This window comes from Erythrobacter sp. S267, from assembly GCF_057365045.1.
Genome location: NZ_CP200298.1, coordinates 2,393,015 through 3,296,094 on the forward strand (window position 1 = coordinate 2,393,015; position 903,080 = coordinate 3,296,094).

At 60.0% G+C, this 903,080-nt stretch carries 887 protein-coding genes, 8 tRNA genes and 4 pseudogenes (1 of these 899 cut by a window edge); 442 read left to right on the forward strand and 457 right to left on the reverse strand.

The window, feature by feature from the left end:
- A protein-coding gene (locus tag AC0V6X_RS11155; protein WP_486184616.1) for a sensor histidine kinase crosses the window boundary here: on the forward strand, positions 1-1,614 show its 3' portion. Its footprint begins 420 nt before the window's first position; only the last 1,614 of its 2,034 coding nucleotides appear in the window; the start codon falls outside the window, past its left edge; it ends in the stop codon at positions 1,612-1,614.
- 62 nt (positions 1,615-1,676) lie between these two features.
- The gene (locus AC0V6X_RS11160; protein ID WP_486184617.1) at positions 1,677-2,282 is read left to right on the forward strand and encodes a hypothetical protein; all 606 of its coding nucleotides are present in this window, start codon (positions 1,677-1,679) and stop codon (positions 2,280-2,282) included.
- Positions 2,283-2,570: 288 nt separating this feature from the next.
- Here AC0V6X_RS11160 and AC0V6X_RS11165 read toward each other — a convergent pair.
- Positions 2,571-2,657: transfer RNA gene (locus tag AC0V6X_RS11165), tRNA-Leu, on the reverse strand.
- A 275-nt stretch (positions 2,658-2,932) separates the two neighbouring features.
- Between AC0V6X_RS11165 and AC0V6X_RS11170 the strand changes: the two genes are divergently transcribed.
- Entirely contained in the window at positions 2,933-3,187 is a 255-nt protein-coding gene (locus tag AC0V6X_RS11170) for a hypothetical protein (protein ID WP_486184618.1), read from the forward strand.
- Here the strand turns inward: AC0V6X_RS11170 and AC0V6X_RS11175 are convergent.
- Complete coding sequence (locus AC0V6X_RS11175; protein WP_486184619.1) at positions 3,180-4,169, reverse strand: zinc-ribbon domain-containing protein; 990 nt, start codon at positions 4,167-4,169, stop codon at positions 3,180-3,182. The two genes, AC0V6X_RS11170 and AC0V6X_RS11175, sit on opposite strands and share 8 nt — an antisense overlap.
- Positions 4,170-4,350: 181 nt before the next feature.
- On the opposite strand from AC0V6X_RS11175, the gene ftsE reads away from it, so the two are divergent.
- The 4 genes from ftsE to AC0V6X_RS11195 are packed head-to-tail and all read left to right on the forward strand — an operon-like array spanning position 4,351 to position 7,350.
- The gene (gene ftsE, locus AC0V6X_RS11180; protein WP_486185574.1) at positions 4,351-5,112 is read left to right on the forward strand and encodes a cell division ATP-binding protein FtsE; all 762 of its coding nucleotides are present in this window, start codon (positions 4,351-4,353) and stop codon (positions 5,110-5,112) included.
- Positions 5,109-6,050: a cell division protein FtsX gene (locus AC0V6X_RS11185; protein WP_486184620.1), complete on the forward strand. Its 942-nt coding sequence runs from the start codon at positions 5,109-5,111 to the stop codon at positions 6,048-6,050. The genes ftsE and AC0V6X_RS11185 overlap by 4 nt, the downstream gene beginning before the upstream one ends.
- A gap of 15 nt (positions 6,051-6,065) precedes the next feature.
- Positions 6,066-6,602, forward strand: a complete 537-nt coding sequence (locus AC0V6X_RS11190) for a YdcF family protein (RefSeq protein ID WP_486184621.1) — start codon at positions 6,066-6,068, stop codon at positions 6,600-6,602.
- A 28-nt stretch (positions 6,603-6,630) separates the two neighbouring features.
- Positions 6,631-7,350 (forward strand): lysophospholipid acyltransferase family protein, encoded by a 720-nt coding sequence (locus AC0V6X_RS11195; protein WP_486184622.1) that lies wholly within the window; start codon positions 6,631-6,633, stop codon positions 7,348-7,350.
- A 5-nt stretch (positions 7,351-7,355) separates the two neighbouring features.
- Here the strand turns inward: AC0V6X_RS11195 and AC0V6X_RS11200 are convergent, their stop codons facing one another.
- Positions 7,356-8,264 (reverse strand): prephenate/arogenate dehydrogenase family protein, encoded by a 909-nt coding sequence (locus AC0V6X_RS11200; RefSeq protein ID WP_486184623.1) that lies wholly within the window; start codon positions 8,262-8,264, stop codon positions 7,356-7,358.
- The gene (hisC, locus tag AC0V6X_RS11205; RefSeq protein WP_486184624.1) at positions 8,261-9,379 is read right to left on the reverse strand and encodes a histidinol-phosphate transaminase; all 1,119 of its coding nucleotides are present in this window, start codon (positions 9,377-9,379) and stop codon (positions 8,261-8,263) included. The genes AC0V6X_RS11200 and hisC overlap by 4 nt, the downstream gene beginning before the upstream one ends.
- 104 nt (positions 9,380-9,483) lie before the next feature.
- On the opposite strand from hisC, the gene metX reads away from it, so the two are divergent.
- Positions 9,484-10,581 carry a homoserine O-acetyltransferase MetX gene (metX, locus tag AC0V6X_RS11210; RefSeq protein WP_486184625.1) on the forward strand — a complete coding sequence of 366 codons (1,098 nt, stop codon included), beginning with the start codon at positions 9,484-9,486 and terminating at the stop codon, positions 10,579-10,581.
- A complete protein-coding gene (metW, locus tag AC0V6X_RS11215; protein ID WP_486184626.1) occupies positions 10,578-11,177 on the forward strand; it encodes a methionine biosynthesis protein MetW in 600 nt (199 codons plus the stop codon). The genes metX and metW overlap by 4 nt, the downstream gene beginning before the upstream one ends.
- 13 nt (positions 11,178-11,190) lie before the next feature.
- On the opposite strand, the gene AC0V6X_RS11220 is transcribed toward metW, so the two are convergent.
- Positions 11,191-11,871 carry a hypothetical protein gene (locus AC0V6X_RS11220; RefSeq protein WP_486184627.1) on the reverse strand — a complete coding sequence of 227 codons (681 nt, stop codon included), beginning with the start codon at positions 11,869-11,871 and terminating at the stop codon, positions 11,191-11,193.
- Between the two features lie 69 nt (positions 11,872-11,940).
- Positions 11,941-12,330, reverse strand: a complete 390-nt coding sequence (locus AC0V6X_RS11225; protein WP_486184628.1) for a VOC family protein — start codon at positions 12,328-12,330, stop codon at positions 11,941-11,943.
- Between the two features lie 136 nt (positions 12,331-12,466).
- On the opposite strand from AC0V6X_RS11225, the gene AC0V6X_RS11230 reads away from it, so the two are divergent.
- From AC0V6X_RS11230 to AC0V6X_RS11245, 4 genes are all read left to right on the forward strand, one after another.
- On the forward strand, positions 12,467-12,874 hold the full coding sequence (locus AC0V6X_RS11230; protein ID WP_486184629.1) for a hypothetical protein: 408 nt from the start codon (positions 12,467-12,469) through the stop codon (positions 12,872-12,874).
- Between the two features lie 64 nt (positions 12,875-12,938).
- Positions 12,939-13,610 carry a glutathione S-transferase family protein gene (locus AC0V6X_RS11235; protein ID WP_486184630.1) on the forward strand — a complete coding sequence of 224 codons (672 nt, stop codon included), beginning with the start codon at positions 12,939-12,941 and terminating at the stop codon, positions 13,608-13,610.
- Between the two features lie 12 nt (positions 13,611-13,622).
- Positions 13,623-14,027: a peptide-methionine (R)-S-oxide reductase MsrB gene (msrB, locus tag AC0V6X_RS11240; protein WP_486184631.1), complete on the forward strand. Its 405-nt coding sequence runs from the start codon at positions 13,623-13,625 to the stop codon at positions 14,025-14,027.
- Positions 14,028-14,140: 113 nt separating this feature from the next.
- Positions 14,141-16,381: a transglycosylase domain-containing protein gene (locus AC0V6X_RS11245; protein WP_486184632.1), complete on the forward strand. Its 2,241-nt coding sequence runs from the start codon at positions 14,141-14,143 to the stop codon at positions 16,379-16,381.
- A gap of 71 nt (positions 16,382-16,452) precedes the next feature.
- Here the strand turns inward: AC0V6X_RS11245 and AC0V6X_RS11250 are convergent, their stop codons facing one another.
- The 3 genes from AC0V6X_RS11250 to hflK form a co-directional block, all read right to left on the reverse strand.
- A complete protein-coding gene (locus AC0V6X_RS11250) occupies positions 16,453-17,982 on the reverse strand; it encodes a Do family serine endopeptidase (protein ID WP_486184633.1) in 1,530 nt (509 codons plus the stop codon).
- A gap of 192 nt (positions 17,983-18,174) precedes the next feature.
- The gene (gene hflC / locus AC0V6X_RS11255; protein WP_486184634.1) at positions 18,175-19,017 is read right to left on the reverse strand and encodes a protease modulator HflC; all 843 of its coding nucleotides are present in this window, start codon (positions 19,015-19,017) and stop codon (positions 18,175-18,177) included.
- 1 nt (position 19,018) lies between these two features.
- Positions 19,019-20,143: a protease modulator HflK gene (gene hflK, locus AC0V6X_RS11260; protein ID WP_486184635.1), complete on the reverse strand. Its 1,125-nt coding sequence runs from the start codon at positions 20,141-20,143 to the stop codon at positions 19,019-19,021.
- Between the two features lie 117 nt (positions 20,144-20,260).
- Between hflK and AC0V6X_RS11265 the strand changes: the two genes are divergently transcribed.
- From AC0V6X_RS11265 to AC0V6X_RS11280, 4 genes are all read left to right on the forward strand, one after another.
- On the forward strand, positions 20,261-21,262 hold the full coding sequence (locus tag AC0V6X_RS11265; RefSeq protein ID WP_486184636.1) for an Mrp/NBP35 family ATP-binding protein: 1,002 nt from the start codon (positions 20,261-20,263) through the stop codon (positions 21,260-21,262).
- 4 nt (positions 21,263-21,266) lie between these two features.
- Complete coding sequence (locus AC0V6X_RS11270) at positions 21,267-23,564, forward strand: xanthine dehydrogenase family protein molybdopterin-binding subunit (RefSeq protein ID WP_486184637.1); 2,298 nt, start codon at positions 21,267-21,269, stop codon at positions 23,562-23,564.
- Between the two features lie 99 nt (positions 23,565-23,663).
- Entirely contained in the window at positions 23,664-24,698 is a 1,035-nt protein-coding gene (gene hemH / locus AC0V6X_RS11275) for a ferrochelatase (RefSeq protein ID WP_486184638.1), read from the forward strand.
- An 86-nt stretch (positions 24,699-24,784) separates the two neighbouring features.
- Positions 24,785-26,191, forward strand: coding sequence for a cytochrome P450 (locus AC0V6X_RS11280; RefSeq protein ID WP_486184639.1), 1,407 nt, complete (start codon positions 24,785-24,787; stop codon positions 26,189-26,191).
- Positions 26,192-26,347: 156 nt separating this feature from the next.
- Here AC0V6X_RS11280 and AC0V6X_RS11285 read toward each other — a convergent pair whose 3' ends face one another.
- Positions 26,348-26,518, reverse strand: coding sequence for a DUF1674 domain-containing protein (locus AC0V6X_RS11285; RefSeq protein ID WP_486184640.1), 171 nt, complete (start codon positions 26,516-26,518; stop codon positions 26,348-26,350).
- Between the two features lie 61 nt (positions 26,519-26,579).
- On the opposite strand from AC0V6X_RS11285, the gene AC0V6X_RS11290 reads away from it, so the two are divergent.
- On the forward strand, positions 26,580-27,824 hold the full coding sequence (locus tag AC0V6X_RS11290; RefSeq protein WP_486184641.1) for an RsmB/NOP family class I SAM-dependent RNA methyltransferase: 1,245 nt from the start codon (positions 26,580-26,582) through the stop codon (positions 27,822-27,824).
- A gap of 26 nt (positions 27,825-27,850) precedes the next feature.
- Here AC0V6X_RS11290 and msrA (AC0V6X_RS11295) read toward each other — a convergent pair whose 3' ends face one another.
- Entirely contained in the window at positions 27,851-28,396 is a 546-nt protein-coding gene (gene msrA / locus AC0V6X_RS11295; protein WP_486184642.1) for a peptide-methionine (S)-S-oxide reductase MsrA, read from the reverse strand.
- Positions 28,397-28,533: 137 nt separating this feature from the next.
- Here msrA (AC0V6X_RS11295) and AC0V6X_RS11300 point away from each other — a divergent pair, with 137 nt between their 5' ends.
- From AC0V6X_RS11300 to folK, 4 genes are read left to right on the forward strand one after another with little or no spacing between them, the layout of a single operon-like run.
- The gene (locus tag AC0V6X_RS11300; RefSeq protein WP_486184643.1) at positions 28,534-29,391 is read left to right on the forward strand and encodes a class I SAM-dependent methyltransferase; all 858 of its coding nucleotides are present in this window, start codon (positions 28,534-28,536) and stop codon (positions 29,389-29,391) included.
- A gap of 34 nt (positions 29,392-29,425) precedes the next feature.
- The gene (locus tag AC0V6X_RS11305) at positions 29,426-30,265 is read left to right on the forward strand and encodes a class I SAM-dependent methyltransferase (protein ID WP_486185575.1); all 840 of its coding nucleotides are present in this window, start codon (positions 29,426-29,428) and stop codon (positions 30,263-30,265) included.
- An 18-nt stretch (positions 30,266-30,283) separates the two neighbouring features.
- A complete protein-coding gene (gene aguB, locus AC0V6X_RS11310; protein WP_486184644.1) occupies positions 30,284-31,162 on the forward strand; it encodes an N-carbamoylputrescine amidase in 879 nt (292 codons plus the stop codon).
- A gap of 12 nt (positions 31,163-31,174) precedes the next feature.
- Positions 31,175-31,666, forward strand: coding sequence for a 2-amino-4-hydroxy-6-hydroxymethyldihydropteridine diphosphokinase (folK, locus tag AC0V6X_RS11315; protein WP_486184645.1), 492 nt, complete (start codon positions 31,175-31,177; stop codon positions 31,664-31,666).
- Between the two features lie 80 nt (positions 31,667-31,746).
- Here folK and AC0V6X_RS11320 read toward each other — a convergent pair whose 3' ends face one another.
- Positions 31,747-32,265, reverse strand: coding sequence for a PEP-CTERM sorting domain-containing protein (locus AC0V6X_RS11320; RefSeq protein WP_486184646.1), 519 nt, complete (start codon positions 32,263-32,265; stop codon positions 31,747-31,749).
- Between the two features lie 234 nt (positions 32,266-32,499).
- Between AC0V6X_RS11320 and AC0V6X_RS11325 the strand changes: the two genes are divergently transcribed.
- Both AC0V6X_RS11325 and AC0V6X_RS11330 read left to right on the forward strand, forming a co-directional pair.
- Positions 32,500-34,050, forward strand: a complete 1,551-nt coding sequence (locus tag AC0V6X_RS11325) for a tetratricopeptide repeat protein (protein ID WP_486184647.1) — start codon at positions 32,500-32,502, stop codon at positions 34,048-34,050.
- 118 nt (positions 34,051-34,168) lie between these two features.
- Positions 34,169-34,244 (forward strand) — tRNA-Lys (locus AC0V6X_RS11330).
- A 15-nt stretch (positions 34,245-34,259) separates the two neighbouring features.
- Here the strand turns inward: AC0V6X_RS11330 and AC0V6X_RS11335 are convergent.
- The 7 genes from AC0V6X_RS11335 to AC0V6X_RS11365 are packed head-to-tail and all read right to left on the reverse strand — an operon-like array spanning position 34,260 to position 43,101.
- The gene (locus AC0V6X_RS11335) at positions 34,260-36,605 is read right to left on the reverse strand and encodes a glycosyltransferase family 2 protein (protein ID WP_486184648.1); all 2,346 of its coding nucleotides are present in this window, start codon (positions 36,603-36,605) and stop codon (positions 34,260-34,262) included.
- Positions 36,602-37,015 carry a GtrA family protein gene (locus tag AC0V6X_RS11340; RefSeq protein WP_486184649.1) on the reverse strand — a complete coding sequence of 138 codons (414 nt, stop codon included), beginning with the start codon at positions 37,013-37,015 and terminating at the stop codon, positions 36,602-36,604. The genes AC0V6X_RS11335 and AC0V6X_RS11340 overlap by 4 nt, the downstream gene beginning before the upstream one ends.
- Entirely contained in the window at positions 37,012-39,126 is a 2,115-nt protein-coding gene (locus AC0V6X_RS11345) for a hypothetical protein (RefSeq protein ID WP_486184650.1), read from the reverse strand. The genes AC0V6X_RS11340 and AC0V6X_RS11345 overlap by 4 nt, the downstream gene beginning before the upstream one ends.
- Positions 39,113-40,270, reverse strand: coding sequence for an FAD-dependent oxidoreductase (locus tag AC0V6X_RS11350; protein WP_486184651.1), 1,158 nt, complete (start codon positions 40,268-40,270; stop codon positions 39,113-39,115). Before AC0V6X_RS11350 ends, AC0V6X_RS11345 begins: the two co-directional genes overlap by 14 nt.
- Positions 40,270-41,286: a hypothetical protein gene (locus AC0V6X_RS11355; protein ID WP_486184652.1), complete on the reverse strand. Its 1,017-nt coding sequence runs from the start codon at positions 41,284-41,286 to the stop codon at positions 40,270-40,272. The genes AC0V6X_RS11350 and AC0V6X_RS11355 overlap by 1 nt, the downstream gene beginning before the upstream one ends.
- A complete protein-coding gene (locus AC0V6X_RS11360; RefSeq protein ID WP_486184653.1) occupies positions 41,279-42,124 on the reverse strand; it encodes a sugar phosphate isomerase/epimerase family protein in 846 nt (281 codons plus the stop codon). The genes AC0V6X_RS11355 and AC0V6X_RS11360 overlap by 8 nt, the downstream gene beginning before the upstream one ends.
- Positions 42,121-43,101 carry a Rossmann-fold NAD(P)-binding domain-containing protein gene (locus AC0V6X_RS11365; RefSeq protein ID WP_486184654.1) on the reverse strand — a complete coding sequence of 327 codons (981 nt, stop codon included), beginning with the start codon at positions 43,099-43,101 and terminating at the stop codon, positions 42,121-42,123. The genes AC0V6X_RS11360 and AC0V6X_RS11365 overlap by 4 nt, the downstream gene beginning before the upstream one ends.
- 261 nt (positions 43,102-43,362) lie before the next feature.
- On the opposite strand from AC0V6X_RS11365, the gene AC0V6X_RS11370 reads away from it, so the two are divergent.
- Positions 43,363-44,598, forward strand: coding sequence for a saccharopine dehydrogenase family protein (locus AC0V6X_RS11370; RefSeq protein WP_486184655.1), 1,236 nt, complete (start codon positions 43,363-43,365; stop codon positions 44,596-44,598).
- Between the two features lie 18 nt (positions 44,599-44,616).
- Positions 44,617-46,695, forward strand: a complete 2,079-nt coding sequence (locus tag AC0V6X_RS11375) for a prolyl oligopeptidase family serine peptidase (protein ID WP_486184656.1) — start codon at positions 44,617-44,619, stop codon at positions 46,693-46,695.
- Here the strand turns inward: AC0V6X_RS11375 and AC0V6X_RS11380 are convergent, their stop codons facing one another.
- Positions 46,696-48,807, reverse strand: a complete 2,112-nt coding sequence (locus AC0V6X_RS11380) for a S9 family peptidase (RefSeq protein ID WP_486184657.1) — start codon at positions 48,805-48,807, stop codon at positions 46,696-46,698.
- A 441-nt stretch (positions 48,808-49,248) separates the two neighbouring features.
- Here AC0V6X_RS11380 and AC0V6X_RS11385 point away from each other — a divergent pair, with 441 nt between their 5' ends.
- Genes AC0V6X_RS11385 through AC0V6X_RS11400 form a run of 4 tightly spaced genes read left to right on the forward strand, consistent with a single transcriptional unit; the run spans position 49,249 to position 53,461 of the window.
- On the forward strand, positions 49,249-50,367 hold the full coding sequence (locus AC0V6X_RS11385) for a sensor histidine kinase (RefSeq protein WP_486184658.1): 1,119 nt from the start codon (positions 49,249-49,251) through the stop codon (positions 50,365-50,367).
- Positions 50,364-51,026 carry a response regulator gene (locus AC0V6X_RS11390; RefSeq protein ID WP_486184659.1) on the forward strand — a complete coding sequence of 221 codons (663 nt, stop codon included), beginning with the start codon at positions 50,364-50,366 and terminating at the stop codon, positions 51,024-51,026. The genes AC0V6X_RS11385 and AC0V6X_RS11390 overlap by 4 nt, the downstream gene beginning before the upstream one ends.
- A 24-nt stretch (positions 51,027-51,050) precedes the next feature.
- On the forward strand, positions 51,051-53,021 hold the full coding sequence (locus AC0V6X_RS11395; RefSeq protein ID WP_486184660.1) for a sensor histidine kinase: 1,971 nt from the start codon (positions 51,051-51,053) through the stop codon (positions 53,019-53,021).
- Complete coding sequence (locus tag AC0V6X_RS11400; protein ID WP_486184661.1) at positions 53,018-53,461, forward strand: response regulator; 444 nt, start codon at positions 53,018-53,020, stop codon at positions 53,459-53,461. The genes AC0V6X_RS11395 and AC0V6X_RS11400 overlap by 4 nt, the downstream gene beginning before the upstream one ends.
- Positions 53,462-53,491: 30 nt before the next feature.
- On the opposite strand, the gene AC0V6X_RS11405 is transcribed toward AC0V6X_RS11400, so the two are convergent.
- On the reverse strand, positions 53,492-54,112 hold the full coding sequence (locus AC0V6X_RS11405; RefSeq protein ID WP_486184662.1) for a TetR/AcrR family transcriptional regulator: 621 nt from the start codon (positions 54,110-54,112) through the stop codon (positions 53,492-53,494).
- Positions 54,112-54,570 (reverse strand): flavin reductase family protein, encoded by a 459-nt coding sequence (locus AC0V6X_RS11410; protein ID WP_486184663.1) that lies wholly within the window; start codon positions 54,568-54,570, stop codon positions 54,112-54,114. Before AC0V6X_RS11410 ends, AC0V6X_RS11405 begins: the two co-directional genes overlap by 1 nt.
- Positions 54,571-54,878: 308 nt before the next feature.
- Between AC0V6X_RS11410 and nhaA the strand changes: the two genes are divergently transcribed.
- Positions 54,879-56,123, forward strand: coding sequence for a Na+/H+ antiporter NhaA (gene nhaA, locus AC0V6X_RS11415; RefSeq protein WP_486184664.1), 1,245 nt, complete (start codon positions 54,879-54,881; stop codon positions 56,121-56,123).
- Positions 56,124-56,147: 24 nt separating this feature from the next.
- Entirely contained in the window at positions 56,148-57,035 is an 888-nt protein-coding gene (locus AC0V6X_RS11420; RefSeq protein WP_486184665.1) for an alpha/beta hydrolase, read from the forward strand.
- Here the strand turns inward: AC0V6X_RS11420 and AC0V6X_RS11425 are convergent.
- The 18 genes from AC0V6X_RS11425 to AC0V6X_RS11510 are packed head-to-tail and all read right to left on the reverse strand — an operon-like array spanning position 57,032 to position 73,217.
- The gene (locus tag AC0V6X_RS11425; RefSeq protein ID WP_486184666.1) at positions 57,032-57,433 is read right to left on the reverse strand and encodes a hypothetical protein; all 402 of its coding nucleotides are present in this window, start codon (positions 57,431-57,433) and stop codon (positions 57,032-57,034) included. The genes AC0V6X_RS11420 and AC0V6X_RS11425 overlap by 4 nt on opposite strands.
- Before the next feature lie 13 nt (positions 57,434-57,446).
- On the reverse strand, positions 57,447-58,874 hold the full coding sequence (gene fliD / locus AC0V6X_RS11430) for a flagellar filament capping protein FliD (RefSeq protein WP_486184667.1): 1,428 nt from the start codon (positions 58,872-58,874) through the stop codon (positions 57,447-57,449).
- Between the two features lie 30 nt (positions 58,875-58,904).
- Positions 58,905-60,053, reverse strand: a complete 1,149-nt coding sequence (locus AC0V6X_RS11435) for an EscU/YscU/HrcU family type III secretion system export apparatus switch protein (protein WP_486184668.1) — start codon at positions 60,051-60,053, stop codon at positions 58,905-58,907.
- Between the two features lie 15 nt (positions 60,054-60,068).
- On the reverse strand, positions 60,069-60,866 hold the full coding sequence (locus AC0V6X_RS11440) for a flagellar biosynthetic protein FliR (protein WP_486184669.1): 798 nt from the start codon (positions 60,864-60,866) through the stop codon (positions 60,069-60,071).
- 15 nt (positions 60,867-60,881) lie between these two features.
- The gene (gene fliQ, locus AC0V6X_RS11445; RefSeq protein ID WP_486184670.1) at positions 60,882-61,154 is read right to left on the reverse strand and encodes a flagellar biosynthesis protein FliQ; all 273 of its coding nucleotides are present in this window, start codon (positions 61,152-61,154) and stop codon (positions 60,882-60,884) included.
- 15 nt (positions 61,155-61,169) lie between these two features.
- Positions 61,170-61,901: a flagellar type III secretion system pore protein FliP gene (gene fliP / locus AC0V6X_RS11450; protein ID WP_486185576.1), complete on the reverse strand. Its 732-nt coding sequence runs from the start codon at positions 61,899-61,901 to the stop codon at positions 61,170-61,172.
- Between the two features lie 50 nt (positions 61,902-61,951).
- Complete coding sequence (locus AC0V6X_RS11455; protein ID WP_486184671.1) at positions 61,952-62,251, reverse strand: flagellar biosynthetic protein FliO; 300 nt, start codon at positions 62,249-62,251, stop codon at positions 61,952-61,954.
- Complete coding sequence (locus AC0V6X_RS11460; protein ID WP_486184672.1) at positions 62,248-62,646, reverse strand: flagellar motor switch protein FliN; 399 nt, start codon at positions 62,644-62,646, stop codon at positions 62,248-62,250. The genes AC0V6X_RS11455 and AC0V6X_RS11460 overlap by 4 nt, the downstream gene beginning before the upstream one ends.
- Positions 62,643-63,566, reverse strand: a complete 924-nt coding sequence (locus AC0V6X_RS11465; RefSeq protein ID WP_486184673.1) for a FliM/FliN family flagellar motor switch protein — start codon at positions 63,564-63,566, stop codon at positions 62,643-62,645. The genes AC0V6X_RS11460 and AC0V6X_RS11465 overlap by 4 nt, the downstream gene beginning before the upstream one ends.
- A complete protein-coding gene (locus AC0V6X_RS11470) occupies positions 63,563-64,144 on the reverse strand; it encodes a flagellar basal body-associated FliL family protein (protein WP_486184674.1) in 582 nt (193 codons plus the stop codon). The genes AC0V6X_RS11465 and AC0V6X_RS11470 overlap by 4 nt, the downstream gene beginning before the upstream one ends.
- Positions 64,145-64,174: 30 nt before the next feature.
- Positions 64,175-66,217, reverse strand: coding sequence for a hypothetical protein (locus AC0V6X_RS11475; RefSeq protein ID WP_486184675.1), 2,043 nt, complete (start codon positions 66,215-66,217; stop codon positions 64,175-64,177).
- Positions 66,214-66,696, reverse strand: a complete 483-nt coding sequence (locus tag AC0V6X_RS11480) for a hypothetical protein (RefSeq protein ID WP_486184676.1) — start codon at positions 66,694-66,696, stop codon at positions 66,214-66,216. Before AC0V6X_RS11480 ends, AC0V6X_RS11475 begins: the two co-directional genes overlap by 4 nt.
- Positions 66,689-68,050: a FliI/YscN family ATPase gene (locus AC0V6X_RS11485; protein ID WP_486184677.1), complete on the reverse strand. Its 1,362-nt coding sequence runs from the start codon at positions 68,048-68,050 to the stop codon at positions 66,689-66,691. The genes AC0V6X_RS11480 and AC0V6X_RS11485 overlap by 8 nt, the downstream gene beginning before the upstream one ends.
- 7 nt (positions 68,051-68,057) lie before the next feature.
- The gene (locus AC0V6X_RS11490) at positions 68,058-68,756 is read right to left on the reverse strand and encodes a FliH/SctL family protein (protein WP_486184678.1); all 699 of its coding nucleotides are present in this window, start codon (positions 68,754-68,756) and stop codon (positions 68,058-68,060) included.
- Entirely contained in the window at positions 68,740-69,789 is a 1,050-nt protein-coding gene (fliG, locus tag AC0V6X_RS11495) for a flagellar motor switch protein FliG (protein WP_486184679.1), read from the reverse strand. Before fliG ends, AC0V6X_RS11490 begins: the two co-directional genes overlap by 17 nt.
- The gene (fliF, locus tag AC0V6X_RS11500; RefSeq protein WP_486184680.1) at positions 69,786-71,483 is read right to left on the reverse strand and encodes a flagellar basal-body MS-ring/collar protein FliF; all 1,698 of its coding nucleotides are present in this window, start codon (positions 71,481-71,483) and stop codon (positions 69,786-69,788) included. Before fliF ends, fliG begins: the two co-directional genes overlap by 4 nt.
- A gap of 4 nt (positions 71,484-71,487) precedes the next feature.
- Complete coding sequence (fliE, locus tag AC0V6X_RS11505) at positions 71,488-71,880, reverse strand: flagellar hook-basal body complex protein FliE (protein WP_486184681.1); 393 nt, start codon at positions 71,878-71,880, stop codon at positions 71,488-71,490.
- Positions 71,877-73,217, reverse strand: a complete 1,341-nt coding sequence (locus AC0V6X_RS11510) for a sigma-54 interaction domain-containing protein (RefSeq protein ID WP_486184682.1) — start codon at positions 73,215-73,217, stop codon at positions 71,877-71,879. Before AC0V6X_RS11510 ends, fliE begins: the two co-directional genes overlap by 4 nt.
- Positions 73,218-73,485: 268 nt before the next feature.
- On the opposite strand from AC0V6X_RS11510, the gene AC0V6X_RS11515 reads away from it, so the two are divergent.
- On the forward strand, positions 73,486-74,304 hold the full coding sequence (locus AC0V6X_RS11515; RefSeq protein WP_486184683.1) for a flagellin N-terminal helical domain-containing protein: 819 nt from the start codon (positions 73,486-73,488) through the stop codon (positions 74,302-74,304).
- 262 nt (positions 74,305-74,566) lie between these two features.
- Here AC0V6X_RS11515 and AC0V6X_RS11520 read toward each other — a convergent pair whose 3' ends face one another.
- The 15 genes from AC0V6X_RS11520 to flgB all read right to left on the reverse strand — a co-directional run bounded on the left by AC0V6X_RS11520 (position 74,567) and on the right by flgB (position 87,834).
- The gene (locus AC0V6X_RS11520) at positions 74,567-75,385 is read right to left on the reverse strand and encodes a class I SAM-dependent methyltransferase (RefSeq protein WP_486184684.1); all 819 of its coding nucleotides are present in this window, start codon (positions 75,383-75,385) and stop codon (positions 74,567-74,569) included.
- Positions 75,382-77,856, reverse strand: a complete 2,475-nt coding sequence (locus AC0V6X_RS11525; protein WP_486184685.1) for an HAD family hydrolase — start codon at positions 77,854-77,856, stop codon at positions 75,382-75,384. The genes AC0V6X_RS11520 and AC0V6X_RS11525 overlap by 4 nt, the downstream gene beginning before the upstream one ends.
- 83 nt (positions 77,857-77,939) lie before the next feature.
- Complete coding sequence (locus tag AC0V6X_RS11530) at positions 77,940-78,902, reverse strand: flagellar motor protein MotB (protein ID WP_486184686.1); 963 nt, start codon at positions 78,900-78,902, stop codon at positions 77,940-77,942.
- Positions 78,903-78,904: 2 nt separating this feature from the next.
- A complete protein-coding gene (gene motA / locus AC0V6X_RS11535; protein ID WP_486184687.1) occupies positions 78,905-79,768 on the reverse strand; it encodes a flagellar motor stator protein MotA in 864 nt (287 codons plus the stop codon).
- Positions 79,769-79,795: 27 nt separating this feature from the next.
- Positions 79,796-80,713, reverse strand: coding sequence for a flagellin N-terminal helical domain-containing protein (locus tag AC0V6X_RS11540; RefSeq protein WP_486184688.1), 918 nt, complete (start codon positions 80,711-80,713; stop codon positions 79,796-79,798).
- A complete protein-coding gene (gene flgK, locus AC0V6X_RS11545; protein ID WP_486184689.1) occupies positions 80,713-82,071 on the reverse strand; it encodes a flagellar hook-associated protein FlgK in 1,359 nt (452 codons plus the stop codon). The genes AC0V6X_RS11540 and flgK overlap by 1 nt, the downstream gene beginning before the upstream one ends.
- Positions 82,068-82,367 (reverse strand): rod-binding protein, encoded by a 300-nt coding sequence (locus AC0V6X_RS11550; RefSeq protein WP_486184690.1) that lies wholly within the window; start codon positions 82,365-82,367, stop codon positions 82,068-82,070. The genes flgK and AC0V6X_RS11550 overlap by 4 nt, the downstream gene beginning before the upstream one ends.
- The gene (locus AC0V6X_RS11555) at positions 82,364-83,467 is read right to left on the reverse strand and encodes a flagellar basal body P-ring protein FlgI (RefSeq protein ID WP_486184691.1); all 1,104 of its coding nucleotides are present in this window, start codon (positions 83,465-83,467) and stop codon (positions 82,364-82,366) included. Before AC0V6X_RS11555 ends, AC0V6X_RS11550 begins: the two co-directional genes overlap by 4 nt.
- A gap of 37 nt (positions 83,468-83,504) precedes the next feature.
- Positions 83,505-84,188 (reverse strand): flagellar basal body L-ring protein FlgH, encoded by a 684-nt coding sequence (locus AC0V6X_RS11560; protein ID WP_486184692.1) that lies wholly within the window; start codon positions 84,186-84,188, stop codon positions 83,505-83,507.
- 8 nt (positions 84,189-84,196) lie between these two features.
- Entirely contained in the window at positions 84,197-84,988 is a 792-nt protein-coding gene (gene flgG, locus AC0V6X_RS11565; protein WP_486184693.1) for a flagellar basal-body rod protein FlgG, read from the reverse strand.
- Positions 84,989-85,018: 30 nt separating this feature from the next.
- On the reverse strand, positions 85,019-85,762 hold the full coding sequence (locus AC0V6X_RS11570; protein WP_486184694.1) for a flagellar basal body rod protein FlgF: 744 nt from the start codon (positions 85,760-85,762) through the stop codon (positions 85,019-85,021).
- A 39-nt stretch (positions 85,763-85,801) separates the two neighbouring features.
- Entirely contained in the window at positions 85,802-86,614 is an 813-nt protein-coding gene (locus AC0V6X_RS11575; protein WP_486184695.1) for a flagellar hook-basal body protein, read from the reverse strand.
- Between the two features lie 66 nt (positions 86,615-86,680).
- Positions 86,681-87,061 carry a flagellar hook assembly protein FlgD gene (locus AC0V6X_RS11580; protein ID WP_486184696.1) on the reverse strand — a complete coding sequence of 127 codons (381 nt, stop codon included), beginning with the start codon at positions 87,059-87,061 and terminating at the stop codon, positions 86,681-86,683.
- A gap of 2 nt (positions 87,062-87,063) precedes the next feature.
- A complete protein-coding gene (gene flgC / locus AC0V6X_RS11585) occupies positions 87,064-87,477 on the reverse strand; it encodes a flagellar basal body rod protein FlgC (protein ID WP_486184697.1) in 414 nt (137 codons plus the stop codon).
- Between the two features lie 3 nt (positions 87,478-87,480).
- Positions 87,481-87,834, reverse strand: a complete 354-nt coding sequence (gene flgB, locus AC0V6X_RS11590) for a flagellar basal body rod protein FlgB (protein ID WP_486184698.1) — start codon at positions 87,832-87,834, stop codon at positions 87,481-87,483.
- Positions 87,835-88,214: 380 nt separating this feature from the next.
- Between flgB and AC0V6X_RS11595 the strand changes: the two genes are divergently transcribed.
- Together AC0V6X_RS11595 and AC0V6X_RS11600 are read left to right on the forward strand one after the other, a co-directional pair.
- Complete coding sequence (locus AC0V6X_RS11595) at positions 88,215-88,904, forward strand: MotA/TolQ/ExbB proton channel family protein (RefSeq protein WP_486184699.1); 690 nt, start codon at positions 88,215-88,217, stop codon at positions 88,902-88,904.
- Positions 88,904-89,344: a hypothetical protein gene (locus tag AC0V6X_RS11600; RefSeq protein ID WP_486184700.1), complete on the forward strand. Its 441-nt coding sequence runs from the start codon at positions 88,904-88,906 to the stop codon at positions 89,342-89,344. The genes AC0V6X_RS11595 and AC0V6X_RS11600 overlap by 1 nt, the downstream gene beginning before the upstream one ends.
- Here AC0V6X_RS11600 and AC0V6X_RS11605 read toward each other — a convergent pair.
- Positions 89,323-90,546 carry a GGDEF domain-containing protein gene (locus tag AC0V6X_RS11605; protein WP_486184701.1) on the reverse strand — a complete coding sequence of 408 codons (1,224 nt, stop codon included), beginning with the start codon at positions 90,544-90,546 and terminating at the stop codon, positions 89,323-89,325. The two genes, AC0V6X_RS11600 and AC0V6X_RS11605, sit on opposite strands and share 22 nt — an antisense overlap.
- Positions 90,547-90,885: 339 nt before the next feature.
- On the opposite strand from AC0V6X_RS11605, the gene AC0V6X_RS11610 reads away from it, so the two are divergent.
- The 7 genes from AC0V6X_RS11610 to AC0V6X_RS11640 all read left to right on the forward strand — a co-directional run bounded on the left by AC0V6X_RS11610 (position 90,886) and on the right by AC0V6X_RS11640 (position 97,331).
- On the forward strand, positions 90,886-91,380 hold the full coding sequence (locus AC0V6X_RS11610; RefSeq protein ID WP_486184702.1) for a flagella basal body P-ring formation protein FlgA: 495 nt from the start codon (positions 90,886-90,888) through the stop codon (positions 91,378-91,380).
- A gap of 76 nt (positions 91,381-91,456) precedes the next feature.
- Positions 91,457-91,765, forward strand: coding sequence for a flagellar biosynthesis anti-sigma factor FlgM (locus AC0V6X_RS11615; protein ID WP_486184703.1), 309 nt, complete (start codon positions 91,457-91,459; stop codon positions 91,763-91,765).
- Positions 91,762-92,091 (forward strand): flagellar protein FlgN, encoded by a 330-nt coding sequence (locus AC0V6X_RS11620; protein ID WP_486184704.1) that lies wholly within the window; start codon positions 91,762-91,764, stop codon positions 92,089-92,091. The genes AC0V6X_RS11615 and AC0V6X_RS11620 overlap by 4 nt, the downstream gene beginning before the upstream one ends.
- Positions 92,092-92,204: 113 nt before the next feature.
- The gene (locus AC0V6X_RS11625) at positions 92,205-93,254 is read left to right on the forward strand and encodes a transglycosylase SLT domain-containing protein (RefSeq protein ID WP_486184705.1); all 1,050 of its coding nucleotides are present in this window, start codon (positions 92,205-92,207) and stop codon (positions 93,252-93,254) included.
- Between the two features lie 8 nt (positions 93,255-93,262).
- Complete coding sequence (locus tag AC0V6X_RS11630; protein WP_486185577.1) at positions 93,263-95,422, forward strand: flagellar biosynthesis protein FlhA; 2,160 nt, start codon at positions 93,263-93,265, stop codon at positions 95,420-95,422.
- Positions 95,419-96,168, forward strand: coding sequence for a sigma-70 family RNA polymerase sigma factor (locus tag AC0V6X_RS11635; protein WP_486184706.1), 750 nt, complete (start codon positions 95,419-95,421; stop codon positions 96,166-96,168). Before AC0V6X_RS11630 ends, AC0V6X_RS11635 begins: the two co-directional genes overlap by 4 nt.
- A 200-nt stretch (positions 96,169-96,368) precedes the next feature.
- Positions 96,369-97,331 (forward strand): bile acid:sodium symporter family protein, encoded by a 963-nt coding sequence (locus tag AC0V6X_RS11640; protein WP_486184707.1) that lies wholly within the window; start codon positions 96,369-96,371, stop codon positions 97,329-97,331.
- Positions 97,332-97,338: 7 nt separating this feature from the next.
- Here the strand turns inward: AC0V6X_RS11640 and AC0V6X_RS11645 are convergent, their stop codons facing one another.
- From AC0V6X_RS11645 to AC0V6X_RS11660, 4 genes are all read right to left on the reverse strand, one after another.
- Positions 97,339-98,625, reverse strand: a complete 1,287-nt coding sequence (locus tag AC0V6X_RS11645) for an acyl-CoA dehydrogenase family protein (RefSeq protein WP_486184708.1) — start codon at positions 98,623-98,625, stop codon at positions 97,339-97,341.
- Between the two features lie 128 nt (positions 98,626-98,753).
- Complete coding sequence (locus tag AC0V6X_RS11650; RefSeq protein ID WP_486184709.1) at positions 98,754-100,082, reverse strand: phosphotransferase family protein; 1,329 nt, start codon at positions 100,080-100,082, stop codon at positions 98,754-98,756.
- Between the two features lie 63 nt (positions 100,083-100,145).
- Entirely contained in the window at positions 100,146-100,925 is a 780-nt protein-coding gene (locus AC0V6X_RS11655) for a M48 family metalloprotease (protein ID WP_486184710.1), read from the reverse strand.
- A 32-nt stretch (positions 100,926-100,957) separates the two neighbouring features.
- On the reverse strand, positions 100,958-102,385 hold the full coding sequence (locus AC0V6X_RS11660; protein WP_486184711.1) for an aldehyde dehydrogenase family protein: 1,428 nt from the start codon (positions 102,383-102,385) through the stop codon (positions 100,958-100,960).
- A 176-nt stretch (positions 102,386-102,561) separates the two neighbouring features.
- Here AC0V6X_RS11660 and AC0V6X_RS11665 point away from each other — a divergent pair, with 176 nt between their 5' ends.
- Positions 102,562-103,260 (forward strand): glutathione S-transferase family protein, encoded by a 699-nt coding sequence (locus tag AC0V6X_RS11665; RefSeq protein WP_486184712.1) that lies wholly within the window; start codon positions 102,562-102,564, stop codon positions 103,258-103,260.
- A gap of 54 nt (positions 103,261-103,314) precedes the next feature.
- Positions 103,315-104,184, forward strand: coding sequence for an S-methyl-5'-thioadenosine phosphorylase (mtnP, locus tag AC0V6X_RS11670; RefSeq protein ID WP_486184713.1), 870 nt, complete (start codon positions 103,315-103,317; stop codon positions 104,182-104,184).
- Here the strand turns inward: mtnP and AC0V6X_RS11675 are convergent.
- The gene (locus AC0V6X_RS11675; protein WP_486184714.1) at positions 104,181-104,939 is read right to left on the reverse strand and encodes a hypothetical protein; all 759 of its coding nucleotides are present in this window, start codon (positions 104,937-104,939) and stop codon (positions 104,181-104,183) included. The two genes, mtnP and AC0V6X_RS11675, sit on opposite strands and share 4 nt — an antisense overlap.
- Positions 104,940-105,006: 67 nt before the next feature.
- Between AC0V6X_RS11675 and AC0V6X_RS11680 the strand changes: the two genes are divergently transcribed.
- Both AC0V6X_RS11680 and AC0V6X_RS11685 read left to right on the forward strand, forming a co-directional pair.
- Positions 105,007-106,047: a YybH family protein gene (locus AC0V6X_RS11680; protein ID WP_486184715.1), complete on the forward strand. Its 1,041-nt coding sequence runs from the start codon at positions 105,007-105,009 to the stop codon at positions 106,045-106,047.
- The gene (locus AC0V6X_RS11685) at positions 106,044-106,628 is read left to right on the forward strand and encodes a carboxymuconolactone decarboxylase family protein (RefSeq protein ID WP_486184716.1); all 585 of its coding nucleotides are present in this window, start codon (positions 106,044-106,046) and stop codon (positions 106,626-106,628) included. Before AC0V6X_RS11680 ends, AC0V6X_RS11685 begins: the two co-directional genes overlap by 4 nt.
- Positions 106,629-106,635: 7 nt before the next feature.
- Here the strand turns inward: AC0V6X_RS11685 and AC0V6X_RS11690 are convergent, their stop codons facing one another.
- The 10 genes from AC0V6X_RS11690 to AC0V6X_RS11735 are packed head-to-tail and all read right to left on the reverse strand — an operon-like array spanning position 106,636 to position 115,669.
- Positions 106,636-106,941, reverse strand: coding sequence for a YciI family protein (locus tag AC0V6X_RS11690; RefSeq protein WP_486184717.1), 306 nt, complete (start codon positions 106,939-106,941; stop codon positions 106,636-106,638).
- Positions 106,938-107,840 (reverse strand): VOC family protein, encoded by a 903-nt coding sequence (locus tag AC0V6X_RS11695; protein WP_486184718.1) that lies wholly within the window; start codon positions 107,838-107,840, stop codon positions 106,938-106,940. Before AC0V6X_RS11695 ends, AC0V6X_RS11690 begins: the two co-directional genes overlap by 4 nt.
- Before the next feature lie 3 nt (positions 107,841-107,843).
- Positions 107,844-108,602 (reverse strand): enoyl-CoA hydratase/isomerase family protein, encoded by a 759-nt coding sequence (locus AC0V6X_RS11700; protein WP_486184719.1) that lies wholly within the window; start codon positions 108,600-108,602, stop codon positions 107,844-107,846.
- The gene (locus AC0V6X_RS11705; protein ID WP_486184720.1) at positions 108,599-109,468 is read right to left on the reverse strand and encodes a polysaccharide deacetylase family protein; all 870 of its coding nucleotides are present in this window, start codon (positions 109,466-109,468) and stop codon (positions 108,599-108,601) included. The genes AC0V6X_RS11700 and AC0V6X_RS11705 overlap by 4 nt, the downstream gene beginning before the upstream one ends.
- On the reverse strand, positions 109,468-110,268 hold the full coding sequence (locus AC0V6X_RS11710; RefSeq protein ID WP_486184721.1) for an SDR family NAD(P)-dependent oxidoreductase: 801 nt from the start codon (positions 110,266-110,268) through the stop codon (positions 109,468-109,470). The genes AC0V6X_RS11705 and AC0V6X_RS11710 overlap by 1 nt, the downstream gene beginning before the upstream one ends.
- 1 nt (position 110,269) lies before the next feature.
- Positions 110,270-110,578: an REDY-like protein HapK gene (locus AC0V6X_RS11715; protein ID WP_486184722.1), complete on the reverse strand. Its 309-nt coding sequence runs from the start codon at positions 110,576-110,578 to the stop codon at positions 110,270-110,272.
- Positions 110,579-110,581: 3 nt separating this feature from the next.
- Positions 110,582-111,760, reverse strand: coding sequence for an amidase (locus AC0V6X_RS11720; protein WP_486184723.1), 1,179 nt, complete (start codon positions 111,758-111,760; stop codon positions 110,582-110,584).
- Between the two features lie 11 nt (positions 111,761-111,771).
- Complete coding sequence (locus tag AC0V6X_RS11725; protein ID WP_486184724.1) at positions 111,772-113,139, reverse strand: phenylacetate--CoA ligase family protein; 1,368 nt, start codon at positions 113,137-113,139, stop codon at positions 111,772-111,774.
- Positions 113,136-114,446, reverse strand: coding sequence for an MmgE/PrpD family protein (locus AC0V6X_RS11730; RefSeq protein ID WP_486184725.1), 1,311 nt, complete (start codon positions 114,444-114,446; stop codon positions 113,136-113,138). Before AC0V6X_RS11730 ends, AC0V6X_RS11725 begins: the two co-directional genes overlap by 4 nt.
- A complete protein-coding gene (locus AC0V6X_RS11735; RefSeq protein ID WP_486184726.1) occupies positions 114,443-115,669 on the reverse strand; it encodes an MmgE/PrpD family protein in 1,227 nt (408 codons plus the stop codon). The genes AC0V6X_RS11730 and AC0V6X_RS11735 overlap by 4 nt, the downstream gene beginning before the upstream one ends.
- A 41-nt stretch (positions 115,670-115,710) precedes the next feature.
- On the opposite strand from AC0V6X_RS11735, the gene AC0V6X_RS11740 reads away from it, so the two are divergent.
- Positions 115,711-116,487: a GntR family transcriptional regulator gene (locus AC0V6X_RS11740; protein WP_486184727.1), complete on the forward strand. Its 777-nt coding sequence runs from the start codon at positions 115,711-115,713 to the stop codon at positions 116,485-116,487.
- A gap of 24 nt (positions 116,488-116,511) precedes the next feature.
- Here the strand turns inward: AC0V6X_RS11740 and AC0V6X_RS11745 are convergent, their stop codons facing one another.
- From AC0V6X_RS11745 to AC0V6X_RS11765, 5 genes are read right to left on the reverse strand one after another with little or no spacing between them, the layout of a single operon-like run.
- The gene (locus AC0V6X_RS11745) at positions 116,512-117,609 is read right to left on the reverse strand and encodes a CaiB/BaiF CoA transferase family protein (RefSeq protein WP_486184728.1); all 1,098 of its coding nucleotides are present in this window, start codon (positions 117,607-117,609) and stop codon (positions 116,512-116,514) included.
- A gap of 6 nt (positions 117,610-117,615) precedes the next feature.
- Positions 117,616-118,833, reverse strand: a complete 1,218-nt coding sequence (locus tag AC0V6X_RS11750) for a CaiB/BaiF CoA transferase family protein (RefSeq protein ID WP_486184729.1) — start codon at positions 118,831-118,833, stop codon at positions 117,616-117,618.
- Positions 118,834-118,847: 14 nt separating this feature from the next.
- On the reverse strand, positions 118,848-120,035 hold the full coding sequence (locus AC0V6X_RS11755; RefSeq protein WP_486184730.1) for an acyl-CoA dehydrogenase family protein: 1,188 nt from the start codon (positions 120,033-120,035) through the stop codon (positions 118,848-118,850).
- 43 nt (positions 120,036-120,078) lie between these two features.
- The gene (locus tag AC0V6X_RS11760) at positions 120,079-120,588 is read right to left on the reverse strand and encodes a MaoC family dehydratase (RefSeq protein ID WP_486184731.1); all 510 of its coding nucleotides are present in this window, start codon (positions 120,586-120,588) and stop codon (positions 120,079-120,081) included.
- Positions 120,581-121,417, reverse strand: coding sequence for an HpcH/HpaI aldolase/citrate lyase family protein (locus tag AC0V6X_RS11765; RefSeq protein ID WP_486184732.1), 837 nt, complete (start codon positions 121,415-121,417; stop codon positions 120,581-120,583). The genes AC0V6X_RS11760 and AC0V6X_RS11765 overlap by 8 nt, the downstream gene beginning before the upstream one ends.
- Positions 121,418-121,543: 126 nt before the next feature.
- On the opposite strand from AC0V6X_RS11765, the gene AC0V6X_RS11770 reads away from it, so the two are divergent.
- Both AC0V6X_RS11770 and AC0V6X_RS11775 read left to right on the forward strand, forming a co-directional pair.
- Complete coding sequence (locus AC0V6X_RS11770; RefSeq protein WP_486184733.1) at positions 121,544-122,485, forward strand: DUF1838 family protein; 942 nt, start codon at positions 121,544-121,546, stop codon at positions 122,483-122,485.
- Entirely contained in the window at positions 122,485-123,903 is a 1,419-nt protein-coding gene (locus tag AC0V6X_RS11775; protein ID WP_486184734.1) for a flavin monoamine oxidase family protein, read from the forward strand. Before AC0V6X_RS11770 ends, AC0V6X_RS11775 begins: the two co-directional genes overlap by 1 nt.
- Before the next feature lie 67 nt (positions 123,904-123,970).
- Here the strand turns inward: AC0V6X_RS11775 and AC0V6X_RS11780 are convergent, their stop codons facing one another.
- Positions 123,971-126,445: a TonB-dependent receptor gene (locus tag AC0V6X_RS11780; protein WP_486184735.1), complete on the reverse strand. Its 2,475-nt coding sequence runs from the start codon at positions 126,443-126,445 to the stop codon at positions 123,971-123,973.
- 144 nt (positions 126,446-126,589) lie between these two features.
- Positions 126,590-127,267 carry a hypothetical protein gene (locus tag AC0V6X_RS11785; protein ID WP_486184736.1) on the reverse strand — a complete coding sequence of 226 codons (678 nt, stop codon included), beginning with the start codon at positions 127,265-127,267 and terminating at the stop codon, positions 126,590-126,592.
- Positions 127,268-127,493: 226 nt separating this feature from the next.
- Here AC0V6X_RS11785 and AC0V6X_RS11790 point away from each other — a divergent pair, with 226 nt between their 5' ends.
- Genes AC0V6X_RS11790 through AC0V6X_RS11820 form a run of 7 tightly spaced genes read left to right on the forward strand, consistent with a single transcriptional unit; the run spans position 127,494 to position 137,027 of the window.
- Positions 127,494-130,052: a TonB-dependent receptor gene (locus AC0V6X_RS11790; protein WP_486184737.1), complete on the forward strand. Its 2,559-nt coding sequence runs from the start codon at positions 127,494-127,496 to the stop codon at positions 130,050-130,052.
- A complete protein-coding gene (locus tag AC0V6X_RS11795) occupies positions 130,052-131,095 on the forward strand; it encodes a VOC family protein (protein WP_486184738.1) in 1,044 nt (347 codons plus the stop codon). The genes AC0V6X_RS11790 and AC0V6X_RS11795 overlap by 1 nt, the downstream gene beginning before the upstream one ends.
- The gene (locus tag AC0V6X_RS11800; RefSeq protein ID WP_486184739.1) at positions 131,085-132,293 is read left to right on the forward strand and encodes a serine hydrolase domain-containing protein; all 1,209 of its coding nucleotides are present in this window, start codon (positions 131,085-131,087) and stop codon (positions 132,291-132,293) included. The genes AC0V6X_RS11795 and AC0V6X_RS11800 overlap by 11 nt, the downstream gene beginning before the upstream one ends.
- Positions 132,290-133,585, forward strand: a complete 1,296-nt coding sequence (locus AC0V6X_RS11805) for an MFS transporter (protein WP_486184740.1) — start codon at positions 132,290-132,292, stop codon at positions 133,583-133,585. The genes AC0V6X_RS11800 and AC0V6X_RS11805 overlap by 4 nt, the downstream gene beginning before the upstream one ends.
- Positions 133,585-135,147: an FAD-binding oxidoreductase gene (locus tag AC0V6X_RS11810; protein ID WP_486184741.1), complete on the forward strand. Its 1,563-nt coding sequence runs from the start codon at positions 133,585-133,587 to the stop codon at positions 135,145-135,147. The genes AC0V6X_RS11805 and AC0V6X_RS11810 overlap by 1 nt, the downstream gene beginning before the upstream one ends.
- The gene (locus AC0V6X_RS11815; RefSeq protein ID WP_486184742.1) at positions 135,148-136,305 is read left to right on the forward strand and encodes a nitrilase-related carbon-nitrogen hydrolase; all 1,158 of its coding nucleotides are present in this window, start codon (positions 135,148-135,150) and stop codon (positions 136,303-136,305) included.
- Entirely contained in the window at positions 136,305-137,027 is a 723-nt protein-coding gene (locus AC0V6X_RS11820) for a hypothetical protein (protein ID WP_486184743.1), read from the forward strand. Before AC0V6X_RS11815 ends, AC0V6X_RS11820 begins: the two co-directional genes overlap by 1 nt.
- Positions 137,028-137,080: 53 nt before the next feature.
- Here the strand turns inward: AC0V6X_RS11820 and AC0V6X_RS11825 are convergent, their stop codons facing one another.
- From AC0V6X_RS11825 to AC0V6X_RS11865, 9 genes are read right to left on the reverse strand one after another with little or no spacing between them, the layout of a single operon-like run.
- Positions 137,081-138,139 carry a zinc-dependent alcohol dehydrogenase family protein gene (locus tag AC0V6X_RS11825; protein ID WP_486184744.1) on the reverse strand — a complete coding sequence of 353 codons (1,059 nt, stop codon included), beginning with the start codon at positions 138,137-138,139 and terminating at the stop codon, positions 137,081-137,083.
- Positions 138,136-138,384, reverse strand: coding sequence for a hypothetical protein (locus tag AC0V6X_RS11830; protein ID WP_486184745.1), 249 nt, complete (start codon positions 138,382-138,384; stop codon positions 138,136-138,138). Before AC0V6X_RS11830 ends, AC0V6X_RS11825 begins: the two co-directional genes overlap by 4 nt.
- On the reverse strand, positions 138,381-139,568 hold the full coding sequence (locus tag AC0V6X_RS11835) for a class I SAM-dependent methyltransferase (RefSeq protein ID WP_486184746.1): 1,188 nt from the start codon (positions 139,566-139,568) through the stop codon (positions 138,381-138,383). Before AC0V6X_RS11835 ends, AC0V6X_RS11830 begins: the two co-directional genes overlap by 4 nt.
- Positions 139,565-140,089, reverse strand: a complete 525-nt coding sequence (locus tag AC0V6X_RS11840) for a DUF1330 domain-containing protein (protein ID WP_486184747.1) — start codon at positions 140,087-140,089, stop codon at positions 139,565-139,567. The genes AC0V6X_RS11835 and AC0V6X_RS11840 overlap by 4 nt, the downstream gene beginning before the upstream one ends.
- A complete protein-coding gene (locus tag AC0V6X_RS11845; protein ID WP_486184748.1) occupies positions 140,086-140,547 on the reverse strand; it encodes a hypothetical protein in 462 nt (153 codons plus the stop codon). Before AC0V6X_RS11845 ends, AC0V6X_RS11840 begins: the two co-directional genes overlap by 4 nt.
- The gene (locus AC0V6X_RS11850) at positions 140,544-141,965 is read right to left on the reverse strand and encodes an aldehyde dehydrogenase family protein (protein WP_486184749.1); all 1,422 of its coding nucleotides are present in this window, start codon (positions 141,963-141,965) and stop codon (positions 140,544-140,546) included. The genes AC0V6X_RS11845 and AC0V6X_RS11850 overlap by 4 nt, the downstream gene beginning before the upstream one ends.
- Positions 141,962-142,891 (reverse strand): polysaccharide deacetylase family protein, encoded by a 930-nt coding sequence (locus AC0V6X_RS11855; protein WP_486184750.1) that lies wholly within the window; start codon positions 142,889-142,891, stop codon positions 141,962-141,964. Before AC0V6X_RS11855 ends, AC0V6X_RS11850 begins: the two co-directional genes overlap by 4 nt.
- Positions 142,888-143,772, reverse strand: a complete 885-nt coding sequence (locus tag AC0V6X_RS11860) for a polysaccharide deacetylase family protein (protein ID WP_486184751.1) — start codon at positions 143,770-143,772, stop codon at positions 142,888-142,890. The genes AC0V6X_RS11855 and AC0V6X_RS11860 overlap by 4 nt, the downstream gene beginning before the upstream one ends.
- Positions 143,772-144,455 carry an isochorismatase family protein gene (locus AC0V6X_RS11865; RefSeq protein WP_486184752.1) on the reverse strand — a complete coding sequence of 228 codons (684 nt, stop codon included), beginning with the start codon at positions 144,453-144,455 and terminating at the stop codon, positions 143,772-143,774. Before AC0V6X_RS11865 ends, AC0V6X_RS11860 begins: the two co-directional genes overlap by 1 nt.
- 112 nt (positions 144,456-144,567) lie before the next feature.
- On the opposite strand from AC0V6X_RS11865, the gene AC0V6X_RS11870 reads away from it, so the two are divergent.
- Genes AC0V6X_RS11870 through AC0V6X_RS11900 form a run of 7 tightly spaced genes read left to right on the forward strand, consistent with a single transcriptional unit; the run spans position 144,568 to position 151,169 of the window.
- On the forward strand, positions 144,568-145,929 hold the full coding sequence (locus AC0V6X_RS11870; RefSeq protein WP_486184753.1) for an alpha/beta fold hydrolase: 1,362 nt from the start codon (positions 144,568-144,570) through the stop codon (positions 145,927-145,929).
- Between the two features lie 2 nt (positions 145,930-145,931).
- Positions 145,932-146,441, forward strand: coding sequence for a DUF3598 domain-containing protein (locus tag AC0V6X_RS11875; protein WP_486184754.1), 510 nt, complete (start codon positions 145,932-145,934; stop codon positions 146,439-146,441).
- Positions 146,442-146,451: 10 nt separating this feature from the next.
- A complete protein-coding gene (locus AC0V6X_RS11880; protein WP_486184755.1) occupies positions 146,452-147,834 on the forward strand; it encodes a 3-isopropylmalate dehydratase large subunit in 1,383 nt (460 codons plus the stop codon).
- A complete protein-coding gene (gene leuD, locus AC0V6X_RS11885; RefSeq protein WP_486184756.1) occupies positions 147,831-148,451 on the forward strand; it encodes a 3-isopropylmalate dehydratase small subunit in 621 nt (206 codons plus the stop codon). Before AC0V6X_RS11880 ends, leuD begins: the two co-directional genes overlap by 4 nt.
- Positions 148,448-149,368 (forward strand): hydroxymethylglutaryl-CoA lyase, encoded by a 921-nt coding sequence (locus AC0V6X_RS11890; protein WP_486184757.1) that lies wholly within the window; start codon positions 148,448-148,450, stop codon positions 149,366-149,368. Before leuD ends, AC0V6X_RS11890 begins: the two co-directional genes overlap by 4 nt.
- The gene (locus AC0V6X_RS11895) at positions 149,365-150,549 is read left to right on the forward strand and encodes a CaiB/BaiF CoA transferase family protein (protein ID WP_486184758.1); all 1,185 of its coding nucleotides are present in this window, start codon (positions 149,365-149,367) and stop codon (positions 150,547-150,549) included. The genes AC0V6X_RS11890 and AC0V6X_RS11895 overlap by 4 nt, the downstream gene beginning before the upstream one ends.
- Complete coding sequence (locus AC0V6X_RS11900; protein ID WP_486184759.1) at positions 150,546-151,169, forward strand: VOC family protein; 624 nt, start codon at positions 150,546-150,548, stop codon at positions 151,167-151,169. The genes AC0V6X_RS11895 and AC0V6X_RS11900 overlap by 4 nt, the downstream gene beginning before the upstream one ends.
- A 2-nt stretch (positions 151,170-151,171) precedes the next feature.
- On the opposite strand, the gene AC0V6X_RS11905 is transcribed toward AC0V6X_RS11900, so the two are convergent.
- Positions 151,172-151,411, reverse strand: coding sequence for a DUF6356 family protein (locus AC0V6X_RS11905; protein WP_486184760.1), 240 nt, complete (start codon positions 151,409-151,411; stop codon positions 151,172-151,174).
- 114 nt (positions 151,412-151,525) lie between these two features.
- On the opposite strand from AC0V6X_RS11905, the gene AC0V6X_RS11910 reads away from it, so the two are divergent.
- Positions 151,526-152,002: an Lrp/AsnC family transcriptional regulator gene (locus tag AC0V6X_RS11910; RefSeq protein ID WP_486184761.1), complete on the forward strand. Its 477-nt coding sequence runs from the start codon at positions 151,526-151,528 to the stop codon at positions 152,000-152,002.
- Here AC0V6X_RS11910 and AC0V6X_RS11915 read toward each other — a convergent pair.
- From AC0V6X_RS11915 to AC0V6X_RS11935, 5 genes are all read right to left on the reverse strand, one after another.
- Positions 151,999-153,081: a YeiH family protein gene (locus AC0V6X_RS11915; protein ID WP_486184762.1), complete on the reverse strand. Its 1,083-nt coding sequence runs from the start codon at positions 153,079-153,081 to the stop codon at positions 151,999-152,001. The two genes, AC0V6X_RS11910 and AC0V6X_RS11915, sit on opposite strands and share 4 nt — an antisense overlap.
- 12 nt (positions 153,082-153,093) lie before the next feature.
- Positions 153,094-153,399 carry a DUF1330 domain-containing protein gene (locus tag AC0V6X_RS11920; RefSeq protein ID WP_486184763.1) on the reverse strand — a complete coding sequence of 102 codons (306 nt, stop codon included), beginning with the start codon at positions 153,397-153,399 and terminating at the stop codon, positions 153,094-153,096.
- A gap of 16 nt (positions 153,400-153,415) precedes the next feature.
- Positions 153,416-154,108 (reverse strand): hypothetical protein, encoded by a 693-nt coding sequence (locus tag AC0V6X_RS11925; RefSeq protein WP_486184764.1) that lies wholly within the window; start codon positions 154,106-154,108, stop codon positions 153,416-153,418.
- A gap of 77 nt (positions 154,109-154,185) precedes the next feature.
- Complete coding sequence (locus AC0V6X_RS11930; protein ID WP_486184765.1) at positions 154,186-154,557, reverse strand: hypothetical protein; 372 nt, start codon at positions 154,555-154,557, stop codon at positions 154,186-154,188.
- The gene (locus AC0V6X_RS11935; RefSeq protein WP_486184766.1) at positions 154,554-155,771 is read right to left on the reverse strand and encodes a class I SAM-dependent methyltransferase; all 1,218 of its coding nucleotides are present in this window, start codon (positions 155,769-155,771) and stop codon (positions 154,554-154,556) included. The genes AC0V6X_RS11930 and AC0V6X_RS11935 overlap by 4 nt, the downstream gene beginning before the upstream one ends.
- Before the next feature lie 240 nt (positions 155,772-156,011).
- Here AC0V6X_RS11935 and putA point away from each other — a divergent pair, with 240 nt between their 5' ends.
- Together putA and AC0V6X_RS11945 are read left to right on the forward strand one after the other, a co-directional pair.
- Entirely contained in the window at positions 156,012-159,158 is a 3,147-nt protein-coding gene (putA, locus tag AC0V6X_RS11940; RefSeq protein WP_486185578.1) for a bifunctional proline dehydrogenase/L-glutamate gamma-semialdehyde dehydrogenase PutA, read from the forward strand.
- 83 nt (positions 159,159-159,241) lie between these two features.
- Entirely contained in the window at positions 159,242-159,784 is a 543-nt protein-coding gene (locus tag AC0V6X_RS11945) for a hypothetical protein (protein WP_486184767.1), read from the forward strand.
- Between the two features lie 2 nt (positions 159,785-159,786).
- Here AC0V6X_RS11945 and AC0V6X_RS11950 read toward each other — a convergent pair whose 3' ends face one another.
- From AC0V6X_RS11950 to AC0V6X_RS11960, 3 genes are read right to left on the reverse strand one after another with little or no spacing between them, the layout of a single operon-like run.
- Entirely contained in the window at positions 159,787-160,383 is a 597-nt protein-coding gene (locus AC0V6X_RS11950) for a DUF3299 domain-containing protein (protein WP_486184768.1), read from the reverse strand.
- On the reverse strand, positions 160,380-161,693 hold the full coding sequence (locus AC0V6X_RS11955) for an ABC transporter permease (RefSeq protein ID WP_486184769.1): 1,314 nt from the start codon (positions 161,691-161,693) through the stop codon (positions 160,380-160,382). The genes AC0V6X_RS11950 and AC0V6X_RS11955 overlap by 4 nt, the downstream gene beginning before the upstream one ends.
- The gene (locus AC0V6X_RS11960) at positions 161,690-162,364 is read right to left on the reverse strand and encodes an ABC transporter ATP-binding protein (RefSeq protein WP_486184770.1); all 675 of its coding nucleotides are present in this window, start codon (positions 162,362-162,364) and stop codon (positions 161,690-161,692) included. Before AC0V6X_RS11960 ends, AC0V6X_RS11955 begins: the two co-directional genes overlap by 4 nt.
- Before the next feature lie 189 nt (positions 162,365-162,553).
- Between AC0V6X_RS11960 and dcd the strand changes: the two genes are divergently transcribed.
- From dcd to AC0V6X_RS11975, 3 genes are all read left to right on the forward strand, one after another.
- Positions 162,554-163,108, forward strand: coding sequence for a dCTP deaminase (dcd, locus tag AC0V6X_RS11965; RefSeq protein ID WP_486184771.1), 555 nt, complete (start codon positions 162,554-162,556; stop codon positions 163,106-163,108).
- A 40-nt stretch (positions 163,109-163,148) separates the two neighbouring features.
- Positions 163,149-164,237: a M14 family metallopeptidase gene (locus tag AC0V6X_RS11970; protein ID WP_486184772.1), complete on the forward strand. Its 1,089-nt coding sequence runs from the start codon at positions 163,149-163,151 to the stop codon at positions 164,235-164,237.
- 311 nt (positions 164,238-164,548) lie between these two features.
- On the forward strand, positions 164,549-165,739 hold the full coding sequence (locus tag AC0V6X_RS11975) for a saccharopine dehydrogenase family protein (protein ID WP_486184773.1): 1,191 nt from the start codon (positions 164,549-164,551) through the stop codon (positions 165,737-165,739).
- 7 nt (positions 165,740-165,746) lie between these two features.
- Here the strand turns inward: AC0V6X_RS11975 and AC0V6X_RS11980 are convergent, their stop codons facing one another.
- Positions 165,747-167,903: a TonB-dependent receptor gene (locus AC0V6X_RS11980; protein ID WP_486184774.1), complete on the reverse strand. Its 2,157-nt coding sequence runs from the start codon at positions 167,901-167,903 to the stop codon at positions 165,747-165,749.
- A gap of 121 nt (positions 167,904-168,024) precedes the next feature.
- Positions 168,025-168,099 (reverse strand) — tRNA-Gly (locus AC0V6X_RS11985).
- Positions 168,100-168,362: 263 nt separating this feature from the next.
- On the opposite strand from AC0V6X_RS11985, the gene AC0V6X_RS11990 reads away from it, so the two are divergent.
- Together AC0V6X_RS11990 and AC0V6X_RS11995 are read left to right on the forward strand one after the other, a co-directional pair.
- Entirely contained in the window at positions 168,363-169,289 is a 927-nt protein-coding gene (locus AC0V6X_RS11990) for a tetratricopeptide repeat protein (RefSeq protein WP_486185579.1), read from the forward strand.
- A gap of 17 nt (positions 169,290-169,306) precedes the next feature.
- Complete coding sequence (locus tag AC0V6X_RS11995; RefSeq protein WP_486184775.1) at positions 169,307-169,924, forward strand: LON peptidase substrate-binding domain-containing protein; 618 nt, start codon at positions 169,307-169,309, stop codon at positions 169,922-169,924.
- Positions 169,925-169,934: 10 nt separating this feature from the next.
- On the opposite strand, the gene AC0V6X_RS12000 is transcribed toward AC0V6X_RS11995, so the two are convergent.
- From AC0V6X_RS12000 to argB, 6 genes are all read right to left on the reverse strand, one after another.
- Positions 169,935-170,999 (reverse strand): serine hydrolase domain-containing protein, encoded by a 1,065-nt coding sequence (locus AC0V6X_RS12000; RefSeq protein WP_486184776.1) that lies wholly within the window; start codon positions 170,997-170,999, stop codon positions 169,935-169,937.
- A 66-nt stretch (positions 171,000-171,065) separates the two neighbouring features.
- On the reverse strand, positions 171,066-171,695 hold the full coding sequence (locus AC0V6X_RS12005; RefSeq protein ID WP_486184777.1) for a MarC family protein: 630 nt from the start codon (positions 171,693-171,695) through the stop codon (positions 171,066-171,068).
- Between the two features lie 67 nt (positions 171,696-171,762).
- Complete coding sequence (locus AC0V6X_RS12010; RefSeq protein WP_486184778.1) at positions 171,763-172,524, reverse strand: hypothetical protein; 762 nt, start codon at positions 172,522-172,524, stop codon at positions 171,763-171,765.
- On the reverse strand, positions 172,521-173,414 hold the full coding sequence (gene folD, locus AC0V6X_RS12015) for a bifunctional methylenetetrahydrofolate dehydrogenase/methenyltetrahydrofolate cyclohydrolase FolD (protein WP_486184779.1): 894 nt from the start codon (positions 173,412-173,414) through the stop codon (positions 172,521-172,523). The genes AC0V6X_RS12010 and folD overlap by 4 nt, the downstream gene beginning before the upstream one ends.
- Positions 173,411-173,692 carry a YggT family protein gene (locus AC0V6X_RS12020; RefSeq protein ID WP_486184780.1) on the reverse strand — a complete coding sequence of 94 codons (282 nt, stop codon included), beginning with the start codon at positions 173,690-173,692 and terminating at the stop codon, positions 173,411-173,413. Before AC0V6X_RS12020 ends, folD begins: the two co-directional genes overlap by 4 nt.
- Before the next feature lie 131 nt (positions 173,693-173,823).
- Positions 173,824-174,735, reverse strand: coding sequence for an acetylglutamate kinase (gene argB / locus AC0V6X_RS12025; protein WP_486184781.1), 912 nt, complete (start codon positions 174,733-174,735; stop codon positions 173,824-173,826).
- 200 nt (positions 174,736-174,935) lie between these two features.
- Between argB and AC0V6X_RS12030 the strand changes: the two genes are divergently transcribed.
- The 3 genes from AC0V6X_RS12030 to AC0V6X_RS12040 all read left to right on the forward strand — a co-directional run bounded on the left by AC0V6X_RS12030 (position 174,936) and on the right by AC0V6X_RS12040 (position 176,427).
- Positions 174,936-175,262, forward strand: a complete 327-nt coding sequence (locus AC0V6X_RS12030; protein WP_486184782.1) for a BufA1 family periplasmic bufferin-type metallophore — start codon at positions 174,936-174,938, stop codon at positions 175,260-175,262.
- Positions 175,263-175,397: 135 nt separating this feature from the next.
- Positions 175,398-175,964 carry a thermonuclease family protein gene (locus AC0V6X_RS12035; protein WP_486184783.1) on the forward strand — a complete coding sequence of 189 codons (567 nt, stop codon included), beginning with the start codon at positions 175,398-175,400 and terminating at the stop codon, positions 175,962-175,964.
- A gap of 82 nt (positions 175,965-176,046) precedes the next feature.
- Positions 176,047-176,427 (forward strand): DUF4870 family protein, encoded by a 381-nt coding sequence (locus AC0V6X_RS12040; protein WP_486184784.1) that lies wholly within the window; start codon positions 176,047-176,049, stop codon positions 176,425-176,427.
- A 72-nt stretch (positions 176,428-176,499) separates the two neighbouring features.
- Here AC0V6X_RS12040 and AC0V6X_RS12045 read toward each other — a convergent pair whose 3' ends face one another.
- Positions 176,500-176,865 (reverse strand): HP1242/YdcH family protein, encoded by a 366-nt coding sequence (locus AC0V6X_RS12045; RefSeq protein WP_486184785.1) that lies wholly within the window; start codon positions 176,863-176,865, stop codon positions 176,500-176,502.
- A 421-nt stretch (positions 176,866-177,286) separates the two neighbouring features.
- Here AC0V6X_RS12045 and AC0V6X_RS12050 point away from each other — a divergent pair, with 421 nt between their 5' ends.
- On the forward strand, positions 177,287-177,799 hold the full coding sequence (locus AC0V6X_RS12050; protein WP_486184786.1) for a DUF4870 family protein: 513 nt from the start codon (positions 177,287-177,289) through the stop codon (positions 177,797-177,799).
- A gap of 225 nt (positions 177,800-178,024) precedes the next feature.
- Here the strand turns inward: AC0V6X_RS12050 and AC0V6X_RS12055 are convergent, their stop codons facing one another.
- Positions 178,025-178,408 (reverse strand): hypothetical protein, encoded by a 384-nt coding sequence (locus AC0V6X_RS12055; RefSeq protein WP_486184787.1) that lies wholly within the window; start codon positions 178,406-178,408, stop codon positions 178,025-178,027.
- A gap of 87 nt (positions 178,409-178,495) precedes the next feature.
- Positions 178,496-179,014 carry a nuclear transport factor 2 family protein gene (locus tag AC0V6X_RS12060; RefSeq protein WP_486184788.1) on the reverse strand — a complete coding sequence of 173 codons (519 nt, stop codon included), beginning with the start codon at positions 179,012-179,014 and terminating at the stop codon, positions 178,496-178,498.
- A gap of 100 nt (positions 179,015-179,114) precedes the next feature.
- Between AC0V6X_RS12060 and AC0V6X_RS12065 the strand changes: the two genes are divergently transcribed.
- The 4 genes from AC0V6X_RS12065 (at position 179,115) to AC0V6X_RS12080 (ending at position 183,491) form a co-directional block, all read left to right on the forward strand.
- Positions 179,115-179,819 (forward strand): hypothetical protein, encoded by a 705-nt coding sequence (locus AC0V6X_RS12065; RefSeq protein ID WP_486184789.1) that lies wholly within the window; start codon positions 179,115-179,117, stop codon positions 179,817-179,819.
- Positions 179,820-180,088: 269 nt separating this feature from the next.
- Entirely contained in the window at positions 180,089-181,006 is a 918-nt protein-coding gene (locus AC0V6X_RS12070; protein WP_486184790.1) for a DNA-methyltransferase, read from the forward strand.
- Between the two features lie 107 nt (positions 181,007-181,113).
- Positions 181,114-182,877: an AAA family ATPase gene (locus AC0V6X_RS12075; protein WP_486184791.1), complete on the forward strand. Its 1,764-nt coding sequence runs from the start codon at positions 181,114-181,116 to the stop codon at positions 182,875-182,877.
- Complete coding sequence (locus AC0V6X_RS12080; RefSeq protein WP_486184792.1) at positions 182,874-183,491, forward strand: HNH endonuclease family protein; 618 nt, start codon at positions 182,874-182,876, stop codon at positions 183,489-183,491. The genes AC0V6X_RS12075 and AC0V6X_RS12080 overlap by 4 nt, the downstream gene beginning before the upstream one ends.
- A gap of 29 nt (positions 183,492-183,520) precedes the next feature.
- Here the strand turns inward: AC0V6X_RS12080 and AC0V6X_RS12085 are convergent, their stop codons facing one another.
- From AC0V6X_RS12085 to AC0V6X_RS12100, 4 genes are all read right to left on the reverse strand, one after another.
- The gene (locus AC0V6X_RS12085) at positions 183,521-186,601 is read right to left on the reverse strand and encodes a hypothetical protein (RefSeq protein WP_486184793.1); all 3,081 of its coding nucleotides are present in this window, start codon (positions 186,599-186,601) and stop codon (positions 183,521-183,523) included.
- A complete protein-coding gene (locus AC0V6X_RS12090) occupies positions 186,598-186,960 on the reverse strand; it encodes a hypothetical protein (RefSeq protein ID WP_486184794.1) in 363 nt (120 codons plus the stop codon). Before AC0V6X_RS12090 ends, AC0V6X_RS12085 begins: the two co-directional genes overlap by 4 nt.
- A 14-nt stretch (positions 186,961-186,974) precedes the next feature.
- Positions 186,975-187,550 (reverse strand): hypothetical protein, encoded by a 576-nt coding sequence (locus AC0V6X_RS12095; RefSeq protein WP_486184795.1) that lies wholly within the window; start codon positions 187,548-187,550, stop codon positions 186,975-186,977.
- A 77-nt stretch (positions 187,551-187,627) separates the two neighbouring features.
- Positions 187,628-188,278 (reverse strand): hypothetical protein, encoded by a 651-nt coding sequence (locus AC0V6X_RS12100; protein WP_486184796.1) that lies wholly within the window; start codon positions 188,276-188,278, stop codon positions 187,628-187,630.
- Positions 188,279-188,340: 62 nt separating this feature from the next.
- On the opposite strand from AC0V6X_RS12100, the gene cas1 reads away from it, so the two are divergent.
- Entirely contained in the window at positions 188,341-189,411 is a 1,071-nt protein-coding gene (gene cas1 / locus AC0V6X_RS12105; protein ID WP_486184797.1) for a CRISPR-associated endonuclease Cas1, read from the forward strand.
- On the opposite strand, the gene AC0V6X_RS12110 is transcribed toward cas1, so the two are convergent.
- On the reverse strand, positions 189,408-189,722 hold the full coding sequence (locus AC0V6X_RS12110) for a helix-turn-helix domain-containing protein (protein ID WP_486184798.1): 315 nt from the start codon (positions 189,720-189,722) through the stop codon (positions 189,408-189,410). The two genes, cas1 and AC0V6X_RS12110, sit on opposite strands and share 4 nt — an antisense overlap.
- A gap of 18 nt (positions 189,723-189,740) precedes the next feature.
- On the opposite strand from AC0V6X_RS12110, the gene AC0V6X_RS12115 reads away from it, so the two are divergent.
- The 3 genes from AC0V6X_RS12115 to AC0V6X_RS12125 all read left to right on the forward strand — a co-directional run bounded on the left by AC0V6X_RS12115 (position 189,741) and on the right by AC0V6X_RS12125 (position 193,534).
- A complete protein-coding gene (locus tag AC0V6X_RS12115) occupies positions 189,741-190,352 on the forward strand; it encodes a hypothetical protein (RefSeq protein WP_486184799.1) in 612 nt (203 codons plus the stop codon).
- Between the two features lie 194 nt (positions 190,353-190,546).
- Complete coding sequence (locus tag AC0V6X_RS12120) at positions 190,547-192,814, forward strand: GmrSD restriction endonuclease domain-containing protein (RefSeq protein WP_486184800.1); 2,268 nt, start codon at positions 190,547-190,549, stop codon at positions 192,812-192,814.
- Positions 192,815-193,060: 246 nt separating this feature from the next.
- Positions 193,061-193,534, forward strand: a complete 474-nt coding sequence (locus AC0V6X_RS12125; RefSeq protein WP_486184801.1) for a thermonuclease family protein — start codon at positions 193,061-193,063, stop codon at positions 193,532-193,534.
- Between the two features lie 40 nt (positions 193,535-193,574).
- On the opposite strand, the gene AC0V6X_RS12130 is transcribed toward AC0V6X_RS12125, so the two are convergent.
- The 4 genes from AC0V6X_RS12130 to AC0V6X_RS12145 form a co-directional block, all read right to left on the reverse strand.
- Positions 193,575-194,174 (reverse strand): BglII/BstYI family type II restriction endonuclease, encoded by a 600-nt coding sequence (locus AC0V6X_RS12130; protein ID WP_486184802.1) that lies wholly within the window; start codon positions 194,172-194,174, stop codon positions 193,575-193,577.
- Positions 194,175-194,177: 3 nt separating this feature from the next.
- On the reverse strand, positions 194,178-194,831 hold the full coding sequence (locus AC0V6X_RS12135) for an MT-A70 family methyltransferase (protein ID WP_486184803.1): 654 nt from the start codon (positions 194,829-194,831) through the stop codon (positions 194,178-194,180).
- An 87-nt stretch (positions 194,832-194,918) separates the two neighbouring features.
- Positions 194,919-195,959, reverse strand: coding sequence for a ribonucleotide-diphosphate reductase subunit beta (locus AC0V6X_RS12140; RefSeq protein ID WP_486184804.1), 1,041 nt, complete (start codon positions 195,957-195,959; stop codon positions 194,919-194,921).
- Between the two features lie 200 nt (positions 195,960-196,159).
- On the reverse strand, positions 196,160-197,308 hold the full coding sequence (locus AC0V6X_RS12145; RefSeq protein ID WP_486184805.1) for a radical SAM protein: 1,149 nt from the start codon (positions 197,306-197,308) through the stop codon (positions 196,160-196,162).
- A 154-nt stretch (positions 197,309-197,462) separates the two neighbouring features.
- Between AC0V6X_RS12145 and AC0V6X_RS12150 the strand changes: the two genes are divergently transcribed.
- From AC0V6X_RS12150 to AC0V6X_RS12165, 4 genes are read left to right on the forward strand one after another with little or no spacing between them, the layout of a single operon-like run.
- On the forward strand, positions 197,463-198,116 hold the full coding sequence (locus AC0V6X_RS12150) for a CDP-alcohol phosphatidyltransferase family protein (RefSeq protein ID WP_486184806.1): 654 nt from the start codon (positions 197,463-197,465) through the stop codon (positions 198,114-198,116).
- Positions 198,113-198,733, forward strand: coding sequence for a lysophospholipid acyltransferase family protein (locus AC0V6X_RS12155; protein WP_486184807.1), 621 nt, complete (start codon positions 198,113-198,115; stop codon positions 198,731-198,733). The genes AC0V6X_RS12150 and AC0V6X_RS12155 overlap by 4 nt, the downstream gene beginning before the upstream one ends.
- Positions 198,734-199,696, forward strand: a complete 963-nt coding sequence (locus AC0V6X_RS12160) for a phosphatidate cytidylyltransferase (protein ID WP_486184808.1) — start codon at positions 198,734-198,736, stop codon at positions 199,694-199,696.
- An 11-nt stretch (positions 199,697-199,707) separates the two neighbouring features.
- Positions 199,708-200,256 (forward strand): hypothetical protein, encoded by a 549-nt coding sequence (locus AC0V6X_RS12165; protein ID WP_486184809.1) that lies wholly within the window; start codon positions 199,708-199,710, stop codon positions 200,254-200,256.
- A gap of 10 nt (positions 200,257-200,266) precedes the next feature.
- Here AC0V6X_RS12165 and AC0V6X_RS12170 read toward each other — a convergent pair whose 3' ends face one another.
- The 4 genes from AC0V6X_RS12170 to AC0V6X_RS12185 form a co-directional block, all read right to left on the reverse strand.
- Positions 200,267-200,557 carry a hypothetical protein gene (locus AC0V6X_RS12170; protein ID WP_486184810.1) on the reverse strand — a complete coding sequence of 97 codons (291 nt, stop codon included), beginning with the start codon at positions 200,555-200,557 and terminating at the stop codon, positions 200,267-200,269.
- Entirely contained in the window at positions 200,554-200,739 is a 186-nt protein-coding gene (locus AC0V6X_RS12175; RefSeq protein ID WP_486184811.1) for a hypothetical protein, read from the reverse strand. The genes AC0V6X_RS12170 and AC0V6X_RS12175 overlap by 4 nt, the downstream gene beginning before the upstream one ends.
- 77 nt (positions 200,740-200,816) lie before the next feature.
- Complete coding sequence (locus tag AC0V6X_RS12180; RefSeq protein WP_486184812.1) at positions 200,817-201,188, reverse strand: PilZ domain-containing protein; 372 nt, start codon at positions 201,186-201,188, stop codon at positions 200,817-200,819.
- A gap of 94 nt (positions 201,189-201,282) precedes the next feature.
- Positions 201,283-203,328 carry a ribonucleoside-diphosphate reductase subunit alpha gene (locus tag AC0V6X_RS12185; RefSeq protein ID WP_486184813.1) on the reverse strand — a complete coding sequence of 682 codons (2,046 nt, stop codon included), beginning with the start codon at positions 203,326-203,328 and terminating at the stop codon, positions 201,283-201,285.
- A 551-nt stretch (positions 203,329-203,879) separates the two neighbouring features.
- Between AC0V6X_RS12185 and AC0V6X_RS12190 the strand changes: the two genes are divergently transcribed.
- Positions 203,880-204,470: an HD domain-containing protein gene (locus tag AC0V6X_RS12190; RefSeq protein WP_486184814.1), complete on the forward strand. Its 591-nt coding sequence runs from the start codon at positions 203,880-203,882 to the stop codon at positions 204,468-204,470.
- Here the strand turns inward: AC0V6X_RS12190 and AC0V6X_RS12195 are convergent.
- The 6 genes from AC0V6X_RS12195 to nadB form a co-directional block, all read right to left on the reverse strand.
- Positions 204,467-205,378: an alpha/beta fold hydrolase gene (locus AC0V6X_RS12195; RefSeq protein ID WP_486184815.1), complete on the reverse strand. Its 912-nt coding sequence runs from the start codon at positions 205,376-205,378 to the stop codon at positions 204,467-204,469. The two genes, AC0V6X_RS12190 and AC0V6X_RS12195, sit on opposite strands and share 4 nt — an antisense overlap.
- Before the next feature lie 222 nt (positions 205,379-205,600).
- Entirely contained in the window at positions 205,601-206,110 is a 510-nt protein-coding gene (locus tag AC0V6X_RS12200; protein ID WP_486184816.1) for a TonB family protein, read from the reverse strand.
- A gap of 303 nt (positions 206,111-206,413) precedes the next feature.
- The gene (locus tag AC0V6X_RS12205; RefSeq protein WP_486184817.1) at positions 206,414-207,358 is read right to left on the reverse strand and encodes a TraB/GumN family protein; all 945 of its coding nucleotides are present in this window, start codon (positions 207,356-207,358) and stop codon (positions 206,414-206,416) included.
- 104 nt (positions 207,359-207,462) lie between these two features.
- Complete coding sequence (locus AC0V6X_RS12210; protein WP_486184818.1) at positions 207,463-207,777, reverse strand: GIY-YIG nuclease family protein; 315 nt, start codon at positions 207,775-207,777, stop codon at positions 207,463-207,465.
- Positions 207,778-207,817: 40 nt separating this feature from the next.
- Positions 207,818-208,567 (reverse strand): hypothetical protein, encoded by a 750-nt coding sequence (locus tag AC0V6X_RS12215; protein WP_486184819.1) that lies wholly within the window; start codon positions 208,565-208,567, stop codon positions 207,818-207,820.
- Positions 208,564-210,177: an L-aspartate oxidase gene (gene nadB, locus AC0V6X_RS12220; protein WP_486184820.1), complete on the reverse strand. Its 1,614-nt coding sequence runs from the start codon at positions 210,175-210,177 to the stop codon at positions 208,564-208,566. Before nadB ends, AC0V6X_RS12215 begins: the two co-directional genes overlap by 4 nt.
- A 374-nt stretch (positions 210,178-210,551) precedes the next feature.
- Here nadB and AC0V6X_RS12225 point away from each other — a divergent pair, with 374 nt between their 5' ends.
- Together AC0V6X_RS12225 and AC0V6X_RS12230 are read left to right on the forward strand one after the other, a co-directional pair.
- Entirely contained in the window at positions 210,552-210,899 is a 348-nt protein-coding gene (locus tag AC0V6X_RS12225) for a hypothetical protein (RefSeq protein WP_486184821.1), read from the forward strand.
- Between the two features lie 566 nt (positions 210,900-211,465).
- Positions 211,466-212,002 (forward strand): hypothetical protein, encoded by a 537-nt coding sequence (locus AC0V6X_RS12230; RefSeq protein WP_486184822.1) that lies wholly within the window; start codon positions 211,466-211,468, stop codon positions 212,000-212,002.
- 15 nt (positions 212,003-212,017) lie between these two features.
- On the opposite strand, the gene AC0V6X_RS12235 is transcribed toward AC0V6X_RS12230, so the two are convergent.
- Entirely contained in the window at positions 212,018-212,962 is a 945-nt protein-coding gene (locus AC0V6X_RS12235) for an ABC transporter ATP-binding protein (protein WP_486184823.1), read from the reverse strand.
- A gap of 121 nt (positions 212,963-213,083) precedes the next feature.
- Between AC0V6X_RS12235 and AC0V6X_RS12240 the strand changes: the two genes are divergently transcribed.
- From AC0V6X_RS12240 to AC0V6X_RS12255, 4 genes are all read left to right on the forward strand, one after another.
- Complete coding sequence (locus AC0V6X_RS12240; RefSeq protein ID WP_486184824.1) at positions 213,084-213,647, forward strand: DUF4402 domain-containing protein; 564 nt, start codon at positions 213,084-213,086, stop codon at positions 213,645-213,647.
- Positions 213,648-213,725: 78 nt separating this feature from the next.
- On the forward strand, positions 213,726-213,986 hold the full coding sequence (locus AC0V6X_RS12245) for a zinc-finger domain-containing protein (protein WP_486184825.1): 261 nt from the start codon (positions 213,726-213,728) through the stop codon (positions 213,984-213,986).
- Positions 213,987-214,110: 124 nt separating this feature from the next.
- On the forward strand, positions 214,111-214,656 hold the full coding sequence (locus tag AC0V6X_RS12250) for a DUF4402 domain-containing protein (RefSeq protein WP_486184826.1): 546 nt from the start codon (positions 214,111-214,113) through the stop codon (positions 214,654-214,656).
- A 165-nt stretch (positions 214,657-214,821) separates the two neighbouring features.
- Positions 214,822-215,298 (forward strand): hypothetical protein, encoded by a 477-nt coding sequence (locus tag AC0V6X_RS12255; RefSeq protein WP_486184827.1) that lies wholly within the window; start codon positions 214,822-214,824, stop codon positions 215,296-215,298.
- A 118-nt stretch (positions 215,299-215,416) separates the two neighbouring features.
- Here the strand turns inward: AC0V6X_RS12255 and AC0V6X_RS12260 are convergent, their stop codons facing one another.
- The gene (locus tag AC0V6X_RS12260) at positions 215,417-216,394 is read right to left on the reverse strand and encodes an NAD(P)H-dependent flavin oxidoreductase (RefSeq protein ID WP_486184828.1); all 978 of its coding nucleotides are present in this window, start codon (positions 216,392-216,394) and stop codon (positions 215,417-215,419) included.
- A 135-nt stretch (positions 216,395-216,529) separates the two neighbouring features.
- Between AC0V6X_RS12260 and AC0V6X_RS12265 the strand changes: the two genes are divergently transcribed.
- Positions 216,530-217,009, forward strand: a complete 480-nt coding sequence (locus AC0V6X_RS12265) for a hypothetical protein (RefSeq protein WP_486184829.1) — start codon at positions 216,530-216,532, stop codon at positions 217,007-217,009.
- A gap of 3 nt (positions 217,010-217,012) precedes the next feature.
- Here AC0V6X_RS12265 and AC0V6X_RS12270 read toward each other — a convergent pair whose 3' ends face one another.
- Genes AC0V6X_RS12270 through AC0V6X_RS12285 form a run of 4 tightly spaced genes read right to left on the reverse strand, consistent with a single transcriptional unit; the run spans position 217,013 to position 219,526 of the window.
- Positions 217,013-217,666: an endonuclease III domain-containing protein gene (locus tag AC0V6X_RS12270; RefSeq protein ID WP_486184830.1), complete on the reverse strand. Its 654-nt coding sequence runs from the start codon at positions 217,664-217,666 to the stop codon at positions 217,013-217,015.
- 13 nt (positions 217,667-217,679) lie between these two features.
- Positions 217,680-218,399, reverse strand: coding sequence for an endonuclease III domain-containing protein (locus AC0V6X_RS12275; RefSeq protein ID WP_486184831.1), 720 nt, complete (start codon positions 218,397-218,399; stop codon positions 217,680-217,682).
- Positions 218,377-218,904: a metal-dependent hydrolase gene (locus tag AC0V6X_RS12280; RefSeq protein ID WP_486184832.1), complete on the reverse strand. Its 528-nt coding sequence runs from the start codon at positions 218,902-218,904 to the stop codon at positions 218,377-218,379. Before AC0V6X_RS12280 ends, AC0V6X_RS12275 begins: the two co-directional genes overlap by 23 nt.
- 7 nt (positions 218,905-218,911) lie before the next feature.
- The gene (locus AC0V6X_RS12285) at positions 218,912-219,526 is read right to left on the reverse strand and encodes a YceI family protein (protein WP_486184833.1); all 615 of its coding nucleotides are present in this window, start codon (positions 219,524-219,526) and stop codon (positions 218,912-218,914) included.
- A gap of 107 nt (positions 219,527-219,633) precedes the next feature.
- Here AC0V6X_RS12285 and AC0V6X_RS12290 point away from each other — a divergent pair, with 107 nt between their 5' ends.
- A complete protein-coding gene (locus tag AC0V6X_RS12290; protein WP_486184834.1) occupies positions 219,634-220,083 on the forward strand; it encodes a hypothetical protein in 450 nt (149 codons plus the stop codon).
- 37 nt (positions 220,084-220,120) lie between these two features.
- Here AC0V6X_RS12290 and guaA read toward each other — a convergent pair whose 3' ends face one another.
- Complete coding sequence (guaA, locus tag AC0V6X_RS12295) at positions 220,121-221,695, reverse strand: glutamine-hydrolyzing GMP synthase (protein WP_486184835.1); 1,575 nt, start codon at positions 221,693-221,695, stop codon at positions 220,121-220,123.
- Between the two features lie 968 nt (positions 221,696-222,663).
- Positions 222,664-224,232, reverse strand: coding sequence for a class I adenylate-forming enzyme family protein (locus AC0V6X_RS12300; protein WP_486184836.1), 1,569 nt, complete (start codon positions 224,230-224,232; stop codon positions 222,664-222,666).
- A gap of 119 nt (positions 224,233-224,351) precedes the next feature.
- On the opposite strand from AC0V6X_RS12300, the gene AC0V6X_RS12305 reads away from it, so the two are divergent.
- The 4 genes from AC0V6X_RS12305 (at position 224,352) to AC0V6X_RS12320 (ending at position 229,982) form a co-directional block, all read left to right on the forward strand.
- A complete protein-coding gene (locus tag AC0V6X_RS12305) occupies positions 224,352-225,263 on the forward strand; it encodes a PIG-L deacetylase family protein (RefSeq protein WP_486184837.1) in 912 nt (303 codons plus the stop codon).
- Positions 225,264-225,378: 115 nt separating this feature from the next.
- Positions 225,379-227,919 (forward strand): DNA topoisomerase (ATP-hydrolyzing) subunit B, encoded by a 2,541-nt coding sequence (gene gyrB, locus AC0V6X_RS12310; protein ID WP_486184838.1) that lies wholly within the window; start codon positions 225,379-225,381, stop codon positions 227,917-227,919.
- A gap of 53 nt (positions 227,920-227,972) precedes the next feature.
- Positions 227,973-229,187, forward strand: a complete 1,215-nt coding sequence (locus tag AC0V6X_RS12315; protein ID WP_486184839.1) for an AI-2E family transporter — start codon at positions 227,973-227,975, stop codon at positions 229,185-229,187.
- Between the two features lie 3 nt (positions 229,188-229,190).
- Positions 229,191-229,982, forward strand: a complete 792-nt coding sequence (locus AC0V6X_RS12320; RefSeq protein WP_486184840.1) for a M50 family metallopeptidase — start codon at positions 229,191-229,193, stop codon at positions 229,980-229,982.
- Positions 229,983-229,988: 6 nt separating this feature from the next.
- Here AC0V6X_RS12320 and AC0V6X_RS12325 read toward each other — a convergent pair whose 3' ends face one another.
- The 7 genes from AC0V6X_RS12325 to AC0V6X_RS12355 all read right to left on the reverse strand — a co-directional run bounded on the left by AC0V6X_RS12325 (position 229,989) and on the right by AC0V6X_RS12355 (position 235,188).
- Positions 229,989-230,627 (reverse strand): hypothetical protein, encoded by a 639-nt coding sequence (locus tag AC0V6X_RS12325; RefSeq protein WP_486184841.1) that lies wholly within the window; start codon positions 230,625-230,627, stop codon positions 229,989-229,991.
- Positions 230,628-230,761: 134 nt separating this feature from the next.
- Positions 230,762-231,391, reverse strand: coding sequence for a lysophospholipid acyltransferase family protein (locus AC0V6X_RS12330; protein ID WP_486184842.1), 630 nt, complete (start codon positions 231,389-231,391; stop codon positions 230,762-230,764).
- 70 nt (positions 231,392-231,461) lie between these two features.
- Positions 231,462-231,728, reverse strand: a complete 267-nt coding sequence (locus AC0V6X_RS12335) for a hypothetical protein (protein WP_486184843.1) — start codon at positions 231,726-231,728, stop codon at positions 231,462-231,464.
- 4 nt (positions 231,729-231,732) lie between these two features.
- Positions 231,733-233,340 (reverse strand): carboxyl transferase domain-containing protein, encoded by a 1,608-nt coding sequence (locus AC0V6X_RS12340; RefSeq protein ID WP_486184844.1) that lies wholly within the window; start codon positions 233,338-233,340, stop codon positions 231,733-231,735.
- Positions 233,337-233,708: a hypothetical protein gene (locus AC0V6X_RS12345; protein ID WP_486184845.1), complete on the reverse strand. Its 372-nt coding sequence runs from the start codon at positions 233,706-233,708 to the stop codon at positions 233,337-233,339. The genes AC0V6X_RS12340 and AC0V6X_RS12345 overlap by 4 nt, the downstream gene beginning before the upstream one ends.
- Positions 233,708-234,019: a DUF1330 domain-containing protein gene (locus AC0V6X_RS12350; protein ID WP_486184846.1), complete on the reverse strand. Its 312-nt coding sequence runs from the start codon at positions 234,017-234,019 to the stop codon at positions 233,708-233,710. The genes AC0V6X_RS12345 and AC0V6X_RS12350 overlap by 1 nt, the downstream gene beginning before the upstream one ends.
- Positions 234,019-235,188: an isovaleryl-CoA dehydrogenase gene (locus AC0V6X_RS12355; RefSeq protein ID WP_486184847.1), complete on the reverse strand. Its 1,170-nt coding sequence runs from the start codon at positions 235,186-235,188 to the stop codon at positions 234,019-234,021. Before AC0V6X_RS12355 ends, AC0V6X_RS12350 begins: the two co-directional genes overlap by 1 nt.
- A gap of 131 nt (positions 235,189-235,319) precedes the next feature.
- Here AC0V6X_RS12355 and AC0V6X_RS12360 point away from each other — a divergent pair, with 131 nt between their 5' ends.
- The 3 genes from AC0V6X_RS12360 (at position 235,320) to AC0V6X_RS12370 (ending at position 238,138) form a co-directional block, all read left to right on the forward strand.
- The gene (locus tag AC0V6X_RS12360; RefSeq protein ID WP_486184848.1) at positions 235,320-235,778 is read left to right on the forward strand and encodes a hypothetical protein; all 459 of its coding nucleotides are present in this window, start codon (positions 235,320-235,322) and stop codon (positions 235,776-235,778) included.
- 96 nt (positions 235,779-235,874) lie between these two features.
- On the forward strand, positions 235,875-236,603 hold the full coding sequence (locus AC0V6X_RS12365; RefSeq protein ID WP_486184849.1) for an ATP-binding cassette domain-containing protein: 729 nt from the start codon (positions 235,875-235,877) through the stop codon (positions 236,601-236,603).
- Positions 236,600-238,138 carry an ABC transporter permease/substrate-binding protein gene (locus AC0V6X_RS12370; RefSeq protein ID WP_486184850.1) on the forward strand — a complete coding sequence of 513 codons (1,539 nt, stop codon included), beginning with the start codon at positions 236,600-236,602 and terminating at the stop codon, positions 238,136-238,138. The genes AC0V6X_RS12365 and AC0V6X_RS12370 overlap by 4 nt, the downstream gene beginning before the upstream one ends.
- Here the strand turns inward: AC0V6X_RS12370 and AC0V6X_RS12375 are convergent.
- The 3 genes from AC0V6X_RS12375 to lgt are packed head-to-tail and all read right to left on the reverse strand — an operon-like array spanning position 238,135 to position 241,666.
- Positions 238,135-238,566: a DUF2147 domain-containing protein gene (locus tag AC0V6X_RS12375; RefSeq protein ID WP_486184851.1), complete on the reverse strand. Its 432-nt coding sequence runs from the start codon at positions 238,564-238,566 to the stop codon at positions 238,135-238,137. The two genes, AC0V6X_RS12370 and AC0V6X_RS12375, sit on opposite strands and share 4 nt — an antisense overlap.
- A 59-nt stretch (positions 238,567-238,625) precedes the next feature.
- Positions 238,626-240,887 carry a class I SAM-dependent methyltransferase gene (locus AC0V6X_RS12380; RefSeq protein ID WP_486184852.1) on the reverse strand — a complete coding sequence of 754 codons (2,262 nt, stop codon included), beginning with the start codon at positions 240,885-240,887 and terminating at the stop codon, positions 238,626-238,628.
- Positions 240,788-241,666: a prolipoprotein diacylglyceryl transferase gene (gene lgt, locus AC0V6X_RS12385; RefSeq protein ID WP_486184853.1), complete on the reverse strand. Its 879-nt coding sequence runs from the start codon at positions 241,664-241,666 to the stop codon at positions 240,788-240,790. Before lgt ends, AC0V6X_RS12380 begins: the two co-directional genes overlap by 100 nt.
- Positions 241,667-241,873: 207 nt before the next feature.
- On the opposite strand from lgt, the gene AC0V6X_RS12390 reads away from it, so the two are divergent.
- From AC0V6X_RS12390 to AC0V6X_RS12400, 3 genes are all read left to right on the forward strand, one after another.
- Positions 241,874-243,592, forward strand: a complete 1,719-nt coding sequence (locus tag AC0V6X_RS12390; RefSeq protein ID WP_486184854.1) for a class I adenylate-forming enzyme family protein — start codon at positions 241,874-241,876, stop codon at positions 243,590-243,592.
- 33 nt (positions 243,593-243,625) lie between these two features.
- The gene (locus AC0V6X_RS12395; protein ID WP_486184855.1) at positions 243,626-246,400 is read left to right on the forward strand and encodes a [protein-PII] uridylyltransferase; all 2,775 of its coding nucleotides are present in this window, start codon (positions 243,626-243,628) and stop codon (positions 246,398-246,400) included.
- A 126-nt stretch (positions 246,401-246,526) separates the two neighbouring features.
- Positions 246,527-248,827 (forward strand): TonB-dependent receptor, encoded by a 2,301-nt coding sequence (locus AC0V6X_RS12400; protein ID WP_486184856.1) that lies wholly within the window; start codon positions 246,527-246,529, stop codon positions 248,825-248,827.
- Positions 248,828-249,001: 174 nt separating this feature from the next.
- On the opposite strand, the gene AC0V6X_RS12405 is transcribed toward AC0V6X_RS12400, so the two are convergent.
- Positions 249,002-249,664, reverse strand: a complete 663-nt coding sequence (locus AC0V6X_RS12405; protein WP_486184857.1) for a YggS family pyridoxal phosphate-dependent enzyme — start codon at positions 249,662-249,664, stop codon at positions 249,002-249,004.
- On the opposite strand from AC0V6X_RS12405, the gene AC0V6X_RS12410 reads away from it, so the two are divergent.
- Genes AC0V6X_RS12410 through AC0V6X_RS12420 form a run of 3 tightly spaced genes read left to right on the forward strand, consistent with a single transcriptional unit; the run spans position 249,663 to position 254,247 of the window.
- On the forward strand, positions 249,663-250,238 hold the full coding sequence (locus AC0V6X_RS12410; protein ID WP_486184858.1) for a thiamine phosphate synthase: 576 nt from the start codon (positions 249,663-249,665) through the stop codon (positions 250,236-250,238). The genes AC0V6X_RS12405 and AC0V6X_RS12410 overlap by 2 nt on opposite strands.
- Positions 250,239-250,288: 50 nt before the next feature.
- Entirely contained in the window at positions 250,289-252,694 is a 2,406-nt protein-coding gene (locus AC0V6X_RS12415) for an FtsK/SpoIIIE family DNA translocase (RefSeq protein WP_486184859.1), read from the forward strand.
- Positions 252,691-254,247: a bifunctional metallophosphatase/5'-nucleotidase gene (locus tag AC0V6X_RS12420; RefSeq protein ID WP_486184860.1), complete on the forward strand. Its 1,557-nt coding sequence runs from the start codon at positions 252,691-252,693 to the stop codon at positions 254,245-254,247. The genes AC0V6X_RS12415 and AC0V6X_RS12420 overlap by 4 nt, the downstream gene beginning before the upstream one ends.
- Positions 254,248-254,257: 10 nt before the next feature.
- Here the strand turns inward: AC0V6X_RS12420 and AC0V6X_RS12425 are convergent, their stop codons facing one another.
- Complete coding sequence (locus tag AC0V6X_RS12425) at positions 254,258-255,340, reverse strand: substrate-binding domain-containing protein (protein WP_486184861.1); 1,083 nt, start codon at positions 255,338-255,340, stop codon at positions 254,258-254,260.
- A 265-nt stretch (positions 255,341-255,605) separates the two neighbouring features.
- Here AC0V6X_RS12425 and AC0V6X_RS12430 point away from each other — a divergent pair, with 265 nt between their 5' ends.
- The gene (locus tag AC0V6X_RS12430; protein ID WP_486184862.1) at positions 255,606-257,417 is read left to right on the forward strand and encodes a sensor domain-containing diguanylate cyclase; all 1,812 of its coding nucleotides are present in this window, start codon (positions 255,606-255,608) and stop codon (positions 257,415-257,417) included.
- On the opposite strand, the gene AC0V6X_RS12435 is transcribed toward AC0V6X_RS12430, so the two are convergent.
- A complete protein-coding gene (locus AC0V6X_RS12435) occupies positions 257,414-257,836 on the reverse strand; it encodes an acyl-CoA thioesterase (protein WP_486184863.1) in 423 nt (140 codons plus the stop codon). The two genes, AC0V6X_RS12430 and AC0V6X_RS12435, sit on opposite strands and share 4 nt — an antisense overlap.
- On the reverse strand, positions 257,833-259,935 hold the full coding sequence (locus AC0V6X_RS12440; protein WP_486184864.1) for a S9 family peptidase: 2,103 nt from the start codon (positions 259,933-259,935) through the stop codon (positions 257,833-257,835). The genes AC0V6X_RS12435 and AC0V6X_RS12440 overlap by 4 nt, the downstream gene beginning before the upstream one ends.
- A 248-nt stretch (positions 259,936-260,183) precedes the next feature.
- On the opposite strand from AC0V6X_RS12440, the gene AC0V6X_RS12445 reads away from it, so the two are divergent.
- The 6 genes from AC0V6X_RS12445 (at position 260,184) to AC0V6X_RS12470 (ending at position 266,169) form a co-directional block, all read left to right on the forward strand.
- Positions 260,184-261,998: an aminopeptidase P family protein gene (locus AC0V6X_RS12445; protein ID WP_486184865.1), complete on the forward strand. Its 1,815-nt coding sequence runs from the start codon at positions 260,184-260,186 to the stop codon at positions 261,996-261,998.
- Between the two features lie 85 nt (positions 261,999-262,083).
- On the forward strand, positions 262,084-262,467 hold the full coding sequence (locus tag AC0V6X_RS12450) for a VOC family protein (protein WP_486184866.1): 384 nt from the start codon (positions 262,084-262,086) through the stop codon (positions 262,465-262,467).
- Positions 262,464-262,859, forward strand: a complete 396-nt coding sequence (locus AC0V6X_RS12455; RefSeq protein ID WP_486184867.1) for a cupin — start codon at positions 262,464-262,466, stop codon at positions 262,857-262,859. Before AC0V6X_RS12450 ends, AC0V6X_RS12455 begins: the two co-directional genes overlap by 4 nt.
- A 295-nt stretch (positions 262,860-263,154) precedes the next feature.
- Entirely contained in the window at positions 263,155-263,841 is a 687-nt protein-coding gene (locus tag AC0V6X_RS12460) for an EF-hand domain-containing protein (RefSeq protein ID WP_486184868.1), read from the forward strand.
- 124 nt (positions 263,842-263,965) lie between these two features.
- Positions 263,966-264,724: a response regulator gene (locus AC0V6X_RS12465; protein WP_486184869.1), complete on the forward strand. Its 759-nt coding sequence runs from the start codon at positions 263,966-263,968 to the stop codon at positions 264,722-264,724.
- Positions 264,721-266,169, forward strand: a complete 1,449-nt coding sequence (locus AC0V6X_RS12470) for a sensor histidine kinase (protein WP_486184870.1) — start codon at positions 264,721-264,723, stop codon at positions 266,167-266,169. The genes AC0V6X_RS12465 and AC0V6X_RS12470 overlap by 4 nt, the downstream gene beginning before the upstream one ends.
- Here AC0V6X_RS12470 and AC0V6X_RS12475 read toward each other — a convergent pair.
- The gene (locus tag AC0V6X_RS12475) at positions 266,166-267,740 is read right to left on the reverse strand and encodes a helicase HerA-like domain-containing protein (RefSeq protein WP_486184871.1); all 1,575 of its coding nucleotides are present in this window, start codon (positions 267,738-267,740) and stop codon (positions 266,166-266,168) included. The genes AC0V6X_RS12470 and AC0V6X_RS12475 overlap by 4 nt on opposite strands.
- Positions 267,741-267,863: 123 nt before the next feature.
- Between AC0V6X_RS12475 and pabB the strand changes: the two genes are divergently transcribed.
- From pabB to AC0V6X_RS12500, 5 genes are all read left to right on the forward strand, one after another.
- Positions 267,864-269,687, forward strand: coding sequence for an aminodeoxychorismate synthase component I (gene pabB / locus AC0V6X_RS12480; protein ID WP_486184872.1), 1,824 nt, complete (start codon positions 267,864-267,866; stop codon positions 269,685-269,687).
- Positions 269,684-270,376 carry an RluA family pseudouridine synthase gene (locus tag AC0V6X_RS12485; protein WP_486184873.1) on the forward strand — a complete coding sequence of 231 codons (693 nt, stop codon included), beginning with the start codon at positions 269,684-269,686 and terminating at the stop codon, positions 270,374-270,376. Before pabB ends, AC0V6X_RS12485 begins: the two co-directional genes overlap by 4 nt.
- Positions 270,369-270,785: an alternative ribosome rescue aminoacyl-tRNA hydrolase ArfB gene (gene arfB / locus AC0V6X_RS12490; RefSeq protein ID WP_486184874.1), complete on the forward strand. Its 417-nt coding sequence runs from the start codon at positions 270,369-270,371 to the stop codon at positions 270,783-270,785. The genes AC0V6X_RS12485 and arfB overlap by 8 nt, the downstream gene beginning before the upstream one ends.
- A gap of 179 nt (positions 270,786-270,964) precedes the next feature.
- A complete protein-coding gene (gene rpmG / locus AC0V6X_RS12495) occupies positions 270,965-271,132 on the forward strand; it encodes a 50S ribosomal protein L33 (RefSeq protein WP_007165948.1) in 168 nt (55 codons plus the stop codon).
- A 92-nt stretch (positions 271,133-271,224) separates the two neighbouring features.
- On the forward strand, positions 271,225-271,890 hold the full coding sequence (locus tag AC0V6X_RS12500) for a LolA family protein (RefSeq protein WP_486184875.1): 666 nt from the start codon (positions 271,225-271,227) through the stop codon (positions 271,888-271,890).
- Positions 271,891-272,263: 373 nt separating this feature from the next.
- Here AC0V6X_RS12500 and AC0V6X_RS12505 read toward each other — a convergent pair whose 3' ends face one another.
- On the reverse strand, positions 272,264-273,880 hold the full coding sequence (locus tag AC0V6X_RS12505) for an alkaline phosphatase (protein ID WP_486184876.1): 1,617 nt from the start codon (positions 273,878-273,880) through the stop codon (positions 272,264-272,266).
- Between the two features lie 103 nt (positions 273,881-273,983).
- Here AC0V6X_RS12505 and xth (AC0V6X_RS12510) point away from each other — a divergent pair, with 103 nt between their 5' ends.
- The 3 genes from xth (AC0V6X_RS12510) to AC0V6X_RS12520 are packed head-to-tail and all read left to right on the forward strand — an operon-like array spanning position 273,984 to position 276,357.
- Complete coding sequence (gene xth / locus AC0V6X_RS12510) at positions 273,984-274,772, forward strand: exodeoxyribonuclease III (protein ID WP_486184877.1); 789 nt, start codon at positions 273,984-273,986, stop codon at positions 274,770-274,772.
- On the forward strand, positions 274,769-275,839 hold the full coding sequence (ribA, locus tag AC0V6X_RS12515) for a GTP cyclohydrolase II (protein WP_486184878.1): 1,071 nt from the start codon (positions 274,769-274,771) through the stop codon (positions 275,837-275,839). The genes xth (AC0V6X_RS12510) and ribA overlap by 4 nt, the downstream gene beginning before the upstream one ends.
- On the forward strand, positions 275,836-276,357 hold the full coding sequence (locus AC0V6X_RS12520; RefSeq protein ID WP_486184879.1) for a GNAT family N-acetyltransferase: 522 nt from the start codon (positions 275,836-275,838) through the stop codon (positions 276,355-276,357). Before ribA ends, AC0V6X_RS12520 begins: the two co-directional genes overlap by 4 nt.
- Here AC0V6X_RS12520 and AC0V6X_RS12525 read toward each other — a convergent pair whose 3' ends face one another.
- Entirely contained in the window at positions 276,358-277,365 is a 1,008-nt protein-coding gene (locus tag AC0V6X_RS12525; RefSeq protein ID WP_486184880.1) for a right-handed parallel beta-helix repeat-containing protein, read from the reverse strand.
- Between the two features lie 149 nt (positions 277,366-277,514).
- Between AC0V6X_RS12525 and AC0V6X_RS12530 the strand changes: the two genes are divergently transcribed.
- Genes AC0V6X_RS12530 through AC0V6X_RS12555 form a run of 6 tightly spaced genes read left to right on the forward strand, consistent with a single transcriptional unit; the run spans position 277,515 to position 282,690 of the window.
- Positions 277,515-277,865 (forward strand): hypothetical protein, encoded by a 351-nt coding sequence (locus AC0V6X_RS12530; protein WP_486184881.1) that lies wholly within the window; start codon positions 277,515-277,517, stop codon positions 277,863-277,865.
- Between the two features lie 10 nt (positions 277,866-277,875).
- A complete protein-coding gene (locus tag AC0V6X_RS12535) occupies positions 277,876-278,136 on the forward strand; it encodes a hypothetical protein (protein WP_486184882.1) in 261 nt (86 codons plus the stop codon).
- Positions 278,133-279,338: an acyl-CoA dehydrogenase family protein gene (locus AC0V6X_RS12540; RefSeq protein WP_486184883.1), complete on the forward strand. Its 1,206-nt coding sequence runs from the start codon at positions 278,133-278,135 to the stop codon at positions 279,336-279,338. The genes AC0V6X_RS12535 and AC0V6X_RS12540 overlap by 4 nt, the downstream gene beginning before the upstream one ends.
- A gap of 27 nt (positions 279,339-279,365) precedes the next feature.
- The gene (locus AC0V6X_RS12545) at positions 279,366-280,607 is read left to right on the forward strand and encodes a CoA transferase (protein ID WP_486184884.1); all 1,242 of its coding nucleotides are present in this window, start codon (positions 279,366-279,368) and stop codon (positions 280,605-280,607) included.
- The gene (locus AC0V6X_RS12550) at positions 280,607-281,833 is read left to right on the forward strand and encodes an acetyl-CoA C-acetyltransferase (protein WP_486184885.1); all 1,227 of its coding nucleotides are present in this window, start codon (positions 280,607-280,609) and stop codon (positions 281,831-281,833) included. The genes AC0V6X_RS12545 and AC0V6X_RS12550 overlap by 1 nt, the downstream gene beginning before the upstream one ends.
- Positions 281,830-282,690 carry an HTD2 family dehydratase gene (locus AC0V6X_RS12555; RefSeq protein ID WP_486184886.1) on the forward strand — a complete coding sequence of 287 codons (861 nt, stop codon included), beginning with the start codon at positions 281,830-281,832 and terminating at the stop codon, positions 282,688-282,690. The genes AC0V6X_RS12550 and AC0V6X_RS12555 overlap by 4 nt, the downstream gene beginning before the upstream one ends.
- On the opposite strand, the gene ppk2 is transcribed toward AC0V6X_RS12555, so the two are convergent.
- The gene (ppk2, locus tag AC0V6X_RS12560) at positions 282,687-283,463 is read right to left on the reverse strand and encodes a polyphosphate kinase 2 (protein WP_486184887.1); all 777 of its coding nucleotides are present in this window, start codon (positions 283,461-283,463) and stop codon (positions 282,687-282,689) included. The genes AC0V6X_RS12555 and ppk2 overlap by 4 nt on opposite strands.
- 74 nt (positions 283,464-283,537) lie before the next feature.
- Here ppk2 and phhA point away from each other — a divergent pair, with 74 nt between their 5' ends.
- Positions 283,538-284,476 carry a phenylalanine 4-monooxygenase gene (phhA, locus tag AC0V6X_RS12565; protein WP_486184888.1) on the forward strand — a complete coding sequence of 313 codons (939 nt, stop codon included), beginning with the start codon at positions 283,538-283,540 and terminating at the stop codon, positions 284,474-284,476.
- 108 nt (positions 284,477-284,584) lie between these two features.
- Here the strand turns inward: phhA and AC0V6X_RS12570 are convergent, their stop codons facing one another.
- The 3 genes from AC0V6X_RS12570 to AC0V6X_RS12580 all read right to left on the reverse strand — a co-directional run bounded on the left by AC0V6X_RS12570 (position 284,585) and on the right by AC0V6X_RS12580 (position 287,708).
- Positions 284,585-284,839: a hypothetical protein gene (locus AC0V6X_RS12570; RefSeq protein ID WP_486184889.1), complete on the reverse strand. Its 255-nt coding sequence runs from the start codon at positions 284,837-284,839 to the stop codon at positions 284,585-284,587.
- 19 nt (positions 284,840-284,858) lie between these two features.
- Positions 284,859-285,716: an undecaprenyl-diphosphate phosphatase gene (locus AC0V6X_RS12575; RefSeq protein ID WP_486184890.1), complete on the reverse strand. Its 858-nt coding sequence runs from the start codon at positions 285,714-285,716 to the stop codon at positions 284,859-284,861.
- Between the two features lie 207 nt (positions 285,717-285,923).
- Entirely contained in the window at positions 285,924-287,708 is a 1,785-nt protein-coding gene (locus tag AC0V6X_RS12580) for an ABC transporter transmembrane domain-containing protein (protein WP_486185580.1), read from the reverse strand.
- Between the two features lie 242 nt (positions 287,709-287,950).
- Here AC0V6X_RS12580 and AC0V6X_RS12585 point away from each other — a divergent pair, with 242 nt between their 5' ends.
- From AC0V6X_RS12585 to rimK, 3 genes are all read left to right on the forward strand, one after another.
- Complete coding sequence (locus AC0V6X_RS12585) at positions 287,951-289,195, forward strand: polyhydroxyalkanoate depolymerase (protein WP_486184891.1); 1,245 nt, start codon at positions 287,951-287,953, stop codon at positions 289,193-289,195.
- A gap of 112 nt (positions 289,196-289,307) precedes the next feature.
- Positions 289,308-289,760 carry an ATP-dependent zinc protease family protein gene (locus AC0V6X_RS12590; RefSeq protein WP_486184892.1) on the forward strand — a complete coding sequence of 151 codons (453 nt, stop codon included), beginning with the start codon at positions 289,308-289,310 and terminating at the stop codon, positions 289,758-289,760.
- Positions 289,757-290,662, forward strand: a complete 906-nt coding sequence (gene rimK, locus AC0V6X_RS12595; RefSeq protein WP_486184893.1) for a 30S ribosomal protein S6--L-glutamate ligase — start codon at positions 289,757-289,759, stop codon at positions 290,660-290,662. Before AC0V6X_RS12590 ends, rimK begins: the two co-directional genes overlap by 4 nt.
- On the opposite strand, the gene AC0V6X_RS12600 is transcribed toward rimK, so the two are convergent.
- On the reverse strand, positions 290,659-291,261 hold the full coding sequence (locus tag AC0V6X_RS12600; RefSeq protein WP_486184894.1) for a DUF4126 domain-containing protein: 603 nt from the start codon (positions 291,259-291,261) through the stop codon (positions 290,659-290,661). The genes rimK and AC0V6X_RS12600 overlap by 4 nt on opposite strands.
- Before the next feature lie 138 nt (positions 291,262-291,399).
- Here AC0V6X_RS12600 and AC0V6X_RS12605 point away from each other — a divergent pair, with 138 nt between their 5' ends.
- A complete protein-coding gene (locus tag AC0V6X_RS12605) occupies positions 291,400-291,867 on the forward strand; it encodes a hypothetical protein (RefSeq protein ID WP_486184895.1) in 468 nt (155 codons plus the stop codon).
- A 77-nt stretch (positions 291,868-291,944) separates the two neighbouring features.
- Here AC0V6X_RS12605 and AC0V6X_RS12610 read toward each other — a convergent pair whose 3' ends face one another.
- From AC0V6X_RS12610 to AC0V6X_RS12630, 5 genes are all read right to left on the reverse strand, one after another.
- A complete protein-coding gene (locus AC0V6X_RS12610) occupies positions 291,945-293,126 on the reverse strand; it encodes an acetyl-CoA C-acyltransferase (RefSeq protein ID WP_486184896.1) in 1,182 nt (393 codons plus the stop codon).
- A gap of 10 nt (positions 293,127-293,136) precedes the next feature.
- Positions 293,137-293,385, reverse strand: a complete 249-nt coding sequence (locus AC0V6X_RS12615) for a hypothetical protein (protein ID WP_486184897.1) — start codon at positions 293,383-293,385, stop codon at positions 293,137-293,139.
- 4 nt (positions 293,386-293,389) lie between these two features.
- A complete protein-coding gene (locus AC0V6X_RS12620) occupies positions 293,390-293,839 on the reverse strand; it encodes a MaoC family dehydratase (protein ID WP_486184898.1) in 450 nt (149 codons plus the stop codon).
- A gap of 160 nt (positions 293,840-293,999) precedes the next feature.
- Positions 294,000-295,418 carry a putative O-glycosylation ligase, exosortase A system-associated gene (locus AC0V6X_RS12625; RefSeq protein WP_486184899.1) on the reverse strand — a complete coding sequence of 473 codons (1,419 nt, stop codon included), beginning with the start codon at positions 295,416-295,418 and terminating at the stop codon, positions 294,000-294,002.
- Complete coding sequence (locus AC0V6X_RS12630; protein ID WP_486184900.1) at positions 295,418-295,615, reverse strand: hypothetical protein; 198 nt, start codon at positions 295,613-295,615, stop codon at positions 295,418-295,420. The genes AC0V6X_RS12625 and AC0V6X_RS12630 overlap by 1 nt, the downstream gene beginning before the upstream one ends.
- Positions 295,616-295,683: 68 nt before the next feature.
- Between AC0V6X_RS12630 and AC0V6X_RS12635 the strand changes: the two genes are divergently transcribed.
- The 6 genes from AC0V6X_RS12635 (at position 295,684) to AC0V6X_RS12660 (ending at position 307,307) form a co-directional block, all read left to right on the forward strand.
- Positions 295,684-296,949, forward strand: a complete 1,266-nt coding sequence (locus AC0V6X_RS12635; RefSeq protein ID WP_486184901.1) for a TIGR04063 family PEP-CTERM/XrtA system glycosyltransferase — start codon at positions 295,684-295,686, stop codon at positions 296,947-296,949.
- A gap of 45 nt (positions 296,950-296,994) precedes the next feature.
- A complete protein-coding gene (locus AC0V6X_RS12640) occupies positions 296,995-298,458 on the forward strand; it encodes a hypothetical protein (protein ID WP_486184902.1) in 1,464 nt (487 codons plus the stop codon).
- 446 nt (positions 298,459-298,904) lie between these two features.
- Complete coding sequence (gene gltB, locus AC0V6X_RS12645) at positions 298,905-303,560, forward strand: glutamate synthase large subunit (protein ID WP_486184903.1); 4,656 nt, start codon at positions 298,905-298,907, stop codon at positions 303,558-303,560.
- 26 nt (positions 303,561-303,586) lie between these two features.
- Positions 303,587-305,038 carry a glutamate synthase subunit beta gene (locus tag AC0V6X_RS12650; RefSeq protein WP_486184904.1) on the forward strand — a complete coding sequence of 484 codons (1,452 nt, stop codon included), beginning with the start codon at positions 303,587-303,589 and terminating at the stop codon, positions 305,036-305,038.
- 189 nt (positions 305,039-305,227) lie between these two features.
- Positions 305,228-306,631, forward strand: a complete 1,404-nt coding sequence (locus tag AC0V6X_RS12655) for a carbohydrate porin (RefSeq protein WP_486184905.1) — start codon at positions 305,228-305,230, stop codon at positions 306,629-306,631.
- A gap of 1 nt (position 306,632) precedes the next feature.
- Complete coding sequence (locus AC0V6X_RS12660; RefSeq protein ID WP_486184906.1) at positions 306,633-307,307, forward strand: hypothetical protein; 675 nt, start codon at positions 306,633-306,635, stop codon at positions 307,305-307,307.
- A gap of 9 nt (positions 307,308-307,316) precedes the next feature.
- Here AC0V6X_RS12660 and AC0V6X_RS12665 read toward each other — a convergent pair whose 3' ends face one another.
- Together AC0V6X_RS12665 and ung are read right to left on the reverse strand one after the other, a co-directional pair.
- Complete coding sequence (locus AC0V6X_RS12665; RefSeq protein ID WP_486184907.1) at positions 307,317-307,643, reverse strand: TraR/DksA family transcriptional regulator; 327 nt, start codon at positions 307,641-307,643, stop codon at positions 307,317-307,319.
- Positions 307,640-308,326, reverse strand: coding sequence for a uracil-DNA glycosylase (ung, locus tag AC0V6X_RS12670; RefSeq protein WP_486184908.1), 687 nt, complete (start codon positions 308,324-308,326; stop codon positions 307,640-307,642). The genes AC0V6X_RS12665 and ung overlap by 4 nt, the downstream gene beginning before the upstream one ends.
- A 102-nt stretch (positions 308,327-308,428) precedes the next feature.
- On the opposite strand from ung, the gene AC0V6X_RS12675 reads away from it, so the two are divergent.
- From AC0V6X_RS12675 to AC0V6X_RS12685, 3 genes are read left to right on the forward strand one after another with little or no spacing between them, the layout of a single operon-like run.
- Positions 308,429-309,064: a ribonuclease D gene (locus AC0V6X_RS12675; protein WP_486184909.1), complete on the forward strand. Its 636-nt coding sequence runs from the start codon at positions 308,429-308,431 to the stop codon at positions 309,062-309,064.
- 15 nt (positions 309,065-309,079) lie between these two features.
- The gene (lptC, locus tag AC0V6X_RS12680) at positions 309,080-309,745 is read left to right on the forward strand and encodes an LPS export ABC transporter periplasmic protein LptC (protein ID WP_486184910.1); all 666 of its coding nucleotides are present in this window, start codon (positions 309,080-309,082) and stop codon (positions 309,743-309,745) included.
- Positions 309,746-309,767: 22 nt separating this feature from the next.
- On the forward strand, positions 309,768-310,322 hold the full coding sequence (locus AC0V6X_RS12685) for an LptA/OstA family protein (RefSeq protein WP_486184911.1): 555 nt from the start codon (positions 309,768-309,770) through the stop codon (positions 310,320-310,322).
- A 182-nt stretch (positions 310,323-310,504) separates the two neighbouring features.
- Here the strand turns inward: AC0V6X_RS12685 and AC0V6X_RS12690 are convergent, their stop codons facing one another.
- The 5 genes from AC0V6X_RS12690 to AC0V6X_RS12710 form a co-directional block, all read right to left on the reverse strand.
- Positions 310,505-311,908, reverse strand: a complete 1,404-nt coding sequence (locus tag AC0V6X_RS12690) for a sugar transferase (RefSeq protein ID WP_486184912.1) — start codon at positions 311,906-311,908, stop codon at positions 310,505-310,507.
- Between the two features lie 137 nt (positions 311,909-312,045).
- The gene (gene holA / locus AC0V6X_RS12695) at positions 312,046-313,110 is read right to left on the reverse strand and encodes a DNA polymerase III subunit delta (protein WP_486184913.1); all 1,065 of its coding nucleotides are present in this window, start codon (positions 313,108-313,110) and stop codon (positions 312,046-312,048) included.
- Entirely contained in the window at positions 313,107-313,613 is a 507-nt protein-coding gene (gene lptE / locus AC0V6X_RS12700; RefSeq protein ID WP_486184914.1) for an LPS assembly lipoprotein LptE, read from the reverse strand. Before lptE ends, holA begins: the two co-directional genes overlap by 4 nt.
- Positions 313,613-316,150: a leucine--tRNA ligase gene (gene leuS, locus AC0V6X_RS12705; protein WP_486184915.1), complete on the reverse strand. Its 2,538-nt coding sequence runs from the start codon at positions 316,148-316,150 to the stop codon at positions 313,613-313,615. The genes lptE and leuS overlap by 1 nt, the downstream gene beginning before the upstream one ends.
- A gap of 69 nt (positions 316,151-316,219) precedes the next feature.
- Positions 316,220-316,672: a DUF3576 domain-containing protein gene (locus tag AC0V6X_RS12710; RefSeq protein WP_486184916.1), complete on the reverse strand. Its 453-nt coding sequence runs from the start codon at positions 316,670-316,672 to the stop codon at positions 316,220-316,222.
- Between the two features lie 433 nt (positions 316,673-317,105).
- Between AC0V6X_RS12710 and AC0V6X_RS12715 the strand changes: the two genes are divergently transcribed.
- From AC0V6X_RS12715 to AC0V6X_RS12725, 3 genes are all read left to right on the forward strand, one after another.
- Complete coding sequence (locus tag AC0V6X_RS12715; protein WP_486184917.1) at positions 317,106-317,897, forward strand: hypothetical protein; 792 nt, start codon at positions 317,106-317,108, stop codon at positions 317,895-317,897.
- A gap of 177 nt (positions 317,898-318,074) precedes the next feature.
- The gene (gene phbB, locus AC0V6X_RS12720) at positions 318,075-318,797 is read left to right on the forward strand and encodes an acetoacetyl-CoA reductase (RefSeq protein ID WP_486184918.1); all 723 of its coding nucleotides are present in this window, start codon (positions 318,075-318,077) and stop codon (positions 318,795-318,797) included.
- 196 nt (positions 318,798-318,993) lie between these two features.
- On the forward strand, positions 318,994-319,653 hold the full coding sequence (locus AC0V6X_RS12725; RefSeq protein ID WP_486184919.1) for a PilZ domain-containing protein: 660 nt from the start codon (positions 318,994-318,996) through the stop codon (positions 319,651-319,653).
- A 4-nt stretch (positions 319,654-319,657) separates the two neighbouring features.
- Here AC0V6X_RS12725 and AC0V6X_RS12730 read toward each other — a convergent pair whose 3' ends face one another.
- Both AC0V6X_RS12730 and AC0V6X_RS12735 read right to left on the reverse strand, forming a co-directional pair.
- Positions 319,658-319,852, reverse strand: coding sequence for a DUF4019 domain-containing protein (locus tag AC0V6X_RS12730; protein WP_486184920.1), 195 nt, complete (start codon positions 319,850-319,852; stop codon positions 319,658-319,660).
- Between the two features lie 12 nt (positions 319,853-319,864).
- Entirely contained in the window at positions 319,865-320,392 is a 528-nt protein-coding gene (locus AC0V6X_RS12735; RefSeq protein WP_486184921.1) for a response regulator transcription factor, read from the reverse strand.
- A 74-nt stretch (positions 320,393-320,466) separates the two neighbouring features.
- On the opposite strand from AC0V6X_RS12735, the gene AC0V6X_RS12740 reads away from it, so the two are divergent.
- Positions 320,467-320,706 carry a DUF2805 domain-containing protein gene (locus AC0V6X_RS12740; RefSeq protein WP_486184922.1) on the forward strand — a complete coding sequence of 80 codons (240 nt, stop codon included), beginning with the start codon at positions 320,467-320,469 and terminating at the stop codon, positions 320,704-320,706.
- Complete coding sequence (locus tag AC0V6X_RS12745) at positions 320,703-320,948, forward strand: ribbon-helix-helix domain-containing protein (protein ID WP_486184923.1); 246 nt, start codon at positions 320,703-320,705, stop codon at positions 320,946-320,948. The genes AC0V6X_RS12740 and AC0V6X_RS12745 overlap by 4 nt, the downstream gene beginning before the upstream one ends.
- Before the next feature lie 158 nt (positions 320,949-321,106).
- On the opposite strand, the gene murA is transcribed toward AC0V6X_RS12745, so the two are convergent.
- Positions 321,107-322,393, reverse strand: coding sequence for a UDP-N-acetylglucosamine 1-carboxyvinyltransferase (gene murA / locus AC0V6X_RS12750; protein WP_486184924.1), 1,287 nt, complete (start codon positions 322,391-322,393; stop codon positions 321,107-321,109).
- Between the two features lie 105 nt (positions 322,394-322,498).
- Between murA and galU the strand changes: the two genes are divergently transcribed.
- Complete coding sequence (galU, locus tag AC0V6X_RS12755; protein WP_486184925.1) at positions 322,499-323,377, forward strand: UTP--glucose-1-phosphate uridylyltransferase GalU; 879 nt, start codon at positions 322,499-322,501, stop codon at positions 323,375-323,377.
- 78 nt (positions 323,378-323,455) lie between these two features.
- Here galU and AC0V6X_RS12760 read toward each other — a convergent pair whose 3' ends face one another.
- From AC0V6X_RS12760 to glnE, 8 genes are all read right to left on the reverse strand, one after another.
- Positions 323,456-325,198, reverse strand: coding sequence for a flotillin family protein (locus AC0V6X_RS12760; RefSeq protein WP_486184926.1), 1,743 nt, complete (start codon positions 325,196-325,198; stop codon positions 323,456-323,458).
- A 68-nt stretch (positions 325,199-325,266) separates the two neighbouring features.
- Positions 325,267-325,914, reverse strand: a complete 648-nt coding sequence (locus AC0V6X_RS12765) for an OB-fold-containig protein (RefSeq protein WP_486184927.1) — start codon at positions 325,912-325,914, stop codon at positions 325,267-325,269.
- A gap of 218 nt (positions 325,915-326,132) precedes the next feature.
- Positions 326,133-327,422 (reverse strand): cytochrome P450, encoded by a 1,290-nt coding sequence (locus AC0V6X_RS12770; protein WP_486184928.1) that lies wholly within the window; start codon positions 327,420-327,422, stop codon positions 326,133-326,135.
- Positions 327,419-328,960 carry an acyl-CoA synthetase gene (locus tag AC0V6X_RS12775; protein ID WP_486185581.1) on the reverse strand — a complete coding sequence of 514 codons (1,542 nt, stop codon included), beginning with the start codon at positions 328,958-328,960 and terminating at the stop codon, positions 327,419-327,421. Before AC0V6X_RS12775 ends, AC0V6X_RS12770 begins: the two co-directional genes overlap by 4 nt.
- A 247-nt stretch (positions 328,961-329,207) precedes the next feature.
- Entirely contained in the window at positions 329,208-329,999 is a 792-nt protein-coding gene (locus AC0V6X_RS12780; RefSeq protein ID WP_486184929.1) for a M23 family metallopeptidase, read from the reverse strand.
- A gap of 160 nt (positions 330,000-330,159) precedes the next feature.
- Positions 330,160-330,951, reverse strand: coding sequence for a ferritin-like domain-containing protein (locus tag AC0V6X_RS12785; RefSeq protein WP_486184930.1), 792 nt, complete (start codon positions 330,949-330,951; stop codon positions 330,160-330,162).
- A 16-nt stretch (positions 330,952-330,967) separates the two neighbouring features.
- On the reverse strand, positions 330,968-331,441 hold the full coding sequence (locus AC0V6X_RS12790) for a peroxiredoxin (protein WP_486184931.1): 474 nt from the start codon (positions 331,439-331,441) through the stop codon (positions 330,968-330,970).
- Entirely contained in the window at positions 331,438-334,161 is a 2,724-nt protein-coding gene (gene glnE, locus AC0V6X_RS12795; RefSeq protein WP_486184932.1) for a bifunctional [glutamate--ammonia ligase]-adenylyl-L-tyrosine phosphorylase/[glutamate--ammonia-ligase] adenylyltransferase, read from the reverse strand. Before glnE ends, AC0V6X_RS12790 begins: the two co-directional genes overlap by 4 nt.
- 121 nt (positions 334,162-334,282) lie before the next feature.
- On the opposite strand from glnE, the gene AC0V6X_RS12800 reads away from it, so the two are divergent.
- Both AC0V6X_RS12800 and AC0V6X_RS12805 read left to right on the forward strand, forming a co-directional pair.
- Positions 334,283-335,260, forward strand: coding sequence for an agmatine deiminase family protein (locus tag AC0V6X_RS12800; protein WP_486184933.1), 978 nt, complete (start codon positions 334,283-334,285; stop codon positions 335,258-335,260).
- Positions 335,261-335,295: 35 nt separating this feature from the next.
- On the forward strand, positions 335,296-335,430 hold the full coding sequence (locus AC0V6X_RS12805; protein ID WP_486184934.1) for a hypothetical protein: 135 nt from the start codon (positions 335,296-335,298) through the stop codon (positions 335,428-335,430).
- Here the strand turns inward: AC0V6X_RS12805 and AC0V6X_RS12810 are convergent.
- The 3 genes from AC0V6X_RS12810 to thrS are packed head-to-tail and all read right to left on the reverse strand — an operon-like array spanning position 335,427 to position 338,559.
- On the reverse strand, positions 335,427-336,170 hold the full coding sequence (locus tag AC0V6X_RS12810) for a TSUP family transporter (protein ID WP_486184935.1): 744 nt from the start codon (positions 336,168-336,170) through the stop codon (positions 335,427-335,429). The two genes, AC0V6X_RS12805 and AC0V6X_RS12810, sit on opposite strands and share 4 nt — an antisense overlap.
- Complete coding sequence (locus AC0V6X_RS12815) at positions 336,171-336,521, reverse strand: hypothetical protein (protein ID WP_486184936.1); 351 nt, start codon at positions 336,519-336,521, stop codon at positions 336,171-336,173.
- Positions 336,522-336,537: 16 nt separating this feature from the next.
- Positions 336,538-338,559, reverse strand: a complete 2,022-nt coding sequence (gene thrS, locus AC0V6X_RS12820) for a threonine--tRNA ligase (protein ID WP_486184937.1) — start codon at positions 338,557-338,559, stop codon at positions 336,538-336,540.
- A gap of 571 nt (positions 338,560-339,130) precedes the next feature.
- Here thrS and AC0V6X_RS12825 point away from each other — a divergent pair.
- From AC0V6X_RS12825 to AC0V6X_RS12835, 3 genes are read left to right on the forward strand one after another with little or no spacing between them, the layout of a single operon-like run.
- Positions 339,131-339,733: a hypothetical protein gene (locus AC0V6X_RS12825; RefSeq protein WP_486184938.1), complete on the forward strand. Its 603-nt coding sequence runs from the start codon at positions 339,131-339,133 to the stop codon at positions 339,731-339,733.
- Positions 339,730-340,119 (forward strand): hypothetical protein, encoded by a 390-nt coding sequence (locus AC0V6X_RS12830; protein ID WP_486184939.1) that lies wholly within the window; start codon positions 339,730-339,732, stop codon positions 340,117-340,119. Before AC0V6X_RS12825 ends, AC0V6X_RS12830 begins: the two co-directional genes overlap by 4 nt.
- Positions 340,116-340,307, forward strand: coding sequence for a helix-turn-helix transcriptional regulator (locus tag AC0V6X_RS12835; protein ID WP_486184940.1), 192 nt, complete (start codon positions 340,116-340,118; stop codon positions 340,305-340,307). The genes AC0V6X_RS12830 and AC0V6X_RS12835 overlap by 4 nt, the downstream gene beginning before the upstream one ends.
- On the opposite strand, the gene AC0V6X_RS12840 is transcribed toward AC0V6X_RS12835, so the two are convergent.
- The gene (locus tag AC0V6X_RS12840; protein WP_486184941.1) at positions 340,308-341,972 is read right to left on the reverse strand and encodes an alkaline phosphatase D family protein; all 1,665 of its coding nucleotides are present in this window, start codon (positions 341,970-341,972) and stop codon (positions 340,308-340,310) included.
- Between the two features lie 111 nt (positions 341,973-342,083).
- Here AC0V6X_RS12840 and AC0V6X_RS12845 point away from each other — a divergent pair, with 111 nt between their 5' ends.
- The 6 genes from AC0V6X_RS12845 to AC0V6X_RS12870 all read left to right on the forward strand — a co-directional run bounded on the left by AC0V6X_RS12845 (position 342,084) and on the right by AC0V6X_RS12870 (position 352,063).
- Entirely contained in the window at positions 342,084-342,854 is a 771-nt protein-coding gene (locus tag AC0V6X_RS12845) for an alpha/beta hydrolase (RefSeq protein WP_486184942.1), read from the forward strand.
- Positions 342,851-343,729, forward strand: coding sequence for a tetratricopeptide repeat protein (locus AC0V6X_RS12850; protein WP_486184943.1), 879 nt, complete (start codon positions 342,851-342,853; stop codon positions 343,727-343,729). Before AC0V6X_RS12845 ends, AC0V6X_RS12850 begins: the two co-directional genes overlap by 4 nt.
- The gene (locus AC0V6X_RS12855) at positions 343,726-344,718 is read left to right on the forward strand and encodes an LLM class flavin-dependent oxidoreductase (RefSeq protein ID WP_486184944.1); all 993 of its coding nucleotides are present in this window, start codon (positions 343,726-343,728) and stop codon (positions 344,716-344,718) included. Before AC0V6X_RS12850 ends, AC0V6X_RS12855 begins: the two co-directional genes overlap by 4 nt.
- 163 nt (positions 344,719-344,881) lie before the next feature.
- Positions 344,882-349,594: an NAD-glutamate dehydrogenase domain-containing protein gene (locus AC0V6X_RS12860; protein WP_486184945.1), complete on the forward strand. Its 4,713-nt coding sequence runs from the start codon at positions 344,882-344,884 to the stop codon at positions 349,592-349,594.
- A gap of 62 nt (positions 349,595-349,656) precedes the next feature.
- Positions 349,657-350,901, forward strand: coding sequence for an NAD(P)/FAD-dependent oxidoreductase (locus tag AC0V6X_RS12865; protein ID WP_486184946.1), 1,245 nt, complete (start codon positions 349,657-349,659; stop codon positions 350,899-350,901).
- Between the two features lie 10 nt (positions 350,902-350,911).
- Complete coding sequence (locus AC0V6X_RS12870) at positions 350,912-352,063, forward strand: CaiB/BaiF CoA transferase family protein (RefSeq protein WP_486184947.1); 1,152 nt, start codon at positions 350,912-350,914, stop codon at positions 352,061-352,063.
- Here AC0V6X_RS12870 and queG read toward each other — a convergent pair.
- Positions 352,060-353,121, reverse strand: coding sequence for a tRNA epoxyqueuosine(34) reductase QueG (queG, locus tag AC0V6X_RS12875; protein WP_486184948.1), 1,062 nt, complete (start codon positions 353,119-353,121; stop codon positions 352,060-352,062). The genes AC0V6X_RS12870 and queG overlap by 4 nt on opposite strands.
- 46 nt (positions 353,122-353,167) lie before the next feature.
- Here queG and AC0V6X_RS12880 point away from each other — a divergent pair, with 46 nt between their 5' ends.
- The 4 genes from AC0V6X_RS12880 (at position 353,168) to msrB (AC0V6X_RS12895) (ending at position 357,568) form a co-directional block, all read left to right on the forward strand.
- Positions 353,168-354,235, forward strand: a complete 1,068-nt coding sequence (locus AC0V6X_RS12880; RefSeq protein WP_486184949.1) for an ABC transporter ATP-binding protein — start codon at positions 353,168-353,170, stop codon at positions 354,233-354,235.
- The gene (locus AC0V6X_RS12885) at positions 354,232-355,533 is read left to right on the forward strand and encodes an ABC transporter permease (RefSeq protein ID WP_486184950.1); all 1,302 of its coding nucleotides are present in this window, start codon (positions 354,232-354,234) and stop codon (positions 355,531-355,533) included. Before AC0V6X_RS12880 ends, AC0V6X_RS12885 begins: the two co-directional genes overlap by 4 nt.
- Before the next feature lie 108 nt (positions 355,534-355,641).
- On the forward strand, positions 355,642-356,979 hold the full coding sequence (locus AC0V6X_RS12890) for a cytochrome P450 (protein ID WP_486184951.1): 1,338 nt from the start codon (positions 355,642-355,644) through the stop codon (positions 356,977-356,979).
- Between the two features lie 145 nt (positions 356,980-357,124).
- Positions 357,125-357,568, forward strand: a complete 444-nt coding sequence (gene msrB / locus AC0V6X_RS12895; protein WP_486185582.1) for a peptide-methionine (R)-S-oxide reductase MsrB — start codon at positions 357,125-357,127, stop codon at positions 357,566-357,568.
- Here msrB (AC0V6X_RS12895) and AC0V6X_RS12900 read toward each other — a convergent pair.
- The 5 genes from AC0V6X_RS12900 to AC0V6X_RS12920 all read right to left on the reverse strand — a co-directional run bounded on the left by AC0V6X_RS12900 (position 357,555) and on the right by AC0V6X_RS12920 (position 362,412).
- Positions 357,555-359,354: a hypothetical protein gene (locus tag AC0V6X_RS12900; protein ID WP_486184952.1), complete on the reverse strand. Its 1,800-nt coding sequence runs from the start codon at positions 359,352-359,354 to the stop codon at positions 357,555-357,557. The genes msrB (AC0V6X_RS12895) and AC0V6X_RS12900 overlap by 14 nt on opposite strands.
- Before the next feature lie 7 nt (positions 359,355-359,361).
- Complete coding sequence (locus AC0V6X_RS12905; protein WP_486184953.1) at positions 359,362-359,787, reverse strand: GtrA family protein; 426 nt, start codon at positions 359,785-359,787, stop codon at positions 359,362-359,364.
- A 5-nt stretch (positions 359,788-359,792) separates the two neighbouring features.
- Complete coding sequence (locus AC0V6X_RS12910) at positions 359,793-361,406, reverse strand: NAD(P)/FAD-dependent oxidoreductase (protein ID WP_486184954.1); 1,614 nt, start codon at positions 361,404-361,406, stop codon at positions 359,793-359,795.
- A 124-nt stretch (positions 361,407-361,530) separates the two neighbouring features.
- A complete protein-coding gene (locus AC0V6X_RS12915; RefSeq protein ID WP_486184955.1) occupies positions 361,531-362,226 on the reverse strand; it encodes a PilZ domain-containing protein in 696 nt (231 codons plus the stop codon).
- 100 nt (positions 362,227-362,326) lie between these two features.
- Positions 362,327-362,412: transfer RNA gene (locus tag AC0V6X_RS12920), tRNA-Leu, on the reverse strand.
- A gap of 143 nt (positions 362,413-362,555) precedes the next feature.
- Between AC0V6X_RS12920 and AC0V6X_RS12925 the strand changes: the two genes are divergently transcribed.
- Entirely contained in the window at positions 362,556-364,229 is a 1,674-nt protein-coding gene (locus AC0V6X_RS12925) for a cation:proton antiporter (protein ID WP_486184956.1), read from the forward strand.
- Positions 364,230-364,287: 58 nt separating this feature from the next.
- Here the strand turns inward: AC0V6X_RS12925 and AC0V6X_RS12930 are convergent, their stop codons facing one another.
- Positions 364,288-364,569 (reverse strand): integration host factor subunit beta, encoded by a 282-nt coding sequence (locus AC0V6X_RS12930; RefSeq protein WP_486184957.1) that lies wholly within the window; start codon positions 364,567-364,569, stop codon positions 364,288-364,290.
- Positions 364,570-364,768: 199 nt separating this feature from the next.
- The gene (locus AC0V6X_RS12935; RefSeq protein ID WP_486184958.1) at positions 364,769-365,107 is read right to left on the reverse strand and encodes a GntR family transcriptional regulator; all 339 of its coding nucleotides are present in this window, start codon (positions 365,105-365,107) and stop codon (positions 364,769-364,771) included.
- Between the two features lie 171 nt (positions 365,108-365,278).
- Here AC0V6X_RS12935 and AC0V6X_RS12940 point away from each other — a divergent pair, with 171 nt between their 5' ends.
- Positions 365,279-366,970: a peptide MFS transporter gene (locus AC0V6X_RS12940; protein ID WP_486184959.1), complete on the forward strand. Its 1,692-nt coding sequence runs from the start codon at positions 365,279-365,281 to the stop codon at positions 366,968-366,970.
- 4 nt (positions 366,971-366,974) lie between these two features.
- Here AC0V6X_RS12940 and AC0V6X_RS12945 read toward each other — a convergent pair whose 3' ends face one another.
- The gene (locus tag AC0V6X_RS12945) at positions 366,975-367,331 is read right to left on the reverse strand and encodes a winged helix-turn-helix transcriptional regulator (protein ID WP_486184960.1); all 357 of its coding nucleotides are present in this window, start codon (positions 367,329-367,331) and stop codon (positions 366,975-366,977) included.
- An 80-nt stretch (positions 367,332-367,411) separates the two neighbouring features.
- Here AC0V6X_RS12945 and AC0V6X_RS12950 point away from each other — a divergent pair, with 80 nt between their 5' ends.
- Complete coding sequence (locus AC0V6X_RS12950; RefSeq protein WP_486184961.1) at positions 367,412-367,867, forward strand: PaaI family thioesterase; 456 nt, start codon at positions 367,412-367,414, stop codon at positions 367,865-367,867.
- A gap of 33 nt (positions 367,868-367,900) precedes the next feature.
- Complete coding sequence (locus AC0V6X_RS12955; protein ID WP_486184962.1) at positions 367,901-368,575, forward strand: NnrU family protein; 675 nt, start codon at positions 367,901-367,903, stop codon at positions 368,573-368,575.
- 7 nt (positions 368,576-368,582) lie between these two features.
- On the opposite strand, the gene AC0V6X_RS12960 is transcribed toward AC0V6X_RS12955, so the two are convergent.
- A complete protein-coding gene (locus AC0V6X_RS12960) occupies positions 368,583-369,377 on the reverse strand; it encodes an alpha/beta hydrolase (RefSeq protein WP_486184963.1) in 795 nt (264 codons plus the stop codon).
- Positions 369,378-369,391: 14 nt separating this feature from the next.
- On the reverse strand, positions 369,392-370,189 hold the full coding sequence (locus AC0V6X_RS12965) for a crotonase/enoyl-CoA hydratase family protein (protein WP_486184964.1): 798 nt from the start codon (positions 370,187-370,189) through the stop codon (positions 369,392-369,394).
- Positions 370,190-370,340: 151 nt separating this feature from the next.
- Between AC0V6X_RS12965 and AC0V6X_RS12970 the strand changes: the two genes are divergently transcribed.
- The gene (locus AC0V6X_RS12970) at positions 370,341-371,438 is read left to right on the forward strand and encodes an MlaA family lipoprotein (RefSeq protein WP_486184965.1); all 1,098 of its coding nucleotides are present in this window, start codon (positions 370,341-370,343) and stop codon (positions 371,436-371,438) included.
- 24 nt (positions 371,439-371,462) lie between these two features.
- Here the strand turns inward: AC0V6X_RS12970 and dxs are convergent, their stop codons facing one another.
- Entirely contained in the window at positions 371,463-373,400 is a 1,938-nt protein-coding gene (gene dxs, locus AC0V6X_RS12975; RefSeq protein ID WP_486184966.1) for a 1-deoxy-D-xylulose-5-phosphate synthase, read from the reverse strand.
- Positions 373,401-373,587: 187 nt separating this feature from the next.
- Here dxs and AC0V6X_RS12980 point away from each other — a divergent pair, with 187 nt between their 5' ends.
- A complete protein-coding gene (locus AC0V6X_RS12980) occupies positions 373,588-374,415 on the forward strand; it encodes an alpha/beta fold hydrolase (RefSeq protein WP_486184967.1) in 828 nt (275 codons plus the stop codon).
- Here the strand turns inward: AC0V6X_RS12980 and AC0V6X_RS12985 are convergent.
- The 8 genes from AC0V6X_RS12985 to rpe all read right to left on the reverse strand — a co-directional run bounded on the left by AC0V6X_RS12985 (position 374,412) and on the right by rpe (position 383,096).
- On the reverse strand, positions 374,412-374,636 hold the full coding sequence (locus AC0V6X_RS12985; RefSeq protein WP_486184968.1) for a hypothetical protein: 225 nt from the start codon (positions 374,634-374,636) through the stop codon (positions 374,412-374,414). The two genes, AC0V6X_RS12980 and AC0V6X_RS12985, sit on opposite strands and share 4 nt — an antisense overlap.
- A gap of 169 nt (positions 374,637-374,805) precedes the next feature.
- Complete coding sequence (locus tag AC0V6X_RS12990) at positions 374,806-376,821, reverse strand: CHASE2 domain-containing protein (RefSeq protein WP_486184969.1); 2,016 nt, start codon at positions 376,819-376,821, stop codon at positions 374,806-374,808.
- An 88-nt stretch (positions 376,822-376,909) separates the two neighbouring features.
- Positions 376,910-377,377 (reverse strand): Fur family transcriptional regulator, encoded by a 468-nt coding sequence (locus AC0V6X_RS12995; protein ID WP_486184970.1) that lies wholly within the window; start codon positions 377,375-377,377, stop codon positions 376,910-376,912.
- Positions 377,378-377,427: 50 nt separating this feature from the next.
- Positions 377,428-378,108 (reverse strand): peptide-methionine (S)-S-oxide reductase MsrA, encoded by a 681-nt coding sequence (msrA, locus tag AC0V6X_RS13000; RefSeq protein WP_486184971.1) that lies wholly within the window; start codon positions 378,106-378,108, stop codon positions 377,428-377,430.
- A 6-nt stretch (positions 378,109-378,114) separates the two neighbouring features.
- Positions 378,115-378,306, reverse strand: a complete 192-nt coding sequence (locus AC0V6X_RS13005) for a hypothetical protein (protein WP_486184972.1) — start codon at positions 378,304-378,306, stop codon at positions 378,115-378,117.
- Positions 378,307-378,858: 552 nt separating this feature from the next.
- Entirely contained in the window at positions 378,859-380,481 is a 1,623-nt protein-coding gene (gene purH / locus AC0V6X_RS13010) for a bifunctional phosphoribosylaminoimidazolecarboxamide formyltransferase/IMP cyclohydrolase (protein ID WP_486184973.1), read from the reverse strand.
- Positions 380,482-380,500: 19 nt separating this feature from the next.
- Entirely contained in the window at positions 380,501-382,432 is a 1,932-nt protein-coding gene (locus AC0V6X_RS13015) for a heparinase II/III family protein (RefSeq protein ID WP_486184974.1), read from the reverse strand.
- Between the two features lies 1 nt (position 382,433).
- Positions 382,434-383,096 (reverse strand): ribulose-phosphate 3-epimerase, encoded by a 663-nt coding sequence (rpe, locus tag AC0V6X_RS13020; protein ID WP_486184975.1) that lies wholly within the window; start codon positions 383,094-383,096, stop codon positions 382,434-382,436.
- A gap of 271 nt (positions 383,097-383,367) precedes the next feature.
- Here rpe and AC0V6X_RS13025 point away from each other — a divergent pair, with 271 nt between their 5' ends.
- Positions 383,368-383,898: a DUF2141 domain-containing protein gene (locus AC0V6X_RS13025; RefSeq protein WP_486184976.1), complete on the forward strand. Its 531-nt coding sequence runs from the start codon at positions 383,368-383,370 to the stop codon at positions 383,896-383,898.
- On the opposite strand, the gene AC0V6X_RS13030 is transcribed toward AC0V6X_RS13025, so the two are convergent.
- The 4 genes from AC0V6X_RS13030 to AC0V6X_RS13045 form a co-directional block, all read right to left on the reverse strand.
- Entirely contained in the window at positions 383,895-384,815 is a 921-nt protein-coding gene (locus AC0V6X_RS13030; protein ID WP_486184977.1) for a hypothetical protein, read from the reverse strand. The genes AC0V6X_RS13025 and AC0V6X_RS13030 overlap by 4 nt on opposite strands.
- A 19-nt stretch (positions 384,816-384,834) precedes the next feature.
- Positions 384,835-385,872 carry a diacylglycerol/lipid kinase family protein gene (locus AC0V6X_RS13035; RefSeq protein ID WP_486184978.1) on the reverse strand — a complete coding sequence of 346 codons (1,038 nt, stop codon included), beginning with the start codon at positions 385,870-385,872 and terminating at the stop codon, positions 384,835-384,837.
- A gap of 219 nt (positions 385,873-386,091) precedes the next feature.
- Positions 386,092-386,478 carry a response regulator gene (locus tag AC0V6X_RS13040; protein ID WP_486184979.1) on the reverse strand — a complete coding sequence of 129 codons (387 nt, stop codon included), beginning with the start codon at positions 386,476-386,478 and terminating at the stop codon, positions 386,092-386,094.
- A gap of 46 nt (positions 386,479-386,524) precedes the next feature.
- The gene (locus AC0V6X_RS13045; protein ID WP_486184980.1) at positions 386,525-390,322 is read right to left on the reverse strand and encodes a CheR family methyltransferase; all 3,798 of its coding nucleotides are present in this window, start codon (positions 390,320-390,322) and stop codon (positions 386,525-386,527) included.
- A 323-nt stretch (positions 390,323-390,645) separates the two neighbouring features.
- Between AC0V6X_RS13045 and AC0V6X_RS13050 the strand changes: the two genes are divergently transcribed.
- The gene (locus AC0V6X_RS13050; RefSeq protein ID WP_486184981.1) at positions 390,646-391,329 is read left to right on the forward strand and encodes a response regulator transcription factor; all 684 of its coding nucleotides are present in this window, start codon (positions 390,646-390,648) and stop codon (positions 391,327-391,329) included.
- A 147-nt stretch (positions 391,330-391,476) separates the two neighbouring features.
- Here the strand turns inward: AC0V6X_RS13050 and AC0V6X_RS13055 are convergent, their stop codons facing one another.
- From AC0V6X_RS13055 to AC0V6X_RS13065, 3 genes are all read right to left on the reverse strand, one after another.
- On the reverse strand, positions 391,477-392,700 hold the full coding sequence (locus tag AC0V6X_RS13055; RefSeq protein WP_486184982.1) for an FAD-dependent oxidoreductase: 1,224 nt from the start codon (positions 392,698-392,700) through the stop codon (positions 391,477-391,479).
- 136 nt (positions 392,701-392,836) lie between these two features.
- Positions 392,837-394,357 carry an aldehyde dehydrogenase family protein gene (locus AC0V6X_RS13060; protein WP_486184983.1) on the reverse strand — a complete coding sequence of 507 codons (1,521 nt, stop codon included), beginning with the start codon at positions 394,355-394,357 and terminating at the stop codon, positions 392,837-392,839.
- Between the two features lie 80 nt (positions 394,358-394,437).
- Complete coding sequence (locus tag AC0V6X_RS13065; protein ID WP_486184984.1) at positions 394,438-395,217, reverse strand: helix-turn-helix domain-containing protein; 780 nt, start codon at positions 395,215-395,217, stop codon at positions 394,438-394,440.
- 147 nt (positions 395,218-395,364) lie between these two features.
- Between AC0V6X_RS13065 and AC0V6X_RS13070 the strand changes: the two genes are divergently transcribed.
- From AC0V6X_RS13070 to AC0V6X_RS13090, 5 genes are all read left to right on the forward strand, one after another.
- Positions 395,365-396,483: a class I SAM-dependent methyltransferase gene (locus AC0V6X_RS13070; RefSeq protein ID WP_486184985.1), complete on the forward strand. Its 1,119-nt coding sequence runs from the start codon at positions 395,365-395,367 to the stop codon at positions 396,481-396,483.
- Positions 396,480-396,797, forward strand: a complete 318-nt coding sequence (locus AC0V6X_RS13075; protein WP_486184986.1) for a hypothetical protein — start codon at positions 396,480-396,482, stop codon at positions 396,795-396,797. The genes AC0V6X_RS13070 and AC0V6X_RS13075 overlap by 4 nt, the downstream gene beginning before the upstream one ends.
- 131 nt (positions 396,798-396,928) lie before the next feature.
- The gene (locus AC0V6X_RS13080; protein ID WP_486184987.1) at positions 396,929-399,418 is read left to right on the forward strand and encodes a TonB-dependent receptor; all 2,490 of its coding nucleotides are present in this window, start codon (positions 396,929-396,931) and stop codon (positions 399,416-399,418) included.
- Positions 399,419-399,510: 92 nt separating this feature from the next.
- The gene (locus tag AC0V6X_RS13085) at positions 399,511-400,179 is read left to right on the forward strand and encodes a PAP/fibrillin family protein (protein ID WP_486184988.1); all 669 of its coding nucleotides are present in this window, start codon (positions 399,511-399,513) and stop codon (positions 400,177-400,179) included.
- Positions 400,176-401,582: an MFS transporter gene (locus tag AC0V6X_RS13090; RefSeq protein ID WP_486184989.1), complete on the forward strand. Its 1,407-nt coding sequence runs from the start codon at positions 400,176-400,178 to the stop codon at positions 401,580-401,582. The genes AC0V6X_RS13085 and AC0V6X_RS13090 overlap by 4 nt, the downstream gene beginning before the upstream one ends.
- Before the next feature lie 62 nt (positions 401,583-401,644).
- Here the strand turns inward: AC0V6X_RS13090 and AC0V6X_RS13095 are convergent, their stop codons facing one another.
- From AC0V6X_RS13095 to AC0V6X_RS13105, 3 genes are all read right to left on the reverse strand, one after another.
- Positions 401,645-402,928, reverse strand: a complete 1,284-nt coding sequence (locus AC0V6X_RS13095; protein ID WP_486184990.1) for a serine hydrolase domain-containing protein — start codon at positions 402,926-402,928, stop codon at positions 401,645-401,647.
- Complete coding sequence (locus tag AC0V6X_RS13100) at positions 402,925-403,089, reverse strand: hypothetical protein (RefSeq protein WP_486184991.1); 165 nt, start codon at positions 403,087-403,089, stop codon at positions 402,925-402,927. Before AC0V6X_RS13100 ends, AC0V6X_RS13095 begins: the two co-directional genes overlap by 4 nt.
- 88 nt (positions 403,090-403,177) lie before the next feature.
- Positions 403,178-403,254 (reverse strand) — tRNA-Arg (locus AC0V6X_RS13105).
- Between the two features lie 160 nt (positions 403,255-403,414).
- Between AC0V6X_RS13105 and AC0V6X_RS13110 the strand changes: the two genes are divergently transcribed.
- The 14 genes from AC0V6X_RS13110 (at position 403,415) to AC0V6X_RS13175 (ending at position 416,579) form a co-directional block, all read left to right on the forward strand.
- Complete coding sequence (locus AC0V6X_RS13110) at positions 403,415-403,807, forward strand: hypothetical protein (protein WP_486184992.1); 393 nt, start codon at positions 403,415-403,417, stop codon at positions 403,805-403,807.
- Positions 403,808-403,901: 94 nt separating this feature from the next.
- Complete coding sequence (locus AC0V6X_RS13115; RefSeq protein WP_486184993.1) at positions 403,902-404,420, forward strand: MmcB family DNA repair protein; 519 nt, start codon at positions 403,902-403,904, stop codon at positions 404,418-404,420.
- Between the two features lie 44 nt (positions 404,421-404,464).
- Positions 404,465-405,238, forward strand: coding sequence for a sterol desaturase family protein (locus tag AC0V6X_RS13120; RefSeq protein WP_486184994.1), 774 nt, complete (start codon positions 404,465-404,467; stop codon positions 405,236-405,238).
- Positions 405,235-405,672: a DUF2141 domain-containing protein gene (locus tag AC0V6X_RS13125; protein WP_486184995.1), complete on the forward strand. Its 438-nt coding sequence runs from the start codon at positions 405,235-405,237 to the stop codon at positions 405,670-405,672. Before AC0V6X_RS13120 ends, AC0V6X_RS13125 begins: the two co-directional genes overlap by 4 nt.
- Before the next feature lie 172 nt (positions 405,673-405,844).
- Positions 405,845-407,653, forward strand: coding sequence for a PAS domain-containing protein (locus tag AC0V6X_RS13130; protein ID WP_486184996.1), 1,809 nt, complete (start codon positions 405,845-405,847; stop codon positions 407,651-407,653).
- Positions 407,654-407,858: 205 nt separating this feature from the next.
- The gene (locus AC0V6X_RS13135; protein ID WP_486184997.1) at positions 407,859-408,839 is read left to right on the forward strand and encodes an alpha/beta hydrolase; all 981 of its coding nucleotides are present in this window, start codon (positions 407,859-407,861) and stop codon (positions 408,837-408,839) included.
- Between the two features lie 13 nt (positions 408,840-408,852).
- Positions 408,853-410,244, forward strand: coding sequence for a M48 family metalloprotease (locus AC0V6X_RS13140; protein WP_486185583.1), 1,392 nt, complete (start codon positions 408,853-408,855; stop codon positions 410,242-410,244).
- A gap of 40 nt (positions 410,245-410,284) precedes the next feature.
- Positions 410,285-410,986 carry a DsbA family protein gene (locus tag AC0V6X_RS13145; RefSeq protein WP_486184998.1) on the forward strand — a complete coding sequence of 234 codons (702 nt, stop codon included), beginning with the start codon at positions 410,285-410,287 and terminating at the stop codon, positions 410,984-410,986.
- Positions 410,986-411,999 (forward strand): M48 family metalloprotease, encoded by a 1,014-nt coding sequence (locus AC0V6X_RS13150; protein WP_486184999.1) that lies wholly within the window; start codon positions 410,986-410,988, stop codon positions 411,997-411,999. Before AC0V6X_RS13145 ends, AC0V6X_RS13150 begins: the two co-directional genes overlap by 1 nt.
- A gap of 117 nt (positions 412,000-412,116) precedes the next feature.
- On the forward strand, positions 412,117-413,418 hold the full coding sequence (locus tag AC0V6X_RS13155; protein WP_486185000.1) for a sensor histidine kinase: 1,302 nt from the start codon (positions 412,117-412,119) through the stop codon (positions 413,416-413,418).
- Positions 413,418-414,215 carry a LytR/AlgR family response regulator transcription factor gene (locus AC0V6X_RS13160; protein ID WP_486185001.1) on the forward strand — a complete coding sequence of 266 codons (798 nt, stop codon included), beginning with the start codon at positions 413,418-413,420 and terminating at the stop codon, positions 414,213-414,215. Before AC0V6X_RS13155 ends, AC0V6X_RS13160 begins: the two co-directional genes overlap by 1 nt.
- Positions 414,216-414,545: 330 nt before the next feature.
- The gene (nadC, locus tag AC0V6X_RS13165) at positions 414,546-415,415 is read left to right on the forward strand and encodes a carboxylating nicotinate-nucleotide diphosphorylase (protein WP_486185002.1); all 870 of its coding nucleotides are present in this window, start codon (positions 414,546-414,548) and stop codon (positions 415,413-415,415) included.
- Positions 415,416-415,504: 89 nt separating this feature from the next.
- On the forward strand, positions 415,505-415,885 hold the full coding sequence (locus AC0V6X_RS13170) for a hypothetical protein (RefSeq protein WP_486185003.1): 381 nt from the start codon (positions 415,505-415,507) through the stop codon (positions 415,883-415,885).
- Positions 415,866-416,579, forward strand: coding sequence for a ribonuclease T2 family protein (locus AC0V6X_RS13175; RefSeq protein ID WP_486185004.1), 714 nt, complete (start codon positions 415,866-415,868; stop codon positions 416,577-416,579). Before AC0V6X_RS13170 ends, AC0V6X_RS13175 begins: the two co-directional genes overlap by 20 nt.
- A gap of 73 nt (positions 416,580-416,652) precedes the next feature.
- Here AC0V6X_RS13175 and AC0V6X_RS13180 read toward each other — a convergent pair whose 3' ends face one another.
- The 3 genes and pseudogenes from AC0V6X_RS13180 to AC0V6X_RS13190 all read right to left on the reverse strand — a co-directional run bounded on the left by AC0V6X_RS13180 (position 416,653) and on the right by AC0V6X_RS13190 (position 418,833).
- Entirely contained in the window at positions 416,653-417,795 is a 1,143-nt protein-coding gene (locus tag AC0V6X_RS13180; RefSeq protein WP_486185005.1) for a lipocalin family protein, read from the reverse strand.
- Positions 417,796-417,928: 133 nt separating this feature from the next.
- Complete coding sequence (locus tag AC0V6X_RS13185; RefSeq protein ID WP_486185006.1) at positions 417,929-418,366, reverse strand: hypothetical protein; 438 nt, start codon at positions 418,364-418,366, stop codon at positions 417,929-417,931.
- Positions 418,367-418,378: 12 nt separating this feature from the next.
- Positions 418,379-418,833: pseudogene (locus tag AC0V6X_RS13190) on the reverse strand (nucleoside deaminase).
- Positions 418,834-418,983: 150 nt separating this feature from the next.
- Here AC0V6X_RS13190 and rpmB point away from each other — a divergent pair.
- Entirely contained in the window at positions 418,984-419,271 is a 288-nt protein-coding gene (rpmB, locus tag AC0V6X_RS13195; protein ID WP_486185007.1) for a 50S ribosomal protein L28, read from the forward strand.
- 178 nt (positions 419,272-419,449) lie between these two features.
- Here the strand turns inward: rpmB and AC0V6X_RS13200 are convergent, their stop codons facing one another.
- Genes AC0V6X_RS13200 through xseA form a run of 4 tightly spaced genes read right to left on the reverse strand, consistent with a single transcriptional unit; the run spans position 419,450 to position 423,110 of the window.
- Positions 419,450-420,439, reverse strand: coding sequence for an esterase-like activity of phytase family protein (locus AC0V6X_RS13200; RefSeq protein ID WP_486185008.1), 990 nt, complete (start codon positions 420,437-420,439; stop codon positions 419,450-419,452).
- A gap of 13 nt (positions 420,440-420,452) precedes the next feature.
- Positions 420,453-421,391, reverse strand: coding sequence for a M23 family metallopeptidase (locus AC0V6X_RS13205; RefSeq protein WP_486185009.1), 939 nt, complete (start codon positions 421,389-421,391; stop codon positions 420,453-420,455).
- 5 nt (positions 421,392-421,396) lie between these two features.
- On the reverse strand, positions 421,397-421,600 hold the full coding sequence (locus AC0V6X_RS13210; protein WP_486185010.1) for a DUF2093 domain-containing protein: 204 nt from the start codon (positions 421,598-421,600) through the stop codon (positions 421,397-421,399).
- A gap of 22 nt (positions 421,601-421,622) precedes the next feature.
- Positions 421,623-423,110, reverse strand: coding sequence for an exodeoxyribonuclease VII large subunit (gene xseA, locus AC0V6X_RS13215; protein WP_486185011.1), 1,488 nt, complete (start codon positions 423,108-423,110; stop codon positions 421,623-421,625).
- Here xseA and purD point away from each other — a divergent pair.
- Positions 423,109-424,380: a phosphoribosylamine--glycine ligase gene (gene purD, locus AC0V6X_RS13220; protein ID WP_486185012.1), complete on the forward strand. Its 1,272-nt coding sequence runs from the start codon at positions 423,109-423,111 to the stop codon at positions 424,378-424,380. The genes xseA and purD overlap by 2 nt on opposite strands.
- A 48-nt stretch (positions 424,381-424,428) precedes the next feature.
- On the opposite strand, the gene AC0V6X_RS13225 is transcribed toward purD, so the two are convergent.
- A complete protein-coding gene (locus AC0V6X_RS13225; RefSeq protein ID WP_486185013.1) occupies positions 424,429-424,965 on the reverse strand; it encodes a hypothetical protein in 537 nt (178 codons plus the stop codon).
- A gap of 58 nt (positions 424,966-425,023) precedes the next feature.
- Here AC0V6X_RS13225 and AC0V6X_RS13230 point away from each other — a divergent pair, with 58 nt between their 5' ends.
- Both AC0V6X_RS13230 and AC0V6X_RS13235 read left to right on the forward strand, forming a co-directional pair.
- Positions 425,024-425,695, forward strand: a complete 672-nt coding sequence (locus AC0V6X_RS13230) for a helix-turn-helix transcriptional regulator (RefSeq protein WP_486185584.1) — start codon at positions 425,024-425,026, stop codon at positions 425,693-425,695.
- 178 nt (positions 425,696-425,873) lie between these two features.
- Positions 425,874-426,248 (forward strand): c-type cytochrome, encoded by a 375-nt coding sequence (locus tag AC0V6X_RS13235; RefSeq protein WP_486185014.1) that lies wholly within the window; start codon positions 425,874-425,876, stop codon positions 426,246-426,248.
- A gap of 220 nt (positions 426,249-426,468) precedes the next feature.
- On the opposite strand, the gene AC0V6X_RS13240 is transcribed toward AC0V6X_RS13235, so the two are convergent.
- Positions 426,469-427,473 carry an adenosine kinase gene (locus AC0V6X_RS13240; RefSeq protein ID WP_486185015.1) on the reverse strand — a complete coding sequence of 335 codons (1,005 nt, stop codon included), beginning with the start codon at positions 427,471-427,473 and terminating at the stop codon, positions 426,469-426,471.
- A gap of 135 nt (positions 427,474-427,608) precedes the next feature.
- Here AC0V6X_RS13240 and AC0V6X_RS13245 point away from each other — a divergent pair, with 135 nt between their 5' ends.
- From AC0V6X_RS13245 to AC0V6X_RS13255, 3 genes are all read left to right on the forward strand, one after another.
- Positions 427,609-428,319: an EI24 domain-containing protein gene (locus AC0V6X_RS13245; RefSeq protein WP_486185016.1), complete on the forward strand. Its 711-nt coding sequence runs from the start codon at positions 427,609-427,611 to the stop codon at positions 428,317-428,319.
- Positions 428,312-428,734, forward strand: a complete 423-nt coding sequence (locus AC0V6X_RS13250) for a hypothetical protein (RefSeq protein ID WP_486185017.1) — start codon at positions 428,312-428,314, stop codon at positions 428,732-428,734. The genes AC0V6X_RS13245 and AC0V6X_RS13250 overlap by 8 nt, the downstream gene beginning before the upstream one ends.
- A gap of 78 nt (positions 428,735-428,812) precedes the next feature.
- Positions 428,813-429,805, forward strand: coding sequence for a hypothetical protein (locus AC0V6X_RS13255; RefSeq protein ID WP_486185018.1), 993 nt, complete (start codon positions 428,813-428,815; stop codon positions 429,803-429,805).
- Between the two features lie 3 nt (positions 429,806-429,808).
- On the opposite strand, the gene AC0V6X_RS13260 is transcribed toward AC0V6X_RS13255, so the two are convergent.
- From AC0V6X_RS13260 to AC0V6X_RS13320, 13 genes are all read right to left on the reverse strand, one after another.
- Complete coding sequence (locus tag AC0V6X_RS13260) at positions 429,809-430,279, reverse strand: hypothetical protein (RefSeq protein WP_486185019.1); 471 nt, start codon at positions 430,277-430,279, stop codon at positions 429,809-429,811.
- Entirely contained in the window at positions 430,279-430,635 is a 357-nt protein-coding gene (locus tag AC0V6X_RS13265) for a HesB/IscA family protein (protein ID WP_486185020.1), read from the reverse strand. Before AC0V6X_RS13265 ends, AC0V6X_RS13260 begins: the two co-directional genes overlap by 1 nt.
- A gap of 170 nt (positions 430,636-430,805) precedes the next feature.
- Complete coding sequence (locus AC0V6X_RS13270; RefSeq protein ID WP_486185021.1) at positions 430,806-431,294, reverse strand: SUF system Fe-S cluster assembly protein; 489 nt, start codon at positions 431,292-431,294, stop codon at positions 430,806-430,808.
- Between the two features lie 5 nt (positions 431,295-431,299).
- Entirely contained in the window at positions 431,300-432,526 is a 1,227-nt protein-coding gene (locus AC0V6X_RS13275) for an aminotransferase class V-fold PLP-dependent enzyme (RefSeq protein WP_486185022.1), read from the reverse strand.
- Positions 432,523-433,293 carry a SufD family Fe-S cluster assembly protein gene (locus AC0V6X_RS13280; protein WP_486185023.1) on the reverse strand — a complete coding sequence of 257 codons (771 nt, stop codon included), beginning with the start codon at positions 433,291-433,293 and terminating at the stop codon, positions 432,523-432,525. The genes AC0V6X_RS13275 and AC0V6X_RS13280 overlap by 4 nt, the downstream gene beginning before the upstream one ends.
- On the reverse strand, positions 433,293-434,060 hold the full coding sequence (gene sufC, locus AC0V6X_RS13285; protein WP_486185024.1) for a Fe-S cluster assembly ATPase SufC: 768 nt from the start codon (positions 434,058-434,060) through the stop codon (positions 433,293-433,295). The genes AC0V6X_RS13280 and sufC overlap by 1 nt, the downstream gene beginning before the upstream one ends.
- Entirely contained in the window at positions 434,047-434,652 is a 606-nt protein-coding gene (locus AC0V6X_RS13290; RefSeq protein WP_486185025.1) for a hypothetical protein, read from the reverse strand. Before AC0V6X_RS13290 ends, sufC begins: the two co-directional genes overlap by 14 nt.
- Before the next feature lie 19 nt (positions 434,653-434,671).
- Positions 434,672-435,229, reverse strand: coding sequence for an endonuclease domain-containing protein (locus AC0V6X_RS13295; protein WP_486185026.1), 558 nt, complete (start codon positions 435,227-435,229; stop codon positions 434,672-434,674).
- Positions 435,226-435,504 (reverse strand): hypothetical protein, encoded by a 279-nt coding sequence (locus tag AC0V6X_RS13300; protein ID WP_486185027.1) that lies wholly within the window; start codon positions 435,502-435,504, stop codon positions 435,226-435,228. Before AC0V6X_RS13300 ends, AC0V6X_RS13295 begins: the two co-directional genes overlap by 4 nt.
- Positions 435,504-436,994, reverse strand: coding sequence for a Fe-S cluster assembly protein SufB (gene sufB / locus AC0V6X_RS13305; protein ID WP_486185028.1), 1,491 nt, complete (start codon positions 436,992-436,994; stop codon positions 435,504-435,506). Before sufB ends, AC0V6X_RS13300 begins: the two co-directional genes overlap by 1 nt.
- On the reverse strand, positions 436,991-437,428 hold the full coding sequence (locus tag AC0V6X_RS13310; RefSeq protein ID WP_486185029.1) for an SUF system Fe-S cluster assembly regulator: 438 nt from the start codon (positions 437,426-437,428) through the stop codon (positions 436,991-436,993). Before AC0V6X_RS13310 ends, sufB begins: the two co-directional genes overlap by 4 nt.
- A gap of 122 nt (positions 437,429-437,550) precedes the next feature.
- A complete protein-coding gene (locus AC0V6X_RS13315) occupies positions 437,551-438,462 on the reverse strand; it encodes an AraC family transcriptional regulator (RefSeq protein ID WP_486185030.1) in 912 nt (303 codons plus the stop codon).
- Between the two features lie 180 nt (positions 438,463-438,642).
- A complete protein-coding gene (locus tag AC0V6X_RS13320) occupies positions 438,643-439,569 on the reverse strand; it encodes a helix-turn-helix domain-containing protein (RefSeq protein WP_486185031.1) in 927 nt (308 codons plus the stop codon).
- Positions 439,570-439,890: 321 nt separating this feature from the next.
- Here AC0V6X_RS13320 and AC0V6X_RS13325 point away from each other — a divergent pair, with 321 nt between their 5' ends.
- The 4 genes from AC0V6X_RS13325 to AC0V6X_RS13340 all read left to right on the forward strand — a co-directional run bounded on the left by AC0V6X_RS13325 (position 439,891) and on the right by AC0V6X_RS13340 (position 445,796).
- A complete protein-coding gene (locus AC0V6X_RS13325) occupies positions 439,891-440,943 on the forward strand; it encodes a quinone-dependent dihydroorotate dehydrogenase (RefSeq protein ID WP_486185032.1) in 1,053 nt (350 codons plus the stop codon).
- A gap of 11 nt (positions 440,944-440,954) precedes the next feature.
- On the forward strand, positions 440,955-442,712 hold the full coding sequence (gene ggt, locus AC0V6X_RS13330) for a gamma-glutamyltransferase (protein ID WP_486185033.1): 1,758 nt from the start codon (positions 440,955-440,957) through the stop codon (positions 442,710-442,712).
- Between the two features lie 202 nt (positions 442,713-442,914).
- On the forward strand, positions 442,915-444,714 hold the full coding sequence (locus AC0V6X_RS13335; RefSeq protein WP_486185585.1) for an AMP-dependent synthetase/ligase: 1,800 nt from the start codon (positions 442,915-442,917) through the stop codon (positions 444,712-444,714).
- A 65-nt stretch (positions 444,715-444,779) separates the two neighbouring features.
- Positions 444,780-445,796: a ParA family protein gene (locus tag AC0V6X_RS13340; RefSeq protein ID WP_486185034.1), complete on the forward strand. Its 1,017-nt coding sequence runs from the start codon at positions 444,780-444,782 to the stop codon at positions 445,794-445,796.
- 7 nt (positions 445,797-445,803) lie between these two features.
- On the opposite strand, the gene AC0V6X_RS13345 is transcribed toward AC0V6X_RS13340, so the two are convergent.
- The gene (locus tag AC0V6X_RS13345; protein ID WP_486185586.1) at positions 445,804-446,310 is read right to left on the reverse strand and encodes a hypothetical protein; all 507 of its coding nucleotides are present in this window, start codon (positions 446,308-446,310) and stop codon (positions 445,804-445,806) included.
- Between the two features lie 233 nt (positions 446,311-446,543).
- Positions 446,544-447,536, reverse strand: a complete 993-nt coding sequence (gene thiS / locus AC0V6X_RS13350; RefSeq protein WP_486185035.1) for a sulfur carrier protein ThiS — start codon at positions 447,534-447,536, stop codon at positions 446,544-446,546.
- 134 nt (positions 447,537-447,670) lie between these two features.
- On the opposite strand from thiS, the gene AC0V6X_RS13355 reads away from it, so the two are divergent.
- The 5 genes from AC0V6X_RS13355 to rpsI all read left to right on the forward strand — a co-directional run bounded on the left by AC0V6X_RS13355 (position 447,671) and on the right by rpsI (position 451,159).
- On the forward strand, positions 447,671-448,762 hold the full coding sequence (locus AC0V6X_RS13355; protein ID WP_486185036.1) for a COX15/CtaA family protein: 1,092 nt from the start codon (positions 447,671-447,673) through the stop codon (positions 448,760-448,762).
- Positions 448,759-449,076, forward strand: a complete 318-nt coding sequence (gene cutA, locus AC0V6X_RS13360; protein WP_486185037.1) for a divalent-cation tolerance protein CutA — start codon at positions 448,759-448,761, stop codon at positions 449,074-449,076. Before AC0V6X_RS13355 ends, cutA begins: the two co-directional genes overlap by 4 nt.
- A 14-nt stretch (positions 449,077-449,090) precedes the next feature.
- Positions 449,091-449,876 carry a hypothetical protein gene (locus AC0V6X_RS13365; protein WP_486185038.1) on the forward strand — a complete coding sequence of 262 codons (786 nt, stop codon included), beginning with the start codon at positions 449,091-449,093 and terminating at the stop codon, positions 449,874-449,876.
- 219 nt (positions 449,877-450,095) lie between these two features.
- Positions 450,096-450,575, forward strand: a complete 480-nt coding sequence (gene rplM, locus AC0V6X_RS13370) for a 50S ribosomal protein L13 (RefSeq protein ID WP_486185039.1) — start codon at positions 450,096-450,098, stop codon at positions 450,573-450,575.
- Positions 450,575-451,159 carry a 30S ribosomal protein S9 gene (gene rpsI, locus AC0V6X_RS13375; RefSeq protein WP_486185040.1) on the forward strand — a complete coding sequence of 195 codons (585 nt, stop codon included), beginning with the start codon at positions 450,575-450,577 and terminating at the stop codon, positions 451,157-451,159. The genes rplM and rpsI overlap by 1 nt, the downstream gene beginning before the upstream one ends.
- Before the next feature lie 87 nt (positions 451,160-451,246).
- On the opposite strand, the gene AC0V6X_RS13380 is transcribed toward rpsI, so the two are convergent.
- The 6 genes from AC0V6X_RS13380 to fumC form a co-directional block, all read right to left on the reverse strand.
- On the reverse strand, positions 451,247-451,444 hold the full coding sequence (locus AC0V6X_RS13380; RefSeq protein ID WP_486185041.1) for a hypothetical protein: 198 nt from the start codon (positions 451,442-451,444) through the stop codon (positions 451,247-451,249).
- Positions 451,445-451,600: 156 nt separating this feature from the next.
- Positions 451,601-452,350 carry a metallophosphoesterase family protein gene (locus AC0V6X_RS13385; RefSeq protein WP_486185042.1) on the reverse strand — a complete coding sequence of 250 codons (750 nt, stop codon included), beginning with the start codon at positions 452,348-452,350 and terminating at the stop codon, positions 451,601-451,603.
- Between the two features lie 41 nt (positions 452,351-452,391).
- Entirely contained in the window at positions 452,392-452,661 is a 270-nt protein-coding gene (locus tag AC0V6X_RS13390; RefSeq protein WP_486185043.1) for a hypothetical protein, read from the reverse strand.
- Between the two features lie 396 nt (positions 452,662-453,057).
- Positions 453,058-453,840, reverse strand: coding sequence for a LytR/AlgR family response regulator transcription factor (locus tag AC0V6X_RS13395; protein WP_486185044.1), 783 nt, complete (start codon positions 453,838-453,840; stop codon positions 453,058-453,060).
- A 25-nt stretch (positions 453,841-453,865) separates the two neighbouring features.
- Positions 453,866-455,131: a sensor histidine kinase gene (locus AC0V6X_RS13400; RefSeq protein ID WP_486185045.1), complete on the reverse strand. Its 1,266-nt coding sequence runs from the start codon at positions 455,129-455,131 to the stop codon at positions 453,866-453,868.
- A 110-nt stretch (positions 455,132-455,241) separates the two neighbouring features.
- Positions 455,242-456,702, reverse strand: a complete 1,461-nt coding sequence (gene fumC / locus AC0V6X_RS13405; RefSeq protein ID WP_486185046.1) for a class II fumarate hydratase — start codon at positions 456,700-456,702, stop codon at positions 455,242-455,244.
- 215 nt (positions 456,703-456,917) lie between these two features.
- Between fumC and AC0V6X_RS13410 the strand changes: the two genes are divergently transcribed.
- The 4 genes from AC0V6X_RS13410 to AC0V6X_RS13425 all read left to right on the forward strand — a co-directional run bounded on the left by AC0V6X_RS13410 (position 456,918) and on the right by AC0V6X_RS13425 (position 460,010).
- Complete coding sequence (locus AC0V6X_RS13410) at positions 456,918-457,520, forward strand: protein-L-isoaspartate O-methyltransferase family protein (RefSeq protein ID WP_486185047.1); 603 nt, start codon at positions 456,918-456,920, stop codon at positions 457,518-457,520.
- A complete protein-coding gene (locus AC0V6X_RS13415) occupies positions 457,520-459,010 on the forward strand; it encodes a TolC family outer membrane protein (protein WP_486185587.1) in 1,491 nt (496 codons plus the stop codon). The genes AC0V6X_RS13410 and AC0V6X_RS13415 overlap by 1 nt, the downstream gene beginning before the upstream one ends.
- Before the next feature lie 74 nt (positions 459,011-459,084).
- A complete protein-coding gene (locus AC0V6X_RS13420) occupies positions 459,085-459,582 on the forward strand; it encodes a DUF2497 domain-containing protein (protein WP_486185048.1) in 498 nt (165 codons plus the stop codon).
- Positions 459,583-459,602: 20 nt separating this feature from the next.
- Positions 459,603-460,010: a (2Fe-2S) ferredoxin domain-containing protein gene (locus tag AC0V6X_RS13425; protein ID WP_486185049.1), complete on the forward strand. Its 408-nt coding sequence runs from the start codon at positions 459,603-459,605 to the stop codon at positions 460,008-460,010.
- A gap of 29 nt (positions 460,011-460,039) precedes the next feature.
- On the opposite strand, the gene AC0V6X_RS13430 is transcribed toward AC0V6X_RS13425, so the two are convergent.
- Positions 460,040-460,354 (reverse strand): hypothetical protein, encoded by a 315-nt coding sequence (locus AC0V6X_RS13430; RefSeq protein WP_486185050.1) that lies wholly within the window; start codon positions 460,352-460,354, stop codon positions 460,040-460,042.
- Positions 460,355-460,550: 196 nt separating this feature from the next.
- On the opposite strand from AC0V6X_RS13430, the gene AC0V6X_RS13435 reads away from it, so the two are divergent.
- The 3 genes from AC0V6X_RS13435 to xth (AC0V6X_RS13445) all read left to right on the forward strand — a co-directional run bounded on the left by AC0V6X_RS13435 (position 460,551) and on the right by xth (AC0V6X_RS13445) (position 462,406).
- Entirely contained in the window at positions 460,551-460,982 is a 432-nt protein-coding gene (locus AC0V6X_RS13435; protein WP_486185051.1) for a CBS domain-containing protein, read from the forward strand.
- Between the two features lie 52 nt (positions 460,983-461,034).
- Complete coding sequence (locus AC0V6X_RS13440; protein ID WP_486185052.1) at positions 461,035-461,364, forward strand: HesB/IscA family protein; 330 nt, start codon at positions 461,035-461,037, stop codon at positions 461,362-461,364.
- A 235-nt stretch (positions 461,365-461,599) separates the two neighbouring features.
- Positions 461,600-462,406, forward strand: a complete 807-nt coding sequence (gene xth / locus AC0V6X_RS13445; RefSeq protein WP_486185053.1) for an exodeoxyribonuclease III — start codon at positions 461,600-461,602, stop codon at positions 462,404-462,406.
- Between the two features lie 267 nt (positions 462,407-462,673).
- Here the strand turns inward: xth (AC0V6X_RS13445) and AC0V6X_RS13450 are convergent, their stop codons facing one another.
- From AC0V6X_RS13450 to AC0V6X_RS13495, 10 genes are all read right to left on the reverse strand, one after another.
- Positions 462,674-463,339 (reverse strand): cell wall hydrolase, encoded by a 666-nt coding sequence (locus AC0V6X_RS13450; protein ID WP_486185054.1) that lies wholly within the window; start codon positions 463,337-463,339, stop codon positions 462,674-462,676.
- Positions 463,340-463,557: 218 nt separating this feature from the next.
- Positions 463,558-463,893 carry a DUF1491 family protein gene (locus tag AC0V6X_RS13455; protein ID WP_486185055.1) on the reverse strand — a complete coding sequence of 112 codons (336 nt, stop codon included), beginning with the start codon at positions 463,891-463,893 and terminating at the stop codon, positions 463,558-463,560.
- Positions 463,894-463,907: 14 nt separating this feature from the next.
- Complete coding sequence (locus tag AC0V6X_RS13460; RefSeq protein WP_486185056.1) at positions 463,908-464,375, reverse strand: PaaI family thioesterase; 468 nt, start codon at positions 464,373-464,375, stop codon at positions 463,908-463,910.
- The gene (locus AC0V6X_RS13465; RefSeq protein ID WP_486185057.1) at positions 464,365-464,826 is read right to left on the reverse strand and encodes a PTS sugar transporter subunit IIA; all 462 of its coding nucleotides are present in this window, start codon (positions 464,824-464,826) and stop codon (positions 464,365-464,367) included. Before AC0V6X_RS13465 ends, AC0V6X_RS13460 begins: the two co-directional genes overlap by 11 nt.
- A gap of 169 nt (positions 464,827-464,995) precedes the next feature.
- Positions 464,996-465,559, reverse strand: a complete 564-nt coding sequence (gene hpf, locus AC0V6X_RS13470; RefSeq protein WP_486185058.1) for a ribosome hibernation-promoting factor, HPF/YfiA family — start codon at positions 465,557-465,559, stop codon at positions 464,996-464,998.
- Positions 465,560-465,599: 40 nt separating this feature from the next.
- Positions 465,600-466,298: a DNA polymerase III subunit epsilon gene (gene dnaQ, locus AC0V6X_RS13475; protein ID WP_486185059.1), complete on the reverse strand. Its 699-nt coding sequence runs from the start codon at positions 466,296-466,298 to the stop codon at positions 465,600-465,602.
- Between the two features lie 41 nt (positions 466,299-466,339).
- The gene (gene coaE / locus AC0V6X_RS13480; RefSeq protein WP_486185060.1) at positions 466,340-466,951 is read right to left on the reverse strand and encodes a dephospho-CoA kinase; all 612 of its coding nucleotides are present in this window, start codon (positions 466,949-466,951) and stop codon (positions 466,340-466,342) included.
- Complete coding sequence (gene aroE / locus AC0V6X_RS13485; protein WP_486185061.1) at positions 466,948-467,811, reverse strand: shikimate dehydrogenase; 864 nt, start codon at positions 467,809-467,811, stop codon at positions 466,948-466,950. Before aroE ends, coaE begins: the two co-directional genes overlap by 4 nt.
- A complete protein-coding gene (locus tag AC0V6X_RS13490) occupies positions 467,808-468,404 on the reverse strand; it encodes a Maf family protein (RefSeq protein ID WP_486185062.1) in 597 nt (198 codons plus the stop codon). The genes aroE and AC0V6X_RS13490 overlap by 4 nt, the downstream gene beginning before the upstream one ends.
- Positions 468,401-469,246: a pyruvate, water dikinase regulatory protein gene (locus tag AC0V6X_RS13495; RefSeq protein ID WP_486185063.1), complete on the reverse strand. Its 846-nt coding sequence runs from the start codon at positions 469,244-469,246 to the stop codon at positions 468,401-468,403. Before AC0V6X_RS13495 ends, AC0V6X_RS13490 begins: the two co-directional genes overlap by 4 nt.
- A 344-nt stretch (positions 469,247-469,590) precedes the next feature.
- Between AC0V6X_RS13495 and hemE the strand changes: the two genes are divergently transcribed.
- From hemE to rho, 3 genes are all read left to right on the forward strand, one after another.
- Positions 469,591-470,607: a uroporphyrinogen decarboxylase gene (hemE, locus tag AC0V6X_RS13500; protein ID WP_486185064.1), complete on the forward strand. Its 1,017-nt coding sequence runs from the start codon at positions 469,591-469,593 to the stop codon at positions 470,605-470,607.
- Positions 470,608-470,613: 6 nt separating this feature from the next.
- Entirely contained in the window at positions 470,614-471,066 is a 453-nt protein-coding gene (locus tag AC0V6X_RS13505; protein ID WP_486185065.1) for a CopD family protein, read from the forward strand.
- A gap of 221 nt (positions 471,067-471,287) precedes the next feature.
- Positions 471,288-472,553: a transcription termination factor Rho gene (gene rho / locus AC0V6X_RS13510; protein WP_486185066.1), complete on the forward strand. Its 1,266-nt coding sequence runs from the start codon at positions 471,288-471,290 to the stop codon at positions 472,551-472,553.
- Between the two features lie 88 nt (positions 472,554-472,641).
- On the opposite strand, the gene AC0V6X_RS13515 is transcribed toward rho, so the two are convergent.
- Positions 472,642-472,809, reverse strand: a complete 168-nt coding sequence (locus tag AC0V6X_RS13515; protein WP_486185067.1) for a YegP family protein — start codon at positions 472,807-472,809, stop codon at positions 472,642-472,644.
- 174 nt (positions 472,810-472,983) lie between these two features.
- Between AC0V6X_RS13515 and AC0V6X_RS13520 the strand changes: the two genes are divergently transcribed.
- On the forward strand, positions 472,984-473,451 hold the full coding sequence (locus tag AC0V6X_RS13520; RefSeq protein WP_486185068.1) for a MerR family transcriptional regulator: 468 nt from the start codon (positions 472,984-472,986) through the stop codon (positions 473,449-473,451).
- An 8-nt stretch (positions 473,452-473,459) separates the two neighbouring features.
- On the opposite strand, the gene AC0V6X_RS13525 is transcribed toward AC0V6X_RS13520, so the two are convergent.
- Complete coding sequence (locus AC0V6X_RS13525; protein ID WP_486185069.1) at positions 473,460-473,885, reverse strand: nuclear transport factor 2 family protein; 426 nt, start codon at positions 473,883-473,885, stop codon at positions 473,460-473,462.
- A 118-nt stretch (positions 473,886-474,003) separates the two neighbouring features.
- Here AC0V6X_RS13525 and AC0V6X_RS13530 point away from each other — a divergent pair, with 118 nt between their 5' ends.
- From AC0V6X_RS13530 to AC0V6X_RS13570, 9 genes are all read left to right on the forward strand, one after another.
- Entirely contained in the window at positions 474,004-474,267 is a 264-nt protein-coding gene (locus AC0V6X_RS13530) for a DUF6489 family protein (protein ID WP_486185070.1), read from the forward strand.
- Between the two features lie 22 nt (positions 474,268-474,289).
- Positions 474,290-475,576 (forward strand): tRNA uridine-5-carboxymethylaminomethyl(34) synthesis GTPase MnmE, encoded by a 1,287-nt coding sequence (gene mnmE / locus AC0V6X_RS13535; protein ID WP_486185071.1) that lies wholly within the window; start codon positions 474,290-474,292, stop codon positions 475,574-475,576.
- A gap of 101 nt (positions 475,577-475,677) precedes the next feature.
- Positions 475,678-477,546 (forward strand): tRNA uridine-5-carboxymethylaminomethyl(34) synthesis enzyme MnmG, encoded by a 1,869-nt coding sequence (gene mnmG / locus AC0V6X_RS13540; protein ID WP_486185072.1) that lies wholly within the window; start codon positions 475,678-475,680, stop codon positions 477,544-477,546.
- Between the two features lie 10 nt (positions 477,547-477,556).
- Complete coding sequence (gene rsmG / locus AC0V6X_RS13545) at positions 477,557-478,171, forward strand: 16S rRNA (guanine(527)-N(7))-methyltransferase RsmG (protein WP_486185073.1); 615 nt, start codon at positions 477,557-477,559, stop codon at positions 478,169-478,171.
- Between the two features lie 74 nt (positions 478,172-478,245).
- On the forward strand, positions 478,246-479,022 hold the full coding sequence (locus AC0V6X_RS13550; RefSeq protein ID WP_486185074.1) for a ParA family protein: 777 nt from the start codon (positions 478,246-478,248) through the stop codon (positions 479,020-479,022).
- Complete coding sequence (locus tag AC0V6X_RS13555; protein ID WP_486185075.1) at positions 479,019-480,008, forward strand: ParB/RepB/Spo0J family partition protein; 990 nt, start codon at positions 479,019-479,021, stop codon at positions 480,006-480,008. Before AC0V6X_RS13550 ends, AC0V6X_RS13555 begins: the two co-directional genes overlap by 4 nt.
- A gap of 241 nt (positions 480,009-480,249) precedes the next feature.
- On the forward strand, positions 480,250-480,789 hold the full coding sequence (locus tag AC0V6X_RS13560; protein WP_486185076.1) for a DUF4402 domain-containing protein: 540 nt from the start codon (positions 480,250-480,252) through the stop codon (positions 480,787-480,789).
- A 230-nt stretch (positions 480,790-481,019) separates the two neighbouring features.
- Positions 481,020-481,859 carry a fimbrial biogenesis chaperone gene (locus tag AC0V6X_RS13565; RefSeq protein WP_486185077.1) on the forward strand — a complete coding sequence of 280 codons (840 nt, stop codon included), beginning with the start codon at positions 481,020-481,022 and terminating at the stop codon, positions 481,857-481,859.
- Positions 481,860-481,914: 55 nt separating this feature from the next.
- Positions 481,915-484,740, forward strand: a complete 2,826-nt coding sequence (locus tag AC0V6X_RS13570) for an MSCRAMM family protein (RefSeq protein WP_486185078.1) — start codon at positions 481,915-481,917, stop codon at positions 484,738-484,740.
- A gap of 6 nt (positions 484,741-484,746) precedes the next feature.
- Here AC0V6X_RS13570 and AC0V6X_RS13575 read toward each other — a convergent pair whose 3' ends face one another.
- Together AC0V6X_RS13575 and AC0V6X_RS13580 are read right to left on the reverse strand one after the other, a co-directional pair.
- Positions 484,747-485,682: a glycine zipper 2TM domain-containing protein gene (locus tag AC0V6X_RS13575; protein WP_486185079.1), complete on the reverse strand. Its 936-nt coding sequence runs from the start codon at positions 485,680-485,682 to the stop codon at positions 484,747-484,749.
- A gap of 165 nt (positions 485,683-485,847) precedes the next feature.
- On the reverse strand, positions 485,848-486,345 hold the full coding sequence (locus AC0V6X_RS13580; RefSeq protein ID WP_486185080.1) for a GAF domain-containing protein: 498 nt from the start codon (positions 486,343-486,345) through the stop codon (positions 485,848-485,850).
- A gap of 61 nt (positions 486,346-486,406) precedes the next feature.
- On the opposite strand from AC0V6X_RS13580, the gene AC0V6X_RS13585 reads away from it, so the two are divergent.
- Positions 486,407-487,879: a PQQ-dependent sugar dehydrogenase gene (locus AC0V6X_RS13585; RefSeq protein WP_486185081.1), complete on the forward strand. Its 1,473-nt coding sequence runs from the start codon at positions 486,407-486,409 to the stop codon at positions 487,877-487,879.
- Positions 487,880-487,883: 4 nt separating this feature from the next.
- On the opposite strand, the gene AC0V6X_RS13590 is transcribed toward AC0V6X_RS13585, so the two are convergent.
- Both AC0V6X_RS13590 and AC0V6X_RS13595 read right to left on the reverse strand, forming a co-directional pair.
- Positions 487,884-488,708: a DUF815 domain-containing protein gene (locus AC0V6X_RS13590; protein ID WP_486185082.1), complete on the reverse strand. Its 825-nt coding sequence runs from the start codon at positions 488,706-488,708 to the stop codon at positions 487,884-487,886.
- Positions 488,705-490,447, reverse strand: coding sequence for an acyl-CoA dehydrogenase family protein (locus AC0V6X_RS13595; RefSeq protein WP_486185083.1), 1,743 nt, complete (start codon positions 490,445-490,447; stop codon positions 488,705-488,707). Before AC0V6X_RS13595 ends, AC0V6X_RS13590 begins: the two co-directional genes overlap by 4 nt.
- A 68-nt stretch (positions 490,448-490,515) precedes the next feature.
- Here AC0V6X_RS13595 and AC0V6X_RS13600 point away from each other — a divergent pair, with 68 nt between their 5' ends.
- Complete coding sequence (locus AC0V6X_RS13600) at positions 490,516-491,463, forward strand: L-threonylcarbamoyladenylate synthase (protein ID WP_486185084.1); 948 nt, start codon at positions 490,516-490,518, stop codon at positions 491,461-491,463.
- Here AC0V6X_RS13600 and AC0V6X_RS13605 read toward each other — a convergent pair whose 3' ends face one another.
- The 6 genes from AC0V6X_RS13605 to AC0V6X_RS13630 all read right to left on the reverse strand — a co-directional run bounded on the left by AC0V6X_RS13605 (position 491,464) and on the right by AC0V6X_RS13630 (position 497,003).
- The gene (locus AC0V6X_RS13605) at positions 491,464-491,793 is read right to left on the reverse strand and encodes a hypothetical protein (RefSeq protein WP_486185085.1); all 330 of its coding nucleotides are present in this window, start codon (positions 491,791-491,793) and stop codon (positions 491,464-491,466) included. It abuts the gene before it with no gap.
- A gap of 46 nt (positions 491,794-491,839) precedes the next feature.
- Positions 491,840-492,601 (reverse strand): head GIN domain-containing protein, encoded by a 762-nt coding sequence (locus tag AC0V6X_RS13610; protein ID WP_486185086.1) that lies wholly within the window; start codon positions 492,599-492,601, stop codon positions 491,840-491,842.
- A 140-nt stretch (positions 492,602-492,741) separates the two neighbouring features.
- Positions 492,742-493,278 (reverse strand): CarD family transcriptional regulator, encoded by a 537-nt coding sequence (locus AC0V6X_RS13615; RefSeq protein ID WP_486185087.1) that lies wholly within the window; start codon positions 493,276-493,278, stop codon positions 492,742-492,744.
- 287 nt (positions 493,279-493,565) lie between these two features.
- Positions 493,566-493,904, reverse strand: coding sequence for a ferredoxin FdxA (gene fdxA, locus AC0V6X_RS13620; RefSeq protein ID WP_486185088.1), 339 nt, complete (start codon positions 493,902-493,904; stop codon positions 493,566-493,568).
- 120 nt (positions 493,905-494,024) lie between these two features.
- The gene (locus AC0V6X_RS13625; RefSeq protein ID WP_486185089.1) at positions 494,025-494,273 is read right to left on the reverse strand and encodes a S4 domain-containing protein; all 249 of its coding nucleotides are present in this window, start codon (positions 494,271-494,273) and stop codon (positions 494,025-494,027) included.
- Between the two features lie 39 nt (positions 494,274-494,312).
- Positions 494,313-497,003 carry a helicase-related protein gene (locus AC0V6X_RS13630; RefSeq protein ID WP_486185090.1) on the reverse strand — a complete coding sequence of 897 codons (2,691 nt, stop codon included), beginning with the start codon at positions 497,001-497,003 and terminating at the stop codon, positions 494,313-494,315.
- Positions 497,004-497,248: 245 nt separating this feature from the next.
- Here AC0V6X_RS13630 and AC0V6X_RS13635 point away from each other — a divergent pair, with 245 nt between their 5' ends.
- From AC0V6X_RS13635 to AC0V6X_RS13655, 5 genes are read left to right on the forward strand one after another with little or no spacing between them, the layout of a single operon-like run.
- Positions 497,249-499,027, forward strand: a complete 1,779-nt coding sequence (locus AC0V6X_RS13635; protein ID WP_486185091.1) for a peptidoglycan DD-metalloendopeptidase family protein — start codon at positions 497,249-497,251, stop codon at positions 499,025-499,027.
- Positions 499,028-499,076: 49 nt separating this feature from the next.
- Positions 499,077-500,072, forward strand: coding sequence for a porphobilinogen synthase (gene hemB, locus AC0V6X_RS13640; RefSeq protein ID WP_486185092.1), 996 nt, complete (start codon positions 499,077-499,079; stop codon positions 500,070-500,072).
- A complete protein-coding gene (locus AC0V6X_RS13645) occupies positions 500,065-500,619 on the forward strand; it encodes a GNAT family N-acetyltransferase (RefSeq protein ID WP_486185093.1) in 555 nt (184 codons plus the stop codon). The genes hemB and AC0V6X_RS13645 overlap by 8 nt, the downstream gene beginning before the upstream one ends.
- 5 nt (positions 500,620-500,624) lie before the next feature.
- Entirely contained in the window at positions 500,625-501,209 is a 585-nt protein-coding gene (locus tag AC0V6X_RS13650) for a gamma carbonic anhydrase family protein (protein WP_486185588.1), read from the forward strand.
- A 1-nt stretch (position 501,210) separates the two neighbouring features.
- Positions 501,211-501,603: a VOC family protein gene (locus AC0V6X_RS13655; protein ID WP_486185094.1), complete on the forward strand. Its 393-nt coding sequence runs from the start codon at positions 501,211-501,213 to the stop codon at positions 501,601-501,603.
- On the opposite strand, the gene AC0V6X_RS13660 is transcribed toward AC0V6X_RS13655, so the two are convergent.
- From AC0V6X_RS13660 to AC0V6X_RS13680, 5 genes are all read right to left on the reverse strand, one after another.
- Positions 501,600-502,115 (reverse strand): DUF1993 domain-containing protein, encoded by a 516-nt coding sequence (locus AC0V6X_RS13660; RefSeq protein ID WP_486185095.1) that lies wholly within the window; start codon positions 502,113-502,115, stop codon positions 501,600-501,602. The two genes, AC0V6X_RS13655 and AC0V6X_RS13660, sit on opposite strands and share 4 nt — an antisense overlap.
- A gap of 35 nt (positions 502,116-502,150) precedes the next feature.
- On the reverse strand, positions 502,151-503,761 hold the full coding sequence (locus AC0V6X_RS13665; RefSeq protein ID WP_486185096.1) for a cisplatin damage response ATP-dependent DNA ligase: 1,611 nt from the start codon (positions 503,759-503,761) through the stop codon (positions 502,151-502,153).
- Positions 503,758-504,774: a ligase-associated DNA damage response exonuclease gene (locus AC0V6X_RS13670; protein WP_486185097.1), complete on the reverse strand. Its 1,017-nt coding sequence runs from the start codon at positions 504,772-504,774 to the stop codon at positions 503,758-503,760. Before AC0V6X_RS13670 ends, AC0V6X_RS13665 begins: the two co-directional genes overlap by 4 nt.
- A 67-nt stretch (positions 504,775-504,841) precedes the next feature.
- Positions 504,842-507,238, reverse strand: a complete 2,397-nt coding sequence (gene clpA, locus AC0V6X_RS13675) for an ATP-dependent Clp protease ATP-binding subunit ClpA (protein ID WP_486185098.1) — start codon at positions 507,236-507,238, stop codon at positions 504,842-504,844.
- Positions 507,239-507,387: 149 nt separating this feature from the next.
- Positions 507,388-507,591: a DUF1192 family protein gene (locus AC0V6X_RS13680; RefSeq protein ID WP_486185099.1), complete on the reverse strand. Its 204-nt coding sequence runs from the start codon at positions 507,589-507,591 to the stop codon at positions 507,388-507,390.
- A 129-nt stretch (positions 507,592-507,720) separates the two neighbouring features.
- Between AC0V6X_RS13680 and AC0V6X_RS13685 the strand changes: the two genes are divergently transcribed.
- The 3 genes from AC0V6X_RS13685 to AC0V6X_RS13695 all read left to right on the forward strand — a co-directional run bounded on the left by AC0V6X_RS13685 (position 507,721) and on the right by AC0V6X_RS13695 (position 511,547).
- A complete protein-coding gene (locus AC0V6X_RS13685) occupies positions 507,721-508,743 on the forward strand; it encodes an NAD(P)H-quinone oxidoreductase (protein WP_486185100.1) in 1,023 nt (340 codons plus the stop codon).
- A 143-nt stretch (positions 508,744-508,886) separates the two neighbouring features.
- Positions 508,887-509,711, forward strand: a complete 825-nt coding sequence (locus AC0V6X_RS13690) for a cell cycle transcriptional regulator TrcR (protein WP_486185101.1) — start codon at positions 508,887-508,889, stop codon at positions 509,709-509,711.
- 153 nt (positions 509,712-509,864) lie between these two features.
- On the forward strand, positions 509,865-511,547 hold the full coding sequence (locus AC0V6X_RS13695; protein WP_486185102.1) for a long-chain-fatty-acid--CoA ligase: 1,683 nt from the start codon (positions 509,865-509,867) through the stop codon (positions 511,545-511,547).
- Positions 511,548-511,632: 85 nt separating this feature from the next.
- Here AC0V6X_RS13695 and AC0V6X_RS13700 read toward each other — a convergent pair whose 3' ends face one another.
- A complete protein-coding gene (locus tag AC0V6X_RS13700) occupies positions 511,633-512,046 on the reverse strand; it encodes a bactofilin family protein (protein WP_486185103.1) in 414 nt (137 codons plus the stop codon).
- A gap of 46 nt (positions 512,047-512,092) precedes the next feature.
- Positions 512,093-513,193 carry a M23 family metallopeptidase gene (locus tag AC0V6X_RS13705; protein ID WP_486185104.1) on the reverse strand — a complete coding sequence of 367 codons (1,101 nt, stop codon included), beginning with the start codon at positions 513,191-513,193 and terminating at the stop codon, positions 512,093-512,095.
- Between the two features lie 326 nt (positions 513,194-513,519).
- On the opposite strand from AC0V6X_RS13705, the pseudogene AC0V6X_RS13710 reads away from it, so the two are divergent.
- From AC0V6X_RS13710 to AC0V6X_RS13750, 9 genes and pseudogenes are all read left to right on the forward strand, one after another.
- Positions 513,520-514,804: pseudogene (locus AC0V6X_RS13710) on the forward strand (glutamate-5-semialdehyde dehydrogenase).
- Positions 514,805-514,820: 16 nt separating this feature from the next.
- Positions 514,821-515,468 (forward strand): nicotinate-nucleotide adenylyltransferase, encoded by a 648-nt coding sequence (locus tag AC0V6X_RS13715; protein ID WP_486185105.1) that lies wholly within the window; start codon positions 514,821-514,823, stop codon positions 515,466-515,468.
- Positions 515,469-515,636: 168 nt separating this feature from the next.
- Positions 515,637-515,991 (forward strand): annotated as a pseudogene (gene rsfS, locus AC0V6X_RS13720) (ribosome silencing factor).
- Between the two features lie 136 nt (positions 515,992-516,127).
- Complete coding sequence (locus AC0V6X_RS13725) at positions 516,128-516,550, forward strand: 23S rRNA (pseudouridine(1915)-N(3))-methyltransferase RlmH (protein WP_486185589.1); 423 nt, start codon at positions 516,128-516,130, stop codon at positions 516,548-516,550.
- A gap of 8 nt (positions 516,551-516,558) precedes the next feature.
- Positions 516,559-517,806, forward strand: a complete 1,248-nt coding sequence (locus AC0V6X_RS13730; protein WP_486185106.1) for a murein hydrolase activator EnvC family protein — start codon at positions 516,559-516,561, stop codon at positions 517,804-517,806.
- 155 nt (positions 517,807-517,961) lie between these two features.
- Positions 517,962-519,377 (forward strand): S41 family peptidase, encoded by a 1,416-nt coding sequence (locus AC0V6X_RS13735; protein ID WP_486185107.1) that lies wholly within the window; start codon positions 517,962-517,964, stop codon positions 519,375-519,377.
- A gap of 33 nt (positions 519,378-519,410) precedes the next feature.
- On the forward strand, positions 519,411-519,863 hold the full coding sequence (locus AC0V6X_RS13740; protein WP_486185108.1) for a disulfide bond formation protein B: 453 nt from the start codon (positions 519,411-519,413) through the stop codon (positions 519,861-519,863).
- A gap of 29 nt (positions 519,864-519,892) precedes the next feature.
- Positions 519,893-520,414: a demethoxyubiquinone hydroxylase family protein gene (locus AC0V6X_RS13745; protein ID WP_486185109.1), complete on the forward strand. Its 522-nt coding sequence runs from the start codon at positions 519,893-519,895 to the stop codon at positions 520,412-520,414.
- Positions 520,415-520,517: 103 nt separating this feature from the next.
- Positions 520,518-521,129 (forward strand): hypothetical protein, encoded by a 612-nt coding sequence (locus AC0V6X_RS13750; protein ID WP_486185110.1) that lies wholly within the window; start codon positions 520,518-520,520, stop codon positions 521,127-521,129.
- A gap of 8 nt (positions 521,130-521,137) precedes the next feature.
- Here the strand turns inward: AC0V6X_RS13750 and AC0V6X_RS13755 are convergent, their stop codons facing one another.
- The 3 genes from AC0V6X_RS13755 to AC0V6X_RS13765 all read right to left on the reverse strand — a co-directional run bounded on the left by AC0V6X_RS13755 (position 521,138) and on the right by AC0V6X_RS13765 (position 524,073).
- On the reverse strand, positions 521,138-522,151 hold the full coding sequence (locus tag AC0V6X_RS13755) for an NAD-dependent epimerase/dehydratase family protein (protein WP_486185111.1): 1,014 nt from the start codon (positions 522,149-522,151) through the stop codon (positions 521,138-521,140).
- A gap of 27 nt (positions 522,152-522,178) precedes the next feature.
- Complete coding sequence (locus AC0V6X_RS13760) at positions 522,179-523,174, reverse strand: UDP-glucuronic acid decarboxylase family protein (protein WP_486185112.1); 996 nt, start codon at positions 523,172-523,174, stop codon at positions 522,179-522,181.
- A gap of 80 nt (positions 523,175-523,254) precedes the next feature.
- The gene (locus AC0V6X_RS13765; protein ID WP_486185113.1) at positions 523,255-524,073 is read right to left on the reverse strand and encodes a glycosyltransferase family 2 protein; all 819 of its coding nucleotides are present in this window, start codon (positions 524,071-524,073) and stop codon (positions 523,255-523,257) included.
- A 94-nt stretch (positions 524,074-524,167) separates the two neighbouring features.
- Here AC0V6X_RS13765 and AC0V6X_RS13770 point away from each other — a divergent pair, with 94 nt between their 5' ends.
- Entirely contained in the window at positions 524,168-525,058 is an 891-nt protein-coding gene (locus tag AC0V6X_RS13770) for a methyltransferase domain-containing protein (protein ID WP_486185114.1), read from the forward strand.
- A gap of 11 nt (positions 525,059-525,069) precedes the next feature.
- Here the strand turns inward: AC0V6X_RS13770 and AC0V6X_RS13775 are convergent, their stop codons facing one another.
- Entirely contained in the window at positions 525,070-526,491 is a 1,422-nt protein-coding gene (locus tag AC0V6X_RS13775) for a capsular polysaccharide export protein, LipB/KpsS family (protein WP_486185115.1), read from the reverse strand.
- 181 nt (positions 526,492-526,672) lie between these two features.
- Here AC0V6X_RS13775 and AC0V6X_RS13780 point away from each other — a divergent pair, with 181 nt between their 5' ends.
- The 3 genes from AC0V6X_RS13780 to AC0V6X_RS13790 are packed head-to-tail and all read left to right on the forward strand — an operon-like array spanning position 526,673 to position 530,660.
- The gene (locus AC0V6X_RS13780) at positions 526,673-528,283 is read left to right on the forward strand and encodes a lipopolysaccharide biosynthesis protein (protein WP_486185116.1); all 1,611 of its coding nucleotides are present in this window, start codon (positions 526,673-526,675) and stop codon (positions 528,281-528,283) included.
- A complete protein-coding gene (locus tag AC0V6X_RS13785; protein WP_486185117.1) occupies positions 528,280-529,242 on the forward strand; it encodes a hypothetical protein in 963 nt (320 codons plus the stop codon). Before AC0V6X_RS13780 ends, AC0V6X_RS13785 begins: the two co-directional genes overlap by 4 nt.
- Positions 529,239-530,660, forward strand: coding sequence for a DUF6418 domain-containing protein (locus AC0V6X_RS13790; protein ID WP_486185118.1), 1,422 nt, complete (start codon positions 529,239-529,241; stop codon positions 530,658-530,660). Before AC0V6X_RS13785 ends, AC0V6X_RS13790 begins: the two co-directional genes overlap by 4 nt.
- 5 nt (positions 530,661-530,665) lie before the next feature.
- Here AC0V6X_RS13790 and pseI read toward each other — a convergent pair whose 3' ends face one another.
- Positions 530,666-531,709 (reverse strand): pseudaminic acid synthase, encoded by a 1,044-nt coding sequence (gene pseI, locus AC0V6X_RS13795; RefSeq protein WP_486185119.1) that lies wholly within the window; start codon positions 531,707-531,709, stop codon positions 530,666-530,668.
- 108 nt (positions 531,710-531,817) lie between these two features.
- Here pseI and AC0V6X_RS13800 point away from each other — a divergent pair, with 108 nt between their 5' ends.
- From AC0V6X_RS13800 to AC0V6X_RS13810, 3 genes are read left to right on the forward strand one after another with little or no spacing between them, the layout of a single operon-like run.
- On the forward strand, positions 531,818-532,474 hold the full coding sequence (locus tag AC0V6X_RS13800) for an SDR family NAD(P)-dependent oxidoreductase (protein ID WP_486185120.1): 657 nt from the start codon (positions 531,818-531,820) through the stop codon (positions 532,472-532,474).
- On the forward strand, positions 532,471-533,187 hold the full coding sequence (locus AC0V6X_RS13805) for a metallophosphoesterase family protein (RefSeq protein WP_486185121.1): 717 nt from the start codon (positions 532,471-532,473) through the stop codon (positions 533,185-533,187). Before AC0V6X_RS13800 ends, AC0V6X_RS13805 begins: the two co-directional genes overlap by 4 nt.
- Positions 533,184-534,149 (forward strand): ATP-grasp domain-containing protein, encoded by a 966-nt coding sequence (locus AC0V6X_RS13810; RefSeq protein ID WP_486185122.1) that lies wholly within the window; start codon positions 533,184-533,186, stop codon positions 534,147-534,149. The genes AC0V6X_RS13805 and AC0V6X_RS13810 overlap by 4 nt, the downstream gene beginning before the upstream one ends.
- Here AC0V6X_RS13810 and AC0V6X_RS13815 read toward each other — a convergent pair.
- The 17 genes from AC0V6X_RS13815 to AC0V6X_RS13895 all read right to left on the reverse strand — a co-directional run bounded on the left by AC0V6X_RS13815 (position 534,077) and on the right by AC0V6X_RS13895 (position 554,508).
- Positions 534,077-534,727 (reverse strand): GNAT family N-acetyltransferase, encoded by a 651-nt coding sequence (locus AC0V6X_RS13815; protein WP_486185123.1) that lies wholly within the window; start codon positions 534,725-534,727, stop codon positions 534,077-534,079. The genes AC0V6X_RS13810 and AC0V6X_RS13815 overlap by 73 nt on opposite strands.
- The gene (gene pseF / locus AC0V6X_RS13820; RefSeq protein ID WP_486185124.1) at positions 534,724-535,434 is read right to left on the reverse strand and encodes a pseudaminic acid cytidylyltransferase; all 711 of its coding nucleotides are present in this window, start codon (positions 535,432-535,434) and stop codon (positions 534,724-534,726) included. The genes AC0V6X_RS13815 and pseF overlap by 4 nt, the downstream gene beginning before the upstream one ends.
- Before the next feature lies 1 nt (position 535,435).
- A complete protein-coding gene (gene pseC, locus AC0V6X_RS13825; protein WP_486185125.1) occupies positions 535,436-536,641 on the reverse strand; it encodes a UDP-4-amino-4,6-dideoxy-N-acetyl-beta-L-altrosamine transaminase in 1,206 nt (401 codons plus the stop codon).
- The gene (gene pseB / locus AC0V6X_RS13830; RefSeq protein ID WP_486185126.1) at positions 536,638-537,648 is read right to left on the reverse strand and encodes a UDP-N-acetylglucosamine 4,6-dehydratase (inverting); all 1,011 of its coding nucleotides are present in this window, start codon (positions 537,646-537,648) and stop codon (positions 536,638-536,640) included. Before pseB ends, pseC begins: the two co-directional genes overlap by 4 nt.
- Before the next feature lie 31 nt (positions 537,649-537,679).
- The gene (locus AC0V6X_RS13835) at positions 537,680-539,077 is read right to left on the reverse strand and encodes a surface carbohydrate biosynthesis protein (protein ID WP_486185127.1); all 1,398 of its coding nucleotides are present in this window, start codon (positions 539,075-539,077) and stop codon (positions 537,680-537,682) included.
- On the reverse strand, positions 539,077-541,326 hold the full coding sequence (locus tag AC0V6X_RS13840; RefSeq protein WP_486185128.1) for an N-acetylneuraminate synthase family protein: 2,250 nt from the start codon (positions 541,324-541,326) through the stop codon (positions 539,077-539,079). The genes AC0V6X_RS13835 and AC0V6X_RS13840 overlap by 1 nt, the downstream gene beginning before the upstream one ends.
- On the reverse strand, positions 541,323-542,006 hold the full coding sequence (locus tag AC0V6X_RS13845) for an acylneuraminate cytidylyltransferase family protein (RefSeq protein WP_486185129.1): 684 nt from the start codon (positions 542,004-542,006) through the stop codon (positions 541,323-541,325). The genes AC0V6X_RS13840 and AC0V6X_RS13845 overlap by 4 nt, the downstream gene beginning before the upstream one ends.
- Positions 542,003-543,202, reverse strand: a complete 1,200-nt coding sequence (locus AC0V6X_RS13850; protein ID WP_486185130.1) for a hypothetical protein — start codon at positions 543,200-543,202, stop codon at positions 542,003-542,005. The genes AC0V6X_RS13845 and AC0V6X_RS13850 overlap by 4 nt, the downstream gene beginning before the upstream one ends.
- Positions 543,203-543,302: 100 nt before the next feature.
- The gene (locus AC0V6X_RS13855) at positions 543,303-545,537 is read right to left on the reverse strand and encodes a GumC family protein (RefSeq protein WP_486185131.1); all 2,235 of its coding nucleotides are present in this window, start codon (positions 545,535-545,537) and stop codon (positions 543,303-543,305) included.
- A 44-nt stretch (positions 545,538-545,581) separates the two neighbouring features.
- A complete protein-coding gene (locus AC0V6X_RS13860; RefSeq protein ID WP_486185132.1) occupies positions 545,582-546,331 on the reverse strand; it encodes a polysaccharide biosynthesis/export family protein in 750 nt (249 codons plus the stop codon).
- Between the two features lie 3 nt (positions 546,332-546,334).
- A complete protein-coding gene (locus AC0V6X_RS13865; RefSeq protein WP_486185133.1) occupies positions 546,335-547,768 on the reverse strand; it encodes an O-antigen ligase family protein in 1,434 nt (477 codons plus the stop codon).
- A gap of 47 nt (positions 547,769-547,815) precedes the next feature.
- Positions 547,816-550,005: a polysaccharide biosynthesis protein gene (locus AC0V6X_RS13870; protein ID WP_486185134.1), complete on the reverse strand. Its 2,190-nt coding sequence runs from the start codon at positions 550,003-550,005 to the stop codon at positions 547,816-547,818.
- Between the two features lie 40 nt (positions 550,006-550,045).
- Positions 550,046-550,606 (reverse strand): sugar transferase, encoded by a 561-nt coding sequence (locus AC0V6X_RS13875; RefSeq protein ID WP_486185135.1) that lies wholly within the window; start codon positions 550,604-550,606, stop codon positions 550,046-550,048.
- Positions 550,607-550,663: 57 nt separating this feature from the next.
- A complete protein-coding gene (locus AC0V6X_RS13880) occupies positions 550,664-551,599 on the reverse strand; it encodes an NAD-dependent epimerase/dehydratase family protein (RefSeq protein ID WP_486185136.1) in 936 nt (311 codons plus the stop codon).
- A gap of 17 nt (positions 551,600-551,616) precedes the next feature.
- Positions 551,617-552,441, reverse strand: a complete 825-nt coding sequence (fabI, locus tag AC0V6X_RS13885; RefSeq protein ID WP_486185137.1) for an enoyl-ACP reductase FabI — start codon at positions 552,439-552,441, stop codon at positions 551,617-551,619.
- Positions 552,438-553,478: a YihY/virulence factor BrkB family protein gene (locus AC0V6X_RS13890; RefSeq protein WP_486185138.1), complete on the reverse strand. Its 1,041-nt coding sequence runs from the start codon at positions 553,476-553,478 to the stop codon at positions 552,438-552,440. The genes fabI and AC0V6X_RS13890 overlap by 4 nt, the downstream gene beginning before the upstream one ends.
- A 28-nt stretch (positions 553,479-553,506) precedes the next feature.
- On the reverse strand, positions 553,507-554,508 hold the full coding sequence (locus AC0V6X_RS13895; protein WP_486185139.1) for a DnaJ C-terminal domain-containing protein: 1,002 nt from the start codon (positions 554,506-554,508) through the stop codon (positions 553,507-553,509).
- 200 nt (positions 554,509-554,708) lie between these two features.
- On the opposite strand from AC0V6X_RS13895, the gene pdxH reads away from it, so the two are divergent.
- Both pdxH and AC0V6X_RS13905 read left to right on the forward strand, forming a co-directional pair.
- Positions 554,709-555,371, forward strand: a complete 663-nt coding sequence (gene pdxH / locus AC0V6X_RS13900) for a pyridoxamine 5'-phosphate oxidase (protein WP_486185140.1) — start codon at positions 554,709-554,711, stop codon at positions 555,369-555,371.
- Positions 555,372-555,378: 7 nt separating this feature from the next.
- On the forward strand, positions 555,379-556,203 hold the full coding sequence (locus AC0V6X_RS13905) for a PhzF family phenazine biosynthesis protein (protein ID WP_486185141.1): 825 nt from the start codon (positions 555,379-555,381) through the stop codon (positions 556,201-556,203).
- A 4-nt stretch (positions 556,204-556,207) separates the two neighbouring features.
- Here AC0V6X_RS13905 and AC0V6X_RS13910 read toward each other — a convergent pair whose 3' ends face one another.
- Positions 556,208-557,362: a serine hydrolase domain-containing protein gene (locus AC0V6X_RS13910; RefSeq protein ID WP_486185142.1), complete on the reverse strand. Its 1,155-nt coding sequence runs from the start codon at positions 557,360-557,362 to the stop codon at positions 556,208-556,210.
- 35 nt (positions 557,363-557,397) lie between these two features.
- On the opposite strand from AC0V6X_RS13910, the gene AC0V6X_RS13915 reads away from it, so the two are divergent.
- Positions 557,398-557,748 carry a hypothetical protein gene (locus tag AC0V6X_RS13915; protein WP_486185143.1) on the forward strand — a complete coding sequence of 117 codons (351 nt, stop codon included), beginning with the start codon at positions 557,398-557,400 and terminating at the stop codon, positions 557,746-557,748.
- Here the strand turns inward: AC0V6X_RS13915 and mnmA are convergent.
- Positions 557,745-558,929 carry a tRNA 2-thiouridine(34) synthase MnmA gene (gene mnmA, locus AC0V6X_RS13920; protein ID WP_486185144.1) on the reverse strand — a complete coding sequence of 395 codons (1,185 nt, stop codon included), beginning with the start codon at positions 558,927-558,929 and terminating at the stop codon, positions 557,745-557,747. The two genes, AC0V6X_RS13915 and mnmA, sit on opposite strands and share 4 nt — an antisense overlap.
- 160 nt (positions 558,930-559,089) lie before the next feature.
- On the opposite strand from mnmA, the gene AC0V6X_RS13925 reads away from it, so the two are divergent.
- The 6 genes from AC0V6X_RS13925 (at position 559,090) to AC0V6X_RS13950 (ending at position 566,535) form a co-directional block, all read left to right on the forward strand.
- Positions 559,090-559,425: a hypothetical protein gene (locus AC0V6X_RS13925; RefSeq protein WP_486185145.1), complete on the forward strand. Its 336-nt coding sequence runs from the start codon at positions 559,090-559,092 to the stop codon at positions 559,423-559,425.
- Positions 559,425-559,724 carry a CtrA inhibitor SciP gene (gene sciP / locus AC0V6X_RS13930; protein ID WP_486185146.1) on the forward strand — a complete coding sequence of 100 codons (300 nt, stop codon included), beginning with the start codon at positions 559,425-559,427 and terminating at the stop codon, positions 559,722-559,724. Before AC0V6X_RS13925 ends, sciP begins: the two co-directional genes overlap by 1 nt.
- An 85-nt stretch (positions 559,725-559,809) precedes the next feature.
- Positions 559,810-560,076, forward strand: coding sequence for a GlsB/YeaQ/YmgE family stress response membrane protein (locus AC0V6X_RS13935; protein ID WP_486185147.1), 267 nt, complete (start codon positions 559,810-559,812; stop codon positions 560,074-560,076).
- Positions 560,077-560,378: 302 nt separating this feature from the next.
- Positions 560,379-561,575, forward strand: a complete 1,197-nt coding sequence (locus AC0V6X_RS13940; RefSeq protein WP_486185148.1) for an efflux RND transporter periplasmic adaptor subunit — start codon at positions 560,379-560,381, stop codon at positions 561,573-561,575.
- A 13-nt stretch (positions 561,576-561,588) separates the two neighbouring features.
- On the forward strand, positions 561,589-565,119 hold the full coding sequence (locus AC0V6X_RS13945; protein ID WP_486185149.1) for an efflux RND transporter permease subunit: 3,531 nt from the start codon (positions 561,589-561,591) through the stop codon (positions 565,117-565,119).
- A 144-nt stretch (positions 565,120-565,263) separates the two neighbouring features.
- Complete coding sequence (locus AC0V6X_RS13950) at positions 565,264-566,535, forward strand: DUF445 domain-containing protein (protein WP_486185590.1); 1,272 nt, start codon at positions 565,264-565,266, stop codon at positions 566,533-566,535.
- A gap of 15 nt (positions 566,536-566,550) precedes the next feature.
- Here AC0V6X_RS13950 and AC0V6X_RS13955 read toward each other — a convergent pair whose 3' ends face one another.
- The 3 genes from AC0V6X_RS13955 to AC0V6X_RS13965 all read right to left on the reverse strand — a co-directional run bounded on the left by AC0V6X_RS13955 (position 566,551) and on the right by AC0V6X_RS13965 (position 569,279).
- Positions 566,551-567,456: an energy transducer TonB gene (locus AC0V6X_RS13955; RefSeq protein ID WP_486185150.1), complete on the reverse strand. Its 906-nt coding sequence runs from the start codon at positions 567,454-567,456 to the stop codon at positions 566,551-566,553.
- A gap of 116 nt (positions 567,457-567,572) precedes the next feature.
- On the reverse strand, positions 567,573-568,502 hold the full coding sequence (locus AC0V6X_RS13960) for an electron transfer flavoprotein subunit alpha/FixB family protein (RefSeq protein ID WP_486185151.1): 930 nt from the start codon (positions 568,500-568,502) through the stop codon (positions 567,573-567,575).
- A gap of 30 nt (positions 568,503-568,532) precedes the next feature.
- Complete coding sequence (locus AC0V6X_RS13965; RefSeq protein ID WP_486185152.1) at positions 568,533-569,279, reverse strand: electron transfer flavoprotein subunit beta/FixA family protein; 747 nt, start codon at positions 569,277-569,279, stop codon at positions 568,533-568,535.
- 226 nt (positions 569,280-569,505) lie between these two features.
- Here AC0V6X_RS13965 and AC0V6X_RS13970 point away from each other — a divergent pair, with 226 nt between their 5' ends.
- The gene (locus AC0V6X_RS13970) at positions 569,506-570,021 is read left to right on the forward strand and encodes a DUF6265 family protein (protein ID WP_486185153.1); all 516 of its coding nucleotides are present in this window, start codon (positions 569,506-569,508) and stop codon (positions 570,019-570,021) included.
- A 22-nt stretch (positions 570,022-570,043) separates the two neighbouring features.
- Positions 570,044-570,601, forward strand: coding sequence for a DUF6265 family protein (locus tag AC0V6X_RS13975; protein WP_486185154.1), 558 nt, complete (start codon positions 570,044-570,046; stop codon positions 570,599-570,601).
- Between the two features lie 19 nt (positions 570,602-570,620).
- Here AC0V6X_RS13975 and AC0V6X_RS13980 read toward each other — a convergent pair whose 3' ends face one another.
- Together AC0V6X_RS13980 and sucC are read right to left on the reverse strand one after the other, a co-directional pair.
- Positions 570,621-571,205, reverse strand: a complete 585-nt coding sequence (locus AC0V6X_RS13980) for a TIGR00645 family protein (protein ID WP_486185591.1) — start codon at positions 571,203-571,205, stop codon at positions 570,621-570,623.
- Positions 571,206-571,291: 86 nt separating this feature from the next.
- Complete coding sequence (gene sucC, locus AC0V6X_RS13985) at positions 571,292-572,491, reverse strand: ADP-forming succinate--CoA ligase subunit beta (RefSeq protein ID WP_486185155.1); 1,200 nt, start codon at positions 572,489-572,491, stop codon at positions 571,292-571,294.
- A gap of 158 nt (positions 572,492-572,649) precedes the next feature.
- Here sucC and AC0V6X_RS13990 point away from each other — a divergent pair, with 158 nt between their 5' ends.
- Positions 572,650-573,426 (forward strand): 3'(2'),5'-bisphosphate nucleotidase CysQ, encoded by a 777-nt coding sequence (locus AC0V6X_RS13990; RefSeq protein WP_486185156.1) that lies wholly within the window; start codon positions 572,650-572,652, stop codon positions 573,424-573,426.
- A 47-nt stretch (positions 573,427-573,473) separates the two neighbouring features.
- On the opposite strand, the gene AC0V6X_RS13995 is transcribed toward AC0V6X_RS13990, so the two are convergent.
- A complete protein-coding gene (locus AC0V6X_RS13995) occupies positions 573,474-574,169 on the reverse strand; it encodes a YiaD family glycine zipper/OmpA-like lipoprotein (protein WP_486185157.1) in 696 nt (231 codons plus the stop codon).
- Between the two features lie 186 nt (positions 574,170-574,355).
- Between AC0V6X_RS13995 and AC0V6X_RS14000 the strand changes: the two genes are divergently transcribed.
- Positions 574,356-575,675: a hemolysin family protein gene (locus AC0V6X_RS14000; protein WP_486185158.1), complete on the forward strand. Its 1,320-nt coding sequence runs from the start codon at positions 574,356-574,358 to the stop codon at positions 575,673-575,675.
- Positions 575,676-575,751: 76 nt separating this feature from the next.
- Here AC0V6X_RS14000 and AC0V6X_RS14005 read toward each other — a convergent pair whose 3' ends face one another.
- The 9 genes from AC0V6X_RS14005 to AC0V6X_RS14045 all read right to left on the reverse strand — a co-directional run bounded on the left by AC0V6X_RS14005 (position 575,752) and on the right by AC0V6X_RS14045 (position 583,639).
- Entirely contained in the window at positions 575,752-576,162 is a 411-nt protein-coding gene (locus AC0V6X_RS14005) for a DUF3035 domain-containing protein (protein WP_486185159.1), read from the reverse strand.
- Position 576,163: 1 nt separating this feature from the next.
- Positions 576,164-576,691 (reverse strand): signal peptidase II, encoded by a 528-nt coding sequence (gene lspA, locus AC0V6X_RS14010; protein ID WP_486185160.1) that lies wholly within the window; start codon positions 576,689-576,691, stop codon positions 576,164-576,166.
- On the reverse strand, positions 576,691-579,642 hold the full coding sequence (gene ileS, locus AC0V6X_RS14015; protein ID WP_486185161.1) for an isoleucine--tRNA ligase: 2,952 nt from the start codon (positions 579,640-579,642) through the stop codon (positions 576,691-576,693). The genes lspA and ileS overlap by 1 nt, the downstream gene beginning before the upstream one ends.
- A 56-nt stretch (positions 579,643-579,698) precedes the next feature.
- Complete coding sequence (locus AC0V6X_RS14020) at positions 579,699-580,622, reverse strand: bifunctional riboflavin kinase/FAD synthetase (RefSeq protein WP_486185162.1); 924 nt, start codon at positions 580,620-580,622, stop codon at positions 579,699-579,701.
- On the reverse strand, positions 580,622-581,128 hold the full coding sequence (locus AC0V6X_RS14025; RefSeq protein WP_486185163.1) for a dihydrofolate reductase: 507 nt from the start codon (positions 581,126-581,128) through the stop codon (positions 580,622-580,624). The genes AC0V6X_RS14020 and AC0V6X_RS14025 overlap by 1 nt, the downstream gene beginning before the upstream one ends.
- Positions 581,129-581,136: 8 nt before the next feature.
- Positions 581,137-582,219: a 5-(carboxyamino)imidazole ribonucleotide synthase gene (locus AC0V6X_RS14030; RefSeq protein ID WP_486185164.1), complete on the reverse strand. Its 1,083-nt coding sequence runs from the start codon at positions 582,217-582,219 to the stop codon at positions 581,137-581,139.
- Positions 582,216-582,707 (reverse strand): 5-(carboxyamino)imidazole ribonucleotide mutase, encoded by a 492-nt coding sequence (purE, locus tag AC0V6X_RS14035; protein ID WP_486185165.1) that lies wholly within the window; start codon positions 582,705-582,707, stop codon positions 582,216-582,218. The genes AC0V6X_RS14030 and purE overlap by 4 nt, the downstream gene beginning before the upstream one ends.
- Positions 582,707-583,393 (reverse strand): 2,3-diphosphoglycerate-dependent phosphoglycerate mutase, encoded by a 687-nt coding sequence (gpmA, locus tag AC0V6X_RS14040; RefSeq protein ID WP_486185166.1) that lies wholly within the window; start codon positions 583,391-583,393, stop codon positions 582,707-582,709. Before gpmA ends, purE begins: the two co-directional genes overlap by 1 nt.
- A 66-nt stretch (positions 583,394-583,459) precedes the next feature.
- Positions 583,460-583,639: a hypothetical protein gene (locus AC0V6X_RS14045; protein WP_486185167.1), complete on the reverse strand. Its 180-nt coding sequence runs from the start codon at positions 583,637-583,639 to the stop codon at positions 583,460-583,462.
- A 60-nt stretch (positions 583,640-583,699) separates the two neighbouring features.
- Between AC0V6X_RS14045 and AC0V6X_RS14050 the strand changes: the two genes are divergently transcribed.
- Positions 583,700-583,774: transfer RNA gene (locus AC0V6X_RS14050), tRNA-Thr, on the forward strand.
- A gap of 73 nt (positions 583,775-583,847) precedes the next feature.
- Here the strand turns inward: AC0V6X_RS14050 and AC0V6X_RS14055 are convergent.
- Together AC0V6X_RS14055 and AC0V6X_RS14060 are read right to left on the reverse strand one after the other, a co-directional pair.
- On the reverse strand, positions 583,848-584,984 hold the full coding sequence (locus AC0V6X_RS14055; protein WP_486185168.1) for a copper resistance protein B: 1,137 nt from the start codon (positions 584,982-584,984) through the stop codon (positions 583,848-583,850).
- Entirely contained in the window at positions 584,981-586,684 is a 1,704-nt protein-coding gene (locus tag AC0V6X_RS14060; RefSeq protein WP_486185592.1) for a copper resistance system multicopper oxidase, read from the reverse strand. Before AC0V6X_RS14060 ends, AC0V6X_RS14055 begins: the two co-directional genes overlap by 4 nt.
- A gap of 97 nt (positions 586,685-586,781) precedes the next feature.
- On the opposite strand from AC0V6X_RS14060, the gene AC0V6X_RS14065 reads away from it, so the two are divergent.
- A complete protein-coding gene (locus tag AC0V6X_RS14065; RefSeq protein WP_486185169.1) occupies positions 586,782-587,066 on the forward strand; it encodes a metal-sensitive transcriptional regulator in 285 nt (94 codons plus the stop codon).
- Positions 587,067-587,149: 83 nt separating this feature from the next.
- On the opposite strand, the gene AC0V6X_RS14070 is transcribed toward AC0V6X_RS14065, so the two are convergent.
- The 3 genes from AC0V6X_RS14070 to AC0V6X_RS14080 form a co-directional block, all read right to left on the reverse strand.
- Positions 587,150-588,688 (reverse strand): TIGR01777 family oxidoreductase, encoded by a 1,539-nt coding sequence (locus AC0V6X_RS14070; protein WP_486185170.1) that lies wholly within the window; start codon positions 588,686-588,688, stop codon positions 587,150-587,152.
- The gene (locus AC0V6X_RS14075) at positions 588,685-589,389 is read right to left on the reverse strand and encodes a DUF4166 domain-containing protein (RefSeq protein ID WP_486185171.1); all 705 of its coding nucleotides are present in this window, start codon (positions 589,387-589,389) and stop codon (positions 588,685-588,687) included. The genes AC0V6X_RS14070 and AC0V6X_RS14075 overlap by 4 nt, the downstream gene beginning before the upstream one ends.
- Before the next feature lie 167 nt (positions 589,390-589,556).
- Entirely contained in the window at positions 589,557-590,177 is a 621-nt protein-coding gene (locus AC0V6X_RS14080) for a GbsR/MarR family transcriptional regulator (RefSeq protein WP_486185172.1), read from the reverse strand.
- A 151-nt stretch (positions 590,178-590,328) separates the two neighbouring features.
- On the opposite strand from AC0V6X_RS14080, the gene AC0V6X_RS14085 reads away from it, so the two are divergent.
- Positions 590,329-591,213 (forward strand): hypothetical protein, encoded by an 885-nt coding sequence (locus AC0V6X_RS14085; RefSeq protein WP_486185173.1) that lies wholly within the window; start codon positions 590,329-590,331, stop codon positions 591,211-591,213.
- 378 nt (positions 591,214-591,591) lie between these two features.
- Here the strand turns inward: AC0V6X_RS14085 and AC0V6X_RS14090 are convergent, their stop codons facing one another.
- The 4 genes from AC0V6X_RS14090 to AC0V6X_RS14105 are packed head-to-tail and all read right to left on the reverse strand — an operon-like array spanning position 591,592 to position 594,568.
- On the reverse strand, positions 591,592-592,344 hold the full coding sequence (locus AC0V6X_RS14090; RefSeq protein ID WP_486185174.1) for an SDR family NAD(P)-dependent oxidoreductase: 753 nt from the start codon (positions 592,342-592,344) through the stop codon (positions 591,592-591,594).
- An 8-nt stretch (positions 592,345-592,352) separates the two neighbouring features.
- A complete protein-coding gene (locus AC0V6X_RS14095) occupies positions 592,353-592,799 on the reverse strand; it encodes a DUF1499 domain-containing protein (protein ID WP_486185175.1) in 447 nt (148 codons plus the stop codon).
- Between the two features lie 48 nt (positions 592,800-592,847).
- Positions 592,848-593,630 (reverse strand): glucose 1-dehydrogenase, encoded by a 783-nt coding sequence (locus tag AC0V6X_RS14100; RefSeq protein ID WP_486185176.1) that lies wholly within the window; start codon positions 593,628-593,630, stop codon positions 592,848-592,850.
- A 38-nt stretch (positions 593,631-593,668) separates the two neighbouring features.
- Positions 593,669-594,568, reverse strand: a complete 900-nt coding sequence (locus AC0V6X_RS14105) for an SDR family oxidoreductase (RefSeq protein WP_486185177.1) — start codon at positions 594,566-594,568, stop codon at positions 593,669-593,671.
- Positions 594,569-594,680: 112 nt separating this feature from the next.
- Between AC0V6X_RS14105 and AC0V6X_RS14110 the strand changes: the two genes are divergently transcribed.
- Together AC0V6X_RS14110 and AC0V6X_RS14115 are read left to right on the forward strand one after the other, a co-directional pair.
- Positions 594,681-595,295, forward strand: a complete 615-nt coding sequence (locus AC0V6X_RS14110) for a PH domain-containing protein (protein ID WP_486185178.1) — start codon at positions 594,681-594,683, stop codon at positions 595,293-595,295.
- Positions 595,292-596,869, forward strand: coding sequence for a PH domain-containing protein (locus AC0V6X_RS14115; protein ID WP_486185179.1), 1,578 nt, complete (start codon positions 595,292-595,294; stop codon positions 596,867-596,869). The genes AC0V6X_RS14110 and AC0V6X_RS14115 overlap by 4 nt, the downstream gene beginning before the upstream one ends.
- Before the next feature lie 366 nt (positions 596,870-597,235).
- Here AC0V6X_RS14115 and AC0V6X_RS14120 read toward each other — a convergent pair whose 3' ends face one another.
- The gene (locus AC0V6X_RS14120) at positions 597,236-597,553 is read right to left on the reverse strand and encodes a GNAT family N-acetyltransferase (protein WP_486185180.1); all 318 of its coding nucleotides are present in this window, start codon (positions 597,551-597,553) and stop codon (positions 597,236-597,238) included.
- Positions 597,554-597,605: 52 nt separating this feature from the next.
- Here AC0V6X_RS14120 and AC0V6X_RS14125 point away from each other — a divergent pair, with 52 nt between their 5' ends.
- Together AC0V6X_RS14125 and AC0V6X_RS14130 are read left to right on the forward strand one after the other, a co-directional pair.
- Complete coding sequence (locus AC0V6X_RS14125; RefSeq protein ID WP_486185181.1) at positions 597,606-598,625, forward strand: threonine aldolase family protein; 1,020 nt, start codon at positions 597,606-597,608, stop codon at positions 598,623-598,625.
- Positions 598,622-599,578, forward strand: coding sequence for a DMT family transporter (locus tag AC0V6X_RS14130; protein ID WP_486185182.1), 957 nt, complete (start codon positions 598,622-598,624; stop codon positions 599,576-599,578). The genes AC0V6X_RS14125 and AC0V6X_RS14130 overlap by 4 nt, the downstream gene beginning before the upstream one ends.
- Here the strand turns inward: AC0V6X_RS14130 and AC0V6X_RS14135 are convergent.
- Positions 599,531-600,325 (reverse strand): Rossmann-fold NAD(P)-binding domain-containing protein, encoded by a 795-nt coding sequence (locus AC0V6X_RS14135; RefSeq protein ID WP_486185183.1) that lies wholly within the window; start codon positions 600,323-600,325, stop codon positions 599,531-599,533. The two genes, AC0V6X_RS14130 and AC0V6X_RS14135, sit on opposite strands and share 48 nt — an antisense overlap.
- A gap of 53 nt (positions 600,326-600,378) precedes the next feature.
- On the opposite strand from AC0V6X_RS14135, the gene pepN reads away from it, so the two are divergent.
- The 7 genes from pepN (at position 600,379) to AC0V6X_RS14170 (ending at position 609,559) form a co-directional block, all read left to right on the forward strand.
- A complete protein-coding gene (gene pepN, locus AC0V6X_RS14140) occupies positions 600,379-603,012 on the forward strand; it encodes an aminopeptidase N (RefSeq protein ID WP_486185184.1) in 2,634 nt (877 codons plus the stop codon).
- The gene (gene pgeF / locus AC0V6X_RS14145; protein WP_486185185.1) at positions 603,005-603,799 is read left to right on the forward strand and encodes a peptidoglycan editing factor PgeF; all 795 of its coding nucleotides are present in this window, start codon (positions 603,005-603,007) and stop codon (positions 603,797-603,799) included. Before pepN ends, pgeF begins: the two co-directional genes overlap by 8 nt.
- 264 nt (positions 603,800-604,063) lie before the next feature.
- Entirely contained in the window at positions 604,064-604,630 is a 567-nt protein-coding gene (gene petA / locus AC0V6X_RS14150) for a ubiquinol-cytochrome c reductase iron-sulfur subunit (protein ID WP_486185186.1), read from the forward strand.
- A 57-nt stretch (positions 604,631-604,687) separates the two neighbouring features.
- On the forward strand, positions 604,688-606,034 hold the full coding sequence (locus tag AC0V6X_RS14155) for a cytochrome b (protein ID WP_486185187.1): 1,347 nt from the start codon (positions 604,688-604,690) through the stop codon (positions 606,032-606,034).
- A gap of 49 nt (positions 606,035-606,083) precedes the next feature.
- Positions 606,084-606,929, forward strand: a complete 846-nt coding sequence (locus tag AC0V6X_RS14160) for a cytochrome c1 (RefSeq protein WP_486185188.1) — start codon at positions 606,084-606,086, stop codon at positions 606,927-606,929.
- A gap of 126 nt (positions 606,930-607,055) precedes the next feature.
- The gene (locus AC0V6X_RS14165) at positions 607,056-608,924 is read left to right on the forward strand and encodes a cation:proton antiporter (RefSeq protein ID WP_486185189.1); all 1,869 of its coding nucleotides are present in this window, start codon (positions 607,056-607,058) and stop codon (positions 608,922-608,924) included.
- Between the two features lie 14 nt (positions 608,925-608,938).
- Positions 608,939-609,559: an OmpA family protein gene (locus AC0V6X_RS14170; protein WP_486185190.1), complete on the forward strand. Its 621-nt coding sequence runs from the start codon at positions 608,939-608,941 to the stop codon at positions 609,557-609,559.
- Here AC0V6X_RS14170 and AC0V6X_RS14175 read toward each other — a convergent pair.
- From AC0V6X_RS14175 to panC, 6 genes are all read right to left on the reverse strand, one after another.
- On the reverse strand, positions 609,542-610,276 hold the full coding sequence (locus AC0V6X_RS14175; RefSeq protein ID WP_486185191.1) for a 3'(2'),5'-bisphosphate nucleotidase CysQ: 735 nt from the start codon (positions 610,274-610,276) through the stop codon (positions 609,542-609,544). The genes AC0V6X_RS14170 and AC0V6X_RS14175 overlap by 18 nt on opposite strands.
- Before the next feature lie 8 nt (positions 610,277-610,284).
- Complete coding sequence (cysN, locus tag AC0V6X_RS14180; RefSeq protein WP_486185192.1) at positions 610,285-612,207, reverse strand: sulfate adenylyltransferase subunit CysN; 1,923 nt, start codon at positions 612,205-612,207, stop codon at positions 610,285-610,287.
- Between the two features lie 109 nt (positions 612,208-612,316).
- Complete coding sequence (gene cysD / locus AC0V6X_RS14185; protein WP_486185193.1) at positions 612,317-613,255, reverse strand: sulfate adenylyltransferase subunit CysD; 939 nt, start codon at positions 613,253-613,255, stop codon at positions 612,317-612,319.
- A gap of 138 nt (positions 613,256-613,393) precedes the next feature.
- Positions 613,394-613,467: transfer RNA gene (locus AC0V6X_RS14190), tRNA-Gly, on the reverse strand.
- A gap of 171 nt (positions 613,468-613,638) precedes the next feature.
- The gene (locus AC0V6X_RS14195) at positions 613,639-614,685 is read right to left on the reverse strand and encodes a DUF475 domain-containing protein (protein ID WP_486185194.1); all 1,047 of its coding nucleotides are present in this window, start codon (positions 614,683-614,685) and stop codon (positions 613,639-613,641) included.
- A gap of 47 nt (positions 614,686-614,732) precedes the next feature.
- Positions 614,733-615,590 carry a pantoate--beta-alanine ligase gene (panC, locus tag AC0V6X_RS14200; protein ID WP_486185195.1) on the reverse strand — a complete coding sequence of 286 codons (858 nt, stop codon included), beginning with the start codon at positions 615,588-615,590 and terminating at the stop codon, positions 614,733-614,735.
- Between the two features lie 94 nt (positions 615,591-615,684).
- Between panC and AC0V6X_RS14205 the strand changes: the two genes are divergently transcribed.
- The 7 genes and pseudogenes from AC0V6X_RS14205 (at position 615,685) to AC0V6X_RS14235 (ending at position 622,539) form a co-directional block, all read left to right on the forward strand.
- Entirely contained in the window at positions 615,685-616,563 is an 879-nt protein-coding gene (locus AC0V6X_RS14205) for a division plane positioning ATPase MipZ (RefSeq protein WP_486185196.1), read from the forward strand.
- Positions 616,564-616,566: 3 nt separating this feature from the next.
- Positions 616,567-616,899 carry a J domain-containing protein gene (locus tag AC0V6X_RS14210; protein WP_486185197.1) on the forward strand — a complete coding sequence of 111 codons (333 nt, stop codon included), beginning with the start codon at positions 616,567-616,569 and terminating at the stop codon, positions 616,897-616,899.
- 79 nt (positions 616,900-616,978) lie between these two features.
- Positions 616,979-618,415 carry a phosphoglucomutase/phosphomannomutase PgmG gene (gene pgmG, locus AC0V6X_RS14215; protein ID WP_486185198.1) on the forward strand — a complete coding sequence of 479 codons (1,437 nt, stop codon included), beginning with the start codon at positions 616,979-616,981 and terminating at the stop codon, positions 618,413-618,415.
- 28 nt (positions 618,416-618,443) lie between these two features.
- Entirely contained in the window at positions 618,444-619,268 is an 825-nt protein-coding gene (locus tag AC0V6X_RS14220) for a DUF2059 domain-containing protein (protein WP_486185199.1), read from the forward strand.
- Positions 619,268-621,769: a ligase-associated DNA damage response DEXH box helicase gene (locus AC0V6X_RS14225; RefSeq protein ID WP_486185200.1), complete on the forward strand. Its 2,502-nt coding sequence runs from the start codon at positions 619,268-619,270 to the stop codon at positions 621,767-621,769. Before AC0V6X_RS14220 ends, AC0V6X_RS14225 begins: the two co-directional genes overlap by 1 nt.
- Before the next feature lie 99 nt (positions 621,770-621,868).
- A pseudogene (locus AC0V6X_RS14230) lies at positions 621,869-621,958 on the forward strand (nucleotidyltransferase domain-containing protein); the annotation flags it as partial.
- A 167-nt stretch (positions 621,959-622,125) separates the two neighbouring features.
- Positions 622,126-622,539 carry an aminoglycoside adenylyltransferase domain-containing protein gene (locus tag AC0V6X_RS14235; RefSeq protein ID WP_486185201.1) on the forward strand — a complete coding sequence of 138 codons (414 nt, stop codon included), beginning with the start codon at positions 622,126-622,128 and terminating at the stop codon, positions 622,537-622,539.
- Between the two features lie 283 nt (positions 622,540-622,822).
- Here the strand turns inward: AC0V6X_RS14235 and AC0V6X_RS14240 are convergent, their stop codons facing one another.
- From AC0V6X_RS14240 to AC0V6X_RS14255, 4 genes are all read right to left on the reverse strand, one after another.
- Positions 622,823-623,269, reverse strand: coding sequence for an ExbD/TolR family protein (locus AC0V6X_RS14240; protein ID WP_486185202.1), 447 nt, complete (start codon positions 623,267-623,269; stop codon positions 622,823-622,825).
- A gap of 30 nt (positions 623,270-623,299) precedes the next feature.
- Positions 623,300-623,836, reverse strand: a complete 537-nt coding sequence (locus tag AC0V6X_RS14245; RefSeq protein ID WP_486185203.1) for an ExbD/TolR family protein — start codon at positions 623,834-623,836, stop codon at positions 623,300-623,302.
- A 151-nt stretch (positions 623,837-623,987) separates the two neighbouring features.
- Positions 623,988-624,767, reverse strand: coding sequence for a MotA/TolQ/ExbB proton channel family protein (locus tag AC0V6X_RS14250; protein WP_486185204.1), 780 nt, complete (start codon positions 624,765-624,767; stop codon positions 623,988-623,990).
- 73 nt (positions 624,768-624,840) lie between these two features.
- The gene (locus tag AC0V6X_RS14255) at positions 624,841-625,512 is read right to left on the reverse strand and encodes an energy transducer TonB (RefSeq protein WP_486185205.1); all 672 of its coding nucleotides are present in this window, start codon (positions 625,510-625,512) and stop codon (positions 624,841-624,843) included.
- A gap of 525 nt (positions 625,513-626,037) precedes the next feature.
- On the opposite strand from AC0V6X_RS14255, the gene AC0V6X_RS14260 reads away from it, so the two are divergent.
- Entirely contained in the window at positions 626,038-626,874 is an 837-nt protein-coding gene (locus AC0V6X_RS14260) for a hypothetical protein (RefSeq protein ID WP_486185206.1), read from the forward strand.
- 102 nt (positions 626,875-626,976) lie between these two features.
- On the forward strand, positions 626,977-628,290 hold the full coding sequence (locus tag AC0V6X_RS14265) for a homoserine dehydrogenase (RefSeq protein ID WP_486185207.1): 1,314 nt from the start codon (positions 626,977-626,979) through the stop codon (positions 628,288-628,290).
- A gap of 25 nt (positions 628,291-628,315) precedes the next feature.
- Here AC0V6X_RS14265 and AC0V6X_RS14270 read toward each other — a convergent pair whose 3' ends face one another.
- Together AC0V6X_RS14270 and AC0V6X_RS14275 are read right to left on the reverse strand one after the other, a co-directional pair.
- A complete protein-coding gene (locus tag AC0V6X_RS14270) occupies positions 628,316-628,741 on the reverse strand; it encodes a hypothetical protein (protein WP_486185208.1) in 426 nt (141 codons plus the stop codon).
- Between the two features lie 62 nt (positions 628,742-628,803).
- On the reverse strand, positions 628,804-629,442 hold the full coding sequence (locus AC0V6X_RS14275) for a hypothetical protein (RefSeq protein WP_486185209.1): 639 nt from the start codon (positions 629,440-629,442) through the stop codon (positions 628,804-628,806).
- A gap of 77 nt (positions 629,443-629,519) precedes the next feature.
- Between AC0V6X_RS14275 and glpX the strand changes: the two genes are divergently transcribed.
- The 5 genes from glpX (at position 629,520) to AC0V6X_RS14300 (ending at position 633,025) form a co-directional block, all read left to right on the forward strand.
- Positions 629,520-630,566: a class II fructose-bisphosphatase gene (gene glpX, locus AC0V6X_RS14280; RefSeq protein WP_486185210.1), complete on the forward strand. Its 1,047-nt coding sequence runs from the start codon at positions 629,520-629,522 to the stop codon at positions 630,564-630,566.
- A 62-nt stretch (positions 630,567-630,628) separates the two neighbouring features.
- Positions 630,629-631,075, forward strand: a complete 447-nt coding sequence (locus AC0V6X_RS14285) for a hypothetical protein (RefSeq protein ID WP_486185211.1) — start codon at positions 630,629-630,631, stop codon at positions 631,073-631,075.
- Positions 631,076-631,163: 88 nt separating this feature from the next.
- The gene (locus AC0V6X_RS14290) at positions 631,164-631,550 is read left to right on the forward strand and encodes a PilZ domain-containing protein (RefSeq protein WP_486185212.1); all 387 of its coding nucleotides are present in this window, start codon (positions 631,164-631,166) and stop codon (positions 631,548-631,550) included.
- 156 nt (positions 631,551-631,706) lie between these two features.
- Entirely contained in the window at positions 631,707-632,642 is a 936-nt protein-coding gene (locus AC0V6X_RS14295) for a ribose-phosphate pyrophosphokinase (RefSeq protein ID WP_486185213.1), read from the forward strand.
- Complete coding sequence (locus tag AC0V6X_RS14300; protein WP_486185593.1) at positions 632,642-633,025, forward strand: ribose-phosphate pyrophosphokinase; 384 nt, start codon at positions 632,642-632,644, stop codon at positions 633,023-633,025. The genes AC0V6X_RS14295 and AC0V6X_RS14300 overlap by 1 nt, the downstream gene beginning before the upstream one ends.
- A 4-nt stretch (positions 633,026-633,029) precedes the next feature.
- On the opposite strand, the gene AC0V6X_RS14305 is transcribed toward AC0V6X_RS14300, so the two are convergent.
- Complete coding sequence (locus AC0V6X_RS14305) at positions 633,030-633,509, reverse strand: hypothetical protein (RefSeq protein ID WP_486185214.1); 480 nt, start codon at positions 633,507-633,509, stop codon at positions 633,030-633,032.
- A gap of 128 nt (positions 633,510-633,637) precedes the next feature.
- Between AC0V6X_RS14305 and AC0V6X_RS14310 the strand changes: the two genes are divergently transcribed.
- The 14 genes from AC0V6X_RS14310 (at position 633,638) to AC0V6X_RS14375 (ending at position 647,385) form a co-directional block, all read left to right on the forward strand.
- Complete coding sequence (locus AC0V6X_RS14310) at positions 633,638-634,441, forward strand: inositol monophosphatase family protein (protein WP_486185215.1); 804 nt, start codon at positions 633,638-633,640, stop codon at positions 634,439-634,441.
- Between the two features lie 58 nt (positions 634,442-634,499).
- On the forward strand, positions 634,500-635,282 hold the full coding sequence (locus AC0V6X_RS14315) for a preprotein translocase subunit SecD (protein WP_486185216.1): 783 nt from the start codon (positions 634,500-634,502) through the stop codon (positions 635,280-635,282).
- Positions 635,283-635,327: 45 nt separating this feature from the next.
- Positions 635,328-635,726 (forward strand): gamma-glutamylcyclotransferase, encoded by a 399-nt coding sequence (locus AC0V6X_RS14320; RefSeq protein WP_486185217.1) that lies wholly within the window; start codon positions 635,328-635,330, stop codon positions 635,724-635,726.
- 138 nt (positions 635,727-635,864) lie between these two features.
- Positions 635,865-636,068 (forward strand): 50S ribosomal protein L35, encoded by a 204-nt coding sequence (rpmI, locus tag AC0V6X_RS14325; RefSeq protein WP_486185218.1) that lies wholly within the window; start codon positions 635,865-635,867, stop codon positions 636,066-636,068.
- A 140-nt stretch (positions 636,069-636,208) separates the two neighbouring features.
- Positions 636,209-636,568 carry a 50S ribosomal protein L20 gene (gene rplT, locus AC0V6X_RS14330; RefSeq protein ID WP_486185219.1) on the forward strand — a complete coding sequence of 120 codons (360 nt, stop codon included), beginning with the start codon at positions 636,209-636,211 and terminating at the stop codon, positions 636,566-636,568.
- A 282-nt stretch (positions 636,569-636,850) separates the two neighbouring features.
- Complete coding sequence (locus AC0V6X_RS14335; RefSeq protein ID WP_486185220.1) at positions 636,851-637,762, forward strand: helix-turn-helix domain-containing protein; 912 nt, start codon at positions 636,851-636,853, stop codon at positions 637,760-637,762.
- A 5-nt stretch (positions 637,763-637,767) separates the two neighbouring features.
- Positions 637,768-638,676, forward strand: coding sequence for a helix-turn-helix domain-containing protein (locus AC0V6X_RS14340; RefSeq protein WP_486185221.1), 909 nt, complete (start codon positions 637,768-637,770; stop codon positions 638,674-638,676).
- 83 nt (positions 638,677-638,759) lie between these two features.
- Positions 638,760-639,935, forward strand: coding sequence for a phenylalanine--tRNA ligase subunit alpha (gene pheS, locus AC0V6X_RS14345; protein WP_486185222.1), 1,176 nt, complete (start codon positions 638,760-638,762; stop codon positions 639,933-639,935).
- On the forward strand, positions 639,932-642,331 hold the full coding sequence (pheT, locus tag AC0V6X_RS14350; protein ID WP_486185223.1) for a phenylalanine--tRNA ligase subunit beta: 2,400 nt from the start codon (positions 639,932-639,934) through the stop codon (positions 642,329-642,331). The genes pheS and pheT overlap by 4 nt, the downstream gene beginning before the upstream one ends.
- A gap of 112 nt (positions 642,332-642,443) precedes the next feature.
- The gene (locus tag AC0V6X_RS14355) at positions 642,444-643,967 is read left to right on the forward strand and encodes a peptide chain release factor 3 (protein ID WP_486185224.1); all 1,524 of its coding nucleotides are present in this window, start codon (positions 642,444-642,446) and stop codon (positions 643,965-643,967) included.
- A gap of 50 nt (positions 643,968-644,017) precedes the next feature.
- Complete coding sequence (locus AC0V6X_RS14360) at positions 644,018-644,893, forward strand: alpha/beta fold hydrolase (RefSeq protein WP_486185225.1); 876 nt, start codon at positions 644,018-644,020, stop codon at positions 644,891-644,893.
- Positions 644,894-644,899: 6 nt separating this feature from the next.
- Entirely contained in the window at positions 644,900-645,457 is a 558-nt protein-coding gene (locus AC0V6X_RS14365; RefSeq protein ID WP_486185226.1) for a pyridoxamine 5'-phosphate oxidase family protein, read from the forward strand.
- A 233-nt stretch (positions 645,458-645,690) separates the two neighbouring features.
- The gene (locus AC0V6X_RS14370) at positions 645,691-646,029 is read left to right on the forward strand and encodes a P-II family nitrogen regulator (RefSeq protein ID WP_190788754.1); all 339 of its coding nucleotides are present in this window, start codon (positions 645,691-645,693) and stop codon (positions 646,027-646,029) included.
- A gap of 18 nt (positions 646,030-646,047) precedes the next feature.
- Entirely contained in the window at positions 646,048-647,385 is a 1,338-nt protein-coding gene (locus AC0V6X_RS14375) for an ammonium transporter family protein (protein WP_486185227.1), read from the forward strand.
- A 416-nt stretch (positions 647,386-647,801) separates the two neighbouring features.
- On the opposite strand, the gene AC0V6X_RS14380 is transcribed toward AC0V6X_RS14375, so the two are convergent.
- The 4 genes from AC0V6X_RS14380 to AC0V6X_RS14395 all read right to left on the reverse strand — a co-directional run bounded on the left by AC0V6X_RS14380 (position 647,802) and on the right by AC0V6X_RS14395 (position 651,764).
- Positions 647,802-649,388 carry a GMC family oxidoreductase gene (locus tag AC0V6X_RS14380; RefSeq protein WP_486185228.1) on the reverse strand — a complete coding sequence of 529 codons (1,587 nt, stop codon included), beginning with the start codon at positions 649,386-649,388 and terminating at the stop codon, positions 647,802-647,804.
- A 276-nt stretch (positions 649,389-649,664) separates the two neighbouring features.
- Positions 649,665-650,639, reverse strand: a complete 975-nt coding sequence (locus AC0V6X_RS14385; RefSeq protein WP_486185229.1) for a sterol desaturase family protein — start codon at positions 650,637-650,639, stop codon at positions 649,665-649,667.
- Positions 650,640-650,916: 277 nt separating this feature from the next.
- The gene (locus AC0V6X_RS14390) at positions 650,917-651,315 is read right to left on the reverse strand and encodes a hypothetical protein (RefSeq protein ID WP_486185230.1); all 399 of its coding nucleotides are present in this window, start codon (positions 651,313-651,315) and stop codon (positions 650,917-650,919) included.
- A 17-nt stretch (positions 651,316-651,332) separates the two neighbouring features.
- Positions 651,333-651,764, reverse strand: coding sequence for a protein tyrosine phosphatase family protein (locus tag AC0V6X_RS14395; protein ID WP_486185231.1), 432 nt, complete (start codon positions 651,762-651,764; stop codon positions 651,333-651,335).
- A 279-nt stretch (positions 651,765-652,043) separates the two neighbouring features.
- On the opposite strand from AC0V6X_RS14395, the gene AC0V6X_RS14400 reads away from it, so the two are divergent.
- The 7 genes from AC0V6X_RS14400 (at position 652,044) to AC0V6X_RS14430 (ending at position 659,148) form a co-directional block, all read left to right on the forward strand.
- On the forward strand, positions 652,044-652,868 hold the full coding sequence (locus tag AC0V6X_RS14400) for a cold-shock protein (protein ID WP_486185232.1): 825 nt from the start codon (positions 652,044-652,046) through the stop codon (positions 652,866-652,868).
- Positions 652,869-653,024: 156 nt separating this feature from the next.
- Positions 653,025-654,224: an acetylornithine transaminase gene (locus tag AC0V6X_RS14405; RefSeq protein ID WP_486185233.1), complete on the forward strand. Its 1,200-nt coding sequence runs from the start codon at positions 653,025-653,027 to the stop codon at positions 654,222-654,224.
- A complete protein-coding gene (argF, locus tag AC0V6X_RS14410; protein WP_486185234.1) occupies positions 654,224-655,180 on the forward strand; it encodes an ornithine carbamoyltransferase in 957 nt (318 codons plus the stop codon). Before AC0V6X_RS14405 ends, argF begins: the two co-directional genes overlap by 1 nt.
- 68 nt (positions 655,181-655,248) lie before the next feature.
- Positions 655,249-656,154 (forward strand): Hsp33 family molecular chaperone HslO, encoded by a 906-nt coding sequence (gene hslO / locus AC0V6X_RS14415; RefSeq protein ID WP_486185235.1) that lies wholly within the window; start codon positions 655,249-655,251, stop codon positions 656,152-656,154.
- A 105-nt stretch (positions 656,155-656,259) separates the two neighbouring features.
- A complete protein-coding gene (locus tag AC0V6X_RS14420) occupies positions 656,260-656,673 on the forward strand; it encodes a hypothetical protein (RefSeq protein WP_486185236.1) in 414 nt (137 codons plus the stop codon).
- A 63-nt stretch (positions 656,674-656,736) separates the two neighbouring features.
- On the forward strand, positions 656,737-657,435 hold the full coding sequence (gene queC, locus AC0V6X_RS14425; RefSeq protein WP_486185237.1) for a 7-cyano-7-deazaguanine synthase QueC: 699 nt from the start codon (positions 656,737-656,739) through the stop codon (positions 657,433-657,435).
- 60 nt (positions 657,436-657,495) lie between these two features.
- Positions 657,496-659,148 (forward strand): MFS transporter, encoded by a 1,653-nt coding sequence (locus tag AC0V6X_RS14430; RefSeq protein WP_486185238.1) that lies wholly within the window; start codon positions 657,496-657,498, stop codon positions 659,146-659,148.
- Between the two features lie 363 nt (positions 659,149-659,511).
- On the opposite strand, the gene AC0V6X_RS14435 is transcribed toward AC0V6X_RS14430, so the two are convergent.
- From AC0V6X_RS14435 to AC0V6X_RS14445, 3 genes are all read right to left on the reverse strand, one after another.
- Positions 659,512-660,651: an OmpA family protein gene (locus tag AC0V6X_RS14435; RefSeq protein ID WP_486185239.1), complete on the reverse strand. Its 1,140-nt coding sequence runs from the start codon at positions 660,649-660,651 to the stop codon at positions 659,512-659,514.
- Between the two features lie 191 nt (positions 660,652-660,842).
- Positions 660,843-661,298 carry a DUF2793 domain-containing protein gene (locus AC0V6X_RS14440; RefSeq protein ID WP_486185240.1) on the reverse strand — a complete coding sequence of 152 codons (456 nt, stop codon included), beginning with the start codon at positions 661,296-661,298 and terminating at the stop codon, positions 660,843-660,845.
- A gap of 250 nt (positions 661,299-661,548) precedes the next feature.
- Positions 661,549-663,507, reverse strand: coding sequence for a phage tail protein (locus AC0V6X_RS14445; RefSeq protein ID WP_486185241.1), 1,959 nt, complete (start codon positions 663,505-663,507; stop codon positions 661,549-661,551).
- 36 nt (positions 663,508-663,543) lie between these two features.
- Between AC0V6X_RS14445 and AC0V6X_RS14450 the strand changes: the two genes are divergently transcribed.
- Positions 663,544-663,723, forward strand: a complete 180-nt coding sequence (locus AC0V6X_RS14450) for a hypothetical protein (protein WP_486185242.1) — start codon at positions 663,544-663,546, stop codon at positions 663,721-663,723.
- 212 nt (positions 663,724-663,935) lie between these two features.
- Here AC0V6X_RS14450 and AC0V6X_RS14455 read toward each other — a convergent pair whose 3' ends face one another.
- The 14 genes from AC0V6X_RS14455 to AC0V6X_RS14520 form a co-directional block, all read right to left on the reverse strand.
- Entirely contained in the window at positions 663,936-664,751 is an 816-nt protein-coding gene (locus AC0V6X_RS14455; protein WP_486185243.1) for a DUF2163 domain-containing protein, read from the reverse strand.
- Positions 664,751-667,072 (reverse strand): DUF2460 domain-containing protein, encoded by a 2,322-nt coding sequence (locus tag AC0V6X_RS14460; protein WP_486185244.1) that lies wholly within the window; start codon positions 667,070-667,072, stop codon positions 664,751-664,753. The genes AC0V6X_RS14455 and AC0V6X_RS14460 overlap by 1 nt, the downstream gene beginning before the upstream one ends.
- Before the next feature lie 15 nt (positions 667,073-667,087).
- On the reverse strand, positions 667,088-667,663 hold the full coding sequence (locus tag AC0V6X_RS14465) for a tail tape measure protein (protein ID WP_486185245.1): 576 nt from the start codon (positions 667,661-667,663) through the stop codon (positions 667,088-667,090).
- Complete coding sequence (locus AC0V6X_RS14470) at positions 667,647-667,865, reverse strand: phage tail assembly chaperone (protein ID WP_486185246.1); 219 nt, start codon at positions 667,863-667,865, stop codon at positions 667,647-667,649. Before AC0V6X_RS14470 ends, AC0V6X_RS14465 begins: the two co-directional genes overlap by 17 nt.
- Positions 667,865-668,179 (reverse strand): gene transfer agent family protein, encoded by a 315-nt coding sequence (locus AC0V6X_RS14475; RefSeq protein WP_486185247.1) that lies wholly within the window; start codon positions 668,177-668,179, stop codon positions 667,865-667,867. Before AC0V6X_RS14475 ends, AC0V6X_RS14470 begins: the two co-directional genes overlap by 1 nt.
- A complete protein-coding gene (locus tag AC0V6X_RS14480) occupies positions 668,176-668,583 on the reverse strand; it encodes a phage major tail protein, TP901-1 family (RefSeq protein ID WP_486185248.1) in 408 nt (135 codons plus the stop codon). Before AC0V6X_RS14480 ends, AC0V6X_RS14475 begins: the two co-directional genes overlap by 4 nt.
- A 22-nt stretch (positions 668,584-668,605) precedes the next feature.
- Complete coding sequence (locus AC0V6X_RS14485; protein WP_486185249.1) at positions 668,606-668,998, reverse strand: DUF3168 domain-containing protein; 393 nt, start codon at positions 668,996-668,998, stop codon at positions 668,606-668,608.
- A gap of 177 nt (positions 668,999-669,175) precedes the next feature.
- A complete protein-coding gene (locus AC0V6X_RS14490; RefSeq protein WP_486185250.1) occupies positions 669,176-669,733 on the reverse strand; it encodes a head-tail connector protein in 558 nt (185 codons plus the stop codon).
- A 191-nt stretch (positions 669,734-669,924) separates the two neighbouring features.
- Positions 669,925-671,079, reverse strand: a complete 1,155-nt coding sequence (locus tag AC0V6X_RS14495) for a phage major capsid protein (RefSeq protein WP_486185251.1) — start codon at positions 671,077-671,079, stop codon at positions 669,925-669,927.
- 79 nt (positions 671,080-671,158) lie between these two features.
- Entirely contained in the window at positions 671,159-671,533 is a 375-nt protein-coding gene (locus tag AC0V6X_RS14500) for an HK97 family phage prohead protease (protein WP_486185594.1), read from the reverse strand.
- Positions 671,534-671,566: 33 nt separating this feature from the next.
- Complete coding sequence (locus AC0V6X_RS14505) at positions 671,567-671,872, reverse strand: DUF6127 family protein (RefSeq protein ID WP_486185252.1); 306 nt, start codon at positions 671,870-671,872, stop codon at positions 671,567-671,569.
- Entirely contained in the window at positions 671,869-673,026 is a 1,158-nt protein-coding gene (locus tag AC0V6X_RS14510) for a phage portal protein (RefSeq protein WP_486185253.1), read from the reverse strand. Before AC0V6X_RS14510 ends, AC0V6X_RS14505 begins: the two co-directional genes overlap by 4 nt.
- Positions 673,027-673,052: 26 nt before the next feature.
- A complete protein-coding gene (locus AC0V6X_RS14515) occupies positions 673,053-674,378 on the reverse strand; it encodes a DNA-packaging protein (RefSeq protein ID WP_486185254.1) in 1,326 nt (441 codons plus the stop codon).
- Positions 674,375-674,986 (reverse strand): hypothetical protein, encoded by a 612-nt coding sequence (locus tag AC0V6X_RS14520; protein WP_486185255.1) that lies wholly within the window; start codon positions 674,984-674,986, stop codon positions 674,375-674,377. The genes AC0V6X_RS14515 and AC0V6X_RS14520 overlap by 4 nt, the downstream gene beginning before the upstream one ends.
- 122 nt (positions 674,987-675,108) lie before the next feature.
- Here AC0V6X_RS14520 and AC0V6X_RS14525 point away from each other — a divergent pair, with 122 nt between their 5' ends.
- Complete coding sequence (locus tag AC0V6X_RS14525) at positions 675,109-675,732, forward strand: YqaA family protein (protein ID WP_486185256.1); 624 nt, start codon at positions 675,109-675,111, stop codon at positions 675,730-675,732.
- A gap of 49 nt (positions 675,733-675,781) precedes the next feature.
- Here the strand turns inward: AC0V6X_RS14525 and spt are convergent, their stop codons facing one another.
- The 3 genes from spt to AC0V6X_RS14540 form a co-directional block, all read right to left on the reverse strand.
- Positions 675,782-677,014, reverse strand: coding sequence for a serine palmitoyltransferase (gene spt, locus AC0V6X_RS14530; RefSeq protein ID WP_486185257.1), 1,233 nt, complete (start codon positions 677,012-677,014; stop codon positions 675,782-675,784).
- 11 nt (positions 677,015-677,025) lie between these two features.
- Positions 677,026-677,268, reverse strand: coding sequence for an acyl carrier protein (locus AC0V6X_RS14535; RefSeq protein ID WP_486185258.1), 243 nt, complete (start codon positions 677,266-677,268; stop codon positions 677,026-677,028).
- Positions 677,269-677,387: 119 nt separating this feature from the next.
- Positions 677,388-677,756, reverse strand: coding sequence for a response regulator (locus AC0V6X_RS14540; protein ID WP_486185259.1), 369 nt, complete (start codon positions 677,754-677,756; stop codon positions 677,388-677,390).
- A gap of 77 nt (positions 677,757-677,833) precedes the next feature.
- Between AC0V6X_RS14540 and AC0V6X_RS14545 the strand changes: the two genes are divergently transcribed.
- Genes AC0V6X_RS14545 through AC0V6X_RS14565 form a run of 5 tightly spaced genes read left to right on the forward strand, consistent with a single transcriptional unit; the run spans position 677,834 to position 681,087 of the window.
- The gene (locus AC0V6X_RS14545) at positions 677,834-678,130 is read left to right on the forward strand and encodes a DUF3572 domain-containing protein (protein ID WP_486185595.1); all 297 of its coding nucleotides are present in this window, start codon (positions 677,834-677,836) and stop codon (positions 678,128-678,130) included.
- Positions 678,130-678,759 (forward strand): HAD family hydrolase, encoded by a 630-nt coding sequence (locus AC0V6X_RS14550; RefSeq protein WP_486185260.1) that lies wholly within the window; start codon positions 678,130-678,132, stop codon positions 678,757-678,759. Before AC0V6X_RS14545 ends, AC0V6X_RS14550 begins: the two co-directional genes overlap by 1 nt.
- Positions 678,756-679,211 carry a RidA family protein gene (locus AC0V6X_RS14555; RefSeq protein WP_486185261.1) on the forward strand — a complete coding sequence of 152 codons (456 nt, stop codon included), beginning with the start codon at positions 678,756-678,758 and terminating at the stop codon, positions 679,209-679,211. Before AC0V6X_RS14550 ends, AC0V6X_RS14555 begins: the two co-directional genes overlap by 4 nt.
- Complete coding sequence (locus AC0V6X_RS14560; protein ID WP_486185262.1) at positions 679,208-679,936, forward strand: glycerophosphodiester phosphodiesterase family protein; 729 nt, start codon at positions 679,208-679,210, stop codon at positions 679,934-679,936. The genes AC0V6X_RS14555 and AC0V6X_RS14560 overlap by 4 nt, the downstream gene beginning before the upstream one ends.
- Entirely contained in the window at positions 679,933-681,087 is a 1,155-nt protein-coding gene (locus tag AC0V6X_RS14565; RefSeq protein ID WP_486185263.1) for a GNAT family N-acetyltransferase, read from the forward strand. The genes AC0V6X_RS14560 and AC0V6X_RS14565 overlap by 4 nt, the downstream gene beginning before the upstream one ends.
- Before the next feature lie 3 nt (positions 681,088-681,090).
- Here AC0V6X_RS14565 and AC0V6X_RS14570 read toward each other — a convergent pair whose 3' ends face one another.
- Positions 681,091-681,417: an SEL1-like repeat protein gene (locus AC0V6X_RS14570; RefSeq protein WP_486185264.1), complete on the reverse strand. Its 327-nt coding sequence runs from the start codon at positions 681,415-681,417 to the stop codon at positions 681,091-681,093.
- A 334-nt stretch (positions 681,418-681,751) separates the two neighbouring features.
- Between AC0V6X_RS14570 and dksA the strand changes: the two genes are divergently transcribed.
- From dksA to AC0V6X_RS14590, 4 genes are all read left to right on the forward strand, one after another.
- Positions 681,752-682,210 (forward strand): RNA polymerase-binding protein DksA, encoded by a 459-nt coding sequence (dksA, locus tag AC0V6X_RS14575; RefSeq protein ID WP_486185265.1) that lies wholly within the window; start codon positions 681,752-681,754, stop codon positions 682,208-682,210.
- 220 nt (positions 682,211-682,430) lie between these two features.
- Complete coding sequence (locus AC0V6X_RS14580; RefSeq protein WP_486185266.1) at positions 682,431-682,784, forward strand: PilZ domain-containing protein; 354 nt, start codon at positions 682,431-682,433, stop codon at positions 682,782-682,784.
- A 79-nt stretch (positions 682,785-682,863) separates the two neighbouring features.
- A complete protein-coding gene (locus AC0V6X_RS14585) occupies positions 682,864-684,333 on the forward strand; it encodes an ABC transporter substrate-binding protein (protein WP_486185267.1) in 1,470 nt (489 codons plus the stop codon).
- 18 nt (positions 684,334-684,351) lie between these two features.
- A complete protein-coding gene (locus AC0V6X_RS14590) occupies positions 684,352-684,876 on the forward strand; it encodes a DUF4112 domain-containing protein (protein WP_486185268.1) in 525 nt (174 codons plus the stop codon).
- A 10-nt stretch (positions 684,877-684,886) separates the two neighbouring features.
- Here the strand turns inward: AC0V6X_RS14590 and AC0V6X_RS14595 are convergent, their stop codons facing one another.
- Entirely contained in the window at positions 684,887-685,495 is a 609-nt protein-coding gene (locus tag AC0V6X_RS14595; RefSeq protein ID WP_486185269.1) for an HNH endonuclease, read from the reverse strand.
- 144 nt (positions 685,496-685,639) lie between these two features.
- Between AC0V6X_RS14595 and gluQRS the strand changes: the two genes are divergently transcribed.
- The 4 genes from gluQRS to AC0V6X_RS14615 all read left to right on the forward strand — a co-directional run bounded on the left by gluQRS (position 685,640) and on the right by AC0V6X_RS14615 (position 688,285).
- Positions 685,640-686,494, forward strand: a complete 855-nt coding sequence (gluQRS, locus tag AC0V6X_RS14600) for a tRNA glutamyl-Q(34) synthetase GluQRS (RefSeq protein WP_486185270.1) — start codon at positions 685,640-685,642, stop codon at positions 686,492-686,494.
- 25 nt (positions 686,495-686,519) lie between these two features.
- Positions 686,520-686,756, forward strand: coding sequence for a hypothetical protein (locus AC0V6X_RS14605; protein ID WP_486185271.1), 237 nt, complete (start codon positions 686,520-686,522; stop codon positions 686,754-686,756).
- On the forward strand, positions 686,756-687,331 hold the full coding sequence (locus tag AC0V6X_RS14610) for a cob(I)yrinic acid a,c-diamide adenosyltransferase (protein ID WP_486185272.1): 576 nt from the start codon (positions 686,756-686,758) through the stop codon (positions 687,329-687,331). The genes AC0V6X_RS14605 and AC0V6X_RS14610 overlap by 1 nt, the downstream gene beginning before the upstream one ends.
- A gap of 84 nt (positions 687,332-687,415) precedes the next feature.
- Positions 687,416-688,285 carry a 3-hydroxyacyl-CoA dehydrogenase NAD-binding domain-containing protein gene (locus AC0V6X_RS14615; protein WP_486185273.1) on the forward strand — a complete coding sequence of 290 codons (870 nt, stop codon included), beginning with the start codon at positions 687,416-687,418 and terminating at the stop codon, positions 688,283-688,285.
- Between the two features lie 30 nt (positions 688,286-688,315).
- Here AC0V6X_RS14615 and AC0V6X_RS14620 read toward each other — a convergent pair whose 3' ends face one another.
- Positions 688,316-688,801: a hypothetical protein gene (locus AC0V6X_RS14620; protein ID WP_486185274.1), complete on the reverse strand. Its 486-nt coding sequence runs from the start codon at positions 688,799-688,801 to the stop codon at positions 688,316-688,318.
- A 51-nt stretch (positions 688,802-688,852) separates the two neighbouring features.
- On the reverse strand, positions 688,853-691,486 hold the full coding sequence (gene mutS / locus AC0V6X_RS14625; RefSeq protein WP_486185275.1) for a DNA mismatch repair protein MutS: 2,634 nt from the start codon (positions 691,484-691,486) through the stop codon (positions 688,853-688,855).
- Positions 691,487-691,653: 167 nt separating this feature from the next.
- On the opposite strand from mutS, the gene AC0V6X_RS14630 reads away from it, so the two are divergent.
- Entirely contained in the window at positions 691,654-693,915 is a 2,262-nt protein-coding gene (locus tag AC0V6X_RS14630; RefSeq protein ID WP_486185276.1) for an NADP-dependent malic enzyme, read from the forward strand.
- Here AC0V6X_RS14630 and AC0V6X_RS14635 read toward each other — a convergent pair.
- Both AC0V6X_RS14635 and trmB read right to left on the reverse strand, forming a co-directional pair.
- Positions 693,912-694,649 (reverse strand): site-2 protease family protein, encoded by a 738-nt coding sequence (locus AC0V6X_RS14635; RefSeq protein WP_486185277.1) that lies wholly within the window; start codon positions 694,647-694,649, stop codon positions 693,912-693,914. The two genes, AC0V6X_RS14630 and AC0V6X_RS14635, sit on opposite strands and share 4 nt — an antisense overlap.
- Positions 694,650-694,670: 21 nt before the next feature.
- A complete protein-coding gene (gene trmB / locus AC0V6X_RS14640; protein WP_486185278.1) occupies positions 694,671-695,375 on the reverse strand; it encodes a tRNA (guanine(46)-N(7))-methyltransferase TrmB in 705 nt (234 codons plus the stop codon).
- 109 nt (positions 695,376-695,484) lie between these two features.
- Between trmB and AC0V6X_RS14645 the strand changes: the two genes are divergently transcribed.
- Positions 695,485-696,705, forward strand: a complete 1,221-nt coding sequence (locus AC0V6X_RS14645; RefSeq protein ID WP_486185596.1) for a mechanosensitive ion channel family protein — start codon at positions 695,485-695,487, stop codon at positions 696,703-696,705.
- 67 nt (positions 696,706-696,772) lie between these two features.
- On the opposite strand, the gene ctrA is transcribed toward AC0V6X_RS14645, so the two are convergent.
- The 3 genes from ctrA to lptB form a co-directional block, all read right to left on the reverse strand.
- Positions 696,773-697,468: a response regulator transcription factor CtrA gene (gene ctrA, locus AC0V6X_RS14650; protein ID WP_067600795.1), complete on the reverse strand. Its 696-nt coding sequence runs from the start codon at positions 697,466-697,468 to the stop codon at positions 696,773-696,775.
- A gap of 265 nt (positions 697,469-697,733) precedes the next feature.
- A complete protein-coding gene (gene rpoN / locus AC0V6X_RS14655) occupies positions 697,734-699,257 on the reverse strand; it encodes an RNA polymerase factor sigma-54 (RefSeq protein WP_486185279.1) in 1,524 nt (507 codons plus the stop codon).
- 9 nt (positions 699,258-699,266) lie between these two features.
- Positions 699,267-700,079, reverse strand: a complete 813-nt coding sequence (gene lptB, locus AC0V6X_RS14660) for an LPS export ABC transporter ATP-binding protein (protein ID WP_486185280.1) — start codon at positions 700,077-700,079, stop codon at positions 699,267-699,269.
- Positions 700,080-700,343: 264 nt separating this feature from the next.
- Here lptB and AC0V6X_RS14665 point away from each other — a divergent pair, with 264 nt between their 5' ends.
- Entirely contained in the window at positions 700,344-700,712 is a 369-nt protein-coding gene (locus tag AC0V6X_RS14665; RefSeq protein WP_486185281.1) for a hypothetical protein, read from the forward strand.
- A gap of 13 nt (positions 700,713-700,725) precedes the next feature.
- Here the strand turns inward: AC0V6X_RS14665 and ppa are convergent, their stop codons facing one another.
- On the reverse strand, positions 700,726-701,253 hold the full coding sequence (ppa, locus tag AC0V6X_RS14670) for an inorganic diphosphatase (RefSeq protein ID WP_486185282.1): 528 nt from the start codon (positions 701,251-701,253) through the stop codon (positions 700,726-700,728).
- 189 nt (positions 701,254-701,442) lie between these two features.
- On the opposite strand from ppa, the gene hisS reads away from it, so the two are divergent.
- The 7 genes from hisS to AC0V6X_RS14705 all read left to right on the forward strand — a co-directional run bounded on the left by hisS (position 701,443) and on the right by AC0V6X_RS14705 (position 709,842).
- Positions 701,443-702,693, forward strand: a complete 1,251-nt coding sequence (hisS, locus tag AC0V6X_RS14675) for a histidine--tRNA ligase (protein WP_486185283.1) — start codon at positions 701,443-701,445, stop codon at positions 702,691-702,693.
- Positions 702,694-702,798: 105 nt separating this feature from the next.
- Positions 702,799-703,866 (forward strand): peptide chain release factor 1, encoded by a 1,068-nt coding sequence (gene prfA, locus AC0V6X_RS14680; RefSeq protein WP_486185284.1) that lies wholly within the window; start codon positions 702,799-702,801, stop codon positions 703,864-703,866.
- On the forward strand, positions 703,863-704,699 hold the full coding sequence (prmC, locus tag AC0V6X_RS14685) for a peptide chain release factor N(5)-glutamine methyltransferase (protein WP_486185285.1): 837 nt from the start codon (positions 703,863-703,865) through the stop codon (positions 704,697-704,699). Before prfA ends, prmC begins: the two co-directional genes overlap by 4 nt.
- Positions 704,700-704,950: 251 nt before the next feature.
- On the forward strand, positions 704,951-705,553 hold the full coding sequence (locus tag AC0V6X_RS14690) for a DUF4167 domain-containing protein (RefSeq protein WP_486185286.1): 603 nt from the start codon (positions 704,951-704,953) through the stop codon (positions 705,551-705,553).
- A 33-nt stretch (positions 705,554-705,586) separates the two neighbouring features.
- A complete protein-coding gene (gene lnt / locus AC0V6X_RS14695; RefSeq protein WP_486185287.1) occupies positions 705,587-707,260 on the forward strand; it encodes an apolipoprotein N-acyltransferase in 1,674 nt (557 codons plus the stop codon).
- A 97-nt stretch (positions 707,261-707,357) separates the two neighbouring features.
- Positions 707,358-708,605 carry a methionine adenosyltransferase gene (gene metK, locus AC0V6X_RS14700; RefSeq protein ID WP_486185288.1) on the forward strand — a complete coding sequence of 416 codons (1,248 nt, stop codon included), beginning with the start codon at positions 707,358-707,360 and terminating at the stop codon, positions 708,603-708,605.
- 19 nt (positions 708,606-708,624) lie between these two features.
- Positions 708,625-709,842 carry a DUF418 domain-containing protein gene (locus AC0V6X_RS14705; protein ID WP_486185289.1) on the forward strand — a complete coding sequence of 406 codons (1,218 nt, stop codon included), beginning with the start codon at positions 708,625-708,627 and terminating at the stop codon, positions 709,840-709,842.
- Positions 709,843-709,846: 4 nt separating this feature from the next.
- Here AC0V6X_RS14705 and AC0V6X_RS14710 read toward each other — a convergent pair whose 3' ends face one another.
- The 3 genes from AC0V6X_RS14710 to AC0V6X_RS14720 are packed head-to-tail and all read right to left on the reverse strand — an operon-like array spanning position 709,847 to position 712,826.
- Positions 709,847-710,524, reverse strand: coding sequence for a CoA transferase subunit B (locus AC0V6X_RS14710; RefSeq protein ID WP_486185290.1), 678 nt, complete (start codon positions 710,522-710,524; stop codon positions 709,847-709,849).
- On the reverse strand, positions 710,521-712,104 hold the full coding sequence (locus AC0V6X_RS14715; protein WP_486185291.1) for a hypothetical protein: 1,584 nt from the start codon (positions 712,102-712,104) through the stop codon (positions 710,521-710,523). The genes AC0V6X_RS14710 and AC0V6X_RS14715 overlap by 4 nt, the downstream gene beginning before the upstream one ends.
- Complete coding sequence (locus tag AC0V6X_RS14720) at positions 712,104-712,826, reverse strand: CoA transferase subunit A (RefSeq protein WP_486185292.1); 723 nt, start codon at positions 712,824-712,826, stop codon at positions 712,104-712,106. The genes AC0V6X_RS14715 and AC0V6X_RS14720 overlap by 1 nt, the downstream gene beginning before the upstream one ends.
- A 574-nt stretch (positions 712,827-713,400) precedes the next feature.
- On the opposite strand from AC0V6X_RS14720, the gene AC0V6X_RS14725 reads away from it, so the two are divergent.
- Positions 713,401-715,731 (forward strand): CDC48 family AAA ATPase, encoded by a 2,331-nt coding sequence (locus tag AC0V6X_RS14725; protein ID WP_486185293.1) that lies wholly within the window; start codon positions 713,401-713,403, stop codon positions 715,729-715,731.
- 12 nt (positions 715,732-715,743) lie between these two features.
- On the opposite strand, the gene polA is transcribed toward AC0V6X_RS14725, so the two are convergent.
- Complete coding sequence (polA, locus tag AC0V6X_RS14730) at positions 715,744-718,584, reverse strand: DNA polymerase I (RefSeq protein WP_486185294.1); 2,841 nt, start codon at positions 718,582-718,584, stop codon at positions 715,744-715,746.
- Positions 718,585-718,875: 291 nt separating this feature from the next.
- Between polA and AC0V6X_RS14735 the strand changes: the two genes are divergently transcribed.
- Positions 718,876-719,172, forward strand: coding sequence for a hypothetical protein (locus AC0V6X_RS14735; RefSeq protein WP_486185295.1), 297 nt, complete (start codon positions 718,876-718,878; stop codon positions 719,170-719,172).
- 104 nt (positions 719,173-719,276) lie between these two features.
- On the opposite strand, the gene AC0V6X_RS14740 is transcribed toward AC0V6X_RS14735, so the two are convergent.
- On the reverse strand, positions 719,277-720,281 hold the full coding sequence (locus AC0V6X_RS14740) for a serine hydrolase (RefSeq protein ID WP_486185296.1): 1,005 nt from the start codon (positions 720,279-720,281) through the stop codon (positions 719,277-719,279).
- A gap of 331 nt (positions 720,282-720,612) precedes the next feature.
- Here AC0V6X_RS14740 and AC0V6X_RS14745 point away from each other — a divergent pair, with 331 nt between their 5' ends.
- On the forward strand, positions 720,613-722,982 hold the full coding sequence (locus AC0V6X_RS14745; RefSeq protein ID WP_486185297.1) for a DUF305 domain-containing protein: 2,370 nt from the start codon (positions 720,613-720,615) through the stop codon (positions 722,980-722,982).
- A 70-nt stretch (positions 722,983-723,052) separates the two neighbouring features.
- On the opposite strand, the gene AC0V6X_RS14750 is transcribed toward AC0V6X_RS14745, so the two are convergent.
- The 4 genes from AC0V6X_RS14750 to AC0V6X_RS14765 form a co-directional block, all read right to left on the reverse strand.
- Complete coding sequence (locus AC0V6X_RS14750; RefSeq protein WP_486185298.1) at positions 723,053-723,811, reverse strand: enoyl-CoA hydratase/isomerase family protein; 759 nt, start codon at positions 723,809-723,811, stop codon at positions 723,053-723,055.
- 145 nt (positions 723,812-723,956) lie between these two features.
- Complete coding sequence (gene groL / locus AC0V6X_RS14755) at positions 723,957-725,609, reverse strand: chaperonin GroEL (RefSeq protein WP_486185299.1); 1,653 nt, start codon at positions 725,607-725,609, stop codon at positions 723,957-723,959.
- 57 nt (positions 725,610-725,666) lie between these two features.
- Positions 725,667-725,954, reverse strand: coding sequence for a co-chaperone GroES (locus tag AC0V6X_RS14760; protein WP_486185300.1), 288 nt, complete (start codon positions 725,952-725,954; stop codon positions 725,667-725,669).
- 112 nt (positions 725,955-726,066) lie between these two features.
- Positions 726,067-727,527, reverse strand: coding sequence for an MATE family efflux transporter (locus AC0V6X_RS14765; RefSeq protein WP_486185301.1), 1,461 nt, complete (start codon positions 727,525-727,527; stop codon positions 726,067-726,069).
- 179 nt (positions 727,528-727,706) lie between these two features.
- On the opposite strand from AC0V6X_RS14765, the gene AC0V6X_RS14770 reads away from it, so the two are divergent.
- On the forward strand, positions 727,707-728,942 hold the full coding sequence (locus tag AC0V6X_RS14770) for a hypothetical protein (RefSeq protein ID WP_486185302.1): 1,236 nt from the start codon (positions 727,707-727,709) through the stop codon (positions 728,940-728,942).
- A gap of 238 nt (positions 728,943-729,180) precedes the next feature.
- Complete coding sequence (locus AC0V6X_RS14775; protein ID WP_486185303.1) at positions 729,181-729,798, forward strand: hypothetical protein; 618 nt, start codon at positions 729,181-729,183, stop codon at positions 729,796-729,798.
- A gap of 86 nt (positions 729,799-729,884) precedes the next feature.
- Here the strand turns inward: AC0V6X_RS14775 and rplL are convergent, their stop codons facing one another.
- From rplL to AC0V6X_RS14800, 5 genes are all read right to left on the reverse strand, one after another.
- Positions 729,885-730,262: a 50S ribosomal protein L7/L12 gene (gene rplL, locus AC0V6X_RS14780; RefSeq protein ID WP_486185304.1), complete on the reverse strand. Its 378-nt coding sequence runs from the start codon at positions 730,260-730,262 to the stop codon at positions 729,885-729,887.
- Positions 730,263-730,362: 100 nt separating this feature from the next.
- Positions 730,363-730,878, reverse strand: a complete 516-nt coding sequence (gene rplJ, locus AC0V6X_RS14785; protein ID WP_486185305.1) for a 50S ribosomal protein L10 — start codon at positions 730,876-730,878, stop codon at positions 730,363-730,365.
- A gap of 293 nt (positions 730,879-731,171) precedes the next feature.
- Complete coding sequence (locus AC0V6X_RS14790) at positions 731,172-731,396, reverse strand: helix-turn-helix domain-containing protein (RefSeq protein WP_486185306.1); 225 nt, start codon at positions 731,394-731,396, stop codon at positions 731,172-731,174.
- Positions 731,396-731,947, reverse strand: coding sequence for a DUF2975 domain-containing protein (locus tag AC0V6X_RS14795; protein ID WP_486185307.1), 552 nt, complete (start codon positions 731,945-731,947; stop codon positions 731,396-731,398). The genes AC0V6X_RS14790 and AC0V6X_RS14795 overlap by 1 nt, the downstream gene beginning before the upstream one ends.
- A gap of 28 nt (positions 731,948-731,975) precedes the next feature.
- Positions 731,976-732,119: a hypothetical protein gene (locus tag AC0V6X_RS14800; protein WP_486185308.1), complete on the reverse strand. Its 144-nt coding sequence runs from the start codon at positions 732,117-732,119 to the stop codon at positions 731,976-731,978.
- Between the two features lie 620 nt (positions 732,120-732,739).
- Between AC0V6X_RS14800 and rpoB the strand changes: the two genes are divergently transcribed.
- From rpoB to AC0V6X_RS14845, 9 genes are all read left to right on the forward strand, one after another.
- The gene (rpoB, locus tag AC0V6X_RS14805) at positions 732,740-736,927 is read left to right on the forward strand and encodes a DNA-directed RNA polymerase subunit beta (RefSeq protein ID WP_486185309.1); all 4,188 of its coding nucleotides are present in this window, start codon (positions 732,740-732,742) and stop codon (positions 736,925-736,927) included.
- 8 nt (positions 736,928-736,935) lie between these two features.
- On the forward strand, positions 736,936-737,334 hold the full coding sequence (locus tag AC0V6X_RS14810) for a hypothetical protein (RefSeq protein ID WP_486185310.1): 399 nt from the start codon (positions 736,936-736,938) through the stop codon (positions 737,332-737,334).
- A 14-nt stretch (positions 737,335-737,348) separates the two neighbouring features.
- The gene (rpoC, locus tag AC0V6X_RS14815) at positions 737,349-741,641 is read left to right on the forward strand and encodes a DNA-directed RNA polymerase subunit beta' (protein ID WP_486185311.1); all 4,293 of its coding nucleotides are present in this window, start codon (positions 737,349-737,351) and stop codon (positions 741,639-741,641) included.
- 135 nt (positions 741,642-741,776) lie between these two features.
- Positions 741,777-742,502, forward strand: a complete 726-nt coding sequence (locus AC0V6X_RS14820; RefSeq protein ID WP_486185312.1) for a hypothetical protein — start codon at positions 741,777-741,779, stop codon at positions 742,500-742,502.
- Positions 742,499-743,854 carry an AAA family ATPase gene (locus tag AC0V6X_RS14825; RefSeq protein WP_486185313.1) on the forward strand — a complete coding sequence of 452 codons (1,356 nt, stop codon included), beginning with the start codon at positions 742,499-742,501 and terminating at the stop codon, positions 743,852-743,854. The genes AC0V6X_RS14820 and AC0V6X_RS14825 overlap by 4 nt, the downstream gene beginning before the upstream one ends.
- 8 nt (positions 743,855-743,862) lie before the next feature.
- Positions 743,863-744,285 carry a hypothetical protein gene (locus AC0V6X_RS14830; protein ID WP_486185314.1) on the forward strand — a complete coding sequence of 141 codons (423 nt, stop codon included), beginning with the start codon at positions 743,863-743,865 and terminating at the stop codon, positions 744,283-744,285.
- An 8-nt stretch (positions 744,286-744,293) separates the two neighbouring features.
- Positions 744,294-745,226: a tetratricopeptide repeat protein gene (locus tag AC0V6X_RS14835; RefSeq protein WP_486185315.1), complete on the forward strand. Its 933-nt coding sequence runs from the start codon at positions 744,294-744,296 to the stop codon at positions 745,224-745,226.
- A 32-nt stretch (positions 745,227-745,258) separates the two neighbouring features.
- Positions 745,259-746,587 carry a glutamate--tRNA ligase gene (gene gltX / locus AC0V6X_RS14840; protein ID WP_486185316.1) on the forward strand — a complete coding sequence of 443 codons (1,329 nt, stop codon included), beginning with the start codon at positions 745,259-745,261 and terminating at the stop codon, positions 746,585-746,587.
- A gap of 88 nt (positions 746,588-746,675) precedes the next feature.
- A complete protein-coding gene (locus tag AC0V6X_RS14845; protein ID WP_486185317.1) occupies positions 746,676-746,954 on the forward strand; it encodes a PilZ domain-containing protein in 279 nt (92 codons plus the stop codon).
- 9 nt (positions 746,955-746,963) lie between these two features.
- Here the strand turns inward: AC0V6X_RS14845 and pyk are convergent, their stop codons facing one another.
- A complete protein-coding gene (gene pyk, locus AC0V6X_RS14850; RefSeq protein WP_486185318.1) occupies positions 746,964-748,445 on the reverse strand; it encodes a pyruvate kinase in 1,482 nt (493 codons plus the stop codon).
- A 76-nt stretch (positions 748,446-748,521) separates the two neighbouring features.
- On the opposite strand from pyk, the gene AC0V6X_RS14855 reads away from it, so the two are divergent.
- From AC0V6X_RS14855 to AC0V6X_RS14865, 3 genes are all read left to right on the forward strand, one after another.
- Positions 748,522-748,839 (forward strand): DUF1244 domain-containing protein, encoded by a 318-nt coding sequence (locus tag AC0V6X_RS14855; protein ID WP_486185319.1) that lies wholly within the window; start codon positions 748,522-748,524, stop codon positions 748,837-748,839.
- Positions 748,840-748,940: 101 nt separating this feature from the next.
- Entirely contained in the window at positions 748,941-749,177 is a 237-nt protein-coding gene (locus tag AC0V6X_RS14860) for a DUF2312 domain-containing protein (protein ID WP_486185320.1), read from the forward strand.
- Positions 749,178-749,274: 97 nt separating this feature from the next.
- Complete coding sequence (locus tag AC0V6X_RS14865) at positions 749,275-750,948, forward strand: S41 family peptidase (RefSeq protein ID WP_486185321.1); 1,674 nt, start codon at positions 749,275-749,277, stop codon at positions 750,946-750,948.
- A 24-nt stretch (positions 750,949-750,972) separates the two neighbouring features.
- On the opposite strand, the gene AC0V6X_RS14870 is transcribed toward AC0V6X_RS14865, so the two are convergent.
- Both AC0V6X_RS14870 and AC0V6X_RS14875 read right to left on the reverse strand, forming a co-directional pair.
- Positions 750,973-751,737, reverse strand: coding sequence for a CPBP family glutamic-type intramembrane protease (locus tag AC0V6X_RS14870; RefSeq protein ID WP_486185322.1), 765 nt, complete (start codon positions 751,735-751,737; stop codon positions 750,973-750,975).
- 25 nt (positions 751,738-751,762) lie between these two features.
- Positions 751,763-752,563 (reverse strand): CPBP family glutamic-type intramembrane protease, encoded by an 801-nt coding sequence (locus AC0V6X_RS14875; RefSeq protein WP_486185323.1) that lies wholly within the window; start codon positions 752,561-752,563, stop codon positions 751,763-751,765.
- A gap of 87 nt (positions 752,564-752,650) precedes the next feature.
- On the opposite strand from AC0V6X_RS14875, the gene AC0V6X_RS14880 reads away from it, so the two are divergent.
- Both AC0V6X_RS14880 and ruvC read left to right on the forward strand, forming a co-directional pair.
- The gene (locus AC0V6X_RS14880) at positions 752,651-753,397 is read left to right on the forward strand and encodes a YebC/PmpR family DNA-binding transcriptional regulator (RefSeq protein WP_486185324.1); all 747 of its coding nucleotides are present in this window, start codon (positions 752,651-752,653) and stop codon (positions 753,395-753,397) included.
- A gap of 22 nt (positions 753,398-753,419) precedes the next feature.
- Entirely contained in the window at positions 753,420-753,893 is a 474-nt protein-coding gene (ruvC, locus tag AC0V6X_RS14885; RefSeq protein ID WP_486185325.1) for a crossover junction endodeoxyribonuclease RuvC, read from the forward strand.
- A gap of 18 nt (positions 753,894-753,911) precedes the next feature.
- Here the strand turns inward: ruvC and AC0V6X_RS14890 are convergent, their stop codons facing one another.
- A complete protein-coding gene (locus AC0V6X_RS14890; RefSeq protein WP_486185326.1) occupies positions 753,912-754,325 on the reverse strand; it encodes a hypothetical protein in 414 nt (137 codons plus the stop codon).
- 86 nt (positions 754,326-754,411) lie between these two features.
- Between AC0V6X_RS14890 and AC0V6X_RS14895 the strand changes: the two genes are divergently transcribed.
- From AC0V6X_RS14895 to AC0V6X_RS14905, 3 genes are all read left to right on the forward strand, one after another.
- A complete protein-coding gene (locus tag AC0V6X_RS14895; RefSeq protein ID WP_486185327.1) occupies positions 754,412-754,762 on the forward strand; it encodes an arsenate reductase in 351 nt (116 codons plus the stop codon).
- Complete coding sequence (locus AC0V6X_RS14900) at positions 754,741-755,799, forward strand: glycerophosphodiester phosphodiesterase family protein (RefSeq protein ID WP_486185328.1); 1,059 nt, start codon at positions 754,741-754,743, stop codon at positions 755,797-755,799. Before AC0V6X_RS14895 ends, AC0V6X_RS14900 begins: the two co-directional genes overlap by 22 nt.
- 75 nt (positions 755,800-755,874) lie before the next feature.
- Entirely contained in the window at positions 755,875-756,270 is a 396-nt protein-coding gene (locus tag AC0V6X_RS14905) for a hypothetical protein (protein ID WP_486185329.1), read from the forward strand.
- A gap of 6 nt (positions 756,271-756,276) precedes the next feature.
- Here the strand turns inward: AC0V6X_RS14905 and ubiG are convergent, their stop codons facing one another.
- Positions 756,277-757,038: a bifunctional 2-polyprenyl-6-hydroxyphenol methylase/3-demethylubiquinol 3-O-methyltransferase UbiG gene (gene ubiG, locus AC0V6X_RS14910; protein WP_486185330.1), complete on the reverse strand. Its 762-nt coding sequence runs from the start codon at positions 757,036-757,038 to the stop codon at positions 756,277-756,279.
- Positions 757,039-757,158: 120 nt separating this feature from the next.
- Here ubiG and AC0V6X_RS14915 point away from each other — a divergent pair, with 120 nt between their 5' ends.
- The 8 genes from AC0V6X_RS14915 to AC0V6X_RS14950 all read left to right on the forward strand — a co-directional run bounded on the left by AC0V6X_RS14915 (position 757,159) and on the right by AC0V6X_RS14950 (position 764,889).
- A complete protein-coding gene (locus AC0V6X_RS14915; RefSeq protein WP_486185331.1) occupies positions 757,159-758,427 on the forward strand; it encodes an aspartate kinase in 1,269 nt (422 codons plus the stop codon).
- A 150-nt stretch (positions 758,428-758,577) separates the two neighbouring features.
- A complete protein-coding gene (locus tag AC0V6X_RS14920; protein ID WP_486185332.1) occupies positions 758,578-759,264 on the forward strand; it encodes a helix-turn-helix domain-containing protein in 687 nt (228 codons plus the stop codon).
- Between the two features lie 419 nt (positions 759,265-759,683).
- Complete coding sequence (locus AC0V6X_RS14925; protein ID WP_486185333.1) at positions 759,684-760,748, forward strand: GGDEF domain-containing protein; 1,065 nt, start codon at positions 759,684-759,686, stop codon at positions 760,746-760,748.
- 128 nt (positions 760,749-760,876) lie between these two features.
- Complete coding sequence (locus AC0V6X_RS14930; protein WP_486185334.1) at positions 760,877-762,340, forward strand: methyl-accepting chemotaxis protein; 1,464 nt, start codon at positions 760,877-760,879, stop codon at positions 762,338-762,340.
- A 59-nt stretch (positions 762,341-762,399) separates the two neighbouring features.
- A complete protein-coding gene (purT, locus tag AC0V6X_RS14935; RefSeq protein WP_486185335.1) occupies positions 762,400-763,602 on the forward strand; it encodes a formate-dependent phosphoribosylglycinamide formyltransferase in 1,203 nt (400 codons plus the stop codon).
- Positions 763,599-764,486 (forward strand): formyltetrahydrofolate deformylase, encoded by an 888-nt coding sequence (purU, locus tag AC0V6X_RS14940; RefSeq protein ID WP_486185336.1) that lies wholly within the window; start codon positions 763,599-763,601, stop codon positions 764,484-764,486. Before purT ends, purU begins: the two co-directional genes overlap by 4 nt.
- A gap of 1 nt (position 764,487) precedes the next feature.
- A complete protein-coding gene (locus AC0V6X_RS14945; RefSeq protein ID WP_486185337.1) occupies positions 764,488-764,637 on the forward strand; it encodes a hypothetical protein in 150 nt (49 codons plus the stop codon).
- 93 nt (positions 764,638-764,730) lie between these two features.
- Positions 764,731-764,889: a VOC family protein gene (locus AC0V6X_RS14950; RefSeq protein WP_486185338.1), complete on the forward strand. Its 159-nt coding sequence runs from the start codon at positions 764,731-764,733 to the stop codon at positions 764,887-764,889.
- A 32-nt stretch (positions 764,890-764,921) separates the two neighbouring features.
- Here AC0V6X_RS14950 and AC0V6X_RS14955 read toward each other — a convergent pair whose 3' ends face one another.
- Together AC0V6X_RS14955 and AC0V6X_RS14960 are read right to left on the reverse strand one after the other, a co-directional pair.
- The gene (locus AC0V6X_RS14955) at positions 764,922-765,374 is read right to left on the reverse strand and encodes a protein tyrosine phosphatase family protein (RefSeq protein ID WP_486185339.1); all 453 of its coding nucleotides are present in this window, start codon (positions 765,372-765,374) and stop codon (positions 764,922-764,924) included.
- Between the two features lies 1 nt (position 765,375).
- Positions 765,376-767,547 carry a PQQ-dependent dehydrogenase, methanol/ethanol family gene (locus AC0V6X_RS14960; protein WP_486185340.1) on the reverse strand — a complete coding sequence of 724 codons (2,172 nt, stop codon included), beginning with the start codon at positions 767,545-767,547 and terminating at the stop codon, positions 765,376-765,378.
- Between the two features lie 161 nt (positions 767,548-767,708).
- Between AC0V6X_RS14960 and AC0V6X_RS14965 the strand changes: the two genes are divergently transcribed.
- Genes AC0V6X_RS14965 through AC0V6X_RS14975 form a run of 3 tightly spaced genes read left to right on the forward strand, consistent with a single transcriptional unit; the run spans position 767,709 to position 770,113 of the window.
- Positions 767,709-768,734: an SPFH domain-containing protein gene (locus AC0V6X_RS14965; protein WP_486185341.1), complete on the forward strand. Its 1,026-nt coding sequence runs from the start codon at positions 767,709-767,711 to the stop codon at positions 768,732-768,734.
- Positions 768,734-769,177 (forward strand): NfeD family protein, encoded by a 444-nt coding sequence (locus tag AC0V6X_RS14970; RefSeq protein ID WP_486185342.1) that lies wholly within the window; start codon positions 768,734-768,736, stop codon positions 769,175-769,177. Before AC0V6X_RS14965 ends, AC0V6X_RS14970 begins: the two co-directional genes overlap by 1 nt.
- Before the next feature lie 39 nt (positions 769,178-769,216).
- Entirely contained in the window at positions 769,217-770,113 is an 897-nt protein-coding gene (locus AC0V6X_RS14975) for a dienelactone hydrolase family protein (protein ID WP_486185343.1), read from the forward strand.
- Between the two features lie 209 nt (positions 770,114-770,322).
- On the opposite strand, the gene AC0V6X_RS14980 is transcribed toward AC0V6X_RS14975, so the two are convergent.
- Positions 770,323-771,315 (reverse strand): complex I NDUFA9 subunit family protein, encoded by a 993-nt coding sequence (locus AC0V6X_RS14980; protein ID WP_486185344.1) that lies wholly within the window; start codon positions 771,313-771,315, stop codon positions 770,323-770,325.
- A 193-nt stretch (positions 771,316-771,508) separates the two neighbouring features.
- On the opposite strand from AC0V6X_RS14980, the gene AC0V6X_RS14985 reads away from it, so the two are divergent.
- Both AC0V6X_RS14985 and AC0V6X_RS14990 read left to right on the forward strand, forming a co-directional pair.
- Positions 771,509-771,595 (forward strand) — tRNA-Leu (locus tag AC0V6X_RS14985).
- Positions 771,596-771,761: 166 nt separating this feature from the next.
- Complete coding sequence (locus tag AC0V6X_RS14990; protein WP_486185345.1) at positions 771,762-772,979, forward strand: tyrosine-type recombinase/integrase; 1,218 nt, start codon at positions 771,762-771,764, stop codon at positions 772,977-772,979.
- A gap of 25 nt (positions 772,980-773,004) precedes the next feature.
- Here the strand turns inward: AC0V6X_RS14990 and AC0V6X_RS14995 are convergent, their stop codons facing one another.
- Positions 773,005-773,577, reverse strand: coding sequence for a transglycosylase SLT domain-containing protein (locus tag AC0V6X_RS14995; RefSeq protein ID WP_486185346.1), 573 nt, complete (start codon positions 773,575-773,577; stop codon positions 773,005-773,007).
- Between the two features lie 360 nt (positions 773,578-773,937).
- Here AC0V6X_RS14995 and AC0V6X_RS15000 point away from each other — a divergent pair, with 360 nt between their 5' ends.
- Both AC0V6X_RS15000 and AC0V6X_RS15005 read left to right on the forward strand, forming a co-directional pair.
- Positions 773,938-774,420 carry a helix-turn-helix domain-containing protein gene (locus AC0V6X_RS15000; RefSeq protein WP_486185597.1) on the forward strand — a complete coding sequence of 161 codons (483 nt, stop codon included), beginning with the start codon at positions 773,938-773,940 and terminating at the stop codon, positions 774,418-774,420.
- The gene (locus AC0V6X_RS15005; protein WP_486185347.1) at positions 774,413-774,628 is read left to right on the forward strand and encodes a helix-turn-helix transcriptional regulator; all 216 of its coding nucleotides are present in this window, start codon (positions 774,413-774,415) and stop codon (positions 774,626-774,628) included. Before AC0V6X_RS15000 ends, AC0V6X_RS15005 begins: the two co-directional genes overlap by 8 nt.
- A gap of 145 nt (positions 774,629-774,773) precedes the next feature.
- Here the strand turns inward: AC0V6X_RS15005 and AC0V6X_RS15010 are convergent, their stop codons facing one another.
- Complete coding sequence (locus AC0V6X_RS15010) at positions 774,774-775,310, reverse strand: MarR family winged helix-turn-helix transcriptional regulator (RefSeq protein ID WP_486185348.1); 537 nt, start codon at positions 775,308-775,310, stop codon at positions 774,774-774,776.
- Positions 775,311-775,396: 86 nt separating this feature from the next.
- On the opposite strand from AC0V6X_RS15010, the gene AC0V6X_RS15015 reads away from it, so the two are divergent.
- Genes AC0V6X_RS15015 through AC0V6X_RS15030 form a run of 4 tightly spaced genes read left to right on the forward strand, consistent with a single transcriptional unit; the run spans position 775,397 to position 779,906 of the window.
- Complete coding sequence (locus AC0V6X_RS15015) at positions 775,397-776,638, forward strand: cytochrome P450 (RefSeq protein ID WP_486185349.1); 1,242 nt, start codon at positions 775,397-775,399, stop codon at positions 776,636-776,638.
- A gap of 54 nt (positions 776,639-776,692) precedes the next feature.
- Entirely contained in the window at positions 776,693-779,092 is a 2,400-nt protein-coding gene (locus AC0V6X_RS15020; RefSeq protein WP_486185350.1) for a TonB-dependent receptor, read from the forward strand.
- 23 nt (positions 779,093-779,115) lie between these two features.
- Positions 779,116-779,508, forward strand: coding sequence for a nuclear transport factor 2 family protein (locus AC0V6X_RS15025; RefSeq protein WP_486185351.1), 393 nt, complete (start codon positions 779,116-779,118; stop codon positions 779,506-779,508).
- Positions 779,505-779,906, forward strand: coding sequence for a hypothetical protein (locus AC0V6X_RS15030; protein ID WP_486185352.1), 402 nt, complete (start codon positions 779,505-779,507; stop codon positions 779,904-779,906). Before AC0V6X_RS15025 ends, AC0V6X_RS15030 begins: the two co-directional genes overlap by 4 nt.
- A 102-nt stretch (positions 779,907-780,008) precedes the next feature.
- On the opposite strand, the gene AC0V6X_RS15035 is transcribed toward AC0V6X_RS15030, so the two are convergent.
- The 4 genes from AC0V6X_RS15035 to AC0V6X_RS15050 all read right to left on the reverse strand — a co-directional run bounded on the left by AC0V6X_RS15035 (position 780,009) and on the right by AC0V6X_RS15050 (position 783,882).
- Complete coding sequence (locus AC0V6X_RS15035; protein WP_486185353.1) at positions 780,009-780,764, reverse strand: siderophore-interacting protein; 756 nt, start codon at positions 780,762-780,764, stop codon at positions 780,009-780,011.
- A 103-nt stretch (positions 780,765-780,867) separates the two neighbouring features.
- Complete coding sequence (locus AC0V6X_RS15040) at positions 780,868-781,440, reverse strand: protein-methionine-sulfoxide reductase heme-binding subunit MsrQ (protein ID WP_486185354.1); 573 nt, start codon at positions 781,438-781,440, stop codon at positions 780,868-780,870.
- A 34-nt stretch (positions 781,441-781,474) separates the two neighbouring features.
- The gene (locus tag AC0V6X_RS15045; RefSeq protein ID WP_486185355.1) at positions 781,475-783,088 is read right to left on the reverse strand and encodes a glutamate synthase-related protein; all 1,614 of its coding nucleotides are present in this window, start codon (positions 783,086-783,088) and stop codon (positions 781,475-781,477) included.
- A 26-nt stretch (positions 783,089-783,114) separates the two neighbouring features.
- On the reverse strand, positions 783,115-783,882 hold the full coding sequence (locus tag AC0V6X_RS15050; protein ID WP_486185356.1) for a nuclear transport factor 2 family protein: 768 nt from the start codon (positions 783,880-783,882) through the stop codon (positions 783,115-783,117).
- Positions 783,883-784,032: 150 nt separating this feature from the next.
- On the opposite strand from AC0V6X_RS15050, the gene AC0V6X_RS15055 reads away from it, so the two are divergent.
- Complete coding sequence (locus tag AC0V6X_RS15055; protein ID WP_486185357.1) at positions 784,033-784,947, forward strand: LysR family transcriptional regulator; 915 nt, start codon at positions 784,033-784,035, stop codon at positions 784,945-784,947.
- Positions 784,948-785,027: 80 nt separating this feature from the next.
- On the opposite strand, the gene AC0V6X_RS15060 is transcribed toward AC0V6X_RS15055, so the two are convergent.
- The 5 genes from AC0V6X_RS15060 to AC0V6X_RS15080 all read right to left on the reverse strand — a co-directional run bounded on the left by AC0V6X_RS15060 (position 785,028) and on the right by AC0V6X_RS15080 (position 790,470).
- Entirely contained in the window at positions 785,028-785,555 is a 528-nt protein-coding gene (locus AC0V6X_RS15060) for a nuclear transport factor 2 family protein (protein WP_486185358.1), read from the reverse strand.
- A gap of 71 nt (positions 785,556-785,626) precedes the next feature.
- The gene (locus AC0V6X_RS15065) at positions 785,627-786,586 is read right to left on the reverse strand and encodes a nuclear transport factor 2 family protein (RefSeq protein WP_486185359.1); all 960 of its coding nucleotides are present in this window, start codon (positions 786,584-786,586) and stop codon (positions 785,627-785,629) included.
- Positions 786,587-786,622: 36 nt separating this feature from the next.
- Positions 786,623-787,099, reverse strand: a complete 477-nt coding sequence (locus AC0V6X_RS15070; protein WP_486185360.1) for a hypothetical protein — start codon at positions 787,097-787,099, stop codon at positions 786,623-786,625.
- 838 nt (positions 787,100-787,937) lie between these two features.
- Entirely contained in the window at positions 787,938-789,446 is a 1,509-nt protein-coding gene (locus AC0V6X_RS15075) for a sodium:solute symporter family transporter (RefSeq protein WP_486185361.1), read from the reverse strand.
- A gap of 109 nt (positions 789,447-789,555) precedes the next feature.
- Positions 789,556-790,470, reverse strand: a complete 915-nt coding sequence (locus tag AC0V6X_RS15080) for a LysR family transcriptional regulator (RefSeq protein WP_486185362.1) — start codon at positions 790,468-790,470, stop codon at positions 789,556-789,558.
- 253 nt (positions 790,471-790,723) lie between these two features.
- Here AC0V6X_RS15080 and AC0V6X_RS15085 point away from each other — a divergent pair, with 253 nt between their 5' ends.
- The 3 genes from AC0V6X_RS15085 (at position 790,724) to AC0V6X_RS15095 (ending at position 795,088) form a co-directional block, all read left to right on the forward strand.
- Entirely contained in the window at positions 790,724-791,350 is a 627-nt protein-coding gene (locus AC0V6X_RS15085; RefSeq protein ID WP_486185363.1) for an isochorismatase family protein, read from the forward strand.
- A gap of 2 nt (positions 791,351-791,352) precedes the next feature.
- Complete coding sequence (locus AC0V6X_RS15090; RefSeq protein ID WP_486185364.1) at positions 791,353-792,213, forward strand: shikimate dehydrogenase family protein; 861 nt, start codon at positions 791,353-791,355, stop codon at positions 792,211-792,213.
- Positions 792,214-792,319: 106 nt separating this feature from the next.
- Entirely contained in the window at positions 792,320-795,088 is a 2,769-nt protein-coding gene (locus AC0V6X_RS15095; RefSeq protein ID WP_486185365.1) for a TonB-dependent receptor domain-containing protein, read from the forward strand.
- Between the two features lie 393 nt (positions 795,089-795,481).
- On the opposite strand, the gene AC0V6X_RS15100 is transcribed toward AC0V6X_RS15095, so the two are convergent.
- Genes AC0V6X_RS15100 through ligK form a run of 3 tightly spaced genes read right to left on the reverse strand, consistent with a single transcriptional unit; the run spans position 795,482 to position 798,100 of the window.
- Positions 795,482-796,387, reverse strand: coding sequence for an amidohydrolase family protein (locus tag AC0V6X_RS15100; RefSeq protein ID WP_486185366.1), 906 nt, complete (start codon positions 796,385-796,387; stop codon positions 795,482-795,484).
- On the reverse strand, positions 796,368-797,408 hold the full coding sequence (locus AC0V6X_RS15105; protein ID WP_486185367.1) for a 4-oxalomesaconate tautomerase: 1,041 nt from the start codon (positions 797,406-797,408) through the stop codon (positions 796,368-796,370). The genes AC0V6X_RS15100 and AC0V6X_RS15105 overlap by 20 nt, the downstream gene beginning before the upstream one ends.
- A gap of 20 nt (positions 797,409-797,428) precedes the next feature.
- Positions 797,429-798,100 carry a 4-carboxy-4-hydroxy-2-oxoadipate aldolase/oxaloacetate decarboxylase gene (gene ligK, locus AC0V6X_RS15110; protein ID WP_486185368.1) on the reverse strand — a complete coding sequence of 224 codons (672 nt, stop codon included), beginning with the start codon at positions 798,098-798,100 and terminating at the stop codon, positions 797,429-797,431.
- A gap of 92 nt (positions 798,101-798,192) precedes the next feature.
- Here ligK and AC0V6X_RS15115 point away from each other — a divergent pair, with 92 nt between their 5' ends.
- From AC0V6X_RS15115 to AC0V6X_RS15145, 7 genes are all read left to right on the forward strand, one after another.
- A complete protein-coding gene (locus tag AC0V6X_RS15115; protein ID WP_486185369.1) occupies positions 798,193-799,344 on the forward strand; it encodes a LysR family transcriptional regulator in 1,152 nt (383 codons plus the stop codon).
- Between the two features lie 73 nt (positions 799,345-799,417).
- Positions 799,418-800,230 carry an NAD(P)-dependent oxidoreductase gene (locus AC0V6X_RS15120; RefSeq protein ID WP_486185370.1) on the forward strand — a complete coding sequence of 271 codons (813 nt, stop codon included), beginning with the start codon at positions 799,418-799,420 and terminating at the stop codon, positions 800,228-800,230.
- Positions 800,227-801,252, forward strand: a complete 1,026-nt coding sequence (locus tag AC0V6X_RS15125; protein WP_486185371.1) for an amidohydrolase family protein — start codon at positions 800,227-800,229, stop codon at positions 801,250-801,252. The genes AC0V6X_RS15120 and AC0V6X_RS15125 overlap by 4 nt, the downstream gene beginning before the upstream one ends.
- Positions 801,249-801,650 carry a protocatechuate 4,5-dioxygenase subunit alpha gene (gene ligA / locus AC0V6X_RS15130; protein ID WP_486185372.1) on the forward strand — a complete coding sequence of 134 codons (402 nt, stop codon included), beginning with the start codon at positions 801,249-801,251 and terminating at the stop codon, positions 801,648-801,650. The genes AC0V6X_RS15125 and ligA overlap by 4 nt, the downstream gene beginning before the upstream one ends.
- A 1-nt stretch (position 801,651) precedes the next feature.
- On the forward strand, positions 801,652-802,548 hold the full coding sequence (locus tag AC0V6X_RS15135; protein ID WP_486185373.1) for a class III extradiol dioxygenase subunit beta: 897 nt from the start codon (positions 801,652-801,654) through the stop codon (positions 802,546-802,548).
- A 127-nt stretch (positions 802,549-802,675) separates the two neighbouring features.
- Entirely contained in the window at positions 802,676-802,909 is a 234-nt protein-coding gene (locus AC0V6X_RS15140; RefSeq protein WP_486185374.1) for a hypothetical protein, read from the forward strand.
- 23 nt (positions 802,910-802,932) lie between these two features.
- Positions 802,933-803,892 carry a Gfo/Idh/MocA family oxidoreductase gene (locus AC0V6X_RS15145; protein WP_486185375.1) on the forward strand — a complete coding sequence of 320 codons (960 nt, stop codon included), beginning with the start codon at positions 802,933-802,935 and terminating at the stop codon, positions 803,890-803,892.
- 562 nt (positions 803,893-804,454) lie between these two features.
- Here AC0V6X_RS15145 and AC0V6X_RS15150 read toward each other — a convergent pair.
- The 4 genes from AC0V6X_RS15150 to AC0V6X_RS15165 form a co-directional block, all read right to left on the reverse strand.
- Entirely contained in the window at positions 804,455-805,105 is a 651-nt protein-coding gene (locus tag AC0V6X_RS15150; protein WP_486185376.1) for a cysteine hydrolase family protein, read from the reverse strand.
- A complete protein-coding gene (locus tag AC0V6X_RS15155; protein WP_486185377.1) occupies positions 805,102-805,713 on the reverse strand; it encodes a cysteine hydrolase family protein in 612 nt (203 codons plus the stop codon). The genes AC0V6X_RS15150 and AC0V6X_RS15155 overlap by 4 nt, the downstream gene beginning before the upstream one ends.
- A gap of 13 nt (positions 805,714-805,726) precedes the next feature.
- Positions 805,727-806,416 carry an SDR family oxidoreductase gene (locus AC0V6X_RS15160; RefSeq protein ID WP_486185378.1) on the reverse strand — a complete coding sequence of 230 codons (690 nt, stop codon included), beginning with the start codon at positions 806,414-806,416 and terminating at the stop codon, positions 805,727-805,729.
- A gap of 63 nt (positions 806,417-806,479) precedes the next feature.
- On the reverse strand, positions 806,480-807,403 hold the full coding sequence (locus AC0V6X_RS15165; protein ID WP_486185379.1) for a LysR substrate-binding domain-containing protein: 924 nt from the start codon (positions 807,401-807,403) through the stop codon (positions 806,480-806,482).
- A gap of 82 nt (positions 807,404-807,485) precedes the next feature.
- Here AC0V6X_RS15165 and AC0V6X_RS15170 point away from each other — a divergent pair, with 82 nt between their 5' ends.
- Positions 807,486-808,229 (forward strand): thioesterase family protein, encoded by a 744-nt coding sequence (locus tag AC0V6X_RS15170; RefSeq protein ID WP_486185380.1) that lies wholly within the window; start codon positions 807,486-807,488, stop codon positions 808,227-808,229.
- 12 nt (positions 808,230-808,241) lie between these two features.
- Positions 808,242-809,144 (forward strand): alpha/beta fold hydrolase, encoded by a 903-nt coding sequence (locus AC0V6X_RS15175; RefSeq protein ID WP_486185381.1) that lies wholly within the window; start codon positions 808,242-808,244, stop codon positions 809,142-809,144.
- A 126-nt stretch (positions 809,145-809,270) separates the two neighbouring features.
- Here AC0V6X_RS15175 and AC0V6X_RS15180 read toward each other — a convergent pair whose 3' ends face one another.
- Positions 809,271-809,963 (reverse strand): type 1 glutamine amidotransferase domain-containing protein, encoded by a 693-nt coding sequence (locus AC0V6X_RS15180; protein ID WP_486185382.1) that lies wholly within the window; start codon positions 809,961-809,963, stop codon positions 809,271-809,273.
- 298 nt (positions 809,964-810,261) lie between these two features.
- Between AC0V6X_RS15180 and AC0V6X_RS15185 the strand changes: the two genes are divergently transcribed.
- Positions 810,262-811,152 carry a LysR family transcriptional regulator gene (locus tag AC0V6X_RS15185; protein ID WP_486185383.1) on the forward strand — a complete coding sequence of 297 codons (891 nt, stop codon included), beginning with the start codon at positions 810,262-810,264 and terminating at the stop codon, positions 811,150-811,152.
- Positions 811,153-811,820: 668 nt separating this feature from the next.
- Here the strand turns inward: AC0V6X_RS15185 and AC0V6X_RS15190 are convergent.
- From AC0V6X_RS15190 to AC0V6X_RS15205, 4 genes are all read right to left on the reverse strand, one after another.
- The gene (locus AC0V6X_RS15190; protein WP_486185384.1) at positions 811,821-812,540 is read right to left on the reverse strand and encodes a tetratricopeptide repeat protein; all 720 of its coding nucleotides are present in this window, start codon (positions 812,538-812,540) and stop codon (positions 811,821-811,823) included.
- Positions 812,537-813,598 (reverse strand): O-antigen ligase family protein, encoded by a 1,062-nt coding sequence (locus AC0V6X_RS15195; protein ID WP_486185385.1) that lies wholly within the window; start codon positions 813,596-813,598, stop codon positions 812,537-812,539. The genes AC0V6X_RS15190 and AC0V6X_RS15195 overlap by 4 nt, the downstream gene beginning before the upstream one ends.
- 461 nt (positions 813,599-814,059) lie before the next feature.
- A complete protein-coding gene (locus AC0V6X_RS15200) occupies positions 814,060-814,335 on the reverse strand; it encodes a hypothetical protein (protein WP_486185386.1) in 276 nt (91 codons plus the stop codon).
- 183 nt (positions 814,336-814,518) lie between these two features.
- Positions 814,519-814,995 carry a lasso peptide biosynthesis B2 protein gene (locus AC0V6X_RS15205; protein ID WP_486185387.1) on the reverse strand — a complete coding sequence of 159 codons (477 nt, stop codon included), beginning with the start codon at positions 814,993-814,995 and terminating at the stop codon, positions 814,519-814,521.
- Positions 814,996-815,189: 194 nt separating this feature from the next.
- Between AC0V6X_RS15205 and AC0V6X_RS15210 the strand changes: the two genes are divergently transcribed.
- The 4 genes from AC0V6X_RS15210 to AC0V6X_RS15225 all read left to right on the forward strand — a co-directional run bounded on the left by AC0V6X_RS15210 (position 815,190) and on the right by AC0V6X_RS15225 (position 818,799).
- Complete coding sequence (locus AC0V6X_RS15210) at positions 815,190-816,989, forward strand: asparagine synthetase B family protein (RefSeq protein ID WP_486185388.1); 1,800 nt, start codon at positions 815,190-815,192, stop codon at positions 816,987-816,989.
- Positions 816,990-817,045: 56 nt separating this feature from the next.
- The gene (locus AC0V6X_RS15215; RefSeq protein WP_486185389.1) at positions 817,046-817,171 is read left to right on the forward strand and encodes a lasso RiPP family leader peptide-containing protein; all 126 of its coding nucleotides are present in this window, start codon (positions 817,046-817,048) and stop codon (positions 817,169-817,171) included.
- A gap of 540 nt (positions 817,172-817,711) precedes the next feature.
- The gene (locus tag AC0V6X_RS15220; RefSeq protein ID WP_486185390.1) at positions 817,712-818,494 is read left to right on the forward strand and encodes a phosphoenolpyruvate carboxykinase (ATP); all 783 of its coding nucleotides are present in this window, start codon (positions 817,712-817,714) and stop codon (positions 818,492-818,494) included.
- Positions 818,495-818,517: 23 nt separating this feature from the next.
- Positions 818,518-818,799 carry a PqqD family protein gene (locus tag AC0V6X_RS15225; protein ID WP_486185391.1) on the forward strand — a complete coding sequence of 94 codons (282 nt, stop codon included), beginning with the start codon at positions 818,518-818,520 and terminating at the stop codon, positions 818,797-818,799.
- Between the two features lie 10 nt (positions 818,800-818,809).
- Here AC0V6X_RS15225 and AC0V6X_RS15230 read toward each other — a convergent pair whose 3' ends face one another.
- Both AC0V6X_RS15230 and AC0V6X_RS15235 read right to left on the reverse strand, forming a co-directional pair.
- Entirely contained in the window at positions 818,810-820,474 is a 1,665-nt protein-coding gene (locus tag AC0V6X_RS15230) for an ABC transporter ATP-binding protein (RefSeq protein WP_486185392.1), read from the reverse strand.
- The gene (locus AC0V6X_RS15235) at positions 820,471-821,691 is read right to left on the reverse strand and encodes a nucleotidyltransferase family protein (RefSeq protein WP_486185393.1); all 1,221 of its coding nucleotides are present in this window, start codon (positions 821,689-821,691) and stop codon (positions 820,471-820,473) included. The genes AC0V6X_RS15230 and AC0V6X_RS15235 overlap by 4 nt, the downstream gene beginning before the upstream one ends.
- Before the next feature lie 132 nt (positions 821,692-821,823).
- Here AC0V6X_RS15235 and rfbA point away from each other — a divergent pair, with 132 nt between their 5' ends.
- Genes rfbA through AC0V6X_RS15270 form a run of 7 tightly spaced genes read left to right on the forward strand, consistent with a single transcriptional unit; the run spans position 821,824 to position 828,167 of the window.
- The gene (gene rfbA, locus AC0V6X_RS15240; RefSeq protein ID WP_486185394.1) at positions 821,824-822,702 is read left to right on the forward strand and encodes a glucose-1-phosphate thymidylyltransferase RfbA; all 879 of its coding nucleotides are present in this window, start codon (positions 821,824-821,826) and stop codon (positions 822,700-822,702) included.
- Positions 822,703-823,521, forward strand: a complete 819-nt coding sequence (locus AC0V6X_RS15245) for a sulfotransferase family protein (RefSeq protein ID WP_486185395.1) — start codon at positions 822,703-822,705, stop codon at positions 823,519-823,521.
- Between the two features lies 1 nt (position 823,522).
- A complete protein-coding gene (gene rfbC / locus AC0V6X_RS15250; RefSeq protein ID WP_486185396.1) occupies positions 823,523-824,068 on the forward strand; it encodes a dTDP-4-dehydrorhamnose 3,5-epimerase in 546 nt (181 codons plus the stop codon).
- Positions 824,065-824,922 (forward strand): dTDP-4-dehydrorhamnose reductase, encoded by an 858-nt coding sequence (gene rfbD, locus AC0V6X_RS15255; protein ID WP_486185397.1) that lies wholly within the window; start codon positions 824,065-824,067, stop codon positions 824,920-824,922. The genes rfbC and rfbD overlap by 4 nt, the downstream gene beginning before the upstream one ends.
- Complete coding sequence (gene rfbB / locus AC0V6X_RS15260; protein WP_486185398.1) at positions 824,915-825,961, forward strand: dTDP-glucose 4,6-dehydratase; 1,047 nt, start codon at positions 824,915-824,917, stop codon at positions 825,959-825,961. Before rfbD ends, rfbB begins: the two co-directional genes overlap by 8 nt.
- Positions 825,962-826,006: 45 nt before the next feature.
- Positions 826,007-827,464 carry an oligosaccharide flippase family protein gene (locus tag AC0V6X_RS15265; protein ID WP_486185399.1) on the forward strand — a complete coding sequence of 486 codons (1,458 nt, stop codon included), beginning with the start codon at positions 826,007-826,009 and terminating at the stop codon, positions 827,462-827,464.
- A gap of 52 nt (positions 827,465-827,516) precedes the next feature.
- The gene (locus tag AC0V6X_RS15270) at positions 827,517-828,167 is read left to right on the forward strand and encodes a sulfotransferase family protein (RefSeq protein WP_486185400.1); all 651 of its coding nucleotides are present in this window, start codon (positions 827,517-827,519) and stop codon (positions 828,165-828,167) included.
- A gap of 10 nt (positions 828,168-828,177) precedes the next feature.
- Here the strand turns inward: AC0V6X_RS15270 and AC0V6X_RS15275 are convergent, their stop codons facing one another.
- From AC0V6X_RS15275 to AC0V6X_RS15290, 4 genes are all read right to left on the reverse strand, one after another.
- Positions 828,178-828,882 carry a sulfotransferase family protein gene (locus AC0V6X_RS15275; protein WP_486185401.1) on the reverse strand — a complete coding sequence of 235 codons (705 nt, stop codon included), beginning with the start codon at positions 828,880-828,882 and terminating at the stop codon, positions 828,178-828,180.
- Positions 828,883-828,911: 29 nt separating this feature from the next.
- Positions 828,912-829,838, reverse strand: a complete 927-nt coding sequence (locus tag AC0V6X_RS15280; RefSeq protein ID WP_486185402.1) for a hypothetical protein — start codon at positions 829,836-829,838, stop codon at positions 828,912-828,914.
- 250 nt (positions 829,839-830,088) lie between these two features.
- Positions 830,089-832,098 carry a hypothetical protein gene (locus tag AC0V6X_RS15285; RefSeq protein ID WP_486185403.1) on the reverse strand — a complete coding sequence of 670 codons (2,010 nt, stop codon included), beginning with the start codon at positions 832,096-832,098 and terminating at the stop codon, positions 830,089-830,091.
- The gene (locus AC0V6X_RS15290; protein ID WP_486185404.1) at positions 832,098-832,367 is read right to left on the reverse strand and encodes a spike base protein, RCAP_Rcc01079 family; all 270 of its coding nucleotides are present in this window, start codon (positions 832,365-832,367) and stop codon (positions 832,098-832,100) included. Before AC0V6X_RS15290 ends, AC0V6X_RS15285 begins: the two co-directional genes overlap by 1 nt.
- A gap of 221 nt (positions 832,368-832,588) precedes the next feature.
- Here AC0V6X_RS15290 and AC0V6X_RS15295 point away from each other — a divergent pair, with 221 nt between their 5' ends.
- Together AC0V6X_RS15295 and AC0V6X_RS15300 are read left to right on the forward strand one after the other, a co-directional pair.
- The gene (locus tag AC0V6X_RS15295; RefSeq protein WP_486185405.1) at positions 832,589-833,959 is read left to right on the forward strand and encodes an O-antigen ligase family protein; all 1,371 of its coding nucleotides are present in this window, start codon (positions 832,589-832,591) and stop codon (positions 833,957-833,959) included.
- A 43-nt stretch (positions 833,960-834,002) separates the two neighbouring features.
- Positions 834,003-834,938, forward strand: a complete 936-nt coding sequence (locus AC0V6X_RS15300) for a glycosyltransferase family 2 protein (RefSeq protein WP_486185406.1) — start codon at positions 834,003-834,005, stop codon at positions 834,936-834,938.
- Here AC0V6X_RS15300 and AC0V6X_RS15305 read toward each other — a convergent pair.
- The 3 genes from AC0V6X_RS15305 to AC0V6X_RS15315 are packed head-to-tail and all read right to left on the reverse strand — an operon-like array spanning position 834,935 to position 839,109.
- Entirely contained in the window at positions 834,935-836,155 is a 1,221-nt protein-coding gene (locus AC0V6X_RS15305; protein WP_486185407.1) for a glycosyltransferase, read from the reverse strand. The two genes, AC0V6X_RS15300 and AC0V6X_RS15305, sit on opposite strands and share 4 nt — an antisense overlap.
- A gap of 8 nt (positions 836,156-836,163) precedes the next feature.
- Positions 836,164-838,377, reverse strand: coding sequence for a GumC family protein (locus tag AC0V6X_RS15310; protein ID WP_486185408.1), 2,214 nt, complete (start codon positions 838,375-838,377; stop codon positions 836,164-836,166).
- A 9-nt stretch (positions 838,378-838,386) separates the two neighbouring features.
- Complete coding sequence (locus tag AC0V6X_RS15315) at positions 838,387-839,109, reverse strand: polysaccharide biosynthesis/export family protein (RefSeq protein ID WP_486185409.1); 723 nt, start codon at positions 839,107-839,109, stop codon at positions 838,387-838,389.
- Between the two features lie 283 nt (positions 839,110-839,392).
- Here AC0V6X_RS15315 and AC0V6X_RS15320 point away from each other — a divergent pair, with 283 nt between their 5' ends.
- Positions 839,393-839,938, forward strand: a complete 546-nt coding sequence (locus AC0V6X_RS15320; protein WP_486185410.1) for a hypothetical protein — start codon at positions 839,393-839,395, stop codon at positions 839,936-839,938.
- 12 nt (positions 839,939-839,950) lie between these two features.
- Here AC0V6X_RS15320 and wecB read toward each other — a convergent pair whose 3' ends face one another.
- The 4 genes from wecB to AC0V6X_RS15340 all read right to left on the reverse strand — a co-directional run bounded on the left by wecB (position 839,951) and on the right by AC0V6X_RS15340 (position 844,998).
- Positions 839,951-841,087 carry a non-hydrolyzing UDP-N-acetylglucosamine 2-epimerase gene (wecB, locus tag AC0V6X_RS15325; protein WP_486185411.1) on the reverse strand — a complete coding sequence of 379 codons (1,137 nt, stop codon included), beginning with the start codon at positions 841,085-841,087 and terminating at the stop codon, positions 839,951-839,953.
- Positions 841,084-842,388, reverse strand: coding sequence for a UDP-N-acetyl-D-mannosamine dehydrogenase (wecC, locus tag AC0V6X_RS15330; RefSeq protein WP_486185412.1), 1,305 nt, complete (start codon positions 842,386-842,388; stop codon positions 841,084-841,086). Before wecC ends, wecB begins: the two co-directional genes overlap by 4 nt.
- 98 nt (positions 842,389-842,486) lie before the next feature.
- The gene (locus AC0V6X_RS15335) at positions 842,487-843,752 is read right to left on the reverse strand and encodes a glycosyltransferase family 4 protein (RefSeq protein ID WP_486185413.1); all 1,266 of its coding nucleotides are present in this window, start codon (positions 843,750-843,752) and stop codon (positions 842,487-842,489) included.
- Positions 843,733-844,998, reverse strand: a complete 1,266-nt coding sequence (locus tag AC0V6X_RS15340) for a nucleotide sugar dehydrogenase (protein ID WP_486185414.1) — start codon at positions 844,996-844,998, stop codon at positions 843,733-843,735. The genes AC0V6X_RS15335 and AC0V6X_RS15340 overlap by 20 nt, the downstream gene beginning before the upstream one ends.
- A 169-nt stretch (positions 844,999-845,167) precedes the next feature.
- Between AC0V6X_RS15340 and AC0V6X_RS15345 the strand changes: the two genes are divergently transcribed.
- The 5 genes from AC0V6X_RS15345 to AC0V6X_RS15365 are packed head-to-tail and all read left to right on the forward strand — an operon-like array spanning position 845,168 to position 850,461.
- Positions 845,168-846,250, forward strand: coding sequence for a CaiB/BaiF CoA transferase family protein (locus AC0V6X_RS15345; protein WP_486185415.1), 1,083 nt, complete (start codon positions 845,168-845,170; stop codon positions 846,248-846,250).
- Positions 846,251-846,253: 3 nt separating this feature from the next.
- Positions 846,254-846,703 carry a MaoC family dehydratase gene (locus tag AC0V6X_RS15350; RefSeq protein ID WP_486185416.1) on the forward strand — a complete coding sequence of 150 codons (450 nt, stop codon included), beginning with the start codon at positions 846,254-846,256 and terminating at the stop codon, positions 846,701-846,703.
- 52 nt (positions 846,704-846,755) lie between these two features.
- Positions 846,756-848,672: a DUF3604 domain-containing protein gene (locus AC0V6X_RS15355; RefSeq protein WP_486185417.1), complete on the forward strand. Its 1,917-nt coding sequence runs from the start codon at positions 846,756-846,758 to the stop codon at positions 848,670-848,672.
- Positions 848,672-849,460, forward strand: coding sequence for a peptidyl-prolyl cis-trans isomerase (locus AC0V6X_RS15360; RefSeq protein WP_486185418.1), 789 nt, complete (start codon positions 848,672-848,674; stop codon positions 849,458-849,460). The genes AC0V6X_RS15355 and AC0V6X_RS15360 overlap by 1 nt, the downstream gene beginning before the upstream one ends.
- On the forward strand, positions 849,457-850,461 hold the full coding sequence (locus AC0V6X_RS15365) for a HupE/UreJ family protein (RefSeq protein WP_486185419.1): 1,005 nt from the start codon (positions 849,457-849,459) through the stop codon (positions 850,459-850,461). The genes AC0V6X_RS15360 and AC0V6X_RS15365 overlap by 4 nt, the downstream gene beginning before the upstream one ends.
- Here AC0V6X_RS15365 and AC0V6X_RS15370 read toward each other — a convergent pair.
- From AC0V6X_RS15370 to AC0V6X_RS15385, 4 genes are read right to left on the reverse strand one after another with little or no spacing between them, the layout of a single operon-like run.
- On the reverse strand, positions 850,458-851,861 hold the full coding sequence (locus tag AC0V6X_RS15370) for an efflux transporter outer membrane subunit (RefSeq protein WP_486185598.1): 1,404 nt from the start codon (positions 851,859-851,861) through the stop codon (positions 850,458-850,460). The genes AC0V6X_RS15365 and AC0V6X_RS15370 overlap by 4 nt on opposite strands.
- 45 nt (positions 851,862-851,906) lie before the next feature.
- On the reverse strand, positions 851,907-852,920 hold the full coding sequence (locus tag AC0V6X_RS15375; protein ID WP_486185420.1) for an efflux RND transporter periplasmic adaptor subunit: 1,014 nt from the start codon (positions 852,918-852,920) through the stop codon (positions 851,907-851,909).
- Between the two features lie 32 nt (positions 852,921-852,952).
- Positions 852,953-853,708, reverse strand: coding sequence for an ABC transporter ATP-binding protein (locus AC0V6X_RS15380; protein ID WP_486185421.1), 756 nt, complete (start codon positions 853,706-853,708; stop codon positions 852,953-852,955).
- Positions 853,709-853,722: 14 nt separating this feature from the next.
- Positions 853,723-854,859, reverse strand: a complete 1,137-nt coding sequence (locus AC0V6X_RS15385) for an ABC transporter permease (RefSeq protein WP_486185422.1) — start codon at positions 854,857-854,859, stop codon at positions 853,723-853,725.
- Between the two features lie 151 nt (positions 854,860-855,010).
- Between AC0V6X_RS15385 and AC0V6X_RS15390 the strand changes: the two genes are divergently transcribed.
- Positions 855,011-855,646 carry a TetR/AcrR family transcriptional regulator gene (locus tag AC0V6X_RS15390; RefSeq protein ID WP_486185423.1) on the forward strand — a complete coding sequence of 212 codons (636 nt, stop codon included), beginning with the start codon at positions 855,011-855,013 and terminating at the stop codon, positions 855,644-855,646.
- Between the two features lie 89 nt (positions 855,647-855,735).
- On the forward strand, positions 855,736-857,697 hold the full coding sequence (gene ftsH / locus AC0V6X_RS15395) for an ATP-dependent zinc metalloprotease FtsH (protein WP_486185424.1): 1,962 nt from the start codon (positions 855,736-855,738) through the stop codon (positions 857,695-857,697).
- A gap of 68 nt (positions 857,698-857,765) precedes the next feature.
- On the opposite strand, the gene AC0V6X_RS15400 is transcribed toward ftsH, so the two are convergent.
- The 4 genes from AC0V6X_RS15400 to AC0V6X_RS15415 all read right to left on the reverse strand — a co-directional run bounded on the left by AC0V6X_RS15400 (position 857,766) and on the right by AC0V6X_RS15415 (position 861,955).
- Entirely contained in the window at positions 857,766-859,055 is a 1,290-nt protein-coding gene (locus AC0V6X_RS15400) for a DUF3667 domain-containing protein (protein WP_486185425.1), read from the reverse strand.
- An 80-nt stretch (positions 859,056-859,135) separates the two neighbouring features.
- Positions 859,136-859,867 carry a ParA family protein gene (locus tag AC0V6X_RS15405; protein WP_486185426.1) on the reverse strand — a complete coding sequence of 244 codons (732 nt, stop codon included), beginning with the start codon at positions 859,865-859,867 and terminating at the stop codon, positions 859,136-859,138.
- A gap of 130 nt (positions 859,868-859,997) precedes the next feature.
- Positions 859,998-860,342, reverse strand: coding sequence for a DNA-directed RNA polymerase subunit omega (gene rpoZ, locus AC0V6X_RS15410; protein WP_486185427.1), 345 nt, complete (start codon positions 860,340-860,342; stop codon positions 859,998-860,000).
- A 95-nt stretch (positions 860,343-860,437) separates the two neighbouring features.
- Positions 860,438-861,955 (reverse strand): replicative DNA helicase, encoded by a 1,518-nt coding sequence (locus AC0V6X_RS15415; protein ID WP_486185428.1) that lies wholly within the window; start codon positions 861,953-861,955, stop codon positions 860,438-860,440.
- A 146-nt stretch (positions 861,956-862,101) separates the two neighbouring features.
- On the opposite strand from AC0V6X_RS15415, the gene AC0V6X_RS15420 reads away from it, so the two are divergent.
- Genes AC0V6X_RS15420 through AC0V6X_RS15435 form a run of 4 tightly spaced genes read left to right on the forward strand, consistent with a single transcriptional unit; the run spans position 862,102 to position 864,727 of the window.
- Positions 862,102-862,617 (forward strand): UPF0262 family protein, encoded by a 516-nt coding sequence (locus tag AC0V6X_RS15420; RefSeq protein ID WP_486185429.1) that lies wholly within the window; start codon positions 862,102-862,104, stop codon positions 862,615-862,617.
- Between the two features lie 7 nt (positions 862,618-862,624).
- Entirely contained in the window at positions 862,625-863,350 is a 726-nt protein-coding gene (locus AC0V6X_RS15425; RefSeq protein WP_486185430.1) for a glycoside hydrolase family 25 protein, read from the forward strand.
- Positions 863,329-863,781, forward strand: coding sequence for a cytidine deaminase (locus tag AC0V6X_RS15430; RefSeq protein WP_486185431.1), 453 nt, complete (start codon positions 863,329-863,331; stop codon positions 863,779-863,781). The genes AC0V6X_RS15425 and AC0V6X_RS15430 overlap by 22 nt, the downstream gene beginning before the upstream one ends.
- The gene (locus AC0V6X_RS15435) at positions 863,774-864,727 is read left to right on the forward strand and encodes a CpcT/CpeT family chromophore lyase (RefSeq protein ID WP_486185432.1); all 954 of its coding nucleotides are present in this window, start codon (positions 863,774-863,776) and stop codon (positions 864,725-864,727) included. The genes AC0V6X_RS15430 and AC0V6X_RS15435 overlap by 8 nt, the downstream gene beginning before the upstream one ends.
- 10 nt (positions 864,728-864,737) lie before the next feature.
- Here the strand turns inward: AC0V6X_RS15435 and AC0V6X_RS15440 are convergent, their stop codons facing one another.
- Genes AC0V6X_RS15440 through AC0V6X_RS15450 form a run of 3 tightly spaced genes read right to left on the reverse strand, consistent with a single transcriptional unit; the run spans position 864,738 to position 867,293 of the window.
- Complete coding sequence (locus AC0V6X_RS15440) at positions 864,738-865,439, reverse strand: DUF4197 domain-containing protein (protein ID WP_486185433.1); 702 nt, start codon at positions 865,437-865,439, stop codon at positions 864,738-864,740.
- A gap of 60 nt (positions 865,440-865,499) precedes the next feature.
- Positions 865,500-866,639 (reverse strand): M14 family metallopeptidase, encoded by a 1,140-nt coding sequence (locus tag AC0V6X_RS15445; RefSeq protein ID WP_486185434.1) that lies wholly within the window; start codon positions 866,637-866,639, stop codon positions 865,500-865,502.
- Between the two features lie 27 nt (positions 866,640-866,666).
- Positions 866,667-867,293 (reverse strand): hypothetical protein, encoded by a 627-nt coding sequence (locus tag AC0V6X_RS15450; RefSeq protein ID WP_486185435.1) that lies wholly within the window; start codon positions 867,291-867,293, stop codon positions 866,667-866,669.
- Between the two features lie 115 nt (positions 867,294-867,408).
- On the opposite strand from AC0V6X_RS15450, the gene galE reads away from it, so the two are divergent.
- The 3 genes from galE (at position 867,409) to AC0V6X_RS15465 (ending at position 869,357) form a co-directional block, all read left to right on the forward strand.
- On the forward strand, positions 867,409-868,422 hold the full coding sequence (gene galE / locus AC0V6X_RS15455; RefSeq protein ID WP_486185436.1) for a UDP-glucose 4-epimerase GalE: 1,014 nt from the start codon (positions 867,409-867,411) through the stop codon (positions 868,420-868,422).
- Positions 868,423-868,510: 88 nt separating this feature from the next.
- Complete coding sequence (gene ykgO / locus AC0V6X_RS15460; RefSeq protein WP_007165381.1) at positions 868,511-868,636, forward strand: type B 50S ribosomal protein L36; 126 nt, start codon at positions 868,511-868,513, stop codon at positions 868,634-868,636.
- A gap of 106 nt (positions 868,637-868,742) precedes the next feature.
- Positions 868,743-869,357, forward strand: a complete 615-nt coding sequence (locus tag AC0V6X_RS15465; RefSeq protein WP_486185437.1) for an HAD-IA family hydrolase — start codon at positions 868,743-868,745, stop codon at positions 869,355-869,357.
- A 145-nt stretch (positions 869,358-869,502) separates the two neighbouring features.
- Here AC0V6X_RS15465 and AC0V6X_RS15470 read toward each other — a convergent pair whose 3' ends face one another.
- Positions 869,503-869,853 (reverse strand): DUF8200 family protein, encoded by a 351-nt coding sequence (locus tag AC0V6X_RS15470; RefSeq protein WP_486185438.1) that lies wholly within the window; start codon positions 869,851-869,853, stop codon positions 869,503-869,505.
- Between the two features lie 285 nt (positions 869,854-870,138).
- Here AC0V6X_RS15470 and AC0V6X_RS15475 point away from each other — a divergent pair, with 285 nt between their 5' ends.
- The gene (locus tag AC0V6X_RS15475) at positions 870,139-870,690 is read left to right on the forward strand and encodes a winged helix-turn-helix transcriptional regulator (protein ID WP_486185439.1); all 552 of its coding nucleotides are present in this window, start codon (positions 870,139-870,141) and stop codon (positions 870,688-870,690) included.
- A gap of 50 nt (positions 870,691-870,740) precedes the next feature.
- Complete coding sequence (recQ, locus tag AC0V6X_RS15480; protein ID WP_486185440.1) at positions 870,741-872,561, forward strand: DNA helicase RecQ; 1,821 nt, start codon at positions 870,741-870,743, stop codon at positions 872,559-872,561.
- A gap of 7 nt (positions 872,562-872,568) precedes the next feature.
- On the opposite strand, the gene AC0V6X_RS15485 is transcribed toward recQ, so the two are convergent.
- Positions 872,569-874,065: a YifB family Mg chelatase-like AAA ATPase gene (locus tag AC0V6X_RS15485; protein WP_486185441.1), complete on the reverse strand. Its 1,497-nt coding sequence runs from the start codon at positions 874,063-874,065 to the stop codon at positions 872,569-872,571.
- A gap of 196 nt (positions 874,066-874,261) precedes the next feature.
- Between AC0V6X_RS15485 and AC0V6X_RS15490 the strand changes: the two genes are divergently transcribed.
- From AC0V6X_RS15490 to argE, 7 genes are all read left to right on the forward strand, one after another.
- Entirely contained in the window at positions 874,262-875,428 is a 1,167-nt protein-coding gene (locus tag AC0V6X_RS15490) for a hypothetical protein (RefSeq protein WP_486185442.1), read from the forward strand.
- A 99-nt stretch (positions 875,429-875,527) separates the two neighbouring features.
- Positions 875,528-875,662 (forward strand): 50S ribosomal protein L34, encoded by a 135-nt coding sequence (gene rpmH / locus AC0V6X_RS15495; protein WP_486185443.1) that lies wholly within the window; start codon positions 875,528-875,530, stop codon positions 875,660-875,662.
- Between the two features lie 150 nt (positions 875,663-875,812).
- Positions 875,813-876,202, forward strand: a complete 390-nt coding sequence (gene rnpA, locus AC0V6X_RS15500) for a ribonuclease P protein component (protein WP_486185444.1) — start codon at positions 875,813-875,815, stop codon at positions 876,200-876,202.
- The gene (yidD, locus tag AC0V6X_RS15505; protein ID WP_486185445.1) at positions 876,199-876,408 is read left to right on the forward strand and encodes a membrane protein insertion efficiency factor YidD; all 210 of its coding nucleotides are present in this window, start codon (positions 876,199-876,201) and stop codon (positions 876,406-876,408) included. The genes rnpA and yidD overlap by 4 nt, the downstream gene beginning before the upstream one ends.
- 110 nt (positions 876,409-876,518) lie before the next feature.
- Entirely contained in the window at positions 876,519-878,312 is a 1,794-nt protein-coding gene (gene yidC / locus AC0V6X_RS15510; RefSeq protein ID WP_486185446.1) for a membrane protein insertase YidC, read from the forward strand.
- 8 nt (positions 878,313-878,320) lie between these two features.
- Positions 878,321-879,007, forward strand: coding sequence for a ribosome biogenesis GTP-binding protein YihA/YsxC (gene yihA, locus AC0V6X_RS15515; RefSeq protein ID WP_486185447.1), 687 nt, complete (start codon positions 878,321-878,323; stop codon positions 879,005-879,007).
- A gap of 1 nt (position 879,008) precedes the next feature.
- Positions 879,009-880,160 carry an acetylornithine deacetylase gene (gene argE / locus AC0V6X_RS15520; RefSeq protein ID WP_486185448.1) on the forward strand — a complete coding sequence of 384 codons (1,152 nt, stop codon included), beginning with the start codon at positions 879,009-879,011 and terminating at the stop codon, positions 880,158-880,160.
- A gap of 5 nt (positions 880,161-880,165) precedes the next feature.
- Here the strand turns inward: argE and AC0V6X_RS15525 are convergent, their stop codons facing one another.
- Positions 880,166-880,582, reverse strand: a complete 417-nt coding sequence (locus AC0V6X_RS15525; protein ID WP_486185449.1) for a VOC family protein — start codon at positions 880,580-880,582, stop codon at positions 880,166-880,168.
- Positions 880,583-880,899: 317 nt separating this feature from the next.
- On the opposite strand from AC0V6X_RS15525, the gene AC0V6X_RS15530 reads away from it, so the two are divergent.
- Positions 880,900-881,559, forward strand: coding sequence for a glutathione S-transferase family protein (locus AC0V6X_RS15530; protein ID WP_486185450.1), 660 nt, complete (start codon positions 880,900-880,902; stop codon positions 881,557-881,559).
- Positions 881,560-881,585: 26 nt separating this feature from the next.
- On the opposite strand, the gene AC0V6X_RS15535 is transcribed toward AC0V6X_RS15530, so the two are convergent.
- Positions 881,586-882,053 (reverse strand): cupin domain-containing protein, encoded by a 468-nt coding sequence (locus AC0V6X_RS15535; protein ID WP_486185451.1) that lies wholly within the window; start codon positions 882,051-882,053, stop codon positions 881,586-881,588.
- Positions 882,054-882,151: 98 nt separating this feature from the next.
- On the opposite strand from AC0V6X_RS15535, the gene AC0V6X_RS15540 reads away from it, so the two are divergent.
- Both AC0V6X_RS15540 and AC0V6X_RS15545 read left to right on the forward strand, forming a co-directional pair.
- Positions 882,152-883,432, forward strand: coding sequence for a dicarboxylate/amino acid:cation symporter (locus AC0V6X_RS15540; RefSeq protein WP_486185452.1), 1,281 nt, complete (start codon positions 882,152-882,154; stop codon positions 883,430-883,432).
- A gap of 11 nt (positions 883,433-883,443) precedes the next feature.
- On the forward strand, positions 883,444-883,806 hold the full coding sequence (locus tag AC0V6X_RS15545) for an SMI1/KNR4 family protein (protein WP_486185453.1): 363 nt from the start codon (positions 883,444-883,446) through the stop codon (positions 883,804-883,806).
- Positions 883,807-883,809: 3 nt separating this feature from the next.
- Here the strand turns inward: AC0V6X_RS15545 and nth are convergent, their stop codons facing one another.
- The 3 genes from nth to dapB are packed head-to-tail and all read right to left on the reverse strand — an operon-like array spanning position 883,810 to position 885,804.
- The gene (nth, locus tag AC0V6X_RS15550) at positions 883,810-884,460 is read right to left on the reverse strand and encodes an endonuclease III (RefSeq protein WP_486185454.1); all 651 of its coding nucleotides are present in this window, start codon (positions 884,458-884,460) and stop codon (positions 883,810-883,812) included.
- A complete protein-coding gene (locus tag AC0V6X_RS15555) occupies positions 884,457-885,071 on the reverse strand; it encodes a DUF6891 domain-containing protein (RefSeq protein WP_486185455.1) in 615 nt (204 codons plus the stop codon). Before AC0V6X_RS15555 ends, nth begins: the two co-directional genes overlap by 4 nt.
- Positions 885,072-885,075: 4 nt before the next feature.
- Entirely contained in the window at positions 885,076-885,804 is a 729-nt protein-coding gene (gene dapB / locus AC0V6X_RS15560; protein WP_486185456.1) for a 4-hydroxy-tetrahydrodipicolinate reductase, read from the reverse strand.
- Between the two features lie 35 nt (positions 885,805-885,839).
- On the opposite strand from dapB, the gene AC0V6X_RS15565 reads away from it, so the two are divergent.
- The gene (locus AC0V6X_RS15565; RefSeq protein WP_486185599.1) at positions 885,840-886,553 is read left to right on the forward strand and encodes an NAD-dependent deacylase; all 714 of its coding nucleotides are present in this window, start codon (positions 885,840-885,842) and stop codon (positions 886,551-886,553) included.
- 18 nt (positions 886,554-886,571) lie between these two features.
- Here AC0V6X_RS15565 and yaaA read toward each other — a convergent pair whose 3' ends face one another.
- A complete protein-coding gene (gene yaaA, locus AC0V6X_RS15570; RefSeq protein ID WP_486185457.1) occupies positions 886,572-887,357 on the reverse strand; it encodes a peroxide stress protein YaaA in 786 nt (261 codons plus the stop codon).
- A gap of 218 nt (positions 887,358-887,575) precedes the next feature.
- Here yaaA and AC0V6X_RS15575 point away from each other — a divergent pair, with 218 nt between their 5' ends.
- Complete coding sequence (locus AC0V6X_RS15575) at positions 887,576-887,986, forward strand: Dabb family protein (protein ID WP_486185458.1); 411 nt, start codon at positions 887,576-887,578, stop codon at positions 887,984-887,986.
- A 9-nt stretch (positions 887,987-887,995) separates the two neighbouring features.
- Here AC0V6X_RS15575 and AC0V6X_RS15580 read toward each other — a convergent pair whose 3' ends face one another.
- The 4 genes from AC0V6X_RS15580 to mutM all read right to left on the reverse strand — a co-directional run bounded on the left by AC0V6X_RS15580 (position 887,996) and on the right by mutM (position 892,117).
- Positions 887,996-888,769, reverse strand: coding sequence for a HesA/MoeB/ThiF family protein (locus AC0V6X_RS15580; RefSeq protein ID WP_486185459.1), 774 nt, complete (start codon positions 888,767-888,769; stop codon positions 887,996-887,998).
- A 170-nt stretch (positions 888,770-888,939) separates the two neighbouring features.
- Entirely contained in the window at positions 888,940-890,388 is a 1,449-nt protein-coding gene (dnaA, locus tag AC0V6X_RS15585) for a chromosomal replication initiator protein DnaA (RefSeq protein WP_486185460.1), read from the reverse strand.
- Between the two features lie 489 nt (positions 890,389-890,877).
- Positions 890,878-891,138 (reverse strand): 30S ribosomal protein S20, encoded by a 261-nt coding sequence (rpsT, locus tag AC0V6X_RS15590; RefSeq protein WP_486185461.1) that lies wholly within the window; start codon positions 891,136-891,138, stop codon positions 890,878-890,880.
- Between the two features lie 163 nt (positions 891,139-891,301).
- Positions 891,302-892,117, reverse strand: coding sequence for a bifunctional DNA-formamidopyrimidine glycosylase/DNA-(apurinic or apyrimidinic site) lyase (gene mutM / locus AC0V6X_RS15595; protein WP_486185462.1), 816 nt, complete (start codon positions 892,115-892,117; stop codon positions 891,302-891,304).
- Positions 892,118-892,244: 127 nt separating this feature from the next.
- Here mutM and AC0V6X_RS15600 point away from each other — a divergent pair, with 127 nt between their 5' ends.
- Both AC0V6X_RS15600 and ubiB read left to right on the forward strand, forming a co-directional pair.
- Positions 892,245-893,000, forward strand: coding sequence for a class I SAM-dependent methyltransferase (locus tag AC0V6X_RS15600; RefSeq protein WP_486185463.1), 756 nt, complete (start codon positions 892,245-892,247; stop codon positions 892,998-893,000).
- A 4-nt stretch (positions 893,001-893,004) separates the two neighbouring features.
- Positions 893,005-894,564: a 2-polyprenylphenol 6-hydroxylase gene (gene ubiB / locus AC0V6X_RS15605; protein WP_486185464.1), complete on the forward strand. Its 1,560-nt coding sequence runs from the start codon at positions 893,005-893,007 to the stop codon at positions 894,562-894,564.
- Here ubiB and AC0V6X_RS15610 read toward each other — a convergent pair.
- Complete coding sequence (locus AC0V6X_RS15610) at positions 894,561-894,947, reverse strand: DUF4345 family protein (RefSeq protein ID WP_486185465.1); 387 nt, start codon at positions 894,945-894,947, stop codon at positions 894,561-894,563. The two genes, ubiB and AC0V6X_RS15610, sit on opposite strands and share 4 nt — an antisense overlap.
- 201 nt (positions 894,948-895,148) lie before the next feature.
- Here AC0V6X_RS15610 and AC0V6X_RS15615 point away from each other — a divergent pair, with 201 nt between their 5' ends.
- Both AC0V6X_RS15615 and dut read left to right on the forward strand, forming a co-directional pair.
- Positions 895,149-896,840 carry a bifunctional phosphopantothenoylcysteine decarboxylase/phosphopantothenate synthase gene (locus tag AC0V6X_RS15615; protein ID WP_486185466.1) on the forward strand — a complete coding sequence of 564 codons (1,692 nt, stop codon included), beginning with the start codon at positions 895,149-895,151 and terminating at the stop codon, positions 896,838-896,840.
- Positions 896,837-897,295 carry a dUTP diphosphatase gene (gene dut, locus AC0V6X_RS15620; RefSeq protein ID WP_486185467.1) on the forward strand — a complete coding sequence of 153 codons (459 nt, stop codon included), beginning with the start codon at positions 896,837-896,839 and terminating at the stop codon, positions 897,293-897,295. Before AC0V6X_RS15615 ends, dut begins: the two co-directional genes overlap by 4 nt.
- Here the strand turns inward: dut and AC0V6X_RS15625 are convergent.
- From AC0V6X_RS15625 to secB, 5 genes are all read right to left on the reverse strand, one after another.
- The gene (locus AC0V6X_RS15625; protein WP_486185468.1) at positions 897,292-898,218 is read right to left on the reverse strand and encodes an energy transducer TonB; all 927 of its coding nucleotides are present in this window, start codon (positions 898,216-898,218) and stop codon (positions 897,292-897,294) included. The two genes, dut and AC0V6X_RS15625, sit on opposite strands and share 4 nt — an antisense overlap.
- A 142-nt stretch (positions 898,219-898,360) precedes the next feature.
- On the reverse strand, positions 898,361-899,008 hold the full coding sequence (locus tag AC0V6X_RS15630) for a DUF4136 domain-containing protein (RefSeq protein ID WP_486185469.1): 648 nt from the start codon (positions 899,006-899,008) through the stop codon (positions 898,361-898,363).
- 302 nt (positions 899,009-899,310) lie between these two features.
- Complete coding sequence (gene trpS / locus AC0V6X_RS15635; protein ID WP_486185470.1) at positions 899,311-900,330, reverse strand: tryptophan--tRNA ligase; 1,020 nt, start codon at positions 900,328-900,330, stop codon at positions 899,311-899,313.
- Between the two features lie 150 nt (positions 900,331-900,480).
- Positions 900,481-902,097: a murein biosynthesis integral membrane protein MurJ gene (murJ, locus tag AC0V6X_RS15640; RefSeq protein ID WP_486185471.1), complete on the reverse strand. Its 1,617-nt coding sequence runs from the start codon at positions 902,095-902,097 to the stop codon at positions 900,481-900,483.
- A gap of 135 nt (positions 902,098-902,232) precedes the next feature.
- Positions 902,233-902,787, reverse strand: coding sequence for a protein-export chaperone SecB (secB, locus tag AC0V6X_RS15645; protein ID WP_486185472.1), 555 nt, complete (start codon positions 902,785-902,787; stop codon positions 902,233-902,235).
- Between the last annotated feature and the right edge of the window lie 293 nt (positions 902,788-903,080).

The following is a 903,080-nucleotide window of genomic DNA, read 5'->3' on the forward strand; positions in this document are numbered from 1 at the left end:
GACATCTTGCTAACCGCCGGGTCGAACTCGTCTTTCGCGGATCGTCCGGTGATCAGCCAATATCTGGTTGCGCCGCTGGCGATGGAGCCAGGTGAGACCACCGATATCTTGATTGGGATGCGCTCCTCCACCGGCAGCTGGATGCCTGTCACTCTGGCAACCCAAGAGCGCATGCGCACCGCTCACATGCAAGAGGCGCGGTTTAACTGGTTGATCAACGGCGCGGTTGCGATGTTGGTGCTGGCCGCTTTGGCAATGGGACGATTGATCGGGTGGAATTCGGCCCTGCCGTTCGCGCTCTACGCCTTTTGCGGCACCGCTTTCGTTGCCAACAATGAAGGCTATTTGCATCGTTTTGTGTGGCCAGAGCTGGCTTGGCTCTATCAGCCGGTCAATGTGATCCTGATCCCGCTGATGGCGCTGAGTGGTTTGGTCTTTGCCCGCAACTTCACTGGGATCGCTGAGCGCAGCCCGACTTTGAAGGCTGGTCTCAACATCGTTTTTCCCGCTCTTTTAGCCCTTGTGATTGCCGGGCTATTCCTATGGTCCCAAGCTTGGTTCCAGACGTTGGTCTATGGCGCGGTGCCCTTTTCTGCCGCGCTCTATCTGACACTCGGCTGGATCGCGCTGCGCCAAAAGGCGTTGGGCGGCTTGCCATTCTTCATTGGCACGTTGGCCGTGACCTTGACAGTCGCATTCACAGCCTTGGTAATGCTGGCGCCGGGCCGCCTGCCGCTAACCGTGGCGCTGGATTACATCCACATCACCTTGCTGATCGAAACTCTCGCATTCTTCGTTGCGATTGTCGCCCGCGCGCTCGCCATTCAGCGCGATCTGAATTCGGCGTTGAAGAGTGAGATTGCTCTCACAACTGAGAAGCTCGAGCTTGCAGAGCAATTGCAGGCGAGCCGTGTCCGCTATGACAAGGCGCGCAGTCAGGCAGAAGGGATGCGCGCCAAGCTCGCCTCTGCCTCGCATGACTTGCAGCAACCTTTGCTGTCCCTTCGACGAGGTCTGCAGAGCCTGAGTAGCGATGATCGTGAAACCGCTGAACGGATTAGCTCCGCACTCGATTACCTCGAGAAGGTGACTGAGCAAGGCGTTGTGGCACCCAGCCCGGACAATATGCTCGCTGGAGAAAAGCCCGACGAAGGTCATGAGGATTTTCCGATTGCGATCGTGACCAGAAACTGCGGGGCGATGTTTGCAAATGAAGCAAACGACCAATCAGTGACCCTCAATATCGCGCAGAGCGATCTGATTGTGCGCACAGATCCGGTTTCTTTAATGCGCGCCTTGAGCAATCTCATTTCCAACGCGCTCAAACATGCCGATGCTACGCAGATCGATGTGAAATGCGTGGCGCAGGATGGGCAGGTTGCAATCACTGTGTCGGATGACGGGAAAGGCCTTTCACAAGACCAGGCCCGTGCTTTGTCCGCTGCTTACAGCAAGGGTGATGATAGCGATGGCCATGGGCTGGGCCTCTATCTGGTTAGCCAGTTTACACAGGCTCCCGGTCATTCTTTCTCCATCGATAGCAAGCCTGGCGAGGGCGCTGTGATGACCATCTGTGTCCCCGAGGGAGCCATAAGCAACGCCAGCGATGGGTGATCCGCCCCATAGGCCTTCAAGCTTCAGCCGGGCAAAAGGCAGGTGAGAATTGGAGATATGGAATGACTATGATTTCAACTGGCAAGAGCTTTTCCTCAGCGATCCTGATGGCCGGCCTGCTTGGTGCATGCACGTCCCTGCCGAACGCAGCACCCCAAAGCGCTGCCTCCTTTGAAGCGCCGGAAGCGCCAGCCCCTGCCGCCGTTCAACCGCTGGGGACACTGTGCAAGCAGGGCGAAGAAACGGCGTTTAGCGGGGAAGTTCAGGACGAATTTGGGCTGACGCTGTCAGTTTGCATTGCGCATGGGGAAGCGGGAATTGATCCCGTCATCTCCATCCGCGCCTTTGGTGAAGGCGGGGGCAATGTCATCTCGTGCAGCGCCAATTCGTGCGCTGGGATTATCGAGTTCAACCACTATCGCCGCTATCGTTTCACCGAGCTAACGCTGAAGTGGTATTACAATGGCGCAGAGCAGACTCTTGTCGAGACGCATGACGCGCAAGATCTGGAAGGCCCGATCAACCATTCGATCACTCACACATGGCAAACAAAGGAAGCCACAGAACTTGGCCTTGAGGCACCGGCCTATCCAACCATTGCAAGAACCGAAGCGCTTTCAATGCTTGCACTCGATTCACTCTTGCCGGAATTGAGCAAGGGCGACTGAGACTGTCCGCTCTCGGGCGAGCGCCTGTCGGCTTCCACTCGACTTCGAGCGTAAAGGAAGCACCAGAGCGTTTGTGCAATCGCCGTACAATGCAGCAGCTGCCCCGACTATGAACGACAGGAGGGGGTCTGGGTGGCGGCAGCAGGAATAGGTGCTGCTCTGACAACGGAGGGCGGCCCATGACCGACGCGAGCACCCGAAACGCGTGCTGCGGAGAGACCGCAGAACAGCGCCATCTCCAGCGCGGGTCGCGCGGAGCTGGGATTGCTTCATTCAATTTCAGAAAATTGGTGCGGTCGAGAAGACTCGAACTTCCACGGGCGTTAGCCCACAACGACCTCAACGTTGCGCGTCTACCAGTTCCGCCACGACCGCACTCAGGTTCTGCAGGGCTGCGCCAAAGCGCTTTGCCCTCGGTAGGTGGGCGCCCCTAGCAACCCCTTACGAGGCGTGCAAGAGCTTTGGTGCGAGCTTGGCTCAATGTTCGAAAGACGTCTCCGAAATGATTGGCAATTTAGCCGTCGGATTGGCCTCCATCTGCGCCGCCAGTTTAGGCAGCTGCGTAAGCCTCACAGCGGCCTTTGTCCCGCAGCGGGACCGATCAAAGGCCGCGCTTGTGAAAATGGTAAATGGCTCGGTAACCAATGGGCATGAACCTGACCGCCGCCCTTCTTCTCATCGCTCAAAGCGTGGCTCCCGCTGCGTCTGGCACGGAAGCGAGAGCGAATGCAGGTGGGGCTTCCGCTCCAGTCGCTGTGCAAGCCACCGCCACGGTGCGCGTGCTCGCTCCGGCGCGCATCACTGCGCAGCTTGAACCCACCGCGCAAGAGCAGAGAAACGCGCCGGCAAAGCGCATTCAGCGCAGCCGCGATGCGGCCGGGACGATCTGGATCGAGTTTAGCTAGGCGACCAACCGATTTCAGCCGCCTGAGCTGAGACCGGAATATCTGTCACTGCCTCAGTCACGTTGAGGCTTTCTCCGGGAGCCAGTTCACGCTTGGACGGCACCACGACCCAGGAATAGACATTCTTCTCACGCGCATCGCGGAAAACGATCAGCAGACTGGGTACAGTCTGTGTCTGCTGGCCCGTATTCTCAATCGAACCGCGCACCCGGAATATATCCTCGCCGCTCTCCAGCGTTTCCTTGCGCTGTTGCTCGGCCGGGAAGTTGAGCACCAGGTCAGCCTTGCCAATCCCAAACGTCGGTTGCGCGATCGGGAGCCAGGCGGGCAGACCGTAATGGTTCACAGCAAAGGCGGTGCCCGACGCAAACAGGGCAAAGACCGCTGCTGCGATGGTCCACATTTTCAGCGAATTGCGACGTTGCGAGAAAGGCGGGCTGTAGTTGAAGCGCGATTCCGCCGGATCGTATTCAAACTCATCGTCGTCGAACGCATAATCGGCTTCGTCCGAAGCATCTGCCCCGATTTCTTCCGCCATCTCATCAGCCAGCGGATCATGGGAGGGGGCTACTGAAGACTGCGCCTCTTCCACCACAGGCGGGGCGGCAGCGGGCATTACCGGCTCTGGAGGTTTCGGAACCACGGGAGGACGGTCTTCTGTCCGCCAATGGTCCACCGAAGGCCCAGCCGCAGCGCCGCCAATATTCTCATCGCCCGGAGGCAATTCGCCACCCGCTTCTTCATCTGCCTGCTCCTCGCTCACGGGCGGCGGTGCGGCGGGGGCCGGTGTGGGTTCCGGCGCATCTTCGACCACAGGCTCAGGTGCTGCGACGGGAGGCGCTGTCTCTTCCAGATCAAGCGGAGCGGGCTCTTGAAACCAGCTGTGTTTGCACTTCGCGCAGCGCACAGTGCGCCCCTCTGCGCCAATGGCGCTTTCAGGCACGACATATCGGGTCGAGCACGCGGGGCATGAGATTATCATAGCGAGCAAAAGCTTTAATCACGCAGGGGATGGGCACAAGTCAGGTTCGCTTCGCGCCTGCAATATCGCCCGCTTTTTCCACTATTGCCGCGCAAAACTGCGTGCGCGACCGGCATTTGGTGGGCGATAGAGCACGATGTGGGCTTCCCCCCGCCATGTGGCGCTGATAAATCCACCGGCAATGACCGACCGGGCAAGCGAAATTGTGAAATTCGACAATGTCGGGTTGCGTTATGGCACCGACCCTGAAGTGCTGAGCGATGTCTCCTTCACGCTTTTCCCCGGCAGCTTCTACTTCCTCACCGGCGCGAGCGGGGCAGGCAAGACCAGCCTGTTAAAGCTGCTCTATCTGGCGCAAAGGCCGTCGCGCGGCAGCATTCGCATGTTCGGCAAGGACATGATCACTCTGCCCCGCCAGCGCCTGCCCGATTTTCGCCGGCGGCTGGGCGTCGTGTTCCAGAACTTCCGTCTGGTCCAGCACCTCTCCGCTTTCGACAATGTCGCTCTGCCCCTGCGGTTGGCGGGCACGGATGAGGCGAAGGTTCTGAAAGCGGTCACCGATATGCTGGAATGGGTCGGCCTTACGCATCGGGCCCAAGCCATCCCGGCAACCATGTCGGGCGGGGAACAGCAGCGGGTTGCGATTGCGCGAGCCGTGATTGCACGCCCTCAAATGCTGATCGCGGATGAGCCGACGGGCAATGTCGATCCAGAAATGGCCTTGAAACTGCTGCGCCTGTTCGAAGCGCTCAATCACCGCGTAGGCACCACCGTCATCGTCGCAACCCACGATGTGCATCTGCTCAAGAAAGTGCCCGAATCGCTCATCATGCGGCTCAACAAAGGACGGCTGTCTGACCCCACAGGGGCCTTGCGCTACCCGCCCCAACCCAAAGCCCGGCCCACTCCAAAGAGCGGCAAGATGCCCGAGGCAAAGCTGTGAACGCCCCTCCCGTGCCCGACGAAAGCGCGCCAAAAGCCGCTGCGCTGCGGGGAAAGCTGACCAATCGGCTGCTTCCACAAACCCGCTTTGGCGGACCGATCCCGTCGGTGATCGCTATTCTGATCGCTCTGGTCGTGATCGCTGCGGCGGGCGGATTGTCGCTGCGTAATCTGGCGGAGAATGCCCGCGCGGACCTGTCAGATGCGGTAACGGTTCAGATTGTCGAGGCCAATGTCGAGGCTCGAAACGCTCAGGCAGAGGCGGCCGCGAATGCACTCGCGACCCATCCGTTGGTCACGTCAGTGCGCATCGTGCCCGAGGATGAGCTGCAAGCCTTGCTAGAACCCTGGCTTGGCTCCAGCGCAGCAAGCCAGGACGTGCCGATCCCTGCCCTGATCGACGTCGAGTTGAACCGCCGAGCTACGGCACAAGAAACAGAGCGATTGCAGACCGCTTTGGACGCAGCGCTTAACCCTCTGGGAGGGGAAGCTCGGGTCGATGCGCAATCGCAATGGCTGCAACCGGTCTATGACGCGCTCGCAGCCCTCCAATATCTGGCGCTTGCCCTGATTGCGCTGGTGGCTTTTGCCACCGCAGCCGCGGTTTGGCTCGCCGCCCGCAGCGCCTTTGCCAATCACGAAGAGACGGTGGAGATCATCCACTTGCTGGGAGGAACCGACGCGCAGGTGACACAGATCTTCCAACGCTCAGTCCTGCGCGATGCGGCCTTTGGCGCAATTGTTGGCTTGCTTTTGGGCCTTGCCGCTGTGTGGCTGCTGGGCCAGCAATTTGCAGCGCTCGACAGCGGGATGGTCGGCGGCGGAGGGCTCGATTGGCGCGACTGGCTGGTCATCGGAGCCATTCCTGTCGGCGGCGTTCTGCTTGCGCTCATCACCGGGCGCATAACAATAGGCTTTGCATTAAGAGCGATGTTGTAGGAACGCCCGCAAGCCATGTCGAAACTCCGCTATCTTGCTGCCGCATTGGTGCTGGCCTGGGCGCTGGGCTTTTTGCTTTTCGCAGTGACATTGCCGCAGCCCTCAGACGATGTTGCGACCGACGCGGTGATCGTGCCGACCGGGGGCGCTGGGCGGATTGCGCAGGGGCTCGCTGTACTCGATGCAGGACTTGCGCCAAAACTGTTGGTCACAGGCGTCGATCCCGAGGTGACGCCAGAGGAATTCGCAGCGCAGTTTGAAGTCAGTGATGAGCTGATGGCCTGCTGCGTCAGCCTCGATTATGTCGCGGTCGACACAGTCTCAAACGCGACCGAGACCGCCGACTGGGTTGAGGCAAACCAGATCACTTCGCTGCGCCTTGTCACCACCGATTGGCACATGCGCCGCGCGGCAACGGAGCTTGATCGTACGCTTCCCCCCTCCGTCACGGTCGTGCGCGATGCGGTCAAATCCGAGCCAAGCCTCGCAGCCCTTTTCCTTGAATACCACAAGCTGATTGCCCGTTTCATCGCTGGCCTGTTCGGCTATTGAGGCCTCACCCTTCAACAAGGTGAGTTGCTTGGCCTTTATTCGCAGCCTGATTTTCTACCCCGTCTTTTACGGGTTCAGTGCCCTGCTGGTGGTGGCATCGGTGCTGGCGATCCCGTTTGGGCGGGAGCGGCTGAAACAGGTCGTGGCGCTGTGGGGGCGCTGGCACATCTGGTGCGTGCGCAATCTGCTCGGCATTGAAATCGTGCAAGAGGGCGAAATTCCTGACGAGCCGGTGCTGATCGCGATCAAGCATGAGAGTTTCTTTGAAGCCATCGACTTGCCGCGACTGTTCGCCTTCCCCACTGTCTTCGCCAAGCGAGAGCTGTTCTGGATTCCGGGCTGGGGCTACTCCGCCAAAGTCTACGGCCTGGTGCCGGTGGCGCGCGACAAGGGCGCGCGGGCTCTGCGAGAAATGTTGACCTCAGCCAAACAGCGCATTTCCGAAGGGCGCCCGCTGATCATCTTCCCAGAAGGAACTCGCGTGCCGCATGGGGCAGAGCCTCCGCTGCAATCGGGCTTTGCGGGGATTTACAAGCTGCTGGGCCTGCCGGTGGTGCCGGTCGCGGTGAATTCGGGTCCGCTCTATCATCGCTTGGTGAAGCAGCCCGGCACGATCACCTACCGTGTCGGCGAGATGATCCCATCAGGCCTACCGCGCGCAGAGATGGAGCGGCGCGTTCACGCTGCGATCAATGCCCTCAATTCCGACGAACGAGTTGCGTCAGGTCAGCAAGCGGCAAGCGCCTAGTCTTTTCACCCATGATCCTTGCGTCCAAAGTCGGGGCGCTCATCGTCTTGCCCTTCTTCGATCACGGCGCGGCGGATTGCGCGAGTGCGGCTGAAGAGCTCGTGCAAAGTCTCGCCATCGCCTGAGCGGATCGCACGCTGTAGCGCGGTGATATCCTCGGTAAAGCGACCCAGCATCTCCAGCACCGCACCCTTGTTGCTCAGGAACACATCGCGCCACATGACAGGGTCCGATGCAGCGATGCGGGTGAAGTCGCGAAAGCCACCGGCGGAGTATTTGATGACCTCTGACTGGGTCACATCCTCCAGATCGCTCGCCGTGCCAACGATAGTGAAGGCGATGAGGTGCGGGATGTGGCTGGTGACAGCAAGGACCAGATCGTGGTGCTCAGCATCCATAATCTCGACCTTGGAGCCGAGCTTTGCCCAAAAGTCCGACAATGCCTCAACCGCTGCGGGATCCACGTCGGCCGGCGGGGTTAGAATGCACCAGCGATTGTTGAAGAGCGCGGCAAAGCCTGCTTCCGGCCCGCTCTGCTCGGTGCCTGCAACCGGGTGAGCGGGGATGATTGTACGGCCTGGTAAAGCGCGGGCAAGTGCTTCGGCAACGCTCTGTTTGGAAGAGCCGACATCGGAGATGATCGCATCCTCGCGTAGATGCTCGCCCAGTTCGCCAGCGGCCTCTTCCATCGCGCCCACCGGCACGCAGAGGATTACGAGATCCGCATCGCGCACAGCTTCTTCGACCGTCTCACAGACACTATCGACCAGCCCCAGCTTGGCTGCTTTCCCTCGCACATCGTCGGAGCGGTCATAGCCAGTGGTCGTGATGTCATCAGCTTCAGCCTTGACCGCCAGGCCAATCGAGCCGCCAAGCAGTCCCAGCCCAATAATCGCGACCGTATTGATCGTCATGGCGCTTCTCCGCACAATTCGCGCAAGACAGCGGTTACGCGGTCCATATCCTCGCTCTTACCAATCGTGATGCGAAGGGCGTCGGGCAGTCCTTGCGAGGGCAAGTGCCGCACCGCATAGCCCGCCTCGCCAATCGCATGGAGCGCGGTTTGCGCCGTCACCTCTCCGGTAAAGCGCACCAGCACAAAGTTCGCCTCGCTCGGCACAGCCACCAGCCCGTGATTGCCGAGCGCTGCAATCGCTTCGACAAAACGCGCGCGTTCGGTGGCATTGTGCAAGCGGCTCGCTTCGACAAAGTCGCGGTCGGCGATTGCTGCCAGCGCGGCTTTCTGGCCACTGGTCGTCACATTGAACGGCCCTCTGATCCGGTTCAGCACGTCGATGATCGCGGGCGCTCCGGTGGCCCAGCCGATGCGCTCTGCCGCCAGCCCGTGGATCTTGGAGAAAGTGCGCGTCACCAGCACATTGTCATGCGTTGCCGCCAGGTCGAAACCGACCCGCTGATAGGCAGGATCGACATATTCGCCATAGGCCTCGTCAATGACCAGCAGAACATCGGACGGCAGCCCCGCATGTAGCCGCACGACCTCTTGCGGAGGGAGCCATGTGCCAGTGGGATTGTTGGGATTGGCGAGGAACACCACCTTTGTCCGCTCGCTCACCGCCGCCAGCAAGGCGTCGACATTGGCGGTGAAGTCAGTGTCATCCGCTTCGACCGGGTCGGCCCCGCAACGCCGCGCAGCAATGTCGTAGACTGAGAAGGAATGGGCTGAGAACAGCACTTCGTCGCCGGCTCCTGCAAAGCCTTGCGCGGCAAGGTTCAGCAGTTCGTCCGATCCCGTCCCGCACACAATCCTTTCCGCATCCAGATCATGCGCCTCAGCCAAAGCGCTCCGCAAAGCCTTTGAGTCCGGATCAGGGTAAGTTGCTGCTTCCCCTCTTGCCTCCTCCAACGCAGCAAGAGCCGCGGGCGATGTGCCCAGCGGGTTCTCATTCGCGGACAGCTTGACCAGTGCCCGGCCATCGCTCGCCGTGGCCTTACCCGGCACATAGGCATGGATGCCCAGGATGTAGGGCTTGGGCTCGGGACCAGAGCGGAGGGTGGTTTTGGTCATCGTACCTTGTATAGGCTTGCAAACAGTGGAGGACTTGATGAAACCTCCCCTAACCGCTCGCCCCCAGCTTGTCGAAGGGCTGTTTCACTCTTTCGGTTACGCCCATGAATTCCGCAGGCCCGTCCAGCATCTATCAAGTGCCTCAGCCGCTGCCGCTGGATAGCGGGCAGGAGCTGGTGAGCGCGCAGATCGCATACGAGACTTACGGGACGTTGAACGAGGCGCGCTCGAACGCCATCCTCATCTGCCATGCGCTGACCGGGGACCAATATGTCGCGAGCGAGCATCCCGTGACCGGCAAGCCGGGCTGGTGGGAGCGGATGGTGGGGCCGGGCAAACCCATCGATACGGGCCGCTATTTCATCATCTGCGCCAATGTCATCGGATCGTGCATGGGCTCGACCGGTCCGGCGAGCGTGGCGAAAGATGGCACACCCTATGCAATGCGCTTCCCCGTCATCACCATCCGCGACATGGTGCGCGGGACGGTTGCTCTGCTGGACGGGCTGGGCATTGAGAGACTGCACAGCGTCGTCGGCGGATCGATGGGCGGGATGCAGGCGCTGAGCCTTGCTGCCAACTGGCCCGAGCGTTCGGAGCGCGTGCTGGTTATCGCCTCGACCGCGCGGCATTCGGCCCAGAACATCGCCTTCCACGAAGTCGGGCGTCAGGCCATCATGGCGGACCCTGCTTGGGCGGATGGCAACTACTACGCGAGCGACCAATCGCCTGATAACGGCCTCGCCGTGGCGCGGATGGCTGCGCATATCACTTACCTGTCTGAGGAAGGCCTGACCGAGAAGTTTGGGCGGCGCCTTCAGGACCGAGATGCGAAGAGTTTTGGGTTTGAGGCTGATTTCCAGATCGAGTCCTACCTACGCTACCAAGGCAGCGGCTTTACGCAGCGGTTCGACGCCAATTCCTACCTCTATATCACCCGCGCGATGGACTATTTCGATCTCGCCGAGGAGCATGGAGGGAAGCTCGCCAATGCCTTTGCGAAGAGCGCCGCGCGCTTCTGCATCGTCAGTTTTGACAGCGACTGGCTCTACCCCACAGCGGAAAGCCGCCATGTTGTCCATGCGCTGAACGCGGCGGGCGCAAAAGTCAGCTTTGTCGAGCTCTCCGCACCCTTTGGCCATGACAGCTTCCTGCTGGAGCACGAACAGCTCGACCGGGTGGTTCGGGGGTTTGTCGAATGAGCACGCCAGTAACCCTGCGCCCTGATCTCGCTGCTATTGCCGCCCATGTCGAACCGGGTAGCCGCGTGCTCGATATCGGCTGCGGTGACGGCAAGCTGATGGGCGTGTTGGAGGCCGAGAAGAACTGCGACGCGCGTGGGATGGAGCTGGACGCGAGGCTCGTGGAGAAGTGCGTGTCGCGCGGGCTGTCCGTGGTTCAGGGCGATGCGGACACCGATCTGGCGAACTATCCAGACAAAGCCTTCGATTACGCGATCCTCAGCCAGACCTTGCAGACCGCGAGCCGGCCCGATCTGATGTTGGACGAGCTGCTGAGGGTGGGACGACGTGCCTTTGTCTCCTTCCCCAACTTTGCCCACTGGCGCACCCGCGCTGCCCTGATGTTCGGCGGGCGGATGCCGGTGACGCGCGCTCTACCGGTTAGCTGGTATGAAACGCAGAACATCCACCACGTGACAGTCGATGATTTCAAGCAGCTCGCCAAAGAAAAAGGCGCGACTATCAGCCGCGCCTGGTTCTTTGCGGACGGCCGCGCCATCGGCTCTACCGGAGCCAATTGGCGCGCCGAATTCGCGGTCTTCGAACTGAACGCCTAATCGCGTCCGCCGCTTACGGCAGCAAATCGTTGCGGATCACGCTGCCATCAAGGCCGAGTGTCGCAGAACCTTGATCCTTCACATCGTTCACGGCCAGACGCCCGGTCAGGCCAATGCTGATGCGGTGGTCGGGAGAGCTCATCCCAGGACTGGTCAGGCGAAAACTCGTCCAGTCATAATCGCTATAGGCACCGCCAAGCGCGTCGGCCTGTCCGTCCATGAAGCTCTTCACCGCACCCAGATCGATGTCGCCGAAACGGGTCACGTAGTCCGCCACGCGAAACTCGGCTGCATTGCCGCCGATGACGGTGATCTCAATCGGAGTTGGCTCTGTAAATTCGCCGGTCGAGTTGCTGAAGTTGATCCCCAGCATTTTATTGGGATCATTCGGGTCCTGATATTGAACCTTGCACTGGGTCATCATGCCGCGCGGATAGACCTGCATGGAGTCGATCTCTGCGCCCGAGCTGAAATTGCTCGAAATCTCGGAGACCATCGCGTCCTCGCCTAGGAGCGCCATCGCGCGAGTCAGGCAGACATCATATCCGTCCTCACTTGTGAGAGCGCCTGCATTCCGCTCCGCCTGCATATCCGCGACCATCTGGTCGACATCGGCCTCCTCCCCGCCACAAGCGGTAAGGGCCAGAGCGAGCGTGGTCACACCCGCGATTTTGAATTTGGAAAGCGACGCCATTTCAGTTCCTTTTGAAGGTGGTTTGGGTGGTGGGGGAAGGCCCGCTCAGCACGGGCCTTCCCATAAAGCTCAAGGCCGATGGATACCGCAGATTTTGTGACCGTCGGGATCGGTGAAGTAGCACAGGTTCATCACGCCCATGCTGCCATTGCGCGGGCCGGGAGGGTCTTCGATGCTGGTGCCGCCATTGGCGACCGCTACATCATGCAGCTCCTGAATCTGCTCCAGCGAGTCGCACTTGAAGCCGATGGTAAAGCCATTCGCAGTATTGGCTGGCTCACCGTTGATCGGCTCACTGATCGAGAACGTGCTGCCATCATGGATGTAGAACAGGCGCGTCTGGCCGGTGTCGTTGACGTGAGCCATCGGCTCGCCCGCGCCCAGCACGCCAAGCACGGCATTGTAGAAGGTCTTCGACCGCTCGATATCGTTTGAGCCGATCATGATGTGGTTCAGCATTGCCTTTGTCTCCTCTCAGAATTGATCCTTGTCAGTGAAGTACGCAGCGACACTGCGCGCCACAAGTGCTTTGTCGATGCAGCGGGCGGATTGTTGGTAGCCAGCGGTTCATGTGCGCTTCTATAGGCCCTGCCCCATGACCCTTACCTATTTCGCGACAATGCTCGCACCTTTTGTGGCTCTGCAAGCCGCTCCTCCTGCATCCACTGCGCCCGATACGCTTTCCGATGTGCCGATCGAGCAAGCGACCGCTCCGCGCTGCGGTGTTGCCTTTGCCGTTGTGCAAGGCTGGCAGAATGCTGGCGACCCACGCGGAGAAGACTGGCCTGCCATGGCTGAGACGCAGGCGCGTGAGTTTTTCGTGCGCGCGATGGCTCGGCTGATCGACGAATATGGGCTGGAGCAAGAGGATGTACAGGGCCTCGTCCAAGCAGAAGTCGCCCGCCACACTGCCGATTCTGGCGAGGCGGTTCGGGCGATGATGCCCGCTTGTCTGGCGCTATTGCGCATGTCTCCATTGCCGGCGCCCAGCGACGCACAATAATCGCGCGGATCTTCGCGTTCCTGTGTGGATTTCGCTGCACTGTTAGGGCAAAGGGTAAACCGCAATGTGGCAAATCTACCAATTCCCTCTGTGTCCGTTCTCGCGCAAAATTCGCCTGCTTATGGGTGAGAAGAACGTTGCCTATGATCTGGTGCGAGAAAACCCCTGGGAAGGGCGTGATGGCTTCCTCAACCTGAACCCTGCCGGACGAACACCGGTGGTGGTGAATGAGGAGAAAGGCATCACTCTGGTCGATAGCCGCGCGATAGGCGAATATTTCGAAGAGACGGTCGATGTCTCCCCGATGATCAACGGCACGGCGGCAAATCGAGCAGAGATCCGCCGCCTGACTGCTCTGTTCGACGAAGGCTTTTACCGCGATGTGACCGCGCCTTTGCTGCTTGAGCGCATGAAGAAGCGGATCATCTACAAGCAGCCCCCTGATAGCGGAGCCCTGCGCGCGGCAATGCGCATGGCGCATGGGCATCTTGATTACATGGACTGGCTGATCGACAACCGCCCCTGGCTCGCCGGATCGACGATGAGCATGGCAGACTTGGCCGCCGCTGCTCAGATCAGCGTGGCCGATTACCTCGGCGGGATCGACTGGAAGGGACACGAACAGACGCGCGGCTGGTATGCTGTTTTCAAGAGCCGCCCAAGCTTCCGCCCGCTGCTGTCGGAACGCATGGACGTTATCAAACCGCCCGCGCACTACAGCCAAGTCGACGGTTGAGGAGAGAAAATCATGCAAGACCCAAAAACCATCACCGAAGAGGAATGGCGCGAGCGTCTGACCGCTGAACAGTTCCACATCCTGCGCGAGGCGGGGACCGAACGCGCAGGGACAGGCAAATACGACAAGTTCTACGAGCAGGGCGAGTATATGTGCGCGGCCTGCGGCACCCGCCTCTTCATCAGCGCAGCCAAGTACAATTCGGGCTGCGGCTGGCCTGCCTTTACCAAGCCTGCCGAAGGCGATGTCATTGACGAGCATCGCGATGTTTCCTTTGGCATGATCCGCACCGAAGTACGCTGCGGCAAGTGCGACAGCCATCTTGGCCATGTTTTCCCCGATGGCCCTCCCGCCGAAGGGGGTTTGCGCTATTGCATCAACTCAGCCGCCTTGGAGTTCGTGCCCGAGGAAGGGTGAGCCACTCAACCAATCGGGGATGGCACGTTCCTGCTTGTTCACGCGGGGTTACAACTGGCCTATGCAATGCCAATCCTGTGAGGAACTGTTTGAAACAAGAGTGGCGCTAACTGATGTCGAAGCGCGGTAATCGTCTTCAGAACAAGGGCAAGCGCGGCTCTCGGCGCGCCGCGACCGAGCGGGCGTCTTCGACAAAGAGCTCTGGGAAATCCAAGCTGAAACGCGGCAAGAGCTCCCCGGAAAAACCCTCTGTCATCTGGAAATGGACCAAGCGTCTGGCCGTCACCGGCGTCGTGGTCGGATTGCTTGGCGCGATCTTCCTCGCCTTTGCGGTCGGCTTTGCAGCGCGCACTCTACCCAGCTTCCACCAATTGAAGTCGAGTCAGGCAGGCCAAACCATTCTGGTGCGCGCCCGCGATGGCAGTGAGATTGTCGAGATCGGTCCAAGCTTTGGCGAATGGCTCGATTATGACGAGATTCCGGAGAATATGACCAATGCGATGATCGCGGTTGAGGACAAGCGCTTTCATTCACATTTCGGGGTTGATCCGGTCCGCACGACTGGCGCGATTGTCGAAGGCTTCACAGGTGCGCGCTCTCGCGTGGGCGGCACCTCGACAATCTCTCAGCAGCTCGCGCGCAACCTGTTCCTGACCACCAACCGCACGGTCGACCGGAAGGCGCGTGAGGCCGTGCTAGCGATGGCACTTGAGTGGAAATTCTCGAAGGAGCAGATCCTCGAGCTTTATTTGAACAAGGTCTATTTCGGCGGCGGGGCCTATGGGATCGACTCTGCCTCCCGCAAATTCTTCAGCCACGATGCGCGTGAGCTATCGGTGGCCGAGGCCGCGATTATCGCAGGGTTGGTAAAAGCGCCCAGCCGCTATTCCCCCACCGCCGATGTGCAAGCCGCCGTTGACCGTGCGCAGGTCGTTTTGCGGCTGATGCGCGAGCAGGAATATATCACCGCGGAACAAGCCTCTGTCGATGTCGACACGGTGGAGCTGAAACAGCAATCGGGTCAGAATTCGGTGCGTTACTTCACCGATTGGGCGCTCCCTCAGCTCGACCTGCTGCTGCCGGAGACGAATGCTCCGCTGGAGGTGTGGACGACGCTGGACGTTGGGATGCAGCGCGCTGCAACTGCCGCGGTGGCGGCAAACTCCCCCGACGGAGCGCAGGGCGCGTTGGTGAGTGTCGACCGCGATGGCGCGATACTCGCTCTGGTGGGCGGCACCGACTATGTTGAGAGCAATTTCAACCGCGCGACCAATGCAATGCGCCAGCCGGGCTCTTCGTGGAAGCTGTTCGTCTATCTCGCCGCTCTTGAGGCAGGCTACACGCCCGATGACCGCGTGGTCGATACGCCGGTGACAATCGACGGGTGGAGCCCGCGCAACTCGAATGGACGCAATGTGGGTGAGACCAACTTGCGCACCTCGTTCGCCTACTCGATCAACACGGTTGCGGCGCAATTGGGCAATGAGGTTGGCTTTGGCACCGTTGCCTCGATGGCGCGGCGGTTTGGGGTGTCGAGCCCGATCTCGACCTTCCCGTCGATGGTGCTCGGCGCCTCCGAGGTTCGCCTGATCGAAATGACGCGCGCCTTTGCGAGCATTTCGGCCAAGGGGCAGGCGGTCGAGCCATACGGCATCACCAAGGTCGCCACGGCGAGCGGAGAGGTGATCTACGAACACAAACGCCCGCGTGAACAGCAATTGGTGCCTGACTATGTCGCCGCTGGCATTACGGACCTGCTGCAAGCCGCCGTCCAAACCGGCACGGGTCGCGCAGCGCAGATCGGGCGTCCGGTGGCGGGCAAGACGGGCACCACCTCTTCGAACAAGGATGGGTGGTTCGTGGGTTTCTCATCCGGCATCACGACAGGCGTGTGGATGGGCCGCGATGATGCGCGCGCCGTCCCAGGCCTGCAAGGTGGCCGTGCGCCTGCTCGCGCCTTTGCCGCTTATATGCGCTACGCCGTGAAGGACCGTGCGGTCGAAGAGTTCGACACCGAATTGAACCTGCCCGAATGGCAGCTGGAGCCGGACGAAGAGGCTCTCTATGGCGATCCGGACGAATATTACTTCATCGATGAGCAGGGCAATCTGATCGAGCCGGGCCGCCGCGACCCGTCGGACAGCCCCTTTGACGTCGATGGCGAACGCCCTACCGATGAGCCTCCACCTGCGGCCAGTGAGGATTTCCTTGAGCAAGCGACGGGGCAGCCCATTGGGCCAGATCGCCCTGATAGGCGCGATCCTCCACCGCCACCCCCGGACATACGCTCACCGGATTTCCTGGGGCCGGATCCCCCCGGAAACAGAGGGCCGAGTACTGACCCGCCCGATTGATAGCGTAAAAGAAAACGCCCCCGCAGCTCTCACTGCGGGGGCGTTTTGATTTCAGCTCTTGCGTCAGTCGATCAGCGCAAGCGGATCGGCAGATAACGCGGTGGTGCGCCGCGGCGCTGGATGCGCAGGAGCACGGCGTCGCGGCCATCAGCCTCAGCAGCGGCGATCTGCTCACGCAGCGCCTCTGCCGTGCCGACATCTGAATAGTTTGCAGACAGGACGATGTCGCCGCGACGCAGGCCCTTGCGGCCCGCATCCGAGTTCGGGTCAACCGCGCCAATGACGAGGCCGCCCGTATCCGCCGGAACGCCCAAGCTGCGCGCGATCTGCGGCGTCATTTCGAGCACTTGCAGGCCGAGCTTTTCGGCAATCGTCTCATCCGAAGCACCAGGATCCATCGGCTCTTCCGCCTCTGGATCGAAGTTCTGCGCTGCTTGCGCAAGCTCCTCTTCCGGAGGGCGTTTGCCAATCGTGGTGTTAAGCGTCAGGCGGCGGCCATTGCGAAGCACTTCAACAGGCACACTCACGCCCGGATCAATGTTCGCAACCAGGAAGGAAACCGTCTGTTCGGAGGTCACTTCGGCGCCATTGACGCTGACGATGATATCGCCGGGCTCAATGCCAGCATCGTCGGCTGGCGTATCGCCATTGACGAGCTGCACGATCTCACCACGGTTGCGCGGCAGGCCAAGCGAGCTGGCCATATCGTCCGAGATCGGTTCAAGAGCAACGCCTAGATAGCCACGTTCGATTTGCTGCCCTTCCCGAAGCTGATTTACGATCGGTTCCGCAATTTCAGCCGGAATGGCGAAGCCGATCCCTACGCTTCCTCCGGAGGGCGAAAGAATGGCATTGTTAACGCCAATCACACGGCCGCGCATGTCGAACAGCGGACCACCTGAATTGCCTCGGTTGATCGAAGCATCGGTCTGGATAAAGCGATCATAGGCGCCGCCCTGACCGGTGTTGCGATAAACAGCTGACACGATCCCGCTCGTCACCGTACCGCCGAGGCTAAATGGATTGCCAATCGCGACCACCCATTCTCCGACGCGAGTTTGCCGCGAATCGCCAAACTCCACGAACGGGAAAGTCTCATCCGAGACGATCTTGAGCACGGCGAGGTCGGAAGGCGCATCAGCGCCAACCAGTTCTGCTTCGTACTCTCTGCCGTCGGGCATGGTGATGGTGATCTCTTCCAGCCGCGCGCGGTTATCCGGTGCAACAACGTGGTTGTTGGTCACGACATAGCCGTCCGCGCTGATGATGAAGCCGGATCCGAGTGAAGTCGCTTCACGCCGCTGCGGTTCATCACTGGGCGCACGGCGTTGGAAGCGCCGGGCCCAAGGTGTGCCGAGGAACGGGTTGCTGGTGACCGGAACCGATTGCCGGGTCGAGATATTGACCACCGCCGGCTGCAATTGCTCGGTCAGGTCGGCAAAGCTTGATGGCGCGCCGGCCACGGGAACGACCCGGTCCATGACCGAGGTGTCATTTTGGGCGACCTGCGCGCCAGCAGGGAAGCCAGTCATCAGCGAAACCGCAGCGCCTCCCACCAGAAGCGCACTTGTCAGTCCATAAACATACCGCACGTTGCTCACGTCCTCTCGTTCCTTTTCATTTGCGCGTGTTGGCCGCCCTATCGTGACCAAACGCTATCTCCAGATACGCGTATAAAGTTACGTTGGCACAAAGTGGCGAGACGCGCTTAACCGCATATGAAGACGCTTGTAGTCGGTAGCGTCCGGTCAACGCTTCGTCGGTCGCGCGCTCTTTGTCCTGCTGTTTGCGCGTCAATTCCCGTTGAATTGGTTGAAATACTCGTTGTCCGCATCGAGCACCATCGAGGAATTTCCTTCACCAGCGATGAATGTCTGACGATAAGACTGCATCGCGCGGTAGAAATCGTAGAAGTCCGGATCCCTGCCATAGGCATCGGCATAGGTTGCCGCCGCCTCTGCATCGGCTTGTGCGCGAATGATCTGAGCGTTCTTCCGACCTTGTGCGCGGATTGTTTCGGCTTGCTCTTGCCGTTCCGAAATCATCCGAGTGAAGGCCGCTTGCAGGGGAGTTCCCTCTGGCAAGTCAGCCGCCTTGATCCGAACGTCGATAATCTGCGCGCCATATTGACGGGCCTGAGCATCAAGCGTGTCGCGAATATTGTTCATCGCATCACCACGCTCTGTGGTCAGTAGGCTGGCGAAAGTCCGCCGACCGAGCTCCTGACGCAGAACCGAGCGAAGGATGCGGGTAAGCTGGGTGTTGAGGCCGTTTTCATCGCGCGCGCTTTCGATCATCTGCACCGGCTGGATGATCCGATACCGCGCATAGGCGTTGACGCGAAGGCGCTGCTGATCGCTGGTCAGAACCTGCTCATTATCCATGTCGAGATCGAGCACACGGCGCTCCACCATCTGCACACGGTCGTAGAACGGGATGCGATACCAGAAGCCTGCACCGGTCTGACCGAAGGGATCATCCGGGCGATACATATTCACGATCTGCTTGGGATTACCCGCGCTGATGATCACCGCCTGCTTGGTCTCCGGCGTCACAAAAAGCGACGAGGCACCGCCCACGAGGATCACGCCAAGCGCGATGAAGACGAGCTTATACTGGGTCCAAATGTTCTGCATCTTACTGGCCTCCCTGTTCTGACGCGGCAGGCGGCGCGGCCGTCGGGCGGCTGCGTTCAACCTCGCGCAGAGGGATGTAGGGGGTGACGCCATCAGCATCGATCACGGTCTTGTCTGTGCGGGAAAGCACCGCTTCCATTGTCTCGTAATACAGACGACGGCGGGTCACTTCTGGGGCAAGACGGTATTGCGCATAGATTTGATTGAACTGTTCCGCCTCACCTTCGGCGAGAGCCAGCAGACGCTGCGAATAACGCCGCGCGCCATTCAATTCACGCTCAGCATCCTGCTGCGCTGCGAGCACGTCGTTAAACGCCTCTACCACGCTTTCGGGCGGATCGGTCTTGTCGACTTCGATACCTTGCACCGTGATGCCTGCGCCGTAGCTATCGAGGATGGACTGCATCCGGGTCTGGACATTGCCTTGAATGTCGGCGCGCCCTTCACCCGAGATCACGGTGTCGAGCGTCTTTTCCGCAACCGAGGACCGCATCGCGGTCTCTGCGGCTTCGCGCACCGTCTCAATCGGGTCAGCGAGCTGGAATTGGAACAGCGACAGATCGTTGATGTTCCAACGCACCGAATAGCTGAGATCGACGAGGTTCTGGTCTCCGGTCAGGATCAGCTTGCTGCCCACTTCCTCAGTCCGGATTTCCTGAACGTTTTCCACTTCGACGATGCTGATCGGATAGGGCCAGGAAACATTGGTGCCTTGATCGTAGGTTCCGACAAATTTGCCGCCAAAACGAGTCACGGTTGCCTGCTCGCCGGGCTGAATGAAGTGGAAGGAGGTGAATATCAACCAAACCGCGACAAGCCCTGCGATGATAATGGGAACCCAGCTGCCGCCCGCCGGCGTCTCTGGCAGGCGGAAGCCCGTGCCGCCTCCGCCGCCTGCACGGCGTGGGCCTTCGGGGCCGCGGTTTTTGAAGATGTCTTCGATATTGGCTGAGCGGCGTTTACCCTCGCCTCCGCCACCGGGAAGCCACGGATTGCGCGGTCCTTCCTTGGGGCCTTCCTTGGAGCCATCATCGCCATCGGGAGCGCCGCTGTCGCCGCCTTCATCCGATCCGCCGCCAGAGCCTTTCGAGCCTGAACCGCCCCAAGGGCTTTTCTTTCCCGCCATGGCGAGTGCGATATTCTTTCTGAAACCGTCAAAAATTTGCATGCTATCCTTATAGGAACGCATTTTGAGGAAAAACAGGGGTTGGCGTACGGAATTTGATGCTAGAGGCATTTCGCAATGACTGACAGCTCACAAACACCCTCCAATCCCGCTGAAGACGAAGCCCGCCTGCGATCCGCTTTGCCGATCGAAATTCACGGCCGCTTGCGCTCGGCAAGGATTGTCGAGAGCCGTGCGATTGTCGTTGCAGAGGGTGGCGATCTGGGCGCGAAGGCGCGCGAAGAGCTCGAAAAACTGATCGAAGATGCCCTGTCCAAACTCGACGGTATCGAAGAAGTCCGCGTGGCGCTGATCGCAGAGCGGCGGCGGCGGATGATTATTGCGGTTGGCTCAGGCAAAGGCGGCGTGGGCAAATCGACGCTCACGACGAACCTCGCCGTGGCTCTGGCGCGTAAAGGTCGCAAGGTTGGCGTGATCGACGGCGATATCTACGGCCCCTCCCAGCCGCGCCTGCTCGCGACGGAAAAGATGAAGCCTGAAGCGCTGGGCGACAAACTGGTGCCGGTAACAAGCCCGCACGGGGTCAAGGTTCTCTCCATGGGGCATGTCGTTGCACCCGGCAAAGCGCTTGCATGGCGCGGGCCGATGGCGGGCAAAGCGCTCGGACAATTGGTCGATGCAGTCTGGGACGACACCGAATTGCTGCTGATCGACTTGCCGCCGGGCACGGGCGATGTGCAAATATCGATGATGGCGGACAGCAAGCCCGATGGAGCCGTGCTTGTTTCCACGCCGCAGGACTTGGCACTGCTCGACGCGGCGCGCGCAGGGCAATTGTTTGAGGATGGCGACGTGCCCATCATCGGCCTTGTCGAGAACATGGCTGGTTACGAATGCCCCGAATGTGGGCACATCTCCGACCCCTTTGGCTCCGGCGGGGTCGAGAAATTTGCCAAGGCGCTGGAGATACCCTTCCTTGGCCGCGTGCCCTTGACCATGCAGACGCGCCTTGCTGGCGACGCTGGCAAACCTCCTGCCGCTGAAGACACAGAGGTTGCCGCCCCCTTCCTCGCCATCGCCGACAAGCTCGACCGTTGGATGACGAGTGGAGCGGTCTGAGGCGATGCAGTTTACGCGGCGAGGTCTGGTCACAGGCGCTGCTGTAGGCGGCGGGCTGCTGGTCGCCTGGTGGTTTCTGCCGCGCAACTATCCCAACCCGCTGGCCGCGGCGAGTGGCGAGCATATTTTCGACGCCTGGATCAAGATTGCAGAGGACGGCGTCGTCTCTGTCGCGGTCCCGCAATTGGAGATGGGCCAAGGCATCACGACGCTGATCCCGCAGATCGTCGCACAGGAATTGGGAGCGGATTGGCGACAGATCGCGGTTGAGCCTGCTCCCGTCGCAGCCGCCTATCCCAACGTGCCGCTCGCCAAAAAGTGGGCTGAATTGTGGGAGCCGCTTGCGACCGGCATCTCAGATGCGACCGACGATATGTTGGCGGAGAGCTTTGCTCGCTCCTCGCGCTTTACCGCGACCGCCGATGGCACGGCGCTCGCCGCATACGAAGCCCCCGCAAGAGCCGCCGCTGCCGCGGCCCGCGCAATGCTGGCGCAGGAAGCGGCTGAGCGCTGGGGCACGGCCTGGGAAGAGTGCGAGGTCGCCAACGGCATCGTCTCCTGGAACGACCAGCGCGCAAGCTTTGGCGAACTCGCCGCCGGAGCCGCTGAACAATCGCCGCCCGACCCTCCTCCGGTGCGCCCCGACGTGCCAAGCGAGAACCCTTTCGTTGCCGATGGCCAGTCCGACAGCAACGCCCCGCCTGCTTTCCCTCGGATTGATCTGCCCTCCAAAGTCGATGGCTCCTACCGCTTTGCCGCTGATGTGCGCCTGCCCGGCATGGTCTTTGCCGCAATCCGGCACGGGCCCAACAATGGCGCCGAGCTCGAAAGCTTCAACGAAGGCGCTGCGGCGGGTGTTTCGGGCGTGGTCGGCGCAGTCAAAACCAAACGTTGGCTCGCCGTTGCCGCGACGACTTGGTGGAGCGCCAACAAAGCGCTCGACGCGATGGACCCGCAATTCACCACGCCCTATCCGGTCGACAGCGACGTGATCGAAGCGCGGCTCGACACGCTTTTGAGCGGGGGCGACAGCTACAAGATTGCAGAGACAGGGTTCGGCGAAGAGGCGTTGACCAAGGTCGATTTCGCCCGCCGCTACAATTTTGAACCCGTCCACGCCGCGCCGATTGAAACTGCGAGTGCGGCGGCGCGCTTTGTCGATGGCAGGCTGGAATTGTGGATCGCAAGCCAGGCCCCGGAACAAGCCCGCAAAGCCGCTGCCAAAGCGGTTGGCATCGCGGTGGAGGATGTCGCGCTCTATCCCATGCCCGCTGGCGGCAGCTTCGATGCGCGGCTGGAGCATGAGCACGCAATTGAAGTCGCACATATCGCCAAGACATTGGAGCGCCCTGTGCAGCTTACATGGCCGCGCCGGGATGAGATGATCCGATCACGCCCGCGCCCAACAACCGGCGTGATGATCGGTGCGCAGCTGTCAAATGGCGGGCGCGGCGACATTGACGCACTTCAACTGCGGGTCGCCACTCCGCCCGTGATGCGCGAATTTGGCGAGCGGTTGTTCGGCAATCTGACGCCTTGGGCCGCTATTCGCGAAAGCACGGGCAAGAGCGATCCTTTGGCGGTCGAGGGGGCCGTTCCGCCTTACGAACTCGCCAGCGTCACCGTGCGCCATGTGCCGGTCGAAACCGGCCATCCCGCAGGCCGGGTGCGCGGCAATGCCCACGGGCCGACTTGCTTTGCGATTGAGAGCTTCCTCGACGAAGTCGCCAACCGCCATGCGAGAGAGCCGCTATCCTACCGCATGGCGATGCTCGGCAGCGATATTCGGCTTGCCGCATGCCTCCAACGCGCAGCCTCCATGGCGGAGTGGAATGGCGGCGTGAACCAGAGCGGTCAGGGCATTGCCTGCCACAGGATCGGGGATGCGCAGACCGGTGGGCGGATCGCTTGCGTGGCGACTGCGACGCGCGCGGCTGACGGATCGAGCGCGGGCGTTAGAGTGGCGCGGTTGTCAGTGGCGGTCGATATTGGCCGGATCGTCAATCTCGACATCGCTCGCCAGCAGATCGAAGGCGGCTTGCTGTTTGGCCTTGGCATGGCGCTGGGCAATGCGATCAAAATGCGCGGCGGTCTGCCCGCCAGCTTCGACTATGCTGACCTTGGCCTGCCCAAGCTTGCTGATTGCCCAGAGATAGAAGTCGACTTCATGCCGTCTGACGCCACACCCGCCGATCCGGGTGAATTGGGCGCAGTCGTCACCCCGCCAGCGATTGCCAATGCTCTCTTTTCTGCTACGGGCTTGCGACTGAGAAGACTGCCCCTACTTTCTAGCGGGCTTTAAGATTTATCGAAACGCGTGGGATCGCGTTTGCCTCTTATGAGGCGGGCGTAGCGTATTTGGACACCGAACTGACACTTACAGGCGACCCCTCGCACTTTCATGACTTGGCAAAAACAGCATCTCCCCAATGATCACCCGCCCGTTTCGAGCGGGACAATTGGCGTGTTGCTGGTCAATCTGGGCACGCCCGATGGGCCGGACCCTGCCTCCGTCAAACGATACCTAAAGCAATTCCTGTCGGACCGCCGCGTAATTGAGATACCCGCGATTGCATGGCAGCCGATCTTGCGCGGGATCATCCTCAACACGCGTCCCCAGAAAAGCTCGGAAGCCTATTCGAAAATCTGGACCGATCGCGGCTCTCCGCTGGCTGACATCACCGCTTCGCAGGCTGAGGCGATTGCCGACCTGTTCGGAGAGAAAGTGATCGTCGACTACGCCATGCGATACGGCAAGCCGTCGATTGAGGATCAGCTGACCAAATTGACGGAGAAAGGCTGCGACCGCATTCTGGTTGCGCCGATGTATCCGCAATATTGCGCCGCCACGACCGCAACCGTTTTCGACGAAGTGGCGCGCGTGTTGAAGGAGCGGCGCTGGCAGCCGGCCTTGCGCTTTGTGCCGCCCTATCACGACGATGATCTGTATCTGACCGCGCTCGCCGATGATCTCACTCGGCAGGTCAAGGCGCTAACCTTCAAGCCAGAAGTGATGCTGCTGAGCTTCCACGGCATGCCGCAGCGCACGCATGATCGCGGTGATCCCTATCACTGCCACTGCCAAAAAACCTCGCGTCTGCTGCGCGAGAAGCTGGAGCAGAGGCCCGAGTTTGCAGGCGTTCGGTTCGAAACCACCTTCCAGTCCCGCTTCGGCCCGGCTCAGTGGTTGGAGCCAGCAACCGACGACACTCTGATTGCCGAGGGCGAGAAGGGGACCAAGAAGCTCATCGTTGCCGCGCCCGGTTTCGCCGCCGATTGTGTCGAGACGCTGGAAGAGCTCGCTCTGGAAGGCCGCGATGAATTCCTCGAGGCAGGCGGCGAAGACTATGCCGTGCTAGACTGCCTCAACACCTCCGAGGCGGGCCTGACTATGGTCGAGGCGATGATCCGGCGCGAGCTATCCGGCTGGATCTGAGACGCTTGTAAGAGCCGCTTACATTCTGGTAAGTTTCAAATCATAGACCGATTTCGAACCTTACCTTTGTGAGAAAGACCACCGACATGGCCACCCTAGCCAAGCCGAACGACGCTGCCGAAGCGCCCACCTTCGATCATTGGGGTGATGGCAACCCAGATGTCAGTGAGCTGTCCCACATTCCGGGCGAAACCGGATGGCCCATTGTTGGCAACACCTTCACCATGCTCGCCGATCCGCACGGCTTTACCAAGCGGATGATCGACACATACGGCAAGGTCTATAAAAACCGCGCCTTTGGTGGGTATCAAGTTACTCTGGTCGGAGCTGAGGCAAACGAGCTGGTCCTGTTCAACAAGGACAAGATCTTCTCCTCCGAACAAGGCTGGGGACCGGTGCTTGACCAGCTCTTCCCGCGCGGGCTGATGCTGCTCGATTTCGACCACCACCGGATTGACCGACGCGCGCTGTCTATCGCGTTCAAGCCGGGGCCGATGCGGCATTATTCCGGCTCTCTCAACGCAGGCATCGCAAGCGAAGTGAAGACGTGGGAAGGGCCAAAGACCTTCTTCCCCGCGATCAAGAAACTCACCCTCGATCTGGCGGCGGAGAGTTTTCTGGGCGTTCCGCTGGGGCCAGAGGCCGACAGTCTCAACACTGCCTTCGTCGATATGGTGCAAGCCTCAGTCGCGCCCGTTCGCAAACCTTTGCCCTTCACCAAGATGAAGAAGGGCGTCGATGGCCGCGCTTTCATGGTCGACTATCTGACCAAGGAAACGATCCGGCGGCGCGAAGAGGGCGGCGGGCAAGACATGTTCAGCCAATTCGCTACAGCGACACGCGAAGACGGCTCGCTGCTGCCGGTTGATCAGGTGGTTGATCACATGAGCTTCCTGCTTATGGCCGCCCACGACACGATCACGTCATCCTCCACCTCCCTGATCTATCAGCTCGCGACCCATCCCGCATGGCAAGAGAAAGTGCGCGAGGAGATTATGGCGGTGACCGGCGGCCCGGATGCCGACGGCAACACCCGCGCGCTCGACTATGACGATATGGGCAAGCTGGAACTGACCGAGATGGCCTTCAAAGAAGCGCTGCGACTGATCCCGCCCGTGCCCTCCATGCCGCGCCGCGCGCTCAAGGAATTTGAGTTCGGCGGATACCGCATCCCGGCCGGACAGCTGGTTGGCATCAACATCTACTGGACGCACCACTCAGAGGAATATTGGGACGATCCCTTCACCTTCGATCCGATGCGCTTCACGCCGGACAAGGTGAAGGCGCGGCACAAATATGCCTGGGTCCCCTTTGGCGGCGGCGCGCATATGTGTCTGGGCCTGCACTTTGCCTATATGCAGATCAAACTGATCCTCTCGCACTTGCTCCAGCAATACCGGATTGAGGTTGCGGACGGCTACAAGCCCGACTGGCAGGAATGGCCAATCCCGCAGCCCAAGGACGGGTTGCAGGTGAAGTTTGTGCGTATTTAATTGGTTACGCTCGCCCGTCCGGGCGAGCGTCCTCGGTGCAATTCCTTCGCCCCCATACAAAATTTGGGCTACGGGCACCTGCGGGCGCGCGCCCTTGTCTTATGGCGCGCTTGCGGCCGCTAGCGCAGCCGTTCTGGAGCAACCGTCTCCGCTCTCTCAAAAATCCCAGGCAATGCCTTTGCTCTCCCAGTCGCCATAGCGCGTGGGAGACAGATCGCGCGGCTCGTCCTTATTCGGATCAACCTTTTTGGGCGCAGGCACAGGATCGTTGGTCCAGTGCGCAGGCTTTTTGAAGTCGCGCGCGGCTTTGGTTTTCTTTGTGGTCATCTTGATAGCAAACATGGCGAGGCTGGCGCTCGGTTTCAAGCGCTTGTAGGGCGCTAGTCATATGGCTCAACCTCCCGGAATTCATGCGCGGCGCGCGGCGCTCAAATTGCTCGATGCGGTCCTGCGCCGGGGGGAGACGTTGGAGCAGGCGGCGCCGCCTGCCCTGCGCGATGTGCGCGATGCGAACGATCAGGCGCTTGCGCGGGCGATTGCAGGGGAGACTTTGCGCTGGCTGACTGACATCGACGCGTTGATTGACAGCGCGACCAAAAAGCCGCTGCCCGATGACGCCAAGCCGCGCACGGTGCTGCGCATGATGCTGGCTCAGGCACTGCGATTGGAGACCCCGCCGCATGCGGTAATCGCCACCGGACTGCCGCTCCTTTCCGGAGGGCCAAGGCGGCTTGCACATGGCGTGTTCTCGACTTTGACGAAGCGCGAGGTGGCATTGCCCGAAGCGCCAACATTGCCTGCTGACGTTCGCGAGCGTTGGGGTGAGCGAGCTGAAGCAATCGCGACTGGCCTCGCCATGCCTCCCGAAGTCGATCTCCACATCAAAGACGCCTCGCAGACCGCCGGGTGGCAAGCGAAGCTGGGCGGAGAGAGCCTTGCCCCCGGCCATGTCCGCGTGCCCCGCGGGAGCAGGATCGAGACTTTAGAGGGCTACAAGGAAGGCGCGTGGTGGGTGCAAGACCTCGCCGCGCAGCTCCCCTCGATGCTGCTGGGCAAGGGAACTGGACATGCGCTCGACCTATGCGCCGCGCCCGGAGGCAAGACCATGGCGCTCGCCGCGAACGGTTGGAATGTCACCGCGCTCGACCTATCCAAACGGCGGTTGGGGGTGCTCAAGGAGAATTTGAAGCGCACTGGCCTGAAGGCCTCGCCCGTGCGCGCCGATGCGCTGAAATGGGAGCCGAAGCACCAGTTTGACGCCATCCTGATCGACGCACCCTGCACCGCGACGGGCACCTGCCGCCGCCACCCCGACGTCCTCCACCGCATCGGCTCGCGCCAGATCGCGGAGATGGTCGAGATCCAACGCGCGCTGGTGGAGAGGGCAGCCGGATGGCTGAAACCCGGTGGCACGCTGATCTATGCGGTCTGCTCCCTAGAGCGGGAAGAGGGCGAGGATCAGGCGGCGTGGATCGATGCTGAGCTGGGATTGGAGCCCAATCCCATCGCGTCAGAGGAACTGCCCGCTAACCTCCTGCCCACATCAGAAGGCTGGGCCCGCACTGACCCCGGAATGCTCACCGAACAAGGCGGCTTGGACGGATTTTTCGTTGGACGCTGGGTGAAGGGCTAGGGTCCTGACCCTAGAGCGGAAGCCCTTTAAGGTTTCACATACTTCTGGAAGCTTTTCCTGAGCTTCATGATTTTCGGGGGGATCACAGCCAAGCAATAGGGATTACGCTGGCCTTCGCCGTCCCAATATTCCTGGTGGTAGTCCTCTGCCGGATACCACTCAGCGGTTTGAGCATCGCCTTCCAGCCCCTCAATCGTCGTGACCGCCGTCCCCGAATTCTCCGCATTCCAGCGCGCGATGGCGGCTTCGGCTTCTTCGCCTTGGGCTGCGGAAAGCGGGAAGATGGCGGACCGGTATTGGGTGCCGATATCGTTGCCCTGACGGTTCAACTGGGTCGGATCGTGGGTGCCGAGGAACACGTCGTAGATTTCGGGAAGAGAAATCACCGCCGGGTCAAACGTGACCCGAATGCCCTCTGCGTGACCCGTTTGACCGGTGCAGACCTGCTTGTAGGTGGGGTTGGGGACTGAGCCGCCAATATAGCCGCTCTCCACTGCGCTTACACCGATGACGTCGCGGAAGACCGCTTCCGTGCACCAGAAGCATCCGCCTGCGATAACTGCCTGTTCCATGTCTAATCAGGTCTCCTTTTCGATAAACGACATAGGGAGGCCGACCGGTATTGCCAGAGTTCTTTGAGGAACCTTGTCATCATGCGCGGCGTTCGTCAGGAGGAACATTCGCAACTGGAAATGAGAGGACCGATCCCATGAAAGCCACTCTGCTTGCCGCGCTCGCCGCTGGCTCTGCTTTTGTCACCTTCGCATCGCCTGCAGCCGCTGACGGCCACGGCGACCACGCGCACAGCATCGAAGACGTGCTCGCGCATGAACGCCGCGATGATGACCGCGCACGCGACCAATATCGCAATCCGGCTGAAACGCTCGCTTTCTTCGGTGTTGAGCCGGGCATGACGGTTGCCGAATTCGGCCCCGGCGGCGGCTGGTACACCCGCGTACTTGCGCCGTACCTGATGCCGACCGGCCAATATATGGCCGTCAACACCGACAGCGACGCCGGCACCTATCGCGACCGCGCTCAGGAAGCGCGCGCCAAGGGCTGGACCGAGCGTTTCAAGTCCGGCCTGGCTGAAGCAATGGGCGTTGAAGCCGACGACGTGATGGCGTTCGAAATTGATGAGATGCCAGAGGACGTGGCCGGCACGGTCGACCGCGTGGTAATCTTCCGCTCGATGCACGGCCTTAACATGCGCAACAATGCGGACGACGTGCTGAAGGCGGCGCGCGTGATGTTGAAGGATGACGGTATGGTTGGCGTGGTCCAGCACCGCGCTCCTGACGGCGCATCCTACGACGATTACGGCGCACGCCAGCGCGGCTATATGCGGGTGCAAGACGTTGTCGCGATCTTCGAGGCAAATGGCTTTGAACTGGCTGACTCAAGCGAAGTGAATGCCAACCCCAACGACACCGCCGACTATGAAGGCGGCGTCTGGACCCTTCCTCCGTCGCTTGGCTTTGGCCGCCAGTCCGAAGAGGAAATGGCCCGCCACCGTGCGATCGGTGAAAGCGACCGTATGACCTTGCTGTTCCGCAAGGCTCAGTAAGCGGGCTCAAACCGTGAGAGCGTTTCGATCTGTGATGGTGCTAGCGGCGGGCGCGTTTTCGCTCGCCGCTTGCGACCCAGGTGTGGCGGTGAACGAATGCGATGACACCCAGATCGAAGACACGCGGCTGAAAGAGACGCTGGCGCATGAACGACGCGAGCGTGATCGCAAGCGTGATGCCGCGCGCAATCCGGCTGAGACGCTCGAGTTCTTCCAGATCGCTCCCGACCAGACCTTGATCGAATATGCGCCGGGCGGCGGCTGGTATACGCGGATCCTCGCGCCGTACCTTTCGGACAAAGGGCAATATATCGCGGTCAGCTTCGCGCCTGATGGGGTCGCGTCGCTCAACGAAGACTTTCGGATGCGCCTGCGCGAAGGGGGCGAGACTTTCTCCGCCACTCAATCTCGCGCGCTCGGGATCCCGCAAGAGAAATTGCCGTTCCATTTTGGCGACGCTGTGCCGGACAGCCTTGATGGCCAGGTCGACCGCGTGCTCATCATCCGCATGATGCACAATCTGATGCGCTGGGACATTGCCCAAAGCGAAATTGCAGCCTTGCGCGATACGCTCGCCCCCGGCGGCATGGTCGGAGTGGTCCAGCACCGCGCCTCCGCTGATGCCGCTGATGAATTTGCCGATGGCAATGCGGGCTATCTGAAACAGGCCGATGTGATCGCCTTTTTCGAATCCAACGGGTTCGAGCTCGTCGCCTCCAGCGAAATCAACGCCAATCCGAACGACACCGCCGACCACGAAGCAGGGGTATGGACTCTCCCCCCAACCTTCGCGCTGGGCGACCGTGACAAGGCGAAATACAAAGAAATCGGTGAGAGCGATCGCATGACGCTCCTTTTCACGAAGGTCGAGTGAAGCTATCGGCTCTTTCTTATGAGCCAACTGACCGTCGCCGCCTTGCAACTGCCCCTCGCTCGCCCAGATGAGGCGGGCAATATCGCTGCTGTTGCGGCTCTGGTGGAAGAGGCCGCCAGCAAAGGCGCGCGGCTGATCCTGCCGCCCGAGCTCTTCTCAGGCCCCTATTTCTGCCGCGAGGAGGATGAGGCGCTGTTTGCGCTCGCCCGGCCCACCGCGCAGCATCCAAGTGTGATCGCGATGCAGGAGCTGGCAGCGCGGCTCAAAGTCTCGATCCCCACCAGCTTCTTCGAACGCGACGGGCACCACTATTACAACACGCTCGCCATGATCGGCCCGGATGGCGCGGTGATGGGCACTTATCGCAAGAGCCACATTCCCGATGGTCCGGGATACGAAGAGAAGTTCTATTTCCGCCCCGGCAATGACGGGTTCAAGGTCTGGGACGTGCCATCGGATGACGGCTCAACTGTTCGGGTCGGCGTCGGCATTTGCTGGGATCAATGGTATCCCGAATGCGCGCGGGTGATGGCTTTGAAGGGCGCCGAAGTGCTGCTCTACCCCACGGCGATTGGCTCCGAGCCCTATGACGCTGACCTCGACACCAGCCGCATGTGGCGGCGTACGATGATCGGCCATGCGGTGTCGAATTGCATGCCAGTGGTCGCGAGCAATCGGATCGGGGCGGAGGGCGATGGCGAAGCAGCGCAGAACTTTTATGGCCACTCCTTCATCAGCGATGAGTGGGGCGATCTGGTCGAGGAATTCGGAAGCCAAGAGACCGGCGTGCTGGTCACCACGCTAGACCTTGCCCGCGCAGCCAAGCATCGCGCTGGCATGGGCTTCTTCCGCGACCGCCGCCCACAGCTATATGGCCGCCTTGCCGAAGACATCTGACCAGAGCACTAATTGAGCAGCACCTATCTGATCGCGCTCGGTTCCAACCGACCGCATGGGCTTTATGGCCGGCCGGCTAACGTCGTGCGCACCGCAATGGAGGAGCTCGCCGTCCTCGGCACGGTCACTGCCCGCTCGGACATCATAAACAGCGCGCCAATGGGTGCAGCCCGCCGCCGCTTTGCCAACGCTGCCTGTGTGCTGGAGAGTGAGTACACCCCCGACGCGCTGCTTAGTGGGCTCAAGCGGCTAGAGCAGGAATTCGGTCGCAGACGCGGACAGCGCTGGGGCGACAGAGTGCTCGACCTTGATATCGTGCTGTGGAGCGGCGGGCGTTACCAGTCGCGTGAGCTCACCATCCCGCATCGCGAGTTTCACCGCCGCGACTTTGTCCTGCAACCCGCCGTGCAAATAGCGGCCGATTGGAAGGCCCCGCCAGACGGGATCGCCCTGCGCCAACATCTGGCCAGGCTTTCGAGGCCGACGAGCAAAGTCTCACCCTAAAAACGCGAACGCCCCGCCAGTTTCCCGGCGAGGCGCATTACGCAGATACAGAGGACCAAGTCTGTATTCGTGAAAGTCGTTTAGGCAGCCGCCGCAGCAGCCCGCTTGCGCCGACGGCCAAGGCCCAGCGCAACCAGCGCCAGACCGAACAGGCCGAGCATGCCAGGGGCCGGAACATCAACCGTGCGGAAGTCGCCAATGCGCTTCACATAGTCGCCCGCAATCACGGGATCGCCCCACCACGACCACAGGTTCACTGCGCCGGTGTTAGTGGTCTTGAGCATCCACGGGTGGAAGCGGCTGCCATTCTGCGTGGTCGGCGTGTAGTCGGTGCCACGAATGGTGCGGAAACCGGTCATCTCGCTCAGAGTGAACTTGAAGCTCGGGTTCGCGCCGCCCTGAAAGTTCTTGATGTCGTCGCCTTTGAACTGAACGTCGATGCCGTTCCCGGTCCAAGTGCCGGTTCCGGTGTCGGTGTTCAGCGTCATGACGTCGCCATTGGTCATTTCATATTCGAAAATCGCAGCTGATGCTGGCGCTGCGGCCATCATGGAGCCAGCGGCGACGGCCATCGCTGCGGTCTTAGTAATCTTGCTCATGGTTTACCCCCGGTAGGTTCGACAGTGGGCGGCGATCGAATGCACACTCGCTGTCAGAACAGATTGATTGGTAAATATTTTTAAGCAAACAGCGTGCCAGAACGCGCGGAAGCCCCGGAATCAGAGCCTTTCAAAGGTTAATGCGTTTTGGACCGCTTCATGAGTTGTAAACCAAACCGACAATTATCGCGGCTCAAACCGACCGTTAATCATCTTCCCCTATCGCTTGGCGACATGATGACGCGTCACACTTTGAAGCTTTCGAGCGCTGTTCTCGCCCTGCTTCTCACCCCGGCTCTGGCTGGTTGTGAGAGCGCTCCGAGTGATCCTTTTGCCGCCGCTCAGCAGGCGATGGCGGATGGTGAGCCCCGGACTGCGCTGGACCTGGCGAGCGCCGCGATTGAGCTTGACCCCGACAATCCAGCGCTGCGCATCCTAGCCGGTGACGCTGCAATGGCGCTGAGCAATCCAGACCGCGCGGTGAGCGAATATGAAAGCGTGGCAGAAGGATCTGCGCAATATGCTCTGGCTCAGGCCAAGCTGGCTGAAGCGCAGATCATGGGCCAATATATGCAAGCTGCGCGCGACACGGTGGCCGGCCTGACGATGGATTCAGCAGAGGCCTTTGTCGCCACAATCGCGTGGCATTTTTCGCAAGGCGATACGCAGCAAGGCTTCGACACGCTGGATGCAGGGCTTGCCCAATTTCCCGATCACCCCCGCCTCGTGACGATTGATGCAGAGCGCCTGTGGGCGCAGGGAAAAGCTGAGGCTGCTGCAACGCGCCTCGCCCCCGTTCTTGCGATGGAGCCGAGTGTCCCTCAGGCGCATATGTTTGCGGGCCAACTTGCGCTTGGCTCAGGCGATGCGAAGGAGGCGCAAGCGCATTTTGAGAAAGTGCTCGCCGTGCGCCCAATGGACCAGAGCGCCATGCTCGCCATGGCCGCTATCGCGCGGGATCGCGGCGACACGCAGGAGGCCGGCAACTGGATCAACAAGGCCAACGAAGCGGGTCCGCCGCATCCCATCGGCCTGCTGTTCGCCGCGCAAATGGCCTATGACGCAGGTGAATTCGCGCGCGCCTTTGAGCTGATTGAAATGGCTCCGCCAACCGTCTCCAGCGATCCGCAATTCGCTCGGCTACGCGGCTTTATCGACGCCGCCCGCGACCAGCATGCGACCGCGGCGATGGCTCTGGGCGACTATGTCAAAGCAACGGGCGGCGACCCGCTCGCACGGCAGGTTCTGGCAAACAGCCTGGCTGAGTTGGAGCGGTTTGAGGAAGCTTGGAGTGCCATTGCGCCCGTCATCGACCATCCTCAGATCGATGGAACCGGCCTTGTCCTGGCTCTGCGATTGGCTGAGCAGACCAAGCGCGATGACGCGTCGCGCATTCGCAGCTTGATTGAACGACGCGATGGCGCCCCCTCCATTGCCGTCGAAATGCGCGAAGCCGGCGCTGCAATCCGAGCCGGCGAGTGGGAGGAGGCTGAGCGCATCTATGCCCCGCTGATCGACGGCAAGGGTCGCACCAACCCTGCATTGCTCAACAATGCCGCCGCGGTGAAAACAAAGCTCGGCAAACATGAAGAGGCTGTGGCTCTGGCCCGCCGCGCACTGGCGGAGGCGCCGAACAGCCCGGAAATCATGGACACTTTGGGGTGGGCGCTGTGGGAGCAAGGCAGCAATGTCTCAGAAGCCCGCGCACTGTTGACCAAGGCGCGTGAAGGCGCACCGCACAATCGTACGATCCTTGAACACTGGGCGATTGTGCACCAGCAATAAGCCCTTATTTGGCAGCCTTGCGCGCGGCGGTGAATCCAATGCTTGACCCCGCGCGTTCCCCTGCCTAGTTGAGCGCTTCCGCGCGGGAGAAGCCAACCACAACCGCGCCACCCGATGGGGGCCCTTAGCTCAGTTGGTAGAGCAACTGACTTTTAATCAGTAGGTCGCTGGTTCGAACCCAGCAGGGCTCACCATTTCGGGATCTGCGGTCAGCGCGCGATCGCAAATAGCATCAACGGACAGTTCTGGACACGCGACAGCGGGACACTTTCTGGCATGGCTGGGCGTCGTGCAGGGTCGGCTAGCAGGACATACTCGACCGAAAATGCGTCGAAGAACGCTTGAACGCCTTGCCCGTCGAGTCGCCCTTGCGCCATGTTGCGCGGCTCCATCATTGTCGCCATGCCTCCCAAAGCTCCGGCCCGCGCGGCGAGATTGTCGTCACCGATGACGAGGATGCGGGCATCATCGTCGCCGTCCATACATTGCTGTAACTGAGCGACGTCGGCGGGGGCGTCAAATACCGGCATATCGTTCTTCGACGGCTCGCCGATTCCGTTCTGGAGCGCCAGCAAACCAGCGACAAATACGCCGATCACAATCGCCGCAATCCGCCCGAACACTCGGCGTTGGCGCTTGGTTTCGCCGCGCATCACAAACCCGAATAACAACAGCGCAAAGCCGGTCCAGAAGACCGCGCTATAGTAGCGGTATTCGAGGTATCCAGTCAGCACTTGCGGCGCCATTATAGCGGCGCAGATCGCGAAGAAACCGAGCACGGGAGCAAGGCTGGACGGCATCGCCAACCCCTTCGGAGCAGCATTGGGACGGCGCGCTATCAGGTGCTGAAGTCCAGCCAGCGCCGCAAGGGCGGAAACAACCGCCAGACCCATGCCCGTGAAGGTCAAACGAAGACCGACCAGCAGCAGCTTTCCTGCATTGGCAGCGACCTTGGTCAGCCACGCGCCGGGATCGTCGCTCCAATCCGGTTGTGGTTCCGGCCACCAATCGGTCACGAAAGCATCAGGGTCGAGGCTGCCTGCAATACCTCCATTGTCGGTCGCAAACACGGTCCCGAAAGTGCTGAGCGAATAGGCGATCCACGGCGAGATCATCACGAGGCTTGCCGCAAGGCTCGCAAGAGCATGGGCAGGACGGCGGGTGAGCCAGACTATCAAAGCCGCGCTCAAAACCGGCAGCAGGATCGCGTCAAAGCGGTTCATCACAGCCAGCCCTGCCAGCGCGCCTGCCCAAGCTGCGCCGTGCAAAGTCAAATGCGACCCTCGCAACAGCGCGAGAACCAACAGCGCGTAAAGCAACATCTGGAGCGGGATCGTCCGGCCCGCGCTCATCTCGGTCAGCATCATGCTGGGGCCCAGCAGCAGCGCGATGGCCGCTCCCAACCCGACCCAAGCCGCCCCTGCCACTCGCCTGCCGATGGCCTCTGACACAAGCGCGAAGCCTGCAAAGGAGGCGAAGGCGAGGATCAGCCCGGTCCGTGGTCCCGTGCCCAAGACCGTATCGGTGACCGCAATCAGAGTCGGGAAGAGCGGCGGAAAGGCGCTCGAATAGGGAGACGCGCTGGAATAGCTGCGGAAATGTTCGAAGCGATAGAAGTCGCCGAACACCGTCTTCGACAGCTCATAGAAGGCCCAGCTGTCCGGGGAGTAGCGCGGCGATGCCCAAACGCTCAAAAGCAGTGGGATGAGCAAGGCGGCCAAAACCACAAGCGGCCACAGCCAGCGCGCCTTTCGGACAGCTGCATCTTTGGGAGAATAGCCTCCCGTCGCGGCGAAAACCGTCTCACCCAGCAAAGCCAGCTTGGAAGCAAAGCCGCCGATCTTGGTCGGCACTTTGCCGCTTTCCGGATAGGCCCTCGTGACCGGAACATGGTCGACCTTCAAGCCCAGCTGGCCCGCCCGCACAGTCAGGTAGAACAGCAGGCCGTAAACCTGAAACTCTTCGCGGAAGGGTTGGACATCGCGGTGGGTCAGATAGCGCGCAGAATAGGCGCGAAAGCCGTTGGTCGTGTCGGTGAAGACATGCCCGCCGCCAAGGCTGAGCAGCGGCGCGTGGACCAACCGATTGGCGATGGTGCGTTCCAGCGGCGTGTTCTCCGCCGCACCTCCGGGCAGATAGCGGGAACCTTGGACGTAGTCGCAGTCATCGTCGAGTTTGGCGATGAAGGCGGCGATCGCCTCGACCCCGTCCTTGCCGTTGCCGTCCATCGTGACAATGCCGTCATAGCCTTCGTGCAAGCACCAGGCATAAGCCATGCGCAATTGGGCAGAGAGCTTTCCCGGACCGGTTTTGGTGAGGACTGCGCGGACATTCACGCTGCGCACGAACTCGGGATCGAGCGAGCCATCGGTCGAGCCGCCATCCGCTACGATCACGTCGACCTCGTGGCCCGCCTCAGCAATGCGCGTGAGCTGCCCGCGGATCCGCTCGCCTTCATTGATGACCGGGATGACCAGCGCGTAGCGATGCTGACGCTCAGAATGGAGCGCGACATCATGCGCCGGCACTTCCCAGGTCGAGCTATCGAGGCTCATACCGCGTCCTCCCCACCCTTGGGCTCGGCGAAGACGACGAATTTGCTCAGGGTGAAATTGACGAAGAACGACGCACCCGCCCCGCAGATGAGGATGAGGAGCGCGATGGCCTGATGCTCAAACCCGCTCAAAAACCGGGCAAGCACAGCCACCACCGCCACCCGAACCGCCAGAGTTGCCAGCGCGACCCCGCCATATTGCGCCGCGCGGCCAAGCGAAAGACGGCGCGACCCGGACTGGAAGCTCCACGTCTGGTGCACGACATAATTGACGCTGGCCGCGATGGTGAAGCCGATGGCGGCCGCCAGCCACAAGGGGGCACCCGCCAGCTGGTGCAGCGCAAAGGCAATGGCGATGTCGAGCACCACGCCCAGCACTGTGACGAGGAAGAAGCGCGCAAACTCGTTCATGAAGTGCGCCCTTCAAGATAAAGGTTGATGCTGTTCTCAAACCCAAGGGGTTGCTGGACGAAGGGGCGTTCGTAGATTTGCGCGGTGCAGCTCGCAGCGCCAATCGCTGAGCCATCGAGCAGTTCGAGACGCAGAGTGACCGGAGCGCCTGACATCATCGGCGCTGTAAGCTCAAGGGTTTCCGTGTTGGCGACACCATAGCGCGGGAAGTCGGTCCACAGGTCTGCCATAGGTCCTGCAAAACGCGGCAGGCTTTCAGTCACTGTCAGCACCCCGGTGCGGGCCGTGCCGAAAGGCGGCTGCCGGGTGATGGTGATGGCAGACCAAGGATCGGGTCCTTCCCCTGCGCTATCAACGCGAATGACGAGCGCATTTTTCGAGACCGGCTCGACAGTGCAACGCGTGTCTCCAGCCGGGCCAAGCGGCTCAGCGCGCTGCACCCAGATCACTTGCTGCTCGCCGAGCGCGATGGGTTCGTAGTTCTCAAACAAGGCACGGAAGAACGGCCAATTGGCGCGCAGCATCCACCCTTCCCAACCGCTGTAATCCGGCGAGATCGTGCTCACGCCTGCGACTTGCCGCTCAGCGACCAGAGCTGTGAAGTTTGCCCGGTTTTCCGGGCCCAAAGCATGGATCAGCGAGCCGACGGGCGCTGGGCTTTCCATACCCGTCGCAACGTCGAGCGCCGAAGTGTAGACTGACAGAAGCTGGCGGTCTTTACCGTAGCCTTCATTCTCCCAAAACTGCGACAGACGCTCAAGCGCCTCGAGTTGCTCAGCATACCAAGGGGTCACGTAAAAGCCGAGCTGGGGGTTGTATTCTGATCGTTCCGAGTTTCCGGCGATGATGCTGTTTGTACGCCACCCTTCGCTGATGAGCATGGGGCTTGCCGCCACCATGGCGATGGCGATTGCAGCGGCATCCGTCAGCGCGCGCGCTGGCCTCTCCAGCCGCTCAACCAGCGTTGTCGGCAGCAAGATCAGCGGCGCGCTCATGCCGAGCAGAAAGGTGATGTGGTTGTACTCACCGCCAATATGCCCGCCGATCTGGGGGAGGATGGCGGTGCCAATCAGGCTCGATCCCACAAAGATAAAGCCGCCCAAACGCACTGCATCACCGCGGGATTTGAGGCGCTGGAAAGCGGCAAACAACACGCCCGCGATAAGCAGGTTGAGACTCACCGTCGAGAGCAGCTCTCCGCCGATGAGGACGCGCAGCACATCGGGGATCGCTAGCACGCGGCTCTCGCGGTCCCATGGCGCGAAATACCAAAACTGATCGCCTGCCACCGCGACGAAATTGTATTGGAACCAAGGCCCCGGCTCTCCATGGGTAACGATGAGGAGGAGCGCAACTGCACTGGCCATCGCGGCCAGAGCCATCCCAAGCAAGGCACCCGCCAAATGCTTGGGCCGAGTGACAAGCGCAGCGCCCAGCCCGATCACCAAAGCGATCACCAGCGGTATCCCCGCATCATTTGACCACAACAGGCCACCACCGGCAAAAACGCCAAGCACAGCGCCTGCCAGAACGCTGCTCTTCACCGCCTCAGCCGCCAACGCCTTGCGCACAGCGAAAACGAACACGGGCAGTATCAGGAATGGCAGCAAGCCGCGCACCGGGCGCAGCGACACGCCCGGATCAAAGCTCAAGGGATAGGGTAGGCCGATAAGCTCAACGACAAGCAAGCCAAGGAAATAGAAGCCAAACACCAGCACAATCGCCGCGAGCCAGCGCTGCTTGGCTGGGATCCAATCGATCATCCAAGCGGTCGCATAGGCGCTGATGAAGGCTCCAGCGATCACCCAGACATAGGCCGCCATGGTCGAGGCAAACAATGTCTCGCCCAGCACCAAAAAAATCGGCAATAGGGCAAGGATCATCGAGATGCCGAGATAGGACTGAAAGTCGCTCCCCAGCTGCCTGCCATCGGCAAAACTGTCGAGCGCAAACCAAGTTTGCATCGCTCCGTCGATGGAGTTCAAGCTGTGATCGTAGAGCAGCGCATTGCCGCGGAGAGCCGCAAGGGCAACCACCAGCACAAGCAGGGCTGCACCACCCCACAATCGCTGGGGCAAGGACGAACGACGCTCGTGATCAGGCATATTCATGGCCAAGGACATGAGCGGAATTCAGCTCTGCAAACTCAGGCGCGGTGTGCTTCACCGCGTCAAACAGGTCGTAAATGTTGTCGATCTTGCCGCCCAGGATCGAGATAACCCGGCTGCCCTCTGGCTTTTGGTGGTAGAGGATCGGGCGGCCATCATCCTGCTCGTTCTTGATCAGGACCGTCTTCACATCGAAGATTGACCGGCGATAATCCGCCCCCGCCAGACACGGCAAATAGCGCTGAGCATCGCGCAGCATGAAGGCATAGCGCGTCGGGTATTCGCGGCCCGCAAAGTGACGGTAAGCGTCGCGCGCGCCGTCCTCATCCGCCCAACTTTCATGCGGCGTGTAGCGCACATGGGTCAGCGAATAGAGGTTCGCTGATGGGTACGGCATGCAGGAGAAAAACGGCCCATCCATCATCGTGATGCCGGTGCCGGCGAGCTCTTGCGGAGGCTCAACCAGAGCAAGCTCAGCCACTTCGTGCTTCAGCTTGGCCGGAGGAAGGTCAGCGCTGGCAAGGACCGAATTGATCCGCGAATAGGTGATGTTGAAAGCGTAGCGGGCGGTGACTTCGCTGCCGTCGGACAGCCGCGCGATGATGCCCTCGGCGCGGTCCTCCAGCCCTTCAAGCTGCGTCGAAAGCCGCAATTCCACGCCCGCATCGGACAGCCGCTCAGCCATCTGGCGGGCAAGGACGGAATAGTCGAAGGCGACCTCGAAACAGGTGAAGGCGGCCTCCACCATGTCGGGATTGAACAGCGCCTGATAGCCGGGCGCAGCCACCTCAATCGGCGCGCCCATATCGCGGAACATGCGATGGAATTTCTTGGCCGTGACCTTGGATCGGCGTTTGGCAATCGCATAGACCATCTGGAAATCGTCGACGACGGCCTCGGGAAAATCCTTGATGAAGCGTTGGTGCAGCAGCTTGGATTTAACCGCCGTGACGGCCGAGCGGGGATAGTGAAATCCGGTGTGGACCCGCGCCTGATTAACCCGCGATGCGCGCGTCATCAGCGCCTCGCCCGCCTCGATCAGCAGCACTCGGTCAGAGATTGAGCGCAGGTACAAAGCAAGGCAGCAGCCATAAAAGCCGCCGCCGACTATGACATAGTCGAAATCGGTCTCAGCCCCACCCGCCATCAGTCATCCGCGCGTTCAGGCGGCGCTGTGTCGAGCTCAACATTGAGGTCGCTGGCAACCTTGCCGAACAGGTCGATGCGGTTGACCTCCTCCGGCGCCCGGTCGGCGTTGCTGGCATTGTGGAGCTTAAGGACATGTTGCAGGCCAAGGCTCAGCCCCAATGTCGATAGCCCCATGAACACCGCGCTGACCGCCAGCATCGCATTGGTGGTCAGCCAGCCGGGGGCGAGATCCTCGACCACAAACAGCACGCCGATGATGTAGGCGGCATAGGCGAAGCCGACGAGCGCCAGAATGGTCGAGCAGATCGCGACAATCGAAAGGATCGCAGGCGTCAAATATACCAGCAGCGTCTGGAGCAGATGCGCGCGCCGGGTCACATGGCTGAAAGCTGTGCGCGAGGCGACGTTCTTGTCGGCAGCGAAATATTCCAGCGGCAGGCCGGGATCGCGCGGCGGAAAGCGCAGGGCGAGGCGCGGCTCAGGATGGGCAAGCAAGTGATTGAGCAAAGTGCGCGGCATGGCGATGCTCTGAAAGTCACTCGGGTCCACCTTGAACCCCGCGAGCCGTCCCAGCGCGATGAAAGGCGTGGCGAGCAGACGCTTGACCGGGCGCGGCTTCGACCGATTGGCGAGCGTGATCGCATTCGCCTCCTCCGCCCGTTCCAGAAAGGCGAGCGCGTCCATATGCGCCAATTCGTCCAGATTGCCGAGCAGCACGATGTCACCAATCGCCTCTTCCGCAGCGATCACGCGGCGGGCGTAATATTCAGTGCCGGGGCGCACGACGAACAGGCGCAGGTCGGCGACTTGCTCGACCAGCGGCAGGAAAGCCTCGCGCGATGCGCTGTCGGTGACGAGCACAATCTCCCGGAAACGGTAGACCGCGTCGAGCTTCTCCGCGAGGTCACGCACGGCCTGGAACGTCGCTTCGCCCGGCGTCAGGTCGGACAGGCACACCGAGACGACGACATCTTCGCGCAGCTTGCGGAATTCATTGGCATCAGGCTCACGCATCGGCGACCTCCGCTTGCGAGTGGGCAGCGGCGAGGCGCGCGACGCATTGTTCGAGTTCGGCAAGGCCGCCTTCAGGCCGTTTCATCTCAATCGAGATCGCCTTGTTGTATCCAGCCTGTTGCAAGGCCCGGAAAACGGGCACCAGATCGGTGTGAGCCGAGGGCGCGAGTGCAAGATAGGCTTCGCTGACATGGACATGGTTGAGAGCCTGCGCAATGCTCGGCATGCGCGCGGAGACGGTCGCAAACTCACCGTTCATATGCATCGCACCGAGGTCGAGGATCGCGGCGATGGCGGGGTGATCAACGCGAGCAACGAAGCCGCGCGCTTCGTCCAAAGTGGTCAGGAAATTGGTGCCATAGGCCGCCGGATTGGCTTCGATAGTGATGCACGTCCGGGCCGCGAGAGCCTCATCGCCAAGCTTGCGGAAGACCGCGGCGGCTTCGTCAAGAGCGCCCGCCATCGGCATACCTTCGGGCACAACGCGCTGCTTTGGCGAGCCGAAGACGCAATTGGGAATGCCGAACCGCCCGGCGAGCGCAATGGCGCGGCGCATGCCTTCCTCGAACTTGGCTCTGGGCGCAGAACCTTCAAACAGAGCCGCGCCCTCCACTCCGAACAGCAAAGACTGCATGGAGACCAGCGAGAGTCCCGCATCAGCAACTTCCGCGAGCGCCTTGGCCGCGACATCGTCGCCCGGCTCGAAGGGATCGTCCGCTGCATGGAACAGCAAGCCCGGCGCGATTTCGAGGCCGGTGATACCCGCTGCGCGCAGGATGGCATAGGCATCCAGCCGCTCATCAGGCGACCAGGCGATGTTGGAAACGGCGAGCCTCATGCCGGCACCTTTTGCGCGTTGTAGAATGCGCTCAGCCGTTCAAGCGTGGTCGTACCTTCGAACTGGTATGGACCACTCTGGCCCCACAGATCGGCGTGGCGCGTGTGCATATCCTCGCGGTGTAGGCGCGCGCCTGTTTCCGGCATTGCGCGCCCGGTCAGATGCTGGTGAATGTCGCCCGCTCGCAGCGGCTCAGACGCGAGATGGAGATGCGTCAGCCCTGCCTGCAATGCGATTTCGATATCCGCCCACAGACGCTCAATCTCGTAGTACTGATAGGTCGTCTCTGGATTGTGGAACTGGGTCGCCGAAGCCCCGATGGCGACCACTCCATCCTCCAAAGCCGCGCGTTGGGCGTGGACATTCAAAGCCGCTCGGTCGAGCTTCCACATGCCTGTCGCCCCATCCATTGCGTAGAGCGAGCGCAGGGCATCGGCGAGCGGCGTATCCATCGCGTCACACACTTCCTCAAACCGCTGAGCCTTCAGCATGGAAGGCACCGGATTGAGCAGGTCGAACATGAAATTCTTGCGCAGTCCCTCACCAAACAGAGCGGGCAAGCGCACCACGAGGCTGTCGGCAAAGCGCTCTTCCACAAAGGCTTCGAGCAAACGCCGATGGCGTCCGTAAGCGAGCGCTTCCTGGAAGGCACGCGTCCCCTCATCCGCGCCGCCGGCAAAGTCTTCCAGCACCGCGATGGATGAGATCAGAACAAATCGCTCAGCCCGGATTTGCGCGAGTTGATCGATCAGCGCCTCGATCTGTGCGCGGTCCCGGTCTGGAGCCGTATTCGCCTCCAACATGGAGCCGGGAGCCGCCGTGCAAACCACCGTGCCAAAGCTCGCCCCAGCGCTCTTAGCAATGTTGGCGCTGTTGAAGCACGCATCGAAACCCGTTTGCCGCAGCAGCGCGCCACCGACGAAGCCGGTGTGGCCGATCAGGGCCTTACTTGCTGATATCGCGCTGGAATCGCTCACTTTTGCTGTTCCGGGCTGCCTGCATTGATGCGAGGGGCGTAAGCGCCCTCACATTGGTTAATCTGGGAGCGGATTTGGGCCGCCCGGACAGGGGTCTGTCCAGCATGCGGGCATAGGGAAGAGGGCTATAGATAAGGTTAATCGGCGCAGGCGCGATCGCGGCTTAGGCCGATGAGCGGAACTGGGCCCGATTTGCCCCGTTGGCCTTGTGGTAGACGCGCTTTTGCCGCAAGCCGCCACAAGAGCATCTCAGGGGCCTTCATGAGCGACACGAAATACGACGTCATCGTCTACGGGGCGACCAGCTTCGTCGGGCAGATCATCACGCGTTACATGCATGAGACGTTCGGGGACGGACAAGCAGGCGGCAATGCTCTCAACTGGGCGATTGCAGGGCGGTCAAAGTCGAAGCTGGAGCAAGTCGCCTCCGCGGTCGGTCTCTCCGACATCGACATGATCGTCGCCGACGCCGGCGACGAAGCGGCGCTTGCCGCGATGTGCGACCAGACCAAGGTCGTGATGTCCACCGTCGGGCCCTATGCGCTCTACGGCGACACTTTGGTCAAGGTCTGTGCGACAAGCGGCACGCGCTATTGCGACCTCACTGGAGAGCCGCAATGGATCCGCCGAATGCAGGCCGCTCACGAAGTCAAGGCGAAAGAAACCGGCGCTCTGATCGTCCATTGCTGCGGGTTCGATTCCATCCCCTCCGACCTTGGTGTGCACTTCCTCCAGTCCCATGCGAAGGAGCGTTTCGGCGCGGCTTGCGAGCGGGTCGATATGCGGGTTGCCAAGATGAAAGGCGGCGCGTCGGGCGGGACGATTGCGAGCATGATCGAACTTGTGAAAGAGGCTTCCGGCAATCCCGAACTTCGCCGTGAATTGAAAGACCCCTACAGCATTTGCCCACCCGATCACGGTTTCACCGCGCGCCAACGCGATGTCGTTATGGAATATGACGACACCTATGGCAGCTGGATCGCGCCCTTCGTCATGGCCGCAATCAACACCCGCGTCGTCCACCGCAGCAACGCGCTCTCCGACAAGGCCTATGGTGCAAACTTCCTCTACGAAGAGGCGATGGCGACCGGCAAAGAGGCACGCGGGAAACGCGCGGCTCGGATGACCGATTGGGGCATGAGCGCGGCGATGATTGCCATGGCTCTGCCACCCGTGCGCTGGGTGCTGGAGAAGACCGTCCTGCCCGCGCCGGGTGAAGGGCCAAGCCCCAAGGAGCAGCTCGAAGGGTCCTTCATCCTCGACTTCATCGGTTATGGTCCTGCGGGTCAGACGATCCGCGCCCGCGTCACCGGAGACCGCGATCCCGGCTATGGCTCGACCGCGAAGATGCTCGCGCAGGCCGCCGCATGTCTCGCCAAGGACGTGCCCGACGATGCCGCCGGAGGTTTCTGGACCCCGGCAACCATCCTCGGCGATCCGCTGATCGAGCGCTTGCGTACGCAGTCCGGCCTGACCTTTGAATTGACTGGCGAATAGACCCAATCGGAGTTTCACATGCGATCTTTTGCAGCTCTTGCTCTCGGCCTGATTGGCCTCTCTCTCACAGCTCCCGCCGCAGCTGACGATCATTCCGGACCTGAGAACGAACCGCGCCTGTTCACGGCAGAGGATGTGTTCGAACTGGAATGGGCCGACGCGCCGGAAATCTCGCCAGACGGGACGCAGGCGCTCTATATTCGCCGGTTCAACGACATCATGATCGACCGCACGCGTGCCCATGTGTGGATCGTCAATCTCGATGGCAGCGGGCAGGAGCCTTTGCTCGCTGACAGTGGTTCCTACCGGTCCCCGCGCTGGTCGCCCGATGGAACCCGCGTCGCCTATATGCGCAGCGCTTCGGGACAGACCGAGATCTACGTCCACTACCTTGCCTCGGGCCGCAGCGCGCTGATCGGCAGCTTTGGCGAGTCCCCGCGTTCGCTCACTTGGTCACCTGATGGCGAGCATCTCGCCTTCGTGATGGCAGTGCCGGGCAAGGCCGAGACGCTCGTGCGCAACCCCTCAAAACCTGATGGAGCGCGCTGGGCCGACCGCCCGGTGATGATCGACCGCGCGCGTTATCGCACCAACGGATCGGGCTTCATCGACCTTGCCTATGACCATGTCTTTGTGGTCCCCGCAGAGGGCGGCACAGCGCGCCAACTGACCAGCGGAGACTTCAACCACGGCGGCTCGCTCTCCTTCACGCCGGACGGGGAGACGATCCTGTTCTCCGCGAACCGCAATGAGGGATGGGAGTTGCAAAGCCGCGAATCCGATATCTTCGCGGTCGATGTGGCGTCGAAAGAGCTGACCCAGCTAACCAGCCGTCCCGGAAGCGAGTTCAGCCCCCGCGTCTCACCCGATGGGCGCAATATCGCCTATCTTGCCTCCAGCAATGAACGCGTGCCCTTTGTGGCAACCAACGTCCATGTGATGGCACGCAATGGCAGCAATGACCGGAATCTGACGCCTGATCTCGACCGGCGGGCTGGCGATGTGGAGTGGCTGTCTGCAAGGGAGCTCTCCTTCACTTACCAAACGCGCGGTGAGAACAATATCGGCGTTGTGAACTTGCGCGGCAATCGGCGGCTCGCCGTCGACGGCATTGGCGGGACGACGATCGGTCGCCCCTATGTCAGCGGCGCCTATGATGCGCATGACGGAACGCTGGTTTATACCAAGGGCAGCGCTCTGCGGCCCGGTGACATCTATGTGTCGAGCAATGGGCGCGAGCGACGCCTGACCAGCCTCAACGAAGACCTCCTCGCCCACCGCGATCTGGGTCAGGTTGAGCGCTTCACCTACAATTCCTCGCTCGACGGGCTGGAGATCGACGGCTGGATCATCACGCCGCCGGGCTATGAAGAAGGCAAACGCTACCCGCTCATCATCGAAGTGCATGGCGGCCCGCACCTTGCCTATGGCCCGCATTTCTCCGCCGAGCTGCAACGGATGGCAGCGGCGGGTTATGTCGTGATCTACGACAATCACCGCGGCTCCATCGGATATGGCAGCGAGTTTGCGAACCTGCTCCAGTACAAATATTCGAGCCCCGACGACTTCGCCGACCATATGAGCGCGGTCGATTGGGCCATCGCGCAAGGCTATGCGGATGAGAACAATCTGTTCATCGCAGGCGGCTCAGCAGGCGGGATCGCGACCGCCTATGCCGTGGGGCTGACCGACCGCTTCAATGCCGCGATGGCGGCAAAGCCGGTGATTAACTGGGTCTCGAAAGTCCTGACCGCCGACAGCTATATCGGCCAGATCCAGAACCAGTTTCCGGGGCCTCCGTGGGAGCATCTCGATCACTACTGGGAACGTTCACCGCTTAGCCTTGTGGGCAATGTGACCACACCGGTTATGCTGATCACGGGCGAAGAAGATTGGCGCACGCCGATGAGCGAGACCGAGCAGTTTTACCAAGCGCTGCAATTGCGCGAAGTGCCCAGTGCCATGGTGCGCATCCCCGACACCAATCACGGGATCGCGAGCCGGCCTTCGCTGCTCAATGCGAAGACCGACTACACGCTCGCTTGGTTCGAGAAGTACCGGGTGGAGACGCCTGAGACAGACGGCGTGGAGGAGTAATTACTCCCCCTCGTCTGCGGAATCTTCATCGCGCGACCAACCGTCCGCATAACGTTCAAACCACGCGAGGATCGCCGAGGCTTTGGCCGCGCTTTGCGAGGGGCGGTTGGTGAAGGCGTGGCTCGCGCCCGGCACGCGGATGAAAGTGGTCGGAACACCGCGCAGTTGCAGGGCGGAGTAGTATTGCTGCGCCTCGCTAACCGGGGTGCGATAGTCTTCCTCACCCACGACAACCAAAGTCGGGGTTTCAACATTGCCGACAAGGCTGAGCGGCGATTGCTCCCAATATTTCTCCGGGTCTTCCCATGGACGCGATCCGATCCAGTAGAGACCGAAATAGCCCGTCCCGTCAGCGGTCAGCGCCTGCGTCGTCCAGTTGATGACTGGCTTTTGCGTCGCTGCCGCCTTGAACCGGTTGGTCTTGCCCACGATCCACGATGTGAGCACCCCGCCGCCCGATCCGCCGGTCACGAACAGGGCATCCGGGTCCGCAATGCCAAGCTCAATCGCGCGGTCGACGATGCTCATCAGGTCGTCATAATCCTGGCTCGGATAGGCCTTGTCGATGGTCTGAGCGAAAGCCTCGCCATAGCTGGTGCTCCCTCGCGGATTGGCTGAGAGGACGGCATAGCCTTCGGCGGCGTAGAGCTGATTGTCGGTCGCGAAATGCGGGCCGTAGGCGGCGAACGGCCCGCCGTGAATCTCAAGGATCAGTGGCACGCGCGTGCCTTCCTCGTATCCCGGCGGCAGGGTCAGCCAGCCTTGAATTTCAAGGCCATCATAGCTGGAGGCAACGCTAATCTCGCGCACTTCGCCCAAGTCCCGTGTCAGGCGCAGGCTCTGGTTGAGATCGGTGAGGTAGCGCCCCTCTCCGCGTGTGCCGACCTTCACCTCTGGCGGGCGCTGATCGGTGCCGCCGGTGAAGGCGATGACATCGCCCTCGGAAACAGAGAAACTGCCGCCCGTATAGGGCCGGTCGAAACCCGCTCCCGACAGGCCGGTGACCACATCGCGGACCTGACCGTTGAGGGCGATGCGTGCGACATTGGTCTCTCCGCGTACGTCATACTGGACGTAAATCCCGCGCGAATCCGCGTCCCATTGGAAGCCATCGACGCCGAAGTCCCAATCTCCCGTCAACAGACGCCGGTTCGATCCGTCCGCGTCCATCAGATAGAGTTCGGTGTTCTCATACGCGCGGCCCTCATCATCGAAGCCAGCATAGGCGATGGTGCGCCCATCAGGAGAGATTTTCGGGGCGAAGTCTGGCCCGTCACGATCGGTGAGGACGGTCAATTCTCCGCTCGCGACATCCAGCGCCCAGACTTCGCTTTCGAGCGGGTCGGTCTGCCAATCGTCGTTGCGGTTGGCGCTGAAATAAAGCGTCGAGCCGTCGGGTGACCAGCTCAAGGAGCCGCCATCGTCGTGCTCACCAAAGGTCAATTGGCGCGGCGCGCCTCCCGTGGCGGAAATCGCGAAGATTTTCTGGAAGCCCGGCGTCAGCTCGCCTGCTCCATCAGCGCGGAAATTGACCAGGTCGGTGATGTCGAGCGGCCCTGCCCATTCAGCGCCTTCGGGCCGGCCTGAGGGAGCCTTCCCCAGCGTCGGAGCGGCTTCGTCAACGAACATCGAATAGGCAATCGTCTCGCCATCGGGCGACCACGCTATGCTCGACGGGCTGTTGGGCAGGCCGGTGAGGCGCACGGCCTCTCCGCTCTCGATCCACTTGACCCACAGCTGCGCGCTGCCGCCTTCGGTCGCGATATAGGCTACGCGCGAGCCATCAGGCGACCAACGCGCGCCGAACGCTGCACCGTGACGTCCCGCAAAGGGCACTTCTTCACCGCTGGCCACGTCGATCTTCCAAAGCGATGGCATCGCGCGGTCGGTCATGATGTCGTTCTGGCGGCGGGTGTAGATGATGGTCGAACCATCCGGGCTGATCTGCGGGTCAGACGCCATGGCGAGGTTGAACAGATCCTCTCCGGTGAAGGTCCGGCTCGGCCCTTGCTCTGCGGCTTCGCTATGCGTGTCGGCATGCGCGGTTGCGACGAAGCCCGGCGCTGCCAAAGTCGCAAGCGCACTGGCGGTGAGAAGAATGGATCTCAGCATGAAAGGAAGCCCCTTTGGTCTTTTGCAAATATGCCAGCATGCATGGCCCGAGCTGCGATGCGGGTCAAATACGCTGGTCGAGCGGTTTGGCCCGTCGGACCCGAACAAAAAGACGGACGGAACCCGGGTTGGGAACCGTCCGTGCTAGTTGTTGACCCTTTGGAGAAGGGGTCTGAATGATGGGTCCGAATGTTTGGCCGGTCGGATAGGGGCTGAGAAGCCAAACGCGGATGGTCCATCAGGGGGGGGTAAGTCGGTTTCTCTCTCCATTTGCGCAGCGGGACTGGAGGGCCTGTTGCGCATGAAAAACGGTGAGCCGTCTGCGGCCTGTGCAATTGAGATAGGGCAGTCTAATCACCCCCAAAATCGGCTGAGTGGCCTGCCTTTCAGCATAGGCCGCCCAGCCTATGCAGTTCTCGCCGCGTGCAGTATGGTGCGAACGTGAGTGATGATATCTCCATCCTGCCGTCTGACACGCAGACGATTGCTGAACTGCGCGAATTGTACCGTGCAGCAGAAGCGCGCGCTGCGCGGATGCGGCTGCTTTCCGTGTCCGCCAGAGACCTTGCAAAAAGCGATCCGCAATCGCTCGATGAGGCTTTGGAGAACTGCTGTGATCGCCTTGCCTTCTTGCTGGGTCGCCGCGCCGCGACGCTGCATCTCTCCGATGCGGGGGAAGGCCTCGCCATCCGCTCTCCCGGCCCCAGCCGGGAAGTCATCGCCCGGGTCGAGATAGAAGGGCTGGCATCGCTCGACGAGATTGCTGATCTTGAAGACAAAGAGGCGATTTCGATCCTGCTCGACCTGATGGGCGCGACGCTTGATCGAATTGACGCCGAAGATGTCCGCGCGCGGCTTTTGGCCGCCTTGCAAGAACGCGAGCGCAGCCTCGAGATTCTGGTGGAGCGTATCTTTACCGCCCAGGAAGAAGAACGCCGCCGGGTTAGCCACGAATTGCATGATGGTGTCGCGCAGACCGCCACTGCTTTGGCGCGCATGCTCGAAGGATTGGAAATCGCTGACTACGATGTTGAGCGCTCCGACCCAATGCACCCTGCCCAAATCGCCCGCGGACTGGTCAGCGAATTGCGCCGCGTTATTGCCGGCCTGCGCCCAACACTGCTTGACGATCTGGGACTGGTGCCTGCACTCCAGTCCTTGAGCGAGCAATTGATCAATGAAGGCTTTGCCGTGACGGTGGCGATCGAAGCCGATGACACGCGCTTGCCCCCCATTGTCGAGACCGCAGTGTTCCGCGTCGCGCAAGAGGCGGTTGCCAATATTCGCAAACATGCAGGCGGCCCATGCGCGGTTCTGATGGAGGCCCAGCTGAAGCTAGGCACAGGCAGGCGCTATCTCAAGATCCGCGACCATGGCACGGGGCCGAGCGAAGAAACACGCACTTCCAAGCCCGGCGACGGGAACAATTTGGGCGTCGAAGTGATGAAAGAGCGTATGGCGGCCATCGGCGGACAGCTCGATTGGCGCGCCGCACATCCCAATGGTGTACAGGTCCAGGCCTGGCTGCCTGAGACAGCTGAGAACGGATCCCCGCAATGACCACGCCGACCAACACCTCCACCCCCAAGATTCTGATCGTTGACGACCACCAACTCGCCCGCGAGGGGTTGCAAGCCGTCCTCGCCAAAGACGGGCTGAACGTTGTCGGCCTGGCCAGCTCTGGCGAGGAAGCCTTGGAGCTGGCTGAGAAGCTGGAGCCCAACATTGTCCTGATGGATGTCCGGCTTGGTTCAGGGATTGACGGGTTGGAGGCGACCCGGCGGATTGTTGCAGCGGGCCTGCCATGCCGTGTCATCATGCTCACCTTGCACGAAATCCCGGCCTATGTCCGCGAAGCTTTGGCGGCGGGGGCTGCCGGATATGTGCTGAAGGACGCAGCAATTGAGGACCTGCGCGCAGCGATTGAGCAAGTGATGGCTGGCCAGTCTGCTCTTCCGCTTGATCTGGTTGCAGCGGCAATGAAGGACAACACGCCTGCTCCGCGGCGAGAAAGCCTCGAAGAAATCCTCACCCAGCGCGAACGCGAAGTGGTGGAGCTGATCGCCCAAGGGCAGACGAACAAGGAAATCGCCCGCGAGCTCGACATCAGCCCGGCAACGGTCAAGGTGCATGTTGAGCGGCTGATCGGGAAGCTGGGAGTGTCCGACCGCACGCAAGCAGCCGTACTGGCTGTCCAGCTTAAAGCGGCCAACAATTAGGCCCCGGCAGTCGAGCGTTGGTCATTGAGCGCAGATAAAGCCCCTATCACCCGGCCAATCCTTGGGATTTGGACCAACCGCCCGCTGGCCTTCAAAGGGTTGGTGGTGCTGGCCCTGCCACTTGCCATTCTGCTTGGCTCGCTGGTTTCGCTTTACCTGGCGAGTAACGCCGAAACGCGCGCGGAGGACGATGTTCGGCGGGCCTTTGCGATCCAGCGCGACACCTATCAGGTGCAGGCGCTGCTCGCCGAAGCGGCGGCAGGTGTGCGCGGCTATGTCCTGACCCGCGAGGCGCGCTTCCTAGAACCCTATCGCAACGCAGAAGCTGAATTGCCCGACACGATGGCACGGCTTGATGAAGCGATTGAGGACGTGGTCGTCCGCGCTGAATTTGAAGACATGGTCCAAGTTGTCGCCGCCAAGCGCGATGATCTGCGAAGCACCGTTGCATTGGCAAGAAGATCGGAGACGATCAGCCCGGCGCAGTTTGAGGAGCGGTTGCTGAACAACAGAGCCGCGCTTGATGCTGTCCAGCGCGAGGTGAACAACGTCCAGCAAGCCGAAGCCGTCGTGCTCGACCGGCGGCGCGCTCTGGTTGAAGATGTCCGTTCGCGGTTCCTGATCCTCACCGCGATTAGCGCGATTGTCGGCCTGCTCGGCAGTCTTGCGGGCGTCTATCTGTTCTCTACCGGCATCGTGCGGCGCGTCAGCCGGTTGGAGGTCAATGCCGACCTGTTGGCCCAAGGCGAACGCTTGAACGAGGTGCCCGATGAAGCCGATGAAATCGGCCGGCTGTCGCAACGACTTGTCGGGGCGAGCGCGTTGCTGAGGGCACGCGAAGACGATCTGCGCGCCAGCGAGGAACGCTTCCGCCTCGTGCTGGAACAGGTGCGCGATTACGGGATCTTCACGCTCGACACCTCCGGCATTGTGACCAGTTGGAACTTGGGCGCCGAACGGATCAAGGGATGGCAAGCCGAAGAAATTCTTGGGCAGCATTTCAGCGCCTTTTACCCAGAAGAAACGCACGATCACTTGCCTGCCCAGATGCTCGAACGTGCCAGCAAGAATGGCTCGGCGGAAGACGAAGGGTGGCGCGTGCGCAAGGATGGCTCGCGCTTTTGGGCCAATGTCGTCATCACCGCCTTGCGCGATGAAGACGGCGCGCTTCAGGGCTTTGCCAAAGTCACCCGCGACATCACCGAACGCCGTCGCAGCGAGGAAGCCTTGCGCCTCGCCCGCGAAGAAGCCGAGGCCGCAAACCGCGCCAAGAGCGAGTTCCTGTCGCGCACCAGCCACGAATTGCGCACGCCTCTGACCGCAATTCTGGGCTTTGGGCAATTGCTCGAGATTGACGAGGGCGATTTGCCCGAACATCAGCGCGAAGCGGTCGGTCAGATCACAAAATCAGGGCGTCATTTGCTGGCACTGATCAACGATCTGCTCGACATCTCCACTATCGAGGCAGGCGGTGCGGATCTGGAGCTGGAGGAGGTGTTGGTCGCTGATCTGCTGAAGGACTGCCACGCGCTTGCCGCACCGATTGTCTCTTCCGCAGATCTTGCCTTTGAACTGGATGCGGACAAGGCCGGTATGACAGTTCAAGCCGATGCGCGGCGGGCGCAACAAGTGATCCTCAACCTGATCGGCAACGCGGCAAAGTACAATCGCAGCGGCAGTTTCGTGCGGCTTTCCGCGCACCCTCATGCAGACCATGTCGAGATCAGTGTCGAAGATGACGGTCCAGGCGTTTCCGATGCCGACATTCCCCGCCTGTTCACCGCATTTGACCGCTTGGGACAGCAACAACGCTCCAAGATCGAAGGCACCGGCCTTGGCCTTGCTCTGTCCAAAAGCCTGGTGGAATCAATGCACGGAACAATCCAGTATGAGCGGACCAAACACGGCTCGCGCTTCAGCTTCACTCTGCCAATCGCGCCTGCAGGAAAGGGGCAGAGTGATGCTTCTCCCAACGCTCAGGAGACGACGCCATGACCGTGCAACTGGTTGACAGCAAAGACGTACTCGCCCGCCGCATCCTCGCAATTGATGACGAGGAAGCTAATGTCATGTTGCTGCGCAGCCTGTTGCAGCGCGAAGGCTATAGCGACATTCACACGCTGACCGATCCGACCAAGGCGATGGCCGCCTATATCGATCTGGAGCCAGACCTCGTCCTGCTTGATCTGATGATGCCGGAGATTGACGGGTTCCAATTGCTCGAAGCCTTTTCGCGCCACGACAAGCCGAACGAGTTCCGGCCCATTCTGGTCCTGACAGCTGACACGACAATCCAGGCCCGGCGCAAGGCCCTGGCGCTTGGCGCGAAGGATTTTGTCGCCAAACCCTTCGATGTGATCGAGATTGGCCTCCGTATCTCAAATCTGCTTGAGACACGCGTGCTCTACGAACGTCTGGGCGCGCAGCAAAGCTAGTTGGCAGTCTCGCGGGGAGCAGCGAAACGCTCAGTCCGACGCGATCATCCGGCGGACCATGTCACGCAATTCACGCGGGTAATATTCGCCGATGCGGACATATTCCTCTTCCCCGTAAAAACGTGAGAGGACCGCACTGGATGCCGCATAGAACTGGATCGCTGAGACCAGCAAATAGACCTGCGCCACCTTATCGGCGAAGGGCCGCGATCCATCGTCCCGTGCAGCGTCCAACAAGGCGATGATCTTGCCCAAAAAGGATTTGAAGAACCACTCTTCCTGAGGCGCATCGCGGCGCTGATCTTCGAGCAATTCGTGCATCAAGACCTTAGTGTCGAGAGGATTGGCGATCGCTGATCGGAAGATGGACAATATCACATCTTCAAACCGTTCAGCAGGCGTCTGTGCATCGCCGGGATCGTGGCTAATCGCATCGAACAACCGGTCGGAGATACGCCGAAGCACTTCGCGGTAGAGATCGTCCTTACGCTTGAAGTGGTAAAGTAGAGCCTGTTTGGTCAGGCCAACATCACCGGCAATCAGCGCAATACTGGCGCCATGAAAACCGCGCTCGGCAAACTGCTTATGCGCTGCGATAAGCAGCTTTTCGCGCGTATCATCCACTGCGACGGAGGCGTTTTCGCTAACCATTACTGGCCGATACTGCAAAACTGGCCATTTACAAAGCCAAGTGGTGCAATGCCCGGCTCTCCGAGCTGTCTTGGACTAAGGTCCATCACTTGCCCCAGGATCATCGTGTGATCGCCTGCGGGGAAGGTTGCATACTCTTGGCAGTCAAAATACCCCACTGCATCCGCGATGACCGGCAGGCCAGATGCGCTGCGAGTAAAATCCTCTGGGCTGAGGCCGCTATTCCCGCGCGCGGCATAGCGCATGGCGAGTTCGGACTGGTCGGCATTGAGGATACTGACCGCAAACCGATTGGCCTTGGCGAAAGCGTCGAACTGGCTGGAGGAATTGTGCAGGCTCCAACACACCAGCAGCGGGTCAAGCGAGACCGAGACGAAGGAATTGATCGTCATCGCTGAAATCGCACCCGCCTCGTCCTCGACCGAGACAACACACACACCCGTCGCAAACCGCCCCATGAGTTTTCGAAACTCTTCAGGTCCGGGTGCGGCATTGTTCCGGGCGTCGGACACGAAATTCTCCGATGGAGGTGAAAAGGCGGGCGTTTTGAAAATACTAGCGCCCCAATTGGGCATGGAGCGCCCGCGTTCAACCACGCGCTGCCAATTGTCAATCAAGCGCGGCCCGTTTGAAGCCCTCAAAAAGAGTCGCCTAGGCCACACGGCGGAGGCGAAAAATGGCGGAAAACCGGGAACATTGGAGCCTCAATCGCGTATTTTGGGCAAGCCCTTAAACCAGGGCAATCTTCTGGACGAGTAATCAAATCATGATCCAACGAGTGAGCGCTGCTCTCAAAGACTTCCTGAAGCAGGAAAGCGCGGGCGGAATTTTTCTGATCTGCGCGGCGGCCTTGGCGCTGGTTGTCGCCAACAGCCCCCTTTCCGCTTCCTATTTCGACACGTTGAACACCAAGCTCAATGTCTCGTTCGGGGCGTTTGAGATCAATAAAGGCCTGATCTTGTGGATCAATGACGGGCTGATGGCGATCTTCTTCTTCCTCATCGGGCTGGAAGTGAAGCGTGAGGTCATCAATGGGCAATTGTCGACCTGGAACAAGGCCTCGCTTCCCCTCGCCGCGGCAATTGGCGGCATGGCGATCCCGGCGCTGATCTATGTCGGGTTTAACTGGAACACGCCGGAAAACCTCAATGGATGGGCAATCCCGGCGGCGACCGACATCGCCTTTGCGCTGGGTATCCTTTCGCTGCTTGGCCCCCGTGTGCCCGTCGCAATGAAGGCGCTGCTGCTGGCGGTTGCCGTGATTGACGACATCGGAGCGATCACCGTAATCGCGCTGTTCTACACCGGAGAGATCAAGGTCGACATGCTGATCGGCGGAGCAGTGATGCTCGCCGCGCTCTTTGCCGTGGGCCGGATGCGTATCCGATCAGCCATCCCCTATGTGCTGCTGACGATCATCATGTGGGTCTTTGTGCTCAAATCTGGCGTCCACGCGACGCTCGCCGGTGTGACAGCGGCGATGATGGTGCCGATGGTGGCGCGTGACGGGACCAAGCTGGTCGAGAAGTTTGAACACGGCCTCCACCCCTGGATCGCCTTTGTGATCATCCCGATCTTCGGCTTTGCCAATGCGGGTGTGTCGCTGACCGGTATCTCGCCCGCCGACCTGATGGCGCCGCTGCCGCTTGGCATTGCTTTGGGCCTCTTGCTCGGCAAGCAGATCGGTATCGTTGGCTTCTCGTGGATCGCAGTCAAAACCGGCCTTGCTCAGCTGCCAGAGGGCGTGGGCTGGGCCAAGATTTACGGCCTATCCCTGCTCGCCGGGATCGGCTTCACGATGAGCCTGTTCATCGGCAACCTTGCTTTCACTGAGCAAGCGATGATCGACGCGGTGAAGCTGGGCGTGCTGTCGGGATCGCTCGTGGCAGCCATAGCGGGCTATTTCGTGATCAAAGCGGCGCTTCCTGATGAGGTGCCGGCCGACGAAGCGCCTAATGCGCCGAGCGAAACTGCTGAGGGTGATCCCAAGTCAGCATTGCCAGCGGAGTAGGTTGGCGGATAGACCTCGCAGCCCATGAAAGCTGCCTCGCCCCTTTCGCCCGCCCAGCCGATTGCCCGCACCGTGCGTGTGAACGGCATTGCGCTTGCTTATTACGAATGGCGCGCAAAGCCCGGCAATCATGAGGCTCCGCTGGTGATCGCCCATGCAACGGGCTTCCACGCGCGATGCTACAGCGCGATTGCCGAGCTGTTCCCGGACCGCCGCGTCATTGCGCTCGACCTGCGCGGGCATGGTGCGAGCGAGGGGGAGCCGATCTCCGACTGGCGCACTTTGTTTGACGATGTGACCGGTTTCCTCGACCAGCTACGCATTCGCCGCGCGGTCGGCGTTGGCCATTCGATGGGCGCGCATGTCTTGTTGCAAGCCGCGTCCGAGCGTCCTGAGGCCTTCAGCCAGCTCGTCCTGTTCGATCCGGTGATCCTGCCGCCTGAGTTCTACGAGGATGAAGAAGAGCGCTTCACCGCCGACGCCCCGCATCCCGCCATCCGCCGCAAGCGCGACTTCGCTTCGCCCCAAGCGATGATGGAACGCTTTGCTACGCGCGAGCCATACTCGCTGTTCACCCGGCGAGTGTTCGCGGATTATTGCACCCACGGCCTGATAGAGCGCGACGGGCATTTTGAGCTCGCCTGCGCGCCTGAAATGGAGGCAAGCGTCTATGGCTCAAGCCGGACCAATACGGGCATCCTGAAAACCGCGCAGGCGCTTGACCTGCCCACTTTGGTGGTGCGCGCAAAGCAGACGCAGCTGACCGATTTCAAAGGCTCACCGACATGGCCCGCGCTTGCCTCCATCATGCCGCAGGGCACCGACATGTACCGGCCTGATCGCACGCATTTTCATCCGTTCGAAGATCCAGAGGATGCCGCGCGGATCATCGCAGAGGCGATAGCGGGTTAAGCCGCTTTGGAGGCCTCAGCGGCCTCGGCTGCTCTTCCGGCTTCGAGCAGGTCGGCGAAATCCACCCGCGCCTGCGCCAATTCCTCTCGCGATGCTCTGATGCGATTGCGCGACAGGAGTGAGGCGAGCCCGCCATAGAATTGCACCATCGAAGACCTGAGCGGGTTATCCGGCGCCACACTGCGCGCCAGCCAAATCGCGATCCCATGGGCCCGCGCGATCGGTTCGTGCGGCGTGCGATCGGGCTGCCGTTCCAACGCATGCAAAGCCTGACCCAAGGCCGCCACCACTTCTTCCAGGCAGATCAGTGTCAAATCCTCGCCCGTCGACGCCTCAATCCGGGCATCGAGATCAATCTTGCGATAGGCGCGTTCGGGTTTCTGCGAGAGCGGCAGCATCACGACCCATCCCTTACGAATCGTTCTGAGCGAATTGCTGTTGCAGGAAGCTCAGCGTCGATTGCGAGGATGCGATCCGGCGTTCAGCGGCGATGAACTGCGTGGTCAGGCGCGTGCGCAAATCCTCCTGCTGCTGAGCGATGGTCGCGAGCCGTTCGTCATTGGCTTCGATCAGGTCCTCATACCGCTCCAGTGAACCACCCAGCGAGCCTGGATTTGTCGTCAGGGAGTTGTTGCGGGCAAGTCTGTCCATGGTCCCAAACAGGCCAAAGGCACCGGTCGTGAACATCGCAGCGACGGCATCGGGATTGTTGGTCAGCGCGTTGCTGAGAACTTCAGTATCAAGCTCAAACTGGCCATCGCGCGTGATGCCGAGCCCCAGATCGCCCAGCGTCGATGGCTCGCCATCCTCAGCCGTTGGCATGACCGTGACGCTCGCAAGCTCGGCAAGGTCGCGCTTCAACTGGCGCGCGCCCGGATCGTTGCCAAGCGTACCGCCAAAGGCGTTGGATTCGTCGTTGACGATGGATGCAAGGTCATTGAGCGCGGTGACAAAGTCGGACATCACCGCAGAAATCGCGCCCGTATCGGTTGAGAAGGAAATCGTTGTCGCCGCGCCCACATTGGTCCCGGTCAGCTGCAGCGAGATGCCTTCGGGCAGACCGGTGATCGTGTTGCTCGAACTGCTCAACTGAACCGTATCGAGCTCGTAAAGCGCATCCTGGCTGGTCGTGCGCAGCTCGCCTGCGTCGGTGGCAGGGGACCAGCCGAGATAGGAGAGGTCTCCGGGGGTCGCAGTTGGCAGGACGGCAGAGCTGGTGGGCTCCAGCACAAAGCCGTTTTGCGCGCCCGATTGGCCTTTGATGACCAATTGCGCGCCATTGGTGCCTTGCGCGACATAGGCATCAAGCCGTCCATCGCTTTCCGACGTGATCTTGAAAGCCAGCGATTGCAGCGTGTCGTTCGCTTCGACCGTGATGCTGAGTGGGGTTTGCTCGGTATCCTCGGTGAAGGTCGCGCCGTTCACTTCGCCAAAGCGGATCGCCATGGTGCCCTCACCCACCAGATCGCTGCCCGATGAATAGCTTTGCGTGACCAGCGTCTGGTTGCTCGCCAATTGCGACACTTCGAGCGAATAGCTCCCGCTGGCCGGGACCCCGGCGGTGGTTGAAACACTGGCGACCGATGAATTGCCGATGTTCGATTGCGGAGCGAGGTCGCCGAGACGAATGCGGTCGCCGATTGAGCTGGCGAGCGAGCTGAGCGAAGAACGCAGGAGCGAGGCGGAGGAGATACGCGCCTCCAGCGTCTCATTGCGCGATTCAAGGCTGGATCGGCGGAACGAAAAGGTCGCATCGGCGAGGTCATCAGCAAGCTGAATGAAGTCTACGCCGCTGCCGCCGCCAAGGGCCGAGATAATGGAGGAGCCAGGATTTTCCATGGCTCAAAGGACGGCCATTTGCGAAAAGGTTTAAGCGGAATTGCTCGGCTCTTTTTCAAGCGTACCATCCGCATCAAAGCGCAGGCTTTCGGGAACCTCGACCTTTGGCATGCGGGGATGCTCGCCGCGCTTCAGCGACATTACGAAGGCAACCAAGGCGGCGATGGCGACATAAAGCTCTTCACGCACCATCTGATTGGCCCGCGTTGTGAAATAGAGCGCACGCGCAAGCTGCGGATATCGCAGGACAGGCACGTCCAACTCGCTCGCCAATTCGCGCATCGCCATCGCGGTCTCTCCGCGCCCTTTGGCAAGCACAATCGGTGCTGGAGCGAGCGTGGGATCATAGGTAAGCGCGACCGCGAAATGCATCGGGTTGACGACCACAAACTGCGCCTCTTGCATCGCCTTGCTGACGCTGCCGCGCGCCAGATCGCGCTGGCGTTGACGCCGCGCGCCCTTCATTTCGGGTGAGCCTTCGGTCTGCTTGGTCTCGTCCTTCAGTTCCTGAAAACTCATCTTCAAGCGTTTGTTGCGCTGAAAGACCTGGAGCGGATAATCAATCAGCGCGATGACAAACAGGCCCAGCACCAACAGGCCGATCAGGGTCGTCATCGCGTCCCACGCATAGGCCAGCTGCGCGCTGAACGACCCGCGACCCAATCCCAGCATCTTGGGGATATTGCCGGTCACCCAATAGGCCGCAATCGAACCGAGCAAAACCAGCTTGAGGATCGACTTGCCCAGTTCAATCAGGCCCTGCGTGCCGAATATCCGTTTGAGGCCGCTGATCGGATTGATCCGGGAAGCCTTTGGCATCATTTGCTGCGTGACCCAGCGCCCTTCTCCCAGCAACATCTGCGAGGCCAAAGTCACTGCGAGAACCGCGCAACCCAGTGCAAAGATCGGCGGCAAAATAGTCTCGGCCGCGTTGCTGAAACTGGTGGTGGGCGCAAATTCATGCAGCTGCGCAGGGTCGAACCCAAGGCCTGCGCGTGCCAGATCCTTGATCGCCTCCAACAGCCACGGCCCAATGCCCATCAGCATCAGCGTGCCCGTGGCCATCACCGCTGCGGTGGCCGCCTCCTTGGATCGCAGGACATCGCCCTTTTTGGCGGCATCCTGTTTGCGCTTTGGAGTGGGATCAAACCTCTTCTCGCCACTGGTTTCCTCAGCCATGGATCGCGCCCCTCGCTAGGAAAGGCCGGGTGCTGGCGAGAGCAAGGCAGCGGTGCTTTCCAGCGTTGCTTCGAGCAAGGCGATAAACTGCTCAACCACAATCGGCATGACGATGATAAGCGCGGCGATCCCGGCGAGAACGCCTGCGGGAAGGCCCAGAGCAAACAGGTTGAGCGCAGGGGCAGAGCGCGAGATTGTGCCCGTCACAATCTGCACGCACAGCAGGACCAGCACCACTGGCAGGCCAATTGCGGCAGCAGTGGCAAATCCGTATCCGGCGAACATCACAATGTCGCGAGCCGCGACCTCGGCAAAGGCATAGGAGCCTGCAGGCAATACGCGGTAGCTTTCTATCAGCAGCTCAAACCAGAGCAGGTGCCCGCCAATGGCATAGAAAAGCAGCGTCAGGATCAGCCCGAAATAGCTGCCCAGCGCACCGGCCTGCGCGCCACTTGCCGGATCGATGGACGTAGCAATGGCGAGGCCCATCGTGCCCGCAATTTGCTCAGCGGCGATCAGCGGCACAGCAAAGGCGACCTGTAACAAAAAGCCCATGGCAACGCCGATCACGACTTCCTGCAAGACCGCCAGAACGGCGGCAAAGCTCATCATCTCCGGCATGTCGGGAAGCGGTATCCAGATCGCCACGAATACAGCGAGCACCATCGCCACCATTGCGCGCACCTGTGGAGGCACGACCATTCCGCTGACCATGGGCGCAGCGATCAAGGCCGCGCCGCAGCGGATCGAGAGGAACAGGATCTGCCAGAGCTGCTCAAGCAATCCGCCAAAGCCAAGATCGACGAGTGTCATCGGCCACCCCTCGCCCTAGACCGCAATCGCTGCGACTTGCGCGAAAATCTCACGCATGAAGTCGCCAAGCAGCGCCATCATCGTGCCGCCCAGCAACACGAAGACAAGCGCGATAATCGCCAGTTTGGGCACAAAGGTCAGCGTCTGTTCGTTGACCGAAGTCGCCGCCTGAATGATGCCGACGATCAGCCCAACGCACAGCGCCGAGATCAGCACCGGGCCGACGATCAGCGCGGTCGTCCACAAGGTCTGGTCCGCCAGCGCGAGCAATTGTGCATCATCGTTCATAATGCAGCCCCCTCGCTATCCGAAGCTCATGGCCAAGCTGCCCATCAGCAGCGCCCAGCCATCGACCAGCACGAACAGCAACAGCTTGAACGGCAGCGAGATGATGGTCGGCGACAGCATCATCATGCCCAGGCTCATCAACACGCTCGCCACGACAAGGTCGATCACAAGGAACGGCAGGAAGATCATGAAGCCGATCTGGAACGCGGTCTCCAGCTCACTGGTGACGAAGGCGGGCAGCAGGATTGAGAACGGCACGTCCGATGGGTCTTCGAACTGGCCGACACCGGCAATGTCAGCGAACATAACAAGGTTCGCCTCACGCGTTTGGCGCAGCATGAAAGAGTGGAACGCCTCGCCCGCCGCCGCAATCGCGGCATCGGCGTCCAGAGTGCCTGCCGAATAGGGCTCAATCGCGACCGTGTTCACCATGTCGAGCGTCGGTGCCATCACGAAGAGCGAGAGGAACAGCGACAATCCGACCAACACCTGCGTGGGCGGTGACCCCTGCAAGCCCAGCGCCTGACGCAGGATCGACAGGACGATCAGAATGCGCAGGAAACTCGACATCATCAGCACGATGGCGGGCAGCATCGTGAGCAGGCTCATCACCAGCAGCAGCTGGATCGAGAAGCTCAACGGCGTGTCTTCGCCCGTGCCATCTGCGCCCAATGCGCGCTCTATCGCGCCGCCAATGCCGGGGGGCTCAGCGGTCGCGGCAAAGGCGGGTTCGACACCGGCAAACATGGTTAACGCGGCCAACGCCAAAGCGGCCAGGGTCGTGTGAAGAGCGTTCCTCATACCGCGTGGTCTTCGAGCGCAGACGGAGCCTCAGGCGCTCGCGCATCGGCTTCGGACAGGCGCACAAGACCACCGCGCGAACAGCCCAGCAGGATCTCGCGATCATGGAAGCGGACGACGGCAAGTTTCAGGCCCGGAGCCAGCAGACTGGTCTCAACCAGCTCAAGCGAGCGGCCCGATTGCTGTCCACCCACCAGCCGGCTTTGCAACACGCGAGTGAGCTTCAGGCTGCCCCAGATGAGCAACGCCAAGAGCGGCAGCAGCAAGGCCAGCCTGAGGAAATATTCGACCATCATGACGCGGGCGCTTCTTGTGAAGGTGCCTCAGATGCAGGCGCGTCGGCCGCTTCAGGTTCAGGGGTCGGGGTCTCTGTGTTGCTTTCAGCCTCAGGTGCTGGCGCTGGGGCGGTGGCGGCAAAACCTCCGCCGCTGGGTGCACCCGCCTGATCATCAACGAGACTGACAATGCGCAGCGCAAATTTGCCGTCCTGCGCCACAACCTCTCCGCGGGCGACGACGCGGCCATTGGCGGTCACATCCAGCAATTCATCGGTCAGCCGATCCAGCGTCACAACGCTGCCCTCAGCCAAAGCGAGCACTTTCTTCAGAGGCATTTCGGTCCGGCCAAGCTCGACCGAAAGACGCACGGTCACTTCGCCAAAGCGGTGCAAAGGGGAATTCAATGTGGTCATGAGACGCTCTGCTCCACCCGCGTGAGGCGCAAGGCCATGCGGTTTTCAACGCTTCCGATCTGCCCACAGCCAAGCAATTGCTCGTCCATGATCAAAGGCAATTCGCGCGGGATCGTGATCGGAATTTCATCCCCCGCTTGCAATTTTTCGAGCTGGCTCAGCGACATGTCGAACGTGCTCAGGATCGCATCCAGACGCATCGGCATGGCGGCAAAAGCGCCGCTCGTCCCATCGCTCGGCCCGGTTGATTGGGAGCGATTGCCCGCCCCCGGTTCCATGCCCGGAAGCAGGTCGTCGAGCTTCTCGCTATCGACCGCCAATTGCACTTCCCACTCGGCAAAGGCTCCTTGAGCCAAGGTCACACGGAAGAGCGCAATCTTTGCCTCAGGGCCAAAGGGTTTGAGCCGGGTGACGCTCTCACTGCGCACCAGCACATCGCCCCATTTGCGTTCTGCCGAACCATTGGTGACGGTGATGACCTGGGCGATGATGCTCGCAAATTGCTCAACCAGCATGGCGGCAGAGCGAGGCAGTTGCGCAGGGATCTGATCCGGCGTGTTGCCTTCGCCCCCGAAAGAACAATCGGTCAGCGCAATCGCCGTCGCATAATCGAAAGACAGCAAGGCCGTTTGTCCGCGCGGACCGCAGCGCAGCAAGCAATTGACCGCAACCGGCCCGATCTTCTCGAACACTTTGTGGCCGGGAAGCATTTCAGGCTCCGCCACTGTGACATGCAGCTTGCCGCCGGAGAACAGCTGGCCCAGCTCAGCTGCAAGCTCAACCGCCAAGTCGCGGGACCAGGCAGCCAGCTGCTCGGTGCGCTCCTCTGGCCGCGGGCCGCGCGCCGTCAGCTCTTCGCAATGCTGCGCGAGCACGCGCGCACCGGCAAAGTCCTGCGCAAAAGTTCCCGACATATTCATTGGACAAGCAGCGCCTTGAAATGGACCGCATCGATCCCGCCGAAACCTTCGTTCTCCTCCAGCACTTCGTTGATTGCGGTGGTCAGCCGCTTGGACAGAGCATCCTTACCCTCAACCGAGTAGACATCGATCTCCGGCGTCGCGGCGAGCTGCGCAAGGATGGCAGAGCGGATCGCGATTTCGTGGTTCTTCACCCATTGCAGAACGCGCCCATCGCGCTGGGTCGAAACGGCGATCTCGACCTGAATCAGAGCAGGAGAGTCGGCAAGGTTGGACGTAAAGCTGTCTTCAAAGCTGTAATAGGCCGTGCGAAATTCGCTGCCGCCATCGCCATAAACAACCGGCCCACCCTTGTCCGATCCGCCATCGGCGGGCGCATAGGGATCGCTGTCCCCCTTGCGCACAAGCTCGGGAATATCGGGACCGCTGTTCTGATCACCGCCAAGCAAGCCCGCTGCAAAGGCGCCATAGGCACCGCCAGCGCCCACGCCGAGCAGCAGGACAGCGCCGATGATGATCTTCAGCATGCCGCCTTTCTTAGGCTCGTCGTCGCCGCCTTTGTCCTCGCTCTTGGCCATATCCGATCTGCTCCATTTGGGAGGCCCTCATCAGGCGTAGAGTCCGCTGGATCGCGGCCCTGTTCGCGCACGATCGTCCGCCATTGGACCATCGTGTGAGGCAACCTCTTCATCAGTCATGTCCGTTTGCTCCGAATATGGTTGAGACGATGCTTGCCCGGACCCCGTGGAAGACCCGTATCTCTGACCTGATGGGTTGTCGGAATGCGCACCGGATGGGTTGTTTGACTGATTGCTGGAGCCGGATTGGTCCTGCCCGCGCTGGTTGTTGCTCGTGCTCGTTTCGGAAGGAGCCACCACGGCCCGGTCTGCGAGGGCTGCCTGAATGGCGGGAACGAAGCCGGGATCGCGCGCGCTCAAGGTTGCGCGAAGGTCACCGCTTGCCGCTTCCAGCCGGACATTGATCGCGCCGAATTCTGCATGGCGAAAGTTGAGCTCTGGGCGCGCATTGCGGCCTGCCTCGCGCGCGCTGGACAGGTTCTCAATCGCGCTTTCGATCTGCGGCGCTATGCCGGAAGCCGGGCCAGAAACGGCTCCCACGGCGGGCCGGGCATCACCACGGATGTCCCCACGCGTCTCTATCCGGCCCTCCGCGATTGGGCTGGGAGGCGGCGTTGTCGAAGATTGCGATTGGGACTGCGTGGTCGTCAGATCTGAAGCCGAGTTTGCCGAAGTCGCTGGCGCGCTTGCCTTTGCCTCGGCCAAAGCACGGCTTGGGGTCTCGGCAGAGCTGTCGGGCTTGAACTCGAAGTTAGGGGCCTTCGGGCCTTGAGGATCAATGCGTGGGTCGCTCTTCACAGCAGCTTCCGCGCGGACCGGCTGCACTGGCAGGTCTCCTGCCGCGCCTAACTGACGCGCCAGATTGGCCGGAGGGATGACCGGAGTGGTTGCGGCAGGTTGCGCCTGCGCATCACGCGTGCTCGCGTCGCCGCGCTGCAAGCTTACCAGAGGGCTGGTGAGCCGATCATTGCGGTCCTTGGCCAGTTGGACGCCTTCCACTTGGGCCAGTTTATCGCCGGTGGCTTGAGGGAGCGGCGGCGTCTCACCAGGCCCGGTCCGCTGTGCATCAAGTCGGGACTGCTCGGCGCGCTGAAGCGTTGGAGCGGGGTCTTCCGCCAGCGCTCGCGCAGTGGCCTTGAGCGGTGTTTCGGTCCGCACGTCTCCTCGGCCAAGCTCTTGCGGCTTTGGCTCTGGTGGCGGGGCGTCGCGTGGCGGCGCTACAGGCTCCTTGCCCCCTTGCGCCAAAGGCAAATCGTTTGCGGCCACCTGACGCGGTGCTAATTGCGATGCGCCTGGCAACGGCACGCTTGACCTTGCAGCGACCGGGAGAACGGCATCAATGATCTTGGCGGCGGGGGCTTCGGATTGGGCTGCAGCGCCCTTACCCCCAGCTTCCGTTGAAAGGTTCTGCCCGGCTGCCGGCTGAGGAAGCTCAGGCTGAGTTGGCTTTGCGGCCTGTTTGGCCATTGCGTCATCGACCCGCATCTCCGTCGCAGCGGGTTGTTCAACCTTCAGGCCGGGTTCCTTTGGAGCTGGGACAGCAGGACCAGCCGTCACAGTCGCAAGGTCCGTCACGTCGGCGGGCAAGGCGATCTCATCAGGCGCAGTGCCCTTGCTTGCGGGCGGTGAAATTCCATCGCTCTCTTCATCCGCGTGCCCCTCCAACTGAGTTGGGGCCGGCAGTCCATTGGCATCGGACGAGACCTCTTGAGGGGCCGTGGTCGCTGGCTCGTCACGCACAGGCAACAGGGTCAGCTGAGCCGACAACGATGTCTCAACCGGCATAATCTGGCCTAACAGCGGCGCCCTATTGCCGCTCTCCAAAACTGGCAGCTCCCCTTGCCCGCGCGGATCGGGCCGCCCGGTGCCCTCGCGGATCGGCATGTCGGCGTCGTCCAGCGGCATTCCGGCTGGCAAGCCAGACTGCAAAATCCCTGTGAGATCGCCGCGCGACCGCTCCAAAAGCGTCTGAAATTCAGCGCCTTGCACCTCGATCTGAGAGATCTCCAAGGCACCGGGCTTGGCTTGTTTGGGCGAGGGGTCGAGCGAGATTTCGGGGAGCGAATGTATCAAGGCAATGTCCTTTTGCTGGTGCCGCGCGCGGGGATTTCCGGGTCGTCTCCATCACTGTGCAACCTGCGTGCCAGTTTCACCGGAGGCGCGATTTCGCGCCGCTCGAGCGCGTTGCCCAAGTCGCGCTTCGCTGTGTCAAGCCGCTGCTCCATCCGGTCCGCTTTAGTCTGCGCAGCGGCCAAGGTTTGCGTCTGCCAGCGCAGCTGATCGCGCGCATCTTCATGGGCCGCATCGGCAGAATCCTGAATAGTCTGCAGCGAGCGCACAAAAACTGATTTCTCGCGCAAGTTTACCGCTGGCCCGGCAGGCACGGGCCGCTCTGCGTAATCGCGCACCAATTGCGCGCTTCGATCAGCGAGATGGGCGCTCTTGCCCTCCTCCTCAACCGCATCCGCGAGGCCGGAAATCGCCTCTCGCCGGGCAATTTCAGCAAGTAGCAATTGCCGCCGGGCGAGCGCCAATCGGCGCGCCTCACGCATCGCCCATTTCCGCTGGCACAAGCGTCTGCGTCGCCTCGGCCAAACCGGCCAGTTCTTGCAAACTCTGGTCGAGAGCAAAGGCCTCTCCGCGCGCTTGATGCAGGAACGCGTCGATCAATCCGCTATGCTGCAAGGCCCGGTCGAGCGTCAGGTCAGAGCCTGCACGATAGGCGCCCATCATCACCAGATCGCGGTTCTCCTCGCGCGCGGAGATCAAGGCCCGCACCGCACGCGACGCCGCCAGCACCTCTGCCCCAACCACGTCGTCCATCACGCGGCTGAGCGAGGCTGGCACGTCAATCGCAGGATAATGTCCGCGCTGGGCAAGATCGCGGGACAGAATCACATGCCCGTCAAGGATCGCGCGCGCTGTGTCGACGACGGGGTCATTCGTGTCATCGCCATCGGCCAGAACGGTGTAGACGCCGGTGACAGCGCCGCCGGATTGGGCGGAATTGCCCGCCCGCTCAACCAGTTTGGTGATCGCGGCCAAAGCGCTGGGCGGATAGCCGCGTGCCGCGCCCGGCTCACCCAGAACCAGCGCCAATTCGCGCGCCGCATGGGCCACGCGGGTCAGGCTGTCGAGCACCAGCATCACGCGTTTGCCCTGGGCGCGGAAATGCTCGGCAATGGCGCTGGCATATTGCGCTGCTCTCAACCGCAGATTGGGCGCGTGATCGGCTGGCACGGCGACCACCACGACCCGCCCGCGCTTGGGGCCAACCATGTGGCGGGCAACAAAGTCGGAGACTTCGCGCGCGCGCTCTCCGATCAGAGCGACCACCGTCACGTCGGCGACCGCATGGCCTGCAACGCAGTCGATCAGCACCGATTTGCCCACGCCAGAACCTGCAATGATGCCGAGCCTTTGCCCGACACCCATCGTCGCGAGCGCATTGATCGCTCTGACCCCGCAATCAAACGGCTCACGCACCGGGGCCCTCTCCAGCGCGACTTCGCGTTTGCCAGCGAGCGGCCAGCGCTGCGTCAGATGGAGGGGCGGTCCGCCGTCAATCGGCTCTCCCAAGGCGTTCACCGCGCGTCCCAGCAAAGCGTCTCCCACGCGCACTGTGCCGGGAGAGCCAATCGCCCTGACGGCTGCGCGTGGCTGCAAAAGCTGAGTATCGCCGAGCAGCATCATGAGCGAGTGGCCACGGCGAAATCCGATCACTTCGGCCAAGGCTTCTGTGCCGTCTTCGCTGGCAATGGCGCCCAGCGAACCGATAGGAAGCGCAAGGCCAGAAACCTCGATCAAGCCGCCATCGCAGGCGACCACTCGGCCTGACACAACCGGCCCTCGCGCCGGTTTGGCGCTGCGAAAGCGCGCCAGTTCAATCTCCATCGCGGAAAGCATGGCCGCGTTACCCCTGGATCGCGGCGGCTATCGCGCGGCGCCATTCATCCGGGCCGTCGCTGACACATCCATCGGGGCCTTCAAAACGCAAGGCAGAGCGCGTCATGGTGGCGTCCGCGACCACATCCCACCCGTCCAATGCGCCCGCATCAAGCGCGGCAATGTCTTCGGGGTGGAGGTGCAATTTGCACGCGCTGGCAGCGGCCCCCAAGCGGCTCGCCGCTTCCTCGCAGCGCGCAAGCAAAGTGACGGGATTGGCTGCAAAGCCTTCCAACGCGCCGGAGCATAGAGTTACCACCGTATCCGCCAATTCGCGGGCGAAAGCATCGCTTGCCGCCTGATCGAAATTGCGGAAGTTGAGCCTCAAAATGCGCAGATGATTTTGCTCAGCCGCGTGTGCGGCCTCCGCCTCAGCGCGCGCTTTGGCCTCGCCTTGCGCAAGCCCCTCGGCATGGCCCCGCGCAAAAGCGTCCGCGATCGGGTCGAGCTCTGGTTCCACTGTCGCAGCGGGGGCAGTCTCGACCGGTTCTGCGGGCTTCTCCACCGGCGCTGATCCTTGCGGGGCTTGCGGTGCAAAGGGCGCGCCTTGCTGAAACGCGACTGGCGCAAGCAAAGCTTCCATCCAGGCGGGTTCGCCACCGGTTTCCTTCGCCTCAACCGGGTCATCCTGAGCCAAAGCGGCAATCCAATCAGACGAATTCGCCATCGTCGCCTCCCAAGACAATCTCGCCCTGATCGGCGAGGTCGCGGGCGATGTTGATCACCTTGCGCTGAGCGGCATCGACTTCGCTGCGCGCCAGACGACCACGCATTTCGATCTCGTCGCGAATGCCATCGGCGGCGCGGCTCGACATGCAACGGAAGAAGACATCGCGATCCTCTTCCTTGATACCTTTGAGCGCATCGATAAGCGCGTCGTTGTCGACATCGCGCAGCACGCGGGCCATCGTCTTCTGATCGAGGTCGAAGAGCATTTCGAAGGTCAGCATCTCCTCCTCGATCTGTTCAGCCAATGGCCCGTTGCGCTGGGCAATCGCGGGCAGAACGGTGGTCTTGAGATCACCGGCGCTAAGATTGATGAGGTTCGCCGCATCACGTGGGCCACCCACTGTCAGGGCGCTGGTGCCAAAGCTCGAACCGATCCGCTGCGACAGCAATTGGTCGATCATATCGATTGCGCGCGTCGAAACAGGGCCCATGCTCGCCACTTTCTCAACCACGACGGATTGGACATGCGATGGCAGTTCGGAAAGGATCTCAGCCGCCGGTTCCGGCTCCAGCATCAACAGCAAAGCGGCGATCACCTGTGGGTGTTCATCCTCGATCAGTTTGACCAGCACCGACGGGGCGAGCCAGCGCGCCATCTCAATCGAGCGCGGGCGGGCATCAGGCTCAATCTTGAGCATCATGCTTTCCGCTTTCACAGGGCCAAGCGAACGTTCAAGCATCTGGCGCACTTGCGCGTGGCGATCCTGTTTGGGCAGCAATTCGCGGCTGCTTTCCTCGACGAAATCCTCAATCGCCTCGGACATTTCGTTCTTGTTTATCTCGCCCATCGCGCACATCGCTGCGCCGATTTTCTCCAGCTCATCCGGCTCCATCCGGGAAAGCAGCGCCGCTGCCTCCTCATCGCTGAGCATCATCAGGAACACAGCCGCGCGGTCGACACGGTTGACCGGTTCAAGGACGACCGCGCCTTCCTGTGCTTCCATGGCATCTTGATCTTCGTCAGAGGTCATTGCGCGGGTGCTTCTTTGGCTCTGCCCTCAGGCATTTCGAGCATGCGTTGGAGCGCTTCGACGGCGCGGTCTGGCTGAGTGGATGCGAGTTGCCGGGCGAGCTCGACCTTGTGCGGCAGGTTCACGTCATCGACCGGATCGGAGGTTTCCTCGCCATTGACGTCCTTAGCATCGGCGTTTGCCTCGGCCCCATCCTCGCTCTCATCTGCAAGAGCGGGTGCCTCCTCTTCGGAATCGGGCGTTGCCGGGGCAAAGACACGCTTGATCAGCGGGCGCACAGCGAGGAACAGCACCAGCACCACGGCCAGCAAAGCCGCCACGATCCGCATAATGTCGAGGAACCATTTCTCCTCATAGAATGCCAGCGGTGTCGCATCGATGCCTTCAAAGGCGCTGACCACGACCTGCACCTGGTCGCCGCGGGCTTCATCCGCGCCCACGGCTGCGCTGACCAGTGTTTGGAGTTGCTCCTGCGTCATGGGCGCAGCCGCCTCCAGCGCAGCGTCGCTCACTGCAACCGCAACCGACAGTCGGACCAATCCGCCGGGCCGAGTGGACGTCACTGCGACCTCGCGGCCCAGCTCGTAGTTACGCTGAGAGGCGTTTTCGGTCTCGGTTGGAGCCGCCGCGCCCTCTGCCGCTTCGCCGTCCACACCTGCAACCTCTGGCGGGCCATTGACCAGCTCAGGATCAGGCGGCGGAGTGTTGGCAGGCACTCCGGGAACGCCGCCGACGCCGCCTGCACCCGCCATCCGGGTGGCGCTGCGTTCGCTTTCGGAGCGCACCACACCTTCGGCATCATAGGTCTCACGCGCGGACGTGATCTCATTCTGGTCGAGGCTGACCTGCACTTGGCTCGAAAAATTTCCTTCGCCCAGCAGCGGCAGCAGCAATTGCCCGACTTGCTCGCGCAATTTCGCTTCGAACTCGCGCTGGAGCAGCAGGTGATCGAGCCGATCTTCGCGCGGAGAGGAGAGCAAGCGGCCATTCTGATCGACCACGCGCACGTGATCGGTGGTCATGCCCGGCACCGAGCCAGAGACCAGATTGACGATCGCTTCGACCTGCGATTGGCTTAGCGAACGGCCCGATGCCAGCCGCACCATAACGCTGGCGCTGGGGGGATTATCCTCACGCACAAAGACAGAGCGTTCAGGCGTAGCAAGATGCACCCGGACGCTTTCGATCCCGTCAATCTCACGGATGGTGAGCATCAATTCGCGCTCGCGCGCCAATCGCAATCGCTCGCCCTCCAAGGTTCGGCTGGAGCCCAAGGGGATCGCATCAAGCATCGCGCTCGCGCCTTCTGGGGCCGAAATCCCGGCATCGCTCGCAACCAGCATGCGCGCACGGTAGATGTCCGTCTCCGCGACAGTCAGCGCGCCGGTTGAGTTGTCGATAGTGTAGTCGATCCCGCCTGCATCCAGCGCCTGCACCACCTTCGCGCGGTCAGCGTCGTTCAGCGAGGAATAGAGGATGCGCTGCGGACCATCGGCGATCATCAGATAAAGCGCGGCGAGCACCGCCACGACACCCACGCCGACAAGCGCTGGCAGAGCCCGCTGAAAAGCAGGCTCCCGCACGAATTGGCGCAGACGTTCGCGCCAATCGCTGGAGAATGCGGGGTCGCCCACAGGAATGGCGTTGCCGGTGGTCGCCGGAACCGCGTCTGGAGAAGCTTGGGCTTCAGCCATTTACTCAGCTCCCCATCCGCATGATGTCTTGGTAGGCAGAAAGCAGCTTGTTGCGCACTTGCAGGGTCGCTTCGAAAGCCACGCTGGATTCCTGCCGCGCCAGCATCACTTGCGCGATGTCGGTCACTTCGCCGCGTTCATAGGCGGCTTGCATCTCGCTTGACCGGGCTTGAGCCGCGCTCACCTGTTCCAGCGCGCCGGACAGCGCATCGGCAAAACCGCCGACCTGCTGCGGACCGGTAGTAGGGGTTTGAGCGGCGCTGCCGCCGCCTGCCGCTTGCGTATCGCGCACATCGCGCAGAGCCTGGCTGCGCGACAGCACTTCCTGCCGCAAAGCCATGACTTGCTGGACGCTTCCCATACCGCCGGAGCCGCCGATTGGACCGGTGCTGCTCATGCTTCACCTCCTGCCGCGAGCAGCCCGGATTCGCGCATCGAAGCGAGGCGGTAGCGCAAGGTCCGCTCAGAAATGCCAAGGCTGCGCGCGGTCTTGCCGCGATGGCCTTTATGCCGCTCCAAAGTTTCCAGGATCGCCTGCGCTTCGGACTGAAACGCCACGTCAGAGAGCGAGGCGGACGGGCGCGCAATAGAGGGGGCAGAGGCCGCGCCTTCAGGCCGATCAAGCCCGCGTGCAGCTTGGTCAAAGACAATATGCTCCGATCCAATCCGCGCCTCTTTCCCCGCGAGCAAGATCGCGCGGCGGATGACATTTTCCAGCTCGCGCACGTTACCGGGCCACGGATGGGCCTCCAGCAGCGCAAGCGCTTGGCCGGTGATCCAACTCGGCAAACCCGGTTCGCAGGCGTGACGCAGCAACATCCCGAAGGCGAGCGGCGCGATATCGCCGGGGCGGTCGCGCAGGGCAGGCAGGACGAGGGGGAAGACGTTGAGGCGGTAGAGCAGGTCTTCGCGAAAGCGGCCCTTCTCCACTTCGGCGGCCAGCATCCGATTGGTCGCCGCAACGATGCGGACATTGACCTTGATCGGGCGGGTCGCGCCCAGCGGCAAAACCTCGCCTTCCTGCAAAGTGCGCAGCAATTTGGCTTGGAGCGAGACGGGCAGTTCGCCGATCTCATCCAACAGCAAAGTCCCTCCATCAGCGGCGCGGAACAGGCCTTCGCGCGCTTCGCCAGCGCCGGTAAAGGCACCCTTGCGGTGGCCGAACAACAGGCCTTCCAGCATGGCTTCGGGCATGGCGGCGCAATTGACCGCAATGAACGGGCCATCGCTGCGCTCGCTCATCGCGTGGACGAAGCGTGCAAAGACTTCTTTACCGGTGCCCGTTGGCCCTTCGAGCAGAACAGGAATCTCGCTCGCCGCAATTCGCTCAGCGAGGGTCAGCAGCGCGAGGCTTTCGGTTTCGCGCGCAATCGGCCAACCGCCATGCGCTGAGCACGCGATCAGCGCCGCCTGCGCTGCGCTGAGTGTGTGCTGGCTGTAGGAAAGGGTCAGCCGGGCCGTGCCGCTTTGGACAAGCGCGGGCGCATCATTCTCAACCAGATTGATCGCCACCATGTCAGACCGGCCACGCCGGTTACCCGGCGCAAAATTGCCATCATGGCCAAGAACCAATCGCTCACGCTGCCAAGTTTGGGCGAGCAGCGGCAGGATTGGATCGAGCAATGCGGCATGTCCTTCAGCCGCGCGAATGCCGCTTTCCGGATAATTTTCGCCGGGCACAGACCTTTCCGAAACTTCATCACTGGTCGGGAAAGGGTTGGAAAGGGCTGTCATGAATCCACCTGAATATTGCTGGTGGAAAGGATTTGCCGCCCCGGCGGCCAATATAGAGCAAATTTAAGCACTCGTACGGCCCCTTAGGGATTTCCCTAGGCAGCCTTAAGCATAAGCCAGAGCGCAAAGCCGCCGAACCGCCACGCGCACTACAAAGCCTTCAAAAAAAGCCCTTAAACATTCCCGCCAATGGTCGGTCTTAGGTCCAGCAGCTGCGGCTCTCGTCGCTGTTTACTGAACCCCTATCACTCGACCACGGGAGTTAGAAATGTCTGTAATTAATACCAATATCTCCGCCCTTAAGGCGCAGAATGCCAGCATGCGTGCCAATGAAATGCTCGGCACCGCGATGGAACGCCTTTCCACCGGTAAGCGCATCAACGGCGCGGCTGACGATGCCGCTGGCCTGTCGATTGCGACCGGTTTCACCAGCGACATTCGCAGCCTCAATCAAGGTGTCCGGAACGCCAATGACGGCATCGCTCTGGCGCAGACCGCTGAAGGCGCGCTTGATGAAGTTGCCAACATGCTCCAACGCGTTCGCGAACTGGCTGTCCAGTCTTCGACCGGCACCTATGACGCGGAAGACCGCGGCTTCATGGACCAGGAAGTTGACGAGCTGCGCGCTCAGATCACCGACATTCTGTCGAACACCGAATTCAACGGTGTGACCCTGTTCAGCACCACCAGCGGCTCTGATGTGACGGTCGATATCGAAATCGATGCGGGCCGGACGGTGACGCTGACTTCGAACGCCATTGACGGCACCAACATCTCCAACACTGGCCTCGACGTGACCAGCGCAACTGCGGCTGGCACTACGATCACCAACGTCGACAACATCTTGTCCGATGTGAACACCGCGCGATCTTCGCTGGGTGCTGGGCAGAACCGATTGGAATCGGCGATCAACAACCTGACGACGACTGCCACCAACCTGACCGATGCAAGGTCGCGGATTGAGGATACGGATTACTCCTCTGAAACGACTGCACTCGCCAAGGCGCAGATCCTTGGACAGGCCTCAACAGCGATGCTGGCACAGGCCAACCAGTCGCAACAGAACGTCTTGTCGCTGCTGCGATAAGATCAAGTCTGGAGCACATCACTCCCAAGCGGAGTGGCAGGGAACCCGGAAGGCAGCAACGCCTTCCGGGTTTTTGTGTGGGGGGAGTTTTATTGGGGAAGGCGTGTTTTTGGGTGCGGCCCGCACATCCGTGCGTGCCTTGGGCCAAGCCAGCCCGCTCCCTCCACCCTTCCACCCGGATTATCACACCGGGTTACGATCCGGGTGGAAGGGTGGAGGGAGCGGGCTGGCTTGGCGCTCGCGATAGCGAGCCGCAAACAACCTAAGACGCCTGGCCGCGGTCCTGCCAGTCGATCACTTCGAGCCAGTTGCGCAGACGGTTTTCCTCCATCCGGGCGAGCAGAGGATTGGCGTGGTACGGGAGGACGAGCTCTGCGAGCGAAGTCGCCCATGGTGCTCCTGCATCAAAGATAATGCCAAGGCCAAAGACGGCCGGAATATGAGCATAGAACAGCTCCCGATCCGGCGTGTCCGCCACCTTTAGGTAATCTTCGATGGCGGTCAGCACGCCGTTGCGGGGACCGCCCGCCTCAAGAGCCACGGCAAACGAACCGAGCCCGCGCATACCGCGATTTTCACACGCCCTGTCTTCGCCCAGCCGAACTCCGTGATCAAAGCTGTGCGGATGCCGCCAGCCGGGAGGCACTCTGTCCGGCGCGTAATAGAGATCGCGGCGTGCCCATGGCCATGAGACATCATGCATGAATGCGAGCAGAGGCCGGTCCGCCTTGCGCTGAATGGCATCGATCGCTTTCAGCTCGTGAAAGACAGTGTAGTAATTGTGGTCACCATCGATGAACCAGGCATCGGCGGGCTGTGCTTGGGCAAGCGCTTCCAGGCTGGGTTCAGTGACATGGTGCACCACATCTTGACCAGCCGCCCACTCAACAAAGCCCTCCATGGGTTCAGGGTCGATGCAAGTCAGCGTGCCGCCATTTTCGCTTGCGCGTTTGGCGAGCACTTTGGACATGCCGCCAAATTCGCTGCCGATTTCGGTGATCTCCTTTGCGCCCGCCTCGTCAAGGCAGGGCAGGATCAGGCTGGAAAACTCCGCCATCGAATGGATCAGTAACTCGCTCATGCTGCGGCATCCTTGAGGTTGGCAGAGGACAAGATATCAAGCGCGTTGGGCTTGGCTTCAGAGGCGGATTTGGGCGATCCGAGCGCGCTTTCAGAGACCGCTCTCCGACGCAGAGGGCGCATGACAATCTCGACCATATGTGGCTCAGCGCTGTCGGGAAGTGCGGGCGGCATGACCAGCACAGTTGCACCCGAATTGGCGCATTCCATTAGGCCAGAGGCATGGTCGGTGATGCCATCACACTGGGTGAAGACAGGCTCCGGAGCCTCATCATTTGAGAGACCTCCGCCCAGCGTTCCAATCGGAGAGAGCGTGGCGCTGGCAAGCTCAAACCACTCGAAAACTGCCCCTACTCTAAGGGCAATGCCCTTGATCCCGGCCGCAACGGGCAGCCGCGCGACGTAGAAACCTTCATGCGTGCGCTTGGCCTCAATCAGGGATTGATTGGTGCTCTTGTCGCTCAGGAAGATCGCGGGGATGGCAATGTCGTGGGCGGCGTTGTCGGCATAGGTCAGTCCGATCCCGAAACGGTTTTGCACCATCAGCGACAGCCGCGTGCTCAAATCCTCGGCCTCCAGCTCGGCGGGCAGGAACATGCGGGAGGAACCCTTCATGTAGAACAGCCCGCGTCGGCGCATGCCTTCGCTGGCATGGTCAGGGTCGAACAGGCCAACCATCCGCTCGCTGCCCAGATTGACGTCGTGTTCAAAGCTCTTGAGCACGGCGAGCTCATCAGCGTGGGGCAGGAACATGAAGCGGGTGAGCGTCGCCATCGCCGCATCGCGCCAGGCGCGTTCGTGATGGGCGTCAGCCGCGCGAATGACCGGCGGCGGATTGGCGGACTGGGCAAAGCGCAACACGCCTTGCTGCACCCGGTCGCGCACGGCGCTCTGCGCGCCTTTGACGCTGCTTGCCTTGCGGATCGGTTCGCCCGCATCCGTAAAGTCGATGACCGAGCCAAGCTCACAGGTCGCAAGCTGTTCCAGCACCGCGACATTGCCGCACATCGCTTCGAGCAGCTCAAGATCGTAGTGGCGCGCGTCGAACAGGCCCTTCTTATCGAGACCTGTCGCCGCCATTTCGCGCAGCAGCAAATAGCGGCCAGCGACATGGCACTCAAACGCCTCAGCCAGGATCGCATCGACCCGGTCTTGGGCCGAGCCATTATAGCCAAGGTCAACCAGCATCAGCACGTCGCCGGGCTGAGGATCGACCGCCGCTTTGACATGCGCAACCAACCGATCCGCCCGCTCGCGCGCGCGCCGCCGCGTTAGTTTCTGCCGCTTGCCGCTGCGCAGTTCGGTGTTGAGGCGGCGGCTGGCCGCGCTCTTGTCCGCATCGGTTTTGGGATCACCAACGATCCGTTCGATCTCCGCCTCCTCCAGCAGCATCTGCCGCGCCAAGGTCGACGGGTTGAGGTCCGCCTCCAGCGCCAATTGCTTGAGGTAAGCCTCCCGCGTGGTGAGCGAGGCGGCGATGCCGACAAAGCGGCTGATCTCGACCCGCGCGGTGCTGGGCGCTTCGCCTGCAACCTGGTGGACGATGTGGGGTAAGTGCCCGTCGCGCAGCATGAACAGCCAGTGGACCGTTCCCTTGTGGCTTTGCGCAAGCGCCTCAGCCTCGCGCCGCAGCCATTGGTCATAGGCGTGGAAGACCGGACCCAAAACGCTCAGACCCAGCCCCTCTGCCGCCTCTTGAACCTGGGGAACCTGGCCCGCCAGAATAGCGCGATGCGGCATCAAACCGCGCATCTTGTCACGCGGATCGCCGACGATCTGCTGGCTGGAGCGCTCAAAGCGCAAATGCTGTGAGAGGCGCTGGCTGAATTGCGCGAGATGCAGCGCCGGAATGCCCAGTGCACGCGCGCCATCATAGTCGGCGGTCTTATTGTCGCCGATATGGAGGACTTCCCCCGCTTTGCACTTCACTTTCTTCAGCGCCTTGGCGAGCAGGCCCTGCGACTTGGAAACCCCTGCCTCGCTGGAGACGATCACCTTGTCGATCAGGCCGGCCACGTCCTCTCCCGCAGCCTGCGTGATCAACTGCGTGAGCTGCGCGGTGCTGAGGTACGTATCGGAAACGATGATAACCCGCATCCCGCGCGCCTTCGCTGCGCGCATCAGCTCGACAGTCGGAGCAAAGGCAAAGCAAGCGCGCGCTTCTGCGGCCAATTCGTCTTCGATCGCGGCGGCGCGCTCCGCGTCAGAGGCATTGGGCAGAGCGTGTTCGTAAATCGCCTCTATCGAAACCTCGCTGCTGCGATTGAGAGTGATCTCAGCCTTGCGCGCATTCGCCTCACCGACGATCCGCTGGCCCGGATTGACTGCGCGAAGCTCGGCAAAAACATCGGTCGGCGCATGGCAATCGCGCCACAGCAGCGTGTCAAAGCAATCGAGCGAGAGGACAGAAGTTTCAGCCGAAGCGCGATCAAGCGCTTGGGCCATTTCGTGCGGAAGTATTGAGTCGGTCATAAAGCTGCGGCTCCCCTTGGCGGATGCGGCGCTGCGCAAATTCAGCACCTCGCGCCTTGGGAGCAGAGCTAGACAGACATGGTTTACGGGGTTTGTTCGGTGCCCTCAGCGCTTTCCCCTAAGGAACCCTGCCCAGCTGCGCTCTGAGCGGTTTGGACCGACGCGCGTGGGCGTGGGCGCGGCGCTGCCCGTCCTCCGGTTTCCAGCAAGAGCAGCGAAATGCGGCGGTTGCGTGGGTCAGCGGGATTGTCCGCTATGAGTGGCTCGGTGTCCGCAACGCCTTCGATCCGGGCAAAGCGTGCCTCGTCCAAACCAGCCGCGATCAGCTCTTGCCGCGTGGCCTCCGCGCGTCCGGTGGAGAGCGACCAATTGTTGGCGTTCACGCCCTCACGATAGGGGAGCGAGTCGGTGTGGCCGCGCAGGATCAGCGGATTGCCTTCCTCGGCAATAACCTCACCAATCACGTCGAGCAGCCCGCGCGCTTCCTCGGTCAGGATTGTGGTGCCCAGCGCAAACATGGAAAAGTCCGCGTCATCGACCAGATCGATCCGAATGCCGTCGGGCGCGCGCATCACCTGAACCTGCCGGGCCAGATGCGACAATTTGCGTTGCGCCTCGATCTTGCGCTCAATCTTTTCGCGCATTTCAGCAAGCTTGGAAGCATCCAACTCTCCATCGCGGCCACCCTCCATCGGACCACCTGTGGCGGCGCGTGGGATGGTGATGGTTTGCGTGCCGGTCTGCCCCTGCGCGTTGGGATAATTGTCAACGTCGGTGAGCGAGGACCCGCCCAACATGCCGTCCGAACCCGCGCCTTCCTGACGCATTTTGACGAGGGTCGGTGTGAAATAGTCGGCGATCCCCTTGCGCTGGTTCTCCTCAGTCGCACCGAGCAGCCACAGCAGCAGAAAGAACGCCATCATCGCGGTCACAAAGTCGGCATAGGCGACCTTCCACGCGCCGCCATGATGGCCATCGCCGCCCGCAATCGTGATCTTCTTCACGATGATCGGCGCGGGGACTTCTATAGCGTCATTATCCGCCATCTTTACCGCCCACGCATCATGTCGAGCAGGTCAGTGAGCTTGGGCCGGTGCGCCGGCGGCAGGCCGGAGCGTGCGGCTTCAAGTACGAGCGGCTGCGGATGGCCGTGAAGGCTCGCCACAATCACCTGCTTGATCGAATAGAAGATCTGCTGGTCATGCGCGTTCACCTGCTTCAGGCGGTTCGCCATGGGCCCTGCAAAGCCATAGGCCAGCAACACGCCCAAAAACGTCCCCACCAGCGCCGCGCCGATCATCTTGCCGAGAATCTCAGGGGGCTCGTTAATCGCGCCCATCGTCTTGATGATGCCCAGAACCGCTGCAACAATACCCAGCGCCGGGAACGCATCAGCCAGCGACTGGATCGCGTGTTGCGGCTCGTCCATTTCGTGCAGCTGGGTCTTGATCGCATTGTCGATCACATCCTCCACCGCATGGGTGTCGAGCGAGCCTGAAGAGACCACCATCAACGTCAGCGGATCGCAGATCATGTCGACCACAACCTGATCCGCCTGAAGCCTGGGATATTCGCTGAAGATCGCGGAGTTGGCAGGGTCCGTGACATGCGCCTCCAGCGCGACTGCCCCTTCGGACCGCAGCAATTTCATCAACTTGCTTGTCAGTGCAATGACATCGATATGATCGTCATCATTGTATTTCGGGCCCTTGAAGACCCGCCCAACACCGCCGCCGAAAAGCTTCAGCTCATGCATGGAATTGCCGATGATCGTCGCACCGATCGCGGCGCCGCAGATCATGATCATCTCAAACGGCAGCGCTGCCAGAATTGGACCCATCGCCCCGCCAGCAAGGATAAAGCCGCCAAAAACCATGACGATCAAGACAACGATACCGATGGCGGCAAACATGGCTGCGAACCCTTTCTGGGGCGTGGATTAGATGGCGTCGAACAGGTTGAGGTTGGACACCCGCGTAAAGCTGGTCTGGCTTGCCTCCAGAGCCGTCAGCGTTTGCTGCAAGCGCACGATTGTGTCGGCGATATCGGTGTCTGCGATTTCGGACCGTTTCTCCGCGACATTGACCGCGCGGGTCTGCTGATCCTGCTGGATCGCATCGACCCAGGCAGCGCGGGTGCCGATGACGGTCTGGCTGCGATTGGCCGTGTCTAGCCCGGCATCAATCCCGGTGATCGCATCGCGCGCGGCTTGGGCCGGATCGCCCGCAGTCGCGCGCAATGCAGCGGCCAGATCGCTCAGCACCGCAAAGCTGCTGGTGGGCGTGCCCCCAACGTCGAATTCAAACACGGCGGAGCCGGTCACGCCGCGCTCAATCTCTGTGCCGGGCGCAACGGGCACGGTGCCGACTTCATTGTTGCCATTATAGGTGACGACGCCGTTGGCATCGCGGACGAAGGCGGGGTTGCCTCCCGTGCCTGCAAAAAGCGGCGCATCGGTGATTGATCTTGTGTTGGAGCGGGCGAGAAGCTCGTCGCTCATCTGCTCCAGCTCATCCGCAATCGCTGCGCGGCCAGCTTCGCCGACTGGATCGTTCGCAGCCGCGACGGCGAGTTCGCGGGCGCGCTGAAGGATATTGACGACGCCTTCAATCGCAGCGCCACTTTCGGCCAAGTCCTGACCCAAACGCGCGGCATTCTCCGCCTCAGTCTCACCGCGAATACGCAGTCGGTCGAGCGCGCGCAGCCGCGATGCGCCGGTTGGATCGTCCGAGCCACGCTCTATCCGCACGCCGGTCGCGACCTGCGTTTGCAGCTTCTCCAGCGTTTCACGCAAAGAGCCCATCTGAGTGAGCGAGCGCTCAAAAAAGGCGCCGGTTGAGTTGCCTACGAAAACCATCACCGCAGCCCCAGGATCGTGTCGAAGAGATCGTTTGCGACCTGAATGACGCGGCTATTGGCCTCGAATGCCTGCTGCAACCGGACCAGATTGGCCGCTTCGGTGTTGAGATCGACGCCGGTTTCGGCGAGCAGATCGGCTTCAGCTGCCGCGTTGATAATCGCGAGACCTTCGCGCGTTGTGTCGATCCCGGCAATCCGGCTGGACAGCGACAGGAGCATCCGGTCGGTGCCAACAATCGGGCCATCATCCGCGCCAAAGCTGGCGATCAGATTGGTGAGGTTGGACGTGTCGCGACTGCCTGCGGGAGAGCCAGCGGCAGCCAGAGCAAGCTGATTGCCGTCGGTCAGAGCGACCGCAATGTCGCTCGCATTGGTGCCGGAGAAAAGCGGCTGGCCGGTCGCGCCGTTAAGATCAACGCCGCTCGCCTGGGCAGCGTTGGCGCGGGCAATGGTCTCGCCCGCAATCGTATCAAGCTCGACCTGCCGCGATCCGATATCCGCCAGAGCGGCTGCGCGCCCGGCCATGGCTCCGCTGACCGGAGAGAACGTCGCCCCGCCAAAGCTGAAGCTCGCCGTGCCGTTACCGTCAATCGCTGCGGTCAGCTGGCTGAAATTGCCGTTTGCGACCAGCAGCACACCAGTCTCACCGGGAGGCAGTGGCGTGCCCACCAGCCGCACTTCGGCAGCACCAAATTCGTCAAATTCGGTGACGATCCCGAACTCATCGGCAATCTCTCGCAAGGCCGCATCGCGCGCATCCAGCAGCGAGGCGCGCCCGGCGGTCCCTTCGCGCGCATTGACCAGCTCAGTGTTGATCCGCGCCAGTTCCTGTGCTGCGCCGTTGATCGTATCGACCCCGACCGCGATTTCATCCTCAGCCAGATCGCGAGCATTGCTGAGCGAAAACTCGGCAAAGTTGAACGTCTCTGTCAGCTGCCGTGCGGATTCGATCGCGCCCGAACGCAAGGCCGGATCGGTGGGGTCGCTTTCCAGCAAGGTCAGGCTCGCCTCGAACCCGATCAGCGCGTTGTAGAGCCCCGATTGTTCGAGCGCGGTTTCCGCATCGCGCAACCCCGTCACCTCGGCATCGGCGCGGGCAAGGTCAGAGCCACTGTCGCGCGCGCGCCGTTGGATCAGCTCACTATCGGGACGCTGAATGCCTCCGATGCGAACCCCGCTGAGCGAGGAAGTTGACTGAAAGTTGATATTGGCACGGCCCACCAGCTCGCTCAGCTCAAGCGAGCGGCGCACGTAATCCGGGTTTGACGCATTCGCGATATTCTGCGCCGTCACCTCAATCGAGGCGCGCGCTGCCGCGGCTCCGCTGCGGCCAATCGAGATGAGGCTAATCGTCATAACTCTTCGCTTTTGCCATCAACGAATTGAGCAAGCTGTTCCTCGATTGTACGTGCAAACCCTAAGGTGCCGGTTTGCGCTGCCATGTCCGCAAAGTGTTCATCGCGCATCGTCTGGAACTGTTTCATCCCGCCACCCGTCAGCGGGGTTTCCTCAGCAAAGCTGGAGGCGCGCGCGGATTCGAGCATTTTGCGCACCATGATTGCCTCGAACCCTTGGGCCGCCTCGCGCAGGGCCTTTCGTTCAGGGCTGAGCGCTTCGCTTGTGTCAGCAGGAGAGGAGATTGGCGGGATCACAGGACCACCATTTCGGCTTGCAAGGCGCCCGCTTGCTTGAGGCTTTCGAGGATGACGACAAGATCCGCCGCGCCCACGCCCAGCAGGTTGAGGGCATCGACAATCTCGGACAGGTTTGCAGCGCCGGGCATCAGCGCAACGCGGGACTCGCGCTCCGCAATGCTGATTTCGGTGGCTTCTTCGATCGCGGTTTCGCCATTGCCAAAGGGTTCGGGCTGAACAACGCGGGGGCTTTCGTCGATGCGGATCACCAACTTGCCATGGCTGATTGCAGCGGGCGAGAGCCGCACCGCTTGGTTAATCACAACCGTGCCCGTGCGCGAATTGACGATCACGCGTGCAGCGACCGGAGCAGGGGTGACGGGCAGCATCTCGATTGCGGCGAGGGCCGCTGCCCGCTCATCATTGCCGGTCGGCAAAGTCAGCTCAATGCTCACCCCGTCGGCGATGCTTGCTGTGTTCGGATAGAGGCCGTTGATCGCATCACGCACGCGGGCAGCGGTTAGAAAATCGGCCTGGTGCAAGTTGAAGCGCAAGGTCGGATCGCGATCGAACCCGGTCGCGACTGAGCGTTCAACGGTGGCTCCATCTGCGATCCGGCCTACGGTGGTGACATTGACGGTCAGCTGCGATCCATCGCGCCCGCTCACGCCCAAGCCGCCAACCGCGACATTGCCCTGCGCCATGGCATAGATCTGCCCATCCGCGCCGTATAGCGGGGCGAGTACAAGCGCCCCTCCGCGAAGGCTCCGCGCCTGACCCAAGGTCGACACCGTTATGTCGAGGCGCTGTCCCGGCTTTGCAAAAGCGGGCAGTTCGGCGGTGATGATGACGGCGGCTGCGTTGCGCAGGTTTGGGCTGACACCGGGAGGCAATTGCATCCCCAGCCGGCCAGAGACCCCGCGCATCGCTTCGGTCACATAGGCAAGGTTATCGTCGCCCGTCCCCTGCAATCCGACCACCACGCCATAGCCGGTCAATTGGTTGGCACGCAGGCCTTCAAATTGGCCCAGATCGCGGATGCGTTCGGCATGGGCCTCAACCGGGATAATGGCGATGAACGCCGCCAGAAAAGCGAGGATGATCTTGGTGAGGGTCATGGGTCAGGTCTCTTGGGTGTCAGAAGGGGGCGCGTCTTTAAAAGGGCGAGATTGCGCCGAAGAAGCGCGACAGCCAGCCGGGACGGCTTGCGCGTTGAACCGCGCCGTGGCCCGAATAGATGATCCGCGCATTGGCAACTCTGGAGGAAGGCAGCATGTTGTCAGCGTCGATGTCGACCAGCCGGATACGGCCAGCAAACTGGACCCACTCATCCCCTTGGGAAAGCGCCATTTGCTTCTCGCCCACAACCTCTGCCGTGCCATTGGGATAGATCGCGGCGATGGTGACGGTGACGCTGCCGGTCAGCTGGCTTTGCTGCGACGCATCGCCCGACCCGTTGAACGAGCCCGACCCCGACGCGGCCAGCGCATTGGGGTTGAGGAAGCTCAAAGGGCCTGCCGTGGGCGGGATCAGCGAGAAATTGCCAGAACGGTCGGTTGAACTGCTGGTGCTTTTCGACGTGCTGGTGCTTTCGACCAACACGATCGTGACCATGTCCCCTAGTGCGCGCGCGCGATTGCCCACAATCAGCGGCGCATAGCCCTGGCTCGCCTGATAGATCGCGCCGTCATTGCCCTGCCCAGCGCCGGGGATAGCCACAGGCACGGGCGGCGGTGGGGGAGCGGTGAAACCCAGCTCGCGCCCTCCGCCGCCGCCAAGGCAGGCGGAGAGGGTAAGCGCGCAAGAGGCGACGACGATAAGGCGCGAGGCGGTCTGCATTATCACCCTCACAACGTCTGGTTCGCGTTGCGGAGCATCTCGTCGACCGAGCTCACCATCTTCGAATTGATCTCGTATGCGCGCTGGGCTTCGATCATCTCGACCAATTCCTCGACCACGTTGACGTTGGAAGTTTCGAGCATGCCCTGGCGAATATTGCCGCGCCCGTTCTGACCCGCAGCGCCTGCGTCAACGGGACCGCTGGCGGCTGTTTCGACAAGGAAGTTGTCGCCAATCGCGCGCAGGCCCGCCGGGTTGATGAAGTTTGCGACTTGCAGCTGACCGACTTGGGTGGGCGCAGCTTGGCCCGGCTGCGAAGCGCTGACAGTGCCGTCAGGCGCAATCGAAATGGCGCTTGCTCCGGCTGGAATCTGGATCGGAGGCGTCACGGAATAGCCTTGCGAGGTGACCAACTGGCCCTCTGCCGAAAGGGTGAAATTGCCAGCGCGCGTATAGGCGATCTCGCCGCCGCCGGGCAGTTCAACTTGGAAGAAGCCGGGGCCATCAAGCGCCAGATCCATCGAATTGCCGGTCTGGTTCAGCGTTCCTTGGGATTCGATCCGGCTGGTGCCCATGATCTGCACCCCGGTGCCCAGATTAAGGCCCACCGCATAAGACGTCTGCGCGGTCGATTGCTGTCCCGCCACGCGCATCTCCTGATAGGCGAGCGTCGCGAAATCGGCCCGGTCGCGCTTAAAGCCGGTCGTGCTGATATTCGCCAGGTTGTTGGCAATCACGCGCATTCGGCGGTCTTGCGCTTCTAACCCTGTGCGGGCGACGTGGAGGGCTGAACTGGGCATGGTGGTGGGTGTTCCTCTGGACTAAATTTCTCAGGACATCCGCAGCAGGCTGCTGCTCGATTCATCGAGCTCGCTGGCGGTCTGGATGACTTTGACCCGTTGTTCGAAAGCCCGCTGCGCCTCGATCATCTCGACCAGAGTGTCAGCGGTGGTGACGTTGGATTGCTCGAGCGCGCCGGAACGCACTTGAGCGGTGGGATCAGGCGGCAGAACCCCGCCTCCGGGGACTTTAAGGAAGCTGTCTGTGCCCTTGGCCAGCGGGCTTCCCTCGGGTGAGACGAGCTTGATCTGGTCGAGCGGCGCGGGCGCTGCACCCGGTGCTGCGGGGTCGCTGGCGAGCAATGTGCCGTCGACGGCAATGCTGATCTGAGACCCCGGCGGCACGCTGATCGGCGCTCCACCAACGCCCAGAACCGGCAGGCCTTCCCCATTTTCGAGCAGACCTGTGGGCGTCACCCGCAAGTCGCCCCGACGCGAGTAAAGTTCTCCGCCATCCGGAGCCTGAAACGCGATCAGCGACTGGCCCTGAACCGCAATATCGAGCGGCTGGCCCGTCGGATTGACCTTGGCCGGCGTCATATCTGCCCCGCGCACAAAGCCGCGCGCCATGGAGCGCGCTTCGAGGGAGCCATCGCGCACCGTCGCCGGATTGACCGCGAAAATCTCCTTGCGAAACCCCGGTGTCGAGGCATTGGCAAGGTTGTTCGCGGTCATTCGCTGGCGGTTCATCGCGGCGTTCATGCCGGTCAGCGCGGTGTAGATCAGACGATCCATGGCTCAGGCTCCCTCAGGCGTAGTTTCTGGCGCGATCAATTACCGCTGAAGGTTCAGCACGGTCTGCGAGATAGCGGTGGCGGTATCGATCGCCCGCGCATTCGCCTGGAAGTTGCGCTGTGCAGTCAGCAGGGAGACCATCTCGCCCGCCAGATCGACGTTGGACCGCTCCAGAGCGCCCGCCATCAACTGGCCGTAATTGCCGATGCCCGGCTGGCCATATTCAGGCGCACCTGAATCGGCCGAGGCTTCCCACTTGGTCTGGCCAATCGGGCGCAAGCCGCCGGTCGCCGGGAAGGAGGCGATGGAAAGCTGCGCGACAGGTTCGCTCGTGCCATCGGAATAGGATGCGCTGACAATGCCGCGCGCATTGACCGAAACGCTGGTCAAAGCTGAACCGCCAGCATTGCTGGTCGGGATGATGACGTTGGCTGGCACTGTGCTGGTCGCAGTTCCGTTCGCATCGACCGGGAAGCCCTGGACCAGATCGCCATTGGCGTCCTGCATCTCTCCTGTTGCGACAACGGACATATTGCCGTTGCGCGTGAAGGTCAGATCGCCCGAGAGCGGGTTGGCGGTGGCGAAGAAACCGTCACCGTTGATCGCAAGGTCAAGCCCGCGTCCAGTCTGCTCCAAAGCGCCCAGACTGAAGTCCTGCTGGATGGAAGAGACCGTCGCACCAATACCGGGCGTCAGGCGCGGGTCAGTGCTGCCGCCGGTCGCGACGAGGTCAGAGAAAGAGGCGTTGCTCTTCTTGAAGCCAGCGGTCTCTGCGTTGGCGATGTTGTGCGAGATGACGCGCAGATCGGTTTCCGCGTTGCGCATACCGCTGAGAGAGGTGAAAAATGACATGAGGCTAAGCTCCTAGAGTGGTTGATGTGTCGGTTTCTGCGATGGGGTTGGATCGAGGCATCCGCGTCAGGTGATTGCAGCGATGGCGCTCGCTTCAGAGGCCGCGGCGGCGGCTTCGGCAGCCGATTGCGCGGCGGCAGCAGCGGCCTCTTGCGCTTCGATCAGGGCGTCGAGTTTGAGCGAGATTTCCTCTAGGCTCGCTCGCGATGCGGTTTCATTCTCCAGCGTGGAGAATTGCGCGAGCTGGGCGACCATCTCTTCATTGCTTTGCGGGTCGAGCGGGTCCTGGTTCGCAAGCTGGGCGGTCATCAGGCGCAGGAAATCAGCCGAATCCAGCCGCGCCGCCGCGCTCTCGCGGACAATGGTGGAGGGCGCGTTGATGCGATCAAGCGCGTCCTGAACTTCAGGCGAAATCGGCGTCGTGCCGGTGGCGGATGTAACAGTCATGATCAATTGCTCCTGAGGGTTTCCAGCATCAGCTGCTTGGCGGTCTGCAGCGCCTGCACCATGTTCTGGTACTGGCGCGCGCTTTCCATGATCTCGATCATCTCGGTGCTCTCATCGACGCTGGTTTCGAAGATGTGACCGGTTTCATCGGCGAGCGGGTGGTCGGGGGCATAGCGTTTCACGGGCGCCTCATTGGACTGGACCAAGCCGCCGCTACTCAGCTCCGACAGTCCCGAGGCGCGTTCGAGCTCGCTGCGAAACACAGCGCGGATCGGGCGATAGGCGCCTTCTTCAGTGCTCGAAACGGAGCCGGAATTGGCGAGGTTCGAGGTCGCGGCATTCATCCGCACCAGCTGCGCGGACATGGCGCGCTGGCTCATCGAGAACAGGGTCAGGCGGGAATTGGCGTCAGACATCCATCACTCCCCCTTCAGCGCGCGGGTGATGGTGTTGACCTTGCCCTGCACGAAGCTGAGCGTGGCCGAATATTGCAGCGCATTTTCCGCAAAGGCGACCTGTTCGCGCGCCAGCTCCACCGTGTTGCCGTCAAGCGAGGGCATGGTCGTCTGGCGGTAGAGCAGCTCTGGCTCGCCAAGCGTTGCAGCCGTACCGCGCCCTTGCTCAAGCCGCGCATCAAGCGCTGCGTTAAAGTCGATGTCGCGCGCCTTATATCCGGGCGTCGCTGCGTTCGCGATGTTCGACGCGAGCACGCCCATGCGCTTTGAGCGCAATTCCAGCGCGGCTCCGTGAATGCCAAAGATCTGCTCGCTCATTGTGCTCAGCTCCTGGTGGCACTCCTCGACACGGGCAGGAGGGCCTTAAACTTGCGATCCGATGACCGTGTTGAACTCGTTGGTGGGGAGATTGCAGCAACCGTGCCAAACTCGCGCTGAAGCGTCGCATGCCCCCGCAAGCCTCCTGAGTGAGAGCGCGTATCGGGGTGGATGGGCGCAAATCCGGCAATGGGATGCAGCCAGCAGCGGCAAAGCCCTGCCAACATTTGCCGCTGCCGCCCCCCTTAATCCGCGCGCCTCGCGGACGTTCTCAGTCGTGCAGCCTTGTCTCGCACCTACGCGCGCGCGGGATATTGAGGTGAGACGAGGCGATGATGATGACGCAGGGATTTTGAGGCAGGGATGATGAGGCGGGGATGATGAGTCAGGCTGCGGCCCTTTTGGACCTCGACGCGCTGGTCATCGTGACCGTGGGCACGCTGCTCGCCACCTTTGCGCGCTGCGGGTGGAGCGACACCAAGGCGGCGCTGGCTGCCCTGGCCAGTCTCAGCGCGCCCGGCTTCGACACGAATGCCAATCGCGCCGCCCTCGCCCGCTGCTCCCGCGTCATCCAAGAGCGCGGCCTGCTATGCGCGGACCTGCCACTACCCCCCGACCGTACCACTGCGCGCTTGTTGCAAGCCTATCTCGCAACCGGCTCCATCGAGCATTTGCGCAAGGCTGCCAAAGCGCAGCGTTCCTTGCGCGAATATGCCTGCAATCGCGGACGCCGCGCGTTTGAGAGCGCTGGCGAGCTCGCCCCCATCTTCGGCCTGGTCGGCACTTTGTTTGCGATCACCCAGCTTTCGCCATCCGCAGGCGTCAGCACGGCGGAGACGACTATGGCAGCGGTCGCAACAGCGGTGCTATCATCCATGTACGGCGTCTTGAGCGCGCATCTGGTCTACCTCCCCCTCTCGCGCGCGATTGAGCGGCGCGGTGAGAAAGAGGAAATGGCGCGGGCCAGCCTGCTCGATTGGTTCGAGGCCGAGCTGTCAGGCCGCCACGACTTGCGCAACGCCCCGATCCCGACATCAGCGGCTCAGCCAAGCTTGAAAGACGTTGCATGATGACCCGTTTTGGATCCGCAGTTCCGACATGGCAGCTGATTTTGGCCGATCTGGCTCTGATCCTGTTCCTCGTCACCCTGTCCGCTTTGGCCTATGAGGAGGAGATCAACGACCGCGCCAATGCCTTGCTCGCAAGCGGCGCAGACTTCGCGCAAGGTGCGAAGGTCGCGCCGTCGCAGGCCCTTTTCCGGCCAAATCCCGGCGGGCCAAGCCTGACGGAATGGTTGGCTGAAAGGCCGCAGGACAGGCGGGCCACTGTGACCGTGTTTGTTCGCTATTCGCAAGGCGAGCGCGAGGCGCTTTGGCAGGAAGCGCAAGACCTGGCGCAAAGCGCGTCAGATCAGGGCTTTGCCGTGCGGGTCATCATCGCCGAGGGCGCGACCAGCGATGTCCATGCGAGCCTTGCCTACGACGCGCCTCAGCCGCCATTGGCAGAGTGACGCACGCGCCGGTCGTCACCGGAACGGCGCTCTTCAGTTGACGGCTTCTCTTCAGACGATGCCTCGCCATCATCCTTGGCGGAAGTGTCATTGTCAGCATCGGGGGTGCGGTCTTCGCCGGTCACGATCTGATTGCGCCCTTCTGATTTGGCTTTGTAGAGCGCCTCATCCGCGCGGCGCAGAGCATCGCGTGCGTCCTTAGGATTGTCGACCTGAGCGATTCCGCCAGAGAATGTGATCTTGCCAAACGACTTGCCCGTATCGCGGTTGAACAGCTGCTTGGAGGCCTGCTCACGCCGCATCCCGTCGAGCTTGCGCCAAGTCGTATCCTTGTCGAGCCCGAAGAACAGCAGCACAAATTCCTCCCCGCCATGGCGCGCGACAAAACAGTGATTGCTGCAATGGCGTTTGAACAGAGCCGCAATGGCTTTAAGGACGCGGTCGCCGGCTTCGTGGCCGTGCGTGTCATTGATCGCCTTGAAATGGTCGATGTCGCAAAAGGCAACGCAAAGCGGCAGGCTCTTGGCCTGCGCCTGCTCAGCGCAAGACGACAAATGGCGCTCAAATGCGCGCCGATTGGGAAGCTTTGTAAGGTGATCGACATCTGCTTCGATCCGCGCTTCCTCAAGATTCTCACGCAGCTCATCGATTTCCGCCTGGCTTTGCGCCATAGCCTTTTCGACTTGGCTGATCCGTTCAAGCATGGCGTGCGAGAGTTCGATCACCCGGCCCATCTCAATCGGTCCGGATTCCTGCGTGACACTGCTTTCCAACGCTTCGATCTGCTCACCCAGGGCGCCGCGTTGTTCAGTGGTGGTGTCGACCGCTGACTGGGCCGATTGGGCAAAACGCTGAAGCGAGGCCTCCATCTTGTCCATCAGCTTTTCAAGTTCGTTGGCGCGCTCACCGGCTTCCGGGTCGAGCCGCACGACCTTATCCAGCCAACGCTGATCAATTGGCTCGCCCGAAATCTCCCGCGCCACAAAGGCTTTGGCGAGCGCAGAATTGGTGCCGGACAGGGCAGAACCAATCGCCGCCAGATTGATGCCGGTGACATTGAGATCGTGCTTCATGACGAACTCGCCAATCCGCTCCAGCAATTCCTTGCGGGCCTGACGGGCGCGGCTTTGCATGGGAGGAGCGGCGGCGATTACGGAATCGGTTTGCGGGTCGATAATCTTGGCTGTGTTGGTTCTGGACATAGGTCTTCGATACTCGTGCGGGATCGTTCTGCCAGCGGGCCTACGCCAACGCGCTTAATGTCGCTCTATGGGCAGACCACGGGAAAATCCTAGGCCCAGAATGACGAGCAACGCACGGCAGGAGGACAGGCAGCAGGGCGCGGTAAAGCGATAGGCGTGAGAGCGTGATTGAAGGCGCTGGTCCGATTCTGGCACGCGCTTTGCTTAAACTCTCGGGACACAGCCGTGCTTATGCATGCCACTTCGAAAGGAACCGTCGCAATGTCCCTTACCCGTTCCCCTGTCCGCTCCTCCCGGTCTGAACTCAGGCTTTTCGCAAGCGCGATTGGAGTGGCTTGCATGCCGCTTTTCGCCGCTATCGCCTCGGCCCAATCGGCGCCCGCTGCGCAAAGCCAACAGGCTTTCACCCCGCCTGCGGCGATCGACCGCGCGGTGGCAGAGTTTACCGGCGCACAGATCGGAGAAGTGGGCGGCGCGCGTCTGCCCGCTGACCGGCGGCTGCGCCTCGCCGCTTGTGCAACGCCGCTCAATGTCGCCTGGCACGGGCGGGCGCAGTCCACTGTCCGCGTGGAGTGCGCAGGCCCGCAATCCTGGCGCATTTTCATCGCCACACGGGCCGCCCCCCAAGAGCAGGCCGCAGACCAGATCGTCGTATCGCGCGGCGATCCCATCACCGTCATGGTGCGCGGCAGCGGCTTCTCCGTTCAACAATCGGCAGAGGCGATGGATGCAGGCGCTGTGGGCGACTGGATCGCGGTGCGCACCCAGCGTGGCGCCGAGCCAATCCGGGCCCGTATCGAACGCCCCGGACTTGCCGTCATCCCGGCGAGCTAAATTTTTTGCTCGTACCCCTTAATCCAGCCGGACGCTGGCCGTTCAACTGGAATGAAGAAACCCCCGGAGAAGCATGATGCCCTCTATTGAAATCAGCAAATTGCAGGCTGTCACAGCCCCCCGGGCGCTGGCTGACACCGACCGTGCAGCAGCGCAGTCTGCGAAAACATCTCTTTCTGGCGCTGGCGGAGCTCCTGCCTCCGGCGCTGCGTCGGGCGTCTCGCTCGAAGTGAATGCCAGCGTCGACACGTCGTCGGCTCCGGTCGACACTGACCGTGTTCAGCAGATCAAGAGCGCGCTGCAGGATGGCAGCTATCCCCTGATCCCGACCGAGATCGCCGACGCGATGATCGCGGCGCAAGTGAGCTTTGGAATTGAGCAATGACCCCTGATCGGCCCACCACGGACCTGACCGGCAATCTGCGGCAGATGATTGCCGTGCTGGAACAGGAGCGGCAAGCGCTTGCCGGGCTGGACAGTGATGAACTGTTTGAGACCGCGCGCATCAAACAGGAATTGTGCGATGTGCTCGCGCCAGTCGGGCCGGACAATCTCGATCCGCACACGCGCGACCTTGTCACGACCGCCAAGGCGCTGAACGATGTGAACCGCCGGGTGCGCAACCTGCTGGCGGCCAATGTTGCGGCGCGGTTGGAGGCTTTGGGATCAGCCAAGCCCGCTTACACGGCCACCCCCGCCGCCATCGCCTGACAGGCGGTCCCACACGGTTCTGGCACGCCGCTTGCTTAACTCTCCTCACGCCGCGCGCGCTTCGCAGTGCGCCAGCGTGAGAGATCAACGCAAGACAAGGCAGGGCCTTCGCCGTGAGTCACAAAGCGATATCATCAACCGTCCCGCAGGCAGCCGCGCGCGCCGCGTTCGAGCAAGCCGCACGCACCTTTGACGCTGCCGGCACTCCGCAAGGCGCCGCGCGCCAGATCAGCGCCAACCGTGCGGACGGCCAAGTCTACAGCGCCATCGCAGGAGCGGCCCAGCAGACCACGATCGATTTCGACTTTCTGGTCGCACAGGCACAGGTCGAGTCCGCGATGGACCCCAATGCCAAGGCCCGCACCTCCAGCGCGACCGGGCTCTACCAATTCATTGAGAGCACTTGGCTGAACACCATGCAGCGCCATGGCGATCGCTTTGGCCTTGGCGATGTCGCAGCACAGATCAGCGTGGGCCAAAGCGGCAACGCCTATGTCGCGGACCCGGCCACCCGGCAGGAGATCCTTGCCCTTCGCCGTGACCCGCAGATTGCAGCACTGATGGCGGCAGGCCTTGCCGAGGACAACCGCGCGCATCTCGCCCCGATCCTTGGCCGTCAGCCCGATCACAGCGAACTCTACCTCGCACACTTCCTGGGCGCAGGAGGCGCAGGACGCTTCCTGTCGGCCATGGCACAAGACCCCAATCAAAACGCGGCCGAGCTGTTCCGCCGCCCCGCAGCTGCCAACCGCCCCGTCTTCTACGAGCGCAATGGCCAGCCGCGCAGCCTTGAAGGGGTGATGAATTACCTCTCCGGCAAGCTGGAGCGCGCCCGCGACTATGCCGATCTTGCCCCTCCCTCCAGCTACACCACCGCGAGCCTCACCCCGCCGGGCGCGACCAATCTGGCCGCCACACGCCCGCCCTATATGATTGCGGATGAAGCGGTGTTCGGGCCGCTGAACCCGCCAACCGTCACAGGACGCAATCGCCCCACGATTGAGGCCGCCTCCCCACTATCGCTCCGGGCGCCGGGACGCGAACGCTCCATGTCGGGCGTGCTTGAAAATACCTTTGGCGCAGGCAGCACAGGGGATGTCTCTGGCCAATCCTCCGAGCAAATCCAGCGCGCCTATGAGCAGCTGAAAGCGCTGGGTCTGTGATGGGACCTATGAACGCGATCACCGCCAACCCGGCCTCGCTGATCGAGCAGATGCGGAGGATGCCCGCCACGCTGGCGCTGCCCGTGGGCATTCTAGCGCTGCTGGTGCTGATGGTGCTGCCCATCCCGCCCATGCTGCTCGATATGTTCTTCGTGCTCAACATCGCGATTGCGGTCGCGGTGCTGATGGTCGCGCTCAATGCGCGCACCCCGCTCGATTTCTCCTCCTTCCCCAGCGTCCTGCTGTTCGCGACCCTGCTGCGCCTCGCGCTCAACGTCGCCTCGACGCGGATCGTATTGCTCAGCGGCCATGAAGGCGGCGCGGCTGCGGGGGAGATTATTGAAAGCTTCGGCCAGTTCCTGGTCGGAGGGAACTTTGCCGTCGGCCTGTTCGTCTTCTGCATCCTGCTGATCATCAACATGATCGTCATCACCAAGGGCGCAGGCCGCGTGTCAGAGGTCTCCGCCCGCTTCGTGCTCGACGCGCTTCCGGGCAAGCAGATGGCGATCGACGCCGATATTGCCGCCGGCCTTATTACCGCAGACGAAGCCCGCGCCCGCCGCCGCGAAGTGACGGTGGAGGCGGATTTCTACGGGTCGATGGATGGTGCATCGAAATTCGTGAAGGGTGATGCGATTGCCGCTTTGCTGATCCTTGGGGTCAACATCATCGCTGGATTTGCGCTGGGCATGATCAGCCACGGCCTTTCTGCGGGCGAGGCAGGGGAGATGTATATCACGCTCGCCGTGGGCGACGCATTGGTGGCGCAGGTGCCAGCCCTGCTGCTCTCCATCGCAGCCGCCGCCATCGTCACTCGCGTCGCAGATACGCGCGACCTTTCGGGCCAGATTGGCGGGCAGTTTTCTGACCCGCGCGGATGGTTGCCGGTCGCCGGTATCCTAGCCGCCATCGGCGCTGTTCCCGCCATGCCGCAAATGATCTTCCTGCCCGCCGCCGCCATTGCGGGCGGCCTATGGTGGGTCCTGCGCCAACGCGCAAATACGGCCACAACGCAAGAGGAAGAGCCCGAGGAAGAACCGCGCGGCGCAGACCATATCGACATAGAGGATGTCGCCGACCAGACGCTGGTCACGATTGAGCTGGGCTATGGCCTTGTCCACCTTGTAGACGAGGCCAAGGGCGCGCCGCTGATGACACGCATCACGGGCATTCGCAAACAGATGAGCCGCGATCTGGGCTTTGTCCTGCCGCAGTTCCGCATCCGCGATTCGCTCGATGCAGGGGCGAACGAATATCGCGTGCTGGTTGGCGGCTTGCCTGTCGCCAGCGGCATGGTGCGCCCGTCCAAGATGCTCGCCATCGACACGGGCGAAGTGCGCGCGGGCCACGGCGTTGTGGGTGAAGCGACTACCGATCCCAGCTTTGGCTGCCCGGCGCTGTGGATCGACCAGCCGGTGCGCGATCACGCCATTGCCGAAGGCTTCATGTGCGTCGATCCCAGCACCGTCATCGCGACCCACGCCAATCAGGAATTGCTCAGCCGTTCCGACCAATTGCTGGGGCCAGAGGAAGTGCAGGCGATGATCGACGATCTGAAAACCCGCGCGCCTGCGCTGATCGAAGCGGTTCATCCAGACCCGCTCACCCTGCCAGCCCTCACCCGCATTTTCCGCGCGCTGATCCGCGACGGGATTGGCCTTGCGCACCCGCAGCCTTTGCTCACCAGCCTCGCCCTTGCCTTGCAGTCGCATCAGGAATTTGACGCGCTGGTCGATGCCGTCCGCGCCGACCTTGGCGCGCGGCTGATTGCGCGGATTTGCTCGCCCCACGAACGGCTGATGGTCGTGACCCTCGATGCTTCGCTTGAGAGCGCGATTCTGGGCGGGATGATTGACCCCAGCACTGGCCAACCGCTGATTGAGCCGGATTGCGGGGCGATGATTATCGAGCGTGTGAACGCCGCGATTGAGCAGGTTGGCGGACCGGTCGCGCTGATCGTCCAGCCCCCTGCGCGCCGCGCGCTCGCCAGCCTGCTGCGCCAGCGCGCGCGGCAATGTCAGGTGCTCTCGATCAACGAACTGCCCCCAACCCAAGGGGTCGAAGTGGTGTGCGTGATCGGCGCGGAGGAACCCCTCCAGCAACAAGCCGGTCTGCCCGCACCAAACGGCTCGAATTCTGAATCTCAGCCAGAGGAGCTCGTGGCATGAAGCACGATCCCAAAAGCTTTATGGCAAAGGGAATTGGCGCAAAGCCTTACGCCAGTTCCTCGCGTGAGGAGGTGGAGGACCGGGTCCGCCGTTTCCTCCCCATGGTGCGCCGCGCGGCATGGCATATCTATGGCCATCCGGGCTCTGGCGGGCGTGAGGGGCTGGAGGTTGAAGACCTGATCCAGGCGGGCATCGTTGCGCTCACGGAATGCGCGCAGCGGCACAATGGCCCGACCGAAGATGGTTTTGCCGCCTATGCGAAAATCCGCGTGCGCGGGGCGATGTTCGATCAGATCCGCAAGCAGATGAACGACACGCGCACCGCCCGCAAAAAGCGCGCGCGCTACAATGAAGTCATCGATCAGCTGAAGGCGGCAAGCGGCTCAGACCCCAGCCGCAGCCAGATCGCCGATGCGCTGGGCGTGAGCGATACAGAGCTGCTGGAGATTGAGGCCAGCGCGGTCACCGTCACCTCCATCAGCGAGGAATATGACGATTCCAACACCGCCTTCGCCAGCGACGATCCCGACCCGTTCGAAGTGCTCTGCGGGCAAGAGGATCGCGACAGGCTGGTCGCCGCGATGACAGAGCTGCCCGACCGGCTGAAGCTGGTCCTGCAATTGTTCTTCGTCGAGGAATTAAACCTCACCGAGATCGCCGAAGTGCTGGAGGTGAGCGTGCCAAGGGTGCACCAATTGCGCGCCAAGGCTCTGAAGGATTTGAGGAAGGCGCTGGAGAGCGAATAGGCCGATGTTCGGCTGAGGCCGAAATTGGCATTTTCCTACATCGAAAAGGCTTGCTAGCTTTGCTGAGCCGCTTTTCATCCTTAGTCGGCCGTGCCGAACCGCGCTTTCGTTCAATAAAGACGGCCTGCGGATGTACTTCATCAACTAAACTCTAATTTCACAGCGCGAATCGCCGATACTCAGGACTCCGAACAGCCCCAATGCTGCGCACCATCACCAACAATTTTGCGGTCCTGACCGTGCTCGGCGTAGCGCTCGCGTGGCTTTTCCCGCCCGCTTTCACTTGGATGACCGACGGCAGCCTCCGCATCGCAGGCCAGCCGCTTTTGTCGGTGGCATTGGGCCTGATCATGCTGGCGATGGGCCTGACGCTGACCTTCGACGACTATCGCGGATTGGCCCGCCTGCCCAAAGCTTTGGTCGCAGGCGTCGCGCTGCAATTCCTCGTCATGCCGCTCGCAGGCTTTGCGATTGCGAGCGTGATGGGATTGGAGAAAGGCCTCGCCGTTGGGCTGATCCTAGTGGCCTGCTGTCCGGGCGGAACCGCGTCGAACATCGTCGCCTATCTCGCGCGCGGAAATGTGGCTCTGTCGGTGGCGATGACGATGGCCTCGACCCTCGTCGCCGTCGCTCTGACGCCGGTGCTGACCGGCGAATTGGCGGGAGCCTATGTCGAGATCGACCGCTGGAACCTGCTGCGCAACATGGTCGCGATTGTGCTCGTGCCGGTATTGCTTGGCACCGCGCTCAACCGCCTTTTTCCGAGGGCAGCAGCAGCGGTGAGCGGGTTTCTGCCGCTGGTCGCAATCATCTTGGTGATCCTGATCGTCGGAGGGATTGTGGGCGGAGCCAAGGCGGAAATCGCTGAGCATGCGGGGCAATTGCTCATCGCGACTTTCTTGCTCCACGCGATTGGGTTTGGCCTAGGCTTCGTGCTGGCGCGGCTTCTCGGTCTTGGGGTGAGCGAGCAGCGCACCATCGCCATCGAAGTCGGAATGCAGAACTCCGGCCTCGGCTCAGGCCTCGCAAAAACACCCGCTTTCCAAGCGCAATTCGCCAGCGCCACCCAGGCCGCCCTCGCTCCTGTCCCCGCAGCGATCTCGGCCGTCTGGCACGTTCTGATCGGCAGCTTGCTCGCCAGCTGGTGGCGGCGGAGGGGGTGAACAGGCCCTAGTCGTACATTCCCCGCTTCGGGCCAAGATATCCGAACAGATACGCCCCCACCTTGCGCATCTGGATCTCCTCAGAGCCCTCTGTGATGCGATAGCGGCGGTGGTGGCGGTAAATGTGCTCGAACGGAGTGTGGCGCGAATAGCCGATGCCGCCGTGAACCTGCATCGCGCGATCCGCTGCCTCGCACACCAGCCGGTTCGCCCAGTAATTGCACATCGAGACCTTGTCGGAGATCGTCCGTTCAATCTCTTCGTGCGGCATGTTGTCCATCTCCCACGCGGTCTTGAAGATGAGCAGGCGGAGCATTTCGCATTGGGTCGCGAGCTCAACCAGCGGAAACTGGATCGCCTGGTTCTTGGACAAAGCCTCTCCGAAGGGTTTGCGCGAGCGGGCATATTTGACACTCTCGTCAACGCAGAATTGCGCTGCACCACAGGAGCTTGCCGCCTGACGGATGCGGTTCTGATGGACGAAACTCTGAGCCAGCGCGAGGCCGCGCCCCTCGACGCCAAGGATTGCTGAGTGCGGCACCCACACGTCCTTGACGCTCAGGCGCGGATGGTCGGTGGGCATGTTGAAGGTCCACATCCACTCCTCGATTTCGAGGCCCTGCGTTGGGTTGGGGACGAGGAAGCAGGTGATCCCGCTAGCATCCCCCGCATCGCCGGAGGTGCGCGCAAACATCGCGCAGTGGGTCGCGACATGCATGCCGGTGATCCACATCTTTTCGCCATTAATGAGCCAGCCATCGACGCCATCGCGTGTCTCGCGGACCGCCGTGGTCTCCATATGGGTGGCGTCAGAGCCATGGTCGGGTTCAGTGAGGCCAAAGGCAACGCGGCGCGTGCGCTCGAAGCCGCCGAGGATGAACTCCTCTTTCTGTTCCTCGGTGCCCCATTGGTCGAACATCGCGACGAAGGGGAAGTTGCCCACAATGCTGTGCTCGTTCTGGAGGTCGTTGTGGAGGCCGAGGCCCTGCTTCGCAAAATGCTCGCGGATGACCGCCATCCAAAGGTTCGAACCGTCCTTGCCGCCATACTTTGATGGTGCGGAGAAGCGCCAATGACCTGCGGCGTCGGCGCGGCGTGTGGCTTCCTTGAGCAACTCCTCCCATTCCTCGCGCGGCAGACCGCCTTTGTCCCAATCGGTGCGCGCATGTTCGCGGCGATGGTCGAAGAAACGGATGTTGTCGTCCTGCTGCTCGAGCGGCTTGATCTCGGCCTCTATAAAGGCGTCGAGTTCGTCGAGATAGGCTTGAAGGTCGGCGGGGATTGCGAAGTCCATTTAGTCTTCCTCGCTCATGGAGAAACGTCACTGAGTGCCCGTCCGGGTGGGTGCGCAAAGCGCGCCCGGCCCAACAGACATTGGGGGGGCGGACGGGCGCGGGCTTACCGCTGGCGCGGCAAGCCGGGTCATGTCCAGTTCTCGCGCGCTACAGCGAGGGCAGGGTATTTGGGGGAGTCAGCGGAAACCATATCCAAGATTTCGCGGCGCAATACTGAGAGCCATTCTGGATCATTCAGCGAGCGCTCTCCTGATAGAAAGTCTGGTGCCCAATGGTCGGATCGGGTGACAGTCACTTCGCATTCGCGAGCAATGATCCCAAGTGCGTTACGCGCCACGGCGTTCTGGAACCTATCATGGCCTTCCATCTGGTGCTTGATGGTCTCCAACCACTCCCCGACTGCAATCGCGATCTCCCCGTAACTCGCCTCACCTGTGGGGAAACTATTGATGTGAGATGCTGGCAGCTCCCGCCTTCGCTCCTCCTCGGGAGCATCCTCCTCCAACAGCATCAGCAAGTCTAGCTCCTGCTCGCTCGTCCGGCGAGAGATCACTACACGCTCCAGCATCCGGTCCTCGCCTGAGCGCCAGATCTTCGCCATCCGCAGGCACCCCAGCGCCCACCAGACGGTTCGGTGGATCAGCCAGTAGCGAAAGCGCTCGCGATCAACTGTGCGCCCACCATTCGCCTCATAGGCATCAAGGTAGTGGTCGAGGTCAGCGAGGCCCAATGCAGGCCGGTCATACCGGTGGAAGCGCCACACCGCCATGCAGCCGAATGCCAAGTCCTCGTGATAGTCGCCGAAATGCGCCAGCTCCCAATCAAGCACGCCGGTGAGCCAGCCATCATCCGTCACCAGCAGATTGCCCATGCGATAGTCGCCGTGGACCAGCACAGGGGCGGCAGCGTCTGGCGGGCAATTGTCTTCCAACCATTTGAGGCCTAGCGCAATGATCGGCCGGTCGCCGCCAGCTTCCTCGAACTGTGATTTGAGGTCAGCGATGGCCTCGCGCGTGTTCATCACAGGCACCGATTCCGGCAGGTCCGCAGGCGTGAGCGTGTGGATCTTCGCAAGCTGCGACGCGCATTCGCTTGCGAGCCGGTCAGCCTCGTCGGTTTCAAGGATTTGCTTGGGGTTGGGAGTGCCTTGAAGCGCCTCCATCACATAGCCCGATCCAATGCCGTCCTCCGGCTCCAGCTCTGCAACCACCACCGGAGCGCTTACCCCCGCTGCCTTGGCTGCGCGGACAATGTCTGCCTCGACATCGTGACCGAAAGGGCGGTCCTTCATGAAGTCGAGACTGGGCGCACGGCGCAGCACATAGGTGCCTTCGATACGCCCGTTGGGATGGGGTAAAGGCGGCGCGCCATCCGCTTTGAACCGCCAGCTCTCCATTGTCGCGCCGCCGGTTAGGCGCATTAGGCCCCGGATAGAAGAAAGGCCGGCTCGCGCCATTGCGCGGGCCAGCCCTTCTTGAAGCATGTCAGGTGTGGTGTCCCCCACGCGTACCCGTCAGATCTAGTCGAGCTTGCGACGCATTCGGCGCGCGCGGCTCTTGGGGCTGGGATGGGTCGCAGTCCACGCAGCGAGGCCACCCGCGTCGCTCCCGCCCATGCCATCGAGCTTCTCAAGCGCGCTCACGCAGGCTGCGGTGTCGTAGCCGTTGTCCTCCATGAAATCGAAGGCGTAGTCGTCTGCCTCACGCTCGTGCTTTTGCGAGTGCTGGGCGCTGATGACGTTGCCGAAGAACTCGCCAAGCTCTGAGTCAGCAAGGCGGTCGACCTTATCGCTTGCCGTGCCTGCAACGCTCATCGCGGCATCGCGGCGCAGCGCGCCTTCCATACGCTTGCGAGTGTGCTCGCGCTGGACGTGGCCGATTTCGTGCCCGATTACATAGCGTACCTCGTCATCGGTGAACTCGTCCATGAGGCCTGCGAAAATGCGGATCGTGCCGTTGGCCATGGCAAAGGCATTTACATCGCTGACCAGATAGGCCTGAATGTCGAGGTCGAGCCCGTCATAGCTATCGAGTCCCTGCGACAAAGCGGCAAGGCGCTGGCCATAGGGATCATCGGGACCTGCGAGCGGATTGTTCTCATCCATCTCGGCGCTCATCTGGTCGAAAAAGACCATCATCTCTTCGTCCGAATAAGACACCGCATCGACCACCTTACGGGCCGATCCCATAATATTGCCGAGGCTCTGCGCGCTCAACGGAGCCGCGATGCTAACGCCGCCCAGCAAAGTCGCCATGCCCACAAATGAGCGCCGCGACGTAACCATTTTACCATTGCTCATGGTCTTCCCCTATCTGTCAGTTGCGACCCGCCTTAAGCGGGGACGTTGTCCTTTTTGACAGTGATTACTTGAGGATAGGTGAATTCCTTCAAGCCTTCCTTGCCATATTCCGCACCAAAGCCCGACTGCTTGTGTCCGCCGAACGGCGCGAAGGGCGACAGGTGCATGAATTCGTTGATCCATACCGTGCCGGTTTCGAGCTGCTCGGCAACTTCAACGCCCTTCTCCGGATCCGCGGTCCAGACTGCTCCGGCGAGGCCGTATTCGGAATTGTTTGCTCGCTCGATCACTTCCTCTTCGGACGAGAACTTCATCAGCGGCATGACTGGGCCAAACTGCTCCTCGGCCACAATCCGCGCGTCTTCGGGCGGGTTGTCGAGGATCGTGATTGGGACGTAATAGCCGGTGCCGGACGGGTCCTTGTCCCCACCGGTCAGGAACTTATAGCCATTGTCCCTAGCGTCCTGGATCAGTTCGAGCACGCGCTCATACTGCTTCTTGTTCTGGATCGGACCGACGCCGGTGCCTTGCTCTGAGCCATCACCGACCACAACATTCTTCGCGTATTCGGCAATCGCGGCTGAGAGCTCATCATAGATGTCTTCGTGAATGTAGACGCGCTTGGCTGCGATGCAGACTTGGCCTGCATTCTGGAAGCTCGACCAGAATAGCTGCTCGGCAACCTTTTTAGGGTCGGCGTCGGGGAGCACGATCGAGGCGTCGTTGCCGCCCAGCTCCAAAGTGATGCGTTTGAGGTCGCCTGCCGCGCCCTCCATGATCTTCTTGCCCGTCGCCGTCGAGCCGGTGAAGGTGATCTTGTCAATGTCCGGATGACCGGTGATGAGGGGACCAAGGCTGTCTTCGCCGGTGATGATGTTGACTGTGCCAGCGGGCACTTTGTCCGCGATCAGCTCCGCCACGCGCAGGGTAGTGAGCGGAGTAAAGGGCGAAGGCTTCAGGACAATCGTGCAACCGCTCATCAGCGCGGGTACGATCTTCTGGACCGCCATCATGACCGGGAAGTTCCACGGCACGATCCCGCCGACCACACCGACCGGCACACGGCGGTGGCGGTGAAGGCGGGTGTCGCTGTCCTCGATGATTTCCTCTTCGAGCTGCAGCGTCGATTGCGCAGCGGAGATACCGGCCGCGCCGTAAATCTCGCCCTTGGCCTGCGCATGCGGCTTGCCCTGTTCACTGGTAAGCAGGCGATAGAGTTCATCGGCGTTTTCCTTGATCGCCCCTGAGATTGCCATGCAGGCAGCCTGACGCTCTTCAAAAGTGCTTTTCTTCCACGTTTTGAACGCGGCGCGCGCAGCGGCAACAGCCTTGTCGAGATCGGCTTCACCGCATGCGGGAACCTGGCCGATCACCTCCTCATTGGCGGGATTGACTACATCAAGCCACTCGCCGGTTTCGACCATCTCTCCGTTGATCAGGTTCTTGTATTGGGTGACCATCGTCGTTTCCTCTCTCGTCGCAAATTCAGATTCGAATGCGTTACGTGCCAGAATTGGCGTCTTGCAGCCAAAAATCAATTCGAATTTGCAACGGAACTACGATGGAGCGAGCCGCATTCGGGTTGCGCGCAGCCCCGCGCGGTTTATGGACGAACGCTGCTGAGGAGAATTCAAGCATGAGCGACCCCGACATCATCCTGTACGGCAGCCCCATCTCGCCCTTTGTACGCAAGGCGGCGGCGGTGTGTATCGAGAAGGGCGTTCCCTTCACCATCGAAGCAGTGAACGTCTTCGATCCGCCCGAATGGTTCCGCGCAATTTCGCCAATGAAGCGCATCCCGGTGATGCGCGACCGCTCAATTGCAGAAGAGGGCGTCGCAGGCACTATCGCCGACAGCTCCGCGATCTGCGCTTACCTTGATCGCAAGCACCCTGAACCCTCGCTCTACCCGGCAGACGCCTTTGACCATGGCCGCGCGCTGATGATCGAGGAATACGCTGACACGACGTTGGCAATGGCGGGCGGTCTGGGCATCTTCCGTCCGATCTTCTTCAACCTCACCAGCGGGAAAGAGCCCGACGTCGATAAGGCCCGCGCGACTTGGGCCAATGATCTGCCGCCCATCCTCAGCTTTCTCAACACAGAACTGGAGAGCGGTGAGTTCTGCGTAGCAAGCAGGCTTTCCATCGCAGACCTCGCGCTGACTTGCGTCTTGATGCAGATCGACCTCGTCGCTGAAATGCAGCTGAGTGACTACCCTGCGTTGGCGGCACATTATGAGGCGATGCACACCCGCCCTTCCATCGCTGGTCCCTATGCCAAAGCGGAGCGGTTTGTGCGCAAGGTCTTGCCCGAGCGGATTAACCTGACCTAAGGCCACTGAAAGCTAGGCAATAGCCAACAACCAAGCGGGAGCAGCGCGCCTTCTATGGCCAAAGAGTGGTGTATCGGGATAATCGGGGGCTCTGGCCTTTACGATATTGAGGGGATCGAGGACCAGCAATGGCTGCTCATCGACAGCCCTTGGGGTGAACCCTCTGATGAGATCCTGTTCGGCACGATTTCCGGGGTCAAAGTCCGCTTCCTGCCACGCCATGGCCGCGGCCATCCAATCTCGCCCAGCGACCTGAATTCGCGCGCCAATATTGACGCGTTGAAGCGCGCAGGCTGCACCGATATTCTTGCGATCTCCGCGGTGGGTTCCCTGCGTGAGGAGATCGAGCCGGGGCGCTTTGCCGTGGTCGAGCAGTTTATCGACAACACTAAGGGGCGCCCCTCGACCTTCTTCTCAAGCGGCTTTGTCACTCATGTTTCAATGGCTGACCCGGTTTGCTCGCGCTTATCCGGTTATGCCGCCAAGGCGATCACCGAATGCAAGGGCAAGGTCGCCACTGGCGCGACCTATCTGGCTATGGAAGGCCCACAATTCTCAACCCGAGCCGAGAGCCATATGTACCGTGCCTGGGGCGCGGACGTGATCGGCATGACGGGAATGCCCGAGGCAAAGCTGGCCCGCGAGGCGGAGCTTCCCTACGCGCTAGTTGGCATGGCGACCGACTATGATTGCTGGCGTGACGGAGATGAGGTCAGCGTCGCGCAGGTCGTGGCGCAGATGCAGGAAAACAGCCAGCTCGCCCGCGAGTTCGTGCTGAAATTCATCGAGAATCTGCCCAAGACGCGCAAAGCCTCGCCCATCGACAAGGCGCTCGACAACGCGGTCATCACGGTGCCCGACGAACATGATCCCGAGCTTTTGACCAAGCTCGACGCGGTCGCCGGGCGCGTAATCAAGGGCTAGCTTTCGGGCGGCGTGAACAGCGCCTGGTCAATCGGTTCGCCCACGCTCGTTTCAGTCCACATAACCCGATTGCTCATCACGCCATCGTAAAGCAGCGTAACGGAACGCGCCTGCACCCAGCCATTTTCCAGCCTCACAAAGTCGGCGTAGAGCCGTTCGTGAAAGCCGCGCGGTGTGTCGAAGGCGAGATAGGTGATGAAGCCGCTTTCCCGGTCGAAGCCGAACAGCGTTTCTGCACCCTGCGGATCAGTTATGCGAACAAGGTCGGTCGGACGCCCGAGTATGTCGCGCGGCGGAGCGAAAGAGAGCGCAAAGCCTTCACCCAGAGCCTGCCGGACAATGCCGAAGCCGAAATTCGTTGCCCAGTAAGCGTCCGCCTGCTCGCGCGGCATGATCCCGCGTTCGGTCCAGGTCGTCTCGCCATCATAACCAACCTCAAAGATCAGCCGCTCGCCCGCTTTGGCGATGATGCGGACCTTGCCCGACGCCCCGTGAGCGGAGGTCCGCTCGGCATCCATCTCACGCCACATCTGGTAGTCGTCCGCAACGACGCGCACCGCGCCGGTTTGCGGCTCGAAGAAGGTAGCTGTGCCGGACAGGGCGAGGGTTTTGGGCTCCAGCCACAACTCGCCACCATGGGCCTTGACCGCCCGCTCGACGACGGAACGCGGGGTGGGTTGGGAGTGGTGATCCGCCAGTGCTGGAGCGCTGATCGTCATTGCCAAAGCTGCGATCCAACCGAAGTGCTTCATCATCTCTCACCCGCCTCAAATTTGTCTGGACATCTTTTCAACCATGCGGGGCTGGTCTAGGCAAGGAGGAATGAAAAATCTGGCTCTCGCTGCTGCTGTCAGCACCCTCGCCCTTGGCTCTCCTGCCTTTGCGCAAGAGCAACTTCCGCCCGGCATCTGGACCAATGTAGAGGACGCCTATTTCGCCGAGGAAGAGGGCCGCGAACCGCAAGCTGACCACGCCTACGAAGTCGCGCAAGACGGGCGCTGGCGCAGCATTGATGCGTTTGGCGAGGCCCAGACCGAATGGAGCGAGGCGGCCATCCCCGGCCTATCCCGCCGCGAGAGCGGATCAGGATGGCAAGTGGATGGCAGCGAACTGCGGCAGGCGCGCCGCTTCACTTGCTGGGTCTCCGCTCGCAAATTCGCTGGCAAAGCGGATGGCAGTGCCGACTGGACCTTCACGCGCGGGTTGGAGCTGCACGATCAAGGCGGGCGTGTGAGCGTCCCGGGCAATGGCGAAGCGCCCGACGTGACCTTCCGCCTGCGCAATGTCACCTGGGCGGCGGGCAGCCGCAACCGGCCTTCTTTCGTGCTCTATGTCCACAAGGACGATCCCGACCGCGCTGAAAGCTACAGCTGGGCCTCGCCCGATGCCGATCTGATCGGGATCAACCTGCGCTGGGTGCAAGGCAGCTGCTCGCTTGTTGGCGAGAGTAACGAGGCAAAGGCCGCTCAACTCATCAGTGCGGCGGAGCAGTGGGAGGCTCTCTATGAAGCCGGAGAGTGGGAAGCGATCCGCGCACTCTACGCCGATGACGCCGTGCTGATGACACACGGCACGGAGAAGATCGAAGGCGCGGACAACATCGTCGCCTTCCTCCAGCGGCTCGGTAATATGGGCGCCAGCGTCGACTTCGACATCAGCCCGGAAGAAACCACCGTGGTAGGCGACATGGGCTACCTCACCTCGCTCTACCGAATGGCGATCACCTTACCGGAAGCCAATGAGCCGACAATCGTTACCGGCCGATCCTTCCTCGTCTACAAATGGTCACCACCGGAAGGCTGGCTTCTGTGGCGCGATATGGACAATCAGGCACCAGACGCAGGGCTGGAGGCGTTCGAGTGACGCGTATTCCTCCCAAAGCCGCTGCCGAGGCTATGGGCGGGGAGGAATCCGCTGAATTCGCCCGCCGAATGATGGGCTACATCCCCAATTCGGTGCTTACCATGGCGCATTGGCCCGAACTGCTGGAGGCGTTTCGGGGAATGGTCGCGGTGATCTATGGGCAGAGCCGGTTGGATAATGGCTTCAAACGGTTGATCGGTCATGCGGCAAGCCTGTCTGCCGGATGCCGCTATTGCCAGGCGCATACCGGCCACGGCGCAATCGAACAGGGCGTCGATCAGGCCAAGATTGATGCGCTTTATGATTTCGAGACTTCGGAAGTCTTCTCCGACGGCGAGCGCGCGGCTCTAACGCTTGCCTTTGCTGCTGGCGGTCAGCCCAATGCCGCGACGGACGCGCATTTCGAGCGGCTGAGCGAGCACTACGACGCGCGTGAACAGGTCGAGATAATGGCAGTGATTGCGATGTTCGGCTTCCTCAACCGCTGGAACGACACGCTAGCGACCAGCCTTGAAGCGGAACCTGAGACCTTTGCAGACAGAGCTTTGGCGTCAAAGGGCTGGGAAAAAGGCGAGCACTAGGCTCAGCTCACATCTTCCAGGCCACGCCTCCGACCCAGTCGCCCGCGACGCCTAGAAAGTGGCTGGCGCGGATCGATTGCCACACACCGGCGGCATAATAGGGGTCGGCTTCGAATTTGGCACGCGCTTCTGCTTCATCTTCGGCTTTGATGACCACCAGAGAGCCGACCGTTTCCTCGCCGTCTTTCAACGGGCCAGCAATGGCATAGTCGTCAATGTTCGCCTCGATATGCGCCAAGTGATCGGCCAGCAGCCGTTCGCGCAAGGTCACACCATTTTCGCCATCGCGGCAATAGAACGCAAACAGGGTCATGCCCCCACCTCCACACACTCAACAAGCTCGCCGCCTACACCGATTGCGGTCGCGGCGCGCCTGCCTTTGTAAAGTGGTCCCTTACGCGCTTGCGGAGGCGCAATCCAGTCCACGTCGCAATCGTCGAGTGCGGTGACCGCCAATGTGACCATCGCATTGCCGGGCGGCAGCATCCCTTCGTGCCGGGCACGAGGGGTCGCAGCTTCGGGGTAGTCATCAACCTCGACAATCGGCATCCGGTCGTTGTTGACCATTGTGATCGTGGTCTGGGTTTCGGGAGGCAGTCCGAAGGCGGTGTTGATCATTGAATAGGGCAGAGTGTAATCCTCCCGCCGTGTCAGGCCCAGCCTTTGCGTATACCACGCGATGGATTCCTCGCGGCTCGGCGTAGCGAGCACGACAATGAATATCTTATCTACCGGGGAGCCAGCACGCGGCAGGTCTGTTTCAGGCATATTGCCAAGAACCTGATTGAGGTAGATCATTTCACGCCCCGGCCCCAAAGCCTGCATCGGGATGAAAGCGGGTTCCATGTTCTCCAGCACTTTGGGCGGACCGACGATTTCGAACAGATCCGCCGGGAGCGCCTCTGGCCAGTGCCAGACATCTTCAACCGTGGTTTCAAACGCAGCCCAGCCATAGGTGGTAGTGGGTTTGAAATCGGGGTGATCGGGTTGCTCTACCAGTCTGAACCAGCACGGCGCGCCGCTCTTGGGTCGAAGCACAGCATAGGGCGAACTTGCATTGGCAGGACAATCCCAGCTGGCGGCAAGGTCGGCGGGAAGCTCCCCCTGGTCAACCAGATCGAGCTGAAGGACGTCGCGATAGGCAGTGATCGCGCGGGCTAAGTCAGGCACGGCGGAGAGGCCGCCCATGATTGTGCCGTGCTGGATTGTCATTGTCTAAGCTCCGAACTTGGGTTTGCGTTTCTCGACAAAGGCGGTGGTGCCTTCAACGAAGTCTGCTCCAGTGAAGGCTTCGGCGAAGATGCGAAGAGTGTGGGTATCATCTTCCTCCTGCCCGTCGAGCACGCGGCGGACAAAACCCTTCGTCTCACGGATCGAATGAGGGCTGGCGGCAAGCAGCGCTTCGGAGAACTCAGACGGATCACCAGCGATCTGCTCAACCAGACCGATGCGCAGGGCTTCGCCCGCGTCGATCAGGCTGCCGGTGAAAAGGATACGCTTCGCCTGCCCCGGCCCGACCAGATCGGTGACGAGCTTCACATCGTGCAACGGATAGACGAGGCCAAGCTTAGCCGGGGTAATCCCGAACCGCGCCGCAGGCGTTGCGACCCGCAAATCGCAGGCCAAAGCAATCCCGCAGCCCCCGCCGATACAATCGCCTTCGATGAATGCGAGCGTCGGCAAATCGAGCCGTGTCAGCTCATACTGCACGCGGTTGATTGCCTTTTGATTGGCTGCGCGCCAGTCGGCATTGTCCTTGTTCGCGAGCAGCTCCTTGATATCAGCACCCGCGCAAAACGCCCCGCCGCCTTGCGCTGAGCGCACGATGAGCAAGCGGATCGCGGGATCACTCGCCGCGTCTTCCATGAGGGCTGGCATCGCCTCCCACATCGCCATGTTGAAGGCGTTGCGCTTGTCCACACGGTCGATCAGCAGATGGGCGACAGCGCCCTCTTTTTCGAGCCGGACGGTCATGCCGGGGTCGTTTTCATGAAGTGGTCCGCGATGGCTTTGCGGGTGGTGACCCAAACGCCGTCGTGCGCGCGGACGTGTTTAAAGAACTCCTCCAGCGCCCAGATCCGGCCCGGTCGCCCGATGATCCGCAGATGCAGGCCAAGACTCATCATCTTGGGATTGCCCTCCTCACCCTCGCGGTAGACCTGATCGAAATTCGCCTTGGCATAGTCGAGCCATTGATGCGGGGTGAGCGCGGGGTCAGTCCACATTTTCATGTCATTGTTATCGAGCTGATAAGGGACGATGCACATGGGTGTGCCAGTCGTCTGGCGATCCCAGAAGGGCACGTCGCCGGAGTAATCGTCCATGTGATAGGAGAAGCCTTCCTCCTGCAACAGCCGCCGCGTGTTATCGGTCAGAAGGTAGCGCGAGAGCCAGCCATGGGGGCGAACGCCGCAAGTCTTCTCTATGCTGGTCACAGCCTTGCGGATGAACTCGCGCTCTTGATCCTCATCCATCTTGAACTGGTGCACCCAGCGCCAACCGTGACTGACGGGTTCGTGGCCGAGCTCCACAATCGCCTCAGCAATCTCGGGATGGTTTTCGAGAGAGAGGGCGGCCACCGTCCAGCTCGCCATAATGTCATAGCGTTTGAGCAGCTTCACGATCCGCGGCACGCCTGCCTTGATGCCGTAGAGATAATTGCTCTCGTTCGAGTAATTGCGCATTTTCGACTTCACGAAGACGCCGAGCTCGTCCACCGGCTCCATCCCGCGATCGCCGCGCGCGATGGTCATTTCGGAGCCTTCCTCGACATTGACGACGACGGAAAGCGCCATCTTGGCATTGCCGGGCAGGTCGAAGCGTTCCTCAGTGAGGGCCATCAGTGCATTTCCTCTCCACCGGAGACGTTAAGCGCTTCCCCAGTCACGTAGAAAGCCTCGTCGCTCGCCAGCCAAAGGCAGGCAGCCGCCGTGTCGCTCGGCAGGCCGGGGCGGCCCATCGGGTTCTTGGCGCTCATATTGGCGAGATAGGCCTCGACCGTATCGAAGCCGAGCAGCTTGGAGAAGTATTCGTTCTGCTTGGCACCCAGACCCGTTGTCACATGGTTCGGGCACACAGCGTTGACCGTGATCCCGTGTGCCCCCAGCTCGACGGCAGAGGCGCGTGTGAGGCCGACCATACCGTGCTTGGAAGAGACATATGCGGCCAGATGCGGGAAGCCGGTTTTGGCTGCCTGGCTCGCTATGTTGATGATGCGACCGCCGTGGCCTTTCTCGACCATTGCGCGTGCCGCCGCTTGTGTGCCGTAGAACGCGCCGGAGAGATTGACCGCAATCACCTGATCCCACTCGTCAGCGGTGTCGACCTCTAGCAAAGGCTTCATTTTGAAGCCGATCCCGGCATTGTTGACGAAGACATCGACGCTGCCGAAGGTCTTAACCGCTTCCTCGACCAGAGCGGCGCAATCGCTCGCTTTGGAGACGTCGCAGGCGACCGTGGTGACTTTGGCTCCGCGCTCGCGCAGCTCCTCCGCTACCGCCTCGGCTTCCTCGTCGATCACGAGGTCAGAGACGACGCAGTTCGCACCCTCATCGGCGAAAGCTTGCAGGATGCCCTGACCCAACCCCTTTCGCTTGCCGGAGCCAGTGACGATGATAGTCTTTCCAGCGAACTTCGACACGTCAGAGATCCTCGGTCAGAATGAATTGTGGGCCATCGGCATAGTCCTGAAAGGGAGCAGCTTTCTCCTGAAATGCCGGGTCCGAAACATCCGCGATGAAGGCATCCATGCCGGTGATGTCGAGCACTTCGAAATAGGCGTAAGACGGGGGCGTGTCCGGATCGCCGAACAGGCCGGTCGCCTTGTGCACTGTGAAGCTCTTGACCGAAGGGAGCGCGCTGGCGGTCGGGATGTCCTTGTCCTTTGCCCAAGCCTCATACTCAGCCACGTTCGTGCCGGGTTTGAGATTGAAGGGTACGATAATACGCATCAGTCAGGCTCCTTCTTGTCTGGTTGGAGGGCGATAGGCGCCCAGTTTTGTATCGAGATCGCGGGCGAGCGCAAACAGGGCATCCTCCGCACCTGCCGCCCCCACGATCTGAACACCGATGGGTAGGCAATTCGTGCTCCATCCAGATGGAATACTGATCGCGGGAAGGCCTGCGATGTTGGCAAGGCAGGTGAAGTCGGCCTGCGCGGCAGGCTCAGGGGCCGAATGGGCGAAGGCGGTGTTGGGCACGGTCGGCATGATGAGGAAACCGTGATCCTCGATAATCTGCCGGACTGCCTGACTGGTCTCGGCAAGGATTGCTTGGTCATCGGCAAGCTCAGTGACCGAGCGTTTGGGGCCGTAGGTGAGCAATTTGGCAAGGTGGTCAGAGACCGGCACTCCGCGCAGATGCTCGGACATTTCGCTTGAGACCTGAATGAACCCGGCGAAGCGGATGCGACTCTGTTTGTGGCCGAGGCTGACCGCTTGGGGCGGGGTGTCGAGGCAAGAGAGCGCCGCTTCGAAGGCGGCGGCGACGTCTGGAACAATCTCGACGCCGTGATCGACCAGCACCGCGCCCGAGCCATGCATCGGGTCATCTCCGAAACCTGAGATGACCCGCGCTGCCTGTTCCAGCAGGTCGAGATTGCGCGCCAAAGGTCCGATGGCATCTAACGTAAGATCTGCGGGCTCGAGCCCCTCTTGGCTGACGCTCGCAGTGGCAGGCTTAAAGCCGTAGACCCCGCAATGCGCCGCGGGAATGCGGACCGAACCCATCGTATCGGTGCCGAGCGCAATGTCGCATAGGCCCGCTGCGACAGCTGCTCCACTACCGCCGGAGGAGCCTCCGGGAGAATGGCCAATGCAATGCGGGTTTTGAACAGCACCGAAATGCGGATTATCGGTCTTCGCGCCGAGCGCACCTTCCTCCATATTCAGCACTCCGATTAAAGCCGCGCCGGCCTGCCGCAATAGCGCGACGACGTCTGCATCACGCTCTGCCAGGCGGCTTTCGAACGCCTCTAGCCCTGCATGCCACGGCATGCCTGCAACAGCGATATTGGCTTTAACACCGACCGTGACACCGGCAAGCGGACCCTCCCCAATCACCGCATCTCGATCAAAATCGGTAAATGCGTTCAACGGCGCGTTGGCCTGATCAAGGGCGTCGAAATCTATCATCGAAGGTGCGTCTATACCCCGCGCTTGTCGATCAGACGAAGCGGCTTTTGGCGTGTGTCGATCTCGGTCTCTTTCGCCGTGCCGCCCGGTTCGGTTAGGACGATATCGACCTCCACCCCGAGGCCCTGCTTCAATGTCTCCGCCAGAGCCGCTTGGTCGGTCCCGCCATGGCTCTCCAACGTCACGGTCATGTGGTCCTTCTGCGCACCGTCGCGACGCAGATGGCAAACATACTCGCCAGTCAGATCAGAACGGTTTTCGATGATAGCGCCGATCGCGTGCGGGAAGACATTGATCCCGCGCAGCTTGACCATGTTGTCGCTGCGCCCCTTGAAGCCCGCGATCCGCTTGAAGACGATCTCCCCGCGACCATCCAGTTCATGCGTGATGTCATGCGTATTGAAGCGGATACAGGGCGCGATGTCGTCCTTGTATAGGCAGGTGACGACCATGTCGCCAGTTTCTCCCTTGCCGACCGGAGCGCCATCTTCGACGCCCAGCAGTTCGAGATATTGCGCGTCTTCCCAGACATACATGCCGTCGCGTTCCGGCCCCTCGCCCGCAATGCTGCCAGTGTCGCCGACACCGTACCAGTCATAGGCCTTCGCGCCGTGCCAAGCTGCCTCGGTCGAGGCACGGTCTTCGGTGCCCAGATGCCCGATGATCATGCGGATGTTGATCTTGTCAAACAGCTCTTCGGCTTCGGCGGTGGCAGCGAGTTTGCGGACATAGTCGACGAAGCCGACAATGCAGGTCACGCCGAAATCCGCCATCAGCCGCACCTGGTTGATGCTGCGCGTCTCGATCCCTGTTCCAGCGGAAAGGAAAACCGAGTTGGTAAAATGCGTGACAGCCTCGCGGATGTAGTGACCGCCATTGATCATACCGTGGCCGTAGACTGAGTGGACCACGTCTTCGGGGCTGAGCCCCATCCATCGATACATCCGTCCCACGAGAAGGTTGCCGACCTCGCGCCCCTTGGGACCAAACATCAATGTCTGCGGCTTGCCTGTCGTGCCGGACGTGGTGTGGAAGATCGTCGGCGGGCGGGTGGAAGCCTCTGCCATTCCGTGAAAGTCGCCATAGGGCGGATGCTCGGCAATGGAGGCCATCAAGTCGCTCTTGTCATAGACCGGCAGCTTGGTGATGTCCTCAAGGCCCATGATGTCGCCCGGCTCAATCCCCTGCGCGCCCCACAGCCGCTGATAGAACGGCACCTGCCAACCACGCATCATTAGCCGTTTGAACTGCGTGTCTTGGATGGTGAAAAGCTCGTCCCGGCTCATGTTCGAATAGCGCGCGGTGAAAGCATCTCCGATCGGATAGTCTTTCAGCATCTGCTCATGGTCGAGGGCTTCGAAATAGGTCGGATAGGTCATACAGGGCTTGCCAGATAGGAGAGGGGATCGTCGAAAATCTTGGGGTCGGCGCGGTCGCCCGCAAGACGTCGGCAAAGGGCGTACTTGGCTGCTGATTGCTCGGGGCTCATCGGATGTTCGATGCTGCCGAGGTTTGCATTGATTGAGCGCTCGATGACGGAACCATCCTTGCGCGTGACCACCAGGCGCTGCGGGGCCATGGCATTGCCGTCGGGATTGCCGTCATGCGTGATATGGACGTTGGGCGCGAGCGCGGTTAGCTCGGGTTCATGCAGCTCTTCGCCATCGAACAAAGCTGGATCAATAACTCCGTCGCGCAGCATAAGCGGCGCAAGTATGGCAAGGCACAACCGCGCATAGGCAGCGGTCATCTCGGACTTGTAGGGCCGTCCGACCAAGCGCTGGATCAGCGGCGGTGCAAACAGTTCGACCTTGGCGACATGCTCGAGGCGCAGCCCGTCGCGATAGAGCGCTTCCAGCTCGCCCAAGGCGCCGTGGCTCGCTCGGCCAGAGGGGAAGGGTTTGATCGCTACCTCGCTGATCCGCCAACGCGAGCCTAATTCCGCAGTGTAGCGGGTGAGGTCGAGCGGTTCCATTAGTGCCGAATAGCCAAACGGCCCTTCGAGCGCATCATGCGGCCCTTCCATCCCGCTCTCTACCAGCGCCACAGCTGTGACCGCTGCGCGCGCGGCGTTCCCGATCTGCAAGGGGAGCGCGATGGAAGCCTCAACATGGGCCTGCATCGTGCCGCTCGCGAAGGAATAGGCGAGACCCATAACATCGGCGTATTTCTCCGGCCGGAGCTCGGTCAGGCGCGCGGTGCCGAGAGCGGCTCCCATCACACCTGCGGTGGCAGGGCGAAAGAAAGCCATCGGACCGGTAGCCGCGATACCCATTCCACTGGCGATATCGACGCCGATGGCGATGGCTTGCAGCACTTCCTCAGGGTCCGCACAGCCTAGTTCATGCGCCTTCGCCATCACCGCAGCTGTCACGACTGAAAGTGCGTGGACTACGGCGCCTTCATGCACTGCATCCCACTCCAGGCAGTGGATCGCAAAGCCGTTGAAGAAGGCGGCCTCTGCAGTTGGAGCCGTGCCGCCTTTCAGCAACCGCGCAGGCCCGTCCGCACCAGTCAGCAGAGCGCGCGCCAACTTGGCCGCTTCAAGCGATTGCGCCCCCGCCGCTCCCCCCGCCAGCGTATCGCCTATCAGACGCAGAGTGTCCGCGCGGATCTGGTCCGGCAGCGTATGATCCGCCGCTGCAAAGTCGAGGATTGCGCGGGTGGGCAAGCCCGATGCGCTCATCTGATCCACTCCACCAGCATCGCGTCGATGGCTTCGGGATCGTTGCCTTCCATTGCGAGCTTGATCGCACGGTCGGCCTGATCGCTCGCCAACCCACCCCAGCGCGCAAGACTGTCCATTTTCGCGATAATGCGCGCTTCGGTGACGGGCCGCTCAGGATCGCCGAGCGTATCGACCAACTCGAATCCGTTGACCCGCGCACCGAAATGCGCGGGATAGCGGGCGGTGATGGCCGGGTCCTCGGCGACGGTTACCTGCGCGCGAAGAGGCGCGAGCGCAGCGATCGCTTCCTCGGAAAAGTCCTCTGGCTCTGCCTCGCGTCCGTCCGCGACCACAGCGACGGCGTGCTGGAGCGAGAATTTCGCCTCCAGCTCGGTCACCGGATCAGGGCGGTCACAAAAGGTGAGCGCATCAGCGAAAGTCTCGACTGTATAGGGCGCATGAAGCTTGCCCTGTGAGCGCAGCTCCATCGCCGCGTCGATGGCCGGATGCGCATGGCGGCAAGCGGCGAAGGGTTTGAAACTGACGGTTTCAATCAGCCAACCCCCTCCATTCGAAGCCACTTCTCCCGGCTCGTTGGTCATCGCTCCAAAAAGCCCTTGCGGCCCCTCAAGGATCGCTTGTGGACCGGTCGCTCCGTAATGAACGTGCAACGCCGCATCGCGGCCCGTGCGCACGGCGTGATAGATGTGCCATTGCTTGGTCAGCACATTGTCGTGCCGCATATGCCAAAGGCCTCCCGCGACCGATCCGGCATTGCCCAGCGCATTGGCATATTCGACCGGTGCAAAGCCCAGCAGCGATCCGAAGGCAGCGCAGGCGCCGAACACACCCATCGTCGCGGTCGGGTGCCAGTGGGCGTAGTGCTTTGCATCAAACGCCGCGCCAATCGCGATCATCGCCTCATATCCGCGCACTGCCGCATCGAGCCGCGTGTCCATATCAGCGGTCGAGAGACTCAGCGCAGCGGGCCACACAACGGGTCCGGGATGGAGCAGCGACGTACGGTGGACATCATCCATCTCCAGCACATTGCCCAGATAGGTCGCGCGCTCCCACCCCTTCATTGAAACAGCGCCGCCCAGCTCGCCCGCCTCGCTACGGCGAGCGCCCGCGACACAGGCAAGCCAGTCAAGCAAGTGGAGACGTGCGCGCTCACGCTCGCTTTTGCCGACGGGACGCGCTAAAGTCTGGACAAATTTGGTGAGCAGCGGCTGGGTCATGCGCCCCTCCAACGCCCGCCCGGGGTCGGATGGAGTTTCAATTGGCGTCTAAGGCCAAGAACAAGGCTGCTAAAAAAACTGGCAAAAAGCCCGCGCGCACGCCGCGTTACCTGCAACTTGCCGGAGAATTGCGCAAAGCGATCCTCGCGGGCGATTTTGCGAGCGGTAAGCCGTTCCCGACCGAGACCGCTTTGTGCGACCGCTTTGATGTCAGTCGCTTCACCGTGCGCGAGGCTCTGCGCAAGCTGGAAGTCGAGGGACTGATCGAGCGCAAACGCGGATCGGGCACGACAGTCCAGCCTGCCGCTGCGCGCGGCGGCGCTCTGCACCAGCCTTTGTCCAATGTCGGCGAGCTGCTGCAATATGCCAAAGGCAGCGCGGTTACATACGAACCGACCGGCAAGGCCCCTCTGCCCGATATAGTGGCCGAGCAGATCGGCGCGTCCACTGCAGGCAACTGGAGCGCCTTTCGCGGGGTCCGCCGCGAGAAAGACGACGCTTTGCCGATTGCCGTGACTGATGCCTATTTCCATGAGAAGCTGGGCAATGCGGTTGACAGAATTGACCTCGCCGCCGGCACGCTTTTCAGCCAGATTGAAGAGCTGGCCGGGGTCAAACTCGGTAAGGTCACGCAGGATATTCAGGCAGTTGCTGCCGATGCCGGGACCGCGCGCACGCTTGAGATTGAGGAGGGCGCGCCTGTCCTGCAAATCCTGCGATGCTACTTCGATCCGCGCGGCAAAATCTTCGAGATTTCCGTCAGCCACCACCCCGGAGACCGCTTCGCCTACGCGATGCATATCGACGTCGACGGATAGCTTAGGGCGTAAGGGACGGGCCATTCAGTTGTGCTCCCCTTTGGCCGGTACGGGGCCGGGTTGCCAGTCCTCTCCGGCAAAGCGGATCGGCGAGGCTATGTGCTTGCCGCCAGTGTCGCTCTCCACCAAGAGGCCACGCTCTGCGATGTGCGGTTCGTCCAGTGCTTCGCGGAAATCAAGTACGGGGGAGAAGGCGACGTCCTTGTCGGCAAACCACTCGATCCATTCTTCGCGGGTCTTGCCTGCGAAAGTCTCGCGCAGGAAAGCAATCAGTTCGCCCTGCTCTCCCGCAGGAGCTTCGGCTAGCGGCAATAGGTCTAGCCGATCGAGCGCTGTGAGGAGGTTCCGTGCAAACTTAACCTCGCGCCCGCCCAGCGCGACGTGCTTGCCGTCGCTGGTTTCATAGACTTGGTAGAAGGCCGCTCCACCCAGCGAGCGCTGCGAGGCGGAAACTGGGCTCTCCCCACCCGCAATCGCGCTGCCCGCCGTATGGGCGCACCATGGCAGCAGACTGTCGAACATCGCACAGTCTATATAGGCGCCCTCGCCCGTCCGCTCCCGCCCGACGAGGGCCATCAATACTGCGGATAAAGCGGTCAATCCAGCGGCGAGATCGGCGCTCGGCGCGCCCGGCACAACCGGCGTCCCATCTGGTCCGTCATTGACCGCCAAGAAGCCAGCCAACGCCTGCACAGCCATGTCGTGCGCGGGATGATGCGCGAGAGCGCCGTCCTGACCAAAGGCGCTGATCGAGCAGTAGACAATGTCGGGCCGGATCGCCTTCACGCTCTCATAATCAAAGCCGAGCCGCTTCATTACTCCGGGCCGAAAGCCCTCGACGAAGACATCGGCCTCGGCGACGAGCTCGCGCAAAGCCGCGACGCCCGCCTCGCTTTTGAGGTCGAGCACCACGCTTTTCTTGCCTCGATTAAGGTTGGCGAACCACACCGAATGCTCTGCGTCCCCATAGGTATCAAACGGAGCCTGATCGCGTGCAGGATCTCCATGGGCGGGTTCGATCTTGATCACCTCTGCCCCGTGATCAGCCATCATCACGCTCATCATGGGTCCGGGGAGGAATTGCGACAGGTCGACGACCTTGATGCCCGACAGCTTGCCCATATCGCTTTAGATCACACCGCTCTTGCGAAGGTCGGAGATGGCGTCTGCGTCATAGCCCAGATCACCCAGAATAGCCTCGCTATCCGCACCAAGGAACGGCGCTGCGCGGTTGGGCAAGCGCTCTCCGTCAAAGCGGATCGGATTGGCGAGCACATTCAGCTCCGGATTGTCGGGATGTTCGACCGTGGTGCGCATGCCTATGGTCTCAAGCCACGGATTGTCGAGCGCATCGGCGAGGGTGTAGACCGGCGCGACCGGCACATATCCAGCGAGCAAATCCTGCCAATGCGCCATCGGCTTGCCTGAGAACTCCGCATCGAGCAGCTCGGTGAGAGCATCGCGGTTCGCCAACCGGTCAGCATTGGTCGCAAAGCGCGCATCTGACAGCAGATCATCGCGTCCCATGCGGGTGGTGAGAATGTCCCAGAACTTGGGCAGCTGGCACATGACAAACATCCAGCCATCGGCGGCCTTGAACATTTGGCTGGGCGTAGCGGTCGGATGGGCAGAGCGCGGGGTGCGCTGCGTCTCATCACCGTGGTTCATGTACCACAGCGCAGGATAGCTCGTCTGGTGGACCGCTGCTGAAAGCAGATCGGTGTCGACATCGCGGCCTTTGCCGCTGCGCTGGGCATCGACCAGCGCGCCGAGCAAGCCAATGCAGAAGATCGTGCCGGTGATGAAGTCAACCATCGACAGTCCCATGCGCTGCGGCTCTCCGCCCGGCTCTCCGGTGATAGTGCAATAGCCCGCCTCAGCCTGCATCAGATAGTCGTATCCCGGCCATTTCGCGCGTTCATTGTCGCGGCCATAGGCGCTGAGATGTGCGCAGACAATCGCCGGATTGATGTCCTTTAGAGCCGCGTAATCAAGCCCCAGCCGCGCAGGCAGATCGCCGCGCATATTGTTGGCAACCACATGCGAGCTGGCGACAAGCTTCTTGAGGATCGCTTGGCCCTCATCCGAATTGAGGTCGAGCGTCAGCGAGCGCTTGTTCAAATTGAAGGCGTTGAAATAGGTGCTCTCGCCCTTGCGCAGGAAATGCGGGCCGACCGCACGCGCTGTGTCGCCTCCTCCACGCCGCTTCCCGTCCTCGCCCACCTTAGCAGGCGGCTCGATCTTGATCACCTCCGCGCCCATTTGCGCCAGGAACATCGTGCCATAGGGGCCTGCGCCATATTGCTCGGCGCTGATGACACGATAGCCTTTTAGCGGGAGGTGCACCGGGTCGCCGCCGCTTAAATCTGGTTTTCTTTGAGGTGCTGTTTGGCGATGATGATCCGCTGCATTTCGTTGGTCCCCTCTCCGATGCACATCAGCATACTGTCGCGATAATAACGCTCGATGTCGTATTCCTTGGAGTAGGAATAGCCACCATAGATTCGCATCGCCTCTTGGCTGTTTTCAACCGCCGCTTCGGAAGCGAAATACTTGGCAACGCCCGCCTCCTTGTCACAGCGCTCACCGCGATCATAGGCCTCTGATGCGTCGAGCGTAAGGAGGCGAGCAGCCCGCGCCCGCGTCACCATCTCACCCAGCTTCAGCTGAATCGCCTGATGCTGGGCAATCGGCTTGCCCATCGTCTCGCGCTGCTGGGCATATTCGGTGGCGAGGCGTAGGGAGCCTTCGGCAAGGCCCACGCCGCGAGCAGCCACATTGATACGACCCAGTTCGAGGCCTCCTGTCGCCTGGAAGAAGCCCTGCCCTTCGACGCCGCCGATCAGCTGGTCGGCTGGAATCTTGTAATCCTCCATTATGAGCTCAGCGCTGTCGATCGACTTGTAGCCGAGCTTGTCGAACTTCTTGCCCGTGGAAAGACCCTCTCGCTTGTCGGCGATGAACAGGCTCATGCCCTTATAACGCGGGTCGGCATCGGGATCGGTCTTGACCAGCATCGCAAAGCAATCGCCGTTCAGCGCGTTGGATATCCAGGTCTTCGTACCGTTGAGGATGTAGTCGCCATTCTCGTCCTTCTTCGCGACGGTGCGGATCGCTTGAAGATCGGTCCCGGCATTCGGCTCGGTAAGCGCAAGACCGCCGCGAAGTTCGCCTGTCGCAAGTTTGGGCAGCCAGCGCATCTTCTGCTCAGGCGTGCCGAAGCGTTCGACCGCCGCAGCCATGATCAGGTGCGAGTTGAATATACCGGTGATCGCCATCCAATAGCTGGAAATGCGCATCACAATCTTTGCATAGGTCGTCGCTGGGAGGCCCAATCCACCATATTCCTGACCGATCGTGGCGCCGAACAGCCCCATCTCCGCCATCTGGTGCACCAGTTTCTCCGGCCAGATATCACCGTGATCGTGATGCTGGACTACCGGGATCACTTCACGTTCGAGCCACCGGTCTATCGCGTCCATGAAGGCGCGTTCTTCATCGGGGTCGATGGTGCGGATCTGGTCTTCGAGATTTGCGGCGGTAGCCATATTGCGTTCCTAGGTTTCAGTCGGTTTCTGCGGGGGCAGGGGATTACTCGTCGAGGCCGCCAAAGCCACGTTTCCAGACAAGGACAGTGCGTTTGTAGTGGCTGACAATGTCACCCTTCTGGTTCTTGGCGATGGTCTTGAAGGTCACGATGCCTTGCTCAGGTCGGCTCTTGCTTTCGCGCTTTTCGAGCACTTCGCTCTCACAATAGAGCGTGTCACCAACGAACAGAGGCTTGACCATCCGCACCTCGTCCCAGCCGAGATTCGCGATGGCCTTGCCGCTGGTGTCGGAGACACTCATCCCCGTCATTAAAGCGATAGTGAAGGGTGAGACGACGAGCGGCTTGCCGAACTCGGTGTCCTTGGAAAGCTCATAGTCGAAGTGAGCGGGATGCGTGTTCATCGTCAGCAATGTGAACCACACATTGTCCGCATCGGTGATCGTGCGACCGGGGCGGTGTTCGTAGACATGGCCCTCTTCGAAATCCTCGAAGTAGCGGCCCTGCACCTCGCGAAAGCGGCCGGGGGAAACTTCGATTACACCATCACGCATCTTCAGTTCCTTCTGCACGCGCGAGGATGGCGCGGTAACGTTTGACAAAGGGGGCTTCGAGCATTTTGCCTTTGAAGCGGATCGCGCGGCCACCGCCTGCCTCATACGCGTCAAGCGCCTCCTTGGCTTCCGCGACGTCGGCATCGCTGGGCGCGAAGGCAGCTTCGATCGCGGGCAACTGGCGCGGATGGATCGCGGCCTTGGCGTGAAAGCCGATGGCGCGGGCACGGGCGCATTCGACAGCAAGGCCGTCTTCATCGTCGAGCTTGATGAAGGGCACGTCGATGGCGGGCTTGCTAGCTTCAGCGCAGGCGAGGATGAAGTGCTGGCGCGCGGCGAGCAGCGGCCCCCACGCCAGTTCGACGCCCAGCTCTCCAGAGAAATCTCCGCCGCCAAACATCATAGCTGTCACAGCCGGATGGGCAGCGATGGCAAGTGTCTGGCGCAAGCCCTTGGGCGTTTCGATCAGAGGGATGAGCGCGGGCGTCTTGTCGCCCAATGCTCCGACAACCACTGCAATCTCCGCCTCTGCCTCGACCATCGGGACAAGCAGCGTTTCTGGTAACTTTTGTCCGGCCTCGGCCCGATCGGCCAGCACAGCCAGATCGCGTACACCCGCAGCCGTCGTCACTGCATTGATGCGAATGGCCCAGCCTGCTGAGTGCTCTTCCACATGCGCCAGAGCCGCATCACGCGCACTTGCTTTGTCCTCAGCCGCGACCGCATCTTCCAGGTCGATCACCGTCAGCCCCGCCCTCGCCGCACCTGCCTTGGCAAAGCGGTCGGAGCGTGATCCGGGAACAAACAAAAGGCTGGCAGCAGCAAACACGGCTTGGAAGACTACCCTTCAAAAACTGGAGCAAATTTGAGGCTTCACAATTTGTCCGGACAAATCTAAAGTCAAGCACGAATTGCGAATTTGTCCGGACAAATTGCTCATCGGGAGAGGGAACTCATGAAAATCGTCGCCACTTTAACTGCCGTAGCGGGGCTTGCGCTCGCCGCTGCTGGCTTCTCTTCACCAGCTTCGGCGCAGACACTCGACCCCAATGATCCGCAAGATGCGCTCGAGATTTCCAAGCGACTGCAATGCGGTGTCTCAGAAGACGAGCCCGCTGTCTATCACTGGTCCGGCAATATCTATGCCCGCACGCCCGGAGAGCGCGACAAGCTGATCTTCAAGGGCGAGGGGATGAACATCCGTCGCTGCGTCGAAGTCAGCGATCCTGAGCGCGGCACGGGTTGGCGGTTGATCAGCCGCGAGGTGATGCTGATGCTCGATCCCGAAACCGGCGAGGTGCTCGACACATGGGAGAACCCCTATACCGGCGAGACGGTCGATGTGATGCAGATCCACAATGATCCGGTGAACGGTCGTCCCAACTTCCCCGTGGGTCGCGATGGATCGCCGTTCCGCATGTCGACTTTGCGCGAATCCGGACCCTATGTTTTCATCCCGTTCGAAGTGCCGCTGTTCTATCCGAACCCGCTTGCAGGCGACTACCAGCAATATGTCGGCAACATGTATCACGCGATGGAAATCTTCGACTTCGCCGCACTGAAGGACGAGCTCTATGACGCCTCGACGCCGACGGCCTATCCGATGATCAGCTGGGTGCGCATTTCCCCCTGGGCTCCGTGGATGAATATGGGCGGGCGCCCCGGCCAGATGGTCTTCAATGCCATGGGCCGCAAGCTGCCCGGCGGCTTTGAAGAGCTTCCCGACGTGCTGAAGGACGAGATCCGCGAGAACTATCCGATCTACGAATCCGCCCCGCCCAAGGACGACACCCGTCCCAATGAGACGACCTGGACCAAGTTCAAGCTTCTCACCGATCAAGCCCGCGCGGCTGCAGCTGCTGAAGGTGAAGCTGAACACAGCGGTGAGGGCCACTGATGACGTTCAAGCGGCGCACCTTCCTTGCCGGGGGGAGCGCCGCTGTCCTCGCCGGAGCCGCGCCGCGGATTGCTCGGGCGCGGACCGAAGTTGACGTTGCCATTATCGGAGCAGGGCTCGCCGGGCTGAACGCTGCACGATTGTGCGAGGCTCAGGGTCTTTCCGTCGTAGTGCTGGAGGCGGAGAACCGCATTGGCGGACGACTCCGCACACTGGATAACATTCCCGGCAGGCCCGAGGCAGGCGGCATCCAGATCGGCGCAGGCTATAATCGCCTCCACGCTATTGCTCGGGAACTGGGCGTCGCACTGTCCTCAGACGAAGGGGCAGGTGCAGGCCGCCGGCAAACGCCCGGCAACCTTTATTGGATCAATGGTGAGCGCAGCACGGCTGAGAGCTGGCCGGACAGTCCCGGCAACATTCTGGCCAGCGATGAACGCACCGTTGAGCCCGCCGGTCTGTTGCGACGCTATTTGCGCTCTATGGTCGGCCTGGAGCAGATCGAAAGCTGGATGGAACAGCCTTTCACCGGCGATGTCTCGGTCCGTCAGGTCCTGCGTGAGGCAGGAGCCACTCCCGAAGCGCTTCGCCTGATCGAGGCGAATTTCAACGGCAATGATTTGTCGACCATGTCGCATATCCACCTTGCTCGCAGCATTGCGATCTTCCTCAGCCAGCCCGGCCCGGTCTCGACTGTGGTTGGCGGCTCGCAGCGCCTGCCCGAGGCTATGGCAGGGGCACTCGGCGGAGATGTGAGGCTGGGCACGAGAGTGCGCAGTATCATCGAACACTCTGACCATGTGCATATGCATCTCGACCAAGGAGAGGTTCGGGCTCACCAAGTGATCTGCACAATCCCCTTCGCCGCTCTGCGCCACATCCCGATCGCCAGTCCGCTTTCACCGTCGCTCGCCCGGATGATCGCGCAATTGCCTTATACCCGAGCGAGCTTTGCCTATCTCACCGCGAGCGAACCGTTCTGGCAGGACGATCCATTCCCAGACACGCTGTGGACTGATGATCCGCTGCTCGGGCGGGTCTTTGTGCTCTCCGACGGAAGCGGGGATGGCCCTCCCATGCTCAAAGTCTGGACCACCGGAGCGGGAGCGGATGCGCTCGACCGAATGCCTGAGACGCTCGCGCGCCAAGAGATCATCGCTCGGATTGAGCGCGCACGCCCCTCTGCTCAGGGCAAAATCACAGAAGCGACATTCTACAGTTGGCAGCGCAATCCCCACGCGCGCGGCATCTACCACCATATCGGCACCGGGATGGTTCGCGATCTGGCGGCTTGCGTGAAAGAAACCCGCTCCGCCCTACACTTTGCCGGCGAGCATATGGCACAGGCTTCGAGTGGGATGGAGGCGGCGCTCGAGAGCGGAGAGCGTGCGGCGATGACAGTTCTGGCCAACGCTTAGTGCGCAAAGAATGGGGCGGTAGCCCGAAAGCCCCCGCCCCTTACTTCTCAAATCATCGATTTACCGATCAGAAGCCGGCAGACACCACGATGCCGTAACGCGGGCCTGGACGAAGCCCACCAATGAAGCTGCGGCGGAAGTCCGCATCAGCGTCTGCATAGCGGATGATCTGTTGGATCGTATCCTCACCAAACAGATTGTTGGCATAAGCCTGAATGCGGAACTGGCCATTATCGAGCCCAATCCGCGCATCGACTTCGGCAGCACGGCCTGTCTCAGCCAGGTTGTGAACCTGCGCAAAGCTGGACGAGGTCACTGTGACATTGGCACCGGCGAAGAAGTCCCAATCGCCATTGCCGATCTCTGTCGCCGAGCGATAGTTCACGTCGGCGAAGATGCGGTGCTTGGGCGCACGCGGGATCGACTTTCCGACGATTGAGCCGAAGATCGAGTCAGTGCACGCACCGCCGTCAGCATCCGGGAACTCATCCCCGGTCGAACAATTGACCAAGCCGTCGTCTGCCACATCATTGAGAACGCCCTGGTTCTGGTCACGGCCGCTAGTGAACTCGCTATCGGCGAGCGCATAGTTGGCCGTCAGAACAAGGCCTGGCGAAATCTCGCCGAGAATCTCGACTTCCAGACCCCAGATCTCTGCATCACCGGCATTGACGGTGGCCGACAACTGGTTCGCCCCATCAGCAATGTTCTGGGTGAGTTGATAGCCTTCGATGTCGGTGTAGAAACCAGCAATGTTGAAGATCACACGGCCATCAGCAAAGGAATTCTTGAAGCCCAGCTCATAGGAGGTGTTCTCCTCCTCATCGAAGGTGCCGACCCCGGCATTCTCGGCTTGAACGCTGTTGAACCCGCCCGGCTTGATACCCTCTGCGTAGATTGCGTAGAGCAGGTTGTCGGGAGACACCTGCCAGTCGAAGGTAACGCGCGGGGTGAAGGAAGTGAACTTCGCGTCAGGGAAAACCTCGCCGGCGGGCCGTGCGTCACCTTCATCAAAGTCGAACTGGATCTGCGAGATTGTCTCCTCGGCATAACGCCCTTCGACGCCCAGATTGACATCTTCTGTCAGATGCCAGGTGATCGCTCCGAAAACTGCAATATTCTCGATGTTGCTAAGCGCCTCATTCCGGCTGTTTGGTGCATTTGGCCCAAAGAACGGAACAACACTGCCGCAGATTGGGTTGGCGGCACAGATCGCCAGCTCATTGCCAAAGGCTGCTCCGAAGCTTGCGCCTGCACGAGCCGCCGCGTCGGCGGGCACCTGGCGAATGTCGAAGCTGTCTGAAGACTGGTCAAAGTAGTAGCCGCCCACGATGAAGTCGAAGTTGTCGCTTTCATAGGCAAGCCGCAATTCCTGCGACCAGTCTTTCTCCTCAGAGCGTCCTGCAAAGGAAAAGTCGACCGTGGTGCCAACAAACGCAAAGTCAAACGGCGGAACCGGGAAACCAGCAAACGGGAAGCGCGCAAAGACAGCCGTTTGGAAGCTGTTTGGCCCATAATCGCCGTCGGTGATGAGCGTGGTGGTCCGGTCATTGTAGCCCGTCAGCGAAGTGAGGGTGAGCTCGTCGGAGAGCTCATAATCCATCCGCAGCGAGACGTTGTAAGTATCGGCTTCAAAACCAACTGCCGAGGCATCAACGAACTGGCGAGTGTAGTCAGTGTTGATCACACCCGGCTCAATCACGCCGCAGAAATAGCGACCGCCGCCGCCATAAAGTGCACCGTCATCGAACAGGCAATTATTCTGCGTGGTGCCTTGCGCAAAAGTCGCGGGCTGGCCGTCATCCGTGCGGTTGTAATAGCCGCGCAGTTGAGCAGTGAACGGGCCGCCATTGTCATAGCGCAAGAGGCCAGATGTCGACCAAGAGCTTTGCTCGCCAATCCTGCTGCCATCAAACGTGTTGGTGAATTCTCCGCCAAAGTCATAGACGCGGCCATTCACGCCGAGCGAAAAGCCGTTGCCCAGCGGCCCGCGAATGCCAGCGGTAAGCTCGTACCGATCATCGGTCGCCACATCGGCGGTGACGCGGCCTTCCCAGCGGTCGCCAGGAATCTTCGAGATGATGTTGATCGCGCCCGAATAGGTGTTGCGTCCATACAGCGCGCTCTGCGGGCCTTTGACGACTTCGATCCGCTCGATCGTGTCGACGTCATAGTCGGCCAAACTGCCGGTGTAATAGATGCCATCGATGAAGAAGGCGACACCGCTGTCGCCCAGAATATTGGCTTGACCACGGATTACCGGACGGTTGCCGTCGCGGCCGAAGCTGTCGTCAAAGATTAGGCCCGGCGTTGTCTGCGCAATGTCGGTCAGATTGTTGAGGTTGAGGTTCTCAATCCGCTCAGCGGTCGCGACCGCAACGCTGGTGGGAACGTCCTGCAAATCTTCGGCCCGCTTACGCGCGGTGACGATGATTACGTTGCCGGAGCCGGTTTCCTCTGCCGTCTCATTGTCCTGCGCGACGACGACGCTTGGCGTAAGCATCGTCGCTGCCAGCAGACTGCCGCAATAAAGCTTCTTCATGAATTTCCTCCCATTTCCACCGCGCTTCCACCTGCGGTGCTCCCAAGTCCCTATGTGTCATATTTCTGCCCAGCGGCAAAAATTTGTCCAGACAAATTTTCCAATGCGCACAAACCCCGCCTCAGTGCGACTTCCATGCAACGGTCAAAAATTCGGTTTCACATTTCCGAGAAAGGCTGTGATCAGCAGCAAGATGTAGACTGCCCAAACCCAAATGCGGGTTTTGTCCATGGTGCGGCGCAACGGGATCTCCGTCTCATCGCTAGAGCCTTGCTCCATAACCGCGGCAAGCTGAGCGCCCACCGGCTTAAAGGCGACATCGATCATGATTGCAGCGATAAATATGAAGCCAAACATCAGCGCCTTCCACGCTAGCCAATCCGGCCCTAGAGGCGCGTTCAAGAGCAAACTCTGCCCGCCCAGCCAAAGATAGAAACCGCCGATGATCCAGCGCAGCCAGCCTTCGATCGCACGGTTGCGCGCCGCGCGCGGGGTCATGTCGTGCTTATGCGCGTCCCAAACCAGCCACAGCCAGAACAGCCCGATAATCCAGGCGCCAGCGAGCAGCCAAGTCGGCACGTCCCACCAATTGCCCATATCCACAACGCTAAGCGAGAGCGGCACCATCAGCGCCCACGCGCTGCGCGGGACCATGTCGATCTCCACCAGTAGCTTGAGCAAGGCAATGCGCTGATCGAGCGTGTAATTCTCGCGCATTCGGAAGTGCTGGCCGAGCACGAAGACGCCCACATCTGCGCCCAACCACAACACAAACAGCAGCAAGTGCGCATAAACGATAATCGGATAGGCTAAGTCAGACACGCACAAATCCCCTTAGAAACGCCCCCTAACAAACCAAAAGGGTCGAGCGCAAAAGTGTTGCTCAAACGGCACGAAAAGCGACAGGTTCATTCAATTTGTCCGGACAAATTGCACTTCTTCGCTTGACAAGCAAGAGGTTGTCCGGACAAATTTGCATGGAATGCAGGAGGACAGACCGGCGCAAAGTCGGCCCCACTACTTTCGACCAGAGGAAGGAAAGCGTTTCATGATCCCCACTGATAAGACGAAACTGGCTCTGCTTGGTATGACTTCGGTCATTGCTCTAGCAGCGTTCCCCACCGCCGCCGCGGCGCAGGATGGGGAGGAAGAGGCCGCAGAGGAGCAGCGCGGCGTCGGATCGATCATCGTGACCGCCCAGCGGCGCGAGGAAAGCGTTCAGGACGTTCCCATCGCGATTACCGCCTTCTCTGGCGAACAATTGGAGGCGCGCGGGATTTCCAATGCGCTGGAAGTGGCGGCTTTTGTTCCAAACCTTGTCGGTCTGAACAATACCGGCCTCGGCACAGCCAACGCTTACTATCTGCGCGGCATCGGCAACACGGAGTCAATCGCGACCTTCGATCCGCCAATCGGCACCTATGTCGACGATATCTATCTCTCGCGTCAGAACGCCAACAACCTGTCCTTCTTCGATGTCGACCGGGTTGAGGTTTTGCGCGGTCCGCAGGGCACATTGTTTGGTCGCAACACAACCGGCGGTGCGGTGAACGTCTTTCTTGCAGAGCCGGGTGATGACTTTGGCGGCTTCGCTGAGATTGGCTATGGTGCCTATGAGCGGGTGATGGCCCGCGCCTCGCTCGACATTCCTTTGGCGGACACTTTCGCAGTGAAGGTCTCGGGCTATTATCAGGACGACGAAGGTTACGCGATCAACAGCACCACAGGTGAGCGTACCAATGAAAGCGATGGCTGGGGCGTGCGTCTGGGCCTTCGCGGAGAATTGTCAGACAGCGTGCGCTGGACCGGCTCTTACATCCACACATATGCCGATGCAGCCAATATCTTGAATTTCGACTGCGACCCAGCAGATCCCACCAATTGTGATGGCCGCTTTGTCTCGACGGGCCTGACCCGAGACGGCAATTTCGTGAGCCCTGTTTTCGGTCCGCTTTTGACTGGAGACAAAGCCAATTTCGGCCTCGGCAACGAAGCGACGATGGACTTCGTCTCAAGCAATCTGGAGATTGGGATTGGAGACGACTGGACGGTGAACATCATCACCGGCTTCGTCGACATCAAACAGGATTTCGCGCTCGACTTTGCCGATGGGCGCGGCCTGCCAAGCACCGCGAACCCAGTGCCAGCCGTCACTGGCTTTACCTTCGGAGGCTTCACCATCGCCAATGAAGGCGAGCACACGCAATTCACGCAAGAGATCAAGTTCAACGGCTCGATCGCCAATGGCTTTATCGATGTGGTCGGCGGTGTGTTCTATTTTGATGAGGACAACCGCACCGATTTCGGCGATATTTTCTCCCTGAACCTCGGCCCAGGTGGACCGCCGCCTGACGGCTTCCCACTGGTTCTTGCTGACCGCGTGATTGAGAACACGGCAGAGGCTTGGGCTGGCTATTTGCAAGCCGACTTCAACTTGACTGACGCTCTGACGGTGACGGCGGGTATTCGCTACACTGACGAAGAGAAAACCTTCGCCATCCGTGACAACCGTCCGCGAATTGGCGGCGGCCTGTGTCAGGCGGCAGCGCAATTTGGTCCCTCGACCTGCATTGATACCGCAAACCTCACCGCGACCAATGGGCTCGCCATTCCAACCACGCAATCGGTCGATTTGTGGACGCCGCGCTTTGCGATCAACTACGAGGTCAATCCGGACGTCCTGTTGTTCGCCAGCGCCACGCGCGGCTTTAAGTCAGGTGGGTGGAATGCGCGTGGCACCAACCCGGCAGAGCTTCTGCCCTTTGGTCCAGAAACCGCTTGGAGCTATGAAGCGGGCGCCAAGACAGAGCTGTTTGATCGCCTTTTGCGCTTGAACGTTACGGCTTTCTATCTCGATGTCTCTGACCTTCAGACGCCTTCAGCCTTCGTTCGTGGTGATGGATCGCTCGCTTTCATCACCCGCAACTTTGCGGATTACGAGAACAAGGGTCTGGAGGTCGAAATTACGACTGTCCCCGTCGATGGCCTCAATATCTTTGCCGCTATTGGCTATCAGGACGACAAGTACAATATCGACGCCAACGCGCCCGCCTTGGATGAATTCGGCGTGCAATCGGTCGCCGCTCAGCAGGCTGACTGCCTGACGCAGCTTGCCGCCGGCCTTCTACCCAACACCGCCGGTGCGGATGGCGCTGCGGCTTGCGGCGTGGGTATCGTTGCCCCGGATGGTTCGATTGCAGAGCCGGTGCGCACGCCGGATTGGACTGTCGCTTTGGGCATGACCTACGACGCTGAGCTTGGTGACCTGACGCTTACACCTTCGGTCAACGCAAATTGGCGCAGCGAGAGCGAGACTGGCACCAGCGAAGTGACTTTGTTCGATGGTACGGTGACGGGCCCGAGCGGCGCAACCTTCCCGGCGAACTCGCTGGGTCAAGGCAATCCGATTGTTCCAGCCTCTGGCTCGTTCAGTGAGGACCGCTGGATCGTCAACGCATCGCTGACTTTGAGCTCGATTGCCGGGTGGTCGCTGATTGCGGAGTGCAAAAACTGCTTCGACCAAGAAGCGGTGGAATCGGCACTCGCCAATTACAGCTACCTGAACCCGCCTCGCACCTGGACGATCCGGGCGAAGTTCGACTTCTGATGCTACACAAAGTGACGGCGGCGGTGGCTCTTACCGCCGCCGCCGCTTCTCCTCTTACCGCTGAATCAGCCTCGGACTACGGAGTGGAACCGTGGTCCGAAGTCGTTGTGAGCGTCGCGGATTTGGACAGCAGCGCTGAATGGCTCATCGAAGATGGCGGCTGGCGCGAAGTGAGCGCGGGCGCTGTTTCGGCAAGTGAGATTGCCTATTGGCAACTGCCGATGCAAGCCTCTGCCCAGTACCGAAAGATCTGCGCCGCAGAAGCGATAACCGGCTGCATCCGCTTCATCCGCTTTGACAATGCGGGCGAGCAACGCCCCATCCGTCCGGCAGCGCGTCCTTGGGACACCGGCGGCATCTTCTCGATCATGCTGCGAAGCGAGGACACGCAGGCCCTGTTCGACGCAGCCCTTGCGCGTGGATGGTGGGCGGAGAGCGAACCCTATCGTTTCAGCTTCGGCGGATCGGACCTCGTCAATGTCGTGGTGCGCGGCCCGCACGGGGTGAGCTACGCGCTCTACCAGCGCGAGAATCCGCCTTTCACCGACTTTCCAATCGGCCGATTGAGCCAGGCCTTCAACACAATGCGCATGGTCGCGGACCAGCCCAAGGCGTTGACCTTCTACCGCGACACTTTGGGGTTCGACGTCCTGTTCGACGCCCCCTTCACCGATCCCGAGCCGCGCTCAAACAATTTCTCCGTCCCCGCCAATCTTGCAACGACGCTCGAACGACGCGCTGCTGTCGCCCAGCCGATCCTGCCGGGCGAGACAGGGCGGATCGAGGTGATGCAGTTTGTCGGCTTTGAAGGGCGCAATTTCGCCGCCCACGCCTCTCCGCCCAATTTCGGGATCATCTCGGTCCGCTATCCGGTGCGCGACTTCGACGCCTATCGTGGGGTGCTAGAGGAGTGCGGGGTCGATGCAGAGTATGAAGGCGAAAGCGTGACTATCGCCGCGCTCTCCGCCAGCACCATTCCCACCCGCCTCTTCGCCGTGCGCGATCCCGATGGCAGTCTGACGGAGTTCTATGATGCGCCTTAGCCTAAGCGCCCTGATCGGCGCCGCTCTCGTCGCCACTCCTCTGGCCGCGCAATCAACCGGCGATCCGGAGTTCGACCGTCGCTGGCAGAGCATGCTCGGCGGTGGATACGAGCCGCTCACCATCCCGACCGAATGGTATGATCCCGTGGCGCAGGTTCCGGGCGCAGAGGCACCCGTCGAGACAACCACTGCCGAGGCCGCGGGCATCGCGCCCACCGCTCTCAACGCAGCGGCCGGTTGGGCCGAGACGCAGAACTCTACCGCTCTGCTTGTCGCTCGTGACGGCGAGCTGGTTTTCGAGCGCTATTGGCAAGGCACGAAGCGCGACACACGTTTCAACCCGCAGAGCATGTCCAAAACCGTGCTCGCTATGCTGGTCGGGATCGCGATTGATCGCGGTGAGATTGCCTCGGTCGATGACCCGGTCGGCACATACCTCACCGAATGGGCCGGACAGGCGCGGGGAGATATCACCATCCGCCAGATGCTGTGGATGTCGGCAGGTCTGGAGCAGGGCGATGACGGCTTTGGCTATGCCGTCACACCAGAAAACCCGATTGTACGGCACTCGCTTGGGAGCGACTTTACGCAGCTGCTGTTTTCGTTGGAGCTGACGGACGAGCCGGAAACCGCGTTCGATTACAACAATCAGGTCAACCAGCTGATTGGCGTCATCCTCGAACGCGCGAGCGGGATTGAATATGAGACCATGCTGTCCGAGCGCTTGTGGAAGCCCCTCGGCCTGCGCACCGCTGCAATGCCACTCGACCGCGAGGGTGGATTGGTGCTGACCAGCTGCTGCATCCTTTCTCGCCCCATCGACTGGCTGCGGCTGGGCGAGCTGTTTGTGAGCGGCGGTCGCTATCAGGGTGAGCAAATCGTCCCCGAAAGCTGGCTTGCGGAGATGATCGCGCCCTCACCCGCATATCCCGGCTACGGCTATCAGGTCTGGGTCCACAACCAACGCATCGGCGGAGAGCGTCCTCCGGGGGTTCCACTAGTCCCGTGGCAAAGCGAGGCGTTTGCAAGCAGCCAAGTCATCATCTTCCACGGCCATGGCGGCCAGCGCACTTACGTGATGCCGGACAAGGGCCTCGTCATCGTGCGCGCTGCGCGGGATTGGCCCGATGCATGGGACGACGCTCTGCTGCCAAATGTGATATGGCGCGGGACTGAGCTTGAGGGAGAGACTGAGTGAACGCGACTGGGGATCAAGACAAAGGCCCGAACGAATTTTCGAAGGGCTGGGCGGTTCTGCTCGCAGGTGTCTTTGGCGTCATGTGTGGTGCCTCACCCATTCCCTACAACGTCATCGGCTTCACCGCAGAACCGCTTCAGGCCGAATTTGGGTGGAGCCAGACGCAGATCCTTCTCCCCATCACTCTGTTCGGTGTGATCGCGAGCTTCCTCGCGCCCGTCTTTGGCTGGATGGCGGACCGTTATGGCGTGCGTCCCGTCGCGCTCTGGTCACTCTTCGCTTTTGGCGTGGCGTTCGCGGCAATTTCCCTCACTCCGACCGAGAATACGGCCCAGACGCTCTACATCTATTACGGGTTCTGGGTGGCCGTGGGGCTGGTCGGTATCGGCTCAACCCCGGTCACGTGGAGCCGAGCGATCAATCTGTGGTTCTATAAACATCGCGGGCTCGCGCTCGGGATCCTGCTGATGGGGACCAGCCTTGCCGCCATGATAATCCCGCGCGTCGCGGTGGAGCTGATCCAGGCCTATGGCTGGCGATCGATGTTTGCAGGTGTCGCGATCTTCCCGGCCATTGCGCTTGTCATCGCCTATTTCCTGTTCCGCGAGCCGCACCCTGACGAGCGTCCCAAAGCGATTGAGAGCGACACGGGCAACCTTACCGGAGTGACGCTAGGAGCGGCGCTGAAGGATTATCGTTTCTACATCATATGGATCTCCATCGCGCTGATTGCGGCCGCATTCGGAGGCGCCTTCATCAACATGCCAACCATGCTGCGACTGCGCGGTGTGGATGCGGAAACCGCTGCGAGTGTCATGGGCATTCTGGGCATCGGCATTTTTGCCGGACGACTGATTACCGGCGCTTTGCTCGACCGGTTCTGGCAGGGTTTTGTCGCTTTCCCGCTGCTTTGCCTGCCTGCGATTTCTGCGTGGCTGCTGCTGGGGGATAGCCTACCGTTCATGTGGGCCGCGCTCGCCGGGTTCCTGCTGGGATTTGCGGCTGGAGCGGAGAGCGATCTCATCGCCTATCTCACTGGACGGTATTTCGGGATGGCCAATTACGGCAAGATTTACGGCATGCTCTACATGCCATTCGGCCTGTTCAGCGCCGCCTCGCCTGTGATCTATGCGCAAGTTTACGACCGCACAGGAACCTATGACCCGATGCTTGAGATATCGATCGGCATGTTCATAGTGGGCGGCGGCATATTGCTGTTGCTCGGCAAATATCCCGAGAGCTTCCCTGAAGCTGAAACCGAACCTCCTTCCCCCGCAATGGAGCCCGCCTGATGGCCACCCTAGCCAATGACAACCCGCTCGCCCCTGTTCGCTCTGCCGTCAGTGCGCCCTCGCTGTTGGACGATGCTAAGAACCTCGCGCTGTTCAGCCATGATGTGCTGTCACGCGGCGCGGAGCCGCTCGGCGTCTTCCGCCCTTCAAGTGTCGAGGAACTGGCCGCAGGCGTCGAAGCGGCAACCAAGGCAGGCATCGCCATCGTCCCGCGCGGCGGGGGGATGAGCTATACCAGCGGCTATCTCTATGAAGGTGGCCCGCATCTGCTGGTGGACACAGGCGGCCTCGACCAGATCCTTGACATCAACGAAGAGGACATGACCGTTACGGTCGAAGCAGGCGTCAGCTGGGACAAGCTCCACCGAACACTCCAGCCCAAAGGTCTGCGCGTATATGCTTGGGGCACCCTCTCCGGCATCCGCGCCACGGTCGGCGGCGGGATGAGCCAGAACGGGCTCTTTTGGGGCGCGCGCAATGGCAGCGCGGTGGACAGCGCGATCAGCATGGATGTTGTGCTGGCAGACGGCACGATCCTCTCCACAGGCTCCGAATTCTTCCGCCCCTTCGGCCCTGACCTGACCGGTATCTTTGCTGCCGATTGCGGAGCTTTCGGCGTCAAGGCGCGGGTGACGCTGAAACTGGTGCGCGAGGCGACTGCGTTTGCCTATGGCTCTTTCAGCTTCGACACGCATGACGCGCTTCTAACCGCGATGAGCGCGATTGCGCGCGAGGAATTGGCGGCGGAAAGCTTCGCTTTTGACCCCTTCCTGCAAGCCCAGCGGATGAAGCGCGACACGCTGATGAAGGACGCCAAGCAGCTTGGCAATATGGTCAAGGATCAGGTCAAAACGGGCGGCGTGTTCAAGGCGATGAAGGAAGGCGCGAAGGTTGCGCTTGCAGGGCGTTCGTTCCTCGACGACGTGCCTTTCAGCCTGCATTGCGTGTCAGAGGGTCGCCATCAGGGCGGCGTCGATGCAGACATGAAGCGGATTGAGGAGATTGTGCGCGATGCAGGCGGAAAAGTGGTCGAAAACTCGATCCCAAAAATCCTGCGCGCCAACCCATTCCCACCGCCCAATTCAATTCTCGGCCCCAATGGCGAACGCTGGGTTCCGGTTCACGGTTTCTTGCCACATTCCAAGCTGATCGAGGCGTGGGAGCGGCTGCAAGCCCTTTGGGCGCAAAACTCTCCTGCCATGGAGCATCTTGGCGTTGAAACCGGCGCGCTAATCGCCGCGACCGGCCGCTCTTCCTGCCTGATCGAGCCAGTTTTCTTCTGGCCGGGCGAGCACAACCCGCTCCACCACGAAGCGGTAGAGGCTGACCATATGGCAAAGCTGGAAGCCGCACCCGACAATCCGGAAGCCAGCGCGCTGGTGATGGAACTGCGCGCGCAGGTGATCGACATTTTCCGCGAGATGGGCGCGATCCACCTGCAGATTGCGCGCAGCTATCCCTTGAAAGCGAGCCACGACGCCGCTGGATGGGATATGCTCAAAGCGCTGAAGGCCCAAGTCGACCCAAAGGGATTGATGAACCCTGGCAGTTTGGAGCTGTAAGTGAATTTCGAGCTCGACCGCAGGCGGGCTCTTGTAGCAGGCGCGATCACGGCCATCGCGGCAAACACACCTTTGCGGGCACAGGAGACTGAGAATTTGACCGACACCTCCACCTACTGCGCGATGGCGATGCAGTTGACTGCGCGCTCGCTGGAGCAGTTGCCTGACACAACCGCCGCGCGCGCCGCGATGCTTGATCATATTGCCGAGATCGAAGGCGCGATCCGCACCTCGTCCATCTTCGTCGCGCAATATACGGGCAAGCCGGTCAAGCTAGTGGTGCTGCCCGAATATCTCTTCACCTCCTATCCCGGGCGCATCTCGATCCCCGATTTCGCAGAGCGGGTCGGATGGGCACCAGACGGGCCGGAATATGAGGCTTTGGGCACAGTCGCGCAGAACCTCGGCACGTTCTTGGCCGGCAACGCCTACGAGAGCGATCCGGCCTTTCCGGACTTTTACTTCCAATCCTGCTTCATCGTCGCGCCTTCAGGAGACGTGGTGCTGCGCTATCGCCGCCTCTTGTCGATGTATGCGCCGAGCCCGCATGACGTGTGGGAGAAATATCTCGACACTTACGGTCTGGAAGGCGTCTTCCCGGTCGCGAAGACCGAAATCGGCAACCTTGCAGCGATCGCCTCAGAGGAGATCCTCTACCCCGAAATCGCACGCGCTCTGGCGCTGCGAGGGGCAGAGATATTCTGCCATTCCTCCAGCGAAGTCGGCTCGCCCATTGCCACCAACAAGGACATCGCGAAGCAGGCGCGCGCGTTTGAAAACCTCGCCTATGTCGTCAGCGCCAACACCGCTGGAATCTCTGGCACACCGATGCCGCTTTCGAGCGCGGAGGGGAACAGTCAAGTCGTCGACTGGAAGGGCCGCGTCGTGGCGCAGTCAGGCGACGGAGAGACCTTTACCGCCTTTGCCCCCATCGACCTTGGCGCATCGCGCGAGGCGCGCCGGACCACCGCAATGACGAACTACCTCGCCCGCCAGCGCCCGGCTCTGTTTGCTGAAGCCTATGCCGCCGCTGCCGAGCCGTTCCGCGGACCGGATGGTATGATGGAAGGGGGCGAACCCACCATCCCTGACCGCGCCTATTTCAACCGCGCACAGGACGAAGTGATCGAGCGTCTGATCAAGGCCGGAGTGATCTAATGAAACACCGCAATGTTCGCGGCAAAATCCGCTATTCCTCAATGAAACCGGGGATGGAAGGGCAAGAGCGGGGGCGCGAATGGTTCAACTTTTCGCACCACGCAGATGGCTCAATTATCATGACCGCCCAATGCGAGATTGAGGAGCCCGATCCCACCGTCCTGCGTAACATCACCTGTCATATCGGCCCGGATCGCAAACCCAAGAACTTGCTCGTCCACCTGACATTGGGCGATGAATTCCTAGGCTCGGGATGGATGGCGTATGACGCAGAGAACGGCAAGATTCTATGCGAAAGCCATGGGCCTTCGATCGGGCGCAATTCGGAAAGCCAGGACGCGGTCGAGTTCGACGCGTTCGGAACGCATCCGGTTGTCGGCGATGGCTTTACCACGCGGCTGATGGATGTCAGCCAAGGCCCTCACAAGCGGCGGCTCAAATTTTATCTTCCCTCCCCCGACCATCGCGGAGCGAGTGCACCCCAGATCGCCTATCTCGAAATGACGATGGAATATGTCGGCGAGGAGGCGAGGACAGTTGAAGCCGGAACCTTCCAATGCCGCCACTATCGCTATGTCGATGAAAGCGACGAAGGCATGGGCGGCACGCGGCACCCCGATTTCGACATGTGGGTGACGGCCAATGAGGACAGCGTTCTCGTCTATGGCTCAATCGATGGGTATATGATGAACCGGTACGAGCTCGTTGAGCTAGAGCGCTGATGGCGTCCAGCCCGGCGCAATACTTGGCAGACTAACCGCGCTCTAGTCGCGCTTCATTCTCTGGGCGTAGAGCGCTGCTCAGCCACCTGCACCATAACCTTGCCCATATGCGCGCCGCTTTCGAGATGCTCGTAGGCCGCGCGCGCATCGTCGATGAAGAATTTCCGGTCGACGAGGGTTTCGACGCCCTTCTCGCCCATCACTTTGAGCGCCGCTTCAAACATCCCGCGATGCCCGCTGGTGATGCCCTTGATGGTGATGTTCTTGCCGAGGATCGCGCCTTGGCCAAAATCACCCTTGTCTTGCGGGGACCCGGAGAGAGCGCCCAGTGTCCCGATGCGGCCTTCGACAGCGGTAGCAGTGAGAGTCTGCTCAAACTCGCCGAAGCCAATCGTGTCGACAACGACATCCGCGCCGCGTCCGCCTGTGGCCTCCAACAAAGCCGCGCCCCAATCGGGCCGGTCCTTGTAATTGATGGTGTAATCCGCGCCCATCTCGCGCGCTTTGGCGAGCTTCTCGTCGGACGAAGACGTGATCGCAAATTCGCAGCCGAGCGCCTTGGCGAGTTGCAGCGCATAGATCGAGACACCGCCCGTGCCTTGCGCCAGCACCAGCTTGCCGGGAGCAGCTTCTCCGAAGGCGACCATGGCGTGCCATACCGTCCCCGCGACCACAGCCAGCGTCGCCGCCGCCGCATCGCTGACGCTCTCGGGCACCTTAATCGCGGCCTTGGCGGGGAGGACCACTTTCTCGGCGAGCCAGCCATCCATCGTGACGCCGACATCGCGCCCGAAGATGTGGAAGCCAAAGCCCGCTTCCGGATCCCAATCGACAAAATTCGCCGCAACCACACGGTCGCCCACTTCGAAGCCAGAGACACCCTCGCCCAAAGCCTCGATCACGCCGACACCATCGGTCAGCGGAATGCGATCCTCGGGCAGGTCGGTACCGTATGCCCCTCGCAGTATCATCAGGTCGCGGTAGTTGAGCCCTGCAGCGATCACAGAGACAAGGACCTCGCCCTCGCCCGCCACAGGCGCGTCGCGTTCGACCATGCGCAGGCTCTCTATGCCCCCACGCGGTCCGATTTCCCATGCTTTCATAGCGCTCATGCCTCCCGGACCGGCGCAAAGACGCGGTCGATGAATTCCTTCACCTTCGCTTCTTTGTCGACTGGCTGGCCGCTCTTGGTTTCCTCAAGCGCAAGCAGACGCTCCTCCTGAACCCAGACTTCTTGCGCGAGGTTCAGCACCACCGCAACAAAACGATCCATGCCGGGATCGGCGAAGAAACGCGGGTTGCCCTGATCGTCGTAAAGGCTGGGCGGGGCGTCTTCGGGGCGCAGCTTCTCGCTCATCGCTTAAACGCTCCATAGCCATACCACATGACCCCTTCGGCGAGGCGTCCTGTCGTCTGCTGGCCAACGCCTTCAGCGCGGTCACCGCTCGCGGCTTCGCGCACCGCATCCTCGCCATAGATGCCGATGGAGGGCACGACGAATTCGAAGAAATCATCGGCGCCAAAGCCCGCCCGCTCGCAAATTTCCACCGGCACTTCGTCGCGGTAGCCTTTGTAATAGGGCTCGTTGTTATAATAGCTGTCCCAGTCGAGGTAGAAGCCCTCAAACGCGCCCATCTGGGCGTTGGGCGGCAGTTCCATATGGACGACCAGCCCGCCGGGCTTGAGCACGCGGTGGGCCTCCTCGAAGCACTTGGCGCGCTGCTTCTTTGACAGTTCATGGAGGAACATGCTCGACCACACGACGTCGAAGCTTTCATCCTCAAAGGCCAGATCGTCGGCGCACATCTGTCGGAAATCGACCGCCTGTCCCTGCATCTTCGCGCGCGCTGAGCCGTATGCGAGCGGGCCGGGAGCAGCGTCAATCGCAACCACTTCGGCCTCCGGATAGGCCTGCTTCCACGGCAGCGTGTTATGGCCGATGGTGCAGCCGGTATCGAGGATGCGTTTGGGCGCGAAGTCAGGGAAGCGCTGCTTGATATACTGGCTCATCGAGAGGCCGATATCGTCCAGATTGGCGCCCATCAGCCCCATCGAGAACACGGCGAGGCCCCGGTCATAGACCGCGCCTGCTTCAAGCGAGTCCGCCCCGCGCGTGTAGCTGCCCGGCATCAGGTGGACGTCGATCGCGTGGACGTTCTTGGGCACGTCGAGATCGGGGTTGAGGGTGAGCGAGCCTGCTGCACCGCTCGCTTTAGCAGCCTCTGCTGCGAGCCGGTCGGCTTCGCGCTCAACGCTGTCGGCGACGCTCGCCCAGACCATCTTTTGCGCCTGCACACGCATGGCGGAGTAGATGTTGAAGGCCGGGTCGCCGCGCAGCGCCTGATGCGCCTCGCGGCTGGTCTCGGGATCGCGGCCATGCTCCTTGCGGAAAGCAGGCGCGGCACGCCGTTCATAGGCGTTCGCCATATCGCCGGCGAGATCGTTCAGGATCAGGCTGCGAATGCCCGAGGTAAAGCGCCCGCGCGCGATCTCATCCGGCGTCGCATCCGCCTTCATCGGGTGTTGGAGTTCGACTGTCATTGTGCGTCTCCTGCTTGCTCTTGAGGGGCGTTGGGGCCGACCACCGGCACCTCCAATTGAGGGACATCCGGGTCGGAGAAATCATGGGTGAAGCGCGCATCCCCGACCTTGCCGACCAAGTCATCGCGCAAAGGCGCTTCGGCATAGATTGTGACGGTGTAGTCGCCCGCACTCGTCGGCTCCTGCCGGATGCCGATGATCTCTTCCTGATAGACTTTCGAGTTCCAGAAGGCGCGCGCGTTTTCGATACAGGGGAAGCGGACCGTAAGGTTCACATAGTCGGGCTCGACATCGCCCTCGAAGACCTCCAGAGGGCGGGGCACATTGACGTAATAGCCGCCCAGCTCTTGGTAGATCTCACTCTCAGCAATTGCGGCGGCGTATTGCCCCATTCGTGCGCGGTCGAGCGTGCGGCCTTCGATCACCATGTAGACCGGCTGGTCGCAGGTAGAAACGGGTGGAGGCGGCGCTTCGCCGGGGCCGATGCCTTGCAGAGCCATCAGAATTGCAGCCGAAATCATGGGGCCTCGATCCTCCATTCATCACACAAAGTGCGCTTCCACGGCTTCCCGTCCTTGAACCATTGCCAGGTCCGTGCGCGGCTCTGGCCGTCGGGCGCAATGTTGATCATCTCAATGTAATAAGCGCCCGGCTCGTCAATTCGATCCAGCTTGAGCATCAGTGTGTCTTCGGCCGTCTGCCAGCAATAGCCGCTGAAGCGATCCGTATCCCAGACAAGCCGCTCACCTTTGAGCTTGCCGCCGAACTCGTAGACCGCTGTCTCGCCGTCTTCCCAAGAAAGCCAATTGTGCTGGATGTAGTGCCACTCGCCCGTGTCGGGAAACTCGCAATGGGTTTTCACTTTGTGTGCATCGAGCAAGCCGCCATCGGCGTCAAAGTGGCGATACCAGCCGTCCCACCAGCCATCATGGTCGAGCATGGCGGGCATCACCGCTTCGAGAGCCGCACGGTTGCTCACCCCTGCTGGCCTTCCGCATAGGCATGGATCGGCAACGGATCGCCCGTCTGGCGGATCATCGCCTGTTCGCGCAAGTAGCGCAGCATGCCGCTATCCCCCATCCGGCTCGGCCCCAATCCGGAGGCCTTGCGCGACACGTTGGCCGCATCGCCCACCATAGAGGTCAACGCACCATCTTGCAGCGATATAGCGCCTGCATCGAGCTTGGCGCCGACTGCAGCCGCCTCCTCCAGCGACCCTGCCAAGACCGCAGCCGAAAGGCCGTATTCGGAGTCGTTAGCTTGGGCGATGGCGCCATCTAAATCGTCATAGACCGTCACGGGCAGAACCGGGCCAAAGGTCTCCTCCCGCATCACCGCCATGTCGGGCGTGACCCCGCTCAAGATCGTAGGTCGCAGATATTTGCCGCCGCCCAAGGTTTCGACTTCGCCGCCGGAGAGAACCTTTGCACCGTTCGCTTTGGCATCGTCGATCTGGGACTGGACCTTGTCCGCTTGGGCAGGGAAGATGAAGGGCCCCAAATGCCCGGTATTGGGATCAGGATGGGTGATCCCAACCTGCTCGGCGCCCGCGATCAGAGCCGCCATGAAGGGCTCCGCGATCTCCTGCGCCACATATATCCGCTCGATCGACTGGCAGGCTTGTCCGGTCGCAACGATGCTCGCGCGTAGGGCCACACCGGCGGCCCATTCGGGATCGGCGCTGGCGGTGATGATCATCGGGTCTTTGCCGCCTAGCTCCAGGTTCGCGGGGATCAGCTGGCGCGCGGCGGCCTGTGCCACTTTGCGGCCTGTCGCGGTGGAGCCGGTGAAGCAGACATAGTCGACTTCCTCGATCAGCGCTTGGCCCACTTCCGGCCCACCCATGACGTAGGCGAGCGGGAGTTCAGGCACCTGCGCCAAGACATCGCGCATCGGCTCGACGAAACGCGGCGTGACTTCGCTAGGTTTCACCAACGCAGCACAGCCCGCCATCAGGGCAGGCACGGCGTCGATATGGCTGAGGATGACAGGGAAGTTCCACGGCGCGATCGCCCCGAAAAGCGGATAGGCACTGTACTCGGTGACGATCTCGATGCCCGGCGTTGCGGAGGGTTTGGGGTCACGGTCTAGCCTTGCAAACAGTTCAGGCCCGCGGACAGCCCAGCGCCGGATATTGCCGGCCGCACCCTGTACCTCAATCCACGAAACCGCGCCGCGTCCGGTATCGATGGTGAGCGCGGCGGCGATTTGCGGAGCGGCGGCCTCCATCGCGTCGGCGAAGCGCGTCAGGACGGCAGCACGTGCCTCGGCCCCTATGGCTTCCCACGCAGGTTGGGCCTCGCGCAAACGCGCAGCCTCGGCGGCGATTTCCTCGCGGGAAGTGACCGCGAAGGTGTAATCCGCCTCGCCGGTGCGGGGATTGCGTGCTTTCATCATTGCTGGCTCTTCCACTCCGCCACAATCTCTTCGCCGGTCGCGATCCATGCTTCCTCGCGGCCCGCCAGATCAGCCAGCAGCTCTTCCAAAGCGCCGATGCGATAGGGCAGACCCATGATATAAGGCGTCAGATGGATCGGTAGCATCCGCCCGCCTCCCTTCGTGTAGGCCGTGCCCTTGGCCTCCGCCGCCAGCCAGTCGAAGGCGTCCCGCATCATCTGCGCCCAGCCCTCGGCCGAATGCTGCTGCGTCGCGACGATCATGCGGTCGGACAGTTCGGTGTTGAGCGGCAGGTTGGTGAGGCCGTTCTTGAAGGCGTAGGGCAGCTCGTCATTCACCCAGTCGCAGGTGTAGGCGAGGCCGTGCTCGGCGAGCAGATCCGCCGTGCGCCAGCTTTGCGAACGCGCGATGGAGAGCCAGCCTTTGGGTTTGACGCCGCTCGCTTTCTCCAGCCGAGAAAGGCTGTCGGCGACCAGTTGGCGCTCTTCCTCTTCGGGCAGATCGGAGGTGATGGTGCCGTTCATGTCGGTCGAATGCGCGATGATCTCGTGACCATCGGCGCGCACCGCTTCGATCAGCTGCGGATAGCGTTCTGCCACCGCAGCATTGATCGCGAAGCTCGCCTTAACGCCCGCCGATCTGAACGCGTCCAGCATCCTCCAGACGCCGACGCGATTGCCATAATCGCGCACCGTGTAGTGGCGGTAGTCGGGATACGGCGTGACCATATGGCCGGGCGCGCGGAAGGGTGTATCCTCCGGCGTAATCGGAAACCATTCGAGGCTGACGCACAGCCACACCGCGACCGATTTGCCTTGCGGCCAAGCGACCGGAGCCCGCGCGTGCATGTTGGACCAGTCATAATAGTCGTGATCGTAGCCTTCGCGGCGATGCGGGTAGGTGGTGTATTTGTCGGGGAGGGTCATTGCGCCGCCCTCCAATGATCGACGATTTCGCCAGCTCTTGCCTTCCAGCAGCGGGGGTCAGCGGCGATGTGGGCAAGCGCCTCTTCGAAAGGCCCGATCCGGTGCGGTTGGCCGATCAGATAGGCGTGGAGAGGAATGCACATCACCGTGCCTGAACCCGTCCGCTCGCCCTCCTCTGCCAAGCGATCAAATTGCTGGATCAGACTGTCAGCATATTCGCGGCCCGACATGCCATAGACGTTGAAGCCATAGTGATCGTTGACCTCGAGACTATAAGGGATCGAGGCGAGCGCGCCTTTGGCGACCTTCACATCCTGCACCTGATCGTCGTGATAGAGGTCGCAGGTATAGGTGAAGTCATACTCCGCCAGCAGGTCGAGCGTGCGCGGCGTATGGGTCAGCGCGGGAGCGAGCCAGCCGCGAATGCGCTGTCCGGTTGCGCGCTCGACCGTCGCAATTAAATCCTCGATAATGTGGCGTTCTTGAGCCTCAGACATGCCGTAGGAATAGCGCGTGTTGTAAATGCCGTGGCTGAAGAACTCCCAGCCGCGCTCAACGCCGTCGGCGACAACCTCTGGGTGGTGGTCGCACAGGGCCACCGAGAGACTGACCGAACCGGGAAACCCATAACGACTCATCACATCGGCCATGCGCCAGTGGCTCACGCGGTTGGAATGGTCGCGATAAGAATAGCCGACCACATCGGGATGCGCCTTGGACCAGCTTTTGCGGTGCGGATTGGCGGGCGGGTCGATCTCGTAATATTCGAGGTTCGGCGCGACCCAGACTGCGCAGGTCTTCCCTTCCGGCCAGGCCAGCTTGGGACGGTCTTTGTAGGCGTGATATTCGTAGAGCCCGGGATCGGGCTGGCCCTCCTGCATCAACGCGCCTCCAGCCAGTCAATCACCGCCTGCACAGGCTCGACATCGGCATATTTGAGCTGAAGGTCGGTAAGGTTGGCGAAGTGATAGCTTTCATGCTTGTCAGCACAGGTCTCAATCGGAACGATGGTGCGGTATCCGTGGCTAAGCGCATCCACTGCTGTTGCCCGAACACAGCCGCTGGTCGAACCACCAGTAACCACCACCGTGTCAACGCGGTGGAAGGTTAGGTAGCTCGCGAGCGGCGTCTCGAAAAAGACGCTCGGCATGCGCTTTGTGAATTGCAAGTCGTCCGGCTGGATGTCGCAGCGCGGGTCGAATGCGTGGCGCTCTGAGCCATATTTGATGTTCTGCAAGCTGTCTTCCGTATCGGTCCGTGTGCCCCAGACTCCGGCGTCAGCAGCGTCATCCTTGTAAGCCACGCGGCTCCAGATCACCGGCATGCCTTTGGCGCGGGCGAGCGAACTGATCTGGTTGATATAGTCGATCTGTTTGGGATCAGTCTCGTAAGCCGTCTTGAACATATCTGTGCGAGTGTAGGCCTGCTGTACGTCGACATTCACAATCGCAAGTTTCTCGCCAAAGCCGAATTTCTTGCGCGCGGGGTTGGCCATCACCTCTTCAAAAAGCTGGCGGGCACTCTTGCCGTCTTCGACCATTTTCGTGCCGATCCATTCGCTCATGTATTACGTCTCCGTTTTCGAGCTTTGACACTCTTTGGGCTTTGACAGGCCACAATAAAGTTGCGTAGAGGCTTGTCGAGCAAAATTTGTCCGGACAACTTTTGAGGCCGCTTTGACCCCCACCATCACCCGGCACGTCCTAACCATTCCTGCTGCTGGACCGGACCGGCCAGCGCGCAAGGTCCATTATCGCCGCTGCGGTAAGGGGCCGATGCTGCTGATGGTGCACCAAAGCCCCCGGTCGAGCGCCGAATATGCCGATCTCATGCGCAAATGGGGCGAGCATTTCACGTGTGTTGCGCCCGATTCACCGGGGTTCGGACAAAGTGATCCTTTGCCGGGTCAACCCGAGATCGCCGAGTTCGCCGATGCCCTGGGCGAATTTCTCGATTGCCTCGGTGTCGAAAGCTGCCCCGCCTACGGTTTTCATTCGGGCGGGATCATCCTTGTCACGGCTCTAAAACGCCATCCGGAGCGGTTCTCCGCCCTTGCCATTGGCGGCTATGCAATCTGGAACGAGGAGGAAATGCGCATCTTCGGAGAGCGCTATCTCCCCGAGTTTCACCCGTCCGATTATGGCGAGCATCTGACATGGCTGTGGAACCGGATGCTGGAGCAGAGCTGGGTCTTCCCGTGGTTCGACACGAGAGAGCAAGCGCGGCTTTCGGTCGCCCATGCGGACATTGCGCGAGTGTCGCAGGCGGTTTCCGAGATGCTCGATGCGGGCAACGCCTATCAAGCGGGATATGGAGCGGTGCTGCGCGCGCCGCGTGACATTCCGCCCGTCGACGCTGACGTGCCGCCCTGCCTCATCACCGCTTACAATGGCGATCCCCTGCAAGCACATCTCGACCGGTTGGGCGATATGCCGAGTGGGTGGGAAGCGCGGCCCGTGGCAACGCCTGCGGACCATCAGGCCGAGAGCCTAGCCTTCCTGCAAGCTCGCAGCGAGGGGGACGACTGTCCCGACTTGGCCGAGGATGCGGACGAAGGCTGGCTCGACGTCGACGGCTCGCTGATCCACTGGAAGGGCGAGAGAGGGGGCGAGCTTATCCTCCACGGACCCGCTGGTGAGATGGCAGAGCCCGGCGCTGGCGAGATTGCCATCGACGTGCCCGGACATGGCTTCTCCGACAATGCGCAGGACATGGCCGCGACGGTCAAGGCCTTCGGCGAGGCCGTAGGTGCCTCCGATACAGTGTGGCCCGCCGCGCCCGCTGGAGACCCTGAGCTGCTCTACCCCGACATGACGCCCGACCGTTTCGGCCAATACCTCCAGCGCGCCTGGGCCTGTGCGCGGGCCGAGGTGTTCTTCGAACCATGGTATGAAGCCTCTGCTGTAAACGCGATCCCGCTCGACGAAGCCAAGCTCGACCCCCACGTCCTTCACGCTCGCGCGCGCGCTCGCATCCGCGCCGGCGATGCCGCGCGGCGCTGGCATGATACACTGATCACACTCAACGGAGCCTCCTGAAGATGACCACTTTCGCTGAATTCTCCGAACGCATGCCGCTGCTCGCCCGCCACGAGGGGGTCTGGGACGGCACCTATTCCTACTTCAACGCCAAGGACGAGCTTGTCGACCAGCATGCCAGCCGCCTGCTATGCCGGATGACGGGGGAGGACGCGATCCCCTATCACCAGACCAACCACTACACTTGGCCGGACGGCAAAACCGAAGTGCGCGACTTCCCCGCGACCTATCGTGACGGGCGCATCTGGTGGGACAATGAGCTGATCCAGGGCTGGGCCGCTGAAGTGCCGCTTGACGAATATAACCGCACAATGATGCTCTATTGGCAGCGCACTGGCGATCCTTCGCTCTATCTCTATGAGCAGATCCAGATCTCTGACGATGGCCAGAACCGCTGCCGCACATGGCACTGGATCAGGAACGGAGCGCTGGAAACGCGCACCGCCATTCAAGAGACGTTTGTGACCAAGGACTGGCGCGCAATTGATGCGGAGATGAAGGCGAACGCCTAGATTAGGAAACATGCCGAAGACGCTTTTCGAGAAGATCTGGGACACACACCACGTCGCCAAGACGGCAGGTGGTGCATCTCTGATTGCGATCGACCGCGTCTTCCTGCACGAACGCACCGGAGCGGCGGCTCTCGCCCGCATGGCCGAAATGGGTCGGACAATTGTCGACCCTGCGCGCGTTTTTGCGGTGATGGACCACATAGTCGATACACGCATTGGGCGCGGGGACAGCACTCTGATGCCAGGTGGAGAGGGCTTCATCACCGAAACCCGCGCTGCCTGCAAAACGGCCGGTATCACGCTCTTCGACGTGAATGACCGCGACCAAGGCATTGTCCATGTCATTTCTCCCGAACAGGGCATCGTCCTGCCCGGCTGCACGCTGGTCGCGCCCGACAGCCACACCTGCACGCAAGGCGCATTCGGAGCGCTCGCCTGGGGGATCGGCTCGTCAGAGGCAGAACATGCGATGGTGACGGGAACCTTACGGCTCGACCGACCAAAGACGATGCGGGTGACTTTTGAAGGCGCGGCGCCAGCAGGCGTGACACCCAAGGACATGATCCTCGCTCTCATCGCAGGCCATGGCGCAGGCGGAGGGGCCAGCCATGTGGTTGAGTTTGCAGGCGAAGCCGTACGTGCGCTCGACATGGAAGGGCGCATGACCCTGTGCAACATGGCGACCGAGTTCAGCGCGATGACGGGACTGGTAGCGCCGGATGAAGTGACGTTCGAGTATCTCGCCGGACGCACCTATGCGCCGGAGAGCTTTGATGAGCCCTACTGGCAATCGCTTCATTCCGACCCCAATGCCGGGTTCGACCATGAGATCGTTATCGACGCGGCATCTTTAAGGCCAATGGTCAGCTGGGGCACCAGTCCCGAGCATACTGTCGCGGTTGACGCGACCGTCCCAAATGGCCCCACCCGCGCACACGACTATATCGGCCTTGCTGCCGGAGCGAGCATCGCCGGCACCCCGCTGACCGCCGCCTTCATAGGCAGCTGCACCAATGCGCGGCTCTCCGATCTGAGGCGCGCGGCGGCGATCCTGAAAGGCCGCCGCATTTCGCCTGCCATCACCAAGGCGCTGGTCGTCCCCGGATCGCTGAGCGTGAAACGCGCGGCGGAGGCCGAAGGGCTGGACCGCGTGTTCGAGGACGCCGGTTTCGAGTGGCGGATGAGTGGGTGCAGCCTTTGCTTTTATGCAGGGGGAGAGGGCTTTGACCCTGGCGCGCGCGTCATCTCCTCGACCAATCGCAATTTCGAAGGCCGCCAGGGCCCCGGCATCCGCACCCATATCGCCTCCCCCGAAACGGTTGCGGCCAGCGCACTCGCAGGCGTCATCACAGACCCGCGCGACTATCTGGCCGTAGAGGAGGCCGCAGCATGAGCGCTTTCCCGCAGCCTCTCAATGGCATTGGCGCGCCGATCCCCGGACCGCAGCTCGGCGACAATATCGACACCGATACAATCATCCCTAGCCGCGAAATGCGCTCGACGGGCCGCGACGGGCTGGCGGACGGAATGTTCGCCCCTTGGCGCTATACAGACGCCGATGCACGGACCGAGAATCCCCGCTTCTCGCTCAACCAGACCGCCTATCGCGGCGCGCCGATCCTTGTCGCAGGCAGCAATTTCGGCTGCGGGTCGAGCCGTGAACACGCCGTCTGGGCGCTCGCCGAATATGGCGTGAAAGCGGTGTTGGCGGAGAGCTTTGCGCCGATCTTTCATGGCAACGCATTGCGCAATTTCATCCTGCCGGTGACGCTGGAGCGGAACGTGCTGGAAGCACTGGCCGGGCGGGAGATCACCATCGACCTCGCCGCGCAGACTGTCTCGGGCAAAGGCATGGAATACCCCTTCACAATCGAGGCTGAAGCTAAGCATATGCTCAGCGAAGGCCTCGATGTCATCGACCTCACCCTCACACAGAAGAGCGCGGTCGCGGACTGGACCACGGCCGACCGCGCGGCGCGCCCCTGGATCTATCTGGAGCCCACCCAATGACCGAAATCCTCATTTCCGAAGTCGGCCCGCGCGACGGGTTGCAGAGCATTGACCGGGTCATGCCGCTTGAGGCCAAGAAGGCTTGGATCGCCGCAGAGGCCGCAGCAGGCGTGAAGGAGATCGAAGTGGGCAGCTTTGTGCCCCCCAAGCTCCTCCCGCAAATGGCTGACACCGCCGAGCTGGTGGCCTTCGCCAAGGGCATTGATGGCCTGACCGTTGTCACCCTAGTTCCCAACGCCAAGGGCGCGCAATTTGCCGCCGATGCGGGCGTTGATGGGATGAGCATCCCCTTCTCGATGAGCGAGACCCACTCAATCAAGAATGTGCGCAAAGACCACCCCGCTATGCTCGCTGAGATCGCGGCAGCGGCAGCAATCGCGAAGGATCACGGCATCCACTTCGCCGTCGGCCTCTCCACAGCCTTCGGCTGCACGATGGAGGGCGCGGTGGCGCAGGATCAGGTCGTCCGGCTAGCCGCGCAAGCCGCAGAAGCGGGCGCGCAGGAGTTCAGCCTTTCAGACACGACGGGCTATGCCGATCCCGCCCAAGTCCGCCGCCTGACCCGCGCTGTGAAGGCCGAGGTCGGCGACGACATGCTCACAACGCTCCACCTGCACAACACGCGCGGCCTAGGCCTTGCCAATGTGGTCGCGGGGCTGGAGGAAGGGATCACCACCTTCGATGCTTCGCTCGGCGGTCTGGGAGGCTGCCCATTCGCGCCGGGGGCCTCAGGCAATCTGGTGACGGAGGATCTGGTGCTGATGCTCAATTCGATGGGCTATTCGACCGGCATTGACCTGGAGGCGTTGCTAAAAGTCCGCTCAATCATCGAGGAAGCGTTACCCGGAGAGCCGCTTTATGGCTTCACTCCGGATGCCGGACCGATGCTGGATTACAAGGAAAGGGCTGCGGCATGAGCACCTCTCCGCAACCCCTCGCCGGGATCAAAGTCGTCGAGTTCACCCACATGGTCATGGGGCCAACCGTGGGCCACATCCTCGCAGGCCTTGGCGCAGAAATCGTGCGGGTCGAGCCGATGGGCGGGGATCGGACGCGGCGCTTGAAAGGATCAGGCGCGGGCTATTTCCCGATGTATAATCGCGGCAAGCAGTCGATCTGCTTGAATTTGAAAGACGAGGGCGGCTTGAGCGTCGCCAAAGACCTGATCGCGGGCGCGGATATACTCGTTGAGAATTTCCGGCCAGGCGCGCTCGACCGGCTTGGGCTTTCGTATGAGGACTGCGCGAAGCTCAACGAACGGCTGATCTATTGCAGCGAGAAGGGCTTCCTGCCCGGCCCCTATGAACAGCGCACCGCTCTGGACGAGGTCGCGCAGATGATGGGTGGGCTTGCCTATATGACCGGCCCTACGGGCAAGCCTCTGCGCGCAGGCGCGAGCGTGATTGACGTCACTGGGGGCATGTTCGGCGTCATCGGTGTGCTCGCAGCGCTCGAAGAACGCCACCGGACGGGCAAAGGGCAGAAGGTCTCGGCCTCCCTGTTCGAGACCACGATCTACCTCGTCGGCCAGCACATGGCGCAATATGCCGTCACCGGCACACCCGCCGCACCCATGCCTGCCCGCGTCTCTGCCTGGGCGATCTATGACGTGTTCCAGACCAAGGACGATCCGGTTTTCATCGGCGTTGTTACCGATGCCTTGTGGGAGAAGTTCTGCAAGCTCTTTGCACTGGACGAATTGTGGGCTGACGAAAGCCTGCGGGAGAACAACGCTCGCGTCGATGCGCGCGACCGCATTCTGCCGGTGATCCGCGAGCTGATCGGGACGATGACGGCGCAGGAAGTGATCGCGAAGCTCGACGGTTCTGGCCTGCCCTTCGCGCCCATTGGCAAACCGCAGGACATGTTCGACGATCCGCATCTGGCAGAGGGCGGACTAGAGGATGTGACGCTCGACAATGGCACTGAAGTCCGTCTGCCTACCATCCCGCTGGAGATGGACGGCAAGCGGATCGGCTCTCCGCAGCGCCTTCCGACACCGGGCGCAGATACCCGCGACGTGCTCTCTTCGCTGGGCTATGACGAGGCTAAAATGGAGGCGCTGCTTGAGGCTGGCGCGGTAGGGGAGAACCAATGAGGAAGATGATCCGGTTCGTCTTAGTCGGAGCGTGTGCGACAGCGCTCTCGGCCTGCGTAGTCAACGTGCGCGGGGATCGCGGCGCAGACGGCTCGCCCGGAACCTCAGCCGCCGCGCCCGAGGACGCCGGGATCGACGCGCCCGATGCGCGCATTCCCACCGATGTGCGCCGCTCTACCATCATCGTGCGCGACATTGAGAACTCGCTGAAGCTCTACCGCGATGTGATCGGATTGCAGGTCAATTACGACACCACCGTCACCACGTCCGGCGTCGCTCTACCCGCCGGAGAACCGGGCGCTACCGCGCGGCTGGTGCTGCTCAATTCGAACGATCCGTGGGTCGGCTGGGTCGGGCTGATGGAGTGGATCGATCCCGCCATCCCGGCGCAGGACTATCCCAAGCGGATGGGACCAGGCGATGTCGTCATGGTGCTCAACACCGACGATGTCGAAGGACGCTGCGAGGCGGCCAAGTCCGTGCCCGGCGTGACCTTCACAGCAGAGCCGCGCTTGCAGGTCTATCCCGGACGCGATGGCGGGCCGGATATCCGCGTGATGGGGTGCAATTTCTTCGACCCCGATGGCATCCTGATCGAGCTGAACCAGATTCTTCAGTAACGCTAGATCACGAAATCGAGTGCCTCTGGCAGCTTGCTACGATGCGTCACCATGCGCCCGTGGAGCGTCGTGATCTGGCGGCTGCCGGTCTTCACGAACAGGAACGGGAAGACGCCGTGCAGCACACAGGCGCATCCGCCCGCAATCATGCGGATACCAAAGCCGCACGCATGGGCGAGGTGCTCCCAGTAGCTTTCGCCGACAGATACGGGGTGGTCGGTGAAGGCTTGTCTGAGCGGCATTGAGATATCCTTTTTGCAAAATGGCGAGCCTTGCAGTGTGTTTAGCGCACCGAACGCGGGATTTTCTCCCAAAGTCACTCGCATTTTAGCCTGAATTGGGATAATATTGCGCATATGAGTGTTTCGATAGAACTGGATGATCGCGACTGGGCGATCCTTGGGCTGATCCAGCGCGATGCGACGCTGTCGCTGCAAGCCATCGCTGACAACGTCGGGCTGTCGGCCAATCCATGTTGGCGGCGGATCAAGCGGATGGAGGAAGCGGGCATTATCGCGCGGCGGGTCGCGCTGCTCGACCCAGCGCTGGTGGGCTCTGGCACCTGCGTTTTCGTCGCGATCCGCACGCGGCGGCATGATGCAGACTGGCTCGAGCAGTTTCACGCCGCGATCGAGCGGATTGAGGAGATTGTCGAGTGCCACCGGATGGCGGGCGATATCGACTATTTGCTGAAAGTGCGCACCAGCGACATTGGAGGCTATGATCGCATCTATCAGCGCCTTATCCGCCGCGTTCCGGACATCGCCGATGTCACCGCGAGCTTCTCGATGGAGGAGATGAAGGTGACTACTGCGCTGCCCCGACCAGTCTAACCCAGCACCATCGTTGTCACCGCCAAAGCCGCGCCAAACGACCCCAAAGTCGCCGCCAATACCGGAAGCAAAGGCCGCCATCCCGCGCCGATCAGCATCGCCAATTGCGTGCGCATGGCGGTGGCGATGACGGCGAGGAGGAGCAGGAATTTGGATACCTCCAACCCCTGCACCGCGACAACCTGCGGCAGGGTGACAAAGCTGTTCACCACCACCAACGCAAGGAAGCCGAGGATGAACCACGGAACGCTGATTCGCTTCCACGCGGGTACGGCCTTCTTGTCCGCTCCACTTTGGCCCAGCCACAGCGCGATCACAGCCACCAGAGGCGCCAGCAAAGCGACGCGCGCCAGCTTGATAACGGTCGCCTGTCCGCCCGCCTCATCCGAGATCGAATAGCCCGCGCCAATCGCCTGTGCGACATCGTGGATCGAGGAGCCGACGAGATAGCCCGCCTGCGCCTCTGTTAGGCCGAGCGCAAAAGCAAGCGCGGGATAGGAGGCCAGAGCCAGCGCGCTCGCCAAAGTCACGCCCACCAGCGTCAGCGTAAAACGCGCCTGATCCAGCCGGTTACGGCCAACCACGCTGTAGAGCGCGAGCGCTGCCGAAATCCCACAAATCGCGGTCGCGCCGCCTGCGAGCACGCCGGCATAGCGCCCCTGCCCCGCGAGCTTAGCGCCCAGCATTCCGCTACCAAACGCCACCGCCATGATCGCAAGCAATCCAGCAAAGGCAGCCCATCCCAGCTCCGCAATCTGCATCAGCGAAACCTGCAATCCGAGCAGCACGATCCCCACCCGCAGGAAATGCCGCGATACGAAATCGAGGCCCTCGCCCAGCGCCGGATGCTCGGCCAGAAACGCCAGAGCCAGACCCAGCAGCAACCCTGCAAGGATCGCAGGAAAGCCATATTGCTCGGACAGCCACAAGGCTGCGAAGGCCACAATCAACGCAGTCGCAATCCCCGGCACCAGCGCACGAAGAGCAACACGGCGGGGGGCCTGCGCCTCCTCGACCTGATAGAATTCACCGAACAGGTCTCCGGCGTAAAGATTGGGATCGGGTTTGCGTGTCGCCATTGGCGCGAGGCTCTAGGCGGAAATGTCCGGTCCGTCGATCAGCAAGACCTGCACGTCGGCCAATCCCTCGCGCAATTTCTTTGCCTCGGCATATTCCGGGCTGTTCCAGAACGCCTTTGCCGCATCGCGGTCGGGCCATTTGGAGATCACCATACCGGCGCCGTCTCCGAAATCGCCTTCGAGCAATTCTGCCCCCGGACCACGCAGCAGATATTCGCCGCCGAACTGTCCGATCAGGTCGGCCGCCTTCGCGCCATAGCCAGAGATGAACTTCTCGCGATCATGGATGGCGGCGGTAACGATCATGTAGGCGGGCATAGTTTGAACTCCGAGATTAGAACGGCTTCACAGCGCCGAGGAAGCACACCGACGCAATCGTGATCCAGTAGATGTAGGCGGCAAAGCGCGCCATGGCGATCTCCCGCTCCAGCGCTGCTTCTTGCTCGGCATCTGGACCCATAGCGAGGATGCGAAACCGCTCGGTCCAGCGCCGCATGACGAGGCGCAGGAAGAGCCCGATGCACAACGCAAAGGCGTAAAGCGCCATCTTGGAGGGATACCACTGATTGAACTCGCCGCTTTGGATCGGGCCGGTGCCGCCAAACGCCATGAAGGAGGTGACCAAGAGCGCGGCTATGAGGGGATAGCGCAGCCATTCCTCACACTTGGTGACCAAGATGCCGATGTCCGTCTCGCGCTTGAAAAAGGCGGTCCATGTCATCGTCAGCCAGACGGCGAAGATGAGCCACATCCACCACACGCCCGCACCATCAAGCAGCGGCACAAAGCCGAACAGTTTGCCCATGTGGAGGCCGAGCGGGAGGAGCAGGACGATCCCCGTGCGCGCCAGAATATCAATGCGGTAAGCGGTCTCCATATGCCGCTTGCGCTCCTCCAAAGAGAGCGCGCGGTTGGTCACATTGTAGCTCGTTTGAAAGACGCCCCATTCGCCGCCCAACCAATACACCATTGCAAGGATGTGTATCCATCGCAGGATGGCGAGCTCGTTCGCTGCCAGAAATTCCATGATCCCCTCCCATTGATCCCTTCATCCCAGCCCCGTCCAAAAGGCATGTGGGAGAAAGGCGCGCTATTAGCGCTGCATCATTCCTTCTTCAGGCGCTCGACCACCTCCATGATCGGCGGGTCGCCTGCCTCCATCGCCTCGACCTCTTGCTGGAAGCCGCGCATAATCCGCGCGAGGTAAGCGCGTGTCGCGAGACCCCGTTCCTCACCGGCCTCGCGGTCCGGCACATAGGCTTCGATATCGTCGCGGCTGATCGTGCCTTTCTCGTCGAGCAGGCGCTCCACAGTGTCTTGCCTCTCCCGCAAGGCAGAGACTTCTGCGGCGAGCGCGAAGACGGTGGAATAGAGCCGGTCGAGTGCAGGCTCATCGAAATATTCAGGACGCTTGCCCTTGGCGCGCTTGCCAGAGAGCGCGACCCAGTCGAGTTTCTCTTTGTCATTGGCGCTCATGCAGCCGCCGCCTTTTCAGTAGAGGCCTTCCACGCGCCGTAAGCGTTCCAGATCGCGGCGCGGCCATAGTCCTCTTCTCCCTCATCAGGAGACGGCGGGAAGATTTCGGGATCGACCACCGCGCGCACACCGGCGACAAACTGGTCTTCACGGGCAAAGCCGGCATCCGCCATCACCTGCTTCAGGTCCTGACCGTGCATTGCTGACCAGAACGGCTCGTTATTGTTGAAGGCATCCCAATCGCGCATGAACTGCTCAAACAGCGGCATTTCATCGGAATATTGAGGCTGCTCGATATGCAGGATCAACCCGCCGGGTTTGAGCACACGGTGAGATTCCGACAGGATACGCGGCATGGCTTTGGACGACAGCTCGTGCAGGAACATGGTCGTCTGCACCCAGTCGAAACTGCCATCAGCCCAACGTGAGAGGTCTTCGCCCGAGGCTTGTACGAAGCGGATATTTTTGACGCCCATGGCGGCGGCACGCGCTGCTCCGTATCGAAGCGAGGCGGCTGCGGTGTCGATAGCGATGACCTCAGCGTCCGGAAACGCCTGAGCGATGGGCACAGCATTGTGGCCAACGGTGCAGCCGATATCGAGGATGCGCTTTGGCTGCCAGTCGGGTCGCTCGGCCTTGACCCAGCCAACGACCGCTTGTCCGCCGCCATCGTTTGATCCACCCAGCGCGCCGCCGGTCGTGGCAAACAGGCCGACATCGTAATTCGCGCCCACTGTCACATCGCCTGCCCGCTCTTCGGAGTGATAGCCACCTGGCTGACAGTGAATGTCGACCGCGGTCTGGTAATGCGGTTGCTCCACATTGGGATCGAGTTCGAGCTGGCCTGAATGCTCGTTATATTGCGATGCCATCGCATCCAGCTCATCAAGCTGGCGCAGCACCACCTGCCTCCCGAAATGCTGGCGCATCTCCATAGAATTGCGCTTCATTGCAGACCACATGCGGTGCCAAGGGTCTTGGTTCATCGCATCGCGGATTTCGTACCGGTGCTCCGGATCGCGGCCATGCTCTGCACGGAAAGCGGGCAGGACGCGGCTTTCATAAGCAAGCTTGTTGCCCGCCCCGATAGTTCCCGACAAGTAGCGGTTGAAGTGCGTGAGGAAGTTGAACCGCGCCACTTCGTCATGGCTGGCGCGCGGCATCATTTCGTGCCGGGTCATGGCGGTGTAGGGCGGGGGCAGATCGGAGGCCATGTCGGGGGTCCCTTTGGTTCTCTTACAAGCGCTTCAAATAATTTGTCCGGACAAATTTGCCAGAACGCGCGGCTTTGTCAATCATTCTAGTCAAGCCGAGCTACGCAATTCGCGCAAGTTTGGCTTTGACCTATCTCAATGGAAGAGGCGCACGACTTCGCTTGAAACTCGGCGCGCACAGGTGCAAATCCGCGTCCTCTCGATTTCCCGCGTGCAAAAGGAATTGTGCGAGTCGTGAACATGATGGATGTGCCTGCTGTGGGCCTTGACCGTTCGGCGCTGCGGCGCGCTTACCGCGCTGAGGAAGAGGCCTGCGTGGCCGAGAGGCTCGAACAGGCAGCCCCCGCGCGCAAGGTTGCCGGCAAAGCGGCGACGACGGCGGTGGCTCTGATCAAGGGCGCGCGCTCGCAAAAGGCCAGCGGCATTGATGCTTTCTTGCAGCAATATGGGCTCGACACAGAAGAAGGCATCGCGCTGATGTGTCTTGCTGAGGCCCTTCTGCGCGTGCCCGATGACAAGACCGCCGACGCGCTGATCCGCGATAAGATTGGCGAGGTCGATTGGGGCGAGCATCTGGGCGAAAGCTCCTCCACCTTTGTGAACGCGGCGACCTTCTCGCTTATGCTCACAGGCGAGGTGCTCGAACAACCCGAGGCGCATCAAAAGGGCATGGGCCGCACTCTTAAGCAGACGATGAACCGGCTGGGTGAGCCGGTGATCCGCAAAGCGACATTGCAGGCGATGCGCATTCTTGGCGGGCAGTTCGTCTTCGGACGCACGATTGATGAGGCCTTGAAGCGCGCCAAGCCGGAGCGCGCGCGCGACCTCACCCACTCCTTCGACATGCTGGGCGAGGCAGCGATGACCTTTGCCGATGCGGAGAAATATCGCCGCGCCTATGATGGCGCGATTGAGCGGCTTGCCAAGGAAGCGGCGAAACTGGGAGAGGCTGGCGGCGTTGGTCCCGCTCCTGGTATTTCGGTGAAGCTCTCCGCCCTCCACCCCAAATATGACTACCTCCACGCCGACAAGGCCCGCGCGGAAATCGTTCCGATTGTGAAGGCGCTGGCGGTGAAGGCGCGCGATGCGGACATCCACTTCACGATCGACGCCGAGGAAGCCGAGCGGCTGGAGCTAAGCCTCGACATAATCGAGATGCTGGTGAGCGATGATGAGCTTTTCACCCGGGCAGATGGATCGCGCTGGGACGGCTTTGGCATGGCGCTGCAAGCTTACCAGAAACGCGGCGTGCCGCTTTGCGATTGGGTCGCCAAACTGGCGCGGCGTCATGGGCGAAAGCTGTTCGTGCGGCTTGTCAAAGGGGCCTATTGGGACAGCGAGATCAAGCTTTCTCAAGTGGGCGGCTTTGACGATTACCCCGTCTTCACCCGCAAAATCGCAACCGATGTCTCCTACCTTGCCTGCGCCGCGCGGCTATTCGAACACGATGACGTGATCCGCCCAGCTTTCGCGACTCACAACGCCTACACCGTCGCGGTGGTCAAAGAGCTGGCGGCGGGTCGAGCTTTCGAATTCCAACGCCTCCACGGCATGGGTGAAGAAGTCTATGACGCGCTCCACAAGCTGGAGGGCAATAGCCCCACCCCGGTGCGCATTTACGCGCCGGTTGGCGGACACAAAGAACTGCTCGCCTATCTCGTGCGCCGCTTGCTGGAGAACGGCGCGAACACCAGCTTTGTGAACCGGATGGGCGATGCCGATGTGGCTGCCGAAGATCTGGTCGGTGATCCGGTGGCGGAGCTGGAGGCGTTGGAGGAACGCCGCAATCCGGCGATCCCTCTGCCTTGCGACATTTTGGGAGAGCGGCTGAACTCGGCAGGCGTCGACCTTTCCGATCCGATGGTGCTGGAGCCACTGCAAACCCGCCTCACTGAACTCGCCAATCTGCAATGGCACGCCGCACCGACATTCCCGGCGCAAGAATCGGGCGAGATCGCGCCGATCACCATGCCTCATGACCTCAGCGTCGAAGTCGGCACCCGCCGTGATGCAACGCAGGAGGAGGTAGACGCCGCCTTTGCTCGCGCGGTTCAGATCCAGCCGGGCTGGGACGCTTTGGGGGGCGAGAAACGCGCGCTGCTGCTCGAAGAAGCGGCCGACCTGTTCGAAGCGCACACGGAGGAGTTCCTCAGCCTGTGCCAGCGCGAGGCGGGCAAAACGCTGCTCGATGGCGTTGCCGAACTGCGCGAGGCGGTCGATTTCCTGCGCTATTATGCCAGCGAAGCGCGGCGCCAGTTTAGCGAGCCGTTGCCTCTGCCCGGCCCCACAGGAGAGGACAATTCGCTGACCATGCACGGACGCGGCGTGTTTGTGACGATCTCTCCGTGGAACTTCCCGCTCGCGATCTTCATCGGGATGGCGGCGGCAGGGTTGGCTGCAGGCAATGCCGTCATCGCCAAACCGGCTGAGCAGACCCCGCTTATCGCCGCGCTGGCGGTCAAGCTGTGCCACGAAGCGGGTATTCCTGCCGAGGCCTTGCAGTTGATGCCGGGAGCAGGCGATGTGGGTCAAATGCTCACCTCTGACCCGCGCCTCGCAGGCGTCGCCTTTACCGGCTCGACCGAAACGGCCCAAGCGATCAACCGCACTCTCGCCGCGCGCGAAGGGCCAATTGCGACGTTGATCGCAGAGACTGGCGGTCAAAACGCGATGATCGTCGATTCCTCCGCCCTGCCAGAGCAGGTCGTGCGCGATGTCCTCGCAAGCGCGTTTCAAAGCGCAGGGCAACGCTGCTCCGCCTTGCGCGTGCTTTATGTTCAGGAGGATGTCGCGGACGAGATGCTGGAGATGATCCGCGGCGGCTTCGACGCGCTGACAATCGGCGATCCCGCCGACCTCGCAACAGACGTTGGCCCGGTGATAGACCCCGATGCGCAAGCCGCGCTCGAACGCCATGTCGCGCGACGCGAAGCCTCGGGTCACGTCATCTGGCGGCGTGAATTGGCCGAGTTCACCGAGAAGGGGTGCTTCGTTGCACCCACAATCATGGAGATCGGCTCCATCTTAGACCTGAAGCGGGAAAATTTTGGGCCGGTGTTGCACGTCGTGCGCTATGCGGCGGAGGACCTCGCCAAAGTCGTCGATGACATTAACGCGACCGGATATGGGCTTACTCTGGGTCTCCACAGCCGGATTGCGGCGACCCAGCGTTTTGTTCAAGCCCGCGCGAAGGTCGGGAACTTCTACGTCAATCGCAACCAGATTGGTGCGATCGTTGAGAGTCAACCCTTTGGCGGAGAAGGCCTATCAGGCACCGGGCCCAAGGCTGGCGGCCCCCATTACCTCGCGCGATTTGCGACCGAGCGTGTGACCTGCGTCGATACGACCGCAGCGGGCGGTAATGCTAGCCTGCTGGCGAGTATTTGACGCCCGCGAGCGACGATCAGGCGCAACTGGACCCACTCGCATCTTGCGCGAGCCAGCATTTCGCGCATAAATCGCCGAGCAACATGACCAAGTTCCTCTCTCGTATCGTCACCCACTGCCTAACCGTTATCGCCCTCATGTGGAGCGGCGCGGCAATGGCTGAGGTGCAGATCCACTTCCACTCGTTCAACGGGTCTTTGTTTGGTGGGCGCTATCCGCACACTTTCATCGTGCTCGATGGGACGCTTGAGGAGACGGGCGCAAGGGTGAATGAAAATTACGGCTTCACCGCACGCTCGGTCAGCGCTGCGGCGACGCGCGACTGGGCCGAGCACTTGGTGGAGGCGGAAGAGGAGAAATACGTCCGCTCCACAAACCGGCATTTCTCAATCACGCTCACGGATGAGCAATATCGCACCATCGTGCGCGAAGTACGGCGATGGGCGGATGAACCGGGTAAGCGCTACAGCCTCGATGAACGCAATTGCATCCACTTTGTCGGACGGATGGCTGAGTTGCTTGGCCTGACCGTGGAATATCCCGACAACATGCTGCGCCGCCCCAAAAAGTGGCTCAATCACATCACCGATTTGAACCCGCAATTGGGCGCAACGCGAATCCGCTGACTCTAACCGGGACGCGACGCGGTGAGCTTGTAGAAGATCCCGCTTTCATCCTGTCCGGTCAGTTCCAAAACGCCGCTCACTACCATCGAATTGCGCGGGTCGGTGGGGAACGGGGTTGCAGCGACCACTTCGATGAACTGCATCGGCGCGGCGTGGAAATGGAACGGGCAGCCCGGCGGATAGCCCATCAGCAGAAAGCGGTTTTGTGTCGCTCCGGCGTCCAAGGGCGTCATCCATCCCGCGACCGTGATTCGCTTGCCTTCCAGCGCTTGCACTTCTTCCGGGAATATCGGGGTCGAGACGATGAAGCCGTCTGCATCCTCGCGCTTGTTTTCTTCCGTCCGCTCCAGCAACTCCCACGAAATCCCGCCCGGCGGCGTGGGAGCTGGCTTCCAGATATCCTCAAGCACCATGCCTGTCTTGGGGTCGATCGGCAGGTTTGTGTTCGCATTGGACGCGGCGAGGTCGGCGAGCGCCACTTCGACTGCATCATCATCGCGCGCAGGGCTGGGACCGTATTCGCCATAGAGATAGAGCCCGCCAAGCACGACCAGTGCGATGACACCGATGCGCCAAAGAAGGCCGATTGCCGTGTTCATGACACACTCCGCGCCAAAATGCGGGCCGGGTCGATCCGATAGACCCTTAAGGCCGGGATCAGAGCGGCAAGTGCGCCAATGCCCAATACGGCCAGCATCAACATCGCCTCGCCTGCCACAGGGGACCATGCAACCAGCCCGAGGTCGGAAAGCGTCGCAAAATTGGCCCGCGCGAGCGCGATGAGGACATGCGCCCCGACCCATCCGCAAATCGCTCCTAGTGCGGCGGTAATGACTCCTTCGAGGATGAGCGTGCCGAACGTCTGAAGCTTGCTCGCGCCCATGACCCGCAGGAGCGCAAGATCGCCTTCCCTCGCACGCGCCATATTGAGAAGCGCGACAAATATCGCGAGGCCGCCGGTCGCGGCGAGCAGCCATGCAAAGACGCGTGCACCCTCAAAACTTGCGCCCAGCAGTTCCAGCAGCCGCGCGGTTTCCGTGGCGGGAACAGCGGCCTGCAGCTGCGTCTGGCGGTTGATCATCGCCGGGAGGCGCACGGCTCCGGATGCGTTGCGATAGGTGACGAGCAGCGCGGTGAGCTCGGGTTCCAGCTCGCGACTGGCCGACTGGAGTTTTGAGAATTCGCTTTCATCCGCATGGTCGTGACCCCCATGGTTTTGGTCGTGTTCATGGTCGTCGCGATGACCCTCTTCGGAGTGGCCTTCAAAATGGTCATGATCGTGATCATGCGCGATGCCGTGGACGTCCCAGACGCTCTCATAGGAAACAAGGATCAGCCGATCGGCGACCGTGCCGCTGGGCGCCAGTATGCCGACGGTTTCGAACGGCGCGTTTTCGTGGGTGTGGTCGCCATCTTCGTCCATGCCAAATCCGTGGCTGCCGACAAATTGCTGGCCGAGCTGTGCGCCGGTTGCCCGCGCAACGTCCGCGCCCAGCACCGCTTGCATCTCGCTATCGAAAGTGGCTCCATCCGCGACCTCCAACCCATAGAGTTCGGAAAAGCTTGCATCCGTGCCCACGATCCTAAACCCACGGAAATTGTCGCCCAGCGCGAGCGGCACGGCGCGCTCGACCGCGGGGTCATTCCTCAGCAAATCGAGGCTGGAGAGCGGAATATTGCCCGTCGGCTCATCCACGTGAAAGACGCTGGAGAGGATCAGCTGCATCGGCGAACCCTTAGAGCCCACCACCAGATCCACGCCATCCGCATCGCGGCTCAAACGCTCGCTCGCCTGATGGCTGAACTGCAAGAGCAGCACCAGCATTGCGACAGATATGGCAAGCAGCAACACGTTAAGAGCCGTGGTAAGCGGCCGGTCGCGCAGGTAGGCGAGAGCCAAGTCGATCATGCTGGAACCGCAGTCTCGCTCACGCGCCCATTTTCAAGCACTAAGCGACGCTCAAAATAGGGGCTCAGCCGGTCATCATGGGTTGCAATCAACAAGCTTGCCCCTGCCTCGCGCGCCGTCTCAATCAGCAGCTGAGCAACCGCATCCGCATTGGCATGGTCGAGCGCGGAGGTCGGTTCATCGGCGATCACGATGTCGGGGGAGGCCACCAGCGCCCGCGCAATCGCCGCGCGCTGCGCCTCGCCTTGGCTGAGCTCAAATGGGCGGGCATGGGCCTTGTCCGCAATACCCAGCCGCTCCAGCATTGCCTCAACTTTGACTGCATCGGTGCCGCGACCCGCCAGCTTCTGCGCGAGCAGCAGATTGCGCTGCACACTTAAGGCCGAGACCAGCCGCAATGTCTGGAAAACGATCCCCATATGCGCGCGCCGCACGCGGTCAGCGTCAATCGAAGCACCCGCCTTGGCAATATGCCGTTCGCCCAAGGCGACCTCTCCCGCATCGCAGGATTGCAGACCGCAAATAATGTTGAGGAGGCTCGACTTGCCTGACCCTGATGGGCCTAGCAGGAGGGCTTTCTCACCCGGCTCTAAAGCAAAGCTGACATTGTCCAGCACAAGGTCAGCGCCAAAGCGGAGGCTGAGGCCGCGAACCGCAAGTTGCATGGTCATTGCGCTTCTCTCATCCCAAACTTGCATCGCACCATTTCGAAGCGCCTTGCAAGTTAGTTGCAGAGCCGCGCTATTACAATCCGCCGTCCCCAACACAGGCTGAACGGTCCGGTCATTTGCTGCGATGAGTGCCGGATAAATCCGCAAGCCTGCTTGCCCTGCCCTCGCGCATCGGGAATCACTGAAGGCATGGCGATTCTCTCCGACAAATGGATCCGCACTCAAGCGACCGAAAAAGGCATGATCGAACCCTTCGTGGAGGCACAGCGCCGCGAAGGGGTGATCTCTTATGGCCTTAGCTCTTACGGCTATGACGCGCGCGTGGCGCCGGAGTTCAAGATCTTCACCAACGTCGACAGCTCCACCGTCGATCCCAAGGAGTTTGACCCGAAAAACTTCGTCGACCGGGAAACCGATGTCTGCATCATTCCGCCCAATTCCTTCGCGCTCGCCCGCACGGTCGAGTATTTCCGCGTGCCGGAAGACGTGCTGGTCATTTGTCTGGGCAAGAGCACCTATGCGCGCTGCGGGATCATCGTGAATGTCACGCCGCTTGAGCCGGGTTGGGAGGGTCATGTGACGCTGGAGTTTTCAAACACCACTCCGCTGCCCGCCAAAATCTACGCCAATGAAGGCGCGTGCCAATTCCTGTTCCTGAAGGGCAACGAACGCTGCGAGACCAGCTACAAGGATCGCGCGGGCAAATATATGGGCCAGCGCGGGGTTACGCTTCCCAGGCTTTAGCAGCGCGGCTATCACCTCTCCCGAATTGAGAGAGGTACACATGTCAGACAGCATCATCCCCTGCTTTTCGAAGGATTATTTCGAAGCGCGCACCAAATTCCGCGAAGCTGCAGCCGCGCGCGGGTTGGAGGTGGACACCCGTCTCAATCCGAACGCCAAAGGTCCGGGCGGTGAGGACCTAACCTCCGACATCATCTACATCGGCGCGAAGAACCCCAAAAAGGCGCTGCTGTTGGTGAGCGCCACGCACGGGGTCGAGGGATATTGCGGCTCAGGCCCGCAAGTGGGGTTCCTGAGCCAAGGCTATTTCACCGACTTGCCCGAAGAGACCGCCGTCATCATGCTACACGCATTGAACCCTTATGGCTTTGCCCATGACCGGCGCGTCAATGAGGACAATATCGACCTCAACCGCAACTTCCTCGACTGGGGGAATATAGAGCTGCCAAACAGCGCCTATGGCGAGATTGCAAGCCACGTCCTGCCGGCTGACTGGGGTGGCCCGGCGATGGAGGCCGCCAACGCTGCCCTCGCCGCCTATCGCGAGACGCACGGACAGGCCGCGTTCCAGGCAGCTATTTCGAGCGGGCAATATCACCATCCTGACGGCGTCTTTTACGGCGGCCAAGGGCCAAGCTGGTCGAACCAGATGCTGGGCCAAATGCTGCGCGACTATTGTGCCGATGCGGACGTGCTGGGCGTGATCGACTTCCACACCGGCCTTGGCCCCTATGGCTATGGCGAGCTGATCGGGTCAGGCACTCCTGAAGAGAAAGCTTTGGCCCGCAGTTGGTACGGCGACCAAGTCACCGATCCCGAAGCCGGCACCTCCACCTCGGCCTCGCTGGATGGGGTCAACCACACCGGCATCAGCCGCACACTTCCCAACACCAAGGTCGGCTTTATCGCCGCCGAGTACGGCACACGCGACATCGACACCGTGCTGAACTCAATCCGCGCGGACAACTGGCTCTACCACAAGGGAGACGTTGCCAGCACGCAGGGTCAAGAGATCAAACGCGTCATCCGCGACGCCTTTTATCCTGAGTTCGACGACTGGAAAGAGATGGTCTGGACCCGCGCACAAGAGCTGGTGGATCTGGCACTCAAGGGTATGGCCAAAATGTGATCCAGCGCGCCGGGTAAGCGTTTTCCTACTCCGAGGAAATCTGGCTTAATGCCAAGCTATGCGCGCCCTTGCATCTCTCCTCAGAAAGCCAATCCGGGTCACACTTCCCGTACTTTTAGGTGACACTTTTCACAGCAAAAGTGACACTCCGCAGACCGAACGTAACACTGTGACCTGTGTACTTGCCTGCTCGATAAGGGTGAGGGGCGTTTTTGACTCCAAGACTGTGTGTCAAGTGTGTCAAACGCAGCCGCTCTCCCCTTTGACTCTGGCCCTTCAAACTCCCATTGCAGCCGCAAAGGAGAACACACATGGCTGAATCCGAATTCGACATCATCGTCTATGGCGCCACCGGCTACACAGGCCGTCTAGTCGCGGAGTATCTGAGCAATCATTACGGCTCTTCCGGCGCTCATTCGGATGGGGCCCCCAAATGGGCGATGGCGGGCCGCTCTCAGGAAAAGCTCGAGGCCGTGCGTGACGAAATTGGTGCGCCTGCCGACACACCGCTGGTGGTCGCCAACGCGGACGACGCGGCGGACCTCGAAGCCATGTGCGCGCGGACAAAGGTCGTGCTCACAACGGTTGGCCCCTATCAGCTCTATGGCGATGCTCTGGTCGCAGCCTGCGTAAAGACCGGCACCGATTATGCCGATCTGTGCGGAGAGCCTGCCTGGATGGCCGAGAAGATCGCGCAGCATCACGAAGCCGCCAGGGCGAGCGGCGCGCGCATCTGCTTTTCCAGCGGGTTCGATTCGATCCCCTTCGACCTCGGCGTGCTGATGACGCAGAAGGCAGCGGAGGAACGCTTCGGCAAGCCCTCACCCAAGATTCGTGGGCGCGTGCGCGCAATGAAAGGAACGTTCTCGGGCGGGACTGCGGCCAGCCTTGGCGCAACCATGAAAGCCGCTGCCAAGAACCCGTCGATCATCAACGTTCTACGCAATCCCTTCTCGCTGGCACCGGGCTTTGACGGTCCAAGCCAGCCGACTGGTATGATTCCGCAGTTCGAGAGTGACCTTGGCAAATGGGCTGCGCCTTTCGTTATGGCGCCGATCAACACGAAGAACGTGCACCGCACCAACTTCCTGCTCGGCCATCCCTATGGCGAGGACTTCCAGTATGATGAGATGATGCTCACCAGCCCCGGCGAAGCGGGCAAGCAAATGGCGGAAGCCGCCGCTGAAATGATGCGCAATCCGTTCGGCGCGAAGCCTCCCAAGCCCGGCGAAGGGCCAAGCAAGGAAGAACGCGAAAACGGCTTTTATGACGTCCTATTCGTGGCAGATAACCCCAATGGTGGGGATGCGCTCCACTACGGCGTCAAAGGCAAGTTTGATCCGGGCTATGGCTCGACCAGCCGGATGCTGAGCGAGACCGGCATGGCGCTGCTTAGCTCCGATGCGGAAGGCGGAGTGGGCACTCCGGGTTCATTCCTGGGTGAGGCGTTGGTCGACCGGCTGCAAGAGCATGCCGACCTGACCTTCGCGCTGGAGAATTGAGCGGAGCCTAGAAGCTCAGCCGAACGCTGGCGCGGATATTGCGACCGGCGAGGGGTACAAAATCCTTGGTGAAGCTCGCATGGCGGCGACCTGTTTGATCGAACAGGTTTTCGCCGGCGAGTTGGACCACCACGTTCTCGTTGTCCGGAATAGGACGCCAGGATGCGTAGAGGTTCACAAAGGTGAAGCCGTCGGTCGCGGATTCGAACTCGGCAACCTCGTCTTGGCCGTCGAACCACTGGACCTCGCCACGCACGGTGAAGGCGTCCACCTCGGCCTCCAACGCGCCAAGCAAGCTCAGCGGCGGGATGCGAGGGACGGCGGTGTCATCGGCGAGGGTTGCATCGACATAGGATGCGCGCAGATCGGCGGTGATTGTGTAGGCGTCGGTCTCGACGACCGGCAAAGCGAGATCGGCTTCGAAACCGAAAAAGCGGGCATCCTGCTGAAGGAAGACGAAGACCGGCAGCTCGTCCTCTTCCTCTCCGGTTGGGGTGAGGTAGATGAAGTCGTCAAAGCTCTGGTAGTAGACCGAGGCTCCGAATGAGATGTCCTCGACGTCGCCGCGAACGAAGGCCTCAAAGCCCCAGGCGCTCTCGATGCCAAGATCAGGGTCGCCGATGTCGAAGGCCTGTGTGGCGATATGCGGACCATTGGCGAACAGCTCTTCGCCGGCAGGGGCGCGCTGGGAGCGGGACAGGGTGACGCCGGCACGGGCGTTCTCGCCTGCCGGAAGGACCAGTGAGAGCGCGCCGGACAGAAGATCGAAGTCACGCTCGAGAGCGCGGCTCTCCGCTTCGACTTCGACCCGTTCATAACGTCCGGCGGCTTCAATCTGGACCGCGCCGAGGTCGAACTCCTGCACGGTGAAGACGGCGAATTGCGTGGTCTCGTTGGGCGGCACGAAGGCCTCTTCGCCGATCGCCTGGAAGTCGCGGGCGGTGAACTGCGCGCCGATGACGCCGCCGCCGGTCTGGAGCAGCTCGAGGCGCGCTTCGAAGGTCTCAGTGTTGTATACGGTGCCGATCTCGGCGCCTTCGAACTCGGTGTGGGTGTAGTCGGAATAGCCTGCGCGTATCAGCACCCGGTCGAGGAAGCCTCCTCCGATGGCGATATCGCCGCGGACATCGAAGCGCCATTGTTCAAGGCCGATGGAGACGGTCTCTTCGCCCTCGTCCTCTGCTTCCTCACCGCCTTCGCCTTCCTCACCGTGGTGGTGACCGCCTTCTGGGTTTCCTACAAGCCCGTATGTGGTGTCATAGTAGCCAACGGAAGCTCCGAAACGCGACTCACCAAGGATCACGCCAATACCGCCGTTGAAGCTGTAGGTTTCAGTCGCCGAGTTGGGGAGGATGCCGGATTGCTCGGCTGCTTCGCGCAGCTCATCGGCCTCTTCCAGTTCGCCTTCCGCCTCCTCCTCGGCCGCATCGGCAAGGAGATCAGCGCGCAACGCGTCGGTCAGCTGGAAGCCAGGAATTTCAAGGTCATCTGTTTCACGAAAGGAGCCATCCAGGTGGAGCACAAAGATCGCGCCCAGCGCCGCATCGAGCGAGACGCCGCCGCTGCGCAGGTTGCTTGCAGTGTCGAAAGCGGTAAGCGCATCGACTTGCACACCACCCTCAGGGGCGATCACTGGAATGCGGCGGTCGATGACATTGACCACGCCGCCGATTGCCTGGCTGCCATAGAGCAGCGAGGTTGGCCCACGCAGCACTTCGATTCGTTCAACCGATAGAGGGTCAATCGTGGTCGCGTGGTCAGCCGACGTGTTACCAACATCTGCTGTACCCAGCCCGTCGACAAGCACCCGCACACGCTCCCCATCAAGCCCGCGCAGGATCGGGCGGGAGGCTCCGGGAGCGAAGCCGGTCGAAGAGACACCGGGCACCTTCGCCAGCAGATCGCCGATCTGCCCAGCAAGATCACGCTGAATAGCTTCCAGCGTGATGACATCCTGCCCTGCGATAAAATCCAGCTCTTCTAACCCCTCAGCCGACACGACAATCGTGGTCTGAGCCTGCGGATTGCCGCTGAGCACAGCCCGGCGATCCGCTTCGGCGGCCTCAACGCCCGTTTCGGAGGTCGTCCCCGCAACGGCAGGATTGGCGAAAACCGAAAAGGAAAGCGCAGTTACAAGCGCAAGGCGGGAAGCGGTTGGGATCATGTGACAGGAATTCCTGTTGGGCTCCCGCTATTGCGGGATGTTATATTATATCATCTATCTAGCGCGCGAAATGGAAAGCGCAAGCCAGCTTGCGTTCCACCGCTCACGACATGGAAGAAAATGGAGCGGGCGAGGCGATTCGAACGCCCGACCCCAACCTTGGCAAGGTTGTGCTCTACCCCTGAGCTACGCCCGCTCACTGACGCCACACAGAGAAGAGAAAATCTCACATCTCTGCCGGGGAGGCGGGGCAATTAACGCAGCTTCGAATAGGCTGCAAGCGTAAAATGCGAGAAAAATCGCCAAGCTGGCCCCGCAATTTGCTGCGATCCCGCACTCCATGGCTAGCCAGCAGCCTTTGCAAGGTTCACAACGCGCCAAAAGCCCCCACATTGACGGGCGAAGTAATGCTGACGCAAATTCAGCGCATCAGACAACAGGAGCAGTGCCTTGGCCTCTATGGGTCTCAACATTGAAGAGCAAAAAGCGGTCGAACGTTTCCAAAAGGACGTCGTCGAGCCATCCAAGACAAAGCTTGTGATCCTTGACTTCTGGGCCGAGTGGTGTGGGCCGTGCAAGGCTCTTACCCCAGTGCTGGAGAAGGTTTGCGGCGAATATGCCGACAAGGGCGTCGTACTGGCCAAGATCAACGTCGATGAAGAGAAGTTCATCGCTGGTCAGTTCCAGGTCCAGTCGATCCCGACCGTCTATGCCATGTTTCAAGGCCAGCCAGTCGCTGACCTGACCAGTGCTCGAACAGAGAGCCAGTTGAAACAAATGCTCGACCAGCTGCTCGCTAAATTGCCGTTGTCGGAAAGCGCGGGCGATGGTGCGCCGCAGGGCCCCTCACCAGAAGAGATTGCGCAGTTTGTAGCAATGGGTGAGCAAGCCCTCACAGAAGGCGACGCCCAGCGTGCTGCCGGAATCTTTGCGCAAGTGACAGAGTTTGCAAACGACAATGCCGCCGCCCATGCTGGCCTCGTCCGAGCGCTTGTTGCGCTCGATCAGGTTGACGAAGCCCGCCAAGTCATGGCCTCGATCGATGCCAATCCGCAACTCGCTGCTGATCCTGTGATGGCTCAGGCCAAGAGCGCGATTGAGCTGGCTGGTACACAGGTAGATGATGGTGAACTGGCCGGGCTTCGCGACGCTGCAAAAGCCGCGCCCGACGACATGGAAGCGCAGCTTGCTTTTGCCGAAGCCGCCTTTGCCGCTGGCGCGCGCGATGAAGCGTCGGACACTTTGCTCGCCATGATTGAGGCGGACCGGGAATGGAACGAAGGCGCTGCGCGCGCCAAGCTGCTCCAGATTTTCGAAGCCACTGGCCTTGAGGACGAATGGGTCGTTACCACCCGCCGCCGTCTGTCCAAGATCCTGTTCGGATAGGAGTGAGCGCCCCGACAATGACCGCCCCCAAACGCCTCTCCATATTCCCTCTGCCCGGTGCGATCCTGTTCCCAGGTCTGCAATTACCACTGCACATCTTCGAGCCGCGCTACCGTGCGCTGGTGGGCGATGCGTTGGTGCGGCACCGGCAGATAGCCATGATCCAGCCCCAACGCTCGGTTGAGGGCGCACCGCTCTATTCAGTCGGTTGCCTCGGCCAAATTGGCGAGATCGAGGCGATGGAGGATGGGCGCTATAACCTCATCCTAGAAGGGGTTACGCGCTTCCGCATGGTGCGTGAGCTCGACGTCACCACTGCCTTCCGCCAGATCGAAGCCGAATTGCTCGACGATGATGACGAGGAAGTGTTGAGCCATGCCCAGCGCGGCGGGTTCGAGCGCGAGGCCCGGCTGTTCGCTGACAGCCAAGGCTACAGCGTGGACTGGGATTCGGTCGAGCGGCTTGATGACCAGTCACTCATCAACGGCGTATCGCAGATTGCACCCTTTGATCCTGCGTCAAAACAGGCGCTGCTTGAGGCGAACACGCTCTCCGACCGCTGCGAATTGCTGGTGCAGCTAATGCAGTTCTTTGGCCGCGGCGATCCCAGCGAAGAGATCACGACGTTGCAATAAAGGCGCAACTCTAGGGAGCGATGCCGGCTTCTTCCTGAAGGGGCGGAACGGGCAGGCTTCTCAACAGTGTCGTCAAGATGATGAAGGAGTTACGCTCTGCTTCGGAGCGGTTGTAATTCTCAGTTTGGACCACCAGCACTGCGCGCATCGTGGGAACTATTGCGACGATGTTGCCACCATTGCCCTTCATCATCAAAGCGCCCTCAAACCCTTGCACGGACCGGATCGCAGAAAACCAAAAGAGGTTTCCATAGTAAACATGATCGCCCAACTTGTGGGTTTGCGTAATGAGCGCGCCAAGCTGATCTTTGGGAAGGATCTGTTGCCCGTCCCATTCGCCGCCCTCAAGAATCATCTGCCCAATTCTCAGCAGCGCCTCATCCGAAATCGTCAACTGCCCGCCTGATTGAATCTCCCCCTTGCGCGATGTGCGCCACTCAACCTCATCAATGCCGAGCGGATTGAACAGCCGACGCTGGACATAGAGGTCGAAACGCTCTCCCACCGCCTTTTCGACCACTTGGCCAAGCAGGAAGACTCCGGCTGTGCAGTAGGAAAAGGGGCCGAGCCCGCGAGCATCGCGTTCGAACTCACGGGCCGGTAGCGCCAGCGCAAACTCGCGCCAGTCGCGGCGGCGATACATGCGCTCTTCTTGGCCTGGAGAGCGCCGCACCCAATCGTTGCAGTCGAGTGCGCTGGACATGTTGAGCAAGTCGCCGACGGTGATCGAGTCCCACGGCTCGCCCCGCGATGCGCTGAGATAGGGCCAGACGCGCAGCTCCGGGCCGGATAGGTCGCCATCTGCGATTGCTGCCGCAACGGCCAATGCCGTGATGCTCTTGCCCGCCGATTTGATGTCGACGGGATCGCCCATAGCGCCCTCGCCAAAGCGCTCGCGGTAGACGACTTCGCCATTCTGCATGACCGCAACAGCGCGGATCTTGCCGAAATCGCCGGCGCGGATCTGTTCTTCGAGATCAGGGACGGTAAGGTCTGGTAGAGGCTGCGCGAAGGCAGAAGTACCGATAAAGGCCACAGCAATGGCGACAGCCCATATGCGCAAGGTTCCGATCATCTCAGCCTCCCATCATGACGCATAGGGACAGTGGATGAACCGGCCAGTAACGCCGAGCCGCTGCCGTCAAGACAGCCCGAAGCTGCCACTGATCCCATCAACTACATACTGCGTCGCGAGCGCCGCCAGCAGCACGCCGAGCAGACGGGTGATGACGGCCTCAACCTTGTCACCAAGCAGTCGGATGAGTGGCCCGGCGGCGACCAAAGCGCCGGCAGTCAGCAGCAGCACCACGCCGAGGGCTGCAAAGACCTCAATCGTTTCAGCCGCAGTGTCCGCTTCGTTCATCAAAAGCATGATCGCTGCAATCGCGCCCGGCCCTGCGAGCATTGGCATAGCCATAGGGAAGACCGAAACATCCTCGATCTCGGGATTGGCGTTGACCTTGTCTGCCCGCTCCGTTCGGCGCTGGGTCCGCTTTTCAAAGACCATTTCGAAAGCGATCCAGAAAAGCATCAGCCCGCCAGCAATGCGGAAACTGTCGAGCGAGATGTGCAGCGCGCCCAGCAGGCTCTCGCCGAAGAAGGCGAAGATCGTCAGGATGATCGCTGCGATGATTGTTGCGCGCAGCCCCATAATGCGCGCCTGTCGCGGGGTCGCATCCTTGGTCAGACCGGCATAGATCGGTGCGCAACCAGGAGGGTCGATCACGACGAACAAGGTCGCAAAGGCAGTGATGAAGAGTTCGGGCAGCATTTAGGCTCAGGAAGTGGTTGCTAAAGTCGCCCCTCAACAGCTTTTGCCGCAAATGGCAAGTGGCCTGCTAGCGCGCTGGCGAAGTCAGGTTCTCTTCAATCGCGGTGATCCACTGGCCAAGATAGAAATACTCCGCCGCCACATATTTGGTGCCGTCGTCGCGATGCTCCCATCGCCAACGCAAAGTTCCATCGCGCGACAGCTGGGCATCGGCGCGGCCCTCTTCGCCTATGGGGATGGCAGGCGGAGCGGGGATCGACTGGCCTTCAGGGGCGCAGGTGGCGATCAGGCCCTCGACCAGATCAATCGCGGTGACGACGATATCGCCATCCTCGAAATCAGCGCGGGGCGGAGGCTGCGGGTCGTCATAGCCTGCGACGTCGTAGCTCCATTTGAAACTGCCATCGCTCTGCCGCACCCAGGTGGTGACATAATTGCCAACCAGGCCATCTCCATCAACAAAGCGCCCCTTGCTGAGCGCTAAACTGCCATCGCAGCTCTGGACCACAATGCGTGGCCCCCATTGGATCGGAGTTTCCGGATTTTCGAGCTGAGACGCAAAAGCTGCGTAGGGCACCGGACCATTGCGTCCATGCAGGATCGCTCCGGGAGCTGCATATTCGAGACCAGCGGTGACCTGCCCTTCCTCCTTGGCCGCGCGCGCATAGGCGATCTCGGTTGCAACGATGGAGGAGGGTTGGGCGGCACCAGGCGCTCCAGTCAGGACCCGCTGGATGACGGAGTTGGATGGACCACGTTGAGGGGCCGCACAGGCCGACAGAGCTGCGCATGCAACAAGCGCGGTGAGAAAGGCAGGAGCTGTCTTCACAGGCCCTCCGGCACCGAAAGCCCAGCATTGCGGTAGGCCGCGACCAGAGTGTTGCGCAGCAGCACTGCGATGGTCATGGGGCCGACGCCTCCGGGCACGGGCGTAATGGCTCCGGCGACTTCGCTCGCCTCGTCAAACGCAACATCGCCGACCAGTTTGCCTTTGGTCTTGCCGGGTTCGGGCGGCAGTCTATTGATGCCCACATCAATCACAGTCGCGCCATCTTTGAGCCAGTCCTTGCCGATCATCTGAGGACGACCGACTGCCGCAACGACGATGTCCGCACGCTTAACAACCGATTTCAGATCGCTCGTCCGGCTGTGCGCGATCGTGACGGTAGCGTTGGCGTCCAGCAGCAGCTGCGCCATTGGCTTACCTACAATGTTGGAACGACCGATCACCACAGCTTCCAGCCCGGAGAGATCGCCCAATTTGTCTGTCAGCAACATCATGCAGCCTAGCGGCGTGCATGGGACAAAGCCCGATTGCCCGACGCTGAGGCGCCCTGCGTTGATAATGTGGAAGCCGTCGACATCCTTATCCGGACTGATCGCGGCGATGACCTGTTGTTCGTCGAGATGGTCGGGCAGAGGCAGTTGGACAAGGATGCCGTCGACCGCCTCATCCGCGTTCAATTGCTCAACGGTCGCCAACAGGTCTTCGGCCGAGGTGTCAGCAGGCAGGCGATGCTCAAAGCTTTCCATATTGGCAGCGAGCGTCGCTTTGCCCTTGGAGCCGACATAGACCTGGCTCGCCGGATCATCGCCAACTAGGACCACGGCGAGCCCCGCTTTGCGTCCAGAGCTCTGCGTGAATTCCAGTGCGTGCGCTCCCACTCGCTCGCGTAAGCCAGCAGCGAAGGCTTTGCCATCAATGACAGTCGCGGTCATAGCGATTTGACCACCCCGTCGAGGACAATCATGAGGATTTGCGCGCCGATAATCACGACCAAAGGTGACAGATCAAGCGCCCCCGTCTGCGGCAGGATATTGCGCACGGGACGCAGAACTGGTTCCAGCAGGCGATTGATTGACTCGTAGACCTGCGCAAGGAACTGGTTGGAGGTGTTGACGACGTTGAACGCGAACAGCAGTCCAATGACAAACTGGATAATCACCAGCATCACAAAGACGTTCACCAACAGGCCGATAATATCGATAAGTGACACAAGTGCTTGCATTTGAGCTTCGGTTACCTTTGCTTGGCGCTGCGGGAATTGGGTCATGCGCGCCGGGTTACGTCCCTTTGGTCATGCGTATTAGCTGAGTAACACGCCTATTTCCAGTGCTCGTGCGAAAGTCATGCTTTGACGAGCGTTCCAGCGCCGCGTGCAGTGAAGAATTCGAGCAGCATGGCATGGGCAACTCTCCCATCAAGGACAACCGCCGCCTCACAGCCAGATTCGACTGCGGTGACGCAGGTTTCGAGTTTCGGCACCATGCCGCCTTTGATGACGCCCTCATCCTTAAGCTTGGCAATGTCAGCGGGCGAAAGGTCGGTGAGGAGCTTGCCCTCGCCGTCCAGCACGCCCGGCACATCGGTCAGCAGGAACAGCCGCGCCGCGCCAAGGGCTGCCGCAATCGCGCCCGCCATCGTGTCAGCGTTGATATTGTAGGTCGCGCCGTCTTCTCCCGGAGCAATTGGCGCGATGACCGGGATCATGCCTGCCTGAACTGCGGTGTCGATCACGGATGTATCGACGTGGGCAGGCTCTCCGACAAAGCCCAAGTCGACCGCTTTCTCGATCAGGCTTTCAGGATCGCGCGTGGTTCGAGAAACCTTGCGCGCTTTGACCAAGCCGCCATCCTTGCCCGACAGACCCAGCGCCTTACCCCCCGCATTGGCGAGCCAGCTGACCAGTTCCTTGTTGATCGCGCCTGACAGGACCATCTCCGCTATCTTCGCAGTGGCCTCATCCGTCACACGCAGACCGTCAACAAAGGTGCTTTCCACGCCAAGACGCGACAGCATCTCTCCGATCTGCGGTCCCCCGCCATGCACGACGACCGGGTTAATCCCGACTGCCTTGAGAAGCACGATATCCTCGGCAAAGTCGCGTGCGGCTTGCGGATTGCCCATGGCATGGCCCCCATATTTCACCACAAAGGTGCGCCCGGCATAGCGCTGGAAATAGGGCAGAGCCTCGATCAGCACTTCAGCCTTGGACAGGTCGAGTACCTGCGGATCGGGGGAAGAGGATGTCACGTTCATGATTTGGCTTTGGCCCACTGCGCAGAAGTTCTGAAGCCGCTTAGCCGCTTCGTGCTCATGTGCAAAGCGTGTGCACGTTTCATCCTGTTTCTGCCAATTTGCGCTTGGCGCTGTAACCAAACTCTGATTGACTGCGAATTGGTCGATAACAGCGCGCAACACTGCTTCGCTGTTGGGAATTTTGGACTGGAGGAACGACCATGAATACTACTCGCATCAAAGGCTCTTTCGCACTCGCCGCAGCCGCTGGCCTCGCCGCAGCTTGTTCGGGCGGCGCTGACACCAGCGGAGGCGGTACCGAAGCGGAAGCGCTTGCAGCCGCTGGCGGCGGCGCCAAGGAAAAGTGCTACGGCGTGTCGCTGGCAACAGAGAATGATTGCGCTGCAGGCCCCGGCACAAGCTGCGCAGGCACCAGCGTGATCGACTACCAGGGCAATGCCTGGACCTATGTTGACGAAGGCACCTGCCTGACGATTGAGCGTCCTGACGGTACGTTCGGCTCGCTTGAAGAAACCGACAACGTCTGATCCCATCTGGATCGAACACCAAAGGCCGCGCGGGAGAGAAGCTCTTCGCGCGGCCTTTTGCTGTCTGGTCCCGGCGGATAGGCTGCTGCGATGGCTTGGCGAGCCTGCCGGGCGGCTGCTAACACCGCGGCTGTCATGTCCCGCTCCCGTTGGAAATCACGCGCCCGCTTCAAACGGCCCAAGCGATCGGTTGGGCGCAAGCGCCTGCTGGACTGGTGGGTGCTCTGGCGCGTTCCAGTGCTCGCGTTGATCGTCATGGCGGCTTGGTGGTTCGGGTTTCGCCCGATTGCGATGGAGCAAGGGTGGGTGCCAGTCGCGGACGACTTCGCTATCTGTGGCGCAGGTGGGCCGAGGGCAGCAGGTTGCGTCGTCGACGGCGACACGCTGGTCATCGGCTTCGGCAATGAGCGCCGCCGCATCCGCTTTACTGGCTTTGACGCACCCGAACTGGACGGAGCTTGCGAAGCGGAAAGCCTGCTGGCTGCCACTGCCAAAGAGCGTCTCCACCAATGGCTTAGCCAAGGCGTGTTCGAATGGAATGGAGATGTCGATCCCCCGCGCGACCAATATGGCCGTGAACTGCGCTCTGCACGCCGGGTCAATCCAGACGGCAGCCGCGAATATCTTGCCGACGTTATGCTCAACTCTGGCCTGGCCGCTGAGAGCGGTTGGGGCGCGGAACCGGCCGATTGGTGCGAGTAATCGGCTCCGGTCTGAGGGGGGCTTGCCGACGCGATATCTTTGCCTAGACTGACGTTGTGTCCAAACGCACAGGGGATCCTTAATGAACGAACCAGCAACCTCCAACTCAAACAGCAATCCACCCGCTAATAACGGGTTCGATCTGAACCAGCCGACGATCATCTCACTGCTCTATCTGGGCAGCTACTTCACCGGCTTTTCCGGTCTGATTGGCATCGTGCTCGCCCATGTGTGGCAAGGTGAGAACCAGGACAGCTGGGCCGCGTCGCACTTCACCTATCTGATCCGCACCTTCTGGTTCGGTCTTCTCGGCTTTCTTATTGGAGGTGTGCTGACGATCGTCCTGATCGGCATTCTCATCCTACCCGCGGTCGGCATCTGGGTGCTGGTGCGCAGTGTGATGAGCCTCCTCAAAGCGCAGAAGCAAGAGCCGATGCCCGATCCTGAGACGCTGCTATTCTGATCTCCTTTTTCAGCGCTGGTGAGAATGGCGACTCGCCTGGGACGCCATTCTCATAAAGGGCTTGGTGCGCAGCTAGCTGGCAACAAATCGCTTGCCTACATCCTGAGCGATTGCTGCTGCGGAATCGACCCTTGCGAAAAGGTCTTGAAGGCCTGTGCCCGTTGGCTGGTCAGCCTGCGCAGTCAGGACATCCCCTTCTGCTGCCTCGATCATCATCGCGATCTCATCGAGCAGGTGAAGTCGCTGTTTCCGCAACCGCGTGAGATAGGCATCGGAGGTCGGCTCAACTTCAACTTCGATCCGATGGATTGATCGGTTGAGCGCATGATAGCGATCCGCAAGCTTGCAGAAATGTCCATTGGAACGCTTCAGCCAGGAAATTGTGTGAGCGTCCTTTGGAAACTCTTCGTGAAGCTCGTGGGGGGTGTGGGCGGACATCAGCATCTCCATAGCGGTTTCAAACAAGCCCTTTCGGGATGCATTGGGTCTAAGCAGCACGGGACAGAGCGGCATTGATGTGGATCAAACAGACGATTGTCGTCTCTCTCAGACCCCAATGCTGACACACTTGGCACAGTGTCCAAAGGGCAGAAACCTCCCCTCGCTGACCCTATGCTGACATAGCATGAGCTGCTTTGTGATGTAGATCGCGGTGGCGAGAACGTGCGCCTTGCGCGGGAAATCCAAGAAGGAGGAGAAGTGCTTCATTGCTGCAAGGATACCCCGCGCTCAGTCGTGTAGGAAAACGGCGCGAGGCTTACATCGAGAGTGTCACGTCTTGAGCCCCAAGCTGCCACCCACTTTACCTCCGCCCTAACCGCCCTATCATGGCGAACCAAACAGGGAGCATCACGCAAAAATGTCCGACACGCCGAGCCCGCAAGATGTCACCCCCGCGCGGAAGATTGCTGAGCCAACGCCGAGCATGCCAGGAGACCGCCCGACGCATCCCCCGCGCCCGGCTGGCAATTCCTTCGCCCGGCCGCTCGTGATCTCATTGCTCTATCTGGGCGGGTTCGTGACCGGCTTCTCCCCAATTGTGGGGCTTATCCTCGCCTATGTCTGGCGCAGTGATGGCACAGCGATGGAGTGGGAAGAGACCCACTTCACCTATCTCATCACGACCTTCTGGGTTAGCCTGTTGTTCAATATCGTGTTTGCCGTCATCTTTTTCGCCAGCTTTGTCGCGATGATAGCAGAGGCTGAAAGCGGGACGGGGGGAGAGCCACCAATGGCCGCGATCGTGTCCGTTTTTGGCATAATGGTCTTGTGGGGCATTATCGCCTTGTGGTTCACGATCCGCTGCGTGATCTCGCTCGCCAAGGCGAGCAGCGCCAAGCCGATGAGCCGCCCACGCACTTGGTTGTTCTGATCGAGGCTCCACGCATATCCCCATAGGGGCGCGCACGGAATTGAGAGGCCGAATGGTTGCGCGCACATTGGCGCACGATGAGCATCCGAAAGTCAAAGCATCAACCGAGGGCTTATCTGCCCAGCAATCGTCCGTCGCGCTGGTTTTATCCGGCGCTGATTGGGCTGCCTTTGATGGTGTTCATCGCGATCGTATTCGCGCCCGTTTGAGGGCAATAAGACGCTGTTACTGACCCCACCCGTCGACAGCGGCACTGCGATTGCTATCGCCCCAATCATTGGACTGGCGATTGCCGTTGGCGATCTCTTTGTGATCAGAGGTTGCCTCTTGAACCATCGGGATCGTGTCGGCGGGGGCTTTATCGGGGTTGCAGCCCTGCTGTTGCAGACGCAGTCGCGCGCGCTTCACCTTGGTCTCAGTGACCCTGCCTGAGCCAATCGCGCTGCGGGCTATGCGGGTGCACTTCTCGCTCCATTCATAGTCGCTGGATGAGAAGAACGAACTCGACTCAGAGCTGCCTCCGCCTGGACCTTCGTCGAGCACATCGGCCAGCTGCCAGCCACCGATGGCGCAAATGACGACGCCGACGATCATTCTGAAATAGTACATGGCGCGAGCTCCTCCAGTGGCTGTTTGCGGGAGCGCGAGATTGTAAGGGAGGAAGGTAAATTTCGGGTTATCTTGCCCCAAAGAAGCTTAGGGATAGGGTCTTTGCGCGCGGTGATCGACGCTGATTGTCTCTTGCATCAGGAACACTCCGAGAGCTCCATCCCATTGCCAAACATTGATAAAATAGGCCCCGCCGGTCTGTACCCAACCCAGCTCCTCACCTCTCCATTCGAGGAAGGTGTGATAGCCGCGATGGAGCACGCCCCACTCTCCCAGAGGCGTAACGCGGTCCGATCCGGGCACCAGTAGGCGGCGATTCGCATAGCTTTCATTCGCCCCGCCGGGTTCGCGCGCGGCGCATTGCTGCGAGATCATCGCCATGAACTCCTCGCGCGATGACGCCACCACCCCGCCCAGATCGTGGAGCATGCGGAAGTCTTCGGCCAGCATGGTTTGGAGGGTCTCTGGATCGCACCCTTCGAAAGCCGCGTAGAACATGGCCGCGTCGCGCTCGGCGATGCGGGTTGTGGCCTCTTCTAGAGTCGGGATCGGCGTTGTGTCGGCGGTAACCGGAGTGGTCAGCGCGAGGGCGAGTGCGGCGAGCATTGGTGAACCTCCCGAGGTGTATTGCCGGAATAATACACGTGCGCGAACCTTCTGCAAGCAGTACGCGACACCGCTTTCTTTTGCGGTTAGGCTCCCCTGCATGACACGCAATCTCGCCGCTCTGGCCCTCGCCCCTGCCCTGTTCACCCTCGCCGCTTGCGAAGCTGAGCCCACCACTCTCCCGGAACCTGACAGCCAAGACCTCTTCTGGGAGGCGCTGTCGAGCCATTGCGGCAAGGCCTATGCGGGCCGTATGGTGAGCGAGGACGCGGCGGACACCGACTTTGCGGGCGCGCAGATGATCGTCCATGTCTCCGAATGCTCAGAGACCCAAATCGCCATGCCCTTCCATGTCGGACAAGCGGGCGCAGATGGCGAGATCGAATGGGACCGCTCACGCACCTGGGTCGTGACGCGCCTGTCCGTCCCTCATATGAACGCGCCAAAGACCGGCGGAGCGACACCGGTTGGCCTGGGCCTCAAACACGACCACCGCCACAAAGATGGCTCGGAAGACGCCGTCACCCAATATGGCGGCGACACACGGACCCAAGGCACGCCCCGCGCCCAAGACTTCCCCGTCGACGATTTCAGCATCGAGATGTTTGAGCGCGAGGGTTTGACCGCCAGCGTCACCAATGTCTGGACCTTCGAGGCAGATAGCGCGGGATCGGAGGGCGCCACGATCGCCTACCAACTCCAACGCACCGTCGAAGGCGGAGCCCCCGAGGACCGCTTCTTCCGCGTGGAATTCGACGCCAGCGAGGAAGTGGAAGCGCCGCCGGCTGCTTGGGGGTGGGAGTAGCTATTCTCCGACGTCATCCCGGCCTCTGAGCCGGGAACCCGCTTACGTTTATCTTGAAGCGCGCAGCAAGAAGCGGGACCCCGGATCAAGTCCGGGGGGTATAGTGATAGCTTCGAAACAAGGGAAATTTGACCACACTTGAATTCTCAGTGGGGTGAGCTGATCGCGAGCAAATAGGCAAATTTGCGCAATTCCAGACATCGGTTTTTTATGTGCAATTTTGCTGATAGAGAAGTCCCACTTGAGACTTTCTGGGTGTTTATCGCTTGATGCCGAAAATTGATAAGAACGAGATGGGTGCTGAGCAAACGTCCAATGATCAGGAAACTGAGACCGAAAATGACTTTCCTACTTGGCAGGGTGGCAATTTACTCGAGACGAACTGGAAGATCGTGTGTGGATCATCACTCGATGTTTTGAAGACTCTGCCCTCTGAAACTGTCGACACTATAGTAACATCGCCACCATATTTTTGGCTGCGCGATTATGGAGCTGATGGGCAAATCGGCCTAGAAGATAGCATTGACGAGTACGTGAATGCACTAACGGCGGTTCTCAATGAAGCCAATCGGGTGCTGAGCAAGACTGGTCTATTGTTCCTGAACATTGGTGACACATTCTATTCCGGGAAGGGCAAGTCCCACGGGCAAGACAAAAAAAGCACGAAGCGACGATTTGGGTTGCGGGCAGTAGACAAGAGCGGAGGGCTTGGCATCGGCCTTCAACGCAAATCGATGATCGGCATTCCGTGGCGCGTCGCAATGAAGCTCGCCACTGATGGTTGGGTGCTTCGCACGGCAATCATCTGGCATCGCGAAAATTGTCTGCCCGAGCATGTTCGAGATCGCCCAAGCAGAAGCTACGAGTACGTGTTCATGCTTGCAAAAAGCCGCTTCTATTATTTCAATAAGCAACCGCTGGTCGACAAGAAGATAGAAGAGGATATGTGGACCATCCCCGCAAAACCTAAGGCGCGAGGCGGTATTGAAACTGCCCCGTTTCCTGATGAACTAGTTGAGCGTTGCCTAGAGATTGGGTGCCCAGAAGGTGGAACAGTCCTTGACCCATTTGTTGGTAGCGGCACAACTGTGCGGGTGGCGAACTCGATGAATAGATCGGGCATTGGGATTGATTTAAATCCCGATTTCTGCCGATATGCGGTTGAGCAATTAGGCGGATCGATTTGACCTACTTATCGAAGAGAATAATTGCTGAAGCTATTGGAGTTCTGCGGGAGCACGTACATCCGTTCGTGGGCATAACCTTTCTAGCGTGTAAAAAAGCTAATCTACCGGTGGGAGAGCAGACCACGGTTAGCATAGATTCTCTAACTCGCGAGTTTCTCAAAGAGCATCACAAGATCGACGCGAACAGCAAGTTTTACTTCCAACCCTTTAAGAGCATCAAGGAATGGGTTGATCCGAAGTATCCGTCAGCTGGGTTGCAAGCGATCAATACGCAGACCTTTGGCGAAGTTTTCATCCACGAGCGAAACACAACCGAGTGGGGCTTTTCTGAACATTACGCCGCGAACTTAAGCAAGAGACTACGGTCGCTACGATATGCTGCCCGATCTCCGATCATTGCCTTGGCGATTTGGGTTTTTAAGTATCGTCGATGGCCTGAAGGTGCCGGCTTCGACAGTCTAGTTGAAGAGATGGTCTCCGTCTTTGGCTTAAGCAAGGACGACTTGACGGAGGTCTTTTTCGATGATCGAGAACAATTCCATGAGCCGTTTTTTCAAGACACCCCCACAAGTGGTGAGGAGATCGCGACGCTCTATTCACCTCCACCTGATTCACCTAACCAAGTCGGGGGAACGCTGCGCAGTCTAGAGCTTGAGTTCGTTGGCCCGGCGCAGAAACTCTCAATAGAGTTTGGAGACCGGCTCACAATCGTGACTGGTGACAATGGACTTGGAAAGTCCTTTTTGCTCGAAGCCGCTTGGTGGGCTGCGACAAGTCATTGGCCTAGCCAGCCGGCAATGCCGCTAATGGATGATGGATTTGCTCCGCTAAAAGATGTCATTCCGAATATTTCGTACGAGATTGAAGACAACTCTGGTCGCCGCACACGCCAACAAGCGAACTTCGATTGGGCTTCCTATTCATGGAAAGAAGAGAAAGATAGGCTTACGCTTTCAGCACTTGCTGTTTTCGCGAATGCAAACGGCTCATTCGCAGTTTCTGATCCGATCCGCTCACAGTTTGCCAACCCTCAAAACGCAACAATCGACCAATTCTCGCAAAAAGAACTATGGTACGGATCCGCAGCCACCGAAGGACTCGTTAGAGACTGGGTCAAATGGGACCGAAGCAACGCCCCTGAGTTCAATAGGTTCAAGGCGATTTTGTCTCACCTTTCTCCTGCTGACCTTGGAACCCTGAAGCCCGGACCAATCATTAGAATACCCGGTGACCCAAGAGAGATTCCAACTATCCGTCACCGATACGGTGACACACCTATCATCTTCGCATCTGCTGGAGTCCAACGGGTGATAGGCTTGGCCTACTTGCTAGTCTGGGCATTAGGAGAGCATAAGCTCGCGGCACAGCAAGCTGGTGCAAGCCAATTCGAAAAGATAATCATAATCGTAGATGAGTTGGAAGCTCACCTCCACCCGAAGTGGCAGAGGACTGCCTTGCCAGCAATCATGGACATAAATCATCCGCTTGAGGGCAATCTTTCTATTCAATTCATTGCGGCAACCCATTCTCCCATGATTTTGGCCTCGTCTGAGGCTGTTTTCGAGGAAAAGCGGGACAAAATCTATCATCTTTCGCTGATTGATACTGAGGTCGATCTTAGCCCGATGGATTTCGTCAAATACGGAGATGCATCGTCTTGGCTGACATCACCGGTCTTTGGCCTGCGCTATGCTCGTTCGCGGGAAGCTGAAGTCGCAATCGAGCAGGCAAAACAGCTTCAGGACTCCGAAGCACCGGCAAAAGATAGAATTGAAGAGGTGTCGCGGCAACTGAAACGAGCGCTAGCACCAGACGACAAGTTTTGGCCGCGATGGCTCTATTTCGCTGAAGAGCACGGAGTTTCACTTTGATAAAAGTGGAGGCGCAACTGGAGTATGCTGCTTTCAATTCTCAAGTTCGGCAACCCGGACTTGGTTTTCTGTTGAACTGTGAAAAGCCAAATTCAAAGCAGTTTGGAAGACACAATTACTGGACAAGAGCACGAAATGAACTTCATGCCGCCTATGGGAAGATTTGTGCATATACCTGCATCTACTTGATTGACCCCGGAACGGTTGATCACTTCATGCCTAAGTCGGTCTATCCATCACTCGCATACGAGTGGAGTAACTTTCGCTTGGCTCGCGCGAGATTCAACACTTCGAAGGGCGACAACACAGATGTGATGGACCCGTTTTCCATTGAGAATGGATGGTTCAGACTCGACTTGCCCAGCTGTCTAATTAAGGCAAGTCCCGACGTGCCAATGATCGCTCGCAAACGAATAAATGCCACAATCAATATCCTCAGATTGAACAGCGATGACTACTATGTTCAAGAGCGATGTGATATCCTTATTGAATACGCAAAGGGATTGATTACTCTAGATTTTTTAAGAAGACGCTATCCTTTTTTGGCCGAGGAAATCGTCCGTCAAGGCCTTGAAGATTGTCTCGCTGATCGATTTGGATTGGAAGGTGGCTAGCGACAAGCGCCAAGCTGCAGAAATTCAGTCTACTGCTTCTTACCAAACCTGTCTGCCAGTCGCCGCCGCAGATTGGAAGGGTCGGTTCCCAAGTCCCTAGCTGTTTTCCTCAGCCCGGAATCTCCAATCAGCTTTTTAAGCGCCTCCAGCTCGTCGCTTTTTCGCCGTTCCTTTCGCCTGAAATAGCGCGCAAGCTTATCCATCCCCGCCGCTTCTTTGCTTGCTAGCTGAGAGCTGCAATCTGCTTTCAGGAAATCGGATAATCTCTTCACTGTTATCCCGGCATAGATCGAAATCTCATAGGTGCTGAACACCACGCACAGTCGCTTCAACTTGGCTTGCAGTTCGGCAACGTGTTCGGGGTGCATCCCATAGAGAGGTTGCGCCGATGGATCGAAACCCATGCTGGCCTGTCGTTCCAAATCGTTGGCTTCCTTGCCGATATGCACGGCGCTGACTGCACGAATATGCCTTCTCTCGGTTTTACCAGTGTCGAGATAATCGCCGTTCAAAAACTTGTTCTCTGGCTGCAAATGATATTGTGCCAAAGCTTGAGCAAAGGTCTTGAGCTCCTCGATAGGGACTGGCTCGCCAGTGTTGCGATCAAAGGCTTGCCTTGCCGCTTTCGCGGGATCGGTTTCGAAAGGCGAAATCGGAGCGAATGAAGCCTTTTTGGTCTTTCGCTTTCGGCCCTCGAGTTCAAGCGTCTCGCTAGCATCTATCGGGGCTGCGAAGAGTGCAGTGAGAAAACCAAACGGCTTCACCTGCTCATTGTAAGCCTTACCCTCATTGAAGCGCTTGAACCATCGCTGCACCGCTGGAGAAGTTGCTGTGTATTGGCTAATTGCTGGCAGTCGCAAGGAAGAGTGAAAACCCAAATCGACCATCTCCGGCCTATCGCTTCTCATCGCCTCGATGATCTTGAACCAAAGATCATGTTGCCAAAGCGAGACGCCAATCTCGCTTAGCTTCGCCTTGGGCGTGGGTATCGACCTTGCAGGGTTTTGCTCATTATAAGGTGCGCGCAAGTGGCCTAAGCCATGCGCCGACGCTTTGCGGATGATCGGCTTTCCATCATCGCCGCGATTGTAGAGAGCATATCGCTTAGCAGAGATCGCAAGGCAGTAGAGCGGCTCGTGTCTGCCGCTCCCATCCAAGGCAAAATTAACGCCCTCGCTCTTGAGGATCGGGCCTTCGAAACCGTAGGGATTGAGCGCACCAAACCAATCGATGATCTCTTGCACTGCGCACTGGAATTGCTCTTCGTCCATGACTTCGGACTTTGCCAAAGCCATGCTGTCGGTATCGCAGAACGCCCAATCCAATCCCTGTTCGATTGCGAGCGTTTCTGTGATGGCAAGCATCAAGCGCGCTGCACCAGCGATAAGCGTTGCTAGCAAGGGATGGAAGAAGGTTCCGGGCTGCTCGACTTTGGAAGGGAAGCTCGCAAAAGCATTATCCTCCCCGGCAAATACATCGGTCCTTTCGTGCGCCTTAGCATCCTCGACGTTCATCTCAACGAATATGCCGTAACTGGTCGCATTCGCCATGATCTTGAGAGCGTGCTGCTGGATATCGAGCATCTCTCTTTCGGAGAGATCAGATTGGTTGAGCTTCGCCTTGGTTTCCTGTCTAAGCTCTATCAGGCGCTTGTAGAAATCGTCTTGTCTGGGATGGATTGAGTAATCAACGTGCCCGCCAACCTCGAAGCTCTTGAGGTTGGCTTGCGCGGTAGTTGGCCTGAATTCGATGGCCTCAATGACAGTTGGAGCCTTGCCTGAGAGCAATGTCGAAGCGAGACAGTCGGCAAGCGTGAACCACTGGCCGCGCTTGTTGGTCAGATGGTTCAGGCCGATGGTGGCTTGGTCCGCATCAGCATATTTCGCTCTTACAGGGAAGATATCGCTTTCGGGAGCAACCCGGACAAGGATTGGAAGCGCAAGCCAAGCTTCCCTGCTTTGAAGCTCGCCAAGAATGTCGCCTTGCAGGATCGCCTTGGCTTTCTCGGTCGCGTCCTGAGTTTCAATCCCGTTCGCTGTTGCGAAAGACCAAAGCCCCATCAGGGTGCAAACGGTTGGATACATCGATAAGAAATCGCAGAGCATCACTTGGCACTCTGAGCGCCGATTTCCCACTTCGGAACGACCGCCATAATAGGCCGACATGATTTTGCCGATGATCGCTGGATCAAAATCAGGCTGACATTCGCGCCAAGGCTTCACGCCCATCGCCTTCAGACATGCTTTGCCAAGACTGGCCTCGCTGTAGATTTTCTCTGGCGATGTGCCTGCAAGCGCCAGTTGGTCGAAGCGTCCAATGAGTTCGCAGTAGCACTCCCAAGTCGCTTGAACGTCTCGCAAAGCGTAGTCGAGAAATTCATCCGAAATCGGCGCTTCGAAATCGTCATACTCAATCTTGCCGTTCTCCACTCCCAACGTCTCGCAAAGCGAGGCGAGCGAAAACGATCTGGCAAGCAGCGCATTGGCTAGCGTCTTACAATCGATGAAATGCCCGCGCTGAATTGGCTCTTTCTTGCCTAGCTTGACCTTGCTTCGATTGGTCCGGCTTTTCATCGGGGCGGCGAACTGGATGAAAGCCGCCTTCGCAGAGATGTGTTTGACCTGAAGGTTTGGGCGGCGCTTGTCCTCGCTAAGCGTGAACGAAAATCCGCCCTTCATTTTACCGCGAGCTGGACTGGATTTGGCAGCAATGCGCGAGATATCGAAAGGCAGATTGAAGCCGATGATGGTTCCGCGATAGTTATATCCGATGGTGAAAAGGATCGCATCGACAAACTCGGTCTGTGTCAGACATTCGAGATCATTCTGGGCCGCATATCTCTCCAGTTGCTTCAGCTCAGCTTGGGTTACATTCTCCGGTGCGTAGAACAGCCCTTCTTCCAGCAAAGCGCCTGATTGCCTGATTTGGTATGTGCCAAATCGAAGCGATTGGGTGGAGTCAATCCGCGTTTCGCAATCGAAAACCAAATGCCAATCTGAGGCTCCCACTTCCGTCCGTTGGTAGCTCTTCTTTGGTGTCCCTTTTGCGGTGTCGCTCACCGCGAAGGCTCTTAGTGAGATCGGCAATTCGTCTGTAATTTCGACGGTCATTTATCATCCCTCGACCTCGCTTCCGCGTTGGCAAGATCGATGAGGAGATGCGCGAACTCCCTGAGTTTCTCGACCACAACTCCAAGCAGGTCGGCTAGGCCGAGAAGGAAATGTCCGATGCGATCCAAACTAGTGTCAGCGTCAGGATCGAAATCGGGATGGTCCTTCTGTAGATCGCTTAGCTTCCTGTGGCAGTTGGCGCAGACAATGACCGTTGCTTGATCGCGTCCGAAGTCTGCCACATGATGTGCTTCTAGGCATTGCCAGGATCGCTCGCCACATGTCCCGCAAATGGGGTTGTTGCTTCCAAGCTTTCGAAGCCGCTGCTGCTTGCGGCGCTCTTGGTCGTTGCGCTTCATTATTTATTCTCAGTCTAAGCGGTGATGAGGCGATAGATATCTTCGAAAATCTCGTTTCCAGAGTTTGCTAGGCGGTAGAGAGTGTTTCCATCGGTCTCGAAGACATGAGCTTTTCCTGAGGTGTCACGCACCGATTTGCCAATGAATGCCGCCAAGAGATCGGCATCATTCGAATTGATGAAGGCTTTCACGGCTGCGAGATACTTGCCGTTCAATGAGGCTTGCTCCAATCCGGCGAGCTTTCTGGTTCGGGCCTCGCCATTGGAAATGACAAGCATCCTGCGAGTGGCTGGGTCAGAGATGATCCAAGTCTTGCCCTTCCGGGTCGCAAGCTTGTTCTCTCGAAGAAAGCGCCTGAACCTCTCGACAGAGACCCCGGCTTCCTTGGCAGCGGCAACTTGCGTCCCGGTGCGCCTCAGAGCTTTAAGCGCAGCTTCAAGCGAGGCTTCACCCCGCTTGACTTTCGATCCTCGAATTGGGCGCTCGCCAGCGCGGGCATGACCCCTCGCCTGAGCAAGGCTTAGACCACGCTTCTTCGCGTTCGCTATGCGCCGTGCGTATTCTGCTTTGTAGTCGCGTTTCGTTGCCATGCCCCAATTTGAGCTGGGGGACAGGGCTAGAGTCGAATCCTCTTATCCTCATGTGCCGAGCGCAATTCGAAATCGACTTAGTCGACGCTAATTTGCTTTTTCCCGCAATTGGCAACGATATATTTTTCGATATTCGTATTGCTTAAACCATTGCCCGGCGAATGCGCTGCGCCGAGTGCCTCTCGAACCAATTGGCAAGCGCTTTTCCTAGGCAATTGGCAGAATTCGGGGTTATCCCGAATTAGGTCTGAGATTGCTGAATTTATCGCTTCACCTGATCCTCTTGAGGGCTTTTGCGGAACTTTGATCGCGTTGGGATCGCAGATTTTCAAGCGCCCGTATTTTATGCCGTTGGCTTCGAGTGTTCCCATTTCCCAATCAGGCTCGTGGTAATTGAAATCCTCAGGATCAATTTGGACAGGCGCACCACTGCGAGATGGCGAAACGCGATATGCAGTAGCGATAAGCTGCTCGTTATAGAGGTCGGTAAGCAACTCGTCTTTGAGATGCTTTTCCAACTTTTGCTTGTCGGTGCTCGCATTGCTGGCGGTATTGAAGGCTTTGGCAAATCCGAGCCAACCCCCGAAATCGGAGATACGTGAGAACGCTTCGATAAATCCGGGCGCGCGATCATATTCTTCGCCCAATTCGCTTGGCGCAAATCTAAGCCAAGCATCATTTAGCGGGACACCAAATTCCCAGAACAAATTAGCTTTTTGCGAAGCCATTTATGTTGGATTTATCCTTCTTAATTCGAGACAGATGAATGCGAATTTGCTAGTTATCCTAAATGCTTGAAACATCGATTAGCGACGCGAATTGCAATAACGATAATTGGGCGAATCGGTCCGAATTCTGGCTAAAGCAATATGGCAATTCCCTGCCAAATCGAAAATTGCGAGAACGCAATCCCGCACCCCTAATTCTAAATGGGCATGGTGTCTCATTGCGAATTGAAAATGGGACATTGGTCATCCGCGATGGCTTTACCCATTATCCGCAAAAGCGGGCCGATTATCGCTTTTTCCCCCGCGACCTCGATTTGCCGTCCCGTATCCTATTGCTCGATGGCAGCGGCACTCTCTCGTTCGATGTCCTGACTTGGCTAGCAGAGCAAGGCGTTGCACTTGCTCGCATCAAAGCGAATGGTGAGATTGCGACTGTTGCCAGCGGAACGGGATATGCCGCTGATCGCGAAAAGGTCGATTGGCAATTGGCTATGCGCGCTGATTTATCGAAGCGATTGGAATTTGCGGCTGATCTAATTCGCCGCAAAGTCCTTTCCAGCATTCCGACGCTTGAGGTTTATGTCCCACCTTCAAAAACGCGTGAAATGGCATTGGCAAAAGCCAATTCCGCTATTGAGCGATTGGAAAACGAAACCTTCGAAGACATGAATGCGATATTCGCTATCGAGGGCGAATGCGCATCAGCCTATTTTCGCGCTTGGCAGGGTTTACCTGTGAGCTGGAAAGGAATTGCGCGTCGCCCTGTTCCGCAGGAATGGCACGCTTACAATTGGCGAAGTTCTCGCGCCACTGGCAAGAAAGCTGAGAACCGAAACGCCTCCCATCCCGTCAATGCAATGCTGAACTATGCCTATGCGGTGAAGCTCGCCAAGCTGCAGCTTGAAGCCATCGCAGATGGGTATGATCCTACCATCGGGATCATACACAAAAGCAAGCGCGGAAGCCCGGCTTGGGCGCTCGATATGATCGAGCTGGAACGCGCCTCAGTAGATGCGCGAATTTTGCAGCTTGTGGCGGATCAAAAGTTTGCAGCGGCAGATTTCATTCTGAAGAAGAATGGCGGTTGCAGGCTTTCGCCTCAGTTGGCACGCATGGTAGCCTCGCTCGTCTAACTCCGCTTCTTTCGACCCGGCTTAAGCCCAGCAATTTCGCCCGTGATTTCGTCTGACCGAAACAGCTCTAAGAGAGCAACTTCGAGAACGGCGGCGATCTTATCGAGCGTATCGACACTAGGGTTTTCATCGCAGCGTTCGATGCCGCCGAGATAAGATCGATCAATCGAAGCATCAAAAGCTAGTTGCTCCTGCGAAACGCCTTTCGCAACGCGAATGCGCTTGATGTTCTTACCGACAAGATCGCGGCCCTTCATGCCCGCGATAAGGCGTTTAATAGCGGCTATAAAACCACTGGATATATCCATCATATTAAGGAAATGGCTGTATTGAAGTCTCTCCAATCAATGGAGTTTGAGATGATGCGATTTGCTTTGCCATTCATCGCAGCACTGGCCTTTCCAAGTGCATCGATAGCGACCGAACCAATGGCCCCCGTTAGCTCTGGTGCGTCCGCCACCTTGGCGAGAGATATAAATGAGTTTGAATTGGGAGTGCCGATATCTCAGGCCACTAGTCGAGTGGAGGTAGTTTTCGCTCAAGGTGAGCTTGTCGAGTCAGAGCTGGACGGCATCAAGTATGATTTTGGAATCTGCCCATCAGGACAAATCTACCGCATTCAGTCTAGCCAATCTTTGGGCAATTTCATCCCGGACGCAGAGTTTATCTCCGGTCTGCAAAGCAGGCTTTTTCGGAAGTATGGGCGAACCAATCCCAATGCGTCAGGCAATTGGAGCTGGGAATTGATCGAACCAGTCCGCTATTCAGACGGGCAAGTTCACCAATTCAAAACGAATTGGTTTTCGGCCCGTGTTTCTGGTGGATATGGGTCTCCCGTAACGCTCGAAATGACAATGATCGATTTTCGGATTTGCTGGGAAGGAAAAATGCGGGAGAACCAGCAACCTCGCTCGGATGCCTTGGATGACGTAACTTTCTAGGCTGAATGCGATGATAAATTTAGTCACGAGGGATGGTCGCGGTAACCGTCCCTGACGAACCAAAAAGGAAGGTTAGTCAGCTGCGTCGGTCTTCAAAGATAACTCACCCACGTCCAATGCTGCGCAACTTATTGACTCAAGTGACGTAATCACTGCATCCCGAAACCGTCCTAAACTACGGAATTGGCCGGCTAATGAAGAATGCACAGAAGCCCGATCACATAAGCTTGAACACGCTTATTTCTCGTTTGCGAGAAGGACGATATGTAATTCCCGATTTCCAGCGAGATTTTGAATGGAAACCTTGGGATATCCGCGATCTAATTCGATCAATCTTCCTCGACTATTACATCGGCAGTCTATTGCTTTGGAAAGGCAAGCCAGACAACTTTGATGCGCTCTCTTGCGAGCACATTTATGGCTTCGAGGGCATCCCTTACGCCGACCACAAGGAGCGAGGGAAACCTGAGCACATTGTTCTCGACGGCCAGCAACGCCTTACTGCGCTACACTATGCGATGTTCGCACCTGAAGTGCCGCTCCCAAATCGATCCAATCAGGCCGTTTATTACGTCCAAATCGATGAATTTATGGCAGAGAGATATGACCAAGCGTTCAACTACGATTGGTGCTCACGAAAATTCATGGGCGTATTGAACAACACGAATAAGCAGTTCGCCTCCCACATTTTTCCAATCAGAGTCTTTGGAGAAAGTGGGTGGGCCTTGCCGAATTGGGTCCAAGGATACGAAGCGTATTGGCGGAAGGAAGAAGCCAACGCCAATGAGATTGGCGATGAGCACAAAGCGAGTCATGCCGCTCGATGCGTTGAGAACGCTCAAGCGTTCGGCGAACTCCTTAAGGGGCTGACTGAGGAGTATCAGCTCTCATACATTGAATTAGATGAGGAAATTGGTCTCGATAAAGTCTGTGATATCTTCACACAGATCAACAGTCGTGGCGTCCAATTGGACGTGTTCGATCTCATAAATGCCCTACTAAAGCCACGCGGCCTCCAATTGCGCCATATGTGGAGAGCTGCATCTGACCGCCTAGAGTTTGTCGAAAGCGACAAAATGAACGTCTATGTTTTGCAGGTCATGTCGATACTACGACAGGCGTATTGCTCTCCAAAATATCTATACTTCTTAATTCCTAAGACCAAAAAGCCTGTAAGGGATGAGGATGGCAAGCGAAGGGATGAGGTCTTAATTCGAAACACTGACGAGTTCGACACGCTTTGGAATGACGCAGTGGATGCTCTTGAGGATGCAATCGAAACGCTACGCCATCCTCACGAATTCGGCGTTATCTCAGCGCAGTATATTCCTTACGTTTCCATTCTCCCGGCGTTCTCTGCGCTACAGAAACACGCTGAAGGGCTAGCTCCTGAGATTCGCTTATCAGCCCAAAGAAAGATCAGGCTTTGGTATTGGGCCTCTATCTTCTTGAATCGGTATTCAGGCTCAGTGGAATCCACTGCTGCAAGAGACTTTCTGGCAATGAGCCGATGGTTTCTTGAAGATCAGCTTGAGCCTGATTTCGTTCTCGAATTTAGGAGCCGATATGCTGCGATTGACCTTCGTCGGGAAGTGAAACGAGGCTCTTCAATTTATAATGGCATCTTCAACTTGCTCGTCATCCAAGGGGCGCGTGATTGGATCACTGGGAAAGTAGCCACCTCGGATGATCTCGATGACCATCACATTGTCCCACGGTCATGGGGCAAAGCAAATCTGAAGCGCAATGCAATCGACACAATTCTCAATCGAACGCCGCTAAGTTCCGATACCAACCGCAAGATCATTCGTGATCGCTTGCCCAATAGCTACCTGCCTGAGTGGATCGAGAAGAACGGGGAAGAGTCTGTTCGGGCGATTCTCGAAAGCCATTTTATCTCTCCGACTGCGTTTGACATTCTCATGCGAAAGGATTTTTCGGCAGACGATTTTGAGGATTTTATTGCCGAGAGAAATAGAACCATACTTGCCGCGATAGATAGCTTGCTAGTCAAAGAGCGCCTCGACCTCCCTCCCAATCTTCGGAAATTGGATAAGGAAATAGAAGCGGTTGAGCTATCGCTGCGTTCATGTGTGAATTTTGCTCTTGATGGAGACTGGGCCTTGGTTCCAGAGCACATTGCTCAAAAGATCAGTGAACGCCTAAGCGCTGCAAGCCGCAAGAACGCTGCGCTAGACGCCGACCGATACCAAACCCTTGACGGCAGATTGGAGTTCTTTGACCTGAGAGAGCTACAGGCTGCAATCACCTCTAAAGCTCTATGGCAGCGCTTCGAGCAGCGCTTCGCATCGAAAGAAGCTCTAAACAACAAATTCGATCAACTAGCAGAGCTGCGTAACGGAATTCGGCACAGTAGGGCCGTTTCTGAGGTTGCCCAAAAAGAGGGCGAGGCCGCGATAATCTGGTTCGGGCAAGTTATGAAAGCCCGCGAAAAAATATAGAGCAGCCAAGCAACCAACCCATCGAGAGCAGAGACACAAGGATTACCAAAGTGTGGTCAAATTTCCCTTGTTTCGCAGCTATCACTATACCCCCCGGATCAAGTCCGGGGTGACGAAGGAAGTGGGAGGCGCCTCTTCACCCGATTTTGACGATCACCGCGCATCTTGCCCGTCATGGGCAAGGTTATTCCGAACAATCGCTGGGCCAAGGCCAGCGCGAATAGGAAGCGTGGAGCCAAGTGGTATATGCTGGCACTGATTGCATTGCCGCTGGGTGCGTTCAGCGCGATCCTGTTTGCACCCTCGCTTAGCGAAGGTCCGCAGGCCGAGGCGGCGAGTTTTGCCTCGGTTGAAGTGGTTGATCGGGAAGAGGCTACCTTCCCGCTCTGCTCCGGCCCCAAGCGCACAACCTGCGTCGTGGACGGCGACACGATCTGGTATCGCGGCGAGAAAATTCGCCTCGTCGGCTTCGACACGCCCGAGATCAGCAATCCCGGCTGCGCGCGCGAAAGACGTCTGGGCGAGCAGGCAAAATTACGCTTGCAGGAATGGCTCAACGAAGGCCCGTTCAGCCTAGACCCCAACCCCGAAGGCCGGAGCGAGGACCGCTACGGTCGGAGCCTGCTGGTGCTCTCCCGCAAGGGCGAGAATGTCGGCGACATGCTGTTAGCCGAAGGGCTGGCGGAGACGCGCGGCGGCTGGGGGAATGAGTGGTGTTGAGGGGCTTTGCGAAGTGACAAATGACGCAGCTGTCAGGCGCCTAAATCAATTTGTCTTCGACAAAGAGTGCTTTGCTGATCCCGAAGACAACAATTGGGCAACCGCCTCCTGCGCCTCCGCGCAATCGTGGGAGTAACTTGCCCATGTGGGTAGTCGAGTTGCCATAACTCTTACCCTTCCCCAGCTTGTCGAAGATTGTTTGAAGTTCGGAGCAACGTGTTATGATCACACCTACATCGATGACTTGAAGATCAAATAGCAATCGAAAGTTATTTAGATCCCGGTCATAGAACGGGTCTTTGTTGTTCCACTCGACTTCTAGAGCCACGCGGCCCTTAAAGCAGTCTACTTTGTGCGTGGGTGACGGGCGTTCATTGCCATCAACCACTATGGAAGTATCGAATTGCGTCTCAACCCATCCGAGGTCTTTGAGGGGTTGCTCTAGTCGAGCCACAATCTTGGAGCGATTCTTACCCGGGGCCAAGACTTCCGTCCGAAGCAGCTTAAACTTCCGCAACGCGTCTTGTATCTCTAGCCACTCATCAGGACAGGCCGTTTGAAGCACTCCGACTGCATTGCGCCATTCATGCACTTCATAATCTGACGATATGTCTTTCGGAACAAGGTGATCCGTCGTCACTGTCTATTCCGCAGGGACCACTGAGGCGCTATTATTCGCGTAAGTTGCCCAATCGGGCTCGTAGCTTTCATCAGCTTGGTTCCCCCAAACAGTCCAGCCCTTTCGAACACCTCGACTAAATAGCTCGATACGAGGCCCCCAGCTGCAACCCTCAATTATCGGATATTGCTCGTCGGGCTTCCTGCTATGTTCGCGCTTCTGGCTGCGAATAATGTTTACCTGACGGCGCCCCATATCGAGTGTTCGGACGTTCTTTCCGCGCACGCCGAAGAGTAGCATTTCCGTGACATTGCGGAAGTAGAAGCCAACGCCACGACCATCTGGTCCACCGTCTTTCCTGACTTTTTCCCAAATTATGTTTGAGACGTAGCGAAAGCCCCACTCCTCCATCACGCGCATGCCCTCAGGCAAAAGCGCATTGGGAACCCAAAGATATAAGTGCGCTCGATCGGCGGCGATTTCGGAAACTGGAAGTTCACAAATCTCGTCGAGCTTCATCGTGCCATAGCGATTAAGGCGCTTATGCTCGGGAGCGACCTTTCCAGTTCGATTCTGAAACTGCCAAGGCGGGTCGGCCAAGATCGTACCAAACTGCTTGCCATTTGCTGTGCGAAGCAAGCTGGCAGCAGGCTCTTGGCTTCCTGATGGGTCGAGCATTACAGAACCTCCGCTTTGGAACAAAACGAGATCTGAATTAGTTATGGGCTGAGGTCAAGTGACCTCAGCGCCATATCGGCGGCTTTCTTACTCCGCCGCTTCAAACATATCCGGGCCGTCATCCACGGCACCATCCTCGTTGACCGCTTTTGCCTTCTGGCGGTTGTCGAAGCTCGACCAGACGTCGTTCCAGTTGCCCTTGGTTGCGCCCTTTGAGTACTCGGTTGCGCGGGTTTCGAAGAAGTTGGCGTGCTCGACGCCGTTGAGCAGTGGGCTGAGCCACGGCAGCGGGTGCTCTTCGATGTGGAATTGCGGTTGCAGGCCCAGCTGGCCCAGACGCCAGTCGGCGATGTAGCGAATGTAGCGCTTGATATCCTTGGCCGTCATGCCGTTCACCGGACCCATCTCGAACGCCAAGTCGATGAAGGCGTCTTCGAGGCGCACGGTCTTCATGCAGATGTCGAGGATGTCTTCCTTCACCGCCTTGGTCAGGCAGTCGCGTTCCTCACAGAAGGTGTGGAACATCTTGATGATGCCTTCGCAGTGGAGCGTCTCATCACGCACCGACCATGAAACGATCTGGCCCATGCCCTTCATCTTGTTGAAGCGCGGGAAGTTCATCAGCATCGCGAAGGAGGCAAACAGTTGGAGTCCTTCGGTGAAGCCACCAAACATGGCGAGCGTGCGGGCGATATCTTCGTCCGTGTCGACGCTGAACTGGTGCATGTAATTGTGCTTGTCGGCCATTTCCTCGTAATCGAGGAAGGCGCTGTATTCGCTCTCCGGCATGCCGATCGTGTCGAGCAGGTGCGAGTAAGCGGCGATGTGCACCGTCTCCATATTGGAGAAGGCGGCGAGCATCATCTTGATCTCGGTCGGTTTGAACACGCGGCCATATTTGTCGTGGTAGCAATCCTGCACCTCAACATCGGCCTGGGTGAAGAAACGGAAGATTTGGGTGAGGAGGTTACGCTCATGCTCGGTGAGGTTTTGCGCCCAGTCGCGGCAGTCTTCGCCCAGCGGCACTTCTTCGGGCATCCAGTGGATCTGCTGCTGGCGTTTCCAGAACTCGTAAGCCCAGGGGTATTCGAACGGCTTGTAGGTATTGCGGGCTTCGAGCAACGACATCTTGTGTTTCCTCTGATTGGCTTGAGCGACTCATATAGGGAATCAAACTACGAAACCGAAGACAAGCAGGTATGATTCGCTGGGGATAGAACGTGCATTTTCTGAGTCGAAGCGAGTCGCGGCTCGCCATTGCCGCGCGCACTTGCACGCGGCTCACCATCTTAAGATGCATGACTTGCAAGAGGGGGTGATTTGTCCCGTCAGGAACGGACGAGTTCCCGCAGGCCCTCCATCAATTCACGCGCCATCGAAGGGGGCGGCATGGCGCCGTGCTGCTCGATATGCGCGAGGCGTTTGGCGCGGCCCTTCAAGGTCGAGCTTTCGCGGCGGACCGAATGACTGATCCCGCAAAAGGCGTTGCAGCGGCGCATCTTGGCGCGGATGTCGTGGGCGGAATTCCAGAAGCGGGTGAAGTCGCCGGGCTGTGCCAGCTTCTCCCCGCGGAATTGCTGGCCAAAGCACAGGCGCGCAACGCCGTAATGGTTGATCATAACGTTGCGCTCATAGGTGTCGCAAATGTGATCGCGCGTGCGATTGACCGAAGACCAGCCGAGCTGCGGATTGCCACTTGCCTGGAGTGAGGCGAAATACATGCCGACCTGCTCGATCCAAGTGGGGTTGAGGCCGAGCGCGTACTTGGCGTCGCATTGGCGGATGATTGCCATCAGCTCCTTGCCATCGACGCCGTGCTCCTTGCCGAAGAAGGGGTCAACGATGCCGTTGCCGCCAAAGGTCGGCTGGAGGAAGTTGAGCTTCAATTGATCGGCGCCAATGTCGTTGAGGACGAAGTCGTAGAAGCCGTCGATCAGTTTGTAATTGCTCGCAAAGACCAGCCCCATGACATAGATCCGGGTGTTCTCAGCGCCCAGCTCTCGCTTGGCTTCGACCAGCAGGCGCAGCGCGCGCACGGCCTTTTCGAAGGCGCCATCAACCCCGCGCGTTTCATCGTGGATCGCCTTCACATGGCTGTTCAGGGAGATGGAAATCTCGTGCGGCCCCTCCTCCACCAAACGCCGCGCCATTTCCGGGCGGCGGATGCGAGTACCGTTGACAACGGAGAGCACGCGGATGCCACGCTCGCGAGCCCCTGCACACAGGTCGAAATAGTCATCCGCGTCGAGCATCGGCTCACCTCCGCAGATCACCAGATTGGCCCCTGCGTTCATTGCCGCCAGCTCGTCGAGCACCGCAAGCTTCTGGTCGAGGCGGAAATATTGGTCGCGATCATCGTCACTGCGCTTCCAGAAATCGCAATGGGTGCAGCGCAGATTGCAGCGCTTGTTGATCTCCATGAAGACGAAACGCGGGGGAGGGAGCTGGGCAGGCTTAATTCGGGGAGCGGGATTCATTGGCGGCGTACTCTCGCGCAAAATATAAACCCTCGGTGTTGGTGGGGGTAGGCCAAGGGGCGCTGGCTGTCCATAGACACCGGTTTTTATCAATTGCCCCCTAACAAGCAGCTGTTTCCGCGCTAGAAACAGTTCGGATAAGGGGATCAGAGCGATGAGTGTCGAGAACAGGCGGCCGCTGGCAACGCGAAGTGCGGGTTGGGCGAAGGCGGTGGCGCGAGGTCTGGCAGGCATTGGCCTGACGCCCAATGCGATATCCGTGATCGGGATCGGCTTTGCAGCCCTTGGCGCGTGGTGCTTCTGGCTAGCGGGCGATGGGAAAGCGAGCGAGTGGCTGTGGCTGGGCGCGGCTTTGGGCATCCAGCTGCGGCTGCTCGCCAATATGCTCGACGGGCTGGTCGCGGTGGAGGAGGGCAAGGGTTCTGCCACCGGGCCGCTCTACAACGAATTTCCCGACCGCGCAGAAGACGCGCTGCTGCTGATCGGTGCGGGCTATGCGGCGGGCGTGCCGGAGCTAGGATATGGCGCGACGATTCTGGCGTTCGGGACGGCCTACGTTCGCGCGCTGGGCGGGTCGCTGGGTTTTGAGCAGGACTTTGTCGGACCGATGGCAAAACAGCACCGGATGTTTGTCCTGACTGTGGGTGCAATCGCGGCTTTCTGCATCAGCGCATTCTTCGCGGACTTCGCGGTGACTGCGGTTGAAGTCATGCGCTGGGTCCTTCTTCTGATCGTCGCAGGATCAGCCCTCACCTGCGTCATTCGTCTGCACCGGATCGCCAATCTGCTTCGGGCAAAAGCGCAATGATCGCCCGCGCAGTCAGCGAGGCTCTGTTTGGCGCAACGCGTTTCCTCGTCGGAGGCCATCCGCGCTGGAAGGGGTGCGAGCCGTCGCAAAAGCAACGCATCTATTTCGCCAACCATGCGAGCCACCTCGACACGATCATCCTTTGCGCGGCCCTGCCCAATTGGCTGCGCGAGACAACGCACCCGGTTGCGGCAGCGGATTATTGGGGCAAGGGCGCGGTGCAGCGTTTTGTCGCTCTGTCGGTGCTAAACGCCGTCTTGGTCGAGCGCGGAGGCAGCCGCGATCCGCTCGCACCTCTTCGCGACGTGCTGGAGAGTGGGGAATCGCTCATCATTTTCCCTGAGGGCACCCGCAGGGCCGAGGCTTTGCCGGGCGCGTTCAAGGCGGGGCTATACCACCTTGCGCAGGACTTTCCGGAGGCCGAGCTGGTGCCGGTCTACCTCACCAACCTCGCACGCGCTTTTCCCAAAGGCGCGATGATCCCCGCGCCCATCACATCCTCGGCATGGTTCGGAGAGCCGCTCCAACTGCAAGAGGGTGAGGCCAAACCCGACTTCCTCGCCCGCGCGCAAGAGGCGATCGTCAAACTGGCCGAACCCGATCAGGGAGACACATAGATGACCATCCCCGTGCTCAACCTCGCCGTCAGCCAGACGATGATCACTCTATTTGGCGGCGTCTTTGCGCTGCTGCTGGTCGCTTCGGTGATCGGCTTCACCCTGTCCAAACGGGCGACAACCGAAGGCGCGATTGCGACCGTCTCCAACCTCAATGCGCGGATCAAGGCCTGGTGGCTGATGATCGCGATCTTTGCCCTCGCCTTCCTGTTCGGAAAGACGGTGACGGTGGTGCTGTTTGCGCTCACCAGCTTCTACTGCCTGCGCGAATTTCTCTCGATCACGCCCACGCGGGCCGAGGATCACACTGCGACCGTGGCCGCCTTCTACCTCTTCATTCCGCTGCAATATTGGCTGATCTGGAGCGATTGGCAGAGCCTGTTTTCGATCCAGATCCCGGTCTGGGCCTTCCTGCTGCTGCCACTGCTGGCCGTGCTGAAGGGGGAGACCGAGGAGTTCCTCAACCGCTCTTCCAAGATCCAGTGGGCGCTGATGCTCAACGTCTATTGCATCAGCCACGCGCCTGCTTTGCTGCTGCTCGACATTCCGGGCTATTCGGAGAACTTCCTGCTGCTGTTCTTCCTGATCGCGGTCGTCCAGCTGTCAGACGTAATGCAATATGTGTTCGGCAAGCTCTTTGGCAAACACAAGGTCGCCCCGCGCGTCTCACCTGCAAAGACATGGGAAGGCTTGATCGGAGGAGGCCTCTCCGCCGCAGCCGTGGGCGCAGCCCTGTTCTGGATCACGCCGTTCGCGCCTTGGGAAGCGGCACTGCTCGCGCTCACCATCGTCTTTGCAGGCTTTGCCGGAGGGCTGGTGCTCTCGGCAGTCAAGCGCTCACTCGGCGCAAAGGACTGGGGCACGATGATCGAGGGGCATGGCGGCGCGCTCGACCGGATGGATTCGGTGAGCTTTTCTGCGCCGGTCTTCTTCCACCTCGTCAATTACTTCTTTGTGCCGTGAGGGGGTGAGGCGTGATGCTCGCCCTCATCGCGATCTGGGCTCTGGCCGAAGCGACTTTGTTCTTCATCGTCGCCGACGTGCCGATCATGGCGCTCGGTATCAAAGCAGGATGGCGGAAGGCGCTGGTGGGAGCAGGGGTCGCGGCTGTGTTCGCGGCGATTGGCGGACTAGCGCTACTGCTTTGGGCCAAGGGTAATCCCGCCCTCGCCGAGACGATCATGGCCGCCGTCCCTGCAATCGACGCCGCGCTGATAGAAGAGGTCGACATCCATTTTGAGGAGATGGGTTTTGTCGGCATGGCGATCGGCAGTTTCACTGGCGTGCCGTACAAGCTCTACGCTCTCGCCGCCTCGCATTACCCTGCCGGAGCTGGCTCTCTGGCGCTGTTCTTCCTCGCCTCAATCCTCGCCCGCCTGCCGCGCTTTGCGCTGGTGGCGCTGGTCGCGGGATGGCTTGGCCCCAGGCTCGTCGAAAGGTTTGGCGCGTGGATTGTTTGGAGCGGCTTCGTGGTCTGCTGGACCGGCTTCTACCTCTGGTATTGGAGCGTAATGGGCTTCTAGAGCCGCGCCCTTACTCCCGACGCCGTTTCTTCGATCCGAAGAAGCTCCCTCCGCCCAGCACCGTGACGCCTAGGAAAAATCCAAAGTCGTACCAGCCGCCCGAATTGGGTACGGCATAGACCGCGATGTCCGGGGAGAAGAGCGATCCGATCCAGCTCCACGGGAAGATGAAGCCGTGCCATAGCCCCCAGAAAAATCCGGGCGCCTGCGGGTCGGCGCTGACACCTGCGTCAATCTGGCTCGCACAGGCTGAAACCAACAGTGCGAGCGCGGCGGCGGCTAGGACCCGTCCCACACTCATCGCAGGACCTGAAGCAGCACGATCATCCAAAGCACCGGCACAAACAGCGCCGCCATGATGATGTGCAAGCGCCCGGCATTGGCGAGGTGCCCCTCTCCCGCTTTGATGTGGCGCATTCCGTTGAGCACAAAGGCCAGCGCGACAAGCGTGCCCGCAATCGCGACCCAAATTTCCAGTGGCATGATCTGCCTCCCTCTCGTCCAATCGAGAGAGTGACACAAATTTCAACGAAGCGCGAGAGGCTCAGTTGAAGCGGTGCTTAGATAACGCGGCGCAGGGGAAGGTTACCCATCTGGCCCTCGGCGGCGTCCTTGGCCTTGTCCCATTCCTCGTTCTTGAGGTGTTTATAGACCGTGGCGGCCAGTGGCTTTACGAATTCCAGCCCGACGCGGTCTCCCTGACGCCAGGCAACTTCGGCATGAAAGGGACCGCTACCGGCAATCTCTACCTTGACCAATGCGCCCAGAGCGAAGCCGCGTTGCGGATCATCCACCCGGCACCCGCCCGGAGAGAGGTCCTGAAACTGGATACACCATTCAAGACCGCGAGGGTTTTGCGCAGACCCCTCGGCCCGCGTGCGAATACGTTCGCCCTTGCGACCTTCCATCGTCGATTTGCTGCGATTCAACATAATGCTGATTCACGTAGCGGAAAATGGTTAAAGAAAAGGCCCCGAAGACCTCTCGGGTCCGCGGGGCCTTTTAGATGATTGTCTGGTCAGGAGCTTACTGACAGCTGAGGCATTCCTCGTAATCGGTTTGCTCGCCCGCTGTGGCGGAGAGTTCGATTTTGAGTTTTTCGTCCGTGTTGTCGGCTTCGACGCCGCCGGCAAAGCCTGCGCGTTGGACCGATTTCGAGCGGAGATAATAGAGCGACTTGATGCCCTTCTCCCATGCCTGGAAGTGGAGCATCATCAGGTCCCACTTGTCCACGTCAGCCGGGATGAACAGGTTCAGCGACTGAGCCTGATCAATGTAAGGCGCGCGGTCGGCGGCGAATTCGAGCAGCCAGCGCTGGTCGATCTCGAAGCTGGTCTTGAAGCTCGCCTTTTCCTCGTCCGTCAGGAAATCGAGGTGCTGGACGCTGCCGCCCCGCTCAAGGATCGAGTTCCAGACATTGTTCGAGTTCTTGCTCTTCTTGTCGAGCAGCTTTTCCAGATAGGGGTTCTTGACGATGAAGGAGCCCGACAGCGTCTTGTGGGTGTAGATGTTCGCCGGGATCGGTTCGATACAGGCGCTGGTCCCGCCGCAAATGATCGAAATCGACGCGGTCGGCGCGATTGCCATTTTGCAGGAGAAACGCTCCATCGCGCCCATATCGGCGGCATCGGGGCACGGGCCACGCTCTTGCGCAAGCAGCATACTCGCCTCAGACGCCTTGGCCTGAATGTGCTTGAACATTTTGAGGTTCATGGCCTTCGCCATCGCACTCTCAAAACCCAGGCCTTTTTGCTGGAGGAAGGAGTGGAAGCCCATGACTCCCAGACCAACCGAACGCTCCCGCTCAGCGGAGTAACGCGCGCGCGCCATCTCATCCGGGGCGCGGTCGATATAGTCCTGCAGGACGTTGTCGAGGAAGCGCATGACGTCTTCGATGAATTGCTTGTCGGTTGACCACTCGTCCCACTTTTCAAGGTTGAGCGAGGACAGGCAGCACACGGCGGTGCGGTCATTGCCCAGGTGGTCGATGCCGGTCGGCAGAGTGATTTCCGAACACAGGTTCGACGTTGAAACCTTCAGCCCCAGATCGCGATGGTGCTTAGGCATCATGCGGTTCACTGTGTCGTTGAACACGATGTAGGGCTCACCCGTTGCCAGGCGGCACTCGACCAGTTTCTGGAACAGCGAGCGTGCATCGACCGTGCCGCGCACTTCACCGGTCTTGGGCGATTTGAGATCGAACTCAGCACCATCGCGGACCGCTTCCATGAATTCGTCGGTCAGCAGAACCCCGTGGTGGAGGTTCAAAGCCTTGCGGTTGAAGTCTCCGGAAGGCTTGCGGATTTCGAGGAATTCCTCAATCTCAGGGTGAGAAACGTCGAGGTAGCACGCCGCCGACCCACGCCGCAGCGAGCCTTGCGAAATCGCAAGCGTCAGCGAGTCCATCACGCGCACAAACGGAATGATACCGCTGGTCTTGCCGTTAAGGCCAACCGGCTCACCAATGCCGCGCACATTGCCCCAATAGGTGCCGATGCCGCCGCCCTTAGAGGCGAGCCAGACATTCTCGTTCCATGTGCCCACAATCCCGTCGAGGCTGTCGGAAACCGAGTTCAGATAGCAAGAAATCGGCAGACCGCGGCTGGTACCGCCGTTCGAAAGGACCGGCGTTGCGGGCATGAACCACAGGTTCGAGATGTAGTCATAAAGCCGCTGAGCATGCTCCTGATCATCGGCATAGGCATCCGCGACGCGCGCGAAGAGGTCCTGATACTTTTCCCCTGGAAGCAGGTAGCGGTCAGTCAGCGTTTCCTTGCCGAATTCGGTCAGGTTTGCATCGCGCGCCTCATCGATCTCGATGTCGAAGCGGCGGTCATTGACCTTTTTGCTGTCGACGTCCCCCGCGCTCTTGGCCGCTTCGGCAACAGCATTGCCGAGCGCTTCCGCCGATTTGGCTGCAATCAGCTCTTCGCTGCCAGCGTCTTGGCTTTTCATTGTCACGGCCTTTTCGTCCTTCGCCTTGGGAGCGCTTTCCTTTGCGGGAGCTGCCGTTTCCACAGCGTCTCCGGTTTCCGCATCACTCAACACTTCGTCACCCGCTTTAAATTCCATGTGATTGCCCCACTAAAACTCGACTTCGAATCGGGCGGCGCTATTCCTTATAGCGGAAAAGTCGCTTTGTTCCGATTCTGTTCTACACCAATTGATCGACAGCTTTTCCCCGATTTGACCCCAGAGTTAGCCCCTTGAGCCAGCAGATCAGTCCGCCAAAACTTGTCTTGCGCCCCGCGCTTTCGTCCAAACTAGAGCGACTCCTCCCCTGAACGCGCCAAGCTCTTTGTGAGGGAGGCGCGCCAGCACTCCCGTGGGAGTGGGCACTATAGATTGGGGGTCCAGCGCGAACCGAACCCCTAGATGATGAATCAGAGGGGACTCAGCGTCAACAGCGTATTAACCGTAAATGATGGCCTACGCCGCCAATTATTCCATTGTGCAGTGCAGCGACGCGCGGGAAAAGCTTGAGTCGCCAGTCGCGCAACCCCCAAAATGAATCTGTGAAGAAAAATGTGGTGATTGAATCTTTTGAATCCAGCGTTGAATCAATCGCACGAGGACCCGCAAGATTGTTGCGTCTTGAGCAAAGGGGGCCGAGAAACTGATCCATGTTGGACAAAGTAGATCCCTACCTCCTCGCCAATCTCAAGACGCGCCATGGCGAAGCGCAGCGCCACTATCACGACTGGACGCATGTCGAGGCCTTGCTTGCCCATTTTGAGAAGGTGCACGGGCAGATCAGCGATCAGGTCGCGGTCGTCTATGCGATTTTGTTCCATGACGCAGTCTATAACCCCAAGGCGACTGACAATGAGCAGCAAAGCGCAACGCTGCTGATCCAGAGCGCACCAGACATCCCGCAGGCAAGTCTCTCTCTTGCGCGCAAGATGATCGAGGCAACCGATGGTCATGCTCTGCCGGCGGACTTGCTAGGTAGTGATCTGTCCGATTGTGCGCACTTCCTCGATATGGATTTGGGCATTCTCGGGGCTAGCGCGGAACGCTTCGATATCTACGAAGCTCAAATCAGGCTTGAATACGCACATGTGTCGGCGGACGCCTTCCGCAAGGGCCGAGCTTCTGTGCTGCGCCATTTTATGCGGCGGGACGAGCTTTACTTCACCCCGTGGGGCAAAGCCACTTTCGAAACGCAGGCGCGCGCAAATCTGATGCGCTCCCTCGCTCTCCTAGAGGCCTAGGCAGCGACTGCCTGCTCACCAGCCAGCGCCTCTTTGGCGTGGGTTGCGACTTCTTTGGCCAACCGATCAATCAGCGCCACCGGTAGATCGTGCCCCCATCCCGGAATCGTGACCAGCTTCGCACCTGCAATATGGGCGGCGGTGTCGATCCCGCCATCAAGCTTGACCAGTGGGTCATCTTCGCCATGCAGCACCAGAGTGGGCATGTCGACGCTGGTGAGCCGTTGGCGACGGTCTCCATCGTCAACAATCGCCGCCAGTTGGCGCGGCAGGCCCGCAGGATAGAGACTGCGCTGCATATTCGCGATGATCTTCTCGCGCTGGCGGTCCGGATCAAATGGATAGCCTGGCGAGCCAATATTCTTCGCGATGTTCAAGCCGTGCTTCACCACCACCTCTTCATCGAATGACGGGAGCGGCGCGGTCAGCGCTTCGATTGCGCTCTTATCGGCTTGAGGCAGATGCGGGTTGCCTGTGGTCGACATGACTGAGGTCAGCGAGAGCAGCTTTTCGGGGTGATTGATCGCCATCAGCTGCGCGATCATCCCGCCCATCGATGCACCCACAACGTGAGCCTGTTCGATCCCAAGCGCATCGAGCACGCCCGCCCCATCAGCGGCCATATCAGCAAGCGTGTAGGGCACTTTCGCCTTCCACCCGATCTTCGCGCGCAATATCTGCCAGGGGAGGCTGGGTGCCTTGGCCCCTTCGAATTTGTGTGAGAGGCCAATGTCGCGATTGTCGTAGCGGATCACGCGGTAGCCATGGCCAACCAGAGCATCGACAAATTCCTGCGGCCAGAGCGTCATCTGCGCGCCCAACCCCATCACCAGCAGAATGGTCTCGTGCGAAGGGTCGCCATGTTCGTCGTAAAACAGCTCGAGACCATTGGCGGTGATATGCGGCATTGAAGGCCCTTTCGGATCAAATCAGTTTTGTTTCCAGACCAAAGCCGGTTTGCCAGTTCAAATCAAGCGGCCCCTCTTTAAATGCCCTTCTCGAAACTAAAGTGCCCCGCTCTGCTGGTGCGCCGTGTGTGAATGCGGCGCGGCAGAGCGGGGCGGGTGTGGACCTCATGCTGACCTCCAAGGGGCGGGGTCAACATGGGGCCCAATGCTTCGTGGTTGGTTCTAGCCGCCGAGCAGGATCAGGTTCTCGCCATCAACTGCGAGGCCTTGCGCCATCGCCTTTTCAAGCTCAGCCAGCAGTTCGGCGTGCTGCTCCGGATCCTTGGCAAAGACAATGTTGGCGAGGAATTGCGCATCCTCAGCATTCGTTACAGGCACGTCGCTGATGTCGCCCAAACGGCGCACTGCGCGGCGAGCGGCTCGCTCGGCCACCCAATTGGTGTCGCTGTGAGCGATCTCGATGTTGGTCGGCGTGCCATCAGCGCCCATGTCGAAGCGCACCTGGACAATGCCATTGCGAGCAACAGCGCTGCGCGCGGTTTCCGTGTGAGCAAGCGAGCGGTTGAGCGTGGCGGTCGCATCCGCCTTCCACTCCTCCATCGCAGCCTGCGAGGTCACGACGATGTCTGAGGCAGCCTCTCCGGCATTGGCGGCGGCGAAGGGGGTCATCGCGGCGAGAGCAAGCGCGGGGGCGAGAGCAGTTTTGGCGAGCAAATTCTTGGTAAAAGTCATTGGATCATCCTCAAATTCTACTGTTTGTCTCTTTGGATGATCGGCCGAGAAAAGCGGCGGGCTCAGGCATCAGCCCATACCCAAAATTGAGCCACCGCATTGCGGGGTCGATCAGGCGCTTCCGGGAGATTTAGGGGGTTGAAATTCTTCGACTTCCCTTCCGCGTCCAGAAAGAAAGTCGGCCAAAGTGCACCACAAAACAATCGCCACTCGGCGAGCGGTGAGGCCCCTCGCCCAATGTGCGCCAATCGGCGATGAAAGGATTAGCGTTACCGACGAACGGCGAGTGTCAGCGCTTAGCCCTTAGTCCAGCGGCTTCCACAGCGGACCGCCAATGTCGAAACCACGGCGCTCCAGCTGGTCGAGCACGCCGTCCTCTTCCGCGAGCACCCGTAGCGGCACTACCGCCAGCGTCGTGCCGGTGTCCGAGGCCGCCTCGGCGATCATGCCGGTCCATTGGTCGCGGATCTCGGTGCCGAGTTCCTCATCCGCCCAGGGCCAGCACTGGCCAAGCGCGATCTCGAGCGGGTTCTCCATCACAGTGGGCACCTTGAACGCGCGCCAATCCGCTCCGCGCCTGTCAATGATCGACTGACCTGCCTCGGTCGCTGTCATCGCCGCTTCGAGGCAGGGAATGTGCGAGCGCGGGTCGGCTTCGGCGAGATTGTCGAGCAGGTCTTCGCCGCGCATCCGCTCGGGCCGGATAATCGGCACATCGGCATCGTCGGCGGCATCCTTGACCACATCCGTCGCGTCGTCCGTCGTCTCGTCATCAAAGTCGAGCCTGCGGGCGAGCAGGTCAAAGCTGGTCATCAGGAAAGAGCGACGATCATAGTCGATGTCATACTCTTCCTCGAGCGCGGCGAGCCGCGCGCGCTGCTCCAGCGTCAGGTAGTCCGCCGCCACGCCCTTGTCGGGCAGCCGCGTAAAGCGCCCTCCGCGAAAGATCAGCCGGAACGCATCGCCGGGCGAGAATTTGGGCCGCGCGCGGATGATGACGCGGTCAGATTCGCTTACCGCCTCCTCCAGCCGATTGGGAAACCACGGCGTGGACTTGGGCACCGCCCGAATCTCTCCGACAAGTATGACGGTGCCAGTCGGCGTATCAATAAACCACATCGGCGCACCAGAACGCTGGGCGGTGACGAGGATTTGGTTGGTGGATTGGGACGGGGGTTCTTGGGCAGCGAGCGGTGAGGCAAGGGCGGCTAGTGCAAGGGCGCTGGAAATGAAGCGAGGGAAGTTCATGCGGAGAGCAATTAGCGCGATCAACCTGCATCCCACTTGAACGCTCTGGGTCCCCGCTGAAGCGGGGATGACTCCCTGCTTGTTATTCCCGCGAAAGCGGGAACCTAGGGCAGCAAAGGGTCAAAGCCGAAATCTTCCGCCAAATCTCGCCATTGCGGATTGTCCGCCTCGATTAGCTCTAACTTCCAAGCCCGTCGCCATTTCTTGATCCGCTTCTCCCGCTTGATCGCCGAGTCCATGTCTTCGTGAGCCTCAGACCAGACGAGGCGATTGACGCGATATTCTTTCGTGAAGCCGTCGAAAGTCCCCCCACGGTGCTTGGCAATGCGTGCGACTAGGTCCGATGTTACACCGCAATAGAGCGTGCCGTTGCGCTTGGATGCGAGGAGATAGACGGTTGGTGCGAACTCTCGTCTCATCACTCTAGGTCCCCGCTTTCGCGGGGATGACAGAGGGAGATCACGGAACCAACACCCCTTCTTCCTCTTGCTCCAACGGCACGATCAGCGAAGTCTGCTCGCTGTCATCGTCATAGGCGCAGCGCACGCGCATTAGCAGCGGCAGCTTCGCGCGGCCTGGAACCCAGTAGTCAAACACGCCATCAGAGGCGCAGTTGGCAGCGGAGATCGTCCGCGCTTCAAAGTGTTGCCGTGTTGTCATGCTTGATGAGCGTGGGTGCTCGGCGACATTGGCAACAAAGAAGGCCTGCTGTGCATCCAGCCTTTGCTGGATTTCCTCGCGGGAGATGCGGTGTGTGCCACCATGCTGGACCGTTATCCAATCGGGCTGATCGCTGACGGGCGGCGGGCCGGACAGGCTCCAGGGGCGATGGGCGGCGATCCACGGGATGCCTCCGCGTTCGACCATCAGGATGTGGGGGCTGCGCGGCTCCACACCCTCGTCCCGCTTGATCGAGTAACCTTCGGGAACGCCGCCCTCGCCATAGTCCATCGAGTTCACAAAGCGATCGACGAGCAGAGTGGTTTCTTCGCCCGTTTCCCAATCGATCTGGACGAAATAGACCTCCACCCGGGAGGCCTCGTAATAGCCCAGATTGTCGGTCGAGACGCGCAGCAGGAACAGGTGATCCTCGCTCACGCCGATTGGTTCCTCAACAAGGTCAATGAAGGTGTCAGGGCTTGCGGCGAGCGGGGCTGCGAAAGCCAAGCCGAGGGCGGCGAGAATGGACTTAAGAGGGCGGATTGTCACGGCACCAGCACCGTATCGAGCACCGCCTCGGCCGTCTCGGGATAGTCCATCGTATAGTGCAGGCCCCGGCTCTCCTTGCGTTCCAGCGCGCTGCGCACGATCAGCTCGGCGGATTGGAGCAGGTTGCGCAGTTCGATGAGGTCGGTCGTGACGCGGAAGCTTCCGTAATAATCGTCCACCTCCTTCGTTAAGAGCGCGATCCGATTGGCGGCGCGTTCGAGGCGCTTAGTGGTGCGAACAATGCCAACATAGTTCCACATGAAGCGGCGGATCTCGGTCCAGTTCTGCTTGATGACGACCTCTTCGTCCGAATCCGTCACGCGGCTTTCATCCCATGGCTTGATCTGCGGAGGCTCCTCCAGCTCGTCCCAGCGTGCGAGAATGTCGGAGGCCGCCGCATCGCCATAGACGAAGCATTCGAGCAGGGAGTTCGACGCCAAGCGGTTCGCACCATGAAGCCCGCTTTCGGTGCACTCACCCGCCGCCCATAGGCCGGGCAGATCGGTGCGCGCTTGCAGATCAACGACCACGCCGCCGCATGTATAGTGCTGCGCGGGGACGACTGGGATCGGGCCGGTGGTCATGTCGATGCCCAGCCCCAACAGCTTTTCATGGATCGTCGGGAAGTGCTCTTTCACAAACTCGGGCGGTTGGTGGCTGATATCGAGATGGACATAGTCGAGGCCGAACCGCTTGATCTGGTCATCAATTGCGCGCGCCACGACATCGCGGGGGGCGAGCTCCATCCGCTCCTTGTCGTAGTCCTCCATGAAGCGGTGGCCGGTTTCGGGGTGGAACAGCCGCCCGCCCTCGCCGCGGACCGCTTCGGTGATGAGGAAGTTTTTGACCTCGAGATTGTAGAGGCAGGTCGGGTGGAACTGCATCATCTCCATGTTGGAGACGCGCGCGCCTGCTCGCCATGCCATCGCGATGCCGTCCCCGGTGGCGCCGCGCGGTGCGGTGGAGAATTGGTAGACGCGGCCTGCGCCCCCGGCGGCAAGGATCGTGGCGCGGGCGGTGTGCCGTTCGACCCGACCCGTTTCCTCATTGAGTGCATAGACCCCCCAGACGCGGCCTGCGGCGGAGAATTTCTCCCGGTGGCGGTCAGTGATGAAGTCAATCGCGGTGCGCCCGCCCAGCATGGTGATGTTCGAGCTCGCCTCGGCCGCTTTGAGCAAAGCGGATTGCACCGCCCAGCCGGTCGCATCGTCAACATGGACGATCCGGCGATGCGAGTGCCCGCCCTCCCGCGTCAGGTGCAAAGCGTCTTCGTCACGGTTGAAGGGCACGCCCAGCTCGCACAGGCGATCTATGCTGTCAGGCGCACGCTCGATCACGAACTCGACTGCTTCACGGTCGTTCAGCCCCGCTCCGGCCACCATCGTGTCGCGCACGTGGTTGTCGAATGTGTCGCCTGCATCCAGCACAGCCGCGATCCCGCCCTGCGCCCAAGCGGTCGATCCTCCGGTAAGCGAACCCTTGGCGAGGACGAGGACGCGCTTAGTCTGCGCCAGCTCCAACGCCGCGGTTAGCCCAGCTGCGCCAGAGCCGATGATCAGGACGTCATATTGCGTGCGCGCTGCGGCGCTGTTGTCGGAAGCGTCTCCCATGTCCGCCGCAATGGCGCGCAAGGACGCCGCATGCAAGAGTGCGAGGTTCCAAACCTACCTTCGCAGGCTCGCCAACACTGGGCTTTGCAATGGCCCAGAGCATTGCGTGAAAAGCCGAAGTGTCATTTTTAATGCCTTGATCCGGCAGCCTTGTGCCAATGTCATGTTTGGAATTGGGGCGGGTAAGAAAACGGTGCGGTGAACCATACCCCTTATTTTGGATCGCAAATGGGGACGGGGCCGCACGCATTATGTCTATCGCTAGCAAAGCGAGCTGCATGCTTGGGAAGCATCAGCCGGTTCGCCACGCCGTAAAATGGGATGGCCACCAATATGTCGGCCACTGCGCAAATTGCGGCGCTTCTATAGAGAGAGTGAGCCCCGGTAGCTGGCGCGCACATCGCAAAGACGACACGCAGCGCTACAAGTCGGCTGACCAACTCGCCAGTCAGCGCAGTCGATACTTGGTCCGCGCTGGCGGCTATTTTCGCAGTCAGGATGACCACGCCGGGCAAGAAGAGCGTGCCGCCAAGGTCAGCGCCATAGTCATCTTGATTGTGTTCGCGGTCAGCTCTGTTGCCTATGCAGCCGATCAACAGCTGGACCAAAGCCTTCGCCAAGTGAGCGAGGGTTCGAGCTCTGACAAGGCCGACCGCGAAGACCACATTTGCCAAGTCGAGCGCGCCCGCAAGTCTGCGCGCGGCGAACCGGAACATATCTGATCAAGCGATCTAATCGACAAGCCGTGGCATGCGCGCCGTGAGTGCAGCTTTCCGGGTTAAGAAGACGGCTTTGGGCGATAGAAGCGCGCCTGCTACTCTGTTACGCTGCTGCTCGCTTTGGGAAAGAGGCACAAAGAGGCTCACGCTCAAAGCTGCGATATATTCGCGGGGGCGAGGAACATACGTGCCAACCCAAGCTTTAGCGAAGGACGCCGCCTGCTCTCATGTCCGCCCACAAGTTACTCTGCATGCTCGGTCGCCACTCTCCCGAACGCCGCGAGGTTGAATGGGACGGGCGACAATATGTCGGCCATTGCAAACATTGCGGCAAACCGATCGAGCGAATCAAACGCCGCAGCTGGCGCGAACGGACGGTGTGAGCGCATCTCCTTAGACCCAATCACCATCGATAGGAGAATGATTGGCGGGCTGGGCAATCGACCCGAAAATGCTGATGAATCAAGTGGGCGAGCATGGTAGCGTATTGCCAATCGGGAGGGACGACGTTGCAAGCCTTACGAAATCGACGCCCAGCAAACTGGATCAGCGGCTTTACAGCGTTGGTCTTGATTGCATTTCTTTTTGAAAGTGCGGGCGCAGCGCAAAACGGGTCTTCCAGAACAGTCTTGCTGCGCGAAACGGCAGGCACTGTCACATACAGAGTTGAAACCAGCACCCCGATCGCCGGGCCCGTTTGCTCGCTCGTTTCGTGGGACAGAGCTAACCAGACCGGCTTAACCTTCACTGTGGGCGCAACCGAAGCGTCGAGCACGCTCACCCTTTTCGGGCCGGTGGAAATGGCGGGCGAGTATGGTGGGGACTTGCTTCTGACTATCACAGCGTCAGGCCAAACAGCGCAGCGCAGCGCGTCCTTCACCCGGGCACCCGAACCCGGCGGGATCTTCTATTACATCACCAAATTGTCAGCGATTGGTGCCGATCATACTACGCTTCCGCTAATCGACGGCTTTGCCTTGGAGGATCAAGGAGGCACATCAGGCCGGTTAAGTGTTCCCTTCAATGATGATGGATACAAGCGGGCAGTACAGGAGTTTCACGCCTGCCTTGGGTCGCTCCCATCGCATTGGACCTTTGAGAGCTAGACCGCGCAGTCTTGCTCAGGTCGCCGTCAGCTGCACAAAGACATCTTCAAGATCCGCCTCGCGGGTGGTGACGTCTTCGACGGTGAGGCCTTGTTCTTGTAGGATCGCAAGGACTTGGCCAGCGCTCAGTTCGTCCTTGTCGTAAGTGACTTCGACGCCGCGTTCTCCGGTGAGTTCGACCTTGTTGAATGAGGCATGGCGTGGCGCGTCTGTCAGGTCACTCGCCACCGTCACCGCAACGATTTTCTCGCGCGCCATATCAACCAGCTCGCGTGTCGGCTTATGTGCGATCAGCTCGCCGTGATTGATAATCGCGATCTCGTCGCACAGTTCTTCGGCCTCTTCGAGATAGTGGGTGGTGAGGACGACGGTGACGCCGCCGGCGTTCAACTCCTTGACCAGATCCCAAAGCTGCCGGCGCAATTCGACATCGACGCCAGCGGTTGGCTCATCCAGCACCAGGATCGGCGGGGAATGGACCATCGCCTTGGCCACCAGCAGCCGCCGCTTCATCCCGCCAGAAAGCGTTCGCGCATAGGCATCGCGCTTATCGGCCAGCCGAACGGCTTCGAGCAATTCCTCGCTGCGGCGCTCCCCCTTGGGGATGCCGTAAAAGCCGCTGTGATTGTCGAGCACCTCAAACGGGGTGAAAAAGGGGTCGAAGACGATTTCCTGCGGGACGATCCCGATGGCGCGGCTGGCATTGCGGCGTTGTTCGTCAATGTCGAAGCCCCAGATCTCCGCCGAACCGCTTGTCTTGTTAACAAGCCCGGCCAGAATATTGATCAGCGTCGATTTGCCCGCGCCATTGGGGCCTAGCAGGCCAAAGATCGAGCCTTCCGGCACGTCAAAGCTAACACCTTTCAGCGCCAGCTTACCCTCGGCATCGGCGCCCTTTGCCCCCTTGGGCGGGGCGTAGCGTTTGACCAGATTATCGATGCGGATTGCAGGCGGGTTCATGCCCAAATGCCTTAAAGATGGTTGGCCATGGCGCAAGGAGTGAATCGGTTGTTAACCGAACTCCTTCTTCATCCGCTCATGTTCGATGCCTAACCGCCCATCTGTGAAAGAAGTCCTTTCCTTGATTTGGTGCGCATTTTTCTGGCGTCGCCTTGCAGCCGTGCTGGCTCTGGCCAGTGCGACCCTCGGCCTGCCTGCAGTAGCTAATGCGCAATCCACGGGCACTTACGATGCTCGAGCGGCTTTGATCGAGCCGCTGACCATTACCAAGCTGTCCGACCTCGATTTCGGAGATCTGGTTGTGACGACCGGAGGCACAGTGGTGCTGACGCCGACTGTCACGCCAACCTGTACAACGACGGGAGGTGTCATTCACAGCGCGGAGTGCACCCCGGCGGAGTTTGGCGGGTCAGGTCAAACCAATCAGCGCGTTCGCGTTCGACGTCCGATTGGCAACACGATCACGCTGACCGGTCCCGGTGCTGATATGACTGTGACTGACATCACGATCAATGGCGACCCGATGCTGATCCCGGTCCGTTCGAACCCGAATTGGGAGCGCTTTAGAATCGCGTCGGCGGATGGGACATTCATCTTCCGCGTAGGCGGTACGCTCAACGTCAATGCCAATCAGGCACCGGGCGTTTATACGGGCACTTTCGATATCCGGCTCGACTACCAGTAAGCATGAGCGATATCGGCCGGGAAATAGGGGTCGATAGCGATTGAATTGCGCGACATTGCGCAGTATTTACCCGTTCCCATGAGCACAGCTGCACCCGAAACCACTCTCGTCGAAACCCGTCGTGTGAGCTGCGATGGCGCCAGCGGGATCCGCGGCGGCGCAGACTATCGCCCTGCCGCCCTTGGCCATCCGCGCGTCTATCTTGAGATTGACGAAAGCGGCTATGTCGATTGCGGCTATTGCGACCGGCGCTTTGTCCTGAAGGGCGGCCCAGCTGATGGAGTGGAAGCTGCGACCCTTACGGAAAAAGCAGACGCAGAACCTTCTGCTCAGCCCTGAACTTGCCCCGCAAGGCCACCAGCGCAAAAATTTAACCAATGCCGTCCCGGTTTTGGTTGCAATTCAATCTTAACGCCTAGGCGGTAACACGCGAGCTTGAGTTAAGAAATCTGGGGCGCTTTTAATGTTTGGTTTGGTCAGGAAACTTGCCGCTGCGTTTGCGGCCATGACCTTTGCAGTGGTTCCGCAGGTAGCATCGGCGCAAAGCACCGATTCTGCCAGCGCGGAGGCTTTCCTCGTCACGCCGCTCAGCTTCGTCAAAGAGCTCGACCTCGATTTCGGCCAGATCATTCCGGGCGGAAGCGCAGGGACTGTGACCATGGATTCCACCGGAGCGGTGACCACTGCCGGTGGCGTATTGCAAGTAGATGGCACCCAACAGCCTGCGCGCTTCTGGGGCTATGGCTCCTTCAACCAGATCGTCATCATCAATGTCGATGCAAACTCCTACACGCTGACACGGCAGGGCGGGACCGAGACGATGATCATGGATCAGGTCCTGATCGGCAGCCGCCCTCCGATCAACATCACGACCAATCCGCGTCGCTTCCGCATCGCTAACCCGGATGGGTATTTTTCGTTTACGATGGCGGGCCGATTGCAAGTGGCCGCGCGGCAGGAACCAGGGATTTATGAAGGCCAGTTCACGGTAACGCTCGAATATCAGTAAACCGGAATAGGGTGTTCAGCGCGCTGAGGCCCTGCTGACGCACCCCTTGCGGATCACGGTTTGGGCCTAAATATCCGCTCATCGCGTGTTCAGCATCGCGTTCTATGGTATGTGATGGGGTTGAGGGTCTCCCCTTTGTGTTGAACCAGATGATGAGCAAAAACCATGATCAAAACCGCATTTACCCCGCTTCGCACAGTCGCTGCGACCGGCACTTTGGCCGCAGCCGCCCTCTTTGCTGCCCAGCCAGCACTCGCAGATCACCACGAGGAAGATGGTGAAACCGCTGAGATGACCGAAGGCGAAGAACGCCTTGCGCGCCTGCTCGAAGGGCGCGAAGCAGGTGAACCTCAGCGTTGCATCCGCCAGTTCCCCAACGACCGCATGGTAACGATTGACGAGACCGCTTACGTCTATGGAAGCGGCAAGACGATCTACGTCCAGCGCACCCGTCACCCAGAGCGAATCGACCGCAGCGATGCGCTTGTCCAACGCCGTTTTAACGCCTCGCAACTGTGCCGGATGGATATCGTGCAGACGATTGACCCCTTCAACGGCTTCTTCACCGGCGCGGTCTTCTTTGAGGATTTCGTCCCTTACACCCGCGTGGATGAGGATGACGCAGCCGAAGCCGCTGAATAATCTCAGCGACGGCCACACGGCCCAGAAAACGCAAAAAGGGGAGCCAGCGCGGCTCCCCTTTTCCGTTTGGGCCTTTTCCGTTTGGGCCTTTTTCGTTTCTCAGCCTGTGAAAGCCAGATCAGGCGGCGAGCATACCGCCCATCCGTTTGGTGATGATCTCTTCCGCTTCAGCCATGATGCCGTCGATCAGTTCCTGGCAGGTCGGGATATCGTTGATGAGGCCTGCGACCATGCCGCAGCTCCACGCGCCCTTGTCCATTTCGCCTTCCATCATGATCGACGGATAGACCCCTGCCACCTCTGGCAGGATGTCCTGGATGGTGATCGCATCGCCGAGCTCCTTCTCCTTCTCGAGCAAGCGCTCTACCGCCGCGTTGGTCATCACACGCTCGGTGTTGCGCAAGGGGCGCATGACGAGGCGCGTATCGAGTTCGGACGCTGCGACAATCGCCTGCTTCACATTTTCGTGCACCGGCGCTTCTTTGGTGGCGATAAAGCGGGTGCCCATGTTCATCCCCTGTGCGCCCATGGCGAGGCTGGCGACAAGGCTGCGTCCGTCGGCCATGCCGCCGCTGGAGACGAAGGGAATATCCAGCTCATCCGCAGCGCGTGGAAGCAGGATGAAGTTGGGGATGTCATCTTCGCCCGGATGTCCGCCGCACTCGAAACCATCGACAGAGACAGCATCGCAGCCGATCTCCTGAGCTTTGAGCGAGTGGCGCACGCTGGTGCATTTGTGGATCACCTTGATCCCGGCATCTTTGAGTGGCGGCAGCAGTTCGACCGGATTGCGGCCAGCGGTCTCAACCACCTTTACGCCGCCTTCGATCACGGCTTTGACGAGACCCGGATAGTCGGGCGGCGTGAGTGTCGGCAAGATCGTCAGATTCACGCCAAAGGGCTTGTCGGTCATATCCTTGCAGCGCGCGATTTCATTGGCGAGCTTCTCCGGCGTGCCCTGCGTCAGGCCAGTGATGATGCCGAGACCTCCGGCGTTGGAGACCGCCGCCGCCATCTCTGCAAAGCCGACATAATGCATGCCGCCCTGGATGATGGGGTGCTGGATCCCGAACATTTCGGTGATGGCGGTTTTCATGGCGTTGGTCCTTCCCGTGCATTGTCTGATTTGCGTGCGAGACAAGCGCAATATAGGCTGCGGCGCAAGCACGGTTTTGCAGACGGCGCAGCTTGCCGCTGCGTGCCGTAGCGTAAGGGAAACAAGGGAATTCACATGACCGACCATGAAGCAGCGCCGAAAGCTCGCGAATTGTTTCTCGCCAGCATGGCCGCAACTGGATTGGTCTATGGCATCGGCATCCTTGTGATTGCGGTGCTGGTGATCATCACCAGCGCGGCAAAGGGTATTGAGGAAGCCTTGCTCGACGGGGTCGTCTTTATCAGCTTCTTCGCCACGATGGGCGTCGCTCTGGCGGCGATCGCAGGCGTTTTACTGGTCGCGCCTTTGGGCACAGCGCTCAGCAAATTGATCCTGCGCGTGACGCCGGCGCGCTGGTGGCAGGGACCCCTGACCGGAGTGCTGGTTGCGCTGACGGTAGTGGCGTTGACGCTGATGGCGCTCTCCGCTTCGGGAGAGCCAGTGGACATGGGCACCTATGCCGTCGCCGCGATCCCCGTCCTGCTAGCTCCTTTTGCCGGAGCCTTTGTACAATATCGCATCCTGAACTGGGCCCCGCCGGAGCGCTTTGCCTAAGGCCTAGGCCTCACGCTCAATCGGGCCGGTCTCGCACAGGTCGCTCACCACACAGATATCGCATTTGGGAATGCGGGCGCGGCAGACGCGCTTGCCAAACTGGATAAGCCAGAAATGCCCATCGCGCATCGCCCAATCGGGGGAGCGCTCCTCCAATTGCTGCGCGGTCTTCTGGGCGGTCTTGGCATCCGTCAGCCCGATGCGGTTGCACACCCGGTGGACATGGGTGTCGACCGCAATGACATCCTCACCAAAGGTGAAGCTCATCACGATATCGGCGCATTTGCGGCCGATGCCCGGCAGGCTCATCAACCCCTCTCTGGTCGAGGGGACCACCCCGTCATGCTCCTCCAGCAATGCCGTGCAGAACTTGCGAATATTCTTCGTCTTGTTGTTGTAGAGCCCGCAAGGCTTGATCGCCTGAGCGATGTCGCTGTCCTCCAGCGCGAGCATATCCTCCGGGGTCTTCGCCAGCTTGAACAGGGCGCGCGTCGCGGCGGCCGTGTTGCGGTCGAGCGATTGGGCGGAAAGCATACAGGAGATGCACGAACGAAACGCGTCGGGCTGCCCCTTGGGGCCCTTGGCGTTTTTGGTCCGGCCCGGCATCGCCTTGGCCAGCTTGCGATAGACCTCTTCGACTTCGTTGAGCTCGAGCATGGTGGAGAAGCGCTCAGACCGGCTTTGCGGTTCCCGCCTCTTGCGCGGTTTTACAATCCGGCTCGGCCGGACAGCCGTCACAGTTCGGCGAGCGAGGGCGGCAATGGGTCTGGCCCAGCTTCTTCAGGAGGAGGTGATGCTCATCCATATCTGCCGCGCTCCAACCTGTGGGCAGGATCGGCATCAAGGCGTCATGGGTCTTGGCCGTGTCCGCCTTGGCCGGGACCACGCCCATACGCTGCATGATCCGCCGGTGATGGCCGTCGATGACCATCGTTTTACGCTGAAAGGTAGAGGCGTTCATCACGCCTGCTGAGTTCTTGCGCGCGACGCCGGGCAATGTTTCGAGCCATGCCATGGCCTCGGCGGTCGGGAGGTTGGAAAGATGCCGCAGATCGACGCTTCCGCGCTCTTCGATGATCGCGGCAAGGCATTGTTTGAGACGCTTGGCTGCTACGGTGGGGAAGGTCTGACGCTGGAGGCGTTTTTCAAGCTCTTCCTCGGATACTTGCGCGACCGCTTCCCACGATCCAAACTCCGCGATCAACGCATCGGTCGAGGCGTTGGAAGCCGCTGTCTTGGTCTGCGCTCCGATCACACCGTGGACCAGCACCCAGACCGGATCGCGGCGCCTTTCGGGCGGGCGGATGATCCGTCCGATGCTCGCAATCATCGCTGCCTGCAAGCGCTCGAGAACATCGGTGCGCGGGTCAAATCCGAGATCGAGCTGCACGCCTGAGCCCCCAACCGCCAAGCGCGAGCACCAGGCACGGCAACCACACCCATTTCATCTCCGACCAGAGCGTTGCGAGCCCTCTTTCAGAGAAAAAGCCCATACCAATCGGAGAGACCCGAACCGGCGTATAGGGCGCAAAGATGCGGGTATTGTCGAAGGGCCACAGCAATGCGACGCCCAGCCCGCCATTGGTCACCGCATCGAGCAGACCGTTGCTCGCCGTTGCCAGGGCGAGGAAGAGAAATCCGGTGAGCGAACGCGCCTCTCGCCACAGCAATGAGACCACTCCGGCGCATAATATAGCCACGACAAAGGAATGCGAGGCCCCGCGATGGCCCCAATCGTCGCCATATTCGATCCCGAAGCGGAAACCGATCACGTCGAAGTCCGGCACAATCGCCATGAACGCGCCCGCGACGGCGAGCTTGGGAGAGATGCGCCCCGACCCCAGCGCGGCAGCGGCCGCCAAAGGCACAATCAGATGCGTGACGGTCGACGTCACAGGCGGCTTAGCGCTCGAAAGTGAGGCTGAAGGTCACCGGCACGACCGGCGTGATCGAATCCAGCCCGGCGAGCTCCTGCAATTGCGCAAGGCCCTCGGTCAGTTCGAGTCGGCCCGCATCGACGATTACAGGCGCGTCCGACACCGCGAGCACGCGGTCTGCTCCGGCACGGGTGACAGTGACTTCGGATTGGAACGGGGCTTCGACGCCTTTGAGCGTGACTGTGCCATCCAGCGTGGTGGTCGTGCTCTCACCCACAGCCAGCGCTTCGAAAGCCGCAGGGTCGATGGTCGCCGTCACGGTCGCAGTCGGATTGTCCGCCACGACAAAGAAGATGTCGCGCATCCGCTCGTCACGAATGTCCACTCCGGTTGAGACGCTCGAGAGGTCGATGGTGATCTCCGCCGCGCCTTCTGCCGAGACGCTGCCGGTCACAGTCTCGAACGAATTGATCTCCGCGATTTCTCCGGCCTTGATCGACACATAGGCAAGCTCGGACGCCTCGCTGTCGATGGTCCAAGCGGCGGTAGTGACGGCGTCGGGTTCAGCCGGTGCCTGGGAGCAGGCGGTGAGGGTCAGGGCGAGGGTGGCAAGTGTGCCAGATGAAAAGCGAAAGGGCATATTGAAGCTCCAACAGATCCCGAGAGTTTGTCTTCAGGTACAGGCTTTGCCTATTCGGCGAATTGCTCGTTGCCAAGTGTTGACTGGCACATTGATTTGACGGAACCTTGCTTAGCTTTCCGGATTTTTCCGAGAATATCGAAGGGGCGCGCAAAGTGATTGAGGACAATGAAAACTCCACCGGTAGTCGCGTTGGTGGATCAATCGCGGCTGTCTTCATATCGGTGGTAGTTCTGATGGTCGTATCGGTAGTGGTCAGCCTTATTGCTAGCATGGCCAACTATTATCTATCCTCAATGAGGATTGAAGCTGCGAGCTTTTTTGGCGGAATCGTCGGCGGAATTGCTGGAACTTTTGCGGCTCGTCACGCATGCGATGCCGTACTTAAGTCATATTCTGGCCGAGTCGTGTTCTGCACCTTCGCCCTATTAGGCTTGGGGGCAATGCTTTTGGAGATCAACCAAGGTGTTTCATGGGCTTCATTGGCTCCGGCAGTGCAATGGGCTGCCATACTTTTCGTTAGTTGGTCGCTCTTTTGGCATGAAGAGTCGCCCTGACCGACAAGTCGGCCTCACTTTTTACCCTTCATACCGGTCACTCCCACTCAATCGTTCCCGGCGGCTTTGACGTATAGTCATAGACCACACGGTTGATGCCCTGCACTTCGTTGACGATCCGCGTTGCGACCTGCGTCAGGAAGCTCGCATCGAAGGGGTACACATCGGCGGTCATGCCGTCGGTGGAGGTGACCGCGCGCAATCCGCAGACGCTGTCATAGGTGCGCCCGTCGCCCATCACGCCGACCGTCTTGACCGGCAGCAACACCGCAAAAGCCTGCCAGATCGCATCATAGAGCCCCGCATTGCGGATCTCTTCGAGATAGATTGCGTCCGCTTTGCGCAGGATGTCGCAGCGTTCTTTCGTCACTTCGCCGGGGATGCGGATCGCAAGACCGGGTCCGGGGAAGGGATGGCGGCCGACGAAGGCTTCAGGCAGGCCAAGCTCGCGGCCCAGCTCGCGCACTTCGTCCTTGAACAATTCGCGCAGGGGCTCGACCAGATCCATGTTCATCCGCTCAGGCAGGCCGCCGACATTGTGGTGGCTCTTGATCGTGACGCTTGGCCCCCCGGTGAAGGAGACACTTTCGATCACGTCCGGGTAGAGCGTGCCTTGTGCAAGGAAATCCGCGCCGCCGACTTTCTTGGCCTCCGCTTCGAACAGGTCGATGAAGGCCCCGCCGATGAACTTGCGCTTTTTCTCTGGGTCAGTGACGCCTTCGAGACCGGCGAGGAAGGTCTCCTCCGCATCGACTGCCACAAGCGGGATGTTGTAGTGGTCGCGGAAGAGCGAGACGACTTGCTCGGTCTCGTTCAAGCGCATCAGGCCATGGTCGACATAAACGCAGGTGAGCTGGTCGCCGATCGCTTCGTGGATCAAGACTGCGGCGACAGCAGAATCGACCCCGCCTGACAGGCCACAGATGACGCGGCCATCTCCCACCTGCGCGCGGATTTCCTCGATCTTGGTCTTGCGGAACTCGGCCATCGTCCAGTCGCCTTTGAGGCCGCAGACATGGCGCACAAAGTTTGCCAGCAGCTTGCCGCCATCGGGCGTGTGGACGACTTCGGGGTGGAATTGGGTGCCGTAAAACCTGCGCTCCTCATCCGCGATCACCGCGAAAGGCGCGCCATCTGATGTGGCTACGATTTCGAAGCCATCAGCAAATTGCGTCACCTTGTCGCCATGACTCATCCAGACTTGGTGGCGCTCGCCCTCGGCCCACATGCCATCAAACAGAGCGCAAGGCTTGGTCACCGTGAGATAAGCGCGGCCAAACTCGCCGCCTTCTCCGGTTTCGTGGCCCGGACGGACCTCGCCGCCCAGCTGATGCGTCATCACCTGCTGGCCATAACAAATGCCAAGGATCGGAACGCCCGCTTCAAAGAAGCTTTGCGGCACGCGCGGGCTGTCTTCATCGGGCACACTGGCGGGAGAGCCGGAAAGGATAATCCCCTTGGGATTGAGCCTGCGAAACGCCTCTTCCGAAAGAGAGAAAGGCGCGATTTCCGAATAGACCCCGGCCTCGCGCACGCGGCGGGCGATCAACTGGGTAACCTGGCTGCCGAAATCGACGATCAGTATCGAATCTGGGGTGTGCTCTGCTTCCATGCGCGGCAGTTACGCGAGGGAGCGCGCGCCTGTCTAGCGCCTGTGGTGCAAGAGTTCGCAGCTATCGTCAGGAGGAACCGGGTCCGCCATAATATGTCGCGCTCATAGCAAAGTTTTATGTTGCATAATTCTCAACATAATTGCGATTTTCAGCATTTGAGTTTCACGCAATCGAACAACATATAGCCGCCATCGCCATGCATACAGTCCTTCTCTCTCCGGACTGTCACCCCAAAATCCGTGTGGCGTGCTTGGGTAGAGCGGTTTCCCCCAAATAGCCGTTCTGCCATCCTGCTTGCCGGTTTGCGAGCAGCCAAATGCGAGACAGCTTCGCGGCCTAGCGGTTTAATGTGCGGCCCCTTCCAGTGCCACACCAGCCCTTAAGCGTAGCGGATCGTGCAGCGCCATCCCCGACGCTGCGGCTGTTTTGGACGGTTTCGCTGGTTTGAGCAGCTCTTAGCGCCACTCTCTCCCCCTTGAGGCGCTGGGATCAAGAGGCTGCTCATTCCAGCGTCACCCTTTCGCAAGGGTCGGTCATAGCAGAGAGTGAGACGCGGCCACCCACCTCCCCCTCTAATCGGTGGCCGCGTCTCCATCCACCTTTCGGCGGATTGCGAGCGCATTTTTGCGCGTCGCTATGCATTCCCACGTGCACCGTTCGGAACGGAGTGATGAGGTTTTTGGATCAGAGCGTTCGGAAATCTCAATGCGCGAAGGCGTAACAATCTTACCCGTCAGTGCGTATTTATTATCAGAACCCGGGCGCAACCCTCTCCCCCTCTCCCGCGCCCACCAACCGAGAAATGTGAAAGGAAAAAACAATGCAAAACATTCTCGAAAAAGCGATCGCCATGGCTGTCGCGCTGACCGTCAGCACGGTCAGCTTCAACACGCTGATTGTTTAGGCGTGGGATCGTCTAAATCAGCGAACGCTTGAGCGAATAACGGGCCGGGCAGCGAACCTCTCTTCAAGAGGCGAGCTGCTCGGCCTTTTCGCGCAACTCACTCTTCAACAATTTGCCAATATGGCTGCGCGGCATTTCGTCTATCTTATAAAGTGCACAGAGCCGCTGTGTCTTGCCCAGCCGAGCATTGACGGATGTGAGCACCTCTTGCGGCCCGCGCGCGCCCTCTCCCAGGACCACGAAGCCCACCGGCGTCTCACCCCATTGGCGCGAAGGGATGCCGACGACCGCAGCTTCGACCACGTCGACCTCCCGTTCCAGCTCGGCTTCCAGATCACTGGGATAAATATTGAAGCCGCCCGAGATGATCATGTCCTTGGCGCGTCCGACCAGCTCGACAAAGCCATCCTCATCGACGCGGCCAATATCGCCCATCCGCATCCAGACGCCTCCGTCCGGATCGATATATTGCGCTTCGTTCGTTTTGTCGGGGCGGTTCTTGTAGCCGCTCATCATCGTGTGGCTTCGTCCGATCAAATTGCCAGGCGTGCCCGGCGGGACGGGGTTGTCGTTATCATCCAGCACCATCATCTCGCTGCCCGGTGCAGGCCGCCCGACCGTATGGAGCTTGTCGGGAAACTCGTGACACGCGAGCAAGCAGACAACCCCGCCTTCGGTCATCGAATATATCTCAATCAGCCCGCCCGGCATCCGGTTTAGAACTTCGCGCTTCAGAGGCGCAGGGAATGGGGCAGAGGTGCAATATTTGAGCTTCACCGACGACAGGTCATGCGCGTCAAAGCCGTCAAAATCCATCAAGCGCTGATATTGGACAGGCACCAGCATCGTCACTGTGGTCCGGTCCTCCTGCGCATGGGTCAGCCAGCGCGCGCAATCGAACTTGCCCATGATCCGCACCGTCCCGCCGGCCAGCAGCGGAGCGAGGAAGGCGACCATCGTCGTGTTCGAATAAAGCGGCGTCGAGGCAAGCGCGCGCACGGGCAGTCCTGCTTCCAGATAGGACAGAGCCGTCGCTGCGAACTGCCGCCAACGCATCTGGTGTGAATGGACGATCCCCTTGGGAATGCCGGTCGTGCCGCTGGAATAGATGATGTTGAAGGGGTCTTGGGGCGCAGGCTCAATATCAGGGGCGCGCGCTCCGGGAGGAGCCATCCAGCCTTCGATTTCCTCAAGAGGTACGCGGATCATGTCGGAGAGGAAGTCTGGGCCCAGCTCCGCCGCCTTGCCCGCATCAACGAACAGATGCGCCGCGCCAGAATCGCGCGCCATGCCCTCCAATTGCTCGGCCGAAGCACTGGTCGTCAGGGGAGCTGCGACGCCTCCTGCCCGCACCGCTGCAAGGAAGACGAGCGCGTAATTGACGCTGCTGCTGCCCAAAATCGCCACCGACTGCCCGCGTTTGAGGCCAGTCTCAATCAGCCGCGCAGCCAACCGTTCGACCAGGCCGATCAACTCCGCCCATGCACAATCGCCGTGATCATCGACCAGCGCTATCGCGTCAGGCTGCGCGCGCGACCAAGCGCGCAAAACCCCTGCAAAGCTGTCAAATGGCTCCGCGAGCTGCTCTCGAACGGCGTCAGCAAGCGGGTTATCGAGTGATGGAACCTTCATGAAGCCGATCTTAGCCTGCTGATTGCGACCAGCAAGCCCGGCTTGGTTCGCGCAAAGCAGGCGATTTCTTTACGCTTTGCCTTGATGATGTTTGCGGCATAGCAAAGGGAACAGACACAATGCGCCATCCAATCCTCACGCTCAAACAGGTTGGAGCTGTTCTGTCTGCTCTGTTGCTTGCCACCGGCCTTCCAGCTGCTGCACAGGAAAACGAGCCCGATGAGCGGAGCGAAGGCGCACCGACCCGCGATCCCGGCGAGCGCGTTCGAAGCGGGCCTCCGGGCATTGCTCCCACAGGCACGCCCAATGTCGTAGAGCGCCGCAATCAAATCATTCAAAAAGATCACAATGTCCTCGTCCTGCTGGCCCATCCCGATGATGAGATCCCCTTTGCCCCTGTCCTCTCCCGCATGGCGCGCGCGGGCAGCACGGTGACAGTGGTCTTTGCCACCAGCGGCGATGTCGGATCCGGCGTGAGCGGCCTGGAGCCGGGCGCTGAGCTTGCCGAACTGCGCGAAAGTGAGGGGCGCTGCGCGGCCTTTGCTCTCCAGCTGCCCGATCCGATCTTCTGGCAGCTTGGCGATGGCGAGCTCGCCACTCTGGCTCGCAATCCGGACAGTGCAGCACGCGATATGGAGGAGCGCACAACCGCTTTGCTCGACCTGATCAAGCCAAGCGTTGTGCTGACCTGGGGTCCGGATGGAGGCTATGGCCACGCCGATCACCGAATGATCAGCGCGGTCGCGACGCAGGTGATCCAAAGGATGGGAGAAGACCGCCCCGATCTCCTCTATCTGGCGCTTCCAGCCGACGTCGACGCCGTGCTGCCGGGCTATGATAGCTGGGCCAGAGTTGCGCCCGACCTCATCACCGATCGCATTCGGTATGAAATGTACGATATCGAGGCGACACGGCTCGCAATGGATTGTTATCAAAGTCAATTCGATGCCGAGACCCGCGCCATGGTGCCCAGCCTACTGCACCGCGACGTCTGGCAAGGCAAAGTCTCATTTCGGACCGCTTTTCCCTGAGCCACGCATGGCATTCTAACCGGGCAAGTTTGGCGCCGATCTGAGGTCGTGGAAAAGCCACTCCGAAACGGGCCTAAAGCTTGGGAAATGGGTCTGCTACGCCTATATAAAGGCTATGTCTGATAACACTCCCGATAACGGCTCGTCTGCACCTGCAAATCAAAAGATGCAGGGCGAGTATGGCGCTGATTCCATCAAAGTTCTCAAAGGTTTGGACGCTGTACGCAAGCGTCCGGGCATGTATATCGGTGACACTGATGACGGATCGGGTCTGCACCACATGGTGTTCGAGGTGTCAGACAACGCCATCGACGAAGCTCTTGCAGGCCATTGCGACCTCGTTCTGATCGAATTGAACGCCGATGGCAGCGTCTCGGTCGAAGATAATGGCCGAGGCATTCCTGTCGGCATGCACAAGGAAGAGGGCGTTTCGGCAGCAGAGGTCATCATGACCCAGCTGCACGCGGGCGGTAAGTTTGAAAACACCTCCGACGACAACGCCTATAAGGTCTCCGGCGGTCTGCACGGCGTGGGCGTCTCTGTGGTGAACGCGCTATCCGAATGGCTTGAGCTGACCATCTGGCGCGACGGCAAAGAGCACTGGATGCGCTTTGAGCACGGCGATGCGGTGGGCAGTCTGGAAGTGAAGGGCGACGCGCCGAAGGTCGACCAGAACCCCGACGATAACGGCTTCAAGAAGGGCACGCGCGTCACCTTCAAAGCCTCGACCGACACATTCAAGAACGTGACCGAGTTTGATTTCGAGAAGCTAGAGCACCGCTACCGCGAGCTTGCCTTCCTCAATTCCGGCGTCCGCATCCTGATCCGCGACAATCGCCCTGAAGAGCCGATTGAGCATGACCTGTTCTACGAAGGCGGCATCGCAGCCTTTGTGAAATGGCTCGACCGCAACAAGGAAGCTCTGATCGCAGATCCAATCTCGGTCTCAGCGGAGAAGGATGGCATCGGGATCGACGTCGCTCTGGAGTGGAACGACAGCTATTACGAGAACGTCCTCACCTTCACCAACAACATCCCGCAGCGCGACGGGGGCACGCACTTGGCGGCCTTCCGCGCGGCGCTAACGCGTACGCTCAACAATTACGCTGACCGTTCGGGCCTGTTGAAGAAGGAAAAGGTCTCGCTTTCGGGTGAGGATATGCGCGAAGGGCTGACCGCGATTGTCAGCGTGAAGCTGCCCGATCCCAAATTCTCTTCCCAGACCAAGGACAAGCTCGTCTCTTCTGAAGTCCGTCAGCCGCTGGAAAGCCTGATGGGTGAGAAGATGAACGATTGGTTGGAGGAAAATCCCGCCGACGCCAAGGCGATCATCCAGAAGATTGTCGATGCGGCCGCTGCACGCGAAGCCGCCAAGCGCGCCCGCGAGATGAGCCGCAAAGGCGCGATGAGCGTCGCTTCGCTACCCGGCAAACTCTCCGATTGCCGCGAACGTGATGCGACCAAGGCGGAAATCTTCCTGGTCGAGGGTGATTCCGCAGGCGGCTCTGCCAAAGGTGGGCGTGACAGCCAGTATCAGGCGATCCTGCCGCTCAAAGGCAAGATCCTCAATGTCGAGCGCGCACGGTTTGACCGGATCATCTCTTCCAAAGAAGTCGGCACGCTGATCCAGGCAATGGGCACCGGCATTCGCGATGAATTCGACATTGAGAAGCTGCGCTATCACAAGATTGTGATCATGACCGACGCTGACGTCGACGGCGCACACATCCGCACCCTGCTGCTGACCTTCTTCCACCGCCAGATGCCGGAGATTATCAAGGCCGGCCACCTCTACATTGCGCAACCGCCTTTGTTCAAAGTCGCCAAGGGCAAGAGCGAGGTCTATGTGAAGGATCAGGGAGAGCTCGACCGCTATCTGGTTGATGCAGGACTTCAAGGTCGCCTGCTGGAGACTGCTGGCGGGGCGCGTTCGGGGGACGATCTGCGCGCACTGGTCGACAGCGCCCTGCGCCTCAAAAACCTCATGGCCTTTGTCCCGCGCCGCTATGACCGCGCGGTGATCGAGCAGATGGCGCTATCAGGCGCGCTTGATCCGAAGCTCTCCGATGCTGCTGCGCGCCTCACCGCGCTCGAAGCGACGGCAGCGCGCCTGCAAGAGGGCGACGCGGATGCACGCTGGAGCGCCGAGGTGCGCGAAAGCGGCGACGTCCTATTCTCGCGCCTATGGCGCGGCGTCACCGACGTGCACGAGATCGATGCGCGTTTCCTCACCAGCACCGAAGCGATCAAGCTCCACGGCCTCGCCGCCAACGTCGCCGACGCCTATGTGGGCGCGGTGCATCTGGTCAAAGCAGGCGAAGCGGCTGCGGAAGAACCATCTGCGGAGGTCGAAGATGGCGAGGACACGGTTCTCGATGAAGATGCGATCACACGGCCAAGTCAGCTGCTCGAAGCCGTTCTGGCTGCGGGCCGCAAGGGCCTCTCGATCAGCCGCTATAAGGGTCTGGGTGAAATGAACCCAGAACAGCTGTGGGAGACCACGCTCGACCCTGAAAACCGCGTGCTTTTGCAGGTCAAGGTTGAGGATGCCGACGTCACGGATGAAATCTTCACCCGCCTGATGGGCGACGTGGTCGAACCGCGGCGCGAGTTCATTCAGGACAATGCACTCAATGTCGCCAATTTGGACGTATAGCGTGTCCTGATAGGCACTTGATCTCTGGGCGCTAAAGCCCGACATTCAAGTGCATGTCAGAAGCCGAACCCAACGACACCACCGCGCTCGAACATTGGAGCTTCCTGTTGCTTTTGGCGGCGGTCTCGGTGCTCTTGGTGTGGGTCGCATGGCCCTTTGCCGGACCGCTTCTGTGGGCAGGTCTTGCCGCGATCATGTTCCAGCCGCTCTACAAGTGGTCGCTGCGCACAATGCGCGGTCGGCGCAATTTGGCAGCCACGCTGACGCTGCTCATCATCTTTGTGGCCGTCCTTTTGCCCGCAATGTGGGTTGGGTCATTGGTGGTCGATCAGGCCGTGAGCCTCGTCAATTCGCTGCAAGAGAACCCAATTGATATCGCCGCATTGGTGCAGAACACGTTCGCCATGCTGCCCGCATCACTCCAGCAATTTGCGGCTGATAATGGCTTTACCGATGCAACAGTGATGCAGGATCGGCTTGAGGGCATCCTTGGAGAAAGCGCCGGGTTGATTGCCAGCCAGGCGGTATCGATTGGCAGCGGCGCGCTGGGCTTTGTGCTCAGCTTCTCAATCGGACTCTATGTCCTGTTCTTCTTGCTGCGCGATGGCAGCCGGATCGGAGAGACAATCCTCCACTCCGCCCCTGTCGAACGGGAAATTGCAGATCGGCTCGCAGAGCGGTTCCTCGGCATTGTTCGCGCGGTGATCAAGGGATCGGGCGTTGTCGGCCTTGTGCAGGGAACGCTCGGCGGGATCATGCTCGCGATTGCAGGCGTGCCGTCGGCGTTGCTGCTGGGCGTGCTGATGGCAATTCTGGCCCTGATCCCTGCGGTGGGCACAGCTCTTGTCTGGGCGCCCGCGGGCATCTGGCTGATACTTTCGGGCGAGGTCGGTTGGGGCATTTTCGTGCTTGCCGGAGGTGGGATCATCATCTCCTCAGTCGACAATGTCTTGCGTCCCGTTCTGGTAGGCCGCGACACCGGTATCCCCGACTGGGTGATCTTGATCACAACCTTAGGCGGCATCTCCATCGCAGGCTTTGCTGGCATCGTGCTTGGCCCGCTGGTCGCAGGTCTGTTCCTGGCCAGCTGGTCGATCCTGCAAGAACAACGCGCCGAGGATGAGGAAGCACGCGAGCGCTATCGGATGCGCGTGGGCCCGGATGGCAAGGCGATCACGGCTGATGAGGCCGCGGCCAGAGAAGCGCTCGCCAATGACGACTCAGGCGATAGCGCACCCAAGACCGCCACTCCCCAAGAGGCTGCCTAAAGTATGCCTTCACCTTTGGGGCCTTCAGTCGCACCCGGCAGCCAGGCCGAGCAAGTCGGGCGGCTGATCATTGCGCTAGTGCTGGTGCTGTGGGTGCCTTCACTGCCCGGCGGCAATTACCTCATGTATCCCTTCGTGATCCTGACCACATGGTTTCACGAGATGGGTCACGGAATTGCTGCCATGCTGATGGGGCAGGAGTTTAATCAACTTCTCATTCTGCCAAACGGATCAGGTCTGGCCGAAGTTGCCCTCGACCCAGATGCAGGGCGTTTGACCCTGGCCATTTTCGCCGCCGGAGGCCCACTTGGGCCGGTCCTGGTTGGCGCCGGCATGATCATGGCCAGCGCGCATCCGCGTCTGTGGAGGCCCGTGCTCCTCGGTCTTGCCGGGGTGATCCTGCTATCCGTCGCGTTCTATGTTCGCTCAGCCGTTGGCATTGTTGTACTGCCTTTGGTTGCAGCGGCGCTCGGTGTGATTGCGTGGAAGGCGCCTGACGGTCTCACCCGTTTTACCATTCAGTTCCTCGGCATGCTCGGCGCGCTCAGCATGGTCGCGGACTTCAACTATCTGTTCAGTGAGGAGGCGGTGATCGCAGGGCAGGTGCTCGCATCGGATACTGGCGCGATTGAGGATGCTCTGTTCCTGCCGCATTGGGTGTGGGCGACGCTCATTCTCGCGACCTCGATCCTCGCGGTTGGAGCGAGCCTCAAATATGCATTATCGGACGAGCGCCGGAAGCTCCCGCCGCGCAAACCGCCCGCCAATGTCTTGCAGTTCAAACGCCGGCCCTAGAAGGCCCTAAGACGCCACTCTAATGGTGTTGAGCCCGCGCGCGCCGTTGCCGGTCTCTCCCGACAACCCGATAAAGATCGTGTCGATAATCCGCGCCAGCTTTTCCTCGGTCAGCTTATCGCCGAGATAAATCAGCGAATCCGGGATCGTGTAGTTCGACACCATCTGGTTCACGAGGCTCAGCGCTTCATCGATCTCCAGCCCAGCCATAAAGCCGTCTGCCTGCGCCTGAACGATAATCTCGCACAGATAGTGGTCGGCCAGATCGACATAGGACCGCACGCGTTCAAAGTTCGCCGCGCCCATCTCGCAGATCATGGTGAAATTGGCAGGGTCCGCCCGCCAGCGATCGCGCGAGATCACGAAGCGGCGGCGGAAGAATTCGTACATCTTGCGATTGGCGGGAAGATCGGTGGCGAGCACCTCCTCCATCACCGTCATATGCTCGGTGAGCCAGATCTGCGCAACCGCGTCAAACAGGTCGTCATAGTCCGGGAAAATCTGCTCAAACCGCGAGCGCGCGAGGCCGCTTTCGGTGAGCGTGGTGTTGTAGGAGATCTCCATCCCCCGCTCTTTAACAAGGTCGAGCACCATGCTCGCAATTCGCTTGCGTTCAGCCTGAAGAGTCTCTTGCGTGAGTGGCATGGGGGCGCGCGCTCCTATTCGCTTGGCAAGCTAGATAGGGCCAGCGGGCGGTCGCTTAAAGGCATGATCTGTAAAATGTGGACAGGAGTGGACGAAATGCCACAAATGGCGTCAAGCCATCTAGCAGACGCGCATCAGAACTCGTTCTTGCCCGCAATAATGTCGCGCGCTTGCTGTTCGAGCACTTTGTAGCGGTCGAGCTCGGGGATCTTGGAGCGGAACCATTCTGCGATCTTGAGCAGGTCTTCACCGTAATTGCCGCTCGGCATCATCGGTGGGCTGAAGCCGATCGTGCGCTTGTCATTGTCGGCATAGGCAAGGACGATGGGCACGCCTGCCGCCTTGGCGATGTTGTAGAAGCCCGACTTCCACTTACCATCCGATTTGCGGGTGCCTTCGCAAGCGATGACAAGGTTGAGTTCGGCGCGGCTATCAAACTCGTCCTTCAATTGCTTGATCGTGCCACCCGCCTTGGAGCGATCCACCGCAATCCCGCCCATATCGAGCATGAAATTGCGCATGATCCCTTTGAAGAGCGTGTGCTTGCCCATGAAGTTGGGCTGGACCTTTTCATGCTTGGTCGCGCCGGCGAAAAAGACGAAATCCCAGTTTGAAGTGTGAGGCGCGCCCGCAATGACGCACTTCTTCACTTCGGTGGGAAACCGCTCGACGATCTTCCAACCGCGCTGCCAGTAAAAGAACAGAATGATCCGGTTCACGAGCCGCGAAAGCAGCGTGACGTTACGGGTTTCGTTGTGTCGCAAGGCCTGTGTGTCTCCCCGGTCACCTATGTGCGGATAATGCGGGAGTTACGCAAGGGGAGGCTTGGGGGCTTCAGGGCTCTTTGGCCATGTCTGGCAAATCTTCCAAGTTCTTATGCATTGGTTTGCCCTCTGAAAGCAGGAAAGCCACCATTAGAGACAAATAGGTGTCATCACCCAAGAAATCGAACGCACGTCCATCTTGGACCATTACAACACGAGGTTCTCCATGGTCCGCGAGCACATGGTGGGTGGCAAGCAGTTCGTCACGTTGCGCTTCGATGCTTTCCAGCATCTCATCAACGACCGCGCGCGAAGGGTAATCTCGCTTTTTCCCCACCGACTCACATCCTAAACACACCAAAGCTCGGCCGCTCCGCAATTGGAGCTTCGAGCGTCGCTGCGAAGGCCAGTCCCAGCACATCCCTCGTCTGTACCGGGTCGATCACGCCGTCGTCCCACAGTCTCGCAGTGGCGTAGTAGGGGTTGCCTTCGTCTTCGTATTTCTGGCGGATCGGGGCTTTGAAGGCCTCGGCCTCCTCCTCTGACCATGTGTCCGCATCGCGGTGGACGGTGGCTAGCACGCTGGCGGCTTGCTCTCCGCCCATCACGCTGATGCGCGCATTGGGCCAGGTGAAGAGGAAGCGCGGGGAGTAGGCGCGGCCCGCCATGCCGTAATTGCCAGCTCCAAAGCTGCCGCCGATCACCACGGTGATCTTGGGCACGGTGGCGGTGGCAACGGCGGTGACGAGCTTTGCGCCATGCTTGGCGATGCCTTCCGCCTCATATTTGCCGCCGACCATGAAGCCGGAGATGTTCTGGAGGAATAACAGCGGAATGCGGCGCTGGCAGGCGAGTTCAATAAAGTGCGCGCCCTTTTGAGCGCTCTCGGAAAACAGGACGCCATTGTTGGCCAGGATCGCGACCGGTATCCCCCAGATATGCGCAAAGCCGCACACCAGCGTGGAGCCGTAATGCTGCTTGAACTCGTGGAACTCGGACCCGTCTACGATCCGCGCGATCACCTCATGCACGTCGTAAGGGGCGCGCACATCCTCGGGGATCAGGGCGTGGAGATCGTCCGCATCAAACTTGGGCGGCCGCGGGTCTTTGAGCGCGATGTCCTTGGCCGCTCCGGTATTCGCGCCCAGCTGCGAGACGATATCGCGCACAATGGTGAGGGCGTGTTCGTCATTCTCGGCCAAGTGATCGACGACGCCCGATTTCTTTGCGTGGAGGTCGCCTCCGCCCAAGTCTTCAGCACTGATCTCCTCGCCAGTCGCGGCCTTCACCAGCGGCGGCCCAGCGAGGAAGATCGTGCCCTGATTGCGCACAATGACCGTCTCGTCGGACATGGCAGGAACGTAAGCTCCGCCGGCGGTGCAGCTTCCCATCACACAGGCGATCTGCGGAATGCCCTGCGCGCTCATATTGGCTTGATTGAAGAAAATCCGCCCGAAGTGATCGCGGTCGGGGAAGACTTCCGCCTGATAGGGCAGGTTCGCGCCCCCGCTATCGACTAAGTAGATGCATGGGAGACGGTTCTCCATCGCAATCTCCTGCGCGCGCAGGTGCTTCTTGACCGTCAGCGGATAGTAGGAGCCGCCCTTCACGGTCGGATCGTTGCACACGATCATCACCTGACGACCCGAAACGCGGCCAATGCCAGCGATCATCGAAGCGCCGTTGACGTCCCCTTCATACATGCCGTTCGCGGCAAGCTGTCCGATCTCAAGGAAGGGCGAGCCGGGGTCGAGCAACCTCTCCACGCGGTCACGGGGAAGCAACTTCCCTCGCGCCACATGCCGTTCACGATGGCGCTCAGCCCCACCAAGCGAGGCTTCGGCGACCTTTTCGCGCAGCTCCTGAGCCAGCGCCTGATTATGCGCAAACCGCGCTTTCGCATCCGGCGCTTCGCGGTCGAGCTTACTGGTGAGAATGGGTGCGGTCATGATCCCTCAATGTCATGGCGTGAGGCCTTCCAATGCCCCCAAGCGGCGAAAAACACAAACGCGGCAAAGGCGCTTTGCATGGCGAGGCTGAAATAGAACTCCTCATAGCCCGCGATGAAGGCGGTGTAGCCATTGACGAGCACATTGGAGGCCATGATGGCGACGCCGAGGACGACTCCCCACCTCTCCCGCGCCCAGATCAGGATCACGGCCAGCGGGTCGAGGAAGGTGAGCGAGGTCCAGTAAATGTTGAACGGCAGAGGGCGGAAATCATAGGGCAGCCAGCCGCCATGATAGAGGTCGAGCGAATGCGTGATCGTCCCGATGACAAAGCCGACGCTCCATATGATCTTGGCGATGGTGGGCATCAGGTCCCCGGAATGTCGCCCGGCTCAAACCCTTTGACAATGATCGCCTCAGCCGTGCTGCCCGCATCGCGGAACTTACCGATTTCCTGATATTCAGGCGATGTCAGCCATGCGAAAAGCTGCGGCTTGGTCGGGAATTCGATCAGCACGCTGCGGGTGGCTTTCCATTCGCCAGCGACCACTTGCGGTTCCTCATCGACACTCAGCATCTTGCCATCGAACTTTTCGAAGATTTCCATGAAGCGCTCTTCATACTTATCGTATTCGGCGCGGTCATGGATGGTCATGCGGCTGATCATGTAGACGGGCATTATCCCGCCGCCCCGATCAACTCACGCCCAATCAGCATTCGCCTGATCTCATTCGTACCCGCTCCAATATCGAGCAGCTTCGCATCGCGCATATAGCGCTCCACCGGCCAGTCGAGCGTATAGCCTGCACCGCCCAGGGCCTGGACGCTCTCGGCGGCGACGCGGAAGGCGTTCTCCGACGACAGCAGGATCACACCCGCCGCGTCGAACCGCGTTGTTTGGCCCGCATCGCAGGCCTTCGCCACCGCATAGGTGTAGGCGCGCGCGGATTGGAGGGCGACATACATGTCGGCGACCTTGGCCTGCATCAATTGGAAGCTGCCGATGGGCTTTCCGAACTGCTTGCGCTCGCGCAAGTAAGGGATAACCGTGTCGAGGCAGGCCTGCATGATGCCCAACTGCAATCCGGCAAGCACCACGCGCTCATAATCGAGCCCGCTCATCAAAACGCCGACGCCGCCGTTCAACGGCCCCATCACGTTTTCCTCGGGCACTTCGCAATCCTCGAACACCAGCTCTGCGGTAGGGGAGCCGCGCATGCCGACTTTCTCGATCTTCTGACCGATGGAGAAGCCGGGCATGTCCTTCTCGATAATGAAGCTGGTGATCCCGCGCGATCCGGCGCTGCCGTCGGTCTTGGCGTAGACGACCAGCGTGTCCGCATAGGGCGCGTTGGTGATCCAGAATTTGGTGCCGTTAAGGACATATCCGCCCTGCACCGCTTCGGCCTTCAGCTTCATCGAGACGACGTCTGAACCCGCAGAGGCCTCCGACATGGCGAGCGATCCAACATGCTCGCCGGAGATCAGTCCAGGCAAATACTTCGCCTTCTGCTCATCATTGCCCCAGCGGCGGATCTGGTTGAGGCAAAGGTTTGAGTGCGCGCCATAAGAAAGGCCCAGTGAGGCGCTAGCCCGGCTCACTTCCTCGACCGCGATGACATGTTCGAGATAGCCGAGGCCCAGCCCGCCATCTTCCTCTTCAACGGTGATGCCGTGGAGGCCCAGCTCGCCCATCTGCGCCCAGAGTTCATCGCGTGGGAAATAATCCTCACGGTCGATCTTTTCAGCCAAGGGCGCGATCTGTTCGTCGGCAAAGCGGGCGACGGAGTCGCGGATCATCTCGGCGCTTTCGCCAAGCTGGAAGTCGAAATCGGGGGTGGCGCGCATGTTTCTCTCTTATTGGCAGGCCGCTCGCCAATCGCGCGGGGCCTGAAATGATTGTGCGCGTGTCTTAGCAATTGCTGCGAAAGACGCCAACGCTTGGCGGATGGGGAATTCGCTTCTAGGTTCGCAAACCTATGACAAAGCCCACCCTCCTCGTATCGCTGTCCCCGCTCCTATTGCTCGCCGCCTGTGCAGAGGAATCCAGTGGTGACGGCGGAGGCGAAACCGAGGCTGAAGCGGGCGAAAGCGCCGCAGCAGACTCCATTGGCCAGAGCGTAATTGGCGTACGCGAAACGGCTTGGCTGTCAGTGGGAAGCGATGGAGCGGTGCAAACCACTTACTTCGATAGCAATGCAAGATATCGCGACTTTCGCAATGGCGCTTTCTTAGCAGAAGGAAGATGGCAGAACCGCGCACCTGGCTTCGTTTGCTTCGTGCCGGATAAAGGTATTGGCGATTGCTGGAACATCGGGCCGATGGAAGAAGACGGGACTGCCATCGCGACCAATGGCGACGGCAAATCCATCGAGATCAAGCAAGTCACCTACATCGCTCCCCCCGCAGAAGAGAGCGACGAGGGCGCTGAGAGCTAAGCCGCTCACGCACGGGGGGACACACCGATCGACCAATCAACCAATCCAGACGGCGCGATCCTGCGTTTTGATGCAGCCGAGCGGCGCTATGGCGAGGTGACGGCTGTCAGCGGCGTGACCTGCAATATCGCGGCGGGCAGTTTCGTCGCGCTGGTGGGGTCTTCGGGATCGGGCAAGTCGACTTTGCTCAAGATGGTCAACACGCTTGTGAGCCCGAGCGGCGGGCGGGTCCTGTTCGCTGGCGAGGATGTCACAACGCTTCCCCCGGCCCAATTGCGCCGCCGGGTCGGATATGTCTTTCAAGGCATCGGCCTGTTCCCGCATTTCACCGTGGGCGAGAACATCGCCATGGTCCCGCGCCTGTCAGGGGAGCGTTTGACCGAGGCGCGCATTGGCGAATTGCTTACCCTTGTCGAACTCGACCTCGACATGGCCAGCCGGATGCCTGACGAACTTTCCGGTGGCCAGCGGCAACGTGTCGGAGTCGCCCGGGCTCTGGCGGGAGACCCAGAGCTGCTCATCATGGACGAACCCTTCGGCGCGCTCGACCCAATCACCCGCGATGCTTTGGGAGAGCGGGTCCGCGCCCTGCACGAAGAGCTCGGTCTCACCACGATCATGGTCACGCACGACATGGCAGAGGCGCTGCTGTTGGCTGACCGCGTGCTGGTAATGAGCCAAGGCGCGCTGGTCGCTGATGAGACACCGCGCGCGCTGCTGGCAGGCGATGGGGGTGAGGTCGCACAAGGTCTGGTTGCCGTTCCGCGTGATCAGGCGGAGCGGCTCGCCCGGATGGAGGACGGTCCAGAGGGCGGGGTGCCATGAGCGAGATTGTCGAGATCCTGTTCGGGCTGGGCGACAAGCTGGCCGCCCACATCTTGCTCTCCGCCTCCGCCATCGGTCTGGGAATCGTTACAGCCTTGCCGCTCGCCGTATGGGCGGCGCGCTCGCCGACGGTGGCGCGTGTTGCTCTGGGCTTTGCGAGCCTGGTGCAGACCATTCCGGCGCTGGCTTTGTTGGCGCTGTTCTTCCCGATCCTGCTGTCCTTGCGCGCCGTGTTTGGAGAAGACTTGCCCACTCTCGGCTTCCTGCCCGCTCTGCTGGCACTCGCGCTCTATGCCCTGCTGCCGATCCTGCGCAATGCGGTGACCGCGCAGGCCAATCTCGACCCGCAAGTTCTGGAGGCAGCGGACGGTGTCGGCATGACCGGATGGCAAAAGCTGCGACTGGTAGAGGCGCCGCTCGCCGCGCCGTTCATCATGGCCGGTATTCGCACGGCAAGCGTGTGGACTATCGGCGCAGCGACTCTTGCGACAACCATTGGTCAACCGAGCCTTGGCGATCCCATCTTCGCTGGTCTTCAGACGCAGAACTGGGCGCTGGTCCTTGCCGGATGCATTGCGAGCGCGGGGCTTGCGCTGCTTGCCGATGCGCTGCTCGGGCAGATCGAAAGCGGCATTGCCAACCGCCGCCGCTGGCAAGCGGGCGCTGGGCTGGCAGCGGTCGCGCTGGGCTTGATGGCAGCCTTCGCCGCGCAATCGAGCGACGCGGACGAGGACACGATCGTCATCGCCTCCAAGCAGTTTTCGGAGCAATACATCCTCGCGCAATTGATCGGCGCGCAGCTTGAAGAGGCAGGATACCGCGTCGAATATCGAGACGGTCTAGGCTCTGCTGTGGTCCATTCCGCCGTGGCGTCTTCCAATGTCGACATCTCAGTCGATTACACCGGCACGATCTGGACCAACGAAATGAAGCGCACCGACACCGCCGGTCGCGAGGCGATGTATGAAGAGATCGTCGCGTGGGAGGCCGAGTACACCGGCATACGGGTGCTGGGCCGGCTGGGTTTTGAAAACGCCTACGCCTTCGCCATGCTGGAGAGCCGCGCTGCCGAGCTGGGCATTACGTCGCTCGACGACTTGGCTCTGGTCGCGCCGCAATTGGCGGTTGGCGGTGACCCTGAATTTTTCGAGCGGCCCGAGTGGATTTCAGTCCGGGATAATTACGGAATGCGCTTTGGTGAGACCCGCAATTTCGCGCCGACCTTCATGTATAATGCTCTGAGTTCAGGCGAGGCTGATGTGATCAGCGCCTATACGTCAGACGGGCGGATTGCCGCCGGGGGCCTGTTGCTGCTCGATGATCCGCGCGAGGCTCTACCAAGCTATGATGCAATGCTGATGCTGAGCCCCCGGATCGCTCAGGACGAAGGGATTGTAGCGGCGCTTGAACCGCTGATTGGGGCGATCAATGTCGAAGCCATGCGCGAGGCGAATTACTCGGTCGACCGGCAGGGGGACGACAAACTCAGCCCGCGCGAGGCTGCCCAAGCTCTGGCAGAGCGGGTAGGGCTCTAACCCTCCCTCCTCCAGGTCTGCGTCTGACAGAACGGACCGATGCAGCCACTCACCTCAATCGTGTTGGGACCGGTGCGGCGAATGACGGAGCGATAGCTTTTTCCGTTGTTCGGGTCATAGATCCGCCCACGCCAGACATCGTCATCTTCGCGGAAATTGGTGAGGATCGGCAGGCCGAGCAGGCGGCGTGAGCGTTTTGCGGCATCGGGATTGTTGATATCGCGCTGATCTGCGCCGTCGGGCGGCGTGATAAGAAAACGATGGATCGTGCCACAAGTCACGTTGCCGCACCCCCGGATCAGGACAACCGCATCGCGATCCTCAGTGATCCAGCGCCCGTTGATCGAATCAGCTGCAGCGGCAGGCGTGAAGCTCACCATGAAAGCCGCAATCAGTGTGGCAAAACCGGCAAAGATGCGTGCAATCATGGAGAGCTCCTCAGTTCCTATGCAGGGTTTTACGTGAAGGCGCGGGCCAAAGTTACACCTTAATCAAACCCGACCCCAATCGGCCAACGCCGCCCGCAAATGCCGAGCACTTTGAACAGCAAACCCATCTGGGAATCGTCGACCAAGCGGTCATACTGACGTTTGAGCTTTTCAGCCTGATTGGGGTTCTTGCGCAGCAGGGCTTCATGGCGAACCTCGATCCCCATATTGTGCAACCAGTCGCCTTGCATTTGCAGGCCCATCACCTCCGCGCCATTCGCTTCGGCAACGTGAGAGAGCATCTCGAAATCGACGTGGGCGGTCAGATCGGCTTGTCCAGGATAGTCGAAGACGTCGACTTTCTCATGGGCACGGATCGCTTGCAGTGTGGAGCCTGCGCGCAATTCGAGAGAGCCATAATCGATGATCAGCGCCGCACCGCCCTGTTCTTTCAGGCGGCCTGCGATCTCACCCATTACCGCAGCGGCGGCGGGGCTGGTTTCGATCATAGTGCCCTGCGTCGCGCTCTTCCAGCTTTTGGGGACAATCGAGTCCATCGGTTTATCGCCCGCGACAAAAGCAAAGTCATCGCCTTCCAACCCAACCATCCTCTCATGCCAGCCATTGGCCGAACGGATCAGCTGGTGGACCGGCAGGGCGTCAAAAAACTCGTTTGCGACAATCAGCAGAGGCGCGTCATCTGGCAGGGTCGAGAGATCGTCATGATGCTGCGCGTTGGGGAAGGCCTCTAACTGCACTTTGCGCAGCGCTGGGGAGGTCTCAACAAAGTGGATCTGCGGATCGAACTCATACCGCGCCGCAGTGCGCAATGCGTCAGAGGCCAGCGTGCCCTTGCCCGGTCCCAGCTCAACATAGTGGATGCGCTTGCGTGAGCCCATCCGCACCCAGAGATCGGCGAGCCAAAGGCCGATCAATTCTCCAAACATCTGGCTGACTTCGGGCGCGGTGATGAAGTCCGCATCCTCGCCCAGCGGATCACGGCTGGTGTAATAGCGCGCATTGCTCTCGGCCATATAATGGGCGAGGCTGATCGGGCCGGTTTCGCGGATCAGGCGGCGGAAAGTCTTGCCCAGGTCGCGAGCTTTGGCTTCAGCCTCTTTTCGGGCGTCTTCCTCCGCTTTGGCATCAGCCTTTGCAGCGGCGGCCTCTTCCTTGGCCTTTTTGTCTGCTGCTTTCTTGGCCTCGGCTTTCTTTTTGGCCTCAGCCTTCTTGGCAGCTTCGGCTTCCTTCTTGGCTTTGGCTTCAGCGTCCTTCTTCGCTTTTGCGTCAGCCTTGGCCTTCTCCTCGGCCTCCTTTTTGGCCTTGGCTTCGGCCTCTTTCTTGGCCTTGGCGGCCGCTTCGGCTTTGGCCTTTTCTTCGGCCTCCTTCTTAGCTTTAGCCTCAGCTTCGCGCTTCGCCTTTGCTTCCGCTTCTGCGCGTACCTGCTGTTCCGCCTCCGCTTTGGCCTTCTCTTCAGCTTCGCGTTTGGCTTGCTCTTCCGCTTCGGCCTTTGCCTTGGCCTCAGCTGCTTCTTTGGCCTTCTTCTCCGCTTCCGCCTTCGCTTTCGCCTTTGCCTTGGCTTCAGCTTGCTTAGCGGCCTCGGCTTCCTTCTTGGCCACCGCTGCAGCCTTTGCCGCGGCCTTCTTCTCGAGTTCGAGGCGTGCCTTCTCCTGAAGCTCGCGCTCAATCCGCTCCATTTCCTCCGCTTCTGCCTTTGCGCGGGCTTCGGCTTCGGCGGCGGCCTTGGCGCGGGCTTCGGCCTTCTTGCGCTCTTCTTCTTCGGCGGCGGCTTTGGCTTCCGCTTCGAGACGGGCTTTTTCCTTGGCTTCGGCTTCCCGCTTGGCCTTCTCTTCGGCCTCTATGCGAGCCTTTTCCTCAGCCTCCGCTTTGGCTTTCGCTTCCGCTTCTGCCTTGGCTTTGGCCTCCGCTTCCTTGCGAGCTTTCTCCTCGGCCTCCGCTTCCGCCTTAGCCTCGGCTTCGAGGCGAGCTTTCTCTTCCGCCTCCGCCTTCGCCTTTTCCTCAGCCTCCTGCTCGGCCTTCAGGCGTGATGCTTCTTTGGCGGCTTCTTCGGCGGCCTTCTTGGCGGCTTCCTCGGCGGCGGCCTTTTGCGCTTCCAGATCCACCGCAGGCACGAGCGCTTCGACCGGAATCTCGGTCTCAGACCCGTCCGGTTCGATCAGGCGCAACACCGTACAGCGCTGCGTTTGGAGAGTGACTTGCCCTAGGCTGTCGCCGTCTGGCCCGTGCTGCCCACGGGCTTCCTCGTCACGGCGTAGATCGTGACAATCAATCCAATCAGTATCAGCGGTATTGTCAGCCATTGACCCATCGATAGCCCGGTTTGAACGGCAAAGGCAGCCAATTGTTCATCAGGTTCCCGAAAAAATTCGTTAAAGAAGCGCGCAGCTCCCATGCCGAGCGTGAACACGCCGACCAGTAGGCCGGGGCGATAACGCGCATTGGTCTTCCAGAACAGGAACAGGAGCACAACCAGCAGCAGCAATCCTTCCAGCCCTGCCTGATAGAGCTGACTGGGATGGCGCGTCAAACCATCGTTGGCACGGTCGAAGATCATCGCCCAGGGAACTTCGCTGGCATCGGTAACTCGGCCCCAAAGCTCACCATTATTGTAGTTTGCAAGCCGGCCCAGCAGCATTCCCATCGGCACGCTGACCGCGACATAGTCGCAAATGCGCAGGAAATTCAGTTTGTTGCGATAGGTCACGAAAACGATCGCCAGCACCACGCCAACCAGCCCGCCATGAAAGCTCATCCCGCCTTCCCACAGCTTGAACACGTTGAGCGGATTGTCCCACAAATCAGGCTGATAGAAGATCGAATAGCCGAGCCGCCCACCAAGGATGACCCCCAAGGTGCAATAGAAAAACAGATCATCCGCATGCCGCTGCGCCATCGGAGCACCCGGTGTCTTCAGGGCCTTGGATGTGTGCCAATAGGCAAAGATCACACCTAGCAAATAGGCCAGACTGTAGTAGCGCAGCTCAAACCAGCCGATCGAGAACAGCGACTCTCCAATATTGTAATCGGACCAATAGATTGGATCAGCAGCACCGCTTATTGCGGCAAGTAGTGACAGCACGGGAGGAACCTCTTAGTAAGCGCAGCGCCAGATAGGCCCTGCATTGCTTGGGACGCAACACCTTAAGAGAGGATTGTGTCACAGGGCAGACTTCGGGGGAAGTCGCGGATAGATGCCAGGCAAGGGAGGATCTGCCCGTTAGACTTGCGCAAATGCGCAAACCGATTAACTCGCCTAGCACGAGGCGAACAAAGGAGAGAAAACCGCATGCCCACACAGCTGGACAATGCGCTCGACGCGATCATGGTTGAGCTGACTAAGGAAGGTCAGCCGTTTCACACGACGCCATTCAATCGCGACGGCACTGATATGCCCGCCTTCACAGTGGCTCCCCCGACACTCGCGCATTACTTCGCGCATTTCTGCAACGAGCATAAGGATGTGCCCTTCATCGTCGACGGCGATATTCGCCTGACGTTTGGTGAGACCTATGCCGCTGCCATGTGCGTTGCAGAGAGCCTCGCGACCGAGCATGGCGTAGAGAAGGGCGACCGTGTTGGGATTGCCGCGCGCAACTCGGCCAACTGGATGATCGCCTATATGGGCATCGCCATGGCGGGTGGCTGTGTAACGCTCTTGAACGGCTTCTGGTCGGGTGACGAGCTCGCCTATGGCATCCGCCTTGCTGAGTGCAAATTGGTGCTTGCCGATGCGGGTCGCGCCGGGCGTCTTGAGGGCACTGACCATAGCGCCACGCTCGTCATGATGGAGCACACCGCTCCGCCACAGGGCCTCGCCAATGTCTGGAAGGCGCCTGCTGATCAGGCCTCGTCTGTAGCGATGCAGATGCTCGGTGGCCTCGGCGCCGATGATCTCGCCACGATCCTCTACACCTCGGGCTCAACCGGCCAGTCAAAGGGCGCCTACTCCGATCATCGCGGCGTTGTCGCGGGGATCATGAGCTATGTCGCCCAAAGCGCGATGGCCAAGGTCCTGCTCGAAAAGCAAGGCGAAGATATGAGCGCGCAGCCTTGCGCTCTGGTCGCCGTACCGCTGTTCCATGTCACCGGCGAAGTGCCGCTGTTCCTGCAAAGCTACGCGATTGCGCGCAAGCTGGTGCTGATGCCCAAGTGGGACGCAGAAGAGGCGCTGCGCCTGATGGATGCGGAGAAGGTGACCTATTTCGTTGGCGTTCCCTTGATGAGCTACGAAATCGCCATGCATCCCAACCGCGATCAATATGACCTTTCGGCCTGCAAAAGCTTCGCCGCTGGCGGCGCGCCGCGCCCGGTTGAGCATGTCACGCGCATTAAAGAGGCGTTCCCCAAAGGCTTTCCGCTGCTAGGATACGGCCTCACCGAAACAAACGCGGTCGGCTGCGGCAACTTCAACGAGAACTATCTCGCCAAGCCGGGTTCGACCGGCAAGGCGTCGCAGCCAATGGTCGAAATCGGCATTCTCGACGATGACGGCAATCCTCTCCCTCAGGGCCAGGTGGCAGAGGTTTGCATCCGTTCGCTCGCCAATTTCCGCGGCTATTGGAACAACGAGGAAGCGACGAAGAAAGCCTTCACCGACGACCAGTTCTTCCGCACAGGCGATCTGGGTTATCTCGACGAAGACGGCTATCTCTACATCGTCGACCGCAAGAAGGACATCATCATCCGCGGCGGTGAGAACATCACCTGCATCGAGGTTGAAGACGCCATCTATGCGCACAGCGACATTGCCGAATGCTCCGTCTTCGGCCTGCCGGATGAACGCATGGGCGAGGTTCCGGCCTGCGTCTTCCGCGTAAAGGATGGCCGCGATGCTATGGAACCAGGCGCTCTGCGTGAGTTCCTGTTATCGCGCATCGCGCCGTTCAAGGTTCCGCTGGTCGAGCATATCTGGGTCGTGGACGAGGCGCTTCCGCGTCTGGGCACTCAGAAAATCGACAAGAAGAGCCTGCGCGAGGCCTACACCAAGCAGATGGCCGCAGCCTGAGCGCGCTGACACTTATAGAAGGCGAGGGACATTATGACTGACTGGAGCTTACCCAGTCGCCGCGTCCCTCGCCAACGCGCCATTATCGACCGGCGTGCGCTGTCCGGTGAAGTCACTGAGCTGGCCGAAGCGCAAGGAGAGAAAGCGCGCCCTGCGATCCTGAAAGCGCTCCAGTCTGCCTTGGAGAGCGGGCGCAAGGAACTGCAAAAGCGGCTCACCGAAAAGCCTTCTGCGGGCCATGAGATTACGCTTGGCTATGCGTTCCTCACCGATCAGCTGATCCGCACGATCCACGATTATGTCATCACGCATGTCTTCCCGCCGCGCAATCGGACGACGGCAGAACGGCTCGCGATCCTTGCGGTTGGCGGGTATGGCCGGGCCGAAATGGCGCCCCATTCCGACGTCGATATCGCCTTCATCACGCCGATGAAACGATCGCCTTGGTGCGAGCAGGTGATTGAGGCGATGCTGTACCTGCTGTGGGACTTGGGCCTCAAAGTGGGTCACTCAAGCCGCTCGGTTGGCGAGACGATGAAGATGGCGAAAGAGGATCTGACGATCCGAACGGCTCTCTTGGAAAGTCGCTTCGTCTGGGGTGACCAGGACGTCTATGAAGAGCTGCGCCAGCGTTTTTGGGGCGATGTGGCGCGCGGTAATGAACGCCAGTTCCTTACGCAGAAACTGGACGAGCGCAATGCGCGGCACAAACGGATGGGCGACAGCCGCTATGTGGTGGAGCCGAACGTCAAGGACGGCAAAGGCGGATTGCGCGACCTCCAGACGCTCTACTGGATCGGCAAGTTCATGCACCGCGTCGAAAGCGCCGCAGAACTGGTCAATGTCGGCCTGTTCACAAAGGTCGAATATCGCAGTTTCCGCCGCGCAGAGGGTTTTTTGCTGGCGTGTCGCTGTCACATGCACATCCTAACCGACCGGGCCGAGGACCGATTGACTTTCGACCTCCAGAGGCAGGTTGCGGAGCGGATGAACTTCGCCGACCGACCCGGCAAAAGCGCAGTCGAACGCTTCATGCAATATTACTTCATGCAAGCGAAACGCGTTGGCAGCCTGACCGGCGTTTTCCTCAGCCACCTTGAGGAGGAGCAGTCAAAGAAGAGCGTGCGCACCGGCTTTTTCGCAGGCTGGAAGAGCAAGCCGCACAATCACAAAGGCTATGTCGTCGAAGCAGGTCGCATCCGTGCGCCCACTGACAATTGGTTCGAAGAAGACCCGGTGCGCCTCGTCGAAATCTTCCAAATTGCTGAAGAACAGGGTTTGGAAGTCCACCCTGAAACGATGCGGCAGGCCGATCGCGACAGCAAGCTGATCGACAAGGCCGTGCGCAAGGATGCACGCGCCAACGCTCTGTTCCTGGACCTGCTTGGCGGGCGAAAGGACCCGGAAACCGCACTGCGCTGGATGAACGAGGCAGGCGTCTTTGGCCGCTTCGTGCCCGATTTCGGCAAGGTCAATGCGCAGATGCAGTTCGACATGTATCACCACTACACCGTCGATGAGCACACGATCCGCGCCATCGGCCTGCTTAGCGAGATTGAGCGCGGCCTGCTGGTCGAGGACCATCCGCGCGCGACCAAGCAGATCCATAAAGTCAGCTCGCGGCGCGCATTGTTCGTTGCGGTCTTGCTGCACGACATCGCCAAAGGGCGCGGCGGCGATCACTCGGTCTTGGGGGCTGGCGTTGCCAAGCGGCTATGCCCACGGTTCGGCCTTGATCAGAAAGAGACTGAGCTTGTCCAATGGCTCGTCCTCCAGCACCTGCTGATGAGCTCGACCGCACAAAAGCGCGACCTCACCGATCCCAAGACTATCGAGGATTTCGTCACCGAGGTGAAGACGCTCGACCGGCTGCGCAATCTTGCGATCCTGACCTGCGTTGATATTCGCGCCGTGGGGCCAGGGACGTGGAACAGCTGGAAAGGGCAATTGCTGGGCGAGCTTTATGACGCCTCGCAAGAGCGTCTGCGGCTTGGCCATATGCGCCACGGGCGGGCAGAGCGGGTAGCGGCGCGCAAGGAAGATTCCGCCAAACTGCTCGGTGCGAAAGCCTATCTGGTCGAGGAAGTGGGCGAATATCTCGCCGATGCCTATTGGATCGCCGAACCCGAAGACATCATCGCCAAGAACCTCGTCCAATATGAAGAGGCACGCAAAAAGGACGAACAGCTCTCGATCCATTGCGAGGTGGATGAGGAACGCGGGGCCACATTGGTGAGCGTTATCGCTGCCGACCACCCCGGTCTGTTCTACCGCATTGCGGGCGGCATCCATCTCGCCGGCGCGAACATCATTGATGCGCGCATCCACACCGCCTTGAACGGCTATGCGATCGACAATTTCCTGGTTCAGGACCTGCGCGCCGAACCTTTCCGCGAAGAGACCCAGATCGCGCGCTTGAAGAAGGGCATCCAGGACGCACTTTTGGGCGAGGTTGAGCTAGTGGGGAAACTCGCGGCGCGTCCGCTGCCGCATTCTCGGTCGAAGGCCTTTGCTGTGGCCCCGCAGGTCAATTTCGACAATCTCGCCTCCAACCATTTTACTGTGATCGAGGTGACGGCGCGCGATCGTCCTGCCTTGCTCAACCGGCTTGCCCATGCCTTGTACAGAGCGAACCTGATCGTCCACTCCGCCCATATCACCGCCTATGGTGAAAGCGTTGCGGACACTTTTTACGTGACCGACCTGACAGGTTCGAAGATCGTCACCCCTGAACGGTTGGCAGAGATTGAGACCACTCTGCTTGAAGCCGCCAGTGACAAACGTCAGCGCGAGCACGAAGCGGCCTAGATACCAATTTGCAACACTTTTTACGCAGCGTCCAAGCGGTCTTACCGCAATAGGTTGCATTTGCGTGACTCAATAGTATTTGCACCAGCACCCCTAACTAGAAAACATTTCTGAGAGAGATTTCCTATGATCAACCGCACCCGCGCTCGCGGCTTGGCCGCGCTGTTGCTCTGCTCGGCTGCTGCGACCCCTTTCGCAGCCGCTGCCCAAACCAATGATGTCGACACAGACGATACCGAGGAGCGCACCAGCTCGCTCGACGCGATCGGCAACATCGTCGTGACTGGCACCAAGACCCAAGACCCCGAAAACGTGCAGGATGTGCCGCTGGCCGTCACCGCTTTCAACGCCGACACGCTCGACGCCTTCAAGGTGCGCGATGTTCAAGGTCTGCAATTCCAGGCGCCTAACGTATCGCTCGACCAGATCGGCACCAGCCGCGGCACGGCGAACTTCTCGATCCGTGGTCTTGGCATTAACTCGTCGATCCCGTCGATTGACCCGACCGTCGGCGTATTCGTCGATGGCGTCTATCTCGGCATCAATGGCGGTGTGGTGTTCGACATCTTCGACCTTGAAAGTGTTGAGATCCTGCGCGGTCCGCAAGGCGTCCTCTTTGGTCGCAACGTGACCGGCGGTGCGGTGCTGATCAACACGACCAGCCCGACCAACGATTTTACCGGCAAATTCCGCGCGGCAGTCGATGGTCCGGTTGATGGCGGTCGCGGCGGTGAAAACTACACCGCTTCTGGTGTGGTTTCCGGCCCGATCGTTGAAGACGTGCTGCTGTTCAAAGTCGGCGGCTATTACAACAATGACCGCGGTTACTTCGTGAACCAGTTCGATGGTTCCAACTTCGGCCAAGCCGAAACCTACATCCTGCGCGGCGCGCTCGAAGCGCGTCTGGGGGACCTCACGCTGACCGGTAAAGTCGACTACTTCGATTCCGAAGGCGACGGCCCGAACGGCCAGAACCGCGGCATCTTCGACCGTGAGAGCTTTGACTTCGCGATCGACAATCCCGGCTTCTACGACACCGAGATCCTGACCACTTCGCTCACCGCTGAGTGGGACATTGGCCCGGGCACGCTGACGAACATCTTCGGCTATCGCGATTACAGCGCGGCCACCGATGCGGACATCGATTCGACCACTGCGCCGATCTTCAACTCGGACACGATCACCGAACAGGACCAGATTTCGAACGAGTTGCGTTATGCGGTTTCGACCGACAGCTTTGACCTGACGGTTGGCGGTTTCTACTTCGACCAGACCCTCGCCTATGACGAATCGCGCCGCATCATCAATGCGCCGCAATTCTTCGGCGGTGGCCGTCAGGACCACGACGTGCTCGGCGTGTTCGCCAATGGTCAGTTCTATGTCACCGACGCGCTCTCCGTCATTGCTGGCATCCGCTGGAGCCAAGAGACCAAGGACGCAGAGATCACCTATGTGCGTCCGCGTCCAGCATGCTCGGTTGTCGCGCAGACCTGCCCAACCACTGGCACCAACCCGTTCATCCCGACTGAGGGCAATGGCTTCACTGACAGTGTGCGTTTCCGCAACCTGTCGCCGAAGCTTGGCCTCCAGTACGAATTCGCAGACAGCCAGATCTACGGTCACTGGACCCGTGGCTTCCGTTCAGGCGGCTACAACTTCCGCGTGACGGACGTGCCGGTGTTTGAAACCGCTGTTGCCACCACCGGCAACTTCTTCTTCGACGAAGAGCAGGTCGACAACTTCGAAATCGGCGGCAAGTTCCAGACCGAAGACGGAACCTTCACGATCAACGTCGCCGCCTACGTGACCAAGATCCAGGACATGCAGCGCGAAGTGAACCTCGCCGATCCGGGTGCAGGGGTTGTCCAGAACATCCTCAACACCGCTGATGCCACGATCAAAGGCTTCGAAGCCGAGGGCCGCGTGCGCCTCGACGACAACCTGATCGTCACCGCGAATATCGGCCTGATCGACGACAGTTATGACGAAGTGCTGTTCGACATCTCCAGCGATGGCGTGATCGACCAGGCTGACCTCGACCTGCGTCTGCCGCGTGTGCCGGCTGTGACCTGGGGCGTGGGCTTCATCCACGAACTGTTCCTCGGCGATAGCGAGATCCTCACCCGCGTGAACTATCAGTATCGCGATGAGTTCGCTTACACCGATAACAACTTCGGTTTCATTCAGGACATAAGCAACCTTGAAGCGAACATCACCTGGGTCACCCCGGTCGATGGTCTCAGCTTCTCGGTCTATGGCCGCAACCTGTTTGACGAAGTGCAGGCCGGTGGCGACACGCAACTGCCGTTCGGCGGTCCGCTCTCATCGGGTGTGAACGTGCCGTTTGCCGACGCACCGGCCGCCGGTACGTTCTCGCCGCTGCAACGCGGTCGGAATGTCGGCGTGGAAGCCGTATTCGAGTTCTAAAACTGGAGCTCAGCTAGGAATTGAAGAGGGCGTTTCGAGAGAGGCGCCCTTTTCTTATGCGCTTGTTGTGTCTGTTGGCCCAGCCGCCCGCTCCCTCCACCCTTCCACCCGGATCGTAACCCGGTGTGATAATCCGGGTGGAAGGGTGGAGGGAGCGGGCGGCTGGGCGCTTGGTCAGGAACGCTGCCCGAACAGAGCAGTCCCCACGCGAACATGGGTTGCGCCCAATTGGACGGCGGTCTCGTAGTCGCCGCTCATGCCCATGGAGAGGCCCTCCACCCCGTTATCTTCCGCCAGCTTATAGAGCAGCGCGAAAAACGGCGCGGCCTCTGTCCCGGCGGGCGGCAGGCACATCAAACCGGCGAGCGGAATGTCGGCCTCGCGAACCTTGGCGAGGAAAGCAGGCACTTCGCTAATCGGGCATCCGCCCTTCTGATCCTCATCACCGATATTGACCTGCACAAAGCACGGAACGCGGCGGCCCGCTTTGTCCATCGCCTTAGCGAGGGCCTTCAAAAGGCTAGGCCGGTCCAGCGAGTGGATGCAGTCGAATAGCGTGACCGCATCCTCCGCCTTGTTCGATTGCAGCTGGCCGATGAGATGCAGCTGCGCATCGGGATAGGTTTCGCGCAATTCGGGCCATTTGCCCTGCGCTTCCTGCACCCGGTTCTCGCCAAAGACACGCTGGCCGGCTTCAAGCAGCGGCGTGATCCGCTCTGCTGGATGCGTCTTGCTGACCGCGATCAGGGTCACATCGGAAGGCTCGCGCCGCGCAGGTTTGCACATGCGGGCGATATTGGCTTCCACTTCGGCGAGGCGTGTTGCTGCACTTTCCATGCATGCGCGCTATAACGCCCAGATGCGGATTTCAACGCCCCTCCCCGATCTCTGGCTGATCTCGGACGCACGCAATGATGCGGGACTGGAGCGCGCCTTGCTCCGCCTGCCGCGCGCGAGCGGATTTATCTACCGCCACTATCATCTGGACGGACCGGAGCGTTGGGAGCGATTTCAGCAGCTCCACCGGATTGCGCGGGCACACGACCATATCGCAATCCTCGCCGACAGCGCGTTGACCGCGAGCGAGTGGGGTGCAGATGGCATATATGGCGCCCCGCGCGCACTCTATCCGCGCCGGGCCGGAATGCTTCAGCTCGCCACCGCGCATGATTTGGGCGAGATCGGCCTAGCCAACCGGTTGGGAGCTGATGCCGTGCTGCTGTCCCCGGTCTATCCAACCCGATCCCATCCCGGAGCGCCGTCGCTTGGCCCCATGCGCTTCCTGCATCTTGCCCAGCATTCGCGCATCCCCGTGATCGCGCTTGGGGGAATGGACGCCCACGGCGCGCACCGGCTGCGCTGGCCCCGTTGGGCTGCGATTGATGGCCTCAGCCAGACGCAACTTCCTTGACCCGAGTCCCTCGAGGATTCATGGTGTGTTCCGGTTAAAGGAGGCCATGGATGGCGACCCGCGCAATGAGCACACGCAAACCTGCACAAGCTGACTGGCGCATCGGCCTGCGCCGCTCGATCCGGCGCGTCGGGCAGATGACCGGTGCGGGCGTGCTGTTGGCGAGCATGGTGTTCCTGGCGCTAGCTCTGGCGAGCTACACCCAGACCGACCCAAGCCCCTCGACTGCAGCGGACCCCTCGTCGGTGGCCAACTGGATGGGTGCGCCCGGCGCTTGGGTTGCGGATCGCGTGCTGTTTGCCTTTGGCCTGCCAGCGATCCTGCTGCTTCCGCTGCTCTATATCTCAGCGCGCAAATTGTGGCGCGCGGTTGAGCTGGATAGCGAAGAGGGTGAGACAACGCGCTGGTGGCTGCCCACCGGCCTGCTGCTTATCGCGATGATGCTGCTGGGCACGACGATGGCGCTGTGGCTGGAGCAGGTGGCGAGCACTTTGCCTGCGCATCTTGGCGGCGTTTCGGGCCTGATCGGTGCCTCTGCCATCGAAGCCGTTGCCAGCCGCTTTGGCGAAGGCGCTGCAGGATGGATCACACTTGCGGGAGCGTTGCTGTGTCTTGGCGGAGCGACCGCGATCCTGACGCGCATCTTTGCCATCGACTGGCGCGTGCTTTTGAGCCTGCCCAATTTCCTTGGCCGTGCTTTGCCGGGCACGGGACGCCTGGGCGCGCTGCTGCCCTCCTTCCTACGCCGGGAGCCTGCGCTCACTTTCGTTGACGAGGACGACATCGATGCCCCGCCCGCTGCCAAGGCTCGGCGCAAGGCCAAAGCTGCTCCGGTCATCGAGCCATCGGAGCGCCGCGCGCCTGAGATCAGCGACCCATCCGCCCCGCCAAAGCGCGCCAATCCAGCGAGCAAGAAGGCGAACCAGGGCGACATGTTCGCCGACTTCCAGCTGCCCAGCCTCGACCTGCTCGCCAATCCGCCTGAGAACAACGCCCCCGCGCTCGACAAGCTGGCTTTGGAGCGCAATGCGCGGCTGCTCGAAAACGTGCTCGACGACTTTAACGTCAAGGGTGAGATCACCGCTGTGCGCACTGGCCCGGTGGTCACAATGTACGAGCTGGAGCCTGCGCCCGGCATCAAAGCCAGCCGCGTTGTGGGCCTTGCCGAAGACGTAGCGCGCAACATGTCCGCGATCAGCGCGCGCGTCTCGCCCATTCCCGGCAAGACCGTGATGGGCATCGAGCTGCCGAACGCAGACCGCCAGGTGGTGATGCTGAAAGAGCTCGCCGCCAGCGCCGACTTTGCCGATGCGAAGGGCAATCTGCCGATTATTCTGGGCAAGGACATCGCGGGCGAACCGATCATCGCTGACCTCGCTGCCATGCCGCACTTGCTGGTCGCCGGGACCACCGGTTCGGGTAAGTCGGTCGGCCTCAACTGTATTCTGCTCTCGCTGCTCTATCAGTTCACGCCGGAGGAATGCCGGCTGATCCTGATCGATCCCAAGGTGCTCGAGCTGAAGAGCTATGACGACATCCCGCACTTGCTCTCCCCCGTGGTGACCGAGCCGCACAAAAGCGTGCGCGCGCTCAAATGGGCGGTTGAGGAGATGGAGAAGCGATACCGGATGATGAGTTCGATCAACTCGCGCAACATCAACTCCTTCAACGAGAAAGTCCGCTCCGCCATCGCCAAGGGCAAGCCGCTGGGCCGCCGAGTGCAAACAGGCTTTGACCCCGATACGGGCGAGCAGCTCTATGAAGAAGAGCAGCTTGATTACGAACCATTGCCGCAGATCGTGCTGATCGTGGATGAGCTCGCCGACCTTATGGTCACGGTGGGCAAAGAGATCGAAGTTCTGATCCAGCGCCTGAGCCAAAAGTCTCGTGCCGCCGGTATTCACCTGATCATGGCGACCCAGCGTCCATCGGTCGATGTCATCACGGGCGTTATCAAAGCGAACCTGCCGACCCGCATCAGCTTCAAGGTAACAAGCCGCATCGACAGTCGCACGATTCTGGGCGAGCAGGGTGCTGAGCAGCTGCTAGGCAAGGGCGATATGCTCTACAAGCCCAACACCGGCGCGACCGTGCGTGTCCACGGGCCATTCGTCTCCGATGACGAAGTTGAGGCCGTGGCAGACTTCTGGCGCGGGCAAGGTTCGCCCGAATATGTCGATGCCGTCACCGAGGAACCCGAAGATGGCGGCGGCCTCAATTTCGAGGACGAGCTGACCGCCTCCGACAGTCCGGAAGAGCGCAAGTATCGCCAGGCCTGCCAAATCGTGATCGAAAACCAGAAGGCGAGCGGGTCGTGGCTCCAGCGCCAAATGGGTGTCGGCTACAACACGGCGGCCAAGTGGATCGAGCGGATGGAGAGCGAAGGCCTCGTCGGTCCCGCCAACCATGTCGGTCGGCGTGAGATTTTCCGCGATCAGGACGGCAACCCGCTTTGATCGGGCGCGGATTCGCCTCCGCACTGGTCGCGTTGGGACTCGCGTTCGCGCCTCTGACTGCTCATGCTGAGGAGGCGGAGACACAGCAAGTCACGCTGCTCTTCACCAACGATATTGAGAGTGTCTACGACCCGATCGAGGCCTATTGGCTTGACGATATGGAGCGTATTGGCGGTCTGCCTCAGCTGGCCACGCTGATCCGGCAGATGCGCACCGAGGCCCCCGATGCATTTCTGCTTGATGCAGGCGACATCTTTACCGGTTCACTCGCCAAGCTGACCGAAGGGCAGCTCGCCTTCGAGCTGATGAATGTCATGGATTACGATGCCATGGTCATCGGCAATCACGAATTTGAGTTTGGCGAGGATGTGCTGCGCTGGGAGATGAACCGCGCCAACTTTCCAGTGCTGGGCGCGAACCTGTTCTGGAAGGGGACCGATCATCCATTCGCGCAGGCCCACACGATCATCGAACGCGGTGGTGTGCGCATCGGTGTGATCGGGATCATGGGGCAGGACGCCGCGACAGCGATCATCCCGTCCTACATTGACGAGCTCGACGTGATCGAGCCTGCCATTGCGGTCCGTCGCTCGATTGCTGAGCTAGAGGGTGAGGTCGATCTGATCGTGGTCCTTACCCATCAAGGCAAAACCGCTCCGATGCAGACCGATGCGGAAAGCGATCCACGGCTTGATCGAGGTGTCGCCGCCGACATCGCCCTTGCCGGAGCGGTGCCGGAGATTGACGTGATTTTCGGCGGGCACTCGGATGCGGGGACGCCCGACCCAGTGGTCCACCCGCAGACCGGTGCAATCATTATGCAAACCTATGGTCAGGGGACGCATTTGGGGGTGCTGGAGCTGACCCTCGACGCTGAGAACGACGCGGTGCTCGCGCATGATGGTCGCCTGATCGCGGTCGACTCAGACGCGCTTGAACCTGATCCCGGAACCGCGGCGACCATTGCTCAATACCGCGCGCGCTTCCCCGAACTGCGCGAAGTGGTGGGCCGTACGGACGGCATCATGTTCCGCCGCTATATTGAGGAATCGACCATCGGCAATCTCTTCGCCGACATCCTGGCAGAGCGCGCGCGCACGCCCATCGGACTGCTGCATGGTGGCTCTATGCGAAAGGATATTCCGGGCGGAGAGGTTCGGCTTGTCGACCTGCTTGATGCCTATCCGTTTGTCGATGACATCATCGAAGTTGAGCTGACCGGTGCGCAATTGCGGGCTGTGATTGAGCAGTCGCTGACACTGGAGCGCGGTTTGCTCGAAGTCTCAGGCCTAAAGGTCCGATACGATCTCAACCAGCCAGAGGGCGCGCGGATCGTGTCTCTCCGGCATGCGGGGCGAGAGGTTCGGGCCGAAGATCGCCTTCGCGTGGCAGCAGCGGCTTTCATGGCAGAGGGCGGCGACCTTTACACCGCAATGCCCGAGGGGCGTGTCATCGCCAGCCACGGACAGGTCTCCGACGCGATTGTCGCCTATTTCCGCGAGCAGGAAGTGGTCACAGCACCAGCGTTAGGTCGGCAAGTTCCCGTCGAATAGGCAGCGCGGGCTATTGCGCTGCTGCGGTCTGAGGCTCGGCCACTTCTCCCGTGATATCTTCACGCGTCATCGTGATCTGCTGCGTGATCCGGCGTTCGTTCTCAGCCATCTCAGCAGGCGGCGAGGCGACCAGACCGATGGCTGCAAGCGGGCCGTCAACGGTCCAGTTCTTGATCCACTCGGCCAGAAACAGGTCTAGGCCCGGTATCGCCCGCATATGTGCCTTCTTCACATAGACATAGAGCGGACGCGCGCCGGGATAGGAGAAGTTGGAAATGTTTGCGTAGGTCGGGTCGACCCCATTCATGGGCAGGCCTGTCACCTTATCGGCGTTCTCGTCGAGATAGGAGAAGCCGAAAATGCCGACCACGCCTGGATTGATCTCAATCTTCTGGACGATCAGATTGTCCTGCTCGCCCTGGTCAATATAGGCGCCATCAGAGCGGACTTCAGTGCAGACCTTTTGATGCGCGTCCTCATCTTCGTCTTTGAGAGCTTCCATCGCCGGATTGCTGTCGCAGCCCACCTCCAGAACCAGCTCTTTCAAAGCGTCACGCGTGCCCGAGGTTGATGGCGGGCCGTAGACAAGGATCGGCTGCGCGGGCAGCGAAGGGTCGACATCGGACCACAGCTCGTTCGTCTGCTCCTCACCATAGGGCCGTGCGGCGAGGGCTTCGTAGACTATCTTCGGAGACAGATTGAGGCGGATACCGTCTTTGGCTGAAGCGAAGGCGATGCCGTCCAGCCCAACTTGGAGTTCGATGATGTCTGTCACGCCATTGCTGACACAGCGGTCATACTCAGACAGCTTCAAACGGCGTGAGGCGTTGACCATGTCAGGCGTATCGGCACCAAGGCCAGAGCAGAACAATTGGATCCCATTGCCCGAGCCGGTCTGCTCGATCAGCGCCGATTTGTAGTCGGGATTGGAGCGGGCAAAACTCTCCGACACTTTCTTGGCGAAAGGATAAACGGTTGAGGAGCCAACAGCGCGAATGGAATCGCGCGATCCTGAGCCACCGCCTACGTCGCAGGCTGACAGTGTCAGCGCGCTAAGCCCCAAAAAACCCAAGAAAAATGTGTGTTTCGACATAAGAATGCTCTGCTGTTTGATCCCACGAGACGCTAGGCCCTGTCTGTGACAGGGCGATGACGCCTGACGGTCACAACCCATGCTCGCGCTCAGAACTCTAGCCTACATTCCCGGCAATTGCGAAGCGGGTCGCAAAACAGCCCCACCCCCGAGTTTGCCCAAGGCAATTGGCTCAAAGCAGCCTCCTGTGCTGGCAAGCAAATGCGCCTTCAAAAAGGAGGCATACTTAAGGGGGTCGTAACGGGTTGATGATACGGCCCACAGGATGGTCCGGTCTGCCCTCTTCTCTGTGCTGGCATTTGTCGCCGCAGCGCTGGTGCTCGTATCGGCGCCTGGAGAGGCGCGCATGTACCACGATGCGCCTGGAAATGCCGCGCAAGAACCCCCTGCGCCAGCTGTACCTGCCTGTCATTCCGCAAGCGATCTTGATCGAACCTTTGCTGAGATGACGTCCCGGGCGGCGTGGCGATGCCCACCGGCCGACGATCCAATGGCGTTCAGCGAGGATATTCGCGCTGATTTACCCGCTGGATGGCTGCGCTTTGAAGACAGCGCCTGGGCCGAGGATCAGCCTCCTCGCTTCTTCTTCACCCGTATTGCCCGTTTCGAAGCCATCACATTTGCTGCGGTCGATGCGAATGGCTCTATGCGGACAGCACGTTACCTTGAAGCGGAGGCTAAGCCGTTCGGTGCCGGCCCGGTCTTTGAGCTGCCTCTGCCAGAGATCACACGGGACACCCGGTCTTTGATCGTAAAGGTTGAGCGCCCCCATTCGGTTCCGCTGATGACTGAGGCGCGCTTGTCGGTCAATTCTGAGGATGGCGAGTGGTCGCAATTCGATGTGATGCTGCTTCCTCTGGTCATTGGGATGCTCATCCTGCCGCTCTTCTTCGACATCAGCTTCGCCGCTGTGTTGCGGGAGAGGTTTGTGGCCGTTCATGCCATGATGGTCGCCGCGATGATCATCTATGTGCTGTTCGCAGGCGGATTGATTTCTGTCGTCGCCGACATGTCGGTGCGGACCATGGCAGTGATGGCGCCCCTGTCTTATGCGTTTGCAGGCGGGCTCTCTGCTCTGTTCCTGGCCGATTTTTTGGAGCCGGACGCACAATCGCGCTTCATGCGCAAATTGGCTGTGGTCACAGGGTTCTGGACGATCCTTGTCCCCGGCTTCTTCGCCCTGCAATTGCACAGCACGCAGGCTTTTGACGACCAAGCCTATTTCTATACCTTCATGCCTGCGATCGCGGTGATCACTTTTTCGATTGTCGAGGCCCTTTGGCGCGGCAGCCGCGCGGCGCGTTTTATGGCGGTTGCATGGGCCCCGATCATTGTGGCTTCGGTTGAGCGTACTTTGCGCGGCTTGGGGTTCTACTCCGGATCATCGCAGCTCGATCAGATGCTGTATCTCGCCGTCGGCATTGAGGTCATGGTTATCAGCCTCGCTATTGCCGACCGCTTCCTGGCGATCCGTCGAGAGCGCGATGCGGCGGTGACAGAGGCCCGGATGTTGGAGCAATTGTCGAGCCACGATCCCCTTACCGGGTTGATGAACCGGCGTGCGGTGGAGTCGCGCTTTACAGAGCTGCGCGCGCAAGGCTTCGACACATTCGCGCTGGTCGATCTCGACAATTTCAAGGACATCAATGACCGCTTTGGCCACCAAGTTGGCGATGCCGCATTGGTCGCGACGGCGAGCGCGCTGACTGCTGAAGGAGATCGCGATACGGTCGCAGTGCGTCTGGGCGGTGAGGAGTTCGTGATCCTATTGCGAGGGCCTGAGGCGACCCGGCGCGCCGACCATCTGCGCCAAGCAATCCCGCGCCGGATCGCAAACGAAATCCCCGAGCTCGACCGCTTGGTCACAGCGAGCATGGGCGTGCTGGAACTGCCGCGCATTGCGATTGGCCTGATGAGCTTTGACGACCTGTATTCACGTGCAGATACGCTGCTTTATGAAGCCAAAGCGGCAGGGCGCAATCGGATGCTATATGAGCGGCTCAGCCTGTTCGGCACGGATGCGCCCGAGGTCGAAAACAAAGCGCCGAAGACAAGCCTAAAGACCGACGCGGCCTAGCCTCCTGAAACCACTTCGCGAAAGGGCGCGAGGACTTCTGGACGCACGCGCGCCAACCGCCCGCTTTCGCGCTCCAGCATCGCCCAAGTGGTCTGAGCGCTGACCAATGGCTTCCCGTCGGAGCTCTTGAACTCCACATGGCGAATGGATTTGGCGCCCCTGGGTTCGCCGGGAATGAAAGTGGTGCCAACGGCGCTTTCGCCTTGGGCAATATTGCCGCGGTAATCGATCTCGTGCCGGATCACGACCCAGAAGAAGCGCTCCTGATGTTCGCGAGCCGCGACCGCCTCCCAATGGGCAGTGGCCATGTCCTGAATCCATTGGACCCAGACGGAATTGTTGACGTGGCCGAGCTCGTCAATGTGAACAGGCTCGGCCACGAAGGTCTTGGTGTAGGTGTTGGGAGTTGCTTGGCTCACCCGCCAGATTGCTCTTCCGTCATGCCCATCTGCCAAAGGATGAAGGCGAATTCCTCTGCAGTTTCACGCAAGGAGTTCCAGCGGCCTGATTGTCCGCCATGGCCTGCGCCCATATTTGTCTTCATCAAAAGCACATTGTCGTCGGTCTTCACATCACGCAATTTGGCGACCCACTTGGCGGGCTCCCAATAGGTGACGCGCGGATCATTGAGGCCGGCGGTGACGAGCATCGGAGGATAATCCTGCGCGCTGACCTGATCGTAAGGGCTGTAGGAGAGGATATAGGCAAAGGCCTGTTTGCTCTCGATCGGGTTGCCCCATTCCTGCCATTCGCCCGGCGTCAGCGGCAGCTCTGCATTCAGCATCGTGTTGAGAACATCAACAAACGGCACATGGGCAACCACGGCGCCATATTGCGACGGGTCCTGATTGACGACGGCGCCCATCAGCTCGCCGCCAGCCGAGCCGCCGGATGCGGTGACCATGCCTTCAGCTGTGTAGCCTTGCGCGATCAAGCCGCGCCCTGCATCAACGAAATCGTTGAAGGTGTTGGTCCGCTCGAACATCTTGCCTTGCAGATACCAGCGCCGCCCCAGATCATCGCCGCCGCGAATATGCGCGATAGCATAGGCAAAACCGCGATCCACGAGGCTGAGACGCGTGGTCGAGAAGCCGGGAGGCACCGCATAGCCATAGGCACCGTAAGCATAGAGATGCAGCGGTCCCGGCCCTTCGATCCCGGCCTCGGCCAAAATCTCGGCGCGGTCCTTGCGCATCACGATGCTGACCGGAACCATCGTCCCATCACGGGCCTGCACTTCGACGCGCTCAGTCACGTAGGCGCTGGCGTCATAACCGCTCGGAATTTCCTGCTGTTTGAGGAGGTTGAGCGAAGCGCTCGCGATGTCGTAGTCGTAGACTGAGTCCGGTGTCACCATGCTCTCATAGGACAGGCGCAGGACGGTCTGGTCATATTCGGGATTGTTCGAGAGACCCGCATTGTAGCTCGCCTCCGGGAAGGCGATAGGCTGCGCTTCGGTGGGAGCGTCATATTGACGGATTTGAATCTGGTCCAAGCCAGCCAGCCGCCCTTCGGTGGTGAAGAAGCCTTCGAACAGGTCGAAATCGGTGAGGTAGAACTCATCCGATCCTGCGATCACAGTCTCCCACTCACCCGGCGTCGCAATGTCAGCCTTGGCGAGGCGGAAATTAATGTGGTCGTCATTGGTCCAGACCCACACTTCACCTTCACGAATATCGATAGCGTATTCGACGCCCTTCTGGCGCGGCTTGACGAGGATTTGTTCGCCGGTCGGATCAGCCGCAGAGACGAAGCGGACTTCGCTCGTCTCGTTGTCGCCCGCTGCAATGATGAGGTAATCCTCCTGCGCGGTCAGCCCAGTGCCGACGCTGAAGCTTTCGTCTTCCTCAGCATAGAGCACCACATCATCCTCGACCGGAGTACCGATGACGTGGAGGCGCGCCTCGAGCGTGCGCCAGTTTTCGTTGGCGGGGCCGTAGACCAGCGCCGTGTCATTCGCGACCCAGGTCAGACCGCTGCGCAGCTCGGGAATCTCATCGGGAAGATGCTCGCCGGTTTCGAGGTCCATGACCCGGGCCGTGTAGCGCTCCGACCCGTTGGTGTCGGTCGAATAGGCCATGTAGCGGCCGCTCTTGCTGATCGACAGCGCGCCAAGGCGGAAATATTCCAGCCCCTCTGCCAGCTGGTTCTGGTCGAGGATCAGCTGCGGCTCTGTTCCTTCAGGCGCGCCGACAGGCAGGCGGTAATGCTTGCGATATTGTGCGCCTTCCTCGAACTCGGACCAATAGAGATAGTCGCCCCGGCGCTGCGGCACGGTCGAATCGTCCTCTTTGATCCGCGCACGCATTTCGGTGAAAAGCTCTTCGGTCAGCGCCGCTTGGGGAGCCATTGCGGCTTCAAACCATGCATTCTCCGCCCGCACGTAATCTAGCACGTCTTCATCGTCGATTTCCGGATAAGACTTGTCGTGCAGCCAGTCATAAGGATCGGAAATCGTGATCCCGTGATGGGTGTAAGTGTGTTCGCGCTTCTCAGCGACGGGTGGTGAAGTTGGCACGTGGGATGTTTCCTCATGAGTGTCGGAATGATTGTCAGCAGAGGCGCCGCTGGTGGCAAAGGCCATCGACGTGAGCGCTAGTGTGAGCAAGGTGAGACGGGGGCCTGGGCGGTTTTTGAGCACTTTTTCCGTTCCTTCGATTGAGGAGGTCGGGTGGAAAGCCGCATGGAAGCGACTTATGTGGTAAAGCCTTCTAGAGATTCATTTCTGCGCGGCAAGAGCGCGCACCCAAAGCAGGAACCGACCAAATGCTGATGCAGACCCATGAAGCCCGATTGAAAGCTCTGCGTGAAGAGCTGAAGCGCCGCGATCTGGATGGGTTCATCGTGCCCATCTCGGATGAGCATATGAGCGAATATGTCGGCGAATATGCGCAACGTCTGGGTTGGCTCACCGGTTTCGGCGGCTCCGCGGGGTTTGCCGCGGTGACGTTGGAGCGCGCTGCGATCTTCGTCGATGGCCGCTACACCGTGCAGGTGCGTGAGCAGGTTGATGAGAAGCTGTTCGAATACCGCTCGATCCCCTCTGAGCAGCTGGGTGACTGGCTCAAAGAGGTTTGCGCAGACGGCGCAAAGATCGCCTACGATCCCTGGCTTCACACTTGGAACTGGGTTGCCGCGCTCGAGAAGGCGGTTGAGCCTGCGGGTATCATGATGGTGCCAGCGGAAGGCAATCCGATCGACGCAGTCTGGTCCGATCAGCCCGAGCCCTCTGATGCGCAGGCCTTCCCTCATGCAGAAGAACTCGCTGGCCGCAATTCCGCCGACAAGCGCGCGGCGATTGCTGAATGGCTGGAGGAAAATGGGTGCGACTCAGTCGTCGTCCCGGCGCTCGATTCGATTGCCTGGCTGCTCAACATTCGCGGCAGCGATGTCGCGCACACGCCGGTCGCGCTCTCTTATGTTATCACGCATAGAGACGGCACAGCCGAACTGTTCATCGCGCCGGAGAAAGTCACACCGGAACTGACCCAGCATCTGGGCAACGCTGTGACGTTGCGCGGGCGTGACGAATTTGTCGGTGCGCTTGGCGAATATGCCGGCAAGACGGTCAGCGTCGATCCCAGCTTCGGCGTCGTGGGTATCGCGCAGGCCCTGCGCGCAGGCGGCGCGAAGTTTGTGTTCAAACAAGACCCGACGATACTCGCCAAGGCGATGAAGAACCCGGCAGAAGTTCAAGGCCATCGCGACGCGCAAGCCCGCGATGGAGCCGCCGTCAGTCGCTTTCTGCGCTGGCTCGAAGTGACTGCGCCGTCGGGCGAGGTGGATGAACTCGCAGCTGCTGCGAAGCTCGAAGAATTCCGCCGCGCCCATGGCGATTTGCGGGATACGTCATTCGACACGATCTCTGCTGCAGCAGGCCACGCTGCTCTTCCGCATTACCGGGTGGATGAGGACAGCAATATCCCGCTCCCTCCCGGCTCGATCTATCTGGTCGATTCCGGTGGGCAATATCCCGCAGGCACAACCGACATAACGCGCACCGTGTGGATCGACACGCCTGAGGGCTCCGAACCGACTGAGGAAATGCGCGACCGCTTCACGCGCGTGCTCAAAGGGCACATCCAGATCGACCAGGCGATCTTCCCGCAGGGCACCAATGGCGGCCAGCTCGACATTCTCGCCCGGCAGTCGCTGTGGGAGGCGGGCGTCGACTTCGCCCATGGCACAGGCCACGGCGTCGGCAGTTTCCTCGCCGTCCACGAAGGGCCGCAGCGTATTGCCAAGCCGACCGGTGGACAGGTCGGCACCTCTCAAGAACTGTTCGAAGGCATGATCCTCTCCAATGAGCCAGGTTATTACAAGCCGGGCGAGTTTGGCATTCGGATCGAAAACCTTGTCCTGACGGTCGAGAAGCAGATTGAAGGTGCGGAAGGGCGTTACCTCGGCTTTGATTGCCTCACCTTCGTTCCCATCGACCGCCGCCTAATCAAGCGTGAATTGCTGAGCGCGTCTGAGATTGCCTGGCTCGACACCTATCACGCCCGCGTGCGCGAAATCGTCGCCCCGCAGCTAGAGGGTGATGATCTGGCGTGGCTTGAGCGGGAGACTGCACCACTTTGAAGGTGATTGCCCAAGTCCGCTTGTTCACTTAATGTTCCATCTTTCCGAGTCGCAATCACGCGGGTCGGCATGAGGGAAAACGAACATGATCGGCTATGTAACTCTGGGAACCAATGACCTGCCACGCGCGGCGGAATTCTATGACGCAATAGCCGAGCATTTCGGAGTTGGGCGGATGATGGAGTTTGAAACTTTCATTGCGTGGGGCGCCATGGGCGGGGCTCCCGGAATTGCCGCGACCAAACCGTTTGACGAACAGCCCGCGACCGTCGGCAATGGGACTATGGTCGCGCTGGAAGTCGAGACGCCGGAAAAGGTCCAGGCCGTCTACGACACAGCGATTGCCAAGGGCGGCAAAGATGAAGGCGCGCCCGGTCCGCGCGGCGATGATGGCTTCTACGCTGGCTATTTCCGCGATCTTGATGGCAACAAGCTAAACGTCTTCTGCATGACGGCGCCTTCCCAATGAGCGCGCCCAAGATCAGCGAGGCCTTCGTTCATCTAGGGCTTGGAGCAACAGCGGTTCAGCAGCCGCCATTCTCTGGGATGGAATGGTACGAAGGTTATGGCGCACGGCACGGCGATGACGGTGCCGAGGGCCGCCTTGTCTCGCAGCACACCTTTGATGAACCATGGACCTCTTGGGAGATGCATCCAAAGGGCGCGGAGGTCGTCATTTGCACCCATGGCGCGATGGTTTTGACGCAGGAGTTCCCGGACGGCACGCGTGAGCAAGTAACGCTAGAAGCAGGCCAATATGCAATCAACCAACCGGGCGTGTGGCATACAGCCGATGTGGAGGAGAGCGCCACCGCGATCTTCATCACCGCAGGCGAAGGCACCGAGCATCGCCCGCGCTAGGCCGGCGTTGACAAAACTGCCCCAGTTTTCACTCAGGTGAACGACCCTTCGTTCCTGATACAAACCGCGACAATGTCGCAAAGGACCGGGATAATCCTGCGACATTGGGGCGCTAGAACAGCGATTGTGAGTTGCGGTGAGGACGCCCGAATGACCGGCCCCCTCTCCCCTGTGAACGCGATGGCTGGTTGGACTTCCCCTCCCCCCTAAGGCCAGCCTGAGCAAACCGGCAAACGGGGTGTTCGCACCGCAGCTCCAGCACGAAAACGATAACAACGCTGGAAGGAACTCTATGATGCGTAAGACCACTATTACTCTCACCGCCGCTGCCCTTTTGCTGGGTGGTTCGGGAATTGCCCTTGCCAACCATCACAGTGAGCGCGGCATGAAAGCCGATGCCAATGGCGACGGAGAAATCTCGCTCGCGGAAAGCCAGACCCATGCGCAGGAACGCTTTGCCCGGATGGATGCCAATGGCGATGGCCAGATCAGCGTTGAAGATCGGGCAGCCCGGGCCGAAGCTCGCTTTGCCGAGACAGACGCGAACGGTGATGGCGAGATCAGCCCGGCTGAAATGACCGCTGCCCGCGAGGCGCGGGCGGCAGAGCGTCAGGCACGGATGTTCGAACGCCTCGACACCGACGGCAGTGGCGGCCTCTCGGCTGAAGAGATGGCCACCGCCCGCGAACGACGCGGCGAAGCGCGCCAGGGCCGCCGAGGCCAGCGCGGTGAAATGCGCCGCGGTGGACGCCGGGGTGACCGCGCCCAGGCCATGCTGCGCCGCGCCGACACCAATGGCGACCAAGTGGTGAGCCAGGCTGAATTTGATGCAGCCGTGGAAGCCCGCTTTGCCCGCGTCGACGCTGATGGCTCCGGCACGATTACGCAAGCAGAACGCGAAGCCGCTCGCGAAGCCAGGCGGGCCGAGCGTCAGGAACGCCGCGGACAACGCCGCGCGGATCGTCAGTCACAAAGCAACTGACCCATTAGAGGGGGCGCGGGACAGCTGAGCCCCAACATTTGACCCCGCCCTCTCGACCCCGGCCCGGTGTGCACGCTTGATGCTTGCACGCCGGGCCGCCTCATTCCATGAACGTGCAAGAGCTATGAACAACCCAGCGCCTTCGATTGAACAAACCCGCATTCTGTTGGTTGATGACGAGCCTACCCTGCGTGAGCCGCTGGCGGAATATCTCACCGGGCAGGGCTTTACCGTTACCGAAGCCAACAGCGCCGCCGCCGCGCGTTCGCACCTGACCGAGACGCTGCCGGATATTGTCTTGCTCGACATCATGATGCCGGGCGAAGATGGCCTCTCCTTTTGTCGCCACTTGGTCGAGACCCGCCAGCTTCCGGTCATTTTCGTCACTGCGCGCAGCGAAGCGACCGACCGGATTGTAGGGCTTGAGCTTGGCGCGGACGACTACATCGTCAAACCGTTCGAGCCACGCGAACTGGTCGCCCGAATCCGTACCGTCCTGCGCCGGGTAAGCCGCGAGCCAAGCCCGCAAACCCAAGTTGAGGATTGGCACTATCACTTCGAAGGGTGGGAGCTCGATCCGCTCAAGCGCAAGCTCACTGACCCTGAAGGCGTCACCGTCCCCATCTCGACCGCTGAATTCCGCCTGCTGCGCGCGCTGCTCGACAATCCACGCAAGGTCATGGACCGCGATCTGCTGCTTGATCTGGTTCAGGGACGCACCGCTCACCTGTTCGACCGCGCGGTCGACAATCAGGTCAGCCGCTTGCGCCGCAAGATCGAACAAGACACCAGTGACCCGCGCTTGATCCTGACCGTGCGCGGCGGCGGGTATCGCCTGGCTGCGGCGGTCAAACGGGCACCTCCCGCGCCGGAGCACGCGTGAGGTTTCTCGTTCCCAAAAGCCTGCTGGGCCAGGTTATGGTCAGCGTCACTCTGGCGCTGCTGGTCGCGCAAGTGGTGGCGGTTACTCTGCTCTACCGCGCGGGAGAGGATCGGCGTGAGAGCAGCGCCATCACTGCCGCCGCTTTCCGCCTTATCGCCGAGGCCGAGCGCGCTCAGGGTAGCGGGGTCTTCCGTGACAGAGCGCGGGGATTGCGGCAGCCCGGCGCGAACCCGGCGCGCTTGCAGCAAGGGCAGAACCAGATCGATCGCTTACCGCGCCCTTTGCGTTACGTCGTCACACCGCAACCTCCGATCACGCCATTGCCTGTCGAGGGTGATCGGGAAGAGAGCCTACGGGCCGTTCTGACCGAAGAAGGCATTGCTGTTCACGCAGCCGCCATCACCATCCGTCGCGCGGGCGATGATCCGGTCTTGCAGCGCTTTGCCGAAACGCGCCCCCGTTTCCGGCGCAACACGGGATGGCACGATCGGCGGCTGTTCGTAGCCAGCATTCAGCGCGAAGCAGAAGGCAGTTGGGAAACTGTGCGCATCCTTGAACCAAGGGCGCCCCAAGGTGCGCTGGGTGTGCTCCTATTCCAGACGCTGGTGACCTTCGTCTTCCTGATCATCATTCTCTATTTCGTCCTGCGCCGGATCACCCGTCCGCTGGCGCAATTGACGCAGAGGGTGGACGACTTCTCACGCCGTCCGGAGCAAGCTGTCAAACTTGCTGAAACCGGCCCCGCCGACACCCGCCAGTTGATTGCGGCGCACAATGCGATGGAGGCGCGGATCGCGGGATTGCTGGACGAGAAAGACGTGATGCTCGGTGCGATTGGCCACGATCTCAAGACACCGCTTGCCGCTTTGCGGGTGCGGATCGAGAGCGTCAGTGACGAGGATCAACGCGCCAAGATGGCCGCCAGCATCGAAGACATCACCGCAACGCTCGACGATATCCTCGCGCTGGCCCGCGTCGGCCGGGCGAGCAATCCGGAGGGACATGGCGCGGAGGAAGTCGACCTCTCAGCGCTCGCCATCGGCATTGCTGAAGAATTCGAAGACATGGGAGAGCCTGTCACCGCAGGCGAAGCCGCGCGATTGGTGGCCCGCGTACAGGTCACATGGATCAAGCGCGCCTTGCGCAACCTTGTGTCAAACGCGGTGCGCTATGGCGGATCGGCGCGCGTTTCGGTCGTGGCAGATGCCGACGAAGCGGTTGTCACGGTTGAGGACGAGGGCCCCGGCATCCCCGCCGACCGTATCGCCGATATGCTCGAACCTTTCGCGCGCGGAGAGGCATCCCGCAACCGCGCCACAGGGGGAGCAGGGCTAGGCCTCACTCTCGCCCGCGCGATTGTCGAAGCGCATGGTGGGCGTCTTGTCCTGGAAAACCGCGCTGGCGGTGGCCTGAGCGCCCAAATCCGCCTGCCAAAGGCGCTCTAGCGCATCAAGCCGCCGATCAAATTGCGCACAAATCGCCCGGCCAGCGGCCCGGCCAAGTCGGTTGCGATGGAGCCAGCCGCCGAAGTCAGCCCGCTCTTCATCGGATTGGCGCGCGATTTCTTGCCCAGCAGGGCCGCTGCGGCAGCCCCAGCGGCAGAGCCTGCTGCAACTTTGGTCCCGCGCGAGACGGCCTTTTCCCACATCGATTTGGATTTGCGTGAGCGTTTGGCGACTTCTTCGAAGCCCTTTTCCTCGACCTCAACAGCGGTTTCAGCAGCGTCGGCGGCTTTCTGGGCGAGCACTTCTTCGGCGCTCTCCCGATCCACACGCTCATCATACTTGCCTTCAAACGGACTGATCGACTGGATGATCGCGCGCTCCTTCGCCGTCACTGGGCCAAGGCGCGAGCGCGGCGGCTTGATCAGCGTGCGCTGAACCACCGTCGGCGCACCCTCTTCATCGAGGGTGGAGACCAACGCCTCACCCACGCGCAGTTCGGTGATCGCCTCTTCGACGTCGAGCTCTTCATTGATGCGGAAGGTCTCGGCGGCGGCCTTGATCGCGCGTTGGTCGCGCTTGGTAAAGGCGCGCAGAGCATGCTGGACACGGTTGCCGAGTTGACCAGCGACCTCCTCGGGGATGTCGATCGGGTTTTGCGTCACGAAAAACACGCCGACGCCTTTGGAACGGATGAGACGCACGACCTGCTCGATTTTCTCCTGCAAGGCCTTGGGAGCGTCGTCGAACAGCAAGTGCGCTTCGTCAAAGAAGAAGACGAGCTTGGGCTTCTCCGGATCGCCAACCTCTGGCAGGCTTTCGAACAATTCGGCGAGAAGCCAGAGCAAGAAGGTCGCATACAGCTTTGGGCTGCGCATCAGCTTGTCGGCGGCGAGCACGTTGACATAGCCGCGGCCCTGATCGTCGACTTTCAGGAAGTCGTCGATCTCCAACGCGGGCTCGCCAAAGAAATGGTCGGCCCCTTGCGCTTCAAAGCTTAAAAGCTGGCGCTGAATCGCGCCCACGGATTGCTTCGAGACATTGCCATAGACGCCCGAGAGTTCCTTGGAATTCTCATGAGCCCATTGCAGCAGGCTCTGCAGATCGCCGAAATCGAGCAGCAGCAGGCCGTTCTCGTCCGCATGTTTGAATACGATCTGGAGCACACCTTCCTGTGTGTCGTTCAAGTCGAGCAGGCGGGAAAGCAGCAGCGGGCCCATCTCTGTGATCGTGGTGCGGATCGGGTGGCCTTGCTCACCATAGAGGTCCCAGAAAATCGCTGGATTGTCGGAATAGGCATAGTCCTCCATGCCCAGTTCCTTCGCGCGGCCTTCAAGCTTGTCAGCGTGTTTGAACGTGGGGGAGCCGGGCATCGAGATGCCGGACAAATCGCCCTTTACGTCAGCGACGAAGACCGGGACACCATTGGCAGAAAAGCTCTCAGCAAGACCCTGCAGCGTCACTGTCTTACCCGTGCCGGTCGCACCCGCAATCAGACCGTGCCGGTTCGACCGGCTCAGCGCCAGATGCTGGTTCTCTCCATTGCCGCCCAATCCCAGAAAGATGTCGCTCATTTTCTTGCCGTTCCCCGTCAATACTGTTGTTTGACTAGCGTTTGGAGCGCGCCGGGCTTCGGGTCAACCGGTGGGCAGCTTTCCCGCTCGACTTGGAAGCTCAATCGGCTAAGGCTGACAGGCATGGGTCAGGCCACGTCCCCTTCCTCTTTTGTTTTGCTCGACGATGCGCGCTCAGGTGAGGGCGTGGCGGCGGATGCGCTCTACTATGCAGAGCCCAAAGAGCTGTTCGTGGCGCATCGCCCAAACGAGGTTCGCGCGGCGCTGGAAGCGGGAGAGGCCGCGCGGCGGAATGGCGGAGAGCTGGTCGGATATATCGCATATGAAGCAGGTCTGGCGCTGGAGAAAAAGCTCCTTCCCCTCGCCGATGCACGCAGCGGCTCGCAAGGCCCGTTGGTGTGGCTCGGCTTGTTTGATCCGCCGGAGCGGATTGCAGCCGCCAATGTGCCAGACTGGCTCGCGGCTCGGGCTGAAGGGACGGCCCGCATCGGGCCTCTCGACCCGCAGCTCTCGCCCGGTGGCTATGAGAGTGCATTCGAAACCTTGTCCGAAGCGATCCATGCCGGCGACATCTATCAGGCGAACCTCACCTATCCGCTGACCGGTTCCTATCGCGGCGATCCGCTGGCGCTCTATCGTCAGCTGCGCGGCGCTGCGCAGGCTGGCTATGGCGGAGTGATCTATGACGGAACGCACTGGCTGCTGAGTTTCTCGCCCGAATTGTTCGTTGCTCTGGATGAAGAGGGGCGCGCCAAGGCCAAGCCGATGAAGGGCACTCGTCCCCGCTCAAGCGACGCGGAAACAGACGCCGCTTTGGCAGAAGAGCTCGCCACCAGCGTTAAGGACAAGGCCGAGAACCTGATGATCGTCGACCTGATGCGCAATGACCTCAGCCGAGTCGCGGTGCCGGGCAGCGTGCGCGTCGATGCGCCGTTCGCAGTGGAGAGCTATCCCACGGTGCACCAGATGGTCTCTAGCGTGCGGGCCAAGCTTGCGCCGGGAAAAGGCGCGATGGACCTTATCTCCGCTCTGTTCCCCTGCGGATCGATCACCGGTGCCCCCAAAATCCGCGCGATGGAGCTGATTGGCGAAGTCGAGCGCGATGCGCGCGGGGCGTATTGCGGTGCGATTGGTCGGATCGGTAGTGACGGCGGCGCGGCCTTTAACGTGGCCATCCGAACTCTGCGACTTACTCCAATCGAGAACGAACAAGGCAGCGCAGTGCTTGGCGTGGGCTCAGCCATCGTGGCGGACAGCGATCCGATGTCTGAGCGGCGCGAATGCGAAGTCAAAGCAGGCTTCGTTCGGCGCTCCTCTGCGGATCACACAGCCCCGCAATGCGACCTGATCGAGACCATGGCGTTCGATCCTGAGACCGGGATTGCATTGCTCGAATTGCATTTGGCGCGGATGAAGCGGAGCGCCAAGACCCTCGGTTTCCAATTCGACCGCCATGCCGCGCGCAACCAGATCCAGGCTTTGTGTTTCGAGCTCGAAAAGCCCGCCAAAGTGCGCCTCCTGAGCGCCCGCAGCGGAGCGACAGCGGTTGAAGTCCAGCCCCTCCCCGTTCCATTTGAACGCACTGTCAAAGTCGCGGCTCTACCCTGCCCTGTCGACCCGTCCGACTGGCGATTGTTGCACAAGACCAGCGACCGTGGCTTTTACGAAGAGGCGCTCACTGCCGCGCGCCAGATGGGCGCGGATGAGGCGATTTTGGTGCGCGAGGACGGCCTCGTCACCGAAGGCTCCTTCACCAACCTGTTTTTGGAGCACGATGGCACGCTGCTGACGCCGCCCGCCTCGCTAGGCCTGTTGCCCGGCGTCTGGCGTGAATATCTGATTGAAAAGGGGCAAGCGCGCGAAGCGGAATTGACCCTCGATGACCTCACCAACGGCTTCCAGCTCGGCAATGCCGTGCGAGGGCTTTTTTCAGCGGAATTGATATGACTTTGCCGATCCTCTTCGAAGACAGCGAAGCGCTCGTCATCAACAAGCCTGCGGGGCTCCCCGTCGACCGACCCAAGCGCGGTGGTGAATGTCTGGAAGATCATCTCGACGCGTTAAAGCTCGGTTTTCAGCGTCGCCCCGTTGCGGTTCACCGGCTCGACACCGATACCAGCGGCTGCCTGCTGCTGGCGCGCAATCCCAAGGCATTGAAGCGCTTCAACAAGGCGTTCGAAGATCGGCTGGTTGAGAAGACCTATCTCGCCATCCTTGCAGGCCGCCCGCCTGAGCAAAGCGGCACAATCCGCCTCAATCTCGCCAAGATCAGTTCGGAGGCGAAGGGCTGGCGGATGATCGCGGCGAAGAAGGGCAAGACTGCGGTCTCACATTGGGAGCTGGCGCAGGAGCTGGGCGGCAATGCGCTGATTCGCTTTACGCCGGAGACCGGGCGCACACATCAGCTGCGCATTCACGCACATAAAGGTCTTGGCGCGCCGCTGCTGGGCGATCCAATCTACGGGTCGGAGAAACAGCGCGGCAAGGGTGCCAAGCGGACAATGCTCCACGCCTTTTCGCTTTTGATCCCGCGCGACAACAAACCTCCGATTGAGGCCCGTGCACCTCTGCCCGCCGACTTCCTTGCAATGGGAGCGGTTGAACCCAGTTCCGCTGAGCAGGACAGCGATGGATGAAGACCTTCTAAGCCGCGCTCACGCTCTGGCGGAGGAGAGTTTTCTCGCCGGCTCCAGTCCCGGTGGGCAAAACGCTAACAAGGTCGCGACCGAAGTGCAGCTGCGAGTCAACATCTACGCCTTGCGCCTGCCTCCGCCCGTCTTTGCCCGGCTTAGGGCTGCCGCAGGGTCGAAACTGACCGCTGCCGGTGACCTCCTCATCACCGCGCGCCAGCACCGCACGCAGGAGGCGAATCGGCAATTGGCCCGTGCGCGGCTGGAGAAGATGCTCAAAGAGGCCCATCGCGCGCCGAAAAAGCGCGCCAAGACCCGCGTCAATCGCGTCGGCAAGACCCAGCGGCTTAAGGCCAAGAAGGCGCGCGGGACAGTGAAGGCCAATCGCGGCAAGGTCAGTCGATCAGATTGGTGAGCGCCCCTTGCGCGAAATTGGCCAGTGCGGCAGCCAACTGCGCTTGACTTTTCCCCGTGAATCGCCGAAAGGCGCGCGTCTGTGAGGCGGCGTGCCCGAGACTCGGGTCAGCGCCGCTCTTTGTTTTTCAGGTCTGTCCCAGGTATGGGGCGGCCCCACCCGATCTGTAGGAAACCGCCATGGCGAAGCCCGCAACCGTCAAGATCAAGCTCGTCTCGACCGAGGGCACGGGCTTTTACTACGTGACCAAGAAGAATCCGCGCAACATCACCGAGAAGATGGTGTTCCGTAAGTACGATCCGGTCGCGAAAAAGCACGTCGAGTTCAAGGAAGCCAAGATCAAGTAAGATCTTGCGCGCCTGTCTGACATAAAATGTCTGACGCACGACAGCACAATTCATCGACAGTTCAACGCATCCAGACTATCTGGACGCCTATGATGACGTCTATGCCCCTTCGCCGTGTTGCTGTCGCTTTTGCGGCTGCAGGCACGCTTGCACTCGGTGTTGCCGCGCCTTCGGGAGAGCTTGCGCCCTCTGCGCAGGCCCAAACCAGCAGCGCTGACCTCGACCGCGCGGTTACAGCCCTTCGCGGTATCTCGACCATGCGCGCCGATTTCACTCAGACGGACCGCGCGGGCAATATGGCGCGCGGCACTATGACGCTGAAGCGGCCGGGCAAGATCCGCTTTGATTATGGCGAAGACGCAGACCTGCTGGTCGTTTCCAACGGGCGCTCGCTCTATCTCATCGATTACGAAGTAAATCAGGTCGAGCGCTGGCCGATCCGAAATTCGCCGCTTGGTGCGCTGCTCGATCCCAATCGCGATGTGAAGCAATATGGCACACTGGTGCCGACCGGCAGCCCGGATGTTATCAGCATCTTTGTCAAAGACCCGAACAAGCCTGAATTTGGCGAGATCAATCTGATTTTCGTGCGCAATTCCTCGGCTCCCGGCGGATTGCAGCTGACTCACTGGGTCGCTCGCGATGCACAGAATCACCGGACCACGGTGCGACTCGCGAATCACCGCTATGGCGTCTCAGTTCCTGACAGCACCTTCAATTTCCGCGATCCGCGCCGAACATCTCGTCGCCCGGGGTGAACGCTTCGCCCGCGAAAAGTTGTAGGAATACGACAAAGCATCATCGATATTCATTCCCGTGAAAGCCGAAAGCCGCTATTCATTCTCAACAAGGCGAGCGGATTGAAGGGTTTCCCCCCTGTTGCCCTCGATCCAATCTTTCGCCTTGCAAAAGCGTGACGAACGCTAACACCGAAGCTCCAGTGCCATCGCCCCCGGCACTGGGGCTTCTTTTTGTTGGGCCTCAAGCGCCGGCGCGCGCATCCGCGCGCTGGGCTACTCCTCCGGGGGCCCGTCGCCTTCGGCGCCACCCCTACGGACGCGCAGTCGCGCTTGCGGTCTCAGTGCGACTGTTTCTAGAAACCCCCGAAATCTCGTGGCTTCTGAAAGGGCCCTAATCCCTAAGGGCTGCATCCATCACGGCGAAGACCGAGGTGTTATCGACGAAGTCGCCAGTCCAGCCATAGGGCGCGCCCCATAGCTGCGCAGCGCGCACGTCGCGGCGGGTGAACTGCGCGAACAGCTCTGACCCGTTACCGATCGCCCAGAGTGGGACCAGCTCATTGGTGTGATTGCCTGAGGCGAATTGATAGCCGGGGATCACACCTTTGCCGCGATCCTGCACGGCGAGGAATTGGTTGAACGTATCGACGCTGGGATCAAACCGTGCCGCCGCAACAGCCTCGCGTGAGCGGTCGGAGGCGATCGGGCCACCTTCGGAATTGGTCCAGGTCCCCTCACCCCAAATACCGCCACATTCGTGGTCGGAGGTGATAATCAGCAGGGTCTCATCCCAGCTCGAATTGGTCTCCACCCAGTCGATCACTTCGGCGACCGCGCGGTTGAAGTCGATCTGTTCTTCGATGAAGCGCTCCATATTGTTCTGGTGCCCCATCCAGTCGACCGCGCCACCTTCGATCATCAGGAAGAACCCATCCTCGTCCTGAGACAGCACGTTGAGCGCCCCACGGCTCATGGTTGCGAGATCAGGCACATCGGGGTTGTAGGCCATTCCGGAGGGCGTATCGGCACTACCCAAACCTTCACGAGCGGCCTGCAATGTGGAGTTGGTACGAGCGATGCCGACCACCCGCTCAGGCACGTTCTGGCCTGCGGCAAGCGCTTCGAAATCCTCGCGCGCGTCGATGAACGAAAAACCGTTTAACCCTGCGCCGCTGGTCATTTTGCCCAGAGTCGCGCTGCCTCCGACATAGCGATATGTGTCTTCGTCCTCGGGGTTCACCTTGTTCCCGCTAGCATCGTAGAGCGGGTGTCCACCGCCCATGATGACGTCGAGGTCGCTTGCGACCATCTCATTGAAAATCTCAGCATAATTGTTGCGCGAGATGTTGTGCGCGATCACCGCGGCGGGGGTCGCGTGGCTGGCCATGACAGAGGCAACGGCGCCTGCGGAGCGCTCGCGCTCCATCGCCAGTTCGGCGATTGTGCGAAAGCGTTCCTGACCGCTCCAGCTGACATTGATCCGGCCATTTGCGGTCTTGCGCCCCGCAAGCAGAGCCGTGCCCGCAGCCGCGCTGTCAGTATAGCTGGTGTAGCTCTCTCCATCTGGGCCAAAGTCGCCCACAAAGGTGTTCTCGAACTTGCTCCAGCGCGTGCGCGGGTCATAGCCTTGCTCGACGACGCCGGCAGCCAGTTCGGGCTTCGAGCCGCTGGGCAGCACTTTGCCCTCCGCATCGATCAGGTTGAGCGAGCTGTGCGCCATGCCGTAAACCACCGGCATCGTCCCGTCAGGCCGCGCAACTTGGTAGCTTTGCTGCCCCGCCTTGCCCTCATAATAGTCCGCAGCGAGCCAGCCGTTGAAACCGATCCCGTCAGAGATCAGGATGATGACATTCTTGGGGCCATCCTGTTCTATCCCGGCGGGTTGTGTTTCAACAGCGGAGTTAGAACGGGGCTCTCCGTAATAATTGACCGTTTGCGTGCAGGCCGAAAGCAGCGCGGCCGAGGCGATCAGCGCGATGGAGGAGCGGATGGGATGATAGCGGCGCATGCGTAGTCTCCGGCAATGGTCTTTCATTGGTCGCTATCGTCTTGGTGCATGACAGGAAAGTGAAAGGTGGAGTTTTTGTGCCTCTCCCCCTAAATCGCTGGCCATGCTTTCTGTTGCGACCTGGAACATCAACTCGGCCCGCTTGCGCCTGCCGATCATCGAGAAATATCTGCGCGAGGAAGCGCCCGACATCCTCTGCCTGCAGGAGATCAAGTGCGAGAGCCATCTCTTCCCGGCGCAAGCGCTGGCCGAAATGGGCTACGAGCATCAGGCGATCTGCGGGCAGAAGGGCTATCACGGCGTCGCCACCGTCAGCCGCGTACCGATCAAGGAAGTCACCCGCCACGACTGGCAGGACAATGGCGAGGCTCGCCATGTCGGGGTCGAAGTGATCGGCAAGGATATGCGGATCGACAATGTCTATGTCCCCGCTGGCGGTGACATTCCCGACCGCGACAAGAACGCGAAGTTCGGCCAAAAGCTCGACTTCTTGGCGCGCATGACCAGCTGGGCGGACAAACTCGAGCACCAGAGCCTGATCGTCGGTGATTTCAACATCGCGCCGCTTGAAAGCGATGTGTGGAGCCACAAGCAGCTGCTCAAGGTCGTCAGCCACACGCCGCTCGAGGTCGAGACGCTTGAGACATTCAAACAAGCCCACGGTTGGGTGGACGTTGGCCGCGAGTTTATCCGCGATCCTGATCGCTATTTCAGCTGGTGGTCCTATCGCTCACCCGACTGGCGCAAGAATGATCGCGGACGGCGGCTCGACCATATGTGGGCGAGCGAGGCGCTGGCGAAGCAGGCCAAGGCCCACCGCGTCCTGGAAGAGGCGCGCAGCTGGGAGAAGCCCTCAGACCACGTGCCGCTTGTCACCGAGTTCGACGTTTGAGCGATACACCGTCTCCGGCGCGGCGCGCGGCGCAGGCGGTGGATGCCTTGCGCCATGGCTGGCCGATCCGCTTTGTGGATGGGCCAAAGGTGTTGCCGGTCGAGACAGCGGTGGCGCGCGAGGCGACGTCAGGGGCGATGCTGATTTCCAGTGCAAGGGCCGCGACGCTCAAGCTGATTAATCAGCGAGAAGCAGCCGTTCCTCATGCGCCTGTGCTCATCAGCGGGGCAGAGGACTTTGACCTGCGCGAGGCTCTGCCTATCGCCGACCCTGCGCTCGACCTGGGCAATCCAATGAAGGGGCCGTTTCGTGCGGACAAACTCGATTGGGAGGACGCGGCGCGCGCTGCGATGGAGCTGGCGCGGATCGCAGGGATCCTGCCTGCCTTTCTGGTCGACCCCGAAGATGCGGGCGAAGCGCATGAGCTGCATGCGAGCGACCTTGCGGAATATTCCGATGCTGGCGCTTTGCGGATTGTAACTCGCGCCCGATTGCCCGTGCTGGGGAGCGAAGAATCACAGATAGTCGCCTTCCGCTCCACCTCTGACACACGCGAACATGTCGCGCTGATCATCGGCGAGCAAACGGGCGACAAGCAGCCGCTCATCCGCGTCCACTCCGAATGCCTGACAGGCGATGTGCTCGGCAGCCTGAAATGCGACTGCGGACCTCAGCTTGACGCAGCCATCGCCGCTATGGCGGAGCATGCGGAGAAGGACGGTGGCTGGGGCGCGGTGCTCTATATGCGGCAGGAGGGACGGGGGATTGGCCTCATCAACAAGCTGCGCGCCTATCGCCTGCAGGATCAGGGTTTTGACACGGTCGACGCCAATGAGCGACTGGGATTACCGGATGAAGCGCGCGATTTTCCCGTGGCAGCGCGGATGCTGGAACTGATCGGCGCGCGTTCAATTCGGCTCCTCACCAACAATCCGAAGAAGGTCGAGGCGTTGGAGGCGGCAGGCATCACCGTCAGCGAACGGGTCGCGCACCAGCTCCCCGACAACCCGCACAACGCCCGCTACCTCGCCACCAAACGCGACCGGCACGGACATCTGCTGACGTGAGCAGACCCGAGATAGCCATCACGATCCGTCCGGAGAAGCCGGGAGACGAAGACAGCATCTTCGCGCTCACCGAGGCTGCGTTTCGCGAGATGGAGCATTCCGATGGAGATGAGCAACATCTTGTCGGCCGCCTGCGCAGCGATGGTGATCTAACGCTTTCGCTGGTGGCAGAAGACGAGAGCCGCATCGTTGGCCACATCGCCTTCTCGCCTGTCACAATCAGTGATGGAGCGCGCGACTGGTATGGCCTGGGCCCTGTTTCGGTCTGGCCAGAGCTGCATCATCAAGTGATCGGCAGCGCACTGGTCCGGCGCGGAATTGTGGATATGCGGGCCGCGAGAGCCAAGGGGATCGTGCTTCTGGGAAGCCCTACCTACTACAGCCGCTTTGGCTTTGAATATGTGCCGCAGGTCACCTTTCCGGGGCCGCCGCCGGAATACTTCCAGACATTGCTGCTCGATGGCGAAATGCCTTCAGGAGACGTTGCCTATGCGCCCGGCTTCTACCCCGACGCCTAGTTAGCGCCGTTCGTAGTTGGTCAACCCGCGCGCCAGATTGTTGTTCGACATCGCGATCTGCGCGCCCATCCAGTCAGCAAGAAACACGCTGGAGCGTTGCAGGCCCGGCACAAAGCGCGCCTCATTCCCCTGCACAACCAACCCATCCGCATTGTGGAGCACGTCTTCGGCTCCCAGAGCGATGAAGGCAGAGTAATTCTCCTTGTCGCGGCCCTGGACGAACCAGTTCTGCGTGATCGAGCCGCGGCTGCCTGCCGGCAGGTCGATCATGTAGTTGGTGCCGCTGCCCGCTGCATCGTCGAAGCTATTGTTCTCGATGATGACATTGGCCGCGCGTGCTTTCACATAATGGCCGCCACGACCGCGCTCAAACCGGCTGTCCCGCACGGTCAGTTCGCCATAATTGCCGATATAGAGCGAGTGCGCGCAGCCTGCCGAATTCTCGCAAGTGCCCAAGCCGCTGAAAGTAGAGCGCATGATATAGATGCGGCCATTGGGATCGTCAGCGGTCAGAATGCCCTGCTGGCTGTCGAGGAATCGCGAATAGGCAATGTTGAGCGCCCCGCGCTCCAGGCGAATGCCCGCGCCATTGCCGTCCGCGACCGCCATGTTGGAAAAAGTGATCCCGCGCACTTCTGCGCCCAGACCGCGCAGGACCAAAGCCGCTTTGCCTTCACAAGTGCGGCGGTCGAAGGTGACCGTGCCGAACTCTTTGGCTGTGTAGATGATGACACCCGCCTGCTGCACCGCGCATTGCTGATATGTGCCCGCGGCAATCTCAATCGTGCCGCGCTGCGCACCAATAGCGTCGACAGCCGCCTGCAAAGTCGCATAGCTCTGCCCGTTCTCGAGGATAGTGAACGGCCTGCTGTTCGCTTGCGCACTTGCTGGCGTCGCAAAGGTCATCGCCACCGCTAGGCCAAGTATTCCGATAAGGAACACATTGTCGAGCGCATTGGCGAGACGCTGTTTCAGGGTCGGGCGATTGAAGCGAAAGTTCTGTGTCATGCACACTGGAGTACAGCGATTCGCGTGTTCGCGGGGCGCTCGTCTTGACCCTGTCTCGTTTCGAGCCAGCAAAAGGCGCTTGGCTTAACCGGCCTTATCTCGCTAGAGTTTCCAGCGAACCACGATTGAGTTCGAAGAGGAGGATACTCATGAAGAAACTCGCAATCCTGGCCGCTGGCGCCAGTTTCGCTCTTGCTGCATGCGGCAGCACCGATGACGCATCGACCGAAGCAATGCCGGACACAGTGGAAGTGCCCGCTGACGACGCTCTGGCTCCGATCACAGACGAAGCGGTGGAAGATGCAGAGGCGCTGCCACCAGTCGATCCAGCTGAAACCGCTCCCTCAGAAGCCACCGCTGAAGCGGCTGCTGACGAAGCTGCTGACGTTGCTGCCGAAGCGCAATCAGCGCTTGACGCGATTGAAGGCATTGAAGACGCAGCCAATGCGGTTGGTGATGCAGCTGACTCGGCCGCTGACGTGGTCGATGGCGGCCAGTAATCGCCGATATATGAGCACGCGAAACCAGCGCGCCTATTCCAAGAGCGCAGGGCTGATTGGTTCGGCCCTGCTGCTCTTCCCTGCACTCGCCGCCTGCGATGGCGGCGGGACCACCAGCGGGCCGGGCGCGGTCAGCGAGGGCGAAGCGCGCGCGCTCGACGAAGCGGCTGAGATGCTGGAAGAGCGCCGCTTGCCAGAAGGCGTCTTGCCTCCGACCGGGGCAGAGGCCGAAGCGGGTAAGGAAGCAACGCCAGAAGGCGATACCGAATGACCGTAGAACCCACGCATCCGATGGGTGCCAATCCCGGCATGGATGCCGACGTGTTCGAGCAATTTGCCGAGCAGCTCACCCGCTATGTGCGTGAAAGGCTGATCCCGGCCGAGCTGGAAGTCATTGCGGGCGACAAAATACCCGATGAGATCGTCGATGAGATGCGTGAGATGGGCCTGTTCGGCCTCTCCGTGCCAGAAGAATATGGCGGCGCAGGCCTCAACATGACGCAATATGCGCGGATCGTGAATATCATGAGCTACGCCGCGCCGGCCTACCGCTCGATCTTCTCAATCAATGTCGGCATGTTTGCGAGCGCGCTGAAAAACGGCGCCACCGAAGCGCAGCGCGCCGAATGGTATCCCAAACTCGCCGAGGGCAAGATCGCTTGCTTCGGCCTGACAGAGCCGGGCTCGGGATCGGACAGCGCTGGCCTGCAAACCTTCGCCAAGCCCGATCCGGACGGCAATGGCTGGATCCTCAACGGGACCAAACGCTACATCACCAACGCGCCGCATGCGGACGTTGCGCTGATCATGGCGCGGACCGAGAAGGAGAACCTGCCCAAAAACGCCCATGTCAGCGCCTTTCTGGTGCCAATGAATGCGGACGGTGTCTCCACTGGTTCGCCGGACAAGAAGATGGGCCAGTCCGCCTCCCACATCTCCGACATCATGCTCGACGATGTGAAAGTGCCGGGTAATGCACTGCTGGGCGGAGAGACCGGCAAGGGCTTTCGCTTTGCCATGCAGAGCCTCGACAATGGCCGCATTTCTGTGGGTTCAGCTGCAACGGGCTATGCCCGCCGCGCGCTCGATTCAGCGATCCGCTACGCGCAAGAACGCAAGGCCTTTGGCGAGCCGATTTCGAACTTCCAGCTGATCCAGCAGATGCTCGCCGACAGCGAGATCGAGATTTATGCAGCCGAAAGCATGATGGCGGATGTGACCGCGCGTGCTGATCGGGGCGAGAACATCCTCGTCAAAGCTGCCGCTTTCAAGGTCTTCGCCTCTGAAATGTGTGGCCGTGTGGTGGACAGGGTCGTGCAGGTCTATGGCGGTGCGGGCTACCTCGCCGAATACGACGCCGAACGTTTCTTCCGCGATGCGCGCATCTACCGCATTTACGAAGGCACGACGCAGATCCTCCAGCTCCAGATCGCCAAGCATATGCTCAGAGCATGGGAGCGTGAGAACAGCTAGGCGCGTCGCTCTCCAACAGGGGACTCCATGTATAAGCTTCTGAATGACCTCTCGATTATCGAGGTCTCCTCTTTCGTCGCTTCGCCCACGGCCGGCCTTTATTGCGCGCAGATGGGAGCCGAGGTGATCCGCATCGATCACAAGGCGGGCGGGCTCGACTATGACCGCTATATGCTCACCAAAGAGGGGCGGAGCCTGAGTTGGGAGAACTTGAACCGCGCCAAGAAGTCGGTTGCGCTGGATCTTCGGTCAAAGGAAGGGCGCGAACTCGCTGTGGAGCTCGCCGCCAAGACCGGTAACTGCATCACCAATTTGCCTGAAAAGAGCTTCCTGTCTCACGGCGCGATGAAGGCAGCGCAACCAGAGGGCGCTCCCGACATGACCTCGGTGCGGATCATGGGCTGGCATGACGGGCGTCAGGCAATGGACTTCACCGTCAACGCCACCAGCGGCTATCCGTTGATGACCGGCCCAGCAGACTGGGACATGTCGACAGCGCCGCCGGTGAACCAAGTCCTGCCCGCATGGGACTTCATCACCGGTGCCTATTGCGCCTTTGCCCTGCTCGCCGCTCTGCGCCACCGCGATGCGACCGGAGAGGGGAGTGAAGTGCGCGTGCCGTTGGGCGACGTCGCTATCGGGACCGCCGCGAATTCAGGCATGTATGCCGAGATGCGCTACCGAGGTTCAGACCGAGAGCGGCTCGGCAATGCGATCTGGGGTGCGTTCGGACGTGACTTCCGCACAAAGGACGGCGTGCGCTTTATGGTCGCCGCGCTTACAGCCAAGCAATGGACTGGCCTGGTTGAGGCTTTCGGTGTCGCGCAGCCCATCGCCAAGCTCGAGGCAGAGGTTGGGGTTAAATTCTCCGACGGAGACGACCCGCGCTTCAAGCACCGCGAGGCCCTGTTCGACATATTCCAGAACGTCGCATCGTCCCACGAATACAGCTCGCTCGAGATGCGCATGGCAGCGGAAGGATGCACTTTCGAGAAGTATCGCACCGCACATGAAGCCGCGCACGATCCGGCGCTGGTGACGGACAATCCGCTGTTCGGCCCATCGCCTAAAAATCCGTCCGGCTTTGACTATCCCGCGCCGCGTTCTTTCGCGAACCTTCCTGCGCATGAGGTCGGAGATCCCGCGCCCGCACCCTATCTTGGCCAGCATACCGAAGAGGTGCTCGCCGAGCGGCTCGGGCTGTCGTCGGGTGCGATCGGCGCGCTGGTGGATGCAGGCACCGTTGCTCTTTCAGACAGGAACCGCTGATGACCAGACGCGCCGCTATCGTTTCGCCCCTGCGCACCCCCGTAGGCAAGTTCCTAGGCGGGCTCTCCAGCCTTAATGCGGGCGAGCTGGGAGCTGTCATCTTGAAAGCGCTGGTCGAACGCACCGGCATCGACCCCGCGCGCGTCGATGATGTCGTCTTCTCCCAAGGCTACGGTAACGCGGAGGCCCCCGCCATCGGCCATTGGTCGTGGCTCGCCGCGGGGCTGCCCATCGAAGTTCCCGGCTTCCAGCTCGACCGCCGCTGCGGCTCGGGCGTGCAGGCTGTCGCAACGGCGGCGATGATGGTGGAGACCGGCATGGCCGACATGGTCGTCGCGGGCGGCTGCGAGAGCATGTCCAATGTCGAGCACTACACCCTGCAAGGGCGCGGCGGCGCACGCATGGGCGATATCAAGCTGCATGACCGTTTGTCGCGTGGGCGGGTGATGAGCCAACCGATAGAGCGCTTTGGCATCATTACCGGCATGATTGAGACGGCAGAGAACCTCGCCAAGGATTACGACATCTCGCGCGAGGCGGCGGACGAATATGCGGTACGATCACACAGCAATGCGGCTGCGGCTTGGGAGGCGGGCAAGTTCGACGATCATCTGGTGCCGGTCGAAGTGCCCCAACGACGCGGAGACCCGATCACCTTTGATCACGACGAAGGCTATCGCACCGACGCCTCGATGGAGACGCTCGGCAAGCTGCGCCCCATCGATGGCAAGCGCGATCCGGACGCTATCGTAACCGCCGGCAATGCCAGCCAGCAGAACGATGCGGCGGCGGCCTGTCTGGTCGTTGCAGAAGACAAGCTGGAAGAGCTGGGCCTCACGCCTTCGCTCTGGTTCGGCGGCTGGGCAGCGGCGGGCTGCGACCCTTCGCGCATGGGCATCGGCCCGGTTCCCGCGGTCGAACGCCTGTTCGAGCGACGCGGATACAGCTGGGACGATATCGACTTGGTCGAACTCAACGAAGCCTTCGCGCCGCAAGTGCTCGCTGTGCTGAAAGGCTGGGGATGGAGCGAGGACGATTCGCGCCGGGAGATCCTCAACGTCAACGGATCGGGTATATCGCTCGGCCATCCTATCGGCGCGACCGGCGGGCGGATCCTGGCTGACATGGCCGCCGAGATGCACCGACGCGGTAGCCGCTTTGGGCTCGAGACGATGTGCATTGGCGGCGGGCAAGGGATCGCCGCTGTGTTCGAGCGCGCGACATGAGCGAGTTTGAGGCATGGATCGGACGCGAGCAGCGCTCAACCGACCGGCTTGATGAAGGCCTGGCGACGCGCTGGCATGCGACTTTTGACGTCGGGAAGAACGCCCCTGAAGTTCCTAAGATCCAGTCGCAGGGCATCCACTTTTGTCTCTGCCCGCCCGATGCACTGACCCGCAAACTGGGCGAAGACGGTCACCCCGTCCGCGATGACAGCCCGGTCAGCTTCCTGCCACCTTTTGCCATGCCACGGCGCATGTGGGCCTCCAGCGACATCCTCTTCATCGCACCGCTTGCTGTTGGAGCGGTCATCGACCGCAACAGCCGCATCACCTCGGTCAAGGAGAAGGATGGCGCCTCCGGCAAGCTCGCCTTTGTCGATGTCGAGCACACGATCAACGCCAACGGCACCAAGTCGATCGTCGAAACGCAGACGCTGGTCTATCGCGAGGCGGCTGCGCCCGATGCGCCGCTCAGCCCACCAGAGCCGGGAGAAGACACGTTTGATGCAAGCGCCTGGGACGCGGTGCACACGCTCACCCCCGATCCGCGCCTGCTGTTCCGCTACTCCGCACTCACATTCAACACCCACCGCATCCACTATGATGCGCCCTATGCGCGCGATGTGGAACGCTATCGCGGGCTGGTTGTGCATGGGCCTTTGACGGCAAGCCTGCTGCTTAAACTCGCTGCGCGCGAGTTGGGCGACAATCGGCTGCGGCAATTTGCCTTCCGCGGTGTCTCGCCAGCTGTCGCGGGTGAAACGCTCCACTGCGTTATGCGCCAAATCGAAAAAGGCTATGAACTCGGCGCCTTTGCATCTGACGGGCGCCAAGTGATGAAGGCAAGCGCTTCTACCTAGTCGATCGGAAAGTCTTTCAGCGGCTTGAGTACCGAGTAGGCCTCCTCCAACGGCTCGCCTTCAAACTCGGGAAAGTCGATCACGGGAGGCTCGACATGGGTGTCAGGCAGGCGGTCAAGCAAATCACGAATGAGCGTCAGCCGACCGCGCTTCTGATCGTTGAAATCCACTAGCGTCCAGGGCGCATGGGTCGTGTGGGTCGCCGCCAGCATCGCCTCGCGCGCTTTGGTGTAGGCGTCGTATTTGTCGCGCGCAGCGAGATCGACCGGCGAGAGCTTCCAGCGTTTGAGCGGATCGTCGAGCCGCTCGCGCAGTCGCTCCTCTTGGCGTTCCTGATCGGTGGTAAGCCAGTATTTGAACAGCAGAATGCCATCATCGGTGAGCTGCTTTTCGAAGATCGGGGCTTGCTCCAAGAACGCCTCTGCCTGCTCTTCAGAGCAATAACCCATCACCCGTTCGACCCCAGCGCGATTGTACCAGCTGCGGTCGAACAGGACGATCTCGCCCGCATGAGGCAAGTGCGCGATATAGCGCTGGAAATACCACTGAGTCTGTTCATCCTCGCTCGGTTTGGAGAGCGCGACTGTGCGGCACTGGCGCGGGTTCAGCTTGTCGCGCACCGCACGGATCGCACCGCCTTTGCCCGCCGTATCGCGCCCTTCAAAAATCACCACGATCCGCGCGCCCGTAGTCCGCGCCCAGCGCGCCATGCCGACCAGTTCCTCGGTCATGGGCTCAAGCAGTTCGCGGTATTCCTTGCCCTTTAGGCCCATAGTGGTTCCTTCGCCCTCTAGCTGTTGCTGCCCGCTTGTTGCCGACGGGCAAAAGTCGTAACATCTGAAACGTTATGGCTACGCTTGCAGATCCCCAGACCGACTTTACTCAATTGCCCGAGCTTGACGAGGGCGTTTTCACCGCGCCCCTGCGGCGACCGGCGCATCTGGGTCGGGATTGGATCGAGCCAGAGCAGACCAACTATTCCGCAGATGACCACGCGATCTGGGACGAGCTGTTCGCGCGGCAGATGGACGTGCTGCCCGGCCGCGCGGCGAGCGCGTTTATCGATGGCCTCGACAAGCTCGACCTTTCGCGCGGCGGCATCCCCGAATTTGGCGCTTTGTCGGAAGAGCTGAGCAAATTGACAGGCTGGCAGGTCGTGCCGGTGCCGATGCTGATCCCCGATCACGTCTTCTTCTGGCATCTCGCCAATCGCCGCTTCCCCGCAGGCAACTTCATCCGCACGCGAGAGACCTTTGACTACATCCAGGAACCCGACGTGTTTCACGATGTGTTCGGCCACGTACCGATGCTGACCGACCCGGTCTATGCCGATTACATGCAGGAATATGGCCGCGCGGGATGGAAGGCGATGCGCTACAACCGCTTGAAGGCACTGGGCGCGCTCTATTGGTACACGGTCGAGTTTGGCCTGATCGAGGAAGAGCAGGGCATCCGCGCCTATGGCGCTGGCATTCTCTCTGGCCCAACCGAGGCGCGCTTTGCCGTTGAAGGCGAGAGCCCCAATCGCATCATGCTCAATGTCGACCGGGTGATGCGCACCGACTATGTCATCAGCGACCTGCAACCGACTTACTTCGTGATCGAAAGCTTCGAAGACCTCTACCGCCAGACGGTCGAGCGCGATTTCGACCGCCTCTACAAAAGCCTCGCGCCCAATTTCACCTACGCCAATTCAGCGATTATCGATGTCGACAATGTGGTGAACCGCGGGAGCCAGGAATATTGGCTGCGCGGCGGTCGTGGATCAGGAGCAAAGGCTGTTTGATTTGCGAAGGCGCATCCGCGCCTTCGTCCTCGCTAGACGCGCGGCAAGCCGCGCCCGCTGCGGGCGGGCAGTCGCCCTTGCGAGCCATGAATGGCCCGTACTCCGCGACTAAGCTTCGCGTCGGCTCCAGTAATAGCGATAGGCCACAACCGCAGCGATGCTGGCAAGCACCCCGACGCCCGTCGCGATCCAGCTGAGGCTTCCCAGCACCGTCCCGCTATTCGCAGCGAGCCCTGCGATCACGCTGCCAAAGAAGCCCGCGAGCACCAGACGCCGGACGGCTTTGCCCTCTTCAACGCGGGTGACGATGGAGGAAAGCCATCCGATCAGCACTCCGATCAAGCTCAGCAAAATAAGCGACATTGTGGCGGTCCTCTCGCGACTAGAAGAAGTACAACAGGGCAACGCCCATCGCCACGCGGTATAGCACAAAGACCATCATCGAGGCGCGCTTCAGGAAGTTCATCAAGAACGCCATGGTCAAGAACGCAGCGATAAAGGTGAGCACCCCTGCAATGAGCGCGTCGACAGCAAGCTCCATCCCCGCATCGAAAATCTCCGGCACGATCAGCACGCCCGCGCCTGCCACTGCCGGGATTGAAAGGAGGAAGGAGAAGCGCGCCGCCTCAACCCGTTTGTAGCCTAGAAACCGCGCCGCCGTCATCGTCACGCCCGAACGCGACGTGCCCGGAATGATCGCCAAAGCCTGCGCAATGCCGACGATCAGACCGTCGCGCCAGGTCATGTCCTCAAACGCTTTGAACTCCTTGCCGACCCAGTCCGCGAGGCCCAGCAGGATGCCGTAGAAGATCAGGTTAAAGGCGATGAGATCGGTGAATCGGATCGAGCTCATCAAATCGCCGTCTACGATCTCCACGCCGAAGACATTCTCGGCAATGCCGTTGAACAGGCCTAGTTTAATCGACAGACCGAAGGCCACCGCCGGGATCGTGCCCAGCACAATCCACCAGAACAGTCGGCGCTCGGCAGGCGCATTGGGGGCGCTGGCTCCCACCCCGATGCTTGCAAAGCCGCCGCGAGCCAATACCAGCACGTCCTTGAAGAAATAGACGATGATCGCGAGCAGTGAACCCACATGCACCGCGACATCAATCAGCGGTCCCTGGTCGGGAGAGTCGGTCAGGTAGGGGATCAGGATCAGGTGCCCTGACGAGGAAATCGGCAGGAACTCCGTGATGCCCTGCACAATCCCGATGATAAGAAGCTGGAGGAAAGTCATTGTTCGCTTCCCTTGGCAGGGAGTTATTTGTTCCGCAAGCGCATCCGCGCTGTCACTAGCGCAGCTTCATAGTCACAAAAGTCAAAGGCCGGAGTCGAAGCCGAAGGCGCAGACGGCCAGAGGCCACCTGCAAGGCCGCCCGCAGCGTGTGCAGCTTGCTGCACGTCTAGCGAGGACGAAGCTGCCGATGCAGCTTCGCAAAGAAGATTACGCCGCCTCTGCCGCAAATTGCAGCTTGGCCAGCCTTGCATAGAGCCCGCCCATCGCGGTCAGCTCGTCATGGGTGCCTTGCTCAACCGCTTCGCCATTGTCGAGCACCACGATCCGGTCCGCTGCGCGCACCGTCGCCAAGCGGTGAGCGATGACCAAGGTGGTGCGATCCTTCATAAGCTGGTCGAGCGCTTGCTGGACCAGTTGTTCGCTTTCGGCATCAAGTGCGCTGGTCGCTTCGTCCAGCAGCAGGATCGGCGCATCACGCAGCAGCGCGCGGGCGATCGCCACGCGTTGGCGCTGGCCGCCGGAAAGCTGCGTGCCGCCCTCGCCCAGATGGGTGTCGAGCCCGTCGGGTAGATCGCGCAGGAACTTCTCGGCATTGGCAGCGCGCGCGGCATCCCAGATCGCCTCCTCGCTCGCATCCCAGCGGCCATAGCGCAGATTGTCACGTGCATTGGCGCTGAACAGCACACCCTCTTGCGGAACAAAGGCGATGCGGTCGCGAATCTCGGCGGGGTCAGCCTTGGTCAATGGCACCCCGTCCAAGCGGATCGTGCCCACCTGGGGGTCGTAAAACCGCTCAACCAATTGGAACAAAGTCGACTTGCCAGCCCCCGATGGTCCGACAATCGCAACCGTCTCGCCCGGTTCAATCTCCAGACTGAAGTCTTTGAGAGCCGGGGTCTCAGGCCGCGCCGGATAGCGGAAAGTGACATTGCGGAAAGACAGCGAACCGCGCGGCGGCACCGGCAGGCTCTCCGGACGCGCAGGCGCTGCAATGGCGGGCTTGGCCTCCAGCAGCTCAGCGAGCCGCGATGCAGCACCCGCACCGCGCAGCAGGTCGCCATAGACTTCGGTCAGCGACCCCATCGCGCCTGCAACCAATCCTCCGGTCAGCACAAAAGCGGCAATCGTCCCGCCGCTGATCGCACCCTCGGACACAGCGATCGCTCCGCGCCACATCACCATCGTGATCCCGCCAAAGATCAGCAGAATGACGATCGAGGTCATTGCGGAGCGAAGGATGATCCGTTTGCGCGCGGTCTCAAAAGTACGCTCCACGACGCCGCCAAAGCGGTCGCCTTCGCGGCGCTCCTGCCCGAAACTCTGCACGACTTTCATCGCGGAGAGCACTTCGGTCACATAGGCTCCGACATCAGCGACGCGGTCCTGGCTGGAGCGCGATATCTTGCGAATTTTGCGCCCGAAAAAGACGATGGGTAGGATCACCAGCGGAATGCCAATCAGCAGGCCCGCAGTCAGCCCGGGGGCGAGGTAGAACAGCAGGATGATCCCGCCAATCCCGGTCAGCGTGTTGCGCAAGGCGATCGAGACAGTCGTGCCCACCACTGTCTCAATAATCGCCGTGTCCGACGTCATCCGGCTGGAGATTTCCTTCGGGCTGTTCTCTTCGTAGAAACCGGGCGAGAGGCGCAGCAGGTTCTGCTGCACTTTTAGGCGGATATCGGCAACAACCCGCTCACCGATCCAGCTCACAAAATAGAACCGGGCCGCTGTGCCGATCCCAAGGATCACGACGATCATCAGCAGATATTGGAAGGCATGGCCGATTTCCTCGACCCCGGCAGAGCCGCCAAAGGCGTCGTCGATAATGACTTTAAAGCGCCACGGTATCGCCAAAGTCGCCAGTGCAGTGACCAGGAGGGCTGCCACCGCCATACTGATCTGGGCGGGATATTTGCCTGCTTCGCGGTAAACCATACGCAAAGGCGCAAGCGAGCGCGCACGCTTCTGGGGCTCAGCCTCTTCAGCGCCCATCACCTCTTCCGCCTGCGCAGAACTGTCCGGAATTTCGGTGGTTTGCCCATCCATAGTCGCTTCATCTAGCTACGCTGAAAGCAAATTTCACGCTTTAATCGCAATGAGATTGGCGAAGGCCCTGAACGCCCGGTAAATTGTGCATTGCACAATGATCGGCTAAGGGCCATCTAGCACACAATAGCGCATTCGGGATCGTGCGCATCAAACGGGGTGGGCGAACAGCCCGGAAAGTCGGATCGATGCTTTACAAAGCCTATGAACTCCAGCGCAGCTGGCTCAATTCGGTGAGCACAGTGGCATCCATGTCCTCCGAATTCCTCACCAGCCCGGCCAACCCGCTCAGCCATTTCGGCATCGGCTCGATCACCGCCAACGCGCTTGACGTGATGGCCCATGCGACCGCGCCTTATGGCAAGCCGGCTTTCGGCATCACTGAGGTCTCAGTGGATGGCGAGGTCTATCCGGTCGAGGAAGCCACTGTCGTCAATCAGCCGTTCGGCGACCTCAAACGCTTCCGCCACACTGGCCTGCCGGAAAATTCGCCGCGCCTGCTGATCGTGGCTCCAATGAGCGGTCACTACGCGACGCTTCTGCGCGGCACGGTGGAGCGGATGCTCCAGAAATACATCGTCTACATCACCGACTGGGCCGATGCGAAGCTGGTGCCGGTGCATGAAGGGCATTTCGATCTCGACGATTACATCGACTACCTGATGGGCTTTCTTGAGCAGATCCGGGTTGAAGGCGCGAACAAAGGCGGCGAGCGGCCGCATATGATGGCGGTGTGCCAGCCGTCTGTGCCCGCTTTTGCGGCAACCGCGCTGATGAACCAGCACAATGATCCCGCGACCCCCAAGACGCTGACCATGATGGGCGGCCCGATTGACACGCGCGAGAGCCCCACATCGGTCAACGATCACGCGATGAATCGCCCGATTGAATGGTTTCGCAACTCGGTCATCGCCAGCGTACCGATGCAATATCGCGGTGCAGGCCGGCGAGTCTATCCCGGCTTCATGCAGCTTTCAGCGTTCATGAGCATGAACCTGCAAAGCCACATGATGAGTCATTACGAGATGTTCAAACACCTGACCGCAGGCGACGAGGAAAGCGCCGATGCGACCAAGGCGTTCTACGATGAATATCGCGCTGTGTGCGACATGACCGCAGAGTTCTACCTCCAGACGGTCGAGGAAGTGTTCCAGAAACACTCCATCCCCAATGGCACCTTCGAACATCGCGGAGAGGTCGTGGACCTCACGCAGATTACCGACACAGCTTTGCTCGCCATCGAAGGCGAACGCGACGATATCTCAGGCCTCGGCCAGACCAAGGCAGCCCTCTCGCTGGCGAGCGGCCTGAAAGAGACAAAGAAGCGCTACTACATGGCCGAAGGCGCTGGGCACTACGGCATCTTCAACGGCAGCAAATGGCGCCGCAATGTCGCCCCTGTGATCGAAGAGTTTATCGCTGAGCACGGCTAGAGGAAGCAGCCAGTCGAATTTACGCGTCCCTCTCTTGGCAATTGCTGAGGGAAGGGCCACCTCTTGCTTCATGATCCGCACGCATGTCCTCGTGCGATAAGTGAGACCTTGTTTGAGCACTTCCCAACTTCCCGTTGTCGGATGGCGCGAGCTTGTAGCGCTCCCCTCGCTGAACTTGTCCGGCATCCCGGCCAAGATCGACACTGGCGCGCGCACGTCCTCGCTTCATGCAGAAGTGCTGGAGGAAATCGAGCGGGAGGACGGGCGCTATGTACGCTTTGCCGTCGATTGGGATGGAATTCGCCACGAAGGGATTGCTGTGCATGTGGACATACGCGGCATCACCAGCTCTAATGGCGAAACGCAAAACCGCTACGTCATCAAGACCCCGTTCAGGATCGGTAGCATTGAATTCAAGGCTGAGATCAGCCTTGCTGATCGCTCAGACATGAAGTTCCCTATGTTGATCGGGCGCTCCGCACTCAGACGGCGCTTTGTCGTTGATAGCGGACATTCCTGGCTGCAAACGCCGGGCAATACAGCAGTGAAAGGTCACAAACCATGAAGATCGCCATGCTTGCGCGCAACCCGAACCTCTATTCGCACCAGCGCCTGAAGGAAGCGGCAGAGGCGCGCGGGCATACCCTCGACATTCTCAACACCACGCGCTGCAACGTGAATATTGCCAGCCATCGCCCGACGCTAACCTATGATGGTGAAACGCTGAGCGACTATAATGCGGTGATCCCGCGCATCGGCGCCTCAATCACCAATTACGGCCTCGCCGTTGTGCGCCAGTTTGAGATGCAGGGCGTGTGGTCGTTAAATGAAAGCGTTGCCATCGGTCGTAGCCGTGACAAGTTGCGCTCCATGCAAATTCTGGCCAAATACGGATTAGGCCTGCCGCTCACCGCCTATGCCAACGATCCTAAGGCGGCTGAGGAGATCATCAAGGCGGTCAAAGGTCCGCCGGTGGTGATCAAGCTGCTCGAAGGAACACAGGGTATCGGGGTCGTGCTGGCCGAGACCATGTCGAGCGCCAAGTCGGTGATCGAGGCGTTTCGCGGCGCCAACGTCAACATCCTCGTGCAGGAATTCATCGCTGAAGCTGGCGGAACTGACATTCGCGCTCTGGTCGTCGGCGGCAAGGTCGTCGCGGCGATGAAGCGCACCGGCGCGCCCGATGATTTCCGCTCAAACTTGCACCGGGGCGGCAGCGCGCAGGTGGTGAAGATCACCCCTGCCGAGCGATCGACCGCGGTCAGCGCGGCGCGGCGTATGGGGCTGAATGTGTGCGGGGTCGACATGCTGCGCTCTGATCACGGTCCGGTGATTATGGAGGTCAATTCCTCTCCCGGCCTCGAAGGGGTCGAAAACGCAACGGGCAAGGACATCGCTGGAACGATTATCGAATTTATCGAGCAGAACGCCAAGGCCGGAAAGACCAAGACCAAGGGTCAGGGTTAACTGCTCTCCGGTTTCCGACTTCGGAAGAACAATCGCTTCACGATCCGCTGCGCGATCCATAGCAAGCCAAGGACGATGACCAGCAAGACGCCTGCAATCCCAATCGCAATTCCGGGATATTCGTAGGCGAGCCACAACAGGCCTATCGTTGCGACATCCTCAGTTGTTGAAGCGACTACATTGCTCACCGGCTCGGGCGATGTGTTGACCGCAGCGCGGGCGCTGGCCTTGCCGCCATGGGCGAGGAAACTCGCGCCTCCGCCCAAAAGGAAGGCGATAACCTGCGTCGCCGGGTCCGACGGATCGATGATCGCAAGCGCGAGCAGAGCGCCTCCCACAGGCCGCACGAACGTGTGCACCGTGTCCCATGCGCTGTCGAGCCACATGACTTTGTCGGCGAAGAACTCCGCCAGAGCGCCCACTGCCGCGATGCCCATGACCCACGGATTCTCCAGCACAGCAAGGCTGGAGAGATGCTCGGGCACCGGCAGGGCATCGAACCGCATCGCAAGCCCGGTTGCAAAGATGCAGAGATAGAGCCTCCAGCCGCTCAATAGGCTGACACTGGCCGCAATGCCGATGATTTCCATGATCCCCATGGGAGGGAATGTGCGACAGAACTGGCTGTGAGGCAAATCGCGCTGGCGTTCATTCCAAATTTACCAGCCTGACCAAGCTCGCCGTAAAGTCTTGGCGGTAAGAAGGTTAACGGTGAAACAAAGATTAGGGGCGCTTCCATGATCCGTTTTTCAAAGCTTCTTTGCGTGCTTGCAGCCTTCTTCATGGGCAGCACGGCGATGGCACAGGACTCCGGCTGGAGCATTTCCGAAGCCGACGGTCAGGTCACGATCATCCGCGGAGATCGCTCCATCTATGGCGCGCGCGGCACCGCTTTGGAGATTGGCGACGTGGTGCGCACCAGCGAAGCAGCCAGTGCCGTCCTGGTGCGAGGAGAGGACTTCATCGTCGTCGAATCGGACAAGCGCGTGCGGATCAAGCTCCCCGAAGAGCCCGGCGTTTTCTCGCAGATGTTTGAATTTGTCGGCGGCCTGTTGACGCCCGGCAACGATCGACCAAGCCGCAATCGTCCCATGATTGCCGCTGTAGTCAAAGGCTATGACGGCGGCCTCGGCAACTCGCTGACGGGCGAAACGGGCGAGACCCAGAGCGCTGAGCAGAGCGAAGAGGGCGATTCGGAGGACTAAAGCAAAAGGGGCCGCGATTGCTCGCAGCCCCTTTCGCGTTTCGTGTCCTTGACGGGGCGTTAGACCGCTGCCCTAAATCAGAAAACCTCGAACAAGCCTGCCGCGCCCATGCCACCACCGACACACATCGTGACGACGACATATTTCGCGCCGCGACGCTTGCCTTCGATCAGCGCGTGGCCGGTGCAGCGTGCGCCGGTCATGCCGTAGGGGTGGCCGATCGAGATCGAGCCGCCATTAACGTTGAGGATGTCGTTGTCGATGCCCAGTTTGTCGCGGCAGTAAAGGACCTGCACGGCAAACGCCTCATTCAGCTCCCACAGGCCGATATCGTCCATCGTCAGGCCCGTTTGCTTGAGCAGTTTCGGGATCGCGAAGACGGGGCCGATGCCCATCTCATCCGGCTCGGTGCCTGCAACCGCCATGCCGACATAACGGCCCAGCGGCTCGAGGCCCTTTTGCTCGGCGAGCTTGGCTTCCATCAACACGCTGGCCGAGGAACCGTCGGACAGCTGCGAAGCGTTACCGGCGGTGATGACTTTGTCGGGACCCATGACGGGATTGAGCGATGACAGGCCTTCCAGCGTGGTGGTCGGACGGTTGCCTTCATCCTTGGTCAGCGTGTGCTCGACCTGGCTGATCTCGCCGCTTTCCTTGTCCTTGACCATCATTGTGGTGGTGCACGGAACGATCTCAGCATCGAAGTGGCCAGCCTCTTGACCAGCAGCCGTGCGCATCTGCGATTGCAGCGCGTACTCGTCCTGTGCCTCACGGCTGATATTGTAGCGCGCGGCAACCGTCTCAGCCGTGCCGAGCATCGGCATATAGACGTCCTTGTGCATCGCGATCAGCGAGGGATCGGGAGCGACGCGCATTTCCGGCGTCTGGACCATCGAGATCGAGTCCTGACCACCGCCAACGACGATATCCATATTGTCGACCACGATCTGCTTAGCAGCGGTCGCGATCGCCATCAGGCCCGACGAGCACTGACGATCAATCGTCTGCGCTGCGACGGTGACAGGCGCTCCGCCACGCAAAGCGACCTGGCGACCAATGTTGCCAGCCTGCGTACCCTGCGTGAGGACTGCGCCCCAAACCACATCGTCGACTTCGCCGCCTTCGATGCCGGCACGCTCAACAGCGGCTTTGTAAGAGAACGAGCCGAGCGTTGCGCCCGGAGTAGCGTTGAAGCCGCCTTTGTATGCGCGCCCAATCGGAGTGCGGGCGGTGGAGACGATGACTGCATCACGTGCCATGAGAGAATTCCTAAAGTGTGTGGAGCCGCGAGAATGCGGCATAGATAAACAGGGAAAGAGCGATCAGTGATCCGGCGACAAAGGCGGCGGTTCTCGGGGTAACCTGCGTTCCGGCGACTTTGACCCGCCAGAGGTAGAATGCGCTCCCCGCCAAGCCCCAGACCAGATGCGCTCCGGGATTGTAGGGCACACTCTGACTGACCATCACAAGCGCAACCGCGCCCGCACAAAAGATCAGCCAGAAAACAGTGCCCGGCATTGGCCTAGACGAAGTACTGCGTGATCCACTCGCAGATCAGAGCTGGCTTGTCCTCGCCTTCGATCTCAATCGTGATCTCAGCGGTTTGCTGCCACTGGCCAGGACGCTTTTCCATCATCTCAACCAGTTTCCAATGACCGCGAATGCGCTTGCCGACGCGGACGGGAGCGATGAAGCGGGTTTTGTTGCCGCCATAATTCACGCCCATTTTGACGTTGTCGATGCGGGGCATGTCACTGTTCGCGCCGAGATAGGGGATCATCGAGAGCGTCATGAAGCCGTGCACGATAGTGCCGCCAAACGGCGTCATCTTGGCTTTTTCCTCATCGATATGGATGAACTGATGGTCGCCGGTTGCATCGGCGAACATGTTCACCTTGTCCTGAGTCATTTCGACCCATTCGCTGCTGCCGATATTCTCGCCGACCTTGGCGGCCAAGTCTTGAGGGGTCATGCCTTGTGCTCTCCTGTCCATTATGGGCTGCGCGCTTCTCTACGATCGTGAGAGGCACGCGCCAGTTTACGTTTACGTCAACTGGCGCCGATATGGCAGGCGAGAGCAACAATGGCAATGACAAAGGTCAAGTCTAGCGGCGGTTGAAGCTCCACGCGCGCTATGCCGTAACGGCACCGCCTTTGGACGCCCCGGCAGCACGCGCCTGCGCCCTCTCCTGCCGACGCTTTTCACTGGGTGAGAGCGCGGAGCTTGTCTCCGACGCCTTCTGCGCCAATTCGAGCCGCTTCACATAGGAATAGAGCCCGATTTGCAGCCCGACGATCATCAGCATGACCGGCTGATAGGCAATCCCCTGGAAGGTCGCACCGACCAGATAAATGAGGCTCGCAATCTGGAGCGCGGCGGCAAGGGGCGATATCCACGCCTCCGCCTCATCAGTCTTGCCGCGCCAGCGCCTGTAGGTCCGCTCCATCTGCCAGACGCCCAACCCATGCAGCAGCAGCCAGATCGCAAGGCCGGGATAACCTTGCTCACCCAGCAGCTCAAAGAAAGCCGAGTGGAAGGCACGAGCTTCGTCGGTGACTTCGCGATATTCGATCGTGGTCGTGTTCCCGCTCTCTTCGCGGACCGGCATAGTGTAGGTGAAGGAGTTGCTGCGATAGGAATCGAAGCCGCCGCCAAAGGGCTTTTCCTTGGCGTAGTCGATTGTCCACTCCCACACCCGCATCCGGGTCGAAGCGCTCTCATCGCCGCTCGGCTGCGCGATTGTCGCCATGCGTTCGTAGTAACTCTGTGGCAGGAAGGGCAACGCGGTCAGACCGATCACTCCGGCTGCGGCAATGAACAGCAGGCGCTTCTTGGTGTAGCGCAGAACGAGGACACCCAAAGCCGCAATACAGACGAGCCCCGTGCGCGCCTCTGTACCGATGGGGATCAAAAGGCTCGCAAAGATCAGTCCTGCGGCGAAGGTGGTGACCATCCAGTGCGGGCGGAAGATGGTGCCAAATTTGGTAAACCACACGATCACCGGGATCAGCGCGATGGCGACAGTCGCCAGCGTTGAGCTTTCATAGATGCCGCTATTGTCATCGACGAAGAAGTTGAGACTTCCATAGCCCCCTCCACCTAGCACGGTCTTCATCCCGGTCCCGATCACAATCGTGGCCACGGAGAGCAAGAGGGTAAGCGCCAAGGCTTCGATCCGTGCCCGCGTTGTAACGGTCAGCGGCAGGAAGATCGCAAACAGAAACGCCTTCCACACCCAATCCCACTTGGTGCCAGCAGGCTCGGGGAATTCTGCGCCTTGCAGCGTCCACCAGCAATAGAGCAGCAGCGCCAGCATCAGACCTTGTCTCAGCGTAAAGCGCGCGCCCTCTTTGCGTTCGAGGAAAAGCCATCCGCCAAAGGCTGCTCCAAATGCGATCAGGGAGACGGGAATTGACGTGATCAGCGAATAGCCAATCCGCTGCGGGGCGAGGATGTCGATATAGACATAGAGCAGCACCCACAAATAGGGCCGCCTCAATCCCAGCAGCAGGACATATCCGATGAAGGCGAGGAAGATGAGATCGATCATCAGCCGCGATCCCCTTCGGCCTGCTTGCGACGCCGCGCGCTGCGTCCGGTAGCGCTGGCCGCTTCGCGTTCGGCCTCGGCCTTGTCCTTCAATCCCTTGATCGCCGGATCCTCATCCAGATCGGCGCGCATGACGAGCTGCAAAAGCGCAAACGCGAGCAGCCCGTGGCCGATGGCAAGGGAGAGATAGTCGATCATCGTGACCGTGGCCCTATCCCAATGCGGTTGACGCGGCGTTAAGCAAACTTGGTTTATCGCGGCGGAATATGACACGGATTTTGCACGTTCTCGACCACTCGCTCCCTTTGCATTCGGGCTACACCTTCCGCACGCGCGCGATCCTGAAGGCGCAAGAAGCGCTGGGGCTCGAAGTGCGCGGACTCACATCGCAGCGCCACAACGCTGAGGCTGAGTGGGTGGAGGCTTGCGAGACCTTCGACGGCCTCACCTTCCACCGCACGCCTGGCGTCTCTGAAGGCCCGATGCTGGTGCGCGAATGGCGCGAGATGACCGCACTTTCGCAAAGCATTCAGGACCTTGCCGAAGAATGGCGTCCTGACGTCATCCACGCTCACTCGCCCGCGCTCAATGGCGGCGGCGCGTTGAGGGCGGCGCGCGCGCTGGGCATTCCGCTTGTCTACGAAATCCGCGCTTTCTGGGAGGATGCCGCCGTCGGCAACCGCACCGGGACCGAAGGCTCCGCCAAATATCGCCTCACCCGCAGCCTGGAAACGCAAGTCGCGACCCGCGCCGATGCCTTGTTCACTATCTGCAACGGATTGCGCGATGATCTGATCACGCGCGGCATTCCAGGCGGCAAGATCGGGGTCATGCCTAATGGCGTGGACCTGACACTGTTTGGAGAGCCTCTGTCGCGCGACGGCGCACTGGCGCAAGAGCTGGGCATTCCTGACGGCGCACCGGTCATTGGCTATATTGGCAGCTTCTACGATTATGAGGGGATCGACGACCTGATCGCCGCCATGCCTCATCTGCGCCAGGCGCATCCCGATGCGCGGCTGTTGCTGGTTGGCGCAGGCGAAATGGAGGCAGAGTGGCGTGCCGCATCCGCCAAGATCGACTGCCCCGAGGCCGTAATCTTCACTGGCCGCGTGCCCCATGCGAAAGTTGAGCGCTATTACTCGTTGATCGACGTGTTGACCTATCCGCGCAAGAAGTCGCGCCTTACCGATCTGGTCACGCCGCTCAAACCGCTCGAAGCCATGGCGCAAAGGCGGCTCGTCGCAGCCTCCAATGTTGGCGGGCATCGAGAGCTGATCACCCATGGCGAGACCGGCTTCCTGTTCGCCCCGGACAATCCGCAAGACTGCGCCAGAGCGCTCACCAGCCTGCTCGACACCCAAGACAATTGGGAGACCATCCGCGACAACGGCGTCGCCCATGTCCGCGCGCGGCATGACTGGTCGGAAAATGCGCGGCGTTATCTCGACGTTTACCATCTCTTGCTAGCGAACCTTAAGTGCGATGACGGGCCTATGCCGTCAGAGCAGCGACAGGGATTGCGGGCCTAGGACCAAGACACGGTTCCAACGCCCCGAAACGGATTAAGGGGCGACATGCGTCTGAGCCAATATATTGAGCGCGAGCCGGCCAAACGCCGCACATCAGCGCGCAGCGGTGCCAAGGGCATCATTGCCGTCGCTGGACACCGCGCCTTTGTGCCGATGCTGGTGATCTGGGGCGCAGCGATGCTGGGGCTGTCGGTCATGGTGCTGCCGCAGGGCTCGATCAATCACGCTGGCGCAGTCACCGGAATTGGATCGCTGGGTGGCTTTTTGCGTTTCGCGCTCGCTGGTGGAGCCGCCTTGCTCGGTGCCGTTATTTGCTATGCTGTCGGCGCTGTCCTTCGCGCCAAGGCCCTGCGCAGTGATGACGACAATGCGATCACCTCCACCTTCATCGAACGTCGCATACGTCCGATCGACCCGGCGAGCGACCTCGGTAGCGACAGCTTGGACGCGCCCATCGACGACGCGGAATTCTCCGACAAGCCCGCCGATATGGACGCCGAGTTCGAGGAAATGGGCGAAGAGAGCTGGGACCTTGACGTTCCCGGCGAAGACGAGCCAACTGAAGCGCCCGGGTCTGAAAAACAAGAGCCAACCTTGGGCGAGCTTTCACAGCGCGGCTACGACATAGAAGCGCCCGCCGAGGTGCCTTCAGACAGCGAGAGTGAGGCGGGCGAGGAGCCTGCTTTCACTCGTAAACACTTCCGCAACGCTCTGATCGAAAGCTGCGAAGGCGCGAGCTGCGAAGCCTCACCCGCTGAAATTTCCGACGCGGAAGAGGCAGTCGAAGAGGCGCCTGAAAACACATCTGCACCCCAACCGATCACCACCCGTGCCCGCGAAGACGCTGCGCCAAAGCCGATTGGGCGCGCTGGCGGTGGAGGCTCTTGGAGCCTGACGCAATTTGCTCCAGAAAACCGGTTGGAAAACGACAATCCCGCCTCTGAAGAGCCTGCGCCAGAGCCGGTAACCTCTGAAGAGACCCCGCGTGCGCTTGACCTGGCCGAGTTTGCCGAACTTCCCGGCCGCGATGCGGTTTGGGTCGAAGAAGACCAAAACACTCCAGATATTCCCAAGCCCGCGCCCGTTCCCGCAACCGCGCTCGAAAAATTGCGCCAGCGCCCCGCTGACGAGCTGAGCCTGGTTGAGATGGTGGAGCGTTTCGCCGCCGCTCTGCACGAACATCAACAAAGCGAACGCGCGCAGGTGCAAACGGCGCAGCAAGGGCGCGATGCCGCTCTGGCAGAGGCGCTCAAAGCGCTGACCTTGTTCACGCAGGACGGTTTTGGTGCACCTGCAAACGGGAATGCGAAGGCTGCTCCCGCACCAGGCGGCCAGCCAATTGGACAAGACCGAGCAGGACTTGCGGGAGGCGCTGACAAAATTGCAGTCTCTCCGCGGAGCGGCTTAACTGGGGCCCGAGGGCTCCAAAAACCGCTCAAAATAGCTGAAAGCGGCTCACAAACAGCCACTTTACGCAACAAACTAAAGCCCAGCTTTCGCCGAGTGTAATTTTCCTGCGCTTTTCGCGGTTGCAATATCAGCCTTCCATCGGCATTAGGTTCCTGAAGCCGAGCGCGTCCTCAACCATACGCCCTGCGTATGTGCTGTGTGCGCTCGATAGAACCGCCTTTGCGCTCGAACGCTTGAAACAGCGTGTCGCGACGGCATCTGACAGGATGGAAGCCAACCATGGGATTGCCACGGCTGAATACTCATGCCTCACCTACGTCAGGATTGCCTGACGCACTGCGCTGCATAGGAGCTGATCGCAGTACGGGTTGGGCGACCCGGACAAGATCTGCGACGCAGGCAGCGCAGTGCGTCATGCAACCGCTACGCGGCGGGCCGCAGAGCCCGCGTGGCGGCGTTGCTCTTCGCTTTCGATGCAAAAGCATCGCGCGCTCATCGCGCCTTGCCTCGCGGCCTCTGCGGCTCCGTCATGATGCAGGTGAGGCATGAGTATTCAGCCAGCTTCCCAGGGTCTTTATGACCCCACCAACGAACACGACGCCTGCGGAGTAGGCATGATCGCCCATATCAAGGGCGAACGCAGTCACTCGATCGTTGAGCAATCCCTTGAGATTCTTGAGAAGCTCGACCATCGTGGCGCGGTTGGTGCGGATCCTCTTCTAGGCGATGGCGCAGGCCTGCTTATGCAGATCCCGCATGCTCTGATTGAGCGTTGGGCGGATAAGGAAGGTCACGATCTCCCACCACAAGGCGATTATGCGGTCGCCATGTGCTTCATGCCGCAAGATGGCGAAGCCCGCTCTTTTGTCGCGGAACGGTTAGAAAAACTCGCGGCCAAGGAAGGCCAGCGCCTGATTGGCTGGCGCGATGTTCCAGTCACGCTCGATGGGCTAGGCGACGCTGTCATCGCTTCCATGCCGGTGATCCAGCAAGCGATCATCGCGCGCGGAGAGAATTGCGCGGATCAGGACGCGTTTGAGCGCAAATTGCTCGCGATCCGCAAGCAGACGCTCAATCCGCTGGGTGATCTGGCCGTAAAGCACGACCTTCCCGGCCTCACGCAAAGCTACATGCCGAGCCTTTCGACCCGCACGATTGTTTACAAGGGCCTGCTGCTGTGTGAGCAGGTGCGCAGCTTCTACGACGATCTGCGCGACCCGGAGTGTGTCAGCGCGTTTGGCCTTGTCCACCAGCGTTTCTCGACCAACACATTCCCGAGCTGGCGTCTCGCCCATCCATTCCGCTTCATCGCGCATAATGGTGAGATCAACACCGTGCGCGGCAATGTGAACTGGATGAATGCGCGCCGTCGCACGATGGAGAGCGATCTTCTTGGTCCTGATCTCGACAAGATGTGGCCGCTGATCCCGCATGGGCAGTCCGACACGGCCTGCCTCGACAACGCGCTCGAGCTGTTGCTCGCAGGCGGATACAACCTTGCCCATGCGATGATGATGCTCATCCCGGAAGCCTGGGGTGAGCACGATCAGATGGACCCTGATCTGCGCGCTTTCTACGAATATCATGCGGCACTGATGGAACCATGGGATGGCCCGGCCGCCGTGTGCTTCACCGATGGCCGCCAGATCGGCGCGACGCTGGACCGCAACGGCTTGCGCCCAGCGCGCTTCTGCGTGACGAAGGACGACATTGTCTGCCTTGCCTCGGAAAGCGGTGTGCTGCCGTTCGCCGAAGAAGACATCGTGCGCAAATGGCGCCTGCAACCGGGCAAAATGTTGCTGATCGACCTCGAACAGGGTCGCATCATCGAGGATGAGGAGCTCAAAGCCGATCTCGCTCAGTCCGAGCCTTACGCCAAATGGCTCGACCAGGCGCAGTTCAAGCTCGACGATGTTGAAGCGGTCGATCCCGAATTTGCCGAGCCGCCTCAGGACGAGAACCTTGAGACGCCGACCCTGCTGCAGACGCAGCAAGTGTTCGGCTACACGCAGGAGGATATCTCCCGTTTCCTTGAGCCGATGGCGGTCAAGGGCGATGATCCGATTGGATCAATGGGCACAGATACGCCGATTGCGGTCCTCTCTGACCGTGCGCGGCTGCTCTACGATTACTTCAAGCAAAACTTTGCGCAGGTGACGAACCCGCCGATTGACCCGATCCGCGAAGAGCTGGTGATGAGCCTGCTGTCGATGATCGGCCCGCGCCCCAACCTGCTGGGCCATGACGCAGGGACGCATAAGCGGTTGGAAGTCGAACAACCGATCCTCACTAACGAAGATCTCGCCAAAATCCGCTCGGTCGAAACGACGCTGGATGGCGCATTCCGCTGCGCTACCATCGACATCACCTGGGACGCCGAAGCGGGCGTCGAAGGGATCGAGCTTGCAATCCGGGAAATGTGCTGGGCCGCAACCGAAGCGGTGCTGCAAGATCACAACATCCTGATCCTTTCGGACCGTGCGCAGAACGAAAATCGCGTGCCAATGCCCGCTCTTTTGGCGACCGCTGCTGTGCATCACCACTTGGTGCGCCAAGGCTTGCGGATGCAAACGGGCCTCGTCGTGGAAACCGGCGAAGCGCGCGAAGTGCACCATTTCTGCGTCCTCGCCGGCTATGGCGCGGAAGCGATCAACCCATACGTGGCGTTCGAAACGCTGGAAGACATTCGCGCGCGCAAGCACCCCGAAACGAGCAGCCAAGAAGTCGAGCAGAACTTCATCAAAGCCATCGGCAAGGGCATCCGCAAGGTCATGTCGAAGATGGGCATCTCGACCTATCAGTCCTATTGCGGCGCGCAGATCTTTGACGCGGTTGGCCTGTCCACCGCCTTCATTGAGAAGTACTTCACCGGCACCGCGACCACCATCGAAGGCGCTGGCCTTGAAGAGGTTGCAGAGGAAAGCATGCGCCGCCACGCGCAGGCCTATGGTGACAATCCGCTTTACAAGGGCATGCTCGATGTCGGCGGCATCTACCAATATCGCCTGCGCGGGGAAGAGCACGCCTGGACCCCGCAAAACGTTGCGCAATTGCAGCACGCGGTGCGCGGCAATGTCTCCGAGCAGTATCAGGAATTTGCCAAGTCGGTGAACGAGCAGTCCGAACGCCTGCTCACCATTCGCGGCTTGATGGAATTCAAGCTCGCCGATGAACCGATCCCGCTCGACGAGGTTGAGCCGGCTAGCGAAATCGTCAAGCGCTTCTCGACAGGCGCGATGAGCTTTGGCTCGATTAGCCACGAAGCGCACTCGACGCTTGCCATCGCGATGAACCGCATTGGCGGGCGCTCCAACACCGGCGAAGGCGGCGAAGAACCGTTCCGCTTCACGCCGATGAAAAACGGCGACTCGATGCGTTCGCGCATCAAGCAGGTCGCCTCAGGCCGCTTTGGCGTGACCACGGAATATCTCGTCAATTCCGACGACATCCAGATCAAGATGGCGCAAGGCGCAAAGCCGGGCGAAGGCGGACAGCTGCCCGGCCACAAGGTCGATAAACGCATCGGCGCGGTGCGTCACTCGACACCGGGTGTGGGTCTGATCTCACCACCGCCGCACCATGACATCTACTCGATTGAGGATCTCGCCCAGCTGATCCACGACCTGAAGAACGTGCAACCGAGCGCGCGCATTTCGGTGAAGCTTGTCTCCGAAGTGGGCGTCGGCACGGTTGCTGCGGGTGTTTCGAAGTCGAAGGCCGATCACCTTACCATTTCTGGCTATGATGGCGGGACCGGCGCATCGCCGCTGACCTCGCTAACCCATGCGGGTTCGCCGTGGGAAATCGGCCTGGCAGAGACGCAGCAGACGCTGCTGCTCAACGATCTGCGCTCGCGCATCGCTGTGCAGGTCGATGGCGGTCTTCGCACCGGACGCGACGTTGCCATCGGCGCTTTGCTGGGCGCAGACGAGTTTGGCTTTGCCACCGCTCCGCTGATCGCGGCGGGCTGCATCATGATGCGCAAGTGTCACCTCAACACCTGCCCCGTAGGCGTCGCCACGCAAGACCCGGTCCTGCGCGCACGGTTCACGGGTGAGCCGGAGCATGTGGTCAACTATATGTTCTTTGTCGCCGAGGAACTGCGCGGGATCATGGCCGAAATGGGCTTCCGCACTCTGGATGAGATGGTCGGACGCGTAGACCGGCTCGACATGACCCGGATGCACCGCCACTGGAAGGCGCGCGGGATTGATCTTGGCCGCTTGCTCCATGCACCAGACATCGCAGACGGTGCGCCTTTGCGGCACACAGAGGTACAGGATCATGGCCTTGCCGCTGCGCTCGACAACGATCTGATCGCGCAGTGCAAGGCGGCGATTGAGGCCAAAGAGCCGGTGCAGATCGACACTACAATTGCCAATGTAAACCGCACGGCGGGCGCGATGCTCTCTGGCGAGATTGCCAAGGCGCACGGCCACGAAGGTCTGCCGGTTGACACTATCCGCATCAACCTGACCGGTGTGGCAGGACAAAGCTTTGGCGCATGGCTTGCCCATGGAGTCACGCTCGACCTCGTTGGTGATGCCAATGACTATGTCGGCAAGGGGATGAGCGGTGGTCGGATCATCGTGCGCCCACCGGAAAACGCCCCGCGCGAAGCCAATGACAACATCATCGTAGGCAACACCGTGCTCTATGGCGCGATTGCGGGTGAGGCGTATTTCTCGGGCGTCGGCGGAGAGCGCTTTGCTGTCCGCAATTCTGGCGCGATTGCTGTGGTCGAGGGCACTGGCGATCACACCTGCGAATACATGACCGGCGGCGTTGTCGTTGTGCTGGGCAAGACGGGCCGGAACTTTGCAGCCGGGATGAGCGGCGGGGTCGCCTATGTCTATGACCCGGAGGGCAATTTCAGCCAGCTGGTGAACCATGCACAGGTCGAGCTCGAGCCGATTTCGCCAGAGCGTGACAGCGAGGATGGAACAGGCCGCCCGCAACAGCGCGGCTCCAGCGTCAACGATTTCGGCATGGGCGACATGCTGCGTCACGATGCCGAGCGGCTGCGCATTCTGGTCGAGCGTCACCAACTCCATACCGGAAGCACAATCGCAAGCGAGCTGCTGGCGGATTGGGATGCCAGTCTTGGCAAATTCGTCAAGGTCATGCCGACCGACTACCGCCGCGCGCTGCAGATGCTCGAAGCCGAGCGCGAAGAAGCTGCCAGCGTGGCCGCGGAATAAGACCTTAGAAGAGCAAGAGACAGATCATGGGCAAGGACACCGGATTTCTCGAACTGGATCGCCGCGAACGCGACTATCTCGACCCGAAGGAACGGCTGAACAATTACCGCGAATTTATCGTCCAACCGGACGATGAAACGCTGGCGAGCCAGGCCTCGCGCTGCATGGATTGCGGGATTCCGTACTGTCACAACGGCTGTCCGGTGAACAACATGATCCCGGACTGGAACCATCTGGTCTACGAGCAGGATTGGAAGAACGCTCTCGACGTCCTGCACTCCACCAACAACTTTCCGGAATTCACCGGCCGTATCTGCCCCGCGCCTTGCGAGGCGTCGTGCACGCTCAACATCATCGACCAGCCGGTGACGATCAAGTCGATCGAATGCGCGATCATTGACAGGGGTTGGGACGAAGGCTGGGTCACGCCGCAGATTCCAGAGAAAAAGACCGGCAAAACGGTCGCTGTCGTCGGCTCTGGTCCCGCTGGCATGGCCTGCGCCCAGCAATTGGCGCGCGCCGGGCACTCTGTCACTCTGTTTGAGAAGAGCGACCGGATCGGCGGATTGCTGCGCTACGGCATTCCTGACTTCAAGATGGAAAAGCACCTCATCAACCGCCGCTGCGTGCAGATGGAGGCCGAAGGAGTCACGTTCAAAACGTCCAAGGAAGTGGGCGTCGATGTCTCCTTTGCCTCGCTGCAAGAGAATTACGAGGCGGTGGTGCTGTCAGGTGGCGCAGAGAATGCGCGCCAGCTCGCCATTCCGGGGGCCGAGATGTCGGGCGTGCGGCTCGCCATGGAATTCCTCACTCAGCAGAACAAGCGCAATGCGGGCGATGACGAGACCAGGGCTGCGCCGCGCGGCACTCTGAAAGCGACCGGCAAGCATGTCGTCGTGATCGGCGGCGGGGACACCGGTTCTGACTGCGTCGGCACCTCAAACCGCCAGGGCGCGGCGAGCGTCACTCAGCTTGAGATTATGCCCAAGCCGCCAGAGAAGGAGAACAAGCAGATGACGTGGCCTGACTGGCCGCTCAAACTGCGCACCTCCTCCAGCCACGAAGAAGGCGTGGACCGCGACTGGGCCGTCCTGACCAAGCGGGTTGTCGGCGATGGCGAGAAAGTCACCGGCCTTGAATGCGCCCGCGTTGAGTGGGTCAAGGGCGAGGATGGCCGCCACGAAATGCGCGAGATTGTCGGCAGCGAATTTACGCTGAAAGCGGATCTGATCCTGCTCGCGATGGGTTTCGTCGGACCGATCAAGGCGGGCCTGCTCGATCAGTCAGGTGTGGAGCTCTCTGATCGCGGCAATGTTGCGGCGGATACTGAAAGCTACGCCACCAATGTCGAGAATGTCTTTGCCTGCGGCGACATGCGGCGCGGCCAGAGCCTGGTGGTCTGGGCCATCCGCGAAGGCCGTCAATGCGCCCGCTCCGTGGACGAAGCGCTTATGGGTGCGTCTGCCCTGCCTCGCTAAGGAAGCGCCGCTCTGACTTGCCTCACTAGCGAGCGCAGGCCCGAACTGCCGCGCTAAAGCCACATAACATCACGGTAACCTTGCCAGACCCAGCTCTGTGCTTGACGGTTGTTCTACAAAGTGATCCTTTAACTCTCGGATAAAGAAGCGCGCGTAACAAACGCGGCTCTTTTAGGGAGAACTTGGGTCTTGCATAGTCTAGCTTCGCGCGGCGCGCGCGTATCGAAATTGGCTGCCGGTTTAGTCGTGACCGCCGCAACGCTTTCTACCAGCCCAGCCTACGCGCAAAGTGCTGAATTCATGGAAGCCTTTGGTCTCGCGCCAGAAGCTGAGACAGCTCAGCCAGCGCCTCTTGGCGTGAACACTGCGCCAAACACTGCGCCCGAATTTTCCGCAGAGACCTTTGCACTCGCCGCCAGCAGCGGTGAGAGCAGCGTTGTGGTCGTCTCACAACAAGCCGCCGCCCCGGCTGCTCCGCCCGCACGTCCAGCGCCCAAGGACGTCGATCTGCGCATCGTCGCCTCTCAATTCGTCGATGTGCCGGTCGCAGGCGATGCACGTAGCTTGGCCCGCTACTCAGGCCGCGTGGACGGTTATCTGGAAGTGCGCGGGAGCTATTATGGCGGGCCGTCAAATCTGACGATCAAGCTGCGCCCCGAATACACCTGGGGCAAGACATCCAACGGAGAGATCGGGCTGATCCCCGGCAACACCGCTCTCTTCCGCCCCGAAGGCGCAGGCGACTTCGATCTGTCGGCCAGCATCCACTACCAATGGGCCAATGGCACCAGCCTGGAAGTGGGCAAAATGAACGTGCTCGACACATCAGGCGCGCTGCCGATTGTGGGGAGCGATGGGCATTTCGGCTTCCAGAATTTGGGCCTCGCTCTACCCCCCACAGCCGTGGTGCCCAACACGCTCACTGGCGTGATGCTGCAAGTGCCCAAGGGTAAGATGATCTACCGTGCATGGGTCTTCGATCCCGACAGCCAGTTTCAGCGCACGGGGCTGGAAACCGCGTTTGAGAGTGGGGTCGGCTTTATGCTCGCCGCCGCGCGTCGCACGACCGTCAATCGCCTTCCCGGCATCGTAAACCTTGCCATCGTTGGCTCGACCCGTGACCAGTTCGCAGTCGACATCCTGCCGCGCGCGCTCACCCCGCCGCCTCAGCCGATCGGTACGTTCGGAAATGAGAGCGGCGAGCTTGCGATGCAGCTGTCCTATTACCAGTTCCTCAAAATGCACCCGCAGGCGCCGGGCAAGGGCTGGGGCATCCTTGCGCGCTTTCAGGCGTCCAATGGCGATCCGACCTTCCTCGACCATTCGGGATATTTCGGGGTCTCCGGCAATCCGGGCTTCCGCCCGCAGGACCGCTTTGGCCTCGCCTATTTCCACTATTCGCTGACTGACGAGCTGGTCGAAGACATCGCCTTCCGGCTTGAGATAGAAGACGAGCAAGGGGTTGAGGCGTTCTACACCTACCAGTTTGCTGACGGTTTCGGACTGACCGCCAATGTGCAAGTCGTGGACAGCGCTGTCGCCTTCCGGAGCACCGGCGTGACAGTGGGCGCACGGCTGACCTCTGAGTTTTGATGTGAAGGTTTGGACCCTCACCCTCGCTGCGTTGGCTCTGTGTGCAGGGCCGGTGGCGATGGCGCAGGATGCGGAGACTTCTACACCCGCGCAATCCGAATTCGCCGGGCGCTATGACGGCAGCGGAATGGAAACCGCGATGGGAATGATCCTGCGCGAAGATGGGACCTTTGCATGGGGCCTCTCGGTCGGAGGATTGGATTTGCGCGCCGCGGGAACTTGGGTCGAGGAGGGCAGAGACATTCTCCTCACCAGCGACCCAAAGCCGGTACCTCCCGAATTCCGCCTGCTCGTGTCGGAAGAGCGTACCAAGCAGCCCGTATTGAGAGTGCAAACGCCCGGCGGCAGGCAGCTAAGCTATGTCGATATCCGCGTCAGATGCGGCGACGAAGTCCTCTCCTTCTATGAGATTCCCGAAAGCGGCCTCGTGATCCCGGAAGACAGCTGCCCGGAACTGAGCGCGCTTACCTTGGAGCTCCCGGGCACCGCGATGGAACCGCAAACCCTCAACCTGGAGGAGTTGGGTTGGTCGCACGGCATGCCACTCACCTTTGAGTTCCAGCGCAACGATCTGGGCGTCGCGGACTTCTCCGGGATGCGAGGCGAGCTTATCGACGGCCAGCTAATTCTGCGCGGCGGCCGCTATGACATGGAACTGCGCAAGGTTGACGAATGAGGCAGCAATTTATCCCGCGCATTTGATGCAGACGGCCACGCTAGGATCATTCCTTAGGCGGCCTTCGGCGATGTCCTCACCACAAGTCGCGCAATAGCCCCACTCGCCGTCTTCGATTCGCTCGAACGCGACCTTAATCCGTAAACGTTCCGCTGTGCGGCGGCGTTCGGTCGCTTGCGCCATCGCCTGTTGTTGTAAAGCGTCCATCCGGCTCAGCCGACCGACACTATCCTGTTGCAAGGTTACTGTGTCGCGCGAATCCTCATTGGCGCTGTCTTCTGCGTCGAGCTCAGCAAGGCGAGCCGTGAGCGCTTTGCGGGCATCGTCCTTGGTCACAGCGCCCAATCAATCGGTTCACAGCCCTGGGATTCAAGAAAGGCATTGGCCTGGCTGAAAGGCTTCGAGCCGAAGAAACCCGAATGCGCCGAGAGCGGGCTGGGATGAACCGAGGAGAGCACCAGATGATGCTCCGCGCTCCCAAGCCCCTTGACCCGCCCCGCCTTCTTCTTCGCATGGCTGCCCCACAGCACGAAAACGCAAGGGTTGCCGCTCGCCGCAACGGCCCCGACGCAGGCATCGGTGATCGCGTCCCAGCCGCGCCCGGCATGGCTGCCGGCTTGGCCCGCCTCGACGGTGAGCGTGTTGTTGAGGAGCAGCACGCCCTGCTTCGCCCAAGGAGTAAGGTCGCCGGAAGTGGGCATCGGCAAGCCAAGGTCGCTCTCCAGCTCCTTGAAGATGTTGCGCAGCGAAGGCGGCAGCTTCACGCCCTCGCGCACGGAAAAGCTTAGCCCATGCGCTTGCTCCGGCCCGTGATAGGGGTCCTGCCCAAGGATCACGACGCGCACCTGATCGAGCGGGGTCGCCGCCAGCGCCGCAAGCCGTCGCCCTCGCGGAGGATAGATCGTCTTGCCCGCCTCCTCCTCAGCCCGCAGCCATCCGCCCAGCTTGCGAGCCTCGGGTGTTTGCAACACCGGCTCAAGCGCCGGGCGCCAGCTGTCAGGAACGGCATCTTGCGTCATGCGAGACAGGCTACACCTGATCGGGCGCGAGAGGCGAGGCAGCGGATGACCGCTTTCCCCCTCTTTCCCTCGCTCCAAAGGTGGCGTAATGCCCTCCCCACGATGACAGTCCATTTCCACGAAGAAGATCTGCCCGACGGTGTCCTCCAAGGCACTGCCCCGCTCGCCGTCGATACTGAGACCATGGGTCTCATCACCCACCGTGATCGCCTCTGCGTCGTGCAGATCAGCGACGGGTCAGGGGATGAGCATCTTGTGCGTTTCTCTCCGGGCAGCGAGTATGATGCGCCCAACCTCTCAGCCATTCTGGCCGATGAAAGCCGGGTAAAGCTCTACCATTTCGCGCGCTTCGACCTTGCCGCGATCCAGTATTATCTGGGCGTCGTGGCAGCGCCCGTGTTCTGCACCAAGATCGCGAGCAAGCTGGTGCGCACCTACACCGATCGCCATGGCCTCAAAAACCTCACTGATGAGCTGCTGGGAGAAAGCATGTCCAAGCAGCAGCAAAGCTCTGACTGGGGCGGGCCGGATTTGAACGAGGCGCAGCGCGATTATGCCGCCTCCGACGTGCGTTACCTCCACCGTCTGCGCGATGAGCTGGTTGTGCGGCTGGAGCGCGAAGGCCGGATGGAGATGGCGCAGAGCTGTTTTGACTTCCTGCCCACGCGCGCCGCGCTCGACATCGCCGGTTGGGACGGGCGCGACATATTCAGCCACAATGAAGGTTTCTACCGCTAGGCCCCGCAGTCGATCATGGTCCTCAAACGCCGCATAGAGACAAGCGAAGCCAAAGCGCTTCGCGGCCGACGCCAGCATTTTGCGGCGCCGGGCGGAAGCCATGACCGTCTGATCGGCTTCCTGGCCCGCGCGCTGCCGATGGGTGTGGGTCTGGTCGCAGCGCTGATGATCATCACGCCCCTGTCACCGCGCGGAGAGGTCAGCTTCCTGCTCGACCGCAACTCCGTCGCTGTGATCGATGAGCGCCTGAGCGTCGACAACGCAATGTATCGCGGGCGCGACAGCAATGGTCGCCCCTTTTCACTGACCGCAGGCGAGGCCGTGCAACGCTCCAGCGCGGAGGGCAAGGTGCGGATGGAAGACCTGATGGCGCAGCTGCTGCTCGAAGATGGTCCGGCGCAATTGCTGGCCGCTGGCGGGGTCTATGACATCAATGAAGAGATTGTTGCGGTCAACGGCGACCTGCAGGTGCGCACCTCTGATGGCTATTCGATGCGGGCAAGCGGGGTCGCGTTCGATCTTGCGAGCCGCACGATGCAAGGCGAGGGCGGTGTTGAAGGCGCAGTGCCAGCCGGCACCTTCTCAGCCGACACGATGCGGGCGGATCTCGACACGCGGACAATTACTCTCGATGGCAATGCCCGGCTGACTATGGTGCCGGGCGATTTGCAGGTGCCGTGAAGGCGTGGCTAAGGACGGACAAATGAGCACTCGGATAACCCTATCGAATATGAGCCGCCTGGCGCTCACCTGGGCCGCAGGCGGCGCGCTGATGGGCGTTGTGATAGCTGGCGGAATGACGCTCAACGCGCAGACCATCGCCTCGCACAACACCCGCGCGCCGGTGTCGTTCGATGCCGGGTCCATCGACTTTGATGACCGCCAGAACCGCGTGGTTCTGACCGGCGGGGTTGTCGTGGAGCAAGCAGGTCTGACCGTGCGCTCGCAGCGTATGCTTGCGAACTACACCGATGATGGCGCGCTCGATGTGCAGCGGATCACCGCCAATGGCTCCGTCGTGGTAACGCGCGGCAATGAACGTGCGAGCGGCGATGTCGCGGTCTATGACTTCAACCGCCGGATCATCACCATGGCCGGCAATGTCGAGCTGCGGCGCGGCGGAGACACGTTGCGCGGCGGGCGCCTTGTCATCGACCTGAGCACGGGCCTCTCGAGCATCGATGGCCGGGCCAGCGGCACTGGCACCACCGGATCAGATGGCCGCGTAACCGGCACTTTTAGCGTGCCGCAGGACTGACGTCTTGCATCTTTTGTTCCGCACCTGCATCCGCAGGCGCGATATCCGCGCTCCGCGAAATCACAGCCAAGTTTGAGATCGCTTCGCGTCAATGTCACGGCAGTCAGAGCGCGACTGCGCGGTCCGCAGCGCTAGCGAAGGACATCTAGCGAGGATCAAGGCGCGGATGCGCCTTCGAAACACTAAAACGCGTTGTCGTGCTTCAGGACCGAGACAGTCGCGAGAACGATCTCGATATCGCGGCGCAGTGACCAGCCCGCGATGTACTCCAGATCCGACTGCAAACGGTCGGTCAGATCCTTCTCTTGCTCGGTCGCGCCGCGATGGCCGCGCACTTGCGCAAGGCCGGTGAGACCCGGTTTTAGGCAGTGACGCTGCCAATATTGCGCGTCGACTTCCCAAAACAGCTTGTCGCCCGCCTGGCTTCCAATCGCATGGGGACGCGGGCCCACCACGGACATCTCTCCGCGCAGCACGTTGAGCAATTGCGGCAGCTCATCAATACTGGTGCGCCGGATGAAGGCTCCGATCTTGGTCACACGATCATCATCGCGCGAAGTGGAACGGCTGCCATGCGCGTCGTTCAGCTCAACCTGCATGGAGCGGAATTTGAGCATGTTGAAGAACTGATTGCCGCGACCCAAGCGCCGCTGAACAAACAGAACGGGCCCGCCATCCTCCCACTTGATCAGCAAAGCTGTGATCAAGAGCAGGGGTGACAATGCAACAAGGGCGCCACCTGCCAGAACCAGATCGAACAGACGCTTCGATATCCGCGAGCGCAGACCCAGCGGCCCGGTCGACACCACCAGAGTGGTGCGGTCGAGATCGTCATAGCGATGCACGCCAAGCGCGCCCAAACTGTGCGCAGGTTCGCTCACGATCTCGCCATAGACGCCTGCGGATTTGAGCAGAAACGCCCAATGTTCACGCCTCTCGCGCGGAGTGGAGACCACGATCTTGTCTTGGTTCTGAAGCAGCTTGCCCAGCCGGTCGAACATGAAGGGATCATGGCTGGTCGGGTCGAGCTGGTATTCCTTGGCGCTGATCTTGACGCCTTCGTCCAGCGTAAACTCTGGGCCACCATCTTCGATGATCAACTGATTGCGGGTGCGCCCACCCCAAAAGCGCTTGATCACCAAGCCAATAAACCAGCGCAAAGCGACAATCGCCACTGCGGACATCAGCAGGCCAAGCGTCACCGACACGCGCGAAAACTCGGCGTTCGACTTGGTGTAGAAGGCGACGAAATTCAGCAAGGCCGCCGAGATCAACAAAGCCGTCAGGGCCCGCTTTGCAGCGAAAACCCAGCTTTCCAAGGCCTTCCCGCCATAGGTTTGATTGTAAAGCGCAATGGTAAAGAACACCGGCAGGATCGTCTGCGCAGCGAGCATATTCCGCGGCAGCCACCAGCCGCCTTCATAGATGAGCCCTGCGAGCGCAAAGGCCAGATGCAGCACGACCGCATCCAGCGCCAGCAACAATGCATACATGCGCAGCCGACGACGCTCCAGCGAGGGGGCAATCGGCTTGGCTTCAGCTGTGGTCTGGGCTGCATCAAGGAGCGGCCCGGTCAACTTGTTCATTCGTACTCGTCTACCCTGTCGCAGGCCCGACCCCAAGGCGCGACTTAAGAAATACCCTCTCTAAGAGGTTACTCGTACTCCTTTACACCCATAAGTCAGATTTTTGCGACTGCGAAATGGAATTCTGTCCGATAATGCTACCGTTTCGCAGCGAATCTAGCGATCTCGGCCAATTCCTGCGCCAGCAATAGCTCTGCACTTTGGCTGTTTGCGAGCAAGCTCTGGTGCAATGCAACAAGCCGGGGGATGAGCCTGTCGAGGCGCCTGTCAGGGCTGCCGCGCTTGATCGGTTTTTGCCAATTGCCAAGTTGTTGGCGGATGTCTCGCTCTTCCTTCCAGAAGATGCCGAGAGCACGCTTCTCTCCTTGGCCGAGCGTGTCATACCGGCCGGAAGGGCCAATTTTGCCGAGGATTTGAGCCAGTTGCGCCGCGCGGCGTTCCAGCGCGAGAAGCAGGCCAACCGGGTTCAAGCCAAGCTCTTTCATCCGCTTCATCTCGCCGCTGAGCTTGCCTAGCTCCCCGCCTAGAACCGCGTTCACGATCGCGCCAAAGCCGTCCTCTTCGGTCGTTGCACCAATCGCCGCGTAATCCTCGACGGTCGCGGACTTGGGCGTTTGGGGCCCGGCATCGAGATAGAGCGCGAGTTTTTCGACTTCGGACTGAGCGAGCCGCACATCGAGCCCTGCCCCGCGCGCGATCCGTTCAGCGAGGTCTCCACCAAGCCTCAACCCAGCGCTGTCCGCCATGGTTCGCACCGAACCAGCTACACTCATCAAATCTGGCGGGTAGAACATCGTGACCAGCGCATCGGACCGCTTTTCGAGCAGTTTGGCGGTGCGCGACTTGTCGGTAGCAGAGGTCGCGACCACTAAGACCGGAGCAGCATCACCCGCGCCGGCATCACCGGTTTCGATCAGCGCCTTCAAAGCGTCATGCGCCTCCTCCCCGCTCGCCCGGACAACGATGTGACGCTTGTCTCCGAACAGGGAGCTTGAGCGCGCTTCGTCGCCCAGGATGGCGGGGTCGCGTTTGATATCGGCGCCCGCCAGTTCGACCCGTTCACCCGCATCAGGGAGTGCTTCTATGACTTTGTCGGCGGCGGCAGAGGCTCCTGCCTCGTCGGGACCGCAAAAGAAGAAGATCGAAGCCTGCGAGGCAGAGCGCGGTAGGCCGCGGGCAAATTCCCCGTGCTTGGCTTTCATTGCCCTACCTGTTCGCGTCCCGCCTCTCTCAGGGTGAGGGCGATCCGGCGGGTCATGCGGTCGGCGACTTCTTCGGAGAGATTTTCCAAAGCGCGCTGCTCGGCGGCAATGGTTGCATATTCGCTGGAGACCACATCGATCCCGGCGTCGGAACCGGCGGTCGCATCGAGCAGGATCTCACCCGTCGTCAGGTCGATCAGCTGATAACGCGCCCGCAAAATGCGCCGTTCGCGGCTGATCGTGTCATCGTTGAGGACGCCCAAGGCCTCGAGCGCATCGTCCAGCCGCACATCAAGCCGGTAGCGCGGCGTGGCCTCACCGGCTGCGCCCAGTCGATCTTGCAGAGCGTTGCGCACCAGCCAGCCGTCGCGCCCCGGAATGGGCGGCACATCAATCGCCGCCAGACCTTGCGCCACACCGCTCGACGCGCCGCCAGCATACATGGGCTGAAGGCCACATGCTGAGAGCGCGAAAAGCGCAAGTGAGGCGAGTATTGCACGCATTACGTAACGATGTTCACCAAGCGGTCGGGCACCACGATCACCTTTCGGATGTCTTTGCCGTCAATCGAACGCTGGACCTTCTCGCTCGCAAGCGCAAGCGCTTCCAAGTCCTCTTTCGACGCCCCCTTGGGCGCGGTCAGCGTGTCGCGCAGCTTGCCCATATGCTGGACGGCAATCGTGACTTCGTCTTCGACCAGCATTGCCTCGTCATGCTCGGGCCATGCGGCGTCAGCGATCAAGGAGGTCGCCCCCATCTTGGCATAGGCCTCTTCCGCGAGGTGCGGCATCATCGGTGAAATAAGGTGCAGGATGGTGCGGATCGCGAAGTTGCGGCTCTCACTCGGAGCGGCCTTTTCAGCGGCTCCGGTCAGCTCATAGATGCGCGCGACCGCTTTATTAAAGCTGAGCGCTTCGATATCTTGGGCCACTGCAACGATAGCCTGGTGGGCCTTGCGGGCGAGATCCTTGTCTTCACCGGTCGCGTCCGCATCAAGCTGGCCGAACAGGCGCCACAACCTTTGAACAAATCGCCAGCAGCCTTCGATCCCGGCCTCTGACCACGGCAGGTCGCGTTCGGGCGGGCTGTCGGAGAGCATGAACCAGCGCACGGCGTCTGCGCCGTAATTTGCGATGATGTTGTCTGGGTCGACGACGTTCTTCTTCGACTTGGACATCTTGACGACGCGACCCGCGGTGACCGGCGCTCCGTCCTCAATCGTCACCCAGTCCGCGCCATCCTTGCGGACTTCATCGGGGCTCAGCCAGCTGCCATCGCCAAGGCTGTAGGTCTCATGCGTAACCATGCCTTGGGTGAAGAGCGAGGCGAAGGGCTCCTTCACGTCAAACTTGCCGATATGGGCCAGAGCCCGCGTCCAGAAGCGCGCGTAGAGCAAGTGCAGGATCGCATGCTCGATCCCGCCAATGTAGTGCTCAACCGGCATCCACTTTGCGATTTCCGCCGGGTCAAAGGGCGCGTCCGCGGGCTGCGAGGCGAAGCGCAGGAAATACCACGAGGAATTGGTGAAAGTGTCGAGCGTATCGGTCTCGCGCACGGCGTCGCGCCCGCATTTGGGACACGCGCAGTGCTTCCAGGTCTCGTGCCGCTCAAGCGGATTGCCCGGCGTCTCGAAATCGACGTCGTCGGGCAGCGTCACGGGCAGCTGGTCTTTGGGCACGGGCACAATGCCGCACGTATCGCAGTGGATGAACGGGATCGGCGTGCCCCAATAACGCTGGCGCGAAATGCCCCAATCGCGCAGGCGCCAAACGGTGCTGCCCTTACCCCAGCCACCTTGTTCGGCGCGGGCGATGACATCGGCCTTGGCGTCCGCCACGCTCTTGCCGTCGAGGAAGTCGGAGTTGACGATCACGCCATCGCCGGACTCGGCCTCATCGCCCATTGGAGCGTCGGCTTCGGCGATGTCTTTGGCGACGACGCGGGTGATGGGAAGCTCGTATTTGGTTGCGAATTCAAAGTCGCGCTGGTCATGACCGGGCACACCCATGACCGCGCCGGTGCCGTAATCCATCAGCACAAAGTTCGCGATGAACACGGGCATTGGCTCGCCCGTGAAGGGGTGTTTGGCTGTGATGCCGGTGTCGAAGCCCAGCTTCTCCGCCGTCTCCAAAGCCGCGGCCGTTGTGCCGCCGCGCTTGCACTCTTCGATGAAAGCCTGGACTTGCGCGTCGCTCGCTAAACCTTGCGCGATCGGGTGATCGGCAGCGATGGCGCAGAAACTCGCCCCAAAGATCGTGTCGGGACGCGTGGTATAGACCGGCAGTTTCTCGCCGTTCGAAAGCTCAAAGCTGAATTCGAGCCCTTGCGACTTGCCGATCCAGTTTTCCTGCATCAACCGGACTTTTTCAGGCCAGTCCTTCAGCTCGCCCAGACCTTCGAGCAGATCGTCGGCAAAGTCGGTGATCTTGAGGAACCACTGGTCGAGCTTGCGCTTTTCGACCTCGGCCCCGGAACGCCAGCCCTTGCCGTCAATCACCTGCTCATTGGCGAGCACGGTCAGGTCGACCGGATCCCAGTTCACCTCGGATGAGCGGCGATAGACGAGGCCTGCCTCGTACATGTCGAGGAACAGCGCCTGTTCGTGGCCGCAATATTCAGGATCGCAGGTGGCAAACTCGCGCGTCCAGTCGAGCGCAAAACCAATACCCTTGAGCTGCTTCTTCATCGCCTCAATATTGGCGTAGGTCCATTCGCCCGGATGGACCTTCTTCTCCATCGCGGCGTTTTCCGCTGGCATCCCGAAAGCGTCCCAGCCCATCGGGTGGAGCACTTCAGCCCCTTGCATCTTCTTGTAGCGCGCCAGCACGTCGCCCATCGTGTAATTGCGCACATGGCCCATGTGAATGCGCCCCGACGGGTAGGGGAACATCTCAAGGATATAGCTTTTGGGCTTATCGCTGTTCGAATCAGCGGTGAAGGTTCCGGCCTCTTCCCAAGCGCGCTGCCAGCGCGAATCGGATGTGCGGGGATCGTACCGGTCCGAGGGCCCCTCAGACGGATCGAATCGAGTGTCAGTCATTGAATGCTCGCTAATGCCACTACGCCTGAGCGCAATAGGTAGCGCAAGAAATAGCGCTCAGGCGCAAGGTTAGTTCGAAAGGGCTTTGCGTCGCAGATCGCGTGCCTTGGTCAGAATAATGTCCTCGAGCCGCTGGACAGTCGCAGCCTGAACCGGTGCATCGACCCAGCCATTTCCTTGCGCGACCTGACGATTGGCAGAGACGCGCAGGGCATCAGCGCGCAGATCCTGATCGAGGATCGTGACCGTCACCTTCACCCGCTCATTCGGGTTGGACGGATTGGCGTACCAGTCGGTAACGATAACGCCGCCCGAACTGTCCGCCGACGCCAGTGGAGCAAAGCTCAACGTCTCAAGCGCGCCGCGCCAAAGGTATGCGTTGACCCCGATCGTGTTGACTTGCGCAGCGGCAAGCTCAGTCGTGGGACGCTCATTCCCTCCGCAAGCGGCAAGGAGTCCCAGCGCGCCGATGACGGCGGTGAAACGAACTGGATGCGAAATGGCGGTTTTGGCGCGTGACACTGAGAAGTACCTATCCCTCGATTGACCTGTTTTGTGCTCTATACCCACCTCAACTCGCGCGGCAAGACCGCTGACGCATCAGACAGGGGAGCACGTTATTCGCTCCGATGTGCCTGATCCGAATGTATGGCGGCTGAATTTAGGCCGATCCGCCTGGACATATGTGTGCTGAGCGCAACAGGTTTTGTCCGAAGGCTGGACAGGTCTGGAGAGACCATTGCGTACACGACTGTAACGGACCTATCGTTTTTCATGTATAGATACCGAGTCGCGGGCAACTTTTGATCGCTACAGGCCTTGTTCAGGCGCAATTTGGTTCTTGTCGCATAATGTGGGCGAGAACGAATCGGCGCTTTTGATTGGGGCGCAGATGACAAAGGCGCAGAGCGAAAGTTTGAGCCGGGATCGGTCACTAGGTAAAGGAAAGGTGGCAATGAAACGTACAGCCCATCAGACAGCGAAAGAGCAGCGCAAGCTGTCGCTGCGTGGTGCGCTTGTCGTTGGCGCTGCTACCTTGCTTGCTCTGCCAAGCGCAGGCCTCGCCGTTGTTGGCCTTGCTTCTGACAACTCACTTAGTGAAGATGCAAGCGCGTTTGATTTCTTCACACCTGCATCCGTTGATCCTGATCTCGCTGCCCGCGTTGCGGAAAAAGCGCGTGAACGGGGCATCCGTTTCACGCAGGTTGGCACGTCGGCTGACACAGACCGTACCGTGACCGTCGCGGTGCGCGTCGATGACAACATTGCGCAATCCTTCTCCGCTCGCGCAGCGGCTGAAGCAGTGCCCGGACTGGGCAATGGCATTGCCGGCCTTCAGGCCAGCCGCTTCAACCTCGGCACTGCGCGTGGCTACCAGAGCTTTGCACGCACGCAATCGACCGAAACGCCCATTTCTGGACGCACGGTGAAACTCGACGGGTTGAGCAACCTGACGATGCCAGACCTTGCCGACTTCGAACCTTCGCGGCCCACCCGCGAAGATCAACCCAGCCGCCTGCAGCCGCGCATTGAGCTTGGCGACGAAGCGATTGCCGGTCGTTCCGCCAACACGCTCGATTCGATTGGATCGCAGACTGTCGACGTTGGCGGCGCTTTCAGCCTTTCGCCGAACCTCGATGTGACAGCCGGTGTGCGCTACTCGCAAGAACGCCAGCGGCTCGATCCGCTGACCAACTCGGTACAAGACAGCCAAGCTGTCTATGTCGGTACGCAAATCCGCTTCTGATTGGCCAGATTGATTGGGACGCTTAAGGTGTCTTGGCGTCCGCATCCCCTTTCCTCATCATCCGATAGTATAGGTTGACCCTGTCAGCCCCGCCTCCCTATGCGTTGACGTAACGGAAAGCGCGCACTGCAACGCGATTCCAGCATCCACGTCGATTACAGATCAGGGAGTTTGAATATGGGCAAGGTCGCCATCGTCACCGGGGGCACGCGCGGAATTGGTGCAGCGATTTGCAACAGGCTCAAACGTCAAGGCCACACCGTCATCGCCAATTACGGCGGCAATGATGAAGCGGCCGCAGCCTTCACTCAGCAAACCGGCATCCCCTCTTACAAATGGGATGTGGGCGATCACGAAGCGTGCCTGGAAGGCTGCGCCAAGGTCGCTGAAGAGCACGGAGATGTCGATATCGTCGTCAATAATGCCGGCATCACGCGCGATGGAACGCTCCATAAGATGAGCTTTGAGGACTGGAACGATGTCATGCGCATCAACCTGGGCGGGTGCTTCAATATGGCCAAAGCCACCTTCCCCGGCATGCGCGAGCGCGGCTGGGGGCGGATCGTTAATATCGGCTCGATCAATGGGCAGGCCGGGCAATACGGCCAAGTCAATTACGCGGCCGCCAAGTCGGGCATTCACGGCTTCACGAAAGCTCTCGCCCAAGAAGGCGCAAAGTTCGGCGTCACCGTCAACGCCATCGCACCTGGCTATATCGACACCGACATGGTCGCCGCCGTGCCCGAACCCGTACTGGAGAAGATCGTTGCCAAGATCCCGGTCGGCCGGTTGGGTCAGGCCGAAGAAATCGCGCGCGGTGTGACCTTCTTCACTTCTGAGAACGGTGCCTTCACGACCGGCTCAACCATGAGCATCAATGGCGGGCAGCACATGTACTAGCGCAGCCTCCACTTCGACCGACCGGTCAGTTTCTGCGGCCAATAGCAGGTTTGTTGGAAACCATTTGTTAAGCACAGTCAGCTAGTTTTGCTTAGGAATGCTCGCGAGGGGTTTGATAACCCTTTTCACATGCGTGCATTCAAAAAGGCAATGGGACCGGCTCTCACAGGGAGCCGATGGGAAATGGAGCTGCGCGATGAGCGAGCACGGCACAATGGCGGGCAATGCCGCTTCTGAAGGCACGGAGACGCATTACGCGCAGCGCGCCGCAATGGTGCTGCGCCGCGCAAAGATGGTGTGCCAAAGCGGCGAGTATCTCTGCCTGATCCGCGACGTTGCCGAGAAGGGCATTGGGCTTGGCTTTCTGCATGACGTGCCGCCTGAACCGCGCACTTTCCTGCAACTGGCGAACGATCTGACCTTCCCGATTGAGCGTATGTGGACCGGTGAGCGTCAGGCCGGATACCGCTTTGCCAGCGTGATTTCACTCGACGATTTTCTCACGGATGAGCAGCCCCGCACCGTGCGCCCGATCCGCCTCAACGTGCCCGGCATTGCGCGGCTGCGCGATGGACGTAAAGTGACCGACGGGCGCTTGCTCGACATCTCCTGCGAAGGCGCAAAGATCGCAAGCCCAGCCGAATTGCGCATCGGCGCGCTGATGAGTTTTGAGCTCGACGGATTGCCGACGCAACTGGCGCAGGTGCGCTGGTCCAGAAAAGGCCGCCACGGCATCAAATTCCAGCACCCGGTCGAAACCGAAGAACTAGCCCTGTGCGCAATGCACTTGCAGCCCTTCTCAGCCGGACGCTCAGGCGGTTTCTCGAAGCTGCTCGCGAAGGCGCGCGCGGCCTAGGGCTTCAGTCGATCATATAGGCGACGACTTTCCAGACGCCGCCGACCTTCTCCAGCGTCACCCGCTCAGTGACCCCTTTGCGTGTGGCAAAGTCGGTGCGGAACACCATTACAACATAGCCTTCAGGCGGCGCATGGACATATTGCGCTTCAAGCGTCTCGCGCGTCACAACGCCTCCCAACGGCACCCGCGCTTGCAATGACGCATCTCGTCAAGTTTGGAACGTGTTCAGCTCCTGAAAGGCTGGGCCTGTTGCGTCGAAACTCGCCTGCCAGTCGGATCGGTCGACAAATGCCAGCCATTCCAGCGCGGCCCGCTCAAATTCATTGAGCTGCACGACCTCAATAGGCGTTGCACGATCGCCCGGGGAGCGCTCTTGCGGGACCAGTAAAGCAGCGGCCAGAATTGCACTCAACATCATTCCTATTCCTCCTATCCAAAGCGCCCGCCGAATGGGGGCAGTGGTGGAAGGAGATTCAGGATCGGCCGCGCTCAACGCATCCCAAATTTTCGTGTCTACTGCATTTTTGTGGCCTGGATGCTCATGCTCAAGCAACAGCCGCGCGGCTTCGCGACTGGAGGTCACATCGAGCTTGCGGCGGGCTGTTCGCAGGCGCTCGTTGATCGTGTGCACCGAGCGCCCCAAAGCGCTCGCCGCTGACTTTGCATCATGCCCGCGCACGATGAGGCGGAGCGTCTCCTTCTCCTTGTCCGACAGCGCTTTGATGCCCTCACTCATGGATCGAAAGCTAGAGTGTCAGTCGAGAGAGACCACCCCAAATTTCTTGTTGGATGCCATGGCGGGGCCGCGCGATGTCGATTAAGAGCCTGTCTATGCCGCAAATCCCGCCAAACCTCTCCACCGCCGAAGTGAGCGCCATCGTCGAAATGGCACTGAGCGATCATGTGAGCTTCACGCAGATCGAGCGGGAGTTCGGACTGGCGGAGAAAGACGTGAAGGCGCTGATGCGCGGTGAGCTAAAGTCGGGCAGCTACCGTGCCTGGCGCAAGCGCGTGCGGACCTTCTCAGACCGGCGGGAGCACTACAAGTGAGCGAACCTGCCGAACCACCGGCCTATCACCCGCCGGTAAAACGCTCGATCGCGATTGCCGGACACAAGACTTCGATCAGTCTGGAGCCGATGTTCTGGGACATGCTGCGCAAGGCGGCAGAGGAACGGGAGCTGCCCGTCAGCGCTCTTGTCGCCAAGATCGACGCAGAGCGGATCAAGGCGGAGACGCCGCCCGGCCTGGCCAGTGCGATCCGGGTCTGGCTCGTAAGTCAGTCCAAATAGGAATAGCCACCGAGACGCTTTCGCTTGGGTTTCGCCGAAAATCGTGAGGGTCCGGCACCCGGCGCGCAGCGACCTTTCTGGGTCGTGAGCACCGGAAGGCCGGAGCAGCGCGATTTGCAGGCCAACCCAAGGGGAAGCCCCGCTCTAAGCCCCAACCTCTAGTCGTCGCCGACGCGTTCGATATTGGCACCGACCAACTGCAACTTCTCCTCCAACCGCTCATAGCCGCGGTCGAGGTGATAAATCCGGCGCACCGTTGTCTCACCCTCTGCAGCGAGAGCGGCGATGATCAGGCTCATCGAAGCGCGCAGGTCCGTTGCCATGACTTCTGCGCCGGTGAGGTCAGCAGGGCCTTTGACGATGGCGGTGCGTCCTTCGGTAGAAATATCCGCCCCCATACGAGCCAATTCCGGCACGTGCATGAAGCGGTTCTCGAAGATCGTCTCTTTGAGCACGCTGGCCCCGTCCGCCTTGCAAAGAAGGCTCATCAACTGCGCCTGCATATCGGTGGCGAGGCCCGGAAACGGAGCGGTGGTGAGGTCAACAGGCTTGAGCACTCCATTGGCCGCGATGTTCACGCCCTTTTTGTCCTCGGTCACTTCCACGCCGATATTGCGCAGGGCTGCAAGGGTGGAGACCATATCCTCCGCGCTCGCCCCTTCAAGCCGCACTTCGCCGCCCGTGATCGCCGCGGCGCAGGCATAGGAGCCAGCCTCGATCCGGTCGGCCATTACCTTGTAGGTTGCGCCGTTGAGACGCTTCACGCCGTGGATCGTAAGGTCGGAGGAGCCAATCCCCTCAATCTCTGCGCCCATCGCGGTGAGCAGGTTGCACAGATCGACAATCTCCGGCTCCCGCGCGGCACCCGTCAGGCGGCTCGTGCCATTGGCGAGGACCGCTGCCATCACCGCGTTCTCGGTCGCTCCGACAGAGACGACGGGGAAGTCGAAGTCGCCGCCCGGAAGACCGCCATCGGGCGCGATCGCCTTAACGTAGCCCTGGGCGAGCTCAATCTCCGCGCCAAACGCCTCCAGCGCCTTCAAGTGCAGGTCGATAGGCCGGTTCCCAATCGCACAGCCGCCGGGCATCGACACCGTTGCCTCGCCCGCACGCGCCAGCATGGGGCCGAGTACAAGGATCGAGGCGCGCATTTTGCGGACCAGATCATAGGGCGCAACGTTCGAAGTAATGCGCGCCGCCTGATAGGTTACGACTCTGCCGAAATCTTCCGGGCGGTTATTGCCCTGGATGCTGACGGTCACTCCAAACTGGCCCATCAGATGCTGGAACCCGTCAATATCAGCAAGACGCGGCAGGTTGCGCAGCGTCACCGGCTCTTCGGTCAGGAGTGCGCAAGGGATCAGCGTGAGAGCCGCATTCTTAGCGCCAGAAATCGGAATAGTGCCTGACAGCCGATTGCCGCCACGAATGATTAGCTTGTCCATGTTCCCTGCATTAGCGAAACGGTCAAAGCGCGCAACATTGACCTTGCGCAGCGGACAAGGCACGGCTTTGCGCACCGCCTAATGACGATTGAAGGTACGACAACAATGAGCCTCAAACCGATCAAGAAAGCCGTCTTCCCTGTTGCAGGTCTGGGCACCCGTTTCTTGCCCGCGACCAAGGCTATTCCCAAAGAGCTGCTGCCCATCGTCGACCGGCCTTTGATCCAATACGCCGTGGACGAAGCGCGCGAGGCGGGGATCGAGCAGATGATCTTCGTCACGGGCCGGGGCAAGAGCGCCATCGTCGAACATTTCGACGTCGCTTACGAGCTTGAAGCCACCATGAGCGAGCGGGGCAAGGACATGTCCGTGCTCGACCCAACCCGCGCAACTCCCGGCGATATCATCACCGTGCGCCAACAGGTGCCGATGGGACTTGGACACGCAATCTGGTGTGCGCGGGCGATTGTGGGCGATGAACCCTTTGCGATTTTCCTGCCGGACGAATTGATGATTGGGAAGAAAGGCGGGTCGGGTTGCATGAAGCAGATGGTCGATGCCTACAATCAAACCGGCGGCAATCTCATCAGCGTGCTCGAAGTGCCGATGGAGGAGGTCTCCAGCTACGGGGTGATCGATCCCGGCGCGGCTAACGGCGCGCTGACCGAGGTAAAGGGCCTGGTTGAGAAGCCCCCTGTGGCCGAGGCACCATCGAACAAGATTATCTCAGGCCGCTACATCCTCCAGCCAGAAGTGATGCGGACGCTCGAAAACCAGGGCAAGGGCGCTGGTGGAGAGATCCAACTCACCGATGCGATGGCGCGGATGATCGGGACCCAGCCGTTCCACGCCGTGACCTTTGATGGCAATCGCTATGATTGCGGCAGCAAGCTGGGCTTTGTCGAAGCGACGCTGGCATTGGCTTTGGAGCGCGAGGATATGGGCGACGAAGTGCGCGCCATGGCCCAGAGGCTCCTGAAGTAGCGCTCCTGCTCGGATGAAGAAAAAAGGGGGCCGCGAAACGCAGCCCCCTTCCTTTTGTTGAGCGACATATCCGTCGCGCTATTCAGCTGCCTCTTCGCTGTCGCCTTCGAGGCGCTCTTGTGCCTCTTCGACCTGCTCAGAGACTTCGGCGATGACATCGACCAGCGACTTGTCATTGGCCGCGTCGGTCACGCTGTCTGCGGCGCCTTTGGCGAGGCCTCCGATGGAGGAACCGTCCAGACCCAACTCCTTCATCAGCCCGTCGAGCACCGGCGCCTGTGCGCGGTAGGCGAGGGCTGCGGAGACTGCATCAGTCGCCAGGTTTCCCGAGCCTCCGCCCGACACCGCAGGCGCGCCGGAGCTGCCCCCGCCATTCTGGGTAAGCCCGTCGACCTGGACGATCTTGATCGAGTCAATCGCCTCCATCGGCTTGGCGCTTTCCTTGATGACCTCAGGCAGGACTTTGAGCAGAGCAAGCTTGGTCTGGAGGCTGATCTGATCCATTGAGAGGATGTTCGCTGCCTCATTGACCGCTTGCTGACCGGCGGCTTCCACTTCGAAGCGCACACGGTCGGCTTCGGCGCGCAGGATCTCGGCATCCGCCTCACCCTTGGCTTCAAGCCTTGAGGCTTCCGCGCGGTTGAGCGCTGCGTCTTTCTCCGCCTCGGCCTCGACTTTGACCTGGATCGCTTCACGTTCAGCCTGCTTGGCTGCTTCGATCAGTTCGATCTTCTTCTGACGCTCAGCGATTTCGCTCTCACGAGACGTCGTGACTTGCTCCTCAGCCGTCACAGCCAGAGCGCGAGCCGCGTCGGCTTCCGCCTTGGCCTGGCTTTCCTCACGCGACTTGTTCTGAACCGCGATCTGCTGTTCCTGCCGAGCGATTTCGAGCGCGCGCTGCTGGTCGATCCGCGCCTCTTCGACGAGCCGGTCGGCCTCGATCTGCTGCGCGTCGACCTGCTTCTTCGCCTCAATCCGCGCCGCATCGGCTTCGCGCTGACGCTCGGCCTGTTCGCGGGCGATTTCAGACGTTTGCGAAGCGCGCCGCACTTCAACCTCACGCTCCTGCTGGAGGCGGGCATATTCGGTGTCACGGCCGATTTCGAAGGAGCGTTGATCGGCTTCGAGGTTCTTCGATTCCATCTGAACGCGCGTGTCCTGCTCGATATCGTTGCGCAGTTTCTTGCGCGCCTCGATTTGCTCGGTCAGCTTGGTCAGACCTTCAGCGTCAAACGCATTGTTGGCGTTGAAGTGCTCAATCGAAGTCTGGTCGAGCCCGGTCAGCGAAACCGATTCCAGCTCCAGACCGTTCATCGCAAGGTCGTTGGATGACACTTGCTGCACCTTCTGAACAAAGTCAGCACGCTGCTCGTGCAGTTCGTTCATGCTCATGCCCGCAGCCACAGAGCGCAGCGCGTCGACGAATTTACCTTCGACGAGGTCTTTGAGCATCTCTGGTTGCATCGTGCGCTGACCAAGGGTCTGCGCCGCCATCGCAATCGCGCCTGCATCGGGACGCACGCGGACATAGAATTCCGCCTTCACGTCGATCCGGAGACGGTCGAGCGTGATGAGCGCTTCGCTATCACGGCGAACGACCGGCAGCACCAGCGTGTTCATATTGACGGGCATGGTCTCGTGAAACACCGGCAGCACCAAGGCGCCGCCATTCATCACGACTTTCTCGCCACCCACACCTGTCCGGACGAAGGCGATTTCCTTCGATGCGCGGCGGTAAAGGCTGGTTAGAACGATGAAAATGACCAGCAGGACCGCAAAGGCGAGACCCACCCAAATCGCAATTTCAATCAGATTTTCCATTCTTCCTCCTGTTTACTTATGGACGGATCAGCGCGCGCTTTCGGGGACGCACGCCGCTCCGGGTTGGCTCATTTCAAAGCCAGCAATGGGTTTTCGTATCGCACGCCGTAGAAGGTCTGTCCCTCTCGGCGGACCAACATCACGGTTTCGCCTTCGACCAGCTCGGCCTCGGGGTCCTGCGGCTCGACCATCACGAAATGCGGATGGCCGTGACGGTCGATGACTTTGGAACGCGCAGGCGAACCAGCTTTGGCAGTGCCAAGCTGAATTTCGGCATCGCGCCGCACCAGACTGTCGAGCCCAACCGCGCTCGTCTCATCCTTGGGCAGCAGCCGCTCCAGAGGACGCGTGAGCATCCCTGTCACTGGCAGCGCAGCGGCCCCGGCAACCAAGCCTGCCAGCCAGATCGGAGCAGGTGCGTTGACGGTGGCGACCAGCGTTTGCTGCAAAGCGACGCCAATCGCGGCAAAGACGAACAGCAAGATCGCCAGCCAGATCAGGAATGGCACTCGGCCGATCCCCATCAGGGTCATCAGCGCCTCAAAGAAGCCGCTGGGTTCAAGCGCCTCCGCTCCATCAAAATCTGCATCCAGATCAATGTCCGCATCCGCACCGTCAAACATATCGCCCATGCCGATCACTTGCGCGACCGCGATAAAGACCAGCAGGACCGCCGCGGCAGCAAAAGGCAGATTGTGTGCTTCAAGCAAAGTCATGTGATCCCCCCCTTCTTAGCGCGAGCAGAGCGCTCAAACGGTCACCCGCCGCAAAGTCTGCAACGAAGTGTTTCCAAGTTTTTCCCATGAATGTGGGATTAACACAAAACCCGTCATTTGGGTAGCAAAATCGGCAATTTTGACCGCAAAATCGAACTGGCCTTTATACTTGAATTACAAGACCTTGAATCCGAAAAAGGACTCCCCATATTGGGGGCTTAGGTGGCCGATATTTTGAGCGGTAAAGTCTTCAATCCGCCCACAAAAGTGGAGCTCGACCGCGCCGGTTCGCCCGCCAACTCCACAACCTCCAACCGATCCAGCAAAGCCTCGAACAGGATGCGAATCTGCAACCGTGCGAGATGCAGGCCGAGGCACTGATGCGCGCCCGCTCCGAACGCCATATGGCGGTTGGGAGAGCGGCTAGCATCAAAGTCGCGCGGGTTCTCGAATTGGGCTGGATCGTGATTGGCGGCGACGTAGTTGATCATCATCCAGTCGCCTTGCTTGATCAGCTGACCGCCAATCTCAACATCCTGCGCCGCGGTGCGCATGAAGTGCTGCACAGCGGTCGTCCAGCGGATCGCCTCTTCGACCAGACCCGGCAGCAGCGAGCGGTCGGCCTTGACCCGCGCAAACTGCTCCGGATCGCGCGCCAGAGCCAGCATCGCGCCGGACATGGTCGCCGAGGTCGTGTCATGACCTGCTGCGGCCATGATGATGTAATAGCCCGCCATATCGCGGTCGGGCAGCGGCTCTCCATCAACCTTCGCATTGGCAATGACGCTGGCGACATCATCGGTTGGATTGGCACGGCGCTCTGCTGCGATCCCAGCAAAGTAATCCTCAAAGCTCTTCACCGCGCCTGAGACCAGCTGGAGGATCTGTTCCGGCGTCATATTCTCCATGCCACTGCCGGACAGGTCTTTGTCCTGCCCACCGAACATCTGCTGGGTCAGCATCAGCATCCGACCCTCATCCTCCTTGGGAATGCCCAGGATCTGCATAATCACATGAAGCGGCATGGGCGCGGCCACGTCTTTCACAAAGTCGACGTCCGGGCCGTTCGCAATCATCCCCTCAACCAGCGTGTCGGCGAGCGCGCGAATCTCATCTTCCATCAGCTTGAGGTTGCGCGGCATGAACCAGTCTTGGGTCAGCTTGCGATATTTCGGGTGGATCGGTGCATCGAAGACCACCAGCGAATCCACCAGCATGTTGGAGCCGGTCGCCGCGCGCGAAAACGCAGTAGCCTCGCGCGTCGCAAAAACCACCGGCTTGGGATTGTTTAGGAAGGTCGAGTTGTCCTTCGAAATCCGCATCACGTCATCATAGCGGGTGATCAACCAGAAGGGCTCGAAGCTATCGTCATCGGCGACGACTTTGGCGACGGGGCTTTCCTCGCGCAGGCGATCAAACGTATCGAGCAACCCGTTCCACTCAGCATAGCTCTCCGGCGCAATGACTTGGCGGGCGACCTCGCTGGGGAGCGTGGCAGGCTTGCTCACGCGGCACCCTCTTTCGCTTTGGCTTCAAATTCATCGCGCAGCTCGCGCTTATAGAGCTTGCCATTGGCCTCGCGCGGGAGTTCGGGGCGGAAGTCGAATAGTTTGGGCATCTTGATCCGCGCCAGAGTGGGCTCGAGGAACTCGCGCAGTTCTGCCTCCAGCGCGTCGCCAGCATCACCCATATCGATGGGCTGGACGACCGCGACAACCTTCTCACCAAGATCGGGGCACGGTGCGCCAATGACTGCGGCGTCCATCACCTTGTCATGGGTCACGAGCAGGTTCTCAATCTCCTGCGGGTAGATGTTGACCCCGCCAGAGATGATCATGTGGCTCTTCCGGTCGGTGAGGTAGAGGAAGCCGTCCTCATCGACATGGCCGATATCGCCCAATGTCATCCACCCCTTGGGATGCATCGCGTCGGCGGTCTTCTCGGGGTCGTTGTGATAGGTTGGCAGAAGCTCATTCTCGAAGAAGATGAGGCCGTCCTGACCCGCTGGCACCTCTTCCCCCTCGCCATCGCAGATGTGGAGCTTGCCGTAGATCGCGGGGCCAACACTGCCGGGATGGGTGAGCCATTCGGGCGACTTCACCAGCGTCATCCCGATGCCTTCGCTGCCCGCATAATATTCGTTCACGATCGGCCCCCACCACTCGATCATTTCGCGCTTGATCGGCACGGGACACGGAGCAGCCGCATGCAGCGCGCGCTGATGGCTCGAGAGGTCGTACTTAGTGCGCTCCGCCGGATCGAGCTTAAGGAAACGCACAAAGTGCGTGGGCACCCATTGGCTGTCAGTGACTTTGTAATCCTGGATCGCTTTCAGAGCGGCCTCGGGCTCAAACTTCTCCATCATCACGACCGTGCCGCCTAGCCGGTGCACGGTCGAAGCCCAGCCAATCGGCGCTGCGTGATAGAGCGGCGCAGGGGAAAGGTAGACCATCGAACCATCAGCCGGCATCCCCGCCCCCATCATCGCAAGCGCCATCAGCGCATTTGGGGCTTGCGGATCGGGATCTTCGGGGGAAGCTGGGCGGATGCCCTTGGGACGGCCCGTCGTGCCTGAGGAATAGAGCATGGTTAGACCCGCGCTCTGGTCAGCGATTGGGTCAGATGGCTGCTCGGCGAGGGCAGCGGCAAAGTCCTCATCTCCGGCCCCATCAGCAAGCAGCATCGCAAGGTCAGGCATTCCGCCCCTGATCCCGCCCAGCACTCCGTCGAATTTGGGCGAGGTGATCAGCAGCTTCGCCTCGGCGTCTTTGAGGATATAGGAAATCTCCGGCGCGGTCAGCCGGGTCGAGATTGGCACCAACATCGTACCAGCGCGCTGCGAGCCCCAGATGATCGGCCAGAAGTCGATCCGGTTTTCAAGCAGAACGCCAAAGGCGTCGCCTTCCCCCAGGCCGCGCGCGCGAAGCAGATGGGCGAAGCGGTTGGCTGCCTCATCCATCTCACGGAAAGTCATTTGCTGACCGGTCTCTGCGACGATCACAGCGGGTTGGTCAGGACGGCTCGCGGCGTGCGCGATTGGGTGCATGCTCATTGGTCTCTCCCTGCCAGTCTGATCCATGCGGAGGCATCAGACTGCTCTCTTCCAGTTGCAAAGGGAGACTAACGTCGCGAGCGGCGGGCTCAAGCGAATTCATGCGGGAACATTTCGCTGGTCCAAAAGTTCAAAAAAGCGGTTCGCAGAAAAAAGGCGGCGGGAAAACCCGCCGCCTATACTCGGACACCCTCTCCAATGTCCGACCCGCTCGTAGGCGGGTAAACTGTCTCAGACGGCGTTACGACCCTTCGGTCTCTTCAACGTCTGCCCCAACACGGCGCCGTCCCGGCAGCATGTCGGCTTGGCTCTCTTCAACGTCGACCGCCTGAGCGGCCAGTTCGGCGATTTGAACCTGTGTCTCGCGCTCTACCATATAGGGAATTGGATCGACTGCAACCCCATCGACGCGAACTTCGTAATGAAGGTGCGGCCCAGTCGACCAACCGGTCGAGCCAACATACCCAATTACTTCACCTTTTTCGACCCGCTCGCCCGCTGAAACCGTCATCCGGGAGAGGTGCGCATAGCGGGTTTCCAGCTCCGCGCCGTGATCAATTTTGATGTAGAGGCCATATCCGCGTCCTGCGCGGGCCAAGGTCACGATGCCATCGGCTGTTGCACGAACCGGCGTGCCGGTTGGAGCAGCAAGGTCAACGCCCTTATGAGGCCGGCGCCCACCGCGGACCGGGTGAATGCGCATGCCAAAGGGGCTCGAAATACGGACATAGTCGGTCGGAACCATTGACGGAATCGACACGGCAGAGCGTTCAAACACCGGAGGTGCTAGACCCATGTCAACCGCAGGTGCGCTATCGAGCGAGGACCAACTCGCAAAAAGTTCGCGGAAACGCACATCGCCATCAGCGAGCGTATCATCGTTCGTCTCACGCAGTGGCTCAGCCATATCGGCGGCCGCAGCGGTGGAATTGGCGTTGGTGTTGGCGAGAGCGGGATGCGCGGCCACAAGCGTCACAGCCGCAGCAAGCGCAGCGGTAAGCTTGGAGAAGGGACGCTTAAAGCGCGAAAACATTTGGACCCGGTCCTGACTGGCAAATCTGCCAATAATCTGTTTGGTCGCCTGCGCTTGTTCTATCGATTGAGCTCTATGCGGCTCTTATGCGCAGTGCGATTTCTTGCCCGGTACTCTCATTAGCCGGACGGTGCGTGATCGTTGGTATGGCTGCGATTCTTTAGATCGCAACATTTTCATAAAAGTCCCGCGACAAACCGGCTGCAAGACGCGCTGAGTCGTTGAATGGCGGCTTAACGGGGCCTCGGAAGTGAATACGAACCAAACGTTTCCACATGGTTACCGGATCGTTACCAGAAGCCTCACAGATTCGCAGAAAGTGCTTGGTGCCAAAGCCCACATGGCGAATTTCGTCGTCAAGTATGCGGGCCAATATGCGCGATCCGTGCTCGTCTCCGGCGGCCTTGACCCGTTCAAGAGTAGCAGGCGTAACGTCTAGCCCACGCGCCTCCAGCACCATCGGCACGATTGCGAGCCGCGCCGCGACGTCATTGCGCGTTTCATGCGCCGCTTCCCACAGCCCTGCATGCGCAGGCAAAGCGCCATAATGGCTGCCAAGCGATTCGAGCTTTCGCGCAAGCAGCGCGTGATGCATGGCCTCGTCGGCGGCAACCGAAAGGAAGTCAGAGGCGAATTCCTCTCCCATCTGCTCCCCAAACCGCCCGACAATATCGAGCGCCAGATCAATCGCGACAAACTCGATATGCGCCAGCGAGTGCCACAAGGCTATGCGCGCGCGCTCAGAGCCAAACTTGCCGCGCTTGGGCACCTTGTTGGGCGGGAGCAGCTCAGGCGCGTCAGGCCAGGCGGGTTGATCTGGCATGGCAACGTCGAAGGCGAATTCAAGCTCACCCTTGCGCCAACGCCGCGCCACATCGCGTGTGGCAAAACACTTGGCGCGCGGGTCGCCTGTCAGCAGAGCGCTGCGGATAGCTTGGGCGAGCGTCGTCATAGTCGAAATGGTTCGTTTAGAGTGCCTTAGCGGCTGCGAGCACATCTTCGGCGTGGCCTTTGACCTTCACCTTGTTCCAGACCTGCGCGATCTTCCCGTCAGCGCCGACGAGATAGGTGGTGCGGACCATGCCCATATAGGTCTTCCCGTACATCTGCTTCTCAGTCCAAATGCCGAGCGCATCGGACAGGCCGCCTTCTTCCGCGTCGGTGGCAAGCGGGGTCTTGAGATCGTGTTTGGCGATGAAGTTCTGGTGCTTCTTGGCCGAATCCTTGCTGACACCCAGCAGCTCAACACCGGCGGCGTCGAAATCGCTTTTCAAAGCGGTGAAGTCCTTCGCTTCAGTCGTGCAGCCCGGCGTGTTGTCCTTGGGATAGAAGAAGATAACGAGCTTCTTGCCAGCGAAATCAGACGCTTTGACAGAGCCGCCATCAGGGGTCTCCATCGCGATGTCGGGCATGGCGTCGCCAGCGGTCGGAAAGTCGGTCATCTCGGGATCTCCAAATCTTGCTCAAAAGTGGCCTTCCAGCCTTGCGCGATAGAAACGCGCGCCGCTGCCAGCCGTTCCAAAAGCTGCGCGTAGCTATCGCATTGGCAGGCACGCGCAAGCGCTTTTGCAGCAGCGGGCGGGGGTTCCTTCGTATCGGGCGCGAGCAAGCGTCCGGCAACAAGGATGTCGGTCATCAGATCGTAGGCAGGCCACAGATCATCCGGGACCAAATCGGCTTTTGCAAGCGCGGGGAGCGCTGCAGCGAAATCGGGCGAGAATATTGCGCCGTCAGTGTCAGAGAGCCCCGCCGCTTCACGCAATTGCAGGAAGTGGACGAGAAACTCCACATCCACCAACCCGCCGCGCATCAGCTTGACGTCGAGGGGCCCGCGCGCCGGCTTATGCCGCGCCATTTCACCTCGCATTTCGAGAACGTCGCTGCGCAATTTCGCTGGATCACGAGCTTGGCGTTTCACATCGTCAATGATCGCCTCAACCTCGGCCTGAGCTGCCGGGGACGCAGCCAACACCCGAGCACGGTTCAAGGCCATATGTTCCCAAGTCCAGGCGCTTTCGCGTTGGTACTTGGCGAAAGCCTCAACCGACACAGCAAGCGGCCCCTGTTTGCCTTGCGGACGCAGGCGTGTGTCCACTTCGTACAGTACGCCTTGCGCTGTTGGCACAGACAGAGCCGCGCTGACCCGGCTTGCCAGGCGGTTGAAATAGAGCGTCGCACCCAGAGGGCGTTCTCCATCGGATTCAGCGTCGAACGATCCGGTGAAGAGGTAGATCATGTCGAGGTCAGAGGCATGGGTTAATGCACCGCCGCCCAGCCTTCCAAGGCCAACGACGACCAGCTCTGCCCCCGCAATGCGCCCGTGAGTTTGAGCGAACTCTGCCTCTGCGGCGCTCTTCGCCACCTCGATTGCCGCGCAGGCGACGTCCGACAGTGCCGCGCCAATTACGGAAGGTTTGCTCTGCGCGGTAATCAGATTGATCCCAAGCGTGAAGCGCGCCTCGCTCGTCACTTGGCGAATGCAATCGAGCTGCGCTTCGTAATCGTCCCGCTGAGCCTCGCTGCGCATTTGCGCCGCTTTGGCTTCGCGAAGACGGCCATACTCCACCGGCTCATTCTCGATCAGTACATCGAGCACTTCGGGCCGCCGCGCGACCGTGTCAGCGAGGACAGGCGAAAGGGTGAGTGCTGCGACAAGGCGGTCGAGCATGTCTGGCTCAGCCACCAGCAGGCGAAACAGCTGGATCGCAGACTGCGCGCGCTCAATAACGCTTTGCCACCGGACGATCGCCCGGTCTGGATCATCGCTTTCAGCAATAGCCTTGAGCAGAATGGGCAGGAGCTGATCGAATGCCTCCAGGGCCTGCGGGCTGCGGATCGCGGCGTAGCGGCCATCGCGCCATTCCTCGATCCGCGCGGCGAGTTTGGCGGGCTCCTCAAAGCCCAGTTTAGCAAGCATCGCCTCGCGCTCGCTCGGCGGCGGCGGCGGAGTGGGGACAACCGATTGCTCGGCACCGATCAGCGTTTCGTAGAGTGCTCCGGTCTGTCCGGTCAGTTCGGTGAGCTCTGCGACCAGCTCAGCGCCATCCGCCAAGCCATCAAGGCGAGCAACCGCATCCAATGCCTCACCTTCGGGAAGCGCATGAGTTTGCCGGTCATAGACCATCTGCAAACGGTGCTCAATGACACGCAAACGGTCATAGCCCTCACCCAGAATGCGCGCTTCGTCAGATGAAATACGCCCGGCCAGCGCCAACCTGTCGAGCGCCTCTCGCGTGCCGCGAACGCGCAACGAACGATCGCGGCCGCCATGGATGAGCTGATGCGTCTGCGCGAAGAATTCGATCTCACGAATGCCACCGCGCCCGCGCTTCACGTCGAAGCCAGGGCCGGGCGCAATCGGGCCATCATAGCTTGCGCGGATACGTTGGGTGAGCGCACGGATTTCCTCCACGGCTCCAAAATCAAGCGCCTGTCGCCAGACGAACGGCGCGATTTCGGAGAGGAATTTCTCCCCTTCTGGAATATCGCCTGCCGCCGCCCGGGCGCGAATGAACGCAGCGCGTTCCCACGCCAACGCCTCTCCCTGATAATGCGTGAGAGCCGTTCCGCGCCGGACCACCAGCGGGCTGATCTCAGCAGCCGGACGCAACCGAAGATCGACCCGAAGAACATATCCCTCTGGCGTAGTGTCAGACAGCAGCGTCATGATCCGGCGCGCATAACGCTGCGCGACCTCGCCCGGATCATCGCTTGCCCGGCGCGGGAGCAGATCGGGTTCATATAGCAGGATCGGATCAATGTCGGATGAGTAGTTGAGCTCGCCTGCCCCCTGCTTGCCCAGGGCTAGCGCAATGAAGCCGTCCGCGCGGTCCTCGCCGCTGCGTTCGCGGATGGCGGTGCGGATCGCGGTGTCGAGCGCGTGGTCGGCGAAGTTGCTCAGCTCATGCATCACGCGGGTGAGCGGGAAGGCTCCGGCAAGGTCTCCAATCGCCAATGCAGTCGCCAGACCCAATCGATGGCGGCGCAGGCCGATCCCAGCGTCCTCATGCTCGCCCCGCGCTCTCGCCCATGCAAGCGCCGTTTCGCCCTCGCCCCTGGCCAGCAGAGCTTCAAGATCGGGCTGGCGATACAGGGCACGCGCAAGGAATGGCGCAAATGCACGCGCGCGCTTGATCGCTCCGGTCCAGTCGGGGTCGGTCATGACGTCCCTTTGCGCTTTCGCCTGCGACCCTGCAAGCCGCTTGCGGGGCAGGCGCTTGCGGGGCGGGGGCACCTCTGCGAAAGACGCGCGATCCTTGCTCGCATCCGGAGACCCGCCCATTATGCCCGCCACAATGCCTCCCGAATGGGCGCCGCAAGACTGGCTGTGGATTGGCTTCCCGCATTTGGCCGAGGAATGGCCGGGCTGGCTTGTCCCTGCGCAAGAGCAGATCGCCGCCTTTGCCAGCGCGGTGGCAGAGAGCGGGCAAGAGGTCCTCCTGCTGGTCCGGGACGAGGCGAATGCGGCAATTGCCCAGTCGCTGGTGAGTGAAAAGGTCACGATTGAACAGCGGGTCTATGGCGACATCTGGCTGCGCGACACCGGCCCCTTGATCGTGAACGAGGCAAGCGCGCGGTCGGCCCGCCTGTTCGGCTTCAACGGTTGGGGTGGCAAATATCTGATGGAGGGCGATCAGACGATTGGCGCGGAATTGGCCCGCGATTGCGACCTGCCTTTCAACCGCTCGAACATGATCCTCGAAGGAGGGGCGATTGATGGCGATGGAACGGGTCTGGTCGCAACGACAGAGCAATGCCTGCTCAATCCCAATCGCAACCCCGCCATGACGCGCGAGGCAATCGAGGCAGAGCTCCAGCGTCAGCTCGGTTTCGACCGTGTGCTATGGCTCGGCGAGGGTCTGATCAACGACCACACTGACGGCCATGTCGACAATCTCGCGCGCTTTGTCGGCCCGAACCGGATGGTGGTTCCGCATGCGACCGGCTCTGATGATCCTAACGCCGCCATTTATGTCGATGCCAAGGCCCGCGCAGAAAAGAATGGCGTGGAGGTCATCTCCATCCCGTCCCCCGGCAGGATCGAACGCGACGGGCGCGTGGAGCCCGCGAGCTATGTGAACTTCGCGATCACCACGCAATTGGTGGTCGTGCCGACCTTCGGCTCACCGCATGACGAAGCCGGCGTCGAGGCCATCGCCGCGCTCTTCCCTGACCGCGAAACCGTGGGTCTGCGCGCCGATGCGGTGCTCGCGGGTGGCGGTGGCTTCCACTGCGCCAGCCAGCAAATGCCCAAAGTTTAACGCGGCGTTAGGATTTTGCGCGCTAAGCTCATGGGATGAGCAAAGCCCTCGCCCTATCAGCCACCGCTCTTCGCGAAGCACGCGCGCGTCAGGTCGACGTCCTGAGCAGTGCGATCGTGCTGGCTTGCGGCGCAGCGCTGATCCTCGCCGGGCAGCCGCTTCCACTCTAAAGCAGCTTCACCAGCGCCGCGATTGCCGCCGCGCCCAAGGTAACGCCCACACAGCCCCGCCATACCGGATCGCTGATCTTGCCAAACGCGAGGTGGCCGACCCAATTGCCCAGCAGCATTAATGGAAAGAGCGAAAGGCCCAGCAGACCGGTCCGCCAGTCGAGCACGCCAATCGCTGCACCCGAACCCAGTCCGGCGACGGCGGAAATCCCGAAGATCCCGACCATAGAGGCGCGCGCGGTCATGCGCGGAATGTCTCGTCCGACATAATAGGGCACGACCGGAGGCCCCGGCATCGCGGCAAAGCCCGTCAGAAGCCCTGCGGATATGCCAACCGCTCCGGTGGTGACCTTGCCGGGCTGCTCAGCGGAGCGCTTGGGCATCAGGATGGCGAAGAAGGCGGAGAGCGCGATCAAAGCGATTAACAACCGCGCCAGATCGGGCGGTGTTGCATCGAGTGCGATGAGGCCAAAGGGCGTGCCCAACACCACCAGCGCGCCGATGATGTAAGCGCTGCGCTCCGCCTCGCGCGCGATCAGCTTGATCTCGGTCACAGCCAGCAATCCGGCCATGATATTGATGACCAGCACCGCCTCAACCGGAGTCAGAGCCAGCGCAAGGATCGGCACCAGCAGGATGCCGAAGCCAAACCCCGTCAGCCCGCGAATAAACGCCGCGCCCAAAGTGGCAACCACCGCCACGGCGATCTTACTCGCGCTGAAACCGGCGAGGAATTCCATTCAGCTCTCGAACTGGCTCGCCACCACCCACAGCGTGATGGCGTGAAAGGCGGCGATGCCCAGATTAGCCGTAACGACAGGGTTCGCGAGCGTGCCCACCGTGAATGGCGTCAGCACCTTGTAGATGATCTGGAGCGCCAACATTGCAGCAATCGCGGCCGGAATGGGCTTGAACATGAAGCCGACCGATGCCGCCAAAATGGCCAGATAGAAGGCGAGAACGATCCCTCTTGCGGGCGTATTCCCGCCATAAGCCTCGCCAACCCACTCCGCTCCATTGGCGATTCCGTAGGTCACCGGCACCAGCACAACGATGTTGAGCAGGAGCGACAGAATGATGAGGATCTTCATGACAGGTCGGGGCGGGCTAATCTGAAATGCGCAGATCAGGCGGGGTGGCAGCGTCTTTGAGATGCGCAATCGCTTCATCAAGGGTCAGAATCTGCTGCTCCTTCTCGCCCAAAGTGCGCATCGCGATCGTGCCCTCTTCCGCCTCGCGCTTTCCGACGATCAGCAGATGCGGGACTTTGGCGAGCGAGTGTTCGCGGATCTTGTAGTTGATCTTCTCGTTGCGCAGATCGCTCTCGACACGGATACCAGCTGCCACCAGTTTCGCTTCGACCTCCTGCGCATAGCCATCCACGTCCGAGACAATCGGCGCAACCACCGCCTGCACGGGAGAGAGCCAGGCAGGCAGACGACCGGCGAAGTGCTCGATCAGAATGCCGATAAAGCGCTCGTACGAACCATAGATCGCGCGGTGGAGCATGACGGGGCGGTGGCGCTCGCCATCTTCTCCGACATAGCTCGCATCAAGCCGCTCGGGCAGCACACGGTCGGACTGGATCGTGCCAACCTGCCAGGTCCGGCCAATCGCATCGGTGAGGTGCCATTCAAGCTTGGGCGCATAGAACGCGCCTTCGCCGGGCAGCTCTTCCCATTCGAGGCCATTGGCGGTCAAAGCATCGCGCAATTCCTGCTCCGCCTTGTCCCAATCAGCATCCGAGCCGAAGCGTTTTTCAGGGCGCAGAGCGAGCTTGATGTCATACTCAAAGCCGAAATCGTGATACACGCTATCGGCAAGGCTGAGAAACGCCTGAACTTCTTCGACCACTTGGGCTTCGGTGCAGAATATATGCGCGTCGTCCTGCGTGAACTGGCGCACGCGCATCAGCCCGTGGAGCGCTCCGTGAGGCTCATTGCGGTGGCAACAGCCCATCTCACCCAGCCGGATCGGCAGATCGCGGTAGGAGGTGATGCCCTGCTTGAAGACGAGGACGTGCGCCGGGCAATTCATCGGCTTGATCGCCATCCAATTGGCATCGCTGGCGACTTTCGGGGCCGCTGCCGCTGCACCAGTCTCGTCCACTTCGGGCACGATGTCGGGCACGGCAAACATGTTCTCGGCATATTTGCCCCAGTGGCCCGATTGCTCCCATTGGCGCACATCCATGACCTGCGGGGTCTTGATCTCGCGATAGCCGGCGCCGTCCATCTTGCGGCGCATATAAGCTTCAAGCTCGCGCCAGATCATGTAGCCTTTGGGGTGCCAGAAAACGCTGCCATGCGCCTCTTCCTGCAAGTGGAACAGGTCCATCTCGCGGCCCAGCTTGCGGTGGTCGCGCTTGGCCGCTTCCTCGAGCCGGTGGAGGTGGGCCTTCAATTGTTTCTTGTTGAGCCAGGCAGTCCCGTAAATGCGGGTGAGTTGCGCGTTGCGCTGATCGCCGCGCCAATAGGCGCCCGCGGTGCGCATCAGCTTGAAGGCCTGCGGGTCGAGCTTGCCGGTTGAGGCGAGGTGAGGCCCGCGGCACATATCGAGCCACGCGCCGTCCGAACCCGGCTCGCCAGACCAATAGACAGTCAGGTCTTCGTCTTCGGGCAGTTCCTTGGCCCATTCGGCCTTAAACGCCTCGCCTTCCGATTCCCACTTTGCGATCAGATCGTCGCGCTGCCAGACCTCGCGCACCAAGGGCTTATCCGCCTTGATGATCTCGCGCATTTTCTCTTCGATGGCGGGCAAGTCTTCTAACCCAAAGGGCTCGCGAGAAGACGGGGCCATGACGTCGTAATAGAAGCCATCCGAGGTCGCGGGGCCAAAGGTGATCTGCGTGCCGGGCCACAGCGCCTGCACCGCTTCGGCAAGGACGTGGGCGAAATCGTGGCGCACCAGCTCCAACGCATCGGCCTCATCACGCGCAGTGATCAGTGCCAGCTCAGCATCGCCATCAAACGGGCGGGCGAGATCGCGCACTTCGCCGTTCACCTTGGCCGCCAAAGCCGCTTTCGCAAGGCCCGGCCCGATTGCCGCCGCGACATCAGCGGGGCTCGACCCCGGCTCCATTTCGCGCACAGAGCCATCGGGCAGGCTGATCTTTAAAAGTTCGGTCATCTTAAAGCGTCTCTTTTTCCCTGAGCGCGCGCCTTAGGACAAAGGGACGCGCACCGGAAGAGCGGTGTGGAAGTGTTTAACCGATTAAGGCCAGTTGCTTTCTGGGTGAACACCGCGCCACCCGAAACCGGCCTGAACCGGGGGCGGCGAATGCGCTGACCTAACCCAGCCGCAACCGCCCCCGGAAGACCGAGGTTGTTGTGGTGGTAGTCGTGGTCAGCATCTGTGCCATGCGCACCATATAGGCGCCGCGGGTTGCAAAGTCATTACGCACAGATCGAGAGCCTAGCCGGAAAGCACCCGCTCCATTTTGGAAAGCTTGCTTGACAATTTTGCGAATCGATGACAAGTGTCCTTTCCATAGTTGAAAGGACACTTTGCATATGGGCACGATTCTTCATTCTCTGATCTGGGCTGGAGCCATCCTTGGTGCAGCCTCAATCAGCGCCTCCAATGGGATGAGCGACAACGCCACATTGGGGCTTGTCATGGGTTTGACCGGGGCCGCATGGGCCGCTCTCCATTCCCGCACGCCCCAATCCCACTCACCATGCAACCGGAAGTGAGCGTCATGAGCACCGACACGCAAGAACCCGCCGAATTCAGCCGCGCTTGCCTGATTGCGGCTGCCTCGTCTGTCGCCAGCGCGCTTGCAGTGATGCTCTTGTGGAAGTCAGAAGCCATTGGCATCACCACCGCCTACCTGCTTGCGATCATCCCGACCGCTTTGATGATCTTCGCACTGGTCAAATCGTTTGGATCAGCAGGAGCCAAGGCAAGCCAGCGCTACCTCGCGCGGCTGGCCGTGGTGATGGCCTTCTATCTCCTCACCCTCTTTCTGGCGGAGAACATGATCGAGGATCGCGGCGTCACCGGGCCGCTGGCGGCCTTCCTCGCGCTGCTCCCCGGATTGTCCTTTGCCGGCGTGATCTGGGTTTTCGGCGGTCTGATTGTTGAAGAAAAGGACGAATTCTATCGCATGCTCTATGTCCGGCAGGGCCTGATCGCGACCGCCATCAGCTTCACCCTCGCCGCGGTCTGGGGCTTCCTTGAAACCTATGGGCAGGTCGAGCCGGTCGCCGCCTTCTGGTGGCCCACTATGTGGTGCTTCGGACTGGGTGTCGGCGCCATCTTCAACAAGCTTAAATACGGCGTTTTCGGAGAAGTACGATGAGCATGTCCTCTTATATGAAGAGCTACTTGAAACGGCTCGCCTTCTTCATGACCGCCTATACTGTGATTTTGATCAGCGGCCTGAGCTACCATCGCTCTAGTGGGCCGAATGAACTGGTTTCTATCGGACTTGCATTCCTAACTGCTCTGCCGATTTGCGGGGTGTTCTGGACTATGTTCCGCCTGCTCGTTGAGTGTGACGATGAGTATCAGCGCTTGCTCTTTGTAAAGCAGATGCTCGGGGCAACTGGCGCGACTTTGGTCATCACTACGGTTTGGAGCTTCCTCAAAACCTATGAGGTGCTGACAATCGGGCCGCAATGGGTCGCCGTCATCTGGTTTGCGATGTTGGGGCTGGCTGGTCCAATTGTGAGGTGGCGCGCATGAACAACCGCCTCAAAGTGCTGCGCGCGGAGCGGGACTGGTCGCAGCAGGATTTGGCCGACCGCCTTGGCGTCTCGCGCCAGAGCGTCAATGCGATCGAGAAGGGCCGCTACGACCCTTCCCTCCCGCTCGCCTTTTCGATCGCGGAGGTGTTCGAGCTGGCGATCGAGGAGATTTTCAGCCGGGATTGATTAGGCGGTGATCGTGTTCGACCCCGCCTCTACCGTGAGCGTTTTGGTCGCGGCGAGCTGGGTCGAACGCTGCCGCACGCCTGTCACAAACCGGTACTCCGTTGTCGCGCGCTGAGGCGTGAACTCGACTGTCATATAGCCTCTCTGCGATGTGTCGGCCCAGGCGAGCTCCGCGTTCTCCGTTACCAGGGCTGACGCAAGCCCATCCGGGGGAAGCATCGTCAGATAGCTCTCCATCCCCGGCGAACTGACCGAGGATACGCCCAGCTCCACGCCGACATTTGCGCCCTTGTGACCAAGGTTGAAGGCCCAGCCATTATGCGTGTCTCCGGCAAGCACGAACAGGTTCGCATCAGCCTCTTGCGCCATATCAAACACGCGCTCGCGCGCCGCCGGATAGCCGTCCCAGGCGTCCATATTCTGCGGCAGTCCCGCCTCGCTCGCCCGCGCTGAAGTGGTCAGGCGCGTCCGGAGCCAGTCGGGCAGGCCATCGCCCAATCCGCTGAGCAGACCCTTGGGTGAGTAGAGCTTACCCATCAGAACTTGCTGGACGAGCACTTGCCACGTGGTGCCCTCAGCCTTGGAGGCAAACAGCCCCTCGGCCAACCAGTTTTCCTGCGTCTCGCCGAGCAGCTGGCGCTCCTGATTGACCCAATCGCCATCGCGAAACTGCTCGAGCGCCGCTACGACTTTTTCTGGGTTCTCTTCACCCTCGACCAACATACGCAGGTTGAACTGTTCGTCGCGCCCTTCCAGCCGTGTGTCGAGCCGAAAGAGCGTCGCCAGATCACCGACCTGATAGCGGGCATAGGGCGCATCGGAGACCGGCATCCATTCTCGGTAAACCTGCTTCGCAATCGCCTTGCGCACGGACCATTCGCCTTCGGTTTCCGGCTGGTGGTTCTGAGCGCCATCCTTCCAGCTGTCATTAGTGCTCTCATGATCGTCCCAGATGGCGATCATCGGCAAGACCTGATGCAGCCGCTGCAAGTCCTTATCCGCACGGTAGGTCGCATAGCGCAGGCGATAATCGGCGAGCGTGATAATCTCGGTTGCCGGATCCTTCACCCGCTCAGGATGGGTCTGGCGCTCATTGGGATAGGTGTCGGCACCGTATTCGTAGATGTAATCGCCCAGATGCACGGCGAGGTCGACATCGTTCGCTCCAGCGGCATGGGCATAAGCGTTGAACCAGCCAAAGCCGAAGTTTGAGCAGGAGAAGACCGCCATGCGGAATTTGTTCGTCGGGCCTTCGGGCAGAGTGCGGGTGCGGCCCACCGGGGAGGCAGTGCCATCCGGGGAAATGAAGCGAAAGAAGTACCAAGTGTCGGGGGAAAGGCCATTCGCGACCGCCTTGGTGCAGAAATCTCGGGTTGGAGATGCCGAGGCTTCGCCGGAGGAGACAACGCTGGTGAAGGTGTCGTCTTCGCTGACCTCCCAGATCAAAGCTGTATCCGCATCGCTGACATAGCGCGTCCAAAGCAGCACACTGCCCGATTGAGGCTCGCCGCTCGCTACTGAATGCGTGAAGCCGCTGCCGAATGTGCGGGCGCTTGCAGGGGTCGCAGCGATAGCGGCAGAGGCTCCAGCCAGCGCAAAGATGCCGCGCCTGGTGAGGCCGGTTGCAGAGCGTGCGGGCTGCGGGATCGAGTCGGTCTTGAACATGGCATTTCCCCTTTGTTGGGCCCTCTTTTCAGGTCGCCCCTAATCGGCTTCCATGGCGCAACTGTGACAGGACTTGCATCCGCGGGCGATGAACAGGCACAAGGCTGACCCATGTCCGATGTCAAATTTCACGAAATGGCCGATAGCAACCAAAGCGCCCGCCGCATCGCCTATCGCTATCACGCGGGAGCCGGTCCTCTGCTCGTCTTCCTGCCCGGCTACATGTCCGACATGGATGGCGGGAAGGCGACTTCGCTCTTCGCTGAGTGTCAGGAGGAAGGCCGCGCTTGTCTGTTGCTCGACTATTCGGGGTGTGGGCAAAGCTCCGGCGATTTTGCCGATGGCACGTTCACCCGGTGGCGCGAGGAAGTGCTGGCTTTGATTGCGTTGGTCCAAGCAGAAGGCGCTCCGCAAGAAGTGCTGTTAGTCGGGTCCTCGATGGGCGGATGGTTGATGCTGTTGGTGGGAGAGGCTCTTGGAGACTCGCTCACCAGCATGATCGGCATCGCTGCTGCCCCCGACTTTACCCGTTGGGGGTACACTGAAGAACAGCGCGCGCAGATGGCGGCGGGCGAGGCGGTCTTCGAAGACAATCCCTACGGCCCCGAGCCGACCCCCACCCACCCCGGCTTTTTTGCTGACGCGGAAGGCCAGTTGCGGCTCGATGGAGAAATCGCGATCACTTGTCCCGTCCATTTGCTCCATGGTCAGCGCGATGCCGATGTGCCGTGGGAGATCAGCCTGCGCCACGCAGCCGCCTTGCGTTCGGACAGGGTACAGGTGACGCTGATAAAGGACGGCGACCACCGGCTTTCGCGCGACGAAGACATTGCGCTGCTCAAATCCACGGTGGCCACGTTCTACCAAGGAACCAATCCGTGATCCTCACCACCGCGCTCTTTTCTCCGGCCCTTTTGATGGTCGCCCAGGTTGGCCCCAATCCCAATGCGGGCGGGTTCCAAGGCGTGCCGGAGGAGCTGTTTGACCGCCCTCCCCGAGCCACCGATCAAAACGCCCCGCTTGACCCTTCAAGCCAGTGGCTGTCCGACTGCCTCGACTTGCTCGCGCAAGACGCCTCGCGCGCCCACACAATGGCGCAGCTGCAGCGCAATTCGAGCTTTGGCGCGGACCGGGTGCTCGCCAACCATTGCCTTGGGCTTGCGGCCAGCGATCTGGCTTTGTGGGACGATGCGCTCACCGCCTTCCTTGCCGCGCGCGATGAAACACCCGCTGAAGAACCGCGCACGCGGTCACGCTTTGGGACAATGGCAGGCTTGGTCGCCTTGGAGAGCGGTGATGTGGCCGGAGCGCTGACGATCCTGCAACAGAGCAAACTCGACGCCCAGACCGCCTCGTCCGCCCCCTTGCAGGCCATCGCCGCAACGCAGCTGGCGCGAGCCATGGTTGCTACCGGCCAACAACAAGCCGCGCTGATCGAGCTGGAGACTGCCACCTCCCTGCAACCCGACTCCGCTGAAAGCTGGCTGCTGCTCGCTACATTGCTGCGGAGGATGGAGCGGCTGGACGAGGCTCAGAGCGCGATTGAACGCGCCGGCGATCTTGCTCCAACGGACCCGGAAATCGGACTGGAAGCAGGGGTTATCGCAGTGCTCGGAGGGCGCGAGGATGCGGCCCGTGCGAGTTGGCAGTCGGTGATCGCAGTTGCCCCTGAAAGCCCGGCAGCCGCGACGGCTCGGGACTATCTCGCACAACTCGGCCCGGCACAACAAACGGCGCCAACGCAGGAGCCTTCGTGACCCAATTCTCCGTCCTCGACCTCGTACCTGTCAGCGAAGGCAGCTCCGTTTCCGACGCGCTTGCCGCCAGCACCTCGCTCGCGCGCAAAGCCCAAAGCTTGGGGTGCAAGCGCTTTTGGGTGGCGGAGCATCACGCGATGGACGGAATTGCGGGCGGGGCTACATCAGTGGTCCTCGCGCATATCGGCAATGCGACTTCGACCATCCGCATTGGCTCTGGCGGGATCATGCTGCCCAACCACACGCCGTTCCAGATCGCCGAACAGTTCGGAACGCTCGATGCGCTGTTCCCTGGAAGGATCGACCTGGGGCTTGGCCGTGCGCCGGGGGCTGGGCCGGAATTGCAACGGGCATTGCGCAAGAACCTCCACCAGGCTTCCGAGTACTTCCCGCAAGACGTGGTTGAGCTGCGTGCGCTGCTGACCGGAGAAGTCGAGTTGGCCGTGACAGCGACGCCGGGGCAAGGCGCAAAACCTGAGCTTTGGATGCTCGGCTCCAGCCTGTTCGGCGCCCAGCTCGCGGCAAAACTGGGCATGCCCTACGCATTCGCCGCGCATTTCGCGCCTGATCACCTCGACGAGGCGCTTGAGATCTATCGCCGCGATTTTCAACCGTCTGAAGCGCTTGGCGAACCCAACGTAATGGTCGCAATGAACGTGTTTGCTGCGGACACTGAAGGAGAGGCGTTGACCCTCGCCTCAAGCCAGCAACAGGCCTTCGTCGCGCTGCGAAGCGGCAATCCTGGGCGGCTCAAACCACCGGTCGAAAATTACCTCGCATCTCTGCCCGCCCCGCACCGCGCGATGCTGGAACATGTTGGGCAAGCGGGCGCCGTTGGGACACCGGCTCAAGTGCGCGAAAAGATCGAGGCGTTTGTCGAGCGCACAATGGCCGACGAGATCATCCTGTGCGGATCAACCTTCGATCCGGCGGCCCGCGAACGCTCGCTGGAGATGACCGTTGAGGCCTGCGCTGCCATTCCCGCCTAGGCGACCCTCCCAGCTGTGAACCCCTTACCCGCATATCAGGACTTATCCTGCTTGCACCCAGCCAGCAAAAGCCTGTATTGTACGCCACAAAACTACAGGCCCGCATAATAAAATTACTCACGAGTCGGGTCGGAGCAGGATCAGGGGCAGGGAGTTTCAGGCGATGAGCGCAGCGGTCTCGGGCATTTCCAAAGGTAAGTCGAACAGGCTTTTGGGCGAGTTGCAGAAGCATCTCAAGGCCGCCATTCTCCCGGGCGACACCCCACTCGACGGAGCGGAACTGGAAGAGGCCAGCGCTTTTTTGCTGGAGGCAGCGCAGCGGCGCGTCGGATCGCGTCCCATCGTTGCGATTGAATCGGACACCGGCGAAAAACGGCGCCTGCGCATTGCCATCGTCAATGCCGATATGCCGTTTCTGGTCGACTCGATTGCGGCAACGATCAGCGCGCAGGGGCTGAGCATCGACCAGTTGATACACCCGGTTGTGGCCGCCACTCGCGATGATGATGGCGTGCTTACCGGCCTGTCGGCAAAGGGTGGAAAGGGCGAGCTTGAATCGCTCATCTACATCGAAACGCCGCGCATCGATGCGCGTCTGCGGCGCGAATTGCTCGCTCAGCTGAAGACGACACTTGGCGACGTGCAAGCCGCGGTCAATGACTGGCCCAAGATGCGCAAGGCGATGGCGCGTGACGCCGACGCGATGAGCGCCGCCACCAAGGGTGATGCGGCAGAGGGCGTGTGGCTGTTCAATTGGCTTAATGACGGAATGCTCACGCAGCTCGGCCACCTGATCCGGACACGCGAAGGCGAGAGTACCAAGGCGCTCGGCATTTGCCGCAAGAGCGCGAAGGACATTCTTGCCGACACTTCTTTTGAACGCGCGTTTGAGTGGTTTGAGGAAAAGGCGCCCAAGGACGCGCAGCGCGATGTTCTGATCATCAAGGCCAACCGCCTCTCAACCGTCCATCGCCGCGTGCCGCTTGACCTGTTCATCGTGCCCTTGCGGGAAGGCAAGAAAGTCACCGCGCTTTCGGTCCATGCGGGCGTCTGGACCAGCGCTGCCCTCGCGACCCCGCCTGACGAAGTGCCGGTCCTGCGCAAGGCATTGGCCGATATTATGCAGGGGCTCGGTTTTGATCCCAAGGGACATGCGGGCAAGGCGCTGGTCCATGCTTTCACCGCTCTGCCGCATGACCTGTTGACGTCTTTCGCGGCGGAGGATGTGGGCCGCCTCGCAACCGTTATGATGAGCCTAGTTGACCGCCCGCGCCCGCGCGTGGTGCTGGTCCAATCCGCACTCGCTCGCCACGTTTTCGCGTTCGTGTGGTTGCCACGTGACCACCTCTCAACCGCTCTGCGCTTGCAGATCCAGGACTTGCTGACGCAATCCGACGGCGTCGACATGTTGAGCTGGAGCCTGGAGGTCGAAGGCTCGACCCTTGCTATGCTGCAATTCCTGCTCGACACGCGCGCCAGCGACGCGATGCCGGATGCAAGCCGGATCGAAGCGCAGCTGATCGAGTTGCTCAAAGGCTGGGACGAAGGGGTCGAAGCGCATCTGGCCGAGATGGATGACAGCAACCGCGTGGCCGCCATCACCGCGCGCTATGCTGGCGCGTTTTCGCCCGGCTATCGCGCGCGCTATGGCGCTGCGGAAGCCGCGCTCGACATCACGCAGTTGCACGCGATTGCGACCGGCGACGACCCGACCGTGCGCACCTGCCGCCTATACAAGCTCGACCATGTCGACGTTGGCAAATTGCGGCTCAAAATCTACCACACAACCGGGCACATGCCGCTCTCCGACGCGGTGCCGGCGCTTGAAAATTTCGGCTTCCGCGTGCTGGCGGAGATGCCGACACGGCTTGACGAAGGACGGCTTGGCACGATCCACGAATTCAAGCTTGAAGTGCCAGAGGGCACCGATCTCGATGCCTTGCTGGAGCGGTCTGAGGCGATCGAAGCCGCAATCGCTGCGGTGCTAAACGGCCAGTCAGAAGATGACCCGTTCAACCGGCTCGTAGTCGGCACCGCGCTCAGCTCGCGCAGCGCCGTGTGGCTGCGCGCGATCTATCGCTATCTGCGCCAGACCGGAATGGGCTTCACGATCTACACCGTGGTCGATGCGCTGGAGCGCGCGCCCAGCGTGACGCAAGCGATGATCGACCTGTTCGTCGCGCGCCATGCGGTAGAGTTCGCCGGAGACCGCGAGGCGGCCATTGCCTCGGCACAGAGCGCCTATATGCGCGGCCTGTCCAAAGTCTCCGCGATCAATGACGACCGCCTGCTGCGCCTCTACCGCGCGGTGATCGACGCGGTTTTGCGCACCAACGCCTTTGCCCCTGCGGCAGAAGAGGCCTTGGCCTTCAAGATCGACTCCGCGCTCGTCCCGAACCTGCCAAAGCCTGTGCCATGGCGCGAGATCTTCGTCTATTCGCGCCGGGTAGAGGGTATTCACCTGCGCTCTGGCGCGGTCGCGCGCGGTGGGCTGCGTTGGTCCGACCGGCGCGACGATTTCCGCACGGAGATCCTGGGCCTCATGAAAGCGCAGAAGGTCAAGAATGCAGTGATTGTACCGACCGGTGCGAAAGGCGGTTTCTATCCCAAACAGCTGCCCTCTCCCGCCATCGACCGCGATGCTTGGGCGGCGGAAGGCCAGGCCAGTTATGAGGTCTTCATCCGCACGTTGCTCTCCGTCACTGACAACATCGTGCGCGGCAAAGTGGTGCATCCTGACAGCGTCCGCGTGCTCGATGGCGAAGACCCCTATTTCGTCGTCGCAGCGGATAAGGGCACCGCGCGCTTCTCCGACGTGGCCAACGGTATCGCTGAGAAGGCAGGCTTCTGGCTCGACGATGCGTTCGCGAGCGGCGGCTCCAACGGCTACGACCACAAGGCGATGGGCATCACCGCGCGCGGCGCCTGGGTGAGTGTGCAGCGCCACTTCCTCGAACAAGGCGTCGATGTTCAAAGCGACAGCATCCGCGTCGTCGGCTGCGGCGATATGTCGGGCGATGTGTTCGGCAACGGCATGCTGCTATCCAAGGCGATCAAACTGGTCGCCGCTTTCGACCACCGCCACATCTTCATCGATCCCGACCCTGATCCAGCAAACAGCTGGAAAGAGCGCAAGCGTCTGTTCGACCTCCCCCGCTCAAGCTGGGAGGATTACTCCAAGGACCTAATCTCCAAGGGCGGCGGCGTCTATTCGCGCGATCTGAAACAGATCAAGCTGTCGAAGAAGGCGCGGGAGGCACTCGGCATTGAGGCGACCGAGATCGAACCCGATGCGCTCGTCTCTGCAATCATCAAAGCGCCAGTGGACCTCATCTGGTTCGGCGGCATCGGGACCTACATCAAGGCCGAGAGCGAGAGCCATCTCGATGTTGGCGACCCCTCGAACGATGCGCTGCGGGTCAACGCGGCGGAGGTGCGCGCCAAGGCGATTGGCGAGGGCGCAAACCTGGGCGTTACTCAGGCAGGCCGGATCGCCTATTCGCTCCAAGGCGGCCGCATCAACACCGACTTCATCGACAACTCGGCAGGCGTTGATTGCTCGGATAACGAAGTGAACATCAAAATCGCGCTCGCGGCAGCCACACGCGATGGCTCCCTTACAGAGCGCAAGCGCAACAACCTGCTCGCCAAAATGACCGACGAAGTCGCCGACATTGTACTGGAGGATAACCGTTTGCAGGCGCTGGCTCTCTCCATCGCGGAGAGCGGCGGGGCTTCAGCGACAGCATCTTATGCTCGCTTGATCGAGCAACTCGAAGCCATGGGCGCGCTCGACCGCAAGACCGAGGGGCTCGCCGATGCGGAGACATACACCCGCCGCGCGGCGGATGGGCACGGGCTGACCCGGCCAGAGCTCGCCGTGCTGCTATCCAGTGCAAAACTCGCGCTGCAAGACGCGATTGAGGCGAGCGGATTGCCCGATGACGCGATGCTTGAGGAAAACCTGATCGCGATGTTCCCGCATCCGATGCAGAGCAAATTCTTGCATCAGATCAAGGAGCACAGACTGCGCCGCGAACTGATCGCGACTGACCTCGCCAACCGCATCGTCAACCGGCTGGGCCTGATCCACGCTTTCGAACTGCCAGAGGAAGAGGGCGTTGGCCTCGCCGATGTCGCCGCCGCTTTCGTGGTGGTTGAACGGTTGTTCGACCTCAAAACCTTGTGGCAGGATATCGACGCACAAACCATGAGCGAAACCGCGCGGATTGAGCTGCTCGACCGGCTCGCAGCGGCGGTGGGCAACCTGATGTCCGACGTGTTGCGCACTGGCGCAGGCCGAGTCGAGGCAAGCGCCATGATCGCCGATTTGCGCGGCGGTGTCGAAGCGCTGCTTGTCAACCGCGCCGATCTGATCTCCGGCGTAACGCAAGAGCGCTCCAGCGCGCTGCGCGCCAACTTTGTCGAGCTCGGCGCTCCGGCTGGTCTTGCAAACAGGGTCGCGGATCTGTTCGATTATGATGGCTCCATCGGACTTGCACAGCTGGCCCGCAAAACCGGGATCGAGCCGACGATCCTCACCCGCGCCTTCACCGATATCGGCCAGCGCATCGGCCTGGATTGGGCGCAAGGCACCGCCGCGCATATGTCGCCTACTGATGTTTGGGAGCGATTGCTGGTCGATGGATTGGCACGCGATTTCCAGCATATGCGGCTCGATTTCCTTAAGCGGCTGATGCGGCGCAAGGCGGGCAAGAAGGACCCGCAAGGCGCGGTTGCTGCATGGGCTGAGCACAACACAGATGCAGTCGAGCAATTCAAAGCGATGATCGCGCGTGCTCAGGCAAGGCCCCCGGTTGCGCCTGCGGTGCTCGCTCAAATCGGCAGTCAGGCGCGCAACCTGCTGGAGAGGTGACGGACCGCAAAGAACGGCCTCTTCGCTTGACGTGAGCGCCATTTTGCGAAAACGCTTGTCCCATGAGCGAACAAATCAGCAGCTCCGCCGACATCGTGATTGTCGGCACGGGCCATGGCGGCGCGCAGGCCGCGATTGCCTTGCGCCAGCAGGGCCACGAAGGCTCGATCATGATGATCGGACGCGACGCAGTGCCTCCCTACGAGCGCCCACCTCTCTCCAAGGAATATCTCGCAGGCGACAAACCGTTTGAGCGGATGATGATCCGGCCTGAGAAATTCTGGGCGGACAAGGGCGTCGATCTGAAGCTGGGTGCATCGGTCACGGAAATCGACTGGATGCGGCATGTCGTGACTTTGTCGGACGGCGGCACGGTCGCATACCGTAAACTGATCTGGGCAGGCGGCGGCGACCCGAGGCGTTTGCCGGTGCCCGGCGCCAATCTCGCCGGCATCTTCTACGTTCGCGACAAAGCTGACGCCGATGCCATGCGCGCGGCTCTGGATGCAGGGGCCAAACGCGCGGTTGTTATTGGAGGCGGCTATATCGGCCTCGAAGCCGCTGCGGTCCTGCGCAAGTTGGGCTGCGAGGTGGTGCTGCTCGAAGCGCTCGAACGGGTTCTGGCAAGGGTCGCGGGCGAGGACCTCTCGCGCTTCTACGAGGAAGAGCACCGCCGCCAAGGCGTTGATGTGCGGCTGGAGCAAGGCGTCGCAGAGATCATCGGAGAGGATGGCAAAGTCACCGGCGTCCAGCTCAACAATGGCGAAGTTGTGCCATGCGATATGGTGGTTGTCGGGATCGGGATCGTGCCTGCCATCGCGCCGCTGATCGCTGCGGGAGCCGCAGGGTCGAACGGGGTCGATGTCGACGTTTTCTGCCGCACCACGCTGGATGACATCTACGCCATCGGAGACTGCGCCGCCCACGCCAACCCCTTTGCCGACAGCGCGGTGATCCGCCTGGAGTCGGTACAGAACGCCAACGATATGGCGAACACGGTTGCCAAGGCGATTATGGGCGACAAGCAGCCCTACCACGCGCTGCCGTGGTTCTGGTCGAACCAGTATGACCTCAAATTACAGACGGCAGGACTGAGCCTCGACTTTGACGAAACCGTCCTGCGCGGCGATCCGGCGACGCGCAAGTTCACTGTCGTATATCTGAAAGAGGGCGTGCCTATCGCCTTCGACTGCGTGAACACGATGAAGGACTATGTGCAGGGGCGCAAAATGCTCGAACGCGGGGCGGAGAAGATCGCGCCCGAACTGCTCTCCGACACCGAAATTCCGCTCAAAGAGATGATGTGAGAAGCGCAGGGTGATTGGCGCAGGCGACAACCAGCCGATGCTGGCCGGGGTGAAAGTGGTCGACCTCACCAGCGTCGTCTTCGGGCCCTATTGCACGCAAATTCTTGCCGATCACGGGGCTGAAGTGACCAAGGTCGAAGCGCCAGGCGGCGATGTCTATCGCTACAGCGCCAAGCCCGCCAGAACGCCCGGCATGGCGCCCGGCTTCATCGCGCTTAATCGCGGCAAGAGATCGGTGGTGCTCGACCTGAAGCAGGAGAAGAACATCGCAGCCCTGCGCGCCATGCTGAGCGAGGCGGACGTATTCATTCACAATGTCCGCGCAGAGGCAATCGAGCGGCTGGGCTTTGGGTATGAGGCCGTGAACGCGCTCAACCCCGGGATCGTCTATGTCCACTGCGTCGGCTTCGGGTCGGACGGTCCGTATGGCGGCTTGCAGGCCTATGACGATGTCATCCAAGCCGCGACCGGCGCGACCACGCTGCTTCCCCGCGTCGATAGGGACGAGCGCCCGCGATACCTCCCTTCGCTGATCGCCGACAAGGTTGCTGGGCTGCACGCCGCCTATGCGACGCTGGCGGCAATCATCCACCGCCTGCGCACCGGCAAAGGGCAGCATGTCGAAGTGCCGATGTTCGAAGCTTTCACCAGCTTCATGATGAAGGATCACCTCGACGCCAAGACCTTCGATCCGCCCAATGGCGATGCCGGCTATGGACGCCAGCTCGACCCCGACCGCCAGCCTTTCCGCACCAAGGATGGCTGGATCAGCATCGTGCCTTACGTGCCCCAGCACTTCCCGCTGGTGATCGGCCTTTTGGGTGATCGCGAGATGGCGGGGGAGGCTCGCTTCAAGGATGTGCGCACGATCCTTGCCAGCAGGCCTGAGCTTTATAAGCGGATTGGCGAGCTGACCGCGCTCAAGACCACGCAAGAATGCATCGCGATCCTGCGCGAGGCAAACATTCCATCGATGCCTGTTACCGATCTCGACGATGTGATTGCGGACGAGCATCTGCACGCCAGCGGCTTTTTTGAGCGCAGCGAACACGCAAGCGAGGGCGCGCTCTACCAGATGCGCGAGCCCAGCCGCTACAGCGACTGGTCCGCAGGCCAGATCCCCGATGCGCCGCTGCTCGGCGAGCATGGGGAGGACGGTTAGGAGGCACTCTCCAACCGGCCAAGCGCCCATGCGGCGGCTTCGGCAACAACCGGATCGGGGTCATCCTTCAAAGCAGCAACAGGTGCCTTCAACGACGCATCCGCTGAGTTCCCCGCCGCATAAAGGCAATTCCTCACAAACCGGTCCCGCCCGATGCGTTTGATCGGAGAGCCAGAGAACAGCGACCGGAACCCGGCATCATCCAGAGCGAGCAACTCATCCAGACGCGGCGCGGTCAATTCAGGGCGGGCGAGGAAGGCCTTGTTTGCCTGCGCTTGCTCGGCAAACTTGTTCCAGGGACACACCGCCAGACAATCGTCGCAACCATAGATGCGATTGCCCAGCGCCTCGCGGAATTCCTCGGCAATCGGACCCTTATGCTCAATGGTGAGATAGGAGATGCAGCGCCGTGCATCGATCTTGTAGGCGCTCGGAAAGGCATCGGTCGGGCAGGCATCGAGGCAGGCGCGGCATGATCCGCATTGGTCACGGTGCGCCTGGGCAGGCTCCAGCTCCAACGTCGTGTAGATCGCGCCGAGGAACAGCCAGCTCCCATGATCGGGGCTGACGAGATTGGTGTGCTTGCCCTGCCAGCCAAGCCCCGCCGCCTCGCTCAAGGGCTTTTCCATCACCGGCGCTGTGTCGACGAAAACTTTGACCTCGGCCTCGGGCTCCTGCGCCACCAGCCACCGGGCAAGCGCCTTCAGCCGCTTTTTCACGACATCGTGATAGTCGCGCCCCTGCGCATAGACAGAGATGCGAGCGCGCTCCGGATAGGCCTCCAGCGCCAGCGGATCACTCGCCGGCGCATAGCTCATGCCGAGCGCAATCACGGATCTAGCCTCGGGCCACAGGCCTTGGGGGGAGCGACGGTGATGGAGGCGCGTTTCCATCCACTCCATCGATCCGTGATGACCCTCGCCCAGCCAATGCTCGAGCCGCTCCGCGCGCAACGCATCTTCTTCAGAACGCGCGAAACCGCAGGCCGCGAAACCCAGCTCCGCCGCTTGCATCTTGATACGATCAGTTAAGGCAGAACTTGTGCCCGCGTTAACCATGCTTAGGGTTACTCCCGTTTAGTCTCGCGCGTTAACCGTCATGCCCATGGATATGGCTCCGCACAATCACAACCTGACAGCACAAGCTGAAAGTCTCAATGAAACCAACGCAATCGACACGCAGCCAAAGGGACCAGGAGTCGAGGACGATGTCTTGAGCCTCGTTCCTCCCGTTGCGCGCGCATTGGCGATTGAGGCTCGCGGGCTTGTGAAAAGCTTTGACGGCACACGTGCGGTCGACGGCGTTGATCTGAGCGTGCCGGAAGGCGCAATCTACGGCGTGCTTGGCCCCAATGGCGCTGGAAAGACGACGACTTTGCGAATGCTGCTGGGCATTATTGACCCCGACGAAGGCGTGCGCCGTGTGTTCGGCCATGACCGCCCGCACGATATTGGCCGCTTGATCGGCTATCTGCCCGAAGAGCGCGGGCTCTATCCGGCGATGAAAGCGATTGAGGCGATTGCGTTCATGGGGGCGCTGCGAGGGCTTTCGCTGAAGGAAGGGCGCGAGCGGGGGATGGAGCTTCTTGAGCGGCACTCGCTCCTCCACGCCGCTGACCGGCAGATCCGCCAACTGTCCAAAGGGATGGCGCAGACTGTTCAGTTGCTCGGCACGCTGGTCCACCGTCCGCGTCTGGTGGTGCTGGATGAGCCGTTCTCAGGCCTCGACGCGATCAATCAAGGCAAGCTAGAAGGAATGATCCGCAACCTTGCCGAAGATGGCGTGACGGTGATTTTCTCAACCCACGTGATCCACCACGCAGAGCGACTGTGCGAAGGCGTCGCGATCATTGCCGGGGGCAAGGTGCCCTATGCCGGAAGTGTCGAGACCGCCCGCGACCGTATCCCGGCGCAGGTGCGTCTCGAAACTCGCGCGCGCGAAGGTGGCTGGACGCAAGCTCTGCCCAAGGAGGCTCGGCGTGAGGGCGATTTCTTCTACTTCCCGCTGCCGGAAAGCGGTGTGGAGCCGCTGCTCAAGACACTGATCGAAGGGGATGCGGGCATTCTTTCGCTCTCGATTGAGCGCGCTGGCCTGCACGATGCCTTCGTCGCGATTGCGGGTGAAGCTGCGGCCAAACAGCTCGAAGCGGACGCAGCAGGAGGCGCAAAATGAGCGCGCATGATCAAGCAGCGATTGACGCCAAGCCGCGCCTCTCACGCCTAGAGGCCGCATGGGTGGTCGCCCGCCGCGACTTTATCGCGGTGCTGTTCAGCCGCGCCTTTCTGTTCTTTCTGATCGGGCCGCTTTTCCCCGTGCTGGTCGGCGGTCTTGCCGGAAGCATCGGCAGCCAGGTCTCGCGCGATGTGGCTGTGGTCGAAGTCGGCCTCGCGATGAGCGCAGCTGACAACGCCGCGATGATCGAAGCGCGCGACCGGCTGTATCCGCAATTGGGCGGCGCGGTGCCCGCCTTGCGCGAAGTGCCTGAGGCTGCCTCTGACCCCACCTTTGATGCCGCCACCTTCCTCGAAGACAAGCGCGGGAACTATGCGGCTATCGTCACTGGCTCTCTCACCGCCCCGCAAGTCGTGGGGACCGAGCGCCAGATCAATCGCTGGCGTGGCCCGGTTGAGCTGATCGCGGGCGAGGCGACGGCAGCAACGCCGATCTCCGCGCCGCAATCGAGTGTGCAGACAGTCGCCGCCAGCGCGGCGTCGGAACGCACCAACCGCATCCGCACCGCGCAAGCCGCGCAGATGGTGATGTTCTTGCTGACCATGCTGCTCGCCGGCATGGTGCTATCCAACCTTGCAGAGGAAAAGGGCAACAAGATCATCGAAATCCTTGCCGCTGCCATTCCGATGGACGCGGTGTTCATGGGCAAGCTGTTTGCGATGCTGGGCGTATCCTTCGTTGGGATCGCTGTATGGGGCATGCTTGGTTGGGGTTTCTGGGCCGTGGCCGAAGATGCGATCATCACAGTCACCGAAACCGATTTCAGCAATCTGCCGGGACCTGCTGTGGGTTGGCCAATGTTTATCGCGCTGGGAATTGCCTACTTCTCGATGGCCTATCTGCTGCTCGGCTCGCTGTTCCTCACCATTGGCGCCATGGCGAACACAGTGCGCGAAGTTCAGACGCTGTCGATGCCGGTGACGATGTTGCAACTGATGGTGTTCTTCCTTGCCGCCGCGACGTTGACCGATGCGGGTTCGCATCTGGAGCTGCTGGCCGCTGCCTTCCCGCTATCCTCACCCTTTGCCTTTCTCGCTCGTGCGGCTTTGGACGAGACCTTGTGGGTCCACGCCGCCGCGCTTGCTTGGCAGGCGCTGTGGGTGGGCTTGCTCGTCAAAGGCGGCTCCATGCTGTTCCGCAAACGCGTGATGAAATCAGGCGGAGCAGGACGCGAGAAGAAGCGCTGGTGGAAACGCAAGGCAAGGCCCGCCGACCCGGCACTCGAGCCGGCAGAATAAGTAGCCAATCGCAACTCACTATTGACATGCCTGTCAGTTAGGGCAGGATGCGAGGTGAGGGAGAGGCCAGCTGCAAGCACATAATGGCCTCCACTAGGAGAGAGAGCCATGGCCAGCATTGCGCCTGAACGTCCCAAAGTCCGCACATCGCCCAGCGCCTACGAAGCGTTGAAGGCCCATTACGAAAAGCATCCCGAAGAGCGGCCAGCGCACCCACACAAATGGGACCTCAGCCGCTCGGACATCTATTTCGAGGACAAGTGGCAGCCGATCGTCGCTGAAATGCAGGCGGAAGGTCCGCTGCACTGGATCCCGGATAGCCCCTATGGCCCCTATTGGTCGGTCGTAGGCCACAAGGCCATCCAGCATATTGAGGCTCTGCCCGATACATTCTCGTCCAGCTGGGAGCATGGCGGAATCACGATCCTTGAGCGGCTTTCCGAAGAGGAGCTGGCTGAAAGCACCGTCGACCGGCGCGAATTGCCGATGTTTATCGCGATGGACCGCCCCGAGCACACCGGCCAGCGCCGCACAGTCGCGCCCAAATTCAAACCCTCTGCCATGGCCGACATGGAGGATGAGATCCGCGCCCGCACTGGCGAATTGCTGGACACGCTGCCGCGCGGGAAAGTGTTCGATTGGGTCGACACTGTCTCAATCGAGCTGACCACCGGCATGCTCGCAATCCTGTTCGGCTTCCCCTGGGAAGACCGCCGCCACCTGACATTCTGGTCCGACTGGTCGGGAGATACTGAGCTGGCCGGCGTGCGCGAACTGGATGAGCTGCGCTGGGAATTCCTGCATGAGATGGCCGCTTACTTCCAGTCGATCTGGATCGAGCGGACCCATGACAAGGAACCCGGCAACGACCTCATCTCTATGATGATCCATTCCGAGGCGATGAACCAGATGCGCCCGGAAGAGTTTATCGGCAACCTCGTCCTGCTGATCGTCGGCGGCAATGACACGACGCGCAATTCGATGAGCGGCTTTGTCCATGCGCTCGACAAATTCCCGGACCAACGCAAAGTGTTCGAAGAAGACCCCAGCGTGATCCCGAACGCGGTGCAGGAAATGCTCCGTATGCAGACGCCGCTCGCTCACATGCGCCGGACCTGCACTGAGGATACGGAAGTCTTCGGCAAGACGATCAAAAAGGGCGAGAAGGTCGTCCTGTGGTATCTCGCCGCGAACCATGAAGAGAGCGTTTTCGAAGACGCCCACACACTCAACCTGCGGCGCGAGAATGCCAAGCGGCACATCGCCTTTGGCTATGGCATCCACCGCTGCGTTGGCGCGCGGCTCGCCGAACTGCAATTGCGCGTTTTGCTCGAAGAGATGCACAAACGCCGGATGCGGGTGCATGTCGCAGGCGATGTTGAGCGGGTGCGCGCGAACTTCGTCCACGGCTTCCGCAAACTGGAAGTCGAGATCACCGAATTCTGAGCAGGTGAAACTTTTCGAGGCTTTTCGGCGTAAATACCTTGTAGGACACTTAGACTTGCGAGGGATTTGACCCGTGCCCACCAGACCTACTTTCGCCCACTCCTCCCGGCGCTCTTTCGTCGGCGGCACCGCTTTGGCGGCTGTCATGCCGTTTCTCGCCAGTTGTGGGAGCGGTGTTGAAGCGCGTGAGGGGCGGACCTTCCGCGTGCACCGCACCGAGGCGCAATGGCGTCGCAGGCTCACGCGCCAGGAATTCTACGTTCTGCGCGAAGCAGGGACCGAGCGCGCCTACACCTCGCCCCTCAATGACGAGAAGCGGCGCGGCAAATATGTTTGTGCGGGCTGCGGGAATGACCTTTATTCTTCGGCGCACAAATATGACAGCGGCACGGGCTGGCCGAGCTTTTGGCAGCCGATTGGCAATGGCGCGGTGGGAACCTCAACCGACTACAAGATCGGCTATCCACGCACCGAAGTGCATTGCGCCGATTGCGGCGGGCATTTGGGGCACATCTTCGGTGATGGCCCTCGCCCGACCGGCAAGCGTCACTGCATCAACGGCGCAGCGCTTGATTTCATTCCGGCTTAACGCGCCAGAGCTTCACGCCTGAACTGGCGCGGTGTTCGACGGGCTCGAGCCAGTCCGGCTGCTCACCCGCAACCAGCTGAGCAACGAACCCATCAGGCGCAATCTTCGAATAAAGCCGCGCTTCGCCAAGGCTGGGGCACAGGGCAACATAGCTCGTCCCGCGCTCAGCCAGAGTCGCGCGCGCCTCGTCCGGCGTGCCAATTGCCGTCTCAATCAGGACCTTCATCGCTGCGTGCCCGCGGTGGTGGCCGGTGGCGAGGACGGTGTGGTCGCTCACAAGCAGAAGTTCCGGCGCAATGTCGAGCGGGGCGTAGAACTCGCCTGTTGGCAGGCCAGCCAGCACCTCACCCATATCCTGCACCCGGCAATCAACCGCCTTAACCGGCGCATCCGCTGCTCCTCCAAGAGAGGCCCGGGCGGGGATGGCGCTGGTCAGCAGCATGGCCGGGAAAGCGGGGAGCAAAGCGCAAACTACCGCCAGCATCGCGGCCATGCGCGGCGCGGGCCGACGCATTGTGCGGATGGATCGGAGCCATTGGCGCAGCTGCCAAGCGAGCGGCGGCGCGGCGAGCGCGCAGGCGACCGCTCCGGCGCGCGAGATCAGCAGGGAGATCAGCAGGGCCGCTCCCAGAATGATTGCATAATCGCGCCAGAATCCGCGCAACCAGTCGCGCGACTGGCTCGTCAAATTGATCGCGGCAACCAGCGCAATGGCAGGCGTCACCGCATATTGCAGCGCGACAGTCAGCGACTGCCGCCAGATCGGCATCCCTTCAAGGATGTTCGCGTGCCAGTACTCAGCGACCAGCGGGTCAAGCTCAGCAAAGCCTCCACCGGTCACGCATTGCGGGGTCGTGTAGGCCATCATGCCAATCGCACCCCCTCCGGCCAGCGCAAAGCCGCCGATCAACCATGCGCGCGGGATAGGCTCGACCTTGGCGAGGACCGTCAGGACAATCGCACCCCAACCGAACATCGCAAGATGAACCGGGCTGATCGCGTCGCAATAGTTGAGCAGTTGGTCGAAGCCTCGGGTGAATAGGAATACGCCCGTCCCGGTTATCGCCAGCGCCTGGATCGCGGTGACGAGCCAATCGCGCAAGTTCCGGTCGCGCAGCCAGCGCAGCGCCAGCACGGCAAACATAGCGGCGGCCAGCACCAGCCCTTCAATCGAAATCGACGTCCAGATCGCGGCAGCAAAGCCGATCACCGCGCCTCCCACTTTGGGTGAGCGGGCCATCAACCCGTTGATCGCGACGAGCGCGCAGACGATCTGCCAGCCGTGGTGGTCGATCCGAAGCGGGCCAAGCTGGAACAGCACCGGCACCGACAGAGCGAGCACCAAAGTGGTCAGCGTCGCTTCCTCATCCCCCATCAGCCGCCAAGCAATCCGCGCGGCGAGCAACATGGCGACCAGCAGCGTCACAAGCGGAACAATAATCAGTGCAGCGCTCTCAGCCGCGCTCGCTCCGAGAATGGGGGTCAGGATCAGGATCACCAGCGCAAGCGGCAGATCGACCAGCCGCGACCAGTGCATCTCGACCCCGCCATTTGGCGCATCGACACGTGTCTGGGTGAGGTCAAACCAACTCTGTCCGCCAACCAGATCGCGCACTTGGATCAGGCGCATAATGTCGTCGGGATCAGGGAAGCGCTGGGTCGCAATCGCGCTCCAATTCACTGCAATCAGCAGCGCGGAGACAATCACCCAGGCAATGCCCACGCGGCTCAAGAATTCGAGCGGAAAGGCCCCTCTGCGGCGGTCCGTTGAAGTGCCGACCAGCATGGCGCGCTCATTCGCCCGTATCGCGGAAGACGACCCGGCTGCGGATCAGCCAGGTAGCAAGGAAGCTTACGACGATGGCCGCGGCCTTGGCGATCCGTGCGTCGATCCCGCCCGCAACACCGGCGGCGACGATCCCCGTGGTGAGCGCAAGGCCTACCAGCGCGGAGATCACAAACAGAGCCTTTTGTTGCGTGCGTGCGGAGCCTCCGCTGGCAACGCGGTCCTGAAACACGGCGCGGCTCGACATCAGCCAATGCGCGACAATGCCGAGCGAGTAGCCGATGGCCGAGGCCGGCGCCGCAGCCACACCGACAGCCATCAGAGCAAGGAAGCTCCCCACATCAACCGCCAACGCCCCAACGCTCGCGAGCACATAGCGAACGAAGCGAATGTCGCTGAGGCGGTTGAAGAGAGAGGCGGCGAAGGAAGCCATGACGGTTAAGCCGACTTGCGAATATCTTCGCCGGGCTCGTCTTCTGGCGCAATCCGCTCCGGCACACCGCGCAGAGACGTCAGCGCTGCGACCTGATCCTCAGTCAAAGGTTTGGTATCAGCGGCGTTTGCAGCGATCTCGGTCTTCTCACCTTCGTCGCCCGCCTCGTGATATTCGGCGTCTTCATTGACACACCACGTGTCGTAGACGCGCTTGCCGGCGAGGATATTCTCCACTGTCAGCATCGCGGTCATCATCGCGTGGTCTTGGTTGTTGTAACGGTGCATCCCGTTGCGCCCCACAAGGTGCAGGGTTGGGTGCTTGGCCTCTAGCTCGCGCCGCATCGCATCGACATTGGCCTCGTAATCGTCGTCATAGACCGGATAGGCCTTTTCCTGACGCACAACCGCGCCGCTCACGACCTTGGATGGATCGCACAGGCCGAGAATTTCCATCTCGCGCGTCGCTTGCTTGACCAGATCCTCGTCGGAGGAGGACCACAGGCCGTCCCCTTCAAAACAGAAATATTCCAGACCTACGCAGGCCATATCCTCGTCAGGCACCATCTCCGGCGACCACGAACGGAAGTTCTGCACGCGGCCCACCTGAACCCGCTCATCATGGATGTAGATCCAGTTGTCGGGGAAGAGGTCCTCCGACTTCACCATCAAAGCGACGGTGAGGAAGTCGCGGTAGCGCAGCTTGCTTGCGTCGATCGAGCTTTGCGGCAGCGGGTGGATACGCTTCGACAATTCACGCATGGGCGCAGAACTGATCGCATGTTTCGCGCGAACCGTAGCAGTGCCATCCTTCGAGGTAGACGTCATGGTCCAACCGGCGCCATCATCAGAGATACGCACCAGCGAGTGACCCATCAGCACCTGACCCTTGCCGGTCGCCTCGATGTGATCGCGCGCCGCGTCCCACATCATGCCCGGACCCAGTCGCGGATAGCGGAAGGTTTCGAGCAGGGTTTTCACTTCCTGACCGTCATTGGGTTTCTTGTTGAGGCCGAGCGAGCGCTTAAGGCCATCCATCACTGCGTTCCACAGCGACAGGCCTTTAATGCGCTGAGCCGCCCAATCGGCGCTCATTTCATCACAAGGCATGCCCCACACTTTCTCAGTGTAGGTCTTGAAAAAGATAGAATAGAGCTTCTTGCCGAACTGGTTGGTGGTCCAATCTTCGAAACTGCGCACATCCTTGATCGGGAAGAGCTTGTAGCGAAGGTAGGAGAGCATACAGGCGGTTGAGCGCAGAATGCCCAGATTGCGCAGCGCCTCAAAGGCGCGCAGCGGGTAGGAGTAGAACTTACCCTCGTAATAGATGCGGCTCATGCGCGGGCGCTGGATGAAATCGTCGGGCAGAATCTCGTTCCACAGATCGACCACTTCCTGCGATTTCGAGAAGAAGCGGTGGCCGCCAATGTCGAAGCGATAGCCTTCGTGTTCGACGGTGCGGCTGATGCCGCCCACGTAAGTCTCGTCTTTCTCGATGATGGCGACCGATTTGCCTTGCTTGGTCAGCAGATAGCCTGCGGTCAGGCCAGCGGGCCCCGCGCCAATGATTGCGACATCAACGTCGATAATGCCCGAAGTGTCAGCCTTGGCTTTCGTCATTCAAACCCCCGTTAGGTGGCCGTTGGCGCATATCGCCACGCGGCTCGGGATCGGGAGTGAAGGAAATTGGTTAGCGAGGCGTAAATATGGCCGCTTAATCGGTCATTTTTTGCGTCTGTCGGCGTTAATCGAGCAGCTTGGGGCATTGCAGCCGCGCGGCCAGCCGGGCGAAATCGGACAGGCTGAGCGTGTCATCGAACACAACGCCATATTGATCGTCGCGCCGCCAGCGCACTTTGGCGCGCACTTCAGGCAGCCGAAGCAGCTTATCCTCCGGCTCAATCCGCAGGTTCTGGTCGATCGCGAACATCGCGTCGCTGGTGAAGCGTGCACCCTGCTGGGAGAGGTTCTCAACCACGCCTTGGGCCTCACCCGCCAGAGTGCGGATGGTGATGGGGAAGAACAGCCCCAGCCGCATACCCCGTTTGGGGAATTGGTTGTGCTCCGCAATCAACTCATCAACATCAACCGGTTCAGCGAATTGGAAGCCTGCTTCGCGGCCTCGAACCCATACCGGTTTGAGGACATATTGACTGCCGTCGGGCATGTGCAGCTCGAGCTCTTCGTCTTGGGGCACTGCGTGAAGCATTTTGAGCGAGATGCCTGTTTCAGAGACATCGCGGATCACGCAAACGAATTCGCCATGGTGCGAGACGAGCTTGGCCGCGCGGATGAGCAAGGTGAGCCGCGGGGCAACGCGGTGTTCGCTGTCCGCTGCTTCATCGCAAGGCGCATCAGCACCATCCGCGTCCGAACCGAGCGGCTCGGAGCGATCTTCCTGCGCATCTTCAAATTGCAGTTTGTTTGCTGCGTCTTCCATGCTCAATCGCCTGACGCGCTGAAGAGGGCGAAAGGGGGGCGCGCGCCACAATCCCAGACCGAGGGGCGGTGCTAGGAAATATGGGTTAAGACCGGGATAATGGTGCGGGTGGTGGGACTCGAACCCACACGAGTAATAACTCAGGGGATTTTAAGTCCCCGGCGTCTACCATTCCGCCACACCCGCAGGAGGCTGTTTTGCGACTGCAAACCCGATAGCAGAAGGGCGCGGCGGAGCAACCAAACCCTTGCGCTGAAATCGTTAACAGCCCATCTCGCTCGCAGCGTTCCGATAAATTTACGGGCGCGGCAAATGCAAGGGGTGTCGGCATGGCGGATGGAGCTCAGATCGCGCAAACGATCCAGCCAGCGGTCACTTTGCTTGGCCTGGGCATTGGCGCGGCCATGGTGTCGCGCGCCTGTCGGCTCAATCCGATTGTCGGCTATCTGGGGCTTGGCTTTGGGCTGGCCGCCTTGGGATATTCCGGCAGTTTCTCGGGCCCAATTGTAGCCGCTTTGGCCGAAGTCGGCGTCATGTTCCTGCTGTTCAATCTGGGGCTGCATTTCTCGCTCGGCCGTATTCGCGAGGAAGCGGGCAATATCTTCGGCTTTGGCGCCTTGCAGATGTTGATTGCGGGCGGAGGCTTTGCCGCTCTGTTTTACATGATTGGACTCGACCCCACTTTTGCGGTGATCGGAGGGTTCGCCATGGGGCTGTCCTCGACCGCCGTGGTGATCGGATTGGTGAAGGAGCGCGAGCAGGAAGACTGCCCCGTCGGACGCGCTGCGCAATCGATCCTGATTTTCCAGGACATCGCTGCGATTGCCTTGCTGGTGGCGGCAGGCTCGCTGGCATCGGGCGGGGCACTGGGGCCTGCTTTGGGCATCGCTGGATTGAAAGCCATCGGGGCCTTTGTCATCGCAGTGGCCTTCGGACGCTATTTGACAGAGCCGCTTTTCCGCCTGATCGCGCGGGTCGGTAGCAGTGAGGTCTACACCGCGACCGCTTTGTTTATCGCGCTTGCAGCTGGCTGGGCGACGGGCATGGCGGGGCTGTCGATGACTTTGGGCGCGTTTCTGGGCGGCATGGCCGTGGCAGATTCGCGTTACCGCATCATGGTCCAGACCGAGATTGACGCCTTTCGCGGGCTGTTCCTCAGCTTCTTCTTCATCTCAGTGGGCCTCGCGATTGACCCCGGCGTGATTGCGAGCAGTTGGTTCCTCGTTCTGGCCGCAGCGGGCGGGTTGATTGCGCTAAAGTGCTTGCTCAACGTGATCGCCGGGCTGGCCAATCGGTGGTCGGGGCCGGGCTCAATCCAACTGGGCTTTCTGCTGGGTCAGGGAAGCGAGTTCGCGTTGGTGATCCTCGCTCTGCCCGCCGTGGCAAGTCTTGAAGAGCCGCGCCTCATCTCAATCCTCGTCAGCGCGATCGCAATCAGTCTTGCCGTGACACCGCTCATTTCCAACCTTGGACGCAAGCTGGCGGGCAAGTTGCGCCAAGGTCCGCCTGATCAAAAGCTTGCCGGTGACGATGCGCCCGTGATCATCATTGGCCTTGGGCCTGCTGGACGCGCGGCGGCTGATGCGCTGGCTTATAACGACATCGACTATCTCGCGGTTGAGCCCAATCCGGAGCGTTTCGAAATCGCGGTCGCCGATGGCTACCCGGTGCATCACGTCAATGCAGGCGATCCGCGCAGTTGGGAGCATTTGGGCATGGGTCAGCGCAAAGTGGTGCTGGTCGCGACCGGGAATCTTGCGATCTCACGCGAGCTCACACCTCTGGTGCAAGAGCGGTTGCCCGATGTGGTGCGGATCATCGCCCTTCCCGGTCCAGAAGGCGTGGGCGAGTTCACTGAGCTGGGCATGCTTCCGGTCGATACGAGCACGAGCACCGGCCAGGAGCGCTTAGTCGACCTGGTGTTTGAGGCTCTGGATCGGACACGCAAAGTGGTATCACCCAGCCGCGTGGACGAGGAGCTTGAAGCCCAATCCCTTTGGTGATGGGCTGCGTCCTGCTCGGGGACGCAGCTTTCAGCGCTGCTGGTGGATTAGCCGGAAATCACTCGCCATTAAGGCGATTGCGGATTTCCTTGCCGGCTTTGAAATAGGGCACGCGCTTGGCCGGGACATCAACCGGCTCACCCGTGCGCGGGTTGCGGCCCACGCGGGCTTCACGTTCTCGCGTTGAGAAGGCACCAAAGCCGCGCAGTTCAACCCGGCCACCTTCGGCGAGGCGGTCTGCGATTTCATCAAAGAAGACGTTGACGACTTGTTCAATTTCTTCCGCGCGCAGATCGGGATTGTCTTTGTGCAACTCGTGCAACAGTTCCGAACGTATCATCTCGCCCTCCAAGCTGGGTAGCGGCCCCTACCGCCATGGGTCGGAAACTCCCGGACCCAATATGACTGCTATGGCCTAGACCCGTTAGACCCAAAAAGCTTGTAAGGATTGGCAGATTTCTGCGGGTTTCGCAAGCTGGATGCCAGTTTTTGTGACCGGTATCAGACAGGCTGAAACTTTAACCGAATGGCAAGTATAATTAGAGCTGTTCGACGAGGTCCGCTGGCTCCAGACCCAGCCGCGTCATACGCGCCCGAATCTCTGGCCATTCTTCGCGCAGGAAGTGTTCACGCTCTCGCTCGCGCAGCAATTTGGCCGCGCCTTTGACGACATACATGCCGACCCCGCGCTGCACTTCGACCATGCCGTCATTCTGGAATTGCTGATAGGCTTTGGCGACCGTGAGCGGGTTTGCCCCCTGCTCTGCCGCCAGCGCACGCACCGAAGGCAGCATCGCGCCCTCCTGATACTCACCTTGGATTATGGCCGCGGCGATCTGATCGCGCAGTTTGAGATAGACGGGTTTTGATTGGCTCATGTTTTCCTCGCGAGGTGCCTCAGTGCCATAATACAGCCATGCGCGTCAAGGCTGCTGCCTGAAACGTGACCGGCCAAACAGGGGCTTCCCTATCAAGCGTGAGCCGCTAGTGTGCGCTGCCATAAGAGCCCGCGTCAGACGGGTCAGGGATCATTTGGGGAATTGAGCTTCATGAAAGAACTGGCGCTGTGGAACTATGCCGATTGGGCAGCCTTGATCGCATCCATTACGCTGCTGGCCTTTCTGGTCACCGGCGCATGGGTGCTGAAACAGCCCAAGCAAGAGGTCTTCGGCCATCCCAAAGGCCTCTACATGCTGTTCTTCGCCGAAATGTGGGAGCGTTTCAGCTTCTACGGCATGAAGGCGCTACTGGTGCTTTATCTGACGCAGCATTGGCAATATCTTGATGGGGACGCTGTGGTGATTGTCGGGGCCTATGGCTCGCTCGTCTACATCACACCGGTCCTGGGCGGCTGGATCGCCGACAACTACCTTGGCCAGCGCAAGGCCGTGGCCTTTGGCGCAATCCTACTCACTATCGGCCACTTCTTCATGGCGTTTGAAGGGGATGGTTCAGGTTATCAGAATGACCCGACTTTGGACGTCTTCTGGCTCGCCTTGGCGTTTATCATCGTTGGATCTGGCTTCCTGAAAGCCAACATCTCAGTGCTGGTCGGACAGCTCTATTCGCGCACGGATGAGCGCCGCGACAGCGCCTATACGATCTTCTACATGGGCATCAATCTGGGCGCGCTCGCAGGGATCCTGATTGCCGCTTACATTGGTGAGACGACGGGCAGCTGGGCCTATGGCTTTGGCCTCGCGGGTCTCGGCATGCTTCTGGGCTTGATAGTGTTCGTCATCGGCAAGCCGCTGCTGCTCGGCAATGGTGAGCCGCCTGTGCCCTCCAAGCTCAAACAGAAGGTCGCTGGCGTTGGGCTGGAGCCACTGCTTTACGGCGTAGGCCTTATCGGCGTCGCTGCGATCTGGCTGCTGATCCAGTATCGCGATGTGGTGGGAGGAATGCTTATCGCATCCGGCGCAGTCCTGCTCGCTTATGTGCTGTATCTCGCCTTCAAGTTGGAGCGTGTGGCCCGCGACCGGGTGTTTGCGATGATCTTCTTCATCTTGCTGATGCCGCTGTTCTGGGGGCTGTTTGAACAAGCCGCAGGGTCGATGAACCTGTTCACTCTCGACTACGTTGACCGCGACGGTATTCCTGCCACCTTCTTCCAGTCCTTGAACTCAATCTTCATCATCCTGCTCGCTCCGCTGTTTGCGATAGCGTGGCAGTGGCTGGCCCGTCGCGGGATAGAGCCCTCCACACCCGCCAAGATGGGCCTCGGTATCGTGCAGATGGGCCTTGCCTTCGTCTTGCTGGTCTGGGGCGCGAACACTTTCAGCGTTGAGCGTGACGTCGGCGGTGAGATGGTGATGCTGATGCCGGTGTTCTTCCTGTTCGTCTTCTACTTCTTCTCAACCACGGGTGAGCTTTCGCTTTCCCCCGTTGGCCTGAGCGCCATGAACCGCCTGTCCGAAAAGCATATGGCGAGCCTGATGATGGCAGCCTTTTTCTTCGGGATCGCGGGCGGCAATTATGTCTCCGGCGCTTTGGGTTCGATCATGGGTGGCAGCGAAGGCGGCGATATGACCCGCGAAGGTGCACTCAGCGTCTATGAGGTGATGGGCTGGGTCGCGATTGTGGTCGGTGTGCTTGTCGTAATCGTCAGCCCGCTGGTCAATAAGCTGATGCATCTCGACCAGCTCAAGGATGACAATGTCAGCGACGATCTGCTGGGTCAGGACGAGGTGGGCGAGCCGGCTGCGGGGGGTATCGCTCCGGCAACGCGTTTGCCTGAGTAGGGCGCTATTCGGAGGGCTTCGCGCTCCAGTCGCCCGGCTGTTCACCCTCTGCAAACAGGTGCTCTGCGCCCCATTGCGCGAGGTCGCGATAGACCGGACCAAGCGCCCGCGCGCTGTCGGTCAGGACATAGCGCGCGCGTTTACCCTCAGGCGGATCACGCTCCATCAACCCGGCCTCTTGCAGGATTGCGAGCCGCGAGGTCAGCGCCGCGCGATTGATGCCAAGCGCCCCGACAAATTCCTCAAACCGCTCCGCCCCCAAAAACGCCTCACGCAGGATCAGCAGCACCCAGCGATCGCCGAGCACACGCGCGGCGCGGCCAATCGGGCATGGGGACCGGGAGGGCTGATAAGTCTTCATAAAGTTTGCATATCAGACTTGTGAGGGCGGCTGGCAAGAGGCATAAAGTCTGCGAATCAGACTTAAAGGAGCATAGTCCGATGCCGAACCCCCAGCACAACAGCCGTTTTGACAGCCCCGAAGCCTCAATCGAGTACATGAAGCGCGTCGCTGTCGCGAAGTCGGGTTTCTCAAATTGGCTCGCCGTTGAACCCATCACGGTTTGGCAGGGCAAGAGCGAGCTGTTGCTAGAATTGCGGCCTGAAATGACGCAGCATCACGGCTTTGCGCACGGAGCCATTGTCGGCCTGATGGCGGACAATGCCTGCGCTTGGGCGGGCGCATCGGTCGTCGGCGATGTTGTCACGGGCAGCTACACGATCAACTTCCTGCGCCCCGCACTCGGGCAAAGGTTGCGAGCCAAGGGCGAGGTCATCAAGCCGGGCAAAAGACAGGTCGTGGTGCGCGCCGACGTCTGGGCAGAGGGCGACGGAGCCGATCCAGTCCATGTCGCAACCGCGCAGGGCACTATCATTCCCACGGGGCTGGGCGGTTAGCCAAACCGCGGCGGGAGTGGTAGCCTTCGCGCCATGGACGGGACCCTACTCACACTCATCGCGGCGAACGCCGCCTTTGTCGGCTCTCATTTTGCGATGTCGCATCCTTTACGCGCGCCGATGGTCAGCGTTGTCGGGGATATGGGCTTTCAGATCGTCTATTCGGTCGTGAGCCTCGCGGCGCTCGCTTGGGTGTATTTCGCCTTCACCGCCGCTCCGCCAGCCGATCTGCCCACTTCTGGCGATGTGGGATGGATCATCGCCACCTTACTTACGCTGCCTGCCATGATCCTGCTCGCCGGTTCCTTCATCGGCAATCCCGCGCTTGGCCTCCCGGATGCCGAAGACAGCGCACGGGCCAAGCCGCGTGGCGTTTTCACCATTACCCGCCATCCGATGATGTGGGGCTTTGCGCTGTGGGCGCTGTCTCACATAGTCATTCACTGGAGCCTGCGCACGACTATCACGGCACTGGCGATGGGGCTGCTCGCGCTGGTTGGAGCAAGGATGCAGGACAAGAAGAAGCAGGTGCTGATGGGAGAGGCGTGGCGCACTTGGGAGAGCAATACGAGCTATTGGCCACGCGTCGGCGGTTTCGCGAAAGCGGGCGCATTGCCGTGGACACTCGGCCTTATTTTCTTCGTCTTCTTCAGCTGGCTTCACACGCCCATTAGCGGAATTGCCGCTGGCATCTGGCGGTGGTTCTAGCGCGCGCTTAGAGGCCTTTCTCGGCCAACCATTCGAGCTGTGAGGCTTGCGCCCCTCGCAGGAAAGTCAGGTCGTGGCCTGCGCCGGGAAAGCCGACGAAATCCGCTTGCGGATTGCTGTTCGCCAGCGCCTCTCCATGGGCATAGGGCACAACATTGTCCGCATCGCCATGCTGGACAAGGATCGGCAAATCGAGCGCCGGGAACTTGGACGCATTGTCAAAGTGATCGCGCAACAACGGCCTTACCGGGAAGATTGGCAAGGCATCGCTCGCCGCATCGGTGAGGCTGGAGAAGGGTGAGATCAGCATCAGTGCGGCCACTTCATGCTCGCTCGCCATCTGAACCGCAGTGCCTGATCCAATCGAATTGCCCGCAAGGATGGTCCGGTCCGGGGCGATATCCTGAGCGGCTAGAAACGCCATCGCCGCACGGCCGTCCTGGTAGAAGCCCTCTTCCGAAGGTTCCCCCGGATTGCCGCCATAGCCGCGATAATTGACCAGCAGCAGGCCATAACCATGCTGCGCGAGAAGACGCGTTTCGTTGGTCGCTCCCGCCAGCGATCCGCCATTGCCGTGGAACCAGACGACGGTGGGCCGCGCCGCCTCAGGCGCGCGCCAATGGGCGTTAAGGGAAAGACCGTCGGAGGTCTCCAACGTCACCGCTTCAAAGCCGGGCGCGGGCAAGTGCACTTGCTGCGGAGCGGGATAGATGAAGCGCGATTGCATAACGAACAGGATCGCCAGCATCGCTAGGTAGGCGGTCGCAAAGAAGACCAGAACCTTGATTGCAAAAGCGCCCACGCTCAGCTGCGCCCCTATTGCCCGGTGAAATTCGCGTCGCGCTTTTCGATCAGCGCCGCGACGCCTTCCGCATGATCATCGGTCGTGTGCATCATCGCCTGCGTATTGGCCGCCAGCTCCAACGCAGTGTCATAGGAGACCTGCTGACCCTGCCGCAGCAGCATCTTGGACTGGCGCAGGGAATGCGGAGGCATCTTGGCGATCTTTGCGGCCAACGCTTCAGCCTCAGCCATCAGATCATCATGCGGAACCACGCGGCTGACGAGGCCCCAATCCTGAGCCTGCTCTGCACCGATCACATCGCCGGTGTAGAACAGCTCCGAGGCGCGGCTCATTCCGATCACACGCGGCAGGATCCAGGTCCCGCCATCGCCCGGAATGATCCCGAGTTTGAGGAAGGTCACGCCGAACTTCGCCTTATCGCTCGCGATCCGGATGTCGGCGAGGCAGGCCACATCGCAACCCAGCCCAATCGCGGGACCGTTGACGGCGGCAATGACAGGCACCCTCAGAGAATGGAGCGCGCGCAGCATCATGTGGATGTTGTTGCGGTATCCGTCAGAAATCGCCGGGGTCGCGCCACCAAATGTCCCGGTCCGGTCGCGCATCGCCTTGATGTCGCCTCCGGCAGAAAAGGCCCTTCCCGCTCCCGTCAGGATCACGCAGCGCGTACCATAGTCGCGGTTGATCGCGTTGCAGACATCAGCGAACTCATCCCCATCGCCCGGCGCGCCCAGGGGGTTCATAGTCTCAGCCCGATCAATGGTGAGCGTTGTGACGGGGCCAGTCTTGGCAATCTGGAGAAGCGGCATTCGTGTTCCTTTCGCGCCCCGTACATCTGGGTCAGGCAAAGTCGTTCAGCTTATTAGCAAGGTTGCTCGCCTAATGGGAATGGAACCGCGGTCTTGCCAGTGGCTAAGCCCATGATACGAGTGAATTGGACGAATTGAAGGGAAAGGGCGCATGCCACAGGCATCGTTATTGGTGATGGCATCGCCCCTGCTTGTGGGGCCTGCTCCCGCTGCCCTGCCTGCTTCTGTCGAGGCAGCCATCCCGCCCACTCCGGCAATGACCGCTGCACCTGTCAAAGCCAGTGAGCATCTGCTGCCGATTTCCTTCGCGCTGGCCAGCCAAGAGCAGGGCCCGCCTGAAAGCGACACTTCGCAAGATCCCTCGGGAGAGGAGTCGGAGGACGAGCCGCAAGACGGAGAGACTGAAAACCAGATCATCGTCTCAGGCGAATATGGCCCGCCCGAAGGCGATCCGATGGCGGCGATCAACGAGACCAGCTACCGCGTGACCCAGCAGCTCGATCAGACCTTTGTTGAGCCGGTCGCCTATGCCTATCGCGACGGGCTGCCCGATCCGGTCCGCGATGGACTTGGCAATTTCGTGCGCAATTTGCGCGAGCCTGCCAATTTCCTCAACTTCCTGCTGCAAGGCAAAGTTGGGGACGCGTTTGAGACTTTGGGCCGGTTCGCGATCAACTCCACCATTGGGGTGGGAGGACTGTTCGATGTCGCAGGCAACGACACGTTCAAACTGCCCTATCGCCGCAACGGGTTTGCCAACACGCTTGGCTATTACGGGGTCGATAGCGGCGCCTATCTCTACCTTCCGATTGCGGGAGCGACGACGGTGCGCGATCTTGTCGGCGACACGCTGGATCAGGCGGTGCTGCCCATTGGGATTGGCAAGCCGTTCAACACGCCTGAATTCACCGTGCCGTTCTACATCGTCTCCAACCTAGACACCCGGCTGGAACTGGACGAGGAGCTGGGGCGCATTTCCGAGACGGTCGATCCTTATGCCGCCCGGCGCGACACCTACCTCTACCGCCGCGAACGCGACATTGCGCTGCTCAAAGGCGAAGAGCCACCACCGCCGCCTGATATCCTAATCGAGATCGAGCAAGGTGTGGACGCGCTGTACGAGGATGAGCCGGAGGAGCAGGGCGCAGAGGGCATCGAGCCCAGCGATGCGCCCGCGATCATGGGGGAAGCGGAGCCTCCAGCTGATCCGGCGGTCTCGGTGCTGATCACCGCGCCTAGGTCGCGTTAGTCGACCAACCCCGAAAAGGGAGACTTACGCCCGCGCCTCTTCCGCGTCGCTCGCATCGACATTGGCCGAATTATGCTTGAGCGCTTTCAGCACCGTCTCGACAATCTGCGGTGCGTTGAGGCCTGCCTCTTCGTATTGCTTGTCGGGCGAATCCTGATCCTGGAACGTATCCGGCAGGCGCATGGTGCGCACTTTCAGGCCGTTGTCCGTCAGGCCAGCGTCCGAGGCATAGGTCAGCACATGCGCGCCGAGCCCGCCAATCGCGCCTTCCTCAACCGTCACGACAACTTCATGCTCGCGCATCAGGCGTTCGATCAGATCAGTGTCGAGCGGCTTGGCAAAGCGCATATCGGCAACCGTGGTCGACAGGCCTTTGGCTTCGAGCTGGTCGGCTGCCTTCTTGGCCTCCTCCAGACGCGCGCCGAGTGACAGGATCGCAACCTTGGACCCTTCGCGCACGATCCGGCCCTTGCCGATTTCGAACTTCTCGGGAACCTCGGGCAAAGGCACACCGACGCCGCTCCCGCGCGGATAGCGGAAGGCGATGGGGCCGTCGTCATACTCGACCGCCGTGTAGGTCATGTGGACCAGTTCAGCTTCGTCCGCTGCGGCCATCACAACCATGTTGGGAAGCGTTGCCAGATAGGTGATGTCGAACGAGCCTGCATGGGTGCAGCCATCCGCTCCGACCAGACCAGCGCGGTCAATCGCGAAGCGCACGGGCAGGTTCTGGATCGCCACATCGTGCACCACTTGATCGTAGGCACGCTGCAGGAAGGTTGAGTAGATCGCGGCAAACGGACGCATGCCTTGGGCCGCAAGACCAGCCGCAAAGGTCACGCCGTGTTGCTCTGCAATGCCGACATCGAAGCTGCGTTCTGGATGCGCCTGGGCAAAGCGGTCAACGCCGGTGCCCGACGGCATTGCAGCGGTGATCGCGCAGATGCGCTTGTCGGTCTCGGCCAGCTTGGCCAGCGTGTCGCCAAAGACGTTCTGATAGGCAGGCGGCCCGGCAGAGCCTTTCTGCTTCTCCCCCGTCACCACGTTAAATTTGGGCACGCCGTGATATTTGTCGTCGCTTTCTTCAGCGGGTTTGTAGCCCTTGCCCTTCTCCGTCACGACATGGATCAGCACAGGGCCTTCCGAGGTGTCGCGAACATTCTCCAGCACCGGGATAAGGTGGTCGAGATTGTGGCCGTCAATCGGGCCGACGTAGTAGAAGCCCAGCTCCTCAAACAGAGTGCCGCCCGTGACCATGCCGCGAGTGTATTCCTCTGCTTTGCGCACGCCTTCGTGGACGCGGCGGCTCATCTTCTGGATCGCGCGGCTCGCAAGGCTGCGAATGCCGAGATATTCGCTGCTCGAGACCATGCGCGCGAGATAGGCCGAGAGTCCTCCGACCGGAGGCGCGATCGACATATCGTTGTCGTTCAGGATCACAACCAGGCGATTGCCGGCTTCTGCGGCGTTGTTCATCGCCTCATAGGCCATGCCAGCGCTCATCGCGCCGTCCCCGATCACGGCAATGCCGCGGCCCGGCTTGTCATTGAGCTTGTTTGCAATCGCAAAGCCCAAAGCGGCAGAGATCGAGGTCGAGGAGTGCGCCGCGCCAAACGGGTCGTATTCGCTCTCCGCGCGCTTGGTGAAGCCCGAAAGCCCGCCGCCCTGACGGATCGTGCGGATGCGGTCGCGCCGTCCGGTGATGATCTTATGCGGGTAACATTGGTGCCCCACGTCCCAGATCAGCTTGTCGTCGGGCGTGTTGAACACATAGTGGATCGCCACGGTGAGCTCGACCACGCCGAGCCCGGATCCAAGGTGCCCGCCTGAGACGCTGACCGCGTCGATCATCTCGGCGCGCAATTCGTCAGAAAGCTGGCGAAGTTGCTCTGGCTTGAGTTTGCGAAGCTGATCCGGCGTCGGCACCAGATCGAGCAGCGGAGTATCAGGTGTGTGACTCATAAGTGAAAGCCCTACACCTTTGAATCGTGCCTGTCGATGAACGGTTTACGACTGAAATCAGCGTCTTTGAGGGTGATCGGGACAGTTTTTCCTTACAATTGGGAGTGTCCGAACGGCCTGACGAAAACGAGTCGCTGGAACCGGACCGCGCGCAAATGGGTTGTTGTGCCAAGGGGGATAGACAGCCGTGCACCGTCGAACATTTATCAAAGCGGCAGGAACGCTCTCAGCTCTTTCCGCATCATCGCCCTTGGTCGCCTCGCCTGCCTTACAGACAGCGCCAAAGCGGCACTTCGTCCTTGTCCACGGGACATGGCATGGTGGGTGGTGCTGGCAATGGGTTGCGCCGCTGCTCGAAGCGGCGGGGCACAAAGTGACCACACCCACGCTCACCGGATGCGGGGAACGCAGGCATTTGATCGGGCCAGAGGTGGGCCTCGACACCCACATCGCTGACATTGTGAACGCGGTGGAGTTTGCCGGTGCTGAGGAGGTCGTGCTGGTCGGTCACTCTTTCTCAGGCCTCACCATTACCGGCGTCGCCGACATCTTGCGCGAGAGGATCAAGCACCTTGTCTTCTTCGACGCCCTGATCCCCACAGCCGAGCGCCGCGCGGCGGTCATGCGCGATCCTGAAACGGGTGAGTATCCCGATTGGTGGTTGGCGCGCGAAGCGAAGTTCGAAGATGGCTACAAGATGAGCTTTTGGGAGGACTATGACGTCCGCATGCTCGTCCCCGAGGATGATGCGCGCAACATTGCGCTGCTAAAGCGCTACCTCACCTGGCATCCGGCCAAACAATGGACCGATGAGCTTCGGCTACAAGACGGCGGATGGGAAGGCCTACCCCGAACCTGCATCCATGCGGTCGGGCAGACCTATCGCCGCTCGTCAGAGGAAATGGTCGGGCCGGGGCGCGGGCCGGGTTGGAACTTTGTCGAGTTGGATGTCGCGCGCAACGGGTTCATGACCGACCCGCCGCGCGTGGCAGAGGCGCTGCTAGCCCTAAGCTAATCTGCTGCCTGCGCTGCGTCTTCACCCCCGCGATAGCCAAAGATAAATCCGCCCACCCGGTCGCCTGAACCGCCCGAGCCGGGCTCTGCACGCTGCATGCAGCCAGGGCCGACAAAGTCAGCCGTTTGACCGTTTGAGCCGATGATCGAGAGCCGCTCGCCATCCTCAAGACAGATGCGAGTCTCTTCGGTGATTTCAGTTCTGCGCGGATATTCTTCCAAGATTCTGGGAGACCCACTTGCGACAAGATAAGTCACAGGAGGACGTGTCGACGCTTCAACTGGTGCCGGCGGGGGCGGGGGCGGTGGAGAAGTTGGCGCAGTGACGCAGGCGCTAGCTGCCAAAGCTGCAGCGCTTACAACTGCCATTCTCAATCCCTGAGCGGTGGTATCACTTCGATCGCAGAACATAGACTTCCCCTTTGGCGATGGATTCTATCCGATGCTCCAGCGCGATGACGGCAGGATCGTCCGAGTGCGATGCCTTGATAACCCGCCACGCTTCGCTTTCGCCAACTTCAAGCTTTTCGATAGCAGAATTCCAATCCTCGGCCAATTGCGCGCGGCCCTCTGGCAAAGGCTCGTAGAGAGCGATCCCAGTCGCTACGCCCGACATCGCAACCTTGCCTAGCGCGCGATAGGCAAAGTCAGGAGCAGCCTCGCGCACAGCTTCCGACACCAGAATGTCGGTGCCGGTCTGCTTGTTTGCGCTTTCGAGCCGGGCGGCGATGTTCATGGCATCGCCCATAGCGGTGTATTGCATACGGTTGGTGCCGCCGAAATTGCCGACAATGACCTCTCCGCGATGGATGCCGATGCGCGTCTTGCCGAGCGCGACGCCATATTTTGCCTGCGCCCGCGCGGTGATCGCGGCGCTCTCTTCCTGCATGGCGAGAGCGCAGGCGACAGCCCGCTCGGTATCATCTTCCCGCGCATAGGGCGCACCCCAGAAAGCAACAATCGCATCGCCGACATATTTGTCGAGCGTACCGCCATGCTTGAGGACAATCTCGCTCATCGCGTCGAGATAGGCATTGAGGATTTCAGCCGTCTGGCGCGGATCGCGGCCGTGGCAGAACTGCGTGAACCCCTCAAGGTCAGTGAACATCAGCGTCAGATCGCGCTCTTCGCCTTTGAGTTCGAGGCTCTTGGGATCCTCAAGAATCTGTCCCGCCACGCCCGCTGGCACGAAACGGCCCAGCGCGCCGCGTGCAAAGGCTCGCTCCTCGCTCGACTGGTCGCGCCGCGCCGAAGCAACCGCAAAATAAGCGATGATCCATGTGAGGCCGAGGCCCAATAGCGGCAGGCCCAGAATATCAAACCCAGCCGCATCAATCGCCACCGGCAGAGCGGCAAAGCCAACCACCTGCGCCCCGCCGAGCATCAGGAGCAGGATCAACCGCCGCTCAATGAAAGCAGTCGCTCCGGCAAGCAGAATGCTCGCCAGCGTCAATCCGACGATCCAAGCTACCCCAAGCGGGGGCGGGAAGTCCTCATCGAGCGCTTGGCGCAGCATATGCGCATGGACGCTCACCCCCGCGACGCGGCCATAGCCACCAATCCGCGTGACAGGCGTCGCAAGCTGGTCTGCACCAAACGTGTCCGCTCCGATCAGGACGATGCGGCCCGTCAGAACCTGCGCGAAGAAGCCCGCGCCGAAAGCGTCCTCTCCGCCCAGTTCGCTTATCGGAATACGCGGGAACATGCCGTTCACAGGCCTGATAGTGGCAAGCCCGCTGCGCTCGATCCATTTGGAATCAGGCACGCGGTATCGGATCGCACCAGAATAGCTGCGCGTCTCGTCAGGCAGGCCCGCCAGCGCTCGCGCAAGCAGCGGAGCCGCCTCGTCCGACATGGCTGGCCAATTGCGTGCCACCAGAGCGCTGCCAACACCAATGGCGGGCGAGACGGGCCGGACATTGCTGCCCTCTAACGCGGCCCAGAAGGCTTCTTGGTCCGCGCGCGCTTCCTCATCGATGGAGATATCCCAATAGGTCGCGCCATCGGCCTCTGGGTCGGCGTAGACGATGTAAACGGGCACAGGCACGCTCCGCAGAGCCTCTACCAGAAGTGGGGTCTGATCGTTCGCTTGTATGAAGGCCATGTCGAGCGCGATGGCGCGCGGATTGACGCTGGCGATTTCGGTGATGGCTTCGGCCAGCAGAGCGCGGTCCACCGGGCTCGTTTGCTGCGTCTTGCGCGCGACCGCATCGTCATAGACGACCAGCGTAATGTCGGGATCTTCGTGAGTCCGCTCTGCCAAAACATAGCGATAGGCATCGTGGATCGTCAGTTCGAGATCAGCGCTCGCCGGCAAAAGCGGGGTGAGGAATGGCAGTGCAAAGGCCAGCGCCAACAGCACAGGCAGCCGCAGCAACCAGCGGCTCTTGCGTTTGAGATGTTCCATTGCCCCCGACACTGTAAGCAGGGCTAGCGCAGAGCGATCAGCTTGTCATCGGGAAGATGGATACGCGAAGATCGATACGCCAAGATCGTCACGAGCAATCGCGGCACTTCCCGCGTATCTCCATCACCGGGCGGCTGGCCTCGAATTCATGGCCCTTGGCCAGCTGCCGCATCGCTTTGCTGACCTCTGCATCATCGACATGGCTCGCCTCTCCGCATGTGTCGCAGACCAGGAAGATGCAATCATGGACATCGCCGGGATGGGTGCTGGCGAGAAAGGCGTTGGAGCTTTCGATACGCAGGGCAAGGCCGTGCTCCACGAACAGGTCGAGGATGCGATAGATCGAGTTTGCGGCGACGCGTTTGCCCAGACGTTTGGAGACATCCTCTGCGATTGTGTAGGCGGAGACGGGGTGCCCGCCGCGCGCCAGCTCGGCAAAGACGGTTTCGCGCATATCAGTCCACTGAGCGCCCGCTGAGACCAGAGCCTCACGCGCGGCTTTGATCAGCTCTTCGCTGGATTTCTTGTGCTGGCAGTGGGAGTGCGTCGTCGCCATGTCTCAGACATAGTCGGGGCCTGCGCGCTTTTCCAGTCAGACTGCATCGATCACTTGGCGTCGGCGAGGAACTCAGAGCGATAGTCGCGCGGGAACATCTGCCTCAGCGCCCGCACCTTGGGTGCATCCCAGCGCACGATATAGGCGCTGCGCGGATTGTTGAGCATGTAGTCTTGGTGATAGCCTTCTGCGGGATAGAAAGTTCGCATCCGCTCAATTTTGGTGACAATCGGATCGCCCCAAATGCCAGAGCGCTCCATCTGCGCAAGGTAAGCCCGCGCCACGGCGCGCTGCTCATCATTGGTGGGGACCAGAGCGGTGCGGTAATGCGCACCGACATCCGGGCCTTGGCGGTTCAGCAGAGTGGGATCGGCAACGACGGAAAAGAAGATGCGCAGCAATTCATCATAGCGGATGACGTAGGGGTCATAGGTGATCCGCACGCTTTCGGCATGCTGAGTGCCGCCTGCAATGATGCGGTTGTAGGTCGCCGTCTGGCGGGAGCCGCCGTGATAGCCGGATTCCGCAGATCGCACGCCCTTCACATGGCTGAAGACGCCCTCGACACCCCAGAAGCAGCCGCCCGCAAAGATCGCAGTTTTCAGCCCAGCTCCTTCACGCGCGATGCGTTCAGCGGCCGGGGCATTGACCGGCTTATCAAGAGCAGCAGCTGGGGTGGTAAGGGTCGCGGCGCTGAAAGCCGCAGCAAGAGCGAGCAGGATACGCTTCATAGGGTGCTATTCTCCGAGGGGTTCGATGATGAACTCGCTCGCAGGCGCTGGAGTTGTCGACGTTTGAACCTCAGCAGCATTTGCCGGGCTGGCCAGATTGTGGCCCCAATCACCAATCGTCGCCGCGCCAACCACAAGCCCTCCGGCGATGAAGCCAAAGGCGAAATTGCGGTAAAGGTCTGGGGCGAAGAGGTTCATGTTCTTGTCTCTTTAACTCAGCGTTTTGTGTCTTTGTCGCCTGTGTCGGGCGTTGCTTGATGTCCAACTATGGACCCCGCGCTTGCGCCATTATGAACGAGGTGTTCCTGCGACAATTCGTTACGTGGTCGTTCTTAGTTACGGACCAACCTCAAAAAAGTTGTCCGAGCCCAAGGCGGCCTTTCTCTTAGGTGCGCGTTAACCATAAATATTTCGTGAATGTGGTGGGGGGGGGGAAAGGAAGGGAGTCTTTGTTTGCGCACCTGCATCCGCAGGCGCGATATCCTCGCTCATGCGACCTAAAGGTCGCGTCGCTGCGGGCGGGCGGTCGCCCTTTCGGACCCTGTCGGGTCCGTGCTCCGCGATTACTCAGCGACGTTGTGCAGGGAAACTTGGCGCAAACCTCTTGCTTGGCTCTGATCGCGAGCCGAAGGCGAGCCAGCGCGCGACCGCGCGCCGCCGCTTATGCGGCGAAGCCAAGCGGGCCGGATGGCCCGCGCCCGGCGTTTGAGGGCGCAAACAAACAACTCCCGGATGGGGTGCGCAAAACAATCAATGCCTAAAATGCCGCATCCCAGTGAAAACCATGGCGAGCCCGGCCTCATCAGCCGCTGCGATGACTTCCTCATCGCGGATTGATCCGCCGGGTTGGATCACAGCCGTTGCGCCCGCTTCGGCGGCTGAGATCAAACCGTCGGCGAAGGGGAAGAACGCATCGGAAGCAACCGCGCTGCCGACCGTCTTGGGCTCGGCCCATTCATAGGTTTCGGCGCCTTCCTTCGCCTTGATTGCGGCGATGCGAGCAGAATCGCGGCGGTTCATTTGGCCAGCGCCGATGCCAGCGGTCGCGCCGTCCTTGGCATAGACGATGGCGTTGGATTTGACATGACGCGCGACGGTCCAGGCGAAGAAGCAGTCCTTCAGCTCCTGCGGCGTCGGCTCGCGTTTGGTCACGACCTTGAGGTCAGCCTCGGAGACCGCGCCGTTGTCGCGGCCCTGAATCAGCATGCCACCAGCAATGGTCTTCATGAAGAAGCCGCCCCGGCGCGGATCGGGCAGAGTGCCGCATTCCAGCACGCGCAGGTTCTTCTTCTTGGCAAAGATTTCGCGCGCTTCGGGGCTGACCTTGGGCGCGATGATGACTTCGGTGAAGATGCTCGCGATCGCTTCAGCGGTGGGGCCATCCAGCTCGACATTGACCGCGACGATCCCGCCAAAGGCCGAGACGCTGTCGCATTGCAGCGCGGCTTCCCACGCTTCGAGGAGCGTCGCGCCTTGCGCCACACCGCAAGGATTCGCGTGTTTGACGATGACGACAGCGGGATCGCTACCGGCAAACTCCGCCGCCAGCTCCAAAGCCGCATCCGCATCGTTCAAATTGTTGTAGCTGAGCGCCTTGCCCTGCAATTGCTCAGCCTGCGGGACGCCATTCGTGCCCGTAACCTGCGGGACATAGATCGCTGCCGACTGATGCGGGTTCTCGCCATAGCGCAAAGTGTCCGAGCGCTTGAAGGCGAGCGGCATTGTGTCGGTGAAGGGTGTCGCCTTCAGCGCTTCTGGTCCCAGCGGGTTGTTGAAGGCATCGCCAAAGGCAAACCAGTTCGCAATCGCCGCATCGTAGGCCGCTGTGCGCGCATAGGCCTTGCCCGCCATGCGGATGCGGAACGCCTGTGACGTCGCCCCGTCATTTGCGTCGAGTTCCTCGAGCAGCTCGGCATAATCCGCCGCGTCAGTCATAATCGTCACGAAGCCATGATTCTTTGCTGCCGAGCGCACCATTGACGGCCCGCCAATGTCGATATTCTCGATGATCTCCTGCCGCTCCGCGCCCTTCGCAACGGTCGCTTCAAATGGGTAGAGATTGACCACGACGAGATCGATCGCGCCGATTTCGTGAGCCTCCATCGCTGCGACATGTTCGTCATTATCGCGCAGAGCCAGCAAGCCGCCATGGACCTTGGGGTGGAGCGTCTTGACCCGTCCGTCCATCATCTCAGGGAAACCGGTGAGGTCGGAGACATCGCGCACTTCCAGCCCCGCCTCGCGCAAAGTGCGCGCCGTGCCCCCGGTGCTGACCAACTCAACGCCCCTTGCTGCCAGAGCCGCGCCCAGTTCCGCCAAACCGGTCTTGTCGGACACCGAAAGCAGCGCCCGCTTAATCACCGTCTCACTCATCTTTGATGCCTACCTTAAACTAGCCCATTTTCTTGAGCAGCCACGAAAACTGCCCGCCGCCGCGCGATGTCAGCCCTTCGATCACCAATTGCTCGGTTGCATGCGGTTTGCCCTCGCCGTCAACCCACAGGCTGTCCTCACAGCGCAGTTTGACTTCTTCGCCATCGGCCTCTGCGCCGCCCATGCCTCCAGTCGTGCGCAGCCGGAATTGCCACAGCTTGCCGTCAGGGGTGAGCAGGCTCGCCCCGCGCTGATCCTGCGACAGATGCGCCTCAACCCCGCGCCCCAGATGGAAGCGGATGGCAAAGCCAACTTTGCCACGCTTGCCTTTGCGGCTGACGGGCAGGAGGATGTCTTCGCCCGACAATTCGCTGCCATCGCTGGCGAGCGAGAGGATGCGGCTATGCGTCAGGCCAAAGCGGGTGGCATAGCCATCATGGCTTGCCTCAACCCGGGTGGCTTCGCGGCCATGGCGCTGCATCAGGCGGCGCTCGACTTCAACTGTCTCGACGCCGCGGCCAAGCTTGCCGTGAAGGAGGACGGCGGTGGAGTTTGCATCGTCGAGCACCAATGAGGAATGCGCGGCGGTTGCGCGCAGACCCTGACCGATCCGCGCCGGGACCAGACCGCCCGCCAGCGCCGCTCCGCCGCAATTGACGATCACGCGGGAAGGCCCGTCGGAAAGCTCGAACGCAAGGGTCGAAGCACAGCCGCAACGCGCATGACGCGAACGCGGTGGCGGCCCGGCGTCAAACTGCACCACCGTCTTATTGGCCCGCAGGCGTTGGAAACCCCAATGCTGCGGTTCGTTAAGAGGCCTGGTGCGGATGCCCGTGGCGGCAATCAGGCTGGCCACGCGGTCCGCTGAAATCGCGCCCTGTCCCTGCCAATTGCCAATCGCACCATCGCCGTGACGCAGCGCCAGCAGCGGAGGCACCAGCAGCTCGCGCATGACATAGATCGCATCTGGAGCCTCTTGCTCAACCGCATCGTAGCAAGCGATGAGGTGGGTGAGGATGCGGATCGCCTCCATCTGCGCTGCCGGACAGCGTGAGAGATTGCCGCCATCCTCGGCCACCATCTCACCCAGCGCCTTGATCAGAGCCGCTTCGCCATACAGCCGACGCGGGCGGCCTTCAGGAAGTAGCAAGCCTGCTGCCGTGACCGCCGCCCAACCAGCGACCTGACCCAGCCCAGCGCCAGCACGGCGCGATTGTTTTTCGAGCCACGGGGCGGTTTCCTCAATGGCTTTGAGCAGCCTTGGCTTCAGCGCGCCATCCTGACCTGCCAGCACTAGCGGTGCGTGAACCAGCCAAGCGAGCAGGCGCAGGCCTGCATGCTCAGTCGACCACGCCGCCCCTTTGCCCGTGCCGCGCGGGACAGTCTCATTGGCGTCAAGCCACAGGCCGGTGATCCGCTCCGCAATGGCGATGCAGTCTTCGCGCGGCGCGCTTGCCGCCAGATCATCAAGCCATGAGAAAGAATGAACCGCCCGCTCAAGCCCGGGGCTGAGATGCGCGTTGCTCCCAAAGTCGAGCGCGCTGATCGGCTGTTTGACGCCATGAACCAGGAAGTGCCCAGCGCGTAGAGCCACGCCAGCAGCCCGGTCGCCTGTCACCGGGCTCTCCACCGTCGCCAGCATGCGGATGGCCGAAGCGCGGCGGAAAGGCGCGGCGAGGGCGTGGCCCGGCACGCCGATGCGATAGGCAAAGCGGATCAGCGCCTCACCCGGCTTCGCGCGCGGTGCAATGACGTCGGTCAGCGCAAGGGCGCGGCCTGCAGGGATCGGCTCACCGGAGGGGTCGTGGGCGTCCTCATCCCCGCCGCCTGCCGTACTCAGGGGTTCTTCGCCGGTGCCAAGCCCAATGGCCTGACCGTCGGCGGGTTGGTCACCCTTGCTGACCTCTTCAAATTCGGCCTCGAGCGGTTCTTTGCTGAACAAGCTCGCCATATCAGCCCTCACCCTTCAGCGCGGCGATGTTGCGGGCGTAGTGATCGGGGCCGCCTTTGAAGGTGGCAGAGCCTGCGACCAGCACATCGGCGCCCGCCTCAACGCAAAGCTTGGCCGTTTCGGGGTTCACCCCGCCATCGACCTCTAGGTGGATATCGCGGCCCGTCGCCTCAATCATGCTGCGAATGCGGCGGATCTTGTCGAGCTGTGAGGGGATGAAGCTCTGCCCGCCAAAGCCGGGATTGACGCTCATCACCAGCACCAGGTCAACCAGGTCCATCAGATTGTCGAGCACTTCAACCGGCGTGCCCGGATTGATCACCGCGCCCGCTTTCTTGCCCAGCCCACGGATCGCTTGCAGCGTGCGGTGGACGTGCGGGCCTGCCTCTGGGTGAACGGTGATGATATCCGCACCGGCCTCTGCAAACGCCTCCAGATAGGCGTCGACCGGAGAGATCATCAGGTGGACGTCGAAAATCTTGTCCGTATGCGGGCGCAGGGCCTTCACGACGTCGGGGCCGATCGTGATGTTGGGGACAAAGTGCCCATCCATGACGTCGATATGGATCCAGTCCGCCCCTGCCGCGTCGACAGCGCGCACCTCTTCACCAAGCCGAGCAAAATCGGCGGAAAGGATGCTGGGAGAGATAAGCGGAGCTGGCATGGTTAAGGCGGCGCACCTTGTTAGTTTGTGAAGCCATACTCCGCGCGCGAATCGGGCAGCAAGCGCAGCCGACACTCTTTTCCCCGCCCTTTTCGCACGCGCACACCTGTCTTAACGGCACCCAAGCCCCTCAGTTCAGGCGGAATTCAGGCCATTTCGCCCATATCAGCGCCAGATTAGGGCGGCTTCGCACATTTGAGATGATACAAGCTTGTGGCTGAGACAGGCTGATTTTTGCCGCGAAACAGACGGATGGATAGGCGTTAAGACTATGGCTTTCACACCTAAGAGCATGACTCTGGCAGCAGGCGCTGCGGCTTTGTTGGCGCTCGGCTCGGCTGCGCCCAGCGCGCCTGTCCATGCGCAAGCGTCGAGCAATTCGGATTATCGCAACATCATCTCGAACAATATGCGCGCCTGCGCTCCGGGAGCGGGCCCAGCGATCCGCGTGACGATCAACGGCGTCAAAAGCGCCTCAGGCAAAGTGCGGGTGCAGGTCTATAACGGCACAAGCGCCGATTGGCTGGAGAGCGGGCGCTGGCTCAACCGGGTTGAGCTGCCTGCGCGGCGCGGGCGCATGACTGTGTGCTTGCCGGTGCCCTCCAGCGGCAATTATGCGGTGGCCGTGCGCCACGACGTCAACGGCAATAACGAAACCGATATCCGCACCGATGGCGGCGCGATGTCGAACAATCCTTCGATCAATATCTTCAACCTGGGCAAGCCGGGGATCGACAAGACCCGCTTCCGCGCAGGCGACGGGGTCACGTCGATCGCGATCACGATGAAGTATATGACCTAGGGCTTCGCGTTCTTGCGGTGCTTCCTGAGCGCCCACAGGACTGACGGCGCAGCGAGCACGGGATATTTCTCACGAAATGGCGTCACTTCGACCGCCATTCCGGTGTGACGCTCAATTTTCCACGCTGCATATTTGGCCGCGCCTTCAAACGTCGTCGAGGCCTTGAGGAGCCGCGCGAAATTGAGCGGTTTGCCCATCCGTTGACGATGCGACCACCACTTGGCGATGCGCTGGCGCTCAGTCGCAGCAAGGCTGGGGGTGAGGCGGCCACCGTCTTTGGCCCCGCTTTGGGTGAAGGCAATCCCCGCAGCCTTCAACGCCAGTGGCAGGAGGCCTGCAAAATGATCGGCGTTGACGCTGAGGATGTCGTTCTCGCGCCCTGATTTCTCGACCCGGAACTCCGCCTTGTAGGTCGCCTGGAACAGCGCGCGCCAATAGGCCTCCGGCGTGCCCGTTGCAGGGCCCAAGGCCACCGCGAGCCGCGCGGCGGTCATGGCAGCAGCGCAGATGGCGTCCGTCACCTCTGCACGCGCTGCATCGTCGCTCTGCCAGACCAGCGCACAAGGCTGGACAAAGCGCGCCCAGATCGTCGTGTCGGTCAGCTCTCCCGAAGCGGCCCGCGCAAAGGTCGATAGCGCCATGGTCGCAACCTTGGCGCGCAAAGTATCCTCGCCGTGCGGGCGCTCATGATAACTCACACGCGGCCAGATTTTGGAGGTCTCCTCCCCCGGCAGCAGGACGTAGAAGTCGAGCACGCCTTCAAGCGAGCCTGCCCGCAGGTTTGACCCATAGAACAGCACCGCTGCAGCGCCCGCATCGCGCGCCAGGCTTTCCGCAAACTCACGCACAGCGGGGTCTACGCCTGCATCAAGCCGCTGTGCAATCCGGGTTTCGAGAGTGTCGGGAAGCTCCGCCATAGCGGGTCGCAGTGTCGCCCTAGGGGCTCACAAATTCAAGCTCTGGGCCCTGACCGATCACATATTCACCCGGCGGGAAGGCTTCCCCGTCGAGAATGAAGGGCGCATCGATATCGAGCGTGAATTGCGGGGTTGAGAGCTGGTGGAAGCCGCGCTCGCGCAGATTCTTCGCACTCTTACCGCGCATCAGATTGATAAGTGTCAGAATCGAGCGGCGCTGAATCTGATCGGTCGCGACCAGTTTCAGCCCCTTTCGCATCTGCCCAAAGGGCTTCATGCCAGCGGGCATCCGCTCAAGGGTGGAGGCAAACAGCAGCTGACGCCACTCCTCATCACCCAGCCCGCTATGCGCCATCGGAGTTTCGGCCGCGCCCAGCTTAACGCTCATCTTAGCGCCGCGCCGCCAGCTGTTGGCGCGTGAGGCGAACAGCCATTGCAGCACGCCCCAGCCAATCGTGACGCCGACTGCCATAGAGTTGAACGCGCCCAGACGGTGCGCGCCTTGCCCGGCCTGTGTTGCGGTCGCAAACGCGCCTGCGCCAAGGATGAATCCGAGCACGCGGCTGGCGCCTTCATTGCTTTTTGAAGTGATCTCAAGCGGGCGGCGCAACACTCGGCTTCCGCTTTGAAAAGCGTCGATGGCGTTCTGGAGGCTCCAGTCGCGCGGTACACCCAAATCAACGGTCAGCGCGTTGGTCTTACCCTTGGGCAGCACCGCGATGGCGGGCCAGTCATCGCCGAAGATCGCCGCGCCGCAGGTGAGTACATCGCGCACCGTCCCATCACCGCCATTGATGACGAGCAGATCGATCCCGGTTGCGGCAAATTCTGCCATAGCCTCGGGCAGTTGAGATCGGTCTCCGGGTTGCGCGATATGCACTTGCGGGCTGATCCCGCAATCGAAGTCCGCACCTTGGTTGCCGTGGCTGCGCGGGTTGTAGATCACGCCGACGCTTGGCGCTTCACCGGGTGCCAGCGGACGCCGGTCGCGCACGCGCACAGAGGCGCTCTTTGCGACCTGGGGCAGCTGCGTAAACTCGTAAATCGGCGTGGCCATAGCAAGCGTCCTTAAAAGGCGGAGCCGCGATATGCCAAGGTTAATGTGTCATCGATTCGTAATCGACGAAGGGGTGTCGCAGGCAGGTGACAGCACTTTCGGCCGCGTCAAAAGGGGTCTGGCAATCGCTCTGGCAGGCCAAATGGGAAGCCAGAGCGCAGTTGCAAGCCTTGCAATCCCAACTGTGAAATCCCAGTCCGCACAAAACCGACCCCGCAATCAGTGCAGGGTTTCTTCTAGCATCGGGCTTTCGGGAAAGGCCATGAACTGTTTCGCTTTCAGCACCGCGCGAATAATCTCTGCAGGGGTTGCGGGCTTTGGACAGAAGATCACGCCGGGCAGCCGCGCAGAGTGATAAATCTCCGCATGACCTGAGTGCATCACCACCGGCATGCCTTTCGAAAACAACTCAATCGCGAGCGGAAAGGAATAGCCATCAGGCAAGCGAATATCGAGCAAGGCAGCATCGAAACGGGTCTTTGCGACAGCTTCCCACGCATCTTCCATCGTCCCGACGATTGTCACCTCGCTAGCGCCTGCAAGACGGAAGGTCTTTTCGATCCCGACAGCCACCATAAATTGATCTTCGACAATCAGCATCGACATGTCGGCGAGAGGCTTGTTTGCGGAAGTTTTGGGGTCGTTTGATGCGTTAAAGCTGAAACTCGATGTCAATGGCTGCGCCCTGTTTTGTGTAACTCCTAGAAAAACTTCCTTTCAGTTGGCGCATGCCTGAGTCAATCAGTATTCCCCCGAAGCCCTGGCCTTCATCCGGGGTCTTGAACGAGGGCATTTTTTCGTTCCATTTCAGGGCCACACGGCGTTCACCCTTGATCTTCCAGCTCACCCCCAGACTGCCCTTGGTAGAGGACAGACTGCCATATTTGGCGGCGTTTGTAGCAAGCTCGTGGATGATCAGGGTGAGCGTGTTCACCGTGTCTCCATCGACAAAAATCATCGGCCCAGAAATGCTCACCTCTTGCGAGGTTGTGTGCGGTTGAATGACCGATTCAAGCAGTTGATTGAGCGGCACGCCAGATTTCGACGTATCCTTGCGCGCCAGATCGTAGACACGGCCCAGCGACACGACCCGTTCAAGCAAGTCCTGAGCCATCCGCTCGGTCTCTTCATGCTCCTTGGGGGCCGCCTGAATCAGGCCGCCGACCACGGCGAACAGGTTTTTGATGCGGTGGCTCATCTCCTCAAGCAGCAATTGCTGCTGCTTGATCGCGGTGATGTCGACCGTCGGTCCGATAACAAGCTTCTCGCCCGTCGTCCCGGTAAAGGGCAATCCGCGCGTGCGGATCCAACGCAGACCGCCCGCGGGGTCCTGAATCCGGAAGTCGAATTCATATTCCTCGTCCGTCTCAACCGCGCGGGCGAGGTTTTCGTGCATCAAGGCGACGTCTTCCTCGACGAAATTCTTGGTCATCGCCTCGATTGACATCTCACCACCGTCAGGCAAGCCAAATTGCTGCGCGAGTTCTGTATCTACGGTGGCTGTGTCCTTGGTGATCTGGAGCTGGGCAAAGCCCATCCGCGCGGCTTCCATCGCCAGTTTAAGCTTGGCCGACTGTTCGATCACATCCTGCTGCAAGGTCATCACTTCGGTGACGTCGATGCCAAGACCAATGGCCTTCTTCTTCCCGTCTTCAGAGACCTTGGGCGTGACATGGACCCGCACCCAGCGCAGGCCCTTTTCAGGGTGATTGACCCGCGCGGTGAAATCAAATTGCTCGTCCTTGACCAGCGCTGCGTCACGGGCTTTGACGAAGTTCCTGACATCGTCTGGATGCATGTTCTTGAAGAACGCATCGCGCTCCATTGGACCTGCATTGTCAAGGCCGCCCAGTTCAGCGCCGCTTTTGTCGACCGTCATCACCCCGGTTTCAAGGTCGGTTTCCCAGAAGCCCATACCCGCGGCCTGCATCGCCAGACGCAGCTTGCGGCTCTCGCTCGCCAGAGTGCTGCGCAGGGTCGCTTCGTCGGTGATGTCGAGCAGAGTGATCGACGCCCCTTCGATCGCGCCGGTTGAGAAGAAATAGGGCGTGATGCGCAAGAAGAAGCTCTTGCCGTCCTCATTCGCGCCCGTCGTGCTGGAAAAAGCGACGCCCGTATCCATCACCTTTCGCACTTCGCGATCCACGGAGAGGCCCGCCACGGGAATGTTGAATTCCGACAGGAAGCGCCCCTCATCAGAGCGTTGCAACGGCAAGATGGAACGCGCAGCATTGGTGATGTGGCGAATGCGCCCGTCCCGGTCGAGCACGATCATGGCGAGGTCAGCCGATTGCAGGAAGTTGTCCAAATCGGCATTGGCCAGCGTCAATTCGTCGATTTTGTTTTTCAGCTCTTCATTGGCTGTGGTGAGCTCCTCATTGGCCGATTGAAGCTCTTCGTTCATCGACATCATTTCTTCGTTGGAGCTTTTCAGCTCCTCGTTCGCGGTCTCGATCTCTTCGACCTTGCTTTTTAGCTCCAGCCGGGTGGCCAGGAGATCGTCGCGCAAGTCCGAAATGCGCCGGTCGCGCGACACGGGACGCGTCGCGAACCGGTCGATCACCGGCTCCAGACGATCTTTGGCGAGGAATATGATCGCCGCGGTCTCATCCTTCATCGGGTGAGCGATAATGTCGGCCTTTTGCGTGCCGAATTGCGAGGTCACTTCGACATCTTTGATCGAGCGCCTCTCTCCGGTCGCGATTGCGTCTGCGACAAGTGGGCCGATGATATCTGCAAGACCGTCGCGGGCGAGCGCCTCCAGGCTGCGCTCTTCGCTGGGCCTCGACATGATGAAGAGGCTAAGATCGCCCGAGCTGTCGATGATCTGCCCCTCGCGCGTGACGCGGACAAAGGGTGGCGCATAATATTCAAAGATAGAGGCGTTGGAGACGTCGAAGCTGCGGTGGCGGGGAAAGTCCGTTTCCCGCGACAGCTTGCCAATCCCGCGTTGCACCACGCCATCGCGCGCGCTCTTACCCAATGGCAGGTTCACATGGACGCGTTTAGCCGAATCATTGCGGCGGAAAATGCGCGCGGATTGGTCAACTGGCAGAAACAACTCAGAACTGCGCGTGATGCTCTCTGACGTGCCGAGGAATAGCATCCCCCCTGGCCGCAGGCTGAAATGGAGCAGCGGGAACAGTTCCGCCTGCAATTGCTCCCCGAAATAGATCATCAGGTTGCGGCACGAGATGAAGTCGATCTTGGAGAAGGGCGGGTTCTGGATGATGTTGTGGATTGAGAAGCGCACCATCCGCTTGATCTCTTGGCTTGGCTCAAACCGCTCATCGGTCGCAACGGTGTATTTCTCCCGAAACTTGACGGGAATCTCCGAATACATCGACACCGGATAAGACCCTTCGCGCGCGATCTCGATCATCGAATCGTCGACATCCGTGGCGAAGATCTGGACCAGCGGGCGGATCTCAAGCTCATGGCAGGTTTCGGCCACCAGCATCGCGATTGTGTAGGCTTCCTGCCCGCTTGAACAGCCAGGGATCCAGATGCGCACTTCGCGGGAGGGATTGGCCTTGGCAAGCATGGGGCGCAGCACTTGCTGGCGCATCAGCTCAAAATTTTCAGAATCGCGAAAGAAGGATGTGACATTGATCAGGAAGTCGCGGGCGAGCGCTTCTTGTTCGTGCTCATCCTCGGTCAGTCTGGTGATATAATCGTCCGTGCTTTCAATCTCGAGCACTTGCATCCGGCGGTGCAGGCGGCGCAGCAAAGTGGAGCGTTTGTAGCCGCCGAAATCCATCCCGATCTGATCGCGTAAGATGGCGAAGATCCGCAGCATGAACTCTTCCGAATGCTCATCATCAGACGGGAGGAGAGACTGCTGTGCGCCTTCGAAAAAGGCTTTGAGCCGCGCGATTATGCTGTCGGCGGGCAGGATAAAGTCAGCAAGATCGGTCGCAATCGCAGAGGCTGGCATCCCGTCATAGCGCGCCTCTTCGGGCGACTGAACGGCTGAGACCCCGCCAAATTCTTTGATCGCGCGCAAGCCTGCCGTGCCGTCCGCGCCCGTGCCTGAAAGCACGACGCAAGCCGCTTTGTCTGCCTGCACTTGAGCAAGTGAGCGGAAGAAGCTGTCGATCGGACGGCGCAGCCCGCGCGGCTCTGTGAAGGGGTCCAGCTTGAACTGGCCATTTTCCAGCCGAAGGCTCGACCCCGGTGGAATGACATGCAGGCAATCGACCTCAATATGATCGTCATTCTTGATCTGTCGGACCGAAAGCCGGGTCTTGCTCGCCAGCAGTTCGGCCATCATGCTTTCGTGATTGGGATCAAGATGCATGATCAGCACGAAGGCCATGCCCGTGCCGGTTTCGACATTGTGGAACATCTGAGTGACCGCTTCGAGCCCACCCGCCGATGCCCCGACCGCCACGACGGGAAAATCCAATTGAGATGGAACGTCTGGTTCGCTCCCCAGCTCGATATTCATGTTTGCAAACCCTTTGTCCCACGCAGCCTGAACGGCGGCGCGCCCTGCGCGGCTGTCGCAAGGGCTATCAGCTTGCCTGCGCAAACAAAACCCACTCGGCGATTAAAACTTACAATCCCGCTCTCGCCCCTATTCTTACGTCAAAGCGGTAAAGGGCGTTGATCTGTTTACCCCAAAGTGGAGCAATCCCGGGGCGATTACCTAGGTTCGCAACACGAGTTGTCGGGTTAGAGGCCATCATGCTTTGATCGCCTGTGGCCAATCGAAGGATTACTCGAAGGGCCGAACAAACGCACAGGCGCGAACAAGGATTTAGGCAAGTCATGCAACATCGGCATTCTTCTTACGGGCGTCACTTCAATGACCGTCAGCAATATTCTGGCCGTCAGCAATTTGCTGGAACCGACACGCTTCACATCGTCGATCATTCAGAGCAGCGACGCTCCGATCTCGCTCGGTTGGGCGCAGAGCTGGGCTATGATTGCAAGGTCTACGCCGACCTGTCTGAGCTGATCGCCAATCCGCCACGGCAGGGCATGATCCTGACCAGCGACGCGCGCGGAATGGACGGGGTGCGCAGCATTGCTGACCGGCTGCGCCAATTGGGTATGTGGCTGCCGATCATCGCTTATGATGATGAGCCGACCCCTGCTCGCGTGGTCGAAGCGGCCAAGGCCGGCGCGCTCGACTTCCTCAACTATCCGGTCGATCCGGCGCGGCTGGAGCGGTGCCTTGATCGCATTGCTCGCAAGGCCGATTACTATTCGGTCGATCAACGGCGCAAGATTGCAGCGCAGACCCGGATTGAACGCCTCTCCCCGCGCGAACGGGAAGTGCTGGATTATCTGTCAGAGGGCAACAGCAACAAGATGATCGCGCGCGAGCTCAATATCAGCCCCCGCACAGTCGAGATTCACCGCGCCAAGATGATGACCAAAATCGGCGCCAGCCACGCCGCCGAAGCCGTCCGCATCCGCATCGAATCCGGCATCGAACGTAGCGTTTGACACCAGGCCAAAAACAGGTTGCCAGAAGCGCCGCTCTTCATCTGCGCGAACGGTAGCCCGAGGGACAAGGATAGCTGGCGGGTTCGGCCCGCCCGTCAACCTTTGGGGCGTCGTGCGGCTTATGGCGAGCAAGCAGCGGGCCTTGGCCTACGCCGCCACCTGACGGGCGTGGCCCTCTTCCTCGGCTTCGGCGGCACGCACAGAGGCAATCATCGACTGTCGCATCAGATATTCGTGGCGCGCTTGCGGATCATCGGTAAGGCGCTGCATTTCCGCCTTGCGCTGGGCGTGCTCGCTCTCGCTGCCTGCCCGCATGTAAGCAAGATTCGCCTTGGTTTGGGCCTGCACAAACTCGTGCGTTTGGCGTTTGCGCGCTTCGTCAAAGCGGTTGAGCAACACTTCGGCATCCGCGCCATCTTTGAGGATCGACACAATCTTGGGGCACAGGTTGAAGGCGTCGTGAATACCCGAATTCATGCCAAAGCCGCCTAGCGGATTGTTGAGGTGGGCTGCGTCGCCGATGATGCACGTGCGCCCCATGCGCATGGACTGCGCGACGCGTTGATGCACAGAATAGATCGTGCGGTGCTCGGTCGCGACCTCTGGCTTTCCGATCAAGCCCTTGAACACCGCCTCCTTCTTCGCGTCGCAGAGGAGATCCTCAGTGCTTTGATCCTGAGTGGCAGGCACCAGCACCCGCCACAAGGATGGCACGCGCAACAGAACCGTCCATTCGCTGGGATCAGAGACATAATTGACGAGCGCCAAATTCTCAAAGTGCTCTTCCAAAGGCTCTTTGGTGGTCAGGCACAGAAATTTTTCTGGCAGGGTAAAGCCGTCAAACTCAACCCCCATCAGCTTACGCACCACGCTGTTCGCGCCGTCTGCACCGATCAGGTAATCCGCTTCCACCTTCTGGATCGAGTATGGGCTTTCCAGATTGATCGAAATGCCTAACTCATGCTCCTCAAATCCAAGCATGCGGTGGTTGAAGAGGACCTTGGCATTGTCGGTCTGTTCAAGCTTTGCCGCCAGCATCCGCGCGAGGTGATATTGCTCGCACTGGATACGGAAGGGGAATTTGGTTTCTCCCGCTAGCTCGGCAAAATCGAAGGAGTACACTTCGCCCGATTGCCGTTCACGCCAATGGTAGACGGGGGCTTTCAGTCCCTTGTCGATCAAAGGTTGGGCAAGGCCCAAAGTGTCGAGCATTTCCAAGGTCGGTGGGTGGAAGGTCGAAGCGCGCAAGTCCTGCGCACAGTTCGGGCCCTGTTCGGCCAGCACCACGTCAATGCCGTTCTGGGCGAGGTAGTAAGCCGCGATGCAACCCACTGGGCCAGCGCCGATGATTGCAACATTGGTCTTTAGCATTCTTGATCCCTGATGCTGGTCCGCCTGTTGAGGCGGGTTGAGACTGTGGGATCGTAATGAAAGCAACTTCAAAGTAATTCGACGCTTGCAACCAAAGAATTCGCCTGCCGAAAACCGGTCTTTGGTGTCGCCTTACCTATTCGCCCATCCCAAGCTTGGGCAGATCAAGCGGTTCTTGCGGGATGAGTGTGCTCTTCTCCTCAGAGAACAGCTCAATGGAGCCGGGCAGACCATCGCGGCCAATCCCTGATTGCTTATAGCCGCCAAAGGGTGCGCGCAGGTCTCTCGCCATCGGAGTGTTGACCCAGATCGTGCCGGCGCGCAGCTCTCTGCGTGCGCGCATGATCGCGGGCATATCATTCGCCCAAATATAGGCGGCAAGGCCAAAGTCCGACTGGTTCGCTCGGGCAATGGCATCGTCGAGGCCAGACACACGTTGGATCATGGCGAAGGGGCCGAACAGCTCCTGCTGGCAAAGCTCAACGCTATTGTCGGCTGCCTCCACCAATGTGGGGGCAAAGTAATACCCTTTGGCAAAGCCTTGAGCGGCTTTGGCCCCGGTAAGGACCTGATAACTTGCGCCGTCATGCGCCTGCGCACCGAAAGCGAGCAGGCGTTCGTAATGCGCTTTGAACGCCATCGGACCAATTTCGGTCGCCGCATCAAACGGATCACCGATTTTGAGCGCGGCGGCGCGCGCAGTGAATTTGGCGATAAACTCATCCGCAATCACTTCGTCCACAAGGATGCGTGACCCCGCGAGGCACTGTTCCCCGTTCCCTGCGAAAATACCCATAAGCGAGCCGTCAATCGCACGCTCCATATCGGCAGACGCGTGGATGATATTCGCTGACTTGCCACCGAGTTCCAAGCCGACCTTTTTGAGCGAGCCCGCCGCATCAGCCATGATGCGCTTGCCTGTCTCGGTCCCGCCGATAAAGCCGACCACGTCGATGTCTGGGTGCCGCACAAGAGCGCGACCAATTCCAGCGCCCGGGCCGCAAGCGATTTGGACCACGCCTTCTGGTACGCCTGCCTCTTGGATCAATTCCGCCATCCGCAGCACTGCGAGAGGCGCATATTCAGACGGCTTGACGATCACCGAATTGCCCATGCCAATTGCGGCAGCCAGCTTCATTGAAGAGAGCACCAGCGGCGCATTCCACGGCGCAATCAGAAGCGCTGTACCGACAGGCTCGCGCGTCACCACAGAGAGATAGCGGCCCGTCTGCTCATAAGCCTCCCCTGCAAGGCCGGTCATAATGTCAGCAAAGAAGGTGAAATTTTCCGCCGCGCGCGGGATGTGCATGAAATTGGCTTGAGAAAGCGGCAGCGAGGTCTCAACGGTTTGCAGCAGAGCCAATTCCTCGGCATGCGCCAAGATCGTCGCTGTGACATTGCGCATAATCGCGCTGCGCTCGCTAGCGGGCATCTTGCGCCAAGGGCCGCTTTCAAACGCCTCCTTTGCCCGCGCCGCAAGCGCCCCCGCTTCTGCCTCGGGTGTGTGAGGCACAAAGGCAAAGGGCTCTTCTGTGGCCGCATAGATTAGCGTCTGCCCCTCACCGCTTGCCTGCGCGGCGGGAACGGCGGGCGCGGGCAGGGTTACACTGGCATCAATGGCGGGCGAGGGAATTTGGATCGTGTGGCTTTTCGTCATGGTCTGTGGCCTTGCGATAGGCGGAGCGAGCGCACCAATGGATGGAGCAGCTTTATCCGCAAAGTGAACTTTTTTGCCGCCTAAACGGCCTCAATTTTGGCGCCAACATTGCTCGCCAATTCTTGCAAGGGCACCAAATATTTGGCCACCGCCTCCTCCATCGAATAGGCTTTGGCGAAGAACACCACGGACATGCAGGCGCGCAGACTTTCGCCCTTCATCACTGGCACCGCAAAAGCCGAGGTGCGGCCCGGCGTCGCATTGTGCTGGGTGCGGGCATATTCGGCATATCCTTTTGCGCGAACCCGTTCCAGAAAATCACTCTGCGTCATCAGTTCAAGGCTCATCGCGCTGCGAGCGGTCGCGCGGGTTTTGAAGCCGTCCAGAACCGTCTCGCGCTCCTCTTTGCTGCAAAACGCCATGTGCGCGCGGCCAGAGGCACATTCGAGCAGCGGGTGCGTGTAACCCGGATAGTAATTGGTAAAAGTCTGGCTGGTCAGCTGGTGTGTCGAATGCTTGACCATCATTCGGTTGCCCACTCGCACAGACAGCGTAACCGGCCACAAATGCTGCGCGGTAAAGGCTTGCATGGGCTCGGTCGCGACGTTCAAGAGATGGTCATCCTCTTGAAAGCCGAAACTGAGAGCTTTGACCTGCTCTGTCGCGCGGTAGCGCTTGCGAAACGACTCTTGCTCGATCATCCCTTCGTTGACCAGGGTTTGAACAATGCGGAAAGTGGTTGGATAGGGTAATTCAGTGGCGCGCGAAATTTCGGTGAGCGTCGGGGAGTCCAACCGATTGATCGTCTTCAAGATCAGCAAAGCGCGCGCAATCGAGCGGATTGTCTGGTCTTTTTCCATATATTGACCCTGCCAGAACGATTTAGCTGTCGAGGAGGCGGCGGAAGCTTTAATCACTAGGCGAATAATTGGTCGCCTGATCTGGAGTCGCTGGGCTGTATTGGTCAGCACACAACAAACCCGTCCAAACCAAGGGAATTTGAAGCGATGAGTGTTCAATTCGGTTTCAAACCCAACCATGACGAAAGCGCGCGCCAGGCCTTTGTTGGCGCCCTGAAGGGTTATGTGAACTTCAAGGTTGAAGACCAGCTCGCGCAGGTGTTCGACCAGGAGGCCGAGGCGCACAAACAGGCGACCGGCGAAGAGCCCCGCGACGTTGCAAGCGCTGAAAAGGTGCTGGCCGAACATCCGCTCTACCAATTGTGGGCCTCGCTTACCTTTCACTCACAAAATCTCATGTGGCAATCAGTGCAAGACACCACCTCCCGCACGATTGACGATCAGGTGAAAGCCTTCCGGACACTTCGCGATCAAGCGGACAAGGGCGGCGATTTGTCGCTTTCCGACGAATTGCTGGTCAAAGCCCCTATCGCCACGACTGAGATCCACCGCCAGCCGGGCGGCTATTGGCGCGAACAACGCGAAGACGATATCGAAGCGGCGCTGAATTATTCGGGCACGGTCGACCTCTATCGCAATGCGAAAGGAATGGGTGCGGGCGGTAAAGTCGGCTCTGACACGATCGGCCAGTTTGTGTGCGATGTGGCCCAGAAATATGCGCCAGACCTAACCCCCAAATCCATCCTTGATATGGGCTGCGGCACCGGCGAGCAGACGCTTGCCTACAAGCGCCGCTTTCCTGATGCGCAGGTGACGGGTGTGGATTGTGCAAGGCCCTTTGTGCGCTTTGCTCATGCCTATGCTGAAAGCTCAGGCGTGCCCGTCAGCTTTGCCGAGCGCGATGCCGCGGCGACAGGATTTGCGGACGAAAGCTTCGATCTTATCGTGTCCATCATCATGTTCCACGAAACCACCAAAGCGCAGGTGCGTGATATCATGCGCGAATGCTGGCGCTTGGTGAAGCCGGGCGGGCTCGTGTTGCACCTAGATGTGCCGTATCAACCTCACCGCATGCCTTTGGTCAAACAAGTGACCAACCACTGGCAAGTGCGCTACAATGGCGAGCCGTTCTGGACGGGCTTTGCCAGCCTCGACATGTGCGAAGAAGCGATCGCAGCAGGCTTCGATCCCGACGACGCCTTCGCCAGATATGAAGCTGCAGGGCCTGCCGTCTACCACTTCTTTGGCGGAAGGAAGCCAGCATGAGTGACAGCCCCAATTCTTTGGCCGATCTTCCAAAGGGTCCCAAACCCGGTGAGCGGCACACCACCTTTCTTAACGACCCCGTGCACGATCATTTGCTGAGAGCGGTCATCACGCTGGCACAAGAGCTGTGCGTGACGCGTGAACGCAATCAGTCACTTGAGCATCTGCTTGTTTCAAAAGGGGTTTTGTCGGCAGAGGAATTGGATCTTTTCGAGCCCGATACGTCTGAAAATCAGGCCCGCTCGGCGCAGCGCAATGCCCTTATTGCCAGTCTTCTAGACCCTATCATAGGCGCAGCTGCGGCACCAAAGTAACGGCGCAACCGCACGGGTTTATTCGCGTGTCGAATAATGAGTTGCAGGTTAATTGTCGGCAGTTTGCAATCTGCGCAAACCCCAAGACGCCTGGAGGGAACCCGGTTCAACGTCTAGTTAGGGGAATATACGTGAAATACTGCCTCCTTTTTGCGACCGCTTTGACAAGCGCTTCGCTCCTCGCCAGTCCGGCGCAGGCGCAGCAATCACGCAACGCAGAGGCTTCTGCTCAAGAGCCATCTCCCACGATCATAGTCACTGCACGCCGCCGCGCGGAATCGGTCCAAGATGTACCAATTGCCATTGAAGCTTTAAGCGCCGAGCAGATCGAAGCGCGCGGTATCGCCAATGTCGAAGACATTGCCAAATACACGCCGGGCCTTGTGTTCGACAGAGGCATAAGCCTGCAAGACACCCGTCCTGTAATCCGCGGCCTTCCTGCTACGCGGGGTCGCCCACCGGTTGGCGTCCTGCTCGACGGGATCGACATATCGACCGAGTCATTGGGTAACGCAGGCGGCGGCTCGCTCCTCAACAGCCGTCTTCTCGATCTTGAGCGCATTGAAGTCGTCAAGGGCCCGCAATCGGCGCTTTACGGTCGGGCGGCTTTTGCTGGTGCAATCAACTATGTGACAAAGCGCCCTTCGAGCGATTTCGAAGGGGAAGTGCGCGGTTCATATGCAAGCTTCAACACATATGATCTGGGTGCATCCTTGTCCGGCCCGATCAGCGATCAGTTTGGTTTCCGCATCAACGCAGTGCATGCCCAAAGCGATGGGGACTATGACAATCCGGTCAGCGGAGACGATCTCAACGCCTTTGAAAATACGGGCGCAAGCCTTGGGCTTGAAGTTGATACCGGGCCAGAATTCAACGCTTACCTGCGCCTTTCCTATACGGAATTCGAGTATTCGCAGGCGGCCATTCAAAACCTGTCCGGCTTTGTCCCTGGCAATGTCTCGCGTCCCGATGCAACCACCCCTGAAGGCCAGGCCGTTGCTGCCGGGGTTGCCGGCGGAGCGCTGACCAGCGCATTTGGACCTGTGCTTCCTTCCAATGTGCCCCCGCGCGGCACTTTGAACTTCACCGGGGTGACCGGCCTTTCAGTTGATCCGCGCACCGGAGAGGATTTTCCCGGTTCTGAAGGCGACACTTTCACCGCCACGCTCAATGTCACAGCCGACCTTGGCCCGTTCGAATTTGTCTATAACGGTGGCTACATCAAGCAGAATGATCGTTTGATTTACGACGGCGATTTCTTCGGCCTGCCGGATGCGACATTCGTTGATGGGACTGCCGAACCACTCAACATTTTCGACTATGTTGATTTTGATGCGTCGACTGAGATCATCAGCAATGAAATGCGCTTTCAGAACCTGTCGTCAGGTCCGTTGCGCTGGGCGATTGGCGGTCTTTACTGGCATTCCGACAACCAGATGGACAGCCGTTCAGTGCGGGCCATTTCGGGTTTCCCGCTCAGCGGTTCGCCTGCAGTCGCTGGGTTTTCTGGAAACTCGATCTTTTTAGCGTCGATCGACAATGTACCACCATCGCCATTCGCGCGGACGATCGACAGCTTCTCGGTCTATGCCCTGCTTGAATATGACCTCACAGATCAGCTGACCGTGAGTGCAGAGGCGCGGTATATTGATGAAAGCACACAGGTAACGCGTTCGGACTTTGTCCAGGCCGCCTTTGCGCCAATTGGGCCAGGCTTCATCAATCCGGTCCAGCGTGACGAGATTTCTGACGATGACATCGTCCCGCGTTTTGCGATCAATTGGACGCCATCTGACGACCTCTTGATCTATGCATCGGCCGCAAAAGGCTTCAAGCCTGCCGGTATCAGCGAGCTGGATTTCGCATCGGACCTGACCGACAGCCGCTTCCTTGCAGAGACAGTGTGGAATTATGAAATCGGCGCCAAGAGCACTTTGGCCGATGGTCAGATCATTCTGAACGGCGCGTTCTTCTATATGGATTGGACCGACCGTCAGGTCACCCAGCTGCTGGAAGATCCCGGTGCCCCACAGGGTTTCCGCGCATCAGTGCAAAATGCATCGGCGGCGCAAGTGTATGGTCTGGACCTTAGCTTTGTCCTGCGCCCGGCCTTTGTCCCGGGTCTGACCTGGGACTTTGGCTACACCTATCTCGATACAGAGTTTACCGACTTTACCATCCTTTCGACGAGCGCCTTTGTGGTGACCGAGGCGGCCAATTGCACAATTGTGCAACTGGCAGGCTCACCTGTGTGTTCGGTGACTTACGATGGCAACCGTTTGGAACGTGCGCCCAAGCATCAATTCAACACGAACCTTGATTACCGCATCGACATCACCGATTCAGCTCAGCTGATGCTGGGTGTCTCTGCGCAGTATCAAGGATCGCGTTTCTTGACGCAGGCCAATCGCTTGTCGCTGCCGTCCTACATCAATGTCGATGCGCAAATCGGCGTTCAGTTTGACAAGTTTATGATCCAGGGCTTCGTCACCAACCTGACGCAAGAGGACGCAATCCGATCCGGTCAGAACAACTTTGACCTTTCAACCTTCGGGCGTTCGGTGAACCTCTATGCGCCGCCGCGCCGCGCCTTTGGCGTGCGGACCCGCTTCAACTTCTAGACCTTTCCCATACAAGAAGGGCGGGCCTTTGGGGTCCGCCCTTTTTCTTTTGCTTCCCCAAATGTAACTCCCCTTTTCAGGACGCTTCTCACATGACCGACATCGCAGCGATCAAATCTGAGCTCAGAGCCGCTATCGAGGCCAGCAATCCCGATGGCACCTACGATGATGAGACCTTTGACAAGATCCATGCGCTGATTAAGGAATTGGTGCCGCTTACCCCAACTCCGCGCCCTCTTGATGCGCAGGAATTTGTGGAGTCGCCCTGGGGTTCAAGCTTTGCGCAATTTGGGCCGAAACACACCGCGGGCAAACCGATCAAGCACGAAACCACTCTGGCAATCCAAAGCTTTGCCAAGCTTCCCAAAGTGCCGATCATGGTCCACGACATAGATCAGGAAATCCGGGTTGAAGGCAATCACTACAACAACGTCGTCGACATCTCGACACCGGATGAGAAGCACCGCGCGACCATCATCGTTTGGGGGCGCTATTCGATCCCGGAAGATGTGCCTGTGCGCTACGCAGTTGAGTTCTACAAGATCGAGCTTCGCCCCCCCGAAGGCGTCAGCGAAGAGGAATTGCGAGAGCAATTTGGCCTGCCTGCCGACCAACCGCTGACTGTCGAAATGAAGCCAGCCTCGTTCCACTCTGACGTCGTCTATTGCGACGATGATATGCGCATCAATTTTGGCAGCGTTGGCGGGGTCTATGTTCTGCGTCGGCTTCACACGCCCGGCAAATCGGTAAGTTTTGCATGAGCGTTGCGCAAACCGCTGCGCCTCAATCCGAGCCGCGCACGGGGCTGGTTTCGCAAATCATCTGGGCTTCCGGCTCCTTTGCGACCGGAGCCTTGTTCAATGCGATGGCGTTGTTTGCGCTGTTCTACATGACGACCTTTCTAGGCGTCGCCCCCGCCATTGCCGGCACAATCATTCTGGTCTCGCGCATTTATGATGGCATCATTGACCCGCTGATCGGCGCCTTGAGCGACCGGACCCAGCACCGCTGGGGGCCCAGGCGGATATACCTGTTGATCGGCGCCATTGCGCTGGGCGGGACGTTTGCGCTCTATTTCAATCTCGCCGGGCTTGGCTTCGCCAGCGAAGGGGCCGTTTCGCCTCTTCTCATCGCATTGGTGCTGATGCTCTATTCGACCGCCTATTCGATTTTCTCCATCCCCTATCTTGCGATGCCACCAGAGATTGAGCCCGACTATGACGGGCGCACAAGGCTGATGAGCTTTCGCGTGTTCTTCCTGCTCGCCGGTGTCACTGCTGGGTCCGCTGGCGCGCCGGCCCTGGTGCAGATCAGCGGAGGCGAACAGGCAGGGTATGAGACTATGGGCGCGATCCTTGGCCTTGCTGCGATGGTTATGTGTCTCATCGTCTTTTTCGGCGCTGCACGATTGCCGAAAGCCGACCCGGTACCGCGAGAGGACAGCATCAACGCTGCCGCTTTGCTCGCCAGCCCCTTTGTCGATGCCGCCCGCGTGCTTGTCTACATGCCCTTCCGTTTGCTCACTCTGGTCAAGCTATGCCAGCTCGCAGTGCTCGCGACTGTTCTGGCGAGCACCCCCTATTTCTTCGGCTTTGTGCTCAAACTGGGTCAGGTTGAGATTGGGCAATATTTCCTCGTCTTCAGTCTTGCCGGCATTCTCTCGATCCCGGCTTACCGCTGGATGATCTCCAAAGTCGGCAAGCGCGAAGCCTATCTCGGGTTGATCGTGCTGTATGGGCTGGGAATCGCATCGTGGTTCTGGTGGACACCCACAGAGGCCGAATGGCTACGCTATGCGCGCGCTGTCTTCATCGGATCGTGCTCAACCGGCACGCTGTTATGCGCACTGGCGATGTTGCCCGATACGATGGAGTATGATCGCCTTGCGTCAGGCCAATCGCGCGAGGGTGTGATCAGCGGGGTCTTTACCTTCACTGAGAATGTTGCGGGTGCTCTTGGCCCGTTTATCGTCGGACTAATCCTGCAAGCCAACGGCCTTATCCAGACGCGCGACACAAGCGTCGAGCAACCTGCCCAGGTCTTGGAAGCGGTGATCTGGTGCGCCTCGATTGTGCCGGCGCTGTTCTGTTTTGCAGCAATCCCGTTCCTGATGCGTTACAAGCTGGATGGCGCCACACTGGAACGGATGCGGACAGAAACTTAGCCCTGCGCAAACAAAGCAAGCGGAGAGAAAACAGCGCGCCGTGCGGTTTTGAAATGGGACGGTCAGTCCTGTTGCGGGCTGGGTTGCGGCACGCTTGTCCCCCTGTTGGCGATGATGCCATCGAGGATCAGGTTGGGCAGCCGCGCATTGTCCCAGCGGGTCGGCTCGGGCGGGCTCTTGCCCATGCGCAGGATCACCAAATCCTCGCTCTGGACTATGTAGCTCACCTGATTGCCATTGCCGTCCCACAAGAACAGGTCAGCGGCTTTGTAGGGTTCTGAGTGGAGCGTCGTGTATTCCCCCCTGTCGGGGTTAGCCACGCCGCGCTCTGCGATGTAATCGCCCGCCACCCAAACTCCCATACCGTAATAGGGATTCTGCAGCGTGGGGGTGCGCATCGCATCGACATAGCCTTCAGGCAGCAGGCGCCGCCCGTCCCACTCGCCATCATTGAGCAGCAGCACCGACAAACGCAGCCAATCGCGCGCTGGCAAGAGGATACAGCATCCCGAATGGGCCATGCCGCCATCGCGGTTGACCCAGACCTCGCCGCCTTGTGCGCCAATCGGGGCGAGCACTTGAGCAGAGAGAAATTCCTCATATTGCTGCCCTGTCGCGGCCTCGATTACGGGAGCGATCATTTCTGATGTGGCGTTGGAATAGTCGTAGCGCGTCCCCGGCTCACTCACCAACGGGTAGTCGTTGATGATCACCTCATCATGGCGCGGGTGGAGATAGGCGCGATTCAAAATATGCTGAGGGTCGAAAGCGGCGGCCTGCGGCAGGAAGCCCGTCCGCATATCCAGCAAATGACGGATGAGAATGCGCGACTTTTGTGCGTCCCTTTGCCATGCGGGAATGAAATCAGCGACTGGCTGATCAAGGCTGGTGATGGCGCCCAGTTCTATCGCCCGACCGATCGCAATCGCGGTCAAAGGTTTCGCGAAACTGCGTGAGTTTAGAGCCGTTTCAGCCTCATTCCCGCCAAAATAATGCTCCGCCTCTATCGCGCCGCCGCGCCAGATAATCAGCGCCGTGGTGTTGTCCAAAGCCGCCGCTGCGCGCGCCTCTTCAAGCGCCTCTTTGGAGATCGTCGCGCTATCAGCAAGGGGTAAGGCGTTCGGCCCATCAGCGCCTGCAACTGCGACCGTGGGATCATAGCTCACCAGTCCCACGCCTTTGGAAAAGCTCTCCACCAGCGCTTGGAAGCGCGCCAGATGCTCAGCCTCATCTTCAGCGGAGTAGCGCGCCACTGGCGCCGCTTCCCTTGCCCCAGGCTCGCTCGCCTTGTCCGGCGTCATACAGGCAGCAAGCGCGAGGAAGGGCAAAAGGGCAGGAATTCTCATGCTGGCTCTCCGCTAAGAGGTGAGGCAATGCTCGCTCCAAAGGCATCGCCCTTGGCTTGGAAATCGATTGCAAGCCGCTTGCCTGGCTCAAACTGATCAATCACCTTCGCCACATCAAGGCGCGCTTTATCGGGGCGTTTAAAGCTGGCGAGGATGATCACCTCGTTTGTTCGCTTGGCGAATAGGCCAAGCGTATTGCGCAGTCGTTCTACACAGGACGATCATTGCTCATCCAACCCATTGAAAAGCTGGCGCACCCGACAGGATTCGAACCTGTGACCTCTGCCTTCGGAGGGCAGCGCTCTATCCAGCTGAGCTACGGGTGCTTGCGCGTCGCTTCTGTCGAGCGACGTTGCACTTTGGGTGAGCGCGCTTAGCAAGCATCGCGTGGGCGCGCCAGTCGAATATTGCGCCGGCGTGGCCCCGTCATTCAGGCAGTCGCTGACTTAACCGCTCGGTAACGCGGTCCGCATTACAGATTGAGGCATGACAGCTCTCCCTCCCGAACAGATGCGCGCCCTTCGTGAGACTGCGCATGGCGCGGCCTCGCAGCAAGACGAAGTCGGGCACCGATGGCACCGGTTGGAGGGGACGCTCCAGCATATCGCGCAGCTGGCCGCGATTACGCCGGATCAATCCGCCCTTTCACCGCAAACATTTGCGCTGGCCTTGGCTGAAGCACAGGAGTGGCAGCGCGACATGGCGCTTCAAGGCATGGAAGATGTCGAAGCGCTCACCGAAACCGGTTTGCAAGCGCTGACCATTCTGGCCGGACGACAGGCCCCGACGGCGGTGCCCGCTCTTGCGCTTTGGCGTGAAGTGCACCGCGCGCGTGAGGCAATTGTGGAGGCTTTGGTCCCGCAATCGGCTGCCGCTTAAGAGCACGCTTTGCGCGCAGTAACGTCCGCAGCAATGGGGCGCTCAGCATTCAGAGTGGCTTGACTGCGTTCGCTCTATGTTCCAATTCTGGGGCATGACCAGCATTCCTCAGTCGCAGCTTGATTCGGACGTCGCCTCACCCTGCTCCTCCGGCACTTCCTCGACCGCTGCCGATGTCGCGCGCGGGATCAAACGGCTGTTTGCGCGCAACGATATCTGGTGCGTGTCGGAAATGCCTTTGCAAAACGGACGGCGTGCCGACCTGATGGGGGTGGACGCAAAAGGCCTGATTGTCATTGTCGAGATCAAGGTCGCGCGCGGCGATCTGTTGGGCGACAACAAATGGCCCGACTATCTCGATTTCTGCGACCGCTTTTTCTGGGGTGTCCCACCAGAGCTCGATCGCAGCCCGCTCGAGACAGACGGCTATCAGCCTGACGCTTGTGGCGTGATCGTTGCCGATGGCTATGATGGAGAGATCCTGCGCCCTGCGCCCTTGCGCTCGCTCGCCGCGGCACGGCGCAAATCGCTCGCGACGAAGCTGGCGCGGGCAGGCATGCGGCGGCTCTCCGCGCTTGAAGACCCGCAGATCGGCGCTTTTGGAGCGGAATAAGCCCCTGTCGCTTGGGGCGTTTGTGCGCCATAGTCGCAGGTGCAATGATCCCGGCGGACACTCCCTTCTGGCTTGCCTTCCTGATTGTCAGCGCTGCGATGTCGCTGATGGTGGCGCTGCGTTATGGGATGTTCTCTGGACTGTTTGCCTGGGCGACGCGGGTGATGCGGCCCGGGCTCTATGAAGGGCAAGGCAAGCAGATCGCGATGGAGGTACGCTATTCGCTGATCTCAGCCGTGATTTACGGGGCGCCCGCTGGGATCGTTTTCTGGCTGTGGCGGCATCACGATTATGCGCTGCTCACCACCGATTGGAACGCCTATCCGCTGTGGTATCTGCCGCTCTCGGTGTTCCTCTATTTGTTCGTGCAGGACAGCTGGTTTTATTGGACCCACCGCGCGATGCATCACTGGCCTGCGCTCTTCAAACTCGCCCACGCCGTGCACCACAAGAGCAAGCCGCCCACCGCATGGACCGCGATGAGCTTCCACCCGATTGAAGCGGTGAGCGGTGCGATTGTGATTCCGCTGCTGGTCTTTGTCGTGCCGATCCATCTCGCTATGCTGGGCATCGTGTTGACCATCGCGAGCATCATGGGCGTCATCAACCATATGGGCTGGGAGATCCTGCCGCGCCGCTTCGTTCATTCAACGTTGGGGGGCTGGCTGATATCGGCGAGCCATCACGAAAAGCATCACGAGGATTATCGCTGCAACTTTGGGCTCTATTTCCGCTTCTGGGACCGTGTCTGCGGAACCGACAAAGGGCTCTCCACACGCATCGAGCATCTCAAACCGAAAAGGCAAGTTTCTGCATGATCCGATCACTAGGCATTCTGGGCGCAATCACCGCGATGGGCATGAGTGCGCCTGCCATGGCGGGCAGCGTCACGATCACCGTTACTGATCTGCGCAATACTGAGGGCGTGGTGATGGCGTGTATGACGACGGTGGAGGACATCTTCCCGCGGTGCCGCCGCGATGCGAATTCCTTCCGCACGACGGTGCGCGCCGCGAACACGGTTACGATCCGCTTCGACGATGTGCCGCCCGGCGACTATGCCATCGCGCTGCTGCATGACGAGAATGAGGACGGCAAAGCCAACCGAGTGCTCGGCATGGCCCCGCGCGAAGGCTACGGGTTTTCCCGCGATGCGCCGGTTCGGATGGCCCCGCCAGAATGGGACGATGCGGTGTTCGAGCATGGGGAAGCCTCGCAAAGGCTGACTATCAAGATGCGGTATTTCCTTTAGAATATCACATGGCGTCAGCGCGCCGACGGTGTGACGGCAAAGAGGCTTGACCTGCCCCGGCCCGGTGCTGCGCAAAATGGCCGCAACTTTCCGGCACAACTTAACGCAATGTTTACCACGCCGCGCCAGAACCCTTTGAAACACGCGTTTACTAAGGGGCACGAGGCCACACATGGATACTCTTCGGGGCACATTCGACAGCGGGACTCCAGCTGACGAGAGCACGGACTGGGCGGCTGACACCAGCGGTCCGGACGCAGAAGAGGTGCGTGAACTGCCACCCGAAGCCATCGGCCAGGACGAACGCCGCATGCAAGTGCGCGCCTACAACCACTGGGCCAGCCTGCTGGGCGATGCGACCTTCCCCTCCATCGAAGACCTTGAACCACACAATCTCACCGATTTCGGGCCGAACTCTGTCCTGCTCGATTTCTCCGCCGGGATCGACGATCCGGTGGTGCATTTCCTCGGCGACCGTCTGGCTGAGGAATGCGGGACCAAACAAAATGGTGAGCGGATTGAGCGTCTGTCGGACGTGCCGCCGCGCTCTTTGCTGAGCCGCATCACCGATCACTACATGCAAATCCTCGCCAACCAGGCGCCGATTGGTTTTGAGGCGGAATTCATCAACCAGCAGGGCCATGCGATCCTCTATCGCGGGATCCTCCTGCCGTTTTCGAGCGACGATGAAACGATCGACTTCATCTATGGCGTGATCAACTGGAAAGAGATGGCCGACGCCGCGACTGCGGATGAGCTGTTGCTGGAAATCGACCAGGCGATCCAAGAGGGCGCTTCGGACGAAGACGACGGAGACGACGCTCCGGTCGAAGACGAAGACCAGCCGCACAAGCATCACGCCGATCCGGTGACCGAGTGGGCCGATTCTCCGCTGGAGGAGATGGACGAGACTCCGGTCGAAGAAGCACGCGCCGCTGTCGAAGCGGAAAAGATCGCTGCGTTTGAAGCCCCCGAGGAATTTGCTCCTGCAGAAGTGGCTCCCGAAGACGATCTGCCAATGCCTGACTTTGGCCAGTACGCACTCGACGATCCTGAGGTCGACGAATACGGCGAAGAGATCGATGAGGATGAGGGTGAGGGTGAGGACGCAGGCTACTCCTTCGCCTCGCTCGCGGACTACATCGAAGCACCGACGAAGAAGGCAATCGACCTGGATGCGGATCGGTTTGATCCGGAGGACTACAAGGTCGATGAGCCTGCCTCGGCGCAGGACGACGTTGAGTCGATTGCCCAGGAAGATGTCGCTAGCGAGGATGTCGCTGAAGAGCCGGTCGAAGCTGCCCTTCCTGCCGCTCCTGTTCCCGCGCCAGTGGTGCCGGAAGCTGTTGAAGCGCCTGTCGTAGAGTTAGCCGATGATGCTGGCCTCCACGATTACCTCGCCGCTGCCCGCGAACTCGCGCAATCTGCGCGCGTTTCGGAAGATCGCAGCCGCCAGGCGCTCTATGAAGCGGTTGGCCGTGCCTATGACTTCTCGCTCGCCGCCGAAGCAGAGCCGCAAGCCTATCACGACCTGATCGAGGATAGCGGCCTCACCGTGCAGGAACGCGCGCCAATGACGCCGATCGTCAAGCTGGTCTTTGGCCATGACTACGACAAGACGCGCCTCACCGAATATGCCGCCGTGCTGAGCCATGCGCACCGCATGGAACTGGAGCGTGGCAGCCTTGCCGAATATCTGCGCGATGCGGATGGCGGGCTTAAAGCTGTGGTGGCCGCCGAACGCCGTCTGCGCCGCGAAGAAAGCGGCAGGGAAGTCGAAGCTGAGGGCGATGTCCGCGCTCAACTGGCGAAGAAGCTGCGTGAGCTTGATGAAATCATGCTCGAAGCGCTCTCTGCCGAGGGCCCTGAATTCTCGCTCGTCATGGTCCGCCGTGATGGTGAGGGCAATGTCGCGCTGATCGGCGAAGTCGATGACGACGTGGCTCTGATCGAGAAGGTCGGCAAGCGCCTGGTGAAGTAAGGCGGGTTGAAGTGAGTTCGCGCGCAATCGCGCCTGCACCCTGATCCCGCCCCTGCCCCTGCCCCTGCCCCTGCCCCTGCCGCCGCATCTATTTCCCACCGCGATTTCGCGAAGCCGCCTTGGCGGGCGCGAAGTGTGTGCCTATCTCCGCCGTTTGAACAGGCGGATTTGAGGCTTAGGGCAAGTGGCGAAAGGAAAAGCGCGTATGGCGCTGTGGGTGATTGGCGGGATCGTGGGCGTGGTGCTAGCCCTGGGGCTGGCGCTGCAAATCGCGATCTCCCGCAATGGACCCGCTGTGCTCAACGCGGTCGACCGCGTCACCGGCGGAGCGCGCGACGCTGAACAATTGGCACGCATCTCCACCGGTGAGCATGACCAGCAGAAGCTGATCGTCTGGGGGCCCAACAAGACCAACCCGGACGGGGACAGCCCCGCCAAAGACAAGCAAAATCGCGACCCGGAGGACTCTGCTCTGCCGGTTCTGATCTTCGTTCATGGCGGCAGCTGGGCCAATGGCGATCCGGTCGATTATGGATTTATCGGCCGCGCCTTTGTGCCAGAAGGGTTCATTGTGGTGCTCGCAGGCTACCGTTTGGGTGAGGCTGGGCGCTATCCCGCCATGCTTCAGGACACGGCAAGCGCGATTGCCTGGACGCGCGACAATATCCGCCAATATGGCGGCGATCCCGACCGGATCGTGCTCGCGGGCCACTCGGCAGGCGCGTACAATGTGGTGCAAGTCACGCTGGAGGACCGCTGGCTCGCCGCGCATGACATGGCGCCAGAGGATATTGCGGGCGTTATCGGCCTTGCCGGACCCTATGATTTCGCGCCCTTCACCAGCGACTCCACCAAGGCAAGTTTCGGCCATGTCGAAGACGCGGCCAGCACGCAGCCGATCAATTTCGCGCGTGGAGATGCGCCGCCCATGCTGCTGATCCATGGCGAGGAGGACACGCTCGTCAAACCGCGCAACAGCCGCGTTCTGGCAGAGGCGATCAACGCAGGCGGCGGGAACGCCTTGCATGTGCCGCTCGAAGGGCTCGCACATAACGATCCGCTGATCCAGCATGCTGCGCCATGGCGCAAAAATGCGCTGATGATCGAGTTTACGGCCGATTTTGCGGGTACTGTCACGCTGCCGGCAGGCCAAACTTCAGTTCCCGTTCAGGACGAAACGCGTTAGAGCAGGCGCTGTGATGCGCCCCCTCCCCGCTCTGCCCGCCCATGTGGCTGCCCAATTGGCTGCATATGCGCTCGCCTTCGCGGCGACCCTCGTCCTCGCGATCCAGCCGGTCGCGGCGCAAAGCGTGCTGCGTGATGCGGAGACCGAGCAGCTGCTGAAAGACATGGCCTATCCGCTGATCGAGGCTTCCGAGTTGGAGCCTGAGAATGTCGAGCTGGTGCTCATCAATGACAATTCGATTAACGCTTTCGTCGCCGGTGGTCAGGTGATCTACGTCCATGCCGGGCTGATCAACGCCGCTGACAGCGCCAATGAGGTCCAAGGCGTGCTCGCGCATGAGCTGGGCCATATCACCGCAGGCCACGTCGTCCGTTTCGAAGAGCGCACACGCGCTGCGCAAGGGATCAGCATCCTCTCGCTTTTGCTTGGCGTCGGCGCGGTTCTGGCAGGCGCGGGCGAAGCCGGCCTCGGCGCGCTGATGGCGGGGCAACAGGCCGCGATGGGCAGTTTCTTGAGCTTCAACCGCAACCAAGAGGCAGCGACCGACCTTGCAGGCGCGCGCTATCTCTCGGGCGCTGGCATCACCGGGCGTGGAATGCTCTCTTTCTTCGAGCGCCTGCGCAACAACGAAATCCGCCGTGGCTTCCCGCAATCGGACGAGGCCGCCTATACCCGCACCCACCCGCTGGCCGGCGACCGCATCCAGACCCTGCGCGGGTTGCTGGAGGAAGACCCCGCTTGGGAAGCAGAGCCCGATCCCGATCTGCAACGCCGCTTCCTCGCCGCGCGGGCCAAGCTTTATGGCTATCTGGCAGAGCCCAAGCGCACCTTTGCGCTCTATCCCACGACCGACCAAAGCGTGCCTGCGCTCTATGCGCGTGCCTATGGCTATCACAAGGACGCGCAGGTCGAAGCGGCTTTGGCGGAGGCGGACAAGCTGCTCGCGATGGAGCCGGACAACCCCTATTTCCTCGAAGTGAAGGGACAGATCCTGCTCGAATCCGGACGGCCAGAGGATGCGCTGGTGCCTTTGCGCAAAGCGACCGATATCACCCGCAACCAGCCGCTAATCGCGAGCATGTTCGGCCATGCGCTGATCGCCACAGAGGACGAAAGTAATTATGCCGAGGCTGAGCGGGTCTTGCGCGCAGCCGTGTCGCGTGACCGCTTCAATCCCTTCGCCTGGTATCAGCTGGGCGTGGTCTATGCCGCACGCGGCGACATTCCGCGCGCCCGGCTCGCCAGTGCAGAGCAGCAAGTGCTCTATCGCCAATATCCAGAGGCTCTGCGCAACGCTCAGGCGGCTGAGGCCAGCCTGCCGGTCGGCTCACCCGACTGGATCCGCGCACAGGATATTTCACTGCAAGTGCGCGCCGAACTGGAACGCCTGCGCGATAGCCGCTAATCTCTTGGCATTAATCTTCCAGCGCTAAGCTCGCGAGACCATGGACAGCAATTTGAAGAACACTCTGATGACGGCGTTTCTGGCGCTGACATTCGGCTTTCTGGGCGCGGCGGCCTGGTCGATGCTTGGCCTTGCGGACAATCGCACACGCGCCTTCCTGATGGAGGAGCCGCAATTGCTGGTGGAGATGTCGACCGCGCTTCAGGAACAGCAGCTGCAGGAACGCCTCGCCGAAGTTGGCGATGACCTGTACCGGCCGTTCGCTGGCGCGGTGATGGGCAATCCCGAAGGCTCCAAGGTGCTGGTCGAATTTACCGACTACAATTGCGGTTTCTGCCGCACCAGCCTCGCCGATGTCCAGCGTCTGGTGAACGAAGACCCGGACCTCAAAGTGGTCCTGCGTGAGATACCCTTGCGTCAGGGCAGTGAGGGTTCCGCGCGCATGGCGCTCGCGGCCAGCCTGCAAGGCAAATACCGCGAATTTCACGAAGCGATGTTTGCTATTGGCGACACGTCACCCGCCGGGGTGGAGCGTGCCGCACAGCAAAGCGGCCTCGACATGGAACGCGCCCGCGCCGATGCGGCGAGCCAAGAGGTCTCGATTGAGCTCGCGCGCAACTACACGCTGCTGCAGGACCTTGGCCTCAACGGAACGCCCGCTTTCATCACGACGAACACCGTCATTCCCGGCGCCTATGGCTATGACGCGCTGAAAGCCGCGCTCGACGAAGCGGACAGCTGATGCGCACGGCGCTCGCCACCTGCCTGGCGCTTGCGGCCATCCCTGCCGCCCTGCCAGCGGTCTCGCTTGCGCACAGTGATGCGAGTGGCGTGAATTGGGAGCGGATCGACCTGCCAACGGAGCGCGCCGCGATTGAGCGGTATCAGAGCTTTGACCAGCGCTTGCAGGATGTCGGATGGCAGATGGTGCGCGGCAATGCGCGCTTTTGCGATCGGCGCATCCTCTCCATCGGGCTGCAACTCCAGGATCTCAAAAGCTATGGCGGGCCAGAAGTCGCCCGCCGCGCGCTGGGCATTCGCGGAGACTTCGCCGTTCAAACCGCCGCGCGCGGTTCGCCTGCTGCACAAACGGGCCTGTTCTCCAAGAACCGCGAGGTTACGCGGCTTGATGGCTTTGACCCGAATGAATGGGTCGCAGGCGACCGACTCTATTGGCAGCGGCTGACTCTCGCTCACGATCACATCGACGAAACGCTGATCGAACGCGGCTCGATTGCAATCGAGTTTGCTGATGGCGAGAGCACCCGTGTCACCCCGGTCGAGGTTTGCGCCACACGGTTTGAGCTGATGGGCGAGGGCCGCAAGGCGGTCGCCGATGGCGAGCGGGTGGTGATCGGGATCGACTTTCCCGCCTTTGCCTATTCGGAGGAGGTCTTTGCCGGTGTCGTCGCACATGAGCTGGCGCACAACCTGCTCCAGCACTCTGCCTGGCTCGACCGCAATGGCCGAAAGGCACGCAATGTCCGCGCGATTGAGCGGGAGGCCGACCGGCTGATGCCGTGGCTGATGGCCAATGCGGGCTATGATCCACGCTCAGCCCAGACTTTCATGGAGGAGTGGGGATCGCGCCATGATGGCGGCTGGCTGCGCGGACCGACCCATGATGGCTGGGACGAACGCGCCGAGTTCATCGCCGCCGAACTGCCCAAGATCTATGCGCTGCTGGAATCGACTGGCGAGGCCGACTGGCGCACCCATTTTGAGCGCGGCATCGATCCCAATCGCGGGCTTTAGGGCACCCGGTCAGTCGTGAGCTAACCTGCGGCAAAAGGTGGCTGACTTGCGCCCGCTCGCTGGCACACACGCAATTGCCGATGCGACGAACCGAAAAATGGGCTACACCTGTCTGCAATGTCGATGATGCGGATACAGCCGGCTCCCTTCTTTGCGAGCAAAAACCGCGCCTTCTGGAACCTCCAGCTGGCGGGCTGGGGCGGCTATTTCCTGCTACGGACCATGGTCGCCGTCGCCAACAGCCAGCCGCTCGACCTGCTGGTCGTGCTGTTGGTGACGACCGTGACCGGCTTCTCGATCTCGCTCGTCCTTTCCGTGATTTACCGCCAGCTGATCGGGCGCCAGCCGATTGTCACCTGGGGCGGCTCTTTCATCGTGCTGATGTTGGCGGTGATCATTTACGCGACCCTCGATGCGTGGTTGCAGGGCCTGTATTACGGCACTTTGCGTGAGACGACCTTTGCGCAGCGGCTGATCGGCCTGTCCTTCATCCCGCTAACGCTGCTGGGCGCATGGAGCGCGCTGTATTACGCGATCAACTTCTTCCTGACGGTCGAGCAGCAGGCGGACCGGTTGGAGCGGTTGGAGGCGCAGGCCACCGCCGCGCAGCTTGCGATGCTGCGTTATCAACTCAATCCGCACTTCCTGTTCAACACGCTGAATTCAATCAGCACGCTGGTGCTGCTCAAACAGACCGATCAAGCCAATGCGATGCTGACGCGCCTGTCCGGCTTCCTGCGCCACACGCTGATTACCGAACCGGGCAGTCAGGTCACGCTGGCGCAAGAGATTGAGACTTTGCAGCTCTATCTCGACATTGAACGCATGCGGTTTGAAGAGCGGCTGCGCACCCGGTTTGAGATTGACGACGCCGCGCTCTGCGCCAGCCTTCCCGCCATGCTGCTCCAACCGCTGGTCGAGAACGCGATCAAATATGCCGTCAGCCCGCAAGAGGAAGGCGCAGAAATCGCGCTTTCCGCACGCGTTGTCGGGCAACGCTTACGGATTGCGGTCGAGGATACAGGGCCCGGCGCTGATGGGCCAGTCCAGCTCTCCATGCTCGATCCCATCCAGCAGGTCGGCCAAAGTGCTGGACCGATTGCGCAAGGGTCGACCCAACCGATCTCGACCGGGGTCGGCCTTGCCAATATTCGCAACCGGCTGATGCAGTCTTATGGCGACGATCACCTGTTCGAAAGCCGCTCGCAAGCCGGCGGTGGCTTCACGGTTCTGATCGAAATCCCTTACCAGCCCGATGCGGACGCCGCGCCCGCAGAGGTTCTCGCCTCCCCCAAAGAGGCTCCCGATGCGGCCAACCCGCCCCAAACACCCCCCGCGATCACTGCCCCGGACAACACCCCCGAAGACGCCGGAAATGTGGTCAAAATCAACCCCAAAAGCGCTATTGGAAACTCCTAATGACGATACGCACTATCCTCGTCGATGACGAAAAACTCGCCATTCAGGGCCTTCAGGTCCGGCTCGAACCGTTTGAGGATGTCGAAGTGATCGACACCTGCTCCAACGGGCGAGAGGCAATCCGCAAGATCAAGACGGAGAAGCCCGATCTCGTCTTCCTCGACATTCAAATGCCGGGTTTTGACGGATTTTCCGTGGTCAAAGGCGTGATGGAGATCGAGCCCCCGCTCTTCGTCTTCGTCACCGCTTATGAAGAGCACGCGATCCGCGCCTTCGAAGCCAATGCGGTCAACTATCTGATGAAGCCGGTCGATTCGGACAAGCTCGCCGACACGATCGAGCGCGTCCGCCAACGCCTGGCTGAGAAGAAATCTACGGAGGATGCGGAGCAATTGCTCGGCGTGCTGTCCGAAGTCGCGCCCGACCGCGCGGCTGACTTTGGCGGCGATGGCACGGAAAGCGCAGACCGCTTCGAAAAGCTCATCAACGTCAAGGATCGCGGTCAGATCTTCCGCGTGGAAGTCGAAAGCATCGAGCATATCGAGGCCGCGGGCGACTATATGTGCATCTATACCGGCGACAATTCGCTGATCCTGCGCGAGACGATGAAGGATCTGGAGCGCCGCCTGGACCCCCGCAAATTCCAACGCGTGCACCGCTCGACCATCGTCAACCTGGATCAGGTCCGGCAGGTCAAACCGCATACGAACGGCGAGTGCTTCCTGGTGCTGGATAGCGGCACCGAGGTGAAGGTCTCGCGCAGCTATCGGGATGTCGTTGCTAGGTTTGTGCACTGATGTTTGTGTTCGCCCATCCGGGCGAACTCCTCGGTGCTGTTCCCTCCGCTTCGCTGCGGGGCACCTGCGGCTCGGCCGCGTGGCCTCGCGGTCCACTGGTCGTGGACCGAGCCAGCGCTACTCGCGCGGCTGGCACCAAGAGGCTAGGCGCTTCGTAGCTAGGTAATCGCGGAGCACGGCGGCGCAGCCGCCGCAAGGGCGACCGCCCGCCCGCAGCGACGCGACCTTCAGGTCGTGTGAGCGAGGATATCGCACCCCGGATGGGGTGCGCAAACAAAGACTCTCCTCCGGCGCTTGAGGCGAAACAAAAAAACGGCCAAGCAGTGCAACATGAGTACCTTTACCCTCCCCGGCTTCGACCTCGACGCATTCATCCGCGACACGCTTGCCGAGGACCTTGGCGTTGGTCTGGAGGGCGGCGGCAAAGATGTGACCTCGGAGAGCGTCATTCCGGCGGACGCGCGCTTCGCTGGCGTGATGGACAGCCGCGATGCGATTGTTGTCGCGGGACTTCCGCTGGCTGAGGCGTTTTTCCGGCATCTTGATCCTGATTGCATGATCGAAACGCTCGTTAATGACGGCGATGCGGTGGAGCCGGGGGCGGATTTGATGCGGCTTGAGGGCAATGCGCGCGCGCTGCTGACGGCGGAGCGCAGTGCGCTCAACATCGTGCAGCACCTCTCCGGCATCGCCTCGATGACGCGCGATTATGTCGCCGCGATGCAGGTGGGGTCAGGCACGTGCACTTTGCTCGACACGCGCAAGACACTGCCCGGCCTGCGCGTGCTGGAGAAATACGCCACCCGAAAAGGCGGCGCGCAGAACCACCGCATGGGCCTGTGGGACGCAGCGATGATCAAGGACAACCATGTCGCGGTGGCAGGGAGTGTCGGAGAAGCCGTCCGCCGTGCCGCAGAGGCAGGCGTCAAACCGATCATCTGCGAAGTCGACCACCTCGACCAGATCGAACCCGCGATTGAGGCAGGCGCGCACCACCTGCTGCTCGACAATATGCGGCCCGATACGCTCAAACAGGCGGTCGCCATCGTCAATGGCCGCACCGCGACGGAGGCGAGCGGTGGGATCAACCTCGACACCATTGCTGCGAAGGCAGCGAGCGGCGTCGACTATTGCTCCGTAGGCAGGCTGACCCAGAGTGCACCGGCGGCCGACGTCGGGCTGGACTTCAAGCCGGTATGAGGGTGGCAAGGGGGCCGAGGCCTTGGTCGATCTGGTTGTTTGCCACGCTCTTGCTCGGAGCAGCTCTATGGCACTTTATAGGCGGCCTGATGGATCTCTACAGCTGGTATTCGATGCTTGAATTGGACTCTTCGGCTGCCCGGGCAGAATTTGACAGGACTGTGGTTGAGCTCTCGGCGCGCTTCACGATCGCGGCTATTCCGGTGATTGCGATCTGGCTCTTCGCCAGCTCGATTGCGCGTTGGCTTGTGACCGTCGCGGCGATCGTGATGTTGGCCAACCTCCTCTATACGCTCGCAAGCTTTGCATATGACGGGCATCTCGGCGCCTATTTCAGTTACAATGCCAGCGACGCGATCACACCGATTGTCCTTGGCGTTGGCGCGGTTCTCCTCTTTCTTCCATCAGCGTCCGAATGGTTGGGCAAAGCCAGGGAGCCAAGGCAATCCGATGCTGCCATATTTGAATAGGCTGCTTGTTCTGGTTGCCCTGACAATGCCGACGGCGCTTTCCGCCCAGGCCTATCAATGCCGCGCGCCTAGCGTCTCGACCGTGCCGCGCATCACGCCCGATGCGCCGCGGCGGGACCTTGAGGTCACAGGCTACACGCTTGCGCTCAGTTGGTCGCCCGCCTTTTGCCGCACGCGGCAGGACTCGCGATCCCACCGCGTACAGTGCTCGGGAGAGAACGGGCGGTTTGGCTTTGTCGTCCATGGACTGTGGCCTCAGAGCGCGAATGGGCGATGGCCGCAATGGTGTGAAACGACCCGCCGCCTCACCCCGCGCCAGGTGCGCGAGAATATGTGCATGATGCCCTCGGCCCGCCTGATCGCGCGGCAATGGGAGAAGCACGGCAGCTGCATGGCGCGTCGGCCAGAGACGTATCTGGGCGTCACGCGCATTCTGTGGGAGAGTTTGCGCATCCCCGATTACGACCGCATCAGCCGCGAGGATGACCTCACCGCAGGGCGCATCCGGCAAGCCTTTGCCGATGCCAATGGGCGGCTTTGGCGACCGGAGAATATCGGCGTGAAGCTGAATGAGGACGGTTGGCTGGAGGAATTGCGCCTGTGCTACAACCGCCGCTTCCTCCCCACGCGCTGCGACCGGCGCAGGCTGGGCGCGAGGGATGCGACGCAAGCAAAGATTTGGCGGGGCCTGTAGGTTTAGACTGTAGCCTAACGCGCGCAGCTCAAATGCACGGACAGGATCGAGGCTCAACTCTCGCGCAACCTGCTCACTGGCGACGCCGGTAATCCTCTCCGCCGATCCACAGCACGCCGTATCTCCCTCCTCGCGCGGAAGCATCACGGTTGCCGCTGTAGAAGACGGTGGTGCGCAAGGTCCGGCCATTGGCGTAGGTGAGCGTGAGGTTCGCTCCGTCCAATTGCCAGCGCCCTCTATTTGCAGAGCCAGCGCGCGCAGCGGCGGCGGCCGAGCTGCCGCTGGTGCGGCTCGACTGGGTGAAGGTGCCGTCGCTGTTGAAGGTCAGCTGTTTAACCTGGGCTGTCAGAGTCTGGCCTCCAAAGGCGGTGTTCCCGCCTCCGCCAATGGCTTGATAGGTGCCGCGCAATTGGCTGGCGGAGGGCAAAGGGGCGGGCGGGCCGACGCTGGGCTTCAAGTCTGACGTATCGCCATCGGTCCAGCGCACCGCAAACTCGCTGCCATTGCGCCGCCAGGTTCCGACATGGCCACGGTCTTCGCGCCGGATCGCGGCCACGTTGATGTCATCGAGCGCATAGCTGCCCAGCCGCACCGCCGTTCCATCTTCGAGCAAAGCGATCAGGTGGTAGGTCGGATAGGCCGCTCCGCCCACGCCATAGGAATATTTGAGGTCGAACAGCACGCGTGCAACGGCGGGGCCAGAGCCGCTAGCGGGTGCTGCAACAGAGGGCGTTGGGGTTCGCGGTAGGGTTCTCGGCTGCGACGCGGCAAGCGCGCTCATCCGCTGAAGCACTTGCTCAGCGCGGGCATCAAAAGCTGGGTTTGAGCGCGCTGCCATATAGGTCACGACCATCACCGAACCGTCTGGTTTGCGGACGCCCACGGTGGTGCTCGCCATGGTGACGCCGCGGCGGGTATAGTCGATTTCGTGGATCTGAGCGGGGCCTCGAATGCTCTCCTCTGACCGCACGATCCGGTCGGCTCTGCCGGTAACGATGCCGGTGAACAACTCAACCTGCTCGGCCAAGTCACTGCCCAGCGGAAAGGTGCGAAACGCCATCGCCTCACCGGGAGGGTTCGACTGATAGATGATGACTTCGTTATTGACCGAGCGCGACCAGCCCTCAGGCGCAACCTCTTCGGGATTGGCCGAGAGGGGCGCAGCGAGAAGAGCCGCCAGTGCTGCCAGAAACGCCTTTAGAATTGGTGCTCGCATCGTCTGCCCCCTTAGTCGCGCATGCCGAAACTATCACAGCGCAGCAGCAAAGCTGTCATTCGCGCGCTGAACGGAGGCTGAGGCCTGATGAATGGGGCGGCGAAAGGGTGACGAGCGGTTAGGCCACCGCCGATTATGCCGATCCACCAATGCATTTCCACTGGCGGGCTGGGAAAGGACCTTCCTCGATTGAAAATTCAATAGGACTGTCCACTTGAGTCATCTCCGCAATCATTTGGGAGCCATCAGTGCGAAAGATCACGTAGCGGTACGGATGCTCAAATGCCCCTGACAAAGCCACCTCGCAACCAAATGCAGCCACCAACTCCGGCCCTAGGGGCAACAGGTCGAGTGGCTTGTCATAAGGGTATTGATCCAAGGTTATAGAATTCCATGGGTCTGATGCCGGAGGATCTACCCAGATCGAAAGAGCCTCGGAAGAAGAATTTGGCAGGTCGATCAGGTCAACAGGGCGAACTATTCTTTCTGAGGCAATCTGCAATAGGTCTGAGAACACCGTTCGGCACTCATCAAAGCTAACTGGCTTCCTGATTTCGACCTCATACATCATCGACAACCCCCTTCACCGCCGCTCCCTGAAGAACCCTCGCAGCAACTCGGCTGCCTCTTCCTCGCCCATGCCGGTGTAGACTTCGGGCTTGTGCATGCATTGCTCTTGCTCGAAGACGCGCGCGCCGTGTTCGACCCCTCCGCCTTTGGGATCGCTGGCGGCGTAGTAGAGGCGGGCGATGCGGGCGTGGCTGATGGCTCCGGCGCACATCACGCAGGGCTCCAGCGTGACATAGAGGTCGCAGCCGGTCAGCCGATCCTGTCCCAAGGTCTCTGCGCCTTCTCGCAGCACGCGCATCTCTGCATGGCCGGTCGGATCGGGGGGGAGCGGGTTGCGTTGCCCGCGACCGCGATAACCTCACCATCCTTGACCAGCACCGCGCCGACGGGCACTTCGCCTGCCTCAGCCGCTTTGCGCGCGGCATCCAGAGCGTGTCGCATGGGTTCGGGGAGCGGCCACTTCGTCATTACCCACCCAGCGCTAGTGATCTGAGGCCCACGAATCAATTGACGATTCGCTTGGGGGCAGCTATGCGCCGCGCTTTCCGGGATATCCGAGCGTTCGGACCGCGTATCGCGCGGTGTTCCCGCCACTGTAGACAAGAGACGAGATTTATCATGTCGCGCATTTGCGAACTGACCGGCAAGGGCCGCCAGGTGGGCAACAACGTTAGCCACGCCAACAACAAGACCAAGCGCGTCTTCCTGCCCAACCTGCAGAACGTTACCCTGCTGAGCGAGAAGCTCGACCGTGGTTTCAAGTTCCGCGTGTCGACCCACGGCCTGCGCTCGGTTGAGCACAATGGCGGTCTCGACAACTGGCTGCTGAAGACCAAGGACGACAAGCTGTCGCCGCGCGCACTCAAAGTGAAGCGTGAGCTGAAAAAGGCTGTCGCTGAGGCGTAAGCTTTTCGATCTGCCCTGCGGGGCAAGTCGGATTTCAAAAAGGCGTGCAGGGCTTGGGCCCTCGCGCCTTTTTGTATTGTAGGGTCTCTTGGAATCCTCACGGCTATTCCCTCCGCTTCGCTACGGGGCCGCTGCGGGCGCGCAGTCGCGCTTGCGAAGTCTGCGACTTCGTCGGGAGCTAGCGTTCCGCGTTTGGCGTGAAGACCAGCTTGGCGAGCAGGTTGCGCTGGAGGATCGAGAAATTGTTATCCGCGAGGATCCAGACGATGACCTCGCCATCCTCCCCCTCGCGCACTGCCAGCCCTTCGTAATTGTCGGCAGGGATCACTTCGTCGAGCAGCAAGGCGATCTCGGGCGCGAAAGGATCGGTTGAGCCGGGTGCGGGCGGCTCTCCGATCAGCAGCAGCGCTTCGAAATGCGGCACCCACAGCACCGGCTGCCGCATCAACACCAGCACGCGGCCATCGGGCAATTGCGCCATGTCGGAAGCGGCAAAGTCCGGCGCGGGGTTGGTGAAGGGGATGCGCACCGGTTGCCCTCCCTCAACTGGATCGCCCGGCCAGACAAGCGCGTAATCCTGCCTCTCTCCCAGCGCAAAGAAGCGCCCATCGGAGAGGCGCTCCATCGCCTCTAGCCCGCCATTGGCATACCAGTCCAGCTCCGGCTCAACACTGTCGAGAGCGACCATCCCATCGCCTTCGCTCGCGGCGGTGAAGCGGTGGATTGCGTGACGGAACTCATAACCGAGCCAATAAGTGCCGGTCGCCGGATCGCGGGTCGCGCTCTCGATATCCCACAGCTGGTACATCAGCTTGGGCTCAACCAATTGGCGCGTGACAGGGCGAGCGCGTGGCCGCGCGGGCTGATCGGGGACGGTGAAGGTGAAGCGCACGCCGCGGTCGGAGAACACTCGCAACGTGTTCTGGCCCAAAGGCAGGATCGCGGAGAAGCCGCCGAAGAACTTGCCCTGTCCGCTCTCGCCAGCAGCGCGATAGTCCCACACGCCTTCAACGCGCCATGCGGGGTCTGATGTGGAGGAAGCGCCAGCGACTTGCTCAACCGAAAATTGCGTCGGCAGTGTTTCGGAAATCTCAGAGCGCAGCCATGTGCCGGGCGCGGCCAAAGCGCAAAGGGCGACCAAAGCTGCAAGCCGCCTCTTGCGGATCATCCGCCCTGCTTTCCTAGTTCATGGGTCCGGCGAGCAGGCGCGGATCAAAGCGCGCGCCATTCCACCACAGGCCCCAGTCGAGATGCGGACCCGTGGAGCGGCCCGTGCTGCCGACATTGCCGATATGCTGGCCTTGGCGCACTTCATCCCCAACCTGCACATGGATTTTGGAGGCATGGAGGAACGCGCTGTTCAGCCCGGCCCCGTGGTCGATGATGATCAGCCCGCCTTCGAAGATGTAATCCATCCCGGCAAGCACCACGACGCCATCAGCCGGCGCTACGAAAGGCACTCCATTGCCCGGCGCGATGTCGATCCCACGGTGATATCCCGCTTTCTCGCCGCTGTAATAGCGCTGCACGCCAAACGGGCTGGAGATGCGCCCCTTTACCGGCCAGATGAAGTCCTGCCGCCACCCTTGCGCGCCGGTGTCTTGAGCACGCGCTGCATTGATCGCATCGATCTGCGGCTGGCGGCGCTGCATGAAGGCGGCGCTCGGCCCGCCGGGGCGACGGCGGATATTGAGACGCTGGGTCTGCCATGTGCGCTGTGACAAGGACAGCTCCTCGCGCACCACCTGCCCTGTTTCGAGATTGGCGCTCAGCATGACGGAGGTGCCAAGGTCACGGTCAAAGGCGGCGAAGAACGAGCCGTCCTCGGCAAATTTGATGGCGCGCTCACCAAGGCTGGCGGAGACGGTCCCATCGGGGACCAGCCCGCGAATAAAGCCGCCCTGCGTCAGCTCGCCCGAATAGGAGAAGCGCGTGTTCTGTCCAGCGAAAGGCTCTGATGCAGCGTCTTCAGCGATGGGTTCGCGAGCAACCTCGATCACAGTCGCCTCAGCCGGCGCTTCCGACACGCCTTTGGGCGTGGCCGCTTCGCTGCCAGAACAGGCGGTGAGACCAGCGGTGCCCAGCACGAGCGCCGCGCCCGCTGCCAACAGCGCGCGCATCCCGTTCAAACCTTGCCCAACAGGCGGTTGGTCGCGATCTCTGCGGTCGCGTAGGCCTCCTGATGCTCCGCGCTCCAATAGCACAATTCCTCAAGCGGAATTTCCGCGCCCGACACCGCGCACACGACAAATTGTCCAGAGCGCAAGATGCGGTAGTTGGAGGGGAGATATTGGAGCTTTGCGGCCTTATCGCCTTTATACATCAACATGTCGTCCCTTTAGCACAGTCATTTAGCCGAACAAATCCTCTTGGCGCGGACCCGCATCCTTTCGCCGCGATGCTTTGCGCTTGGGGGCCGGGGGCGGAGGCGTGGATGCAGCGGGAGGAGGCGCATCGCCTACGCCAACACCCAGCTCGCCATCCTTGAATTTGAGCGAAAGCGCACTCTCCCGCTCGGCCTGCGCTTTGGTCGTCAGCGCGACGCCGTCAGCACTGCGGACGATGGCATAGCCTCGCTCCAGCGGCTTGTCGGGGTGAAGCTGCTCGGCAATCCGCGCAAGGCTCGCGAGCCTCTCGCGGGCATTCGCAATGGGACGCTGCACGAGGGCGGGCGTCAAGCGCACCGCATCGAGCCGCTCCTTGCGCCGATCGAGGCTCTGCTCAAGCAAACGCGGATTGAGGCGCGAGGCCCATCCGGCGAGTTTTTCCCGCCCGCGCCCAGCCCGGTCCATCAGCCCGCGCCGCAGCCGCTCGGTCGCGTCATCAAGCCGCTGGGCCTGAGGTTGAAGCAGAGCCTCAATCCGAGGCATCCGCCGCATCCGCGCATCCAGCCGCTCACGCCCAAGCTCCACCGGGCGATGCACCGCACGGCGCTGGCGAGCTCCGAAATCGGCAAGCGTCGCCTCCAGATCCGCGCGCACCGGCACCGCCATTTCAGCAGCAGCGGTGGGAGTCGGCGCACGGCGGTCGGCGGCAAAGTCTGCGAGCGTCGTATCAGTCTCATGCCCCACAGCGGAGATAACCGGGATGGTACATTCAGCGATGGCGCGCACCACCGCTTCCTCGTTGAAGCCCCACAGATCCTCGATCGAGCCGCCCCCGCGTGCAACGATCACCAGATCGGGCTTTGCGACCGCTCCGCCCGGAGAAAGCTCTGAAAAACCACGGATAGCGCCCGCCACCTGCTCCGCTGCGCCCTGCCCCTGCACCAACACCGGCCAGACAATCACATGGCTTGGGAAGCGATCGGCGAGCCTGTGGAGGATGTCACGGATAACCGATCCGGTTGGTGAAGTGACAACACCGATGGTGCGCGGCAGATAAGGCAATCGCTTTTTGCGCGCCTCGTCAAACAGGCCTTCTGCCGCCAGCCGCGCGCGGGTTTTCTCGAGCAGTGCCAGCAAAGCGCCCTCGCCCGCCAGCTCCAGCCGCTCGATCACGATCTGATACTTCGACTGGCCGGGATAGGTGGTGAGCTTACCCGTAGCGATCACCTCCAGCCCTTCCTCGGGCTCAAAGGTCAGGCGCGCCGCATTGCCCTTCCAGATCACCGCGTCGAGGTTCGATTTCTCGTCCTTCAGCGTCGTGTAGACATGACCCGAGCGCGGGCGTGAGACCCGCGAAATCTCGCCCCGGACGCGGACATAGCCGAACTGATCCTCCACCGTGCGCTTCAGCGCGAGCGAAATCTCGGTGATCGAGAGCGGCTCGGCGTTGTCGCCCTGTCGCTGGCGCGCTACCAGCCCATTGGTTTCATTATTGGAAGGCGGAGGGGCCATGAATATCCTGCTCATCGGATCGGGAGGTCGCGAACATGCGTTAGCGTGGAAGCTCGCGCAATCCCCCTCCCTGTCAAAGCTCTACGCCGCCCCCGGAAATCCGGGCATGGCTGAGGTTGCCGAGCCCGTCACGCTGGATGTCGGCGATCACACGGCGGTGATCGACTTTTGCGAGCTGCACGCGATTGGTCTGGTCGTGGTCGGGCCTGAGGCGCCGCTGGTCGACGGCCTCGCCGATTCGCTTCGCAAGCACCATATCCCAACCTTCGGTCCATCAGCCGACGCGGCCCAGCTCGAAGGGTCCAAGGGCTTCACCAAGGATCTGTGCGCGCGCGCCAATATCCCCACCGCAGGCTATGTCCGCACGACGTCTTTAGAGGAGGCCAAGACGGCGCTCAGCGATTTTGACGCGCCCTATGTGCTCAAGGCCGATGGCCTCGCCGCGGGCAAGGGGGTGGTGATCGCCGAAACCCACGAAGAGGCACTCGCCGCGCTCGAGGACATGTTCGGCGGGCAGTTCGGAGCAGCGGGCGCAGAGGTCGTGATCGAGGAATTCATGGTCGGCGAGGAAGCGAGCCTCTTTGCGATCACCGATGGCGAGACGATCCTTCCCTTCGGCACCGCGCAGGACCACAAACAGGTAGGTGAGGGCGATGTCGGGCCCAATACTGGCGGCATGGGCGCCTATTCGCCCGCCTCCATCGTGACACCCGAGGTTTTGGAAACCGCCTTCAAGACCATTATTGAGCCGACCGTAAAGACCCTTGCTGCCGAGGGAACGCCCTATTCCGGCGTGCTCTATGCAGGCCTGATGCTGACCGACCAAGGCCCCAAGCTGGTCGAGTACAATTGCCGCTTCGGCGACCCGGAATGCCAGGTGCTGATGATGCGCTTCGCCGGAGACCTCGCCGCCGTGATGCTCGCCTGCGCCAAGGGTGAGTTAGCAGGTGAGGAGGCAGAGTTCTCCGACAGCGCCGCGCTCACCGTCGTCATGGCCGCCAAGGGCTATCCCAGCACCCCGGAGAAAGGCGGCGCAATCGAGCTGTGGGACGCCGAACGGCTAGGCTCGAAAATCTTCCACGCCGGCACCGCGCTGGACACAGACGGCACGCTCTACGCCAAGGGAGGCCGCGTCCTCAACGTCACCGCAACCGGAGACAGCGTGACCGCAGCAAAGGCGCGCGCCTACGAAACGGTCGACGCCATCGAATTCCCGAGCGGGTTTTGCCGGCGCGATATCGGGTGGAAGGAAGTGGCTCGGGAGGGTTAGCGGCTAAGACTCACTCAAGCGTCTTCCCTAAAGCCCAGTCAGGCGAATTTAGCCAATAGCCAGTCTAATCGCGTCCACTTTGCCATTTTCAATGGTGACACGAATGGTCGATGCGAAATAGTCTTCGACGCATTCATTGACCGTCACAAGTCCCGAATTTTCAAGCACTTTCAATGCGCGCAGTGCCTGGCCTTGCGTGAAGTCAGTGATCGAATGAAGCTGCCTAAGCTCTGTGGTCAGGCCGTTATCCTGCCGAACGCGAAGGACCTTCAGGAGGTGCTTCGCGTGCTCGCGGCAGAGGCTCTCATCCGCCGAGGCCGTGTCGCGCGAAGAGGGAGCTGCTTGAAATGAGGAGCGCAGCTTTTTTACCAGATGAGTGACTGTGCGCATATCAAACCCCTTGCGAATCCAAATGCCCGGCGGCGCGCTTGGAGGAAACCAACGCACCACCGGGACTACTTGTTCGGATTTCGAGCCAGCGCGAAACGCCAGCTCAAAACGCGACCCGAACGGCTGCGCTGCTCGGAGCGCGTGGGGCCAATAGACGTCTATTGAAATCGCCGCAGTCGCCCAACCGGGGGACATGTGGTATATTTATGGGGCAATGCGGGACCTGGTACCTAGAATCGATAGCTTGAACGATATGACTTCGGTTCTCGAACTTGTTCGAGATGTCTGCATTGAGAATGGCGTGAAGCGCATGAGCTATCACTTCTCGCCCATATTCGATGAACCAACTTCAATGCGAACGATCGTATATGCACACGGTTTCTCGCCGGAATGGCTTGAGAAGTATGAGCAGTCCGACTTTCGTTCGCATGACCCGATCCCAAGCCGCACCTATGCAACCGGGGAGTCCATGACATGGGCCGAAGCAATGGCGGCAGAGCCAAACACCCCGGAGCAAGAAGCCTATTTGGCTGCGATGAAGGCTGAAGGGCTCGAACATGGCTTTGGCCTTGTGCTCTTTGGCCCAAAAGGCAGGCAGGCCTACGCTTCTTTTGATTTCGGATTGCCGCTCGAAACGCTTGAGCCGCAAACGGTCGCATTTATCAGGTCACTCGCCCAGATGGCGCATCAGCGGCTGTGCCATCTCGTTGACGAAGAGCATCAGCCCACTGCCTTGTCCAAGCGCGAGAGTGAGGTCCTGTCCTGGATGGCTCGCGGGAAGTCATCTTTTGACATCGGCGTTATTCTGGATCTGTCACCGGAGACCGTGAAAACCTATCGAAAGCGGGTCTTTGAAAAGCTCAATACCCACGACCGATTGAGCGCGGTCATCCGCGCGTTGAAACTCGGCTTGATCTATATCTGACGATCATTCTGAACGCAGCGCGGATACGTTTGAAAGGCGAGGAACAAGAGGCCTGCTCCCAAGCGAATTATCTGTCACACTAGGCTTTCAAGACACATTTCTCGCAAAGGCTGCGCCCTCTTCAAAATTGATCTTGATCAATGAAGTCGGGCGCTTTCCGGCTCATAAGTGGGGTATGATGACACCCAGCACCCGCCTCGCCCTGATCCTTGCAGCTCCGCTTAGCCTTGCGGCCTGCCAGACCGCGCAGCCTGCCGCTCCGCAAGTTGCGGCCTCCAATGCCGAGCCTGCTCGTCCGACCGCCTTTATCGAGGCGGCTTGTGGCGGGTGCCATGCGGTGGAGCCTCCCTTTCAGTCGCCCAATGAACTCGCGCCGAGCTTTGAGCATATCGCCAATGCACGGGGGCTGGATCGCGAGTCGCTCGCGGCGTGGCTGACCAATGCGCACAACTATCCCGAGGTGATGGACTTCGATCTCACGCCTGAGAGGGTGGAGGAGGTCGCGGATTACATGATCACGCTCCAGCGCGAGGATTACAAGCCGACCGGGTGAGGCGATCCCGCAACCTGCCCCAACATTTCCCGGGGCGTTTTCCTACAGGCCACGCGCCTGATACAGTGCGCGCCGCTCTTTCAGACCTGTGAATCCCCCGCCCCTACGAGAAGCCCCGCCGGAAAAGCGGGGCTTTCGTCGTTTCATGCGCGCGCTCTAGGAACAAGGAGCTGTGCGGATGCACTTCATCAACTTGCATTTTGCGCAAGTTGCAACACTCCTACAGACTCTGCTCCATCAGCGCCTGCATGTCCGCCTCGGGCCGCGGCCCGTAATGCGCGATTACTTCCGCCGCTGCGATGGCGCCGCGTTTGAGGCACACTTCCAGCTTCTCGCCTTTGGCGAAGCCTGCAAGGAAACCCGCTGCGAATTGGTCGCCTGCGCCGGTCGTGTCGATGACTTTGGCAACGGGAGCGGCGGCCACCACGGCCCGCTCTCCATGGGCATCGGCCACCGCGCCCTTAGGCCCGCGTGTTGCGACGAGGACCGGCACTTTTGGAGAGATGGCATCGAAGCCTGTGTCGAAATCCTCTTCCCCGGTCAGCGTTGCCAGCTCGCTTTCATTGACGAACAGGATGTCGATCAGCCCATCGTCGATCATTGCGTGGAAGTCGTCGCCGTGCCGTTCGATGACGAAGCTCTCCGAGGCAGTGAAGGCGACCTTGCGACCCGCCCCGCGCGCGACTTCGATGGCTCGGCGCATGGCACGGCGCGGCTCTTCCGGATCCCACAAATAGCCTTCGAGGTAGAGGATCGCTCCGCTGGCGATGAGATCCTCATCCAGAGCCTCTTTGGGCAGAAACTGGCCTGCGCCAAGGAAGGTGTTCATCGTCCGCTCCCCATCGGGAGTGACAAAGATCATCACGCGGCCCGTCGCAGGCTCTCCATCACGCGCCGGCGTGTCGAAATCGATCCCGGTGGCGCGCATGTCGTGGCGAAAGACATCGCCCAGCTGGTCCGCCGCCACCTGGCCGATAAAGGCGCATTGGAGGCCGAGCGTGCTCAGCCCCGCCAGCGTGTTGGCCGCCGAACCGCCCGAAAGCTCCCGCGCGGGCGGCATGGCATCGTACAGCTCCTTGGCGCGCGCTTCGTCGATCAAGGTCATCCCCCCGCGATTGAGGTCGAGCTCCTCGATCAGTTCGTCAGAGCAGCTGGCAATCACGTCCACCACGGCGTTGCCGATGGCGATGACGTCGTAACGGGTTTCTGAAGCACTGTTGGCCAAGGGGGCGATCCTTCTTGCGTTTGGGAATAAGTTGCCAGCGCCTAGCCCGGCGCGTGGCCCTCGCCAAGCGGGAAAAGTGTTGGAACTGGCGGCATCGCGTTTGACTTGGGGCAGGGCGCGCCGCATTCGGACCGGATGAGCGCTGTCCTCCAAGCTCTGGCCCGCGCCTTTGGCCAGCTGAGCGATCCGGCAATTGTGCGGGTCATGATCCGCTCGATTGCGGTCACGGTGCTGGTCTTCATCGCGCTCGGCGCGAGCGTCTATGGCGCAGCTTTGGCAATGGCGTCCTTTGGTTGGCTCGATCCCGGATCGTCGATTGGCTTTCTGGTCGCCGTGCTAGTCGCGGTTCTCGCCGGATGGCTGCTATTCCGAGTGGTCGCGGTCGCGGTGTTGCAGTTTTACGCCGACCGAGTGGTGCTTGCGGTGGAAGCGGCGCACTACCCCCAAGCGCTCAGCAAAGCGCGAGCCCTGCCCATTCGCGAGGACCTCAGCAATTCACTGTGCGGGATCGGGCGCACGCTCGGCCTCAACCTCCTGGCACTGCCGGTCGCGGGCCTGCTGCTGGTGACAGGGATCGGACCGGCCGCGGTGTTCTTCGGGGTCAATGCCTGGCTTCTGGGACGCGAGCTCACCGACATGGCGTGGTTGCGCTATCGTGAGGGGGCTGGAGAGCCGACCCCCGTGCCGCAAGCCGAGCGCTTAATGCTGGGGGCAGCGGTGGCTGCTATCATGCTGGTGCCGGTCCTGGGTCTGATCGGGCCCATCATTGGAGCCGCAGCGGGCACGCATCTGGCGCACCGGGCAATGGAAGGGCGGAAATTGAAGACGGAGAGCATGGGTGCATAGGCTTGCGATGATCCTGACGGCTGGTGCCGCTCTGGCCGGATGTGCCGGTGGAGGCGCGAGCGATCGCTTTGTCCGCACCGGAACGACGGCTCCGCAGCCGCAGCCGGTGGTGACTGGCCAAGCTCCGATCAACGAGGTCTTCGTCGCGCCGCGTCTGCAGCAGGGCAATGGACTCGACAGCGTAATCGGGGAGAATGCGCACGCTCTGACAGGCCGCTTTGGCAGGTCGAGGCTCGAACGGGTCGAAGGCGATGCGCGCAAATTGCAGTTCGCTGGGCAAAATTGCGTGCTCGACGTCTATCTCTACCCCTTACAGGCGGGCGGCACGCCGATAGCGACCCATGTTGAGGCGCGGGCGCGGCAAGGCGGAGGCGACTATGACCGTGCGCAGTGCATCGCGGATCTGTCACGCTAACTGCCCATGTTCGCGTTGGTAACTCGGTCTTAAGTACATTCATGCGATGGCTCAGCTGAAAGTTAAGGGGCCACAACCATGACCACGCAATTCTCCGATCTCGCTCAGCGCGTCGCCGCTGATGGCATTGTCACCGCTGACGAAGTGCTCGCGCTGCGCCGCGAGGGCTGGGGCGATGGGATCATCACCCGCGAAGAGGCCGAGGCTTTGTTCGCGATCAACAATGTGATCACTGAGCGTGATGACCAATGGTGCGACTTTTTCGTCGAGGCTGTCGGCGAATATGTCCTCAACGGCACCGAGCCAAAGCGTCAATGTTGTGAGGCAGAGGCCGACTGGCTGATCGCGCAGATAGACCATGATGGCGTGTGCGAAAGCCATGTGGAGCTGGAGACGCTCGTGCGCATAATCGAGCGTGCCGAGAACGTGCCTGATAAGCTCAAGAACTACGTCATCGCTCAGATCGAAAAGGAAGTGCTCGAAGGCACAGGCCCGACGCGCTGTGGCGGCGAGCTGTCGTCGAAGCACATTACGGACGCTGAGGTGAAAATCCTGCGCCGCGTTGTCTTTGCAAGCGGTGGCTATGGCCCGGCTGCGGTCAACCGGTTTGAGGCAGAGATGCTCTTCCGCATCAAGGACGCAACACTCGCCGAAGACAATGCGCCGGAGTGGGAGGACCTGTTCCTCGACGGTGTCAGCAACCACATTCGCGGCTTTGCGTTCAAGAACGCGCAGATCGATCACCAACGCCGGCGCGAGCTTGAAGCCTTCGTCCAAGACACGAGCACCGATAAGGTCGGCTTCTTCAAGTCGATGTTCAAGCAGCGCCCCGACAAAGATTCAGGCCTCGACATGATCGCGGGCACAGCTTCAACCCTCGTCACCGGCAAAAAGCGTGGCGGAGCGGTTTCGGAGTTTGGCGGCAAGCGGCTCGTGGAAGAGTCCGAAAAGGGCTCGGAATTCACCGAGTTCGAGCAGGACTGGCTGATGAACCGCATGATCACTGCTGACGGCCAAACCGATGATCTGGAGCGCCGCCTGCTCCAACGGATCATTGAAGAAGCTGAGTGAAAATTAGTCCCGGAGGCCTGCAAAACCCTTCGCGTCTAACGCTCGCAAGCGCCTTTGGCGGTGTTTGAAGAACTGTCCAACTAACAACGCCACTATCGGCGTCAAAACCCCTGCATCAAAGCGCAGGCGGTCGGTGTAGAGCGTGCCTTCGCCCATAGGCTCTGCTTCGATCCGGTGGTCCCATTGCTTGAGCAGCGGCCCATAGCCCTGATCGCGCAGCACCGGCCCATCCTCATCGGGGGCGGAGAAGCTGACGACAATCGCCTGCCATCCGATGGGAATGAGGCCGAACAGCGCCATCCGCCCGCGATATTCGCGCTCCTCCCAGATGTCGGGAAAACGCTCCATCCCGATGGGCGAAAACTGCACGAGAGGGGCCGCGACATGAACGAACAGGGCAGGCCGCATGATGGCGGCACGTACGTCCTCAGGACTGGACGTAAGCTGGCTCGAAAAAACCAGCTCGCGTACCATCAGACCATGAAGCTCTCACCGCAGCCACACGCTCCTTTGGCGTTGGGGTTTTCGAACACAAAACCGGCGGTGAAGTCGTCTTCTTGCCAGTCCATCGTCGACCCGACGAGGTAGAGCACGGACGCGCCATCAATGTAGAAGATCCCGCCCGGTGTTTCGATCTTTTCGTCGAACTTGGCTTCCTCGGTAACGTAGTCGACCGAATAGGCGAGGCCCGAGCACCCGCGACGCGGGGTCGAGAGTTTGACGCCGATTGCGTCCTCTGGCGCCTTGCTCATCAACTCAGCAATGCGCGCTTCAGCACCCTTGGTCAGGATCACCGCCGCGGGACGTTCGCGTGTCTTTGTGTCAGTCATTTGGCGCTCCCTTTTGCCAAAGAAATGTGAGCGGTGGCGAGTTTGGTCCTATCACGCCGCGAGAACGGTTCCGCGCGAGAACCGGCGCGCAGCGGACTTAAGGTCCGTGAGCACCGGAAGCGCAGCGCGGGGCCGTTCGCAGCAAGTGAGAGGGCCGAAATCGACATCGCTCAGAGCATTCCCAGTTCGAGCCGAGCCTCATCGCTCATCTTCTCCGGGCTCCACGGCGGATCCCAGACGAGATTGACTTCGGCATCGCGGATGCCGGGCACCGAGGCGGCGCGCAATTCGACCTCTCCGGGCATGGTCTCCGCGACGGGGCAATGCGGCGTAGTCAGTGTCATGGTGACGGTCGCATCCGCTTCGTCATCGACCTCGACACCATAGATGAGGCCGAGATCGTAAATATTCACGGGGATCTCCGGATCATAGATTTCCTTCAGCGCGTCGATAACGGCGGCCTGAAGGTCGCTCCCGGGGCCGCCGGGGCTGTCGGCTGCGGGAGCTTGATGCAGGAACCCTTCGAGGTAATCGCGCTCGCGCTTGGGAGCACTTTGGGGCTCAGCAGCAGGCGCAGCGTCCGGATCAATCGCATCCTCAACCCGTGCACGTGGTGGCTTATCGGCGGTCATGTCGTCCATGTTCTGAGGCTCGTCCATAGCCATCATCCTTTTCCAAAAATCCTGCGCGTGCGGGCAATCCCTTCCAGCAACGCATCGACATCTTCCTCGGTCGAATAGAGCCCGAAACTCGCGCGCGCGGTGGCCGGTACGCCGAGGTAGTCCATCAACGGCTGCGCGCAATGGTGGCCCGCGCGGATCGCGACATTCGCCTCATCCAGAATCGTGCCAAGGTCATGCGGGTGGATGTCGTCAATCGCAAAGCTGACGATCCCAGCGCTGTCCTCCGGCCCATAGACCGTGACATCGTTCATCGCCTTAAGCTCACGGCGCAGGCGGGTGACGAGAGCGGCCTCGCGGGTGTGCATTGCCTCAAGGCCGACCTCTGCAACGTAGTCAGCGGCGGCGGCGAAGGCGATCGCCTCTGTGATTGCAGGCGTGCCCGCTTCGAAGCGTTGCGGGCCGGAATTGTAGGTGGTCTTGGCAAAGGTCACGCGGTCGATCATCGCACCGCCGCCTTCCCAGGCTGGCATTTCCGCGAGGATGTCGGCGCGTGCCCAAAGCGCTCCAATCCCGGTCGGGCCGTAGAGTTTGTGCGCGGAGAAGACGTAGAAGTCGCATTCCAGAGCCTTCACGTCGACGGGCATATGCGGCACCGCCTGACAGCCATCGAGCAGCAGCTTCGCCCCAACCGAATGCGCCATGTCTGCCGCGCGCTTGGCATCCAGCACACTGCCGAGCACGTTGGATACATGCCCGAAAGCCACCAGCTTGTGGTCGGGCGTGATCATTGCTTCGGCTGCGTCGAGGTCGATCTGGTGATCGTCGGTCAGTGGCAGGACATCTATCTCAGCACCCACCGCCTCCGCCAGCATCTGCCAGGGCACAATGTTGGAGTGGTGTTCAAGCTGCGAAAGCAGGATGCGGTCGCCCGCTTTCAGGTTCGCCCGGCCCCAGCTATTCGCCACGAGGTTGATCGCCTCGGTTGCACCTCGGGTGAAGACAATTTCGTCCTCCGTGCCGCCGATCAGAGAAGCAATCCGCCGCCGCGCCGCTTCATAGGCGAGCGTCATATCGGCCGAGCGTGAGTAAACCCCGCGGTGCACCGTCGCGTAATCCTGGCCCATGGCGCGCGCCATTGCATCGATCACAGCCTGCGGCTTCTGCGCCGTCGCCGCCGTGTCGAGATAATGCCAGGGCTTACCATCCGGAGTGTTCAGGCCCGGAAAATCAGCGCGCAAATCGCGGTCTAGAGTGACGGGAGCGTTCACACTGAGGCTCCAATTGGTGCGTCTGCAAGCCGCTCCAGCGCGGCATTGAGGAGTCGCTCATGCTCCGCTTCGTCATCCAGCTCAACAAAGGCATCGCCAAGGAACGCTTGCACCAATAGACGCTGCGCCATTTCCGGAGAGAGGCCGCGCGCAGCCATGTAGTAGCGCGCGCCTTCATCCAGCTGGCCGACCGTCGCACCGTGCGCGCATTTCACGTCGTCGGCGAAGATCTCAAGCTGCGGGACTGCGTTGGCGCCCGCTCCCGCCTCCAGCAGCAATCCTTTGAAATCCTGCGCCGCGTCGGTCTTCTGCGCGTGGCGCGCGACATTGATCTCGCCGAGGAAATTGCCCGTGCCCGTGCCCCAATGGACGCTGCGCACGGTCTGGTTAGAGGTCGCATCCGGCTCTGCGTGGATGGTGGTGGTAACGAATTCGCGCACCGCGTCGCCGCCGCCGATCGTCACGCCGCCAAATTCAAAGTGAGCGCCTTTGCCAAGCGTCACTTCGATCTCGAGCCGTGTGAAATCGCCGCCCAGATTGGTCGCAAAAATCTCCGCCCGCGCGCCGTCGCCAACTGCAATTCGCAGACGCTTTACCTCGGGTGCATCACCGCCGATGACGAAGCATTGCCGCTCCGTCGCGCCAGCGGCCAGCACGAGGTCCTGCCACTCGGCAATGCCTGCAAGACCCAAACGCTCAACCGCGTCCATATCGGCATAGCGCCATGCCTCGTCACGGCGTGTGGGGAGGGTTTCTGCGAGAGCCATCAGGCCATCACCTCTTCCATCAGCGCGTCATAGCCCTCTTGCTCCAACCGCAGAGCAAGTTCGGGACCGCCAGTCGTCACGATCCGACCATCAGCGAGCACACTCACACGGTCCGGCTTCACGACGTCGAGCAAACGCTGATAGTGGGTGATCAGCAACACGCCCTTATCCGAGCTGCGCATGATTGCATTGATGCCTTCGCCCACGATCCGCAAAGCGTCGATGTCGAGGCCGGAATCCGTCTCATCCAGCACCGCGAATTTGGGGCCTAGAATGCCCATCTGGACCATCTCAGCACGCTTCTTCTCACCGCCGGAGAAGCCGACATTGACCTGCCGCTTGAGCATTTCCATGTCCATTTTGAGCAGCGCCGCCTTCTCTTTGGCGAGCTTCAGGAACTCACCGCCCGTCAGCGGCTCTTCCCCGCGATATTTGCGCTGAGCATTGAGCGCTTCTCGCAGGAACTGCACGTTGGAGACGCCGGGGATTTCAACCGGGTACTGAAAGCCGAGGAACAGGCCAGAGGCCGCCCGCTCATGCGGATCAAGCTCAAGCAAATCTTCCCCTGCGAACTCAACCGAGCCGCCGGTTACTTCGTAGCCTGGCTTGCCGCCCAGCACGTGAGCAAGCGTCGACTTGCCCGCGCCATTGGGGCCCATGATCGCATGGACTTCGCCCGGTGCGACGCTGAGGCTCAGGCCTTTGAGGATTGGCTTATTGCCGTCCTTCGCTTCGACCTCTGCATGGAGGTCCTTAATCGTTAACACTGGAAGACTCCTGTTGGCTGGCCAGTTCGGCTGCGGCCTGTCGGCGCGCCTGCTCATCCAGCAGGTCTTGATAGTCGTCTTCGGCAGCCGCGGCGGTCGAATCGGTGCGGGCTTTCACGACCGAGGCATCGCGCAGTTCAAGCACGAGGCCCTGCCGCTCACGATCTTCAGAGAACTGCGACTGATTGGCCTGCATGGCGCGGATCGTGAAGGAGAACTGGTTGTCGAGATCGGCGCCGCGCGCGATGTGGATGCGGCCGATATGTTCAAACACTTCGCGCACATCATTGGGTTGGTAGTCGCTATATTGCGTCTTCCCGGCGAGCAGTTGATTGGCAGCCTCTTGCGACTGGGTCGAAACATCCTCGCACGCAACGATGTCGCTGCGGTGCTGAATCTCGAAGTCAGGCACACCGCTAATGTCGCGCTTTTGCCCGGTGAGGCAGCGGCGATAATCGTCGACATAGGGCTGGATCAGACGCGGATATTCGAGCGTCCAGGTCTCTGGCGCGTCGTTCTCAACCGCCATCGGCGCAGCGCCAGCAGCTTGGAGAGCAAGGATCGGAGAAAGCATCAAGATTACGCTGGTCATGTGTTGTTGATTCCCTGGTTCATGCCTGCTGGGTGGAAGGATCTGGGCGGTTTTCGGTGCTTTCAGTGTCACTGTTTCCAGTGTCGCTGTCTCCAGCGCCGCCTCTTTGTTGTTCGTAATGTTCGCGCCGGCTTTCGCGCTTGTCCGCGATCCGCATCCGCATGCCAGCGGTGATCCGCTTGAGGACGGGATCGATGTCGTCGAGAATATCGGTCGCCTTGATCCGCATCACGCGGATGCCGACGCTTTCGAGGCTCTTGTCGCGGCGTTTGGCGATTGTGTCGTCCTGGCCTTCTTCATCGATCATGATCGCCATGCCGAGATTGTGGCAGTTGAAGTCGACAATGGCAGAGCCGACGACGGCAAAGCGCTTGAATGTGTATTTGCCCAGATCAGCCTCGGCAAAACGCTTGGCCAGCGCCTTGTTCGCAGGAGAAGCAAAGCGCCGCATTTCGCGCGCACGATCGTGCAGCTCGTCGAGGCGCTTATCAGAAATCTTCCAGCCACGGCCCTTCTTGTTGAGGGCGGGTGCTTCGTCTGAGGCGGGTTTGAGGCCTAGGGTTTTGCGGTCAGTCATTTGAATTTCAATTCGCCTTCTTGGGCGCGGCTTCGCAGAAGCTTGCAATCGACCGTAACGGAGTGAGGCTCACCGTCTTTCAGATCGCAGTCAACGAAATGAGTAAAGCCCTCGACTTCGAGGAAGTATGTCATGCCTTCATGTCGGACATTTAGGGCATCGCCGACTCTTGGAAGAAACCGAAGAGGCACCCTCGATAGGTTGTTATCGCTTCCATCAAAATCGGCGAACTGCACATAGATTGAATTGGGGATGTTGAGATTCAGATGGCTCATCACCCCACGCTCCCCTCAAGCGAAATCGCCAGCAGCTTCTGCGCTTCGACGGCAAACTCCATCGGCAGCTCTTTCAGCACATCCTTGGCGAAGCCGTTGACGATCAGCGCCACGGCTTCCTCTTCGTCGAGGCCGCGTTGCATGGCGTAGAAGAGCTGCTCGTCGGAGATTTTGGACGTGGTCGCCTCGTGCTCGATCTGAGCGCCGGGGTTCTTGACCTCGATATAGGGCACGGTGTGCGCGCCGCATTCATCGCCGAGCAACAAGCTGTCGCACTGCGTGAAGTTGCGCACGCCTTCCGCCTTTGGGCCAACGCGGACGAGGCCGCGATAGGTGTTGTTCGAATGGCCAGCGCTGATCCCCTTGGAGATGATGGTCGAGCGCGAGCCCTTGCCATTGTGGATCATCTTGGTGCCGGTATCGGCCTGCTGGTAATTGTTGGTGACCGCGACCGAGTAGAACTCGCCCACGCTGTCTTCGCCATTGAGCACGCAGGACGGATATTTCCACGTCACCGCAGAGCCGGTTTCAACCTGTGTCCAGCTGATCTTTGAGCGATCGCCTTGGCAAAGGCCGCGCTTGGTCACGAAGTTGTAGATCCCGCCCTTGCCCTCGGCATCGCCGGGATACCAGTTCTGGACGGTGGAGTATTTGATCTCCGCATCTTCCATCGCGACCAGCTCAACCACGGCAGCGTGGAGCTGGTTTTCGTCGCGCATCGGAGCGGTGCAGCCCTCGAGATAGGAAACATAAGCGCCCTTCTCCGCGATGATCAAAGTGCGTTCGAACTGGCCGGTATTCTCCGCATTGATGCGGAAATAGGTGGAGAGCTCCATCGGGCAGCGCACGCCTTCGGGCACATAGACAAAGGTGCCATCAGAGAAGACCGCCGCATTAAGGCAGGCAAAGTAATTGTCGCGCGTGGGCACGACCCGGCCGAGCCATTTCTTCACCAGCTCAGGATGCTCTTTCAAAGCCTCACTGATCGAAAGGAAGATCACGCCCGCCTTCTTCAGCTCTTCACGGAAGGTCGTCGCAACGCTGACTGAGTCAAACACGGCGTCCACCGCGACTTTCTTCGCGCCTTTGACCCCGGCAAGCACCTCTTGCTCGCCCAGCGGAATGCCGAGCTTGTCGTAGACGCGCTTGATCTCCGGATCGAGATCGTCGAGCGAATCGAGCTCAACCTTCTTGGTTGGCGCGGCGTAGTAATAGGCGTCCTGATAGTCGATCTTGGGATAGCCGACCTTGGCCCAATCGGGCTCTTCCAACGTCTGCCACAGGCGAAAGGCCTTCAGCCGCCAGTCGAGCATCCATTCCGGCTCACCCTTCTTGCCCGAGATGAAGCGGACGGTGTCTTCGGTAAGGCCCTTCTCCGCGAATTCGGTTTCGATGTCAGACGACCAGCCGTGTTCGTACTCCGCAGCATTGGCGGCGGCTTCCTTGGCGTCAGCGTCCATTTCCGGTCGGGTGTCGAGTTGGTCGGTCATGCCGCACTCTCTGTCAGGGGTTGAGTCGTTTCAGCGGGCGGATGGCGGAGGTGCTCCAATGTCACTTCCGCCAAGGCTCCGCGCAATTTCGCGTTGATGATCGGCCAGTGCGGTTTCATCGAGCAATGCGCCTCGTGCTCGCAATTGCGATCATCGACGCAAGCCGTAACCGCGATGGGGCCTTCGACCGCTTCGACAATGTCGGCGACCGTGATGGCGGCAGCGGGACGGCCAAGCTGCAATCCGCCGCCCACACCGCGGACAGAACGCAGCAGGCCTGCGCGCGTCAGCTTTGAGACCAGCCGCTGCACCGTGGGCACGGGAAGGCCAGTCTCGATCGCCAGCTCAGCCGCGCTGACCCGGCCATCCCCGCAATGGGTGGCCGCCTGGCTCATCGTAATGACGGCGTAATCAGCAAGGTTGGACAGGCGCATAAAGGCTCGGAAATTCCGCTTGTTGCGAATGGTTCTTAAATCGGATTGGATTCGTCTGATTTAAATACGCGCGAAACTGTCCGGTTTCAAGCCAAATGCGCCTGCGTGCTGCGGCCTAGGTATCACTCACCGATCTTGCGGTAGGGCGGCATGCGCTCAAGGCTCTGCAAATGGGTCAGTCGTTCGAACATGGAGCCACCTTGACCGCCCAGGCGCGACGGAGTGAAGCCGCAGAAGCGGCGGATTTCGCGGATCATATGCGGCTGGTCGAAGAACGCATCCGCAATCTCGGCCTCCGCTTCATCCGTCAAATTCGGCTGGGCGAGCAGATTGGCCGCGCGAACCGCGCGGAACTTGCGCGCCAGACCCATCGGTGAAAAACCGAAGTATCGCTGCACCAGCCGCTCCATCTGACGGCGCGAATATTGCTCATCGTCGACCAAATGCTCAATCGGGGGGTTGAGCGATGAGCCAAGCCACGCGAGCACTTTTTCGATCACACGTTCGTGCGATGAAGGAATGGCCTTAAGCCGAGGCCTGATCCATTCGGCCACTTCAAGGCAGGCGTCTTCGGTGGACGTTTCGCCGGACAGGCGGCGCGGAACGAGATCGTCGGAAAGGCGCTGGATATCCTCACCCAGCAAATCGCTCGCATGCATGTAGCGATTGCCATATTCCTTGACCGATGCCCCTGTCAGCGCCGCCGAGCCATGGGGAGAAAGCGAGGCTCCCAGACACCAGAAAGGGCCATCATAGGTGTATGGCACGGCAACCTCGAAGGCATTGAACAAAGCGGGCTGGCTATCAACGGTGTCAATCCGATCGCCGAACTGACCCGATGCGCTGCCACGAATGGTCAGAAATAAGTGAGGCAAGGCGCCGGGATGGCGGTCCGAAACGGGCCCATCGTGCAGGCGCAGCTCAAACAGGTTGAGAATGTGCTTCTCCAACCCTTCCGGCGGATCGAAATATTTGAGTTCGAAATTCTCATTGCTGGCATCATGCGCCAGCCTAAGGTCTGAAGCTTTCGTCATATGAGCCAGGTTCGGGACGGCACAGCAGGTGGCGTGCGACCCTCCAGCTGTGCCGTCCCCAGTGCCCTGGAGTATGGCTCTGCAGAGCTGCTTGGAGTCAGCCCCTGCGACGATTGATAATTCAGTCCTCTCATACAACCCTTGTACAGCAGCGACATCACCGCGCCTTGGCTGAGTTAATTACCCTTCCAGCTCCCGCAAGTTCCCCGGTGCAATCATTTCCGACAGGTAAGGATTGTCGGAATCGTTGAGCCGTGCGGGGGTGCGACCGACGAAGCGGTTGATCTCGCGGATCATGTGGCTCTGATCGAAGAACGCGTTGCCCAGTTCCGCTTCAAATTCCGGAGTGAGCTGCGGGAAAGACAGCAAGGCTGCGGCCCGCAACGCACGATATTTGCGCGCCAGAGCTTGGGGGGAAAGGCCAAAATAGCGCTCTGCCAAACGCTGGACCTGACGCTCTGAATAAGCGGCTTTGGCAAGCAGTTCGGGAAGTTCAGGCCTCAAGGATGCGCCCAACCAGCTATTGACCGTGCGGATCAGGTCGACATGGCGCGGATTGACCGGTTTGGCCACGCTGCCAATAAAGTCGCCAATCGCCAAGGCGCATTCGCGGCCCGACTTGGTGCCGCTCAGATAGTCCGCAATCAACTGCTCTCCGAGCACCTCCACCTCTGGTCCAAGGATATCGCGCGCCGGATGCAAGCGATCCTTATGCTCGCCGGCGTGAAGACCTGTTAGAGCCGCCCAGCCCAGCGGGGTTAGCGCCGCTCCGATCACGTGAAAGGGGCCGTCCACGACAATCGGATGCGCGGTGGAAAGCGGGGTCATCACCGCGACGGGCGGGTTGGGGTCGCGTTGCCCGGTGGTGAAGTGCATCTCTCCCTTGCCCTTGGGAAAGATCGCGAGGTGGCCAATGCTGGCAGGCTGAATGTCGCGGATCTGCGCTTCGTCACAGCGAAAATGGTAAAGCGTCGTAACATAGTCGCTGATCGCGGCAGGCGGCGCGATGTAGTCGACATGAATAAGCGCGCTCTCGGTCAGCCCAAGATTGACTTCGCCCAAATCTGAACTGCTGTCGCGACCCAAGTAATCTTGAATTTGGTCCATTCCCCGCATCCGTTTTGGATTTTGTTAGCCATCTTGTCGCCGAATGGACACAAAAAAGCGCCTACGGTTTCACTACTGGTCAGATAACAAACAAAAAAAGGGCGACCCGCTGGGGGCCGCCCTACTGAGTTGAGGAACTCTTTGCAAAAACTGCTCCGAGCCCTTCGGGTCGCAAGCGAGTCTCTAGCGACAGAGTCGCCCCAAGAATTGTATGCATACGACAAGTGACTCTATCCCATGGACAAATGAGCGGGAATTTGGCCCGACGCTCGACATCTTTAACCTCGACAGGGACAACAAAGTTTGGCTTAGGCGCGAGCCATGACAGCCAACCTCTTCAAACTGATCCGCCCGATCGTTTTCGCGCTGGATCCGGAAACCGGTCATCGCTTGGCAATTCGTTCGCTCAGCGCTGCGCCCTTGGCTGCCAAGCCTGCGTCGCAGGGCCCGCTGGCGATTGAGGTCGCAGGGCTGCACTTTCCCAACCCAGTGGGCGTCGCGGCTGGCTTCGACAAGGATGCTGAAGTGCCTGATGCGCTGCTGGGGTTGGGCTTTGGCTTTACCGAGGTCGGCTCGATCACGCCCTTGCCTCAAGCAGGCAACCCAAAGCCCCGCCTGTTTCGCCTGACCCAGGACAAGGCGGTTATCAACCGCATGGGGTTCAACAATCAGGGGGCCGAAGTGGCTCTTGCACGCTTGCATAAGCGGCATGGACGCCCCGGCATTGTCGGCGTGAATATCGGCGCGAACAAGGACGCGGACGACCGCATCGCCGATTATGCGCATATGGCGAAGGTGATGACGCCGGTGGCGCGCTATCTCGCCGTCAATGTCTCCAGCCCCAACACGCCGGGCCTGCGTGCGCTTCAGGATGAAAGCGCTTTGACTGCGCTGATCGACGGAGTGATTGCCGCGAGGGATGAGGTGGCCGGTTCGGATGTCCCGCCGATCTTCCTCAAAGTCGCGCCCGATCTGGAGCCTGCGGATATCGACGCCATTGCGCGGATCGCCATCGACAAGAAGCTCGGCGCGCTGATTGTCTCCAACACCACGATTTCGCGCCCCGACCTCACCTCGCGCCATGCGAACGAGGCGGGCGGGCTTTCAGGAGCGCCCTTGCACGAGCTGGCCCTTACTCGCTTGCGCGACTTCCGCAAGGCGACGGGTGGCGCGGTGCCGTTGGTTGGCGTGGGCGGGATCGCCACTGCAGACCATGCTTGGGAGCGCATCAAAGCAGGCGCGAGCCTCGTCCAGCTCTACTCCGCCATGGTCTATCACGGGCCGGGTCTGGGCGCTGAGATCGCCAAGGGTCTGGAGCGACTGATGCAGCGCGAGGGCTTCGCCAGCCTTGCCGATGCCGTTGGAAGCGAATAGCGCTGCTCGCCATGTTCAAAGCGCTTTCACTTTTCGCTCCGCTCGCCCTCACTCTCACTGGCTGTGCATCTTACGCGCAGCGGGGCCTGGAGACCACATCCGAGGCCCAATCCTATCAAGCGGGAGCTGTTAGCGCCGCTGACCCGCGCGCCGAGGCGGCGGGCGAAGCGATCCTTGCACAAGGCGGCTCCGCAACTGATGCAGCGATTGCAGTGATGCTGGCGCTGACCGTGGTGGAACCGCAAAGCTCCGGCATCGGCGGGGGCGGGTTCCTCGTCCATGCGGGCGCTGACGGGCTGACAACATTTGACGGTCGTGAGACCGCTCCAGCAAGCGCCACGGGCACGCGCTTCCTCGACGAAAATGGCGAACGCCTGCCCTTCCCCACGCGGACCTTGTCGGGGCTTAGCGTCGGCGTACCCGGCAATATCGCGCTCGCGGCTGAAGCACACGCTAAGCACGGACGCTTGCCTTGGGCCGACCTGTTCGCCCCTGCCATCGCTCTCGCCCGCGACGGTTTCGTGATGAACCGCCGCCTCAACAACTCGCTGGGCAGCCGCAAGGAGCGCGCTGGCAAGACCGAGGCTGCGCGCGCAATCTTCTTTGGCGCTGATGGAGAACCGCTACCGGTCGGATCAACCGTCCGCGTGCCTGACCTTGCCGATACGTTGGAGGCCATCGCTACTGCCGGGCCAGAGGCGTTCTACGACGCACAGGCCGATGCACTCGCCGCCTTTGTCGCGGGCGAAACTCCGCAAGACGGACGTATGACCGCGAGCGATATTCGCAGCTACGAAGCCAAGGAACGCGAAGGCGTCTGCGCACCCTACCGCACCTACCGCATCTGCGGAATGGGACCGCCCTCCTCCGGCGGAGTGGCCGTCGCGCAAATGCTCGGCCAGCTGGAACGGTTTGACCTTTCCGCCATGGGACCGGAGAGCGCGGAATTCTGGCACGTTTTCCTAGAATCGCAGCGCATCGCCTATGCCGACCGCGAGCTCTACATCGGCGATAGTGACTTCGTCGAAGTGCCGGTCGCGGGTCTTGTCGACCCCGCTTACATGGCGAGCCGAGGGGCGTTGATCGACCCCACCTCTGCCCTGACCGAAGTCTCCGCAGGCACGCCTCCGGGAGCACCGCTCGCCCGCGCTGACGGGGATGAGCCGATGGAGAACGGCACCACGCATTTCTCTGTGGTCGACGCTCAGGGCAATGCGGTGAGCTACACCTCCACCATCGAGGGTGCGTTTGGATCGGGGCTGCATTTTGGCGGCTTCTACCTCAACAATGAGCTGACCGATTTCAGCTCCACACCGCAAATGAACGGCGTGATGGTCGCCAATGCGGTTGAAGGCGGCAAGCGTCCACGCTCCTCCATGGCGCCGACCATTGTGTTCGACGCCAATGGGGACGTGGTGCTGGTCATCGGAGCCGCTGGTGGCCCGACGATCCCTGTGCAAGTCGCTCGCTCGATCATCGGTGTGATCGATTTCGGCATGACCGCAGAGGAAGCCCTCGGATTGCCGCTCATCATGGCCTTTGGCTCGGTGGCCATCACCGAACAAGGTAGCGTTGTTGAGGGGCTGGTCGATGAGCTCAATGCGCTCGGCCATTCTGAAATTCGCGTCGTCTCCCCGCGCGGCAAGGCCAATGCGCTGCGCCGTACAGAGAATGGCTGGGAATCCGCCGGCGATCCGCGCGTCGCAGCGATGCTGAGCTATGAGGCTCCCGCTGAGGATGATGGCGCGGCGGCGGCGGATATTCCGTAAGCCGGACTATCCCCCGCATAGCGGCCCGCGCTTGCCGCTGCGTCAATCACCGCCTAATTATGGCTGACAACGCAGAACAGATAAGACGCCCCTGTTCCGGCTCGAAGACCGATCAAAGGGGCGGAAAGAGGAGCTTTTGTCCGTGCACGCCCCACCCGCGACCAATCACGGCGCACCGCAGATCGATCCGACCGACGATCCGATCCTGCAAGACATCGACCGCGCCAACAATCTGGTCGAGCTGTTCCTGACCCGCGCCGACGCCAATGCGGACAAGCCCTTCCTTGGCCGCAAGCAGGATGGCGAATGGGTCACTGAAACCTGGGGTGAGGTTGCCGAGAAAATCTGCCTGCTCGCCGAATCCTTGCGCCGCATTGGCCTTAACGAAGGTGACCGCGTGGCGCTCGTCTCCGAAAACCGGCCCGAATGGTGCATGGCCGACATCGCGATCATGGCAGCAGGCTGCGTCTCGGTCCCGACCTACATCACCAACACAGAGCGAGACCATGCCCACATCCTCGACAATTCAGGCGCACGGGCGGTTATTGTCTCGACCGAGAAACTGCTCAAGCCCGTCGTCGGCGCGATTTCTCGCACAGGGTGTACAGACTTTGTCATCGGCATCGAAGACCTTCACCGGCAACAGGCGGGTAGCTTTGAATATCACTCCTGGGACCAGATGATCAGCGGAGACGCTGCCGCAGCGCGCGCAGCGGTCGATGCCCGGATCGCTGACATCCAGCGCGACGACCTCGCCTGCCTGATCTACACCAGCGGCACGGGCGGCGCACCGCGCGGCGTGCGCCAGCATCACGGGTCAATCCTGTGCAATGTCGCGGGCGCAGCGGAAATCCTGCTCACCGATTTCGGCATCAAGGATGAGCGTTTCCTCTCATTCCTCCCCCTCTCCCACGCATACGAGCATACGGGCGGGCAATATCTGCCGATCAGCGTGGGGGCAGAGATTTTCTACTCCGAAGGCCTCGAAAAGCTCGCCTCCAATATCGAGGAAACACGGCCTACCATCATGGTCGTCGTCCCGCGGCTGTTCGAGGTGCTCCGCACGCGGATCATGAAACAGATCGAAAAGCAGGGCCGCGTGGCTAACTTCATGATGGATAGCGCGCTGAAAATCGCCGACAAATCGCGCGATGGCAAAGTGCGTTTGCGCGACAAGCCGCTGAATGCACTCGTTGAAAAGACCCTCCGCCCCAAAATCCGCGATAAGTTTGGCGGACGGATCAAGGCGATGGTGTCAGGCGGCGCGCCCTTGAACCCAGAGGTCGGCAATTTCTTCGAAGCGATGGGCCTCACCATGCTGCAAGGCTATGGCCAGACCGAAGCAGGCCCGGTGATGAGCTGCAACCGACCCAAGGTCGGCCTGAAAATGGACACGGTCGGCCCGCCCATGCGCGGGGTCGAAATCAAGATCGCTGACGATGGCGAGATCCTGTGCCGCGGTGAGCTGGTGATGCACGGCTATTGGAACAACGAAGCCGAGACCGCTCGCACCATCATCGATGGCTGGCTCCATACCGGCGATATCGGCCACTTGGACGAGAAGAACCGCATCGTCATCACCGACCGCAAGAAGGACATGATCGTCAACGACAAGGGCGACAATGTCGCGCCGCAGAAGATCGAGGGGATGCTGACGCTGCAGCCCGAGATCGCGCAGGCGATGGTGAGCGGCGACAAGCGGCCCTATGTCGTCGGCCTGATCGTGCCGGATGCGGAATGGGCGCTCGAATGGGCGCGCGCCAATGACGAGAAATTTGATTTGGCTGCCCTCCAAGACCTCCCCGCCTTCAAGCAAGCGGTGCGCAAAGCGGTGGACCGGACGAACACTGACCTTTCCGTGATCGAGAAGGTAAAGAGCTTCGCCTTTGCCGACGAGGCCTTCTCCATCGAGAACGAGGAAATGACGCCAAGCATGAAAATCCGCCGCCACAAAATCCGCGACCGCTATCAGGAGCGGATCGACGGGATGTATCGGCGGTAGGTCAAATTGGCCGTTGACATGTCCAATTTGGACTCTAAAGTGTCTCTTTAAGACAAGGAGGCTCTATGCGTTACGCATTCTGGAACAACAAAGGCGGCACCGGGAAGACAAGCCTGTGCTTTCAATCGATCTGTCGCTACGCGGAAACCCACCAATCCGAATCAATCCTCGTAATTGATGCTTGTCCGCAGGCAAACCTGTCAGAGTTGCTCCTCGGCGGACTTACTGGCCAAGGAAGTGCAAATCTCCTTAGCATGCATGGCGCGGTTCCTCGGAGAAGTCTCGGGGGCTATTTTGAAGTCCGCCTACCGTCACCTTTCAATGTGCCGCAGTTCAGGTCGCAAGATTTTATTTGCAGACCGAGCGTAGTGAACGATGCTATCCCGCAGAATGTCGACCTTGTTTGCGGTGATCCGCTGCTAGAGTTGCAATCCAACGCGATAAATACGCTAGCTAATACTCAGATCCCCGGAACAAACACTTGGATCGAAATTATCGACTGGCTCGAAGATTTTCTTGCTCAAGTCACCGATGACTACGATACGGTCTTTATTGATTGTAACCCAAGTTTTTCGGTCTACACACAGATTGCACTTGCAGCTTCAGAGCGGATTGTATTGCCGGTCATGGCAGACAATTCTTCGCGGCGAGCGGTGCAAAATGCCCTCTCGCTTGTATATGGCCTAAGCCTTCCGTCGCCAATCTACTCAACCTACGCTTTTAGCAGCAAGCTCACCTCAGCTGGTCGGGCTCTGCCACAAGTGCATCTCGTCGCGAAAAATCGACTTACGCAGTACATGGGGCCCGCTTCAGCTTACGCAGCAGTTCTCACAGCCATTGACCGCGATGTGACCGATCTTATCGGTACACACCCACAGTTGTTCACTTTTTCGAATGTCGCACAAGGAACTGCAGAAATACGCGACTTCCAGACCACTGGGGTTGTTGCTTTCGCTAAAGGCCTACCGTTTTCACAGCTGAGGGCTGGCAAGCAATCCATCGGCGGTCATAGGGTGCAGGTGAAAGAAGACTACCGTCAACAGGTTCTGACCTCAATCAATGCAATGGTCGCTCGACTTTAGCCAACATTCAAGCCGCTTCAACATCCTCGACATATTCGGGATAGAAGCTGGGCGAGCGCTCAGACCAACCCGGTGCGGTGGCTGCCGCTTCGGAGAGCGATTGCAGCAGCACTTTGCGGGTCGAGGGGCGGATGATCGGAAGGGCGGCAGCCGCGCAGAAGGCGGCGGGCAGATAGGGGCGCGCTTCGGGGCCGAGCAGGCGCTCATAGAGAAAGCGGAAGGCAGAGAAGCTGGAGAGGCGCTCTTGCGAGAGGTCGAAGGCGGCCATGCGCACGAGCTTACCGATAAAGCGCTCAATCTCGCCCATCGTGCCCTCTTGCGGGACCATGTCGCGCAGCACTTTCAGGTCCTGATAGGCGACATATTGCCGGCGGATCGCGACATTCTCAGCCTCGGTCCGGCCCCACAGCTTGAACGCGTCGGTGCGCGCCAGACCGATGTCGAGGCTGCGCTTGATATAGCGCTGCTCGCACGCGGCAAAGGCAGCAAATTCACGCATTTCACCAATCGTCATGGTCGAGGTGCTGGCAAGGGTCACGGCTTCAAGTCTCCTTTGGTGTGAAGACGGTTCTCCGCGAACTTGGTTAATACGTAGTAACCATGAGCTTAAATTTTGCGCGTGGGTGAGTGTTTTGGTTTGCGAAGGCGCATCCGCGCCTTCGTCCTCGGTGCTGTTCCTCCGCTTCGCTACGGGCACCTGCGGGCGGCCGGTCGGCCTTGCGGTCCTTCGGACCGTTTTGGTTCTGCTTAGATTAGGCCCGCCAGTGGGCTGCTGGGATCGGCGTATTTCCGCCTTCCCATGCGTCCTGCGAGATATGCCTCGCGCCCAGCCTGTACCGCCAGCTTCATCGCGCGGGCCATGCGGATGGGGTCTTTGGCCTCAGCAATGGCGGTGTTCATCAGGATGCCTTCGCAGCCCAGCTCCATGCCGACCGCCGCGTCCGAGGCTGTGCCCACACCCGCATCGACCAGCACCGGGACACTCGCACCTTCGACGATCAAGCGGATCGTGACCTGATTCTGGATGCCAAGACCTGAGCCAATCGGAGCGCCCAAGGGCATGATCGCCACCGCGCCGGCCTCTTCCAGCTGTTTCGCGGCGATAGGGTCGTCGACGCAATAGACCATGGGGAGGAAGCCCTCCTTCGCCAGCGTCTCGGTCGCCTTCAGCGTCTCGCGCATATCGGGATAGAGCGTGCGCGCCTCGCCCAGAACCTCAAGCTTCACCAGGTCCCAGCCCCCCGCCTCGCGCGCCAGCCTAAGCGTGCGGATCGCGTCATCGGCGGTGAAGCAGCCTGCGGTGTTGGGCAGGTAGGTGACTTTCTTGGGGTCGATATAGTCGGTGAGCATCGGCGCTTTGGGATCGCTGACATTCACGCGGCGCACCGCGACCGTGACGATTTCCGCCCCGCTGGCCTCCAGAGCCGCCGCGTTCTGCTCGAAATCCTTGTATTTGCCGGTGCCGACAATCAGGCGCGAGGTGAAGGTGCGGCCCGCAACGCTCCAAGTGTCATCGGAAGCCGGAGCATGGTCTCCGCCACCGACAAAGTGGACGATCTCTAGCGTGTCCCCTGCACCCAGGACAGCTCCCTCCAACGTAGAGCGCGCGACAATCTCGCCATTGCGCTCCACCGCGACCTTTTCAGGCGCAAGCTCCAGCTCGCGGACGAGGTCGGCGATGGTAGAGGCGGAGGTCTGGCGCGCTTCGCCATTGAGGGTGATGGATTTGATATCGCTCATAGTGGCACTCAAATAGACGCACCCACGCTCAGCGCAAGCTCCCAAGGGAGCCGCGTTGCTGCGGTTTTTGCATCAGGCTTTTTCGCGAAACGCACTTGCCAGCGCGCTCGCCCGCGCACATTTGTGCGCTTGCTATGGCCACTGCCGTCCAATCCCCGCTCACGTCGCTCGACGACACATTCAGCAGCGCCCGCCCGCTCGCGCTTGCGCGCTGGCTGGAGGTGACGGCCTGTTTCGTCGTGCTGATCGTGCTGGTCGGCGGGATCACGCGGCTGACTGAGAGTGGGCTCTCGATCACCGAGTGGGAGCTGGCGACCGGGATTCTCCCGCCTCTGAGCGAAGCCGAATGGCTGGCTGAGTTTGAGAAGTATCGCGCGACCCCGGAATATCGCCTTGAAGCGAGCCTTGGCGGGATGACGCTGGCGGACTTCAAATTCATCTATTTCTGGGAGTGGTTCCACCGTCTGCTCGCGCGAGCCGTAGGGATGGTCTACGCGCTGCCGCTCATCTGGTTCTGGGTGAAGGGCGCTATTCCCAGCGGGTTCAAGCCGCGCCTTGTTGGACTGCTCGCATTGGGAGGCCTGCAAGGACTGTTTGGCTGGCTGATGGTGCAATCCGGGCTGGTCGGCGACATGACCGATGTGAGCCACTTCCGCCTCTCGCTGCATTTGCTGACGGCGCTGCTCTTGCTTGCCCTGCTGGTGTGGACCGCGCGCGATATGCGGCGCCTTGCGAAGGACCCACATGGGCCAAAGGTGAGGCTGACCGGCTTCTCCGCCATCGTGGCGATAATTCTCTTCGTACAATTGCTGCTGGGCGCTTGGGTTGCCGGGCTCAATGCAGGGCACGCCGCCTATGACTGGCCTCTGATGAATGGAGTGCTGGTGCCGAGCATCGACTTCTCTCAAGGCATTGTGTGGACGCTGACTCACGACCCCTTCCTCCTCCATTTCTTGCACCGCTGGTGGGCATGGATCGCGGTAGCGGCGCTGGTCTGGCAGGCACGGCGGGTCCGCAAGACGGATCGGCTCGCTTCGATTCTGGTGCACAGCGCGTTCGGCTTCATGGTGCTGCTTGGCATTGCGACGGTGATGAGCGAGGTTTCGCTTTGGGCCGCCGCGACGCACCAATTGATGGGCGCCCTGCTGGTTGCCTCCACCGCGTGGGCCATGCATTCTGACGGCGCAAGGCTGGCAGATAGTGAGCGGCGACAGGTTTTCGCATGAGCGAAGCCGCTCTCGTCTGGTGCCCCTATCCTGACGCTGAGGCGGCCAAGGCTGCCGCCAAGACAATGCTCGACGAGAAGCTGATCGCCTGCGCCAATATCCTGCCCGCAGTCGAGTCCGTCTTCGAGTGGGAAGGCCGCGTTGACACCGCATCCGAAGTCGCTGTCCTGTTCAAGACTTCGGCCAAAAATCTCGACACGCTTGTCACTCGGCTGGGAGAATGCCATCCCTATGACGCGCCGGCAGTGGTGGGTTGGCGGTGCGATGCTACGGCAGAGGCGACCTCTGCTTGGCTGAAAACCATTTTGGGCTGATCGCAGAGGCACAAATGACACGGCAATCAAGGGAGGATGACGCCCCCCGTAACCTCGTTGCGGATGCCCATCTGACCCGGCGTTCCTTACTCCAGGGTCTGGCCCTGCCCGCCGTCTTTGGCGGCATGCTTGGCTTACCCGGTCGGGCGGCAAGTCAGGTCGCAGACACGCTCCTTCTGCCGGAACGGGCATGTCGGCTCACCCGGATGCTGACCCGCTCCTTGTTTGATGGAAACGAGATCCGCGTCACCCGAATGTGGGATATCCAATTCGTGTGGAATTACAGCGGGTCTCCGCTCATCCACGGCCAACAAGTGTCCGCCGAAGTTGATGCGCCCGCCGCGCTCGCGCGCCTCACTGAAATAGAGCAGCAGCGCTCCACCGCTAGCATGTGGCCGATTCGGCTAAACCGGGGCGGAATGATCATCGCGGCGGGTCGCGGGGTTGAAGAGGCTGACCTCGAACAGGCGCTCAAAGTCGCTGAAGAGATGGTCGCCAGCCGCTATGGCGAGCGTGATGCGCAGGTGATGACGCGACGCTTTGCGGCAGAATTGCAACGCGCAGGGGCCTCGCTCTTGGATCGCCTGCCCGATGATCTGTTCTTCCCGCGCATTGGCCCGATCAACCTATCCCGCGCGGTTGAGCTGCCCGATGGTCGGTTCGGCGAGTTTGCAGTGAGCTACGAGGCGCTGGCAGTGCCGGACAAAGGCTGGCTCGACGTTGCGCAAAGGCGCGTGACCACTCGGCTTTCCGGCACGGTGCAGACGGCGAGTGAATATTGGTCGATGAGCGCCCTTTAGGCGTGGCTGGGTTAAGGCACATAGGCTGGAGGTATTATTTTACCTCTCCGCAAACCCCCGGTTTTGGTTGACTTCCAGCCCTTTTGGTCACAAATGCGCGCCTCAACGTCCCCCCTGGTACTTGTTGGGGGAAGATTCGCGGGAAGGTCGATCAGGCCCCTCCCCCGCGCTTCTTCAAAGACGGATCGACATATCCCTTTGATTTAAAGGATTTCAGCCATGAAGGCTCTGAGCAAACAGACTGCGTCGGTGAAACCGGCAGAGGTCGAAAAGAAATGGCATCTGATCGACGCCGACGGCCTTGTGGTCGGTCGCGTTGCTTCGATCATCGCCAACATTCTGCGTGGTAAGCACAAGACCACCTACACCCCGCACGTTGATTGCGGCGATCACGTGATCGTTATCAATGTCGACAAGGTGAAGTTCACCGGCAAAAAAGCCACCGACAAGACCTATTACAAGCACACCGGCTATCCCGGCGGCATCAAGGAAACGACCCCGGCGAAAGTGCTGGAAGGCCGCTTCCCTGAGCGTGTCCTGTCCAAGGCTGTTGAGCGTATGATCCCGCGTGGTCCTCTGGGCCGGGCGCAGATGAAGGCGCTGCACCTCTACGCTGGCACCGAGCATCCGCATGACGGCCAGGCGCCGCAAGTGCTCGACGTTGCTTCGATGAACCGCAAGAACAAGGTCACCGGATAATGGCTGACGATAAGAAAACCGAAACCGCTCCAGAAGCCACTGCTGAAACGGCTGTGGAAACGACCACAGAGACGGCTACTGAAACCGTGACTGATCTGTCGGATCTTAAGGACATTGCGGGCGATGCGCCTGCAGCTGATGCGGCTGAGATCGCTCAGAACCCGGCTGTTCCCCTGCGTGAGCAAGAGCTTGACGCACAGGGCCGTGCCTATGCGACCGGTCGTCGTAAGGACGCCACCGCTCGCGTCTGGCTCAAGCCCGGCACCGGCAAGGTCACCGTGAACGGCAAGGAACAGGAAGTGTATTTCGCACGTCCGACTCTGCGTCTCATCATCAACCAGCCCTTCGAAATCACCGATCGTGTTGGTCAATACGATGTCGTCGCCACCGTCAAAGGCGGCGGTCTTTCGGGACAGGCTGGCGCAGTGAAGCACGGCATCAGCCAGGCTCTCACCAAATATGAGCCGGCTCTGCGCAGCACAGTCAAAGCCGCTGGCTTCCTGACCCGCGACAGCCGCGTTGTTGAGCGTAAGAAGTACGGCCGCGCCAAAGCACGTCGTAGCTTCCAGTTCTCGAAGCGCTAAACTGGCAAGAGGCCTTTTGGCCTTCACACGAAAAAGGCGGCTCCTTCGCAGGGGCCGCCCTTTTTGTTTGTCCGGTTCGCCTCGGTTCTACCGCTGGAGCAGCAGCAGCCCCCAGAAAAGGCCGCTTCCGCAGAAGAACACAGGCCACGACCAATAGAGCCGCGTACCTTCGACGGTGAAGGATTGAATCGCCAGAGCACCTCCGCTGGTGCCTTGCGATCCGATGACCACAGCGATGCAGCCGGTCAGGGCAGCGGCGATAACCATTGCTTTCATCAGGTCCATTGCTCAAATTCTCCAACAGACGCCCGCGCACGCGCACAGGCATGCCGGTGTGACACGTTTCGATGCGACCGCAGCCCTTATCAGGAAACAAGCGTTACAACCTTGCACCCGAACTTAGTAAAAATCCGGGGGCCTCAGGTTACCAAAGCTTCACCGCTAAATGTTCACGGGCAGCTCGCGCAGGTCGACCTGCAATTCCTTGCCCCGCGCAGCTGTTATCATGCGGTAGGAGGGCGGTGCGCCGTGGCGAAGGCGCGTGGAAAGCGTCCCTGCCCCAATCATCCGCATCGCGTGAGAGCCGCTTTGGCGCACTTCATCAAAGGGGTGATGGACATGGCCGGTCATCACCGCATCAGCGCCCGCCGCGGCAAGCGCAGCAAATGCCTTGGTCCCGCCAATCGTCGGGTTCTTCCGTTTGCTTTCAGGCCCAAGCAAAGGGTGGTGCGCCGTGACGATCACATGGCGAGGATCACCTTTAAGCTCTCCCAACCGATCAAGCGTCTGGCGCAGAGCCTTTCCTGTCACAAAGCCGTCTGACCATGGGAATCGCGCCTGCACCCGCACAGTCGATTTGAGCGAGACGAGCACCAGATCATGCGTCTCAAACGTCACTCCGACCGCTTTTTGCAAGCGGCGAAAGCGGCGATAGGGATCGGTGAACCGCTCGATCAAATTGTAATAGGGCATGTCGTGGTTGCCTGGTTCCAGCACGATCGGCAGATCCAGAGCGCTGAACCACGCCTCAGCCGCAGCATATTCGGTATGCTTGGCGCGCTGGGTGAGGTCGCCTGTAACGACCAGTGCGTCCGGCTTTTCCTCAGCCAAAGCGCGCGCCACTGCATCAAGAGCCGAGGTGTCCTCAACCCCGAAATGGACGTCGCTGATATGGAACAGGCGCGTGGTCATGGTGCGAAACACAAGCCCCAAGTGACTGGCCTGCGCAAGCGCTAAATCCGACCCGTCAGGATTGCCCAGGCCGAGACTGCGTTGAGCGCGCTATACCCAGCATAGGCCCAGACCAGCGATTCCCAGCCATTCCAAGCAAGCAGCATCGCCGCGACCAGCACTGCGAACTCTGCCACCAGGGTCAGCCGTCCGCCCAGCTTTCGGACAAGCCCCGGCATCTGCTCCAACATCGTATGCCCGCTCTGCAAAACGGCGCTGTGCAGCGCGAAATTGGCGATCCCGAGAACAAAGATGATGGCGAGGCTCAGCATGTGCACCCCCGATTGTAGGATGCAAACGCCAATCGGATCAAATCCGCGCTTCGTCGGCGATAAACATCCATCGGTCACGCTGAACGGCGTCAATCCAGTTCGCAGACACGTTTGGTCGAGAGCTGCACGACGCTTCGCAAGAGCTGCCCTAGTCACAAGAGAACAAGCAACGCGAAGCCCCGATTTCGCGTGCATTCCTGCGCTGGTCGAGCCCCCCGTGCTTGAGCAACGCAGACATTGCGGCTCGGACCCTATTCAGTCCCGGGGTTCGGGCCGCTTCTTTTTCTAATCCTCGGTGCGCTTCCTTCGCTTTGCTACGGAGCACCTGCGGGCGCACGGTCGTGCTTGCGGATTCTTCGAATCCGATCAGTGCGACACAGCTGGCAACGCGTGGCTTTAGCGCCCAGCCATCGCCTTCACTTTGGAGAGGTAGGTGCGGCCGATCCGCAAGGCCTCGCCGCTTTGCAGCTCTGCCGACCATACACCCAGGCCATCGTGGCGCAGACCACGAATATTATCGCGGCGCAGGATGGTGGAGCGGTGGATACGGATGAACGCCTCGGGATCGAGCCGCGCTTCCAGACCGGCAATGGTCTGGAGCAAGAGATAGGAGCGCGAGCCCTCCGGGCCCTGCGCCGGATCGCCGACATGCAGCCGAACATAGTCGCGCTCTGCGTCGATCTGATGCACTTCGCTCACCGCGATCCGCAGGAGTTCGGAGCGATGAGGAACCCATAGCTCCTCCAGCCACTTGCTGGTCGTCTCCTTGCGCTCACCTCGGCGGGCCACGGCGCGCTCGATTGCGCGCTCCAGACGGTCGGCGGCGACAGGCTTCAGGACATAGTCGATGGCTTCAAGGTCAAAGGCCTCCACCGCGAAGTGGTCATGCGCAGTCACGAAGATCACCGCAGGCGGTTCGCTATCCTTTTGTTCGGTAAAGGCCCGCGCAACGCCAAGGCCGTCCAGCTCCGGCATGGTCATATCGAGCAGGACGAGATCGGGTTTGAGCTTTTCCGCTAGCCGCAAAGCTGCTGCGCCATCGCTGGCGGTTCCCACGACATTGATCGCTGGAATCTCCGCGCAGATCACCTGGATCCGCTCCACCGCCAAGGGCTCATCATCAACAATCAGGGTGCGCAGGGCCATGTCCTCAGTCTCGCTTGCTGGCGTATCAGTCATGTCTGTCAGTCCCGTGAGTTGTTAGTCAGCTGGTGCCGTGTCTCTTATTTGCCGGACGCGAAAGCGGAATGCGAATCTCGGTTTTATAGCCGCCCGGCATCGGTCCGGAGGTGAAGCCAATATCGCCGCCAAAGCGCGCTTCCAAACGCTCCTGCACATTGGCAAGCCCAATCCCGTGGCCGTGCTTGGTGCCATTGGGCACGCCGGGCCCGTCATCGCTGACGGTGACGACCAAACGGTCAAACTCTTCGCGCGCAGCGACAGTGATAGTGACAGGGTTGGTCGTGGCAGAGACCGCATATTTGACCGAGTTTTCAACCAGCGGCTGCAGGATCATGCCCGGAATGCGGGCTTCCTCAAGGTCCTCAGGCAGATCGAAGACAGGGATCAAACGCTCCGGAAAACGCACAGCCTCAATGTCGAGATAGAGCTTCTGCAGATCAAACTCGTCCTGCACCGTCACATCGCTGGTTGGCTCATCGGCGAGGGAATGGCGATAGAACCGGCTGATCGTCTGGATCATGCGTTCCGCACTGTCCGTCTTGCCCGTCATCACCAGCGCGGAGAGCGAGTTCAATGTGTTGAAGAGGAAATGCGGGTTCACCTGATAGCGCAGGGATCGCAGCTCTGCCGCCTTGGCCGCTGACCGGAATTGCTGCTCCCGCCGCTCCGCTGCACGCGCCTGATAGCCAGCGAGCAGGGCAAAATAGGTCGAGGCCCAGGCGAGCAACAGGAAATAACGGCCCAGTGCGATCTCAACGACCATCTTCCAGCCGCCCACATTGCGTTCCTGAGCGGGCGCAATAATCAGCGATTCGGAGATTTTGTAAGAGCCAGACCCATTGGGGTCAGGCGCCTTGATCGCCGCACCGGCGGGCAGGTCGTAGAGAAGGTTCCCCTCCTCATCGATCCGAAAGCCGCGCTCTTCGACATATTGCTGCTCAAGCCGCTCGGCTATGTCCTGAAAGGCGAACTGGTTGATCTGACCGATGGCGATGGCGATGGGAATCGCAAACAAGCTTGCCGCGCCGATCTTGATCCACATCGCTTGCCGATCAACCAGCCGCAAAAGCAACCACAACACGATGGTGAGGCCAATGCCAGCCAGAGTGAGGAAGGCGCGCCGGACGAGCATTTCATCCTGCAGGCCAATGTCCTGCATATAGCTGCGGGCGGTGATGAGGACGAAATACGTGCCCCACATAAGCGCCATCGAAAACAGCACCGTGCGGAACGGTACGCTAATCGGCGCCTTCTTCGTGGACGCATCATGGGCGGTGTTTGTCGACATGTCTGGATTGCGAGATAGCGACTAAGGGCGATTCACGCCAACCGGTCGTCGGTCGGCATATTCGCTTCGTCGATAGTCACCGACGCCGAACGAGTTGGCTCAGCAACCGCCTACGCCCTCGGCTTGATCATCTCGGCAGGCACCACCCACTCGCCAAACTGCTCTTCGGTCAGAAGGCCCAGCTCCAAAGCCGCCTCTTTCAGCGTCGTGCCATCGGCATGCGCTTTCTTGGCGATCTTGGCCGCATTGTCATAGCCGATATGCGGGTTGAGCGCGGTGACGAGCATCAGGCTCTCATTCATCAGCTGGTCGATGCGCTTGGTGTTGGCTTCGATCCCGGTGACGCAATTGTCGGTGAAGCTAACCGAGGCATCGCTCAGCAGGCGGATCGATTGCAGGACGTTGTAGATCATCACCGGCTTGAAGACGTTGAGCTCCAGATGGCCGTGCGATCCCGCAACGCTGACGGTTGTGTTGTTGCCCATCACCTGCGCGCAAACCATGGTCAGAGCCTCGCACTGAGTCGGATTGACCTTGCCCGGCATGATCGATGAACCCGGCTCGTTGGCGGGTAGAGCAATCTCTCCCAGACCTGAACGCGGGCCAGAGCCAAGCAGGCGAATATCGTTGGCGATCTTCATCATGCTCACCGCAATCGTATTGAGCGCGCCCGACATCTCGACCAGAGCATCATGCGCGGCAAGCGCTTCGAACTTGTTCGGCGCAGTGACGAAGGCATGGCCAGTGACATCGGCAACATGGCTCGCAAACTTCTCAGCAAAGCCCGCTTTCGAGTTGATGCCGGTGCCAACAGCGGTGCCGCCCTGAGCCAGTTCGAGCACGCGTGGGAGAGCCGCATCCAGCCGAGCGAGGCCATATTCGACCTGTTTCGCGTAACCGGAAAACTCCTGGCCCAGAGTGAGCGGCGTCGCGTCCTGCAAATGCGTGCGGCCGATCTTGACGATGTCCGCATAGGCTTTGGCCTTGGCGTCGAGCGCCGCATGCAGGTGGGTGAGAGCCGGGATCAGCCGCTCAATCACTTCGCTTCCCGCCGCAATATGCATCGCGGTCGGGAAAGTGTCGTTTGAGCTTTGCCCCATGTTACAATGATCGTTCGGGTGAACCGGCTCCTTGCCGCCATGCGCGCCAGTCAGGATCTGGTTCGCGCGGCTGGCGATCACTTCATTGGCGTTCATGTTCGACTGCGTGCCAGAGCCGGTCTGCCACACGCTCAAGGGGAACTGATCGGCCAGCGTCCCGTCGATAACCTCGCCAGCGGCCTGCACTATCGCCTCGCCCAGCTTGGCGTCGAGCACACCCAATTCCATATTGGCCTTGGCAGAGCAGAGCTTCTGAATGCCCAGAGCCTTCACGAGCGGCGCGGGCATTGTCTCGGTTCCGATGGCGAAGTTCGCAAGGCTGCGCTGGCTTTGCGCGCCCCAATGGGCGTCGGCAGGACATGCCACATCGCCCAGCGAATCGCTTTCTATGCGAACCGCACCGGTCGCGCCAAAGATGGAGCCGTCATTGTGCACGGGCGTCCCGCTTGTGTTGTTCGAAATGTCACTCATCGAATCCCTCCTAGTATCGGTCGATCCGGCACCCGATCGGGATTGCCGTCCATTTGCGGGCGTCCATATGACGCTGGCCAAGGGCAGGTCAAAGGGAAGCGCATCAAAACCGCGTGAAATTTGCTTGGAACCTCTTGCGACGCTGGCTAGGTGCGGGTTCCAAGAAGGGTTGACGAACTGTATTGTGTGAATAATACAGTTGGATGGGAATAGATATGAGCACTATGAGCATTGCGCGAGACACTCAGACCGCCCGCAAGGCGATGATTGACAGCCAGCTGCGCACCAGCGGCGTGAATGAGGATTACGTCCTCGCTCGCATGCTGGCCGTGCCGCGCGAAGACTATCTGCCCGAAGACAAGGCGGACCTTGCCTATATCGATCGCTCGATCCCAGTCGGTCCGGATGCCACCCTCGCCTCGCCGCTATTTTACGGCAAACTGCTGCTCGAAGCCGCGCCGCGCGCCGCTGACCGCGTGCTGCTGGTCGAAGGGGGCACGAGCTACCTCGCGGACCTGATCCGCCCGCTGGTCGCAGAAGTGACCGTCATAAGCGCTGCTGATGCCGCCGCTGGGAAATTGCCGGACGGCACGTTCTCGCTCATCCTGATCGACGGCGCGATTGAGGTGCTGCCCGACGCGCTTGCGGGTGCGGTTGAGGAGAACGGCCTGATCGTCTCCGGCCTGCTCCTGCGCAAAGTCACGCGGCTCGCCTCGGGTCGCAAGATTACGGGTCAGATTACCCTGTCACCGGTTGAGGATCTGGGCATCCCGGTTCTCTCCGCTTTCAACGCCCCGAAAGGCTGGTCCTTTTCGTGATCACACGTGCCCGCCCTTTGGCCCGCATTCTCAAAGCATCGACCGCCCTTGCGGTGAGCGCCCTCACCCTTAGCAGCGGCGCAGCCCAGGCGGAGACTTTGCGCGACGCTTTGAAGGCGGTGTACAATTCAAACCCCACACTTGAGGGGGCCCGCGCCAACCAGCGGGCGACTGATGAGGGCGTGAACATCCAACGCGCGCCCGGCCTGCCTAACCTGACCGCGACAGCCACGCATATCGAATTCCTGCGCCAATCAGCAAACCAGTTTACCGCGCCCGACCGGAACCTGGGCGTCAACGCGCAGCTGCAAGTGCCAATCTATTCCGGCGGAGGTATCCGCAACAGCATCAACGCCGCTGAAGAACGGGTCGCCGCTGGCCAAGCCGACCTGCGCGGTACGGAAAGCCAGGTGTTCAGCCAGACAGTCGCCGCCTATATGGATGTGCTGCGGTTTGAGGCTTTGGCCCGGCTCGCCGCCAATCAGGTCGAAGTGCTTGAGGTGACGTTCCAGTCCACCAGTGACCGTTTTGAAATCGGCGACCTTACCCGCACCGATGTCGCGCAGGCCCAATCGCGGCTGGCAGTGGCGCAGGGCGATTTGCAAACCTCGTACTCCAATCTCGTCAATGCGCAGCAGGTTTATATCCAGCTGGTCGGCCGCGCGCCCATGGACCTCGAAGCGCCACCGCCCTTGCCCGGTCTGCCAGAGACGGTGGAGCAAGCGATTGTGACCGCGCTGGAGAACAACCCTGATCTGATCGCAGCGAAGGAACTGGCGCAGGCCGCTGGTTATGACACCGAAGCTGCTGGCGCGGGCCGCTTGCCCACGGTCGGTCTGTTTGCAAACCTCGATTATTCGGACTTTTTTGGTAGCCTCGGCGGGCCAGTATCGGCTGACTTCGCGCAGAGCGAGAAGACCGCCAATGCCGGCGTCCGCATCACTATCCCGATCTTTCAGGGCGGCCTGCCCGCCGCACGTCAGCGCCAGGCAGGCGCGCGCGAAAGCGCTGCGCTAGAGCAGGTCATCGCCACCGAACGCGCGATCATTCAGCAGACCTACTCTTCCTACGCGGCGTGGGAGGCATCCAACGCGGTGATCGAAAGCTCGGTGGCGGCGGTTGAAGCCGCAGAGGTCAGCCTTGAGGGCGTGCGGGCCGAGAACTCCATTGGCAATCGCACGATTATCGACGTCTTGAACGCAGAGCAGGAATTGCTCCTCGCCCGGGCAAATCTGGTGACCGCGCGGCGCAATGCCTATGTCGCGGGCTTCTCTCTGCTCGCCGCAATGGGCCGGGCCGAAGCGCGCGATTTGAACCTCGACACGGGCGGTCCGCTCTATGATCCGCAGGTCAATTATGAGCGGGTCAATGGACGCCTTTGGGACTGGGATCGCGACCCGGAACCGGAAGCCAATTCGACAAGAACCGTTGACATTGAAGCCCCTGACGCATTCATTGGCCCCGTTTTGGAGCCATCTGGATCGCAGTAGCCTGCTGATTCGAATGGTTAACGCAGCGCACTTGGTGTAAGAGGCTGCGTATTGAGTGTCAGGGGACGATTGACGTGTCGAATAGTGGTGAAGCCTCGGTCGAGGAAATCCTTGAATCGATCAAGAAAGTGATGGAGCGCGACACCCGCGCCACCGTATCACGCGCCCGCCAACGCAAAGTGGAAGAAGCTGAAGAGGCTGACGCCCTCGCTCAGGATATTGCGTCTGCGCAATCGGCAGAAGCTGCCGAAGAAGACGAAGTGCTCGATCTTGCTGATCTCGAACTTACCGAAATTCTGGATGACGGAGACGATGACGCAGCGGATGCGGATGAACCTCTGATCGCTGACGAAGTGCGCGGCGCGATGCAGGAAAACCTCGCCGCTCTCGCCATGCTGGCAGAGCCTCCTGCAAAACCGCAGATCGTGCGTTCGGGCGAAACCTCGCTCGAAGGGCTAACCCGCGAATTGCTGCGTCCAATGCTCGCCGAATGGCTCGACAAGAACCTGCCGAGCATGGTCGAAAAGCTGGTCCAGGCCGAAATCGCACGGATCGCTGGCAAGCGTAAGTAAACGCTGGCACACCAACCCCTATGAGCTCGCAAGACTTACTCGCAGCGCAATCCGCGTTGGGTCGCCACTATGGCAAAGAGGATCGCACAAAGGCCGAGAGGCAGATTTTCCTCTGCGCGCTTTCCGAGAAGCAGAAATGCTGCTCGCCCGAAGAGGGTGCAACTGCCTGGCAGCACCTCAAGACGCAGTTGAAGGAACGCGGGCTGGTCGGGCCAAAGCGCACTCCCGATCATCCCAAAGGCCCCGGTGGCATTCAGCGCTCCAAGGCCGATTGTCTGCAAATCTGCTCAAAAGGCCCCATCGCCGTCGTGTGGCCCGATGGTGTCTGGTATCACTCGTGCAGCCCCCACGTGCTCGACCGCATTATCGACGAGCATCTGATTGGCGGAGTGCCGGTTGAGGAATTCAGGCTGACGCCGCTCAAATAGAGCTTAGTCGTCGGACCTAGTCCTCGCCCCTAATCGTCGTCCTTACCTGACCACAATTCATCCGGGTCAGGCATACGATTGTCGACCGATTCGTCGTGCCCCGTTCCGTTGGAGAGGAACACCAACCCCATCAACCCGCCGCCCAGCAGCATTGTAAAGCTGATTCCAATCGCCACTGCGATGTAGAAATGCACTGAAATCATGCCGTTAAAGGCAAACAGGATTCCCACGGCAAGCAGCACAGTCCCCACCGTCACCGCCATCAGCAGTTTCATGATCTGGCGATAGCGCGCCCAGGCGTGGGCCGCATTCTCCGGATCATCGAGGGGGGACTTCTTGACCATGGGCATCCCATGCGGGTCGAAAGGCATCTTGGCAACTCACAACTGGCTCAGCGCCGTGGTCCCTGCGGCAGGCGGCCAACAGAACGGCACCGGCAGCTACGCGAATGGCTCTGGATCGGAGGCAATTATGCGGCCCGGATTCGCCTTTTGGTCGAATTAGTGGCATTTTTGGTCCGCAAGAGGAGGTTGCGCGCCCATGACTATCGCCAAAATCATCGCCAATCGGGACAGCTCTGACATCATCGCCTGCGACGTCACCACCCCGGTATCGGAAGCTGTGACCATGCTCGCCGGGAAGCGAATCGGCGCGCTGCCTGTGCTCCAGGGCGGAACAGTCGCCGGCATTATCTCCGAACGCGATGTGATCTATTGCCTTGCGGAGAAAGGCCAAGCCGCGCTCGACCTGACCGTGGGCGACATTATGACTTCACCCGCCGTCACGGTTGAGCCCAATACGCTGATCGACGATGCGCTCGCCCTGATGACCCGCCGCCGCTTCCGCCACTTCCCGGTGGTGGAGAACGGTCAGCTTGTCGCCTTCATATCCATCGGCGACATGGTGAAGCACAAGATTGATGAGGTCGAACACGAAGCCGCTGCCTTGCGCGACTACATTCAGACCGTCTGATGATCGCCCCCTACCCCTTGAGGAACAGGGCTGCGCCTCCTAAGTCCCTCCTATGGCTCAAACCCTAACCCTGACCCCCGCCGCTGCAAAGCGGATTGCCTTGATCGCCGAAAAGCAGACCAAGCCTGCGATTCTGCGCCTGTCGGTCGAAGGGGGTGGATGCTCGGGCTTCCAGTACAAATTCGACCTCGCCGACGCGCCTGAAGGCGACGATGCGGTGAGCGAAACCGATGGCGTGAAGCTGGTCGTCGACCCCGTAAGCCTCGATCTGGTCGGAGGTTCCGTGGTCGATTTCGTCGAATCGCTGGGCGGAGCGGCCTTCCGCGTAGAAAACCCCCAAGCCGCCGCCGGCTGCGGCTGCGGCTCCTCCTTCGGCATCTAGGCTTTACCAGCCGGGTGGACTTACCGTCCGGGTGTTGTTGGTAGCCTCCAGCCAACTCAACGCACGTTTAGAACCCCGAACGGCCCAGAGGGCCGCAAGCACGACCGTGCGCCGGCCGGTCAGGCCGCCCCCGCGGAGGCAATTGCGCCAAAGAGTTTCAGGGCAATTTGCCGCGAGCGCAAAAAGACTCCTCCCCGCATGGACCCGCCGCCCACATTGCGGCATGAACCTGCCCATGAAAATCGCCACCTATAACATCAACGGTATCAAAGCGCGCCTCCCCCGGCTCAAGGAATGGCTTGAGGAAACGCGCCCCTCGGTCGCCTGCCTGCAAGAGATCAAGAGCCAGGATGAAGGCTTTCCCGCCAGCGAATTCGAAGCGCTCGGCTACCAGCCCATCTGGCACGGGCAGAAAAGCTTCAATGGCGTCGCAATCCTGGCTGACACCAAGGCGGGATATGCAGTCGAGGAAGTGCAGCGTGGCCTTGGCATCAACGGCCCGAAAGAGGGTGAAGGCGAGCAGTCCCGCTATCTTGAGGCGAACATCACGAAGGATGGTGCCACGACCCGGATCGTGTGCATCTACCTGCCCAACGGCAACCCGCAACCCGGACCCAAATTCGACTACAAGATCGCCTGGATGGAGAAACTGCGCGCGCACATGGCTGAAATTTGGGCCGAGGAAGTGCCCGCAGCGGTGCTGGGCGACTACAACGTCATCCCCGAAGATGATGATGTCTATGCAGTGAAAGCGATGGCGCAGGACGCGCTAATGCAACCGGAATCGCGCGCCGCCTATGCTAGGCTGCTCGCCGATGGTTGGACGGACGCTGTGCGAACCCACAATCCGCGCGGCGGCGTGTGGACTTATTGGGACTATCAGGCAGGCGCATGGCAACGCGACCACGGTTTTCGCATTGACCACATCCTGCTTTCCCCTGAGCTAGCCGACCGCCTGCAAGCCGTCGGCGTCGATAAAGAGCATCGCGGGCGAGAAAAGGCGAGTGACCACGCCCCGACCTGGGCGTCTTTGTCCGACTGAGTTCTTGTTTTGCGCACGCCCATCCGGGCGCGCGTCCTCGCTAGACGTCCTCCGCTACGCTACGGAGCCGCTGCGGGCGGGCGGTCGCCCTTGCGGCTGCTGCGCAGCCGTGCTCCGCGATTACGCAGCAAAGTACGGCAAGCCTCGGAGTTCACCGGTATTGGAAGGCGGTATTCGCGAGCCGAAGGTGAGCCAGCGCGCGACTGCGCGCCGGCCGGTTAGGCCGAAGCCAAGCGGGCCGGATGGCCCGCGCCCGGCGTTTGAGGGTCAACGATAGAAGATATGCGTGTCGATCTGGGCGAGGCGTGTTTTGGCGCGGCTCCAGCGGGGGCGCACGTAATTGGCGTGGAAGTAGACCGCTTCGCTGGCCTCGCTCTCCCACAGGCCTTCATGCGCGATCTTGGCGACGGCCGTGGCTCTAATCCATGCGGGCGAGGAGGTGTTGATGTTCGGCATCCGACCACCGCGCACGAAGGAGAATTGCGAACGTTGATAAACAACGCCGCAATAGCTGGCGGGCCAGCGTGCATCTTCGGAGCGGTTGATCACGACTTCGGCGACGGCGAGTTGGCCATAGAGCGGCTCACCGCGCGATTCGAAATAGACCGCGCCAGCCAGGCAGCGCATTTGCTCGGAAAGCTGCGCATCGGTGTCGACCGTGCGAACCAGCTCACGCAGCGAGGTCGCTTCGGGTGCGGGCGCGGAGGCATCTTCCGCGCTCTCAAGCGGCTGGACGACTTCTTGCGCAATAAAGACCGGCTGTTCCGGCATGATTTCGGGAGCGGCCTCAGGAGCCTGCTCAACCACTGCATCGCCCTCAGCCGCATCAGCGACATCCTGGGCAGACGCAACAGCGCTATCCGCGCTGGAGAAACTCAAACTGGCTATCGCGGCAGCGGCGACAGCACTCAAAGAATAAGTCTTACGACTCATCAGATACACTTTTTGTGCGGTGAGCGAGCTCCGACGCAGGATGAGACCTTGTGGCGCGCAAACGCCTAGGAGGGTTTGGTCCCGAAGAAAGGTGAGTTTCTATGCCTGCCGGCTGCCCCCCGTCTGCGTGCCAAGTCAGCGACCGAAATGCCGCTCAACAAAGCCTGCGCGTTTGGGAAGTTCCGCGCCCAAATAGTCTCATGTGAAACTATGTCAAGTTAACGCGGCAAAAGTTCGATGAAGCGCTCTGGATTGGCGATATCCACCTCAAGGATCCAGACATCCGGATCTTGGCTCCGCCGACGATCTAGGTATTCGGAGAATTCGTACGGTTTTTCAGGGTTTTGAGCCTTTGTTGGCACAAAGGGCCTGGTCCCATCCAGTTGCGGCATACGCTCAAATAGCTGTGTGTCCTGATTGCGACACATGGTTACTATCAACACAGTTCCAGCATCGCGCTCCCCCTTTGCGAGGACCATCGCATGACCGCCTTCTGATTCGACCATTCGAATCAGACCGGCGATTTCGAGGTGTGCAGGGAGCCTCTCAGACATAGTCTGCCGCCGGTTTAAGCGGAATATCCGTCGAGCTTGGCGAGCGAAATGCGCGACCGCATGAATGTGCCACTCCCACGCCCGACCTCATCGCCCTCTGCGTCGATCAAGCGGCTTTCGGCGACATAGACGCGGCGCTTGCCGCTCACCCACTTGCCTTCCGCGATGATCTCGCCTTCGCGCACCGGCTTGGTGAAATAGACGTTGAAGTTCGTAGTCAGCAGGAAGTGCTCTTCGCAATGCGTGTTCGCGGCATAGAAGGCCGCATCGTCGAGCATCTTGAAATAGGCTGAGCCATGCGCGGCGCCGCCCGCGTGATAGACATTGTCGGTGACATTGAAGGTGATCCGCGAGAGGCCCTTGGACGGGATCACAAGCGAGGATCGGAACAGCTGATTGATCGGCGCGGCTGCGTAAAGCTGCTCCAGCCCACGATAATGGGGCTCACCCGTCAAAGGGCTGGACTGCCCCTCAGGCGGCATCGCGCAAGAATTGGTTGGTGAGCACGGCGAACAATCCTTCCGCATCGGGCGCATCGCTCAGGGCGGTCAACATTGCTTCGTCGCGGACCATGCGGGAAATGGCGGCGAGCGCGTGGAGATGCGTTGCGCCAGCATTCTCAGGCGACACAAGGCCGAAGATCACTCCCACAGGGATCGCATCGGCGGCTTTGAAATCGACCGGTTGTTCAAGCTTGAGCACAGCCATGGTTGGACGGGTCACCTGCGCACTGCGGCAATGGGGAATCGCAACGCCGCGACCAAAACCGGTGCTGCCGAGCGCCTCGCGCTGCTCCAGCCCATCCAGCACAGCGCCAGCATCCAGCCCGTAAACACGGGCATAGAGGTCGGCGAGCTCTTGAAGGACCTGGGCGCCGGACGAAGCGCTGCTCAGCGCAGTGGCCTCAGGCACGATTGCAATGTTGACGTCCATTATGACTTTGAAATCCTGTTAGGTTTCTGACCTTTGGGAAAGATCAGCGGGGACCTATAAATATGCGATTGACCGCAAAGGGGCGCGGCAAAAACCTCAAACAAAATAGGGTTGGACCAGCCTGTTTACATATGCCGAGGGGATCTACCGGCATCAGGTTGTTACAGTCCTAACGCGGCTCAACCCAACCGATCGAGCCATCGGAGCGGCGGTAAACCATATTATGCCGTCCAGTGCCAGCATTTTTGAAAAACAGCGCTGGGGTATCGCGCAGATCGAGCATCATAACGGCGTCCGCAACGCTGCTTTCGGGAACGTCGACGCTGGTTTCCGCGATTATCGGAGGAGCCTCCGCAACGATTTCTTCCTCAGCTTCGTCAGCGGCGAAGATGGTGTAGGCGGCCTCTTCCTCAGCGCGGGCGTGCAGGGCGCGTTCGTGCCGATCCTTGATCCGGCGTTTATAGCGTCGCAGCTGCTTCTCGACCTTGGTTGCCGCATCGTCGAGTGCGTGGTGCGCGTCGTGGGCAGAACCTTGCGCTTTCAGGATCAGGCCTTGCGTTACATGGGTGACGATATCGCAGGAGAAAGCCCCGGCGGGCGCTTTGCCAAAGGTGACGTGCGAGGAAATCGCGCGGTCGAAATACTTCTCGACAATGCCGTTCAGCCGGTCGGAGGCGTGCTCTTGCAGCGCGGCACCTGTTTCAACCTGATGTCCTGAGATGCGGATATCCATATTGCGAACCCTCCTTTGGTGCCGAAATCAAGAATGTGTGTCACTTCGCCCAGATCGCATCCTCGATCCCGGCGATGAATTCCTTGTGCCGCTCCAACTCCTCCGCTGAGGCCGCGTGCGGACGCGGTTCGCGGTGCGTTTTGGGAGCGGTTTTGAGCGGGATGGCGCTAGGCTCCTGCGTTTGTGGGGCGCTCGGCACAGCATCGGCGGCCAGCTCCAGACCGATCTGCCGCCCACCGGTCAGCTCGACATAAACCTGCGCGAGCAGTTCTGCGTCGAGCAGAGCGCCGTGCTTCACCCGGTGGCTGCGATCAATGCCGTAACGCGTGCACAGCGCATCGAGCGAAAGCTTTGCGCCGGGATGCTTTTTGCGAGCGATCGCCACGGTGTCGACCATGCGGTCCATGCCGATGGGTTCGCGCCCAATCCGCTCCAACTCAGCGTTCAAGAAGCCAAAGTCGAACCCCGCATTATGCGCCACCAACGGCGCGTCGCCGAGAAATTCGAGCAATTCATCCGCGGTTTCGGAGAAAAGCGGCTTTTCTGAGAGGAAGGCGGCGGACAGACCGTGCACCGCTTCAGCGGCGGCGGGCATGTCGCGTTCGGGGTTGTAATAAGCGTGGTAGGAGCGTCCGGTCTCAACCCGGCCGATCATCTCCACGCATCCGATTTCCACCATCCGGTCGCCCGTCTTGGGGTCGAGGCCGGTCGTTTCGGTGTCGAAAATCACTTCGCGCATTTGCAAGACTATTCACCCATGTCGGCGACTTAGCAAGAGCCTCAAGAGTGGTCTTTGCGCAATTGCTCGAGCAATCGTTCGACAAGGGCGCTCACCTGAGCCTGTGTTGCCTCCAAAGTGGTGCCAGTGTCGATCACATGATCGGCGCGCTCGCGCTTTTCGGCATCGGGAGTCTGCAGGCCCAGGATGCGTTCAAACTTCTCAACGCTCATGCCGGGGCGGGCAAGGACGCGCTCGCGCTGGGCTTCGGGCGGGGCAGAGACGACGACGATAACGTCGACCGCTTTGTGCCCTTCGCCTTCGAACAGAAGCGGAATGTCGAACAGGAGGACGGGCGCGTCCTTGTGCTGTTCCATGAACGCCGCGCGTTTGGCTCCGACGGCGGGGTGGACGATGGACTCTAGCTGCGAGAGTTTCTCGCGGTCGCCAAACACCAATTTGCCCAGCGCATCGCGGTCAACACCCTCTTCATTCGTGGAGCCGGGGAATGCTGCTTCGATGGCGTCGAGCAATTCACCGCCCGGACCCTGCATTTTGCGAACCTCAGCATCGGCATCGAAGACGGGCACGCCAGCGTCCTCAAACATCGCCGCGACGGTCGACTTGCCCATGCCGATGGAGCCGGTGAGGCCGATGATGGTTGGGCGTTTCACGATAGAAGCAGCCATCGAAGTTTAATGTCGTACTCCCGGGGTGGGGCAGCGCCAAAGAACCGCTCAAAGGCATTGGCGGCCTGACCGATCAGCATCGAAAGACCATCAATCGTTGTATGACCCGCGTCACGCGCATTCTTCAGGAACGGCGTATCAAGCGGGCTGTAGACGACATCATACGCAATCGCGCCCGGCGGCGCATGGCTCCAATCAAACTCAAGCGGCGGGTTTCCGGCCATGCCGAGTGGAGAGGCGTTGATCACCAGATCAAGGCACCCTTCGCGATCATCGAAGGGGAAGTCCGTTGGCTCAGCGAAATGCGAAATGTGGACCGCGTGATGCTCTCCTTTGGGCGCGAGTTCGTCGAGCAGAGCGCGCGCTTTTGCCGGATCGCGTCCTGCCACCACCAATGTAAAGCCTTGGTCCGCCAGCCCCGCAATAATCGCCCGTGCTGCGCCACCGGTGCCGATAATGCGCGCCATGCGGAAGAGGTGCTGGTTTTTTAGCTCGGCTCGCAGCGGCTCCAGAAAGCCCTCAACATCGGTGTTGTATCCGGTGAGCGAGCCATCCTCACCCCGCACCACCGTGTTCACCGCCCCCAGCCGCTCAGCCAGCGGGTCGAGGTGGTCGAGTAGCGGGATGATCGCTTGCTTGTGTGGCATGGTGACATTGCAACCGGCCCAATGGGGCTGCGCTTTGGAGGCTTCTATATAGGCGGGCAGAGCATCGGGCGTGACATGCTCGGACGCGTAGGAGCCGGGAATGCCCAGCTTCTCAAGCCAGAAGCCGTGAATCAGCGGGGATTTAGACTGCGCAATCGGGTCACCGATGACGTGCGCCTGGGGGCTGTCGCCACTCACGAGAAAAGAGCGCCCTGTTCGCGCAAAGCCCCGAGCACTTGCAGAAGCGGCATGCCCAGCACGGTGAACTGGTCGCCCTCTATGCTCTCAAACAATTGCACGCCCATCGCCTCTATCCGGAAGCAGCCGACAGTGTAGCCAATCGCAGGCCACTCCGCCTCAAGGTAATGCGCGATGAATTCCTCGGAGAGGTCGCGGACATGCAAGCTCGCGAGGGCGGTGCCACTCCACTCGCATGTGTCCCCGCGCACCAGAGCCGCACCGCTGTGCAATTCCATCACCTTGCCGGAGAAGAAGCGCAGATGGTCAGCTGCATCTTCGTGGCTTGTCGGTTTGTCGAAGCGTTTGCCTTCGACCACGACGAGGGAGTCGCTGCCGAGGATCAGTTCTGTGGGGTGATCGGGGGCCAAAGCGGCAGCCTTGGCAACGCTCAGCGCCTCGGCGATTTCGGGAGGGGAGGCATCGCGCAAGCCCTCTTCGATCGCCCGCTCATCAATATCCGCCGGGATCGCTTCATATTGGACGCCCGCCGCATCCAACATTGCCCGGCGTGAGGCGGATTTGCTCGCTAGGATCAATTTGGGCGCAGTCATATCGGCTTGCCCACCCCATCAACCTGCCGCTCCTTACGCTCCCGCTCCTGCACCAGACGGATGATGGCGGCGGCGCTTTCCTCGATTGATCGGCGGGTTACATCGATCACCGGCCAGCCATTGTCGGAGAACATGCGGCGGGCAAATTGCAGCTCGGACTTCACCTTGTCGTTGTCGACGTAAGACGTCTCGGTCCCCTCATTCAGCGACAAGAGCCGATTGCGCCGAATTTGCACCAGCCGTTCAGGCGCGGTGGTAAGGCCGACGACCAGCGGTTTCCTCAGGCCATACAACGCCTTGGGTGGAGGGCTCTCCACCACCAGCGGGATATTGGCGACTTTATAGCCGCGATTGGCGAGGTAGATGCTGGTCGGCGTCTTGGAGCTGCGCGACACACCGGCAAGGACAATGTCCGCCTCCTCCCAATCCTCATGCGCGATCCCATCATCATGGGCGATGGTGTACTGGATCGCATCGACGCGCTTGAAATAGTCGGCATCCATCAAGTGTTGACGGCCCGGTCGCCCATGCGCCTCCTGCCCCAATTGCGCCTCCAACGCGGCGGTCACTTGATCAAGCACCGGGACTGCGGGCAGGCCAAGATGGCGGCAATGCTCCTCCAACCGCGCCCGCGTATCCGGGTTCACCAGCGTAAACAGCACGAGGCCCGGATTGTCGGCGAGATCGGGCACGATCCGGTCGAGATGCTGCTTGGAGCGGACCATCGGCCAGAAATGGCGGTTAATGCTGGGGTCGTCGAACTGCGCCAGAGCCGCCTTGGCGATCATCTCCAGCGTTTCACCGGTAGAATCGGAGACAAGATGAAGGTTGAGGCGAATCATGGCGTGTGGAATTGACCGGCTGAAGGGCTAGGCACTGTTACCCCTGTGGAAAGCCCTAGGCATAAACCACGGGACAGACATGTCGACAAGACGGGCATGAATTATCACCCCCATTCTCAGCCTTTTTACCTAAGGTGTTCTCTACAAGTGGTTTGCCTATGAACAGGCTGGGGATAGTGGGGATCGTTAATCCTTGACCACGCATCTGTACGGATTCGCGTCCACGCAAAACCCTTTCCAGCACGGGACAAATCGGGCAGGGCGCAGATATACCCAATGTCCACAGGGCCAACAGACTCCATCAACCCATTTATAATTATAATTTATTTGTTTAGAGGAACGCCATGCCTGGTCCTTTGCTCGAAACCCTTAAGGGGAACCGCCAAGAAATCGCCCCTGTTTGGCTCATGCGCCAAGCGGGTCGATATCTGCCTGAATATCGTGAGCTTCGCGCTGAGAAAGGCGGCTTTCTAGAGCTTGTCTATGACAGCGAGGCAGCCGCTGAGATTACAGTGCAGCCGATCCGGCGGTTCGGATTTGATGGAGCGATCCTGTTCTCCGATATTCTGATTGTGCCGCATGCAATGGGGCAGGGGCTTGCCTTTATGGCAGGAGAAGGCCCGAAGATGTCGCCCACTCTGCTCGAAGCGGAGCTCAGCGATTTCACGCCTGTCTATGAGCGGTTTGACCCGGTTTACGAGACAGTGCGCCTAACCCGCCAGCAGATTGGCCCTGATGTGACCATGCTGGGCTTTGCGGGGTCTCCCTGGACGGTCGCGACCTATATGATTGCTGGCGAAGGCTCCAAGGATCAGGGGCCAGCGCGTTTGCTCGCTTACCGCGATCCGGCGCGCCTCCAGGCGATCCTTGATGCGATTATCGAGGTTTCGGTCACCTATCTGCGCGGTCAGATCGATGCAGGCGCGGAAGCTGTGCAATTGTTCGACAGCTGGGCGGGCAGCCTGGCCCCCGATGAATTTGAGCGCTGGGTGGTGGCTCCCAATGCGAAGATCACCGCCGCGATCAAACAATCGCACCCCGACACGCCGGTGATCGGCTTCCCCAAAGGCGCAGGCGCGAAGCTGCCAGCCTATGCCCGCGAAACGGGCGTTGATGCGGTGGGCTTGGACGAAACGCTCGATCCGATTTGGGCGCACCAGTCACTGCCCGAAGGCATGCCGGTCCAGGGCAATCTTGACCCACTGCTGGTTGAGGCCGGTGGACCCATGCTGCCAGAGCGGATCAAATATATCCTCGGCGCCTTCGAGGATCGCCCGCATGTCTTCAATCTCGGCCATGGAATCGGGCAATTCACGCCGATTGATCATGTCGAGCAGCTCCTGAAAGCGCTTCGGGGCTAGACGAGCATGAAAGACGCAATCCTCACCATCTATCCGTGGCTGACCGCGGGGCATGTCATCTTTGTCGTGTTCTGGATGGCAGGTCTTTTCATGCTGCCACGGCAATGCATTTACATGCTGGATGCAGCGCCGGGATCAGAGGATGAGGCGAAATGGGCGCACCGCATGGGATTGCTCCGCAAGATCATCCTCACGCCCAGTCTCATCATCGTCTGGGTGCTGGGCCTTGCTCAAGCAATCGGGGCGGAGATGTTCTCGCAAGGGTGGCTGCACATCAAACTGACGCTGGTTTTGCTCCTCACCTGTTATCACGGTTGGCTGGTCAGCAAGACCAAGGCGATGGCGCGTGGGGAGAGGCCTCTGGCGGACAAGACTTTGCGTCTTGTGGGTGAGGTTCCAGGCATCCTGCTGATCCTGATCGTCATCACGCTCTATATCGGCCGGCTTTATCTGGTCTGAATTGTTGCATTGACGTGTGCGAAGAGCGCTCGTATTTCACACAAGACCAATCACGGTATCGGCAGCGCGTTTTGGCTCTGCCAGGTCTGCTTTCTCCAAGCCCTTGGCCTTTTCCGTGCTGCGAAACGACGTTTGTTTGACCAGACACCTTTTCACGGGGTGCTTCATCATTTGAAGCACTGACCGGCCTGCTATTTCCACTCAATTGGAACGAATATCAAATGCATCTCAAAGACTTAAAAGCACGCACTCCGGCCGATCTGGTCGCCATGGCGGAAGAGCTTGGCGTAGAAGCGGCGGGCACTATGCGCCGGCAGGACCTGCTCTTCTCGATCCTTCGCGAACTCGCGGAAGACGAGGAATATGAAGAGAAGATCATGGGCATCGGCACGATCGAAGTGATGCAAGATGGTTTTGGATTCCTGCGTTCGCCCGAAGCGAATTACCTTGCTGGCCCCGACGACATCTATGTCTCGCCCAACCAGATCCGCAAATGGGGTCTGCGCACTGGCGATACGGTCGAAGGCGAGATTCGCGCGCCGCAAGAAGGGGAGCGGTATTTCGCCCTGACCGACCTCTCATCGGTGAACTTCGAAGACCCATCGAAAGTGCGGATGCGCACCAATTTCGACAACCTCACGCCGCTCTACCCAGAGGAAAAGCTGAACCTCGATACGCTTGATCCGACGGTGAAGGACAAGTCCGCCCGCGTGATCGACATTATCTCGCCGCAGGGTAAGGGCCAGCGCGCGCTGATCGTCGCGCCGCCACGCACCGGTAAGACGGTGCTGCTGCAGAACATTGCGAAGGCGATCACCGACAATCACCCAGATGTCTTCCTGCTGGTCTTGCTCGTCGATGAGCGGCCCGAGGAAGTCACCGACATGCAGCGCAGTGTGAAGGGCGAGGTGATCTCCTCAACCTTTGACGAGCCTGCCAACCGCCACGTCCAAGTCGCTGAAATGGTGATCGAAAAGGCAAAACGCCTGGTGGAGCACAAGAATGACGTTGTCATCCTGCTCGACTCGATCACGCGTCTGGGTCGTGCCTACAACACGGTTGTGCCAAGTTCTGGCAAGGTGCTGACCGGCGGTGTCGATGCCAACGCTCTTCAACGCCCGAAGCGCTTCTTTGGTGCCGCACGTAACATCGAGGAAGGCGGATCGCTCTCCATCATCGCCACCGCGCTGATCGACACGGGCAGCCGCATGGACGAAGTGATCTTCGAAGAGTTCAAAGGCACCGGTAACTCGGAAATCGTCCTCGACCGTAAGGTTTCCGACAAACGCATCTTCCCAGCGCTCGACGTCGGCAAGTCCGGCACCCGCAAGGAAGAGCTGCTGGTGGAGAAGGACAAGCTCTCCAAAATGTGGGTCCTGCGCCGTATCCTGATGCAAATGGGCACAGTCGACGCGATGGAATTCCTGCTCGACAAGATGAAGGATTCCAAGACCAACGAGGACTTCTTCGACACGATGAATCAGTAGGTGAAAGGGCCGCAATCCAGCAATGGACGCGGCCCTTTCCAGTTAGGTCAGGCGGTGACTATTGAACCGCACAAGAATGGGTGTACTGTCATCGACGGTGCACCGGCGTGGACGCTGTTGTACTCTTCACGAGATTGATCGCATGGTCGCAGCCGTGCTCTGAAACATAGGCTTCGCCCGACGCGATAATCTCGTGATTTGCGGCCTTAAGCCGCCAACGCCAGCCATCTGTGGCTTGGTATTTCACAAAATACATTCTCTTACCTCCTTTCTAGCGCTTCGATGGAATGCGCTGGTTAGATAGGTCGCATACTACATATTGTGCGTTCAATAGGATTGGACGCGCTAAATGCGGTGGCGGAGAAGCTTTTCTTGCGAAAGGCGCAGTATTCCGCGATAAATAAACAAAGTACTGAGCAGGACTTGTTTTATGGCAGCTGTGGAAACACTCCGCGCTAAGGCGGTGAAAGATATTTGTGGGTTCGGCTCAGTCGCGATGCTCGACTATCTGGAGCGCAGTGAAGTCTTTGTTCCACAGATAAAGCGGAAGAAGCACAGAGGGCGCCCAAGAGAATATACGTTTCGTGATGTGCTAATGCTGAAAGCCATCGCGACACTTCTTGAAAACGGAGCTTCAGTAGCAGCGATCAAGGAAGCTCTTGCAAAGGTACAAGCATATCGTTGGAAGGCAGATGCGGCTACTCTAGAGCATGGGCCAGGCTCAATCCGACATCTGATTTTCAGCGGCGGAAAGTTCTATTTTCCAAAAGATCGCGATGAGCTGATCGACCTAACTTTTGATGGTCAGCTGACGTTCGCATTTGTGCTTGATTTGGATCGCTTGCATACTGTTGTGCAAAACGAATGGGGTCAGGAGAGAATTAGGCTCATTGGTTAGCTGCAGCGCTAGCTCGCCTTTTTCTCCAACTGCCGTCCCATCATCTCCCAGACCTTGTTAACGGCTTTGAGCGGTCGGACCATCACTTTGAAGTCGGTGATCAGGCCCTCTGCGTTGAAGGTGATCATGTCGATCCCGTTGACTGCAATCCCCTCCATCTCGGTCTGGAATTCGAGCACGGCTGTGTCCCCATCCACCACTTCGCGCAAATAGCGGAACGATGGATTGCCGAGCGTTTGTCCCGCGGCGGAGAGGTAGGCGACAGTGATCGCACGGCCTTCTTGCGGTGTGTGGACGACGGGGGAGTGGAAGACGGCGTCTTCGTGGATGATTTCGGCGAGAGCCTGCGGATCGCTCCCACCCTCAATCACGCGGTGCCAATTGGCGAGACCCTTTGCCGCTGCGCTCGCAGCATTGTGCGGAATATCGGACATGGACAGCTCCTCCCTGTGAATTGGGCGTCTTTGCAATTCAACGCTAGGCCTAGCCAACAAGCGCCAGATTGGCCAAACTCAATCGCATTACAGAAATATTGGATGAAAGGTCCGACCCATGAAGGTCAATATCGAGATTGATTGCACTCCCGAGGAAGCGCGCGCCTTTATGGGCCTGCCCGACGTGACTGAGGCGAACAGCGCCTATGTCGAGAATATCACCAATGCGATGAAGGGTGTCTCCAGCCCCGATCAGCTCCAGCAATATGCAGCTGCTCGTGCACCTATGGGCCAGATGGGAATGAAGATGTTCCAGAGCTTCATGGAAAGCGGAATGCGCGCCGCTGGTGGCCAAACGAGCGGGAAGACGGGCAAAGACTGATCCGTCTTCTGGCACTTCGTCCATGAGCACCCTCACGCCCACTATCTTCGCGGTTTCGAGCGGGGCGCCTCCTGCAGCCATCGGCGTTATCCGTGTGAGCGGGCCGAGGGCAGGGGAGGCTCTGCGCGCGCTTACTGGACGCGACATCACCCCTCGCCGGGCGAGCCTTGCGCGGTTACGCGATGGGGCAGGGCAAACTCTCGATGAAGCGCTCGTCTTGTGGTTTCCTGGCCCGAAGACCGCCACGGGAGAGAATCTCGCCGAATTGCACTGCCATGGGGGCCGCGCGGTGCTTTCCGGCGTGTGCGAGGCTTTGGGAGCGATGGAGGGTCTGCGTCCGGCAGAGGAGGGCGAATTCACCCGCCGTGCTTTTGCTAATGGCAGGATAGACCTTGCCGAAGCCGAAGGGCTCGCTGACCTGCTCGAAGCGGAGACGGAGCTGCAACGCATGGCCGCTCTTGCGAGTGTTGAGGGAGTGCTGTCTGGCAAGGTCGAAGGTTGGCGAAGCGAGGTACTGCGCCTGTCGGCATTGGTCGAAGCGGCGCTCGATTTCTCGGATGAGGACGATGTTGACGCTTTACCGGCCAGTTTCTCGAGCGATCTTGGCGCGCTATCGAGTGAAATCCGCGACTTTTGCGATCGTCCCCGCTCCGAACGTTTGAAAGAGGGGTTTCGCGTTGCTCTTGGCGGGCCGCCGAACAGCGGAAAATCCACTCTCTTCAATGCTTTAATTGAGAGTGAGGCTGCGATAACCTCCCCAATTGCAGGCACAACGCGCGATGTGATCGAACGCAGCGTCGCCATCGCAGGCGTCGCCTTTACCTTCGTCGATACGGCCGGATTGCGTGGTGAGGGTGCTGAAGAAATCGAAGCCATCGGGATCGAGCGGGCGGAGCGCGAACTGACGCGCGCGGATTGCGTGATGTGGCTCGGCGCGGAAGGGGAGGGGCCTGTCAATTCTTGGGAAGTTTCTGCCAGAGCCGATGCGGCAGACTTTCACGCCAAGAGGGAGCCTCGACACGTGATCTCCGCGATCACGGGGGAGGGAATTACTGCGCTGAAACAGGATTTAATCGAATTTGCCCGCTCGCGCCTACCCAAACCGGGCGAGGCGGCCCTGAACGCCCGTCAACATGCGCGATTGAGTGAGGCGTTGGGGGCGCTTGAAGGAGCCGGCTCTCAAAACGATCCGCTACTGGTTGGCGAAGAATTGCGCCGCGCTCGCCTCGCATTCGATCGGTTGATTGGACGGGCGACGACAGAAGACATGCTCGACGCTTTGTTTGGTCGCTTTTGCATCGGCAAATAGAGCACTCGCGCAAACCCCATGTGTTTCACGTGAAACACCCGAACAACGCCTACACCCAAAACACCTAGACCTCACTCTCACGAAGCCCTATTTGCCCGCCCATGCACCACTTTGACGTCCTGGTGATCGGCGGAGGACACGCCGGTGTCGAAGCAGCCTGCGCGGCGGCTCGCATGGGCGCGCGCATAGGGCTCGTCAGCTTTGACCTCGACGCCATCGGCGCCATGAGCTGCAACCCGGCCATCGGAGGCCTTGGAAAGGGCCATCTGGTGCGAGAGGTCGATGCGCTGGATGGAGTGCTTGGCCGAGCGGCGGATGCGGGCGCGATCCATTACCGGATGCTCAATCGCTCCAAGGGGAGCGCTGTCTGGGGCCCGCGAGTGCAGGCCGACCGCGTACGATTCAAAGCGAAGGTGCAGGAAATCGTCCGGGCACAGGCCAATCTCACGCTTGTCGAAGGGGAGGCCGCGGCGCTGATCCTTGAAGGCGGCATGGTCGCCGGCTTGGAACTGGGTGACGGCACACAGCTTTACGCCGGACGGGTAGTGCTGTGCACCGGGACTTTCCTAGGTGGGGTACTCTTCCGTGGGGAAGAGCGCTTCGAGGGCGGAAGGATTGGAGAAAACGCCGCGACGCGCCTAGCAGAGCAGTTGCGTGGTGCTGATCTGCCCATGGCGCGGCTCAAAACCGGGACGCCTCCAAGGCTCGATGGGCGCACAATTGATTGGTCTCAGCTCGACGAGCAGCCCTCGGATGATGAGAGCTGGACGATGTCGCCGCTTACGTCGCGCCGCGCCAATCCTCAGGTGTTTTGCGGCATTACGCGCACCACGCAGGCCGCTCACGACGTAATTCGTGCCAATTTGCACCGTTCTCCGCTGTTTTCGGGCGCGATTGACGCGGCGGGGCCGCGCTATTGCCCCTCAATTGAGGACAAGATCCACCGTTTTGGCGATCGCGATGGGCATCAGGTCTTTCTAGAGCCCGAAGGTCTCGACACGCATCTTATCTATCCCAACGGGATCAGCACCTCGCTTCCGGTTGATGTGCAACAGGACATGCTGCGCGCCATGCCGGGTTTGGCGGCGGTTGAGATGGAGGTGCCGGGCTATGCGGTTGAGTATGATCACGTCGATCCGCGTGCGCTGACTCCCGATTTGCAGCTGCGCGCCATTCCAGGCCTCTATTGTGCGGGCCAGATCAACGGCACGACGGGGTATGAGGAAGCGGCGGCGCAGGGCCTTGTGGCGGGATTGGAGGCGGCTGCTGCTGCGCTCGGTAAAGCTGCGCCAGCGCTCGACCGAGCGAACTCCTACATCGCGGTGATGATTGACGATCTTACCTTGCAGGGTGTGAGCGAGCCTTATCGCATGCTGACGTCCCGTGCGGAGTACCGCTTGCGTCTGCGCGCCAACAATGCCTCGACCCGTCTCACGCCGCTGGGGCTGGAGGCTGGCTGCATTGCTGAGGAGCGGGCGCAGTGGTTTGCGCGCCGGGAGGAATCCCGTGAGCAGATTGGCAGCGCTTTTGCTGTTAAGCTCCATTCACGCGAATTGGCGGATCACGGAGCCAATGTTCGGCGCGATACCGGTGAAAAAGCGCTCGAAGAGTGGTTGCGGCATGACGGGATCACGCTCGAGACGCTTTCGCCCCTGTTGAACGAAGTGGGGCTGGGCGAGGTTGTAGCGCTGGACCCGCAATTGGCCGAGGAAATGGCCGAGGACGCCGCCTATGCACCCTATTTGGCCCGGCAGGAGGCTGAATTGCGCGACTTGCGGGCGAGTGAGGAGCTGCCTCTGCCTTCTGACTTCCCATACGCGCAAGTCCCAGGCCTCTCTAACGAGATGGTGGAGCGCCTGGCAGCCGCTGCTCCGACGAGCCTTGCAGCTGCCGGGCGAGTGCCTGGTATCACGCCTGCTGCGCTCTCCGCACTCCTCGTCCATGTTCGCAGATGGCAGCAAGCTGCGTGAGTGGCTCCAAATGAGTGAGCAACGCAGAATTCGCGGCGAGGATGAAGCGCGCGCCTATGCCCTCGGTTGGGGCGACGCAGAGGCGGGGGAGCGGCTTGAACGCTACGCCAAGCTGCTGATCGACGAGAATCAGCGACAGAACCTCATCAGCAAGCCCTCGCAGGACCATCTGTGGGAGCGGCATATCGCCGACAGCGCCCAGCTGCTCGAACATGTTCCACGTGAAACATATATGGAGCGCGTTCCGGGCACTTGGCTCGATTTAGGCACGGGGCCGGGGCTTCCGGGTTTGGTGATTGCGATCCTTTGTCCGAGAATCCCTGTGGCCCTCGTGGAATCGCGCGGACGTCGGGTTGAATTCTTGCAAACCTGTGTTGAGGAGCTTGGGCTCACCAATTGCACGATCTATGGCGAGCGTTTGGAGCGCGTTAGTCCGTTCGAAAGCTGGGTCATTTCGGCACGCGCCTTCGCTCCGTTGGAAAAACTCCTCCGCTTATCCGCACCCTTCTCCACAAAGCAGACCCGCCACCTCTTGCCCAAAGGCCGCTCGGCGGAGCACGAATTGACAGAGGCAAAAGCTTCGAATTCGGCGCATGTTTCACGTGAAACATTCATTGACCGATGACGAAGCGGGCATCATCGTGAGCAAATAGGCTCCAGCGGCGCGTTTATCGTGCCTGATCAAGCGGGAATAGCGCCATGTTGACCATAGCAATTGCGAATCAAAAGGGTGGGGTGGGCAAAACCACAACCGCCATCAACATGGCCACCGCCATGGCTGCAACCGGGTGGAGCACGCTGCTGATCGACCTTGATCCGCAGGGTAATGCCTCCACGGGTCTCGGTGTCGACTCCGCCAACCGTGAGGTTTCCAGCTACGATCTGCTCGTGGACGAGGTCCCGCTGGCCGAGGCGGTGATGGCGACGAGCATTCCCGGCCTCGATATCGTCCCGGCAACGGTGGACTTGAGTGGAGCAGAGGTGGAATTGGTGTCGGTGGAGGAGCGCACAGCGCGTCTTCGCACGGCGCTGGAGAACCATAAGGGCCACGACATCTGTTTCATCGATTGCCCGCCGTCACTCGGCCTACTGACGCTGAATGCTCTGTGTGCCGCGGATACGCTCCTTGTTCCGCTGCAATGCGAGTTCTTTGCGCTTGAGGGGCTTAGCCAGCTGTTACAGACGGTGGAGCGGGTGCAGCAGCGCTTTAATCCGTCGCTCGACATCATTGGTGTTGCGCTGACGATGTTTGACCGCCGCAACCGGTTAACCGACCAAGTGGCCGACGACGTGCGTGATTGCCTCGGCAATCTGGTGTTTGAGACCGTTATCCCACGCAATGTGCGCCTTTCTGAAGCTCCCAGCCACGGACTTCCGGCGCTCGTCTACGACCATTCCTGCGTCGGGAGCCGCGCCTATATCGCCCTCGCGCGTGAATTGATCGGCCGTTTTCCCGCTGAAAGGCAAGCCGCATGAGCAAATCGACCGACCCAATCCGTTTCTCCGTGCCGCAACGCGCGCCTGCTGACCGCAAGAAAAAGCTTGGCAAGGGGTTGGGCGCACTGATGGGTGAAACCAAGCGCGAGGAGCCGCTTGTACGTAGCTCGAGCGAGGGCAGTGACGGTGATGCCAAGGCTTCAACTTCTAGCGCGCCCGATTCTCCGCTGAAGTCACTGCCTGTTGCGCGGATTGAGCCGCTGCCGGGCAACCCTCGCAAGCACTTCGACGAGGCGGCCCTCGACGAGCTTGCTGCCTCGATCTCCACCCGCGGGGTGATCCAACCCATTATCGTTCGTCCTCATGGGGAGGGTCGCTATCAACTGGTGGCAGGCGAGCGGCGCTGGCGGGCGGCGCAAAAGGCGCGGTTGCACGAAATTCCCGCTCTGGTCCGTGAACTTTCCGACCGCGAGGTGATGGCGCTTGCACTGATAGAGAACTTGCAACGCGAAGATCTCAATCCCGTCGAAGAAGCACGCGCTTATCAGAGGCTTAGTGACGAAGAGGGCATGACGCAGGCTGAGATCGCTCGCATGGTTGAGAAATCACGCAGCCATGTTGCCAACCTCCAGCGTTTGCTTGGATTGCCTGAGGCGGTTCTCGATCTGGTCGAGGGTGGAAAGCTTTCCATGGGCCACGCTCGTGCTCTAATCGGGCAAGAGGATGCGGCCAGCCTGGCGAAGCAGGCGGTCAATGATAACCTCTCTGTGCGAGAGATTGAAAAACTGGTGCGCAAAGTTGCGAAGAGTGTTCGGCTGAATAGCGGCGCTGTCGCTCCACTTCCGCCGACCAGCCATGAAAATGCCGACATCGTCGCGGTTCAGCGGCATTTGGAGGAGTTTCTCGGGCTCAACGTTCGAATCAAGGCCGATTCTGATCCACGCTCTGGGGCAATCACTATCAAGTATGGTTCCCTGGACCAGCTCGACATGCTCTGCCAGCGTCTGACGGGTGGGGACTTCTAAAAGCTTTTTCACACCCGGTAAGTACGAAGAAACCCCGGTTTTCCGGGGTTTTCTTGTGCCTGTGCTTTAAATCCTACCGCGTGATTAACCCTACCCGGAAACGAAGCGGGAACCCGGCAATCCTACTTAGAGCTGGCGAGCGGGTCGTTAACCCGTTCGGCGAGCATGATGGCAAGGTGCGATTCGCTCTTTTCACGCCCTCATGCCCGCAACGGGAAAATTACGCTTGGAAGGACCACTAATGACCAAGAATCTTCGTATTGGCGCTGCTGGCGTCGCAATGTTCGCCGCACTGGGCATGAGCTCGGCTGCACACGCTGATACCGCCACCGCTGACGCCACCGCAGAAGTGCTCGACGCTCTCGTACTGACCAACGACACTGGTCTCGACTTCGGCACGATGGTTGTGAGCGGCCCGGGCGCCGTCACGATCAACGCAAACGGCACTCTGGTTTGCACCAGCACCAACATCGTTTGCTCGGGCACGACCAGCGTCGCTGGCTTCTCGATCGAAGGTACGGCTGCCAAGGACGTGACCATCAACCTGCCAACCGCTTCGGTTGAGCTGCGTCACCCGAGCTACACTGCTGCTACTGCTGCACAGCACAGCATCGACCTGGGCACTTTCACGTCGACCGCAGACAACGCCACCGGCGCTGAGCTGACCCTCGACGCTGCTGGTGACGGAAGCTTCGACGTTGGTGGCACGATCACCCTCGACGGCGCTGAAGAAGCTGGTGTGTTTGACGGCACCTTCGACGTTTCTGTCGAATATTCCTAAGTTTAGACGGGCTTTCCCTTCGAGGGAGTAGCCAGAGTCTGACATGGTTTGAGCCACGCTCTCCCCCCGGGAGCGTGGCTCGACTGCTTTTTGGAGTCCAAGGGCAAATCCGAGGGTCAGCGATAAGTATCGTTTAATCGTTCTTAACCCTATTTGCTTACCACCCTGCGTGAATACACGCGGGTTGGCGAGAACGGCCTCGACCCCCGCTACAGGGAGTGAACGGGCACATGCCATTCAAAACACTTGCGAATTTTGCCAAAGTTAGTGCGATTGCGCTGGCCATCTCCAGCGCTGCAATCACTGCCACGCCAGCACAGGCCCAAGGCGACCTTCTGGTCGCGCCTACGCGCGTTATCCTCGATGGATCGCGTGGGACCGAAGTGATCCTGAGCAATATTGGCTCAGATGAGGCGACCTACCGAATCGGCCTCGAACTGCGTCGGATGGCGGATAATGGCCGCCTCGTTCCGGTTGAGCGCGTTGATGCGAATGAGGACGAAGAAGCAGCGCTCGGTATGATCCGTTATGCGCCGCGCCGTATCACACTGCCGCCGGGCCAGCCCCAAGCGGTGCGCCTTGCCGCCCGTCCAGGGGCGGATCTCGAAGATGGCGAGTACCGCGTGCACATGTCGTTCAAGGCAATTCCGCGCCCGCGCGAAGTCACCGATCCCGCTGATGCAGGCGAGGGTGTGTCGATCCAGCTCATCCCGATTTATGGTGTGACCATTCCGATCATTGTCCGTCACGGACGCGTTGAAGCCCAGGTGGCTCTGTCTGATCCTGCCCTGATTCAGGGTACTGATGGTCCCGAACTGACGCTTTCGATTAACCGTTCAGGCGACAGCTCCACATACGGCGTCCTGCAGGTAACGAAGCCGGGCATTGACGATCCGCTAATCGTGCTGCGCGGTCTTGCGGTCTATCCCGAGGTTGGTGAGCGCAAAGTCAACATTCGCCTCACGCCCGAACAGGCGGAGGCTCTGCGCGGTCCAGTGCGGATCGAATATCGCGAAATGCCCAATGCCGGCGGCGGTCTGATCGCTGCGATAGACACGGTGGTCCAGTAAGAGCGCGAGGTTAGCGCCCGGACTTCTCACTATGAATACGTTGCGCCATCGAACATTGAGCGCCGCTGCGGGCTTCGCAGCGGCGCTTGGTGCGTTTTCGAGCGCAGCGCCGGCCTATGCTCAAGATACCGGCGGCACGACGCCAGCATCGGCGTCGGTGCCCGCATGGCAGGCCAATGACGATGATTTCCTCTTCCTTCAGCTGGTTATTCAGAATTACAAGCTGACTTACGACGTTCGCGGTTATCAGACCGATCAGGGCATTTGCCTCGATTTGGCTGACGTAGTCCAATCGCTCGACCTGCCGATCCGAATTGACAAAGAGTCGCGCCGCGCAACTGGCTGGTTGTTCGCGGAAGATCAACGTTTCACCCTCGATCGCGACAGTGGAACAGTACAAAACGTGAACACAGGCGGGGCACCTCTGTCCTCCGACATTTATGACACGCCAGAGGGTTGGTGCGTCGACACCGATGCGCTCTCGCGTTGGTTTGGAATCAGTTTCACCCCCGATCTCTACAACGCGATTGTTCGCTTGGAGTCAGACCGCGAATTGCCGTTTATGCAGGCGATTGAGCGCAGAAGTCGCGCGGCGCGACTTCGTACTCGCCCGGCCAGTTTTGACCTCTCGCAATATCCCAACGCCGATATGGAATACAAACCCTGGCGTACACCTTCCCTCGACGTAGTCGCGCAAGCGGGCGCGCGTACGGGCGAGGGTGGCCGCGATGGGCTAGAGGGCCGAGTGGAGCTCTATGCCGCCGGTGAAGCACTGGGGGCGAGCTACTTTGCTCGGATCGCGACCGATGACAGCCTTACTCCGCAAAATGTACGCTTCCGCGCCTACCGCAACGACCCTGAGGGCAATCTGCTGGGGCCGCTAAAGGCGACACAGGTCGCGGTGGGCGATGTAGAGAGCATTCCGGGCCGTCTGATCGCGCAAACCGCGGTCGGACGCGGTGCTTTTGTCAGCAACCGTCCGATCGGCCAGGCCTCGCGCTTCTCGACAACGACATTGCGCGGCACTTTGCCTGCTGGCTGGGACGCTGAACTTTATCGCAACGGCCAGCTGCTCGCTTTCCAAGACGATCGCGGCGATGGGCGCTATGAATTTATCGACGTTGAGCTGTTCTTCGGGCGCAATGAGCTTGAAGTCGTGCTTTACGGCCCTCAGGGGCAGATCCGGCGCGACAAGACTTCGGTTCCGGTTGGCTTCAACCAGATTGAGCCAGGCCAGACATATTATTGGGCGGGGATCGTCCAAGACAATCGTGACCTGTTGGATTTGGGCAATCCGATCCGCGACGGTCCGCAGACCTGGCGCTGGGGTGTCGGGGTCGAGCGTGGGCTTGATCAGAGGACCAGCGCCGCAATCGCCACACAGAGCGTCTTCCTGAATGGCAAGCGCCGCCGCTATGCGGAGGGTGCTGTCATGCGGTCATTTGGCGCAATGCAGGCTGAATTTACAGTCGCCCATGAATTCGGAGCCGGTTCGGCTCTCGAAGCGAATGCGCTTGGGCGTGTGGGACGGTTCAACTTCGGTGCGAATGCGCTGGTTACCTTCGGAAATTTCGCCAGTGAGTTCACTCAGGGTGAGCTGGACTACCGTGCTGGCTTCAATTTCGACACGTCTTTGAGCCTCGGCAAGATATCACTGCCAGTTCAGGGGGTTATTGGGCACTCTAAGCTAAAAGACGGCTCAGAAGTTAACGAATTCTTACTGACGACCTCAATCACCGCAGGCCGCTACGCCATGTCTGCGCAATTGAGCCACCAGGAGCGTTCGGCCGGATCTCTTACCCCTGCGAGCAGCGATACGCGGGTGCGATTGCTCGCCAATGCGCGGTTCAAGGACTTCCGCGTGCGCGGCAATGCAACCTTTGTCGCGTCCGGCCGCGATCCTGGGCTCGAGAGTGCAACCGTCCGCGTCGACACGGATATAGGCGAGGATGGCGAGTTCCAAGGTCAGCTCGCTTACATGGCGCGCGCAGATGAGTTCCGTTTGACTGGTGGCTACACCCATCGGTTCGATGAGTTCTCCCTGCGCGGTGATGCCTTTGTTACCACCCGTGGAGGGGTAGGGGCTGCGGTGCAACTGGCCTTTAGTCTGGGGCCAGACCCGGTCTCTGGCGGTGTGCGTGTCACCAACAACAAGCTCGCGCGCAATGGTCAGGCGGCGGTGACGGTCTTCCGCGATGACAATGGCAACAATCGCCGCGATCCGGGTGAAGCGGTACTTCCTGACGTGATGGTGGAAGCGGGCTTGCGCACCACCGACGCGGTGACGGGCGAGAATGGCCGCGCCATCGTCGATGATCTGCGACCGTTCAGGCCGGTCTTGGTGGGGATTGACGAGAGCTCTCTCGAGGATCCCTTCCTCGCGCCGGCGACCAAAGGCATCGTCCTGACCCCGCGTCCCGGCGTTGTCGCTCAGCTAGAGCTTGCGATCTCACCCACGGGCGAGGTCGAGGGAAGCTTGCGTAGCGTTTCTGGAGTGGAACAACCCGGCGTCAAACTCGAACTGGTGGATGCACGCGGCGCTGTTGCTGCCGAAGCGATCAGCGAGTTTGACGGGTTTTTCCTGTTCCAGCGCGTACCCTATGGCGATTACAGCCTGCGTGTCTCTGAAGATGCAGCGGCGCGGCTGGAGGTCGTGCGCGCTTTGTCACTGAGCGATGGCCGCACGCGTTTCACCCTCGACAGCAATGAAGATGTCGTGCGCTATGGCACAGTCCGTCTCACGCCACGGGAGCGCTCAGGCAGTGACCCGCAAGAGCCGGATGATCCACTGGAAGAAACGCCGACCATTGCTGCCACGCGCCCTGACCTCGTAGGTCCGAGGCTAGGCGACGTGCTCGATGAAACCTTTGGTGATCGCTGAGCGAGCTCAGTTGCCCTTGATGTAGCGCGGGGGTGCGACGGGAGTTGGATCGACTGGGCGCGGTTGCGGATTGGTCGGACGCGGTACGGGCGCCGGAATGACCCGCTCACGCTCAACCGGTACCATTTCTTCCCGCACCGTCTCACGCACGATCACGCGCTGGCGCTGTTCATACTGCACCGGCACATAGACCACCTGCTGTGGCGGTGCGTAAGTGTAGGTGTAAGCGGGCGCATAGCCATAACCGTATGCAGGCGGTGGCGGAGCATAAGCTGGTGCCGGAATAGTCCGTGATGCAATACGCGTGGTCGGAACCGCGCCGGGATAGCCATATTGCGACAGATAACTGTCCAAGGCCGCTTCGCAGTCATAATCACCGCGATCATTGCGGCCACCACCAATCAGATTGCCAAGAAGAACGCCAGCAATGCCACCGGTGCCAACACCAATCAGCGTGCCAGCCAGGCGGTCTCCACTGCCGCCTACGCGGTTGCCGATGATCCCGCCCGTAATTGCGCCGAGAAGACCACCAATGATCCCACCCTTTTCACGACCGCTGTGGCCGTTCGTGCGATCTTCGCACTCCTCAATCCAATCGTTTCGCGAGAAGACTGCGGCCGCGGGCGCATAGCCATAAGCCGGAGCGGGCTGGTAACTGTGACCATAGGTCGCTGGCGCAGGATAGGTGTATTCGACCTCTTGCTCATACTGGACCGGCTGTGAAGGGTAGGGCGTAGTGCGCTCAATCCGGCGGGTGCGCGTGATCGTCTCAACGCCGTCCGCGTCCACACTTGTCTCGGTGTAGTCGGCAACTGCTGGCCCAGTTTGATATTCAGCCGGAAGCGATTCAACGGCCACCTGAGCACTCGCCGCTTGCGGGAGAGCAAGCGCGGCAGCAGCAACACCTGCTAGGGAAAGAGCGGAAATTGGCTTGAGTGTCATGGCTTTAAAGACCCCCTCGGTCGACTGGGCGCGACTCGCAAAGGTGCGAGCCATCGGTTGCGTGTTAGTCTTTTGTTTACCAGTCGCTAACCCAAGCGGCCAAGGGGGACTGAGGAGATGTCTCGTTTCGGGGCGTTTGCGGCCACTTGTCTGAGAAGTCTGCGCCTAGATCCGGTCGGAAAGGAGTGCGGCAAGCGTCTCTATCCCAAGTGCATCCGCATCTGAGAAGCGCGCTTTGCTGGGACTGTCTAGGTCAATCACGGCGATCACCTTACCCTCGCGGATGACTGGAACGACCAGTTCTGATTGGCTTGCCGCATCGCAGGCAATGTGACCGGGGAAAGCGTGAACATCCTCGACCAGCTGGGTCGTGCCTTCTTTCGCCGCTGCACCGCACACGCCGATGCCGAAAGGGATGCGGATGCAGGCCGGACGACCGACAAACGGTCCGAGCACCAATTCCTCGCCACCCTTTTTCGCCTCAGCCACCCGGTAAAAGCCAGCCCAATTGAGATCTGCGATAAACTCGGACAAAAGCGCGGCCACGTTTGCCATATTCGCCACCGCATCGGGTTCGTCAGTGGTCAGGGCATCAGCTGCATCGCACAACTGGCGATAGAGCTCTTGCGGGTCGAGATCGGGATTGGGCTTAAAATCGAACATAGCGGTTTGGTGGAGGCACTCTCATCTTGTCGCGGTCAATCCGCTGACCTAAGTCGCTAACATGGGAATTCTTCGCAAGCTCGCAATCGCTGTTGTCGTCTTTCTGCTCGTCGGAGCAGCGGGACTCTATTATCTCTCTCGCGGGGACACCGCTGAGTTGAGCGTCGACCAAGTGGCTGGGACCGAGCCGGTTTTGGGCGAGCCTGATCCAGAAAGCTTCCCCACGGTACAGATCGCCAAACCGGTCGGTTGGGAAGAAGGCCAAATGCCCGAGGCGGCTGAGGGCCTAACCGTCAATCGCTTCGCTGAAGGGCTGGATCACCCCCGTGTGCTCTATGCCTTGCCTAATGGCGACGTGCTGGTGACGCTCACCCGCGCGCCCGCCAAAGAGGATAGCGACAAGGGTGTGATGGATACGATCCGTGGCTGGGTCGCCGATATGCTTTTTGATGAGGCAGGCGCTGCTGGGGAATCTGCCAACGAAATCGTCCTGTTGCGCGATGCGGATGGCGATGGCGTGGCGGAGGTTAGAGAGGTTCTCCTGACCGAGGGGCTCAATTCGCCTTCAGGTATGAGCTGGCATGATGGCACGCTCTATGTCGCCAATCACAACGCGGTGCTGGCCTGGAGCTACGAACTGGACAGTGACGCGGTGACGGGTGAGCCAACAAAACTGATGGATCTGCCAGCTGGTGGCGGCCACTGGATGCGCAATATGGAGGTTTCTCCCGATGGTGAGCGGCTCTACATCGCTGTCGGCTCAGTCAGCAATATTGGCGAAGCGGGCATGGCGGTCGAAGAGGGCCGCGCGATGATCTGGGAATACACGCTCGAGAGCGGCTCCTATCGTCCCTTTGCTGCCGGACTTCGCAATCCCAATGGTCTCGATTTTAGCCCATGGTCGGGTGAGCTTTGGACGACCGTGAATGAGCGGGACATGCTCGGCTCTGACCTTGTGCCTGATTACCTGACGAATGTGCCGATTGGCGCGCATTACGGTTGGCCGTGGATCTATTACGGCGAGAATGTCGATCGCCGGGTCGAACATCCGCGCCCGCGATTTTTGATCGAATACACCCGCAACCCCGAATTTGCTCTTGGGCCCCATGTCGCGGCCCTTGGTCTGGTCTTCACCGCCGAGGGTCATCTGATGGGAGAGGAGATGGCGAGCGGCGCTTTCATCGCACGCCACGGATCGTGGAATCGCAAGCCGCCTTCGGGATATGACGTGGTCTATGTCGCGTTCAACGAATTTGGAAAGCCGGTTGGGCTGCCCGTCCCCGTCCTCACCGGTTTCCTCAACGAAGATGGCACCACCAAGGGGCGGCCAACTTGGGTTGAGTGGGCGGGAGATGGTTCGCTGCTGGTCTCGGATGACACGGCTGGGATCATCTGGCGCACCTATGCGCCCGATGCAGCGCCCGGTGGCGGGATCGACCGCTTGACCGGCGAGCCTTTGCCTCCGCGCAGTGATCTGGTCGACCCTCGCGCAAGCTTTGAGGCAGACTATCTGCGCCAACAGGCGTCAGAGTAAGGCTTTAGAGCGAAAGTCCCGCGCGTCCTGCCAACTCACAGGCGAACTGATAGGCTGTGCGACCTGATCGGTTGCCGCGCGCAATCGCCCAAGCGAGCGCTTCTTCCTCGTTGAACTCGAGGTTGAGCGGCTCGGCGTAGGCTGAGAGAATGTCGAGATAGGTCTCACGGTCGCAAGGGTGGAAGCCCAGCGTCAGTCCGAACCGATCTGCCAACGCGAGCGCGTTGTCGCGTTCATCACGATCATGCAAAGGCTCGTTTTCTTGGCTCTCTCTTGCGACAATGGCGCGACGGTTAGACGTCACAGCGAGGCGGATATGCGAAGGCCGCGCGACAACCGACCCATCGAGCAGGCTCCTGAGGGCGAGCATGTCCTGCGTCTCGCTCGCGTCAAAGGCGAGATCATCAAAGAACAGCAGAAAAGCGCGGTTGATGGTCGCAAGCTCTGCGATCAGGTCGGGAAAGCTTGAGGCGGCGCCGGCGGCGATTTGCACAAGAGCAAGGCTATTGGGCCTCTCCCTTTGCAGATCCTGCACCGCAGCCCGCACCAGCGCCGACTTTCCCATCCCGCGCGCACCCCAGAGCAGCATATCGTGGGCAGCCGCGCCGCCAGCAAGGCGCGACACGTTTTCGCTAGCAGCCTGTTTCTGGGCATCAATTCCACGCAAAGTGGCAAGGGGAGTGGTGTCCAGCTTCGCAATTGCGCGCGCCTCTCCGCCATGCCAGACATAGGCTGGATGGGCAGTCCAATCGACTTGCTTGGGCGCGGGTGGCGCTAGACGTTCAAGCGCCTCTGCAATTCGCAGGAGAGGGTCTTGTCCCTCACTCACCCAGCGAGCCGATCCGAGGGAAGGGAGTAAAGCAGTTCTGAGCCTGCAATTGCGCTCGCCTTGAGGCCCGACGCCTCCGGTACGATCCGGTCGAGGAAGAAGCGTGCAGATACCGGCTTTGTCTCAGCGAGTGCGGGTGCCTCCCCTGCCGCCACAGCCTGCGCTTGGCGCATCATCTGCCACCCGGCGACTACCACTGCCGCCATGGTGCAGAAGGGCACGCTTCCCGCCAGACGGTCATCGAGGCTCGCCTCGTCACGCATCCAGCGCGCGATCCCGGCACAATCCTGCGCCAGCCCAGCGAGGCCAGCTTCATCCGCAGCTTCACGCGCAATTTCTTCGAACAGGGCAATCATCGCATCGCCCCCCTCTAGCCCCAGCTTGCGGGTCACAAGGTCGGCGGCCTGAATACCGTTGGTGCCTTCGTAGATCGGAGCAATCCGCGCATCGCGCCAATGCTGGGCCGCGCCGGTTTCTTCGACGAAGCCCATCCCGCCATGGACCTGCACGCCGATCCCGGCGACTTCAACGCCGACATCGGTGCCCCAGGCCTTGAGCAGCGGGACGAGGATCTCCGCACGGGTCTTCGCCTCTGCATCGCCAATGGTCCCACGATCCACTTGGCCAGCGCAATAATAGAGCAGCGCCCGCGCGCCCTCTGTCAGCGCCTTCATCCGCCACAGCATCCGGCGGACGTCGGGATGTTCGATAATCGCAACCGGGTTCTTGTCAGGAGAGCCAGCCCGAGCTGATTGCACACGGTCCATCGCATAGGCCATCGCCTGCTGCGTTGCGCGCTCGGCAATTTGCGTGCCTTGGTTGCCGACATTGATCCGCGCATTGTTCATCATCGTGAACATTGCCGCGAGCCCGCGATTTTCTGCGCCCACCAGCTCGCCAATACACTCGTCATTGTCGCCATAGCTCATGACGCAGGTGGGCGACGCGTGAATGCCAAGCTTATGCTCGAGACTGACAGGCCGCAGGTCGTTGTGGGGGCCGAGCGAACCGTCTGCGTTTACATGATACTTTGGCACCACAAACAGTGAGATCCCGCGCGAACCCTCTGGCGCATCAGGCAACCGCGCGAGGACAAGGTGGATGATATTCTCCGCCAGAGTGTGATCGCCCCAAGTGATGTAGATCTTCTGGCCGGCAATCTTGAACTTGCCAGCATGCTCACCCTCTGTGATCGGCTCGGCAGTGGAGCGCAGGGCGCCAACATCGCTGCCCGCGGCCGGTTCGGTTAGGTTCATCGTGCCCGACCACTTTCCGCTAACCAGATTTGGGAGATACATCGCCTGCTGCTGCTCGCTTCCGTGGTGGGCAAGCGCCTCGATCGCGCCGACCGACAGCATCGGCAGCAGCGAGAAGGCCATGTTCGCAGAGCCGAGATTCTCCAGCACGTTGCAAGCGAGAGTGAAGGGCAGGCCCTGTCCGCCGTGGCTCTCAGGGCTCGCAATCGCGTTCCAACCTTGCTCGACATAGCCTTGGTAGGCCTCCGCAAAACCGGCCGGCAGGCGGACAACGCCGTTTTCGAGCTTCGCACCCTCCAGATCGCCCACTCGGTTGAGCGGTGCGAATTCTCCAGCGGCGAATTGCCCGACCCCTTCAACGATTGCTTCGACCAGATCGGCTTCCGCATGGGCGAAAGCTTCGCTTTGGGCTAGCTCTTCGATCCCGGCATTCACGCGGATAGCGAGCAATTGGTCCTGGGTGGGCGGCGTAAAGGGTGTCACGGTGTTCGATCCTCTCTGAGCGCGCAAAGGCGCTTGGCAAGTTGCCCCGTCAGATATAGCGCGCAGGCATGACCGGCAAGAACGTTACGGAACCGCTCACTCCAGACGAGCAGGGAATCGCGCGAGCGGCTGGGGCTCTGCGGAGTGGAGAGCTTGTCGCGGTGCCGACAGAGACGGTCTATGGCCTCGCCGCGCGCGCTGACTGTGCGCAAGCGGTTGCCAAGATATACGCGGCCAAAGGGCGGCCGGATTTCAATCCGCTGATCGTCCATGTGCGCGATCTGGCGCAGGCTGAGACGATTGCAAATTTTGACGAGCGCGCGCGCGATTTGGCCGAGCGATTCTGGCCGGGGCCGCTGACATTGGTTTTACCTTTGAGGCAGGATGCGCCGATTGCGCCTGCTGTTACAGCGGGTTTGGCGACCATTGCTCTGCGTCAACCCGCTCATCGCGTGATGCAGGCAGTGTTGGCGGAGGTCGGACTTCCACTCGCTGCCCCGTCCGCCAATCGCAGCGAGCATATTAGCCCGACGCGGGCCGACCACGTCGCAAGCTCACTCGGCGAGAAATGTCCTTTGATGCTTGATGGAGGAGCTAGCGAAAATGGCCTTGAGTCCACGATTGTGGCGCTGAGGTCCGAGGGTGGATGGTCACTTCTTCGTCCAGGACCGATCACGGCGGAGCAATTGGATGCGGTGCTTGGGCCTTCGCAATCCTCCGAGACTCGGAAGATCGAAGCTCCGGGCCAGTTGGCGCGGCATTATTCGCCCGGCAAGCCGATGCGCTTGGACGCAGACGAAGTTGCGCAAGACGAATTCCTTATCGGGTTTGGAGCGATTGAGGGTGACTGCAATCTGTCGCCCTCAGGCGATCTGAACGAGGCAGCCGCGCGGCTCTACGATTGCTTGCATAAGGCGTCGGCCTCTTCTAAATCCAAGATTGCCGTTGCCACCATCCCTGATGGCGATGTTGGACGAGCAATCAACGACCGATTGCGTAGGGCGGCCGCCAGCTAGCTATTCCGGTCTGGGATAGAGCAGCTCGTCGATTTCATACCGGATTTCGCGCGCTTCTTCGCAGGCACTGCTCTTGCCATCCTCGCAGCGTTCCTCTTGCCGTTCGAGCTCGCGTTGAAGACGGCCTAGGCGCTCTTCCCGCTCACGCATTTCGCGCCCGCGTTGCTCATCGGCTTCCGATTGGCTGGTCGTGGCGAGGTCCACCGCCTTGGCTCCAACACGCACCGGAGCTGTCACGACGTCCGCCGCAGCTCGGACAAGGCAACCCGATAGGGCAAGCGACATGACCAACAGGCCGGCAAGAGAAAAGGCGCGCATGAACCACAGCATGCGCGCCTTTTCCTCAATTGCAAGTCGTGGATTGCCCGAAGGGTGTTTACTCAGCCTCAGTTGCGACAGGCTCTTCCGCCTGCCTGCAGGTGAGCGAGCCCGAACCCGAAGTGTCGCTTGTGCAGGTCGCTGAGCCAGTGACGGTCATTCTCCCTGCGCCGGAGATGTCCGCATCGACGATGCCGTTCGAGAATAGAGCCACGCTGGAAGAGCCGGAAAGATCCGCCTTCACATCGTCCGCCAAAAGCTCACTCATCCGCGCGGAGCTTGAGCCGGACATGTTGATCACAACTCGTTCGATCGCTCCGGCAACCGTGGCAGTGCTTGAACCAGACATATCGAGATCAAGCCGGTCTGCCTTCAAAGTCGCAACAGAGAGCGAGCTCGCCCCAGACATATCGATGTCTGCTTGGCTCGCCATCACCTCGCTTTCAATTCGCGCGCTCCCCGATACGCTCAAAGCGGAGGGAGCAGGCATAGTGATGCGGACGATTGCATTACCATCGCCGTCATAGACCTCCCGGTCCCGCGCGATGCTGAGAGTGCCGCCTGAACGATCAAAGCGCAGCGCATCCTGTGCCTCTTCGTCGCCATCAAGAGTCATGCTGAACGTTTCGCCATCAGTGATGATGACAGTGTCCGACCCGCTGAGAGAAATTTCTTCCGGAGCATCGGCGCTCTGGTCGAACTCGCTAAAGGCGACGCCATCGACATCATCCCAATCGACAGAGAAGGAGCAGCCTGCAAGGCCCACTCCCATCGACAGCGCTGCGATTGGCATGGCGCGTTTAGCCAAAGATGCGATCATGATATCCCTCCACTGAAAATGTGTATTGCCCATGTAATACACCAGCGCGGCGGGTTCAAGCGCGCGATTTTCAGGGCAAACAAAAAGGCCGCCTCGTGCGAGAGGCGGCCTTTTCGAATTTCGACGGTTTGGAACGCGACTTATTTGTCGTCTTCGTCGTTGTCGTAATATTGCGGAGCGTGTTCGCGCAGAACTTCGAGGATCTTTTCCAGAGCAGTCGGCTCGTCAGTTTCTTCCATTGCAGCCAACTCTCGGGCCAGGCGGCTGGAGGCGGCTTCGAAAATTTGCCGCTCGGAATAGCTCTGCTCGGGCTGATCGTCTGGACGGAAGAGGTCGCGGGTCACTTCAGCGATGAGGACGATCTCACCGGAATTGATCTTCGCTTCATATTCCTGCGCACGGCGCGACCACATGGTGCGCTTCACTTTGGGTTTGCCTTTGAGCGTTTCCATCGCCTCTTTGAGGGTCTTGTCGCTGGACAGCTTGCGCATGCCGATTGATTCGACCTTGTTGATGGGAACGCGGAGCGTCATGCGCTCTTTCTCGAACCGAAGAACATAGAGCTCAAGCTGCATGCCAGCGATCTCTTCATTCTGGATTTCGGTCACACGGCCGACACCGTGCTTGGGATAGACAACATAATCACCAACGGTGAAGGCGGTCGCATTGCTTGCCATGCGTAGTCCTTTCTTGTGGCCTCAAAAGCGCATGAAAAACGGACAAAATCCCTTGCGGTCCTTGCGCTTTTCGAGAAAGCCAAGGGCCGTTCGGTTTGTCATCCGATATCGTGCTGCTGTGTGGTGGCCTTCCTAATTATCCGTACCAGCGCAGGTGTGATGTTTCATTCTGACTGCGTGGCTCGCATATTATATAACACAACCGCAACAAAATTGCGAGTCTATGCTTTGGAGTGCTGGCAGGGGTGTGTTGCGGGCGTCCTTGGACCGGATAGCTGAGCCAGTCTTTAGTCGCCTTCGCCGGGCTCCGGGCTGAAGTACTTTTCAAACTTGCCCTTCACATCCTTGTGATCGTCCGCGTCGGCGGGGGGATCTTTTTGGCCAGTGATATTGGGCCACTCGGCGGAGAATTTGGTGTTGAGCTCCAGCCACTTCTCCAGTCCGTCTTCGGTATCAGGCAGGATGGCTTCTGCGGGGCATTCGGGCTCGCACACACCGCAATCGATGCATTCGCTGGGATTGATGACCAGCATGTTCTCACCTTCATAGAAACAGTCGACCGGACACACTTCGACGCAGTCGGTGTATTTGCATTTGATGCAGTCTTCGGTGACGACATAGGTCATGGGCGAGAATCTCGGCAATTGAAGAGGTAAACTAAGCGCGCCTGCTATGGCGATTTCGACCCTTGGGTCAAGCCGGTAGTGTCAATCCGGATGTACAGATTTTCTTTGCGCATAGGTGTCTTAGCCTATGCGGCTCCAAGAGGACGCTGCGTCAGCGGCGCTCAATCGACGCGCAGGCAAGCGCTCTATCCGTGCCACGCAAACCTCGCCCCGAAAGGCGAGCGTGAGGACGTCTCCGACGCCGATATCGTGGCTTACCTTGGTCACGCGCTGGGAATTGAGGCGCATGCGCCCGCTTTCGATCATCGCGCGAGCCATGGAGCGGGTGCGGGCAAAGCGTAAGAAAACCAGCAGCTGATCAAGCCGCATCGTCTCTCTTTGCTCTGCCTGTGCACTCATCCGGTCGGCTCAGCTCCCCAGCAAATCGGCGAGGCCATCAAATGCACCGCGCGCCCGGGCTGGACCGGTATCGACTTTGCGTTCGGGGCGGCGGTTCTGGCCCTTGCCGCGTCCTGGCTTTGCACCCTTGGCGCCCTTAGGTCCTTTGCCCCGCTGCCTATCTGCTTTTTGGCCATCGCCTTTTTGCGGTTTGCGGCGATTGTCGCGCCTTTGTTCACCGCTTCGCTTGGGCCTCCAGAGCCAAGTGTCAGGAGCTGCTGGGCCGAACGCACCCTCGGCCAGAGCCGGCGCGCGCTGCAAACGAAAGCCCGCACTGCCGAGCAGACGTTCCGCATTCTCATCCTCAAGCCCGATAGAGATCGGCAGGGCGAGGTCGATCCGGAAGCGTGTGTTGCGCGCCTTGGGGTCCTTCTCACCGGCTTTGGCGCGCGCTTCAAACGCGGCGCGCACGATTTTCTCGGCCAGATCGACCCGGATGAGCTGTTTGCCCGCGAGCCTGTAGCCGGCAGGGATCGCGCCGCTTTCCGGCACCACGGGTAGCATCGCTTCTTGCAAGGGTCGCGTGTCGAGGCCGAGCTTGTGCAGCAATTGCCGCGGGGCGGGCTTCAACAGGTCCCGCGCAAAGATGTCGAGCGCTCCAAAGGTTACGCCAAGCTTGCGCAGGAAAGGCCGCATTTCCTTGGGTAGATGTTCGAGACCTGCCTTGTCGCGCCCGATCACCCCGCGAGCGTCGATCAGCGTGACAAGCAGGGCGCGCGCCTGGCTCCCGGCCTCAGGGTCGTTCGCGGCCTCCGCCATTTTGCGAAGCGGCGTGAGCGGTTCGAGCTGCCCGGCGAGCCAAGCGCCTAGACCCTCTTCCAGCTTTGTCTTGGCCGCCTCGGGCAAAGCGGAAATTTCGCGTGGGAAGGTAAGGCGTGGGGCTGAGAAATCGTCCGGCACTTCGATGGTTGCAAGCGCACGGCTCATCCAGTGAATCTCGCCCTTCTCGAGCGTAAGATCATCCATCCCGGCGGCGAGCAGCTGATCGACGCGCTGCGACAGGATGCCCGGCAGCGCCTTCTCTCCGGCAGAGAGCAGCATCTTGCGGTCGGCGAGGCCGGTGTCGGGATCGACCGAGAAACGGAATCCATCGAGCCGCCCAATTGTCTCTCCTTCGACGCTGACACGCCCATCGGGCTCCAGCGTTACGGGCAGAGAGCTGCCATCCTGTCCCAAAGACTTCATCAAAATTGCCGTCCTCCGATTGACGAACCGTTCTGTTAGCCGCGCGTGGAGCGCGTCCGATAGTTTTGCCTCGACCGCACGGGCACGCGCCGCCATCTCATCGCGGGCGAGCACCCAGTCGGGCCGTTGGCAGATATAGGCCCAGGATCGGATCGCGGCTATCCTTCCCTGCAATGTGTCGATATCGCCTTGCGTGCGGTCGAGTTCCGCGATGCGCGCCGCCACGAAGTCCGCCCCGATATAGTCGGAACGCAAATCCTGCCACAACCGCGCGACAAAGCGGGCGTGGGGGTCGACTCCCAATTGGCGGAAATCGGGGAGCGAGCAGACCTCCCAGAAACGCCGAACATTGGCCGCACCGCGCACATCTTCCCCCAAAGGCTCACCCGCCAACCGTTTGAGCACGGCGAGGTCGATCGCCTGCGGGGCTGCGCGCAAGGTTTCGTCCTGCGGACGTGCTTCAAGGTCTCCGATCAGTACATCGAGCGTGTCGAAACGCGGCTCAGCCTCACGCCAATACAATTTGGTGAGGGGCGCGAACAGGTGCTCCTCGATTGCGTAGATCTCTTCCTCAGTAAACTCGAGCGGCGCGCCTGTTCGACTGCCTCCTCCCGCAAGCGTCCCGAAGGAACCATCGCGCTGATGCCGCCCCGCGCGGCCTGCGATTTGCGCCATCTCGGCAGGGAAGAGCCTGCGCTTGCGCCGCCCATCGAATTTAGAGAGAGCTGCGAAGGCCACATGGTTGAGATCAAGATTGAGCCCCATGCCAATCGCATCGGTGGCGACGATATAGTCGACCTCTCCATTCTGGAACAGCTCGACTTGCTTGTTGCGGGTCTCGGGAGAAAGTGCGCCCATCACAACGGCCGCGCCCCCTCGGAATCGCCGCAGAGCCTCGGCCATGGCGTAGACCTGCTCGGTCGAGAAGGCGACGACGGCGCTGCGCGGGGGCAGGCGAGAGAGTTTCGCGCTGCCGGCGTGGGTCAGCGTCGAAAAACGGGGCCGTTCGACCATCTCGGCGCGCGGGATCAATTTGCGCACGATCGGCTCAAGCGTCGCAGAGCCGAGGATCATCGTTTCCTCGCGCCCGCGTGCATTCAGCAGCCGGTCGGTGAAGATATGCCCGCGTTCCGGGTCCGCTCCGATCTGCGCTTCGTCGATGGCAACGAAGGCATGACGTCCGTTTGCGCCCGCGCCAAGCCGATCCATCGCCTCTGCGGTGCAGCAGAAATACCGCGCATCCTTGGGCTCAATCCGCTCTTCACCTGTGATGAGAGCAACCTGCGCATCACCCTTGATCGCGCGCACCCGGTCATAGACTTCGCGCGCCAGCAGCCGCAGCGGGAAGCCCATCATGCCCGAGGAATGCGCGCACATCCGCTCAATCGCGAGATGCGTCTTGCCGGTATTGGTTGGCCCAAGCACCGCTTTGACGCGGCCTTCTTCATAGGATCGGTTGGCGTGGGAGGGGATCACAGGGCACACTTTGGCAGGCGCGGCCTGATGGGGCAATTAACTCAAGGGTCGCTCGTCCACAGACATGGTTTGGTCGCGGCTCTCTCTGGGACAGTCACCTTATCGCACTCAGGAGTCGATTGGACGTTTCTTAAGTGGACATTTACCTTGATTGGGCATCGAAAAAAGGCAGAGGGGAAATGGACAAAGGGCCATCCCGCTTTCCGCGGGCCCATGCGCCACTGACAATTGGAAGAGCCAAAAGGTTGGATAACGCACGCGACATCTCTGACGGCGAACCGGATCGCCCAAAGGATTCTGGAGCGGATTCGAGTCCCGATACGCCCGGTGATCCTGTTGAGGGCGGACGCGAACTTGCTCGCGTCGCCTCCAGCCGATGCAGCGATGGGATCGACCATGAGACAGCGCGTGAACTTGCCCCGTACTTCCAAAAGTCAAAGAAACTCGCTGAGCCGTCCGGCACTCAGAAAGCCAAACGTCAGGTTCTCGCCCGAGTGCGCGGCTGGGGTGAACGTTATGACGCATGGCGGTTGAGGACGGGCGAGCGGCTTTCCAGCCTTGATCTGGCTCCTGACCTTGCCGAAGATATTGGCAGTCGCCGTTGGTTTCGGGGTGTGGCGACGATGCTGGTTCTGGGCGCGGTGGCGCTAGCGCTTGTCCCGAGTTTCAGCTCTCTCGAAGCGCGTGCAGCCATGCCCGATGACCCCGCAATCCATGATGAATTGCGCAGTCAGGCGATCATGCCACTGGCACTTGGCGCAGATAGCGGTAGGCGGATGGGCCCGACGCAGGCGGTCACTCCGCTCGAAAACATTCCCGAACGCCCGCAAATTGCGCTGGTGGCGACGCTGGCGGCGGGCGACAGTTTTTCGAGCACTCTGCGGCGCGCGGGCGTCTCGGCGGTCGATATTGGGCGGGTGAGCGCTCTCATCGGCGGCGCTATGCCTTTAGCGGAAATCGATCCAGGCACGCAGTTCGACATCATATTGGGTCGCCGGAGCGGGGAGGGCGCAGAGCGTCCGCTTGATGCGCTCAAATTCCGGGCTCGGTTCGATCTTGAGCTGGAGATTGCGCGGGAGGGTTCCGATGAAGCCACCGGGCAAGGTGGAGCGCTCTCGCTCGCTCGCAACGTGATCCGCGTCGACGACACGCCTTTGCGGGTGCGCGGCAAGGTCGGCACCAGCCTTTACCGCTCGATGCGCGCAGCGGGTGTTCCGGCGAGCGCTGTTCAGGATTATCTGCGTACCCTGGGCGGGCATATGGATATGAACCGCGAAGTCCGCTCTTCCGACGATTTTGACATCATCATCGCCTATCGCCGTGCCGCAACCGGAGAGCGGCAGGCGGGCAAGCTTCTCTATGCCGGGATTGATCGCGGCGGAGAGCCCAAGGTGCAATTGATGCGTTGGGCCGGTGGGGGAGGCGGTGAAGAACGCTTTTACGAAGCCTCTGGCGTGGGCGAGCAACGCCGCGGGCTGATGGCGCCGGTCCCCGGCCCGATTTCCTCGCGCTATGGCATGCGGCGCCACCCAATCCTTGGCTATCGCCGGATGCATGCGGGTGTTGATTACCGTGCGCGGTCGGGCACGCCGATTGTTGCTGTTACAGATGGGCGCGTGCAGTCGGCGGGCCGTGCAGGTGGTTGCGGGCTGACCGTCCGGCTCGACCATGGTGGGGGCCTCGCAACTCGCTACTGCCATATGAGCCGGATGGCCGTGCGCGCCGGGCAAAGCGTCAAACGTGGGCAGGTGATCGGCTATGTCGGATCGACCGGCCTTTCGACGGGGCCGCATCTCCACTACGAAATGTATCGCGGTAATCGCCACATCAACCCGCTGAGCGTCGATTACGTCACCCGCGCGGTTCTTAGTGGGACGGAGCTGCTCGATTTCCGCCGTCAGCTGCTTGAGCTGCGCGAGATTGCGCCGGGCGCAGCGTTGGAGGACCTCGCTCCGCTAGTCGACGAGGTTGAGGAGCCTGAGCGCGAGATTGAGAAGATCGACGCGACCCCGATTGAGCTCTGATCTTCAAGCGCATTGATCAGCGCTCCGAATTCCGGCAAGCCTGCCTCTCATGACCGGAAGCTATCCCAACACCCGCCTACGCCGCACGCGCGCGACCGGCTGGAGCCGCGCGCTCCACCGCGAAACACAGATTACACCTGCGGACCTCATCTGGCCGCTTTTTGTGACTGAAGGAGAGGGAGTTGAGGTACCTATCGCCTCGCTCCCCGGCGTCTCACGCTGGTCGGTCGACGGGATCGTAGCGCGCGCGAATGAGGCGGTGGAGCTGGGCATCCCAGTGGTTGCCCTGTTCCCTAACACACAGCCAGAGCGTCGCTCTGAAGATGGGAAAGAGGCGCACAATCCTGACAATCTGATGTGCCGTGCTATCCGCGCCATCAAGGAAGCGTGCGGCGATGGCATCGGCGTGCTGACCGACGTCGCGCTCGACCCATACACCAGCCATGGGCAGGACGGGCTGCTCGACGAACGTGGATACGTGACCAACGATGCGACCGTCTCGGCGCTTGTCGATCAGGCGATCAATCAGGCCGAAGCGGGTGCGGATATCATCGCCCCTTCGGACATGATGGATGGCCGCATTCACGCGATCCGCATGGCGCTGGAGATGGGCGAGCATCACAACGTCCAGATCATGAGCTATGCCGCCAAATACGCCTCTGCATTCTACGGCCCATTCCGCGATGCCGTCGGGTCGGGCGGATTGCTCAAAGGTGACAAGAAGACATACCAGATGGATCCGGCCAACACGGATGAGGCCCTGCGCGAGGTCGCTCTCGACATCTCTGAAGGCGCGGACAGCGTGATGGTCAAGCCAGGTCTGCCCTATCTCGACATCGTGCGCCGGGTCTCCGACGAGTTCGACGTGCCGACCTTTGCGTACCAAGTGAGCGGCGAATACGCGATGATAGAGGCGGCTGCTGCAGCCGGTGCAGGCGACCGTGAGGCACTGGTGCTCGAAACTCTGATGTCGTTCAAGAGGGCGGGTGCGTCAGGAGTGCTGACCTACCACGCGCCTTTGGCGGCTCGCCTAATGAATGGCTGATTTCCGGCACGAGACGCAGCGGCTGATCCTGCGCGATTGGCGGGAAGAAGACTGGCGCGAATTCTGGCGCACCACCAACACGCCAGCCGTCATGCGCTGGCTGGGCGGAGTGGTGGATGCTGAGGGTCAGGCCAAAGCGCAAGAACGGCTGCTGTCTTATAGGCGCGACCATGGCCACACATTTTGGGCGATTGAACGGAAGTCCGATGACGCGGTGATTGGCTTTTGTGGACTCAAGCGGAGCAATCAGGCGGGTGGTCCGATTGGCATGATGGAGGTCGGCTGGCGCCTGCGCGAAGATGCTTGGGGGAAGGGCTATGCCAAGGAAGCGGCTGCCGCCTCCCTCGACCTGGCCTTTACTCAATTTGATGCGGATGAAGTGATTGCCCTGACGGTTGATGGCAACGCTGCAAGTTGGGGGTTGATGAAGCGGCTGGGGATGCAGCGGCGCGAGGATCTCGACTTTGCCAATGGTGACTTTGATCCAGAAAACCCCGTCATTATCGTCTATTCGCTGGCGAAGACCGATTGGGAGAATGCAAATTGACTGACTTGGACGACATCCAGGCACGGCACCCCGGTGCCAACATCATCTCCATCCACGGCAAGACGCCCAAGATTCATGAGAGCGCCTTTATCGCTCCTGGCTCGACGATCATTGGCGATGTCGAAATTGGAGCGGGCTCTTCGATCTGGTACAATTGTGTGTTGCGTGCTGACGTCTTCACGATCCGCATCGGCGAGCGGACCAATGTGCAAGATGGCAGTGTTCTGCATTGTGACCCGCCGCGACCCGATGATCCTGATGGCTGCCCGCTGGTGATCGGCAACGATGTGCTGATCGGACACATGGCGATGGTCCATGGTTGCACGATTGCGGATCGCGGCTTTGTTGGCCTCGGCGCAATTGTGATGAACAAGGCGGTGATCGGCTCGGACGCGATGCTCGCCGCCGGAGCCATGCTGACCGAGCGCAAGGTGATGGGCGAGCGTGAGCTGTGGGCGGGGCGGCCTGCGAGAAAGCTCAAAGACCTCTCCGACGCCGCGATCATGGGCATGAAAATGGGCACGGCGCACTATGCGGAAAATGCGAAGCACCATGCTAAAGCGGTGATCGAAGCGATGGGAGAGGGATGAGATGACGCTGAATTACATCACACTCGGGTCCAATGATCTGGAAAAGTCGAAAGCCTATTACGGCCCCGTCATGGACGCCTTGGGCGGCAATTTGGAGGCCGATTACGAAGGCATGACCTTCGGCTACAAGCTGCCTGATGGCTTCATGATTTGGGTGACAAAGCCGCAGAATGGCGAAGGGGCTGCATGCGGTAACGGCCATACGGCTGGCCTCTATGCCTCTTCAACCGATGCGGTTGATGCAGCTCATGCAGCCGCGCTTGCCAATGGCGGGAGCGACGAAGGGGCCCCTGGACCGCGCCCGCTTTATGGTCCGGAATTCTACGGCGCCTATGCCCGCGATCCGGACGGCAACAAGATGAGCTTTGTGACCTATGTGAAGGCGGATTCTTAACCCTGCCCTTTGGTCATGTAGGCGAACATGTGCGGGATGAAGTCTGCTTTGCCCAGTTCGACGCCTTTCATCCTCAAAATTGCGTAAGCGATGGAGAGGTGGAAATAGAAGTTGGGTAGAGAGAATTCGCGGATATAGGCCTCGTTCGTCATTGCGAAGTGATACGCGCCGTCGCCAATGGAAAATTCCATTTGCGCCTCCGGATCGGGCAGAGCGCTAGAATCGATGCCTGCGAGCAGCGTATCGGTCGCAGCAATGATCGCCTTGGCTTCATCGAAGCTTGCTGGGCTTTCGTCGCTGGATGTGAAATCCCCCGCGCCGAGCCGCGCCATCGCCTCTCCCGGAATGTTGGCGACAAAGCGGATTTGCGTGCTCAGCGGGTGCATATCTTCGGCAAGCTTTGCGTGGAGCAGTGCCTGCCCTTCGGAATGGGCCTCCGCCTTAGCGATGAGGCCCAGCATCGTTTTTAGGCGTGAGCGATAGGTGGCGATTGTGGTGTCGTAAAAAGTCATGACGCGACCTTAGCCGCTCGCGCCATCGGAGCAACTCAATCCCTGATCAGCGCCCGCAGACTTTCGATCCGGTCCGCTTCATGCACTGGCTTGTCCCAACGGATACGGTGGATGCGCGGAAAGCGCATGGCGAGGCCGGACTTATGACGCTTAGAGGTGTGGACTGAGTCAAAAGCCACCTCGAACACCAGCGTCCGCTCTACCTCGCGCACCGGTCCAAAGCGGTTAAGCGTCGTCTGCCGCACCAGCCTATCGAGCTTTTTCAGCTCCGCATCGGTGAAGCCTGAATAGGCCTTACCGACCGGCAGCAATTCCGCTCCGCCGTCCGGATCGCCGTCCCAACAGCCGAACGTGTAGTCGGAGTAGAAGCTGGAACGTTTGCCTGACCCGCGTTGCGCATACATCAGCACGCAGTCGATCAATAGCGGGTCGCGTTTCCACTTGTACCACAGATGCGCCTTGCGGCCCGCGACATACGGACTGTCGCGGCGCTTGAGCATTAGTCCCTCGATCGCGTCTTCGCGCGCGCTTTCGCGGATGGCGGCGAGCCCGTCGAAATCCTTGGCTTCGACGAGCGCAGATATGTCGAAATGGCTTTCAGGCAGGCGCGGCATCAGCGCTTCCAACCGTGCGCGCCGCGCCTCCCAGCCAAGCTCACGCAGATCCTCGCCCTCGACGATTAGCGCATCGTAGAGACGGACGAAGGCAGGAGCTTCGGCGAGCATTTTCTTGCCCACCGTTTTGCGTCCGAGCCTCTGCTGGAGGGCATTGAAGCTGGCTGCCCCACCACTGTCTCCCCCCTGCACATTCCCGCGCACAAGAAGTTCGCCGTCAAGCACCGCATCCATCGGCAGCACGTCGAGCAATTCCGGAAAGGTCGCGGAGATATCGTCCCCGCTGCGGGAGTAGAGGCGGGTTTGGGGGTCGTCATCCTCCCCCGTCACGCGAACGAGCTGGATGCGAATGCCGTCCCACTTCCACTCAGCCGCATAGTCTTTGAGGTCGACTTTGGCGTCCTCCAGCGGATGCGCGAGCATGAAGGGGCGGAAGCGCGGGCGATTGGTAACGTCCGGAGGATGGCCGCCATCTGCGGCCCAGGCGAACAGTTCGGGGTAGGGCGCTTCGAGAGCGTGCCAATATTCCTCAACCTCCTCAACCGATACGTCGAAGGCCTGTGCGAAGGCGGTCTTCGCAAGCCGCGCGGACACTCCGATCCGCATTCCGCCAGTGGCGAGCTTGATCAGCGCAAAGCGGCCATTGGCATCGAGTTGGTCGAGCAGCTTGGGCAGTTCTTTGGGTGCGGTGTTGCGGTTGAGACTGGCGAGCGTGTCGACGATCTGCGCGACGCTCGGTGGATTATCGGAAATCTCCATTGGCTCAGGCCAAAGGAGGCTCGCAGTCTCCGCTGTGTCACCGACGAAATCGCGGCTCAGCGTCCAAAGCACCGGATCGACCCGATCCTTCATCAGGTTACGCACGGTGGAGCTCTTCACTGCAGGAAAGTCGAGCTCCCCCGTCAACGCCGCCAGCGCCCATCCGCGATCCGGGTCAGGCGTGGCGCGCAGATAGTCCGCGATCAGCGCCAGCTTGCGGTTGCGGCTGGTCGTGTAAACGAGCGTGTCGAGGAGTGTCGCGAAGGCCTTCACTCGTCCTCCTCCTCACGCCCGACCAAGGCCAGTGCCCGCGCGCGGCGTTGGTTTAGCTCACACCAGCGCAGCAGAGCCTCTTCGCGCCCATGGGTGATCCAGGTCTCTGCCGGGTTCACCTCGGCGATCGTCTGGGTCAGCTCATTCCAGTCGGCGTGGTCGGAGATGATGAGGGGCAACTCAACACCGCGTTGACGGGCTCTCCCTCGCACCCGCATCCAGCCGCTGGCCATGGCGGTGACAGGGTTGGGCAAGCGGCGCGACCAGCGGTCGTTCAGCGCGCTGGGTGGCGCAATGATGATAGCGCCTTCCATGTCGCTCTTTTCATGATCGCTGACGAGGCGTAATTCGCCGAGGTCGACGCCGTGCTCCGCATAGAGCCGGCACATCTTCTCCATGGCGCCGTGAAGATAGATCGGGTCTTTGTGCCCCGCCGCGCGCAGCTCTGCGATCACGCGCTGCGCTTTGCCCAGAGCATAGGCGCCGACCAGAACTGAGCCGCCCTCATTGGTTTCGAGCGCCGCAAGCAACTTCGCCATCTCGTCCGCAATCGGGGGATGCGCGAAGACGGGTAGGCCAAAAGTCGCCTCGGTGATGAAGATGTCGCAGGCGCGGGCTTTGAACGGGGTGCAGGTAGGGTCCGCGCGGCGCTTGTAGTCGCCGGTGATGATCACTCGTTCACCCGCATATTCGAGCAGAATCTGAGCGCTCCCCAAAACATGCCCAGCCGGAATAAAGGTTGCGTTGACCCCGCCCTCCAGCTTGATCGTCTCGCCATACGCCACCGGCACCGCGCCTTCGCGTGTGTTGTAGCGCAACTCCATAATCGCGAGCGTCGCAGGGGTCGCAATCGTCTCCCCATGCCCGCCTCGCGCGTGGTCAGCATGGCCGTGGGTAACGAGAGCCTTGGGCACCGCGCGTCCCGGATCAACCCAGCAGTTGGCAGGGACAATGTGAATGCCCCACGGTTCGGGATGGATCCAATTGGCAGAAAGCGCGGCGGCGGTTGTCATGCTCTAAATACGCGAAGGGCGCGAGAAGGTTGCCCAACTCGCGCCCTTTGCTTGTACCTTGAGGCGATCAGCTTTCCTTGTCGCTGCCCGACTCTTCGGGTTTTGTGTCGCCCTTCTTCGCAGGAGGTGCCTTCTTGGCTGCAGGCTTCTTGCGCACTGGTGCTTTCCGTTTTGGCTTGGTCTTTGGGGGCGCTGGGGTGAGTTCGAAGGAGGGCTTGCCATCCTTCATCGTCACCGACACCTCACCGCCATCTGCAAGCTTGCCGAACAGCAGCTCTTCAGCGAGCGGCTGCTTGATCTTGTCCTGGATCAGGCGGCCCATCGGGCGGGCACCGAACAGGCGGTCGTAGCCCTTGTCCGCCAGCCATGCACGCGCATCGCTGTCGAACTGGATATGGACGTTCTGCTCGGCCAGTTGGAGTTCAAGCTCAAGGATGAATTTGTCGACTACGCGCGCCACCGTGCTCTTGCCGAGATAGGCGAAGGGCACAATCGCATCCAAACGGTTGCGGAATTCCGGCGTGAACATTTTGTTCACCGCCTCGGTCCCGGCGTCTTCCTTCGACACGTCGCCAAAGCCGATACCGCTCTTTGCCATATCCGCTGCGCCCGCATTGGTCGTCATGATGAGGACCACGTTGCGGAAGTCGACGGTCTTGCCGTGATGGTCGGTCAGGCGACCATTATCCATCACCTGCAAGAGGATGTTGAAGAGGTCGGGGTGCGCCTTCTCGATCTCGTCAAGCAGCAGCACGCAATGCGGGTTCTGATCGACCGCATCAGTGAGCAGACCGCCCTGATCATAGCCGACATAGCCCGGAGGCGCACCGATCAGTCTGCTGACCGAGTGACGTTCCATATATTCGGACATGTCGAAGCGCTTCAGCTCGATCCCCATAATGCCGGAGAGCTGGCGGGCGACCTCTGTCTTGCCGACGCCGGTCGGGCCGGAAAACAGGAATGAGCCGATGGGCTTGTCCGGATCGCGCAGGCCTGCTCGGCTCAACTTCATAGCGGTGGCAAGGCGGGTAATCGCCTCATCCTGCCCGAAGACAACATGCTTCAGATCACGGTCGAGGTTTTCGAGCGCTTTCTTATCGTCCTTGCTAACCGATTTCGGCGGGATGCGCGCCATTGTCGCGATCACTGCCTCAATCTCGCGCGCAGTGATCTTCTTCTTGCGGCGGCTGGGCGGGACGAGCATCTGCATAGCACCCACTTCGTCGATCACGTCGATGGCTTTGTCGGGCAGCTTGCGATCATTGATGTAGCGCGCCGACAGTTCAACCGCAGTTTTGAGTGCGTCGGGCGTGTATTTCACACTGTGATGTTCTTCAAAGGCACTACGCAGACCTTTTAGGATCTTGATCGTATCCTCAATAGTGGGCTCGTTCACATCGATCTTCTGGAACCGGCGGAGCAGGGCGCGGTCCTTTTCGAAGTGGTTGCGGAACTCTTTGTAAGTGGTCGATCCGATGCAGCGGATCGAACCGTTGGATAGCGCAGGCTTTAGCAGGTTGGACGCATCCATCGCCCCGCCGCTGGTTGCGCCAGCGCCGATGACGGTGTGGATTTCGTCAATGAAGAGCACCGCATGCGGCATTCCTTCAAGCTCGGAGACGACCTGTTTGAGGCGCTCCTCAAAGTCTCCGCGATAGCGCGTGCCGGCAAGCAGCGCGCCCATATCGAGCGAATAGATCACCGCTTCGGACAGCACTTCGGGAACGTCGCCTTCGACGATCTTGCGCGCGAGCCCTTCCGCAATCGCAGTTTTCCCGACGCCGGGATCGCCGACATAGAGCGGGTTGTTCTTCGACCGGCGGCACAGGATCTGGACCGTCCGATCAACCTCAGGACCGCGCCCGATCAGCGGGTCGATCCGACCATCTTCGGCCTTCTTGTTGAGGTTGACGGTAAACTGGTCGAGTGCGGTTTCCTTCTTGGACCCGCCTTCTTTCGTGGTCTCCCCGCCCTCAGCAGCCGCTTCCTCATTACCTGAGGGCGCTTTTGATTCGAGTTGACGACCACCCTTGCCAATGCCGTGGCTGATATAGCTCACGGCATCCAGGCGGCTCATATCCTGTTGCTGGAGGAAATAGACCGCATAGGAATCGCGCTCAGAGAACAAAGCCACGAGAACATTCGCGCCCGTCACCGTGTCCTTGCCCGAGGACTGAACGTGTAAGATTGCGCGCTGGATCACTCGTTGGAAGCCAGCAGTCGGCTGCGGATCAGCGTCTTCTTCGGTCTTAAGTGATTGATATTCTTGATCAAGATACTGCTTCACCACTTCGCCAAGCTCTGCCAGATCCACACCACAGGCCGCCATTACCTGCGCGCCGTCTTCGTCGTCGATCAGCGCGAGGAGCAAATGCTCCAAAGTCGCATATTCGTGACGACGCTCCGACGCATGGGCGAGGGCGTTGTGCAGGGTCCGTTCGAGATTTTGGGCGAAACTGGGCATGTAGGCGTGTCTCTAGTTGAGGGCGAAAGGGGCTTCGGAAAAGGAAGCGGTGGGGGAAGTCGTAGCACTATATGGGAGGCGCATTGGCGATTGCGACTCCGAATTGGGCAGGATTATCTTCGTAAGCCTTATGGAAGTTACGCAGCGCCTCACGATTTGGAACCGCCAAACAAAGCATCGGCTGCGGCACGGTGGCTGGCAGCTTTGTTTTTGTGCGCTTTTACGCGTGTGATTTCAGTCTCTAAAAGGGCGATGCGTTCTTCCAACTCGTCTTGCGAATAAGGTGCCAGATCTTCGCTTGCGAGCCTGGTCGCAGCGTCTCCTTTCACGAGTGGGCGGTCATCGTCTTCCATCGGGCCTTCTTCCAATATGGGGTAGCATCCCGTTCAACCCGCTTGCTGTCAATGAGCAGGCTGGGTATTTGCAGATTAGCAGCTGTGCATAGTTGCAGAATCACATCGGGGCGGCCGGGGGCACTTACAATGGTTGAGGCGATAGCGCCTGTCATTCCTCAAACGATGCGAGCGATCAGCTTCGACGCGCCTGGTGGGCCGGAGGTCTTGAGTGCGGGCTCGTTCGCTGTGCCTAAGCCCGGGCCAGGCGATGTGCTCATCAAGGTCGCCTATGCCGGGGTCAATCGCCCGGACTGTGCGCAGCGTGCAGGGCTCTATCCGCCGCCACCAGGTGCATCGCCGTTGCTCGGGCTGGAAGTGGCTGGCGAAGTCGTGGCAGTCGGCAGCGAGGTCCCAGCTGAGATGCTGGGCGCGCGGGTCGCGGCGCTGACACCGGGCGGAGGCTATGCCGAGTTTTGTACCGCGCCCTGGCAGCATTGCCTGTCTGTCCCTGACAGCATGGACCTCAAATCCGCTGCGGCTCTACCAGAGACGCTCTTCACCGTATGGCACAATGTCTTCCAACGCGGGATGATCCGCGATGGCGAGCGGTTGTTGGTCCATGGAGGGACGAGCGGGATCGGCACGATGGCAATCATGCTCGCCAAAGCCTTCGATATCGAAGTGATCGTGACTTGCGGCGACCAAGCGAAGTGCGAAGCGGCACGGAAGCTCGGTGCGGATCTCGCCATCAATTACCGAGAGGCGGATTTTGTCGAGGCTGTAAAGACTCACACCGATGGGGCGGGAGTCAACGTCGTGCTCGATATGGTCGCCGGCGACTATGTGCCGCGCAACTTGCAATGCCTCGCCGAAGATGGTCGCCATGTGACTATTGCCGTTTTGGGCGGAGCGAAGGCGCAGCTTTTCATGCCGCTGATCATGATGAAGCGCCTGACCATGACCGGCTCAACCCTGCGCCCGCGTTCAGACGCGTTTAAAGCCGCGCTGGCGGATGAAATCGCGGAGAATGCCTGGCCGCTCTTTACGCAAGGGGAACTTGCTCCGGTTATGGACCAGACTTTCCCGCTAGCCGAGGCCGCCGCCGCTCATGCGCGCATGGAAGCGGGTGAGCATATCGGCAAGATCGTGCTGGAGGTTGCCGGGGACTAGGCTTGCGAAGTGGCTGAAATGCCCACTCCGTGCTGAATCCCTTGCCGAATGCCCCCCTTTCGCCTATTTGCTACCTCGCAACGGCCGCTCCGAAAGGGGCGGCCCTTCTATTTTGAACGCCTTTTCCCTTTGGAGATTCCCTCATGGCTACCAAGGACCAGCCCAAGCCGCTGATGCCGCATGCCACTGCCACCTGGCTGGTCGATCACACCGGCCTGTCCTTTGAACAGATTGCCGAGTTTTGCGGTCTGCATATCCTCGAAGTGCAGGCGATGGCCGACGATCTGGCGGGTAGCAAGTATACCGGCCGCGACCCGGTCCACGCTGGTGAGCTGACGCTGGAAGAGATCGCTCTGGGCGAAAAAGACGAAGAATACGCGCTCAAAATGCACAAGGCACCGGTCGAAGTGACCCGCACCAAGGGCCCGCGCTACACGCCGGTTTCGAAACGTCAGGACAAGCCCGACGGCATCGCCTGGGTTCTGCGCAACCATCCTGAGGTTTCGGACGCGCAGATCTCCAAGTTGATCGGAACGACACGCAACACGATCGGTGCGATCAAGGAGCGGACGCACTGGAACATCCAGAATATCCAACCCAAGGATCCTGTGACACTCGGCCTTTGCTCGCAGCGTGAGCTCGACGCGGTGGTGGCCAAAGCAGCCAAGCGCGCAGGGATCACCGAAGAGGCCGCGCCCGCTGAAGTCACCGATGGCCGCTCCGATAAGGAACGTCTGATCGACGAGCTGCGCGCTGAGCGTGAAGCTAATGCCAAGGCGGCTGCCGAAGCCGCGCAGGAAGCCGAGGCCGAAGCCTGGCTGGCTCAGAAGCGCGAAGCTGAAGCGGCTGGCGAAGTGATCGAAGAACCGACCTTCGGAGCCCCTGCTGAGGAGCCAACGCCAGAAGCTGTCGAAGAGCCGACAGCACCTGACGGCGATGAAGCGGCCGAGGAAAAGCCAGCCGAGTAAGTCGTTCGGTCAACCATATAGTCGAGAAGGGCGCCCTTTGCGGGCGCCCTTTTTAGTTTCTGGGTCAGATGCCTCGATAGGCTGCGGCCAAAAACCGTCGAAGCGGCCCCCGTTTCGCTTGTGCCTGAGAGCGCTTTCGCTATGCTTATTGACATGAGTGTAAATACGGTCGCCTCGCCATCCAGTCAGCCAGACTATCATCACCCCACGCCGTGGAACACGACGTTTGAGGCGATGAGTTTGCCAGCCATGTTTGCGCGAACCGTCGAAGACAATCCATCTGCGCCGTTTCTGCACTTCCTCGGGCGGACGTATTCTTATGGCGTGATGCATCGCGAGGCACTTCGGTTTGCGGCCGGTCTGCAGGCTCTCGGCATCAAGCCCGGCGACCGTGTTGGCCTGTTTCTTCCGAATGTGCCGATCTACGCCTCCGCCTATTACGGAGCGATGATGGCGGGCGCTGTGGTGGTGAACTTCTCGCCGCTTTACTCTGTCGAGGAACTGGCCTGGCAGGTCGGCGACAGTGGGACGCGGTTGCTGGTCACGCTCGACGTGCCTGAGCTATACGATACAGCGTCGAAGGTTCTCGCTTCCTCCGAGTTGGAAACCTTGGTGGTCGGCTCGCTCGCAGAGATGCTGCCTTGGTACAAGGGCCTTGCTCTGAAGCTCTTGAAGCGTAGCCAGATTGCCGATGTCTCATGGAGCCCGCATACTCTTGCGTGGAGCGATATTCTGCGAGAGCCTTCGGGCAATCTTCCCGGTGTGACCGCCGATGACCTCGCGCTCCTTCAATATACCGGTGGGACAACCGGACGACCTAAAGGCGCGATGCTCGGCCACAGCCAGCTGACGCAGAACGCGCAGCAAGTCGCGGCGATCAATTCCTTCGGCAATCCGCGCGGCGAAGTGTTCATGGGTGCGCTGCCTTTCTTCCACGTCTTTGCCAACACTGCGCTGCTGAACCACGCTGTCGCTTCGGGCGGAGCGATTGCGATGGTGCCGCGCTTTGATGCAGGGCAGGTGTTGAAGACGATTGAGAAACACAAGGCTACCGGCTTTCCCGGCGTGCCGACTATGTTTCAGGCGCTGCTCGATCATCCTGATCTCGCCAAGACCGATCTCTCCAGCCTTAAAGTCTGCATCTCTGGGGGTGCGCCTATGCCGGCCCCTGTCCATGCCAAGTTTGAGGAGGTCACCGGCGTCCGGCTGGTCGAGGGCTATGGCCTCACCGAGAGTTCAGGCGTGGTCTCGGTCAATCCTTACCAAGGCACCCGCAAACGCGGCACAATCGGCCAATTGGTGGCGGGGACGGAGATTGTTCTCCTCGACAAAGAGGACCCGACAAGCCTTGCGCCCGAGGGCGAACCGGGAGAGCTCGCGATCCATGGGCCGCAGATCATGCGCGGCTATTGGCAGCGGCCGGAAACCGATGCGGAGGTCTTTGCCGAGCGCGATGGCAAGCGTTACCTGCGCACCGGTGACGTCGCGCAGATGGATGAACACGGCTTTCTCTCCATCGTTGACCGGATCAAGGACATGATCAGCGTTGGCGGGTTCAAGGTCTTCCCTAGCGTGGTCGAGGACGTGGTGCTCCAGCACGAGGCTGTCAAAGAGGTGCTCGTGATCGGTGTGCCTGACGATTATCGCGGCGAAGTGCCACGTGCTTATGTGGTCCTGGAAGAGGGCGCTGATGCCGATGGCGAGAGCATCGCTCATTGGATAAACGAACGGATCGGCAAGCATGAACGGGTCGACCAAGTCGTCATCCGCGAGAGCTTGCCCAAGACGATAATCGGCAAACTCGACCGCAAGGCCCTGCGCGCCGAAGTCCTCTGAAGCTGCTTAGAGAGTTTGCGAAGATTAAAAGCGCCACGAACCGTGCGGGTCGCGGCGCTTTCTGTTTCTCAGCGAAACGTGTTGCCTACTTGGCGATCTCAAGCTTGGCTTGTGCATCATCTGCCGGCACACGCTTCACCGCTTCAGGAGCGGGTGCTTTTGCAGCGACAGGCTTAGCCGAGTTCGGAGCAAAGCGGCCATCCACTTGAGCACCCTGCTCAATCGTCAACGCGTCATAGTGCACGTCGCCCTGTATCTTGGCGCATTTGAGGATCACCAACTCTTTCGCAGTGATCGACCCTTTGACGCTGCCAGAAAGGCGAGCAGTATCTGCGACCACAGAGCCAGAAATCTCACTCGATTCGCCTTGGACGAGTGAGGCGCATTTGATGTCGCCATCGACCTTGCCGTCGATATGCAGGTCAACAGTGGCGCTGATGTCGCCGGTGATAGCGACGTCTGAACCGATGACCGAGAAGGTTGAGTTGCCGTTTGCCATGGATTTTCCTCGGGGTTTGGGGCTGGGGACCGTTGGCGGGGAAGCCTCAGGAGCCGCGGACTTCTTTGAGAACATCGGGGGCTGTCTCCAAAAAGGGCCGCGGGTTTACCGGACGACCGTTTATGCGCACTTCAAAGTGCAGGTGGGGGCCGGTTGAACGACCGGAATTGCCGAGCCCGGCGATGGTCTGGCCGGCTTCAACTTCGTCACCGACGACAACGTCAAAGCTGTGCAGGTGGGCGTAGCGCGTCATCACGCCATTGCCGTGCTCAACATCAATGGTGCGACCATAACCAGACTTCCACCCTACGGCCACAACTTTACCTGCAGCAGCGGAGTAGATCGGCGAGCCAATCGGGCCACCATAGTCAATACCGTTATGCATCGCGCTGCGCCCAGTGAACGGATCGCGGCGGAAACCATAGGGCGAAGTGACACGGCCGGTTGGGGTAGGCACAACTTGCGGCACCCCATCGAGCGCGGCTTCGAGTTGAGTCATCCGGGCAAGGCTCAGGCCCAGACGTTCAAATCGCGGATCAAGCGAACCGTCAGCAGAAGTTGCAAGCAATTGCAGCGGACCACCCATCGCAGCACTCTGCGCATCACGGGTTACACTACGCGGATCGAGGTTCAATGTCCGCAAAGCTTCTTCGGCCCGCCGAGCCCGCCAGTCAGCGTAGCGCGTCATGTTCTCGACATAGGCGAGCTGGCGCGCTTCGACCTCAGCCAGGCCGCGTGCCTGGGGGAACATCATACCGACCTGCTCCACCGTCTTGGCAGTTTCCTCCGAGCTGTCGGTCACATTGGTATCAACCGTCTGGATATCGGCAGGGAGCATTTCGGACATGGCATCGAGCACGTCCTGACGGGTCTGAAGATCCTCGACCACACGTTCAAGATCGCCGCCATAGGCCTGCAAGCGCTCTTCACTGTCAGCGATGCGGGCTTTTTCGTCCTGGAAGGATGCGAGACTCGCTTCGGCGGTGTATTTGTTCCACGCCATCACGCCCATCGATCCGGCCCAGCCGGTAGCCAGAAGGACCACAGCCAATGCTGCGCCTTTCTGCATCGCGGACGAGATCTTGATGAAACGCACCTGACCCTGAGAGCGCATGAAGAACTCGCGATCGGGAAACCAATCGCGCAACCTCTCACTCCATGAGCGTGTGCTCTTACTGTCTGACAAAACGGCCCCAAGGGTTTGTGTTTTAATTTGCAACGCTAGGTAGCGGGCAAGTCTAAAGGAATCGAATCCAGACCTACGTGTACCGGTTGAACGGAAAGCTTAGTGCGGTGAAGCGTTCAGCTGAGGGCAATCTTGGGGATGTCCCAGCTTGTGTCGGATGCATACAATTTAACCGATTGGTAAGACGGTGACCGATTCGAGCGTACTTTCCCGTAGGTGGCACCCCATATGATTCGCTGTTTGAAGCTCACTTGGCCGCCCATGCCGCCGCTGCTAAAGCGGCCGCAATGACGTCAACAAGCCCCGCCACGAAAGCAACAGAAACGCCTGAGCAATTGGTTGCCGATCTCGCCAAAGCGGCGCGGATGGCGCAACGCACGCTGGCTCGGATGACGAGCGGGGCGCGGGCTGAGGCGCTGAAATTGGCGGCAAACCGAGATCCGCGTAGATGCTGGAGTTATCCTTACTGAGAACGCGAAAGACCTTGAGGCAGGCCGCGCCCGGGGCCTGACGGCAGCCATGCTCGACCGCCTCTCGCTTGACAAGGCGCGGCTGGATTCGGTGGCTAGTGCGGTGGAGGCTGTGGCCAATCTCCGCGATCCCGTAGGTGAGATCATTGATCAATCAGAGCGGCCCAACGGCCTCAGAATGTCGCGCATTCGCGTCCCGATTGGGATCATTGGGATCATCTACGAAAGCCGCCCAAACGTGACCGCCGATGCCGCAGCTCTATGCGTCCGATCCGGCAATGCGGCACTCCTACGCGGTGGAAGTGAGGCGGTGCATTCAAACCGCGCAATCCACGCTAGTCTGGCCAGAGGCCTGGTCGAAGGCGGTGTGCCCGCTGAGGTGGTGCAGCTGGTGCCCACCCAGGACCGAGCGGCAGTCGGAGCGATGTTGCGAGCTGCCGGCTTGATCGACATGATCGTTCCGCGCGGCGGAAAGAGCCTGGTTGAGCGCGTGCAAAACGATGCCCGCGTCCCTGTACTCGCGCATCTCGACGGCATTTGCCACACCTACATCCATGCCGCCGCTGAACCAGAGATGGCGCAGACCATTGCTCTCAACGCCAAGCTACGCCGCACAGGCATTTGCGGGGCGATGGAAACACTGCTGATCGACCGCGATTTTGACGGCGCAGGCGCTTTGGTTGCTGCTCTGATTGACGAAGGGTGCGAGCTGCGTGGGGATGCCCGTGTTCAGGCGCTCGATTCGAGGGTTATTCCGGCCAGTGCCAATGACTGGGACACCGAATATCTCGACGCGATCCTTTCTGTTGCCCAAGTTGACGGCATGGACGAGGCGCTCGCCCATATTGCGCGCCATTCTTCTGCTCACACGGATGTAATCGTCACCGCGGATGACGCCGCCGCCGAGCGCTTCTTCGCTGAGGTCGACAGCGCGATTGTGATGCACAACGCCTCCTCGCAGTTTGCCGATGGCGGTGAGTTTGGCCTTGGGGCGGAAATCGGCATCGCCACAGGCCGCCTTCATGCACGTGGCCCCGTCGCTTTGGAGGGCCTGACGACATACAAATGGCTCGTTCGTGGCAATGGTCAGGCGCGGCCTTGAGGCTCGGATAGCGACCATGCTCACTGGCCTTCTAGGCGGCAGCTTTAATCCCGCCCATGGCGGGCATCGCCGGATCACGCGCTTTACGATGGCGGCGCTGGGATTGGAAGAGGCCTGGTGGCTAGTGTCTCCCGGCAATCCGTTGAAAACACGCAAAGGCATGGCACCGCTGCCCGCCCGGCTCAAGTCGGCTGAGGTGCAGGCGAGGCGCTCTCCAATCATCCCGACAGCGATCGAGCAGCACCTGGGCACACGCTACACGCTCGACACGCTAAGAGCGCTCAAACGCCGTTATCCCAAGCGCGATTTTGTCTGGCTGATGGGGTCCGACAATCTTGCTGAGTTCCACCGTTGGAAACGTTGGCGCGATATTGCGCGCACTATGCCGATTGCAGTCATCGCCAGGCCCGGCTATAACCAAGCTGCTATGGCGAGCCCCGCCATGGCCTGGTTCAGACGCTATACGGTGTCTGCCGCCAGTTTTCGTAAACGGGGGCACACACGTTTGGGGAGCGCACCGGCACTGGTGTTTTTGCGTTTCGATCCGGACCCACGCTCGGCCACGGCCATCCGCCGTACCAATGTTGATTGGGCCTTAGACTATCGCGGCGCTTGTCCACGAGACCGGCTCACTTTTCGCATAATCTCGGGATCGGACGAATAATGCGCAGGTCGCCTCGCGATCTTGCACTATACTTCCTTCCTATGTTCGCGACAGTATCCAGCACACTCCCCATGCATCCCACAAATCGGAGAAACCCATTTGCCTACACCACAGGCACATACATCGAACGCGTCGGAAAAGGGCGCGGCGCTCAACGCGGTGACATCTATGTCCGATGATCACGAACTGCACGATCTGGTCATGCGCCAGCTCGACGATGATCAGGCGCAAGAGATCGTCTCAATCCCGCTCGAAGGGAAGAGCTCGGTGGCCGATCACATGGTGATCGCCAGCGGCCGCTCGAACTCGGCAAGTGGCAGCGATGGCGCAAAAACTGGCTGAGAAGGTCAAGCAGGCCGGTTTTGGCCCTGCGCGGATCGAAGGCCTGCCAGCCGCGGACTGGGTGCTGATCGATGCCGGCGACGTCGTTGTCCACCTGTTCCGCCCCGAAGTGCGCAGCTTCTATAACCTTGAACGCATGTGGTCGTTTGAGGGTGGCGAGGCCGCGGCGGGTAGAGCGTAAGAGTCTTTGTTTTCGCACGCCATCCGGCGTGCGATATCCTCGCTCAGCGGCCTGAAGGCCGCATCGCTGCGGGCGGCCGGTCGGCCTTGCGGTCCGCAAAGCGGACCGTTTGGTGCTAGGCCTTAGGACGAATCTCATCCTTCTCCACGTCATCGCCCGCGGAAAGATCGCTCGCTCTCCGGAGGCGGAGCTGGTTGCGCGCTATGAGAAGCGCCTCACTTGGCCGGTCAAACTGACCGAATTGCCAGAGACCGGGGGCAGGATTCCCGATCCGCAAACTCCTCACAAAACGGTCCTGTTGGATGAACGTGGCAAGGCGCTGTCCTCTGAGACCCTCGCTGAAACGCTTGAGAAATGGCGCGACACCGGCACGCGCGAAACGCGCTTTGTGCTCGGCGCCGCTGATGGACATTCAAACGCTGAGCGGGACGAGGCGGACCTGCTGCTGGCATTCGGCCCGGCGACTTGGCCGCACTTGCTCGCCCGCGCGATGTTGATGGAGCAGCTCTACCGCGCCACCTCCATCCTTGCAGGCCATCCCTATCATCGGGCAGGGTAGAGCTTGCGATGCGTGGTCTTGTCTTTTCCTTTCTGAGCCTTTGCGGTTTTTGCGCCGCGTTGATCCTCGGCGTTCCCGACGGACAGGCGCAGCGCGACCCGCTTTTGCTAGAGCCTGAGGAAGCCCAAGCCGAACTGACTCGCGCCACCCGCGAAGGCCAGCGTGCCGAAGCGCGCGCTGCACAGCTGATCCGCGATGCTGAGAGCGCGATTGAGGCCGCGGACAAGACCGCCCGCGAAGCCGCTGCACTCGCTGCCCAGATACAAGCGCGCGAAGCTGACATCGCCGCCGCACGCGCGCGCTATTCGCTCGCGACCGCCGATCGGAAGGCGCTATCCGCACGTCTCGCCGAACGCCGAGAACCGCTCGTACGTTTAACCGCCGCATTGCAGACCAGCTCACGCCGCCCGTTGGCCTTGTCAGCACTTCAGCCCGGATCGCTAAAGGACCTTGTCTACGTTCGCGCCGTCCTCGCCTCTGCTGTGCCGGAGATACGCACTCGCACCGCTGCTTTGCGTGGGGAGCTAGAGGAGGGAGTGAGGCTTGAACGCCGCGCCGCAAATGCGCTCGACGCTTTGCGTGACAGTGAGGATGCCCTTCAGGCTAAGCGTATTGAACTCACCAACCTCGAAGCACAGCAACGCCTTGCTTCAAACACCGCCCGCAGCAACGCCGCGCGTGAGCGTGAGCGCGCACTGGCTCTGGCTGAGGAAGCGCGCGATTTGGATGGCTTGGTCGAGACTTTGGGAGAAGCGGCTGAGCTGCGCCGTGAACTTGCCGCTTTGTCTGGCCCCATCCGGCGCCCTGCCAATATCGCGGCCAGTCCTGGTGGCACAGAGCAAAGCGGAGACCCCCAACCAACACCCTCGCCCAGCGACCGCTCCGGTTCGCGAATTGGTAGCTTCCAACTCCCGGTCCAAGGTCGTACCATTGCCGGCTTCGGAGAGCTGCGCGAGAGCGGCCTGCGGTCCAAAGGTCTCGCTCTTTCCCCGGCTCCGGGCGCTCAAGTCGTTGCGCCAAGCGCAGGGCGGATCGCCTTTGCCGGACCCTATCGCGGCTTTGGGCGAATCATCATTATCGAGCATCCCGGCGGCTGGACTAGCCTCGTCACCGGCCTTGCAAGAACCGATGCCGAGGTCGGGGATGAGGTTATTGGCGGCGCTCCCTTGGGTGTTGCTGGCAATGATGGCGAGGCTCTGACCATCGAATTGCGCAAAGATGGTGAACCAGTTAACCCTCTGAATTACCTTGGATAAGAGGCTGTCCGCTTTTCAGTCCTTGCATCCGGTTGCGCGTCACATACGTGACTTAGCTGTGCCATGGTGGGATCGCAGACGTCGCTTGTCGAAGTTATCTGGCGTTCAGGCACAGCGTCCTATACCGATATGAGCCAAAGGAGCCGCTCACCCATATGAAAATTGCACCACTGCTTCGTAGCGCCGCGCTTGTTACCGCCGTTGCGCTGATTCCCGCCACCACCGCCACTATGGCGCAAGTGGATGGCCGCGCCGGACCAGAGCTCGCCAAGATCTTTGCCATCATGCAGCGCGTGCAGGCCAACTATGTTGAGCCAGTGGAAGACGAAGTCCTTGTGCGGGGCGCGATTGACGGGATGCTTTCTGCGCTCGATCCGCACAGTGCCTATCTCGATGGAAGCGATCTGGAGCGGCTGACGACCCTGATCGACGGCAACTATTCCGGCCTTGGCCTGTCGGTCATCATGGAAGAGGGCGCAGTCAAGGTTATCTCGCCGTTCAAAGGCAGCCCGGCTGATCAGGTGGGTATCAAAGCGGGCGACTACATCACCCACCTCGATGGAGAACTGATTGTAGGCGGCACGCTGGACGAAGCCGTTGCTCGCATGCGCGGCAAAGAAGGCACCTCGATCCAACTGACGATTTTCCGCCCTGGCCGCGATGAGCCTTTGGAGCTCGACGTTACTCGCGGAGTGATCGAGCTGGAGCCAGTCACCTATGAACTGCAGGAAGGCAATGTTGGCCTCATCTCGGTCAATGAATTCTCTGCTGACGTGGGCCGTGATGTCTATGACGCGTGGAAAGCGCTTGAGCTGGAGGCTGCTGGGCGGATGTCCGGCCTGGTTCTTGACCTGCGTTCCAATCCAGGCGGCAGCTTGGATGAAGCGGTTGCTCTGACCGATCTGTTCATAGATGACGGCCAGATCGTCTCCCAACGTGGGCGTTCGTGGGGTGAGACGTTCCAGTTCGAAGCTGATGACATGAATTATTACATGCGCCGCCGGATGAGCCGTGACGATGCACAGATATTCATGGGTGAGATCGCGAAAGACGTGCCGATGATCGTGCTGATTGATGCAGGTTCTGCCTCAGCGTCAGAGATTGTCGCGGGCGCCTTGCAAGACCATGGCCGCGCTTTGATCATGGGTCAGCGCAGCTTCGGCAAAGGGTCGGTCCAGTCGTTGCTGCCGCTCGGACCGGACTCCGCTCTTAAACTGACCACTGCACGCTATTACACGCCGCTTGGCAATTCGGTGCAGGAGGGCGGAATTTCGCCCGACATCCGCGTGCCGCAACTGTCCGATCCGGACTATGCTCTGCGCGAGAAGTATCAGACGCGCGAATCCGATCTGCGCGGCCATCTCGTCAATGATCTCGGCATTGATAATGATGAGGTCGAAGAGGATCGCATCGATGATCCCCGCTTCCAGCTTACCACCGAGCAATTGGAGGAGCAGGGCGTCGATGACTTCCAGCTGCACTATGCGTTTGAAACTCTGCGTCGCACAACGGCGAGTACGGTTGCTCTGAGCCGGACGGGTTCAGGTCGCAGCGGAGCCAATCGTCCCTAGGAAAGCTGTCGAAGCGGCCCTAGAATACACCCCATGACTGGCCCGACTAAAGCCCGCGCTCTAGCGATTGCTCTGCCTGCCGCCTTGCTCGGCGGGGCGTATATTTCGGAATATGGCTTTGGCCTCTATCCATGCGAGATGTGCTGGTGGCAGCGCTGGCCGCATCTCGCGGCGATAGGCCTTGGAGCCTTGGCCTTTGTGGTTCCTCCGACCCGGCTTTGGACGATGCTAGCGGGGCTTGCCATCATCATCTCAGGCGCGATTGGCGGCTTTCACGCCGGCGTCGAATATGGCTGGTGGGAAGGTGTCACCGGATGCGCGACGATCCCCAGTGCGGTCGACGTTATGGATGTCGCTGCCGCTCCACTGGTGCGCTGCGATGTTGCGCCTTGGGATCTGTTTGGCATCTCGCTGGCGGGCTGGAATTTCCTGATTTCTTGTTTTGGCGGCGCGGCCGTGCTGGCGCTCGCTGCGTATAGGAAGTAAGATCTTTGCGAGAACTTACGGAGTTTCTGATGGAAAAAGACGAACTGCACCGCATGATCCGCGTCGATCAGGCCGGAGAGTTTGGCGCCACACGGATTTATGAAGGCCAGCTCGCCGTGATGGGCGACCGTGGCCCCCACTCCGCTGAGATCCGGCACATGGCCGAACAGGAAGAGGGCCACCGCGCCCGCTTCGACGCGCTGATGGCAGAACGCGGCGTGCGTCCGACCGCGCTTCAACCCTTCTGGTCGATGGCTGGATACGCTCTGGGTGCTGGGACCGCGTTGCTTGGGCCTGAGGCTGCGATGGCGTGCACGGCGGCGGTCGAAGAAGAGATCGACAAGCATTACTCCGAGCAACTCGACCGGTTGGCGGAGGGCAATGTGGACCCTGAGCTATCGGAAATGATTGAAGAATTCCGTGAGGATGAGCGCGAGCACCGCGATGCGGCGCTTGCTAACGGCGCGGAGAAGGCCCCGGCCTATCCGCTGCTTTCCGGCGCGATCAAACTGGGTTGCCGGATTGCGATCAAGGTGAGCGAGCGGGTCTAGGGATCGGTTGCAAGGCCCACCGCTCGGCGCAACATCCTTCATTATCGGTTCACGCGCTGCTATCTAGTCGCTTAGCCGGACCCCCGTACCCGAGAGACAGCTCATGAAGACGATTTCCCGCCTCGCACTTGCCGCTCCCTTGGCAGCCCCCTTCGCTGCGATTATCGCCGCCGCTCCTGCTGCGGCGCAGGATCAGGCGGGCGACCGCGTCAACATGGTCATCGCCTACAGCGAAGACGAATGCCCTGAGCCCACGCAAGAGGGTGAGATCGTCGTGTGCGAAATTTTGGTCGAGGCTGAGCGCTATCGCATTCCTTCCAACCTTCGCACCAGCTCCTCACCTGAGAACACGGCTTGGTCGCGCCGGGTTGAGAGTATTCGCTATATCGGTGAGTTTGGCACGATGTCCTGCGACCCGGCAGGCGCGGGTGGCTTTACGGGCTGCACGCAGCAGATGATCAATGCCGCCTATGCTGACCGCGCTGAAGGTGAGAATGTCCGCTTCGCTCAGCTCATCGAGGAAGAACGCCAAGCGCGCCTTTCCACCATTGATGCGGATGCCGCCGCTGAACAAGAGCGGGTCGAGCAAATCGAACGCGAATATCTGGAGCGGTTGGAGCGTGAGCGGAACGCACCGCTTCCCGGTGAAGAGGATTTGCCTGAGCCTGCTCCAGCACCAGCCGTCGGTCCAACCGATGACGGCAGCGGCAACTGAGCCTCTAATTACACAGAGTAATAGTCGCGGTACCAGGCAACAAACTGCCTGATCCCATCGCGCACGCTGGTTTGAGGCGTGTATCCCGTAAGCTCGCGTAGCAGGGTCGCGTTGGCCCATGTCGCGGGTACGTCGCCCTTTTGCATTGGCATGAAGTTACGGATCGCCTCGCGCCCGCACTCCGCCTCAATCGCGTCGACGAAATCAGTGAGCTTCACGGTCTCGCTATTGCCGATATTGACCACGCGCCAAGGGGCTGCCGGGGAAAGAGAGTCCCATTCCGGAATTTCCTCGGCGCTTTCGGGCCTGACCGGAGGCGTGTCCAGCAGCAGGCGGATGCCGCGCACCAGATCGGTGACATAAGTGAAATCGCGGTGCATCTCGCCCTGATTGTAGATGTCGATCGGGGTCCCTTCGAGGATCCCGCGTGTGAACTTGAACAGCGCCATATCGGGCCGCCCCCATGGCCCGTAGACCGTGAAGAAGCGGAACATCGTCGTCGGCAGGTTCCAAAGATGCGCGTAGGAATGGGCCATCGCCTCATTCGCCTTCTTCGTCGCGGCATACAGGGTCAGCTGGCTGTCGGTTTTCTCACGCTCGTCGAACGGCATGTCGGTGTTCGCGCCATAGACCGAACTGGTGGAGGCCATCATCAGATGCTCTACCTCCAACTCGCGCGCGCATTCCATGACGTTGAATGCGCCAACCAGATTAGCATCGACATAGGCGCGCGGATTTTCGAGGCTGTATCGGACACCTGCCTGGGCCGCCAAATGGACGATCACATCGGGCTTCGCCTTTTCTGCAAGCGAGTGAAGCTTGTCGAAGTCCTCCAACAGCCCGGTCTCGCAGGAAAAATACGGGTTCTGGAGGAGCATCTGATGCCGCCGCTCTTTCAGCCGTACATCGTAATAGTCAGTCATCCCGTCGTAGCCGACGACCCGGAACCCCTCGTCCAGCAAGAGCTGTGCGAGGTGGTAACCGATAAATCCGGCCGATCCGGTGATGAGGACAGTGCGCATGATGAGGCCCCTTTAGGAGCGACCTCTTTACACGAGGGTAACGGCCTCCACTATTGTCCGTTCTTCGCTGCCCACGATTTTGCGGAAATAGGCAATAGTGCGCTCAAGGCCTTCCTCCAGCTCGACTGAGGGCTGCCAGTCGAGGATTTCCCGGGCCAGCGAGATGTCAGGACGCCGTTGCATCGGGTCGTCTTGGGGCAAGGGCTTGCGCACCAGTTTTGAACGGCCGCCGACTTTGGCCAGCACTTGCTCGGCCAGCTGGCGGATGGTGAACTCCCGCGGATTGCCGAGGTTGATCGGTCCGTGAACCTCTGGCCCCGTGTCCATGAAGCGCAGAAAACCTTCAATCAGATCATCGACATAGCAGAAACTGCGCGTCTGCATCCCGTCGCCGAAAATCGTGATGTCTTCCCCGCGCAGTGCCTGGACGATGAAGTTCGACACCACCCGCCCATCGCTTGCATGCATGCGGGGCCCATAGGTGTTGAAGATCCGCGCAACTTTTGTGTCGAGCCCGTGCTGCCGGCGATAGTCGAAGAAGAGAGTTTCGGCACAGCGCTTACCCTCATCATAGCAGGAGCGCGGCCCGATCGGGTTGACATTACCCCAATACGCCTCGGGCTGTGGGTGGACGCTTGGGTCGCCATAAACCTCGCTGGTGGAGGCTTGGAAGATCGGGACTTTCAGACGCTTTGCGAGGCCGAGCATGTTGATCGCGCCATGCACGCTGGTCTTGGTCGTCTGCACCGGGTCGTGCTGATAGTGGATCGGTGAGGCCGGGCAGGCGAGGTTGAAGATCGCATCCACTTCCACAAACAGCGGAAAGCATACGTCGTGCCGCATAAACTCAAACCGCGGATTGCCGACGAGATGATCGATATTGCTCTTGTCGCCGGTGAAGAGGTTGTCGACGCACAGCACCTCGTCTCCGCGTGCGAGCAGCCGGTCGATCAGATGCGAGCCAAGAAAACCCGCTCCTCCGGTGACGAGTACGCGGCGGCGGCCGTAGGATTTGCTGGGCATGGGGCACCTTTTGGTTGCAGGTGAGTGTTGTAACTCCTCCAATGTCGCCGCGCATCGCCAGCGCGTCCACGCGAACTCGCTCAGAAATGGCGGTATTTGCTGAGCGCTCGCGCTGCGTAGTTGGAGAAATACCAAGCGCTGATCAGCGGTCCCAGCTTCTCGACCTCGCGATAGGCGCGCCATACGTGCAGCGCTGACTTTCGTTTGTCGCGGCTGACAGAGGCCTCCATCACGCGGTAGCGCATCAGGTCTTCATTGAGCCCGACCGCAACCCCACCGCGTTTCAGCAGCGATAGCCAGCAGGCGAAGTCGTCATAGAAGGTCTCGCGCATCATGAAGTCGCCAGAGAGACTGCGATCGACCAGCACGCTGGACGTGGCAATTGCCGTGTTGCCGAGCAACTGGCGATAGTTGAGGCGCGGTGGCACGCTGATGTAACTGCCCTTGCGCCGGCCATCGTCGGAGATACGCCGAAATCCGGTGAAGCTGAGAACCGCATCCTGTTGGCTCTCATGGAAAGCGATCTGTCGCTTAAGCTTCTCAGGCACCCATAGATCATCGCTGTCGAGAAAGGCGATCCAGCGCCCGCGCGCCTTGGCTAGAGCGTGGTTGCGAGCCTTTGCCGGGCCGCCGTTCCGCTCGGGCTCAATCAATCGAATACGCGAGTCGCGCTGCGTAAATGTGCGGACCACATCGCGCGTTTCATCCGGCCCGCAATCTTCTGCGATCAACATCTCCCAGTTTGGATGCGTCTGCCTCTGAACTGAGGAGATTGTCTCTGCGATCACGCTTGCCGCATTGTAAGCGGGAGTGATGATCGAGACGAGTTCGCCGGATCGGTCCTTGGGCTGCTCTGCCCCCAATAGGTCCGGGATAGACCTTTCTCGAATTGCTGACATGCGCTTGCTCCTGCAAATTTGCCAGGTGCCTTCGTAGCGTGATGCGCGTTGCAGATGGCTCGAAGATAGAACCAGATTAGAAGGATCTAACGCCGTGCTCAGCCAAACAGCCTCCCTCGATGCTACTCCTCTCGACGCAAGGCGCGTGGCCCCGCTCGCCGCCGATCTGGTTTATCTGCGCTCGATGGCGGTGGATGCTGCGCACAAGTTGCTGATGCGGCGCAAGCGGGACCGGCGCCTTGTGGAGCTCGACTATGATGCGGGCGACTGGCGGCGTGAGGCAGAGGAGATGGTCTGGCTGCTCAATCCAACTTTGCAGCACTATGCCGAACGCGCACATATGCGCCGCGAAATGCATGTGACGGTAGATGGGCAGCTGCACCGGATGCAGGCGCGTGACTATTATCGCTATCGCCGGTTGAAACTTGCCTCGATTATGGAGGAGTTTGCCCCCGATGATGATCTTTTGGTCGAGCTGGGGAGTGGAACCGGTGCGATCATTTATGAACTGCTGGCCAGCCTGCCCAAACGGCGCTTCCTGGGTCTCGACCTTTCCAAGCGAGGCATTGAAGTCGCGCGGACAGTGGCCGAGCATTACGGGGTCGAGAACGTGGCCTTCGACCGAATTGACCTGCTCGACGCTCAGTCATCGGGTTACAAGCATCTGGAGGGGCGCACGGTCTTCTCACACTATTGCCTTGAGCAATTGCCGCGCGAGACAGAGAATATCTTCCGCAACGTCATCGCCGCCGGGGCTAGGCGCTACATCATGATCGAGCCGACTTTTGAGCTCTTGAGCCGCACTTCGCTGCGCGACCTTGCGACCTGGTCCTATGTCCTGCGGCAGGACTATCAGCGTTCGATCATTGGCACTGCGCAAAAGATGGAGCGCGAAGGCTTGATCCGTATCGTCGAACAGCGGCGGCTCGACTTCGTGTCCAGCCATCGCCACTTCGCCACACTCTTGGTGTTTGACCGGTCCTGACGCAGGTCCGCCTAAGCTGTCAGTCGGATCGGGGCATCGGGCCGTGCGTCGATCTCCCTATGCATGAGAGCGGTGGTGACAGACTGCGTGAAGCGGTCGATGTTCACCGCATCACTGACATAGAGCTCGCCGGGATAGGTGCGTTGCCAAAGCGCGGCGAAAAAGGCTTCTGTCTCCACGTTGGAGGGCATTTGATTCGAGGGGGACTCGGGTTCCTTTGCGAGGAGCGCAGGCAGATCAGCAAGGTTTTCCACCTCAAGCGCAAAGGGCGCATCCCGATAGAAGGCATCTCCCAGCACGATTGCCTTGCGCCCGATCAATCCAGCCTCCGCACCGCTTTTTGAATTGACTGTAACGATCTTCGCCGCCGCGCGCAGAACGGTGTAGTTCGGTGTTGAAGGCGGCAGGATTGCAAAGCGATCATAGCGCGCCTTCAATCCCAATAACCCGGCATGCGGAACCGCGCCGATCATCGCCGGATGCTCTTTGGTCACGATGGTGTGGTCAGGAGGAGCGTGTCGGCAGATGAAATCGAGCAAGGCGAGCTGATCGAGATATTCGGGTGAGCGCAAGGTCAGCGCGACATCGCCTGGAACGTGCAGCGGGTAGTAAAGAAACCGCCCGAGTTCCTGGAGCGGCGTATAGTGTGATCTCAGCGCAAAGGATGCACGCAGCATCCGCAAATGAGTGCGCACATGGTGGCCGATCGCGCCAAACTCCTGCTCAGCGCCGAGCAGATATTTGTCGCGCGCTTTCTCAAGCAAGCGGCGGATATTATGCCCGCTCAGCAGTTTGGCAGCTGCCCCAGAATAGTGCCGGCGGTCCTTCTGCGGAATGACAAGTGTACCGCTGCTCCGCGCCTCCGCGATATAGGCAGCCAGCTCCGGCGTAACCTCAGCGCGAGCACTGCCGTCCAGTCGCAAGGCTGAGAGCGAGCCTTCGACGATTTGCATCCGGCCCTTGAAGAAGCTGGGTTCGATAAAGAGGCTCGGCACGCCCGCATTGAGCGCTGCGTGATGGAGGCCCAGAACCGATAGAAATCCGCCCAGCTCTTGCAGGAGGATCGGATCCCCCTTCGTGCGAGCACGATCAATCGCTGCCTCTCCGACCAACAGCGACCCGGCGAGCTTGTGCAACAAGTGATCAGTGTCACTCAGCCCAAAGGCGAAGCGTTCATGGGTTAGAAGCGGCCCCGGATTGTCGATCCCTTTTGAGCTGCACACCGCAACCGGGTCTTGACCACCAACCGCTCCCATCCGCGCGCTTAGCGTCCCATCGACCACATCCAGCCCGGCAGCTTCCAACATCGCTGTGCTGCGTGTGTCGCAGGAAACGAAGGTTACGGTATGGCCAATCGCCTCAAGCGACTTGCCGACCGGGGCCCAGAAGGCGGTCTGATATTCGGCAAGGGTCGAGATGATGAGGGATTGCATGGGCGTGGCGCTCCGGGGGTTGAGGTGTCTTTGGCGGCCCCTTAAGCCACACAAATCCCCGCAAGAACGACCCGAACTGCATCGGCTTTGGCGCTATCTGCGCACCCAGCATCGCTAACGCTCTGCTAATCCGGTCCTGCGCCAATTTGCGGCGTCATTCTCGGCGAAGAAAGGGAGGGCCATGAGCGAAACAAGCCTTTCTCTGCCTGCCGATCAGGCACCGCGGCGGGGCCCGGAAAAGCGGCTCTTGTGGCGCAATACTGGTTTCAGCGTTGGCCAGCAGATGGCGGCGATGGCGCTCGCGGTGATGCTGGTGCCCTACATGCTGTGGCACATGGGAGCGGAGCTTTATGGCCTGTGGCTGATCCTGCAATTGTTCAACATCTTGGGTCTCGCCTACTTGGCAGAGCTGGGGTTTCAGGGCGCAATCGTGCGCTACCTCACACGGTTCTATTTCGAAGAAGACACCGCATCCTTTCGCGCCGTGCTTGGTGGAGGCCTTGCCCTATTTCTCGCGATTGGCGGGGTGATGGGTGCAGGGGTCATCGCCTTCGCGCAAACCGCCTTGCCGCATGCCTTTGCGATCGCTCCCGAGCACCTCGCAGCGATGCAATGGGCGCTGACCTGCATTGGGGCGGGGCTGATCGCTGGCTTTCCCGGCCTAGTGATCAAGGCCTATTTCACCGCGCGTCAGGATCTTGCGACAACTAAGGTCTGGGAGCTTGCTGATCGCATCATCTTCGCGCTTGGCGTCTTTGTCCTGCTGCAATTCACCACCAATCTGGTGGCACTGATCGTCTTGGAGCAAATGATCGCGGTCACGCTGCTAGCAATCTTCACGCTGGTGGCGCGGCGCAGTGGAGGGGCCAGCTGGTTCACCTTGCGACCTCGCTTTGGTGCGGGAGGGCATTTTCGCGGCCTTGCGCGGCTTTCGGGATCGGTTTTTGCGAGCAATATTGCGAGCCAGGGCTTCAACCGGTTGCCAGAGCTTTTCGTGAGCGTCTTCCTTGGTCCAGTCTCGTTGACATTCTATCAAATCGCCACGCGCATCCCCCGCGTTATCAAGACCTTGCAAGGCAGCCTCAACGCAGCCGTTTTGCCGCATATTGCGGGGCTTGATGCTGCGGACGGCGAGGGCGAGGGCGAGGCGCAAGGTCACGTAAAGGGCGGGGCGCGAGCGCGCTTTGCTGTGGCGGGCTTGCGGGTGAACTATATTATCGCGGTGCCTTTGCTGGTGGCGGTGTCTCTGTTCGCACCGGTGATCCTCAGCCTCTGGGTCGGAGAGGAATACCGCCAACTCGCCGTCTTCATGGCCGCCTTTGCAGGATTTCAGGGATTGTTCCTCGCGAGCAATTTCTGCGCCGCGACCCTGACCCAACAGGCGCATTTCCGCCTATTTGTCCGCTGCAATCTGGCGGTGCTAGGCGGCTTCGTTGCGGCCTTGCTCTGGGGATTGGAGGGCTTTGGCCTGATCTTCCTCTTCGCTCTTCTTCTGGTCGCTGGGGTGGCCTTGTTTGCCTGTGTCCTGGCCGTGTTCCGAAGCGCCCATGGGCTAAGCCTTCGCCATGTGGTCGGCCAAGTCGTAGTCGGCCCGATCTTGATCTCAGGCGTTCTGGGCACCGGTTTATTGGCGGGCCCAGCATTGCTCCTCAGCCGAAACCTCTGGATTGGAGGGAGTTGCGCCCTACTCCTGTGTTCTGGGCTCTATGCTGCAGCGCTCTACTTTCTCGTCCTAAGCCCTGAGGAGCGTGGTCGTTTGCGAGGCCGGATCAACCGAGTGCTGAGATCATGAAGGCGATCACCGCCAACAAGCCGTTGCGGGCCGGGCCATTGTCGATTGCGCTGCGGCGATTGCGCGCCTTTGGCAGCAAAGGTGTGGCCCGCTTAAAATATCGCCTGTTGCGATCCCGCTTGGCGCGTCCGATCAAATCCATGCGCAGTCTGGCGATCAAAGATGAGCTCGCTCAGCGTAAAGTTTTGGCGCTCGAACTAACCCGTGACCAGTCAGTTCGTATGGCTGCTCGTGATCTTGAGCGGTATGGCTTTGTGCGGCTTGACCACTTGGTCGACCCCATCGCAATGGGCGCACTCGCGTCAGAGGCGCAGCGCAAGACTGTCAGCAACGCGCCTACCATGGTGCCAGAGGGAGTAAGCCGCAAACCCTATTGGAGCCGACTGCTCGACAGCGACCTGGTCGGCGGCGCCATGCCAAGTGACACGGCCTTCACTCGCTTTGCCCTCCAGCCTCGCTTGCTGGCGATGTTGGCTGAAACGTTCGGAACCTTGCCTTTGCTTGACTATGTGCTGCTGACACACTCGCAGCCTAGCGAGGCACCACTTAGCCAGTCGCAACTCTGGCACCGCGACCATGACGATGTTCGCACGATCAAGCTGTTTGTCTATCTCACTGACGTCTTGGAGGAAGGCTGCGGCCCGTTCACCTTCTTGGGCGGCCCCCAATCTGACAAAGCGGGAAGGTTGGGCGCGAGCCATGCCAGCGATCAGGCGTTGTCATCCCGCGCAAACCCATCCGATGTGGAGCAGATATTTGCACCCGCTCTAAGCACCTTTGCGGTTGAGACATCGCGTTGCCTGCACATGGGCAGCCGACTGGCACCGGGACATGACCGCGTGTTGTTCACCGCAACCTACATCACGCTGCCGCGCATCTTTGCCTCCCAGAACCGATTTGTTCCGATGCGTGGAGGCACCGCGATAGAACGCGCAGTGTTGGGAGAGGCACCTATATGAGCGTCTTTAGCGTCCTCGCCCTTGCCGGTTTTCTGGCTCTCATCGCCATGCTTATCAAGTCACGCTTGGCGCTCTTCATCGCGGCGTTCTTTACGATCTTCCCGCTCGTCTACCGAGCGATCGATGTCACGGTCCTTGATGTGTTTGGCCCGTTTTACACGCGCGAGCTCAACGAGTTTGTCGGCGGCAATATGGCGACACCTGTCTTCATCTATGCCGCGCTTTCCTTTGTCATCCCTTTGATGATCCTGTTCCCTGATAGCGGCCGCCGGTTTGAGAAACTGGCCGAGGAACGTGTGCTCGACAGCGCCTATCACCGGATCGCGGCCAATGGTGCTTTTGCGTTCGGGCTGGGGGTGCTGGGCCTTCTGGCGCTCAACTTCGTGATGACCGGGACTGTTCCGATCCTGCAAGGCATTGACCGTGTCGCCTATTCTCAGAGCGCGGGCCCGGTGCACAATATCGCCTATGAGATGAACTTTCTGCTCAATTTCATCTTTGGCGCCTTCACCATCTTACCGCGCATCAATGGGCGCGGGTTTGATCTGCGCTTTGCAGGGCTTGCGATCGCGCTGATCGCCTATTGGGTGGTCACGGGGAACCGCTTCAGCGTGTTCTTTGTCCTCGTGTCTTTCTATCTCATGCCAGCAGCCTTGGTGTTGATCGCGCGCAAGGCGGGACGGATTGGTGAGCTGGATGGCGGCCTGATCGGCCAACGTATTTTGACCTCAGGCTTTAGCCGTTTTTGTGCAGTGGTGGGAGCCGGGGTGATGGTCGCCGGGCTGCTCTACAATTCCTATTATAATGTGCGCGACTATCGTGAGCCGCTCTATGAGATTCAGGAGCGCATTCTGGTCCAGCCCGTGCACCTTTGGGTCAATGCCTGGGACAGGGTGGATTTCGAGAATGTGGCCGACCCGATCAACGAACATGCGGTGCAGGAGATCCTCGACCCAATCAATGCAGAGCGCAACAGCACGATCCAATATCTGATGACGCTGGAGCTTGGCTATTTCCGAACGGCTGAGCTCACTGGGCTGGGACAGGCGTATAATGGCGGCTATCCCGAAGTGCACTTTGAGCTTCTCGGCGCGTGGCTGCCCTTTATATCCTTGCCGTTCATGGGCTTTGTCACTGCGTGGTTCCTAAGCCTGTTCTTGCGGCTCCTTTACCGCAATCTCATCCTCACTTCGATCCTGGGGCTATACCTCTATTTCGGGCTGACGTTGCATTACACCGGCGGCATGCTGACCTTCGTCTTGGCAGTGACCTATTGGATCAAGATCGCCCTGTTCCTTGCCTGCTGGGTCATCGAGCGCCGGCTCGTTGAACGCGGTGAAGAGCTGCGGCAAGAGACCGCCGCAATCCGCTCAGGGGCACCTACCGTTCCTAGGCTGCGGCCCATTCCGGCCGGTTGAGGTTCTTATCCGAGCATCCGCCAATCGGCCGGCGTTCCCCGCTCCACATCGTGCGCCACTCTTTTGCCAATCAGTGTGTCGAGATGTTTCGGCGCAAGGCCATAGCCCGGCCGAATTGCGCGCACCGCATCCATCTCGATCACGTCGCCCGCCTTCAGATCGCGGGTGATGTAGAGCGAGCGGCGGAATGTCCGCGAGCCCTGCTCTGCGGGCACATCTCCATAGGAAACTGTACCAAGTGCCTGCCAGGCCCGCTCTGTCTCGACCCGCAATTGTGCGAGTTCGGCGGGTTCCATCGAGAACTCAGAATCAACCCCGCCATCCTTGCGCGACAGGGTAAAGTGCTTCTCGATCAACACAGCTCCCAGAGCCGTCGCTGCCACCGACACGCCGCAGCCCATCGTGTGGTCAGAGAGACCCACTGCGCAGCCGGTCATTGCGGCCAGATGCGGGATCGTGGCGATGTTGGTGCTTTCCGGGGTCGCGGGATAGGTGCTAGTGCATTTCAGCAGCACGATCTGGTCATTGCCCTCCCCCCGCGCCGCCCGAACCGCCTCGTCAATCTCTGCCGGGGTCGCCATGCCGGTCGACATGATCACCGGCTTGCCCGTGCGCGCAACCGTCCGGATCAGCGGCAGGTCAACCAGCTCGAACGAGGCAATCTTGTAGGCTGGCACGCCCAGCCCCTCCAAAAACGTCACCGCGCTCGCATCGAAGGGGGAGGACAAACAATGAATGCCACGCTTTGTTGCTTGCTCCATGATCGGACCGTGCCATTCCCAAGGCAAATGCGCCTCATGATAGAGATCGTGAAGATGCCGCCCGTGCCACAGGCTGTCGGGATCATTGATCACAAAGCCTTCCGCCTCGCAATCGAGCGTCATTGTATCGGCAGTGTAGGTCTGCAGCTTGATGGCATGCGCTCCTGCGTCTGCAGCCGCATCGACTATCGCCAGCGCGCGTTCGAGCGAGCCATTGTGGTTCGCCGACATCTCAGCAATCAGGTAGGGCGGATGGGAAGCGTCAATCGGGCGGTCAGCGATTTTCATAAGAGGTGTGCTCCGACAAATATGTGAGCGTGCAGGGTGCGCGCAGCAGGCCTTTCAGGACAAGCAAAGGCACCTCCCAATTGGACCTAATTCAAAAGGAGACAGAGTATGAGCGATCTAGCGATCATTACAGGGGCGGCAAGCGGCTTGGGGGAGACGGTTCTCGCAACGCTCTCCGAACGCGGAATGGCCTGCCTTGCGATCAGCCGCAATGCCGATTGGAGCCGAGATTGCCCCCATATCTGCGCTGATTTTCGCGAGAGCCACAACTGGGCGCAAAAACTGGCTCCAATCTTGAGCCAGCTCAGCTTTGAGCGCCTCTGGTTCTTCGATATCGCTGCAATATTGCCGCAGGGTCAAATGCTCGATCAGACGCTTGAGACGGCGATGGAGGACGCGATGCAAGTCAATCTCAGCAGCCCGCTCGCAATTGGCAAAGCGCTTGCGGAGATAGCGACCGCCAAGGGGGCCACGTTGGAGGTGGTTCACGTCTCCAGCGGAGCGGCTCTGCGCGCGATCCCCAATTGGGGTGCCTATTGCATCAGCAAGGCGGCAGCGGTGATGGCTTGGCGCGCTCTGGATGAAGAGAACACTCACATTACCTCGCACATCTTCCAGCCCGGCGTGATCGACACGCTGATGCAGCGCCGGCTGCGTGAGAGCGGCGATCCAATGGCTGCCCCGGTCAAGAACCTCCAGACGCCTCAAGAGGTTGCCGATCGGATGCTCCAGGAATGCGGACTGGCGAGGGCTGACAGCTCATGAAAATTGCCGTCCTGGCTGACATCCATTCGAACATCGCCGCGCTTGCCTGTGTGCTCAGCGATATTCGCGCAGAGGGGATCGACCAGCTGGTGATCCTCGGCGATGTGGTGGGGTATTATTACGAGCCGGCCGCGGTGGTCGAGGCACTGCAGGCCTTCCAATGCACCGCAATTCAGGGCAATCACGACCGGATGGCGCTCGCTGCGCGCAAGGATTGGGCGACACTGACCCACTACCGCGACCGCTATGGATCAGGCTTGGACGCGGTTCTTGAGCAGTTTGCAGACGCGCATTGGGCATGGTTGGAAGCGCTGCCCGTTTCACGTGAGATCACGCTGGGCGACCAACGGATATACCTGGCACATGGCGCCCCCTTCGATCCTGACGCCTATATCTATCCCAATGACGATGCGGCCCGTTTTGTGCGGGTCGGAGAGGGATTGGACTGCGATCAGGTTTGGCTGGGCCACACGCATTGGCCGTTTCTACGCGCAGGCAAGCCGACGATTTGTAACCCGGGATCGGTTGGTCAACCGCGCGACATTGGTGGGCTGGCGAGCTGGGCGATTTTCTATCCCGAGACAGGCGCGATTGCCTTGCGCCGGACCGAATTTCCTATCGAGGCGGCTCAGGCCCAGTGCCGTGCGCGCGATGCGGGACGAGAGCAATTGGGCGCGGTTTTGACGCGCAATCGGTTGAAGGTTCCGGCGTGACGCTGGCTGGCATTTCCGGCTCTATCCTGCTGACTGGAGCGGGCGGCGATATCGGCATCGCTCTGGCCCGCGTTCTGCGAGAGGCTCTGCCAGGTGCGCGGATCATCGGCGCTGACTGCGATTCAAACGCGCCGGGCGAAGCCTTTGTGGACGATTTCCTCGTCCTGCCGCCCGCGCAGGCACCCGACTTTCTGAGGTCGCTTGAGCAAGCAGTGGTGCAAAGCAAGGCTCTGGCCGTCATTCCCCTTGCAGAAGCGGAGTTGGCGCGCCTCCTCCGCGCGTCGCTCATTGGTGAGAGCTTTGCAGGCGCCGCCTTGGTCACCGCTAACGCGGGGGCACTCGCGATCGGCCTCGACAAGCTGACCACCGCGCGCACCTTGCAGGCGGCGGGCTTAGACGTGCCCGAAACCGGTCTCGTGGGCGAAGATGAGCCGGGCGATTTTGACGTCATAATCAAGCCGCGCTCGGGTCAGGGGAGCAAGGGGCTCGCACAGGTGCACCGGAGCGAATATGCGCACGCCGCCGAGGGCCGAGAAGGCTATATCTGGCAGCGATGGCTAAAGGATGATCAGGCGGAGTTCACCTGTGGCCTTGTCCGCCTTCCGGGAATGTCCACCCGTTCGATCTGCTTCCGCCGAAGCCTTCGCGGTGGTCTGACCGGCACCGGAGAAGTGGTGTTTGATCCAAAGCTTGAACAATTGTGCCTTGATCTTGCCGAGGCGATCGATCTGGAGGGCGCGATCAACGTGCAGCTGCGTATGGATGCTGGAACGCCGCGCGTGTTTGAGGTGAACCCGCGCTTTTCCAGCACGGTCGGATTTCGCCACCGGCTGGGTTTTCAGGATGCGATCTGGTCACTTCAGCAGCGGCTTGACCTTCCCATCGGTCGTTACGATCCTCCTTCCACAGGAACCAGGATCGACCGGGTGGCCACCGAATTGATCCGCTCGCCTTTGGCGTGATCCAAGGCGCCCCGATCGCAGGCTAGCTTTGCGTGGAGGAGGCTGTCCACCGGCGCGCCTTCCAGCGTGATATGCTGACGCAATCGTCCTTCGAGAACGTAGCCCGCATCCTCAAGAACCGACACGTGGAAAGGACGAATGTCATAGGTTTCGAGGGTCAGGCGATTGAGGCTGAGCGCGTGGAAAGCATAGCGTTCCACCATCCCAAGAAAGGCTAAGAGCGCTGAACGATATTCCTTCGCATTGCCCGCGATTTTGGGCGCGAGAAGGACGGAGATCTCCGCACGTTTGTGCTCCCAGGCGCAATGAACCAGTCCGCCATAGCCGATGGGCTGGCCGCGATGCTCAATCACCATCAGTATGGTGGCGGGTTTGGCGATGTCCATTTGCGGCCAGATCGTGTTGATGAAGTATAGGCGTTGCTGATCGCTCGATATTGCTTCTGCCTGTCGCAGCACATCCATCTGGGCGTTGCGCCAGAGGCGAATGCGCTCAATATCGGTGTCACCAATCCATCGCAGTGAGTATCTAGCATGGGTCTGATCGAGCGGAGGCAGGCAGCGATAGGAGCGGCTCATGCTGCTTCGTCCTGCTCGCGTAATCGCGCAAACAGCCATTCCGCGCGCTGCCAGTCCTCTTCGGTATCAATATCCGCAACCCTGTTCGCGTCGATGACAAGCGACCCAGTGGATGGCCCGAGTAAAGGTGCGCCTGTCTGCAGGAACGCAGGCCGGGTCCACACCCATTGACCAGCATCGTGATAGACCTCTTCCAGGTCTTGCGAACGGGTATTGGCGTGCTCGGGATAGGTCAGAGCCACAGCACCATCAGACCCGCGCGTGAGACTGCGCTCGATCGGATAGGCGAAGCGCGCAACGGGAAGCACCACGTCAAACCATCCGCCGTTGAGCAACTCCAGACCTTGCCTAAGATCACGTGGTGCGATCAGCGGCGCAGTCGCGAAAAGGCAGCAGATATGAGCAAACTTACGCTCGCTGGCCGAGTAGCACTCGGTGACCTCGCGCAGGACATCGGCGATTGGGGAATGGTCGTCTGCCGTATCGGGAGAGCGCAGGAAGGGCACCGAAGCCCCGGCGGCCCGGGCAATATCAGCGATTTGCTGATCCTCAGTGCTGACCATGACTTCTTCGAACAAACCGCTCTTGAAAGCGGCATCGATGCTCCAGTTGAGAATTGGGCGTCCGGCGAAGTGACGGATATTCTTGCGCGCAATTCGCTTGCTGCCCCCGCGTGCCGGGATAATGGCGAGGTTGCCGCTGGACATCTCAACCGATTGCTTCGCGCAGAGTGTCGACGACCCGGTCCTGCTGGGAATGGGTCATTGCGGGAAAGAGTGGCAAGGTCAGTGCGCGATCATAATAGGCCTCGGCAGCCGGGAAATCGCCCCGCGCAAAGCCGAGCTGCGCATAAAAGGGTTGGGTGTGGATCGGAATGTAATGCACATTCACGCCGATATTGGCAGCGTGCATAGCCTCGAAGACTTCGCGCCGGTTACGCTCAACATCCCCGTGAAGCTCCACCGCATAGAGATGCCAAGAAGACTGCCTGTCCCCAAGTTTAGCGGGCAACACCACGGGTATGTCAGCCATCAACGCATCATAGCGCATCGCCAGGCAATTGCGGGCCTCGCGCCATTGGTCGAGCCGGTTGAGCTGCGATAAGCCCAAAGCAGATTGCAAGTCTGTGAGGCGATAATTGTAGCCCAGCGTGACCTGTTCATAGTGCCAACGGCCCGCGAGCTCACCTGACATCTGCGCCGGATCGCGGGTGACGCCGTGTGATCGCAAGAGATGCAAACGCTCAGCAAGCCCATCATCTTGCGTCACGATCATCCCGCCCTCTGCGCTGGTAATGATCTTGACCGCGTGAAAGCTGAAGACACTTGCATCAGCAAATTCAGAGCCAATGGGCGCGCCCTGATATGCGGCTCCGACAGCGTGGCTCGCATCGGCCAGAATGCGAAAGCCATATCGGTCGGCGAGTGCACGCATTTCTGCCAGATCGCATGGCAGGCCGGCGAAGTGGACCGGGATCAACAAATGGGGAAGCGTTCCGTCCCGCTCTGCTTGCGCCAGCTTCGTCGCCAGCGCCTCAACCGACATGTTGCGGGTGGCTGGGTCGATATCGACAAAGTCCACGCTCGCCCCGCACATCACCGCGCAATTGGCGCTGGCGACGAAGCTGATGGGGCTGGTCCAGACGCGGCTCCCCGGACCGACGCCCAACGCAAGGCAACCGATATGCAGCGCCGCTGTAGCGTTAGAGACAGTGATGGCGTGCGCCACGTGATGGCGCGCGGCGAAAGCGGTCTCAAATGCGGGTCCGGCGGGGCCTTGGGTCAAGAAGTCGCTGGTTAGCGCTTTCGTGACCGCTGCGATGTCCACTGCCTCGATCTGCTGGCAGCTATAGGGGATGGGTTCTAATGACTTATCTACAGAACCAACGGGACGATCTGCGAACGCGGTGCTCACGCCAGTTCCGGAACGCCCGCCTCCTCGCCAATCAGCGAGCGCAGCTGGGCAACAGTGAGAAAGTCTGGATTGGTGCCGGAATTGTAGACGAAGCCCGGTTCGACAGGATGGCCTCCATTATCGCGGCAATATTGCTCAAGCGTTTCACGGTCGCCGGGCGGCAGGATCGCGTAATAGCGGCCCATATCGACGGTATAGAAGCTGTCGGAGGAGGTTATCATCTCCTCATGGATCTTCTCTCCCGGACGGATGCCGACCACCTCTTGGATCGCTTCTGGCGCGATAGCCTCAGCCACATCGCCGATGCGGTAAGAGGGGATTTTGGGCACCAGGATTTCTCCGCCGCTCGCATTTTCGAGCGACCATAAGACCATCTCGACCCCCTCATCGAGCGAGATGTTGAAGCGGGTCATCCGCTCATCTGTGATCGGCAAAACACCGCTCTTGCGCCGCGCTTTGAAGAACGGGATGACCGACCCGCGCGAGCCCATCACATTGCCATAGCGAACGACCGCGAAGCGCAGATCGCGTTTCCCGCGGATATTGTTGGCCGCAACGAATAGCTTGTCCGAGCACAGCTTTGTCGCGCCATAGAGGTTGGCAGGCGCAGCGGCTTTGTCCGTTGAGAGTGCAATCACCCGGCTCACACCATTGTCGAGGCAAGCCTCAATCACGTTCTGTGCGCCCAACACGTTGGTCTTGATACATTCAAACGGGTTGTACTCCGCTGCCGGCACTTGTTTCAGCGCGGCGGCGTGGACGACATAGTCGATCCCCTGCATCGCTCTCCGCAGCCGTGCATCATCACGCACATCACCGATAAAATATCGCAGCGCCCGGTGCTTTTCCGGCGAGAATTCCTGCGCCATTTCAAACTGTTTAAGCTCATCGCGCGAGAAGATCACCAGCCGCGCAATGCCAGGATAAAGGTCGAGCACGCGGCGCACAAAGGCGCGTCCGAACGATCCGGTCCCACCTGTGATAAGAAGCGATTTGCCGTTTAGCATTGGAGCCTTGACCCTTTCCTGCGTGGTTTTCCTAGGCGGCCCGTTCCGGCGGGCTCACTTTGAGTGCCATTATTGGCAGGCCGATGGCAGAGTGAGTTTGCTCGACTTTGGCGGCTTTTGTGCCGCGACTGGCTGCCAGACGCGCCAACGTCGAGCGCACTTCGGCTGGTTTGAAACCCTTGGCTTTGCGCGCGGGTGTGAGGAACTGGCGAAGCCCTTCTATCAGTCCAGAACCAAGCGTAGCACCGAGCCAAGCCGTGAGGATGGAGCGCGCGGAGTTGGAACCATCTTGGGGCCAATCGGGCAAGATCAGAGGCGCATCGAGCAATGCATCGGCGACACGCGTGGCAGCCTCGCCATCGAGCGGCCCGAAGAAGGGTGCAATCTGTGCATGCACCGGCCCGCGTTGCACGCGATCCGCGCGGTCGATCAGCGCGAGAACCTCTGCCTGGCTGCGCGCTGGGATACTGATTTGCGAAGGGAGCGCGGCCATCGCCTTCAAGCGCGGCTCATTGATGAAGTCGAGCGAGATTGGCGCAACGCCGCATAGACATGCCTCAACCGCAGTGGTGCAATTGACGTGCAACAGACACGCGGATGCTGCGATTGCCTCCATGGCAGTACCCGCTCGCTCAACGGTTACATTGGGCGCATCGGCAAAGGCGCTCTCATAGGGTTCCGCGCTCTCAAATGGGTGAGGGCGGATGACGAATTCGCGTTCAGGCCGCGCCCTTGCGAGAACTTCGATCGTCGCAATCATTCGCTCCATGACTTTGCCAACCGCGCGTTCCAGCTCGGCGATTTCAGCGTCGTTGAAGCCCACGCTTCGCAAGGCCTCCCGGTCGGTCTTCGACCCGTCTGAATGAAGTGAGTTGACCACGGGAAAGTTGGTGTTGACGAGAATGCGGCCATTCCGTGTTGTGGCTTTCGGACCTGTGCGATGCGTCAGATCGAAGCGCGGACAGCCCGTCACGATAGCGCGCTCACTGGGGAGGCTCGTCTCACTCACGATTACGTTGCGCAGGTGATCACCCCAAAAGAGATAGAGCGACAAGGCTTGATCGATCTCGCTTTCCCTCAGGAAACGAGCAATGCCGCTGGCAGAGGTTGGGCCGCTTTCTGGGATGAGCCCTCCTTCTGTGTCGAGCACAGCGAGCGCAATTCCGCGGGTTGCAGCCGCCTCAATCAGGGCGCGATTGGCTGGGCGGACGTAGTTCAGGACGATCAGATCAAGCTCAACATTGGGCAGGTCGAAGTGCTGAGTGTAAAACGGCAGCAGCACCGCCTCAGCCCCACGCTCGGCCAGCAGCTGAGCGACGAGGCACATGCCATCAAGGTCGCGCAAGGGGTGGTCGACGACAAGGCCGATCCGGCGGAGGCGGCTCTCCTGCCGCATGGCCGATATGTTCGGAGAGACCGGCGCGTGCATCACATCCACGCTTCGAGCCGGTCGAGCGCGGTCCAGAAGCCTGCGCCTGCATCCTTGTGGCCTTGCCAGATTTCGGGGATGAAGCTGGCTTCTGGCGCGACGCGGTCGAGCACACTTGCGACCATGCCGAAATCGATTGTGCCATCACCGATCTGCAAACCTTCGCCATCCACACCTTCGGCATCGACTACGTGCAAGTGGCGGGTGAAGGGGCCGACCGTTTCAAGGAATTGCTGGAAGCTCGTTTTCAGATGCGTTGCAGCAAGGGCGGAATGCGAGATGTCGAGACAGATGCGCGCGCTGTTGGTCTTGCAATAGTCAGCGATTTCACCCGCATCCATGAACAGGTTGTGGAAGCGTTGACCGCCGAAATGCCATGGGAAAGGCGGCATAGTCTGGGGGATGATCTCCACGCCGTCGCAGTCGAGCGAGGCGAGGGCCTCGGCCACCATCGCGTAGAGCTGGGGTTTTTGCGCCTCGGGCAAGGGACCGTCTGCACTGAATCCCCCGACATTGGTGATGATTGGGATGGGGCCGCGATTGGGGAAGCGTTTGCCCAATTCGCGCGTCACATCGATCACGCGCTGCAGCTCTGCAATTGAATGGGCGCGGTAATCTGGGTCGGGTGAGCACAGGTCGAGCACATGGTCGCCTGCGAACAATTCGGGTGCGTGGACGACCAGCTCCATGTCGAAGCGTGCATCGCCCAAAGTCGCTTCGATATCGACTTCAAGATCTTTGTAGGAGAAGTGGAACTCGACCAGATCAAGGTTCGTCGCGCCGGCCATTTTGGCCAGATCATGATAGCGCACCGGCACACCAAAGGGCCGCGAAAACCTGAATTCGCGCGCAGCTTTCTGATCGTCATCAAGGTCGCTGGGGAAGAAGAAATCGCCTGGCTGCATGTCCTGTTTTGCGGGGCGTCCGATCAATTCCTTCAGCCGATAGGGTTGGAGGCCCTGACCAGGGCTGCGGATGGTGAGGTCCTCCTCCGCAAGTACCTTGCCTGCCTCGATTGCGCGCGCCGCGACCAAGCTCTTGGCGAGCACTTCGCGATTTATCATCTCACCTTGCGTCATGGCGCGCGGTGCAGCGGTGCCCATCGCGGCCTCAACCTCACGGATCTGTGCGACCATGTCGGTAAGCTCTTGCGGCAACAGGCTGACGCGGTGGTCGTTGCCTTCCATATTGCGGTCGAGCGTGAAGTGCTTCTCCACCACCTTTGCTCCGCGCGCGACTGCCGCGACGGGCACATGGAAACCGCGTTCGTGCCCGGAGTACCCCACTAAGCCACTGGAATATTTACCCAAGACATCCATGAAAGCGAGGTTGATGTCTTTGAACGGAGCAGGATATGTCGAATTGCAATGGAGCAGCACGTATGGCGCGCCGTGCCGTCGAAGGACCGCAACTGCATCCTCTATCTCTGCCTGCGTGGACATGCCGGTCGAGCAGATCAGCACCTTGCCCGTGCGCGCCATGCTCCCAAGCAATTCGTGATTGGTAAGGTCGGCGGAAGCGAGTTTGTAGGCGGGCATGCCGTATCTCTCGAGCACCGCCAGGCTTGCCTCATCCCACGGTGTGCACAGCGGCTGGATGCCCTTGGCTTTGCAATGGTCGAACGCCTGCAGCATCTCATCGTTGGAGAGCTGCATGCGCGCCAAGAGGTCGAGCGTGTATTGCGCGCCCAGATCTGCGCTCTGGTCACTCGCATCGCCGCCGCCGCGATAGAGCGAGGCCATGTCGCGCATCTGGAACTTGGCGCAATCGGCACCGGACTCAGCCGCCAGGTCAATCAACTGCTTTGCCCGTCGCAGGCTGCCATTATGATTGTTGCCAATCTCCGCGATGATGTAGCACGGCTCGTCCACTCCGATTGCGCGATCGCCCAGCATGATGCGGTTGGCATCCTTCCAAGCGACTGCGACCACCCGGTCCTGCGCGTCTAGCACCGGGACAAAACCCACCCTGTCAGAGAACATCGCTTCGATTTCAGCCTCGCCCATACCCTCGCGTGCGGTGGTGACGTGTTTGTTTGCGACTGAGATCGCCGGGACGTCGAAATCGAACTTTTCAGATTCGAGCAACCAGCGCCGCACATCGCCATCGGTCAAGACGCCTTCGAGCCGTCCTGACTGCGCGATACACAGCACCGCGCCGCGGCGGTTCTCCCCGATCTTGCGCAGCGCGATAAGCAGGTCTTCCTCTGCAAAGATCACGAAGGGGCGCAGGTTCTTGTCGATAATCATGCGGGGATCGCCTGTGGCATAAGGGTTTCAAGGAGGCGGAAGTCAGCGAGGCTGTCGACTTCGAAGCCTTCTTCCTCACTGGTTTCAAACAAGGTGATTTTGCCGCCCAAGCGGTTGCCCTCGCGCACCAGCACATCGCGGCGGGTGATGTAGAGTGAGCCGGTTTCGCGGTATTGACGGTCGGCAGGCGCGATATCCTGTCGCCGGGGCCGATTGTGGTAGTCGTAGCCCGCGCGCACCGGAGCCTGCTGCCAGAAGAAGGCGTGGCTTTCTGTGACTGAGAGCAGGCTGTCGGCCCCCTCTGCCCGCAACTTAGCCAGCGCGCGCGTTGTCATATTGGCGCTACGCAAGGGCGAGGTCGGTTGCAGCAGTGCAACGCAATCAAAGCTGTGCCCCGATGCCTCCATCACTTCGAGCGCGTGGAGCATGACGGGCTCGGTTGGAGCTGTATCGGTTGCGAGCTGTGCCGGACGCAGGAATGGCACTTCGGCACCAGCGCGGCGGGCAACCTCAGCAATTTCGAGGCAATCTGTGCTGACCAAGCAGGTCGCGATCTCTGGCGTGCGCAAGGCATGCTCAATCGACCAGGTAATGAGCGGCTTGCCAGCCAGATCGCGCAGATTCTTGCCCGGCAGTCCTTTGGAGCCGCCGCGTGCTGGGATGATGGCGAGGATGCTCATGAACCACGCTCCGCTTGCAGGCGAGTCAGCGCGACATCCTGGACCAGCACACCCACCGCCTCTCCACTCGCAGCTGCGCTCAGTCGGATGGATTGGTAGGGACAGTCAGCGGGCACTGTGAAGGCCAACCGCGCGAGGTTGGTATCAAGGGAAGTTGTAGTCTCAGACTGGGCCCGTTCCTGCCCTTCCGCGATGCAGATCCGGGCAAGAGTGATTATTCCTCCGCTCCCGCGCGGGTCGGCAAGCCCAACGTTCAGCGCGTAAGGCCCGGGTTCCAATCGCAGCATGATCCGCGCGACTTCGCCAGAGCGGTGCGGCGCGGCGAATAGCTCCACCGTAGGCTTGCGCGCATCGGGGGCCGCTTTGCTGAGCAACCTTATGCCGGTTTCCAGATTGTCGATGATTTGCCAATCGAGCGGTGGCAAGCCGCCAGTTCCAAAGGCGCCTATGTCCTGCGGTCCATCAGCGTAGGCAGCATAGGCAGCAAAGGCGGCGCCGGGATGGAGCTGCGTGGCCAATTGGTCGACCAGAGGTGCGCCATAATCAATCGACCGTGCGCGTGACCCGTGCGGGAGGCCATCGGCAATCGTTGCAAACAGCACCGCCGAGTTCGTATTGCCGCTGGCATGAGCTGCCAAGCGAGCGGCCCATTTGGGATCGCGTGCGAGCCTTGCGCGCAGAAGGTCGGCAAAGCTGCGATCCTGCGCGGCACGGAGCATTAGCGGAAAGATGCGCTCATCGAGCGAATCCGAGACCGAGAGCGCCACCTCAAGGGTCTCAAGCCCTTCTTCAAGCGAGCCATCCCGGAACTGCAATTCGGCTATTTGCGCTGCCGTTGCAACATCGCGCCGAGAGCTGAGTTGGGCCAGCCCTAGAAGTGTCACGCGGCGGTTTGCATTCTTTTCCAGGAATGCCAACTGCCGCAAAGCGCCCGGCGCATAGGGCGTGTCGACTAGGCTGGAAAGAGCAAGCGCCTCGATCTGAAAGCGATCGGATGCTCGAAGATCAGCTGCAATCGCGTTCGCGCTCGACGGAGCCTCAGTGTCTGTGATCGCAGCGCTTACCGCCAGATCGCCAATTCGCACTTTGGCTTTAGGAAGCTCACCATAGATGCTGTGCGAGAAATGGGGATCGCGTGTGTCGAGCGCGGTCGCGAGCGAGTAGACGCTGCTGAAAAGGGCCAGAGGTCCCAGCAAGAGCACAGCGAAAAATGCGCGGGTTTTGAGCCCTGCCCGCCTCTTTGCACCCCTTCGCGGGGCGGCGACTTCGTCGCTGAAGCGCGCGCGTTTGGGGGGGTCATGCCGCGCCACGTTCTTCCTCAATCCGAGAGGCATAGGCGTAGCTGTAAGAATAGCCGTAACCGTAATGAGAGGAGCGCTGATCAAGTTTGGTCAGGATTGCGCCCACGATCGGCGCACTTGCTGCCTGCATTCTTTCAAGCGCGGAGTTGAGGCCGCGCACGGAAACGCGTCCTGCTTCGGCGACGAAGACGACCGCTTCGACGGCCTGGCTGACCAACGGTGCATCAGCGAGGCCGATAACGGGCGCAGAATCGACGATTACATGGTCGTATTCCTGGCTCATCCGCTCCACCAAACCGCGCAGACGGTCGCTGGAGAAAAGCTCCGCCGCGCTCGGCACTGAAGGGCCTGATGCCATCAGATGGACGCCGGGCTGAACCTGCTGGATCAGCGCTTTCATATTGTCATCGCCCGCCAGATAGTTCGACAGGCCGAACTTGCGGTGCGTGTCCATATATGTGTGCGCCGAAGGGTTACGCAGGTCGGCGTCGACCAGCAAGACGCGCTTGCCCATCCGGCTCAGAACCAGCGCCAGAGCCAGCGCAGACAGGCTTTTACCTTCTGCAGGCTGTGAGCTGACCAGCATGAAGCTGCTCGGCACGCCGTGGGTGGTGGTGAAAGCGAGGCTGGAGCGGATCGCAATGTAAGCCTCGGCGATCTCAGTCTTGGGGTCCGCGACCAGTTCAATCGGGTCTTCGTGATCAGCGACTTGCGGGACTGAGCCAAGCAGCGGGATGCCGAGCGCCTCTTGCAGCTTGCTGGGATCGGTCAGACCTTCGGTGCTCTGCTCGAGGACAAAGACCAGACCCGCCGCAGCAACACTTCCAGCGACCAGCGCAAGAGCGAGGTTGAGCAGCAGGTTAGGCGAAGAGGGGCGCTGCGGCGGCTGTGCTGCATCGATCACAGCAATGTTGCTTGCCGAGACGCCTGCAACGCCGATCTCTTTGTAGCGCTGCAGCAGGCTGTCATAGAGCTGGCGATTGGTGTCAGCTTCGCGCTGATAGATGTTGTATTGGATCGCATCGCGGCGCTGGGCGAGGACTTCGCCGGACAGGCCGGACACCTTCGCTTGCAATTCTGCCTCGCGCCGCTGCGCTGCCTGAAAGGCTTCGGTTGCGCCGCGATTGATCCGCGTTTCTTCCGTGATAATCGCGCGGTCGAGCTCTTCTATCTGGCTCTTCAGAGCGATAGCGCGCGGATAGCCGGGCTCGAACTGTGCCATGACTTCTGCGTGTTCCGCTGCCGCAATAGCGCGCTGTTCGCGCATGCGGGCGAGCGTGGGGTTGGTCTGGGCAGAGCCTGAATTGCTGACAAGGGCCTGGGCAGCGACGCGATCAGCTGTTGCCGCGATCAGTTGCTCGTTCAGACCTTGCAAGTTCTCCGCTGCCAGAGTGCGTTCACCGATCTGAGCGGTGCCCGGACCGATATTGTCGGTGGTAACAGTGACGATGTTACGCGCAGTCGCAAAGTCGACCAGCGCACGCTCTGAATCCTCAACTCGCCCGCGCAATTCTTCGAGCCGCCCTTCGAGGAAACTGCGCGCTTCGGCGGTGGAGTCGAACTTGCGCGCGATGGATTGAGCGATGAATTCTGCCACCCAGGCATTGGCGACACGCGACGATAGCTCTGGGTCGAAGGACGAGTAGTCGACATCAATTAGCGCGGACCCGCGGATCGGGTTGATCGAAATGCCCTTGAGCAAAGTGTCGATTGCAAGGCGCTGGCGCAAATCCGTGCCGGAACGTGGATCGCTCACTGCTTGAGGGTTGTCTGCGGCCTCGCTCATCGCTGCTTCTTCCAGCGCTTCTAGGTCAACACCATGCGCGGCCCAGAAATCCTCACTCTCCGTCAGGCGCAGGTTGCGCACGACACGCTCAGCCAGAGAGCGCGCTTCGAGCAGTTCGTACTGGGTCTGGTAGAATTCCAGGTCTCGCCCGGCATTCTCCGATTCAACCCCTTGCACATTGGTGACGTTGTTTTCTTCGCGGCTGACCTGCACCTGTGTGGTCGCGGTGTAGGTCGGTCGGGTGAGCAAGGTTACGACAAGCGCGGCCAGTACAGCGGCGACCAGAACCGCAGTGATGGTCCACTTGCGGCGTCGTAGGATGTCGAAATACTCGATCAGGATCGGGCGCATCCCCGACCGCCGGACCGGCAGGATCGGCCCCGCATAGGGCGTGATCTGCGTTGTTTCGGGGCGCATGGGCACGAGGTTGGTTGTGTCAGTCATTGGTCTCTCACCCGTGATCCTTTGAAAGGCATTGGCCCATGCGGTCAGTTGTTCTGGAGCAGCGCGATAATCGGAGCGGTCAGCAATGGAGTGGCGGCCAGAATGTCGCGGAACAGGCGGCGCGAATGGCTCTCACCGACCACAACCACGTCGCCGGCATAGATTTCTGGATCGGCATAAATCCCGCGCCTGATCGCGCCGAGATTGTAGAGCGCGGCGTAACGCTGACCGTTCGCTTCGCGGAAGATCACAACGTCATCGACTTTTGCGAATTCTGTAAGGCCGCTTGCTGTGGCGACGCCTTGCATCAACGTCATCCGGCCGATCACCGGATAGAGGCCCGGCTCACGCACCTGGCCATCAAGTGTGACAACCTGACTCAGCGTCTCTTCGAGGTTCACCGTCACCTGAGGGTCACGAACGTAGTCCCCGGCAAGGGCAGCGGTCAGCTCGGCTTCGATCTCGCGCGGGGTCTTGCCCGCGGCCTCAAACGATCCGACCAGCGGGAAGGAGGCCCGCCCGCTTGCGTCGATTTGCACTTCGCGTTCAGACAGCTCCTCGATCCCGAAGACGTCGATACGCAATTTATCGAAGGGTCCGACAAGGTAGGGCCGGGCCTGATGGCTGCCCTGTCCGGGAATGGGGGCGGGGAGAGAATTGGCCGAGACCACCTGCAGCCCTTGTGCACCGCCAAGAGGAGGCGTCGATGCGCACGCACTGAGCGCTGCGCATGTCAGGAGCAGAGCTGCTAGCCTGACAGATCCTTTGCGCGATGAAACTTGCTGCTTGATCATGTCTCAGACCCCTTCCTTGGCCGAATCGCTGGGGGCTGGTGCCTGCCCGGCGTCCTCATCAGGGCTAGAGTGCGGGGCGCTTCCCGCAATCCAGACAAGCGCCAGAATGAAGGTGATTGCGAGGCTGGGTGTGCGCAGCGGGTAATCGTAAAGGCTCCCCAGAAACAGCATCACAAGCGTGAAAAGTCCCGCCATCCGCAGAGTGCGATCCGCGCCCTGCGCGACGCTGAATTCGCGCAAACCCCTAAGGGAAAGCCACAGGACCCCTGCTGCAATCAGTAAGAGCGCAGGGGCGCCGCCCGTCAGGGCAATCTCAAGCCAATCATTGTGTGCATGGTTGATATAAGATGGCCCCAAAGTGGATGCAGGTTCTGCCACTTCGTAGACTTCGACAAAGGTTCCGATCCCGCTGCCGGCTGGAAAGTGTTGCCAGGCAAGCTCCCAGGTGGTGGGCCAGATCAGCTGGCGCAGGCCATCATCAGCGCCGCCCGACTGGGTCAGACGGGAGAAAGCGTTCCCCGCGGTGAACATCCAGGTCATGCCCGCCAGCGTGCAGGCGCCAACCGCCCCAGCGATCACGGCAGGGTTGAGGGGTGCCTTTGATGCCCGCGCGCGTCGCTCCTGCGAGGCGAAGCTTTGCAGCCACCAGAACCCGATCAGCGCCAAGATGCCCAGTCCCAATCCCGCGCGCGATCCGGTCATAATTAGGAATGGCAGCAAGGAAAGCGCCGCTGCGCCTAGAAGGACTGGCCAAAGTGCGCGGAGCTCTTTCGCGGGCCGGTGCAGTGATACGCACGCCCCCAGCCAGATAATGCCCAAAGCCAGAAAAATCGCATTGTGGTTGCGGTTGGCGAACAGGCCGACAGCGGCATCGTGGTTGGTGATGCGGTAGAGGTAGAACGGATTGCCCGGCGTTCCGATCACTTGCAGCAAGCTTAAAAGCGCGCTCAGCCCAACCAGCGCGACCAGAACCATGATGGTCCATCGCAGCTGCGACCGAGTAAGGTTCACTGCCAGCGCCAGTGCGGCCAGCGGGACGCTGAGCGAAAGCAGCGCGTTCAGCGTGCGGTAGGGGACAAGGCTCAGCGGACGCCATTGGCCCGCAAGGCCTGCTGCGCGGTCGATCTCTATCGCCAGTTCACGTCCGGGCAAAGCGTGCCAGACTTGAGGAGGCAAGGGGACAAGGTGCAGCGCCACCAGTGCGGTCCAAGCTCCTGCCAGCCCCAGAATCACTCGGTTTGCGCGCATTCGAGCCGGGTCCGCAATCACCAGCGCGACCCCAAGCACACCAATCGAAACCGGACGTAGGATCGCGAGCGAAGAGATATCATCCCGCGCGCCTCCGCCCAGCGCAAAGACCAGCGCGAGGTAGGCTATTAAAATGACGTGAGGGCGCGTGAGGGGGGCAAGGCCCTTGAGGCCGCTTGCCGCACTCATTGAAGGACTTAGCGCTCGCGCAGATGAAGAGGCTTGGAACATGGCCGTCAGCTCAGCGATGCAGGGGTGACGTTGATCTCTGGGAGCGAGACATCGGGCGTTTGCTCTTGCCGCGGCTCATCCGATGCCGTGCTGGGCTGAGAAGCAGGCTGTCTCAAGCCTCTCATCCCTTCAAGATCGGTTGGCATCTCAAGCCCATAACGCAGGGTCGGGACGAGCGACTTGAGCGCCAGCTTGCATGCACCTTCATCGCCCTGTGCGATGGCCTGCGTCAGCCGTTTAAGCACAGTCGCAACCGCCACCGGAGGCGGGCAGCTTTCGTGGCCTTGCATGATGCGCGGATGTTCTGTGGCTGCGGAGTTCTCGCCCAACAGCAGCTCTTCATAGAGCTTCTCTCCCGGGCGCAGTCCGCTTTCGACGATGGCGATATCGCCGCCTGGATCACTCTCATCCTGGACGCGTAGACCCGCCAGGCGGACCATGCTTTGCGCAAGGCTCCAGATCTTCACCGGCTCGCCCATGTCGAGTAAGAACACCTCTCCGCCCCGCGCCATTGCGCCGGCTTGGATCACCAGTTGGGCGGCTTCAAAAATGGTCATGAAATAGCGCGTCACTTCGCGGTGCGTGACCGTGATTGGCCCGCCCGCTTCGATTTGGCGCTGGAAGATCGGTACGACTGAGCCGCTTGAACCCAACACATTGCCGAACCGCACCATTGAGAATACGGTCGATCCAGGCTTGGCAAAGGTGTTGGAGCCGCGTTGGAGCCGGGCCAAGTCTTGCAAAATGATCTCACACACCCGCTTGCTCGCACCCATCACATTGGGAGGACGCACAGCCTTGTCAGTGCTGATCAAGACGAAGCGCTGCGCCCCGTTTTGCATCGCGGCTTCGGCCATAACGCGGGTGCCGAGCACATTGTTGCGGACCGCCTCAACCACATTGTCCTCGACCATGGGCACGTGCTTGTAAGCAGCAGCATGGAAGATCGTATCCGGCGCAAACTCTGCAAAAAGGCGCTGTACAACCTGCGTGCTGGAGACGTCGGCTAGCCGTTGGTAGAGTTTCGGACGGGGGTGGCTCGGGCTCTCTGCGTCATCTTGCGCATCAAGGATCGCGGTCAATTCTCGCCCGATGTTGAACAAAGCGAATTCGTTGACTTCGACCATGACCAAGCCGGCTGGGCGCTGCACCAGAATTTGGCGGCAGATCTCTGCCCCAATCGATCCGCCCGCGCCTGTCACCATGACCAGCTTGCCAGTCACTTCGCGCGAGAGCAGGTCCCCATGCACGGGGACCACCGCGCGGCCGAGCAGGTCTTCCACTTCTATGGGGCGTAACGCCGCTGCACTGATCCGCCCCTCGAGCACTTCGCGCATCGGTGGCAGGGTCTGCACGTTGACCGCCAGTGGTTCGAGCGAGGCGATGATCGCCTTGCGCTGGGTGAAGCTGACATTGGTGATCGCGATCAGAATGTCGCTGATCGCGCGGCTCTCAATCAAATCGGCAATCTGCGAGGTATGGTGCACGCGTACCCCGTCGAGGGTGTGCCCGGCCTTGTCGGGATCATCATCGACATAGGCGACCAGGCGCATGCCCGCCTCCACCGCCAGTGCCTGCGCCAATCGCTGTCCGGTGGCGCCGGCGCCATAGATGACAACGCGTTTTGTCGGAGCGGCGAAGTCTTCGCTTTGCGCCAAGCGATCGCTGAACAGATCGACCATGACATAGCGCCCGACAATCCGGGCGAGGCTGACCAATAGGAAGAAGATCAGCGGACCAAGAATGGCCATGGTGCGCGGCACATTGTCTTGCGGGATTGCCATGAAGGAGATGGTCAGAGGGATGGTCGTGCAGCCCGCCGCAACCATCAGCGCAATGATCGCGCCGCGTCCGGAGAACCGGAAGATTGACCGGTAGACCCCTCGCATCAAGGCGATTGGGAACCAGCAAGCCAGCAGGGCCCCTGCAAACAACCCAAACCCCGCACCCGGCATGTGCCATTCACCAAGGCGCAGTGAGAAGGCGATCCACACGGCCGCGAGGCCAAGCAGTGCATCCACTCCCGCAACCGCCGATCGCTTCGCCCAGCGTGGCCATTCCAGTGAGCGCGAGGCGATGTCGACGAACACACCCACCAAGGCGGCAATGATAGGCTCAATCACCGGCGTGCCGGTTGGCTCGGCATCCACTGCAAGTGATTTTTGGATAGAGCTAGCATTATTATAGCGAGCCATAGGCGGTCCTGTCTTCAGCCGCCTTGGAGATTAAGAGCGATCAGTGTTTGATACTGTCCGCCCGCAACACCTTAACGACAGTCAGTGCAAGTATTCGTAAATCGAATAGAAAGCTCCGACGTGATGAATATTCACCATCTAGAGCAACCTTGTCCTCGAGTGTCAAAGCATCGCGCCCGTTCACCTGAGCCCATCCAGTGATCCCCGGGAGTAGCATAAATGAACCATTTTCTCTACGCATTTCAATTAGATCACTCTGATTGAAGAGCGCGGGGCGAGGGCCGATCAGACTCATATGTCCGACAAGAACGCTCCAAAGCTGAGGCAATTCGTCGAGGGAACTACGCCTAAGTATTGGCCCTAGGTTAGTAAGTAAAGATACGGAGTCTTGGAGTAAGTGTGTCGGGAGTTGCGGGGCGTCTGTGCGCATGGTTCTGAACTTCGGCATCCAGAACAATTCGCCGCTTTGCCCAAAGCGCTGCGACCAGAACAAGGCCGGCCCGGGAGAGTCGAGCCGGACGGCCAGCGCGATCAGCAACATCAGCGGAAAGAGCACGATCAGCGCGCTTCCGGCGATGACAATGTCGAGCAAACGCTTCATTTCCTTGGCAACTCCCTTGCGTGCCCGAGGGGCGCTGGGGTCGCTAGGGAGCCGACCTCAATCGGCTTCGAGCGTCAGGCGCAGCGCCTCATCCATGTTCACTCGCGGCTGCCATCCGGTCATCTTGGCGAAGCGGCTGCCATCGAAGGCGGCGTTTCCAAGCAAGCTGTCGGCGCGGTCCCCTAGTGCGATCCTTGCGGACAAGCGCACCAGAGGCTCGGGCCAAGACCACACTCGGTCACCATGACCAGCGGCTGCGAGAAGCTTGGAATACAGCGCACCGGTGGAGATGGGGAGGCTGTCGGTGACTATAAATGATCCGCATTGGAGCAATTCCGGGCTTGCTTCTGCCGCGACTAACGCCGCGTCGGCAATGTTGCCGGCATAGGCGAAGCTGCGACGGTTGCGAATCGCGCCCAGTGGTAGCGGGATACCCGCTTTGGCCGCGCGGACCAGCTTGGCGAAATGGGCTGGAGCTTTGGGGCCGTATATCGCCGGAGGGCGGAGCGAGATGACACTGAACTTATCATCCGTCACCAGGCCTTCCAACAGACTATCGGCACTGCGCTTGGATAGCCCATAGAGGCTGCTTGGAAACGGTTCGGTCGCATCGGTAAAGGTTACGCCGGGCAGGGTCCGGCTGGCGACCGCCGCTACCGAGCTGATCTGGACAAAACGTCCCGCCCCCGCGGCGCACCCAGCCTTCGCGAGATTCAGAGGGAGCGTGGTGTTCATTGCGATCGTGGCGTCGGCAGCGGCCTCGCCGCTTTGCGTGACGTGAACACGAGCCGCACAATTGATGACGACGTCGACGCCAGCAAGGTCGATCTCTCCGATCCCCAGCGCCAAATCCCCACACGCCTGCAAATCCGCCGCTCCCGGAACCGGCGTCCCAGAACGGCTTACGGCAATAATGTGATGGCCCGCCTCTGCACCGGCGGCAACTATCGCGCGGCCCAGAAAGCCGCTCGCCCCGGTGACCAGAATGCGCAAGCGACCCGGTTCCTTGCCTAAACGGTCGAGATGTCGGGCGCGTCGACCTGCTTCATGCCGACGATGTGATAGCCGCTATCGACGTGGTGGACTTCTCCCGTCACGCCGGAGCTGAGGTCGGAAAGGAAATAGAGGCCGGAACCGCCTACATCTTCAATCGTAGTGGTGCGGCGCAGGGGTGCATTCAGCTCGTTCCATTTAAGGATATAGCGGAAGTCACCAATCCCGCTCGCAGCCAGCGTCTTTACCGGCCCCGCGCTGATCGCGTTGACGCGGATGTTCTGCGGCCCAAGATCGTTGGCGAGATAGCGCACCGACGTTTCTAGCGCGGCCTTCGCAACGCCCATGACGTTGTAATGCGGCATGACCTTCTCAGCGCCATAATAGGTCAGCGTCAGGATTGACCCACCGCCTTTGCCGTCCTCGCCCAACGGAGGCATCATCTCCGCCGCGCGCTTCGCCACCGCGACAAGCGAATAGGCCGAGATGTTCATCGTCATCAGGAAGTTATCGAGGCTGGTGTCGATGAACTTGCCGCGCAGCTCGTTCTTGTCAGAGAAGCCGATTGCATGGACCACGAAATCGAGGCTGTCCCAGCGCTCTTTCAGCGCCGCAAAGGCCGCGTCGATCGAAGCCATGTCGGACACGTCGCATTCCATCGTTACATCGCTGCCGAGCTTCTCTGCTAGCGGCTTCACCCGCTTCGCCAGGGCCTCACCTTGGTAAGTAAAGGCCAGCTGCGCCCCGTGCTCTGCCAGTTCCTTGGCAATGCCCCAGGCGAGTGATTTTTCATTGGCGAGCCCCATGATCAGCCCGCGTTTGCCCTTCATAAGTCCGGTCATGTGTCCGTTTCCCCATCTCGGGTTTCTTTGTCTGGCTCGCGTTCAGGTTCCGCAAGCGCTGCATTCAATTCTGCTCCGATAACGAGGCCGAGGCCAACGAGCCAGAAAAACAACAAGGCAATGATGATACCCGCCATAGAGCCATAGGTCAGGTCATAGGTGAAAAAGCCCCGCAGAATGGGCGGCAAGGCAACCGTGACGCCCATCCACCAAAGGGCCGTGAACAGCGCTCCGGGCCATTTGGGATATTTGCCCAGCCGATACTCCTCCGGCGTCAAAGTGTAGAAGAGGAGATAGAGCGAGATGCCCAGACCCAGCGCTGGCACCACTCGCGAAATGCGCAGCGTGTCGAGCACTTCGCTCAATTGCGGGAAGGCGGCGAGGATGACTTGCTGCGCGGCTCCGATAGCGACTTGCGCAAAGAGCGAGACCATCAGCAGCACCACCGCTCCCAGGATCAGTCCGGCGGAGAACAGCCGGTAGCGCAGAAAGGAATAAAGCGCCCGCGTGCCATAGGCGCGGCGTAAAATCTCGCGGATTGTCTCGATCAAGCTGGAGGCGGTCCACAAGGCAACCGCCGCGCCGAACCACAGCAGCCATCCGGTCCGCGCATAGACTGCATCTTGCGCCACCGGCGCGATCACCGTCCTCGCGCTTGGTGGGAGGCCTGCAATAACCGTCTCTGCCATAGCAGCGGCGAGCTCGCGTCCTCCGAACAGCTCAAACAGAGCCGCGCCGAGGATGAAGAAGGGCACAATCGCCAACATAGCGAGGTAAGCGAGGTTACCGGCGTGGATGAAGCCATCCTGCCAGGTGCCTACAAGCGTACGCCGGACGACTTCGAAGATGCGCGTGCCGGGGCCAATATAATGCAGCACGCCCAGCATGCCGGGCTGTGGTCCGGCGTTGGCATCGCTCGCATCGGCGCTGCTGGCAAAGTGCACCGCTTGAGCCCGAGCGCGCCGCCGCCGGGCTTCTGGCGAGAGCGAGCGGATTTCGCGTTCGTAATAGGGCGGAATGTCAGCGCGATTGCTCATGGCTTGCTGGCCCCGCTTGCTCGCGCCCTTACAGGCCGAACTTCTCGCGCGGTTTGGCGGGATCACTCCACTCGCCAAGCCGCTGTTTGAGCGCATCGAGATCTTCCGGCATCTGGATCTCCAGCGTTACCAACTGATCACCGCGCGCCGTGCCATTTTTCTTCGTCCAGCCTTTGCCTTTGAGGCGCATTACAGTGCCCCCATTGGCGCCGGGTTGCAGCGTTAACATCACCGGGCCGTCCACCGTGGGGCATTTGACCTTGCCGCCATGCACCGCCTCGTCGAGCGTGATCGGCAAGTCCATGCGGATATTGTCGCCATCGCGGCGGAAGAAGGGGTGGGGAGTGATCTCTACCATCACGATCCCGTCGCCGCGCGTGTCCTTGGTCTTGGTCGGGCCTTCATGGCCTTTCCCTTTGAGCCGCATCTGCGTCCCGTCCTCGACCCCGCCCGGCAGTTTCAGGCTGATCGTCTTGCCATCGGCCAGAGTGATCCGCTGATCCGCGCCCGAGGCTGCGTCGACGAAAGGCACGGCGAGGCGGTATTGGATATCCTTGCCCTTTTTGGGAGGCGTGGGCCGCGAGCCAAAACCTCCACGCCGGGGTGGAGGTTGGTTTTGGCGAGCACGACCCCCGAAGAGACCTTCGAACAGGTCGCCCAAGTCCATGTCTTCATTGCCAAAGCTCTGGAACTCTTCGTCGCGAAAGCCTCCTCCTGGCCCTGCGCCGGGACGACCGCCGCCATAGCCTCGGCCAAACCCACGCGAACCTGCGCCCCCGGCACCCATGCCGGCAAAGGGGTTCAGGGGATTGCCATCCGCGTCGATCTCCCCGCGATCGAACTGAGCGCGCTTGTTCTTGTCCGACAGCAGATCATAGGCTCCCGTGGCGGCAGAGAACTTCTCAGCAGCCTTGGGGTTGTCCTTGTTGCGGTCAGGATGGAATTCCTTGGCGAGTTTGCGATAGGCGCTCTTGATCTCTTTCTCAGAGGCAGTGCGCGCGACGCCAAGGGTGCGGTAGGGATCGGACATGGTGTTTTAGCTAGGTGATACGGTTGAGAGGTGCAAGCTTTGCGCTTTCCTACGCGAGGTTAGCTTGTGTAGGGAAGCGCGATGTTTACTCTGCCGCGCCTTCCATCTGCATCTTGCGCTCCGGCTCCGCGTAACTCAGAGGACTTTCACCCTTGGACTGTGTGTCAGGTGTGTCAAATGACAGCTAACGGAGCCCTGCGATGAACGACAAGACGAGCGAGATCGAGCGACTCGATGATGCGCAGCTGGCCGATAGCGTCATTCCGGCGGGCGCTGATCCCTATGCGCTGTTCGATGAGTGGTTTGCTTTGGCTCAGACAAGCGAGCCCAATGATCCCAACGCTATGGCGCTTGCCACCGCAACCCCGGACGGGCGACCATCGGTGCGGATGGTGCTGCTCAAAGGCCATGGCGCACAGGAAGGCGACGCGGGCGGCTTCACCTTCTTCACCAATGCCGACAGCCGCAAAGGCGGGGAAATTCGCGCCAATATGCAGGCCAGCCTGCTGTTTCACTGGAAGAGCCAGCGCCGCCAGATCCGGATCGAAGGCCCGCTGACCGAAGTCACGCCGGAGCGCGCCGATGCCTACTTTCACTCGCGCGCCTATAAAAGCCAGGTTGGCTCAGCGGCGAGCGACCAGTCGCGTCCGCTACCGGAACGCCAGACCTATCTCGACCGGGTGAAGGCGCTGTGGGAGGAGCATTCCGACGCAGCCGAGGTGCCGCGCCCCGCGCACTGGACGGGTTTTACCCTTAGCCCAGAGCGGATCGAGTTCTGGATCGACCGCGACAACCGCCTCCACGACCGCCGCCTATTCACTCGGGAAGCGGACAGTTGGACGGACACGCTCCTATATCCATGAGGACTTCATGACGCAGACTATTCCCTATTGGCACGTCGATGCCTTCAGCGCCTCTCCCTTTGGCGGGAACCAGGCGGCGGTGATGGTGCTGGACGAGTGGCTGCCGGACGAGACCCTCGTGCAGATCGGCGGCGAGAACCTCTTCGCCGAAACCGCCTTTTTGGTCCCGAATGCCAGCGGCGAGGCCGATTGGGAGCTGCGCTGGTGCACGCCGACCTATGAGATCGCGCTGTGCGGCCACGCGACGCTTGCTTCGGGCCACGTGCTGCTCTCGCATCACGAATGGGGAGAGGGTCGCGACGCAGTGACCTTTCGCACGCGTAAGTCGGGCATCCTCGAAGTGCGCAAGGATGGCGATGGGTATGAGGTCGGCCTGCCAGCAACAATCACTGCTCCCGGCGAAAGCGCCGAGGCTGCGGCGCTGATGGGCGGCAATCCGGTGGCGATCTACCGCCCGACCGGGGCGGAAATCCGCTATCACATCTTCCTCTACGAGACCGAAGCCGAGGTCCGCGCGCTCGACCCTCAAATCCGTGCTCTGGGCGCAATGGGCCCCGATCAGTTCATCGCGACCGCACCGGGTGATGCAGGATCAGGCTTTGACTGCGTCAGCCGCGTCTTTGTGCCGGGTGGGGGAGTGGATGAGGACAGCGTGACGGGCTCTGCCCACTCGCTCCTCACCCCGTTCTGGGTCGACCGGCTGGGCCGCAACAACTTGAAGGCGCATCAGGCCAGTACGCGCGGCGGCGATCTGACCTTGCGTCTGGACGGAGACCGCGCCTGGCTCGGCGGGCCATGTGTAACGGTGGTGGAGGGCGCGTTCCTGCTCTGAGGCGCTATTCGCCAGCGACCGGATACAACGCCATCACATCGGCGGCTTGCTGCAACATCGGTGGACGCTGCTCGCTGTCTGAATGGCCCAGCCGCACAACGGTCAGCTTCTGCTCGGGAGAGATGAGCACATACTGCCCCATATGCCCAATCAACGCGAACATCGTGTCCGGCGCGCGGGCCGGGAACAGCGGGTGGGGCCATTCGAGGTCGGGATTGGGCCGGTTGAGCCAGGTCTGATAGCCGTAATGCGCCGAGGCTGGGCTGGGCTGGGTCATCGCCTCGACCCAGCGGCGCGGGACCAGTTGCTCGCCATTGGGGGCTTCACCTCCGGCGCGCAGAAACTCGCCGAAGCGGCCCCAGTCACGGGCCGTGGCGTGCATTAGCGACCCGCCGATGAGCGTGCCGGACGCGTCAAACTCGGGCACCATGGAGGTCATGCCGAGTGGTCCAAACAAGCGGGTCTCAAGGTAGTCGGCAACCGCCTTGCGCCGAGCCTCAGGGTCCTCGCTATCGGTCAGAGCGCGGGCGGCTATATCGGCGAGGATTACAGTGGTGTTGGAGGAATATTCGAACATCTCGCCGGGCTCAGCTTCAAGCGGCTGCTCCTTCGCCCACTTGGCCATGTCATCACGTCCGTCGAGGAAAAGCATGCGCACCTCGGCACTCTCATAGGGCGGGTCGCCGGCCTCGGTATGGCGCAATCCGGCGCGCATCTGGAGCAGGTGCTCAAGGGTAATGTCAGCGCGGCTGTCGCCAGTCCGTTGCCACATGGGCACCGGGGCAGGCTCTTCGACGCTGAGCAAACCGTCAGCGGCGAGCATTCCGATCAGGACTGCGGTGACGGTCTTGGCCATCGACCAGCTGATGAAGCGGGTCTCGGCATCGTAGCCATCGGCATAACGCTCAGCGGCGACCTTGCCATCGGCAAGGACCAGGAAGGCGCGGGTTTCGCCAAGGCCGTCCTTGGTGAAGAGGTCATCCACCTCGCGCGCCAGCTGGTCACGCGGAGCACCGGCATCGGCGGTGACGGCAGCCTTGGCCTCCTCGGTCAGTTCGGGCAGCGTGGTCTGTGCAGGCTCACCGCACGAAGCAGCGGCCAAAGCAAGGACTGGCAGGAGCGCAAAAGCGGCGGTAGAGGAACGGATGCGAGCCATCATGGCGCAATCAATCGAACAAGGGATCGGTGAAAGCAATGGCAAAATCGGGCGCATCGGCTGGATGGGGCAAGAAGCCCATCGCGATCACCATCATTGGCCTCATCGTCCTTGCGCTCGGCATTGCCTTCAACATCTATCGTGAGCCGATCAATGGCTATGCCAGCGTCGGTACCTCCTACGCAGCGCGGGTCGCATGTTCGTGCCGCTTTGTCGCCGGCCGCGATCTGGATGACTGCAGCAAAGACAAGCTCGCCGGGATGGAGCTTGTCAGCCTCTCCGATGATGTCGAAGCCAAGAGCGTGACCGCTACCTTCCCGCTCATCACCTCCACCACGGCCACCTATCGCGAAGGCTATGGCTGCGTGCTGGAGGAGTGGCCCGCTTAGTTGCTGACCGCTTCGGTAGAGTCGATCCAGCCGCCACCGATCACACGGTCGTCGGCATAAATCACCGCGGCCTGTCCGGGAGCAACGCCGAACTCCGGCTCAGCGAAACGCAGGTGAACCGTGGCGTTGTCGCCGAGTGGCCCTTCGAGCGTTACCGGCACCGGCTTCGCGAGACTGCGAACCTTGGCGGTCAGCTGCACGCCTGCGGGCACCGTGCCGATCGCATTGGTCTCGATCACTTCGGCGCTCTCAACCCCTAGCATACGCTTGGGCCCGACGCGCACTTCGCGGGTCGCGGCATCGAGGTTGATAACATAAAGCGGTTCGGGCTGGCCGCCGATCTCTAGGCCTTTGCGCTGGCCCACCGTGTAGTGGACGATGCCCTTGTGCTCGCCCAGAACCTGTCCGGTTGCTGCGTGGACGATGGAGCCTGGGACGCCGCCTTCGGGACGCAGCTTCTTGACGATGCCGGCGTAATTGCCGTCGGGCACAAAGCAGATGTCCTGGCTGTCGGGCTTCATCGCGTTGCGCAAGCCAGCCGCCTCAGCCAGCTCGCGCACCTTGGTCTTGGGCAGGCCGCCAAGCGGGAAGCGGATGTAGTCCAGCTGCTCTTGCGTGGTCGCATAGAGGAAGTAGGACTGGTCGCGAGATGGATCATGCGCGCGGTAAAGATGCGGGCCGCCTTCTGCTTCGACGCGGCGAACATAGTGCCCGGTCGCCAGGCAATCCGCCCCTAACTCGCGCGCCATGCGGAACAGGTCGGTGAACTTGGGCCCCATATTGCAGCGGATGCAGGGCACTGGGGTTCGGCCGGCTAAATATTCGTCGGCGAACTGTTCGACCACATCTTCACGAAAGGCGCTCTCATGGTCGAAGACGTAATGCGCAATGCCCAGCCGATCAGAGACGGCGCGCGCATCCGCAATGTCATCGCCCGCGCAGCACGCACCTTTGCGGCCCGTGGCAGCACCGTAATCATAAAGCTGGAGCGTGATGCCGATCACCTCGGCTCCGGTATCCGCCGCCAAAGCCGCCACAACCGAGCTATCCACCCCGCCACTCATTGCAACGACGATGCGGCATTCTGACGCCGGGCGCGGCAGGTCGAACAGGGCTGCTGTGTCGAGCCCGAACGGGCTGGCTGCTCCTGTGGAAACGGAAAGAGTTGCATCTGCAGACATGATTGCCGCGCCATATAGGCAAGTCGCTGCTGTTTCGCCACCCTGCTAAGCTGTGGCCCAATTCGTCGCCAATCGGTGACGAAACGCCGCGGCCTAATCCTAAGCAGTGGTAAAGGCGAGTTTTACCACATCTTGACTTCCGGCTCTTATAGCCACGCTCATGTTCGAAAAGTCTCCACCGTCTGTCCCACTAAATGAGGCTGCGCGATTCGCGGAAGAATCGCCGCTGCGCGCCTTGGATTGGGCAGAGCTGACCGCGCGGCTTAACGCTGCGCGCGACTTGCGGCGGGTCTTGCAGAAGGATGCCAGTGGTTCGGGAAGTGAATTTGCCGATGCTGCCGCCGCTTTCCTGAATGCGCGAGACGAATACGAAGGTGACGTTAACCTTGTTGTTTTAGAGCAACCTAAAGGCTCGTCTGACATAACAAATGCAATGACAGGTAGCAGCTCAACACCAGAGCAAGGGCCTCAGTCAGACGATGCGAGAGAAGTTTGATGATTGAAAACCAAGACATCCGCCCCGCACAAGTGATCGGTCCGCTCGGCGAGCCGTTGACGATTGACGACCTGCCTGCGCCTGAAACCAAGCGCTGGGTTGTCCGTCGCAAGGCTGAAGTGGTTGCTGCGGTCAATGGCGGCTTGCTGACCATCGACGAAGTGCTTGAGCGTTACAGCCTTACGCTGGAAGAGTTTGCCTCATGGCAGCGCGCAGTTGATCGTTCGGGCATGCAGGGCCTTCGCGTCACTCGCATCCAGCACTATCGCGACCTCTATGAGCGGCAGTTGAAATACTGAGCTCAATGCCGCGAACTCACTAGAGCTTCGCAGACCTGCATTAATTTGCTAGCGCGCTCCCGCATTCAATGTGGGAGCGTTTTTTATGGAACTTTTGGGTGAGTATGGTTGGCTAGGCTGGATCATCGTCGGCGGAATTGCTGGCGCGATCGGAAAATTCCTGATGCCGGGCAAAGATGGCGGCGGCATCATCATGACTATCCTTCTGGGTATCGCTGGCGCGGTCACTATGGGCTTTATCGGCAACTTTCTGGGCTGGTACGGTCCAGGCGAAGGCCCTGGTTTCATTGCGGCAGTGATCGGATCGGTCGTGCTTCTGTTTGTTTATCGCCAAATCAAGAAAAGAGGCTAGGAGCACTCAGCGTCTGCGCCTGCAGTCGGCATAAAAACTAGGGGCGGCGAGGCTGGAAGGCTGCGCTGCCCTTTGTTTTTGGCGGAACCAGACGCGTTACGGTCACTTGTTTGATTGAGGAGCGCCAATCCCCTTCGTCTAGGCTCAAAGTTGTCAGTCGATGTCCTGATTGCGCTTTGAGTGGCCTGAACTAACAGGACGAAGAACGGGGATTGCGCAGGGTGACTTATGTCTATAATACACTGCGTGGGTAAGACAGGCCAAAAGGCCAACCGGGTTTACGGCCGGATAAGGGAAAAAAGATGAACTACTCGACCATGGTTCAATCCGAAGCGCAGGACGGCGTCTCTGCTGATCTCTCTGCTCGGCATGATCGCGCAGGCTCGTCGTCGCTTACCCGGATTCTGCTGATTTCGGGTGGATTGCTGTTCGCCCTGCTGCTCGCTGTGGCTGCCTATTTCGCTATTGTCGGCGGAGGATCAGATAGCGCAGGTGATGATACCAATCAGGCACCGGTCGTGACCGTGATCTCTCCGGGCACGACATCGGTTAGCGGGATGATTGAGGCTCCCGGCACTCTCGCTGCACGTCGCCCCATGCCGGTCGGAGTGGCTGGTGAGGGCGGACAGGTTTTGAGCGTGCGCGTCGATGCCGGTGACTGGGTTCAGCAAGGTCAGGTCATGGCCGTGATCGACCGCTCAGTGCAGACCCAGCAAGCCGCTGCGCAAGCCGCCCAAATCGAAGTTGCGCGCGCTGATGCAAGTCTTGCGCAGGCCAATCTGGAGCGTGCACTGCAGCTTGTTGAGCGCGGCTTCGTTTCCAAAGCCGATGTCGACCGCCTCACTGCAACCCGCGATGCGGCATCAGCCCGCGTAAAAGTGGCAGAGGCGCAGCTCGCAGAGACCCGTGCTCGCAACAGCCAACTCAACATCACTGCTCCTGCCACAGGCTATGTCCTCGACCGCAATGTCGAGCCCGGTCAGACCGTTGGCGCTGCCTCAGGCGCGCTGTTCACAATTGCGCGCGGCGGTGAAATGGAGATGCTTGCACAGTTGAGCGAGGATCAGATCGCAACTTTGTCGCAAGGCGTCCAAGCAAGAGTTACTCCGGCGGGTTCGGATACCAACTTTGACGGGCAGGTTTGGCAGCTTTCCCCGACAGTGGATGAGCGTACGCGCCTCGCCACTGCGCGTATTGCGCTGCCGTTCTCACCTGCTCTGCGCCCCGGCGGTTTTGCCACTGCGCAAATCGACAGCGGCTCTATCGAAGCCACAGTCTTGCCTGAAAGCGCGGTCTTGTCCGACGATGAAGGCAGCTTCGTCTACGTCATCGGCGAAGACAACAAGGCGACCCGCACCCCGGTAACGATTGGCATTTCGACACCTGATGGGATCGCTATAACTGACGGCATTTCGGGCAGCGAGATGGTCGTGCTACAATCAGGCGGCTTCCTCAACCCCGGTGAAACGGTGAACCCGCGCCGCCAGGACAGCGAATAGAAGGTCATCCCCCATGAACTTCCGCAATCTCTCTGCTTGGTCGATCCGAAACCCGGTTATCCCGCTGGTCCTTTTTGCCGCGCTGTTGCTGGCCGGGATGATCAGCTTTGCTCGCATGGATGTGGTCAACAATCCAGAGATTGAGTTTCCCGGGGTCAGCATCAACATTTCTCAGCCCGGAGCTGCTCCGACTGAGATCGAGAACCAGATCACTCAGCAGATCGAAAGCGCGGTCCGTTCGATCAATGGGGTGAAGCAGATATCCTCCACCGCGCGAGAGGGTAGCTCAAATACATTCGTCGAGTTCGAAATCGGCACCGATCCCAATGTGGTTGTGACCGAGGTCAAGAACGCGGTCGACCGAGTGCGCGGGTCTTTGCCTGACGGTATCCTTGAACCGCGGGTGACGAAAGCGGAGGTCTCTGGCGGGTTCCTTGGAATCTACGCGGTCGAAACGACTGACATGACGATTGAACAGCTTAGCTGGTTCATTGACGACACGGTATCCAAGCGCCTTCTCGACGTTCCAGGCATGGCCGAGGCGGGACGTTTTGGCGGCGTTAGCCGGGAGATTGAGGTCATCCTGGATCTCGCCAAAATGCAGTCGCTGGGCGTCACTGCGTCCGACATCAACCGCGTCCTGCGGGCGAACAATATCGATGCAGCTGGCGGCCTCGCCGAAGTCGGCGGAACACGGCAATCGCTGCGTGTTCTGGGCAACAATGAAACGGCCTATGAGCTTTCCCAGCGAACCATCCAATACGGTGGAGGCGGAGCGAGCCGGACTGTGCGTTTGGCTGATGTCGCGACAGTGCGCGACGGTATCTCTGAGCGCACGTCGATCAGCGAAGTGCGCGATCGCGAAGTCGTGAACTTCTACATGAGCCGGGCACGCGGAGCGTCGGACGTAACGGTATATGCCAATGCCAAGGAGAAAATCGCTCAGATCCAGGCTGAGAATCCCGACCTGAAATTCATCGAACTCTTCAACACCGTCAGATACACAGAGAGCCAGTATTCCAGCTCCATGCGCGCCCTGATCGAAGGCGCTTTGCTGGCAGTTGTGGTTGTGTTCCTGTTCCTGCGCGACTGGCGCGCGACCTTTATCAGCGCGGTCGCGATCCCGCTCTCGGCGATCCCGACTTTCTTCTTCATGGACCTGCTTGGGTTCAACCTGAACTTCCTGTCTCTGCTGGCGCTGGGCTTGGTGGCCGGGGTGTTGGTCGACGATGCGATCGTGGAGATCGAGAACATCGTGAGACATATGAGGATGGGCAAAACCGCCTATCAGGCCAGTATCGACGCCGCTGACGAAATCGGCCTGCCGGTGGTTGCGACCAGTTTTTGTATCGTCGCGGTCTTCCTGCCCGTTGGCCTGATGCCGGGCATTTCCGGACAATTCTTCCAGAACTTCGGTCTGACCGTCGTTGTTGCGGTGCTGATGTCGCTAGCTGTGGCTCGAATGATCACGCCGCTAATGGCGGCCTATTTCCTTTCGGCCAAAGGCCATGCGGACCATGGCGGCGGCAAGTGGATGGAGCGATATCTGCGTATCCTCGCGTGGACGCTTGATCGGGGCAAAATGCGTCAGCTGCGTTCTGAAGTGGAGGGGCCGCGCAACCGCTGGCTCTACACGTTCAGCCTGCTGCTGGTGACTATCCTGCTGTTGATTGTTCCGGCCGTTGTGATGTTCGGCCTGTGGGGCTTCCTTGGCGATCTCGACATTCCGCGTAGCGTCGGCATGGCGGTGTCGGACGATGAGTTTGGCTTTGTCCATGGCTTCGTGGCCAAGATTTTCGAGATCGTGCTGCTGCTCTTCACCTCGATCATTGCCTTCCTTGTCGCGTGGCTGGTGTTCAAACTGATTGAACTGCCTGCTGGCACTTTTGGCCGTTTGCGGCAAAGCTTCCAATATCTCACCGCGCGCTTCTACGACCACCGAGTGTGGATGCTGGGCATGGGGTGGTTCTCATTCCTTGTGACGATGGTTCTGTTTGGAACGGTGCCCGGCCAGTTCCAACCCGACATCGATGATACCAACGCGGAAATTGCGATTGAGATGGTGCCCGGCACCACTCTCGAAGGCACGAAGAGAGTCGTCGATCAGGTCGCTGATCTGCTTTACGAGCAACAAGAGGTTGAGCTTGCGCTGGAGCGGATCAGCATTGGCAGCGCGACGATCTACGTGACGCTGAAAGAAGATCGCGAGCGTTCTTCGATCGACTTCCAGCGCGAGATGGCCCCGGTTCTCAATACCATCCCAGACGCGCGCATTCGTTTTGTCGCGGAGTCATTTGGCGGTGGCGGCTCTGGCCGTGACTTGACGATCATGCTTGCAGGTTCTGACCCCGTGCTGCTCAATGAAACGGCCTCAACGCTGATTGAGCAGATGCGCGGGATCAATACGATCGTTGCCCCGCGGATCACGGCGGACCTTAGCCGGCCAGAGATCATCATCACCCCCAATCAGCAGATCGCGGCGGAGCTTGGCGTATCGACTATCGCGCTGAGCGAGACGATCCGCATCGCGACATTGGGTGAGATTGAGCAGAACGCAGCGAAATTCTCGCTCTCCGATCGGCAGATCCCGATCCGGGTGAAGCTCAGCGATGATGCGCGCAGCCAACTCAGCACAATTGAGAATTTGCCTGTTCCCACCATCAGCGGCGGGACTGTACCGCTGAGCCGCGTGGCTGACATTGAGTTTGGCTCGGGGCCAACCACGATCCAGCGCTGGAACCAGAACCGCCGTGTTCTGGTTGGGGCTGACTTGGCGGCGGGCGTACTGAAAGGCGATGCGCAGGCTCAGATTGATGCTCTGCCAATCCTCCAGGACCTGCCAACCGGCGTGCTGCGCGATGCCGTGGGAGAGGATGAGATCCAGCAGGAGCTGATGAGCAACCTGACGGTGGCGATTATCGCGGGTGTTCTGTTGGTCTTCGCCTGCCTTGTCCTGCTCTACAAACGTTTGATGAGCCCGCTGGTCAATATGACCTCACTAGCGCTCGCACCGCTTGGCGGGATAATGCTGATCTGGCTGGTTGGCATGCCGCAATCGATGCCTGTCTATATCGGGATCCTGCTCTTGCTCGGTATCGTCTCCAAAAACTCGATCCTGCTTATCGACTTTGCGATTGAGGAGATGGAGCGCGGGACTGCCAAGCTCGAGGCGATTATGGAGGCAGGGCACAAGCGTGCGCAGCCGATTGTGATGACCACGGTCGCGATGACTGCGGGGATGATCCCGACTTCAATTTCCCTCACCGGCGATGGTGCATGGCGCCAGCCGATGGGCATTGTGGTGATCGGCGGGCTGGTCATGTCGACTGTGCTCACTCTGGTAATTGTGCCCGCGGGCTTCAGTCTGGCCGACGGTTTTGAGCGCCGCGCAGGACCATGGCTCCGTCAGAAGCTGCTCACCTACAAGCCGGGTGATGAGGATCGCCCCTATGCAGATGCCTTGCCCGAACCAGAGCGGCCTGCCCTGCCGGTTCCCGCCAAAAGGCTGCCCCCGGGAGAGGGCGGAGCTGAGCCTGCCGAGTAAAGCCCAGTTGGACCGCTCCATTGCGGCCGGGCCTGACTTTTCAGGGCTCGGTTCCTATGTGGGTGGTTGGACGTAACTATGGCCAGCACCGCAAGCTCCACTTCTGAAACCCGCCACCAAGCGCAGCCCGTGGCGCGCCCACTCATGTTTGGCGGAGAGCCGCTTAGCCCCGACCGTGCGCGCCGGATGCGGTGGTCGGCGACAGGCTTGCTTGCGGCGATGGCGGCGGTGTTTTTCACGACCCACGGCCCGGCAGTCGCTCCCGGAGCGCACCCTGCTTGGGGTTATCTCAACGCTTTTGCCGAGGCTGCAATGGTTGGTGGGCTCGCGGACTGGTTCGCGGTGACGGCCTTGTTCCGCCATCCGCTCGGCCTGCCGATCCCGCACACAGCGATCATTCCGTCCAACAAGGACCGCATTGCCGACACAATGGCGCAGTTCCTTCAGGAGAACTTCCTCACTCCCGCCGTCGTTGCCCGCCGTATGTCCGGCATGAATGTCGCACGCGCAGTGGGCGATTTCCTGGTCGAGAGCCCCAATAAGGCAAGCGCAGTCTCCAGCTCGCGTATCACCGGCGGCGCGGCAGAGCTGCTGGCCGAAGTGCTCGAATCGCTCGATCCGGATAGGCTTGGCAATCAAGTGCGCGCGGGGTTGGGCAACCAGCTTGCCAAGATCGATGTGTCTCCACTGGCTGGGCGAATGCTGGAAAGCGCGATCGCCGATGGCCGTCACATGCCGCTGATCGAAGGCTTTGTGCGCTGGGCGGGCCTCACGCTTGAAGACAATGAGGAAACCGTCCGCACCATCATCCATGACCGCGTCAACGGCGTGTTGCGCTGGGCAGGGCTGGACAAGACGATCTCTTCCAACGTGCTGGATGGGCTCTACAAGCTGCTCGCCGAAGTGCTGGTCGATCCCGATCATCCCATCCGCAGCAAGGTGGAAGAGGGGCTCGAGAAGCTCGCCCAAGACTTGCAGCATGATCCCGAAACCCGCGCGCGGGTCGAGGATATGAAGCGCGATGTGCTTGAGAATCCAGCGGTCGCCGAATGGTGGATGGGCGTTTGGGAGCGCATCCGCCAATCGCTGATCCGCCGCGCACGCGATCCGGAAAGCGGGCTTGGCAATGATATGCGTGGGGGTCTGTCAGACCTGGGCAAAGCGTTGAAGCAGGATGTACGGTTGCAAACGCAGATCAACCGCTTCGCCCGCCGCACAGCAGTGGGAATCGCAACACGCTATGGCGGGGAAATCGTCACTCTAGTCTCAGAAACGGTCAAGCGCTGGGACGCCACGACCATCACCGGCCGGATCGAAAACGCAGTAGGCCGCGACCTTCAGTTCATTCGCATCAACGGCACGATTGTAGGAGGGCTGGTCGGAATGACTCTGCACTTCATCGTCAGCTTTATGTGAGGCCTTTTGGGGTGTTCACCTAACCCGCGCGTTCACTCGCAACGTATAATAGGATGCGACCGCTTCTCCAGAGGGGTTTCGGGCAGGTTCAAATCGTGCACGCCTCAACAAAGCTTGGCAAAAGGCGTCGGCGAACAACTGAGGACGCTCGGAATTGACCACGAAGCAGGAGCTGGCTCGACCTTGGGTGTTGACGGTAAGCCTGACGAGTATCGTTCCTTCCATCCGGGCGCGTATTAGATAGGGCGGGTAGTCGCTCGGGCGCAGCCAGTTCCCGTCATCAATCGCGGAGGCGGGAGCAGCCAGCCCACTGCGATCACGTCCAGCGCTTGAGAGCGTTGTGCTGAGATTCTTGGAGCAAATCTCTAGAAAGGCGAGTGGTTCGGAGAGGGAGCCTAATCGCAGTTCAATAGGCTCGACCACGGCGGTTCTCAGGCGCAAAGTGGTGATCCCACCCGTTCTTGCTTTCTCCATAACTTCAAGAATCTGTGCCTGCTGCTTGCGCTGCTCAGAGTTCTCGTCATCCCTTTCCATGTCGGGCTGGATCATCGCGACCCCGAACATGGTTAGGACGGGTCGACCACGGCTGGATTCGGTTGCGATGAAGCTGCGAATGATTTCGGACTCCTCGCCGAACTGGAGCCGTACCCCTCTGCCGAAGGGGTTGCGCAGCGGCCGTCCGATCAGCGTGAGATTGAAATAGGGCTCTTCGCCGCTTTGTTCGATCCAGAGCGACGTGCGGTTCTCGCCTTCGCCGAAAGTGCGGCTGGCGCGGCAGCGATCTTCATATTCACGAAGGCGCCAGTCAGAGGCCGCTTCAAGCACCAGATCGTCCGCCATGGCCGGGCTCGCGGCAAGAGCCCCTGAGCCAAGGGCTGCGATCGCCGCCCATCGAATTGCTCTGCCAAGTCTAGAATTCATTCTGCGGCCCCAATGTATTCCACGGGCCGCAATAAAGCAGACAGAAAAGAACCCCCGCAAGAGCAAAAGCTGCGCTGCGGGGGCCTTGGTTCCGTATAGACGGTGTGAAGTTTCGCTTACAACGCCCCGGTCATTTCCGGGACTGCTTCAAAGAGGTCCGCGACCAGGCCGATATCGGCGACCTGGAAGATCGGCGCGTCCTCGTCCTTGTTGATGGCGATGATGACCTTGGAGTCTTTCATGCCGGCCAAGTGCTGGATCGCACCGGAAATGCCGATGGCGATGTACACTTCGGGAGCGACGATCTTACCGGTTTGGCCGACCTGATAGTCGTTGGGAACGTAGCCTGCATCGACGGCTGCACGGCTAGCACCGATGGCCGCCCCGAGCTTGTCCGCGAGCGGATTGATGATGCTCTCGAAGGTTTCGCCGTCTTTCAGTGCACGGCCGCCCGAGACAATGACCTTGGCTGAGGTCAGTTCGGGGCGCTCGCTCTTGGCGACTTCGCGGCTGACGAAGATCGAGATGCCCGCATCGCCCGGACCGCTAGCGTCTTCAATCGCAGCCGAACCGCCTTCCGCATCCGCCTTCTCGAACGCGGTACCGCGCACGGTGATGACGAGCTTGGGGTCGGAGCTTTCGACGGTCGCAATCGCGTTGCCGGCATAGATCGGACGGGTGAAGGTCTTGGGGCCCTCGATCGAGAGAATGTCCGAAATCTGCATCACGTCCAGTAGGGCTGCGACGCGCGGGGCGATGTTCTTGCCCGAGGTCGTCGCAGGCGCGAGGAATGCGTCATAGCCTTCCATCAAACCGGCGGCGAGCGGGGCAACGTTTTCAGCGAGGCCTTCGCCATATGCTGCATCATCGGCCTTCAGCACTTTGGAGACGCCAGCGATCTTGGCTGCCGCTTCGGCTGCACCGCCGCAATTGCTACCAGCAACGAGAGCGGTGACATCGCCGAGCTTCGCTGCCGCAGTCACCACAGCGAGCGTTGCATCATTGACCGATGCGTTGTCGTGTTCGACCAGAACCAGAGTGTTCATATTTGTCTGTCCTTTCCTAAGCCGGGCCGCTTACGCGATCCCCAGCTCCTTGATCTTGGCGACCAGAGCCGCGACGTCTTCGACCTTTTCACCAGCCTGACGAACCGGAGGCTCGCTGACATTGGTGGTGGTCAGACGCGGCGCGATGTCGACACCGAAATCCGCCGGGGTCTTCGTGTCGAGCGGCTTCTTCTTCGCCTTCATGATGTTTGGCAGCGAAGCGTAGCGCGGCTCGTTCAGGCGCAGGTCGGTGGTGACGATAGCAGGGAGCGTGAGCTTCACGGTCTCGAGACCGCCGTCAATCTCGCGCTTGACCGAAACGCTGTCGCCATCGACTTCGACGGTGTTGGCGAAGGTGCCTTGTGGACGGCCCATGAGGGCCGCAAGCATCTGGCCGGTCTGGTTGCTGTCGTCGGAGATCGACTGCTTGCCCAGAACGATCAGGCCGGGCTGCTCTTCGTCAGCGATGGCCTTGAGGATCTTTGCCACGGCGAGCGGTTCGACCTCTTCATCGGTTTCGACCAGGATCGCACGGTCGGCTCCCATGGCGAGGGCGGTGCGGAGCGTTTCCTGAGCCTTGGCCGGGCCAACGGAAACCGCGATGATCTCTTCAGCCTTGCCCGCTTCCTTGATGCGGATGGCTTCTTCGACAGCGATTTCGTCGAATGGGTTCATGCTCATCTTGACGTTGGCAAGATCAACGCCGGAGCCATCGGGCTTGACCCGCGGCTTCACGTTATAGTCGATCACCCGCTTGACGGGGACGATGATTTTCATCGGAGATTCCTTCCTGTCATCCAAACCTTGGCAAACTTTGTCGCCTGCCTAGCTCGCGTTTACGTAAACGTCAAGTAAGGCAGAGGCGCGTGAGCGGTGGCAGATTCTTTTTGCTCACCTGTCGAATCCGGGTCTCGCGCTCCGTCTACCTCACGTCAACCCTCTGTATTGAGGCATGTGCCTTGAGAGTTGTATGTGAGGGAACGGACGGGATGGGAGAGATGCAATGATTGCAATTGGACGCGCGTTAGGGACGTTTTTCGCAGCGATCGCGCTGTCAAATGGCGCGATAGCGCAAGAGACTAGGCTGGGCGAGGAGGGCTTCGAATCGCCCCCTGCGACACTCGCTGAGATGAAATGGCTGGTCGGACAGTGGGTCGGCGACGGCATCGGCGGTGCGCCCGCAATGGAAAGCTGGCTACCGCCCACGGGCAGCGTGATGGTGGGCACTTTCGTCCAGCAGAATGACGATGCCACCATCATGTTCACCGAGCATCTCTATTTGATGGAGGAGGACAGCTCGCTCGTCCTACGCCTCAAGCATTTCAACGCTGATCTCACAGGCTGGGAGGAGAAGGACGATATGCTGACCTTCCGCCTAATCGCGATTGAGAAATGCGCCGCTTATTTCAACGCGCTGACCCTGCGCTGTGCCGATCCTGATGCTCCGGGCGAGGGTCTTGTCGCGGCGGTGCGCATGAAGTCGGGTGGCGAGCTGGTGTTTAGTTTCAAGCCGATGTAATTCGCTACATCAAGGAGTTACGATGATCCGAAACCTGACCTTCGTAATACTCGCAGCGTTCCTTTTGCTTGGCACGGTGCAACAATTGGCTGCACAAGAAGTGCTGCACGAAACGCCGGGCTATGTCTGGCCTCCAGCTCAGCTTGACCAAGTGGCGTGGCTTTCTGGCACTTGGCGGGGTGTGAACGAAGAGGGCGATGAGGTGCTCGAGACCTGGATCGGTCCCAAAGGTCAGCTGATGGCTGGAGCCTTCCTGGAACTCACCTCAGAAGAGCCGGAAGTTGGCGTGGTCAACTGGGCTGAGCATATGGTGATTGTGTCTAACGGCTATTCACTCGCTTTCCACAACAACACCTTTGACCCGGAATATAGTGGCGACAAGTATCTCGAGCGTCGCTTGTTGCGCATCGAGGATGATGGGTGTCGCCTCTATTTCCACGGCATGACGATTGCGTGCGAGCGATCCGAAGACTCTGGCAACATTATCGGGATGAGCGTCTACTGGAAGGAGGCTCCGGGCGAAAACAACTTCGAGGCAGAGCTCTTCACCTATCGCTACACACGGGTTGAAGCCGACTAGGCTCGCACTGCGGAATCAATCAGTGCGGCTTCGTCGCGGCGGCGACCTTGTCCATCAGAGCCAGCATCACGCCTGAGGTGATGAAGACAACGTGGATTGCGAGCATCCAGAACAGCTGCTTCTCGACCCCCGGAGTGATTTCGGTCGCGCTCAGTGCCATGAAGCTCTTGAGCAGGTTGATGCCGGAAATCGCAACGATCGAAGCGACGAGCTTGAGTTTAAGCCCGGCGAAATCGACCTTCCCCATCCAATCCGGGCGATCCTCGTGATCATCGACATCCATCTTGGAGACGAAGTTTTCGTACCCTGCAAACACCACCATGAGCAGCAGATTGCCGGTGAGGGTAATGTCGATCAGCGACAACACGGCGAGCACCGCGTCTGCCTCTGACATGGTCAGCGTGTGCGTGATGATGTGCCAGCTTTCCTGGGCAAACTTAACCAGGAGCATGCCGAGTGCACCAACCATCATCAGATAGAACGGCGCCATCAGCCAGCGACTGCCGAACAGCACTGATTCAAGCACCTCTTCCGCGCGTTTGAAGCTATCGGGCTTCTTGTGCCGCATTGGACCTTCAGCCGAGGCGGTTTCTGATGATGGCATAGTCACTCTGGTCAGCTCCCCTGATTGAGGAGCTGACTAGAGGCTTATGGTTAACAGCTGGCTAAGGGAAAGCGGCAAGCGCCTGATCAGGCGGCTTCTTTCACCTCGGCAACGATCTTCTTCGCTGCGTCGCCCAGATCGTCCGCCGGGACAATTGGGAGGCCTGAATTGGCGAGGATTTCCTTGCCCTTGGCAACATTGGTACCTTCGAGGCGTACCACCAACGGCACGCTGAGGTCGACTTCCTTGGCCGCGACAACAATGCCTTCCGCAATCGTATCGCATTTCATGATCCCGCCAAAGATGTTGACGAGGATGCCTTCCACCGCCGGGTCTTTGAGGATGATTTTGAATGCTGCCGTGACTTTCTCGGTCGTCGCGCCGCCGCCTACGTCGAGGAAGTTGGCAGGGAACGCGCCGTTCAGCTTGATGATGTCCATCGTCGCCATGGCTAGCCCTGCGCCGTTGACCATGCAGCCAATATTGCCGTCGAGCTTGATATAGGCGAGGTCGTATTCCGAGGCTTCCACTTCGGCGGGGTCTTCTTCGGTCTCATCGCGCATCGCTTCGATAGCGGGGTGGCGGAACAGCGCGTTGCCGTCGAAGCTCATCTTCGCGTCGAGTACCAGCAGCTTACCGTCTTCGGTCTCAACCAGCGGGTTGATTTCGAGCATTTCAGCATCGGTTGCCATGAAAGCGTCGTAGAGCTGCTTTGCCAGCTTCTGCGCCTGCTTGTTGAGGTCGCCGGTCAGCTTCAGGCCAAACGCCACCGCGCGGCCGTGATGCGGCATGAAGCCTTGGGCAGGGTTGATCGTGATCGTGGTGATCAGTTCGGGCGTGTCGTGCGCGACCGCTTCGATGTCCATTCCGCCTTCGGTTGAGACAACCATCGCGACCTGACCTGACGCGCGGTCGACCAGCAGAGAGAAGTAGTATTCCTTGGCAATATCGACACCGTCAGTGACGTAGAGGCGGTTGACTTGCTTGCCCTCCGCACCGGTCTGGATCGTCACCAGAGTGTTGCCGAGCATCTCTGTCGCGTTCGCTTCAACCTCTTCGATTGACTTGGCGAGCCGCACGCCGCCTTTCGCGTCTTCAGGCAGTTCCTTGAACTTGCCCTTGCCGCGGCCGCCAGCGTGGATCTGCGCTTTGACCACATAGAGCGGCCCGGGCAGTTTCTTCGCTGCCTCAACCGCTTCACCAACGCTCAGAGCGGCGTGGCCGTCCGGCACCGCGATGCCGTGTTCCTTGAGCAGTTCTTTCGCCTGATATTCGTGGACGTTCATGTGCGCTGTGATCCCTTTTGTTGCCCCATTGGGGCTAAGTCCTATCCAAGAGCGCCTAAGCATGGATTCGCCCACTTGAAAAGTGGCTTACGTACCTGCACGGGGGTGCATCGCAGAAAAGCTCCAGATACGGCTGAAGCAGAGATGATTGAGCGCCCATGATTGATCAGGCCCGCCTAAAAGAAATCGTTCGTGAAGCCGGACGGATTGCGCATTCGCGTTGGCCGGGCACTGGCTATGATCTCGACAGTTGGGAGAAGACGCCCGGCGACCCGGTGAGCGAGGCGGATCTTGCGGTCGATGTGTTTTTGCGGCGTGAGCTGGGCGCGCTATTGCCCTCTGCCGCGTGGCTTTCCGAAGAGACCGCAGACGATAAGCTGCGCACCAAGAGCGATCTGATATGGCTGGTCGACCCGATTGACGGTACCCGTGACTTTGTGCGGGGGAGGGCCGGATGGTCGGTGTCGGTTGCGCTCATCAGCTCGGGCAAGCCGTTGATCGGCATGCTGGCGGCTCCCGCGCGCGAAGAGGAATGGCTGGCGGTTGCAGGTCAGGGAGCGACCTTGAACGGAATTCCGCTCACAGCCAGTGCCCGGACTGAATTTGCCGGATCTCGAGTTCCCACTGATCAACTGCCCAACGCGGACAGTGATCTTGTCGCGGTCGATAAGCCCAATTCTATCGCTCTTAGGATCGCGATGGTCGCTGATGATCGCGCTGATCTGCTTGCCACTTTGCGCTGGGGCTTTGAATGGGACATTGCCGCTGCCAGCCTAATCGCACGGGAAGCTGGAGCGCAGGTCTCCGACGCGTTTGGGCAACCGCTCGCCTACAACAAGCACGACCCGCGTGACTTTGGCGTCTTGGTCAGCTCTCCTGGCATTCATGCAGCAGCGGTAGAGCGGCTAGCTGAACGAGCCAAGCAACTGAAATAGAAAGGGCGGCCGATTCGGACCGCCCCTCCTTTTAGCTGGCTTTGTGCCTACTGCGCCTGCGCTGCGTTCACATCGTCCTGGCTGATTGGGATGATCTTGATCTCGACACGGCGGTTCAGCGGCTCATTCACATTGTCCCCGGTCTGCACGCGCAGATAGTCGCGAGCCTCACCATAACCGCGCGTCTCAATCCGGCTACGAGCCACACCGCGCGCTGCGAGATAATCGGCGACTGCCTGAGCACGCTGCTCTGACAGGCGCTGGTTCAAGGCGTCCGAGCCGGTCGTGTCGGTAAATCCGTAAACGTCGATCAGTGAGTTGGGATAGCGGATAAGGCTTTCAGCGACTGCATTGAGCGAGTCATAAAAACCCGGATTGATGTCGGCTGACCCGCGCGCGAAGGTCACGCCGTCGGGCAGGCGGACGAGGATCGCATCCTGATCGCCCACTTCCTCGACATCGACACCGGTACCTTCGAGCTCTTCATCAAGCTCGCGAATTTGGTCGTCAAACTGCTTGCCGACGACAGCGCCTGCGGAGCCGCCTATCCCAGCACCGATGATGCGGGCCGCATCGCCGCCAATTGCACCGCCAAGCAGATAGCCCAGCGTACCGCCAAGCCCTGCGCCGATGGCCGTGCGCGAGATCTTCTGTTCCCCGGTGTTCGGATCGGTGACGCATGCGCTTGTGCCCATCATGGCAAGCGCGGCGGAGCTCGAAAGCAGAATGCGAGATGTTTTCATGTGTTCAGTCCTCCAGCGTTGGATTCTCTTCTAGTTCAAAAAGCCGTCTGTTGCAGCCTCGTATCCAACAATCTATCGCATGCGTGGCCCCAGTTTGCCGCAAGCTGAATGCTCTGCAACAACATGTAAACCGCCTTTGCGCAGAGGAGTACTGGATTGCCGCGCCATTTGTGCTAGCGACACAGCGTGACACCGTTTCCCTGGACCGACCTGATCATCATCGCCGGGCTCATTGTGCTCAACGGCGTGTTCGCCATGTCTGAGCTCGCGATTGTCTCAGCCAAGACAGCGAAGCTGAAATCGCGTGCCGAGGGCGGTTCCGCAGCGGCGGAGACCGCTTTGCGTCTGGCGGCAGAACCGGGGCGTTTTCTGTCCACTGTGCAGATCGGCATAACGCTGATCGCAATCATCACCGGCGCCTTTTCGGGAGCCAGCCTTGAGGGACCGGTGGGAGAGCGGCTCGCATTGCTGGGCGTTCCGGCAGATATCTCGGGCGAGATTGCCTTTATCCTCGTGATTGCGCTGACGACCTATCTCAGCGTTGTGGTGGGCGAGCTGGTGCCCAAACAACTTGCATTGCGCTCCGCCATACCGATCGCGTTGGTCATGGCGCGTCCGATGGACCTGCTGGCACGCATCGCGGCGCCCGCTGTGTGGGTGCTCGACAAATCGTCGGCAGGGATCATCGCCTTGTTCGGTATCCGCTCCAAGGGCGCGAGTTCCGTGACGGCGGAAGAGCTGCAAATGATCTTCGCCGATGCGACCCGTTCCGGTGTGATCGAGGCTGAGCAGCATCAGATCCTAACCGGCGTCGTCCGGTTGGCGGAGCGTCCTGTACGCGAGATGATGACACCGCGCACCGAACTTGACTGGATTGAGGCCGATGCGGACGTTGAGCAGATCCGTGCCCGGATCGACGAAAGCCCGCACTCGCTACTTCCCGTCGCTGAAGGATCGCCAGACTCTATCTTGGGGGTTGTGAAAGTGCGCGAAGTTCTGGGCAAGCTGGTGGCGGGCGAGGAAGTCTCCATCCGCGCGATTATGAAAAAGGCCGAAGTTGTCCCCGATCAGCTCGATGCGATGGACGCTTTGCGGGTGCTCCAATCGTCCGAGATTGCGATGGCGCTGGTGCACGACGAATATGGCCATTTCGAAGGTGTGGTGACACCGGTCGATCTGCTGACAGCGATTGCTGGCAATTTCGCGAGCGACCAGGATCAGGGCGATACGCCGCAGATAATCGAGTGTTCGGACGGCTCGATGGTGGTTTCTGGCGCCCTGTCAGCCGATGGCCTCGCCGACAGGCTGGGCCTCGAATATGGCGAAGACCGCGAGTTTGGCACCGCGGCTGGCTATGCGCTTTCGGTCATGAAGAAGCTCCCGCTCGAAGGCGAGAGCTTTATCGACCAAGGCTGGAGCTTTGAGGTTGTCGACATGGACAACCGCCGGATCAACAAGATCCTGGTCACGAAGATCGAGGAAGGTCCTGCCGAAGAGGAAGGTTAGGGCTTCGCCCAATAACGCGCGCGTAGCGCTAGCGAGAGAAATACACCAAGGAGTTCGCCCGGATGGGCGAACACAATCAAGAAGGAATAAGCGTCTGCGCCGTCGCTCCGTCACCTTCGGGTGCGGCGATGATGTCACGCGTCACGCGGCCTTTGGCTACGGTGTTGGTGCCCGGGTCACCAATCTGTGACCGGATCGAGGGAGCTGCTGGACCAGCACGGTCAAGCGCGCTGGTTTCAATCTCACTGCGAGGGGCCGAGCCGCCGAACAGAGCCTCAAGCGCTTGTTCAGACGCCGTACCTTCTGCCGGGCGCGGGGCACCAGGAGCAGGCGGGCTCAGCGAAAAGTCAGGCGGAACCACCAGTGGGGCCTGACGCTGCACAGCGAACTCGTCCGGGCGGTCGCGGTTGAAGAGACCGCTGCCGCCGCAGGCTGCGAGCATGGAGGCTCCGGTGGCGAGCAGGATGGCGGTTTTGAGGTTACGCATATTACTTCTCCGCAGGGATGGGGTTGCCATCCGAGGTTTCTTCCTTGTCGCTCAGGAACAGGCTGCGTGCAAGGATGATCACAACGCCGATGGTGATAGCCGCATCGGCGACGTTGAAAACAAGGAAGGGCCTAAACGTGCCGAAATGCAGATCAGCATAGTCGATCACATAGCCCAGAGTGTAGCGGTCCTGGATGTTGCCGATCGCGCCGCCGAGGATCATCGAAAGGCCGAGTATGTCGCCCAGCAGCTTCTCGCGCATCATCCAGATGAGCACGACCAGAGCGATCAGAGCGGTGACGCCGACCAGCAGCCAGCGCATCTCCATATTGGTCGCCTCGAGCATCCCTAAAGAAATGCCGCGATTTTCGAGATAGGTGAGGTCAAAGAACGGCAGCAGCTCGATATTGCGCACCTGACGCAGGTCGAGCGGACCGATGACATACCACTTGATGGCCTGATCAATCACAGCGATCAGCGCCGCAAAGCCAAGGCCAATCAGCCGGTTACGGGTGAAGAGACCGCTCATTATTGCGCCGCATCCAGCTCAGCGACCGCATCTTCGCACCGTCCGCACAGCGCGCCATCTTCCTCCACATCGGGAAGCAAGCGCCAGCAGCGGCCGCATTTGTGGTCGGTGGATTTGGTCACGGTCACTTCGCCCGATTGCCCGCGCGTCACTGTCCCGGTGATGAACAATTCGGCGAGCTGCTCATCCGAGACGCCTTCGGGCACCGCGGAGGCGGGGACGGAGACGACAGCTTCGTTGCTCGACCGGATGACCTTGTCGCGACGCAGTGGTTCGATTGCCTCGGTCACTCGTTCGCGAAGAGCCCGCAGTTTGGCCCATTTCTCGGTATCTGCGGGGACTTGCGGAACGCTCGGCCATTCGAGCAAGTGGACGCTGCCGCCTTGCTCGATGTCCTCCGGATACCGCGTCGACCACACTTCTTCCGCCGTGTGCACCAGAACCGGGGCAGCATAGCGGACCAGCGCGTGGAAGAGCAGGTCGAGCACCGTGCGATAGGCATTGCGCGTCGTCGAGTTCGGCCCGTCGCAATAGAGCGTGTCCTTGCGGATATCGAAGAAGAACGCGCTGAGGTCTTCATTGCAGAAGTCCACCAGCAGGCGCGTGTAGGTGTTGAAGTCGTATTCCTCCGCCGCCTTGCGCAGTTTCCCGTCCAGCTCGGACAGCAGAGAGAGGACGTAGAGCTCCAGCTCCGGAATCTCGCCCGCATCGCTCATGTCGCCGACATATCCGTCCAGCGCACCGAGCAGATAACGGAATGTGTTGCGCAGGCGGCGGTACTGGTCGCTGACGCCTTTCAGGATTTCATCGCCGATGCGGTGATCTTCGGTGAAGTCGACGCTGAGCGCCCACAGCCGGATGATATCCGCACCGGTCTGCTCCATCATCTTGACCGGATCGACCGTGTTGCCAAGCGACTTCGACATCTTCTTGCCCTTGGCGTCCATCGTGAAGCCGTGGGTCAGAACCGCGTCGTATGGCGCGCGGCCCCGTGTAGCACAGCTTTGCAGCAGAGAGGACTGGAACCAGCCGCGATGCTGGTCGGAGCCTTCAAGATAGAGGTTGGCAGGCCATTGGAGGTCGGGCCAACGTCCACTTTCGAGCACGAAGGAATGGGTGCAGCCTGAGTCGAACCAGACGTCGAGAATGTCGGTGACCATCTCGTAATCGTCGGCGTCGTAATCTGAGCCGAGGAACTCCGCTTTGCGCGTCTCGTCCCAAGCATCGACGCCCTCTTCGCTGATCGCCGCGACGACACGTGCGTTGACGGCGGGGTCTTGGAGATACTCGCTGGTGCCCGCTTTGAGGAAGAGCGTGATCGGCACGCCCCATGCGCGTTGGCGCGAGAGGACCCAGTCGGGACGCCCTTCAACCATGGCTCCAATGCGGTTCTGACCCTTCGGCGGGACCCAGTCGACGCGCTCGATCTCACCCATGGCGCGGGTGCGGAGGGTTCCTCCACCCTCAAGCTCCTTATCCATCGGCACAAACCATTGCGGCGTGCAGCGATAGATCACCTTGGCCTTGGAGCGCCACGAATGCGGGTAGGAGTGCGCGTAGTCGGCAGAAGCGCTGAGCAGCGCTCCCGCCTCGCGCAGGTCCGAGCAGATCGGGCCTTCGGGCGAGTTGAACGGCTTGTTGATGACCGAGCGGCGGCGTTCCTTGCCCTCTTCATTCTTGTCATCGGCACCGAGCCACAGCCAATCATCGCGATAGCGCCCATCGTCCATCACCGCGAAGACGGGGTTGATGCCGTTCGCTTTGCACAGATCGAAATCGTCCTCGCCGTGATCAGGCGACATGTGGACGATGCCGGTTCCGCTATCGGTGGTGACGAAGTCGCCTTCGAGGAGCGGGCGGGGCGTCGCGTAGAATCCGCCGAGATGGTGCATAGGGTGGCGAGCTTTGGTCCCGGCTAGCTCGGAGCCTTTGATCGCTTCTTTGCCATTTGAGAACTTCAGTGCGTCGCTGACGCGTGTGACTTTCGCCCCATCAAAATGCTTGGCGATCATCGCCTCAGCTTGCTTTAGGACGCGCGCTTCAAACTCGCCGCGAAGATCGTCAGCAATCAAGAACTTGCGATCAGTCCAATCGAAGAGCGATTGCTTGAGGAAATCGCGCACGTCTGGATCAGCAACGAAATCAAGCTCAAGGCAGGCATACTCAACCTCAGCCCCATAGGCCAAAGCCTGGTTCACTGGGATTGTCCAAGGCGTGGTCGTCCAGATCACTGCATGCGCGCCGACCAGTTCGGGCACGTTAGGGCACTCGGTGATCTCAAACGCCACATCGATCTGCGGACTATCTGTCAGGTCCTCATACTCGACCTCCGCCTCTGCCAGAGCGGTCTTCTCGACCGGCGACCACATCACCGGCTTTGAGCCACGATAGAGGTTTCCGGCTTCGGCAAACTTGCACAGCTCGGCGACGATGGTTGCTTCGGCCTGGAAGTCCATCGTGAGGTAGGGATTGTCCCAGTCGCCCTGAATGCCGAGGCGCTTTAGCTGCTCGCGCTGCGCGTCGACCCACTTCTGAGCATAGGCGCGGCACTCGGCGCGAAATTCCTTTGCCGGAACCTCGTCCTTGTTTTTCTTCTTCTTGCGATATTGCTCCTCGACCTTCCACTCGATCGGAAGGCCGTGGCAATCCCAGCCCGGCACATAGGGCGCGTCCTTGCCCAGCAGGTTCTGCGAGCGGCACACCATGTCCTTGAGGATATGGTTCAGCGCGTGGCCAATATGCATGTCGCCGTTTGCATAAGGAGGGCCATCGTGGAGGATGAACTTCTCGCGCCCCGAACGCGCCTCGCGAAGCTTCGCATAGAGGTCAATGTCCGCCCAACGCGCCTGAATGCCCGGTTCCTTCTGCGGAAGGCCGGCTTTCATCGGGAAGGGGGTCTTCGGCAGGAAGACCGTATCCTTGTAGTCACGGGTTGGTTTTTCGTCAGACATAGGCCGCGTCCGTTAGTGCATCTGAGCGCCTCGGGAAACCCTCATTCAACGGGCCATCATCCAAGCAGCCTCTTCGCCTCGTCGCAATCGCGTTCCATTTGCGCAATCAGGGCGTCGAGATCGTCGAACTTGGCCTCTCCGCGCAGGAAGTGGTGGAAGGCGACTTCGATCTCCTGACCGTAGAGGTCGCCCGAGAAATCAAAGAAGTATGGCTCGAGCAGCTCCTTGGGCGGCTCGAATTGCGGGCGGATGCCGATATTGGCCGCGCCTTTCAGCTCTTGTCCGGTGCTGAGCACTTTGCCGGTGACCGCATAGACCCCGTATTTGGGGCGCAGATAGGTGTCGATCGCGATATTGGCGGTGGGGTAGCCGAGTTTGCGGCCGTTCTTGTCGCCATGTTCGACAATTCCGCGGATTGCGAAGGGTCGGGTGAGCAACTGCGCCGCAAGCTGCGGGTCGCCTTCGCGCAGGGCTTCGCGGATGCGGCTTGAGGAGACGATCCCGTCTTTCTCAACCGCCTCGACTGTACGCGGTTGCAGGCCGAGCGGCCCTCCCAGCTCGCGCAGCAGATCGACGTTGCCCTTCGCGCCCTTGCCGAAGGTGAAGTCGCCGCCAGTGACCACACCATGCGCGCCGAACCGTTCAATCAGAATGTCGGAGATGAAATCCTCCGCGCTCGTCCCTGCCAGCTCTGCGTCGAAGTGGAAAACCAGCATCGCGGTCGCTCCGGCAGCGAGGTAGAGCTCCTGCCGCTGCTCCAAGGTGGTGAGGCGGAAGGGTGGCGCATCAGGCTTGAACAAGCGCACCGGATGGGGATCGAACGTCGCGATGATTGAAGGGCGACCCTCAGCCTTGGCCCATTGGATCGCCTCGCCCGCAACCGCTTGGTGTCCCTGATGAAAGCCATCGAAATTGCCCAGCGCGATGATGGCACCGCGCAAGGCATCAGGGATGCGGCCATTGTGATCGAGCCAGCGCATTATTCCGCGTCCTCTGCGGGAACGTAGGTCACGAAGGAGTAAGCGGGACGCTCATCTTCTGCCTCGTGATCCTCTCGCGCCGCCTCGACCCATTCGGGGCCGAGCGGCTTCATGAACGTGTCACCGGGGAACTCGGCGTGAATTTCGGTCACTTCGATGCGATGCGCGAGGGGGCGGAAGACGTCGTAGATCGCTGCGCCGCCGACCACCATGATCTCGCCCGTGTCGTTGTCCTGAGAGGCCAGCGCCAACGCTTCCTCGACCGAATGGACCTGCTCTGCACCTTGCGAATCCCATGTCTCACGGTGGGTGAGGACGATGTGGCGGCGTCCGGGTAGCAGACCAGGCAGGCTCTCAAACGTCTTGCGCCCCATGATCATGGGCTTGTTCATGGTGAGCGTTTTGAAGCGTTTGAGATCGGCGGGCAGGTGCCAGGGTAGCTTGCCCTCGTGACCAATCGAGCCATTCGCCGCGCGGGCATAGATGAGGACGATGTCGTGGCTCACGTGATGCCTCAATCGGCTCCGTTGCTCACGCGTGTCACATGGCCCATCTTGCGTCCATCACGCGCCTCGCGCTTGCCGTAAAGGTGGAGGTGTGGCTCGCCTTCCTCGCTGAGCATTTCGTGCGCGGTAAGGGCATCTTCGCCGACGATATTGCGCATTGCGATGCTGGCGAACCGTGTTTCGGTTCCACCAAGCGGCAGTCCGGTCACCGCACGGATGTGGTTTTCAAATTGGCTGGTTGCCGCGCCTTCGATGGTCCAGTGGCCCGAATTGTGCACTCTAGGGGCCATTTCGTTGAAAATCGGGCCATTCGCTGTGGCAAAGAATTCCAGCGTCAGCACCCCGACATAGCCGAGTGCATCCGCAGTTTTTCTGGCTATGCTGCGAGCCTCTTCGACTTGTGCCTCGACATGCGGTCCTGCGGGGAGAACTGATGTGACCAGCATCCCGCCCCTATGCGTGTTGGTTGTCGAATCCCAGAACCGGATCTCTCCGAGTGCTGAGCGCACCAGGATGACTGAAAATTCGGCCTTAAAGTCGACCATGGCTTCGTAAATGCAGGTCCGTCCGGGAAAGCGCACCCCCTTCGCTTCATAGTCGGAAGTGATGCGCCATTGCCCTTTGCCGTCATAGCCGTCGCGGGCGGTCTTCAGGATGCCGGGAGTGCCCACAGTTTCGAGCGCGCGCTGAAAATCTTCGTCGCTCTCGACCCGGGCATAATTGGCGCATTTGGCTCCCAGCTCTTCGACGAAGCGTTTTTCACTCAGCCGGTCCTGTGCCACTTGAAGTGCTTGGCGAGTGGGCAGGAGGCGGTCCTGCGGCATCGCATCGACCGCGCCAAGCGGGACATTTTCAAACTCCCAGGTGGTCACATCGCACTGCGACGCAAACGAGGCTAGCGCTGCCGTGTCGCCCCAGCCATTCTCGAAGAAATCAGTACAGACGTCGGCGGCGACATTGTCGCCTTGCGGGGCATAGCCAATGCAACGATAGCCAAGCTGGTTAGCGGAAATGGCAAGCATGCGGCCCAACTGGCCGCCACCCAGAATGCCGATGGTTGAGCCGGGAGGAAGGGGTGTCATTTCGCTCATACAGGGACTTCGCCCACCGCCGCAGTTCTTTCCGCACGCCAGTCTTGCAGTCGCTCGGATAGGTCTTCGTCGGAGATCGCTAGGATGGCGGCTGCCATCAGCGCGGCGTTCTTCGCTCCCGCTTCGCCAATTGCCAATGTGCCAACCGGAATACCTGCTGGCATTTGCGCGATGGAGAGCAGACTATCCATGCCCGACAGTGCCTTGGACTGCACCGGAACGCCAAGCACCGGCAGATGCGTCATGGCCGCGATCATGCCGGGCAAATGCGCCGCGCCGCCAGCGCCTGCAATGATGACGTCAAAGCCTTCGCCCTCGGCCCCTTTGGCAAAAGCACTCATCCGGTCCGGTGTGCGGTGGGCAGAAACAATTCGCGCTTCGTGCTCAACCTCAAGCTCGTCGAGGATCTCGCTTGCGAGCTTCATGGTCGGCCAGTCGGACTGGCTGCCCATCACGATGGCTACCTTAGAGGCTTTCTCTCCGGCCATTATGAATCCTTCAGATAGTACCGCTCACCCGGCACCATATCATCGTCGAAATCATAGATGATCGGCTGCCCGGTTGGAATTTCGAGACCGGTGATGTTCTCATCCGAGATTTGGCTGAGATGTTTCACCAAAGCGCGCAGGGAATTGCCGTGGGCGGAAATGATCACCGTTTCGCCGCTCGCCAGAATGGGGAGAATATCGCTTTCCCAATAGGGCAGGACGCGTTCAATCGTGAGCTTCAGGCTCTCCGTGTAGGGCACGTCGATACCATCATAGCGTGGGTCCGCGCCCGGATCATATTCACTGCCTGGCTCCATCGGCGGGGGCGGAGTGTCGAAGCTGCGGCGCCAGATATGCACCTGTTCATCGCCATGCTTCTCGCGCGTCTCCTGCTTGTTGAGGCCAGTAAGCCCGCCATAATGCCGTTCATTGAGGCGCCAATCCTTGGTCACGGGCAGCCACAAAAGGCCCGCTTCTTCCAGCGCCAGATTGAGCGTCTTGATCGCGCGGGTCTGCAAAGAGGTGAAGCAAGTGGTCGGAATGACCCCTTTCTCCTTCATCAGCGCGCCAGCGGCCTTCGCCTCGGCTACGCCCTTCTCGGTGAGGTCGACATCCCACCAACCGGTAAAGCGATTTTCGAGGTTCCACTGGCTCTGGCCATGACGGACGAGGATCAGTTTGGGCATTTTTTCTCCAATTGGCCGGGTGGCAAGGCCGCGCGCGGTAGCGAGCCGCAAACACAAAATCATGCCCTAGCTACCGGGCTTTTCCTTGGAAACCCCGTTATCGTCTGATTCGGCCTTCATCTCGCGCGTCTGCGCTTTGCGCCGCCTCAGGTTTTCGCGCAGTTTGGCCGCCAGACGTTCTTCGCGCGACATATTGTTGCTCGCATCTTCACTCATGGCTAACGCATTGCCGCTATCGCCTGTCATGTTCAAGCATGGCTTGACATTCGGGCGCGCCACATGGATAGGCGCGCCTCTCTTATGAGCGCTGCTGTAGCTCAGTGGTAGAGCGCACCCTTGGTAAGGGTGAGGCCGAGAGTTCAATTCTCTCCAGCAGCACCATCATTTTTCTTGTTTGGCATGACGTTTCCGGTTGCGAGCGCCTGGCGCGCGCAGAAGCTGGAATAGCGTCTGCTTAGAACCAAGCCCTCAAGCCCGCGACTATCTTCAACCCATTAGGGTCTTCGCCGGCGGCTCTGGCGATGTTTGCGGTTTCGCCGATCGCTGCCTCGTATTCGATACCGACATATGGTGCGAACTCGCGTTCGATCTCGTAACGCAGGCGCACGCCCGGCTCGATCTTGGTGATGCCGGCGCCGATGCCGCGTTCAGGGATGTCTTGCGCGGAAAGCTCTACCTCGATTCTTGGCTGTAGAATCAGCTGCTGGGTGATCTTCTGATCGTATTCGCCTTCCAGACGGGCCGTCAGATCGCCGCGATCCGAGAGGAATAGCGCGCCGTCGACATGGAACATGTAAGGCGCGAGGCCTTGCACACCGACAACAATATGCCCGCGTGTGTCGGGTTCAGGATCGAACCGCACGCCCGCTTGCAGATCGAAGAAAGGGCCAATCGCGCGGCTGTAGAGGGCCTGTATCTCCGCGTCCTCCAGCTCCCCACCGAACTCGCCTTCGCCCTCGGTTTTGAGGACAAAGCGGTTGATGTCTCCGCCGTAAAAGGCCTGAGCATCCCACACATAGCCATCTTCGCCGCCATCGGTGGCAAAACGGCCCTCTAGCCTCTCAATGAGAACACTTCCCGTGCGCATCCCGCCATTCTCGCGAGCGAGGTTTCGGCGGCTTGGAGCCATGGCATCGGCACCCCAGATCGCATCGGCTGCATGACGGGGGCCTTCAAAGGCGCGAGCGGGCACTGCGTCTTCTGGCGCAGCGCCAGGCGCGGATTTGTCGAGAGCCGAACCGTGTGCGCTGTGATCCATCCCCGAATGGTCCATCTGGGAATGATCCATAGAGCCGTGATCCATTTGACTGGATTGGTCGCCATCGCCGTGATCAGATTGATCCATGGCCCCGTTGCCCGAGTGATCGTGGCCACTGTGATTGTGATCCGCATGATCATGGCCGGCACGCTCACCCGTCGGCGGGCACTGCTCTGGCGGCAGATGTCCCATGGCGCAGTGATCGACGTCTTTTGCCGGGCCAGCGGCCTGATGCTGAGAGTGGTCATGCCCAGAGTGCTCCTGCGCACCTGCAGGAGCTGCAATCAATGCTGCGGTGGCAAGCAGCAGAACGCGTGTTGTCCCCCTACTCACTTGGGCGCTCCGTCCGGGAATGGACGCACGGTCACGACCTGCATCATACCAGCATGCATGTGGTAGAGCAGGTGGCAATGGAAGGCCCAGTCGCCCGGCTCGTTCGCCGTGAGATCGAAAGTCGCCGTACCACCAGGTTGCACCACCATCGTGTGCTTCAAGGGTTGGTGCATGTGATCAGCGCCATTCACCATCTCGAAGAAATGGCCGTGCAGGTGGATCGGGTGGGCCATCATGGTCTGATTGACCAGCTTCACCCGCACCCGCTCATCATAGCCAAAGCGGATCGGGTCATCGGTGACGGCGGTGAACTTCTTCCCATCGAAGCTCCACATATAGCGTTCCATGTTCCCGGTGAGATGGATCTCCATCTCTCGCTCGACTTCGCGGTGCGGATTCATCCGCTTGGCTTTAAGATCGGTGTAACGCAGCACCCGGTGCGGGACGGTGTCGAGGCCAAGTCCAGGGAAGTCCATTCGGTCGATAGGCATCGGCGCGACCATGTCGACCCCCGGCCCTGCCTCGACATCATCGGGCAACAAGGACGTGTCGCGCATGTTGTGATCCATTCCGCCCATATCGTGACCTGCATGGCCCGCATGGTCCCCATGTGCTGAGTGGTCCATCATGCCCATGTCGGTCATGGTGAGTGTTGGAATTTCGCGCAGAGCCGGCGGGGTGGCGATGTGCCCTGGATGCGAAGTCAGGCTTGCGATGCCCATACCGCTGCGGTCCATTGCCTCGGCGACGATAGCATGGCTGCCATCTTTGGGTTGGACGATAACGTCGTAGGTCTCGGCAACCCCGATCTGGAACTCGTCCACCTCAACTTCATCGACGTCCTGCCCATCCGTTTGAATGACGGTCATCGGCACTCCAGGGATACGGACATTGAAGAAGGTCATGGCGCTGCCGTTGATGATACGCAGGCGCACGCGCTCGCCGGGGCGGAACTCCAGCTGTAGGTCGTCGGCGGGGCCATGCCCGTTGATGAGATAAGTATAGGTCGTGCCGGTCACATCGGAGATGTCGCGCGGGTTCATGCGCATCTGCCCCCACATGCGGCGCATCTCACCCGACATCTCGCCTTCGCTGGCGGTCTGCATTTGCCGCTGGAAGTAATGCTCGCCGACCTTCAATAGGCGCATGATCTGGTGCGGGTGGATCGGCGTGAACTCGGACAAGAGAACCACATAGTCGCGGTCATAGCGCGGGTCCGGCTCGTCGCTCTCAATGATGATCGGGCCGTAATGTCCCGCCTGTTCTTGCAAGCCGGAATGCGAGTGCCACCAATAGGTGCCGGTCTGACGGATCGGGAATTCGTACGTGAAGGTCTCGCCCGGCTTGATGCCGGGAAAGCTGACGCCCGGCACACCGTCGAACTGAAATGGCAGGAGCAGGCCATGCCAGTGGATCGAGCTATCTTCGTCCAGATTGTTGGTGACGTGCAGCCGAACGTCCTGCCCCTCGCGCAGTCGGATCAGCGGTCCGGGTACTGTGCCATTCACGGCAAAGGCATGACCAGAACGCCCGCTCGTCATGAAATGCGCATCACCGATTGAAAGGTTGATGTCCTCGCCAGAGAGCTCGCCAAACCCCTTGCTCGCGTGTGGCATGGAGCCGCGATAGGACTGCCCACGGGCCCAAGCAGGCATGGGAAGTGACGACGCTGCGGCCAAGGCGGCGGTGCTGGTAATCAATTTGCGGCGGGAAACGGGCATGGTGAAAGTCACTTTGGTTGAACGACGGATATGACCTATATATACCCCCATAGGGTATATCAATCAGGATCAAGACATGGGCAAGGACATCACCGAAGTTCGAGGCGCCAAACTGAACCGCCTTAAGCGGATTGAGGGCCAGGTGCGCGGCGTTGCGCAGATGGTCGAGGATGATCGCTATTGCATGGACATTTTGCACCAGATCGCCGCGATCAAATCTGCACTCGCAAAGGTGGAAACGCAGGTCTTAAAGGACCACGCTGCATGTTGCGTTGCCGAAGCCATCGCCAGTGGCGATGAAGGCGAGCAGCGCGAGAAGTTCGAGGAGCTCGTTGACCTGCTGGAGCGGACGCGCAAGTGAGCGTGTGGCTAAGCGGGCAAAGGAAAGAGGCATAAAAATGCGCCTCTTCCCATCCCGTTTGAACGGGCTAGCGAGTAAGAACGCTACACCACATCCAGCTTCCATTCCGATCCAGCACTCGCGCTTTGCGGGGGGAGGATGGTGGGGCCAGTAGGGACCATCGGTTTGAGCTTCGCGGCTCCGGTGATCTGCTCCAGTGCCGCATCGATGTTGGCATATTCGAAGATGAAGGCGCTGCGCATGGCGGCATCGGGCAGGACGCGCTGGCCGCTCAACAGCAGTTCGTGGGCAAAGTCTCCGAGCGCCAGTCGCAGAGGTGCGGCAGGCACTGGTATCACCGCAGGCCGCCCCAGTGCTTTGCCCAAAGCGTGAGTGAAACGTTCGTTGGTCACCGGCATCGGTGCGGTCGCGTTGACTGGGCCGGTAAGCTCGTCATGCACGATGGCGTGGCAGATCAGGCGGACGAGGTCGTCGCGGTGGATCCAGCTCATCCATTGCTGCCCATCGCCAAAGCGGCCTCCGAGGCCAAACTCGAACGGGGCGAGCATCCGCGCCAACATCCCTCCGCTGCGGTCGAGCACCAAGCCGATGCGCAGGCGGACGGTGCGCACACCTTCGTCCTGTGCGCGCATTGCTGCGTCCTCCCACAAGGCGCAGACCCGGCGCGAGAAGCAGGCTTTGCCGTCTGCCTTCTCGGTCAGTGGCTCTTCCCCGCGCATGCCGTACCAGCCGATCGCAGAGCCACTGATCAGGACATCCGGCTTGCGCTCCAACCGCTTGATCAGCCGCACGACGTCATAGGTTGCTTGGAGCCGCGAACGGACGATTTTGATGCGTTTCGCCTTGGTCCAAGGGGTGTCTGAGATGGGCTCGCCTGCAAGGTTCACAATCGCGTCGATTTGCGCGTCGTCAGCGATGTCCTCTAGCGACTCCACGATCCGCAATGGGCCGAGCGCGGCGAGCGGTTTGGCCTTGCCCGCATCGCGGGTGAGGACAGTCACTTCGTGTCCTGCGCCCAGCAAAGCGGCGATCAGGCGGCTGCCGACAAAGCCGGTTCCGCCGGTGACGAGGACGCTCTGGCACGGAGGGAGCACCAATGCCAATTCGCGGGCATCACGCTCGGTCAGGCGTGCGGTGCGCTGGGCAGCGGCGAGATCGCGCGCGCCGGATACGGCCACACCGATAGCGGCGATGACGCATAGCCAGCTGATGATCCCGTAGGATACGGGCGCAAGAGCACTCGGCAGCTGCGCCAGACCCCACAGCCACGGGATCAGCATCGCCAGGATCACGCCGTAATTGAGGGTGAGGAGAGTGTGAGTCACACGCTCGCTGGCAGGCAGCAGCCGGGTGCGGTCTTCCTCGACGAAATCCCACAGGGTGATACCGAGCTCTGCTAGAAGCAGCGCAATCAGTGCGATCGCCCAAAACCCTTGCGGCTCGCTCCAGCCGAGCGCTATGAACATCACCGCATAGGCAAGGTTGCGCACACCGTGGAGGGTTAGCTCCAGGCGCTGCGAAGGCCGCCATGCAAGCCGCTCGGTCCCTTCGTGATGGTAGATCGTGTCGAACGCTCCCATCGCGATTTGGATGAGGACGAAGAACCAGAGAATATCGGTCATGCGGCGAACTCCTGCGGGAGGGGAAGAGAGTTGGAGGAACGGTCTTCTGCCTGATCGCAGAAACGGCATTCCTGGTGGATCACCTCGCCCAGCAGCGCGTGATTGAGCGAGAGGGTAAAACTGAACTCTCCGTCACCTCGTTCAATGTGATCGATATGCAACTGGCCCGGTGCGATGAGGCTCGGCAGGCGGAAGCGCATTCCGGCGAAGGCGACGTAATAGTGATCGCTGGAGAAGCGGATGCCGCCGGGAACCGCGCTGACTCTCAGCGCGATACCGATGCCGCGTCCGAGATATTCTTCGAGACCGGTGGGGCCAGCAAAGCGTTTGGCGGAGTGGATGACTTGCGGGAACCCGCTCTTGCGGGCGTAGATGCGGGTCCAGACCTGTCCGCCGCTCTTGCCGTCTTCGGTGACGGAGACCATCGCCGCTACCCCGCCGTCGCGTTCGAGCGGGAGCGGGGCGCCGATCAGGCGGCAGAATTGGGCTAGGATGCGCCCCGAAAGGTTCATCCGGCATTCGCTGACTTGGCCGACATAGTTCGCGCTTTCGCCGGCACCGAGCCGTTTGCCGAAACGTTTGCGGACAGGGGCGGGGAGGCTGTCCCAACCGGCTGCACCCAGCAATTGGCGGAAGCGCAGATCAGCGAGTTTGGAGGTTTGTTGATGAAGTACATCCACAAATCGCTTTTCGTTCAACATTTTTCTCTCCATTCTTCCCGTAAGACCCGTCATTTCTGTAAAGAGAGAAATGGGGGTGCAAATTTTTTGAGGCCCTGTGTCTGAGTTCCCGTGCCAGAGGCGGTGCTTGCCGCTTTCAGCTTTAGCTCCGCCCCGGCTCGAGCCCCCGGACTTTGGGGCCCCGAACCCTATCCTGCCGTATCCACTGAACTCTTGTCTTCTGGCGTCTTTTCCTTGCGGCTCACGAAATTGAGCAGGCCCACCACTTTCGACCCCAGCCCGATCAGGCGCATGATCTGCTGCGGCGGCACGTGGATCATCTGGTTGTACCAACCCTCTACCGAGTTGATGAAGTCATGCATCGAGTGCAGCCGCCCTCGCACTTCGGGGCTGATCTTGGGATCATCGACCCCTTCCATCGCAGTGCGGATCGCGGCCACCATCGGGTCAATCTCGCGCTCCTTGCGCCCCTGCGCGACCTTGCTCGCCATCTGCCACATATCGGTTTCCGCGACGTAGTGATCGCGCCGATCGCCCAGCACAGGCACGCGCATGACGAGCTTCCAGTTGAGCAATTCCTTGATCGAGTTCGACACATTCGAGCGCGCCATGCCGAGCTTTTCGGAGATATCCTCAGCCGTCAGCGGACGGTCGGAGAGCAAGAGCAGCGCCTGAATCTGAGCAACCGAGCGATTGACGCCCCACTGCCCGCCAAGGTCCCCCCAGCGCAGGACAAAGGCCTCAACCGCCGCGGGGAGTTTCTCTGGAGCTTGCACTTCCGAATCAATCTGATCACGCATTTCTGTCATGACAGAAATGTCTGTCAAAACGTCGTGAGAGTCAAGTTATCTTTGCTCTCTCACCTTTTCTTCTACCTAAGGATTACTCCGTCGGCACGCGGGCCGAGCATATCTTGTGTCAACGACTCCAATTGGGTGGAGCGTGGTGATATGAGAGCCTATGCTTACAAAGAACCTCGCAGACAAAGAACTTGTCAGCCTTTATCTTGATCTCGCCCCGGATACGGAAGTTGATCTAGAAATAGCAGCGGAAGCTGCAATTGAATGGGCAAGAGCACTAAAGGCTGCGGCAAGGGCGTTTGATGATAGCAAAGAGTACCGCGTTCAGCTCGTAGCCGCCGAACCAGGGTCAAAACGGTGGCTAGCCAGAATAGAAGAATCAACGTTCAATCAGGCCACTATCAAAGCGAAAGAGAAGTGGGATAACGTCCCTCTCATTGTCCGTTTAGGCCTAATGGGCCTTATCGTCATTCCTGTAACAGCAGACGAAACTTGGGATGCTTACTTTGGCGATGATGGGTTTTCAGAAACTCAGCTGGAGCAGCTTCGGCAAATAAGGGACAAAGCCTCACCGTCGCCTGAAGTCGAGAAACACAAGAAGGAAATGTTTAGGCAATGCCAGCGAGACACAGCCATCACTGGGCTTGGCGGCGGCGTGCCAGATCGAAAGGACTGGCGTCCTGACACTATTTTCCCTGCAAACCGGTTTGCGGAAGGGGCTGGGCTGTTTGAGCTGGAAGAGGATACCCCCACAGAGCGCGCACTAATCAAAGAGCTAGACGTAATCTTGGTTTCGCCAAATTTGGACAACCCACGGTTGTCCTGGGAGTTTCGTCAAGAGGGATTGAGCGGAAGGATCAATGCCTCAATGGCGGATGAAAAGTTCTTGGCAGCCCTTGAGAATAGCCAAGTCAAAGAGAAGTTTCACTCACCCATTCATATGAGGGTAAAGCTTAAAATCATTCACGTGCTCGAAGATGGAGAGTGGAAGGTGAAGCCTAGAGGAACCTCGGTCATAGAGGTCATCTCACCAAAGACTGACTAGCCAGTTTTGAAGTAATAGGCTGCTGCAATGATCAGAACTAGCCCGGCAATACAGCCAATCAAAAACGTATGAACGGGCCACAGATGCCAGAAAGCCATGTAAGAAATAACGGCACTGACCGTCACCGCCAAAGCAGAAATCCAACGTCTCCGGCTCTCTATTTTGCGGGGGTTTGCCATGTGTAGCTCTCAAACGTGGAATCGCACGGCGGATGATTCAAAGCAAGCACCAGATGCACCGGCATTCAATCAGTTCGACGCACTTTTGAGCAAAATGACAGGCCCCAGCGTCAAAATCCTCGCATAAGCTCAGGAACCATCGTCTCAGTCCGGTTCCGGCAGTTGCGCCGAAACTCAAGCGCCAGCCTAAAACTTCTCCCTACAACGTCTGCCCATCATCCAGCACAAAGTCGCTGCCGGTCACAAACTCCGCTGCGTCCGAGCACAAGAACAGCAAAGGCCCGTCCAGTCCCTCTTCGCCCATCAGGCGTTTTTTCGGGAAGCGGGAGACTTGCTTCTGACCCGCCTCGGTTCCGAACCACGCATCGTTGATGGCGGTGCGGATGTAGCCGGGGGAGATTGTGTTGACGCAGATGCCTGCGCGGGCCCATTCGCGGGCCATGCTGCGGGCGGCTTGGACCACGCCTGCTTTGCTCGCCGAGTACGCGACAAGGCCGGGGGAGGGTTCGAAGGCGGTGATGGATGCGATCATCACGATCCGCCCCTTCTTCTCACCAGCCGCGATCATCCGCTTTGCGCCTTCGCGTGCGGTCAGGATTGCGCCTTTGAGGTTGACGTTGAGCGTGTGCTCGATCTCTTCCTCGCTCATCGCGGTGGCCATGCCTGCGCCGTCGATCCCGGCATTGGCGATGACCGTGTTGATGGGTCCGAGCGCGCTTTCGGCGGCGTCGAACCCGGCGATAATGTCCGCCTCTCGCGCGACATCCATCGTGACGGCAGCGGCTTGCGGGCCGATCTCATTCGCCAGCGCCTCAAGCCGGTCCTTGCGCCGCGCGCCTAGTGCAACCTTCGCGCCATTGGCGGCCAGGATGCGCCCAAAGCGCGAGCCCAAGCCAGACGAAGCGCCCGTGATGAGCGCGGTGCGATTGCTGAGGTCAGCTGAGAGCGTCACAAAACTTCCTATTCCGTCAGAGCCGCGCGCAAGTCCGCAATCCGCTGAGCATTGGCGCCTGCATCTGAATAGCCGACCCGGCTGGCCGAGCGCACATGCACCGCGTCATCAGCAAGGCGGAACTCGACATCGTCGACAAAGCCGAATGTGGCGGAGGTAAACTCGGCCGCGATGTAGGTGTCGCTTTGCTGCGTGACCGCGCCGCCCATGCCCTCAATCACACCGGGAATGTTGGCCCAGCTATCAACCGGCAAGGCTTCAACACGCTTATCCGCCTCAGTCCCATCCTCGCTCGAGGCGCAATTGGGCGAGGAGGGGCAGGGGGCCAGACGCCCATCGACGAGGCCCGGAGCGTCGCCGCTCTTCGAGGTGTAGCCAAGCAGCGCAAATACTCCCGTGCCCAGCAAGCCGACAATCGCCATGGCTGCCAACAGGGATTTGATCGTCCGTTTCATAAGCACCGTCTTCTTCAATGAAAGGTGCGACCCAGTCATTAATTCAGATCAAGCGGTTGCAATCATCCCGCCATCCAGCACCACCGTCTGCCCGGTGATCCATGCAGAGGCGGGCGAGGCGAGGAAGATCGCGGTTCCGGCAATATCCTCCGGCTTGCCCATGCGCCCGCGCGGGATACGACCCAGCACCATCTTGGTCATCGCCTCATTCTCGACCACTTCCTTGGTCATGTCGCTTGGGAAAAGGCCCGGCGCGATGGCGTTCACATTGATGCCCGAGGGGGCAAGCTCGGCTCCCAGATGCTCGGTCAGATGGATCACGCCCGACTTGCTCGCCGAATAGGCATAGGTCGCCATGCCCGAATTGCGGATGCCGTTGATCGAGGCGATGTTAATGACGCGCGCAGGGGCTTCAGCGGAGCCAGCGGCCTTGAGCAGCGGCAGGAATTTCTGGGTCGCGAAGAAGATCGACTTGATGTTGATGTCCATCACCTTGTCCCAGCCCTTCTCCGGGAAGCTGTCGATTGGGGCCATCCAATTGGCACCCGCATTGTTGATGAGGATGTCGACCTTGTCCTCATGCTCGGCGACCTTGGCGACCAGAGCTTCGATCTCTTCGACCTTGGACATGTCGGCCTGAATCGGGATGCACTCGCCATATTGGGAAAGCTCTGCGGCCTTGGCTTCCAAGCGCTCTGCCTTGCGGGCGGAGATATAGACCTTGGCCCCGTTCTCAAGCAGCCCGCGCGCCATCATCGCGCCGATCCCGCTGGAACCGCCAGAGACGACGGCCACCTTGCCGCTGACATCGAAAAGGGACTGCATGGTCATGTTTGAATTCTCCGAGACATTGGTTCTTGCCAAGCGCCTTAGCCGGTCCGATCCGCTTTGTCCTTGGCGTTTGTGCCTTTGATCATGGCTCGCATCTCAGCCCACTCGGCATCGCCCAGCCCTTCAAACGCGGAATAGAACGTGCCGCCATTGGCCTGATAGCCCGCGCCGTCGATGGCGAGCGTCTGGCCGTTCACATATTCCGCGCCCGGAGCCATCAGGAACACGGCGAGATTGGCCAGTTCATGCATCTCACCCGCGCGGCCCATCGGGTTCAGGCTGTGCCGCGAATTGTCGCGCGCGCCGCCGGGATTGAGCCGCGCGCTCATGCCTTTCGTGGGGAAGAGGCCGGGATTGATCGCGTTGAAGCGCAGGCCATAGCGGCCCCATTCGGCGGCGAGGCTCTGCGTCATGGCGTGGATCGCGGTCTTGGACATGGCGGACGGCACAACAAAAGCGCTGCCCGACCACACCCAGGTGGTGAGGATGGAGAGGAAGCTGGCTTGGCGTTTCTCCGCAATCAGCCGTTTGCCGATGTCGAGCGTGACGTAGAATGTGCCTCTGAACACGATATCGGAGATCGCGTTGAAGGCGTTGACGGAGAGGTCTTCGGTGCGGCTCACGAAGTTTCCGGCGGCGTTGTTGACCACCCCGGTGAGCGCGCCTCCGTCGGCCCAGATGCTATCGACCATGGCGTGGATCGCGTCCGGATCGCGAATATCGCAGGCGGTGCCGACCAACTTCCCTCCATGCTTGTCGGTCAGCTCCGCAACCGTCTCATCCAGCTTGTTTTGCCGCCGCCCGCAAATGTAGACAGTCGCGCCCAGCTTGAGGAAGCCTTCCGCCATTTCCTTGCCCAGCCCCGTGCCGCCGCCGGTCACCAGAATGCGCTGGCCCTCCATCAGCCCGTCGCGGAACATCAGCTTGGATACGTCCATGTCTCTCTCGCCTCGCTTGTGATTATTGCCAGCGGTAGCGGGCGGCGAACTGTGTGGCCAGCCGCGAAGGCCTTGCACTTCGTTCACGCGATACGCATTGATAGGGATGCCTATGGACAACGATACCGACAAAAGCGCCGCTGGGAACAGCGAAGCCCAAACGCCGCCCCTGCCGATGGACGCAGCTGCGCCTGCGCCTGAGCCTGCGCCAGCGCCCAAGCCCGAACCCAGCCTGATCTTCAGCGATGTTGAAGACGAGGCAGAGCTGACCAAGCTGCACCCCAATTACAAATTGCTGATGCGCGTGGGGGCTCTGATCTTTGCAGCGGTCATCGTCATCGCCGCGTTGGTGGTTGAGGGTGCGATCAGCAACAACACCGATTGGCCGGTCGGCTTTGTCATCGCCCCTGCGGTGCTGCTGGCGCTGTTCGTCGCGATCCGCGTGCCGCTCGCCCGGTATAATGCCAAGGGCTACCAGATCAGCCGCGACCGCTTGCGCGTGGTGCGCGGGATCATGTTCCACTCCGACACGATCGTGCCCTTTGGCCGGGTCCAGCATATCGACGTTGACCAAGGCCCGATTGAGCGCGCTCTCAGCATCGCAACGCTGACCCTGCACACGGCGGGCAGCCATAATGCATCTGTCCATCTGCCGGGTCTGGGCCACGAACTCGCGGTCGAAATGCGCGAGGCGATCCGCGCGCATATCAAGCGTGAGACGCTGTGAACGGGGACGGGACCGCTGTGGAAGGTGACGCGGTTGCAGCGTCTTCTCCGGCAAGCGGGGAGGGCCACAACACCGATCCCAAGACCATCATGGTCGGCGCGCTCGCCAGCGCGCAAAACGCGATCCTGCCAACGCTCGCGATCACCTTTTCGAGCGGCTCATTCGGCCTGCTGATCGCCATCCCCATCGGCCTTGCGATCATGGCGATCGGCACGCTGTTCTCTTACATCGGCTGGAAGCGGCTGACCTACACGATCGGCGCGACGGACATCCGGGTGGAGAGCGGTGTGCTCAGCCGCTCGGCCCGCTCGGTCCCCTATGAGCGCATTCAGGACGTCAGCCTTGAGCAAAAGCTGCTCCCGCGCCTGTTTGGCCTCGTCTCGGTCAAGTTTGAGACCGGCGCTGGCGGGGGCGAGGATCTCAGCCTTTCCTACCTGACCGAGGAGAAGGGCGAAGAGCTGCGCCAATTGGTGCGCGCGCGGCATGAGGGTGCGGAGGCTGCGGCGCAGGACACTGGCGAAGAGGCCCCGGCCAAGAAGCCCGCTGATGAAAAGGCAGAACCCCTCTTCACCATGGGCACCGGACGGCTCTTCACCTTTGGCATTTTCGAGTTTTCGCTAGCAGTCTTCGCAGTGCTCGCAGGCCTGTTCCAATATGCCGACAGTTTCCTCGACTTCGATTTCTGGGACATCGACTTTTGGGAGGCTTGGATCAACGAGCAAGGCCTCGATTACGAAGCCTGGGGCCCGCGCATGCAGCTGATCGGCGCGATAAGCGGCCTTGTCAGCGTCTTCGTCATCGGCTCGCTCACCGGCATGGTTCGAGTGTTCCTGCGCGAATGGGGCTTCCTACTCGAACGCACCGCGCGCGGCTTCCGACGGCGGCGCGGCATGTTCACGCGCACCGATGTCGTGATGCCGATCCACCGGGTGCAGGGTGTGCGTCTGGGCACCGGCTGGCTGCGTTATCGCTTCGGCTGGCATGGGTTGAGCTTCGTCAGCCTCGCACAGGATATGGGCGCGTCGAGCCATGTCGTTGCCCCCTTTGCCAAGCTCCGCGAGATTGCGCCGATAGTCGAAGCGGCGGGCTTTCATCTGCCGGAGGAAGACGCCGACTGGCGCCGCGCGAGCGGGCGCTACCTGTTCGACAATGCGATGTTCTATGCTGGCCTTTTCGGGCTGGCGGCGATTGCGGGAGGAATTGGCACCAGCCTCAACGTTCCCGAATACACGCCGCTCGCCATCGGAATCCCGCTGGCGCTGGCCGTCATCGCCGCGCTGGCCAATGCGCTTGCATGGCGGTTTCAACGCCACGCTTTGGACGCAGACCAAGTGATGGCAACGCGCGGCGTCCTCTCCCCGAAGAGCCAGATCGCCAAGCGGCTGAAACTCCACTCAGTCGAGATTTCGCAAGGGCCGATTGCGCGGCTCGGCGGCTATGCAACGGTCCATCTGGGGCAGGCGGGGGGCACGTTCACGATCCCCGGAGTGCCGGTCGAGCGGGCGAGGGAATTGCGCGCCAAGGTGATGGAGACGATTGCCGCGACGGATTTCTCGCGGTTGGAAAACGCTTAGTTTTCTTTTCGCTCACCCATCCGCGGGAGTCTTTAGTTTTGCGCTCACCCATCCGGGCGAGCGTCCTCGGTGCTGTTCCCTCCACTTCGTTGCGGGGCACCTGCGGCTCGCGCGCGTGCGCTCGCGGTCTGCTGGTCGCAGACCGTGCTCCGCGATTATGCAGCGAGGTAGCGCTGGGAAATTTGGAGTACCCTGGACGGGTAGCGCTGGCTGCGAGCCGACCAGGCGAGCCAAAGGGCGACCGCCCGCCCGCAGCGGGTGCGTAGCGCAAGCGGAGCACGTCTAGCGAGGACGCTCACCCGGATGGGTGAGCGCAAAACTAAAAGCTCCGCGCAAAACTAAAAGCTCCGCGCAAAACAAATACTCCTACCCCCGCAAATCACTCCAATCCGGGTTCTCATCGAACTTCTTGGCGACATACCAGCATTGCGGGATGATGCGGAAACCCTCTGCGCGCGCATCGGCGATTAGGCGCTCGACCAGCAATCCTGCGATGCCGCGACCGCCTATCGCCTTGGGCACGATTGTGTGGGTGGCGACCCTGATCCCTTCGCCGCGTGGCTCCCATTCGAGATGGCCGGTGACACTCTCTCCCGGTACATGCGCGACATATTTGCCGCCTGCTCCCCCACTGACGCTGGACGCCTCATGCGTGATTTCTACGCCTGTATTACCATCGCTCATCCGCACTCTCCTGCTTGCAACTGGCGTCATCGCGGTTAGAGGCTTGCGAGTGATGACGCCAATCAAACCCTTCCTCTCCGACAATGCCGCCCGCGTCCACCCCGCTGTGTGGGAGGCGATGCATGCCGCTGACAATGCGGACAACCCCTATGACGGCGATGCGCTCTCGGCGCAGCTGGATGAGCGTTTCTCCGATCTGTTCGGCCGCGAATGCGCCGCGCTTTGGGTCATCACGGGCACGGCGGCAAATTGCCTGGCGCTGGGCACCATGGTTCAGCCGCATGGCGCGGTCGTCTGCCATGAGGAAGCGCATATCGAGGTTGATGAGGGCGGTGCGCCCGGCTTCTACCTCCACGGCGCAAAGCTGATGCTTACTCCGGGTGAGGGTGCCAAACTGACGCCGCAGGATATCGCCGGAGTGATCGACCCGATCCGCGACGATGTGCATCAGGTGCAGGCCCATGCCGTCGCCATCACGCAGGCGAGTGAATATGGCCGGACTTATACTGTGGCTGAGCTCGAAGCCCTGAGCGCCTTTGCCAAGGAACGCTCGCTTGGCCTCCACATGGACGGCGCGCGCTTTGCCAATGCGGCGGCGTTTCTGGGTGGGTCAGCGACTGAGGCGGCAAGGGCAGCCGCGACGGGCGTCGACAGTCTCGCATTTGGCTTCATCAAGAACGGCGGGATGGGCGCAGAGGCGGTGATCCTGTTCGATCCCGAGCGCGCGCAAGAGGTCAAATATCGCCGCAAGCGCGCTGGGCATTTGCAATGCAAGGGACGCTATCTGGCCGCGCAAATCCTCGCCATGCTGGATGGCGATGTGTGGCTCGGCAACGCCTCCCACGCTAATGCGGCGGCGGGCGAAGTGGCGAGCGGGTGCACGGAGCGCCTGATGCACTCGGTCGAGGCTAACGAGCTGTTCGTGCGGCTTTCGGCTGAGGAGCGCGAGGCTCTGCGCGCGCAAGGTTTCGCCTTCTACGACTGGGGTGAGGACGCCGCGCGCTTTGTGACCGCTTGGGACACGAAGGCCGAGGACGCCCAGGCGCTCGGCAAGGCCATCGCATCTCTATGAGCGGCACCACAGCCCAACCCTCCATGCTCAGCTGGAGGGTGGTCATCCCCTTCATTCTGACCGGCACGATCTGGGGCTCGACCTGGTTCATCATCACGACGCAGATCGACGGAGTGCCCGCCGCGTGGTCGGTGTTCTACCGCTTCCTGCTCGCGACCCCGGCTCTGTTTCTGGTCGCCTATTTCATGAAGCGCCGCCTGAAGCTGACGGGGCCAGAGCACCGCCTCGCCATCTGGGTCGGGCTGTTCCAATTCGCGGGCAACTTCCTCTTCGTCTATCACGCAGAGCTCTATGTGACCTCCGGCATCGTCGCGCTGATGTTCGGCTTGATGATGGTGCCCAACGCTCTGCTTGGGCGGTTCTTCCTCGGAGAAAGGGTCGCAAGCGGCTTTGTCGTCGGCAGCGTGGTGGCGATTGTCGGGGTCTCCGCACTGCTGGTGAATGAGTGGACCTCCAACCCCGATGCAGGCGTGATCGGCGGCAATGTCGGGCTGGGACTGGTGCTGGCGATGTTCGGCATCCTCGCCGCAGCGATTGCCAACGTGATCCAAGCCAACCCCACAGGCCGCGCGGTGCCGATGGTGAGCCTGCTCGCCTGGGCTATGCTCTACGGCACAATTTTCGACTTCGGTTTTGCATGGGTTACGGCTGGCGCGCCGCCTGTGCCGACCGCTCCGGCGTACTGGGGCGGGATCGTCTATCTCGCGCTGATCGGCTCGGTCATCACCTTCCCGCTGCACTACAATCTAGTGCGAGAGATCGGCGCGGGGCGCACGGCGTATAATGCGATCCTGACGATTTCCGTGGCGATGGTCGTCTCGACCCTGTTTGAGGGCTATGAGTGGAATTGGCTGACGGTAAGCGGCATGGCGCTGGCGGTTGTGGGTATGGTGCTGGCGCTGCGGTCAAAGCAGGCTCCCAAGCCCGTCGATGTAAGTCGGGAATTTGAGTGACCACCCCAGCACGCGTTTGGCTTTGCCATTCGCTACACGGCGGTTCTCTGAATAGAAGCCGCGCGCCATTTCGGACAGGTTGGCCTCTTCGAGCGTCTCCAGCGGCGGAGGGTCGATCCCCAGCAAGCGGCACGCTTCTTCGGTCACGGCGTTTCCGCTCGCTGGAAGATCATCGCCGAGATTGTAGGCCCCCGCGGGCGCGTCGCCGAGCAGCGCGGCGACCACTCCGCTTGCAATGTCGTCGACATGGACGCGGCTGAAGACTTGTCCGGGCAGATCAATCCGCCGCGCTTTGCCCGCCTTCACGCGGTCGAGCGTGCTGCGGCCCGGTCCGTAGATGCCCGGCAGGCGGAAGACCCGCGCGCCCAATTCCACCCAAAGCTTGTCCGCCTCGGCCCGCGCATTGCGGCGGCCCGCTCCGGTCTCGGCCACAGTCGGCGTGGCCTCATCGACCCAAGCGCCCTGCTGGTCGCCATAAACGCCGGTTGAAGAGAGGTAGCCGTACCACGCGGTCCCGAAGTCGCGCCCATAAGTGTCGAGAACCGGATCAAGCCCGCTCGAACGGTCAGGCGGGACGGAGGAGAGCACATGGGTTGCCCGCTCCAGCGCTGCCAGCACAGCCTCCCGGTCGCCGAAATCAACCGTGCCGTCGCTGCCGGTCGCCTCGACTTGCCACCCTTGCGCGTCGACGCCTGCCGCAATGCGCTTGGCCGTATATCCGAGGCCGAAGATCAATAAATGTGACATGCTGGACCTAGTGCCGCTTGCCGGACACGCAAATCAATCTAAATCTTGTCGCCATGGATATTGCCCACGACTCAATCGCCCCCGAAGCCGCACCTACGCCGGCGGAGCCTCCGATCATCCTGCGCAAGGATTATAAGCCTTTCCCGTGGAACGTGCCGACGACGCAGCTGCACTTCGACCTCGGCATCAAAGAGACGACCGTTACCGCCACGCTCACTGTCGAGCGCAATCCGAAGGCGGATGCCTCGCCTCAGCTGCGCTTGGATGGCGATGGCCTCACAGCTAAGAGCGTGAAAGTTGATGGCTCCCTCAGCGATGCTTGGGAGATGGATGGGCCGGACCTTGCCCTGACCTTGCCGGGCGAGAAACACACGGTTGAGATTGTCACCACAATCGACCCCAGCGCCAACACCCAGCTGATGGGCCTCTATGCCTCTAACGGCATGCTCTGCACCCAGTGCGAAGCAGAGGGTTTCCGCCGCATCACCTTCTTCCCCGACCGGCCCGATGTCCTCTCCACCTACCGCGTGCGGATGGAGGGAGACAAAGCGCTTTTCCCGATCCTGCTATGCAACGGCAATGAAGAAGCGACCGGTGAGCTAGGCGATGGCCGCCACTTCGCCGAGTGGTTCGACCCATGGCCCAAACCGTCCTACCTCTTCGCGCTGGTTGCGGGCGACCTCAAAGCCAATTCCGGCACCTTCACCACGATGAATGGCCGCGAGGCCACCTGCAACATCTGGGTCCGCGAGGAGGACCTGCCGCGCACCGGCCACGCGCTTGCATCCGTGATGCTGTCGATGAAATGGGATGAGGAGACGTTCGGGCGCGAATATGACCTCGACCTCTACAACATCGTTGCGGTGAGCGACTTCAATATGGGGGCGATGGAGAACAAAGGCCTCAACGTCTTCAACACCAAATACGTGCTCGCCGATCAGGACACCGCGACCGATGCCGACTTTGACGGGGTCGAAGGCGTCATCGCGCACGAATATTTTCACAATTGGTCCGGCAACCGCATCACCTGCCGCGACTGGTTCCAGCTGTCCTTGAAAGAGGGCTTTACCGTGCTGCGCGACCAGCTGTTCAGCCAAGACATGCGCGGGGAAGCGGTCAAGCGGATTGAGGATGTGCGCATCCTTCGCGCGGCGCAATTCCCTGAGGATGCAGGGCCACTCGCCCACCCGATCCGCCCGGACAGCTACCGCGAAATCTCGAACTTCTACACCGCGACCGTCTACAACAAAGGCGCCGAGGTCATCCGCATGATGCGCAGCATGGCTGGGGCCGAGCGCTTTCGCAAAGGCACCGATCTCTATTTCGACCGCCACGATGGCGAGGCGGCGACGTGTGAGGACTTCATCAAGTCGATCGAGGATGGCGCGGGGATCGACCTCACCCAGTTCCGCAATTGGTACCGGCAGGCCGGGACGCCGACTGTGCAGGTCAGCCAAGAGGTTATGGGCGACACGCTCAAGCTGCATCTTACGCAGACCATTCCCGCCACTCCGGGACAGCCCGACAAGCAGCCGATGGTGATCCCGCTGCGGGTCGCGGTGCATTCTCGCAGCAGTGAGGCGCTGGGAGCTGAAACGCTGATCGTGCTGAATGAAGCCGAGCAGACCTTCGAACTGCCGTTGGTCGGCCCCGACCCCGTCCTCTCGATCAATCGCGGCTACACCGCGCCGGTCATCATCGAACGTGCTTTGAGCCAAGACGACCTCGTCTTCCTCGCCGCGCATGATGACGATCCCTTTGCGCGGTATGAGGCCTTGCAGGAGCTGGCGGTTGGGCACCTTGTTGCCGCGGCGCGGGGCACTGTCGATCCGGCAGGCGAGGCTTCGATCATCGCTGCGATGCGCTCGATCCTAACCGACGAAGCTCTCGACGACGCGATGCTGGGCGAGCTGATGCTGCTGCCGAGCGAGACCTATCTGTTCGAAGCGATGGCTTCTGGTGAGAACAAGGCCGACCCCGGCGCGATCCATGAAGCTCGCGAGCAGTTGAAGACCGCGATTGCCACGGCTCTCAAGGACGAACTCGAAGCGCTCTATGCTCGCACTTCGGCTGTTGCTTTCGACGATCCGAACGGTCGAGGGGCGCGCAAGGTCAAGTCGACCGCGCTCGGCATGATCGCAGCCGCCTTCCCGGATCGCGCGGCGGAGCTGGCGGCGGCGCAATATAACGCCGCGGACAATATGACCGACCGGCAGGGTGCCTTGAGCGTGCTGTCCAGTTTGGAAAGCCCGCAGCGTGAGGCAAAGCTCGCCGATTTCTACGCGCGCTACAAAGGCAACGATCTGGTGATCGATAAGTGGTTTATGACCCAGGCCTTCTCGCTCCACCCGGATGTACTCGCGCAGGTCAAGGCGCTGGCTGAGCATCCTGACTTCACCATGAGCAATCCCAACCGCGTGCGTTCGCTCTACATGGCCTTTGCGGGCAATCCTTCGGCTTTCCATGCGGCGGACGGTTCGGGTTATGCGCTGATCGCGGATGTCATCCTCGCGCTGGATCCGATCAATCCGCAAACGGCGGCGCGCTTTGTTTCGCCGCTTGGCAAATGGCGGCGGATCGAGCCGGGACGTGCGGCTCTTATGAAGGGTGAGCTGGAGCGGATTGCGGCGGCCAAGAACCTGTCGCGCGACACGTTTGAGCAGGTTTCGCGCAGCTTGGATGGCTGATTTAGGCGACCCCATCCTCCCATTCACCCTCTGCGACGCGTTCGAAGGCGTGCCGCATGGCTTCTTCGGCGCAAATGATCCCGCCGCAATTGGCGTAGGCCAAATGGGCTATGGGGGACCCGGAGACGAGCGGGAGATCGCTTCCACTCGGGCCGCTGCGGCGAGCGCGATTGTGCCCGGCGCGCCCTTGCTCACGCCCCATCAGGTGCACTCGGCCGATGTCGTAACGATCGGCCCGGATCACACGCCAGCTTGGGCCGACACCGCCACCGGACGGCCTGTCGCAGACGCCGTGGTCAGCGCGCAAAAGGGCATCGTTCTGGGCATAGTCACCGCCGATTGCGGGCCGGTTTTGCTGGCTGACAAACAGGCCGGCATTGTCGCCGCCGCCCATGCCGGATGGCGCGGCGCGCAGGGCGGTATTCTCGAAAACACGATAGCGGCGATGGAGACCCTCGGCGCGCGCCCGGATCGCATCTCTGCCGTGCTAGGCCCCACAATTTCCAAGGAAAATTACGAGGTCGATGCAGGCTTCCGCACTCACTTCACGCCTGAGGATGAGGCGCATTTTGCCCCGGCTGCAATGCGTGAAGGCGTGGCGCGTTGGCACTTCGATCTGCCTGCCTACATCCTTGCGCGGCTGGCAAAAGCGGGTGTGGGCAAGGCGGTCGATCTTGGCCATTGCACCTATGCGATGGAGGATCGCTATCACTCCTACCGCCGCGCCACCCATCGCGGAGAGCCAAACTATGGTCGGCAGCTTTCGCTGATCGCCGTTACTCCATAGTTACGCACAAAACCGCATTACGCGACAATCAGAGCCATGTGTAGGAACAAGCACTTGCACGCCAGCGAACACGCAGTGCTCAAAACACGGTTGGATTCGCGGAAATTTGCCGTATATGCCGCGCAGCTTGTGGAACCGGCGTGCCTCTGGCGCGTTAGACCGCCACATCACCAATAGCTTGATCTGGGATCATCAGAGCGAGCGAAACAGTTTAGCCGCTACGGATAACAGTCCGCTGCGGCCAATTGAGCAGGGTACTTTATCATGGCTTCTACTGCAGAAGGCACCAGCACCGAAAACGGCACTGAAGAAGGTGTCCGCCGCCGCGACTGGATCCACATTGCAGCACTCAGCACCGCCGGCGTTGGCGCTGCTTCGGTTGTTATTCCGCTGGCTTCGCAGATGGCGCCTACCGCTGACGTTCTCGCCGCGAGTACGACCGATGTCGATGTCTCCGCGCTCGAGCCGGGTCAGTCGATCAAGGCAACCTTCCGCGATCAGCCGCTCTTCGTGAAGCGCATGACCGCTGAAGAAATCGCCGAAATGGCCGCCGTCGACGCCGCTTCCCTGCGTGATGCGCAGACCCTTGAAGAGCGTCTTGGTGAAGGCAATGAAGATATCCTGATCCAGCTTGGCGTGTGTACGCACCTTGGTTGTGTGCCGCTGGGCGCTGGTCAGGGCGAGGACAAGGGTGAGTTCAACGGTTACTTCTGCCCCTGCCACGGTTCGCACTACGATGCGGCCGGTCGCATTCGCAAAGGCCCGGCGCCGACCAACCTTGCTGTGCCGGAATTTGAATTCCAGTCGGAAACCGTCATCCGCGTTGGCTGATCTCTCGTAGTTTCAGTCACTAAACCTAGATACGCAGATCAAACGTAAGAGAGCATCATGAGCTTTGCTTGGGCTAAGAATTACGAACCGCAAAACGCCTTCACCAAGTGGATGGACGAAAAGCTGCCTGTGCCGCGCCTCGTCTATAACGCAGTGGGTGCTGGCTATCCGGTGCCGCGCAACCTGAACTATATGTGGAATTTCGGCGTGCTCGCCGGGTTCTTCCTGATGTTCCAGATTGTGACCGGCGTTGTCCTTGCAATGCACTATGCCGCGAACACGGATGTCGCTTTTGCTCAGATCGAGCACATTATGCGCAACGTGAATTACGGCTGGCTGATGAAGAACGCGCACGCCAACGGGGCGAGCTTCTTCTTCATCGTCATCTATCTGCACATTTTCCGCGGCCTTTATTTCAGCTCCTACAAAGCTCCGCGTGAGATGATCTGGCTGCTCGGCGTGGTCATCTTCCTGCTGATGATGGCGACCGCTTTCATGGGTTACGTGCTGCCATGGGGCCAGATGAGCTTCTGGGGCGCGAAAGTGATTACCGGCCTGTTTGGCGCGATCCCGCTGGTGGGTGAGCCGCTGCAGACCTGGCTGGTTGGCGGCTTTGCGCCGAACAACTCGACCCTCAACCGCTTCTTCTCGCTGCACTTCCTGCTGCCGTTTGTGATCGCCGGTGTGGTTATCCTCCACATCTGGTCGCTGCACATTCCGGGTTCGTCGAACCCGACCGGCGTCGAAGTGAAGAAGGAAAGCGATACGGTTCCGTTCCACCCCTATTACACCGCCAAAGATGGCTGGTTCCTGGGGCTGTTCCTGATCTTCTTCGCCGCGATCGTGTTCTTCGGTCCATATGCTCTGGGTCACCCGGACAACTGGATTGAGGCGAACCCGCTCTCGACCCCGGCGCTGATCGTGCCTGAGTGGTACTTCTATCCGTTCTACGCGATCCTGCGCGCCTTCACCGGTGACCTGACGATCCCGTTCACCGGCATAGTTCTGATCGAAGCCAAGCTGCTGGGCGTCATCGCGATGTTCGCATCGATCCTGGTGTGGTTCTTCCTGCCATGGCTCGACAAGAGCCCGGTGCGTTCGGGCAGCTATCGTCCGCTGTTCAAGAAGTTCTTCTGGTTCGGTCTTATCCCGACCATGGCTGCTCTGTTCTATCTGGGCGGTGCCAAGCCGGAAGAGCCCTTCATCGTGCTGAGCCAGATCTTCACGGCCTATTACTTCGCGCACTTCCTGGTGATCCTGCCGATCATCAGCCAGATCGAAGTTCCCAAGCCGCTGCCTTTCTCGATCACCGAAGCGGTGCTCGGCAAGGACGCAGATGCTCCGGCAGCTACGACGAAACCTGCCGGTGACACTGGCGGTGCGGTTCCGCAGCCGGCTGAGTGATCGTTCGAGCTAACCCAATACTGACCCGACAAATAGAAAGAGACAGGTCATGACCATTCGTCTTGGAGGCATCATTTTCGGCATAGCCCTCACCGCCATTCTGGTGTTGTGGTCGCTGCTGCCCGGATTGATCAATTACGCCTCGCCTGAAAAGCCTGACTATTATGCGTTTCAGGAACCAAACCTGACGCCAGAGGGCGGCTTCTCCTTTGAAGGGCCGATGGGCACCTGGGACACGCAGCAATTGCAGCGCGGTTATCAGGTCTACAAAGAGGTCTGCTCGGCCTGCCACTCGATCAAATATGTGGCGTTCCGCAATCTGGAGCAGCTCGGCTACACCGAAGACGAAGTGCGCGCAGAGGCGGCAACTTGGCAGGTTCCGGGGATCGATGACAAGGATGGTTCGGCCATCACGCGTCCGGGTCTCCCGACCGACCAGTTCCCATCGCCTTACGCCAACGACGTTGAAGCACGCGCTTTCAACAACAACGCGCTTCCGCCTGACCTTTCGCTGATGGTGAAGGCGCGCAAGGACGGCACCAACTACATCTACTCGCTGATGCAGGGCTACACCGAGCCGAGCGAAGAAGATCTGGCGATCTCGCCTGACTTCACGACCGGTCCGGGGCTCTATTTCAACGAGCACTTCTACAACATTAACATCGCCATGCCGCCGCAGCTGATGGATGGTCTCATCACCTATGCTGACGGCACGGAAGCAACGGAAGAGCAGATGGCGCAGGACGTGGCTGCGTTCCTGACCTGGACCGCTGAGCCTTCGCTGATCCAGCGCAAGCAAACCGGTTGGTTCGTGATCCTGTTCCTGGCCTTTGCGACCGGCCTTGCGTTCTTGTCCTACAAGCGCATCTGGGCAGGCATGAAGCCGAAGAAATAAGCCTTCGCTTACAGGGGCATCCCTCTAAGCATAGTTTTTTGAGGCGCCCCATCGTCCCTTTAGTGGATGATGGGGCGCTTTTCGTTTAAGCGTCCGCACACTTCAGGAGACCCAAGCCCTATCGCTATGGAAAGCCAAGCCATTGTCATCGCTGCCGTGGGCGCCTTGGGCGTTGGCGCGCAGTGGATTGCGTGGAGGACTGGCTGGCCGGCGATTGTGCTGATGCTGGCGGCGGGCTTTATCGCCGGGCCGATCACCGGGCTGATCGATCCGGAGGCCGCCTTTGGAGACATGCTCGACCCAATGATCAGCGTCGGGGTGGCGCTGATATTGTTTGAGGGCGGGCTGAGCCTCGATCTCAAAGAGCTCCGACACTCGGGCAAAGCCGTTTGGCGATTGGCCACTGTCGGCGTGCTGGTCGGATGGACGCTGGGCACGCTCTCGGCCTATTATATCGGCAACCTCGTCTGGCCAGCCGCGGTGCTGTTCGGCGGCATTCTGATCGTCACCGGGCCAACGGTCGTCATCCCTCTCTTGCGCCAAGCGAACATCCAGACCCGGCCCAATTCGATCCTGAAATGGGAAGGCATCGTCAACGATCCCACCGGCGCTTTATGCGCGGTGATCGCCTACGAATATTTCCGGCTCTTGAGCGACAATCCGGGCGCTTCGGTGGTCGACGTCGTGCCTCCACTGATCATTGCCGCGCTGCTCGCTGGCCTGATTGGCTATGCCGCGGCGCGTCTTGTCGCCTACCTCTTCCCACGCGGAGCGATCCCGGAATATCTCAAGGTGCCCGTCTTGTTCACCACTGTGATCGGCGTCTTCGTCCTCACCAACCAGATCGAGCATGAAGCGGGCCTTGTCGCGGTGACGGTCATGGGCATCACGCTTGCCAATCGCGAAGTGTCGTCAATGCGATCGATCCATCCCTTCAAGGAGAACATCGCGGTCCTGCTCGTCTCGGGCATTTTCATCCTGCTGGCTTCCAGCCTTTCGCTTGAGGAGCTGAAGGTCTTGAACCCGCTTGAGCCTGAGGGCCTGCGGCTGATGCTGTTCCTGCTCGCACTGCTGTTCCTCGTCCGCCCGGCGACCGTGCTGATCAGCCTGCTGGGCACCGATGTTCCGTGGAAGGAGCGGCTGTTCGTCGCCTGGATTGCCCCGCGCGGGATCGTGCTGGTGGCTATCTCTGGCCTGTTTGCTCTGCGGCTTGAGGATATTGGCATTGCCGGCGGGCAATTGCTGATTGGTCTCAGTTTTGCCGTGGTCGTCGTCACCGTCATCGCGCATGGCTTTACGATTGAGCCGGTGGCGCGCTGGCTTGGCGTGAAGGGCAAGTCCCGCCCCGGCCTCTTGATAGTCGGCTCAACTCCGTGGTCGATCGCGCTCGCCAAGCAGATGGAGGAGCTCAAAACTCCGGTCATGGTCGTGGATCAGAGCTGGCAGGCTCTCGGCGCGGCGCGGCGCGAGGGGCTGCCCTTTTATCACGGCGAAATCCTGAACGAGGCGACCGAGCATAATCTCGACCTATCGCCCTATCAGGTGTTGGTCGCTGCGACCGATAATGAGGCCTATAACGCGCTCGTCTGCAACGAATTCGCGCATGAGATGGGCCGAGACATGGTCTATCAATTGGGCGACAATGTTGAGGAAAGTGACCGCCACGCTTTGCCTGAGAGCATCAGGGGCCGCGCGCTGTTCACCGACGGGATGGGCGTGTCCGAGGTCAATGCCAAGCGTCAGAAGGGCTGGGTCTTCAAGAAGACCAAGCTGTCTGACGAATTCGACTTTGAGGACGCGCAGGAAAAGCTCCCCGACAGCGCGACCATGCTGCTGCTGGTGCGCAAGAGCGGCACCTTGCGATTCTTCACCCACGCCGCGACGCCGATACCGCGTGCAGGCGACACTATCGTGACTTTTGCGCCGCCCAAGCCCGTCGCTGCGCCGACTGCGGATAGTTCAGATAAGTCCAGTTCCAAACCTCAACCGACATGATTAGACCGCTGCCCATGCATCACGCTCGCCCCATCCTGACACTGCCCCTGACCCTGGCCGCTCTCCTAGCGCTTGCCGCCTGCGTGCAAGAAGCGGAGGAAGATCCGGCGATGGAGGAAGAGACAGCGGTCATCGAGTTTGAGGGGCCTGAACCTGTCTCGATCCTGCGCCCGGATGAGGGTGAGGATACAGAGCCTGCAACGCCGCTCCCACCGTTGAAGACCACGATTGGGTTTCCCGGCGGGGGTGATCAGCTCGACGCTGACGCTGTGGCTGCTTTGGAAAGTTTGCTTGAGTACGAACAGTTGGCGCTGGGCTTCCCCATCACGCTGCGCGCGCACAGCGATTCAGCTGGAACGGATAAGGCCAATCTTGATGCGTCTCAATCGCGCGGCCTTGCCGTTGCCGAATGGCTGATCGGCAATGGGGTGGATGCAGACCGCATCTCTGTCATCGCATTCGGAGAGCAGAACCCGGTCGCGCCCAACGCTCTCCCTGATGGTTCCCCCAATGAAGACGGCCGCGCGGCCAATCGACGGGTGGAAATCGAAGTCGCTACAATGAAGCTGACGATCAGCAGCACTGACGACGCGGACATGGATGCGGGCGCTGGCTCATCAGAGACCAGCGACTAGCCTCAGCACCTCTTCCGCATATTCCGGGCGGCAGATCAGCAGGTCGGGCAGGTAGGTGTCTTCATTGTTGTAGCGGATCGGCGAACCGTCGATGCGCGAACAATGCAGGCCGTGTGCCGCCGCTACTGCAACCGGCGCGCAGCTGTCCCATTCATACTGCCCGCCCGAGTGGAGGTAAATCTCCGCCTCTCCGCGCACCACGGCCATGGCTTTCGCGCCCGCGCTGCCCATGCCGACAAGCTCTCCGCCCATGGCTTCGCACACGGCGGTCGCCTCTTTCGCAGGCCGCGTGCGGCTGACGAGAAAGCGGGGTTTGGCAGCGGCGTCAGCAAGCGGCGCGGTCTGGTCGGTGCGCAGGACAGTGCCTCCGTCTAGCCCCGGCAGAGCCACAGCGCCGATGGTCGCAACGCCGTCGATCGCAAGGCCGACATGCACCGCCCAATCGCTGCGCTTCTCGCCATATTCGCGCGTGCCGTCGACCGGATCGACGATCCAGACGCGCGATTGTGACAGGCGCTGCGTCGAATCCTTCTCCTCTTCGGACAGCAAGCCATCGTCAGGGCGCGCCGCCCTTAGAGCATGGCACAGAAACTCGTTCGCCGTCGCATCGCCCGCTTTGCCGAGCGCCTTGCCTTCAAAGACGCCACTCTCGCGCACTTCGACAAGAATGCGGCCAGCAACAGCGGCCAAATGCGCGGCCAGTTCGGCGTCTGTCATATGCTCACTCATTTGAGAGGAAGGATCTGCTTGATGATGTAATCCGCCGCTTCCGCCGGGGTCATATCCACCGTGTTGACGTGAATGTCCGCGCGCTCGGGCGCTTCATACGGGCTGTCGATCCCGGTGAAGTTCTTGAGCTCACCGGCACGCGCCTTCTTGTAGAGGCCCTTCACATCTCGGCTTTCGGCGACTTCCAAGGGCGTATCGACGAAGACCTCGATGAATTCGCCCTCGGGCAGCATATCGCGCACCATCCGGCGCTCTGCGCGGAAGGGTGAGATGAAGGCGGTGAGGACGATGAGGCCGGCGTCGACCATCAGCTTCGCCACCTCGCCAATCCGGCGGATATTTTCGATCCGGTCGGTTTCGGTGAAGCCGAGATCCTTGTTCAGCCCGTGGCGCACATTGTCCCCATCGAGCAGGAAGGTGTGGCGGTTCATGAGGTTCAATTGCTTCTCAACCTCGTTGGCGATTGTGCTCTTGCCAGAGCCCGAAAGCCCGGTGAACCACAGCACTTTGGGCGTCTGGTTCTTGAGGCCAGCGTGATCTTCTCGCGTGATCGTGGTCGACTGCCAGTGCACATTCTGCGCGCGCCGCAAGCTGAAATCGATCATGCCAGCGCCGACAGTCGCATTGGTGAACTTGTCGATCAGGATGAAGCCGCCAAGCTGGCGGGATGTCGCATAGGGCTCAAACGTGATCGGGCGGTCGGTCGAAAACTCCGCAACGCCGATGGAATTGAGCTCCAAAGTCTTCGCCGCAAGGTGCTCGAGCGAGCCCATGTCGATTTCATGCTTGGGCGGTTGGACGGTCGCGGTGACCATCTGGCTGCCGAGCTTCAACCAATAGCCGCGCCCCGGCTTCATCGCCGTCTCGTCCATCCACACGATGGTGGCGCAGAACTGGTCGGAAGCCTCTGGCGGATCGTCGGCAGCCGCGATGACATCTCCGCGCGAGCAATCGACCTCGTCGGCAAGCGTCAGCGTGACCGACTGGCCCGCGACGCCCTCTTCAAGGTCGCCGTCGAACGTGGTCACGGTCTTCACCGTGCTCGTCTTGCCTGCGGGCACAATCCGCACCGCATCGCCCGGCTTCACACAGCCGCCGGTTATGAGACCAGCAAAGCCACGGAAGTCGAGGTTCGGGCGGTTCACCCACTGCACCGGCATGCGGAATGACCGCTCCTGCGCGGCGGTGTTGGCGAGCTCGACCGTCTCCAGATGATGGATCAGAGCGGGGCCGCCATACCACGGCGTATTCGCACTTGGAGAGGCCGTGATATTGTCGCCTTTAAAGCCCGAGATCGGGATCGCGGTGAAGTCTTCGATGCCGACCTCTTTGGCGAACTCAGAATACTCGGCGACGATCTTGTCGAAGACCTCTTGGTCATAGTCGACAAGGTCCATCTTGTTCACCGCCAGCACCAGATGCTTGATCCCAAGCAGGTGGGTGATGAAGCTGTGCCGCCGCGTCTGCTGCAATATGCCCTTGCGCGCATCGACGAGGATAACGGCGAGGTCCGCGGTCGAGGCGCCGGTGACCATGTTGCGCGTATATTGCTCGTGCCCCGGCGTATCGGCGACGATGAATTTGCGCTTCTCGGTCGTGAAAAAGCGGTAGGCAACGTCGATCGTGATGCCCTGCTCACGCTCGGCGGCGAGGCCATCGACCAGCAGCGCAAAGTCGATCTCTTCGCCCTGCGTCCCGTGTTTCGCGCTGTCGCTTTCCAGCGCGGCGAGCTGGTCCTCAAAGATCATCTTGGAATCGTAGAGCAAGCGCCCAATCAGGGTCGACTTGCCGTCATCCACACTGCCGCAGGTGATGAAGCGCAGCAGGCTCTTGTGCTGATGCGCTTCGAGATAGGCGTCGATATCTTCGGCAATCAGCGCGTCGGTTTCAAAGCTGGGATGGTTTTTGTGTTCTGTCATTCTTTTCCGTCATCCCAACGAAAGCTGGGATCTCCTGCAAGAGGCGAGAGGCCCCGGATCAAGTCCGGGGTTGACCTTTCGTGAGCCACTTCGTGTCTAACGTGGCAGGTCAAAAATACCCCTCCTGCTTCTTGTCTTCCATCGAAGCGGACTGTCCCTTGTCGATCGCGCGGCCTTGACGCTCAGAGCCGGTGGCGAGCAGCATCTCTTGGATGATCAGGTTCATGTCGGTCGCCTCACTCTCGGTCGCGCCGGTCAGCGGGTAGCAGCCAAGGGTGCGGAAACGGACCGAACGCTCGATCACTTCCTCGCCCTCTTCAAAGCGGAAACGATCATCATCGACCACCAGGATCAGGCCGTCGCGCGTCACGGTCGGACGCTTTTGCGACATGTAGAGCGGCACGATGTCGATCTTTTCCAGCGCGATATATTGCCAGATATCCAGCTCGGTCCAGTTGGAGATCGGGAAGACGCGGATACTCTCATCCTTGTTCTTCTTCGCGTTGTAGAGGTTCCACAGCTCGGGCCGCTGGTTCTTGGGGTCCCAGCGATGGGAAGCGGTGCGGAAGGAAAACACACGCTCCTTGGCGCGCGCCTTTTCCTCGTCCCGGCGACCGCCTCCGAACGCGGCGTCAAAGCCATGCGCGGTGAGCGCTTTTTTGAGCGGGTCGGTCAGCTGGGCCTGGCTATAGAGCGCGCTGCCGGTGTCGAACGGGTTGATGCCCTGTTCCTCGGCATCCTCGTTCTCAGCCACGATCAGCTCCAGCCCGTATTCCTTCACCGTCTTGTCGCGGTGGTCGAGCAGCGCCTTGAAGTCCCAGCCGGACGCGACGTGCAGCATGGGGAAGGGCGGCGGCGAGGGGTAGAACGCCTTGCGTGCCAAATGCAGCATGACGGACGAATCCTTGCCGACCGAATAGAGCATGACCGGGTTTTCAGCCTCGGCCACGACTTCGCGGAAGATATGGATGCTCTCGGCTTCGAGGCGTTCCAGATGGGTAAGATTACGCATGGCAAGTGCTGCTAAACGCTGCGCTGCACAATGCAATGGTAGTTTTGCTTGTGAGGGGCCAAGCCACCCGCTCCCTCCACCCTTCCACCCGGATCATCACTCCGGAGTAGCATCCGGGTGGAAGGGTGGAGGGAGCGGGTGGCTGGGAAACGAGCGTCAGCGAGCAAGAAACTCTGGAGCGGGTAAGGGGAATCGAACCCCTCTAGCCAGCTTGGAAGGCTGGAGCATTACCACTATGCTATACCCGCCCGCTCTTGGAGGCGCGCCTTTGCCATCGAATCCAGTCTTGCGTCAAGCAGGAGTGTCTTTTCTGCGATGCCGCGCCAGCCCACTCCCTCCACCCTTCCACCCGGATCATAACTCCGGAGTAGCATCCGGTTGGAAGGGTGGAGGGAGTGGGCTGGCTTGGAATGCGAGCGTTAGCGAGCCGATACCACCGCATCCGCCCGGTTCGCCCGCACCGACGCCCAGAAGGCGATCCCGATCAGCGTTGCTCCGATCAGGCCGGTGATGACCTCAGGGATATGCGCAAAGGTGTTCACATACATAATCACCGCCAGCGCCAGGATCGCGTAGAACGCGCCATGTTCGAGATAGCGATATTCGCTCATTGTGCCCTTGCGCACGAGGAAGATCGTCATTGAGCGCACAAACATCGCCCCGATGCCCAGACCAATCGCGATGATGATCAGGTTGTTGGTGAGCGCGAAGGCTCCGATCACGCCGTCGAAAGAGAAGCTCGCATCGAGCACTTCGAGATAGAGGAACGCGCCAAAGCCCGCCTTGGCGACGTCTCCGGTGGAGGGCGTTGGCGGTTCGAGCACGTGGTTGACGATCTCGACCGCGAGAAAGGTCAGCAACCCTCCGATGGCGGCGATGATGAAGGTCAGCGCGTCGCCATCCGCCAGCATGGTCGAGGTTGCCCACGTGCCCGCGAGCACAATGCCGATCGCCATCGCCTCAAGGTCCGCGACCTTGGCCAGCGGGCGTTCAATCGGGCCGATCCAGTCCAGCTCCTTATCCTCGTCGAAGAAGAAGCTGAGGCCGACCATGCCGAGGAACGCCCCGCCAAAGCCCATCAGGCCGATATGCGCGTCGCTGACGATGCGCTGATATTCCTCCGGTTCGCTCAGCGCTAAGCTCACCGCGTCAATCGGGCCAAGCTGTGCTGCGACCATCACAATCAGGATCGGAAAGACGATCCGCATCCCGAACACGGCAATCGCGATACCCCAGGTGAGGAAGCGTTGCTGCCACACGGGGTCCATGTCTTTCAGGATCGAGGCGTTGACCGCGGCATTGTCGAAGGAGAGCGAGACTTCCAGCACCGCCAGAACCGCGCAGATCCACAGGATTGAGAGCACGCCTTCCACGGTCCCGTGCACGCTCCAGCCATACCAACCGCCCAGCGCCATACAGGCGGCGGTGAACAGCAGTGAGCCCCAGAAGTGCTTGAGTAGTCCCATTATCTATCCCTGAAATCCCGCCAAAAACCCCATGGCGCGGCGCGGCTTTACGCGCCGACCGCCATATTGTCGATCAGCCGCGTCCCGCCAATCCTTGCTGCGACCAGCAGGCGAGCGGCTTTCCCGTCAAGCGCTAAGAGCGGATTGAGCGAGGCTGCGTCGGCTAGGGTCGCGTAGTCGATGCTGGCGAAACCTGCGCTGGTGAGCGCTGCCTTTAGTGAGTCCAGAGAAGACGCAACATCCGCGCCGCCCTCAACCGCGGCGATGGCCTCTTTCATCGCGCTTGGCAAAGTCGCGGCGGCGGCGCGGTTCTCCGGAGAAAGGTAACGGTTACGGCTCGACATGGCGAGGCCATCCGCCTCACGCACAGTGGGCACTCCGATGATCGAGAGAACGTGCGGGTGGGTAAGGTCAAGGTCACGCGCCATCGCCCGGATGACGGCAAGCTGCTGGAAATCCTTCTCGCCAAAGAAAGCCATGTCGGGGGTGACCTGATTGAACAGTTTGTTCACCACCGTTGCGACCCCGTCGAAATGGCCGGGGCGGTCGGCTCCGCACAGCCCTTCGCTGACGCCGGTGACCGAAATGCTGGTGACGAAGCCTTGCGGATACATCGCCGCCACATCAGGCGCCCAAAGCAGCGCGCAGCCTTCGCCCTCCAGCATCGCCGCGTCCGCTTCGAGCTGGCGGGGATAGGCGTCCAGATCCTCATTCGGGCCGAATTGCGTCGGGTTGACGAAGATGGAGGCGACCACATGATCGCAGGCTTCGCGAGCGCGGCGCACCAGCGTCAGGTGCCCGTCATGCAGCGCGCCCATGGTCGGGACGAGGCCGATGGTCGAACCACCTTCGCGCAGTTTTGCAACCTGCGTTCTCAACACATCGAGCGAATGCGCGGTCTGCATGGGACACCCTTTCCAATCCTGTTGAGTGTGCTTAGCCCTTCGGCTACTTCCCGCCAACGTTACGACGCCAATCGGCCTGGGAAAGACTGCTCGAATGACTTCTGATAAAGCGCCTGAAGGGAGCGACAAGAGCACGCCCGCCGCCAAGGCCAAACAGGCTCAACAGCCCAAACTCACCCACCGCATCGTCTTTGCCAATGAAAAAGGCGGGACCGGCAAGTCGACCACCGCGGTGCATATCGCGGTGGCCCTGTCCTATCTCGGCGCGCGGGTGACGATGCTCGATCTCGACCCGCGCCAGCGCACCTCGCATCGCTATATGGAGAACCGTTTCCACACGATGCAGCGGCGCGAGCTGAACCTGCCGACGCCGGCCTGCGAGGTGTTCAAGGGCCGCTCTCCGGAATCGCTCCTGATCAAGATCGACAAGCTGGAAGCCGATTGCGATGTCCTGATCATCGACAATCCGGGGCGTGATGATCCGCTTGCCCGCGCGGCGGTGGAGCTGGCGGACACGCTGGTGACGCCGATGAATGACAGCTTTGTCGACTTTGACTTGATCGGTCAGGTTGACCCCGAAAATTTCAAGGTCAAGAAACTGTCCTTCTTCGCCGAGCTGATCTGGGAAGCGCGGCTCAAACGCAGCAAGGTCACGATTGAGCAAAAGCGCCCGGAAATGGACTGGATCGTGGTGCGCAACCGCACCGGCTACACCGAAGCGCGCAACATGGCCCGCATTGAGCGTGCGCTTACCGAAATGTCCAAACGCGTCGGTTTCCGCGTTGTCCACGGCCTGTCGGAGCGTGTCATCTACCGCGAGCTGTTCCCTTCTGGGCTAACCCTGCTAGACAAGGGGCATCTGGGCGATCTTGGCACCAGCCATTTGGTCGCGCGGCAAGAGCTTCGGACATTGTTAAAGTCTATGAATCTGCCAGACTTTGGTGGCCGAGGATCGTCGTTGGAGGCCGCCTAAAAGATGCTCATGAAAATCGCTGTCCTGCTGGTGCTTATCTGCATCTTTTGCCGCTGGGCGCTCGGCAAATGGCCATGGCAATATATGGACGGGAAACCGACCCATGCGCAGGCGCTGCGCAATGCGCGCGAGCTTTTGGGCGTGAAGCGCGGCGTGGATCGCAAGACTATCCTCGCTGCGCACAAACGCGTGCTCGCCAGCGTCCATCCTGACCGGGGCGGAAGCAATGCGCAGGTGCATGAAGCAAACGATGCGCGCGACCTGTTGCTCAGCGAACTTCCGCGCGAAGAACGGATCGAAGCAGAAGAGCAAGACGATCCCGGCGAGGAAAGCTGAAAGCGCGCCAAGGCTGCTATTGGCAGGTCAATCCACGCCGCTTAAACTGCCGCCAACATAGTTTAGGACACAGCTTTTCATGACTCACAATTTCGACCCCACAGTGCTGCGCGAATACGACATTCGCGGGATCATTGGCGAGACGCTTGGCCCCGATGATGCGCGCGCGATCGGTCGCGGTTTCGGCACTCTCTTGAGGCGGGCCAAAGAGGGCGCTGCCGCCACAGTCGCGGTTGGCTATGACGGCCGGGTCAGTTCTCCCATGCTCGAACACGCTCTGGTTGAAGGGCTGACGGCGAGCGGCTGCGACGTGGTCAAGATCGGGTTGGGCGCAACGCCGATGCTCTATTACGCGGAAGCCTCAGCCGAAGATGTAGACGGCGGCATTCAGATAACCGGCAGTCACAATCCCCCCAATTATAACGGCTTCAAGATGGTATTTCAGGGCCGTCCGTTCTTTGGGGCCGACATCCTCACTCTGGGGGAGCTGGCTGCGGTCGGTGACTGGGAAGACGGGGCTGGCGCTGTCTCTTCGCGCGACATCCTGGGCGAGTATGTCGAGCGAATGCTCGAAGGATTGGCTGGGATCGATCACGCTGCCCTCTCCTCGCTCAAGGTTGGCTGGGACGCCGGGAACGGCGCTGCTGGCCCCGCTCTTGAGGCTCTCGTCGCTCACCTGCCTGGCGAGCATCATTTGCTTTTCACTGAAGTGGACGGACATTTTCCAAACCATCACCCCGACCCGACGGTTGAAGAGAACCTGACCGATCTGCGTGCGCTTGTCGCTGAGAAGCGACTCGACTTTGGAGTGGCCTTTGACGGCGACGGAGATCGGATAGGTGCGATTGATGGGGATGGTAGAGTGATCTGGGGTGATCAACTGCTAATGATCTACTCCGAAGATCTACTTAGGCGCGCTGGCGGGAAGCACGCTGGCGCGACGATTATCGCCGATGTGAAGGCATCGCGCGTGCTGTTTGACCATGTCGCGAAGCATGGCGGTGAGCCCCTGATGTGGAAGACGGGGCACTCTCTAATTAAGTCCAAAATGAAGGAAACTGGCTCTCCGCTGGCGGGCGAGATGAGCGGGCATGTGTTTTTCGCGGACGAATATTACGGCTTTGACGATGCGCTTTATGCGGGCGTCCGGCTGCTCGCGGCCTCTGCGCGGCTTGGCAAATCGGTGACGCAGCTGCGCAGTGCAATCCCCGAAATGCTCAACACGCCGGAAATGCGCTTTCAGGTGGATGAGGCCCGCAAATTCCCCGCCATCGCCGAAGTGAGCGAGCGGCTGACCACCAATCCGGGGCCAGAGGTTGAGGATGTGAACGCCACCGACGGCGTGCGCGTTTCGACCAAGGACGGCTGGTGGCTGCTGCGCGCCTCGAACACGCAGGACGTGCTGGTCGCCCGCGCAGAAAGCGACACCGCCGAAGGCCTCGAACGCCTGATCGCCCAGATCGACGAGCAGCTTTCTCTGTCAGGTCTGGAACGTGGTGAGAGTGTTGGGCATTGATGGGATAGAATTTGGGAGCTTTCGCAGAATGAAACGTATTCTTTTGGCCGCCGCTGCTGGCTTTTCCCTCTCTCTCACCGCCGCACCGCTCGCCGCGCAAGAGGTCGCTTCCAACGAACTCACCCAAGAGGATGCCGACGCGCTTGGCGCAATGTTTGGCGACTTGTTCGGCACGGCTGAGCCGCTCACGCCGGAACAAGAGGCACGGCTTGGGGCTGCAAAGGCAGTCGTGCTCAAGCTGTTCCCCGAAGGCACCTACGCCCGGATGATGGAAGAAAGCATGGCGCCGATGATGGAAGCCATGATGGGCGATTTTGGCGATACGCCATGGATTGCGTTGAGCAGGCTAACCGGGCTTGACCCCACGACCTTGTCCGGTCTTGACGAAGGCAAGTTGCAAGCGGCAGTTGATCTGCTCGACCCGGCTGCTGCGGATCGCAATGCGGCTATGGGCGGATTTATGATGGCGCTGGTAGCGGACGTAGTGATCGAGATTGAGCCCGCCTATCGCGCTGGTCTTGCCCGCGCCTATGCGGTGCGCTTTACTGAGGCTGAGTTGACCGATCTCAACGCCTATTTTTCGACCCCGGTCGGCAAGAAATATGCCGCGGAGAGCTTCCTTATCTTCGCTGACCCGCAGGTGATGTCGTCAATGAACGAGATCATGCCCTCCGTCATGCAGCGCATGCCTGCACTGATGGAGTCTATGGGCGAGGCGGCATCGCAATTCCCTGAAGGGCGCACATTTTCCGCTCTCAGCGCGGACGAGCAAACCAAGCTGGCGGCGCTGTTGGGTGTGAGCGAAGAGGAGCTGGCGGAGGCGGAGGCTTCCGCGAACCCTGACGCTTTCTGATGGGCGCAGCTGAACCGGCGCTCCCCCCCGAAATACCAGCGGAGATTTCCGACTGGTTCAACGCGCGCGGGTGGCGTATTCGGCGGCACCAGCTCGAAATGCTGGCCAAGGCGCGCGAGGGTAAGGACGCGCTGCTGGTTGCGGATACTGGTGCGGGTAAGACGCTGGCCGGTTTCCTGCCGACCCTGTGCGACTTTGCGCCTTCCACGCGGCAGCCGCCGCCCGAGGGTTTGCACACGCTCTATGTCTCTCCGCTCAAAGCGCTCGCCCATGATGTGAAGCGCAATCTGCTCACTCCAGTTGAGGAGATGGGGCTGCCCATCACGGTTGAGACGCGCAGCGGGGACACCTCCTCCGACCGCAAGAAGCGCCAGCGGACCAAGCCGCCCAATGTGATGCTGACGACGCCGGAGAGCCTCTCGCTGCTGCTCTCCTACCCGGAAAGCGCCGATTTGTTTGCGAACCTCAAGCGGGTGGTGGTGGACGAGGTTCACGCCTTCGCCACCGGTAAGCGCGGAGACCTCTTGGCCCTGGCACTGGCGCGGCTCCAGAAACTCGCGCCGGAGATGCAGCGCGCGGCGCTTTCCGCGACACTCGCCGACCCGCGCAGCTTTCAGGAATGGCTCGCGCCCCAATCCGCTGATGGCACGGGGGAGATCGCCTCGGCTTACCTGGTGCTGGGCGAGGCCGGGGCTGAGCCGCAGGTCGAAATCCTCCTCCCCGAAGAAGCGCGTGTGCCGTGGGGCGGGCATGCCGGGCGCTGGGCGGTCGACCAGCTGATGGAGGCGATCAAGGACAACCGCACGACGCTCGTCTTCACCAATACGCGCTTTCTGGCGGAGTTTATCTTCCAATGCCTGTGGGAGGTGAACGAGGAGAACCTGCCCATCGGCGTCCACCATGGCAGCCTCTCCAAAGAGGCGCGGCGAAAGGTTGAGGATGCGATGGCGGCGGGGGAATTGCGCGCGCTGGTCTGCACCGCGAGCCTCGACCTTGGCGTCGATTGGGGTGACATTGATCTGGTCGTCCAGATGGGCGCGCCCAAGGGCTCCTCGCGCTTGCTGCAACGGATCGGGCGGGCAGGGCACCGCTTGGACACGGCGAGCCGCGCCATGCTCGTTCCCGGCAATCGGTTTGAGTTTCTCGAAGCCATGGCGGCTAAGGACGCAGTCGACGAAGGCATGCGCGATGGCGAGGATTTTCGCGCAGGCGGCCTCGATGTGCTCGCCCAGCATGTCATGGCCTGCGCCTGCGCCGGACCGTTTCACGAGGATGACCTGCTCGCCGAAGTGCAGTCCTCGCTCGCCTATGCCTGGGTTGACCGGGAGGCGTTTGAGCGGGTTCTGCGCTTTGTCGAGAGTGGCGGTTATGCCTTGCGCGCTTACGATAAGTTCAAGCGGATCGTGCGGCTTAAAGACGGCACTTGGCGGCTCACCCATCCCAATCAGGCGCAGCGCCACCGGATGAATGCCGGGATCATCGTCGATTCCGAGATGTTGACGGTGCGCTTCAAGAAAGGGCGACAGCTGGGCAAGGTGGAGGAACGCTTTGCCGCCCAACTCTCCCCCGGCGACACCTTCTTCTTTGCAGGTCTGAGCCTTGAGACAGAAGGCATCAAGGACATGGACCTGATCGTGCGCGCGGCGAAATCCAGCGCGACGATCCCGAGCTACGGAGGCCTGCGCCTGCCGCTCACCACGCATCTCGCGACGCGGGTGCAGGCGATGCTCGACGACCGTGCGGGCTGGGGGCGCTTCCCCGACGATGTGCGCGAATGGCTGGAGGTGCAGGACTATCGCAGCAGGCTCCCTCGGCCCGGAGAGCTGCTGGTCGAAAGCTTCCCGCACGCGAAGAAGCACTACACGACCTACTATACGTTCGAGGGGTGGAACGCGAACCAATCGCTGGGCATGCTGATCACCCGCCGGATGGAGGATCGCGGGCTGCTGCCGGGCGGCTTTGTGGCGAATGATTACTGTCTGGCGGTGTGGGGTCTGAAGCCGGTCGACGACCCCAAGCCCTTACTCTCACCCGACATTCTCTCCCACGAATTCACAGAGTGGGTGACCGAAAGCCACCTCCTACGTCGCGCTTTCCGAGAGGTCGCCGTGATCAGCGGGCTGGTCGAACGCCAGCATCCCGGCAAGCGCAAGACCGGCAAGCAGGTCACCTTCTCAACCGACCTGATTTACGACGTGCTCAAGAAATACGAGCCCGACCATGTGCTGCTAGAGGCCGCCTGGGCCGATGCACGCGCGCGGATGACCGATGTGGGGCGTCTGGCGGATTTGCTTGAACGCTCGCAGCACGAATTGGTCCATGTAGAGCTGGAGCGGGTCAGCCCGCTGGCTGTGCCGGTGATGACGATGATCGGGCGCGAGTCGGTCCCGCAAGGCGCCGTCGATGACGAGCTGCTGCTGGAGGCGGAGAGTCTGGCTGGTGAGGCGATGCGGATTGATCCCTTAGAGGGACCTGAGCTGGAATCAGGGGAGGGGGATTAGCGCTTGAAAGCCCTTGTCGATCTGTTCGGAAAAGGTTCTCCGATACCCCCCTATCTTGAGGCCGTCGCAGCTCAGCATCGGGATGTTTTGGGCGACGAATTGCTCGCGCTCTACCTTCATGGCTCTGCGGTTCAGGGGGATTTCCGCCCCGGTATGAGCGACATCGACATTCTGGGCGTTGTCGCAGGGAGCCTCGGGCGGGAGCAACGCGCGCAGCTGACGGCGCGGTTGAAGAACGACGCATTACCCGTGCCCTCTTTCGGTTTGGAACTGATATTGTGCACGCGCGACGCGGTTCAGGCGCCGGTTGAGGCTATGCCGTTCGAATACGCCTTGTCGACCGGTCATGAGTGGGGGTGCAAGTCGAAGTCAAGGGCAGCACCAGCGACATTCTGGTTCACATGCAGCTATGCAGGCAGGCGGGCGTGGCCTTGGCAGGGCCCCCCTGCGGCGAAGTTCTGGCAGCAATTCCGCGCACTCCCTTCAAGGCAGCGCTTGCGGCTGAGATGGTATGGCACAGGAATGATCTGCGCTCCGGGCCAACGCAGCAGGCGATTGTAAACGCGGTGCTAAATGCAGCCCGTTCGCTCTATGCTGCTGCGAATGGAAAGATTGTGTCCAAAACCCAAGGTGGGCAATGGTGGCTGGAGCAGCACCCCGACGATCAGATCGTCGTCCAAGCATTGAAATTTCGTGCAGGCCAAAGCGAAACCGGCCCACCTTTGGAAGCTGCTCAAGCCTATCTGGAACAGGTCATTGAGGCTCTGTAGCGCGCGCCGTCACGGGGCCACATGCTTGTCAATCAAACGCGGCGTAGCGGTGGTTGCGGATTAAGGCGAAGCGCTTGGCGCAACCTCGCTGCGTAATCGCGGAGCACGGTCCACACAGTGGACCGCAAGGGCGACGGCCCGCCCGCAGCGACGCGACCTTTAGGTCGTGTGTGCGAACAACAAACAAACCGCTATTCCAACAAAAAACCCCGCGATTTCTCGCGGGGTCCTTTGCTTGAGGGGGTTGCTTTGAAAGCCGACCCTCAAATCATGTTGGCGGTGATTAGCCTCCGCCTCCGCCCTTGCCGAAAACGCGATATTTCTCGTTTCCGACGAAGCCGAACTTGGTCACGCCTGATCCCTTGATGACCTGCAAAACCTTGGCTGACAGATCGTAGCTGGCATTCGGCTCAGGCTCGAACTGAAGCTCTGGCTCAACCGGGAGTGCCATCGATTCTTGCAGCAAGGTCACAAGCTGACCCTGGCTGATCGGATCAGCATTCCACAGGATGACGCCATCTTGGGTCAGCACCAGCTTGTTCTTGATCGGATCAACCATGTCGGGCTGCGGCGGCGAGTCCCCTTGCGGAAGATCGATATCGACCGAGTGGGTCGCGACCGGGATGGTGATGATGAACATGATCAGCAGAACGAGCAAAACGTCGATCAGCGGAGTCATATTCATATCGAGCATCGGTTCGCCGTCGAGTTTGCCTCCGGACATACCCATGTCAGTTACTCCTTAAATCTTATTCGTCGATCAGATGCCGGGCTCAACCGGGTTCGAGATGAACCCAACGGTTGGATAGCCAGCGCGCTGAATGTTGAAGATCGCCCCGGCAACGCAGCGCCATGGCGCTTCTTTGTCGGCACGGATGTGGACCTGCGGGATCGCATCCGGGTTCTGCATGATCGCTTCTGGACCACCGGCAGCCTGGACGATGCCGTCCAGACGGTTGAAGGCCAGATCATACAATTCTTCAGACGTCACCGGAGTGATGTTGTTGAAGTAGATCCGGCATTCGCCGTTCCGTGTTGCGCCCAGGAAGCCTGAACGGATGGTTCCCGCCGTTGCACCCGTTTCATCAGTGGTGCTGATGGTCAGCTGCAGGTTCTCCACCTTGTTCTGGGCTTCCTGCGATTCAAACACCGGAATCTCAAGCTGCTCGATCGTCTGAATCGCCACCGGAACCGCGATGAGGAAGATGATCAGGAGAACCAGCATCACGTCCACCAGCGGCGTGGTGTTGATGTCGGACATTGGGGTATCGCCCCCGCCTCCCGTCGAAATCGCCATTGTGAATTCCCTATCTGCTCAAAGTTTGAGCGTTAACTCGAATGTAGCGCAGTGTGTCGCCTTGAAAGGGTCAACGCTGCCTGTGAAGAAGTCTTCAGTGGTGGGCTGGGGACGCATGCGTGATGCGCCCCCGTGCCACACCGAAAAGGACTTACTTCTTCGCAGCCGGAGCAGCAGTGGCGGGCTTGGCCGGAGCCTTCTTGGCCGCCGGTGCAGCGGTCACAGCCGGCTTCACGTTACCGTCCGAGCTGATGTAGGCGAGGATGTCGGTCGAGAAGCTGGAAAGCAGCTCAGCGATGCGACGGTTGCGCGACTGCAGCCAGTTAAAGGCAAGCACAGCAGGCACAGCCACGACCAGGCCGATGGCGGTCATGATGAGTGCTTCACCAACGGGCCCTGCAACCTTGTCGATCGAAGCCGAACCGGAGATGCCGATGTTGATGAGAGCGCGGTAGATGCCGATCACGGTGCCGAGCAGGCCGATGAACGGTGCGGTTGCACCCACCGATGCGAGGAACGGCAGACCGCCGGAAAGCGACGAATTGATCGAGTCTTCCGAACGCTGAAGCGAACCGTGCATATAGTCATGCGCTTCGAGCTTGTCGGTCATCTGAGAGTGCTTCTTCTTGGCGGTTACTGCGTCTTCAGCGATCTGACGCCATGCGCCGTTCTTCTCGAGCTTGGTCGCGCCTTCTTCGAGCGAACCGGCACGCCAGAACTTGCTGCCAACGCTGCTGTACTGACGCATCACCTTGTTCTGTTCGAACAGCTTGGTGATGAGGATGTAGAAGGTGCCGATCGACATGATGATCATGACACCAAGAATGGTCCAAGCGACGGGGCCGCCTTCTTCCATAGCTTCCCAGAAACCGAACTTGTTTTCGATCTCGTTGGCTTCGGCAGCTGCAGCCGTCAGGTAGTAAAGGTTCATTGCGAATAGTCCTCTTAAAAAATTGTCCCAGAGAACCCGGCTCCCCTTGCGAACCGGGCCCTTCTAAATTCGATTAGTTCAAACGGTAAGTGATCCGCGTCGAGTACGAGCTTGAAATTGGGTTCCCGTCACGATTTTTTGCCGGGTTGAACCGCGCATAGCGCTCCATCCCGCGGCACGCTGCCTGGTCGAGCACGCTCGACCCGCTCGACGACGTAACCTGACAACCCGTTGCCCGGCCTTCCGCAGTTACGGTGACGCGAACGCCCACAGTGCCTTCGATCTCGTCAGCGAGAGCACGGCGCGGATAGTTTTCCTGGATCCGCGATGCCCAGCGACGCTCGTTCCGCGTGCTCACACCTTCCGAAAGGTCCGGTGTAACCGGAGCGGCCGGAGCGACCGGTGCCTGAGGCGGAAGCTCCAGAACAATCGGTGCCTGAGGCGGAATTTCCGTCTGCGTTTGGACCTGCGGAGGATTGACCGCAATGCTAATCGGTGGCGGAGGCGCGACCGGCGGCGGTGGTGAAACCGGCTGATCTGGCGGGGGTGGCGGTTCCTCCAACTCTTCGGGGGGCTCTGGCTCGTCGATATCGATCGTGGTGACACGCTCTTGTTCCTCAACCAGCTTCTCGATGGCGAGGCCCACAATCATCCCGAGCAAAGCCAATCCGACGATAGCAAGCGCGATGATAAGGGCGACCATCTTGGCCGGTGTTAACCCTCTTTGTTGCTCAGCGTAGGACATCCAGTCGCTTTCTCTCCATATTCAGGTCGGACAGCATCGGTCCGACACAATTCTCGCAGCTCAGCCCGATCTTTTGCCAAACGCCGATTCGCACCGGGCGCCTCAAGCAAAAGCTCCTTTGTTGTCTGGGCCGCGAATCCCAGAATTAGTTATCAGTCGGATCGTGTTTTTCGCAAGGCATCCGTCACCGCAAGCGATGAGATCCCCTCGAAAAATGCCCCGACTGTCCGTTGCTAATGACCATTTATGACAAATAGTCGACGCACCGGATTTGTTCGCTTCAATCTTGTCCCCAACCTTGATGCGAACCTTTCGCGCTTTAACGGTCATCACCTACGCAATCAAACGAATTTACGGTTCAGTTGTGATTCACTGGCGTGCGTCTGGAATGTCGTTTAGCGCTGATCGGCGACAGATTGCGGCGCATTAGAGGAGCGGATTGCGGTGCCAGTTTTACGCGTTAACACTAATTTAATCACTGATTTCAAACGGGTAAGCGCTGGGCTGGTTTGGGTGCTTGCTGGCATGTTTGCGCTGTCCATCACCCCGGTTGAGGCCATTGCACAATCCGGCCAGTCTTCATCGACAACCCAATTGTCAGCCGCTGAACGCGCGACTTATGCCGATTTGGTCGACATTGCAGAGCGCTCTGACCTGGTTTTGCGCGCAGAGATTCGCCGCCAGACTGTAGTTGAGCCAGAACGCTCCCCCGGCCTCGCCCCCGGATATGCCCGTCTTTATGTCGAAGCGCGCACGCAGGCGCTGCTCGCCGGGAGTGTCACTATCGGCGAATCGCTGGTCTATCTGGTCGATGTGCCGCTGAATGAGCGGGGCAAGCCGGACAAGTACAAGGATCGCGTGGTGCTGCTCTTCGCCAATCCGGTGCCGGGCCGCCCTGGCTCGATCCAGCTGGTCGGCAATGAAGGCATGCTTGATTACTCGCCGGCACTCGAAGCGCGCATCCGCCCGATTCTGACCGAGCTTGTCGCAGCGGATCGCCCTCCAGTTGTGACCGAGGTGCGCGAGGCACTGGCCGTGCGCGGGAACCTTGTGGGCGAATCGGAGACGCAACTGTTTCTGGGGACTGAGGAAGGCGCGCCGGTCTCAATCACAGTCCTGCGCCGCCCCGGTCAGCCGCCTGCCTGGGGCGTGTCATGGGGAGAGATCATCGATTCCTCCGCCCGCGCTCCTCAGCCAGACACCCTGCGCTGGTATCGCCTCGCCTGTGCGCTGCCCGCGCGCCTGCCCCGCTCCGCCAATCTGGCGCGCGATGCAGAAGCGCGGCGGCTGGCAGAGGTCGACTACGAATATGTCCGCGCTGAGCTTGGCCGGTGCACCCGGGCGATCACTGAGAGCGACTGAGCCGACAGCCTCCCCAAGTTTTCCTTGCTTGACGCGAGGGGCGCAGGCCGTCAGCGGTGTGGGTCTCTCTCTCTTGCACTTCAGATATGGAACACTTGAGCCTTGGACGACTTAACTCACTCTTCGACAGCACCTCTGCGCATTGCGATCGCTGGCCTCGGCACAGTGGGCGCGGGCGTCATCCGCCTGCTTGAGACAAACGCCGACCTGATCGCGGCGCGCGCAGGGCGCGGCATCGAAGTGGTCGCGGTCAGCGCGCGCGAACGCTCCAAGGATCGCGGGATCGATATCTCCAGCCTCGCTTGGGAAGACGACATGACCGCGCTGGCTGGCCGCGATGACGTGGACGTTGTGGTCGAGCTGGTTGGTGGTTCGGACGGTCCGGCCCTTGCGCTCTCCAGAGCGGCGCTGAAAGCAGGCAAGGGTCTCGTCACCGCCAACAAGGCGATGGTCGCGCATCACGGCTTGGAGCTTGCCGAAAGCGCGGAAGCAGCAGGCAGCCCGCTCAAATTCGAAGCAGCCGTGGCCGGCGGTATTCCCGTGGTCAAAGGCTTGCGCGAAGGAACCAGCGCCAACGCTCTCACCAAAGTCTACGGCATCCTCAACGGCACCTGCAATTACATCCTCTCCGAGATGGAAGAGACCGGCGCAGACTTTGCCGAGACCCTGACCGAAGCGCAAAAGCTGGGCTATGCAGAGGCTGACCCGACCTTCGACATCGAAGGCGTGGATGCGGCGCATAAGCTCGCCATCCTTGCGACCATCGGGTTCGGAGTGCGGCTCGACTTCGCTTCGGTCCAGACCACCGGCATCGTGCAAGTGCGCGCGGCAGATATCGCGCAGGCTGATGCGCTGGGGTTTGTCATCCGACTGGTGGCCGAAGCCGACGTGCAAGACGGCACGCTCCTCCAGCGCGTCCGCCCGCGGCTGGTGGCAAAGGATCACCCGTTGAGCGCGGTTGACGGCCCGACCAATGCGGTTGTGGCAGAGGGCAATTTCTCCGGCAGGCTGCTGTTCCAGGGCGCAGGCGCAGGCGATGGCCCGACCGCGAGCGCCGTGGTCGCCGACCTGATCGACATTGCCCGGCGCGAAACTGGCGCGCCTTTCTCCGTGCCCGTGGCGCAATTGAAAGCGCTCGGCCCCGCCGATCCCGGAGCGCGCGTGGGCAGCGCTTATCTGCGCTTCACGGTCAAGGACCAGCCCGGCGTGCTTGCCGAGATCACCGCAGCCATGCGCGATGCGGATGTCTCGATTGAGAGCCTGATCCAGCAGGGCCGCGAGCGCTCTGGCGGCGAAGTGCTGGTCGCGATGGTGACGCATGAAGGGCCCGAGGCGAATGTGACCCGCGCGCTTGAACTGCTTGATGGATCGGACAGTCTGACCGGCGACCCGCTGGTCCTCCCCATCCTCGATTAACTGCTTACCGCAGGGGTATTTGAAGCTAATTGCGCGCCGGCAATCCTTGACCGCGCCGCTCTGCATCTGATCCCGGAGGCGCTTCGGGCAGGGCTTCGATGTCGATGATGAGCGGCGGTTCGGCAGGCTCTCCTGGCTTCACAGTTACGGTGATTGCGATCAGCGACCCTTCGCCTGGCAGTTGGATGCCCGTCCCATCAACATTGGGCTGTTTGGGGCCTTGTGTCGCCTCGGCATAGCGGCGCTCAAAATCGCCCGCGTCAAAGCCGCTATTGGGCGGCCCCTCCAGCGAGCGGCAGACCACAATCTCCCCCTGAATGCGCGCGACATCGGCTTCCCTTTCGCATTGCTCCACGGTGAGAGCGTCGGGCGCGGGACTCCGGTCGGGAAGGGTAAGATCGATCACCAAGGGCTCTGCGGGCGTGTCAGGTTCCTCACTCTCTTGAGCCATCACCGGCGCGCTCACCAAAGCGCCAATAAGAGGAAGAGAGAGCCGTGCGACCACTTCTGGCCTTAAGGCGCATCCGGCAGTGGAGGCGCATCCAGACCCAGGGCGCGGCGGCGTTCGGCAATTTCCTCTGGCGACGGATTTGGGTCTTGGCCAAGCGCCGGAAGCCCGCGCGCAATGCGGTCGGCGTCTGATCCCTCAGGCGCTTGGGGTAGAGCTTCGACATCGATGATCAGCGCGGGGGGAGGGACGCCACCGATGCTGATTGCATTGCCATGATTGGGAATGCCGAATGTGTTGACCGGCTGGCGGCCTTGCGTGCGGGCGGCGTATTCGGCCTCCCACTCTTCCTTGTTCCACGATCCGTCGGTGGCGGTGCCCAATTGGCGGCAGACGACGATTTCGTTGGCGATCCGGGCGGCGTCCGCCTCTTCCTCGCAATCCTCTTCGAGCAGGCGGTCGGACTCGTCCTTGGGCACTGTCACGGTCAGGTCGATGCCGGTAAACTGGCGTCTGGGTCGGCGCGGCGGCTCTGTAGGAGCTTCCGCCGTTTCGGCGCTACTTTCGCCGTCCTGCGTCACACTTGAGTCATCTTGAGCGGCCACGGGTGAGGCGAAGACGACGCTAGCCGCCATTCCAATCGACGCCGCAGACGCAAACCATCCGCCAAAGACTGGTGAGAGGTTGGCGGCTTTGCTCGACAAGAATGGCTCCCTCAGTTTAAGCGCCTCGTCAGCAAAGCACTGGCTAGAAGCCAAGCCCTACAAGGACTGAATTCGGCATGAACACCACAAACGACGCAACCCTTGGCACAGATGTGCTGGCAGCAAAAGAGCAAGGCGATGAAAGCGCGATCGACCGCGTGCTGGTGCTCGAAATGGTGCGTGTGACCGAAGCGGCAGCTGTGGCCGCGGCGCAATTGATCGGGCGCGGGGATGAGAAAGCCGCTGACGCCGCTGCGGTGGAAGCCATGCGCCGCGCCTTCGACACGCTCTATATGGATGGCACAGTTGTGATCGGAGAAGGCGAGCGCGACGAGGCTCCGATGCTCTATATCGGCGAAGCGGTCGGCGGCGCTCCCGGCAAAGGCCCTAAGATCGACATCGCATTGGACCCGCTCGAAGGGACCACCATCACCGCCAAGGCTGGGCCCAACGCGCTCGCCGTGCTGGCGGCGGCGGAGAAGGGCGGGCTGCTGAATGCGCCTGACGTCTATATGGACAAGCTGGCGGTGGGACCGGGCCTGCCCAAGGATGTGATCGACCTTGCGAAATCCGCGACAGAAAACGTCAAGGCGGTTGCCGCTGCCAAGGGGCGCGAACCTGCCGACATCAATGTCTGCGTCCTCGACCGACCGCGCCATGCTGACTTGATTGCCGAGCTGCGCGAGCTGGGCTGCGGGGTCTACCTCATCGGCGATGGCGACGTCGCAGGCGTGATTGCCGTGACCGATCAGGACACGGGCATCGACATGTATATGGGCCAAGGCGGCGCGCCCGAAGGTGTGCTTGCAGCTGCGGCTCTGCGCTGTGTCGGCGGCCAGTTCAACGGGCGTCTCGTCTTCCGCAACGACGACGAGAAAGCGCGCGCGAAGAAGTGGGGCATCACCGACTTGGGGCGCATCTACAAGCTCGAAGACCTCGCCAAGACCGACTGCATTTTCGCCGCGACCGGAGTGACCGACGGCTCGCTGCTCGACGGGGTGAAGAAGCGCAGGAAGTCGACCGGCGCAACCATCATGACCACCGACAGCGTGGTGATGCGCGCCAGTTCAGGCACAGTCCGCTGGATCAAAGGCGAGCACCGGATCGAGGACCATCGCAGTTGAAGCTAAGCGAATACATCGTTGGGCGACGGGTGCGCATGTGGTCGCCCCGGCCCAAGCAAGATGTGATTGACGCGATCAATGCCGGGGCGGGATCGATCTTCGCGCCGTTCTTTCATGGAGTTGCCGGCGGCGTGTATCTTGGCCAAGCACGCCTCGGCTGGTCGATCCCTTTCGTTGAGAACGGATTTCGCCCAACCTTTGTGGGGAACCTGACCGAGACCACTGAGGGCACTGTTTTGACAGCTTCGTTCGGGATGGGCCTCTGGCTGCGCATCTTCTTCTCGATGTGGTACTTCCTACTTCTCGTAATCACTATCGTTGCTGTGTTGGGTGGTTTTGAGACTGCCCAACAGCCGGATGCCAGCTTGCCTTTGCTGTTTTTTATCCCGGTCTTTGCAGTGGCGCCTTTCGCCTTTCACTATCTTTTCAACTGGAACGCCGACAAGCACTACGCCGCGATCATCGACTTACTCGAACGCGAGGCGGGTTTTCAGCGGGTCGATTATTGATCGCAGCACTGCGCCGTGCGCCGCCTAGGTAGCCAACCCTAGCCACCCCTCAACGCCCCATCACCCATGACGCGTGCATAGCGAGGCAATGTCCAAGCCTCTGCCCGCCTATAAGCCGATGTATGGCGACGCGCACCGCCGCGCCGCTGCGCGATTGCGGCTGGCCGCGCCGGCTTATTTCCTGGGCTTTGGCGGAAAACAGAATGCCACCTTGCTCGATATCTCCCAGACCGGCGCCAAACTGGCCTTTGGCGAACCGCCAGAGGGGGAAGCGGGCTTTATCCATTGGATGGGCTATAAAACCTTCGGAGAGCTGATCTGGCAAGACGGGCTTTATGCGGGCTTTCAGTTCGATGAGGAGCTGCCCATGGACTGGCTGATCGACACTCGCCATCGCTCTGAGCAAATCGACATCGAAGAGCGCGCCAAAGTTGTGCGGGCCGCACGCGAGTGGGTTGGGGGCGCGCGCATATAGCCCCCTTTTTGCGGTCGCCCATGCAGTCGCCCATGCAGTCGCCCCTGCAGCCGCCAATGCGCAAGACCTGACGACAACCAGCAATCCACGTGTTGCAATTGCATGACGCTGAGCTAGGCGGGACAGATCAGCAAATCGGGTGAGGATTCGCGTACAATGAAGATCATGTCGGGCAACTCCAACTTGCCATTGGCGCGGGCGATTGCCGCCTATCTCGAAATCCCTCTGACCGATGCGAGCGTGCGTCGCTTTGCGGATGAGGAAATCTTCGTTGAGATCCACGAGAACGTGCGCGGCGAAGACGTCTTCCTGGTTCAACCGACGAGCTTTCCGGCCAACGACAATCTGATGGAGCTGCTGATCTGCATCGACGCTTTGCGGCGGGCCTCAGCGGCGCGGATCACAGCGGTGGTGCCCTACTTCGGCTATGCGCGGCAGGACCGGAAGCCCGGACCCCGCACGCCGATTTCGGCCAAGCTGGTTGCCAACCTCATCACAGAGGCGGGTGCCGACCGCGTGTTGGCGGTGGACCTGCACGCAGGCCAGATCCAGGGCTTCTTCGATATTCCAACCGACAACCTCTACGCAGCGCCGGTGATGGCAGCGGACATTCAGGCACGCTACGGCGATCAGGACCTGATGGTTGTCTCCCCCGATGTGGGCGGCGTGGTGCGCGCACGGGCGCTGGCCAAACGCCTCGACAACGCGCCTCTGGCCATCGTCGACAAACGCCGCGATCGTCCGGGTGAGAGCGAAGTGATGAACATCATCGGCGACGTCTCTGGCCGCCACTGCATCCTGATCGACGACATCGTCGATTTCGGTGGCACCCTGTGCAACGCGGCTGAGGCTTTGCTGGAAGGCGGAGCGAAGTCGGTTGCGGCTTATATCACTCACGGTGTTCTCTCAGGAGGAGCGGTGGCCCGCATCACGGGCTCAAAGCTCAAAGAGCTGGTCATCACCGACTCCATCCGCCCGACCGAGGCGGCGGAAGAGTCCGACAAACTCCGCATCCTCACCATGGCTCCGCTGGTCGGTGAGGCTATCCGCCGCATTGCGGATGAAAGCAGTGTAAGCTCGCTCTTCGATTGATGTTTGACCCGGAGGAAGTCCGGGAACTCCTCATCGGAGCAGCCCGCGCGGGTAATGCCCTGACTTACTCGCAGATGCTGAACCTGCTCGGCTACGCCTTCTCGCGGCCCAAGATGAGAGCGCTTTGCAAGGTGCTGGACTTTATCGACCAAGACGGACGTGTTGCGGGCGAGCCCGACCTCGCGATCCTCGTTGTGCGCCAGTCGGACGGGCTGCCGGGCCAAGGCTGGTTCGTCGCGCGCTCGCACTTGTCCGAGGATATGGCCAAAGCCATCGACCACAAATGGCCACTCGATTGGGAGGGGGCGGATGCGAAGACCTTTGTCGCCCTGCATCAGCAATTGGCGTTTAAGTACTGGCGTGATCCCGACGCGGCGTCATAACGCTTTATGTGTCGCAGCCAAACTCCGAGCGCTTTGCCCTTACCGAGTCAGCAAGGGCAGCCACGCGATCCTTATAGCCTTCAAGTCGTTCCAGAAAAACCGTGCTTTGATCCTGTGATTTGCCTTCCCCCCGCAAAATGGCCATTCGGGTTCGCACCTTGCCAATGGAGAGCGCTAGAAAGGTCATTTCGCGGCAGCGGCGCGCCGGACTTCGCGTCGCGAATTCTCTGGTCCTCGCAAACGATTCTCGCGCATTCATGAAGGCCGCTTCAACCTTTTCGCGGTTCTCTGCGCAGCAAGACCAAAGCACCATTGCGGTAGTGTAGGACACCCGGACCCGTTCCAGCTCGGTAGAGACGCCATCAAGCCAATCGTCGAAACTGCTGTTCTGGGATTGGGCCGATTGGGCCTGGGCTGCTTGGAAATGAGCTGGCGCTGCGAATCCCAGACTTGCTGCCATCAGGCCGGATATGATGAAGCGCATGACGGTCTGTTCCCCTGCTGGTTCGGAAGCGAAACGTAGAGCGGAACTGTGACGCTGTCCAACCTGCGTCTGCGCGTCGTTCGCGTGGTGTCTTGCGGGTCTTCGCCTGCTTAAGTAACGCGCTTCTCATGACACCCAAAGACGTAGAATTCGCCAACCGCCTCGCCGATGCCGCGGGATCGGTCATCCGCCCGCTGTTTCGCGGGGACTTTGCAGCGGAGACCAAGGCGGATTCCTCCGCTGTCACCGAAGCCGACCGGGGCGCCGAAGCTGTCATACGCAAGATGATCGAGGAAGAGCGCCCGGACGATGGCATCATCGGTGAGGAATATGGCACGCATAATGAAGGCGCGGGCCGGCAATGGGTGCTCGATCCGATTGATGGGACGCAGAGCTTTGTCGCGGGCCGTCCGATCTTCGGCACGCTGATTGCGCTGATGCAGGATGGCTGGCCGGTGCTCGGCATCATTGACCAGCCGATCCTGCGCGAGCGCTGGGTCGGGCGCATCGGAGAGGGCACGACCTTCAACGGCACGCCGATCAAGACACGCCCCTGCCGCGCGATAGAGGGGATGAGCTGCGCGACCACCAGCCCCCATTGCTTTGACGCGGATCAAGCCGATGCCTGGCTCAACATCGTCACCAATGCCTATCCCAAAATGCCTTTCCCGATCTATGGCGGCGACTGCTACAATTACGCGCAGTTGGCGAGCGGGCATATCGACCTTGTGATGGAGGCCGGGCTGAAGCTGTATGACTACGCAGCGCTTGTGCCCGTCGTCGAAGGCGCAGGCGGGATGATGAGCGATTGGCAGGGCAATCCCTTGGATGCAGAGAGCGACGGGACCGTCATCGCGCTGGGCGATCCGGCGCGGCTCGAAGATGTGCTGGCGGCAATGGGTGCTTCGGGCGGAGACCACCACGATCACTGACACCGGGCCGACAACCGCACTCTTGCATTGCGCCAGCGTTCCCCGCATCAAAGTGCCCATGTCGCAGTTTTTCCAACGCATCCTCGCCCTGTTCGCAATTGCCTGTGGGGGCCTTTCGCTCGCCGCCTGCGACACTGCGAGCTTCACCGGGCCGAGCGAGCCGACACATCAGTTCGTCCTCCAGGCTGACCTCTCCGAAACAACCACGCCGGAAGAGCAAGCGAGCGCAATGGATGCCACCATCGCCGTGCTGGAAGGAAGGCTCGCGCAGATGGAGACGCCCGCGCATTCCATCGCGCATCAGGGGGAGGGCAAGATCCTGCTCTCCACCATCGGCTATGACAGCCCGCAAACTCTGCGCGCCGCGATTGGCCAGCGCGGAGAATTTGAGCTGCTGGTCGTCGATCCGCTCTCCAGCTCCGTCGATGCAATGGAGGGGAGGGTCAATCCGGGCAGCAAGCTATTGCCGCAGGCAAACGGCGACATTCCGATTGCGGTCAAGCGGCTGGGCGGCCTGTATGGCGATATGATCGACGAGGCGACGCCCGGCATTGATGCCTATACAAATGAGCCCATCGTCAACATCCGCTTCAACGAGCGTGGGGCGGAGAAATTCGCTCGGATGAGCACCGACAATGTCGGCAACCCCATCGCCATCGTCATCGACGGTGTGGTGGTGAGCGCCCCTATCATCAACGAGCCGATCCTTGGCGGCCAGGTGCAAATCTCTGGCGCGATGACGGTGGAGGAGACCAATGATCTGGCCGTCAGTCTGGGCTCTGGCGCGCTGCCGCTCGATCTCGAACTGGTGTCCGAGCGGGCGATCCTTCCCGAGAAGTGATGGCGCAGCCCTCTCACCTCTTCTTCTACGGGGTTTTGCAAGAGAATGTCGCGCGCTGGCCCTTCATGGAGGGGATCGGACCGGGCTTTGCTGCCCACATTTGATGCCCACACAGGGGGCCTGCTCTACGCCATCCCCTCGGGCTTCGAATTCTATCCTGCGCTGATCCCCTGCGAACCATCACTCGATGTGGCGGAGGCGGTGGTAGTGCAGGGGCGTATCCATGAAGTCGGCCTTGTCGACCTCGCTGAGATCGACGCGTTTGAAGGGGCGGACTATGAGCGTCAGCCTCTGACGGCCCGGCGCGCGGACGGGTCAGGCACTATATCAGCGGACACCTATGTCTGGATTGCTGAGCTTCCAACGCGGGCCGAGTTGATCGAGCATGGCGACTTCGCCCGCTGGCTCGCGGAGACCGGCAACCGCGCTTACTCGGGTGGGTAGGCGGCCCCTCAAATCGCTTGCTTTCCTCCGGTGTCAGCCCTATGTGGCGCTCCTTCAACGACACGAATCAATCAGCTGGCCTGGCGACAAGGGCTGCCAGGGCTGGCCCAAACGTGTCTCTGATCAAAGGAGATGAAAATGCCCAAGCTTAAGACCAAAAGCGGTGTGAAGAAGCGCTTCAAAATCACCGCAACCGGCAAGATCAAGCACGGCGTCGCTGGTAAGCGTCACCGTCTGATGAGCCACAATGCGAAGTATATCCGCCAGAACCGCGGCACGAGCGTTGTCTCGGAAGCCGACACGAAGACGATCAAGAAATGGGCCCCATACGGGTTGGATTGATTAGTTAGCTGCTCCGGCCCGTCTCCCCCGCCCAGCCACCCGATATAGCGTCGGTGGACCATCGGGTGGCTGGGCGGGGGAGACGGGCTGGCGCAGAGGTCAGGCGGATGCCTGGCCGCACCAGACAAAAGGATACTACTATGCCTCGCATTAAACGCGGCGTGACAACGCGCCAAAAGCACAAGCGTCTTCTCGAACAAGCCAAGGGCTATCGCGGTCGCCGCAAGAACACCATTCGCATTGCGCGTCAGGCCGTCGAGAAAGCCGGCCAATACGCCTATCGCGACCGCAAGGTTAAGAAGCGCAGCTTCCGCGCCCTGTGGATCCAGCGCATCAACGCCGCTGTCCGCGCAGAAGGTCTGACCTACTCGCAGTTCATGCACGGCGTGAAGCTGGCTGGGATCGAACTGGACCGCAAAGTTATGGCCGACCTCGCCATGAATGAAGAAGCGGCGTTCAAAACGATCATCGCTCAGGCGAAAGCCGCGCTTCCGGCGTAATCGCCAACCGCGTAAGGCTCACCCTCCTACCGACCCGTCCGGGCGGTTTGGAGCGATCATTACAAGAAGGGGCTCTGGTGCAAATGCGCGCCAGAGCCCCTTCTCGTTTCGCCTCCGATCTTCGCTTCACCGCAGAGATCACTCAGGCCACTTGTAAGAAGGCGACATCATTCTTGTATCTGCGCGACATTTCCGGCACATCGTGCGCCCATGGGGTATGGTGGGGACATAACAGGTGAATGTGGGGCCGACGGTGCAAAGGCAACCGATGGCATCAGCGGCGTGCGCCATTCAGTGCAAGGCCGCTTCTTCCCGCCGCCAGAGCAGTTCGAAGGCTGCTTCACCACCTTCTACCATCTCGAGCTGGATATTGTCGGCGAAGCGAGCTCTGAAGACAGCAAGCCTGTGGTGGAGGATTACCTCCAACCCGAATGGGCCAATCTGCGCTTTTTTGGCGGGGCCTGCCCAGCTTCCACGATTGGCGAGACGCAAGTAACCGGAGCACGTTTTGGCGTGACCGGGCCAAGCTCGCTTCCGTGTCACTTCCTGCTTGGCCCCTCGCGCATGTGGGGGATCGGCCTGCTGCCACTGGGCTGGGCGCGGTTTGTCGAAGGCAATGCTTCGGACTTTACCAACACCGCATTTGACGGCGCTTCCAATCCTGTTTTCGCGCGCTTCGACGCCATGTCGGATGTGCTGTGCAATCCCGAGATCGAGATGGAGGAGCAGCTCGCCTGCATCATCTCGACCATGGACGAATTGATGAAACCGTGCCGGGATGAGGCGAAGATCATGCGGGTTCACTCAGCCCTCGTCAGCGGAGAATATGTCGCGGTCGGCGATCTGGCGAATGCGTGCGGGATGAGCATTCGGACGCTGGAACGGGTCTGCCACCGCTATTTCGGCTTCACGCCCAAACTGTTGATGCGGCGGCAACGCTTCATGCGGTCGCTCACCAACTTCATGCTCTACGAAGCGAATAAGCGCGCCGGTCGCTGGACCGAGGCCATGGACGAGGAATATCACGACCAGGCGCAGTTCACGCGTGAATTCTCTGAGTTCATGACGATGACGCCGAGCAAATATGCCAGCCTCGACCACCCGATCCTGTCGGCCTTTATGGAGGCGCGCGCACGGATTTGGGGCAGCGCTGCGCAGACCCTGGATCAGCCTTCGCGAGACGAGGACGGCTAAACGGTATGCACGCGCAATCCGGCAGTGCAGTCACGATCCGCTTTGCACTGCCATCGGCTGAGCTGCGGCCCTATGTGACGACCTATTACTACACCCAAGTCGTTGCCTCACCGTTCGAGCCGGTGCTGGAGGACTATCTCCATCCTGAATGGGCGAACCTGCGCTTTGCCGATGCGGGCTGGGCGAAAGGCGCGATTGGGGAGCAACCGCTCGCCTCAACCCCCGCCTTCAATGTCACAGGCCCAACCAGCAGAGCGGTGCGGTTCCAAGTCATCTCAGGTCGCAGCTGGGGCATCGGTTTGATGCCGCTGGGCTGGGCGAGCCTGTTTAACACCAGCGCCAGCGGCTACGCCGACTGCGTGACCGACGGGAATGAGGATGACGCTTTTGCCGCGTTCCGCCCGCTCTCGGCTGAGCTGGCGCAATCCAGCGGGGACTTTGCTGAAGAGCTTGCCATTATCGAACGCCATATGGCGCGGCTGGTCCCTGACCCGCGCGCACAGGCCGGGGCGGTCGAACGGGTCAATGCCGAGCTGATCGACCCAGAGCTTGCGACGGTTGGCGAACTGGCTGAGCGGGTGGCGATGAATGTACGGTCGCTGGAGCGTCTCTCCAAACGCGCCTTTGGCTTCACACCCAAATTGCTGCTGAGGCGTCAGCGGTTCCTGCGCAGCCTTGCGCAATTCATGCTCGACCCTTCGCTCAAATGGCTCTCTGCGCTGGACTATCAATATCACGACCAGGCGCATTTCGTGCGTGATTTCAAGCGCTTCATGGGGATGAGCCCCACAGCCTATGCGAAGCTCGACAAGCCGCTGCTGGTTGCGGCGGCGCGCGCACGGATGGCGATTGCGGGGGAGGCGGTGCAGGGCCTTCATAATCCTCGGCATGACCCTGTCCGCTCAGGCGATTAGCCGCACCTTCCTTGCGCAAAGGCGGCGATTGCACCGCAGGCCAAATAGCGCTAGCGGACGCGCTCATTCTACAGGCCTAGACAATGACCGATTTGACCAACCAGAAAGACGCCAGTCTTGGCGCAATCGCTGCCGCTGAGACGCTGGATGCGCTTGAAGAGCAACGCGTCGCCGCGCTCGGCAAAAAGGGCTGGGTGAGCCTTGCCCTTAAGACGCTGGGCCAGATGAGCCCGGATGAGCGCAAGGACGCTGCTCCCGCGATTCAGGCCGTGCGCGCCGAAGTCGCCGATGCGATCGAGGCGAAGAAGGCGGCTCTGGAAGCAGCCGAGCTCGAAGCGCAGCTCGCAAGCGAAACCATCGACCTTACCTTGCCGGCACCGGACATGCCGCAGGGCTCGATCCACCCGGTGAGCCAAGTGATGGACGAGCTGGCCGAGATCTTCGCCGATCTGGGCTTTGCAGTCGCAACCGGTCCCGAGATCGAGGATGACTGGCACAACTTCACCGCGCTCAACATGGATGAAAGCCATCCAGCGCGTGCGATGCATGACACGTTCTACTTCCCGGATGCAGTCTCCTCGAACATGGCTGGGGCTTCTGCTGACACCGCTTCAGCCGGAGGGGGTTCAGCGATGACTGATCGCGATCATGCGCAATCGTTGAATATGCTGCTGCGCACGCATACCTCGCCTGTGCAGATCCGCTCGATGAAAGAGCAGGGCGCGCCGATCCGTCTTATCGCGCCGGGCCGTGTCTATCGCTCTGACAGCGACGCGACGCACACGCCGATGTTCCACCAGGTCGAAGGGCTTGTCGTCGACAAGGACATCCACCTCGGCCACCTCAAATGGACGCTAGAAACCTTCTTCAAGGCCTTTTTTGAGCGCGAGGATATCGTCCTGCGACTGCGCCCTTCCTACTTCCCCTTCACCGAGCCTTCGGTCGAAGTTGACGTCGGCTATTCCAACGAAGGCAACCGCCGCGTGGTCGGCGGCCATGGCGATGCGGACGGCCATGACTGGATGGAGCTGGGCGGCAGCGGTATGGTCAATCGCCGCGTTCTGGAAATGGCGGGCGTCGATCCGGACGAGTATCAGGGCTTTGCCTTCGGCCTCGGCATCGACCGCATTGCCATGCTCAAATACGGGATGAACGATCTGCGCGCCTTCTTTGACGGCGATCCGCGCTGGCTGTCGCATTACGGCTTCTCGCCCTACGACCAGCCCACGCTTTCTGCAGGTGTAGGAGCGCGCCCATGAAATTCTCTGTCACATGGCTCAAAGACCACCTCCAGACCGAGGCGTCTTTGCAAGAAATCCTCGACGCGCTGACCGCGATCGGACTTGAGGTTGAAGGCGTGGAAGACCCCGCCGAGCGTCTTGCAGGCTTCACCGTCGCGCATGTGCTGACGGCTGAGAAACACCCGGACGCCGATAAGCTACAAGTGCTCACCGTCGACACCGGAGAGGGCGACCCGCTGCAAGTCGTCTGCGGTGCTCCCAATGCGCGCGCAGGGATGAAAGGCGTGCTCGGTCAGCCCGGAGCGGTCGTGCCATCCAACGGGATGGAGCTGCGCAAGAGCGCCATTCGCGGGGTCGAGAGCAACGGCATGATGTGCTCCGTGCGTGAGCTGGAGCTGGGCGAGGATCACGACGGGATCATCGAACTGCCTGAAGACGCGCCGGTCGGGCACTCCTTTGCCGATTACCACGGCTCCTCGCCGATCATCGACGTCGCGATCACGCCGAACCGCCCCGATTGCATGGGTGTCTATGGCATCGCCCGCGATCTGGCGGCGGCGGGATTGGGCACCTTAAAGCCCATCGCCTTCCCGAAGTTTGAGGCTGCGGGCGCTTGCCCGGTCGAAATCCGCACTGACGATCCCGAGGGCTGTCCCGCCTTCTATGGCCGCGTCATCAGGGGCGTCACAAACGGTCCGTCGCCCGATTGGCTGCAACAACGCCTCCAGAGCGCGGGCCAACGCCCGATCTCGTTGCTGGTGGACCTCACCAACTATCTGATGCTCGCCTTCGGGCGTCCGGCGCACGTCTATGATCTGGCGAAACTGTCAGGCGCGGTCGTGGCTCGCCGCGCGAAGGCGGGGGAGCAGGTTCTGGCTCTGAACGAGAAGACCTACACGCTTGACGAAAGCATGGTCGTGATCGCGGACGACATCGAAGTCCACGACATTGCGGGCATCATGGGCGGCGAGAATTCCGGCGTGCAGGATGGCACCACCGACGTCCTTCTCGAGATCGCTTACTTCGATCCGCCGCGCATTGGCGTGACCGGTCGCAAGCTGGGCCTTGCGTCTGATGCACGCACGCGGTTCGAGCGCGGGGTTGATCCTGAGTTTCTGGAAGGCGGCCTCGACCTCCTCACCGGCCTGATTGTCGAGCTGGCAGGCGGAAGCCCAAGCGAAATGGTCGCGGCTGGCTCCCCTCCGAGCGAGGCGAAAGTCGTGCAGTTCGACCCGGCAATGACAACGAAGCTGGGCGGTGTGGAAGTCCCAGAGGACGAGCAACGCTCGATCCTCGAAAGCCTCGGCTTCAGCGTCGGTGCAGATTGGCAAGTCACTTGCCCGCTGCGCCGTCACGACATTGAAGGCCCTGCCGATCTGGTCGAAGAAGTCGTTCGCATCCACGGCCTCGACAAGGTTGAGAGCGTTGCTCTTCCCCGCATGGATGGCGTGGCTCGCCCGACCGCGACCCCGCAGCAGTTGATGGAGCGCAAAGTGCGCCGGGCTGCAGCTGGCAGCGGGTTGGACGAAGCAGTCACGTGGTCGTTCCTGCCCGAAGATGCGGCTGCGCATTTCACAGCAACTGACGATCTGTGGAAACTCGACAACCCGATCAGCGAGGACATGAAGGTGATGCGCCCCTCGCTCATTCCGGGCCTGCTGATCGCCGCCAAGCGCAACGCCGACCGCGGCGCAGGCGCGACGCGCGTGTTTGAGCTGGGGCGGCGGTACTTCCGTGGGAAAGATGGCATGAGTGACGAGCGCGCGACGCTAGGCGTGGTGCTGTCCGGTGAGAAGACCCCTCGCGGTTGGGCTTCGGGCAAAGCCGTGCCGTTTGACGCTTATGACGCGAAGGCGGCGGCGCTGACCTTGCTTGAAGCGGCGGGCGCTCCGGCGGACAAGCTGATGGTGATGGGAGAGGCTGGCGAGCAGTTCCACCCCGGCCAATCGGCGACCTTGCGCCTTGGTCCCAAGAATGTGCTCGCGCGCTTCGGCATGCTCCATCCGGCGACGCTCAAGGCGTTTGATCTTGATGGTCCGGTTTCAGCGGTCGAGCTGTTTCTCGACGCAATTCCGGCGAAGAAGGCGGGTAAGGGTCCGGTCAGCTTCGCACGGCCCAGCTTCACGCCGCCCGCGCTGCAATCGGTGACGCGCGACTTCGCCTTCGTAGTGCCTGCCGAGCTGGCCGCAGAAGACCTGCTCAAAGCGGTGCGCGGATCGGACAAGGTCAACATCACAGGCGCGCGGGTTTTCGATGTCTTCACCGGCGGGAGCTTGCCCGAGGGCAAGAAGTCGCTCGCCATCGAAGTGATGCTCCAGCCGCAGGATAAAAGCTACAAGGAGGCCGACCTCAAGGCGATCTCCGATGCGGTTGTTGCAGCTGCGGCCAAGCTCGGCGCTGAACTGAGGGGATAGGCAAAACCGTCACCCTGAACTCGTTTCAGGGTCCATCACCAGCGCATCGCCAGCAATGTTGAACAGGCGATGGATGCTGAAACAAGTTCAGCATGACGAGAAATGAAGAGTTATGACCTCAAACAGGCGCACCTTTGCGATCATCTCGCACCCCGATGCGGGTAAGACGACGCTTACCGAGAAGCTGCTGCTGCAAGGCGGCGCGATCCACTTGGCGGGTGAGGTCAAGGCGCGCGGTGATGCGCGGCGCGCGCGTTCGGACTGGATGAAGATCGAGCAGCAACGCGGCATCTCGGTCACCTCGTCTGTGATGACGTTTGAGCGGGAAGGCGTGACCTTCAATCTGCTCGACACGCCGGGGCACGAGGATTTCTCCGAGGACACCTACCGCACGCTGACCGCGGTGGACTCCGCCGTGATGGTGATCGACGCGGCAAAAGGCATCGAGCCGCAGACCCGCAAATTGTTCGAGGTCTGCCGGTTACGCTCGGTCCCAATCATCACCTTCGTCAACAAGGTCGACCGCGAGGGGCGTCCGGTTTTTGAACTGCTCGACGAGATCGCCGACATGCTCGCGCTCGATGTGAGCCCGCAAATGTACCCCGTGGGCATGGGCGGTGAGTTTCAGGGTATCCTCGACTTCGCGAGTGGCGAAGTGGTTGTGCCCGAAGGCCCCTCGCGCGAGTTCAAGGGCAAGCGCGTTGCCGATTTCGACCTGCCCGAAGACATTGCTGAAAATGTCGAGCTTGCTCAGATCGGCTACCCCGAGTTTGACCTCGAAGCCTATCGCAATGGCGATTTGACACCGGTCTTCTTCGGCTCCGCGCTCAAGAATTTCGGCGTTACCGAGCTGATCGAAGCCATCGCGAAATTCGCGCCCCCGCCGCGCCCGCAACCCGCTGGCGAAGAGCAAATCGCGCCTGACCATGGCGAGGTTACCGGCTTCATCTTCAAGGTTCAGGCGAACATGGACCCCAACCACCGCGACCGGATTGCGTTCATGCGGCAGGTCTCGGGCACGTTCAAACGCGGCATGAAGCTGACGCCAAGCGGGCTGGGCAAGCCGATTGCGATCCACTCACCGATCCTGTTCTTCGCGCAGGACCGCGAGATTGCCGACACAGCGGAAGCGGGCGACATTATCGGAATTCCCAACCACGGCACTCTGCGCGTGGGGGATACTCTGTCCGAGAAGGATCAGGTCCGCTTCACCGGCCTGCCCAACTTCGCGCCCGAAATCCTGCGCCGCGTGCAGCTGAAAGACCCGACCAAGACCAAGCAGCTCCGCAAAGCGCTCGACGACCTCTCCGAAGAGGGCGTGATCCAGGTCTTCTACCCAGAGATCGGCGCCCAGCACATTGTCGGCGTGGTCGGCCAGCTGCAATTGGACGTGCTCGTCTCGCGGCTGTCGGCGGAGTATAAGGTCGAGGCGGCTCTGGAAGCCTCTCCCTTCGCCACCGCGCGCTGGATCAAGGGCGATCAAAAGGCTCTGAATGAATTCGAGAGTTTCAACCGCGCGAACCTGGCCAAGGACCGCGACGGCGACCTCGTCTTCATGGCGAAGAGCCCGTGGGACGTGAACTATCAGGTTGAGAAGAACCCCGACCTCACCTTCTCGGCTACGAAGGAGCGCTAGGGGGAAAGGTAGTCTTGCGGCCCGACGCCGTTCGCGGCATGGAACGCCGCATGACTGCTTTTGGCCCCAACTCCCAAACCTTCATCTCGCAGCGCCTGCGCCTCAACTATTTCGATTGGGGTAATGAGGATAAGCCACCACTCGTCCTCGTCCATGGCGGGCGCGATCATGCGAGGAGCTGGGACTGGACGGCTGAGGAGCTGGCGCAGGACTATCACGTCGTCGCGATGGATCACCGTGGGCATGGCGACAGCGATTGGGTGTCGGACGGCAATTACAATTCCAACGACATGGTCTACGACCTCGCGCAGCTAGTGCATCAGCTCGGGCGCGGGCCGGTGACGATCATTTCGCACTCGATGGGCGGCAACGTCGCGCTGCGCTATGCGGGGATGTTCCCCGACATGGTCACCAAGCTGGTCGCGATTGAAGGCCTCGGCCCCAGTCCCGAATGGAAGGCCGAGCAGCGCAAGACGCCTTACCCCGAACGCATGCGCGAATGGATCGAGAAGAAGCGCAAAGCCGCCGGGCGCACGCCGCGCAAATATGAGAGCATCGAGGCGGCGTTTGCGCGGATGATCGAGGAGAACTCCTACCTCACCGAAACCCAAGCGCGCCATCTCACCATCCACGGCGTCAACCGCAACGAAGACGGCAGCTACAGCTGGAAATTCGACCCGCATCTGAATGTCTGGGGTGTCGAGGACGTCGCGGACGCGTTCATCGAGGCCACTTGGGCTGCGATCACCTGCCCTACCTTGCTGCTCTATGGTGCTGATAGCTGGGCCTCTAATCCCGAAAAGGACGGTCGGCTCGAACACTTCAACACCGCGCGCGTGGTTGAGTTTGAAAAGGCGGGCCACTGGCTCCACCACGACCAATTTGCGCGCTTCATGGATACAATCCGGACCTTCCTGAAGGAGTAAGACGACATGGCTGATTTCTTTGACGCGCTTGAGCCAAAGCACATCGCGATGATCGAGAAACAGCCGGTCTTCTTTGTTGCCACCGCCGCCCCGGATGCGCGGATCAATCTCAGCCCCAAGGGGTATGATGCTTTCCGCGTGCTTTCGCCGACACAGGTGGGCTATCTTGATCTGGGCGGTTCGGGGAATGAGACTCACGCGCACCTCGCGGCTGATGGGCGCATCACGATCATGTTTACGAACTTTGATCGCCCCGCGCTGATCCTGCGTATCTATGGCAAGGGTCGGCCCGTCCTGCCGCAGGATGATGAGTGGGAGGCGCTCGCCGCAAATTTCACGATGATGCCCGGCACGCGGCAGATCTTTGTGATCGACATTGAGAGCATCCAGACGAGCTGCGGTTGGGGCGTTCCCTTCATGTCGCTGGAGGGGGAGCGCGAGACGCTCAAGAAAGCGCATCGCCAAAGCGATCCGGCCGAATGGGAGGCCAAAGCGGCCACTCGCACGACCAGCATTGATGGCCTGCCCACCCGGCCCACCGACCGATATATTGCGGGCGAGTGAGTTTGCACCTTAGAAGATAACGCAGATGGCCGCTGTGAAGCGCTAAAACATGCGCTGCTGCTCAAAAAGTAACCAAAAGATTAAAATTTAGGCACGTAGTTTTGTGCATGCACGAAGGAGTCCGGCAGAATCTGACTGATTCCGTTGCGTCACCCTCCACTACGTAGAAATGGCACGCCCCTTGCAGACCGTATGGTCAGTCGGATCCGCCGACAGCAATAGAGGGGGCACGGATGAAGTTCATCATCGCCATCATTAAACCATTTAAGCTCGACGAAGTCCGCGAAGCGCTGGGCGCGATCGGGGTCGCTGGAATGACCGTTTCGGAGGTCAAGGGTTTTGGCCGCCAGAAAGGCCAGACCGAGATTTATCGCGGTGCGGAATATTCCACCAACATGCTTCCCAAAGTGAAGCTTGAAATCGCGGCGAGCGACGACATCGCCGCACAAGTGGTCGAAACCATTCAGCAGACTGCCAACACCGAAGCGATCGGCGACGGCAAGATTTTCGTGCTCGACCTTGCGTCAGCAACCCGCATTCGCACCGGCGAAGCGGGCGAAACTGCACTCTAAATTCGGGGGAACCGGACCATGAAATCACCTCTCCTTAAAGGCGCTGCGCTCATTGCAGGTGCGACGCTGATTGCGCAGCCCGCGATGGCCGCTGTGCCCGATGCGGAGGCTGTCTCTGGCGGCACCGCTTACATTCTCAACACGCTCCTGTTCCTGATCGGCGGCTTCCTCGTGATGTGGATGGCCGCTGGCTTTGCCATGCTTGAAGCAGGGCTGGTGCGGGCGAAGAACACCTCCACCCAGTGTATCAAGAATATCGGCCTCTATTCGATTGCAGGCCTGATGTTCTGGGTGATCGGGTATTCGATTGCCTATCCTGGCTTTGCGGAAGGTTCGCTGGGCCTGTTTGGCGCTTCTGGCTTTTCATATGCCATGCAGGGTGTGGGCGAGGCAGACACCGGCACCGGATACTCCGTGGCGTCGGACTGGTTCTTCCAGATGGTCTTCTGTGCCACCACAGCCTCAATCGTTTCGGGCACCGTGGCAGAGCGCGTGAAGATAGTTCCGTTCTTCATCTTCGTGACTGTTCTGACCGGCATCATCTATCCGGTGGTTGTCAGCTGGGAGTGGGGCGGCGGCTACCTCGATACCGTCCACGACTTCAGCGACTTCGCCGGTTCGACTCTGGTCCACTCGACCGGTGGTTGGGCAGCCCTGATGGGTGCTCTCATTATCGGAGCGCGCATTGGTCGCTATGGTCCCGACGGCAAGGTCAACGTCTTCCCCGGCGCCAACATTCCGCTGGCTACGCTGGGTACCTTCATCCTGTGGCTCGGTTGGTTCGGCTTTAACGGCGCATCGCAGCTTGCCATGGGCAGCGTTGGGGATGTGTCCGACGTGTCGAAGATCTTCGTCAACACCAACATGGCAGCAGCTGGCGGTGTGGTCGTTGCGATCATCCTGACGCAGGTCATGTACAAGAAGGCTGATGTCACCATGGCGCTGAACGGCGCGTTGGCAGGTCTTGTCTCGATCACGGCAGAACCACTTGCGCCTACCGTTGGCCAGTCGATCCTGATCGGCGGCATTGGCGGCGTGATCGTTGTCCTGACCGTTCCACTGCTCGACAAGTTCAAGATCGACGATGTCGTCGGCGCTATCCCCGTTCACCTGTTTGCAGGTATCTGGGGCACGCTGATCGTTGCTTGGACTGCTGCACCTGATGCTGGTGTGACCTTCATGGGCCAGCTCGTGGGCGTCCTGCTCACCGCAGCCTGGGTCAGCGCAGCATCGGCAGTCGTCTGGCTCGCTCTCAAATACACCATCGGTGTCCGTCCGTCCGAAGAGGACGAGGTGGGTGGTCTCGACCACGCTGAGATCGGCGTCGAAGCCTATCCCGAATTCGCTCGAACCTAAGAGCGCACACAGTTTGGCGGGGCGAGGTCTCTCTCTTCTCTCTCCCTTCGTCCCGCCAAAAGACGTTCCTCCTGCGAACAAACAACTGATGAAGGCCGGGGCCATCGTGCTCCGGCCTCTTTTTTTGTGTTCGCCCATCCGGGCGAACTCCTCGGTGCTGATCCTCCTACGCTACGCTTCGTCGGGCACCTACGGCTCGCGCGCGTGCGCTCGCGATCCGCTGGTCGCGGACCGAGCCAGCTCTAATCATCGATGAAGGCCAAAGATGGTTGGTGCTACTCCGCCGCGTAATCGCGGAGCACGGACCCGATAGGGTCCGCAAGGGCGACCGCCCGCCCGCAGCGGGTCCGTAGCGCAAGCGAAGGACGTCTAGCGAGGACGCACCCACGGATGTGGGTGCGCAAAACAAACAAAACTCACTCAGCTTCCTTCACGAAATCCGCGCACCTTTCACCGATCATAATGCTCGGCGCGTTGGTGTTGCCGCTGATGAGTTTGGGCATGATGCTCGCGTCCGCAATCCACAGCCCCTCGACGCCGCGTGCCTTGAGGGTTGGATCGACTACGCTGTCCTCATCCGCTCCCATGCGGCAGGTGCCGACCGGGTGATAGACCGTGTCCGCGCGATTGCGGATCAGCTCGTTCAATGCGCCATCATCGTCCAAGTCGATCGGATAGCGATCGGTCGGCCCATAGGCTTGCAAGGCGGGCGCATTCGCAATCCGGTGCGACAGGCGCACGCCGCCGCGCAAGACGGCCAAATCACGCTCATCGTCGAGGAAGTTGGGATCGATCACCGGAGCCGCCGCAGCATCTCCCGAGCCCAGCCGGACGGTGCCATGGCTTTCAGGCCGCAAGACACAGGCGTGGAGCGAGAAGCCATGCGCTTTGATCTTCTCGCGGCCATGGTCTTCGAGCACGGCGGGGACAAAGTGCCATTGCACATCGGCTGCCGGAGCATCGTCGCTCACCTTCCAGAAGCCACCGGCCTCGGCGTAGCAGGTCGTCATCGCTCCGCTACGCTGGCGGCGGTGTTCGAAGATCGCGCCCGCCATTTTGAGCGTGCCTTTAAGCGTGCCCCCAAGCGGAACGTCGCTCTGCGTTTCCCAGGCCGAGACATAGTCGATATGGTCTTGCAGGTTCGATCCCACCGCCGGCTTGTCGATCACGACGTCGATGCCGTGCTCTTTCAAATGCGCCGCAGGACCAATGCCCGATAGCATCATGATTTGCGGAGAGTTGAACGCGCCCGCGCTCAGGATCACGCCTTTGCGGGCATAGATCATTTCCGAGCGTTTGCGCCCGACCCGGATGCGCACGCCGGTCACGCGGCCCCCTTCGATCACCAGCTTCTCAACCAAAGTGTTGGTGCGGATCGCGAAATTGCCTTGCCCCCGGATCGGCTCGACATAGCCGCGCGCAGCCGACCAGCGTTCGCCATCGCGCTGGGTCACTTGGTAGAGGCCAAAGCCGTCCTGGCTCTCGCCATTGAAGTCGGGGTTGGAGCGCAATTGCAGCTGCTCGGCCGCTTCGACAAAGGAGTGGCTGACAGGGTTGGGGGAGCGCTGGTCAGAGACAAACAAAGGCCCGCCCGCGCCGTGATATTCGTCCGCGCCGCGCTCGTTGGCCTCGGCCTTGCGGAAATAGGGGAGGACATCGTCATAGGACCAGCCGGTGCAGCCCAGTGCTGCCCAATTGTCGTAGTCCCACTTGTTGCCGCGAATATAGACCATCGCGTTGATGGCAGAGGAGCCGCCCAGCCCCTTGCCGCGCGGTTGGTATCCGATCCGGCCATTCAGCCCCTTTTGCGGGACCGTGTCGTATTTGTAGTTAGAGGAATTGCGGATGAAGGGCATGAAGCCCGGCGTCTTGATCAGCACATTGTCATTGCGACCGCCCGCTTCCAGCAGACATACGCGCCGGGTCCCATCGACCGCCAGACGCCCCGCAACTGCACTCCCCCCGCTGCCACCGCCAATGACGATGTAGTCGTAACTTTCCATGATCTCTCCTCTTGGGAGAGACTAGGGCTTAGCCCCATAACCCGCAATGGCCGAGATCGCACAGGTAGGTCCGCTGGCAAGGAACGTAGCGCAGCCGCGTAGCCAATCTACGCGCAAGCAAGCGACGCAGCCCATCGGACCTACCTGTGCGACCGCGAAGCGGCGGGCGCCTTTTGGCCAGCAAGCTGCGTTGCTCGTCAGTCACTATGCGAGGGCATAGCTCTCTCCTCGCTCCTAGTTGCAGGCCAAAATCCGCTCCGTCGCGGTCGTTGCGGGTTATGGGGCTAAGCCCTCAGCAGCTTCGCCGGTCCCTGCAATCGGGTTTCGACTGGCAACTGGTTTTTCCCCTTTTGTGAGTTTGGCATTGCGAGCCAGCCAGCGCGCGCGGATGGTGTCGGAGGTTTCGCGGCTGCCATCGTGGGTCCAGCCCGGTTCGCGCAGGAGGTAGGACAGCTTGTGCTTCCAGGGGCTGCGCCAAATGTCGGTGATCATCCCGATCCACTCATGGAACACGGACCACAGCAGGTTGAAGCTGCCGAGTTGCTTGATGATGCCATAGCGGATCTTCTCATCATCCCGCTCAGCCTCGAACGTGCCGAACATCTTGTCCCAGATAATGAAGACGCCGGCATAATTGCGGTCGAGATAGCGCGGATTGGTTGCGTGATGGACGCGGTGGTGGCTCGGCGTGTTCATCACCGATTCGAACCAGCGCGGCATGCGATCAATCGCCTCGGTATGGATCCAGAACTGGTAGATCAGATTGAAACCCCCGCAGATCGCGATCATCGCCGGATGAAATCCCAGCAGCACCAGCGGGACCGCAAACAGCAGGCCAAAAGTGAACGAGCCAGTCCAGCTCTGCCGCAAGGCGGTCGAGAGATTGTAATGCTGGGAGGAGTGGTGGTTCACATGCGCCGCCCACATCCAGCGGATGCGGTGGCCTGCACGGTGAACCCAATAATATTTGAGATCGTCGAGCACGAAGCAGAGCGGCCACGCCCACCACACAGCCCACCATTGCGCTCCGAAATCGAACAGGCGGTAGTCATAGGCAGAGATGAAGACATAGGCCGCAAACCCACCAAACAGCGCGCCCGCAATGGTCGAACCCAGCCCGAAAGTGAGGCTCACCAAAGTGTCCATCGGTTCATAGGCTTCAGGCCGTTTAAAGCGCGCCCAGATCATCTCTGCCAGCACGGCGACCACGAATAGCGGCACGGCATATTGGGTGGGGGAGAATTCGGGCATGGGGTTAGGTCGCGTGGACAGATCCACTATGGCCACGGTTTGAGCCAAAATTTGTTGTCACAAGGCGCGAATGCGACGGAAGTGCAGCGCATTTTCTAGCATGAGCAACGCTGTGAGAGCGAATTTTGGCCGAACCCCAAAGGGGCAAGTCAAGAAACCGCCAGCTCAGCGTTCTTCGTCCTCGAATATGCTTAGGCATGTCCTTCGTCCTCACTCCTCGAACTGGCGGTTTCTTGACTTGCCGTGACCATAGTGGATCTGTCCACGCGACCTAGGCTTATAACCGATTGATCGCATCGACCCAAAATCCGGGGTCCTCGATCGACAGACGCACTTCGCCAAACCGGGCCTCTCCAGGGTCGACGACGATCCCGTCCACTTCCTCGCGCACGGTGGCTGAGGAGGTGAGGATGCGACCGGGGAACTGATTGCCATGGCGCTTGATCACCATGATCCGCCCGGAGGCATCCGCGGCCAGAGCGGCGTCCCCACTGCGCGACACTGATGTGCGGGCGACGATGAAGCCGTCCTCCACTTGGCCAGCGATGGCGTTCACCTGCTCAGCCTCTGTGATTTGCGGTTTGCCACCAAGCTTGAGCGCGCGGGCGAGCCAGAAGAGCGCAAGAATTGCGATGAGCGAGATGCCGGATTGCAAGATCAGCGGGGGGATTTCCAAGTGGGCTGGCAGGCCGCTCAGCGAGCGGCGAGCATATCCATCATTGGGCGGATCGGGCTCACATCATAGCCCGCTGCCATCGCCGCCCCCGTTATGGCGTCGGCGTCTACCCCCGCCTTGGCCTGAGCCAGCGCCCATAGAAAGGTCGAGCGTGTGCCGGAGCGACAATAGGCCAGCACCTTGCCATCGGTCTGTTCCAATGCCTCCACCAGCGCATCAACCTGCGGCTCGCTGAAACCGGAATGCCCGATGGGAATCGCGAGATAGTTCAGCCCGGCAGCCTTGGCCGCTGCTTCAATAACGTCACCTTGCGGCGCAGAGGGCTCTTCGCCATCGGGTCGGTTGTTGACGATCAACGAAACACCAAGCTCCTTGGCGCTTTCAATATCCGCCAGAGTGATCTGCGGGCTGGCGAGAACAGTCTCAGACAGAGTGCGAAAGTCGGGCATGGGTCGGGCCTTTTGCAGGAGTTTTGCTTCGATCCGACATGGCGCGCCGATGCGGGCCGGGCAATCGAAAATGTCACAATTGCCTGCAATCAGAGGCTTGCGGGTTAAAATGTTCGCCTCACGTGGGTTTGTGCGCTATGTTCCCGTCGAAAGAGTGATTGCGTTCGGAGTTGACCGAAGTTGGATTCGATTGGGCAATCACTTGCGACTGATGCGGATAGTTGCCCCCGCCATCAGCGTATTGGAGGTGGGGCGGCATGGTAAGGTACGACGCAAGTTATGGGTTACGATAGGGGTCGGCGGCGCGGACGGGACAAACGCGACGGTTTCGGCGAAGACAGTTTCGATCCATTCGGTGGTGGCGGAGAAGGATTCTCGCCCCCGAGTGATTATGGAAATAATCGTGGCGGTGGTGATCGCTACGGCGGCGGTGGCGGCGGTGATCGCTATGGCGGCGGAGGCGGTGGAGACCGCTTTGGCGGCGGTGGTGATCGCGGCGGCCCTGGCGGCGGAGGCGGCTTTGGCGGTCCTCGCGGCGGCGGCGGCGGTCGTGGTGGCCCCGGTGGCGGCGGCGGTGATCGCGGCGGCGGTGGCGGTGGCGGTTTCAACCGCATGCCAGCTCAAGTCGTTGGCACCGGCAAAGGCACAGTAAAATTCTTCAACGGCCAAAAAGGTTTTGGCTTCATCCAGCAAGAATCAGGCGGCGAAGATGTCTTCGTCCATATCAGCGCGGTTGAACGCGCTGGGCTTGAAGGTCTGGCTGAAGGGCAAGAGCTTGAATTCAACCTGGTTGACCGCGGTGGCAAGGTTTCCGCGCAAGACCTTCAGGTTGTGGGCGACGTGATCGAAGTCCAGCAAGCTGGCCCGCCCAAGCGTGAGCTGACGGGTGAAAAAGCGACCGGAACGGTCAAGTTCTTCAACTCGATGAAGGGTTTTGGCTTCCTCGTGCGCGATGACGGCCAGCCGGATGCTTTCGTGCATATCAGCGCGGTTGAACGTTCAGGCCTGACCGAGATCAACGAAGGCGAACGCTTTGAGTTCGACCTCGAAGTGGATCGACGAGGCAAACACTCAGCAGTCAATCTCGTGCCAGTTCAGGGCTAACCCTTGGCATCTCTTGGCTGCTTTACCTTCGAAGTGAGCGGCCTTGTATCGAGATAGTGTCTCAAGTTAGATGGCGGCTCTTCCAAGGGCCGCCATTTGCTTTTGGCATTTGCATTCGGGGCCCTCGACCAAGCTTTTCATTGCAGGAATTTCTCTATGTCGATTTCACCGCTTATGCCCGTCTATCCGCGTTGCGGCGTGCGGCCCGTCAAGGGCGAGCATTGCCACCTGATTGACGAGGACGGCACGCGCTATCTCGATTTTGCGAGCGGGATTGCGGTCAATCTGCTTGGCCATTCGCATCCCGGCCTGATCGAGGCGATCAAGGCGCAGGCGGAGACGCTGATGCATGTCTCCAACCTCTATGGCAGTCCGCAGGGGGAGAAATTCGCGCAGCAACTCGTCGACAACACCTTTGCTGACACCGTCTTCTTCACCAATTCAGGCGCTGAGGCGGTTGAGGGCGCGATCAAGGCGGCGCGCGCATACCATCAGAATGCGGGGGACGAAGGTGACAAGGAACGCTTTGAGCTAATCACCTTCTCCAACGCCTTCCACGGCCGGACGATGGCGACAATCAGCGCGTCAAACCAGACCAAGATGCACCACGGCTTCTCGCCGCTGCTCGAAGGTTTCAAATATGCTGAGTTTGATGATCTGGAAGCGGCCAAAGCGCTAATGGGGCCGCACACGGCGGGCTTCCTCGTTGAGCCAATTCAGGGCGAGGGCGGGATTCGCCCGGCCTCCGATGGCTTCATGAAGGGCCTGCGCGAACTCGCCGACGAGCATGATCTGATGCTGGTTCTGGATGAAGTGCAATGCGGCGTTGCGCGGACCGGCAAGTTCTACGCGCATGAGCATTACGGGATCGAGCCGGACATCCTCGCCACGGCCAAAGGGCTGGGCGGCGGTTTCCCGATCGGTGCAGTTCTCGCCACCGAGAAAGCAGCGCGCGGGATGACTTTCGGCACCCACGGATCCACCTATGGCGGCAATCCGCTCGGCATGGCGGCGGGATCGGCTGTGATGGAGGCGGTCGCCAACGAAGCGTTCCTCGCCGAAGTAACCGAGAAGGGCGAACGCATCCGTTCGCGCCTTGAACAGTTCATCGGCAATTACCCTGAGCTTTTCGAGCTCGTCCGTGGCAAAGGCCTGATGCTGGGGATCAAGATGAAGGTCGAAAGCCGGCCCTTCTTCGTCCACCTGCGCGACAATCACCAATTGCTCACCGTGGCAGCGGGCGACCAAACCTTGCGGGTCATTCCTCCGCTGGTGATCGGCGATGCTGAGATCGATGAGTTTTTCGACAAGCTCTCCGCAGGCGCGGCCAGCTATTCGGTCGAAGAGACGGCGTGATGGCGCACACTTCGGGGCTGCCAGCCGGACAGCAACACTTCCTCGATCTGGGGGATGCAGGCGCTGATGCCATTGCTGCGATGATCGCGGATGCGCTGGATCGCAAGGCTGCGCGCGCAGATTGGCCTAAAGGCAAAGCGGATGCCGACGCGCCGCTCGCTGGGCGCGTTTTGGCTCTGGTGTTTGAGAAGAACTCGACCCGCACGCGCGTTAGCTTCGACATCGCGATGCGCCAATTGGGCGGGACGGTGCTGATTCTGGAGGCGGGTTCAAGCCAGCTGGGTCGGGGGGAGACGATCGCGGACACTGCGCGCGTGCTCAGCCGGATGGTGGATGCGATCATGCTTCGCACCGATGACCATGCCAAGATCGAGGAAATGGCGCGCCACGCCTCCGTGCCCGTCATCAACGGCCTGACCGACCGCTCGCATCCGTGCCAGATCGTCGCCGATCTTCTCACAATGATCGAGCATAAGAAGCCGCTGCCAGGCCTTGAGGTCGCCTGGTTCGGCGATGGCAACAATGTGCTGCACTCGATCCTCGAAGCGGCGGGACTGATGAAGTTCAACGTCCGCATTGCGGTGCCGGCTGGCTATGAGCCGGAGGCTGAATTCATCGAGATGGCGCAGGCCGGCGGTGCACAGGTCACTCTGACGCATGATGCACAAGCGGCCGCGACAGGCGCTGATGTGCTGGTGACTGATACCTGGATTTCGATGGGGCAGGCCGATGCGGCTGAGAAAGTGGCGGCGATGCAGCCGTTTCAGGTCAATTCAGCGCTGATGGCACAGGCAAAGCCCGACGCAATCTTCCTCCACTGCTTGCCAGCTCATGTGGGAGATGAAGTGTCGCAGGACGTTTTCGAAGGCCCGCAATCGGTGGTCTTTGATGAGGCTGAGAACCGCATTCATGCCCAGAAGTCGGTACTTTTGTGGAGTTTCGGCCTGCTCGGCTGATCCTCTCAAACGCGGCTTCTGTCGTTCAGGGCTTTCAGCTGGGCATATGACGCCCCATATTGCCCCTGATGGAACTGCAAAAAGAGACCTTTGCCGACAAATTGCTCGGCTTCACGCTTCCCGACCGCAATGCGCGGGCGCGGGTGGTGCGGCTTGACCGCGTGCTGGATGAGGTGCTGGCCGCCCATGACTACCCTGCACCGGTGACGCATCTGCTTAGCGAAGCCTTGGTTCTGGGCGCGCTGATGGGCGGACTGCTCAAGAGCGATGGAGAGGATGCTCAGCTTACTCTGCAAGCGCAGACGCCGACGGGCGTCGTCTCGCTGCTGGTAGCGGATTATCGCGGCGGGGAGATGCGCGGCTACGCCGACTTCGATGCTGAGCGGCTGGCACAACTGGGCGCCAATCCGCCGCTTTCGGCTTTGTTTGGGGAGGGGTATCTCGCGGTCACATTCGAGACCGGAAAGGGCCAGCGCTATCAAGGGATTGTGCCGCTAGAGGGCGACAATCTGGCGCAGGCATGCGAGACCTATTTCTCACAGTCGGAGCAGATTCCGACAATGATCCGCATCGCGAGCCGCGCAGGCGGAGCGGGCAGCGATGGCCACGTGGCAGCAGGGCTGCTGATCCAGCATCTGGCAGATGGAGAGGAGGGGCGCGAGCGCTTGCATGTGCGGATGGATCATCCGGACTGGGAGCATGTCGCAACGCTCGCCAGCACCATCAGCCACGATGAGCTGATCGATCCTGCTCTCTCGCTAGAGGGGATCGCTTGGCGGTTGTTCCACGAAGAAGAGGCCATTCGCATTCAACCGGGCGCTGATCTGTCGCGCGGATGCCGGTGCAGTGCTGCCTATTACGAGACAGTAATTGCTCGTTTTCCTGAGAGTGAACGTCAGGGAATGCGCAATGATGATGGCGCGATTGTGGTCGACTGCGCATTCTGTGCGCGAGCATTTGAGCTGCAACTTTAACGGTTTGTCGCTGTTCAGCAACGGCTCATCGCGGGTTGACTAGTTTCGCCAAGGTATTTTCACGTCGACGTGGGCAATTGTAGGAAGAAAGGTGAGGTAAAGCCGATGGCAAAGACAGCGCTGATATCGCCGATTGGCATTGCTGCAGCTGTCGGCATGATCGCGCTTGGCCTTGCTCTACCAGCCGCAGCGCAGACAGAGGGCTTGGCTATGCTCAGCAGCCTGGCCAAGGGTGAGTGGACTATCAAGCATCGCGATGGCTCGCCAGATCGCAAGGTGTGTGTCCGCACCGGACGCGAACTGATCCAGCTGCGTCATGCACAAACTGACTGCAATCGCTATGTTGTTGAAGATGGCGCGACTAAGGTCACTGTTCAGTACACTTGCCCAGGGGACGGATATGGCCGGACCAACATCCGCAAGGAAACCAGTGGCCTCGTGCAGATCGAGAGCCAAGGCATTGCGTCGGGGCTGCCATTCGAGTTCGCAGCGGAGGCTCGCCGAACGGGCGGTTGCTGACCCGCGAGACATTCAACCCTTGTGACGATTGCCAAAGTGCGGTTTCGCGCTAAGTCGTTTGCCATGGTCAACACCGATTCACACCCGAAGCAGATAAAGGCAGTCGTCCTGCTTTCAGGCGGGCTCGATTCGATGGTTTCGGCTGCGCGCGCCAAGGAAAAAGGCTTTGAGGTGCATGCGTTGACTGTTGACTATGGTCAACGTCACCGGCGGGAATTGACGTCAGCCAAGGCAATTGCAGATGAGTTGGGGCTGGCTAGCCACACCCAGATCGCTCTTGATCTGCGGGCATTCGGCGGCTCGGCACTTACGGATGCGATTGAAGTTCCAAAGACCGGCGTTGGGTCCGATATCCCTGTGACCTACGTTCCGGCGCGCAATCTGATCTTCCTAGCCCTTACAACGGCCTGTGCAGAGGCTGCCGGCGCGCATGATGTATTCATTGGAGTGAATGCGCTCGACTATTCCGGCTACCCTGATTGCCGCCCAGAGTTCATCGAGAGCTTTGCCGAAACGGCTAGGCTTGGAACCAAAGCAGGGGTGGAAGGAACGCCATTCACAATCCATGCGCCGCTTCAGCACATGACCAAAGCTGACATAGCGCGAGAGTGCGCGCGATTGCAGCTGGACCCTGCTTGGAGCTGGTCTTGCTACGATCCGACCGATGAAGGATTGGCGTGTGGGCAATGCGACTCTTGTCGGCTTCGCAAAAAGGGTTTTGCGGAAGCGGGAATAGACGATAGCACACCCTATGCAGCGTGATGCTCTTGGCCGATTAACGGTTGGCGAGCATTCTAAAGTTGCGATTTGGGAGAGATTTCGTTGAGCGAAGATGTTGCTGCCCAGCCGGAGACGGCTGATCAGGCCTCCGACAAAGTGCCCGCCTACAGCTGGTATGCACTTGGCGTCCTAGTCCTAGTCTATGTCCTGAACTTTATTGATCGCCAGATTCTTTCGATTCTAGCGAACGATATCAAGGCGGATCTCGGTGTGGATGACGCCTATCTCGGGTTCCTCTACGGTACTGCCTTTGCGATCTTCTATGCGTTGTTCGGCATTCCCTTGGGAAAACTGGCGGATAGCTGGAAGCGGGTGCGGCTGATGACTCTTGGCCTTAGCCTTTGGTCTGCAATGACTGCGGTTTCTGGTTTTGCCCGCGATGCCGGTACGTTAACGGTGGCTCGTATTGGTGTCGGAGTTGGTGAAGCAACCGCTAGCCCGTCAGCGTATTCGCTAATCTCCGACTGGTTTCCGGCAAGGCTACGGGCAACGGCTCTCGCGATCTACAGCTCAGGCTTGTACATTGGCGGAGGCATATCGCTGGCCATCGGCGGCGTTATCGTAGACAATTGGAACAAGGCATTCCCAGACGGTGGTCCCCTAGGACTTGCGGGCTGGCAGGCAGCCTTTATCGCGGTCGGCCTTCCTGGGCTGCTTCTGGCAATATGGGTCTTCACTTTGCGTGAGCCGGTTCGCGGCGCAATCGATGGCCTCACCACTCCCGAGGACCCGCACCCTTTCCGCGGATTCGTGCAGGAGCTTTACACGGTTATTCCCGGCTTCACCTTCTTCGGAGCCGCTGCACGAGGCGCCGGAGCGCTCGTAATCAATATTGCCGTGTTTTTTCTCACTTTGATCTTGGCACACTTTATCACCCTTGGCCTCGAGTCCGGTGAAGGGGTGATCGTCGCGTCGCTCGGTCGATTGCTAGGGGTGGACCTGCCAATCATTACCGATCAGTGGTTCCTGCTCGCGATTGGCTATTACGCCGTCTTCTGCTGGGCGAGTGCGCTGAGGTCGCGCGACTATCCTACCTTCATGTTGACTTGGGGGTCGCCAGCTTTCCTGTGCACGATCCTCGGATACGGTACAGTGGCTTTCATGGCTTATTCTGCTTCCTACTGGGGAGCGCCGTATGCAGAGCGTGTTTTCGACGTCTCAAAAGGAGAGCTTGGCTTTTACCTCGGAGGAGGCGGCGCAATGGGTGGCTTCTTGGGAGTGATCCTTGGTGGGCGCATGGCTGATGCGTTGCTCACTCGATATGAGTCCGGAAGGGTCTGGGTCGTGCTGTTCGGATTGCTCAGCCCGATCCCATTCGCAGTCGTTCAATATACGACCGAGAGCTATTGGCTCTTCATATTTCTCAATATTATCGTAGGTGCCTTGGCGGCCTCCGCATTGGGAGCTGCAGCTGCAAGCAGCCAGGCACTGGTGCTGCCGCGGATGCGTGGCACTGCTACGGCGACTTTCTTCCTCGCAACGACATTGGTCGGTCTTGCGCTGGGCCCGTACACTGCCGGATACGTTTCAGCCCAAAACAACGGCGATCTTAGCGCGGGAGTGCTGTCCACGCTCTGGATCACGCCGATTGGGTTGATGCTCCTGATCGCTGCCATCAAGCTGGTGCCAAAGGCCAACGCCTCTGTGCTAGAACGCGCGCAGGCGGCGGGTGAGCCACGAGCGACGGCGGAGTAGTGATCCCCCAAATCGTGTTGAGCTGGGCAAACGGAAGAGCTGGTTGACTGGGGTTTGGCTCTTTCAACAACGCTGATGAAGCAGCATGCACACCTACGTTAGAGGCTGGGTCTCGTTGGGGAGAGAGACTATAGTGTTGGGGCTCTGCGTCCCTGACGGCTGTGAGCGGCTGTGTGCGTGCGTTCGACAGGTATCCAAAAGAACATGGATTGGGTTTGATGCAGCCGATGCTTTCAAACGCGGTGCGTAGGCTGGTGAGCTATGCGATTGTCTAGCCCTGTCTTTGGCAGTCAAAACCAGCGAGACAACAAAAAAGGGGCCGGATTGCTTCGGCCCCTTTTTGAATTTGGTTGAAGGCTAACCTTACATGCCCGAACCCGGACCGTAGGTTACTTCAACGCGACGGTTCTGCAGTTCGCGAACACCATCAGCGGTAGGAACACGCGGCTGTGATTCGCCAAATGCTTCGCTGCTGATGCGGCTTGCTGGAATGCCGCGACCGGTCAGGTAAGCCTGAACCGATTCGTTACGACGTTCTGCAAGGCCCATGTTGTAGGTCACGCTGCCTGAGCGGTCGGTATGACCCGCAAGCATGACTGCAGCAGTACCACAGTTCGCATATGCCGTAACCGCATTGTCCAGGATCGTCGCCGCGTCTGCAGTGATGGCCGACTGATCGAATTCAAAGAAGACGATGTAAGGGCCAGTGTTGCACGGTGGAGGCGGCGGCGGTGGAGGCGGCGGTGGTGGCGGAGGAGGTGGAGGCGGAGGCGGAGGCGGCGGTGGCGGAGGAGGCGGAGGCGGAGGAGCCTCACCACCAAAGTTGTAGGTAAACGTACCCAGCAACGAGTGCGAGTTCACATCGCCTTCCAGCGGCCGACCCAGTGGATCAATGATGCTGACTGACTCAGCGTTGAAGTAGCGATACTTCAGGCCAACGTCCCAGCTGTCGCTGATCGGAGCGCGGACGCCTGCGAGCAGCTGCCATGCGAGACCGGTGTCTGAATCGTTCCAAACACCCGGACCGTTAGCGTTCACGCGACCGTCAAGATCAACACGAGCAACACCGATACCAGCACCGGCGAAACCTTGGAGACCGTCATCCGGACCAAAGTCAAAAAGTCCGTTAAGCATGAAGCTGAGAGTGTCTACGCTACCAGCAGCTTCGCGGGTATCGTTGAAGGTGTTGAAACCACCCGTTCCAAGTGGGTTGAGTGCCAGCCCTTGAGTGCCAGCCGCCACTTCATCGAGGTCAGCTTCTTTGTAAGCTGCTTCTGCTTCGAGGCGGAAAGCACCGAAGTCATAGCCGACAATGCCGCCAAAATCGGCACCAGTGTCATGATCTGCGACGGCATCACCAGGTGTGCCGTTCACATCGAGGGTGACGTCTTCGACAAGCATCACACCGGCATCACCCTGGATGTACCATTGGCCTTCGCGGGCCATGGCGGGCGCGGTGAGTGCGGTCGAAGCCATCGCCAATCCGATGACGAGATTACGCATTCTGAAATTCCCCTTCATTATTGGTCTGAGGCGCTATGTCTCTCTATCTTCTCCACAGTTGAGTATCAAGCAATCAATAGCGCTCAACTGTTGCAAGAATGCCGCGATTGAGCGCGATCCCTGCAAAAATGTCAGCTAACTTGGGTGGAATGCGAGTTCTGGGCTTTGAATTTTGCCATTCAAGCGAAGAATCAAACGCTAAAAATGCCTACATTTCTGAGTGTTTCAATGAGCTCGACGATAGCCGTTCGAGCTTCCGCATCAACGTTAGTTCCTCCGCTCGGAGCAGCCGGCTCGACGGCGGATTGCCATCCAGAGTTATAGTGCAGGATCTGCGCTGCAGTTTGGTCGAAGATCGTCATTCCCGTCGTTGGCGCGATGAAGTGCCAGGCGCCACCGACCAAGAGGGCGATATGGTCGTCGTGACCAGCCCAGTCTCCGGTCGCACCCGATAGAATGCGATAACACTGACCTTCTTCCGGATTGCTCGGCGGGGTGCTGAGAGAAGCCGACGCGCCGGATTGCATCAGAGCGTCAATTATTGTCAGCGCTTGGTTCAGCGAAAATTCCTTTTGCGCCTGGCCCGAGAATAAAAGCGGCAATGAAAGGTGGCGTGTGGTCGATGGAAAAGGAATTGGGATTGCCATAATTTGCTCCGGTAAGTGTGCGAGTGACTAGGCCAGTGTCACGAGGAAAAGTGGGGCAGATTGGCCAAATGTCCCGCTCTGCCGAACCCAGAGGTCCTCTGGGCCAAAGTTGGCCAGCAATTGCGCTCTTTGCGCGGTTGCCAGTGTCATCTGCGGCTCGCTTAACGACCAAGCGACGTACGGCGTATCGACTGGCCCAAGCCCAAGGACATATGTCTCTTGTTCTTCGACCAAGGGAACGTCGCTTGTTTCAGCCCAACGCCAATGGCCGCGTGCGCGCCGTGTCCAGCACAAAAGCCAAGCGCCATCGGACTGGACTGAGAGTTCTTGGTAGGACGGGCATTGGCGGTCGGCGCGAAAGGCCAATGTTGCGGAGGTCAGCGTAGACAGGCTCATCATCACCGCGACCTATCGCCGCGATCCGCGTGCTTTGCGATGAGGGGACTGCGGTCGCATCTAGGGTCGTGTGCGTGTCGTCGAGCAACACGAATGGAGTGCCCGAACTATGTCCGGCGGCTGACGCGTCTTCTGTACCGGCCCTGCCACGCAGCAATCCGCTCAATCGCCAGATTCCGCTACCAATTTGGTCGGCATTACAAAACTGAATGACCTCGCCTCCGACCAAAGCCCGATTTTGGCCCATCGCGATTCCGGTTATGTCCGTGCTGTCCAGCGCGAGATCGTCACCGACAAGATCCACAGTAAGAACCGCATTTGGCTCGAGCAAGGTTGCAGATGATGGCCCGAGAGGATCGACCAACTCGCCCATGTTAGCCCTCTTCGCATCTGCGAAGCCGATGCTCGCCAGAGTGCCCGCCTGATCCAGATAAAGGGCTGCACCGCGCCAACCGGAGTCTGCAGCGGATGCCGCTGCAAGCATGACGGCAGTGTCAGGACTGGTTGCGTCATCAGGCGGCACCTCAAAGGCTGATAGCAAGGTTGGCGGTGCGATGAGATCGACTGGAGCGTTTGAGATGCCTGCATCACTGGAAGCAACCGGGCCGAGTTCTGGCGCCAAACGGTCGAGTGTCAGCTCGATGCCTCTGTCGAACCACTCCCAACCGCGAACAAGCCAGTAGCCACTTGTCGAGGGGAGACGGACCACACTCCCCGGTCCGATCCGGTTATCAAGCTCTCCAATCCGCCAGGTTGCGGTTTGGTCCCGCCAACGAGAGCGGTGCGCATTGAAGTTGGCTAACGTCCGCGCGCCCTCGGCTGTCATGGTCATAGGAAGGTCGACGATTGTCTCTCTGCCTGCCACTCGCAGGCCTAGTGCCCTTTGAACACCGGGCTGGTAGTCACGTTCTTCGTCATAATAGCGAAGCGCCAGGGGTTCTGACCCCTGCGACCCAGCCCGTCGAACGTTGCGATCGTCTGCATCTTCGCTGCTGCGCTCTGACAGTTGTTCGGGCAAGGTTGGAATCTCAGCAGGAAGCCCGGTTGCAGAAGCAAGCTTCAGGCCCTCAGCGGTAGTGACGCAACTTAGAGGGAACACTCGATCAATAGCACTCAACGAAGACCCAATTGGACCGCCCTCATCAGAGAATCCTCGCGCATTCTGAAGCAAGACACTGTCGGTGCTGGTGCTGCTTTGAGGGACAAGGTGCCCTAGCGAGACACTGGCGTCCTCCGGTGCAAACACTTCGAAGGTCAGGGTGGGGATGCGGTTGCCAAAGTCGCCAAGCTGGAGGTCCTCAAACACAACGTAGGCGCAATCGCGAAAGGCAGGAGCCTGCGCCCCTTGGTCTGCTTCAATCAACGGATCTACTTGGTTCTCCCCAGTCCCAAAATATGCGCGCATCGTGCCTTCCACTTTGAGATCGCCGCTTTCGCCGCGTAGCAAGTTGCCGTCAGCCCATATCCTGCCAATTCGGTCAATCGGCGTGCTTGAAAGTGCCACTGCGAAGGAGGCGGAGTATGAGTAAGTCCGAGTGGATGGTTGGCCTTTCCCGCTGCTCTGCTTCGAGCTGGTCTCCTGCAATTCGGTCGACCAGATGATGGAACCTGCTGTCCGCACTCTGCCAAAATGGCGAGGCATGGGCTGACCATAGCTCGAAGTGGTGACAGACAGTTCTTTGAGGCGTGGGCCTTCGCGCGTCCCGCCACTGAAGATCGCACGATCAACCTGTTGCCCGATGAAGGCACCGATCGATCCTCCGATTGGTCCACCAATGGATGTGCCGACTGCCGTCAGAATTAGAGTCGCCAAGAGAGCGCTCCTTTCGAGTGCTTAAGTGAGCCGCCAATGCGCGAGGCAAGGCTGGCTCTGATCGAAGGTTTGCCGGACCACTTTGCCAAGTCCGGCATGGGCATGGATAATCTTTTTGGGCGTCTCGACCAGTTCGAGATGTTGCTGTCCTGGGCCCGGCTCGACGAGCAAAATGTCCCCAGCAACGGGCGCGCCGTCGGTCCTGCCAAAGCCTGACCGGACGGCGAATTTGAACCATTGACTAGGGTTCGAATTGCGTAGTTGGTACCCGCTCGGAAGATGAGGAATTTTGCCAATCTCGATCAAACTTGCGTGGAGCAAGCCGATGCAATCGAGCCCGTGCAAAGGATCTCTGCCATGCAGCCGAAAAGGGGTCCCGACGAAGTTGGCTGCTGCCCGGGCCAATTTTTGGCCAGTTGCAGAAGGTATCACCCTGCACCCTGACCGTATCGCGCCAAGAGATCATTGCCTGGAAGAAAAGGCTCTCCGCGAAAGTTGATCGCATTGTCAAAACGGTTGGCACATGTGGTCAGTGTATGATCGCAACCCATTCGAAGTTCAGCTGATGTACCAACTGTTAGGCCATCTGAGAGCGGCTGGTCGAGCGTCAGCCAACCCGCATTGGAACTCAGGACAGTGAACGACAAACCTGTTTGGGGGCCCGCTAGAAAACGGATCACTCCATCGACATAATCGTTAGGGGCGATGCCCGAAAAGCGAGCTCGGTTAAGATCGAAGTCGACATCCGAAAGCGCAGCGCGAATTGTGAAACGCGCCGCCGACAAGCCACATCCGATGCCACAAAAATTTGCTCTGCAGGTTGGGCTGGTGCGTGGGACAAGGTCTTGCTCTAGCAACTGTTTTGCGGATCTTAGCTCGCCCGAGAAGCCAGTACCGCTCTCCTCCACACGCCCAAGGCTTCCAGAGTACAGCACAATGTTCTCAAGCGTTTCCCAGTCGACAATGCCGATCTGAATGGAAGCTCGGTCATACAGCCCCGCAGCAAGTTCCTCAGAGCGGATCGTGTCGTGGCTGAGCGCGCCTTCCACGCCAGCGCTGTCCTCTGAGAGGTCCGAAGTCATTCGAATAGCTGATGGCACCATCCCAGGTGCCGAGCGGTGAGCGAGTCCTCCGAAAACCAGTTCGCGATCATGGCTCGTAAATCCCATCGCGACGCCATCGCGCCTGAAAACTCGCCAAAAAGTTGCCGCATTGTCGAGTTCGCGGTCGAAGAACACCCGCATCAGATTTCTTCCCGAAGCTCTATCAGAGGCACACTCGGCGCTTCGCCAGCTTCGAAATTGACACACGAGATATCGATTCTGTCTTCAGCGAAACGCACGGGGACATCGAAAAAGAAGCCGGCTCTGATCTCAGCGCCCTCTGGCGGAGCGACGTTGAAAATCAACAGGCCCTTCTCACCCAAGGTCCAATCTTGGGTGAGTGCTCCACCAACGCTGACAAGCAAGCTATCGGCCTGTGGCCGGGTAATTGGGCGGATTTGTGGGTCATCGGTGAATCCATAGGTCTTCACCAATTGATAATCTGCCGCCAATCCGTCTCCAACCGCAATCAATTGGTCGAGCATGGTTGGCGCTTCGGTCATGGCATTGGTGCTGAAATCGAACGGGTCTCGCAGTCGAAACCCTTTGGCTGCACCTCTGCGAGCACGGAAAAAAGAGATCAGTTCTGACAGTTCATCTTCTGACCGGATCCCAGGTCCGACGTCGAAGTGTACCCGCGCATCTGACCACAAAGAATTGCGACGTTCATGGCCTGAGGCTGTGACAGAGACAGTGGTGGAGAATTCGGGGCCTACCGAAGTCGTTCGCCCGAGGTGAAAAGGGTAAAGGACATCGTCAAAAGGGTCCATGGGATCCTCCGCTGTTGAGGGAAGTCGAGTGTAACCGTCGCGATTGACCTGTGGCAGCGCCCAGACATAGCGGCGTTCCACACCGCGCAGCGCTGCTTCGTCGAGCCCAGCATCGATCCGGGCCCAGAATTCCTCGGCATCGGCTGGGTCCAAAACAAAGCCAGAAAGGTAATCCTGCTCTTCAACGGGATATTGCAGGCGGTCATCGACGAAAACGTATGCGGCCCGTCGCAAAGCATCCGCGCCGGCCGTCAGCCAATCATAGTCTTCGACCTGAAGCCTATCGAAAGCTGGCCTTGCCCAACCTGCAGGAAGGTTAGCGCGGTACATCTCCGGCGTGTCTGGATTGAGGATCGTGGGCGTAAAGGCGAGCAGCAAAACCTCGGCGGGAGAGCTGGCCGCAGCGCGCACGCTGGCGGTTAGGTCGGCGGTTGACTGGGCCAGCAGAGCGCCTGCTGCGTCCAGCAGGTCGGTTTCTGCGGCGCTCAGGGGTTGGCGAATGTCGGCGATCTCTGGCGGATTGCCACCGAAGGCCACCCTCGCCGCTGAGTCATAGAGATAGACCTCGCCTTCTTGTGTGGTCCACCACCATGGCTCTCCAATCTGAAACCGCACCGGTAGGCCCGCGCCTTCGAGCAACGCGACAAATGCACCTGCGCTCGATTGGAGCCACGCCATTGCAGCCGAGTTGGCAGGCGAAAGAAGGGTGGATGGCGGAACCCATCCAGTCAGTGCTTGATCGCCTGCGACACTGCGCTGCTTCCAGTCATCTGGACAATACTGATCGAAGAGCTCGTAGGAGATCGAAGCGATCACTTCGAGATCGTTCTCAGACGCCAATTCAAAGAAGTTGTTGTGCCACTGTGTGGCCGGTTCACGCAGTTCGCCGTTGGGGGTTGCAAGCAGGCCACCGGATTGCTGTGACAGCCGCATGAAGTGGCTCATCCCGACGTAGTGGATTATGTCTTCCCGGTAGCCGAGGCCGACTACCCCGCGCAGCAGGCGCGCAGGAGTTTGATCGTAACCGTCATCATAAGCGGTCGCCATACGTTCGCCATGCATCGGCAAGCGCACATCACCGATCTCCAGCATGCTTTGCTGACCATCGGCTACGATATTGGCGATGGTGACCTGACCATTGAACCGTTGTGCCAACGGCGCGGTGCTTCCTGGCACATAGCCAGGGGGAACGAGAGAGATGAACATACGATCAATGTCAGCAGGATTGATCGGAGTGCCCGGGAGACTGAAGCCGCTTTCAAGCTGAGAGAACGGAAGTACAATCGTCGCATCAGTAGGGGAGCCTGTGGCATAATTCCAAAGCCTCACAAACCACGTCTGCGGGCTTCCAGTCACGTCCCTGCCTTCGATCGTCAAAGTGGGGCCATTGATCCCATCAAGCGGGATGATGCCTGTCGATTGCCACCGAAAGCTCAAGCTGGTGTTCGAGTAATCTCGATTGGTCTCATATGCGAGCAAGGGGTGATCAAGGCTGTCAATGCTGTCCCATATCAGCCCGACAAGCTCGCCCTCATGGTGGAGCTCAACATCAACCTGCAGTGAAGTTGCGCTCGTCGTGATGACAGATGCCATCGCTGGGCGCGGGAAGTTGACTGTCCAAAACCGCGGGTCGAACCGCTGGATGAAACTCGTTTCCTGACCTGTTCGCTCAGTGGCGAGGTAGTATGCCATGATGTTTCGCCCGCCTTAGCTTTCCTGGATCGCTCGACGCACGGCACTTGCCACTTGGCGAGATGATCGTTGCATCGCAGTCGGCGCGGAGGTGCCACGCGGGCTGGTCAATTGGATCGCGACGCGGACATCGCGGCCTGATCCGCTAGCCGTGCCAAGATTGGGGGCGATCCGACCGGAACTGGTTGGCACAAAAAGCTCTGGGCCATTCTCTCCCACGACATAGCCTCGACCTGGCGAGACCGGCCCCCCGGTTGCGCGTCCCGGCAAGCCGAGAAGGGCGCCAAGCGACTGTCCAATTAGGCCACTGAACCCTCCAGAGGTCCCGCCAAAGACGGATCCGATGCCAGATTGGATGGCATGGGCTGCGATGGAATCGAGCGCGCGAAAAGCGACACGCTTCAGATCATCAAAGCCCAATGATCCGCGCCGTAGCGCCGACGTCAGCCCGTTTTCGAGGATATCACCTGCTCTGCCGAAGCCGTCGAGCAATGAGTTGTCCAGCGCTCCGCGCATGCTTTCTAGGTCCGCGGAAAACCCTTGGGTGGTGGCTCGCACGTCAATGACGAGTTCTTCAAAGTTCGGATCCATGTCGATCGCGCTCCAACATTGAGTTGATTAGATCTCGGCTTGGGCCTGCGCCTGCGCCAATTAGGTCGGGTTCTTGAATTGCGCTGAGCAGTTCGCACGGCGTTGCTTGCCAAAACTCGGCTGGACGCCAATTGAGCACCCGCGCTGAGACATGCCACCAGACGCTGACCGAGGCTCGAAAGTCAGCCTCATGCGCAACCATCAGGTGCGGCCTTGCAAGACCTGAGATAGAATTGCACGGACCGGAGCCGTCGCGTTGACTAAGCCGCGGTTGAGCACCGCTGCGCCCACCTCATCGCGCGCTGGCTTTGGTTCATTCTCGATGCAATGCCAGATCAACGCGGTGATTTCCGCCAAGGTCAGTCCGCCTTCTGAGGCGCGCTCAACCAGCGCGAAGAGCGAGCCGATCTCCTCTTCAGCAGCGACGAGATTCTCAAAACTCGGTCGAAGCAGAAGATTTTGATCTCCCAGTTCGAACCTGGTCTCGCCCCTCAGAGCGTTAGCGGATTTGGTCATGCGGGAGTGACCGGGCCGGAGCTTTCCAGCTGCATTGTGTACGTCCGCTCACCGTTAAAATCACCGGAATAGTCGAGGCGTTGGACAAGGAATTGGCCTTGCAGTCGCTCGCCATCTTCAAACGAGAGCTCATAGTCATCCACGGTTCCAGTCAGCGCATGGGCTCGTACAGAACTTTCCGCTTGGCTGCCCAAAAATATCCCTGCAGCGCTAACAGAAACTGAGCGAGTACCGGCGCCTGAGAGCAAATCTCGCCAACCACCCGATTCCTTGTGGGTGACTACGACAGGATCGCCATTGATGGTCATTTGAGTGGTACGCAGTCCGGCTACAGTCTCATAGGTGACGGGCGAGCCGCCATCGCTGATTTTGAGCAGGAATGCGGCCCCATTTTGCGCGGGCATAGTCGTTTCTCCAGATTGATGGTCAGGTTAGGGGTGCGAAGATCCGGAAGCGGAATTCAAGCAGTGCGCCGCGAAGATTGCCTTCGCGTTCTTCGCTGCGAGCGCGAAGGAACCGGATCGAGCACACTTCGAAGCCAGCATGAAACGCAGGCAGATCGCAGACGCGCTGTTCTATGGCATCAACTAACGCCGCATCGGCATCTGGCCCATCGGCTCGGCTTTCCAGTTCGAGCGCGATGCGCACTTCGCGCCCTCGGCGATCTTTGGTGCCCCAATCCGTCGATGCGCTGGCAGCGATCCCTACCCATGGCGCACTGGCGGTGACGGGTGCTTCTTCCTCGATTGCATTGATGCTGGCGAGCTCGGGGTCGCTGCGGAGCCAGTCAATTAGCCCTGCGCGGAGGGAATTTTCCATAATGTCATTCCTGTTCGAGGTCCGGCCACAAGGCCGCAGCGGACCGCCACTTCATTCGTGAAGCGGCCAATTCGGATCGACGGTCGCTCAAGATTGTCGCGCCATAGTCACGAGCGGACTGTTCTGCCCGCCTCTTGATCCTGCCGATGAGGGCGCCGGTGTTTGCAACGGCCTCGATCATGCCAGTCTTACATCGCGCCAAGGGCGCCAGAGGGCACCCACGCTTGCAGGAGGAAGGTTCGCATTCTTGCTGCCACCCGTCCTATCGCGGTCACGATATTGAAAAGCGCAAAGACGGATTATTCCTTGCTTGAGGGGCGCGGGAACATCGTTCCATACTCCCGCAAGCCCGGTGCGGACGCGTACGGCGAGCGCTTGGCCTTCGACATTTGAAAGGAGCGTGAAGCAAGCGGTGCCCGGACTTTCGATCGTGAATTCGAACTCCGAAGTGTCGAGGGCTGTACGGGTGCCATCTTGAGCCACGATCTCGACTGCCGCTAAGGCTGTTACTGGCCGCGTCGTGAGAATGGTTTGACCCGCTTTGATCGCAACACGTTCGTCCACAAGCTGAGACAAGGGCGTCTGGCCGGTGTAGGCTTCGCATGTTGCAAGTGCCGTCTGAAGCAGATCGACCAGAAGATCATCTTCATTGGGGCGGGCAATGCCGAGCCAGCTTTTGAGGTCGCTTAGAGCATCGCCGGTCACATCGGCTGGCTCCACAATTGTTCGCCGCATAGCGGTCTCCCACTAGGATAAGTGTCGCAAAAGAAGGTGCACCCGCGCCGCATCGGCAAAGCGCCCGAGGACTTGAAGCCCATCGGAGCGACATTGCGGCGGCGCGGGTGCGAGGTACCAGTAAGGGAGGAAGGGGGCTCAACCCTACTGGGGACAGGAAAGGAGCGTCCAAAGGGCGCTCCTAACCTTCATTAGGCTTCGATCTTGAGCAGCTTGATCGCGTTTGAATCGAGAACCTGACCGCCCACACGCTTGGTCGCGTAGAAGTGGACGAACGGCTTGTTCGTAAACGGATCGCGCAGCACACGGGTCGCGCTGTGCTCGGCGATGAGATATCCGTGCCGGAAGTTCCCGAATGCGATCGGGAACTCACCAGCTGCGACATCTGGCATGTCTTCGGCTTCGACCACTGGATATCCCAGCAGGCGGTCAGGCTGACCGTCAACGAGGCCTGGCTGCCACAGGAATGCGCCATCGGCTGTCTTCAGCTTGCGCACCGATGCGAGTGTCGATGAATTCATCACGAAGCTCGCTCCCTGGCGGTGACCCGCTTTCAGAGCATGGATGAGGTCAATAAGCTTTGCATCGGGAGCTGCATCAAAGCCGCTTGCATCGCCTGATCCGATATACTGGACCTCACCGAAAGCGCGCACGCCGTCTTCTGCGGTGCTCGTGGCTGCGCTCAGGAAACCCTCTGGTTGGTCGCTGCCAGTGCCGTTGACGAAGGCAGAACCCTCCGCACGAGCAAACTCGATGGCAATTTCATTGGCTAGCCAGCTTTCAAGGTCGAACGCGGCATCATCAAGCATTGCTTGGCTTGCTGCCGGATTGGCAAAGAGCTCGCCGGAGGGAGGTGCAATTTCAGCAAAGTTCGGCGTGTCCGTTTCAGGTCGAGCGGCGGTCTCGCTCACCCAACCCGATGCCGTGCCACCTGTGGAAACGAGTTTGCGATAGCCAGAAGTGCCGGTTTGGACGACTTGGGCGAGCGAGCGGATCGGGCTGATCTCTGCAAGCTCACGTGCGATGGTGGAATCAATCGCTTGCGGAACGGCAAAGCCGCCGTCGGTGGGTGAGACGGAGTTGATCGACTTGACCTCTGTTTCACGGCCACGGCGCAGATATCCGTCAACGAAGCCTTTGACCTCTTCGGCCTTGGCAGGTGCGCCACCCATGACCGGACGCGAAGCAGCGCGCGAAACCTTGTCGAGACGGGCTTTCACTTCGTCTACATCGGTGCGCAGATTCGCAATTTCGGCTTCTGCCTGATCTTGGCGGGCGACGATGTCAAAGCTCTGTTCCATCGCATCATCGGGCATGTCAGTGGGTACTTGAGTGATGTTTTCCATGGGGTAGTGGGCCTTTCTATTGGGCATGAAAAAGGCCGCTCCGAATGGCGGCCCGTGGGGTGGAAAAGAGGGTTGCTGGTCAGCTGGTTAAGTGCACGCGGGCGCCGAATTGAAGGGGGTGGGTAACCAAGCTGACCTCGAACAAATCGATCTCGAGTAGCTCGCGTCCAGCATCGGAATAGCGCGCTTTGCGAGCGCGGTAGCCGAAGCTAAGGCCGCTTACGGTATGCTTGCTAAGCATCGTCGCCCCGCGGCTTGATGGGCGAGTTATCTGGGCCACCACGCGCAGTCCCCGCTCGTCTTCCGAGACACTCTCGATTTCGCCGATTTTCTGGTCTGGCCGATGCTGCCACAGCAGCGGCAGGGGAGTCTCTGCGGCTGGCGAGGCTCGCAGCAAAAGCGCCACGACGGATGATATCTTTGTCCGCGTCAGGAACATCGAACAGCCCGGCATAGCCTGCAAAGCGAGTGTACTGCGAGGTTGCCATCACAGCATCTCCCACACGCCAAGCCGTACCGCGATGCCGATCAGCAGCACTGCGAGAAGGGCGCGAACAGCCCATTCGATAAAGGCCTGCCAGGCACTCGCTTTGGCATCGCGCCAGGCTTGCAGGAGCTCACGCAATTCATCGAGGTCGCCCTCAGCGCCGGCGTCGGCCAGCCCAAGTCGGTCGAGCACGCGGTTCGCAGCAAGTTCGCTGGTTTCTTCAACGATCGCACGCAAAGTGACAAGATCGGCCCCTTGCTCATTGGCCTGAGCCATCAAGCTTGCGAGTGTATCTTCGTGTTTCATGGCTGTTCCTCCTCAGCGGGAAAGCCGAGCAGCTGACGCTTCTCTGAGCGGGTTAGGAATTCAGCGTCTGAAACCTGTTTCCAAAGCCTTTCGCGATCTTCTGATAGTGCTGTAATCCGATCTAAGTCGACGGTCAGCGCGGAGTCAGGGAACCAGGGCGACAGGCCCTCTTGCAACGCGGCATAGAGTTTCTCAGTCAACGGCAGCAGTGTCAGGCGCCACAAGGCTCGATTGGCTTCACGGTAGTTTGAGTACGTGTTGTCGCCAGGCAGTCCGAGCAGCATCGGCGGGACTCCAAAAGCAAGCGCGATTTCTCGTGCTGCGGCGCTCTTAAGCGTCGCGAAGTCCATGTCTGCCGGAGACATAGCCATGCGCTGCCATTTGAGGCCACCATCGAGCAACATCGGTCGACCTGCGTTCCTGGAGCCAGAGAACGCGGTTTCCAATTCGTTGCGGAGCCGATCAAACTGCTCTTGCGTCAGGCCTGCACCATCACCGGTTTCATAGACCAATGCGCCTGATGGACGTGCTGCGTTCTCAAGCAAAGATCGATTCCATTCACTCGCAGCATTGTGGATGGCAACGGCTTGTTGGGCCGCCGCGAGGGCGCTTGCCCCAAGGTGATCATCGAGAGGGTGCATTGCCTTGATCTGGATGATGTTGGGCCAGCCCTCATCATCCTCAATCGGGATGGAAATGGTTTCCCCCAATACCGTATATTCATAGGCGCACGGCCAGCCATCAGCTCCGACCGACACTGTGACTCTATCGGGGCGCAGAGCGTAGAGGTCGACGGGCTTGCCGCTTGCATCTTTGACGATCTGGATGAAGCCATTGCCGTGGAGCAGGATATGTGCGGAGAGTGTTTCGATCAGCGATTGGCCCGCGCTTGTCGCAGTGACCAAGGCCAACAACTCGTCGTTGGTGCACGAAATTGGTGCTTGTCCAACGCCCTCGGCAACGATCCGGACCGCACGCTGAGCGATCGGATTTGAGAGAAAGCCCTCACGGATTGCCCGATCATATTGATACCCGCGCGCAGGCGCATGGTCTGCGAACGCCGGGGTCCAACCCTGCAGCATCCCTTGCGAAAGCGGCACACGGTTGTTCTCCCCGCCTTTGAAGGCGGAGAGCAGGTTTTCGAGCAATGCCATTGCAATTCCTTTGGTTTGAAGGTGCGTTACAGTGGGCGCACGCTGGGCCTGGCTGTCGGCCCCAACATCAGTTCATTCAAGGCCCAGACCAACGCATCCGCCCGATCTGGAGAGCGACCTGGACCTGCGTATTCACCGCCGATCATCAGGCCGCACATCTGGTCTTCTAGCTGCGGGAAAACCCCACAATGCCGCACCCTTCCTGAGGCGTAGAGCGCCGCAATAGGTTCTGCTCTTGCGACTTTGCCGCGGGTGGCGTGGACCAGCTTTACCGGAAGCCGTGCGTCGGCGGCCCGCAGCACGCTTTCGACCATAGTGCCGCCTTGGTTCGCTTCCGCCACGACGCGGTCGGCATGCCAATGCTCTGCGGCTGTGGCGACGGCTTTGGCCCAAACATCAGGTTGAGCACGCGTTACAGAACAATCTGCTAGCACTCGGCCAATTCCATCGTCACCCAAGCTGACAACGATTATGCCGCACTCATCTCCATTGGCCGAAGCCGGCGGATCAACTGCGACGACTACTCGCAGCGGTTCAGCTTTCTTCTCCGATTCCCGGGAGCTCTCAATCACGCTGCGTGACCAAAGAGCACCCTCAATATCGAGCAGCATCTCGCCCGCAATCTCCTGCCGCGCGAGCTGGCTGCCGCCATATTCCTGTTCGATCGCCTCAAGGAACTTCCTTGGAAGGTTGGCGGCGTTGTCGAAGGTTGAACCGCGCGTGACTGCGGTGCCCAGCGAAGTTTCCGCTTCAAGCAGTCGCTGCACCAAGGGCACAGGGCGCGGCGTGGTTGTAACCGCGACGCGGGGGTCTTCGCCGATGCGAAGGCCCATCCACAGGTTGTCCCATGTGCGCATCGCCCGGTTGTGTGAGATCGGCCATTTGCCGAGTTCATCGCACCAGGCGTGACTGTGTTGCGGGCCTCGCAAGGATTCTGGCTCAGCCGCCGAATAGAGCCGCGCTTGAGCTCCATTGGGAAACCGCACCCTCTTCAGAGAGGCCTCAAAAATTGGCATTCGATCCGGCGGAGAGCAAGCGAGTATGCCGCTCTCTCCTTCAACCATGACTGCTCGCGCTTCAGCCAGTGAAGTCGCTACAAGAGCGATGCGCGCCTCACTGTGATCTTCGGCGATCATTCGGACCCATTCTGCGCCTGCTCGCGTCTTGCCAAATCCTCTCCCAGCCATAATCAGCCAAGTGCGCCAGCTCCCAGCAGGTGGCAGCTGTGCTTCTCGGGCCTGCATTTGCCAGTGATAGGCAAATTCGTTGCGTTCCACTTGGTTGAGTGCGCCTACGACGCGCTTGATTGTCTTGGGGTCTTCGTTGATCAGCCAATCGAGATCGGCGTTCACGTTTTTCGGCCATCAGGCGAGTTGGCTCGCTGTCGTTCGGCCCTCACTTGGTCGCGCAATGCTTTCACCTTGCGATCGATTGATGTGCGGACTTCAGCGGCACTGACATTGCGCTGCTCTGCATGCGCGCGAGCGGCGTTGTCGCGGTGCGCCGCGAGCAATCGTGTGGCGTTGGCAAAGTCATACTTTGTCGCTTCACCAGCTTGCATATCGCCTTCGCGCAATCTGCGCAGCACCTCCATTTCAAGATGGAGGTAGCCTTCGTAGAGCGCGGCGAGCCATTGGCGGGCAAACTCCGGGTCTTCCCGGCGAGCCTTGTACGCTGTGCTTGAGCTGATGCTGGCTCTTTCTGCTGACTGCTTTACGTTCGAGCTTTCGGCAAGATTGGCCAGAAACAGCTCTCGTTTCTTTTGATTGAACGTGCCTTGCTCGCCTTCTCTATGTGTTTGCGTGCTTGTCATGGCTGTCCTCCCAGACAGTGCGGAAGAAGGCGGCCATCCCAATTCGCGGATACCGCCCTTCCGATGGCATCGAAGCGCTTTTCCCGAATCACATTTTTCCGATGTTGCTCTTTTGTACCTAAAGAGTGTTACAATGTCAAGCAACATCACCAAATAGGTTCAAACAGTCAGAACTTGCAAGCGGAAGGTTGCTGCCCTACTTCGCCGTATTCTCGTGTTCAGGGAGCATAATTGCTTTGGCTTGGCTACGCGCACTTTACGAATGGACGATGGACAAGGCTGCCCACCCGAAAGCTGTCTGGTGGCTGGCCTTCTTCTGCTTCATTGAGGCCAGCTTCTTTCCCATCCCGCCTCATCCACTGCTTGGCTTGATGTGTTTGGCGGAACCTAAGAAAGCCCTGCGATTCTCGCTAATTGCAACCATGGCCTCCGTCGCAGGTGGTTTGTTTGGTTATGCGATTGGCTTTTTCTTCAGAGAGTTGATCGGTGAGCCCCTTCTGGCGCTTATCGGCTTGCTCGACAGTGTACCTGCCGCCGAATGCACTTTCGATCAGTACGGTGCGTATGCAGTCACAATCGCAGCCACGACGCCGGTGCCATTCAAGTTGCTGACCATCACTGCCGGCTTCCTGAGAATGGACCTTCTGCCCTTCTTCTTGGCTAGCTTGGTCGGCCGCGCCTTGATTTTTGTCACGGTAGGCGTGCTGTTTCAGCTCTTTGGTCGACCGATCAAGGCGATAATCGACAAATACCTCGGCACGGTTACGACTCTCTTCGTACTGCTCGTGATTGGAGGCTTTCTGGCCATCACCCAACTGGGTGGGAGCGATAGCGACGGAGGCCCTTGCGCTAACCTTGAGGCGAGCGAGCCGGATTTGACTGCCCAATCGTAGGTGGTTCGCGACAGAGCTGCTTATCACCAATTCGGCTAACGAATAGGTGTCAGGAAATAATCCCAACCGCTTTACCGGCATTCTCAAACATCTGAAGGATAGTTTCGACCTCTTCAGCCGAATGCTCCGCGCAAAGCGAGCAGCGCAAAAGGGTCATACCGGCTGGTGTCGCAGGCGGCCTTGCGAGGTTGACATAGAGGCCCTCTTTTAGGAGCGCCTCCCACATCATAGCGCCGTGTTCGAGATCAGGCATGATCACCGCCACAATCGCGCTCTGTGGCTCATCTGTACCGAGTTGGAAGCCCAGCTGCGTGAGGCCTGCGTGTAGCCGCTTGGAGTTCTCCCAGAGATGCGCGCGTTTGTTCGCGCCGTGCATCAACTTACGAATAGAAGTCGCCGCCGTTGCCACCACACTCGGCGGCAAGCTGGCCGTGAAAACGTATGGCCGACAGACCAACCGCATGATGTCAAATTTGGGGTGATTGGAAACGCAGAAGCCGCCAACCGTGCCAACGCTCTTCGAAAAGGTCCCGATGATGAAATCGACATCATCAATGACGCCCTGCTCCTCAACCACGCCGCGCCCATTCTCGCCGATAAAGCCCATCGAGTGAGCCTCATCCACCAGCACCATAGCGCCGTAACTCTTTGCGATGGCGATCATTTCCTTGAGCGGCGCAACATCGCCCAGCATCGAATAGACACCTTCAAGGATCACGAGCTTTCCAGCATCTTCGGGAATGCGCCGCAATCGTTTCTCCATCGCCTCAATGTCATTGTGACGGAATGGCACGATCTCGGCATTGCCCATCGCGCAGCCGTCATAGATCGAGGCATGGCTGTCGATATCGAGGACGATGTAATCGCCTTTGCCGGCAATAGTCGAAATGATCCCGAGATTGGCCTGGTACCCGGTCGAGAAGACCATTGCATGGTCCATGTCGTAAAACTCTTTGAGCGCATCCTCGCACTCTTTGTGGCCTTGGTAAGTGCCATTGAGGACACGGCTACCAGTCGTCCCTGAACCGAAGTTCGTAAGCGCATCACGACCTGCATCGAGCACATCCGGATCGAACGTCATGCCCATATAGTTATAGGTGCCAAGCAGAATTGTGTCGCGCCCATTGCAAATTGCACGGGTAGGCGAGAGCACCTTTTCCATCACTAGGTTGAAGGGATCCTCAACACCGCTCGCGAGCAGCGTTTCACGCGTCTCAATTATCGGATCAAATTTCGAGAACAGGTCGCCCTTTGGCGCAGTCTTGGTCACAGCGTCGGTCATGGAGGTCTCTGTCAGCTTTCCTGCATTGTGTGCACAGCCTTGATCAACTGGCCAAAAGTTTCAATTTCGGCCTGCTGGTTCATGCTGATGATGATATCAAATTCATCTTCAATCTCAGCTACGAAGTCCATTACGGTTAGGCTGTCAAATTCGAGATCATTTGCAAAAGTTGTCGCGTCGCTGATTTCAACACCCTTCTTGTTGAAAGGTTCAATCAGGGCGCGGATGCGGGTGTCGACTTCGGCTTCGGTCATAAGGAAAATTGCTCTTAAGAAAGGGATTGCGCCATGTAGCCTGCATTTGGACCCGCTGCAAAGAACAGGGCTCCTAGGCTGGCGGATATGTGGTGGTGGACGGTGTGTGAGACAAGCATCTAGTCGGGAAGAAGCTCTTTCACCGCGTTCATGAAGGGCATGATGGAAACTGGCTTGGCAAGGTAACCTGCCGCTCCGGCAGAGCGGATCCGCTCCTCATCCCCTTGTGCAGCGAAGGCGGTAACAGCCAGTACCGGAATGTTTTGGAGCGACGCGTCCTTCTTCGCCTCTGCGATCAAATCTACCCCCGAAACACCTGGCAACTGGATATCCATAATGATCAAATCGGGTGACGACCCCCGCGCTGTGTCCAGGACTGAGTGTCCGTCGGCCACAGGATCAACCTCAAATCCGTTGGCTTTGAGCACGTCGCAGAACAATCTGCGGTTGAGATCGTTGTCCTCGACAACCATTATTCGTTTTGACACACGGCACCATCATTGATCAGAGCTGTTAGTGTATTAGCCCTGCGCATTAGACCAACCCTTGTTAAGAGGCCATCACAATCCCGCTTTCCTCTGACCCTACTGGCGAGAACAACTCCAGCAACGCGGACAACCGTGCCGCGACTCTGGCTCTGGCCGCAATTGGTTGGATGATGCAGGATGAGGATCGGGCGGAGCGATACCTTGCGCTTACCGGCCTTGACCCAGATTCCCTCAGAGCTGGTCTGGACGATCGCCAAGTCTTGGGCTCTGCGCTCGACTTTCTTGCCAATCACGAACCCGATCTGCTGCGCGCAGCTGAAGAGTTAGCTGTAACGCCCGAAGAACTTATCTCTGCCCGAAAGGACCTCTCCTAATGACCCGCCCTCTCATTATCAGCGATTGTGACGAGGTCATCTTGCACATGGTCTCTCCCTTCAAGGACTGGCTTGAGGAGAGTCAGGGTGTCTTGTTTGACCTGTCAGGCGGCGATTTCGGGAAGGCCATGCGTTGGCGCGAGAACGGCGAATTCCTTGATCAAAAGGAGATATGGCAAATGCTGGGCGGGTTTTTTGACACAGAAATGCCCCGTCAGCAGCCGATTAATGGGGCGATTGAAGCGCTCAATGAACTTAGCGAACACGCAGATGTGGTGGTGCTGACGAACCTTGTCGATTTCCGCCGCGATATGCGCGCAGAGCAATTGGCTGCCCATGGTCTCAACGCCCGCGTCTACACGAACCAAGGTCCCAAGGGACCGGCCCTGCGGAACATTCTGGAGGAGTATTCACCCACTCGCGCGATGTTCATCGATGATCTTCCCCAGCATCACCTTTCCGTCAAAGAAGCTGCCCCCCATGTTGTGCGCCTACATTTCTGCGGTGAACCGATGATTTCGTCTGCCATCGATTGCGCGCATAGAGCAGGCCATGCTGACGCTCGGATTGACGTCTGGTCTGAGGCTCTGCCCTGGCTCAAGAACCGTTTGGAGGAGGTTGACGCATGATTATTGAAGCCCGCTTGAATGAACTCGGCATCGTCCTGCCTGAGGCTGCCGCTCCGGTGGCGAGCTACATGCCCGTCGTAGTCCATGGCGGCATGGCGCATGTTTCTGGCCAACTGCCTTTCGTAGACGGGGCGCTTGTTAGCGGTCGGCTGGGAGAGGATGTCGATCTTGAGGCCGGTGTGGCAGCGGCGCGCGCTTGCGGATTGATGATCTTGGCTCAGCTCAAGGCCGCCGGTGTGCTGGAGCAAGTCGAACGAGTGGTGAAGCTTGGCGCTTTTGTCAGCTCGACAGGAGAGTTCACCGACCAACCCAAGGTAGCCAACGGCGCTTCGGACCTGATGTTCGAAGTGTTTGGCGAGAATGGCCGGCACTCACGCGCTGCGGTTGGCGTGCCGGTCTTGCCCCTTGGAGCGGCGGTCGAAGTCGATGCTATAATCGCCCTGTCTGCATGACCCAGCGTCCTGCCCCTGCGTGGCTGACCAAATGGGAGTACGCCCATCGTGGCCTCCATTCACCCGGGGTGCCTGAGAATTCACTGAGCGCGATGAAGGCCGCGATGGCCGCCGGCATGGGTATCGAGTGCGACATTCAGCGCAGCCTAGATCGCGAGCCTATGGTCTTTCACGATTGGGAGCTTGGCCGGCTGACCGATGGCTCTGGTCTGACCGAGGTCTTCTCGGCTGACGAGCTGGCCAAAATGCGACTGCAAGACAGCATGGATCATATCCCCAGTCTGGGAAGTTTGCTCGCTCAGGTCGCGGGCAAAGTGCCTATTCTGATCGAGATCAAATCGCGTCCCGACTACGATGTGGAACGCAGTTGCCTTTGCACAGCAGAGGTGTTGGCGGGATACGATGGCAATCACGCGGTGATGAGCTTCGACCCGCGTGTGGGCCAATGGTTCGCAGCCAATTCACCCGAAACTGCCCGCGGCTTGGTTTGCACCGACACGCTCGACATGGGCTTCTTGAGCGCCTGGCGAGCGCCCGGCGCGCTTGAAGCAGCACAGCCCGATTTTCTCGCGATGGACATTCGTGATCTGCCCAATGCCATCACATCGTCGTGGCGTGAGAATGGACGCCCATTGCTTAGCTGGACGATCCGTTCTGCTGAATTCCGCGATCGCGCCAAGTCAGAAGTCGATGCCATGATATCCGAGGGCGAGGGGCTTGCGTGACCTCACCTGATGGAATTCCTGGTGATCTGACGGTCCGGCTGGCGCCGGCCGTGGGGCACTTCAGAGCTGATGAATGGAATGCGCTGGGCGGAGACCGCAACCCCTTCATTTCACATGAATTTCTGACTGCGTTAGAGGATTCCAACAGTGTGGGCGAGGGTACAGGCTGGGATCCGGCCCCGATCTGCGTAACTGATGCCAACGACCGCTTGCTTGCCGCCATGCCAAGTTATGCAAAAGGTCACAGCCAGGGTGAATATGTTTTTGACCACTCTTGGGCGGATGCGCTCCACAGGGCCGGGCGAAATTACTATCCCAAGCTTCAAATTGCTGCACCGTTCACACCGGCCAATGGTCCGCGCCTGCTCCTGTCAGATCCTGCACTCGCGCCGCACCTTCTCAAAGGCGCGGAAGTCGTTTGCGAGCAAAATGGCCTCTCTAGCGCTCACGCCACCTTCATCGAGCCGGAACAGACCGCGCTCTTTGAGGAAAATGGCTGGTTGATGCGCAGCGATATCCAGTTCCACTGGATCAATCGTGAATACGAAAGCTTTGACTGCTTTCTTGATGCGCTCGCATCGCGCAAGCGGAAGAACTTGCGCAAGGAGCGGGCGGCAGCGCGGGAGGGGTTGATGATCGAGCGGCTAACCGGCGATGACATCAAGCCACACCATTGGGACGCCTTTTGGGTGTTCTACCAAGATACGGGCGCACGAAAATGGGGCACGCCCTACCTTACGCGTGAAGCCTTCGCTCTTCTGGGCGAACGGATGGGGGATCGCATGGTCCTTATCCTTGCGAGTGATAAGGGCGAGCCAATTGCCGGAGCGCTCAACTTCGTTGGCGCGGACGCCATCTATGGCCGATACTGGGGTTGCTCGCGCGACGTGCGCTTCTTGCACTTCGAACTGTGCTACTACCAAGCTATCGACATCGCGATTGAGCGCAAATTGCCGCGAGTCGAGGCAGGGGCTCAAGGAGGGCACAAGCTCGCGCGTGGTTATGAGCCGGTGCAGACATGGTCAGCTCATTATCTGGTTGATCCTGGCTTCCGAGCAGCGGTTGCGGACTTTCTCGATAGAGAGCGCGAAGGCGTCGCGACCGACCAAATCTTTCTGGATGACAGAACGCCTTTCAAGAAGAGCGAATAGAGCTCACGCTGCGTGGCGCTCTTCTGCCAACCAGCGACGCGCGCGGCGCTGGGCTTCGGCGATCTCGCGGGCCGTCATCTCATCTGAAACATCCGCGCGGCACCAGCCGGCTTCCTCGTGACCACGTGACGCGGCAATGTTGAACCACTTATGCGCTTCGACCAGATCGCATTCGACACCGCCGGATCCGGTCGAGTAAGCCACTCCCAAATTGAACAGCGCAGAAGTGTCCCCGCTCGCAGCTTCAGCAAGATAGCCTGCAATCGCGAGATCGACTGTTCCTTCAGCAATGATCGTGGCTTCGTTCGATTTTACCGGTTTGAATTCCATTTCACTTCCCCGTTTACCCCTCGATCCAAGTCCCCCTCTTGGGCCATGTGCGGATCATCCGGCTCCAGACCTCTCGGATCATGGTCAACAATTGGTTAACGCGATGATTAATTTTTTTGGTTTTGCGAGGGTGGAGAGTGTCTGGTTCGGTCTCTGGTAAGCTTTGATTGGCGATTATCGGCACATGTCTCGCAATCTGACTTGCGGCTCAATGATCGCTTGCCTATAGGCGCGGCTGAGCAAGGGCTTGCCTTAGGCAAGTGGGCCAGGGAGACATTCGCGCTCTGGAGTTGGATTGACCAGAGCGAGAGGTTTTTTGGGATTAGAGGACCACATGGCATCTGCTGCTTCTGACGAAATTGAAATTCTCGAAAAGGCGAAAAGCCTGTTCGCTGAGGACTACGTTCCCAGCGATGACGAGGAGTATATGAGCGAGAAGCAACTCGCCTATTTTCAAATGCTTCTTATCGAATGGAAGCGTTCGATCCATGACGCAGCAGGACAGACGCTGCAGTCGCTAGCAGATGGTCCGATCCGCGAAGCAGACCTGAATGACCGCGCATCAAGTGAGACCGATTGGGGAATTGAGCTGCGCACACGCGACCGTCAGCGCAAGCTTGTTTCCAAGATCGATTCCGCGCTGCGCCGGATCGATCAAGGCGAGTATGGCTATTGTGAAGTGACGGGTGATCCGATTGGCCTAAAGCGGCTCATCGCGCGTCCCGTTGCGACTATGACCGTTGAGGCTCAAGAAGCACACGAGCGGCGTGAAAAGGTCTCTCGCGACGATTAGTCCGGCCCCGATCAAAGTCGTTTCTTTAACGCCTGTGCTCAAGCCGTCCCGCAATGGGACGTGAACACGTTTTACTGCCGATTTCGACCAAAGCTTTACAGCTCATTTACCCCGTTCAGCTAGCTAAGCTGTAGACAAAAAGCCGTGCTCTTGTTTTGAAAGCCCGGCCGAATAAGGGTCCAGGAGTATAGATGCAATGACGAGTCTTGAGACAAGAAGCGTGTCCCGCGACAGTCTTTTTCTGCTCGCCAGTGTCCGTGTGGAGCAGAAAAGCGACCAGCATCGTGTGCGAGTGCGCAACCTTTCCGATGGCGGAATGATGGGCGAAGGCCCGGCGCCGGTTGCTCGGGGCAATCGCGTGGAAGTCGAGCTGCGCAATGTCGGCACTGTCATGGGCAGCGTTGCGTGGGTTCAGGACCAGCGCTTTGGTATCGCCTTTGATGAGGAAATTGATTCGCAGCGTGCGCGTAAACCTTCGAACGACGTTGTGGGCGATCCTGCGACACAAGGAACGATGTCCTATGCCCATCGCGCCCCGCCGCCGCCCAAGGACGTGCCGCTGCGCAAGGTCTGAACCTGCCTAGTCGGGTTTTGACACATTCTGATGTTCAAGATGCGCTGACCTGATCGCCGCAAGCTGCTATCAGCATTTCGTGCGGCGAATCTTTGCGATCTTCCTTGCTGTTGTCCTGACCACTGCCTGCGGCTCATCTGCCGATCAGGGGCCGGTCAACGTCGCCATATTTGGCCAATCCACCTCGCTGTTCCAACAGGGCGTGCGCTTGTCGCCGGGGGCGCAGCATGTGCGCGCTGCAACGCATGAAGGCTTGGTTGCGCTCGACCCAAACGGACAGGTCATCCCTGCCATCGCGGAGCGCTGGATCGTCACTGAAGACGGGATGAGCTACATTTTCCGCCTCCGTGATTCCAATTGGCCGGATGGTGAGCCGATCACTGCTGCTGATGTTCGCCGCATCCTGCTCGACCTCATCAATCAGCTCGACGGAACAACTCTCGGCCTCGACCTTGCCAAAGTCACCGACGTCCGAGCGATGACTGGCAGGGTGGTCGAGCTTCGCTTGTCGAGCCCGATGCCTGAATTTTTGCGTCTGCTGGCTCAGCCAGAGCTTAGTTTCTCAATGCGGGGTGGTGGGTCCGGACCGATGATCTTGTCGCGTGATCTCGAGACCGATCTGGCGCGCTTAAGCGCTCTTCCCCCGGAAGCTCGCGGTCTTCCTGCCCGAGAGGATTGGGAGAGCTTAGCGCGCACTCTTACGGTTCGAGGAATGCCGGGTCAGTCCGCTGTGGATGCCTTCGCTGAAGGAGAGGTGGATCTGCTGCTGAACGGCACAATTGCGACCTTCCCGATGGCGCAGTTGGGACCTTTGTCACGCGGTACCGTTCAAGTTGATCCAGCACTCGGGCTGTTTGGCCTCATTTTCCGCAGCGACAGCGGGTTGCTCGCCGATCCGGCCAATCGTGAGGCGCTTTCCATGGCGATTGACCGGAGTGAGCTCATTCAACCTTTCAGCCTGGGGGGATGGAGTGAAACCACATGGATCGTGCCCAACAACCTGTTTGCCGCCGCCCCGTATCCAGCAAATCGCTGGAGCGGCCAGACCATTGAGGAACGCCGCGGCATCGCGCGCCGACGGATTGCACAGTGGCGCGCTGGCCGGGATGATCCCGCCGAATTGCGCGTTGGCTTGCCGCCCGGTCCTGGGAGTGACCTGCTTTTTGAGCAGGTTTCAAGCGCATGGGAAGCGATCGGCGTTACCGCGATCAGGGTTGGAATGAACGAGTCGGCAGAGCTTGAGCTGCGCGACCGGCTGGCACGGTATTCGTCTCCCCGTTGGTTCTTGAATCAACTCAATTGCTCGATTGATGTCGGGCTTTGCTCTGAAGAAGCCGATGAATTGGTCCGCCAATCGCTTACTGAACGTGACCCTGTCGCGAAACAGGCCCTGCTAGCCGAGGCACATGCCCAACTGGTTGAAACAGAGGTGTTTATTCCCTTTGGAGCACCCGTCCGTTGGTCGCTCGTTCGTGGGGCTGTGAATGGCTATCAAGCAAACCCGTGGGGCCTACACCCCTTGTTCCCGCTGTCTGAGCCCACCACATAATGGGGAAAGGAGAGCATTATGAATGGTCGCGATGGCTTCCCCAGCCCATCAAGCAGCGGTCCTATTGATCCTTTGGGAGAGGGTCTGACACGCGGCACGTCTCGCATGGATGACGCTCATTTTGAGCAAGGCCAGTTCGGCGAAGCGCGGGTTATTGGCCTGACGCTTTCCACCGGTAGTGACCCGGCTTCGGTCCGTGCACGCGTCGAAGCGATGGAAATGCTGCTCGAACGCAGCATCCGTGTGCCCGGCACGAATGTCCCGATTGGACTGGATGCGCTCTTGGGCCTTGTCCCGATCCTTGGCGACATTATCACAACCGCCTTGGGCGCCTATATCGTTTGGGAAGCGCGCAATCTGAAGATGTCGAAGTGGCACCTAACCCGTATGGGGGCGAATGTAGCTTTTGATGCGGTCTTGGGCGCGGTACCGCTGGTTGGTGACGCAGCGGACTTTGTGTTCCGCTCAAACACGCGCAACCTGCGGATTATCAAGAAGTACCTCGACAAGCATCACCCCGAAACACGGGTGCTGGAGGGCTGAGGGCCTAACGCTAAGCCTCCAATTCAATGTCCCAATAGAGCCAGTCGCGCCACGTTTCGTGGAGGTAGTTGGGCGGAAATTGCTTACCTTGCTGTTGCAACTGCCAGCTGGTGGGCCGGATCGGCTTCATCTTTACCGGCATATGCGCTTGGCTGGGGGTTCGCCCGCCTTTCTTCATATTGCACGGCGCGCAGGCAGTGACGATGTTCTCCCACGTGGTACGTCCGCCAAGGCGACGCGGAATGACATGATCAAAGGTCAGGCTCTCGGTCGAGCCGCAATATTGGCAAGTGAAGTGGTCGCGCAGAAAGACGTTAAAGCGTGTGAAGGCGGGAAATTCGCTTTGCTTCACATATTGCCTCAGCGCGATCACGCTGGGGATCTTCATGTCGAGCGAAGGTGAGTGCACCTCCCGATCGTAGCTCGCGACAATATCAACCCGGTCTAGGAACACCGCCTTTATCGCGGTCTGCCAAGGCCACAGCGAAAGCGGGTAATAGGATAAAGGGGTGTAGTCAGCGTTCAGCACGAGCGCAGGACAAGACGACAGATTGCGTGTCGGGTCGTCCTCAGCGCTGCGGAAATGCGCCGCCTTTTCGATCAGTTCGGCTTGAAACACTGTATTCTTGTTCCTCCCTGATTGACACGAACATGCCGTGACACAGTTGGGAGTCAAAGGCGTGACACTGTGGCTATCCACAGGGATAGTCTGTGGAGAAGCTGTGATTGGCGCAATAATATGTCCTGTGGCATGGCTCAGGGAATGAGCGCGCACCAATCTCCGCCTCCTCCGGTCGTCACCCGGTTCGCTCCGAGCCCCAATGGACCGTTGCATCTGGGTCATGCCTATTCAGCGATCGTCTCGCACGATCTTGCCCGTGCAAATGGCGGGGAGTTTCTCCTGCGGATAGAGGATATTGATGGACCACGCTCTCGACCGGAAATGGCGGACGAGTTTCGCCGTGACCTCGAATGGCTGGGTCTCGAGTGGATCGAAGTACCCGCGCAGTCGACCAGGCTGGACAGCTATGCGCAGGCTGCTGATGCGCTTCTTGAACTTGGGCTGCTCTATCCATGCAAACTGACCCGCAAAGAGCTCGCGGCATTGCCCAAAAGAGTTGGGGCCGACGGGTTGGTCTATCCTGGATCGAGCAGAGGTCTGTCACAAATCAAATCGCCCAATGACGGTGATCCTTTTGCTCTGCGTCTCGATATCGAGCGCGCGCTTCAGGAGGTCGGCGAGCTTGTTTGGGTTGATTCTGGATTAGGGAGTGTGATCGCAGACCCCAGACTCCAAGGCGACGTGGTGATCGTGCGCAAGGACCTGCCGGCCAGCTATCATCTTGCCGTTACGCTCGATGACGCAGCGGATGGCGTAACGCTCGTTACGCGTGGCGAGGACTTGCTTGAAGCGACCCACATCCATCGCCTTATACAAGGGCTGCTGGGCTTACCGGTGCCTGATTGGCACCACCACAAACTGGTACTTGATGACGATGGCGAGAAGCTCGCCAAGAGGCGCGGCTCACCCGCTCTCGCGGATCGAAGGGATGCCGGAGAAGATGGTCTGATGCTTGCCGAGCAATTGCGCTTGCACAAATTGGAGGTTGGAACTTGAGCGCAAGTGGCCCATTGAACCTCACATGACCTATTTCCTCGCAGCTGTCCTTGTCGTCTTGTGCATTCTTGTTGTCGTTTCGCTTGTGCGAGGCGTCATCGCATTTCTGAAGACAACCAAGATTGACCTTGAAAGCGGTGAAGGTGAGACCGTCACCGAAATGCAAATGATGCAGAACAAGGCGATGTTCTCCCGGATCAAGTATCAAGCGCTTGCTATTGCTGTGGTCGCGGTATTCGCGTTGCTTGCCAGCGGAAGCTAATGGTCAAACTCAACAAGATTTACACCCGTACAGGCGATGACGGGACCACCGGGCTCGTCGACGGCTCTCGTTCGCCAAAGCACTCGGCTCGAATTGCCGCCATCGGTGCGGTTGATGAAGCAAACAGCGCGATTGGGCTTGCGATCTGTGCGATTGAAGATGCGAGCTATTCTGCGATTCTGACGCGCGTCCAGAACGACCTTTTTGATCTTGGCGCTGATCTCGCTACGCCGTGCGATGATGGCGATTGGACCCCTTCCGAAATGGTACTGCGCATGGTGCCGGGCCAAGCGAAGTGGGTTGAGGAGCGGATTGACGCTCTCAATGAAACGCTGGAGCCGCTTACCAGCTTTGTCCTTCCCGGAGGCTGTGAAGGATCAGCCCGCGTGCATGTCGCGCGTGCGACCACTCGTACAGCTGAGAGGAAGATGGCGGCCCTAGGCGATGCGACACCCGTAAACCCTTCAGCGCTTGCCTATATCAACCGCTTGTCCGACCTGTTGTTTGTGCTCGCCCGCGTGCTCAACGGTGGGGGCAAAGCAGATGTGAAGTGGGTTCCCGGAGCCAACCGCTAGCCAATCGCCAGCAAATCTCTGGTCAGCCCATCACATCCCCGCTAGGGACCGCGCTTTGCTGCACTTGCGAAGAGGGAATTTGCCATGCGGAAAGTAGCCGTCATTGGAGCGGGCCAAATGGGCACAGGGATTGCTCAAACGGTCGCTGCTCACGGTATGGAGGTCATGCTCTCGGATATTGACCTAGCCGCAGCTGAAGCGGGCAAGGCCAAGATCGATGCATCCGTTGCAAAGCTGGTCGGGCGTGGAAAAATCGAAGCCGATGCCGCCGACGCGTTGCTCGCCAAGATCACGCCCGTTGCTGACTATGCGCCGATGGAGGCCGCAGACCTGATAATTGAAGCCGCGACCGAGCGTGAGGAGATCAAGAACGCGATCTTCGAAAGCGCCGGTAAAGTGCTCGCTCCGACAGCGATCATGGCGTCAAACACCAGTTCTATTCCGATCACCCGCATGGCGAACCACTCGCCAGACCCAGAGCGCTTTATCGGCCTGCATTTCTTCAATCCGGTTCCCGTCATGGGTCTTATTGAAGTTATTCCCGGCCTCGCTACTGCTGCCGTCACCACCGACCGCGTGACCGCTTTTGCAGAAGGGTTGGGCAAGCAAGTCGTGCTGAGCCAGGACGAACCGGGCTTCGTGGTCAACCGCATCCTTTTGCCGATGATCAATGAGGCCGTCTTTGTGCTCGGCCAATCGACGGCAGGTATCGAGGATATCGACAAGGGTTGCCGCCTTGGCCTCAATCACCCGATGGGACCGCTGCAACTTGCTGATTTTGTCGGGCTGGACACCTGCCTCGACATTATCAAGGTGCTCTACAAGACCACCCGTGACAGCAAATATCGGCCTGCACCACTGCTGGTGAAATATGTCGAGGCGGGTTGGCTGGGTCGTAAGACGGGCCGGGGCTTCTACGATTATACGGGCGAGGCGCCGGTCCCTACGCGCTAGAGATGTTCGGCTGGCTGCCGCAACTGCAGACTATCGTCCGACAGTACGACCGCCAGGTGGTTGCAGAGGCGGCGCCTCTGGCGCAGCTCCACTAGTGACGCGTTGAGAGCCGCTCCCTCCGGCACTACTGCGTGATGGACGCGAACCGACCGTGGAAGGTGCGCTGCTGTTACCGCTCGATTGCGGCGAGAAGTCGGCAAAGTTGCCCTCAATCTGTCCTTCGCCACCCTCACTGTCGCCGGTAAAACCGCGTGCATTGTTCGGTGTTGAGGCTGCAGCTGCTCCCCAATCATCAGCAACGCTTGCGTCATCAGCCCAAGTCGTTGCCACGGGTGCAGCCTGCGGTGCTGGGGATGGTGCTGTTTCAGGCGCGGTCTCGACGACCTGCTCTTCAGCAGAATTGCCCTGAATGGCGGGCACGATGTAATCCATGCTCAACGCGCCCACGACCGCGATTGCGATCACGACACCTGCGAAACCGAGCGCGACTTTTGTATCTGCAAGACCGTTTGCCATGGCTCGCGTGATACCTCAAAGAGAGTTAAAGTTTGGTAGAGAGAGCACTCACTAATCGAGAGTTCGCTTTAATTCATAAAGCATTTCAAGCGCTTCACGTGGGCTGAGTGCATCAAGATCGGCGTCTTTTAGGCGCTGCGCCAGGACCTCCTCGGGCGACGCTTCGGATTCTTCCTTAGGTGCCGCAGCTGCAAACAGCGGCAATTCGCCCAGCCCTGCCGCCAATCCGCCGGTTTCATCGCGCGCTGCTTCCAGCTTTTCGAGCACTTGGCGCGCTCGCTTCACAACAGGCCCTGGTACACCGGCAAGTTTGGCTACGGCGAGACCATAGGAACGATCTGCCGGGCCCTCGGCCAGCTCATGCAACAGCACGAGGTCACCCTTCCATTCGCGCGCACGGACATGATGAAGCGAGAGGGCTTCACAGGTCTCTGCTAGCCTAGCGAGCTCGTGATAGTGGGTTGCAAACAGGCAGCGGCAGGAGATCCGCGAATGGACAGCCTCAACGACGGCCCAAGCTAGTGCGAGCCCATCATAGGTCGATGTCCCGCGGCCCACTTCATCAAGAATGACAAAACTGCGCTCTGTTGCCTGGCTTAAGATCGCGGCGGTCTCGACCATCTCGACCATGAAGGTGGAGCGTCCGCGTGCCAGATTGTCAGAGGCGCCAACGCGGCTGAACAAGCGGTCGACCAATCCGATCTGCGCCGCCTTAGCCGGCACAAAACAGCCAGCCTGCGCCATCAGCACGATCAAGGCATTTTGTCGCAGAAAGGTCGACTTACCGCCCATATTTGGGCCGCCTATGAGCCAAAGTCGATCGCGCGGGGAGAGCGCGCAATCATTGGCAACAAAGCGGTCTCCGGCCTTGGTAAGGGCGGCCTCCACAACCGGGTGGCGTCCATCTGTAATGGTCAGCCCCACTTCTTCGGAGACTTCCGGGCAGGCCCAATCGCCTTCGCTTGCGCGTTCAGCATTGCCTGCAGACACATCGATGCGAGCAAGCGCGCCAGCAGTGGTCGCAATTGCTTCCCTCACAGAGTGGACCGCTTCAACCAGTTCTTCGAAGTGTGCCTCTTCAGCTGCGAGCGCCCTTCCACCGGCCTCGGAAATGCGCGAAGCTTCTTCGTGAAGGTGCAGCGAGTTGAAGCGCACCGCGCCTTTCATCGTCTGGCGATGAGTAAAGCCGCTGTCCGGTGCCATTAACGCATCACCATGACGACTTGGCACTTCGATAAAGTAGCCGAGCACGCCGTTATGCTTGATCTTGAGCGTGGCGATGCCGGTCTCATCCCGGTAGCGGGCTTCCATCGTCGCAATCGCTCTACGGGCATTGCCAGACACTTCGCGCAGTTCGTCAAGAGAGGCGTCGTAGCCTTCAGCGATAAAACCACCATTGGCGCGCTCAGTGGGGGGCGAGGCGACCAAGGCACGTGAGAGGAGACCGGTAAGCTCACCATGCCCGGTTAGGTTTGGAAGCAACTGGTCCAGCAAAGGCGGTCGATCCGTTTCGCGCACGAGCCAGTCATAAATCCGCCATGCCTCATTCAGGCCATCGCGGATTTGCCCAAGATCGCGTGGCGATCCGCGTCCTGCGACCACTCTGCCAAGAGCTCGGCCAATATCTGGTAACGCGCGCAAAGCGTCTCGCAGATTGGCTCGCTCAATCGGTCGATCCCGCCAGAATCGTACGAGAGCCAGCCGCGCCTCAATATCAACGGCGTCGAGTAGCGGTGCGGAGAGATCCTCAGCGAGGAGTCTTGAGCCTGCCCCAGTGGAACAGCGATCAACTGCAGCGATGAGACTTCCCGAACGCTGGCCCGACTGGCTCTCGAGAATCTCCAGGCTCGCCCGCGTCGCCTCATCCATGACCATGCCTTTTGCGCTCGCACGCTGAGTAGGCGGCAAGAGCAGCGGCAATGACCCGCGCCCGACATGGTCGAGATAAGCGATCAGACCGCCCGCCGCCGCGAGCATTGGGCGGGAGAATTCCCCGAACCCGTCCAGTGTTGAGACGCCGTGGATGCTCTTGAGCCGCTCTGCACCGTGGTCGCTGGCAAAGGCACTGGCAGCATGCTCGCTGGCTTCGTCTGGCGCGTGGGCAAAGCCTTCTGGAACCACCACCTCGGTCGCGCCCAAACGCGCGAGTTCGGCGCGGAGCATGCCGGGCACACATTCGCTGAGTTCCATGGTGCCGGTAGAGATATCGCACGCTGCGATGCCGATGGTTCCGCGGACTTCTACCAGAGCGACTAGCAGGTTCGATTGACGCGGATTGAGGAGGGCTTCCTCGGTCAAAGTCCCCGCTGTGACAAAGCGTACAATGTCACGCGCGACTAGGACTTTCGAGACCGGCTTTCCTTCACGTTTGGCGCGGGCCTTTGCTTCCTCAGGGGTTTCGATTTGTTCAGCAATCGCTACGCGCTGACCGGCTTTGATTAGCCGTGCGAGATAGCCCTCTGCTGAATGGACCGGCACTCCGCACATGGCCACCGGTTGACCATCATGCTCTCCGCGAGAGGTCAGCGCGATGTCGAGAATGTTCGCCGCGATTTTAGCATCGTCGAAGAACAGCTCAAAGAAATCGCCCATGCGGTAGAACAGCAAGCAGCCATCAGCCTCGCGCTTAAGCGCAAGATATTGCTCCATCATCGGAGTGGGTTTGCCCGAAGCATTGCCTGCCATGAAACGGACCTAGCGAGAGCGAGGGCGATTCGGGAGTCGAGCGCCGGACTTATCCAGCGCAGGCTGATGACTGGTCCAATTCGACCCACTCGCCTCTATCATCTGCAGCGCAGCCGGGCTAAGCCGCTCGCATGACTAAATCAGGTGGGTTCTAAAGGGGTTCAGGCATGGCAGAGGATACCAAGGGCGGCTTCACCAGCCGCGAAGCGCTGTTCTATCACGAGACGATCCGTCCCGGTAAGTTGGAGATCGTCGCGACCAAGCCGATGACGTCCCAGCGTGATCTGAGCCTAGCCTATTCTCCTGGTGTTGCTGTGCCGGTCGAAGCTATCGCAGCAGACCCTTCGCTGGCAGCGCGCTACACCGCGAAAGCCAACCTGGTGGCGGTGATCTCAAACGGTTCGGCGATCCTTGGTCTTGGCAATTTGGGAGCGTTGGCCTCAAAGCCGGTGATGGAGGGCAAGGCGGTCCTGTTCAAACGCTTCGCTGACGTCGACTCGATCGATATCGAGCTCGCCACTGAGGACCCCGAAGCCTTCATCGAAGCGGTTGCGCTGATGGAACCCAGCTTTGGCGGGATCAATCTTGAGGACATTAAGGCGCCTGAGTGCTTCATAATCGAAGCGGCTCTGCGCGAGCGGATGAACATTCCGGTCATGCATGATGATCAACATGGCACCGCGATCATCACTGCCGCTGGCCTGCTCAATGCGTGTTTCCTGACGGACCGCAAGATAGAGGATGTGAAGGTTGTCGTGAACGGCGCGGGTGCGGCGGCTATTGCTTGCACGGCGCTGATCAAGGCGATGGGCGTGCGACATGACAATGTGATCATGTGCGACCGCTCCGGACCGATTACTCCGGGCCGCGACAAAGTCGACCAGTGGAAGAGTGCCCACGCGGTCAAGACCGATGCAAGCAATCTGGAAGAGGCGCTCAATGGCGCGGACATCTTCCTTGGCCTTTCAGCCGCGGGTGCGCTCAAGCCCGAATGGGTTGAGAAGATGGCGGACAAGCCGATCATCTTTGCTATGGCCAACCCGGTTCCCGAGATCATGCCGGACGAAGCCAAGAAGGTGCGTCCCGACGCGATCATCGCGACCGGACGCAGCGATTTTCCGAACCAGGTCAACAACGTGCTGGGCTTTCCCTTCATCTTCCGCGGCGCTCTGGATGTGCAGGCGACGACCATCAACGAAGAGATGAAAGTGGCCGCTGCCACTGCGATCGCGGAGCTAGCCCGCGACCGTGTGCCGGAGGAAGTGGCGAGCGCCTATGGCAAGAACCAGAAGTTTGGAACCGACTACATCATCCCCGCGCCATTTGATCCGCGTCTGATTGAAGTTGTGTCGTCAGCCGTAGCCAAAGCGGCTATGGATTCAGGCGTGGCTCAGGCTGAGATTGCGGACTTTGATGAGTACCGCCACGCTCTCAAGTCGCGCCTTAATCCGACCACTTCGGTGCTTACAGGGGTCTATAACGAGGCCAAGTCCAACCCCAAGCGGATGGTCTTTGCCGAAGCGGAAGAGGAAGTGGTGCTGCGCGCTGCGATCCAGTTCCGCGACTTTGGTTATGGTACGCCGATTCTCGTGGGTCGGACCAAGGCAGTGCAAGACAAGCTGCACCAGCTCTCGGTCAGCGATCCCGGCAGTTTTGAGATCCAAAACTCTGCCGATTCAAAGCACGTCCCTCAGATGGTCGACTACCTCTACAAGCGTCTCCAACGGCGCGGCTACACAGAGCGCGATGTGCGCCGGATGGTCAATCAGGAGCGTAACGTCTTTGCCGCCTTGCTGGTTGCGCTGGGCCATGGCGACGGACTGATTTCAGGCCTGACCCGGACCTATGCCCAGACCATGCGCGAGGTGAACTTGGTTCTGGACAAGAAGAAGGACGCGCTTCCTTTCGGCATCCATATGATGATCGGAAAGAACCACACCACCTTCTTGGCAGACACCACGATCAATGAGCGCCCCTCGTCAGAGGAGCTTGCCTATATCGCCAAGGAAACTGCAGCGGTTGCCCGCCGAATGGGGCATGAACCGCGCGTCGCGTTCCTGTCCTATTCGACCTTTGGCAACCCTTCAGGTCAGTGGCTGAGCAACATCCGCGATGCGGTGTCTATCCTTGACCGGGAAGGCTGCGATTTCGAATATGAGGGCGAGATGGCGCCCGATGCCGCGCTCAACGAAAAGGTCATGGGGCTGTATCCGTTCAGCCGTCTCTCGGGTCCGGCAAACGTGTTGATCATGCCAGGTCTGCAATCCGCGAACCTTTCGGCAAAACTCCTGCGCGAATTGGGCGCGAACACGACCGTGGGCCCAATGCTTCTAGGTATGGAGAAGCCGGTGCAGATCGCTCCGATGACAGCGATCGCGCCCGATGTGCTGACGCTGGCGGTTTTGGCGAGTGCTGGTGTGGTTGGCTAAGCTTTCCCGCGTAGCCAGCGCCAATGCTCAAGGATGATTGCCCCATCGCTGTCTCTGTAGGGCAGAAGGTTGAGCACGCCCGAGGCAATTGAGACTGCGATCAGCACTTGGATCAGGCTTTCGATCCAATCTCGCCACCATTTCGCCCGAAGCCGGGCCTTTCCCCGTTCTATAGTTCGCTCCAGAACCTCTTGCGTGGGGAGTGGAACTGGCGATCCCATGGAGCGCGGCTCGCCTTCTTCATAGGCCACAATTGCGGGCTCAAGGGAAGTCACTGGCGATATGGGCTGGGTAGGGGGTGCAGTCACGATCAGCGCCAGGATGAGCAGCCCGGCGCACACCAAATTCCATACCGGCCCCGCCGCAGCGATTGCGATCTCGTCTCGGCGCGTCCCGCAATCATCGGGGAAATTGTAGCTTACGAAGCCTGCAATATCTCCGCCTCGCCTCTCCCGCATGATCAAAAACTTCCGTGTCGGCGGCGCATAGGCAAAGGGAAGCACCGCGATCATGTTGATCCGCGCCCCGCGGCGACGAGCGACCACTGCGTGACCGATCTCGTGGACGAAGGTAGCCACAAAAGTCATCGCGCCGATAACGAGGAAGGCAATGAAGCCATTGTCGATAGCCTCGGTCGACACCGCCGAAATGAAGACCGCGATGGCCGCGATCCAGAACATGGCCTTTGTGGCTAGCTCAGCTGCTCTATGCTTCCAGTTGCTTTGCTGAGCCATGTAAACTGCGACCCTTGCCCCTCAGTCCTTGCGACGAAACCGGAAGTACCAGACCTCGTGCCCGAACACTGTCCGGGCCTTTTGCTCATAGCGGGTTTCGCACCAGCCTGAGGGGCGGTTCTGCCAGCTTTTGGGGGCTTCAACGACCCATTCGAATTCATCGGTAAAACGCTGCATGACCATCAGAGCGTGGCGGACATAAATCGGGTGATCGGTGCCAAAGCGGAACTCACCACCCGGTTTCAATTTGTCCGCGATAAGCTGGACCGGCCCGTCATTCATCATCCGCCGCTTGGCATGCTTGTTCTTGGGCCAGGGGTCCGGGTGGAGCAGATACACCATCAGCAGCGCATCATCAGGAATGCGCTGAAGCACCTCGATTGCATCACCATGATAGATGCGCACATTGGAGAGTTTTTGCTCTTCCAAATGGGACAGCGCCTGCGCCACCCCGTTTAAGAAGGGCTCCGCACCGATCAAACCATGATTGGGCAGCAGATCTGCGCGATAGGCGAGATGCTCTCCGCCGCCAAAGCCGATCTCAAAATGCAGCGGGCAGTCTTCGCCGAACAGCGCCTCTGCTGTCACTGGCCCCTCTGCTGGCACTGCAATTTGCGGCAGCAGATTGTCGACCAAATCCTGCTGCTTGGCGCGCAAGGGTTTGCCGACGCTGCGGCCATAAAGCCGGCTGAGAGTGGTGGGGTCGCCTTCTTTGAATGCACTCATGGGAAGGCGCGCTAAGCCGACCGGGCGGGGCTTGTCCAGCCCTCAAGTGGGTGCAAACCGGATAAGCGGGTTGAGGGAGGGGGCAGTGTTCCTATATCGCGCTGCGATGATGGATCAGCTTTCCGAGTTTTTTTACGCCCAGCCTGATTGGCTTCAGACGATAACGGCCTTGGCCATGCTAGCGGTCGCGGCGCTGGGGGTGAATTATGTGCTCAAGCACGTTATCCTGCGGATCGCCGCTCCCTCTCTCGATCGATCAACCAAGACGATTGATAAAGCGGCTTCCTGGCTGGCGACCGCTGCGCCATTGTTGGTCGTTTCTCGCGGGATCGCTGTCGTACCCCACCTGCCCGAATCGGTGGCTACCGTAATTGGTAACACCGCTCAGGCGTTGGTCGTCATGTCGGTGGCGATGGCGATTGTTAAGGCGCTGACCTACGCCAATGAGCTGTATGAGCGGCTACCCCGGTCGAAGAACCGCCCGATCAAGGGCTTCGTCCAAGTGATAAAAATTGTCGTGCTGTGCGGCGCTGCGATCATCTTGATCTCCGTTCTGATCGACGAATCTCCATTGCTCCTTTTGTCTGGTCTGGGCGCTGTCACCGCCGTCTTGTTGCTGGTCTTTAAGGACACTATCCTAAGCCTCGTCGCGTCGGTCCAACTGACCACTAATGACATGCTGCGCGTAGGCGACTGGATCACAATGCCCAGTATGGATGCTGACGGTGATGTGGTCGATATTTCCCTCCACACGGTGAAGGTGCAGAATTTCGACAAGACTATCACTACGATTCCAACGCACCGTCTGGTTTCTGACGCCTATCAGAACTGGCGTGGGATGGCAGAGAGTGGTGGGCGCCGCATCAAGCGCAGCATTGTCCTCGACCAGAATACGATCCGCTTCCTCGGCGATGACGAAGTGGTCGATCTCAAAAAGTTCAAGATGCTCAAGCCCTATCTTGCTGCCAAGCGTGAGGAGATAGCAGAGTGGAACGCCAAGGAACTCGAAGGTGAGGACGCGCCCGTTAATGCGCGCAGGCTGACCAATATCGGCACATTCCGTGCCTATATTCAGGCCTATCTGCACTGGCATCCACGCATCAATGACGGCTTCACGCTGCTGGTGCGTCAGCTCCCGCCGGGACCGCAGGGCCTGCCGATTGAGATTTACTGCTTCACCGATACGACCGGCTGGGAAGTCTATGAAGGCATCCAGGCGGACATCTTCGACCACCTGCTCGCCATCGCGCCTGAGTTTCATCTCAAGCTATTCCAAGAGCCATCAGGAAGCGACTTCGCAGCTGTGATTAGCGCTTCCAGCGAAGAGTAGGGGACAAAGAAAAACGCCCAGTGACTTTGAAGCCACCGAGCGTTTTACATTTTCGGGTAGTCGAAGTTTAAGCGGCTTCGGCTTCGTCTTGCGGATCGCGCAGCACATAGCCGCGGCCCCAAACGGTTTCGATGTAGTTCTCACCACCGCAAGCATGGCTCAATTTCTTGCGCAGCTTGCAGATGAAGACGTCGATGATCTTCAGCTCGGGCTCGTCCATGCCGCCATAAAGGTGGTTGAGGAACATTTCTTTGGTCAGCGTCGTGCCTTTACGCAGGCTCAGCAGCTCCAGCATTGCATATTCCTTGCCGGTCAGGTGGACGCGGGCGCTGTCGACTTCGACGGTTTTGGCATCGAGGTTCACAGCGAGCTTGCCGGTGCGGATGATCGACTGGCTGTGGCCCTTCGAACGACGCACAACAGCGTGAATACGAGCGACCAACTCTTCACGGTGGAATGGCTTGGTCACATAATCGTCCGCGCCAAAGCCGAACGAGCGAATTTTGCTGTCCATTTCGGCGATGCCCGAAAGGATCAGGACCGGCGTCTGCACCTTGGCAACGCGCAGCTTCTTGAGCACATCATAACCGTGCATATCCGGCAGGTTAAGATCGAGCAGGATGATGTCATAATCATACAGCTTACCCAGATCGAGGCCTTCCTCGCCCAGGTCGGTAGAATAGACATTAAAGCCTTCAGTCGTCAGCATCAGCTCGATAGCTTTTGCCGTTGTTGGCTCGTCTTCGATCAACAGAACTCGCATTATCGGTCCCCTAATTGCCCCTAGTGGCGGACATAATGTGCTCGGTAACTCCTCGATAAGAGGTGTTGCCATGTATTAACCACGCAAGGTCTGAACGGAAAAGGTTAACGTCACGTAAATGGATTGGTCGGAAAATATGTGAGTCTTTTGAGTCACAGGTGGTTTTCGGAGGGGCGTTGGGGTTCGGCGGCTCAAGATTGCTTAGCAGCAGAGGGTGCGCCTGCGCTATTTCGGTAGTGGCAAGCTGTTGTGCTTGTTTAACAAATCACAAATTTTCGAGCTTCTTAGCCCGGCGCCGTTGCGCGCTCGACCCGATCCCGATGGCTTCGCGATATTTGGCCACTGTACGTCGCGCCAAATCGAACCCTTCTTCGTTGAGCATGTCAGCCAGTTTCTGATCAGACAGCACCTTCTTTGCGTCTTCGGCGTCCGTTAAAGCCTTAATGCGGGCCTTGATCGCTTCAGAAGAGGCGCCTTCGCCATCTGATGAGGCGACTCCGCTCGAGAAGAAGTACTTGAGCTCAAACGTTCCGCGCTCGCACCAAAGATATTTGTTGCTCGTCACCCGACTGACCGTGCTTTCATGCATATCGATCTGTTCGGCCACTTCGCGTAATGTGAGCGGGCGCAATTCGGAAACTCCACGCCGGAAAAACCCGTCTTGCTGCTTAACGATCTCCGATGCAGTCTTAAGAATGGTCTTCTGCCGCTGGTCGAGTGCACGGATCAACCAATGCGCATCGGCTAGCTTTTCCTTGAGCCAGCCTTGCGTTTCAGCATCAGCCGCTTGCCCTCCAGCGCTGTCGTTGAGCTCCACATAATAGCTACGATTGACCACCAGACGTGGGAGCGTGTCTTCGTTGAGCTTGATGTCCCAGCCCCCGCTATCCGTCGCGGTAAGCAAGACATCGGGCACGACTGCGCTTGCATCGGAAGGCGCAAAAGTGAGACCGGGCTTGGGATCGAACTGCCGCAGCTCTTTCAGCATGTCGGCAAAGTCTTCGTCATCGACCCCGCACAAGCGTTTGAGCCGCGCTACTTCGCCTTTTGCCACCAGTTCGAGATTGTCGATCAACGCTGCCATACAAGGATCAAGCCGATCCGCCTCGCGCGCTTGAAGGCGCAAGCACTCTGCGAGGTTGCGCGCACCCACACCGGTGGGATCGCACATCTGGATCACTTCAAGCGCGTCTTCGACATCCTCCACGCTTACTCCCAAATCGAAGGCAAGGTCGCGCAAGTCTGTGGTGAGGTAGCCCGCATCATCGATCCGGCCCGCTATGTGCTGCGCGATGAAGGCCTCTTTGTCATTGCAGGCCAGCGCTCCGATTTGCGCTTCGAGATGTTCATGGAGCGAGAGCTCTGCGGCACGGCTGGCTTCTATGTCTGGCAGATCATCGAAGCCGCTCACACCTCCAGAAGCGCCCCACTCGCTGTCATTCGGAGAGCCTGTCGATGCCGTCGTCGTCGCCCCGTCACCTGTATCGCGGTCACGATCCAATGCGCCTGCGTCCAGATCGAGCGGTGCTTCATGCTCCCCTTGCGCTTGTCCGATCAGTTGATCAGCTGTGAACTCCTCTCGCGGAATGTCATCGGGTTCGCTTGCGGGCCCGGTATCTTCTCGCGAGACCGCTCCTGCTTCGAGCAGAGGGTTGGTCTCAAGCGCATCCGATATAAAAGTCTCAATCTCAAGATTGGAGGCGGCCAGCAGCTTGATCGCTTGTTGCAGCTGCGGCGTCATCACCAGCTGCTGCGATTGGCGAAGGTCTAGGCGGGGACCAAGGGCCATGGGGCGGGCTTAGAGCGTAAAGCTCTCGCCAAGGTAAAGCCGTTTGACGTTTTCGTCTTCGACCAAATCCTGCGGCGTACCGGCAAACAGAACCTGCCCGCCATATATGATGCAAGCGCGGTCGACGATATCGAGCGTCTCGCGAACATTGTGGTCGGTGATCAGCACGCCGATCCCGCGCCCCTTCAGGTCCTTCACAAGATCGCGAATATCGCTGATTGAGAGTGGGTCGATGCCGGCAAAGGGTTCGTCCAGCAGCATGATCGAAGGTTTGGCCGCAAGCGCGCGCGCAATCTCACAACGGCGACGCTCACCGCCGGACAGCGCCATGGCGGGGCTTTCACGCAGGCGAGTGAGGCCGAATTCACCGAGCAAACGTTCCAGCTCATCCTTGCGAGTGGACGCGTCCGGCTCGACCATTTCGAGCACGCAATTGATGTTCTGCTCAACCGTCATGCCACGGAAGATGCTGGTTTCCTGGGGAAGATAACCAAGGCCAAGGATCGCTCGCCTGTACATGGGCAGGTTGGTGACATCCTCTCCGTCCATCAGGATGCGGCCTGAGTCAGGCTTCACCAGCCCCATGATCGAATAGAAGCAGGTCGTCTTACCCGCGCCGTTGGGACCAAGCAGGCCGAGCACTTCGCCCTTACCAACGGTTAGCGAAATGTCTGTGAGGACCGCGCGCTTGTCATAGCTTTTGGCGATTGAGATGACTTCGAGCCCACCATCTGGCAACGGAGCGGTCGCGTCAGCAGGGGCTGGGCCCGTATCCGTTTCAGTCAGGCCCGTGGCCTCTTCTAGAGTGTGTGTTTCGCTCATCTTGCATATCACTTAGCATTGTCGCGCAGGCAGGGAAGGGCTGGATGGCCCATTTTGGCAAGATTTTTGCTTATCAGGTGGAAGCTGAACCTGCGCTACATACCAGCACGCAGAAAAAATGATCGAATCCGAGAGGCTTGCACTGCCTCTCTTGCAAATGGCGCAAGTGAATTCACGCTTTGGTTACTGAGCTTGCAACACGCGGCCCTTTTTGGAATACTCATCGGCGGTCGACAAGTTGGCAAACCGTTGGGGAGCGGACCTATGAACGAGCTATCGCAACAGCAAACGAGTGAAAGCGGCGTCGATACGCAAGCGCGCGATTGGCGCAAGGCGATGAGCGATCACGTTGCCTATGCTTTGCTCGTCTACACCGGCCTGCAAATCTTCATGACAGTCAAAGCTTTGAGCGACGGCATGACGTCGATTTTCCCCTACTTCGCTCTGGTTGTGCTTGTCGCAGCGATCATCCCGGCCTGTCGCTGGTACGAAAAGCGCTGGACGCTGATGAGCGACGAAGATGCCCATGACGCAGGTTACGCCGCTGCTTTCCGCCGCGACATAATGGGTCTTTGGGCACTCGCCATCTTGCTCCCAATCGCCCTCACAGGCTTCTTCAAGATTATTTTTTAACGCCGCGCGGTTTCTAGGCTTGCGCTCTTTCGATAGCCTCGAGCACGATCTGGCGTGCATCGGCGCGGTCGCCCCACTTACCAATGCGCACCCACTTCTCGGCTTCGAGATCCTTATAGTGGGTGAAGAAGTGCTCAATCTGCTGCATGATGATTGAGGGCAGGTCCTTGGTCTCACCCACATCAGAATAATACGGGAAGGTCGTGTCAACCGGCACGCATATGAGCTTCTCATCACCGCCATGCTCGTCTTCAAGGTTGAGTACGCCGATCGGACGCGACTTCACCACACAGCCTGGGATAAAGGGCGATCGCGCAATCACCAGCGCATCGAGTGGGTCTCCGTCAGGCGACAAAGTGTGCGGGACAAAGCCGTAGTTGGCGGGATAGCGCATAGGCGTGTGGAGAATCCGATCCACAAAAAGCGCGCCGCTATCCTTGTCGAACTCATACTTCACGGGCTCGCCCCCGGTGGGGACCTCGATGATGACGTTGAGGCTGTCGGGTGGATTATCGCCGGTTGGGATCTTGTCGATGCGCATTTCAATCTCATTTCTGTGCCGGCCCGTCTCCCCCTTCCAGCCACCCGATTGAGGGTGTCTGACGGTTCATCGGGTGGCTGGGAGGGGGAGTCGGGCTGGACCGCCCCAGCTGCTAGGCTGGATTAGCAATCGCGCCGATAGCCTGCTCTTGATATTGCGGCAAGTTCGACCTTCGCCTAACTGCGCCTGATGGGTAAGAACACACCAAAGGCCATTCGTGGCACGCAAGACATTTTTGGCCCCGATGCTGAAGCATTCGCGCATGTCGTTGAAGCCTTTGAGCGCGTGCGAAAGCTCTACCGTTTTCGCCGGGTGGAAATGCCGGTGTTTGAAAAGACCGAGGTGTTCAGCCGCGCGATCGGAGAAACCACCGATGTGGTCTCGAAAGAGATGTATTCGTTCGAGGATCGCGGCGGCGATTCGCTCACTTTGCGGCCCGAGTTCACTGCGGGAATCGCGCGTGCTTTCCTGATCAATGGCTGGCAGCAACATGCACCGTTGAAAGTTGCGACGCACGGACCACTGTTCCGCTATGAACGCCCGCAGAAGGGCCGCTATCGCCAGTTCCACCAGATCGATGCTGAGATAATTGGTGCCGCTGAGCCGCAGGCCGATGTCGAACTGCTCGCAATGGCGGATCAGCTGCTGAAGGAGCTGGGCATTGAGGGCGTGACCTTGCACCTCAACACTCTGGGCGATGCGGAAAGTCGCGGTGCCTGGCGGGCTGGGCTGATCGAATATTTTGGCGCGGTGAAGGGGGAACTTTCCGAAGACTCGCAGGAACGGCTCGAGAAGAACCCGCTGCGCATCCTCGACAGCAAAGACACTCGCGACCGGGCTTTCGTAGCCGATGCACCCAAGATTGATGCGTTCCTGTCCGAAGAGGCGCTGGCCTTCTTTGAGAGCGTCACCAGTGGGCTGGATGCTGCGGGGGTCGTATGGAAGCGCGCCGAAAGCCTCGTGCGCGGCCTCGACTATTACCGCCACACCGCTTTCGAGTTTATTCCCGACGAAGGCTCCGCGGCCGCCGACACGCTGGGCGCGCAGAGCACCGTGCTGGGCGGAGGCCGCTATGACGGGCTGATGGAAAGCTTGGGCGGAGCGCCCACGCCCGCGGTCGGCTGGGCCGCCGGGATTGAGCGGTTGGCGATGTTGGTTGGGGAGAGGGAAGATCCAAAGGCTGATGCCATCGTCGTTCTTGAGGATGATGATAGGCTTCTTGAAGCCGTCAGCACCGTTTCTCGCTTGAGAAAGGCCGGGTTTTCTTCTGAACTTTTCGCTAGCGGTTCTCCAAGAAAGCGCTTCGACAAGGCGAAGAAATTGCCGTCGCATTCGTTGGTGTCTTTCACGGTCACTGATGGACAGTCCCCTATGCGTATCATGGGCGACGGAGGAGAGCGGCACACTAGCGTGGAGGATTTTCTTCTTCGCGAGAGTTAGCACCTCGTCATCCCCGCGACGGCGGGGATCCAGCTGCCTTTGTGGCAGCGTTCGAATAAAGCTGGATTCCCGCCTTCGCGGGAATGACGTAGAGAGAAGCCCAAGATGCAAATCCCCCCCGAACGCCTTGACCAGATCGCCAACCGCTTCGCTGAGCTCGAAGCGCGGATGGCTTCAGGTACGTTGGAGGGCGATGCGTTTGTCCAGGCGAGTCGCGACTATGCGGAGCTTGAACCTGTCGCGAAGATCGCGGCTGAGGTGAAAGGTCTGCGCGAAGAGATTGGCGGCCTCGAAGAGATGCTCGCTGATCCTGAAATGAAGGCGATGGCGGAAGAGGAACTCTCTGAGATCCGATCCAAATTGCCTGATCTGGAACACTCGCTCGCGGTGGCGCTCCTCCCGCGCGACAAGGCCGACAGCAAGCCTGCCATGCTCGAAATCCGCGCCGGGACGGGCGGCGACGAAGCCGCTCTTTTCGCAGGTGACCTCTACCGCATGTACGAGAAATTTGCGGGCGAGCAGGGCTGGAAAGTTGAGCCGGTCAGCATGAGCGCCTCAGAAGTCGGGGGCTTCAAGGAAGTCGTTGCCAACATCACCGGCTCTGGCGTTTTCGCCAAGCTCAAATTCGAAAGCGGCGTCCACCGCGTCCAACGCGTTCCTGTGACCGAAAGCGGAGGGCGCATTCACACCTCTGCAGCCACCGTGGCCGTGCTGCCCGAACCGGACGAGGTCGACGTGCAGATCGACCCCGGCGACCTCAAGATCGATACTTACCGCGCTTCGGGAGCAGGCGGACAGCACGTCAACACCACCGATTCAGCGATCCGCATCACACATGAGCCGACCGGGCTTGTCGTGACCTGTCAGGATGGGCGCAGCCAGCACAAGAACCGCGAGAAAGCGATGCAGGTGCTGCGCGCGCGTCTCTACGAGAAGATGCGCGACGAAACCCAAGGGGCAGAGGCCGAAGCGCGCAAGGCCATGGTCGGTTCGGGCGACCGATCCGAACGCATCCGTACTTACAACTTCCCCCAAGGGCGCGTCACCGACCACCGCATCGGACTGACCCTACACAAGCTTGAAGAAGTGCTCGCAGGCTCGGGACTGCTTGAGCTTGTCGATGCTCTGATCGCGGAGGATGAAGGCAAGCGGCTGGCGGCTCTGTCCGAGTGACCACCGTCGCACAAGCCATCCGTGACGCTACACGGCAACTTACGGGGACGAGCGATACAGCGCGTCTCGATGCTGAGCTGCTGATGGCGCATGCCTTGGGGGTCACCCGCTCGGAAATGCTCGTCCGGTTGATGGACGAGATAGCCGTGCCAGGGTTTTTCGCTCTGATCGGCCGGCGCTCCAAGCACGAACCCGTCGCCTACATTACCGGCGTTCAGGAATTCTACGGACGCGAGTTCAGTGTCACACCCGACGTTTTGATCCCGCGACCCGATAGCGAAATCCTGATCGAGACCGCGCTCGAATTCTGCAAAGAGGGCTTCAGCGTTCTTGACCTTGGCACGGGTTCAGGCGCTTTGCTGCTGACTTTGCTGGAGGAGTATCCCGCACTCAAAATGGGGGTGGGCATCGACAACAGCCTAGCCGCATTGGAAGTCGCGAAGCAAAACGCTCAAAAGTTCGGCTGCGAACGGGCGGCTTTCCAACTCTTCGACTGGCGAACAGGTCGCCAGGGGCTGGGATATGCCCTCGACTCATTCGAGATCTACATTTGCAACCCGCCCTATGTCGAAACCACAGCGCAGTTGGATCAGCAAGTTGTCAGCTATGAGCCCCACTCGGCCCTGTTCGCAGGGGAGGATGGCCTAGATGATTATCGTGTTCTCATCCCGGAGCTGATCAAGGCAACGGGGACGGGCAACGGGATCACCTCAATCCTCGAAATTGGAGCGACTCAAGCTGGCGATGTTAAGTGGCTTGCAGAAAAAGCAGGCTTCGACGTTGAATTGCGAAAAGACCTTGCCGGACGGCCACGTTGCTTGGTCCTCCGGTGACGAAATGTTAGTCAGGGCTTGGCAAAAGCATTGTGGCTCGCTACCCCCGAATCAGCTCATTGATTTGCAAAGAGGGCAAATTAGCTGAGCCAAGCTCCACTCACAGTCAGACGGCCAAGAGGGCACCCTCCCAGGTTAAACACAGTCAGGCAAAGCGGAGCGCGCGCCAACGTGGGCGCAAAACCGAAAGGTCTTTAGGCCAAAGACAGGTCCAATAGGATGCGTCGCGGTCGCTTAAGGGATGGATATCCTTGAATAACAATCGTAACAATCGTCGTCGCGGTCGCGGCAATCGCAACAATCAGGGCGGTTCAAACAACCAGAACCGGATTGATAGCCGCGCGCGGGGCAATGCGCCCCAACTGCTCGACAAGTACAAGAAGCTTGCTCAGGACGCTCAGCACAATGGCGACCGGGTTCAGGCCGAGTATTATCTGCAATTCGCCGACCACTATTTTCGCGTGATCGCTGACAACAAAGCGCGACAGGAAGAAGCGCGGGCAAAGCGCAATGAGGGCCGCAATGAAGAGCGGGGCCAGTCGCAGGACGGCTCGGACGACGATGACAACAAGGGCGGTGACGGCGATAATCGCCGTAAGCCCAATCGTCGCTCACGCGGCCGCCGGGACGAAGCTGAAAACCAATCCGCCGAAGAAGGCACACAAGGCGTCGAAGGCGATACAGCCACCCCAGAAGAACAGAGCGCAAAGCCAAAACGCCGCCCTCGTAAGCCACGTGCTGAAAAGTCCGCAGCCGAAGACAGCTCAGGCGAGATCGACTCCGCCGTCCTTCCACCCTCTATCAGTGCAAGCGATGAATTGGACGGCGACGACAGCTTGGAAGCTGTGAACTAAGCTTCATCCGTCCATGGACAGGGAGCGCTAGCGATGGCTGCTGACGGCACCTCACAAGAGCGCTCAGTCATACCCGCCAGACTGGCAATTTTGCGAGACCGGCTCTGCGGCTTTGCGGCTGCTTGGCCGGGTATCACGGCAGCACTTCTTGGTCTTGTTGCTGCTTGCGGATACCCTCCGTTGCATGCGTGGTGGATCGCTCTGCCAGCTCTCGCCTTCTTTATAGCGCATTGCCATCAGGCAGCCACCTGGAAGCAGGCGGCCTGGCGCGGCTGGGTGTTTGGCTGGGCCCATCTGACGCTTGCCAACAATTGGATCGCCAAGGCTTTCACCTATCAGGCTGAGATGCCCGAGGTGCTTGGCTGGATCGCGGTGCCGCTGCTTTGCATTTACCTCGCGGTCTTTCCGATGTTGGCGGCTACAGTGGCGCATGGGCTGGCGCGCAAGTCTGGGCCCTTGGCTTACGGAGCGGTCTTTGCCGCCGCATGGATCGTAACCGAGTGGCTCAGGAGCTGGGTCTTTACGGGGTATCCGTGGCCGCCATTGGGGCTGATATTGCTTGGGGGATGGGATGCACAGGGCACTGCGAAGTTCCTCCCTTGGCTCGGCACATATGCTTTGTCGGGCCTCACTATCCTGATGGCAGCATTTCTTGCTGCGCTCGCGGTGACGCATATGACCTATCATTGGTCGAGGCTGGCATTTGCAATCGCGTTTCTAGTGCCAGTGCTTATCATCCCGATGGTGCCGGACCGCACTGAAGAAATTGAGCAAGGTATCCGCTACACCCTCGTCCAGCCGCTGATCCCGCAGGAAGAGATCAACGATGGCTCGAAGTTCGAAGAACAATTCCAGCGCACAGCAAGCCTGACAGCCCCAAGCAGCGACCAATCGCGCATTGTGTTTTGGCCGGAAAGCGCGATCCCTGACTATCTCGAGGACGGCTACCCAGAGCGCTACTATCGCCAAACCACCTACGCCGCTGACCCCGCCATCGCTCGCCAGCGCATTGGCACAGTCATCGGCGAACAATCGACTTTGCTTACAGGCGTTGTGAACCTCGACATCGGCACGCGGCCTGATGGGATCAGAGGCGCTCTTACAGCTCGCAATTCCGTCATCGCGCTCAATCCGCAAGGTGATATCACTCACCACTACGCCAAAGCGCATTTGGTACCCTATGGTGAGTATCTGCCGCTCGAGAATGTGCTGAGCGCGATCGGCCTGTCGCGGCTGACGGCGGGGACTGTACCTTATCAGCCTGGGCCAGGTCCGCAGACCTTGGACCTTGGCGAGCATGGCCGTGTGGGCGTGCAGATCTGTTACGAGATCGTGTTCTCCGGCCAAGTCGTCGACCGGGACAACCGTCCTGACTACCTCTTCAACCCGTCCAATGATGGCTGGTTTGGCAGTTGGGGTCCGCCGCAGCATCTCGCCCAAGCTCGGATGCGTGCGATTGAGGAAGGGTTGCCGGTCATGCGCGCAACCACCACCGGCATCAGTGCGGTTATCGACGCCAACGGCATCGTGCGTCAGCACATCCCTTCGGGCGTGTCTGGCAAGGTCGAGGGCATTATCCCTCCCGCCAATCCGCCCACGCTTTTCTCGCAATTTGGCAATGCCTTGTCGCTTTTTTGGGCCATTTTGGTGGCGCTCTTGGGGGTCGGGTTGCCGAGAGTTCTTGCGATGCGTGATGCACAAAGCTAGGGCGCTAAGAACAGCACATAAAGCTTTCCTTATATCTGTGTAAGGGTGGCTCGGACTGGAATGGCGCCCATGATTGACGGGGCCCAAGGGAGCATTGATGCGCAGCGACTACTTCTTCACTTCCGAAAGCGTTTCTGAAGGCCATCCCGACAAAGTCTCTGATCAGATTTCCGATGCGATCGTTGATCTGATGCTTTCGAAAGACCCCGAAGCGCGCATTGCTTGTGAGACGATGACGACCACTCAGCGGGTCATCCTGTCCGGCGAGATTCGCTGTCGGCCAATGTTTGATGAAAACAACCCCGACTGGGCGTTCAATGGTGGTTGGGCTCCAGGCGCCAAGAGCGAGATTGAACGCGCTGTTCGATCGACTGTGCGCGATATTGGGTATGAGCAGGACGGGTTCCATTGGAAGACCCTGACCTTTGAAAACCACCTTCACGGCCAGTCAGCGCACATTGCGCAAGGCGTCGATGCGGGTGTTGAGGGATCGAACAAGGATGAAGGCGCTGGCGACCAAGGCATCATGTTCGGTTTTGCCTGTGACGAGACCCCGGACCTGATGCCGGCGACGCTCGATTATAGTCACAAAATCCTGCAGCAGCTCGCCGCTGATCGCCATTCTGGCAAAGCTCCGTTTCTTGAGCCTGACGCCAAGAGCCAAGTCACTTTGCGTTACCAGAACGGCAAGCCAGTCGCTTGCACCGCGGTCGTTGTCAGCACTCAGCACGCCCCCGGATATGACGACGGCGCGAATGAGGCTGAGCTCAAAAGCTACGTCAAGGACGTGGTCGCTAACATTCTTCCTGATGGTTTCCTCTCCGATGAGACTCAGTGGCACATCAACCCGACCGGAAGCTTCGTGATTGGCGGACCTGATGGGGATGCTGGGCTGACTGGTCGAAAGATCATCGTTGACACTTATGGCGGCGCCAGCCCCCATGGTGGCGGGGCATTCAGCGGGAAAGACCCCACCAAGGTCGACCGCAGCGCCGCTTACATCACGCGCTACCTTGCCAAGAATGTGGTTGCGGCGGGCATCGCCACGCGCTGCACAATCCAGATCGCCTATGCGATCGGTGTCAGCGAGCCGCTTTCGCTTTATGTCGACACCCATGGCACTGCAGTGGATGGCGTGGATGATGCAGCGATTGAGACTGCGATCCAGAGCATCGCCAAACTTGGCGGCCTGACTCCGCGCGGCATTCGAGAGCATCTTGGCCTCAACAAGCCAATCTACCGAGTGACCGCAGCCTATGGCCACTTTGGCCGCACAGCTGATGGGGATTGTTTCCCTTGGGAACGCACTGATCTGGTCGATGACCTGAAGGCAGCCTTGGCCTGATCTGATAAAGGCGTCCCTTATGATGACGCCCGGGCCCCAGCAGAATTCGCGACCCGCTCGCATTGTCGAGCTGGACGCTCTGCGCGGGGTAGCGGTAATCGGCATCATCTGGATGAATGTCTACGTCTTTGCGCTGCCCTTCCAAGCCTACGTGAACCCCACTGTCTGGGGAGGCGATGCGCCGATGGATCGCTGGGTTTGGGCGGCGAGCTTTGTTTTCGTCGAAGACAAGTTCCGCACGCTCTTTGCAATGCTGTTTGGCGCGGGATGTTTGATCCTGATCGAACGCGCACAGGCGAAAGGGAGCGACCGAATCTGGCGCGCTCACTTTGCGAGGATGGCGATCCTCTTTCTTATCGGAGTGGCGCATGCGGTTGTATTGGCGAGTAACGATATTCTGCGCGTTTATGCGATGGCAGGGTTGGCCATTCCTCTTCTTGCAGCGCTCAGTCACCGTGCGCTCTATGCCGTGGCGATAGGCCTGGTCGCAGTGCATGTGGGAGGGGGTATGGTCGCATTTGGCACCGCGCTGTTGGACTTCTATGCGGGCCGCACAGGAAGCGCTGTCTTCCTTGCCACGGACCGCCAGTTCGGAGCTGACCCCGGCGCGTTGGAATATTCACTTCAACTAGGCAGAGAAGGGCTGGGTGAACGCATAGTACGCCGCTTGATCGACATTCCTGATCAGCTGGCAAAACTAATCGTCGGCATTCCCATCAACCTAGCTGCCATCGCGTTGGGCATGGGGCTTTGGAAGAGCCGGTTGCTCAAGAGCGAATGGCGGACATTCCAGCTGCAAAGGCTTGCAGCCGTTAGCGCTCTGATACCCATTCCCGCTCTGCTTTGGCTCGCGTGGTGGATGTCGGACAATGCTTTCGCTGCTCCGGTTTCCGCTTTTGCAGCACTCGTCTTTTCGGCCCCATTCGATACGCTGCTGGGCCTTGCTTATGCTGCGCTCGCAATGGCGTTCTTCGCGCCGGGCGGGAGTGTCAGCGAGCGTTTGGCCTGTGTGGGCCGGTTGAGCCTTACCAACTATCTGATGACGTCGGTTGTCCTGGCCGCGATCTTTGCGAGCTGGGGGTTTGGGCTGTTCGGTCACGTCTCGCGGGCACATGCCTTTGCGCTCAGCTTTGTGCCGATCATAGGCATGCTGATTTGGTCGCCCGTGTGGCTAAGGCACTTTGAGCAAGGACCAGCCGAACGCTTTTGGCGCTGGAGCGCGGCCAAGGTGTCGTGACGCGCTACGCGGCTTGCAAAGCCACTTCGTAGTCTGCCGTCGTGCTGGCCGAGATGTCTTCTTCACTGACGCCGGGCGCAAGCTCGATAAGGCGGAAAGGAGCATCTTTGGCAGGGCGGTGAAACACACCGAGATTGGTGATGATCATATCGACCACACCTGCACCGGTCAGCGGCAGCGTGCATGTCGGAATGAATTTGGGATCGCCCGTCTTGCTGGTGTGATCCATCACAACGATGATCTTCTTGACGCCGGCAACAAGATCCATTGCGCCGCCCATGCCTTTGATCATCTTGCCCGGGATCATCCAGTTGGCGATGTCGCCATTCTGAGCCACCTCCATCGCGCCCAATACGGTCAGGTCGATATGCCCGCCCCGGATCATCGAAAAGCTGGTCGCGCTGTCGAAATAGGCGCTGTGCGGCAGTTCGCTAATGGTCTGTTTGCCCGCGTTGATCAGGTCCGGATCTTCCTCTCCCTCATAGGGGAAGGGGCCGATGCCGAGCATGCCATTCTCGCTTTGAAGCGTCACCAGCATGCCTTCTGGGATGTGGTTGGCAACAAGGGTTGGAATGCCAATGCCCAGATTGACGTAGTAACCGTCTTCCAGTTCCTGCGCGGCGCGCGCAGCCATCTGGTCGCGGGTCCAACCCTTTGGGGCGTCAATCGCTATATTGCTCATGGGGCGGGGCTTTCTTCTTCTGTTGCTGCGATTGGAGGAGCGTCCATTGCACGCAGCGGAGAGGGGATCAGGAACCAACCGTTTTCCATCAAGGGATCAAGCGAAGCGGCAGCTTCCGGATTGATCAGATACTCGAACAGCTCGTCGAAATCGGTGCGAGCGTCTCCAGCAATCGCAATCAAACAGGCCGTTTGGGCGAGGTCTTCGCGCCGCGTTTGTTTTCGATCCTCGGGATAGCGCATCAGCAGAACCTCGTCGCGGCCTGAGATGTCTAGCCCCGAGCGGTCAAGCGCGGTCCGAATGCTCTGGATGGCTCCGCGTGAGTTGCGCGAAATCCAGCTTACCTTAACGCCTGAGGCACGGATCTGCGCGAGCGCGCTCGATAGGCCGGGGGTGGCGACGAAGGCATTCGTCGGATCAAACGTTTCGCCATCCGGGTCGAGATCGATCAGCAGAGTTGGCTCAGTTGCGCCGCACTCTGCTCGCCTAGGCAGAAGTGAAGCGCGATCCGCGAGGACCGCTGATCTGCGATCTTCAGCTGCAGTTGCTTGCTGCCGGTTGGCATAATTTATGAGCGAGCCAAATTGGCCTGAGGCCAAAGTGCGAACTGTAGGGCTTTCGCTGATGGGCTCAGGCGGTAGAGGCGGTACCGCGGCCGCCACAGGCGCTGGCTCTGCGACTGCAACCTGCTCGACCGGCGTTGGCGTAGTGATAATGGGCGCAGGTGGGGCTGACATGGCCGGCTCGACCGGAGCGCTTCTTGCCAAAGTGGCGCTGTCCACTGAGGGCTCATCGGGTTCAGATAGTGCCGTCAACGCGGCCGCGGCATCTGCAGCGGAAACGCTAGAGGCGTCCACCGAAGTCCCTGCAAAGGAGGTCTCCGGCTCAACAGCAATGACGCGTACGGGATCAGGCTGAGGCTGGGTCGAGATAGGTGGGTCTTGCTCAGCCGGAGTGGCAGCGGGCGGCTCTTCAAGGCCCGGTACTTCGGCTTCGGTTGCGAGCGCGGCGAGAGCAACGGGTGGCTCAATCTCTGCAGGCGCGGGATCGATCTCGGTTTCAGTGCCGCTCATGTCGGCAGGAGGTAGGGCCTGCGCAAACACATCAGCTGGCGCATCGATGGGCGGGGTCGTCTCTGCCAGCGGTTCAGGCTCAATCGTGCCGACCGGAAGGGGAGAGGGATCGGATGCTGCAATCGCTACCGGTTCCTCTTCCGCCACTGGGGGCGGAGCGGCGGGTTCGACTTCACTGACCTGCGCAAGTGCCTCTTCGACCAACCCAGCTTGCGAATCCATGGGCTCTACCGAAGCTGGCGCAGGCGCTTCGGTCAATGTCGTTTCCGTTGCAGCAGTCGGCGTGACTTCCACCTCAACCGTACCTTCCGCGATCGCGGGCTGTTGCACTGTTTCTTTGTCGGGATCATAGGCCGGAGCTGCGCCGCCAAGCAGGCCACCTGCAGCCAACGGAAGAACCGCTGCTACACAGCCTTGCAATGCCGTCGCGGCTGATGCGAGCAGCGCCAGCTTGAACAGGCGGCTGCGGTTTTCGGAGCTCGTGCCTAGGGTGAATGCCATAGTCATTATGCCTCCTCTCGCGTCCGCACGGTACGGAACTCGATCTTCTTGTCGTAGGGGGCGCCCAAGATCATTCGGTTTACAAACACACCGGGGAGATGGATCTCATCCGCTTCCAGTGCGCCAGCGGGAACGATTTCTTCAACCTCCGCAATGCAGATTTTGCCGCAAGTAGCGGCGGGTTGATTGAAGTTGCGCGCGGTCTTGCGGAAGATCAAATTACCCGTCTCATCTGCTTTCCACGCCTTCACGATCGAAAGGTCAGCAAAGATGCCGCGTTCGAGGATGTAGGTCGACATCACGCCATCTTGGTCGGGAAAATCGGCGTGCTCTTTGCCCTCCGCAACCTGTGTGCCGGCCCCGGTCTTAGTATAGAAACCTGGAATGCCAGCGCCACCTGCACGCATTCTCTCAGCCAGAGTGCCTTGCGGGCAGAATTCCACTTCCAGCTCGCCGGCGAGATATTGGCGCTCAAACTCCTTGTTCTCACCGACATAGGAAGAGATCATCTTCTTGACCTGCCGCGTTCTCAGCAGCTTGCCGATCCCTTCATTGTCGATTCCAGCATTGTTGCTCGCAAAGGTCAGACCCTTGGCGCCGCTGTCCCGGATCGCGTCGAGCAATCGTTCAGGAATACCACAAAGGCCAAAGCCGCCCGCCGCGATCAGTAAATCGTCGGCGATAACGCCTTCAAGGGCAGCAGCGGCATCAGGATAGATTTTTGACATGAGTTCGTATGCGTTCCTCAAACAATCCAAGGCCATCTGATTAGTCGCTTGGAAAGCCTGTGTCACCCGCTTCAAGTCAGACGAGGAATGCGCCACTGACCATGCTGCGCCGCAACAAAGGATTTTCTAAAATTGCCGAAAAAATAGGCTAATGGCTAAAAATTAGGCAAGCACCCTTCCAATACTAACCGATTCATGCATGCTGGGCCGCATAAGCGTGCGTCTTTTGCAACAAAGTGTGCGCCTTTCGCATTTGCACAAAATTCAAGTCAGGCTCATAGATGATCGTGCCTTTTAGGCATCCTCTCCCAAACTTTTATAGCCCGGCCTTTGTGCCGGGCTTTTTTCTGCCCTAGTCCCGGACGTGGGCGACCCTTTGCGAGGCTTTGGCCTCTCCGGTCTATCGCGCAGGAGGGCTGAAACCCTAGCCAAACGCTTGCGTGTCACAGCCCCGCCTTCCGCAGCCGACTCCGCACGGCCAAACGCCAGACGGTTTGCATTCGTTTGCTTGGCTGCCTAGCTAAACACACAACAACGAAAACGCGCAATAAAGTGCCACAACAAGGACCCGCCCATGGCTGATGCCCCAGGCAAAACTGACCGCAAATCTTCTTCTCGCACGGCTCGCCTGCAAGTAGCGCCCGCTCGTCAGGAGGAGTCCGGCCAAGGCATCGCGCGGATGCCGCGCTCGGCATTTGCCGCGCTTGGTATTGCAGAGGGCGATCTCGTCGAGGTGACGGGCAAGCGCACAACGGCGGCGATTGCGATGACCGCCTATCCAGAGGATGATTCGCTTGAGATTGTACGCCTTGATGGGCTGCAACGCGGCAATGCAGAGGCGGGCTCGGGTGAGCACGTCAAAATCATTCCCGCCACGTCAAAGCCGGCAAAGCGTGTGGTGTTTGCTCCAGCACAGCCGGAAATGAGGCTTCAGGGCCCCTCGCAAGCGCTGAAGCGCAACTTCTTTCGGAAACCTTTGGTGGCAGGCGATTTGGTCGCGACCACTGGACAGCAGCCGGTCCAGAACATGCCATCGGACGTGCGCCAATTGCTCCGCGCGCCAGCCTATGCGCTCACACAGATCCGGCTCTCGGTCCACTCCACGTCGCCCAAGGGCATCGTCCATATTGACGAGAACACCGAAGTAGAGCTGCGCACAGAATTCGAAGAACCGCGCGATGCCCGCGCTGTTGTGAACTACGACGATGTGGGCGGGATGGGGGATACCATTCAGGCCCTGCGCGAGATGGTCGAGCTTCCCCTTCGCTACCCAGAACTGTTCACCCGGCTTGGCGTTGATCCGCCCAAGGGCGTTCTGCTCCACGGCCCTCCTGGCACTGGCAAGACCCGGCTTGCTCAGGCGGTCGCAAATGAAAGCGATGCGGAGTTTTTCACCATCAACGGGCCCGAAATCATGGGCTCGGGCTATGGTGAGAGCGAGAAGCGCCTGCGCGAAGTGTTTGAAGAAGCGACCCGCGCAGCACCGGCCATCATTTTCATCGACGAGATCGATTCCATCGCGCCCAAGCGCAGCGGTGTGCCGGGCGAGGCAGAGAAGCGCCTCGTTGCGCAGATGCTGACGCTGATGGACGGGATTGAGGCGCGCGCAAACCTCGTGGTGATCGCGGCAACCAATCGTCCCGATGCCATTGACGAAGCGCTCCGGCGTCCGGGCCGCTTTGACCGAGAGATCGTCATTGGCGTGCCCGACCAGGGCGGCCGGCGAGAGATCCTTGCGATCCACACGCGCGGCATGCCGCTGGAAGACAAGGTCGACTTGGAAGAACTCGCGCGCGTCACGCACGGCTTTGTTGGCGCTGACATTGCGGCTCTTGCGCGCGAGGCAGCCATCGATGCGGTGCGTCGTATCATGCCGCGGCTAGACCTGTCAGAGCCGGAAATTCCCAACGACGTGCTTGAGGATTTGCTCGTCACCCGAGACGACTTTTTCAGCGCTCTCAAACGCATCCAACCCTCCGCTATGCGCGAAGTGATGGTGCAGATGCCTAACGTGGGCTGGGATGATCTAGGCGGTGTCGCTGACGCGATTGATAAGCTCAAAGAGGGGATCGAGCTCCCGCTCAAGAATGCTGACGCCTTCCGCAGACTGGGCATCCGTTCGGCCAAGGGCTTCCTGCTCTATGGACCGCCGGGCACGGGTAAGACTTTACTTGCCAAAGCGGTGGCGAAAGAGGCGGAGGCCAACTTCATCTCGATGAAAAGTTCTGACCTCCTATCCAAATGGTACGGAGAGAGCGAGCAGCAGATTGCCAAGCTCTTCGCCCGTGCTCGGGCGGTGGCGCCATGCGTTGTCTTCATCGACGAGATTGACAGCCTCGCCCCAGCACGCGGGTCAGGGCAGGGTGAACCGCAAGTCACGGGCCGCGTCGTCAACACGATCCTTGCTGAAATGGATGGCTTGGAAGAGCTGCAATCGGTGATCGTAATCGGTGCAACAAACCGTCCAACGCTGATGGACCCCGCGCTTCTGCGCCCGGGACGGTTCGATGAGCTGGTCTATGTCGGCACACCTGACGCGCCGGGCCGTGAGCACATTCTAGGCATTCACACCAAGGATATGCCTCTAGCCAAAGACGTCGACCTCAAAGCCGTTGCAGCCGAGACTGACCGCTTCACTGGTGCCGACCTTGAAGATGTCGTGCGCCGTGCAGGCCTAGGCGCATTGCGGCGTCTGGGCGGCGAAGTTGATGCGGTTGCCATGGAGGACTTTGAGGAAGCGCTCAAAGACAGCCGCGCCACAGTCACGGCCCGCATGGAGGCCGAGTATCGCAAGATGCGCGGTGAGCTGAAAAAGCGTGCAGTGGAAGCCAACCCGATCGGCTTTTTTGCGCCCGACACGCTGGAGGCGACCCGCGCCAAGAAGCACGGCGATGCTGAGGAATAGCGTTCGCGCTGCCTAGTGCGCGTCATCCCATGATGCGCCTGTGCCAATGTCGATGGCAAGTGGTACGTCGAGCGTCACCGCCGGTAGTGCAGCCTCGGCCATCACGCGTTCGATGATCGGCGAGGCGGCTGCGACGTCGCCTTCAGGCAGCTCGAACACCAATTCATCGTGCACCTGCAGCAGCATCCGCACATGGGTGAGCCCTGCATCTTCGAGAGCCGGGAGCATGCGCACCATCGCCCGCTTGATGATGTCTGCGCTGGTGCCTTGGATCGGCGCGTTGATCGCAGCGCGCTCCGATCCCTGCCGCTCGGCCTGATTCTTCGACGCGATGCGCGGGAACCACGTCTTGCGCCCGAACAGCGTCTCCGAATAGCCCTTGTTGCGCACCGTATCGAGCGTTTCATGGATGTAGCGCTGGATGCCGGGGAAGCGCTTGAAATAGGTGTCGATCATGTCCTGAGCCTCGTCCGGCTCGACCTCTAGCCGACCGGCAAGACCCCAGCGCGAGATGCCGTAGAGGATTGCGAAGTTGATCGTCTTGGCGCGAGCGCGCGTGTCGCGTGTAACTTCGCCGAACATCTCCGTTGCGGTGCGCGCGTGGATGTCCTCGCCATTAGCGAAGGCCTCTTTAAGAGTATCGACTTCGGCCATGTGGGCCGCAAGCCGCAGCTCAATCTGGCTGTAGTCGGCGGCGAGCAGAACGTTGCCGCTCTCTGGCACAAAGGCTTGCCGGATAGTGCGTCCAATCTCGGTCCGGATCGGGATGTTCTGCAAATTCGGATCAGTGGATGAGAGGCGGCCCGTCTGCGCGCCGACCAATGAGTAGCTGGTGTGCACTCGCCCCGTATTCGGGTTGATCTGCCCTTGAAGAGCATCGGTGTAGGTCGATTTGAGCTTCGACAAGTGCCGCCATTCGAGCACCTTCTTGGTAATGCCCGCAGCTTCGGGATCAGCGCTCAGTTTCTCAAGGGTTGCCTGATCGGTCGAATAGGCGCCGCTCTTGCCTTTCTTGCCGCCCTTGAAACCCATCTTGTCGAACAGGATTTCGCCCAGCTGCTTGGGGCTTCCCACGCTGAATTCTTGCCCTGCGATTTCGTGGATCTCTCCTTCGAGCTCAGCCGTCTTTGTCGCGAATTCCTCTGAGAGGCGGGCGAGCTGCGCGCGGTCGACCTTGATGCCTTCGCGCTCCATTCCCGCGACAACCGGGATCAGCGGCCGGTCGACGCGTTCGTAGATACCCGTGCCGCCCTCTTCGGCGAGCCGCGGCTTGAGCATCCGATAGAGCCGCAATGTGACGTCCGCGTCCTCGGCAGCGTATTCGGTTGCGCGGTCGAGCGGCACTTCGCCAAAGGGGATGGCCTTTTTGCCAGTCCCGCAGATCTCTTTGAAGGAAAGCGGCGTGTGGCCCAGATGCCGTTCGGACAACTCGTCCATCCCATGGCCGCCGCCCATGCCTTCACCGCGTCCAGCGTCTAGGTCGAAGCTGATGACCATTGTGTCCTCGATAGGAGAGACGTTAACACCGACTCGCGAAAGCACATTCAGGTCGTATTTGCCGTTCTGGAAGACTTTGAGGACGCTATCATCCTCCAGCATCGGTTTCAGGGCAGCAAGCGCATCATCCGTCGGGATCTGGTCGAGCTTCTCTGCAAACATGTCACCGCCACCATGGGCGAGCGGGATGTAGCATGCGTCGTTGGGACCAAGCGCAAGGCTAACCCCAACCAGTTCCGCCTGCATCGCATCGAGCGACGAGGTCTCCGTATCGACCGCGACCAGCCGCGCAGCGGTTGCGCGTGCGATCCAGTCTTGCAGACGCTCCATCGTCTGCACGGTTTCGTAGGCTTTGCGATCAACCTTGGGCATCTCGGCGATGGGCTGGCGGTTTCCTTCCGCTGTGCCTTCATCGCCGGCTTTGTCGGCCTTGGCCGGATTGAGGTTGTTGGCGCGTTCTGGGCTGCCAGTGCCTGCGCCCAGTCGCTTGAGCAACGATGTAAAGCCGTGCTTTTCCAGGAAGGCGGCGAGGGGTTCGGGCGGAATACCCTCAATCTTCATGTCCTCGATATCAACGGGCAGGTCGCAATCTTCCTTGAGCGTCACAAGAACGCGCGACATCTCCGCATCTTCGCGCCCTTCGATCAGGCGCTCTTTCAGTTTCGACTTCTTCATGTCCGGTGCCTGATCGAGTGCAGCGGTCAGAGAGCCGTGTTCGGAGATCAGCTTCGAAGCAGTCTTGGGCCCAACGCCGTAAATGCCGGGAATGTTGTCGACACTGTCGCCCATCAGCGCGAGGACATCGCCGACCAGATCGGGGGTAACGCCGAACTTTTCCTCGACCTCAGGAATATAGATGCGCGCGCTCTTCATCGTGTCGAGCATGTCGATGCGGGCACCGTTCTCCTCGCCCACCAGTTGCATCAGATCCTTGTCCGAGGACACAATGGTGACGTTGCATCCGGCGCGTTGTGCAGCGCGCGCATAGGAAGCGATCAGATCGTCCGCTTCCAGTCCCGACTCCTCGATGCAGGGAAGGCTGAAAGCACGTGTCGCATCGCGGATCAGCGGGAATTGCGGGCGCAGATCCTCAGGTGGCTCAGGCCTGTTCGCCTTATATTCGGGGTAGATGTCGTTGCGGAAACTCTTCGAGTCCTTGTCGAGAATCACCGCCAAGTGAGTCGGGCCGTCGGCAGCTTCCAAATCGTCGGCGAGCTTCCACAACATCGTCGTGTAGCCGTAAACCGCACCAACCGGTGTTCCCTCGGGATCGGTCAGCGGCGGGAGCCTGTGATAGGCGCGGAAAATGTAGGATGATCCATCGACGAGATAGAGATGCTGCTGCGTGTCTGACATAGGCAGCTTGCTAGCATTGCTCCGGCCTCGGTGTAAGCCGTTTAGCGCGCACCATACCCCGGATTTGATGCTCGATTTTCCCGGTAGGAAGTGCGGGACGAGCCGGGCCAGAAAAGCGGCGGAATTGAGGCGAGAATATGGCGAAAAGGCCTCATTTCGCCACATTTCGCTTGTAATGACACATTTCGGCCATTATTTGTATCCGCAGAGTCGGAGCGAAATACCGGCTTTGGTGCCCGCCAATCATAATGGCGGCTCCCGTTTCATTCGCTGAACTAAGGAATTGAAATCATGCGTAAGATCGTTCTTGCCGCTGCCGTCGCTACTTCGGCTCTGGGCCTCGCTGCTTGCGGCGAAACTGCTGACACCGCCGGTGAAACCGTTGACGCGATGGCTGCTGAAGCCGACGCAATGGCCAACGAAACCGCTGAAGCTGCTGAAGGCGCTGCCGACGCAACTGCTGAAGCCGCTGAAGGCGCTGCAGACGCAACCACCGACGCTGTCGAAGGTGCTGCTGATGACGTGACCGAAGCTGCTGAAGGCGCTGCCGCAGCTGCTGAAGACATGATGTCGGGCGACTCCGAGTAATCGGATGACCTGATCGCTCTGGCAACGGAGCAATCATAAGAAAAGGCGGTACTCCTGATGGAGTGCCGCCTTTTTCTTTGCTGCTTGCCCTGATGGAGCGCCCGTTAGCCGCCGGTGCGCGGCGCGCTTGTCCAATTGCGATTGTCTTGGGGCTGGGCGTTGAATCCGTCATACAGGGCTCGCGCTATCGCAGCGATGCGCGCTTCACGGTTTCGGCGGGTGCCCTGACCGGTTACATAAATCGCCACCGCAATCGCGCGTCCGTCCGGTGCCTCGATAATGCCAATGTCGCTCGATGTATTGTTGAGCGATCCGGTCTTGTGACTGACGCGGGCTGTTTCGGGCATGAAAGCAGGGATGCGGCGTCGACCGGTGACCGTCCGGCTCATAGAACCGAGCAACACTTGACGGCTTTGCTCGGAGAGGAAGTCTCCGCGATAAAGACCTTCCAGCAACCGGACCATTGCACGCGGGGTTGCCGCGTCGCGCGGATCGATCCAGCTCGCCGGATCATACTCGCCATCGTCGCGCACCAAGGTCGCGATGTCGCGGTCGATCGAAAAGTCATTGATGCCTTGGCGGCGCATCCAATCGTTCACCGCCTCAGGACCGCCCACCGCTGCGAGCAACGCGTCGGTAGCCGGGTTGCTCGAGCGGGTGATCATGATCTCAATCAGATCAATCGCTGCCATATTCTCACCTTCGCGAACCGGCGCTGCAGGTGAAGAATACTTGCGTGAGCGCACCGGGATCAACAGCGGAAATTCGCTGGTGAGCGAGTAGCGGCCTTGCTCGACCATCTCGAGGTAGGTTGCAGCCACCGCGATCTTGCTGGTGGAGGCCATCGGGAAAAGCTGATCGCCCAGGACCGCAATCTGCTCTCCAGTGGTGAGGTCCAGCGCAGCGACGCCGATCCGGCCTTGGCCCCCATCGGCAAGTTCAGCAATCCGTTGCTCAAACCCGTTGGCGTAGATCGCCTCAAAGGTCTCTGGCGAACGCATCTCTGTGCCGAAAGCGTCGTCGAAACTCGCCTGCAGATCGTTCGTCTGCGCTGCGGCAGGCATGGAGAATGACGCAGCGAAGGCCGCCAGCGGGGCGCCAATGAGCATTAAAGAGCGTCTGAGGAGAGGGGTGCGGGGATGTTGGGTCATCGTGAAAAAGTACTCTGCTCAGGGTTAGCGTGGACTTAATGCGCGAGACTAGGTGCGCGGGATTCGTCGCGGCAAGCACTCGATTCGCCGCGTGCGACGAATTGTGCGGCGCACGCGACCGACTCCGTTTCGAGCGGATTGGCGCGACATAAATGGAACATCTAGAGCCTCTGTAAGTTCCATTATTGCCTTGGGCAATTCCAGAGCACCTGCCAGCGATAGACAGCCTTGACTTGAGCGACAGGAGCTTCAGTGATGCGTCCGAAAAGTTTCAACGACAGGGACCATTATGACCTCCACACGTAACCTTACGTCTTTCTCCTCGCGCTCGCTGCTCCTCGCCATGATGCTCGGCGGGTCGAGCATGGCGATGGCCCAATCCAATGGGGCCCAATCCAATGGGGCCCAATCAGCCCCGATCGTGCAGCCGGGCGCTCCGGGCCAAGCCAGCAAGACGCTCAGCGCGGATGAAGCGACGCAGTTGGCGTCCGCCAGCTACACCGATGCGGATGTGCGTTTCATGCAGGGCATGATCGTCCACCACCAGCAGGCGGTTGAGATGTCTCAGCTGGTCGCGGACCGCACCAACAACGAAGACGTTGTAACGATTGCTGGCCGCATCCTGTCGAGCCAGGCGGATGAGATCACCTTCATGAACGAATGGCTTGCCGAACGTGGTGAGAAGACCATTACGCCGGGAGAGATGGATCATTCGGGCCACGATCACAGCGGCCATGACCATTCCGGCCATGATCATAATGGGGGGCATCATGGGGGCCATCACGGCGTCGATCATTCGCAAATGGCCGGCATGGCGACGCCGGAGCAAATGGCGGAGCTTGCCACTCTTGAAGGCACTGACTTTGATAGGATGTTCCTGACCCTGATGATTGCTCACCACGAAGGGGCGATCACGATGGTGGATGAACTGCTTGAGCAACCGGGCAGTGCGGCAGACCCCATTCTTTACCGCTTTGTTGGCGATGTCGACAACGACCAATCTACCGAAATTGAGCGGATGGATGTCGTGCTTGCCGGTCTCTCCGAAGACCCGCGTGCCGGCCTGACTCCGGGCTTTGCCGATGCAGGCGAAGCGATTTGGAACCTGCGTAAAGTCGCTTCGCTGCCCAAGCCGGCTGGCTTCTTCAACCCCGACAATCCCGCCGATCTGCGCCCACCTGTCCCACAGGATGAGGACGAGATGGAAGAAGAGGCGGAAGATACCGAAGCTCCCGAAGCTGAGACTTCTGAAGAGGAAACCGGTGATCCCGAAGACGGCGAAAGCCTTACCGAGTTTGCCGAGCGTTCGCCGCTGCTCGACTTTGCCAACACCGACTTGGCCTTCTTCGACGACATCATGGTCGCGGGCAACTATCACGGCTTCAACATCTATCGCCTGGGCGAAGATGGTGCGCCGACGCTTCTGAGCTCGGTCGTGTGTCCGGGCGGTCAGGGTGACGTTTCGGTCGCCGGTGACCTTCTTATCATGAGCGTCGAGCAGACCCGTGGCCGCGTCGATTGCGGGCTTCAGGGCGTGGAAGGCGATGTCTCGGAAGAGCGTTTCCGCGGCCTTCGCATCTTCGACATCTCTGACCTCACCGCTGTGCGTCAGGTCGGTCAGGTTCAGACCTGCCGGGGCAGCCACACCCACTCGATTGTGAGCGCGGATGACGAAAAGCTGGTCGTCTACAATTCCGGCACTTCGCGCGTGCGTGAGCAAGAGGAACTCGCGCGGTGCATCGACAACCCGTCGGACACGCGCACCGCTCTGTTCAGCATCGACGTGATCGAGATCCCGATTGCCGACCCCAGCCAAGCCCGCATCACGTCCAGCCCGCGCGTCTTTGCCGATGATGAGACGGGCGAGATTGCCGGCCTGTGGCTCGGCGGCGAGAGCGAGCCTGGCGCACAGGACACCCGGCAGACCAATCAGTGCCACGACATCACTGTGTTCCCGGCGCTGAACCTCGCGGCGGGCGCCTGTTCGGGCAACGGGATCCTGATGGATATCTCCGACCCTTATAACCCGGTCCGCATCGACGCCGTGTTCGACAAGGGCTTTGCCTATTGGCACTCGGCGACCTTCAGCAATGACGGCACCAAAGTCATCTTCACCGATGAGTGGGGCGGTGGTGGCCGTCCGCGTTGCAAGGCATCGGACCCGATGACGTGGGGCGCGAATGCGATCTACGACATCGTCGATGGCAAGCTGGAATTCCGCAGCCACTACAAGATGCCCGGACCCCAAAGCGACATGGAAAACTGCGTCGCGCATAACGGCTCCATCGTTCCGGTGCCGGGCCGCGATATCTTCGTGCAGAGCTGGTATCAGGGCGGCATCAGCCTGATGGACTTCACCGACAGCTCCAACCCGGTTGAGATCGCCTATTTCGACCGCGGCGCGATTGATGACGAGCAGCTGGTCGTGGGCGGTTACTGGTCGTCATACTGGTACAATGGTCGCATCTACGGCACCGAGATCACGCGTGGTATCGACGTCTTTGCTCTCGAGCCAAGCGAGTTTCTGAACCCCGCTGAAATCGCAGCGGCAGAGGCAGCCAGCTACGCCAACACACGCTTCAACCCGCAGACCCAGACGCAAGTGATCTGGTCGGAAGCGGACATTGAAGCGGCTGCTGCGAGCCGCGAAGGCGAGTAAGCCTAAGAAGCAACGCAAAAGGGGCGGGGTGGCACAACGCTACCCCGCCCCTTTTGTTTATGCGACGCGCTTATTTGTAGACGGCTGCACGTCCCTGCATCTTCGCCGCCACGCTCTCGGCAAAATCGGGCGAGGCCAGCTGCGCGGAGAAGTGTGCGCCTTCTTCCTTCATCGTCGCAGCAATCGCATCGCGCTGGTGCAGGACGAGAACCTTGGTTTTCTTGAGAGCGGTTGGGGCCGAGTTGGCGATCTGCAGCGCGACCTCGCCGACCCTCGCCGCGAACTCATCTGGCGCAAAGACGCGGGAGATAAGCCCGAATTGCAGAGCCTCTTGCGCGGTCAGAGCACGGCCTGTCATGAAGATGTCGTTGGCAACTGCCGCTCCTACGGCTTGCGGCAACAGCAGCGACGACGCGGCTTCTGGCACCAGGCCCAGTCCCACAAACGGTGCGGACATGGTCGCGTTCTCGGACGCAAAAGCGAGGTCGCAGTGGAGCAGCATGGTCAGGCCGACGCCAATTGCAGGCCCATTAACTGCGCCGATCACCGGCTTGGAGCATGCAGCAATCGCCTCCAGAAACTGAACCACTGGGGCCGGCGCATCAGGATCTGACCCCATGGCGAAGTCTTTGAGGTCATTGCCCGCGGTGAAGTACTCGCCTTCGCCCGTAATCACCAAAGCGCGTGCATCATCATTTGCATCATAGTCGCGCAAGGCCTTTGCCATGCTCGCATACATGGCCTGCGAGATCGCATTGCGCTTGTCCGGCCGCGCCATGGTCACAGTGGCAACGCGGTTATCGATGGTGATCGTGACGTGTTCGTTCATCGGGTGAGTTCCTTTGTGAAACTGAAATTCATTCGGGCTGCTACTGCCAGCGCTATCCCGTCGGCGTCCAGCACAAACAAAAAAGAGCCCCGGCGAACCGCAGTCCACCGGGGCCTTTTTATAAGCGTAGCAGCTTAGCGCGAGCTTAGAAGCCCATGCCGCCGCCCATGCCGCCCATGCCGCCCATATCGGGCATTGCAGGAGCCGCATTCTTGTCTTCCGGAGCGTCGGTGATCGCCGCTTCGGTGGTGATCAGCAGGCCAGCAACCGATGCTGCGTCCTGCAGCGCGGTGCGGACAACCTTGGTTGGGTCGATCACGCCGGCTTCCACCAGGTTCTCATAGGTGTCAGTCGCGGCGTTGAAGCCTTGGCTTTCGTCGTCTTCACGCAGCAGGTTGCCCGAGACAACCGCACCGTCGTGACCGGCGTTCTCAGCGATCTGGCGAACCGGTGCCATGATCGCACGGCGAACGATGTCGATGCCGCGGGTCTGGTCGTCATTGTCGCCCTTGACGCCTTCGAGCGCCTTGGTTGCGTAGAGCAGAGCCGTACCACCGCCCGGGACGATGCCTTCTTCGACGGCAGCGCGGGTTGCGTGGAGGGCGTCGTCAACGCGGTCCTTGCGTTCCTTCACTTCGACTTCCGAAGCACCGCCAACCTTGATCACTGCAACGCCGCCGGCGAGCTTGGCGAGACGCTCTTGCAGCTTCTCACGATCATAGTCGCTGGTGGTGTTGTCGATCTGCGTGCGGATTTCGCCGACGCGGGCCTTGATGTCGTCTTCCGAGCCTGCGCCGTCGACGATGGTGGTGTTGTCCTTGTCGATGGTGACGCGCTTGGCTTCACCCAGCATGCCGAGCGTGACATTCTCAAGCTTGATGCCGAGATCTTCGCTGATCATCTCGCCCTTGGTTAGGATTGCGATGTCCTGCAGCATCGCCTTGCGACGATCGCCGAAGCCCGGAGCCTTCACCGCTGCAACCTTCAGGCCGCCGCGCAGCTTGTTCACGACGAGGGTCGCGAGCGCTTCGCCTTCGATGTCTTCCGCGATGATGAGAAGCGGACGACCGCTCTGCATCGCCGCTTCGAGCACCGGCAGCATCGCCTGCAGGTTCGACAGCTTGGCTTCGTGGATCAGGATATAGGGGTTGTCGAGTTCAACCAGCATCTTGTCCGGGTTGGTGATGAAGTAGGGCGAAAGGTAGCCACGGTCGAACTGCATGCCTTCGACAACGTCGAGCTCAAATTCGAGACCCTTGGCTTCTTCGACGGTGATGACGCCTTCCTTGCCGACCTTCTCCATCGCTTCTGCGATCTTCTCGCCGACTTCCTTGTCGCCGTTGGCGGAGATGACGCCGACCTGAGCGATTTCAGCCGAGCCAGCGACTTCCTTCGAACGGGCCTTGAGGTTCTCGACCACAGCGGCGGTGGCGGTGTCGATGCCGCGCTTGAGGTCCATCGGGTTCATGCCAGCAGCAACAGCGGTCATGCCTTCGCGCACGATCGCCTGGCCGAGCACGGTCGAGGTGGTGGTGCCGTCACCGGCGAGGTCGTTGGTCTTCGACGCCACTTCCTTGAGCATCTGCGCGCCCATGTTTTCGAACTTGTCCTTAAGCTCGATTTCCTTGGCGACGGTGACGCCGTCCTTGGTGATGCGCGGTGCGCCAAAGCTCTTGTCGATGACAACGTTGCGACCCTTGGGGCCGAGGGTGACTTTCACGGCGTTGGCGAGCGTGTCGACGCCTTTGAGGATGCGCTCACGCGCTTCGCGGCCGAACTGTACGTCCTTTGCAGCCATTGGTGTTTCTCCTGAAAAATCTGTGTTGGGTTAGAAAGCGTGTGGGTCGGGCGGCAATCAGCCGATGATCCCCATGATGTCGCTTTCCTTCATGATCAGCAGGTCTTCACCGTCGATCTTGACTTCGGTGCCCGACCATTTGCCGAACAGGACGCGGTCGCCTGCTGACACGTCGAGGGTGATGCGGTTGCCTGCATCGTCACGTGCGCCTTCGCCAACGGAGACGACTTCGCCTTCGCTCGGCTTTTCCTGGGCGCTGTCAGGGATGATGATGCCGCCTGCAGTCTTGGTGTCGGCTTCGATGCGACGGACCACAACGCGGTCGTGAAGTGGACGAAATGCCATAAGTGATGACCTTTCTTGGTTTGGGTTGATAAAGCGAATTGGCACTCTCGACTAAGAGTGCCAGCGAGGGCGCAGATGGTTGCGCTGGACCAATGAGTCAAGGCGATTCAGATTAAAATTTTTGTGTAGGGCGCCCGGTAGGCCTGCGGGTCAAGCCCAGCCGCTCACGCGCCATCCAGCGCCACAGCAAAAGCACCGCGGCTACCGCGAGGCCGGTGGCAAGCCCGACCCACACGCCGATCCCTTGCAACGGCGAGTAAAAGCCCAGCCCCACGGCAAGCCCGATGCCAGGCACCCAATAGCTGAAAATAGCAATCCACATCGGCATTCGCGTGTCCTGAAGTCCGCGCAATGCGCCGGCCGCCACTGCCTGCACGCCGTCTACGATTTGGAAGGCTGCAGCGAGGACCAGATATTGCAGCGCAAAGCCCACCAGTGCCGCGTTCTTGGCGGCATAGGGATCGACATAGATCGACAGCAAAGTCATCGGCGCAAGGATCATCGCGCTGGCGGTGAGGGTCATGAATCCCGCGCCCAGGCCAACCGCGACCCAGCCTGCCCGCTTGATGCCTTCAGGGTTGCGCGCTCCGTAGAAATAGCCGACGCGGATCGTCACCGCCTGTCCCACGCCGAACGGGATCTGGAACGCGAGCGCGGCGAGTTGCAGCGCGACGGTGTGCCCGGCCAGCTCTGCCGCTCCGAACCGGCCCATCAGGAACGCCGCCGCCGCGAAAATCCCGGCCTCCGCGCTTACCGTCAGAGCGATGGGGGTGCCGATTTTGAGGATCTGCCAGAACCGCGCCCAATCGGGCGACCACAGGCGGCCAAAAATGCGGTAGCGGTGCAGATTGGGATCAAGCCGGATGGCGATGATGTAGGCCACCAAAGTGAACAGCGACGTGATGATCGTCGCAATCGCTGCGCCGGTCAGGCCCAGCTCTGGCGCGCCGAAATTGCCGAAGATGAAGGCGTAATTGGCAAACCCGTTCACGAAGATGCCCGCTGCCGTGATCGCAGTGGCAAAAAACGGGCGGCCCAAGGCGGAGACGTAGTTCCTCAACACGCCTGCCAACAGCATCGGGATCAGCGAGAATATGATGACGTAGTTGTACTCGACCGCCAGCGCGATAATTGCCTCTTGCTGGCCGGTGGCGCGCATGATTGGTTCGAGCAGCAGGCAGAACCCCATGCCTGCAAAGCCCAGGATCACCGCCAGCCACAGTGCCATGCGCACAGAGCGCCGCACCGGACGAAGTGTCGGACCGCCTGCGCCAATCGCCTCGGCAATCAGCGGAGCGACGGCCCCGGTCAACGACGTCATCGCCCAAAGGATCAGGCCAAATAGCGAAACTGCGAGTGCTGATGCGGCGAGCTGCTCGTCCCCCAGCCGTGCAATGAAGATCACATCGATGGCATAGGTGAGCATTTGAAGCAGGTTCGCCGCTGCCAAAGGCGTCGCCAGCATGGCCGTCGCGCGCAGCTCTTGCCCCCAAGTGAGGGTCGCTTTTCCTTCGGTCAAACCAGAGGGGCCTTCGGCTTGACCGGGCGCGTTGAGGGGCGTGGTTTCGCTCATTTGTCTCATCCGCCCGCGCGGAAGAGCGAGCCGATCCGAATAGGGCCGTGCGGGCTTTGAGGGAAGCGAAATCTTGGATGGAGGTGGCAGTGCGGCTGCTCGGTTGGAGAGATTCTTCTTTATCCACAGGGTGAATCGCTCCATAACTATATCTGCAATGGGCAGTTTTGGGGGATTCGGTGGAGCACTCCGCCACTTCGACAGCGACGGAAGATAAGGGCACGCAGGGCGCGGCCATTGATCGTGCGCGCGCCTTGAAGGCGAGCGAGTACACTGCGCGCGATGCGGCGCTTCATTATCCTGGCACCCATACCAGCCCCTATTTCGCATACAAGGCGCGGGCCTTTGTTGGCTCAGCGGCGATTGCTGTCGCCGTGACCATTCCTGATGTTTCATTCGGGGCGATTGGCACTGCGGTCTTGCGGATCGATATGGGCGCGCCGGTCGCGCCCCTACCTGACACGATCTGGAGCCCGGCTGCGCAATCGCAGGGTCCGGTCCATGTCCAAATCATTGCGGCAGAGCAGATCGCTCCCAGCGCCGTCACCTATCGCAGCCAAACCAACTATGGCGCCTTCGACCGTTCGAGACCGCTGGAGGTCTTAGAGGCCGGATCGCTCCATTTCGAGATCGCATTTGCTGAGCTTGAATTGACTCAGCCGCGCCCGGTGGAGATGTCCGCTCGCGCCCGGACAATGGGCGATGCACGAACAGCAGAGAATCCCGCCAACCGCGATGCGCCCGCACCCTTGGCCGCTCTGGTCGAAGCCCCGCAGGTCGGGAATGCGCGCGCCGCGAATTCACCCGGACTGTCTGCATCGCGCGATGAGCGCCGGATCGGGTCCTTGGCAAGCAATCAATTGGCACCGAATACTTCATCGATCGAGGCCGCTTTTGCAGGCGTGATTGATGTCTCTGGTGCGGCGCGTGAAGCGATCCCGGTCGTTTCACCGGATCGCTCGGATGAGGCTGCTCGCATGGCGATCCCGCTGCCGGTTTCGGAGCCGGGCCTAAACCCGAGCGCTGCTGTGGAGAGCGCTCTCATCGAAAAGCGCACGCTGGATGCGCGGATCAATGGCGTGCTGACCGGCTCGGTCGATTTTCAGCAGCTCGACGGGACAATCGCGATCCGGCTGGGATCAGTGGTCGACATGCTGCGCAGCCGGTTCAGCGCCTCTGAGCTTGCCCATATGCGAGCAGGCCGGTCGATCGACGCTTTTGTGACGCTTGAACAGATGCAGTCGGCTGGCATTCCGATCCGCTATAACCCCGCCTATGACGAGATCGAGTTCGGGATCGACTATGACGATGCGCCCAACGCGTCCAAGGTCCAGGTCGAACAGATCAGCATCTTGCCCAGCGCCAGTGAGGGCAGGGGCGAGAGCACAGCGATCGATCAGATCATCCCGCGTTAGTGGAGTTAGCCTCCGTTAGGAGGTCGGCTCGACTCGCGGAAGATTCGAGCTTAAGGACCGCACAGTTTTTCAACGAAAACAGGTGCAAAACATGAAATGTCTACCAGTGTTCGCGGCAGCGTTAGCTGTTGCTGCGCCGAGCTACGCTCAGCAAAGTGGCCCCATGCAAGTCCAGCGATCGGTTCCTGCTGCCGAGAACGTGTCAGTGTTGCCAGCAAATACTGAGGTTTATCTTCGCTTGAACGAGGAATTGACCACCAAAGGCAATCGGATGGAGGAAGGGTCAACCTTTTATCTAACCGTTGCTGCGGATGTCATTATGGGTGATTATGTCATCATCCCGGAAGGAGCGAGAGCAACCGGTAGAGTAACATGGATGACAAATAAGGGCATGTTCGGAAAGTCGGGCAAGTTCGAGATTGAGATCATGTATGTTGAGGTGAATGGTCGTCGCATTCCGCTAAATGGAACTTTCCGCCAAGAAGGAGAAGGGAACACTGTCGCGACGGTCGGTGCGGTTGTTGTGGTTCCAGTTGCAGGCCTATTTGTGACTGGGCGCAGTGGCAGGATGCCGGCTGGGACTGAGCTCACGGCTTACACCGAAGATGACCTTGAGTTTCAATTCGACGGCCCGCCGCCTGTGCGAAATGCGCCGATGAGTGTCTCACGAGTTCCGCAGCGAGCGACCGCTGCCCCGCCTGCTGGTCAAGCCGAGACTGCTGTCGAAGGGCTGGTCGATGGTACTATAGATCAAGCGCCGAGCGACCTGCCGGTTGGCCACGTCGAGACAACGGACGATGTGTTGGTCGATGATGCCGCCGATCAGGAGCCGAGTCAGGCACCAGCCTACGAATAAGCTACCAACAAAAAGGGCGGTGCCATTGCTGACACCGCCCCCTGATTGCGAGCGCTTCAAGACACTCGCAAAACTTTGCGCAAGACTTACTTCAGCTCAACGGTGCCGCCAGCTGCTTCGATCTTGGCTTTGATCTCTTCGGCTTCTGCCTTGGCAACGCCTTCCTTAAGCGGCTTGGGCGCGCCTTCGACGAGACCCTTGGCTTCGGTAAGGCCGAGACCGGTGATGCCGCGGACTTCCTTGATGACCTGGATCTTCTTGCCGCCGTCGCCGGTGAGAATGACGTCGAATTCGTCCTTCTCTTCAGCGGCTGCACCGGCGTCGCCGCCGCCAGCCGGGCCAGCAACAGCCACTGCAGCAGCAGCGGAAACGCCCCACTCTTCTTCGAGGGCTTTAGCAAGTTCAGCTGCCTCAAGGACGGTCAGCTTCGAAAGTTCTTCAACAAGCTTGGCAATATCAGCCATGATGTTCACTCCAATTATGTGGCGGGGTTTTCAAATCACCCCATGATGTTTCGTTGTTCGCGAATACGTCTCGTTTTTCGCGCCTCAAACTGGCGAGGCGTTAAGCAGCTTCCTTGGCGCCATAGGCACCAAAAACGCGAGCCAGCTTGTTGGCGGGTGCGGTGACGACCTGAGCGATCTTCGTCGCTGGGGCGTTAACGAGGCCAACAATCGTGCCGCGCAGCTCATCGAGGCTCGGCATCGAGGCAAGCGCCTTGACTCCAGCTTCGTCGAGCACCTGCGTGCCCATCGAACCACCGACGATTTCCAGCTTGTCGTTCGACTTGGCGAATTCGACAGCGGCCTTAGCGGCCGAGACCGGGTCTTCCGACCAGGCCAGCGCGGTTGGGCCGTTGAGGAATTCCTCGAGCCCAACGTAATCGGTGTCCTTCAGGGCGAGCTTGGCGAGACGGTTCTTCGCAACCTTGTAAGAGGCACCCGCTTCACGCATTTTCGTGCGCAGTTCGGTGGACTGTTCCACCGACATGCCGAGATTGCGGGTGACAACCACCACGCCGACCTCGTTGAAAACGCCATTGAGCTGGGCAACCGCTTCGGATTTCTGCGAACGATCCATGCCATACTCCTTCATTATGATCGCCTGAAACCAATGCTCAAACGACCGGCTCAAATCATCCAGCGCCGTTCATCGACACTGGACAAGTCCATCAATGGGGAAGGAGGGTGAGCCAGCTGGCTCGGCTGCGATCCTGTAGGCGGACCGCGTAAATCTCTTTTCCCCGTCTAGGCTGCAAATTAAGGACGGCATATTCCGTTCAGCAACTGTCTCGGACGGATGACTGCAAAAACAGTCGAGGCGCGCAATTAGCCTGCGCGCCTCGAGAGTCAAGCAAATTGCGACTGCCTAGCTTAGAGTTTGTATTCCAACAGATCGCCCGGCTGGCAGTCCAACTCGCGGCAGATTGCTGCCAGCGTGCTGAACCGGATCGCTTTGGCTTTGCCGGTTTTCAGGATTGAGAGGTTGGCCAGCGTCAGGCCCACCCGTTCTGCCAGTTCGGTTAGAGTCATGCGGCGTTCGTGCAGCAGGTCGTCGAGTTTGACCATGATCGTTGCTCCTTCATCATCAGCAGGCATCACACAGTCCCTTCGAGATCTTCGCGCATCGCTGCGCCATATTTGAACACCCGGGCAAGGATGAAGAGGATGATGACCATCAAGATTCCGGTCAGGTCGAGCCCTGCGTCAACGGTGAATTCGGAATTCTCCACTTCGTCGACCCACTTGGCCACCCAAAGGGCAAAGCCCATGATGGGTATACCGATGATCTGGATGCCCAGCAGCAGCCATGCCATCACGTTGAGGCGGTCCGCATTGTCAGGGATGAAGGGGTCGCCTTCTCCGACAGTGGCAATGATGGCCCGCAATCTTCCAAAGAAGAAGAACAGCATGGCCGTTGCGGCGACGACTAGGGCTAACACTGCGACGACGGGGAAGACCGGGAACGCGCCCACTACATCGGGGTTATCTGCCGCGATCTCAGCGGTGATCGTATCCTGAAAGAAAATGACCAAGGGAATGACGAGCGCGACCAGCACTCCGCCTAGTGCGGAAAAGCCTTGCATCAAAATGGTCATGATCTTGCCGGCAAGTAGCAGCAAGTCATTGGGTTTTTCGTACATTGTCATGGGTTGAGCCCCTCTAGGAAACCTGGCCTTACGCGAGTTCGACGGTCTGGCTGATGGCCGGAGTGCCGGTCTGCGCCGAAGCGGGTGGGACGGTCACAATCGCATGGAGCGATGCAAAGGCGAGGATCACGGCTGCGAAAGCGGCGAAAGTGTTGGTGAGTGAGGTGGACATATCGTTCTCCGTTAAGTGTCATATTGAATTTCAATAATCCATAGCTAGGCGCGACGGAATTTATCGTCAATCAATAAATATTGAAAAACGATAAGACACTGATCGATAAGCAATATTTCTCGCCATATCGAAAAACAATATGTGCGAAGAGGAGTGTTTGCGTGCCTTGCAGGGTGCCGAATTGCCTCCGATTCGAATCACTGTGGCCGCTTTGCGAGTGGAAGCATGGCGCGGAGTACGGTCGCACACGCGACCGCAAGGCCGACTGGCCGCCCGCAGCGGGTCCGCAGCGGAGCGGAGGACGTCTAGCGAGGACGCGCCCGCGGATGCGGGCGCTCAAAGACAGTGTTGACGCGAAGCGCCCCTATTCCTACATGCCTGTCCACACACCAGCTTCGAGCCGGACTGATTCATGCGCGGGGATCGGTTCAAGAATGGAAGCGGTGCAAGCCATAACGCGACGTTTTTGCTGCAACTGGAGCGGACCCAGACAGGGTGCGCCTCGGTGTGCAGCGCTTGTGCGTCTGTTATGGCCCATTCCGTCTCGCGTGACGAAACGAAGCAACTGCGCGTGAGGCCTCTCCCTTGCGTGCTCACAGGACAAAGAGGCACCTCCCTCCATGGCAACCAAAGCGAAAGCCACCCGCAGCCGTTCGGCTAAGGGTACCGCAAAACGCCGCATCCGTAAGATTTTCGGCGACATCCACGAAGTCGTCGACATGCCCAACCTGATCGAGGTTCAGCGGGAGAGCTATGAGTTCTTCCTGCGCTCGAACAAGGAAACCGGCTATGTCTCCGGCCTTGAGAAGACCCTGCGCAGTGTCTTCCCGATCCGCGACTTTGCCGGTACGGCGGAACTGGACTTCGTTCACTACGAGCTGGAGCAGCCCAAATACGACACGACTGAATGTCGTCAGCGTGGCATCACTTATGCCGCTCCGATGAAGGTCACTCTGCGTCTCATCGTCTTTGAAGTCGATCAGGAAACCGAAACGCGCTCGGTCCTCGATATCAAGGAGCAGGACGTTTACATGGGCGACATGCCGCTCATGACGGAGAATGGCACCTTCATCATCAACGGCACAGAGCGTGTGATCGTTTCGCAGATGCACCGTTCGCCGGGCGTTCTGTTCGACCACGATCGCGGCAAGACGCACTCGTCCGGCAAGCTGCTGTTTGCTGCCCGCGTCATTCCCTATCGCGGTTCGTGGCTCGACTTTGAGTTCGACGCCAAGGACATCGTCAACGTCCGCATCGACCGTAAGCGCAAGCTGCCGGTGACCGCGCTGCTTTATGCGCTGGGTCTCGATAGCGAAGGCATCCTGCATCACTTCTACGAAACCATGACCTGGGAGCGTGCGAAGGATGGCTGGAAGGTCCCGTTTGTCGCGGAAAACTGGCGCGGTCAGAAACCGGCTTTCGGTCTGGTTGACGCCAAGACCGGCGAAGAAATCTTCCCGGCTGGCCAGAAAATCTCCCCCCGCGCTGCCAACAAGGCGGCCAAGGATGGGTTGAAGGACTTGCTCCTCCCGACCGAGGAAGCCGTGGGCCGCTATGCCGCCTATGACATGATCAACGAAAAGACCGGCTCGATCTACATCGAAGCGGGCGACGAAGTGACCATGGAGCACATCGAAGCGCTCGACGAAGCTGGCTTCGACAAGCTCGAACTGCTCGACATTGACGAGATCAACACCGGCCCGTGGATCCGCAACACGCTGAAGGTCGACAAGGCCGAGAACCGCGATGAGGGTCTTGAGGCGATCTACAAGGTCATGCGTCCGGGCGAACCACCGACCAAGGAAACCGCAGAAGCTCTGTTCGAAGGCCTGTTCTTCGATGGCGAGCGGTATGACCTGTCGGCCGTTGGCCGCGTGAAGCTCAACATGCGTCTTGGCCTCGATGCCGAAGACACTGTGACGACCCTGCGAAAGGAAGACATCCTTGCCGTGGTCAAAGAGCTGGTCGGCCTGAAAGACGGCAAGGGCGAAGTCGACGACATCGACAACCTCGGCAACCGCCGTGTGCGTTCGGTGGGTGAGCTGCTGGAAAACCAGTACCGCGTTGGCCTGTTGCGCATGGAGCGTGCGGTTAAGGAGCGCATGTCTTCGGTCGACGTTTCGACCGTCATGCCCAACGACCTCATCAACGCGAAGCCGGCTGTCGCGGCTGTCCGCGAATTCTTCGGCTCTTCGCAGCTGTCGCAGTTCATGGACCAGACCAACCCGCTGTCGGAAGTCACCCACAAACGCCGCGTCTCAGCGCTTGGCCCAGGTGGTCTGACGCGTGAGCGCGCAGGCTTTGAAGTCCGCGACGTTCACCCGACGCATTATGGCCGTATCTGCCCGATTGAAACGCCGGAAGGCCCGAATATCGGTCTGATCAATTCGCTGGCTTCGTTCAGCCGGGTCAACAAATACGGCTTCATCGAAACGCCCTATCGCCAAGTTGAAAACAACAAGGTGACCGGCGATGTGATCTACCTCTCCGCCATGGAAGAGCAGAAGCACACCGTCGCACAGGCGTCTGCTGACCTGACTGATGATGGGACCTTCGTCGAAGATCTCGTCTCGGCCCGTCACGCTGGCGACAACCTGATGGCGCCGAACGATCAGATCACTCTGATGGACGTCTCGCCAAAGCAGCTTGTCTCGGTCGCAGCCTCGCTCATTCCGTTCCTTGAGAATGATGACGCGAACCGCGCACTGATGGGCTCGAACATGCAGCGCCAGGCGGTGCCGCTTGTGAAGGCAGAGGCGCCGTGGGTCGGCACCGGCATGGAAGAGACCGTTGCCCGCGATTCCGGCGCAGCGATTGCGGCCAAGCGCGGCGGCATCGTCGATCAGGTCGATGCGACCCGTATCGTCATCCGTGCACAGGGCGATGTCGAAGCCGGTCAGTCTGGCGTCGACATCTACACGCTGCAGAAATTCCAGCGCTCCAACCAGAACACCTGCATCAACCAGCGTCCGCTGGTGAAGGTGGGCGAAGTGGTTGAGCCGGGCGACATCATCGCTGACGGTCCTTCGACGGACCTGGGCGAGCTGGCGCTAGGCAAGAACAGCCTCGTCGCGTTCATGCCGTGGAATGGCTACAACTACGAAGACTCGATCCTGATCAGCGAACGCATCGTGAAGGATGACGTCTTCACCTCGATCCATATCGAAGAGTTCGAAGTCATGGCCCGCGATACGAAGCTTGGGCCAGAGGACATCACCCGCGATATCCCGAATGTCGGTGAGGAAGCCCTGCGCAACCTCGACGAAGCGGGCATCGTTTACATCGGGGCCGAAGTGCACCCGGGTGACATTCTGGTCGGCAAGATCACACCGAAGGGCGAGAGCCCGATGACGCCGGAAGAAAAGCTCCTGCGCGCCATCTTCGGTGAGAAGGCTTCGGATGTTCGCGACACCTCGCTGCGTCTGCCGCCGGGTGTGGCTGGTACTATCGTCGAAGTCCGTGTGTTCAACCGCCACGGTATCGAAATCGACGACCGTACGCGTGCGATCCAGAACGAGGAAATCGAGCGTCTCCGCAAGGATGCCGCTGACGAACGCAACATCCTCAACCGTGCGACTTACAACCGCCTGAAGGACATGCTGATGGGTCAAACCGCCAGCGCGGCTCCCAAAGGCGTGAAGAAGGGCATCGAAATCGGCGAGCAAGTGTTGGCCGATGTTGAGAAGCACGAGTGGTTCAAGTTCGCTGTTGCTGACGACAAACGTCAGGCGCAGATCGAAGCGATCAAGTCGCAATATGACGAAAGCGTCGCGATGATCGATGCGAAGTTCGAAGACCGCAAGGAGAAGCTGGAGCGTGGTGACGAACTCGCGCCGGGCGTGCTCAAGATGGTCAAGGTCTTCGTCGCGGTGAAGCGCAAGCTGCAGCCGGGCGACAAGATGGCCGGCCGTCACGGAAACAAGGGTGTGATTTCGCGCATCCTTCCGGTTGAGGACATGCCGTTCCTCGAAGATGGAACGCCGGTTGATCTCGTGCTGAACCCGCTGGGCGTGCCTTCGCGTATGAACGTCGGTCAGATTTTCGAAACGCACCTTGGCTTCGCAGCGCGCGGCCTTGGCATGGACATCGCTGAGAAGCTCGAAGAGTGGAAGGCAGCGAACCCGAATGCGGCAGAGGACTATGCGGGCGTCAAGCCTCCTGCAGCAGTCGTCGACCGTCTGAAGGACGTCTATGGCGAGCAATACTTTGACGATCTGGAAAGCCGTTCGGCTGAGCAGATTGTTGAGCTTGCAAGCAACCTCTCCGCAGGTGTCCCGATGGGTACGCCCGTGTTTGACGGTGCACGCGAAGCCGACGTGTCCGACTACCTTGTAAAAGCCGGTGTCGACAGCTCCGGCCAGTCGACGCTGTATGATGGGCGCACGGGTGACGCCTTTGACCGCAAGGTCACTGTGGGCATCATCTACATGCTCAAGCTGCACCACCTGGTCGACGACAAGATCCACGCTCGCTCGATCGGTCCATACTCGCTCGTCACGCAGCAGCCGCTGGGTGGTAAAGCGCAGTTCGGCGGACAGCGCTTCGGTGAGATGGAGGTCTGGGCTCTGCAAGCATACGGCGCCGCCTACACCTTGCAGGAAATGCTCACGGTCAAGTCGGACGATGTCGTTGGCCGGACCAAGGTCTACGAAGCGATCGTCAAGGGCGACGACACCTTCGAAGCGGGCATTCCGGAGAGCTTCAACGTTCTCGTCAAGGAAATGCGCTCGCTGGGCATGAATGTCGAACTCACCTCGCTGGGCGATGGTGAAGACGATGATGACGGCTTCGCACAAGCGGCGGAATAAGAGCTATGATGAGACAGATTGTAGCTTCGACACTGGCTGGTGCAGCGCTCGTTTGCGCTGTGCCTGTTGCCGCGCAAGAGACGATGACGCCGGTCGAGGAGTACCAAGACCTTCTCAACTGCACGTCACATGCCATCATCCTGGGCAGCATTTTTCATGCCAATGAAGACCCTGCGCTCGCAGAACAGTCTGAGCAGCAGGCTCAGAAATATGCGGACATGATGAACGCTTGGATCGAGCGCATGCAGGGCATCGCCGAGGTCGAAAAGACCGATGATGAGAGGGCTGAGGAGCTCGCTGAGGATCTCATCACGCTCATGAACCGCGTGCAAGATAATGCCTCCGAAGAGTCCTTTTCAGAAATGATTGCGGTGACTGAAAGCTGCCGCTCGCGCTACGGCGCATAAGGGAAGTTTGCGATATGAACGAACTGACAAAATTCACCAACCAGCTGGCCAAGCCGGAGACCTTTGACCAGATCCAGATCGGCATCGCCTCGCCAGAGCGCATCCGTTCGTGGTCCTATGGTGAGATCAAGAAGCCTGAGACCATCAACTACCGTACGTTCAAGCCAGAGCGTGACGGCCTGTTCTGCGCGCGCATCTTTGGTCCGGTGAAGGACTATGAGTGCCTGTGCGGCAAGTACAAGCGGATGAAGTACAAAGGCGTCGTGTGTGAAAAGTGCGGCGTTGAAGTCACCGTCACCAAGGTCCGCCGTGAGCGTATGGGCCACATTGAGCTGGCCGCTCCGGTCGCGCACATCTGGTATCTGAAGTCGCTGCCCTCGCGCATCGGCCTGCTGCTCGACATTCAATTGAAGCAGCTGGAGCGCATCCTCTACTTCGAAAGCTATGTCGTGATCGAGCCGGGCCTGACCCCGCTTGAGAAGTTCCAGCTGCTGACTGAAGACGAGCTGCTCGAAGCGCAGGACGAGTATGGCGAAGATGCGTTCTCCGCCGACATCGGCGCAGAGGCGGTCAAGGTCATGCTGATGGACCTCGACCTTGAGCAAGAGCGTGACGATCTGATGGAAGAGCTGGCGACCACCAAGTCGACGCTCAAGCCCAAGAAGATCATCAAGCGTCTGAAGGTTGTTGAGAGCTTCATCGAATCCGGCAACCGTCCGGAGTGGATGATCCTCGAAGTGATCCCTGTGATCCCGCCTGAGCTGCGCCCGCTGGTGCCGCTGGATGGTGGCCGTTTTGCGACGTCCGATCTCAACGATCTCTATCGCCGCGTCATAAACCGTAACAACCGTTTGAAGCGTCTGATCGAACTGCGCGCGCCGGACATCATCGTCCGCAACGAAAAGCGTATGCTGCAAGAAGCCGTTGACGCGCTGTTCGACAATGGCCGTCGTGGCCGCGTCATCACCGGTGCCAATAAACGCCCGCTGAAATCGCTGTCCGACATGCTGAAGGGCAAGCAGGGCCGCTTCCGCCAGAACCTTCTGGGTAAGCGCGTCGACTATTCAGGCCGTTCGGTCATCGTGACCGGTCCCGAACTGAAACTGCATCAGTGCGGCCTGCCCAAGAAGATGGCGCTCGAACTGTTCAAGCCGTTCATCTACGCCCGTCTTGACGCCAAGGGTCTTTCGATGACCCTCAAGCAAGCCAAGAAGTGGGTCGAGAAAGAGCGCAAGGAAGTCTGGGACATCCTCGACGAAGTGATCCGTGAGCACCCGGTTCTCCTGAACCGCGCGCCAACGCTTCACCGTCTGGGAATCCAGGCGTTCGAGCCGGTGCTGATCGAAGGTAAGGCTATCCAGCTGCACCCGCTGGTCTGCTCGGCGTTCAACGCTGACTTTGACGGCGACCAAATGGCGGTCCACGTGCCGCTCAGCCTCGAAGCACAGCTCGAAGCGCGCGTGCTGATGATGTCGACCAACAACATCCTCTCGCCCGCCAACGGCAAGCCGATCATCGTGCCTTCACAGGACATGGTGCTGGGCCTCTACTACCTCTCGATGGAGCGTCAGGAAAAGACCCCTGAATTCCTCGAGAATGAGGACGGCTCCAAGGTCGAAAAGCTGCCGCGCTTTGCCGATATGGCCGAAGTGCACCATGCGCTTGAGACCAAGGCCGTGTCGCTTCACACCAAGATCCTCGCCCGCGTCCCGCAGGCTGAAGAGGATGGCAAGATCGTGATGAAGCGGTTCGAGACCACTCCGGGCCGCATGCTGATCGGTGAGTGTCTGCCGAAGAACCACAAGGTGCCCTACGACATCATCAACCGCCTTCTGACGAAGAAGGATATCGGTGACGTGATCGATGAAGTGTATCGTCACACCGGCCAGAAGGACACGGTCCTGTTTGCCGATGCGATCATGGTCCTGGGCTTCCGTCACGCGTTCAAGGCGGGCATCTCGTTTGGTAAGGATGACATGATCATCCCCGACGCCAAGGTGAAGCTGGTCGATGAGACCAAATCTTTGGTCGCTGACTATGAGCAGCAATACCAGGACGGTCTCATCACTCAGCAAGAGAAGTACAACAAGGTGATCGACGCTTGGTCCAAGTGTGGTGACCTGGTTGCTGACGCGATGATGGAGCGGATTAAGGCTCGCCCGGTCGACAAGGACGGGCGTGAGGCTGACATCAACTCGATCTACATGATGAGCCACTCCGGTGCGCGTGGTTCGCCAGCGCAGATGAAGCAGCTCGCCGGGATGCGCGGCCTGATGGCCAAGCCGTCGGGCGAGATCATCGAGAACCCGATCATCTCGAACTTCAAGGAAGGTCTGAACGTCCTTGAATACTTCAACTCCACCCACGGCGCTCGTAAGGGCCTTGCGGATACGGCGCTCAAGACGGCGAACTCGGGTTACCTGACCCGCCGTCTGGTCGACGTGTCGCAGGACTGCACCATCGTCGAGCAGGATTGTAAGACCGAAAACGCGCTGGAAATGCGTGCAATCGTTCAGGGCGGTAGCGTCATTGCCTCGCTTGGCGAACGTATCCTTGGCCGCACCGTGGCCGAAGACATCGTCAACGCCGCCACCGGTGAAGTGATCGCGCCCAAGGGCACTCTGGTCGACGAGCCGATGGTGAAGGAAATCGAAGCGGCTGAGGTTCAGTCCGCCAAGATCCGCTCGCCGCTGCTTTGCGAAAGCGACCAAGGCGTTTGCGGAACCTGCTATGGCCGTGACCTTGCACGCGGTACGCCTGTGAACATCGGTGAGGCTGTCGGCGTTATCGCTGCGCAATCCATCGGTGAGCCTGGCACGCAGCTGACCATGCGGACCTTCCACATTGGCGGTGCGGCTCAGCTCAACGAGACCTCCCACCTCGAGGCGACCTCCGATGGTAAGGTCGAGCTTCGCGATATGCCGACCATCACCGATAAGAAGGGCAACATCTTGTCGCTCGCTCGTAACGGTGAAATCGCGGTTATCGATGCCGAGGGCCGTGAACGTGAGATGCACAAAGTGCCTTATGGTACGGTCATCAAGTTCAAGCACGGTGCGAAGGTCAAAGAAGGCGATCGTCTCGCTGAATGGGACCCGTTCACTCTGCCGATCATCACCGAGCAATCGGGCGTGGTGAAGTATCAGGATCTGGTCGAGGGCACGACGCTCGAAGAACAGACCGATGATGCAACGGGTATCGCGCAGCGCGTGGTCACCGAAAATCGCGCCACAGGCCGCAAAAAGAAGGAAGAGCTTCGCCCGCGCATGATCCTGCAAGGTGAAGGCCAATCCGACGACGAAGCTGATGCACAGCGCTATATGCTCGCGCCGGGCACCACTCTTTCGGTTGAAGACGGTCAACAGGTGGAAGCAGGTGACATTCTGGCCCGTGCATCGCGCGAGTTTGCGAAAACCCGCGACATTACCGGTGGTCTGCCGCGTGTGGCTGAACTGTTTGAGGCGCGTCTGCCTAAGGACATGTCGGTCATCGCCAAGATCTCAGGCAAGATTGAGTTCGTTCGCGAATACAAGGCCAAACGCAAGATCGCGATCATTCCGGAAGAAGGTGATCCGGTCGAGTACCTGATCCCCAAAACCAAGGTGATCGACGTGCAAGAAGGCGACTTTGTGAAGAAGGGTGATACCCTGATTTCCGGCGCGCCGAACCCGCACGACATCCTCGAAGTCATGGGTGTTGAGGCACTGGCCGAGTATCTCGTCAACGAGATTCAGGAAGTCTACCGACTGCAGGGCGTGAAGATCAACGACAAGCACATCGAGGTGATTGTTCGCCAGATGCTGCAAAAGGTTGAGATCACCAATGGTGGCGACACCACTCTGTTGCCGGGTGAGCAGGTCGACTACGCCGAAATGCTCGAATACAATGCCAAGCTTGGCAAGAACAAGCAGCCGGCCGAAGGCACGCCGATCCTGCTTGGGATCACCAAGGCGTCCCTGCAAACCCGCAGCTTCATCTCCGCCGCATCGTTCCAGGAGACGACTCGCGTTCTGACCCAGGCTTCGGTCGAGGGTAAGAAGGACACGCTGATCGGACTGAAAGAGAACGTGATCGTGGGCCGTCTCATCCCCGCCGGTACCGGTGCGGGCATGAACCGGATGCGCGTCACTGCGTCGAGTTGTGATGCTGCTCTCAAAGCGGCTTGGAAAAAGCAGCAAGAGAAGCTCGCTGCCGAAAACGCGGTTGAGGAAGAGCCTGCTGCCGATCCGGTTTCCTCTGAGGAAGCCATGAAGGCAGCCATGGGTGGCGGCGGCGATGCTGCTCCCGAAGGCAATGCGGCTGAATAAGCTTCAAGCTTGAACCAAACAAAAGGCCCCGGTGGAGTGATCCGCCGGGGTCTTTGCTTTTTCCGGGTCATTCTGTTCAGTTTACAGTCCGGTTGTCGCGCATAGCGTCCGCTTCATCCAATAATGGAGGGACTGATGAAAAAGCTGATTTTGCTCTTGGCCGCCATCGCAGTGGCCACCCCAATCGTACCGCTCTCAGCGCAAGACACGGTCGTCGTGACCGGCGCGCGCCAGGATCGTTCGGCCTTGAACGCCTATCTAGGCCCAAGCCGCGGTGGCAGCGGCCCCTCTGCCATCGGTGTGACGCGTCAGGCGGATTACTTTGTGACCCCACTCTTCGTCAGCTCGGACTCGCGCAATTACGAGGAACGCATTGAAGAGCTGTTCCAGATGCTCGGCGCGACGCTGGATGCGGCCGACGCGCAAGGGATCGACATTGTCGCGGGCCGCTACACGCTGGAGCCGGTGACGAAAGCCAATATGCGCGAGTTGCCGCTGATGGGCGGCAATCGTCCGGACACCAACCGGGTGCAGATCTATGCCCGCATCCCGCTCAGGAATGAGAACGACCGGGTAAAGGACACCGCCGAACGGATCGCTGAATTCGTCAAGGGCATTCCAGCCACAGGCCGTTCCTTTATCGACGTGGGCGCAACCGGCCTCGCCATCGACAATCCTGAGCAATATCGCTCCGACGTGGTGCGGCACATTGCAGGCGAGGCGACCAGCTATGCCAAGATGTTCGGCGACGATTACGGCGTCACCATCGACGGGCTTGACGGCGACCTCTACTGGCAGCAAGCCAGTGAAACGGAAGTGTTCCTGTACATCGAGCACAAGTTTTCAATCAGGCCCAAATGAGCAACCCACCCCTTGATGCACTCCTGACCGCGCATGCAGCGAGCGGCGATCCGCGCTTGCTCGTACCCGCGCTGGACTTGTGCCAAAGGGACGGGGACTGGGACGGCGACCTTGCACGCGTGCTTGATCTGGCGGAGGAGACCTCGCAGAACGATCTCTCCGACGCGGAACTGGTGCGGCTGGCAGCAGCGGCGGTTGAAGGCAAGCGACCCGAGATTGCCGAGCGGTTCGCCGCTGGCCTTCCCGAAGCGATGCCGAGCGAAGTGCGCGCGCTGCTGATGCTCGGCAAGAATGACGAGGCGGAGGCGCGCTATCACGCCGTCGTTTCGGAGAACCCGACGCTGGAAGATCCCGACTTGCTCGATGAGGTCATGGCCGCCCGCACGCCCGAGGATGGGCCGAGCAATGTCATCGCGCTCAACACTGGCACATCTGCTCCCGCCGACCCGGAAGCCGAGCGCGATCACATCCGTCTCGCCTACGGTGCGGATACTGGGATCGACTTCTCCGATGTTGGGGGGCACGCCGACGTCAAGAAGCAGATTGAACGCCGCATCATCGCGCCGTTCCGCAAGCCCTCGCTCTTCGCCAAGTTCCGCCGCAAAGCGGGAGGCGGCGTGTTGCTCTATGGCCCTCCCGGATGCGGCAAGACGCTGCTGGCACGGGCCACGGCTGGCGAGTGCGAGGCGCGCTTTATCAATGTGCCAACCACCGATGTGCTCGACAAATATATTGGCGAGCCCGAGCGCAAGCTGGCCGCGATCTTTGAGGACGCGCGGCGTGAAACTCCCTGCGTGCTGTTCTTTGATGAGCTGGAGGCGCTGGCTGGCAAGCGCGGCTCTGGATCGACCCGGCACGAAATGTCGATTGTCTCGACCTTTCTGGCGGAGCTCGACGGCTTTGCGCAGAACAATGAGGGCGTGCTGATCCTGGCGGCGACCAATATGCCCTGGGCGGTGGACCCCGCTTTCCGGCGCTCGGGCCGCTTTGACCGGCTGCTCTTCGTGCCTCCCCCGGACAGGCCCGCGCGCGAGGAAATTCTCAAGCTCCAGCTTGCCCAGCGCCCGGTTGATCCGGGGCTTGATCTAGCCAAAATCGCCAAGGCAACCACCGGCTATTCCGGTGCGGACCTCGGCAATCTCGCGGACACGGCCGCCGACTTCGCGATCGAGGAATTGATTGATGCAGGCGATGAAGTCGCGATCAATGCAGGCCATCTCAAAGACGCATTGGAGGAGGTCAAACCGACCACTGCGGAATGGCTGACGACCGCGCGCAACTTCGCCAAATACGGCAATAGCGGCGGGCAGTATGATGAAATCTCCAAGTTCATCGACAAGTTCGGACGCTGACGGACCGCATGGCACTGTTTGGGGCAAAACGCGGCACGCAGCGCTTTGACGATGGCCGCTATCGCATAGTCGACGAGCCCAAGCGCATCCCGCTTGGTGGCTTGGCCGGGCCGCTGCTTTTGATCCTGCTCCCCGCCACCTTGTATTTGTCGCTGACGGTCAACCTGTTCTTTTTCTTCCTGCCCGGAGCGTTAGGGTTGCTGATCGGGGGAAGGCATATGTGGCTTGACCCTCTGCTTTGCCTTGCCGCAATAGCGATCTTTATCGCCTCCGCAGTGATCAACTTCGCAGCGCTCGAATCCGAATGGATTGGGGAGGTTGGCTATGACTACGCGCAGTCCTTGAGCATCGCGCTGACCGCTCTGCCGCTTTTCCTCATCGTGCAGATGCAACACCGTACGCTGACGTTGCGCGCCGCGATGAGGCAGTGAGGGGCGTGATGAACGACACTCTGCAATGGGCTCTGGATCGCGCGGTGCACTATGCGCGGATGGGCGCGCATGACCAGGCGATTGAGGCATGGCGCGACGCTTTGACCGAAGACCCTTCGCTGGCGCACGCCCATGCAGGTCTTGCCCATTCTCTGTTTCAGGAGCGGCGGATTGTCGCCGCGCGAGTTGAAGCGAAGCGGGCGCTGGAACTCGATGCTGAGATGGCTGAGCCACTGTTGGTTATGGCCCTGTGCGACATTCTGGAGAACCGGCGAACCCGCGGCCTCAAGCTGCTCGACCAGGCACTGGAGCTGGAGCCGCTCAATGCCGAAGTGCACCGCATCCGCGCGACGGTGATGCGCGATGCAGGCCGCTGGAAGGAGGCGGAGACATCCATCGCTCAGGCGCTGAAGCTTGAACCGCTGAACCGGGATTTCCGGATAGAGGAAGCCCAATTGGCGCAGGTCCAGGGGCAAGAGGAACGGGCCGAGGCCATCGCGCTCGAACTGCTCACTGGCAACCCTGATGATGTCGATGCGCTAGTAATCCTCGGCAATATTCAACGTCGGCGCGGCGATGTGGAGGAGGCCTACACGCTTGCGATGTCGGCGCTGTCCGTCAATGCGAGCGACCCTGCCGCGCTCGAATTGCTCGCCAGCGTCAAGGTTTCTCGCAACATTATCGGCGGCATGTTCTGGCATGTCGCTCGCCTGCTGCAAAAGGTGGGCGAGCAGAAGCTGATCTGGCTCTTGTGGTTCATCTATGTGGGCTATTTGATGGTGCTCACGACCATGCGCACATTTGAGGTGTCAGAGACGCTGCAAGACCTCTTCGTCTTGCTTTATGTCGCTTTCTGGATCGGGTTCTGGATCAGCCGATCAATGATTGACCGGATGGTGCGCAAGGAGCTGACACAGTTCCGCTTCGCCAACTCCTATTGAGCGCAGCCCAGAAAGCATCTAGCGGAGCGGGCATGACTCACATCACACGTTTCGCCCCTTCGCCCACGGGCCGCCTGCATGTCGGCAACATCCGCACCGCGCTCCACAACTGGATGCTCGCGCAAGGAGAAGGCGGCCAGTTCGTCCTGCGGATCGACGACACTGATGCGGAGCGTTCCAGAGAAGAATATGTCGAGGCAATAAAGACGGACCTCAATTGGCTCGGCCTCGCATGGGACAAGGAAGCACGCCAATCGGATAACCTTGCATCTTATGAAGCCGCGTTCGAAGCTTTGCGCGAAGCCGGGCGGGTCTATCCTGCCTATGAGACTGCGCAGGAATTGGAGCTGAAACGCAAGGTGCTGCTCGGGCGCGGCCTGCCGCCGATCTATGATCGCGGGGCGCTCAAAATGACGGACGAAGAGCGCGCCGCGAAAGAGGCGGAAGGCATTGCGCCGCACTGGCGTTTCAAGCTGGATCACGATGCGCTGATTACTTGGGAAGACGGCGTTCGGGGCCAGCAGAGCTTTGATCCAAAGTTGCTCTCTGATCCCGTGATTCGCCGCGCGGATGGATCGTGGCTCTATATGCTGCCGAGCACGGTCGACGATATCGACATGGGCATCACCCAGGTCCTGCGCGGAGAAGATCACGTCTCCAACACGGCCGTTCAGATCCAGATGTTCACCGCGATGGGCAAGGAGCCTCCGGCATTTGCGCATGAGGCTCTGCTGGTCGGTAAAGAGGGCAAGCTGTCCAAGCGGCTCGGATCGCTTGGCTGTGACGCCTTTCGCGAGCGAGGGATTGAGCCTGAGGCGATCATCGCGCTTCTCTCGCGGCTGGGCACCTCGCTTCCCGTCGAGCCGATTGCCGAGCGCGCGGTCTTGCTCGACGCGTTCGACCTCTCCACCTTCGGCCGCGCGCCTGCGAAGTTTGACGATGCTGAGCTGGAGCGGATCAACACCGCCATCGTCCACGCCATGCCCTACGACACGGTCAAGGATCGCCTGCCCGATGGTATGGATGAGGCGGGCTGGCACGCGGTGCAGCCCAATATCGCGACCGTTGGCGATGTTGCGGAGTGGTGGCGGCTTGTGACCGGCCCGATTGAGGCGGTCGAGTTTTCGGACGAGGACAAGGCCTATCTGGCTCAAGCTGTGACTACGCTGACATGGAGCGATGATCCCTGGAGCGCGCTCACATCCGCACTGAAAGAAGCAACGGGCCGCAAGGGCAAGCAGCTCTTTCTGCCCCTGCGCCAAGCGCTCACCGGCATGAACCACGGCCCGGACATGGGCGAGCTACTCCCGCTGATCGGAGAGGGAGAGGCGCGGGCGCGGTTGCAAGCCGCGAGTGCGTAAGTAGCGTTAAATTAACGATTAAGTCGCATAAAGGCTTAACGCGTCAGGGCCGCCAGGTCCGTGTTCGCGTCCGAGCCGGAGAAGTGCGATGGGGAAGTCCGGGAACCGCGAACTGATCGAGGGGCTCAAGGCCTCCGTCCGTTTTCGCGTGCGCTCCAAGATGCAGATGGCGGTGCTCGACATCACCGAAGGCGGCTGCATGCTCGATTCGCGCGGTTGGAGTGTGAAGCCCGAAGAACGCGTGCTCGTGAAGCTGCGAGACCTCGGAGAAATCGGTGCGACAGTGGCCTGGATCGAAGAGGGCCGCGCTGGCCTTGCCTTCGAGGAACCGCTCTACGGCCCTGTGGTCGAGCGGTTTTTTGCCTGAGTTTCCGGGTCAGCCTTCGCGCTCGTCCAGCTCATCACCCTTCAGAGTCACGACATGCAGCAGGTTGGTTGCGCCCGGTGTTCCGAAGGGCACGCCTGCGAGCACGACTTGCTTTGATCCCGGCACGCCAAAGCCATGGCGCAGGGCCATGCGTTTGCCTTTGGCGATCATCTCTTCGAAGCTTCCAATATCCTTGGTCGCCACCGCATGCGCTCCCCACAGCAGCGCCACTCGCCGCGCGGTTCGCATGCTGGGTGTAAGCACCAACATCGGCGTCGCAGGCCGCTCACGCGCGACCCTGCGCGCGGTGGAGCCGGAGGCGGTAAAGACCGTGATCGCGCTGATCGGGACCGTGTCGGCAATCGTCATGCAGCTATGCGCCAGCGCGTCCGAAGTGGTCGGATCGGGCAGCATTTCGAGCATTCGGATACGTTCGCGATATCCTTCATCGCTTTCAATCTGGAGCGCGATGGAATTCATCATCGCCACCGATTCCTCCGGCCATTCGCCCGCCGCACTCTCTGCAGACAGCATCACCGCATCGGCCCCGTCATAGACGGCGTTGGCGACATCAGAGACCTCTGCGCGGGTTGGTATGGGGCTTTCGATCATGCTTTCGAGCATTTGCGTGGCGACGATTACCGGCTTGCCCGCACGCCGTGTCGCGTTGACGATCTTCTTCTGGAGCGGCGGCACCTCGTATGGTTCGAGCTCTACGCCCAAGTCGCCGCGCGCGACCATGATGCCATCGGACTGGTAGATGATCTCTGACAAGCGATTGACCGCCATCGGCTTTTCGATCTTGGCGCAAAGGGCGGTGTTTGCGCCCTTATGCTCAGCAATCAGCTTGCGCGCTTCGGCCAAATCCTCGGCCCGCTGCACAAAGGAAAGCGCGATCCAATCCGCGCCGTGCTGCACCGCAAATGCCAGATCCTTGCGATCCTTGTCGGTGAGAGCGGGGATGGGCACTTCGGCATCGGGGACGTTGACGCCCTTGCGGTCAGAGATGACGCCGCCGACTTCGGCTGAGCACAGGATACGGTCTTCATCCGCCTCCTTCACCACCAGCTTGATCTTGCCATCATTTATCAGAAGCCGCTGGCCGCGCTGGAGGATGCCGAACAGTTCGGGGTGGGGCAGGCAAACGCGGGTTTCATCCCCCGGCGTGGGATCGCGGTCGAGCGTGAAGTGGCCCGAATGGCGGATCACCGCTTTGCCGTCCTTGAACGTGCCTACGCGCAGCTTGGGTCCTTGCAAATCGGCGAGGATCGCAATGGGGCGGGCGAATTCCTTCTCAAGCGCGCGGATAGCCTTGATCGCCGCTTCGTGGTCTGCGTGGTTGCCGTGGCTCATATTGACACGGAAGGCGTCGGCCCCGGCCCTGAACAGCTTGCGGAGCATTTCGGGCGAGCGGCTGGCAGGGCCGATTGTCGCCAGAATTTTCACTTTCCGACCGCGCGGGTCGATCCGAGTGTTGTCGCTGTTTGTCACTGTGATTGTGATCCCGATCCCTTTGATGAATGTGCTATGGCACGGAAAAATTGCAACTCAAGGAAAAGGCTTACCGATGTCCGCTGAAAATGATCCGCTCGACCAGCTTGATGACGCTGCCGCCGCCGAAGCCTTCCGCCGACTGGTCCGGCATCTTCGCCATCGCCATGACGCGCAGAATATCGAACTGATGGGGCTGGCGGGCTTCTGCCGCAATTGTCTCGCCGACTGGATTCGCGATGCCGGGTTTGAAGGAGACAAGGCTGCTGCTCGCGAGCTTATCCATGGCATGCCGATGGAGGAGTGGAAGGCGACGCGCCAGACGCCTGCAACGCAAGAACAGATCGAGGCGATGGAGAAGAGCCTGACTAAGAACGGTCCCAGCTTACTTTAGGGCCCCACAGAAAACCCAAATTAGGTGCTGTCCAATTGCTGCGCGGCTGGTAAGTCGGCTCCTCAAATCTCACATACTGATTCATCTGGAGTAAACCTGAAATGGCTGATGCCACCGACGACCGCTTGCGTTTGCTGATCGAGCGTATTGAACGCCTCGAGGAAGAGAAGAAGGGCATCGCTGATGATATCCGTGATGTCTATGCGGAGGCAAAAGCGGTCGGGTACGACACCAAGATCATGCGCCAGATCGTGCGCTTAAGGAAGATGAAGCCGGATGATCGCAGCGAGCAGGAAATTATCCTCGAAACCTACAAAGCCGCGCTCGGCATGGGCTAGCTTTACCCGCATTCTCGCGGCAATAGCTCTAAGTATTGCAGCGCCAAACGCGGCCTTCGCACAAGATGGCATATACACACCGCCGCGCGAAACGGCGATGGAAGGCGATGTCGCGGCCGCTCCGCTCAGCGAGGCGGAGCTGGAGAGGCTCGCCGCCTTCACCAGAGTTTACACGGTCGCACGCTGGTTCCACCCCAGCGATGCGGCTTTGCGCGCGGATTGGGATGCGCTCGCTGTTGAAACGGTGCCTCTGGTCCTTGCCGCAGACAGCTCCGCCGAGCTCGCCGACGTTCTGCGCAGCACTTTCGCGCCGTTGGTTGAGGACTTGGAGATTGCGTCCGAGCCGCTTGCGCCCATGGCCGCCCGCCCCGCGGCGAACCCGCGCTGGCAGTGGCTGCATTACGGTTTCAAAGGTCTGCGCCAAGGCACGCATGGCCGTTATCGCAACAAACTGGTGAGCCTCGGCGCAGGGCCGATCTTTGCTGAGGAACTGCCGGGCGGCATCCATGTGCGCTTTCCTTTGACGGCTGCCTTCAACGGCGACGAAACGCCTGAGATGGTTCCGCATACAGCCTATGCCGGGAAGCCGGAAGGCTGGGTCCCTGCCGGATTTGACCGCAACACACGGATCGCTGCGACGATTATCGCTTGGGGCGTTTTCGACCAGTTCTATCCCTATTGGGACGAAGTGGCCGTCGATTGGGACGCCAAGCTCACCGAGCAATTGCAACGCGCTGCCGTGGCCGTCGATGACGCCGAATTTCACGACGCCTTGCGGCTGATGACTTACGAAGTCGTCGATGGCCATGCCGGTGTCGGCCATCGCGAGGTGGAGCGGGCCATCGCGCCGCTCGCCCTGGATTGGGTTGAGGATCAGATCGTCGTCGTCGTAGCGCCGGAAGGTTCAGGCCTTGCGGCGGGAGATATCGTCACAAGGATTGATGGCGAAGACGCACAGCAGCGCTTGGCTGATCTTGCGAGCTCCCACATCTCAGGCAGCGAGCAATGGCGGATCATGCGCTCGCTTGAGGTGATGCTGCTGGGCCCTCCTGAGGAGCAAGCGACCATCGACATCATCCGGGCGGACGGGTCTGAGGCTAGCGTTGCGCTTGATCGGATCGCTTATTCCTGGCCCACGCGCCCACAGGCCGCTCGGCCCGAGCCAATCACACAGATTGAGCCGGGCATTCTTTATGTCGACATCACGCGGCTGAGCGACGTGCAATTGATTGAGGCTGCCGATCAGCTGCTTGAAGCGCGCGGGCTGGTCTTTGACCTGCGCGGGCGGCCCCATCACAACGCGAAGTTCATCCTCTCGCACCTTGCCGATGAGCCGTTTCTTTCGCCTGATTTCAGGCAGCCAGTCTATCAGCTCCCCGATCAGGTTGAGGTCATCTATAACAGCAATCCATGGCGTCTTGCGCCAATGCGTCCTCGGCTAACTGAGAACACGGTGTTCCTGATGGATGAGCGGGCGATCAGCTATCCGGAAAGCTGGCTCGGCACGATCAAGGGCAATGGCTTGGCGCAGATCGTGGGCAGCAACAGCGCAGGGGGAAATGGAGACATCACCGTCTTCCCGGTGCCGGGCGGTTATCGCCTGATCTTCAGCGCTCTCAAAGTCGTCAATTGGGATGGCAGCGTCGACCACAATATCGGGGTTGCCCCTGATGTCCCGGTCGAGATCACAATCGAGGACATCCGTCAGGGCCGCGATGCGATCCTTGATGCTGGTGTGTCCGTGGTGCGGGAGGGTTTGTCAGAGCCCTAATGTGAAGGTCGATTATGCGCGGCTTCAAAAGCTTGGGATCACTTCATAGTACATAGCCATTGCTACTGCATTGTAGAGCGCGTGGTGAAGCATTGCTGCGACTAATCCCAGCCGCGTTCGGGTGTAGGCAAGGAACACCCCTCCCAAAGTGTAGGGTACGATAACCAGCAATCCCAGCGGGCTTGTTAGCGGCTCGAAATTGCCCAGATGGTAGAGGCCGAAAAGCACTGAGCTTCCCCATACGAACCAATGAAAATTGGGCGCAAACCAGGAGGGTACCTCGGTTTCATGGTCTCGCCTTGCGCTCCATTGGACCAAGCCCACAATGCACAGGCCGAAAGTTGCGAGCAGCGCGAGGGCCGCAAAATCGGGGGCCATGAACTCAGAGGCCAGCAGGATCCCTAGGGCCACGAATCCTATCGCTCCAAACCGCAAAGAGGCAACTTTTCCGCTCAACCATCCGCGGAACAGGGCTTCTTCAAGTATGGGAGCAAGGATGATGGCCGACAAAAGCTCTTGGCCAAGAGGGGCTTCATAATCGATGAGCGCGGGCAAGAAACCGGAGGCTTCGTCTAGCTTCTCCAGCACCAGATAAAGCGTCGTGTCGATTGCAAAGTCGAGCGTGAAAACCCACAGCAAGGCGATTGCCAACGTCTCGCTCCAAGGGTGCAGCAAGGCATAGGGGGTGGGGCGGCGTACGAAGAAAAGCGCATCGCCCAGCCGCTCTGTCACGCTGAGCGCGGGCAGTGGTGTCGTGTCACGTTGATGCTTAACGGGAGGGCGATCCATGTGCAGAAAAGCTTAAAGCATCGGCCTATGCCCCTGCCAAGCTCCCTGCCAAAAAGGCCAGAGCCAATGCGCTTGCATTGTGAGCGGCGTGGAGGAGGATTGCGGCCCACAGGCCGATCTGCACCCGGACATAGCCGAGCAGGCCTCCAAGCACGAATTGCGGCAGGACCAATGGGAGCAGGGCAAGCATGCGGGTCCAGTCATCGCCCATCTCGAAATTGGCGATGTGGACCAGCGCGAAGGCAAGAGTTGCGAACCAGAAGAAGCCGGGAAAGGCCCAGGCGAACCAGCGCATCGGTGGCCGACGGCGCAGAAAGAACAGGGCCGCTGCTGCACCAACGATCCCTACAAGACCGACAAGCGCTCCCGCGATAGGACTGCTCATATGCGCCAGCGCGAAGCCTAAAGCCCCGGCGGCGATGGCTAGCACTGCGAGTACGTGACCCGGTCTGCCGGACAGCCAGCTGCGGAAGATCAGCTCTTCCATCACCGGCGCGCCGACGATCACACCGAGCACAATCAGCGGTGTGAACTCGATCCCTGCCAGAGCGGTCTCTGGCAGATAGACGCCTGCCGCCACTGCGATGGTCGCCGCACCAATCAGCACGGCCATTGCCAGAACATCAAGCGCAAAGACGCGCGCTAGCTTTGTCCATGGGGACGTGCCGGGCAGGGCCGGCTCAAGCGAGGGCCGCTTGAGAAAAGCGCCAATCCGGCGCCACTCGCCGCGCAAGCTGTCGCCATGCGCAGGCCCAATGGGCAGGCCATCGCCAAAGGTGGCTTCGATCTCGGGTGAGGTGTGAGGGCTTGTCTGCATGTCGCGCATGGGGTTAATGGCAAATCTCTAATTTATCGCTTCCCCGCGTTCAAACCGGGCGCGGACCTCAAGAAAAGAGCTGACAAAGGCACCCCAATGGCAGGCCATTCCAAATTCAAGAACATCATGCACCGCAAGGGTGCGCAGGACAAGAAACGCTCAAACCTGTTTTCCAAGCTCAGCCGTGAAATTACGGTTGCGGCAAAGATGGGGACGCCCGATCCGGACATGAACCCGCGCCTGCGTCTTGCGGTCAACACTGCCAAAGCGCAGTCCATGCCCAAAGACAACATTCAGCGCGCGATCGACAAAGCAAGCGCGGCTGACGGTGAGAATTATGAAGAGGTCCGCTATGAGGGCTATGGCCCGGGCGGCTCTGCGATCATCGTTGAGGCACTGACCGACAACCGCAACCGCACCGCCACCGCCGTGCGCACCGCCTTCAGTAAGAACGGCGGGAACCTGGGCACGGAAGGATCGGTTGCGCATGGGTTTGAGCGGCTCGGCTATATCGAATATGGCGCTGATGCGGGTGACGAGGAGAAGGTCCTTGAAGCCGCAATGGAAGCGGGCGCAGAAGACATTGCTTCGTCTAAAGACGGCCACGAAATCTGGACCGCTGCCGAAGACCTGCACTCCGTTGCCGAAAGCCTCGAAAAGGCGCTGGGTGAAGCGAAAGAGGTCAAGCTTGCTTGGAAGCCCAACCTGACCGTCGACATGGACGAGAAAGGCGCAGGCACGCTCCTCAAACTGATCGATGCGCTCGACGATGATGACGATGTCCAGACCGTCTGGGGCAATTATGAAATCAGCGACGAGGTGATGGAGAAGCTGGACGCGTGAGCCTGCTTCGGGCGGAGTTGATATGACTATTATCCTCGGCCTTGACCCTTCGCTCACCTGCACTGGTTGGGGTGTCGTCCGTCATGAAGGCACGCGGCTGACGCATATTGCAAACGGCCAGCTACCCACCGATCCCAAGGCCCCGATGGCGGAGCGGTTGGCGGTGCTTTACGCAGGGATCGCGGCGGTCATTGCCAAGCACAAGCCGGACCGCGCGGCGTGCGAAGAGGTCTTCGTCAACGAAAACCCCAAGTCGACGCTGAAGTTATCCCAAGCGCGGGGGAGCGTGCTGGCGGCATGTGGCACAGCCGGTCTCGACGTCTCTGAACACGCGGCGAGAGCGGTGAAGAAGGCGACCGTTGGCACCGGCGCTGCGGACAAGAAACAGGTCGCCGCGATGGTCAAAGTGCTATTGCCGGGCACCACCATTGCGGGCAGCGATGCCGCCGATGCGCTGGCGGTTGCGATTGCCGACGCGCATCTGCCGCGCCGGTAGCTTTGGGGCGCCAAAGCCTTACTCGAAGACTTCGAAGTCATCTTCCGCGAAGTGACCTTTGCGCAAGGCAAGGCTGCCGCGGATGCCCTGAACGACGACGATCAGGAACACAGTGTTGAGGATGATGCCGCCAAAGGTCATCCTCACCAGACTGTCGAGGATCGAGAGCGCCAGCATTGCGGCGGCCACCATGCCCCAATAGGCGCCTTTGCCTGCCTTCATCCGAAAACCGGCAATGCCGAACAGCACGACCTGTAAGGCATGCATGGCCACGATGATCTGGGCCTCGGGCGTGCCGAACCCTGCCACGTTGCCGAAAAACAGCCCGCCCAGCACCAGAAACACCGCCTTGATGTAGCAAGCAAGCCCACCATTGTCCGCCGCGCTTTCCGCGCCCATGCTGGTGGTGAGATCGATATTCCAAAATGACATTGCGGCCCCCGTGACTTGTAGGCATGAAAGTGCCAGCGCTTCGCTCTAAGAGCAAGCTAGTCTCCCAGAGATCAAAAGGATCACTAATGACCATTCACGTCTACGGCATTCCCAATTGCGACACGGTCAAGAAGGCGCGCAAGTGGCTGGATGCGAAGGGCCTCGAATACACCTTCCACGACTACAAAAAGGAAGGCGCGGATGCAGACAAGGTCTCTGCATGGATCGCGGACAAGGGCGTCGATGTGGTGCTCAACAAGCGCGGGACGACCTATCGCAAGCTCTCAGATGAAGAGAAAGCCGATGCGGCCGACAGTCACAAAGTTGTAGCGCTGCTGGTTCAGCACTCCTCCATGATCAAGCGGCCAGTGGTTGAGCATGACGGCACAATTCTGGTCGGTTTCAAGGAAGACGAATGGTCCGCACACTTCTCCTAAGCGCGATGGCAGCGATGATGATGGTGTCAGCCGTGCCTTCCGCTCAAGCAAACGACGATCCGCTGGTCATTGCCCATCGCGGCGCCAGCGGGGATCGGCCCGAGCACACGCTCGCCGCCTATGAGCTTGGGATTGAACAGGGTGCCGATTTCATCGAGCCTGACTTGGTCGTGACCAAGGATCTGGTGCTCGTCGCTCGGCATGAAAACGAGCTGTCCGGCACCACCGATGTCGCAAGCCGCGAGGAGTTTGAATATCTCCGGCGTGAAAAGACCATTGATGGCAGGCGCGTTGCTGGCTGGTTTGCAGAGGACTTCACCCTCGCTGAACTGCGCACGCTGAGAGTGCGCGAGCGGGTCGGCAATATCCGCCCCGCCAACACGCGCTATAACGGTCTTTATCAAGTGCCGACCCTCGCGGAGATCGTCCAATTGGTGCGCGCCAAGGAGGCAGAGACCGGACGACGGATCGGCCTCTATCCCGAGCTCAAGCACCCCACCTTTCTGCTAGAGGCGGAAGGGATCGACATGGTCGATTTGCTGCTGAGAGAACTGCGCGATCTGGGGATCGAGGCGGATGACCTGCTGTACATTCAGTGCTTTGAAGTGGGCACATTGCAGCGTCTCAATCAGCGCAGCGACTTCAAGCTGGTCCAGCTGCTCCACCCAGAGGGCGGCCCGGTGGATGAGCCCGAAATGCGCTATGCCGAAATGGTGACGCCGTCTGGATTGGCAGAGATCGCCGAATATGCCGACGGGGTTGGCCCGTGGCTTGGATATGTCCTCAGCCCTGAGAATATGGAGCCGACCAGCTTTGTTGCGGACGCTAAGGCGCTGGGGCTGCAAGTCCATCCCTGGACCTTCCGCAAGGAGAACGGCTTTCTGCCAGCGAACCTCCAATCGGATGGAGGACCGACAGTGGACGGGCAATATCAACGGCTCTGGATTGCGGCGCTAGAGGCTGGCGTGGACGGCGCTTTCACCGACAATGTGAAGGAGTTGGTTGCTCTGGTAGAGGCGCAAAATACGCGCAATTAACCCAATTTTACCCTCGTTCCCCTAGTCCATCGCGCGAAGGTCGCGGGTCGTGGCTGCTTAATAGGGGTGAGCGAAATGGGAATTCTGACTAAGTCTGTTGCGGCTGCAAGCCTTGGCCTGACGCTGTCTGCATGCGGCGCATTGACGCCAATGACACCGGAAGAGCGGCTCGCCTACTCGGTCAAGCACTTCAACAGCGAAGCGGCGACGGCTGAGATGGACAAGCAACTGCCCGGCTCGAAAATGGCTGCGCGGGTCGACAATGGCGATACGCTGGTGCTGATGGTCACCAACGTACCCACCGGCAATCGCACCTTCGACCCCAACACATTGCGCAAAGTCATGCGCCCGACGCTATGTGACGACAGCGACTTCCGCCAGCTGATGGAAGACGGGATCAAGGTCCGGTTTGAGCTGACCAGCAATTTCGGCAAGGACTTGCCTGCCGTCCAATTCGCGCGCTGCGGTTGAGATCGCTCAACTGCGCCGCGCGCTCACGATGTAATTGAGCGCTTCGTCGTCTGACAGGTGCAGCCCTTTGCCCGGTCGCCAAGCAATGCCGCGCCGCTGAGTGACTTCGAAACCGAGATCGCTCAGCATGACTTCCAGCTCTTCGGGCATGATGAAATCGTCCCAGTGGTGCGTGCCCTTGGGAACGTATCCCACAGCCTCTGCTGCGCCGACCAACAGCAAGCGCGAGGCGGTCGTGCGATTGGGCGTGGAGATGACGAGGAGGCCACCGGGGGCGAGCCGCTCTGTCACGTCGCGCAGGAACTTCTCCTTGTCCGCGACATGCTCGATCACTTCGAGAGCCGTGACGAGGTCGAATGTGCCGATGTCGAGCCCCGCGACCTCGCCCGCCATATAGCGGATGTCGAGCCCTGAGCTTTCCGCATGGGCTGCAGCCGCTGCGACATTGTCCGCCGCTGCATCGACACCGGTCACGTCCGCACCCAGCCGTGCGAGAGGCTCACACACCAGTCCCGCGCCACAACCAATATCGAGCGCTGACTTGCCGGCCAGCGGTCGGATGGACCGCTCATCTGCGTTGAAATGTGCATCGATAGCGTGCCGAATGAAGCCCAGACGCACCGGGTTCACTTGGTGCAAGCTGGCCATCTTGCCCTTAGGGTTCCACCAATCCTTTGCGAGGTCCGCGAAGAATGCTGCTTCCTCTGGACGGATCGTGACCGAATCTTTCTTGAGATCCGCGTTTGCCTTTGGGTTTGCGTTTGCCATCGCACCCCGTTAGCAGCGCTCCCAAGGGCTCGCTAGCCCGCATCAAACACGCACGCAAACTAGTCTGCATTCCAATCTAAGAGGCATACACACTTGTCCGGCAGTACGCAGAGAATTGTGATGAAATTCGGCGGTACCTCTATGGCCGGAACCGAACGCATTCGCCGCGTCGCTAACATCGTGCGCGCGCAGGCCGCTGAGCGCAAAGGCGTCTCCAGCGAAGTGGCTGTCGTCGTCAGCGCGATGGCGGGGGAGACAGACCGGTTGGTCAATTTCTGCCGTGAAGCCAATGCGCTCTATGACCCTGCCGAATATGACGTGGTTGTGGCGAGCGGGGAGCAGGTGACCTCCGGATTGCTCGCTCTGACGCTCCAATCGCTTGGTGCGAAGGCGCGCAGCTGGCTCGGCTGGCAGATCCCGGTCAAGACCATCGAGGCCCATGCCAAGGCGCGGATCGAGACGATCGACGCGCCCGATATGGTGGCAAGCATGGAAGCGGGCGAGATCGCTGTCGTCCCCGGCTTCCAGGGCATCTCGGATGCCGGCCGTTTAACGACGCTTGGCCGGGGCGGCTCGGACACTTCCGCTGTCGCGGTCGCGGCGGCTGTGAAGGCGGATCGCTGCGACATCTACACCGACGTGGACGGCGTCTACACCACCGATCCGCGCATCGTTGCCAAGGCCCGCAAGCTGAAAGCGGTGACCTATGAAGAGATGCTCGAACTGGCGAGCGTCGGGGCCAAAGTGCTCCAGACCCGCTCCGTCGGCCTCGCGATGAAGGAAGGCGTGCGCATCCAAGTGCTCTCCAGCTTTGTTGGCGATGACGCGATTGCAGCGGACGATTTGCCCGGCACACTGATCGTGTCGGATGAGGAAATGGACCAACTCGTGGAGAACGGCGAAATGGAACGCCAGCTGGTAACAGGCATTGCCCATGACAAGAACGAAGCCAAGGTGATCCTGACCCGTGTGCCCGACAAACCGGGCGCGGTGGCGGACATCTTTGCGCCGCTGGCGGATGCTTCGATCAATGTAGACATGATCATTCAGAACGTTGGCCGCGATAAGGGTGAGACTGACGTGACCTTCACGGTCCCGCAAGCAGACCTCGCACGCGCTCAGGCGCTGCTGGAGGATCGCCGCGAAGATATCGGCTACAACCGCATCATCACTGACAGCAAAGTCGCCAAGATCAGCGTCGTGGGCGTCGGCATGAAGAGCCATGCGGGTGTTGCGAGCACCATGTTCCGCGCTCTCTCGGATCGCGGGATCAACATTCAGGCGATCTCAACGTCCGAGATCAAGGTGAGCGTCTTGATCGACGAGGATGAAACCGAACTCGCTGTCCGGGTGCTGCATACGGCCTATGGGCTCGACGCTGCGGACTGATTCGGCGCGTCCCAATGCGGATTCAGAATAAGCCAATTCTAAACTAACCGCGGTTCTGCAAGTACAACTCAGCCCGTTTGCCGCGGGCCGCTAACCCAATCTTAACTCTTCTCGCCAGACCCTGAGCGTCATGCACAGGAGTATCCCGTAATGGCGCAGAAAACCCCGCTTAAAGCCTATCTCGACACCCCCGCCGCTTTGGTTGAGGGTAGAGGTCAACCCCGACGCGCTCTGCGGCTGGAAACCAGCGGCGCTTCTCCTGCCGGGGCCCGCGCCAACGTCACGGTCCACAATATCTCTGCCGCCGGCCTGCTGATCGAAACCGAGCTTGAGCTGAGCGTTGGCGAAGTGCTCTCGCTCGACCTGCCGGAACGCGGCGTGGTGGGCGCAGAAATCGTGTGGCAGAGCGGCAAGCTGTTTGGCTGCGCGTTCGAACAGGCGCTGGGCGAGGCGGCCTTGGCTGCCGCTCAACTGCGCGGAGATGCACCGATTATCGCCGACTCAGCCGCGCCAAGTGCCTCGTTTGGCGGTGCGATTGGCGCTTCTTTAGGCACCAAGCTCAACCGCTTGCGGCGCGAACAGGGCATGACCTTGGCTCAGGTCGCCGATGCGCTCGGAGTGAGTAAACCGACCGTTTGGGCCTGGGAGAAGGGCAAGGCTCGCCCACTGCCAGAGCGCCTCGACGCCATTGCCAAGGTTCTTGGCGTGACCAGCGACGATCTGACGGAAACCGCGAGCAGCGCTTCAGGCTCTGTCTTGGTGAGCGAATGCCGAGCACGTTTGGCACAGGCCTATGGCATTGCGCCTGAATCCGTTCGGATCATGATCGAAGTCTAGCCCACCTGGGCGACGCCCCTACATCTCCAAATTCACTTCACAGGCCGTGCTGGGCTTTGGCTCAGTGCGGCCTTTGCGCGTGCCTTGACTCGATTTGGAGATCCCGCGCCTTCACTGCAACACTTAAGTAGAAATCCGAATAAAGGGGCAGAAATACGGAGCAATTATGGTAAATGAATATCAGATTTGATTCGTATTTTAGTTAAGTAAATTCACTAGGTTAACTTGATTAGTGTCATTGCATAGGCGAATAGGGGTTATAGCGTCTATTTTGACTACTTGGGTTAGCTAAAACAGTTGACGAGACAGAACGGAGTCGGCTTCCAACAGAGCCGTCTGCCGCGCTGGATCAAGGACCAAACGTATAGGCAGGGGCCAAACGTTAGACGTCTGCTCGTCAAGCAAACGGGGGCAATGGAGTGACCAAGCATTTCACTGATGTTGACGCGCGTGCTTTGCGCAATCTGATGGTCGAGGGAGGGGATGATATTGTCATCCGGCTCGATCCAGCAGGCTTCATCATCCACGCATCGGCCAATGCAGATCAACTGGGCATAGACCTGTCCGGGCTGCTGCTGATGCCGCATATTTCTGATCTCGCCGAAGCCGAATTTGTCGCGCCCGTGGCAAGCTATGCTATTGCTGCTCTCGCCGGGGAGCAGTCAGACTCTTCTATCGAGTTTCCGCTGGCGACCTCACCGCAAGACAATGCGGAAGGGATCGCGCGCCGTCGCTGGTTCGCCTTCAGCCTTCGCGCCCTTGCTAACGATGACGGGGCCAAGCAAGGCGGATTGGGCGTACTGCGTTCGGTCGAGCACAAGCACGATCTGCCGCAGGAGTTGAGCAGGCAGGCCGCGATCGACCCGCTGACCGGGCTGGCCAACCGGAAAAGCTTTTGCGGAGCCCTCGCGCGGGCCTTGTGCAAGCAAAGCCTTGGCACCCAGGAACACAACTTCGCTCACGCCAAGACCCGCAACAGCCTGCGGAAGAGTGAACCGTCTTGCGCACGCTCCACTGACACGATGGCGATCTTTGCGATCGACCGAATGCAAGCGATCTTCATGCAATATGGTCAGGCGACTACCGATGAAATTCGCTGGGGCTTCTCGCGCTTTCTTGAGACGATGGCTCAGCCCAGTCAGGTCTTGGCCCAGTTGGATGAGGAGCGCTTTGCCGTGCTCCTGCCGGGTATGAGTATGCGCGCCGCACGCGAATGGTGCGACGATGTGCTTGCCACTTTTGCCGGTCTCACCGGTGACGGGACAAGCCGGTCGCGTGAGCTTACCGCCAGCGCTGGTCTCGCAAGGGTCGAGCTGAACGTTGACTGGACCTTGCGTCAGGCTGAGCTGGGTCTGGTCATGGCGCGCGCCGGTGGCGGAATGCGCGCTGCTGTCTGCTCGCCTCCACGCCATGTTACCAATGGCGCGGCGGTAGAACGCGCGATGAGCGCGGCGGTTGAGCGGGCCGCAAAACGCCAAGCGTAAACCGCAGGGAAGCGCGCTTGGGTAGAAACCCTAGGGTGTTGCCTTGCGTCCTGTTGGCACCTTGCTCGTAAACCCGATCTCGGACGGACTTGCAGCCCTTGGCGGCTTTATCTGAATGAGACCCAGTGATGAATGACAACGACAATTTGGCAAAACTCGATTTCTTCGAGCTGCGGAAAGTGTCTGCATCGGCAAATGCGTCAGTGAAGAAAATGCTCAAGCGCGGCATGGGTCGCTCGCTTGACGCGTTCTACCAGAAACTTTCTGGCATCCCACAATTGTCGAACTTTTTCCGCGATTCGGCGCACATTGCGCAGGCCAAAAAGCTGCAGGAGCAGCACTGGCTCGACATTTTTGAAAATGGTCTCAACGACGACTACTTCGACCGCGCAAACCGCGTGGGTCTGACCCATGCGAGGATCGGACTGGAGCCGAGATGGTATGTTGGCGGCTATGCCGCCATCCTGCGCGTGCTGATTGATGAGATGGTGCTGTCCGGCTTTAATCGGTTCCTTCCTAGCCGGCGCAAGCTTGCGCGTGATCTAAATTTGCTGGTCAGCGTTGCCATGCTCGACACAGAAATCGCGATCTCAACGTACAATACAAAGAATGACGAGAATGTTCGCGCTGTCATTCAGAAGTTGGGCGATGCCCTTTCGGCCTTGGCGGAGGGTGATCTTACTCATGCTACAGAGCAGCTTCCTGCCGAATTTGCGGTAGTGGAAGACGATTTCAACCGCGCGGTTGGCTCTTTGCGTACGGCGCTTTCTTCGGTCGCAGAAGGGATGGGGGCAATCACGGTCAGCTCTCAAGAGATCCGCTCTGCTTCGGATGATCTTGCCCGCCGGACTGAACAGCAGGCGTCCAGTCTTGAAGAGACGGCATCGTCGCTCGGCACTCTTACTAGCGAAGTGCAGGACACTGCGAGGACGATTGATGGCGCGCGACAATTGATCAAGAGTGCCGATGGAGAGACCCAGCAAGGGACCGCAGTGGTTGCACAGGCGGTCGACGCGATGGCGCATATCGAGGAATCCTCCAACAAGATTTCAGAGATCATCTCGCTGATTGACGGGATTGCATTCCAAACAAACCTGCTGGCTTTGAATGCCGGGGTCGAAGCGGCCCGTGCAGGCGATGCGGGCAAGGGTTTTGCAGTGGTCGCCAGCGAAGTGCGGGCGCTGGCTCTGCGCAGTGCCGAAGCGGCCTCTGACATCAAGGCCTTGATCAATTCCAGCTCGGAACAGGTGACCAAGGGCGCGGGGCTGGTGCGAGACACAGGCAGCGCATTTGGCAATGTGACGGAGCGGATCACTTCGCTCAGCGATGCGATCAGCGGGATTGCCCGCTCGGCAGAGATGCAGGCTGACAAGCTCAGCGAGATCAACGCAAGCGTCAACGATATGGACCGTATGACGCAGCAGAATGCTGCGATGGCAGAGCAGTGCACAGCGGCCGCGCGCAGTCTTTCCGACCAGACCGCAGAAGGCACACGGACGGTCAGCTCGTTCAAGCTAGGCCTTGATCAAACCGGTGCGCCGGGCGCAGGCCACGCCCATGGCGGCGATACGGGGGTGCGTTACGCGGCCTAGTCTTTTCGACACGCTATAGGCTTGCCGCATGCCCGACGCCGCTTTAGTCGCGTGTGGCTATGGCATTCACATCCACGATCCTACTTCTGGGCTCTGGCGAGCTTGGCCGCGAATTCACCATCTCTGCCAAGCGGTTGGGCGCGCGGGTCATTGCCTGTGACGCCTATCGGCAGGCCCCTGCGATGCAGGTGGCGGATGCTTGTGAGGTGTTTTCGATGCTTGATGGCGAGGCGTTGCGCGCCGCTGTCCTGAAGCATCAACCGGACCACATCGTGCCCGAGATCGAAGCGATCCGGACGGAGAAGTTGGCGGAGCTTGAGGCAGAGGGCTTCAACGTTATCCCCTCCGCGCGCGCGGCTCAGCTGACCATGAACCGCGACGCGATCCGCGATCTGGCGGCGGAGGAGTTGGGGCTGACGACCTCGCGCTATCGCTATGCCACCAGCCTTGATGAAGTGCGCGATGCAGCGGAGTTCACAGGCTTCCCATGTGTGATCAAGCCGGTCATGTCTTCTTCGGGCAAGGGTCAGAGCAAGGTCGATCAGGCGAGCGATCTGGAAGCCGCTTGGGAGATGGCCTGCGCTAATATGCGCGGCGACCGGGCGCGGGTGATTGTCGAGCAGTTCATCGACTTCGACTATGAGATCACTCTGCTGACCGTCCGTCACAAAGCCGGCTTCACCTTCTGCCCGCCCATCGGCCACCGTCAGGAACGCGGCGATTATCAGGAGAGCTGGCAGCCTGCCGCTATGTCAGACGCCGCCCTCGCCAAAGCGCAGGATATGGCGCGCATCGTGGTCGAGGCTCTCCAAGGCAAGGGCCGCGGTTGGGGTCTGTTCGGCGTCGAGTTCTTTGTTGCCAAAGGAAAAGATGGTGCCGAAGAGGTGATCTTCTCCGAGCTATCTCCGCGCCCGCACGACACCGGCATGGTTACATCAGCAGGGCAAGACCTGACCGAGTTTGACTTACACGCGCGCGCGATCATGGGCCTTCCAGTGCCTCAGACAATCGCCGCGCAGCCCAGTGCCTCTGCCGTAATCCTCGCAGACCGGGAGAGCGCCGATTTCACCTTTGAGGGGGTAGACGAAGCGCTCGCCATCGACCCCAGTGTCGATGTGCGTATCTTCGGCAAACCCACCACGCGCGTTTACCGCCGGATGGGTGTTGCTCTGGCTCGCGGCGGCGACACCGATGAGGCACGCGCGCTGGCAAAACAGGCAGCGGATGCGGTGCGGATTGTTTATGGTGGGGATAGCCAATGACCAAAGACCCATCCTCCCCCCTTATCCTGACGCTCGACTGTGCCGACCAGCCGGGCATCACTGCGCGCGTGACCGCGTTCCTGTTCGAGCGCGGCTGCAACATCCTCGATGCGCAGCAATTCGGTGATGGCACGGATGCAGGCGGAGAGGGTCGCTTCTTCATGCGCGTCGTGTTTGAGGCCGGTCTGCAAAGCCTCGACGCGCTCAAGGCCGAGTTCTCGATCTTCGCTGAGCAAATGGCGATGCGCTGGAAAATCGCGCAACAGGACCGCCCGCGCCGTGTGCTGATCATGGTGAGCAAGGCGGATCACTGCCTCGCTGATCTGCTCTATCGTTGGCGCACGGGAGAGCTGAATATCGACCCCGTGGCCGTGGTGTCCAACCATCCGCGCGATGTTGTGCTGGCCTCGGGCCGGACCGATATTGGTGACATTCCCTTCCACCACGTGCCGGTCACCAAAGAAACCAAACCAGAGGCCGAAGCCCGTCAGCGTGAAATCGCGGCCGAGCTGGATGCGGAACTGGTCGTCTTGGCGCGCTATATGCAGATATTCTCGGACGAACAGAGTGCGCACTTTGCCGGCCGCTGCATCAACATTCACCACTCCTTCCTGCCCGGCTTCAAGGGCGCAAAGCCCTATCACCAGGCCCATGCGCGCGGCGTGAAAATCATCGGCGCAACCGCGCATTTCGTGACCGCTGACTTGGACGAAGGCCCGATCATCCATCAGGATGTCGAGCGGATCACCCATGCCGACACGCCCGGTGAGCTGGTCCGCAAGGGCCGCGACATTGAACGCCGCGTCCTCGCCGAAGCCGTGCGCCTGTTCTGCGGAGAGCGCGTGGCGCTCAATGGCAACCGAACTGTTGTGTTCAGGGGGTAACATGATCGTTCAACGCCTCGACCACGTGAATATCGTCACCGATAAGCTTGGCGAAACAGCGCGGTTCTTTGCCGAGCTGCTGGACCTGGAGGAACGCGACGGCCCTCCATCCATGCGACCAGATCAGGTGCGTTGGATGTATGACAGTTAGGGTCAGGCGATCCTGCACATCAATTCGGTCGATTTTCCCAGCACTTACAAACGCCCGCTGGAACCGGGCGCGGCAACCGGGGCGATCCATCACGTGGCGCTGCGGTGCGAGGGATTTGAGACGGTCAAAGCGCGGCTAGAGGCGCGCGGCGCGGACTTCACCATCAATGAGGTGCCCGCGATCAGCCTCACACAGATTTTTACGACTGATCCCAACAACGTGCTTTTGGAGCTCAATTTCTTCGCCGCGTAAGGCGCGCCCAAGCCTAACGGCGAGCCCTATTCTTATGCGCCGAGCAGGTCTTTCCATGGCGCCACGCGAGGGTCATCACTGGCGATAGGGTCCCAGACTTGCGCCATCCGCTCCCTTGCTTGTTGCTCGGACAGACCAGCAGCTTGATCGAGCAAGTAGAAAAACGCCGCGACCCGGTAATTCATGATGCAATGGATATGTAAGGGGCGCTTGGCCTGCTCCATTGCCTCCCGCATCGCCTCGACATGGGCGGGATTCGGTGCGTCAAAGGGAACCGGAATATGTGTGTAGGCGATCCCTTGTGCAGCGAGTAGCGTCTCCTCGTCCGCCAGCGCCTCGGGATGATCGTCGAGCGCCAAGTTGATGACATGGCGCACGCCTATGGCTGCGAGGCGCGCGGGGTCATGGGCTTCCAGCTTGCCCGAAGTGGTGATCCCATCAGGCCGCCGCTGCCAGTTGCGGATATCGGTAGGATCGGCGCTCATGCTAGCGCCGCGCGACTTGCTCTCCGTCGCCAGCTTCCAGCGCCTTGTCCTCATTCGCGCGATGGATGACATATTCGCGGATCGCGTTGCTTTCCTCCCTGGTGAGGGAATCTGCGAAGCTGACCATGCCGTTATCTTTGAGGATGCCCTCCTGCACGACTGCCTGCCAGCTGCCCGCATTGCCGAGCGTACCGGTACGGCGCAGGTCAGGCAGCACGGTCGACCCCACGGCTCCCGGCGCATGGCACACGGCGCAATAGCGGGCATATTTGACCTGTCCCAACGCGATCGTCTCAGCCGAAGCGCGGCTGGGTGGCGGGTCGAGCGGCAGGTTCACAAGCTCCGGCATGTCCGGCAGTGCGGCATCTGCGCCCAGCTTAAAGACCAGCAGGCGGGAGATGTTCCGTACCGGGGCCTGATTGTTGATCAAGTGGCCATCAGCGGTGATCGCATAAGCGCCCCCCCATCCGGCAAGGACGGCGACATATTGCTCGCCATTGACGGAGTAGGTGATCGGAGGCGCAACGACGCCTGTTTGCGCGGCAAAGCTCCACAGCTTGTCGCCGGTCGCCGCGCTGTAGGCAGCAAATTCGCTCGATGAATTGCCTTGGAAGACCAAGCCGCCACCCGTGGCGAGCAAGCCTCCATTCCAGGGGCCGGGGAACTCGACAGTCCAGCGCGCTTCTTGGGCCACAGGGTCCCACGCCATCAGCTTGCCTTTGACCGTGCCATAAACCTCGCGCCTGAAGCCGAGGTCCGCGGGCAGGTCGCCAGCGCCCAAGTCAAAACCCACGTTAAAGCCGCGCGCTGTGTCGGGCTTCCAGTCGGCCTCGGGTGCGTAAACCATCGCGGCTTCGAAAGCGGGGATGTAGACGAGCCCTTCACCCGGGTGGAACGCCATCGGATGCCAGTTGTGACCGCCCAAAGGTCCAGGCATCACCAGAGCAGGCTGTCCGGTCACGTCGATGCGCGTTTCAGGATTGAAGATCGGGCGGCCTGTTTCATCGATGCCTTCCGCCCAATTCTGCGGGATGTATTCCTCGGCAGAGATGAACTCCCCGGTAGCGCGGTCGAGGACATAGAAGAAGCCGTTCTTCGGCGCCTGCATCAGAACCGCGCGCTCTTCACCTTCGATCTCCATATCGGCGAGGATGATGTGCTGCGTTGCCGTGTAGTCCCATGTCTCTCCCGGGGTGGTCTGGTAGTGCCAGACATACTCGCCCGTATCGGGCTGGATCGCGACGATGGAGGAAAGGTAGAGGTTATCGCCCTCTCCCGTCCCGTCTTCGCCCGGAGAGCGATAGGCGCGGTTCCAGGGCGAGCCATTGCCGACGCCAATGTAGAGCAGGCCCAGCTCAGGATCGTAGGCCATCGAGTCCCAGACCGTCCCGCCGCCGCCAATCGCGTCAGAACTGGCGAGAACGTCGCGGTTCCATGTCTCAGCCGCGTCTTGCAGATATTGCGGGTCTTCTCCGCCTTCATCGCCATCGGGCACCGTGTAGAAGCGCCACAGTTCACTGCCATCCTCAACCGAATAGGCCGCGACATAGCCGCGCACGCCGAATTCCGCGCCGCCATTGCCGATGATGATCTTGCCGTCGATGACACGAGGCGCGCCGGTGACGGTGTAGCTCGCCTCCGTATCAGTGGTCTGGACCTCCCACTCGACTTCGCCCGTGTCGCGGTCGAGGGAGACTAGCCGCCCGTCAAGCGTGCCGAGGAACAGCGAATTGCCCCATGTGGCAAGGCCGCGATTTACCACATCGCAGCAGGCTTTGACCGCGGTTTCGCCGGGCACCTCTGGGTCGTAATTCCACAGCGGCTCTCCGGTCGCCGCATCAAATGCTTTCACCTTGCTCCATGCGGTGGTGAGGTAGAGCTTGCCGTCGAGCACCAGCGGCGTCGCCTCCTGCCCGCGCGCGGTGTCCATATCGGCGAACCATGCAAGGCCGAGATCGCCGACAGTCTCTGCGTTGATCGCATCAAGGGGGGAGAAGCGCTGTTCGTCATAGGTGCGGCCATGGGTGATCCAGTTGGCGTGGTCCGCGTCCGCTCCGACCAGCATGGCACCCGTCACGCCGTCGCCCGCCGTGCCGTCCGTCAAAGCCTCGCAGCCCGTAACCGCCAAAGCCCCGAGCGCCAGCAGCGGCGCGGCCCAAATCATCTTACCCATGTCACTCTCTCCCAAACGGATTCTTGCGATCCGCTTGAGAGCCATGTTGCCCAACCTCAGGGCCCTTGTCCATCGGTAAGGAGGAGCCGGTTTGGGTGGACAGGGACGGCAGGAGCGCTAGGTTATCTCCCACGTCATTTGCAAAAGGGGATCGCAAGTCGATGGTATATGTATTTCTGGGTGCAGCGGTTCTGCTGGTCATCGTCTTTCTGGTCATGGGTGTGCAGATCGTGCGCCAAGGCCATGTCTACACGATCGAGCGGCTGGGCAAGTTCCACAAGTCCGCTGATCCCGGCTTCCACCTGCTCATCCCGTTCTTCGATCTGGTCGGCCAGAAAGTGAACATGATGGAGCAGGTGCTCGACATTCCAGGGCAGGAGATCATCACCAAGGATAACGCCATGGTCGGCGTCGACGCGGTCGTGTTCTTCCAGGTTCTGGACGCGGGCAAGGCCGCTTACGAGGTCTCCAATCTCTACGCCGCGATCATGGCGCTGACGACGACGAACCTGCGGACGGTCATGGGCTCGATGGATCTCGATGAAACCCTGTCCAAGCGCGACGAGATCAACGCGCGGCTGCTCGCCGTGGTCGATCACGCGACGTCGCCGTGGGGGGTCAAGATCACGCGTGTCGAGATCAAGGATATTCGCCCGCCGGTCGACATCTCCGAAGCGATGGCTCGCCAAATGAAGGCGGAGCGTCTGAAGCGTGCTGAAATCCTTGAGGCAGAGGGCGACCGAGCCTCAGAAATCCTTCGCGCAGAAGGTTCCAAGCAATCCGCCATCCTCGAAGCCGAGGGCCGCAAGGAAGCTGCCTTCCGCGACGCCGAAGCGCGTGAGCGTGAAGCCGAGGCCGAAGCAAAAGCGACCGAGTTTGTCTCGGCGGCGATTGCGGATAGTGGGGCGACCGCGATCAATTACTTTGTCGCGCAGGAATACACCAAGGCGATCTCGCAATTTGCGACCAGCCCGAATGCCAAGACGATCCTGTTCCCGGTCGAAGCAACCCAGCTGATGGGCACGCTTGGCGGGATTGGGGAGCTTGCCAAGGAAGCGCTTGGAGACGGTGGCGGCTCTCCGACGCCTCCTCCGGCCCCGCGTGGCGGTGGATCAGGTGGCGGAAGCCCGCGTCCGTCCGCCCCGCCAGTGATGCGGCCGACAGTCCCCCGTAGTGGAGGCGAGTGATGGAGTGGCTCAACACGGTTGAAGAGCCTTATCTCTGGCTCGGCCTGGGCCTGATCTTGGCCGCCGCCGAGATCCTCGTGCCCGGCATGTTCCTGATCTGGCTGGGCGGAGCGGCGTTGATCACAGGTCTGCTCGCTTGGGCATTGCCCATCAGCCTGCCGATCCAGATTCTCATCTTCGTCGCGCTCGCCTTCATCATGGTCTTTGCCGGACGGCGCTACATCGCCAACAATCCGATCACCGAAGTCGATCCCAAGATGAACAAGCGCGGTGACCGCATGGTGGGCGAGCAAGCGATTGTCGTCCAGGCGATCTCTGGCGGCACCGGACGGGTCAAGCACGGCGACAGCGAATGGCTCGCACGCGGAGACGACGCCGAAGAGGGCTCCAAGGTGCGGATAACCGACAGCGATGGAGCAGTCCTGCTGGTCGAAGCGGTTTAGCCACACCCCGAACTGACAAACACTAAACGGAGCGATTGTATGTGTGATGAAGCAAAGCTGGCGCAGTGGGCGAAAGACGTCAGCAAAGCACGACTTGGCCGCCGTGAATTCGGCGTTCTGACCGGCGCAGCTGCGCTCGCTGCTTGCGCTCCAGGTGAAGCGGACGAAGAGGGCGAGGGCGGTTCAGAGGCTCTCGCAACAACCGAAAGCGCGGTCACTTTCGACACCCAAGACGGCACCATGGATGCGTTCTTCGTCCATCCGACCGATGGCAAACACCCCGCCGTCATCATCTGGCCCGACATCGCCTCGATCCGAGAAAGCAAGCGCAACATCGCGCGGCGGCTGGCGGGTGAAGGCTATGCCGTTCTCGTCCTCAACCCCTATTACCGCGACGTTGCGGGCGAGCAGTTCGCCGACTTTGCGGGCCTGATCGAAGCGGGCGGCTTCGGCGTGGTTGGGCCTTATCGTGAGAAATTCTCAGCCGACGGGATCGGCGCTGACGCTACCGCAGCGGTCGCCTTCCTCGATGCGCAAGACGCGGTCGATACGGAACGCGGGATCGGCGTCCACGGCTATTGCATGGGCGGCCCGCTGACCGTCTGGAGCGCAGCGGCTGTGCCGGATCGCATCAAAGCGGCGGCAAGCTTCCACGGAGGCGGCCTCACGCGCGAGGATGATCCTTTGAGCCCGCACCGCACGCTCGACCGTTCGGATGCGGCATTCCTGATCGCAGTTGCTCAGGATGACGATGCACAAGACCCTGAGAGCAAGACGATTTTCGCGACCGCTGCTGAAGAGGCAGGGCGTCCAGCCATCGTCGAGGTCTATGCCGGCGACCACGGCTGGATGGTACCCGACGCTCCATCCTATGCCGAAGAGCCTGCGGAAAAGGGCAATGCCGACCTGCTTGCATTCTATGCAGAGCATCTTTGACCAGAAGCGCTAGCCGCGCATTTTCCTACTCGTTTTGAGACCGCTATCACGGCGGCATGGAAATGCGCGCCTACCCCTTTGCAGTTCTCTCTTTTGAAGGCGATCTGGCGGGGGAGCGTTTTTCGCCCCTGGACTGTGTGCCAAGTGTGTCAAACTCGCCCTCTGCCGAGGGAAGAAGCCCTATAATCGGGTTTAGCCCCGCTGCGCGATCAGGACTCGTCTTGGCGCTCTTTGGCGCGTTCCTTTGCCCGCTCGTTGGAAAGCCCAAAGCGGCCAAAGCGGCGATAGCGCAGCATCCATTTGTCGAGGAACTGTCCCAGCGGACGCGGCGTGATGCCAAGGTCGGCAAAGGTCAGTGCGCCTTCGCTCACGGTGCTGCCGGGTTGGAGCAGCGTCCATTGGTCGCGGCTCATCGGCGTGCCGGGCAGACTGGCAAACAGGCTGGAAAGGCCATCGGGCATGGCGATGAAACGACGCTTGCGACCTTGGGCGGCGGCGATCCGCTCATTGATCTCCATCATGGAGAGCTGCTCTGGCCCGCCCAGCTCGAACGTCTTGCCGCCATGGGCTGCCGGGTTCTCAAGCGAGACCGCAATCGCCTCGGCCACGTCGTCGACAAAGACCAGTTGGAGCTTCGCATCGGGGCCGAAAACGGGGAGGACAGGGATCATCTCGATCATGCCTGCAAACATGTTGAGGAAGCCATCATCCTCGCCAAACACGATCGAAGGGCGCAGTACAGTGGCATTCGGGAAGGCGGCAAGGACACGCTCTTCGCCCAAAGCCTTGGCCCGCGCATATTCAGCGCTGGAGTTCGCATCCGGTCCAATGGCGCTGACATGGATAAAGGCCTTCGCGCCATTCTCAGCCGCGATTTTCGCCATTTTGCCGGGAGCCTCTCCCATCAGCGACGTGAGGTCGCCCGCAAAATCTCCGACGAGGTTCACAACATGCGTGGCCTCATGCAGCGAGGCTTTGAGGCTGTCCTCTTGCGTGATGTCGCAATGGGCAAATTGCAGCTGGCCAAGATTGGCGAGCGGCTTGAGCGCGTGGCCTTTTTCCGGATTGCGACTGGCAATGCGAACACGGGCTCCGCGAGCAAGCAGCGCCTGCGCGACGTAATTGCCAATAAACCCGCTCCCGCCAAAAACGGTAACAAGAGCGCCAGCAAGCGGGCTGGATTGGGTGTCGGTCTTGGACATGGCTCGTATCCCTTGGAGCATGACAAAGTTACGCGGAAAAGCGTGTCTCGGATGCCCCGCTCCCATGCGTCAAAGCGCGACAATGGGCAAGACCTGGAATGGACCGAAAAGGAATGCGTTGACAGGTGGGCAACAGCGGCGCTATTCGCCCGCGCCTACCCAGCGAGGTTGTGACCGACGCTCGCGAAAAAGTGCCCAGATGGCGGAATTGGTAGACGCGCCGTCTTCAGGTGGCGGTGGGGGCAACCCCGTGGAGGTTCGAGTCCTCTTCTGGGCACCATTTGTTCTTCCCTTGTTCTCTCAGATAATCTATAAAAACCGCAGAAATCCAAGGGGTTTGGCCCTTGGATCGTTCCGGATCGTCCCATCTGTTCTCGGCCGTTCCAGACATTTTTGCGGGCCTTTTGTGGGCCTTTTGCAAAAGGCCCAAATGAAAAGGCCCACACATGCCTCTGACGGATACCAGACTCCGAGCCCTCAAACCGAAGGCAAAGCCGTACAAGGTCGCTGACGAGCGTGGCCTATATATCGAGGTCACACCCGCTGGTGGCAAACATTGGCGGTTTCGATATCGAATTGGAAAAGCGCAAAAGAAGGTGTCGCTCGGCAGCTACCCTGTGGTTAGCCTCAAGGATGCGCGAGAGTTAGCAATGGAAGCGAGGCAGACCATAGCTTCTGGCGGCGACCCAGCGGTCGAGAAGCGCAAACAGAAGATTAGGGATGAGTTTCTTTCGGCGAGTACTTTCGAGGCAGTCGCCCGCGAGTACATAGAGCAGATCATGGTTCAGAATGGCCGCGCTGAAGCGACTATCGTCAAGGCGAACTACTTTCTTGATAAGCTGGCACCAGCGATCGGAAATCGGCCGATCCACGAGATCGAACCTTTCGAAGTGCTCGCGCCTTTGAAGCGTCTTGAAGCTACTGGGAAGCACGAGACGGCAAAAAAATGTCGATCATTTGCAGGACGGGTATTTCGGTACGGGGTGGCGACAACTCGGTGCAAATCTGATCCAACTTCGCTGTTGAAGGGAGCGCTCATCACGCCAAAGCCGACGCACTACGCCGCCATTCTTGATCCAGAGAAGCTAGGCGGGCTGTTGAGAGCTATCGACGACTTTGAAGGTTACACTCTCACAAAGTTTGCGTTGAAGATTGCCCCGCATGTTTTTGTGCGTCCTGGTGAACTGAGGCATGCTGATTGGGCGGAGTTTGACCTTGATGAAGGCGTCTGGCGGATCCCAGCAGGCAAGATGAAAGCACGGCGCGCGCACGCGGTTCCGCTCTCAAAGCAGGTCATCAGCCTTTTCGAAGAGCTCGGCACCATGATGGGTAAATCAGGTTATGTGTTTCCATCAGCCCGGTCCGGTCTACGTCCCATGAGTGAAAACGCTTTGAACGCAGCCTTTAGAAGGATGGGGTTTAGCAAGGAGGAGGTCACCGCGCATGGGTTGAGGGCGACCGCATCTACCCTGCTCAATGAAAGCGGAAAATGGAGCTCAGACGCGATTGAGCGCGCGCTCGCGCATGGAGACAGTAATGCGATCCGTGGTGTTTATCATCGAGGTAAGCACTGGTCTGAGCGCGTAAAGATGTCGCAGTGGTGGAGTGACTATCTTGATAGCCTCAAGTTGGGCGGTGACTTGATATTGCTGAAAGCGAGCTAACTCTTGAGCTTCTTCAAGATCGCGCTCATTGTTTGGCGTATGCCATCCATCGCCGGATAACGTTTCTCACATATCCTGGGGTTTCTCGATTTTTCGGAATGCCTCCTGCTCGCGATACGGCACCTGGGCCAGCATTGTAGGCTGCCAATGCGAGATGGATCGCACCGAACTGATCGAGCATCTGCCGCAAATATCTTGCGCCGCCATCGATGTTTTGAGCGGGGTCATGCCGATTGGTAACCCCGAGCTCCCGTGCTGTTGCTGGCATGAGCTGGGCTAATCCAGCTGCCCCTGCTGGGCTGATTGCCATCGGATTGAACCGTGATTCTTGCCAGACTAACGCTTGGAGGAGCCTTGGCGGCAAGCGGTGACGAGCTTCTGCTTGACGGATCAGAGGCTCGTAGAGCGCCTCTTTGAAGCTTCGTTCAATCTGCGATTTCTGACTTCTAGGATCGTGTTGAACGTCCGCTCGTCGGTCTGACGCGCTTTCAACCGACCCCATAACATGATCGAAAATCTGGAATTCTTGCGCGATGGCGCAGCTTGGGACTGCCAGTCCTAGCGTACCTATCCCGATCGCTATTTTCGAGCTTTTCACTGCGCAATCTCTCAATCTTGATAATTCTGGCGTGAGAACATATTATGAACGTATGGGTGTAGGAAAAGCGAAACTGAGAATTGATGGCCTGCACCAAGCAAAATTCAGCAATGGGAGGGATCAAGACCAGAAACTGAGCCGACAGCCCGTCAAATCGAGAGCTTTGTGCCGGTTAGTGCGCAGTGCGTACCGGATTGTGCGTTGAAGTTACCGAAATCCGCGCGAATCAGGAGCACTGACTGATTCAGCACTTCCTATATGTTCTATCTATGTTCTTTTCTATTTCCTACACCCTTCCTACGTCGATAGCCCGTTCCTGAAGCCAAAGCCCAAGGAAGAAAGGAATCGGCAGTGACCGACATGGTGCAGTTTTCCGAAGAACAGACCCGCGCTGATCTGGCGCGGCTACTGACAAGCGCGGTCGAAGCAAGTGGGCGCACGCGCCGCGATATTGCGCGTGGTGCGCAGGTCCATAAGGACGCCTTGCGACGGATACTTACTGGAAAGCGATCAGCAACACTGGGGGAGGCATCGCGGATCTTGCAGGCGAGCGGCGTTCGATCACAGCAGGCGCTCACCATGTTCCTGCTTACTGACGCCGATCAATCAGCTGAGTGGCAGGGAACTGACATCGGGAGGTTTCTTGAAGATTTCCTGAGGGCAATGCCAGTCGCATTGGCGTACCAGCTTGGAAGCCGATTGCAGGATGTGAGGCCGCGATGGGCAAAAGGCACCGCGCACCGAGTTGCACGCTTGCTGTCTGATCATATCGATGAGCTTGAGCGGAAGGACGTGCTTCTTGGCGACGACGTCAACGAATTTGAAGGAGGTCACCATGAGTGAACCGATGGAGAAAGAGCTGAGTGACCCGCAGCGCGTCACACGGCTAATTCGTCTGCCGGAAGTGATAAGCCGGGTCGGGCTCGGCCGCTCAACGATCTACCGGTGGATGAGCGAGGGAAAGTTCCCGAAGCCTGTGCAGCTGGGTGGACATGCAGTGGCTTGGGCTGGAGACGAGGTTGACGAGTGGATCGCAAATAAGCTTGCCTAGCATAAGCTTGCCAACTTCGGACATCACCATCGGACTGCCAGGAGGTCCGTTTCTGGGCCGAAAGGGGTCTGTCTGCTCTCGGGTGCGAAAAAGCAAAAGCGGACGTAGCGCACTTACCTGAAACGGTGCAGCTCGACAAATCAGACTATCCTTCAGCCGAGCGATTGAGTTGCTGAACGCGATCAACAACCATCGCTAAGAATCGCAATCCTGATTGTGTTTCCTTTTCGCTCCAACCCTCAATTATGTGATCAATTGTTTGCGTCGCACGATCCATCATCAGTGTTACCTCGCGTTCGCCCTCTTCCGTAAGGGAAACTTGCTTTTCGCGACCAGAGTTAGAGCTGTCGCGAATAGTGAGGAGCGGCTTCTCGCGCGTTGCCATCCTCTTGAGCACCTTGGTCACGGCCGGGCTTCCTAGCTCGTACCAGCTGCAGATAAGCCGCTCGATTTCTTTGCGAGGGAGACTGATTCTATCCGCGCCTTCTGAATGGATCATCCACAAAATCACCGCCTCATGGTGGCTCAGACGATTGCCCTGGAGCGACTTTTCCATCGCCTCCCCCACCAGATAATGAAACGGATAGAATAGTTTGAGAAAGTCTGGCGAAGCCGATCGGCTCGCTGATTTACCCGTGGTTTCGACGTTTTTGATCGCTCTGTACATACGCCAATAACTCACATCTAGCCGCGCATTGCAAACAGCATCTCTTGACAAAAACTATTGCCTATAGAAACTGTCCATGGGAAATAGTTCTGAGAGGAAGCATGTTGGAAGAGCGCATTTGCGAAAAGGATCTGTCGATCCTTAATGAGCCATCGACGATCGCCGACCCGTATCCTGTTTACGATCGGTTGCGCGAAGGTAGCCCGCATTTTGGATACCGCGACTTTCCGCCCGGAACCGTTCCAGGCGTCGATGAGCCACAGTCTGCCTGGGTGGTACTTAACTTTGATGACGTGGCGAAGGTCGCCTACGATCACGAAAGCTTTTCTTCGCGCGACAGTCTGCAAGAGGGCTCAAGCGCACCGACGCTAATGCTGGTCAATCATGATCGTCCGGAGCACACTAGGCTTCGCAAAATCGCCGCGAAGGTGTTCCAGCCCAGCTCGATTGCCGCGCTTCACGAGACAGCGAAATCACTCGCCGCAACAACGATGGACGAGTTTTTGCCAGCCAATCAGCCGGTGGATGTGATGGCAGATTATTGCGCAATGCTGCCGAGCCGGATCATGGCGGCGTTGCTGGGAGTACCGCTAAAACACGATCGCGAAATACGCGATTGGGCGACCGCTTTCATGCTCTCCGAAGACTTGGCGCCGCAGGAGCGGCAGGCGCGCAACGTCGCGCTTTTCGGGTTCTTTGATCAATTCATCAGGGATTATGTCGCCCATCGGGGTGAGGGAAGTGAGAGCGAAGCGCCTTTGTTGCGGGCCTTTCTCGATACTGAAGTCGATGGCGAAAGGCTGACTCTGGAGGAAGTCATCCGCTTCTGTGTCACGGTCACCGTGGCCGGTGCAGAGACAACATCGTTCCATCTCGGAAATCTCTTTGCGGTCTTCGCGGACGAGCCGAATATCTGGGATCAGTATGATCAGGACCCCACGCTTTTTAGCCGTATTTTCAACGAGACACTGAGGTATCACGGCCCACCGCAACGCCTTTTTCGCGTTGCTACGAGAGATGTCGAAATCGGCGATGCGCGCATCCGTCAAGGCGACTGGGTCGCCGTGTTTTTCGGCGCGGCAAACCACGATCCGGCGATGTTCCCCGAACCAGACCGGTTCGATCCCGACCGCGACAATCTCAATCGGCAAATGAGCTTTGGCTACGGCATCCATCGCTGCCTCGGAGCCCCGCTCGCCAAGCTTGAACTCGAAGTAACAGCCGAGCTTTTGCGCGAACGGTTTGCGCGGATCGAGCGGGCTGCGCCTGCCCGTTGGCAAGGCGTCAGCCTGCTCAATCACGGCCTTGCAGAGAACACATTGCGATTTGTGCCGCGCCAATAGCGCGACCGAAAATCATTCGACCGGCGAAAAAGCTGGCACCAGGGGAGAGGAAAAATGAAGAATACAATTGCATTGGCTTGGCTCGCAAGCGCCGCCGCTACCATACCTGTACCATTGCTGGCGCAAGACAGCGAAACGAATACAGAAACGCGGGAAGTCGACCAAAACGTGATCGTGGTGACCGCGACGCGGCGTGAGGGAGATCTGCAAGACGCGCCCTTGGCCGTCACCGCTTTCGGCGATCAAGTGCTTCAAGAGCGCTCGATCGCCTCGGTCGAGGATGTCGGCGCGATCGCTCCCGGCGTTCAAATCGCGCGCTATCAGGGGGACACTTCGATCTTCATTCGTGGGATCGGGACACCCACCATCATCGCTGGCAATGACAGCTCGACCGCCGCCTATCTCAATGGTACGTTTTTGAGCCGGGCGGCTGCGATCGGTCCGGCGTTCTTCGATGTGGAGCGGATCGAAGTGCTGCGCGGCCCGCAGGGCACGCTATATGGGCGCAACGCGACGGGCGGAGCGGTCAACATCGTGAGCCGCCGCCCGAGCGACTCCTTAGAGGCCAATGCCCGGCTGACGCTCGGCAACTTTGACCTTGTGCGCTTCACGGGAGGTGTGGGCGGACCGCTGGCCGACGGCCTTCGCGCCCGCATCGCGGTGCAGACCGAGGACCGAGATGGCTTTGCCACCTTGATCCGGCCCGATAACTCGACAGAGGATGCCGACGATGCCCGCAACATCGCCACAAGGCTCACCCTTGAGGCTGATCTTGGCACCAACGCGATGCTCACCCTGACCGGCGACTATTTCAAAGCGGATGACCGCGCCAACGCCTTCTATTTCGCCAGTGGTGGTTACGCGGAAGAAGTGCCCAACTGGTTTGCGAGCCGTGAAGGCCAGCAAACGCTTCCTTACTTCGGGATCAAAAATGCGGGCCGCGTAACGCCGCGCAAATCGCGAGACCTGTTTGCCGATGTGCCCTATTTCAACGAGGTTGAAGTTTGGGGCGTCACCGGTCAATTGGATTGGGACATCGGCGAATACGGCTTGCAAGTGCTCACGTCCTATCGCGAGACCACGACGAATTCGCAGAACGAGTTTGACCTCTCCGATACGTTCAACACGCGCGTGGGCAGGGCAGAGGACCATTGGCAATTCACCGCCGATGCGCAGCTGACTTCGCCTGATGACGGTGCCTTTTCATGGATCGCTGGGGTCAGCTATTTTCGGGAAGACAATCTCATCGACAACGACGTGTTCGGTGACTTCTGGGAACCGATCCTGATCCAAGGGTTCACCGATCTTCAGAACGCAGGCGTGTTGCCGCCCTTCCCGGTGAACATCCCGCAGACAACGGCGTGCTGCAACCTGCAATTGAGCGGCCAACAGGAAACCGAAGCGATTGCCGTTTTCGCAGATGCCGAACTTGCACTGTCTGATCGCCTAACTCTGCGCGCCGGTGGTCGCTATGCGTGGGAAGAACGCGATGGGGCGCAACGCTTCGAGTTGCTGATCGAGCCCGACATTCGCTTCGCTCCTGAGGTGGCGTTCTTCCCGAATGCGGTGACGGATGTGCGCGGCGCGGCGGTTCCCGACCCGTTTGGTTTCGTCGTGGCCCCCGTCAACGGCCCGACATCGTTTGATGCCTTCACGCCCAAAATCGGGCTTGATTTCGCGCCAAGTGACGATGTGCTGCTCTACGCAACCATCCAGCGCGGGTTCAAAAGCGGCGGCTACAATATCGGTTCCAGCCAACTCGATCCGTTCGAGCCCGAGAAGATCTGGTCCTACGAGTTGGGCCTCAAGGGTTCATTTCTGGATGGCGCGCTCGATGTCGCATCAGCGGTGTTTCTCTACGATTACACCAACCTCCAAGCGCAAGACAGCGTCGCCAATCAGCCGATTATTCGCAATGTCGGCGCAGCAGAAGTTCTGGGTTTCGAGGTTGAGGCGCTTGCTAGGCTCGGCTCCGGTTTTCGTTTGGAGGCCAACGCCACCTATCTCGACGCGACCTTCACAGAAGGCGAATTGACCGAATCGCTTCGCCCGGCCCCTCTGGATCAGCCGCCGGGATCTCTGGTTCGCGATCTCGATGGACTTCGCTTGCCCAGAGCGCCCGAATGGAAGCTTGGCGGCGCAGTGCAATGGGATGGAGAAACCGGAAACGGTGGCGAGATCCTCGCCCGGCTTTCCTATGTTTGGCAAAGCGAGGTCTTCTTCACGATCTTCAATATCGACGCCGCCTCCGAGCCTTCTTACGGGCTGCTGGATGCGCGCGTGGCTTACACGCTGCCAAATGGCCGCTGGTCGGTCGCTGCCTTTGGCAAGAACCTCACAAATGAGACTTATTTCACCAACCAGATCCTTACAGGGACAGTCTACGGCGCTGAATTTGTGGGGCCTCTGGGACCGCCCCGCACCTATGGTATCGAAATCGGCTTCAGCTTCTGAACATGGCGAAAAGGGATAAGATCATGACACCTAAGCAAGTCACCGAAGAGGTATTCACGGCCTTTGGCGAAGGCGACGTGGACCGCATCATGCGCTCTCTCCATGAAAATGTGCGGATCGAATTTTATGGTCCGGAAGTCATACCCTATGCCGGTTTCTATTCGGGACAGGATGAGTGCCGCAGATTTTTCGAAACGGTTCTCTCCTCGGTCGATATTCACCAATTCGATCCCGAAGGCTTTATCTGCGAGGACGATAAGGTCGTCGTGACTGGCCATCTTAATTTGACCGCGCGCAGCACTGGGCGAATGATCGACTCCGATTTTGTCCATGTGATCACAGTGGCGGACGAGAAGTGGATCCTGTTCAGGGACTTCATGAACACGGCAAGCGCACAGGCGGCGTTTCAATCATGAATCAAGCATCACCTTGGTGGGAAGGTTTGTTCAAACAGGCCAATATTGCAGATCTCGTCATTCTGACGCCTTTCGCAGTACCGTTTGTGGCCGACCACTATCTAAGTCTGTGGCGAATAATCAGCGAGGCCATTTCCGTCGATCGACCGCTCGGCGAATTCGGACCGGATGAGATGCTGTTCGTAAATCTTACTGGCGCATTCGCAGTGCTCGCAGTGCTCGTCCGGATGAGGCTTGCAAGCGTCGAAGCTGCACGAATGACTGGCATCTTCAAGCTGTGTGTAACCATCATCTTTGCGATAGCTTTGATAAGAGATGCATCATTTGTGTTCGCAGTGCCGCTGATCGCCGACCTAATCCTTGGTGTCTTGCTGCTCGTCTCTTCGCGAAAGCGCTGAGAAAGCGGGCTTTGGGCCGATAGCTGAATGTCCTCTTTCGCTCGATCATAAGTGAGAAGCAGACATTCGCCCTGGGGCACAGTTGCGGACATAGAGCAACTATTATCCAGCCAATGCACCCGCATCTCTGCGTTTTTCTTTCTTATGCTGTCCTTCGTCCGAGCCAAGTTTCCAATAGCTCGAGATATAAAGGCTCTGCGGTCTGAGGCCGAGTTCTTCGCGCAAATAGCCGCGCAGCTGTTGCATTGACGAAAATTCGCAGGCTGCCCATCCCGCGATATTGCCAGCGGGCAAGGGGACCTGGCGCAGCGCATCGGCAAGCATTGATGGCTGTGTGCCGGGTTCCGGATTGACCAGCCACTCAATGCGCAGGCCTTCAGGTGCGTCAATGAAAATAGCGTCGCGCTCGTCTTGAACTTCTATGACAGCCACACCCTGAGCGCCCTTGGGAAGCGCCTCCAGATTGGCGCTGATGGCGGGCAGAGCGGACATATCGCCTGCGACGAGGTAAAAATCATGATCGGCGGCAAAGGGTTTGGCGGGTCCAGGGCCGCCGAGATATATTTCGTCGCCGGCTTGTGCATCAAGTGCCCACCGGGTGGCAGGGCCGGATGCGTGCTTTCCGTGAAGCGCAAACTGGACATCTATGGCGTCCTCGCGCTGCGCTCTGATTGTATAGGTCCGCATCAAGGGCTTGCTGAGCAGACCAGGGCCTTTCAGCAGCAGCTTGACGTAAGCACCGGCTTGACCGGGCGGGAAGCCCTGCATGGCGGGGCCGCCCAGTGTCACTTGTTGCATTGATGGGGAAATCCGCTCAGATTTTTGGACGATGAATTTTCTAGGGAGTGGCTTTTTCATGCCTTAACAATAATGCGAATCATTATCATTACAAGTGCTGTGCTGCTTTTTCTCAGGGCAGCAAGGCCGGGCATCTGTCTTATAGCCCGTTCGGCTGCGCAACTTATCGGGATTGTTGTTTCCAAACGCGGGCGACTTCCAAAAGCGCAAGCGGCACGAAATGCACCATTAGCGGGACAATTTCATATTCAAGGAACATCCAATGTGCAGCGGTGAGAATGGCAGCGAAATAGACGAGCCGTTGCAACCCTTTCCATTTGCGCGCGCCCAGCCATTTGATCGAGACATTGTTGCTGGTGATAGCAAGAGGCACAAAAATCAGGAAAGCGGCCCAGCCGGTCCAGATCGACAGCTCCAGTGCCTCTGCCCAAACCGCACCCCACGTCTCTTTATCTACGATGTAAAAGAGCGTGTGAAGCAAAGCGTAGCCAGCGGCTGCGACGCCAATATATCGCCGGCGCTTGAGTAGCGAACGGAACACACTGACATTTGGCCACAGCACCACCAAAGGCGTGCAAAGCAATGCCAAAATCATCGCACGGGCGCTGAATTCGCCTGTGGGATGCAAAAGATCATGCGCGTTCATCTGGCCGGTGAAATAGCCTTGCATCATCCCGATTGATGGCAGTGCCAATAATGCCCAGGTGAAATAGGGACTGCGCAATACACCCATCATTGGCTTGGCTCGCCTCTCGTACGTTTTTGCACGCTCAACCGACCCCTCCAAATGCAACACCGGAAAGCTCCGCCATGTCTTTCTTCCACGTTGTCAGGTCGTCCGCGCAAAATTTCGCCAAGTGATCGTGCCCACATGCCCGCGCCATCACTTGCATCAAGCTCACGCTGGCCTCGAAGAAATTCTTCAACTGAACAGCAGAGCCGTCCGCTAGCAGTCGGTTCTCTAAATGCGGTTTTTGTGTCGCAATCCCAACCGGGCAATTATTCGTGTGGCATGCGCGCATGGCGAGACAACCAATCGCTTGCATGGCGGCATTGGAGACAGCGATAGCATCTGCGCCAAGAGCAAGCGCTTTTACAAAGTCGGCCGGAGTGCGCAGACCGCCTGTGATAACCAGAGTAATGTCTTGCCTACCGATTGCATCAAGATGCCTGCGCGCACGGGCCAAGGCTGGTATGGTGGGCACAGATATATTGTCTCTGAATATCTCCGGCGCCGCGCCCGTGCCGCCGCCGCGCCCATCTAGGATGATGTAATCAACCCCGACTTCCAAAGCTGCGTCGATGTCTTTCTCAATGTGCTGCGCTGACAATTTGTACCCGATAGGAATGCCGCCTGTGCGGCTGCGCACTTCATCGGCAAATTCCTTGATCTGGCTTGGCTTTGTCCATTCAGGGAAGCGTGGCGGCGACACAGCATCTTGCCCCTCCGGCAGCTCGCGCACTTCGGCAATTTTTCCGTGAACCTTATTGCCGGGCAAATGCCCGCCCGTCCCCGTTTTGGCGCCTTGGCCGCCTTTGAAATGGAACGCCTGCACGTGCTCCAGCTTGTCCCATGAAAAGCCGAAACGCGCCGAGGCAAGCTCGTAAAAATAGCGGGAATTTTCCGCATGCTCCTCTGCCAGCATTCCGCCTTCGCCCGAACATATGCCTGTTCCCGCCATTTCTGCACCGCGAGCCAAGGCTACCTTTGCTGTTTGGGACAAGGCACCAAAGCTCATGTCGGATACAAACAAGGGTATCTTCAACCGCAGCGGTTTCGCCGCGTTCGGGCCAATTACCACATCCGTCCCCACCTCATCTTCATCAAGCAGCGGGGCAACGGCCAATTGCGCGGCCAACAACTGAATATCATCCCATTTGGGCAGCTGAACCGGCGGAACTCCCATAGAAGTCATCACGCCATGGTGGCCAACCTTACTCAGCCCGTCCCGTGCATATTGCTTGATCAGTGCATTGGCAGGCTCAAGGTCGAAACCGTGGCTGGGATCAGCATATTGCCCCAAATAGGCATCACGATCGAACGGTTGGGGGTTCTGATCATGCCAGGCTGATATCTCCGCTTCATCGACAAGGACATCGCCATTTTCCACCCAGCATCGGAATTTGGGCAGCGCCTCTTCATTGTTGTAGCTCGATACGCCGGTGTCGAGCCGGTAATCCCAATTGTGAACGCCGCAGATCAAATTGTCGCTTTCGTCAACAAAACCATCGGCCATCATGGCGCCGCGGTGCAGGCAGCGGCCGTAAAAGACAGACACTGTCTCATCGAAGCGAACGATAACCAGATCGACATTCGCCACTAAGGCAGCAGCAGGGGCGCGGTCTTTAAGGTCGGCGAATTTGGCAATGACAACTTTACCCATGGGATTTTCCTCAATTTTGCGAGAGCCTAAAACTTACCGGAATTGTTCCAGTTTTCGCGCGGGCCAATTTCTTCTGCGTTCATCCAATGCTCGGCGATTTTCCCGCCTGAAACGCGGTAAATATCGAACACAGCAATATCTTTGCCAGCTGCGTGCATCTTACCATAGGTCATAGCGAAATCGCCTTGCCCGATCAGCTTAAAGAGCATTTCATATTCGCCAGATTCAGCCGATGTCAGCCACTCTTGGAGGCCCAATCGGCCGGCTTCAATTTGCGCCGCATGCTGGATAAGATCATCGGCGACAAATTGGTCTAGTTTGGCAAAACCGCGCTCCTGCCGAATTTGTTTGGTGTATTCGAGAATAAGGGATTTGGTTGTCTCACCATCGGCATTCGGGTCAATCTCCGAAGCACCTCCGACCATATCATTGCCGGATTTTGTTTCCTCAACATATTCGGCAATCGTGTCCCAGTGTTCCAGAATCAGACCATCTGCATCGGTATGGAACAAGTCGGTTGTCACCCATCTCGCTGCGCCATCATTGAGAGATTGGAAAGCGCTACAGAATACCCAAGGGCCGTCTTCAAAAATGCGGACGATGTCAATTTCGCGCTTGGGATTGCGCTCAAGGAATGGCTCGAAAAAACTTAAAAAGCCTTCGGCTCCATCCGCTACGCCGGTTGAATGCTGAGTGTAGCGATGGCCGGTATATTGCGTGACCGCTTTGCGGGCATCTCCGCCAGCGATCCCTTCGAGATAGATCTTGCGGACATTTTCCAATGCTTGACCCATGCTTTAAAGCTCCAAGTTCCAAATAGATCACGATAAGCCGCATCAGCGCGACGAAGGCAATTACCAGCTTCGGCAACCCCCATTTCAAATGCGATCTTATTAGCCTATTGTGCGGTTTATTAGGCGTAATAAACTGGGCACAGCGATCACGTGAGCAGAACAATAATCGACAAACTGCGCCGGATGGCGATCTTTGTGACGGTGGTGGAGCAGGGCTCTTTCAGGGGGGCTGCGCGCAAACTCGGTATGGCTGCATCGGGCGTAAGCCAGGCGGTATCGGACCTTGAGCGCGATTTGGGTGTTGCTCTATTGTTGAGATCGACCCGCCAAATGTCGCTGACAAAAGGCGGCGAGGCGCTGCTGCGCGAGGCCAGGGCAATGCTGGTTTCTGCCGAGCGAGGCTTTGATGCTGTCAATGTGATTTCAGACGAGCCAACCGGTGACCTCGCGGTTTCGGTGCCTGCTTTCATCACGGCCACACCTTTGATGGACAAGATTGCTCAATTTGCCGTACACCACCCAAAAATCTCGCTGGAGTTGCATTTCTCTGATCGCCCCAGCGATTTGGTGAAAGAAGGCTTTGACGTTGCAATCCGAGCAGGGTTTATGGATTACAACGAAACAAGCGCGCGGAATATTGGAAGCGCGAAAAGATATTTGGTGGCTAGCCCGGATTATGTAGCAACCAAACCGCCGCTTTCCCACCCAAGCGAACTGGCGGATTGGCACTGGTTGAGTTTCCAGATGCGCCCGGACAAGGTGACCTTAACGCGAAGCAATGGTGAAAGCGCGGATGTGACCGGGCGATCGAGGCTCAAACTGAACTCCATTCATGCGCTGAACGAATTGGCCTTGCGTGGACTGGGCGTGACCATTCTGCCGGAAAATTTGGCGGAACAAGGCATAGCAAGCGGGCGTCTCATGCACATCCTGCCCGATTGGACCGCACAGTCTTTGGGCATCCATGCCCTATGGGCTTACAAAACAAACCGTGAAAACCTCATCGCAATCTTTGTCGATTTTCTAGAGAATATCAGCCTCGCGCCCGACACCCCAGCCCACTAAAAATGGACGGGGCGCCGGCTTTGAGGTGACCAAAAAAAAGGCGATGAGGCATCGCATTTCCAAAGGCTTGCGGTTTGCGCTCACTCCTTGTCAGCGTGATAGGCCTTGGAAACAGCGAAACTGTCTTCGAACCAGTTCCAGCTCTTCACTTTGCCATCTTTGACTTCGACCCGAACAGCCCAGCTGAACTTTCCAGTATCCGCGCCCGAATTGTTAGCCGTTGCGCTCATCGTGCCCATGAAAATGGCCTGATCGTCCATCGCCATGCTATAATCAGTGGTCCAGCTGGTGGTTTTTAATCCAGCGCCAAATGCAGGCAAGAACGTGCTCATCACAGTCTCTTTACCTTCCCAATTGCCAATCCATGGCAGGTCCGGATCGCCTTCATTGTGCCAGACAAAATCGTCCGCCATCAGATTGTTCAGCGTGTCCATGTCGCCAGAGCCTGCGGCTTCGAGGAAGGATTCGGCAACCGCTAGAGTCTTTTGCCCTTCAACTACGCCGGCTTTCAGTTCGCCCCGGTCAATCGATGCATCGCCGCCTTGGCCGCATGCAGCGGTGAGCAGGAGGGTTGGTGCGGCAAGTGCGGTGAAAATTTTATGCTTCATGTTCATTGGTTTGTCCTTCAATTCAAATTTCATAATCTTTTTTGCTTTCACTGATCGGCAGTAATCTTCGGTCAGAACATCCCGTTTTCATGCGGCATATCCGCTGCATCGGGCACCGCTTGGATCACGTCCCAATGTTCGGCCAGCTTGCCATCTCTGATGCGCATGATGTCGACAACAGCATCCACCCCGGTTGAATGGGTTACTTTCGAATGCACAATCACAAAGTCATTTTGCGCCACGACTAGCTGGATATCAAAACAGCGCGTTTCTCCAGAGCCGCCGAACACAGTGGCGGAATGCCGGGTAAAATCTGGCCCAACCATACCCATCGCCCCGTCACTGTCACCGCTGTTGAATGCGGTGTTGAGGAATTGGACGGCTATTTCCTTGTTCTTCTCTTCCGTAGCAGCATCATATGCAACTGGCGTGTTTAGAAATTTTTCCGAGGCCGCGGTTTCGCTTGGGCTAGAGGCATCGGTTGAGACCAGCGCTTGACGAATATCCCAATGTTCAGCGTATTTTCCGGCTTCATCAAATAATAGAATGTCGACGATCTTGCTGGGGCCGGTTCCATCGCCGCGGTCCACTTCGCGCAGCATCACCAGATAATTGCCATTGTCCAAAAAGCCCTTGTCGCCCAGCCAATCCATTTGCTTGGATGAGAACCCCTCGGGCCTATCTTTCAGCAAGTTCCAAACTGGTTTCCATCCGTCGGGTAAATCCGGGCTGTGCTGGATGTATGGCGTTGCAGCGATGGCCATAAATGCATCAAAATCATTCTTTTGCACCGCTTGAAAGCTCGCCATCAAAGCGGCCTTCATTGAGGCGCCTTGATCATGGCCCACCGCATTATTGAATGTCGCATCAGCCTCGCAGCTTTGAGACAGTGCGTTCGCGGCCGGTTCTTGCCCAGAGCCCGGCTCTGCTTCGCTTTGCCCGCATCCCGCTAGTGATAGGGAAGCAACCGACATACACGCCAGAAAATACCGTTTTCTCGCTGAACTTTTGCAACCCACAAATCCATTCATGCCGGCATTCCTTTGCTAATGATGGTTATAGACAAGCTAAGCCTGCTCGGCCCGGTTTCTTATCGCATTGCTCAGCCCCCAACGCGCAGCAAGCGCTTCTGGGATAAGGAAAATCACAATCCAGCCAGCCGCAAGAGCGATCAGGGGCAGGTCCAGAGTGCCATGCCCCGTCACCAATGAATTCACCAGATCGCCAGCTTCTGTGACGAAACGCATCGCAAAAACCGCGCCGACAACGCCGGGTGTCTGAAGCCAAAGAGCCAGGATCACGGCGACCCCCATACCGAGATTTCTGATGCCCCAGCCAGTTGTGACATAGGGGATCTGATCCCAACCATTGAAGTCGGGAAAATCGCTGAAGAACATGGTGGGAGAAATCACACCAAGCAAACCCGCACCCATTCCGATAACAATCAACAAGCAGCCGAACCAGAAAATCCACCTCGGCATCTTTTTTGAGGCCATGTCGCCCTTTACCACTGCTTCTGCCACATTTCTCCAATCCAGCTTCAATCAGACCATGCCTGACCGCAGCTATATCCGATCTGCGAAATGATCACCGCAGGATCATCTCAACAGAATATGAAACCCGCACAATAGGACTTCACTCCTGTCTCGCTAGCCTAAGACTGCCGAACTCAGCGTTGCGCCCAGCAGAACAGCGAGCCATTGGCCGACTTGTCGATGGTTCAGCCTTTCCATAATCGGGGCGCTCGTTTCCATCTCAGTTTCAGTCCTATCGACTCTCTAGAATTTCCGTCCGCTCTGGTGATGACGGCGTTGCAAGCAGTATCTGCTATTGGGGTCGATTGCGGACTATCTGTCTTTGACAGCCGCTAAAAAGGAAGCGGTCATTTCCGTATCCAATTGGGCAGAAGCGCCGCCTTTCAATACTGGTCACATGAACAAGCCTTCATGATTTCGGAATTGCCTCACAGCCTCACAAGCTTTGCCATCGCGATAGTATTCGAGAAAGTCACTGTTCACGCAATTCTCCTGTCGCAACAATTTGGAAGCGGTGGACGAAGTCTGATCTGTTCTTGGAATTGATGCATGATTTCCGCCCGCCCGGATGTGACAATCCGGAAGGGTTTTTGTTGGCATTTTTGCGACATCTCGCCTCAACTTCGCTCGATGCGACCTCTGGCGCCCAGAACTTAGGCCACAAGTTGCTGTCACTCGGCCAATGAGACTGAGCGAGCGGCTTCGAAGTCTTGGCGATTAACGAGGTGGTGCTGGGTATCCAAAAGACTGTGAACGTCAGCGTGTTCTTAAAGGAGGCGGAATGGAGATGGCAGCTTAGCTCTGAATGTGCGGCCAATATCGCAAATCCAACAGCGCCCCGGCCGCGTTAGTCTGACAAGGCCCTCGTGCTGCCTAGCGGCGGCAGTAGTCGTGACAAAGACCACGTCACTCCGACAACCACCAGCCCAGAGACAGGCGGCCAGTAAAAGTAGCTCACCGACATGTGTTCCAGAAACATGACGGTTGCGAACCCGCAGAGTACGCCTGGGACAAATCCCGACACCCTTCCCACTCCGAAGCGTGCCAGCAGAACCGTCGCCAGGATGATGCCGGTAACGTAATTTGGCACCTTGAACATGAGTTCAAGCAGCCCTGCTCCTTGATATTGGCTCAGCCACATCGCCAGCCCAACAAATATCGTGCCCCAGATCAGCAACGCAATTCGTGACGCCAGCAAATACTCGGCGTCCGTAGCCTTCGGGCGGATGTGCTTCTGATAAATGTCAGAGATCGTAATGTCGGATACTTCGGTCAGGTGCGTGTCGATTGTCGAGATGCCAGCAGCGAATATCGCAGCGATGAAGATACCAGAAATGCCATCAGGCAACTCGTTGACGATGAAATAGGGGAAAATACGATCCGGCTGGCTGGCCATTTCACGGGCCGCCTCGATCGGCAGCGGGTTCTCGGCGTAGAAGACACTTAGCGCAAGACCCACTGCCAACATGCAAAGTGGCGTAAGGTAAAGCAGAGCAGAGAAGGCGAAAGCCTTTTGAGCATCGCGCGCGCTCCGGCATGCCTTGACACGTTGATAGACCGCCTGCGTCCCAGCGAGAGCAAAGTTGCCCAATGTCACTCCGATGAGTCCTGCCCATATAGTATAGGTAACGGTCGGGTCGACGGAGAAGTCGAACAGGGCCGTTTTACCACGCTCATCGAGCGATGTGAGCGCTTCTCCGAGGCTCATTTCCACACCGCTGCCGATCCAGAATACGCAGAAAACGCTGCCAATCGAAAAGATTATGAAGAGCAGAAAGTCCGTCCAAATGACGGTTTTAAGTCCCGCCAACCAACTCCACAAGATTGAGAACGCAACGACAAATATCGTGCACGCCAGCAACGACCAACCGACTACAACATTCAACACAAGAGCTGTCGTGAGAAGGCGCACTGCCGTATTGAGGCAGGTCAGCGCGAGTCCGAGGATGATCGAAAGTCTGCCGATGTGCTTGTCTGTTTGCTTGCCGATATAGGCAAAAACAGTTGGACAGTCCTTTGCTTCGTAAAACGGTCGCACCAGAACCACGGCCGTCAGAACCTTGGCGATCATCAGGCCAAACAGCACCTGAACGTAGAAAAGGTTCCCGCCGTCGCGGAACACGGCCGTCGGGACCGAGATGAAGGTAACCGAGCTGACGACCGTCGCGATAACCGAGGACGATACCGCCCACCAAGGCAAACCACCGCCCGCATCGAAAAAACTGCGTGATCCAGAAAGCCCTTTGGAGAGCCTGTGACCTAACCAGGTCACAAAGCCAAGCATGCTGGCCAGTACCAACAGGTTCAGCGGTGAAAGGGACCCCATCAAACTTGCTCCTCGTTCGAGAGCCGTCAAACCCTCTCCATTCGTACTCTATGGCACCTTCTCAGGATCATGCGCCAATCCAATATGGCGATGCTTCTATAATCCGATGTTATGGGAAGCCGCGATGAGGCGCGAGGTGTCAATTGGTGACGAATTCCGCGTTGACGATAAACTCTTCAGCCAGCCGGGCCATTTCTTTTTCGAAATGATCAGCGAACTTGGTCCGGTTGCCGAACTTGTTGCGGTGTATCAGGATTGGCAACTCGCGGATCGGCTCGATCGGGCGGGTGCTCAATCCCTCTCCAATGGATCCTTGGACCGTGAATGCATCAACGACCGCGATGCCAAGTCCATTTTTCACAAAGCTGCAAGCTGTCTCGGCAAATCGGACATAGGTTGATACGCGGCGCGATATCCCGGCTTCACGAAACGCCGAGTCGATCAGGGAGCCATGTGGCGTGTTCGCGCGAAAGGAAATAAGCGGCTCGTTCTCGATATCCGCAATGCTCAGCTTTTCATGCTTTGCCAGTTCGTGATCTGAAGGCAGAACGCAAACGAGTGGTAGCTTGCCAAGTTCTCGGGTGATGATGTTGGGGTGCTCAACAGGGAAGACAGAAACAGTGTACTCGCCCTCTTCTTTCTCAAGATAGTCTGGGATCTGATGCAATGAGAGGACGTCAAACTGGATTACCAGATTTGGGAAACTACGCCTCAGCTCCCCTAGTGCACGGGGGACGATATGGTGGCTGACGCTCGGTGAAGCGCCGACACGAAACACGATATCTTCACCTCGTTGAAGGCGATGGACAACCAGCTCAAGGCGGTCGATGCCTTTGTGGATCTCCTCAATTTCGTCGAAGAGGCGCTTCGCTTCTTGAGTCGGAACCAGTCTGCCGCTGACGCGATCGAACAGGCTGAAGCCCAGCTTGTCCTCGGTGTAATGCAGCATTCGGCTAAGGCCTGGCTGAGAAACATTCAGCAACCGCGCTGCGCCACTAACGGTTTTTGTGATCATCACCGCACGGAAGACTTCAATTTGACGAAAGTTTAGCAAGAAAGTGTCCTCCTGCCCGTACCCATAACATAGCGTTATCTGAGATTGAAGAAGAAGTATTTGCGGTTGGAACCTCTATCGCATGTAGTTCCGGCTTGCTCAGCCTGGGACTTTCGAAATTATGCACGAACAGCCATTTCTTGCCAAAGATGATAGCGCGGTCGATCCGTCTCGAAGCCCGATCAGACGGCAAGCATCAGGGACTGAGACAGCCTCAGTCGGCGCCAGCTCTCCAAGAGATTGGTTTCCCAGGGTGCCTAGTTACAAATTGCCCGGCGACGAGGCCTGCCAATGGAACAAGGCAGGCTGGACGCTGGACCGGTCACGCAGCGCACTGCTCGTCCATGACATGCAGACCTTCTGGTTAGATCGGTTTGTCGATCCCAAACCGCTGATAGAGAATATCGCGAAAATGGTGCGCGCAGCTCGCAGCCACGATATTCCGATCCTCTATTCTAAGGGTGAGAAGGTCCGCAATCGAGCTGAGCGCGGACTCGCGCTCGACCTTTGGGGGCCCGGCATCAATACGCTTGAGGGGATCAGCGATGCCGACGCAGATATTGTGCCCGAACTTGAGCCGATGGCGTCCGACTATTGTGTAACAAAAGCGAAATACAGTGCATTCTTCGAGACTGATTTGGACAAGATCCTGAGAAGCACCGGTCGCACGCAGCTCATCGTAACGGGCGTATTTGCACATCACGGATGTTTGGCGACCGCGCTCGATGCATTCATGAGAAACATTCAGGTTTTCATGCTGGCAGATGCAACAGCAGATTACACGATAGAGCAGCACGAAATGGCTCTTGCCTACGTCGCAGAGACCAGCGGGATCATCTCGACCACATCGCGAGCACTCAAGGAAATCAATGCGGAATAGCCATGAGCCCAGGAGTAGATAGTCTCGTTGGGGCCGGACACGACCTTTATGTGATGGTTGGCGATCCGGTCAGTCAGGCCGCGACCCCGGCCCTTTTTAATGCCTATTGCGCAAATCATGATATCGCTGCTGTTATGGTGGGCCTCCGTATTGCGACCCGGAGAGATTTGTCGTCCTTGATCGATTTGTGGCGTTCTTCCCGCAACCTATCCGGTTTGGTTTCGACCTTGCCATTCAAGAACGACCTTGCCGAACTGGTGGATTTAACTTCCAACCGCGCAGCTCGTCTCGACTCGGTAAACTGTGTCCGCATGGACACCGAAGGAAGGCTCGAGGGTGAGATGCTCGACGGCGTCGGATTTCTCGCAGCCGCGAGGAAGCACGGCTTTTCGCCCAATGGAGCCAGTGTTTTAATCGTAGGGGCGGGTGCGGCAGGCCGTGCTATCGCCGCCGCGCTTGACGAGGCCGGGGTCGCATCGCTCAGCGTGATTGAACCCAACGAAACCGCATTTCGTCATCTCGCCTGGATTTTGGGAAGCGGCAAGATCGAGCTGCACGGAGCAACTGGGCAATGTGACCTTTCGGGCTTTGATCTGATAGTCAACGCGTCTCCTCTCGGAATGCGGCCAAACGATCCAATGCCGATTGCTACCGATACGCTGAAGTCCCATACTCTTGTCGCGGATTGCGTCACGAATAGCGCGATAACTCCGCTTCTGGATTCCGCTCGGAAAGCGGGTTGTGCAATTCAGCGGGGCACCGAGATGGCCTCGGGGCAACTCCCCTTAATGCTCGCTCACTTTCAAATGCTCGCTTCGGGAAGGGGTGGGCGTCCAATCAGTCGAGGCGACACCATCTCATAACACTAGGTTATAGATTTTGCGTGAAATGATATTTGAAGATGAGCAGCAATGCGACCCATTGAAGATTGTATCTGAAAGTCATGAGAGTTGAGGGAGGGCATTTGCCATGAATTCCAAAGGAAACGTTGTAACCAAAAGATTGGTCAGTACTGGATCTTCGATCGCGATTGGCATCGCGCTCAGCACAGCCAGTTTCGCGTCCGCAGTTCAAGCACAAGAAGTGGACGATACTACAGACAGCGTTACTGAGGGCGGCCCTATCGTCGTCACAGGTTCGCGACTTCCGTCCGGCAACGCTCAGTCCGCCCAGCCAATTGCTAGCCTTGGTGAGGAGGCGTTTGAAGCGACCGGAGCCCTTACCGTCTCAGAAGCGATAGCAGAGTTGCCCCAATTGGGCGATGCGCTGGAGGGTGGCTCGAGCATCAACGCTCTCAACAGCGGTTTTGGTGTCGGGACGCAGACAGTAAACCTCCGGGGGCTGGGGGCAAATCGAACGCTGGTATTGGTCAATAGCCGTCGCCATGTCGGCGGCGATGTTGGTACCTCGGCGGTGGATCTCGCCACGATTCCTTCGGCTCTTGTTGAGCGCATTGACGTCGTCACAGGCGCAAATTCGGCCGTATATGGCGCGGACGCGGTCACGGGTGTTGTCAATGTAGTACTCAAGTCTGACTACGATGGAACCGAGATATCAGGTCGCTACGGGATTACATCCGAGGGTGATGGGCAGGAATTCGCGCTGAGCGCAGTTCACGGTGGATCATTCGGCAATGGGGAATATGTTTTCGCAGCTGAATATTCAAAGCAGAACGAAATTTTAGGGGCAGATCGCTCTTTCAGTCAATTCGATGGGAGTGCGGTTACCGGGCTCAGCGACGTCGGCAACGGGTCGGGCGTGAACCCTGGCGGATTGTTCGCTTTTTCAGGTGGCGGAACCGGCGGCTTCGATGCGGGAGGTCAATTCACTCAGCCGTTTGCCGAACGTTTTCAGCGCGTGCCATTCCGGTCTTTGCAGGACGATACTGAACGCCTCATAATTTCCGGGCGCGGTAGTGTTGATCTATCCGCAGACATCACCGGCTTTGCCGAGGCGACATGGGCGAACACCAAGGTAAACGTACAGTTCGACCCGCAATTGGCTATTTTCAGTGATGCCGGATTCGCGAGCTCCGGCACTGCCGGCTTTCGATTCCCGAGCGCAACCTCAGTGCTGCAGCCCGACCTGGGCGGCACTTTGAGGCCCATCACGCGCCGTTTTCTGGAATTCGGTCCGCGTCGGGCTGAAATTGATCGTACGCTGTTCCGTCTCGCGGCGGGCCTCGATGGCGAATGGTCGGCTGGTAAATGGCATCTCAGCTATCAGTATGGGCAAGTTGATGCAAAACAGACAGACTTCAACACGATCGACAAGTTTCGCCTCGTATCGGCAATCGACCCAACCGAATGCGCGACGATAAACGGCTGTCAGTTCGTTGACCTTTTCGGTCGCGGGACGATAAACCCTGCCTCGCTTGATTTTGTAAGTGATGATTTGGTGAGCAACTCGAAAAGCGAGCAACACTCGATCCTCGCATACGTCAGTGGCGACGCGTTCGACTTGCCCGAAGGCTCTATTGGTTATGTTCTGGGCGTTGAATTTAGAGATGAATCGGCAACAATTCGTCCCAATGACGAACTCATTGCGATCACAAATCCGATCACTGGGACGGGCCTTGTGGGGGCGAAAGGCACTCGCACCTTCTTCGGCGATACCGATGGTGGATATAACGTTCTGGAAGGTTTCGCAGAAGCGCGGGTGCCACTTTTTGCCGATGCCGAATTGGGACTGTCGGCCCGTGTGTCCGAGTACAGCACAGTTGGAACCGAGTTCACTTGGGGCGCCAATTTCGATTGGCAAATCGCTGATGCCTTCCGCGTTCGGACCAGCTATGGCCGCGCAACTCGCGCTCCCAACATCCTTGAACTGTTCGCACCCGAACAGGTAGCAACAGCTGCAATCGCTGACCCGTGCGACACACAGACGGATGCCGGCGCTCCACTGACGCAAGCTGCCGGATGCAGCAATTTTGTCAGCGCAACGTTTAATCCGACTGATCTAGATCAGCAAATCCGCAGCATCTCGGGCGGCAATCCAGATTTGGATTCCGAAACCGCCGACACGTTCACGATCGGAGCGGTGCTTACGCTTGGCCGCACGGCGACTCTTTCGGTCGACTATTTCGATATCTCGCTCGACAATGTGCTTGCCCCTGCATTCTCCGCGCAGGCAACGCTCAACCGCTGCATCTCAACCCAGGATCCGTTCTTTTGCGACAACGTAGAGCGGGGTGCCAATGAATTTGTCACTTCGGTTCGTAGTGAACAGGTCAATCTGGCAAGGGAATCAGTCGCGGGCATCGATGTTGTTCTTCAATTGCTGTTCCCACTAGGAGATGGCGACCTGTCGCTGAATGCGAATTGGACACATTTGACCGAGCGGGACAGGCAGGTGAATGACGAGGTTGCCGTGGAAGATCTTGTGGGTCGCGTCGACAACTTGAAGAATCGCATCCGCACTACGCTTGCCTATGAGGGTGGCCCGGTTCGCTTTGGCACAACGCTTCGCTATCTCGATGGCGGTGTGCAGTCGATCAGCGCAGATCCGACAGTTGCGCTCGGTAACGATGTTCCCTCGCGCACATATGTCGATCTGTTCGGTTCGTTCGATTTGAATGACACAATTGCATTCAATGCCGGAATTGAGAACGTCTTTAACCAATCCGCTCCGATTGTTACCGACCTGTTTGAAAACAATGGATCAGCGGACACGGTCGCGTCAGGCATTTACGATATCCGTGGTACCTTTTTCTACATCGGCGCTACGGCGCGCTTCTAAAGAGCGACATTGCGTCGCCTAGTGTTTGCAGGACGCCCCGGCTGTTAGCAGCCGGGGCGTTTTGCCATTCAAGAGAACTCTTTTGTATCAATAGCATCGCGCATCACCGCAGGTGAGCGATGGCCCGAGACGGCGCTGTCAGTCTAACGGCACCTCGTCTCCACCACGCGCAATTCGTCTTTTGTTGTCCAGAATACGGAAATGAATTGCTGGAAAGACTCCATTCGCCGGAAGCGCTGAATGCTCCGCTTTCCGTCTCGAAGCGCTCAGCGCGAATTTTTGGCTCGAGTGTTGAACCATCTTCCTATTTCGCGGCGAGCCTCACAGCCCAGTTCCATCATTGCCGCGCAGCAAGAGCGTTTCATGTTCTCAAGATGCGGCGGGCCGCCGACATTACTGGCTCTCATTCGCCCAATACAGGACGTTGGGATTTTCAACGAGCAGCTTTTGTTGAAGCTCTGCGGTCGGCGCAATACGCGGAATCATGTCAACCAAATGTCCGTCATCGGGGATTTCGGTTTGCATGTTCGGATGTGGCCAGTCAGTTCCCCAGACGCAGCGATCAGGATAATCGGCCAGCAAAGGCGCTACAGCAGCGGCGAAAGCGTCCCACGGATCGCCCTTTCCCCCGTGTTCCCGCGCGTCAAGCCGGTCAGGGCAGGTCGGTTTGAACCAGATGTCTTCGCGGCTCTCAAGCAATGCGCGAAAGGCCCGCATGTCAGTTCCGTCCGGGCCTTGTGAAACGTCCGGACGCCCCATGTGGTCAACGACAATGGGGACGGGGATAGCATCCATAAACGGACGCAGTTCCTCTAATATGTCTGCCTCGAAGTAAATGACCACATGCCAACCGACAGGGAGACGTCGCGCGAGGTCTAGAAATTTATCTTTTGGAGCGTTGTCGACTAGGCGCTTCAAGAAGTTGAAACGGATCCCGCGAATCCCACCGTCATGCAAAAGGTGCAGTTCCTCTTCCGAAATATCTGGATCGACAACCGCAACACCGCGGGCTTTGCCGTCAGACTTCGCAATAGCATCGAGCGTCGCGGAATTGTCGATCCCGTGACAACTCGCCTGCACAATCACATTCCTCGAAAAGCCGAGATGGTCTCGCAAGGCGAACAACTGCTCCGCCCCAGCATCTTCCGGTAAGTATTTCGCCTTCGGACTGAAAGGGAACTGCGCCTTTGGGCCGAAAACATGACAATGCGCGTCCACGGCGCCAGGCGGCGGAGTATAGCTCGGCTTTGATGGCCGAGGGTTCCAGCTGACTAACCGCTCAGACAAAAATCTCTCCATCCATTAATTTGCGCGCCGTGCGCAGCAGGGCGCTTGTGACGACCTCACCTTTCTCGCCGACCTCCAGCACACAGCTCATCCTTCCCGTCGGATGTTCGATGCTCAGCGTCTTGCGCCTGCCTTCAGGCACGGTCGCGACTTTCGCGGCGGCTGAGCCTTCTATGAGGCAAGCGGTTGCTGCAGTGACGGCTCCCAACACGCCGATTGATGCATGCGCACGGTGTGGAATGAACACTCGTGTGGTCACCGCCCCGCCGTCTCTTGGGGGCGCCACAAGCGTCATCTTGGGAATAGTTTTCTCCGCCACGTCGCCAAGGTTCATCATCGGCCCGGCGCGAAGGCGGATGGCTTCAATCTTCTCGCGGATCGGCGCGAAGGCATCGCCTTCGAGTTCCGCTCGACTTTCATAGCCCGTGGCACCAACATCTTCCGCTTTAAGCACAACACATGGCATTCCGTTGTCGATCAACGTGCAAGACACACCATCAATCAGGTCAACCGGATTGCCTGTCGGCAGCAGCGCGCCGCAACTCGATCCGGCCGTATCGCGAAATTCAATCGGAATGGGCGCATGAGTGCCCGGCACACCATCGATCGCGGCGTCGCCTGAATAGCTGACCACTCCGCCTGGTGTCTGGACCGTAGCGACCGCGACCTGTCCGGTATTCTCCATAAAGATCGAAACGCGTGTTTCATCGCTGGTCGCTTGCACTAGCCCGCGCTCAATCGCGAAGGGACCGACGCCGGCAAGAATATTTCCGCAATTCTGCTGGGTCGAAACCAGCGCCTGATCGACGAAGACCTGCAAGAAAAGGTAGTCGACGTCGATTCCCACTCGGTCGGATTTCTTCACCACCGCGACTTTGCTTGTCAGCGGGTCTGCTCCGCCCATACCGTCGATCTGCCTTGGGTCGGGGCTACCCATAGCGCGTAGCAGGAATGCATCGCGTTCTTCATGGTCACAAGGAAGGTCATCGGCTAGAAAATAGCCACCCTTCGAAGTGCCGCCGCGCATCCACATGACTCGCGCACTCGCTTGCATCAGATGTATCGCAGGCCTGCAGCTTCAAGGCGTTCGCGCATCCCGTACATGTCGAGACCAAGTTCGCCCTTTGCAAGCCGCTGGCGTTTCTCCTCCTCGTTGGCTTCGCGGGTGCGCGCCTTTTCAAGCACTTCGGCCGCTTCTTCCCGTTTCACAACGCAAACGCCGTCGTCGTCGGCCACTATAACATCGCCCGGTTCGACATGGGCGCCGGCGCAGACGACAGGCACGTTGACGCTGCCGAGCGTGTTCTTGACCGTCCCTTGAGCGAACACCGCCTTGGACCATACCGGAAAGGCCATCTCGGTCAGATCGCGCACGTCGCGCACGCCAGCATCGATAATCAAGCCACGACACCCCCGCGCCATTGCACTCGTCGCCAATAGGTCTCCGAAGTATCCATCTTCACAAGGACTGGTTGGCGCGAGCAGCAGGACATCGCCTTGCTGCAATTGTTCGATCGCGACATGGACCATCCAATTGTCGCCAGGCGGTGCACTGATTGTTACTGCGGTTCCAGCAATTCTCGCGCCCGAATAGACCGGCTGCATGTAGCTCGCGAGCAAGCCTTTGCGACCTTGCGCCTCGTGGACAGTGGCGACCCCGCATTTCGCGAGACCATCGACTATCCCCTGGTCGGCTCGTTGGATATTCTGCACGACGACACCCATCGGAAACTCCTTCTCCGTCTTCCTGCGGCATTCACCGATCCGCAACCAATGGGAAGATTTGACGATGCATAAGTTTTTGCTAATCGGATTAGATGATCGAACGATTACCGAATATCCGGCATTTGGCCGCTCTCGCGGCTACTGTGGAGCATGGCACAGTTACGGAGGCCGCCAAGTCGGTCAACCTTACCCAACCAGCCCTGACCCAAGCGATAGCCAAGCTGGAGAAGGCTCTCGATTGCAAGTTCTTCCGCCGCGAACCGGATGGTATGAAGCCCACTGAACCGGCCTTGCTTCTTGCCGAACGCGCCAACGCCGCACTTGAAATGATCGGCTCACGCAGAGTAACTTCGACGCAAATGCGAGCCTATATCGCCCTTGCCCGAACCGGTAGTTATTCGGCGGCGGCACAGCTCGTCGGCGTGTCCCCGGCTTCGCTTCACAGGGCCGTCGCCGATTTGTCGCTCGCACTGGGAGAACGCTTGGTCGAGCGGCGCGGACGCTATCTGGCATTGACGAAAAGAGGGGCCATACGCGCGCGAAATTTCAGTCTCGCCCAAGCCGAACTGCGAAACGGATTGTCGGAATTGTCAGCCTGGATGGGCAAGGCCGGTGGACGTGTCGTTATCGGTGCCATGCCACTATCGCGAGCCCGCTGGCTTCCGCAGGCGATTGTCGAATTCGGAAAGCAACATCCCCAAGTTGAAATCGCTGTCCTTGAAGGCAGCTACGCCGAATTGGCGGGCCCGTTACGCGACGGGGAGATCGATCTCTTGCTCGGAGCCTTGAGATTGGACGAGTCTTCCGATGATCTTGCTCAGGAAAAGTCATTTACGGACCATCCGCAGATTGTGATGCGCGCTGGCCATCCACTCGATGCGAAGCGATGCCCCAGCCTTGGCGCACTGCGCAAATATCCTTGGGCACTTCCATCCCGTAACACGCCATTGCGGAGATACTGGGAAGAAATGATCGGTGATGACGGCGGCCCGCATCCGCAGGTAAGCATCGAATGCGGATCGGTCATTACGATCCGCGAATTGCTTCTCGAAACGGACATGCTTTCCCTCTTGTCACCCGATCAGTTGCGGGTGGAAATCGAGGGAGGATTGATCGCAACCGCTGCTCCGCCGAGCGAAGTTTCGCGGACGATAGGGATCACGACACGGCGGGATTGGCGACCAACAGCACCGCAGCGGGCTGTGCACGCAATACTTCGCAATTTAGCAAAAAAGTATTCGTAAAAACTTATCTCACCTGCGGTCAATTCATTAGCAGGAGAACCTTTTCTCTTCCAATCCGATGGTCATGGACACCATGGCTGCACTTATTGGATTTGGTGAGGCGGGCTCTACGTTTGCAGCTGCTGCTTCCGATGCTGCGCACTGGCGGACGCAAGTTCGCGCTTATGACATCGATCCCTCCCGTCATCAGGCGATGCGAGATACGGGCATTGCCGCTGCAACGGATCCCGGAAGCGCACTTACAGGCGCAAGGGTAGTTCTTTCGTTGGTTACTGCTGATCAAGCACTCAGCGTTGCGCAAGAATATGCCGAATTTCTCTCTCCTGCCGCGATTTGGATCGATTTGAACTCGGTTGCTCCCGAGACCAAGCGGAAGGCTGCGGTCGCGATCGAAAAGTCGGGTGGGCGGTATGTCGACGCCGCTATTCTCGCCCCCGTCCATACCGCGCAAATGAACGTGCCGATTTTGCTTGCCGGACCCTCCGCTGAAGATGCGCAGGATGCGCTTCAATCATTGGGGTTTGATGCCGTCCGAATAGTCGGTGCCGAGATTGGCCGTGCGTCTTCGATCAAACTGATCCGGTCGGTGATGGTTAAGGGCACGGAAGCTCTCACCCACGAAATGATGGCAGCTGCAGAGGCGGCGGGCGTTTCGGAGGAGGTGCTTGCTTCGCTCGATGCCAGCGAGAAATCCGGAAGCTGGTTCGCAAAGTCCGCCTATAATCTTGAGCGGATGGCCACGCACGGCGAACGCCGCGCCGCGGAGATGGAGGAAGCCGCACATGCGCTCCGCTCTTTAGGAGTAGAACCCGTAATGACGGAGGGGATAGTCCACCTCCAGCGTGATGCTGCGATCCCGCCCATCGGCAAAAGGAATGCAGCATGAGCCTGATCATCGATTGTCATGGCCACTATACCGTTCTGCCAAGGGGGCATGATGCATGGCGGGAAGAGCAAAAGGCTGCCTACGAGAACGGTTCCGAATGCCCGCCCTATCCCGACATTTCCGATGATAAGATCCGGCAGTCGATCGAGGAAAATCAGCTGCGACTGATCAAGGAGCGCGGGGCTGACTTCACCATCTTCTCTCCTCGCGCCAGCGCGATGGCGCCGCATGTCGGTGATCAGGCGGTGGCAAGCGAATGGGCGCGCCGGTGCAACGACCTCATATACCGGGTTACGCAGCTGTTCCCCGACACCTTCATTGGCGGCTGTATGTTGCCGCAGAGCCCGAAATCGGATTTGTCCGAAAGCGTCAGGGAACTGCGCCGCTGTGTCGAGGAATTGAACTTCGTCGTCTGCAACCTCAACCCCGATCCGGGCGGCGGCCATTTCGAGCATCCCCCACTGACGGACGAATACTGGTTTCCAATTTATGAGACGATGTGCGAGCTTCAGGTGCCCGCCATGATCCACGTGTCTGGCAGCTGCAATCCGGCTATGCATGCGACCGGAGGGTATTATCTCGCGGCAGACACGGTTGCATTCATGCAGCTTTTGCAGGGCGATTTGTTCAGCCAGTTCCCCGATCTCAAACTCATCATTCCACATGGCGGCGGTGCCGTGCCCTATCACTGGGGGCGGTATCGCGGACTTGCCGACATGCTCAAACAGCCAGACATCGAAAAGCATCTGATGAACAATGTGTTCTTCGATACCTGCGTCTACCACCAACCCGGTATCGATCTGCTGGCCGACGTCATCGAGAACAAGAACATTTTGTTCGGCAGCGAGATGGTGGGCGCGGTGCGCGGGATCGACCCCGAAACCGGGCATTATTTCGACGACACCAAGCGATACATCGATGCGCTGCCACTGACCGAAGCGCAGCGCCACGCCATTTTCGAAGGCAACGCGCGCCGGGTCTATCCGCGCCTTGACGCCATGCTGAAGGAGCGCGGTAAATGACCGACATTCATGAGTATCTTGCCAACTTCGACGATATTCCGGGTACAAGGGTCTATACTGCGGAGCGTGCCCGGCGCGGGTACCACCTCAACCAGTTCGCGATGAGCCTGATGCAGGCGGAAAACCGCGAACGATTTAAGGCCGACGAAGCTGCCTATCTCAACGAATGGCCGATGACCGAAGGGCAGAAAGATGCAGTCTTGGCGCGCGACTACAACCGCCTGCTCGAGCTCGGGGGAAACATCTATTTCCTCGCTAAGGTCTTCTCGACCGACGGACTAAGCTTCGTCCAGGCTGTGTCCACGATGACCGGCATGAGTGTCGAGGATTACCAGGCGATGATGCAGGCTGGTGGACGCTCACCTGTTGGACTGCGATCCAAGAAGAAGGGTAATTGACATGGCGCGGATTACCGCCGGAATCGGCTCGAGCCATATACCTGTCCTAGGCTTTGCTGCAGATTGCGGAAAAACTCAGGAGCCGCCGTTCAAACCGTCTTTCGACGGCTATCGTTGGACCCGCGAATGGATTGCCGCTGAAGGAAGGCCCGACGTGGTCGTGCTGGTCTATAACGACCACGCCAGCGCTTTCGATATGAACATTGTCCCGACCTTTGCCATCGGGTGTGCCGAGACATTTGGTATCTGCGATGAGGGGTTCGGTCCGCGCCCTATTCCCGATGTGACCGGTCATCCTGAACTCGCTTGGCACATTGCCCAAAGCCTGATCCTCGACGAATTCGACATGACGATCTTCAATAAGCTCGATGTCGATCATGGACTGACCGTCCCGTTGACGTTGATGTTCGGGGAAGATGTCGAGGAATGGCCGGTCAAGGTAATTCCGCTCGCCGTCAACGTGGTGACTTATCCTCCGCCGACCGGCAATCGCTGCTGGGCGCTGGGTGAAGCGATCGCGCGCGCGGTTGCCAGTTTCGAACAGGATCTAAACGTCCAAATCTGGGGCACGGGCGGGATGAGCCACCAGTTACAGGGACCGCGCGCCGGCCTCATCAACAGCGAATGGGACACGATGTTCCTAGACAAGTTGTCTGGCACGACCCAGGAACTGCGACATATTCCGCATATCGAATATCTTCGTGAAATCGGCAGCGAGGGCATCGAACTGGTCATGTGGCTCATCATGCGTGGAGCCTTGGGCGAGGAAGCGCGCGAACTGCATCGGCACTACCATGTACCGTGCAGCAATTCGGCTCTCGGCCATATCGTAATGGAGCCCGTCAGCGCTCGAAAAGCTGGCGAACAGAGCGTAGATGGAGGCCTGGTCGATGTTTGAACGACAAAAGCTCAAGGAACTCTGTTTCAGGCTCCATGAACAGAGATCAGGCCTTTCGCATATCGTGCGTTCGCGTGAACCCGGTTGGCAAAGACAATACGCGACTAAGCGACGAGAGGTAGCAGACTTGGTCGAAGCAGTGGCCGAGCTTGCACCTCAACTGACCGCAAATGGTAGCGATCCGGAAGTCGATCGCTTCGTCAAAGCTGCTGGCCGGTATTCGCAAGGGGCACGGATGCATCAAGCGCGATGGCCTCTGATCCTGATCGAGAAGAACACCGAGGCATTCCGCGCGTCGCTGGACGAACTCGACGAACTCGCCGGCGCAATGTTTCGCGCCGCTTCGGCCCTTAGAATTTAAACAACTGGCATTGGAGAAAAACTATGCGCATAGCATTGGTAGGAGCGGGCGCATTTGGAGAAAAACATCTAGCCGCATTGCGGGCGATCGATGGTGCGGACGTCGCCGTCATCGTCAGCGCCTCGAATGACGAATCGAGCAAGCTGGCCGAACCGTTTGGCGTGGCCGAGATATCCGACGATTACGAAGCGACGCTGGCGCGCGAGGACATTGACGCGGTCATCTTGGCCACGCCGACGCCAATGCATGCCAGCCAGGCGATTGCTGCCATGGATGCGGGCAAGCATGTCGAGGTTGAAATCCCGGTTGCGGATAGCTGGACCGATGCCCAAGCGGTCATGGCCAAGCAGCAGGAGACAGGCCTCACTTGCATGGTCGGGCATACCCGCCGCTTCAATCCAAGCCACCAGTGGGTAAAGAACCGGATCGATGCAGGCGAACTCACTATTCAGGCGATGGATGTCGAGACCTTCTTCTTCCGCAGAACCAACACCAATGCAAAAGGCGAACCGCGCAGCTGGACGGATCATCTCCTGTGGCATCATTCAGCGCACACAATCGACATTTTCCAATATATGACCGGCGCGAAAGTAGTTCAGGCTAACATACTGCAAGGCCCAAGGCATCCCGAGCTTGGCATCGCCATGGACCAGTCGATCCAGATGAAGACCGATCAGGGCCAAATCCTTACACTCGCGCTGTCGTTCAACAACGATGGCCCGTTCGGCACCTTCTTTCGCTACATTGGGGACACCGGCACCTATATCGCGCGCTACGACGACCTGGTGAACGGACGTGAAGAACCAATCGACGTGTCGAAGGTGGACGTGTGCATGAATGGCATCGAATTACAGGACCGCGAGTTCATCTCCGCAATCAAGGAAGGCCGGGAGCCAAACTCTTCGATCGCATCTGTGCTCGATTGCTACCGCGTCATTGGAGAACTAGCCGAGAGCCTTGAAACTCAGGACGGCTGGAGCTGACTTTGGCGATGACTAAAGCGGGCGGTCTTGTAAGTTTGTCGATCCATTGAGCAATGGAAACAAATTCGTGTCAAACTACTGATGATGCTGATTGGCCGAACCCTTCAAGAACTTCTGAACACGCTACAAGACATGCTGGAAGAAGGTAATGAACCAGCCTTTTACAATGGGATGCGCCACGTTCGGGTGACTTGTTAAGCCGCTTCTATGAGGCAATCGACGTACTGAAGTATGCCCGCGGAACTTCTCGCCTATCTTCCGTTCAACAGATTCTGGAAATCCAGTGGGTCGAGAAAGCGCTAGCTGGGCCAAATGCGAGTGAGCGGGCTTAATTGCGAGCCTTTTCGCGGGCTTTGGCAAAAACAACATTGAAAAGCTCTCAGGTGCCCCGCAATTGCTCGATTTTCGGTAAGTGGCAATCACTCGAAATTTCAGGATGCGATGCTTTCTTTCGGAACCAAGTCGGCAGCGATTGGGCAGATAGCTGTCCGACCGCTATTGGCCGTGCAGATCAAGCGAAGCAGACATTCTTTGCACGGCACAATTGAGATTCTCACAATGCCTAGCGGGGGTGTATCTCATGGCTTGTCATGACCCTAGCTACGATCCGGGGCAAAGTGATGGTCATGGTGTTGGCAAGATCGATCCGACTGTAAACAGCAACCAAATCCTGAACGACGGTCACGTCAAAATCATATTCGACCGCCATTCTGGCAGAGGAATCAGTGTCGACATTTGCGACACCTCCAACCACCATCACCCGAGAGCGTCGATGCTCGCGCAGCAATTCGTTCAGGCCCGTGCCTACAAAAGAATTGAAGCCGCGTCTTTCTGGCAGAACATGGTCGCCCTCAAGTACAAGGCCTTCTGCCAGTTCCGCACCTGTAGAGCCCTTCCGCAGCAGATCATTTTTCCGCAGCGCATCCATGTGTTTTGTAGTGTCGATCGGGATCTGGGGCTGGTCGTCTGACCATGACATTGGAGAATGATAGATTGCCCAACCATGATCGCGACAGCGCTGCAGAAAATTGCTCAGCTTTTGGTGATCAATCGAAACGTCGCAAAGTCCGGCTAACCCTCCACTTTCGGCAACCGCGTCATTTTGCGGGGTCAGTACCAAGACCGCAGTCTGACGGGCCTCGAACGGCCCATATCTTTTCGCATGGCGATTTGTCAGAACCCGGCCAATCCGATCGACTAGGCTGGCAATCATTGGCCCGGCTCCGCGATCCATTCATCCGTTGAGATCACCGAATGCGCGCACATAGGTAAACCTGTCTCAATCGCTGCATCGTGATCCGCAACTGACATCGCAGCCAGCGCGTCGGACACGATCGTTACCTGATAACCAAGCTCGATTGCACTGCGTGCAGTGGATTCGATGCAGGTGTTCGACAGACAGCCACACAGGACGACATGGGTGATGTTCGCCTTGGACAGATTTTCGTGCAGGTCGGTGCCGACGAAGCCACTTGAGACTAGATGCTCGCTTGCGACAAATTCTCCGGGGAGCGGCTCAAGGCCCTTGCGAAACCTGCCGCCCCAACCCGCGGCGCTGAATGTCCTGAAGAAGCGCGCAAGATAGATTGATGGGTTCAGGAACTGGCGATGGTCGAACAGTCCCTTTCGATAGCGTGCATGCGGCGCATAACAGACTTTCAGACCGGCTGCGCGGGCATGTGAAAGCACACGCACCAGGTTCGCATTCGTGCCGAGGCGCTTGAGCGTCGCGCGGTTCAACAGCCAAGCTCGCCCGCCCACAGACAGGAAATCGTTGTAGGGATCGACTACGATCAAGGCTGTTCGGTCTAAATCGCTCATCCTACAATTCGCCTCAAGAGTGATGCGCGCCGACCATCGGATTGATCTCAATCTCAGCAATGCGGGCGTGCGACGGTGCCTCGATCGCGTAGAGAAATGCGTTTGAGATATCGTCGGGCCTGAGTGCATTCGGCTTCTCTTCATCGAAGAATGGCGTGTCCACCATCCCCGGATCGATGCTTGTCACCCTTACGCCATGAGGGGTGAGCTCGTTGGCGAGGTTCTTCGCATAGCCCCGAATGAACCATTTGGTCGCGCTATAGACAGAGCCCGACAACGCCACATGCCCGGCCTGAGAACCGATCAGCACGAGATGTCCTTTGCTCTTTCGAAGATGCGGGATGGCGAATTTGCAGGTCAAGGTGACGCCAAAATTATTGACAAGGACCATCTCCTTGAAGTTCTCGATATTGCCATGCTCGGTGCCGGTTGCGGTTGCACCCAATCCGGCATTAGCAAAAGCGACGTCCAGTCTGCCAAAGTGGCCCACAGCTGCCTCGACCATCGCTTCTTGTGAACTGTGGGAGGTCACATCGCACTCGACCGCAAAGGCGCTCGAAGGTCCAAGCTCGTCGACAAGGTTGTCCAATTTCGATTTGGAACGAGCAGCAAGCGCGACCTTGTGCCCGGAGCCTACTGCCGCTCGGGCACAGTGCGCGCCAATGCCGGATGAGGCACCGGTGATCAGAATGACTTTTCCCATCTTCATTTTCTCCAATTTCGAAACGGCCTCAAGGTGCTGTCGGTAGTTCGCCGGTGTGAACGCTCAAACATCGCCGAAGCCAGCAACGCAATCCTGCAACCAGCGGTAGGTTTTCTGAATATTGGGCGAGAGCCATCGTGCCTCCTGACACAAGAAATTGTAGTCCTGAGTTTCAGCGCTCACTTCACTCAGAGGCGCTATCAGCCGGGTTCCGAATGAGGAATGTCGGCGGATAAGCGGATCCATCGCCAAGGCGATCCCGTGCCCGTTTTCCGCGGCATCCAGCGCGCCAAGAATTGAATCGAATACAAGGCCGTCTTCGAGGTCAACTATCTCACCGCCGGCAGATTGAAGCCATTTTTGCCAAGCAGCCATATTGGGTCGCACATGGATGAGCGTGTGGTTCAGAATATCTCGTGGGTGGTTAAGAGGCGGCGCGTTCATGAGATAGTGCGGCGAAGCGACTGGCAGGCCACTCACGACAACGAGGGGCTTGCAGGTCAGACCTTTGCTGTGATCATTGCCAAACCTCAGGGCTATGTCAGCCTCTCCGCGCCGAATGTCTGCGAACGCATTCGACGTCTCAATCTTCAGCTCCAATCCCGGGTTTTTCTCTTCGAACTTGGCAAGGTTGGGCAAAAGGACGGTGCTTGTGAAGAAAGGCAACGCGCTGATCCGCACGACATTGGTCTGTTGCGAACGTTGGGCCCGGATTGTTGCAAACTCCAGCTCTCGCAGTGCTGGACGAACAGCCTCGCAATAGTCCGCCCCCGCATTGGTCAACCGAACGGTTCTGCCCACGCGCTCAAACAAGCTGACGCCAATCTGCTGCTCCAGGGCCCGGATAGCATGAGAAATCGCCGATGGTGTTCTGCCCAATTCCTCTGCGGCATCGATGAACGAAAGCCGCGCAGCAGCTCTCTCGAACGCCATGAGAGAAGTCGTTGAGGGCATCGAAGAAATAGATGAGCTATTTTCATCATTCATGAAGCAAACTCGCTTTATTCTCCGGGTATGTAGCCATAGCCTCTCTATCAATTGAAATTCTCTCAATCAAGTTTGGCGGAAGATGGCGATTTTTGAACAAGACAATACCGGTCGCTGGACTGGAGGCGAGCAGGCGCAAGGACCATTCACCGGACTCCAAGGTGGAGGCGTCGCATCGGTCATGGTCGCGGAGATCGAGAACATTGCAGCGCAGCAAGGTCTGGGATCGGCCTTGTCTGTGTCTGTGGAGTTCCTCCGCCCGACCCCTCTCATGCCGCTCAAGACCAATCCCAAGATTCTTCGCCGGGGACGCCGATCGAGTGTGCTGACCAATGAGGTCTGGGCAGATGGGAAACAAACGGCCACGGCAACCGTCTGCGTGATCCATCCTGTTGGCGAGTTGGCAATCCATACGAAGAACCCCACAAAAAACGAAGTGGGCAAGATCGATCCACTTCCCGCACGAGCCGCCCCGCATGGTCGCCAGTGGTTGATGGACAATTTTGAAATCCGCCCAGGCAATGATGGAATTGTCTGGTTTCGCCACAAGGATGAGATCACTCCGGATGCTACCCCGCTTGCAAGCGTGTTGGGACCTGCCGATTGGACCCATGGCCTCGCTCGCCCCTCCCAGCCGAAGCTGGCGGACCCCAACGTCAACCTTCAGGTCGCCCTCGCGCGTCATCCACGCGGGGAGCATATCGGAATAAGGCCCAAGACAACCTGGACGCCGGAGGGAATTGGTCTGGGCGAAGGCGCATTGTTCGATGAGCATGGCGAGATAGGCCGGGTGGCAATGTCCGCTGTTCTGATTCCCCTTACATGAGGATTATTCGCAATGCTGCTCTCTAAACTGGCCGCAAGACTTGAGACGAAAAATTGGAAGGAGCGCCTCCAATGGGCTCGCACGGGTCCTCCCTCTCGCTCCTGCTCCGACATTGATTTCTACGAAGATGATGTGTGCCTGATCCGATATAGGAAGGCTGGTCGCGGCCCGGCCATCGTATTCTTATGCGACGGCCCTGCTACTTTGGAGGTCTATGACGACCTGTTCGCCGCTCTGAAATCGCGATTTACCGTCATCGCCTTCGAAGCGCCCGGCAACGGGTTCTCCGTGCCCAAGCCTGGCTACGATTTCGGATTCCAGCCCGTGAACGATGGGGTCGCAAGGTTCTTGCAAACGGTTGCGGGAGGACCGGCTATCCTCGCATTTTCGTGCGGCGGAACCTACGCTGCGATCGATGTTGCAAGTCGATATCCCGAGCTCTGCAGCCACCTTATCGCAATCCAAGTTCCATCCTGGTCTGAGGAAATGCGCTGGAAGAAGCGCCGTGACCCAAAGGGAATCGTGTCCACGCCTTTTCTGGGCCAAATCCTCTTTCCACGTATGATGAAACCGCGCGCACCCGCGTGGTACGAACACTCGATGGCCGACACGCCTGCGGTGGCGCACTTCTGCACCTGCACGGCCCAGGCGTTTGACCAAGGCGCAACCTTCGCGCTTCCAACGATGTTTCAGAATTACCTTTCAGCAAACGAGCCGCCATTCGAGCCGCCTCAGCAACCGACGCTCGCAATATGGGGCGAACAGGATCAATCGCATGTTGAGACAGACAAGAGTTCGTCGCTATCGTTGGCAACGAACTGCGAACTCGTTCGGCTCGAACATGTTGGGCATTTTCCCGAGCTTGAGGATCCGGTGGGTTTCTCAAACTTAGTAAGTTCCTTCGCGAAGATATAGCAGTGTGCAAGGCCGCTTGGCGACCAGAGGCTGTCGCCCTATGTCTGGGGCGACAGCCTAGACGGATTAGGCAGTATTTCCGCGCTTGATCTCCATCTTTGTTTGCGGACTTGCAGGCCTGGCTCTTTATGTGGCTTCGATCGCAGCCAATAGCTGACGGGCACCTTCGGCCGAAGATTGCGGGTTTTGCCCCGTCACGATGTTGCCGTCCGTAACGACATTGACCGACCAGTCCGGCCCGTTCTCGATTGCCGCGCCCAGTTCGCGCAAGCGATCCTCAAGCAGGAAAGGGACGACATCGGACAGCTCGACAGCGTCTTCTTCCCCATTGGTGAACGCGCTGATACGCCTGCCTGCCACCAAGGGTGTGCCATCAGGTTTCTTGGCATCCACCAGCGCCACCGGGCCATGGCAAACAGCACCGATCGGCTTTGCTTGTTCATCAAACGTCTCGATCAGACGAGCGAGCCTGCCATTCCCCGGATAATCCCACATCGGTCCATGGCCGCCTGGAAAGAAGATGGCGTCGAAAGATCCGGCGTCGAGCTCCGAAATTGGGGTAGTGTTCGCGAGCGCACCTTTGGCAGCCTCGTCTTTCTCAAACCGTCTTGTGTCGTCGGTTTGCCATTCTTCCAGTGCACTTTTCGGATCGAGCGGCGGCTGCCCTCCGGCAATGGATGCCAAAGTCACATCGGCGCCAGCATCGCGGAAAACGTAATAGGGGGAAGCGAGTTCCTCCAGCCAGAAGCCGGTCTTCTTGCCGGTATCACCAAGGCGGTCGTGGGATGTAAGAACGACAAGAATGCGGGGGTTAGTCATGAGAGTATCTCCAAAATTGGTTTGGGTCTGGTTGTGCCCGGGCTTTTGCCGGACGGGGCGTCACCGGATGGATCGTGCGATTTAGTCGGTGTTGGTATTGCCAAGCTGAAGGGTGCAGCTTCTTCGACACGGCGCGGTAGCGAGCGAACAGTTCCACAGCGACATCTGCGGCGGATTGTTTCGAAGTTGTCATCTTAAGGCTCCTTGCTCGGTCGCTTTTCGATGAAGCCAATATGTGGCCAAAACCGGATTGAATTAATTCCATATTTCGTGCACGCATTATTGCTCAGGAGCAATAATGCGTGATCTAGATGGATTATTGGAGTTCTGCGCCGTGGTTGAACATGGCGGGTTCACCCGTGCGTCTGAAGCGCTCAACGTTTCTGCATCGTTTATCAGTCGCCGTGTTGCCGATCTGGAGGAGCGTCTTGGGGTTCGCCTGCTTCACCGGACAACGCGGAGTGTAAATCTTACTGATCTTGGCGCTCAATATCATGAGCGGGCGATCACGATTTTGGAAGATATCCGCACCCTTTCAATGGATCTGGCCGAGCAACAAAATCTCGTCAATGGACGGATCCGCATAACGGCCGGTGGCCTGTTCGGCGAGACGTGGGTGAGCGAGGCTGTTTCAGAATTTGCGGCGTTGCATCCGCAAGTCGAGATCGAGCTCGAGGTAAGTGAACGACGCGTTGATCTTATCCGTGAGCGGTTTGACCTTGCTGTTCGCCACCGAATGCCATCAGACCCCGAACTGATGGTCCGCAGGATAGGCCAAAGGCGCATGATCGTCTGCAGTTCGGCGGCCTACCTTTCAGAACACGGAACACCGATGGAACCTGAAGAACTCAAGGGTCATGTATGCCTTACTGGGCCAGGACAACCCTGGCGCTTCTGCCGGGACGAGAAAATTTTTGAAGTGAAGGTTTCCGGCCGATGGCACAGCAATAACGGTCCCGCGCTGATCAGCGCCGCATTGCATGGTTTGGGCATCATCCGTCTAGCCGAAGACTATGTGAGGGACAGCCTCAGCTCGGGTGCATTGGTATCGTTGCTGGAAAGCTATGAAGTCGCGCCACAGGAAACGGTTTTGGTTTATCCGTCCCGCGAGAACTTGCCATATCGCGTGCGAGCGCTGATTGATCACTTGATCTCAAGATCCAAGACGCGCGCCGATGGCTCGGCATAATTTTTAGCACAATTTGTGATACGCCTCCTTCCGCCTTGCGATCGGGCCTTGCAAGAGGCCTGGCTGGACGGTGCTACCGGGCTCGCTTTTGACGGACTGTGAATTTCCGACGAATCCAATCTGTCCAAGGCTAACACGGCGCGTAAGAAGGTTCTCTGCCACATCCAAGACGGGCCGCTTTCCGCCCCTAATCCAAGCGATTGGAATATGGCTCAAGCTGGAGCCAGACGGTTTGCTTCCAACTTTGTTGCTGTGGATCTAGTCATCGCAATCTACAGGGGAACTTTCGTCGGCGACTCAATCTGCTTGACCATCCGCAAGCCGCCAAGATTCTTACTCCAGCAACTTAGGTGTTCTGACCAACGATTTTCGCCGATTGTACATTCTTCGATAGGATAAACCATGTCGGTCATTCGAAGTTCTAACTTTCTCGAGGTGACGATCTGATGAAAAAGTCTTTATACTAGAAAATTGTGCAGTCATCTCAGGGTCTAGTGGGCCTTTTTGTGGGCATTACAAAGGGACCTCAAACATTATTGTATTAAAGACAGCAGGTTACGATTTTCGTGCGAGTCCTCTTCTGGCACCATTTGTTCAGATCGATATCGGTGCCTTACGCGGCCACATTGTCCTCTGATCTGACATTGGTCACCAGCGAGAATTTCCGACTAACATTGCTGCTCCATCGTGGCGGTCAAGACTGCGCCAGCTGCTTCATCGCGCGATTGGATTGTCGATTGCGAGCGGCGCAATAGGTCGCATTCGAACGTGCTGCCTTTGGTGCTGGTCTGGCGGACGATTTCGGCAAAGGCGCCCGGCGGCATAACCCGCGCGCCGCGACGCAGGAAGCGGTCGTGCCAACGCTCAGCGCCGCCGACGATGGTCGCCATGGTTTGTTGCGCCTCACCATCTTGCTCGGCAAACACCGCTTCCCCTAGCTCCTTCAGCAAAGCGTCTTCAGTATCGCGGCGCAAGAACAGGGCGGCGTATCGGCGCGCGGCTTCGTCGGTGTCGCCCGCTTCAAGCGCCAGTCGGAGCATGGCCTCCTGAGCCAGGCTGTCGCGCCAGCCACGTTGGGCAGCGTATTGAATGGTCAAAGCGCTCTCATCCAACGCGCCCGCTGCAAACTGTGCTTGAGCGAGCAGCCGTAAATGCTCAGCGGGTAGAGGACGACGACGCACCAGCCGCTCTGCCTCTGCCAGTGCAAGCTGAGGATCGTCGGCACCCAGCGCGTAAGCCGCCACCGGGAACTGCGCCGAGGATCGCGTAATCTGCGGCACCGTGTCAGCCATATTGGGCGTCTTTTGGGTTTGGCGGTCGAGCTGGACACCGAACATCAGGACAGCCAGCGCGAAGAGAGTGCTCAGCCAGGCTATGCGAGCGATCATTGTGCCGCCTCCTCTTTAACATGGCCAAAGCGCATTAAGAGGACCAGAGCAAGTGCCGCAAAAGCCAGCAGGGAGTGGTTGCGCAAAGGATAGTCTGTGATCGATTGCAACGCGATTGCCAGCAATGTTATCGAGCCGCTCCAAGCGATCCAGCGCGCATCTGAAAGTCGCGCGCACCAGCTTAGCCATGCTAGCAAGATGAGCCATCCAGCAATAAGCACGAGCCCAAAGATGCCGGCTTCGATGGCCACTTCGATATAGTCGTTATGCGCTCTTCCCGCTGTCTTTAGCGTCATATTCTCAAGCGATTCGTCGACTTGGAAGACGTCATCGAAAGTGCCGGTGCCTGATCCGACAGGCCAGTAACGTTGCGAGGAATAGAGCGCGTCGTCCCAGATGTAAGCGCGCGCATTGGTTGTGTCGGAATTGAATCGCTCAACCACATCGCCCACGCGCCCGGGGGCAGCAACGAACAATCCGACGACTATCATTGCTCCCAAAGCGATAGGGGCGAAGATCGCCATACTGATCAGTTTGCGCGCGCCTCCAAAGCGCATGGATAGCTCGCGCGCGGTCAACATTGCTAGCGGAAGCACGGTCAAGACCAGGCCCGTCCTTGAGCGAGTGAGGACGACTGCGAGGACGAGCAAGAGGCAAATCGCAAGCCGCACTGGCAGGCCGGCGCGCCCAAAGCGAGCTGGCATGGGCAACAAGGCAGCAAGCGCCAATGTGCCGACCAGGAAAAGCGCTGTCGAATTGCGATTGGCGAAGCTGCCAAACAGCACGCCTGCCATCGGGTTCTCTGGGTAGAGTACGCCCACTTCGCTGTTGGACAGGACTTGCGGAATGCCGATCAGCAGGTTTGCGAGTCCCAAGCCGACGGCGATCCAGCCGATCGTGATCAAGCGATCTCGCGGTGTTGCCCAGCCAATGACCAGAACGGCCAGCGGGGTGATGATGGCGGTGACAGCAAGCAGAGTGCGAATTGGCTCCACACTGCCAGGGGCCCACACATCCGAACTGTTTTCGCCGCTCAGAAGATCGAACGATTGGACCACCAATTCGCGCCCCGGAAGCGACTGCCAAATGGATGGTGGGAGAGGGATCAAGAATAGGAGCGGTAGCAAGATACAGGCAGCCACCAGTGCCCTAAGCGCAATGGGAGTAGTAGACCAAAACTGGAAAAAAGCGCGGCGGTGAAGAGCAAGGGCAGCCAACGCAGTCAGCTGCACGATGAAATTCGCCATTCCGTATTTTGAGCCGCCACCCCCAAAAGCCACCGCGACTACAAGAAGCGCTGCCACAGCCCAAAAGTGGCTCTGCGCAAAAAACGACTTTTTGGTCATCCGCCCAACAATCCCATTCCTCTGCCCCCCCAATCCCGAGAAGGCCCATATCGCTCCGACAAGTTGACTAGGGCATGGCACAGCAGATCTAAAGCAGGCAAAGAAAAAGCGCCCGGCAATCGCCGCGCGCTTCCTCTTTCATACCAGCCGAAGCTGATGCGAACTTTAAGGGCTTAGGTGCCGGGCGACTGGTCGCCATCACCATTGCTGAACGCGATCACGATGCCGCCAATCGCTGCAGCCGAAGCCAGTAGGATGAGGATGATCGAACCGCCCTTGCCACGGACATCTTCGCCCTTGGCATTGCGAGCCATACCAGGCTGTGCAGCAGTGCTTGTATAAACCGGGCCACCGTCACCAGCGCGGGTGTTGGCCTGTGCGGCGATCGGAGCGAAAGCCATGCTTGTCGCAGCGGCAGTCACCATAGCGCGTGACATAAACTTCATCATTGAAATTAGCCCTTTTGTGAATCTCTTACTCGGTCGTGTTAGTGCAGTGCAGCAAGTTTGACAACAGTCGGTTACTGAAAAAAGGTAAATGAAGTGCTCGGCGGCCTACAAAGCTGCGGGCAATAGGGGTTAATGCACTCTCAGCAAAGTCGGTTTACCGCCAGTTTCCGACGGTCCGCTCCCTCAAGTGGCAGAATCTGCGTCCGAATCGCCCAACAGCAAATGATAGCGATCAATGTCGCCTCCCGTTACGATCTGATCGTTGTAAACCAGCCAGGCATGGGCTCCAAATTCTCCGTCCTTTGGATTCTCTACCCCGATTCGAATCTCGCTCAGCAATCCCTTTGATAAGAGCCAGTTTTGGCCCGCGACTGCTTGGATCAGACAGTCGCTGCGCCATGGCAGCCGATCCGAAAGGCGTGGCAGGACATAGGTGATCCTGTGCAGTTCGCGCTGGGTGATGGCGGAGCTGTTGCGGGAACGGGCCCGAGAGTGAGCGTTTCGCTTTGGGATGTCGCGCGCTGCCAAACGATCGAAGATCAGGCGCGCGCGGATCAATTCAACGAAGCCCCGCAGCGCATAGGCGATCAACCAAGGCAAATCTGCGATGGCGGGTCTTTGCCCTTCCGCAGGGACGTGAGGAGATTGCGCCGTTTTCATGTTCTGCCTATGACCCTGCGCCCAATGACCCCACGTCTGCTGACTTTCATGTCTAGTGGCATATGGGCATAGCCTCTGCCAAGCGCGTGTTACACGCGGGTGCAACTCAGTCTAAAGGGCGGCAAGCAACTCAATTGTCTTCAATCGGAGCCATCTTTTCCGTTCACGGAGTGTCTTCTGAGGACCTTGAGACCATGGCATCGTCCTTGGGGCAAGTACCGCATGACGTGTTGGCCAAGTGGCAAGGGGGGGCCATGGCTCTCGTCTCTGCGACCTTGCACACCAATGCTGCTTCACGCACTGGAGCTCAGCCTTACACCAATGAGGATGGTCGGGTCGCCGCCGTGTTCGACGGATATTTGTTGAACCCAAAGGAGCTTGCAACCGATCTGCGAGCAGCAGGGGCGAAACTCACCGGATCGTCTGATGTCGAGCTGGCTTTGGCGGCTTACGAAATGTGGGGTGAAGGCTTTCCCAAGCGGCTGGAGGGCGAGTTCTCATTGATCATCGCTGATCAAAGGCGCGGGCAATTGCTGATTGCGCGCGACCACCTTGGTTTTGTGCCGCTCTATTTCCGCGAAGAGCCGGGCCGATTGATTGTCGCGTCCGAGTTTCGCACGCTGGCTGCTTTGTCGACCGCCCCGCTTGAGCCTGATCGGCATTATCTGGCTCAGTTGATCACCAATCGCTGGTTTCTCGAAGAGGCTACGGTCTGGCGCGGGGTCAAGCGCGCCAAGCGAGCCCACGTCGTTACCTTTGATGGGCAACGCTTAAAGAGCGAGTCTTATTGGGAGCCGCCAACAGAGGTCACGATCCGCTACAAGGATGATCGTGACTATGCTGAGCATTATCGCGAAGTGTTGTTCGATTGTGTGCGCCGGGCCTCAGTCTCGGACAGGCCGGTGGGGGTTGCCGTTAGCGGCGGCCTGGATTCCTCTTCACTCTTTTGCATCGCCGACATTTTAGAGAAGCGAGGAGAACTGGGAGCCCCGGGGTTTGCTGGATATTCGCTCGCCGCACCTGACGGCAGCAATGCATTTGAACTGCCCTATGCGCGCGCCGCCGCCGCTCATATCGGACGCGAGCTAACGGAAGTGCCCTTGTTCGATCCCGACATTGATTGGTACACACAAGACGCCGCCTGGCACAACGACATCCCTATCGCCTCCAACGGGGCAATGATGCTTGGCCTTGATGAGCAGGTTGTGGCTGATGGCAGCCGGGTGCTGATCAACGGCAATGGCGGGGACGAGTGGTTACAAGGAAACACGCAATATTATCGCGAATTTGTGGCTGACCGTGACCCAACACGCTTTGCCGAAGCGCTGCGCCGCGATGCCTCTGCCTTCGGATGGCTTTCCGCGATCAAGACGGCGGGGCGCCAGACCGCGGCTGAGATTACGCCCGTGCCGCTTCGCAGCATGACCCAGAGGTTGTTGCGCAATTATCGCCGAAAGACAGACAGAATGCCGGCATGGCTTCGTGAAGATTTGCGCGATGTCCTGCAAGACGCGGAGGAGGCATACACGCTCAAACTGCCAGAAAATGGAGTGCTCTGGGCCAAGCACAATCTGGTCAAGTCTCCCTTTAGCGATTTGACCTACACATTGATGCGCAGGCAGCGCGCCAAGATAGGGCTCGAATCGCGGCACCCGATGCTTAGCCGGCGCTTTATCGAGTTCTCCCTGCAAACCCCTGCGCATATCAAACGTCAGGGTTCGACGAGCAAGGTGGTGCACCGCGAAGCGATGGCTGACATCCTGCCTCAGACGATCCTTGACCGCACGACCAAAGCCAATTTCACCAACACCAAGATTGACATGCAATTCGCCGACTACGTGCGCCGTCATGCGCATGAAACCCTTGGGGAAATCTGCGATTTTGATGGCTTGAAAGAGGTTTTGGCTGTCGATTTTAGCACGCCCGAGGGCGATTTATGGGCTTGGGAAATTTGGGGCCTTTACGCAAGCGCAGCATTTTTGTATCGGTGTTAACGCATTGAGGTTATTGAGCCCTCTTTCGAGGGTCACAGAATGGGAATTATCGAGTGATGAAAACGATCGAAAAAGCAAAGTACGAAGCGCCGAAGCTGGTTGTTTTTGGCTCGGTCCGTAACCTGACTGGCGGCAGCGGAACCAGCTTCCGTGACGGCGCAGTGACGAACGTTCGCTTCTGATTTTTCGCGTTTTTGACGCTGCTTCGGCGGCGACAAAATCGCTGATTGAGAGGGCATCCCTGACCGGGGTGCCCTTTCTCTTTTGCGGACTAAGCTACTAACTTTGCTTAATTTTTCCTAAAGTCGAGGCTTGAGCTCGGTGGCTGGCAGCCAGCATATCACTACCGCTTTTGCGCGAAGTGTTCGCAGGCAAGGGACTGGTGCGTAAGATGCTGGATGAACCGGCATATGACCGTGCTGATCACAACTAACCACAGACTAACAGCACGTCTTGTTTGCGTCTTTGATTGGATAGATTGGGTCGGCGGCAAACCTTGCATGCGAATCACTCGACACGCCTTGCCGATTCGTCGGAGCCCTGTTTGACCTTTGTCTCTATTTGTTGATCGAAGTGGTCCCTTGCCTCTCACATCTCTCGCCTATTCGATTGGTGCTCGCTAAGGCTCCTCACATATGAGCTTCACTCAGCATTCGCCCCGCGCGCAAGAGCCGCTTTCATCCGAGCCCTACGACAGATGGGTTGCGCCGGATGGAACGTGCATGGCTGAATTTCACCGTATGGAGGCTGGCTATCTGATCCGCTTCCCTGGCCAAGTGGACTTTGATGTTGTGCCGGGGACAGCACAGGATCCAGCGCGCATAAAGGCATGGCCGGTTCCAAACCTCGACCAGCAGAACATTACCAATCTCTATCACAATGCGATCCTGCCGATCTTGGGCAATCATGAAGGAGGTCTTTTCCTCCATGGTAGCGCGGTTAGCCTGGGCGGTGCAGATGCCGGAGCAGTCGCGTTCCTTGGCCTTTCAAGAGGTGGGAAGACCACATTGGCCGGCAGTTTCGCAAAGACCGGCCACCCATTCCTGACCGAAGATGTCATCGACCTAAGGCTGGAGGATGGTCAATATTGGCTCCAACCCAAACGCTCCAAACTTCGCCTTTTCGCCGATAGCGCGCGCCACTTGCTAGGAGGGGAGACGCCGATCGCGGATGAAGATCGCAAGCAGGATGTCGAGGCGGGTGAAGGCCTTCCTTTTGCTGATGAAGCCGTGCCGCTTCGCCAGATTTTTGTGCTTGGCACCGACCATGGTGCTGACCTTTCGATCCGACGATTCACGTTACAGGAAGCGCTGAGCGCGCTGTTGCCGCACGCCTTCATTCTAGATGTGGATGACAAAGACCGTTTGCGGGGGCACTTTGCGCGCATGGCCGACCTTGTTCAGGACATTGGCTGTTACGCCCTTGACTACCGCCGCGATTATGCGGAACTGCCGCGCGTACACCGCGCCATCTTGGACATTTTTGCCCAAGACGAAGCCGCTTAAGTGAGGGTAGCACAGTCCTGATCATGAAACTCAGCGACACATTTTCTGCGTCTAGCGAAGTGGTCGCCCGCGAGGTGGGCGGCGAGATGGTTCTGCTCGATTTGGCGAGCGGGCAATATTTCGGGCTCGATCCTGTCGGAGGGCGCATCTGGGAATTGCTCTCTGAACGACCGCATTCGATCGCCGAATTGTGCGACGTGATCGAAGCGGAATTTGATGCTCCACGTGACCGGATTGAGGCTGATCTTATCGCGCTCGCTGGTCAATTTACCGAGCAAGAATTGATCACGCCCGCCTCAGCCTAGGTGCGGGTGATCAAGAGGCTGCTTCCAACCCCTTGGGTGTGATTTTGAGAATGCGGTCGGCCAGAGCAAGGCTGGCGGGACGGTGGGTTATGATGATCACCGTTCTGTCTTTGAGCGACTGGACGCAGCCTTCAACAAAGGCGGCCTCGCTTTCAAGATCGTACATGCTGGTTGCCTCATCCAGAATGTAGATCGGAGGGTCCCGGTAAAGCGCTCTCGCCAAGGCAATCCGCTGGCGCTGACCGCCTGAGAGACGCACGCCATTGTCGCCAATCTCGGTATCGAGACCCTCTGGTAACTCCTCGATAAAGCGATCCGCCTGCGCCAATTTTATGGCTCGTTCCATCACTGCCGGATCGTGCTTGGAGGACTGCCCAAAGGCAATGTTGTCGCGGACGGTTCCGTTGAACAAGAGCGCGCGTTGGGGGACATAGCCGAACTGGCTGCGCAAGCTTTGCAGCTGGATCTCACCCACATCCTGACCGTCGAGGGTTATGCTCCCGCTGTTTGGCTCATAAAAGCGCAGGAGCAGACGCACGAGTGTCGACTTGCCTACGCCATTGTCGCCGGTCAGCGCGACAATCTCTCCAGGTTCGATTTTGAGGTCGAGGCCGCTGATGATTTCGCTGCGTCCCGGATAGGCGAAGTGCACATTTTCAAAGCCAATAGCGCCCTTTGCCCGATCTAGCTCCTCGCCTTTCAGATAGCCCTGTTCGCCTTCGACATCCAGCACGGCTTCCAGCCGCGCCAAGGTCCCGCGCGCCATCTGATAAGAGCCATACATATTGGCGAGCTGGCCGATGGGGCGGGTCAAAAGGGCTGTATAGAGCAGAAAGGCAAAGAGCTCGGTTGGGGATCCTTGTCCGTCGATCAATTGCTCTGACGCAAACAGTAGCACTGCGATTGCGGCCAGAGCGGCGAAGAGCGAGACGATCGGACCGATCAAGGCATTCAAGCGCGCCTGCGCGGTCGCTAGACGCTTGGAGTTGTCGGCTGCCTTGCCAAACCCTGCACGGTGGTAGGCTTCGGTTGCGAAGGCTTTGATCGCAGGCAGCATCGTCAAATCGCGCTCCGCCACCGTGATCAGCTCTACTTCAGCCGCGCGCACTTCACCCGAGACTGTACGCAAGCGTCTCCCCGCAAGTTTCGTCATGATGAAGAAGACCGGCACCAGCAGAGGGATGATGATCGCCATAACAGGATCGAGCCAGAACAGGATTGCTATTGCGCCCAAAGCGGTGAGGACAAGCGCCGGTGCATTTGCAAGGGTATCTGCAAGAAAGTCACTGAGATTGCCGACCTCATAGGAGGTGAGGGCAAGCACATCTCCCGTGCGCGCTTCGTCATGAAAGCTCAATGACAAGTATTGGACATGGGCGTAGATCTCTTTGCGCAGCTGCGTGAGGATCGACAAAGATGCCGTCTGTGAGACCCAAGCAGCGGTGATGTTGAGCGCGGTCATCGCGATCAAAGTGACCACCAGCAAAACCACGGTTGAGGACATGTCTATGCTGGCAGCAAGATCGGCTTGGCGGTCGAGCACCCCTCCCAGCAATTGCGCCGCCAGCCAGGGCACCGCCAGTATCGCCGCAGAGCTCAGCAAGGTCAGCGCGCTAATCAGCGCCAATTGCCAGCGAAAGGCGCGCGCCCATTTCAGCCAGAAACCCAAGCTCATCGTGCCACCACTCGCTTTAGGATGCGTGCCAAATTGCCGGTCATCGCAGCCCCCTGCAGCGCAAAGGTCGGCCAGTTTGTGCGGCTCGGATATTTCTTCACCAAATGCGACCGCGGGGGGAAAGCGCGGCTTGCAAGCATTCGACCACGCTCGCTCCAGCTGTTCGCCGTGCGCAGGTCGAGCCAGAACTCGCCGAACTTGTCGGTCACGGCAAAGTAGGCCGCGACATCTGGGTCGAGTGGCATGGCCTCGAGCTCTGCCAGAGTGCCTTCGGGCAATGGAGTGCCCAGATCGTCTTGTGCGCCGCGAATAGCTTCGGCAACCAACGGCCCAACGCCTCGCGCCGCGCAGAGGGCTGTCAGGCGGCTCCAGTCGCGTTCCCCCATCGCGCGTGCCATCAGATCGAAGTCAACCGACCAGATAAGCCTCCGCGCGCCGACCACCCGCCCTTCATCGGTCCAGTATCCGTGCACGCAATGCCACTTCTGATTGATCGTTTCATGGATCATGGTGAGAGCGTAATCGGCCCGAAAGGCGCGTGGGGCAAGCCGGTCAAGAGGTTGCTTGTGTGCGAAGAACTCTTCCGCGGTCAGGACGCGCTGGATCACGGGCCGGTCCGAGGGCAGCCAGTGCAGGTCCAAGGCGTGAATGAAGTGCTCGGCTGCTTTGACGAGCCACCCTTCCTGATGGGTCAGGCCATGCGGATCATCGCCGCGATACCAGCCATTCTCAAGCAGCACGCCGCGCGTCTTTTCAAGGTCCGCCGGTCGGATCAGCAGATCGCTATCCCCGCGCCTCCGCGCTGCGGGATCATTATGCAGCGAATAGGCGAGCGCCGTGCCTTTCATAAAGAGGTTCTCGATCCCGGCCTTGTCCAACGCCGCTACCAGCTTGGCGAGAGCGGCCGAGTGGGTCATTTCCCAAAGCGCAAGCAACCTCGCTTCTTCGGTAATTGAGGCGATCAGGTCTTGCGGCCAGTCTTCCAGCAGTTTGGCGTCGCTATGCAGCAGCGTGTCGAGCCCATGCACCTCAATTCGCGACCAGATTCGGTCGGTGGCCTCTTCATCCGAAAACGATGAAAGCCAAGGGGCACCATCCCCGGCGCGAACGGCGCGCAGAGTGCTCCTTAGAAATTCATCGATTGCAGCGGTGTCGGTCATATTGTCCGAGCTAACTGTCCCTAACGCTTCTGGCCCCAAAGCTTCGCTCAAGTCCATGCGGCAATTGCGCCGATTTGACCAGTGGCCACGCTCCCCATGGTGCAGTGCGACATTAAGGATTGACCCTCAAGGGCCTTGCTGCAATGCGAATTGGCACAAGAGGGTTCAAAGGCAGTCCGGGGAACAACAGTGTCGGCACCACGCAAAGGCATCATCCTTGCCGGGGGATCAGGCACGCGGCTATACCCGTTGACGCGCGGCGTTTCGAAGCAGCTCATGCCGATCTTCGACAAGCCGATGATCTATTATCCGCTGAGCACCCTGATGCTGGCCGGGATCCGCGATATCCTGATCATCACGACGCCTGAGGATGCAGTGCAATTCCAGCGTGTGCTGGGTGACGGATCTGACTTCGGCGTCAACCTCAGCTACGCGCAGCAGCCCAAGCCGGAGGGGCTCGCACAAGCTTTCCACATCGGCGCCGATTTCGTGCGCGGAGGACCCAGCGCGCTCATCTTGGGTGACAACATCTTCTACGGTCACGGCCTGCCCGACCTGCTCCAAAGCGCCAATGCGCGGGAGAGCGGGGCGAGCGTCTTTGCCTATCGCGTGACCGACCCTGAAGCCTTCGGCGTGGTCGAATTCGATTCGACCGGCAAGGCGGTTTCGATCGAAGAAAAGCCTGCCAAACCCAAGTCGAATTATGCCGTCACCGGCCTCTATTTCTACGACGAAACCGTGGTCGACCGCGCGCGCGATCTAAAGCCTTCCGCCCGTGGCGAGCTGGAAATCACCGATCTCAACCGGCTCTATCTGGAAGAAGGCACTATGTCGGTCGAGATGATGGGGCGTGGCTTTGCTTGGCTTGATACCGGAACGCATGCCTCGCTGCTCGATGCCGCGACCTATGTGCGGATCACCGAGGAACGGCAGGGGCTCAAGATTGCTTGTCCTGAAGAGATCGCTTGGCGTCAGGGTTTTATCTCTGAAGAGCGGCTTGAGGAAATTGCCCAGCCGTTGCGCAAGTCGGGATATGGCGAATATCTGCTTGGACTGTTGAACCAGTAAATGTCACAGAGCCTACGCACCCGCGCCTATTGGGCCGCCCATATTGCGCGTCATGCGCCGGGGCTGGCCTATCGTGCGGTGCCACTGGCAATCGGTTCGCGGACCCTATCTCCGCCTTCGCGGCGCACAATGCTGGTGGCGACACATCACAAGGTGCTGACGGTGTTTCTCTCGCGAGTATTCCGCGTCTTCGCCGGGATCACGGCGCGCACTTATGACTTCGATTCCGGCAAGCAGCTTGACTATCAATCCGACGTCCAGATCGACCACAAGTCGACGCCCAAATGGGATGCGTTGCCAGACGATCTGTTTGGCCTGCACGTCATCCGCGACCCGCGCGACATCATAGTCTCCAGCGCTTTCTATCACACCAAGTCAAAAGAGCGCTGGCTCCATCGTCCCAACGACGATTATGGCGGATTGACCTATCACGAGAAGATCAACTCGTTCGAAACGGTCGAGGAACAGCTCTTGTTCGAGATCGAAGAATCAAGCGGCGTCATCATCCGCGACATGCTCGCCTGGGATTACGAGCGCGAGGGGATTTTCGAGCTTCGCTACGACCAACTGGTGGGCGAGGGGGCAGATATGAACTTTGCCCGCGCGATTGCCGATTGGCCGATCAAGCAAGCCGAAAAGTCTTTGCTCGTCAGCCTGTTTCGCTATTTCTCGCTCGGTGGGCCGGGTACCAAGAAAAGCCGTCACATCCGCAATCCCAAATCGGGCCAGTGGCAGGAACACTTCACGCCCAAAGTGCAGGCTGCATTCGACGAAGCCTTCCCCGATGCGCTAGAGCGTTTGGGCTATAAGGACGCCTGACGTGAAGATTATCGAAACATCTCTGCAAGGTCCGTTGATCATAGAACCGCGCGTGTTCGGCGATGCGCGGGGCTTCTTTATGGAGACCTGGAATGAGGCTGCCTTCCGTGAAGCCGGCCTCGATCTCACTTTCGTGCAGGACAATCACAGCCGTTCGCAAAAGGGTGTTTTACGCGGGCTGCATTTCCAGAATCCGGGGCCGCAGGGTAAACTGGTGCGCGTGACGAATGGCGCTGTGTTCGACGTCGCGGTCGATCTGCGCCGCTCCTCGCCGCAGTTTGGGCAGTGGTGCGGGGTGGAGCTTTCCTCTGAGAACCAACGCATGTTTTGGGTGCCAGAGGGCTTTGCGCATGGCTTCCTTACGCTCGAGGATGACACGGATTTCCTCTACAAATGCACCGCGCCTTACGCGCCGCAATCTGAGCACACGCTTGCTTGGGATGACCCCGCTGTCGGAATAGAATGGCCGATTGATGGCCTCGATCCGATCATCTCCGAAAAGGACGCGGAAGGGAAAGCCCTCTCCGACGTGATGGCCTTCGCATGAGAGTTCTGATCACCGGAGCAGGCGGCCAATTGGGCGGAGCGCTACAACGCACCGCGCCTGCTGACGCTGACATCACAGCTATCGACGTTGAAGACGTTGACCTGACCGACGAAGCCATGCTGCGCGCGCGGCTGGCAGTCGAAGCGCCCGACGTTATCCTCAACGCTGCCGCTTACACCGCGGTCGACAAGGCGGAGGAAGACGAGGAAATGGCCCTCGCGATCAACTCCGATGCCGTGGCGGTGATGGCTAAGGCGATGGCCGAGACCGGCGGCAAGCTAGTCCATGTCTCGACCGACTTTGTTTTCGACGGCCAATCTTCGCGCGCCTATCGCCCCGAGGATAAGCGCGCGCCGATCAGCGCCTATGGACGCACTAAAGCGGCCGGTGAGGATCACCTTGGTGAGGGCGATCTGCTTGTGCGTACCGCCTGGGTCTATGAAGTCGGCGGCGCGAATTTCGTGCGCACGATGATCCGCCTGATGCGCGAACGCGATGAGCTCGGCATCGTCTCTGACCAGATCGGCTCCCCGACCTGGGCGACCGGATTGGCGGAGACGATATGGGCGCTCGTCGCCAGTGGAGCGACAGGCACCTTTCACCACAGCGATGCGGGTGAAGCGAGCTGGTACGATTTTGCCGTGGCAATTGGCGAGGAGGCACTGGCGCTGGGTATGTTGGAGCGGCTGCCCACCATCAAACCCATCACAACATCGGACTATCCGACGCCGGCTAAACGCCCTGCATTCTCGCTGCTCGATTGCAGCGCAACGCATGAGCTGCTGGGCACAGAACCGGTTCACTGGCGTAAAAATCTCCGCGCGATGCTCACAAAGGAAATGACCCTTGGCTAATCTGCTCGTCACTGGCGGGGCCGGCTTTATCGGCGGCAATTTCGTCCATTATTGGAGCGAGAAGTACCCCGAAGACACGCTTACCGTCCTTGATGCGCTCACCTATGCGGGCAATCGTTCAACCATCGAAGACGCGGCGCGGACTGAGTTGGTTGAAGGCGACATTCGCGATCAGGACTTGGTTGAGAAACTGCTCAAAGAGCACGATATTTCGACCATTGTGCACTTTGCAGCGGAAAGCCATGTCGATCGCTCGATCACAGGGCCCGACGCCTTCATTGACACCAATGTTCTTGGCACAAACTCGCTGTTGAAAGCAGCGCGGTCGGTGTGGCTGGATGGCGAGGGGCGCGATCACCGTTTCCACCATATCTCGACCGATGAGGTGTTCGGATCGCTTGGTTCTGACGATCCCGCCTTTAGCGAGACGACGCCTTACGCTCCGAACTCGCCCTACTCGGCATCCAAAGCGGCTTCTGACCACTTGGTGCGCGCTTATCACCACACATACGGGCTGGAGGTGACGACCAGCAATTGCTCGAACAATTACGGTCCCTATCAATATCCAGAAAAGCTGATCCCGCTGTTCCTGTTGAACGCGCTGTCGGGCAAGAACCTGCCGATCTATGGCGACGGAATGAATGTGCGCGACTGGCTGCATGTCGAGGACCATTGCCGTGGGATCGAGGCGTGTCTGCTCAAGGGCAAGCCGGGCGAGACTTACAATATCGGTGGCGGGGCGGAGCTTCCCAATATGGAAGTAATCGATGCGATCTGCCGTGAAGTGGACCGCGCCTTTGAGGAAGTGGACGGCTTGGCTGAACGCTACCCCGATGCACCAGCGGCGAAGGGGGAGAAAAGCGACACGCTCAAGACCTTCGTCACCGACCGTGCAGGGCATGACCGCCGCTATGCCATCGATGAGACCAAGGCGCGTGCTGAGCTCGACTATGCGCCCGGCCACGGCTTTGACGAAGGGCTGCGCCAGACGCTGCGCTGGTATCTCGACAATGAAAAGTGGTGGCGGCCGCTCGCCTAGGATGCGACGCGCGGCTTTCCTTCGCCCAGCCGAGACAGGCGCCCGATGACCAGCACCCGCAAGTCTGTCATCTACTCAACGCTCGCCAATTTTGGCGCGATTGCGACTTCGCTTGTGCTGGTCGTCGTTGTCGCACGCTGGCTGTTTCCGGCCGAGATTGGCGCGTTTGCAGTCGCCTATGCGATCATCAGCCTGCTTGAACCACTCCGTCAGGCGCAAATGGTCGCTTATGTGATTCAAGCTGATGAGATCGACGACAAGGCGATGCGTGCTGTGAGCTTTGTCGGATGGGTCACGACGGCGGCAACCTTCGCCGCGAGCCTTGCCATCGCGTTTTTGATGATCGGGCCATTCGAAGCGCGCGAAGCGGGTGAGCTGCTGCTGATCATGAGCGGGGGTCTGATTGCGATGACCATCGCCCAGCCGGCCTTTGCCATGCTCAACCGCGAGATGCGATTTGGGCTCATTTCCGGGATTGAGGTGACCGGCGCCCTGACCAAGGCGGCGGTGACAATTGGCGGACTGTATGCGGGGCTCAGGGCAGAGGCGCTGGCTTTCGGTATTCTCGCTGAATTTCTTGTGAAGCTTGGGTATGTATTCACCGTGGATCGGAAGTACGCGTTCGCCTTGCCGGGCCGAGCAGGGACACGGCCAGTCTGGAGCTTCTGTCTCAAATTCACCGGCGCGCAATTCGTGATCCGCTCAGGCGCGTCGGCCAACGATCTGCTGGTTGGTGGGTTCTTGGGCTATGCAGCGGCGGGTCTGTTCAACCGGTCCTCTGTGCTTGTCCGCAAGCTGCGTTCGGGGATCGAGAAGGCGACCATGCCCGTGGCGATGGCGGTGTTCTCTGCCTCGAAACGCAAGGGATTGAGCTATGCGCGGGACGATTACCTCAAGGGTGTATCGCTGCTGACCGGGGTCACATGGACCGCTCTTGCAGTGATTATCGCCTTGGCGCAGCCCATGGTGCTCGCCACATTCGGCCCGCGTTGGGAGGCAACGATCCCGCTGGTCCAAGTGCTTGCGGGCGCTGCGATCATTCACGCAACCACCGCGATGGTGCCTTCGCTGATGGCATCGATCGGGCGGGTGGATTCGCTGTTCAAACGCAATCTGATGATCCAGATCCCGCGACTTGTGATCGTCTTTGTCTGCGTGCAATTCAGCCTCACCGCTGTCGTTTGGGGCATGTTTGCGAGCATGCTGATCCACTTTGTGGTCAACCAGGCGTTGCTGGCGCGCGAGGTTGAGATCGGGTTTAGCACCATCCTGACCAGCCTTTGGCGGAGCGGTGCCGTGGCTCTTGTGAGTGCGCTGACAGGTTTCGCCGCTCTTCAAATGCCAGCCCTTGGTACCCAGCCGGCGTTGGTGCAGCTGATTTCAGGCCTTGCCTGCGCAGGGACGGCATGGCTTGTTGCCTTGTTTGCTCTTTCGCACCCACTGCGAGGCGAACTACTCACCGCGATCGGCAAAGTTCGTTCTTGGATCGGAGGCCCTGCGTGATAAGAGCCAGCGCGATAGTGCCCGATCCCGCTCAGCTAGGAACCTCATGAAGATGAGCCAAAACTCAAAGACAAAGGTGTTTTGCGTCGGCTTTCAGAAGACTGGCACGTCGTCCATGCGGGACGCTTTGGCGAGCCTTGGCTACAAGGTGGCGGACTACTACGGGACTGAGCTAAGCCTTGAGGAGCTGCGCGCGACCTATGTTGAGCTTGGCCTCAAGATGGCAGCGGAGCACGACGCGGTGCAGGATATGCCTTGGCCGCTGCTCTATCGTGAATTGGACGAGGCGTTCCCGGGATCGAAATTCATTCTGACCATGCGCGATACCGACCGGTGGTTGTCCTCCATGGTAAAGCACTTCGGCGACAGGCCCAATGCGCGCAGACAACTCACCTATGGCGAGGGCAATGGCTGTCCGATTGGCAATGAGGCGCGCTATCGCGAAGTGTACGAGGCGCACAACAGGGACGTTCAAGCCTATTTCGCAGACCGTCCTGAAGACTTCATGGTGCTCGACCTGGCTGCCGGCGACGGCTGGGACAAGTTGAGCGCTTTTCTGGGCATTGAGGACGCGCCCTCCGGCCCATTTGAGCATTCAAACCCAGCTGAGATGCGCAGCTCCGCATCCTACAAGGCGATGCGAGCAGGCAAATTTGTACGCAACCGCGTCGGTAAGCTAATTGGCTTGAAGCCAATCACCTAAATGGCTGATGTCAGCTTTCGGCGAGGTATCCGTAACGCTCCATAAGATCGCGCGCTTTGCCATCGAACAGTTCGGCTGGCGCTTCGTCAAAGACGGTCTTCCACTTGCCGCGACCGTCAAAAATCGGCTGATTGACCTGCCAATTGCGCAGATTGTCATGATCTTTCCCGTCCGCGTCGGAGCCCTTCTCAAGCCCTTTTGTGCCAAACCAGTTGCGCTGTTGCGTGTGGTAGTTGAGCATGGAGTCATTGTAGGCAATGCCGACAAAGTCACACAGTTTGCGCAGCTCTGTTTCCGCATCCACGACAAGGTCTTCATAGCGCACAACAATTGCGTTGGGACTGTCTTCGACAGCGGCAATCGCTTCATTGGCAGAGACCCAGCGCTCAACCGAACCGGCCTGGTCGTTGAAGCGCTTGAACAATGACGCAGATACATCGCGCCCATCCCGGACCATCAGGATCATCTTTGTGTCTGGAGCACGCTGCTGGATTGTGTCGAGGATCTCAACGTGGCGCGGGGTTTTCTCAACTAGCACGGGGCGGCCTTTGAGAAGCCCAATTGCCTTGAGCACCATGAGCCGCAACCACCATCGACGGCGAAAGAAGACGCGCGTTTCCTTCAGCGGCACATAGCAACTGGGATGGGCCGCAAACATTGTTGCAAGCAAGGTCGTTCCGCTGTGCCCACAGCCACAGATAATCGCGGTTTTCATAGAATTGGTCCCTTGGGCCTGCTTTTCTTTTAAGCGCTGGAGAAGAGCCGTTTGCTCTCTCTGCGCAGCTTGTCAAATGCACGGCGACGAAGCGCGGCTGCATCCCAAGTCAATTGGCGGATAGCAGCAACGGCGCTGGATTGCTGAAAAATGTCAGCCATTCGCACTGTGCCAAAGCTGTGTGTCTTGGAAACCGAGTAATTGTTTGCCGAGTGCCAGACTTGGCAATCGTGCATTGGCGCTCCGTCCGCACCGACTGGGACGACAAAGCGCGAAGGCAGCCCCTCTGGCACATTATGATAAGTCAGCGCCCATGCCGATTGCACACGGCAGGAATGGTTGAACGATTGGGGCAACGTGTCGGCGGTGTCGATATCGGACCAAGGCGAGGCAAAGTATTCCGTGCACAGGTCCCGGTCGAGTATGAATCCAGCCCAATAGGGGAAGGTGGGCGCGACAAAGGCTTGGCCTTCGATCTCCATTTGCTGCTCTGCCTTGACCGCTTGGTAGCCGCGATAATCGGGCGAGATGCGATCGCCGCTTGCGCCTTTTTCAAAGCGCATAAAGCCGGGCATCACACCGCGGTCCTTGCAGGGGGCAAGATACCTTTCAAAGTACTTGATGTTGTCGCGATCAACGACGATGTCGTCTTCGATATACATAAAGAGATCGTCGGGGTGACCGGCCTCATCCGAAAACCAATCGCGCAAAGCTTGTTTGTGCCACCAAGTCAGATGCCAAGGGTGCGCCATCCCGTGGGTCTTGTCGAAGCTCAGTGAGAAACCGCGCGCCTCCAGTGCTTTGGCGCAAGCCTTGATTTCGGCTTCTTCAGCCAATGCGAGATCATTCGTGACAAGCGTGACGTCAACGCGGGCGCGATCCCACTGCGCAATAGCGCGCAGCACCTCGGCCAAAAACGGCACGCGTGCCGGAACGTAGTGTGCTGCGACAGACACAACAAAACCGGGCTCTTTGTTTGCAGGCGATGCATTCATCGAAGGTGGCTCAGGTTCCGGACGCAGATTACTCGGCTGACAAACAAAGTGTCGGTTACGGTGCCGGGCAGCTGATGACGAGCGGCTTCGGCCTGAGGCCAATAGATGGCATCGCTACGCGAAACAAGATGCTGCGATGCAGCAAGATGCGCAGCGCCACCGCCGCGAGGTCCAAGCGAATACGCTCAGGCCTCGCGGTTGGACGCCAATGCTAAAGAATGGCTCCTACGGGCCCTGCGCCGACACGCGGTGCTCCGGTCAGGTCATAGGTGACCACAGGGGCCTTGGGGTTGGTAAGGAGCTCGCCCGTTGGCGAGAAGTCGCCATAGTCAGGATCGACGTAAAGCGTCGCGCGTGTGCCTGCCTGAACTGAATCTGCGAAACCGGTTGTGATCGCGCTCACGGCGTCAGCTTGGACGTGATTATTGAAACCGCTTCCCGAACCGATATCCCCGCGTAAGGTGGTTCCGACATTGTTCGAGATCAGGGAATAGGTGTCGGCTGTCGGGGTAAAGTTTGCTTGAAACGTCTGGCGGGACCAGGTGTTGTGTACAAACACCAAGTGGCCAGCCTCAGCGGTCAGGTTGCCGATCTGCGACAACAAGTTGAGACCATCGACCTGCTCGAACAGATTGTTGATGACGAATACGTCCTGCGCATCATTGTTGGAACTGTCGCTGAAAAAGAGCTGACCTTCGGCGTTGGTTATGCGGTTGCCATAGAAGATCAGGTTCTGGCTGCGACCCGTAGGAGCGACAAAACCATCTTGGTGGAGGCCAAGGCTCGAAATGAGCCTTAGCTCGGCGCCTACAGGGATAGGATCAGGGAAATCGTCGCCGCCAAAACCACCAAAGTTAACCGGGTCAGTGATATGCGATGCGTTCAGTTCATCGTCGAGAACTGTCGCTGACCAGTCAGAGAGTGTGTTGATGTAGGCAGCGAGATCGCTAACCGTGTAGAGATTGTCGCCATCATCATGGCGCGACCAGCTTCTCCACGCGGCGAAAGAGCCCACTGGACTTCCGTCGACAAGGAATTCGAAGGTTCGAACCTGATCGATCGAGTTGCCGCTGTCAGTTCCTGAAACGCTCGCAGTCCCCGCGCCGGAATAAGTGATTGCGATACTCTCGCGTTCGTTCGCGATGTCGCTCTTGCGGATGTCATCGCAAACGGTGTGGACTGCGCAGAGGACCCGATCGGCATAGTCACCCCAACTCATCGAAGCGTCGATGCCACGCAGAAGGTTGGATGTATTGCCAAGTTCATACGCACCAAAATAGTAGCACTCCAACTGCCAAGGATCACCGTCCGCCCACAAGGACGGACCCGGGATCGTCCTGAAAAACAGTTCACGACCATTGGGGCGAACCATGCGGCATTGCTTGAGAACAAACACGCCATCTGCTTCACCTTGTAAGCGATTGATCGTTGAGAGATCGAACTCGATTCCCTCAAACCACATCTGCGAGTGCCGCAATCGCAAGCTGCCTTCATCTCCTGTGGCGCGCTTGATACGCGGGGTCACGCCAGGTGCGGCCTTGATTGTTGTGTAGCCGGTGATGATGTGACGGAAGGGGCTCGACCCGCTGAATGTGTAGTCGCCATCATCCAGCATTGTGATGCAAGCGTGGTTTGCTCCTGCCGATCTCGCCGCTTGCAGAGCTGAGCGGATGTCGGTGTAGTCCCCTTGTGCACCTAATGTGCTTTCCCAATCATATTGCGTGTCGGCGGGGAAGAAAGAATAGGGCCCGATCACCCGGCTTTGCATGGTAGCGTCCGCGGGGATCGCTTCGACATACAGGAGTGCCTCTCCGGCTACGCCTTCGGGCTTCTGGAGCGTAGCCCAATAGCCCAAGCATCCGTAATTCGATCCGTCAGCTCGCTGCAGAGGCCGGAAAGTGGGCTCAAGAACATCGATTGTGCTTCCTTCGAAGTGGAAGCGAACTCGGTCTATTGCGCCGATCAGCGTGTTGCCATCCGTCGCAAACGCCGCCACGCCGACAACCATGCTTTGCACGAAGCGCTGATTAGGCGGTTCAAGCAGGCGCATTGCAGGTTTGGCTGTCACGCGCGCCGGGTCGCTTGGCGTAGCGCTAAAGCCGCTTGCCGGGCTGCCATCCCAAGCGACCGAAGGGCTCACACGCGCAAAGCCTCCGTTACCATGAGCAACGGCGGACGGGCGGCCCCATATCGAGGGGATATCAAGACCGAGCTTAATCATCAGGCAAATCCGATGATGTTCGAGGCTGTCGTCCCGGTGGCACGCACTGCGCGCAATCGTAGCGGCAGAACCGCTCCGCTCGGGACATTGGTCAAGGTCACATCGGCATCTGAGTCAACCGCACGCAAGACGATATCTCCGCCTTCACCCACATAAATCGCTTTGGTGGCACGAGGGAGGTCAGCCACATCGTCAGAAGTCAGATCAAAGCAATCGCGCGCAGGCGCCGTAATCGTATCGGTCACGTCTTTGAACGGATCGTCCAGCATCATTTTCTCCTATTTGGAACATTTCATCAACACTTACTACCGATTCGGCGTGCTGTAGGAAAATAGTTTCTCGACCCCAGAGACGAGATGCCAACATCTGGCATCCCCGAAAATTGGTTTTGCGCCCTTGAGATGATCCTTTATAGCCTTGGGTCATGGCCTCCCGAGAAATACCATCTGCCGCCTATGCAAATAGGCCAAGGCGCATTGCTCGTCCGCGAGTGACCAAGACTAATGTCTTGATTGCGCTACTGCCAGCAGTGCTGTTTTTCTACGCCACGATCACGCCAGCTGAGGTGCGTTTTTTGCTGGCAGGTCAAGCGCTCTATCCGACACGGATAGTTGGCTTTGCTGTCATGCCTTTTGTGATTTACCGGATGATCCGAGAGCCGATCAAATGGTCGATGTGGGACATCGTCTTTTTCGCCGGCGTGTTTTGGATGGTCTTGTCATTCATCGCTGTCTACGGGCCAGGTGATGGGATCAGGCGTGGTAGCGCGCTCGCGACCAACGCATTTTTGCCCTACATCATCGGCCGCTGTTCTATTCGGGATCTCAACGACCTTCGGCGGTTCCTGATCTTCATCGCACCCGGCGCAATTGTCGTGGGCCTGAGCCTCCTGGCGGAGGTGATGACGCGTAGATTCATCGTCCGCCCGGCATTCATTTCGATTTTTGGTGCCTTGCCCAACTTTCAGGATGGCGGGATCGAAGGATCCAGAGTGCTCGAAAAGCAGTTTCGGTTTGGGATTCTGCGCGCTGTTGGGCCGTTCTCTCACCCCATTCTCGGCGGAATGTTCTTAGCCACTTTGCTCCCCTTGTATTGGGCCAGCGGATTGAGAGGGTGGCCTCGGCTTGGAGGCATTGCGAGCGGGCTTCTATCGGTCTTGTCGATGAGCACAACAGCCTTTCTGGGGCTCATCATCGGAGGTGGAATCCTGGCTCTCGATTATGCGCAGCGCGTCACCCGCATTATCACTTGGAGAGTCATCATACCTACTCTGATGGTGATGACAGTCATCCTCTATTTCTTGACTGAAAACGGTCTGATCCGGTTCATGAGCCGGTTCACCCTTAATCCCAACTCCGCGCACTATCGTCGCTCGATCTGGGAGTATGGCACGCAGTCTGTGATGAACAATCCGTGGTTCGGGATCGGGTTTGAGGGATATGAGCGCGCCAAGTGGATGGCCAATTCGACCATTGATGCTCATTGGCTCCTTTTGGCTGTGCGCCACGGTCTGTTGCCCGCCGCTGCGATCTTTGGGACAGCTGTCGCTGCGGTCGTATTAACGTCGCGCGCTGCGGCTCGGTCCTCCGGTCACGATCGTAACTCTTACGTCGGCGTCGCAGCCGCTGTGATGTGTGTCATCATTCCTGGTTTCGCAGTGTCCTTCTTTGGGGGCGCGCAAGGATGGTTCCACCTTTTGATCGCAATCGGCATCTCTGTGGGCGTTACGGCAGAGCGCAACCAACCACCGCGAGTTAGGGCGCCAGTGATCCCGCAGGCACCCGTGGAGAAGCTCCCGCGTGTTCCGGGCAGCAGCGCTGGACCGGCCTCCGCATCGCCAAGCGCTCGACCGTCAAGCTAAGCGCCCACCTCACGTTGCTTCGGCGCTTGGATTTACAAATCTAATGAAACCCGATCTCTCGGTCATTATCGTCAGCTACAACACGCGCGAGCTCACGCTCAAAGCGATTGAGACGCTGTACGCGACGACGGCCGGAATGAACTTGCAGGTCATCCTGTGGGACAATGCGTCACAGGATGGTTCAGCCGCCGCGGTCGCTGAGCATTTTCCGCAAGTGGAACTGGTTGCCTGCGAGGATAATCTCGGTTTTGCGGGGGGCAACAACGAAGCGTCGAAGATGGTCACCAGCGATTGGCTACTGCTGCTCAACCCCGATACTGAAACGCATGAGAACTCGATCGCCAATCTGCTGCGGTTTGCAAAAAACAATCCGCAAGCTGGCATTGTTGGTGGCCGGACCGTTTTCCCTGATGGCTCGCTTAACCCGACATCGTGCGCCAATCAGATGTCGCTTTGGAGCCTATTTTGTTCGGCTGTCGGCTTGGTGCGGGTGTTTCGCTCAAGCAGCTTCTTCAACCCCGAGGCTATGGGCGGGTGGCAGCGTGATACAGTTCGGCAGGTCGATATTGTCAGCGGGTGTTTCTTCATGCTCCCAACCGAGCTTTGGCGCGACTTGGACGGCTTTAGGCGCAAATACTGGATGTATGGCGAGGAGGTCGATCTGTGTTTGCGGGCGCATAAGCTGGGTTACAAGCCAATGATCACTCCCGATGCACAGATCATGCATCTGGTGGGCGCGTCGACCAAAAGCGCCGCGGAGAAGCACATCAAAGTCAAACGGGCCAAGGCCACATTGATCCGCGATCACTGGCCCGCATGGAAGGTCCCGTTAGGATTATCGATGTTCTGGCTATGGGCAGTGTGCCGCCGAACCGCTTCCTTGGTCCTGGGTATAGCGTTCGGAAAGCGCGATACGCGCCAACTTTGGGCGACGGTCTGGAGCCAGCGCAAGAGCTGGATGGCAGGCTACAAAGACTAGCGTTTCGGCGTGTTGAGAGCGGAGAGCAACCCCTCTCTAAAGCTGCGGGCTATTTCTGTCCGGGTGAACCGCTTCGCCTCGTTGCTCTGTTGCCAATCGGCCAGTTCTGCCTTCATTTCGCGCTCGTTCGCCAATGCATATTCCATAGCGTTAGCAATGGAGTTTGGCGACATCGGATCGACGCGAAGTGCAAATCCGCAGCCATCAAAATACCCATCCACGGCGCGGCCTTGCGGGTAAATGATCGGGGCGCCTGAAAACAGCGCTTCGACAAACGCGAGGCCAAATGTCTCCCTTTGAGAAGGCATGACCATCGCACTTGCTTGGTTGAGACGAGCGCGCACGCCTTCTCTGTCCAAAGCCCCTGTCAGCTTGATGGCGGGCGCATTGCCAACGATGCTGCGAGCGGCTTCCCAATCAGCTTCGCTGCCCCCGCCAATGATTTCTAGAGGCGCAACATCGGTGCGCTTTGCTAGCTCCCGCTGCGCCTCTACCAGACGGGCGAAATTCTTGTCATCAAAATTCTTGAGGTGGAAGACGCTGACGAGACCGGTGCCGGAGCTGGATGGAGCAAGCGGACTATCCAGCTCGGTTGCGCAAGGCAGCAGTTGGGTGCGCTTGGGTGAAGTCTGCACCATCCCTTGCGCATCCTTTAGAGCCCAGGGCGCAAATGGAAAGACTATTTCCGCCTCAGCCAAGACCTTGCCAAGATGTGGACGCAGATCGCGGCGTAGCTTCAATATCTTCGTATCGGTGTTGCCCTGGATCGAAAGCGCGAATGGGATGCCAGTTAATGTCGAGGCACGCTGTACGGCGATCCCCTCGATCGAGAGCTTGTGCCCTATGAGCAGATCAGGCCTGCGTTCCAGCTTGCCAATGTAGCCTGCAAGCCAATCACCCAATTGGACCAGCTTTGTGCGGTGCCGAAGCCCTTTGCCGGGAGCAGTGTAGCGGATGGCCGTGCCATACTCGAACGGCTGGGTGCTTACGGGCAAGGAGGAGCTGGCTCGCGCCAAATGCCGTACAGTCGCAACAAGCCCTGGATCGACGCGATTGATCGAGACCACATGATGATCGAAGTCATCTTGTGTCAGATCGAGAAGGGCTTGGATCGCTTTGGTCTTGAAAGGCTCAACCGTGTCCGGGAAGTCTCCGGATAGGTGCAAGATCAACGGACGCTCATCGCCCTCAATGCGCGATGGAACAGCGTCCGACACTGGCCTGATTAGTCCTTGTCGTCGCCGTACTGATAGTACTGGTACTGGTAGCCAAAGTCAGATCCCGCTTCGAGCGCGCGATATTTGGTTAGCACTCCGCCAATCACATTCGCGCCTACTGCCCGCAGACGACCCAGCGCCGTTTTGGCCTGCGAGAAGCTCGTGCGGTTGGCCTCGATCACGAAGATCGACGCATCAACACATTGTGCGATCTGAGGCGAATCAGCGAGACCGAGAACAGGGCTCGAATCGACCAGAACCAGCGAATACTCCTCGCGCTGCTTGGCGATGAAATCGCGGAAGCGGCGAGAAGACAAGAGCTCAACAGGGTTAGGCGGAACACCGGCCACTGAAAGAATGTCGAGGTTTTCATGCACGCCCTGGATAAGAGCGTCTTCCATTTCGCTGTGGCCTAGCAGTACTTCAGCGATCCCAGCATCTTTCGCCTCGACCTCAAGCAGTTTGAGGATCGAAGGTTTGCGAAGGTCAGCGTCAATCAGCAGGGTGCGACGACCAAGACGGGCAAACAACTCAGCCAAGATCAGGGCCGTAGTGGACTTACCCTCAGAAGCCTGTGAGCTGGTGAGCTGAACGACCGCTCCATCGCGCTGGACTACGAAATCGATGGTTGATCGGATCGAGGCATAGGCCTCCATCAGCGAGCTGAACTGGTTGGCCTCCTGCTGGTCGATATCGTCCGACTTAACATAAGGCGTGATGCCCAGAACCGGGAGGCCAAGACGCTCATCAAGGTCCTCCGCTCTGCGGAACTGATCTACGAAGATTTCGCGCACCAAGGCCAAACCGCCAGCAACCGCAATGCCTAGGACTAGCGCAAGGATCATGTTCTGAACGATGTCCGGTTCAACCGGGTTACGCGGGACGATAGCTTGGTCGAGCACTGTGATCGTGCCTGACTGTACGTTTGCCGCTGTGCTGATCGTGTTGAAACGGTCGAGCAATTGTGTGAGTTGTCCACGCAAAGCCTCGGCCTCACGCTCCAGCCCGGTATATTCGATCTTCTGATCTTGCTCGACGAGGGCGTCTTCGGTGGCTGATGCCAGCTCACCTTGCAGGGCTGCCTCTTGGTTGCGAGCGATGATAAACTCGCTGCGGATGGCCGCCTTGATATTGTCGCCAGTCTGCTCGATCTGACGGTCGATCAAGCCAATTCGCGCCTGAACATCGACGATTTCCGGGAACTGATCGTTATAACGTTGGCGAAGATTGGCGAGCTGCCCTTCAAGCTGTCCTCGCTGGGAGAGCAAGCTCTGGATGGCAGGGCTGCCCAAGACCTCGGTCATTTCCGAGGCCGGGATATTCGCCACTGAACGCCACTTCTGCTCTGCAGCGATTCGCCTGGCTCGTGCGTCGGCCACGGTCTGGTTGATGCTCGACAGGTTCGCGCCGGTGATTGTCTGACCGCCCTCGCCAGCGGTGCCAGTGGTCGCCTGGGTAACGATCCCTACACCGCGAGCATAGGCATTCGCTGCCCGTTCAGTCTCTTCCAACCGTCCCCGTACTTCGGCGATCTGTTCCAAAAGGAATTCACGTGCATACTCATTGCTGCTGAGATTGCGCCGCGTATCCGATTGCGAGAATGCCACGGCGTAAGCATTCGCCACCTGCGTTGCCACCACCGGATCGGGCGACCGGAAGTGGATCGTCATGATCCGACTATCATAGGGAAGGTCAGCGGTAACGCCCCCTTGAAGCCGTCCAATTGCGCGCGAACGTTTTGTCTCAAGCCATTGCTCATCCGAGCTATCGGCCGGGCGACTCTCGTCAATCTGTTCGCCAAGAAGCGCAGTGATGGCACCTTCATCAAGACTCTGCGCAACCACCTCGGCCAGGTTGCGGCTTTCAATCACTTCGCCTTGGGTTGCGAGGTAATTGTCGATCTCCCGCGTGGAAGACACAGGAGTCAAAACGTCCTGCCCTTCAACGATGTAATTGCCGAAAGGCTCAATACGTGTCGTTGCCGTCGCTTGATAGATCGGCGTGGACAGCAATGTCACAACCAGCCCGATCAGCAACGATGCGAGGACCGCACTGATGATGATCCAACGCTGGCGGAACATCGCACCGCGCAACCAAGCTGTGTCGATGAGAAAACCACTCTCTTTTTGAGGCCCATAACCGTTTTCGGGCAGATAACTATCAACCCAAAGGTCACCACCCCTGCGGGGGTCAGGGGATTCAATAATCGAGCGGTCGTTCATGTCTTTAACTTATCGCCGTACTGCGTTCGAGAAGATGCCAAACGCGGGAACCGTGCGCAGGAAGTCCTGCCAGAAGACCGAAAGGCCATCGGTACCCACAACAACCCGGTCACCGGGTTCAAGGATCGGGTCAAGCATGGTGCCTTGGCTAACCTGGGCGTAGTCGAATTTAGCAACGCGAATGCCGTCAGGACCTTCGCGGAAAACAACCACTTGCTCGCTATTGGCAGAACGCGTCATTCCGCCGCCCAAAGCGATGGCAGACGACAGGCGCGAGCCAGGGGCGAATGCGTAAACGCCCGGACTATCAACCGCGCCTTCGACAGTAACGAGATGCGAGGCATATTCGTTGATGTTGACCGACACCATCGGCGTGCGCAGGCCAGCAGCCGCAAGCCGCTGGGTCACGTTTTGCTCGAACTGGGCTGCGGTCATGCCCGCAGCGGGGATCGAACCCAGCATCGGCATGGAAACATTGCCTTCGACACCAATGCGAACGTTTTCCATCGAGAAGTCAGGCTCACGGAACACATTAATCGAAATCTGATCGGAAGGGCGCAGAAGATATGTCTTCGAGCGCATCTGGCTGAAACCGGCTTGGCCTAGGTCAGAGCGAGCGGTGCTTGCTGCCGTGCCGATTACCGGCTCAGGTGTCGAAGCACAGGCTCCCAATGCCGCCATACATGCAATGCTCAAGCCAGTTTTGAAAACGCCAGATTTGGAAAAGGTCACACATCCCTCCATTGTTATGCGATTGGTGCTTAGACGCTCACCTTTCGCAGTGCAACAAGGTTCAAGAGCGATTTTACGTAATGTTTCGTCGCGTGCCTTTACTTTGCGACGACACAGGAAGTGGCGGAATTCCAACAGTTCTGATGCCTAATCCGCTCAATGCGAACATGTTTTCGACGGCCTTAACGCAGAGCCTGCTTGCAGCCGCGGGTGAGCGACCTATCGTGCTGTCCCGAAGTGAAACAACCAGAGGCCAGAAAAGGCCCGTGTTTGGATAAGGTGCATGTCCGACAACGTCTCAATCCTCAGCCTGATCGCGATTGTCTTTTACGCCGGCGTAGCGCTTAGCAGCATGGCTGCCTGCGGGACGGCGGCGAAGACGGGGCAACCGACTTGGAACCGCAATGTCTGGCTCGGGCTGTCTGCACTCTTTGTGGTTCTGATCGTTCTGCGTGGGTTCGGCATCGAAGAGTGGGCCCGTGATGCCATGCGCGACATGCTCCGCAGTGAGGGCAATTATGAAGAGCGCCGCTCAGTTCAGGGTATCGTCGCGTCGGTAGTGATTGTCGCGGTCGCGTTGAGCGGCCTGGTTTGGCTCTATCACGCGACCCGCAAGTTACGGGGGCGACGCAATATCGTCACTATGGCTGCCTTAGTCAGCGGCGCAGGAATGGTCTTCTTGGTCCTTTTGCGGATGATCTCGCTGCACATGATCGATCGAGTGCTCTATGGCCCATTCAAGCTCAATTGGATTGCCGACCTGGGGACAAGCCTGATCGTGCTGGGGGGATCGCTGTATTATATGAAACTGGTAAGGGCACGGCCATAGCGCCCCTCTGGATCAGTGGGCCGACGCAATGATATCAGCGATTCGGCGGCTGGCTTTGCCGTCGCCATAGGGATTGTGAGCTTTGGCCATTGCTTCATAGGCGTCGGCATCGTCCAGCAGGCGTGTGGTTTCGCATAGAATGCGGTCGGTTCGAGCGCCGACGAGCTTAGCGGTTCCTGCACTCACACCTTCAGGGCGCTCTGTCGTGTCGCGCATTACCAAGACCGGCTTACCCAGGCTTGGGGCTTCCTCTTGGATCCCGCCCGAATCGGTCAGCACGATGTGGGATGCATCCATCATCGCGACGAAGTTGAAGTAGTCGAGCGGCTCGATCAACGCGATGTTTGAGTTGCCACCCAAGGCAGGGCGCATGACCTCGACCACTTTGGGATTGGGGTGCATTGGATAGATGATCGCGCAGTCCTCACGATCTGCCAGTTGCTTCAGCGCCGAAGCAATCTGATGCATTCCCTCGCCAAAATTCTCCCGACGATGCGCTGTCACGGCGATGATCTTCTTACCAAAAAAACGTTCCTTCAATGGCGCGATTTCAGGCGCCAAAGCAGGGTTCGCCGCGAGCCGCTCGCGCACGGTTAGAAGGGCATCGATGACGGTGTTTCCAGTGATGTGGATCGCGCTTTCGCTCACATTCTCGGCGCGCAGTGCAGTGGCTGCGTTGTCGGTTGGTGCAAAGTGCAAGTTTGCCACTGCACCGGTGACCTTGCGGTTTACCTCTTCTGGCCAGGGCGCGTAAATGTCGCCGCTTCGCAGGCCCGCTTCGACGTGGCCGACGGGAATGCGGCGGAAATAGCAGGCGAGCGTCGCCATCATCGTCGTTAGCGTATCGCCATGGACCAGCACGCGGTCAGGCTTCTCCGCGTCCAGCGCCTCTCCGAACCGCGTGATAATCCGCGCCGACAGCGCATCCAGGCTCTGTCCGTGCTGCATCAGGTCGAGATCAATGTCGGGAGTGATCCCAGCCAATTCCATGACCTGATCGAGCATTTCGCGGTGCTGAGCGGTCACCACTACGCGCGTATCGAACCCGCCATGTTCGCGCAGGGCGTTTACGACGGGGAACATCTTGATCGCTTCGGGGCGGGTCCCGAACGTCACCAGAATACGAGGACGCGCGCCGCGCTCGCTCATCGTTTGAGCATTCCGCGCGTGTCAAAGACCAGCTTGCCTTTAAGGTCGGCTGGCGTGAGGTGTTTGAACGCGGTGTGGTCAACAAGCACAACGACGACTTCGGCGGTTGCGAGCGCGTCGTCAAGGCTGGCGAGTTGTGCACCGGTGCCGGCAAAGCCTTCAGGCAGTTCGTCGGCAAAGGGCTCAACCACCATGATCCGCGATCCGCGTGTGCGCGCAAGGCTCAGGGCGATCTCGAGCGCCGGGCTTTCGCGGAAGTCGTCAATGTCAGGCTTAAAGGCAAGGCCAAGCAAGGCAACTTTGCCGCCCGGAACAGCGTCAAGCAGCGCGCGGATGCGACGTTCTGTGTAAGTCGCTTTGAAATCGTTCACTTCGCGTGCCGTCCGGATCAACCGTGCGGCTTTCGGCGAACTGGAGACAAGAAACCAAGGGTCGACCGCGATGCAATGGCCTCCGACACCGGGGCCCGGCTGGAGGATGTTGACCCGCGGGTGGCGATTCGCGAGTGCGATCACGTCCCAGACATCGACGCCTAGATCATCCGCAACCACGCTAAGCTCGTTGGCAAAGGCGATATTGACGTCGCGGTAGGAGTTTTCGGTCAGCTTCACCGTTTCTGCGACGCGCGCATTCGTGGTCAGGCAATCACCCTCGACGAAGCTGGAATAGAGGGCAGAGGCACGCTCTGCGCAGGCTGGTGTTACGCCGCCAATGACGCGGTCATTCTGAACCAGCTCGCGCACGATTTTGCCGGGCAGAACGCGCTCTGGGCAATAGGCGACGGCGATGTCACCTGCCTCTTGCGATCCGAAAACCGGGAGTTTCAGGTCTGGGCGCATTTCGGCGATGATCTGGGCAACGCGTTCAGTGGTGCCAACGGGCGAAGTGCTCTCGACGATCACGCAGGCGCCCGGCAGAATCTTCGGGGCAATTGCGCGGGCAGCGCTCTCTACATAGCTGATATCGGGCGTGTTTTCTTCCGTAAGCGGCGTCGGGACCGCAATCATGTAGAAGTGCGCGGCGGGAACTTCGGTCGAGGCAGTGAGACGCTCGGACTCGATTGCCTCTCGCACCAACCGGTCGAGATCGCGTTCCTCGATATGGACGCCGCCTGAATTGACAGTTTCGACTACCTTTTCAGAGACATCGATGCCGCAAACATTCCAGCCATAACTCGCCAGCACTGCCGCAGTGGGCAGGCCGATATAGCCCAGACCAATCACCGCAACCTGATGATCGGGGGCCGGCTGGACAGCCGCGCCAGGGCCAAAGGCCGTCGCTGTGTCAAAAGGGGCATTCATGCGCGCATAATCCTCGAGAATTCTCTCGACAGGTCATGGCGCAAAAGGGGTAAAGATCGCGTTAGGCTTAATACGATTTTCTGGCGGGTGCAGTTTACTCAGAAAACCTGTTTGTAAGCGGCCAGCAGCGGGTCGATCTGGTGCTGCCAGTTGAGCTCTTTCACCACGCGCTCGCGTCCAAACTTGCCCATTGCAGCGCGCCGCTCGGGATCATCCACGAGTTCGATGATCTTTGTGGCCATATCGATCGGGTCGTTGGGAGCAGCATAGAGCGAAGCCTCGCGCGCGGAAAATTTGCCTTCCGTCACGTCGAATTGCACCATGGCTTTCTCAAGGCTCATATATTCCATGATCTTGTTCATGGTGGACTTGTCGTTCATCGCATTCACGCGGTCGGGATTGACCCCGATATCCATGGTCGAGAGCACTTCAAACAGGTCTTGGTCAGGCGCGCGTCCGGTGAAGGTGATGAAGTCGGCAAGGCCTTTTTCGGCCGTCAGTGCCTTCAGATCTTCCAGCGCAGGTCCGCCCCCGACAAGGACGAACTGGATGTCCTCGCGGTGCGTCTTGCGCACGATGTGATCTACCGCATCGATCAGAAGGTCGATCCCTTCCTGCTCGCCCATCACGCCCACATAGCCGACCATATGATCGCGTCCGTTTTTCCAGCTCTCGACCGGCTCGACGCGCTTCAAACGGGACAGGTCTGGGCCTGAGCGCACAACGTGAACGCGGTTCGGGTCCATGCCTCCGCGCTCGACGGCAATGGCCTTGTAGCTTTCATTGGTAGCGATAGTGACGTCGGCCACCTTGAACGTGATCTTCTCGAACAGCACCATCAGCTGCCAGAAGAACCCGCGCTTGTTGAACTTGGCTTCATACAGCTCGGGATTGATGTCGTGATGATCGAAGATGTAGCGCACACCAAGCAGCTTGAACGGCAGCGCAACGAGGAAAATGAGATCAGGTGGATTGCAGCCCTGAATGACATCGATCCGGCGCTTCAAGTGGATCTTCCAGGCCAACCACGTCTCCCAGAAAAGCGCAGCTCCGTATTCCAGAAAAAAGCCCAACGCACCCTTTGCTTCCAGAGGCAACGGGTGGCGGTGGATCTCCACCCCTTCGATGACCTCAAAGCGGCTTTCGTGCCCTTTCCCCGTCGGGCAGATGATCGAGACATGCGCGCCTGCGGCTTTCAAGGTGCGCGCCTCCTGCCAAACCCGGCGGTCGAAGGGCAGAGGCAGGTTTTCGACCACGATCAGAACGTGCTTGTCTTTGAGCGGTTCACCCTCAATGACCTTGGGGATACCCTCTTCGGCGGAGCTGCTGATGTCGTTCATCGTGTCAGGCGATGCTGCTGACATCGACGATGTTTGCGCCGTCGATTGCAAGGCTGTCGATCAAACGATTGGTGGCAATCACCACCGCATATTCGCCACTTTCAGCCGCCTCTTTCGAGACCAGCAGATCGTCGATCTTTGGCAGCCACGCATAGGCATAGCCAAGGTTTTGTCCGACCAGATTCGCGGGTTCGATCTGTGGGTCATAGATATCGAGATCATATCCCGCCTCCAGCAGCTTGCGCGCCATATCAACCGCAGGACTTTCGCGCAGATCATCGGTCTCCAGCTTGAAAGCGAGACCAACGAGAAGCACTTTCGCACCCCGTTCCAACCCTTGTGTTGCATGGAGGAACTGGTGGTGCTTGTGAGCCTCGTTCGAACGGATGAGCGAGTCCACCAGATGCGTCGCAGAGCCAGTATCTGCGGCAATGTACTGCAGCGCGCGCACATCTTTGGGCAGGCACGATCCGCCAAACGCGCCGCCCGGACGCGTGTAGTAGGCGGAGATATTAAGCTTCGTATCGCTCTTGAAAATCTCGTGCACCGCCTTGGCTGAGATATCGAGGTTTTGGCACACCCGGCCCACCTCGTTGGCGAAGGCAACCTTCACGGCATGCCAGGAATTGTCGACGAATTTGGTGATTTCTGCTTCCCGCAGGCCGACTTCGAAGACCTGCGCTTCGATTCCTTCGTGCAGCGCGTGCATGTTGGCTGAGGGTTTCCCACCCAGCGTTCCGATCACGATTTTCGGCGGGTTGAAATAGTCGGCGATGGCAGACGCTTCGCGCAGGAATTCGGGGTTGTAGACAAGCTCGATCAAGTCGCTGGCTTTGTCGCCCAGAGCGTTTTCGATGATCGGCCAGATGATGTTCTCGCAAGTCCCCGGGCGCATGGTCGAGCGGTAGGCGAGGGTCAGCGGCTTCGCGCGATCGGGCTTTAGAGCGGCGGCGATGTCCTGCGTGACCTGGACGATGTAGCGCATGTCATGCGCTCCATCGACGCCGCTGGGGGTGCCAACGCAGACAATCGCAAGGTCGCCATCGTCAAGCTCATCAGTGAGCTTGGTCGTGGCGCTGATCCGGCCTTCGGCGTGAGCCTTAGCGATCAGCTCATCCAAACCGGGTTCGTAAACCGGAGCACGCGCTGCATTGAGCGCGTCGACTTTCGCATCGCTGACATCGATGCCGACGACCGTGTGACCCTCACTGGCGATGCATCCCGCTGCGGTCGAGCCGACATAGCCCAGGCCAAAAATGGCGATCTTCAATGGTCGGCTCCCAATTTAGCTACCGTAGTCAATAAGGGAGCGCGCCTAGCAAGGCCCCCCGCGTGGTGCAATGCACAATGCTGAACTGGCACAGGCGCTGTCTCAAGCTGGCTCTTGCAAGCCTGATACGCACGCCTACAACGCGGTCGGTGAGAAGGAGAAAGCCCCAATGACTGCACCCGCCGGTCCGCTTGTCGGTCTTAAGGTTATCGAATTTGCCGGGATTGGCCCGGGACCGCACGTTGCTATGCTGCTCGCGGATCTTGGCGCGGAGGTGGTGCGGATCGACCGTCCGGGAGGTGCCGTTTCAAACCCAGTGGTCGAACGCGCGCGCCACCGGCTGGAACTCGATCTGAAGAGCGAGGAAGGTAAGGCGCTATGTCGTCAAGCCTGCGCCAAAGCCGATGTGTTGATCGAAGGGTTAAGGCCCGGCGTAATGGAGCGGCTTGGATTGGGTCCTGATGAGCTGCTCGCCGATAATCCCGGACTGATCTATGCGCGGATGACGGGCTGGGGGCAGGATGGGCCTTTGGCGCACGCCGCTGGCCATGACATCAACTACATCGCGATTACCGGTGCGCTCGATGCCGTGGGACGTGCCGGTGAAACTGCCATCCCCCCGCAAAACCTTGTTGGCGATTTCGGGGGCGGGTCAATGTATTGCGCCTTCGGGATCATGGCCGCTTTGTATGAGCGTGAGCGGTCGGGCAAAGGCCAGGTTGTTGACGCGGCGATTGTCGACGGCGCGACAAGCCTGATGAGCTTCTTCTTCGGCGTTCGTCAAAATCCCTTTCTCACTACCGACCGTGGCAAGGGGATGCTGGGCGGCGCGGCGCATTTTTACCGCTGCTTTGAATGCGCAGATGGAAAAGAGGTCTCGATTGGCTCGATCGAACCGCAATTTTACGCGGAGTTGCTAGCGAAAGCGGGCGCCCCGGCAGAGCTCGCGCAGGGCCAGATGAACTCGCCCGACTGGGATTCGAACACGGAAAAGCTAGCGGCCTTGTTCAAGACCAAAACCCGCGAGGAGTGGACAGAGATCCTTGAAGGATCGGACGCGTGCTTTGGTCCTGTTCTTACTCTGGAGGAAGCGCGCGAGCATCCGCATATGAAAGCGCGCGGCGCCTATGTAGAGCATGACGGCATGTGGCACACCGCGCCCGCACCGCGTTTCAGTCGTACGCCGGGCGCGGTCCGTTCGAGTGACGATAGCGGCCAAAGCGTGATCGACAGCTGGCTGGCGGAGGGTTGAGTAATGGCGGGCAAGTTCTTTGACGAATGGCAGGTAGGCGAGCGCATCACCCACGACATCCGCCGCACCGTGACAGAGACCGACAATCTGTTGTTCTCGACCATGACTCACAATCCGCAGCCTTTGCACCTTGACATTGAGGCGGCCAAGGAAAGCGGGTTTGGGCAGATTCTCGTCAATTCCACCTTCACGTTCAGCTTGTTGGTCGGCCTATCGGTGGGTGACACGACGCTTGGCACATTGGTCGCCAATCTCGGCTTCAACCATGTCGTGACCCCCAAACCGGTCTTTATCGGCGATACTCTTCGCGCCGAGACCGAAGTCAAAGAGCTGCGCGAGAGCAAGTCACGCCCCGAAGCCGGGATCGTCACGTTTACGCACGAACTGTTCAACCAGCGCGATGAAGTCGTTTGCCGCTGCGAACGCTCCGCATTGCTCCAGCGTTCTGCTTGACGCGCACCCCTGCCGCATCACATACCGTTCGGTAGGAGAGAGGGAGGGGACCATGCGCGCGACGTGGATAAGACTGTCATTATTGGGCGCGAGCGCTCTGGCCCTTGCGTCGTGCGGCGGCGAGGCGGAGGTTGATCCTTCGCAGACCGGCACCGGCGAAGGCGCAATCGAACTCGCGGAGTTTCCCGACAGGCCCTATTGGGGCGACACCCACCTCCACACGGACAACTCAGTCGACGCGTTTGGCTTTGGCGTACGGCTTGGCCCTGAAGCAGCCTTACAGTTTGCGCGCGGGGACACGGTCACGGCCACCACGGGCAGCGAAGCACAGCTCGCGCGCCCGCTCGACTTTCTTGTGATCTCAGACCACTCCGATGCGCTCGGCGCGACAAGGCGGCTATATGATGCGCCGCGCTGGTATGTTTCGTGGGTGATCGGCGATGAAACTGTGCTTCGCTGGTACGACATGATGCATGAAAGCCCCGAGCAATCGCAGCTTGCAGTGGCAGAGATCATCACCCGTGCCGCGACGGGCATGGTGCCCGAAGCGCTCGCCGATCCTGAGCAACAGCGCGAAGCGACCGAGGAAATCTGGAACGCGCATCTCGACATGCTCGACCGGTATAATGAGCCGGGCACTTTCACCGCGCTCGCCGGATATGAGTGGACCGCAATGCCCGATGGCAACAATCTGCACCGGGTAGTGATGTTTCGCGATGGCCGCGACAAGACGGGGCAAGTGCTGCCTTTCCCGGGCCTCAACACCACGGCGCAGGGTCTGTGGAAGCATATGCAGAGCTACATGGACGACACTGGCGGTCAGGTGCTCGCAATACCACACAACCCGAACCTCTCTAACGGTTTGATGTTCGAGACGACCTTGCCCGATGGCTCGCCGATGACGGTCGAGTATGCCGAAATGCGAGCGAAGATGGAGCCTGTAGTAGAGGTCACGCAGATCAAGGGCGACAGCGAAACCCACCCTCTGCTTTCTCCCAATGACGAGCTCGCAGGATTTGGCGTTGCCGGTTGGGAGCTTGGTAATTTGCCCCTCACCGCCAAGACCGAGCCCGAGATGCTGCCCGGTTCCTATGCTCGCTCGGCGCTGCTGCGCGGTTTGAGCCTTGAAGCGCAGCTGGGCGTCAATCCTTATGCCTTTGGGATGATCGGATCGACTGACAGCCACACGGCTCTGGCGACGGGTGACGAAGACAATTTCTACGGCAAGCACACTGGCAACGAGCCGGCGAGCGAAGACCGCGCGATCACGGCGCAGAACCTTGGTACGCGGGTCGGCCGTTTCGGCTGGCACTATCTCGCTGGCGGCTATGCGGCGGCGTGGGCACGAGGCAACACGCGAGCCGAAATCTTCGACGCCTTTGCCCGGCGCGAGGTCTACGCAACCACTGGCCCGCGCATGACGGTGCGCGTCTTTGGCGGCTTCGACTTCGAAACCAGCGACTGGGAGGGTGACTGGGTCCGCGAAGGCTACACACGCGGCGTGCCAATGGGCGGAGAACTTTCTGACCAAGGCACTGCGCCAAGCTTCCTCATCAGTGCCTTGAAAGACCCTGAGGGCGCGAACCTAGACCGGGTGCAAGTTGTGAAGGGGTGGATCGACGCCTCGGGCACCACGCAAGAGCGCATCTATGATGTCGTATGGAGCGACGCCGACGAACGGCCCATGAGCGGTGGGCGCGTGCCCTTTGTTGGCGACACAGTGAACCGTGAGGATGCAACCTACACCAACACAATCGGTGCAGCGGAACTGCGCACTACGTGGCGCGATCCTGATTATGCCGAGGGTGAAAGCGCATTCTACTATGTTCGCGTGCTCGAAATCCCGACCCCGCGCTGGACCCTGTTCGACGCGGTGCGTTTTGGATTTGAGCTGTCCGAAGAGGCGATGGCCGATGCGGTCGCGCAAGAGCGTGCCTATACATCCCCAATCTGGTTGAAGCCTGCCTGATGAAACTGTTTTCTTGGGCCCGTGAACCTATGGTCCATTTCCTTGCACTGGGCGCGATAGTCTACATCGCGCTTACCTGGGGCGGAACGCCGGTTGATCCGGCCTCTCGCGTAATTGCTGTGAATGATGAACGCCAAGCAGAGCTTGCCTTGGCGTTTGAGCGTACAATGGGGCGTTCTCCCACGGATGCCGAGCTTGATGCTGCGATTGAGAAATATGTCCGCGACGAAGTCTTGTATCGGGAAGGCCTCCGCCTGGGTCTTGATGAAGGCGACGCGGTGGTGCGGCAGCGCATAATCTCGAAAATGGACATGTCTGCGGGCTTGGCCGCTGAGGCTGGTGATCCCGACGAAGCGACTTTGCGCGCTTTTTTCGAGGAGAACCGAGTCAGATACGCAGGCCCCGGCGCGGTGAGCTTCAACCAGCTCTTTTTTGCCACTCAGGAAGAGGCGGTGAACGCGCTGGCATCCGGCGCAGAGCAAGGCCAGCCAATCAGCCTGCCGGCCAGCGTCGACGGGATGGTGATGCGCGAAGTCACCAGCCGTTTCGGGGAACTCTTCTCGCGCACTCTTTCGCCGCTAGAGGCCAGTGAGGATTGGCAAGGCCCACTTCCCTCAGGCTTCGGCTGGCACCTTGTTCGCGTGCGTGAGCGCGAGCTGGGTGAGGCAGACTTCGATAGCCAGCGCGAGCGTGTCTTGAACGACTGGCGCAGCGCCGAGATCGAGGCGCGCAAAAAGCGCGCAAATGAAGCGCTTTTGAGTGCCTACCGGGTTGAGGTTGACCGGTGATCCGGCTTTTGGTCGCGGTGTTTTTTGCTCTGCTGGCAGTTCCAGCTACGGCTGACGAACTGCGTCCCTCGGTTATCGAGCTGCGTGAGGGCGAGGGCGGTGACTACTCGCTCGACTGGAAGCTGACCGTGTCGGCGAGCCGGGCGCCCACGAGCACCGGATTGAGCATGCCGCTGGCTGAACCAGTGATCCCTGACAATTGCACAATGCTGGGCGAGCCCACCCAACGCGCGAACGCTTTGACGCTGTTTGGGCGGGCGGAGCTTGATTGCAAAGGCTCGCTTGCGGGCGAGAATTTCGGCCTTACAGAGTTGATTGGCCGGTTCGATGCGATCGCACGGCTGATCCCATTGCAGGGCCCCACGCAAACTTTCCGCCTGACTGCCGAGGACCCGGTCGCCACAGTCCGCGCAGAGCCAAGCACGATCGACGTGCTGCGCGACTATTTCATCATCGGCGCAGAGCATATTCTCTTAGGCTGGGACCACCTCCTATTTGTGGTCGCGCTGGTCTTTCTTGTGCGCCAACCTTGGCCCGTGGTGAAGGCGGCAACGGCGTTCACCCTCGCGCACTCTATCACCTTGGTTGCAACCACACTTGGATATACCGGGCTGCCCAGCCGCCCCGTAGAGGCATTGATCGCCCTATCCATTGTCTTTCTCGCAGTCGAAGTTGTGGTTGTGTTGCGCGATCCAGAGCGCATGACCGTTACGCGTCGCTACCCTTGGGCGGTGGCATTTGCATTTGGCTTGTTCCATGGTTTCGGGTTTGCAGGCGCCTTGGCGGACATTGGACTGCCTCAAGGCGAGATCGCGACAGCCTTGCTTGCCTTTAACCTAGGTGTGGAGGCCGGGCAGTTGCTCGTCGTCGCTCTGGTGGTCGCGTTGATGGCTCTTCTGGCCAGGGCCGCGCCCAAGGCGGAAGGTCCTGCGCTCACACTAGCGACGTATGCGATCGGGACTATCGGCAGCTTCTGGCTGATTGAGCGGGTAATCGGTTAATCCGCCGCCGCTGCGATTTCTGCAAGCGCTTGCGGAGTGTCTCCGCCTAGTGATTGCCAGAGGACAATCCGAGCCCTTTCGGCCCGGCCTAGCGCCGCCGCCGCGCGCTCTCCGCTTGCATCGGCGGCGCGGCGCGCTTCGAGCACTTCGAGGAAACTGGCGAGCCCTGCACGGTAGCGGTCATTGGCAAGCCGAGCAGCACGGCCGAGCGTATCGCGCTCTTCCGCCGCCAGTCTGGCTTCCTCATCGGCCGCAGCGATCAACCCATAGGCGGCTTCCGCATCGCCAAGCGCTTGGAACACCGCACCGCGATAGGCTTCGAAGGCGATGCGCTTATTCGCAGCAGCACCGTCGATCTCCGCTTCAATTCTGCCGAAGTCTAGAAGCGGTGCAGCAATGCCTGCTGTCAGAGTTCGCACAGCTGAGTCGCTATCAAACAGGTCTTCTGGATCAAAGGCCAGAAGACCCAGCACTGCCGACAAGGTCAGCCGAGGGAAGCGCGAGCGAGCCGTTGCCGCGAGCTCCGCGTCGCTTGCTGCAAGTTCTGCCGCAGCGGCGAGAACGTCGGGTCGGTTGGCGAGCAAGTCGGACGGCAAAGCTGCAGGGGCAGGCAGCGGTTCAAGCGCCGGACCACCTTGGTCAAGCGCGGCCATCACCTGAGAGGCACTTTGGCCAGTCAGCGTGACAAGCCGCCCCACAATCCGCACGCGCTCGCTTTGCAATGCCGCAAGGCGAGAGCGAGAGGCACTTGCTGCCGCTTCGGCGCGTACACGGTCAAATCCGGGCGCAATCCCAGCTTCCTCACGTGTGCGGGCGAGCTCTGCAAGTTGGCTCGCAGCAGCAACATCGGCGCTGATGGACTTGGTCCGCGCCTCGAGCACGCGCCAATCGGTTACGCTGGTGGCGATCTCTCCCATCAGGGCGATGCGCACAGCAGCTGCTGAAGCGCTTGCCGCATCGATCCGGGCTAGTGCAGCGCGTTCTTGCGCCCGCAAGCGACCGAACAAATCTGCATCCCAGCTTGCACTCAGATTGGCGCCATAGGAGGTCTGCGTTGTATCGATGGACTGCGCGAAGGGGTTGTCCGCTCCGAACTGCGCGGGGTTGATCCGGGTCTGCGTAACGCTCGCATCAACGCCAACACTGGGCAGCCGCTCTGCCCCAGCGCGCCGCGCGCTCGCCCGTGCGGCATCGACCCTCGCAAGGGCCTCAGCAAGACTGGGGGCGTTTTCCAATGCAGCGCCTCCAAGCTCCAGGAAGGCCGCGTCATTGGTTGGCAACAACGCGTCGAGACCGGCTCTCGATGTCGCGTCGGGTATGTAAAGGAACTGAGCCGGCAGCTCAGGCGTCGGCGTGGCGATTTCTGGCGGCGGGCCTGCAACGCATGCCGCGAGTGACAGGCTAAGGGCGAGGGTCGCGAGGCGGGGGGAAGCGCGCGCATTGGATTACTCTCCTCCCTCATCACTGCTTTCACCCTCATTGTCATTGGCAGGGATGAAAGCGTCGATCTGCTGGCCAACGCGGAACGCATCGGAAGTGGCGTCTTGGGGCAGAGCGTAGATCAGCTGCAGCACCCGCACATCCACTCGCTCAGCGGCGCTGTTGGTAAGAGAGCGTTTGGGCACGACCTGTGGTTCGGCGCGGACAAAGGTGGCTTCGACCTGCAGTTCTGCCGCCCCTCGCGGAGAGATGATTGCAGGAGCCCCCAACTTCACTCGCACCGCTTCATTCTCGTCAATATCGACGCGGACATGGAGTGGGTTGGTTTCACCCATCTGAATAAAGGGAGCCGCGTTCCCGCCGCCTTGCGTGGCAACGAACTCACCCGGTCGGATGTTCACGGCAAGGATTTCGCCTGCAATCGGAGCGCGCACGGTCAAACGCTCGATCTCGGTGCGAGCGCTGGCGGCCTGGGCCTGCGCTGCATTTAAGCGCGCACGCGCCACGCCAAGCCGACTGTTGGCAGCGGCGGCCTCGCCTTCTGCCCGGATCACTTCAGAGCGGCTGACGGCTGCGGGATCAGTAAGTCCTTCATAAAGCGCCAATTGCTGGGCAGCGGTTGCCTGCGCATTGCGGGCCTCCGAGATGGCAGCGCGTGCCTCCTGAATGGCTGCGTTCGCCTCTGAAAGACGCGCCCTGGCAGCACGGTCATCGACTAGGAATAGCGGCTGTCCTTTCTCAACCCGGTCGCCGGGCGACACCCTAAGGTCGGTCACTAGGCCCGACAAAGCAGAGCCAATATCGATCACTTCGCTTGCAGGCTCGACAAGTCCGGCGCCAGCCACCCGGTCCGCATCGGCAAGCTGTCCGGTGGCCTTGGGAGGCTCCTTGTCAGGATCAGCGATCTCACGATTGGGCAGGTTCGCCCAAATGTAGATGGCCGCAACGATCAACGTGATCACAGCAATGATCGGCAGAATCTGGCGGGAGAAGCTCAGGTTTGAAGGCAGGATGGCCATGGCGCAGGTTTCCGTTGGAGGGAGGGGGTTTCTTAGTGGTCGTCCGGCATCTCAGTGCCGTCATGGGTTACCAACCCATCCTCAAGCACAAGGATGCGGTCAGCGAGGTCGAAAATGCGGTTGTCGTGGGTCACGATGATGCAGGCGCGGTCGGGGGCAACGGCCACTTCGCGCAGCAGATCCATCACACGTCGGCCCGAGCTTGCATCGAGAGCGGCGGTTGGCTCATCACACACCACGAGCCGCGGCTCATGCACCAGCGCGCGCGCAATCGCGACACGCTGTTGCTGGCCACCAGAGAGCTGGTTGGGCAACTTTTCTGCCTGATCGCCGATATTGAGCTTTTCGAGCAGCTCTTTGGCTTTCCGCCGTGCCTCTTCGACAGGAACGCCCTTGGCGATCAATGGCACGGCAGCGTTTGCAGCGGCATCGATCGAGGGGATCAGATTGTACTGCTGAAAGATGAAACCGATATTCTCGAGACGGAAATTGACGAGCTCGGTGTCCGAAAGCTTGTAGATGTCGGTGCCGAAGACTTTCACCTCGCCTTCGGTTGGCCAAAGGATCCCGCACATGATCGAGATCAGCGTCGTTTTGCCTGAGCCGCTTTCGCCCACAACGTAAGTCATCTCGCCCGACTTGATGTCGGTGTCGATGCCGTGGAGCACGCGGATGGTCGATTGGCCCGCTTTGAAATCGCGAATGATCCCGCGAGCGCAGATCGCGGCCTCCGGCGAGCATCCGCCTATTTGCGAGGTGTCCATCATTTGTCCGTCGGAAGTGTTCATCCTTCGCGCACCCCTTACCGGAAGACCGAAGCGGGTTCGGTGTTGAGGACGCTGCGAAGCGCAGTCCAACCGGTCAGCGCAAGAATCACGATCACAGCGACGAAGCTGACGAACGGTATCGCGAGCGGAATGTAGAAGCCCTTGAATTCTGGCACGCCGCTAAAGGCGTACATAAACAGCGCCGTGCCCACGACGCCCAGCGCATAGCCAACCGAGCCGACCAGTCCTGCCTGCACCGCGACCATGCGAATGATCTTGGCGTTGGTCACGCCAATCGCCTTGAGCGCGCCGAACTGCTTGATGTTGTCACGGATAAACAGGCTGAAGGTCAGGCCCACGATGGCGACACCGACCACAAAGCCCAGCACAACAGTGATACCGAAATTGGTCGGGATGCCGGTGTTCTCGATGATGAAATCCACGCCGGCCTGCGCGAATTCGTCGCGAGTCTCGGCTTTGAGGCCAGTTTGCTCTTCGATCCGCGCCGCGACGGTTACAGGGTCCTGACCTTCGCTCACGCCGGCAAGCACGAAGCTGAGGCGATTACGGGTCCCGGGGACGTAATTCAGCGCATTGGTGTATTTCGTATAGAGCGTCACTTGGCTGGTGAAGCTGGGGATCGAATCGGCAACGCCGCGAATGACGGCACGCTGATCGTTCAGCTCCAGCCTTTGGCCGATCGGCTCCGTTCCATCCTCAAACATATTCTCGACACCCAAGTCGTCGATAATGACCGTGTCAGGACGCGAGAGCGTGTTCTTTGACCCTTCAAGCATGTTGCGAGGCAGGCCGATCAGTGTCGCATCGTCGACGCCAATGATTGCGACACCCTCAAGATCGCCGGTGGAGGAACGGACCGAAGCATTGGCGCGCAGATGGGGAACGGCCCACTCGACGCCGCGGACCGAGCGGACTTCATCCAGCGCAGTCGCGGGCATCTCATATTTGACGTCGGTTGTACGGCTGACCGGGTCCATGACCCAGATCTCAGCCTCGGGCGCATTGTAGACGCCGCTCGCACCGCGTTCGATCAGGTTCACGAAGATCGTGAGCTGCTGGGTGATTAGCAGGGTCGAAAAGGCGATGCCGAACAAAAGCCCGTAGAACTTTTGCTTGTCGCCGGTGAGCATTCGGATCGCGATCCAGAGCATGGGGGAGCGGGCCTTTGGAAACGGGGTTTGGTACTGGGGCGCAAGGGGGGCTTGCGCCGTGGGGAGGAATCGACAATATTGAACGAGGCCGTTCAAATGAACGCGACCGTTCATTTTGTCAACCGCACAATCTCCCAAAGGTTCCAAAAAAGTGTCTGCTGCCACCGAAAAGAAGCGTCCCGGCCGCCCATCCGACAACGCCAAGCGTGATGCGATTGTTGCGGCGGCCAGCGACCGATTCTTCGATGAAGGCTTCGCGGCAACCTCAATCGAGCAGGTTGCAGCCGATGCGGGCGTCTCCAAGGTCACGATCTATAATCACTTTGGTGACAAGCGCGCGCTTTTCGCCGCCGCCGTGACGCGCGAATGCGAGAAGATGCGCGGCTATTTCAGTCTGGATGACATGCCGTCTGGCTCGATTCGTGAACGCCTCACCGGCATTGCTGAAGCGATGTATGCCTTCCTCTCCCGGCCCGAAATGATCCAGTTCGACCGTCGGATTGCCGCAGAGACTGAACATGAAGCCTCAATCGGGCAGGCTTTTCTCGAAGCCGGTCCCTGGCGTATGAAGGCGAGCTTCAGTGCCTATCTTGCCCACGCCAGCGCCTCGGGCGAGCTGTCCATTTCCGACCCCGAGCTTGCCGCTGAACAGTTCGTTTCGATGGTCAAAGGCATGGGTGATATGGAGCGCCGGTTTGGGGTAAATCCTACCAAAGAGGAAAGCGCGCGGCGGATCGCAGGAGCAGTGAATGTGTTCTTGGCGGCATACGGAACCGACTCTCGATAAGTCTGATCGAGAAATTACCCGACACGCATTTGCTTGCCATTCACCTGTGCGCACCTACATATTTGGCTTGAGAAAGGACTCGATTTGTCATGAACGATCAGAACGACCCGAACGAGCAGCCTCCCGAGGGCCAAAACCCATGGGTCAAACAACTGATGATCTGGGGCGGCATATTTATGGCGCTGCTGTTGGTTGTCTCGATGTTCAACGGCTCTGGCACTGCCACGGGCGCACAGATCGATTACTCCGAGTTCAAGGAACAGATCACCACCGGGTCGATCAAATCGGTCGAAATCGGCGAGGATCGGATTGTTGGGACGTACAGCAACGACAACACGTTCACGACCGTCCCGATTCCTGGCGACCGTGAGCTTCCGCAGCTCCTCGAAGAGAACAACGTAGAGTTTACCGGGATGGCGCGGGAAGAGCCTAATATGCTGCTCTACATCCTGATCCAGTCTCTGCCCTTCATCCTGATCCTCGGTATCGCCTTTTTCGCTCTGCGTCAGATGCAGAAGGGCGGCGGCGGTGGCGCGATGGGATTTGGCAAGTCCAAGGCAAAGATGCTGACCGAACGCTCTGGCCGAGTGACTTTCGAAGATGTCGCAGGCATCGATGAGGCCCGCGAAGAGTTGGAAGAGGTCGTCGAGTTCCTCAAGGACCCGCAACGCTTCTCCAAACTTGGCGGTCAGATCCCCAAGGGTGCGCTGCTGGTCGGTTCGCCGGGTACCGGTAAGACTCTTCTGGCCCGCGCTATCGCAGGCGAAGCTGGCGTCCCGTTCTTCACCATTTCGGGTTCGGATTTCGTCGAGATGTTCGTCGGCGTCGGCGCGAGCCGTGTGCGCGACATGTTCGAGCAAGCCAAGAAGAACGCGCCCTGCATTGTCTTCATTGATGAGATCGACGCAGTTGGCCGCTCGCGTGGCCATGGCCTTGGCAACTCGAATGATGAGCGTGAGCAGACACTTAACCAACTGCTTGTCGAGATGGATGGTTTTGAGGCCAACGAAGGCATCATCATTGTCGCGGCCACCAACCGTCCCGACGTGCTCGACCCCGCGCTGCTGCGTCCGGGCCGTTTCGACCGTCAAGTCGTGGTGCCGATCCCCGATATCGATGGACGCGAGAAAATCCTCGGTGTGCACATGAAGAAAGTGCCACTCGCGCCTGATGTGAACCCCCGCACGATTGCGCGCGGCACGCCGGGCTTCTCGGGTGCTGACCTCGCCAACCTTGTCAACGAAGCTGCTCTGCTGGCCGCGCGCCGCAATAAGCGTCTCGTCGCTATGCAAGAGTTCGAAGACGCCAAGGACAAGGTCATGATGGGCGCGGAACGTCGCTCCATGGTGATGACCGAGGATGAGAAGAAGATGACCGCCTATCACGAGGCAGGCCACGCGCTTGTTTCGCTGAATGAGCCGGCCTCTGACCCGATCCACAAGGCAACGATCATCCCTCGCGGCCGAGCGCTGGGCATGGTCATGCGCCTGCCAGAGCGGGACAGTTACTCTTATCACCGCGACAAAATGCACGCGAACCTGGCGGTCGCTATGGGCGGGCGTGTCGCAGAAGAAATCATCTTCGGTCACGACAAAGTGTCGAGCGGTGCGTCAGGTGACATCCAATATGCGACCGATCTGGCCCGAAACATGGTCACCAAATGGGGCATGTCGGACAAGCTTGGCCCGCTGATGTATGAAGAAAGCCAAGAAGGCTATCTTGGCATGGGGCAAAGCTCACGTACGATGCGCGGTGCCGATACCAACCGTCAGATCGATGCCGAGATCAAGGATTTGGTCGAAGGTGGCCTTAAGCGGGCGACCGACATTCTGACGGAGCAGGAGGACAAACTCCATCTGCTTGCTCAGGCGCTGCTCGAATATGAGACACTAACCGGTGATGAGATCGACGCTCTGATGAAGGACGGCAAGATCGACCGTCCGGATGAGCCACGCGGTCCAGCCAAGGTCGTGCCGAGCCACGGCAGCGCTATTCCCAAGGCGGGCAAACGCTTTGGCGGAAAGGGTGGTGAGGCTCCGCAGGGCGCCTGACTTGGCCTAAATTTCGAACATAAAAGGGCGCTCTGGCGAAAGGCCAGGGCGCCCTTTTTTATGCCTCCTCAGAATGCGCCCAACAGCAGCAGCGCCTGCAAGAACAGCATGATGACAAAGAGGATAAACACGAAGAGCGCAAAGAAGCGCCAGAGCGCAGAAAACCGGCTCAACTCGTATGTGTATTTGAGATGTTTGTAGACATGCAGCGGCGCGACGATTGAAAACAGCGCGAACGCCCAACCGCCACTGCTGTCCATCGGGCTTACCGCGATCAGCGACATCGTGATAAAGAGCAGCGACATGAAGCTGAGCGAATAGGTCACAAAGATCGCATGGTCATAGGCCTTGAACCGGCGCTTCCATGCGAAGATCAGCCACACAAACGGAATCGATAGTGGGATCAGCAACCAGCTGAATTTATAGCCATTGGCCTGCATCTTATAGACCATCAGACTGGGGTTTTCGTTCCATTTGTCGAGCAGCTTGTCGATGAACGAGACCCCTGTGCTCTCAATCGTTGTCGCGCCATCTTCGGTCTGGACGAAAGGTCCGGAGTTGAAAGCAGTTTGCTCAAATTGCTCGAACTCCGACAGTGCTTTTTCAGCGGAGCCAATTTCTTCGGCCAGTTGCTCATATTCGGCTGAGCCCTCTGGCAGGTTCGCCAGTTGCTCTCGCGAAATCGCGAGCTGGTCTTCACCGGCGTTTTGCAGAGAGCCAAGAACATCGGAGCTCCCGGAAGTCAGCCATTGGGTGAGGTTCTGGCCGCGTTCTTCGAGCAGGATAAGATCGGTCTCCAGCTTCGCGCGTTCCGTTTGCAACGTAGCGCGGCTTGCGTCGTCTAGGGTAGCCGTGGCCAATTGCTCATCGATCTGTGCGATCTGTGCATTCACCACCTCCTTTTCCGCCTCGACCATCTGTGTGACCTGCGCTCGGGCATCACCCTTGAGATCAGTCGGTGCGGTAAGTCCTACCATCTGGAACACGGCAAACATCGCAAAGATGCTGAACAGGAACATCGCCATCGGGCTGACAAACTTCGCGCGCTCACCCTCGATGTAGCGCCGGGTGAGCTTGCCTGGTTTGAACACCAGAAGTGGCAAGGTCAGCCAGAACTTGCCGTCCAGATGCAAAACGCCGTGGATCAGGTCATGGAGGATTGCGCTGAGCGAACGGTGGACGTGGGATTTCTGACCGCAAGACTGGCAATAGGCACCGCCTTTAAGGTCGGCTCCGCAATTTAGGCAGGTGCCGTCGGCTCCGGTGGGTTTGCCGTCTCCGGCGTGGTCGGGCTCCACCGCGCGCCCGACAAGCGATCCTTCGACGGCTGCACCAATTCCTTCGGCAATGTCACTCATCGCGGTCCTGCCCCTGTCTTGTAGGCGGGCAAGTATAGGCAGCCAGAAGGGCGCTGCAATCGCTAACGCCCCGCGGTGCTCTAGCCCTTGGCGAGCTTGCGCTCGATCGCGGTCCAAAGCTGGGCAAAGGCGCGTGCGGCGGGAGAACGCGGGGCAAAGGCGCCGACCGGCTTTTGCTCAACCGCGCATTGTTCAATCGCGCTCGCCAGAGGAACCACTGGCCATCGCGGATTGGCTTCCCGCGCTTGCTTGTGCAGCGAACGGCGCATGTCCACCATGGAAAGGACGGGCAGGATCGGAGGGTGGCTCTTACCGCTGCCGCGCACTTCGGCGACCACTTGCTCGAAAGCCCGGGTCGAAAGTGGGGAGGGGGGTAGAGGCACGATCACCACATCGGCGGCCCGCATGACCTGCGCGCTCACCTCGTTCAAAACCGGAGGACAATCAAAGATGATCCGGTCGAAGTCTTTCGACAGCGTATCGACCAGCTTGGCGAGCCGCTTTTTCTTCCCAATCCGCGCGAATTGTCGGTCCAGCGTACGGATGCTTTCGTCAGCTGGCAGCAGTTTGAGGTTGGAATATTCTGTCTTGCGGATCAGTTTGGTCGGCGAGCGATCCTGGTCGAAGACGCTTTCTGCCGTGCGCTTTTTCTTCGGGTCCACGTCCAGCAAGAAGCCTGATCCATTCGCCGCGTCCAAGTCCCACAGCAAGGTTTCTCGGCGCGAGATCGTCGCAGAGCACCAGGCAAGGTTTACCGCGAAGGTTGTCTTACCAACCCCGCCCTTGACGCTGTAAACTGCAATCGACGCCATGTGCTGTCCTTGCGCTGTGAATGCTCTGGGATTCTACCGCGCCTTTATGACACGGGCCAGAACGAAAAAGGCCGCCAATCTGGCGGCCTTTTCATTTCGGGACATGTCGCCCCTGACATTGCATGTGCACTTAGCCGTCGTAATCGGCGCCAATCGACGTCGAACGGGTGGGGGCGCTAGCGGTGATCCGCAGAGCTTCAGCCGATTGGCTGAGCGAACCGATTTCATCCGCATCGTCTTCGTCGTCCGGCAGAATCTTCTGAAGACCGGTGACGAGCGACTCTTTCAGCTCTTTGGGCTTGATGGTCTGCTCAGCGATCTCACGCAGGGCGACGACCGGATTTTTGTCGCGGTCCCTATCAAGCGTCAGCTCGCTACCGCCGGAAATCTCGCGAGCGCGCTGCGCAGCAAGCAGAACGAGATCGAAGCGGTTTGGAACCTTGTCGACGCAATCTTCAACGGTAACGCGTGCCATCGTTTGAGGCCTTTTTCAGTCTGAATTTCTGGAAGTTCGTCGAGCTAGGCGGGCGCTTGCGAAAAGTCAATGATTCTCCTCGGGGGGACCGAGGCCTACTCAATCCCCCAATCCGAATAATCCTTCATATTGGGCGAGGTAAACTTGGTGAATTCGCTCTGGAAGTGCAGCGGCACCATACCGGTAGAACCGTGGCGTTGTTTGGCGACATTGAGCGAAGCCCGGCCGCGCACTTCGTCAAACTTTTGCGACCATTCGGCGTGGAAGGCTTCGGCTTCGGGGGTGGCAAACGTCCCATCAGGCCGGCGTCCTTCTGGCTCGGTTGAAGCGAGGTAATAATCCTCGCGATAGACGAACCAGACCATGTCGGCATCCTGCTCGATCGAGCCTGATTCCCTGAGGTCCGATAGCATTGGTCGCTTGTCTTCGCGTTGCTCAACTGCACGGCTCAGCTGAGAGAGCGCGATGACCGGAACGCTCAGTTCCTTGGCCAGCGTCTTGAGGCCACGGCTAATTTCGGAGATTTCGTTGACGCGGTTGTCATTGGCGCGGCCCGAACCTTGGAGCAGCTGCAAATAGTCGACCACGATCAAGCCGATGTCATGCCGACGCTTCAACCGCCGCGCGCGGGTGCGCAGGGCCGCAATGGTGAGCGCGGGGGTGTCATCGATGTAGAGCGGCAGTTCGGCCAGACGCTGGCTGGCATAGCTCAGCTGCTGAAACTCATCCCGGTCCATCTTACCGCTGCGAAGCGATTCAGAACTGATTTCGGCCTGTTCGGCGAGGATACGCGTGGCGAGCTGGTCGGCGCTCATCTCCAGACTGAAAAACGCCGCAGGCGCGCCATAGTTGAAGTCGCCCCCATCTCGCTGCCATTGCAAGTGAGCCTCCGCACAGTTGAAAGCGATGTTGGTCGCCAGCGCTGTTTTACCCATGCCGGGACGCCCCGCGAGGATGATAAGGTCACTTTCGTGCAGGCCTGACGTCTTGCGATCGATCGAGTCGAGGCCTGTCGTCTTGCCCGACAATCCTCCGCCGGAATTCATCGCCGCTTCGACCATCTTGATCGCGGTCAGCGATGCCTCACGGAAGGTCGAGGCTTCCTTGCCGGTCGCAGCTCCTTCGGCCACGCGGTAGAGATCGGCTTCCGCTGCTGCGATGCGGTCAACCGGGCTGGTTTCCTCCGATGTGTCGAGCGCGCCTTCGACGAGGCCGCGACCCACGCTTACCAATTCCCGCAAGAGTGCCAGATCATAGATTTGCTGCGCGAGTTCACGCGGGGCGAGCAGGCCAGCGCCATTGGCAGTCAGTTGAGCCAGATATTTCGGGCCGCCGAGCTCCTTCAACGCTTCGTCCGCCTCAAAATGAGGGCGCAAGGTCACAGGCGAAGCGGTTGCATTGCGTTCAAGCAGAGCAAGAATCCGCTCGTAAATCCGCTCATGCAGGGGCTCGAAGAAGTGTTCAGGACGGATCGGGGTCTGCAATTCCTCGACCACGCGATTGTCGATCAGCACAGCGCCGAGAAATGCCGCCTCCGCTTCAAGGTTGGAAGGGAGTTTGCGCGCGCTATCTGTCTCTGATTCGACCAGAGAGAGTGGAGTGGGATTTGCCATGGCGCTCTGATGCGCGCATCACGGGCTTCGGGCAACCGCTACAAGGGACGAAATTTTGTGGCCGCCCTGTGGATTGCGGGGATTGCTTGAGGACGATCACTCGAAGTGCTTGAAGTGTGGCATGTGCATCTGCGAAGGCAGGCGCGATGACAATGTCACCATCCGATTCCGCGGGCGCTTCTTCAACGCATCGCATTGCCCATATCGAGCTCGATGAAGAGACGATTTTGTGGCGCAATGCTGATGTCGAGCAGGAACGCAGGGTCGCGATCTATGATCTGATCGAAGAGAACACCTTCAAGCCTGTCCGCAGCGCGGAGCGCGGAGCGAAGGGCCCCTACCGCCTAAATCTTGCTGTGCGCGACGGTCGGCTGGCCATGGACATTGCCGACAACGACAGCGAGCCGTTGGAGACCTTGCTTATTGGGTTGGCCCGGTTCCGTCGCCCAATCCGCGAGTATTTCGCTATCTGCGACAGCTACTACCAAGCCATCCGCAAGGCGACGCCTGCAGAAATCGAGACAATCGACATGGCCCGCCGCGGCATTCACAACGGCGCTGCCGAGCTTTTAGTGGAGCGGCTGGAGGGCAAAGTTGAAACCGATTTTGCCACTGCACGGCGCTTGTTCACGCTGATCTGCGTGCTCCATATCAAGGGCTGAGGAGACGATGGCTCGCAAGTCTTCTCGCAAGCGCAAGTCCAACGGGGGCTTAGCCCGCTGGCTGTTTCGCATTGTCGCTTTGGTCGTTTTAATCGCCGCCGGGTTCGCCGCTTGGCTCTGGTGGGACATGCGCAGTTGGCGCCCGAATGCAGATGATTATCCGGAGCAAGGCGCAGCGATTGCGAGCGGCGCGACAGGCACGCGCTTCGAGACCTTGCGCGCTATCGGCGCTGATTTCGTTTATCTCGAGCTGGCAGGCGCGGGCACTGCACCCGATCCCGGTTTCGCTGCCCGATTGGCGGCGGCACAGGAAGTCAAGCTAAGCGTTGGCGTGATCCAGCCCTTCGACCCGTGCCTTCGCGCTGATGAGCAATCCGCGCGTTTCACCCGCATGGTGCCGCGCAATGCGGAGCTTTTGCCCCCGGCGTTGGCGCTCACCCGGACCGGTACGGATTGCCAGCCAGCGGTCAGCGACGCGGCGGTTGAAAGTGAGCTGATGACCCTCATCAACCAGATCGAGATGCATGCAGGCAAACCGGTTGTGCTGAAACTCAGCCGTGATTTCGAAGCGCGGCATGGCACTGCAAGGACGGTCGCGCGCGATCTGTGGTTGGTACGCGACCGCGCAAGGCCAGACTATGCAGGGCGACCCTGGCTGCTATGGAGCGCCAACAGTCAGCTGGTGAGCGAAGCCAGTGAGGAGGGGATTGAATGGGTGGTGATCCAGAGGTGAAACCGGACCTGTCCGAAACCGAAGCTCAACTGATCGCGGCTGCGCGCCACGCGGCTGAGGAAGCCTATGCGCCCTATTCGGACTATCAGGTTGGTTCAGCGCTGCTGTTTGATGATGGCGAGGTCGTCACCGGGTGCAATGTTGAGAATGCGAGTTACGGATTGGCGCTTTGCGCAGAATTGGTTGCCGTCGCGCGTGCCTTTGGCGAAGGACGGCGTGGAGGTCTCAAGTTGGTCGCGGTTGTGGGCCCTCTCGACAAAGGCGACGGTGCTCCAATTACACCATGTGGACGCTGCCGACAGGTCCTGAACGAGATGGCACAACTGGGAGGCACGGACCCCGTCGTGTTGTGCGTCGGGAAAGACGAAGTTCGCCGCGTTTCGCTGTCGGAATTGCTTCCCTATGCGTTTGGGCCTGCGCATCTTGAGTAGGTGGCTCCTTGCTTTTGCGCTTTTGTTTTTCAGCGCTCCGCTGGCTGCGGAAACGGCAGAAGAAACGCCTGTTCCCACATCGTTGGAAGAGCAGCTGGATTTGTGGCTTGAGTGGTTTCCCGGCCGCTATGACAGCTTTGCGCAAACCGATATGCAGATGCGTGCGGGCCTGCCCGAAGATGAGCGGAATTATCGCCGTCATTCGGTCTTTCGCCGCGTCGACCTTCCAGCCTTTGAAGGGATCACTTTCTATGCCGAGCAGCGCCGCTGGCTGGAAGGCACCGGGTTCGAAGGCGAGATTTATCGCCAGCGGATTTACTCGATCTCTCTCGATGACAAGCGGCAGGCCATTCGCTTGCGGGTTCATGTCCCGAAGCACGATGGGGCCTCAGCCTGGAGCCCGAGCGGCACCACCGTCTTGCAAGGCTGCGACCTGTTTTGGCGGTTTGAGGGCGATCATTTCATCGGTCGGCTGGATGCCGGCGCGTGCCGGTTTGACTTACCCGCCTATGGTCAGGAAATCCAGCTTGAGGAATATCTCCTGCTGTCCAAATCTGAGATGCACTTTGCCGATCGCGGTCTATCGATGGCGGGCGACTATCTGTTCGGCATGCGCGGAGAAACGCCCACGATTGCCGCGCGCGCGAGGGGTTTTGTCTGCGACGTCGAGGATAGCGCGCGGCTCGGCAATCGTGTCGGTGTGGTGACGCATGACCAAGGTGGTCTTGTGCTGCTTGATATCCCACGCGGCGACGGGACGGCTCCGATGCGAATGCGGCTTGCGGTAATCGGCGAGGCATTGCGGCTCGACTTTCTGGCTGCCGGTGAGGCGGGTGAACCATTGGCCCGGGCCTCAGCACCTATTGGCGCGAAGCAAATCGGATTGGAGCTGGGCGGGATTGCAGTCCGGTGCCGCCACGACCCGGACGCGCTCTTCTCGCTCTAATTGCCGAGCGCTAGTTACCCAGTAGGCCGCCGATTGGATCGTCGCGGAAGTCCCGCTCTTCCGCGCCGATATAGGCGAAGATTCCGTCCAATCCCTGGTCGGTCACAGTGCGATTGATCTTGGCTCGGTCGAGCCCAGCACGCCGGATGAAGCTGTGATCTTCTGCAAGACCATCGAAGGTCGAGTAGACGCCAGCTGCCTCTAGCGCATCGTCGATCAGGGGCTCTAATCTCTCATGCAGGCGATCATTGGCAGAACTGCGCAGATATTGCGTGCCGCCATCCTTCTCGCGGATGATGCCGGGCGCGTCGCTGAAAGAGAGGTCGTCGATTGCATCGCGAAATATCGGTTTGGCTTCACCTGCCGCAACGCCTGCCGCATCGTTGATCTTGCGCGTGACGCCGTCGAGCAAACCAAGATCGCTCCCCGCATTGAGTATCCGGCCAAACAGCCCACCGCTTCGTCCGACAATCGGAAGTCCGATGCGGATGTCTTCGTCATCGTAATAGGCCCCGGGTTCGGCCAGTTTGTCGAGCGCATTGTCGCTCGCCCGGCCGAGGATCGAGGAGAGGTTGAGCCCGCTATCGCCAGGCGCAGCCCGGCGCAAAATGTCGCCAAGGTTCTGCGCATGCAGAGTTCCGGGCAATACGATGAGCGCTCCGGTTCCAGCGATGCCCGCCATCACAGCGCGGCGGTTGATACGATTTGTCATTGGCCCTCTCCCGTTAACTCTACAGAAGAGTGTAGCATGAAAATCAGTGTTTGTGGGCCTTTAGCCCTCGCGTGTCTCAAGCCACTCGGCCAAAGCGGCCAGACAGTCGCGAGCAAGCAGCTTGCAGCGTTCGGGTGACCAGCCTTGCTCTGGCTCGGGAAAGTCAGCGAGATCCTTGTACGGCATCTCCAGCGTCATCGCGCAGGCGCCATATCGCTCGGCCACTTGGTTGGTGCTGATGCCCAGATTGGCGCGGCCTTGGGGAGTCTTGGGATAGCCAAGCTTGGTCTGGAAATCGGGCGTGCGGCGGTCGAGGATCGCTTGGTAGCGATAGTATTCATCGCCCAGCGCATCGCTCCAGCTGGGAATGCCTTCAAATCCAGCAAGGAAGACCGCCGGTATGGCCTCGTCGCCGTGTACGTCGATTGCAAAGTCGACCCCGGTTTCGTCCATGCGGTTGCGGATGGCGAGAACCTCGGGCGACTTGTCGGCGCTTGGCTCGGCCCATTCGCGGTTCAAGTTGGTGCCCACTGCATTGGTGCGCAGGTGCCCCCGGCGCGATCCGTCAGGATTGCAATTGGGCACGACATAGATGCGGCAGTCACGGCGCAGTGCGCGCGCCACTGGATCGGTTGGATCGGTGAGGCATTCAAGGGCTCCTTCGATCCACCATTCCGCCTGCGTCTCGCCCGGGTGCTGGCGGGCGTAGAGCCACACTGCGGTTTCGCCTTCGCCCATCTCCAGCATGTCGAGCGGCTGCCCGTCGAGCGTCTCTCCCAAACGCACCAGATCGACGCCATCGCAGGATGCCGCCTCTGCGACGAGGTCGTGATGCCGCTCCATCGAATAAGGCGCAAAATAAGCAAACCAGACGCTAGCCGATGAAGGCGTGTAGCGAATGGTCAGGGTGCCATTCTCTTGATCCTTGTCGAAGCTGGAGGCGGTACGCGCCCAATATTCGCGATCTTCCGAGACGCAGGCATCATATCCGGGCCAGCCGCCGGGATAGGCGCTGTCATTCAAGCCTGTGATCTTAAGCTCGACCTCTTCGCCAGCCGCTCCGGTCACGCGAAAGTGGAACCACTGCGCGAACTCGCTCATGTGATCTTTGGGAATAGCGAGCCGAGCGCGCGTGCCTTCAATCGACAGGACTTCGATATTGCCGCTGTCGAAGCCAGCGTCGATGGCGATGTTGGTCATGTAAGTCCCTTGGAGAGGTAAGAAGGCCTAGAGTTCGTCAACATCTATGCTGACGGTCTCGCCATTGCCACCGGGAAAGTCCTGAAACAAGGCTCCAGCCAAAGCGCGGGCGCTGGCTTCGACGTCAGCGTAGGGTGATTTCATGGAGACAGGCTGCTGCGCGCGCCCCTCCCAAAGGCTTGCGCCATCTTCGCCCGAAATGCGCACGGATAGCTCGCTCAGCACATTGGGGCCGCGCTCGCCTCCGCCCAGATTGATGCCGACGCCAAGCCCAACGCCGCTACCAAAGCCACCGGTTCCACCGCCGACGCCAACGCTAACCGGACCGCGTGAACTGGCTGCGGCCAGTGGATTGCGGCTGGTGCGGATAGTGGCGACCTGAATGCCAGGGCCTTCCTGATCCACGATCGTGTAGCCAACTGCGCTCAGCTCTTCTTCGAGGGCCAGAGTGAAGGCGGCTTTTGCATTCTGATTGGACAGCTCTTCGGGGAAATAGAGCACGATTGGCCCCTGACCGAGGGCTTGGGTGGTCTCGCTTCCGACGAAACGCGTGACCTCCACAGGGCCTGTGTATGTGCCGACGCAAGCTGGCAGAGAAAGTGCAGTGAGAGCGACTAGTGCCCCGCGGGCGAGATTGGATCTGAGTGCGAGCATTGGGAATATCCTTTTCTGACCCGTTTATACGCTCGGATCGAGCCTGTGCAAAAGGGCGATGCGCGCAGTCACATTTTCACGCTTTTGCCATCCATTCCTGTTATGCGCCGCTCCCATGACTGAGACCTTAAAGCCTTCTGTTCTGGTGACCGGCGGGGCCGGCTATATCGGCAGCCATGCTGTCCTCGCGCTGAAAGATGCCGGTTGGCCGGTGGCGGTGATCGACAATTTGTCGACCGGCTTTCGCTTTGCTGTGCCCGATGACGTGCCGTTCTACGAAGGCGATATCGAGGATGCTCAATTGCTCTCGCGCATTTTTGCCGAGCAAGATACAGGCGCGATCATGCACTTTGCAGGCTCAATCATCGTGCCTGAGAGCGTTGAGAACCCGCTCAAATACTATCACAACAACACGGTCAAAAGCCGCGCAGTCATTGCGGCGGCGGTTGAGGCGGGCGTGCCGCACTTTATTTTCTCGTCGACGGCGGCGACCTATGGCGTGCCGGAGGTCGGAGCGGTGAGCGAGGATACGCCTCAGAATCCGATCAATCCCTATGGCGCTTCCAAGTTGATGACCGAGCAGATGCTGGGAGACACGGCGGCAGCGCATGACTTCAACTTCTGTGCGCTGCGCTATTTCAATGTCGCTGGCGCTGACCCGCAGGCGCGCACAGGGCAATCGACGGCGGGTGCGACGCATCTGATCAAAGTCGCGGTTGAGGCGGCCCTCGGCGCGCGCGATGGCGTCAGCGTCTATGGCACCGATTTCGACACTCCGGATGGCACCGGCGTGCGCGACTATATTCATGTCAGTGATCTGGCCGCGGCGCATGTGCTCGCGCTGGAGGCTCTGATCGAACAGCCCGAACGCTCCCTGACGATGAATTGCGGTTATGGGCGCGGGTTTTCGGTGCTCGAAGTGCTCGATGCTGTCGACCGCGTCACCAACCGAACCATTGAACGGCGGATGGAGGGGCGGCGTGCAGGCGACCCCGCTTCGCTGATCTCCAACCCGGCATTGCTGCGCGCGACCTTGCCGTGGGAGCCGAAACACGCCGATCTCGATACGATCATCGCCCATGCGCTCGCTTGGGAGCGGAAACTGGCGGATTTGCGCACAAATGCTTGACCAGAATCGGTAACGCGGTTAAGCGCGCCTTCGAAATCGAAGTGCGCCGGGCAAGCCGCTTGGCGCCTTTTTGTTTGAGAGATTAACGATGAAAATCCGCAACAGCCTCAAGTCGCTGAAAAACCGCCACCGCGATTGCCGCGTGATTCGCCGCCGTGGTCGCACCTATGTGATCAACAAGACCAACCGTCGCTTTAAAGCTCGTCAGGGCTAAATCGACGTCTTGGCCGGTTGCCCTTTGATAGGGCGATCAGCAGCAAAGCAAGCGGCCCGCCTCCAAACCGGAGAGCGGGCCGCAGCTGTTTGAGGAGCTATCTTTCGTGACAAAAGCGCCAGCCAAAGCTGTAGTCTTCGATGTTGGGCGCGTTCTGTTCCATTGGCAATTGCGCGCTCTGTTCGAGAAACTGATCGATGATGCGCAGGAGCTTGACTGGTTTCTGGCAAATGTCGTGACAGAGGAATGGCACTTTCAGCACGATCGCGGCCGACCTCTTGCCGAAATGGTGCCAGAGCGCATCGCCGAGTTCCCGGACTACGCAGTCCATATCCGCGCCTATGCAGACCGGTTCAACGAGACAGTGCCCGGTCCGGTGGTGGGCACGCATGGCATTCTCCGCCGCCTCCACGCGAACGGCGTGCCGCTCTATTGCCTTACCAATTTTGGGCATGAGTTTTGGGAAGGGTTCCGTCCGACCGAGCCAGTCTTCGATCTATTTGACGATATCATCGTCTCAGGCACTGAGAAGGTCGCCAAGCCAGAGGCGCGCATCTACGAAATCGTTGAGGAACGCTCAGGCCGCAAAGGAGGTGATCTCTTCTTCACCGATGACAATGCCGCCAATATTGCGGCCGCCAAGGCGCGCGGTTGGGACGCGCATTTATTCACCGATGCGGTGGCGCTTGAGATGCAGCTGAGGGCGTCCGGGTTTCTGTAGGGCGCGATCCAGCGCTCCCACCAAAAACCCCCGGTGCGCTTCTGGGGATGCGCGACCGGGGGTGAGTGTGCCCGAGTGGAGAACGGGCCGTTTGCCTGAAAGCTGCGAGGTGAGGGGAAGCAACACTCAGGCTGGTATGAGGGATTTAGTTGCCGTTGCAACGCGCCAGCTTGTCATCAGCCAGAGCTTCGCCATTGGCGGTGAAGGATGTGATCTCACCCATTTCGCGGGAAAGGCCACGGCAGACGCGCGAAGGACGCGAAGTGCCTTTGTTGGCAACGCAAGTGGTGCCCTTGCAGGCCCATGCAACGCCGCCTGCCACCGCGCGATTCTCATCAGTCGGGGCTGCGAGGGTCGCGGTGTAGTATGGGCCACTCGATGCAGCGACGGGGGTTGAGGTGGCAACGCCGAAAGTCAGGCCGGTATAGGCCAGAGCGAGGGCGAGAACGGTGAAGCGACCGGTGTTGGATATCGCGTTGGGGAGGAAAGTCTTCATCGTCGGGGTCCTTTCAAATTTTATGTCAGAGTTGGGAACTCGTTCGTGTTGGTTTCGTAGTCATTTGTGCAGTGCAACGTTTCAAAACAAAACCAGTTGCGAATCACTACCTATGTGATTAGGTTTTCAGTTGCAACTAAAAACTGAAATTATTTTGATCGGTTCCCGACCATTCACAAAAAGGGGCTAGATCAGGACGATTGCAAGGCGGCTCCGCCCCGGAATTCCGCGCAATTTTGAGTTTGGCGGCAAACCCGCTAAATAGGTTGCAGGAGAAGGACTGATATGGGCGACATAAGAGAACCGCTGCGCGAGTTGATTGAATGCGGCTTGCCACAAGCGCTTGAAGTGATGGGCGAACGCTGGTCGTTCATGATCCTGAGGGCCAGCTTTAATGGCCTCAAACACTTCGAGGAATTCTTGAGTGAACTGGGTATCGCCCGGAACATTCTCTCCAACCGCCTTGCCAAACTGGTCGACCACGGAATTCTGAAGCGCGAACCGTGCGCAGATGACCGCCGCAAGATCGAATATCGGCTGACGGCAAAGGGCTTTGACTTGCTTCCCGCCATGCTCGCCTTGCGGCAATGGGGCCAGAAGTACGGAGCAGAGCAGGTTGAAAACCCTGTTCTCGTCGATGAACGGGACCGGCTTCCGATTGGCCCAGTTTCGATCCTCGCCCACGATGGCCGCGTGCTGACTCACGAAGACTTGTGGATGGTCCGCCCGGAGGACTTGGGTAAACGCACCGATGGCACGATAGCTGAACCCGGTGTCGCCACCGTGCGCGGCGACATCGTCGATATCGAAGCAGCCAGAAAAGCCGCTGCGAGTTAGCCCAACTGCGACAGGGAAGTCCCTGGCCTGTCATTATAGAGCCTCTTCATATGACTCTCGCTTCGGACGAGCCATCTGCTGACGTCCATCCTGAAAGCGAGACGCTGACCGATCTGTTGCGCCGGACATGGGGCTTCACCGGCTTTCGCGGCACGCAAGAGGCTGTGATCAATCGGATCATGGCGGGTGAGCATACGCTTGCGCTGATGCCAACGGGCGCGGGCAAGTCGTTGTGCTATCAGCTCCCTGCCATTGCGAGGCCTGGCACGGCCATCGTGATTTCTCCGCTTATCGCATTGATGCATGACCAGATCCGTTCGGCGCGCGCCGTCGGCTTGCGGGCCGCGTCGATGACGTCCGCTGACAATGATTTGGCAGAGACAGCCGACGCGATGCGACGCGGCGAGTTGGACCTTCTTTATGTCGCGCCAGAGCGTGCCACCATGTCGGGCTTCCAAGCCCTCTTGGATGAGGCGCACATTTCGCTTTTTGCCATCGACGAGGCGCATTGTGTGTCCGAATGGGGCCATGACTTTCGCACCGACTATCGTGGTCTCACCCCCATGCTCGACCGCTTTGCTGATGTGCCGAGGCTGGCGCTGACGGCAACGGCGGATGAGGTAACGCGCAAAGATGTGCTCAAACAGCTGGGCATTCCGGATGAGGGGCTGGTCCTTGCAGGCTTCGACCGCCCCAACATCCGCTATACGATCCGACCAAGAGCGGGCGGCCCCAAACAGATTGGCGAGTATATCGCGCGGACGCCCGGTGCAGGCATCATCTACGCCAGCAGCCGCAAGGGGTGCGAGGACCTTGCCGCCAAGCTGGTTGATACAGGTCGTCCTATGGGCGTCTACCACGCTGGCCTTCCGCCCGAAGAACGCGCCCGTGTCCAAGCCGAATTTGTCCAGTCAGAGGATATGGTGATGGTCGCCACCATCGCCTTTGGCATGGGCATCGACAAGCCAGACGTGCGCTTTGTCATCCACGCCGGCCTGCCCAAGTCGATTGAGGCTTACTACCAGGAAACCGGGCGCGCGGGCCGCGATGGTGATCCGGCCGAGGCGTTAATGCTTTGGTCGGCGAGTGATTTTGCCCGTGCGAGGCAATGGCTTGCTGATGTCGAAGAATCGCGCCTGGGTGCAGAGCGCGCGCGCCTCAACGCGCTGGCTGCCCTGGTCGAGGCAACAAGCTGCCGCCGCAACATCCTGCTGCGCCACTTTGGCGAAAATCCAACTGAACCTTGCGGCAATTGCGACGTCTGCCTTGAGCCTCCAGAGGTCATCGACGCGACGACAATCGCGCAGAAGCTCCTTTCCGCGGTCTACCGCACCGGCCAGAGCTTCGGGATCGGGCATGTTGAGAAGGTGCTGCTGGGCCGCGATGATGAGCGGGTGCAATCGCGCGGCCATGACAAGCTGTCGGTCTTTGGCATTCTGTCAGATGAAGAGGCTCCGCTGCTGCGCACAGTGATGCGAAATCTCACCGCGCATGAAATGCTGATGCTAACCGAGCATAGCGGCTTGCAGCTGGGCCCGGGCGCACGCGAAGTTCTGAAGGGCGAGCGCGATGTGACCATCGTCCAGCCCCCGAAGAAGAAATCGCGTCGAGCGCGCTCTGGCGCTGTCCCCAATCCCGTGGGCGATCCCTTATTCGATGCGTTGCGAGCCAAACGTGCGGCTCTCGCCAAAGAGAATTCCATCCCCGCCTATATCATCTTCCACGATAGCGTCCTGCGCGCCATGGCGAGTGAGCGTCCTGGCACTCTCGCGCAGATGGGCGAGATTCAGGGTGTCGGTGAGAAGAAGCTCGACAATTGGGGCGGAAAATTCCTCGAAGTCATTCGCGGATTTGAGGCCAGCCTGCCCTAACTCCGGTTTAGCTTCGCCCGATGATCTGGCGATAGGACAAGGCCTCTGCGACATGCGGCCGGGCCACCCGCTCCGCGCCCGCGAGGTCCGCAATGGTTCGGGAGACCCTGAGCACTCGCGTGTATCCACGCGCGGATAGGTTGAGCTTTTCTGCGGCTCTTAAAAGCAACGCGCGGGCCTCATCCTCAGGCGCACAGTGGAGATCGAGCCGCTCGCCTTCGAGCAGAGCATTGGAGCGCACGCCGCGTTTGACCGCGCGCGACCTGGCTTCTGCAACGCGGGCTCCGACCTGCACGCTGCCTTCTTGTGGGGGAGGGAGAGCCATGTCCGCCGCGCTTACCGCGCCGACTTCGACGTGGAGGTCGATCCGGTCGAGCAAGGGCCCCGACAGCCGCGCCTGATAGTCGCCCACACAGCGCGGGTAACGGTTGCACTGGCCTTTGGGATCACCCGCATAGCCACAGCGGCACGGGTTCATCGCGGCCACAAGCTGAACCTGTGCTGGGAAGGTCACATGCGCATTGGCCCGCGCAACATCGACTTTGCCCGTCTCAAGCGGCTGGCGCAGCGAATCGAGCACTGGGCGTTGAAATTCAGGAAGCTCGTCAAGGAACAAGACACCCAGATGGGCAAGGCTCACTTCGCCGGGACGCACTTTCAGACCGCCGCCGGTCAACGCCGCCATACTCGCCGAATGGTGCGGGGCGCGGAACGGGCGAGCGCGGCTGATGCGCCCCTCTTCCAATGTCCCCGCAACGGATTGCACCATGGAGACTTCCAGTGCCTCGGGCGGAGTTAGCTCGGGCAAGATCCCCGGAAGACAGCTCGCCAGCAGGCTTTTGCCTGAACCCGGAGGCCCCATCATCAGCAGATTGTGCCCGCCTGCCGCTGCGATTTCGAGCGCGCGTTTTGCCGTTTCCTGACCCCTCACTTGGCGCAGATCGTTGGAGGGGGCAGCGTCGGCGACCTCTCCGCGAGACGGCTGCTCCAGAACCTGTGATCCTTTGAGATGCGCCAACAACGAGGCAAGATCGCGTGGGGCGAGCACGGGCACATCGCTCGCCCACTTCGCCTCGGGCCCCTGTGCATACGGGCATATCAGCCCCTTTTGGGTCGTATTCGCATGGAGCGCAGCAATCAGCACTCCGGGAGAAGCGACAATGCGCCCATCAAGCGACAATTCTCCCACTGCTACCCAATCGCCCAATTGCTCAGCATCAGTCACGCCCATGGCTGCCAGCAAGGCAAGCGCAATCGGCAGATCATAGTGCGAGCCGTCTTTGGGCAGATCGGCAGGTGACAGGTTGATAGTGATCCGCTTGGGCGGGAGCGCGAGACCCATTGCGGATAGCGCCGCTTGCACACGCTCACGGCTTTCGCTCACCGCCTTGTCAGGCAGTCCCACGATAGAGAATTTCGGCAAGCCAGAGGCAACCTGGCATTGGACTTCGACACCGCGGGCTTCGAGCCCAAGATAAGCGACGGTCTGAACAAGTGCGACCACGTAACTCCCCCAATTACGCTGCACCAATCCCTGTTTGAAGCTTTGCTACGCCTTTGTCGAGGGGTCTTGGGAGATTAACTCAGGCCCCCTTTGGGAAGCCCTGAGGCGTCTTTCCTGTTAAGTCGATAGGTCAGCATTAACAGTTACTTACTTGCTACCTAAGCACCCCTACGAAAGGACTTCGCAAGTATAAACTTTGGCAATTCCTGAACCCGGCAAAGGTATTCCGGTGGCCATGCAAAAGCTTGCCGCCCTGATCCTTGGCTCATTCGTTGCCCTGCAACTCGCATTCGCTGGTTCTCCGGCTTTTGCCAGCGAGCTTGACGTAGCGGAAGCCAATCAAGCGTCGGGTGAGGTTTGCAGCAGCGTCAGAACGGTCTCCTCAGTCAGTTGGATTGAAGAGTGGGATCCCCAGAGCGGCCAATGGGTGCGCGTCGAAGACGAAGCAGCGGCCGCCGACATGCGCGATGTACCGACTGTAACCACGACAATCGTCAATGGCGTCGTCACAGAGCAGAGCTATGCCGACCTTCGTGCAGCCGCGCGCTACTCGCAACCGTCGCCAGCCTATGGTCAGGCACAAATGCTTGCCCAATACGGGCCCTTCATGGTTACCAGCTCGACCAGCGCTGCAATGATCGGAGCGACTGACAGCTCTTCACCGCGGCATTTCGAAGCCATGCTGCGCGACTTCCCCGCAATTGCACTGCTGGAAATGGTTGAGGCTCCGGGCACAAGCAATGACATCGCCAACCTTGCCGTGGGCCGCCGCATCCGCGAGGCAGGGATCGCAACCCATGTCCCCCGTGGTGGCTCAGTACGTTCGGGCGCGGTTGAGCTGTTTCTGGCTGGCAGCACTCGCACAATTGAGGACGGCGCAGAGTTTGCCGTGCATTCCTGGCTCGACAATTACGGGCGGGAGGCAGACGACTTTGCGGTCGATGATCCAACCCACCGGCTCTATCTCGATTATTACGTCGAAATGGGCATGAGCGAGACGCGTGCGCGTGAGTTCTACGCCATGACCAATTCCGTTCCGCATGCGACGGCCCTGTGGTTGAGGGCGGACGATATGCGGTTCTGGATCCGGCCAGAGGATCGTGCAGATCAGCGTCCCTCGGCACAGATAGACTTCGGCAAGATGGCCGGGATTGTCGCAAAGGCAACCACTGCATTCGAACAGCGCGTGCTCGATGCAAGCCAGCTTGCCATTCCGCTACGTGTTCAGATCGGCTATTCTGACCTGAGCGAGACCACTTTGGCCGAGCTTGCGCCCCATCATGCTGACCTGCGTGCTCAGCCTCAGCTGGCGCTGGCCCAATTTGACGGTCTTCGTCTTGACTCTGGACCTGCTTTTCCATAACAGCGCGCGCTTGATCGAGCCGTTTGTAAGAACGCTCACCAAAGACTGCTGTCCAGCGCAGCGGTATTTTCTAATCGAACCGAGTTTTTCGAGGATATCATGAAGCGGACTTTCCAGCCCAGCAATCTCGTGCGTGCCCGTCGGCACGGTTTCTTCGCACGCAAGGCAACTCCGGGCGGCCGCAAGGTCATTCGTGAGCGTCGCCGTCGCGGTCGCAAGAAGCTTACGGCGTAATTTTCAGGCGCCCAAAGGCGCCGGGCGCGGCCCATCCGGGCCGCTTGGCTTCCGCCGCATAAACGGCGACGCGTAGTCACGCTTTCGGGCTCCCATGGGAGCCCGTTTGCGTATCTGGCCTTTGCGCGTGTGATCTCGTAATCTCACCCTATGCCTACCGTTCTCACCAAACGCGCTGATTTTCTTGCAGCCAATAGGGGCCTGCGGAATGCGCGCGTCGGTTTTGTGCTGCTGACGCGGCCCAATGGCGGGCAGGGCGTGCGCTATGGCATCACTGTCACCAAGAAGATCGGAAATGCGGTGGTGCGCAATCGGATGAAGCGGCGGTTTCGGGAACTGCTGCGCGCAGCCTTGCCGGGGCGAGGCTTGGCTGACACCGACCATGTCCTTATCGGTCGCAGCGGAGGCGTCGAGCGCGATTTCCACGTGATGGCGGATGAGCTTGAGGTCGCCTTGGGCCGAGCTGCGGCAGGCCAGGGCGATCCGCGCAACGGGCGTCGGCCCCGGCGTGGCAATCGCGGCAGGAGCGGGCAAAAGTGAAGCACATTCTCATCTTCATCGCGCGCGCTTGGCAGTGGGGTCCGTCGCGCATTTTGCCTCCGACCTGCCGTTACGCGCCGTCTTGCAGCCAATACGCGATTGAGGCGGTTTCAAAATATGGCGCGTTCAAGGGTGGATGGCTCGCAATAAAGCGTATAGGGCGCTGCCATCCATGGGGAGGGCATGGGCACGATCCGGTTCCTTGAAGGCGATTCGCCCAGCAAATCGCGTAATATGGGGTTGGAAAAGCTCAGTGCTCTACCCAAGTAACACACCAATGAAGCGTTCTCGCATCTGAGTATCTTAGGGCAAAATCTTGGACAATCAGCGTAATCTCGTGCTCGCCGTCGTGCTTAGCCTGCTGCTGCTTTTCGGCTGGCAGGCCGGGATGGACTTTTTCTATCCTCAACCCGATGAACCCCTTGTGGCGGCCTCTGATGAGGCGTCGCCCACCGCGACCAGCACAGCTTCTGCAACCGCCACTGCGACAACTGGTTCAGGCAATGGCGACCTGGCAGAGCTGGCGCCTGAAGAAGGCCCGGTTGAACTGGCAGACGCACTCGCGAGTGAGACCCGTATTCCGATCGAAGCACCGCGCGTGTCCGGCTCGATCAATCTGGTCGGTGCGCGCATCGATGACATCACGCTCAACGACTATGACGAGACGCTGGACGATGGCAGCCCCCCGGTTCGCATCTTCGCGCCGGACCGCACCGATGCACAGCATTTCGCCGAGTTCGGGTTCATTGTTGGCGGAGAGCGCATGTCGAGCCGCGCTGTCTGGGAAGCGGACGGAGAAAAACTGACTGCGGAAACGCCGGTCACTCTTTCGCGCACAGACGAGAGCGGCCTGACCTTCCGTATCAAGCTGTCGATTGACGACAATTACATGATCGCTGCTGAGCAGTCGGTCGAGAATGCAACCGAAAACGCCGCCATTGTGCAGCCTTTCGCGCTGATCAAGCGGACCAGCACGACCGCTACCCCTGACCAATTTATCGCGCATGCTGGTCCGACCGGCGTGTTCGGTGGGGCGCTTTATGACCCCAATTCGTATGAAGAGCTGGCCGAGCTGGGCCGCGACAATCCGGCAGGTGCAGTCTCATGGCTTGGCTTCACTGACAATTACTGGGCCTCCTCGCTCATCCCAGGCGATGGCCAAGCAGACTCTGCTGGCTGGCGTTCGTTGGGAGACAGTCTGTTCCGCGCAGACCTTATCTATGAAGCTCAAACCGTTCCCGCCGGTGGGACGCTGACGCAATCGACCCAGCTCTTTGCAGGTGCCAAGGAAAGCAATGTCCTCGACGCTTACGAAGACACCGGCATTACCTATTTCGGCAAGGCCATCAGCTGGGGTTGGTTTGAGTGGTTTGAGAAACCGCTTTTGTGGCTCCTCACAACGCTCAATGGCCTTGTTGGCAACTTCGGTGTGGCGATCATCCTGCTGACCGTCATCATTCGCGGCTTTCTTTTCCCGATTGCTCAGAAGCAATTCTCTTCGATGGCGCAGATGAAAGCTGTCCAGCCGAAGATGAAGGCGATTCAAGAGCGCTACAAGGACGACAAACAGACCCAGCAGCAAAAGATTATGGAGCTGTATAAGGAGGAGAAGGTCAATCCGCTCGCGGGCTGTCTTCCGCTCCTGATCCAGATTCCGATCTTCTTCGCTCTGTATAAAGTCCTGATCCTTGCGATTGAGATGCGGCACGAGCCGTTCCTCTATATAAGCGATCTGGCCTCGCCTGATCCAGCCACGATTCTCAATCTGTTTGGCCTGTTGCCATACGATGTGCCGGGCTTCCTTGGCATTGGTATCCTTGCGATCTTGCTGGGTGTGACGATGTGGCTGACCTTCAAGCTCAACCCGAGCGCGATGGATCCGATGCAGCAGCAGATCTTCAATCTGATGCCGTGGATCCTGATGTTCGTGATGGCACCGTTTGCAGCCGGCTTGCTGCTTTACTGGGTTACCTCGAACATCCTGACGCTGGCGCAGCAAAGCTATCTCTATTCCAAGCACCCGCAATTGAAAGCGGCGGCTGAGAAAGAGAAAGCGGAGAAGGCCCGCGAAAAGGCGGCCCGTGAGGAAGCCGAAAAGAGCGAGGCTTAAAGCTGGCCATGACACTTGAAGAAGAGCGCGCGCAGGCTCACCGCGAAAGAGCGGCATCGCGGCTTTTCTCTGGCCGCGTCGACTTTCTGCTGTCCGCACCGCAGCTGAAATTCCTGCCTGATCCGACCTGCCCTGAGATCGCCTTTTGCGGTCGCAGCAACGTGGGCAAGTCCTCGCTCCTCAACGCTCTGACAGGCCGCAAGAACATTGCGCGCGCCTCAGTCACGCCGGGCCGCACGCAGGAATTGAACTTCTTTGACGTGGGCGGTGAGCCGGGCGGACCTCCACTGTTTCGCATGGTCGATATGCCCGGCTATGGTTTTGCCAAGGCGCCGGTCAAAGTGGTTGAGCGGTGGAAGAAGCTGGTGCGAAGCTATTTGCGCGGACGAGCGGTGCTGGCGCGCAATCTGGTGCTCGTCGACAGCCGCCACGGCATGAAGGATGTCGACCGCGAGATGATGACCATGCTGGACGAGGCAGCTGTTGGTTATCGCATCGTCCTCACCAAGACCGACAAGATCAAGGCAAGCGCGTTGGAGAAAGTCGGCAACCAGGTCGCGGACGAAGCCAAACGCCACGTCGCCGCCTTCCCCGAACTGCACCTCACCAGCAGCGAGAAAGGAATGGGCATCGATACCTTGCGCGCTGCTGTGGTTGCGGATGCACTGGGCGAAAGCTGGTTCGAGAAGAACTGACATGACCGACTTCGCGACAGTTCGGAACATTGTGGATCGGCTGATCGCTTTCAACACGACCTCGCGCAATTCCAACCTTGCTCTGATCGAATGGGTCGAGGCCTATCTCGCCGAACATGGCGTCGCTTCCCAGCGGGTCAGCGATGCGAGCGGTAAGAAGGCCAATCTGTTTGCCAGCGTGGGGCCGGATGCTGAAGGCGGCGTGATACTGTCGGGTCACTCCGATGTGGTGCCGGTCGATGGGCAGGACTGGTCGAGCGATCCGTGGCTCACACGTGAAGAAGCGGGCAAGCTCTATGGCCGGGGCACGTCTGACATGAAGAGCTTTATTGCCCTCGCTCTCGCCTTTGTGCCGCGCTTTGTGAACGGCTCTAAACCGGTCCATCTGGCGATCAGCTATGACGAAGAAGTGGGCTGCAAGGGCGCGCCTGCCATGATTGAGCGGATGCGGACCGAAGTGCCTGCACCGCGTCTTGCGATCATTGGCGAGCCGACGCTGATGAAGCTCGTCACCGGGCACAAAGGCATCACCGTCCACCGCGTTGAGGTACGCGGGGTCGAGGCGCATAGCTCGCTCGTCAATCACGGCATTTCGGCCAATGAGGTCGCCGTCGATCTGATGCATGCTCTGGTTGAGCTGTCACGTGAACTACGCACCAAAGGGAAACCCGAAAGCGGTTTCGACCCGCCCTATCCGACCCTCACCATTGGCGTGATGCGCGGCGGTGAAGCGGCCAACATCCTTGCCGGGCAAGCGGGGTTCGAGTTCGATCTGCGTTGCCCGCCGGGTTTTGATGCGGGTGAAATCCTGCGCGACTTCTTCGCTCTTTGCAAAGCCAAGGATGCCGAGCTGACCGCGCGCTTTCCGCAAGCCGGTGTCAGCTTCGAACAGCTTGCCAACGCGCCGCCTCTGGGTGATCACGGCAGTGAGGATGCGGTTGAGTTCGTCCGCCGTTTGACCGGTGAGAATGCGCCGCCCTCCAAGGTCTCCTACGCGACCGAAGGGGGGCAGTTTCAGCAAGCAGGCTTTGCGACCATCGTGTGCGGCCCCGGTTCAATTGAGCAAGCCCATCAGCCCGATGAGTGGATTGCACTGGAGCAGTTGGAAGCGGGCACCCGGTTCATGGCGCGGCTTGCGGATGAGCTGGCTTGAGCGACCTATTTGGCGAACAGCTGGCCCATGTCAGCAAAGGCCTTGAACTCCAGCGCATTGCCTGACGGATCGCGCAGGAACATCGTCGCTTGCTCGCCCGGCTGGCCTTTGAAGCGGACGGTCGGTTCGATCACGAAGGTCTGTCCGGCTGCCTTCAGTTTGGCGGCGAGCGCCTCCCAGTCTTCCATCGAAAGGACCAGTCCGAAATGCGGGACTGGCACGTCCTCTCCGTCTACCCAATTGCTGGCTCGGTCGCCCGCTTCACCGCTTAAATGCGCGACGATCTGGTGACCGTGAAAGTCGAAGTCGATCCATTCGTCAGAGCTGCGCCCTTCTTTGCAGCCGAGCAATTCGCCGTAGAAACCGCGAGCAGAGGCAAGGTCGTGGACGGGGAAGGCAAGGTGGAAGGGAGGAAGGCTCATAGGCGCAGGTTTATCCCACGCTCGGCGCGCTGCCAACGCGGATTTCCTACATGGTCATGCAGTGATACCGTGGGCCGATGCGGTAGGCTAACGGGTGAAGCGTCCCTTTCGCCCCGCTTTTTGTGTCGCCTTCGCCTTCGAGATAGGCAATAAAATATTGATTTATAATTGTAATATTGGCCTTTGTGAAAGCGACACAGTGTCGCCTTTGTCGCTCATTTGTCGCCATTACCCTGTCTCTATGTTCAGGCTCGACAGCGTAACACTGAACAACTAGGCAAGGCTTCACACAGTGCATCAGGGAGTGGGAACGGCACATGAAGCTCATCATCGGCAACAAGAATTATTCCAGCTGGTCTTTGCGCGGCTGGCTCGCGGCGAAGCAATCGGGACTGCATTTCGAAGAGATCATCGTCCCCATGCTTGGCGAGCAGTGGGAGCAGCGCAAGGATGACGACAAGTTCCAGCCGTCATCGGGCAAAGTGCCGATCCTGTGGGATGGCGACAACGTCATCTGGGATAGCCTCGCAATCCTGGAGTATCTCGCTGACAAGGTTGGGCGCGACCGTTTCTGGCCCAAGGACGAAGCCGCGCGCGGCATGGCGCGATCCATGGTGGCGGAGATGCACTCCTCCTACGCTTCACTGCGTAGCGAGATGCCGATGAATGTGCGCCGCCGGATCCAACTGCAAGACCTCTCCGACCAGACAAAGGCCGATATCGTGCGTATTCTGGGCCTGTGGGCAGAGGCGCGCGCGCGGCATGGCAGTGCGGGGCCGTTCTTATTTGGAACGTTTGGCGCGGCTGACATCGTCTACGCCCCTGTAGTCTCGCGCTTCATCACCTATGGCATCGGCGTGCCCGGCTTTGCCCAAAGCTATATGCAAGCGATCTGGGAGCATGACTGGATGGCGCAATGGATTGCTGCTTCCGAAGAGGAAGAATGGGTGATCGAACAATACGAAACGGTGGGCTGAGCGTGGGGTTTTGTAGACGCTTGCCTTCAGGGTAAACGCTGTGTGTCGTAACGGGTGCCGTCCTTGCGGCAGTAACCGTCTGGATCAAACATCATGTCGATATCGGGGTATTCGCCTCGATCTTCTTCCTCAGGGCCTGCGCTGATCGCCAGGAAGACACAAGGCTTGTCTGAGCGATTGTGCAAATGGTGACCGTTTTCGACCCCTGCAGCCCAGGCCAACACATCACCCGCGCGTACCAACGTTTCACCCTCATCCTCGATCAGCACCGCTTCACCTGAAAGCATGACCACAAGTTCATCTTCAGCGCTGTGCCAGTGCCTCTGTGATGAGAAGGCACCCGGCTCCAAACGTGTATGACTGGCACCCATCTGGGTTAGTCCAGCGGCCGGGGCGAGCCGACGATACCAGCGCCCTGCAACGTCCGCATCGTATGGGTCGGGATAACCCGTCGCATTGGTTTCAGGGATAGTCTCCACATCAAGCTTGGGCATTGGCGATTACTCCTGCTAGGCCAAGCGAGTATGAAACACGCGGGGGCGTTTCGCAAAGGGGCCCGCCGCAGACGAGCAGCTTGGAGCGACACACAGACATGAAATCCTGGTTTGCAATCCCCCTGTGGCAACGCGTGATCGGCGCGCTCTTCCTTGGCGGCATTACTGGCTACATCTGGGGGCCGGGGGCGGAAAGCATCAAGATTGTCGGCGATGTCTTCATCGACTTCATCAAGATGCTGATCGTGCCGTTGATCTTCTTCAGCGTGGTTTCCGGCGTCGCCAGTATTGGCAATCTCGGTCGCCTGGGAAGCGTTGGATGGCGAGCAATTCTGCTGTTTGTCATCACCGGACAGATCGCCGTGATCCTCGGCCTGACACTTGGCACGTTCTTTGAACCGGGCGCCGGAGTCGACACTTCGTTGCTTCAGAGAGGCGCTACGCCCGAGCCATCGCCCTTCGATTGGCGCGAAATGCTGCGCAGCATGATCCCGGTCAGCCCGGTGGGGGTAATGGCCAACGTCCAGGTCTTACCGTTGATCGTGTTCTCGCTGCTGGTCGGGATCGGTATCCTGCTGGCGCGCGGTGATGTTGAAGACGACGATGAAGCGGAAACGGACAGCGGAGTTCGCGGTGCGGCGATGATTGCGAAGGCCTTTGATGGCGGGGCACTGATATTTCAGAAAATCACCATCCTCATCATGGAACTCACACCGTTTGGCGTTTTCGCGCTTATCGCCTGGGTGGTCGGAACTCTTGGAATGGAGGCGGTCACAGCACTCGCGAAGTTGGTCGCACTCAATTACATTGGCTGCCTGATCGTGATTGGCGTGATGTATGTCAGCATTCTAGCCTTCGTCGCTCGAGTGAAAGTGGGGGGTTTCTTCCGCGGGATGATCGACGCGATTGCCGTGGCCTATTCCACCGCGAGCTCTTCTGCGACGCTGCCCGTGACCTTGCGCTGCACCCAGCGCAATTTGGGTGTGTCGAAGCCGACATCCAGCTTCGTCGTATCGCTGGGATCGACCATCAATATGGACGGGACGGCGATGTATCTCGGCCTGGTCACCCTGTTCGGCGCGCAGCTGTTTGGAGTGGACCTTTCATGGGGCGACTATTTCGTGATCGCTCTACTCGCGACCGTTGGCTCGATCGGAGCGGCGGGGATCCCTGGCGGAGGGCTTGTCATGATGGGCGCGATCTTCACTGCGGTCGGCGTGCCGCTTGAGACGATTGCTTTCGTAGCTGGCGTCGACCGGATTATGGACATGATGCGCACAGCAACCAATGTGACGGGGGACGCGACGGTAACCGTGACTACGGCAAGCATGCTGGGCGAAATCGACAAGGGCGAGCTGGCGAGCGCGGATGATGTTTAGGGGGCTATGAGGTGGCTTTTCCGGTTTCCGAAGAGCGGATCGTCGAAGCTGAAGCAAAGCTCGGTCGAAGGTTGCCAGAGGCATATCGTCAGCGAGTGCTCAGAAACAATGGTGGTGAAGTCCGTGCGCTAGATGACAGTTGGGAACTTCATCCGATCTGGGATCCCACCAACAAGAAAACGATAAAGCGTACCGCTAGCCACCTTATTCGGGAAACTGAGTCTGCAAAGGAAATGCGAGATTTTCCGGGAGATGCAATTGTTCTAGCGGCCGACTTATACGGCAATTGTCTCATTTCGTTGGAAGGTGATCTGATCGAAATGTGGGATCATGAAACGGGCCAGACGGAGCCGGTCGAGTTGGATTGGAGCTGAGGCTTAACGCCCCTTCGGCTTCTCCGTCACCTTTTTCCTGAAGCTGCACAGGTCCACCAGATCACACCGCCAGCATTCCGGCGTCCGCGCTTTGCAGACATAGCGCCCATGCAGGATCAGCCAGTGGTGGGCGTGGAGGCGGAAGGGCCCAGGGACGCGCTTCTCCAGCTTGGCCTCGACGCTCTCCGGGGTCTTACCCTTGGCAAGTCCCGTCCGGTTGCCGACGCGCAATATGTGAGTGTCGACCGCAAACGTCTCCTGCTTGAACCAGCAATTGAGCACGACATTGGCTGTCTTGCGACCCACTCCCGGCAGGCGGACGAGATCATCGCGCGTGTCGGGAACCTCTCCGCCATATTCGTCGATCAGCAGCTGGGAGAGTGCGATGACGTTCTTCGCCTTGGAGTTGAAAAGCCCGATGGTCTTGATGTGCTCGATCAGCCCCTCCAGCCCCAGATCAAGCATCTGCTGCGGTGTCTCCACCTTGGCGAACAGCGCGCGCGTCGCCTTGTTGACGCCTACATCGGTCGCCTGTGCGGACAGAGCCACTGCCACGACCAGCTGATAGGCGTTGCCATATTCCAGCTCGGTCTCAGGCTCGGGATTGTCCTCGGCCAAGCGGCGGAAGAACTCGAAAATCTGGTCTTTGGTCATTGTACCCGCTCCGCTGGCCGTGCCCACTCGGTGCGCTTTTTCCAGTCTAGATTTGTGATCGAGAGACGGCTTTCCGGATCGCCATCCCAGCGAACAGAGAACCCGGCTACGCGTAAAGCTGCGGTGATTTCCTGACCAATCGCGCGCTTGATCCTAGGCTCCTGCGAGACCGCGTCAAAGCCAACGAAGAGCGGCCGCCCATAGACCGCGCGCTCAATGTCCTGCCCGTGATAATAGGCAAAACCGCGCCATCCGCGCTCAGGTGAGCGGAAGATGATGTCGCTGGCATCGCCATAAGCGTCGGAGACTGAATTCCCGGCATCGTGCAGGCATAGGATATTGGCACGCTCCAGTCCTTGGAAGACAGCGTCCAGCCTGTCCCAATCACTGCGCGCGGGCCAGGTCGTCTCGAGCCGCCGCTTGCTCGCCATCTCGATGCGCGCAAAAATTTCTAAGCGTTTGAGGTGAGGCACAGCTTCTTCGTCATGGGAAAGGTCTTCGAGGTGCACTCCAAGATCGCTCTCATTGAAAAAGCCCGACCACACGCGGATGTAAGTCTTATCGCGGTAAAGGATGAAGGCCTCCATTTCCGCGTCATTGCCTTCGACCATCGCTTTACAGTCCCAGCACGTCATCCATCGTGTAGCGGCCCGCTTTCCTGCCGATCAGCCACGCAGCCCCGCGCACGGCTCCGCGCGCAAAGATCATGCGGTTCTCAGCGGAGTGGGAGAGCGTGAGGCGCTCTTCATTCCCGGCAAAGATCACCGAATGCTCGCCTGCAACCGTGCCGCCGCGCAAAGTGGCGAAGCCGATATCGCCTTCGCGCCGCGCGCCCGTCTGCCCGTGCCGACCGCTGTCCATCGCATCGGAGAGCTTGACCCCGCGCGCACTCGCCGCCGCTTCGCCGAGAAGCTTGGCCGTGCCCGAGGGTGCATCGACCTTTTGCCGGTGGTGCATTTCGAGGATTTCTATGTCCCAATCAGGCCCAAGCTTAGCCGCTGCTTCTTTCACAAGGTGGGCTAGGAGGGTAACGCCCAGCGACGTGTTGCCGGCTTGCAGGACGGGAATGGTCTCAGCCGCTCGCTCGATGGCGGCAAAGTGTATTCCCTCCAGCCCTGTCGTGCCGATCAGGATTGGAATGCCTGCGCCGCACGCTGCTGCCAGATTGGTCTCCAAAGCATCAGGCGCGGAAAAGTCCACGATCACGTCGCAATCGCCGACCAACCCCGCCGGATCGCCTCCCATGTCGACGCCCACGCAAAGCGCGTGCCCCGCTTCCTCAATCGCAGCGGCCAGCGCGCGGCCCATGCGCCCCTTGTGTCCGATGACGGCGAATTGTGCCATTGATCCAAAAGCTCCAAGCGTGTTGAGTGGCAACCATGGCAGAGATTGAACGCATCGTCATCCTCACTGGCGCAGGCATTTCCGCAGAGAGCGGGATCGACACGTTTCGCTCTGCCGGTGGCCTTTGGGAGCAGCACAGAATCGAGGATGTCGCCACGCCCGAAGGCTTTGCACGCAACTCCGATCTGGTGCTCGGCTTCTACGACGCGCGGCGCGCCGCCTTGGCGGACGTGGCTCCCAATCCGGCGCATGAGGCTCTGGCGCGGCTGGAGCGGGAGTTCTCCGGCAACTTGCTGCTGGTGACGCAAAACGTCGATGATCTGCACGAGCGTGGTGGGTCGAGCCAAGTGCTCCACATGCATGGCGAGTTGAAAAGCGCCCTGTGCACCTCTTGCGAGATGCGTTCGGCGTGGGATGCGCCAATGATCGCCAAGGAAGACGGAGAACGCCCTGCGTGTCCCGCATGCCAAGCCCCGACTCTACGCCCCGACGTCGTGTGGTTTGGAGAGATGCCTTACCAGATGGACCGGATCTATGCGGCGCTGGCCGAGTGCGACCTGTTCGTGAGCATCGGCACGAGCGGAGCGGTCTACCCGGCGGCAGGCTTTGTGCAGGAGGCAAGAGCGGCTGGAGCGGCAACTCTGGAGCTCAACCTCGACCCATCAGAGGGCACCCATCTTTTCGCAGAGGCCCGTCATGGCTCGGCGGGGGAATTGGTGCCCGCGTGGGTGGAGGAGGTGCTGGGCTAGTGCCTATTTCTTCAGCGCCTATTTCTTCAATGGGGGCTGTTTGCGCGAGAACACCAGCTCGCTCTCGCTCGAAGCCTTGGCATCGAAGCGATAGCCCTCTGCATCGAAAGCCTTGAGGTCATCCGCGCTTTCGATCCGGTTCTCCATGATCCAGCGCGCCATCAGCCCGCGTGCGAATTTGACGTGATACATCAGCCGCCGGGCTTCGCCGTCTTTGACGTTTAGGAAGCTTGCCTCGATCACTTTGCCGGGAAGCACAGCGGTGGAGACCGCTTTGAAATATTCGTGGCTGGCAAGGTTTACGATTGTCTGGTCAGCGTGGCCGGAGAGGTCGTCTGCCAGCTGCTCGCCAATCCGGCTGCCCCAGAAATCGTACAGCGATTTGCCGCGTGGGTTGGCCATCTTGGTACCCATTTCCAGGCGATAGGGCTGGATCGCATCCATTGGCCGCAGCACGCCATAGAGACCGGAGAGAATGCGCAGATGGTCCTGCGCATAGGCAAGCGCGGCCTCGTCCATGCTCTTCGCCTCAAGGCCCCAATAGACATCGCCATCAAAGGTCAGGCCCGCAGGCTTGGCCGAGTTGCTGCGGCCATCCAGATCAAAGCTCTTGAACCGCTCGGCGTTGAGCTCAGCAAGGTTGTCCGATATCTTCATCAGCCGCTTCAAATCCGCTGCTGACTGTTTCTTCGCGACGCCCGCAATTTCGCGCGTGTCGTCCTCGAGCCGGGGCCGGGTCACTTCGAGTGTCGTCGAAGGCGCATCGAAATTGAGCTTCTTGGCAGGCGAGAGAAGGGTGATCATTTGTATCGGATCCTACGGGTTAAGTCTTTGGCGCAATGATTAGGTGGCGCGGGACTGTCTTGTAAACCGCTGGCACCGCCTGAGGGCCCCGAAAGCCCCATGGAATTTCCGATGACTGCATTCGGGAAATTGCTCAGAAGGCCAATCACCCGCGCGCAGTTGACCATCTGTGACAACGTTGTCTATCACCAGACCTTCACAAGGATGAGGAGATATCCATGCGCGCTCTATGGCTGATTGCCGCTCTGTTTCTTGCTGGCTGCGCCACTCATGCAACGGAGGACGTGGTAAGCGACACATCCACTGGGCCCTTGCTTACCCACAATGTCTTTTTCGAGTTGAAGGACAAAGACGAAGCCGCTGTTCAGGCTCTGGTCGACGGGGCCTACACATATCTCGCCCCGCATGATGGCATCGTCTACTTCTCCGTCGGTCCGCGTCACACGGAGTACCAGCGGGATGTGAACGATCTGACCTTCGATGTGGCTTTGACCATCGTGTTCGAAAGCACCGAAGCGCAAGAGGCCTATCAGGTTACAGAGCCGCACAAGCAGTTCATCGCTGAGCTTGAAGACAATTGGGAGAGTGTGAGGGTTTTCGACAGTCTGGCGCCATCGTCCGAGAGCTAGGCGCTTTCTTTAGCCCTGATCCCCGCACCCCTTGCACGCCGGGTCCTTGGCGATGCTGAGCGTGCGCATACCCGGCTGCATCCCGTCGAGGAGGTGGAGCTTGCCCCATTTGGGGTCGCCGAACCGGCTCACCCCGGCGAGCAAGACCCGCACCGCCTGCATCGCGGCAAAGCTGCCGGTCCATCCTGCCATCGCGCCCAGCATGCCGTCCTCTGCGCAAGTGTCGCAGTCCTCCGCATCGAAGGCGTCGCCAACAAAGCAGCGGTAACAGGCCTCGCCAGGCAGGTGTCCCGCGAAGGCTCCGACTTGGCCCTGGAAGCGGCCGACGGCGGCGGAAAGCAGTGGGACTCGCTCGGCAACGCAGGCATCGGACACCGCCAACCTTGTGGCAAAGTTGTCTGTTCCGTCGAGCACAAGATCGACGCCTTCGATGAGGTCGCCGACATTCTCGGAAGTGATCCGGCTGTCGCTAATATTCACCTCAAGCGCATCGTCAAAATTGGCGAGCCAGCGGCGGGCGCTGGTCGCCTTCCCGTGTCCGATATCGCGGGCGGTGAAGATTGTCTGGCGCTGGAGATTGCTGGCATCGACGACATCGTCATCGACCAGCGTGAAGCGGCCAATTCCGGCCCCGGCGAGATATTGCAAGGCTGGCGATCCGATTCCGCCAAGCCCGATCACCGCGACATGCTTGCCGGCGAGGACGACTTGTCCTGCTCCGCCGATTTCCGGCAGGACGATGTGGCGCGCAAAACGGTCGAGGCGAGCTGGTGACAGAACCATGGATAGCCTGTTGGCAGGCTGTGGAGGGCCTGTCGACAAGCTTCTGAATTGCCCTTGCGGGAACAGCCTAAGCTAGCCCTGTGCACAACATGAGGGACAAACTGTGGTTTGGAGCTGGTCTGGCGGTGCCTTGGGCCGATGGGACCAGTGCACCGCCAGTGAAATTGAGTTCAGCTTTCCAGCTGCCTCAACAAACTGCGAACGTCGCCGTCCATATCTGCATCGCGCTGGCGCAGATCTTCGATCAGGCGCACGGCGTGGATGACAGTGGAGTGGTCCCGACCACCAAACTTGCGGCCAATCTCAGGATAAGAGCGCGGCGTTAGGACCTTCGAAAGGTACATCGCCACCTGACGCGGGCGCACGACGGCACGGGCGCGGCGCTTGGAGGACATCTCCGAACGGTCAATCCGATAGAATTGGCACACCGTGCGCTGAATCTCGTCAATCGTGATCCGGCGGCGGTTGGCGGACAGGATGTCAGTCAACTGCTCCTCAGCGAGCTGCAACGACACTTCCTGCCCGGTCAGCTGGGCATAGGCGATCAGCTTGTTAAGACCGCCGACCAGCTCGCGCACATTGCGCGTGATGGTCCGGGCGAGGAAATCGATCACGTCTTCTGGAACTGAGAGCGGCGCAAAGCGGGAGAGTTTTGATTCAAGGATCTTCTTGCGCAGCTCAATATCAGCCGCCTGAATGTCTGCGACCAGACCCATCGACAGGCGCGAGAGCAGACGCGGCTCAACCCCGTCCAAAGCTTGCGGCGCACGGTCGGCTGCGAAGACCAGACGCTTTCCCTCAGCCAGCAGCGCATCAATCGTGTAGAGCAGCTCTTCCTGTGCCGAGGCTTTGCCGATGATGAACTGGATGTCGTCCACCAGCAGGAGATCGAAGCTGCGCAAGCGCGCTTTGAACTCGATCATCTGGTTGGCTTTGAGAGCCTGTACGAACTCGACCATGAAGCGTTCGGCTGAGCAGTAGAAGATACGGGCGCGCGGATGGGCGCCAAGGAAGCCGTGACCGATTGCGTGCAGCAAATGCGTCTTACCTTGGCCTGTAGCGGCTTTAAGATAGAGCGGCGAGAATTGCGGCTGCTCGGTTGCCGCCATGCGCTCTGCTGCATTCTTGGCGAGGACATTGGCCTCACCCGTAACAAAGGCCGCAAAGGTCAGCGAGGGGTCGAGGCCTACGCTTGAGGTGAAGCCTGCATCGCCGATCGTGCCTGCCGCCACCGCAATTGCGCTCGCGCCATCATTGGCTGGGCGGCGTCCATCATCGATGCGAAGATCGGGAAGCTGGCGACGGCCCGGATGGACCTGGATGTTCACCGAGCGCACGTCGCTCCGAACGATCTTCCAAGCGAGCTGGAGGCGGTCATGGAACCGGTCTTTGACCCAGTTTGCTGAAAACTCTGTTGGCAGGAACAGGTCCAGCGTTCCGTTCTCTTTGTTGATGCCGCCAACTTGGATTGGTTTGATCCACTGGCTGTGAAGCTGATGTCCCAGATCCTTGCGCAGACCCTGTGAAATGTCGGCCCAGTCAGCCGCCAAGTTTACTGCTTCTGCATCTTCCATCAAATCATCGTCCGAGTTCCGCCGCGTTGCTCGCGCGCCGCCCATTTTTGGGTCCATCTTTTGCACCATTATTGCACCACTCTCCCATCTCCGGCCGCTAGGCTCGAAGTGACGAAATAATTGTTATGACAGGCGAAATTGCACCTCTCCGGAAAAAGAAACCTTCCCGGATGCCCCCGTCTATTCAAACTGTATGACCCCGTGCTGTCCCGCGTCGGGTGAGCCCCAATAATGTCTTTTTGAGCGCGGATCGCAAGCGAGGAATTGCAATAAATTCGAAATAAACTTGTTGACTCGCCGCAACCCCGCAGGCGTCCGTTCAAGTGTTTGGTTTAACGGATTTTTTACGAATTGGGCCGTGCGAATCGTTGAGATTCCTACCATTCTTGCGATTCCCGCCGTCACAAAACTGACAAACAAAAAGGGCCGCGCCATTTGGCGCAGCCCATTTTTGATCACGTGGCGGTTAGCGCAAGCTGACCAACCGGTAACTAACCTCGAATCGCGCGAATCAGTCGCGCGACTTTCGCCGAATCAGAGCGCGGCGACGCGCTTTGTCAGACGCGACATTTTGCGTGCGACTGTGTTCTTGTGCATGACGCCGCGAGCAACGCCGCGAGCGAGTTCTGGCTGAGCAGCCTTGAGAGCTTCAGCAGCCGCACTCTTGTCGCCAGCTTCGCAAGCAGCTTCCACTTTCTTGACGAAACCGCGAATGCGGCTTTTGCGCGCGGTATTCACATCAGCGCGGCGGTTGTTGCGACGAATGCGCTTACGGGCTTGCGGCGTGTTGGCCATAGGTCTGTCTGTCTCGCGTTCTTGGTGGGCCGCAGGCGCGACCTTGAATTCTTGTTGATGCTCGAAAACACGGCGATTCACCGCCGGAAAGCGCGCCACATAGGGCGAAGGTGCTCTCAGGTCAAGAAATCCCTCAACTCTGGGCCTCTTTTCAAGCAGGCGCTTACTTTTGGCAAACAGGGCAGTACCAAGTGCTGCGCCCCCCTTGCGCGATGCGCCTGACCTTCCCCCCATCCTCGCGGTGGCAGGCTTCGCCCGTGCGGCCATAGATGTCAAAGCGAGTCGCAAAGTAGCCTAATTCTCCGTCGGGTGCCGCATAGTCACGCAAGGAAGAGCCCCCATCGCGGATCGATGTCTCCAGCACTTCCTTGATCGCTGGCACAAGCCGCGCAAGCTGAGGCTTGGTCAACTTGCCGCCTTTCTTCATGGGATGAATGCGCGCGCGCCATAACGCCTCGCAGACATAGATGTTGCCAAGGCCGGCTATGATGCGCTGATCGAGCAGGCACAGTTTGATCGACTGGGTCTTGCCCTTGAGCGCAGCCTTGAGGTGCTCTGCTGTCAGGTCGGGACCGAGCGGTTCTGGCCCGAGGCTTGCGAATTGCGGCCAAGTGTCGAGCGCCTCAGTCTGCTCCAGATCGACCGAGCCAAAGCGGCGCGGGTCGCACAAGGCAAAGCGATGGCCCGCGGTTTCCATCACGAGATGGTCGTGCGGGTCGTCCTGCTCTGGATCAATCCGCCAACGACCGCTCATGCCCAAGTGAAAGATCATGGTCGAACCGCGATCAAGGTGGATGAGCCCATATTTCGCCCGCCGAGACAGCCCAGTGATTCGCGCACCCGTCATCACCTGCACCAGTTCTGGCGGGAAAGGTCGGCGCAGATTGGGGCGGTTGAGCTGCAACCGCTCAATCCGCTCCCCATCGAGGAATTTTGCGAGACCACGGACGGTCGTTTCCACCTCTGGTAATTCAGGCATTGTCGTTTGGTTCGCTCTCGCTCACTTGCTGGACCACCTCGCTTGCACACTATGCGAGAGGCCACGCAACAAACACACCCTCTAACACTCTAGGCGCGCGGGGCAATTCCCTCTAGGGCACCTTCTCATGAACGAACAGACCGACGATACCGTCAGCTTCGGCTATGAGAACGTAACGCCGCAGGAGAAGACGCGCCGTGTGGGCGAGGTTTTCAGCAGCGTGGCAAAGAAGTATGACATCATGAACGATGCGATGAGCTTCGGCATGCATCGCGGATGGAAAGATCGCTTCGTCAAACGGGTGAAGCCGCAGCCGGGGGAAGCCATCCTCGACATGGCAGGCGGGACCGGAGACATTGCGTTTCGGATGGCGGATCGCGGCGCGAATGTGACCGTTGCCGACATCAATCAGGAAATGCTCGACGTTGGCGCAGAACGTGCGATGGAGCGCGATGAGGCGGAAGGCGCAGGCAGCCTCGTCTTCTCGCAGCAGAATGCAGAGGACGTCACGTTCGCCAGCAACTCCTTCGACGCTTACACAATCGTATTCGGCATTCGCAATGTCACCTTCAAGGACAAGGCGCTGGCCGAGGCGCACCGCGTGCTGCGTCCGGGGGGGCGCTTTTTCTGCATGGAGTTTTCGGTCACCGACTGGGCGGGTTTCCGCGAAATCTACGATCTTTATTCGCACCACATCATGCCGCGTATGGGCCAAGTGATCGCGGGCGATACGGAAAGCTATCGCTACCTCGCCGAATCGATCCGCAAGTTCCCCAAGGCGCCCGAATTCGAAGCGATGATCCGCCAAGCGGGCTTCGTGAATACCAAAGCTGAGATCATTCTGGGCGGAGCTGTGGCGATCCATTCGGGGTGGAAAGTCTAGCGGAATGACCACTCCTGCGACGCACCTGTTCCGCCTCGCGCGCTGGGGCATCACTCTTGCCCGCAGGCGCGCGCTCGTCGGGATCGAGGAAGATCCCAACGCGCCGCCACCGGTCAAGCGGCTGGCGCGGTTGGCGCGGCTGGCGACATTCACCTCTGCCAAGGGTGAGCGCGATTATGCCGGCGCGTTCCGCGCGATTGGACCTGCGGCGATCAAGCTGGGCCAATCGCTTGCAACTCGGCCTGACCTTGTCGGGGAAGAAGCGGCTTACAACCTCCTGAGCTTGCAGGATTCGCTCCCGCCGGTCAGCTTCGACAAGATCAAGGCGTCGATTGAAGCGAGTTTCGGCCAGCCGGTTGAAGCGCTGTTTTCAGAAATTGAGCCGGAGCCTGTGGGCGCGGCTTCCATCGCACAGGTCCACCGCGCGACCACGACCGATGGCCGCAAGGTTGCCGTCAAAGTCCTGCGCCCAGGCATCCGCGAGAAGTTTGCCGAGGACATCCAGACTTACGAATGGGCTGCGGCTCATGTTGAGGCGATGGGCGGAGAGGCCACTCGCCTGCGCCCGCGCCTGACGATTGCGAACTTCAAACGTTGGACCAATTCCGAGCTCGATCTGCGCCGCGAAGCTGCCTCCGCCAGCGAACTCGCCGAGGATATGTCCGGCGTTGGCGGTTTCCGCATTCCGGAGATCGACTGGGACCGCACCAATGGCCGAGTGATGACGATTGAGTGGGTCGACGGGGTCAAGATCTCTCGCCGTGACGATCTGATCGCAGCAGGTCACGACCTCAACAACATTGCCGAACGGCTGGTGACTGGCTTCCTAACCCAAGCGATCAGCGCGGGTTTCTTCCACGCGGACATGCACCAGGGGAACCTCTTCATCGAAGAGGATGGCACCATCGTCGCGATTGATTTCGGGATCATGGGCCGGATCGACCGGCGCGCACGGCAATGGCTGGCAGAGATCCTCTATGGCCTCACCACTGGCAATTACAAACGCGTCGCAGAAATCCACTTCGAAGCGCAATATGTGCCCAGCTATCACTCAGTCGGCGAGTTTGCGACGGCCTTGCGTGCGGTCGGCGAACCGATGCGTGGGAAGCCGGTGTCTGAGCTAAGCGTGGGCCAAATGCTCGACGGGCTGTTTGCAATCACCCGGGATTTCGACATGCAAACGCAGCCGCATTTGTTGCTGCTGCAAAAGACCATGGTGATGGTTGAAGGCATCGCGACGCAGCTCAATCCCGACATCAACATGTGGGACACTGCCGCGCCCTATGTGCGCAGCTGGATCAGGGACGAACTGGGCCCGGAAGCGGCGTTGGCTGAGCGGATCAAGGAAGACACGGATACGCTGTGGCGCCTGCCGGGATTGATCCGCCGGATCGAAGACAAGTTCCCGCCAAAAGGCGGCGCGCCGGAACCGCCGCCGCTCCCCGAAATCCGCCTGCTGACTGACCGCAAGGAAAACTCTGGCGGCGGCTGGATCGGGTATTTCCTGGCTGGCCTTGTTGGGGCAGGCGCGGTTTTGGGCGCGAGCGTCGCTGGCTTGATCTAGTCGCGCGTAGCGTGAGGCAAGACCTTCGCGCCAATCAGGCCGAGCACTCCCAACACGGCCTCAACCACCATTGGCGCGATGTAGCCGTCAAAGCTGCCATAGGCGCCAAGTGATATGAGGCGGGTTGCGAGCGTCACCAGCATCAGGGCCGACCCAATGACCAGAGGGTCCGCACGATTGGCCCATGCGCCCCAGATGAAACAAGCGCCGCTGACGCAAAAGAATGCGGTCATATCGGCTCTGATTGAGGTCGTGCCATGCGCGCCCTCGACTGCGATTCCGAAGTCGCTTGCTGACCCAACCGGATCGGTAAGAAACCCAAAGCCCATAAAGATCAGTAGCAATCCGCCCAGCGTGAGCAGCACTTTCAGCGCGAGTTTCATCTGTTGATCTCCCTATCCCTCTCACCTCCCTTGTGAGGTGCATTCCCGTTGCGCTCAAGCGGAAAAGGGGAGCAGAATCTTAACCATATTCACCCAAGGGCTTGAAGGGACTATGGACTTGGTAAAGGGTTGGACTTGGCGGGGGCTAACCACCTCGCTAGGACGGGCCGAAGATGTGCAAGATCGGGGAGTAAGACAAGGATGAGCAAAGCAGGGCCCAAGGTCCTTCTTGTCGTGGGTGGCGGGATCGCGGCCTACAAATCGTGCGAGCTCGTCCGGTTGATCCGCAAGGGCGGGGCGGAGGTCACTTGCGTCGTCACCAAAGGCGGCCAGCAATTCGTCACCCCGATGTCGCTTGCCGCTCTGTCAGAGAATCAGGTCTACACCTCGCTGTTCGATCTCAAGAACGAGGTCGAGATGGGACATATTGAATTGTCGCGAGAGGCTGACCTTGTGGTCGTGTGCCCCGCGACCGCCGATCTTATGGCCAAAATGGCTGCTGGCATCGCCGATGACCTTGCGACCACTTTGCTGCTTGCGACCAATAAGCCAGTGATGGCGGTTCCGGCGATGAATGTGAAAATGTGGGAGCATGAAAGCACCCAGCGCAATGTCGCTTCGCTGAAAGAAGCGGGCGTCACCGTCATGCATCCTGACGAAGGCGCGATGGCTTGCGGCGAGTTTGGCTATGGCCGCTTGCCTGAGCCGAACGCGATCTGGCGCGAAATTGCCGGTCACTTCGGGATTGAGGTTGAGGACGAAACCCCCGCACCGGTGGCTGCCAACGACGCACCAGTGGTTGAAGCGATTGAGCCTGAAGAAGAGCCAGAAAGCACAGGTGGCCTTGGCGGATTGCTCTCCAAGATCATCCCGCGCTCCACCGAAAAACGCAGCGCAGAGGATATCGAGGCGGAGCTCGATGAAGATCTGCCCGACGACATCGACGAAGCCGAAATCGAAGAAGAAGACATCGAGTTCAATCCTGATCTGGAAGGCTCTCCGCTCGCGACCAAGGGCAAGGGGCAAGCCGCGCCGCCGATTGATCCTGACGCGATCAATCACGAAGTCGACGAACGCCGCCTCGCTCCTGAAGAGATTGAGGAAGAGGCTCCTGCCAACGACGCGGAAGAGCCCGCTCCTAAGAAAGCCGCCGCTAAGGAAGCTGCGCCGGCGAAAGCAGATGCGATTGAGGCCGATCAGGACGAGATTGCCGCTGTTGCCGTGAAGGCCGGTTACCGTCCGCTTGAAGGGCGCCATGTGCTTGTAACCGCTGGTCCGACCTGGGAATCGATTGATCCGGTGCGCTACATCGCCAACCGGTCGAGCGGAAAGCAGGGCTTCGCCATCGCCGCCGCCGCTGCGGCTCTGGGGGGCGACGTCACGTTGGTCGCAGGGCCGGTGTCACTCAAGACGCCCGATGGGGTCAAACGCATCGACGTTGAAAGCGCGGAAGAGATGTCGACTGCGGTCAAACGCTCTCTTCCTGCCGATGTCGCAGTGATGGTCGCAGCGGTCGCAGACTGGCGGCCCAAGGAATATCGCGACGAAAAGATCAAGAAGCGCGGCTCTGCGCCGCCCGCATTGATGCTCACTGAAAACCCCGACATCCTCACCAATGTTGCCGCTGGTTCCAAACGGCCCGAATTGGTGATCGGCTTTGCGGCGGAAACCGACAATGTGCTCGAAAACGCCAAGACCAAACGCAAGCGCAAGGCCTGCGATTGGATCGTCGCCAATGATGTGTCGGGCGATGTGATGGGCGGGGACGAAAACCTCGTCCAGATCGTCAGTGCAGACGGGGTCGAGAAGCTCGACAAGATGCCCAAGTCCGAAGTCGCAATGGCTCTGGTTGAACGGATTGCCACCGCGCTTCAGGCAGAGGTTGCCGAATGAGCGCTGCCGTGAAGGTAGAGGTGAAGCGCCTGCCGCATGGGGAAGGGCTTGACTTGCCTGCCTATGCGACACCGGGCTCGGCCGGCATGGATATCGTCAGCGCAGAGACGGTGACAATTGCTCCGGGCAAGCGCCATCCAGTGGCGACCGGGCTCTCAGTCGCGATCCCGCAAGGCTATGAAATCCAGGTGCGACCCCGCTCAGGCCTCGCTTTCAAGCATGGCATTACGGTGCCCAACACGCCGGGCACGATTGACAGCGATTATCGCGGCGAGCTGAAAGTGCTTCTGATCAACCATGGCGATGAGCCTTTCGCGATTGTGCGCGGTGACAGGGTTGCGCAGCTGATCCTCGCGCCGGTCGTACAGGCAGCTTGGGATGAAGTTGCCGAACTCGGCGCGACCCAGCGCGGCGAAGGTGGCTTTGGCTCCACCGGCGGGCACGCAAAACTCTAGCCCTCTTCCGGGATTTCCAATCTGAAGGACGATGACCACTGTCCTTGTGTCGCTTCCCCATTGCGGTCGAGTGCTGGCACAAACCGCGCGCGTCGGATCATGGTGCGGCAGACCCGTTCGCCTAGCTCTCGCGGCCCTGTATTGGCGTTGACGACGCATTCCTCGGCCCGGCCTCTGCGATTAATGAGCAGCGTGTAGCGCACTGTCCCCTCATATTCGGGGGTGTAGAGGCTGCGAAAGTCGTTTTCGCGCACCCAGCTTTGGGGATCGCGCGGCATGGCGGGGCGTGCCATCGAAGGCGGTGGGGGCAAAGGCTGAGTCTGGGCTTGAGCTGGGGGCTGAGCCGGAGCCGGCTGGCTGCGCACCGGAGGCGGTGCCCGCTCAGGCTCTGGCGGCGGAGCAGGGGCTCTCGCCAAGCCAAGCCGCCCTTGCTCGGAACACTGTTTGAGCAAGCGAAAGCCTGCCGAACTTCCATCCAACGAAACCGTCGCCAAAGTCGCTCCACCTTGGCGCAGAGTCATCACGCGAGCCTGACGAAACGCGGTCTCAATCTGCGAAGCATCGGCCTCGGGAGTGTAGACACGCGACCCGCTGGACCGAGCGGGGAATTCGTCCTCGTCAAAGGCGAAAGTGACGCCTCCGACAAAGACGTTGCGGTTGGCGAGCTGCAAGGAGAGCTGGGCATCGTTGGTGCCGAACTTCGACATGACAAGGCGCAGGCCGTTCGGCCCGGCATGACGCAAAGTGCAATTGCGCGGGTTTGCTTGCTCGACGATCGTCCAACGGCCCAGGTCAACATAGACCCGCTCACCGGCCTGGTTTTGAGCCGATGCGCTCACTGGGGACAAAGCAAGGGCCGCAGCGCCTATTGCCGCCAACGCCCCGGTTTGAATGAATGTTTGAGTGTGCTTGTGCTTGATCATTGCTGCACCCTTCTTGGTGCCTTGAACCGGCTGTGCCAACCGTGAAGCGACCAGTTGCCAACCAAAAAGGCGGCGCTGATCCCTTGCGCCGCCTTTCCGTCCCGTCCTCGGGTGTTTTTTGTTTGCTCACGCGGCGCTGGTTCTAGTCGACCGCCCTCACGCTTTTGCCATCTTCGCGGATGGTGATGCGCAGAGTTTCTCCGTTACTTCCTGGGAAGTCGGTGAAGATCGCATCGACCAGATTGGGCACCAGCTTTTGCAAACGGTTCGAGCGAGAGACAGCCTGCGCCTGACCTTCGAACAGCCGTTCGCCGGTGGCGATCTGGTCGATCTTCAACTCAATATCGCTGGTGTAGACCGTGAAGCTGCGCACTTGCGGTGCTGCAAGCCATGGGTCGTAAAAACCAAAGGCAAAGTTGCGGCGGAAGCCAAAGCCACCTGCGCGCCCCCAAGGGCCAAAGAAGGGATCAGCTACTAAGCCGGTTGAACGCACACGTTCGCGGCCATTGTCTACGCCATAGTCGAACCGAACGAGCAATTGCGCTTGATCAGGCGTTGGTGCGCGAGTGTAGCCCAGCTCAGCCATCTCAGCTGCAACCATGTCGGCATAGAGCGAGAACTCAAGGCCGCCGGCAAGCGCGGGATCTTCAGCCACTACGGCAAAGCTCTGACCCTGAGGGGCAGGCAATTGCGCTTGGAACCGCGACACATCGGCTTTGAAAGTCGGTGCGCAAGCAGCCAAGCCCAAGGCTAGGCTGCTGGTCAGCAGAAGCTTGATCGGGCGACTCATAGAGGGGGCTCGCTTGGTCATCTTGGAATGTAACATGGCATATCCTTCGTCAAATCGCCAGTGCAAGGCGATGGCCTCACGCACTGGCAGCGTCTGGCGGCTATGAAGTCGCGCGTACCCTCTGTTGCCCTCAAGCCCGCCTTTCACATTCAAATCGAGGCGATTTGAACAGCTTAGGCAGGCCCCGTGTGATGACACTCACACGCGATAAATACCGCACAACAGTGATAATTTTTTCGCCCTGAACGGGATTTGAATGTCCCAGCGACGGATGGCCTAGGCCAATTGGCACCGCAGCCAAGTCAACCGCGCACCAGTCCCAGAGCCTTATACGCGGCATCCAAAGTCGGCAGGCCGTGCTCGCGCGCTTGCGCCGCGCCGCGCGCGAGGATTGCGTCGAGCGCCTCCTGATCCCCCTTCAGCTCCATGAAACGGGCATTGATTGGCTTCAGCGTTTCAACCAGCACTTCGCCAAGCGCAGGCTTGAACGCGCCGAAGCCTTGCCCGCCATGCTCCGCGAGGACTTCAGCCGTGCTCTTGCCGGTGAGCGCGCCGTAAATCCCAACGAGGTTCTTGGCCTCCGCGCGGCCTTCCAGACCGTCCTCTTCGCTTGGAAGCGGTTCAGGGTCTGTCTTCGCTTTCTTGACCTTCTTCATCACCGTATCGGCGTCGTCGGTCAGGCTGATGCGGCTCATCTCCGAAGGGTCCGACTTGCTCATCTTGGCCGTGCCATCGCGCAGGGACATGATCCGGGCGGCGGTGGGCGGGATGTAAGGCTCGGGCAGGGTGAAGAGCGGCGCGTCCTCTGAACAGAAGTCGTTATTGAACTTCTGCGCGATGTCGCGGGCAAGCTCCAAATGCTGTTTCTGATCCTCGCCCACCGGCACATGGGTCGCCTGATAGAGCAACACGTCTGCGGCCTGGAGGACGGGATAGGTGAAGAGCGCGATGGATTGGCCTTCGCGGTTCTTGCCCGCCTTGTCCTTCCACTGCGTCATACGATTGAGCCAGCCCATCCGCGCGGTGCCGTTCAGGAGCCATTGCAGCTCTGCATGGGCGGGAACCTGCGCCTGATTGAACAGGATGGTCTTGGCCGGATCGACACCGCAAGCGACGAGGGTCGCGACCATTTCGCGCGTGTTCTGCGACAGCTCTGCCGGGTCATGGGGCTGCGAGAGGGCGTGCAGATCGGCGAGGAAGATGAAGCACTGGCCGCCGGCGGCAACCGCCTCTTCCTGCAGCTTCACATAATTGACGATGGCACCAAGGTAATTGCCAAGGTGCGGCTTTCCGGTGGGCTGAATGCCCGAGACTACTCTCATGGGGATGCTCTTTTCGTGACTGTGTAGGGAGGTTCGGCTCAGCAGCCCAACCATCGCCAGACCGCCCGCCCACGCACTGCGAATCGCAGCGGGGCTGAACCGGTTGAGGGTGTTGTTGCAGTCATAGAGCGCAGCCTTAGCACGCTTGCCTCAGGGGGCAAGATCGCCGGAGCTGTCGGCCGATGTGGCGGCGGGCTTGCGCGTGAAGGCGATGATCCGCTGCTTGTCGATGGCACCGACAGCGAAGGCGATGCCGAAATAGACGATGCCTGCCGCTCCGACGAGCACCAGCAATGCAGCGAGCCGCGCGAACAGACCGGCGGAATACCACTCCGTCAAAAGGTCGCTGGTATAGTAGAGCGCTGCTCCCATCGCCGCAGCGGCCAAGGCTTGGCGCGCGATCCGAAACAGCAGCACGCCCGGCATGCGGTAATGCCCGCGAGCGGCCAGCACAGCGAAAAGGAAGCCGACATTGATCCACGCACCGATCACGCTGGCAAAAGCCACTCCGATCACGCCGAAGCGGTGCAGGAAGGCGATGTTGAAAGCGATAAACAGGCCAAGCGAAATAAACGCCGCGATCACCGGCGTCTTGGTGTCAGCGCGCGCGTAGAAGTTGGGTACGATCACTTTGACCAGCACATAGGCGGGCAGCCCCAGCACCAATGCTGCAAGCACCTGTCCCGTGATCGCCGCATCCTCCAAGGCGAACCGTCCGCCCTGGAATATCATCGTAACAAATGGCTCGGCACAGATGGCGAGGGCGACGGCGGCGGGGATCGTGAGCAGCATGGACAGCTCAATCGCATCGGATTGCAGCTTGGCCGCGCCCTTCTGGTCGTCTCCGCCCACCAGCTTGGAAAGACTCGGCAAGATCGCGGTCGATAGCGCGATGCCGATGATCCCGAGCGGCAATTGGTTCAGCCGATCAGCATAGTTCATGTAGCTCACCGACCCATCCTCAAGCTGGTTGAGGAAGAACAGCTGAACCAGAGTGTTGATCTGGTATGCCCCTCCACCAATCGCTGCGGGCAGGGCGATGATCGAGAGGCGCTTCACCTCCGGCGTGATGCGGGGCCACAGCAGCCGGGGCCGAAACCCCTCAACCCGCACCCAGTAGAGCAGCCAGGCAAATTGCATGACCCCTGCGCCCATCACCGCCCAGGCGATACCGTAGGCAACCTGCTCGATACTCGCGCCCGTCTCGGCGATGAACCATTCTCCGCCCAAAAGCGCGGCGATCAGGACGAGGTTGAGGATGATTGGAAAGCTTGCCCCCGGCGCGAAGCGGGAGACTGAATTGAGCATGCCGGTGAAGAGCGTCACCAGGCTGATGAGGATGATGTAGGGGAACATGATCCGTGCGAAATCCACCGCGAGCGGATAGGTCTGAGGATCAACTGGCTTTTCCGAAAGCAGCCAGATCACGCCCGGCATGGCGATCTCGAACACCGCGACCAGCGCGATGAGGACCGGGAGAAAGACGCTCAGCACATCGGCGGAGAAGCTCTTTGCCTCGTCCAGCCCGCGCTCCGGATCGTCATGGCCATGCAGACGCTTTGAGAACATCGGCACGAAGGCGGCAGAGAACGCCCCTTCGGCAAACAGGCGGCGGAAGACGTTGGGGATGATGAAGGCTTGAAACCAGGCATCGGTGACCGCATTCGCGCCCAGCACGCGGCTGAAGATCATCTCGCGCGCCATCCCTGCGACGCGGCTGACCATGGTCAGCGACCCTATGGTCCCGACATTTTTGAGGAGGCTCATCGCACTCGCCTCCCCTCAACCACCCATGTCCGCTGAGCTTTGCGCACGTCGTACCGCCCTTCCTTGCGCCTCTTGGCTAAGGGAAGTGAGTGCGGTTTCACAAGCTCTGGCGCGAACTTGGGTGTGGGATAGCTCTTATGCGTTGCCGCTGGGAGCTGGGGGCAGGTCGCCCTCAACCGGGGCAGCCCCACCACCAGCTTCTTCCTGAGCGCGGCGCGCCTGGAGCTGTTGGACGTAGAGGCCATTGAAGTCGATTGGGTCGACCATCAGCGGCGGGAAGCCGGCATCCCGCACAGCGTCGGCTACGACGCGGCGAGCAAACGGGAACAGAATGCGCGGTGCTTCTGCGAAGAGGAAAGCGTGCGCTTGCTCTTCGGGAATGTTGCGCAGACCGATCAAACCACAATAGCTCAGCTCGACGATGTAGGCGGTACCTTTTTCGCTGGTCGCGGTGATGTTGATTTTCAGCTCAACTTCGGTGACCTGGTCGCCTTTGGGCTGTGCGCCGATGTTGAACTGGACATCGACCTTAGGCTGGTCGGTCCACTGGAATACCTCGGGTGCGGCGGGATTCTCGACCGAGAGATCTTTCACATATTGCGTAATGATCCCGGCGGCGGGTTGATCGCCTGCACCAGCTGCTCCGCCAGCATTGTTGAGATCGGTGAGAATGTCGCCTTCGTCGGCCATGATAGAAGTCTTTCGTGTGATTAAACGGTTTGTCTAGAGTCTGCGAGAAGGGCTCTTGTTCAAGCTCTGGTACAGACCAATAATTTGAATGCGCCGCGCGCCTAGCAGGGGCGGGGCGGATGGGCAACATGGCTGTTGGTTTGGTGTCTCTGCAGCTGACCGGAGAGCCTCGATGCGCTCGAAACGCCGCAAATCGGCACCAGTTTCGCCCGAATAGCACCAAATCCCGCGCGATTGCGCGTTGGCGAATTGAATTTGATCCCTATTTATGGGACGAGACGCATCTGGAAGAT

Coding starts and splice junctions, on each gene's coding strand:
- AC0V6X_RS11160 (WP_486184617.1), top strand. CDS start 1,677: ATGACTATGATTTCAACTGGCAAGAGCTTTTCCTCAGCGATCCTGATG.
- AC0V6X_RS11170 (WP_486184618.1), top strand. CDS start 2,933: ATGAACCTGACCGCCGCCCTTCTTCTCATCGCTCAAAGCGTGGCTCCC.
- AC0V6X_RS11175 (WP_486184619.1), bottom strand. CDS start 4,169: ATGATAATCTCATGCCCCGCGTGCTCGACCCGATATGTCGTGCCTGAA.
- ftsE (WP_486185574.1), top strand. CDS start 4,351: ATGACCGACCGGGCAAGCGAAATTGTGAAATTCGACAATGTCGGGTTG.
- AC0V6X_RS11190 (WP_486184621.1), top strand. CDS start 6,066: ATGTCGAAACTCCGCTATCTTGCTGCCGCATTGGTGCTGGCCTGGGCG.
- AC0V6X_RS11200 (WP_486184623.1), bottom strand. CDS start 8,264: ATGACGATCAATACGGTCGCGATTATTGGGCTGGGACTGCTTGGCGGC.
- hisC (WP_486184624.1), bottom strand. CDS start 9,379: ATGACCAAAACCACCCTCCGCTCTGGTCCCGAGCCCAAGCCCTACATC.
- metX (WP_486184625.1), top strand. CDS start 9,484: ATGAATTCCGCAGGCCCGTCCAGCATCTATCAAGTGCCTCAGCCGCTG.
- metW (WP_486184626.1), top strand. CDS start 10,578: ATGAGCACGCCAGTAACCCTGCGCCCTGATCTCGCTGCTATTGCCGCC.
- AC0V6X_RS11220 (WP_486184627.1), bottom strand. CDS start 11,871: ATGGCGTCGCTTTCCAAATTCAAAATCGCGGGTGTGACCACGCTCGCT.
- AC0V6X_RS11225 (WP_486184628.1), bottom strand. CDS start 12,330: ATGCTGAACCACATCATGATCGGCTCAAACGATATCGAGCGGTCGAAG.
- AC0V6X_RS11230 (WP_486184629.1), top strand. CDS start 12,467: ATGACCCTTACCTATTTCGCGACAATGCTCGCACCTTTTGTGGCTCTG.
- AC0V6X_RS11235 (WP_486184630.1), top strand. CDS start 12,939: ATGTGGCAAATCTACCAATTCCCTCTGTGTCCGTTCTCGCGCAAAATT.
- msrB (WP_486184631.1), top strand. CDS start 13,623: ATGCAAGACCCAAAAACCATCACCGAAGAGGAATGGCGCGAGCGTCTG.
- AC0V6X_RS11245 (WP_486184632.1), top strand. CDS start 14,141: ATGTCGAAGCGCGGTAATCGTCTTCAGAACAAGGGCAAGCGCGGCTCT.
- hflC (WP_486184634.1), bottom strand. CDS start 19,017: ATGCAGAACATTTGGACCCAGTATAAGCTCGTCTTCATCGCGCTTGGC.
- hflK (WP_486184635.1), bottom strand. CDS start 20,143: ATGGCGGGAAAGAAAAGCCCTTGGGGCGGTTCAGGCTCGAAAGGCTCT.
- AC0V6X_RS11265 (WP_486184636.1), top strand. CDS start 20,261: ATGACTGACAGCTCACAAACACCCTCCAATCCCGCTGAAGACGAAGCC.
- AC0V6X_RS11270 (WP_486184637.1), top strand. CDS start 21,267: ATGCAGTTTACGCGGCGAGGTCTGGTCACAGGCGCTGCTGTAGGCGGC.
- hemH (WP_486184638.1), top strand. CDS start 23,664: ATGACTTGGCAAAAACAGCATCTCCCCAATGATCACCCGCCCGTTTCG.
- AC0V6X_RS11280 (WP_486184639.1), top strand. CDS start 24,785: ATGGCCACCCTAGCCAAGCCGAACGACGCTGCCGAAGCGCCCACCTTC.
- AC0V6X_RS11285 (WP_486184640.1), bottom strand. CDS start 26,518: ATGACCACAAAGAAAACCAAAGCCGCGCGCGACTTCAAAAAGCCTGCG.
- AC0V6X_RS11290 (WP_486184641.1), top strand. CDS start 26,580: ATGGCTCAACCTCCCGGAATTCATGCGCGGCGCGCGGCGCTCAAATTG.
- msrA (WP_486184642.1), bottom strand. CDS start 28,396: ATGGAACAGGCAGTTATCGCAGGCGGATGCTTCTGGTGCACGGAAGCG.
- AC0V6X_RS11300 (WP_486184643.1), top strand. CDS start 28,534: ATGAAAGCCACTCTGCTTGCCGCGCTCGCCGCTGGCTCTGCTTTTGTC.
- AC0V6X_RS11305 (WP_486185575.1), top strand. CDS start 29,426: ATGGTGCTAGCGGCGGGCGCGTTTTCGCTCGCCGCTTGCGACCCAGGT.
- aguB (WP_486184644.1), top strand. CDS start 30,284: ATGAGCCAACTGACCGTCGCCGCCTTGCAACTGCCCCTCGCTCGCCCA.
- AC0V6X_RS11320 (WP_486184646.1), bottom strand. CDS start 32,265: ATGAGCAAGATTACTAAGACCGCAGCGATGGCCGTCGCCGCTGGCTCC.
- AC0V6X_RS11325 (WP_486184647.1), top strand. CDS start 32,500: ATGATGACGCGTCACACTTTGAAGCTTTCGAGCGCTGTTCTCGCCCTG.
- AC0V6X_RS11335 (WP_486184648.1), bottom strand. CDS start 36,605: ATGAGCCTCGATAGCTCGACCTGGGAAGTGCCGGCGCATGATGTCGCG.
- AC0V6X_RS11340 (WP_486184649.1), bottom strand. CDS start 37,015: ATGAACGAGTTTGCGCGCTTCTTCCTCGTCACAGTGCTGGGCGTGGTG.
- AC0V6X_RS11345 (WP_486184650.1), bottom strand. CDS start 39,126: ATGAATATGCCTGATCACGAGCGTCGTTCGTCCTTGCCCCAGCGATTG.
- AC0V6X_RS11350 (WP_486184651.1), bottom strand. CDS start 40,270: ATGGCGGGTGGGGCTGAGACCGATTTCGACTATGTCATAGTCGGCGGC.
- AC0V6X_RS11355 (WP_486184652.1), bottom strand. CDS start 41,286: ATGCGTGAGCCTGATGCCAATGAATTCCGCAAGCTGCGCGAAGATGTC.
- AC0V6X_RS11360 (WP_486184653.1), bottom strand. CDS start 42,124: ATGAGGCTCGCCGTTTCCAACATCGCCTGGTCGCCTGATGAGCGGCTG.
- AC0V6X_RS11370 (WP_486184655.1), top strand. CDS start 43,363: ATGAGCGACACGAAATACGACGTCATCGTCTACGGGGCGACCAGCTTC.
- AC0V6X_RS11375 (WP_486184656.1), top strand. CDS start 44,617: ATGCGATCTTTTGCAGCTCTTGCTCTCGGCCTGATTGGCCTCTCTCTC.
- AC0V6X_RS11380 (WP_486184657.1), bottom strand. CDS start 48,807: ATGCTGAGATCCATTCTTCTCACCGCCAGTGCGCTTGCGACTTTGGCA.
- AC0V6X_RS11390 (WP_486184659.1), top strand. CDS start 50,364: ATGACCACGCCGACCAACACCTCCACCCCCAAGATTCTGATCGTTGAC.
- AC0V6X_RS11400 (WP_486184661.1), top strand. CDS start 53,018: ATGACCGTGCAACTGGTTGACAGCAAAGACGTACTCGCCCGCCGCATC.
- AC0V6X_RS11405 (WP_486184662.1), bottom strand. CDS start 54,112: ATGGTTAGCGAAAACGCCTCCGTCGCAGTGGATGATACGCGCGAAAAG.
- AC0V6X_RS11410 (WP_486184663.1), bottom strand. CDS start 54,570: ATGGGGCGGTTTGCGACGGGTGTGTGTGTTGTCTCGGTCGAGGACGAG.
- nhaA (WP_486184664.1), top strand. CDS start 54,879: ATGATCCAACGAGTGAGCGCTGCTCTCAAAGACTTCCTGAAGCAGGAA.
- AC0V6X_RS11420 (WP_486184665.1), top strand. CDS start 56,148: ATGAAAGCTGCCTCGCCCCTTTCGCCCGCCCAGCCGATTGCCCGCACC.
- AC0V6X_RS11425 (WP_486184666.1), bottom strand. CDS start 57,433: ATGCTGCCGCTCTCGCAGAAACCCGAACGCGCCTATCGCAAGATTGAT.
- fliD (WP_486184667.1), bottom strand. CDS start 58,874: ATGGAAAATCCTGGCTCCTCCATTATCTCGGCCCTTGGCGGCGGCAGC.
- AC0V6X_RS11435 (WP_486184668.1), bottom strand. CDS start 60,053: ATGGCTGAGGAAACCAGTGGCGAGAAGAGGTTTGATCCCACTCCAAAG.
- AC0V6X_RS11440 (WP_486184669.1), bottom strand. CDS start 60,866: ATGACACTCGTCGATCTTGGCTTTGGCGGATTGCTTGAGCAGCTCTGG.
- fliQ (WP_486184670.1), bottom strand. CDS start 61,154: ATGAACGATGATGCACAATTGCTCGCGCTGGCGGACCAGACCTTGTGG.
- fliP (WP_486185576.1), bottom strand. CDS start 61,901: ATGTTTGCCGGTGTCGAACCCGCCTTTGCCGCGACCGCTGAGCCCCCC.
- AC0V6X_RS11455 (WP_486184671.1), bottom strand. CDS start 62,251: ATGATGGTCGAATATTTCCTCAGGCTGGCCTTGCTGCTGCCGCTCTTG.
- AC0V6X_RS11460 (WP_486184672.1), bottom strand. CDS start 62,646: ATGACCACATTGAATTCCCCTTTGCACCGCTTTGGCGAAGTGACCGTG.
- AC0V6X_RS11465 (WP_486184673.1), bottom strand. CDS start 63,566: ATGAATATGTCGGGAACTTTTGCGCAGGACTTTGCCGGTGCGCGCGTG.
- AC0V6X_RS11470 (WP_486184674.1), bottom strand. CDS start 64,144: ATGGCCAAGAGCGAGGACAAAGGCGGCGACGACGAGCCTAAGAAAGGC.
- AC0V6X_RS11480 (WP_486184676.1), bottom strand. CDS start 66,696: ATGCGTGAGGCGCGCCGATTGGCGCTCGCCCGGCGGCAATTGCTACTT.
- AC0V6X_RS11485 (WP_486184677.1), bottom strand. CDS start 68,050: ATGCTTTCCGCGATGGAGATTGAACTGGCGCGCTTTCGCAGCGCCAAA.
- AC0V6X_RS11490 (WP_486184678.1), bottom strand. CDS start 68,756: ATGGCGAATTCGTCTGATTGGATTGCCGCTTTGGCTCAGGATGACCCG.
- fliG (WP_486184679.1), bottom strand. CDS start 69,789: ATGACCTCTGACGAAGATCAAGATGCCATGGAAGCACAGGAAGGCGCG.
- fliF (WP_486184680.1), bottom strand. CDS start 71,483: ATGGCTGAAGCCCAAGCTTCTCCAGACGCGGTTCCGGCGACCACCGGC.
- fliE (WP_486184681.1), bottom strand. CDS start 71,880: ATGAGCAGCACCGGTCCAATCGGCGGCTCCGGCGGTATGGGAAGCGTC.
- AC0V6X_RS11510 (WP_486184682.1), bottom strand. CDS start 73,217: ATGACAGCCCTTTCCAACCCTTTCCCGACCAGTGATGAAGTTTCGGAA.
- AC0V6X_RS11515 (WP_486184683.1), top strand. CDS start 73,486: ATGTCTGTAATTAATACCAATATCTCCGCCCTTAAGGCGCAGAATGCC.
- AC0V6X_RS11520 (WP_486184684.1), bottom strand. CDS start 75,385: ATGAGCGAGTTACTGATCCATTCGATGGCGGAGTTTTCCAGCCTGATC.
- AC0V6X_RS11525 (WP_486184685.1), bottom strand. CDS start 77,856: ATGACCGACTCAATACTTCCGCACGAAATGGCCCAAGCGCTTGATCGC.
- AC0V6X_RS11530 (WP_486184686.1), bottom strand. CDS start 78,902: ATGGCGGATAATGACGCTATAGAAGTCCCCGCGCCGATCATCGTGAAG.
- motA (WP_486184687.1), bottom strand. CDS start 79,768: ATGTTTGCCGCCATCGGTATCGTTGTCTTGATCGTCATGGTTTTTGGC.
- AC0V6X_RS11540 (WP_486184688.1), bottom strand. CDS start 80,713: ATGGTTTTCGTAGGCAACTCAACCGGCGCCTTTTTTGAGCGCTCGCTC.
- flgK (WP_486184689.1), bottom strand. CDS start 82,071: ATGACGATTAGCCTCATCTCGATTGGCCGCAGCGGAGCCGCGGCAGCG.
- AC0V6X_RS11555 (WP_486184691.1), bottom strand. CDS start 83,467: ATGACCCTCACCAAGATCATCCTCGCTTTTCTGGCGGCGTTCATCGCC.
- AC0V6X_RS11560 (WP_486184692.1), bottom strand. CDS start 84,188: ATGCAGACCGCCTCGCGCCTTATCGTCGTCGCCTCTTGCGCGCTTACC.
- flgG (WP_486184693.1), bottom strand. CDS start 84,988: ATGCCCAGTTCAGCCCTCCACGTCGCCCGCACAGGGTTAGAAGCGCAA.
- AC0V6X_RS11570 (WP_486184694.1), bottom strand. CDS start 85,762: ATGGATCGTCTGATCTACACCGCGCTGACCGGCATGAACGCCGCGATG.
- AC0V6X_RS11575 (WP_486184695.1), bottom strand. CDS start 86,614: ATGTCATTTTTCACCTCTCTCAGCGGTATGCGCAACGCGGAAACCGAT.
- AC0V6X_RS11580 (WP_486184696.1), bottom strand. CDS start 87,061: ATGACTGTTACATCCGCCACCGGCACGACGCCGATTTCGCCTGAAGTT.
- flgC (WP_486184697.1), bottom strand. CDS start 87,477: ATGTCTGACGCCAATTCCCGCCTGACCCTGTTCTCGATGAGCCAGCGC.
- flgB (WP_486184698.1), bottom strand. CDS start 87,834: ATGAGCGAGCAGATCTTTGGCATTCACGGAGCCGCGCTGGAATTGCGC.
- AC0V6X_RS11595 (WP_486184699.1), top strand. CDS start 88,215: ATGAGTCAGGCTGCGGCCCTTTTGGACCTCGACGCGCTGGTCATCGTG.
- AC0V6X_RS11600 (WP_486184700.1), top strand. CDS start 88,904: ATGACCCGTTTTGGATCCGCAGTTCCGACATGGCAGCTGATTTTGGCC.
- AC0V6X_RS11605 (WP_486184701.1), bottom strand. CDS start 90,546: ATGTCCAGAACCAACACAGCCAAGATTATCGACCCGCAAACCGATTCC.
- AC0V6X_RS11610 (WP_486184702.1), top strand. CDS start 90,886: ATGCCGCTTTTCGCCGCTATCGCCTCGGCCCAATCGGCGCCCGCTGCG.
- AC0V6X_RS11615 (WP_486184703.1), top strand. CDS start 91,457: ATGCCCTCTATTGAAATCAGCAAATTGCAGGCTGTCACAGCCCCCCGG.
- AC0V6X_RS11620 (WP_486184704.1), top strand. CDS start 91,762: ATGACCCCTGATCGGCCCACCACGGACCTGACCGGCAATCTGCGGCAG.
- AC0V6X_RS11630 (WP_486185577.1), top strand. CDS start 93,263: ATGAACGCGATCACCGCCAACCCGGCCTCGCTGATCGAGCAGATGCGG.
- AC0V6X_RS11635 (WP_486184706.1), top strand. CDS start 95,419: ATGAAGCACGATCCCAAAAGCTTTATGGCAAAGGGAATTGGCGCAAAG.
- AC0V6X_RS11640 (WP_486184707.1), top strand. CDS start 96,369: ATGCTGCGCACCATCACCAACAATTTTGCGGTCCTGACCGTGCTCGGC.
- AC0V6X_RS11645 (WP_486184708.1), bottom strand. CDS start 98,625: ATGGACTTCGCAATCCCCGCCGACCTTCAAGCCTATCTCGACGAACTC.
- AC0V6X_RS11650 (WP_486184709.1), bottom strand. CDS start 100,082: ATGGCGCGAGCCGGCCTTTCTTCTATCCGGGGCCTAATGCGCCTAACC.
- AC0V6X_RS11655 (WP_486184710.1), bottom strand. CDS start 100,925: ATGAGCAATGGTAAAATGGTTACGTCGCGGCGCTCATTTGTGGGCATG.
- AC0V6X_RS11660 (WP_486184711.1), bottom strand. CDS start 102,385: ATGGTCACCCAATACAAGAACCTGATCAACGGAGAGATGGTCGAAACC.
- AC0V6X_RS11665 (WP_486184712.1), top strand. CDS start 102,562: ATGAGCGACCCCGACATCATCCTGTACGGCAGCCCCATCTCGCCCTTT.
- mtnP (WP_486184713.1), top strand. CDS start 103,315: ATGGCCAAAGAGTGGTGTATCGGGATAATCGGGGGCTCTGGCCTTTAC.
- AC0V6X_RS11675 (WP_486184714.1), bottom strand. CDS start 104,939: ATGATGAAGCACTTCGGTTGGATCGCAGCTTTGGCAATGACGATCAGC.
- AC0V6X_RS11680 (WP_486184715.1), top strand. CDS start 105,007: ATGAAAAATCTGGCTCTCGCTGCTGCTGTCAGCACCCTCGCCCTTGGC.
- AC0V6X_RS11690 (WP_486184717.1), bottom strand. CDS start 106,941: ATGACCCTGTTTGCGTTCTATTGCCGCGATGGCGAAAATGGTGTGACC.
- AC0V6X_RS11695 (WP_486184718.1), bottom strand. CDS start 107,840: ATGACAATCCAGCACGGCACAATCATGGGCGGCCTCTCCGCCGTGCCT.
- AC0V6X_RS11700 (WP_486184719.1), bottom strand. CDS start 108,602: ATGACCGTCCGGCTCGAAAAAGAGGGCGCTGTCGCCCATCTGCTGATC.
- AC0V6X_RS11705 (WP_486184720.1), bottom strand. CDS start 109,468: ATGGCCCTCACTGAGGAACGCTTCGACCTGCCCGGCAATGCCAAGATG.
- AC0V6X_RS11715 (WP_486184722.1), bottom strand. CDS start 110,578: ATGCGTATTATCGTACCCTTCAATCTCAAACCCGGCACGAACGTGGCT.
- AC0V6X_RS11720 (WP_486184723.1), bottom strand. CDS start 111,760: ATGATAGATTTCGACGCCCTTGATCAGGCCAACGCGCCGTTGAACGCA.
- AC0V6X_RS11725 (WP_486184724.1), bottom strand. CDS start 113,139: ATGACCTATCCGACCTATTTCGAAGCCCTCGACCATGAGCAGATGCTG.
- AC0V6X_RS11730 (WP_486184725.1), bottom strand. CDS start 114,446: ATGAGCGCATCGGGCTTGCCCACCCGCGCAATCCTCGACTTTGCAGCG.
- AC0V6X_RS11735 (WP_486184726.1), bottom strand. CDS start 115,669: ATGACCCAGCCGCTGCTCACCAAATTTGTCCAGACTTTAGCGCGTCCC.
- AC0V6X_RS11745 (WP_486184728.1), bottom strand. CDS start 117,609: ATGGGCAAGCTGTCGGGCATCAAGGTCGTCGACCTGTCGCAATTCCTC.
- AC0V6X_RS11755 (WP_486184730.1), bottom strand. CDS start 120,035: ATGGCTACCGCCGCAAATCTCGAAGACCAGATCCGCACCATCGACCCC.
- AC0V6X_RS11760 (WP_486184731.1), bottom strand. CDS start 120,588: ATGCGTGATGGTGTAATCGAAGTTTCCCCCGGCCGCTTTCGCGAGGTG.
- AC0V6X_RS11770 (WP_486184733.1), top strand. CDS start 121,544: ATGAAAATCGTCGCCACTTTAACTGCCGTAGCGGGGCTTGCGCTCGCC.
- AC0V6X_RS11775 (WP_486184734.1), top strand. CDS start 122,485: ATGACGTTCAAGCGGCGCACCTTCCTTGCCGGGGGGAGCGCCGCTGTC.
- AC0V6X_RS11780 (WP_486184735.1), bottom strand. CDS start 126,445: ATGAAGAAGCTTTATTGCGGCAGTCTGCTGGCAGCGACGATGCTTACG.
- AC0V6X_RS11790 (WP_486184737.1), top strand. CDS start 127,494: ATGATCCCCACTGATAAGACGAAACTGGCTCTGCTTGGTATGACTTCG.
- AC0V6X_RS11795 (WP_486184738.1), top strand. CDS start 130,052: ATGCTACACAAAGTGACGGCGGCGGTGGCTCTTACCGCCGCCGCCGCT.
- AC0V6X_RS11800 (WP_486184739.1), top strand. CDS start 131,085: ATGCGCCTTAGCCTAAGCGCCCTGATCGGCGCCGCTCTCGTCGCCACT.
- AC0V6X_RS11810 (WP_486184741.1), top strand. CDS start 133,585: ATGGCCACCCTAGCCAATGACAACCCGCTCGCCCCTGTTCGCTCTGCC.
- AC0V6X_RS11820 (WP_486184743.1), top strand. CDS start 136,305: ATGAAACACCGCAATGTTCGCGGCAAAATCCGCTATTCCTCAATGAAA.
- AC0V6X_RS11825 (WP_486184744.1), bottom strand. CDS start 138,139: ATGAGCGCTATGAAAGCATGGGAAATCGGACCGCGTGGGGGCATAGAG.
- AC0V6X_RS11830 (WP_486184745.1), bottom strand. CDS start 138,384: ATGAGCGAGAAGCTGCGCCCCGAAGACGCCCCGCCCAGCCTTTACGAC.
- AC0V6X_RS11835 (WP_486184746.1), bottom strand. CDS start 139,568: ATGACAGTCGAACTCCAACACCCGATGAAGGCGGATGCGACGCCGGAT.
- AC0V6X_RS11840 (WP_486184747.1), bottom strand. CDS start 140,089: ATGATTTCGGCTGCAATTCTGATGGCTCTGCAAGGCATCGGCCCCGGC.
- AC0V6X_RS11850 (WP_486184749.1), bottom strand. CDS start 141,965: ATGATGAAAGCACGCAATCCCCGCACCGGCGAGGCGGATTACACCTTC.
- AC0V6X_RS11855 (WP_486184750.1), bottom strand. CDS start 142,891: ATGACCCTCCCCGACAAATACACCACCTACCCGCATCGCCGCGAAGGC.
- AC0V6X_RS11860 (WP_486184751.1), bottom strand. CDS start 143,772: ATGCAGGAGGGCCAGCCCGATCCCGGGCTCTACGAATATCACGCCTAC.
- AC0V6X_RS11865 (WP_486184752.1), bottom strand. CDS start 144,455: ATGAGCGAATGGATCGGCACGAAAATGGTCGAAGACGGCAAGAGTGCC.
- AC0V6X_RS11875 (WP_486184754.1), top strand. CDS start 145,932: ATGACCACTTTCGCTGAATTCTCCGAACGCATGCCGCTGCTCGCCCGC.
- AC0V6X_RS11880 (WP_486184755.1), top strand. CDS start 146,452: ATGCCGAAGACGCTTTTCGAGAAGATCTGGGACACACACCACGTCGCC.
- leuD (WP_486184756.1), top strand. CDS start 147,831: ATGAGCGCTTTCCCGCAGCCTCTCAATGGCATTGGCGCGCCGATCCCC.
- AC0V6X_RS11890 (WP_486184757.1), top strand. CDS start 148,448: ATGACCGAAATCCTCATTTCCGAAGTCGGCCCGCGCGACGGGTTGCAG.
- AC0V6X_RS11895 (WP_486184758.1), top strand. CDS start 149,365: ATGAGCACCTCTCCGCAACCCCTCGCCGGGATCAAAGTCGTCGAGTTC.
- AC0V6X_RS11900 (WP_486184759.1), top strand. CDS start 150,546: ATGAGGAAGATGATCCGGTTCGTCTTAGTCGGAGCGTGTGCGACAGCG.
- AC0V6X_RS11905 (WP_486184760.1), bottom strand. CDS start 151,411: ATGCCGCTCAGACAAGCCTTCACCGACCACCCCGTATCTGTCGGCGAA.
- AC0V6X_RS11910 (WP_486184761.1), top strand. CDS start 151,526: ATGAGTGTTTCGATAGAACTGGATGATCGCGACTGGGCGATCCTTGGG.
- AC0V6X_RS11915 (WP_486184762.1), bottom strand. CDS start 153,081: ATGGCGACACGCAAACCCGATCCCAATCTTTACGCCGGAGACCTGTTC.
- AC0V6X_RS11920 (WP_486184763.1), bottom strand. CDS start 153,399: ATGCCCGCCTACATGATCGTTACCGCCGCCATCCATGATCGCGAGAAG.
- AC0V6X_RS11925 (WP_486184764.1), bottom strand. CDS start 154,108: ATGGAATTTCTGGCAGCGAACGAGCTCGCCATCCTGCGATGGATACAC.
- AC0V6X_RS11930 (WP_486184765.1), bottom strand. CDS start 154,557: ATGAGCGCCAATGACAAAGAGAAACTCGACTGGGTCGCGCTCTCTGGC.
- AC0V6X_RS11935 (WP_486184766.1), bottom strand. CDS start 155,771: ATGGCCTCCGATCTGCCCCCGCCCTACACCGCCATGACCCGGCACGAA.
- putA (WP_486185578.1), top strand. CDS start 156,012: ATGATGGATGTGCCTGCTGTGGGCCTTGACCGTTCGGCGCTGCGGCGC.
- AC0V6X_RS11945 (WP_486184767.1), top strand. CDS start 159,242: ATGACCAAGTTCCTCTCTCGTATCGTCACCCACTGCCTAACCGTTATC.
- AC0V6X_RS11950 (WP_486184768.1), bottom strand. CDS start 160,383: ATGAACACGGCAATCGGCCTTCTTTGGCGCATCGGTGTCATCGCACTG.
- AC0V6X_RS11955 (WP_486184769.1), bottom strand. CDS start 161,693: ATGATCGACTTGGCTCTCGCCTACCTGCGCGACCGGCCGCTTACCACG.
- AC0V6X_RS11960 (WP_486184770.1), bottom strand. CDS start 162,364: ATGACCATGCAACTTGCGGTTCGCGGCCTCAGCCTCCGCTTTGGCGCT.
- dcd (WP_486184771.1), top strand. CDS start 162,554: ATGGCGATTCTCTCCGACAAATGGATCCGCACTCAAGCGACCGAAAAA.
- AC0V6X_RS11970 (WP_486184772.1), top strand. CDS start 163,149: ATGTCAGACAGCATCATCCCCTGCTTTTCGAAGGATTATTTCGAAGCG.
- AC0V6X_RS11975 (WP_486184773.1), top strand. CDS start 164,549: ATGGCTGAATCCGAATTCGACATCATCGTCTATGGCGCCACCGGCTAC.
- AC0V6X_RS11980 (WP_486184774.1), bottom strand. CDS start 167,903: ATGATCCCAACCGCTTCCCGCCTTGCGCTTGTAACTGCGCTTTCCTTT.
- AC0V6X_RS11990 (WP_486185579.1), top strand. CDS start 168,363: ATGGGTCTCAACATTGAAGAGCAAAAAGCGGTCGAACGTTTCCAAAAG.
- AC0V6X_RS11995 (WP_486184775.1), top strand. CDS start 169,307: ATGACCGCCCCCAAACGCCTCTCCATATTCCCTCTGCCCGGTGCGATC.
- AC0V6X_RS12000 (WP_486184776.1), bottom strand. CDS start 170,999: ATGATCGGAACCTTGCGCATATGGGCTGTCGCCATTGCTGTGGCCTTT.
- AC0V6X_RS12005 (WP_486184777.1), bottom strand. CDS start 171,695: ATGCTGCCCGAACTCTTCATCACTGCCTTTGCGACCTTGTTCGTCGTG.
- folD (WP_486184779.1), bottom strand. CDS start 173,414: ATGACCGCGACTGTCATTGATGGCAAAGCCTTCGCTGCTGGCTTACGC.
- argB (WP_486184781.1), bottom strand. CDS start 174,735: ATGAACGTGACATCCTCTTCCCCCGATCCGCAGGTACTCGACCTGTCC.
- AC0V6X_RS12030 (WP_486184782.1), top strand. CDS start 174,936: ATGAATACTACTCGCATCAAAGGCTCTTTCGCACTCGCCGCAGCCGCT.
- AC0V6X_RS12035 (WP_486184783.1), top strand. CDS start 175,398: ATGTCCCGCTCCCGTTGGAAATCACGCGCCCGCTTCAAACGGCCCAAG.
- AC0V6X_RS12040 (WP_486184784.1), top strand. CDS start 176,047: ATGAACGAACCAGCAACCTCCAACTCAAACAGCAATCCACCCGCTAAT.
- AC0V6X_RS12045 (WP_486184785.1), bottom strand. CDS start 176,865: ATGTCCGCCCACACCCCCCACGAGCTTCACGAAGAGTTTCCAAAGGAC.
- AC0V6X_RS12050 (WP_486184786.1), top strand. CDS start 177,287: ATGTCCGACACGCCGAGCCCGCAAGATGTCACCCCCGCGCGGAAGATT.
- AC0V6X_RS12055 (WP_486184787.1), bottom strand. CDS start 178,408: ATGTACTATTTCAGAATGATCGTCGGCGTCGTCATTTGCGCCATCGGT.
- AC0V6X_RS12060 (WP_486184788.1), bottom strand. CDS start 179,014: ATGCTCGCCGCACTCGCCCTCGCGCTGACCACTCCGGTTACCGCCGAC.
- AC0V6X_RS12065 (WP_486184789.1), top strand. CDS start 179,115: ATGACACGCAATCTCGCCGCTCTGGCCCTCGCCCCTGCCCTGTTCACC.
- AC0V6X_RS12070 (WP_486184790.1), top strand. CDS start 180,089: ATGCCGAAAATTGATAAGAACGAGATGGGTGCTGAGCAAACGTCCAAT.
- AC0V6X_RS12085 (WP_486184793.1), bottom strand. CDS start 186,601: ATGACCGTCGAAATTACAGACGAATTGCCGATCTCACTAAGAGCCTTC.
- AC0V6X_RS12090 (WP_486184794.1), bottom strand. CDS start 186,960: ATGAAGCGCAACGACCAAGAGCGCCGCAAGCAGCAGCGGCTTCGAAAG.
- AC0V6X_RS12095 (WP_486184795.1), bottom strand. CDS start 187,550: ATGGCAACGAAACGCGACTACAAAGCAGAATACGCACGGCGCATAGCG.
- AC0V6X_RS12100 (WP_486184796.1), bottom strand. CDS start 188,278: ATGGCTTCGCAAAAAGCTAATTTGTTCTGGGAATTTGGTGTCCCGCTA.
- cas1 (WP_486184797.1), top strand. CDS start 188,341: ATGCTTGAAACATCGATTAGCGACGCGAATTGCAATAACGATAATTGG.
- AC0V6X_RS12110 (WP_486184798.1), bottom strand. CDS start 189,722: ATGATGGATATATCCAGTGGTTTTATAGCCGCTATTAAACGCCTTATC.
- AC0V6X_RS12120 (WP_486184800.1), top strand. CDS start 190,547: ATGAAGAATGCACAGAAGCCCGATCACATAAGCTTGAACACGCTTATT.
- AC0V6X_RS12125 (WP_486184801.1), top strand. CDS start 193,061: ATGCTGGCACTGATTGCATTGCCGCTGGGTGCGTTCAGCGCGATCCTG.
- AC0V6X_RS12135 (WP_486184803.1), bottom strand. CDS start 194,831: ATGCTCGACCCATCAGGAAGCCAAGAGCCTGCTGCCAGCTTGCTTCGC.
- AC0V6X_RS12140 (WP_486184804.1), bottom strand. CDS start 195,959: ATGTCGTTGCTCGAAGCCCGCAATACCTACAAGCCGTTCGAATACCCC.
- AC0V6X_RS12145 (WP_486184805.1), bottom strand. CDS start 197,308: ATGAATCCCGCTCCCCGAATTAAGCCTGCCCAGCTCCCTCCCCCGCGT.
- AC0V6X_RS12150 (WP_486184806.1), top strand. CDS start 197,463: ATGAGTGTCGAGAACAGGCGGCCGCTGGCAACGCGAAGTGCGGGTTGG.
- AC0V6X_RS12155 (WP_486184807.1), top strand. CDS start 198,113: ATGATCGCCCGCGCAGTCAGCGAGGCTCTGTTTGGCGCAACGCGTTTC.
- AC0V6X_RS12160 (WP_486184808.1), top strand. CDS start 198,734: ATGACCATCCCCGTGCTCAACCTCGCCGTCAGCCAGACGATGATCACT.
- AC0V6X_RS12170 (WP_486184810.1), bottom strand. CDS start 200,557: ATGAGTGTGGGACGGGTCCTAGCCGCCGCCGCGCTCGCACTGTTGGTT.
- AC0V6X_RS12175 (WP_486184811.1), bottom strand. CDS start 200,739: ATGCCACTGGAAATTTGGGTCGCGATTGCGGGCACGCTTGTCGCGCTG.
- AC0V6X_RS12180 (WP_486184812.1), bottom strand. CDS start 201,188: ATGTTGAATCGCAGCAAATCGACGATGGAAGGTCGCAAGGGCGAACGT.
- AC0V6X_RS12185 (WP_486184813.1), bottom strand. CDS start 203,328: ATGGAATTTAAAGCGGGTGACGAAGTGTTGAGTGATGCGGAAACCGGA.
- AC0V6X_RS12190 (WP_486184814.1), top strand. CDS start 203,880: ATGTTGGACAAAGTAGATCCCTACCTCCTCGCCAATCTCAAGACGCGC.
- AC0V6X_RS12195 (WP_486184815.1), bottom strand. CDS start 205,378: ATGCCGCATATCACCGCCAATGGTCTCGAGCTGTTTTACGACGAACAT.
- AC0V6X_RS12200 (WP_486184816.1), bottom strand. CDS start 206,110: ATGACTTTTACCAAGAATTTGCTCGCCAAAACTGCTCTCGCCCCCGCG.
- AC0V6X_RS12205 (WP_486184817.1), bottom strand. CDS start 207,358: ATGAACTTCCCTCGCTTCATTTCCAGCGCCCTTGCACTAGCCGCCCTT.
- AC0V6X_RS12210 (WP_486184818.1), bottom strand. CDS start 207,777: ATGAGACGAGAGTTCGCACCAACCGTCTATCTCCTCGCATCCAAGCGC.
- nadB (WP_486184820.1), bottom strand. CDS start 210,177: ATGGGAGACGCTTCCGACAACAGCGCCGCAGCGCGCACGCAATATGAC.
- AC0V6X_RS12235 (WP_486184823.1), bottom strand. CDS start 212,962: ATGAACCCGCCTGCAATCCGCATCGATAATCTGGTCAAACGCTACGCC.
- AC0V6X_RS12245 (WP_486184825.1), top strand. CDS start 213,726: ATGAGCACAGCTGCACCCGAAACCACTCTCGTCGAAACCCGTCGTGTG.
- AC0V6X_RS12250 (WP_486184826.1), top strand. CDS start 214,111: ATGTTTGGTTTGGTCAGGAAACTTGCCGCTGCGTTTGCGGCCATGACC.
- AC0V6X_RS12255 (WP_486184827.1), top strand. CDS start 214,822: ATGATCAAAACCGCATTTACCCCGCTTCGCACAGTCGCTGCGACCGGC.
- AC0V6X_RS12260 (WP_486184828.1), bottom strand. CDS start 216,394: ATGAAAACCGCCATCACCGAAATGTTCGGGATCCAGCACCCCATCATC.
- AC0V6X_RS12265 (WP_486184829.1), top strand. CDS start 216,530: ATGACCGACCATGAAGCAGCGCCGAAAGCTCGCGAATTGTTTCTCGCC.
- AC0V6X_RS12270 (WP_486184830.1), bottom strand. CDS start 217,666: ATGCTCGAGCTCAACGAAGTCGAAGAGGTCTATCGCAAGCTGGCCAAG.
- AC0V6X_RS12285 (WP_486184833.1), bottom strand. CDS start 219,526: ATGCCCTTTCGCTTTTCATCTGGCACACTTGCCACCCTCGCCCTGACC.
- guaA (WP_486184835.1), bottom strand. CDS start 221,695: ATGGAAGCAGAGCACACCCCAGATTCGATACTGATCGTCGATTTCGGC.
- AC0V6X_RS12300 (WP_486184836.1), bottom strand. CDS start 224,232: ATGAAGGTTCCATCACTCGATAACCCGCTTGCTGACGCCGTTCGAGAG.
- AC0V6X_RS12305 (WP_486184837.1), top strand. CDS start 224,352: ATGCGCCATCCAATCCTCACGCTCAAACAGGTTGGAGCTGTTCTGTCT.
- gyrB (WP_486184838.1), top strand. CDS start 225,379: ATGTCTGATAACACTCCCGATAACGGCTCGTCTGCACCTGCAAATCAA.
- AC0V6X_RS12315 (WP_486184839.1), top strand. CDS start 227,973: ATGTCAGAAGCCGAACCCAACGACACCACCGCGCTCGAACATTGGAGC.
- AC0V6X_RS12320 (WP_486184840.1), top strand. CDS start 229,191: ATGCCTTCACCTTTGGGGCCTTCAGTCGCACCCGGCAGCCAGGCCGAG.
- AC0V6X_RS12325 (WP_486184841.1), bottom strand. CDS start 230,627: ATGCCACTCACGCAAGAGACTCTTCAGGCTGAACGCAAGCGAATTGCG.
- AC0V6X_RS12340 (WP_486184844.1), bottom strand. CDS start 233,340: ATGACCGCACCCATTCTCACCAGTAAGCTCGACCGCGAAGCGCCGGAT.
- AC0V6X_RS12345 (WP_486184845.1), bottom strand. CDS start 233,708: ATGCCCACCATCGCCAAGATCATATGGAGCGTCGGCTTTGTCATCGGG.
- AC0V6X_RS12350 (WP_486184846.1), bottom strand. CDS start 234,019: ATGCCCGTCTACATGATCAGCCGCATGACCATCCATGACCGCGCCGAA.
- AC0V6X_RS12355 (WP_486184847.1), bottom strand. CDS start 235,188: ATGCGCGCCACCCCCGATTTCGACTTCCAGCTTGGCGAAAGCGCCGAG.
- AC0V6X_RS12360 (WP_486184848.1), top strand. CDS start 235,320: ATGACAAAGCCCACCCTCCTCGTATCGCTGTCCCCGCTCCTATTGCTC.
- AC0V6X_RS12370 (WP_486184850.1), top strand. CDS start 236,600: ATGAGCGAGATTGTCGAGATCCTGTTCGGGCTGGGCGACAAGCTGGCC.
- AC0V6X_RS12375 (WP_486184851.1), bottom strand. CDS start 238,566: ATGATTGCACGCATCTTTGCCGGTTTTGCCACACTGATTGCGGCTTTC.
- AC0V6X_RS12380 (WP_486184852.1), bottom strand. CDS start 240,887: ATGGCTGACAATACCGCTGATACTGATTGGATTGATTGTCACGATCTA.
- AC0V6X_RS12390 (WP_486184854.1), top strand. CDS start 241,874: ATGCCCACACAGCTGGACAATGCGCTCGACGCGATCATGGTTGAGCTG.
- AC0V6X_RS12395 (WP_486184855.1), top strand. CDS start 243,626: ATGACTGACTGGAGCTTACCCAGTCGCCGCGTCCCTCGCCAACGCGCC.
- AC0V6X_RS12400 (WP_486184856.1), top strand. CDS start 246,527: ATGATCAACCGCACCCGCGCTCGCGGCTTGGCCGCGCTGTTGCTCTGC.
- AC0V6X_RS12410 (WP_486184858.1), top strand. CDS start 249,663: ATGCATGCGCGCTATAACGCCCAGATGCGGATTTCAACGCCCCTCCCC.
- AC0V6X_RS12405 (WP_486184857.1), bottom strand. CDS start 249,664: ATGGAAAGTGCAGCAACACGCCTCGCCGAAGTGGAAGCCAATATCGCC.
- AC0V6X_RS12415 (WP_486184859.1), top strand. CDS start 250,289: ATGGCGACCCGCGCAATGAGCACACGCAAACCTGCACAAGCTGACTGG.
- AC0V6X_RS12425 (WP_486184861.1), bottom strand. CDS start 255,340: ATGTCGAAACACACATTTTTCTTGGGTTTTTTGGGGCTTAGCGCGCTG.
- AC0V6X_RS12430 (WP_486184862.1), top strand. CDS start 255,606: ATGGTCCGGTCTGCCCTCTTCTCTGTGCTGGCATTTGTCGCCGCAGCG.
- AC0V6X_RS12445 (WP_486184865.1), top strand. CDS start 260,184: ATGCTGATGCAGACCCATGAAGCCCGATTGAAAGCTCTGCGTGAAGAG.
- AC0V6X_RS12450 (WP_486184866.1), top strand. CDS start 262,084: ATGATCGGCTATGTAACTCTGGGAACCAATGACCTGCCACGCGCGGCG.
- AC0V6X_RS12455 (WP_486184867.1), top strand. CDS start 262,464: ATGAGCGCGCCCAAGATCAGCGAGGCCTTCGTTCATCTAGGGCTTGGA.
- AC0V6X_RS12460 (WP_486184868.1), top strand. CDS start 263,155: ATGCGTAAGACCACTATTACTCTCACCGCCGCTGCCCTTTTGCTGGGT.
- AC0V6X_RS12465 (WP_486184869.1), top strand. CDS start 263,966: ATGAACAACCCAGCGCCTTCGATTGAACAAACCCGCATTCTGTTGGTT.
- AC0V6X_RS12475 (WP_486184871.1), bottom strand. CDS start 267,740: ATGAGCGACATCTTTCTGGGATTGGGCGGCAATGGAGAGAACCAGCAT.
- pabB (WP_486184872.1), top strand. CDS start 267,864: ATGGGTCAGGCCACGTCCCCTTCCTCTTTTGTTTTGCTCGACGATGCG.
- AC0V6X_RS12485 (WP_486184873.1), top strand. CDS start 269,684: ATGACTTTGCCGATCCTCTTCGAAGACAGCGAAGCGCTCGTCATCAAC.
- arfB (WP_486184874.1), top strand. CDS start 270,369: ATGGATGAAGACCTTCTAAGCCGCGCTCACGCTCTGGCGGAGGAGAGT.
- rpmG (WP_007165948.1), top strand. CDS start 270,965: ATGGCGAAGCCCGCAACCGTCAAGATCAAGCTCGTCTCGACCGAGGGC.
- AC0V6X_RS12500 (WP_486184875.1), top strand. CDS start 271,225: ATGACGTCTATGCCCCTTCGCCGTGTTGCTGTCGCTTTTGCGGCTGCA.
- AC0V6X_RS12505 (WP_486184876.1), bottom strand. CDS start 273,880: ATGCGCCGCTATCATCCCATCCGCTCCTCCATCGCGCTGATCGCCTCG.
- xth (WP_486184877.1), top strand. CDS start 273,984: ATGCTTTCTGTTGCGACCTGGAACATCAACTCGGCCCGCTTGCGCCTG.
- AC0V6X_RS12525 (WP_486184880.1), bottom strand. CDS start 277,365: ATGACACAGAACTTTCGCTTCAATCGCCCGACCCTGAAACAGCGTCTC.
- AC0V6X_RS12530 (WP_486184881.1), top strand. CDS start 277,515: ATGAAGAAACTCGCAATCCTGGCCGCTGGCGCCAGTTTCGCTCTTGCT.
- AC0V6X_RS12535 (WP_486184882.1), top strand. CDS start 277,876: ATGAGCACGCGAAACCAGCGCGCCTATTCCAAGAGCGCAGGGCTGATT.
- AC0V6X_RS12540 (WP_486184883.1), top strand. CDS start 278,133: ATGACCGTAGAACCCACGCATCCGATGGGTGCCAATCCCGGCATGGAT.
- AC0V6X_RS12545 (WP_486184884.1), top strand. CDS start 279,366: ATGTATAAGCTTCTGAATGACCTCTCGATTATCGAGGTCTCCTCTTTC.
- AC0V6X_RS12550 (WP_486184885.1), top strand. CDS start 280,607: ATGACCAGACGCGCCGCTATCGTTTCGCCCCTGCGCACCCCCGTAGGC.
- AC0V6X_RS12555 (WP_486184886.1), top strand. CDS start 281,830: ATGAGCGAGTTTGAGGCATGGATCGGACGCGAGCAGCGCTCAACCGAC.
- ppk2 (WP_486184887.1), bottom strand. CDS start 283,463: ATGGGCCTAAAGGGCAAGGAATACCGCGAACTGCTTGAGCCCATGACC.
- phhA (WP_486184888.1), top strand. CDS start 283,538: ATGGCTACGCTTGCAGATCCCCAGACCGACTTTACTCAATTGCCCGAG.
- AC0V6X_RS12570 (WP_486184889.1), bottom strand. CDS start 284,839: ATGTCGCTTATTTTGCTGAGCTTGATCGGAGTGCTGATCGGATGGCTT.
- AC0V6X_RS12575 (WP_486184890.1), bottom strand. CDS start 285,716: ATGACTTTCCTCCAGCTTCTTATCATCGGGATTGTGCAGGGCATCACG.
- AC0V6X_RS12580 (WP_486185580.1), bottom strand. CDS start 287,708: ATGGGCGCTGAAGAGGCTGAGCCCCAGAAGCGTGCGCGCTCGCTTGCG.
- AC0V6X_RS12585 (WP_486184891.1), top strand. CDS start 287,951: ATGCTTTACAAAGCCTATGAACTCCAGCGCAGCTGGCTCAATTCGGTG.
- rimK (WP_486184893.1), top strand. CDS start 289,757: ATGAAGATCGCCATGCTTGCGCGCAACCCGAACCTCTATTCGCACCAG.
- AC0V6X_RS12600 (WP_486184894.1), bottom strand. CDS start 291,261: ATGGGGATCATGGAAATCATCGGCATTGCGGCCAGTGTCAGCCTATTG.
- AC0V6X_RS12605 (WP_486184895.1), top strand. CDS start 291,400: ATGATCCGTTTTTCAAAGCTTCTTTGCGTGCTTGCAGCCTTCTTCATG.
- AC0V6X_RS12610 (WP_486184896.1), bottom strand. CDS start 293,126: ATGGCACGTGATGCAGTCATCGTCTCCACCGCCCGCACTCCGATTGGG.
- AC0V6X_RS12615 (WP_486184897.1), bottom strand. CDS start 293,385: ATGCCGGGCACTGTTTTCTGGCTGATCTTTTGTGCGGGCGCGGTTGCG.
- AC0V6X_RS12620 (WP_486184898.1), bottom strand. CDS start 293,839: ATGACCCCTCAAGACTTGGCCGCCAAGGTCGGCGAGAATATCGGCAGC.
- AC0V6X_RS12625 (WP_486184899.1), bottom strand. CDS start 295,418: ATGATCGATCTCATCTTCCTCGCCTTCATCGGATATGTCCTGCTGCTG.
- AC0V6X_RS12630 (WP_486184900.1), bottom strand. CDS start 295,615: ATGATCGACTATCTCTCCCTTGCCATCGGCCACGGGCTGCTCGCGTTT.
- AC0V6X_RS12635 (WP_486184901.1), top strand. CDS start 295,684: ATGACACGGATTTTGCACGTTCTCGACCACTCGCTCCCTTTGCATTCG.
- AC0V6X_RS12640 (WP_486184902.1), top strand. CDS start 296,995: ATGCGTCTGAGCCAATATATTGAGCGCGAGCCGGCCAAACGCCGCACA.
- gltB (WP_486184903.1), top strand. CDS start 298,905: ATGAGTATTCAGCCAGCTTCCCAGGGTCTTTATGACCCCACCAACGAA.
- AC0V6X_RS12650 (WP_486184904.1), top strand. CDS start 303,587: ATGGGCAAGGACACCGGATTTCTCGAACTGGATCGCCGCGAACGCGAC.
- ung (WP_486184908.1), bottom strand. CDS start 308,326: ATGACGCAAGATGCCGTTCCTGACAGCTGGCGCCCGGCGCTTGAGCCG.
- AC0V6X_RS12675 (WP_486184909.1), top strand. CDS start 308,429: ATGACAGTCCATTTCCACGAAGAAGATCTGCCCGACGGTGTCCTCCAA.
- lptC (WP_486184910.1), top strand. CDS start 309,080: ATGGTCCTCAAACGCCGCATAGAGACAAGCGAAGCCAAAGCGCTTCGC.
- AC0V6X_RS12685 (WP_486184911.1), top strand. CDS start 309,768: ATGAGCACTCGGATAACCCTATCGAATATGAGCCGCCTGGCGCTCACC.
- AC0V6X_RS12690 (WP_486184912.1), bottom strand. CDS start 311,908: ATGAACAAGTTGACCGGGCCGCTCCTTGATGCAGCCCAGACCACAGCT.
- holA (WP_486184913.1), bottom strand. CDS start 313,110: ATGAAAGCCAAGCACGGGGAATTTGCCCGCGGCCTACCGCGCTCTGCC.
- lptE (WP_486184914.1), bottom strand. CDS start 313,613: ATGCGTGCAATACTCGCCTCACTTGCGCTTTTCGCGCTCTCAGCATGT.
- leuS (WP_486184915.1), bottom strand. CDS start 316,150: ATGACTGACACTCGATTCGATCCGTCTGAGGGGCCCTCGGACCGGTAC.
- AC0V6X_RS12715 (WP_486184917.1), top strand. CDS start 317,106: ATGAAACGTACAGCCCATCAGACAGCGAAAGAGCAGCGCAAGCTGTCG.
- phbB (WP_486184918.1), top strand. CDS start 318,075: ATGGGCAAGGTCGCCATCGTCACCGGGGGCACGCGCGGAATTGGTGCA.
- AC0V6X_RS12725 (WP_486184919.1), top strand. CDS start 318,994: ATGAGCGAGCACGGCACAATGGCGGGCAATGCCGCTTCTGAAGGCACG.
- AC0V6X_RS12735 (WP_486184921.1), bottom strand. CDS start 320,392: ATGAGTGAGGGCATCAAAGCGCTGTCGGACAAGGAGAAGGAGACGCTC.
- AC0V6X_RS12740 (WP_486184922.1), top strand. CDS start 320,467: ATGTCGATTAAGAGCCTGTCTATGCCGCAAATCCCGCCAAACCTCTCC.
- murA (WP_486184924.1), bottom strand. CDS start 322,393: ATGGACAAGCTAATCATTCGTGGCGGCAATCGGCTGTCAGGCACTATT.
- galU (WP_486184925.1), top strand. CDS start 322,499: ATGAGCCTCAAACCGATCAAGAAAGCCGTCTTCCCTGTTGCAGGTCTG.
- AC0V6X_RS12760 (WP_486184926.1), bottom strand. CDS start 325,198: ATGGAAAATCTGATTGAAATTGCGATTTGGGTGGGTCTCGCCTTTGCG.
- AC0V6X_RS12765 (WP_486184927.1), bottom strand. CDS start 325,914: ATGACTTTGCTTGAAGCACACAATCTGCCTTTTGCTGCCGCGGCGGTC.
- AC0V6X_RS12775 (WP_486185581.1), bottom strand. CDS start 328,960: ATGCACCCAATCGCGCACGCCGCGAGCCGTCCTGACCAACCCGCTGTG.
- AC0V6X_RS12780 (WP_486184929.1), bottom strand. CDS start 329,999: ATGTTTTCGCGCTTTAAGCGTCCCTTCTCCAAGCTTACCGCTGCGCTT.
- AC0V6X_RS12785 (WP_486184930.1), bottom strand. CDS start 330,951: ATGACGACGCTCGCCCAAGCTATCCGCAGCGCTCTGCTGACAGGCGAC.
- AC0V6X_RS12790 (WP_486184931.1), bottom strand. CDS start 331,441: ATGACCGACTTTCCGACCGCTGGCGACGCCATGCCCGACATCGCGATG.
- glnE (WP_486184932.1), bottom strand. CDS start 334,161: ATGACCGACCCCGACTGGACCGGAGCGATCAAGCGCGCGCGTGCATTT.
- AC0V6X_RS12800 (WP_486184933.1), top strand. CDS start 334,283: ATGCCCGCCACAATGCCTCCCGAATGGGCGCCGCAAGACTGGCTGTGG.
- AC0V6X_RS12805 (WP_486184934.1), top strand. CDS start 335,296: ATGAGCAAAGCCCTCGCCCTATCAGCCACCGCTCTTCGCGAAGCACGC.
- AC0V6X_RS12810 (WP_486184935.1), bottom strand. CDS start 336,170: ATGGAATTCCTCGCCGGTTTCAGCGCGAGTAAGATCGCCGTGGCGGTG.
- AC0V6X_RS12815 (WP_486184936.1), bottom strand. CDS start 336,521: ATGAAGATCCTCATCATTCTGTCGCTCCTGCTCAACATCGTTGTGCTG.
- thrS (WP_486184937.1), bottom strand. CDS start 338,559: ATGACCGAACTTTTAAAGATCAGCCTGCCCGATGGCTCTGTGCGCGAA.
- AC0V6X_RS12825 (WP_486184938.1), top strand. CDS start 339,131: ATGAGCACCGACACGCAAGAACCCGCCGAATTCAGCCGCGCTTGCCTG.
- AC0V6X_RS12830 (WP_486184939.1), top strand. CDS start 339,730: ATGAGCATGTCCTCTTATATGAAGAGCTACTTGAAACGGCTCGCCTTC.
- AC0V6X_RS12835 (WP_486184940.1), top strand. CDS start 340,116: ATGAACAACCGCCTCAAAGTGCTGCGCGCGGAGCGGGACTGGTCGCAG.
- AC0V6X_RS12840 (WP_486184941.1), bottom strand. CDS start 341,972: ATGTTCAAGACCGACTCGATCCCGCAGCCCGCACGCTCTGCAACCGGC.
- AC0V6X_RS12845 (WP_486184942.1), top strand. CDS start 342,084: ATGTCCGATGTCAAATTTCACGAAATGGCCGATAGCAACCAAAGCGCC.
- AC0V6X_RS12860 (WP_486184945.1), top strand. CDS start 344,882: ATGAGCGCAGCGGTCTCGGGCATTTCCAAAGGTAAGTCGAACAGGCTT.
- AC0V6X_RS12865 (WP_486184946.1), top strand. CDS start 349,657: ATGAGCGAACAAATCAGCAGCTCCGCCGACATCGTGATTGTCGGCACG.
- queG (WP_486184948.1), bottom strand. CDS start 353,121: ATGGTTAACGCGGGCACAAGTTCTGCCTTAACTGATCGTATCAAGATG.
- AC0V6X_RS12880 (WP_486184949.1), top strand. CDS start 353,168: ATGGATATGGCTCCGCACAATCACAACCTGACAGCACAAGCTGAAAGT.
- AC0V6X_RS12885 (WP_486184950.1), top strand. CDS start 354,232: ATGAGCGCGCATGATCAAGCAGCGATTGACGCCAAGCCGCGCCTCTCA.
- AC0V6X_RS12890 (WP_486184951.1), top strand. CDS start 355,642: ATGGCCAGCATTGCGCCTGAACGTCCCAAAGTCCGCACATCGCCCAGC.
- msrB (WP_486185582.1), top strand. CDS start 357,125: ATGCCGTTTCTCGCCAGTTGTGGGAGCGGTGTTGAAGCGCGTGAGGGG.
- AC0V6X_RS12900 (WP_486184952.1), bottom strand. CDS start 359,354: ATGCTGGTCGGCACTTCAACGGACCGCCGCAGAGGGGCCTTTCCGCTC.
- AC0V6X_RS12905 (WP_486184953.1), bottom strand. CDS start 359,787: ATGGCTTCCTTCGCCGCCTCTCTCTTCAACCGCCTCAGCGACATTCGC.
- AC0V6X_RS12910 (WP_486184954.1), bottom strand. CDS start 361,406: ATGACGAAAGCCAAGGCTGACACTTCGGGCATTATCGACGTTGATGTC.
- AC0V6X_RS12915 (WP_486184955.1), bottom strand. CDS start 362,226: ATGGAAGACGCAGCAAACAAACTGCAATTTGAAGATGCGCAGGAAGAT.
- AC0V6X_RS12925 (WP_486184956.1), top strand. CDS start 362,556: ATGGCGGATGGAGCTCAGATCGCGCAAACGATCCAGCCAGCGGTCACT.
- AC0V6X_RS12930 (WP_486184957.1), bottom strand. CDS start 364,569: ATGATACGTTCGGAACTGTTGCACGAGTTGCACAAAGACAATCCCGAT.
- AC0V6X_RS12935 (WP_486184958.1), bottom strand. CDS start 365,107: ATGAGCCAATCAAAACCCGTCTATCTCAAACTGCGCGATCAGATCGCC.
- AC0V6X_RS12940 (WP_486184959.1), top strand. CDS start 365,279: ATGAAAGAACTGGCGCTGTGGAACTATGCCGATTGGGCAGCCTTGATC.
- AC0V6X_RS12945 (WP_486184960.1), bottom strand. CDS start 367,331: ATGAAGACTTATCAGCCCTCCCGGTCCCCATGCCCGATTGGCCGCGCC.
- AC0V6X_RS12950 (WP_486184961.1), top strand. CDS start 367,412: ATGCCGAACCCCCAGCACAACAGCCGTTTTGACAGCCCCGAAGCCTCA.
- AC0V6X_RS12955 (WP_486184962.1), top strand. CDS start 367,901: ATGGACGGGACCCTACTCACACTCATCGCGGCGAACGCCGCCTTTGTC.
- AC0V6X_RS12965 (WP_486184964.1), bottom strand. CDS start 370,189: ATGCCGCTTCTCCAGATTGCCAAGACTGGCCCCGTCACAACGCTCACC.
- AC0V6X_RS12970 (WP_486184965.1), top strand. CDS start 370,341: ATGCCACAGGCATCGTTATTGGTGATGGCATCGCCCCTGCTTGTGGGG.
- dxs (WP_486184966.1), bottom strand. CDS start 373,400: ATGAGTCACACACCTGATACTCCGCTGCTCGATCTGGTGCCGACGCCG.
- AC0V6X_RS12990 (WP_486184969.1), bottom strand. CDS start 376,821: ATGGAACATCTCAAACGCAAGAGCCGCTGGTTGCTGCGGCTGCCTGTG.
- AC0V6X_RS12995 (WP_486184970.1), bottom strand. CDS start 377,377: ATGGCGACGACGCACTCCCACTGCCAGCACAAGAAATCCAGCGAAGAG.
- msrA (WP_486184971.1), bottom strand. CDS start 378,108: ATGAAGCGTATCCTGCTCGCTCTTGCTGCGGCTTTCAGCGCCGCGACC.
- AC0V6X_RS13005 (WP_486184972.1), bottom strand. CDS start 378,306: ATGAACCTCTTCGCCCCAGACCTTTACCGCAATTTCGCCTTTGGCTTC.
- purH (WP_486184973.1), bottom strand. CDS start 380,481: ATGAGTGAGACGGTGATTAAGCGGGCGCTGCTTTCGGTGTCCGACAAG.
- AC0V6X_RS13015 (WP_486184974.1), bottom strand. CDS start 382,432: ATGGCGAGCTTGTTCAGCAAAGAACCGCTCGAGGCCGAATTTGAAGAG.
- rpe (WP_486184975.1), bottom strand. CDS start 383,096: ATGCCAGCTCCGCTTATCTCTCCCAGCATCCTTTCCGCCGATTTTGCT.
- AC0V6X_RS13025 (WP_486184976.1), top strand. CDS start 383,368: ATGGCTTTCACACCTAAGAGCATGACTCTGGCAGCAGGCGCTGCGGCT.
- AC0V6X_RS13030 (WP_486184977.1), bottom strand. CDS start 384,815: ATGGCGGAGCTTCCCGACACTCTCGAAACCCGGATTGCACAGCGGCTT.
- AC0V6X_RS13035 (WP_486184978.1), bottom strand. CDS start 385,872: ATGGCCACGCCGATTTACGAGTTTACGCAGCTGCCCCAGGTCGCAAAG.
- AC0V6X_RS13040 (WP_486184979.1), bottom strand. CDS start 386,478: ATGTCGATGCTGATTGTCGAAGATCAATTTATGGTGGCTGTCGGGATC.
- AC0V6X_RS13045 (WP_486184980.1), bottom strand. CDS start 390,322: ATGAATATCGAGCTGGGGAGCGAACCAGACGTTCCATCTCAATTGGAT.
- AC0V6X_RS13050 (WP_486184981.1), top strand. CDS start 390,646: ATGCAACATCGGCATTCTTCTTACGGGCGTCACTTCAATGACCGTCAG.
- AC0V6X_RS13055 (WP_486184982.1), bottom strand. CDS start 392,700: ATGCTAAAGACCAATGTTGCAATCATCGGCGCTGGCCCAGTGGGTTGC.
- AC0V6X_RS13060 (WP_486184983.1), bottom strand. CDS start 394,357: ATGACGAAAAGCCACACGATCCAAATTCCCTCGCCCGCCATTGATGCC.
- AC0V6X_RS13065 (WP_486184984.1), bottom strand. CDS start 395,217: ATGGAAAAAGACCAGACAATCCGCTCGATTGCGCGCGCTTTGCTGATC.
- AC0V6X_RS13070 (WP_486184985.1), top strand. CDS start 395,365: ATGAGTGTTCAATTCGGTTTCAAACCCAACCATGACGAAAGCGCGCGC.
- AC0V6X_RS13075 (WP_486184986.1), top strand. CDS start 396,480: ATGAGTGACAGCCCCAATTCTTTGGCCGATCTTCCAAAGGGTCCCAAA.
- AC0V6X_RS13085 (WP_486184988.1), top strand. CDS start 399,511: ATGACCGACATCGCAGCGATCAAATCTGAGCTCAGAGCCGCTATCGAG.
- AC0V6X_RS13090 (WP_486184989.1), top strand. CDS start 400,176: ATGAGCGTTGCGCAAACCGCTGCGCCTCAATCCGAGCCGCGCACGGGG.
- AC0V6X_RS13095 (WP_486184990.1), bottom strand. CDS start 402,928: ATGAGAATTCCTGCCCTTTTGCCCTTCCTCGCGCTTGCTGCCTGTATG.
- AC0V6X_RS13110 (WP_486184992.1), top strand. CDS start 403,415: ATGACAGCTCTCCCTCCCGAACAGATGCGCGCCCTTCGTGAGACTGCG.
- AC0V6X_RS13115 (WP_486184993.1), top strand. CDS start 403,902: ATGACCAGCATTCCTCAGTCGCAGCTTGATTCGGACGTCGCCTCACCC.
- AC0V6X_RS13120 (WP_486184994.1), top strand. CDS start 404,465: ATGATCCCGGCGGACACTCCCTTCTGGCTTGCCTTCCTGATTGTCAGC.
- AC0V6X_RS13125 (WP_486184995.1), top strand. CDS start 405,235: ATGATCCGATCACTAGGCATTCTGGGCGCAATCACCGCGATGGGCATG.
- AC0V6X_RS13130 (WP_486184996.1), top strand. CDS start 405,845: ATGGATACTCTTCGGGGCACATTCGACAGCGGGACTCCAGCTGACGAG.
- AC0V6X_RS13135 (WP_486184997.1), top strand. CDS start 407,859: ATGGCGCTGTGGGTGATTGGCGGGATCGTGGGCGTGGTGCTAGCCCTG.
- AC0V6X_RS13140 (WP_486185583.1), top strand. CDS start 408,853: ATGCGCCCCCTCCCCGCTCTGCCCGCCCATGTGGCTGCCCAATTGGCT.
- AC0V6X_RS13145 (WP_486184998.1), top strand. CDS start 410,285: ATGGACAGCAATTTGAAGAACACTCTGATGACGGCGTTTCTGGCGCTG.
- AC0V6X_RS13150 (WP_486184999.1), top strand. CDS start 410,986: ATGCGCACGGCGCTCGCCACCTGCCTGGCGCTTGCGGCCATCCCTGCC.
- AC0V6X_RS13155 (WP_486185000.1), top strand. CDS start 412,117: ATGTCGATGATGCGGATACAGCCGGCTCCCTTCTTTGCGAGCAAAAAC.
- AC0V6X_RS13160 (WP_486185001.1), top strand. CDS start 413,418: ATGACGATACGCACTATCCTCGTCGATGACGAAAAACTCGCCATTCAG.
- nadC (WP_486185002.1), top strand. CDS start 414,546: ATGAGTACCTTTACCCTCCCCGGCTTCGACCTCGACGCATTCATCCGC.
- AC0V6X_RS13170 (WP_486185003.1), top strand. CDS start 415,505: ATGGATCTCTACAGCTGGTATTCGATGCTTGAATTGGACTCTTCGGCT.
- AC0V6X_RS13175 (WP_486185004.1), top strand. CDS start 415,866: ATGCTGCCATATTTGAATAGGCTGCTTGTTCTGGTTGCCCTGACAATG.
- AC0V6X_RS13180 (WP_486185005.1), bottom strand. CDS start 417,795: ATGCGAGCACCAATTCTAAAGGCGTTTCTGGCAGCACTGGCGGCTCTT.
- AC0V6X_RS13185 (WP_486185006.1), bottom strand. CDS start 418,366: ATGATGTATGAGGTCGAAATCAGGAAGCCAGTTAGCTTTGATGAGTGC.
- rpmB (WP_486185007.1), top strand. CDS start 418,984: ATGTCGCGCATTTGCGAACTGACCGGCAAGGGCCGCCAGGTGGGCAAC.
- AC0V6X_RS13200 (WP_486185008.1), bottom strand. CDS start 420,439: ATGATCCGCAAGAGGCGGCTTGCAGCTTTGGTCGCCCTTTGCGCTTTG.
- AC0V6X_RS13205 (WP_486185009.1), bottom strand. CDS start 421,391: ATGCGCGCGCTGTTGGCAGCGGGCGCGGCGCTCGTGCTGGGCACCGCT.
- AC0V6X_RS13210 (WP_486185010.1), bottom strand. CDS start 421,600: ATGTTGATGTATAAAGGCGATAAGGCCGCAAAGCTCCAATATCTCCCC.
- purD (WP_486185012.1), top strand. CDS start 423,109: ATGAATATCCTGCTCATCGGATCGGGAGGTCGCGAACATGCGTTAGCG.
- xseA (WP_486185011.1), bottom strand. CDS start 423,110: ATGGCCCCTCCGCCTTCCAATAATGAAACCAATGGGCTGGTAGCGCGC.
- AC0V6X_RS13225 (WP_486185013.1), bottom strand. CDS start 424,965: ATGTCCCCCGGTTGGGCGACTGCGGCGATTTCAATAGACGTCTATTGG.
- AC0V6X_RS13230 (WP_486185584.1), top strand. CDS start 425,024: ATGACTTCGGTTCTCGAACTTGTTCGAGATGTCTGCATTGAGAATGGC.
- AC0V6X_RS13235 (WP_486185014.1), top strand. CDS start 425,874: ATGACACCCAGCACCCGCCTCGCCCTGATCCTTGCAGCTCCGCTTAGC.
- AC0V6X_RS13245 (WP_486185016.1), top strand. CDS start 427,609: ATGAGCGCTGTCCTCCAAGCTCTGGCCCGCGCCTTTGGCCAGCTGAGC.
- AC0V6X_RS13255 (WP_486185018.1), top strand. CDS start 428,813: ATGACCACGCAATTCTCCGATCTCGCTCAGCGCGTCGCCGCTGATGGC.
- AC0V6X_RS13260 (WP_486185019.1), bottom strand. CDS start 430,279: ATGGTACGCGAGCTGGTTTTTTCGAGCCAGCTTACGTCCAGTCCTGAG.
- AC0V6X_RS13265 (WP_486185020.1), bottom strand. CDS start 430,635: ATGACTGACACAAAGACACGCGAACGTCCCGCGGCGGTGATCCTGACC.
- AC0V6X_RS13270 (WP_486185021.1), bottom strand. CDS start 431,294: ATGGACGAGCCTCAGAACATGGACGACATGACCGCCGATAAGCCACCA.
- AC0V6X_RS13280 (WP_486185023.1), bottom strand. CDS start 433,293: ATGGCTCTCGCAGAAACCCTCCCCACACGCCGTGACGAGGCATGGCGC.
- AC0V6X_RS13290 (WP_486185025.1), bottom strand. CDS start 434,652: ATGACCAGCGTAATCTTGATGCTTTCTCCGATCCTTGCTCTCCAAGCT.
- AC0V6X_RS13295 (WP_486185026.1), bottom strand. CDS start 435,229: ATGACTGACCGCAAAACCCTAGGCCTCAAACCCGCCTCAGACGAAGCA.
- AC0V6X_RS13300 (WP_486185027.1), bottom strand. CDS start 435,504: ATGAGCCATCTGAATCTCAACATCCCCAATTCAATCTATGTGCAGTTC.
- sufB (WP_486185028.1), bottom strand. CDS start 436,994: ATGACCGACCAACTCGACACCCGACCGGAAATGGACGCTGACGCCAAG.
- AC0V6X_RS13310 (WP_486185029.1), bottom strand. CDS start 437,428: ATGCGCCTGTCCAACCTTGCTGATTACGCCGTCATTACGATGAGCCAG.
- AC0V6X_RS13315 (WP_486185030.1), bottom strand. CDS start 438,462: ATGACGAAAGCTTCAGACCTTAGGCTGGCGCATGATGCCAGCAATGAG.
- AC0V6X_RS13320 (WP_486185031.1), bottom strand. CDS start 439,569: ATGGACCAAATTCAAGATTACTTGGGTCGCGACAGCAGTTCAGATTTG.
- AC0V6X_RS13325 (WP_486185032.1), top strand. CDS start 439,891: ATGACAGCCAACCTCTTCAAACTGATCCGCCCGATCGTTTTCGCGCTG.
- ggt (WP_486185033.1), top strand. CDS start 440,955: ATGTTCAAAGCGCTTTCACTTTTCGCTCCGCTCGCCCTCACTCTCACT.
- AC0V6X_RS13340 (WP_486185034.1), top strand. CDS start 444,780: ATGCGTTACGCATTCTGGAACAACAAAGGCGGCACCGGGAAGACAAGC.
- AC0V6X_RS13345 (WP_486185586.1), bottom strand. CDS start 446,310: ATGACGATTGGTGAAATGCGTGAATTTGCTGCCTTTGCCGCGTGCGAG.
- thiS (WP_486185035.1), bottom strand. CDS start 447,536: ATGAGCGATATCAAATCCATCACCCTCAATGGCGAAGCGCGCCAGACC.
- AC0V6X_RS13355 (WP_486185036.1), top strand. CDS start 447,671: ATGGCCACTGCCGTCCAATCCCCGCTCACGTCGCTCGACGACACATTC.
- cutA (WP_486185037.1), top strand. CDS start 448,759: ATGAGCGAAGCCGCTCTCGTCTGGTGCCCCTATCCTGACGCTGAGGCG.
- AC0V6X_RS13365 (WP_486185038.1), top strand. CDS start 449,091: ATGACACGGCAATCAAGGGAGGATGACGCCCCCCGTAACCTCGTTGCG.
- rplM (WP_486185039.1), top strand. CDS start 450,096: ATGAAGGCTCTGAGCAAACAGACTGCGTCGGTGAAACCGGCAGAGGTC.
- rpsI (WP_486185040.1), top strand. CDS start 450,575: ATGGCTGACGATAAGAAAACCGAAACCGCTCCAGAAGCCACTGCTGAA.
- AC0V6X_RS13380 (WP_486185041.1), bottom strand. CDS start 451,444: ATGGACCTGATGAAAGCAATGGTTATCGCCGCTGCCCTGACCGGCTGC.
- AC0V6X_RS13385 (WP_486185042.1), bottom strand. CDS start 452,350: ATGACCACGCGCCTGTTCCATATCAGCGACGTCCATTTCGGGGTTGAG.
- AC0V6X_RS13390 (WP_486185043.1), bottom strand. CDS start 452,661: ATGCTGAGCCTCGCCATCATCTTTGTTCTCGGGATCGCCAATTTCGCG.
- AC0V6X_RS13395 (WP_486185044.1), bottom strand. CDS start 453,840: ATGACTGATACGCCAGCAAGCGAGACTGAGGACATGGCCCTGCGCACC.
- AC0V6X_RS13400 (WP_486185045.1), bottom strand. CDS start 455,131: ATGTCGACAAACACCGCCCATGATGCGTCCACGAAGAAGGCGCCGATT.
- fumC (WP_486185046.1), bottom strand. CDS start 456,702: ATGAGTGACATTTCGAACAACACAAGCGGGACGCCCGTGCACAATGAC.
- AC0V6X_RS13410 (WP_486185047.1), top strand. CDS start 456,918: ATGAGCACTATGAGCATTGCGCGAGACACTCAGACCGCCCGCAAGGCG.
- AC0V6X_RS13425 (WP_486185049.1), top strand. CDS start 459,603: ATGAGCTCGCAAGACTTACTCGCAGCGCAATCCGCGTTGGGTCGCCAC.
- AC0V6X_RS13430 (WP_486185050.1), bottom strand. CDS start 460,354: ATGGTCAAGAAGTCCCCCCTCGATGATCCGGAGAATGCGGCCCACGCC.
- AC0V6X_RS13435 (WP_486185051.1), top strand. CDS start 460,551: ATGACTATCGCCAAAATCATCGCCAATCGGGACAGCTCTGACATCATC.
- AC0V6X_RS13440 (WP_486185052.1), top strand. CDS start 461,035: ATGGCTCAAACCCTAACCCTGACCCCCGCCGCTGCAAAGCGGATTGCC.
- xth (WP_486185053.1), top strand. CDS start 461,600: ATGAAAATCGCCACCTATAACATCAACGGTATCAAAGCGCGCCTCCCC.
- AC0V6X_RS13450 (WP_486185054.1), bottom strand. CDS start 463,339: ATGAGTCGTAAGACTTATTCTTTGAGTGCTGTCGCCGCTGCCGCGATA.
- AC0V6X_RS13455 (WP_486185055.1), bottom strand. CDS start 463,893: ATGTCTGAGAGGCTCCCTGCACACCTCGAAATCGCCGGTCTGATTCGA.
- AC0V6X_RS13460 (WP_486185056.1), bottom strand. CDS start 464,375: ATGCCGCCTGAGGGGCAGTCCAGCCCTTTGACGGGTGAGCCCCATTAT.
- AC0V6X_RS13465 (WP_486185057.1), bottom strand. CDS start 464,826: ATGGACGTCAACATTGCAATCGTGCCTGAGGCCACTGCGCTGAGCAGC.
- hpf (WP_486185058.1), bottom strand. CDS start 465,559: ATGGATATCCGCATCTCAGGACATCAGGTTGAAACAGGTGCCGCGCTG.
- dnaQ (WP_486185059.1), bottom strand. CDS start 466,298: ATGCGCGAAGTGATTTTCGACACCGAAACGACCGGCCTCGACCCCAAG.
- AC0V6X_RS13490 (WP_486185062.1), bottom strand. CDS start 468,404: ATGACTGCGCCCAAATTGATCCTAGCGAGCAAATCCGCCTCACGCCGG.
- AC0V6X_RS13495 (WP_486185063.1), bottom strand. CDS start 469,246: ATGATTCGCCTCAACCTTCATCTTGTCTCCGATTCTACCGGTGAAACG.
- hemE (WP_486185064.1), top strand. CDS start 469,591: ATGCCTGGTCCTTTGCTCGAAACCCTTAAGGGGAACCGCCAAGAAATC.
- AC0V6X_RS13505 (WP_486185065.1), top strand. CDS start 470,614: ATGAAAGACGCAATCCTCACCATCTATCCGTGGCTGACCGCGGGGCAT.
- rho (WP_486185066.1), top strand. CDS start 471,288: ATGCATCTCAAAGACTTAAAAGCACGCACTCCGGCCGATCTGGTCGCC.
- AC0V6X_RS13515 (WP_486185067.1), bottom strand. CDS start 472,809: ATGTATTTTGTGAAATACCAAGCCACAGATGGCTGGCGTTGGCGGCTT.
- AC0V6X_RS13520 (WP_486185068.1), top strand. CDS start 472,984: ATGGCAGCTGTGGAAACACTCCGCGCTAAGGCGGTGAAAGATATTTGT.
- AC0V6X_RS13525 (WP_486185069.1), bottom strand. CDS start 473,885: ATGTCCGATATTCCGCACAATGCTGCGAGCGCAGCGGCAAAGGGTCTC.
- AC0V6X_RS13530 (WP_486185070.1), top strand. CDS start 474,004: ATGAAGGTCAATATCGAGATTGATTGCACTCCCGAGGAAGCGCGCGCC.
- mnmE (WP_486185071.1), top strand. CDS start 474,290: ATGAGCACCCTCACGCCCACTATCTTCGCGGTTTCGAGCGGGGCGCCT.
- mnmG (WP_486185072.1), top strand. CDS start 475,678: ATGCACCACTTTGACGTCCTGGTGATCGGCGGAGGACACGCCGGTGTC.
- rsmG (WP_486185073.1), top strand. CDS start 477,557: ATGAGTGAGCAACGCAGAATTCGCGGCGAGGATGAAGCGCGCGCCTAT.
- AC0V6X_RS13550 (WP_486185074.1), top strand. CDS start 478,246: ATGTTGACCATAGCAATTGCGAATCAAAAGGGTGGGGTGGGCAAAACC.
- AC0V6X_RS13555 (WP_486185075.1), top strand. CDS start 479,019: ATGAGCAAATCGACCGACCCAATCCGTTTCTCCGTGCCGCAACGCGCG.
- AC0V6X_RS13560 (WP_486185076.1), top strand. CDS start 480,250: ATGACCAAGAATCTTCGTATTGGCGCTGCTGGCGTCGCAATGTTCGCC.
- AC0V6X_RS13565 (WP_486185077.1), top strand. CDS start 481,020: ATGCCATTCAAAACACTTGCGAATTTTGCCAAAGTTAGTGCGATTGCG.
- AC0V6X_RS13575 (WP_486185079.1), bottom strand. CDS start 485,682: ATGACACTCAAGCCAATTTCCGCTCTTTCCCTAGCAGGTGTTGCTGCT.
- AC0V6X_RS13580 (WP_486185080.1), bottom strand. CDS start 486,345: ATGTTCGATTTTAAGCCCAATCCCGATCTCGACCCGCAAGAGCTCTAT.
- AC0V6X_RS13585 (WP_486185081.1), top strand. CDS start 486,407: ATGGGAATTCTTCGCAAGCTCGCAATCGCTGTTGTCGTCTTTCTGCTC.
- AC0V6X_RS13600 (WP_486185084.1), top strand. CDS start 490,516: ATGACCGGCAAGAACGTTACGGAACCGCTCACTCCAGACGAGCAGGGA.
- AC0V6X_RS13605 (WP_486185085.1), bottom strand. CDS start 491,793: ATGCTGTGGTTCATGCGCGCCTTTTCTCTTGCCGGCCTGTTGGTCATG.
- AC0V6X_RS13610 (WP_486185086.1), bottom strand. CDS start 492,601: ATGATCGCATCTTTGGCTAAACGCGCCATGCCAATCGCAGCGCTGTCG.
- AC0V6X_RS13615 (WP_486185087.1), bottom strand. CDS start 493,278: ATGGCAAGCAATGCGACCGCCTTCACCGTTGGTGATTATGTTGTCTAT.
- fdxA (WP_486185088.1), bottom strand. CDS start 493,904: ATGACCTATGTCGTCACCGAAGACTGCATCAAATGCAAATACACCGAC.
- AC0V6X_RS13625 (WP_486185089.1), bottom strand. CDS start 494,273: ATGCGGCTTGATCAGCTGCTGGTTTTCTTACGCTTTGCCCGCACCCGC.
- hemB (WP_486185092.1), top strand. CDS start 499,077: ATGACCGGAAGCTATCCCAACACCCGCCTACGCCGCACGCGCGCGACC.
- AC0V6X_RS13645 (WP_486185093.1), top strand. CDS start 500,065: ATGGCTGATTTCCGGCACGAGACGCAGCGGCTGATCCTGCGCGATTGG.
- AC0V6X_RS13655 (WP_486185094.1), top strand. CDS start 501,211: ATGACGCTGAATTACATCACACTCGGGTCCAATGATCTGGAAAAGTCG.
- AC0V6X_RS13660 (WP_486185095.1), bottom strand. CDS start 502,115: ATGACTTTTTACGACACCACAATCGCCACCTATCGCTCACGCCTAAAA.
- AC0V6X_RS13670 (WP_486185097.1), bottom strand. CDS start 504,774: ATGACAACCGCCGCCGCGCTTTCTGCCAATTGGATCCATCCCGAACCG.
- clpA (WP_486185098.1), bottom strand. CDS start 507,238: ATGCCCAGTTTCGCCCAAAATCTCGAACGGACCCTGCACAACGCCCTC.
- AC0V6X_RS13680 (WP_486185099.1), bottom strand. CDS start 507,591: ATGGAAGACGATGACCGCCCACTCGTGAAAGGAGACGCTGCGACCAGG.
- AC0V6X_RS13685 (WP_486185100.1), top strand. CDS start 507,721: ATGGTTGAGGCGATAGCGCCTGTCATTCCTCAAACGATGCGAGCGATC.
- AC0V6X_RS13690 (WP_486185101.1), top strand. CDS start 508,887: ATGGCTACCAAGGACCAGCCCAAGCCGCTGATGCCGCATGCCACTGCC.
- AC0V6X_RS13695 (WP_486185102.1), top strand. CDS start 509,865: ATGAGTGTAAATACGGTCGCCTCGCCATCCAGTCAGCCAGACTATCAT.
- AC0V6X_RS13700 (WP_486185103.1), bottom strand. CDS start 512,046: ATGGCAAACGGCAACTCAACCTTCTCGGTCATCGGTTCAGACGTCGCT.
- AC0V6X_RS13715 (WP_486185105.1), top strand. CDS start 514,821: ATGCTCACTGGCCTTCTAGGCGGCAGCTTTAATCCCGCCCATGGCGGG.
- AC0V6X_RS13730 (WP_486185106.1), top strand. CDS start 516,559: ATGCGTGGTCTTGTCTTTTCCTTTCTGAGCCTTTGCGGTTTTTGCGCC.
- AC0V6X_RS13735 (WP_486185107.1), top strand. CDS start 517,962: ATGAAAATTGCACCACTGCTTCGTAGCGCCGCGCTTGTTACCGCCGTT.
- AC0V6X_RS13740 (WP_486185108.1), top strand. CDS start 519,411: ATGACTGGCCCGACTAAAGCCCGCGCTCTAGCGATTGCTCTGCCTGCC.
- AC0V6X_RS13745 (WP_486185109.1), top strand. CDS start 519,893: ATGGAAAAAGACGAACTGCACCGCATGATCCGCGTCGATCAGGCCGGA.
- AC0V6X_RS13750 (WP_486185110.1), top strand. CDS start 520,518: ATGAAGACGATTTCCCGCCTCGCACTTGCCGCTCCCTTGGCAGCCCCC.
- AC0V6X_RS13755 (WP_486185111.1), bottom strand. CDS start 522,151: ATGCGCACTGTCCTCATCACCGGATCGGCCGGATTTATCGGTTACCAC.
- AC0V6X_RS13760 (WP_486185112.1), bottom strand. CDS start 523,174: ATGCCCAGCAAATCCTACGGCCGCCGCCGCGTACTCGTCACCGGAGGA.
- AC0V6X_RS13765 (WP_486185113.1), bottom strand. CDS start 524,073: ATGTCAGCAATTCGAGAAAGGTCTATCCCGGACCTATTGGGGGCAGAG.
- AC0V6X_RS13775 (WP_486185115.1), bottom strand. CDS start 526,491: ATGCAATCCCTCATCATCTCGACCCTTGCCGAATATCAGACCGCCTTC.
- AC0V6X_RS13780 (WP_486185116.1), top strand. CDS start 526,673: ATGAGCGAAACAAGCCTTTCTCTGCCTGCCGATCAGGCACCGCGGCGG.
- AC0V6X_RS13785 (WP_486185117.1), top strand. CDS start 528,280: ATGAAGGCGATCACCGCCAACAAGCCGTTGCGGGCCGGGCCATTGTCG.
- AC0V6X_RS13790 (WP_486185118.1), top strand. CDS start 529,239: ATGAGCGTCTTTAGCGTCCTCGCCCTTGCCGGTTTTCTGGCTCTCATC.
- pseI (WP_486185119.1), bottom strand. CDS start 531,709: ATGAAAATCGCTGACCGCCCGATTGACGCTTCCCATCCGCCCTACCTG.
- AC0V6X_RS13800 (WP_486185120.1), top strand. CDS start 531,818: ATGAGCGATCTAGCGATCATTACAGGGGCGGCAAGCGGCTTGGGGGAG.
- AC0V6X_RS13805 (WP_486185121.1), top strand. CDS start 532,471: ATGAAAATTGCCGTCCTGGCTGACATCCATTCGAACATCGCCGCGCTT.
- AC0V6X_RS13815 (WP_486185123.1), bottom strand. CDS start 534,727: ATGAGCCGCTCCTATCGCTGCCTGCCTCCGCTCGATCAGACCCATGCT.
- pseF (WP_486185124.1), bottom strand. CDS start 535,434: ATGTCCAGCGGCAACCTCGCCATTATCCCGGCACGCGGGGGCAGCAAG.
- pseB (WP_486185126.1), bottom strand. CDS start 537,648: ATGCTAAACGGCAAATCGCTTCTTATCACAGGTGGGACCGGATCGTTC.
- AC0V6X_RS13835 (WP_486185127.1), bottom strand. CDS start 539,077: ATGCACGCGCCGGTCTCTCCGAACATATCGGCCATGCGGCAGGAGAGC.
- AC0V6X_RS13840 (WP_486185128.1), bottom strand. CDS start 541,326: ATGATTATCGACAAGAACCTGCGCCCCTTCGTGATCTTTGCAGAGGAA.
- AC0V6X_RS13845 (WP_486185129.1), bottom strand. CDS start 542,006: ATGAGCATCCTCGCCATCATCCCAGCACGCGGCGGCTCCAAAGGACTG.
- AC0V6X_RS13855 (WP_486185131.1), bottom strand. CDS start 545,537: ATGACTGACACAACCAACCTCGTGCCCATGCGCCCCGAAACAACGCAG.
- AC0V6X_RS13860 (WP_486185132.1), bottom strand. CDS start 546,331: ATGATCAAGCAGCAAGTTTCATCGCGCAAAGGATCTGTCAGGCTAGCA.
- AC0V6X_RS13865 (WP_486185133.1), bottom strand. CDS start 547,768: ATGAGTGCGGCAAGCGGCCTCAAGGGCCTTGCCCCCCTCACGCGCCCT.
- AC0V6X_RS13870 (WP_486185134.1), bottom strand. CDS start 550,005: ATGGCTCGCTATAATAATGCTAGCTCTATCCAAAAATCACTTGCAGTG.
- AC0V6X_RS13875 (WP_486185135.1), bottom strand. CDS start 550,606: ATGAAGCGTTTGCTCGACATTGTCATCGCCGGAAGCGCGCTGATCGTG.
- fabI (WP_486185137.1), bottom strand. CDS start 552,441: ATGACCGGACTTATGAAGGGCAAACGCGGGCTGATCATGGGGCTCGCC.
- AC0V6X_RS13890 (WP_486185138.1), bottom strand. CDS start 553,478: ATGAGCAATCGCGCTGACATTCCGCCCTATTACGAACGCGAAATCCGC.
- AC0V6X_RS13895 (WP_486185139.1), bottom strand. CDS start 554,508: ATGTCCGATCCCTACCGCACCCTTGGCGTCGCGCGCACTGCCTCTGAG.
- pdxH (WP_486185140.1), top strand. CDS start 554,709: ATGAACGACAAGACGAGCGAGATCGAGCGACTCGATGATGCGCAGCTG.
- AC0V6X_RS13905 (WP_486185141.1), top strand. CDS start 555,379: ATGACGCAGACTATTCCCTATTGGCACGTCGATGCCTTCAGCGCCTCT.
- AC0V6X_RS13910 (WP_486185142.1), bottom strand. CDS start 557,362: ATGATGGCTCGCATCCGTTCCTCTACCGCCGCTTTTGCGCTCCTGCCA.
- AC0V6X_RS13915 (WP_486185143.1), top strand. CDS start 557,398: ATGGCAAAATCGGGCGCATCGGCTGGATGGGGCAAGAAGCCCATCGCG.
- mnmA (WP_486185144.1), bottom strand. CDS start 558,929: ATGTCTGCAGATGCAACTCTTTCCGTTTCCACAGGAGCAGCCAGCCCG.
- AC0V6X_RS13925 (WP_486185145.1), top strand. CDS start 559,090: ATGTTCGAAAAGTCTCCACCGTCTGTCCCACTAAATGAGGCTGCGCGA.
- sciP (WP_486185146.1), top strand. CDS start 559,425: ATGATTGAAAACCAAGACATCCGCCCCGCACAAGTGATCGGTCCGCTC.
- AC0V6X_RS13935 (WP_486185147.1), top strand. CDS start 559,810: ATGGAACTTTTGGGTGAGTATGGTTGGCTAGGCTGGATCATCGTCGGC.
- AC0V6X_RS13940 (WP_486185148.1), top strand. CDS start 560,379: ATGAACTACTCGACCATGGTTCAATCCGAAGCGCAGGACGGCGTCTCT.
- AC0V6X_RS13945 (WP_486185149.1), top strand. CDS start 561,589: ATGAACTTCCGCAATCTCTCTGCTTGGTCGATCCGAAACCCGGTTATC.
- AC0V6X_RS13950 (WP_486185590.1), top strand. CDS start 565,264: ATGTTTGGCGGAGAGCCGCTTAGCCCCGACCGTGCGCGCCGGATGCGG.
- AC0V6X_RS13955 (WP_486185150.1), bottom strand. CDS start 567,456: ATGAATTCTAGACTTGGCAGAGCAATTCGATGGGCGGCGATCGCAGCC.
- AC0V6X_RS13960 (WP_486185151.1), bottom strand. CDS start 568,502: ATGAACACTCTGGTTCTGGTCGAACACGACAACGCATCGGTCAATGAT.
- AC0V6X_RS13965 (WP_486185152.1), bottom strand. CDS start 569,279: ATGAAAATCATCGTCCCCGTCAAGCGGGTGATCGACTATAACGTGAAG.
- AC0V6X_RS13970 (WP_486185153.1), top strand. CDS start 569,506: ATGATTGCAATTGGACGCGCGTTAGGGACGTTTTTCGCAGCGATCGCG.
- AC0V6X_RS13975 (WP_486185154.1), top strand. CDS start 570,044: ATGATCCGAAACCTGACCTTCGTAATACTCGCAGCGTTCCTTTTGCTT.
- AC0V6X_RS13980 (WP_486185591.1), bottom strand. CDS start 571,205: ATGCCATCATCAGAAACCGCCTCGGCTGAAGGTCCAATGCGGCACAAG.
- sucC (WP_486185155.1), bottom strand. CDS start 572,491: ATGAACGTCCACGAATATCAGGCGAAAGAACTGCTCAAGGAACACGGC.
- AC0V6X_RS13990 (WP_486185156.1), top strand. CDS start 572,650: ATGATTGATCAGGCCCGCCTAAAAGAAATCGTTCGTGAAGCCGGACGG.
- AC0V6X_RS13995 (WP_486185157.1), bottom strand. CDS start 574,169: ATGAAAACATCTCGCATTCTGCTTTCGAGCTCCGCCGCGCTTGCCATG.
- AC0V6X_RS14005 (WP_486185159.1), bottom strand. CDS start 576,162: ATGCGTAACCTCAAAACCGCCATCCTGCTCGCCACCGGAGCCTCCATG.
- lspA (WP_486185160.1), bottom strand. CDS start 576,691: ATGAGCGGTCTCTTCACCCGTAACCGGCTGATTGGCCTTGGCTTTGCG.
- ileS (WP_486185161.1), bottom strand. CDS start 579,642: ATGTCTGACGAAAAACCAACCCGTGACTACAAGGATACGGTCTTCCTG.
- AC0V6X_RS14020 (WP_486185162.1), bottom strand. CDS start 580,622: ATGCGCTGGCTCGATCACAATGGCCGCATCCCTGATGCCTTGCGCGGT.
- AC0V6X_RS14030 (WP_486185164.1), bottom strand. CDS start 582,219: ATGAGCGAAATGACACCCCTTCCTCCCGGCTCAACCATCGGCATTCTG.
- purE (WP_486185165.1), bottom strand. CDS start 582,707: ATGGCCGGAGAGAAAGCCTCTAAGGTAGCCATCGTGATGGGCAGCCAG.
- gpmA (WP_486185166.1), bottom strand. CDS start 583,393: ATGCCCAAACTGATCCTCGTCCGTCATGGCCAGAGCCAGTGGAACCTC.
- AC0V6X_RS14045 (WP_486185167.1), bottom strand. CDS start 583,639: ATGACAGGCGATAGCGGCAATGCGTTAGCCATGAGTGAAGATGCGAGC.
- AC0V6X_RS14065 (WP_486185169.1), top strand. CDS start 586,782: ATGGGCAAGGACATCACCGAAGTTCGAGGCGCCAAACTGAACCGCCTT.
- AC0V6X_RS14070 (WP_486185170.1), bottom strand. CDS start 588,688: ATGACCGATATTCTCTGGTTCTTCGTCCTCATCCAAATCGCGATGGGA.
- AC0V6X_RS14075 (WP_486185171.1), bottom strand. CDS start 589,389: ATGTTGAACGAAAAGCGATTTGTGGATGTACTTCATCAACAAACCTCC.
- AC0V6X_RS14080 (WP_486185172.1), bottom strand. CDS start 590,177: ATGACAGAAATGCGTGATCAGATTGATTCGGAAGTGCAAGCTCCAGAG.
- AC0V6X_RS14085 (WP_486185173.1), top strand. CDS start 590,329: ATGCTTACAAAGAACCTCGCAGACAAAGAACTTGTCAGCCTTTATCTT.
- AC0V6X_RS14095 (WP_486185175.1), bottom strand. CDS start 592,799: ATGAAACGGACGATCAAATCCCTGTTGGCAGCCATGGCGATTGTCGGC.
- AC0V6X_RS14100 (WP_486185176.1), bottom strand. CDS start 593,630: ATGACCATGCAGTCCCTTTTCGATGTCAGCGGCAAGGTGGCCGTCGTC.
- AC0V6X_RS14105 (WP_486185177.1), bottom strand. CDS start 594,568: ATGGACGTATCCAAGCTGATGTTCCGCGACGGGCTGATGGAGGGCCAG.
- AC0V6X_RS14110 (WP_486185178.1), top strand. CDS start 594,681: ATGGACAACGATACCGACAAAAGCGCCGCTGGGAACAGCGAAGCCCAA.
- AC0V6X_RS14120 (WP_486185180.1), bottom strand. CDS start 597,553: ATGAGCGATGGTAATACAGGCGTAGAAATCACGCATGAGGCGTCCAGC.
- AC0V6X_RS14125 (WP_486185181.1), top strand. CDS start 597,606: ATGACGCCAATCAAACCCTTCCTCTCCGACAATGCCGCCCGCGTCCAC.
- AC0V6X_RS14130 (WP_486185182.1), top strand. CDS start 598,622: ATGAGCGGCACCACAGCCCAACCCTCCATGCTCAGCTGGAGGGTGGTC.
- AC0V6X_RS14135 (WP_486185183.1), bottom strand. CDS start 600,325: ATGTCACATTTATTGATCTTCGGCCTCGGATATACGGCCAAGCGCATT.
- pepN (WP_486185184.1), top strand. CDS start 600,379: ATGGATATTGCCCACGACTCAATCGCCCCCGAAGCCGCACCTACGCCG.
- pgeF (WP_486185185.1), top strand. CDS start 603,005: ATGGCTGATTTAGGCGACCCCATCCTCCCATTCACCCTCTGCGACGCG.
- petA (WP_486185186.1), top strand. CDS start 604,064: ATGGCTTCTACTGCAGAAGGCACCAGCACCGAAAACGGCACTGAAGAA.
- AC0V6X_RS14155 (WP_486185187.1), top strand. CDS start 604,688: ATGAGCTTTGCTTGGGCTAAGAATTACGAACCGCAAAACGCCTTCACC.
- AC0V6X_RS14160 (WP_486185188.1), top strand. CDS start 606,084: ATGACCATTCGTCTTGGAGGCATCATTTTCGGCATAGCCCTCACCGCC.
- AC0V6X_RS14165 (WP_486185189.1), top strand. CDS start 607,056: ATGGAAAGCCAAGCCATTGTCATCGCTGCCGTGGGCGCCTTGGGCGTT.
- AC0V6X_RS14170 (WP_486185190.1), top strand. CDS start 608,939: ATGCATCACGCTCGCCCCATCCTGACACTGCCCCTGACCCTGGCCGCT.
- AC0V6X_RS14175 (WP_486185191.1), bottom strand. CDS start 610,276: ATGACAGACGCCGAACTGGCCGCGCATTTGGCCGCTGTTGCTGGCCGC.
- cysN (WP_486185192.1), bottom strand. CDS start 612,207: ATGACAGAACACAAAAACCATCCCAGCTTTGAAACCGACGCGCTGATT.
- AC0V6X_RS14195 (WP_486185194.1), bottom strand. CDS start 614,685: ATGGGACTACTCAAGCACTTCTGGGGCTCACTGCTGTTCACCGCCGCC.
- panC (WP_486185195.1), bottom strand. CDS start 615,590: ATGCAGACCGCGCATTCGCTCGATGTGTTGAGAACGCAGGTTGCAAAA.
- AC0V6X_RS14205 (WP_486185196.1), top strand. CDS start 615,685: ATGACTTCTGATAAAGCGCCTGAAGGGAGCGACAAGAGCACGCCCGCC.
- AC0V6X_RS14210 (WP_486185197.1), top strand. CDS start 616,567: ATGCTCATGAAAATCGCTGTCCTGCTGGTGCTTATCTGCATCTTTTGC.
- pgmG (WP_486185198.1), top strand. CDS start 616,979: ATGACTCACAATTTCGACCCCACAGTGCTGCGCGAATACGACATTCGC.
- AC0V6X_RS14220 (WP_486185199.1), top strand. CDS start 618,444: ATGAAACGTATTCTTTTGGCCGCCGCTGCTGGCTTTTCCCTCTCTCTC.
- AC0V6X_RS14225 (WP_486185200.1), top strand. CDS start 619,268: ATGGGCGCAGCTGAACCGGCGCTCCCCCCCGAAATACCAGCGGAGATT.
- AC0V6X_RS14240 (WP_486185202.1), bottom strand. CDS start 623,269: ATGGGTATGTCCGGAGGCAAACTCGACGGCGAACCGATGCTCGATATG.
- AC0V6X_RS14245 (WP_486185203.1), bottom strand. CDS start 623,836: ATGGCGATTTCGACGGGAGGCGGGGGCGATACCCCAATGTCCGACATC.
- AC0V6X_RS14250 (WP_486185204.1), bottom strand. CDS start 624,767: ATGAACCTTTACTACCTGACGGCTGCAGCTGCCGAAGCCAACGAGATC.
- AC0V6X_RS14255 (WP_486185205.1), bottom strand. CDS start 625,512: ATGTCCTACGCTGAGCAACAAAGAGGGTTAACACCGGCCAAGATGGTC.
- AC0V6X_RS14260 (WP_486185206.1), top strand. CDS start 626,038: ATGTTTGCGCTGTCCATCACCCCGGTTGAGGCCATTGCACAATCCGGC.
- AC0V6X_RS14270 (WP_486185208.1), bottom strand. CDS start 628,741: ATGGCTCAAGAGAGTGAGGAACCTGACACGCCCGCAGAGCCCTTGGTG.
- glpX (WP_486185210.1), top strand. CDS start 629,520: ATGAACACCACAAACGACGCAACCCTTGGCACAGATGTGCTGGCAGCA.
- AC0V6X_RS14290 (WP_486185212.1), top strand. CDS start 631,164: ATGTCCAAGCCTCTGCCCGCCTATAAGCCGATGTATGGCGACGCGCAC.
- AC0V6X_RS14295 (WP_486185213.1), top strand. CDS start 631,707: ATGAAGATCATGTCGGGCAACTCCAACTTGCCATTGGCGCGGGCGATT.
- AC0V6X_RS14300 (WP_486185593.1), top strand. CDS start 632,642: ATGTTTGACCCGGAGGAAGTCCGGGAACTCCTCATCGGAGCAGCCCGC.
- AC0V6X_RS14305 (WP_486185214.1), bottom strand. CDS start 633,509: ATGCGCTTCATCATATCCGGCCTGATGGCAGCAAGTCTGGGATTCGCA.
- AC0V6X_RS14310 (WP_486185215.1), top strand. CDS start 633,638: ATGACACCCAAAGACGTAGAATTCGCCAACCGCCTCGCCGATGCCGCG.
- AC0V6X_RS14315 (WP_486185216.1), top strand. CDS start 634,500: ATGTCGCAGTTTTTCCAACGCATCCTCGCCCTGTTCGCAATTGCCTGT.
- AC0V6X_RS14320 (WP_486185217.1), top strand. CDS start 635,328: ATGTCGCGCGCTGGCCCTTCATGGAGGGGATCGGACCGGGCTTTGCTG.
- rpmI (WP_486185218.1), top strand. CDS start 635,865: ATGCCCAAGCTTAAGACCAAAAGCGGTGTGAAGAAGCGCTTCAAAATC.
- rplT (WP_486185219.1), top strand. CDS start 636,209: ATGCCTCGCATTAAACGCGGCGTGACAACGCGCCAAAAGCACAAGCGT.
- AC0V6X_RS14340 (WP_486185221.1), top strand. CDS start 637,768: ATGCACGCGCAATCCGGCAGTGCAGTCACGATCCGCTTTGCACTGCCA.
- pheS (WP_486185222.1), top strand. CDS start 638,760: ATGACCGATTTGACCAACCAGAAAGACGCCAGTCTTGGCGCAATCGCT.
- pheT (WP_486185223.1), top strand. CDS start 639,932: ATGAAATTCTCTGTCACATGGCTCAAAGACCACCTCCAGACCGAGGCG.
- AC0V6X_RS14355 (WP_486185224.1), top strand. CDS start 642,444: ATGACCTCAAACAGGCGCACCTTTGCGATCATCTCGCACCCCGATGCG.
- AC0V6X_RS14360 (WP_486185225.1), top strand. CDS start 644,018: ATGACTGCTTTTGGCCCCAACTCCCAAACCTTCATCTCGCAGCGCCTG.
- AC0V6X_RS14365 (WP_486185226.1), top strand. CDS start 644,900: ATGGCTGATTTCTTTGACGCGCTTGAGCCAAAGCACATCGCGATGATC.
- AC0V6X_RS14370 (WP_190788754.1), top strand. CDS start 645,691: ATGAAGTTCATCATCGCCATCATTAAACCATTTAAGCTCGACGAAGTC.
- AC0V6X_RS14375 (WP_486185227.1), top strand. CDS start 646,048: ATGAAATCACCTCTCCTTAAAGGCGCTGCGCTCATTGCAGGTGCGACG.
- AC0V6X_RS14380 (WP_486185228.1), bottom strand. CDS start 649,388: ATGGAAAGTTACGACTACATCGTCATTGGCGGTGGCAGCGGGGGGAGT.
- AC0V6X_RS14385 (WP_486185229.1), bottom strand. CDS start 650,639: ATGCCCGAATTCTCCCCCACCCAATATGCCGTGCCGCTATTCGTGGTC.
- AC0V6X_RS14395 (WP_486185231.1), bottom strand. CDS start 651,764: ATGCCCGACTTTCGCACTCTGTCTGAGACTGTTCTCGCCAGCCCGCAG.
- AC0V6X_RS14400 (WP_486185232.1), top strand. CDS start 652,044: ATGGGTTACGATAGGGGTCGGCGGCGCGGACGGGACAAACGCGACGGT.
- AC0V6X_RS14405 (WP_486185233.1), top strand. CDS start 653,025: ATGTCGATTTCACCGCTTATGCCCGTCTATCCGCGTTGCGGCGTGCGG.
- argF (WP_486185234.1), top strand. CDS start 654,224: ATGGCGCACACTTCGGGGCTGCCAGCCGGACAGCAACACTTCCTCGAT.
- hslO (WP_486185235.1), top strand. CDS start 655,249: ATGGAACTGCAAAAAGAGACCTTTGCCGACAAATTGCTCGGCTTCACG.
- AC0V6X_RS14420 (WP_486185236.1), top strand. CDS start 656,260: ATGGCAAAGACAGCGCTGATATCGCCGATTGGCATTGCTGCAGCTGTC.
- queC (WP_486185237.1), top strand. CDS start 656,737: ATGGTCAACACCGATTCACACCCGAAGCAGATAAAGGCAGTCGTCCTG.
- AC0V6X_RS14435 (WP_486185239.1), bottom strand. CDS start 660,651: ATGCGTAATCTCGTCATCGGATTGGCGATGGCTTCGACCGCACTCACC.
- AC0V6X_RS14440 (WP_486185240.1), bottom strand. CDS start 661,298: ATGGCAATCCCAATTCCTTTTCCATCGACCACACGCCACCTTTCATTG.
- AC0V6X_RS14450 (WP_486185242.1), top strand. CDS start 663,544: ATGCGCGAGGCAAGGCTGGCTCTGATCGAAGGTTTGCCGGACCACTTT.
- AC0V6X_RS14455 (WP_486185243.1), bottom strand. CDS start 664,751: ATGCGGGTGTTCTTCGACCGCGAACTCGACAATGCGGCAACTTTTTGG.
- AC0V6X_RS14460 (WP_486185244.1), bottom strand. CDS start 667,072: ATGGCATACTACCTCGCCACTGAGCGAACAGGTCAGGAAACGAGTTTC.
- AC0V6X_RS14465 (WP_486185245.1), bottom strand. CDS start 667,663: ATGGATCCGAACTTTGAAGAACTCGTCATTGACGTGCGAGCCACCACC.
- AC0V6X_RS14470 (WP_486185246.1), bottom strand. CDS start 667,865: ATGGTTGCGCATGAGGCTGACTTTCGAGCCTCGGTCAGCGTCTGGTGG.
- AC0V6X_RS14475 (WP_486185247.1), bottom strand. CDS start 668,179: ATGACCAAATCCGCTAACGCTCTGAGGGGCGAGACCAGGTTCGAACTG.
- AC0V6X_RS14480 (WP_486185248.1), bottom strand. CDS start 668,583: ATGCCCGCGCAAAATGGGGCCGCATTCCTGCTCAAAATCAGCGATGGC.
- AC0V6X_RS14485 (WP_486185249.1), bottom strand. CDS start 668,998: ATGGAAAATTCCCTCCGCGCAGGGCTAATTGACTGGCTCCGCAGCGAC.
- AC0V6X_RS14490 (WP_486185250.1), bottom strand. CDS start 669,733: ATGCGGCGAACAATTGTGGAGCCAGCCGATGTGACCGGCGATGCTCTA.
- AC0V6X_RS14495 (WP_486185251.1), bottom strand. CDS start 671,079: ATGGAAAACATCACTCAAGTACCCACTGACATGCCCGATGATGCGATG.
- AC0V6X_RS14500 (WP_486185594.1), bottom strand. CDS start 671,533: ATGCCGGGCTGTTCGATGTTCCTGACGCGGACAAAGATATCATCCGTC.
- AC0V6X_RS14505 (WP_486185252.1), bottom strand. CDS start 671,872: ATGAAACACGAAGATACACTCGCAAGCTTGATGGCTCAGGCCAATGAG.
- AC0V6X_RS14510 (WP_486185253.1), bottom strand. CDS start 673,026: ATGGCATTGCTCGAAAACCTGCTCTCCGCCTTCAAAGGCGGGGAGAAC.
- AC0V6X_RS14520 (WP_486185255.1), bottom strand. CDS start 674,986: ATGTTGCTTGACATTGTAACACTCTTTAGGTACAAAAGAGCAACATCG.
- AC0V6X_RS14525 (WP_486185256.1), top strand. CDS start 675,109: ATGGACAAGGCTGCCCACCCGAAAGCTGTCTGGTGGCTGGCCTTCTTC.
- spt (WP_486185257.1), bottom strand. CDS start 677,014: ATGACCGACGCTGTGACCAAGACTGCGCCAAAGGGCGACCTGTTCTCG.
- AC0V6X_RS14535 (WP_486185258.1), bottom strand. CDS start 677,268: ATGACCGAAGCCGAAGTCGACACCCGCATCCGCGCCCTGATTGAACCT.
- AC0V6X_RS14550 (WP_486185260.1), top strand. CDS start 678,130: ATGACCCGCCCTCTCATTATCAGCGATTGTGACGAGGTCATCTTGCAC.
- AC0V6X_RS14555 (WP_486185261.1), top strand. CDS start 678,756: ATGATTATTGAAGCCCGCTTGAATGAACTCGGCATCGTCCTGCCTGAG.
- AC0V6X_RS14560 (WP_486185262.1), top strand. CDS start 679,208: ATGACCCAGCGTCCTGCCCCTGCGTGGCTGACCAAATGGGAGTACGCC.
- AC0V6X_RS14570 (WP_486185264.1), bottom strand. CDS start 681,417: ATGGAATTCAAACCGGTAAAATCGAACGAAGCCACGATCATTGCTGAA.
- dksA (WP_486185265.1), top strand. CDS start 681,752: ATGGCATCTGCTGCTTCTGACGAAATTGAAATTCTCGAAAAGGCGAAA.
- AC0V6X_RS14590 (WP_486185268.1), top strand. CDS start 684,352: ATGAATGGTCGCGATGGCTTCCCCAGCCCATCAAGCAGCGGTCCTATT.
- gluQRS (WP_486185270.1), top strand. CDS start 685,640: ATGAGCGCGCACCAATCTCCGCCTCCTCCGGTCGTCACCCGGTTCGCT.
- AC0V6X_RS14605 (WP_486185271.1), top strand. CDS start 686,520: ATGACCTATTTCCTCGCAGCTGTCCTTGTCGTCTTGTGCATTCTTGTT.
- AC0V6X_RS14610 (WP_486185272.1), top strand. CDS start 686,756: ATGGTCAAACTCAACAAGATTTACACCCGTACAGGCGATGACGGGACC.
- AC0V6X_RS14615 (WP_486185273.1), top strand. CDS start 687,416: ATGCGGAAAGTAGCCGTCATTGGAGCGGGCCAAATGGGCACAGGGATT.
- AC0V6X_RS14620 (WP_486185274.1), bottom strand. CDS start 688,801: ATGGCAAACGGTCTTGCAGATACAAAAGTCGCGCTCGGTTTCGCAGGT.
- mutS (WP_486185275.1), bottom strand. CDS start 691,486: ATGGCAGGCAATGCTTCGGGCAAACCCACTCCGATGATGGAGCAATAT.
- AC0V6X_RS14630 (WP_486185276.1), top strand. CDS start 691,654: ATGGCAGAGGATACCAAGGGCGGCTTCACCAGCCGCGAAGCGCTGTTC.
- AC0V6X_RS14635 (WP_486185277.1), bottom strand. CDS start 694,649: ATGGCTCAGCAAAGCAACTGGAAGCATAGAGCAGCTGAGCTAGCCACA.
- trmB (WP_486185278.1), bottom strand. CDS start 695,375: ATGAGTGCATTCAAAGAAGGCGACCCCACCACTCTCAGCCGGCTTTAT.
- AC0V6X_RS14645 (WP_486185596.1), top strand. CDS start 695,485: ATGGATCAGCTTTCCGAGTTTTTTTACGCCCAGCCTGATTGGCTTCAG.
- ctrA (WP_067600795.1), bottom strand. CDS start 697,468: ATGCGAGTTCTGTTGATCGAAGACGAGCCAACAACGGCAAAAGCTATC.
- rpoN (WP_486185279.1), bottom strand. CDS start 699,257: ATGGCCCTTGGTCCCCGCCTAGACCTTCGCCAATCGCAGCAGCTGGTG.
- lptB (WP_486185280.1), bottom strand. CDS start 700,079: ATGAGCGAAACACACACTCTAGAAGAGGCCACGGGCCTGACTGAAACG.
- AC0V6X_RS14665 (WP_486185281.1), top strand. CDS start 700,344: ATGAACGAGCTATCGCAACAGCAAACGAGTGAAAGCGGCGTCGATACG.
- ppa (WP_486185282.1), bottom strand. CDS start 701,253: ATGCGCATCGACAAGATCCCAACCGGCGATAATCCACCCGACAGCCTC.
- hisS (WP_486185283.1), top strand. CDS start 701,443: ATGGGTAAGAACACACCAAAGGCCATTCGTGGCACGCAAGACATTTTT.
- prfA (WP_486185284.1), top strand. CDS start 702,799: ATGCAAATCCCCCCCGAACGCCTTGACCAGATCGCCAACCGCTTCGCT.
- lnt (WP_486185287.1), top strand. CDS start 705,587: ATGGCTGCTGACGGCACCTCACAAGAGCGCTCAGTCATACCCGCCAGA.
- metK (WP_486185288.1), top strand. CDS start 707,358: ATGCGCAGCGACTACTTCTTCACTTCCGAAAGCGTTTCTGAAGGCCAT.
- AC0V6X_RS14705 (WP_486185289.1), top strand. CDS start 708,625: ATGATGACGCCCGGGCCCCAGCAGAATTCGCGACCCGCTCGCATTGTC.
- AC0V6X_RS14710 (WP_486185290.1), bottom strand. CDS start 710,524: ATGAGCAATATAGCGATTGACGCCCCAAAGGGTTGGACCCGCGACCAG.
- AC0V6X_RS14715 (WP_486185291.1), bottom strand. CDS start 712,104: ATGACTATGGCATTCACCCTAGGCACGAGCTCCGAAAACCGCAGCCGC.
- AC0V6X_RS14720 (WP_486185292.1), bottom strand. CDS start 712,826: ATGTCAAAAATCTATCCTGATGCCGCTGCTGCCCTTGAAGGCGTTATC.
- AC0V6X_RS14725 (WP_486185293.1), top strand. CDS start 713,401: ATGGCTGATGCCCCAGGCAAAACTGACCGCAAATCTTCTTCTCGCACG.
- polA (WP_486185294.1), bottom strand. CDS start 718,584: ATGTCAGACACGCAGCAGCATCTCTATCTCGTCGATGGATCATCCTAC.
- AC0V6X_RS14735 (WP_486185295.1), top strand. CDS start 718,876: ATGCGTAAGATCGTTCTTGCCGCTGCCGTCGCTACTTCGGCTCTGGGC.
- AC0V6X_RS14740 (WP_486185296.1), bottom strand. CDS start 720,281: ATGCTCATTGGCGCCCCGCTGGCGGCCTTCGCTGCGTCATTCTCCATG.
- AC0V6X_RS14745 (WP_486185297.1), top strand. CDS start 720,613: ATGACCTCCACACGTAACCTTACGTCTTTCTCCTCGCGCTCGCTGCTC.
- AC0V6X_RS14750 (WP_486185298.1), bottom strand. CDS start 723,811: ATGAACGAACACGTCACGATCACCATCGATAACCGCGTTGCCACTGTG.
- groL (WP_486185299.1), bottom strand. CDS start 725,609: ATGGCTGCAAAGGACGTACAGTTCGGCCGCGAAGCGCGTGAGCGCATC.
- AC0V6X_RS14760 (WP_486185300.1), bottom strand. CDS start 725,954: ATGGCATTTCGTCCACTTCACGACCGCGTTGTGGTCCGTCGCATCGAA.
- AC0V6X_RS14765 (WP_486185301.1), bottom strand. CDS start 727,527: ATGAGCGAAACCACGCCCCTCAACGCGCCCGGTCAAGCCGAAGGCCCC.
- rplL (WP_486185304.1), bottom strand. CDS start 730,262: ATGGCTGATATTGCCAAGCTTGTTGAAGAACTTTCGAAGCTGACCGTC.
- rplJ (WP_486185305.1), bottom strand. CDS start 730,878: ATGGATCGTTCGCAGAAATCCGAAGCGGTTGCCCAGCTCAATGGCGTT.
- AC0V6X_RS14790 (WP_486185306.1), bottom strand. CDS start 731,396: ATGCCTGCTGATGATGAAGGAGCAACGATCATGGTCAAACTCGACGAC.
- AC0V6X_RS14795 (WP_486185307.1), bottom strand. CDS start 731,947: ATGACAATGTACGAAAAACCCAATGACTTGCTGCTACTTGCCGGCAAG.
- AC0V6X_RS14800 (WP_486185308.1), bottom strand. CDS start 732,119: ATGTCCACCTCACTCACCAACACTTTCGCCGCTTTCGCAGCCGTGATC.
- rpoB (WP_486185309.1), top strand. CDS start 732,740: ATGGCAACCAAAGCGAAAGCCACCCGCAGCCGTTCGGCTAAGGGTACC.
- AC0V6X_RS14810 (WP_486185310.1), top strand. CDS start 736,936: ATGAGACAGATTGTAGCTTCGACACTGGCTGGTGCAGCGCTCGTTTGC.
- rpoC (WP_486185311.1), top strand. CDS start 737,349: ATGAACGAACTGACAAAATTCACCAACCAGCTGGCCAAGCCGGAGACC.
- AC0V6X_RS14820 (WP_486185312.1), top strand. CDS start 741,777: ATGAAAAAGCTGATTTTGCTCTTGGCCGCCATCGCAGTGGCCACCCCA.
- AC0V6X_RS14825 (WP_486185313.1), top strand. CDS start 742,499: ATGAGCAACCCACCCCTTGATGCACTCCTGACCGCGCATGCAGCGAGC.
- AC0V6X_RS14830 (WP_486185314.1), top strand. CDS start 743,863: ATGGCACTGTTTGGGGCAAAACGCGGCACGCAGCGCTTTGACGATGGC.
- AC0V6X_RS14835 (WP_486185315.1), top strand. CDS start 744,294: ATGAACGACACTCTGCAATGGGCTCTGGATCGCGCGGTGCACTATGCG.
- gltX (WP_486185316.1), top strand. CDS start 745,259: ATGACTCACATCACACGTTTCGCCCCTTCGCCCACGGGCCGCCTGCAT.
- AC0V6X_RS14845 (WP_486185317.1), top strand. CDS start 746,676: ATGGGGAAGTCCGGGAACCGCGAACTGATCGAGGGGCTCAAGGCCTCC.
- AC0V6X_RS14855 (WP_486185319.1), top strand. CDS start 748,522: ATGTCCGCTGAAAATGATCCGCTCGACCAGCTTGATGACGCTGCCGCC.
- AC0V6X_RS14860 (WP_486185320.1), top strand. CDS start 748,941: ATGGCTGATGCCACCGACGACCGCTTGCGTTTGCTGATCGAGCGTATT.
- AC0V6X_RS14865 (WP_486185321.1), top strand. CDS start 749,275: ATGGAAGGCGATGTCGCGGCCGCTCCGCTCAGCGAGGCGGAGCTGGAG.
- AC0V6X_RS14870 (WP_486185322.1), bottom strand. CDS start 751,737: ATGGATCGCCCTCCCGTTAAGCATCAACGTGACACGACACCACTGCCC.
- AC0V6X_RS14875 (WP_486185323.1), bottom strand. CDS start 752,563: ATGCGCGACATGCAGACAAGCCCTCACACCTCACCCGAGATCGAAGCC.
- AC0V6X_RS14880 (WP_486185324.1), top strand. CDS start 752,651: ATGGCAGGCCATTCCAAATTCAAGAACATCATGCACCGCAAGGGTGCG.
- ruvC (WP_486185325.1), top strand. CDS start 753,420: ATGACTATTATCCTCGGCCTTGACCCTTCGCTCACCTGCACTGGTTGG.
- AC0V6X_RS14890 (WP_486185326.1), bottom strand. CDS start 754,325: ATGTCATTTTGGAATATCGATCTCACCACCAGCATGGGCGCGGAAAGC.
- AC0V6X_RS14895 (WP_486185327.1), top strand. CDS start 754,412: ATGACCATTCACGTCTACGGCATTCCCAATTGCGACACGGTCAAGAAG.
- AC0V6X_RS14900 (WP_486185328.1), top strand. CDS start 754,741: ATGGTCCGCACACTTCTCCTAAGCGCGATGGCAGCGATGATGATGGTG.
- AC0V6X_RS14905 (WP_486185329.1), top strand. CDS start 755,875: ATGGGAATTCTGACTAAGTCTGTTGCGGCTGCAAGCCTTGGCCTGACG.
- ubiG (WP_486185330.1), bottom strand. CDS start 757,038: ATGGCAAACGCAAACCCAAAGGCAAACGCGGATCTCAAGAAAGATTCG.
- AC0V6X_RS14915 (WP_486185331.1), top strand. CDS start 757,159: ATGAAATTCGGCGGTACCTCTATGGCCGGAACCGAACGCATTCGCCGC.
- AC0V6X_RS14920 (WP_486185332.1), top strand. CDS start 758,578: ATGGCGCAGAAAACCCCGCTTAAAGCCTATCTCGACACCCCCGCCGCT.
- AC0V6X_RS14930 (WP_486185334.1), top strand. CDS start 760,877: ATGAATGACAACGACAATTTGGCAAAACTCGATTTCTTCGAGCTGCGG.
- purT (WP_486185335.1), top strand. CDS start 762,400: ATGGCATTCACATCCACGATCCTACTTCTGGGCTCTGGCGAGCTTGGC.
- purU (WP_486185336.1), top strand. CDS start 763,599: ATGACCAAAGACCCATCCTCCCCCCTTATCCTGACGCTCGACTGTGCC.
- AC0V6X_RS14945 (WP_486185337.1), top strand. CDS start 764,488: ATGATCGTTCAACGCCTCGACCACGTGAATATCGTCACCGATAAGCTT.
- AC0V6X_RS14955 (WP_486185339.1), bottom strand. CDS start 765,374: ATGAGCGCCGATCCTACCGATATCCGCAACTGGCAGCGGCGGCCTGAT.
- AC0V6X_RS14960 (WP_486185340.1), bottom strand. CDS start 767,547: ATGGGTAAGATGATTTGGGCCGCGCCGCTGCTGGCGCTCGGGGCTTTG.
- AC0V6X_RS14965 (WP_486185341.1), top strand. CDS start 767,709: ATGGTATATGTATTTCTGGGTGCAGCGGTTCTGCTGGTCATCGTCTTT.
- AC0V6X_RS14970 (WP_486185342.1), top strand. CDS start 768,734: ATGGAGTGGCTCAACACGGTTGAAGAGCCTTATCTCTGGCTCGGCCTG.
- AC0V6X_RS14975 (WP_486185343.1), top strand. CDS start 769,217: ATGTGTGATGAAGCAAAGCTGGCGCAGTGGGCGAAAGACGTCAGCAAA.
- AC0V6X_RS14980 (WP_486185344.1), bottom strand. CDS start 771,315: ATGTCCAAGACCGACACCCAATCCAGCCCGCTTGCTGGCGCTCTTGTT.
- AC0V6X_RS14990 (WP_486185345.1), top strand. CDS start 771,762: ATGCCTCTGACGGATACCAGACTCCGAGCCCTCAAACCGAAGGCAAAG.
- AC0V6X_RS15000 (WP_486185597.1), top strand. CDS start 773,938: ATGGTGCAGTTTTCCGAAGAACAGACCCGCGCTGATCTGGCGCGGCTA.
- AC0V6X_RS15005 (WP_486185347.1), top strand. CDS start 774,413: ATGAGTGAACCGATGGAGAAAGAGCTGAGTGACCCGCAGCGCGTCACA.
- AC0V6X_RS15015 (WP_486185349.1), top strand. CDS start 775,397: ATGTTGGAAGAGCGCATTTGCGAAAAGGATCTGTCGATCCTTAATGAG.
- AC0V6X_RS15020 (WP_486185350.1), top strand. CDS start 776,693: ATGAAGAATACAATTGCATTGGCTTGGCTCGCAAGCGCCGCCGCTACC.
- AC0V6X_RS15025 (WP_486185351.1), top strand. CDS start 779,116: ATGACACCTAAGCAAGTCACCGAAGAGGTATTCACGGCCTTTGGCGAA.
- AC0V6X_RS15030 (WP_486185352.1), top strand. CDS start 779,505: ATGAATCAAGCATCACCTTGGTGGGAAGGTTTGTTCAAACAGGCCAAT.
- AC0V6X_RS15035 (WP_486185353.1), bottom strand. CDS start 780,764: ATGAAAAAGCCACTCCCTAGAAAATTCATCGTCCAAAAATCTGAGCGG.
- AC0V6X_RS15040 (WP_486185354.1), bottom strand. CDS start 781,440: ATGATGGGTGTATTGCGCAGTCCCTATTTCACCTGGGCATTATTGGCA.
- AC0V6X_RS15045 (WP_486185355.1), bottom strand. CDS start 783,088: ATGGGTAAAGTTGTCATTGCCAAATTCGCCGACCTTAAAGACCGCGCC.
- AC0V6X_RS15050 (WP_486185356.1), bottom strand. CDS start 783,882: ATGGGTCAAGCATTGGAAAATGTCCGCAAGATCTATCTCGAAGGGATC.
- AC0V6X_RS15060 (WP_486185358.1), bottom strand. CDS start 785,555: ATGAAGCATAAAATTTTCACCGCACTTGCCGCACCAACCCTCCTGCTC.
- AC0V6X_RS15065 (WP_486185359.1), bottom strand. CDS start 786,586: ATGAATGGATTTGTGGGTTGCAAAAGTTCAGCGAGAAAACGGTATTTT.
- AC0V6X_RS15090 (WP_486185364.1), top strand. CDS start 791,353: ATGAGCCCAGGAGTAGATAGTCTCGTTGGGGCCGGACACGACCTTTAT.
- AC0V6X_RS15095 (WP_486185365.1), top strand. CDS start 792,320: ATGAATTCCAAAGGAAACGTTGTAACCAAAAGATTGGTCAGTACTGGA.
- AC0V6X_RS15100 (WP_486185366.1), bottom strand. CDS start 796,387: ATGGAGAGATTTTTGTCTGAGCGGTTAGTCAGCTGGAACCCTCGGCCA.
- AC0V6X_RS15105 (WP_486185367.1), bottom strand. CDS start 797,408: ATGTGGATGCGCGGCGGCACTTCGAAGGGTGGCTATTTTCTAGCCGAT.
- ligK (WP_486185368.1), bottom strand. CDS start 798,100: ATGGGTGTCGTCGTGCAGAATATCCAACGAGCCGACCAGGGGATAGTC.
- AC0V6X_RS15115 (WP_486185369.1), top strand. CDS start 798,193: ATGATCGAACGATTACCGAATATCCGGCATTTGGCCGCTCTCGCGGCT.
- AC0V6X_RS15120 (WP_486185370.1), top strand. CDS start 799,418: ATGGCTGCACTTATTGGATTTGGTGAGGCGGGCTCTACGTTTGCAGCT.
- AC0V6X_RS15125 (WP_486185371.1), top strand. CDS start 800,227: ATGAGCCTGATCATCGATTGTCATGGCCACTATACCGTTCTGCCAAGG.
- ligA (WP_486185372.1), top strand. CDS start 801,249: ATGACCGACATTCATGAGTATCTTGCCAACTTCGACGATATTCCGGGT.
- AC0V6X_RS15135 (WP_486185373.1), top strand. CDS start 801,652: ATGGCGCGGATTACCGCCGGAATCGGCTCGAGCCATATACCTGTCCTA.
- AC0V6X_RS15145 (WP_486185375.1), top strand. CDS start 802,933: ATGCGCATAGCATTGGTAGGAGCGGGCGCATTTGGAGAAAAACATCTA.
- AC0V6X_RS15150 (WP_486185376.1), bottom strand. CDS start 805,105: ATGATTGCCAGCCTAGTCGATCGGATTGGCCGGGTTCTGACAAATCGC.
- AC0V6X_RS15155 (WP_486185377.1), bottom strand. CDS start 805,713: ATGAGCGATTTAGACCGAACAGCCTTGATCGTAGTCGATCCCTACAAC.
- AC0V6X_RS15160 (WP_486185378.1), bottom strand. CDS start 806,416: ATGGGAAAAGTCATTCTGATCACCGGTGCCTCATCCGGCATTGGCGCG.
- AC0V6X_RS15165 (WP_486185379.1), bottom strand. CDS start 807,403: ATGAATGATGAAAATAGCTCATCTATTTCTTCGATGCCCTCAACGACT.
- AC0V6X_RS15170 (WP_486185380.1), top strand. CDS start 807,486: ATGGCGATTTTTGAACAAGACAATACCGGTCGCTGGACTGGAGGCGAG.
- AC0V6X_RS15175 (WP_486185381.1), top strand. CDS start 808,242: ATGCTGCTCTCTAAACTGGCCGCAAGACTTGAGACGAAAAATTGGAAG.
- AC0V6X_RS15180 (WP_486185382.1), bottom strand. CDS start 809,963: ATGACTAACCCCCGCATTCTTGTCGTTCTTACATCCCACGACCGCCTT.
- AC0V6X_RS15185 (WP_486185383.1), top strand. CDS start 810,262: ATGCGTGATCTAGATGGATTATTGGAGTTCTGCGCCGTGGTTGAACAT.
- AC0V6X_RS15190 (WP_486185384.1), bottom strand. CDS start 812,540: ATGATCGCTCGCATAGCCTGGCTGAGCACTCTCTTCGCGCTGGCTGTC.
- AC0V6X_RS15200 (WP_486185386.1), bottom strand. CDS start 814,335: ATGATGAAGTTTATGTCACGCGCTATGGTGACTGCCGCTGCGACAAGC.
- AC0V6X_RS15205 (WP_486185387.1), bottom strand. CDS start 814,995: ATGAAAACGGCGCAATCTCCTCACGTCCCTGCGGAAGGGCAAAGACCC.
- AC0V6X_RS15210 (WP_486185388.1), top strand. CDS start 815,190: ATGGCATCGTCCTTGGGGCAAGTACCGCATGACGTGTTGGCCAAGTGG.
- AC0V6X_RS15215 (WP_486185389.1), top strand. CDS start 817,046: ATGAAAACGATCGAAAAAGCAAAGTACGAAGCGCCGAAGCTGGTTGTT.
- AC0V6X_RS15220 (WP_486185390.1), top strand. CDS start 817,712: ATGGCTGAATTTCACCGTATGGAGGCTGGCTATCTGATCCGCTTCCCT.
- AC0V6X_RS15225 (WP_486185391.1), top strand. CDS start 818,518: ATGAAACTCAGCGACACATTTTCTGCGTCTAGCGAAGTGGTCGCCCGC.
- AC0V6X_RS15230 (WP_486185392.1), bottom strand. CDS start 820,474: ATGAGCTTGGGTTTCTGGCTGAAATGGGCGCGCGCCTTTCGCTGGCAA.
- AC0V6X_RS15235 (WP_486185393.1), bottom strand. CDS start 821,691: ATGGACTTGAGCGAAGCTTTGGGGCCAGAAGCGTTAGGGACAGTTAGC.
- AC0V6X_RS15245 (WP_486185395.1), top strand. CDS start 822,703: ATGTCACAGAGCCTACGCACCCGCGCCTATTGGGCCGCCCATATTGCG.
- rfbD (WP_486185397.1), top strand. CDS start 824,065: ATGAGAGTTCTGATCACCGGAGCAGGCGGCCAATTGGGCGGAGCGCTA.
- AC0V6X_RS15265 (WP_486185399.1), top strand. CDS start 826,007: ATGACCAGCACCCGCAAGTCTGTCATCTACTCAACGCTCGCCAATTTT.
- AC0V6X_RS15270 (WP_486185400.1), top strand. CDS start 827,517: ATGAGCCAAAACTCAAAGACAAAGGTGTTTTGCGTCGGCTTTCAGAAG.
- AC0V6X_RS15275 (WP_486185401.1), bottom strand. CDS start 828,882: ATGAAAACCGCGATTATCTGTGGCTGTGGGCACAGCGGAACGACCTTG.
- AC0V6X_RS15285 (WP_486185403.1), bottom strand. CDS start 832,098: ATGATTAAGCTCGGTCTTGATATCCCCTCGATATGGGGCCGCCCGTCC.
- AC0V6X_RS15290 (WP_486185404.1), bottom strand. CDS start 832,367: ATGCTGGACGATCCGTTCAAAGACGTGACCGATACGATTACGGCGCCT.
- AC0V6X_RS15300 (WP_486185406.1), top strand. CDS start 834,003: ATGAAACCCGATCTCTCGGTCATTATCGTCAGCTACAACACGCGCGAG.
- AC0V6X_RS15310 (WP_486185408.1), bottom strand. CDS start 838,377: ATGAACGACCGCTCGATTATTGAATCCCCTGACCCCCGCAGGGGTGGT.
- AC0V6X_RS15320 (WP_486185410.1), top strand. CDS start 839,393: ATGTCCGACAACGTCTCAATCCTCAGCCTGATCGCGATTGTCTTTTAC.
- wecB (WP_486185411.1), bottom strand. CDS start 841,087: ATGAGCGAGCGCGGCGCGCGTCCTCGTATTCTGGTGACGTTCGGGACC.
- wecC (WP_486185412.1), bottom strand. CDS start 842,388: ATGAATGCCCCTTTTGACACAGCGACGGCCTTTGGCCCTGGCGCGGCT.
- AC0V6X_RS15335 (WP_486185413.1), bottom strand. CDS start 843,752: ATGTCAGCAGCATCGCCTGACACGATGAACGACATCAGCAGCTCCGCC.
- AC0V6X_RS15345 (WP_486185415.1), top strand. CDS start 845,168: ATGACTGCACCCGCCGGTCCGCTTGTCGGTCTTAAGGTTATCGAATTT.
- AC0V6X_RS15350 (WP_486185416.1), top strand. CDS start 846,254: ATGGCGGGCAAGTTCTTTGACGAATGGCAGGTAGGCGAGCGCATCACC.
- AC0V6X_RS15355 (WP_486185417.1), top strand. CDS start 846,756: ATGCGCGCGACGTGGATAAGACTGTCATTATTGGGCGCGAGCGCTCTG.
- AC0V6X_RS15360 (WP_486185418.1), top strand. CDS start 848,672: ATGAAACTGTTTTCTTGGGCCCGTGAACCTATGGTCCATTTCCTTGCA.
- AC0V6X_RS15375 (WP_486185420.1), bottom strand. CDS start 852,920: ATGGCCATCCTGCCTTCAAACCTGAGCTTCTCCCGCCAGATTCTGCCG.
- AC0V6X_RS15380 (WP_486185421.1), bottom strand. CDS start 853,708: ATGAACACTTCCGACGGACAAATGATGGACACCTCGCAAATAGGCGGA.
- AC0V6X_RS15385 (WP_486185422.1), bottom strand. CDS start 854,859: ATGCTCTGGATCGCGATCCGAATGCTCACCGGCGACAAGCAAAAGTTC.
- ftsH (WP_486185424.1), top strand. CDS start 855,736: ATGAACGATCAGAACGACCCGAACGAGCAGCCTCCCGAGGGCCAAAAC.
- AC0V6X_RS15400 (WP_486185425.1), bottom strand. CDS start 859,055: ATGAGTGACATTGCCGAAGGAATTGGTGCAGCCGTCGAAGGATCGCTT.
- AC0V6X_RS15405 (WP_486185426.1), bottom strand. CDS start 859,867: ATGGCGTCGATTGCAGTTTACAGCGTCAAGGGCGGGGTTGGTAAGACA.
- rpoZ (WP_486185427.1), bottom strand. CDS start 860,342: ATGGCACGCGTTACCGTTGAAGATTGCGTCGACAAGGTTCCAAACCGC.
- AC0V6X_RS15415 (WP_486185428.1), bottom strand. CDS start 861,955: ATGGCAAATCCCACTCCACTCTCTCTGGTCGAATCAGAGACAGATAGC.
- AC0V6X_RS15420 (WP_486185429.1), top strand. CDS start 862,102: ATGACAATGTCACCATCCGATTCCGCGGGCGCTTCTTCAACGCATCGC.
- AC0V6X_RS15425 (WP_486185430.1), top strand. CDS start 862,625: ATGGCTCGCAAGTCTTCTCGCAAGCGCAAGTCCAACGGGGGCTTAGCC.
- AC0V6X_RS15430 (WP_486185431.1), top strand. CDS start 863,329: ATGGGTGGTGATCCAGAGGTGAAACCGGACCTGTCCGAAACCGAAGCT.
- AC0V6X_RS15440 (WP_486185433.1), bottom strand. CDS start 865,439: ATGACAAATCGTATCAACCGCCGCGCTGTGATGGCGGGCATCGCTGGA.
- AC0V6X_RS15445 (WP_486185434.1), bottom strand. CDS start 866,639: ATGACCAACATCGCCATCGACGCTGGCTTCGACAGCGGCAATATCGAA.
- AC0V6X_RS15450 (WP_486185435.1), bottom strand. CDS start 867,293: ATGCTCGCACTCAGATCCAATCTCGCCCGCGGGGCACTAGTCGCTCTC.
- galE (WP_486185436.1), top strand. CDS start 867,409: ATGACTGAGACCTTAAAGCCTTCTGTTCTGGTGACCGGCGGGGCCGGC.
- ykgO (WP_007165381.1), top strand. CDS start 868,511: ATGAAAATCCGCAACAGCCTCAAGTCGCTGAAAAACCGCCACCGCGAT.
- AC0V6X_RS15470 (WP_486185438.1), bottom strand. CDS start 869,853: ATGAAGACTTTCCTCCCCAACGCGATATCCAACACCGGTCGCTTCACC.
- AC0V6X_RS15475 (WP_486185439.1), top strand. CDS start 870,139: ATGGGCGACATAAGAGAACCGCTGCGCGAGTTGATTGAATGCGGCTTG.
- recQ (WP_486185440.1), top strand. CDS start 870,741: ATGACTCTCGCTTCGGACGAGCCATCTGCTGACGTCCATCCTGAAAGC.
- rpmH (WP_486185443.1), top strand. CDS start 875,528: ATGAAGCGGACTTTCCAGCCCAGCAATCTCGTGCGTGCCCGTCGGCAC.
- rnpA (WP_486185444.1), top strand. CDS start 875,813: ATGCCTACCGTTCTCACCAAACGCGCTGATTTTCTTGCAGCCAATAGG.
- yihA (WP_486185447.1), top strand. CDS start 878,321: ATGACACTTGAAGAAGAGCGCGCGCAGGCTCACCGCGAAAGAGCGGCA.
- argE (WP_486185448.1), top strand. CDS start 879,009: ATGACCGACTTCGCGACAGTTCGGAACATTGTGGATCGGCTGATCGCT.
- AC0V6X_RS15525 (WP_486185449.1), bottom strand. CDS start 880,582: ATGAGCCTTCCTCCCTTCCACCTTGCCTTCCCCGTCCACGACCTTGCC.
- AC0V6X_RS15530 (WP_486185450.1), top strand. CDS start 880,900: ATGAAGCTCATCATCGGCAACAAGAATTATTCCAGCTGGTCTTTGCGC.
- AC0V6X_RS15535 (WP_486185451.1), bottom strand. CDS start 882,053: ATGCCCAAGCTTGATGTGGAGACTATCCCTGAAACCAATGCGACGGGT.
- AC0V6X_RS15540 (WP_486185452.1), top strand. CDS start 882,152: ATGAAATCCTGGTTTGCAATCCCCCTGTGGCAACGCGTGATCGGCGCG.
- nth (WP_486185454.1), bottom strand. CDS start 884,460: ATGACCAAAGACCAGATTTTCGAGTTCTTCCGCCGCTTGGCCGAGGAC.
- AC0V6X_RS15555 (WP_486185455.1), bottom strand. CDS start 885,071: ATGGTCGAAGGCAATGACGCGGAAATGGAGGCCTTCATCCTTTACCGC.
- dapB (WP_486185456.1), bottom strand. CDS start 885,804: ATGGCACAATTCGCCGTCATCGGACACAAGGGGCGCATGGGCCGCGCG.
- AC0V6X_RS15565 (WP_486185599.1), top strand. CDS start 885,840: ATGGCAGAGATTGAACGCATCGTCATCCTCACTGGCGCAGGCATTTCC.
- yaaA (WP_486185457.1), bottom strand. CDS start 887,357: ATGATCACCCTTCTCTCGCCTGCCAAGAAGCTCAATTTCGATGCGCCT.
- AC0V6X_RS15575 (WP_486185458.1), top strand. CDS start 887,576: ATGCGCGCTCTATGGCTGATTGCCGCTCTGTTTCTTGCTGGCTGCGCC.
- AC0V6X_RS15580 (WP_486185459.1), bottom strand. CDS start 888,769: ATGGTTCTGTCACCAGCTCGCCTCGACCGTTTTGCGCGCCACATCGTC.
- dnaA (WP_486185460.1), bottom strand. CDS start 890,388: ATGGGCGGCGCGCGAGCAACGCGGCGGAACTCGGACGATGATTTGATG.
- rpsT (WP_486185461.1), bottom strand. CDS start 891,138: ATGGCCAACACGCCGCAAGCCCGTAAGCGCATTCGTCGCAACAACCGC.
- mutM (WP_486185462.1), bottom strand. CDS start 892,117: ATGCCTGAATTACCAGAGGTGGAAACGACCGTCCGTGGTCTCGCAAAA.
- AC0V6X_RS15600 (WP_486185463.1), top strand. CDS start 892,245: ATGAACGAACAGACCGACGATACCGTCAGCTTCGGCTATGAGAACGTA.
- ubiB (WP_486185464.1), top strand. CDS start 893,005: ATGACCACTCCTGCGACGCACCTGTTCCGCCTCGCGCGCTGGGGCATC.
- AC0V6X_RS15610 (WP_486185465.1), bottom strand. CDS start 894,947: ATGAAACTCGCGCTGAAAGTGCTGCTCACGCTGGGCGGATTGCTACTG.
- AC0V6X_RS15615 (WP_486185466.1), top strand. CDS start 895,149: ATGAGCAAAGCAGGGCCCAAGGTCCTTCTTGTCGTGGGTGGCGGGATC.
- dut (WP_486185467.1), top strand. CDS start 896,837: ATGAGCGCTGCCGTGAAGGTAGAGGTGAAGCGCCTGCCGCATGGGGAA.
- AC0V6X_RS15625 (WP_486185468.1), bottom strand. CDS start 898,218: ATGATCAAGCACAAGCACACTCAAACATTCATTCAAACCGGGGCGTTG.
- AC0V6X_RS15630 (WP_486185469.1), bottom strand. CDS start 899,008: ATGAGTCGCCCGATCAAGCTTCTGCTGACCAGCAGCCTAGCCTTGGGC.
- trpS (WP_486185470.1), bottom strand. CDS start 900,330: ATGAGAGTAGTCTCGGGCATTCAGCCCACCGGAAAGCCGCACCTTGGC.
- murJ (WP_486185471.1), bottom strand. CDS start 902,097: ATGAGCCTCCTCAAAAATGTCGGGACCATAGGGTCGCTGACCATGGTC.
- secB (WP_486185472.1), bottom strand. CDS start 902,787: ATGGCCGACGAAGGCGACATTCTCACCGATCTCAACAATGCTGGCGGA.